The 900,497-nt window shown below is 67.5% G+C and carries 840 protein-coding genes, 15 tRNA genes, 12 pseudogenes and 5 riboswitches (2 of these 872 running past the window's edge); of the genes and pseudogenes, 431 read left to right on the forward strand and 436 right to left on the reverse strand.

The genetic code is table 11. From position 1 onward, the window contains the following. Both BLTE_RS03040 and BLTE_RS03045 read right to left on the reverse strand, forming a co-directional pair. Positions 1-47 carry the beginning of an alpha-E domain-containing protein gene (locus BLTE_RS03040; protein WP_126397509.1) on the reverse strand. 895 nt of this gene lie to the left of the window's left edge, so 47 of the gene's 942 nt are visible here — the first part of the coding sequence; it begins with the start codon at positions 45-47; its stop codon lies beyond the left edge, outside the window. Between the two features lie 33 nt (positions 48-80). Then, entirely contained in the window at positions 81-1,496 is a 1,416-nt protein-coding gene (locus tag BLTE_RS03045; RefSeq protein WP_126397511.1) for a circularly permuted type 2 ATP-grasp protein, read from the reverse strand. A 252-nt stretch (positions 1,497-1,748) separates the two neighbouring features. Here BLTE_RS03045 and BLTE_RS03050 point away from each other — a divergent pair, with 252 nt between their 5' ends. Then, a complete protein-coding gene (locus tag BLTE_RS03050) occupies positions 1,749-2,498 on the forward strand; it encodes a competence/damage-inducible protein A (RefSeq protein ID WP_126397513.1) in 750 nt (249 codons plus the stop codon). 79 nt (positions 2,499-2,577) lie between these two features. Here the strand turns inward: BLTE_RS03050 and BLTE_RS03055 are convergent, their stop codons facing one another. The 7 genes from BLTE_RS03055 to BLTE_RS03080 all read right to left on the reverse strand — a co-directional run bounded on the left by BLTE_RS03055 (position 2,578) and on the right by BLTE_RS03080 (position 11,138). Next, positions 2,578-2,895 (reverse strand): HigA family addiction module antitoxin, encoded by a 318-nt coding sequence (locus BLTE_RS03055; protein ID WP_126397515.1) that lies wholly within the window; start codon positions 2,893-2,895, stop codon positions 2,578-2,580. A 241-nt stretch (positions 2,896-3,136) separates the two neighbouring features. Continuing rightward, positions 3,137-3,301: a hypothetical protein gene (locus BLTE_RS17965; RefSeq protein ID WP_160140495.1), complete on the reverse strand. Its 165-nt coding sequence runs from the start codon at positions 3,299-3,301 to the stop codon at positions 3,137-3,139. Positions 3,302-3,601: 300 nt separating this feature from the next. Continuing rightward, a complete protein-coding gene (locus BLTE_RS03060) occupies positions 3,602-5,593 on the reverse strand; it encodes a MacB family efflux pump subunit (protein ID WP_126402017.1) in 1,992 nt (663 codons plus the stop codon). A gap of 52 nt (positions 5,594-5,645) precedes the next feature. Then, positions 5,646-6,857: an efflux RND transporter periplasmic adaptor subunit gene (locus BLTE_RS03065; protein WP_126397517.1), complete on the reverse strand. Its 1,212-nt coding sequence runs from the start codon at positions 6,855-6,857 to the stop codon at positions 5,646-5,648. After that, on the reverse strand, positions 6,854-8,479 hold the full coding sequence (locus tag BLTE_RS03070) for an efflux transporter outer membrane subunit (protein WP_126397519.1): 1,626 nt from the start codon (positions 8,477-8,479) through the stop codon (positions 6,854-6,856). Before BLTE_RS03070 ends, BLTE_RS03065 begins: the two co-directional genes overlap by 4 nt. Positions 8,480-8,869: 390 nt before the next feature. After that, positions 8,870-9,835, reverse strand: a complete 966-nt coding sequence (locus tag BLTE_RS03075) for a hypothetical protein (RefSeq protein ID WP_126397521.1) — start codon at positions 9,833-9,835, stop codon at positions 8,870-8,872. A gap of 13 nt (positions 9,836-9,848) precedes the next feature. Next, complete coding sequence (locus tag BLTE_RS03080) at positions 9,849-11,138, reverse strand: MBOAT family O-acyltransferase (protein ID WP_160140496.1); 1,290 nt, start codon at positions 11,136-11,138, stop codon at positions 9,849-9,851. Between the two features lie 35 nt (positions 11,139-11,173). Here BLTE_RS03080 and BLTE_RS17970 point away from each other — a divergent pair, with 35 nt between their 5' ends. Further along, a complete protein-coding gene (locus BLTE_RS17970) occupies positions 11,174-11,449 on the forward strand; it encodes a hypothetical protein (RefSeq protein ID WP_160140497.1) in 276 nt (91 codons plus the stop codon). Positions 11,450-11,926: 477 nt separating this feature from the next. Continuing rightward, positions 11,927-12,628, forward strand: a complete 702-nt coding sequence (locus BLTE_RS03085; protein WP_160140498.1) for a transglutaminase-like cysteine peptidase — start codon at positions 11,927-11,929, stop codon at positions 12,626-12,628. Positions 12,629-12,672: 44 nt separating this feature from the next. Here the strand turns inward: BLTE_RS03085 and BLTE_RS03090 are convergent, their stop codons facing one another. From BLTE_RS03090 to nifH (BLTE_RS03115), 6 genes are all read right to left on the reverse strand, one after another. After that, positions 12,673-13,215 (reverse strand): gamma-glutamylcyclotransferase family protein, encoded by a 543-nt coding sequence (locus tag BLTE_RS03090; protein ID WP_244600089.1) that lies wholly within the window; start codon positions 13,213-13,215, stop codon positions 12,673-12,675. Positions 13,216-13,250: 35 nt separating this feature from the next. Continuing rightward, entirely contained in the window at positions 13,251-13,892 is a 642-nt protein-coding gene (anfO, locus tag BLTE_RS03095) for a Fe-only nitrogenase accessory protein AnfO (RefSeq protein ID WP_126397527.1), read from the reverse strand. A 36-nt stretch (positions 13,893-13,928) separates the two neighbouring features. Then, complete coding sequence (gene anfK, locus BLTE_RS03100; protein WP_126397529.1) at positions 13,929-15,356, reverse strand: Fe-only nitrogenase subunit beta; 1,428 nt, start codon at positions 15,354-15,356, stop codon at positions 13,929-13,931. 11 nt (positions 15,357-15,367) lie between these two features. Then, positions 15,368-15,784, reverse strand: coding sequence for a Fe-only nitrogenase subunit delta (gene anfG / locus BLTE_RS03105; RefSeq protein WP_244600090.1), 417 nt, complete (start codon positions 15,782-15,784; stop codon positions 15,368-15,370). An 11-nt stretch (positions 15,785-15,795) separates the two neighbouring features. After that, positions 15,796-17,376 (reverse strand): nitrogenase iron-iron protein, alpha chain, encoded by a 1,581-nt coding sequence (gene anfD / locus BLTE_RS03110; RefSeq protein ID WP_126397531.1) that lies wholly within the window; start codon positions 17,374-17,376, stop codon positions 15,796-15,798. A gap of 66 nt (positions 17,377-17,442) precedes the next feature. Then, positions 17,443-18,270, reverse strand: coding sequence for a nitrogenase iron protein (nifH, locus tag BLTE_RS03115; RefSeq protein ID WP_126397533.1), 828 nt, complete (start codon positions 18,268-18,270; stop codon positions 17,443-17,445). Positions 18,271-18,616: 346 nt separating this feature from the next. On the opposite strand from nifH (BLTE_RS03115), the gene BLTE_RS17975 reads away from it, so the two are divergent. After that, positions 18,617-18,754, forward strand: a complete 138-nt coding sequence (locus BLTE_RS17975; RefSeq protein ID WP_160140499.1) for a hypothetical protein — start codon at positions 18,617-18,619, stop codon at positions 18,752-18,754. 32 nt (positions 18,755-18,786) lie between these two features. Here BLTE_RS17975 and BLTE_RS03120 read toward each other — a convergent pair whose 3' ends face one another. Beyond that, positions 18,787-20,412 (reverse strand): sigma-54 interaction domain-containing protein, encoded by a 1,626-nt coding sequence (locus BLTE_RS03120; protein WP_126397535.1) that lies wholly within the window; start codon positions 20,410-20,412, stop codon positions 18,787-18,789. A gap of 228 nt (positions 20,413-20,640) precedes the next feature. Between BLTE_RS03120 and BLTE_RS03125 the strand changes: the two genes are divergently transcribed. Beyond that, positions 20,641-21,288 (forward strand): pyridoxamine 5'-phosphate oxidase family protein, encoded by a 648-nt coding sequence (locus tag BLTE_RS03125; RefSeq protein WP_126397537.1) that lies wholly within the window; start codon positions 20,641-20,643, stop codon positions 21,286-21,288. A gap of 208 nt (positions 21,289-21,496) precedes the next feature. Here the strand turns inward: BLTE_RS03125 and BLTE_RS03130 are convergent, their stop codons facing one another. The 9 genes from BLTE_RS03130 to BLTE_RS03170 form a co-directional block, all read right to left on the reverse strand. Next, positions 21,497-21,847, reverse strand: a complete 351-nt coding sequence (locus BLTE_RS03130) for a hypothetical protein (RefSeq protein ID WP_126397539.1) — start codon at positions 21,845-21,847, stop codon at positions 21,497-21,499. A gap of 346 nt (positions 21,848-22,193) precedes the next feature. Next, complete coding sequence (locus tag BLTE_RS03135; protein ID WP_126397540.1) at positions 22,194-22,514, reverse strand: DMT family transporter; 321 nt, start codon at positions 22,512-22,514, stop codon at positions 22,194-22,196. 43 nt (positions 22,515-22,557) lie between these two features. Continuing rightward, positions 22,558-24,336, reverse strand: coding sequence for an allophanate hydrolase (gene atzF / locus BLTE_RS03140; protein ID WP_126397542.1), 1,779 nt, complete (start codon positions 24,334-24,336; stop codon positions 22,558-22,560). After that, complete coding sequence (gene uca / locus BLTE_RS03145; RefSeq protein WP_126397544.1) at positions 24,336-27,944, reverse strand: urea carboxylase; 3,609 nt, start codon at positions 27,942-27,944, stop codon at positions 24,336-24,338. Before uca ends, atzF begins: the two co-directional genes overlap by 1 nt. Positions 27,945-27,947: 3 nt before the next feature. Next, entirely contained in the window at positions 27,948-28,595 is a 648-nt protein-coding gene (locus BLTE_RS03150) for an urea amidolyase associated protein UAAP2 (protein WP_126397546.1), read from the reverse strand. A gap of 14 nt (positions 28,596-28,609) precedes the next feature. Beyond that, on the reverse strand, positions 28,610-29,326 hold the full coding sequence (locus BLTE_RS03155; RefSeq protein WP_126397548.1) for an urea amidolyase associated protein UAAP1: 717 nt from the start codon (positions 29,324-29,326) through the stop codon (positions 28,610-28,612). After that, complete coding sequence (locus BLTE_RS03160) at positions 29,307-30,182, reverse strand: ABC transporter ATP-binding protein (RefSeq protein WP_126397550.1); 876 nt, start codon at positions 30,180-30,182, stop codon at positions 29,307-29,309. The genes BLTE_RS03155 and BLTE_RS03160 overlap by 20 nt, the downstream gene beginning before the upstream one ends. Next, positions 30,179-31,000 carry an ABC transporter permease gene (locus tag BLTE_RS03165; protein ID WP_126397552.1) on the reverse strand — a complete coding sequence of 274 codons (822 nt, stop codon included), beginning with the start codon at positions 30,998-31,000 and terminating at the stop codon, positions 30,179-30,181. The genes BLTE_RS03160 and BLTE_RS03165 overlap by 4 nt, the downstream gene beginning before the upstream one ends. Before the next feature lie 82 nt (positions 31,001-31,082). Beyond that, the gene (locus BLTE_RS03170; RefSeq protein WP_126397554.1) at positions 31,083-32,153 is read right to left on the reverse strand and encodes a putative urea ABC transporter substrate-binding protein; all 1,071 of its coding nucleotides are present in this window, start codon (positions 32,151-32,153) and stop codon (positions 31,083-31,085) included. Between the two features lie 118 nt (positions 32,154-32,271). Further along, positions 32,272-32,375: riboswitch (guanidine-I (ykkC/yxkD leader) on the reverse strand. Between the two features lie 219 nt (positions 32,376-32,594). On the opposite strand from BLTE_RS03170, the gene pgeF reads away from it, so the two are divergent. From pgeF to BLTE_RS03185, 3 genes are all read left to right on the forward strand, one after another. Further along, positions 32,595-33,389, forward strand: a complete 795-nt coding sequence (gene pgeF, locus BLTE_RS03175; protein ID WP_244600091.1) for a peptidoglycan editing factor PgeF — start codon at positions 32,595-32,597, stop codon at positions 33,387-33,389. A 237-nt stretch (positions 33,390-33,626) separates the two neighbouring features. Next, positions 33,627-34,214 carry a hypothetical protein gene (locus BLTE_RS03180; RefSeq protein ID WP_126397558.1) on the forward strand — a complete coding sequence of 196 codons (588 nt, stop codon included), beginning with the start codon at positions 33,627-33,629 and terminating at the stop codon, positions 34,212-34,214. 357 nt (positions 34,215-34,571) lie between these two features. Next, positions 34,572-35,525, forward strand: coding sequence for a ribose-phosphate pyrophosphokinase (locus BLTE_RS03185; RefSeq protein ID WP_126397560.1), 954 nt, complete (start codon positions 34,572-34,574; stop codon positions 35,523-35,525). A gap of 70 nt (positions 35,526-35,595) precedes the next feature. On the opposite strand, the gene BLTE_RS03190 is transcribed toward BLTE_RS03185, so the two are convergent. Then, positions 35,596-39,372: a chemotaxis protein CheB gene (locus BLTE_RS03190; protein WP_126397562.1), complete on the reverse strand. Its 3,777-nt coding sequence runs from the start codon at positions 39,370-39,372 to the stop codon at positions 35,596-35,598. 736 nt (positions 39,373-40,108) lie between these two features. On the opposite strand from BLTE_RS03190, the gene BLTE_RS03195 reads away from it, so the two are divergent. The 11 genes from BLTE_RS03195 to BLTE_RS03240 all read left to right on the forward strand — a co-directional run bounded on the left by BLTE_RS03195 (position 40,109) and on the right by BLTE_RS03240 (position 52,198). After that, positions 40,109-42,046 carry a methyl-accepting chemotaxis protein gene (locus tag BLTE_RS03195; protein WP_126397564.1) on the forward strand — a complete coding sequence of 646 codons (1,938 nt, stop codon included), beginning with the start codon at positions 40,109-40,111 and terminating at the stop codon, positions 42,044-42,046. A gap of 34 nt (positions 42,047-42,080) precedes the next feature. Beyond that, complete coding sequence (locus BLTE_RS03200) at positions 42,081-43,631, forward strand: chemotaxis protein CheW (protein ID WP_126397567.1); 1,551 nt, start codon at positions 42,081-42,083, stop codon at positions 43,629-43,631. A gap of 118 nt (positions 43,632-43,749) precedes the next feature. Beyond that, complete coding sequence (gene cheB / locus BLTE_RS03205; RefSeq protein ID WP_126397569.1) at positions 43,750-44,805, forward strand: chemotaxis-specific protein-glutamate methyltransferase CheB; 1,056 nt, start codon at positions 43,750-43,752, stop codon at positions 44,803-44,805. A gap of 7 nt (positions 44,806-44,812) precedes the next feature. After that, positions 44,813-45,418: a HEAT repeat domain-containing protein gene (locus BLTE_RS03210; RefSeq protein ID WP_126397571.1), complete on the forward strand. Its 606-nt coding sequence runs from the start codon at positions 44,813-44,815 to the stop codon at positions 45,416-45,418. Between the two features lie 9 nt (positions 45,419-45,427). After that, positions 45,428-46,285: a CheR family methyltransferase gene (locus BLTE_RS03215; protein ID WP_197723259.1), complete on the forward strand. Its 858-nt coding sequence runs from the start codon at positions 45,428-45,430 to the stop codon at positions 46,283-46,285. A gap of 7 nt (positions 46,286-46,292) precedes the next feature. Next, complete coding sequence (locus BLTE_RS03220; protein WP_126397573.1) at positions 46,293-46,694, forward strand: response regulator; 402 nt, start codon at positions 46,293-46,295, stop codon at positions 46,692-46,694. Next, positions 46,691-49,303, forward strand: coding sequence for a chemotaxis protein CheA (locus BLTE_RS03225; protein WP_126397575.1), 2,613 nt, complete (start codon positions 46,691-46,693; stop codon positions 49,301-49,303). Before BLTE_RS03220 ends, BLTE_RS03225 begins: the two co-directional genes overlap by 4 nt. Beyond that, on the forward strand, positions 49,303-49,545 hold the full coding sequence (locus BLTE_RS17980; protein WP_160140500.1) for a hypothetical protein: 243 nt from the start codon (positions 49,303-49,305) through the stop codon (positions 49,543-49,545). Before BLTE_RS03225 ends, BLTE_RS17980 begins: the two co-directional genes overlap by 1 nt. Positions 49,546-49,589: 44 nt before the next feature. Beyond that, complete coding sequence (locus tag BLTE_RS03230; protein ID WP_160140501.1) at positions 49,590-50,351, forward strand: ParA family protein; 762 nt, start codon at positions 49,590-49,592, stop codon at positions 50,349-50,351. A 37-nt stretch (positions 50,352-50,388) separates the two neighbouring features. Further along, on the forward strand, positions 50,389-50,757 hold the full coding sequence (locus tag BLTE_RS03235; protein ID WP_126397579.1) for a response regulator: 369 nt from the start codon (positions 50,389-50,391) through the stop codon (positions 50,755-50,757). A gap of 178 nt (positions 50,758-50,935) precedes the next feature. Further along, the gene (locus tag BLTE_RS03240) at positions 50,936-52,198 is read left to right on the forward strand and encodes a methyl-accepting chemotaxis protein (RefSeq protein ID WP_126397581.1); all 1,263 of its coding nucleotides are present in this window, start codon (positions 50,936-50,938) and stop codon (positions 52,196-52,198) included. Positions 52,199-52,400: 202 nt separating this feature from the next. On the opposite strand, the gene BLTE_RS03245 is transcribed toward BLTE_RS03240, so the two are convergent. Beyond that, complete coding sequence (locus tag BLTE_RS03245; RefSeq protein WP_126397583.1) at positions 52,401-53,480, reverse strand: GGDEF domain-containing protein; 1,080 nt, start codon at positions 53,478-53,480, stop codon at positions 52,401-52,403. A 323-nt stretch (positions 53,481-53,803) separates the two neighbouring features. Here BLTE_RS03245 and BLTE_RS03250 point away from each other — a divergent pair, with 323 nt between their 5' ends. Continuing rightward, positions 53,804-54,904: a helix-turn-helix domain-containing protein gene (locus tag BLTE_RS03250; protein WP_126397585.1), complete on the forward strand. Its 1,101-nt coding sequence runs from the start codon at positions 53,804-53,806 to the stop codon at positions 54,902-54,904. A 318-nt stretch (positions 54,905-55,222) separates the two neighbouring features. Then, on the forward strand, positions 55,223-56,200 hold the full coding sequence (locus tag BLTE_RS03255) for a ribose-phosphate diphosphokinase (protein ID WP_197723260.1): 978 nt from the start codon (positions 55,223-55,225) through the stop codon (positions 56,198-56,200). A 60-nt stretch (positions 56,201-56,260) separates the two neighbouring features. Here the strand turns inward: BLTE_RS03255 and BLTE_RS03260 are convergent, their stop codons facing one another. Then, on the reverse strand, positions 56,261-57,334 hold the full coding sequence (locus BLTE_RS03260; protein WP_174769510.1) for a hypothetical protein: 1,074 nt from the start codon (positions 57,332-57,334) through the stop codon (positions 56,261-56,263). Positions 57,335-57,438: 104 nt separating this feature from the next. On the opposite strand from BLTE_RS03260, the gene BLTE_RS03265 reads away from it, so the two are divergent. The 3 genes from BLTE_RS03265 to BLTE_RS03275 are packed head-to-tail and all read left to right on the forward strand — an operon-like array spanning position 57,439 to position 59,149. Further along, positions 57,439-58,200 carry a dienelactone hydrolase family protein gene (locus tag BLTE_RS03265; RefSeq protein ID WP_244600092.1) on the forward strand — a complete coding sequence of 254 codons (762 nt, stop codon included), beginning with the start codon at positions 57,439-57,441 and terminating at the stop codon, positions 58,198-58,200. Positions 58,201-58,228: 28 nt separating this feature from the next. Continuing rightward, complete coding sequence (locus BLTE_RS03270; protein ID WP_126397589.1) at positions 58,229-58,888, forward strand: phosphoribosyltransferase; 660 nt, start codon at positions 58,229-58,231, stop codon at positions 58,886-58,888. A gap of 51 nt (positions 58,889-58,939) precedes the next feature. Further along, on the forward strand, positions 58,940-59,149 hold the full coding sequence (locus BLTE_RS03275; RefSeq protein ID WP_126397591.1) for a ChaB family protein: 210 nt from the start codon (positions 58,940-58,942) through the stop codon (positions 59,147-59,149). Positions 59,150-59,218: 69 nt separating this feature from the next. On the opposite strand, the gene BLTE_RS03280 is transcribed toward BLTE_RS03275, so the two are convergent. The 3 genes from BLTE_RS03280 to BLTE_RS03290 all read right to left on the reverse strand — a co-directional run bounded on the left by BLTE_RS03280 (position 59,219) and on the right by BLTE_RS03290 (position 62,546). Continuing rightward, positions 59,219-60,790 (reverse strand): oleate hydratase, encoded by a 1,572-nt coding sequence (locus BLTE_RS03280; RefSeq protein WP_197723261.1) that lies wholly within the window; start codon positions 60,788-60,790, stop codon positions 59,219-59,221. A 133-nt stretch (positions 60,791-60,923) separates the two neighbouring features. After that, positions 60,924-61,397 (reverse strand): PaaI family thioesterase, encoded by a 474-nt coding sequence (locus tag BLTE_RS03285; RefSeq protein WP_126397595.1) that lies wholly within the window; start codon positions 61,395-61,397, stop codon positions 60,924-60,926. Positions 61,398-61,622: 225 nt separating this feature from the next. After that, positions 61,623-62,546: a hydrogen peroxide-inducible genes activator gene (locus BLTE_RS03290; protein ID WP_126397597.1), complete on the reverse strand. Its 924-nt coding sequence runs from the start codon at positions 62,544-62,546 to the stop codon at positions 61,623-61,625. 171 nt (positions 62,547-62,717) lie between these two features. On the opposite strand from BLTE_RS03290, the gene katG reads away from it, so the two are divergent. From katG to BLTE_RS03335, 9 genes are all read left to right on the forward strand, one after another. Then, positions 62,718-64,889, forward strand: coding sequence for a catalase/peroxidase HPI (katG, locus tag BLTE_RS03295; RefSeq protein WP_126397599.1), 2,172 nt, complete (start codon positions 62,718-62,720; stop codon positions 64,887-64,889). Positions 64,890-65,104: 215 nt separating this feature from the next. Further along, the gene (locus tag BLTE_RS03300) at positions 65,105-66,175 is read left to right on the forward strand and encodes an alkene reductase (RefSeq protein WP_126397601.1); all 1,071 of its coding nucleotides are present in this window, start codon (positions 65,105-65,107) and stop codon (positions 66,173-66,175) included. Positions 66,176-66,194: 19 nt separating this feature from the next. Then, positions 66,195-66,797, forward strand: a complete 603-nt coding sequence (locus BLTE_RS03305; RefSeq protein ID WP_126397603.1) for a TetR/AcrR family transcriptional regulator — start codon at positions 66,195-66,197, stop codon at positions 66,795-66,797. A 150-nt stretch (positions 66,798-66,947) separates the two neighbouring features. Then, the gene (locus BLTE_RS03310; protein WP_126397605.1) at positions 66,948-68,120 is read left to right on the forward strand and encodes a cell surface protein; all 1,173 of its coding nucleotides are present in this window, start codon (positions 66,948-66,950) and stop codon (positions 68,118-68,120) included. After that, a complete protein-coding gene (locus tag BLTE_RS03315) occupies positions 68,120-69,085 on the forward strand; it encodes a DUF6384 family protein (protein WP_126397607.1) in 966 nt (321 codons plus the stop codon). Before BLTE_RS03310 ends, BLTE_RS03315 begins: the two co-directional genes overlap by 1 nt. 8 nt (positions 69,086-69,093) lie before the next feature. Next, positions 69,094-70,521 carry a coiled-coil domain-containing protein gene (locus BLTE_RS03320; protein ID WP_126397609.1) on the forward strand — a complete coding sequence of 476 codons (1,428 nt, stop codon included), beginning with the start codon at positions 69,094-69,096 and terminating at the stop codon, positions 70,519-70,521. 207 nt (positions 70,522-70,728) lie between these two features. Beyond that, a complete protein-coding gene (locus BLTE_RS03325; protein WP_126397611.1) occupies positions 70,729-71,649 on the forward strand; it encodes a tellurite resistance TerB family protein in 921 nt (306 codons plus the stop codon). A 143-nt stretch (positions 71,650-71,792) separates the two neighbouring features. After that, on the forward strand, positions 71,793-72,227 hold the full coding sequence (locus BLTE_RS03330) for a hypothetical protein (protein ID WP_126397613.1): 435 nt from the start codon (positions 71,793-71,795) through the stop codon (positions 72,225-72,227). Between the two features lie 683 nt (positions 72,228-72,910). Then, a complete protein-coding gene (locus tag BLTE_RS03335) occupies positions 72,911-76,603 on the forward strand; it encodes a cadherin domain-containing protein (protein ID WP_126397615.1) in 3,693 nt (1,230 codons plus the stop codon). Positions 76,604-76,791: 188 nt separating this feature from the next. On the opposite strand, the gene BLTE_RS03340 is transcribed toward BLTE_RS03335, so the two are convergent. The 7 genes from BLTE_RS03340 to BLTE_RS03370 form a co-directional block, all read right to left on the reverse strand. Further along, positions 76,792-77,079, reverse strand: a complete 288-nt coding sequence (locus BLTE_RS03340) for a hypothetical protein (protein ID WP_126397617.1) — start codon at positions 77,077-77,079, stop codon at positions 76,792-76,794. Further along, positions 77,076-79,619 carry a ferrous iron transport protein B gene (gene feoB, locus BLTE_RS03345; protein ID WP_126397619.1) on the reverse strand — a complete coding sequence of 848 codons (2,544 nt, stop codon included), beginning with the start codon at positions 79,617-79,619 and terminating at the stop codon, positions 77,076-77,078. Before feoB (BLTE_RS03345) ends, BLTE_RS03340 begins: the two co-directional genes overlap by 4 nt. Positions 79,620-79,664: 45 nt before the next feature. Then, on the reverse strand, positions 79,665-80,003 hold the full coding sequence (locus BLTE_RS03350) for a FeoA family protein (RefSeq protein ID WP_197723262.1): 339 nt from the start codon (positions 80,001-80,003) through the stop codon (positions 79,665-79,667). A gap of 123 nt (positions 80,004-80,126) precedes the next feature. Then, positions 80,127-80,915 carry a DUF4198 domain-containing protein gene (locus BLTE_RS03355; protein ID WP_197723263.1) on the reverse strand — a complete coding sequence of 263 codons (789 nt, stop codon included), beginning with the start codon at positions 80,913-80,915 and terminating at the stop codon, positions 80,127-80,129. A gap of 155 nt (positions 80,916-81,070) precedes the next feature. Next, positions 81,071-81,397, reverse strand: a complete 327-nt coding sequence (locus tag BLTE_RS03360; RefSeq protein WP_197723264.1) for a hypothetical protein — start codon at positions 81,395-81,397, stop codon at positions 81,071-81,073. 876 nt (positions 81,398-82,273) lie between these two features. Further along, on the reverse strand, positions 82,274-82,900 hold the full coding sequence (locus BLTE_RS03365) for a class I SAM-dependent methyltransferase (RefSeq protein ID WP_126397621.1): 627 nt from the start codon (positions 82,898-82,900) through the stop codon (positions 82,274-82,276). Between the two features lie 54 nt (positions 82,901-82,954). Further along, positions 82,955-84,277: an ABC1 kinase family protein gene (locus BLTE_RS03370; RefSeq protein ID WP_126397623.1), complete on the reverse strand. Its 1,323-nt coding sequence runs from the start codon at positions 84,275-84,277 to the stop codon at positions 82,955-82,957. An 821-nt stretch (positions 84,278-85,098) separates the two neighbouring features. Here BLTE_RS03370 and BLTE_RS03375 point away from each other — a divergent pair. Further along, positions 85,099-86,181: a YeeE/YedE family protein gene (locus tag BLTE_RS03375; protein ID WP_126397625.1), complete on the forward strand. Its 1,083-nt coding sequence runs from the start codon at positions 85,099-85,101 to the stop codon at positions 86,179-86,181. 67 nt (positions 86,182-86,248) lie between these two features. Here the strand turns inward: BLTE_RS03375 and BLTE_RS03380 are convergent, their stop codons facing one another. Next, the gene (locus BLTE_RS03380) at positions 86,249-86,638 is read right to left on the reverse strand and encodes an ArsR/SmtB family transcription factor (protein ID WP_126397627.1); all 390 of its coding nucleotides are present in this window, start codon (positions 86,636-86,638) and stop codon (positions 86,249-86,251) included. Further along, a complete protein-coding gene (locus BLTE_RS03385; RefSeq protein WP_244600093.1) occupies positions 86,638-86,970 on the reverse strand; it encodes a thioredoxin family protein in 333 nt (110 codons plus the stop codon). The genes BLTE_RS03380 and BLTE_RS03385 overlap by 1 nt, the downstream gene beginning before the upstream one ends. Before the next feature lie 131 nt (positions 86,971-87,101). Here BLTE_RS03385 and BLTE_RS03390 point away from each other — a divergent pair, with 131 nt between their 5' ends. After that, positions 87,102-87,839, forward strand: coding sequence for a cytochrome c biogenesis CcdA family protein (locus tag BLTE_RS03390; RefSeq protein ID WP_126397629.1), 738 nt, complete (start codon positions 87,102-87,104; stop codon positions 87,837-87,839). A gap of 3 nt (positions 87,840-87,842) precedes the next feature. Here BLTE_RS03390 and BLTE_RS03395 read toward each other — a convergent pair whose 3' ends face one another. Beyond that, positions 87,843-88,526, reverse strand: a complete 684-nt coding sequence (locus tag BLTE_RS03395; protein ID WP_126397631.1) for a hypothetical protein — start codon at positions 88,524-88,526, stop codon at positions 87,843-87,845. A 15-nt stretch (positions 88,527-88,541) separates the two neighbouring features. On the opposite strand from BLTE_RS03395, the gene BLTE_RS03400 reads away from it, so the two are divergent. Continuing rightward, positions 88,542-89,102, forward strand: coding sequence for a thioredoxin family protein (locus BLTE_RS03400; RefSeq protein WP_126397633.1), 561 nt, complete (start codon positions 88,542-88,544; stop codon positions 89,100-89,102). A 110-nt stretch (positions 89,103-89,212) separates the two neighbouring features. Here the strand turns inward: BLTE_RS03400 and soxX are convergent, their stop codons facing one another. Further along, positions 89,213-89,827: a sulfur oxidation c-type cytochrome SoxX gene (gene soxX, locus BLTE_RS03405; protein ID WP_126397635.1), complete on the reverse strand. Its 615-nt coding sequence runs from the start codon at positions 89,825-89,827 to the stop codon at positions 89,213-89,215. A gap of 10 nt (positions 89,828-89,837) precedes the next feature. Further along, positions 89,838-90,683, reverse strand: coding sequence for a sulfur oxidation c-type cytochrome SoxA (gene soxA, locus BLTE_RS03410; protein ID WP_126397637.1), 846 nt, complete (start codon positions 90,681-90,683; stop codon positions 89,838-89,840). Positions 90,684-91,066: 383 nt separating this feature from the next. Here soxA and soxY point away from each other — a divergent pair, with 383 nt between their 5' ends. The 19 genes from soxY to BLTE_RS03505 all read left to right on the forward strand — a co-directional run bounded on the left by soxY (position 91,067) and on the right by BLTE_RS03505 (position 111,909). Beyond that, positions 91,067-91,516 carry a thiosulfate oxidation carrier protein SoxY gene (soxY, locus tag BLTE_RS03415; RefSeq protein WP_126402026.1) on the forward strand — a complete coding sequence of 150 codons (450 nt, stop codon included), beginning with the start codon at positions 91,067-91,069 and terminating at the stop codon, positions 91,514-91,516. 25 nt (positions 91,517-91,541) lie between these two features. Then, positions 91,542-91,877, forward strand: coding sequence for a thiosulfate oxidation carrier complex protein SoxZ (soxZ, locus tag BLTE_RS03420; RefSeq protein ID WP_126397639.1), 336 nt, complete (start codon positions 91,542-91,544; stop codon positions 91,875-91,877). A 137-nt stretch (positions 91,878-92,014) separates the two neighbouring features. Further along, on the forward strand, positions 92,015-93,706 hold the full coding sequence (soxB, locus tag BLTE_RS03425) for a thiosulfohydrolase SoxB (protein ID WP_126397641.1): 1,692 nt from the start codon (positions 92,015-92,017) through the stop codon (positions 93,704-93,706). Positions 93,707-93,738: 32 nt separating this feature from the next. Continuing rightward, on the forward strand, positions 93,739-95,019 hold the full coding sequence (gene soxC / locus BLTE_RS03430) for a sulfite dehydrogenase (RefSeq protein WP_126397643.1): 1,281 nt from the start codon (positions 93,739-93,741) through the stop codon (positions 95,017-95,019). Continuing rightward, the gene (locus BLTE_RS03435) at positions 95,003-95,737 is read left to right on the forward strand and encodes a c-type cytochrome (protein ID WP_126397645.1); all 735 of its coding nucleotides are present in this window, start codon (positions 95,003-95,005) and stop codon (positions 95,735-95,737) included. The genes soxC and BLTE_RS03435 overlap by 17 nt, the downstream gene beginning before the upstream one ends. Further along, positions 95,734-96,054 (forward strand): c-type cytochrome, encoded by a 321-nt coding sequence (locus BLTE_RS03440; RefSeq protein WP_244600094.1) that lies wholly within the window; start codon positions 95,734-95,736, stop codon positions 96,052-96,054. The genes BLTE_RS03435 and BLTE_RS03440 overlap by 4 nt, the downstream gene beginning before the upstream one ends. An 81-nt stretch (positions 96,055-96,135) precedes the next feature. Beyond that, positions 96,136-97,404, forward strand: a complete 1,269-nt coding sequence (locus tag BLTE_RS03445) for an NAD(P)/FAD-dependent oxidoreductase (RefSeq protein ID WP_126397648.1) — start codon at positions 96,136-96,138, stop codon at positions 97,402-97,404. A 16-nt stretch (positions 97,405-97,420) separates the two neighbouring features. Beyond that, positions 97,421-98,680, forward strand: coding sequence for an NAD(P)/FAD-dependent oxidoreductase (locus BLTE_RS03450; RefSeq protein ID WP_126397650.1), 1,260 nt, complete (start codon positions 97,421-97,423; stop codon positions 98,678-98,680). 143 nt (positions 98,681-98,823) lie between these two features. Beyond that, positions 98,824-99,050: riboswitch (cobalamin riboswitch) on the forward strand. Positions 99,051-99,321: 271 nt separating this feature from the next. Continuing rightward, a riboswitch (cobalamin riboswitch) is annotated at positions 99,322-99,535 on the forward strand. 136 nt (positions 99,536-99,671) lie between these two features. Further along, positions 99,672-100,478 carry a DUF4198 domain-containing protein gene (locus BLTE_RS03455; protein ID WP_126397657.1) on the forward strand — a complete coding sequence of 269 codons (807 nt, stop codon included), beginning with the start codon at positions 99,672-99,674 and terminating at the stop codon, positions 100,476-100,478. Between the two features lie 19 nt (positions 100,479-100,497). Further along, positions 100,498-101,112, forward strand: a complete 615-nt coding sequence (gene cbiM / locus BLTE_RS03460; RefSeq protein WP_126397659.1) for a cobalt transporter CbiM — start codon at positions 100,498-100,500, stop codon at positions 101,110-101,112. Positions 101,113-101,123: 11 nt separating this feature from the next. Then, complete coding sequence (locus BLTE_RS03465; RefSeq protein WP_126397661.1) at positions 101,124-101,711, forward strand: transthyretin-like family protein; 588 nt, start codon at positions 101,124-101,126, stop codon at positions 101,709-101,711. Further along, positions 101,711-102,505: a cobalt ECF transporter T component CbiQ gene (gene cbiQ, locus BLTE_RS03470; protein WP_126397663.1), complete on the forward strand. Its 795-nt coding sequence runs from the start codon at positions 101,711-101,713 to the stop codon at positions 102,503-102,505. Before BLTE_RS03465 ends, cbiQ begins: the two co-directional genes overlap by 1 nt. After that, a complete protein-coding gene (locus BLTE_RS03475) occupies positions 102,489-103,193 on the forward strand; it encodes an energy-coupling factor ABC transporter ATP-binding protein (RefSeq protein WP_126397665.1) in 705 nt (234 codons plus the stop codon). The genes cbiQ and BLTE_RS03475 overlap by 17 nt, the downstream gene beginning before the upstream one ends. Positions 103,194-103,201: 8 nt before the next feature. Then, positions 103,202-104,236, forward strand: a complete 1,035-nt coding sequence (gene cobW / locus BLTE_RS03480) for a cobalamin biosynthesis protein CobW (RefSeq protein WP_126397667.1) — start codon at positions 103,202-103,204, stop codon at positions 104,234-104,236. Then, positions 104,236-107,676 carry a cobaltochelatase subunit CobN gene (gene cobN, locus BLTE_RS03485; RefSeq protein WP_126397669.1) on the forward strand — a complete coding sequence of 1,147 codons (3,441 nt, stop codon included), beginning with the start codon at positions 104,236-104,238 and terminating at the stop codon, positions 107,674-107,676. Before cobW ends, cobN begins: the two co-directional genes overlap by 1 nt. Before the next feature lie 128 nt (positions 107,677-107,804). Beyond that, complete coding sequence (locus BLTE_RS03490) at positions 107,805-108,608, forward strand: acyl-CoA thioesterase (RefSeq protein ID WP_126397671.1); 804 nt, start codon at positions 107,805-107,807, stop codon at positions 108,606-108,608. A 50-nt stretch (positions 108,609-108,658) separates the two neighbouring features. Continuing rightward, positions 108,659-108,855, forward strand: a riboswitch (cobalamin riboswitch). A 154-nt stretch (positions 108,856-109,009) separates the two neighbouring features. After that, the gene (locus tag BLTE_RS03495; RefSeq protein ID WP_126397673.1) at positions 109,010-111,028 is read left to right on the forward strand and encodes a ribonucleoside triphosphate reductase; all 2,019 of its coding nucleotides are present in this window, start codon (positions 109,010-109,012) and stop codon (positions 111,026-111,028) included. Positions 111,029-111,044: 16 nt separating this feature from the next. Continuing rightward, positions 111,045-111,242: an anaerobic ribonucleoside-triphosphate reductase gene (gene nrdD, locus BLTE_RS18630; RefSeq protein WP_126397675.1), complete on the forward strand. Its 198-nt coding sequence runs from the start codon at positions 111,045-111,047 to the stop codon at positions 111,240-111,242. After that, positions 111,235-111,909 (forward strand): anaerobic ribonucleoside-triphosphate reductase activating protein, encoded by a 675-nt coding sequence (locus BLTE_RS03505; protein ID WP_126397678.1) that lies wholly within the window; start codon positions 111,235-111,237, stop codon positions 111,907-111,909. The genes nrdD and BLTE_RS03505 overlap by 8 nt, the downstream gene beginning before the upstream one ends. Here the strand turns inward: BLTE_RS03505 and BLTE_RS18275 are convergent. Then, positions 111,846-112,406: pseudogene (locus BLTE_RS18275) on the reverse strand (isocitrate lyase/phosphoenolpyruvate mutase family protein); the annotation flags it as partial. The gene BLTE_RS03505 and the pseudogene BLTE_RS18275 sit on opposite strands and share 64 nt — an antisense overlap. A 24-nt stretch (positions 112,407-112,430) precedes the next feature. Continuing rightward, positions 112,431-113,204, reverse strand: a pseudogene (locus BLTE_RS18280) (MmgE/PrpD family protein); the annotation flags it as partial. Between the two features lie 141 nt (positions 113,205-113,345). Here BLTE_RS18280 and BLTE_RS03515 point away from each other — a divergent pair. From BLTE_RS03515 to BLTE_RS03525, 3 genes are all read left to right on the forward strand, one after another. Beyond that, the gene (locus tag BLTE_RS03515) at positions 113,346-113,618 is read left to right on the forward strand and encodes a hypothetical protein (RefSeq protein WP_126397680.1); all 273 of its coding nucleotides are present in this window, start codon (positions 113,346-113,348) and stop codon (positions 113,616-113,618) included. 364 nt (positions 113,619-113,982) lie between these two features. Then, positions 113,983-115,395, forward strand: coding sequence for an MATE family efflux transporter (locus BLTE_RS03520; protein ID WP_126397682.1), 1,413 nt, complete (start codon positions 113,983-113,985; stop codon positions 115,393-115,395). Next, positions 115,379-115,624 (forward strand): hypothetical protein, encoded by a 246-nt coding sequence (locus BLTE_RS03525; RefSeq protein ID WP_126397684.1) that lies wholly within the window; start codon positions 115,379-115,381, stop codon positions 115,622-115,624. Before BLTE_RS03520 ends, BLTE_RS03525 begins: the two co-directional genes overlap by 17 nt. Before the next feature lie 87 nt (positions 115,625-115,711). Here BLTE_RS03525 and BLTE_RS03530 read toward each other — a convergent pair whose 3' ends face one another. The 8 genes from BLTE_RS03530 to BLTE_RS03565 all read right to left on the reverse strand — a co-directional run bounded on the left by BLTE_RS03530 (position 115,712) and on the right by BLTE_RS03565 (position 125,381). Next, entirely contained in the window at positions 115,712-116,371 is a 660-nt protein-coding gene (locus BLTE_RS03530; RefSeq protein ID WP_126397686.1) for a protein-S-isoprenylcysteine O-methyltransferase, read from the reverse strand. A 9-nt stretch (positions 116,372-116,380) separates the two neighbouring features. Further along, positions 116,381-117,043, reverse strand: a complete 663-nt coding sequence (locus tag BLTE_RS03535; RefSeq protein ID WP_126397688.1) for a TonB family protein — start codon at positions 117,041-117,043, stop codon at positions 116,381-116,383. Between the two features lie 86 nt (positions 117,044-117,129). Further along, entirely contained in the window at positions 117,130-117,666 is a 537-nt protein-coding gene (locus BLTE_RS03540; protein WP_197723265.1) for an ExbD/TolR family protein, read from the reverse strand. Further along, complete coding sequence (locus BLTE_RS03545) at positions 117,666-118,301, reverse strand: MotA/TolQ/ExbB proton channel family protein (RefSeq protein WP_126397692.1); 636 nt, start codon at positions 118,299-118,301, stop codon at positions 117,666-117,668. Before BLTE_RS03545 ends, BLTE_RS03540 begins: the two co-directional genes overlap by 1 nt. Before the next feature lie 27 nt (positions 118,302-118,328). Next, positions 118,329-120,527 carry a TonB-dependent receptor gene (locus BLTE_RS03550; protein WP_160140502.1) on the reverse strand — a complete coding sequence of 733 codons (2,199 nt, stop codon included), beginning with the start codon at positions 120,525-120,527 and terminating at the stop codon, positions 118,329-118,331. A 115-nt stretch (positions 120,528-120,642) separates the two neighbouring features. Beyond that, positions 120,643-122,376, reverse strand: coding sequence for an ABC transporter ATP-binding protein (locus tag BLTE_RS03555; protein ID WP_126397696.1), 1,734 nt, complete (start codon positions 122,374-122,376; stop codon positions 120,643-120,645). Positions 122,377-122,378: 2 nt separating this feature from the next. Further along, positions 122,379-124,091 carry an ABC transporter ATP-binding protein gene (locus BLTE_RS03560; protein WP_160140503.1) on the reverse strand — a complete coding sequence of 571 codons (1,713 nt, stop codon included), beginning with the start codon at positions 124,089-124,091 and terminating at the stop codon, positions 122,379-122,381. Between the two features lie 288 nt (positions 124,092-124,379). Beyond that, complete coding sequence (locus BLTE_RS03565) at positions 124,380-125,381, reverse strand: helix-turn-helix transcriptional regulator (protein ID WP_160140504.1); 1,002 nt, start codon at positions 125,379-125,381, stop codon at positions 124,380-124,382. Between the two features lie 91 nt (positions 125,382-125,472). Between BLTE_RS03565 and BLTE_RS17985 the strand changes: the two genes are divergently transcribed. Then, positions 125,473-125,712 (forward strand): hypothetical protein, encoded by a 240-nt coding sequence (locus tag BLTE_RS17985; RefSeq protein WP_160140505.1) that lies wholly within the window; start codon positions 125,473-125,475, stop codon positions 125,710-125,712. Between the two features lie 891 nt (positions 125,713-126,603). Here the strand turns inward: BLTE_RS17985 and BLTE_RS03575 are convergent. Beyond that, entirely contained in the window at positions 126,604-127,560 is a 957-nt protein-coding gene (locus BLTE_RS03575; RefSeq protein WP_126396489.1) for an IS481 family transposase, read from the reverse strand. Between the two features lie 141 nt (positions 127,561-127,701). Between BLTE_RS03575 and BLTE_RS03580 the strand changes: the two are divergent. After that, a pseudogene (locus BLTE_RS03580) lies at positions 127,702-128,454 on the forward strand (IS5 family transposase). Between the two features lie 116 nt (positions 128,455-128,570). On the opposite strand, the gene BLTE_RS03585 reads toward BLTE_RS03580, so the two are convergent. Beyond that, on the reverse strand, positions 128,571-129,329 hold the full coding sequence (locus BLTE_RS03585; protein WP_126397703.1) for an oxygen-binding di-iron domain-containing protein: 759 nt from the start codon (positions 129,327-129,329) through the stop codon (positions 128,571-128,573). A gap of 694 nt (positions 129,330-130,023) precedes the next feature. Next, complete coding sequence (locus BLTE_RS03590; protein WP_126397705.1) at positions 130,024-130,974, reverse strand: AraC family transcriptional regulator; 951 nt, start codon at positions 130,972-130,974, stop codon at positions 130,024-130,026. Between the two features lie 164 nt (positions 130,975-131,138). Between BLTE_RS03590 and BLTE_RS03595 the strand changes: the two genes are divergently transcribed. Next, on the forward strand, positions 131,139-131,954 hold the full coding sequence (locus BLTE_RS03595; RefSeq protein WP_126402027.1) for a class I SAM-dependent methyltransferase: 816 nt from the start codon (positions 131,139-131,141) through the stop codon (positions 131,952-131,954). 161 nt (positions 131,955-132,115) lie between these two features. Further along, entirely contained in the window at positions 132,116-132,700 is a 585-nt protein-coding gene (locus BLTE_RS03600) for a GNAT family N-acetyltransferase (RefSeq protein WP_126397707.1), read from the forward strand. Positions 132,701-133,555: 855 nt separating this feature from the next. On the opposite strand, the gene BLTE_RS03605 is transcribed toward BLTE_RS03600, so the two are convergent. Beyond that, entirely contained in the window at positions 133,556-134,701 is a 1,146-nt protein-coding gene (locus BLTE_RS03605) for an acyl-CoA desaturase (RefSeq protein WP_126397709.1), read from the reverse strand. A gap of 1,067 nt (positions 134,702-135,768) precedes the next feature. Here BLTE_RS03605 and BLTE_RS03610 point away from each other — a divergent pair. Together BLTE_RS03610 and BLTE_RS03615 are read left to right on the forward strand one after the other, a co-directional pair. Then, positions 135,769-136,887: a glycosyltransferase family 4 protein gene (locus tag BLTE_RS03610; RefSeq protein ID WP_126402028.1), complete on the forward strand. Its 1,119-nt coding sequence runs from the start codon at positions 135,769-135,771 to the stop codon at positions 136,885-136,887. Continuing rightward, complete coding sequence (locus tag BLTE_RS03615; protein ID WP_126397711.1) at positions 136,877-139,069, forward strand: amylo-alpha-1,6-glucosidase; 2,193 nt, start codon at positions 136,877-136,879, stop codon at positions 139,067-139,069. Before BLTE_RS03610 ends, BLTE_RS03615 begins: the two co-directional genes overlap by 11 nt. A gap of 44 nt (positions 139,070-139,113) precedes the next feature. Here BLTE_RS03615 and trhA read toward each other — a convergent pair whose 3' ends face one another. The 4 genes from trhA to BLTE_RS03635 form a co-directional block, all read right to left on the reverse strand. Continuing rightward, positions 139,114-139,761: a PAQR family membrane homeostasis protein TrhA gene (gene trhA / locus BLTE_RS03620; protein ID WP_160140506.1), complete on the reverse strand. Its 648-nt coding sequence runs from the start codon at positions 139,759-139,761 to the stop codon at positions 139,114-139,116. A gap of 196 nt (positions 139,762-139,957) precedes the next feature. Further along, positions 139,958-140,122, reverse strand: coding sequence for a DUF3309 family protein (locus tag BLTE_RS03625; protein WP_126397716.1), 165 nt, complete (start codon positions 140,120-140,122; stop codon positions 139,958-139,960). Between the two features lie 872 nt (positions 140,123-140,994). Beyond that, a complete protein-coding gene (locus tag BLTE_RS03630; protein ID WP_126397718.1) occupies positions 140,995-141,417 on the reverse strand; it encodes a response regulator in 423 nt (140 codons plus the stop codon). Further along, positions 141,410-144,592, reverse strand: a complete 3,183-nt coding sequence (locus BLTE_RS03635) for a CheR family methyltransferase (RefSeq protein WP_126397720.1) — start codon at positions 144,590-144,592, stop codon at positions 141,410-141,412. The genes BLTE_RS03630 and BLTE_RS03635 overlap by 8 nt, the downstream gene beginning before the upstream one ends. A 414-nt stretch (positions 144,593-145,006) precedes the next feature. On the opposite strand from BLTE_RS03635, the gene BLTE_RS03640 reads away from it, so the two are divergent. Then, positions 145,007-145,198, forward strand: a complete 192-nt coding sequence (locus BLTE_RS03640; protein ID WP_126397722.1) for a CsbD family protein — start codon at positions 145,007-145,009, stop codon at positions 145,196-145,198. 162 nt (positions 145,199-145,360) lie between these two features. After that, the gene (locus BLTE_RS03645) at positions 145,361-146,317 is read left to right on the forward strand and encodes an IS481 family transposase (protein WP_126396489.1); all 957 of its coding nucleotides are present in this window, start codon (positions 145,361-145,363) and stop codon (positions 146,315-146,317) included. Between the two features lie 137 nt (positions 146,318-146,454). Here the strand turns inward: BLTE_RS03645 and BLTE_RS03650 are convergent, their stop codons facing one another. After that, a complete protein-coding gene (locus tag BLTE_RS03650) occupies positions 146,455-146,697 on the reverse strand; it encodes a hypothetical protein (protein ID WP_126397724.1) in 243 nt (80 codons plus the stop codon). On the opposite strand from BLTE_RS03650, the gene BLTE_RS03655 reads away from it, so the two are divergent. From BLTE_RS03655 to BLTE_RS17990, 6 genes are all read left to right on the forward strand, one after another. Then, positions 146,696-146,881 carry a DUF1328 domain-containing protein gene (locus tag BLTE_RS03655; protein WP_342211504.1) on the forward strand — a complete coding sequence of 62 codons (186 nt, stop codon included), beginning with the start codon at positions 146,696-146,698 and terminating at the stop codon, positions 146,879-146,881. The two genes, BLTE_RS03650 and BLTE_RS03655, sit on opposite strands and share 2 nt — an antisense overlap. A gap of 178 nt (positions 146,882-147,059) precedes the next feature. Beyond that, positions 147,060-147,410: an IS66-like element accessory protein TnpA gene (gene tnpA / locus BLTE_RS03660; RefSeq protein WP_126397727.1), complete on the forward strand. Its 351-nt coding sequence runs from the start codon at positions 147,060-147,062 to the stop codon at positions 147,408-147,410. Further along, positions 147,407-147,754: an IS66 family insertion sequence element accessory protein TnpB gene (gene tnpB, locus BLTE_RS03665; protein ID WP_126397729.1), complete on the forward strand. Its 348-nt coding sequence runs from the start codon at positions 147,407-147,409 to the stop codon at positions 147,752-147,754. Before tnpA (BLTE_RS03660) ends, tnpB (BLTE_RS03665) begins: the two co-directional genes overlap by 4 nt. Before the next feature lie 68 nt (positions 147,755-147,822). Continuing rightward, entirely contained in the window at positions 147,823-149,472 is a 1,650-nt protein-coding gene (tnpC, locus tag BLTE_RS03670) for an IS66 family transposase (protein ID WP_126397731.1), read from the forward strand. A 2-nt stretch (positions 149,473-149,474) separates the two neighbouring features. Then, a complete protein-coding gene (locus tag BLTE_RS03675) occupies positions 149,475-149,717 on the forward strand; it encodes a hypothetical protein (RefSeq protein WP_126397733.1) in 243 nt (80 codons plus the stop codon). A gap of 33 nt (positions 149,718-149,750) precedes the next feature. Beyond that, on the forward strand, positions 149,751-149,906 hold the full coding sequence (locus BLTE_RS17990; RefSeq protein ID WP_160140507.1) for a hypothetical protein: 156 nt from the start codon (positions 149,751-149,753) through the stop codon (positions 149,904-149,906). Positions 149,907-150,724: 818 nt separating this feature from the next. On the opposite strand, the gene BLTE_RS03680 is transcribed toward BLTE_RS17990, so the two are convergent. From BLTE_RS03680 to BLTE_RS03690, 3 genes are all read right to left on the reverse strand, one after another. Then, positions 150,725-150,934, reverse strand: coding sequence for a cold-shock protein (locus tag BLTE_RS03680; protein WP_126397735.1), 210 nt, complete (start codon positions 150,932-150,934; stop codon positions 150,725-150,727). A gap of 836 nt (positions 150,935-151,770) precedes the next feature. After that, positions 151,771-151,980, reverse strand: coding sequence for a cold-shock protein (locus tag BLTE_RS03685; RefSeq protein ID WP_126402030.1), 210 nt, complete (start codon positions 151,978-151,980; stop codon positions 151,771-151,773). Positions 151,981-152,229: 249 nt separating this feature from the next. Then, positions 152,230-152,457, reverse strand: a complete 228-nt coding sequence (locus tag BLTE_RS03690) for a hypothetical protein (protein WP_126397737.1) — start codon at positions 152,455-152,457, stop codon at positions 152,230-152,232. A gap of 248 nt (positions 152,458-152,705) precedes the next feature. Here BLTE_RS03690 and BLTE_RS03695 point away from each other — a divergent pair. Further along, a pseudogene (locus BLTE_RS03695) lies at positions 152,706-153,085 on the forward strand (IS5 family transposase); the annotation flags it as partial. A 9-nt stretch (positions 153,086-153,094) separates the two neighbouring features. Here BLTE_RS03695 and BLTE_RS03700 read toward each other — a convergent pair. The 8 genes and pseudogenes from BLTE_RS03700 to BLTE_RS03735 form a co-directional block, all read right to left on the reverse strand. Continuing rightward, positions 153,095-153,460, reverse strand: a complete 366-nt coding sequence (locus BLTE_RS03700) for a Na+/H+ antiporter NhaA (protein WP_126397741.1) — start codon at positions 153,458-153,460, stop codon at positions 153,095-153,097. Between the two features lie 51 nt (positions 153,461-153,511). Continuing rightward, positions 153,512-153,754: a hypothetical protein gene (locus BLTE_RS03705; RefSeq protein ID WP_126397733.1), complete on the reverse strand. Its 243-nt coding sequence runs from the start codon at positions 153,752-153,754 to the stop codon at positions 153,512-153,514. 2 nt (positions 153,755-153,756) lie between these two features. Further along, the gene (gene tnpC, locus BLTE_RS03710) at positions 153,757-155,406 is read right to left on the reverse strand and encodes an IS66 family transposase (protein ID WP_126397743.1); all 1,650 of its coding nucleotides are present in this window, start codon (positions 155,404-155,406) and stop codon (positions 153,757-153,759) included. 68 nt (positions 155,407-155,474) lie between these two features. Continuing rightward, on the reverse strand, positions 155,475-155,822 hold the full coding sequence (gene tnpB / locus BLTE_RS03715) for an IS66 family insertion sequence element accessory protein TnpB (protein ID WP_126397729.1): 348 nt from the start codon (positions 155,820-155,822) through the stop codon (positions 155,475-155,477). Next, positions 155,819-156,169 (reverse strand): IS66-like element accessory protein TnpA, encoded by a 351-nt coding sequence (tnpA, locus tag BLTE_RS03720; protein WP_126397727.1) that lies wholly within the window; start codon positions 156,167-156,169, stop codon positions 155,819-155,821. Before tnpA (BLTE_RS03720) ends, tnpB (BLTE_RS03715) begins: the two co-directional genes overlap by 4 nt. Before the next feature lie 92 nt (positions 156,170-156,261). Further along, a pseudogene (locus tag BLTE_RS03725) lies at positions 156,262-157,209 on the reverse strand (Na+/H+ antiporter NhaA); the annotation flags it as partial. Between the two features lie 193 nt (positions 157,210-157,402). Continuing rightward, the gene (locus tag BLTE_RS03730) at positions 157,403-158,269 is read right to left on the reverse strand and encodes a transglutaminase family protein (RefSeq protein WP_126397747.1); all 867 of its coding nucleotides are present in this window, start codon (positions 158,267-158,269) and stop codon (positions 157,403-157,405) included. A 273-nt stretch (positions 158,270-158,542) separates the two neighbouring features. Then, complete coding sequence (locus BLTE_RS03735; protein WP_126397749.1) at positions 158,543-158,833, reverse strand: hypothetical protein; 291 nt, start codon at positions 158,831-158,833, stop codon at positions 158,543-158,545. Between the two features lie 396 nt (positions 158,834-159,229). On the opposite strand from BLTE_RS03735, the gene BLTE_RS03740 reads away from it, so the two are divergent. Both BLTE_RS03740 and BLTE_RS03745 read left to right on the forward strand, forming a co-directional pair. After that, positions 159,230-159,985 carry a hypothetical protein gene (locus BLTE_RS03740; RefSeq protein WP_244600258.1) on the forward strand — a complete coding sequence of 252 codons (756 nt, stop codon included), beginning with the start codon at positions 159,230-159,232 and terminating at the stop codon, positions 159,983-159,985. Positions 159,986-160,077: 92 nt separating this feature from the next. After that, the gene (locus BLTE_RS03745; RefSeq protein ID WP_126397751.1) at positions 160,078-160,401 is read left to right on the forward strand and encodes a hypothetical protein; all 324 of its coding nucleotides are present in this window, start codon (positions 160,078-160,080) and stop codon (positions 160,399-160,401) included. Positions 160,402-160,589: 188 nt separating this feature from the next. Here the strand turns inward: BLTE_RS03745 and BLTE_RS18385 are convergent, their stop codons facing one another. The 4 genes from BLTE_RS18385 to BLTE_RS03765 all read right to left on the reverse strand — a co-directional run bounded on the left by BLTE_RS18385 (position 160,590) and on the right by BLTE_RS03765 (position 162,518). Next, a complete protein-coding gene (locus BLTE_RS18385) occupies positions 160,590-160,832 on the reverse strand; it encodes a hypothetical protein (protein ID WP_244600095.1) in 243 nt (80 codons plus the stop codon). Positions 160,833-161,099: 267 nt separating this feature from the next. Beyond that, a complete protein-coding gene (locus BLTE_RS03755) occupies positions 161,100-161,522 on the reverse strand; it encodes a type II toxin-antitoxin system VapC family toxin (RefSeq protein ID WP_126397753.1) in 423 nt (140 codons plus the stop codon). Next, a complete protein-coding gene (locus BLTE_RS03760; protein WP_126397755.1) occupies positions 161,519-161,773 on the reverse strand; it encodes a FitA-like ribbon-helix-helix domain-containing protein in 255 nt (84 codons plus the stop codon). Before BLTE_RS03760 ends, BLTE_RS03755 begins: the two co-directional genes overlap by 4 nt. A gap of 79 nt (positions 161,774-161,852) precedes the next feature. Beyond that, entirely contained in the window at positions 161,853-162,518 is a 666-nt protein-coding gene (locus BLTE_RS03765) for a DUF2493 domain-containing protein (RefSeq protein WP_126402031.1), read from the reverse strand. Between BLTE_RS03765 and BLTE_RS03770 the strand changes: the two genes are divergently transcribed. Beyond that, positions 162,465-162,842 carry a DNA methyltransferase gene (locus tag BLTE_RS03770; RefSeq protein ID WP_126397756.1) on the forward strand — a complete coding sequence of 126 codons (378 nt, stop codon included), beginning with the start codon at positions 162,465-162,467 and terminating at the stop codon, positions 162,840-162,842. The genes BLTE_RS03765 and BLTE_RS03770 overlap by 54 nt on opposite strands. Positions 162,843-163,210: 368 nt before the next feature. On the opposite strand, the gene BLTE_RS03775 is transcribed toward BLTE_RS03770, so the two are convergent. Continuing rightward, positions 163,211-163,768 carry a recombinase family protein gene (locus BLTE_RS03775; RefSeq protein ID WP_126397758.1) on the reverse strand — a complete coding sequence of 186 codons (558 nt, stop codon included), beginning with the start codon at positions 163,766-163,768 and terminating at the stop codon, positions 163,211-163,213. 710 nt (positions 163,769-164,478) lie between these two features. Between BLTE_RS03775 and BLTE_RS03780 the strand changes: the two genes are divergently transcribed. The 4 genes from BLTE_RS03780 to BLTE_RS03795 all read left to right on the forward strand — a co-directional run bounded on the left by BLTE_RS03780 (position 164,479) and on the right by BLTE_RS03795 (position 167,659). After that, positions 164,479-164,712 carry a hypothetical protein gene (locus tag BLTE_RS03780; protein ID WP_126397760.1) on the forward strand — a complete coding sequence of 78 codons (234 nt, stop codon included), beginning with the start codon at positions 164,479-164,481 and terminating at the stop codon, positions 164,710-164,712. A gap of 165 nt (positions 164,713-164,877) precedes the next feature. Then, positions 164,878-165,939 (forward strand): AAA family ATPase, encoded by a 1,062-nt coding sequence (locus tag BLTE_RS03785; protein WP_160140509.1) that lies wholly within the window; start codon positions 164,878-164,880, stop codon positions 165,937-165,939. A 302-nt stretch (positions 165,940-166,241) separates the two neighbouring features. Further along, on the forward strand, positions 166,242-167,114 hold the full coding sequence (locus BLTE_RS03790) for a hypothetical protein (protein ID WP_126397764.1): 873 nt from the start codon (positions 166,242-166,244) through the stop codon (positions 167,112-167,114). Further along, the gene (locus BLTE_RS03795) at positions 167,111-167,659 is read left to right on the forward strand and encodes a hypothetical protein (RefSeq protein ID WP_126397766.1); all 549 of its coding nucleotides are present in this window, start codon (positions 167,111-167,113) and stop codon (positions 167,657-167,659) included. Before BLTE_RS03790 ends, BLTE_RS03795 begins: the two co-directional genes overlap by 4 nt. Before the next feature lie 657 nt (positions 167,660-168,316). Here the strand turns inward: BLTE_RS03795 and BLTE_RS03800 are convergent. From BLTE_RS03800 to BLTE_RS03815, 4 genes are all read right to left on the reverse strand, one after another. Further along, complete coding sequence (locus BLTE_RS03800) at positions 168,317-170,140, reverse strand: site-specific integrase (protein ID WP_126397768.1); 1,824 nt, start codon at positions 170,138-170,140, stop codon at positions 168,317-168,319. A 95-nt stretch (positions 170,141-170,235) separates the two neighbouring features. Beyond that, positions 170,236-170,312, reverse strand: a tRNA-Arg gene (locus BLTE_RS03805). 515 nt (positions 170,313-170,827) lie between these two features. Further along, positions 170,828-171,346, reverse strand: coding sequence for a phasin (locus BLTE_RS03810; RefSeq protein ID WP_126397770.1), 519 nt, complete (start codon positions 171,344-171,346; stop codon positions 170,828-170,830). A 552-nt stretch (positions 171,347-171,898) separates the two neighbouring features. After that, a complete protein-coding gene (locus BLTE_RS03815) occupies positions 171,899-172,276 on the reverse strand; it encodes a phasin (protein ID WP_126397772.1) in 378 nt (125 codons plus the stop codon). Positions 172,277-172,608: 332 nt separating this feature from the next. Here BLTE_RS03815 and BLTE_RS18390 point away from each other — a divergent pair, with 332 nt between their 5' ends. From BLTE_RS18390 to BLTE_RS03835, 4 genes are all read left to right on the forward strand, one after another. Continuing rightward, on the forward strand, positions 172,609-176,175 hold the full coding sequence (locus BLTE_RS18390) for a histidine kinase dimerization/phospho-acceptor domain-containing protein (RefSeq protein WP_244600097.1): 3,567 nt from the start codon (positions 172,609-172,611) through the stop codon (positions 176,173-176,175). A gap of 179 nt (positions 176,176-176,354) precedes the next feature. Continuing rightward, positions 176,355-176,678 carry a (2Fe-2S)-binding protein gene (locus tag BLTE_RS03825; RefSeq protein WP_126397774.1) on the forward strand — a complete coding sequence of 108 codons (324 nt, stop codon included), beginning with the start codon at positions 176,355-176,357 and terminating at the stop codon, positions 176,676-176,678. 311 nt (positions 176,679-176,989) lie between these two features. After that, positions 176,990-177,469: a bacterioferritin gene (bfr, locus tag BLTE_RS03830; RefSeq protein WP_126397776.1), complete on the forward strand. Its 480-nt coding sequence runs from the start codon at positions 176,990-176,992 to the stop codon at positions 177,467-177,469. Between the two features lie 318 nt (positions 177,470-177,787). Then, positions 177,788-178,762 (forward strand): threonine dehydratase, encoded by a 975-nt coding sequence (locus BLTE_RS03835; RefSeq protein ID WP_174769512.1) that lies wholly within the window; start codon positions 177,788-177,790, stop codon positions 178,760-178,762. Between the two features lie 513 nt (positions 178,763-179,275). On the opposite strand, the gene BLTE_RS03845 is transcribed toward BLTE_RS03835, so the two are convergent. From BLTE_RS03845 to BLTE_RS03860, 4 genes are all read right to left on the reverse strand, one after another. Beyond that, a complete protein-coding gene (locus BLTE_RS03845) occupies positions 179,276-179,992 on the reverse strand; it encodes a helix-turn-helix domain-containing protein (RefSeq protein ID WP_126397778.1) in 717 nt (238 codons plus the stop codon). Between the two features lie 380 nt (positions 179,993-180,372). Then, a complete protein-coding gene (locus tag BLTE_RS03850) occupies positions 180,373-180,714 on the reverse strand; it encodes a response regulator (RefSeq protein ID WP_244600098.1) in 342 nt (113 codons plus the stop codon). Positions 180,715-181,490: 776 nt separating this feature from the next. Next, positions 181,491-182,126 carry a response regulator transcription factor gene (locus BLTE_RS03855; RefSeq protein ID WP_126397780.1) on the reverse strand — a complete coding sequence of 212 codons (636 nt, stop codon included), beginning with the start codon at positions 182,124-182,126 and terminating at the stop codon, positions 181,491-181,493. 250 nt (positions 182,127-182,376) lie between these two features. Next, the gene (locus BLTE_RS03860) at positions 182,377-183,465 is read right to left on the reverse strand and encodes a two-component system sensor histidine kinase NtrB (RefSeq protein ID WP_244600099.1); all 1,089 of its coding nucleotides are present in this window, start codon (positions 183,463-183,465) and stop codon (positions 182,377-182,379) included. A 269-nt stretch (positions 183,466-183,734) separates the two neighbouring features. Here BLTE_RS03860 and BLTE_RS03865 point away from each other — a divergent pair, with 269 nt between their 5' ends. The 3 genes from BLTE_RS03865 to BLTE_RS03875 all read left to right on the forward strand — a co-directional run bounded on the left by BLTE_RS03865 (position 183,735) and on the right by BLTE_RS03875 (position 185,822). Continuing rightward, positions 183,735-184,412 carry an energy-coupling factor ABC transporter ATP-binding protein gene (locus tag BLTE_RS03865; protein ID WP_244600100.1) on the forward strand — a complete coding sequence of 226 codons (678 nt, stop codon included), beginning with the start codon at positions 183,735-183,737 and terminating at the stop codon, positions 184,410-184,412. Continuing rightward, the gene (locus BLTE_RS03870; protein WP_126397786.1) at positions 184,409-185,026 is read left to right on the forward strand and encodes an energy-coupling factor transporter transmembrane component T family protein; all 618 of its coding nucleotides are present in this window, start codon (positions 184,409-184,411) and stop codon (positions 185,024-185,026) included. Before BLTE_RS03865 ends, BLTE_RS03870 begins: the two co-directional genes overlap by 4 nt. A 229-nt stretch (positions 185,027-185,255) precedes the next feature. Then, entirely contained in the window at positions 185,256-185,822 is a 567-nt protein-coding gene (locus tag BLTE_RS03875) for a biotin transporter BioY (RefSeq protein ID WP_126397788.1), read from the forward strand. A gap of 8 nt (positions 185,823-185,830) precedes the next feature. On the opposite strand, the gene purD is transcribed toward BLTE_RS03875, so the two are convergent. Next, positions 185,831-187,105 carry a phosphoribosylamine--glycine ligase gene (gene purD / locus BLTE_RS03880; protein WP_126397790.1) on the reverse strand — a complete coding sequence of 425 codons (1,275 nt, stop codon included), beginning with the start codon at positions 187,103-187,105 and terminating at the stop codon, positions 185,831-185,833. 322 nt (positions 187,106-187,427) lie between these two features. Between purD and BLTE_RS03885 the strand changes: the two genes are divergently transcribed. After that, the gene (locus BLTE_RS03885; protein ID WP_126397792.1) at positions 187,428-188,381 is read left to right on the forward strand and encodes a complex I NDUFA9 subunit family protein; all 954 of its coding nucleotides are present in this window, start codon (positions 187,428-187,430) and stop codon (positions 188,379-188,381) included. A gap of 105 nt (positions 188,382-188,486) precedes the next feature. On the opposite strand, the gene BLTE_RS03890 is transcribed toward BLTE_RS03885, so the two are convergent. After that, positions 188,487-189,290 carry a class I SAM-dependent methyltransferase gene (locus tag BLTE_RS03890; protein WP_126397793.1) on the reverse strand — a complete coding sequence of 268 codons (804 nt, stop codon included), beginning with the start codon at positions 189,288-189,290 and terminating at the stop codon, positions 188,487-188,489. Beyond that, on the reverse strand, positions 189,287-190,093 hold the full coding sequence (locus tag BLTE_RS03895; RefSeq protein ID WP_126402035.1) for an undecaprenyl-diphosphate phosphatase: 807 nt from the start codon (positions 190,091-190,093) through the stop codon (positions 189,287-189,289). The genes BLTE_RS03890 and BLTE_RS03895 overlap by 4 nt, the downstream gene beginning before the upstream one ends. Before the next feature lie 274 nt (positions 190,094-190,367). On the opposite strand from BLTE_RS03895, the gene rpsT reads away from it, so the two are divergent. The 4 genes from rpsT (at position 190,368) to BLTE_RS03915 (ending at position 196,052) form a co-directional block, all read left to right on the forward strand. Then, positions 190,368-190,634, forward strand: a complete 267-nt coding sequence (gene rpsT / locus BLTE_RS03900; protein WP_126397795.1) for a 30S ribosomal protein S20 — start codon at positions 190,368-190,370, stop codon at positions 190,632-190,634. Positions 190,635-191,887: 1,253 nt separating this feature from the next. Next, a complete protein-coding gene (gene dnaA / locus BLTE_RS03905) occupies positions 191,888-193,300 on the forward strand; it encodes a chromosomal replication initiator protein DnaA (protein WP_244600101.1) in 1,413 nt (470 codons plus the stop codon). Between the two features lie 192 nt (positions 193,301-193,492). Beyond that, positions 193,493-194,611, forward strand: a complete 1,119-nt coding sequence (gene dnaN / locus BLTE_RS03910) for a DNA polymerase III subunit beta (RefSeq protein ID WP_126397799.1) — start codon at positions 193,493-193,495, stop codon at positions 194,609-194,611. A gap of 190 nt (positions 194,612-194,801) precedes the next feature. Further along, a complete protein-coding gene (locus tag BLTE_RS03915; RefSeq protein ID WP_244600102.1) occupies positions 194,802-196,052 on the forward strand; it encodes a DNA replication/repair protein RecF in 1,251 nt (416 codons plus the stop codon). 267 nt (positions 196,053-196,319) lie between these two features. Here BLTE_RS03915 and BLTE_RS03920 read toward each other — a convergent pair whose 3' ends face one another. The 5 genes and pseudogenes from BLTE_RS03920 to BLTE_RS03940 form a co-directional block, all read right to left on the reverse strand. Continuing rightward, a complete protein-coding gene (locus tag BLTE_RS03920; RefSeq protein ID WP_244600103.1) occupies positions 196,320-196,649 on the reverse strand; it encodes a hypothetical protein in 330 nt (109 codons plus the stop codon). A gap of 163 nt (positions 196,650-196,812) precedes the next feature. Then, positions 196,813-198,011: pseudogene (locus BLTE_RS03925) on the reverse strand (IS256 family transposase). A 52-nt stretch (positions 198,012-198,063) separates the two neighbouring features. Next, complete coding sequence (locus tag BLTE_RS03930; RefSeq protein ID WP_244600104.1) at positions 198,064-198,978, reverse strand: DDE-type integrase/transposase/recombinase; 915 nt, start codon at positions 198,976-198,978, stop codon at positions 198,064-198,066. A 266-nt stretch (positions 198,979-199,244) separates the two neighbouring features. After that, on the reverse strand, positions 199,245-200,141 hold the full coding sequence (gene rpoH, locus BLTE_RS03935) for an RNA polymerase sigma factor RpoH (protein ID WP_126397801.1): 897 nt from the start codon (positions 200,139-200,141) through the stop codon (positions 199,245-199,247). 111 nt (positions 200,142-200,252) lie between these two features. Beyond that, positions 200,253-201,293 carry an RluA family pseudouridine synthase gene (locus BLTE_RS03940; RefSeq protein WP_126397803.1) on the reverse strand — a complete coding sequence of 347 codons (1,041 nt, stop codon included), beginning with the start codon at positions 201,291-201,293 and terminating at the stop codon, positions 200,253-200,255. A 127-nt stretch (positions 201,294-201,420) separates the two neighbouring features. Here BLTE_RS03940 and BLTE_RS03945 point away from each other — a divergent pair, with 127 nt between their 5' ends. Together BLTE_RS03945 and BLTE_RS03950 are read left to right on the forward strand one after the other, a co-directional pair. Beyond that, on the forward strand, positions 201,421-201,762 hold the full coding sequence (locus tag BLTE_RS03945) for a hypothetical protein (protein WP_126397805.1): 342 nt from the start codon (positions 201,421-201,423) through the stop codon (positions 201,760-201,762). A 167-nt stretch (positions 201,763-201,929) separates the two neighbouring features. Continuing rightward, positions 201,930-202,005: transfer RNA gene (locus BLTE_RS03950), tRNA-Glu, on the forward strand. A gap of 12 nt (positions 202,006-202,017) precedes the next feature. Here the strand turns inward: BLTE_RS03950 and BLTE_RS03955 are convergent. The 7 genes from BLTE_RS03955 to BLTE_RS03985 form a co-directional block, all read right to left on the reverse strand. After that, positions 202,018-203,127: a tyrosine-type recombinase/integrase gene (locus BLTE_RS03955; RefSeq protein WP_126397807.1), complete on the reverse strand. Its 1,110-nt coding sequence runs from the start codon at positions 203,125-203,127 to the stop codon at positions 202,018-202,020. Beyond that, positions 203,099-203,296: a helix-turn-helix transcriptional regulator gene (locus BLTE_RS03960; RefSeq protein WP_244600105.1), complete on the reverse strand. Its 198-nt coding sequence runs from the start codon at positions 203,294-203,296 to the stop codon at positions 203,099-203,101. Before BLTE_RS03960 ends, BLTE_RS03955 begins: the two co-directional genes overlap by 29 nt. Before the next feature lie 122 nt (positions 203,297-203,418). Beyond that, on the reverse strand, positions 203,419-203,661 hold the full coding sequence (locus BLTE_RS03965) for a transcriptional coactivator p15/PC4 family protein (RefSeq protein WP_126397811.1): 243 nt from the start codon (positions 203,659-203,661) through the stop codon (positions 203,419-203,421). Further along, positions 203,658-203,882, reverse strand: a complete 225-nt coding sequence (locus tag BLTE_RS03970; protein WP_126397813.1) for a hypothetical protein — start codon at positions 203,880-203,882, stop codon at positions 203,658-203,660. The genes BLTE_RS03965 and BLTE_RS03970 overlap by 4 nt, the downstream gene beginning before the upstream one ends. Next, positions 203,879-204,493 carry a hypothetical protein gene (locus tag BLTE_RS03975; protein WP_126397815.1) on the reverse strand — a complete coding sequence of 205 codons (615 nt, stop codon included), beginning with the start codon at positions 204,491-204,493 and terminating at the stop codon, positions 203,879-203,881. The genes BLTE_RS03970 and BLTE_RS03975 overlap by 4 nt, the downstream gene beginning before the upstream one ends. A 179-nt stretch (positions 204,494-204,672) precedes the next feature. Continuing rightward, positions 204,673-205,068 carry a hypothetical protein gene (locus BLTE_RS03980; protein WP_126397817.1) on the reverse strand — a complete coding sequence of 132 codons (396 nt, stop codon included), beginning with the start codon at positions 205,066-205,068 and terminating at the stop codon, positions 204,673-204,675. Continuing rightward, entirely contained in the window at positions 205,065-205,727 is a 663-nt protein-coding gene (locus tag BLTE_RS03985; RefSeq protein ID WP_126397819.1) for a hypothetical protein, read from the reverse strand. Before BLTE_RS03985 ends, BLTE_RS03980 begins: the two co-directional genes overlap by 4 nt. A 71-nt stretch (positions 205,728-205,798) precedes the next feature. Here BLTE_RS03985 and BLTE_RS03990 point away from each other — a divergent pair, with 71 nt between their 5' ends. Both BLTE_RS03990 and BLTE_RS03995 read left to right on the forward strand, forming a co-directional pair. Continuing rightward, positions 205,799-206,038 (forward strand): helix-turn-helix domain-containing protein, encoded by a 240-nt coding sequence (locus tag BLTE_RS03990; RefSeq protein WP_342211505.1) that lies wholly within the window; start codon positions 205,799-205,801, stop codon positions 206,036-206,038. 71 nt (positions 206,039-206,109) lie between these two features. Then, positions 206,110-207,648 (forward strand): P-loop ATPase, Sll1717 family, encoded by a 1,539-nt coding sequence (locus tag BLTE_RS03995; protein ID WP_126397821.1) that lies wholly within the window; start codon positions 206,110-206,112, stop codon positions 207,646-207,648. A 67-nt stretch (positions 207,649-207,715) separates the two neighbouring features. On the opposite strand, the gene BLTE_RS04000 is transcribed toward BLTE_RS03995, so the two are convergent. From BLTE_RS04000 to BLTE_RS04055, 12 genes are all read right to left on the reverse strand, one after another. Next, on the reverse strand, positions 207,716-208,033 hold the full coding sequence (locus BLTE_RS04000) for a terminase gpA endonuclease subunit (RefSeq protein ID WP_126397824.1): 318 nt from the start codon (positions 208,031-208,033) through the stop codon (positions 207,716-207,718). A 14-nt stretch (positions 208,034-208,047) separates the two neighbouring features. After that, entirely contained in the window at positions 208,048-208,821 is a 774-nt protein-coding gene (locus BLTE_RS04005; RefSeq protein WP_126397825.1) for a hypothetical protein, read from the reverse strand. Further along, positions 208,818-209,564, reverse strand: coding sequence for a hypothetical protein (locus BLTE_RS04010; RefSeq protein ID WP_126397826.1), 747 nt, complete (start codon positions 209,562-209,564; stop codon positions 208,818-208,820). The genes BLTE_RS04005 and BLTE_RS04010 overlap by 4 nt, the downstream gene beginning before the upstream one ends. A gap of 379 nt (positions 209,565-209,943) precedes the next feature. Continuing rightward, the gene (locus tag BLTE_RS04015; protein ID WP_160140510.1) at positions 209,944-211,473 is read right to left on the reverse strand and encodes a terminase large subunit; all 1,530 of its coding nucleotides are present in this window, start codon (positions 211,471-211,473) and stop codon (positions 209,944-209,946) included. Then, entirely contained in the window at positions 211,470-211,925 is a 456-nt protein-coding gene (locus BLTE_RS04020) for a phage terminase small subunit P27 family (RefSeq protein ID WP_126397829.1), read from the reverse strand. The genes BLTE_RS04015 and BLTE_RS04020 overlap by 4 nt, the downstream gene beginning before the upstream one ends. A gap of 2 nt (positions 211,926-211,927) precedes the next feature. Next, positions 211,928-212,260 (reverse strand): HNH endonuclease signature motif containing protein, encoded by a 333-nt coding sequence (locus tag BLTE_RS18725; RefSeq protein ID WP_126397831.1) that lies wholly within the window; start codon positions 212,258-212,260, stop codon positions 211,928-211,930. 1 nt (position 212,261) lies between these two features. Next, the gene (locus BLTE_RS04030) at positions 212,262-212,846 is read right to left on the reverse strand and encodes a head-tail connector protein (protein WP_126397833.1); all 585 of its coding nucleotides are present in this window, start codon (positions 212,844-212,846) and stop codon (positions 212,262-212,264) included. Between the two features lie 107 nt (positions 212,847-212,953). Next, on the reverse strand, positions 212,954-213,388 hold the full coding sequence (locus BLTE_RS04035; RefSeq protein ID WP_126397835.1) for a hypothetical protein: 435 nt from the start codon (positions 213,386-213,388) through the stop codon (positions 212,954-212,956). A gap of 24 nt (positions 213,389-213,412) precedes the next feature. Beyond that, entirely contained in the window at positions 213,413-214,594 is a 1,182-nt protein-coding gene (locus BLTE_RS04040) for a phage major capsid protein (protein WP_126397837.1), read from the reverse strand. 5 nt (positions 214,595-214,599) lie between these two features. Continuing rightward, positions 214,600-215,103, reverse strand: coding sequence for an HK97 family phage prohead protease (locus BLTE_RS04045; protein WP_126397839.1), 504 nt, complete (start codon positions 215,101-215,103; stop codon positions 214,600-214,602). Next, positions 215,100-216,320 carry a phage portal protein gene (locus BLTE_RS04050; RefSeq protein WP_126397841.1) on the reverse strand — a complete coding sequence of 407 codons (1,221 nt, stop codon included), beginning with the start codon at positions 216,318-216,320 and terminating at the stop codon, positions 215,100-215,102. Before BLTE_RS04050 ends, BLTE_RS04045 begins: the two co-directional genes overlap by 4 nt. Positions 216,321-216,760: 440 nt before the next feature. Next, positions 216,761-217,426: a helix-turn-helix domain-containing protein gene (locus tag BLTE_RS04055; protein WP_126397844.1), complete on the reverse strand. Its 666-nt coding sequence runs from the start codon at positions 217,424-217,426 to the stop codon at positions 216,761-216,763. An 807-nt stretch (positions 217,427-218,233) separates the two neighbouring features. Between BLTE_RS04055 and BLTE_RS04060 the strand changes: the two genes are divergently transcribed. Genes BLTE_RS04060 through BLTE_RS04090 form a run of 7 tightly spaced genes read left to right on the forward strand, consistent with a single transcriptional unit; the run spans position 218,234 to position 223,834 of the window. Next, positions 218,234-218,554, forward strand: a complete 321-nt coding sequence (locus tag BLTE_RS04060) for a helix-turn-helix domain-containing protein (protein ID WP_197723266.1) — start codon at positions 218,234-218,236, stop codon at positions 218,552-218,554. 10 nt (positions 218,555-218,564) lie between these two features. Beyond that, positions 218,565-219,464 carry a hypothetical protein gene (locus BLTE_RS04065; RefSeq protein ID WP_126397846.1) on the forward strand — a complete coding sequence of 300 codons (900 nt, stop codon included), beginning with the start codon at positions 218,565-218,567 and terminating at the stop codon, positions 219,462-219,464. A gap of 42 nt (positions 219,465-219,506) precedes the next feature. Beyond that, the gene (locus tag BLTE_RS04070) at positions 219,507-219,806 is read left to right on the forward strand and encodes a hypothetical protein (protein ID WP_126397848.1); all 300 of its coding nucleotides are present in this window, start codon (positions 219,507-219,509) and stop codon (positions 219,804-219,806) included. 54 nt (positions 219,807-219,860) lie between these two features. Then, positions 219,861-222,476 (forward strand): AAA family ATPase, encoded by a 2,616-nt coding sequence (locus BLTE_RS04075; protein ID WP_126397850.1) that lies wholly within the window; start codon positions 219,861-219,863, stop codon positions 222,474-222,476. Further along, positions 222,473-222,907 (forward strand): hypothetical protein, encoded by a 435-nt coding sequence (locus BLTE_RS04080; protein WP_126397852.1) that lies wholly within the window; start codon positions 222,473-222,475, stop codon positions 222,905-222,907. Before BLTE_RS04075 ends, BLTE_RS04080 begins: the two co-directional genes overlap by 4 nt. Beyond that, complete coding sequence (locus BLTE_RS04085) at positions 222,897-223,451, forward strand: HGGxSTG domain-containing protein (RefSeq protein WP_126397854.1); 555 nt, start codon at positions 222,897-222,899, stop codon at positions 223,449-223,451. Before BLTE_RS04080 ends, BLTE_RS04085 begins: the two co-directional genes overlap by 11 nt. Next, positions 223,448-223,834, forward strand: a complete 387-nt coding sequence (locus BLTE_RS04090) for a hypothetical protein (protein ID WP_126397856.1) — start codon at positions 223,448-223,450, stop codon at positions 223,832-223,834. The genes BLTE_RS04085 and BLTE_RS04090 overlap by 4 nt, the downstream gene beginning before the upstream one ends. A gap of 68 nt (positions 223,835-223,902) precedes the next feature. Here the strand turns inward: BLTE_RS04090 and BLTE_RS04095 are convergent, their stop codons facing one another. Next, positions 223,903-224,925: a hypothetical protein gene (locus BLTE_RS04095; protein ID WP_126397858.1), complete on the reverse strand. Its 1,023-nt coding sequence runs from the start codon at positions 224,923-224,925 to the stop codon at positions 223,903-223,905. A gap of 78 nt (positions 224,926-225,003) precedes the next feature. Beyond that, a complete protein-coding gene (locus BLTE_RS04100; RefSeq protein ID WP_244600106.1) occupies positions 225,004-225,678 on the reverse strand; it encodes a recombinase family protein in 675 nt (224 codons plus the stop codon). Positions 225,679-225,701: 23 nt separating this feature from the next. On the opposite strand from BLTE_RS04100, the gene BLTE_RS04105 reads away from it, so the two are divergent. After that, positions 225,702-226,352 (forward strand): hypothetical protein, encoded by a 651-nt coding sequence (locus BLTE_RS04105; RefSeq protein ID WP_126397862.1) that lies wholly within the window; start codon positions 225,702-225,704, stop codon positions 226,350-226,352. A gap of 250 nt (positions 226,353-226,602) precedes the next feature. On the opposite strand, the gene BLTE_RS04110 is transcribed toward BLTE_RS04105, so the two are convergent. Further along, a complete protein-coding gene (locus BLTE_RS04110; protein WP_126397864.1) occupies positions 226,603-226,881 on the reverse strand; it encodes a hypothetical protein in 279 nt (92 codons plus the stop codon). Between BLTE_RS04110 and BLTE_RS04115 the strand changes: the two genes are divergently transcribed. Together BLTE_RS04115 and BLTE_RS04120 are read left to right on the forward strand one after the other, a co-directional pair. Beyond that, entirely contained in the window at positions 226,867-227,553 is a 687-nt protein-coding gene (locus BLTE_RS04115) for a hypothetical protein (RefSeq protein WP_126397866.1), read from the forward strand. The two genes, BLTE_RS04110 and BLTE_RS04115, sit on opposite strands and share 15 nt — an antisense overlap. A gap of 248 nt (positions 227,554-227,801) precedes the next feature. Then, a complete protein-coding gene (locus tag BLTE_RS04120) occupies positions 227,802-230,594 on the forward strand; it encodes a hypothetical protein (RefSeq protein WP_126397868.1) in 2,793 nt (930 codons plus the stop codon). 15 nt (positions 230,595-230,609) lie between these two features. Here BLTE_RS04120 and BLTE_RS04125 read toward each other — a convergent pair whose 3' ends face one another. Next, positions 230,610-231,086 carry a hypothetical protein gene (locus tag BLTE_RS04125; protein WP_126397870.1) on the reverse strand — a complete coding sequence of 159 codons (477 nt, stop codon included), beginning with the start codon at positions 231,084-231,086 and terminating at the stop codon, positions 230,610-230,612. A 127-nt stretch (positions 231,087-231,213) separates the two neighbouring features. Here BLTE_RS04125 and recD2 point away from each other — a divergent pair, with 127 nt between their 5' ends. Continuing rightward, on the forward strand, positions 231,214-233,403 hold the full coding sequence (recD2, locus tag BLTE_RS04130) for an SF1B family DNA helicase RecD2 (protein WP_126397872.1): 2,190 nt from the start codon (positions 231,214-231,216) through the stop codon (positions 233,401-233,403). Positions 233,404-233,732: 329 nt separating this feature from the next. On the opposite strand, the gene BLTE_RS04135 is transcribed toward recD2, so the two are convergent. Continuing rightward, complete coding sequence (locus BLTE_RS04135; RefSeq protein ID WP_126397874.1) at positions 233,733-234,464, reverse strand: hypothetical protein; 732 nt, start codon at positions 234,462-234,464, stop codon at positions 233,733-233,735. A 222-nt stretch (positions 234,465-234,686) separates the two neighbouring features. Between BLTE_RS04135 and BLTE_RS04140 the strand changes: the two genes are divergently transcribed. Beyond that, positions 234,687-234,923: a hypothetical protein gene (locus BLTE_RS04140; RefSeq protein ID WP_126397876.1), complete on the forward strand. Its 237-nt coding sequence runs from the start codon at positions 234,687-234,689 to the stop codon at positions 234,921-234,923. On the opposite strand, the gene BLTE_RS04145 is transcribed toward BLTE_RS04140, so the two are convergent. After that, the gene (locus BLTE_RS04145; protein ID WP_126397878.1) at positions 234,908-235,381 is read right to left on the reverse strand and encodes a thermonuclease family protein; all 474 of its coding nucleotides are present in this window, start codon (positions 235,379-235,381) and stop codon (positions 234,908-234,910) included. The two genes, BLTE_RS04140 and BLTE_RS04145, sit on opposite strands and share 16 nt — an antisense overlap. 285 nt (positions 235,382-235,666) lie before the next feature. On the opposite strand from BLTE_RS04145, the gene BLTE_RS04150 reads away from it, so the two are divergent. Both BLTE_RS04150 and BLTE_RS04155 read left to right on the forward strand, forming a co-directional pair. Then, positions 235,667-237,130, forward strand: a complete 1,464-nt coding sequence (locus tag BLTE_RS04150; RefSeq protein WP_160140511.1) for an HD domain-containing protein — start codon at positions 235,667-235,669, stop codon at positions 237,128-237,130. Continuing rightward, complete coding sequence (locus tag BLTE_RS04155) at positions 237,117-237,656, forward strand: hypothetical protein (protein ID WP_126397883.1); 540 nt, start codon at positions 237,117-237,119, stop codon at positions 237,654-237,656. Before BLTE_RS04150 ends, BLTE_RS04155 begins: the two co-directional genes overlap by 14 nt. Positions 237,657-237,771: 115 nt before the next feature. Here the strand turns inward: BLTE_RS04155 and BLTE_RS04160 are convergent, their stop codons facing one another. Beyond that, on the reverse strand, positions 237,772-238,014 hold the full coding sequence (locus tag BLTE_RS04160) for a hypothetical protein (protein WP_126397885.1): 243 nt from the start codon (positions 238,012-238,014) through the stop codon (positions 237,772-237,774). Positions 238,015-238,145: 131 nt separating this feature from the next. Beyond that, entirely contained in the window at positions 238,146-239,411 is a 1,266-nt protein-coding gene (locus BLTE_RS04165; protein WP_126397887.1) for a tyrosine-type recombinase/integrase, read from the reverse strand. Positions 239,412-239,488: 77 nt separating this feature from the next. Here BLTE_RS04165 and BLTE_RS17995 point away from each other — a divergent pair. Both BLTE_RS17995 and BLTE_RS04170 read left to right on the forward strand, forming a co-directional pair. Beyond that, a tRNA-Glu gene (locus BLTE_RS17995) sits at positions 239,489-239,600 on the forward strand. A gap of 167 nt (positions 239,601-239,767) precedes the next feature. Further along, positions 239,768-241,519, forward strand: a complete 1,752-nt coding sequence (locus BLTE_RS04170; protein WP_160140512.1) for a site-specific integrase — start codon at positions 239,768-239,770, stop codon at positions 241,517-241,519. Here the strand turns inward: BLTE_RS04170 and BLTE_RS04175 are convergent. Beyond that, a complete protein-coding gene (locus tag BLTE_RS04175; RefSeq protein WP_126397891.1) occupies positions 241,501-242,082 on the reverse strand; it encodes a hypothetical protein in 582 nt (193 codons plus the stop codon). The two genes, BLTE_RS04170 and BLTE_RS04175, sit on opposite strands and share 19 nt — an antisense overlap. Positions 242,083-242,827: 745 nt before the next feature. On the opposite strand from BLTE_RS04175, the gene BLTE_RS04180 reads away from it, so the two are divergent. The 3 genes from BLTE_RS04180 to BLTE_RS04190 all read left to right on the forward strand — a co-directional run bounded on the left by BLTE_RS04180 (position 242,828) and on the right by BLTE_RS04190 (position 246,209). Next, positions 242,828-243,460, forward strand: a complete 633-nt coding sequence (locus tag BLTE_RS04180) for a recombinase family protein (protein ID WP_126397893.1) — start codon at positions 242,828-242,830, stop codon at positions 243,458-243,460. 352 nt (positions 243,461-243,812) lie between these two features. Beyond that, on the forward strand, positions 243,813-244,076 hold the full coding sequence (locus tag BLTE_RS04185) for a hypothetical protein (protein WP_126397895.1): 264 nt from the start codon (positions 243,813-243,815) through the stop codon (positions 244,074-244,076). A gap of 180 nt (positions 244,077-244,256) precedes the next feature. Continuing rightward, the gene (locus tag BLTE_RS04190) at positions 244,257-246,209 is read left to right on the forward strand and encodes a hypothetical protein (RefSeq protein ID WP_126397897.1); all 1,953 of its coding nucleotides are present in this window, start codon (positions 244,257-244,259) and stop codon (positions 246,207-246,209) included. 582 nt (positions 246,210-246,791) lie between these two features. Here the strand turns inward: BLTE_RS04190 and BLTE_RS04195 are convergent. After that, positions 246,792-247,280, reverse strand: coding sequence for a thermonuclease family protein (locus BLTE_RS04195; RefSeq protein WP_244600107.1), 489 nt, complete (start codon positions 247,278-247,280; stop codon positions 246,792-246,794). A gap of 647 nt (positions 247,281-247,927) precedes the next feature. On the opposite strand from BLTE_RS04195, the gene BLTE_RS04200 reads away from it, so the two are divergent. Both BLTE_RS04200 and BLTE_RS04205 read left to right on the forward strand, forming a co-directional pair. Beyond that, positions 247,928-248,809 (forward strand): hypothetical protein, encoded by an 882-nt coding sequence (locus BLTE_RS04200; RefSeq protein WP_126397901.1) that lies wholly within the window; start codon positions 247,928-247,930, stop codon positions 248,807-248,809. 394 nt (positions 248,810-249,203) lie between these two features. Further along, complete coding sequence (locus BLTE_RS04205) at positions 249,204-249,575, forward strand: hypothetical protein (RefSeq protein ID WP_126397903.1); 372 nt, start codon at positions 249,204-249,206, stop codon at positions 249,573-249,575. A gap of 349 nt (positions 249,576-249,924) precedes the next feature. Here BLTE_RS04205 and BLTE_RS04210 read toward each other — a convergent pair whose 3' ends face one another. Beyond that, complete coding sequence (locus tag BLTE_RS04210; protein ID WP_126397905.1) at positions 249,925-250,179, reverse strand: hypothetical protein; 255 nt, start codon at positions 250,177-250,179, stop codon at positions 249,925-249,927. A gap of 427 nt (positions 250,180-250,606) precedes the next feature. Here BLTE_RS04210 and BLTE_RS04215 point away from each other — a divergent pair, with 427 nt between their 5' ends. Next, the gene (locus tag BLTE_RS04215) at positions 250,607-256,597 is read left to right on the forward strand and encodes a DUF3320 domain-containing protein (protein WP_244600108.1); all 5,991 of its coding nucleotides are present in this window, start codon (positions 250,607-250,609) and stop codon (positions 256,595-256,597) included. Positions 256,598-256,842: 245 nt separating this feature from the next. On the opposite strand, the gene BLTE_RS04220 is transcribed toward BLTE_RS04215, so the two are convergent. The 5 genes and pseudogenes from BLTE_RS04220 to BLTE_RS04235 all read right to left on the reverse strand — a co-directional run bounded on the left by BLTE_RS04220 (position 256,843) and on the right by BLTE_RS04235 (position 265,041). After that, positions 256,843-258,117: a TIGR02679 family protein gene (locus BLTE_RS04220; protein ID WP_126397907.1), complete on the reverse strand. Its 1,275-nt coding sequence runs from the start codon at positions 258,115-258,117 to the stop codon at positions 256,843-256,845. Next, a pseudogene (locus BLTE_RS04225) lies at positions 258,114-261,326 on the reverse strand (TIGR02680 family protein); the annotation flags it as partial. The pseudogene BLTE_RS04225 and the gene BLTE_RS04220, both read right to left, overlap by 4 nt. Before the next feature lie 60 nt (positions 261,327-261,386). After that, positions 261,387-262,271: a hypothetical protein gene (locus BLTE_RS18400; RefSeq protein WP_244600109.1), complete on the reverse strand. Its 885-nt coding sequence runs from the start codon at positions 262,269-262,271 to the stop codon at positions 261,387-261,389. Next, entirely contained in the window at positions 262,271-263,446 is a 1,176-nt protein-coding gene (locus BLTE_RS04230; RefSeq protein WP_244600110.1) for a TIGR02678 family protein, read from the reverse strand. The genes BLTE_RS18400 and BLTE_RS04230 overlap by 1 nt, the downstream gene beginning before the upstream one ends. Positions 263,447-263,544: 98 nt before the next feature. Beyond that, positions 263,545-265,041, reverse strand: a complete 1,497-nt coding sequence (locus tag BLTE_RS04235) for a TIGR02677 family protein (protein WP_244600111.1) — start codon at positions 265,039-265,041, stop codon at positions 263,545-263,547. A gap of 194 nt (positions 265,042-265,235) precedes the next feature. Here BLTE_RS04235 and BLTE_RS04240 point away from each other — a divergent pair. From BLTE_RS04240 to BLTE_RS04260, 5 genes and pseudogenes are all read left to right on the forward strand, one after another. Beyond that, positions 265,236-265,433: pseudogene (locus BLTE_RS04240) on the forward strand (transposase family protein); the annotation flags it as partial. Between the two features lie 131 nt (positions 265,434-265,564). Further along, on the forward strand, positions 265,565-265,906 hold the full coding sequence (locus BLTE_RS04245) for a hypothetical protein (protein ID WP_126397913.1): 342 nt from the start codon (positions 265,565-265,567) through the stop codon (positions 265,904-265,906). A gap of 532 nt (positions 265,907-266,438) precedes the next feature. Further along, complete coding sequence (locus BLTE_RS04250) at positions 266,439-267,482, forward strand: AI-2E family transporter (protein WP_160140513.1); 1,044 nt, start codon at positions 266,439-266,441, stop codon at positions 267,480-267,482. 79 nt (positions 267,483-267,561) lie between these two features. Beyond that, the gene (locus tag BLTE_RS04255; protein ID WP_244600112.1) at positions 267,562-268,122 is read left to right on the forward strand and encodes a hypothetical protein; all 561 of its coding nucleotides are present in this window, start codon (positions 267,562-267,564) and stop codon (positions 268,120-268,122) included. A gap of 419 nt (positions 268,123-268,541) precedes the next feature. Next, entirely contained in the window at positions 268,542-269,087 is a 546-nt protein-coding gene (locus tag BLTE_RS04260) for a hypothetical protein (RefSeq protein WP_126397917.1), read from the forward strand. Here BLTE_RS04260 and soxZ (BLTE_RS04265) read toward each other — a convergent pair. Genes soxZ (BLTE_RS04265) through BLTE_RS04285 form a run of 5 tightly spaced genes read right to left on the reverse strand, consistent with a single transcriptional unit; the run spans position 269,026 to position 272,696 of the window. Continuing rightward, on the reverse strand, positions 269,026-269,355 hold the full coding sequence (soxZ, locus tag BLTE_RS04265; RefSeq protein ID WP_126397919.1) for a thiosulfate oxidation carrier complex protein SoxZ: 330 nt from the start codon (positions 269,353-269,355) through the stop codon (positions 269,026-269,028). The genes BLTE_RS04260 and soxZ (BLTE_RS04265) overlap by 62 nt on opposite strands. Then, entirely contained in the window at positions 269,352-269,819 is a 468-nt protein-coding gene (locus tag BLTE_RS04270) for a thiosulfate oxidation carrier protein SoxY (RefSeq protein WP_244600113.1), read from the reverse strand. The genes soxZ (BLTE_RS04265) and BLTE_RS04270 overlap by 4 nt, the downstream gene beginning before the upstream one ends. Next, positions 269,819-271,111, reverse strand: a complete 1,293-nt coding sequence (locus BLTE_RS04275) for an NAD(P)/FAD-dependent oxidoreductase (protein WP_126397921.1) — start codon at positions 271,109-271,111, stop codon at positions 269,819-269,821. Before BLTE_RS04275 ends, BLTE_RS04270 begins: the two co-directional genes overlap by 1 nt. Before the next feature lie 11 nt (positions 271,112-271,122). Continuing rightward, a complete protein-coding gene (locus BLTE_RS04280) occupies positions 271,123-271,455 on the reverse strand; it encodes a c-type cytochrome (RefSeq protein ID WP_126397923.1) in 333 nt (110 codons plus the stop codon). A gap of 17 nt (positions 271,456-271,472) precedes the next feature. Continuing rightward, on the reverse strand, positions 271,473-272,696 hold the full coding sequence (locus BLTE_RS04285) for a YeeE/YedE thiosulfate transporter family protein (RefSeq protein ID WP_244600114.1): 1,224 nt from the start codon (positions 272,694-272,696) through the stop codon (positions 271,473-271,475). Positions 272,697-273,144: 448 nt separating this feature from the next. Here BLTE_RS04285 and BLTE_RS04290 point away from each other — a divergent pair, with 448 nt between their 5' ends. The 7 genes from BLTE_RS04290 to BLTE_RS04320 all read left to right on the forward strand — a co-directional run bounded on the left by BLTE_RS04290 (position 273,145) and on the right by BLTE_RS04320 (position 278,835). Continuing rightward, positions 273,145-273,339 carry a hypothetical protein gene (locus BLTE_RS04290; RefSeq protein WP_126397925.1) on the forward strand — a complete coding sequence of 65 codons (195 nt, stop codon included), beginning with the start codon at positions 273,145-273,147 and terminating at the stop codon, positions 273,337-273,339. Beyond that, positions 273,329-274,009, forward strand: coding sequence for a helix-turn-helix domain-containing protein (locus BLTE_RS04295; RefSeq protein ID WP_126397927.1), 681 nt, complete (start codon positions 273,329-273,331; stop codon positions 274,007-274,009). Before BLTE_RS04290 ends, BLTE_RS04295 begins: the two co-directional genes overlap by 11 nt. 58 nt (positions 274,010-274,067) lie before the next feature. Next, entirely contained in the window at positions 274,068-274,394 is a 327-nt protein-coding gene (locus BLTE_RS18000; protein ID WP_160140514.1) for a hypothetical protein, read from the forward strand. A 435-nt stretch (positions 274,395-274,829) separates the two neighbouring features. Next, positions 274,830-275,318 carry an Lrp/AsnC family transcriptional regulator gene (locus BLTE_RS04305; RefSeq protein WP_126397930.1) on the forward strand — a complete coding sequence of 163 codons (489 nt, stop codon included), beginning with the start codon at positions 274,830-274,832 and terminating at the stop codon, positions 275,316-275,318. Beyond that, positions 275,315-276,346, forward strand: coding sequence for a cysteine synthase A (locus tag BLTE_RS04310; protein ID WP_126397932.1), 1,032 nt, complete (start codon positions 275,315-275,317; stop codon positions 276,344-276,346). Before BLTE_RS04305 ends, BLTE_RS04310 begins: the two co-directional genes overlap by 4 nt. 343 nt (positions 276,347-276,689) lie before the next feature. Next, the gene (cysE, locus tag BLTE_RS04315; RefSeq protein ID WP_126397934.1) at positions 276,690-277,541 is read left to right on the forward strand and encodes a serine O-acetyltransferase; all 852 of its coding nucleotides are present in this window, start codon (positions 276,690-276,692) and stop codon (positions 277,539-277,541) included. Positions 277,542-277,899: 358 nt separating this feature from the next. Further along, complete coding sequence (locus tag BLTE_RS04320) at positions 277,900-278,835, forward strand: pirin family protein (protein WP_126397936.1); 936 nt, start codon at positions 277,900-277,902, stop codon at positions 278,833-278,835. A gap of 83 nt (positions 278,836-278,918) precedes the next feature. Here BLTE_RS04320 and BLTE_RS04325 read toward each other — a convergent pair whose 3' ends face one another. The 3 genes from BLTE_RS04325 to BLTE_RS04335 all read right to left on the reverse strand — a co-directional run bounded on the left by BLTE_RS04325 (position 278,919) and on the right by BLTE_RS04335 (position 281,132). Continuing rightward, positions 278,919-279,677: a tellurite resistance TerB family protein gene (locus BLTE_RS04325; RefSeq protein ID WP_160140515.1), complete on the reverse strand. Its 759-nt coding sequence runs from the start codon at positions 279,675-279,677 to the stop codon at positions 278,919-278,921. An 85-nt stretch (positions 279,678-279,762) separates the two neighbouring features. Then, the gene (locus BLTE_RS04330; protein WP_126397940.1) at positions 279,763-280,092 is read right to left on the reverse strand and encodes an ATPase inhibitor subunit zeta; all 330 of its coding nucleotides are present in this window, start codon (positions 280,090-280,092) and stop codon (positions 279,763-279,765) included. Further along, positions 280,089-281,132, reverse strand: coding sequence for a TerC family protein (locus tag BLTE_RS04335; protein WP_126397942.1), 1,044 nt, complete (start codon positions 281,130-281,132; stop codon positions 280,089-280,091). Before BLTE_RS04335 ends, BLTE_RS04330 begins: the two co-directional genes overlap by 4 nt. A gap of 642 nt (positions 281,133-281,774) precedes the next feature. Between BLTE_RS04335 and dmeF the strand changes: the two genes are divergently transcribed. Then, complete coding sequence (gene dmeF, locus BLTE_RS04340) at positions 281,775-282,725, forward strand: CDF family Co(II)/Ni(II) efflux transporter DmeF (RefSeq protein WP_126397944.1); 951 nt, start codon at positions 281,775-281,777, stop codon at positions 282,723-282,725. 88 nt (positions 282,726-282,813) lie between these two features. Next, complete coding sequence (locus BLTE_RS18765; protein WP_160140516.1) at positions 282,814-283,083, forward strand: DUF3551 domain-containing protein; 270 nt, start codon at positions 282,814-282,816, stop codon at positions 283,081-283,083. Positions 283,084-283,166: 83 nt separating this feature from the next. Here the strand turns inward: BLTE_RS18765 and BLTE_RS04350 are convergent, their stop codons facing one another. From BLTE_RS04350 to ptsP, 4 genes are all read right to left on the reverse strand, one after another. After that, positions 283,167-285,872 (reverse strand): DUF2339 domain-containing protein, encoded by a 2,706-nt coding sequence (locus BLTE_RS04350; protein WP_160140517.1) that lies wholly within the window; start codon positions 285,870-285,872, stop codon positions 283,167-283,169. A gap of 238 nt (positions 285,873-286,110) precedes the next feature. After that, positions 286,111-287,886 (reverse strand): fructose-specific PTS transporter subunit EIIC, encoded by a 1,776-nt coding sequence (locus BLTE_RS18635; RefSeq protein WP_126397950.1) that lies wholly within the window; start codon positions 287,884-287,886, stop codon positions 286,111-286,113. 83 nt (positions 287,887-287,969) lie between these two features. Next, entirely contained in the window at positions 287,970-288,995 is a 1,026-nt protein-coding gene (gene pfkB / locus BLTE_RS04360) for a 1-phosphofructokinase (RefSeq protein WP_126397952.1), read from the reverse strand. Further along, on the reverse strand, positions 288,992-291,550 hold the full coding sequence (gene ptsP / locus BLTE_RS04365; RefSeq protein WP_126397954.1) for a phosphoenolpyruvate--protein phosphotransferase: 2,559 nt from the start codon (positions 291,548-291,550) through the stop codon (positions 288,992-288,994). The genes pfkB and ptsP overlap by 4 nt, the downstream gene beginning before the upstream one ends. Positions 291,551-291,717: 167 nt before the next feature. Between ptsP and BLTE_RS04370 the strand changes: the two genes are divergently transcribed. Together BLTE_RS04370 and BLTE_RS04375 are read left to right on the forward strand one after the other, a co-directional pair. After that, positions 291,718-292,716, forward strand: coding sequence for a LacI family DNA-binding transcriptional regulator (locus BLTE_RS04370; protein ID WP_126397956.1), 999 nt, complete (start codon positions 291,718-291,720; stop codon positions 292,714-292,716). A gap of 106 nt (positions 292,717-292,822) precedes the next feature. Then, the gene (locus BLTE_RS04375) at positions 292,823-293,428 is read left to right on the forward strand and encodes a DUF2585 domain-containing protein (protein ID WP_126397958.1); all 606 of its coding nucleotides are present in this window, start codon (positions 292,823-292,825) and stop codon (positions 293,426-293,428) included. 46 nt (positions 293,429-293,474) lie between these two features. Here BLTE_RS04375 and BLTE_RS04380 read toward each other — a convergent pair whose 3' ends face one another. Further along, positions 293,475-296,219, reverse strand: a complete 2,745-nt coding sequence (locus BLTE_RS04380; protein WP_126397960.1) for a phosphoenolpyruvate carboxylase — start codon at positions 296,217-296,219, stop codon at positions 293,475-293,477. Between the two features lie 306 nt (positions 296,220-296,525). After that, the gene (purT, locus tag BLTE_RS04385) at positions 296,526-297,716 is read right to left on the reverse strand and encodes a formate-dependent phosphoribosylglycinamide formyltransferase (protein ID WP_126397962.1); all 1,191 of its coding nucleotides are present in this window, start codon (positions 297,714-297,716) and stop codon (positions 296,526-296,528) included. 387 nt (positions 297,717-298,103) lie between these two features. On the opposite strand from purT, the gene BLTE_RS04390 reads away from it, so the two are divergent. From BLTE_RS04390 to csgH, 7 genes are all read left to right on the forward strand, one after another. Next, entirely contained in the window at positions 298,104-299,606 is a 1,503-nt protein-coding gene (locus BLTE_RS04390; RefSeq protein ID WP_126397964.1) for a helicase HerA domain-containing protein, read from the forward strand. Positions 299,607-300,137: 531 nt separating this feature from the next. Continuing rightward, complete coding sequence (locus tag BLTE_RS04395) at positions 300,138-300,593, forward strand: curli assembly protein CsgF (protein WP_160140518.1); 456 nt, start codon at positions 300,138-300,140, stop codon at positions 300,591-300,593. A gap of 200 nt (positions 300,594-300,793) precedes the next feature. Further along, positions 300,794-302,095 carry a CsgG/HfaB family protein gene (locus tag BLTE_RS04400; protein WP_197723267.1) on the forward strand — a complete coding sequence of 434 codons (1,302 nt, stop codon included), beginning with the start codon at positions 300,794-300,796 and terminating at the stop codon, positions 302,093-302,095. A 396-nt stretch (positions 302,096-302,491) separates the two neighbouring features. Then, a complete protein-coding gene (locus BLTE_RS04405) occupies positions 302,492-302,848 on the forward strand; it encodes a hypothetical protein (protein ID WP_160140519.1) in 357 nt (118 codons plus the stop codon). A gap of 252 nt (positions 302,849-303,100) precedes the next feature. Then, on the forward strand, positions 303,101-303,517 hold the full coding sequence (locus BLTE_RS04410; protein ID WP_160140520.1) for a hypothetical protein: 417 nt from the start codon (positions 303,101-303,103) through the stop codon (positions 303,515-303,517). A gap of 118 nt (positions 303,518-303,635) precedes the next feature. After that, positions 303,636-304,199 carry a hypothetical protein gene (locus BLTE_RS04415; protein WP_126397971.1) on the forward strand — a complete coding sequence of 188 codons (564 nt, stop codon included), beginning with the start codon at positions 303,636-303,638 and terminating at the stop codon, positions 304,197-304,199. Positions 304,200-304,297: 98 nt separating this feature from the next. After that, positions 304,298-304,615 (forward strand): curli-like amyloid fiber formation chaperone CsgH, encoded by a 318-nt coding sequence (csgH, locus tag BLTE_RS04420; protein WP_126397973.1) that lies wholly within the window; start codon positions 304,298-304,300, stop codon positions 304,613-304,615. 43 nt (positions 304,616-304,658) lie between these two features. Here the strand turns inward: csgH and BLTE_RS04425 are convergent, their stop codons facing one another. The 4 genes from BLTE_RS04425 to BLTE_RS04440 all read right to left on the reverse strand — a co-directional run bounded on the left by BLTE_RS04425 (position 304,659) and on the right by BLTE_RS04440 (position 312,859). After that, positions 304,659-305,561, reverse strand: a complete 903-nt coding sequence (locus BLTE_RS04425; protein WP_126397975.1) for a transglutaminase family protein — start codon at positions 305,559-305,561, stop codon at positions 304,659-304,661. Further along, positions 305,558-308,059: a circularly permuted type 2 ATP-grasp protein gene (locus BLTE_RS04430; protein ID WP_244600115.1), complete on the reverse strand. Its 2,502-nt coding sequence runs from the start codon at positions 308,057-308,059 to the stop codon at positions 305,558-305,560. The genes BLTE_RS04425 and BLTE_RS04430 overlap by 4 nt, the downstream gene beginning before the upstream one ends. Further along, entirely contained in the window at positions 308,056-311,367 is a 3,312-nt protein-coding gene (locus BLTE_RS04435; RefSeq protein WP_126397977.1) for a transglutaminase family protein, read from the reverse strand. Before BLTE_RS04435 ends, BLTE_RS04430 begins: the two co-directional genes overlap by 4 nt. 172 nt (positions 311,368-311,539) lie before the next feature. Next, positions 311,540-312,859 carry an NCS2 family permease gene (locus tag BLTE_RS04440; RefSeq protein ID WP_126397979.1) on the reverse strand — a complete coding sequence of 440 codons (1,320 nt, stop codon included), beginning with the start codon at positions 312,857-312,859 and terminating at the stop codon, positions 311,540-311,542. Between the two features lie 680 nt (positions 312,860-313,539). Here BLTE_RS04440 and BLTE_RS04445 point away from each other — a divergent pair. The 5 genes from BLTE_RS04445 to BLTE_RS18010 all read left to right on the forward strand — a co-directional run bounded on the left by BLTE_RS04445 (position 313,540) and on the right by BLTE_RS18010 (position 320,582). Further along, entirely contained in the window at positions 313,540-315,510 is a 1,971-nt protein-coding gene (locus BLTE_RS04445; RefSeq protein WP_160140521.1) for an AAA family ATPase, read from the forward strand. Between the two features lie 547 nt (positions 315,511-316,057). Continuing rightward, the gene (locus BLTE_RS18005) at positions 316,058-316,612 is read left to right on the forward strand and encodes a hypothetical protein (RefSeq protein ID WP_160140522.1); all 555 of its coding nucleotides are present in this window, start codon (positions 316,058-316,060) and stop codon (positions 316,610-316,612) included. 16 nt (positions 316,613-316,628) lie between these two features. Then, positions 316,629-318,527: a phage tail tape measure protein gene (locus BLTE_RS04450; protein ID WP_160140523.1), complete on the forward strand. Its 1,899-nt coding sequence runs from the start codon at positions 316,629-316,631 to the stop codon at positions 318,525-318,527. Positions 318,528-318,531: 4 nt separating this feature from the next. Next, on the forward strand, positions 318,532-320,436 hold the full coding sequence (locus tag BLTE_RS04455) for a phage terminase large subunit family protein (RefSeq protein WP_126397985.1): 1,905 nt from the start codon (positions 318,532-318,534) through the stop codon (positions 320,434-320,436). Next, positions 320,433-320,582 (forward strand): hypothetical protein, encoded by a 150-nt coding sequence (locus tag BLTE_RS18010; RefSeq protein WP_160140524.1) that lies wholly within the window; start codon positions 320,433-320,435, stop codon positions 320,580-320,582. Before BLTE_RS04455 ends, BLTE_RS18010 begins: the two co-directional genes overlap by 4 nt. 408 nt (positions 320,583-320,990) lie before the next feature. On the opposite strand, the gene BLTE_RS18640 is transcribed toward BLTE_RS18010, so the two are convergent. The 3 genes from BLTE_RS18640 to BLTE_RS04470 are packed head-to-tail and all read right to left on the reverse strand — an operon-like array spanning position 320,991 to position 321,603. Next, complete coding sequence (locus BLTE_RS18640) at positions 320,991-321,125, reverse strand: hypothetical protein (RefSeq protein WP_280177362.1); 135 nt, start codon at positions 321,123-321,125, stop codon at positions 320,991-320,993. Positions 321,126-321,127: 2 nt separating this feature from the next. Continuing rightward, the gene (locus BLTE_RS04465; protein ID WP_126397989.1) at positions 321,128-321,364 is read right to left on the reverse strand and encodes a hypothetical protein; all 237 of its coding nucleotides are present in this window, start codon (positions 321,362-321,364) and stop codon (positions 321,128-321,130) included. After that, the gene (locus BLTE_RS04470) at positions 321,361-321,603 is read right to left on the reverse strand and encodes a helix-turn-helix domain-containing protein (protein ID WP_126397991.1); all 243 of its coding nucleotides are present in this window, start codon (positions 321,601-321,603) and stop codon (positions 321,361-321,363) included. Before BLTE_RS04470 ends, BLTE_RS04465 begins: the two co-directional genes overlap by 4 nt. 100 nt (positions 321,604-321,703) lie before the next feature. On the opposite strand from BLTE_RS04470, the gene BLTE_RS04475 reads away from it, so the two are divergent. The 11 genes from BLTE_RS04475 to BLTE_RS04525 all read left to right on the forward strand — a co-directional run bounded on the left by BLTE_RS04475 (position 321,704) and on the right by BLTE_RS04525 (position 329,490). Next, positions 321,704-321,946: a hypothetical protein gene (locus tag BLTE_RS04475; RefSeq protein WP_126397993.1), complete on the forward strand. Its 243-nt coding sequence runs from the start codon at positions 321,704-321,706 to the stop codon at positions 321,944-321,946. A 64-nt stretch (positions 321,947-322,010) separates the two neighbouring features. Then, complete coding sequence (locus tag BLTE_RS04480) at positions 322,011-322,316, forward strand: hypothetical protein (RefSeq protein ID WP_126397995.1); 306 nt, start codon at positions 322,011-322,013, stop codon at positions 322,314-322,316. Beyond that, positions 322,313-322,852, forward strand: a complete 540-nt coding sequence (locus BLTE_RS04485; RefSeq protein ID WP_126397997.1) for a hypothetical protein — start codon at positions 322,313-322,315, stop codon at positions 322,850-322,852. The genes BLTE_RS04480 and BLTE_RS04485 overlap by 4 nt, the downstream gene beginning before the upstream one ends. A gap of 225 nt (positions 322,853-323,077) precedes the next feature. Next, positions 323,078-323,698, forward strand: a complete 621-nt coding sequence (locus BLTE_RS04490; RefSeq protein ID WP_126397999.1) for a hypothetical protein — start codon at positions 323,078-323,080, stop codon at positions 323,696-323,698. An 11-nt stretch (positions 323,699-323,709) separates the two neighbouring features. Further along, a complete protein-coding gene (locus BLTE_RS04495) occupies positions 323,710-325,092 on the forward strand; it encodes a phage portal protein (protein WP_126398002.1) in 1,383 nt (460 codons plus the stop codon). Further along, positions 325,089-325,472, forward strand: a complete 384-nt coding sequence (locus tag BLTE_RS04500; RefSeq protein ID WP_126398004.1) for a hypothetical protein — start codon at positions 325,089-325,091, stop codon at positions 325,470-325,472. The genes BLTE_RS04495 and BLTE_RS04500 overlap by 4 nt, the downstream gene beginning before the upstream one ends. Then, positions 325,469-325,705 carry a hypothetical protein gene (locus BLTE_RS04505; protein ID WP_126398006.1) on the forward strand — a complete coding sequence of 79 codons (237 nt, stop codon included), beginning with the start codon at positions 325,469-325,471 and terminating at the stop codon, positions 325,703-325,705. The genes BLTE_RS04500 and BLTE_RS04505 overlap by 4 nt, the downstream gene beginning before the upstream one ends. After that, a complete protein-coding gene (locus BLTE_RS04510) occupies positions 325,705-327,573 on the forward strand; it encodes a prohead protease/major capsid protein fusion protein (RefSeq protein WP_126398008.1) in 1,869 nt (622 codons plus the stop codon). Before BLTE_RS04505 ends, BLTE_RS04510 begins: the two co-directional genes overlap by 1 nt. Before the next feature lie 3 nt (positions 327,574-327,576). After that, complete coding sequence (locus BLTE_RS04515) at positions 327,577-327,807, forward strand: phage head-tail joining protein (RefSeq protein WP_126398010.1); 231 nt, start codon at positions 327,577-327,579, stop codon at positions 327,805-327,807. 254 nt (positions 327,808-328,061) lie between these two features. Beyond that, positions 328,062-328,352, forward strand: coding sequence for a hypothetical protein (locus BLTE_RS04520; protein WP_126398012.1), 291 nt, complete (start codon positions 328,062-328,064; stop codon positions 328,350-328,352). Beyond that, positions 328,345-329,490, forward strand: a complete 1,146-nt coding sequence (locus tag BLTE_RS04525; protein ID WP_126398014.1) for a hypothetical protein — start codon at positions 328,345-328,347, stop codon at positions 329,488-329,490. Before BLTE_RS04520 ends, BLTE_RS04525 begins: the two co-directional genes overlap by 8 nt. Before the next feature lie 82 nt (positions 329,491-329,572). Here BLTE_RS04525 and BLTE_RS04530 read toward each other — a convergent pair. Then, positions 329,573-329,649: transfer RNA gene (locus BLTE_RS04530), tRNA-Asp, on the reverse strand. 670 nt (positions 329,650-330,319) lie between these two features. Here BLTE_RS04530 and BLTE_RS04535 point away from each other — a divergent pair. From BLTE_RS04535 to BLTE_RS04725, 39 genes and pseudogenes are all read left to right on the forward strand, one after another. After that, positions 330,320-330,685: an NADH-quinone oxidoreductase subunit A gene (locus BLTE_RS04535; protein WP_126398016.1), complete on the forward strand. Its 366-nt coding sequence runs from the start codon at positions 330,320-330,322 to the stop codon at positions 330,683-330,685. Then, entirely contained in the window at positions 330,676-331,278 is a 603-nt protein-coding gene (locus tag BLTE_RS04540; protein ID WP_126398018.1) for a NuoB/complex I 20 kDa subunit family protein, read from the forward strand. The genes BLTE_RS04535 and BLTE_RS04540 overlap by 10 nt, the downstream gene beginning before the upstream one ends. A gap of 83 nt (positions 331,279-331,361) precedes the next feature. Then, positions 331,362-331,913 carry an NADH-quinone oxidoreductase subunit C gene (locus BLTE_RS04545; protein WP_425290293.1) on the forward strand — a complete coding sequence of 184 codons (552 nt, stop codon included), beginning with the start codon at positions 331,362-331,364 and terminating at the stop codon, positions 331,911-331,913. Between the two features lie 12 nt (positions 331,914-331,925). After that, a complete protein-coding gene (locus BLTE_RS04550) occupies positions 331,926-333,119 on the forward strand; it encodes an NADH-quinone oxidoreductase subunit D (RefSeq protein ID WP_126398020.1) in 1,194 nt (397 codons plus the stop codon). Continuing rightward, positions 333,116-333,694 (forward strand): Uma2 family endonuclease, encoded by a 579-nt coding sequence (locus BLTE_RS04555; RefSeq protein WP_244600116.1) that lies wholly within the window; start codon positions 333,116-333,118, stop codon positions 333,692-333,694. Before BLTE_RS04550 ends, BLTE_RS04555 begins: the two co-directional genes overlap by 4 nt. A gap of 3 nt (positions 333,695-333,697) precedes the next feature. Next, positions 333,698-334,297 (forward strand): annotated as a pseudogene (gene nuoE / locus BLTE_RS04560) (NADH-quinone oxidoreductase subunit NuoE); the annotation flags it as partial. 46 nt (positions 334,298-334,343) lie between these two features. Continuing rightward, positions 334,344-335,666: an NADH-quinone oxidoreductase subunit NuoF gene (nuoF, locus tag BLTE_RS04565; RefSeq protein WP_126398024.1), complete on the forward strand. Its 1,323-nt coding sequence runs from the start codon at positions 334,344-334,346 to the stop codon at positions 335,664-335,666. A gap of 154 nt (positions 335,667-335,820) precedes the next feature. Further along, entirely contained in the window at positions 335,821-337,899 is a 2,079-nt protein-coding gene (gene nuoG / locus BLTE_RS04570) for an NADH-quinone oxidoreductase subunit NuoG (protein WP_126398026.1), read from the forward strand. A gap of 7 nt (positions 337,900-337,906) precedes the next feature. Next, positions 337,907-338,968, forward strand: a complete 1,062-nt coding sequence (gene nuoH, locus BLTE_RS04575; protein WP_126398028.1) for an NADH-quinone oxidoreductase subunit NuoH — start codon at positions 337,907-337,909, stop codon at positions 338,966-338,968. Further along, complete coding sequence (locus BLTE_RS04580) at positions 338,965-339,222, forward strand: hypothetical protein (RefSeq protein WP_126398030.1); 258 nt, start codon at positions 338,965-338,967, stop codon at positions 339,220-339,222. The genes nuoH and BLTE_RS04580 overlap by 4 nt, the downstream gene beginning before the upstream one ends. A 15-nt stretch (positions 339,223-339,237) precedes the next feature. After that, on the forward strand, positions 339,238-339,492 hold the full coding sequence (locus BLTE_RS04585; RefSeq protein WP_126398032.1) for a hypothetical protein: 255 nt from the start codon (positions 339,238-339,240) through the stop codon (positions 339,490-339,492). A 40-nt stretch (positions 339,493-339,532) separates the two neighbouring features. Beyond that, positions 339,533-340,024: an NADH-quinone oxidoreductase subunit NuoI gene (nuoI, locus tag BLTE_RS04590; protein ID WP_174769561.1), complete on the forward strand. Its 492-nt coding sequence runs from the start codon at positions 339,533-339,535 to the stop codon at positions 340,022-340,024. A gap of 60 nt (positions 340,025-340,084) precedes the next feature. Next, complete coding sequence (locus tag BLTE_RS04595; protein ID WP_126398036.1) at positions 340,085-340,696, forward strand: NADH-quinone oxidoreductase subunit J; 612 nt, start codon at positions 340,085-340,087, stop codon at positions 340,694-340,696. A 3-nt stretch (positions 340,697-340,699) separates the two neighbouring features. After that, the gene (gene nuoK, locus BLTE_RS04600; RefSeq protein WP_126398038.1) at positions 340,700-341,008 is read left to right on the forward strand and encodes an NADH-quinone oxidoreductase subunit NuoK; all 309 of its coding nucleotides are present in this window, start codon (positions 340,700-340,702) and stop codon (positions 341,006-341,008) included. A 4-nt stretch (positions 341,009-341,012) separates the two neighbouring features. Next, positions 341,013-343,022: an NADH-quinone oxidoreductase subunit L gene (nuoL, locus tag BLTE_RS04605; protein WP_126398040.1), complete on the forward strand. Its 2,010-nt coding sequence runs from the start codon at positions 341,013-341,015 to the stop codon at positions 343,020-343,022. After that, on the forward strand, positions 343,022-344,530 hold the full coding sequence (locus tag BLTE_RS04610) for an NADH-quinone oxidoreductase subunit M (protein ID WP_126398042.1): 1,509 nt from the start codon (positions 343,022-343,024) through the stop codon (positions 344,528-344,530). The genes nuoL and BLTE_RS04610 overlap by 1 nt, the downstream gene beginning before the upstream one ends. A 13-nt stretch (positions 344,531-344,543) precedes the next feature. Continuing rightward, on the forward strand, positions 344,544-346,004 hold the full coding sequence (gene nuoN / locus BLTE_RS04615) for an NADH-quinone oxidoreductase subunit NuoN (protein ID WP_126398044.1): 1,461 nt from the start codon (positions 344,544-344,546) through the stop codon (positions 346,002-346,004). A gap of 26 nt (positions 346,005-346,030) precedes the next feature. Continuing rightward, a complete protein-coding gene (locus BLTE_RS04620) occupies positions 346,031-346,813 on the forward strand; it encodes a biotin--[acetyl-CoA-carboxylase] ligase (RefSeq protein WP_126398046.1) in 783 nt (260 codons plus the stop codon). Next, entirely contained in the window at positions 346,810-348,480 is a 1,671-nt protein-coding gene (locus BLTE_RS04625) for a ribonuclease J (RefSeq protein ID WP_126398048.1), read from the forward strand. The genes BLTE_RS04620 and BLTE_RS04625 overlap by 4 nt, the downstream gene beginning before the upstream one ends. 98 nt (positions 348,481-348,578) lie before the next feature. Beyond that, positions 348,579-348,983 carry a methylmalonyl-CoA epimerase gene (mce, locus tag BLTE_RS04630; protein ID WP_126398050.1) on the forward strand — a complete coding sequence of 135 codons (405 nt, stop codon included), beginning with the start codon at positions 348,579-348,581 and terminating at the stop codon, positions 348,981-348,983. 553 nt (positions 348,984-349,536) lie between these two features. Then, positions 349,537-350,859: a proline--tRNA ligase gene (gene proS, locus BLTE_RS04635; protein WP_126398052.1), complete on the forward strand. Its 1,323-nt coding sequence runs from the start codon at positions 349,537-349,539 to the stop codon at positions 350,857-350,859. 131 nt (positions 350,860-350,990) lie between these two features. Then, positions 350,991-352,298, forward strand: a complete 1,308-nt coding sequence (locus BLTE_RS04640; RefSeq protein WP_126398054.1) for a lipoprotein-releasing ABC transporter permease subunit — start codon at positions 350,991-350,993, stop codon at positions 352,296-352,298. Positions 352,299-352,302: 4 nt separating this feature from the next. Then, positions 352,303-352,992, forward strand: a complete 690-nt coding sequence (locus BLTE_RS04645) for an ABC transporter ATP-binding protein (protein ID WP_197723268.1) — start codon at positions 352,303-352,305, stop codon at positions 352,990-352,992. 757 nt (positions 352,993-353,749) lie between these two features. Then, positions 353,750-357,259: a DNA polymerase III subunit alpha gene (gene dnaE / locus BLTE_RS04650; RefSeq protein WP_126398058.1), complete on the forward strand. Its 3,510-nt coding sequence runs from the start codon at positions 353,750-353,752 to the stop codon at positions 357,257-357,259. 219 nt (positions 357,260-357,478) lie between these two features. Then, positions 357,479-358,477 (forward strand): 30S ribosomal protein S2, encoded by a 999-nt coding sequence (locus BLTE_RS04655; protein WP_126398060.1) that lies wholly within the window; start codon positions 357,479-357,481, stop codon positions 358,475-358,477. A gap of 243 nt (positions 358,478-358,720) precedes the next feature. Next, a complete protein-coding gene (gene tsf / locus BLTE_RS04660; RefSeq protein WP_126398062.1) occupies positions 358,721-359,650 on the forward strand; it encodes a translation elongation factor Ts in 930 nt (309 codons plus the stop codon). Between the two features lie 302 nt (positions 359,651-359,952). Next, entirely contained in the window at positions 359,953-360,615 is a 663-nt protein-coding gene (pyrH, locus tag BLTE_RS04665) for a UMP kinase (RefSeq protein WP_244600182.1), read from the forward strand. Positions 360,616-360,789: 174 nt separating this feature from the next. Continuing rightward, complete coding sequence (gene frr, locus BLTE_RS04670; protein WP_126398063.1) at positions 360,790-361,353, forward strand: ribosome recycling factor; 564 nt, start codon at positions 360,790-360,792, stop codon at positions 361,351-361,353. A 55-nt stretch (positions 361,354-361,408) separates the two neighbouring features. After that, positions 361,409-362,167, forward strand: coding sequence for an isoprenyl transferase (locus BLTE_RS04675; RefSeq protein WP_126402048.1), 759 nt, complete (start codon positions 361,409-361,411; stop codon positions 362,165-362,167). A 41-nt stretch (positions 362,168-362,208) separates the two neighbouring features. Continuing rightward, complete coding sequence (locus BLTE_RS04680; RefSeq protein ID WP_126398065.1) at positions 362,209-363,030, forward strand: phosphatidate cytidylyltransferase; 822 nt, start codon at positions 362,209-362,211, stop codon at positions 363,028-363,030. A 4-nt stretch (positions 363,031-363,034) separates the two neighbouring features. Next, positions 363,035-364,252, forward strand: a complete 1,218-nt coding sequence (gene dxr / locus BLTE_RS04685) for a 1-deoxy-D-xylulose-5-phosphate reductoisomerase (protein WP_126398067.1) — start codon at positions 363,035-363,037, stop codon at positions 364,250-364,252. A 197-nt stretch (positions 364,253-364,449) separates the two neighbouring features. After that, the gene (gene rseP, locus BLTE_RS04690; protein WP_126398069.1) at positions 364,450-365,595 is read left to right on the forward strand and encodes an RIP metalloprotease RseP; all 1,146 of its coding nucleotides are present in this window, start codon (positions 364,450-364,452) and stop codon (positions 365,593-365,595) included. Between the two features lie 159 nt (positions 365,596-365,754). After that, positions 365,755-368,136: an outer membrane protein assembly factor BamA gene (bamA, locus tag BLTE_RS04695; RefSeq protein ID WP_126398071.1), complete on the forward strand. Its 2,382-nt coding sequence runs from the start codon at positions 365,755-365,757 to the stop codon at positions 368,134-368,136. A gap of 491 nt (positions 368,137-368,627) precedes the next feature. Continuing rightward, a complete protein-coding gene (gene lpxD, locus BLTE_RS04700; RefSeq protein WP_126398073.1) occupies positions 368,628-369,704 on the forward strand; it encodes a UDP-3-O-(3-hydroxymyristoyl)glucosamine N-acyltransferase in 1,077 nt (358 codons plus the stop codon). Next, on the forward strand, positions 369,701-370,159 hold the full coding sequence (fabZ, locus tag BLTE_RS04705; protein ID WP_126398075.1) for a 3-hydroxyacyl-ACP dehydratase FabZ: 459 nt from the start codon (positions 369,701-369,703) through the stop codon (positions 370,157-370,159). The genes lpxD and fabZ overlap by 4 nt, the downstream gene beginning before the upstream one ends. Positions 370,160-370,164: 5 nt before the next feature. Further along, positions 370,165-370,965 carry an acyl-ACP--UDP-N-acetylglucosamine O-acyltransferase gene (gene lpxA / locus BLTE_RS04710; protein ID WP_126398077.1) on the forward strand — a complete coding sequence of 267 codons (801 nt, stop codon included), beginning with the start codon at positions 370,165-370,167 and terminating at the stop codon, positions 370,963-370,965. A gap of 4 nt (positions 370,966-370,969) precedes the next feature. Beyond that, positions 370,970-371,842: an LpxI family protein gene (locus tag BLTE_RS04715; RefSeq protein WP_244600117.1), complete on the forward strand. Its 873-nt coding sequence runs from the start codon at positions 370,970-370,972 to the stop codon at positions 371,840-371,842. Beyond that, positions 371,839-373,026 (forward strand): lipid-A-disaccharide synthase, encoded by a 1,188-nt coding sequence (gene lpxB, locus BLTE_RS04720; protein WP_126398081.1) that lies wholly within the window; start codon positions 371,839-371,841, stop codon positions 373,024-373,026. The genes BLTE_RS04715 and lpxB overlap by 4 nt, the downstream gene beginning before the upstream one ends. Positions 373,027-373,504: 478 nt before the next feature. Further along, complete coding sequence (locus BLTE_RS04725) at positions 373,505-375,034, forward strand: calcium-binding protein (RefSeq protein ID WP_126398083.1); 1,530 nt, start codon at positions 373,505-373,507, stop codon at positions 375,032-375,034. 94 nt (positions 375,035-375,128) lie between these two features. Here the strand turns inward: BLTE_RS04725 and BLTE_RS04730 are convergent. From BLTE_RS04730 to BLTE_RS04735, 3 genes are all read right to left on the reverse strand, one after another. Further along, positions 375,129-375,214: transfer RNA gene (locus BLTE_RS04730), tRNA-Leu, on the reverse strand. Between the two features lie 380 nt (positions 375,215-375,594). Further along, entirely contained in the window at positions 375,595-375,717 is a 123-nt protein-coding gene (locus tag BLTE_RS18645) for a hypothetical protein (RefSeq protein WP_280177363.1), read from the reverse strand. Positions 375,718-375,981: 264 nt separating this feature from the next. Next, entirely contained in the window at positions 375,982-376,233 is a 252-nt protein-coding gene (locus tag BLTE_RS04735) for a zinc-finger domain-containing protein (RefSeq protein WP_126398085.1), read from the reverse strand. Between the two features lie 659 nt (positions 376,234-376,892). Between BLTE_RS04735 and BLTE_RS04740 the strand changes: the two genes are divergently transcribed. Together BLTE_RS04740 and BLTE_RS04745 are read left to right on the forward strand one after the other, a co-directional pair. After that, the gene (locus BLTE_RS04740) at positions 376,893-378,905 is read left to right on the forward strand and encodes a methyl-accepting chemotaxis protein (protein ID WP_160140525.1); all 2,013 of its coding nucleotides are present in this window, start codon (positions 376,893-376,895) and stop codon (positions 378,903-378,905) included. 147 nt (positions 378,906-379,052) lie between these two features. Beyond that, positions 379,053-379,805 (forward strand): alpha/beta fold hydrolase, encoded by a 753-nt coding sequence (locus BLTE_RS04745; protein WP_126398089.1) that lies wholly within the window; start codon positions 379,053-379,055, stop codon positions 379,803-379,805. Between the two features lie 274 nt (positions 379,806-380,079). On the opposite strand, the gene BLTE_RS04750 is transcribed toward BLTE_RS04745, so the two are convergent. Both BLTE_RS04750 and BLTE_RS04755 read right to left on the reverse strand, forming a co-directional pair. Next, positions 380,080-382,665 (reverse strand): glycosyltransferase, encoded by a 2,586-nt coding sequence (locus tag BLTE_RS04750; RefSeq protein ID WP_244600183.1) that lies wholly within the window; start codon positions 382,663-382,665, stop codon positions 380,080-380,082. 345 nt (positions 382,666-383,010) lie between these two features. Beyond that, positions 383,011-383,463, reverse strand: a complete 453-nt coding sequence (locus tag BLTE_RS04755) for a hypothetical protein (RefSeq protein ID WP_126398091.1) — start codon at positions 383,461-383,463, stop codon at positions 383,011-383,013. A gap of 178 nt (positions 383,464-383,641) precedes the next feature. On the opposite strand from BLTE_RS04755, the gene BLTE_RS04760 reads away from it, so the two are divergent. After that, positions 383,642-385,252: a glycoside hydrolase family 17 protein gene (locus tag BLTE_RS04760; RefSeq protein ID WP_126398093.1), complete on the forward strand. Its 1,611-nt coding sequence runs from the start codon at positions 383,642-383,644 to the stop codon at positions 385,250-385,252. Here BLTE_RS04760 and BLTE_RS04765 read toward each other — a convergent pair. Both BLTE_RS04765 and BLTE_RS04770 read right to left on the reverse strand, forming a co-directional pair. Beyond that, positions 385,218-385,595 carry a hypothetical protein gene (locus BLTE_RS04765; RefSeq protein WP_126398095.1) on the reverse strand — a complete coding sequence of 126 codons (378 nt, stop codon included), beginning with the start codon at positions 385,593-385,595 and terminating at the stop codon, positions 385,218-385,220. The genes BLTE_RS04760 and BLTE_RS04765 overlap by 35 nt on opposite strands. An 81-nt stretch (positions 385,596-385,676) precedes the next feature. After that, positions 385,677-386,549, reverse strand: a complete 873-nt coding sequence (locus BLTE_RS04770) for a hypothetical protein (protein ID WP_126398097.1) — start codon at positions 386,547-386,549, stop codon at positions 385,677-385,679. 330 nt (positions 386,550-386,879) lie between these two features. Between BLTE_RS04770 and glmU the strand changes: the two genes are divergently transcribed. Next, positions 386,880-388,241: a bifunctional UDP-N-acetylglucosamine diphosphorylase/glucosamine-1-phosphate N-acetyltransferase GlmU gene (gene glmU, locus BLTE_RS04775; protein ID WP_126398099.1), complete on the forward strand. Its 1,362-nt coding sequence runs from the start codon at positions 386,880-386,882 to the stop codon at positions 388,239-388,241. Between the two features lie 113 nt (positions 388,242-388,354). Further along, positions 388,355-390,178 carry a glutamine--fructose-6-phosphate transaminase (isomerizing) gene (gene glmS / locus BLTE_RS04780; RefSeq protein ID WP_126398101.1) on the forward strand — a complete coding sequence of 608 codons (1,824 nt, stop codon included), beginning with the start codon at positions 388,355-388,357 and terminating at the stop codon, positions 390,176-390,178. 3 nt (positions 390,179-390,181) lie between these two features. Here glmS and BLTE_RS04785 read toward each other — a convergent pair whose 3' ends face one another. The 4 genes from BLTE_RS04785 to BLTE_RS04800 form a co-directional block, all read right to left on the reverse strand. Further along, on the reverse strand, positions 390,182-390,607 hold the full coding sequence (locus BLTE_RS04785; RefSeq protein WP_126398103.1) for a YbaN family protein: 426 nt from the start codon (positions 390,605-390,607) through the stop codon (positions 390,182-390,184). A 283-nt stretch (positions 390,608-390,890) separates the two neighbouring features. Then, the gene (recG, locus tag BLTE_RS04790) at positions 390,891-392,993 is read right to left on the reverse strand and encodes an ATP-dependent DNA helicase RecG (protein ID WP_126398105.1); all 2,103 of its coding nucleotides are present in this window, start codon (positions 392,991-392,993) and stop codon (positions 390,891-390,893) included. 44 nt (positions 392,994-393,037) lie between these two features. After that, complete coding sequence (locus BLTE_RS04795; RefSeq protein WP_165439192.1) at positions 393,038-393,328, reverse strand: type II toxin-antitoxin system RelE/ParE family toxin; 291 nt, start codon at positions 393,326-393,328, stop codon at positions 393,038-393,040. Positions 393,329-393,338: 10 nt separating this feature from the next. Further along, a complete protein-coding gene (locus BLTE_RS04800; RefSeq protein ID WP_126402050.1) occupies positions 393,339-393,599 on the reverse strand; it encodes a type II toxin-antitoxin system ParD family antitoxin in 261 nt (86 codons plus the stop codon). Positions 393,600-393,775: 176 nt separating this feature from the next. On the opposite strand from BLTE_RS04800, the gene BLTE_RS04805 reads away from it, so the two are divergent. Then, positions 393,776-394,072: an FAD assembly factor SdhE gene (locus BLTE_RS04805; protein ID WP_126398109.1), complete on the forward strand. Its 297-nt coding sequence runs from the start codon at positions 393,776-393,778 to the stop codon at positions 394,070-394,072. A gap of 196 nt (positions 394,073-394,268) precedes the next feature. Beyond that, positions 394,269-397,784, forward strand: coding sequence for a transcription-repair coupling factor (gene mfd / locus BLTE_RS04810; protein WP_126398111.1), 3,516 nt, complete (start codon positions 394,269-394,271; stop codon positions 397,782-397,784). A 21-nt stretch (positions 397,785-397,805) separates the two neighbouring features. Here mfd and BLTE_RS04815 read toward each other — a convergent pair whose 3' ends face one another. The 3 genes from BLTE_RS04815 to BLTE_RS04825 form a co-directional block, all read right to left on the reverse strand. Then, positions 397,806-399,068, reverse strand: coding sequence for a hypothetical protein (locus tag BLTE_RS04815; protein WP_126398113.1), 1,263 nt, complete (start codon positions 399,066-399,068; stop codon positions 397,806-397,808). Positions 399,069-399,274: 206 nt separating this feature from the next. Next, complete coding sequence (locus tag BLTE_RS04820) at positions 399,275-400,801, reverse strand: class I adenylate-forming enzyme family protein (protein ID WP_126398115.1); 1,527 nt, start codon at positions 400,799-400,801, stop codon at positions 399,275-399,277. A gap of 15 nt (positions 400,802-400,816) precedes the next feature. Beyond that, positions 400,817-402,673: an extracellular solute-binding protein gene (locus BLTE_RS04825; RefSeq protein WP_425290285.1), complete on the reverse strand. Its 1,857-nt coding sequence runs from the start codon at positions 402,671-402,673 to the stop codon at positions 400,817-400,819. Positions 402,674-402,935: 262 nt separating this feature from the next. Here BLTE_RS04825 and BLTE_RS04830 point away from each other — a divergent pair, with 262 nt between their 5' ends. Beyond that, positions 402,936-403,676 carry an invasion associated locus B family protein gene (locus tag BLTE_RS04830; protein ID WP_160140526.1) on the forward strand — a complete coding sequence of 247 codons (741 nt, stop codon included), beginning with the start codon at positions 402,936-402,938 and terminating at the stop codon, positions 403,674-403,676. Between the two features lie 240 nt (positions 403,677-403,916). Here the strand turns inward: BLTE_RS04830 and hspQ are convergent, their stop codons facing one another. After that, positions 403,917-404,246, reverse strand: a complete 330-nt coding sequence (hspQ, locus tag BLTE_RS04835; RefSeq protein WP_126398121.1) for a heat shock protein HspQ — start codon at positions 404,244-404,246, stop codon at positions 403,917-403,919. Positions 404,247-404,435: 189 nt separating this feature from the next. Further along, entirely contained in the window at positions 404,436-405,479 is a 1,044-nt protein-coding gene (locus tag BLTE_RS04840; RefSeq protein ID WP_126398123.1) for an HpcH/HpaI aldolase/citrate lyase family protein, read from the reverse strand. 162 nt (positions 405,480-405,641) lie between these two features. Here BLTE_RS04840 and BLTE_RS04845 point away from each other — a divergent pair, with 162 nt between their 5' ends. Beyond that, the gene (locus tag BLTE_RS04845; RefSeq protein WP_126398125.1) at positions 405,642-406,736 is read left to right on the forward strand and encodes a CaiB/BaiF CoA transferase family protein; all 1,095 of its coding nucleotides are present in this window, start codon (positions 405,642-405,644) and stop codon (positions 406,734-406,736) included. 69 nt (positions 406,737-406,805) lie between these two features. Here the strand turns inward: BLTE_RS04845 and BLTE_RS04850 are convergent, their stop codons facing one another. After that, positions 406,806-408,023 (reverse strand): UbiH/UbiF family hydroxylase, encoded by a 1,218-nt coding sequence (locus tag BLTE_RS04850; RefSeq protein ID WP_126398127.1) that lies wholly within the window; start codon positions 408,021-408,023, stop codon positions 406,806-406,808. An 82-nt stretch (positions 408,024-408,105) separates the two neighbouring features. On the opposite strand from BLTE_RS04850, the gene BLTE_RS04855 reads away from it, so the two are divergent. The 4 genes from BLTE_RS04855 to BLTE_RS04870 all read left to right on the forward strand — a co-directional run bounded on the left by BLTE_RS04855 (position 408,106) and on the right by BLTE_RS04870 (position 411,663). Then, positions 408,106-409,056 (forward strand): DUF2182 domain-containing protein, encoded by a 951-nt coding sequence (locus tag BLTE_RS04855; RefSeq protein ID WP_126398129.1) that lies wholly within the window; start codon positions 408,106-408,108, stop codon positions 409,054-409,056. Between the two features lie 122 nt (positions 409,057-409,178). Beyond that, positions 409,179-409,907 carry a CDP-alcohol phosphatidyltransferase family protein gene (locus BLTE_RS04860; protein WP_126398132.1) on the forward strand — a complete coding sequence of 243 codons (729 nt, stop codon included), beginning with the start codon at positions 409,179-409,181 and terminating at the stop codon, positions 409,905-409,907. A 5-nt stretch (positions 409,908-409,912) separates the two neighbouring features. Beyond that, positions 409,913-410,689, forward strand: a complete 777-nt coding sequence (locus BLTE_RS04865) for a TerC family protein (protein ID WP_126398134.1) — start codon at positions 409,913-409,915, stop codon at positions 410,687-410,689. Continuing rightward, positions 410,686-411,663: a quinone oxidoreductase family protein gene (locus BLTE_RS04870; RefSeq protein WP_126398136.1), complete on the forward strand. Its 978-nt coding sequence runs from the start codon at positions 410,686-410,688 to the stop codon at positions 411,661-411,663. Before BLTE_RS04865 ends, BLTE_RS04870 begins: the two co-directional genes overlap by 4 nt. Before the next feature lie 267 nt (positions 411,664-411,930). On the opposite strand, the gene rimO is transcribed toward BLTE_RS04870, so the two are convergent. Then, the gene (gene rimO, locus BLTE_RS04875; RefSeq protein WP_126398138.1) at positions 411,931-413,268 is read right to left on the reverse strand and encodes a 30S ribosomal protein S12 methylthiotransferase RimO; all 1,338 of its coding nucleotides are present in this window, start codon (positions 413,266-413,268) and stop codon (positions 411,931-411,933) included. 251 nt (positions 413,269-413,519) lie between these two features. On the opposite strand from rimO, the gene BLTE_RS04880 reads away from it, so the two are divergent. Continuing rightward, positions 413,520-413,789 (forward strand): FeoA family protein, encoded by a 270-nt coding sequence (locus tag BLTE_RS04880; RefSeq protein ID WP_126398140.1) that lies wholly within the window; start codon positions 413,520-413,522, stop codon positions 413,787-413,789. 13 nt (positions 413,790-413,802) lie between these two features. Then, complete coding sequence (gene feoB, locus BLTE_RS04885; RefSeq protein WP_126398142.1) at positions 413,803-415,668, forward strand: ferrous iron transporter B; 1,866 nt, start codon at positions 413,803-413,805, stop codon at positions 415,666-415,668. 311 nt (positions 415,669-415,979) lie between these two features. Here feoB (BLTE_RS04885) and BLTE_RS04890 read toward each other — a convergent pair whose 3' ends face one another. From BLTE_RS04890 to moaA (BLTE_RS04905), 4 genes are all read right to left on the reverse strand, one after another. Beyond that, entirely contained in the window at positions 415,980-417,896 is a 1,917-nt protein-coding gene (locus BLTE_RS04890) for a TRAP transporter large permease (protein WP_126402051.1), read from the reverse strand. A gap of 120 nt (positions 417,897-418,016) precedes the next feature. Then, on the reverse strand, positions 418,017-418,658 hold the full coding sequence (locus BLTE_RS04895; RefSeq protein ID WP_126398144.1) for a TRAP transporter small permease subunit: 642 nt from the start codon (positions 418,656-418,658) through the stop codon (positions 418,017-418,019). A 218-nt stretch (positions 418,659-418,876) separates the two neighbouring features. Then, positions 418,877-419,383, reverse strand: coding sequence for a hypothetical protein (locus BLTE_RS04900; protein WP_126398146.1), 507 nt, complete (start codon positions 419,381-419,383; stop codon positions 418,877-418,879). Positions 419,384-419,401: 18 nt separating this feature from the next. Beyond that, entirely contained in the window at positions 419,402-420,421 is a 1,020-nt protein-coding gene (gene moaA / locus BLTE_RS04905) for a GTP 3',8-cyclase MoaA (protein ID WP_126402052.1), read from the reverse strand. Positions 420,422-420,628: 207 nt separating this feature from the next. Between moaA (BLTE_RS04905) and BLTE_RS04910 the strand changes: the two genes are divergently transcribed. From BLTE_RS04910 to BLTE_RS04935, 6 genes are all read left to right on the forward strand, one after another. Beyond that, on the forward strand, positions 420,629-421,018 hold the full coding sequence (locus BLTE_RS04910; protein ID WP_244600118.1) for a gamma-butyrobetaine hydroxylase family protein: 390 nt from the start codon (positions 420,629-420,631) through the stop codon (positions 421,016-421,018). Positions 421,019-421,203: 185 nt separating this feature from the next. Then, positions 421,204-421,821 (forward strand): TIGR02301 family protein, encoded by a 618-nt coding sequence (locus BLTE_RS04915; protein ID WP_244600119.1) that lies wholly within the window; start codon positions 421,204-421,206, stop codon positions 421,819-421,821. Positions 421,822-421,958: 137 nt separating this feature from the next. Further along, positions 421,959-422,228 (forward strand): hypothetical protein, encoded by a 270-nt coding sequence (locus BLTE_RS04920; RefSeq protein ID WP_126398148.1) that lies wholly within the window; start codon positions 421,959-421,961, stop codon positions 422,226-422,228. Between the two features lie 245 nt (positions 422,229-422,473). Continuing rightward, the gene (locus tag BLTE_RS04925) at positions 422,474-423,103 is read left to right on the forward strand and encodes a hypothetical protein (RefSeq protein ID WP_197723269.1); all 630 of its coding nucleotides are present in this window, start codon (positions 422,474-422,476) and stop codon (positions 423,101-423,103) included. A 97-nt stretch (positions 423,104-423,200) separates the two neighbouring features. Further along, positions 423,201-424,085, forward strand: coding sequence for a CAF17-like 4Fe-4S cluster assembly/insertion protein YgfZ (ygfZ, locus tag BLTE_RS04930; protein WP_126398150.1), 885 nt, complete (start codon positions 423,201-423,203; stop codon positions 424,083-424,085). A gap of 22 nt (positions 424,086-424,107) precedes the next feature. Beyond that, positions 424,108-424,392 carry a GIY-YIG nuclease family protein gene (locus tag BLTE_RS04935; protein ID WP_126398152.1) on the forward strand — a complete coding sequence of 95 codons (285 nt, stop codon included), beginning with the start codon at positions 424,108-424,110 and terminating at the stop codon, positions 424,390-424,392. A 203-nt stretch (positions 424,393-424,595) separates the two neighbouring features. On the opposite strand, the gene BLTE_RS04940 is transcribed toward BLTE_RS04935, so the two are convergent. Both BLTE_RS04940 and pdxH read right to left on the reverse strand, forming a co-directional pair. Next, positions 424,596-425,351: an SDR family NAD(P)-dependent oxidoreductase gene (locus BLTE_RS04940; protein WP_126398154.1), complete on the reverse strand. Its 756-nt coding sequence runs from the start codon at positions 425,349-425,351 to the stop codon at positions 424,596-424,598. A gap of 56 nt (positions 425,352-425,407) precedes the next feature. Continuing rightward, positions 425,408-426,028 (reverse strand): pyridoxamine 5'-phosphate oxidase, encoded by a 621-nt coding sequence (gene pdxH / locus BLTE_RS04945; protein ID WP_126398156.1) that lies wholly within the window; start codon positions 426,026-426,028, stop codon positions 425,408-425,410. A 135-nt stretch (positions 426,029-426,163) separates the two neighbouring features. Between pdxH and BLTE_RS04950 the strand changes: the two genes are divergently transcribed. The 6 genes from BLTE_RS04950 (at position 426,164) to BLTE_RS04975 (ending at position 430,211) form a co-directional block, all read left to right on the forward strand. After that, on the forward strand, positions 426,164-426,580 hold the full coding sequence (locus BLTE_RS04950) for an RT0821/Lpp0805 family surface protein (protein WP_126398158.1): 417 nt from the start codon (positions 426,164-426,166) through the stop codon (positions 426,578-426,580). A 152-nt stretch (positions 426,581-426,732) separates the two neighbouring features. Next, a complete protein-coding gene (locus tag BLTE_RS04955) occupies positions 426,733-427,731 on the forward strand; it encodes a DnaJ C-terminal domain-containing protein (RefSeq protein ID WP_126398160.1) in 999 nt (332 codons plus the stop codon). A gap of 246 nt (positions 427,732-427,977) precedes the next feature. After that, entirely contained in the window at positions 427,978-428,796 is an 819-nt protein-coding gene (gene fabI, locus BLTE_RS04960; protein ID WP_174769514.1) for an enoyl-ACP reductase FabI, read from the forward strand. A gap of 49 nt (positions 428,797-428,845) precedes the next feature. Continuing rightward, positions 428,846-429,445, forward strand: coding sequence for a histidine phosphatase family protein (locus BLTE_RS04965; protein WP_244600185.1), 600 nt, complete (start codon positions 428,846-428,848; stop codon positions 429,443-429,445). A gap of 179 nt (positions 429,446-429,624) precedes the next feature. Further along, positions 429,625-429,903 (forward strand): type II toxin-antitoxin system RelE/ParE family toxin, encoded by a 279-nt coding sequence (locus tag BLTE_RS04970; protein ID WP_126398162.1) that lies wholly within the window; start codon positions 429,625-429,627, stop codon positions 429,901-429,903. Beyond that, on the forward strand, positions 429,903-430,211 hold the full coding sequence (locus BLTE_RS04975) for a HigA family addiction module antitoxin (RefSeq protein ID WP_126398164.1): 309 nt from the start codon (positions 429,903-429,905) through the stop codon (positions 430,209-430,211). Before BLTE_RS04970 ends, BLTE_RS04975 begins: the two co-directional genes overlap by 1 nt. Positions 430,212-430,253: 42 nt before the next feature. Here the strand turns inward: BLTE_RS04975 and BLTE_RS04980 are convergent, their stop codons facing one another. The 3 genes from BLTE_RS04980 to BLTE_RS04990 all read right to left on the reverse strand — a co-directional run bounded on the left by BLTE_RS04980 (position 430,254) and on the right by BLTE_RS04990 (position 431,813). Continuing rightward, entirely contained in the window at positions 430,254-430,844 is a 591-nt protein-coding gene (locus BLTE_RS04980; protein ID WP_126398165.1) for a L,D-transpeptidase, read from the reverse strand. 387 nt (positions 430,845-431,231) lie between these two features. Beyond that, entirely contained in the window at positions 431,232-431,531 is a 300-nt protein-coding gene (locus BLTE_RS04985; protein WP_126398167.1) for a hypothetical protein, read from the reverse strand. A gap of 33 nt (positions 431,532-431,564) precedes the next feature. Next, complete coding sequence (locus BLTE_RS04990) at positions 431,565-431,813, reverse strand: BrnA antitoxin family protein (RefSeq protein WP_126398169.1); 249 nt, start codon at positions 431,811-431,813, stop codon at positions 431,565-431,567. Positions 431,814-432,455: 642 nt separating this feature from the next. On the opposite strand from BLTE_RS04990, the gene BLTE_RS04995 reads away from it, so the two are divergent. The 5 genes from BLTE_RS04995 (at position 432,456) to BLTE_RS05015 (ending at position 436,385) form a co-directional block, all read left to right on the forward strand. After that, complete coding sequence (locus BLTE_RS04995) at positions 432,456-432,872, forward strand: DUF2177 family protein (protein WP_126398171.1); 417 nt, start codon at positions 432,456-432,458, stop codon at positions 432,870-432,872. A gap of 404 nt (positions 432,873-433,276) precedes the next feature. Beyond that, positions 433,277-434,014 (forward strand): LuxR family transcriptional regulator, encoded by a 738-nt coding sequence (locus BLTE_RS05000; protein WP_126398174.1) that lies wholly within the window; start codon positions 433,277-433,279, stop codon positions 434,012-434,014. A 110-nt stretch (positions 434,015-434,124) separates the two neighbouring features. Next, complete coding sequence (locus BLTE_RS05005; protein ID WP_126398176.1) at positions 434,125-434,781, forward strand: acyl-homoserine-lactone synthase; 657 nt, start codon at positions 434,125-434,127, stop codon at positions 434,779-434,781. Positions 434,782-434,918: 137 nt separating this feature from the next. Continuing rightward, the gene (locus BLTE_RS05010; RefSeq protein WP_126398178.1) at positions 434,919-435,119 is read left to right on the forward strand and encodes a hypothetical protein; all 201 of its coding nucleotides are present in this window, start codon (positions 434,919-434,921) and stop codon (positions 435,117-435,119) included. 849 nt (positions 435,120-435,968) lie between these two features. Next, complete coding sequence (locus tag BLTE_RS05015) at positions 435,969-436,385, forward strand: HU family DNA-binding protein (RefSeq protein WP_126398180.1); 417 nt, start codon at positions 435,969-435,971, stop codon at positions 436,383-436,385. A 325-nt stretch (positions 436,386-436,710) separates the two neighbouring features. On the opposite strand, the pseudogene BLTE_RS05020 reads toward BLTE_RS05015, so the two are convergent. Then, positions 436,711-436,893: pseudogene (locus tag BLTE_RS05020) on the reverse strand (transposase); the annotation flags it as partial. A gap of 252 nt (positions 436,894-437,145) precedes the next feature. On the opposite strand from BLTE_RS05020, the gene moaA (BLTE_RS05025) reads away from it, so the two are divergent. Both moaA (BLTE_RS05025) and mobA read left to right on the forward strand, forming a co-directional pair. Then, positions 437,146-438,195, forward strand: a complete 1,050-nt coding sequence (gene moaA, locus BLTE_RS05025; RefSeq protein WP_126398182.1) for a GTP 3',8-cyclase MoaA — start codon at positions 437,146-437,148, stop codon at positions 438,193-438,195. Positions 438,196-438,278: 83 nt separating this feature from the next. Further along, positions 438,279-438,905 (forward strand): annotated as a pseudogene (mobA, locus tag BLTE_RS05030) (molybdenum cofactor guanylyltransferase MobA); the annotation flags it as partial. Here the strand turns inward: mobA and arsB are convergent. The 4 genes and pseudogenes from arsB to BLTE_RS18730 all read right to left on the reverse strand — a co-directional run. Then, on the reverse strand, positions 438,806-439,933 hold the full coding sequence (arsB, locus tag BLTE_RS05035; RefSeq protein WP_244600120.1) for an ACR3 family arsenite efflux transporter: 1,128 nt from the start codon (positions 439,931-439,933) through the stop codon (positions 438,806-438,808). The pseudogene mobA and the gene arsB overlap by 100 nt on opposite strands. An 11-nt stretch (positions 439,934-439,944) precedes the next feature. Beyond that, positions 439,945-440,370, reverse strand: a complete 426-nt coding sequence (gene arsC / locus BLTE_RS05040; protein WP_126398184.1) for an arsenate reductase (glutaredoxin) — start codon at positions 440,368-440,370, stop codon at positions 439,945-439,947. After that, on the reverse strand, positions 440,370-440,897 hold the full coding sequence (locus tag BLTE_RS18415; protein ID WP_244600187.1) for an arsenate reductase ArsC: 528 nt from the start codon (positions 440,895-440,897) through the stop codon (positions 440,370-440,372). Before BLTE_RS18415 ends, arsC begins: the two co-directional genes overlap by 1 nt. 237 nt (positions 440,898-441,134) lie before the next feature. Further along, positions 441,135-441,260, reverse strand: a pseudogene (locus BLTE_RS18730) (transcriptional regulator); the annotation flags it as partial. Between the two features lie 217 nt (positions 441,261-441,477). On the opposite strand from BLTE_RS18730, the gene BLTE_RS05050 reads away from it, so the two are divergent. The 7 genes from BLTE_RS05050 (at position 441,478) to BLTE_RS05080 (ending at position 445,371) form a co-directional block, all read left to right on the forward strand. Then, entirely contained in the window at positions 441,478-441,774 is a 297-nt protein-coding gene (locus BLTE_RS05050; RefSeq protein WP_126398188.1) for an ArsR/SmtB family transcription factor, read from the forward strand. Next, positions 441,771-442,856 (forward strand): permease, encoded by a 1,086-nt coding sequence (locus BLTE_RS05055; RefSeq protein WP_126398190.1) that lies wholly within the window; start codon positions 441,771-441,773, stop codon positions 442,854-442,856. Before BLTE_RS05050 ends, BLTE_RS05055 begins: the two co-directional genes overlap by 4 nt. Positions 442,857-442,871: 15 nt before the next feature. Next, complete coding sequence (locus tag BLTE_RS05060; protein ID WP_126398192.1) at positions 442,872-443,105, forward strand: thioredoxin family protein; 234 nt, start codon at positions 442,872-442,874, stop codon at positions 443,103-443,105. A 44-nt stretch (positions 443,106-443,149) separates the two neighbouring features. Beyond that, positions 443,150-443,692, forward strand: a complete 543-nt coding sequence (locus BLTE_RS05065) for a disulfide bond formation protein B (protein ID WP_160140527.1) — start codon at positions 443,150-443,152, stop codon at positions 443,690-443,692. After that, complete coding sequence (locus tag BLTE_RS05070) at positions 443,689-444,147, forward strand: TlpA family protein disulfide reductase (protein ID WP_160140528.1); 459 nt, start codon at positions 443,689-443,691, stop codon at positions 444,145-444,147. The genes BLTE_RS05065 and BLTE_RS05070 overlap by 4 nt, the downstream gene beginning before the upstream one ends. Next, complete coding sequence (locus tag BLTE_RS05075; protein ID WP_126398198.1) at positions 444,144-444,833, forward strand: cytochrome c biogenesis CcdA family protein; 690 nt, start codon at positions 444,144-444,146, stop codon at positions 444,831-444,833. Before BLTE_RS05070 ends, BLTE_RS05075 begins: the two co-directional genes overlap by 4 nt. Before the next feature lie 100 nt (positions 444,834-444,933). Then, positions 444,934-445,371: a DUF4405 domain-containing protein gene (locus tag BLTE_RS05080; protein ID WP_126398200.1), complete on the forward strand. Its 438-nt coding sequence runs from the start codon at positions 444,934-444,936 to the stop codon at positions 445,369-445,371. Between the two features lie 330 nt (positions 445,372-445,701). On the opposite strand, the gene BLTE_RS05085 is transcribed toward BLTE_RS05080, so the two are convergent. The 45 genes from BLTE_RS05085 to BLTE_RS05305 all read right to left on the reverse strand — a co-directional run bounded on the left by BLTE_RS05085 (position 445,702) and on the right by BLTE_RS05305 (position 481,608). After that, positions 445,702-446,253 (reverse strand): DUF2478 domain-containing protein, encoded by a 552-nt coding sequence (locus BLTE_RS05085; protein WP_160140529.1) that lies wholly within the window; start codon positions 446,251-446,253, stop codon positions 445,702-445,704. 140 nt (positions 446,254-446,393) lie between these two features. Further along, a complete protein-coding gene (locus BLTE_RS05090; protein WP_126398204.1) occupies positions 446,394-448,928 on the reverse strand; it encodes an arsenate reductase (azurin) large subunit in 2,535 nt (844 codons plus the stop codon). 11 nt (positions 448,929-448,939) lie between these two features. Continuing rightward, positions 448,940-449,467 carry an arsenate reductase (azurin) small subunit gene (locus BLTE_RS05095; protein WP_126398206.1) on the reverse strand — a complete coding sequence of 176 codons (528 nt, stop codon included), beginning with the start codon at positions 449,465-449,467 and terminating at the stop codon, positions 448,940-448,942. Positions 449,468-449,699: 232 nt separating this feature from the next. Further along, the gene (locus BLTE_RS05100; protein WP_126398208.1) at positions 449,700-451,016 is read right to left on the reverse strand and encodes a sigma-54-dependent transcriptional regulator; all 1,317 of its coding nucleotides are present in this window, start codon (positions 451,014-451,016) and stop codon (positions 449,700-449,702) included. Further along, positions 451,006-452,457, reverse strand: coding sequence for a sensor histidine kinase (locus tag BLTE_RS05105; RefSeq protein ID WP_126398210.1), 1,452 nt, complete (start codon positions 452,455-452,457; stop codon positions 451,006-451,008). The genes BLTE_RS05100 and BLTE_RS05105 overlap by 11 nt, the downstream gene beginning before the upstream one ends. Beyond that, positions 452,454-453,365 (reverse strand): substrate-binding domain-containing protein, encoded by a 912-nt coding sequence (locus tag BLTE_RS05110; protein ID WP_244600121.1) that lies wholly within the window; start codon positions 453,363-453,365, stop codon positions 452,454-452,456. The genes BLTE_RS05105 and BLTE_RS05110 overlap by 4 nt, the downstream gene beginning before the upstream one ends. A 427-nt stretch (positions 453,366-453,792) precedes the next feature. Beyond that, positions 453,793-454,533, reverse strand: coding sequence for a DNA-methyltransferase (locus BLTE_RS05115; protein ID WP_174769516.1), 741 nt, complete (start codon positions 454,531-454,533; stop codon positions 453,793-453,795). Then, a complete protein-coding gene (locus BLTE_RS18770) occupies positions 454,467-454,769 on the reverse strand; it encodes a Com family DNA-binding transcriptional regulator (protein WP_126398212.1) in 303 nt (100 codons plus the stop codon). The genes BLTE_RS05115 and BLTE_RS18770 overlap by 67 nt, the downstream gene beginning before the upstream one ends. Before the next feature lie 86 nt (positions 454,770-454,855). Further along, positions 454,856-455,941, reverse strand: coding sequence for a phage late control D family protein (locus BLTE_RS05125; RefSeq protein ID WP_126398213.1), 1,086 nt, complete (start codon positions 455,939-455,941; stop codon positions 454,856-454,858). Between the two features lie 4 nt (positions 455,942-455,945). Further along, positions 455,946-456,155, reverse strand: coding sequence for a tail protein X (locus BLTE_RS05130; protein WP_244600122.1), 210 nt, complete (start codon positions 456,153-456,155; stop codon positions 455,946-455,948). After that, positions 456,152-456,568, reverse strand: coding sequence for a phage tail protein (locus tag BLTE_RS05135; protein ID WP_126398214.1), 417 nt, complete (start codon positions 456,566-456,568; stop codon positions 456,152-456,154). Before BLTE_RS05135 ends, BLTE_RS05130 begins: the two co-directional genes overlap by 4 nt. Continuing rightward, positions 456,565-458,601, reverse strand: coding sequence for a phage tail tape measure protein (locus BLTE_RS05140; protein ID WP_126398215.1), 2,037 nt, complete (start codon positions 458,599-458,601; stop codon positions 456,565-456,567). The genes BLTE_RS05135 and BLTE_RS05140 overlap by 4 nt, the downstream gene beginning before the upstream one ends. After that, positions 458,598-458,723 carry a GpE family phage tail protein gene (locus BLTE_RS05145; RefSeq protein ID WP_126402062.1) on the reverse strand — a complete coding sequence of 42 codons (126 nt, stop codon included), beginning with the start codon at positions 458,721-458,723 and terminating at the stop codon, positions 458,598-458,600. Before BLTE_RS05145 ends, BLTE_RS05140 begins: the two co-directional genes overlap by 4 nt. Continuing rightward, entirely contained in the window at positions 458,723-458,995 is a 273-nt protein-coding gene (locus BLTE_RS05150) for a phage tail assembly protein (protein WP_126398216.1), read from the reverse strand. The genes BLTE_RS05145 and BLTE_RS05150 overlap by 1 nt, the downstream gene beginning before the upstream one ends. 11 nt (positions 458,996-459,006) lie before the next feature. Then, complete coding sequence (locus BLTE_RS05155; RefSeq protein WP_126398217.1) at positions 459,007-459,516, reverse strand: phage major tail tube protein; 510 nt, start codon at positions 459,514-459,516, stop codon at positions 459,007-459,009. A 23-nt stretch (positions 459,517-459,539) separates the two neighbouring features. Then, a complete protein-coding gene (locus tag BLTE_RS05160; protein ID WP_126398218.1) occupies positions 459,540-460,976 on the reverse strand; it encodes a phage tail sheath subtilisin-like domain-containing protein in 1,437 nt (478 codons plus the stop codon). A 100-nt stretch (positions 460,977-461,076) separates the two neighbouring features. Then, complete coding sequence (locus BLTE_RS05165; RefSeq protein ID WP_126398219.1) at positions 461,077-461,577, reverse strand: DUF4376 domain-containing protein; 501 nt, start codon at positions 461,575-461,577, stop codon at positions 461,077-461,079. Continuing rightward, entirely contained in the window at positions 461,577-462,956 is a 1,380-nt protein-coding gene (locus BLTE_RS05170) for a hypothetical protein (RefSeq protein ID WP_126398220.1), read from the reverse strand. The genes BLTE_RS05165 and BLTE_RS05170 overlap by 1 nt, the downstream gene beginning before the upstream one ends. Beyond that, the gene (locus BLTE_RS05175; protein ID WP_126398221.1) at positions 462,956-463,186 is read right to left on the reverse strand and encodes a hypothetical protein; all 231 of its coding nucleotides are present in this window, start codon (positions 463,184-463,186) and stop codon (positions 462,956-462,958) included. Before BLTE_RS05175 ends, BLTE_RS05170 begins: the two co-directional genes overlap by 1 nt. A 13-nt stretch (positions 463,187-463,199) precedes the next feature. Continuing rightward, positions 463,200-465,449, reverse strand: coding sequence for a hypothetical protein (locus BLTE_RS05180; protein ID WP_126398222.1), 2,250 nt, complete (start codon positions 465,447-465,449; stop codon positions 463,200-463,202). 11 nt (positions 465,450-465,460) lie between these two features. Beyond that, positions 465,461-466,669 (reverse strand): phage tail protein I, encoded by a 1,209-nt coding sequence (locus tag BLTE_RS05185; protein ID WP_126398223.1) that lies wholly within the window; start codon positions 466,667-466,669, stop codon positions 465,461-465,463. Then, positions 466,669-467,544, reverse strand: coding sequence for a baseplate assembly protein (locus BLTE_RS05190; protein WP_126398224.1), 876 nt, complete (start codon positions 467,542-467,544; stop codon positions 466,669-466,671). Before BLTE_RS05190 ends, BLTE_RS05185 begins: the two co-directional genes overlap by 1 nt. Continuing rightward, complete coding sequence (locus BLTE_RS05195) at positions 467,541-467,870, reverse strand: GPW/gp25 family protein (protein ID WP_126398225.1); 330 nt, start codon at positions 467,868-467,870, stop codon at positions 467,541-467,543. The genes BLTE_RS05190 and BLTE_RS05195 overlap by 4 nt, the downstream gene beginning before the upstream one ends. Further along, positions 467,867-468,091, reverse strand: coding sequence for a hypothetical protein (locus BLTE_RS05200; protein ID WP_126398226.1), 225 nt, complete (start codon positions 468,089-468,091; stop codon positions 467,867-467,869). The genes BLTE_RS05195 and BLTE_RS05200 overlap by 4 nt, the downstream gene beginning before the upstream one ends. An 8-nt stretch (positions 468,092-468,099) precedes the next feature. Next, positions 468,100-468,642: a phage baseplate assembly protein V gene (locus BLTE_RS05205; protein ID WP_160140530.1), complete on the reverse strand. Its 543-nt coding sequence runs from the start codon at positions 468,640-468,642 to the stop codon at positions 468,100-468,102. Further along, positions 468,639-469,175: a phage protein Gp37 gene (locus tag BLTE_RS05210; RefSeq protein WP_126398228.1), complete on the reverse strand. Its 537-nt coding sequence runs from the start codon at positions 469,173-469,175 to the stop codon at positions 468,639-468,641. The genes BLTE_RS05205 and BLTE_RS05210 overlap by 4 nt, the downstream gene beginning before the upstream one ends. Beyond that, entirely contained in the window at positions 469,172-469,654 is a 483-nt protein-coding gene (locus BLTE_RS05215) for a phage virion morphogenesis family protein (RefSeq protein ID WP_126398229.1), read from the reverse strand. Before BLTE_RS05215 ends, BLTE_RS05210 begins: the two co-directional genes overlap by 4 nt. Before the next feature lie 5 nt (positions 469,655-469,659). Beyond that, positions 469,660-470,076: a DUF1320 domain-containing protein gene (locus tag BLTE_RS05220; protein ID WP_126398230.1), complete on the reverse strand. Its 417-nt coding sequence runs from the start codon at positions 470,074-470,076 to the stop codon at positions 469,660-469,662. Positions 470,077-470,344: 268 nt separating this feature from the next. Beyond that, on the reverse strand, positions 470,345-470,635 hold the full coding sequence (locus BLTE_RS05225) for a hypothetical protein (protein WP_126398231.1): 291 nt from the start codon (positions 470,633-470,635) through the stop codon (positions 470,345-470,347). Between the two features lie 22 nt (positions 470,636-470,657). Then, complete coding sequence (locus BLTE_RS05230; protein WP_126398232.1) at positions 470,658-471,554, reverse strand: Mu-like prophage major head subunit gpT family protein; 897 nt, start codon at positions 471,552-471,554, stop codon at positions 470,658-470,660. Positions 471,555-471,563: 9 nt separating this feature from the next. Continuing rightward, complete coding sequence (locus BLTE_RS05235; RefSeq protein ID WP_126398233.1) at positions 471,564-471,962, reverse strand: hypothetical protein; 399 nt, start codon at positions 471,960-471,962, stop codon at positions 471,564-471,566. Positions 471,963-471,969: 7 nt separating this feature from the next. Further along, positions 471,970-472,944, reverse strand: a complete 975-nt coding sequence (locus BLTE_RS05240; protein ID WP_160140531.1) for a phage protease — start codon at positions 472,942-472,944, stop codon at positions 471,970-471,972. Between the two features lie 355 nt (positions 472,945-473,299). Next, positions 473,300-474,589 carry a phage head morphogenesis protein gene (locus BLTE_RS05245; protein ID WP_126398235.1) on the reverse strand — a complete coding sequence of 430 codons (1,290 nt, stop codon included), beginning with the start codon at positions 474,587-474,589 and terminating at the stop codon, positions 473,300-473,302. Next, positions 474,589-476,196 (reverse strand): DUF935 domain-containing protein, encoded by a 1,608-nt coding sequence (locus BLTE_RS05250; RefSeq protein WP_126398236.1) that lies wholly within the window; start codon positions 476,194-476,196, stop codon positions 474,589-474,591. Before BLTE_RS05250 ends, BLTE_RS05245 begins: the two co-directional genes overlap by 1 nt. A gap of 24 nt (positions 476,197-476,220) precedes the next feature. Further along, positions 476,221-477,888 carry a hypothetical protein gene (locus tag BLTE_RS05255; RefSeq protein WP_197723270.1) on the reverse strand — a complete coding sequence of 556 codons (1,668 nt, stop codon included), beginning with the start codon at positions 477,886-477,888 and terminating at the stop codon, positions 476,221-476,223. Then, positions 477,866-478,477, reverse strand: coding sequence for a phage protein Gp27 family protein (locus tag BLTE_RS05260; RefSeq protein ID WP_126398237.1), 612 nt, complete (start codon positions 478,475-478,477; stop codon positions 477,866-477,868). The genes BLTE_RS05255 and BLTE_RS05260 overlap by 23 nt, the downstream gene beginning before the upstream one ends. 9 nt (positions 478,478-478,486) lie before the next feature. Further along, positions 478,487-478,798, reverse strand: coding sequence for a VpaChn25_0724 family phage protein (locus BLTE_RS05265; RefSeq protein ID WP_244600123.1), 312 nt, complete (start codon positions 478,796-478,798; stop codon positions 478,487-478,489). Then, positions 478,795-479,094: a DUF2730 family protein gene (locus tag BLTE_RS05270; RefSeq protein WP_126398238.1), complete on the reverse strand. Its 300-nt coding sequence runs from the start codon at positions 479,092-479,094 to the stop codon at positions 478,795-478,797. Before BLTE_RS05270 ends, BLTE_RS05265 begins: the two co-directional genes overlap by 4 nt. After that, positions 479,094-479,258: a hypothetical protein gene (locus tag BLTE_RS05275; protein WP_244600124.1), complete on the reverse strand. Its 165-nt coding sequence runs from the start codon at positions 479,256-479,258 to the stop codon at positions 479,094-479,096. Before BLTE_RS05275 ends, BLTE_RS05270 begins: the two co-directional genes overlap by 1 nt. A gap of 34 nt (positions 479,259-479,292) precedes the next feature. Continuing rightward, positions 479,293-479,646 (reverse strand): hypothetical protein, encoded by a 354-nt coding sequence (locus tag BLTE_RS05280; protein ID WP_244600125.1) that lies wholly within the window; start codon positions 479,644-479,646, stop codon positions 479,293-479,295. Further along, a complete protein-coding gene (locus tag BLTE_RS18220) occupies positions 479,646-480,407 on the reverse strand; it encodes a M15 family metallopeptidase (protein ID WP_162499891.1) in 762 nt (253 codons plus the stop codon). The genes BLTE_RS05280 and BLTE_RS18220 overlap by 1 nt, the downstream gene beginning before the upstream one ends. Positions 480,408-480,483: 76 nt before the next feature. Further along, positions 480,484-480,891 (reverse strand): helix-turn-helix domain-containing protein, encoded by a 408-nt coding sequence (locus tag BLTE_RS05290; protein ID WP_126398239.1) that lies wholly within the window; start codon positions 480,889-480,891, stop codon positions 480,484-480,486. Further along, positions 480,888-481,127, reverse strand: coding sequence for a hypothetical protein (locus BLTE_RS05295; RefSeq protein WP_126398240.1), 240 nt, complete (start codon positions 481,125-481,127; stop codon positions 480,888-480,890). The genes BLTE_RS05290 and BLTE_RS05295 overlap by 4 nt, the downstream gene beginning before the upstream one ends. After that, entirely contained in the window at positions 481,124-481,363 is a 240-nt protein-coding gene (locus BLTE_RS05300) for a hypothetical protein (RefSeq protein WP_126398241.1), read from the reverse strand. Before BLTE_RS05300 ends, BLTE_RS05295 begins: the two co-directional genes overlap by 4 nt. Continuing rightward, the gene (locus tag BLTE_RS05305) at positions 481,360-481,608 is read right to left on the reverse strand and encodes a hypothetical protein (RefSeq protein WP_126398243.1); all 249 of its coding nucleotides are present in this window, start codon (positions 481,606-481,608) and stop codon (positions 481,360-481,362) included. Before BLTE_RS05305 ends, BLTE_RS05300 begins: the two co-directional genes overlap by 4 nt. 20 nt (positions 481,609-481,628) lie before the next feature. Between BLTE_RS05305 and BLTE_RS05310 the strand changes: the two genes are divergently transcribed. Beyond that, positions 481,629-482,192 (forward strand): hypothetical protein, encoded by a 564-nt coding sequence (locus BLTE_RS05310; RefSeq protein ID WP_126398245.1) that lies wholly within the window; start codon positions 481,629-481,631, stop codon positions 482,190-482,192. Between the two features lie 23 nt (positions 482,193-482,215). Here the strand turns inward: BLTE_RS05310 and BLTE_RS05315 are convergent, their stop codons facing one another. The 18 genes from BLTE_RS05315 to BLTE_RS05400 form a co-directional block, all read right to left on the reverse strand. Further along, a complete protein-coding gene (locus BLTE_RS05315; protein WP_126398247.1) occupies positions 482,216-483,031 on the reverse strand; it encodes a regulatory protein GemA in 816 nt (271 codons plus the stop codon). Continuing rightward, positions 483,028-483,234, reverse strand: a complete 207-nt coding sequence (locus tag BLTE_RS05320; RefSeq protein ID WP_126398249.1) for a hypothetical protein — start codon at positions 483,232-483,234, stop codon at positions 483,028-483,030. The genes BLTE_RS05315 and BLTE_RS05320 overlap by 4 nt, the downstream gene beginning before the upstream one ends. Further along, the gene (locus BLTE_RS05325; RefSeq protein WP_126398252.1) at positions 483,231-483,437 is read right to left on the reverse strand and encodes a hypothetical protein; all 207 of its coding nucleotides are present in this window, start codon (positions 483,435-483,437) and stop codon (positions 483,231-483,233) included. Before BLTE_RS05325 ends, BLTE_RS05320 begins: the two co-directional genes overlap by 4 nt. Before the next feature lies 1 nt (position 483,438). Further along, complete coding sequence (locus BLTE_RS05330) at positions 483,439-483,684, reverse strand: hypothetical protein (RefSeq protein ID WP_126398254.1); 246 nt, start codon at positions 483,682-483,684, stop codon at positions 483,439-483,441. Beyond that, positions 483,681-484,262, reverse strand: a complete 582-nt coding sequence (locus BLTE_RS18425) for an MT-A70 family methyltransferase (protein ID WP_244600126.1) — start codon at positions 484,260-484,262, stop codon at positions 483,681-483,683. Before BLTE_RS18425 ends, BLTE_RS05330 begins: the two co-directional genes overlap by 4 nt. Next, positions 484,259-484,603 (reverse strand): hypothetical protein, encoded by a 345-nt coding sequence (locus BLTE_RS18430; protein WP_126398256.1) that lies wholly within the window; start codon positions 484,601-484,603, stop codon positions 484,259-484,261. Before BLTE_RS18430 ends, BLTE_RS18425 begins: the two co-directional genes overlap by 4 nt. Next, the gene (locus tag BLTE_RS05345; protein ID WP_197723272.1) at positions 484,600-485,127 is read right to left on the reverse strand and encodes a host-nuclease inhibitor Gam family protein; all 528 of its coding nucleotides are present in this window, start codon (positions 485,125-485,127) and stop codon (positions 484,600-484,602) included. Before BLTE_RS05345 ends, BLTE_RS18430 begins: the two co-directional genes overlap by 4 nt. Next, positions 485,124-485,396: a hypothetical protein gene (locus BLTE_RS05350; RefSeq protein WP_126398257.1), complete on the reverse strand. Its 273-nt coding sequence runs from the start codon at positions 485,394-485,396 to the stop codon at positions 485,124-485,126. The genes BLTE_RS05345 and BLTE_RS05350 overlap by 4 nt, the downstream gene beginning before the upstream one ends. Beyond that, on the reverse strand, positions 485,350-485,970 hold the full coding sequence (locus BLTE_RS05355) for a helix-turn-helix domain-containing protein (protein WP_126398259.1): 621 nt from the start codon (positions 485,968-485,970) through the stop codon (positions 485,350-485,352). The genes BLTE_RS05350 and BLTE_RS05355 overlap by 47 nt, the downstream gene beginning before the upstream one ends. Then, on the reverse strand, positions 485,967-486,182 hold the full coding sequence (locus BLTE_RS05360; protein ID WP_126398261.1) for a hypothetical protein: 216 nt from the start codon (positions 486,180-486,182) through the stop codon (positions 485,967-485,969). Before BLTE_RS05360 ends, BLTE_RS05355 begins: the two co-directional genes overlap by 4 nt. After that, complete coding sequence (locus tag BLTE_RS05365; protein ID WP_126398263.1) at positions 486,179-486,628, reverse strand: hypothetical protein; 450 nt, start codon at positions 486,626-486,628, stop codon at positions 486,179-486,181. Before BLTE_RS05365 ends, BLTE_RS05360 begins: the two co-directional genes overlap by 4 nt. Positions 486,629-486,742: 114 nt before the next feature. Continuing rightward, positions 486,743-487,123 carry a transcriptional regulator gene (locus BLTE_RS05370; protein ID WP_126398265.1) on the reverse strand — a complete coding sequence of 127 codons (381 nt, stop codon included), beginning with the start codon at positions 487,121-487,123 and terminating at the stop codon, positions 486,743-486,745. Then, positions 487,120-487,737: a hypothetical protein gene (locus tag BLTE_RS05375; RefSeq protein WP_126398267.1), complete on the reverse strand. Its 618-nt coding sequence runs from the start codon at positions 487,735-487,737 to the stop codon at positions 487,120-487,122. The genes BLTE_RS05370 and BLTE_RS05375 overlap by 4 nt, the downstream gene beginning before the upstream one ends. Then, positions 487,737-488,399, reverse strand: coding sequence for an AAA family ATPase (locus BLTE_RS05380; protein ID WP_197723273.1), 663 nt, complete (start codon positions 488,397-488,399; stop codon positions 487,737-487,739). The genes BLTE_RS05375 and BLTE_RS05380 overlap by 1 nt, the downstream gene beginning before the upstream one ends. Positions 488,400-488,524: 125 nt before the next feature. Then, on the reverse strand, positions 488,525-490,699 hold the full coding sequence (locus tag BLTE_RS05385; protein ID WP_126398271.1) for a Mu transposase C-terminal domain-containing protein: 2,175 nt from the start codon (positions 490,697-490,699) through the stop codon (positions 488,525-488,527). Next, positions 490,696-491,151: a hypothetical protein gene (locus BLTE_RS05390; protein WP_126398272.1), complete on the reverse strand. Its 456-nt coding sequence runs from the start codon at positions 491,149-491,151 to the stop codon at positions 490,696-490,698. The genes BLTE_RS05385 and BLTE_RS05390 overlap by 4 nt, the downstream gene beginning before the upstream one ends. A gap of 4 nt (positions 491,152-491,155) precedes the next feature. Continuing rightward, a complete protein-coding gene (locus tag BLTE_RS05395; RefSeq protein WP_126398274.1) occupies positions 491,156-492,154 on the reverse strand; it encodes a ParB N-terminal domain-containing protein in 999 nt (332 codons plus the stop codon). 97 nt (positions 492,155-492,251) lie between these two features. Beyond that, a complete protein-coding gene (locus BLTE_RS05400) occupies positions 492,252-492,539 on the reverse strand; it encodes a helix-turn-helix domain-containing protein (protein ID WP_126398276.1) in 288 nt (95 codons plus the stop codon). Positions 492,540-492,671: 132 nt separating this feature from the next. Here BLTE_RS05400 and BLTE_RS05405 point away from each other — a divergent pair, with 132 nt between their 5' ends. The 3 genes from BLTE_RS05405 (at position 492,672) to BLTE_RS05415 (ending at position 494,444) form a co-directional block, all read left to right on the forward strand. Next, a complete protein-coding gene (locus BLTE_RS05405) occupies positions 492,672-493,301 on the forward strand; it encodes an XRE family transcriptional regulator (protein ID WP_126398278.1) in 630 nt (209 codons plus the stop codon). A 133-nt stretch (positions 493,302-493,434) separates the two neighbouring features. Beyond that, positions 493,435-493,986, forward strand: a complete 552-nt coding sequence (locus BLTE_RS05410; RefSeq protein WP_126398280.1) for a hypothetical protein — start codon at positions 493,435-493,437, stop codon at positions 493,984-493,986. Next, positions 493,983-494,444, forward strand: coding sequence for a thermonuclease family protein (locus tag BLTE_RS05415; protein WP_197723274.1), 462 nt, complete (start codon positions 493,983-493,985; stop codon positions 494,442-494,444). Before BLTE_RS05410 ends, BLTE_RS05415 begins: the two co-directional genes overlap by 4 nt. 989 nt (positions 494,445-495,433) lie before the next feature. Here BLTE_RS05415 and BLTE_RS05420 read toward each other — a convergent pair. Both BLTE_RS05420 and BLTE_RS05425 read right to left on the reverse strand, forming a co-directional pair. After that, a tRNA-Val gene (locus BLTE_RS05420) sits at positions 495,434-495,508 on the reverse strand. 739 nt (positions 495,509-496,247) lie between these two features. Next, the gene (locus BLTE_RS05425) at positions 496,248-496,517 is read right to left on the reverse strand and encodes a hypothetical protein (RefSeq protein WP_126398282.1); all 270 of its coding nucleotides are present in this window, start codon (positions 496,515-496,517) and stop codon (positions 496,248-496,250) included. 252 nt (positions 496,518-496,769) lie between these two features. On the opposite strand from BLTE_RS05425, the gene BLTE_RS05430 reads away from it, so the two are divergent. From BLTE_RS05430 to BLTE_RS05440, 3 genes are all read left to right on the forward strand, one after another. Then, positions 496,770-498,074, forward strand: a complete 1,305-nt coding sequence (locus BLTE_RS05430; RefSeq protein WP_244600127.1) for a DmsE family decaheme c-type cytochrome — start codon at positions 496,770-496,772, stop codon at positions 498,072-498,074. Between the two features lie 301 nt (positions 498,075-498,375). After that, positions 498,376-500,958 carry an MtrB/PioB family decaheme-associated outer membrane protein gene (locus BLTE_RS05435; RefSeq protein WP_160140532.1) on the forward strand — a complete coding sequence of 861 codons (2,583 nt, stop codon included), beginning with the start codon at positions 498,376-498,378 and terminating at the stop codon, positions 500,956-500,958. Between the two features lie 64 nt (positions 500,959-501,022). Beyond that, positions 501,023-501,319 (forward strand): high-potential iron-sulfur protein, encoded by a 297-nt coding sequence (locus tag BLTE_RS05440; protein ID WP_174769518.1) that lies wholly within the window; start codon positions 501,023-501,025, stop codon positions 501,317-501,319. A gap of 254 nt (positions 501,320-501,573) precedes the next feature. On the opposite strand, the gene BLTE_RS05445 is transcribed toward BLTE_RS05440, so the two are convergent. Continuing rightward, on the reverse strand, positions 501,574-503,373 hold the full coding sequence (locus tag BLTE_RS05445; protein ID WP_126398289.1) for a methyl-accepting chemotaxis protein: 1,800 nt from the start codon (positions 503,371-503,373) through the stop codon (positions 501,574-501,576). Between the two features lie 236 nt (positions 503,374-503,609). Then, positions 503,610-504,287, reverse strand: a complete 678-nt coding sequence (locus BLTE_RS05450) for an HAD family hydrolase (protein WP_174769520.1) — start codon at positions 504,285-504,287, stop codon at positions 503,610-503,612. A 135-nt stretch (positions 504,288-504,422) separates the two neighbouring features. Between BLTE_RS05450 and rpiA the strand changes: the two genes are divergently transcribed. The 4 genes from rpiA to gor are packed head-to-tail and all read left to right on the forward strand — an operon-like array spanning position 504,423 to position 507,711. After that, the gene (gene rpiA / locus BLTE_RS05455; protein ID WP_126398290.1) at positions 504,423-505,139 is read left to right on the forward strand and encodes a ribose-5-phosphate isomerase RpiA; all 717 of its coding nucleotides are present in this window, start codon (positions 504,423-504,425) and stop codon (positions 505,137-505,139) included. An 8-nt stretch (positions 505,140-505,147) separates the two neighbouring features. Beyond that, positions 505,148-505,678 (forward strand): DUF2059 domain-containing protein, encoded by a 531-nt coding sequence (locus BLTE_RS05460; RefSeq protein ID WP_126398292.1) that lies wholly within the window; start codon positions 505,148-505,150, stop codon positions 505,676-505,678. 32 nt (positions 505,679-505,710) lie between these two features. Next, the gene (locus BLTE_RS05465; protein WP_126398294.1) at positions 505,711-506,286 is read left to right on the forward strand and encodes a DUF2059 domain-containing protein; all 576 of its coding nucleotides are present in this window, start codon (positions 505,711-505,713) and stop codon (positions 506,284-506,286) included. A gap of 60 nt (positions 506,287-506,346) precedes the next feature. Then, positions 506,347-507,711, forward strand: coding sequence for a glutathione-disulfide reductase (gor, locus tag BLTE_RS05470; RefSeq protein ID WP_126398296.1), 1,365 nt, complete (start codon positions 506,347-506,349; stop codon positions 507,709-507,711). Positions 507,712-507,740: 29 nt separating this feature from the next. Here the strand turns inward: gor and BLTE_RS05475 are convergent, their stop codons facing one another. The 3 genes from BLTE_RS05475 to BLTE_RS05485 form a co-directional block, all read right to left on the reverse strand. Then, positions 507,741-508,268, reverse strand: coding sequence for a hypothetical protein (locus BLTE_RS05475; protein ID WP_126398298.1), 528 nt, complete (start codon positions 508,266-508,268; stop codon positions 507,741-507,743). Beyond that, complete coding sequence (locus BLTE_RS05480) at positions 508,265-509,119, reverse strand: archaeosortase/exosortase family protein (RefSeq protein ID WP_126398300.1); 855 nt, start codon at positions 509,117-509,119, stop codon at positions 508,265-508,267. The genes BLTE_RS05475 and BLTE_RS05480 overlap by 4 nt, the downstream gene beginning before the upstream one ends. A gap of 366 nt (positions 509,120-509,485) precedes the next feature. After that, positions 509,486-509,719, reverse strand: coding sequence for a hypothetical protein (locus tag BLTE_RS05485; protein WP_126398302.1), 234 nt, complete (start codon positions 509,717-509,719; stop codon positions 509,486-509,488). A gap of 754 nt (positions 509,720-510,473) precedes the next feature. On the opposite strand from BLTE_RS05485, the gene BLTE_RS05490 reads away from it, so the two are divergent. The 3 genes from BLTE_RS05490 (at position 510,474) to BLTE_RS05500 (ending at position 514,280) form a co-directional block, all read left to right on the forward strand. Continuing rightward, on the forward strand, positions 510,474-511,859 hold the full coding sequence (locus BLTE_RS05490; RefSeq protein WP_126398304.1) for a class II 3-deoxy-7-phosphoheptulonate synthase: 1,386 nt from the start codon (positions 510,474-510,476) through the stop codon (positions 511,857-511,859). A gap of 353 nt (positions 511,860-512,212) precedes the next feature. Further along, on the forward strand, positions 512,213-512,572 hold the full coding sequence (locus BLTE_RS05495; protein ID WP_244600128.1) for a diacylglycerol kinase: 360 nt from the start codon (positions 512,213-512,215) through the stop codon (positions 512,570-512,572). Between the two features lie 31 nt (positions 512,573-512,603). Next, positions 512,604-514,280, forward strand: coding sequence for an NAD+ synthase (locus BLTE_RS05500; RefSeq protein WP_126398306.1), 1,677 nt, complete (start codon positions 512,604-512,606; stop codon positions 514,278-514,280). A gap of 4 nt (positions 514,281-514,284) precedes the next feature. Here BLTE_RS05500 and BLTE_RS18650 read toward each other — a convergent pair whose 3' ends face one another. The 3 genes from BLTE_RS18650 to BLTE_RS05515 all read right to left on the reverse strand — a co-directional run bounded on the left by BLTE_RS18650 (position 514,285) and on the right by BLTE_RS05515 (position 517,581). Further along, complete coding sequence (locus BLTE_RS18650; protein ID WP_126398308.1) at positions 514,285-515,475, reverse strand: DUF2865 domain-containing protein; 1,191 nt, start codon at positions 515,473-515,475, stop codon at positions 514,285-514,287. 201 nt (positions 515,476-515,676) lie between these two features. Beyond that, positions 515,677-516,228 carry a MarR family winged helix-turn-helix transcriptional regulator gene (locus BLTE_RS05510; RefSeq protein WP_244600129.1) on the reverse strand — a complete coding sequence of 184 codons (552 nt, stop codon included), beginning with the start codon at positions 516,226-516,228 and terminating at the stop codon, positions 515,677-515,679. A gap of 264 nt (positions 516,229-516,492) precedes the next feature. Beyond that, positions 516,493-517,581 (reverse strand): TRAP transporter substrate-binding protein, encoded by a 1,089-nt coding sequence (locus BLTE_RS05515; protein WP_126398310.1) that lies wholly within the window; start codon positions 517,579-517,581, stop codon positions 516,493-516,495. 185 nt (positions 517,582-517,766) lie between these two features. Here BLTE_RS05515 and BLTE_RS05520 point away from each other — a divergent pair, with 185 nt between their 5' ends. Then, positions 517,767-518,279 carry a CreA family protein gene (locus tag BLTE_RS05520; protein ID WP_425290294.1) on the forward strand — a complete coding sequence of 171 codons (513 nt, stop codon included), beginning with the start codon at positions 517,767-517,769 and terminating at the stop codon, positions 518,277-518,279. 98 nt (positions 518,280-518,377) lie between these two features. Here BLTE_RS05520 and BLTE_RS05525 read toward each other — a convergent pair whose 3' ends face one another. The 3 genes from BLTE_RS05525 to BLTE_RS05535 form a co-directional block, all read right to left on the reverse strand. Continuing rightward, positions 518,378-519,346, reverse strand: coding sequence for an IS110 family RNA-guided transposase (locus tag BLTE_RS05525; protein WP_126396710.1), 969 nt, complete (start codon positions 519,344-519,346; stop codon positions 518,378-518,380). Between the two features lie 270 nt (positions 519,347-519,616). Then, positions 519,617-519,943: a hypothetical protein gene (locus BLTE_RS05530; protein WP_126398314.1), complete on the reverse strand. Its 327-nt coding sequence runs from the start codon at positions 519,941-519,943 to the stop codon at positions 519,617-519,619. Positions 519,944-520,306: 363 nt separating this feature from the next. Beyond that, on the reverse strand, positions 520,307-520,552 hold the full coding sequence (locus tag BLTE_RS05535; RefSeq protein ID WP_126398316.1) for a hypothetical protein: 246 nt from the start codon (positions 520,550-520,552) through the stop codon (positions 520,307-520,309). A gap of 365 nt (positions 520,553-520,917) precedes the next feature. Here BLTE_RS05535 and cysS point away from each other — a divergent pair, with 365 nt between their 5' ends. The 3 genes from cysS to cimA all read left to right on the forward strand — a co-directional run bounded on the left by cysS (position 520,918) and on the right by cimA (position 524,753). Then, on the forward strand, positions 520,918-522,381 hold the full coding sequence (cysS, locus tag BLTE_RS05540; protein ID WP_126398318.1) for a cysteine--tRNA ligase: 1,464 nt from the start codon (positions 520,918-520,920) through the stop codon (positions 522,379-522,381). Between the two features lie 270 nt (positions 522,382-522,651). Next, positions 522,652-523,131, forward strand: coding sequence for a GNAT family N-acetyltransferase (locus tag BLTE_RS05545; RefSeq protein WP_126398320.1), 480 nt, complete (start codon positions 522,652-522,654; stop codon positions 523,129-523,131). Positions 523,132-523,157: 26 nt separating this feature from the next. Beyond that, on the forward strand, positions 523,158-524,753 hold the full coding sequence (gene cimA, locus BLTE_RS05550; protein WP_126398322.1) for a citramalate synthase: 1,596 nt from the start codon (positions 523,158-523,160) through the stop codon (positions 524,751-524,753). Positions 524,754-524,915: 162 nt separating this feature from the next. Here cimA and BLTE_RS05555 read toward each other — a convergent pair whose 3' ends face one another. From BLTE_RS05555 to BLTE_RS05575, 5 genes are all read right to left on the reverse strand, one after another. Further along, positions 524,916-525,590: an LOG family protein gene (locus BLTE_RS05555; RefSeq protein WP_126398324.1), complete on the reverse strand. Its 675-nt coding sequence runs from the start codon at positions 525,588-525,590 to the stop codon at positions 524,916-524,918. Positions 525,591-525,665: 75 nt separating this feature from the next. Then, a complete protein-coding gene (locus BLTE_RS05560; protein ID WP_244600130.1) occupies positions 525,666-526,397 on the reverse strand; it encodes a superoxide dismutase in 732 nt (243 codons plus the stop codon). 149 nt (positions 526,398-526,546) lie between these two features. Beyond that, positions 526,547-527,773, reverse strand: a complete 1,227-nt coding sequence (locus BLTE_RS05565; RefSeq protein ID WP_244600131.1) for an integrase core domain-containing protein — start codon at positions 527,771-527,773, stop codon at positions 526,547-526,549. A 380-nt stretch (positions 527,774-528,153) separates the two neighbouring features. Further along, on the reverse strand, positions 528,154-528,810 hold the full coding sequence (locus BLTE_RS05570) for a uracil-DNA glycosylase (protein WP_126398326.1): 657 nt from the start codon (positions 528,808-528,810) through the stop codon (positions 528,154-528,156). 2 nt (positions 528,811-528,812) lie between these two features. After that, entirely contained in the window at positions 528,813-529,424 is a 612-nt protein-coding gene (locus tag BLTE_RS05575) for a LabA-like NYN domain-containing protein (protein WP_126398328.1), read from the reverse strand. Positions 529,425-529,750: 326 nt separating this feature from the next. Here BLTE_RS05575 and rpoZ point away from each other — a divergent pair, with 326 nt between their 5' ends. The 7 genes from rpoZ to era all read left to right on the forward strand — a co-directional run bounded on the left by rpoZ (position 529,751) and on the right by era (position 536,317). Then, complete coding sequence (gene rpoZ / locus BLTE_RS05580) at positions 529,751-530,143, forward strand: DNA-directed RNA polymerase subunit omega (RefSeq protein ID WP_126398330.1); 393 nt, start codon at positions 529,751-529,753, stop codon at positions 530,141-530,143. 153 nt (positions 530,144-530,296) lie between these two features. Next, complete coding sequence (locus BLTE_RS05585; protein ID WP_126398332.1) at positions 530,297-532,519, forward strand: RelA/SpoT family protein; 2,223 nt, start codon at positions 530,297-530,299, stop codon at positions 532,517-532,519. Positions 532,520-532,676: 157 nt separating this feature from the next. After that, positions 532,677-533,438: a pyridoxine 5'-phosphate synthase gene (locus BLTE_RS05590; RefSeq protein WP_126398334.1), complete on the forward strand. Its 762-nt coding sequence runs from the start codon at positions 532,677-532,679 to the stop codon at positions 533,436-533,438. 8 nt (positions 533,439-533,446) lie between these two features. Further along, a complete protein-coding gene (acpS, locus tag BLTE_RS05595) occupies positions 533,447-533,860 on the forward strand; it encodes a holo-ACP synthase (RefSeq protein WP_126398335.1) in 414 nt (137 codons plus the stop codon). Positions 533,861-533,926: 66 nt separating this feature from the next. After that, on the forward strand, positions 533,927-534,679 hold the full coding sequence (lepB, locus tag BLTE_RS05600) for a signal peptidase I (protein ID WP_126402074.1): 753 nt from the start codon (positions 533,927-533,929) through the stop codon (positions 534,677-534,679). Then, a complete protein-coding gene (gene rnc, locus BLTE_RS05605) occupies positions 534,676-535,392 on the forward strand; it encodes a ribonuclease III (protein WP_126398336.1) in 717 nt (238 codons plus the stop codon). The genes lepB and rnc overlap by 4 nt, the downstream gene beginning before the upstream one ends. Continuing rightward, the gene (gene era / locus BLTE_RS05610; RefSeq protein ID WP_244600132.1) at positions 535,385-536,317 is read left to right on the forward strand and encodes a GTPase Era; all 933 of its coding nucleotides are present in this window, start codon (positions 535,385-535,387) and stop codon (positions 536,315-536,317) included. The genes rnc and era overlap by 8 nt, the downstream gene beginning before the upstream one ends. A gap of 264 nt (positions 536,318-536,581) precedes the next feature. On the opposite strand, the gene BLTE_RS05615 is transcribed toward era, so the two are convergent. Beyond that, positions 536,582-537,589 carry a cytochrome-c peroxidase gene (locus BLTE_RS05615; RefSeq protein ID WP_211199040.1) on the reverse strand — a complete coding sequence of 336 codons (1,008 nt, stop codon included), beginning with the start codon at positions 537,587-537,589 and terminating at the stop codon, positions 536,582-536,584. A 527-nt stretch (positions 537,590-538,116) separates the two neighbouring features. On the opposite strand from BLTE_RS05615, the gene recO reads away from it, so the two are divergent. The 9 genes from recO to BLTE_RS05660 all read left to right on the forward strand — a co-directional run bounded on the left by recO (position 538,117) and on the right by BLTE_RS05660 (position 545,772). Next, positions 538,117-538,836 carry a DNA repair protein RecO gene (gene recO, locus BLTE_RS05620; protein WP_126398337.1) on the forward strand — a complete coding sequence of 240 codons (720 nt, stop codon included), beginning with the start codon at positions 538,117-538,119 and terminating at the stop codon, positions 538,834-538,836. Positions 538,837-539,261: 425 nt separating this feature from the next. Beyond that, positions 539,262-539,729: a DUF2269 family protein gene (locus BLTE_RS05625; RefSeq protein WP_174769522.1), complete on the forward strand. Its 468-nt coding sequence runs from the start codon at positions 539,262-539,264 to the stop codon at positions 539,727-539,729. 410 nt (positions 539,730-540,139) lie between these two features. Next, entirely contained in the window at positions 540,140-540,517 is a 378-nt protein-coding gene (locus tag BLTE_RS05630; RefSeq protein WP_126398338.1) for a hypothetical protein, read from the forward strand. Positions 540,518-540,557: 40 nt separating this feature from the next. After that, positions 540,558-542,987 carry an AAA family ATPase gene (locus BLTE_RS05635; protein ID WP_126398339.1) on the forward strand — a complete coding sequence of 810 codons (2,430 nt, stop codon included), beginning with the start codon at positions 540,558-540,560 and terminating at the stop codon, positions 542,985-542,987. A 527-nt stretch (positions 542,988-543,514) separates the two neighbouring features. Further along, entirely contained in the window at positions 543,515-544,093 is a 579-nt protein-coding gene (locus tag BLTE_RS05640) for a cold-shock protein (RefSeq protein WP_126398340.1), read from the forward strand. Positions 544,094-544,125: 32 nt separating this feature from the next. Continuing rightward, positions 544,126-544,683: a DUF192 domain-containing protein gene (locus tag BLTE_RS05645; protein ID WP_244600133.1), complete on the forward strand. Its 558-nt coding sequence runs from the start codon at positions 544,126-544,128 to the stop codon at positions 544,681-544,683. Positions 544,684-544,796: 113 nt separating this feature from the next. After that, positions 544,797-544,872 (forward strand) — tRNA-Pro (locus BLTE_RS05650). Positions 544,873-545,174: 302 nt separating this feature from the next. Continuing rightward, positions 545,175-545,477, forward strand: a complete 303-nt coding sequence (locus BLTE_RS05655; protein ID WP_126398341.1) for an ETC complex I subunit — start codon at positions 545,175-545,177, stop codon at positions 545,475-545,477. A gap of 218 nt (positions 545,478-545,695) precedes the next feature. Further along, a tRNA-Arg gene (locus BLTE_RS05660) sits at positions 545,696-545,772 on the forward strand. A 66-nt stretch (positions 545,773-545,838) separates the two neighbouring features. Here BLTE_RS05660 and BLTE_RS05665 read toward each other — a convergent pair. From BLTE_RS05665 to BLTE_RS05710, 9 genes are all read right to left on the reverse strand, one after another. Beyond that, positions 545,839-547,059 carry a site-specific integrase gene (locus BLTE_RS05665; RefSeq protein ID WP_160140533.1) on the reverse strand — a complete coding sequence of 407 codons (1,221 nt, stop codon included), beginning with the start codon at positions 547,057-547,059 and terminating at the stop codon, positions 545,839-545,841. A gap of 252 nt (positions 547,060-547,311) precedes the next feature. Next, positions 547,312-547,551 carry a hypothetical protein gene (locus BLTE_RS05675; RefSeq protein WP_126398347.1) on the reverse strand — a complete coding sequence of 80 codons (240 nt, stop codon included), beginning with the start codon at positions 547,549-547,551 and terminating at the stop codon, positions 547,312-547,314. Positions 547,552-547,580: 29 nt separating this feature from the next. Next, positions 547,581-548,060: a hypothetical protein gene (locus BLTE_RS05680; RefSeq protein ID WP_126398349.1), complete on the reverse strand. Its 480-nt coding sequence runs from the start codon at positions 548,058-548,060 to the stop codon at positions 547,581-547,583. Positions 548,061-548,069: 9 nt separating this feature from the next. Further along, positions 548,070-549,014 carry a hypothetical protein gene (locus BLTE_RS05685; RefSeq protein ID WP_126398351.1) on the reverse strand — a complete coding sequence of 315 codons (945 nt, stop codon included), beginning with the start codon at positions 549,012-549,014 and terminating at the stop codon, positions 548,070-548,072. Between the two features lie 3 nt (positions 549,015-549,017). After that, entirely contained in the window at positions 549,018-549,404 is a 387-nt protein-coding gene (locus BLTE_RS05690) for a hypothetical protein (RefSeq protein ID WP_126398353.1), read from the reverse strand. A gap of 1 nt (position 549,405) precedes the next feature. Further along, the gene (locus tag BLTE_RS05695) at positions 549,406-549,864 is read right to left on the reverse strand and encodes a hypothetical protein (RefSeq protein ID WP_126398355.1); all 459 of its coding nucleotides are present in this window, start codon (positions 549,862-549,864) and stop codon (positions 549,406-549,408) included. A gap of 399 nt (positions 549,865-550,263) precedes the next feature. Continuing rightward, positions 550,264-551,757 carry a hypothetical protein gene (locus tag BLTE_RS05700; RefSeq protein WP_126398357.1) on the reverse strand — a complete coding sequence of 498 codons (1,494 nt, stop codon included), beginning with the start codon at positions 551,755-551,757 and terminating at the stop codon, positions 550,264-550,266. A 348-nt stretch (positions 551,758-552,105) separates the two neighbouring features. Then, positions 552,106-552,315, reverse strand: a complete 210-nt coding sequence (locus BLTE_RS05705; protein WP_126398359.1) for a hypothetical protein — start codon at positions 552,313-552,315, stop codon at positions 552,106-552,108. A gap of 106 nt (positions 552,316-552,421) precedes the next feature. Beyond that, the gene (locus BLTE_RS05710) at positions 552,422-553,378 is read right to left on the reverse strand and encodes an IS481 family transposase (protein WP_126396489.1); all 957 of its coding nucleotides are present in this window, start codon (positions 553,376-553,378) and stop codon (positions 552,422-552,424) included. A 235-nt stretch (positions 553,379-553,613) separates the two neighbouring features. On the opposite strand from BLTE_RS05710, the gene BLTE_RS05715 reads away from it, so the two are divergent. After that, positions 553,614-553,982 (forward strand): type II toxin-antitoxin system PemK/MazF family toxin, encoded by a 369-nt coding sequence (locus BLTE_RS05715; protein WP_244600192.1) that lies wholly within the window; start codon positions 553,614-553,616, stop codon positions 553,980-553,982. Positions 553,983-554,171: 189 nt separating this feature from the next. Here BLTE_RS05715 and BLTE_RS05720 read toward each other — a convergent pair whose 3' ends face one another. The 7 genes from BLTE_RS05720 to BLTE_RS05750 form a co-directional block, all read right to left on the reverse strand. After that, on the reverse strand, positions 554,172-554,567 hold the full coding sequence (locus BLTE_RS05720) for a gene transfer agent family protein (RefSeq protein ID WP_126398363.1): 396 nt from the start codon (positions 554,565-554,567) through the stop codon (positions 554,172-554,174). Then, a complete protein-coding gene (locus BLTE_RS05725; RefSeq protein ID WP_126398365.1) occupies positions 554,548-554,763 on the reverse strand; it encodes a hypothetical protein in 216 nt (71 codons plus the stop codon). The genes BLTE_RS05720 and BLTE_RS05725 overlap by 20 nt, the downstream gene beginning before the upstream one ends. A 48-nt stretch (positions 554,764-554,811) precedes the next feature. Beyond that, positions 554,812-555,096, reverse strand: a complete 285-nt coding sequence (locus BLTE_RS05730; RefSeq protein WP_126398367.1) for a hypothetical protein — start codon at positions 555,094-555,096, stop codon at positions 554,812-554,814. Then, positions 555,087-555,506, reverse strand: a complete 420-nt coding sequence (locus BLTE_RS05735; protein ID WP_126398369.1) for a hypothetical protein — start codon at positions 555,504-555,506, stop codon at positions 555,087-555,089. The genes BLTE_RS05730 and BLTE_RS05735 overlap by 10 nt, the downstream gene beginning before the upstream one ends. Next, positions 555,503-556,120: a hypothetical protein gene (locus tag BLTE_RS05740; RefSeq protein WP_126398371.1), complete on the reverse strand. Its 618-nt coding sequence runs from the start codon at positions 556,118-556,120 to the stop codon at positions 555,503-555,505. Before BLTE_RS05740 ends, BLTE_RS05735 begins: the two co-directional genes overlap by 4 nt. A gap of 381 nt (positions 556,121-556,501) precedes the next feature. After that, complete coding sequence (locus BLTE_RS05745) at positions 556,502-557,107, reverse strand: recombinase family protein (protein WP_126398373.1); 606 nt, start codon at positions 557,105-557,107, stop codon at positions 556,502-556,504. Positions 557,108-557,870: 763 nt separating this feature from the next. Next, positions 557,871-559,586: a hypothetical protein gene (locus BLTE_RS05750; protein ID WP_126398375.1), complete on the reverse strand. Its 1,716-nt coding sequence runs from the start codon at positions 559,584-559,586 to the stop codon at positions 557,871-557,873. Between the two features lie 1,061 nt (positions 559,587-560,647). On the opposite strand from BLTE_RS05750, the gene BLTE_RS05755 reads away from it, so the two are divergent. The 3 genes from BLTE_RS05755 to BLTE_RS05765 all read left to right on the forward strand — a co-directional run bounded on the left by BLTE_RS05755 (position 560,648) and on the right by BLTE_RS05765 (position 562,314). Continuing rightward, positions 560,648-560,896 carry a DUF4258 domain-containing protein gene (locus BLTE_RS05755; protein WP_244600134.1) on the forward strand — a complete coding sequence of 83 codons (249 nt, stop codon included), beginning with the start codon at positions 560,648-560,650 and terminating at the stop codon, positions 560,894-560,896. Then, positions 560,893-561,084: a DUF2283 domain-containing protein gene (locus tag BLTE_RS05760; RefSeq protein WP_126398377.1), complete on the forward strand. Its 192-nt coding sequence runs from the start codon at positions 560,893-560,895 to the stop codon at positions 561,082-561,084. Before BLTE_RS05755 ends, BLTE_RS05760 begins: the two co-directional genes overlap by 4 nt. 459 nt (positions 561,085-561,543) lie before the next feature. Beyond that, a complete protein-coding gene (locus BLTE_RS05765) occupies positions 561,544-562,314 on the forward strand; it encodes an arginyltransferase (protein ID WP_126398379.1) in 771 nt (256 codons plus the stop codon). A 132-nt stretch (positions 562,315-562,446) separates the two neighbouring features. Here BLTE_RS05765 and BLTE_RS05770 read toward each other — a convergent pair whose 3' ends face one another. Further along, positions 562,447-563,118, reverse strand: a complete 672-nt coding sequence (locus BLTE_RS05770; protein ID WP_483189277.1) for a DMT family transporter — start codon at positions 563,116-563,118, stop codon at positions 562,447-562,449. Further along, on the reverse strand, positions 563,103-563,267 hold the full coding sequence (locus BLTE_RS18810; protein ID WP_244600259.1) for a hypothetical protein: 165 nt from the start codon (positions 563,265-563,267) through the stop codon (positions 563,103-563,105). Before BLTE_RS18810 ends, BLTE_RS05770 begins: the two co-directional genes overlap by 16 nt. A gap of 189 nt (positions 563,268-563,456) precedes the next feature. Here BLTE_RS18810 and BLTE_RS05775 point away from each other — a divergent pair, with 189 nt between their 5' ends. Beyond that, positions 563,457-564,443 (forward strand): LysR family transcriptional regulator, encoded by a 987-nt coding sequence (locus tag BLTE_RS05775; protein ID WP_126398381.1) that lies wholly within the window; start codon positions 563,457-563,459, stop codon positions 564,441-564,443. Here BLTE_RS05775 and BLTE_RS05780 read toward each other — a convergent pair. The 3 genes from BLTE_RS05780 to BLTE_RS18015 all read right to left on the reverse strand — a co-directional run bounded on the left by BLTE_RS05780 (position 564,415) and on the right by BLTE_RS18015 (position 569,156). Next, entirely contained in the window at positions 564,415-567,531 is a 3,117-nt protein-coding gene (locus BLTE_RS05780; RefSeq protein ID WP_126398383.1) for an efflux RND transporter permease subunit, read from the reverse strand. The two genes, BLTE_RS05775 and BLTE_RS05780, sit on opposite strands and share 29 nt — an antisense overlap. A 3-nt stretch (positions 567,532-567,534) precedes the next feature. Further along, a complete protein-coding gene (locus BLTE_RS05785; RefSeq protein ID WP_126398385.1) occupies positions 567,535-568,725 on the reverse strand; it encodes an efflux RND transporter periplasmic adaptor subunit in 1,191 nt (396 codons plus the stop codon). Between the two features lie 281 nt (positions 568,726-569,006). Beyond that, entirely contained in the window at positions 569,007-569,156 is a 150-nt protein-coding gene (locus BLTE_RS18015; protein WP_160140534.1) for a hypothetical protein, read from the reverse strand. On the opposite strand from BLTE_RS18015, the gene BLTE_RS18225 reads away from it, so the two are divergent. Beyond that, complete coding sequence (locus BLTE_RS18225; protein ID WP_162499887.1) at positions 569,155-569,403, forward strand: hypothetical protein; 249 nt, start codon at positions 569,155-569,157, stop codon at positions 569,401-569,403. The two genes, BLTE_RS18015 and BLTE_RS18225, sit on opposite strands and share 2 nt — an antisense overlap. Positions 569,404-569,523: 120 nt before the next feature. Here BLTE_RS18225 and parC read toward each other — a convergent pair whose 3' ends face one another. Continuing rightward, a complete protein-coding gene (gene parC / locus BLTE_RS05790; protein ID WP_126398387.1) occupies positions 569,524-571,785 on the reverse strand; it encodes a DNA topoisomerase IV subunit A in 2,262 nt (753 codons plus the stop codon). 195 nt (positions 571,786-571,980) lie between these two features. On the opposite strand from parC, the gene BLTE_RS05795 reads away from it, so the two are divergent. Further along, on the forward strand, positions 571,981-573,321 hold the full coding sequence (locus BLTE_RS05795; RefSeq protein ID WP_126398390.1) for an anti-phage deoxyguanosine triphosphatase: 1,341 nt from the start codon (positions 571,981-571,983) through the stop codon (positions 573,319-573,321). A gap of 294 nt (positions 573,322-573,615) precedes the next feature. Here BLTE_RS05795 and BLTE_RS05800 read toward each other — a convergent pair whose 3' ends face one another. From BLTE_RS05800 to uvrA, 6 genes are all read right to left on the reverse strand, one after another. Then, positions 573,616-574,107, reverse strand: coding sequence for a YpsA SLOG family protein (locus BLTE_RS05800; protein ID WP_126398392.1), 492 nt, complete (start codon positions 574,105-574,107; stop codon positions 573,616-573,618). A 129-nt stretch (positions 574,108-574,236) separates the two neighbouring features. Beyond that, complete coding sequence (locus BLTE_RS05805; protein ID WP_126398394.1) at positions 574,237-574,494, reverse strand: hypothetical protein; 258 nt, start codon at positions 574,492-574,494, stop codon at positions 574,237-574,239. Positions 574,495-574,718: 224 nt separating this feature from the next. Beyond that, the gene (locus tag BLTE_RS18250) at positions 574,719-574,895 is read right to left on the reverse strand and encodes a hypothetical protein (protein WP_165439193.1); all 177 of its coding nucleotides are present in this window, start codon (positions 574,893-574,895) and stop codon (positions 574,719-574,721) included. A gap of 32 nt (positions 574,896-574,927) precedes the next feature. Further along, positions 574,928-575,140 (reverse strand): hypothetical protein, encoded by a 213-nt coding sequence (locus BLTE_RS05810; RefSeq protein WP_126402080.1) that lies wholly within the window; start codon positions 575,138-575,140, stop codon positions 574,928-574,930. Next, entirely contained in the window at positions 575,137-575,460 is a 324-nt protein-coding gene (locus BLTE_RS05815; RefSeq protein WP_126398396.1) for a DUF4258 domain-containing protein, read from the reverse strand. Before BLTE_RS05815 ends, BLTE_RS05810 begins: the two co-directional genes overlap by 4 nt. A gap of 9 nt (positions 575,461-575,469) precedes the next feature. Next, positions 575,470-578,520, reverse strand: coding sequence for an excinuclease ABC subunit UvrA (gene uvrA / locus BLTE_RS05820; protein WP_126398398.1), 3,051 nt, complete (start codon positions 578,518-578,520; stop codon positions 575,470-575,472). A gap of 298 nt (positions 578,521-578,818) precedes the next feature. Here uvrA and ssb (BLTE_RS05825) point away from each other — a divergent pair, with 298 nt between their 5' ends. Next, positions 578,819-579,310, forward strand: coding sequence for a single-stranded DNA-binding protein (gene ssb, locus BLTE_RS05825; protein WP_126398400.1), 492 nt, complete (start codon positions 578,819-578,821; stop codon positions 579,308-579,310). 782 nt (positions 579,311-580,092) lie between these two features. Beyond that, complete coding sequence (locus BLTE_RS05830) at positions 580,093-581,856, forward strand: sensor histidine kinase (protein ID WP_126398402.1); 1,764 nt, start codon at positions 580,093-580,095, stop codon at positions 581,854-581,856. A 198-nt stretch (positions 581,857-582,054) separates the two neighbouring features. Here the strand turns inward: BLTE_RS05830 and BLTE_RS05835 are convergent, their stop codons facing one another. Beyond that, entirely contained in the window at positions 582,055-583,230 is a 1,176-nt protein-coding gene (locus tag BLTE_RS05835) for a M20 aminoacylase family protein (protein ID WP_126398404.1), read from the reverse strand. A gap of 254 nt (positions 583,231-583,484) precedes the next feature. On the opposite strand from BLTE_RS05835, the gene BLTE_RS05840 reads away from it, so the two are divergent. Continuing rightward, on the forward strand, positions 583,485-583,973 hold the full coding sequence (locus tag BLTE_RS05840; protein ID WP_126398406.1) for a response regulator: 489 nt from the start codon (positions 583,485-583,487) through the stop codon (positions 583,971-583,973). 300 nt (positions 583,974-584,273) lie between these two features. On the opposite strand, the gene BLTE_RS05845 is transcribed toward BLTE_RS05840, so the two are convergent. Next, positions 584,274-587,114 carry a sulfide/dihydroorotate dehydrogenase-like FAD/NAD-binding protein gene (locus BLTE_RS05845; protein WP_126398408.1) on the reverse strand — a complete coding sequence of 947 codons (2,841 nt, stop codon included), beginning with the start codon at positions 587,112-587,114 and terminating at the stop codon, positions 584,274-584,276. Further along, complete coding sequence (locus BLTE_RS05850) at positions 587,111-592,093, reverse strand: 2-oxoacid:acceptor oxidoreductase family protein (protein ID WP_126398410.1); 4,983 nt, start codon at positions 592,091-592,093, stop codon at positions 587,111-587,113. The genes BLTE_RS05845 and BLTE_RS05850 overlap by 4 nt, the downstream gene beginning before the upstream one ends. A gap of 953 nt (positions 592,094-593,046) precedes the next feature. Here BLTE_RS05850 and BLTE_RS05855 point away from each other — a divergent pair. The 8 genes from BLTE_RS05855 (at position 593,047) to BLTE_RS05890 (ending at position 600,563) form a co-directional block, all read left to right on the forward strand. Then, positions 593,047-593,835 (forward strand): SDR family NAD(P)-dependent oxidoreductase, encoded by a 789-nt coding sequence (locus BLTE_RS05855; protein ID WP_244600135.1) that lies wholly within the window; start codon positions 593,047-593,049, stop codon positions 593,833-593,835. A 316-nt stretch (positions 593,836-594,151) separates the two neighbouring features. Then, positions 594,152-595,903 carry a nif-specific transcriptional activator NifA gene (nifA, locus tag BLTE_RS05860; protein ID WP_126398412.1) on the forward strand — a complete coding sequence of 584 codons (1,752 nt, stop codon included), beginning with the start codon at positions 594,152-594,154 and terminating at the stop codon, positions 595,901-595,903. A 462-nt stretch (positions 595,904-596,365) separates the two neighbouring features. Beyond that, a complete protein-coding gene (nifB, locus tag BLTE_RS05865; RefSeq protein WP_126398414.1) occupies positions 596,366-597,844 on the forward strand; it encodes a nitrogenase cofactor biosynthesis protein NifB in 1,479 nt (492 codons plus the stop codon). A 27-nt stretch (positions 597,845-597,871) separates the two neighbouring features. Then, positions 597,872-598,063, forward strand: coding sequence for a 4Fe-4S dicluster domain-containing protein (locus BLTE_RS05870; protein ID WP_126398416.1), 192 nt, complete (start codon positions 597,872-597,874; stop codon positions 598,061-598,063). Then, complete coding sequence (locus BLTE_RS05875; RefSeq protein WP_126398418.1) at positions 598,060-598,836, forward strand: 4Fe4S-binding leucine-rich repeat protein; 777 nt, start codon at positions 598,060-598,062, stop codon at positions 598,834-598,836. Before BLTE_RS05870 ends, BLTE_RS05875 begins: the two co-directional genes overlap by 4 nt. After that, positions 598,833-599,132 carry a nitrogen fixation protein NifZ gene (locus BLTE_RS05880; RefSeq protein ID WP_126398420.1) on the forward strand — a complete coding sequence of 100 codons (300 nt, stop codon included), beginning with the start codon at positions 598,833-598,835 and terminating at the stop codon, positions 599,130-599,132. The genes BLTE_RS05875 and BLTE_RS05880 overlap by 4 nt, the downstream gene beginning before the upstream one ends. Next, positions 599,129-599,335: a putative nitrogen fixation protein NifT gene (gene nifT / locus BLTE_RS05885; RefSeq protein ID WP_126398422.1), complete on the forward strand. Its 207-nt coding sequence runs from the start codon at positions 599,129-599,131 to the stop codon at positions 599,333-599,335. The genes BLTE_RS05880 and nifT overlap by 4 nt, the downstream gene beginning before the upstream one ends. 391 nt (positions 599,336-599,726) lie before the next feature. Then, a complete protein-coding gene (locus tag BLTE_RS05890; protein WP_126398424.1) occupies positions 599,727-600,563 on the forward strand; it encodes an SIR2 family NAD-dependent protein deacylase in 837 nt (278 codons plus the stop codon). A gap of 93 nt (positions 600,564-600,656) precedes the next feature. Here BLTE_RS05890 and BLTE_RS18655 read toward each other — a convergent pair whose 3' ends face one another. Next, on the reverse strand, positions 600,657-601,451 hold the full coding sequence (locus BLTE_RS18655) for a 2Fe-2S iron-sulfur cluster-binding protein (RefSeq protein WP_280177364.1): 795 nt from the start codon (positions 601,449-601,451) through the stop codon (positions 600,657-600,659). A 46-nt stretch (positions 601,452-601,497) separates the two neighbouring features. Here BLTE_RS18655 and nifH (BLTE_RS05900) point away from each other — a divergent pair, with 46 nt between their 5' ends. From nifH (BLTE_RS05900) to BLTE_RS05940, 9 genes are all read left to right on the forward strand, one after another. After that, the gene (gene nifH / locus BLTE_RS05900) at positions 601,498-602,388 is read left to right on the forward strand and encodes a nitrogenase iron protein (RefSeq protein ID WP_126398426.1); all 891 of its coding nucleotides are present in this window, start codon (positions 601,498-601,500) and stop codon (positions 602,386-602,388) included. Positions 602,389-602,455: 67 nt separating this feature from the next. After that, the gene (gene nifD / locus BLTE_RS05905) at positions 602,456-603,958 is read left to right on the forward strand and encodes a nitrogenase molybdenum-iron protein alpha chain (RefSeq protein ID WP_126398428.1); all 1,503 of its coding nucleotides are present in this window, start codon (positions 602,456-602,458) and stop codon (positions 603,956-603,958) included. A 193-nt stretch (positions 603,959-604,151) separates the two neighbouring features. Then, positions 604,152-605,687, forward strand: coding sequence for a nitrogenase molybdenum-iron protein subunit beta (gene nifK, locus BLTE_RS05910; protein ID WP_126398430.1), 1,536 nt, complete (start codon positions 604,152-604,154; stop codon positions 605,685-605,687). A 263-nt stretch (positions 605,688-605,950) separates the two neighbouring features. Beyond that, positions 605,951-607,522, forward strand: a complete 1,572-nt coding sequence (gene nifE / locus BLTE_RS05915) for a nitrogenase iron-molybdenum cofactor biosynthesis protein NifE (protein WP_126398432.1) — start codon at positions 605,951-605,953, stop codon at positions 607,520-607,522. A 3-nt stretch (positions 607,523-607,525) separates the two neighbouring features. Further along, complete coding sequence (gene nifN / locus BLTE_RS05920) at positions 607,526-608,920, forward strand: nitrogenase iron-molybdenum cofactor biosynthesis protein NifN (RefSeq protein ID WP_126398434.1); 1,395 nt, start codon at positions 607,526-607,528, stop codon at positions 608,918-608,920. Continuing rightward, entirely contained in the window at positions 608,889-609,386 is a 498-nt protein-coding gene (gene nifX / locus BLTE_RS05925) for a nitrogen fixation protein NifX (RefSeq protein WP_126398436.1), read from the forward strand. The genes nifN and nifX overlap by 32 nt, the downstream gene beginning before the upstream one ends. A 133-nt stretch (positions 609,387-609,519) precedes the next feature. After that, positions 609,520-609,999 (forward strand): NifX-associated nitrogen fixation protein, encoded by a 480-nt coding sequence (locus BLTE_RS05930; RefSeq protein WP_126398438.1) that lies wholly within the window; start codon positions 609,520-609,522, stop codon positions 609,997-609,999. 27 nt (positions 610,000-610,026) lie between these two features. Continuing rightward, complete coding sequence (gene fdxB / locus BLTE_RS05935; RefSeq protein WP_126398440.1) at positions 610,027-610,338, forward strand: ferredoxin III, nif-specific; 312 nt, start codon at positions 610,027-610,029, stop codon at positions 610,336-610,338. Positions 610,339-610,343: 5 nt separating this feature from the next. Continuing rightward, positions 610,344-611,048: a nitrogen fixation protein NifQ gene (locus BLTE_RS05940; RefSeq protein ID WP_126398442.1), complete on the forward strand. Its 705-nt coding sequence runs from the start codon at positions 610,344-610,346 to the stop codon at positions 611,046-611,048. A 191-nt stretch (positions 611,049-611,239) separates the two neighbouring features. Here BLTE_RS05940 and BLTE_RS05945 read toward each other — a convergent pair whose 3' ends face one another. After that, complete coding sequence (locus BLTE_RS05945; RefSeq protein ID WP_126398445.1) at positions 611,240-612,208, reverse strand: IS110 family RNA-guided transposase; 969 nt, start codon at positions 612,206-612,208, stop codon at positions 611,240-611,242. 430 nt (positions 612,209-612,638) lie between these two features. Between BLTE_RS05945 and BLTE_RS05950 the strand changes: the two genes are divergently transcribed. The 10 genes from BLTE_RS05950 (at position 612,639) to BLTE_RS05995 (ending at position 621,608) form a co-directional block, all read left to right on the forward strand. Next, the gene (locus BLTE_RS05950) at positions 612,639-612,959 is read left to right on the forward strand and encodes a HesB/IscA family protein (protein ID WP_126398447.1); all 321 of its coding nucleotides are present in this window, start codon (positions 612,639-612,641) and stop codon (positions 612,957-612,959) included. Positions 612,960-612,970: 11 nt separating this feature from the next. Continuing rightward, positions 612,971-613,309, forward strand: coding sequence for a NifU family protein (locus BLTE_RS05955; RefSeq protein WP_126398449.1), 339 nt, complete (start codon positions 612,971-612,973; stop codon positions 613,307-613,309). A gap of 17 nt (positions 613,310-613,326) precedes the next feature. Beyond that, entirely contained in the window at positions 613,327-614,529 is a 1,203-nt protein-coding gene (locus BLTE_RS05960) for an aminotransferase class V-fold PLP-dependent enzyme (protein WP_126398451.1), read from the forward strand. Then, entirely contained in the window at positions 614,522-615,679 is a 1,158-nt protein-coding gene (gene nifV, locus BLTE_RS05965) for a homocitrate synthase (RefSeq protein WP_126398453.1), read from the forward strand. The genes BLTE_RS05960 and nifV overlap by 8 nt, the downstream gene beginning before the upstream one ends. 14 nt (positions 615,680-615,693) lie before the next feature. Then, positions 615,694-616,044: a nitrogenase stabilizing/protective protein NifW gene (nifW, locus tag BLTE_RS05970; RefSeq protein WP_126398455.1), complete on the forward strand. Its 351-nt coding sequence runs from the start codon at positions 615,694-615,696 to the stop codon at positions 616,042-616,044. 450 nt (positions 616,045-616,494) lie between these two features. Beyond that, positions 616,495-617,340 carry an electron transfer flavoprotein subunit beta/FixA family protein gene (locus BLTE_RS05975; protein ID WP_126398457.1) on the forward strand — a complete coding sequence of 282 codons (846 nt, stop codon included), beginning with the start codon at positions 616,495-616,497 and terminating at the stop codon, positions 617,338-617,340. 22 nt (positions 617,341-617,362) lie between these two features. Next, positions 617,363-618,466 carry an electron transfer flavoprotein subunit alpha/FixB family protein gene (locus BLTE_RS05980; protein WP_126398459.1) on the forward strand — a complete coding sequence of 368 codons (1,104 nt, stop codon included), beginning with the start codon at positions 617,363-617,365 and terminating at the stop codon, positions 618,464-618,466. An 11-nt stretch (positions 618,467-618,477) separates the two neighbouring features. Beyond that, positions 618,478-619,785, forward strand: coding sequence for an FAD-dependent oxidoreductase (locus tag BLTE_RS05985; RefSeq protein WP_126398461.1), 1,308 nt, complete (start codon positions 618,478-618,480; stop codon positions 619,783-619,785). A 205-nt stretch (positions 619,786-619,990) separates the two neighbouring features. After that, positions 619,991-620,296, forward strand: a complete 306-nt coding sequence (locus BLTE_RS05990; RefSeq protein WP_126398463.1) for a ferredoxin family protein — start codon at positions 619,991-619,993, stop codon at positions 620,294-620,296. 127 nt (positions 620,297-620,423) lie between these two features. Continuing rightward, the gene (locus tag BLTE_RS05995) at positions 620,424-621,608 is read left to right on the forward strand and encodes a 4-hydroxybenzoate 3-monooxygenase (RefSeq protein WP_126398465.1); all 1,185 of its coding nucleotides are present in this window, start codon (positions 620,424-620,426) and stop codon (positions 621,606-621,608) included. A 77-nt stretch (positions 621,609-621,685) separates the two neighbouring features. Here BLTE_RS05995 and BLTE_RS06000 read toward each other — a convergent pair whose 3' ends face one another. Both BLTE_RS06000 and BLTE_RS06005 read right to left on the reverse strand, forming a co-directional pair. Next, entirely contained in the window at positions 621,686-622,447 is a 762-nt protein-coding gene (locus BLTE_RS06000) for a L,D-transpeptidase (RefSeq protein ID WP_126398467.1), read from the reverse strand. 643 nt (positions 622,448-623,090) lie between these two features. Continuing rightward, positions 623,091-623,165, reverse strand: a tRNA-Asn gene (locus BLTE_RS06005). Positions 623,166-623,595: 430 nt separating this feature from the next. Between BLTE_RS06005 and BLTE_RS06010 the strand changes: the two genes are divergently transcribed. The 4 genes from BLTE_RS06010 (at position 623,596) to BLTE_RS06025 (ending at position 629,794) form a co-directional block, all read left to right on the forward strand. After that, complete coding sequence (locus BLTE_RS06010) at positions 623,596-624,195, forward strand: protein-L-isoaspartate O-methyltransferase family protein (protein WP_244600136.1); 600 nt, start codon at positions 623,596-623,598, stop codon at positions 624,193-624,195. Positions 624,196-624,359: 164 nt separating this feature from the next. Beyond that, positions 624,360-625,757: a TolC family outer membrane protein gene (locus BLTE_RS06015; RefSeq protein WP_126398471.1), complete on the forward strand. Its 1,398-nt coding sequence runs from the start codon at positions 624,360-624,362 to the stop codon at positions 625,755-625,757. Positions 625,758-626,292: 535 nt separating this feature from the next. Further along, entirely contained in the window at positions 626,293-626,901 is a 609-nt protein-coding gene (locus BLTE_RS06020; RefSeq protein WP_483189278.1) for a PopZ family protein, read from the forward strand. 121 nt (positions 626,902-627,022) lie between these two features. Then, positions 627,023-629,794 carry a valine--tRNA ligase gene (locus tag BLTE_RS06025; protein WP_126398475.1) on the forward strand — a complete coding sequence of 924 codons (2,772 nt, stop codon included), beginning with the start codon at positions 627,023-627,025 and terminating at the stop codon, positions 629,792-629,794. 62 nt (positions 629,795-629,856) lie between these two features. Here BLTE_RS06025 and BLTE_RS06030 read toward each other — a convergent pair whose 3' ends face one another. Further along, positions 629,857-630,465, reverse strand: coding sequence for a DNA-3-methyladenine glycosylase (locus BLTE_RS06030; protein ID WP_126398477.1), 609 nt, complete (start codon positions 630,463-630,465; stop codon positions 629,857-629,859). A 287-nt stretch (positions 630,466-630,752) separates the two neighbouring features. Between BLTE_RS06030 and BLTE_RS06035 the strand changes: the two genes are divergently transcribed. Both BLTE_RS06035 and BLTE_RS06040 read left to right on the forward strand, forming a co-directional pair. Then, complete coding sequence (locus tag BLTE_RS06035) at positions 630,753-631,139, forward strand: hypothetical protein (protein WP_126398479.1); 387 nt, start codon at positions 630,753-630,755, stop codon at positions 631,137-631,139. Then, positions 631,126-631,974 (forward strand): tetratricopeptide repeat protein, encoded by an 849-nt coding sequence (locus tag BLTE_RS06040; RefSeq protein WP_126398481.1) that lies wholly within the window; start codon positions 631,126-631,128, stop codon positions 631,972-631,974. Before BLTE_RS06035 ends, BLTE_RS06040 begins: the two co-directional genes overlap by 14 nt. Before the next feature lie 88 nt (positions 631,975-632,062). Here BLTE_RS06040 and BLTE_RS06045 read toward each other — a convergent pair whose 3' ends face one another. After that, positions 632,063-632,887 carry an exodeoxyribonuclease III gene (locus BLTE_RS06045; protein WP_126398483.1) on the reverse strand — a complete coding sequence of 275 codons (825 nt, stop codon included), beginning with the start codon at positions 632,885-632,887 and terminating at the stop codon, positions 632,063-632,065. Positions 632,888-632,913: 26 nt separating this feature from the next. Further along, positions 632,914-633,243, reverse strand: a complete 330-nt coding sequence (gene erpA / locus BLTE_RS06050) for an iron-sulfur cluster insertion protein ErpA (protein WP_126398485.1) — start codon at positions 633,241-633,243, stop codon at positions 632,914-632,916. Positions 633,244-633,342: 99 nt separating this feature from the next. Between erpA and BLTE_RS06055 the strand changes: the two genes are divergently transcribed. From BLTE_RS06055 to scpB, 6 genes are all read left to right on the forward strand, one after another. Then, positions 633,343-634,521 (forward strand): deoxyguanosinetriphosphate triphosphohydrolase, encoded by a 1,179-nt coding sequence (locus tag BLTE_RS06055; RefSeq protein ID WP_126398487.1) that lies wholly within the window; start codon positions 633,343-633,345, stop codon positions 634,519-634,521. A gap of 136 nt (positions 634,522-634,657) precedes the next feature. Beyond that, positions 634,658-636,418: an arginine--tRNA ligase gene (argS, locus tag BLTE_RS06060; protein WP_126398489.1), complete on the forward strand. Its 1,761-nt coding sequence runs from the start codon at positions 634,658-634,660 to the stop codon at positions 636,416-636,418. Positions 636,419-636,500: 82 nt separating this feature from the next. Continuing rightward, a complete protein-coding gene (locus BLTE_RS06065; protein ID WP_126398491.1) occupies positions 636,501-638,012 on the forward strand; it encodes an SPOR domain-containing protein in 1,512 nt (503 codons plus the stop codon). A gap of 94 nt (positions 638,013-638,106) precedes the next feature. After that, a complete protein-coding gene (gene nagZ, locus BLTE_RS06070) occupies positions 638,107-639,138 on the forward strand; it encodes a beta-N-acetylhexosaminidase (protein ID WP_126398493.1) in 1,032 nt (343 codons plus the stop codon). Further along, a complete protein-coding gene (locus BLTE_RS06075) occupies positions 639,119-639,928 on the forward strand; it encodes a segregation and condensation protein A (RefSeq protein ID WP_126398495.1) in 810 nt (269 codons plus the stop codon). Before nagZ ends, BLTE_RS06075 begins: the two co-directional genes overlap by 20 nt. After that, entirely contained in the window at positions 639,925-640,731 is an 807-nt protein-coding gene (gene scpB / locus BLTE_RS06080) for an SMC-Scp complex subunit ScpB (RefSeq protein WP_244600137.1), read from the forward strand. The genes BLTE_RS06075 and scpB overlap by 4 nt, the downstream gene beginning before the upstream one ends. A gap of 238 nt (positions 640,732-640,969) precedes the next feature. Here scpB and BLTE_RS06085 read toward each other — a convergent pair whose 3' ends face one another. The 4 genes from BLTE_RS06085 to tnpA (BLTE_RS06100) form a co-directional block, all read right to left on the reverse strand. Continuing rightward, positions 640,970-641,212, reverse strand: a complete 243-nt coding sequence (locus tag BLTE_RS06085) for a hypothetical protein (protein WP_126397733.1) — start codon at positions 641,210-641,212, stop codon at positions 640,970-640,972. A gap of 2 nt (positions 641,213-641,214) precedes the next feature. Next, positions 641,215-642,864 carry an IS66 family transposase gene (gene tnpC, locus BLTE_RS06090; protein ID WP_126398497.1) on the reverse strand — a complete coding sequence of 550 codons (1,650 nt, stop codon included), beginning with the start codon at positions 642,862-642,864 and terminating at the stop codon, positions 641,215-641,217. Between the two features lie 68 nt (positions 642,865-642,932). Further along, on the reverse strand, positions 642,933-643,280 hold the full coding sequence (gene tnpB, locus BLTE_RS06095; RefSeq protein WP_126397729.1) for an IS66 family insertion sequence element accessory protein TnpB: 348 nt from the start codon (positions 643,278-643,280) through the stop codon (positions 642,933-642,935). Next, positions 643,277-643,627 carry an IS66-like element accessory protein TnpA gene (gene tnpA, locus BLTE_RS06100; RefSeq protein WP_126397727.1) on the reverse strand — a complete coding sequence of 117 codons (351 nt, stop codon included), beginning with the start codon at positions 643,625-643,627 and terminating at the stop codon, positions 643,277-643,279. The genes tnpB (BLTE_RS06095) and tnpA (BLTE_RS06100) overlap by 4 nt, the downstream gene beginning before the upstream one ends. A gap of 446 nt (positions 643,628-644,073) precedes the next feature. Between tnpA (BLTE_RS06100) and BLTE_RS06105 the strand changes: the two genes are divergently transcribed. Both BLTE_RS06105 and BLTE_RS06110 read left to right on the forward strand, forming a co-directional pair. After that, the gene (locus tag BLTE_RS06105; protein ID WP_160140535.1) at positions 644,074-645,933 is read left to right on the forward strand and encodes a GH39 family glycosyl hydrolase; all 1,860 of its coding nucleotides are present in this window, start codon (positions 644,074-644,076) and stop codon (positions 645,931-645,933) included. Continuing rightward, positions 645,930-647,858, forward strand: coding sequence for a GH39 family glycosyl hydrolase (locus tag BLTE_RS06110; protein WP_126398501.1), 1,929 nt, complete (start codon positions 645,930-645,932; stop codon positions 647,856-647,858). Before BLTE_RS06105 ends, BLTE_RS06110 begins: the two co-directional genes overlap by 4 nt. 37 nt (positions 647,859-647,895) lie before the next feature. Here BLTE_RS06110 and BLTE_RS06115 read toward each other — a convergent pair whose 3' ends face one another. From BLTE_RS06115 to BLTE_RS06140, 6 genes are all read right to left on the reverse strand, one after another. Further along, positions 647,896-649,803, reverse strand: coding sequence for a GNAT family N-acetyltransferase (locus BLTE_RS06115; RefSeq protein ID WP_126398503.1), 1,908 nt, complete (start codon positions 649,801-649,803; stop codon positions 647,896-647,898). A 4-nt stretch (positions 649,804-649,807) separates the two neighbouring features. Next, positions 649,808-651,082 (reverse strand): HlyD family type I secretion periplasmic adaptor subunit, encoded by a 1,275-nt coding sequence (locus BLTE_RS06120; RefSeq protein WP_244600138.1) that lies wholly within the window; start codon positions 651,080-651,082, stop codon positions 649,808-649,810. A gap of 88 nt (positions 651,083-651,170) precedes the next feature. Continuing rightward, entirely contained in the window at positions 651,171-653,162 is a 1,992-nt protein-coding gene (locus BLTE_RS06125) for a type I secretion system permease/ATPase (protein ID WP_126398507.1), read from the reverse strand. Between the two features lie 86 nt (positions 653,163-653,248). After that, on the reverse strand, positions 653,249-655,171 hold the full coding sequence (locus BLTE_RS06130) for a hypothetical protein (RefSeq protein WP_126398509.1): 1,923 nt from the start codon (positions 655,169-655,171) through the stop codon (positions 653,249-653,251). A 127-nt stretch (positions 655,172-655,298) separates the two neighbouring features. Further along, positions 655,299-656,162, reverse strand: a complete 864-nt coding sequence (locus BLTE_RS06135; protein ID WP_244600139.1) for a hypothetical protein — start codon at positions 656,160-656,162, stop codon at positions 655,299-655,301. A gap of 834 nt (positions 656,163-656,996) precedes the next feature. After that, entirely contained in the window at positions 656,997-657,584 is a 588-nt protein-coding gene (locus BLTE_RS06140; protein ID WP_126398511.1) for a hypothetical protein, read from the reverse strand. Between the two features lie 185 nt (positions 657,585-657,769). Here BLTE_RS06140 and BLTE_RS06145 point away from each other — a divergent pair, with 185 nt between their 5' ends. Continuing rightward, positions 657,770-658,237, forward strand: coding sequence for a hypothetical protein (locus BLTE_RS06145; protein ID WP_126398513.1), 468 nt, complete (start codon positions 657,770-657,772; stop codon positions 658,235-658,237). A 647-nt stretch (positions 658,238-658,884) separates the two neighbouring features. Then, positions 658,885-659,556 carry a Crp/Fnr family transcriptional regulator gene (locus BLTE_RS06150; protein WP_160140536.1) on the forward strand — a complete coding sequence of 224 codons (672 nt, stop codon included), beginning with the start codon at positions 658,885-658,887 and terminating at the stop codon, positions 659,554-659,556. A 388-nt stretch (positions 659,557-659,944) separates the two neighbouring features. On the opposite strand, the gene BLTE_RS06155 is transcribed toward BLTE_RS06150, so the two are convergent. Further along, the gene (locus BLTE_RS06155) at positions 659,945-660,949 is read right to left on the reverse strand and encodes a TIM44-like domain-containing protein (protein ID WP_126398517.1); all 1,005 of its coding nucleotides are present in this window, start codon (positions 660,947-660,949) and stop codon (positions 659,945-659,947) included. Between the two features lie 392 nt (positions 660,950-661,341). Between BLTE_RS06155 and BLTE_RS06160 the strand changes: the two genes are divergently transcribed. The 3 genes from BLTE_RS06160 to BLTE_RS06170 all read left to right on the forward strand — a co-directional run bounded on the left by BLTE_RS06160 (position 661,342) and on the right by BLTE_RS06170 (position 665,113). Beyond that, positions 661,342-662,475: a hypothetical protein gene (locus BLTE_RS06160; protein WP_126398519.1), complete on the forward strand. Its 1,134-nt coding sequence runs from the start codon at positions 661,342-661,344 to the stop codon at positions 662,473-662,475. Between the two features lie 56 nt (positions 662,476-662,531). Continuing rightward, positions 662,532-664,487, forward strand: coding sequence for an acetyl-CoA carboxylase biotin carboxylase subunit (locus BLTE_RS06165; RefSeq protein WP_126398521.1), 1,956 nt, complete (start codon positions 662,532-662,534; stop codon positions 664,485-664,487). Positions 664,488-664,657: 170 nt separating this feature from the next. Beyond that, positions 664,658-665,113, forward strand: coding sequence for a DUF1489 family protein (locus BLTE_RS06170; protein ID WP_126398528.1), 456 nt, complete (start codon positions 664,658-664,660; stop codon positions 665,111-665,113). A gap of 5 nt (positions 665,114-665,118) precedes the next feature. On the opposite strand, the gene panC is transcribed toward BLTE_RS06170, so the two are convergent. Further along, positions 665,119-665,979, reverse strand: a complete 861-nt coding sequence (gene panC / locus BLTE_RS06175; RefSeq protein WP_126398530.1) for a pantoate--beta-alanine ligase — start codon at positions 665,977-665,979, stop codon at positions 665,119-665,121. 311 nt (positions 665,980-666,290) lie between these two features. Here panC and BLTE_RS06180 point away from each other — a divergent pair, with 311 nt between their 5' ends. The 3 genes from BLTE_RS06180 to BLTE_RS06190 all read left to right on the forward strand — a co-directional run bounded on the left by BLTE_RS06180 (position 666,291) and on the right by BLTE_RS06190 (position 668,709). Beyond that, a complete protein-coding gene (locus BLTE_RS06180) occupies positions 666,291-667,199 on the forward strand; it encodes a division plane positioning ATPase MipZ (RefSeq protein ID WP_244600140.1) in 909 nt (302 codons plus the stop codon). A gap of 74 nt (positions 667,200-667,273) precedes the next feature. Further along, on the forward strand, positions 667,274-668,008 hold the full coding sequence (locus BLTE_RS06185; RefSeq protein WP_126398534.1) for a vWA domain-containing protein: 735 nt from the start codon (positions 667,274-667,276) through the stop codon (positions 668,006-668,008). Next, positions 668,005-668,709 (forward strand): DnaJ domain-containing protein, encoded by a 705-nt coding sequence (locus BLTE_RS06190; RefSeq protein ID WP_126398536.1) that lies wholly within the window; start codon positions 668,005-668,007, stop codon positions 668,707-668,709. The genes BLTE_RS06185 and BLTE_RS06190 overlap by 4 nt, the downstream gene beginning before the upstream one ends. Positions 668,710-668,966: 257 nt before the next feature. Here BLTE_RS06190 and BLTE_RS06195 read toward each other — a convergent pair whose 3' ends face one another. Beyond that, a complete protein-coding gene (locus tag BLTE_RS06195) occupies positions 668,967-670,604 on the reverse strand; it encodes a serine hydrolase (RefSeq protein ID WP_280177365.1) in 1,638 nt (545 codons plus the stop codon). A gap of 390 nt (positions 670,605-670,994) precedes the next feature. Between BLTE_RS06195 and BLTE_RS06200 the strand changes: the two genes are divergently transcribed. After that, positions 670,995-671,333 (forward strand): phasin family protein, encoded by a 339-nt coding sequence (locus tag BLTE_RS06200; protein WP_126398539.1) that lies wholly within the window; start codon positions 670,995-670,997, stop codon positions 671,331-671,333. 157 nt (positions 671,334-671,490) lie between these two features. Here BLTE_RS06200 and BLTE_RS06205 read toward each other — a convergent pair whose 3' ends face one another. Next, the gene (locus tag BLTE_RS06205; protein WP_126398541.1) at positions 671,491-672,846 is read right to left on the reverse strand and encodes a TadE/TadG family type IV pilus assembly protein; all 1,356 of its coding nucleotides are present in this window, start codon (positions 672,844-672,846) and stop codon (positions 671,491-671,493) included. 821 nt (positions 672,847-673,667) lie between these two features. Here BLTE_RS06205 and clpS point away from each other — a divergent pair. From clpS to BLTE_RS06235, 6 genes are all read left to right on the forward strand, one after another. Beyond that, positions 673,668-673,997 carry an ATP-dependent Clp protease adapter ClpS gene (gene clpS / locus BLTE_RS06210; RefSeq protein WP_244600195.1) on the forward strand — a complete coding sequence of 110 codons (330 nt, stop codon included), beginning with the start codon at positions 673,668-673,670 and terminating at the stop codon, positions 673,995-673,997. 9 nt (positions 673,998-674,006) lie between these two features. Next, on the forward strand, positions 674,007-676,439 hold the full coding sequence (gene clpA / locus BLTE_RS06215; protein WP_126398545.1) for an ATP-dependent Clp protease ATP-binding subunit ClpA: 2,433 nt from the start codon (positions 674,007-674,009) through the stop codon (positions 676,437-676,439). A gap of 188 nt (positions 676,440-676,627) precedes the next feature. Further along, positions 676,628-677,362: an AzlC family ABC transporter permease gene (locus BLTE_RS06220; RefSeq protein ID WP_126398547.1), complete on the forward strand. Its 735-nt coding sequence runs from the start codon at positions 676,628-676,630 to the stop codon at positions 677,360-677,362. Continuing rightward, positions 677,359-677,730 carry an AzlD domain-containing protein gene (locus BLTE_RS06225; protein WP_244600141.1) on the forward strand — a complete coding sequence of 124 codons (372 nt, stop codon included), beginning with the start codon at positions 677,359-677,361 and terminating at the stop codon, positions 677,728-677,730. Before BLTE_RS06220 ends, BLTE_RS06225 begins: the two co-directional genes overlap by 4 nt. A 61-nt stretch (positions 677,731-677,791) precedes the next feature. Beyond that, entirely contained in the window at positions 677,792-678,196 is a 405-nt protein-coding gene (locus tag BLTE_RS06230) for a hypothetical protein (protein ID WP_126398549.1), read from the forward strand. Further along, on the forward strand, positions 678,180-679,445 hold the full coding sequence (locus BLTE_RS06235; RefSeq protein WP_126398551.1) for an ImmA/IrrE family metallo-endopeptidase: 1,266 nt from the start codon (positions 678,180-678,182) through the stop codon (positions 679,443-679,445). Before BLTE_RS06230 ends, BLTE_RS06235 begins: the two co-directional genes overlap by 17 nt. Before the next feature lie 50 nt (positions 679,446-679,495). On the opposite strand, the gene BLTE_RS06240 is transcribed toward BLTE_RS06235, so the two are convergent. The 5 genes from BLTE_RS06240 to BLTE_RS06260 all read right to left on the reverse strand — a co-directional run bounded on the left by BLTE_RS06240 (position 679,496) and on the right by BLTE_RS06260 (position 683,148). Further along, positions 679,496-679,918 (reverse strand): HIT family protein, encoded by a 423-nt coding sequence (locus BLTE_RS06240; RefSeq protein ID WP_126398553.1) that lies wholly within the window; start codon positions 679,916-679,918, stop codon positions 679,496-679,498. A 236-nt stretch (positions 679,919-680,154) separates the two neighbouring features. Next, the gene (locus BLTE_RS06245; RefSeq protein ID WP_126398555.1) at positions 680,155-680,457 is read right to left on the reverse strand and encodes a hypothetical protein; all 303 of its coding nucleotides are present in this window, start codon (positions 680,455-680,457) and stop codon (positions 680,155-680,157) included. Between the two features lie 84 nt (positions 680,458-680,541). After that, positions 680,542-681,879, reverse strand: a complete 1,338-nt coding sequence (locus BLTE_RS06250; protein WP_126398556.1) for a GNAT family N-acetyltransferase — start codon at positions 681,877-681,879, stop codon at positions 680,542-680,544. 49 nt (positions 681,880-681,928) lie between these two features. Beyond that, positions 681,929-682,684: a glycerophosphodiester phosphodiesterase family protein gene (locus BLTE_RS06255; RefSeq protein ID WP_165439205.1), complete on the reverse strand. Its 756-nt coding sequence runs from the start codon at positions 682,682-682,684 to the stop codon at positions 681,929-681,931. Next, the gene (locus BLTE_RS06260; RefSeq protein WP_126398560.1) at positions 682,681-683,148 is read right to left on the reverse strand and encodes a RidA family protein; all 468 of its coding nucleotides are present in this window, start codon (positions 683,146-683,148) and stop codon (positions 682,681-682,683) included. Before BLTE_RS06260 ends, BLTE_RS06255 begins: the two co-directional genes overlap by 4 nt. Before the next feature lie 315 nt (positions 683,149-683,463). On the opposite strand from BLTE_RS06260, the gene BLTE_RS06265 reads away from it, so the two are divergent. Further along, the gene (locus tag BLTE_RS06265; protein WP_160140537.1) at positions 683,464-684,303 is read left to right on the forward strand and encodes a cell envelope integrity EipB family protein; all 840 of its coding nucleotides are present in this window, start codon (positions 683,464-683,466) and stop codon (positions 684,301-684,303) included. A gap of 68 nt (positions 684,304-684,371) precedes the next feature. On the opposite strand, the gene BLTE_RS06270 is transcribed toward BLTE_RS06265, so the two are convergent. The 3 genes from BLTE_RS06270 to BLTE_RS06280 form a co-directional block, all read right to left on the reverse strand. Then, positions 684,372-685,730 (reverse strand): HlyD family type I secretion periplasmic adaptor subunit, encoded by a 1,359-nt coding sequence (locus BLTE_RS06270; protein ID WP_126398564.1) that lies wholly within the window; start codon positions 685,728-685,730, stop codon positions 684,372-684,374. A 107-nt stretch (positions 685,731-685,837) separates the two neighbouring features. Continuing rightward, a complete protein-coding gene (locus BLTE_RS06275; RefSeq protein WP_126398566.1) occupies positions 685,838-688,123 on the reverse strand; it encodes a peptidase domain-containing ABC transporter in 2,286 nt (761 codons plus the stop codon). Further along, complete coding sequence (locus BLTE_RS06280; protein WP_126398569.1) at positions 688,120-689,883, reverse strand: ABC transporter transmembrane domain-containing protein; 1,764 nt, start codon at positions 689,881-689,883, stop codon at positions 688,120-688,122. The genes BLTE_RS06275 and BLTE_RS06280 overlap by 4 nt, the downstream gene beginning before the upstream one ends. 291 nt (positions 689,884-690,174) lie before the next feature. Between BLTE_RS06280 and BLTE_RS06285 the strand changes: the two genes are divergently transcribed. After that, positions 690,175-693,342, forward strand: a complete 3,168-nt coding sequence (locus BLTE_RS06285; RefSeq protein WP_126398571.1) for a cadherin domain-containing protein — start codon at positions 690,175-690,177, stop codon at positions 693,340-693,342. 280 nt (positions 693,343-693,622) lie between these two features. Here the strand turns inward: BLTE_RS06285 and BLTE_RS06290 are convergent, their stop codons facing one another. Further along, on the reverse strand, positions 693,623-694,270 hold the full coding sequence (locus BLTE_RS06290; protein ID WP_126398573.1) for a hypothetical protein: 648 nt from the start codon (positions 694,268-694,270) through the stop codon (positions 693,623-693,625). A 273-nt stretch (positions 694,271-694,543) separates the two neighbouring features. On the opposite strand from BLTE_RS06290, the gene BLTE_RS06295 reads away from it, so the two are divergent. Continuing rightward, on the forward strand, positions 694,544-696,145 hold the full coding sequence (locus BLTE_RS06295; protein ID WP_126398575.1) for an MBL fold metallo-hydrolase RNA specificity domain-containing protein: 1,602 nt from the start codon (positions 694,544-694,546) through the stop codon (positions 696,143-696,145). Between the two features lie 88 nt (positions 696,146-696,233). On the opposite strand, the gene BLTE_RS06300 is transcribed toward BLTE_RS06295, so the two are convergent. From BLTE_RS06300 to BLTE_RS18660, 9 genes are all read right to left on the reverse strand, one after another. Further along, a complete protein-coding gene (locus tag BLTE_RS06300) occupies positions 696,234-697,664 on the reverse strand; it encodes a basic amino acid/polyamine antiporter (protein ID WP_126398577.1) in 1,431 nt (476 codons plus the stop codon). A gap of 97 nt (positions 697,665-697,761) precedes the next feature. Further along, positions 697,762-698,997: an arginine deiminase gene (locus BLTE_RS06305; protein ID WP_126398579.1), complete on the reverse strand. Its 1,236-nt coding sequence runs from the start codon at positions 698,995-698,997 to the stop codon at positions 697,762-697,764. Positions 698,998-699,166: 169 nt separating this feature from the next. After that, the gene (locus tag BLTE_RS06310; RefSeq protein ID WP_126398581.1) at positions 699,167-700,600 is read right to left on the reverse strand and encodes a basic amino acid/polyamine antiporter; all 1,434 of its coding nucleotides are present in this window, start codon (positions 700,598-700,600) and stop codon (positions 699,167-699,169) included. 302 nt (positions 700,601-700,902) lie between these two features. Then, positions 700,903-701,145, reverse strand: a complete 243-nt coding sequence (locus BLTE_RS06315) for a hypothetical protein (RefSeq protein ID WP_126397733.1) — start codon at positions 701,143-701,145, stop codon at positions 700,903-700,905. Between the two features lie 2 nt (positions 701,146-701,147). Further along, positions 701,148-702,797, reverse strand: coding sequence for an IS66 family transposase (gene tnpC / locus BLTE_RS06320; protein ID WP_126398497.1), 1,650 nt, complete (start codon positions 702,795-702,797; stop codon positions 701,148-701,150). A gap of 68 nt (positions 702,798-702,865) precedes the next feature. Beyond that, a complete protein-coding gene (gene tnpB, locus BLTE_RS06325) occupies positions 702,866-703,213 on the reverse strand; it encodes an IS66 family insertion sequence element accessory protein TnpB (protein ID WP_126397729.1) in 348 nt (115 codons plus the stop codon). Then, a complete protein-coding gene (gene tnpA / locus BLTE_RS06330; protein ID WP_126397727.1) occupies positions 703,210-703,560 on the reverse strand; it encodes an IS66-like element accessory protein TnpA in 351 nt (116 codons plus the stop codon). Before tnpA (BLTE_RS06330) ends, tnpB (BLTE_RS06325) begins: the two co-directional genes overlap by 4 nt. A 260-nt stretch (positions 703,561-703,820) precedes the next feature. Next, positions 703,821-703,897: transfer RNA gene (locus tag BLTE_RS06335), tRNA-Met, on the reverse strand. Beyond that, positions 703,888-704,022, reverse strand: a complete 135-nt coding sequence (locus tag BLTE_RS18660) for a hypothetical protein (protein ID WP_280177366.1) — start codon at positions 704,020-704,022, stop codon at positions 703,888-703,890. Before BLTE_RS18660 ends, BLTE_RS06335 begins: the two co-directional genes overlap by 10 nt. 70 nt (positions 704,023-704,092) lie before the next feature. Here BLTE_RS18660 and BLTE_RS06340 point away from each other — a divergent pair, with 70 nt between their 5' ends. The 3 genes from BLTE_RS06340 to BLTE_RS06350 all read left to right on the forward strand — a co-directional run bounded on the left by BLTE_RS06340 (position 704,093) and on the right by BLTE_RS06350 (position 706,955). Further along, positions 704,093-705,076, forward strand: a complete 984-nt coding sequence (locus BLTE_RS06340) for a FecCD family ABC transporter permease (RefSeq protein WP_126402086.1) — start codon at positions 704,093-704,095, stop codon at positions 705,074-705,076. Next, positions 705,076-705,867, forward strand: coding sequence for an ABC transporter ATP-binding protein (locus BLTE_RS06345; protein ID WP_126398583.1), 792 nt, complete (start codon positions 705,076-705,078; stop codon positions 705,865-705,867). The genes BLTE_RS06340 and BLTE_RS06345 overlap by 1 nt, the downstream gene beginning before the upstream one ends. A gap of 302 nt (positions 705,868-706,169) precedes the next feature. Next, positions 706,170-706,955, forward strand: coding sequence for a helical backbone metal receptor (locus tag BLTE_RS06350; RefSeq protein WP_126398585.1), 786 nt, complete (start codon positions 706,170-706,172; stop codon positions 706,953-706,955). Positions 706,956-706,958: 3 nt separating this feature from the next. Here the strand turns inward: BLTE_RS06350 and BLTE_RS06355 are convergent, their stop codons facing one another. Together BLTE_RS06355 and cobD are read right to left on the reverse strand one after the other, a co-directional pair. Continuing rightward, positions 706,959-708,338: a lipopolysaccharide biosynthesis protein gene (locus BLTE_RS06355; protein WP_126398587.1), complete on the reverse strand. Its 1,380-nt coding sequence runs from the start codon at positions 708,336-708,338 to the stop codon at positions 706,959-706,961. Between the two features lie 67 nt (positions 708,339-708,405). Then, positions 708,406-709,446 (reverse strand): threonine-phosphate decarboxylase CobD, encoded by a 1,041-nt coding sequence (cobD, locus tag BLTE_RS06360; protein WP_126398589.1) that lies wholly within the window; start codon positions 709,444-709,446, stop codon positions 708,406-708,408. Between the two features lie 17 nt (positions 709,447-709,463). Between cobD and cbiB the strand changes: the two genes are divergently transcribed. Both cbiB and BLTE_RS06370 read left to right on the forward strand, forming a co-directional pair. Then, positions 709,464-710,474, forward strand: a complete 1,011-nt coding sequence (gene cbiB, locus BLTE_RS06365; RefSeq protein WP_126398591.1) for an adenosylcobinamide-phosphate synthase CbiB — start codon at positions 709,464-709,466, stop codon at positions 710,472-710,474. Further along, positions 710,474-711,031, forward strand: a complete 558-nt coding sequence (locus tag BLTE_RS06370; RefSeq protein WP_126398593.1) for a flavodoxin domain-containing protein — start codon at positions 710,474-710,476, stop codon at positions 711,029-711,031. Before cbiB ends, BLTE_RS06370 begins: the two co-directional genes overlap by 1 nt. Here the strand turns inward: BLTE_RS06370 and BLTE_RS06375 are convergent. Next, positions 711,015-712,544, reverse strand: coding sequence for a cobyric acid synthase (locus tag BLTE_RS06375; protein ID WP_126398595.1), 1,530 nt, complete (start codon positions 712,542-712,544; stop codon positions 711,015-711,017). The two genes, BLTE_RS06370 and BLTE_RS06375, sit on opposite strands and share 17 nt — an antisense overlap. Before the next feature lie 196 nt (positions 712,545-712,740). On the opposite strand from BLTE_RS06375, the gene BLTE_RS06380 reads away from it, so the two are divergent. Genes BLTE_RS06380 through cobJ form a run of 3 tightly spaced genes read left to right on the forward strand, consistent with a single transcriptional unit; the run spans position 712,741 to position 714,890 of the window. Then, complete coding sequence (locus BLTE_RS06380; protein WP_126398597.1) at positions 712,741-713,370, forward strand: precorrin-8X methylmutase; 630 nt, start codon at positions 712,741-712,743, stop codon at positions 713,368-713,370. Positions 713,371-713,415: 45 nt separating this feature from the next. Further along, positions 713,416-714,141 (forward strand): precorrin-2 C(20)-methyltransferase, encoded by a 726-nt coding sequence (locus tag BLTE_RS06385; protein ID WP_126398599.1) that lies wholly within the window; start codon positions 713,416-713,418, stop codon positions 714,139-714,141. Beyond that, the gene (gene cobJ / locus BLTE_RS06390) at positions 714,138-714,890 is read left to right on the forward strand and encodes a precorrin-3B C(17)-methyltransferase (protein WP_126398601.1); all 753 of its coding nucleotides are present in this window, start codon (positions 714,138-714,140) and stop codon (positions 714,888-714,890) included. The genes BLTE_RS06385 and cobJ overlap by 4 nt, the downstream gene beginning before the upstream one ends. A 48-nt stretch (positions 714,891-714,938) precedes the next feature. Here cobJ and BLTE_RS06395 read toward each other — a convergent pair whose 3' ends face one another. Together BLTE_RS06395 and BLTE_RS06400 are read right to left on the reverse strand one after the other, a co-directional pair. Continuing rightward, positions 714,939-716,210 (reverse strand): DNA polymerase IV, encoded by a 1,272-nt coding sequence (locus BLTE_RS06395; protein WP_126398602.1) that lies wholly within the window; start codon positions 716,208-716,210, stop codon positions 714,939-714,941. 19 nt (positions 716,211-716,229) lie between these two features. Further along, the gene (locus tag BLTE_RS06400) at positions 716,230-716,517 is read right to left on the reverse strand and encodes a DUF3572 domain-containing protein (protein WP_126398604.1); all 288 of its coding nucleotides are present in this window, start codon (positions 716,515-716,517) and stop codon (positions 716,230-716,232) included. A 184-nt stretch (positions 716,518-716,701) separates the two neighbouring features. Here BLTE_RS06400 and BLTE_RS06405 point away from each other — a divergent pair, with 184 nt between their 5' ends. From BLTE_RS06405 to BLTE_RS06415, 3 genes are all read left to right on the forward strand, one after another. Beyond that, positions 716,702-717,073 carry a response regulator gene (locus BLTE_RS06405; protein ID WP_126398606.1) on the forward strand — a complete coding sequence of 124 codons (372 nt, stop codon included), beginning with the start codon at positions 716,702-716,704 and terminating at the stop codon, positions 717,071-717,073. Between the two features lie 8 nt (positions 717,074-717,081). Beyond that, positions 717,082-718,503: a PleD family two-component system response regulator gene (locus tag BLTE_RS06410; protein ID WP_126398608.1), complete on the forward strand. Its 1,422-nt coding sequence runs from the start codon at positions 717,082-717,084 to the stop codon at positions 718,501-718,503. Positions 718,504-719,465: 962 nt separating this feature from the next. Further along, positions 719,466-720,572, forward strand: coding sequence for a helix-turn-helix transcriptional regulator (locus BLTE_RS06415; protein ID WP_126398610.1), 1,107 nt, complete (start codon positions 719,466-719,468; stop codon positions 720,570-720,572). 29 nt (positions 720,573-720,601) lie between these two features. On the opposite strand, the gene BLTE_RS06420 is transcribed toward BLTE_RS06415, so the two are convergent. Together BLTE_RS06420 and BLTE_RS06425 are read right to left on the reverse strand one after the other, a co-directional pair. After that, complete coding sequence (locus BLTE_RS06420) at positions 720,602-720,802, reverse strand: hypothetical protein (protein WP_126398612.1); 201 nt, start codon at positions 720,800-720,802, stop codon at positions 720,602-720,604. 274 nt (positions 720,803-721,076) lie between these two features. Further along, entirely contained in the window at positions 721,077-722,003 is a 927-nt protein-coding gene (locus tag BLTE_RS06425; protein WP_197723292.1) for a cation diffusion facilitator family transporter, read from the reverse strand. A 555-nt stretch (positions 722,004-722,558) separates the two neighbouring features. On the opposite strand from BLTE_RS06425, the gene BLTE_RS06430 reads away from it, so the two are divergent. Next, positions 722,559-722,840, forward strand: coding sequence for a hypothetical protein (locus BLTE_RS06430; RefSeq protein ID WP_244600143.1), 282 nt, complete (start codon positions 722,559-722,561; stop codon positions 722,838-722,840). A gap of 123 nt (positions 722,841-722,963) precedes the next feature. Further along, positions 722,964-724,274 (forward strand): O-acetylhomoserine aminocarboxypropyltransferase/cysteine synthase family protein, encoded by a 1,311-nt coding sequence (locus BLTE_RS06435; protein WP_126398616.1) that lies wholly within the window; start codon positions 722,964-722,966, stop codon positions 724,272-724,274. A 196-nt stretch (positions 724,275-724,470) separates the two neighbouring features. Here BLTE_RS06435 and BLTE_RS06440 read toward each other — a convergent pair whose 3' ends face one another. Next, on the reverse strand, positions 724,471-725,328 hold the full coding sequence (locus BLTE_RS06440; protein WP_126398618.1) for a NapC/NirT family cytochrome c: 858 nt from the start codon (positions 725,326-725,328) through the stop codon (positions 724,471-724,473). 305 nt (positions 725,329-725,633) lie between these two features. Here BLTE_RS06440 and BLTE_RS06445 point away from each other — a divergent pair, with 305 nt between their 5' ends. Genes BLTE_RS06445 through BLTE_RS06455 form a run of 3 tightly spaced genes read left to right on the forward strand, consistent with a single transcriptional unit; the run spans position 725,634 to position 727,791 of the window. Continuing rightward, entirely contained in the window at positions 725,634-726,779 is a 1,146-nt protein-coding gene (locus tag BLTE_RS06445; protein WP_174769524.1) for a Ppx/GppA phosphatase family protein, read from the forward strand. Further along, the gene (locus tag BLTE_RS06450; RefSeq protein ID WP_126398622.1) at positions 726,776-727,471 is read left to right on the forward strand and encodes an RlmE family RNA methyltransferase; all 696 of its coding nucleotides are present in this window, start codon (positions 726,776-726,778) and stop codon (positions 727,469-727,471) included. The genes BLTE_RS06445 and BLTE_RS06450 overlap by 4 nt, the downstream gene beginning before the upstream one ends. Positions 727,472-727,515: 44 nt before the next feature. Then, a complete protein-coding gene (locus tag BLTE_RS06455; RefSeq protein ID WP_126398623.1) occupies positions 727,516-727,791 on the forward strand; it encodes a hypothetical protein in 276 nt (91 codons plus the stop codon). Between the two features lie 40 nt (positions 727,792-727,831). On the opposite strand, the gene BLTE_RS06460 is transcribed toward BLTE_RS06455, so the two are convergent. Together BLTE_RS06460 and BLTE_RS06465 are read right to left on the reverse strand one after the other, a co-directional pair. After that, a complete protein-coding gene (locus tag BLTE_RS06460) occupies positions 727,832-728,182 on the reverse strand; it encodes a helix-turn-helix domain-containing protein (protein ID WP_126398625.1) in 351 nt (116 codons plus the stop codon). 117 nt (positions 728,183-728,299) lie between these two features. Continuing rightward, positions 728,300-728,962, reverse strand: a complete 663-nt coding sequence (locus BLTE_RS06465) for an MT-A70 family methyltransferase (protein WP_126398627.1) — start codon at positions 728,960-728,962, stop codon at positions 728,300-728,302. A 282-nt stretch (positions 728,963-729,244) separates the two neighbouring features. Here BLTE_RS06465 and BLTE_RS06470 point away from each other — a divergent pair, with 282 nt between their 5' ends. Together BLTE_RS06470 and BLTE_RS06475 are read left to right on the forward strand one after the other, a co-directional pair. Continuing rightward, the gene (locus tag BLTE_RS06470; RefSeq protein ID WP_126398629.1) at positions 729,245-731,095 is read left to right on the forward strand and encodes an HAD-IIIC family phosphatase; all 1,851 of its coding nucleotides are present in this window, start codon (positions 729,245-729,247) and stop codon (positions 731,093-731,095) included. Continuing rightward, on the forward strand, positions 731,083-731,853 hold the full coding sequence (locus BLTE_RS06475; protein ID WP_126398631.1) for a ChbG/HpnK family deacetylase: 771 nt from the start codon (positions 731,083-731,085) through the stop codon (positions 731,851-731,853). Before BLTE_RS06470 ends, BLTE_RS06475 begins: the two co-directional genes overlap by 13 nt. On the opposite strand, the gene BLTE_RS06480 is transcribed toward BLTE_RS06475, so the two are convergent. The 14 genes from BLTE_RS06480 to BLTE_RS06545 form a co-directional block, all read right to left on the reverse strand. Then, complete coding sequence (locus BLTE_RS06480; RefSeq protein ID WP_126398633.1) at positions 731,841-733,196, reverse strand: lipopolysaccharide biosynthesis protein; 1,356 nt, start codon at positions 733,194-733,196, stop codon at positions 731,841-731,843. The two genes, BLTE_RS06475 and BLTE_RS06480, sit on opposite strands and share 13 nt — an antisense overlap. Then, positions 733,193-734,125 (reverse strand): glycosyltransferase family 2 protein, encoded by a 933-nt coding sequence (locus tag BLTE_RS06485; protein ID WP_126398635.1) that lies wholly within the window; start codon positions 734,123-734,125, stop codon positions 733,193-733,195. The genes BLTE_RS06480 and BLTE_RS06485 overlap by 4 nt, the downstream gene beginning before the upstream one ends. Beyond that, complete coding sequence (locus BLTE_RS06490; RefSeq protein WP_126398637.1) at positions 734,126-735,505, reverse strand: O-antigen ligase family protein; 1,380 nt, start codon at positions 735,503-735,505, stop codon at positions 734,126-734,128. 249 nt (positions 735,506-735,754) lie between these two features. Further along, the gene (locus BLTE_RS06495) at positions 735,755-736,930 is read right to left on the reverse strand and encodes a glycosyltransferase family 4 protein (protein WP_126398639.1); all 1,176 of its coding nucleotides are present in this window, start codon (positions 736,928-736,930) and stop codon (positions 735,755-735,757) included. A gap of 583 nt (positions 736,931-737,513) precedes the next feature. Continuing rightward, positions 737,514-737,813, reverse strand: a complete 300-nt coding sequence (locus BLTE_RS06500; protein ID WP_126398641.1) for a hypothetical protein — start codon at positions 737,811-737,813, stop codon at positions 737,514-737,516. A 7-nt stretch (positions 737,814-737,820) separates the two neighbouring features. Beyond that, on the reverse strand, positions 737,821-738,318 hold the full coding sequence (locus tag BLTE_RS18285; RefSeq protein WP_174769526.1) for a hypothetical protein: 498 nt from the start codon (positions 738,316-738,318) through the stop codon (positions 737,821-737,823). 11 nt (positions 738,319-738,329) lie between these two features. Then, positions 738,330-739,274: a hypothetical protein gene (locus BLTE_RS06510; protein WP_145988183.1), complete on the reverse strand. Its 945-nt coding sequence runs from the start codon at positions 739,272-739,274 to the stop codon at positions 738,330-738,332. A 77-nt stretch (positions 739,275-739,351) separates the two neighbouring features. Then, complete coding sequence (locus BLTE_RS06515; RefSeq protein ID WP_126398645.1) at positions 739,352-740,059, reverse strand: DUF4376 domain-containing protein; 708 nt, start codon at positions 740,057-740,059, stop codon at positions 739,352-739,354. A 10-nt stretch (positions 740,060-740,069) separates the two neighbouring features. Beyond that, a complete protein-coding gene (locus BLTE_RS18450; protein ID WP_126398647.1) occupies positions 740,070-741,206 on the reverse strand; it encodes a phage tail protein in 1,137 nt (378 codons plus the stop codon). A gap of 42 nt (positions 741,207-741,248) precedes the next feature. Next, positions 741,249-741,653 carry a hypothetical protein gene (locus BLTE_RS06525; protein WP_126398649.1) on the reverse strand — a complete coding sequence of 135 codons (405 nt, stop codon included), beginning with the start codon at positions 741,651-741,653 and terminating at the stop codon, positions 741,249-741,251. Next, positions 741,650-743,017, reverse strand: a complete 1,368-nt coding sequence (locus tag BLTE_RS06530) for a phage head spike fiber domain-containing protein (RefSeq protein WP_126398651.1) — start codon at positions 743,015-743,017, stop codon at positions 741,650-741,652. The genes BLTE_RS06525 and BLTE_RS06530 overlap by 4 nt, the downstream gene beginning before the upstream one ends. Next, positions 743,017-743,412 (reverse strand): hypothetical protein, encoded by a 396-nt coding sequence (locus tag BLTE_RS06535; RefSeq protein WP_126398653.1) that lies wholly within the window; start codon positions 743,410-743,412, stop codon positions 743,017-743,019. Before BLTE_RS06535 ends, BLTE_RS06530 begins: the two co-directional genes overlap by 1 nt. Positions 743,413-743,478: 66 nt before the next feature. Beyond that, entirely contained in the window at positions 743,479-748,020 is a 4,542-nt protein-coding gene (locus BLTE_RS06540; protein ID WP_126398655.1) for a coiled-coil domain-containing protein, read from the reverse strand. Next, positions 748,020-751,667 carry a hypothetical protein gene (locus BLTE_RS06545; RefSeq protein ID WP_126398657.1) on the reverse strand — a complete coding sequence of 1,216 codons (3,648 nt, stop codon included), beginning with the start codon at positions 751,665-751,667 and terminating at the stop codon, positions 748,020-748,022. The genes BLTE_RS06540 and BLTE_RS06545 overlap by 1 nt, the downstream gene beginning before the upstream one ends. Before the next feature lie 94 nt (positions 751,668-751,761). Here BLTE_RS06545 and BLTE_RS06550 point away from each other — a divergent pair, with 94 nt between their 5' ends. Continuing rightward, on the forward strand, positions 751,762-751,968 hold the full coding sequence (locus BLTE_RS06550; protein ID WP_126398659.1) for a hypothetical protein: 207 nt from the start codon (positions 751,762-751,764) through the stop codon (positions 751,966-751,968). Here the strand turns inward: BLTE_RS06550 and BLTE_RS06555 are convergent. The 21 genes from BLTE_RS06555 to BLTE_RS06655 form a co-directional block, all read right to left on the reverse strand. Further along, on the reverse strand, positions 751,960-752,520 hold the full coding sequence (locus tag BLTE_RS06555) for a hypothetical protein (RefSeq protein ID WP_126398661.1): 561 nt from the start codon (positions 752,518-752,520) through the stop codon (positions 751,960-751,962). The two genes, BLTE_RS06550 and BLTE_RS06555, sit on opposite strands and share 9 nt — an antisense overlap. A gap of 7 nt (positions 752,521-752,527) precedes the next feature. Beyond that, positions 752,528-754,693 carry a phage tail protein gene (locus BLTE_RS06560; protein WP_126398663.1) on the reverse strand — a complete coding sequence of 722 codons (2,166 nt, stop codon included), beginning with the start codon at positions 754,691-754,693 and terminating at the stop codon, positions 752,528-752,530. Positions 754,694-754,696: 3 nt separating this feature from the next. Further along, positions 754,697-755,287 carry a phage connector family protein gene (locus BLTE_RS06565; protein ID WP_126398665.1) on the reverse strand — a complete coding sequence of 197 codons (591 nt, stop codon included), beginning with the start codon at positions 755,285-755,287 and terminating at the stop codon, positions 754,697-754,699. A 163-nt stretch (positions 755,288-755,450) separates the two neighbouring features. Beyond that, the gene (locus BLTE_RS06570; RefSeq protein ID WP_126398667.1) at positions 755,451-755,708 is read right to left on the reverse strand and encodes a hypothetical protein; all 258 of its coding nucleotides are present in this window, start codon (positions 755,706-755,708) and stop codon (positions 755,451-755,453) included. A 2-nt stretch (positions 755,709-755,710) separates the two neighbouring features. Further along, the gene (locus BLTE_RS06575) at positions 755,711-756,148 is read right to left on the reverse strand and encodes a hypothetical protein (protein ID WP_126398669.1); all 438 of its coding nucleotides are present in this window, start codon (positions 756,146-756,148) and stop codon (positions 755,711-755,713) included. Positions 756,149-756,166: 18 nt separating this feature from the next. After that, the gene (locus BLTE_RS06580) at positions 756,167-757,108 is read right to left on the reverse strand and encodes a major capsid protein (protein WP_126398671.1); all 942 of its coding nucleotides are present in this window, start codon (positions 757,106-757,108) and stop codon (positions 756,167-756,169) included. 23 nt (positions 757,109-757,131) lie between these two features. Beyond that, on the reverse strand, positions 757,132-757,923 hold the full coding sequence (locus tag BLTE_RS06585; RefSeq protein ID WP_126398673.1) for a hypothetical protein: 792 nt from the start codon (positions 757,921-757,923) through the stop codon (positions 757,132-757,134). A 220-nt stretch (positions 757,924-758,143) separates the two neighbouring features. Further along, positions 758,144-759,733, reverse strand: coding sequence for a portal protein (locus BLTE_RS06590; protein ID WP_126398675.1), 1,590 nt, complete (start codon positions 759,731-759,733; stop codon positions 758,144-758,146). A gap of 9 nt (positions 759,734-759,742) precedes the next feature. Next, positions 759,743-759,937 carry a hypothetical protein gene (locus tag BLTE_RS06595; RefSeq protein WP_126398677.1) on the reverse strand — a complete coding sequence of 65 codons (195 nt, stop codon included), beginning with the start codon at positions 759,935-759,937 and terminating at the stop codon, positions 759,743-759,745. Continuing rightward, on the reverse strand, positions 759,897-760,430 hold the full coding sequence (locus BLTE_RS06600; RefSeq protein WP_126398679.1) for a hypothetical protein: 534 nt from the start codon (positions 760,428-760,430) through the stop codon (positions 759,897-759,899). The genes BLTE_RS06595 and BLTE_RS06600 overlap by 41 nt, the downstream gene beginning before the upstream one ends. Continuing rightward, positions 760,418-761,983 carry a hypothetical protein gene (locus BLTE_RS06605; protein ID WP_126398681.1) on the reverse strand — a complete coding sequence of 522 codons (1,566 nt, stop codon included), beginning with the start codon at positions 761,981-761,983 and terminating at the stop codon, positions 760,418-760,420. The genes BLTE_RS06600 and BLTE_RS06605 overlap by 13 nt, the downstream gene beginning before the upstream one ends. Then, on the reverse strand, positions 761,961-762,257 hold the full coding sequence (locus tag BLTE_RS06610) for a hypothetical protein (protein ID WP_126398683.1): 297 nt from the start codon (positions 762,255-762,257) through the stop codon (positions 761,961-761,963). The genes BLTE_RS06605 and BLTE_RS06610 overlap by 23 nt, the downstream gene beginning before the upstream one ends. After that, positions 762,254-762,751 (reverse strand): dCTP deaminase, encoded by a 498-nt coding sequence (locus BLTE_RS06615; protein ID WP_126398685.1) that lies wholly within the window; start codon positions 762,749-762,751, stop codon positions 762,254-762,256. The genes BLTE_RS06610 and BLTE_RS06615 overlap by 4 nt, the downstream gene beginning before the upstream one ends. A 4-nt stretch (positions 762,752-762,755) precedes the next feature. Further along, positions 762,756-763,232 carry a hypothetical protein gene (locus BLTE_RS06620; protein WP_126398687.1) on the reverse strand — a complete coding sequence of 159 codons (477 nt, stop codon included), beginning with the start codon at positions 763,230-763,232 and terminating at the stop codon, positions 762,756-762,758. Continuing rightward, positions 763,232-763,531 (reverse strand): DUF2312 domain-containing protein, encoded by a 300-nt coding sequence (locus BLTE_RS06625; protein WP_126398689.1) that lies wholly within the window; start codon positions 763,529-763,531, stop codon positions 763,232-763,234. Before BLTE_RS06625 ends, BLTE_RS06620 begins: the two co-directional genes overlap by 1 nt. 9 nt (positions 763,532-763,540) lie before the next feature. Further along, entirely contained in the window at positions 763,541-763,972 is a 432-nt protein-coding gene (gene ssb, locus BLTE_RS06630; protein ID WP_126398691.1) for a single-stranded DNA-binding protein, read from the reverse strand. Between the two features lie 15 nt (positions 763,973-763,987). After that, positions 763,988-764,656, reverse strand: a complete 669-nt coding sequence (locus tag BLTE_RS18455; RefSeq protein ID WP_244600196.1) for a dATP/dGTP pyrophosphohydrolase domain-containing protein — start codon at positions 764,654-764,656, stop codon at positions 763,988-763,990. Positions 764,657-764,658: 2 nt separating this feature from the next. Next, entirely contained in the window at positions 764,659-765,114 is a 456-nt protein-coding gene (locus BLTE_RS06640) for a hypothetical protein (protein ID WP_126398693.1), read from the reverse strand. Then, the gene (locus BLTE_RS06645; RefSeq protein WP_126398695.1) at positions 765,111-765,317 is read right to left on the reverse strand and encodes a hypothetical protein; all 207 of its coding nucleotides are present in this window, start codon (positions 765,315-765,317) and stop codon (positions 765,111-765,113) included. The genes BLTE_RS06640 and BLTE_RS06645 overlap by 4 nt, the downstream gene beginning before the upstream one ends. Next, positions 765,317-765,541, reverse strand: a complete 225-nt coding sequence (locus tag BLTE_RS06650) for a hypothetical protein (protein ID WP_126398698.1) — start codon at positions 765,539-765,541, stop codon at positions 765,317-765,319. Before BLTE_RS06650 ends, BLTE_RS06645 begins: the two co-directional genes overlap by 1 nt. 313 nt (positions 765,542-765,854) lie before the next feature. Then, positions 765,855-766,418, reverse strand: coding sequence for a hypothetical protein (locus tag BLTE_RS06655; protein ID WP_126398700.1), 564 nt, complete (start codon positions 766,416-766,418; stop codon positions 765,855-765,857). A gap of 581 nt (positions 766,419-766,999) precedes the next feature. On the opposite strand from BLTE_RS06655, the gene BLTE_RS06660 reads away from it, so the two are divergent. The 7 genes from BLTE_RS06660 (at position 767,000) to BLTE_RS18020 (ending at position 771,283) form a co-directional block, all read left to right on the forward strand. Continuing rightward, positions 767,000-767,218 (forward strand): hypothetical protein, encoded by a 219-nt coding sequence (locus tag BLTE_RS06660; protein WP_126398702.1) that lies wholly within the window; start codon positions 767,000-767,002, stop codon positions 767,216-767,218. 51 nt (positions 767,219-767,269) lie between these two features. Continuing rightward, positions 767,270-768,604: an AAA family ATPase gene (locus BLTE_RS06665; protein ID WP_126398704.1), complete on the forward strand. Its 1,335-nt coding sequence runs from the start codon at positions 767,270-767,272 to the stop codon at positions 768,602-768,604. 12 nt (positions 768,605-768,616) lie between these two features. Next, the gene (locus BLTE_RS06670) at positions 768,617-769,573 is read left to right on the forward strand and encodes a DUF7192 family protein (protein ID WP_126398706.1); all 957 of its coding nucleotides are present in this window, start codon (positions 768,617-768,619) and stop codon (positions 769,571-769,573) included. Positions 769,574-769,738: 165 nt separating this feature from the next. Next, complete coding sequence (locus tag BLTE_RS06675) at positions 769,739-770,113, forward strand: DUF3846 domain-containing protein (protein ID WP_126398708.1); 375 nt, start codon at positions 769,739-769,741, stop codon at positions 770,111-770,113. A 106-nt stretch (positions 770,114-770,219) separates the two neighbouring features. Continuing rightward, the gene (locus BLTE_RS06680; protein WP_126398710.1) at positions 770,220-770,885 is read left to right on the forward strand and encodes a hypothetical protein; all 666 of its coding nucleotides are present in this window, start codon (positions 770,220-770,222) and stop codon (positions 770,883-770,885) included. Between the two features lie 2 nt (positions 770,886-770,887). Next, positions 770,888-771,112, forward strand: a complete 225-nt coding sequence (locus tag BLTE_RS06685; RefSeq protein WP_126398712.1) for a hypothetical protein — start codon at positions 770,888-770,890, stop codon at positions 771,110-771,112. A gap of 3 nt (positions 771,113-771,115) precedes the next feature. After that, complete coding sequence (locus BLTE_RS18020) at positions 771,116-771,283, forward strand: hypothetical protein (protein WP_160140538.1); 168 nt, start codon at positions 771,116-771,118, stop codon at positions 771,281-771,283. Between the two features lie 54 nt (positions 771,284-771,337). On the opposite strand, the gene BLTE_RS06690 is transcribed toward BLTE_RS18020, so the two are convergent. The 6 genes from BLTE_RS06690 to BLTE_RS06715 all read right to left on the reverse strand — a co-directional run bounded on the left by BLTE_RS06690 (position 771,338) and on the right by BLTE_RS06715 (position 774,337). Then, positions 771,338-771,757, reverse strand: coding sequence for a helix-turn-helix domain-containing protein (locus tag BLTE_RS06690; RefSeq protein WP_126398713.1), 420 nt, complete (start codon positions 771,755-771,757; stop codon positions 771,338-771,340). A 538-nt stretch (positions 771,758-772,295) separates the two neighbouring features. Further along, the gene (locus BLTE_RS06695) at positions 772,296-773,078 is read right to left on the reverse strand and encodes a hypothetical protein (RefSeq protein WP_126398715.1); all 783 of its coding nucleotides are present in this window, start codon (positions 773,076-773,078) and stop codon (positions 772,296-772,298) included. Beyond that, the gene (locus BLTE_RS06700; protein WP_126398717.1) at positions 773,075-773,338 is read right to left on the reverse strand and encodes a hypothetical protein; all 264 of its coding nucleotides are present in this window, start codon (positions 773,336-773,338) and stop codon (positions 773,075-773,077) included. The genes BLTE_RS06695 and BLTE_RS06700 overlap by 4 nt, the downstream gene beginning before the upstream one ends. Continuing rightward, complete coding sequence (locus BLTE_RS06705; RefSeq protein ID WP_126398719.1) at positions 773,335-773,553, reverse strand: hypothetical protein; 219 nt, start codon at positions 773,551-773,553, stop codon at positions 773,335-773,337. The genes BLTE_RS06700 and BLTE_RS06705 overlap by 4 nt, the downstream gene beginning before the upstream one ends. A 53-nt stretch (positions 773,554-773,606) precedes the next feature. Beyond that, on the reverse strand, positions 773,607-774,035 hold the full coding sequence (locus tag BLTE_RS06710; protein WP_126398721.1) for a RusA family crossover junction endodeoxyribonuclease: 429 nt from the start codon (positions 774,033-774,035) through the stop codon (positions 773,607-773,609). Then, on the reverse strand, positions 774,017-774,337 hold the full coding sequence (locus BLTE_RS06715; RefSeq protein WP_160140539.1) for a transcriptional regulator: 321 nt from the start codon (positions 774,335-774,337) through the stop codon (positions 774,017-774,019). The genes BLTE_RS06710 and BLTE_RS06715 overlap by 19 nt, the downstream gene beginning before the upstream one ends. A gap of 177 nt (positions 774,338-774,514) precedes the next feature. Between BLTE_RS06715 and BLTE_RS06720 the strand changes: the two genes are divergently transcribed. From BLTE_RS06720 to BLTE_RS18030, 7 genes are all read left to right on the forward strand, one after another. Then, a complete protein-coding gene (locus BLTE_RS06720) occupies positions 774,515-775,150 on the forward strand; it encodes a helix-turn-helix domain-containing protein (protein WP_126398725.1) in 636 nt (211 codons plus the stop codon). A gap of 113 nt (positions 775,151-775,263) precedes the next feature. Further along, complete coding sequence (locus BLTE_RS06725; protein WP_126398727.1) at positions 775,264-776,247, forward strand: PD-(D/E)XK nuclease-like domain-containing protein; 984 nt, start codon at positions 775,264-775,266, stop codon at positions 776,245-776,247. Between the two features lie 4 nt (positions 776,248-776,251). Next, positions 776,252-777,310, forward strand: coding sequence for a DEAD/DEAH box helicase family protein (locus tag BLTE_RS06730; RefSeq protein ID WP_126398729.1), 1,059 nt, complete (start codon positions 776,252-776,254; stop codon positions 777,308-777,310). Positions 777,311-777,598: 288 nt separating this feature from the next. Further along, positions 777,599-777,760, forward strand: coding sequence for a hypothetical protein (locus BLTE_RS18025; RefSeq protein WP_160140540.1), 162 nt, complete (start codon positions 777,599-777,601; stop codon positions 777,758-777,760). Further along, positions 777,750-778,091: a hypothetical protein gene (locus BLTE_RS06735; RefSeq protein WP_126398731.1), complete on the forward strand. Its 342-nt coding sequence runs from the start codon at positions 777,750-777,752 to the stop codon at positions 778,089-778,091. The genes BLTE_RS18025 and BLTE_RS06735 overlap by 11 nt, the downstream gene beginning before the upstream one ends. 269 nt (positions 778,092-778,360) lie before the next feature. After that, positions 778,361-778,774, forward strand: coding sequence for a hypothetical protein (locus BLTE_RS06740; protein ID WP_126398732.1), 414 nt, complete (start codon positions 778,361-778,363; stop codon positions 778,772-778,774). Between the two features lie 701 nt (positions 778,775-779,475). After that, positions 779,476-780,240: a tyrosine-type recombinase/integrase gene (locus tag BLTE_RS18030; RefSeq protein WP_160140541.1), complete on the forward strand. Its 765-nt coding sequence runs from the start codon at positions 779,476-779,478 to the stop codon at positions 780,238-780,240. A 72-nt stretch (positions 780,241-780,312) separates the two neighbouring features. On the opposite strand, the gene BLTE_RS06755 is transcribed toward BLTE_RS18030, so the two are convergent. Next, a tRNA-Lys gene (locus BLTE_RS06755) sits at positions 780,313-780,388 on the reverse strand. Positions 780,389-780,744: 356 nt separating this feature from the next. After that, entirely contained in the window at positions 780,745-781,548 is an 804-nt protein-coding gene (locus BLTE_RS06760) for an enoyl-CoA hydratase (RefSeq protein ID WP_126398738.1), read from the reverse strand. 80 nt (positions 781,549-781,628) lie between these two features. On the opposite strand from BLTE_RS06760, the gene cysE (BLTE_RS06765) reads away from it, so the two are divergent. Beyond that, positions 781,629-782,480: a serine O-acetyltransferase gene (gene cysE / locus BLTE_RS06765; protein ID WP_126398740.1), complete on the forward strand. Its 852-nt coding sequence runs from the start codon at positions 781,629-781,631 to the stop codon at positions 782,478-782,480. A 37-nt stretch (positions 782,481-782,517) separates the two neighbouring features. Then, positions 782,518-782,730 carry a DUF3126 family protein gene (locus tag BLTE_RS06770; RefSeq protein WP_126398742.1) on the forward strand — a complete coding sequence of 71 codons (213 nt, stop codon included), beginning with the start codon at positions 782,518-782,520 and terminating at the stop codon, positions 782,728-782,730. Between the two features lie 275 nt (positions 782,731-783,005). Here BLTE_RS06770 and BLTE_RS06775 read toward each other — a convergent pair whose 3' ends face one another. Continuing rightward, positions 783,006-783,302: a HigA family addiction module antitoxin gene (locus BLTE_RS06775; RefSeq protein ID WP_126398744.1), complete on the reverse strand. Its 297-nt coding sequence runs from the start codon at positions 783,300-783,302 to the stop codon at positions 783,006-783,008. A 10-nt stretch (positions 783,303-783,312) separates the two neighbouring features. Then, positions 783,313-783,594 carry a type II toxin-antitoxin system RelE/ParE family toxin gene (locus BLTE_RS06780; protein WP_126398746.1) on the reverse strand — a complete coding sequence of 94 codons (282 nt, stop codon included), beginning with the start codon at positions 783,592-783,594 and terminating at the stop codon, positions 783,313-783,315. A gap of 156 nt (positions 783,595-783,750) precedes the next feature. On the opposite strand from BLTE_RS06780, the gene BLTE_RS06785 reads away from it, so the two are divergent. Next, a complete protein-coding gene (locus tag BLTE_RS06785) occupies positions 783,751-784,260 on the forward strand; it encodes a lipocalin family protein (RefSeq protein WP_160140542.1) in 510 nt (169 codons plus the stop codon). A 66-nt stretch (positions 784,261-784,326) separates the two neighbouring features. Here the strand turns inward: BLTE_RS06785 and BLTE_RS06790 are convergent. After that, positions 784,327-784,401 (reverse strand) — tRNA-Thr (locus BLTE_RS06790). A gap of 296 nt (positions 784,402-784,697) precedes the next feature. Between BLTE_RS06790 and BLTE_RS06795 the strand changes: the two genes are divergently transcribed. Further along, a complete protein-coding gene (locus tag BLTE_RS06795) occupies positions 784,698-785,303 on the forward strand; it encodes a hypothetical protein (protein WP_126398750.1) in 606 nt (201 codons plus the stop codon). Between the two features lie 312 nt (positions 785,304-785,615). On the opposite strand, the gene BLTE_RS06800 is transcribed toward BLTE_RS06795, so the two are convergent. After that, the gene (locus BLTE_RS06800; protein WP_126398752.1) at positions 785,616-786,602 is read right to left on the reverse strand and encodes a TrmH family RNA methyltransferase; all 987 of its coding nucleotides are present in this window, start codon (positions 786,600-786,602) and stop codon (positions 785,616-785,618) included. Positions 786,603-786,838: 236 nt separating this feature from the next. Between BLTE_RS06800 and BLTE_RS06805 the strand changes: the two genes are divergently transcribed. After that, positions 786,839-786,923 (forward strand) — tRNA-Tyr (locus BLTE_RS06805). Positions 786,924-787,185: 262 nt separating this feature from the next. Next, positions 787,186-787,259: transfer RNA gene (locus tag BLTE_RS06810), tRNA-Gly, on the forward strand. Between the two features lie 484 nt (positions 787,260-787,743). Here BLTE_RS06810 and BLTE_RS06815 read toward each other — a convergent pair. Further along, positions 787,744-788,151, reverse strand: a complete 408-nt coding sequence (locus tag BLTE_RS06815) for a helix-turn-helix domain-containing protein (RefSeq protein WP_126398754.1) — start codon at positions 788,149-788,151, stop codon at positions 787,744-787,746. Between the two features lie 637 nt (positions 788,152-788,788). On the opposite strand from BLTE_RS06815, the gene BLTE_RS06820 reads away from it, so the two are divergent. Continuing rightward, positions 788,789-789,562: a GntR family transcriptional regulator gene (locus tag BLTE_RS06820; protein ID WP_126398756.1), complete on the forward strand. Its 774-nt coding sequence runs from the start codon at positions 788,789-788,791 to the stop codon at positions 789,560-789,562. Positions 789,563-790,202: 640 nt separating this feature from the next. Here BLTE_RS06820 and BLTE_RS06825 read toward each other — a convergent pair. Beyond that, on the reverse strand, positions 790,203-792,191 hold the full coding sequence (locus tag BLTE_RS06825) for a TonB-dependent receptor plug domain-containing protein (RefSeq protein WP_126398758.1): 1,989 nt from the start codon (positions 792,189-792,191) through the stop codon (positions 790,203-790,205). 164 nt (positions 792,192-792,355) lie between these two features. Next, positions 792,356-792,566: riboswitch (cobalamin riboswitch) on the reverse strand. A 378-nt stretch (positions 792,567-792,944) separates the two neighbouring features. On the opposite strand from BLTE_RS06825, the gene rfbC reads away from it, so the two are divergent. Both rfbC and rfbD read left to right on the forward strand, forming a co-directional pair. After that, a complete protein-coding gene (rfbC, locus tag BLTE_RS06830; protein WP_126398760.1) occupies positions 792,945-793,502 on the forward strand; it encodes a dTDP-4-dehydrorhamnose 3,5-epimerase in 558 nt (185 codons plus the stop codon). Beyond that, a complete protein-coding gene (rfbD, locus tag BLTE_RS06835) occupies positions 793,502-794,404 on the forward strand; it encodes a dTDP-4-dehydrorhamnose reductase (RefSeq protein WP_126398762.1) in 903 nt (300 codons plus the stop codon). Before rfbC ends, rfbD begins: the two co-directional genes overlap by 1 nt. Before the next feature lie 6 nt (positions 794,405-794,410). Here rfbD and BLTE_RS18665 read toward each other — a convergent pair whose 3' ends face one another. The 3 genes from BLTE_RS18665 to BLTE_RS06850 all read right to left on the reverse strand — a co-directional run bounded on the left by BLTE_RS18665 (position 794,411) and on the right by BLTE_RS06850 (position 800,402). Beyond that, positions 794,411-796,777 (reverse strand): glycosyltransferase, encoded by a 2,367-nt coding sequence (locus BLTE_RS18665; RefSeq protein WP_126398764.1) that lies wholly within the window; start codon positions 796,775-796,777, stop codon positions 794,411-794,413. Next, the gene (locus BLTE_RS06845; protein WP_126398766.1) at positions 796,774-799,293 is read right to left on the reverse strand and encodes a glycosyltransferase; all 2,520 of its coding nucleotides are present in this window, start codon (positions 799,291-799,293) and stop codon (positions 796,774-796,776) included. The genes BLTE_RS18665 and BLTE_RS06845 overlap by 4 nt, the downstream gene beginning before the upstream one ends. 92 nt (positions 799,294-799,385) lie before the next feature. Continuing rightward, positions 799,386-800,402, reverse strand: coding sequence for a hypothetical protein (locus BLTE_RS06850; RefSeq protein WP_126398768.1), 1,017 nt, complete (start codon positions 800,400-800,402; stop codon positions 799,386-799,388). Positions 800,403-800,728: 326 nt separating this feature from the next. Between BLTE_RS06850 and BLTE_RS06855 the strand changes: the two genes are divergently transcribed. From BLTE_RS06855 to BLTE_RS06895, 9 genes are all read left to right on the forward strand, one after another. Further along, entirely contained in the window at positions 800,729-802,045 is a 1,317-nt protein-coding gene (locus BLTE_RS06855; protein ID WP_126398770.1) for a glycosyltransferase, read from the forward strand. A 126-nt stretch (positions 802,046-802,171) separates the two neighbouring features. Then, positions 802,172-802,843 (forward strand): ParA family protein, encoded by a 672-nt coding sequence (locus BLTE_RS06860; RefSeq protein WP_126398772.1) that lies wholly within the window; start codon positions 802,172-802,174, stop codon positions 802,841-802,843. A gap of 319 nt (positions 802,844-803,162) precedes the next feature. Beyond that, positions 803,163-803,441 (forward strand): twin-arginine translocase TatA/TatE family subunit, encoded by a 279-nt coding sequence (locus BLTE_RS06865; RefSeq protein ID WP_126398774.1) that lies wholly within the window; start codon positions 803,163-803,165, stop codon positions 803,439-803,441. Between the two features lie 122 nt (positions 803,442-803,563). Further along, complete coding sequence (gene tatB / locus BLTE_RS06870; protein ID WP_126398776.1) at positions 803,564-804,124, forward strand: Sec-independent protein translocase protein TatB; 561 nt, start codon at positions 803,564-803,566, stop codon at positions 804,122-804,124. Continuing rightward, complete coding sequence (gene tatC, locus BLTE_RS06875; protein WP_126398778.1) at positions 804,121-804,903, forward strand: twin-arginine translocase subunit TatC; 783 nt, start codon at positions 804,121-804,123, stop codon at positions 804,901-804,903. Before tatB ends, tatC begins: the two co-directional genes overlap by 4 nt. Positions 804,904-805,066: 163 nt before the next feature. Next, positions 805,067-806,458, forward strand: a complete 1,392-nt coding sequence (gene serS, locus BLTE_RS06880) for a serine--tRNA ligase (RefSeq protein WP_126398780.1) — start codon at positions 805,067-805,069, stop codon at positions 806,456-806,458. Next, positions 806,458-807,219 carry a 5'/3'-nucleotidase SurE gene (gene surE, locus BLTE_RS06885; RefSeq protein ID WP_126402089.1) on the forward strand — a complete coding sequence of 254 codons (762 nt, stop codon included), beginning with the start codon at positions 806,458-806,460 and terminating at the stop codon, positions 807,217-807,219. Before serS ends, surE begins: the two co-directional genes overlap by 1 nt. A gap of 140 nt (positions 807,220-807,359) precedes the next feature. Further along, the gene (locus BLTE_RS06890; RefSeq protein WP_244600198.1) at positions 807,360-808,022 is read left to right on the forward strand and encodes a protein-L-isoaspartate(D-aspartate) O-methyltransferase; all 663 of its coding nucleotides are present in this window, start codon (positions 807,360-807,362) and stop codon (positions 808,020-808,022) included. A 424-nt stretch (positions 808,023-808,446) separates the two neighbouring features. After that, positions 808,447-809,835, forward strand: a complete 1,389-nt coding sequence (locus BLTE_RS06895; protein ID WP_160140543.1) for a LysM peptidoglycan-binding domain-containing M23 family metallopeptidase — start codon at positions 808,447-808,449, stop codon at positions 809,833-809,835. 36 nt (positions 809,836-809,871) lie between these two features. Here BLTE_RS06895 and BLTE_RS06900 read toward each other — a convergent pair whose 3' ends face one another. From BLTE_RS06900 to BLTE_RS06910, 3 genes are all read right to left on the reverse strand, one after another. Next, on the reverse strand, positions 809,872-810,822 hold the full coding sequence (locus BLTE_RS06900) for a hypothetical protein (protein WP_126398784.1): 951 nt from the start codon (positions 810,820-810,822) through the stop codon (positions 809,872-809,874). A 116-nt stretch (positions 810,823-810,938) separates the two neighbouring features. Continuing rightward, complete coding sequence (locus tag BLTE_RS06905) at positions 810,939-811,364, reverse strand: hypothetical protein (RefSeq protein ID WP_126398786.1); 426 nt, start codon at positions 811,362-811,364, stop codon at positions 810,939-810,941. A 79-nt stretch (positions 811,365-811,443) separates the two neighbouring features. Next, positions 811,444-812,334 carry an ATP-binding protein gene (locus tag BLTE_RS06910; RefSeq protein WP_126398788.1) on the reverse strand — a complete coding sequence of 297 codons (891 nt, stop codon included), beginning with the start codon at positions 812,332-812,334 and terminating at the stop codon, positions 811,444-811,446. Between the two features lie 258 nt (positions 812,335-812,592). Here BLTE_RS06910 and yajC point away from each other — a divergent pair, with 258 nt between their 5' ends. The 5 genes from yajC to BLTE_RS06935 all read left to right on the forward strand — a co-directional run bounded on the left by yajC (position 812,593) and on the right by BLTE_RS06935 (position 816,942). After that, entirely contained in the window at positions 812,593-812,940 is a 348-nt protein-coding gene (yajC, locus tag BLTE_RS06915; protein ID WP_126398790.1) for a preprotein translocase subunit YajC, read from the forward strand. 144 nt (positions 812,941-813,084) lie between these two features. Next, positions 813,085-814,686, forward strand: a complete 1,602-nt coding sequence (gene secD / locus BLTE_RS06920) for a protein translocase subunit SecD (RefSeq protein ID WP_126398792.1) — start codon at positions 813,085-813,087, stop codon at positions 814,684-814,686. 16 nt (positions 814,687-814,702) lie between these two features. Beyond that, the gene (secF, locus tag BLTE_RS06925) at positions 814,703-815,650 is read left to right on the forward strand and encodes a protein translocase subunit SecF (RefSeq protein WP_126398794.1); all 948 of its coding nucleotides are present in this window, start codon (positions 814,703-814,705) and stop codon (positions 815,648-815,650) included. Next, complete coding sequence (locus BLTE_RS06930; RefSeq protein WP_126398796.1) at positions 815,650-816,033, forward strand: Mth938-like domain-containing protein; 384 nt, start codon at positions 815,650-815,652, stop codon at positions 816,031-816,033. Before secF ends, BLTE_RS06930 begins: the two co-directional genes overlap by 1 nt. Positions 816,034-816,060: 27 nt before the next feature. Then, positions 816,061-816,942, forward strand: coding sequence for a phytoene/squalene synthase family protein (locus BLTE_RS06935; RefSeq protein ID WP_126398798.1), 882 nt, complete (start codon positions 816,061-816,063; stop codon positions 816,940-816,942). A gap of 14 nt (positions 816,943-816,956) precedes the next feature. Here BLTE_RS06935 and ruvX read toward each other — a convergent pair whose 3' ends face one another. Continuing rightward, complete coding sequence (ruvX, locus tag BLTE_RS06940; RefSeq protein ID WP_126398800.1) at positions 816,957-817,424, reverse strand: Holliday junction resolvase RuvX; 468 nt, start codon at positions 817,422-817,424, stop codon at positions 816,957-816,959. A gap of 111 nt (positions 817,425-817,535) precedes the next feature. Between ruvX and BLTE_RS06945 the strand changes: the two genes are divergently transcribed. Then, positions 817,536-818,234 (forward strand): metal-dependent hydrolase, encoded by a 699-nt coding sequence (locus BLTE_RS06945; protein ID WP_126398802.1) that lies wholly within the window; start codon positions 817,536-817,538, stop codon positions 818,232-818,234. Positions 818,235-818,611: 377 nt separating this feature from the next. Here the strand turns inward: BLTE_RS06945 and BLTE_RS06950 are convergent, their stop codons facing one another. Further along, a complete protein-coding gene (locus BLTE_RS06950) occupies positions 818,612-821,509 on the reverse strand; it encodes an Rne/Rng family ribonuclease (protein ID WP_126398804.1) in 2,898 nt (965 codons plus the stop codon). A 516-nt stretch (positions 821,510-822,025) separates the two neighbouring features. Between BLTE_RS06950 and BLTE_RS06955 the strand changes: the two genes are divergently transcribed. The 3 genes from BLTE_RS06955 to BLTE_RS06965 all read left to right on the forward strand — a co-directional run bounded on the left by BLTE_RS06955 (position 822,026) and on the right by BLTE_RS06965 (position 826,513). Then, the gene (locus BLTE_RS06955; RefSeq protein ID WP_126402091.1) at positions 822,026-823,339 is read left to right on the forward strand and encodes an N-acetylmuramoyl-L-alanine amidase; all 1,314 of its coding nucleotides are present in this window, start codon (positions 822,026-822,028) and stop codon (positions 823,337-823,339) included. 211 nt (positions 823,340-823,550) lie between these two features. Beyond that, a complete protein-coding gene (locus BLTE_RS06960) occupies positions 823,551-826,034 on the forward strand; it encodes a penicillin-binding protein 1A (protein ID WP_126398806.1) in 2,484 nt (827 codons plus the stop codon). Then, positions 826,031-826,513: a MaoC family dehydratase gene (locus tag BLTE_RS06965; RefSeq protein ID WP_126398808.1), complete on the forward strand. Its 483-nt coding sequence runs from the start codon at positions 826,031-826,033 to the stop codon at positions 826,511-826,513. The genes BLTE_RS06960 and BLTE_RS06965 overlap by 4 nt, the downstream gene beginning before the upstream one ends. A gap of 165 nt (positions 826,514-826,678) precedes the next feature. On the opposite strand, the gene BLTE_RS06970 is transcribed toward BLTE_RS06965, so the two are convergent. Beyond that, positions 826,679-827,647, reverse strand: a complete 969-nt coding sequence (locus tag BLTE_RS06970; RefSeq protein WP_126396710.1) for an IS110 family RNA-guided transposase — start codon at positions 827,645-827,647, stop codon at positions 826,679-826,681. A gap of 360 nt (positions 827,648-828,007) precedes the next feature. On the opposite strand from BLTE_RS06970, the gene BLTE_RS06975 reads away from it, so the two are divergent. From BLTE_RS06975 to BLTE_RS06985, 3 genes are read left to right on the forward strand one after another with little or no spacing between them, the layout of a single operon-like run. Then, positions 828,008-828,991, forward strand: coding sequence for an HlyD family secretion protein (locus tag BLTE_RS06975; RefSeq protein ID WP_244600145.1), 984 nt, complete (start codon positions 828,008-828,010; stop codon positions 828,989-828,991). After that, complete coding sequence (gene rbbA, locus BLTE_RS06980; protein ID WP_126398813.1) at positions 828,981-831,737, forward strand: ribosome-associated ATPase/putative transporter RbbA; 2,757 nt, start codon at positions 828,981-828,983, stop codon at positions 831,735-831,737. Before BLTE_RS06975 ends, rbbA begins: the two co-directional genes overlap by 11 nt. Next, on the forward strand, positions 831,737-832,864 hold the full coding sequence (locus tag BLTE_RS06985) for an ABC transporter permease (protein WP_126398815.1): 1,128 nt from the start codon (positions 831,737-831,739) through the stop codon (positions 832,862-832,864). Before rbbA ends, BLTE_RS06985 begins: the two co-directional genes overlap by 1 nt. Before the next feature lie 76 nt (positions 832,865-832,940). Here BLTE_RS06985 and BLTE_RS06990 read toward each other — a convergent pair whose 3' ends face one another. The 4 genes from BLTE_RS06990 to BLTE_RS07005 all read right to left on the reverse strand — a co-directional run bounded on the left by BLTE_RS06990 (position 832,941) and on the right by BLTE_RS07005 (position 836,975). Continuing rightward, on the reverse strand, positions 832,941-833,552 hold the full coding sequence (locus BLTE_RS06990; protein ID WP_126398817.1) for a cytochrome b: 612 nt from the start codon (positions 833,550-833,552) through the stop codon (positions 832,941-832,943). Positions 833,553-833,931: 379 nt separating this feature from the next. After that, complete coding sequence (locus tag BLTE_RS06995; protein ID WP_126398819.1) at positions 833,932-835,335, reverse strand: NAD(P)(+) transhydrogenase (Re/Si-specific) subunit beta; 1,404 nt, start codon at positions 835,333-835,335, stop codon at positions 833,932-833,934. A 10-nt stretch (positions 835,336-835,345) separates the two neighbouring features. After that, the gene (locus BLTE_RS07000) at positions 835,346-835,780 is read right to left on the reverse strand and encodes a proton-translocating transhydrogenase family protein (protein ID WP_126398821.1); all 435 of its coding nucleotides are present in this window, start codon (positions 835,778-835,780) and stop codon (positions 835,346-835,348) included. A gap of 49 nt (positions 835,781-835,829) precedes the next feature. Beyond that, positions 835,830-836,975, reverse strand: coding sequence for a Re/Si-specific NAD(P)(+) transhydrogenase subunit alpha (locus BLTE_RS07005; protein WP_126398822.1), 1,146 nt, complete (start codon positions 836,973-836,975; stop codon positions 835,830-835,832). Positions 836,976-837,345: 370 nt separating this feature from the next. Here BLTE_RS07005 and BLTE_RS07010 point away from each other — a divergent pair, with 370 nt between their 5' ends. The 7 genes from BLTE_RS07010 to BLTE_RS07040 all read left to right on the forward strand — a co-directional run bounded on the left by BLTE_RS07010 (position 837,346) and on the right by BLTE_RS07040 (position 844,887). Beyond that, positions 837,346-839,067 (forward strand): ArnT family glycosyltransferase, encoded by a 1,722-nt coding sequence (locus tag BLTE_RS07010; RefSeq protein WP_126398824.1) that lies wholly within the window; start codon positions 837,346-837,348, stop codon positions 839,065-839,067. A gap of 583 nt (positions 839,068-839,650) precedes the next feature. Next, a complete protein-coding gene (locus tag BLTE_RS07015; protein WP_126402092.1) occupies positions 839,651-840,535 on the forward strand; it encodes a metal ABC transporter substrate-binding protein in 885 nt (294 codons plus the stop codon). A gap of 11 nt (positions 840,536-840,546) precedes the next feature. After that, positions 840,547-841,554, forward strand: a complete 1,008-nt coding sequence (locus BLTE_RS07020; protein ID WP_126402093.1) for a manganese/iron ABC transporter ATP-binding protein — start codon at positions 840,547-840,549, stop codon at positions 841,552-841,554. After that, positions 841,551-842,411 carry a metal ABC transporter permease gene (locus BLTE_RS07025; RefSeq protein ID WP_126398826.1) on the forward strand — a complete coding sequence of 287 codons (861 nt, stop codon included), beginning with the start codon at positions 841,551-841,553 and terminating at the stop codon, positions 842,409-842,411. The genes BLTE_RS07020 and BLTE_RS07025 overlap by 4 nt, the downstream gene beginning before the upstream one ends. After that, the gene (locus tag BLTE_RS07030) at positions 842,408-843,256 is read left to right on the forward strand and encodes a metal ABC transporter permease (RefSeq protein WP_425290286.1); all 849 of its coding nucleotides are present in this window, start codon (positions 842,408-842,410) and stop codon (positions 843,254-843,256) included. Before BLTE_RS07025 ends, BLTE_RS07030 begins: the two co-directional genes overlap by 4 nt. A gap of 197 nt (positions 843,257-843,453) precedes the next feature. After that, positions 843,454-844,185 (forward strand): glycosyltransferase family 2 protein, encoded by a 732-nt coding sequence (locus tag BLTE_RS07035; protein ID WP_126398828.1) that lies wholly within the window; start codon positions 843,454-843,456, stop codon positions 844,183-844,185. A 3-nt stretch (positions 844,186-844,188) separates the two neighbouring features. Continuing rightward, entirely contained in the window at positions 844,189-844,887 is a 699-nt protein-coding gene (locus BLTE_RS07040; RefSeq protein ID WP_197723276.1) for a TVP38/TMEM64 family protein, read from the forward strand. Positions 844,888-844,897: 10 nt separating this feature from the next. On the opposite strand, the gene BLTE_RS07045 is transcribed toward BLTE_RS07040, so the two are convergent. Together BLTE_RS07045 and metC are read right to left on the reverse strand one after the other, a co-directional pair. Then, a complete protein-coding gene (locus BLTE_RS07045; protein WP_126398830.1) occupies positions 844,898-845,893 on the reverse strand; it encodes a DUF4424 domain-containing protein in 996 nt (331 codons plus the stop codon). 16 nt (positions 845,894-845,909) lie between these two features. Further along, the gene (metC, locus tag BLTE_RS07050; RefSeq protein WP_126398832.1) at positions 845,910-847,085 is read right to left on the reverse strand and encodes a cystathionine beta-lyase; all 1,176 of its coding nucleotides are present in this window, start codon (positions 847,083-847,085) and stop codon (positions 845,910-845,912) included. Positions 847,086-847,519: 434 nt separating this feature from the next. Here metC and BLTE_RS07055 point away from each other — a divergent pair, with 434 nt between their 5' ends. The 4 genes from BLTE_RS07055 to BLTE_RS07070 are packed head-to-tail and all read left to right on the forward strand — an operon-like array spanning position 847,520 to position 851,674. Continuing rightward, entirely contained in the window at positions 847,520-848,548 is a 1,029-nt protein-coding gene (locus tag BLTE_RS07055; protein WP_126398834.1) for an amino acid ABC transporter substrate-binding protein, read from the forward strand. Positions 848,549-848,585: 37 nt separating this feature from the next. Continuing rightward, positions 848,586-849,770 carry an amino acid ABC transporter permease gene (locus BLTE_RS07060; protein WP_126398836.1) on the forward strand — a complete coding sequence of 395 codons (1,185 nt, stop codon included), beginning with the start codon at positions 848,586-848,588 and terminating at the stop codon, positions 849,768-849,770. 3 nt (positions 849,771-849,773) lie between these two features. Further along, positions 849,774-850,904, forward strand: coding sequence for an amino acid ABC transporter permease (locus BLTE_RS07065; protein ID WP_126398838.1), 1,131 nt, complete (start codon positions 849,774-849,776; stop codon positions 850,902-850,904). A gap of 2 nt (positions 850,905-850,906) precedes the next feature. Beyond that, positions 850,907-851,674, forward strand: a complete 768-nt coding sequence (locus BLTE_RS07070) for an amino acid ABC transporter ATP-binding protein (protein WP_126398840.1) — start codon at positions 850,907-850,909, stop codon at positions 851,672-851,674. 157 nt (positions 851,675-851,831) lie between these two features. On the opposite strand, the gene pyc is transcribed toward BLTE_RS07070, so the two are convergent. Next, positions 851,832-855,317, reverse strand: coding sequence for a pyruvate carboxylase (gene pyc, locus BLTE_RS07075; protein WP_126398842.1), 3,486 nt, complete (start codon positions 855,315-855,317; stop codon positions 851,832-851,834). 159 nt (positions 855,318-855,476) lie between these two features. Further along, complete coding sequence (gene sseA / locus BLTE_RS07080; RefSeq protein WP_126398844.1) at positions 855,477-856,322, reverse strand: 3-mercaptopyruvate sulfurtransferase; 846 nt, start codon at positions 856,320-856,322, stop codon at positions 855,477-855,479. Positions 856,323-856,565: 243 nt separating this feature from the next. On the opposite strand from sseA, the gene BLTE_RS07085 reads away from it, so the two are divergent. After that, a complete protein-coding gene (locus tag BLTE_RS07085) occupies positions 856,566-857,150 on the forward strand; it encodes a ChrR family anti-sigma-E factor (protein ID WP_244600200.1) in 585 nt (194 codons plus the stop codon). A 10-nt stretch (positions 857,151-857,160) separates the two neighbouring features. Further along, positions 857,161-857,934: an SDR family NAD(P)-dependent oxidoreductase gene (locus tag BLTE_RS07090; protein ID WP_126398848.1), complete on the forward strand. Its 774-nt coding sequence runs from the start codon at positions 857,161-857,163 to the stop codon at positions 857,932-857,934. 5 nt (positions 857,935-857,939) lie between these two features. Here the strand turns inward: BLTE_RS07090 and BLTE_RS07095 are convergent, their stop codons facing one another. From BLTE_RS07095 to BLTE_RS07115, 5 genes are all read right to left on the reverse strand, one after another. Continuing rightward, the gene (locus tag BLTE_RS07095) at positions 857,940-859,304 is read right to left on the reverse strand and encodes an MFS transporter (protein ID WP_126398850.1); all 1,365 of its coding nucleotides are present in this window, start codon (positions 859,302-859,304) and stop codon (positions 857,940-857,942) included. After that, positions 859,301-860,533, reverse strand: a complete 1,233-nt coding sequence (locus BLTE_RS07100) for an SAM-dependent methyltransferase (RefSeq protein ID WP_126398852.1) — start codon at positions 860,531-860,533, stop codon at positions 859,301-859,303. The genes BLTE_RS07095 and BLTE_RS07100 overlap by 4 nt, the downstream gene beginning before the upstream one ends. Before the next feature lie 24 nt (positions 860,534-860,557). Then, positions 860,558-861,415 carry a DUF1365 domain-containing protein gene (locus tag BLTE_RS07105; protein WP_126398854.1) on the reverse strand — a complete coding sequence of 286 codons (858 nt, stop codon included), beginning with the start codon at positions 861,413-861,415 and terminating at the stop codon, positions 860,558-860,560. Next, positions 861,412-862,710, reverse strand: coding sequence for an NAD(P)/FAD-dependent oxidoreductase (locus tag BLTE_RS07110; RefSeq protein ID WP_126398856.1), 1,299 nt, complete (start codon positions 862,708-862,710; stop codon positions 861,412-861,414). The genes BLTE_RS07105 and BLTE_RS07110 overlap by 4 nt, the downstream gene beginning before the upstream one ends. A gap of 65 nt (positions 862,711-862,775) precedes the next feature. After that, positions 862,776-864,239, reverse strand: coding sequence for a cryptochrome/photolyase family protein (locus BLTE_RS07115; RefSeq protein WP_126398858.1), 1,464 nt, complete (start codon positions 864,237-864,239; stop codon positions 862,776-862,778). A gap of 314 nt (positions 864,240-864,553) precedes the next feature. Between BLTE_RS07115 and BLTE_RS07120 the strand changes: the two genes are divergently transcribed. Beyond that, positions 864,554-865,921: a TrpB-like pyridoxal phosphate-dependent enzyme gene (locus BLTE_RS07120; RefSeq protein ID WP_126398860.1), complete on the forward strand. Its 1,368-nt coding sequence runs from the start codon at positions 864,554-864,556 to the stop codon at positions 865,919-865,921. Between the two features lie 142 nt (positions 865,922-866,063). Here the strand turns inward: BLTE_RS07120 and BLTE_RS07125 are convergent, their stop codons facing one another. Continuing rightward, positions 866,064-867,440, reverse strand: a complete 1,377-nt coding sequence (locus BLTE_RS07125) for a methyl-accepting chemotaxis protein (protein WP_126398861.1) — start codon at positions 867,438-867,440, stop codon at positions 866,064-866,066. Further along, positions 867,418-867,939 carry a PAS domain-containing protein gene (locus tag BLTE_RS07130; RefSeq protein WP_126398863.1) on the reverse strand — a complete coding sequence of 174 codons (522 nt, stop codon included), beginning with the start codon at positions 867,937-867,939 and terminating at the stop codon, positions 867,418-867,420. The genes BLTE_RS07125 and BLTE_RS07130 overlap by 23 nt, the downstream gene beginning before the upstream one ends. 242 nt (positions 867,940-868,181) lie before the next feature. On the opposite strand from BLTE_RS07130, the gene prfB reads away from it, so the two are divergent. Beyond that, a protein-coding gene (prfB, locus tag BLTE_RS07135; RefSeq protein WP_126398865.1) for a peptide chain release factor 2 occupies positions 868,182-869,313 on the forward strand; the annotation gives its coding sequence in 2 pieces (ribosomal slippage) (positions 868,182-868,250 and positions 868,252-869,313; 1,131 coding nt in all). Between the two features lie 240 nt (positions 869,314-869,553). On the opposite strand, the gene BLTE_RS07140 is transcribed toward prfB, so the two are convergent. Then, positions 869,554-869,874: a hypothetical protein gene (locus tag BLTE_RS07140; protein ID WP_126398867.1), complete on the reverse strand. Its 321-nt coding sequence runs from the start codon at positions 869,872-869,874 to the stop codon at positions 869,554-869,556. A 295-nt stretch (positions 869,875-870,169) separates the two neighbouring features. Between BLTE_RS07140 and BLTE_RS07145 the strand changes: the two genes are divergently transcribed. Further along, positions 870,170-871,057: a polyphosphate kinase 2 family protein gene (locus tag BLTE_RS07145; protein ID WP_126398869.1), complete on the forward strand. Its 888-nt coding sequence runs from the start codon at positions 870,170-870,172 to the stop codon at positions 871,055-871,057. A 44-nt stretch (positions 871,058-871,101) separates the two neighbouring features. Here BLTE_RS07145 and BLTE_RS18775 read toward each other — a convergent pair whose 3' ends face one another. Continuing rightward, complete coding sequence (locus tag BLTE_RS18775; protein WP_425290295.1) at positions 871,102-871,635, reverse strand: M23 family metallopeptidase; 534 nt, start codon at positions 871,633-871,635, stop codon at positions 871,102-871,104. Positions 871,636-872,143: 508 nt separating this feature from the next. On the opposite strand from BLTE_RS18775, the gene BLTE_RS18780 reads away from it, so the two are divergent. Further along, positions 872,144-872,269 (forward strand): hypothetical protein, encoded by a 126-nt coding sequence (locus tag BLTE_RS18780; protein ID WP_425290287.1) that lies wholly within the window; start codon positions 872,144-872,146, stop codon positions 872,267-872,269. Positions 872,270-872,459: 190 nt separating this feature from the next. On the opposite strand, the gene BLTE_RS07155 is transcribed toward BLTE_RS18780, so the two are convergent. Beyond that, positions 872,460-872,987, reverse strand: coding sequence for a peroxiredoxin (locus tag BLTE_RS07155; protein ID WP_126398873.1), 528 nt, complete (start codon positions 872,985-872,987; stop codon positions 872,460-872,462). A gap of 211 nt (positions 872,988-873,198) precedes the next feature. On the opposite strand from BLTE_RS07155, the gene BLTE_RS07160 reads away from it, so the two are divergent. From BLTE_RS07160 to gatA, 3 genes are all read left to right on the forward strand, one after another. Continuing rightward, positions 873,199-876,672: a YhdP family protein gene (locus BLTE_RS07160; RefSeq protein WP_126398875.1), complete on the forward strand. Its 3,474-nt coding sequence runs from the start codon at positions 873,199-873,201 to the stop codon at positions 876,670-876,672. A gap of 109 nt (positions 876,673-876,781) precedes the next feature. Next, complete coding sequence (gene gatC, locus BLTE_RS07165) at positions 876,782-877,069, forward strand: Asp-tRNA(Asn)/Glu-tRNA(Gln) amidotransferase subunit GatC (RefSeq protein WP_126398877.1); 288 nt, start codon at positions 876,782-876,784, stop codon at positions 877,067-877,069. Positions 877,070-877,071: 2 nt separating this feature from the next. Next, positions 877,072-878,553 carry an Asp-tRNA(Asn)/Glu-tRNA(Gln) amidotransferase subunit GatA gene (gene gatA, locus BLTE_RS07170; protein WP_126398879.1) on the forward strand — a complete coding sequence of 494 codons (1,482 nt, stop codon included), beginning with the start codon at positions 877,072-877,074 and terminating at the stop codon, positions 878,551-878,553. Between the two features lie 117 nt (positions 878,554-878,670). Here gatA and BLTE_RS07175 read toward each other — a convergent pair whose 3' ends face one another. Then, positions 878,671-879,237, reverse strand: coding sequence for a Uma2 family endonuclease (locus tag BLTE_RS07175; RefSeq protein ID WP_126398881.1), 567 nt, complete (start codon positions 879,235-879,237; stop codon positions 878,671-878,673). A 161-nt stretch (positions 879,238-879,398) separates the two neighbouring features. Continuing rightward, positions 879,399-880,259 carry a PepSY-associated TM helix domain-containing protein gene (locus tag BLTE_RS07180; RefSeq protein WP_126398883.1) on the reverse strand — a complete coding sequence of 287 codons (861 nt, stop codon included), beginning with the start codon at positions 880,257-880,259 and terminating at the stop codon, positions 879,399-879,401. A 261-nt stretch (positions 880,260-880,520) separates the two neighbouring features. Here BLTE_RS07180 and fliK point away from each other — a divergent pair, with 261 nt between their 5' ends. Both fliK and BLTE_RS07190 read left to right on the forward strand, forming a co-directional pair. Then, positions 880,521-881,879, forward strand: a complete 1,359-nt coding sequence (gene fliK, locus BLTE_RS07185; protein ID WP_126398885.1) for a flagellar hook-length control protein FliK — start codon at positions 880,521-880,523, stop codon at positions 881,877-881,879. Further along, complete coding sequence (locus BLTE_RS07190) at positions 881,876-882,148, forward strand: EscU/YscU/HrcU family type III secretion system export apparatus switch protein (protein ID WP_126398888.1); 273 nt, start codon at positions 881,876-881,878, stop codon at positions 882,146-882,148. The genes fliK and BLTE_RS07190 overlap by 4 nt, the downstream gene beginning before the upstream one ends. Before the next feature lie 61 nt (positions 882,149-882,209). Here BLTE_RS07190 and htpG read toward each other — a convergent pair whose 3' ends face one another. Further along, the gene (htpG, locus tag BLTE_RS07195; RefSeq protein ID WP_126398890.1) at positions 882,210-884,144 is read right to left on the reverse strand and encodes a molecular chaperone HtpG; all 1,935 of its coding nucleotides are present in this window, start codon (positions 884,142-884,144) and stop codon (positions 882,210-882,212) included. Positions 884,145-884,382: 238 nt separating this feature from the next. Between htpG and BLTE_RS07200 the strand changes: the two genes are divergently transcribed. After that, positions 884,383-885,414 carry an aldo/keto reductase gene (locus tag BLTE_RS07200; protein WP_197723277.1) on the forward strand — a complete coding sequence of 344 codons (1,032 nt, stop codon included), beginning with the start codon at positions 884,383-884,385 and terminating at the stop codon, positions 885,412-885,414. Positions 885,415-885,433: 19 nt separating this feature from the next. On the opposite strand, the gene BLTE_RS07205 is transcribed toward BLTE_RS07200, so the two are convergent. The 11 genes from BLTE_RS07205 to BLTE_RS07255 form a co-directional block, all read right to left on the reverse strand. Beyond that, positions 885,434-886,120 carry a hypothetical protein gene (locus tag BLTE_RS07205; RefSeq protein WP_126398892.1) on the reverse strand — a complete coding sequence of 229 codons (687 nt, stop codon included), beginning with the start codon at positions 886,118-886,120 and terminating at the stop codon, positions 885,434-885,436. A 242-nt stretch (positions 886,121-886,362) separates the two neighbouring features. Then, on the reverse strand, positions 886,363-887,205 hold the full coding sequence (gene mazG, locus BLTE_RS07210) for a nucleoside triphosphate pyrophosphohydrolase (RefSeq protein ID WP_126398894.1): 843 nt from the start codon (positions 887,203-887,205) through the stop codon (positions 886,363-886,365). A 329-nt stretch (positions 887,206-887,534) separates the two neighbouring features. Beyond that, entirely contained in the window at positions 887,535-888,335 is an 801-nt protein-coding gene (locus tag BLTE_RS07215) for an MBL fold metallo-hydrolase (RefSeq protein WP_126398896.1), read from the reverse strand. After that, complete coding sequence (locus BLTE_RS07220) at positions 888,332-889,141, reverse strand: TatD family hydrolase (RefSeq protein ID WP_126398898.1); 810 nt, start codon at positions 889,139-889,141, stop codon at positions 888,332-888,334. The genes BLTE_RS07215 and BLTE_RS07220 overlap by 4 nt, the downstream gene beginning before the upstream one ends. 138 nt (positions 889,142-889,279) lie before the next feature. Further along, positions 889,280-890,836, reverse strand: a complete 1,557-nt coding sequence (gene metG, locus BLTE_RS07225; protein ID WP_126398900.1) for a methionine--tRNA ligase — start codon at positions 890,834-890,836, stop codon at positions 889,280-889,282. 12 nt (positions 890,837-890,848) lie between these two features. Further along, positions 890,849-891,880, reverse strand: a complete 1,032-nt coding sequence (locus BLTE_RS07230; RefSeq protein ID WP_126398902.1) for a DNA polymerase III subunit delta' — start codon at positions 891,878-891,880, stop codon at positions 890,849-890,851. Continuing rightward, complete coding sequence (gene tmk / locus BLTE_RS07235) at positions 891,877-892,578, reverse strand: dTMP kinase (protein WP_126398904.1); 702 nt, start codon at positions 892,576-892,578, stop codon at positions 891,877-891,879. The genes BLTE_RS07230 and tmk overlap by 4 nt, the downstream gene beginning before the upstream one ends. After that, the gene (locus tag BLTE_RS07240; protein WP_244600146.1) at positions 892,575-893,822 is read right to left on the reverse strand and encodes a D-alanyl-D-alanine carboxypeptidase family protein; all 1,248 of its coding nucleotides are present in this window, start codon (positions 893,820-893,822) and stop codon (positions 892,575-892,577) included. The genes tmk and BLTE_RS07240 overlap by 4 nt, the downstream gene beginning before the upstream one ends. Before the next feature lie 84 nt (positions 893,823-893,906). Then, a complete protein-coding gene (locus BLTE_RS07245) occupies positions 893,907-894,779 on the reverse strand; it encodes a septal ring lytic transglycosylase RlpA family protein (RefSeq protein WP_126398906.1) in 873 nt (290 codons plus the stop codon). A 169-nt stretch (positions 894,780-894,948) separates the two neighbouring features. Beyond that, positions 894,949-895,431 (reverse strand): threonine/serine exporter family protein, encoded by a 483-nt coding sequence (locus BLTE_RS07250; RefSeq protein WP_126398908.1) that lies wholly within the window; start codon positions 895,429-895,431, stop codon positions 894,949-894,951. Continuing rightward, positions 895,428-896,237 (reverse strand): threonine/serine exporter family protein, encoded by an 810-nt coding sequence (locus tag BLTE_RS07255; RefSeq protein ID WP_126398910.1) that lies wholly within the window; start codon positions 896,235-896,237, stop codon positions 895,428-895,430. Before BLTE_RS07255 ends, BLTE_RS07250 begins: the two co-directional genes overlap by 4 nt. Positions 896,238-896,449: 212 nt before the next feature. Here BLTE_RS07255 and BLTE_RS07260 point away from each other — a divergent pair. The 5 genes from BLTE_RS07260 to BLTE_RS07280 all read left to right on the forward strand — a co-directional run bounded on the left by BLTE_RS07260 (position 896,450) and on the right by BLTE_RS07280 (position 900,031). Continuing rightward, positions 896,450-896,539, forward strand: a tRNA-Ser gene (locus tag BLTE_RS07260). Positions 896,540-896,748: 209 nt separating this feature from the next. Further along, on the forward strand, positions 896,749-897,027 hold the full coding sequence (locus BLTE_RS07265) for a hypothetical protein (RefSeq protein WP_126398912.1): 279 nt from the start codon (positions 896,749-896,751) through the stop codon (positions 897,025-897,027). Positions 897,028-897,713: 686 nt separating this feature from the next. Next, on the forward strand, positions 897,714-898,160 hold the full coding sequence (locus BLTE_RS07270; RefSeq protein WP_126398914.1) for an NUDIX hydrolase: 447 nt from the start codon (positions 897,714-897,716) through the stop codon (positions 898,158-898,160). A gap of 92 nt (positions 898,161-898,252) precedes the next feature. Beyond that, positions 898,253-898,897 carry a DUF47 domain-containing protein gene (locus BLTE_RS07275; protein WP_126398916.1) on the forward strand — a complete coding sequence of 215 codons (645 nt, stop codon included), beginning with the start codon at positions 898,253-898,255 and terminating at the stop codon, positions 898,895-898,897. Between the two features lie 138 nt (positions 898,898-899,035). Continuing rightward, the gene (locus BLTE_RS07280) at positions 899,036-900,031 is read left to right on the forward strand and encodes an inorganic phosphate transporter (RefSeq protein ID WP_126402098.1); all 996 of its coding nucleotides are present in this window, start codon (positions 899,036-899,038) and stop codon (positions 900,029-900,031) included. Between the two features lie 39 nt (positions 900,032-900,070). Here the strand turns inward: BLTE_RS07280 and BLTE_RS07285 are convergent, their stop codons facing one another. Next, on the reverse strand, positions 900,071-900,497 hold the 3' portion of the coding sequence (locus BLTE_RS07285) for a 3'-5' exonuclease (protein WP_244600147.1). The gene runs 230 nt beyond the window's last position; only the last 427 of its 657 coding nucleotides appear in the window; its start codon lies beyond the right edge, outside the window — the gene reads right to left on this strand; the stop codon is at positions 900,071-900,073.

A 900,497-nucleotide genomic window follows, 5' to 3' on the forward strand; every position in this document is an offset into this window, starting at 1 on the left:
ACGTAGCGGGCCAGCCAGTAAAGATTGTCAGCGGTGCGCGACAGCATGAGCGTGGCCAGAGGACAGACGGTGGAACGAAATCATGCGCTGAGCACCCAGGTGTCCTTGGTGCCGCCGCCCTGCGAGGAATTGACCACCAGCGAGCCGGCCTGCAGCGCCACGCGGGTGAGCCCGCCCGGCACGATGCGCACGCCATTGCGTCCCTGCAGGACGTAGGGCCGCAGATCGACATGGCGCGGCGCGATGCCGTCCTCGACCATGCACGGCGTGGTGGACAGCGCCAGGGTCGGCTGGGCGATGAAGCTGGTGGGATCGTGCTTCAGCTTGGCGCGGAAGGTCTCGATCTCCTCCTTGCAGGCCTTCGGGCCGATCAGCATGCCGTAGCCGCCCGAGCCGTGCGTCTCCTTGACCACCAGATCGTCGAGATGGTCGAGCACATAGGCGAGCGCGTCGGGCTCGCGGCAGCGCCAGGTCGGCACGTTCTTCAGGATCGGTTCTTCGCCAAGGAAGAAGCGGATGATGTCCGGCATGTAGGAATAGACCGCCTTGTCGTCGGCAACCCCGGTGCCGACGGCATTGGCGAGCGTGACGTTGCCGGCCCGGTAGGCGCCGAGCAGGCCCGGCACGCCGAGCACCGAATCCGGACGGAAGGCGAGGGGATCGAGGAAGTCGTCGTCGACGCGGCGGTAGATCACATCGACGCGCTGCGGCCCCTCGGTGGTGCGCATGTAGACGATGTTGTTCTCGATGAACAGGTCGCGCCCCTCGACCAGCTCGATGCCGAGCTTGTCGGCCAGGAACGAGTGCTCGTAATAGGCCGAGTTGAAGAGGCCCGGCGTCAGCAGCACGCAGGTCGGGTCGGCGGCCGCGGTTGACGGCGCGACCGATTTCAGCGTCGCCAAGAGTTCGTCCGGATAGTTCTCGACCGGCGCCACCCGGTGGGTGGCGAACAGTTCGGGGAACAGCCGGATCATGATCTCGCGGTTCTCCAGCATGTAGGATACGCCGGAGGGAGTGCGGGCATTGTCTTCCAGCACGTAGAAGGTCTCGGGGTCGATCCGCACCACGTCGATGCCGGCGATGTGGACCCAGATGTCGTGCGGCACGCGCTGGCCGTTCATCTCCGGCCGGAACACCGGGTTCTGGAAGATCAGCTCCTCCGGCACGATGCCGGCGCGCATCACCTCGCGCCGGGAATAGATGTCCTGGATGTAGAGGTTGAGCGCGCGCACGCGCTGCTCCAGCCCTTTCGAAAGCTGGGCCCACTCCTCGTTGGCGATGATGCGCGGCACAATATCGAACGGGATCAGCCGCTCGGTCGATTCCGCATCGCCATAGACCGCGAAGGTGATGCCGATGCGGCGGAACAGGAATTCCGCCTCGCGCCGCCGCTCCTCCAGGAGGGCGCGCGGCACCGCGGCAAGCCATTCGGCCAACTGCCTGTAGCCGGGGCGGACCTGGCCGTTCATGCCCCGCATTTCATCGAAGGCCGTCATCGGTCGCCTTTCCGCTGGCGCATTCGCGCCTGACACAACCTTAGACGCAAATTCCGGGCCGATGGAAGAGGTAATGCTGCATTGTGCGGCAATTCCAGAACGCCGATCATCTCTGCCTAAATTTTACGCAATCAACCGCGCGACCGCCTGCCGGACGGGCGTTGCCCGGCCGGCGACTGATTCCGGCGACGATCGTATGGGATCCCGCCGGAAATCGGTCTACAGGCTTTTCGTCCGCTGGGGGAGCGCGCCATGGCCGAACCGAAATCCGTCACCGCCGCCGTGCTGGTCATCGGCGACGAGATCCTGTCCGGCCGCACCAAGGACCGCAATATCGGCCACCTCGCCGAGCGCCTGACCGGCATCGGCATCGACCTCAAGGAGGTGCGCGTCGTCAGCGACGACGAGGCGGCGATCGTCGAGGCGGTGAACGCGCTGCGCGCCCGCTACACCTATGTGTTCACCACCGGCGGCATCGGCCCCACCCACGACGACATCACCGCCGATTCGATCGCCAAGGCGTTCGGCGTGGCGATCGGCATCGACCCGCGCGCCAAGGCGCTGATGATGGAGCGCTTCGCCGAGGCCGACCTCAACGAGGCGCGCCTGCGCATGGCGCGCATTCCGGCCGGGGCGAACCTGATCACCAACCGCATCTCCAAGGCGCCCGGCTTCTGGATCGGCAATGTCATCGTCATGGCCGGCGTGCCGTCGATCATGCAGGCGATGCTGGAGGAGGTGATCCCCAAGCTCGAGACCGGCCTGCCGATGCTGTCGGAGACGGTGCGCGCCGATCTGCGCGAGGGCGATATCGGCACCGAGCTGGCGGCGGTGGCCAAGGCACACCCCGAGGTGACGATCGGCAGCTATCCGTTCCTCGACGAACTGGGCCTGCCGAACACCAATCTGGTGGTGCGGGCGCGCGACGCGGAAAAGCTCACCGCGGCCCGCGCCGCGGTGGAGACGATGCTGGCCGCGGTGCGGGCAAGACTTGGTCGCTGAAGACTCGGTCGGTGAGCTTTGGCCGGTGAGCTTTGGCCGGTGAGGGCTCGGCCGGTGGAGGAGCGGGCGGCGAGGCGGATCACGCCGCCCGGGACGTGACCTTGGCCGCGATCTTGGCAGCGGCGTCCGCAGCCGCCTTGGGGGCGTCGGCAGTGCGGGCCTGCTGCTGGTCGAAGCTCGCCTGCATGCCGATCCAGAATTCGGTGGACGTGCCGAAATAGCGGGCCAGACGCAGCGCCGTATTGGGCGACACCGCACGCCGGCCGCTGACGATCTCGCTCAGGCGCACGCGGGGAATGCCCAGAACCTTGGCGAGCGCATGCTCGCTCATGTTCAGCGGCTTGAGGAAATCCTTGCGCAGGACCTCGCCGGGGTGGGGCGATGCGAAATCGGCCATTTCTTCATCCTTGGCGCATTCCTCGCAGGACCGGGGACCAGTTCTGCGAATGAGATGCAACAAAACCGGAATCAGGCGTGTCAGGTCTCATACAGGTCCAGGGTGATCATATTGTGTTCCCCGGATCACAGGCGCCAAAAATCGGCAGTTTCGAGTGAGAGTTTCAGCTATCAAGGTACCGCGCGCCAGTCTGATCAAGGCCGAGCCCGACCAAGCGCGATGCGGCCGGTTGTCCCAGCCCTTACCGCACGCTGGCGGTTGCGACCTCTGTCAGGTGGGCGGTCCGGTGCAGCGTGGCCGACACCACGCGGGCCTGGTCGTGCACGGCCAGGGCGACAACGGCGGACAGCACGGCGAGCTGCAGGGCGAGGGCAAGGGTGAGCGTGGTCCAGAATGCGCGAGCCATGACGCCGTCCTGTGCCGATTGTCCGGGTCCGCCCCTGGCGGTGCCCGACGTTCTACAGCCGATGGAACCTGAATGGACGGAACCCGCGGGTCTGGTCCACGGTATCTTCCTAGCGCAATCCGATTTCGGTCCGGTTGGCGTTTGATCGTCAAATCGCGTGACGCGATTGGCGCCCCGTTAACCCTGTTGCGGGGCGCGGGTTCCGGGCAAGCCGACCGGTTTTCGGCCGTTCCCTTGGGGATGCCGGAACTGGACTCGCCGATAAGGCATTGAATTGAAAATGACTTCTCGGAAACCGTCTCAATCGCGCGCCAGGGCCACCACCGGGTCGAGCAGCGAGGCGTTGTGCGCCGGCAGATAGCCGAAGATGACGCCGATCAGGGTCGAGCACACCACGGCGGCGATGATCGAGGCGGTCGAGTAGATCAAGGTGAACGGCGTCTCGATCATCGTGAACAGCACGCCGAAGCCGAGCGCCAGCGCGATGCCGAGCACGCCGCCGATCAGGCACACCAGCACCGCCTCGATCAGGAACTGCTGCAGGATGTCGCCGCGCCGCGCCCCCACCGCCATGCGCACGCCGATCTCGTTGACGCGTTCGGACACCGACACCAGCATGATGTTCATCACGCCGATGCCGCCCACCACCAGCGAGATCACCGCGATCGAGGCGATCAGCATCGCCAGGATTTCCGTGGTCTGGGTGATGGTCTGGCGGATGTCGTCGGTGTTGAGGATGAAGAAGTCCTTGGTGCCGTGCCGCTGGGTGAGAAGCTGCGTCACCGCGGCGAGCGCGAGGTCGGTCGGCGTCTCGTCGTCGACCCGCACGGTGATCGAACGCAGCGACGTGGTGCCTAGGAAGCGGGCCTGCACGGTGGTGTAGGGCAGATAGACGGAGGGGTTGGCGGATGAGCCGAAACCGCCTTGCTGCTTCTGCACCAGACCGATGATGCGGCTCGGCACGTTGCCGACCAGGATGACCTCGCCGATCGGACTCTTGCCGGGATCGTTGGCGAACAGCGCGTCGCGGGCGGTCTCGTCGATCACCACGTCCTGGGCGAAGCGCTTGACGCTGTCGGCATCGAACAGCCGGCCGTCGAGGAGCTTGGTGCCCTTCACGTCGAAATAGCGGTCGCCGACGCCATTGACCATGCCGGTGGCCTCGGTCGAGCGGTAGCGCAGCGAGCGGGAGGTGGAAACCGTGGGGGTGACCGCCGCGACATAGGGCTGCTCGGCCAGCGCGTCGGCATCGGCCACCACCAGCGTGCGGATGCGGCCCGAGCGCGTGTCGCCGAAATTGAGGCCGGGGAACACTTCCAGCGTGTTGGTGCCGAGGCTGGAAATATTGGCCAGCACCTTCTGGCGCGAGCCTTCGCCGAGCGCCACCATGCACACCACCGCGGCGATGCCGATGACGATGCCGAGCATGGTGAGGAAGGTGCGCAGACCGTGGGCGCGCATGGCGAACAGCGCCATGCGGAACGCCTCGCGGAACCGGCCGACCGCCGCGCGCCAGGGCGCGGCCGGCGTGCCGGCGCCGCCGAGCCGCGGGGCCGCCGCCGGGCGTGCCGGCACCGTGTTTCGCCGGTCGGAGATGATCTCGCCGTCGCGCAGCTCGATGATGCGCTGGGCGCGGGCGGCGACCGAGGGATCGTGGGTGACGATGATCACCGTGGTACCCTCGGCGTTGAGCTCGTCGAGGATGCGCAGCATCTCCTCGCCGCTGCGGCTGTCGAGCGCGCCGGTGGGCTCGTCGGCGAGGACGATCTCGCCGCCATTCATCAAGGCGCGGGCGATCGACACGCGCTGCTGCTGGCCGCCGGACAGCTGGCCGGGACGGTGATTGATGCGGTCGGCCATGCCGAGCCGGCCGAGCAGGCTCGCCGCCCGCGTCTGGCGCTCGGCGCGCGGCAGGCCGGCATAGACCGCCGGGATCTCGACATTGCCGAGCGCGGTCAGCTCCGACATCAGGTGATAGCGCTGGAAGATGAAGCCGAAATGCTCGCGCCGCAGCTCGGCGAGCTCGTCCGGGCCGAGCTGCGCGGTCTCGCGGCCGGCGATGCGGTAGCTGCCCGAGGTCGGCCGGTCGAGGCAGCCGAGGATGTTCATCAGCGTCGACTTGCCGGACCCCGAGGCGCCGACGATCGCCACCATCTCGCCGGCGGCGATGGTGAGGTCGACATCCTTCAGCGCGGCGATGGTGTCGTCGCCGGACTGGTATTCCCGCCGCAGTCCGCGGATCTCGATCAGCGGCGCATCCGGCGCGGGGCGCGGCGCGCCGGCCGGGGGCATATCGATGGCTGTCAGGGCGTCAACCAAGGCAAATCCACCCGCTGTGATCAGATCAGAACGGCCGCGGCGGGCCGCGGAAGCTCGGCGCGCCGGCATCCGACTTGCGGCTGGTGACAACGCGCTCGCCCGCCTTGAGCCCGGCGCGGATCTCGGCGACCGACTTGTTGTCGAGCCCGACCTCGACCTCGCGCGTCGAGACGTTGCCGGCGTCGTCGACCACATCCACCGTGTAGCCGCGGCCGCTGCGGCGCAGCGCCGCCGAGGGAATGGTCAGCACGCCCTTGGCGTCGCCCAGCACGATGCGCACCTGCGCCGTCATATAGGTGCGAAGCCGCCCCTCCGGGTTCGGCACGTTGAACACGCCATAATAATAGATCGCCGAGGACGAGGTCGATGACGAGGATGAGGACGACGAGGCCGCCGATGTCGAGGTCGTGAAGCTCGAATCCGACTTGATCGATTCCGGCGCCGGATCGATCGATTCCAGCGTGGCGTGGTAGCGCCGGTCCGGGTCGCCCAGGATGGTGAAATAGACCGGCTGGCCGGGCTTCACCCGCACAACGTCGGCCTCGGAGATCTCCACCTTGACCGTCATGGTGTCGATCTGGCCCAGCACCACCATGGTCGGCGCGGTCTGGGTGGCATTCACGGTCTGGCCTTCCTGCGTCACGATCGACAGGACCGTGCCGTCGATCGGCGCGGTGACGCGGGTGTAGCCGAGATTGGCTCTCGCATCCTCCACCGCCACCTCGCCCGACAGGATCTGTGCCTCGAGCGCGGCGATCTGCGCCTCGGTCTGCTTGACCGTGGCCTGGGCGGTGTCGAAATCGGCGCGCGAGGTGGCGCGCTGGGCGAGCGTCTGCGTCTGGCGCTCCAGGGTGGCGCGGGCCAGCGCCAGGGTGGCGATCTTCTCCAGCCGCTGGGCGCGCAGATTCTGCAGCGACGCCTCGGCCTTGCGCAAAGCGTTCTGCTGGTTGACGGGGTCGATCTCGGCAATCAGGTCGCCCGCGGCGACCTTCTGGCCGAGCTTGACCTTCATCGACACCACCCGGCCCGACGCTTGGGCGCCGACCGCGACCAGCTTGACCGGTTTCAGCGTGCCGCTGGCCAGCACAGTCTGCTCGATGTCGCCGATGGCCGCCCGCGCGGTCATCATCGCTTCGGTTGCCGTGGGCGTGCGGTAGGCGCGAAGCCCCCACACGGCGACACCGGCGATGACGAGCGCCGCGACCACGAGGCCGGCGCGTTTCCTGGCTTTTGTCATTGGCTTACGCGATAGAAATGCGGCCCGGTGCCGGTGTCGACGACCTCGGGGGTCGAGACGTCGACCGCGTCGGTCCAGCCGCCGCCCAGCGCCTTGGCGAGGGCGATATAGTTGGTGGAAATGGCAACCCTGCTCTGCAGCAGCGAATCCTCGGCCGAGTAGAGCGAACGCTCGGCATCGAGCACGTCGAAAAAGCTGCTTGAGCCGATCTGGAACAGTTGCAGCGACAGCCGCGCCGCCTCGCGATAGCCGCGCGCGGATTCGCCGAGCCGGGCGGCCCGGGTCCGCTCCTTGGCGAGCGACACCAGCGCGTTCTCGACATCCTCCAGCGCGGTCAGCACGGCGGCGCGGAAGGCGATGTGGGACTGGTCGCGCTGGGCCTCTGCGACGCCGACTGCCGCCAAGAGGCGGCCGGCATTGAAGATCGGCACGCTGAGCTGCGGCCCCCACGACCAGCCGATGGTCGAGCTTTTGCCGAGGTCGCCGAACTTCTGGGCGCTGGTAGAGATGTTGCCGGTGAGCGTGATGGACGGATAGAGCGCGGCCTCGGCCTCGCCGATATTGGCGGTGGCCGCGGCCAGCCGGCGTTCGGCGGCGCGCACGTCCGGCCGGCTCAGCAGCACATCGGCGGGCACGCCGGGCTTCAGCGGCAGGCGCGGCGCCGGGATGCCCCGCGGCTGGGCGAGCCGGGCGGACAACGCCGACGGCTCGCGCCCGAGAAGCACGCCGAGGCGATGGACGGTCTCGGCATAGGCGATCTCCAGCGCCGGAATGTTGGCCTCGGTCGAGGCGGCCTGGGCGCTGGCCTTGGCGACATCGACCGCCGAGGCCGAGCCGGCCTCGAACTTGGCTTTGGTGATGTCGGCGGTCTGGCGCTGCGAGGCGGCGCTGCGGCGGGCCAGCGTGATGCGCGCCTGGTAGCCGCGGGCCTCGACATAGGTGGCGGCGACGTCACCGATCAGCGTCAGCAGCGTCGCGTCGAGATCGTCCCAGGCGGCGTCCAGCGCATCGTTGGCGGCCTCGACATTGCGGCGGTTGGCGCCGAACAGGTCGAGCTCCCAGGAGGCATCGAAGCCGGCCTGATAGAGCGTGTAGGGCGGGGAAGCGATGGAGCCGGCGGTGTCGGTGCTCGACGAACCGCGGCTGGTCGCCGTCTTGTTGCGGGTGACCGAGGCGAAACCATCGACATTGGGATAGAGCACACCGATGGCCTGACGGCGCAGCGCCCGCGCCTCGCGCACCTTGGCCTTGGCGGTGGCGACATCGAGATTGCCGGCCACCGCCTCGTCGATCAAGGCGGTGAGCATGGGATCGCGCAGGCCGACCCACCAGCGGTTGAGGTCGCTCTTCGGCGCCGGCTGCGCCGCCGGCCGGTCCGCTTGCCGATCCTTGGCGGTTCCGTATTGCTTGGGCAGATCGAGCAGCGGGGTGCGGTAGTCCGGTCCGACCGCACAGCCGGCGAGGCCGAGCGCAAGCACCAAGCCGCCGGCTGCGGCGCCGTAGCGTCGCCTCCAGTGCGGTACCGCGGCCGCCAGCGCGTCACGCAGCTTCTTGTTGCCGCGCTGCCGGTTCTTCGGCCCCTGGTCGCCTCGCCTCTGGTTCCTTGGCCTCTGGTCTTCCATTCGCACGATCCGCGGGGGGCTGGGGCGCCCGCCGGCCCTGAAGGGAGGGACGGGCGCTCCGGATGGCATCGGGCCTGTCACCCGCGCGACCGTTCGGCCGGCGGGACGCAGTAACAGCATGCCCGCCCTGGCGATGGACCGCGATGGCGGGCGGTGCGGGACGGCGTGGCCCGCCGCTTCGCTGTTCTGCTTAGCCTCGGCTTGCCCGGTTTGAAACTTAACGATTTCTAATATCGCCCGCGGCTGTTTGGCATTGCGTGTGGTGTTGCCGCAAGCCTCGCCGCCTGCCGGGTGCGTGCCGGCTGCGCGGTGTGCCGACCCGCCGCGGCGGGCGCCGCAAAGCCCGTTCCCGCTTTTTGCGAAGAATGCGCTTCGAAGGTCTTCAGGCGTTCATCTTGCGCGCATGATGTCGCTGATGAGGCCGTTGGTGCGGATCAGCCTGCCCCTTGCATTGGGGTGGATCTCGGAGTCGCAGAAATACGTTCGGTCCAGCGCCGGCGTTACCGATACCAGCATGTTCTCCGGCAGCAGGGCCGACAGCTCGGCCACGAACTGCTCGGTGATCCCGCCAAGATCGGCCGCCACCGGCGGGATGGACACGATGATGGTGGCGTGGGGAAAGAGCGCACCGATCCCCTGCAGGCGCGGCAGAATGACTTCGAAGACGTCGCTCGCGCGGTTCAGGAGATGCCGCTCGCTGGTGTAGCGGCAGGCGATCAACTCGAAGTTCAGGTCGCCGTAGGAGTCGTTGATCGTGAGCTTCTCCTGCGCGCCCGAAGTCCTGCTCGGGGGGCTGAGGAGTTGCGGGACAAGAACGGCGAGCGCATACAGCAAGGGTTCGTTCGGCGTCAGCGAGATGTGGCGTTGCCGCCCGACCAGATCATGAGTCAGGTTCTCGTCCTGGCGCCGGCGTTCGACGGCAAGATCGCCGAAGGGAGCAATCGTCGACAGGACGACGAACTTGACGCCGGCACGGACAGCACGCGGAATGCTCTCCTCGATGAATTCGAAATAGCTCTTGTCATTATGACCTTCGTGCATCAGCGAAATATTGTAGGCGCGCAAGCCGGTCTGGCCGGAGATCTGCTCAGCGCTGATGCCGAACAGGGAATTCGAGCCGCCGATGATCGCGACGTCCAGTTTTTCTGTCGCGCGTAAATACGCGGCGCGGCGATCGACGATTTCCTGCAGATGGTCTATGTAATCGTTTTCCGAATGGCGAATATTCGAAAATATTATGTACCAGATATAGGCGATGACCATCGTGGCCATGATCGCGCGGACCAGCGACGCCTTGCGGGTGGCTGTGGTTCTGCGCGCAGTCCCCGAAGCGCTGCCGGCGACGCCGGAGGTCAATGCGCTGCTATCCCTAACGCTGGCCGTAGACGGCATAGCTTGCGCCCCCATCCGACTGAATGAGCAGTATGGTCGCCGCGAGGATGAGGATCTGGCTGACGTTGGTTCTCAGGTATTTGTAGGTCCGCTGCCGGAACAGGCGCTGCCGCGCGAGCGCGAATTCCATGAAAACCAGCGTCGAGGCAAGCAGCAGGCTGATATAGGCGATAACCGGTATCTTCGCCTCGGCAATATGTGCGGGAAACGTGCTGTCGAACGTCATCTTGGCCAGGAGGCGTTCGGTGTCGCTGTCGACGAACAGCATCCGGCCATAGACGATTGCAAACACCATCAGAATTGTCGTCATCAACCGCCGGTCCGCCTTCAGGAGCCGGATCGTCAGCCAGAAGCACACGGCGTGGAACAGGCCCCAGATCAGGAAGTTCAGGGCCACGCCATGCCAGAGGGCCGAGCTGAGATAGACCAGAAACAGGGCGGCCGTGCCGCCGAACGCCTGTCGCGCTGGGGTATAGAACAAGGCCTTGAGAACGGTGGACAGGCTGATGTGCCAGCCACGCCAGAATTCGATGATGTTGCGCGCGGAAAACGGCTGCTGGAAGTTGAGCGGCACCTTCAGGCCTATCAGTCCGCAGGCGGCGTAGACCATCAGCGACAGGCCGGCGAAATTGAAATAGACGAACATCTCGAAGATCGCGGCAAACTGCAGGGATTTCCAGATGTTCGTGTCGTCGATCATCCAGAAGAAATTGCCGAGCGGCGCGCCGACAATCTTGAAGAAGAAGAAGCCGATGAGTGCGTAGGGAAAATAGTGCAGGAAGCGCCGCTGCAGCGTCGCATATCTGAAACGGCCGGCGGTTGTGGCGATCGGGCCGGTAAACAGCAGCAGCGGATTGACGGACGTGACTGCGGTCGAGACCGTCAGCGACCGCAGATGGACGTGATAGGCGAGGCTGGCACCGTAGAACGACAGTCCGTAGACTGCGGGATTGGAGGAGATGACGTGGAATCCCGTCATCGTCTCGGTGACACCCAGGAACGACGTGGCGGAGATTGCAAAGAACAGCAGGTATGGCGCCACCGCCAGATTGCCGAAGCGCATCAGCACCAGCAGGAGCGGGTGCAGAACGCCGAGAACGATCAATGTCGAATAGAGCGTCTTGATGATGAAGGGTGAGATGTCGTTCGACAGAAACGCCACCGCTGCAAGTGCCGAAAATCCGATCAGCCAGAATATGACATATTGATATACGGTCTGATCGAGCCCTGTCGCCGGCAGGCGCCATGTGGCAAGGCCACCCCACATGATAGGGGGTCGTGCCCAAACGCGCGCAATGTTGATTGCAGGCGAACGCTGGATGGCCGGCGCATCTGCGGCGTCAGGTCTGCTCGCGTATTGACGAATGCGTTGCGGAGGCTGGCGATGACTGGCAGACGATCCTGCGTCAGATGCAGAAATATTGCCTGACAGGAAATGATATTCTGTCGCCATGTATGGATAATGAAGGACGAATGTTACGGCTGTTTGTCAGCCCCCGCGTCATCGCGCCGGAGAGGGAATATCGCGTGATGAGGCGGTTTCCGGTTGATCCCCAAGGGCTGATCTCCAAGCGCTGATCCTCGATGGATGGCGGAAACGGTCCAGCCAAAAACACAAGGTCTGCAAGAGCCTCCCCTCCGAGAACGGGATTGTTCGGCGTCCGGACGTCGGCTCGAAGGCTTGATCGGCCAGAAACGGTCCTGCCCTGACGGCGCGCTGCGGCAGGGGGGGCTCATGCCCGCCATTTGTGCAGGCCGCGCGTTTGGCGCCGGCGGCGGCAACCGCGGCAGGCCGAAGCGTCGCCGCAGGCTGACCGTCTCAGCATTTTGGCGAGTGCAGTGCAACATTGGTTGCGCCGGGTCTCGTCCGGGGCCGTTCGGGGGCCATTTCCGGACGCTGGAGCTGATCCAGGGTGCAGTGCACCTCGTAGGACCGCGCCGTAAACGCAATCACGAAACAACAAGAACACAGGCAACGAGAATATGAACACGACTGGCGTGTGTGAAACGGCGAGTAGGCATCGCGCTGTTCCTCGCTTCCGCGTGGGGAACAACTTGATCTTGGCCGCGCGAGGTGTTGTTGGCGCGCTGATCTTCAGCGTGACCGTGGGCTTTGGCGGTGGCGCCGTCGCGTCTCCGCTTGGGGTGACGCGGCTCGCCAATCCGATTCCCAAGAGCACGGCGATGACGCCGGGCGGCGCGGTGTTGGCACCGGTGGCGGCGGTTCGCTTCTGCATGGACAATGTCGGTGACTGCGAGGCGGGTGCCGCGAGCGCGGTCGCGATGACCCCGACGCGTTGGGCGGAACTCGACTCGGTCAACCGGTCGGTCAATGGGCGGATCCGGCCGCGATCGGACGCCGCGCTGGACACCTGGTCGCTCGGGGTCGTTGCGGGGGACTGCGACGACTATGCCGTGCAGAAGCGCCACGACCTCATCGCCCATGGCTGGCCGGGCAGCGCGCTGCCGCTGGCGGTGGCGCGGTTGCGCACCGGTGAGTTCCATCTGGTGGTCGTCGCTCGCACCGACCGGGGCGACTATGTGCTCGACAATCTGTTCGACCGCGTGATGCCCTGGCAGCGCACCGGCCATGACTGGATCATGCGCTCGGCCCCGGAAGATCTGCGGCTGTGGCAGTCGATCGGCAAGTCGCGGCAGCTGCGGTCGCTGCTGGAAGGCGTGGAGCCGCGTGAACGGAAGCTGCACGCCGACAAGCGCTACGCGGAAATCAGCCTCCTGCATTCTCTGGCTTCCTGAGCAATTCCTGCAATCTTCAGCCGGCGGCACCCGCCGTGTTCCGTTCAGCAGGCGCAGGAGGCTGCCAAGACGGGGGCGGCGCTGCGCAGCGGCACTTGATAGCTCGCCGGCCGCGTGCCGATGCGTCTGAGCCGTTCGAGATAGCCGGCGGACAGGCCATGCGCCGTGGCGCCGGCGATGATCTGTCCGACATATTCGCTGCTCGGCAGCCGCGGCTCGCCCTCCACCGCCCGCTTGTAGAACAGCACGTCATAGAGCGTGCCGTCGCGGCCGATCACTTCGATGGGATAGTGGAAATAGGGGCCGCTGCCGTCGAGCTTGACGCCCTGGCTGGCATCGAGCCGGTCGAGATCGGAGACCGAGAGCTGATAGACGACGCCATGGACCGACGCATCGGCGCGGCGCACCAGCGTCTTCTCGGCGCCGTCCCAGGTGTCGCAGTGGCCGAAGAAGCCGAGATCGTGGTGGGGCAGCACGGCGGGCGCCACCGGCTTCGCCGCACGGCAGATGGAGGCCATGATGCCGGGGTTCATGGTCGGGCCATAGGCGAAGTAGAGGATCTGTGGCGGCTTCAGCCGGGTCATCATGCGCGCATCCTTTCGATCGGTCGGTGTCATCGGCGCTACTCGGCGCAAATGGTGATGGTGGACATGATGCCGTCACGCACCACGATCTCGCGCTTGAATTTGAGCCCGAGATCGCGCGTGGTGCGCCACAGCCATTTCGGGTCGTGGTCGAACACCAGCTCCAGCCGCTTGAAGGCGCGCTGCTCCAGCACCGGCAGCAGCACCGTCATCGACTCGTGGGTGCCGTCGGCGATCTGGTAGCGCGTGAGATCGGCGCGGTAGTGCGACTCCCCAACGCGCTCCAGCACAAGGACAGGCAGCGGCGGCGGATCGTCCTCCGGCGCTGCTGCCGCCATCTCGGCCTGCCGCTCGGCCTCCTTCAGCGCCACGGTGTCGAGCAGGTCGAGCACGCGGCCCTGGCTGTGCCATGTCTGGAACCCCAGCTCCTCCTGCAGCACCGCATTGAGCGCGCCCTTGGAGTTCGCCGATACGAAGACAGTGCAGTCCTCGAACTGCCCCATCACCTCGGCGAGCCGCGCCTTGAGGCCGGCGATGGTGATGGGGGCTCCGGCGCCCGGAAACGGGATGTCCCGTTCGATGATCCAGGCGCCGGAGGCGTCATCATAGAGCACGATGCGGCCGTGCTGGTGGAGGCCGGCGAGGTTGTCGTTCCCGTCGATGAAGGCTGCGATCCGCATCGCTCTCGTCCGCTCAAATGAGGTGGATTGGTCAGGTCACCACACGTTGAGCACCCACTCCTTGTTCTTCTTGTATTCCATGTCGGTGAACAGCGCGTTGGCCATCTGCTCGGCGAGCCAGGTGGCGCCGCCATAACCAACCACCGGATGGCGGAACATGCCGGCGCGGTCGTAGGTGGGGAAGCCGACGCGCACCATCGGGATATTGTAGTCGATCGACACGAACCGGCCCTTGGAATGGCCGAGGATCAGGTCGAGCTCGATGTCGCCTTCCTTGATGCGCCGCTCCAGCTCCCAGAAGTCGGCGTTGGTGATGATCTCCATCGGAAAATCGACGCCGTCCTGCAGCGCCTTGATGCGCGGGTCGTCGCCATAGGTGGAGTTGTCGTCGCCGAGCAGCAGCAGAACCGGCTTCATCTCAAGGTCGAGGCAGAATTCGGCGAGCCCGATGACGAGATCGGGATTGCCGTAGATCGCCACCTTTTTGTCGGCGAGGAACATGTGGGTGAGGTCGGCCAGCGCATCGATGGCGATGCCGCGCTCCTTGACCAGCGAGGGCGGGATCGGCTTGCCGGTCATCTCCTTCAGGTTCTTCAGGAAGGTGTCGGTGTTGCGGATGCCGATCGGGGTCGGGCCGATCACCGTCGGCATCTTGAACTTCTTCTGCAGGAACTGCGCGGCCTTGCCCCCCTCGTAGCGATTGAGGGCGATGGTGCCGAGCGCGTTGGCGGTGTCCTGCAGATCCTCGATGGTGGTGCCGCCGTGCGACACCGCGCTGCCGTCGGGCATGACGGGCGAGTCGAAATCCTCGATCTCGAACAGCACGGTGGCGTCGACGCCCATTTCGGCGAGAAGGTGCTTCAGCTCCTTGACGTCGCCGGGATTGACCCACCCCGTGATGAGGTTGATCTTGCCGTTGGGCTCCGACTTGGTGGCGAACTTCTTGACGAAGTCGCGCACCGCGATGTCATAACCCGAAACCATCGAGCCGACGAAGCTCGGCGTCTTGATGACGAGGAGATGGACGTCGCGACCGGCGTACTTCACCGGGAGGAGTTCCTCCTCCAGCTTGTTGACCACGCCGTCGCAGTCGTCGCCGATGATCTCGGTCGAGCAGGTGGTGATGATCGGCACCACCCGGACGTGGGGATAGCGCTCAAGCAGCACGTCGATGCCTTCCTCGACGCGGCCGGTGGCGCCGAACACCGCGCCGTCCTCATGCACCGAGGAGGAGGCGAGCTCGAAGCTCTCCTTCAGATGCTGCGAGATCAGGAGGCGCACGAACATCACGCAGCCCTGGCCGCCATGCACGATGCCGATGCAGTCCTTGATGCCGATGGAGGCGAACTGCGCACCCGCCGGCTGGCAGGTGAAGATGGGGTTGATGGTGCCGACGCGCTCCTTGGCCTTGAGCTGACAGAACTTGGATTCGCAGGCTTCGACTTCACAGGTTTCGCTGGACATGATGGTTCCGATCAATAGTGCGGCACGGTGAGTTCTTCGTTCAGCGAGCCATCGACAACGAGATAGTCGATGCGCTCGTGCAGCCGTTGCAGCAGTGTCTTGATCTCCTCCGGGGTCATATCGGCGAGCCAGGGCATGCGTTCGCGGAAGGCTTCGGCGAGGCTCACCGCCTCGGTCCAGTAGTAGCGGTCGAGCGGCGCGGTGCGCTCCACCTCCTCACCGGTGAGAAGCTGCGCGGTCCTCGGAATGATGCCGGCGTTCTGCTTCTTGCGGTCCCAGCCGCGCGAATTGAACTGCCACAGGCAGTATTTCATGATGTAGTCGACGAGCTTCTCCAGGCGCTCGTGCGTCACGGCGTCGATCGGCACGGTGAGCCCGCCAACGACGATGCCGTCAGTGGGGGGTGCGGTCTTGGTGATGTCGTCCATAGCGGTCTCCTTCACTCGGCCGCGGTCGCAACGGCGCCGGTCCGCGCCAGACGCTCGAAGTCCGGATAGGTCTTCCTGCGCAGGTCGGCGATGATGTCGTACTTGCCGTCGTACTGCTTCAGCAGCGGCGATCTGGTGATCTCCTCGCTGAGGTTCGCGTCCGACAGCATGCGCTGCGTCATGAAGCCCCGGCCGGTCGGGATCTCGTCCTTGCTGATTTCGAGCGCGGAGAGCTGGTGGATCGGCGAATAGATGCCGTTGTAGATGTCGCGCGCGAAGCGCACCCAGCCTTCCCAGCCTTTCCACGGGCCGTTGTGATAGGCATGGGCGTTGAGGTAGGGCACGCGGATTTTCTTGGCGACCTCGCCCGGCCGCTTGCCGGTGAAGATGATGTCCGGCTTCAGCTTCATCATCGCCTCAAGGCCCTCAAGCTCGTTTGGATCGTCGATCGCCAATGCGCCCTCGCCGCAGCGCGACACGCCCTTCTCCATGTCGCCCTGGTGGCCGAACTTGGTGTAGACCGACACCACCTCGAGGCCCATCTCCTCCTGGATGGCGTGGGCCCAGTGCCAGAGCTTCGAGCCGCCCGGCCACAGGCACACCTTCTTGCCGCGCAGCCGCTCCTTGTACCAATCGAGCGCCGGCTTCCACTTCGCGGTTTCTTCCTCGATGATCTTGATGGCGCGGTCCTCGATGCCGAAGAAGCGGCCGACCTTGCGCAGCGAGATCGACAGGGGCTCGAAGCCGAAGCCGTCGATGTCCATGCGCGGGATGCCGTAGCGCACGCGCAGTTCGTCGCAGATGTATTCGGCCGAACGCGCGCATTCGAGCACGTTGAGGTGGGCGCGGTGCATGGCGCGCAGGCCGTCATAGGTGCCGTTGCCGGTGAAGGTCGACAGCACCTGGATGCCCATGCGCTTGAAGAAATCGAGCATCACCTCCTGGTCGCCCTGGATGTTGTACTCGCCGACGTAATTGATGACGTAGTCTGAGGTGATCTCCGGCTCGACCGTGCCGACCTTGTTGTTGACCCAGGCGATGTTGATCTTGTGGTGACCGCCGGACTGCGAGGGGCCGGCAAAGCCCGGCGAGTTGCACACGAAGATGTCGACGTCGGGCAATTCCTCCTTCACCTCGGCGGCGATGGCGTCGATATCGTCGCCGATCAGCGCGGTGGCGCAGGTCTGGTAGATCGTCATGCGCTTGATGTCGGGGAACGCCTTGAAGGCCTCAAGCATGTTCTGCTTCAGTAGGCCCTCGGCGCCGAACACCACGTGCTTTTCCTTCACGTCGGTGGCGAAGGTGTATTTGAGCTGGAAGCTGTTGTTGTCGGAGATGTAGCGCTTGGTCTGCCAGGTGTCGTAGGTGCACCCGACCGGGCCGTGGCTGATGTGGATGACGTCCTTCATCGGCGTGCCGATCACGTGCTTGGCGCCGCAATAGGCGCAGCCACGCTCCGAGATCGAGCCGGGGATGGTGTTGAGATAGCCGAGCGGCAGGCAGGAGGTGAGGTCCTCTCCCGGACCTTTCACCACGGCGTGTTTCTTGCGCTCGGGAATGCAGGTGCTGCAGTCGAATTCATGATACGGCACGTCCAGCTCTCCTTATGCGGGGACGATTGCGCGGGCTCAGGATCGAGTCGGGAGAGGAGGCCTGCCTCAGTCGCAAAGGCCGTATTTGACGACCATCTTCTCGAGATCGTCCATGGTCATCGGCTTCGGAATCACGAACATCTGGTTGTCGAGGATGTTCTGGGCGAGCTTCTTGTACTCGTTGGCCTGATTGACCGAAGGATCGAACTCGGTGACCGTCTTCTTGTTGAATTCGGCCTTCTGGACGATATTGTCGCGCGGCACGAAGTGGATCATCTGGGTGCCGATCGCGGCGGTGAACTCCTCCAGGAATTCGCGCTCGCCGTCGACGTTGCGGCTGTTGCAGATGATGCCGCCGAGGCGCACGCCGCTCTGCTTGGCGTATTTGACGAGGCCCTTGCAGATGTTGTTGGCGGCGTAGATCGCCATCATCTCGCCGGAGGCGACGACATAAACCTCCTGCGCCTTGCCGTCGCGGATCGGCATGGCGAAGCCGCCGCACACCACGTCGCCCAGCACGTCGAAGAAGATGAAGTCGAGGTCGTCGGTATAGGCGTCGTTCTCCTCCATCAGGTCGATGGCGGTGATGACGCCGCGGCCGGCGCAGCCGACGCCCGGCTCCGGGCCGCCGGACTCGACGCAGCGGATGCCCTTGAAGCCGGTCTTGACCACATTGTCGGTGGTAACCTTCTCGGCGCTGTGGATGCGCAAAGCATCCATCACGGTTTCCTGCGGCTTTCCACCGAGAATGAGGCGCGTCGAGTCCGCCTTCGGGTCACATCCATGGATGAAGACCTTCTTGTCGTGGAAGTGCGCCAGTGCGGCAGCGGTGTTCTGCGTGGTGGTCGACTTGCCGATGCCGCCCTTGCCGTAGATCGCGACCTTACGAGTCATAATTAAAATTCCTTTGATCTGGGGAGGCGAGTGAATTCGCCTTGCGCGATGCGGGTATCGCAACCCGCGTGCCAGATCGTCGGGCCTGCGGCGGGAAACCGGCGCTTGGCGCCGAAAATGTCGCAGCAGCGGCCGACTGGCCGCCAATTTATTGAGAAAACAAATGAAAACGTCGCCGCCATGAGCCGGAGACAGCGTGGCGATGCACCCCGGGGGTGAATTCGGAAGCGAATCTACATTCCGGTAAATTCCGTCTCGGAGGCCGGTCATGGATGGCGTCCGCAGGAATTTTCCGTTCCGGTAAATTTGCCCGGCATTGTGCAGGCGCGGTAGATTTCGTCGGGGCATGAGCCGCGATGTCCGCGCCGCCATCGCCGGGTTTGCTGCGGCGATCTCGACCGGCGTGGCTCAAGCGCATGCGACCACGCGGTCGATCGAGCCGGGACAGGCCGGCCATGACCACAGCGAGTGGGTTCGACGGTGAAGTTGGAATCGAGGCGGCGCGATCTATCCGGCTCAGGCGTCCTCGCCCGTGCCCCACTTGCGCGGGTCGGCGCCGCGGAAGCTCTTGTAGCTGATGCCGTAGCGCTCCATGCGCACGCCCAGCATGCGCCGGGTAAGGCCGAGCTCCTGTGCCGCTGCGCCGATGTGGCCGTTCGAGGTCTTCAGCGCCTCGACGATCATCTCGTATTCCACCGCGCGCAGCTTGGATTCCAGGCTGACACCGAAGGCGGTGCCGCTTTCGTTGGGCATCTGCAGCGAGGGCGGTAGGTCGTAGGCGTGGATGACGTCGTCCTCCGACAGGATCACCGAGCGTTCGATCACGTTCTCCAGCTCGCGCACATTGCCCGGCCAGTGGTAGCTCATCAGCATGTTGAGCGCGGGCGTGGAGATGCGCTTGATCGACTTGCCGCCGGCCTTGGAAAAACGCGTCACGAAATGGTCGGCCAGCGTGATGACGTCGGAGCCGCGCTCGCGCAGCGGCGGCACAGTGATGGGGAACACGTTGAGCCGGTAATAGAGATCCTCGCGGAAGGTGCCGCGCTCGACCATGTCCGCAAGATTGCGGTTGGTGGCTGCGATGATGCGCACGTCGACCTTTACCGGCTTGGAGCCGCCGACTCGTTCGAACTTTCTCTGCTGCAGCACGCGCAGCAGCTTGGCCTGGATGGAGAGGCTGAGCTCCCCGACCTCGTCGAGGAAGATGGTGCCGCCGTTGGCCTGCTCGAAGCAGCCCTTGTGCTGGGAGAACGCGCCGGTGAACGAGCCCTTCTCGTGGCCGAACAGCTCGCTCTCGGCGAGGTTCTCCGGCAGCGCGGCGCAGTTGGAGGTGACGAACGGCCCTTCGGCGGTGGGGCCGTTGTAGTGGATGGCGTTGGCCACCAGCTCCTTGCCGACGCCGCTCTCGCCGAGGATCAGCACAGTGGCCTTGGTGGCGGCGACCTTCTCGATGAGATTATAGACCGCCTGCATCGGCTTCGAGGCGCCGATGATGTTGTCGGGGCGGAACCGCTCCTTGAGCGAGGCCCGGATGCGCCGCGCCTCGTGCTCCTGGCGCACCTTGTCGACGTTCTCCATGAGGTACAGTTCGGCGGCCGGCGCGATCATCGAGGCCACCATCGCCATCAGCTCGACGTCCTGGCGCAGCAGCCGGGGGTTCATGTAGACCCGCTCGGCGCCGATGGTGCCGAGCACGCGCTTGGCGTGGACGATCGGCACGCAGAAGAACGCCGATTTCGCGCGACTGCTCTTTCGGGACCCGCCCTCGGTCTCCGTGTCGGAGGCCTGATGCTGAACCACCACCGCCTTGCCGGTCTCCACCACCCTGGCGGTGATGGTGCTGTCCGGCGCGTAGGTGCCGGCGGTCTTCTGCGCCTCGTCGAGGCCGAACGAGTCGTGGATGAAGATCGAGCCGGAGTGACGGTCGTAGAGCGTCACCATGCCCCGCTGCATCTTCAGGTGCTGGCGCATGACGCCGAGAATGATCGGCAGCGAGCGGGCGAGATCCGCGGAATTCGTGTTGATCTGGCTGATCCGATAAAGGATCGGCAGCACGCTCACCCGGCATTCGCCGGTGAAGCAGTGGCTGAATTCCTCGACAAAGTCATCGACGTCGAACGTCAGGACGGTGGTGTCGTCCATGGAGATCCTTCGTGCTGGAACGGGGGTGCCAAGCGCGTTATCCAAAGGCAAGTTCGATGCCATCCGGGCGGACATCGCGCCGGAGACGACGGAACGACTTCCGCTATATACAGCGACTATAAAACGAAAGAGTGCGGACGGCACGCTATGTGCAAGACCGGGCGGGCTGGCCCGGTCGGGATTTGTCCGAGGCGACAGCAAGGCGCGTCAGGATTGGAGGCTTTCAGGATGACAACCACCCCGCCCAGCGAGCGCACTCGGGTCAGGCGCTACAATTGGCTCGCGCGCTACGACCGCGACACCATCATCGCCATCCTCGACGCCATGCCCCACTGCCACATCGGCTACATTGCCGATGGCCAGCCCTTCGCGACGCCGACGCTGCATTGGCGGGAGGGCGACCGGCTCTATTGGCACGGCTCGACGGCGAGCCGGATGATCCGGGCGATCGAAGGGGCGGAGATCTGCCTGACGGTCAGCGCCATCGACGGGCTGGTGATGGCCCGCTCGGCCTTCAATTTCAACGTCAACCACCGCTCGGTGATGGTGTTCGGCAGGCCCGAGAAGATCACCGACCCGGCGGCCAAGGAGGCGCATCTGCGCACCATGGTCAACCGGCTGGTCCCCGGCCAGTGGGAGCGCCTGCGGCCGATGAAGCCGAACGAGCTGGAGGCGACGGCGGTGATGTCGATGCCGTTCGACGAGGCCTCGGCCAAGGTGCGCGTCGGCCCGCCGGAGGATGACGAGGCCGATTACGCTCTGCCGGTGTGGGCCGGCGTGATCCCCGTCCGCACCGAGGTGCTGCCGCCCGAGCCCGATCCGCGCAACCTGCCCGGCGTCGAGATGCCGGCCGAGGTGCTGACGTTCCGGCTGTGATGCCAACGGCCGCGAAGGCGGGTCGTTGGTGCCGGTCGTGGACTTTCGCTAAGTCGCTGATTTTTTGAAAGAAAATCTGTGAGAGTTAACGGCCCCACGAGTCAGTGTCGGGGGCCGTTCGTATGACATCTTCGTGTGAACGAAGGGGAGTGGCCCTGAGCCGCCGTTCCGGCTTTCGTTCTGCCGCCGCTTGCAGCGGCGCGCCCCGTCAGGGTTCCAGCCGATCGATCGCCCGCCGCAGCTTCTTCGCGGCAGAGCGCGCGTGCTGATGCGCGGACTCGATGTCGTCCGGCTGGCCGGCGTCGAGCTTCGACTTCAACTCGCGGAGGGTGCCGTCAAACTCCGCGGTTGCCCTGTTGAGGCCGTAGCCGCGCTTGCTTTTTACAAGATGTCTAATTTGTCTTGTCGCAGCAATATGTCGTTTCATCTCTTCCGGCCTCGGCGGTTCATCCGAGGTGACGGCATCCTCTATGGGAATGAACAGGTCGTTGACCTGATCCTGCAGCCAGGACTTGCTTCGAAACCAGGCGAGTGCGCCCGTCAGGTTGACGATATCCATGATAGCCCCGCACCGAATGCCGAGAGCCTGAAGCTCGATGTCCTACATATATCGCGCTTGGGTTGCAATTATTTATAACACGCGCTTTGGGTGCGCCCGTGGCCGGTTCCTGCTGACCGCACGTGACACCCGCATTCGCAGATGCCAGGGAGCGTCGATCGTCAGTTTTGACTCCGTCGATGAAGTTCCGGTGACATGCGCATGCAATGGCGGCGTTTGGACGCCGGATATTGCAAGTCGCTGGATTTCGGCCGGCCGGCGCCTGTCGCCTGCGAATGCAATCCGCGTCAGCCGGAATGTCTTTGGCGCGTCGGCGAATTGCAATGCGCCGCCCATCCGACGCCGGTCATTCGCTGGAGGCGAGCTTCATCAGCGCGATGCCGGAGACGATGAGCGCGGCGGCCGCGAGCCGCAGCGCGCTCAGCGGCTCGCCCAGCAGGACGATGCCGACGACGAAGGCGCCGACCGCGCCGATGCCCGTCCACACCGCATAGGCGGTGCCGAGCGGCAGCACCTTGGTCGCCAGGGACAGCAGCACGAGGCTGGCGATCAGTGCGGCGATGGTGATGGCGGTCGGCAGCGGGCGGGTGAAGCCCTCCGACAGCTTCATCGTGTACGCCCACACGATCTCCAGCAGCCCGGCGAGAAGCAGAGTGAGCCAAGCCAAGGACACCTCCCTTGCTTCGCGCTTCAACGAATGACGCAAGCCGTCATTGCGATGCCGCGCAGGATACGAGCCAGCCCCGCCAGCCGCCGAAGGCGGTGATGTCGAGCGCATCGGCCACCGCCCGGCCTTCGCACAGGAAGCCCTTGACCTCGCTGCCATCGGCGAGCGCCACCGTGCCGATGCAGAGCGGCGGCGGCACCAGCGCCACGAAGCTGCCGAACCCGGCATGGTCGAGCTCATAGACCTCGACCTCGATGCCGCCGACGCCGGTCTCGTCGCGCACCAGGCCGGGCTTGGCGGGCGTGGTGCCGTTGAGAGCATAGAGGCTGTAGCCGGGCGCGGTGCGCGTGGTGGCGATGCGGCGGGCGTTGCGCTCGACAAGCTGGCCGTGCAGCGGCTGGCCTTCGAGATGCGCGCCGACCACGGCGAGCCGGACACGACCCGTCGATGTCTCGATGCGGGCGGGCGGCGTCGTGGCGAGGGCCACGTCGGTTGCGCCGATGCGGGCGCCGGGCAAAGCGCGATGCAGCGCGTCGGCGAGCAGCGCCAGGGGCTCGTCCTGGAACGCCCGGCCGACCAGCGTGACGCCGAACGGCAGACCGTCCGGCCGGAAGCCGGCCGGGACGGCGATGGCGGACAGATCCATCAGATTGACGAAGTTGGTGTAGGTGCCGAGATTGCTGTTGAGCCGCACCGGGTCGGCCAGCACCTCGTCGATGCGATAGATCGTCGGTGCGGTGGGCAGCAGCAGGACGTCCATCTTCGCCCATTCCGCCTCGGCGGCGCGGACAAGCGCGGCGAGTTGGTACTGCGCCTTGAAGGCGTCGACGGCCGACCAGCTTTCGCCGCCGAGCACGATCGCGCGCACCACCTCGTGCACCGCGTCGGGCTGCTTGGCTGCGAAATCGCCGATCGCGGCACGGCGCTCGGCCACCCACGGCCCGGCATAGAGCAGCGAGGCCGCATCGCGGAACGGCGCGAAGTCGATCGTCGCCGCTTCGCCGCCCAGGGCTTCGAGCTGTGCGACGCTCTCGCGGAACAGCGCTTCAGCCGCCCCATCGCCGAAGAAGGCGAGGTCCGCCGGCACGCCGAAGCGCACGCGCGCGGGCAGGGCCGGCGTCGGCTGCGGTTGGCGCGAGAAGGCGTCCCCGGCATCGAAGCCCTGGGCGATGCCCAACACCTTGAGCGAATCCGCCACCGTGCCGGCGAACACCGAGACGCAATCGAGGCTGCGGCAGGCGGGCACAACCCCGCGTGTGCTGACGAGGCCGCGCGTCGGCTTCAGCCCCACCACATTGTTGAACGCCGCCGGCACGCGGCCGGAGCCGGCGGTATCGGTGCCGAGCGCGAACGACACCAGTCCGACGCCGACCGCGACGCCCGAGCCGGACGACGAGCCGCCGGAGACATGGTCGGCGCTGAACACCGAACTGCAGATGCCATAGGGGCTGCGGGTGCCGACCAGCCCGGTGGCGAACTGGTCCATATTGGTCTTGCCGATCAGGATCGCGCCGGCAGCCATAAGACGTTCGACCACGGTGGCGGAGCGCTCGGGCGTATAGGCGAAGGCGGGGCAGGCGGCCGTCGTCGGCAGGCCGGCGACGTCGATATTGTCCTTCACCGCGAACGGAATGCCCCACAGCGGGCCGCGCGGGGCCGCGGCAAGCTGCGCCAGCGCTGCGTCCCTTGAAACCAGCGTGATCCAAACCGGGCGGTCGCCCCGTGCGGCGATGCGGTCATAGACGGCGTCGAGCACGGCTTCGGGTTTCAGCGTGCCGGTGGCGTAGCCCTGCTGGAGCGAGGCGATATCGAGCGACAGCATCAGCGCGCCTCCGCCGGCACCACCACGGCCAGCGTCTGGCCGAGCGCCACCGCGCGCGCCTCGGCGCAGCGCAGCTCCGCGACCACGCCGGAGATCGGCGCGGCGACCGTGATTTCCATCTTCATGCTTTCCACCACCACCAGGATGTCGCCGGCCTCGACGCTCTGGCCGGGCTCGACGGCGATCTTCCACACGCTGCCGGGCACCGGCGATTCAGCCGCCACGCCGCCGGGCGGCAGCGGGTTGTCGTCATCGCTGTCGAGGATCTCGGGCAGCTCGGCGCCGTAGCCGATCTGGCCCGAGGCCTCCCAGCGGGCGCGCTCCTCGTCGAAGGCCTGCTGCTGACGCCGCTTGAAGGCGTCGATGTCGTCGCGGTTCGCAGCGAGGAAGCGGCGATAGTCGGCGAGGCGGAAGGTGCCGTGCTCGATCCTGAGCTTCGCCTTGCCGCGCGGAAAATCCTCGCGGAAGGCCAGGAGTTCCTCGGCGCTGACCTCGACGAAGCGGATCTGATCGAAGAAGCGCAACAGCCACGGCTTGCCGGGCTCGAAGGCGTCGGTCGCCTTGAAGCTGTTCCACATCTGGCAGGTGCGGCCGACGAACTGATAGCCGCCCGGACCTTCCATGCCATAGACGCAGAGATAGGCACCGCCGATGCCCACCGCGTTTTCCGGCGTCCAGGTGCGCGCCGGATTGTACTTGGTGGTGACGAGGCGATGGCGCGGATCGACCGGGGTCGCCACCGGTGCGCCGAGATAGACGTCGCCGAGGCCGAGCACGAGATAGCTCGCCTCGAACACGATGCGCTTGACCTCGTCGATACTGTCGAGGCCGTTGATGCGGCGGATGAACTCGATATTGCTCGGGCACCAGGGCGCGTCCGCCCGCACCGACTGCATGTATTTGCGGATGGCGAGCTGCGTCGCCTCGTCGTCCCAGGACAACGGCAGATGGACGATGCGGGTGGGCACCTCCATGTCGCCGGTGTCGGGCAGCGACAGCTCGGCACGGCGCAGGATGTCGAGCAGCGCCGGCAGCTTCAGCGTGCGGCTGTCGTAATGGATCTGCAGCGAGCGGATGCCGGGCGTCATCTCGATGATGCCGGCGCGCGCCAGCGCCTTTAAAGCCGTCATCAGCGCATGCACGCGGAAGCGCAGTTCGAGATCGAGCACCGGCGGGCCGTATTCGACCAGCAGGTACTTGTCGCCGGCTCGGCGATAGACGACATGCGGGCGCTCGCCGGCCGGCGGCATCTCGCCGACGATGGCCGAGTCCGGCCCGCAATCGGCCGCGAGCCAGAGCGGATCGAACGGCACCGGCGCGAAGCCGGCAATCTCGGCCTCCTGCTGCGCCTCCATCGCCGCGGCCTCGGCCGGCCGAAGGCGGCGGAAACGCACGCGGTCGCCGGGGCGAAGCTGGCCGATCTTCCACAGTTCGGCCTGGACGATGGTGGCCGGGCAGACGAAGCCGCCGAGGCTCGGCCCGTCGGGGCCGAGGATCACCGGCATGTCGCCGGTGAAGTCGATGGTGCCGATGGCATAGGCGTTGTCGTGGATGTTGCTGGGGTGCAGGCCGGCTTCGCCGCCATCGGTGCGCGCCCAGGCCGGACGCGGGCCGATGAGCCGCACGCCGGTGCGGTTGGAATTGTAGTGCACCTCCCACGATGCGGCGAAGAAGGCCTCGATGTCGTCCTCGGTGAAGAAGTCGGGCGCGCCGTGCGGCCCGTAGAGCACGCCGATCTCCCAGTCGCGGGTGAGCGGCGGCACGAGCGGCCCCGGCACGGGGCGCGGCTCGGTCTCGGCCGCGTCGTCGAGATGCAGCACGTCGCCGGCCTTCAGCGCGCGGCCGGCCGGGCCGCCGAATTTTCCGAGCGTGAAGGTCGATCTGGCGCCGAGATAGGCGGGCACATCGAGCCCGCCGCGCACCGCGAGATAGGCGCGGCAGCCGGCGCCGGTGACGGCGCCCAGCCGCAGCACCTGACCGGCTCGGACCTCAACCGGCTGGAAGAAGGGCAGGGGAGCATCGTCGAGTTGCGCCTCCATCGCCGCGCCGGCAAGGCAGATCACGGCGGCCGCGTTGAACTTCAGCGTCGGGCCGGACATGGTGATTTCGAGCGCGGCGGCGCCGGCGGCATTGCCCACCGCGCGGTTGGCGAGGCGGAAGGACAGATTGTCCATCGGCCCGGAGGGCGGCACGCCGACATCCCAATAGCCGACGCGGCCGGGATAGTCCTGCACCGTGGTCTGGGTGCCGGCGGTGATCACCTCGATGGTGCGCGGGTGATAGGCGAAGGTCGCGAGCGTGCGCGTGGTCATGCGGCCGCTTGCGAAGTCCTCACCCGCGACGACGGCGCGCAGATAATCGAGATTGGTCTCGATACCGCTCACCTCGGTGGCGGCGAGCGCGGTGCCGAGCTTCGCCAGCGCATCGGCGCGGTCGGCTCCGGTGACGATGATCTTGGCGATCATCGGGTCGTAATAGGGCGACACCTCGACGCCGGCCTCGACCCAGGTCTCGATGCGCGCGCCTTCCGGCCAACGCACATGCGTGAGCAGGCCGGAGGAGGGCCGGAAGTCGCGCGCCGGATCCTCTGCATAAAGCCGCACCTGGATCGAGGCGCCGCGCGGCGCTGGCAGGTCGTGCAATGGCAGCGGCTCGCCTGCGGCCTGGCGGATCATCCATTCGACAAGATCGATGCCGGTCACCTGTTCGGTGACGCCGTGCTCGACCTGCAGGCGGGTGTTGACCTCAAGAAAGTGGAAGGCACCGCTGTCGGTGTCGTAGAGAAACTCCACCGTCCCGGCATTGGCATAATTGACCGTGCGGCCGAGCCGCGTTGCGGTGTCGAACAGCGCGTGGCGCAGCGTGTCCGACAGGCCGGGTGCCGGCGTCTCCTCGATCACCTTCTGGTTTCGCCGCTGCGCCGAGCAGTCGCGCTCGCCGAGCGCCACCACCTCGCCCCGGCCGTCGCCGAAGATCTGCACCTCGATGTGGCGGCCGCGCTCGACGTACTTTTCGAGAAACAGCCCGGCGTTCTTGAAGTTGTTGCGGGCCAGCCGCTGGACGCGCTCGAACAGCGGCGCAAGTTCGTCCGCGCCGCGGCAGAGCGTGAGGCCGATGCCGCCGCCGCCGGCCGTGCTCTTCAGCATCACCGGATAGCCGATGCGCGCGGCCTCGGCCCGGGCATGGTCGAGATCGGCGAGCAGGTCCGAGCCCGGCGCCAGCGGAACGCCGGCCGCGCGCGCCAACTCGCGCGCGGTGTGCTTGAGGCCGAAGGCGCGCATGTGCTCGGGCCTCGGGCCGATGAATACGAGGCCGTGCGCGGCGCAGGCGTCGGCGAAGTCCGGGTTCTCCGACAGGAAGCCATAGCCGGGATGGATCGCCTCCGCCCCGGTCTTGAGGGCCGCGTCGAGAATAGCCTCGGTGCGCAGATAGCTCTGCGCGGCCGGGGCGGGGCCGATGAGGATCGCCTCGTCGGCCTCGGCGACATGCAGCGCGTGGCGGTCGGCCTCCGAATAGACGGCGACCGAGGCGATGCCCATGCGGCGCAGCGTGCGGATGACGCGGCAGGCGATGGCGCCGCGATTGGCAATCAGAACCTTGGCAAACATGCGTCAGGCTCCCTCGCCCCAGATCAGCAGTTCGATCGGCGTCGGATTGTAGGCGTTGCAGGGATTGTTGAGCTGCGGGCAGTTGGAGATCAGCACCAGCAGGTCCATCGCCGCCACCATCTCGACGTACTTGCCCGGCCCCGACACGCCGTCGGCGAAGGTGAGGCCGCCATCTTCGGTGATCGGCACATTCATGAAGAAGTTGATGTTGTGGCCGATGTCGCGCTTGGTCAGGCCGAAGCGGTCGTGCTCGGCCAGCGCCAGCAGGTAGGAATCGCGGCAGGCGTGCATGGTCTTCTTTTCGAGCGCGTAGCGCACGGTGTTGGATTCCGTGGCGCAGGCCCCGCCCAGCGTGTCGTGGCGGCCGACGGTATCGGCGGTGATGGTCGCCATCACGTTGCCGTCGGTCGACAGCAGCTTGGAGCCGACGCCGAGATAGACATTGGCCTGGGCGCGGATGGTGTCGCTCGCCGAATAGCGCTCGAACGGATCTGCGGCGTTGTAGAACAGCGTGTCGGCGGCCTGGTTGCCGTCGACGTCGACGATGCGGAACGTCTGGCCGGCCTTGACCTCGTGCAGCCAGTAGTCGCCGGCGGGAACGACGGCGCGATAGATCGCGGCCGCGGCGGCCAGCGTGCTTTCCTTCAGCATGGTGCGGGCCCTCGTCAGCCGATCAGGTGATAGAGACGGTTGTTCTCAAGGCCGCGCCGGTTCTCCGGGCAGGCATTGAGGCAGGCGTCGTCTTCGGTCATCGGCGGGGCGCTGCGGAACTGATAGCGCACGGCGGCGCGCGGATAGTCGGCTGCGGGGTTCAGCGGGTGCGGGCAGGTGTGAAGCAGCACCAGCGTGTCCATCTCGAAGCGGAGATCGACATGATCGCCGGCCTTCGAATTTCCAACGTCGAACGTCATGGCGCCGTCGTCGGCCACCACCACCTTCGAGAACCAGTTGACGTTGGCGGCGAGGTCGCGGCGGCCGAGGCCGTACTTGCCGCCCTCGACCAGGAAGCTGTCATGGCCGTTGAGCTGCCAGTCATTGCGGCAGGCCTGATAGGTCCTGGTGCCCCAGCGCTCGGCCACCACGGCGCGGGTGGTGTTGCCGCACACCGTGTCGTGCCAGCCGACGCTGTCGTCGACGATCGAGCAGAACACCCGCCCCATGTCGGAATAGAGGCAGTTGCCGCGGGTGAGCTTGAAGGTGTGCTGGCACTTCAGCGTATCGGGCGCGTTGTAGCGTTCCAACAGGTTGGCGGGATTGTAGAACAGCATCCCGACATTGGCGCCGCCATCGACATCGACGAGACGCAGCAACAGTCCGCGCCGGACGACGAAGGACCAGTGCGTGCCGCCCGGCAGCACGTCCTCATATAGAAGTTCGCTCATGCGAATCTCTCCGCTTGCGCCGGGTCGTCCCGGCAAAATCGAAGAGCCTGGCCCAGGGTCGTCCCCGGGTGGCGCCCTCTTCATTCTCCGACGCTGCGAGGGCGGGCAGTTTCGAGACGATTTCGGCGCGTTCGGCCTTGTCGTCGAGCGGAATGTTGAACTTCACCGTGGCGCCGTAGGCCTCGGGTGCCTGCGGGTCGTGACGCACCTTGTCGAAGGCGAGCACGCGCGTCGCCAGCGAGAAGCCTTCCTTCAGGTCGTGAGTGACCATGAACACGGTCATGCGCTCGGCGCGCCACAGCTCGCGCACCAGCACGTACATCTGCGCCTTGGTGCCGGGATCGAGCGCGCCGAACGGCTCGTCCATCAGCAGGATGCGCGGCTTGCGCACCAGCGCCTGGGCGATGGAGAGCCGCTGCTGCATGCCGCCGGACAGCTCGCCGGGATATTTTGTGCGCGACGGGCCGAGGCCGACGCGCTCAATGGTCTCGGCGACCTCCTCCAGCGCGCGGCGCCGTTTTGCGCCGTAGAGGCGGCCGGTCAGCGGCGCGCGGGCGAATTCGAGGCCGAGGACGACGTTCTCCTCGACGGTGAGATGCGGGAACACCGAATAGCGCTGGAAGACGACACCGCGATCGGGTCGCGGCTCACGCGGCAGCGGCCTGCCATCGACGGTGATGGTGCCGCGCGTCGGCTGCTCCATCGCCAGCAGCAGGCGCAGGAACGTGGTCTTGCCGCAGCCCGAGGGGCCGACCAGCGCGCAGAACTCGCCCGACGGAATGTCGAGATTGATGCGCTCCAGCACCATCTGCGCGCCATACTGCTTCCAGAGATCGCGGACGCGGACCGTGCTCATGCCATCCCCCGTGTCAGCCAGGGCGAGGTGCGGCGGTTGATGGCGCGCAGGCCCCAATCCATCAGGAAGGCGAGCAGCGTGATCCAGGCGACGTAGGGCAGGATCACGTCCATGGCGAGATAGCGCCGCACCAGGAAGATGCGATAGCCGAGCCCGTCCTGCGCGGCGATGGCCTCGGCCGATATCAGGAACAGCCAGGCCGGGCCGAGCGACAGCCGCAGCGCGTCGATGAGTTTGGGCAGCATGGTCGGCAGCACGAGGCGGGTGATGATCTGCCACGTCGAGGCGCCGAGCGTCTGCGCCTTGATGACGAGCTCGGGCGGGATCGCCTCGACACGCATCGCGAGGTCGCGGATCAGGAAGGGCGCGATGCCGATGACGATCAGCACCACCTTCGACAGCTCGTCGAGGCCGAAGGAAATGAACAGGATCGGCAGCAGCGCCATCGGCGGGATCAGCGACACGACGGCGACGAAGGGCGACAGGCCGGCGCGGAGATAGGGCACGAGGCCGCTGGCGATGCCGATGACGAGACCGAGCGCGGCCGAGACCGCGAGCCCCCAGGCGAGGCGAGCGAGGCTCGCGGCGGTGTCGACCCACAGCAGCACCTGACCGGTGCGCTGGTCGGGGGTGAAGGCGAGGCGGACAACGGTTTCGGCGATGGTGGAGAGCGCCGGCAGCAGCTTGTCGTTGGGGTTGTCGGCCAGACGCATGGCCGAGAAGGTGAGGTAGAGCGCCAGCACCGCGAGGAAGGGAAGCGCGCCCCAGAACAGCGCGCCGCCCCGGCCCGGCCGTCGATTGATGATGCGAAGGCCCATGCCTCAGTTTCTCCCGGTACCTGTCGTTGGAGCGTCCGGCCAGCTCATCGAACCAGCCGGAAGCTTCGCATTTGACGAACGTTCAGAGCTTGCCCTCGGCGGCGAGCTTCATCGCCTCGGCGTCGAAGCGCAGCTTCACGTTCTTCGCGTCGCCCAGGATCTCGCCGCTCGGGAAGGCGATGCCGACCGCGTCCTTGGTCTTGGCGCCTTCGCCGAGCAGGCCGTGCTCGAACGAGAAGGTGCGCACCAGATCCATGGTCTTCGGAAGCTGCGGCGAGGTGGCGAACTCCACCGCCTCGGCGGGCTTGTAGAACATGCGGGTGGTGACGAGCTGCGCCTTGTAGCCGGCGAGGTCGGTGCCCGAGGCTTTCGCCATATGGGTCAGCATCGCCTCGTCGCCTGCCGCCATCTTCTCCATCATCTCGTACCAGACGCCGGTCAGCGCCTTGGCGAGCGCCGGATTGTCCTTCAGCGTGCCGGTGTTGACGACCAGGAGATCGATGATCTCGCCGGGGACCTTGGAGGAATCGAATACCTTGGTGGCGCCCTTGACGGCGGCGACCTCGGCGAGCTGCGGGTTCCAGGTCACCACCGCCTTCGAGTCGGACGAGGAGGTGAACACCGAGACGATGTCGGCATCCGAGGTGTTGACGATCGAGACGTCCTTCTCGGTCAGGCCGACGCTGTCGAGCGCGCGCGCCAACAGATAGTGCGACACCGAGAGCTGGACGAGATTGATCTTCTCGCCCTTGATGTCGGCGACGGTCTTTCCGGTCTTCAGCACGACGCCGTCATTGCCGTTGGAGAAGTCGCCGACGATGAGGGCGGTGGAGTCGACGCCGCCGGCCGCGGGGATGGTCAGCGCGTCCATGTTGGTCATGACGCAGCCGTCGAAGCCGCCGGCGGTGTACTGGTTGATGGATTCGACATAGTCGTTGATCTGCACGATCTCGACATTGATGCCGTATTTGTCGGCCCACTTCTTCATCAGGCCGGAGTCGGCGGCGTAGCCCCAGGGCATCCAGCCGGCATAGATCGACCAGGCGATCTTGAAGTCCTTCTTCTCCTCGGCGCCGGCCGGCGAGCAGGCGATGGCGGCCGCGGTGGCAAGCCCGAGGCAGACGGCGGAAATTCGCTTGAGTGAGATGGTCATGGAACCTCTCGCGATTGGATCACACGCGGTGGCCGCGAGGAGATCCGAATCGGGAGGCCCATCGAGCGGGTGCACGGGTCGAGACCTCGCCTTGAGAATCCGAAGCTTCTCGCGGTGGATCTCCCGGGCTTTTATCCCGCCGTGGCTCCACCCCAACGGGATGGGAGCGCATCTCTCGGACCAGACGCCGCAGGCGCGGCCGGAACCCTAGATGCATTATGGCCAGTACCTCAGCACGTTTCATGCCAGAAGAACAGCCCGATAATTCGGGGCTCCGGATGAAACTGTGCCCGCGCGTTCGGCAATCCCGGGGAATGTTGGTCAGCCTTTGTGCAAGCGGGCGCACGCGCTTGCTGACGAGCGGGTTTCCGGTCTATCGCAACAGTGTCCGCAACGCCGATGCCCGCGCCTGCGAAATCCCCCCGCAACAGGACATCCCCCGTGCCGAACTCCCGCCCCAAAAACCCGTTTCCGGTCGTCACCTCGCCGCGACTTGCCGCCTTGGGTCACGTCCGTCATGCCTTCTTCACCCGCCAGGGCGGCGTGTCGGGAGGGCTGTACGCCAGCCTGAACGGCGGGCAGGGCTCGAATGACGAGCCCGCTCATGTGCGCGAGAACCGCGCCCGCATGGTGGCGGCGCTCGGCGTGCCGGGGCCGCTGGTCAGCGTCTATCAGGTGCATTCGCCCGACGTCGCGGTGGTGGACGAGCCGTGGGAGCGCGAGGCGGCGCCCAGGGCCGACGCCATGGTGACCGACCGGCCGGGGATCGTGCTCGGCATCACCACTGCCGATTGCGGGCCGGTGCTGTTCGCCGATCCCGACGTGCAGGTGATCGGCGCCGCCCATGCCGGTTGGCGCGGTGCGGTCGACGGGGTGATCGCGGCGACCGTGGGGGCGATGGAGCGGCTCGGCGCCCGGCGCGGCCGCATCGTCGCCGCCATCGGCCCGCTGATCCGCCAGCCCTCCTACGAGGTGGGGCCGGACTTCATCGCCCGGGTGCGCGAGGCCCACCCGGCGAGCGAACGCTATTTCGCCGCCGGCACCGGCGATCGCGCTTTCTTCGATCTGCCGGGCTTCATCCGCGACCGGCTGGCGGAGGCGGGGGTGGGGGAGATCGAGGATCTCGGCCTTGATACCTATGCGGACGAGGCGCGCTTCTTCAGCTATCGCCGCACCACCCACCGCGGCGAGCCGGATTACGGCCGGCTGATCAGCGCCATCGCTCTCAGTTCCTGAGTGCCGGTGTGGTGTCTCCTTTGCGACCCGCCGGGATGATGCCCGGCAGGCCGGGGGCTTTCCGGATGACGGTCCCGGGCCTCGCTGACGCTCGCCCGGGACGACGCGCAGGGAAAGGATGTCGTCCCGGCCAAGCGGCGAAGCTGACGGCCCGCGCCTACGGGTCCGCCCTCTCGACTCGGACTTAACCTTTCATTAAACATCGCCCCTCGGTGCGACGGCAGCATGAGGGTGGGCATGCGCGAGAGCAGAGGCCGCTTTGCGTTTTTGCGGGTCTGGAAGGGCCGGCTGGCCGTCCTGACACTGGCGCTCAGCGCCGCGGGCTGCGTCTCCAATGCCGATCAGGCCGCTTCGCCGGCCGCGCAGTCGGGTCTGGTGCCGGTCGCCTTCGAGTCGATCAGCGGCGCGCCGCAACCTGTGTTCGATCGTCTGGTCGCCGATATCGCCCGAGAATCCGAGGCGCGGCGGGTTCTGATCGTCTCCCGAAACGACAATGCCGACTATCGCGTGCGCGCCTATCTGGCGGCGCACAATGAAGGCGCCGAAAGCAAGGTGGCGTGGGTGCTCGATGTGTTCGACGCCAACCGGCGCCGCACGGTGCGGTTGTCCGGCGAGGAGGTTGCCGCCGGCAGCGACGCATGGTCGAGCTCCAGCGATGCCGTGGCCAAGATCGCCGCCCAGAGCGTCGCCGAGCTGTCGCAATGGCTGCGCACCGCGCCGCCGGCCGGCGCGGCCCCGCGCGCGGCCGAGGGGGCGGACGTTGCAGCCGCCCCACCGGCGAGCGAGCCGGCCGTCTCGGCGGTGGCTGGCTACACAGCGGATTGACCACGTCTTTGCCGATCAGCGTTCCTGCTATTTACGCCTTGTCATCGCGTTGTTATCAGGACGCCGGCCGAAGAGCGCCCGCTCGGCGTGCTGCGAACGGCAGCGCGCAAGGCCGAGTTTTTCGCAATGGGTTCGCCGCATATCCCGTCGCGGGTCAGGCGGTCGGCGAGAAGGGAGTAGCCGGGATCACGGCGTGATCTTCCGGAGAACCGGTGTGATACGAAATCCGGCCGCAAGGCCGGAGCTTCGCACCCCGGTCGCCGCAAATCCTGCTCTCCAGCCGGGGTTTGCGGCGGGATCGTCTCCCGGGATCGTCAAGAGATCGTCCGGCAACCGTGTGATGGGGACTTCGACGTCATGTCTACGCGCAACGGCGTAATCAAACTCGTTGCCGGGAATTCGAACCGGGCGCTGGCCGAGGCGATCGGCGCCTATCTCGAAACGCCCTTGGCGAAGGCGGTGGTGCGGCGCTTCGCCGATATGGAGGTGTTCGTCGAGATCCAGGAGAACGTGCGCGGGCAGGACGTGTTCGTCGTGCAGTCGACTTCGTTCCCGGCCAACGACCACCTGATGGAGCTGCTGATCATCATCGATGCGCTGCGCCGTGCCTCGGCGCGCCGCATCACCGCGGTGCTTCCCTATTTCGGGTACGCCCGGCAGGACCGCAAGCCGGGGCCGCGCACGCCGATCTCGGCCAAGCTGGTGGCCAACCTCATCACCCGCGCCGGTGCCGACCGCGTGCTGACGCTCGATCTCCACGCCGGCCAGATCCAGGGCTTCTTCGACATCCCCACCGACAATCTCTACGCCTCGCCGGTGATGGTGCGCGACATCAAGGAGCGCTACCAGCTCGACAAGGTGACGGTGGTGTCGCCCGACGTCGGCGGCGTGGTGCGCGCCCGCGGCATCGCCAAGCGCATCGATGCGCCGCTGGCCATCGTCGACAAGCGCCGCGAGCGCCCCGGCGAGAGCGAGGTGATGAACATCATCGGCGACGTCGAGGGCCGCATCTGCGTGCTGGTCGACGACATCGTCGATTCCGGCGGCACCTTGGTGAATGCCGCCGAGGCGCTGCTGCAGCAGGGCGCGACCGAGGTCTACGCCTACATCACGCACGGCGTGCTGTCGGGCGGGGCGGTGTCGCGCATCACCGCCTCCAAGATCAAGGAGCTGGTGATCACCGACTCCATCCAGCCGACCGAGGCTGTGCGGGTCTCCCGCAACATCCGGGTGATCTCGATCGCCACGCTGCTCGGCGAAGCCATCTGCCGTACGGCATCGGAAGAGAGCGTGTCGAGCCTGTTCGATTGAGGCGGCGCCATCGCGGGCGAGGGGCACGTTGCCCCACCGCCCCAAGGCGCCCCACCGCCCCAAGGCCCGGTCACGATGCGCCGAACGGGCCCGGTGACTCGTGGCCCTGTCCAAACCGGGCGATGGCGGACTCGTCGTGCGCATGGTGGCGTGGGTCATTGCCGCCATTTGGCGCCGGGCGCAGCAGTACGCGGTCAGGCCCAAAGATCAGCGTTACGGCGGTGCCCCGGCCCGGCGTGCTGTCGATCGACAGCGTGCCGCCGTGCGCCTGCATCAGCGCGATGCTCACCGGCAGGCCGAGCCCGGTTCCTTCCTCGCCGCCGGGCGACATCAGGCCGGAGGTGATCGGGCCGGAGCCGATCCGCGCCACCGTCTCCTGCGTCATGCCGATGCCCGAATCCTGCACCTCGATCGCCGCGCCACCGCCCTCTGGCACCAGCACCTTCACCCGAACCGTGCTGCCGCGCGGCGAGAACTTGATGGCGTTCGACAGCACGTTCAGCAGAACCTGGCGGATGCGGCGCTCGTCGATGGTCATGAACAGCTGCGCGGCGCGGATGTCGGGCACCACCATGACGCCGGCCTTGGCGGCCACCGGCGAGACCACATTGACGGTGTTCGACACCAGCTCGACGAGATCCACCGTCGCCTCGCGAAGCTGAAGCATGCCGGCCTCGATCTTGGCGATATCGAAGATGTCGTTGATGAGATTGGCGAGATGGATGCCGGAGGTGTGGATGTCGGTGATGTAGGACAGGTAGCGCTCGTGCTGCAGATGGCCGAACACTTCGCTCAGGATGGCGTCGGAGAAGCCGACGATGGCGTTCAGCGGCGTGCGCAGCTCGTGGCTCATCTTGGCGAGGAAGTCGGTCTTCGCCCGGCTCGCCTCCTCGGCCAGCTTCTTGGCGGCTTCGAGGGTGACGCTCATCTCGCGGATGCGGGTGTTGTCGCGCAGCGTGATGGCGCGGTAGCAGCCGCTCTCGATCGCGAACTCGCTGAGCAGCACGTCGAAATGGCGGAACTGGTCGTTGCGTGGGATCGAGATCTCCAGCCTGCGCTCGGCGTTGGGGCCTGAGGTCGACAGCAGGTGTTCGAGCAATGCTTCCGCCCGGTCGCTGTCGAAGAACAGGCGGTCGGCCGGGAAGCCGATGACGTTGTCGGCCGCGACATCGAGAAAGGCGCAGGCGGCGGGATTGCACACCACCACGCGGCCAGTGCGGTCGGTGATGATGATGCCCTCGCTCGAGGTCTTGATCAGGTGCTCGGCGCGCCGGCCGTGCTCGGCGGCAGCCTGCTGGGCGCGCCGCAGCTCGGTCATGTCCGACACGGTGATGATCGCGCCGCGCAGGCGCTTGCGCACCTTGTTGGCGGAGATCTGCATCAGGAACGTGCCCTGGTCGATCTGGATCTCGCCGACATGGTTGCGCCCGGTGGTCAGCACCGCGTCGATCCAGGTCAGGATCTGCGGCATGTCGGCGATGATTCCGCTCTTCAGCAGGTTCTGCTTGTCGGGCATCGGCGACAGGCGCAGGATCCGCGCCGCCTTGCTGTTGTAGCGCAGCACCTGCAGCTTGGGATCGATCAGAACGATCGCCTCGACCGAGTTGGCGAGAATGCCCTCGAGCTCGCCATTGATCTCCGCCAGCGCGTTGGTCTTGGCCGACAGCTCGTCATTGACGGTCGACAGCTCCTCATTGGTCGCCTGCAGTTCCTCGTTGGTGGTCTCCAGCTCCTCATTGGAAGCCTGCAGCTCCTCATTGGAGGCGTGCAGCTCCTCATTGGCCGCCTGCAGCTCCTCGTTCGAGGTTTCGAGCTCCTCGACGACCGACTGCAGGTTCTCCTTGGTCGCCTTGAGCTCCTGCTCCAGGGTGGCGACCTGCTGAATGTCGACCTCGTTCACCAGCCCAGCGGCCTTCTTGCCGCGCGGCCGCGCCTGCTCGGCTTCCTCGAAGCTCAGCATGAACAGCGGGTCGTCGGCCTCGCTGTTGTCGACCGGGTGCATGGCGAGCCGGACCAGCCGGCCGGCCGGATGGCTCTCGCGATACTGGCCGCGGATGGGCAGGCGGTCGCGCGTGCAGCGGTGCAGCAGGACGCGCAGATCCGACCGGAAGGCCGGATCGACCAGCGTCATCAGGTTGAAGTCGACCGGGCCGGTTCCGGCGCCGACGCGGATGAAGCGGCTGACATTGCCGTAGAAGTGCAGCGGGTCGCCATCGCGCGACAGCAGGATGCTGGGCGGGCCGTAGGAGTCCGCCAGCAGGTTGATGCCGGCCTGAACCAGGGTCTGGCTGGAGAGGCCGGGGGCCTTGCCGGGCTTCTTCGCGCCCTGGTCGGGCGGCGTGTACGGCTCCTTCAGCCGCGCGATGTGGTGGGGCCGGTTGGAGACGTCGCGACGGTGGTAGATCTTGTGGCGGAGGTCGACGGCGCTGAACAGCGAGCGGCTCGAGCCGAGCGATTCCGAGCGACCGAGGAACAGATAGCCGCCCGGCGCCATCGCGTAATGGAACAGCTTGAGAATGCGCTCCTGCAGCGCCGGCTTGAAATAGATCAGCAGGTTGCGGCAACTGATCAGGTCGATGTTCTTGAACGGCGGGTCGTTCACCACGTCGTGGCGTGAGAACACCACCATGTCGCGCACGAACTTGCTGATGCGGTGGACGTTGCCGGCCTTGACGAAATGATTGCGCAGCAGCGCGCGGTCGAGATGGGCGACGCTGGCGCTGGTAAATTCGCCGCGCCGCGCCTGCATGGTGGCGAGCGTGTCGATGTCGGTGCCGAAGATCTGGACGCGCGGCGCGTCGTGGCGGACGAGCGTCTTCTTGGCCAGCAGCAGCGCGATCGAATAGGCCTCCTCGCCGGTGGCGCAGGCCGGCACCCAGATGCGCAGCGTCTCGCCGGTCTGCTTCTTGGCGGCGAGCTTTTCGAGCACCGGCTCAAGGGCTGCGAACGCCTCGGTGTCGCGCATGAACGACGTGACCGAAATCATGAAGGATTTCGCCAGGACGTCGATTTCCTCGCGGTGGGTGTCGATGTGGCTGACGTAGTCCTTGAGGTTCTTGATCTTGAGCGTCGCCATGCGCCGGCCGATCCGCCGGCGCAGTGTCGTCTCCTTGTAGTTGCTGAAGTCCATGCCGGTGTGGCGGCGCACGACCTGGATGAGGGCGTGGAACGGGCTGACGCCGCTGGCCCTTTCCGTCATCTCCAGATGGAGATCCTGACCCTTGGCGGTGAGGCCGAGCTTGGCGGCGATCTCCTTGGGCGGCAGGACGATGTCGGCGCCGCCGGTCATGATGGCGGCGCGCGGCATGCTCTCGTATTTCGCGGTGACCGGATCCTGGGCAAACGTGATGCCGCCGTGCGCCTTGATGGCGCGAATGCCGTTGGCGCCGTCGGAGCCGGTGCCCGACAGCACCACGCCGATGGCGCGGCCGGCGAGCTCGGCCGCAAGGCTGGCGAAGAACTGGTCGATCGAGGGCTTCGGCCCCTTCTCATCGAGCGGCGCGCGCAGGATCAGCTTGCCGGAGCGGTAGAGCACGTCGCAATTGGGCGGCGTCACATAGATGACGTTGGGCTTCAGCGCGGTGCGGTTGGTGATGCTGCGCACCGGAATCCGGGTCTCGCGCGCCAGCAGGTCGACCATCATGCTGCGGTGCTGCGGCGACAGGTGCTGGATGATCACGAAGCACAGGTTCGAGGATTCCGGCAAAGCCGCGATCAGTGGCCGGAGCGCTTCAAGCCCGCCGGCCGAGGCGCCGATGCCGACGACCCGCAGATCGTCCTGCTCGGGCGGGACGACCTTCGGCGGGGCATCGTCGGTGGAGACCTCCTGGCCCGGCTGATCTGTCAAGGCTCTCCCCAGAAACCCTAAGATGCCTGATGCAACTTATATGCGGCGCAATACCGTTGCACGAAGGATAGATCATCGGCGACCGAAACTCTGGGGCGATTCGCAAATTGCGACACGAAAAATGGCTCCATACGTAACCTGCCGCATTCCGCTTCGGGATGTTTGGCAGCGTCCGATGAGCGGCAGAGAGTGACCGCCTTTGCGCGTGAACGCTTCCCGTTGAGCAGCGACATTCGGCGTGCGGCAGTCGGCGTGCGGGCGTTGTGCTGGCGGGCGGCGCGGTGGGATCGCGTCCCGACGGCGATGACCGTTGCCGGCGACTCGCCTCGCGTCTCCGCAAGGGCGCGCATGGGCCGTGACGCGGCGCATGCCGCAGCCGGCGACGCGCGTTTTGGTTTCGTTTATTTGAAACTATCATCCCTTGCTTGCATCGCGGTGGTTGTGACGCATGCACGCCATGAACAAGAGCGTGCGCGCCGCCGCGCCCTGCAAGTAATCGAGCGCTCCGGGTCGGTTTTTCGTCCCGGCTTAGTGGAGCGTTAACTACGGCGGCGTGACAGTCCGGCCGTTATTTTATTACCCCCGCCCACCTTCGCGACCCGTCGCCGCAATGACGCAGGGTCGCGCTGGCCGGCGTACCCCCACGCCTTCAACAGGCGCGTGATCGGACGTGCCCGGGTCCTCGTGGCCCGGCTCTCCGGCCGTGCGCTCACGCACTCCAGCTTGGAGCTTGGACATGGCTCTCGTGAAGAAGAACGCGCTCGCGGCGTCGGGTGCTCCCAAGGGGCTTGCGCGCGGCAGCGAAGAGGTCGCGCTGAGCAAGCTCGGCCGCCTGGCCGATGAAAACCGCCAGAAGGCGCGCACTCACGCCAAGCAGCAGAAGGCGGCCGAGCGCGTCGCCACCGCCACCGCCCAGCTTGCCAGCGGCATCACGGAGGCGTCCTCCGCAGCCGAGGAGCTGCGCAAGGCGATGGAGCAGATCGCGACCGGGGCCGAACAGGCGGCCAGCGCCTCGGAGCAGTCGCAGCGCGCGGTGACTGCGATCGCCGGCAAGAACCGCGATGCCCTGGCGGCGGCAGAGACCTCGCGTAACAAGGTTGCCGGTTTGCAGACGCTGGTCGGCAACGTTTCCAACCAGATCGTCACCTCGGTGGCCTCGATCAACACCGCGGCCGAACGGCAGGCCAGTTCCGTCAAGTTCATCGTCGAGCTGGAGCGGCAGGCGGCGTCGATCGGCGACATCGTCCGCGCCGTCGCCCGCATCGCCGACCAGACCAACCTGTTGGCGCTCAATGCCGCCATCGAGGCGGCGCGCGCCGGTCAGCACGGCAAGGGCTTCGCGGTGGTGGCCGACGAGGTGCGCACGCTGGCCGAGACGAGCGAGAAGAGCGCGCGCGAGATCCAGGAACTCATCGGCAAGATCCAGGGCGACGTGAAGGTGATCGCCGAAGGCATCAACCGCTCGGCCGAGGCGGCGCGCGCCGAGGTCGAAAAGGGCAATCTGGTCACCGAGCAGCTCAAGACGGTTGCCGCCGACATGGGCGAGGTGCTGGCCGGCGCCGACATCATCGCCCGCGCCGCGGTCGAATCCGAGCAGGCGTCGATCGAGGCGCAGAAGGGCTCCGAGGCCATCGCATCCGCTGCCGAGGAGCAGTCGGCGGCGTGCGAGGAAGCGCTGAAGACGCTGGAGCAGCAGACCACGGCGCTGACCCAGAGCGAGCAGGCGGCGAACGAACTCAGCGCGCTCGCCGACGAACTGAAGAACTCCACCGACATCGGCCGTTCCGCCGAGGATGTCGCCGCCGCGGCCGAGGAGCTGTCGTCGGCGGTCGAGGAGATCAACCGCGCCGCGGCCCAGATCATGACCGCGCTGGAGCAGATCAACCGCGGCTCGCAGCAGCAGTCGTCGGCCGCCCAGCAGTCGGCCGCCGCGGTGACCCAGATCGAGAAGGGCGCGCAGGCGTCGATGGAGCGCGCCAAGATCGGATTGGAAAAGGGCGAGGCGATCAGCTCTCTGCTGCGGGAGAACCGCCGCAGCGTCGATGAGCTGATCGAGGGCGTCAGCGCGTCTCTTGAGCAGACCAACAAGAACCGCGAGCAGATGAATGGGCTCGAGCAGGTGAGCCGCAAGATCGACAAGATCGTCGATGCCATCACCACCGTCGCCATCCAGACCAACATGCTCGCGGTCAACGGCTCGATCGAAGCGGCGCGTGCCGGCGAATTCGGCAAGGGCTTCATGGTGGTGTCCACCGACATCCGGAATCTCGCTCGCGATTCGTCGGAGAATGCCGAGCGCATCAAGGATCTGGTCAAGGCGATCCAGGACCAGATCGTGGTGGTGCGCCGCGACCTCGACGAGATCTCGGCGGCGGCGATGTCCGAGGTGGAGAAGAACAAGGCGATCTCCGCCAACATGGCGACGGTGGCCGCCGACATGGTGGTGGTGCTCACCGGAAGCCGCGACGTCATGGTCAGCTCCGAGGAGATCCTGAAGAACCTCACCGAGGCGAAGGCGGGCGTCGATATGATTGCCGCTGCCGCCCAGCAGGCGGCCACCGCGTCCGGCGAGGCCCAGCAGGCCGCCAAGGAGCAGGCCAAGGGTGCGGAGGAACTCGCCGCCGCGATCGAGGAGATCGCCTCGCTCGCCGACGAGCTGCAGAACCGCGACTGAGCGCATGCCTCGCAACCCTTGAAGGAGTGCGGTCATGTCCGCCGTATCGAATGTCGTCGAACCGGACGTGGAGGACGAATCCTCCGGGACCGTCCGCCAGTTCGTGACCTTCCACGTCGACCGCGAGACCTATGCGGTGCCGCTGGCCGAGGTGCAGGAGATCATCAGGCTTCCCGAGATGGTGGAGGTGCCGCTGGCGCCGCGCAGCCTCGCGGGGCTTGCAAATCTGCGCGGCAACGTGCTGCCGGTCTCAAGCCTGCGGCGGGTGTTCAACCTGCCCGACGCCGAGCACGATGACGCCACCCGCGTCGTGGTGATCAATCAGGGCACGCCGGTCGGCTTCGTCGTCGACCGGATGGCGAGCGTGGTCACCAGCGAGCTGCAGGAGATCGAGAGCACCGACACCATGCATGGCACGGTCGCGACCGATCTCGTCTCCGGCATGATCAAGCGCGAGAACGCCATGATCATGATCCTGGAGCCGGGCCGGCTGATGCGCCAGGGCAGCGCACGCGCGGCACGCAAGGACGCCGCGGCCGATCTCCATGGCGAGCGGCTGACGGCGGAACGCAACCGCGCGGGCGACGCGAGCACGGATGAAATCCAGCTCGTCTCGTTCGGACTCGCCGGGCAGGAATATGCTTTGCCCATCGAGCACGTGCAGGAGATCGTCCAGGTTCCGGACGTGATCAGCGCGGTGCCCAATTGCGACGAGAGCGTGCTCGGGGTGATGACCCTGAGAAACCGCCTGCTGCCGCTGGTGAGCCTGCGACGGCTGTTCGGCCTGCCGATGAGCGAGCTCTCCGAGCAGTGTCGCATCGTCGTCGTGTCGTTGTCCAAGCACGACGACGCGCTGGCGGTCGGCATCGTCACCGACACGGTGAAGGAGGTGCTGCGGGTCCAGCGCAGCATCGTCGATCCGCTGCCCGAGCTCCTGGCAAGTGGCGGCTCGCTGCGCGAGGTGGAGATGGTCTGCCGGATCGACGACGGCCGGCGGCTGGTGGCCATCCTGTCGGCGGAGCGGCTGTTCACCAATGCCACCATCCAGGATGCGTTCAGAAGTACCGAAGTCCGCGACCAGGGGGAGGCGATGGCCAGGACGGGTGACGATCTCCAGACGACCGCCGAGGAGGAAGACCAGTTCGTGGTGTTCCGCCTTGCCGATGAGGAGTACGGCGTGCCGATCGATGCCGTGCAGGAGATCGTGCGCGTGCCCGATCAGCTCACCCACGTGCCGAAGTCGGCGGCCTTCATCGAGGGCATGGTGAACCTGCGCGGCACGGTGCTGCCGGTGATCGACCAGCGCAAACGCTTCGGCCTGCCGGCGATCGAGCGCAGCGACCGCCAGCGCATCATGGTGTTCACCATCGGCGGCGTTCGCACCGGCTTCATCGTCGATCAGGTGTCCGAGGTGCTGCGCATTCCGCGCTCGGCGATCGCGCCGGCGCCGGACATCGCCAGCGACGACTCCGGCGCCATCACCCATGTCGCCAACCTGCCGGCAGCCAAGCGCATGATCCTTATGCTCGATGTCGCCAGGCTCCTGGCGACCGACGAGATGGACGCCGTGCAGGACGCCGCCTGATCCGGCGGCCGGCGGATGCGTCATTCCCGGCGCCGGTCTGGCGGCGGGCGTGGGGCATCGGCCGGCACCGGCGCGCGGCGCAGGGCACGGCATTGCAGCAGACCCATCGGAGGCAATCTTGGTCAAGCTTCTGATCGTCGACGACTCGGCCCTGATGCGAAAATTCGTCAGGGCCGTGTTCGAGGAACGCGGTGGATTCGAGGTGCGCACCGCCCGCAACGGCAAGGATGCGCTGGAGCAGATCCCGGCGTTCGACCCCGACGTGATCACGCTCGATGTCAACATGCCGGAAATGGACGGGCTGACCTGCCTGTCCGAAATCATGGCCACCAACCCGAAGCCGGTGGTGATGCTGTCGTCGATCACCACCGAAGGGGCCGTGGCGACGCTTGAGGCGCTTCAGCTCGGCGCGGTCGACTGGATCGCCAAGCCCGGTGGAACGGTGTCGCTCAATATCGACGAGATTGCCGACGAGATCCGCGCCAAGGTGCGGGCGGCGGCACGGGCGCGCCCGCGCCGCGCAGTGGGGCTGGCGAGCCGGGTGCGGCGGGCCGCTGCCGAAACCCGCCGGCGGCCGGTGCTGCGCACCAAGCTTGGCGCGGTCGGCGGCGTGGTGGTCGTCGGGGTCTCCACCGGCGGTCCGCGCACGCTGGAGGACATTCTGCCGGCGCTGCCGGCCGATCTGCCGTGGCCGGTGGTGATCGCGCAGCATATGCCGATGGCCTTCACCGGCCCGTTCGCGGCCCGCCTCAACCGGCTGTGCCAGCTTGAGGTGGTCGAGGTCTCCGAGCCGACGCCGCTGACGAGCGGGCGAATCTATATCGGCCGCGGCGACATGGATGTGGTGGTCGAGAGCCGCCTGGGGCGCAAACTCGTCAATGCGGTCGCGAGCGATCCGAATTGGCTGTGGCATCCCAGTGTCGATCGCCTCGTGCGCTCGGCGATGAAGGCGTTCGAGGCCCCGAGCGTCATTGGCGTCGAGCTGACGGGCATGGGCAATGATGGGGCGGAGGCGATGCGCGATCTCAAGGCGCATGGCGGCCGCACCATCGCCGAGTCGGAAACCTCGGCGATCGTGTTCGGCATGCCGGGCGAGCTGGTGCGGCTTGGTGGGGCAACCACCGTGCTGCCGGCGGGTCGCATTCCGGCGCAGATCGTTTCCTGGCTGGCGTGAGGGTCGGATGGCACTGATCAGGCAAACTCTGGCAGACACTGAGGCAGCCGCAGCGGAGCCCGATCTGCTGATGGGCGACCTCGACGCCGCCGATCCGGCGGTACGACGCAAGGCTGTGCGCCTGCTCGGCGGGCGGCGCGAGTCGGGTGGCGCGCTTGCGGCGCGGCTTCGGAAGGAGCGGGAGCCGAGCGTCGTCGAGGCGCTGCTCACCGCGCTCGGCCGCACCGGCGGACGCGAGGCGGTGGCGGCGCTGCTCGATCTCCTGCGCGACGAGGATGCCTCGCGCCGCAACGGTGCCGTCGAGACGCTGCAGGAAATGAACCCGGACGACGTGTTGGATGCGGTCGCCGGGCTTCTCGACGATGCCGACAGCGATGTGCGCATCTTCGCGCTCGGCGTGCTGCACCGGCTGCGCCACGCCGCGACGGCGGAACTGGCGCGGCAGGTCATCGCCGGCGATCCGCACGTCAATGTCTGTGCGGCTGCCGTCGAGGTGCTGGCCGAGATCGGCACGCCGGACATGGTGGCGGATCTCGCGGCACTTGCCGCTCGTTTCAAATCGGAGCCGTTCATGGCCTTCGCCGTGACCGCAGCGATCCGGCGGATCGCATAGGGACAGCGGATGATTCAGCCGGCAATGCGCAGGGCGGAGCCCGTCATTTCGGAGGAGGATTTCGCGCGGTTCCGCGAGTTCTTCTACCGCAAGACGGGGATCATGTTTGCCGACAACAAGCGCTACTTCGTGGACAAGCGGCTGCGTGAGCGCATGGCGGCGTGCAATCTGCCGGCCTTCCGGGACTATTTCAATCTCGCACGCTTCCAGGCCAATGGCGCCGAGCTGCAGCACCTCGTCAATGCGATGACGGTCAACGAGACCTATTTCTATCGCGAGGAGTACCAGTTCCGCTGCCTGGTCGAGTCGATCCTGCCGGAGGTGACGCGAGGGCGCCGGCACGGCGAGACGGTGCGGATCTGGACGATTCCGTGCTCGACCGGGGAGGAGGCCTATTCGATCGCCTTCTATCTGCTCGACCATTGGCCGCGGGTCGATGATTTCTCGATCGAGATCATCGCCTCCGACATCGACACGCAGGTGCTCGAACAGGCCAAGCGCGGGGTCTATGGCGAGCGGGCGCTGCAGTATCTGCCGAAGGCGACCATCGCGCGCTACATGAATCGGGTGGGCGAGGGCGTATTTCAGGTCGTTCCGGAAATCCGCAACTCGATCATGTTCGTCCAGGCCAACCTTTCGGATGCGCTGTCGACATCGCGCTTTCGCGGCTTCGACGTCGTGTTCTGCCGCAACCTCCTGATCTATTTCGACGACATCTCGCGGCGCGAGGCTGCCGAGACGATCTTCGAGGCGCTGGACCCCGGCGGGTTCGTCTGCCTCGGCCATTCGGAATCGATGAGCCGGGTATCGTCGCTGTTCAGCGTGCGGAAGTTTCCCGCCGCCATCGTCTACCAGAAGCCGGAATGAGTCTGCCATGCCGCATGATCCGAAGCCGCATGTTCTCATCATCGACGACGCGATCACGGTGCGAATGTTCTATCGCGACGTGCTGGAGGCGTCGGGATTTGCCGTCGACGAAGCGTTCAACGGCTTCGAGGCGCTGGAGAGGATGGCGGAGGCCAGCTACGACCTGGTGGTCGTCGACGTCAACATGCCGCGGATGGACGGCTATACGTTCCTCGGGCGGCTGCGCAGCCAGGCCGAGGGCGCCGGCATTCCGGCGATCATGATCTCGACCGAGGCCGAGGACATCGACCGGCAGCGCGCCTTTGCCGCCGGCGCCAATCTCTATCTTGTGAAACCGGTGACGCCCGATTGCCTCGCCCACCACGCGCGGCTGATGGCGGGCCAGCCAATGGTCGGGGGCCGCGCATGAACGCACTGCTTGCCCAATTCATTCCTGAGGCGCGCGAGCTGATCGAGACGGCGGGCGCGGGGCTGCTCGAGCTGGAGCGGCATCCGGACCAGACGAGCCTGATCAATGACGTGTTCCGGGCGGTGCACACGCTCAAGGGCTCGTCGGGTCTGTTCGACGTCAGGCCGCTGACCAGCCTCGTCCACGCCGCCGAGGATCTGCTGGGCGACGTGCGCGCCGACAAGCTGGCGCTCAGCGCCGACATTGTCGACGAGTTGCTGGAAAGCCTCGACGTGCTCGGCGGGTTGATCGATACGCTGGAGGCCAACGAGGCGCTGGCGCCGGATGCCGATGGGCTGACCTCGGGGCGTATCGCGGCGCTGCGGGCGATGCGCGAGGCGCAGGCCGGGGCGCGGCCGGCAACCGCTGCCGGGGGACCCGCCGCCGCGCCGGTGGCTCAGAGTCGCGAGCCGGCGCCGGCCTGGCTTGCGGCGCTGCCGGAAGCCATGCGCGCGCGCGTCTATGCCGATACGGCAGCGTCGGGCGCGCCGCTGACGGCGTGGCGGTTCGAGCCGGAGGAGGACTGCTTCTTCCGCGGTGACGATCCGCTGGCGCTGGCCGCTTCCGCGCCGGGGCTGGTTGCGCTTGAGGCCGAGGACTGCGCGCCGGTGCCGGCGCTCGACGATCTCGATCCGTTCTCGTGCTGGCTGCGCTTCCACGTTCTCTGTCGTGCCGGGCTCGACGAGATCCATGAGCACACCCGCTACGTCTATGACCGCGTGCAGGTTTGCTCTATCCACCCCGATGATCTGGTGGTGCCGGTCGGGCAGGCCGCGGGTGGCGAGGTGTGCGCCGATTTCGTCGAGGCGGCGGAGGCGGCGCTCGCCATCGGCAATGCGTCGGGCCTCGTTGCGGCGGTCGCGGCGCTCGAGAACATCCTGGCGCCGGCAAGCTTCGAAGCCTCGGCGCTGCGCTGGCTGCGGCGCGTGCTCGACGTGCGAGGGATGGCGGCGCAGCCGCTGCTCGCCCGGCTGGCGCGCGCGGTGGGCGAGGGGCGCATGCCGGAGGCCGAGGATGACGCCAGGACGGACAACGCCGCGCCGGACAGTGCCCGCAGCCTTGCCGTCGATCTGCTGGCGGTCCAGGTCGCCATTCTCGCCACCGCGACCAGCGGCGATATCGCGGCCGGCCGGCTCGAAGCGGTGGCCACCACCGTACGCAACGCGCTTTCCGCCATCGGTGCGGCGGACCGCATTCCCGGTCTCGATGCCGCGCTGGGGACGGCGCGGACGCAGCAGCATCACCAGCCGCTGGCGGCGTTCATCGGTGTGCTGCTGAGCGATCTCGCACCGGCGGCCGGCGCGCAGAAGGCGGCGGCGCCGCCGGCGGGCGAGGCAGGCGCGGCACCTGCCGAGGCGCGCCGCGCCGAAGAGCATCGTGACGACGGCAAGTCGGGCGCGACGCGCGTGCTGCGCGTCGACCAGGGCAAGATCGACACGCTGATGAATCTGGTGGCGGAACTGGTGGTGGCCAAGAACGGCCTGCCGTATCTCGCCAAGCGTGCCGAGGATGTGTTCGGATCGCGCCAGATGTCGCGCGAGATCAAGGATCAGTTCGCCATCATCGACCGCATCGCCCAGGGGTTGCAGGTCGGCGTCATGTCGGTGCGCATGATGCCTGTGAGCCAGCTCTTCCAGCGCTTTCCGCGGCTGGTGCGCGACACGGCGCGCAAGCTCGACAAGGCGATCGAACTCGAGATCGAGGGCGAGTCGACCGAGGCCGACAAGAATGTGCTGGAAAGCCTCGCCGACCCGCTGATCCACATCGTCCGCAACAGCGTCGATCACGGCATCGAGATGCCCGAGGCGCGCCGCGCCGCCGGCAAGGCCGAGCACGGCACCATTCGCCTGGCGGCGCGCCAGGAGAACGACAATGTGGTGATCGAGGTCGTCGACGACGGCAAGGGCATCGATCCCGAGGCGGTCAAGGCGAAGGCGCTCAGGACCGGCCTGATCGATTCCGAGCAGGCCGCGCAGATGTCGGATACCGAGGCGGTCAATCTGGTGTTCGCAGCCGGCTTCTCCACCCGCGATCAGGTGTCGGACCTGTCGGGCCGCAGTGTCGGCATGGACGTGGTGCGGACGGCCGTGCAGCGGGCGGGCGGCGAGGTGTGGCTGTCGAGCCGCGTCGGCATCGGCACCACCATCACCCTGCGCCTGCCGCTGACCATGGCGGTGACGCGGGTCGTCACCGTGCTGTGCGGCGACCATGTGTTCGGCATTCCGATGGATGCGGTCGCGGAAACCGTGAAGGTGGCGCGCCGGCACATCCACACCATCAAGGATCGCGAAGCCTTCGTGCTGCGCAACGCCGTGGTGCCGCTGGTGCGGCTCGCGGGCGTGCTGGACCTGCCGTCCGCCGAGGCCGATGCCGATGGCGAGGAGGCGGTGATGGTGGTGCAGGCCGGCCGGCGGCGGGTTGGCGTCATCGTCGACGGCTTTCGCGAACGGCTGGAGGTGATCGTTCGGCCGCTCGACGCCGTGCTGGCCGCGACGCGCGTGTTCTCCGGCACCGCGCTGCTCGGCGACGGACGTGTGCTGCTGGTGCTCGATCCTGCGGAGATCATGTGATGCCGATTGCATATGAAGGCGATGTCGCCGCCATTGTCGGGGCCGCCACCATCGAAGAGGCCGAGGGGCTGCTGGCATTCCTGCGATCGGCGCAGGATCCGGTGGTGGATGTGACGAATGCGCTTCGCGTCCACACCGCGATCGCGCAGATTCTGCGGGCGTCGCACGCGACGTTTCGCGGCGCGGCGCAGGACGTGGGCTTGGCGGCCTGCCTCGACCGCGATCCGAAGCACGCAGCCTGAGGACGCATCGAGGACGCAACGTGCCCGGTTCCACCGAACATTCCGTGATCCTGATTGCGAACCGCAAGGGCGGCACCGGCAAGACCACGGTGGCCGTCAATCTGGCGGCGGAACTGGTTCGCACGCGCGGGCCGACGCTCGTCGTCGATCTCGACCCGCAGGGCCATGCTGGGCTCGGCCTCGGCGTGATCGCCAAGGCGGGAGAGCCGACGGTGCATGACCTGTTCACCGGCCAGTCGGCGCGCCTGGACGGCGCGATCCGCCGGACTTCGGTGGACGGGCTCGATGTCATCCCGGCAAGCCGCGGCTTCTCGGGGGAATTTACGGTGCGTGAGCCTCGCACGCTGGCGGCGGCGCTGGCGCCGCTGCGCGCCCGCTACGCCGCGATTGTGCTCGACACGCCGCCGACGGTGGATGCGATCCTGGTCAACGCGCTGGTTGCGGCCGACCGCTGTCTGGTGCCGACCCTGCTGCATTGGCTGGCGCTCGATGGCCTGTCGCAGTTCGCGCGGCTGTTCTTCCGGGTGGCGGCGCATGTCAACCCGGCGCTGGGGGCGCTCGCCATCGTGCCGGTGCTGGTCGATACCCGCTCGACCATGCAGCGCGCCGTGCTGGCCGAACTCATCCGCCGCTACGGGCCGGAACACATCTTCAGGGCCATCCGGGTCGACGTGTCGCTGGCCGAAGCGTTCGGGCTGGGCATTCCGGTGCGCGCCTATCGTCCGGCAAGCCGCGGCGCCGCCGACTTCGAGCGCCTGTGCGGGGAAGTTTCTTCGTTCGCAAAAACCTATTCTCCACCTCTTTGAGCGACAAGAGAGCCATGTGCAACACAGGACGTGGTTTATGAAACCGGTTCTCCTCGTGGATGACTCGCCGACGATCCTCATGAGCATGTCGGTGCTGTTGTCGAAAGCTGGATATCCCAACGAACAGGCGCCAAACGCCGAGGCGGCGCTGGAGAAGGTGCGCGGCGGGTTCGCACCGGGCCTCGTGATCACCGATTATCACATGCCTGGCATGCATGGAGTGGAGCTGATCCAGGAGCTGCGCAAGCTGCCCTCGACGCGCTTCACGCCGATGCTGGTGCTGACCACGGAATCCCAGCAGGACAAGCGCGACGCTGCCCGCAAGGCGGGCGCCACCGGCTGGCTGGTCAAGCCGGTCGAGGCCGACAAGCTTCTGCAGGTTCTCAAGCAGGTGCTGCCCAACTGACGGATGTTTCAAGACCGCTGCTCGCTCGGCTGCCGGCCCCGATTGCAGACTGACGGGTGGTCCTCGCTCCAAGTCCTTCATCAGGTCGTTCATCGTTTGCAGCTCTCCGGTCGGCTTTCGGCGCGGCGGCATCGCCGGTGCGCGGAAGGGGATTCGGGCGGCTGGAGTGGAGTTTCGGATGAGTACGGGTGCGGCGCTTTCAGGATCGGACGCTTCAGAGCGCATGCCGGTGCGCGCAGCCCTGCCGGCGGCGGCCGGTCTGCTTGCAGCGGGCGTCGCGTCGTTGGCGGTGTGGGCGATCGACGCGGGCACGGCGGTGGTGGCGCTGGCTTCGGTTGCTGGCGTGTTGACGGCGCAGGCGGCGCTGGTCCGCCGCGCCGGCGCTCGCGCGCGTGAGGTCGAGACCATGCCGGCCCTGCCGGTGCTGGTCGCCGAGGTCGACACCACAACCGAGCCGGTGCCGGCTGCTTCGACCGCTCCGCTGGTTGCCGCGCGTATCGACGAGCTCGGGCCGTTCTTTACTCTGACCGATGCGCAGTTGAAGAGCATCGCCGACCAGACCAGCGAGGCTGCGCTCGGCATCCTGGCGCAGTTGAGGGATCTCGACGGCCAGCTTTCGGTGATGAAGAGCAGGGCGGACGCCAGCCACGAGCGCGCCAACCGCATCTCGGCCGAGGGACAGGAGACCGACCGAAAGGTGATCGAGACGATCCGCGCCTACATGAAGGCGCGGGCGGACGAGATCGCCGCCGAACGTGGTCATCTGAGCCAAGTCATGGAGCAGATGCACAGCCTGAAGACGCTGACGCGCTCGCTCGACCAGATCGGGTCGGCGACCAACATCCTGTCGCTCAACGCCACCATCGAGGCGGAGCGGGCGGGTGCGCTCGGCGCGGGCTTCAAGGTGGTGGCCAGCGAAATTCGAGCGCTGTCGCAGCAGTCGCGCGCCGCAGTGCAGGAGGCCAACGCCGCCATCGCCGCCACCCAGTCGGTCATCGAGACCACGTTGCTTGGCACCTCCACCGACGAGCGGCGCTCCGCCGAAGCGAAGCAGATCGAGCACGTTCTCAATCAGCTTGACGCCGTGTCGAACTCCTATACCGCGATCGTCTCCGAGCACGCCGCGCTGATGGCGGACATGGATGCCGAGCATGTCGCGATTGCGCACAGCGTGATGGACACCTTCGGGCGCATCCAGTTCCAGGACGTGGTGCGCCAGCAGGTCGAAGCGCTGGTCGAGGCGTTGGCGTCGTTGCAGGTGGTGCTGGGCAATTTTTCGCAGTGTCTGGCCGGCGAGACGCAGGGCGAACTGACGTGCGGCCAGGAGCTGATCGCGCGGCTGCAGTCCCGCTATGTGTCGGCGGTTCAGCACACCACCCATGCCGTGGCGCTGGGCGAGACGGCGCGAACCGAAGAGACGCGGGCGATCGAGCTGTTCTGAGGAGATTCGGGGCGGCGGATGAATTTCGCCGGACGGGAATTGCGCCGGCGGTGGCGGTTCAAGTCGCTTCAGTCGGTGCGTCATGGAGAGTCCGGCCCGCTGGGCCGTTTTCGCGGTCCGGTCGCCGACAGATCCGTTCCCGGTCAGGAGCTTCTCGGCGAGACCGTTTCCGGTGTCCGCAAGGGATCAACCGCAAGCCGTCTCAGCCGGGGTCATTGCGGGCGGGGTCGTGCCGGGAGCCGGCGGTGTCGTCTGGATCGTGCTTGATGACGCGATTGCGGCCCAGGCGCTTGGCGGCGTAGAGGCAGGCGTCAGCGCGCTCGATCAGTTCGCGCGCCGTGTCGCCCGCGCGCAGTTCCGCGAGGCCGACGGAAACCGTCACCTTGCCCAGCACAATGCCGGTCGAGCGCTGGACGATGTCGCGCCGGAACACCGACGCGCGAAGACGCTCGGCAACCGTCGCGCCTTCGGCGAGGGCCGTGTCGGTGCAGATGATCGCGAACTCTTCGCCGCCATAGCGGGCGGCGACATCGCTCGCGCGGGTGATGTGGCGGATTTCCCTGGCGATGAGGCGCAGGACATCGTCGCCGACGGCATGTCCCCATGTGTCGTTGAACGACTTGAAATGGTCGACGTCGCACATCAGCAGCGACAGCGGCTGGCGTGCCGTGGCCGCCCGCGCGATCGCTGCGTCCAACGCCCAGTCGAAGTGCTTGCGGTTGGCGAGCGACGTCAGGGGATCGGTGCGGCTTTCGATCTGCATGGCCGCGAGATCGTCGTGCATCTGCGCGATCGAGCCGCGCGCCGCCTCCAGGGCCGTCCGGTGCGCGCGGTTCTCCTCGATCACCGCACGGGTGGTCGTCGAGAGCCTGTCGATGACCGCCTTCAAGGACGTTCGGTCGTCCGCCCGGCTGATCCAAGCGTCGAGATCGATCAGCGTGTGGTCGCAGCGTTGGGCGGCGACCACGGCGCCGTCGAGGATTGCGGCGATGCGGCTCATCTCGCCATTGACGTTCTCGCCGATCACGCCGACCCGGTCGCGGTCGGGCGACGACACCAAGTGCTGGGCGTAGAGCGCGTCGGAGTCGGCGGCCGTGATGGTGCCATTGCGCGCCAGGATGTCATCGACATCGCGGTTGAGTTGCGGCACCAGCCGGGTGAAATAGACATACCAGAGCTCGAAGCTCGGCGGATCGGCCGGCAGGCCGTTTTCGCGAATCCATTGGATCGCGGCTTGCGCCAGCGATAACGTATAATTGTGGTCGCGGCTCGCCGGGGCCATGGGGCTCAGGTCGAAACCTTGGTGGGGAAAAGACAAACGTCGCGCATAGCCTCTCGGCCCGAATACAGCTCATGAATGATGATGATGTTGCCTGATACCAGGAATCGCTTTGCTTTGGTGTCCCAAGAATTGCTGTTCCGTCCCGCTCGGCGTGTCTGGCGGTACCATGCTGAGGCGCGACAACCGGAAGGTGCGGGAGGTGGTTTGCCGGAGCGAACGCTGCGCGGCCCGACGAGCGGAGTGCGCAGGTCTTGGCCGGCCGCAACGTCCGTCCGAGCCGCCGCCATTGCCGGCAACCAGCCGGTTGCAGGGGGATCGCGTTCGTGACGTCGCATGAGGAAGGCCGCGCCGGGAGCGATGCCCCGGCGCATCAGAGCGGGCCGCGCCTGCTGCGGCCGTACCGGTTCTCGACGGCGGATTTGCCGCCGGCCGAGCGCTTCGACGCCTGGCGGGAGCATCTTCGCCCGGTCGCCGATCTTTCGCCGTTCGACGACGCGCGGCGTCTCGGGGCGGTCGATCTGGCAATGTGGGATCTCGGCACTTTCGCGCTTTGCCAGGAGCGCAACCCGGGCGCCGTGTTCGAGAGATCGGCCAAGCGCGTTCGCGCCGCCCAGGCCGATCACTGGTACCTGTTCCTGCTCAAGTCGGGCCGGAACTGGACGGTCAGCCAGGGCGGCGCCGGCGAGCGGGTGTCGCGCGGGGCGGCGTCGCAGCTCGGTCTCTATTCGCTCGGCGAGGCGTGCCGCGGCGAGATGCACGACATCGAGACGCTGATGCTGTTCATCCCGCGGGACTCATTCGCTGCCGAGGCGGGGCATCTGGACCGCGCCAGCAACACGATGCTCGCTTCGCCGTTGGGCGGGCTCCTGGCCGATTATCTGATGGCGCTGGAACGCCGCCTGCCGTCGCTGCGCGAGGAGGACCTGCCGGCCATCGCCGCGGCCACGCGGGCGATGATCACGGCGTGCCTCTCGCCGTCGCGCGACGGCCTGCGCGAGGCGGAGAGCGGCATGGTCATCGGGCTGCGGGAGCGGGCGCGCCGCATCGTCCGGGCGCGGCTGGGCGATCGAACCCTGACGCCGGCCGCGCTGGCCCAGGCGATGGGCGTGTCGCGCAGCGTGCTCTACCGGCTGTTCGAGCCGCAGGGCGGCGTCGCGCGATATATCCAACACTGCCGCCTCGCTGCGGCGAGCCAGGCGTTGAGCGACCCGAACGACACGCGGCGGATTCACGTGATCGCGGAGGCGTTCGGCTTCCCGAATGTCCAGGAGTTCAGCCGCGCGTTCCGCAGCCAGTTCGGGTTCAGCCCCTCCGAGGTGCGCCGGGAGATGATGGAGCCGGGCGTGCTCGACCTGCGGCGGACGCGACCGCATGCGGACGCGTTCGGACGGTCCTTGCGGGATTTCCTGTCGACGACAACATGAGGGCGAGCTGCCAAAGCGATGGCGGCATGCGTCGTGATTGCCGGGAATCTTGATTGGAGATTCCGGCGATGCGGCTTCCGTCGGCCGGATCATGGATCTTCAACGCCTTCGCGCGGAATCCGGATATCGTTTACGGCATCCGGTGCGGGATGCCGGCGAGCGGGGAATGCTGGCCCTTGAGACGTCGTAGCCGCGTTCGCAAGACCGTTTCCACCTTTGCGAGGAATGCGCTAGGCTTGCTAATCGTCGCATTCTATTTCGCAGAACCGGTTCCCACTTTTGCGGAGAATGCTCCAGCGAGGCGCTGCCATGTCAGGCATGCCGTTGAAGCTTTTCGCGCTTGCGGCCAGCGCCGATCTGGGCACGGCGGTCGCGGCTGCGCTGAAGGTCGAGCTTGCGGCGCACGAGGAGCGCGATTTCGAGGATGGCGAGCACAAGGCGCGCCCGCTCGCCGATGTCGCCGAGGCCGATGTCTATGTGCTGCACAGCCTGCATGGCGGCCCGCGCGACAGCGCCAATGACAAGCTCTGCCGCCTGCTGTTCTTTATCGGCGCGGTCAAGGATGCCGGTGCCGCGCGGGTGACGGCGGTCGCGCCCTATCTCGCCTATGCCCGCAAGGACCGTCGCACCAAGCCCAACGATCCGCTGACCACGCGCTATGTCGCCGGCATGTTCGAGAGCGTCGGCACGGACTGTGTCGTCACGCTCGACGTGCACAATCCGGCGGCGTTCGAGAATGCCTTCCGCTGCCGCACGGTCGCGCTCACCGCCACGCCGCTGTTCGTCGATCACCTCAAGTCGGTGATGGCGGGCGAGAGGCTGTCGGTGATCTCGCCCGATGCCGGCGGCATGAAGCGGGCGGAGGCGCTGCGCGAGGCGCTGGAGGCGGCGACCGGCCGCCCGGTCGGCAAGGGGCTTGCCGAGAAGCACCGCAGTGCCGGGGTGGTGTCGGGCGATCTGTTCGTCGGCGACGTTGCCGGCACCACGGCACTGATCATCGACGATCTGATCAGCACCGGCGGCACGCTGCTGCGCGCGGCCCGCGCCGCGCGTGCGGCCGGGGCAGGGCGTGTGATGGCGCTGGTCACGCACGGCCTGTTCATGCCGGGCTCGGCCGCGGTTCTCACCGATCCGGCGCTCGATGGTCTTGTCGTCACCGATGCGGTGCCGCCATTCCGCCTTGGCGATCTCGCCGCGAGCGCGAAGCTCGTCGTGCTGCCGGCCGCCCCGCTGCTCGCCGAGGCCATCCGGCGGCTGCACGCGCACGAGAGCCTCACCGGCTTGATGGTGGCGTAAATACACCCTCCAGAGCGTCCGCTGATCCGATCGGACAAGCGGACACTCTGAATTTTTCGATTATCGCATTCTCTTCCGCAAAACCGGTTCCCACGTTTGCGGAGAATGCTCCAGCCGGCGGGCGTCGGCGGCGGCGAGCCGAAGATAGGCCTGGGCCTGCGCCGGCCATTTCTCCGGCGTGCGCGGGTGGTCCTCCAACAGGTGGGCGATGGCGAGCCGCGCGCGGAGCGTGGCGCGGTGGCAGCGATAGAAGGCGATCAGGCTCTCCGGCACCGCCTCGTGCAGCAGGCGCTGCATCCGCCGCTCCAGATACGCGCCCGCCCACGGCGCGCCGAGCCGCGCGCATTCCAGGCTGAGGAACGCCATCTCGTCGAGCGGATCGCCGGCGCGCAGGCGGGCGTTGAATTCCAGACAGTCGATGATACGGACACGGTCGTCGAGCCAGATGTGCTCCGGGCGCAGGTCGCCGTGGCCGTCGACGATGCGGCGCCGGCGCAGGCGGGTGGCGATGGTCTGGCCGTGTGTGTCGAGGAACTGGCGCTGTGCCCGGTCGATCCGGCGCACCAGCCCGGCCGGCAGGCGGAAGCGGGCATCGAGCAGGATGCGCCGGTTGTCGGCGAGGCTGCGCCGCCAATCGGCCATATGCACGGCGAAGGGCAGGGCGACGGGTGCCGCCCGGCGATAGAAGCGGGCGAGCGTTGCGCACAGCCGGTCGAGCATGCCGGAGGTGAGGCGGTTTTCCGCGATCATCCGGTCGAGCATGAAGCGCTCGTCGAGGCGCGTCATCACCACCAGCCAATCGGTGGGCTGTCCCGCACCGCTGATCGCGAAACCGTCGTCGTGCGCCACCAGCGGCTCGACGCCGAGATAGATGTCGGGCGCGAGGCGGCGATTGAGCCGCAGTTCGGCGCGGCAGGCGGCCTCGCGCTTCGCAAAGGTGGAGAAATCGAGATAGGGAAACCGCACCGGCTTCTTGAGCTTGTAGACGCGCGCGCCAGCCAGGAACACGAAGGACATATGCGTCTCGCGGCACGACACCATGCCCGCCGGCAGGCCATAGGTCTCCGGCCGGCTGAGAAACGCCACCTTGGCCTTGAGCGCTGTCTCGGTTCCTTGCTGGATGCGCGCGTGCATGGGTGCCCTTCCGACCGCCGAATTATGGCATCGGTGCAGCCTGCGCACAGCCCGCCAGACGGCCGCCATGTTTCGTGCGATACTTCTTTCGCAATTGGAGGAGCATGGGGACGGTGTCCGCGTCAGCAATGTCGGGCAGGCACCCGCGTGCGGCCATTGCCGGCGAGGTGCGGGTCGGTGCCCTTGGGTTGCCCGGGGATCTCACGGTGCCCGCGGCGGCGGGCGCGCTGGTGGTGTTCGCGCATGGGTCGGGATCGAGCCGTTTGAGCCCGCGCAACCGTACCGTCGCCGAGGCGCTGAACCGCGCCGGCATCGGTACGCTGCTGTTCGATCTGCTGACGGTGGCGGAGGAGCAGGACCGGGCCAATGTGTTCGACATCCCGCTGCTGGCGGAACGGCTGGTGGATGCCGTCCGCTGGCTCGACCTTCAGCCTGAGCTGAACCAAATGCAGCCTGAGCTGAACCAAATGCAGCCTGAGCTGAACCAAATGCAGCCTGAGCTGAACCAAATGCCGCTCGGCCTGTTCGGCGCCAGTACCGGGGCCGCCGCGGCACTGGTCGCCGCCGCCGCGCTGGGCACGCGGGTGGGCGCCGTGGTCTCGCGCGGCGGCCGTCCCGATCTGGCGGGCGCGGCCTTGCCCAAGGTGAGGGCGCCAACGCTGCTGATCGTCGGCGGTGACGATTTCGGCGTCATCGAGCTCAACCAGGATGCCTTCGACCGGCTGACGGCGCCGAAGGATCTGGCCATCATTCCCGGCGCGACCCATCTCTTTCCCGAGTCCGGCGCGATGGAGGCGGTGATCGAGCTTGCGCTCGGCTGGTTCGAGCGGTTCCTCGTGGCGCCGGCGCGCGGCGGCGCCGGATAATCCTGCCGGAAGGTTCCTGGAGGCCCCCATGCCGTTCATCGATCGCGTCGACGCCGGCCGCCAACTCGCACGGGCTCTCGCGCCGCTCAAGAATGAACACCCGGTGGTGCTGGCCTTGCCGCGCGGCGGCGTGCCGGTCGCGGCCGAAATCGCGGCAGCGTTGGCGGCGCCGCTCGATCTCGTGCTGGTGCGCAAGATCGGCGTGCCGTTCGAGCCGGAACTGGCGATGGCGGCCGTGGTCGATGGGCCGGAGCCGATCGTCGTGCGCAATGACGATGTGATCGCCATGCTGGCCATCAGCGAGGAGGAGTTCGCCAGGGCCCGCGACAGCGAATTGGCCGAGATCGAACGGCGGCGCAAGCGCTACCTTGGCGATCGTCCCCATCCGGACCTCGTGGGCCGCACCGTCATCATCGTCGATGACGGCATCGCCACCGGCGCCACCGTGCGCGCCGCGCTGCAGGCGACCCGCCAGCGCAACCCGGCCAGACTGGTGCTGGCGGTGCCGGTGGCGCCGCCGCAGGTGCTGGAGGCGCTGCGCGGCGAGGTGGACGAGATCGTGTGCCTGGAGGCGCCAGAGCCGTTCGGCGCTATCGGCTTTTTCTATGGCGATTTCCGCCAGGTGTCGGACGACGAAGTCATCGAGCTTCTGGCGCGCCATCCGGCGGTGTCGCCGGCCGGCGGCTGAGGCGCGGTTTTCGTTGGATCATGTCAACGATCCCTGCAGGAGGGTCGGCCGATTCCCTATCGCAGCAATGACGATCTGCCGCCGTCCGTGGCCCGGCATCTGCCGCCGCACGCGCAGGACATCTATCGCGCGGCGTTCAACAACGCGTTTGCCGCGCATGCCGACGATCCGCGCCAGGAAGAGGCCGCCCATCGCATCGCCTGGGCGGCGGTGAAGCGCTCCTACGTCAAGGTGGGAGACGACTGGGTCGAGCGCCGCTGACCCATGGTTCCCACGGCAGAATGCGCACGCGTCGCGCAGCATACGCCACGTTTGGCGCCGGCCCCAATGCTATCCGGCGAGCAGCACGCGGGCGGCATTCCACAGCACGTCCGGGCGCGCATCGGTGCGGACCACGGCGGGCGGCGCCGGCACGCGCCCGGTCATCGCGTGAACGGCCGCCCAGGCGGAGCGCACCGAATATTCGACGGTGAACACGCAGTCGCGCTCCATCTCGCAGAACTGGCCGATGATGGCGAAGTTCTCGGCGCCGGCGGGCCGGACCGGCGGGCGATCCCCGGCCCGGCGCGGCATGAACTGGCTGGTGATGAACGGCATGCGGCAGGGGACGATGCGAGCGCCGGAGAACCACGCGGCCTGGGCTTCGGTGAGACGCAACTGGCCGGCCAGCTCCTGAAGGATCTCGGCGCCGGTGGCATGCCACATCGGCTTTCGGACGAAATCGCCGTTGCGCTCGCCGCGCAGCCCGTAACCCCAGAACACATAGGTGTCTTGCGCCTGGGTGCGGAAATGCGGCTGGTGGAACATGACGACCGACAGCGTCCAGCCCGAGCCGGCGAAGGTCACGAGGCCGCCGGTGCCGGTGCGGTTGCCGCTGAAGCGCTCCATGAAGTCGAAGAATTCGGGACCGTCGAGCGTGACGGTGAAGGAGTTCCAGGCGGTCTTCGCCGTATCGGCGCAGAACACCTCCGGCCGGCCGAGGCCGTCGTGGCGGGCGGCGAGCCTGCGCCACAGGCGCCATGCGGCGCCTTCGCGGTCGTCAAGCGCGGGCACGGCCGTGGCCGAGCCGGTGCAGGAGGCGTCGGTCATCGAGCCCAGCGTGATGTAGACGCGGTCCGCCGGTGCGACGGCGATGGTCTCGCCGGAGTCGAGCACGAGGCGGGTGACGCGGCGGGCGCGGCTGTCGCCGTCGATCTCGACATCGCTGACGACGGCACCGGTGCGGAAGCGCACGCCCCTTGAGCTCAGCCATGCGCGGATCGGCTCGATCAGCGAGTCGTACTGGTTGTAGCGGGTGCGCAGCACCCCGGCGATGCGGGCGAGGCCGGGAAACATATGGATGAACCGGCGCATGTAGCGGCGCATCTCGGCCAGCGAATGCCAGGGCTGGAACGAGAACATCGTCGACCACATGAGCCAGAAATTGGTGTCGAAGAAGCCGGGGCGGAACCAGGATTCGATGGTGCGCCCGTCAAGCCGCGCCTCCGGCGTCAAGGTCAGGCGAACCAGGTCGAAGATGTCGCCGGCACCGAGCCGCAGCCGCAGCCGGTCCTCGGCCTTCCGGCCATCGCGGACCAGACGGCATTCCGAGAAGCCGGGAACCTCGGCGTTGAAGGCCAGCATGTCGGCCTTGACGCTGATCGATGGATCATCGAGGGCGGGGATGGAGTCGAGCAGGTCGAACGTGCAGACATAGTTGGGCTCGAACATGCGCCCGCCGCGCGTGAGATAGCCGTCGGCGGCGTCTCCCGAGCCATCGAGGCTGCCGCCGAGAACCGGGCGCTGTTCGAGGATGCAGATGTGTTCGCCGGGCACGCCGGCATCGCGCACGAGGAACACCGCGGCGGCAAGCGAGGCGATGCCGCCGCCGACCATGAAATGCTCGGCCGCTGTCTGTGACATGTCCATTCCCCCGTCTCGACGCGTCAGGCCGCGTCCGGCGTGGGCGTGGCCTTGGCCGATGGAACCGAACAGAGGATGGGATTATCGCCGCGCGCGCCGGTTCTGTCGCGGCCTTGAATCGGCGCCGTTGCCGTCAGCCGGGCTTGGCCGTGCCGAAATCCTCCGGCATCTGGATTGCCACCACATTGCCGCGGGCGGTGAGCACGCCGGCCGCCAGCACCGCGGTCTCCACCACCACCTTGCGGCCCTTGACCTCGGTGATGCGGCCGCGCAGCTCGATCGGGCCGTCGATCGGCGTCGGCTTGAGGAAATCGACGTGCAGCGATCCGGTGACGAACCGGAATGGCGGGAGGGAATCGAGGTCGCGGCCCTCGGCGCGGTACATGGCGGCGGCGGCGCTGCCGGTGCTGTGGCAGTCGATCAGCGAGGCGATCAGCCCGCCATAGACGAAGCCGGGTACGGAGGTGTGGTAGGGCTCCGGCGTGAAGCGGGTGACGGTCTCATCGCCCTCCCACACCGTCTTGATCTGGTGGCCATGGTCGTTCAGGCGGCCGCAGCCATAGCAGTGGGCGACGTTTTCCGGATAGTGGTCCTGGAAGGCATCCATGTGGGGTTCCCGCTCCGATGATTGTCAGACGCGCCGGACGTCGAGGTCCGGCGGCCGTGGCGAAGGACGGCCGGCGCGATCGTGCCGCGCGATCAATGGCCGAGCCTGGGCTTGAGGGTGCCCTTGGGGCGTGGCTCCGGTCAAGCGATGGGATCGTCGCGACGGACGAACCCGCAGTCTGTGACACGGTTTCCGGACGATCCTTTCGGGATCCCGGAAACCGCATCATTCGGCCGGGGGCACTAAGTGAGGAAGGGCGCATTGACGCGCGGTCTCGCGCACGGCCTCGGCGAAGTGCGCAAGCTGGTCGGCGAGGGGCGTCGTCCGGCGCCAGACCATGCCGAGCGTGCGGGTGGGGCGCGGGTCTCTGAGCCGCGCCACCGCGACCGCCGCCGAGCGGGTTTCGATGGCGACGGCCATTTCCGGAATCAAGGTGACGCCGATGCCGGCGCCCACCATCTGCACCAGGGTCGACAGCGAGCTGCCTTCCATCAGGTTGCGCGTCGCCGAGGACGGCATCTTGCAGAAGGACAGCGCCTGATCGCGGAAGCAATGCCCTTCCTCCAGCAGCAGAAGGCGCATCTCGCGCAGCGTCTCCGCGCAGGGCACCGGCTTCGACGCATCCGCCTTCGGCCGGACCAGCACGAACTCCTCCTCGAACAGCGGGTGCTCGTGCAACGCCGGCTCCGACAGCGGCAGCGCGACAACGGCGGCATCCAGGCGCCCGTCGAGCAGGCCTTCGACCAGCTTGTGCGTCACCGCCTCGCGCGGCCGGAGGTCGAGCCCGGGGAACCGCTCGGTCATGGCATGGATGATGGCGGGCAGCAGATAGGGGGCGACGGTCGGGATGACGCCGATGCGCAGCGGTCCGCTCAGCGGGCGCAGCGAGGCGCGGGCGAGGTCGCCCAGCTCATCCACCGAGCGCAGGATGGCGCGTGCGCGCTCGGCGAAGGCTTCCCCCAGGCTGGTCAGCCGAATCTGCCGCGCGCCCCGCTCGATCAGCGGCGTGCCGAGCAGGTCCTCCAGCTCCTTCATCTGCAGCGACAGGGCGGGCTGCGAGATGGCGCAGGCCTCGGCCGCGCGCCCGAAATGGCCGTGGCGGGCGAGCGCCTCGAAGTAGCGCAGGTGCCTTAGGGAAAGTCCGTTCATAAGAAATTCCTATCATGACAATTAGAAAATGCAAATTCGCTTTATGGAACTGTCCTGCTATCGATCGTTGAAGTGGTGGAGGGCCGGGGGGCGACGAGTCGCCCCATCCGCGATGGAGGAAGAAGCGGTGGTCCTTCGCGCTCACGCAATCGGAACATGAGGGAGACGGATATGGACGCGAAGACGAAGGGGTCGGCCGGGAAATGCCCGGTGATGCATGGCGCGAACACATCGACCGGCACCAACGTGATGGAGTGGTGGCCGAACGCGCTGAACCTCGACATCCTGCATCAGCACGACACCAAGACCAACCCGCTCAAGGGCTTCAACTACCGCGAGGAGGTCAAGAAGCTCGATTTCGCCGCGCTGAAGCGGGACCTCACCGCGCTGATGACCGACAGCCAGGACTGGTGGCCGGCGGACTGGGGCCATTACGGCGGCCTGATGATCCGCATGGCGTGGCACGCGGCGGGCTCCTACCGCACGGCGGACGGCCGTGGCGGCGGCGGCACCGGCAACCAACGCTTCGCGCCGCTCAATTCCTGGCCGGACAACGCCAATCTCGACAAGGCCCGGCGCCTGCTGTGGCCGATCAAGAAGAAGTACGGCAACCGCATCAGCTGGGCCGACCTCATCATCTATGCCGGCACCATCGCCTATGAGTCGATGGGGCTGAAGACATTCGGTTTCGGCTTCGGCCGCGAGGACATCTGGCACCCCGAGAAGGATGTCTATTGGGGCTCGGAGAAGGAATGGCTGGCCAAGAGCACCAACCGTTATGAAAGCGACGACCGCACGTCGCTGGAGAATCCGCTGGCGGCGGTGCAGATGGGCCTCATCTACGTCAATCCCGAAGGCGTGGACGGCAATCCCGATCCGCTGCGCACCGCCAAGGACGTGCGCGTGACCTTCGCCCGCATGGCGATGAACGACGAGGAGACCGTGGCGCTGACGGCGGGCGGCCACACCGTCGGCAAGTGTCACGGCAATGGCAATGCCGCCAATCTCGGCCCCAGCCCGGAAGGCGCGGATGTGGCCGAGCAGGGCCTCGGCTGGATCAACCACACCAGCCGCGGCGTTGGCCGCGACGCCGTGACCAGCGGCCTCGAAGGCGCCTGGACCACCCATCCGACCAAGTGGGACAACGGCTATTTCTATCTGCTGCTGAACTATGATTGGGAGCTGAAGAAATCGCCGGCCGGCGCGTGGCAGTGGGAGCCGATCAACATCAAGGAGGAGGACAAGCCGGTCGACGTGGAGGATCCGTCGATCCGCCACAACCCGATCATGACCGACGCCGACATGGCCATGAAGATGGACCCGGTGTATCGCGAGATCGCGGAGCGCTTCTACAAGGATCCCGACCTCCTCGCGAAAACCTTCGCCCGCGCCTGGTTCAAGCTGACCCATCGCGACATGGGGCCGAAGGCGCGCTACATCGGCCCGGAGGTGCCGGCCGAGGATCTGATCTGGCAGGATCCGGTGCCGGCGGGCCGCAAGGGCTATGACGTGGCGGCGGTGAAGGCGAAGATTGCCGCGAGCGGCCTCACGGTTTCCGAGATGGTGACGACGGCGTGGGACAGCGCCCGCACCTTCCGCGGCTCGGACATGCGCGGCGGCGCCAATGGCGCGCGCATCCGCCTCGCGCCGCAGAAGGATTGGGAAGGCAACGAGCCCGCCCGTCTCGCCAAGGTCTTGGGCGTGCTGGAGCCGATCGCCAAGGCGGCCGGGGCGAGCCTCGCCGACGTGATTGTGCTCGCCGGCAATGTCGGCGTCGAGACCGCGGCGAAGGCGGCAGGCTTCGACGTCACCGTGCCGTTCGCGCCGGGCCGCGGCGACGCCTCGCAGGAGGAGACCGATGCGGAGTCCTTCGAGGTGCTGGAGCCGCTGGCCGATGGCTACCGGAACTGGCTGAAGAAGGACTACGTCGTCAGCGCCGAGGAGCTGATGCTCGATCGCACCCAGCTCATGGGTCTGACCGCGCCCGAGATGACGGTGCTTGTCGGCGGCATGCGGGTGATCGGCACCAATCACGGCGGCACCAAGCATGGAGTGTTCACCGACCGCGAAGGGGCGCTGACCACCGACTTCTTCGTCAACCTCACCGATATGGCCAACGCCTGGGTGCCCACGGGTCCGAAACTCTATGAGATCCGGGACCGCAAGACCGGCGCCGTGAAGTGGACGGCGACGCGCATCGATCTGGTATTCGGCTCGAACTCGGTCCTGCGCGCCTATGCGGAGGTCTACGCCCAGGACGACAACAAGGCGAAGTTCGTGGGTGACTTCGTTACCGCCTGGGTCAAGGTGATGAACGCCGACCGGTTCGATCTGGCGGCCTGACCCGAACAAACGCCCCCGCGCAGCCGGCTGGTTGCGCGGGGGCTTCGTTTGCGAGGACGTGCGTCCCGCTCGGGCGGCAGGCACCTCCGGTCACTCTTGAAGATCGAGCCTCAGATACCCCACCCGTATTTGCCGGTCTCGCGCTTCGCCTTGACCGTACAGGTCGGCTCGACTAGGTTATGGACCGATCAGTCCATTACATTGAAGGTTCCAGCATGCCTGCGCTCGACCGCCTTCTGTCGCCCGTCAAATTGGGGGCGCTCAGCCTGCCGAACCGCGTGGTGATGGCGCCGCTCACCCGCAGCCGCGCCATCGAGGGCGACGTGCCGTCGCCGCTGGCGGTCGAGTATTATTGCCAGCGCGCGGAGGCCGGCCTGATCATCAGCGAGGCGTCGCAGGTCTCGGCCCAGGCCAAGGGCTATCCGCGCACGCCGGGCATCTTCACCGAGGCGCAGATCGCCGGCTGGCGCGCCATCACCGACGCGGTCCATGCCCGCGGAGGCCGCATCTTTCTGCAGCTCTGGCACACCGGGCGGCTGTCGCACCCGTCAACCCAGCCCGATGGCGGCCAGCCGGTGGCGCCCTCCGCCATCCGGGCCGAGGGCCAGACCTTCACCGCCACCGGGCTTCAGCCGTTCGTGACGCCGCGTGCCCTTGCGACCGCGGAGATCCCCGGCGTCGTCGCCGATTTCGCGGCGGGGGCCGCCAACGCCAAGCGGGCCGGCTTCGACGGCGTCGAGATCCACGCCGCCAACGGCTATCTGATCGACCAATTCCTGCGCGACGGCACCAACCAGCGCGACGACCAGTATGGCGGCTCCGTTGAGAACCGCGCCCGCTTCCTCAAGGAGGTGGTGGAGGCGGTGATCGGCGTGTGGGGCGCGGACCGGGTGGGCGTGCGGCTGTCGCCGATGTTCGACAATTACGGCATGCGCGACTCCGACCCGGCGGCGACGTTCGGTCATGCCGCCGAGATGCTCGGCCGCTTTGGGCTCGCCTATCTGCACGGCATGCAGGGCGGGCCGGCGGGGTTCGATTTCGGCGCGTTCCGGCGCCGGTTCGCCGGCAGCTACATCGCCAATAGCGGCTACGACGCCGCCAAGGCCGAAGCGGCGATCGCGGCGGGCGATGCCGACCTCGTGGCGTTCGGCGTGCTGTTCATCGCCAACCCCGACCTTGTCGAGCGCTTCCGGCGCGGCGCATCGCTGAACGCGCCCGATCCGTCGACGTTCTTCCAGGGCGAGGCGCGCGGCTACACCGACTATCCGACGCTCGCCGCAGGGTAGGTGGTGGAACGCGCACGCCATGGTCAGGCCGCAGGAATTCAACACCGCCGAGGTGCTCGACAAGGCGCTGGGCCTGTTCCTGCGCAAGGGGTTCGAGGCAACCTCGATGTCCGACCTCCTGGCCGCGACCGGGCTGAGCCGGAGCAGCCTCTACGCCGCCTTCGGCGGCAAGCGCGACCTGTTCCTCGCGGCGTTCGACGCCTACCGCGCCGAGCGCACCGCGGCGCTCAACCGCAGCCTTGACAGCAGGCCGGCGCGCGCGGCGATCGAGGCGTTCTTCCGCTCGATCATCGACACGGCCCACGGGCGGGAGCCGTCCTGCGGCTGCATGAGCACCAACCAAGCGGTCGAACTCGCGCCGCACGACGCGGGGATTCGCGAGCGCATCGCCGCCGATTTTCAGGCGATCGAGGACGCCTTCTGCCGCACCATCGCGCGGGGGCAGGCGGAAGGGTCGATCGCGCCGGCGAGGGATGCCCGCGCCATCGCCCGGCTGCTGGTCGTGGCGTTCCCCGGCTTCCAGGTGATGGTGCGGGCCGGCGCCGACCCGGTCCGCCTCGACGCCGCGCTGAAGGAACTGCTTACGCTGCTGGGCGAGGTTCCGTTCCGTCCGGCGGTCTAGACCCTTCTCTTTCGCGAGACCGAGTCCCACTTCTACGGAGAATGCACTAGAATCACGCTATTGGTGCGCCGGCTTCGCGGCGTGCCGGGGGCTGTCCGTCGTCACCACGCGGCGGAAACGGTTACGCTGGCGAGCGATGGAGACGATGCAATGGCGGACGCGATCTCGCACACTCCGATGCAGTATCTCGACCGAGCGGTCGGCGCGTTGCGCGATGTCGGGCTGGCGCCCGACAAGACCGAGCCGGCGCCGATCAATGCGCTGCTGGAGAAGATCTCCGACCTCGACCCCGACAGGATCCAGGTGATCGCCCGCACGCTCGGTCAGGCCTCGCTGTTCAACGAGGTCGTCCGCGAGCAGATCGCCGGCATGGAGATCGGCCAGCGCTATGAGCAGATCACCGCCGGCTTCAATTCGATCCGTGATGACGCCAAGCGCATGGTCGATCAGATCGCCGACAGCAAGCTCGACATTCTGGAGCGGGCCACCAATGTGTGGATGAAGATCGCCCGCGGCGACATCGCCGACCGCTTCGACCAGATCAAGGCGATCTATCTCGACGTCACCAAGGCCACCAAGGGCCAGATCGATCGCGAGCACGTCATTCTCGAAGCGTATCGCGACTTCCGCGGCGCGCTGAAGCAGTCCGAGGTGCTGGCCTTCGAGGTGCTGGCGACGGCGACCAAGGCACTGGAGCGCGAGCGCAGCCTGCTCGCCGAGGCATCGGCCAAGGTGGCGGAATTCGCCGGCACCGAACCGGCCGAGCGGGCCAAGCTCGAGCTTGCGCGCGACGAGCAGATCCGCCGCGTGCAGGACGAGGAGAAGCGCTACCAGATCGCCAAGGATCTGTCCGACAATCTGACCATCTCCTACAACACCTCCGAAGTGGTGATGGCGCGGCTGCAGCAGACCACCAACGCCAAGGAGCGGATCTATGCGCAGTCGATCTCCTTCTTCTCGACCAACGACACGGTGCTGACCGCGCTCAAGGCGTCGTTCACCGGCATGTTCGGCCTGCACGAATCGACCGCGACGCTCGATGCCATGAAGGAAGGCATTTCGAAATCGCTGGAGACGCTGTCGGAGGTCGGCTCCAAGGTGCAGGAGGCGGCGATCCGCTCCGGCTACGGGCCGACCGTGCGGGCCGATGCGGTGAAGAAGCTGGTCGACTCGGTGGTCTCCTACCAGGAACACGCGCAGACCATCATCGACGAGATGCGGCAGATGGCGACGAAGAATTCCGCCGAGATCCGCGATGCGGTGGAGGACGGCAAGCGCCGCGTGGCGAAGCTGGTCGCTGACGGAAAGGCGTTGGCGCTCTGATGTCGACGGCGCCAGATACTCCGGCGCCGCCGGCGGAGGCGGTGCGCAGGCCGGCCGGCTCGCTCGACGAGCTGATGCTGGCGATGGATGTCGTCGACACGCTTCGCCATCGCACGGTGATGGTGGAGCGCGAGCTTGCCGAGGACACGCGCGAGGAGGAGCTGATCGCGCGGCTGCGCGCGCTCTACAAGGGGCAGGGGATCGACGTTCCGGACAGCATCCTCGCCCAGGGCGTCAAGGCGCTGAAGGAGAGCCGCTTCGTCTACACGCCGTCGCCGCCGGGCCTGCAGCGGCTGCTGGCGCTGGCCTGGGTCCGCCGCGACCACTACGGCAAGCGGCTTGGCGTGGTCGCCGCCGCCGGCCTGATCGCGTGGCTGGCCTATGATGTCGGCGTGGTGCGGCCGCAGCGGCAGGCGGCCGAGGCGCTTCGCGTCGAGCTTGCCGAGACGCTGCCGCGTCGGCTCGCCGCGACGCGCGACGCCGTCTATGCCGAGGCGATCGATGCGGCCGCCCGCCAGCGGGCCGATGCGCTGTTCACCCGCGGCCGCGCCGCCCTCGACCGGGGCGATGCCGCCGAGGCGCGCACGGCTGCCGCCGATCTCGACAGGCTGGTGGTGCAGCTGCGCCAGGAATATGAGCTGCGCATCGCCGGCCGGCCGGAAGACCGGACGGGGATCTATCGCGAGCATCCGAGCTACAAGGGGCACGCCTTCTATCTCGTCGTCGATGCGGTCGATCCCCAGGGGAATCCTGTGAAGCTGCCGATCCGCAACGACGAGACCAACAAGGTCGAGACGGTCAGCCGCTTCGCCGTGCGCGTCTCGCAGGCAACTTATGAGGCGGTGCGCGACGACAAGGTGCGCAACGGCATCGTGCAGAATGTGCGGCTTGGCGAGAAGCGGCGCGGCACCCTCGAGACCGTGTACAGGGTGCCGGTGCTCGAAGGCCGCATCACGAGCTGGTGAGGACGTCGATGATCTCGGGCCGCGACACGATGATGACGGTCGAGCAGGCGATCAGCCGGGCGCGCACCGACGAGGGGCAGTACGATCTGGCGCTGCGCTCGGCGATGGAGCAGGCGGCGATCCTGCGGCGGACCGAGGCCGAGGGGTTCCGCGCGCTCGCCCGCATCCGGCTCGATGCCGCGGTCCGCGAGACCGTGATCGGCTCGCTCGATGCCAGCGAGCGGGCGGCGCTCGCCATGATCGACGAGTACCGGCAGCGTCTTGCGGCGCTGGCCGGGCAGCGCGACGAGGCGCAGCGCGCACTGGAGCAGGCCGAGACCGAGAAGCACCGCGTCGATCAGGTGCTGGCGGAAGCGCTCGATCGGCTGGAGGATCTGCAGCACGCGACGGCCGAGCGCATGCGATCCGATCCGGTGTGGCAGCGGGCAAACGCCCGGCTCGATGCGGCGCGCGAGATCGCCGGCAAGGCCGAGGAGAAGGCCGCGCAGGCGGAGGCCGATCTCTCCGCCAAGCGCAAGCCCTACGAGGACGATCCGCTGTTCATGTATCTGTGGCAGCGGCGGCACGGCCAGTCCGAGGACGCGAGCGGATCGCTGGTGCGGACGATCGACCGCTGGGTGGCCGATCTGGTCGGCTATCGCGATGCGCGGGCGAATTTCGCGATGCTGCAGGAGATTCCGCTGCGCCTGCGCGAGCACGCCGATGGCAAGCGGCAGGAGTTCGAGGCGGCCGAGCAGGAGGTCGGGAAGATCGAGCGCGCCGCGCTGGTGGCCGCGGGTGTCGAGCCGCTGGAAGCTGCCGTGGCGGCGGCGCAGGCGGACGTGGACCAGGCCGAAGTCGAGGTGACGGCGGTGACGGAGCGTCTCGCCGCGCTTGACGCCGAACGGCAGGCCGAAGGCGGGGGTGGGGATGCCGCCGTGTTCGACAAGGCCACCGACATGCTGGCGCGCGCGCTGGCGACCCAGGATCTGCAGGACCTTCTCGCCACCGCCAAACGAACGCCGCAGCCGGCCGACGATCAGGCCGTGGGCATGATCGTCGAGACGCGCCGCCGGCTGGAGGCGGTGGAGACCGACATCGGCCGCCTGCGCGACACGATCCGCGACATGGCGGAGCGCCGTGCCGAGTTGGAGAGCGCCCGCGACCGGGCCCGCCGGTCCGGCTATGGCGATCCGCGCGGCACCTTCGACGGCGGGGCCGATCTGCTGGGCGAGGTCATCGGCGGCATTCTCACCGGTGCCATTCGCGGCGCCGAGCTCGACCGCGTGCTGCGCGGCGGGTTCCGGTTCCCGCGGCCGCAGTCCGATCCGGACTTCGGCCGGCGCGGCCGCTCGCCCTGGCCGGGTCCGCGCGGCGGGTCGGGCCGCCGCGCGGATGCGGGCTTTCCGCCGTCCGGCGGCGGCGGCGGGGGCTGGCGCACCGGCGGCGGCTTCTGATCGCGCGGACGAGTCCCGGCACGCCCACCGCCGGTGGATCGGCGCAGATTGACGGCATCGATGGTTCTGCGGTGCGCGAGGCCGGAAACCGGATCGCGTCTGTGGTGTTGTCCCACGCGCGGCGAAGCGGCATTCCGTGCGCAGCAGGTGCGCTGAGGGCACGTTCGCGGCGGGGCCGTATCAGCTTTCCCAAGGGAGATTGCGATCATGGACTCGAAAAAGGTGCTCGATGCGATCCTGGGCGGCGGCGCGCCGCGGGGGGCAGGCGGCGGGCTCGGCGAGATGCTCGGGCAGGCGGCGAGCGAGGTCCAGGCGGGCATGCGCGAAGGTGCGGCCGGCAAGCCGATCGGCTCGGGCAGCTTTGCCGCGATCATCGGGCAGGTGCTCGGCACGGCGGCCTCCGGCCTGCAGAAGGCCGCCCAGGACGTCGATGCCCGCACCGGGATCGGCGACAAGGCCAGCCAGACGCTCAAGGAGGCGACGGGCTCGAATGCCGGCGATCTCTGGGCCAAGGCGCGCGATCTGGTCGGACAGAATCAGACGGCGGCCGGCGCGACGCTCGGCGGGCTCGCCGCGCTCCTGCTCGGCACCCGGGCCGGGCGCGACATCGCCGCCGGCACCGCGAAGCTCGGCGGCCTCGCGATGATCGGCGGCCTTGCCTACAAGGCGTGGCAGAATTATCAGGCCGGCAAGCCGATCATCGATATGGGTGCGGGCGTCGAGCCGCCGCCCGAAAGGAGCGCCTTCGGCGAGACCGCCGATGCAGCCGCCGACCAGCAGACCGCGCTCTTGATCGTGCGCGCGATGATCGCCGCGGCCGCAGCGGACGGCGTGGTCGATCAGGCCGAGCGTCAATCCATTGTCGGCGGGCTTTCCCGGGCGGGACTTGGGGCGGCCGAGACCAGCTTCCTGGAGGGCGAGTTCGCCAAGCCGCTGACGGCCGATGCGCTGGTCGTGCAGGTTCCGTCGCCGGAGGTTGCGGCGCAGGTCTATACGGCCGCCCGCCTCGCCATCAATCCCGACAACGCGGCCGAGACGGGCTTTCTCGCCCGTCTCGCCACCGGCCTGAAGCTCGATCCGAGGCTGGTCTCCCAGCTCGACGCCGCGGCGGCCGGGGTGCAATCCTAACAGACGCGGCCTTGCATCCCGCGCGGGGACCCGCCCGTTCATGATGCCACCTGGAGCATGCGATCGAGGAGCATGCGATCGGGCGCATCGGCGTGCTACGCTCCAGGTCGCGAATATGGGGGGCAGTCTTGCAGCGCGCGGCCTTGTTGCTTCTTGCCGCGATGGCGTGCGGTTTCGGCCGGGCCGAAGCCGCATCCGTCGGGGCGTGCGAACATCTCGACCGGATCAGCTTTCTTGCCGAGGGGCCGCGCGCCTTCTCCAACGGCAAGATTCGGGTGGCACTGGTCGATACCGATGGCGAGCCGGTCTCCGGCAGCGTCCATGTGCTGGTGTTCATCCCGGAGGAATCCATCGGCACCCGGTGCTTCGCGATCAGCCGGACCTCGGCAAGCGACGGGGGCAGCGCGCTGGGATTCTACGAGGTCGCCTGGGCGCGGCTGAAGGCCTCCTACGATGCCGAGCGGGGCCTGCTGATCGTGCTGCCCTACAGCCTCTATGACGGCAGCGGCGGACGACCCGCCGGAGACCTGCGGATTCGAATCGATCTGCGCGGCGAGGGATCGGTGCGGCTGGAGTGATACGGTTTCCGGGCTTGATCACCCGGACCGGCCAGCGGCCCAGGAAACGGCATCGACGGCAGGCGAGGGGGCTCCCTGGTGGATGAAGTCCGACGCTTGGTAACCCACGCGTCGGATTTCATCCACAGAATCAATAGTTTGTGGTCCGACCCTGACATTTGCGGATGCAAATGTCAGGGTCGGACCACTGGTCCCTATTCACAACCGCATTCACAGCCGAGTGCCGGCCCGCCGCGACAGTTTCTGCGGCTGCAAGCCGATGAACCGCCAGTGTCCTGGCTGCGCTCCGTTTCTGCGCCACGCATCCCTGTTTCTCAAAAGAATTCAAGAGTCGGACGGCTGTGCAGCAAATTCGTGCGCGGGCGAAAGCTTTGCCTTGAGCGCGGCGTGGTCAGCAAAGGTCGATGGCTGTTGATATAGGTTAATAGTTTCCTGACGCGGGTCAGGGAAACGGATTGGACAAGGCCGAAGGGCGATGCCTGAATAATAATAGATGTCAGGCGCTGGCTGCGCATCTTCTTGCGTGTGTCAAATTCAGCGTGTCAGGCATCTTCGGCGTTCCGGGCGCCATGCTCAACTTCCCGAAGGTGAGTACCGGTCGACCGACATCTCAATAGTCAAGACAAAGTTTCAGAAGCACCATCGCATCGCGCGGCCGCGCAAGGATTTCGAGGAGAACGGTTATGGCAGTCGTGGTCGGCAACATCACGCTCGATGGACTCCTGGGCGAGTGGACGGCGACCGATCGGATCGACGGCACCGCACCGGTGGACGGCTACGAGACCTATGGCAGGACGAGCGGCGACAGCTATGTGTTCGCGATCAAGGCGCCAGCCGGCACCACGATCGGCGCCAACACCACGATGTGGCTCAACACCGACCAGAACAGCAGCACCGGCTACAAGATCTGGGGCTGGGCCAATGGCGTCGAATACAAGGTGGAATTTGAGACGAGTGGGCTGAAGCTCTATGCGGTCGCCCCCACCGCCGACGCTAACGGCAACCCCGTTGTCACCCTCGTCCGGAGCCTGGACTACGCGCTGAGCGCGGACGGCACCACCATCGAATTCGCAGTTCCCAAGACGGCGATCGGCAGCCCCGCCGGTCTCAGTGCGCTGATCGACATCAACAACGACGCCTTCTTGCCGGGTGTCTACAACACGGCCTACACCGTCACCGACACCAGCGGTCTGCCGGCGCGTACCGATTTCACCAAGAAGGTGGCCATCGTCTATTCCGACACGACCGCCGCTCATTATTTTGGGCTGACCGACGTCAACCTCGCCGAGACCGCCTACACCCAGCTCTTCATGGCGGCGCAGAACCAGGCGGCGATGGCCGGCGTGCCGTTCGACGTGCTCACCGAGGCCGACCTCAAGGATCTCTCGAAGCTGGTCAATTACGACGCGATCGTGTTTCCGTCGTTCGAGTTCGTCAAGGCGGCCGACGTCGCGGCGATCGAGAGCAACCTGACCCTGCTGGCGAAGAACTACAATACGAGCTTCATCACCGCCGGCAACTTCATGACCAACAGCGAGACCGGTGCGGCGCTGGCGGACTCCTATGCGCGGATGAAGGCGCTGTTCGATGTCCAGCTCAAGGCGTCCGGCTGGAGCGGCTCGAGCGGCGTCACCGTCAATTCGGTGGGCAGCGGATTTGACGGCGTCGGCGGCTACACCGCCGGCGAGACGATCAACGCCTATTCGAACAGTGCCGGCGTCGGCTGGCTTGCCTTCGATGACTTCACCGCCGGCACCACGCCGCTCACGGTGATCGCCACCCAGACGGTGAGCGGTACGGGCGGCGGCACCTACAATGCCGTTGTCGCCAGCAGCATCAATGGCGACCGCAACGTCCTGTTCTCGACGACCTCGGTGATGGGCGACAACAATCAACTGTCGCAGGCCATCTCGTACGCCGTCAACGGCGCGACCGGACCGACGGTCGGCCTGCAGATGAGCCGACAGAGCTCGATCGTGGCCTCGCGCACCGACATGGACCAGTCGCAATACATCGACGAGGTTCATCCCGATGACGGCAGCGCCGGCATCTATGACAAGATGCTGCCGATCCTCCAGTCGTGGAAGACGGCGTACAATTTCGTCGGCTCCTATTACATCAATATCGGCGACAATCAGTCGGCGGGCGAGTGGACCAACCCCGCCTACTCGCTGCCCTACTACCAGCAGCTTCTCGCGCTCGGCAACGAGATCGGCAGCCACTCCTACACCCATCTCGTCAACCTGAACCCGGCCGAGAACACCAACATCCTGACGACGGGCACCGGCCCCGGGACGTTCGACTACGAGTTCCGCGCCTCGCGCGACTACATCGCGAACCTGTTGGGGCTGGACAAGTTCAGCATTGGCGCGGCGGTTCCCGGCGCGGGCGAAACGCGGGCGACGGCCGAGCAGATCATCCAGTACTACGATTACCTCACGGGCGGCTATTCGAGCTACGGCGCGGGCTATCCCGGCGCGTTCGGCTATCTCTCCGCCCAGGACGCCAGTGCCGGCAAGGTCTATCTCGCGCCCAACATGAAGTTCGACTTCACGCTGATCGGGTGGGAGAAGATCGGCGCGGCGGCAGCGCTGGCCGAGTGGAAGAAGGAGTTCGACGCGCTGTCGAAGCACGCCGAACTGCCGGTCATTCTCTGGCCCTGGCACGATTATGGAGTGACGGCGACGGAGTCGGGCGGCTACACGACGCAGATGTTCACGGACTTCATTGCCTATGCCTACGGCAACGGGGCAGAGTTCGTGACGCTCGCCGACCTCGCCGACCGCATCAAGAATTTCGAGCAGTCGTCCATCAATTATTCGGTCTCGGGCAGCACCGTCACCGCGACGGTGACGTCGGCGGATGCCGGCAAGTTTGCGCTCGATCTCGACAATCTCGGCACGCAGGTGATCAAGAGCGTCACCGGCTGGTACGCGTACGACAGCGACAGCGTGTTCACGCCGAAGCTGAACGGTGCTGCGGCAACCTACACCATCACCTTGGGCGCTGCGGCCGATGACGTCACCCACATCACGGCGTTGCCGATGCGCGCCGAACTGCTCTCGGTGTCGGGCGACGGCACCAACCTGTCATTTTCGCTGATCGGCGAAGGCCAGATGGTCATCGATCTCGGCAATTCGGCCGGCCGGACGGTCTCGGTGTCGGGGGCCAGGATCGTCAGCCAGGTCGGCGACATCCTGACGCTGGATGTTGGCGCCAACGGGCAGCACGACGTCACGGTCACCCAATCGGCGCCGGGGGTCAATGTCGCTCCGGTCATCACATCTGCTGCCGCCGTCTCGTTTGCCGAGAACGGAACGGGCGCCGTGCTCGCCGTCACCGCCACCGATGCCGTCACCCAGACGTTGACCTATGCGATCTCGGGCGACGACGCCGCGCTGTTCACCATCGATGCAGCGACCGGCATTCTCCGGTTCAACGCGGCGCCCGACTTCGAGACCCCGCAGGACGCGGACCACAACAACGTCTATGGCGTCACGGTCTCGGTCTCGGACAACGCCACGCCGGCGCTGAGCGCCACGCAGGCGCTGTCGATCTCCGTCACCGATGTCGCGGGCACCACCTACACCGGGACGTCCAGCGCCAACACCTTCAACGGTACGCCGGAAAGCGACACCATCAGCGGCAATGGTGGCAACGATACGCTCTATGGCAACGCCGGTGACGATACGATCAATGGTGGGGCCGGCAGCGACAAGATGTATGGCGGCCTTGGCAATGACACCTACACCGTCGACAGCACCGGCGATCTGGTGAGCGAGGTCGGCGGCGGCGGAACCGACACCGTGAAATCGTCGGTGACGCTCAGCCTGTCGGACGCCACCCGCGTCCAGGGTGACGTCGAGAACCTGACGCTCACCGGTTCGAACACCATCAACGGCACGGGCAATGCGCTGGCCAATGTGATCACCGGCAACAGTGCCGCCAATGTGCTGACCGGTCTCGATGGTGCGGACACGCTGAATGGCGGCGGCGGCCGCGACAGGCTGATCGGCGGCGCCGGAAACGACACTCTCACCGGTGGCGGGGGCGTCGACGCCTTCGTGTTCCAGGTGCCAGCCGAGGGTGTCGATACGATCACCGACTTCGTGTCGCGGACCGACTATTTCGAGATTTCGGCCTCGGGTTTCGGTGGCGGGCTGGCGGCCGGGACATCGGTGACCCTGAAGACGGTGGCCGACGTGGCCGCAGCCTCCAACACCGGCACCAAGGGTTACTTCATCTACGACAATTCCGGTGCGAATGCCGGAACGGTCTATTGGGATCCGACCGGCGGCTCGGGCAGCGATGCCATCGCCTTCGCCAAGATCGCCGCCGGCAGCGCCCTGGTTCCCGCGGACTTCCACGTCGTGTGATCGGGAAAGGCGGGCGGTCCTGCACACGAGGCCTGGGCCATCGGACCGGAGCCTCGTGGAAAGTCATACCGGCGGCCGCGAAGGTGGTCCGGTGGTTCCGGTCGCGGATTTTCGCGAAATCTTTGAGTTCCGAAAAGAAAACCCGCGAGGGTCAACGGCCCCCGCGTCAGCGTCTGGGGCCGTTCGTATCAGGCGTCGCGACGCTCGGTGTTGTCCGGCGCGGTGACGAAAATTGGTGCGGTGCAGGCTTTCGCATCGGGGGCCGTACTCTGTGAGCCGCAGCCGCAGCCCGAGGCGCACTCGGCGCAGCCGGGCTTCTTCCGCTTTCCGAGGAACCCGTAGGAGCGCGCCAGGTAGAGCAGGGCGGCCGCGGCGATCGCCACCGCGATGACGGCTTCCCAGGGACCGGCGGCGGCCTCGCCGCTCAGATTGACCGCGGGCACGGGCGGCGTTGCGAGAGTGGTCGCTGTCGTCATGACGGGATCTCCCTGGTCGTGGCCGGTGACGGAGCGGAACGCGCGGCGCGCCATGCCTCGCGCGGCGAACGATAGAGCCCGACGATCACGAACAGCGCAAGCGCGCTGCCATAGACCACCGAGATCGTCGTCAGCCCGTCGAGCGCAAAGGCCGTACCGATCAGCTGCACGGTGCCCGCCACCATCAGCCCGAGCACGGTGGGGAAGGCGATGGCGAACAGCATCCAGCGGGTCGAGGCGGTCTGCAGGCGCACCATGATCATGGTGGCGAGGCATGGCGGGTAGAGCGCGAAGAACAGCATCAGCGAGACGGCGGTGAGCGCGGTGTAGTTCGTCTGTCCCTGCGCCTCCATCCGGTCTTCGAGGCGCCTGGCCTCGCCGTCATCGGAGCCGAACAGCACGCCGAGGGTCGCCACGCTGCTTTCGCGCGCGGCGAACGAGCTGAGCAGCGCGACATTGATGCGCCAGTCGAAACCGGCGAACCGCGTCACCGGCTCCAGCGCCTGACCGATGCGGCCGAGGATGCTGACGGTGAGGCGCTCCTCCTTCATCTCGCGGCGCAGGGTCTTGCGCTCGTCGGCGAGCGTCTTGAGTGCGGACGCCGCCTTGCGCGCGTTGGGGTCTGCGCTGCGCAGCAGGAAGGGCACGAACTCCGGGTGGCGGCTGGAATAGGCGGCGTCGAGCGCATCGCTGGCGCTCTTGCCGCCGGCATTGAGCTTCTCGGCGCGATAGGCCGTGAAGACATTGATGAGGTCGATCAGCCGCTCCTGGCTTGCCACCGCGGCGGCGTGGGGATTGCCGGCCATCCTGTCGTGGAACTCGGCGATCGCCGCCTCGGCGCGTCCCTGGAAATAGGCGATGCGGTCGGCCGAAAGATCGGGATACTGCAGCAGCACGTAGATGACGGCGGCGACCGCCACGACGATGGTGCCGACCTTCTTGACATAGAGCCACGTGCGGTCGATGGCGCGGCGCAGCACGCCGGTCAGCGTCGGCAGGTGGTAGTGCGGCAGCTCCATTACGAACGGCGCGGTTTCCATCTTGCGCAGCACGGTGACGGTGAGCAGCTTCGCCACCAGCAGCGCCACCACCACGGTGATGGTGGAGAGGTAGAACAGCACGAGTCCCTTGTGATCGGGGAAAAACATGGAGATCAACAGGGTGTAGAGTGGCACCTTGGCCAGGCAGTTCATGAACGGCACGGTGAGGATGGTGGCAAGGCGCGCCCGCAGATCGGGAATCGCCTTGGTCGCCATCACCCCCGGCACGGCGCAGCCGCCGGCGAACACGCCGGCCAGCACCATCGGCAGCGTCGACTGGCCGTGCAGGCCGAAGCGCTTGAGGATACGGTCGAGGATGAAGGCGATGCGCGCCATGTAGCCGCTGTCTTCCAGGATCGCGATCAGCGAGAACAGGATGAGGAAGATCGGCACGTAATTGAGCAGGGTGTTGACGGAATCGACCATCCACAGCCCGAACGCGCGCACGAACGGGTCGTTGAGAAAGCCCGCGGCCGGCAGCACGCTCGAGGCCCAGTTGCGGAAGCTGGCCAGCAGCGGCCAGGTGACCTTGGTCAGCTCGTAGCCCTGCACGATGGAGAGCTGGTAGACGAGCCAGATGGTCGCCAGCAGGAACAGCGGCGCCAGCCAGCGATTCAGCAGCACGCGGTCGATTCGCTCGGAGATCGGCAGGCCCTGCCGCCGGTCCTGCACGGAGGCCTGTATGGTGTCCAGCGCATGGCGCAGGCGGCAGGCGATGATGTGGTCGGAGGCGCTGGTGCCGGCGCTGGCCTCGAATGTCTCGCGCGCCTGCCGTGCGGCCGCGGCGACCGCCTCGCGCTCCCCGGCGGGCCCAACCAGCAGCGTTTCCGCCTCGCTGCCGCCGTCGAGCAAAGCGAGCGCCAGCCAGCGCGGCGAGATGGCGGCGGGCCGTACCGACGTTCCGGCAAGGCGGTGCTCGATGTCGGCGACGGCGTCCTCAAGCGCGCCGTAATCGACGATGTTCGGCGAACGGACGTGGGCGCAGTCCGCCGTCTGGCGGATGGCCGCGCGCAGCTCGGGAATGCCGACGCCGCGCCGGCCGACGGAGGCGATGACCGGAACGCCGAGCCGCGCACCAAGCGCGTCGGGGTCGACATTGAGACCCAGCCGCCCGGCGACGTCGATCATGTTGACGACTGCGACGACCGGCACGCCCATCTCGATGAGCTGGAACGTCAGCGGCAGGCTGCGCTCGAGCGTCGAAGCATCGATGACGTTGACGATGACGTCCGGCTTGTCGCGCAGCAGAAAATCCCGCGCCACCCGCTCCTCAAGCGAGAACGAGGTGAGGCTGTAGGTGCCGGGCAGGTCGACCACCTCGACCTTGAGGTCGCCGTCGACATAGACGCCACTCTTCTTCTCCACCGTCACGCCGGGATAGTTGGCGATGTGCTGGCGCGCGCCGGTGAGCGCGTTGAACAGCGTCGATTTTCCGGCGTTCTGCTGGCCGGCCAGAGCGACCTTGAGCCGCGACCGCGGAGAGGAAGTCAGATTCGGCATGACACGTCCGGAAACGGGGGAGATGGTGATCTGAGGCGGTGCGTCTCACGAGTCCGAGCCGACCAGCACCTCGATGCGGTTGGCCTCGACCCGGCGCAGCGTCATGAATGTGTTGTGGACGCGGATCTCGATGGGATCGCGCAGCGGCGCGTTGCGGATCACCTCGACATGGACGCTGGGGACGATCCCCATGTCGAGCAGGCGCCGCCGCACCGCGCCGCCGCCGTGCAGGGCCACCACGCGGCAGGTTGCGCCGGGATGAAGATGGTCGAGGCGCGGCGCCGGCACGTCATCGCCCGGCCACGCGCCGGACGAGGCAGCGACGGGCACGGTCCCCAACGCGGTCTCGGTTATGGGGATGTCGGTCATGGGGATGTCGGTCATTGGCAGCCGTCCTTTGTCCGGGGAATGATCAGCCCCGGCGGCGCGGCCGGGTGCCGGGCTGCCGGGGACGGGGCTGCTGTGCCGCTGGCGAGCGTTCGCCAGCAGCACGATGCGCAAGGCTCGTCACTTGAAGTCGAAGGCGCGGACCCAGATCACCGCATCCTGGCTCAGTTCCTTGCCCTCGAATTCCTTGGCCGGGCCGGTGCCGAGCGCGGCGAAGCCCCAGAAGCCGGCGCGCGGCACGCCGAAGGAGAACACGCCATTGGCGTCGGTCTTCACCACGATGGCGCCGCCTTCCGGCGCCTTGGCGGTCACCTTGCCCGGCTTGTTGGTCTTCATGTCCGGCGGCGCGGCCATGTACTCGACCTCGATCTCGGCGTCGGCCACCGGCTTGCCTTCCGACAGCACGACACCGGAGAAGGTCGAACCGGCCAGCACATTGGTGGGCTTCACCAGCGGCACGATCTCGGTCGGCAGGCCGACCGGCTTGTCCCAGCCGTCGGGAATGCCGCCCTTGTTGATGAACGACTTGGTGATCTGCTGGATGTAGGAGCCTTCGCTCTTCTCGAAGTAGGGCTTGGGCGTCAGCGCGACGATGTAGTCGCCGTTGCGCTTGATATCGAGGACGGTCTCGAACGCCTTGGCCTCGTTGTCGGCGCCGCGGAAGGTGATCGGCTTCAGCTTCGGCTTCAGGTCGGTCTTCTCACCCTTGAACACCAGCACCAGCGCCTCGGGATCGCCCATGTCCATGACGTGGCCGTTCTCCAAGGGATGCCAGAAGATGAACTTCATCGGCACGGCGGCCGGCTTCTCCAGGTTCACTTCCGGCGTGTAGGCGAGCTGGAAATGAGCCTGGGCGGCCGAAGCGGCCGCGAACAGCATGCCGGCTGCGAGAACGGTGGACTTCATCATGGTGGATTCCCTCGGTAACAGGCGCAGACCTTGAGCCGACATGCGGCCCAGGGCTGCTCGTCAGGTGATCCGCCGAAACGCGTGTGGCAGATCGTGCAGATGTTCGGCCTTCCGGCGCAGGACCGGCTCCCGCCTTAGCGGGAATGCCGGCAGCGTCAGTGGATGTCGGAGCCTTTGATGTTGATCTGGTGGCCCTCGCCGGCATCGAAGCGAACGGAAAAGTCCTCGCCGGGCTTGTTGAAGGTGAACTCGCTGTTCTTGTTCATCGCACCTTCGACCAGCACATTGCCCTGCTTGCCGGTAACCACGACCTTGACACCGGATGCCGAGGCGCCGTCGGAGAACCCGCCCTCGCACAGGATGGTGCCGTCCTTGTTGTCGTAGCAGGAGCACAGCGCGGTGTGCGCCGCCGCCGGTGTGACTGCCAGGGTGGCGCCAGCAATGAAGCCGATCGCCAAAGTCGTCATCATGTGGTTCTTCATCTCAGCCCCCGTTGAATTGCGTAAGTAACTGCGTCGCTGCGAGCTATTTCTCAGTGCAGCGCCAAGAAGCCGTCACGACAGATGTCGGAAATGGAGTGCTTCTCGATGAGATCTGCTTCGGTTCCCTAAACAGGAATGATATGCAGAAGCAGTAGCGATGCGGGGAGGGGGAGTCAAGGTATTGACAGAAAATGGAAATATTCTAATTCCAGTCTTGCCATGGAGCGGATGCCGGCAGGTTTGGCGCCGCCAAGTGCCGCAAAGTCTGGCGAAGTAACGATGGCCTGTGGGCGAATACCTCCGCCGGCCGGGTTGCCTTGACGCGAAATCCGGCCGCGCCGGCCGGACTCTCATGGTCCGGCCGCGGACATATCCATTGCGGGTCAGGGCTGTTCGGCGATCGGAAGGCGATCTTCGGCTTGATCAGCCGGAGTTCGTCTCAGTTTGCTACCGAAGGATCCAACCCGCCGGCGATGAAAGCGCCTTGCCGCCGTGCGCCGGTGAGCTCTGCGTACCCCCCACCGCCGACCCCTTCCCACCATTCACTGCGTTCATGGGGGGAGGGGAGAAATAGGGGGAGGGGAGAAGAGGCGCTCCTTTTCTCCCCTCCCCCCGCGAGCTTCGCGAGCGGTGGGGAGGGGGCGGGGGTGGGGGGCTCTTCGGTACGGACCGGGTAGAGTCCTGACAGTTCAGACCGGGCAGATGGTCGACAGGTCACGGTGCATTGGAGGGAGGACCTTCGATGCCATTTTTGGAGACCTGTCGGATGGAGCAGCGGATCCGGTGGGGCGGGGTCGGCCCGGGCACGTTCTGTTCAGCACTCGTCCGGCGCGGCCTCCTGCGCAAGGTCGACTAGCGCGTCTTGCCGAGTCTGCGTCAGGCCCGCGCGGGCCTGCGGGCGACGATGTAGGGGCCGTTGGGGTTTGTGCCGAAGACGCGCTCGTCGACGATCTCGAAGCCGGCGTCGCGGATAGCCTGGCGCAGCGCGATTTTGGTCAGCGCCCTGGCGGCGGGAAACAGGCCGATCAGGCGCAGGGCCAGGAACAGGCTGCGCAGCTTGAGTCCCATGTCGGCGAAGCACCAGGTCTTGCTGATCAGCAGGCCGCCGGGCTTCAGATTGGCGTGGATGCGCGCGAGCGTGCCGGGCAGGTCGCCCACCAGATGCAGCACCTGGAAGGCGCAGATCGCGTCGAAGGGCCCGCCGTCGAAGGCGCTCCCGGCATCGGCGAGGACGAAGCGCAGGTTTGCCGGCGCGGGCTTGGCGCGGGCGATGCGCAGCATCTCCGGCGAGAAGTCGGTCGCGGTCCACTCCGCCGCGTGCGGCGCAAGGCGGATCGCGGTCGAGCCGGTGCCGCAGCCGATCTCCAGCACCCGGTCGGTGGGGCTGAGGCGGCCGGCGGCGTCGGCCAGCATCGCCTCATAGGCCGTGGGGTCCTTGATCGGCCGCGCCGCGTAGCGGTCGGCGATCCTGTCCCAGAACCTGACGTGTCTCGTCGTGGCCATCACCGGTCGCTCCCGCTTCCGGCACCCTGGAGGGATCGACCGGAAGCCGCATGATCACAGATGCTTCTCGATCTGGGCGCGCAGATTGACCTGCGCCCGCATCCGCGTGGCAAGCAGGTAGATTCCGCCGAACTTGCGCTGCAGGAAGAACGTGTCCATCGGCGGGATGCGCACGTGCCTGTGATCCTCGGCCATGGCGATGCCCGCCTCGCGCATCCGCATCGCCAGATCCGTGGCGCCAAAGTCGAAGGGGCCGTCGTAGCGCAGCGGTTCGAGCGACATCTCGAACGTCTCGAGCATGGCCTGCTCCAGGCGCGCGGGCGTGTCCTCGCACAGGAAGCCGATCTCGGTGGCGGCGGCGCGGATGCCGTCGCGGTCGCCCGCGAGCCCTGCGCGCACGAGGCGGCGGAACTGGTCGGCGAAATCGTCGGGGAAGGCGCGGGTGGCGCCGAAGTCGAGCAGGATCACCTGCCCGGTGCCGGGCACGAAGCGGTAGTTGGCGAAGTTCGGATCCGTCTGCATCAGGCGGAACTCGAAAAGCTCGCGGAACAGCAGCTCGATCAGCAGCGTCATCACCCGGTTGCGCTCGGCCTGCGACTCGGCGGCGAGGTCGTCGATCGGCCGGCCCTCGACATAGCTCATCGCCAGCACGGTCTGCGTCGTCAGGTCGGGGTGCAGCTCGGGCACACGGAATTCCGGCCGGTCGGCGAGCAGCGCGCCGAATTGCGACAGGCAGCGGCCCTCGCGCTCGTAATCCGCTTCCTCGTGCAACTGCCGCTTGGCTTCGGCCAGCATCGGCGTGATGTCCACGTGCCGCGGCAGCATCCCGGCGACGCGGATCAGCGAGGCGACGTTGTCGACGTCGGAATCGATGCTGCGGCGGACGCCGGGGTATTGCACCTTGATCGCCAGATCGCGGCCGTCCTTGCTCTGCGCCCGGTGAACCTGACCGATCGAGGCCGCGGCGATGGGGCGGATGTCGAACTTCTCGAACCGGCCCCGCCAGTCGGGGCCCCAGGCCTGGGCCAGCACCCGCTTCAATTGCGGCCACGGCATGTGGTGCGCGTCGGCGCGCAGGCGGGCGAAGATCTGCGCCAATTCCGGCGGCAGCACATCGCCCGCATCCATCGACATCAACTGGCCGACCTTCATTGCCGCGCCGCGCATTTGCGCCAGCTTGTCGGCCACCTTCATCGCATTGGCGGGGGTGAGCAGCAGGTCGCCCATCCGCGGTCGCTCGCCGCGCGCCAGCTGCCGCGCCGCCTCGGTGGCGACGTTGCCGGCGATGGAGGAGGCGAGCCCGCCCAGCTTGGCCATCCGCGACAGGCGCGACGTGGGGACGGGCAGAGCCTTGGTAACGATCTTGCTGTGGGGCATCGGGGGTCCTTCGAGGCGGGCAGACTGGAGATATGGGGGCGAGGCAAGGCCGGCAACAGTCCCTGGCGCCCGCAGATGTCGCTGCCGTCGCCGCGGAGGGGGGGCCGCGGGCTGGCCGGGGCTGCGTGTCCTATGCGCGCAGAATGGTTGCCGGATCTACGGCCGATTGAAGACGATCGATCCGAAGATCAGGGATGAGGGTGTGAAGGCCGATCGACTCGTAATCCCGATCACGATACCGGCGGGTTCCGTTCGGAAGACCGCCCGAGCGTCAGACGGCTGTCACGGCGGCGAAAGGTCAGCCCGTCGCTTGGAGCAATATCCGATCTGATTGGATCAAGCGGACTCTCCAAGTTCTTAAGTTGTCGCATTTTCTTTCGCGCAACCGGTATCCACTTGGCCGGGAAATGCTCCAATCCTTGTTGGCCGGCGCCTGGTACCAGCTCTCCATCTCCTCTGTCGTGTTTTCAGCCGGGGGCTGCAGGAATTGGTGAAGACCGGGGATGTTTTCATCGCAGCGCCTTCTTCACCGGCGGCCTTCGCTCGATGGGTCTGAAAATGTGCTGGAAAGGGTCGTAGTCGATCGATCGGCGATGTGCGGTGACTTTGTCACAGTGGCGGCCTGTCATCCGGTTTCCGGTTGATCCCGCAACCCGCGTCAAGGCCCGCTTTCGACCCGCACCCGTGTTTCAGGCCGCGCCGAGGCTCAACGAAACGCCCCGGCTCGTGGCGCCAAGCGCTTCAGCCGGCGCGCATGACGTGGGATCACGAGCTTGCCCGTTGTGCCGGTGTGGTATGATCATCCCCGAACAGGGGGATGCATGGATCTGACCGCTGCGATCGATCGGTTGGGAGAGGGCGGGCTGCTCGCACTCGGTGGGCTCGTCATCGGCGCCATGTTCGGCTTTGTGGCGCAACGCAGCCGGTTCTGCCTGCGCGCGGCGGCGATCGAGTTCTGGCACGGCCACGTCGACCGCAAGGTCGCGGTCTGGCTGATGGCGTTTGCAACCGCGGTGGTATGGACGCAGGCGCTGATCCTGTCCGGCGCGCTGGATGTGTCGGAGGCGCGCCAGCTTGCCCAGCGCGGCAGCCTGTCGGGCGCGGCCATCGGCGGGTTGTGCTTCGGCGCCGGCATGATCATGACGCGCGGGTGCGCCAGCCGGCTGCTGGTGCTGTCGGCCACCGGCAATCTGCGCGCGCTGCTGTCCGGTCTGGTGATGGCGGTCGCCGCGCAGTCGGCGATGCGCGGCGCACTGGCGCCGCTGCGCGAGGCGATCACCGGCTGGTGGACCATCGACGGCGCGGGCGCGCGCGATCTGCTGGTCGTGCTCGGGCTCGACCACCGCCATGCGCTGGCCTTCGGGCTCGTCTGGTGCGGCGCAGCCTACGCCTACGCCCTGCGCAGCCGGCTGCCGTGGGGCATGTGGTTCACGGCCTCGGGCGTGGGCGGCGCGGTCGCGCTCGGCTGGCTGTTCACCTATCTGGTGTCGCAGGCCAGCTTCGCGCCGGTGCGCCTGACCAGCATCACCTTCACCGGCCCGTCCGCCGACACGCTGATGTTCGTGCTCGACCAGACACGCATGATGTGGAACTTCGACATCGGGCTGGTGCCGGGGGTGTTCCTCGGCTCGCTCGCCGCAGCCCTGCTGTTCCGCGAATTCGAGCTGGTCGGCTTCCGCGACGGCCAGAGCATGCGCCGCTACATCGCAGGCGCGGTGCTGATGGGCTTCGGCGGCATGCTGGCCGGCGGTTGTGCGGTCGGCGCCGGCGTCTCGGGCGGCGCCATCTTCGCGGTGACCGCCTGGGTGACGCTGATCGCGATCTGGGCTGCGGCCGGCATCACCGACCGGCTGCTCGACGCCGACGAGGCCCCGGTGGTGGCGAGCCCGCGCCCGGCCGAGTAGCCGGTCGAGGTTGCGAGCTTTCGCATTCTCTTTCGCAAGACTGGCTCCCGTATTTGCGGAGAATGCCTTAGATCCCCGGATCGTCGATCTGCGGCGCGGGCGCCGGGCGGCAGAACGCTCCGTGCAGAGCGAGGATGATGTCGCGCACCTCCTCGCGGGCCAGCGAATAATGGATGTGGGTCCCCATCCGTCGCGCCTGGACGAGGTGATCGGCCTTGAGACGGGCGAGCTGCTGCGACACTGCCGGCTGACGCTGATCCAGAATCTCGGCAAGCTCGCTCACCGATTTGTCGCCCTCGGCCAGCAGGCACAGGATGACGAGGCGGGATTCGTGCGACAGCGCTTTCAGAAGCTCGCTGGCATCGCGCGCGTGCGACAGCAGTTCGGCGATGTCGACGTTCCGCCGGGCGACGAGGAGGCGGCTCACGCGTGAGGGCGCAGCGAGGGGGCCGGACATCACGGCACCGATTCGAGCAGTTGGCCGAGGCGGCTCCAGAAGAACTCGTCGCCGGGAAAGCCCTCGATGCGGCCGATCTCGGTGCCGCCCTCGACCAGTATGAAGGTCGGCGTGTAGCGCACCGGCCGCTTCAGCGCGAAGGCCGCGAGATCGGTGCTGCGGAACTCCACCTGGCGCAGCGGCGCGCGGCGGCCTTCCGGTGTCTTGCCATAGGCCGGGCGCACCTGCTCGTCGAACGCGCGGCAATAGGGGCAGCCGGTGTCGTGGACATAGAGCAGCTCGGCCGCCCGCGCCGAACCGATCGCGCCCGCGAGCAGAAGCGCGGCGCACACAAGCAGAGCACGCCGCGTGTGCGGCGCAGCGAAGAGTGGGGATCGACGGATGGGCCAAGTCATCGCAATATCTGAATTCATGCAAGATTAGCCGATGTGACGCGCGGGCGCTACGGCGGGGGAGGGCTTCAATGTCGCTGGACGTGAACCTGGCGGCGGCGTTCGCCGCGGGCCTGCTGTCCTTTCTGTCGCCCTGCATCCTGCCGCTCGTACCACCCTATCTCACATGGCTTGCCGGGGCCTCGCTCGCCGAGATGACGGCGGAGGCGCCGCCGGCCGGCACGGCGCGGCGCGCTGTGATCCGTGCGCTTGCCTTCGTGCTCGGATTCTCGGCGGTGTTCGTGGCGCTGGGGGCGAGCGCATCGGTCATTGGCCAGGTCCTGCTCGATCATGTGGCGATCCTGTCCCGGGTCGCGGGTGTGGTGATCGTGGTGTTCGGACTTCATTTCGTCGGCGTGTTTCGCATTCCGCTGCTCTATCGCGAGGCGCGGTTCGCCACCAACGCCAAGCCGGTGGGGCTGTTCGGCGCCTTCGTGCTCGGCCTCGCCTTCGCGTTCGGCTGGACGCCCTGCGTCGGGCCGGTGCTGGCCTCGATCCTGATGATCGCCGGCGCCGAGGATACGGCGGCGCGCGGCGCGCTGCTGCTTGGCGGCTATGCGCTCGGCATCGGCGTGCTGTTCCTTGCCGCCGCCGCGTTCGTGCGGCCGTTCCTGGGCTTCCTCGCGCGCTTCCGCCGGCACCTCGGCGCGATCGAGAAGGTGGTCGGCGTGCTGCTGATCGTCACCGGCGTTCTGATCTTCACGCGCACCATGGCCGATGTCGGCGGCTGGCTGCTCGACCTCGTGCCGGCGCTCGGGCGGATCGGCTGAACCCTATCCGAAGCGCAGCATCAGCAGCCGGTCATACGCCTTCAGCTCGATCAGCAGACGATACAGCAGCTCGCCGTCGCCGGCCTCGACCGCACCCGGAATCCGCGCCAGCGAGGCGAGGGCGCTGTCGACCGAGCGGCGGAAGTCGGGGTCGGTCGAGACGGCCGGGGCCGCCTCGGCGTTGCAGCGTTTCAGTGCTGCCGCGGTGGCCGCGGCGGCGTCGCGCGTGGCGGGGCCGGGCGGCGCATTGCGATATGAATCGAGCGCGGTGAAGGCGCGGCTCGCGGCGCGGATACAGTCGGCGAACAGCGGCTGGCCGGCGTCCTGCCGCCGCTTCGCCAGCTCGTCGGCGATGCCGGCAATGAGCGCGCTTGCACGGGCGAGGTCGCCGGCATCGAGGGCGCGCAGCGCCTCACGCGCTTCGCCGGCCACTGGATCCGTCCCGGCCGCTGCCTCGAGGCGCTCGAGCGCCAGCGCCGCGAGATCGACATTCTCGGTGCGGATATGGTCGGCCGCCGTTCGCAGCGCGGCGAGCACCGGCGGAGCAGTGGCGATTCCGATGCCAGCGGTCTCGGCGATCGCCGCGCGCTGCGGTGAGAACGCGAGCAGCGCACACAGCGCGAAGGCCGCGGCAATCCGATGGTTGCGGGGCCGGCGCGTGCACTCTACCTTCCATGCCATCGTCACGAGGAGCCCCCACCCATGCTCTCGCGCCGCGCCGTTCTCGCCGCCTCGCTGCTGCCGTTCGCCGGCACGCTCCGTGCCGAACCGCTCGTCACCGAGGACGGTCTGCTCACGCAGGACTGGTTCCTGCACAGCCTGCTGGAACTGAGCGACGACCTCGCCGCCGCGACGGCAGCCGGCAAGCGCTTCGCCATCATGTGGGAGCTGCGCGGCTGTCCCTATTGCCGCGAGACCCACGTCAAGAACTTCGGCGATCCGGCGATCGCCGAGTTCGTGCGAACGCGCTTCGATGTGCTGCAGCTCAACGTCACCGGCCAGCGCGAGGTGGTCGATTTCGACGGCGCCAAGCTGACCGAGAAAGCGCTGGCCGAGAAGTACGGCGTGCGCTACACGCCGACCTTCCAGTTCTTTCCGCAAAGCGCCGAGGGCCTCGCCGGCAAGAAGCCGCGCGAGCGCGAGGTGGCGCGCGCCCAGGGCTATCTCGAGCCGCCGCAGTTCCTCGCGCTGTTCCGGTTCGTCGCCGACAAGGCCTACGAGACCGGCCCCCTGCGCGAGTATCTGCGCACGCAGGGGCTCTAGAGCATCCGCCGATCTGGCTGGATCGAGCGAATGCTCTGCGTTTCTGTCTTGTCGCATTTTCTGTCGCAAAGCCGGGTCCCACTTTTGCGGAAAATGCTCCAGACCGCGCTTCACTTGTTCACCGGCGAATCCGGGTCGAGCAGGAACGCCACGGCGTCGGTGATCTGCTGGACGGTGAGGAAGCCGTTGTGGCCGAACCGCGGCATGGTCGAGCAGGCGAGCGCGCTCTGGGCGTTGTAGATGCGCTCAAAGACCTCCTTCTGTGCCGCCTCGCTCGTGCCCTTCAGCTTGCCGTAGCCGAGGAGACTCGGGCCGAGCGTGCCGTAGCTGATCTCGGTCGGCGCGAGCTGATGGCAGGCGTAGCAATTGCCGCCATTGGCGCGCTTGGGATCGTCGCCCATGCGGCCGCCGAAGCCGGACAGCGCCGAGGCCTCGCCCTTCTTCCAATCGCCGAGGAATTTGCCATCGGCCGGGTAGGCGATGTTCTTCTTCTCGCGCGCCAGGATCGCCGCAGCGACCTCGGGCGGTGGGGCGTTATGGTACTGCGAGCACAGGCGCATCGTCTCGTCCTGCTCGACACGGGCCTGAAGGTCGGGCGGCAGGTTGCGCCAAGCCTCGGCGACCGCGCGCTCGACACGGGCGGGGTCGATGGCGTCGGCGGCGTGGGCGGTGACGACAGGGGCGAAGGCTGCGGCACAGAGCGCCGCGAGAATGGTCCGGATCATCGCAGGCTCCTCAACGCTTGATCGACGGCACTTCGATCTTGCCGCCCTCGGCCTTCTTGGTCAGGTACGCGGTGAGCGCGATCGTCACGTCGGAGGTGTAGCCGACGTCCGGCATGCGCATCTGCCAGTAGCAGTCCCAAAGCCGGTGCTGCATGGTGCGCAGCGAGGCCTGCGACACGCGATAGGTCGGCCACGAGCCCATCGTGGCCTGGGCGTCCCTGGGCGTGTCGAAATGCGGCAGCTTCTGCAGGCGAATGCGCTGGCCCTCCTGGCCGTGGCAGGTCTGGCAGGAGAAGTCGTTGACGCTGGCGCGGCGGAAGAACAGCGCCTCGCCGAGCGCCACCATCTCGCGCTCCTTGGGGTGCTCCATCTTGGCGGCATAGACGTGCCCGTTGGAGCGGTTGGCGACGAAGGCGACGAGGGCTTCGATCTCGGTGGCCGGGTTGCCGCCGGAGCTGGCGAACGGCTTCTTGCGGATCGCCGTGGTATCGAAGCCCTGGATCGTCTCCATGCACCACAGGATGCGCGACTCGGCGTCCATCACCCTGTCGGTGTCGGCGAAGTAGCGCGGCATCTTGGCATAGGCGCCGTCGAGCTTGCCTGGCCCCTCGCCGAGATCGCAGGTCTCGAGCGAGGCGTTCTTCGTGCCGCGTGGCATCGACCACAACGCCTCGCCGGCATCGACCGCGAGATAGCCCGGGTTCGACATCGGGTCGGAGATCATCGCCCGGTATTTTTCGAGCGTCTTGTCGGCGTCGTCGCCGGGCGAACCCTGTGCCCGTGCGCTGCCGCAGTCCAGGAAGCCGCCCCCGATCGACAGGGCGACGGCGAGGGCCATCGTTGCCGTAGTCCGCATGCATCCTCCCGAGCGTGGCCGCGCCGGTTCGTGCCGGTTCGTGGTGCCGCAGCCATAACCGGGAGCATATATCCCAATATGCGAATGGAAAGATGGCGCGACTATTTGAAGCAGTTCAAGGAGAATATTCGTTCCCAATTTTGCGCTGCGAAAGAAATGTCCCGTCGAATTTCGGCGCTGCAGCATAAGGAAGTTCCAAATTCGTCTTTCGGCGCTATTGCCTAACCGCGACGGACCGGCTACGAAAATGCAAAAATACGAATGTTTCGGGGAAGACACGGTGTGACGACGGTGCGCTCGCGCCGCGCGTCCCTGGCGGGTGCCTGCGCCCGCCGCCAGAAGGGCCCGTGCCTCCGGCGAGACGGGAGGAGAACGCGATGACGATGTCGACGACCCGGCGCGGCGCGCTCGTGCTCGGTGGTGCGGTGATCGGCGGAGCCCTGCTGGGCATGCCGCGGCCGGCCGCCGCCAAGAATGATGCCGAGGATTTGATCAAGGCATTCACCGGTGGCGCATCGGTCGCCACGGGCAAGGTGAAGCTCGATCTGCCGGACATCGCCGAGAACGGCAACACCGTGCCGCTGGCATTCACGGTCGACAGCCCGATGACCGCCGACGCCCATGTGGTCGCGGTGCTGGTGGTTGCCGAAGGCAATCCGCGCGGCGGCGTGGCGACATTCCACTTCACGCCGGACTCGGGCGTCGCGGAAGCCTCGACCCGCATCCGCCTCGCCCAGACCCAGAACGTGGTCGCGATCGCCAAGATGAACGACGGCTCGTTCTTCTCGGACACGCGGCAGGTCAAGGTGACCATCGGCGGCTGCGGCGGCTGACCGGAACAGGACAGGGAGCGAACCAATGTCGACACCCGCACCGCGCCCGCGCATCCGCCTCGACAAGAAGGAAGCCAAGGCCGGCGACCTGATCGAGGTCAAGGCGCTCGTCGCCCACATCATGGAGTCCGGCCAGCGCCGCGACAAGGACGGCAACGTCATCCCGCGCAAGATCATCAACCGCTTCACCTGCGAGGTGAACGGCAAGCTGGTCTTCGCCTGCGACCTGGAGCCGGCAATCTCCGCCAATCCCTACATGCAGTTCAAGTTCAAGGCGAAGGAGTCGGGCAAGGTCGTGCTGACCTGGATCGACGACGACGGCTCGAAGATCGTCGGCGAGGAAACGCTGACCGTGAGCTGATGCGAGCCGCGGCCCAAGGGATTGCCCGAGGGATGATCCAAAGGGTTGATCCAAGCCGCGGCGACGCTCCACCGAACGACGAATTTGCGAACAAGGGTTCGCCACCCGTTGACGCGGGTGGACGGGAGGATGCGTGCATGGCGACACGACGGGAGTTCCTGCAGCTTGCGGCGGCGACCGCGGCCGTCAGCGGCGGCCTCGCAGCGCCCGGCGAGTGGTCGCGCGCCTTCGCGCAGCAGCGCCTGACGCAGAACGAACTCCTGGCCTTCGAGCCGCTCGGCAACGTCACGCTGGTCCATGTCACCGACATTCATGCGCAGCTGAAGCCGATCTTCTTTCGCGAGCCGACCGTCAATCTCGGCGTCGGCGCCGCGGCGGGCATTCCGCCGCACGTCACCGGTGCGGCGCTGCTTGAGGCGTTCGGGGTGCCGAAGGGCAGTGCGCTGGCGCACGCGCTCACCGACCAGGACTTCGAGGCGCTGGCCAAGGCCTATGGCCGGGTCGGCGGTCTCGACCGCATCGCCACCGTGGTTGCGGCGATCCGCGCCGAGCGGGGCAGCAACATGCTGCTGCTCGACGGCGGCGACACCTGGACGAACTCCTACACCTCGATGGCCACCAAGGGCCAGGACATGGTGGACTGCATGGCGCTGCTGAAGCCGGACGCCATGACCGCGCATTGGGAGTTCACGCTGGGCGAAGCGCGGGTGAAGGAGATCGTCGATCAGCTCGGCTATCCGTTCCTGTGCCAGAACGTGCGCGAGAGCGAGTTCCAGGACGAGGTATTCAAGGCGTCCGCCACCTTCGAGCGCGGCGGCGTCAAGGTCGCGGTGATCGGGCAGGCGCTTCCCTACACGCCGATCGCCAATCCGCGCTGGATGATCCCGAACTGGACGTTCGGCATCCGCGAGAAGGAGCTGCAGGCCGAGGTCGACAAGGTGCGCGCCGAGGGGGCGCAGCTCGTGGTGCTGCTGTCCCACAACGGCTTCGACGTCGACCGCAAGCTGGCAAGCCGCGTCACCGGCCTCGACGTCATCCTCACCGGGCACACCCACGATGCGCTGCCGGCGCCGATCAAGGTCGGCGAGACCCTGCTGATCGCCTCGGGCAGCCACGGCAAGTTCGTCTCGCGGCTCGACCTCGACGTGAAGGGCGGCAAGGTCGCAGGCTATCGCTACCGGCTGATCCCGGTGTTTGCCGATGCCATCTCACCCGACCCGACGATGGCGGCGGCGATCGCGCGCCTGCGCGCGCCGCACGAGGCGATGCTGGCGGAGGTGGTGGGGCGGACCGAGACGACGCTCTATCGCCGCGGCAATTTCAACGGCACGCTCGACGATGTGATCTGCGACGCGCTGCTTGCCGAGCGCGATGCCGAAATCGCGCTGTCGCCCGGCTTCCGCTGGGGAGCGAGCCTGCTGCCGGGGCAGGCGATCACCCGCGAGGATGTCTACAACGCCACCGCCATGTCGTATCCGGCCGCGTACCGCATGACGATGAGCGGCGCCCGGCTGAAGGAGGTGCTGGAGGATGTCGCCGACAACATCTTCAATCCCGACCCCTACCTTCAGCAGGGCGGCGACATGGTGCGCGTCGGCGGGCTCACCTATGCGATCGACGTGGCGAAGCCGATCGGCGCGCGCATCAACGATCTCCGTCTCACCCGCACCGGCGCCCCGCTCGATCCGAACAGGGATTATGTCGTCGCCGGCTGGGCGAGCGTGAACGAGGGAACCGAGGGCCCGCCGATCTGGGACGTGGTGTTCGCCCATCTCGCCCGCAACAAGACCGTCGCGCCGAATGGCGCCGGCAATGTCAGGGTTCTGTGAGGCTGGTTTCGAATCCCCGATCGGAGCGGCGCATGTCGAGTGAGAAGAACAAGAGCAACCAGGTTTCGCGACGCGGACTGCTCGGGACCGCGCTCGCCGCTGGCGGCGCGATCACGCTGCCGCGCGCTGCGGCCGCCGGGCCGGGAAACCCCGCGAACCAGCCGCCCAACGTGCCCGAGTGGAGCCGCATGCTCGGCGATGGCGTGGCGGTGCGCGCCTATGGCAAGCCCTCCAGGTACGAGGCCGGCGTCATCCGCCGCGATGTCGAGTGGCTCACCGCCTCGCGCGAGAGTTCGGTGTCGTTCACGCCGCTGCACGAGCTCGACGGCATCATCACGCCGAACGGCCTGTGCTTCGAGCGCCATCATGGCGGCATCGCCGAGGTCGACCCGGACGACTGGCGGTTGATCCTGCACGGCCTCGTCGACAAGCCGCTGGTGTTCACGCTCGACGACATCAAGCGCCTGCCGCGGACCAACCGGGTCTATTTCGCCGAATGCGCGGCGAATTCGGGCATGGAATGGCGCGGCGCGCAGCTCAATGGCTGCCAGTTCACGCACGGCATGATCCACAATGTGATGTACACCGGCGTGCCGCTGAAGATCCTGCTGGAGGAGGCCGGCCTCAAGCCGAATGCCAAGTGGCTTCTGATCGAGGGCGGCGACGCGGCGGTGATGACGCGTTCGCTGCCGCTCGCCAAGGCGCTCGACGACTGCCTGATCGCCTATCGCATGAATGGCGAGATGCTGCGCCCGGAGAACGGGTATCCCGTGCGCATCGTGGTGCCGGGCTGGGAAGCCAACATGTGGGTGAAGTGGCTCCGGCGCATCGAGGTCGGCGACCAGCCCTGGCACCACCGCGAGGAAACCTCGAAATACACCGACCTTTTGGAGAACGGCCGGGCGCGCCGCTTCACCTATGTGATGGATGCGAAGTCGGTGATCACCAGTCCGAGCCCGCAGGCGCCGCTCAAGCAGGGCAAGGGCTTCACGGTGCTGTCGGGCATCGCGTGGTCGGGGCGTGGCAAGATCGCGCGTGTCGACGTCTCGCTCGACGGCGGCCGCAACTGGCGCACAGCGCGGCTCGACGGGCCGGTGTTCGACAAGTCGATGGCCCGCTTCTATGCCGAGTTCGACTGGGACGGCCGCGAGATGTTCGTGCAGTCGCGGGCCATGGACGAGACCGGCTACGTCCAGCCGACCAAGGACGAGTTGCGGAAGGTGCGCGGCCTCAACTCGATCTACCACAACAACGGCATCCAGACGTGGCGGGTGCTGCCGAGCGGCGAGGTGGAAAATGTCGAGGTCGCGTGAGTTCGCCGCTGCGCTCGCGCTGCTCGCGCTCGCCGGGATCGGCGTCGCCAACGCGGAAAGCGCGCCGAAGCCGGGCGCCAAGCCGGCCGCCGTTGCGGCAGCCGCGGCGCCGGCCAAGGCGGCGCCGGTCCACTACGGCGTCGGGCGCGAAGCAAGACCGGAGGAGATCGCCGGCTGGGACATCGACATCCGCCCCGACGGGCAGGGCCTGCCGAAGGGCCGCGGCACGGCGCGCGCCGGCGAGGAGATCTTCGTCGCGAAATGTGCTGCGTGCCACGGCGAGTTCGGCGAGAGCACGGGCCGTTGGCCGGTCCTGGCCGGCGGCGCCGGCTCGCTGGCGGGCCACGATCCGGTCAAGACCATCGGCTCCTACTGGCCGTATGCTTCCACCGTGATCGACTACATTCGCCGTGCGATGCCGTTCGGTGATGCCCAATCGCTCACCAATGACGAGCTCTACGCCGTCACCGCCTATCTGCTGCTCCTCAACGACGTGATCACCGACCAGGACTTCGTGCTGTCGGAGGAGACGTTTCCGAAGGTCAGGCTGCCGAACGAGGCGAACTTCTTCGACGACGACCGCGAGGTGTCGGAGAAGGCGTTCTGGAAGAGGCAGCCGTGCATGAGCGCGTGCGCGCCGGGCGAGCCGAAGATCATCGGCCGCGCGCGGGCGATCGATGTCACGCCGGAAGAAGGCAAGGGGCCGCGGGTCGAATGAGGCTGGTCGGAGGCATCGGTGTTCTGGCGGTGCTCGCGACCCAGGTGGCCGCGGGGGAGGCCCTGCGCACCGGTGATCGCGAGCTCGGCGAATATCTGTCCTCGGAGTGCGTCACCTGCCATCAGCTCAGCGGCAGGTTCGACGGCATCCCTTCGATCGTCGGCTGGGAGCCGGAGACCTTCATCGCCATCCTCACCGAATATCGCGAGAAGCGGCGCGAGAATCCGGTGATGCGCTCGATCGCGGTCAAGTTCACGGATGAGGAGATCGCGGCGCTGGCCACCTATTTCGGCAGCCTCGTGCCGAAGACGGACTGACGGAACGACTGGCGACCGGCCGCAGAGCCGGCGCCCGGGAGCGGAAACCACTGGGACGCGGGAACCAACGGAGGGTCGACCATGACGCAGATCACGAGACGTCGCTTCACCGCAGGCGCGCTCGCCGCCACAGGCCTTCTCGCCGCGCCGGCGGTGGCGCGCGGCGCGGGCAAGCCGCGCCTCGTCGTCATCGGCGGCGGCCCGGCGGGTGCGACGGTGGCGAAGTACGTCGCCAAGGATTCGCAGGGCGCGATCGACGTCACGCTGGTCGAGCCGCTCGCGGCCTTCGTCACCTGCTTCCATTCCAACCTCTATCTCGGCGGCTTCAAGGACTGGAAGCAGATCACCCACCCCTACAAGCTGGCGAGCTACGGCGTGAAGCACGTCCGCCAGAAGGCGGTCGGGATCGATCGCGACAAGCGCGTGGTGAAGCTCGCCGACGGCAAGTCGCTTCCCTATGACCGGCTGGTGGTGGCGCCGGGCATCGACCTCAAGTTCGACTCCGTTCCGGGCTGGTCGGAGGCCGCGGCCGAGATCATGCCGCACGCCTGGAAGCCGGGGAAACAGACGCAACTGCTCAAGAAGCAGCTCGATGCGCTGGAGGATGGCGCCACCATCGTCATGATTGCGCCGCCCAACCCCTATCGCTGCCCGCCGGGGCCGTACGAGCGCGCCTCGTGCATGGCGCACGTGCTGAAGGCGAAGGGCCACACCAAGTCGCGCATCGTGATCATCGATCCCAAGGACCGCTTCTCCAAGATGGCGGCGTTCCAGGATGGATGGCAGAAGCACTACCCCGGCATGATCGAGTGGATGGACCCCAACATGCACGGCGGTATCAAGGCCGTCGATCCCAATACGATGACGGTGACCACGGATCTCGAGTCGATCAAGGCCAATCTCGTCAATGTCATCCCGGCGCAGATGGCCGGCGGCATCGCGCGCGACGCCGGCCTCGCCAACGAGACCGGCTACTGCCCGATCGACGCGACCAACATGAAATCGATGGTCGACCCCAACATCTATGTGCTCGGCGATGCCTCGATCGCCGGGGCCATGCCGAAATCGGCGTTTGCCGCGAACAGCCAGGCCAAGGTGGTGGCGATGATGGTGCGCGGCGAACTGGCCGGCGCACGCACCTTCCCGGCGCGCTACGCCAACACCTGCTGGTCGGTGATCGAGACCGACGACACCATCAAGGTCGGCGGCCGCTACGAAGCGAAGGACGGCAAGATCACCGAGATCGAGGGCTTCGTCTCCAAGCCCGGCGAGGACGCCGCGACCCGCCGCCAGACCAGCGAGGAGAACATCGGCTGGTATTCCGGCATCACCGCCGACATCTTCAGCTGAGCGGGGGAGGGCGGTCGTGCTCGATCGGCGGACGTTCGTCGGCGGCGCGGTGGGGGCGGCTGCGGCCGCGCTTGCCGCGCCGGCCATCGCGCAGGGCCGCTTCAAGGTGGTGGTGGTTGGCGGCGGGGCGGGCGGTGCCACCGCCGCAAAGTATCTGGTGCGCGACGAGGCCAAGGCCGATGTGACGCTGGTCGAGGCCAACCGCACCTATGTCACGCCGTTCACATCCAATCTGTTCCTCGGCGGCCTGAAGCCCTATTCCGGCCTCGAATTCGGCTATGACCGGCTGGCCGGCCACGGCGTCAGGCTGGTGTTCGACCGGGTGGTCGGGATCGAGCGCGAGCGCCGGCGTGTGCGGACCGCGGGCGGCGACGCGCTGGCCTATGACCGGCTGGTGATCGCGCCCGGCATCGACTTCCGGTGGGATGCGGTGCCCGGCTATTCCGAGGCGGCGTCGGCACGCATGCCGCATGCGTGGCGCGGCGGCGACCAGATCCGCCTGCTGAAGGCGCAGCTCGACGCGGTGGGAGACGGCGGCGTGATCGTGATCGTCGCGCCGCCGACGCCCTATCGCTGTCCGCCGGCACCCTACGAGCGCGCGGCGATGATGGCGCACGCGCTGGCCACGCGCGGCGTGCGCGGCGCCCGCATCGTGATCCTCGATGTGAAGGACCACTTCGTGCTGCAGCCGCTGTTCGAGGACGGCTGGGTGCGCCACTATCCCGGGGTGATCGAGTGGCAGGATCCGAAGATGCACGGCGGGCTCAAGCGCGTCGACCCGGCCGAGATGACGGTGACCACCGACCTTGAGACGATCAAGGCCGACGTCGTCAATGTGGTCCCGCCCCAGATGGCCGGCCGGCTCGGCCGCGATGCCGGGCTTGCCGATGAGAGCGGGTTCTGCCCGGTCGATGCCGCCACCATGCTTTCGCTGCGCGATCCGCACATCCACATCGTCGGCGACGCCGCGACCGGCGGCGAGTTCCCGAAGTCGGGCTTCGCCGCCAACAACGAGGCGAAGCAGGTGGCGATGCTGATCCGCGCCGAGTTTCTCGGCGGGCGGCGGCTGCCGGTGCGCTTCACCAATCATTGCTGGAGCACGATCGCGCCCGGCGATGCGATCAAGAATGGCGGCCGCTACGAGCCGCGCGACGGCCGCATCGTCCTGTTCGACCCCTACACCTCGCAGCGCGACGAGAGCGAGGAACTGCGTGCGAAGCAGGCGCGCGAGGCGGTCGGCTGGTATGCCGGCATGACCACCGACATCTTCGGGTGACGGAGTCAGGCGGTTTGGCGCTGGTGCGGGGGCGGTGGCGACGCGCGAACTCGCGCCGCCATCGGCGCCCGCTCAAGCGCCGCCTCAGAAACTCTCGAGACGATGTCGGAATTTGAGGTGTTGACTTGACCTGCCGGCAGGCGTCACACTTGCGCTGTCGTGGTTCTGCGGGCCCGTTGGGTCCGCGGCCAAGAGGGAATCCGGTGCGCCGAAACGCCCGCGTGGCGTTGGCAAGTCCGGGGCTGCCCCCGCAACTGTGAGCGGCGAGTCTGCGTCCACTTCGTGTCACTGGAGCCTCATCGGCTCCGGGAAGGCCGGACAAAGACGATGACCCGCGAGCCAGGAGACCTGCCGCGACGATGACGACCCTGGGCGGGGTGTCCCGGTGGTGCGCTTGCGAGTCCCGCAACTCTCCGGCGGTGGACTCTCCTGCACACGACCGCTCGGCTTCCGCCCTGATGTGAGGGGGGGACGCCGTTTGGTCTGAGTGACGCATCGGAGGGGTCCGAATAGAGCCGGTCGTTGATTTCAGATGGCGTGCATTCCGCTGGCCCGTGCTTGCGGCATGCCAGATAACGATTTGAAATCGCTAATCTATTTCAATTTTTTGCGAGAGATTTCCGTCGACGCGCTGGCGGAATGTTGTTAAGGTGAGACGTGGTTCCCGCTTCGGTGAGTCCGAACGGGATGAAAAGGGAACACGGTGCGTCGCGTTCGCGCGGCAATGCCGAGGCTGCCCCCGCAACTGTGAGCGGTGAAGATCGCCGAGAAACACCACTGGCCCGGAGGGGCTGGGAAGGTTCGGCGAGATGATGATCCGCAAGCCAGGAGACCTGCCACACCCGCTCGCTTGCGAGCGGTCTGTCGTCAGACGCCGGGGTGAGCGTCGTGCAGCATCGCGGGCACGTCGCCCGCGGGCGCCGTTGATCTCCCAAGCGTCTCCTTTCGGAGCAAGGGCCGCGCCGCGTGCCCTCGTTGGGAGACTGTTGTCGTGAAGGTGTTGAAATCCGCGCTTGCCGCAGCCGCAGCCGCAGCCGCTGTTGCGGTGTGCGCCGCGCTGCCCGCCAGGGCCCATTTCCAGCTCGTCTATACGCCTGAGGTCAATCTGGAGAAGGCCGGCGAAATCCCGCTGCTCCTGGCGTTCTGGCATCCGTTCGCCAACGGCCACGCCATGGACATGGGCAAGCCCGAGGCGTTCTTCGTGGTCCACAAGGGCGAGAAGACCGACCTGCTGGCGAAGCTCTCCCCGGTCAGTTTCCGCGGCGCGGAGAATGCGGCGGCGGCCTTCGAGACCAAGGTGCCGGTGCGCCGGATGGGCGACTACGTCTTCGTGGTGGTGCCCGCGCCCTACCTGGAAAAGAGCGAAGACAAGTTCATCCAGCAGATCACCAAATCCTTCGTCAACCAGGGCGGCGTGCCGACCGGTTGGAATGAGCCGGTCGGGCTTCCGACCGAGATCGTGCCGCTCAACAAGCCGACCAATGTGCTGGCGGGCTCGACCTTCTCAGGGGTGGTGCTGTCCGAGGGCAAGCCGGTCTCAGGCGCCGAGATCGAGATCGAATACATGGCGGCCGAGCCCGACATCGCCGCCCGCAAGGCCGGCAAGCCCAAGGCCTCGCCGCCGCCCGGCGGCGCCGTCGTCGCCATCACCGACGCCAACGGCGTCTTCACCTTCGGCATTCCCAAGGCCGGCTTCTGGGGCTTCGCCGCGCTCGGCAGCGGCCCGGTGAAGCAGCACGACGGCAAGGATCTATCGCAGGACGCGGTGCTGTGGATCCGCGCGCTTGACTTGAAATAGCACCACCGGAGGCGGGGACATGCATATTGTCGATGGCGCGCTGTCGATGCCGGTGGTGGCGGCCGGCACCGCGCTCGCGGTGGTGGGACTCGGCATCGGCCTCAAGCGCATGCCGACCGACAGGATCCCCGCCGCCGGAGTGCTGAGCGCGACGTTCTTCGTCGCCTCGCTCGTTCATGTGCCGATCGGGCCGTCGAGCGTGCACCTCATCCTCAATGGCCTGGCCGGGCTGGTGCTCGGCTGGGCGGCGTTTCCGGCGCTGTTCGTCGGGCTCTTGCTGCAGGCGGTGTTCTTCGGCTTCGGCGGCATCACCGTGCTCGGCGTCAACACCCTCAACATCGCGCTGCCGGCGGTGATCGTCGGCTATCTGTGCCGGCCCGGCATCCAGGCCGGCTCTCCGGCGGTGGCGGCGATCTGGGGCGCGGCCGGCGGCGCGCTGGCGATTGCGCTGACCACGCTCATGGTCGGCATTGCGCTCGCCGCCTCGGGCGAGGAGTTCATCCCGGCCGCCAAGCTGGTGTTCTTCGCCCACATTCCGGTGATGGCGATCGAGGCGGCGTTGACGGGCGCGGCGGTGCTGCTGGCGCGCCGGGTCAAGCCGGAGCTGTTCGCGTCACCGGCGACCGCTGGATAGGATTCAAGATCATGCAAAAGATTGCTGCAATCCTTGTTCTGGCGCTGTCGCTGGGCTGGTCCGCGCCAGCGCTGGCGCACAAGGTGGTGGCCGGCGCCTATGCCAGCGGCGATGCGATCGAGGGCGAGATCGGCTTCTCGGACGGCGAGCCGGCGAAGAATGTCCTGGTCGAGGTGTTCGGGGAGGACGGCACGAGGCTCGGCGAGGTGCGCACGAAGGAGGACGGCACCTTCGTGTTCGAACCCAAGGCGGCGGTCACCCACATCTTCCGCGCCGATCTCGGTGCCGGTCACGTCGCCGAGATCCGTGTTGAGGCGAGCGAGTTGCCGGCATCGCTGGCGAAGGGGACGCCGCCGGATAGCGCGCCACCGGCCGCCGCCGAGCCTGCGCCACCGGCTGATTCCGTTGCCATGACCGCGGCGCAGCGCGCCGTCGTCGCCGAGCTGATCCGCAACGAGATCCGGCCGCTGCGCCGCGAGGTCATCGCCTACAGGGAGAAGAACGACCTGCAGAGCATCCTCGGCGGCATCGGCTATATCGTCGGGCTGTTCGGGCTGTGGTTCTTCCTGGCAGCACGCCGCCGGACGCGGGCCGGCTGATGGGCCACGTCATCAAAGCCGACGCCGCCGCGGGGCTGCTCGATCCGGCCGCCGGGCACGGGCCGATCGCGCGGCGGGACGCGCGGCTGCGCGTCGTGGCGGCGGCGGCATATGCGGTCACGGTGGTGACGCTGACGCGACTCGACGTGCTGGCGCTGGCGCTCGCGTGTTCCCTCGCCGCGCTGCTGCTGGCCCGGCTGCCGGTAGCGCGAACCGTTCGTCAAGTGGCGGCGATGGACACCTTCATCATCGTGATGATCGCGATGCTGCCGTTCACGGTGCCCGGCGAAGCGGCGTTCGAGCTGTTCGGCCTTGTCGCGTCCTGGGACGGGTTGGCGAAGGCTGCCGCCATCGCGCTCAAGGCCAACGCGGTGGTGCTGATGGCGATGGCGCTGCTGTCGACGCTGGAGCCGGTCACGCTCGCCCGCGCCTTGCACGGCCTCGGCGTGCCGGAGCGGCTGGTGCATCTCGTGCTGTTCACCGTGCGCTATGTCGATGTGCTCGACCAGGAATATCAGAGGCTGCGGACCGCCATGCGGGCGCGCGGTTTTCGCCCCGCCAATTCGCGCCACACCTATGTCAGCTTCGGCTATCTCATCGGCATGATGCTGGTGCGGGCGCTGGAGCGCTCCGAGCGCATCCTGCAGGCAATGAAGTGCCGTGGCTTCTCCGGCCGGCTGCCGCTCGATGCGCACTGGGCGCCGGGGCGGGGAGATGTCGCGTTCGGCGTCATGTTTGCCGCGCTGATCCTGGGCCTCATGGTGCTGGAGGCGCAGGGTGGCATTGCTGCTTGAGGCACAAGGCGTGGTGTTCGGCTATCCCGGCCAGCCGGCGGTGCTGGACGGCGCGGACCTTGCGCTCTGGCCCGGCGAGCGCGTGTGCCTTGAAGGTGCCAATGGCGCCGGCAAGAGCACGCTGCTGCAGATCCTGGTCGGCCTCCTGATGCCGCGGGCCGGCACTGTGATGGCGTTCGGCCGCGAGCGCCGCGTCGAGCGCGATTTCCACGAGGTGCGCCGCAGGGCCGGGCTGGTGTTCCAGGATCCCGACGACCAGTTGTTCTGTCCCACCGTCGCCGAGGACATCGCGTTCGGCCCGCTCAACATGGGCAGGAGCCGCGCCGAGGTCGTGGACATCGTGAAGCGCACGCTCGACGAGCTGCGCCTCACCGATCTGTCCGACCGCGTCACCCACAAGCTGTCGGGCGGTGAGAAGCGGCTGGTCACGCTCGCCGCGGTGCTGGCGATGGCGCCCGACGTGCTGCTGCTCGACGAGCCCACCAACGCGCTCGACGAGCCGACGCGCGAGCGGCTGACTGCCATCCTCACCGATCTGCCGCAGGCGATGATCATCGTCTCGCACGATCCGCTGTTCCGCCGCGCGGTGGCCACCCGCAGCGTCCGGCTGGAGCGCGGGCGCATTCAACCAATTGGCGATGGCCACCGCATCACTCCGCACGACGCGCGTATCGCCCGGCAAGGCTAGGAGCTCTCATGTCGATCGAGAAGATCCCCGTCACCATCATCACCGGCTTTCTCGGCGCCGGAAAGACCAGCCTGATCCGCCATCTCATCGAGGCGCCGCACGGGCGCAGGCTGGCGATCCTGGTCAACGAGTTCGGCGACGTCGGTGTCGACGGCGACATCCTCAAGGGTTGCTCGGACGAAAATTGCCCCGAGGACGCCATCGTCGAGCTGACGAACGGGTGCCTGTGCTGTACCGTGGCCGACGAGTTCGTGCCGACCATCTCGGCGCTGTTGGCGCGGCCCGAGCCGCCGCAGCACATTTTGATCGAGACCTCCGGCCTCGCACTGCCGAAGCCGCTGCTGAAGGCGTTCGACTGGCCGGATTTGCGCACCCGCATCACCGTCGATGGGGTGATCGCGATCGCCGATGCCGAGGCGGTGGCCCATGGCCGCTTCGCGCCGGACCTTGAAGCGGTGGCGGCGCAGCGCGGCGCGGATTCGAGCGTCAGCCATGATACGCCGCTCGGCGAGGTGTTCGAGGATCAGGTGGCGTGCGCCGACCTCGTCATTCTCAACAAGGTCGATCTCGTTAATGCCGAGGCGCTGGCCAAGGCGCGCGACGTGATCCAGGCCGAGAGCCCGCGGCGCATCCCGGTGGTCGAGGCAACCGAAGGCCGGGTCGATCCGCGCATCGTGCTCGGCATAAATGCGGCGGCAGAAACGGACCTCGACGCGCGCCCGAGCCACCACGAGCACCACGACGCGCACGACCACGACGATTTCGAGACTATCGACGTTACGCTGTCGGCGCTGACCGATGTCGATGCGCTCATCGCCAAGGTCGAGGCCGCGGCCCGCGACCACGGCGTGCTGCGCGCCAAGGGCTATGTCGCTGTGGCCGAAAAGCCGATGCGGCTTCTGGTGCAGGGGGTCGGCTCGCGGGTGCGGGCGCAGTTCGACCGCGCCTGGATGCCGGACGAAGAGCGCATTTCGCGCCTCGTGGTGATCGGCGAGAAGGGCTTCGACCGCGCCGCGGTGGCGAGGGTTCTGCAGGGGGCCTGATGCACATCCTGCTGCGCGAGACGCACGGGCTGGAGGAGGCGGCGGTCGCCCAGGATCTCGGGCAGGCGCCGGCCGACCTCGTGGTGCTGTCGTTCGCCGACAGTGACCTCGGGGCGTTCGCCGCCGGCTGGCAGGCCGGGCGTGCAAGAGCATTTTCCGCAAAAGCGGATACCGGTTTTGCGACAGAAAATGCGAAAGAACAAAAACAAGGAGCATCCGCCCGGTTCGATCAGGCCGGCGGATGCTCCGCGCTGCCGTCGCTGCGGCTCGCCAATCTCGCGCGGCTTACGCACCCGCTTTCGGTCGATCTCTATGTCGAGAACACGCTTCGTCACGCCCGCGCCATCCTGATCCGCCTGCTCGGCGGGCTCGATTATTGGCGCTATGGCATCGAGGAGGTGCGGGCGGTGGCGAACGCCCGCAACATCAAGTTGGCGATCGTGCCGGGTGACGGCTGTTTCGATCCGCGCCTGGACGAGGCCTCGACCGTGCCGGTGGCGGTGCTGCGCCGCCTCAAGGCGCTGTGCGACATCGGCGGGGCAAAGGCAGCCGAGGCTGCGCTGGCCGAGTTGGCGCGCGCCGCGGGGCTCGACGTCGCGCCGCCGCAAGGCGTCTCCGCGCTGCCGCGCCATGGCTATTTTCCGGGCGATCCCGAGACGTGCCCGGTCGAGCCGCCGCAGGCCGGCGAGGCGCCGCGCGCGCTGATCGTGTTCTATCGCGCGTTTCTGGTGGTTGCCGACCTTGAGCCGATCGAGCTGCTGATGGCCGAGTTCGTCGCGCGCGGAGTCGTGCCGGTTGGCGTGTTCGTCGACAGCCTGAAGGCTCCGGAGACCGACCGCTGGCTGCGCGGCGAGCTTGCCCGCATCCGGCCCGACATCATCGTCAACGCCACCGCGTTCTCGGCGCGCGACGCCGATGGCTCGCCGTTCGAGGCGGCAGATGCCGTGGTGCTGCAGGTGGCGTTGGCGGGATCCGTGCGCGCCGCCTGGGCGGAGTCGGATCGCGGTCTGTCGCCAGCGGATCTCGCCATTCATGTCGTGCTGCCGGAGATCGACGGCCGGGTGTTCGCGGGCGTCGTCTCGTTCAAGGAGCCGCAGCCGGTCGATCTCGATCTCGGCTTCGCGCGCGTTCTGCACGCCGCCGAGCGCGAGCGCATCAAGGCGGTGGTGGGGCGGGCAGAGAGCGTCATCCGCCTGCGGCGCACGCAACCCGCAGACCGCAGGCTGGCGCTGGTGCTGTCGGCCTATCCGGGCCGCGACGATCAGATCGCCCATGCGGTGGGGCTCGACGCGCCGGAAAGCGCCATCGAGATCCTTCGGCTGTTGGCGGATGCGGGCTATCGTGTCGAGGAGATGCCGCCCGACCATGGTGCGCTGATCGACCGGCTGCTTGCTGCCGAGATGCGCTGGCCGCTCGCCGACTATCGCACCGCGCTGGACGTCATCGATCCGGCATTGACCGCCGAACTTTTTGCGCAATGGGGCCCGCCTGAAGACGACCCCACCGTCGAGGACGGCGCCTTTCGCTTCCGTGCCGCGCGCTGCGGCAACCTCATCGTCGCCGCGCAGCCCGACCGCGGCGCGCGCACTGAGCGCGCCGCCGAGTATCATGACCCGCACCGGCCGCCGCGGCATTCATTTGTCGCGTTCTATCTGTGGCTTCGAGAGATCACCGGCATCGACGCGCTGGTCCATATCGGCGCCCACGGCACGCTGGAATGGCTGCCGGGCAAGTCGGTGGCGCTGTCGGCGCGCTGCTGGCCCGACGTGCTGGTCGGCGCAACGCCGGTGATCTATCCCTTCATCGTCAACGATCCCGGCGAAGCCGCCACCGCCAAGCGGCGGCTCGGCGCGGTGACCATCGGCCACATGACGCCACCGCAGCGGCGCGGGCCGTTGCCGCCGGGTCTGCGCACCATCGAGCGGCTGCTCGACGAATATTCCAACGCCGATGGGCTGGACCCGCGCCGGCGCGAGCGGCTGGCGGGCGACATTCTCGCGGCGGCGCAGGAGAGCGGGCTCGACCGCGACAGCGGCCTGAAACCCGATATGGCGCCGCGCGAGGCGGTGGTGAAGCTCGACGCCTTCGTGTGCGACGTCAAGAATTCGCTGTTTCCCGATGGCCTCCACGTGTTCGGCCGCGAGCCGGCGCTACCGGAGGACGACGACAGCTTCAGCGGCTTGCCGCTTGCAGCCTGCGCCGAAGGCGAACGCGTCGGGCTGCTCACGGCGCTGGACGGCAGGGCGGTAGCGCCGGGCCCGGCGGGCTCGCCCTGGCGCGGCCGCCGCGACGTGCTGCCGACCGGCCGCAACGTCTTCACCATCGATCCGCGCGCGGTGCCGAGCCGGGCTGCCGCGCTGCAGGGCGAGCGCCTCGCCAATGCGCTGCTGACGCGGCATCTGCAGGACCATGGCGACTATCCGCGCAGCATTGTGGTCGATCTGTGGGGCTCGGCCACCATGCGCACCGCCGGGGAGGAGTTCGCCATGGCGCTCCGGCTGATCGGCGTGGTGCCGGTGTGGGACACCACCTCCGACCGGGTGTCGGGTTTCGACGTGCTGACGCTGGCCGAGCTCGGCCGGCCGCGCATCGATGTCACGCTGCGCATCTCCGGCCTGTTCCGCGACGTGTTCGCCAATCTGCCGGTGATGTTCGAGCAGGCGGTGGCGGCGCTGGCGCGGCGCGACGAGCCGATTGGCGACAATCCGTTCCGTGGACGCCATGGCCCGCGGGTGTTCGGCCCGGCGCCGGGCGGCTATGGCGTGGGCGTGGCGGAGACGGTGGATGCGCTGACGCCGGACACGGTGGCCGCGGCGGCGGAAGCATGGCTCGCCGCCAGCGCCTTCGCCTATGGCGGCCGCGACGATGGCGCGCCGGCCCGCGCCGCGCTGGAGGCCCGCACGGCGGATGCCGACGCCTTCGTGCATACGCAGGATCTGCCGGAAACCGATCTCCTGATGGCGCCGGACTACGCCGCGCACGAGGCCGGTTTTGCCGCCGCAGCACGCGCCCTCGGCGGGGCGCCCGCGCTCTACCACGCCGATTCCGGCCGTGCCGAGACGCCGCGCATGCGCACCCTGCCGGAGGAGATTGCGCGGGTGGTACGCGCGCGTGCCGCCAATCCGCAATGGATCGAAGGCCAGATGCGCCACGGCTTCCGCGGCGCCGCCGAGATCGCCTGGACGCTCGACCAGATGGCGCTGTTCGCCCATCTCGCTGGCGTGGTCGAGAGCCACCACTTCGATCTCTATTTCGACGCGACGCTCGGCAATGAGGCGGTGCGGGGCTTTCTCGAAACCGCCAATCCCGATGCCGCTTCCGCCATGCGAAGCCGCTTCCGCCAACTCATCGACGCGGGCTATTGGGACATGCGCAGGAACAGCGTCATTGATGCCCTGATGCCGACAGATGGGGCGGGACTGTCGCCGAACGAGCAATGATACGGCTTCCGGCTGATCAAGCGGGAGATCCGCATTCCGATCGAACCGCTGCATCGAAGCGGCGGGGCGCGGCGCGAGGCCCGCGCAGGCTTGGCGCATGAATGGTTCTCGATGATGAAGGAGCGCATATGAACGGGCAGGGGACTGGCGTGCGGGCGACACGGCTCATCGACATCGTGTTTCCCGGCGACACCAACCATCACGGCACGCTGTTCGGCGGCATCGGGCTTGCGCACATGGACAAGGTGGCGTTCATCACCGCCACCCGCCACGCCCCGGTCGATTTCGTCACGGCGTCGTGCGACGGCATCGACTTTCAGGCTCCCGGCCGGCTCGGCGACATCGTCGAGCTGACCGGGCGGGTGGTGAAAGTCGGCCGCCGTTCGCTCGCCGCCGAAGTCGAGATGGTGGCGGAGGCGCCGCTCACCGGCGAGCGCCGGCGCTGCGGCGGCGGCGTGTTCAACATGGTCGCGGTCGGCGACGGCCTCGCCGCGCTGGGTGGCCAGTTGCCGCCGCTTGCCGCGGGTTCGGCACCGGGGCCGGAAGGTGAGCTGCGCTCGGTGGAACTGGTGTTCCCCGAGCACACCAGCCATTACGGCAGCCTCTATGGCGGCAACGCGCTGGCCGCCATGGGCAAGGCGGCGTTCGTGGTGGCGACGCGCCATTGCCGGCGCGCCGTGGTGCTGGCGGCGGCCAAGCGCGTCGACTTCACCCAGCATGTCCACAAGGGCGAAATCGTCGAGCTGGTGTCGCGGGTCGTCGGCGTCGGTCGCACCTCGATGACCGTCACGGTGGAGATGTGGGCGGAGACGCTGGGCTTGGGCGCGCGGCGGCGATGCGGCCACGGCGAGTTCGTGATGGTGGCGGTGGACGACGATCACCGCCCGGTTCCGGTGGAGCGGGCAGGGGCTGCGCTGGCTCCCGCCGGCTGACAGTGTGCATGGCCTGAGCCGGGCGCTTGACTCGACTCAGGCCTCTCGCCTACAGCATATAGCGCTACGGTTCCTCAGATGCGCAACATCTGGGGCTAAGAGGGAAGCCGGTGCGAGACCGGCGCTGCCCCCGCAACTGTGAGCGGCGAGCGTTCGGCCATTTTCGTCACTGACGCGATGCGTTGGGAAGACCGGCCGACCGCGGCGACCCGCGAGCCAGGAGACCTGCCGCAGCACGATGCGAAACCGACCCCCAGGAGCCGGAGGTTCGCATCCGCTTCAATCTCCTCGGGCGGGGTGTCCCGGAGGGGCGCGTCGGCGTCGCGGCCCAGCCCGCGCGTCCGCCACGGCCTTCCGTGTCCTCGTCAGAGACATCGCGCAATGCTGCTGCCGAGGAAGCCATGGCCCCCGCTGTGCCCGTCGTTTCGCCGTCCGCCGTCGTCAAGCGCTCGGGCCAGATCGTCGTCTTCGATGGCGAGAAGATCCGCATCGCCATCGAGCGCGCCGGCAAGGCCACCGGCGAGTTCGACCGGCCGGAGAGCACGCACCTCGCCACGCAGGCGATCAAGGTGCTGGCGCATCGCTTCAAGGATCAGGCGCCGCACATCGAGCAGATCCAGGACGTGGTCGAGCAGGTGCTGATCTCGGCCGACCATTTCGCGACTGCGCGTGCCTACATCGTCTATCGCGAGCAGCGTGCGCGGCTGCGGCGCGACGCCAGGACCGCGGTCGATGTCGAGACCTCGATCAACGAATATCTCGACCGCGCCGATTGGCGGGTCAGCGCCAATGCCAACCAGGGTTATTCGCTGGGCGGGCTGATCCTCAACGTCTCCGGCAAGGTGGTGGCGAATTATTGGCTGTCGCACGTCTATCCGCCCGAGGTCGGCCGCGCCCACCGCGAGGGTGACATCCACATCCACGACCTCGACATGCTGGCCGGCTACTGCGCCGGCTGGTCGCTGCGCACGCTGCTCACCGAAGGCCTCAACGGCGTGCCGGGCAAGGTGGAGGCGGCGCCGCCGAAGCACCTCTCCAGCGCGGTCGGCCAGATCGTCAATTTCCTCGGCACGCTGCAGAACGAATGGGCTGGGGCGCAGGCGTTCTCCTCGTTCGACACCTATCTCGCGCCGTTCGTGCGCAAGGACCAATTGCCCTACGCCGAGGTGCGCCAGTGCATTCAGGAGCTGGTCTATAACCTCAACGTGCCCTCGCGCTGGGGCACCCAGACGCCCTTCACCAACCTCACCTTCGACTGGACCTGTCCGGCCGATCTGCGCGACCAGGTGCCGGTGATCGCGGGCGAGGAGATGCCATTCACCTATGGCGACCTTCAGCCCGAGATGGACGCCATCAACCAGGCCTATATCGAGGTGATGACGGCGGGCGACGCCAAGGGCCGCGTCTTCACCTTCCCGATTCCGACCTACAACATCACGCCGGACTTTCCGTGGGACAGCGAGAACACCGACCGCCTGTTCGAGATGACGGCGAAGTACGGGCTGCCGTACTTCCAGAACTTCGTCAATTCCGAGCTGAAGCCGCACATGGTGCGCTCGATGTGCTGCCGCCTGCAGCTCGATCTCCGCGAACTGCTGAAACGCGGCAACGGCCTGTTCGGCTCGGCCGAGCAGACCGGCTCGGTCGGCGTCGTCACGCTCAACTGCGCGCGGCTCGGCCATCTCTGCCGCGGCGACGACGTGGCGCTGTTCGCGCGGCTCGACGCGTTGGCGGAGATTGCCCGCACCAGCCTGGAGATCAAGCGCAAGGTGATCCAGCGCCACATCGACGCCGGGCTGTTTCCCTACACAAGGCGCTATCTCGGCACGCTGCGCAACCACTTCGCCACCATCGGCGTCAACGGCATCAACGAGATGATCCGCAACTTCACCGCGAACGCCGAGGACATCACCACGGACTGGGGCCACGCGTTTGCGGTGCGGGTGCTCGATCATCTGCGCGCGCGCATCACCGCGTTCCAGGAGGAGACCGGCCACCTCTATAATCTGGAGGCGACGCCGGCCGAGGGCACCACCTACCGCTTCGCGCGCGAGGACAGAAAGCGGTTCCCCGGCATCCTGCAGGCCGGCACGCCCGAACAGCCCTATTACACCAATTCCAGCCAGCTTCCGGTCGGCTTCACCGACGATCCGTTCGAGGCGATGGCGCGGCAGGACGAGCTGCAGCGCAAATACACCGGCGGCACCGTGCTCCACCTCTATATGGGCGAGCGCATCTCGTCGGCGGCGGCGTGCAAGACGCTGGTGCGGCGAGCGCTGGAGAATTTCCGGCTGCCCTATCTCACCGTCACGCCGACCTTCTCGATCTGTCCAAAGCACGGCTACCTCGAAGGCGAGCACGCCTTCTGCCCGAAATGCGACGCCGAACTTATCGCGCGCAAGCGCGCCGCTGCGCATTGATCAAACCGGAGGCCCCATGACCCACATGCCATCCCCCGCCACCATGACTGCCATCGTGCTCGACGACGCCGAGCGCCAGCCCTGCGAGATCTGGACGCGGGTGATGGGCTATCACCGCCCGGTGGCCTCGTTCAATCGCGGCAAGCAGGGCGAGTTCGCCGAGCGGCGCTGCTTCAGCGAGCGGCAGGCGAAGCTCGAGTCGAAACGTGGCTGAGCTGCGCGTCGGCGGGCTGTCGCGGTTGTCGAGCTGCGATTGGCCGGGTCAGCTCGTCGCCACGGTGTTCCTGCAAGGGTGTCCGTGGCGCTGCCGCTACTGCCACAATCCGCACCTGTTGCCGGCGCGCGGCGATGGCGAGATCGCGTGGCGCGAGGTGCTGGCGTTCCTTGAGGCGCGGCGCGGCCTGCTCGATGGCGTGGTGTTCTCCGGCGGCGAGCCGACCGTGCAGGCGGCGTTGCCGGCGGCGATGCGCGCGGTGCGGGCGCTGGGGTTCCGCATTGGTCTTCACACCTCGGGCGCGGCGCCGGAGCGGCTCAAGGCGCTGTTGCCGCTGGTCGATTGGGTGGGGTTCGATGTCAAGGCGCCGTTCGCGGACTACGCCCGCATCACCGGCGTTGCCGGCAGCGGCGAGACGGCGCGCCTGAGCCTCACCCATCTCATCGCCAGCGGCGTTGCTTGCGATGTGCGGACCACCGTGCATCCGGCGCTGCTCGATGACGCAGCGCTGGCGCGCCTTGCGGACGATCTCGCCGCGTTTGGCTTGACCGCCCGCCTGCAGCCGTTCCGCGTTCACGGCTGCATCGATGCGGACCTGATCGGTCAGTCCTCGTTGGTTTCGGTCGGCAGCACGGTCGCGACGATCGAGGCGTCGAGCGCCTCATAGGCGGCAAGGCCGATCAGGTCGTAGAGCTCGGCGCGGGTCTGCATCTCGCCTTGCATCGCCATTGTGCTGCCGTCGCGGGCGAGCGCCGCATAGAGCTTCTCCTGCGCCTTGGCGGCGACCCGGAGCGAGGACACCGGCCAGATCACCATGCGATATCCCATCGCCTCGAACTCGGCGGCGGTGAAGGTCGGCGTGCGGCCGAACTCGGTCATGTTGGCGAGCAGCGGCACGCCGGGCAGGCGCTCGGCGAAGGCGCGGAACATCTCCGCATCGGTGAGCGCCTCCGGAAAGATGGCGTCGGCGCCGGCCTCGACATAAAGCTTCGCGCGCGCCACCGCGCCGTCGAGCCCTTCGGTTGCTGCGGCGTCGGTGCGGGCGATGAGATAGAGATGGCGGCGCGCGGTTGCGGCAGCGGCGACCTTGGAGGCCATGTCGCAGGCACTGGCCAGCTTCTTGCCGTTGAGATGGCCGCACTTCTTGGGCAGGATCTGGTCCTCGGGCTCGGGCAGCACGCAGCCGAGCGCCATGATGCCGTCGGCGAGGGCGCGAAACTTGGCAATATAGTGCGAGCGCTCGAACGGCCGTGCGCCGAGCGGGTGGGCGTCGGCAACGGCGATGGAGTCCTCGATCACCCGGCCGTCATTGAGCGTCACCACCACGCGGCCGCCGAACGCCTTCTCTTTGGGGTCGTGGCTGTGGTAGCGCCGCGTCCACTCGGAGTCCTCGACGGTCGAGATCCTGTGCCACAGCGCAACCGTCGAGGGGCGCGCCGCGCGCTCGGGCGTGTAGGATTTGACGTGGTGCCAGCCGCCATCCTCCAGCGCCAACGCGAAGATGTACATGATCGAGTGGTCGAGCGTTTCGCGGCTCGCCGTGGGGTCCATCTTCTGCGGATCGCCGGCGCCGGTGCCGATCACGTAATGGGTATGGTGGCTGGTGTGGATGACGATGCTCTTGACGCGGGCGAGATCGCCGATCCGCGGCCTCATGCGGCGGGCGAGATCGATCAGCGCCTGGCTCTGGTACTCGGCCGAGTGCTCCTTGGTGTAGGTCTCCAGGATCGCGCGCTTGGGTTCGCCCTTCTCGGGCAGGCGGACGAGATAGGACACCTGCGGCCCGCCCAGCATCCAGGCGATGAAGCCGTCCTCGCCTTCCCAGGCCGGCGAGGGCGCGCCTTCGCCGCGCATCACCCGGTCGACCGCCTCCACCGCCATCTTGCCGGCGAAGGCGGGGGCGTAGGCCTTCCAGCTTGAAATCTCGCCCTTGCGCGACTGGCGGGTGGTGGTAGTCACATACGGCCGCCGAGATCATAGGCCAGCACCCGCTTGCCCTGCTGCTGGCCGGCCTCATAGACCAGCGCTGCTGCGGAAGGCCGAGCGCGTCTACGGTGGGCACGGCAGGGGCGATCGCGCCGCGATGTATCTTGGCCGCGAGCCTTGACCGCGAGTCTTGGCCGCGAGGGCAAGGTGCAGTCGGTGTATTTCCGGTTGCCGGAGCCTGGCAAGAACAAGAAAGGCGCGAACGTGGCGGACGAAGCGAGTACCGCCGCGACGCCGCGCCCCGAGGTGTCCCGGAACGGCGTCGAGATGATCGGCGACCTTCGCACCGACGCGCAGCACGAGGTGCTCGCGCAGGCGGGGATCTTCTTCTTTTCGCTTATGGGAATATTTAATTTTTATAATTGCAATCTGTCGAGTGCGGCAATTTAATGTTTCGGCGTTCTATTTTATTGTTATACTGAACTGGTTTGAAATCTCTGCTCACATTCCCCGTTCTCGAAAGGCCACCCGGCGGAAGATCGAGAGCATTCTCCGCAAGAATGGATGCCGACCTCGCGTCAAAGAATTCGGCAACTCAACAAGTTGGAGCAGTTGCTCGGCTCGGCTCGGTGAACGCTTGATCGGCGCATGGTGTCGCGGCCGGGACGAAGGATCCCTCCGCAGGACCTGCACCGGATGTGAACTCCGCTGCGTTCGGGGGGGCGGAAAGTCGAGCCGGTACCCTGCGAAGTTCCGGCCGATTCCGCAACAGGACTCGGCCAGAGGACCGACAGGCCCCGCAGAAGGACTCATCATGACCGAAGGTTCCGTATCCCGCGCCGGGCCGGCATCGCGTTCGCGGCTGCTGCCGACACTGCTTGTGTTGTCCGGTCCAATCATTGTCTCCCAGTTCGCGCAAATGGCGAACGGCGTTGTGGACGTCGTGATGGCAGGCAACCTCGGCGTTCTGACCCTGGGAGCCATCGCAGTCGGGGCCGCCGTTTGGACGCCGATGATGATCTTTCTGCTCGGCCTGCTGTACGGCATGACGCCGGCCATCGGCGCCCGTCTGGGAGAGGGGGATCCAGCGGGTGTCGCGGGCATCGTCCTGCGAGGCGTTGTGGTGGGCGTTCTGGGAGGCGCCTTGCTGGGGCTGGCGCTCTCTGCCGGCTGCGGTCCGTTGTTCCGCGCCGTCGGGGTGGCGCCCGAACTGATCCCGGAGGCGATAGCCTATCTGCAGTGGGTGGCGCTGGCCTTGCCGGGAATGGGCCTGTTCCTGGCGGTTCGGTTCACCCTGGAGGCCCATCGGGCGCCGGCCATGGTCACCGTGGTTATCGTCGTGGGCGTCCTCGCCAAGATCTGGCTCAACGACGCTTTCGTCCACGGGCATGCCGGCCTGCCGGCCCTGGGAAGCGCCGGCTTCGGTGCTGCAACTGCGGCGGTGTCGTGGGGAATGGCGCTGGCGTTGATGGGCGTCACCCGCACGCATGGTGCCGTCCGGTATCTTTGGCAGCGCCCTCCGCGCATCGCCGAGTTCTCCTTGGCGCGGATCGTCCGCTTCTGCCTGTTCGGGCTGCCGATCGCGCTGAATTTCCTGTCGGATTATCTGGTGATGGGGGTGGTGAGCGTGTTCATTGCCACCATTGGGGCCGTGGCCATCGGTGCCCACCAGATCGCCTTCAACATCCTCATGGTGATGCTGATGATCCCGACCGGCCTCAGCATGGCGGCGACGATTCTGATCTCCCGATCCGCGGGCGGCACCGACCGGGCGAGCCTGCGCCCGCTCATGGCCTGGACGATGGGCCTTGCGGTGGTGTCGTCGCTGGCCATGGCGGCTGGCTTGGCGGCCTTCGACGCGGAGGTGGCGGGGCTCTATACCCAGGATCCTGCGGTCACCGCCCTGGCGCTCGATCTGCTCTGGGTGGTGGCCCTGATCCTGACCGTGGACGTGGCGGCCATCGCCTTGGGGTTCTTCCTGCGCGGCCTTGGAGATCCGGGCAGCCCGTTCTTGATCCAGCTTGGCGTGCACTGGCTCTTCAGCCTGCCTCTGGGCTACGCCCTGTGCTTCACGGACTGGATCGTCGCGCCATTGGGGCCGATCGGCTGGTGGTACGGATTGTCGGCCGGGCTGATCCTCACCTGCCTGTTGATGGCGTTGCGGTTGCGGCTGCGAATGGCCGGGAGCCCCGTGCTGGCCGGAGCGGCGCATGGCGCAGCGGAGTGATGCGGCGTGCGGTCGATCCCTTCGGGATAACGAAAACCGTACATCCTTCCTCCACTGGCAACACGCGCCGTCGGGGCGCGCCGAACGGCTTCACGTATGTCGGCGGCATCGGCCGCATGTCGTGGCCCATCAGGAGTATCAGGCGACCGTGCGCGTCGTGAGCGGCAACGTCCTGGCTGCGGCGGGCACGGTCATCGCGGCGTCCGGGGCGGTGACGTTCTCGTTCTGAAACAGAGACGGACGCCGGAATCCTATGTGGCGAGGGCGGCGATCTACGGTGACATGCGAAAACGGCCGATCGGGCCGGAGTTCCGTATCACGCCGAACCGCGCCAACGCGGCATGAGCCGGCCGGTTCGACGGACGTACTCGTCCCAGGCCCGCCCGAACAGGTCGCGCATCATCGCCTCCTCGCGGTTGATGCGCGTGACATAGACCGCCCCGAAGCCGATGAGGCCGGACAGCGCGCCGGCCCAGTGCGGCAGCAGCAGCGCCTGGGCGATCGCCATCAGCCACATCGCGGCATACATCGGGTGGCGGACCCAGCGATAGACGCCGCGGGTGATCAGCGCGTGATCCTGCTTGATCTCCAGCGTCGGCGACCATTGCCGGCCAAGATCGGCGTGCGAGCGCCAGAACAGCAGATCGGCGATCAGGAAGATGATGGCGCCGGCAATGGCTGTGGCGGGGCTGGCGGGCGCAACCCATTGCGGCGGCCAGGGCCAGAAGATGGTCACCCAGGGCAGCACCATGACACCCATGGCGGCGGCGAGCAGCACGAGCTTTTCGGTGATGTCGATGCGGGTCTCGGCAAGCGGGCCGTTGCGGGTGTGGTCGTAGCGATTGCGCAAGACCCACATCGTCAGGCTGCCGGTGACGAACACCCGCGTGCCCCAGTCGCCGGTGTCGGCGAACAGGACATAGGCGACGAGCAGGATGGCAGGGACGAGGGTGCTGACAAGGGCGCGCGGCTGCATGAGGGGTTCCTAACGGACGCGGATGGAGACGTTGCCGGCGAAGCTGCCGCCGGGCGGTGGGGGAAACGAGATGCTGGCGAGCACCGCGCGAATGGCGCGGTCGATGGTGAAATTGCCTGACGCGCGCACCAGCCGGGGGGAGACCAGCTTGCCGCTCGGGCCGACCGAGAAGGCCACCACAACGACGCCGGCCACTTCTTCCAGGCCAAGGCCATCGACCCGGGCCTGGAGAATGGCCCGCACCCGCGCGGTATAGCCGGGATCGCGGCCGGACCGCGTTGCGGCGGCGGGCGCAGCCGTCTTCGCTTGCGAGGGCGCGCTAGGGCTGGCCGGCTCTTTGCGGCGAGGTGGAGGCTCGGCCTTCGGTTTCGGCCGCGGGGGTGCGGGGCTTGGTTTGGGGGGCTCGGCAACGATCGGCTCCGGCTCCGGCTCAGGCGTGACGATCGGCTCCGGCGGCGGCTCGATGTTAGGTTCCGGCTCGGGCACAGGGTCAGGCTCCGGTTCCGCAACGGGTTCGGGACGCGGTGGCGGTGGCTCTGGCGCGGCGTCCACCGGCTCCGGCGTGGGCAGCTCGCTGACAACGGTGATCTCGACCTCCGTGGGCGGTGCTTGCGCCGGATCGGGACTGGGCAGCACGATCAGCGCCGAGGCATGCACCGCCGTGACCAGCACGATGAGGCCGGTCCGCCGTCCGCGACCCGATGGGCGCTCCGCCGGCGGTGGCGCCAAGGCGGTGCGCCGGGAGATTGCCGCAAGGGTCATTGCGAGGCGGTGCCCGCTGGGGGAACCGTCGCGGTGGCCAGATTGCCGCTCTCGCCTTTGCCGGCCTCCGGCGTGGCACTGGCGCGGTCGTCAGGCCCCCCGGTAGCCTCGCGCGCCGTCTTCGGCTCGGTGACCAGCGCGAGGCGGCGAACACCGGCGCCAGCGAGCAGATCGACGATGCCGACCATCTCGCCATAGGCGAGGTCGCGGTCGCCGCGCACCCGTACCGCGTGGTCATTGTCCGCGATCCTTGCCAGCACCGTCGCCGCCAGTTCCTCGCGGACGACCGGGGTCTGATCGACGGCGATGCGGCCGTCGCGATCGACCGAGACGACGATCGGATCCTTGGGATCGAGCGGCTTGGCCGTCGAGGCGCGCGGCAGATCGAGCTTCAGGCCGGCGGCCAGCAGCGGCGCGGTGATCATGAACACCACCAGCAGCACCAGCATGACGTCGACCAGCGGCGTGACGTTGATCTCTGCCGACGGGCGGTAGCTGCCGGGACGCGAGGATCCCAATCCGCCAGTGCTCATCATCCATCTCCATGCGTGGGGGAAGCAGGGCCGATGCCGAGCGCAACCGCGCGGCTCTCGACGTGATGGCGCAGCCGCTGCCCGGCGTGGCCGAGCGCAGCGGCAAGGCGGTTGTAGCCGAGCGAGGCGGGAATGGCGGCGACGAGGCCGATGGCGGTCGCCGCCAGCGCCTCGGCGATGCCGGGCGCCACTACCGCGAGGGAGGTGTCCTGCGACGCGGCGATGCCCATGAAGCTCGACATGATGCCCCACACCGTGCCGAACAGGCCGATGAACGGCGCAGCGGTGGCGATCATCGCCAGAGCGGGCAGACCGCGTTCGAGCCGCATCATCACGACTTCCGCCTCCCGCCCCATCGCCTCGGCGATGCGGGCGCGCCGCTCGGCGACGCTCTCGGCGGCGATGTGAAGGCGGGCGGCCTCGGCGCCGGCCCGCTCGACGCCGGCGAGGAGCGCGGGCGCCTCGCCGTTCGAGGCCGCCTTGAGCGCGCGGTTGAGGCCGCGATGGCCGAGCCACACCTCGATCATCGCCACCCAGCACCAGATCGAGGCCAAGGTCAGCGCCAGGATCACGCTGCGGCCGACCCAGCCGGCCGACAGGAACAGCCCCAGCGGCGTCATGTCCACCGTGTGCATGTCACGCCCCCGCAATCACGGTGGCGGTCACAGCCGCACCTTGGCGCCAAGGCCGAAGTTGCGGCCGCGGGCGTAGCTCACGCCGGAGAGCATTTCGCCCGTCTTGGCGGAAGGAGCATAAACATTCCCGTATGAAATGGTTTCCTCGTTCAGCAGATTGCTGCCGAAGAGATAGAACTCCCGCTTCTCCCACTCCAGGCCGGCCCGCGCTCCCAGATAGTGCGAGGACTCGAGCAGGAACATGTTGCCGGCGTCGGCGAAACGCGCATCGACGAAGCTGTAATCGAGCCGCCAGTAGGCCTGTGCATCGCCAAGCTCGCTGCCGAGACCGAGCTTCTCGACATGGGTACGGTGGGCGAGCGAGGCCTTGAGGGTCCACTCCGGGACGTTGGGGATCCTGTTGCCGTCCACAAGTCCGTTCACCAGGGTGGCAAGAACCGGCAACACATTGAGCAACTCGCCCTGGGTGTAGGCCGCGCCGAAGCCGACGTCCCACCCCTCGGCGATGCGATAGCTGCCCTCAAGCTCGCCGCCCCAGCTCTGGACATCGACATTGAGTGCCAGCACCTCAAGCGTCGTGGTGTTGAAGGCAGTGATCTGCTCCTGCGAGACATCGTTGTAGAACAGGGCACCGGACAGGTTCAGCCGGTTGTCGAGGAACGAGCCACGGCTGCCGATCTCATAGGCGATCATCGACGTCGGATCGTACGGATCGCGGGGGATGCCGAAGGCCGCAAAGTGGTTGGACATGCCGTAGCCGCCACCCTTGTAGCCGCGCGCCACGCTGACCCAGCTCGACAGGTTCGGCGACCACTCATAGGCAAGCGAGGTGCGGCCGGTCCAGAAGCCGTAGGACATGGTGCCTTGCTCGGCGAATGAGGGGACTGTCCCCGGGGTACCGTCGGACGTGTAGAGGTTGTCGAAGTCCTTGCTTTCGTGGGTCAGCCGTCCGCCGACGGTCCATTTCAGCTTGTCCCACACCGGAAGCGTGATCTCGCCGAACACCGCGGCACCAGTGGTGGTCTGGTTGTAGTCCTGGGTGCCGGCCATGAGCGGGGCGTAAAGCCACAGCTTGTTGTCCTGAACGAGATTCGCAGTGTCCTGATAGCCGACCACGCCGGCGATCCAGGAGATGGCGTAGCCGGGATTGGAGGTGAGGCGGAATTCCTGGGTGGCGCGCGACTCGTCGCGGGTCCAGTAGATGTGGTTGGTCGCCGGATCGGCGAACATCGAGGTTGGCAGGCCCGACATCGCGCTGGCGAGATGCACGTCGAGCGCGTTGTAGCGGGAGTTGACGTCGGCCTTGTGGTAGGAGGTCTGGGCGGTGAAGGTGAAGGCGTCGAAGGCGTATTCGAACTTCGAGCTCAGATTGACGAACTCCATGTTCTCATCGGCGACCGAATAGCCGGCGATCTTTTCCATGCCGTCGCCCTCCAGCATGTAATAGATCGGCGACAGCTTGGTCTTCTCGCCGCTGGCGCTGACCAGCCAGCGGGTACGCTCGTTGGGGGTGAACAGCAGCGAGCCGCGGCCGACATAGGAGGTCTCATCCCCGAGGTCCGAGCCTTCGGTGTTGGGGATGAAGCCGTCGATGCCGCGGAGGCGGAAGGCGACGCGGCCCGCGACCTTCTCCGGCACGATGGCGCCGGCCAATGCGCCTTCGAGTTGGCGTTGATTGTCGCTGCCATACTCGAACCCGATATAGCCCTCGGGCGTCTGGCTCGGCAGGATCGGAATGAGGTTGATGGCACCGCCCGAGGTGTTGCGGCCGAACAGCGTCGACTGCGGGCCCTTCAGCACCTCGACCCGCTGCAGGTCGAAATAGGCCGAGTTGGAGGCGGCGATCGAGGTCGGCGCGCCGTCGATGAAGGTCAGCACCGAACTGTCGTCGGGGCTCAAGGGAAAGGTCACGGCGCCGACGCCGCGCATGATGATGAAGTCGTTGGAGCGGTCGCCGAAGGTGGGCTTCACTGCGCCCGCGATGTCGCGCAGCGCCGTGGTGCCGTCGATGATGCGCTTCTGTTCGAGCTCAGTGCGGCTGATGGTTTCGACCGAGAACGGAATGTCGCGCAGCTTCTCGGTCCGCTTGCGGGCGGTGACGGTGATCTCCTCGATCGTCTCGGTCTCGGTGTTGTTCTCGCTCTGGGTCTCCGGCTCGGCATGAGCCGGCGTCAGCGCGGTGGAGCAGAGCAGAGACGAAGCCAGCAGTATCGCGGATCGGCGCAAGGGGGTCCCCATTATTGCGGTTGTTCCAAAGAAGGGTTGAGGAGGTCGCGGATCTCGGGTCCGACCGAAGTGATCACGGCGAGGATTGTTCCGATCGCGACAAGGCCGGCCTCGCTCATCTGAGCCTCCAGCCGCTGGCGCGCTGCTGCGCCGTCCACAGGCCTGCATAGGTGCCGCCAAGCGCCAGAAGCTGGTCGTGGCGGCCGCGCTCGATGATGCGGCCGCGGTCCATCGCCAGGATCTGGTCGGCGCCGGCGATGGTGTGGAGGCGGTGCGCCACCACGATCACCGTGCGGCCGCTTTCGAGCGCGGCGACGGCGTCCTGGATCGCCTTTTCGGACAAGGGGTCCATCGCCGAGGTGGCCTCGTCGAGCACGACGATCGGCGCGTTCTTGAGCAGAGCGCGGGCGACGGCGACGCGCTGGCGCTCGCCGCCCGAGAGCGTGCGGCCGCCATCGCCGAGGCGGGTGTCGAGGCCGTTCGGCAGCGCCGCCACCAGTTCGTCGAGGCGGGCGGCCGTCACCACCGCGTTGAGGCGGGCGTCATCGGCGCCGGGATCGCCGAGCAGGATGTTGGCGCGCAGGGTGTCGCGGAACAGGTGGACGTTCTGGTCGACCACGGAGATCAGCGCCTGCAGCCGGGCCGGGTCGGCCTCGGCAATGTCGAGGCCGCCGATCCGGATCGCGCCGCTGGCCGGGTCATAGAAGCGCGCCAGCAGCGCAAGCACGGTTGATTTTCCGGCGCCGCTCGGCCCGACGATCGCGGTGACGGTGCCGCGCTCGGCGGTGAAGCTGACCTCTTCGACTGCGGTCCGCCCGTCCTTGCCGTAGGCGAACGAGACACGGTCGGCGATCACGTCGAGAGACGGCGCGAAGTCGCGCCGGCTGCCGGTCAGCACCGGCTCGGCGAAGAACGCCTCCATGCCGCAGCGGGCCTGTTCGCCGAGGCGGAAGATCAAGGCCTGCTTGATCACCGCGCTGGTCCAGGCGGTCTGGGCGGCGATGGCGAAGAACAGCGCCACCATGGTTTCGGCCGGCGCGGCGGTGGCGGCGCCGCTCACCGCGACCGCGACCAAGGCGAGCGGCACGCCGACCGACAACAGGAAGCTGTTGGTCTCCTGCATGGCGATGAGGCGCGGCGTGTTGCGCCGCATCAGCTGATAGGCGCCCTCGACGACCTCCTGGAACTGCGCCAGCGCCTCGCCCTTGCGCAGGAACATGCGGAACACCGCGATGCCCTCGCCATACTCGCCGATGCGGTGGTTGAGGTCGACGATGAAGCGCGAGCGGGTCGCCAGAACGCGCGCGACGACGCGGACGATCGGCTGGTGCACCACGAGCGCGACGAGGAGGGCGACGATCATCACCGCGACCACCAGCGGTGAGAACAGCGCTGCCAGGGCGAACAATACAAGGCCGGTCACCGAGCCGGCGATGATGCGGTGCAGGGTGAAGGTCGAGCACTCGTTGATCCAGCGGCTGTCCTCGCCGACCAGGGTGGCAAGGCGCGCCGGCGTCCAGCGCACCAGGGCGCCGAGCGGAACGACGCGCATGTGCTGGACCAGCCGGCGGCGCACGGTCTCGGTCGCCTCGTTGCCGGCCCGAAAGCCGGCGCTCCAGGCCACCCGCAGCGCCAACGTGCGCACCACGAAGGCAGCGACGATCGCGCCGGCATAGGGCATGAGGTCGGACGGGGTGGCGCCGCCTTCGGCGAGGCGGACGAGCCCGAGCCCGACCGCCGCCGCCGGCACCGCCGCGGCCAGTCCTTCCACCAATGTTGCGATCAGGCCGAGGACGAACTTGCCGCGCGCCGCGCCAAGGTGCGCCCAGATGAACGATAACAGCTTCATGGTCAGTTCCCCCGGCTGGCGTGGCGATAGCTGCGCACCGCCTGATGGGCCGCCCACATGCGCGCATAGAGCCCGCCGTCCGCGACGAGATCGTCGTGCCGGCCGCGCTCGGCGATCCGCCCCTGGTCGAGCACCAGGATCTCGTCGACGTGGGTGATGGTATGCAGGCGGTGGGCGATGACGATCATGGTTCGCCCGCGCGCCAGCTCGGCGATCGCGGTCTGGATCTCCGCCTCGTTCTCGGGATCGGCGAAGGCGGTGGCCTCGTCGAGGATCAGGATCGGCGCGTCCTTCAGGATGGCGCGGGCGATCGAGATGCGCTGGCGCTCGCCGCCGGACAGGCCGTGGCCGCGCTCGCCGACCAGCGTGTCGTAGCCGTTCGGAAGGGCAGCGATGAAGTCGTGGGCGCGGGCGGCCTTGGCGGCGGCAACGATGTCGGCGTCGCTGGCGCCGGCACGGCCGAGGCGGATGTTGTCGGCGATGGTGCCGGCGAACAGGAACACGTCCTGGAACACCACGGCGAGGCGGGCGTGGAGATCCTCCGCGCTCATGTCGCGGACATCGACGCCGCCGATGCGCACCGCGCCGCTCTGCGCATCGAGGAAGCGGGCGATAAGGCGCACCAGCGTCGACTTGCCCGATCCGCTCGGTCCGACCAGCGCGAGGCTGCGGCCGGGCTCGACGCGGACCGAGATGCAGTCGAGCACCGCGCGCGCGCCATAGGCGAAGCCGACAGTGTCGAGCTCGACTGCCGCCGGGCCGATGGCGCCCTTGCTCGCGCTCTCCGGCATCTCGGGCAGGCAGAGGATGGAGTCGATGTTGTCGAGATGCTGCACCTGCCGCATCACGCGGTGGCTGATGCCCTGGATGGCGCCGAAGATGTCGCCAAGGCCGAGCGCCAGCGCGAGAAACACCGCCAGTGTCGCGGTGCTGACATCGCCGGCCGCCGCCATCAGCAGCCCCACCGACGCCACCACCAGCAGGTGGCTCGACAGCAGAATCTGCGCGAGCCCGCCGGGCACGACGGCGCCGCGCATCCAGTCGTTGGAGAAGCGTGTCATCAGCGCGAACATGTCGAAGGCGCGCCGGCTCGCCTGCTCGGCCTGATCGAACAGCCGCACCGTGGCGAGCCCGTCGGCGATCTCGGCGGTGGTCTCGGCGAGCCTGGCCTGGATCTCGATATAGTCGCGGGTCGGCCCTTCGCCCGTCTTCAACAGGCGGCCGAGCAGCCACATGCCGACAACCATCGGCACCAGCGTCAAGACGGTCAGTCGCCAATCGACCACCACGAGGGCGACCAGCACCAGCAGCGGCGCCAGCAACGCGGCGCTGGTCTCGGGGATCAGATGGGCGATGCCGTCCTCGGTGGCCTCGACATCGTCGAGCAGGATGGAGCGCACGCGGCCCTTGGCGGTGTCGTCGAACCAGCCGAGCGGCACCCGCGCCAGCTTGGCGGCGAGGCGGAGCCGCAGATCGCGCTGGACGCGGAAGGCGATCAGATGGGATAGCGCCGTCGACAGCCCGAAGAACGCATGGCAGCCGATGAGGCCGGCGACGCCGGCAAGCCCGATGAGGAGCAGTCGGTCCCTGTCCGGGCTCGACGAGGTCAGCTCGACGAAGGCCAGCGCCGCGGCGAGATAGGGCGCCAGCGCCAGCAGCGCCGCCAGGGTGCCGGCGGCGGCGGACCCGGCAAGCAACAACTGCCCGCCAGTCATCAGCGCCAGAATCCTGCGGGCAACCGCCGGAACGGAAAGGGGAGTCCCGTTCCGCTCAATTTTGTCGAAGCTGCTGCCGGCCTCAGTATTGTTTGAACCGGTCGGCGTATTGCCTTCGATGGCGGAGGGGTCTTTACTTATTCCAATGTAGCTCGACACAGCCTGCACTCTCTTAATGAGTGAGGCCGACATCTAAGGCCAGTGCTGTTGCGAGCAAATCGCAGTGAGTTCTGCGCGCCGGAATAACATCTTTGCGCAAACGACATCGCTGACGCCGCAGGGGCTGCCTCAGGGCGCCCTGAGTTCCGCGCGCGGCGGATGTCCGAACCGGCGGCGGTAGGCGGTGGCGAAGTTGGCCGGGCTGGCGAAGCCGACGCGGTAGGCGATCTGCGCCACGGTCAGGCGATTCTCGCGCAGGAGGGTGCGCGCGACGTCGAGGCGGCGGTCGCGCAGATAGTCGATGATGGTGACGCCGAACACCTGCTTGAAGCTGCGGCGCAGCGTCGTCTCGTTGACGCCGATGTCACGGGCGATCTGGCCGATGGTCGGTGGATCGGCGAGCGCGCTCTCCAGCATCGCCTGGGCGCGCTCGGCCTGCTCGCGGCGAAGCCGCGAGAGCGTCGGGCAGGCCGATTGCGCGCTATCGAGACCAGTGGCGATCTCGAAGACGGCGGCCAGGATGCGCGCTTCCGCGTAGAGGCGCCCGAGCGCGCCGGTGTAGGGATTGACGGCGAGATCGAGCAGGGCGGTGCGCAGGCGTTCGGCGCGCTCGAACTGCCGGAACTGGAGGCCGCAGCGGCAGCAGGGCAGGGGCGCCAACTGCAGGTCGTCGAGCAGGGGCGCAAGGCCTTCAGCCTCTATGAAGAACCCGCTCATGTCGCAGGTCTGGCCCGCGCGGAAATGCGTGGTGAAGCGCATCGGCTCGCCGAGTGCGATCAGGGTCGGCACGCCGATGCGATCGGTGGCGATCGAGCGGCCCTCGACATTGGCGGCATGGCGGCCTGCGGTCAGCATGCCCACGAAAATGCTGGCTTGGTAGATGCCGGAAACCGGAATGTCGTGGAGGTAACGAAAGCGGCAGCCGCTGGTGAAAACGGACGGGCGGACGGCATCGAACCAGAATTGGCCATAGGCGAAGGAGGCGTGTTCGTCGATGCCGATCTCATCCACGCCGGCCCACATCTTCTCGATGTTGGGGCAGGAGCCGATCATCTCCGCCACCGACAGCGTTCGGTCGGCGTCGGCCGGCGGCACCGCCCGCCCCCACGCTCCGTTGTTCCGGCTACTCATCGGCTGCCACCCTGCACGCGGACGATGGAGGTGAAATGTATGCGAATGGCTCGCATTCGCATACCATGCGCGCCGCTGTCCAGCCATGTGCATGGCGGACAACGATGCCCCCATCCCGAACATGTCAGAGGTCGGGCACCCGCCAGCGGGTTACGGCCACCGTCGGCTGGCCGAATTCCACGCCTCCGCCGGCCGCCGCCAGCGCCATCGGTGCCACCCGCCAAGCCGTCGATCACCGAACGGAATCAGCCAGATCGACTTCGTCAACGGGCTGCCAACATCGGGCGGCGAAAACCGTGCGGCCACCGAATTGGAGCGTGATCCGATCTGACTGCATCAGATCGGACGCTCTAAGTTTCTGGTTTGTCGCTTTTTCTTTCGCAGAGCCGGTCCCCGCTTCTGCGGAGAATGCTCTGGCGACAGCCGGCCTCACCGTGCGCTGCAAGATCGATCTCAACCGCTATCCCGCGGGAATCAAAGTCTCCGACACCGATCCTGTTCGCCGTGGCCAGCTTCGGCAACAAGATGCGCGAGTGATGCGATGAGCCGGGGCTGCCCGAGTGCTCGCTTCACGACCTGCGAACGGCCATCGCCGTCCGACTTGCCGAGGCGAGCTGCTCAAATCAGCAGATCAAGGCCATCACCGGCCACACTGCGGAAGGGGAGGTCGCGCGCTACACCAAGGGCGGCACAAAAGAAGCGCGCAGGGCAGGCGATGAAGGCCCTTCAAGGGGGCGAAGCCGGAACAAACGTTGCTGCCCCGATTAAGGGGGCAGCAAAAACAGGGGGCTAAGCCTCTGAACTTCTTGGTGCTGTTGGGAGAGATGGCGCGCCACTAAGAATAAAACTGCGAACACTTATGTTATTGAAATTTCGATATAACTCTTTGGGCGGCCACCGATGGCCGAACCGACGGCGCCAGTTGGCCAGCTTCCGCAGGCGCATCCGGACAGCCGCATCACCGCCCGTCTTGCGCCAATACTGAGCTGACCGATTCATCCCGATCAGCCCGCAGGCCCGGCACGCCGAGCAGCGGGGAGCACTGGGAACGGGCCGGGTCACCCGCTCCGCGGGCTGCGCTTTCTTGCTCCGCGGGCCGAAGGTCGGCCGAGGTACAGCCTAGAGCGTGATCCGATCTGACTGCATCAGATCGGACGCTCTAAGTTTCTGGTTTGTCGCATTTTCTTTCGCACAACCGGTATCCACTTGTGCGGAAAATGCTCTAGCTGTGGAGCCTCAACAGGTTGTCCTCGGTCAGACCGAGGCGGCTGATGGGTGTCTTGGCTTGCAAGCTACCATGGGGCCTGTGCCAATTGTAGCGATGCAGCCAGATCGGCAGCTCTGCGGCGCGCTGATCGGAGTGCAGATAAGCTTTGGCGTAGGCCCATTCGCGCAAGCTCGTTTGGACGAAGCGCTCGGCCTTGCCGTTGGTCTTGGGCGTATACGGCTTGGTGCGCAGGTGCTTGATCTCGAGTAGGCGCAGCGCCCTGGCATAGCGGAAGGAGCGGAAGCTGGCGCCGTTGTCGGTCATCACGCGCTGAACCTTGACGCCATGGGCCCTGAAGAAGCGCAGTGCATTGAACAGAAAGCGCAGACAGGACGGGCGCTTTTCGTCGGGCAGGATTTCCGAGTAGGCGACCCGCGAATGATCGTCGATGGCGAGATGCAGGCACTCCCAGCCGACCCCGCGGCTGTTGCTTTGCCCGCTGCGATCGCCGGTGATGCGGTGGCCCACCGTGTTGAACCGGCCGAGCTTTTTGATGTCGATGTGAATGATCTCGCCGGGATGCTGGCGTTCGTAGCGCCGGACCGGTTCGGCCGGCTCCAGGGCGCTGAGCTTGTTCAAGCCGCGCCGCCGCAGGATACGGCTGACGGTGGCCGGCGAGAGGCCGAGCTCGGCCGCGATCTGCTTGCCGGTGCAGCGCTGGCGGCGCAACGCCTCGACCGCAGCGCACGTGGCGGGCGCTGTTTGGCCTGGCGATGAAAGCGGCCTGGAGGAGCGGTCGCGCAAACCATCGACACCCTCGGCGCGGAAGCGCCCGACCCATTTGGCGACCGTCTTCGGCGTGGTGTTGTAGCGACGCGCGGCCTCGGCATTGGTCAGTCCGCCATCCACCACGGCGCCCACCATCACCTCTCGACCTTTCGGGGTCAGGCGAGCATTCTTGTGAGTGTCCATTCGGTCCTCCGCGAATCACTGACGTCTGGCGACATCAGCGTTCCCGGCCAGGGCCGAATGGACAACCTCCTGAAAGCCCACATCTAGGGCCTGTTGAGATTCGGGATTCCACCTGTGGCTTGAATATGATTCAAGCTTTGGATGGAGCGATTTGTGCTGACGGACGCCCAGTGGGCGAAGATGGAACCGCATTGCCTGGGCAAGCCGACCGACCCCGGGCGCAGCGGCAAGGACAACCGCCTGTTCGTCGAGGCGGTGTTGTGGATCGTGCGCACCGGCAGTCCATGGCGCGACTTGCCTGCCTCGTTCGGCAACTGGAATACCGTGTTCAAGCGATACCGTGACTGGGTCAAAGCCGATGTTTTTGTTCGGCTTTTCGAGGCCTGTTCGGAGGAGCCGGACATGGAATACGCCATGGTCGATGCCACCATCGTCAAGGTCCACCGCCACGGACAGGGCGCAAAAGGGGGACTCAAAGCCAGGCCATCGGGCGTTCGAAGGGCGGCCTGACCACCAAAATCCTGGCGTTGACCGATGCCCTGGGCAACCTCGTGCGCTTTGCGTTGCTGCCGGGGGCATCGCTTCGACACCGTCGGCGTCGAGCCGCTGATCGATGGGGTCTCCTTCGGCGGCTTGATCGCCGACAAGGCCTTTGACAGCAATGCCATCATTGCTGATCTCGATGCACGTGGTGCCAAGATCGTCATCTCGCAGCATCCGCGTCGAGCCAAGCCGATCTCTATCGACGACGAGGTGTATAAATGGCGTCATCTCATCGAGAACTTCTTTTGCAAGCTCAAAGAATTTAAACGCATCGCCATGCGTGCCGACAAAACCGACACCAGCTTCACCGCCATTATCTATCTCGCCGCAGCCGTCATCCATTCCCGATGAATCTCAACAGGCCCTAGAGCGTGATCCGATCTGACTGCATCAGATCGGACGCTCTAAGTTTCTGCTTTGTCGCATTTTCTTTCGCGCAACCGGTATCCACTTGTGCGGAAATTGCTCTAAGCTGCGACCCTGTCGCTCATGACCTCCTTGAGCGCACTGGTCACACGGCCATCGTAATTGTCGGCAAGAGCGCGCAGGGCGGCGGCGCCGTCTCCGGCGAATGACGGGCCGTGCATAAGGGCAAGCGTCCGCGGTGAGAGTTCGGCGAGGCTGCGAAGCGTCGCGCCCATGTCGGGGTTCAGACTCGAATAGTGGAAGACATCCTCGCCCGCGATCGCCGGTCCGACGATGTCCCCGGTCGTCAGCGCTGGGCCTTTGCCGAGTTGGGTGAAAAGATCGCCGCAGAGCAGCGTCCCGGTGGATTCTTCATAAAGCACGCCGGCGTCCCACCCGTGCGGCGTGTGCGGCGTGTCGATGAAGCGGACACGCTTGCCGCCTCCGAGGTCGAGGACCTCGCCGTTCGCCAGCGGCCGCGGCGGCCTGTCGGCGAAGTCGTTGAGCGAGACCATGACGCCAGTTGCGCCTTGGGCGGCGGTGGCCTGCGGCGCCGCCGCCAGCCAGTCGTTCAGTGCACCGCACTCGTCGGCCTCGAAGTGTCCATACGCGATCCAGCGCAGTTGTTCGGGGGCGATGATTCGGGCGAGAGCATCGCGATTAAGCCCAAACATCTTGCGCAGTCCCGTGTGGAACATGAGTGGCGCGTCCCCGACGACGAGGAACTGGTTGAAGGTGAAGCCGGCAGGCGGGGCGATGTCGGGAACGAACGTGGAAAGACGGTAGATGCCATCTGCGATCTCGTCGATCCTGGTTTCCATGCGAAATCTCCTTCGGTCAGCGGCAGGGAAGCGAGAGCGCCATGGCTGGCGAAGCTCCGGGTCAGTGATGGTCGTGTGAGACCGCTCATGCGATCGAGAGCGATCTTGAATCCCTCCCACGCGCGTAGCGTAAGATCCGGCGGCGCCATGGTGCTCGCAGGCAGTTCACGATCCTCGCCCTTGGGAGCGGGCAACTCGACCTGCAGCTTGTCGACGCGCAGACACATTTTCAGAACCCTCACGCGTTGGATGACCAATGACGAACGGGCTGGCCCCACGCCGGTTCCCGCGCGAGGAACGCGCAGTGTTGGTGCGCGGCCCCTTGCCGGCGCGCAGAAGCAAGATGCCAGCAGGCGGCGCAACGGTTGGGATCGATCTCATTGGCGACTGCCTTGAAGCGGTCGTACATCCGCGGCTCGGTGCGATTAGAGATCCAGGTGGCATGTCGTCGAGCGCGACCTCAATCTTGCCGATGAGGGGTTCTCCGTTGCGCTAAAGGAGCATCCGTTCCGTTGAGCGTCCGCCTTCACCGGCAAGACCGTCGCGTCCGACCCGATCTTCTTCAAAGGCGCTCGCACGTTTCCGGGAACGGTCTCGGAGACGAGCCAGCTCGATTGGCTGCCAGTGACGCAGATTCCCGGCCGCATCAAACCGATGACGGAATTTTGCCTTGCCCGCGGTAAGGGCTGACGGATCACCCGCGATCCCGCCACTGCACGGGCGACAGGCCGAACTCCCGCTTGAAGGCCCGGCTGAACGCCTCCTCCGACTCGTAGCCGACCGCGTGCGCGAGCTGGCACACCGTCTTGGCCGAGTCACGAAGGTGCTGCTTGGCGGCCTGCAAGCGGCATACCGTCAGATAGCGGATCGGCGGGACACCGACCAAAGCCGTGAAGCGCTCGACAAAGGCGCTCCGCGACAAAGCGACGGCCTTCGCCAACGCCTCGACCGACCAGGGCGCGCGGATGTCGCGGTGGATGATGGCCAAGGCCCGGCCGACATAGGGGTCTCTCAACCCTCGCAGCCAGCCGAGGTCATGATCGGTGTGCGTCGACGAATAATGGCGGACGGCCTCGACGAACAGCAGCTCCGACAAGCGCGACAGCACGCTGGAGGTCGGCAATTTGCCGGCGGCGAGCTCACCGGCGGCGAACCGGACCGACGCCTCGATCCAGTCCCACGATGACACTTGGTGAAGATCCAGCTTCAGCACCCTCGGCAAGGTCGCGATCAGGGGATTTGACGTCTCCTCGCTGCCGAGGAAGCCGCAAACGAGACGCGTCGCATCGCCGCCTCCGCCGTGGAAAATGCGGGCGAGCCCGCCATCCGGGGACACTTGGATCAAATCCCGCGCGCTCACCGGTTCGAGGCCGGCCGCGCTGGCCAGCGTGTGCAAATCGTTGCGCGGCAGCAGCACAACCTCGCCGGCGTTGACCACGAGCGGCGGCTCGCACTCGACGGAGAGCAACAGTCGGCCTTCGAAGACGACGTGATAGGCGATCACTTGGCTGGCTGACGAAAGGAACGACAGATAGTCCTCAGCCGTGATCTTCGCCGTGACGCACCACGGCGCGGTGAACCGCGAGTCGAGAAAGATGCCGCCGGTCAGGCGAACCGAGCGAAGCACGTCCGAAAGCGGGTCCATCGCTGCTGTCACCCCTCAAATTGGACGATTGATCAGGTGATCCGGCCGCGCGGTCATTCGTTCGCGGCGTGGCGGCTGCTATCCATGTCTCCGAGACCCGCGCATGGGCCGGGATCCTCCAACAAGGCCGCGTGCGTCGGCCGCGACACCACAGGGAAGAGACCATGACCACAACACTTGTCAGACCGGATTTTGCCGCCATCAAGCAACGCCAGCAAGCGACTTGGGCCGCCGGTGACTACGCCGTGATCGGCACGACGCTGCAGATCGTCGGCGAACGCCTGTGCGAGGCCGTCGACGTAATGGCCGGCGAGCGCGTTCTCGACGTCGCTGCTGGCAATGGAAACGCCACGCTTGCGGCAGCGCGCCGCTTCGGCCGCGTCACATCGACGGACTATGTCGCGGCGCTGCTGAAGCGTGGCGAGGAGCGGGCCGTGGCCGATCGGCTCGACGTCGCATTCCAGCAGGCCGATGCCGAAGCACTGCCGTTCGAGAACGGCAGCTTCGACGTCGCGCTGTCGACCTTCGGCGTCATGTTCGCACCGGATCAGGACAGGGCGGCGGCCGAGCTCTCGCGCGTCGTTCGGCGGGGCGGGCGCATCGGCCTGGCGAACTGGACGCCCGAGAGCTTCATCGGCCAGCTCTTCAAGACCCTCGGCCGGCACGTTCCGCCACCGCAAGGGCTCAAATCGCCCGCACTTTGGGGAACCGAGTCCCGGCTTGCCGAGCTGTTCCCGGGCCATCGAATCGAGGCATCCCGCCAAGTCTTCAATTTCCGCTACAGGTCCGCGCACCATTGGCTCGACGTCTTCAGGACCTATTACGGCCCGACCAACCGCGCGTTTGCGGCGCTCGACAGCGACAAGCAGGTGGCCCTCGAAATGGACATCATCGAACTGCTCGATCAGGCAAACCGCGGCAGCGAGGATACGCTGATCGTGCCGAGCGAGTATCTGGAGGCGGTGATCACCAAGGCATGATCGAGGCCGGTGTCGCGGGATGGGTGACCAGGATGTGATCTCCGGCGTGCCCACCAGATGCGCCAACGAGGCCGGCGCCGACCGGCGCCGCAGCCGCCCGCTCTCGCAGCGCTTGCAGCGACGCGCAGACCAGTTCACGGCAGCCTCAGAAAGGAGACATCATGTTGATCGAACCGCTCGCGCTGCACGTCGTTACGGCGGATTTGACCGGGCGGGCTGACGCGCTCGCGACCATCGTCGAAGCCTTCGAGGGCGATCCGGCGTGCCGGACCCTCTGGCCGGAACGCGCTGCGTTCCGGCGGCACTTCCCGCGCTTTGTCGAGCTCTTCGGCGGGCCGGCGCAGGTCGACCGGACCACGGACGGTGCCGGAGCGGCACTCTGGCTCGCGCCCGGTGTCGAGGTCGACCCCGAACCCCTGATGGCGTATCTGGAGGCCAAGTTGCCCGAGGACCGCAAGGATGCGCTATTCGCCGGGCTCGAGGTCCAGGCGGCGCTGCACCCGCACGAGGCCCATTGGTACCTGCCCTTCATCGGCGTCCGCGCCGCGGCGCAGGGCCGAGGCATCGGGGCGGCGCTTCTCGCCCATGGGCTGACGCGCGCCGACCGCGACGGCCTGCCGGCCTATCTCGAGGCGACGAGCCGGCGGAGCGTTCCGCTCTATCGGCGCTTCGGCTTCGAGACGATCGGCATCGTCGAGAGCCCCGGCTACCCGGAGATCTTCGCAATGTGGCGTCCCGCCCGCTGACCCGCTGACGCCGGGGCGCGGAGTCATGCGCCACCTTTCGTCCAGCGGTCCAGGCAGCCGTGCGGCCTCGTCCGTCCAAGCTGCCGAATTGAAAGGAGCATGAACGTGAATTGCGGTCCGGCACGCTCAGGCTTAGAGTAATCTCCGATCTGACTGCATCAGATCGGGCGCTCTGACTTTCGAAATTATCGCGTCGCATTCTCTTTCGCAAAAATCGGCGCCCACATTCGCGGAGAATGCTCTGGCGGCGTGCTTCCAGCCCCATGTTGAACGGCGTTGCGATCGTTCGGCGGACGCAAGAGAAACCGCCAGCCTGCAGTACCGTGCGGAGCCGCGCCTCGCCGGCCTGGGCGCCGAGCGCCACGCCGCCCTCGTGGCCGGCCGAGCGAGGCCGCCACGCACAGGCTTGTGTAGAAGGTGCGGCCGGCCGGGTCGCCATGTCGTGCAGCGCGTCGAAGATCGTCCCGAGGTCGAAGCTGGCACCTGCGAAATCCTGCGCCCGCACCACATCGAATCGAACATTGCCGCGGCCGTTCGGATGGGTGCGGGCACGTTCGATCGACGACGCGTGGAAGTCGATGCCGACGAACTCGGAGCCAGGAACGCCACCGCCATGATCAGGGTCGAGGCGCCGTGGCCGCAGCCGACGTCGACCACCCGGGCGCCGGCCTCAGGCTTGGCGACAACGCCGTCGAGCGCGGGCAGCCACTCGTCGACGAGATACGCCCCCAGGTACTCAGGGCAAAGGGGGCAGTTGGCTGCTCCCGGCGGACCGGCCCGATCTCTTCAGCCCATCCGAGCGGCGCTCGGATGCCATGACAGGTACAGGGGCGCAACCGGCCGCGCGTTGCCGCCTCAAGACGGTGCGAGTTGTCGGCCGATGGACGCAAGCAGGAGATCGTAGGCGCGATCAACGATGTCATCCAATGACCTCGTCTTCACGAACATCGCCCTCGCTGTCGCGGCCAGCTGCTCGCGGTTCGGCAGTTGCGGTAGATGCATGGTCGCCAGCACCTCCGCGGCACGGTCTCGAGTACAGGACAGTGTCTCCTGCAGCGCCGACAATTCGGCACCGCGCAGCGCGGTGGAAATGGCAAGCGCGATCTGCTCGGCATTGAAACGCGCCGCGAGGTCTTCCGCGGCGCGACCGTTCGTCCGCGAGCCGAGCCGCTGCTCGTTGCGTAGAACCTGCTCCGGAGGCGCCTTCAGATCCCGGACGATGCCGAGCCAGGAGAGCATCCACAAAACGTAATAGGCGGGATCGATCTCCCACCATTTGAACCCCTGGCGGGCGCTGCTCTGGAAGGCGTGATGGTTGTTGTGCCAGCCCTCGCCCATCGTGGCCAACGCCAGCAGCCAGTTGTTGCGGGAATCGTCACCCGTCACGTAGCGCTTCTTGCCGTGGGTGTGCGCCAGGGAATTTATGCAGAAGGTCGCGTGATAGAGCAGCACTGTGCTCAAGAAGAACCCGACCACCAGGCCTGACCATCCGGCGAGGAGGAAGCACAGCCCGGCCACGGTGATCGCCGGAAGCAACTCGAGCCGGTGCAGCCACATCAATTCAGGATAGCGCGCAAAATCGGCGATCTTCGTGAAATTGGTTGCCTTGTGCTGACGATCGAAGATCCACCCGACATGGCTGTAGAGAAAGCCCTTCTGCCGGGGCGAATGCACATCGTGCACCGTGTCGGAATGGAGATGGTGATGGCGGTGCTTGGCCGCCCACCACAATACGCTCTTCTGGGCGCTGCTCTGGGCCAGGAACGCCAGCACGAACTGGAACACCCGGCTGGTCGAATAGGCCCGATGGGAAAAATAGCGATGATAGCCCGCGCAGATTGCGAACATTCGTAGCCAGTAGAGGCTCACGCAAAGGATGACCGCTTCGAGGGTGATGCCGGTCCAGATCGCCGCGATGCAGCTCAGATGGACAAGCACGAAAGGAATGGCTGCCGGATAGACGATATCTTCGTGCGATTCGTCGAGGCTCTCGTGGTTCATGCTGGCGATTTTTCCATTTGATATAACCTATGACCAGATTACGTCCAATCGACGGCTCCTGAGTGATATCTATAATTATTTGATTGAATCACTTTGTTTCGTTGGCCAGCGTCAAATTTTGCGGATGTCGCACCATTTAGCGCAACATCAGAGCGCTGTTGGAAAATGATCTAGCGCCCGCTAAAATTCGCGGCTCTTCACACAAGCACCCAATTATCGCTGCATGAACCAATGTTCGTAAATATAACGCGGCGATGTCACTGTTTGTTCGGAACAGAAACACGAAAATTTCGCGACGACTGCGCTACACTATGGGTCGTCCGCGACAATCGTTGGCTGGGTGATTTGGCGCGCGACGATGTGGAACGGATCGGGATTTGATGGCGATGACCGACTGTCACCCTCCGCCACGTGCCCCAGTGCGGAACATGGTCCGGTTCCATCGGTTGAAGGGGGGCCCCGACCCGATTGGCGGGTGGAACTCCCATAGCCCACACCGAATTGCTTTTGAGCGAGGCCATCGTGATGCCGATCGTCCGTATCCGGTCTGAATTTGCCGCCAGAGCCGAAGCCGCAACCCTTGTCACCGAGCACGGACGCAATGCGTTCTACGAAGCGCTGCGGGCATGGCGCCGCGGATGCGCCGACGGTGGACGTTTTTGGGCCGCCGTGACTCGTCACATCTGCTCCCCCGGCGAAGCGCTGTCCGGGCGCTGCCATCACGGGACAGGCAAGGATGACAGCCCTCGCCGCTGCCTCTGTTGCCCGTGGCGTCCTTGAAGCCTCCCGGAGCATTCCCCGCAACAGGGGGACTTGGCCTCTGCTGAAGATCGAGGGGCCGCTGCAGTGAGCATTCGACAACTCAAGAACTGATTGCAACGGTCAGCTTTCGCTGCCGTCGGCCCAGTTGTCGCCAAATTGCCGCGCGGCCAATTCTCGCTCGCAGGCGATCCACCCGAAATGGCGCGGATGGAACAGGTCGAGGGCGAGACCGTTTCATGACCAAGACCGCTATCCGTATTTTCCTCAGGCGCCTCAGGCTGCGCCTGAATGCCCCCGAGGATGACATGAGGATTGCCCAGGTCGCGCCTTTGATGGAGAGCGTGCCGCCGAAATATTATGGCGGGACCGAGCGTGTGGTACACTTTCTTACTGAAGCGCTCGTCGACCTTGGCCATGACGTGACGCTGTTTGCCAGCGGCGATTCCGTCACCCGCGCCGATCTTGTTCCGGTGGTACGCAAGGCGCTGCGGCTCGATCCGGCCGTGGCCGATCCGGTGCCGTATTACTTGCTGATGCTCGACTGGCTGAACAGCCGCGCCGACGAGTTCGACGTCCTGCATTTCCACATCGATGCCTTCCACTTTCCGCTGTTCAACGGCCGCCGCCACCGTACGGTGACGACGCTGCACGGACGGCAGGATCTGCCCGATATCGGCGCGCTTTATCGCGGCTTTCCCGGCATGCCGCTGGTCTCGATCTCGAACCACCAGCGCACCCCCGTGCCGGATGCGAGTTTCGCTGCCACCATCCCGCATGGTCTGCCAAAGGATCTGCTGGCGCCGACCTTCGATCCGCGCGGCGGCTATCTCGCCTTTCTCGGGCGGATGTCGCCGGAGAAGGGCCCGCTCATCGCAATCAGGCTGGCACGCGCGCTCGGCCTGCAGCTGCGCATGGCGGCCAAGGTCGACAAGGTCGATGAGCAATATTTCCGGGAGGTGGTGCATCCCGAGATCGCCTGTGGCGACGATGTCGAGTTCATCGGCGAGATCAACGACCGCGACAAGGCGAGGCTGCTCGGCGAAGCGCAGGCGCTGCTGTTCCCGATCGCCTGGCCCGAGCCGTTCGGCTTGGTGATGATCGAGGCCATGGCGTGTGCGACACCGGTGCTCGCCTTCCGTGCCGGTTCGGTGCCGGAGGTGATCAAGGATCACGTCACCGGGCGCATCGTCGACGATTTCGACGGAGCACTGCGCGCGATCCCCGAGTTGCTGGCGCTCGACCGCCGGCGTATCCGCGCCGAGTTCGAGGCGCGCTTCACCGCCGAGCGGATGGCGCGCGATTATGTCGATGTCTATCGCGGTCTGGCGCGGACCATTGGCAGGCCGGCGCTGCGGCCTCGCCTGATCGTACAACGCCCGACAGCCGCAGCTCACGTTCTGCAGAGTGAGGTTCATGCCGGCTAAGACAACGGCCGTCACCGAACTGCTGATCGACACCGTCGGCGAGTCCCCGTTCTACATTCCCGCCACCGGCCCCTCGGCCCGCCCGCGGCGAACCTTGAAGCATGGCGACTGCTTCGCCGTGCTGGATTCCTACGGCGATATCGGGGCATCCCAGGGCGGCCCCGATGGCTTGTTCTTCCGCGACACCCGCTATTTGTCGCGGCTTGAGCTGATGATCAACGGCACCCTGCCGCTGCTGCTCGACTCCACCGTGCGCGACGACAATCTGGCGCTGGCGGCCGATCTGACCAATCCGGATGTCTATTTCGACGGTCATGTGGTGCTGCCCAAGGACACCATCCACATGGTGCGCTCGGTGGTGCTGTGGAAGGGCGTCGCCCATGTGCGGCTGGGCTTGCGCAATCACGGCGAACGGCCGGTGCGGCTTGGTCTCGCCTTCATCTTCGCAGCCGATTTCGCCGATCTGTTCGAGGTCCGCGGGGCGCGCCGCGAGCGGCATGGCCTCATCCAGACGAACGTCACCTCGCCGTATGATGTCAGCATGTCCTGCGCCGGACTGGACGGGCGCACGCGCACGACCACCATCTGCTTCAACCCGGCGCCGGAAACGCTCGGCGCCACCGCTGCCTCCTGGCGCGTGACCCTGGCGCCAAACCAGAGCCGGTCGTTGTTCCTGCAGGTCGCCTGCGATCCGCAGGCGGGCAAGCCCATCGCCTTCGGCGCGGCGATGCTGGCGGCGCATCGCTCGCGGCGCGCGCTGACGCGGGACATGGCCAGCGTTGAGACCAGCCATCAGGTGTTGAACGAGGTGCTGCGCCGTTCGATGGCCGATCTTGCCATGCTGACCACCGAGACATCGGAGGGACCCTATCCCTATGCCGGCATCCCCTGGTACTCGACGACGTTCGGCCGCGACGGCATCATCACCGCCATCGAAATGCTCTGGGCCGCGCCCAGCATTGCGCGAGGCGTGCTGGCGCGTCTCGCTGCGCTGCAGGCCACCGAAACCGACCCGGTGTGCGACGCCGAACCCGGCAAGATCCTGCATGAAATGCGCGGCGGCGAAATGGCCGCGCTCGGCGAGGTTCCGTTCTCGCGCTACTACGGCAGCAATGATTCCACCCCGCTGTTCCTCGTCCTGTTCGGCCTCTATGTCGAGCGAACCGACGATCTCGCGACGCTGCGGGCGTTGTGGCCGGCGGCGCTCGCCGCGCTGCACTGGATCGACAATTACGGCGATCGCGACGGCGACGGCTTCGTCGAATATGCCCGGGCGACCGAGAACGGTCTGACCAATCAGGGCTGGAAGGACAGCCATGACGCCGTGTTTCACGCCGACGGGCGGCTGGCCGAGGGGCCGATCGCGCTGGTCGAGGTTCAGGCCTACGTCTATTTTGCCAAAACCCTGATGGCGCGGCTCGCCCGCCGCCTCGGCCTCGCTGACGCCGGCAGCCAGCTCGACGACGAGGCAACGCGCCTCGCGACCAAGTTCGACGAGGCCTTCTGGTGCGAGGGCATCGGCACCTACGCCTTGGCGCTCGACGGCTCGAAACGCCGCTGCGAGGTGCGCACCTCCAATGCCGGCCATGTGCTGTGGGCCAGGCTGGCGCCGCCGGACCGTGCCGCGCGCGTCGCACATGACCTGATGAAGCCGGATTTCTTCTCTGGCTGGGGCATCCGCACCGTCGCCAGGGAAGAGAGGCGCTACAATCCGATGTCCTACCACAATGGTTCGGTCTGGCCGCACGACAACGCCATGATCGCGGGGGGCATGGCGCATTATGGCGCCTGCGAGGCGGTGCAGCGGGTGTTCGCCGGCATCCTCGACGCCGCCGCCTATATGGAGCTGCGCCGTCTGCCAGAGCTCTATTGCGGCTTTCGCCGCCGCGCCGGGCGCGGCCCCACGCTTTACCCGGTGGCCTGCTCGCCGCAGGCCTGGGCGTCCGCCACGCCGTTCTCGCTGGTCCAGTCCTGCCTCGGCCTGGAGCTGAATCCGGGAACCAGCGAGATCCGCTTTGTCAATCCGGTGCTGCCGCCGCAGCTCGATTGGGTGCGGCTGCGCAATCTCCATGTCGGCACTGCTACCGCCGACGTGCTGGTGCGTCAGCTCGGCAGCGGCGTCTCGGTGGATTTTGAGCGAGCCCTCGGCGATGCGCAGATCACCGTGAAGATGACTCGATAACATCAGCGGGCTTTGTGGATCTGAACAGAGGTCGCCGGAGAGAATTACTTCGCGCGGACCGTATCGATCACCGCGACGTAATGGACCAGCGCGGCACTCAGCACGAACGCATGCCAGATCGCATTGCTGAACGGGATCTTCTCCAGGACATGAAAAACGACGCCGACGGAATACATGACGCCGCCGATGGCAAGCAGCATCAATGTCGTAGGCTCGAGGGTCTCGGCGAGAGGCCAAAAGGCTATCGTGCCGATCCATCCCAAGGCCAGATAGAGCGCGACCGAGACAGCTTCGATCAGGTTTGGCCGCAGCAGCTTCAGGAAGATCCCGGTGACAGCAAGCCCCCACATGGTGCTGGTCAGTGCGACCGCCCACATCCCCTTCAATTGGGTCAGGAACGGCGTGTAGGTGCCCGCGATCATCACGTAGATCGCAATATGGTCGAGCTCGCGCAGAACGCCCCGGTGGGGATTGCCGCGCAGCACGTTGTACGCGGCCGAGCACGACAGCATCGTGAGCAGCCCGAACGCATAGACCCCCGCAACCACGACCTGCCGGGTTCCGCCGTCCCGCGCCGCGACGCTCAACAGAATGGACGTGCCAACGAGACCCGCGGCTACGCCGACCCCATGCACGATGCCGTCGGCGATAAGCTCCGCTTGGCTTTGCGAGTGCCGGTTCGGAACCCTCACATGGTCCTCCTGACCGTCATTCCGCGCTGCTGACGCGGATCGGATCATGCGGACTCTGCCGTCGCATATGAGCCTGAGCCTTGCGCGTCAGTCTTGCGCATCCAGTCTTACGCTGGCCTTCCCGCGCGGCGTGCCACGGTGACGCCGCCGCGCGAGGGCGTGCGCGCTTGAGCGCTCGACAAGTCCGGCTGCGTGGTCAGAGTTTGCCAAGCAGCAACAGGACGACGAGGAGGATCAGGATGACGCCTGGAATTCCGACGCCGGCATGGCCGAACCCGTAGCCATAGCCGCCCAGGCGGCCGCTGAAGCCTCCCAACAGGAAGATGACGAGAACGACGATGAGGATGGTTCCAAGCGACATGACGGATCTCCCCTTTCAGAGGCGCGCCGGCCAGCTCAATCTTCATTGCACACGCGACGAGACGCTGGTCGGCTGTTAACGGGATGGCGCGATCGTCGCGCCATCCGAAAAGCCGTGGGGCTATTTCCGATCGATGGAAATGCCTCTCTCACCGACATTGAGCTCGATGGTGGTCGTATGCCGATCTCGGTAGTATTGATAACCCAGGACTGCGATGACGACGGCGAGGACCGCGACGATCGTGTAGAGGACGTTTCGGCTCATGGTCTGGTGTCCCTTGCTGGCTGTCGGTCCGTCTTTCGATACGCACGTGACTGTCGCATCCCGGCTTCCGCGCCGGCGTCACTGCCATGGACAATAGGCGACGCACTGGTACTCCGCCGGGCCTTCGATCGTCGGCACCTCCTGCCAGCGCAGCCGGCAGCCGTCTTCGGTCAGCCCCTCGCAGAGCCGCGCCGGGGCATGGCGTCGGACTTGACGCCACTGCGTGGCGCGACGACTGCCCTCGACTTTTGCTGCGATGGCGCCGATGCGCCCGCCCCATGTCCCGAAGATCTCTGCGAATCTTGGGCGACGCTTCCAGATGCCGCGGCGAACAGGCCGGCAACCGCGATCACCAGCGCCGTCACCAATGGTGCACGAAGCACGCGTGTCATTTGAGGCTTCTCCTATCTTCACTGCGAAGCCTGCTCTTGACAACGCCTACCGCGGCAATTTGATCCATGTCGGAGCCCATTGAACGAATCAATGCGCTCTCCTTTTCGCGAGGTAGATTGCTTGGCCGGTTCGGCGCGCGCCCGCCGGTCATGCTGACGGCAGCGAAGACAAAGCTCCGGCTCGATCAGCCGATGTCCTGTCAGGCGACCTTCCCGTCAGGCGATTTGTGCGTCCGGTCCGGCAAGGTCCTGCGGTGGGTCGGCTGTCGGGCTGAGAAACCCGCGCAGCACGGCGAGCAGGTCCGATCGATTGGTCGGCTTCAGCAGGCAAGGGTAGGCGCGAAAGGCTGGCTCGATCGCCTCAAGACCGTAGCCCGAGGTGAAGGCGAACGGAATATTCCGTCGCATGAGGGCGGCGGCGACCGGATAGGACCGTTGGCCGCGCAGATCGAGATCGAGCAGCGCGCCGTCGATCGCATTGGCCGTATCGTCGGCGTGCTCGAGCGCCGCCTTGACGGTGGCGACCGGGCCTGCCGCCACGCAGCCGAATGTTTCGAGCGCATCGACAAGATCGAGTGCGATCAGGGCGTCATCCTCTGCCACGAGGATACGAAGCGGGCGGCCAAGAAGGTTAGTCATCCAGCCTCACATTGTCGGAGAACGGAACCGTGATGTGGCACTCGACGCCCGCCGGCTCGAATCGCAGATCGATGCGGGCGTCGAGGTCGTGCGACAAGGCCTTTTCGAGGAGATCTGAGCCGAAGCCGCGCTGGTCCGGGCGCGCAACCGGCGGACCGTTGCGTTCCACCCAGTGGATCGTCAGGTGGTCCTTGGTATCAGGCGGGGTTGCCTCCCAGCGGATCGAGACCGTGCCGTTCTCGTCGGAGAACGCACCGTACTTGGCCGCGTTGGTGGCGAGTTCGTGCAACGCCATGCCGAGGGTGAGGGCAGCGCGCGGACTGACGCGAACCGGCCAGCCTTCGATCTTCACGCGTCCGACCTGCCCCAGCATGTGCGCGCCGAGCGACTCCTCGATGAGATCCTGCAACGCGACGAAGCCCCAGTTCTGTCGCGCGACCAGCGTGTAGGAGCGCGCCAAGGCCCGATAGCGGGCCAGCAATGCCGCCTTGGCATCCGCCAGCGTCTTGCCGCCGGTTAGCGTCTGCTGGGCGATCGAGATGACGACCGCCAGCATGTTGCGGACGCGATGGTTCAATTCGCTGATGAGGACCCGCGTGCGCTCCTCGTCCCGTTCGGCGCGGGTGAGCTGGGAGACGTCGATAAAGGTGATGACGACGCCGTCCCTGGCCTTGCCGGCCGTCATGTAGGGCAGGACGCGCGCGATATAGTGCGCCGAGCCGTCCCGCCGCGACACCCGCCGCTCGTGCAACGCGCCGGTGGCGACGGTTTGGGCGACATCCTGGCCGAGCTCGGGATAGTCGATCTCGCTGACGATATCGGTCAGTGAGCGGTTCTTGTCGGTCGGGATCAGCTTGAAGATGCTGCAGGCCGCTGGCGTGAAGCTGCGGATGACGAGGCTGTGGTCGAGAAACACCGTCGCCATCTGAGTGCTCTCGAACAAATTGGCGAGATCGCTGTTCGCGGTGTCGAGCTCGTCGATCTTGGCCTGCAGCTCGGTGTTGACGGTCTGCAGCTCCTCATTGAGCGACTGCAGCTCCTCCTTCGAGGTGTCGAGCTCCTCATTGGTGGACTGGAGCTCCTCATTCATCGAGTTCAGCTCCTCGTTTCCCGATTTGAGCTCCTCGATTGCGCCTTCGTATTCGGCGATCGTCGCCAGCCATCGCTCGTGCGTATCGGCCAGTTCCAGTTCGAGCTGGGCGATGGTTTCGTCCCGGTCGGCTCCCTCGTCCTGCGGCGAGCGCACCGGCGACTGCTCCGCGGCGCTCACAGGGTTCTGCCTCGAACCACGAGCGCTCGTCTCCGCAAACACCACCAGGAACAGCGGCTCGTCGGCGCTGTGGCCGAACGGCTCGACGGTCAGCCGGACCTGCTCCCTGACCTCGCCGGTCGATACGTTCACCCCGTCTCGGACCACCGGCTTGCGGCTCTGAATCGCCTGCTGGAGCGTCGTGCGCAATTCGGCGCGCAGACCTTGGCGCGCCAGGGTCAAGAGGTGCCGGCTCGGCACGCCGGCAGTCGCTTCGAGATAGCGGCCGGTGTTGGCCGACTGGTAGACAATGTCGCCGTCCCGGTTGACGACGACGTGCGGCGGGGAGAACCGGTCGAGCACCCGCGCCTGCACGGCATTCTGGAGCTGAGTCGTCGTCATTCGCTGGCGCGTGTCATCGAGAAACTGTGTAGGGTAGTTGGCGTTTGAGGCGATCGCCGGGCGCAGGCGCACGCCGGGCCGATCGCGGCGGCGGAAGATGCGCTGCTTCTTGTCGACATAGACGAATGACTCGCCGAGTTGCGAGATGCTCTCGGACGGGCCCAGGAAGAGATAGCCGCCGGGCCGCAGCGCATAATCGAACACCGCGATGATCCGCCGCTGCGCCTCCGCATCGAGATAGATCAGCAGGTTGCGACACGAGATCAGGTCGATGCGAGAGAAGGGCGGGTCGCGCAGCAGGCTGTGGTCGGAAAAGACGCACATCTCCCGCAACGTCTTCGACACGGTGAAGGTCTCGCCGGCGTGGAGGAAGAAGCGGTCGAGGCGCTCCTGGCTGACCCGGCCCACGAGTTGCGACGCCGGATAGCGGCCGGCGCGCGCCACGCTCAGCGCGGGCCGGGCGATGTCGGTCGCGAAGATCTGGACGCGCGGCGAATAGGGCAGCTTCTCGATATGCTCGCTGAGCAGAATGGCGATCGAATAGGCCTCCTCGCCGGTGGCACAGCCCGGCACCCACACCCGCACGATGCTGGTTGCATCGCATCCAGCAAAGAGCTCGGGCACCACGGCGCGCTGGAGTGCGGCAAACGCCTCGGCATCGCGGAAGAAATCCGTGACGCCGATCAACAGATCACGCAGCAGCTTGGCGGGCTCCTCGGGATCCTGTTTCAGGAGATCGGCGTAGGCCTGCAGATCCGCAACATGCAGCAGCCGCATGCGCCGCACCACGCGTCGCATGAACGGCTTGTCCTTGTGGCCGGAGAAATCGTGGCCGAAACGCTGGCGCAGGGTCGACAGGATGTCCGAGCGCGCATGTCGAAGGTCGTCCGGCTCGGGGCCGGCTTCGTCGGCGGGAACGGGAGCCGGAACAGTTGCCAGCGACCCGGCGTACCGCGCCAGTTCGTCCGGCATCTCCTCGACGGCCAGGATCTTGTCGACCAGCCCGGTCGCGGCGGCGCTTTCCGGCATTCCGCTCTGGCCCGGGTGGGTCTGCCCGCTGGCGCCCTGCGCCAGCGTCAGCCCGCCGCACTCCTTGATCGCCTTGATGCCGAGCGTGCCGTCGCTGCCGGAGCCGGACAGCACGATGGCCACCGCGCGCTCGCCGCAGTCATCGGCGAGAGCGGTGAAGAACACGTCGATGGGGTTATGCTCGCTCGATGCGGTGCGGGGCAGGACCCTCAGGCGGCCGTCCTTGATCGAAATCGCGGCATTGGTCGACAGCACATAGATGTGGTTGGCTTCGACGCGGTCACCGTGCTTTACCTTCGACACCGGCAGGCGGGCGCTCCGGGCGATGATCTGATCGAGCATGCTCTCGCGGCCCGGCCCGATGTGCGAGATCACGACAAAGGCCGCGCCCGGCTCGGCGGGCACGGCGCCGAACAGCCCGGTCAGCGCCTCCACGCCGCCCGCCGAGGCGCCGACGCCCACGACAAGACATGATCTCGATAGGTCGTCGCGCATCAAACGTGTCTCATCGGTTCGTGATGTCCGAAGCGACCTGCAAACAGGCCGGGTCCTCGTGTAGTCGGATCTGCCAACGAGCCGGAGCTTCGGAACCGACACAGTGTTGCCCACGGCCGCCCGCGTCCAACCCGCCTCGCGCACGGCCGCCGCTGCAAGATAGCAGCCGCCGCCCTGCCAGAATCGATACCCGCAATAAGCTCAGGTTCATTCTAGGCTCGATCGTTGTGTTTCACGCTAGCCTAAATGCATGCAAGATAAAAGGAACGCATTGTCCGAAATTGGAAAATTGTTTTGTGGCCAATCCCGGAGCGATTTCAGTCCACGGACAGTCGTCGGCGAGGAACTTTCTAGGGCCCGTCGGGATTGTTAATGACGGAACCGATCACGGTTCCCATGAAAGAGGAGCTTCCCATGGGCAGCACCACAGACAAGATCAAGGGAATGGCCAACGAGGCAGCCGGCAACGTCAAGCAGGCGGTCGGAAAGGTCATCGGCAATGAGAACCTGGAAGCCGAAGGCGTTCTGCAAGAGCGCAAGGGCGAGGCGCAGCAGGCGATCGGAAAAGCCAAGGACGCTATCAAGAAGGGGGTCGACAGCGTCTGACCTGACCGGACGGAATCCACTGCGGACGCGCCGTCGAGACCGCAGCGAAATCGGCAAAGCAGGGCAGATAGGCGGCTAGATGTGGGCTTTCAGGAGGTTGTCCATTCGGCCCTGGCCGGGAACGCTGATGTCGCCAGACGTCAGTGATTCGCGGAGGACCGAATGGACACTCACAAGAATGCTCGCCTGACCCCGAAAGGTCGAGAGGTGATGGTGGGCGCCGTGGTGGATGGCGGACTGACCAATGCCGAGGCCGCGCGTCGCTACAACACCACGCCGAAGACGGTCGCCAAATGGGTCGGGCGCTTCCGCGCCGAGGGTGTCGATGGTTTGCGCGACCGCTCCTCCAGGCCGCTTTCATCGCCAGGCCAAACAGCGCCCGCCACGTGCGCTGCGGTCGAGGCGTTGCGCCGCCAGCGCTGCACCGGCAAGCAGATCGCGGCCGAGCTCGGCCTCTCGCCGGCCACCGTCAGCCGTATCCTGCGGCGGCGCGGCTTGAACAAGCTCAGCGCCCTGGAGCCGGCCGAACCGGTCCGGCGCTACGAACGCCAGCATCCCGGCGAGATCATTCACATCGACATCAAAAAGCTCGGCCGGTTCAACACGGTGGGCCACCGCATCACCGGCGATCGCAGCGGGCAAAGCAACAGCCGCGGGGTCGGCTGGGAGTGCCTGCATCTCGCCATCGACGATCATTCGCGGGTCGCCTACTCGGAAATCCTGCCCGACGAAAAGCGCCCGTCCTGTCTGCGCTTTCTGTTCAATGCACTGCGCTTCTTCAGGGCCCATGGCGTCAAGGTTCAGCGCGTGATGACCGACAACGGCGCCAGCTTCCGCTCCTTCCGCTATGCCAGGGCGCTGCGCCTACTCGAGATCAAGCACCTGCGCACCAAGCCGTATACGCCCAAGACCAACGGCAAGGCCGAGCGCTTCGTCCAAACGAGCTTGCGCGAATGGGCCTACGCCAAAGCTTATCTGCACTCCGATCAGCGCGCCGCAGAGCTGCCGATCTGGCTGCATCGCTACAATTGGCACAGGCCCCATGGTAGCTTGCAAGCCAAGACACCCATCAGCCGCCTCGGTCTGACCGAGGACAACCTGTTGAGGCTCCACAGCTAGTGTCGCCTCAAGCGTCGCCTATCGTTAGGGCATGTGTTTGGTGCCGACCAACACAGTGTCTCGCCTGTCGCCGCGCTGCCCTCCTCGGCTGCGCCGGGTCTCGAAGCCGGCGACCTTCTGGTCAGGCATATCCTTGGTCAGGGCAATATCTGGCTGGGGAGGGTCGCCAATATGATGTTCGGCGCGATGGTGCCGAACATCTCGGCGCGTGAGGCGGACAAGAGCCACGCAATAGGCAGGATACCGGCAATAGGCCTGCAATAGAGCGGTGTGAATGTGGCGTCCGCCGGAATTCGCGAAAACAGATGATCGAGCATGGAACGCACTAAAATACCGCGCGTTGTGCAGGATCGATCATCAAACAAATGGAGGAATTCCATGATTGGCAATCTGATCAACTGGGCAATCGTCTTGTTGCTGATTGCGCTGGTGGCGGCCGTGTTTGGATTCGGCGGCCTCGCTGGAACCGCGACGAGCTTCGCCACGACTCTGTTCTGGGTCGCGCTGATGCTCGCTGTGGTGCTGTTCGTCACCAACATGCTGCGTGGACGCAGCGCCATGTGACGTACGGCCGGGACAGCGGATTGGCCGTTGTCCCGGTCGCCCTGAAAAGCTTCGTATCAGCTGGTTCGGCGCCAATGAAGCGGTATCCCTCCGGCGTGGGCCGCCTTGTGTGGGACCTCGCGCTTCGCGGATGCTGCGCGCATAGGAGCGCTCTTACGAGCGCGCGTAAGAGCGCAGCATGAGCCAGATGACGGTGCTGACGGGGCCGGAGCGGCGCCGGCGGTGGAGCGGCGAGGAACGGCGGGAGATCGTGGCGGCGGCGTTTGCGCCGGAGGCGATCGTGGCGGACGTAGCACGGCGCTACGGGGTATCGACCAGCCTGATCTACAAATGGCGGCACGAGGTTGGCGACGGGACGAGCGGGGTTGGGTTCGCCCGCGCGATCGTCGTGGAGGCCGGTGGGACGGCCGCGGCCACGAGGGAAGACGGCGCCGCGATCGTCGTGGAATTGGCCGGCGGCGTGCGGGTTGAGATCGGCGCGTCTGCGCCGGCGGCGTTGGTGACGGCAACCCTCAAGGCGCTGCGATGATCCCGGTTCCGGCGGGCGTGCGGATCTGGATCGCGACCGGACATACGGACATGCGCAAGGGCATGCAGGGCCTGGCGCTGCTGGTGCAGGAAGGGCTCGGCCGCGACCCGTTCGGCGGCGACGTCTTCGTGTTCCGGGGCCGCGCCGGGACCTTGATCAAGGCGTTGTGGCACGACGGCATCGGCTTGTCGCTCTACGCCAAGCGGCTCGACCGCGGGCGCTTCGTGTGGCCGGCCACGGTCGACGGCGCGGTGGCGCTGACGGCGGCGCAAATGAGTTATCTGCTCGAGGCGATCGACTGGCGCAATCCCCAGCACACATGGCGGCCGCAGAGCGCGGGCTGATCAAATAATTGCGGCGACGCTCCACTTTGCACGTCACACCGCGGCGAAGATGTGATTCCATAGGATGCATGGACGCCGATGGTGATGCTGCCGCCGAACTCGCCGCGCCGAAGGAGGCGTTGGCGGCTGAGCGCGCAAAGACGCTGGAGGTCGCCGCAGACCTTGCGGTGGCGCGCGCCAAGGCCTCGGAAGATCAGGCGCTGATCGCCTATCAGAAGCTGCGGATCGCCAAGCTCGAGCGGCAGATTTACGGCCAGCGGTCGGAACGTGCGGCACGGCTGATCGAGCAGCTGGCGCTGGCGTTCGAGGAGCTCGAAGCGGGCGCGACCGAGGACGAACGCGCGGCCGAACAGGCCGCCGCCCAGACGACGACCGTGCGGGGCTTTACCCGCAAGCGCGCCGAGCGCCAGACCTTCCCCGAGCATCTGCCGCGGGAGCGCGTGGTGATCGATCCCCCGGCGGCCTGCGCGTGCTGTGGCGGCACGCGGCTGCGCAAGATCGGCGAGGACGTGACGCGGACGCTGGAGGTGATCCCGCGCCAGTGGAAGGTGATCGAGACGGTGCGGGAGAGGTTCAGCTGCCGCGACTGCGAGACGGTCTCCCAGGCGCCGGCGCCGTTCCATAGCATCCCGCGGGGCTGGGCCGGTCCCAGCCTGCTGGCCATGATCATGGTCGACAAGTTCGGCCAGCATCAGCCGCTGAACCGGCAGGCCGAGCGTTACGCGCTGGAGGGCGTGCCGATCGCGCTGTCGACGATGGCGGACGCCGTGGGGGCGGTCTGCAGCGAGCTCGCTCCGCTGCTCCGCCGCCTGGAGGCTCATGTGATGGCGGCAGAGCGGCTGCACGCGGATGACACGACCGTGCCGGTGCTGGCCAAGGGCAAGACCGACACCGGGCGCTGCTGGGTCTATGTCCGCGACGACCGGCCCTTCGGCGGCGCCGGCCCTCCGGCGGCGATGTTCTACTATTCGCGCGACCGCCGGGGCGAGCACCCCCAGGGGCATCTCGCCGGCTACGCGGGCATCCTGCAGGCCGACGCCTATGACGGCTACGCCCCGCTCTACCTGGTCGGACGCGCCCCTGGGCCGATCCGGGAGGCGGCCTGTTGGGCCCACGCGCGGCGGCCGTTCTTCGCCATGGCCGACATCGAGGGGACGGCGCGGCGCCGGGCCGCCGGCAGGACGGACGCCGTGCTCTCGCCGATCGCCATCGAGATGGTGCGCCGGATCGACGAGCTGTTCGAGATCGAGCGGTCGATCACCGGCACCAGCGCGCAGCAGCGCCTCGCCGTTCGCCAGGAGCGAAGCCGCCCCCTGGTCGAGGATCTTCATCGCCACATGCGCGAGGAGCTTGCCAAGCTCGCGCGCGGGCACGACCTCGCCAAGGCGTTCAATTACATCCTGAAGCGCTGGGCGAGCTTCACGCTGTTCCTCGAGGATGGGCGGGTTTGCCTGTCGAACAACGCCGCCGAACGCGGGCTTCGCGGCATCGCTCTTGGTCGCAAGTCGTGGCTGTTCTGCGGGTCCGATCGGGGCGGGCACCGCGCCGCCGCCATGTACAGCCTGATTGTCACGGCCAAGATGAACGGCATCGATCCGCAGGCCTGGCTGGCCGACGTCCTGGCGCGCCTGCCAAGCCACCCGGCGCATAGGCTCGATGACCTCCTGCCCTGGAATTGGGCGCCACGGCCCTCGGCACTCTCCGCTCGGGCGGCGTGAGCATGCACGTCAACAAGGTCTCCCGCGTCACCACGATCGCTCGCGTCGCCGAGGACCTCGGCGAAGACGAAGATTGGCTGCACCAGGTCGCCAACGAAATGGACGTCGAGGACGGCATCATCTGGGTCTACGGCGTCGGCGACGCCGCCGTCAGGGCGTTCACCGACTTCGGAATCGAGACCCTGGTCGAACTCATCAAAATCCACAAAGCAAACCCGGCGCTCCTCGGACCTTCAGAGCCGTAAGCGCCCCACCTGCGGCCCACGCCGGAGGGATACATGAAGCGCTGCGTTGCGCAAAAGCACATGGTCGAAGCGACGGTGCTGATGTGCGGACGTCGAGACGAAAGAGTGCGCAGGTTCTTTCTCTTCCGCCCTGCTCGCCAGCCTTCATTCAATCGAATTGCTTTTCTCGAAGATCAAGTCGATTCTTGAGGGTGCCGCGGGCGGCCGAGTCTCTGGAGATGGCAGGCAGCGCGGCATTACGGGCGCGACGCCGCGCGTGGCTGTGCGGATTTGTTGGATTTACTGTTGGCGCAAATTGACGATCTGCACGAGCGCAATCAAATTGATCGAACGTTCGATCATGGTCTGTTATTGGGCCTGAATAGCCCCGCGATGCGACGTCCCCGGAAGCGAATTCTTGGAAGGTGATGGTCTGGACGAGGGCGGTTGGTCGGCGCATTTGTGCCATGGCAATCGCCCACGCGGCCGCCAGGATCGTCAGGGTTCGTTTCAGATTGTCGGTGATGACGGTCGAGCGAGCGCGAGAGCAAGCGCGTCACCGTCGATGGAACCGTGGCGATCAAAGGCCATAGCCCATCCCAATGACAGCCACCTTCTGATGCGGGCCATCGAATGGCTGAACCGTGCCGTCGCCAAGCTCCGGGTACGGCTACGCCGATCCTATCTGTGGCTGCGCACTCTGCCCGGCGCGAGGTGGCCCGTCTGCTTCACACTGGCGGCCTGCCCCGGGCATGCGCATGCTGCGCACCTATTGCGGCCGGCCGATGCGCGACATCGCCCGCAAGACCGCGAGCGCCCCGACCGCGGCCCCGCTCCTGTCGCTGGCTATGGAGCAGGTCGGATGGCCTTCTCAACCGCCGTGCTTTGCGGAGGTTTGTCGCTCATCGGGCTTCCGTAAGGCTCTCGCACAAGAGAAAGCCCCGCTGCCCGGAAGGCCGGGCGCGAGGCTTGGTTCAGAGCTTTGCCAGTACATCCGTGGTCAAAGTTCGTCGAATCCGACGCTGCCGTCAGGCGGCTTGCAGATTGTCGGCGGAGAATTTCCCTGTCCGCCGGTCGGCCAGCAGGTCGAAGGCCACACGCTGCCCTTCGTTCAGGCTGTACATTCCGGCGCGTTCCACGGCGCTGATGTGCACGAACACATCCTTGCTGCCGTCATCCGGCTGGATGAACCCGAAACCCTTTTGGCCGTTGAACCACTTCACGGTGCCTTGTGTCATGTTGTCGATTCCCAAAGAAAAAGGTGTTCGGCGGCGCGGTCGCGCTACCGTTCAGAGGTCGAGATTTTGGGGAGAAACCGTTAGTCAGGCACGCTGTGCGCGGCAAGGCCAAGTCGTTCGGCCGAAACTCGATGTTCCTCATTAGACAGTATGGCGGAAAATAGCAAGGGAAAACGATCGGACCACGTCATGTTCATGATGTCCGTTTTTGGCCGGGGACAGAACAATTTTGGCTTTGTCGTTTCGATCCGTCAGGGAGTGGCTGTCGGCTGGCACTGCGGATCCCCGCTCCCCAGAATTTTTGGTTCTCCGCTGCCGCTCCAGCGCCGCGCAGGCCTCGGTCTCGGAGGGGTGGACTGGGACGGTACATGCATATTGCGCCGTCTCAGCGCTCCCGATGGCACCGGGTTGTTCAGGAGACGACACGGGCGGCTACGCGCGGGCCTGAGGGGAGAGGAGAGGCCGCGCTATCTCGATGATGGCCGGGACGCCGATTTCCGTGTCGCCCTGGCAGCTTTCGGTGAGACCTTCGGCACGGCCGCATCTCGCGCCAGCCGCAACGCCTTCAATCTAACGGTCTTTGCGAGGGTCGCAGCTTGGCTGGCACGATACTCGGTCCAGGCCACCACTTTCTCGGTCTCTTCCTGTTCCTTGCGAAAATGTCGATCGGCCCTTTTGGCGGCTGCGCTCTGCTGATGGCTGTCACTCATGTTGGAGTTCCCTTGACGTTGGCGTATGCAGGAAAGAGCCCCGCGATCCCGGATCGTGAACGCGAGGCTCAAGCCGGAGCTTTGCCAGTACATCCGTGGTCAAAACTCCACATTCGGGGCCGTCTTTTAAACGGCCTTCAAATTTTCTGCTGCATTTTTTCCGGTCCGCTGATCGGCGACAACGTCGAAGGTCACGCGCTGTCCTTCATCAAGGCCGTACATCCCTGCACGTTCAACCGCCTTCATGTGAACGAACACATCTCTTCGACCGTCATCCGGCTGGATGAACCAGAAGCCCTTTTGGCCGTCGAACCACTTCACGGTTCCTTGCGTCATGTCTCGTATCCCAAAGTTGATGCCTTCGGTGCTGCGACTGCGCCACCGTTCAGAGGTCGATATTTTTGATAAAGCTGTTCGCCAAACACGCGTTGCGTAACAGCTGAAAGCCGCAACACCGAAGTCTGACGCTCTCTTATAAGCTTGAAAACGCAACCGACCAAGTAAAATTAACAATATTACGTTGCGTTCACGATGATAAATTGCGACCTTGGCACGGAACAATTTCGCTTCGGCTTTCTCGATCGGTTATGCTCTGGGTGGCTGCTGTCCGATGGGTTCTTGACGCTTGCGCCTTGCGCCGCTTTCCAACTTGCGCACGACGGCTGACCAGAACCGGTGCTCGCGAGCATCAGCGACGCTACGGCGCCGGATCTCAAGCGCAACAGCGCGGGCCTGCACGCCATGCTGCCCGATCAATTGCGCCACCCGTTCCCTGACGGCGTGCATGAATTCTTGAAGTGAGACATTGTTCATCGGAGTTATCCTCGCGCGCCAATGAGGACAGGAGGGGCGGGGCCCTGCTTGGGCCACACCGATCCCGCGCCTCAACCAGGAGGCGGTTCATGCTTCTCTGCTGCATTGGACTGTATCCAAGTATGAACGGGACGCCGGAATACAATGACCCGTTGTCCGAACGCCGGCGTGAGCCCTATTGTGAGTGATATTCCCGCCGTTTTCCGGCCCGCCGCCTGCACGCCGGCGCCGCGCGGGCCTTGTCTACGGTCCACGCGCTGACGGACCGGGATTGCCGGCCCATCGCCTTCCTGCTCACCGGCGGCAACGTCGCCGATTGCACGGCCGGGCACGACCTTCTGAAGCAGTTGCCGGACGCTCGCATCCTGCATGCTGACAAGGGTTACGACTCCAACGCCATTCGCCAGCAGGTCGAGGCCAACGGCACCATGCCGAACATCCCGCCCAAGCTGAACCGGCGCTGGAAGGGCACGTTCTCGCGGGTTGTCTACCGCGCCCGAAACGCCATCGAGCGCATGTTCTGCCGGCTGAAGGACTTTCTCGGCGCGTCGCCACCCGATACGACCGCCTCGCCGTCAATTTCCTCGCCGCGGTCCACATCGCCGCGATCGCCTGCTTCTGGTTATGAGTCCGGACCCTAGATGCGGCGATTTTTCAACGTCAGCCACGCCAACGTCGATACACCGAGGCTCGCGGATAACAGCGATCCCGCCAGAATGGCGACCTTGGAGGCATTGAGCATGTCTGGCGGAAATGCCAAGCCCGCGATGAACAAGGACATGGTAAATCCAATTCCTGTCAGGAGAGCGCCGGCCGCCAAGAGCGGCCAGCCAAGTTCGGCTGGGCGCATCGCGAAGCCGAACCGCACGGCAAGCCAACTGAACGTCAGAACCCCGATCGGCTTTCCGATGACCAAGCCGATGAGGATCGCCAATGAATTCAGCTGTCCCATGTCGCTGGTGGAAATGACAACGCCCGCATTGGCCAGCGCGAAGAGCGGCATGATTGCGAAGCCGACCCAGTATCCCTCCGGCGTGGGCCGCAGGTGGGGCGCTTACGGCTCTGAAGGTCCGAGGAGCGCCGGGTTTGCTTTGTGGATTTTGATGAGTTCGACCAGGGTCTCGATTCCGAAGTCGGTGAACGCCCTGACGGCGGCGTCGCCGACGCCGTAGACCCAGATGATGCCGTCCTCGACGTCCATTTCGTTGGCGACCTGGTGCAGCCAATCTTCGTCTTCGCCGAGGTCCTCGGCGACGCGAGCGATCGTGGTGACGCGGGAGACCTTGTTGACGTGCATGCTCACGCCGCCCGAGCGGAGAGTGCCGAGGGCCGTGGCGCCCAATTCCAGGGCAGGAGGTCATCGAGCCTATGCGCCGGGTGGCTTGGCAGGCGCGCCAGGACGTCGGCCAGCCAGGCCTGCGGATCGATGCCGTTCATCTTGGCCGTGACAATCAGGCTGTACATGGCGGCGGCGCGGTGCCCGCCCCGATCGGACCCGCAGAACAGCCACGACTTGCGACCAAGAGCGATGCCGCGAAGCCCGCGTTCGGCGGCGTTGTTCGACAGGCAAACCCGCCCATCCTCGAGGAACAGCGTGAAGCTCGCCCAGCGCTTCAGGATGTAATTGAACGCCTTGGCGAGGTCGTGCCCGCGCGCGAGCTTGGCAAGCTCCTCGCGCATGTGGCGATGAAGATCCTCGACCAGGGGGCGGCTTCGCTCCTGGCGAACGGCGAGGCGCTGCTGCGCGCTGGTGCCGGTGATCGACCGCTCGATCTCGAACAGCTCGTCGATCCGGCGCACCATCTCGATGGCGATCGGCGAGAGCACGGCGTCCGTCCTGCCGGCGGCCCGGCGCCGCGCCGTCCCCTCGATGTCGGCCATGGCGAAGAACGGCCGCCGCGCGTGGGCCCAACAGGCCGCCTCCCGGATCGGCCCAGGGGCGCGTCCGACCAGGTAGAGCGGGGCGTAGCCGTCATAGGCGTCGGCCTGCAGGATGCCCGCGTAGCCGGCGAGATGCCCCTGGGGGTGCTCGCCCCGGCGGTCGCGCGAATAGTAGAACATCGCCGCCGGAGGGCCGGCGCCGCCGAAGGGCCGGTCGTCGCGGACATAGACCCAGCAGCGCCCGGTGTCGGTCTTGCCCTTGGCCAGCACCGGCACGGTCGTGTCATCCGCGTGCAGCCGCTCTGCCGCCATCACATGAGCCTCCAGGCGGCGGAGCAGCGGAGCGAGCTCGCTGCAGACCGCCCCCACGGCGTCCGCCATCGTCGACAGCGCGATCGGCACGCCCTCCAGCGCGTAACGCTCGGCCTGCCGGTTCAGCGGCTGATGCTGGCCGAACTTGTCGACCATGATCATGGCCAGCAGGCTGGGACCGGCCCAGCCCCGCGGGATGCTATGGAACGGCGCCGGCGCCTGGGAGACCGTCTCGCAGTCGCGGCAGCTGAACCTCTCCCGCACCGTCTCGATCACCTTCCACTGGCGCGGGATCACCTCCAGCGTCCGCGTCACGTCCTCGCCGATCTTGCGCAGCCGCGTGCCGCCACAGCACGCGCAGGCCGCCGGGGGATCGATCACCACGCGCTCCCGCGGCAGATGCTCGGGGAAGGTCTGGCGCTCGGCGCGCTTGCGGGTAAAGCCCCGCACGGTCGTCGTCTGGGCGGCGGCCTGTTCGGCCGCGCGTTCGTCCTCGGTCGCGCCCGCTTCGAGCTCCTCGAACGCCAGCGCCAGCTGCTCGATCAGCCGTGCCGCACGTTCCGACCGCTGGCCGTAAATCTGCCGCTCGAGCTTGGCGATCTGCAGCTTCTGATAGGCGATCAGCGCCTGATCTTCCGAGGCCTTGGCGCGCGCCACCGCAAGGTCTGCGGCGACCTCCAGCGTCTTTGCGCGCTCAGCCGCCAACGCCTCCTTCAGCGCGGCGAGTTCGGCGGCAGCATCACCATCGGCGTCCATGCATCCTATGGAATCACATCTTCGCCGCGGTGTGACGTGCAAAGTGGAGCGTCGCCGCAATTATTTGATCAGCCCGCGCTCTGCGGCCGCCATGTGTGCTGGGGATTGCGCCAGTCGATCGCCTCGAGCAGATAACTCATTTGCGCCGCCGTCAGCGCCACCGCGCCGTCGACCGTGGCCGGCCACACGAAGCGCCCGCGGTCGAGCCGCTTGGCGTAGAGCGACAAGCCGATGCCGTCGTGCCACAACGCCTTGATCAAGGTCCCGGCGCGGCCCCGGAACACGAAGACGTCGCCGCCGAACGGGTCGCGGCCGAGCCCTTCCTGCACCAGCAGCGCCAGGCCCTGCATGCCCTTGCGCATGTCCGTATGTCCGGTCGCGATCCAGATCCGCACGCCCGCCGGAACCGGGATCATCGCAGCGCCTTGAGGGTTGCCGTCACCAACGCCGCCGGCGCAGACGCGCCGATCTCAACCCGCACGCCGCCGGCCAATTCCACGACGATCGCGGCGCCGTCTTCCCTCGTGGCCGCGGCCGTCCCACCGGCCTCCACGACGATCGCGCGGGCGAACCCAACCCCGCTCGTCCCGTCGCCAACCTCGTGCCGCCATTTGTAGATCAGGCTGGTCGATACCCCGTAGCGCCGTGCTACGTCCGCCACGATCGCCTCCGGCGCAAACGCCGCCGCCACGATCTCCCGCCGTTCCTCGCCGCTCCACCGCCGGCGCCGCTCCGGCCCCGTCAGCACCGTCATCTGGCTCATGCTGCGCTCTTACGCGCGCTCGTAAGAGCGCTCCTATGCGCGCAGCATCCGCGAAGCGCGAGGTCCCACACAAGGCGGCCCACGCCGGAGGGATACCCGACCCATGGGTGGAGCATCATTTCAATTCGCTCAACAGGGGAAAGCGCTTCCTTGATTGCCACGCCAGCACTGCGAAGGTCGCGGCGTTCGATGGTGTCTCCGCTCCAATGCTCCCCTCCGGGATAGGAAAGCACGCGTTCGAGAAAACCGCGAAGCAGGGCATCGTTCACCCAGACCCGTGTCGGCGTCATGAACCCGAGGACAACACCGGTGGCCGTTGCATGGATACCTGAGTGGTCGAAGCACAGCCAAATGATGCTCCCCGCCAAGAAATAAAGGGCGCCACTGCGAATTCCCAGACGGGCTGATCCGGCGATCATAGCCAAGCCAACCAATGCGAAAACGAGCGCACTCCAATTCAGGGGCTCGTGGCCATAACCGACAGCGACAATGAGAATGGCCCCCACGTCGTCGAAAATTGCAAGCGACAGGAGGAACATGCGCAGGCTCGCCGGGATGCGGGGGCCAAACAGACCAAGACATCCGATAACGAACGCCGTGTCGGTGGCCATCACGGTCCCCCAACCGTGCGCGCCGGGTTGGCCACCCATGACAGCAAGATAGAGAGATGCCGGAACGATCATTCCGCCGAGGGCCCCGGCAAATGGCAGCGCTGCCCTGCGCAGATTCCGCAACTCCCCAAGGGCAAGCTCGCGCTTGAGCTCCAACGCAACAACAAAGAAAAAGAGCGTCATCAGTCCATCGTTGATCCAATGGCGCAGCGAGCGACTGAAGTCCTGCGATCCGACGTGCAGGCCAATCGGGGTCTCCCAAAACCCGAGAAAGACAGCGGATAAAGGCGAATTCGCCAACCCCACCGCGGAGATTGTCGCCAACAACAACAGGAGACCGGATGCGGCCTCGATCTTCAGAAACCGGGCAATCGGCTGCGTGAATCGGTCGGCTGGTTCTTGAGGGAGGTGAGGTCGATCATGGGCCATCGTGCCGGCGAATTCCGATTCTGTTTCTGAGGTTTCGCTGCTTATGAGCGTTCAGTTGGGCGCATAGAACCAACTGGTGCGCTTGATCAGGACGCCAAGAACCGAACGAGAGGGGCTCTACGCACCAATCCTGAAGCTTCAATCTCTGCACGATCGTCGCGGCGAATCTGGCGACAGATTTGCGGAACCCGGATTACGCCGTGACGGACACCTCAACCCACAGGCCCAGAAACGCGTCACTCATCCCGACGAAGCTGCCGACCACCGGCATGACCTGCCGGATGTCTCGGCCGACGGCGACGGGAATCAGGTTGGTGCCACCGACGCTGCGATTTGTCGGATCGAAGGTGATCCAGCCTGCCCCAGGAAGGTAGACTTCCGCCCACGCATGTGTTGACCGCCCGGCACCCCACGGCCAGGCGGCCTGCTGATCCGGATTGAACAGATAGCCCGAGACGATTCTGGCGCCGAAGCCAAGACTGCGCACCGCCTCGACGAAAAGCACCGCCAGATCTCGGCATGAGCCCGATCTGCGCTCAAGCGTCTCGATGGGCGTCTGCGTACCCTCCTCCTCCCGCACCACATAGGAGATGCCGGCACCGGTACCGGCATTGATATCCTTCAGAAGCGACAGGGTGTCGGTCGGGGTGCTGTAGATGAAGGCCCGGGCCCAATCATGGACGCGCCTGAAGGGATCGGGACTTTGCGGCGTCGCCAAGGCGCCGAGATCCGTCCATTCGTCGTCACTGTAGCGAAAAGGATAGGAGATCGCAGAGGCGGCGATATCGAAAACCGGCCATGGCGCCGCATTGAGCTCGATCTCGACGTCACTGTCGATCGTCAACGTGTCGACCATCGTCTGAAAAGTCGCGGTCGCCAACGTGTTGCCGGCGACGTCCGAAGCCCACGTCACCAGTGCGGGCGGGGTCACCGTCAGGGACATGGTCAGCAGCCGCAACTCGTGGCTCTCCCGCGGTCGAAGCATGAGGCAATGCGGAAGCAGACGGACCGGTTCGCGGTAGCGATAGGTTGTTCTGTGGCGGATTCTGAGTCTGATCACCGTGAACTCCGACGCCGCGCCGCATCAAACCGGCATGCCGTGGCGCGGCGCCATCGGCGATGTTGTGTTACGCCCATGCGAGTTGAGGCTTTTCGACGCGAGCCGTTGATTGCAGGCGCGGCCAACGATGCCATCCAATGACTTCGTTCTCACGGACATCCGCTCGCCCTTCGCCGGTCGCGTGGAGTGCGGCATTTGCGGCAGATGCATCGCCACCAGAACCGCGGGGGCACGTTGACGCCTCCAGCAAAACGCCTCCTGCAACACCCGCAGTCAGGCGCCGTGCGACGCCGTGGTGGTGAGCGCAATCCGCTCGGCATTGAAAATCAACTGCCCGAGCCCCCAGACATTGACTGACCATCCGCTCGCCTTCGCCTCGCTGCGGCATGTCGAATGACGATGCCCCAGGTCAAAAAACACGCGGCTTGAATTATACCTTACAATATCAGCGACTTGCGGCCGGGTCTCCACTTGTTCATCTGTCCATGCCGCTTTGATGTCCATAAGCGGCGCCGGGATTTTTTCCGCTTCCCGATAAGGAGCGCTGACCACCCCGAAATACATAATATTTTCGCGACGATCTTGCGTTCATTTTACGAACTCTATATATTATAATAATATTTGTCTACAAATTTCGCGATGTTGCGCTCTTGCATGGTCATAATTGAATTCTTGGCTTCCGAAAAATTGGCGCGCAGGTCCGAGCAGCAATGCTTCGCTCCGAATTGACCGAATATGTGCTGCGCATGTTCTAAATTGGAGGTTGCCCATGCCCGCCGGAACGGTGAAGTTGTACAACTGCCAACGCGGCTTCGGTTTCATCCAACCGGACGACGGGGGCGGGATGTCTGCGGCTACGCCACGGCGCTGGAGCGGCCCGATGTGCACCACACAGTCCCCCGAAAATCGAGCTTGGGCACCAAGCTTCGGCGTTCAGGCGATCCAGGTGGAGAAAGATCAATGATGATCCTGCGGTTGAAGCTCTCGGCAATGGTCGCTTTCCTCATCGTCGCAGACGTCCTGTGGCTGTGCCCGGCTTCGCGCGCCGACGTTTCATCGATCCCCGAACATGCCTATGCGAGTTCCTTTGCACCAGGCTGGACGTGCGAATGGGGCTACAAGGCGGTCGCTGCCACCTGTATCGAGGTTCACGTACCGATGAACGGCTCGCTGAACGGCAACGGTGATGGTTGGGTATGCCGCCGCGGATTCCGCCAAAAGGGCGAGGCATGCGTCGCCGTCGACATTCCCGAGCACGCATTCGCCACCACGGGGCTGGCCGGTTGGGACTGCGATCGGGGTTTCCGGCAAGTCCTCAATGCATGTGAAGCCGTTATCGTGCCGGCCAATGGCTATTTGAGTGCCCGTGGCGACGGTTGGGACTGCGAACGCGGCTCCTTGCGCACGGCGACCTCCTGCGAGGTGGTCAAGGTTCCCGAGAATGGGTTCCTATCGCCTCTTGCGATGAATGGGTGGGAGTGCCGGCGGGGCTTTGCCAAGGACGCCAACACGTGCACGGAAATCATTGTTCCCGAAAATGCACGTCTTAGCCGGAATGGCAGTCGCTGGGACTGCGATTCAGGTTTCCGGAAACAAGAGGGGGGCTGCGTTCCGATCACTGTCCCGGTGAATGCCCACCTCAATTTTGCTGGCGACGGATGGGAATGTAATCGTCCTTACACCCGCCGTGAGGGGGAATGCCTCCGGCAGCCTTGATGCCTTCAAGCGCCGGCAACCTCCCGATTTTCGGATCAGTCCGGCGCAGAGTAGCTGAGACAGTCGAGACTTCGCGAGGAGCGGCAAGTGACATGACAGACAAAGCAATCAACCTAGATCAGCATCGAGGAATGGCCGCGCAAAAGGCCACAGAAATCAGGCGAGCGCTGGCTGACGTTAAGGAGAATGAAAGAGTTTTGCGTCGCCAGCGTGAGGATCTGGAGTTGCATCTTTTCGCTGCCTCGGCCGAGAGCTGGCCGGAAGCAGCCGAAAAGGCAGTTTATCTGCTGCATCTTTTCGCCGCTTCGTTCGCGGCTGAAGACCCGCGGCTAAGAAAAATGATATCTGCAGTTGTTGAGGACTTCGAGCGGCTCAGTACAGAAAACAAAGGTTATACCAACGGCAGCGAAAGCTGACCGTTGGAACCGGTCGCGGATTTTCGGAGATCTCTGATTTCCGGAAAGAAAATCCGTGAGTGTCGACGGCTCCACGCGTCAGCGTTTGGGGCCGTTGGTATACCGCGACTCCGAAGGATTTGGATTTTTCGGTTTTCACAGGCGGCGTTTGGTGATTCCCTGTGTAACTGGGGCAGATTGCCGGGCGGTCAGGCGGCGGCGCTGACGAGGTCTGCGAGCGGGGGCACGGGCTTGGCGCGGTCGCCGCCGAGGCGGCAGCCAAGATAGGCGAAGAACGACACGCCGAGTTTTCGGCAGGTCTTCATCAGGCCGAACAGGACGTCGCGGGCTTTGCGGCCGGCCTCGCTGATGGTGCCGCCGGAGATATTGCGCTTGGTCCAGCAGCCGGTCGAGCATGACGAAGCCGGTCGAGCGGGTGAAGATGCGCTCAAACCTTGCCCGCATCGCCGCCGCCCGCCTTGGGCATGGTGCCCGCTGGTAGGCCTTGAGGTCGGCATAGAACCACCAGATCAACTGCCGCGTGACCTCGACCGCCCGCCGCTGCGCCGCTGTGACCGGCAGCAGCTTGTGGACCAGTCGTTCGGCATGGACCCAGCAGGAGGCGTGATCGCCGATGCGGAACTGGCCGGCGCCGTGGGGGCGGACCGGAACAGCCAGCCGGATCGCCGCGCGATGGTCGGGCCTTCGCGAACCGCGGCTCAGACGGCAACGGTCCAGGGGTCGATCACGGTGAGGCCTGCGGCCATAAATGCGCTGGTATCGCGCGATGCCACCGCGAAATCATGCGCGGCGGCGATCGCGGCGATATAGCCATCGGGCGTTGGGCCCCCCTTTCCGGCGGCGTGCGCCCGGACGGCGAGTTCGGCATAGCGTCGCGCCGCGCGGATATCGAACGGCAGGATTCGATCCGCGAACAACTCCAGCACGCCGTCGAGCGCGGCGGTCAGCTTGTCCTTGCGCCGGCCCTTGGGCAGCGCGCCGATGCCGAACATCAGTTCCGCGAGGGTGACGCTGGACAGATAGAGCGTCTCCGCCGTCTGGGCGTCGAGCCAGGCGCGGACAGCAGGCGCCGCCTCGGGCTTCATCGCCTCGGAGACGACGTTGGTGTCGAGCAGGATCATTCGAACCGCAGCGGCTCGGCGGGCTTGGTGTCGCGCCTCTGTTCCAGGACTTCGACATCGGCATTGGTGAGCCCGATCCTCCGGCTCATCTCCGCCAGCGCGGTGCCGAGACGCAGCCGGCCCTGCGGTCGCACGGCGGCGTCCAGGATGGCGCGCATTTCCGCTTCCGTGCTGCGATTGTTCTGTGCGGCGCGGACCTTCAAGGCGCGATGCGTCTCATCGGCGAGGTTGCGAATGGTGACGGCGGGCATGACAGCACACGTTCCAAGATGATCGCAGTGATATCAATATAAGAAAACGCTATCACAGGTCAAGAAAGGCGTGCGGTGCTCAGACGCCACTGCCGAACCGCCACACTGGAATGCTGAGCATCTTGGCCTTGTCGGCGAGATTGTGCTGGATGCCGCTGCCGGGGAACACCAGGATGCCGATCGGCAGAACGCTGAGCATCTGGTCGTTGCGCTTGAAGGGTGCGGCCTTGCCGTGCCGCGTCCAGTCCGGCTTGAAGGCGATCTGCGGTACCTTGCGGGTGTCGGCCCAGCGGGCGGCGATGCGCTCGGCGCCCTTGGGCGATCCGCCATCCAGCAGCACCATGTCGGGGTGCTTGGCGTGAACCTTGTCGAGCCGGTCCCAGATCAGATGATGGTCGTTGGAGTCGACCCCGCCGGTGAAGGCGACCTTTGGCCCGGTCGGCATCAGCAGCTCGGCCTCCGCGCGGCGCCTGGCGGCCAGGAAGTCGCGGGAGTCGATCATCGCCGCGGTCAGGGTGCGGTGGCTGGCCAACGATCCGGCGCGCGGGCGCCAGGCGGAATAAGTGTGGCGCTCGATGCGCTGGACGGCGCAGTGGAACAGATTGACGGTCGACCACAGAAGGTCGTCGAGGTCGGGTTCGAGGCGAGTAGCCGCGACCAGCGCTCGTATCTCGCCTGGTCGACGCTGTGGATGGGGCGGGCGCGGACGTTGTGCCGACCGCAACTCGGCCGCTACCGGAACCAGGCCGAGTTCGCGGTGTGGGGGACCAACGGCGCCCGGCCGCTCGCCGGCAAGGTGGCCCCCGGCGTGATCCGCGAGCCGGTGCCCAAGATCAAGCACCACATCGCCGGCAAGCCGGTGGAGCTGATGGCCCAGTTGATGGCGGTCATGGAGGGGCCGATCCTGGACCCGTTCATGGGGTCGGGGACGGTGGGCGTCGCCTGCCTCCAGCGGGGGCTGCCCTACATCGGCATCGAGGTCGAGCCGGCCTATTTGGAGGTGGCCTGCAGGCGGCTGGAAGGGGCCTTAAACGGGGCTTCAGGGGAGGCGCAAACTGCTGCCATTTGATCTTGCGCGCCCTGCCATCCGATCTTGCGCGCTACATGTGGCGCAAATCGCAGCAAAAACCGGTTCAAGAACCGCTTCAATCCCGGAATCTGAAACGGTTAGATTTGGCTAAGTGTTTGATTTGAGTGGCGCGCCCGAAAGGATGGCATCAAGCTATTGAATCAAAATTGGAAACAGCCTTCAGGTGGACAGAATGTGTAGCATTTCGATGGCGGAGTGCAAGTCAACTCGCAGGGGTCTGAGCCGGGGAAATTTGTGAGCGCACCTTGTTGGGGCCCCCGCGCCGAAGCTCTCCCCCCGTCCCCGGGGTCGGCCTGAGTTTGACGCGCCTTCATTGTTGATGAGGCGTCGCCACCTGTGGGGCGAGGTCAGCCGCCCTCCAGTGCTCGGTACACACTCGCTCGACCGATGCCGAGCGCCTTGGCGATCTCGGTAACCGTCTTCCCCTCGGCATGGAGGCGCCGAGCATCATCGGCTTTTGCTCGTGCTGTCGGCTTCCGGCCCTTGTACCGGCCTTCCACCTTCGCCTTGGCGATGCCCTCGCGCTGCCGTTCCAACATCATCTCCCGCTCGAACTGGGCGAAGCCGGCGAAGATGGTGAGGATGAGCTTCCCGGTGGCGCTGCGCGTGTCCACCGTGTCGCCGCCGAGGCTGAGGATACGGAGGCCCGTTCCCTTGTCCTCCAGATGCTCGACGATCTCCCATGCCTTGGCGACTGTCCGGGCGAGGCGGTCAAGCTTCGTTACCACCAGGGTGTCTCCCTCGCGAACGAACGCGAGGGCGGCATCCAGCTCCGTTCGCGGTGCCACCGAAGAGACCCTCTCGGCAAACACGCGCTCGCACCCCGCAGCGGTGAGGTCACGAATTTGAGCCTCCAGGCCGGCTTCTTGTTCGGTGGTCGATGTGCGGGCGTAACCGATGAGCATGGCGATCCTCCGTCCAATAGACTCTAAGGATAAGAGTCGTCAGCGTCCAGAATGTCAAGGCCAAGCCTAATGGGCGCGATTCGCGGTTCGACCGGACGTCTCATTGGGGCAAGCCTTTTGGACATGGCGGGAGGAAGAGGCGCGGAGGGGAGGGGCGTATTTGGGAGCCGTCACAGCGTGGTCTGGACGACGCTCTCCTTTCGTGGAGATGGTGCCGGCTCGTGAGAAAACATTCAATAATAGGAATATTTGTCCGCTCTATTGAACCGGAGACACGAGGGTGCCCGTGGCGGACCAGGAGGCGGCCGGCTTGGTCGGCACCTTGGCGCCCGGTTCAGGGGCTGGCGGAAGCACGCGTGGGGATCCAGCGCGTACACCTCTGCCCCCCTGCTTTTTTTGAGTTCCGAGGCCTTGGTCGTGGTCTCTCCCTCACCATCGCCCTTCCATGACAGTCGTCGCGTAACATGTTCGCGGTCCCGGCATTAGACCTTCGTCTAATTCGAGGCGCGAGGTCGGCGCCATGGTGTATTTCAACGTCACAGCAAAATGCGCAAATATCTTTGAGGTCTTCAAAGCTTATACCTGGTGCAAGTTTGTTCCAGTCCGCAGTATGGGGTCCAAAAGTATAGACCGGCCTCCGATGCCGGCCATTGAAAGAGGCGATCTAACGCGTGATATTTGTCGAGTTGCTTCGAACGAGAGGAGGTCAGATGGCCCAAACGCCGCAGGAGATTTTGTTCGCCTTCAACGACAGGCTCGTCAGTGACAGGTTTCTGGACTGGCTCAGGCAGAATGCAGGCGAGCTGAATACGCATGACGACGACGTGGACGACGCCGAGGCCGAGGGTCAATTCGAAGCCTTTGCGGTCGACTTCCTCCGCGGGGCGCAAGCCGAAATCACGGCAGCACTGCAGGCGGTCGAGGCAGCCGGCAGCACGCGGTGAGCTGACGATGTCACCGGGGTGAGGCGTACGTCGAACGACCTCACCACACCACGATCAATCAAGAAACCAACACGCCGACGCATGGCTCTGCTCGGTGCGGGCGAAGCTGTGCGCGGTCGGCAACAGAAAGGAGAACGACATCACGTGATTAGTCTCGAAACCGACATGGCCCGCACGACCGACGGCCGACCCTTGGTTCTCACCGGTCCGGACATCCTCGCTGGCCACTTCGAGCCGCCTGAACTCATCATCGATCCGTGGTTCGCTGCGGGGCACATCGCGATGATTTACGGCAAGACCGGCATCGGGAAGACGATGCTGAGCTACGCCCTTGCGTCGACCATCGCGAAGGGTGGTGAGCTTCTCGGGTGGACCGTGCCGGAGCCGAAGCGCGTGCTGTATTTTGACGCGGAGATGGATCCGGCGGAGATCGAGGGACGGCTCAGGGGCCTGTCCGGCGGAACGTTGCCGGCAGAGTTTCAACTCGTGTCGGGCATTCGGCTCAAGGATGGACTACCAGACCTCGCCGACCCCGATGGGCAGGCTTGGTACGAACTGCTCATCGAGGACGAGGCGGCCGACGTCGTCGTGTTCGACAACCTCTGCTCGCTCGTCAACGGTGGCTCGATCTCGGAGGACGAGGTGTGGCTCCCGGTGCAGCCGCTGCTCAACCGGCTTCGGTCCAAGCACGTCGCCTGCATTCTCGTCCACCATGCCGGCAAGCGCGGCGACTATCTCGGCTCCAGCCGCATGACGCAGAACATGAACAGCGTCATCAAGCTCCAGCGCCCTGGTGACATCGATGCCGGAACGGAGCTGATCCTGGAGTTCGAGAAGGCGCGGTCCATGAAGGGCGGCGAGAGCCGCACGATGCACATCAAGCTGGTCGCCGAGGATGATGCATTGCATTGGGAGATGGCGGAGGACGCAGGTCCACCGAAGCGCGTTGCCGAGGTCGTCGAGGCGATCCGCAGCCGCAAGTACGCCTCGCAAAGCGAGGTCGCGGAGGCTTTGGGGACGGCGCAGTCCGTAATCTCCGGCGACATCAAGCGTGCTGTCCGTCTCGGCCTCTTCGATAAGGACGAGGCAAAGACGATCTTCCGCGAGGTCCGCAAGGCGAACACCGCGGTGACCGCGGAGGACGCCGCGGCCACGCCTGTCCAACCCGAGTTGGACGGCGAAACCGAAGGGACAGGAATCGAGGTCGAGGACGAACTCGACTGCTGACCCGGAGCAGCGCATGTCATCACGAGATCATCCCCGGGGGAGTTACTCCCGGGGACACTCTCCAGGTGTCACGTCCGTAGGAAGCCGGCCATCATCATCTCATCTTCCCCGTAGGGGATAATCGCCGCTCACCGCGCCTGGGGGCGCTTTGCCGAGATCGCTATTCTCGCCGCGACGCGGCGCTCGCTTTGCGCTATCCGTATGGAAGGCGCACGACGGGCGTATCGGGATCGCGCGGTCGCGACAAACGTTGGTTAAGCCATGATATGCAATTCTGAGTGGGCACCCAGGTGGATATGGCTATGAGCTGGCAACTTGCTCATCAGGACCACGCAATTGAGCGGGTCAGCATCGGCTTCCAGTTCACAGAACCGCTACCCTCGAAACTGTGGCAGTCCATGTTGTCGGCTGCCGAGACTGGTTTTCAGGACCTGGGGTTCGCTGGCATGCCGGGCGAGCCCGGTTTCGTGTTGCCCCCCCCCGGCATTCAGGGGCAGCCTGGCTTTGAGATCGTCATCCAAGGCGGCAATGCGGTCTTTGGATTACCTCTCGGGGGGCAGGGTGGGCGCACCTTTCGCGTGATCGCTGGTAACGAGGTCACAGAAGAGGTGTCTTTGACTCGGGCGAGGTTTGCATACACCGCCACCGTCTATGACGGGTGGACTAGGTTTCGAAATCGTAGTCAGAGCCTCCTGGGTCGATACCTCGACGAAGCCTTGTCTATGGTGGGCATAAATCTAATCAAGATGGAGTACTGGGATCGGTTTGTCTTCGATGGTCCTCCGGAAAGGGCGGACTATGAGGCCATTCTTAGATCGGATTCGAGGCACGTGCCGCACTTCTACTCTTCTACAAACGAGTTGTGGCACTCTCATGTAGGGTACTTCGCGGATCCGGGAAGCTCTCAAAGACGATTGGTCAACGTCAACGTGGACGTCCTCGATCTCTTGCAGCGGGTTGAGGCGGACACGCAGGCGCCGAACGCCCCTAGGCGGTCGGTGGGAATCTACTCGATGGTGCAGGACACGCTTGGTGCTGAGTCAACCACCGTCGGGTGGCACGCTTGTGTCTCGACACTGGAGGACATGCACACCATCTTGAAGGGAGTGCTCTTGGACGTTATCAACGATGAAGTTGCACAGCGTATTTCGCTCAACGCAGGCGTACGGCCGTGACCGTTTCTTCTGAAGCTGCAGCAGCCTACCTTTGGGGGCATCTGGCATCAGCAGAACTCGTTGGCTCATCCAGTGCCAATGGTCGACTGCCTGTCGTCTGTGAACTGGTTACGCGATCTTACTCTGCGGCAATTCCCTGGCGCCAAATCCTGCCGGTCCAGCAAGAGATCCGAGACCAGACATCCGTCTCGGCCGAGCAGGCACCACTTTGGGCGCTTGAGAGAATCGAGGATCCCCTTCTGGCGCAACTTCACGAGTTGCGTGACCTCGATGAGGGATGGGACGGCGAGGAGGCGGCGAAGCCAACGGATGATGCTATCCGTGAGGCTTCATACTTTGCCCGATTGCTCGGTGGGGCCGCGAGCGATGCCGAAGTGACGTTGCATGTTGACGGGTCTGTGATTCTGGACTTTGGAGACGCGGGCTCAGTACGGTTTAAAGGCGATGGGCAAGCCATTTATGCTTTTGAAGGCTTTGGTCATGGCATTGTTCCCTTTGATGGTTTTATAGTCCCGCGTGAGATTCGGGTCGCCTTAGAAAGCTAATGGTTGCCATGAACGAGTGTGCCGATTGTCGGACAACGTTCGAGTATCTTGACAATTACAGGCCGAACACAGAGAGAGCGCTCAGGCTTGATGAGGCTCAACCGAATTGTCGGTGTCAGGAGAGGTCCGTAAGTCCTTTCTCGTGCGGACCCGTCGAGGATGAGGAAGTTCTCATTCGTGTTCTCGTCGCTCCGCAGCACATGCATCGAAAGAAAAAGACACCAACAGCGGCCGCCCTTGCGGACGCAGAGCGCAGAGGACTATCCGTCTTCCGCGAGCGTGACGTGACAGATCATCAAATCCGAACTGTTGCAGAGGGTTTAGTCAATCGGGCACGAGAGAGACAGGGCAACAATAAGCCGGGCGTCTTCGGGGTCCTGCGGATGGTATGCCGAGAGGTTCGTGTGTGCCGATCCACTGGTGATGTGGCGCCCGCCTACTGTGTTTATGACACTGCTGAACGGAACAATCCCTCTCATGCCGAGGTATTCCAACGGGTGCATCAGGCAGATGAGGCCCTCCGAGATGCCCGGCGTCAGGCACTTTTTAGCGTTGTGAAGACGGCTTTTGTATCTGTCGGAGACTTTCGTCAGGGTCTCTTGAAAGACTTGGCTCCCGCGGAGTAGTTGCACTCTCATCTAAGGGCATGGTGGGTGATCAGGCTTGGTTCCATCTGAACGGAGACAAGTCTAATCCTGGGAAGCCGATCTTGTCCATCTCGCGAGAGAGCCGCTCGATTGAGAAACCTCGCCCGTACCTGTCGCCCACGACTTGCCCTGCGACGTGGCCGGTGAACGCGAAGGCGATCTCGCGCGGCACATCGCAGTCGCGGCACCGATCAAGGAAGAGGTGTCGGAACGAGTGGAACACGAGCCGGGGATCGTTGAGACCGAGAGCGTCCAGCTTGCGGCCGAACCATTTGCCCCACTTGTCGCCTCGGAGGCCGGCGCTGTTGGGGGTGAGGAGCGGGAACAGCCACCCGCGTGGGTCTTTGCGCTGTCTCTCGTTCGCGTAGTCGAGGAAGCCACAGGCGATCAGCTCGGGATGGATCGGCACCACGCGGACGCTTCCGTCGGTCTTGAGGCTTTGCTCGTCGTCGAGGTTGGTGATGTTGAGGAACCACCGCCCGGACACATCATCCAGCTTGACGTCGTGGGTCTTCAATTGCGCGAGTTCCTCACGACGCGCTCCGGTGAAGAGGGCGAGAAGCGGGAGCCAACGTGCCGAGTTACCTCGCCCTCCGCTATCGGGCCTGGCTCCGCCGATGATCTCGGGGTCTGCAAAGATCGTCTTCAACTCATCCGTCGTGAATGGCCGGCGCCCATTCGCGGCCTTTCGGGACAGCGGCAATCGCAAGCCCTCGAACGGATTCGACCACCCTGCGGGATCTGATCGGAAATCATGATCGCGGGCTGCATCGTTCAGGACCGCGGCAAGCAACCCCATCGCCTTGTTGATGGTGGCGACGTTCGGCTTTGAGAGTTTCTCCACGGCCGGCTGGGCGAGCAATTCGGGCAGAGGAAGCTGCTTCAGATAGCCGGGCAGGCGTGTCGGCAGTTTCATCATCGTATCGCGGAACTCTCGGGCGTGTTTTCGAGTGATCTCGCGAACGCGAAGGTCGCCGTGCAGTTCGACGAAGCGCCGGACGGCATGGTCCGCTTCCTGGACCGTGCGCGGTGCTGGCGTTTCCTCTCCGGGGTTGGCGTTCTCCCCCGACCACGCTTTGAATGCAGCCGTTAGCCGCGGGTCGCTGCTCAGGCCAGCGCGGTTGGCGGGCTTGGCCGACGGCGTGGCAGGCGTCCGCACGACCTCGCCGTCATGGCGACGGGCGGCGTCTTGGAATGCCAAAACCTCGGCCTCCAAAACGCGCAATGCGGCGTCGCGGAGTTCGTCGCTGCCTTCCTGAAGATCGACGCCGAGAAGCTCGGCCGCAGTCTTCTTGGCCCGTGCGACGATCTGGGGCGGTGGCCGACGCGTCGCCAGCTCGCGCTTCATCGCGGCGAATCTCTCGGCCTGGGCGCCGCCGAGGAATTCGTAGTCCGCAAGGGTGAGGCCCGGCTCCCTCTGAGGGCTCCCGATTTGAATACCTGCCCCCTCATCCCCCATGAGCCCGAATCCTTCCCGGCGGAGCTGTTCGTCAGCAGCGAGGACTTCGGCATGCCGGTGATCGGCGAGGAATTGGAGATCGTCGTTGGTGATCTGGCGCCGCGGTCCGCTGGAGAGGGTCTGCTTCGCTTCCTCGAACAGTGCCTCCGTGTCGGCAATCAGCTTGGCGACTCGCGCCTTACGCTTGGGCTCCGGCACGCGGGCGAGGCCCCGCACAAGTTCACGTTTGAAGCGGCCGGTCTTAGCGGAGACGAGGTCACGGAGGTGTGCCGGCCACCAGGAGGGGACAGGCTTGCCGGCCAGCTCTTCAGGAAGCCTGCGCCGGAACTCAGGTGCTCCACGACGTTTTTGAATGTGGGTCATCTGGCGGGACAAAGACGGGCCTCGTGTAGCAGATGCGTGTAGCACCTGGAGGCTCCAACTCTTTGATATGACAGCTTCTTCCGACTAATCAAGAGGTTGGTCGGAAATGGCGCGCCCGAAAGGATTCGAACCTCTGACCCCCAGATTCGTAGTCTGGTGCTCTATCCAGCTGAGCTACGGGCGCGCGAACCGGTCGTTGCCGGGAGGAGGGCTGAATACCGACTCGAACCGGCTATTTCAAGACCCTCGATCTCTCTTCCTGCGGATTCTCTCGGCTGCGGGGCGGAAGCAGGGGAAAAGTCCCGCCCGGGCCGCAGAACGCGAGCGGGCCCTCTCGATCGGTCACCCTCGATCGGTCATCCGATGTCCGGTTGATTCCTTTCGGGGTGCCGGAAACGGTCGCGCCGAAAAGACTGCCGAAAATCCGTGTGCGGAGACCGGATTTTCGGCGACCGCACGTGGTTTTCGGCCTGGGGGCCGGACGCAGGTACTAATATACCGCGACGCCGATGAAATCCTGCGTGCCAACTGTCTGGTCGGCGCAGGCGCACAAGCGGGGTTTTCGGAGACGCGGCAGACCAACGGCCCCAGACGCTGACGCGTGGGGCCGTTGACACTTGCTGATTTTCTTTTCGGAAATCAGAGGTTTCGCGAAAATCCGCGACCGGAGCCAACGGTCAGCTTTCGCTGCCGTCGGCATCAGGCGGCCGGCTTGACCACCTTCTCGACGCCGGCCTTGACCGGCTCGGCGGTGTCGGCGGCGATCTTCTGGGCCAGTTCCGTCAGTTCGCGGGTCTGGTCGATCAGCGCCTCGAACTGCTTGCGGATGTGGCTGGAGGTCAGCTCCACCGCCTGCGACAGCGTCTTCACCTGCATCACTGCGCGGGTGAAGTCGAACGAGGCGTTGATGTTCGCCCGCATCGCCTCCAGCGCCTTGACGTTGAAGTCGGAAATGCCCTTGCTGGCGGTGACGTAGGTGTCCTCGATCATGTCGGTGGTCTCTTCCGCCGCCGACTTGATCTTCTCATAGGCTTCCTTGGCCTGGGCGACGCTCTTCTCGGCGATGTCGCGCATCGCCACCGGCAGGTCCAGCTCGGCCGCCGGGGCTGCCGGCGCCTTGGGCTTCGCCGCCTTGATGTCGGCGGGTTTGGCTTCGGCGGATTTGGCTTCGGCCACGCTCTTGGGCTCCATCTTGGGCTCGATCTTGGTCTCGGCCATGGTGGTTGTCCTCAAATCGGTTGCGGCGGTGCATACCCTCCCGGTCCGACCGCCGCGGGCAGTCCGGGAACATCGGGATCACCCGGCCCCGGAAGATCGCCACAGGATCGAAGATCACCGCAGGCTCCCGGAGGCGGCTCGCTGAAATCCCCCGCGCGAGGGCGGAGGTCCGGCGACCGGTCCACGGATTTCCGGCCGATCTGGCCGAATGCCGTGGCCTCTGTTCTTGCCGTTGTCTTGCCGTTTGACGTTTCGTCAGACTTGTCGTCTGACCTTTCGTCTGTCTTGACGTTCTGGAGCGTCCGCCGGTCCGATCGAACCGCGCGAACGCTCCCAGTCGTTGCCTTGTCGCATTCCCGTTCGCAAAACCGGTTTCCGCTCCTGCGGAGAATGCTCCAGCCAGCGGCCGGTGCGCCGAGGAGGCGCCTCGCGGCCATCCGGTCAGCTTGGCCCGATCCGATCAGCCTTACGCGATCAGGTCGGATCGCCGCTTATTGGTCCGGCTGCGCGCCCTAATGGGCGCGATCCCGGCGACGTCCCGGGTCGATGCGCTCAGGACGGGGTGTTCACCTTCAGCGCCTTCTGGGCGATGGTGCCGAGCTCCTTGGCCTGCTCGGAGAGCACCTTCATCTGCTCCTGCACGAACTCGGCCTGGATGCGCATCACGTCCTGCACGTCCTTGGCGCGGACCAGCTTCTGGGCCAGGTCGAAGCTCGACGCGACATTGACCTCGGCGAAGGTCATGGCCTTCTTGCCCAGATCCTTGATGCCGCTCTGCATCGCCTCGGCGGAGCCTTCGAGCGTGCCGACGGCCTTCTGGGCGGCGCTCAGATAGCTGTCGACCGCCTTCTTGGTCTGCTCGACGCTCTTCTCGGCGAAGTCACGCAGTTCCGGCGGGACGTCGAGTTGCGGGTTCTTCGTCGTAACCATTGCAAGCCTCCTTGGGTGGGCTGCTCGGACCCTCGGGCTCCCACGCCCCGTGGGTAGCAGCGTTGACAAAAACAACCTTAGCATCGCTTATTGTGCACTGCAACATAAATTTCGCATCGCGGTATTCGGCGCGCCGGCGTGGGTCCGCAGGGTTAAGGTTAAAGAAGCGTATTTTGTTCACGCCGGCCGTTCGCGTGGACGGGGCGCCGCCACGTTTCTATTAATATTTCAGTTAGAAATGGCCGGGCTGCTGCCGCCTGCCCAACGTTCAAGGCTCAAGGCGGCGAGACGAGACGCGGAAAGACGAGACGCGGCAAGGCGAGACGCAAGCGATGATCGACATCGAGCGGCTGATGGCCGCGCTCAGCGATGGCAGGCTCGCCGGGCTGGTGGCCCGGCGCGGGCCCGCCTGGGCCTGTGGCGCGGACGGCACGCTGGCGCTGGCCAATGGCGCAGGCTTGGCCGCGCTCAGTGCCGCGGCCCGGCTCGGCGCGCGGCTGCCGGAAACCTCGCCGCTCGGCCGGGAGCTCGACCGGCTGCGGCGCGTGCTGCCGCAGAGCGGCGCGGTGCGGCTGGAGCGGCTGCGCCTGCCCGGCATGCGCTTCGCGCCGGTCACCGCCGCCTGCCGCCGCCTGCCGGAGACGCCGCTCGGCGACGTCATCGTCATCGCCTCGCTGGAGGAGGGGGGCGACCGCGCCGCCCCGGCGGCCGACATCGCCCGGCTGATCGCGTCCATGGTGGCGACGCCGGTGATCGTCGCCGATGGCGAGGGCCGCATCCTGGCGGCGAGCGCCGCGGCCGAGCAATCTACTGCTGCGGCCCCCGCACTGTCGGCCCTGGCCGCCGATGCGCCGGCCTGGATCGCCGAGGCCGCGCGGCAGCCGGCCTCCCGGCCGCTGGCCGGCGGCCAGCTTGTGCTGCAGGCCCTCGCGCTCGGCGGTGTGCCGATGCTGCTCGGCCGGCTGGTGGCGGCGCCCGAAACCGTGGCGCCGGCAGCGGAACCCGAGCCCGAGGCGCCGGCTGCGCCGGTGGAGCAGGCCGACCTGTTCGCCGAACCGGCGGCCGAGAGCCCGATCGAGCCTGCGCCGGCCATCGAAGGCCCGGCCGCGCCCGACACCGCCGTGTTCGAGACCGCCGTGGCCGAGACCGTCGTGGCGGTGCCGGAGCCGGCTGCGCCGGAAGACGTGCCGGGCGAAACGGCGGCGGACCAGGGCGTGCCGGACGAGGACAGCCCGCCGGAGGCGGTGCCGGATCAGGGCGCGCCGGTGGACGTGGCGGCGAACGAGACGGCCGAGACGTCCGAGCCCGTGGCCGAGTCCGTCACCGCGCCGCTTGCCGCCACACCGCCTGCCGCCACACCGCCGGCCGGGACGTTGCCGGGCGAGGCGGGGGAGGGCGCGGCCAACGGCGGCGGGCGCCGCCTGCCGCTGCGTTTCGTCTGGCAGACCGATGCCGGGGGGTGTCTGGTCCAGGTGTCGGGGGAGCTTGCCGAGGCGGTCGGCCGGACGGCCGGCGACATCGTCGGCGAGAATCTGGTCGATCTGGCCGAGCGGCTGGGGTTCGACCCCGACGGGCGCATCGCCCGCGCGCTGGCCAAGCGCGACACCTGGTCGGGCGTCAATGTGGCGTGGCCGACCGATTTCGACGATGTGGCGATGGTCGATCTCGCCGGCCTGCCGGTGTTCGACCGTTCGCGGGTGTTCCAGGGCTATCGCGGCTTCGGCGTGTGCCGGGCGCTGCGGCCGGCACAGGCCGCGCCGCGGTCGGCGGAAAGCGAGCCGGCGCAGGCCGCGCCGTCCGAGAACGGCAAGGCTGAAGCTGCGCCGCCGGCTGCGCTCGAACGGCCCGCCGGGCCTGCGGCCAAGCCGTCCGCCGGTCCCAAGGTGGTGCCGCTCAGGGCCGAGCCGCCCGCGGCGCGCCGGCCGGCGCTGTCGCCGGGCGAGCGCTCGGCGTTCAACGAGATCGGCCGCATGCTCGGCGCGGTGCCGCGGGCTGTGACGGCGGGCACCGGCCGCACCGGCGCGTCGCTGCCGGAGACGGCGCGGCCTGTGCCGGAGGCACCCAAGTCCGACGCTGCAAAGGCTGAGGTGGAGCAGCCCGAGGAACCTCACGCCGAGGAACTCCACGCCGAGGCGCCGCAAATCGAGGCGCCGCAGATCCAGGAGCCCGAGGTTCAGGAGCCCGAAGCCCGGGAGTCTGAGGCCCAAGAGTCTTCTGAGGCCCAAGAGTCTGAGGCCCAAGAGTCCGAGGCCCGAGAGTCTTCTGAGGCCCTGGAGGCCCAAGAGGTCGAAGAGGCCGAAGCCCACGAGGCCGAGACTTCGGAGACCGGCACGCACGAGGCCGCCGAGCCTGCGCCCCTGGCCGAACCGGTGCCCGCGCTTCAGCCCGAGGTCCGTCCCGAGCTGGTGGCCCGCATGGTGGCCAGCGGCGAGCGCGCGGTGCTGGAGCGCATTCCGCTCGGCGTCCTGGTCTATCGCGGCGAGCGCATCCTGTTCGCCAATGCGGCGCTGTGCGACTGGACCGGGCGCCGGACCGCCGAGGAGATCGAGTGGGCCGGCGGCATCGCCGCGCTGTTCGGCGGCGAGGATCTGGCCGGCGCCGACAGTGGCGGCAAGGCGCTGATGATCCGCGGCGGATCGGACGCCTTGGTGCCGGTGGAGGCGCGGCTGTTCAGCGCGCCCTGGCACGGCGACAGCGCCATGGTGCTGGTGCTGCGCCGGATCGACAACCAGGCCGACGAGCGCATCCGCATGCTGGAGGGGGCGCTGCGCACCGCCGAGGCCTCGGCGCGCGAGCTGCACGCCATTCTCAACACCGCGACCGATGGCGTGGTGCTGACCGACCGCGACGGGCGCATCCTCGGCACCAATGGCGCGGCCGAGGCGCTGTTCGGCTATGACGGGCACGAGCTTGCCGGCCGCTCGTTCGGCCTGCTGTTCGCACCCGAAAGCCAGCGCGCGGCGTTCGACTACATCGACGGGCTGCTGCGCGGCGGCGTCGCCAGCGTGCTGAACGACGGGCGCGAGGTGATGGGCCGGGTGCGCGAAGGCGGGCTGATCCCGCTGTTCATGACTATGGGCCGCATCAATGAGGACGGCACCAAGTTCTGCGCGGTGTTCCGCGACATCACGCAGTGGAAGCGGGCCGAGGACGAGCTGGTGGCGGCGCGCCGGGCGGCCGAGCGGGCCAGCTCCCACAAGTCGGACTTCCTGGCCAAGATCAGCCACGAGATCCGCACGCCGCTCAACGCCATCATCGGCTTCTCCGAGGTGATGATGGAGGAGCGGTTCGGGCCGATCGGCAATCCGCGCTACAAGGAATATCTCAAGGACATCCACACCTCCGGCGAGCACGTGGTGTCGCTGGTCAACGACCTGCTCGACCTGTCGAAGATCGAGGCCGGCAAGCTTGATCTCGAATTCGTCAGCGTCGACCTCAACGACGTGCTGGCCCAGTGCATGGCGCTGATGCAGCCGCAGGCCAATCGCGAGCGCATCATCATCCGCACCTCGCTGGCGCCGCATCTGCCGCCGGTGGTGGCCGACGCGCGCGCCATGCGGCAGATCGTGCTCAATCTGTTGTCCAACTCGATCCGCTTCACCCAGCCGGGCGGGCAGGTGATCCTGTCGACCGCGCTGTCGGAGAGCGGCGAGGTGGTGGTGCGGGTGCGCGACACCGGCGTCGGCATGAGCGAGGCCGACATCGCCGCGGCGCTGGAGCCGTTCCGCCAGATCACCACCTCCAGCCGCGGCACCCGCGGCGACGGCACCGGGCTCGGCCTGCCGCTGACCAAGGCGCTGGTGGAGGCCAACCGCGCCACCTTCGGCATCCGCAGCGGCGTCAATGCCGGCACCATGGTCGAGATCACCTTTCCGCCCACCCGCGTGCTGGCGGAGTGATGGCGTTCGGGGCTCCCTGAGGGGGCTTGCGGAAGACCGGCGACGCGGCCGGGTGACCGGCGGGCAGTTCAGACGAGTTCCAATATGCAACGTTGGGACTTGCCCGCGATGGACAGCGGCGGCATTTCGTGGGACATGGAATGCCACTCGGTCGCATCAGCAGATTGGGGCAAAGCTGGATGATCGTCTGCTCCTGCAACGTCATCTCGGACCACGACATCCGAACGGCTGCCGGCAACAGCGCGACGGTGCGCACCGTCGGCGACGTCTACCGCACGCTCGGCGGTTGTGACGGGCAGTGCCGCCGCTGCGCGCGCTCGATCAAGGCGGTCCTCGACGAGGTGAGGGGAAGCGGGTGCGATGCCTGCGACACCGTCTGCGCGGTGCGCGTAACCGATACCGGCCATCCGCAGCACCTGCCGCTGCCCCTGCATGGGGCGAATGACGACGCCATCGCCGCCCGCCGGATCGGCCCCGCGCCGCTGCTGGAAGCGGCGGAATAGGGTTCTTCCTCTTCGTAAGTTCCACAGTAGAGACGATACGGCGCGCCGGGTCTGCCGAGAGTTTCGGCATTCTTTTCGCTCGCATTCGCGTATAACGAGACGGAGCTCGGCGGCTTGAACAAGCCCGCCGGGCCTCGTGCGGTTTGCTATGGTTGCCGGGTGATCGTGTGGTGATCCGGCGACCATGTGCGCCGAAAATCCTTGTTCGGCAACGCGATTTTCGGCGACCGGAATGCGGAATGCCGGCTTGATCGGCCGGATTTCGCATTACATATTAGATTTATTCCAGTTCGCGTGTATCGGAGGCACGAATGAAGGGCGACCAGAAAGTCATCGAGTATCTCAACCGCGGCTTGCGCAGCGAGCTGACGGCGGTAAGCCAGTATTGGCTCCATTACCGCATGCTCGACGACTGGGGATACAAGGATCTCGCCAAGAAGTGGCGTGAGGAGGCCATCGAGGAGATGGAGCACGCCGACAAGTTCGTCGAGCGCATCCTGTTCCTGGAGGGCTTCCCGAACCTGCAGACGCTCGATCCGCTGCGGATCGGCCAGAACGTCAAGGAAATCCTCGACGCCGATCTGGCGGCCGAGAAGGAGGCGCGGGCGCTCTACCAGGAAGGCGCGAAGTATGCGGCCTCGGTCGGCGACTTCCCGTCCAAGAACCTGTTCGAGGAGCTGATGACCGACGAGGAAGGCCATATCGACTTCCTCGAGACCCAGCTCGATCTGGTCGAGAAGCTCGGCCTGCAGCTCTACGCCCAGCACCACATCGGCAAGCTGGAAGGCTGAGCGGCCCGGCCGTCCGGTCGCCGGCATCCGGCGACCGGGGGCAGTTTTCGACCGGGCCGTTTCCGGGGCGTGGCCCGTTCTTCCGCCGCGCGCCATGAGACCTGCTTATCACAAGGGGCGATCGGACCGATCGCCCCTTTCCATTTGACGTTGGGGAATTCGCCGTCACGCTTGCGGTTGCCCGGCCGTGTGCGGCCCGAGGTCTCGGCGCATCCGCCGATCCGGTTGAAGCGGGCGGGCGCTCTAAGTTCTTGGTTTATCGCATTCTCCTTCGCAAAACCGGTTCCCGCTCTTGCGGAGAATGCTCTAGGAGCAAGCATGCTGCCGAACCGTGACGATATCGAGCGCGCCGCGGCGCTGGTCCACGCCACGCTGGGGCCGACGCCGCACTATGCGTGGCCGCTGCTGGCGAAGCGCCTGGGCACCGAGATCTGGGTCAAGCACGAGAACCATACGCCGACCGGGGCCTTCAAGGTGCGCGGCGGCCTGGTCTATTTCGATCGCCTGCGGCGCGAGCGGACCGGGGCGCTCGGCGTCATTTCCGCCACGCGCGGCAATCACGGCCAGTCGCTGGCCTTTGCCGGCGCGCGGGCCGGGGCGGCGGTGACCATCGTGGTGCCGCATGGCAATTCGCCGGAGAAGAACGCCGCGATGCGGGCGTTCGGCGCCCGTCTGGTCGAGTTCGGACGCGATTTCGATGCCGCGAAGGCGCATGCATCCGACCTCGCCGAGCGCGACGGGCTGGTGTTCGCGCCCGCTATTTCGCGCGAACTGATCTCGGGCGTGGCCACCTATGCGCTGGAGCTGATGAGCGCGGTGGCCGGTCTCGACGTGCTCTATGTGCCGATCGGCCTCGGCTCGGGCATCTGCGGCTGCATCGCGGTGCGCGAGGCGCTGGGGCTGAAGACCGAGATCGTCGGCGTGGTGTCCGCCCGCGCGCCGGGTTACGCGCTGTCGTTTGCGGTGGGCCGTCCGGTCGCCACCGACAGCGCCGACACTTTCGCCGACGGCATGGCGGTGCGCACGCCCGACCCGGCGGCGCTGGAGATCATCCGCCGCGGCGCCGCCCGGATCGTCGAGGTCGATGACGACGCGGTTGCCGCCGCGATCCGCGCGCTGTTCGAAGACACCCACAACATGGCCGAGGGGGCAGGGGCGGCACCGCTCGCCGCGGCGCTGGCCGAGCGCGAGCGGCTGCGCGGAAAGCGCGTCGGCGTCGTGCTCACCGGCGGCAATATCGATCGGGCGGTCGCGGCCCAGGTGCTGGCCGGCGAGACGCCGCGGACGGCCTAAACAGGACGTGTCCGGGTCAACGCCACCCCAACGGCTCCTGGCGGCGAGGCGTTTTCGTCGTCGGCGTGCCGGGTTTTCGGTGGCAAACCGAGACGGCTTCCGGCCAATTTCCGGTTTCGGGTTTCGCCCCTGCGCACCCCCCACCCCCGACCCCTCCCCACCGCTCGCGAAGCTCGCGGGGGGAGGGGAGAAAAGGGTGCGCCTCTTCTCCCCTCCCCCCATGAACGCAGTGAATGGTGGGGAGGGGTTGGGGGTGGGGGTGGGGGTGGGGGTGGGGGGCGCGGAGGTACGCCCCGGCGCGCGTCGTGTGCGTTCCGCCTCGCCGTGTGCCTCGCCACTGTTCCGGCCGGTCGGTTCAGGTTCCCCAGCCTTTAGGGCAGTCTCCGCAGAAGCGGATGCCGGCTCTACGAAAGAGACCGGCTCTGCGAGGAGACTGCGAAGCCTCAAAAACTCAGAGCGCCCGGTCTGATGCCGTCAGACCGGGCGCTCTGAAACCGCTGCTGCGGACTGTTCTCAGTGCGTGCCGGTCAGCCGGCAGATGCCGCACACGTGGTTGATCTTCACCTCGTCCTGCTTCTCGATCGAGACGACGCCGCGGCGGCGCAATTCGGAGAAGGCGCGCGAGACGGTCTCGATGGTGAGGCCGAGATAGTCGGCGATCTCCTGGCGCGTCATGGTCAGGCGCACGGTGGCGAGCATCTGCTCGCGCTCCTGATGGGTGGGGCAGGTGTGCAGCGGCACGAAGCGCATGAGGAAGCTCGCCACCCGCTCCAGCGCCGACTTGCGGCCGAGCAGCACGGCGTGCTCGTGCAGGGCGCAGATCTGCGACTGCACGCAGCGGTTCAGGCGGGCGAGGAAGTGGGGCGAGCGCTCGACGGCCGAGCGCTCGTAGGAGGTGACCAGCGCCGGCGACAGCGTCTCGGCGGAGGAATCATAGACCGGCTTGAACGACAGGCCGAAAATGTCGCCCGGCCCGAGCAGCTCGACCACCTGACGGCGACCGTCGGGCAGGAGCTTGTAGAGCATCACCGCGCCATCGACGACCTGGAAGATGCGGTCGGCCGGGTCGCCTTCGAGGAAGATCAGGGAGTGCTGGGCGAAGCGGACGCGCTGGCCCTCGATCTCGCCATCGACGTCCTGGACCGGAAGCGCCGGGGGCGCGTGCAGAACCGGGGTGTGACCGCAGCGGGAGGCAGTCTCACCCTGCCGCTCCTCGACGAGTTGCTTCATGGTTTCCCCTGATCTGGCCGGGCCGGCGACGTATCCGGCTCGCCTTGTTGCGGAAAGCCTAGTCGTGCGTTCTCAGGACGTTAACCGGTGACGTACTTAGGGAGAACGCCTAACCGAGGCACATGATCCGGACGATGGCATCTGTTGGCGCAACGGCCGGAGGCCGTCAATGACGGCGCTCAAAGTTCCAAACATTATGATCTGCGTCAAATGAATATCGGCCAAGCGCACGCTGCCGGCCAAGCCGCCGCCGGCCCTGCGAACGCATGCCGTGCAATCTGCAATCGGGAGGCTGTCCGCCGGTTTCTCGGTCAGGGTCTCGCGCGAGACGCACTCGCCGGAAACCGTCACCCGAGCGCTACCTGAGCCTCACCTGAGCCTCACCTGAGCTCTTGGGTGATGACGTCCTCGGTCAGCGGCTTGCGCAGCAGGCGGGGCATCGCCATGCCGCGGAACTGGGCTTCGATCGCCGATTGCGGCTGGCCGGAAATGGCAATGATGGCCGGGGGATTGGCGAGGCGCTGCAGCCAGCGAATCACCTTGGCCCCGCTGATGCCGGGCAGCAGAAGATCAATGATGATCGTGTCGCCGGCACAGGGCGGCTCCTGACGGAAGAAGGTTTCCGCGTCCGGATAGGCAATGGCATGATGACCGAGACTCCGCAGCAGCAGAACCAGCGAGTCGCTGACGCCCGGATCATCTTCGACAATATGAATCGTCACCTTATATTCTTTCTACATATGCTTTGTACGGTTTCCGGGTGACCACACGGTGATCAAGGGAAACAGCTTCGCCAAAAATCCTTGTCCGATAAAGGGATTTCCGGCGAGCGGACTGCGGGTCGCCGGCCTGGTCGGCCGGAAACCGCGTATTACGGTTTCCGGTCGGTCCCTTCGGGAGACCGGAAACGGTCTCGCCGAAAACCCTTCGTGCGGTGACGGGATTTTCGGCGATCGGACGGCGGTTCTCCGGCCTTGCAGGCCGGAAACCGCACGCATGGTTTCCGGTCGGTCCGTTCTGGGGACCGGAAACGATTTGGTCGGAAATCCCTGCGCGATGGCGGGATTTTCGGCGATCGGAACACGAAGCTCCGGCCCTGCCGGCCAGATTTCGTATAACTTGCTGAATGGCCGCATTCTCTATTGCAGGATCGGTTCCTGCTCCTGCGGCGAACGCTCTAGAAAAATACACCGGGCATTCCGCCAACAATGCGGGGAAATGCGACAGGAGCAGAATCCCCGCAATGTCTTTCGTCTAGGCCCTGGCAACCGTGGCGTGCAATAGTCAACACTACGGTTTCCGGTCGATCGAATCCTGATCGCCGGGCAGGCGCGTCAAGACCCCAACGCGAGGCCGCAAAGCCAAAGCGGGAGACAGGTGTCGCCGCGGACCGGGCGAGCCCGGTCCGGCCCCTCGCGGGGGAGCCGGATGTGCGCCGGGTGAGGGGTGTCCGGCGGCGTATCCGCCGCCGGTCCGCCGGTTGGTCGCGTCCTTCGGTCTATTGACCGCGTCCTTCCGTGAGCACGATCCGCACCAGATCGGCGGCGTTCTTGGCGCCGAGCTTTTCCATGATGCGGGCGCGGTGGACCTCGATGGTGCGCGGGCTGATGCCGAGGTGGCGGCCGGCCTCCTTGTTGGAGGCGCCGGAGGCGATCTGCGCCAGCACCTCGCGCTCGCGCGGCGTCAGCAGGTCGTGGCCGGGGAAGGCCATGTGCAGGAAGTCGGCGCGGCCGTTCTGGTTGCGGCGGGCGCTGGCGTCGATCGCGTCGCGCACCCGCGACACCACCGTGTCGGCGTCGAACGGCTTCTCGATGAAGTCGAGCGCGCCGTTCTTGATGGCCTCGACAGCCATCGGAATGTCGCCCTGGCCGGAAATGATGAAGATCGGCGAGGCGTAGTTCTGGGCGTTCAGCTCCTTGAGGATGTCGAGCCCCGAGCGCCCGGGCATGTGCACGTCGAGCAGGATGCAGGCCGGCGTGCGGGAGCGGGCGGCGGCGATGAAGGCGCCGCCATCGGCGAAGCCGGTGACGTGGAAGCCCTCGATCGTCAGCACGGTGGCGAGCGCGTCGCGCACGGCCGGGTCGTCGTCGACCACGAAAACCTCAAGAGCCCCATTCGATGCAGTCGTCGGCATGGACTTCCTTTCGCTCGCCGCCTCGGGCCATTTCCATTGTCGTTGTTGCTAGCACAGGTGTTCGTTGCTGGTTCTGGTGTTCGTTGCTGGTGGTGTTGCCGGCTCGGGCGCCAGCCGCGCCGCCGTGCGCGGGGAGGGGCCGGACGGCGGCCTCACGATGCCGTTCCTGTCGCGTTCCGTTTGCGCCCGGCTGCCTGCTGCGCTTTGCACTCCGCGTTCTCGGGACTCCGGCCTCAAAGCATGTCCGGCTTCATGGCGTTTCGGGCTTGGTTGCCGGAAGCTGCAGAATGAAACACGCGCCGCGGCCCGATCCGCCAGGATCGACGACCAGATCGCCGCTGTGATTCTGTGCAATCGTCCGCGAAATGGCCAATCCCAGGCCCAGCCCGGTGCGCTTGGAGGTGGAGAACGCCCGGAACAGATTCTCCATCGCCTCGGGCGAGATGCCCGGACCATTGTCCTGCACGGCCATCTCGACCATGTCGCCGACGGCGCGGGTGATCACCCGCACCTCCGGCGCTTCCACGCCCTTGACCACCTCCAGCGCGTTGCGCACCAGATTGACGACGATCTGCTGCACCTGCACCGGGTCGACCCGCACCTGCGGCAGATCGTCGGCGAACTGGCGCAGGATGCGCGTGCCGCGGCGATGGCCGAGCATGGTCAGCTCCACCGCGTCGTCGACCAGCGGGTTGAGCTCAAGCAGGCGGCGCTCGGGTTCGCGCTTCTCGACGAACTGGCGCATGCGCTGGATGATGTTGCCGGCGCGTTCGGCCTCCCGCACCGCCTTGTCGAGGATGAGCTTGGTGGTCTCGGAGAAGCCGCCGCCCTGGCGCGCCTCGCGGGCATTGGCGCGGGCGATGGCCTGAAGATAGAGCATCACCGCGGTCAGCGGCTGGTTGAGCTCGTGCGCCAGCGCCGCGCCCATCTCGTCCATGGCCGAGACGCGCGCCATGTGAAGCAGGTCCGTCTGCAACTGGTTCAGGCGCTGCTCGGCCTCCTTGCGCGGGCGCAGGTCGCGCAGGATGCCGATGAACTGCCGGCCGTCCGGCGTGTTGGCCTCGCCGACCGACAGCTCGATCGGGAACACCGCGCCCTCGCGGTGCTGGCCCATCACCTCGCGGCCGATGCCGATGATCTTGCGAACCCCGGTGGCCATGTAGGTGGAGATGTAGCCGTCATGGCCGGTGGCGCAGTCGGGCGGCATCAGCAGGGTGATGTTGCGGCCGATTATCTCGTCCTCGCTCCAGCCGAACAGCCGCTCGCACGCCTGGTTGAACATGAGCACGCGACCGCGCTCGTCGGTGACGATGATGCCATCGACGGCGGTATCGAGCACGCTATCCAGACGCGCGTCAGACACGGTTCTCGGGGTGTGGAAGTCGTGGATGAGACTTACTCCCAAAGTCAAAATTACGCCAACTTTGGCCTGTCCCGGCGCGGTCCGCAAGTCCTTGGCATGGTGCCGCGCCCGGTTGCGCCGCCAGGGTGCGCTTCTCCTGTGCCGCAGCCGGTGGCGCCACGCCCGCTTGCCCGCTATGAGCGGCGTTCGCTCTGCCACATCGGACCGCCATGCGCCACCCCGATCCACCCGCATCCGCCGCTGCCGTGACGGTCGAACTCGACCGCGCCAGCGTCGAAATCGACGGCCGCACGATCATCGCGCCGACGACGCTGACGCTGACCGAGCGGCGAATCGGCATCATCGGCGCCAATGGCTCGGGCAAGAGCACCTTCGCCCGCCTGCTGAACGGCCTGATCGTGCCGAGCAGCGGCACGGTGCGGGTCGGCGGGCTCGACACCGCCAAGGAGGCCGCGCGGGTGCGCCGCATGGTCGGCTTCGTGTTCCAGAATCCCGACAACCAGATCGTCTTTCCGATCGTGGCCGAGGACATGGCGTTCGGGCTCAAGAATTCGGGCCTGCCGAAGGCCGAGATTCCGGCGCGGGTGGCGGCCGAGCTGTCGCGGCTCGGCATCGGCCATCTCGCCGAGCGCGCGAGTCATTCGCTCTCGGGTGGCGAAAAGCAGCTCGCCGCGCTCGCCGCCGTGCTGGTGATGCGCCCCAGGCTCGTGGTGTTCGACGAGCCGACCACGCTGCTCGACCTCAGGAACCGCAATCGCATCCGCGCCGTCATCGATGCGCTGGCCGAATCGGCGCTGGTCGTCACCCACGATCTCGATCTCGTGCAGAGCTTCGAACGGGTGCTGGTGATCGAGGACGGCCGCATCGCCGCCGATGACGCGCCCGCCGCCGCCATCGCCTGGTATCGGGAGCGCGCCGCGTGACCGCACCCCTTTATGTTGCCGGCGACAGCCTGCTGCACCGCGCGCCGGCGTCTGCCAAGCTCGCGTGTCTTGTGGTGCTCGGCACGGCCGTGTTCCTCACCGCCGATCTTGCGCTGCTTCTGCCCGCCACGCTCGCCGCGGCGCTGCTGCTTGCGCTCGTCCGCCCGCCGCGGGCGCGGCTGGTGCGCCAGCTTGCCGGCAGCGCGATCCTGATCGGCGTGGTGGCGCTCATCGCCGGCCTGTCGCAGGACTGGCACCATGCGGCGGTGGTGGCGCTGCGCTTTTCGGCCATTGTGCTGGCGGCGCTGGCGGTGACGCTGTCCACGCGCGCCGCCGACATGCTGGAGGCGATCGAGGCGGCCCTGGCGCCGCTCGACCGGCGCGGCCTCGTCGATTCCGCCCGCATCGCGCTCGCCGTGTCGCTGGTGCTGCGCTTCGTGCCCGAAATCCTCGGCCACTACCGCGAGATCCGCGAGGCACAGGCGGCGCGCGGGCTCGACGCCAATCCGGTGGCGCTGATCGTGCCGCTGGTGGTGCGCACGCTCAAGGACGCCGACGACATCGCCGCCGCCATCGAGGCGCGCGGCTTTCCGCCCGAGCGGGCCGGGCGGTGAGGGGCGGGCGCGTCTGATACGGTTTCCGGTTGATCCCTTCGGGATACCGGAAACGGTCTCACCGAAAACCCCTTGTTCGATAATGGGGTTTTCGGCGATCGGAATACGGTTCTCCGGCTGATCAGCCGGAAACCGTATGAAAAGACGGCCGGCGCGAAGCCGCTTGTCGGCGGCGGCCAAGCCATGGTCTGGTGCGACGCTCCCTTAAACTTGGCCGAAGCCTCTCGACATGACCATCCGCGACGTCGTCCTGATTGCCCTGTTCGCCGCGATCATCGTTGCCCTCGGGCTGGTGCCGGCCATTCCGGTCGCCGGCATTCCGGTGCCGATCACCCTGCAGACGCTGGGCGTGATGCTGGCCGGCGCTGTTCTCGGCCCCAAGCGGGGTGCTGCCGCCTGCCTGCTCGTCCTCCTGCTGGTGGTCATCGGCCTGCCGGTGCTGGCCGGCGGCCGCGGCGGGCTCGGCCTGATCCTCAGCCCCACCGGCGGCTTCCTTCTGGGGTTCGTGGCCTCGGCCTATGTCATCGGCTGGCTGGTCGCCCGGTTCGACCGTCTGCCGCTGGCGCGCGAGAAGCCGGCGGCGCGCGCCGCGCTCACCGTGCTCGCCTGCATCATCGGCGGCATTGTGGTCGAATACGCCATCGGCATTCCGTGGCTGGCGGTGGCCGCCGGCCTGCCGCTGTCGAAGGCGGCGCTCGGCGCGCTGGCCTTCGTGCCGGGCGACCTCGTCAAGGCGATCATCGCCGGCCTCGTCGCCAGCGGCGTCAAGCGGGTCTATCCGATCGCGCCGAAATAGACCGGCGGTCAGCCGGCGCGCCCGATCGCCCGCCAGCCGATGTCGCGCCGGCAGAAGCCGCCCGGCCAGTCGATGCGGTCGACCGCGCGGTAGGCCTTGGCCTGCGCCTCGGCGATGGTCGGCGCCATGGCGGTGACCCCCAGCACCCGCCCGCCGGCGGCGACGATGTCGTCGCCGCGCTGCGCGGTGCCGGCGTGGAACACCACCACGTCGGGATCGCCCTGGGCGGCGCTGTCGAGGCCTCCGATCACCGTGCCGGTCTCGGGCTTGCCGGGATAGCCCTTGGCGGCCAGCACCACGGTCAGCGCCGCGTCGTCGTACCAGCGCAGCTCGACATCGCTCAGCGTGCCGTCGCGCGCCGCCATCAGCGCCGGCAGCAGGTCGGACACCAGGCGCATCATCAGCACCTGGCACTCGGGGTCGCCGAAGCGGACATTGTATTCGATGAGCTTGGGGCCGGTGCTGCCGACCATCAGCCCGGCATAGAGGATGCCCTTGAACGGGCATCCCTTTTCGGCCATCGCCCGCAGCGTCGGGCGGATGATCTCGGCCATGGTCCGCTCGACCACCTCCGGCGTCATCACCGGTGCCGGCGAATAGGCGCCCATGCCGCCGGTATTGGGGCCCTGGTCGTTGTCGAAGACGCGCTTGTGGTCCTGGGCGGTGGCGAGCGGCAGAGCGGTGGTGCCGTCGCTGAGCACGAAGAACGAGGCCTCCTCGCCGTCGAGGAACTCCTCCACCACCACGGCCGCCGTGCCGGGCGCGGCCGATTCGAACAGCTGGTCGAGCGCCGCCTCGGCCTCGGCCACGGTGGCGGCGACCACCACGCCCTTGCCGGCGGCGAGGCCATCGGCCTTGACCACGATCGGCGCGCCCTGCTGCCGCACATAGGCCTTGGCCGGCGCCAGCTCGGTGAAGGTGGCATAGGCGGCGGTGGGAATGCCGGCATCGCGGCACAGATCCTTGGTGAAGCCCTTGGAGCCCTCGAGCCGCGCCGCCGCCTTGGTGGGGCCGAACGCCTTGATGCCGGCGGCCTCCAGGTCGTCGACCAGCCCCGCAACCAGCGGCGCCTCCGGCCCGACCACCACGAGGTCGATCTTCTTGACCCGGCAGAAGGCGATCACCGAGGCATGGTCGGCCGGGTCGAGCGAGACGCAGGCGGCCTCGGTGGCGATGCCGGGGTTGCCCGGCGCGCAATAGAGCTGCGTCATCAGCGGGCTCGCCGCGAGCTTCCAGGCCAAGGCATGTTCCCGGCCGCCCGAGCCGATCAAGAGCACGTTCATGTTTCAATTCTCCGCTCGCGGCGAGGGGTAGCGAGGCGGCCGGCCGACCGCAAGCCTGCCGCGGCGCGCCGCGGCCTCGCGGGGTGGGCGAGGGGGCTTGAGCGCCCGCCATTCGGGCCGGGCCGGCCGGGCACTTCGCCGGACACTCTAAAGTGTTGAATTATCGCACTCTCTTTCGCGAAACCGGTTCCCACTGCCGGCCGGAATGCTCTAGATGATACGGTTTCCGGTTGATCCCCTCGGGATACCGGAAACCATATGGTTGCCTCGGGGCCAGGAGCTGGAGCACGATCCCGCGGGCTGCGGAAGAGGACTGAGGAAAATGGATCGTCTGGTCACGGTGTTCGGAGGGTCGGGCTTCGTCGGGCGCCATATCGTGCGCGCGCTGGCGAAGGCCGGCTGGCGGGTGCGGGCGGCGGTGCGCCGGCCCGATCTCGCCGGTCATCTGCAGCCGCTCGGCACGGTCGGCCAGATTTCCGCCGTCCAGGCCAATCTGCGCTATCCCGATTCGGTCCGTCAGGCGGTGGCGGGGGCGCACGCGGTGGTCAATGCCGTGGGCATCCTGTTCGAGACCGGCCGCCAGCGTTTCGATTCCCTGCATGCCGAGGGCGCCGGCACCGTCGCCGAGGCGGCGGCCGCGGCCGGTGCGCGTCTGGTGCACGTCTCGGCGATCGGCGCCGATCCCAAGTCGGCCTCGATCTATGCCCGCACCAAGGCGGCGGGCGAGGAGAAGGTGCGCGCCGCCGTGCCGGGGGCGGTGATCCTGCGGCCGTCCATCGTGTTCGGGCCGGAGGACGGCTTCTTCAATCTGTTCGCCTCGATCGCCCGCATCTCGCCGGTGCTGCCGCTGGTCGGCGGCGGCAAGACCTGCTTCCAGCCGGTCTATGTCGGCGACGTCGCCAAGGCGGCGCTCAAGGGCGTCGAGGGCACGGCGGCGCCCGGAATCTACGAGCTCGGCGGCCCGGAGGTGAAGACGTTCGAGGAGCTGCTGCGGATGGTGCTCGACATCACCGGCCGCAAGCGGCTGCTGGTGCCGCTGCCCTTCCCGGTGGCCTATCTGCAGGCGCTGGTGATGCAGTATCTGCCGAGCCCGCTGCTCACCCCCGATCAGGTGACGCTGCTGAAGAGCCACAACATCGTCTCGCACGCGGCGATCCAGAGCGGCCACACGCTGGAAGGGCTCGGGATCACCCCCACCGCGCTGATGAGCGTGCTGCCCAACTATCTCAGCCGCTTCCGCCGCGAGGGCCAATTCTCGGAACCGCCGCCGGTGTGAGGGACAAAGCATCTCCCGCAAACGTGGCTACCGGCTTTGCGGAAGAAAATGTGACACACGAGAAACTTGGAGCGCCGATCTGATGCGGTCGGATCGTATGACGCCCTAGCCGGCGCGCGGGCGGGAGACCACCAGCCGCAGCGAGCCGTCGAAGCGGGGCTGCGTGCGCAGGTGACCGTGGCGGCGGTCCCAGGTGCCCTCGGCGAGGGCGCGCCGCAGCCGCTCGATGCTGCGGGCGGTCTCGTCCTCGTCGATGAAGCTCCAGGCCGAGCAGGCTTGGCGCGCTGCAGCCTCCAGGAACCGTTCCGGCCGGCCGTAATAGGCCTCGTTGAAGCCGTCATGGCAGAGGAGGGGGATCGGCACCGGCCGCACCTCGGTGATGCCGCCGAGCGCGGCGGCGATGCGGCGCAGCGACGGGTAGCGCCGCGCCTCGGTCTCGAGCACCGCCGGCGCATAGTCGGCGAGCCAGAAGCGCGTCACGAGATCGGGGTCGCAGGTGAGCACCACCGCCGGGCCGCGGGTCACCCGCCGCATCTCGGACAGGCCCGCCTCCAGATCATGCCATTGATGGACGGTGAAGGTGGCCATCGCGGCGGCGAAGCTGCGGTCGGCGAAGGGCAGGCGCTCGGCACAGGCGGCGATCGCCGCCGGCAACGCGGCCGGGCGCTGCGTCCGCATCGCCGCCGACGGCTCGACCGCGACCACCGCGCGGTCGTGCGGCTCGTAGGATCCGGCACCGGCCCCGACATTGAGCACGCTCTCCGCCGGACCGAGCGCCGCGGCGATGAGGGCGGCGATCTGCGGCTCCGGCTGGCGGAAGGCGGCGTAGCCTGAGCCGATCGCCCCATAATCGGTGTCGCCGGCACTGCCGTCGCGGCGGCCGGCGACTGTCGCCTCCGCCGCGCTCATCCGATCAGCCACAAACCGAGCAGGCCCAGCGTGCCGGCGGCGATGCGGTAATAGGCGAAGGGCGCGAAGCCGTGCCGGGCGACGAAGTCGAGCAGCGTCTTGACCACCAGCACCGCCGCGCAGAACGCCGCGACGAAGCCGACCAGGATCAAGAGGCCGTCGTCGGCGCTGAGCACCGACCAGTTCTTATAGAGGTCGTAGGTGAAGGCGCCGGCCATGGTCGGCAGCGCCAGGAAGAAGGAGAATTCGGCGGCTGCGCGCTTGTCCACCCCCATCAGCATGGCGCCGACGATGGTGGCGCCCGAGCGCGACACGCCGGGGATCATCGCCACGGTCTGACAGCAGCCGATGCCGAAACACATCAGCGGCGTCAGCCGCATGGCGTCAAAGTGGCGCTGGGGCAGCCGCAGCCGGTCGACGATCAGAAGCACCACGCCGCCGAGGATCAAGGTGATGCAGACCAAAGCCGGTGTTTCGAACAGCACACGCTTGATGAAACCGTGGGCAAGTACGCCGATGACTGCGGCCGGCAGGAAACCGACAACAATTCCGATGACGAACCGTCGTGCTTGAGGATCTGTCGGCAGGCGGATGGCGACATCGACAAAGCGGGTGGAGTAGACAACCAGGATTGCCAGGATGGCGCCAAGTTGGATCAAGACTTCGAACGTCTTTCCCGATGACTCGAAGCCGAGAAAGTGGCCGACCAGCAGGAGGTGACCGGTCGACGATACGGGAATGAATTCGGTTAAACCTTCGATGAGTCCAAGGAAGGTGGCCTCGATCAAATCGCCGAGTGTCATATTATCCCCCGATGCCGAAGGAATCAGCGTGCGCCGCACGGCACTTCGGCAAGGCTTCTTTCCACGAGAGCAGGCTTTACTGCAAGCGCTTGGCCGAAAGCTCCATACTGAAACGGCTATGGCGCCGTTGACGCTACCGGGGACGGCGGTTATAGAGCCGCGACGCGAGTTGCGGCCCGGTGAGCCGGCGAACCGAAAACGTCGCTCAAGCCCTCCGCAGAAGCTGACAGCAGGCGCGGCGTCGGACCGCACCCAGACTTACAGGATTCAGGCCATGGCCAACACCAGTTCCGCCAAGAAAGCGGCCCGCAAGATCGCCCGCCGGACCGCCATCAACAAGATGCGCCGCACCCGGGTGCGCACCGCGGTGCGCAAGGTCGAAGACGCCCTCGCCAAGGGCGATGCGACGGCCGCCGCCGCCGCGCTCAAGCTCGCCGAGCCGGAGATCATGCGTTCGGTCGGCAAGGGCATCCTCCACCGCAACACCGCGTCGCGCAAAGTCTCGCGCCTGACCAAGCGGGTGAAGAAGATCGCCGACTGAGGCGGGGCGCCGGGGCGCCAGCTGCGCCGCCTCTGCCCGCCCGCGGCGGGCGATGGCAGGCGGACCGGCCCCGCGACACAAATGGTTCAAGGATGGAATCCGGCACTTGTCACCAAGTGCCGGATTTCTGCTATTCTGGCTTGAAATTTCTATGACGCCGCACGCAGGGGGATGAAATTCATCCGGCGACCCCACTTTTCACGATGGCGGATCCGATTCGGTCATCCGGAACCATACGTAAATTTCCCATTGACTCAATTTTCCGGTTTGGGGGGCGCAGGGGCCGCTTGGCAGGCTTTGGCCGTCGGTCTCGCCGCTCAGATTTTCTCCTGAATAATCAATTGTTTGGACCCTAAGCGGCGGCGGGGCCGGGATTCTCGATCGGTTCCAAACGGGCCGAACGGGCCGATTTCGGGATTGTGGGCGAGTGTTGCAACGGCGACGCCCAGCCAAGATTCCGGCAGAATCCTCAGAGATTTGCCGGCTGACCTTTGCCCCCCGCGCCGTGCTTTTGTTTCGGCACCGATCCGGCCGCGCGCCGCAGCCGGGTTGGACGCGAGTTGCGAAGGCCGGGATGCGTGTTAAGACTCCGTTCACCTGCGGGGGTCATCCCCAGGTAAGTCTGTTCGTTCAGAGTTATTTTTAGTTGGAGCTGCGGAGAGCATGACCATGCAAGGGTTTCCCAAACGGACCCCGATCTTGGTCTAGTTATCCAGCAGTCGATATACTTGCGAACTTGTTTTGGGGGCCAGCCGGCGTCCTGTCGGCGGGTGGCGTAACAAGTATCGACATTCCAAGTAAGAAGAGCTGCGCGTTGTTGCAGCCGAGGGACAGCTATGTCTGGAATTGCACCGAACGGAGAGTGCCGGGGTCACACTGGCCCGCGATCTCCGATTGACCGCGCGCCTCGGCCCTGTGGGTCGGGGATCAAGCCCGATGCCGTCTCTGCCGCTGATGTCCGGGGACCGAACGGCCCTCGGGTCGGGGCGGTGCCGGCAGCGGCACGCGCGGTCCCATTCCCGGGCGCACCCAGCGTGCGCTGAACGCGACTTCCGGCAACGAAACCGACGTGTCTCCTGCCTGGCGGGGCAGAGGGGCATGACGATTGCGACCATCGACGAAAAGCGGAGCGGCGGATGTTGAAGAGCGAAGGTCTGGAGACCGGTTTTTTCCCGGGCCACAAATCGGTACGGAGCGCCCAGCCTGCGTTTGCGCGGACGTCGACGCGGTTTGACACCCAGTTCGACTCGCAAATGGCGGCGGCCTCGTGGGATCGCGTGCGCTCCCGGCTGAAGTCGACGCTGGGCGAGGAGGTCTATGCGAGCTGGTTCGCCTGCATGCAGCTCGATGCGGTGGCCGGCGAGGGCGTGCGCCTGTCGGTGCCCACGCGCTTCCTGAAGAGCTGGATCCAGACCCATTATGCCGAGCCGCTCGACGCCTTCTGGCGCGAGGAGATGCCGAGCCTGAAGCAGGTGGATCTGGTGGTCCGCTCGGCGGTGGCGCGGCTGCCGGCCCGCCCGGCGGCGGTCGAGCCGGCGCCTGCGGCGGCGCCCGCGCTGCCGGCCGGCACGCGGCCGCGGCCGATGCCGATCGTCGACACCCCGTTCGCCAATGTCGAGGGGCTGCCGGCCTCGCCGCTCGATCCGCGCCTGACCTTCGAGACCTTCATGGTCGGGCGCTCGAACACGCTGGCCCACGCCGCGGCGCAGGAGATCGCCGAGTCGCGTGCCGGCGAGAGCATCCGCTTCAATCCGCTCTATGTTCATGCCGCGGTCGGGCTCGGCAAGACCCACCTGCTGCAGGCGATCGCGTGGCGGGCGAGCCGGCTCGGTCGGCGCGTGCTGTATCTTACGGCAGAGAAGTTCATGTTCGGCTTCGTGGCGGCGCTGAAGAACCAGACGGCGCTGGCCTTCAAGGAGGCGCTGCGCGGCATCGATCTTCTGATCATCGACGACCTGCAGTTCCTGCAGGGCAAGTCGGTGCAGCAGGAATTCTGCCACACGCTCAATGCCTTGATCGATTCCGGCCGGCCCGTGGTGATCGCTGCCGACCGGCCGCCGGGCGAGCTTGAGAGCCTGGACGAGCGGGTGCGCTCGCGCCTTGCCGGCGGCCTGTCGGTCGAGATCGGCCCGCTGGAGGAGGAGCTGCGCCGCGCCATCCTGGCGGCGCGCATCGGCCAGATCCGCACCAAGCATCCCGGCTTCGAGGTGCCCGCCGAGGTGGTCGACTATGTCGCCGCCCAGGTGACCGCCAATGGCCGCGACCTCGACGGCGCCCTCAACCGGCTGCTCGCCCACAACACGCTGACGAGCTGCCCGGTGACGCTGGAGATGGCCGAGCACGCCATCCGCGACCTCGTGCGGCATACCGATACCAAGCGGGTGCGGATCGAGGACATCATCCGCCTCGTCGCCGAGCACTCCGGCATTTCCAAGCAGGACATCCTGTCCTCGCGCCGCACCGCCAATGTCGTGCTGCCGCGGCAGGTGGCCATGTATCTGGCGAAGACGCTGACCCTGCGTTCGCTGCCGGAGATCGGCCGCAGGTTCGGCGGGCGCGACCACACCACGGTGCTGCACGCGGTCCGCAAGATCGAGGAGAAGGTCAAGACCGACCGGGCGTTCGCCGACGAGGTCGAGCTTCTCAAGCGGCGCATCCTCGACTAGAGGGATCGCTCCGGCGCATCCTGGCCGGGTGCCGATTGGCGGAAGGGCCTTCGCATTGCTGCGAATCCTGCGCTAAAGTCCCTGTTCCCGGCCCGGGTGGCCGGGGGGAGGGCCGCTCGGCCTCAGCCCGTCTGCGTCTTCCGGAGCTTTCCGCCGCGCGGCCTCGCGCCGCCGGCAGTCGAGGTGTCGTCAATGCGTACCATCGTCGAGCGGGCCGACCTCGCCAAATCGCTTGGCCACGTCCACCGCGTGGTGGAGAAGCGCAACACCATTCCCATTCTCGCCAACGTGCTGCTGCGCGCCGACGGCACGCGGCTGGAGCTGAAGGCGACCGACCTCGACCTGGAGGTGGTGGAGTCGATCGCCGCCGACGTGAAGCTCGCGGGCGCCACCACCGTGCCGGCGCACATGTTCCATGACATCGTGCGCAAGCTGCCGGAGGGGGCCGAGATCTCGCTGGAGGCCGACACGGCCAAGGGCACGCTGGTGATCCGCGCCGGCCGCGCCCGCTTCCAGCTCCAGACCCTGCCGGAATCCGACTTTCCCGACCTCACGGCCGGCGAGTTCGGCCACCGCTTCACGCTGAGCGCGGCCGACCTCAAGCGGCTGCTCGACAAGACCCAGTTCGCGATCTCGACCGAGGAGACGCGCTACTATCTGAACGGCATCTATCTGCACACCATCTCCGGCCCCGAGGGCGAGATGCTGCGGGCGGTCGCCACCGACGGCCACCGTCTGGCCCAGGTCGAGTTCGCCGCCCCCGCCGGCGCCACCGGCATGCCGGGGGTGATCGTGCCGCGCAAGACCGTGGCCGAGGTGCAGCGCCTGCTGGAGGACGGCTCGACCGAGGTGCAGATCGAGCTCTCGACCGCCAAGATCCGCTTCGCCTTCGGCGACACCGTGCTGACCTCGAAGCTGATCGACGGCACCTTCCCCGATTACGCGCGGGTCATCCCGGTCGCCAACGACAAGACGCTGCTGGTCGACAAGGCGGATTTCGCCGCCGCCGTCGATCGCGTCTCGACCGTGTCGAGCGAGCGCGGCCGCGCGGTCAAGCTCGCGCTGTCGGAAGGCAAGCTGGTGCTGACCGTCACCAATCCGGACTCCGGGTCGGCCACCGAGGAGATCGAGGCCGACTATGCCGCCGATCCGCTCGAGATCGGCTTCAACTCGCGCTATCTCCTGGAGATCACCGGCCAGCTCGAAGGCGACGATGCCGAGCTCAAGCTGGCCGATCCCGGCTCGCCGACGCTGCTGCGCGACAAGGACAGCCGCGGCGCGCTCTATGTGCTGATGCCGATGCGGGTGTGAGACGAACTCCGGCCGATCAGGCCGGAGTTTCGTATCCCGGTCGCCGAAAAATCCCTTCCAGATCAAGTGTTTTTCGGCGAGACCGTTTCCGGTATCCCGAAGGGATCAACCGGAAACCGTATGAGACGGCGCCGGGCGATCAGGCTCGGACTGGCCACGGGCCGGGACCGGCGCGCGGCCGTGACCACGCATGATGACGTTACCCGAATCTCCCTGGCCTTCGCGCCGCGCCGCGCGGGTGCGGCGGCTGTCGCTGGTCAATTTCCGCTCCTGGCGGCGCGCGGTGCTCGATCCCGGCGACGCGCCGGTGGTGCTGGTCGGCCCCAATGGTGCGGGCAAGACCAACCTGATCGAGGCGATCTCGTTTCTCGCGCCCGGCCGCGGCCTGCGCCGCGCTACGCTGGAGGAGGTGGCCCGCGACGACGATGCCGCCGGTAGCGGTTACGATCATGACGGCAGCGGCGGTAACGGCGGCGTCTCGGGCGAGGGCGGCGACCCCGGCAACGGATCTTGGGCCGTGTCGGCCGAGATCGAGGGTCATGTCGGGCCGGTGGTGCTCGGCACCGGCATCAACCCGTCTGATCCGACCGCCCCGGTGCGCAGCCGCGATTGCCGGATCGACCGCGTGCCGGTCGGCTCCGCCGCGGCCTTCGCCGAGCATCTCGCCATCGCCTGGCTGATTCCGCAGATGGACGGGCTGTTCCTCGGCCCGGCCGCCGAGCGGCGCCGGTTTCTCGACCGGCTGGTGCTGGCGGTCGATCCCGCCCACGGCGCGCGCGTCAATGCGCTGGAGCGGGCGCTGCGCTCGCGCAACCGCCTGCTGGAGCAGGGGGGAGGGGACGCGCGCTGGCTCGATGCCGTCGAGCACGAGGTGGCCGAGGTGGCGGTGGCGGTGGCGGCGGCACGCGCCGAGACGGTGCGGCGGCTTGCCGCCGAGATCCTCGCCGGCCGCGACGATGCCGGGCCGTTTCCGTGGGCGGGCCTGCGCATCGAAGGCTGGCTGGAGCGGGCGGTGGGCGACACGCCGGCGCTGGCGCTGGAGGATCTCTACCGCGCCCGCCTCGCCGAGGGCCGCGCCCGCGACCGCGCCGCCGGCCGCACGCTGGACGGGCCGCACCGCTCCGACCTCGTGGTGATCTTCGGCCCCAAGGGGGTGCCGGCCGACCGCGCCTCGACCGGCGAGCAGAAGGCGCTGCTGGTCGGCCTCGTGCTGGCGCATGTGCGGCTGGTGGGGGCGATGACCGGCATGCTGCCGGTGCTGCTGCTCGACGAGATCGCCGCCCATTTCGACCCCGATCGCCGGGCCGCGCTCTATGACACGCTGATGCGGCTCGGCGTGCAGAGCTGGATGACCGGCACCGACCTTGCGGCCTTCGCGGCGCTGGGCACCCGCGCGGTGCGCTTCGCGGTCGAGCCCGGCCGGCTGACGCGGCTGGATTGAACAGACGTATCCGGACCAACCTCACCCCAGCGGTTTCCGGCGGCGAGGCGGTTTCATCGCCGGCGGGTCGGCTCTTCCGGTGGCAGACTGAGACCAACGGCCCCAGACGCTGACGCGTGGGGCCGTTGACTCTTGCGGATTTTCTTTCGGGAAACCAAAGATTTCTCGAAAATCCGCGACCGGAACCAACGGCCCGCGTTCGCGGCCGTTGGCATGAGACGGCCCCCCCGCGAGCTTCTGGTTTCCAGCCTCGCTACGCACCCCTGTTCAACCGGGAAGATGGTCGACAGTTTGGACCGGGAGGATGGTCGACAGGTCTGGGTTGGGGTTTGCGGTTTGTTCCGCCGGCTCGCGGAGCCCCGGACGGGGCGGAGCGAAGCGGCGGAACAAACCGCGGCGATCGATCAGGCCGATGTCGTGCGCGCAGAAGCGCACCACATGGTCGCCCGTCTCGAGCTCCTCGAGGCCGAGCAGCTCGCCCGCGAAGGCTTCGCCGATGAAGACGTGCTCGCCCTTCCACTTGATGTCGCCGGCCGGCCGCACCCGGCGCACCTGATGATCGGCGTCGTACCAGGGGTCCTCGACGGTCTCCGGCATCGCCCGCGGGGATGCGACGTAGAGATCGGCCGGGGGATGCTGCGCGATTGCCTCGTGCGGCCGCTCCTCGTTGTAGTGCCGGCGGAACGCATCGAGATCGTGTCCCGTGGCGTGGTGTAGCTGGCGTCTTGGCCACCGTCGTCCCCCGGTTGGACCGGGCTGGTCAGCTTGCCAGTGATGGCAGTCCGACGATGGGATCATCGCCGAGCGGGGCGATCGTTTCCAGCGTCATGTAGCGCGCCCGCTGGACGGCCCATTCGTCGTTTTGCTCCAAGAGGATAGCGCCGACCAAGCGGGTGATGGCATCCTCGTTGGGGAAGATGCCGACGACGTCGGTGCGTCGGTTGATCTCGCCATTGAGTCGCTCAAGTGGGTTTGTGCTGTGCAGCTTAACGCGGTGCTGGGCGGGAAACGTCATGTAGGCCAGGACGTCGGTCTCGGCTTCGTCCATCAGGGCGGCGAGTTTGTGCACCTTGGGCGCAGCTGATCGGCAACGCGCCGCCACTGGGCCCGGGCGGCCTCGGCGTCCTCCTGGGCGAAAGCGGTGGCGACGAAGGCCGACACCGCCCGCCGGCCCTGGCGTTCGGCGTGGGCCAGAAGCGTGCGCATGAAGTGCACCCGGCAGCGCTGCCAGGTGGTGGCCAGCACCCGCGTCACCGCCGCCTTGATGCCTTCATGAGCGTCCGAGATGACCAGCTTGACGCCGCGCAGGCCGCGCCGCGTCAGCTTGCGCAGGAAGCTGGTCCAGAACGGCTCGGCCTCCGAGCAGCCGATGTCCATGCCCAGCACCTCGCGCCGGCCTTCGGCGTTGACGCCCACGGCGATGATCACCGCCACCGAGACGATCCGCCCGCTTTGGCGCACCTTCACATAGGTCGCGTCGATCCACAGATAGGGCCACTCGCCCTCGATCGGCCGCTCCAGGAAGGCCTTGACCTTGCCGTCGATCTCCTCGACCAGCCGGGAAACTTGGCTCTTCGAGATGCCGCTCATGCCGAGCGCCTTGACCAGGTCGTCGACCGAGCGGGTCGAGATGCCCTGGACGTAGGCTTCCTGGATGACGGCGGTCAGCGCCTTCTCGGCCAGCCGGCGCGGCTCCAGGAAGCTCGGAAAGTAGGAGCCCTTGCGTAGCTTGGGGATGCGCAGCTCGACCTCGCCGGCTCGGGTCTGCCACACCCGGTCGCGATAGCCGTTACGCTGGGCCAGCCGCTCGGCGCTCTTCTCGCCATAGCCGGCGCCGGTCAGGGAGCCGACCTCCAGCTCCATCAGCCGCTCGGCGGCAAAGCCGATCATCTCGCGCAGCACATCGGCGTCGGGGGTCTTCTCCACGAGCGCGCGAAGGTTCACCATCTCGTCGGTCATCGGTGGTTCCTCAGGTCCAGGTTGGTGTGCAACCCGATCCTACCGGAGGACGTCACCGGTGACCGCCGCGCCGCCCGCTCGCTTCGGCGCCATGAAGGGCGCGCTCGCGGGCGGCTCCGCACCACCGCCGAGCTACACCATCAACGGGGACACGACCCGCATCGAAGCGCGCCTGCTGCTCGGCCGCCGTCGCCGCCGCGGGATCCGTCGTCTGCTCCTTCAGCGTCCGGTGCATGCGCTCGTGCCGGCCGTTCTCCTGCGGCGAAGCCGGCCGAATGAAATGCGGCTCGATGCCGAGCTTGAGCCACCACACCGACAGCCGCGTCAGTCCGCCCGCACCGGTCGAGCCGAACGGCGGCCCGTTGTCGCAGCGGATCGCCTTCGGCAGGCCGTGCTCGCGGAACGCCTGCGCGAACACCGGCCGAACCCCCGCCGCGGTCGGCGGCGCCACCCGCACCTCGATCAGGAACCGCGTGACCCCGTCGGTCAGCGTCAAAGGATCGATCCGGTGCCCGTCCCGCGTGCGGAACCAGCCCTTGAAATCCGCGCTCCACTCGTCGTTCGGCGCCACCGCCGCGACGAACGAGCGAGCCTGGTCGATCGGACGCCGCCGCCGCTTCACCGGCGCGACCAGCCCGGCCGCCTTCACGATGTCGCCGATCGTCGAGGCCGCCGGCCACGTCACCTCGGGAACGTCCCGCTGCAACCGGGCCAGAAGCTTGCGCGGCCCGAAATACGGAAACCGCCGCCGAAGCCGCACGATCTCCGCCGCCAGCGCCGCCGGGGTGCGGTGCGGACACCGCAGCGGCGCGTGCGACCGCTCCACGAACCAGTCCGCAGCCCCGCTCGCCCGCCGCGCCCGCCACGCGTAGAACGTATCCCGGCTCACCTCGTAGCGCCGGCAGAGCTCCGAAACGCTCCATGCCCCTGTGTCGTAATCCGACAGCATCCGGATCCGCTGCTCCATCCGACAGGTCTCCAAAAATGGCATCGAAGGTCCTCCCTCCAATGCAACGTGACCTGTCGACCATCTGCCCGGTCTGAACTGTCAGGACTCTACCCGGTCCGTACCGGTCGGGTGGGGGCCTCCGGCGCGTGCAAGACCCCACCGCGTGTAATACGGTTTCCGGTATTCCGAACCAATCAACCGGCAACCACATGACGAAAACGCCGGCCCAGGGCCGGCGTTTCGTGTTCATCGGGTCCGGGTTCGGCGGATCGGCCGGGCTTGCGTCAGGGCGACATCGCCAAGGCGGGCGCCTGCTCCAGGGCGCGCATCCGCGCCAGCACCGCCTCCTGCACCTTCTCGAAGGCGCGCACCTCGATCTGGCGGACGCGCTCGCGGGAAACGCCGAACTCCTCGGCCAGCTCCTCGAGCGTGATCGGATCGTCCGACAGCCGGCGCGCCTCGAAGATGCGGCGCTCGCGCGGGTTCAGCACGTCCATGGCGCCCTTCAGCGCGGCGCGGCGGGTGTCCATCTCCTCGCTCTCGACCAGCAGCGCTTCCTGGTTGGCGCTCTCGTCGACCAGCCAGTCCTGCCACTCGGAGCCGCCCTCGCCATCGTCGCGCAGCGGCGCGTTCAGCGAGGCGTCGCCGACGAGGCGGCGGTTCATCTCCACCACCTCGCGCTCCTCGACGCCGAGCCGCTTGGCGATCTGCTTGACCTGATCGGGCTTGAGGTCGCCGTCGTCGAGCGCGGAGATGCGGCTCTTGGCCTTGCGCAGGTTGAAGAACAGCTTCTTCTGCGCCGCCGTGGTGCCCATCTTCACCAGCGACCAGGAGCGCAGGATGTACTCTTGAATCGCGGCCTTGATCCACCACATGGCGTAGGTGGCCAGCCGAAAGCCCTTCTCCGGCTCGAAGCGCTTCACCGCCTGCATCAGGCCGACATTGCCCTCGGAGACGACCTCCGAGATCGGCAGGCCATAGCCGCGATAGCCCATCGCGATCTTGGCGACGAGGCGAAGGTGGCTGGTGACGAGCTTGTGAGCCGCGTCCGAATCGCCATGCTCGCGCCAGCGCTTGGCGAGCATGTATTCCTCCTGCGGCTCCAGCATGGGGAAGCGCCGGATCTCGTCGAGATAGCGCGCAAGACCATTTTCGGCAGTGATCAGAGGCAACTGGGCCATGATGATGCGCCCTCCAATAGCTCGTGGGCTCCCCGAGCGGGCGAGCCCTCGGGTGATCGCGTAATGCCGACCACGTTCCAGACCATATCGGTGCCAATAGCTGGGATCAAATTACGCTTTCGTCAGTTTCCGCGCCGGAGTTTGCGCGAGAGACCTACGCAAAGCGGCAAGGTCTTCGGGCAGTTCCGATGCGAACTCCATGAATTCTTGGCTCGAAGGATGAACAAAGCCTAAGCTTGCGGCGTGAAGCGCTTGGCGGCCCAGCCGGTCGAGCGCGCTGCGCGCCGCCTCCGGCAGCTGCGCGGCCTTGGTGCGGAAGCCCGCGCCATAGACCGCATCGCCCAGCAGCGGGTGGCCGATATGGGCCATGTGCACCCGGATCTGATGGGTGCGGCCGGTCTCCAGCCGGCATTCGACGAGGCTCGCCACCGGCCGGCCGTCGCTGCCGGCATAGCTCTCGATCCGCCGCCAATGGGTCACCGCCCAGCGCCCGTTGGCGCGCACGGCGATCTTCTCGCGGTTCCTGGGGTCGCGATCGAGCGGCGCATCCACCGAGCCGGAGGGCAGGGCCGGCACGCCCCAGACGAAGGCGAGATAGCTGCGGGTGAGATCGCCGGTGCGGCCATGATCGGCGAACTGGGCGGCGAGCCGGCGGTGGGCGCGGTCGGTCTTGGCCACCACCATCACCCCGGAGGTGTCTTTGTCCAGGCGATGGACGATGCCCGGCCGCGCCACCCCGCCAATGCCCGACAGGCTCGCGCCGCAATGGGCGATCAGCGCATTGACCAGCGTGCCGGCGGGGCTGCCCGGCGCCGGGTGGACCACGAGGCCGGCCGGCTTGTCGATGACGATGAGGTCGGCGTCCTCATGGACGATGGCGAGCGGAATCCGCTCGGGCGCCGGCGTCGGATCCTCCGGCGGCGGCACGTCGAGAACGATGGCGGCGCCAGAATTGACCCTGGCGCCGGGGTCCACTACCAATCGGCCGTCGATGGTCACCGCCTCGGCCAGGATCAGCGCCTTCAGGCGCGAACGGCTGAAGGCGGGAAGCCGGTCGGCGAGCAGGCGGTCGAGCCGGGTGCCGGCCTCGGCCTCGGTCACGGTCAGTTCGCTGCGCGCGGCCTCGTCCGGCCGGGTCGTCGTGTCGTTCATCGGTTCATCCGGCCCCGGTTCATCGGGTCTTCGCTCGTCACGTCTTGCGCTTGGCGCATCGTGCCCACATCTGCCTGTCTCCACCCCATCGCGTTTCCGCACATCCTCCGTCAACATATTGCGTGCCATGACATCCACCCAGGACAACGAACCGCCGCTGACCCCGGAACAGGAGCGGCTGGTGTCGCGGATGCGCCGCCTGTCGCAGGTTTCCGCACTGGTGATGGTGCTCGGCGCGGCATCGGTGTTCGGCGTCATCGGCTATCGCCTTTTCACCGGCCCGAAAAGCACGGGCGGCCTCGCCGACGTGACGGCGACGCTGCCGCGCGGCGCCAAGATCGTCTCGACCGCGGTGGCCGGCGAGCGCCTGGTGGTCACGGTCGAGCAGAACGGGTCGATCGAGGTGCACACCTTCGCCCTCGATACGCTGAAGCCGGCCGGCCGGCTGCGCTTCGCCAGCGAGCCCTGACGGGACCTCGCAGGAGGTGCGCCGCGGGGGCGGTGCAGCCAAGACGTGCGCGGGCGCCCGATCGACGCAGGTTATGCACCGCAACGCGCCCCTGCACCGCCGCAGCGTCGCTCGACACTGTTGCAGGCGCCCCGCAAGACGGCTATATCGCAACTCCGCGCCGCGCTGCTCCCTTCGTCTAGCGGTCTAGGACGTCGCCCTCTCACGGCGAAAACAGGGGTTCGAGTCCCCTAGGGAGCGCCATCCGCGCACTTCTCACGTTGATTTCCCTTCATTTTTCGCCGTTTTCCCCAAACCGCTCGGTGTGGTTTGGGTAATCTTGTTCGCCTTGTGTGCTTCCAGCTTCAGCACGGCCTCGCGTCCGCCCCGCCGCCGATCGGCCTCGCGGGTGTAGCGCTCGGCCTCGGCCAAGGTGGTGTGGCCGAGCGCGGCCATGATCTCGTGAGCGGAGCACCCGGCGTCCGCCATCCGGCGGCCGAGGGTCTTGCGGAGGCCGTGCGGCTTGCAGTCATCCGGCAGGCCCGCCGCCCTGATCGCGTCGCGCATGAAGCGGGAGAAGCCGTCGACCGTGAATGGCTTGGCGAACTCGGTATTGATGATGGTGACGTGATCGCGCGGCCACTCGGCAAGAGCGGCCTGCAGATCGCTGTGCAGACCGACGTCGACACCGACGCCGGTCTTGTGGCGGGTATAGCCAACACCACCTTCCTCGACCTGGCGCCACGTCATCCGATGCACGTCGACGCGCGCAACGCCGACATAGAGCATGAGGGCGTAGGCGGTGCGCTGCTTGGTCCCGATCGGCCACCGCCGCTCAAAAGCGGCAAGCTCCGAATCGGTCCAGGCGCGGATTTCTTTGGTCTTGGGCCGCTTGATGCCGGCCGAAGGATCGAACCGCAGCTTGCAGGGGTTCTTGTCGTCCAGCGTCATCGCGTGCTGGATCAGGATGCGCAGCATCTTGAGGAGCGACAGCGCAGCGCCGGGCCGATCGGCGTAAGGGCCGAGGATGCCGTTGTTGATGCGCTCTTGCGTCAAGCCGGTCACGGTGCGGTGGCCGTGGTCGGTGCGCAGCGTCTCGATGCGGCTGGCATAGCCGGCCTTCGTCGTCGGCCGCAGGCCGGTGTAGGCGCGGCTTTTCATGTAGGAGACGATCAGCGCGGCAATGGTGCCGGGGGTAATTCCCGTGTTGGCCGTCGTCTTGGGCGCGGTCTCGCCTGCGAGGGCCGCCTGATAGGCGACGCGGAACTCTTCTGAGGTCGGGTCGGCCGGCAACCGGATGCGCGGCCCCTTGCCTCGCCTGAAGGACAAATAGGTGCGGCCCTTGACGTGGTTCCGCTCAACGTGCGGCGGCAGCTTGCGCGGCATCGATGTCATTCCACGTGTCGTCGATGGTGGGCGCCTCGCCATCGACCGGGAGGGCGTCAATCGCGGCGTCCAGGGAGCGAACGTCCCAGGCCTTGCGCCGGTCGCTGAGACGCCGCGGGCGCGGCATGCGCCCATCCTGCACCATCTCGTCAAAGGTGTTGGGGGACACGCAAACGTAAGCCGCCGCCGCCTCCCGGCTGATCAGCCGGGGCGGGAGAGTGGGGGGAAGGGCGGCTTGGCGCGGCATATGGATGGCGAGCCTCGGTGGAATCCCGACAGAGAGACGAACGGCTACTCGGCGGCCTCGAGCTGATAGGCGCAGGGCGGCGCGTTGATCGCGGCGTTGATCGCCTGCTGCAGCTCGGGGAGCAGCTCGCGGCGGAGCGAGATGCCCTGCTTGGTCGGCCGCGTGACGCCGCCGTAGCCATCGACCCAGACGCGGACGTCGACCAAGTCGAAGCCCTTGAAATTCGAGGTCGTCACGCGGACGACCTCGGTCTGGTTCTTGCGGAACTCGCCGATCACGAACGTCATTCAATCTCTCCCTGAGTGGAGCGGGCCTCCTGCGCTGCAATCCATCCGGTCAGGACACTCCGGCGGGCGCAGAGAAGAGAGCCGAGGCGGAATACGGGAAGATTTGACTTCTCGGCCAGGTAGTAGACCTTGCGGCGATCCTTGGCCGAACCGAAAATGAACTCGGCGATCTGGTCGGCGCCGCGGAGGATGTCTTCAGAAATTCGGTGATCCGCGCTCATTTCGGATCTCCGAAGGTGATCTGGACGAACGGCTCGCCTGCTGCGTCGACGATCCAGCGGGCAGCCAGTTCAAGAGGCAGCACGATCATGGCCCCGCGCTTCGACTGAAAGGAGCCAGCCAAGTTGAAATCCAATATCGTGTCGCCGGGACCTGCTTCGCCGTCCGGCCAGATGATGAAAAACTTGCTTGCCTCTTCCGGATCATCCTTACCGAACAAAATGTGGTCCGCGAGCCACCGCGAGCGCCGTCCCCAAGACGGGGTCGGCTGACTCTGCCCCCCCAAATCGAAGGTCTTCTCATGCTTCGAGAACGGCGCCTTCTCATGATCGCCCTCATAGGCGGCGATCAGACGCAGGCAATGCCACGCCAAATGCAGCCCTGCCCCGCGCGAAAATGCCTTCGCCCGCTTGGGGCCAAGACCCACGTCGGCGCAGGTCTTGAGCACCCACAGCTCGCACAGGTCGAACAGGTCATACCGGGCCATGCCCTCCGACGACGGCAGATGGCCTTCACGCCGCCAGTCGCGCTGAGTGACACGGGCGACGCCCGAGATTTCCTCCGCACGGGTGGGGCCGAACTTCTTCAGGGTATAGGCAAATTGCGCGCGCATGGTGTGACGTGTCCCACATGCCCGCCGCAACGTCAATGATTGTCGTGGGCGATCCCACACATTCCCAACCATTCCGCACCATATCCATCCGTTCCGCGCCGCGCGCCTCCTGCCGATCTGCCAACTCGATCCGATCGGGCACCGTCGCCACCAGGGCGCATCACGGCCCCTTTCGCCTCCTATGGCTTGGCGGCACGAGCGGCGCGGGCGCTGTGGGCCTGCAGGCGATCGGCGGCAGCGGAGCAGATCAGCGAGAGCTTGGCGAAGTGGTCGGCAGACGAGGTCATGCTGTCCACCAAGTCCGCCATGTCGGCCTGCGCGGTGATGCGCGCGACGCTGTCGTGCATGTCGGGCTGCGATTGGCGGATCAGGAAGTAGGCGAGCTGCACACACGGGATGGACGGGTTGGCGTTGAAGTCCATCCACTCGTGGTGCGCCGGCGGCTTCCAGCCTTTCAGCTCGGCCCGCAGGGTGGCGATTCGTTGCTCGACATCAGCGCCCGGGAATTGGACGACGTTCGACGGGGCCGGGCTCGCCTTGGCGGGGCGTCTGCGCTTGGGCGGCGGTGTGGTCACAGCGCGCCTCCCATCGGCAGATGACGGCTGGCGAGCACCCGGCGGCGCGGGGCGCGACGGCGACGCGCCTTCAGCGCCATGGCTTGGCGCAGCAGGCGGCGCTGTTCGGCGTGGGTGTCGCAGCGGGGGCGATCGGGCGGATCGTGCGGGAAGGTGACGAACTGGCGCACGTGGATGCCGCTCGGGCGCCCTGACGGCCGGCGGTCGAGGCGTGGATCGAACAGCGCCGCCTGCCGCGCCCGCCATTCGGTGTCGAAGGTCGGATTGTTGAGCGGCACATTCGGGAAACCGGCGGAGGTCTCGGGATCGGTGAAATCCTCTTCGACGCAGCCCCAAGCGTTGTCGCCGGTCTGCCCGTCCTCGGTCCAACCGAGGAACGGTTCGTCGTCCACGTCGGGTTCGAGGTCGCCACCGTCCTCGGGGGCGTCGTCCTCTTCGGGCGCGTCGTCTTCCTCGGCATCGGCGTCCGGTTCGGCTTCGTCGAGGACGCCCGGCGGCAGATAGCCGAACGACGGCTCGAGGTCGGGGTCGCCGTCGATCTGGTCGAGAACATCGATGGCGGCCTCGGCGACCTCGGCGAGCACCCGGCGCAGCGCGGGCGTCACCTCAATGAACAGCCGCCGGGCATGGCTCTCCCGTTCGCGGACATGAGTGTTCATGCGCGTGGTCCTGTGGTAAATGGTCAACAGAATCTGTTGATAGATGCGCTCGTACCGAGCGTCAACATAAAATGTTGATCATGACGCCTGCGCAATGTCGGGCCGCAAGAGCCCTGATCGAATGGACGCAGCCCCGCTTGGCGGAGGCTGCAAAACTTGGTTTATCTACGGTGGTGGATTTCGAGAAATCTCGCCGATCAGTTTCGGAGGATGCGATCGCGGCCATCCGTCTTGCTCTTGAAGGGGCCGGTATCGAATTCATCCCAGAAAACGGCGGGGGTCCAGGAGTGCGCCTACAAAAACCGCAGTGAGATCAATGTGCCGCACATCTTGCGCTTGAAGCGAGAAATAATAGAGTTTTACGCATAGATTCGAGGATAGCATGAGGTTAGTCGAAGTAGAAACGTTTGGCACGGTGGAAGCCGACAATGATGACCTCCTTCTTGAATGCTTTGAGGATCATGAGGCATATATCGCAGCGAAAAAACACGACAAATTCTTGATTGTTGGCCGAAAGGGCTCAGGAAAGACGGCAATTTTCCGAAAACTTGTTTCAGATAAGGCCTACGATTATTTTTGTCATGGCCATTCTTTTTCTGACTATCCATGGTTTCATCACGATGCCCAAAAGAAGGCTGGCGTGCCCGATGCGGAATGCTTCCGGTATAGCTGGGAATACGTTATGTTAATTTCCCTTGCTCGGATGATTCTTAAAGATGCGAACGACCCATGGTCGGAAGAATCTCTTGAGGCGATGGTCAGACTGCAAGATTTTGTAAAAGATAGCTATGGAACTACAGAGCCTGAGCTAAATAGAATATTTTCACCTAATACAAAGCTAAAGCTAAAGCCATCCCTGACTGCGGGGTTGGGGCCTGTAAGCGCAAGCATTGTTGCGGAACAAGTTGAGATCCCAAAGCTTCCGTTGATAGTATATGAAGTTAATCAAGCATTGCTTGAGACTATAATAAGATGTCTAAATCCTAACTTTAACTATCACATTTGCTTCGACGAGCTTGACAGGAATTTTTCATTAACTGAAGAGATTTACCGGCATCGCTTGTCGGGGCTTTTGATTGCTGCGCGAGATTTCAATAGAAATCTCCGGAGATCTGGCAAAAATGCGTCCGTCATTATCTTTTTAAGAGATGATATTTTGAGATATTTAAAATTTGAGGACAAAAATAAAATTGTTGAGGATTCGGCTATGATGATTGAGTGGGATAAGCGTTCCACAAGTAGGACGCTTAAGGGATTAATGGAAAAAAGGTTTTCCAAGGTGCTGGGTATCCCGGATAGTCTTGCATGGGAGGAAGTTTTCGCCGAAGATCAGCAAATGCCAGGACGACAAACGAAATATCAGTACATACTAGACAGAACATTTAAGCGTCCTCGCGATATCATAAAGTTTACAAATGAAATACTTAGGCACTACAAGCAGGACGGCGATCAGGTGGGAAAATTTGTTAACAAAAATATCATTTCTGCAAGAGAGGAGTATTCAAAATATATGAAGAAAGAATTGGTTGATGAGGTGCATAAGCACTTTCCGGACGAGGATTTTGCATTTGATGTGATTAGGACGATCGGGAATCTTTCATTTACGTTTAACAAATTCAAGGAATCCTATGACGAGTTGAAAAATTTGCGGGAAGTAAAGACCGGACATTCAATTATGCTGCGTGAGTTATATAATTTTTCTGCCATCGGGTTTCTGAAAGTTGGCGGTTCGGGCGGTGGCTCAGAATGGGTATGGCGTTACGAAGACACTGAAGCTGAATATGACGAGAGAGCTACCATCTTCCGTGTTCATAGCGGTCTAAAAGAAGTACTCGGCCTCAAGCAAGGGCGAGCAATTGGAGCTAATGACGCTCCTGTAACGGCAGGCGATGTAGACATTGAAACAGTAGAAGAAGCTTGAAAAGGCGAGGCTAAATCTTTCCAGTCAGCGCCAAGCTAAGCAATTGCTGATGTTCAAAATGTCGATATTAAGATAAAAACTTCGACCGGATCACCGCCGGCGCCGGTTGCGGCGCCGCCTCCGCCGTCGAGGCGCTAAGCATCGGCGCCTCTTTGAGGCGGGCGGCAAGGTCGGTGAGGCGCCAGCCGGCAGCAAAGAGCCCGTGCAGCGCGGCGGTGGCATAGACGCGGGTGTCGAGCCCTTCGTTGCGCACGCCGGCATCCTTCACCCACTCCAGCCGCGCCACGCCGCGGGTGTATTTGCGCACGGCGCGCTCGGCCACCAGCTCGCCGAACCAGGCGTAATCGCGATCGGCCGGGAAATGGCAGGCGCCGGCGCATTCCATGCCGCCGACATCGTTCAACGGTCGGCAGGCGGTTTCTTCTCGGTCGCCGTTGGCTCGGCGCCTTTATCAGGGAGCTGGCTTCCGTCAGGTTCCCGCGCGCAGTTCGGCGTTGGGGTCGGCTCGCCCGTCATGTCGTTCTCTGAGGGTTCCAGTCCCCGCCGGTGATCGGCCTTCGAATCGGGCACAGGGGCTTCAGGTGGCGTGCCATCCGCATCGGCAGCCGCTTTGCCCTGGGGTGTCGCTTCTGGCTCAGGGGTCGGCTCGGCCGGGTCAGGTCCCTCAAACGGGAGCTGGCCTTGTTGCGTCTCCGGTGGCAGCTGCAATTCCGCGATGCCGACGACCTTTATCCCCTTCGGAGCCCGCTTCTGAATGTGCGGATCGTCCGAGTAGATGACGCTGGCGCGCTCGGTCACCGCGATGGCAATGATCTGGTCATCGAACTTCGCCTTGGCCCGCGGCATTCCGGCGGCACGTGCCGCTTTTCTGTCGGCCTCGCGAAGCGCGTGCTCGATCGCAGCGCGTTCGTCGAAGGGAACGATTTTGACGTGCTTGGTGCGGCGGAGCGTCGAAAGCCACTCTGCCATTGCCGGCCCCGCCCCGACAAGAATTTCAGCCAGCGTCGGCGTGGGGATGATGATGGTGGCCCGCTCACGTTGCAGCGTCGCGATCAGGTGGTTGACCCGCGCTTGGCAGTCCGTCACGGGCTTCTTGGTCGCAGGATCAAGAGGCGCCTTCGCGTGTTCGTCGACCACGAACACCAGGACCGCGGTATCGAACACGACGATCACGGGGCATCCTCATCGTGGCGGTCCGCCAGGATTTCGGCGACTGGGTCGGCGCGTTCTCGCCACTGGCTTCCCTTGGCGCTTCGCAGCCGAGCGACCACGTCAGTCAGCGGGGCATCATCCAGCTTCTCAAAGTTGACGATCTTGAACTCGTCGAGCTGCCAAACTCCCTCTGCCAAACGCCGCCACTTTCCCGTGCCGTAAACCCGAATGGTGGGGCCGAAGAGGAGGTGCCCGAGTTCGCGGGCGATTTCCCTTGTCGTGTAGAGGCCGGTCAGTACACAGCCGCTCGGATCACGGAGGTTCACCGGAACGGTGACATCCTTGCCGCCGACCCGGATCACCTCGCCGTCGAGCGTTCCTTCCTGGGTGAACGGCCCGAATGTGATCGGCATCGGACGATTTTTGCCGGGGAAAGGTATGACATTACACGGGGTGTCGGTGGCTAGACTTCCCGTTGCGTTGTCTGCTCGAAGCAGGTCATCCAACTCCGCGAACGCCTTCGCTGCTTCCCTTGGGCCTGTTCCGGTTCGGACACTGTCGAAACGGTCGCGCACCTTCGGGCGAGCCGGTTCGTCAACGTCGGCGACCAACACTGCCGACCCTTCCGCAACTCCGCGAAAATGAACCTGGGCACCCTCGCCGAGAAGGCGCGCAAGCGCACTGATGTACTCGGCAAGGCGCTCCATCGGGAGCGTCGCCGGCGTGTAGGCGCCATCAATTTTGAACCGGTACTCGGCGCTCATCCATCTACCCTCATAGGCATTCTATCTCACCACACCGTTCTTCACGAGGGGGTGCCGCGAGCTTGAGTGCAGCCCAGCGGGCCGGCTTGTTGACGCACGCGGGGCGGATCACCCGGCTATCCACATGGAATAGCGCCAATTTTGCCGAGTTTCGCAACATTTCATGGAGGGTGGAGGGGGCGCCCGTCGCCCCCTCCGGTCTTCCACGACCAAAGCCCCAGAATCGCGGGAGACAGCCGTCAGGCCGCGTCCTTGAGAGCCTGGGCGGCATTGGCGTTTGCTGTCTCGCCGCGCTGCCCTGGCCCTTGAGAATTGTTCCCCCTCGGCACAATTCTCGGCCGGCCCGCCTGGGAAACCCGTTCCCCCTTGGCCCCGGTTTTCACAGGACCAGGAACCCGCCTTCGCGGTCCTCGTAGGGGCTGCGCACCGGGCCGGAGGTGCGCTCTGCGAGGCCGATGGCCATGGCGAGGGCGACCAGGCCGTCGATGCGGCCGGTGCTGCGGGCCTTGTCGATCTTGCGTGAGCCGGCCGGATCCTGGGTGATGCAGGCGTTGGCGGCGTTCCAGCGCAGCACCGGGTGGCCGCCATGGCGCAGCCGGCCGGTCAACACGGCGGTCTCGAGCGCGTCGACTGCCGGCGCCATGTCCCTGAAGCCCTGGCCCCAATCGATCAGCGGCACCTCGAGGCCGTCGTCGGCCAGCGCCTTCTTGAGGTCGGCGATGCGCCAGCGGTCGAAGGCGATGCCCCGCACGTCGAAGTGCGAGGTCACCTCGGCGAGGCGGCGCACCACGGCGCCCTTGTCGATCGCCCGGCCGGGCGGCGCCTCGAGGTAGCCCTGATCGCGCCACAGCGCGTAGGGCACGCGGTCGCGCTCGCCGCGCTCGCGCAGCGTGTCGCCGGCGGACCAGAACCAGGCGAGCACGTCATAGGACGGCGGAGTGTCGTCGTCAGGGAACACCAGCACCAGGGCGGTGAGGTCTTGCGTGGAGGACAGGTCGAGCCCGCCGAAGCACGGGCGGCCCTCAAGCTGCTCGAGGTCGACCGGGACGGCGCCGGCGTCCCAATCGGCGGACGACAGGAAGCGCTGATCGGCGTCGACCGGCTGGTTGAGATAGAGATTGCGGAACACCGACTCGAGCGAGGGCACGCGCTTGGCGCGGGCGGCAAAGGTGCGCATCTCGTCGATCGAGCGGAAGTCGCCGAGGGCGGGATTGCAGGCGTGCCACACCGCCTCGTCCCACGGGTCGGCCTCGGGCGGCGCCTGATAGATCACGGGGGCGAATGTGGGGTCGGCGATCACGCCGTCGCGCACCTTCTTGCCGTACTCGACCAGCTCGCTCATCACGTGGGTGGGGTCGCTCGAGGTCGTCGAGATGACGATGGTCAGCGGCTGGGCGCGGGCGGCGGTCGAGGTGGTCAGCACGTCGAACAGCTGGCGGTTCGGCGCCTGGGCGAGCTCGTCATAGATGATCGCCGAGGCGTTGAAGCCGTGCTTGGTGCGGGCGTCGGCGCTGAGCGCCTGATAGACGCTGCCTGAGGCGTAATGGACGATGCGCTTGGTGGAATCGATGATGTTGACCATCGATTCCAGCTCGGGATCGGCGCGCACCATGGAGGCGGCGGCGTTGAACACGATGGCGGCCTGGGCGCGGTCGGCGGCGGCCGAATAGACTTGGCCGTTCCGCTCGCCATCGGCGAGCAGGTGATAGAGCACGAGGCCGGCCGCCAGCTCGGTCTTGCCGTTCTTGCGCGGCATGGTGATGAGCACCTGGCGCACCGCGCGGTGGCCGTCGTCGCGCACGGGATCGTAGATCTGGCGAATGATCGCCTTCTGCCAGTCGCGCAGCAGGAACGGCTTGCCGGCGGCCGGCCCCATGGTGTTGGTCAGGTTCTCGAGGAACCGGATCACGCGATCAGATCGGACCATTTGCCCTTCGCCTTCGGCGTGCCGAGCTTGAGCCCGCTGCGGTCGGCCGGCGACAGGCCGAGGCGGGTGGCGAGCGTCGCCATGGTCTTGGCGGCCTCGGTCCGGATCTTGAGCAGCGGCGAGGGCTTGCCGTTGCGCAGCAGCGTCTTGCCGAACAGGTCGCGGCTGGCGGCGATCTCCTCGGAGGCGGCCTTGTGGGTGGCCCAGGCCTCGCAATAGGCCTCGAGCAGGCCGGCGTCGGCGACGGTGATCATGCCCGGCGGCACGCTCTCCATGATCTCGCGCCACTTCGTCTTGGCGTCGTCGGAGAGGTGGTCGGGGCAGCTCGCCTCGCCGGTCGGCTGCGGCTCGGCGTGGTTGATCGGCAGGCGGCCGGGATTGCCCTCCAGCACGCGGAGCGTGGTCGGCTTGGGCTTCGGCCCGCGCGCGCCCATGGTCAGCGTCCCCCGTTCCACCAGTGGCCGCGGTCGAGCGGCCGGCCGGTGTCGTCGCAGGCGCCGCGCGGCGCCCACGCCTCGCAGCGCGCGTTGCCGAAGCCGCCATCCTGGCGCACGGTCTTGCGGCCGTGGCAGGGCACGCACATCGGCTGCCAGTTGGAGCGCGACCAGAACAGCTTGAGGTCGCCGCGATGCGGCGTCTTGTGGTCGACGATGGTGGCCGGCGCGCCGCAGGCGCAGGTCGGGTGCGCGGCCAGGAACGCCTTGCGCGCCTGTTCCCATTTGCGGGTGTAGCCGCGCGCGCGGGCGGAGGGGCGGGCGTCCTTGGCCATCTCAGAACGCCCACACACGGTGCTCGGCGAGCGTCGCGAGCGCGCCATCGGGCAGCTCGTCCACGGCGCCGGCGGTGATCGTCTCGCGGTTGGCGTAGAGCGTGGCGGCGAGCTGCAGGATGGCGGTGCGGAGCGGCGCCGGGACGTCGGCGGCGCTGTCGCCGTAGCCGGCGCGGAAGGTGACGGCCACCGCCTCGCGCATGGGGCGCGTTGCCGGCCAGGCCTTGCCATAGGCCGGCACGATGCCGGCCGGCGCGGCATCGGCGAGGCCGAACACCTGATAGGCGTCGGCCGCCAGCGTCTGCACGGTGCCGGCGGCGTCGACATAGGCGATCTCGGCCACCGCCTGGCAGGGCGGCAGCGGAACCGTGATGGCGTCGGGAAAGCCGTCGAGCAGCAGCTTCCAGGTCTGGGTGATGAGCGCCCGGCCGAGGAAGCCGTCGCGGCCGTCGAGCCGCTGCACCGCGGCCTGCAGATAGTGGTCGATCAGGGCATCGTCATCCGAATGCTCGAGGCGCAGGTGCGCCTTGGCTTCCTGCAGGCTGACCGGTGACGTCCCCGGTGGCGTGATGCGGATCAGGCGCATGGTCTCTCTCGTGTTCGGGGGCCGGGGGCACGACTTGGGTCGCCTGCAAGCCGTGCCCCCGTTCGGGAGGCGCCGGCCCCGCACGGCGCCTCACGATGCGATGTCCGCTACGCCACCGGCGCGTTGGCGGGATGGCCCTTGACCACCGCCACACAGATCGGCGTGCCAGTGCCATGGGTGCCGGAGAAGTCGGCGAGCACGCTGATGAAGCGCTTGCCGCCGACATAGGAGAGCTTGGTCACGTCGGCCGCCGGATGCGCCGCGGTCAGCGCCTTGACGATGCCGCCGGCTGCGACGGTGGCGTCGACGACGTCGGCCGGCGCGACCGCGGTGTGCTCGGCGAGGGTGGCGGTGTCGCCGTGCTTGAGCACGAACTCGATCTTGTTGGTCGCGTCGAAGGCGATGCCGCTGGCGCCGACAGCAATCAGGATCGCCGCGGCATTGAAGCCGGCGAGGTCGATCGCCACCGGGGCGTTGTCGACCGAGAGCGTGGCGGGGCCGATCGCCAGGACCGGCCCGAGATTGGGCGAGAGGCTGCGCATGGTGATGTCTCCTGCGGCTGCTGGTCAGGCGGTGGCGATCTTGAGCTTCCGGATCGCCTCGGCCCGGCGGACGCCGCCGGCGACGCGACGGCGGCCGTGGAAGCGGACGCGGCCCTTGGTGCGCTGGGTGTAGTCGTCGCGGACGATCGACAGCGCGATGCGGTCGAAGATACGGTAGCCGACGCTGAAGTCGCCGAACGCGATCGGGAAGGCATTGGCGACCACATCCGGCATGTCCGGCGCCTCGACCACCGGGCGGCCGAGAATGGTGGTGGCCGGCGCACCGGCGAGGCCCGCGGCGGTCTGGACGAGGTACTGACCCTGGCCGTCCTTCAGCTTGCGGATGGCGCCGAGCGTCGCCGAGTTCATCATCCACACGCCGTTGAGGCGGTAGGCCGGCTTGACGGCATGGTAGAGGTCGATCAGGCCGTCCGGCTTGATCACGCTGGCATCGCCGCCGGGGGTGTAGGAGACGCCGGTGTCGGCCATGAAGCCCATCGGACGCTTCACGCCGGAGCCGGTGACGAACGCCGTGCCCTCGGCGAGGCCGAACGCCTCGGCGAACTCGAGCGCGAGTTCGGAGGCCACGTCGATCGCGGCGTCCTCGAGCATCTGCAGCGAGACGTCGACATAGGTCGCCAGCTCGTGCACGGGATAGCTCTGCGCGCCGTACTGGACCGTGGTCTCGGGCCGGTCTTCGTCCTCGGCCACCCAGGTCGCCGAGGCGGCGCTGGCGCGGCGGAGCATGGTGACGCTGGGCGCCGAGGTGCTGCGCACGGTGGCGACCTGGCGCACCGGCGAGAACAGCACGAGGTTCTTGTCGATCTCGGCGACGAACTCGGGCGGCGCCAGATAGCCGGCCTGGGAATCGTCGGCGAGCCGCAGCGCCTTGCGCTCGACATCGCCCATCGCCTCGCGGCCGGTGCGCAGGAACGCCTCGAACGCCTTGGTCTCGAGCGCCGGCGTCTTGTCCGGCTCCGGATCGCCCGAACCGGGGCGATTGAGCTTGAGTTCGATCTTGTCGAGCCGCTCGGCCAGCTTGTCGGCGGTCGCCGTCTTCGCCTCGAGGCCCTTCAGGCGGTCGTCGACGGTCTTGGTGAGGTCGGCGAGCGCCTTGGTGACGAGGTCGCCCGCGTCGTCGGCCGGCGGGGCGCCTTCGCCCTTCAACTCGATGCCGCCGGGCAGCGGCCGGATATGCGTCGTCATGGTCTTCACCTCTTCAGCGCCGCGGCGGCGCGGTTGATCGCGTCGGCGAGCGCGAGGGCTGCCGCCGCGGACTTGGCGCCGGTCACCCGCGCGCCGGGATGGCAGGGAATGGAAACGAGGCTGATCTCGGCGAGGTCGACGGCGGCGATGGTGCGGCCACCGCCGCGGCGCGGCGCCGCCTTCCGGGCGATGAAGCCGATCGACAGGCCGGTGACGGCGCCGGCCTGCACCATGGCGCGGACCTCGCGGGCACGGGCGATGTCGTCGACCAGCAGCCGGCCCGTCACGTGCAGGCCGACCGCGTCCTCGGTGACGTCGGTCCACGCCCCGACCACGTCGTTCGGGTCATGCCCGAACAGCATCGGCAGCGGCGCCTTGGCGGTGGCGAAGGCGCCGGGCTGCATCACGTCGCCGGCCCGGTCGGGCGAGCCGAACGGCCAAGCGAGGCCGGTGATCAGCCCGGCCTCGTCAACGGCGAGCGTTGCCTTGATCTCGACGCGCACCGTCATGACGTCGCCCCCGGAGTGGCGGCGGCGCCGGGGGTGATCGCCGGGTTCGCGTAGACCTCGCCGCCGGGATAGGGCGCCAGCCGCTCCCACGTCCGGGCGGTGTTGGGGTTGATGACGCGCGCGGCGATGAGCTGCGAATAGGCGGTGGCGCGATCGGCGATGTTGGCCTGGGTGAGGTCGTCCTCGTCGAACTCGATCACCAGCCCGGACTTGCGCTCGTCCGGCGTCAAGAGCGCCCGGCGCAGCGCCGACTCCCAGGCCCGCAACATCGGCTGCAGGCAGAACACCAGGAACTCGCGGCCGAGGCTCTCGACATTGCCCCAGGTCGCCCGCTCGAGTTCGAACAGCATGTGCGGCGGCACGCGGAACGCCCGCGCGATCTCCAGCACCTGATAGCGCCGCAGCTCGAGGAACTGCAGGTCGACCGAGCTGAAGGTCAGCGGCATGAACTCCATGCCGTCTTCCAGGATGAGGGTGTTGCCGCTCTTGTCGGTGCCGCTGTAGACCGCCTGGAAGCTGTCCTTGAGCCGCTTCAGCGCCGCCTCGCCGAGCGTCTTGCCGTACTTCAGCACGCCGCCGGGACGGGCGCCGGCGGCGAACAGCTTGCCGGCGTGGCGCTCCATCACCAGCGCGAGGCCGATCGCCTCGCGGGCGAGCGTCAGCGGCGCACGGCCGACCGCGCCGAACGCGGTCACGGCGATGCAGTCGCCGGCCGCCAGCTCGCGCGGGCCGTCGGCGGTGTTGAGCTTGAACGCCGGCTCGCCGGTCGCGGCGTCGCGGGTGACGCTGAACGTGCCCGGCCGGTAGCGGATCAGCTCGCGCGGCGCGCCATTGACGCGGTTGACCCACACCAGGGCGCCGGCGTCGTTGGTGAGCGCGTCGATGGTGGCGCCGAGGAAGCCGTCATAGGCGCCGGTCCAGTCGTTCCACTCGCCCGACAGCAGCGCCTGGGCGGGATGATCGGGCACCGGCACCCGCGAGCCATCGGCCGCCACCCGGTAGACGGAGCGCGGCAGGCAGGCGACCGCCTCGCCGATCGCGCGGGTGGCGCAGGCCACCGCCGGCACCCGCAGCGCGGTCTCGGGCGTCACGACGGCGCCGGCGGCGGTCGGCGCGGCGCCGAACAGGGCAAGCAGCTCGGGCGAGGACGCGGTGAGCGAGACCGGCCCCGCGGCCTTGGTCTCGAGCCCCAGCAACTTGCGAATGTCGTCGAACATGCATCCACCGAAGCAAGAAGTTTACGTGCTGCAATAGATTAGACGAGGATTGCAGAGTGCATCAATAACTTGCAGGGTGGACTGACGAACGTTCCAATCTATTACAATGCATTCCGCGCTTCTGTGATCTATGGTGCCGCACCTCTGGCCTTGAGGCGGGATGTATGCTCGCTGGCCTCGCCAGATCGGGCGGAAAATCTGAAAACCCTCGAAACTTTACGCGGAGATGCGCATGCCGGTCCCGGCGGCTCTCCTGGAAGTTCTGACCCACCCCCCGGGGGCGGCGCCGTCGCCCCGACGCGCCTCGCCTCGCGGCCGGCACACCCTGCGGGCCACGCTGCTGCAGCGCGTCGAATGCCGCCTCGAACGGCGCCTCTGAGTGCGTCGTGTCGGATGCCGTGGTGATGGCTGCTGCGGACTGAAGTCCCATGATGGCAGCCCTACCGACGCAGGTGCGGGCTCGACCTCGCCCCGGGCTCCCATCGCCAAGCCTCTTGCGTGGTCTTCGCTGCGGCGACGCTGCAGGAAGAAACATCTGTGCTCTTCGTGGGGCTCACCGTTTTGGCCGTTTTGAACCCTATCGGGCGGTGTGCGGTCGGGCCGCACTTGATCCACGCCCGCCACTCGGGCGAGACGATCTCGATGAGGTTCGGCAGGTTCTTCTGACCGGGGCGCGGACGCGCGGTCACCTTGATCAGGCCGAGGCGGCCGGCCGCGCGCAGCGCGTTCTGCACGGTGGAGCGGCAGACGCCGGCGAGCGCGGCAATCTGATCGTTGGGCCGGTCGCTGATGCCGCGGTGCTTCACGTCGCCCGCGATGATGGCGAGCACGGCGCGCTCGCCCTCGGTGAACAGGGCGCGCAAGTCGGACGGCATGGGCGACGAGCTGCCGAGCATGCGGCGACGCCTGCGAGATGCCTCGTGGTCAGGCGAGCGCGGGTGCCGGCGCGGCGGGAAGCGACGCACAATCGGTCTGTCGGGAGACTGGGCGCGTCCGCCCGGCGCATCGGGGATGCTGTCGGGATCGACGCCAGCGGCCTGACACATCGCGAGGAAGCCGGCCTTCGATGACGTCGGGCTGGCGAAGTTGCGGAAGGCGTCAGCCATGACGCACCCCCACCGCCGGCACAGCCGCAACCGCGGCCTTGAACGTCGCGAAGACGCCGAGGGGGGCGTCGTCGGCATCGAAGGCCGCAAAGCCGGCGCCAGCGGGCTCCACCCGGCCGGCCCGGCGGGTGCCGTCATAGACGCTGACGGGCCGGCGAGCTTCTTGCCGGCGCCCGCTGCCCCGGCTACCGTTGTCGGTGTTCTGCTGCCGAGCAGGAGCGTCACGACTGACCCCGCGCGCCGAGCCACCGGCCGCGGGGTTCTCGTTCTTGGGGGTGTTCGGGCCGCTCTGGAGTTTGGGGGAGAGTTCAGAATTGCATTGAGAATCAATGCCTCGCTCTGACCCCAAATTGTGACCTAAACCATTGCCATTGCCTGAAATAGGCGCTTCCCTAGGGAGCGCCAAAATTTCATAGCAAAATCCGCGACTTGCGCCCTGGCTCGATTGGCCGGGGTCGTTGTCGTTGCCGAATTCGTTGATTTCAAATCCCAGCGCCGCACCCGCATCGGACGCGGAAAATTCGAGTTTGGGCGTGGCCGCGTCGGACAGATCGCACGCCGACTTGGGTTTTCGTGCTGGTGTAACCTTTTGTTTTTTAATCAGAAAGCTGCCTTCCCGCCTATCTCGCGAATTATCGCTAAGTACGTGTCATACACGCTGCGGAGAAATGTAAGACACGGGATCACTTAAACAGCGGGCGGCAAATTGTATGACACGGCGTTGCTGAGAAGAGCGCCGTCCTCAACTGTTTACTTGTTTCCAAACGCCAGCTATATTGCCAATCCATCATTTTACGGAGGCCCAAAGTGGGAACGGTGAAATCGCGAAGCAGGAAAGGTGTTCCGGCGCCGCCGTGTGGATTCGGCGCGCTGACGGTCCCCGAAGCTGCGGCCTATCTCAGGGTGTCGCGTTCATCAGTTTACAATCTCTTCGAGCGTGGCGACCTGCGGCCGATCAAAGTCGGCGGCCGGACGCTTATCCGGAAGGCGGATGTCGACGCGCTGCTTGACCGTGAGGCCAGGACTTCGGGGCCGTGGGCACGGTCGAATCGCGGCGAGGCGGCGCGAGCGGCCCGCACGGCGTCGGCGTCGGCGTCGGCGTCGGCCGCGGTCGACGTGTTTGCCTGAGGCGCCGGCCATGGGCATGCCCCGGTCCGACGGCCCCCGCAGCGTAGACCACCCGAACCCGCGATCAGCGTTTGCGTTCCTTGCGGCCGGGTTTGCGCGGCTGAACCGCGAAGAGACACCGGCGCACTGGTTCCCGCCGGTCGAACCGACGGCCGGCATGTCGGCCTATGAGCGCGGCTACTGGCAGCGATACCGATCGGTGCTGGAGCAAATGACCGACGTGTTTCACCGAGAGGCGATCCGCGAGCTTCTGGCGGCCGGGGTTCCTCCGGGCTGTTTCGAGGAGCCGATGTCGCCCGGGACCGCGGCAGCGGTCGAGCGGCGCGTGATAGAAATCCGCGCCGCGTGGTTGAACAGCGAGGCAACGGTTCCCCAACCACCGCAGGACTCGCAGAATTCCCTTCGATGGCTGCACCAGCGCGTGATCGGTGCCACCTGCCTATTCTCAAGAGGGGAAACCGAGAATGCGCAATGCGTAGCTGCCCAAGCGCTTCTCAACGCCGGCGTGCGGCAACCCACCGAATCCAATCTTCAGCGGAAGGGGCCGTCGGATGGCCTTTCACGCGACGCGGTGCGGCGTGCTTTGCGCGCATATAGAATTCACCTCTTCGCGTTAGGAAACCCTGACCTCGTCGGAGCGACCCTGATCGCCGACGTGTATCGGGTTCGGGCGCTTCACCAGCTTTATCGGATCACACGGCGCGAGCGCCGCGACCTCGACCGGGTCACGGGGTGCGACCTCGTGGACGTGCTCGATGCAGAGCGCGACCTTCCGGCACGCGTGGCGGAAATCCTCGGGCCGTGTGCCTCCGAGAAAGTGTCGGCCTCGCTGGTCCAGCTCGGTTTGCTGCAAACGTGGCGGAGGTGTGCGGAAGACGCCCGAAAATCGGCCATCGCAGCGCACACCTGAACCGCCGATGATGGCGCCTTCACACGCTTCAGAGGGCGGCCGATGTTGAGCACCAACGAAACCCGAATTGAGAATTCATCGGATTGGCGCACGCGCCTCGCGGTGTCGGTGCGAGAGGCGGCAGACTTGCTCGGGTGGTCGACATCCCGCGTGCGAAACAACGTTGGCGCATGCCGTCTCGACGGCATCAGGGCGGCCGCAGGCGGACAGCTTTACGTCACCACCGCGAGCATTGCCGCGATGTTGGCCGAGCAAGAGGCCGCGAAACGCGAAGCCGCCGTTCAGGAACGACGCCGCTCGCAGCCGACACTACGGCTCGTCGTCGACAATTCCAGGTCTTGAAGCAAGAAGGCCGGCGCTCGCGGGAACGAGCGACCGGCCGGAAAGGGAATTATCGTGAGCGTCAATCCTTTAGCACGGCCGGGCGCCGCGGGCAATTCGGCGGCCGACTTCAGCGAATTGCTTGCGCGGGCGCCGAAGCTGCCGCCGGCTGGCGGAAATACGTCGCGGCTGTCACCAGCTGTATTCGAGAAGTCGCAGCCGGCAGGTCCCGTGCCGGCGCCGGCACCCGTCGTGCCGCCCGGGAGGTTCGCCGAGTTCTGGCGGCTTGGATATCGCCGGCTGGTGCCGATCGTCCCGGTTGATGCTGAATTGTCGGAGCACTCGACGCTCCACCAGCGCATCAAGAAAGACCCTCGCAACGATGGCCGCGGCAAGACGCCGGGCGTCAAGGGCCGAGACGGCAAGTGGTGCTCGTTCGATTGGGCGTCTTGGGAATCCACTGAGGCCGATCTGCAGCGTTGGGCGGGCATGGGCGCCGGTGTCGGCATCAAGTGCGGTGGCGCTGACGGATTGGTGGCGATCGACGCCGACACTCTCGACCTCGACCAAGCCCGCACCATTCGGAGCGTTATCGAGGAGAAGCTCGGCCTGTTGCCGGTGCGCATTGGGCAGGACCCCAAGGCGCTCTATTTGTGTCGATCGTTGGAACCGATGCGCTACGCCCGCGTGGAATTCGGCGAGCGCGATGACAGGGGCCGGTCGCGCTTCCGCGTCGAGCTTCTGACCGACGGCAGACAGTTCGTTGCCGCCGGGACGCATCCGAAAACCCGCAAGCCCTACCACTGGCCGCGCCCGCCGGTGCGGCTCGACGATCTGCCGGTGTTCGAGCCTCAAGCCATCCTGGCCGTCTTGGAGGCGATCCGAGCGGCCATGCCGGCCAGCAAACCTTTGGTGCTGGAGGGCGGCAAGGGCGACGTCGACCAGTCCTCGCTGCAGGGGCGGCTGGAGGACGTTCGCCGCGCCGTCGAGGCTACGCCGAACCGAACCGAGCTGTTCCCGACGCGCGAGGCTTGGCTAGGGTTCGGCTACGCCATCAAGGCCGCGTTGCCGGACCACCCCGACGACGCGCTGGAGCTGTTCCACGAGTGGTCGGCCCGCTGGGAGGACCCGGACGGCGAAGCCAACGATCCGGATTACGTGACCGCGGAATGGGCGCGGTGCAAGCCGCCGTTCCGGCGCGGTGCCTCGTGGCTGTATGAGTTGGCCGAGCAGCACAGCGGCGGCAAGTTCAGCCGGGCGGAGCTGTGGTTCGACGTCATCGAGGACACCGAGGACCCGTTCGAGATCGCAGCGCGCCGGGCTCGCGAGCAGGCCGAGGGCTCGGCACCGATGCTCGCGAGCCCGGCGTTAACGGTCGTTCGCGGGGTGGTGGACACGTCCGCGGTGTCGGTGCGCGAATGGCTGGTGTGCCCCCGCTTGCCGATCGGCGATGTTGCCCAGTGCGTCGGCGAGCCCGGAATCTCAAAATCCACCTTCGCGCTTCGCGATGCTCTTGCCGTCGCGACGGGCAACGAACAGCTTCTCCGCGGCGCTGACGCATCGGGAAACCCGATCAGCCCGGAGCGCTTGCATCGCTCTGGTGCGGTCATCGTCTACAACGCCGAGGATCGGGAAGCGGAAATGCGCCGCCGGTTGGCTGCTGCCCAGCGGCATTACGGCATCACCGCAGCCGACATGAAACACCCGATCGTGCTGTGGTCGGGGATTGACCACCAAACCCTGACGATCGTCCGCCGCGACGGCGAGCGTGGTGCGATGAAGCGAGCACCGGGCGCCGACGCGCTCGAGAGCGTGATTGCGGAACACGGGGCCGTGCTGGTCGTCCTCGATCCGCAGATCAGCCTCAGTGCGGGCGGCAACGAGAACAGCAACGACGATCAGGACGCCTTGCTGCAGGAGCTGGCGCGGATCGCGACACGTCGGCAGACGAGCATCCTTGTCGTTCACCACACCTCGAAAGCCTCGCGGGACAACAAGGGCGACATGGCGGCCGGACGTGGCGGCTTCGCCGCTGTCGGCAAGGTGCGCAGCGCCTTCACACTCTGCAACGTGACCGGCGATGGCGACGAAAAGGCTTGGGGCGTCACGCCGGCCGAGCGCCTGATCCGGCTCGACTACGCGAAAGTCAGCCACGACAAGGTGCCGACGGGGCCTCTCGTGTTCCGGCGTGTCAGCGCTCCGGTTGGAAACGGCCTCGGAACTCGGCCAGCGACGGCCGAGGTGTTGTTCGAGGGCAACCCGCGCGAGGCGCTCAAGATGGCCGGCGACTTCGCCCCGGTGCTGGAGCTGGTGGACGTCAAAGCCCTGGCCGCGGCCGCCGGCGAAAAGCCGGTTGACCAAGCCAAAGCACAGCAAGTCGCCCGCATCGCCAATGAGCTGATGGGCGACGACGACGAAATCGGGCTCGGCGGGAATTGGGAGGTCATCGGCGCTCGGATGCGCGACGCCGGCCTGATCAAGGCCGCAGGTCGGCCGACGATTACCGGAGAGGTTCGGTCGGCGCTCGTGGGTCAAGGAATTTGCGTCGACCACCGCGGCCGAAAAGTCCTGATCCGAATTTCAAAGCGGGGCTCCGGCGACAAGGCGCCGCTATGGATCGAACGAATTCCGGCCGAGGACACGTATGACATGTCACACACGAGCCGCGTCACACAGGAAGGCGGAAAATGACTTTCACCGGCCTTGTCGCCCTTTTCGGCCTTGTCGATCGCATGTCGGTGCTTGTCGGCGACAAGCCGATCGCAGGTCTTGTCGGTGCTTGTCGGTCGCTTGTCGGCGACAAGCAAAATATCCATCAAAACAATGAGTTAGTTCATTCCGGTTTGCTTGTCGGTGCTTGTCGGCAGAAAACAAGCGACAAGGGCGGAAAAAACTCAATGAAATCAATGCTTGTCGCTTGTCGGTGCTTGTCGCCCTACGGGGGGCTGTCGGCACCGACAAGCCGCCGCCCCCACGGGCGGAAGGCGGCCGTTTCAGAAAAACGGCACGGTGGTTTTCGACAACAAACAAGGCCGACAATTCGGCGGATAAAATATCCGGTCGCCGCGTCATACGGGATAATTTATGCGGGCGTTTGGGCGGAGCGCATCGGTGAAGCTTAACAGTCGCCAATTGTGGGCGCGCTCGCGCGAATTCCGAGAGGTGGCCGACGCCGCGCTCGCGAAATTCAACGCGACCCGCCATCTCCGGCCAAAATGCGGCGCCAAGCGGCGGACGGATGGCCAGCCGTGCCAGAACTTGCCGTTGGCCAATGGGCGTTGCCGGCTTCACGGTGGCCGTGTGCCGGGCGGTGACGGGTGGCATAAGCCCCGGTGGCCGGAGAACGGCCCCGGCGCCGACGCGGCGCTGGCGCGCAAGCTGGAGCATCTGGAGTGGCGTCGGGCGAAGCGTGCTGCTCGCCTTGCCGCGATGACGCCGGAGGAGAGGGCGCGTCACGAGGCTTGGCACCGCGCACGCAAGCCCGGCTCGGCCGCCGAACGTGCCGCCGAACGTGAGCGGCGGCGCCAGGACAAGGCTGCGGCGAATCTGCTGGGCGGTGATCGGCCGCGTGAGCGCCGCAGTCCGGAGCTGCTGGCGCTCGACGCCGAGATCGTCGAATTGCGATTGGCGCTCGCGATCGAAACAGGAGAAGGGATTTTCCGATGACAAAGGCCAACGACGAAGGCGAAGCCGACGACGGCCTCGACGCTGAGCTCGAAGAGCTCGCCGCGATCGACGATGAGGTCGAGTTCCGAGAGGCGCTCGGGCGGAGCCTGCGCACGCGCGGGGCGTTTGAAGGCTATCGGGCAGCGTTGAGCGTGGCCCGCGACAAGCGGGCGCCAGCACCGGCCCGCGCAACGGCGTCCGTGGCGCTGTTGCGTGCTGCGAACTTGTTCGCGAAGAGCGACGATGGCGGGGCGCCTAAGCAGCCGTACGAAATGAGCCTCGACGAACTCGACCGTGAGATCGAACGCTTGCGGCGGGCGCGCACCGGCGAAGCCGCGCCGGCGAAGCCGCGATCGAAGCGGGATCGGGGCGTGTTCGGCTGACCGGAGCCTGTGTGAAGCAAAGCCGAAGAAATCGGCAGCCGAGCGCAATTGGCTGCCAAAAATCCCAATTAGCGGGAACTGACGGTTTGCACCGCGGCTCTTTGGATCGCCGCTCCGGAAGAATTCACCTGATCAGCCGTTTTCCCTACGGTCGACAAGACGTAGTGTCCCCCAGCCGGTCGCTTGAGCACGACATAGTTTGTCGCGTAACCTTCGTCCGTCTCGCAGACGGTGAACAGGTTGAACGCCGAAGCATTCGACTCCGCTGGAGCGATTCCGGAAGCGAACCTTCCTTTGCAGCGTGAACTGTCGGCAGCGAACAAGCCCGCCTTTATCGCCTCAGGTGTCGTCTCACGGTCCGCGGCCATCACTCTAACCGAACCTATGCCCTCGCCCTTTATCGCCCAAACGGCATCGTGCGCCTTTAGCTCAGGTGGAATCGCATCGGGCTGTAGGAAGACGAATCCCGTAATGCCGGCGAGACTGAGGACGTTTGTCGCGAAGGTCACGGCTTCAAGACGCGTTTCGGCCGAAGGGCCGACAGGTGCGCGTGAAGCTGTTGGGGGGTGTGGGGTCGGGCGCGCCGCTGTTGGTGCGCCGAGAGGGTTCTTTGCGCAATTAAGCAACTCTGCGAGCATCGAAGACGTATTTGTCAAATTAAACTTCATAAATTCATCAGAATCTAACGACTTAATGTATAATACGTATCCGCGACGGATTTCGTTAAACAGACCAACATCATCTGGCAATTCTGCTAAAACAAGTTTATCTGAAATGGCTTCTCCGATTCCAAATCGGACTGGTCCATCATCAATTTTGTAAGCAAATCTATGATTCGACATCAACGGTAAATGCCAATTATTGCGCGATAGGCCAAGAGACCATCGAAAATCATTGCTTATTGAAAATAGAACATTGTAGCCGGACCTGTACGGAGCGAGAGAAACGCACGATTGAAACTTGCCGGTTTTATCGTTGCTGTACGCTGTTACAGACCAATTTCCTACATTGAACTCTCGGATTCGTGCTGCGTTGGCGCAAGAAGTCAGCGCCGTCAGAAGCGCGAGGGAAGAAACAACAAGCCGAACCATGGCGCGCCCTCCGGAAAAGTCAGATGCAGTGTCCCCTTGTGCAGCCCGAGATTGCAAGGGTCTCGGCTAAGGAAGCGCTCAATTCGAGGTGGACAGCATCCGCTTGACGCTTTCGGCCCCGTAGGGCGCACCAGACGGCCCGGTGAAGCCGGCTTCGGCCAACTTGGCGGCGACAGTGCGGAGCGACGGCCGCTCGCCCGTCCGAGGGTTCTTCCGGTTCAGGCGGCGGGCGAGCGCGATGGCTTCGGCCGGCACCGGCTTGCGACCTTCGACGCGACGGCCGATTTCCCGGCTCTTGCGGTCCCGCGCGCCGCGAAGCTTGGCGACCACCATCGCCTTTTCGAACTGAGAGACGGCGCCGAGGATTTGCCGGATCAGCGTCGCGGTCGGTGTCTCGTCAACGAAGCTATCAGGGCTGTCGGCGGCAATAAGTTCGATCCCGAGGCGCTGTAGCATGCTGTGGCCGGTTTCCTGCACGATCAGATCGCGGGCGAACCTGCTGGCCGTCTCGACGATGATCTTGCGAACCCCGTTGCCGGCGATCCGCTCCAGCATGTCGGCGAAACCCGGACGGGTGTCGACAGGGTCGGCGCCGCTGACGGCCGCGTCGTAGAACTCGGCAACGATCGTCAGCCCGGCCCGCTTCGCATACGCCTCAACGGCCGCCTTTTGACGCGCCAGGCTGTCCTTGTCGGCGCCGACGTTCGAGGCGGAGCTTGTGCGGTAGTAGGCGAGCGCTTCGTGCTTGGCCATCTGCTTTCCCTTCATTCAAGGCTATGCAGAGTCTCGCGCTTTCGGCTGAAACTGTCAACAATCTTGAGAAAGTTGACAATCGCCACGGCCGCGCCACGGCGGAGGGGGCGCCGAACCCGATGCTGTACGTATTCGCGCGTATGCTGGCGAAGGCATCGGCGCGGCGGTGGCCGAGTATGAAAATGTCAGACAATCCCGATGCGACTAGAGCGTTCAGTCTCAACAAAATTCGCTTTTCTGAAATGTCGTTCGTCAGAAAATGTCTGATGACAAATCAGACAAATCATACGAAACCGCTGGAAGCGGCCGCTATTTACAGAAAAGCAAACCCCATACATGCTCATTTCATCGGTAAACCGTCGGAGGGACGCATGTCTAGGCTTGAAAACGAAATCCGTGCGTTTTGGTGCACGATGTCCGAGGTTGCCGCCTCGGAACGCGGTAACGATCCCAACGAGGCTCGCGCGGGCGTCGAGTGCCTGACGGCCTGCGGCTCCTACGGCGCGAGCCCAGCGATGCGGCGCCGGGTCATCGGCGAGCTGCGGCGGCTCACCGCCGCGTCGCGGCATGCGTCCGCGCGAGCCGCCGCATCGGCGTGCATCGTTGAGCTGGAGAGCATCGACGAAGTCGCCGACGCGGTCGCGATGGCGCGGATAGAGGCCGAGATCGGTTGATCGTCGCTGGCCCCGTGGCCGGCGGCGCGCGGCGCGCCAGCGGCTGATCCCCGCCTCGGGCCGGTGGCGCGGGCGACATGCGGGCATGCGATGCGCGCACGTCGAGCGACGCGGCGGGGCTGGCCGGCGAGCCCCGCCAGCACCCCGGCCCGGCCCCCGGTCACCCTCCGGGGGTAGTCCGAACGCGATGACAGAAGCGGCGCCGGGCGCTCATAGAAATTCGCGCCGAGCCCGAACTTTTCCCGCGCGATCATCCGCGGCGACGTCCCGGAAACGCCACCACGTTGCCGCCGACAGCCGGCGTGACCGGGCGCCCGGCGACGCTGGCCGACGCACAGCTCGACCCGGCGCCGACCGCCGCGCGCACCGGCCGCGGCGACAGTTCGTCAGCCAACGCGGCAGCGTCCTCTCGCATCAGTTCAACCAACCGCGTGATGCGGGGCCGACGATCGGCCGGCACCGCATCGAGCACTTCGTCGGCAAGAACGGTCAACGCCGCGACAACGCGGCGAGCATGAATGTCGAGCACAGCGGCCCCCGTGGTTGTGGCGGTTTCGGCAGCATAGTCGCGTTGCCCGAAGTGTGCGCTTCCGGCGTTTTTGGGAGGCATTTTAGCGCACACCTGAAACGCCTACTTTGGGCAAACGACAGCGATCTTTTGAGGACCAACGCGATGTCTCGACGTCCTTTCGACATGTGGCCTTACATCGATCGCATCTGTACGGGCCTAAAGGACGCGACGGGCTACGCGGAACGAGGCGCAACCGCCGCATTTGCGTACAAGGCTGCGCACGGTCTGCGGTGGGCGTTCGAATATGCGGGAGTCCTCTGGATAGAACAGGTATCCCTCCCGGCTGAGCAACGCGATCGCATCCTCGGATTGCTTGTTTGTGCTGAAGCCGCCATGCGAGCACCGCTTGAGCAAGTTGGGTGTTCGGCCGCGACGACCAAGGCCGCCATGGCGGCTTTCGCGACGCTGATTGTGATGCTGGCGGAGACACCGGAACAGCGCCTGTCGCGTTTCGACGGACAGGGGGCCGACGCCATGGACACCGTGGTCATATTCCGGAACGCGATGCACAGCGTTGAATTGACGTGCCGAATTCTTGACCGCGCCCGCGAACGGCGGCGAGCGACCGTCGACGCGCTTCAGCCGCTGGTGAGCGTTGGAACCGAGGGAGCTCTCGCATGCCGTCGTTGAACGAATCCGAAGGCCGGCGCTCGCAGGGTGGCGCAATGACCGCCTCGCCGCAGAACGTCATTGAAGTTGAGCTGCCGGACGGAACCGTGATCGAGGTGGCCGGCGTCACGACGCCCGAGGCCGCCGCCAGGGCCGCGCATGCCTACATGAAAAGGCGTCCGGCCGGTCCCACCGCTGGTGCGCCTGTCGCAGCCACACCGTCCCCGGCCGCAACCACGGCCCCCGCGGACCCGGCGGCGGCCGCCGCCATGAGGCCGGCCCCGGAGCCGCACCAGAGCCTCGCGCGACAGATCGGTGGCGCGATCGGCCGCGCCGCGGCGGGCGTTCCGCAACTCGCTGTCGAGCGTGTGTTGTCGCCATTGTCACAGGCTGCGCGCGGCGTTCGCGAGGGTGTCGCGGCTGTCGCCGGCCTGCCGGTCGATCTGGTCAATGCGGGGCTGAGCCTCGCCGGCCTCGGCAGCGAAAAGCCGGTCGCCGGATCGAAGCAGATCGACGAGCTGCTGAACGGCTACGGCGCCTTTGAGCCGCCGCCGGCGCAGAACTTCGGCGAGCGCATGTTGCGCCGCGTCGGGATTGAGGTCGGCGCGGCGACTGTGCCTGTCGCTGGAGCGCTTCGCGCTGGCGAGATGGGCGTCGAGGCCGCCCGCAAGCTGCCGCCGCTGGTCCGCGAGTTCGTCGAGTCTGCGGCCACCGCGCCCGGCCAGTTCGTTGCGCGCGAGGGCACGACGGCGGCCGCTGCCGGCGCTGGTGCTGGACTAGTCGGCGAGCTGACCGGCCGCAATCGCGCGATTGGGGAAGGACGCGAGCCGACGACCGGCCAGCAGATCGGCGATTTGGCCGGGGCACTCGGCGGCGCCGGCGCCGTCGGTGTGGTCCGGTCGGTCGGCCCAGCGGTGGCCGACGTGGCGCGCGCCGTCACCGGCTCGCCGAGCTACACGTCGAAGGTCGTCCGAGAAGCGGCGGCCGAGCAGCTCGCGCAGAACTACGTCGGCCCGGCGTCGCAGGACGGCGATACGCGGCAGATCATCGAGGCCATCGAGCGCGGCCGGCGGGTCGGCGACGCGGTTCCCGGTTTCCGCGATACGTTGGCCGCCAGGACCGGGAACGCCGGCTTTGCCGCGCTGGAGCAAAGCCGCAGCAGCACCGGTCCGAATTCCGGCCTGTTCGCCCAGCGTCGCGCCGAGAACACGGCCGCGGTTGACAGCGCCCTGGCCGGCGTGGCGCCGCAAGGATCGCCGTCCGATCTGCGCAACGCCTTGGCCGTCGAGCGAGACCGCCGGCTTGCCGAAGCCGCCGACCGGACGCGGGCGGCACAAGCCACGTTCAACCAAGCGGCCGACCGGCTGCAGGCCGTGCGCGCCACCGCGGACGCGCGTGGCGCCGATATCCGGAGCGCATTGGAGGATGCGAAGGCGGCGGCTCGCGACGTCGAGCGGGAAGCGTGGCGCGGCGTCTCCGATGCCGGCGAGGTCGACATTCGGCCGCTGGCCGCCTCCTTCCAGCGTGTCACCGGCGGCTTGTCCGAGGCCGAGCGCCGCTCGTTCGTGCCGCGGGATATCGTCTCGATTCCCGACGCGATCATTGAACGGGTGCAGCCGCGCAATCCGGCGTTGGCGCAGACACGCGCCGATCTGCCGGCCGAGGATCGCGCCATTTTCGACGCCATCCTCGGCGGCGGAGCCGCGCCGGACGCGACCGTGAATGTGCGCCTCGGCGAGGTGACGGGCCTGCGGTCGGCGCTCTCCAGCGCCTTGATCGAAGCCGGCATCGCGCGCGACCCGGCCCGGGCTCGCGTGCTCAACCAGTACATTTCGGCCGTCGACGACTATCTCGGCGCGGCGCTGCCGGCCGAGTTGCGCGGCCAGTATGACGCCGCTCGCGCCGTCAGCCGCGACTTGAACGACCGCTTCACCCGGCCACAGTCGGCCATCGCGCAGACGCTCGACCGGCAACAAGGCCTCTACCGGCAGCCGGACTCGGCGGTGCCGGACAAGTTCGTGCAGTCGGACGAAGGTCGCATCGCCGACTTCGAGGCGCTCATTCGCGAGGCCGGGAACGATCCGCGCACCCGCGGCGCCATCCGAGATCAAGTCCTGTCCGACGTCCGGCAGCGCGGCTTGCTCGACGATCCGGAGCGGCTCGACGCCTATCTCGGCCGCTACAACACGGTGTTCAGCCGGTTCCCCGAGCTTCGGGCCGAGCTCGGCAACGCCGCGGCCTTGCGCCGGACGCTCGGCGAGGCGACCACCGCCGAGGCCGGCTTGGCGCGCGATCTGGGCACGCCGGAGCGGCCGGGCCGCGGCACGGTCGGCCAGTATCTGCGCAGTGCTGACGAGACGACCGAAGCGGCGTTCGAGCGCGTGCTGCGCTCGCACGAGCCGGGCAAGGCCGCTGACGAACTCTTGCGGTTCACCGGCGACAGCCCGGCCGCGGTGGACGGTGCTCGGGCCGCGTTCTGGAGAAGCCTGGAGAAGCACGCCCGCGCCACCGATCCGGCGACGCCCGGCGTGCGGCCGTGGGTGCCGGCAGCAATGAAAAGCTTCCTCGACGAGCCGCGGTCGGTGGCGGTGGCCGAGCGGCTTTACCGCGACAACCCGGAGCACCTCGCCAATATCCGCCAGATCGCCGAGGCCATTCAGGGCGTCGACCTTCGCCCCCGGCCGCCCGCGGCGGTGGGCGGCAATCCGGCCGCAGCCGGCGGCCCCGGCAACATCCTGACGCCCGAGACGGTCATGAGCCGCACCCTGGCGTGGCACCGTGGCCAGATCGGCGGCCCGTTCTTGGTGTCGTCGCTCGCGGCGGTGGCCGCGCGCCGGGCCGTCCGTCGAGCGCATGCCGACGCCATCAGCCGGCTGTTGGACGAGGCGTTGCTCGACCCGGACCTCGCCAAGCTCCTACTGGAGCAAAACAATCCGGCGACGCGGGCGGCGCTGACGCGACGCACCAAGGGGTGGATGGGCAATGAGGCTTCCACACTGGCCGATCTGATCGCCGGCGACGATCAGGAGGTCGACCCGGTGAAGGCGGCCGTCATGCGGTGAGGGGTGACCGTATCGTCACCGACAATGGGAAACGAAAACGGTGGACCGTGTCGCACGATATTTTTCGCCAACAACGGGCATGGCCATATTGTTAATGTGTGAGTTCATATGCACTATCATTCGTGATTTAACGTGAAAATTGAATACATTTATTGCATTTCTTTTTATCACAACTGCGATTATGTGGTCATCATCTGCGCTGGTCACCGTTGCCTCTTCGATGGGATTTCGGCCGTCAATTACTGAAGACATGCCTGGAGGCACGTAACTGTCAACGGAAACGTAGAAGCGGCCGTTGTCGAGAATTATCCGGACGGGCCCCAAGCTATCCTCGAACCAACGGGGTGCGTCCGAGGCAATGCTCACGCCTTTTCCTTCCAACGGCGCACACTCAAAGACCTGAAGCGCCGACGCATCGCGTGTCGACAAATTCAGCGAAGAACCGACACAGGCGGCGATCGCGAAGAGATGACAGGCTGAACGGCTGGGCATGTGGTGGCACCCGCAGCGGGCCGAGGCGATCCACTTCTAGTATGTTGAATGTCGCTTGTGCAATTAGGAACTGTGGCGAGTCGATGCGCAGCTTCCGATTTCCCCGCTGCTCGGGATAATGGCCGCCATGAAGGCGCTGCCGGATTCTCCTCCCCGAGAAGCCCTTGCCGGGCTCGTCGAGCGCGTCACCTTCCACAATGCCGAGAGTGGGTTCTGCGTCCTGCGGATCAAGGCGCGCGGCCATCGGGACGTCATCACCGTCATCGGCCACGCCGCGGCAATTTCGGCCGGTGAGTGGATCACCGCCGCCGGCGAATGGGTCAACGATCGCACCCACGGCCAGCAGTTCAGGGCGCGGTTTCTCAAGACCTCACCACCGGCCTCAGCGGATGGCATCGAGAAATACCTCGCCTCCGGCATGATCAAGGGCATCGGCCCGGTCTACGCCAAGAAGCTGGTGCGTGCGTTCGGCGACAAGGTGTTCGACGTCATCGAGGAGACGCCTGACCGCTTGCGCGAGGTCGACGGAATCGGCCCCGTCCGCGCCGACCGCATCGTCGCGGCCTGGGCCGAGCAGAAGGCGGTGCGCGAGATCATGGTGTTCCTGCACAGCCACGGCGTCGGAACGGCGCGGGCGGTGCGCATCTTCAAGACCTACGGCACCGATGCCATCCAGGTCATGACCGAGAACCCGTACCGCCTGGCGCGGGATATTCGCGGCATCGGCTTCAAGACTGCCGACACCATCGCGATGAAGCTCGGCATCGACAAAACCGCCATGGTCCGCGTCCGCGCCGGCATCTCCTATGCCTTGAGCGAGGCGATGGACGAAGGCCATTGTGGCCTGCCGGTGGCCGACCTCACGCCGCTGGCAGAGAAGCTGCTGGAAGTGCCGGCCGAGTTGATCGCCACCGCGCTCGACCTCGAACTGGCCGACAGCGTGGTGGTGCCCGACCGGGTCGGCGACGTCGACTGCATCTTCCTCGCCGGCCTCCATGGTGCCGAGCGGGCGGTGGCCGACAAGCTGCTTGCCCTTGCCACCGGCGCGCCACCCTGGCCAGCGATCGACGCGGACAAGGCATTGCCCTGGATCGAAAGGCGGACCGGGCTCACCCTTGCGGACAGCCAGAAGGCCGCGGTGCGGCTGGCGCTGGCCTCCAAGGTGCTGGTGATCACCGGCGGCCCCGGCGTCGGCAAGACCACCATCGTCAATTCGATCCTGCGTATCCTTGCCGCCAAGGGTGTGGCGCTGCTCCTGTGTGCGCCGACCGGCCGCGCTGCCAAGCGGATGAGCGAGGCCACCGGCCTGGAGGCCCGCACCATCCACCGCCTGCTGGAGGTCGACCCCAAGACCGGCGGCTTCAAGCGCGGCCCCGACCACCCGCTCGACTGCGACCTCCTGGTGGTCGACGAAACCTCGATGGTCGACATCCTGCTGATGAATGCCCTGCTCAAGGCGGTGCCGACCCGGGCCGCCCTCCTGATCGTCGGCGACGTCGATCAGCTCCCCTCGGTCGGGCCCGGACAGGTGCTGGCTGATATCATCACCTCCGACGCGATCCCGGTGGTGCGCCTGACCGAGGTGTTCCGGCAGGCGGCGCAAAGCCGGATCGTTGTGAATGCCCACCGCATCAACCAGGGCCAGATGCCGGAGCTCGACCGCCCCGCCGAGGACAGCGATTTCTATTATGTTCACGCCGAGGAGCCGGAGGTTGCCGTCAGCCGCATCATCGAGCTGGTCAAGGCGCGTATCCCGCGCCGCTTCGGCCTCGACCCGATCCGCGACGTCCAGGTGCTGTGCCCGATGAACCGCGGCGGCATCGGCGCCCGCTCGCTCAACATCGAGCTGCAGGCTGCCCTCAACCCGGCCGGCGAGAACAAGGTCGAGCGGTTCGGCTGGACCTTCGCGCCCGGCGACAAGGTGATGCAGGTCGAGAACGACTACGACAAGGAGGTCTACAACGGCGATATCGGCTACATCGGTACCGTCGATTCCGGCACCGGCGAGCTGACCGCGACCTTCGATGGCCGCGCCGTCACCTACGAATTCGGCGAGTTGGACACGCTGGTGCCTGCCTACGCCACCACCATCCACAAGAGCCAGGGGTCCGAATACCCGGCGGTGATCATCCCGGTGATGACCCAGCACTACACCATGCTGCAGCGGAATCTGATCTACACCGGCGTCACCCGCGGCAAGCGGCTCGTGGTGCTGGTCGGACAGAAGAAGGCCGTCACCATCGCCGTTTGCAACGTGTCGGGCCGGCGGCGGTGGTCGAAGCTCTCCGAGTGGCTGCGGTCACCGGTTCGGGGATAAGGGTGACAGCATCAGGAAAATCCCGCATCCGCCGACGGCAAACCCTGATCACTGCTTTCCCTGCTGCCGCAAGAGAGTGCGTGCTACGCCCCGTTCGGCTTCTTCGTCAGCCCCGACGCTCAATTTCTCCGGTGTGCATCGGCTCGTAGGCGGGCTCCCGCATACACGGGCGATTTCGGCCCAGCCGACACACTTCCCGTCCGGTCCTCGGTATCCAGGCCCTCCGCGGCTCCCGCAGCCGCGTGACGCTGCCACGGCCGAGGACACCAGGATAAGGACACCGGCAACGACGATGAGCGGCGATCGCAGCGCAGACATTGAAGAACCCGCTATCTCGTCGGCTGCTGAGCAATGCTGATCTCATGCCGGTCAGAGCCTACGACAACGACAAGCCGATAGCTCTTCTGGTCAGAGCCTTCGGGTGGTTGAATATGGACTTGGCCACCGTACCACTCGCCCGGCAGGAGCGTGTTGTCCTTGATGACCCCTCGTTCGAGGGCCACCATGTTGGCTTGGCCACGCTCAATGGTGGCTGAGATCATGGCCTCGTTCTGCATGTTGGCGTTCGCCTGGGCGACCGCTGCGGCAGCTGGGCTGTAACCGACGGTGTGGGCCTGATAGACGCCGCGAGGCGTATAGACGGTCGTGTTGGCGTTATAATAGCCGGCGTTTGCAGCGGCGGCCGCGTTTGCCCCAGCGGCCAGCCCGGTCAGGATAGCAGCTGCGACCTGCCGGTTGCGCTCCTCAGTTCGGAGGTCTTCGAACGTGAACACCTTCAGAGCAGCCTCAGACGACTCGGCGCGCTGGTAGGCCTCGATGTCCGCGACGCGGAATTCCAGCGGCTGTTTCGTCAGGTTGTTGATGCCGACCACGAACACAGGCCGGGCGCCGGCAGCAAATTCGCGAGCTGCCGCGCGGACGAGCACGATCGAGGACTTTCTTCGCGACACTATCGCCGGCTGGCCGTCTCGTGTGATCGATTGCTGATCTGGCCCTGCTTGGAAGGCTACCCGTTCGTGGACACACGCTCCAAGAACGCTCGCGACCGCCAGCACCAGCACCCAACCTCCACGCATCGACAACCTCCCCCGCGCTGCGCCGATGCTCTCGTTTCGGTTGCCTTCTCGCAACCCCAATAAATGCTTACGTTAGGTCGATCGGGACCGGATTTTGCGGCAAACTGACGTCTGTTCGCCGAATGGTTCCGCTCGGAATAACCTCGGCGCCCGAGCGAAGGGGCCGCGTGTCCCGCCGAGGGTCGACCGCGCTGAAGGATGTGGAAAATGGTTCTTGGCTGGTGGCGCCGACGGCAGGCCTACGCCGCTGCGGTGGAGGATCAGGCCGCGGAGTTGATCGCCCAACACGGCGATCACGCCTATCGGCTCGCCCGGGATGCTGGCCGTCTGACCAGCGCGGATGACCTCCAGGTGCATTTCTGGGCGAAGGTGGCGCAGGAAATCGCTCGGCGGCAGGGCCACGAAATCGGAGCCGACACGGCGACGCGCTATCTGGAGCGCTGAGCCCGCCGCCATTCCCAAGGCTCGACGAACTCGGTTCCCCACAGGCCGCGCTTGGCGGCCCGCGCCTCGGCCTCCGCGCTGTCGTATTCGTGGCTGTAGCGGATGAACGAGAGCGCCCAACCGCTGCGCACCATGGCGTCGCCAAGATCGATGCCACGGGCGGAACAGTGGGCAAGCGTCCTGCCATACCGATCGGTGCCGTCCGGTGTGCAGGCGACGACGCTCGGGCCGATCAGGTCGGCCAACTTCATGGCGGACTGCCCGCCGCACAGGATGGGGGCGCCGGTCGATCGGTTGCGGCAATGCTGCGAACTCTCGGGCGCGTCGATCCCCGACAGGCGAATGCGCCCGCCGTGGATTTCGATCGTGTCGCCGTCGATCACAGACGCCCGGCCCAAGATCGGCTCAGCTGCCGCAGGGGATACGAGAACGAGAAGGACCAGGAGGATGCGGATCATGCCTGCTTCCGAAGGTACGCTGCGGCGGTGCGGATCGCCTCTTCGGCCGAGTGGCTGACCGAATGGACCGCGCACGCAAGCATCAGGTTCTGGCCGAGACCGATCTCATCGAGTCGGCGGCTGGCGTTTGGAGTTAGCGAGGGACAACTGAGTTGGCGTTGGTCGGCTGGTACGGCACCTTATCGTTCGTCGTTCTTGATTCGAAAGGGTCTGAACAGAGTGACATGTTCCGGCCGTAATCGTTTATCGTCACATTGCCGATTTGCCGTCGGGGCGGTTAGTCAAATGCCGAAGCCAAAGCCACAAAGAATTCGTGATCCAATACATAATCTTATCGAGTTTGGGTCCGGTCATTTTGAAAACACTATATGGCAAGTCATTCAGACGCCGCCATTCCAGCGGTTAAGAAGAATTAAGCAACTCGGATTTTCAGAATTTGTATTTCCAGGAGCGACGCATACGCGTTTTGCCCACAGTATTGGTGTGTTCCATGCAGCGCGACAGCTTGTTGAGGTGATTGAGAGATATGCTGGATCTCACCAACAACAGTTTAAAGAGCTTCGAGTCCCTCATGTTCTCGCTGCCGCACTTCTCCACGACGTTGGACATGGAATGTTCAGCCACGCCTTCGAGGCGCTCGGGAAGGAATTTAAATGGCCTATGGCTCGGCATGAGGAAGTAAGCCAGAAGATCATTCGTGACAGCGAAATATCTCGTGTGCTTGATCGTGAGTTGAGTAAGGGATTTTCCGAGAACGTTGCCGATTTAATTGCCCAGGATACGCCAAGCGATTTGTATGGCTCCATCGTGTCGAGTCAATTTGACGCCGACCGATTGGATTATATGCAGCGTGATAGGCTGATGACAGGCGTTCAAAGCAGCGGTGTTGACCCAACTTGGCTTCTTGCAAATCTTGAGGTGGCCGAGGTTCCGACTGGTGTTGATGAGGCCAGCGCTGGGGTTGTGGAAACGCTGGTTTTAGGGCCGAAAGCTATTCAAACTGCCGAAAGCTATGTCCTTGCATTGTTCCATCTCTACCCAAATGTTTACCTCCACAAGGCTACTCGCGGTGCGGAAATGCTTTTCCAGGCGCTCATGCGGCGTCTTGTACGCCTGCACGCTGCAAATGGCATTTCCCGAAGCGGTTTGCCGGACCGGCATCCGATTTTTCGCTTTTTCGAGGAGCCGACGAATCTGAGCAGGGCGGTCGCGCTCGACGACACCGTTTTCTGGGGCGCTATGCCGATGTTGTCCGAGGCCGACGACGATGAGGTTCGCCGGTTGGTGTCCGCATTGCGCGAACGTCGCCTCGCAAGGTGCGTTGATCTGAGAGTGCGCGTCGAAGCGTCGCTACCGCAAGCGAACGGTGAGAAGCGTGAACAATGGAGAGCTCGTGTAAAACTTGTCTGCGATGAAACCGCCAAGGAATTGAAGAATATTGATGCTGCTAGGCTTAGAGATAAAAAAGAAGAAGCCTGTGACGACAAGCCGGCTCGGTTTCTTGTTGATCAATATGCTCGAAACCCGTACAAGCGGTTTCAAGATTCTAAGACGCCCCTTAATCAGATCTTAATTCGTGTTGGAGATTCTCCACCTAGAGACATGGGGGAGTTTTCCCCAATTATCGCGCACGCGGAACCCTTTGACCTCTGCCGGGCATATGTGTTTCGAGACGACACGGATGCCGAATCTGTGATAGAGAACGTAATGAGAACAAAAATCCAGGAGACCGGCCATGGCCACGCGTGAACAGCATTTGGCCGCGGTTCGCATCGTCCAGGATGCAGATGGCGAGCTCGTTGGGCGTACGCGCCTCCAGAAGATTGCCTTCCTTTTGAAGCTTGCCGGGTTCGAAAGCCAGTTCTCTTTCGAATATCGGCATTATGGGCCGTATAGTGAGGATCTTGCACAAGCAATGGAGATTGCTGCAGCGCTCGGTACGGTTCTGGAGGATGAGCGCATAGCTGACTGGGGCGGTCGTTACTCGATCTATACTTTAGGGAAAAATGTTGCTCCACGAGACCCTGTGAGATCTGCATTTGTACAGAAAGCAAAGCGGGTTAATGCTGTTGAGTTGGAGCTTGCTGCTACAGCAGCATATCTCTTTGTTGGAGAGGGCATCGGCGGAACTGCCGGCGGTAACCCGTGGCACGAAACACGTCGGCGCAAACCGAGCAAAGCTGCCGGGGGGCGGCTTGAGCGCGCGGCTAGGGTCTACGAGGAACTTCGCCAGTCTGAGACCGTCTATCCTCTTCCTGAGTTGCCGCCTCCGTAATTTCCGCTGCGATCACGAAACCAACGTCGACCGGCGGCACGCCGTCTGAACTGGTGCGCTTCCCCGGCTCCGTGGCCGACGAACCTTGCGGATCAGTTCCGGGGGGGGCTGGCGCCTACTGCCCCACCGCATCCCTCACGCATTTGGTGGTGAAGCTGGTTTGCGCCGCGCCGTGCAGCTTCTTGTCGGCCGCCTGGGCATCGCAGGCCGTCTTGGCGTCGGTCTCGCACTTCTTCATGAAGCTTGTCAGGGCGGCACCGTGGAGCTTCTTGGCGTCGGCGGTGGCCTTGCAGCTGTCGGCGAGCGCCGGGCCAGCGAGCAGGGTGGCCGTCAGGACGGCAATTCCGAAGCGGAGCATTGATTCCTCCCTGGCGTCCTTTGCGACGCCTCAGCCGAGGCGAAACCATCTCGCGAGAGCCGTCAAGACGGCGCGAGAACCCTTCTGGACGGAACCTGCAGGACGTGGCGCCCCGCGGCGGCTGTTGCCGTCTAGGCCGCGGGGCCGAGGGCCACATCCGGCGCAAACCGCCGGATCGTCTCGGCCACATAGGACGGTGCGAGGTGGGCGTAATGCTTCTCCACCATCCGGGTGTCGGCATGGCCGAGGGCGTGCGCGACCACCATCAGCGGCGCGCCACCGCGCACCATCGTGCTGGCGTAGGTGTGCCGGAGCTCGTGCAGGGTGATGCTGTCGAGCCCCGCCTTCTCCAGCGCGTCCCTGAACCCCCGCTGATAGCTGGCCGGCTTCCACGGCTCGCCGGTGGCCTGCGTCAGCAGGAAGGCATCCGGGCTCTTGTCCTTGGTGAGGTCGGCGAACAGCCGGGCGCCGCCGGCCGGCAACGGGATGTGCCGCGGCTTGCCGCTCTTGCTCTCCGCGACGAACACCGAGCCGTTGGCCGCGTCGAAATCGCGGACCTTCAGCCGAGCCAATTCGCCGAACCGGGCGCCGGTCACCAGCGCCGCCGCGATCAAGTCGCGCAACCGGCCCTCGGCGGCCGCCAGCAAGCGGCCTTGCTCGGCCGTGTCCAGGAACCGCACCCTGGCCGCGGTGGTGCCGCGGAACGGCTTCACGAGGCGCCACGCTGAATCATCATGCACGAGCTGGCCGGTGCGCGCCCAATTGAGCGCGGCCTTCAGCACCGTCAGCGTCCGGTTGGCCGTGTCGCGCCGTTGGCGCAGCACCTCGGGGTCTTTGAGGTCGACCGCCCGCGTGGCCTGCTTCGTGGCGAAGCGCCGCGTCCGCACCCGCTTCGGCGCCTTCACGAGGCCATCGCGCCACTGCCGCAGCCCCTCGGCTGTCAGATCGGCGGCGAGGATCGAGCCCAACGCCGGCCGGATGTGCGCGCCGGCTCGCGCCCGTGCGTCGGCCACCGACTTCATGCCCTCGGCCTCGCGGGCGGCGAAGTAGCGATCGAGGATGGCGTCGACGGTCAGGCCGGCGCCCGGGTCGGTCTTTGGCCCGGCAATGACTGCCTTGGCCCAAACCCTGGCCTTCTCCTTCGCCTGTTCGTGGTCGAGTACCGCCTCGCCATCGGCCGTGGTGACGTCGTCGGCGAGCCCGAGCCGCGTCTGCACCCGCGTCCCGCTCGGCCGGCGCGTGGCCGCGAGCCACGATCCGCCATGGCCGCGGGTGCCGCGCCCCCTGCGGTAGCCAAGCCGGATGCCCGGCCCGATGACCTCCCATTCCGGGGCGTCGGAGCGGGGGAGGGCGAGGCGGGCGGTGCGGCTGGAAAGAGCGCTGCGACGGCGCGGCATAGCGGCCTCAGTTTTCGTTGTCGATTTCGTTGCTATCTATCCCACGAAACGAGGCCAGACACCAGTGGACAAACAAAGAAATAATCGTTGTTTTTCAATCGTCTAATGTTGTATCTGTATGTCTAGGAACGTCCAATTTGTCGCCCTCTCACGGCGAAAACAGGGGTTCGAGTCCCCTAGGGAGCGCCATTTCCGACTAACCCCTTGACCTGTCGGAAGAAGCCGGATTATCAAAGGGTTGAAGCCTCCAGGTGCTACACGCATCTGCTACACGAGGCTCGCCTTTGTCCCGTCAGATGACCCACATTCAGCGGCGTCGTGGCACACCTGAGTTTCGTCGGAGGCTTCCGGTCGAGATGGCCGGCAAGCCGGTTCCGTCATGGTGGCCGGCGAACCTCCGCGACCTCGTCTCCGCCAAGACCGGCTGCTTCAAGCGTGAACTGGTGCGCGGCATTGCCCGAGTGCCGGAGCCCAGGCGCAAGGCCCAAGTCGCCAAGCTGATCGCCGAGACGGAGGCGCTGTTCGCGGAGGCGAAGCGGACCCTGGCCACCGGGCCGAGGCGTGAGCTTTCGGAAGGTGACCTCCAATTCCTCGCCGATCACCGCCGGGCTGAAATCCTCTCCGTCGATGAACACCTCCGGCGGGAGGGGTTCGGGCTGATGGGAGAGGAAGGGGCAGGTGTTCAGATCGGCAGCGCTCTTGAGGAACCGGGCCTCACCACCGCGGACTACGACTTCCTCGGCGCCGTCCAGGCCGAACGATTCGCCGACATGAAGCGGGAACTGGCGACACGCCGGCCACCGGCTCAGATCATCGAGCGGGCCAAGCGGGCGGCGGCCGAACTGTTGAGCGTCGAGCTTCAGGACGGCAGCGAAGACCTTCGCGACGCCGCATTGCGTCTCCTGGAGGCCGAGGTGCTGGCATTCCAGGACGCCACCCGGCGCCACAACGGCGAGGTCGTGCGGACGCCGGCCACGCCCTCCACAAAGCCCGCCAATCGTGCCGACGCCAGCGACGGCCCCAGGCTGACGGAGGCCTTCAAGGCGTGGTCTGGCGAGAACGCCAATCCTGGCAAGGAGAAGCCCGCATCCAACACGATCCGGGAAGCCGATCATGCTGTCCGCAGGTTCATCGAGCTGCATGGTGACCTCTTCGTTCGTCAGATCACCCGCAAGCACGCGCGTGAATTCCGCGATGCGCTTCTGAAGCTGCCGACGCGGCTTCCCGGCTATCTGCGGCAGCTTCCTCTTCCGAAGCTGCTTGCTGAGCCGGCGATTGAGAAGATGCCGAAGCCGAATGTTGCGACTGTCAACAAGGCTATGGCGCTCTTGTCCGCGATCTTGAGTGAAGCCGCTGACGATCATGACCTTGAAGCCGATGCAGCGGGTTGGTCGAATCCGTTCAAAGGCTTGCGGATCAAGGGGGCCAGTAAGGCGGAGGGCAAGCGACGCCCATTCGAGATGGCGGAATTGCGGAAGGTGTTTTCTGACCCCGAGATCATCGGTGGCGACAAGCCCAAGGGCGGAGGACGCGGCATCACGGCGCGGTGGCTTCCGCTCCTGGCGTTGTTCAACGGAGCGCGGCGCGAAGAACTCGCGCAATTGAAGGTGCGCGACGTCATGCTTGATGACGTCTCCGGTCGCTGGTTTCTGAACCTCACCAACCTTGAGGACGATCAAAGCCTGAAGACGGACGGCAGCGTGCGCAAAGTCCCGGTTCACCGCGAACTGATCGCCTGCGGCTTCCTCGAATATGTGGCTGCGAGACGAAGGAAGGAGCTGGACGGTTGGCTGTTCCCGTTGTTGACGCCGAACAGCGAAGGCATCCGCGGCGACAGTTGGGGCAGGTGGTTCGGGCGAAAGCTCGATGAACTCGGCCTCAGCGATCCGCGCCTTGTGTTCCACTCGTTCCGTCACACCTTCCTCGACCGCTGCCGGGACTGCGACGTGCCGCGGGAAATCGCCTACGCCTTCACCGGCCACGCCACCGGGAAAACGGTCGGCGACGATTATGGGCGCGGCTTCTCCATCACGCGGCTTGCACGGGAGATGGACAAGGTGCGCTATCCGGGGCTGGACCTGTCCGCCTACTACGTCCAGGCCGCTTGATCCTCGCAGGTCATCCCGTGGTCTTCCCCCAGCTTCTCCAGCTTGGCACGGGCGACGCCGCTCTCGTTCGCGTTGCACTTGTCCTCGGCCAGCCGGTGTAGCTTCATCGCGTAGTCGGCGTCCTCCTTGGTGAAGGGAACCGGCTTTGCCTCACCTTCGGCGGCAACCTTGGTGGCCTCGCGGTAGGCTTGGCGAACGTGGGTGGGGTGCGCCACGGCGTTGTAATCGGCGGTTACAACGGCCCATACGGCGTCCCAGTTCTCGGCCAGCCACATGGCATCAGCCCTATGGGAGCGAGCCATGTCCCCGAAGCTATTCTCCCGGCACCACTGGCCGAAGCCCTGGTTGCTCGGATGCAGCCGCCGGCCGATCAGCAGCGCCCGCCCCACCATTCCCGCGGGACTGATTGTCTGCCCGCTATCGCGGTAGCGAGAAGCGTCGTCGACGACGGATTTGGCGAGGTCGGCGTACTGGCAACCATGGTTGTGGGTAGACCACCGGAGGTGCTCAATAGCGCAACGCGCTGCGGATTTGGCGAGGTCTGATGTTTGCAGCGGCTGCAAGCATCCTCGTCTTCGCGACTCTCGAAATCGCTCGCATGCGAGCGATTTGGAGCGGCTCCAAGACGCCAGCCTGTCCGGAGTCTAGCGTGCTAGACGCCAAAGTTCTGGAGGACCGGAAATTTAGGCACGCCCGACATTTCCCGCCCTGGTGTCCACGGCGTGGACACCTCGTGTGCCACGCGTGACACACCTCCTGCTTTCCACGGCGTGCAAACCTCGCGGTACCTCAGTGCGCAAAGGAAATTCTCCGGAGAAATTCGAAGGTACCCCCTCGTAGTTCCGCGGCCGGCGGCTTCCCCCCGTGCCCCCGGCTGGCGGCCGGCTGGTGGGCTGACGTGTTTGTGGCGAGGTCGAGGGCGGGGCCTCGGGTGGCCGCGCTATACGCGTCCTCCTCGGACCAGACGGACACCTTGAACCTCAATCGGATTGAGGTTTGCCAACAGCACGCCGCTGACCCCGCGAACCCCACTGTCAGGGAGTGGGTCAATCAGATCCGCGGGGCTGGTAACCTTGGTCAGGGAGGTCGAGGGCTGGGCCACCAGAAGGTGCCACCTGTCCGTAAAGAGAGGGCCTCTTATGGGACGGTGGCACGTTCGAGGTGGGCGCTGAGGAGGAGGCTGTGTCCGTTGGGGTATACCCTCGCGGACGGTCGCTCATACTGGCGTTTCCGCGTCCGTAAGGGTTGACTTTGGCCTACGGACAGTCGACCCTGCGGACGTTGCCTCAACGGACGCCCAAACCGACCATGGCCACCATCCTCTATGCCCGCGTCTCCACCGCCGATCAGACCCTCGACCACCAGCGCACCCAGGCCGAGGCCGCCGGCTTCCACCTCGACCACGTCGTCGCCGATCACGCCACCTCGGGCATCTCGACCCGGCTGGTGGAGCGGCCGGAAGGGCGGCGGCTGTTCGACCTCCTGCGAGCCGGCGACACGTTGGTGGTCCGCTGGGTCGACCGCCTGGGGCGCAACTACGCCGACGTCTGCGACACCATCCGCGAGTTCATGCGTCGGGGTGTCGTGGTGCGCACCGTCATCAACGGCCTGATCTTCGACGGCGCCACCAAGGACCCGATGCAGCAGGCCGTCAGGGACGCGTTGATCGCCTTCATGGCGGCGACTGCCCAGGCTCAGGCCGAGGCCACCAGGGAAGCGCAGCGGGCCGGCATCGAGCACGCCAAGGCCAAGGGCGAAGGCTATCGCGGCCGAAAGCCCAGCTACAACCGCGTCCAGATGGCGGCGGTGCAGGACATGCTCGGCCAGTCGGTCGGCATCGCTGCCATCGCCCAGGCCACCGGCCTCAGCCGGCAGGCGATCTACCGCATCAAGGACGACCCGGCCGCAGCCGAGGCGGCGCTGGCGACCTGGGGGCTGTGAGGAAGAGGTCGAACCTCTCAGTATTCGGCCCAGGCCTGTCGCTCTGGCCTCGTTTTCCGGCAAACCCGCTGCGTTCGTTAGCTGGTCGAGTGTGTCGAACTGTCCTGTTCTTCGGCTGACAATTCATACGCTCTATTGAACGAAGACGGAACGCGGGTGCCCAGGCATCCCCGCTCGGCTTTTCCTGAAGCCGCGCACACCTGCCACCCCCTGTTCTGCTTTGTTCGGCTGACGTGACGCTTCGGGTCCACCGCGACCACCACCGCCACGCCGGCCCTCACCACCACCATTCCCGAACCCTTCGCGCAGCGGCGGCGCCACGGCCGCCTGCGCTCAGACCACGGAGATTCCCATGGACACCACCGGACTGCCCTTTCGGGCACATGCCCAGCCCGCCCGCTCGACGGCGACGATGACGAGGTCGGCCCCTCGGCGCCGGCCTCCGCACGAGGGCGACCGCCTGACGCTGCGGGCCAACGAAACCGACATGGCCAACCTGATGACGCTCTACGAGCACCTGCGGGTGACGAAGCCGTTCATCGACCGCTCGGGCTGCCTGCGGCACGCGCTGCAGGTCGCCGCCGATGAAGCCCGCAAGGCGAGCGGCACCCGATGATCCCGGCATTCGCGCTGCACCCGGCGCTGGCCGAGCTGCTCATCCTCGGCGCTGCCGTCACCTTGGCGCGGTGCTTGGGCTGAGCCCGGTGCCTTCCACCTCGACCACCATCATCATGGCCTCGTTCGGCATGTCGCCGGGTGGGGCCTTTTCGTTCCCAAGGACAAGGAGACCTCACCCGTGCTCGTCACAGCACGCCCGTCCGATCTGTCGCAGATCAAATCCAACCTGCTCGGCACCACCTTCACCGTGCCGGAGTTCGAGCCCACGTCAGCGCCAGCCGTCACCTCGCGCGGCATCTTCGTCGACCTCGATACCCTCACCACGCCGGCCATCACGCTGACCAAGCAGCGGCTCACGGCCTTCGGGTCGAAGCTCTCAGCGGAGCACGAGGAAGCCGTCGCCCGGCTCATCAGCCGCTTCACGCTCCAGGCCAATGGCGAGCAGCGTGGGCGATACGCGGTCGCCATGCCGTGCGGCACCGGCAAGACTTTGGCGCTGGTGTGCTGGTGCGCCACGCTGGTCCGCTCCGGGTTGCCGTACTCGGTGCTGATCTGCGCCAGCAAGGTCGATGAACTCGTCGCTATTCGCCGCCAGCTCCAGGAGATCGGCGTCCCCGACGACGAGGTCGGCCTCGTCCACTCGCTGGGCTATGACAGGACCGACCCTGCGGACCTCCGCTGGCCGACCGAGGACAACGACCAGCGCCGCATCCTCCTCGTCACCCACGCCCGCGTGAAGGGCGGCGGGTTTGACGCCAGCGTCACCCGGTTCCGCGGCAAGCGGCGCTCGGTGGTGGTGTGGGACGAGTCGCTGATCGTGTCGGCGGCGCAGAGCGTCGAGCTTGCCAGCCTGCTGCCGGCGGTCGACTGGCTGCTCAAGCGGGACGCGCTCATGGGCACCGAGAACGAGGACCGCGCCCGGCTCCGCGCCTATCTGGAGCGGGCTGTCGCGATCATCGAGGCCGAGCAACACCGGCTGGCCAAGTCGGCGAAGCCGAAGCCGCGGACCATCCACATGCCGCCGATGCACGAGGACGACCGGACGGCGTTCAAGGCCGCGCTGCCGAACGTCGTGACCGTCGAGCCGATCCGCGCCTTTCTCGACATGGCGAGCGAACCGCTGCGCCTGCTTGGTGTTCGCCAGGGCCACGGTGGCGTCATCCGCTACGACCTCGCGGTGCCGACCGACCTCGACAACGTCGTGATCCTCGACGCCTCCACGCCAATCCGGGCGCTGGTGGATGCCGACAGGACCATCAAGGCGGACGACTGGTTCCCCGGCCGCACCATCAAGACCTACGCCGACGTCACAATCCGCTGGTGGAAGCGGGCTGGTGGCCGTGACGCGATGGAGAGGGAGTTCGCCAAGCCGCGGGACCAGCGCACGGTCTCGCGGGAGATCGTCAAGGCCGTGAAGTCCATCCCCGCGGACGAGGCGGTGCTCGTCTTCACCCACAAGCCGCACAAGCGACAGCCGGACATCGGCGCCACGCTGAAGGCCGACCTCAAGGCGGCGGGCATCGACGTGGACGCCGTGCTGCCGGACGGCTTGCCGCGGTTCTCGTGGGCCACCTTCGGCCGCGAGACCGCCACCAGCGAGTGGGTCCGGTGCCGACACGTCTTCCTCGTCGGCGCCCTGTACCGCAGCGACCTCGACCTCGGGGCCGCTCTCGTCGGCCAGCGGGACGACCTGACGGCGGCGGTGACGGGAACGGAGATCAGGGAGGCGCAGCACTCCGAGATCGCCCACTCGGTGCTGCAGGCGGTCAACCGCGCGGCATGCCGGACCACGCTCAATGGCAAGGCCGCGCCCACCACCGCCCACGTCATCCTCTACGACCGCGAGCCCCTCGACCTCGTGGCTTCCGTGATGCCGGGCCTCCGCATCGAGGACTGGGAGACGGAGACCGGACAGGAAGGGATGAAGACGGAGGCGGTGAAGCGGGCCATCGTCGCCTACCTGTCGGCCCTGCCCGAGGGCACCGACAGCGTGACCCTCGTGGCGCTGAAGAAGGTCATCACGGCCGAGTTGCAGGTCGACCTCAGCAACAAGTGCTGGCAGGAGGCGCGGGATCGGGCATGCGTCGAGGCCGGATGGCAAGTCGAGGGACGACGACTGGTCCGCAATTAATGCCCCTCCTTTACTAGAGACATTTGGGGAGGAGCATTAGTTGGCCGAAGTGCGTCATCTAGGCGCGTCCTCCTCTTCATGATCCCTTCCACCTTGGGGGCGCATTCTCTGGCGATCCGCCGGTTCTGGCCTAGTCCTGATGTCGGAGCCGGCGGTGCTGCCCAGAAGGGCGCCGACCATGAGGATGATGTCGGGGAGGAGGATGACGACCCCGGCACCGCCTTCGGGGCCACCGTCCGCGTCAACGCCGGAACCGGCAGGTTGCCCGGATGGCGCACCGAAGCTCGCCTTCTTCCTTGTCCGCCCCGCCAACACCACGCTCGCGGTGGCTTCTCTGGCACGGCCGCCGACTCAGCTCTGGTTGGTGGAGTTGGACCGGCGGAGCGGCCAGAGGGCGCCGCCGTTTGGGGGTGGCGATCATGGTCGAGGATGATCACCCCACCCTCGGCCTCCGCCTCGCGGCCACCGTCTGCACCACCCGGTGCGCTGCGGGCTGAACGGACGGCATCGCCGATGGCCGCCTCCTTCGTCTCCCTGTCCGGATCACGGGATGGCGTGAGGACAAGGTGGCAGCCGCGATTATCAGCACCAGCTCCGCCGCGATCCGGTCCACGGCCGGGCAAGCCCCTCGCTGACCAGGACATCGCCAAGCGACTTTCCATTGCGGTAGATCGTCCGCAGCTTGCGGCCGTACTGGTCCTCATCGCGGAAGCCGACGGTCAGCGAAAAGGGGCCGTCGTTCAACAGCCGCAGCAGGCGGTGTTTGGCGGCTTCGCCGAGCTGAGCTTCGTGGGGGCAACGCGGTGGGCTGAGTTCTGGCGCGTCGATGTCGGCGACCCTGATTTTTTCGCCCCGGAACCAGAAAGTATCGCCATCCACCACGCAATTGCGCCGAGCGCCTCCCGCGCAATACGAGAACGAGGCGGCGAGCGTGTCCGGCCCTGGTGGCAAGATCAGTGCCCAAACCCTCGACACGCTGATGAAGCCATTGAACTCGTACAGCACCATCAGAGCGGCGGCGATCAGCGCCCAGATGGCGGCGTCTCGCACTGATCGCAGGCTGAGCCACACGCGCGGGCGTGTTCCTCGCTGCCATCTGCGACGCGGTGTCCAAGCATGCCCGAAGTCCGCCATCACCGTCGCCATGGTTGTTGCAGCCAGGACTGAAGGTTGCATGCCCTCGCTTAGCGCTCGGTTTGAAAAATCGATCGAATTGTCGGGAATCCCAGGTTCTCGGCCTGATCCCGAAAGCCGCCAACCGCGCGGCATGCCGGACGATCATCAATGGCAGTGCCGTAGCGATGATGTTTACGTCTTCCGCGACGATCCCGATCTCCTCGACTTAGTTGCCTCCATGATGCTGGGAGCCGCATTGATGACGAGGGACGGTGCCAGACAACCGGATGAAGGCTCGGGCCGTCAATTGGCCTATCGAGGCGCTCAAGGCGGCGCTGAAAAGTACGAAACTGCAACAAGAGCGTGGGCCTCGCTCGCGAACGTGTGTGTGAGGAAGCTGGGTGTCGGATCCGAGGCCGCCCCCGCTCCCTTGTTAGGACTTAACCGCAGTCACTTGCCAAATTTGAGCTTGCGACGGATAACGTAACGAAACGCTACCGCTGGCTGCGAACGCTTGGCGGGGCGGGGCGGGCAAACGAGCGGGTGCTAAAATAATTATTTCGCATTTGGTCGAGCTTCGCAGTGGTAACAGGCGTCACTGCATGGAGGGCGGTGTGTTTTCTAAAATCAAAGCGGCCTGGGCAGAGGCAAGGGGAGAAGTTGCGCTTCGCGAAGCCTTTGACATCTTATACCGCTACAACAATTGGCCGGATGAGAATAAGCTTAGATTTTCATTCGCATTTGCAATTTTGTTTGATAGATACGTCGCTGATGCCGGTCCAATTGGTGGCTGGGCGAAGGAAAAAATCAAATATACACACGAGAGTTTAATGACGGAGGCTAAAAGAGCTTACGAGTCGGAGCCGATCTCCGCAAGCGCAGCTGCGTTGTTGAGTCTCTATGTTGAAGCGCATAAACTACCCGGAGATGCTGCAATTAAACTAAAAATAAATGTTCTCAGTTTTTACACTGATGTTTTGAAAGCGTTCAGGAGTGAGCTGTATCCGCACAGCGAGAAGGAGAGATGTCAGAAATACATTTCTGATGTGGCCTATTACATGCAAAGAATGGGACTCAAGCTTACGCCTTCTGGCTCTAAGCTCGTGTCCATGGCGGCTGAAGAAAGCAAAGCCACGCCAGATGTGAAAGATCCTCTCCATTTCGCTTTGAGTGCCGCCCTGCTAACATTGGCTCGTTTTGCTCGTCAAGGCATCGAGCAAGGTAATCAAGAAGCGTTGAGGGCGGCCTTCGAGGTTGCTGGGGCGATTTCCTGTAAAATCCGTGAATTGCGAGCGGAAAACTGCGTTGACGTCGAAGTCGTGAATGAATTGGAGGGCGCGCTTGACAGAATGATGGGCTTCAGACTAGCTCAGGTTGATGCGATCAAATGCATCGCAACCGACGAAATCATGGCATCTGATCCAATTGCAGAAATAGAAAACGCTTATATTATGTGTAAATGCAGGAATAATGTGCAAAGATAACGCAATACGTAAGGCGCGGCATCGATAAGCTGCGTCTTGTTAGTGCAAGAGCTTACTTTAGGTCCTGTTCTCCAAAGATTGATTTGATGGCAGGTCTTCCTCTGTGTTGTCGCCCGAAAGTTGTGTGCGCTGGCGCCGGAGGACTGCGCTCAAATCGGTTTCTTGACCTCTGAAAGTGCGCAGGAGTTCTTGGGCTAAACTTCCAGCCTTCCGAGCTACTGGGATAATGAAGGAATGATCAGGTATATTTTTCGTAATCTAAAAGCGTTCGTCCTGCGGCTCTCGCCGCTACCTCTTCAACGCTTGTTGTGAGTCTAATAAGAATAAATCCGGCGAAACACTGCGTTCAAGATCTTCGCTAAATTATGAGCCTGCGGGCGAGAGGGGGGGTGACATGGGCTTCTTTCAGAACATCGGGACGGAAAATGAGGTCCGAAAATTAATCTCACGAGTTTCACCCAATGGCTTCGGGGCAGGCTGGCGGATGCCTTCGCTCTCCGAGATGGGGCAGACCTACCCTTCCGCACAGCGATTTCGTCAGCAAGGTCAGGAGGCCGGATGGCGATCGCGCGACATAGCGGTTGGCATAGTCGTTGGGATATATTTTGACATAAGAGCGCGCGCTGAGGCGAGCGGCGACCAAGCAGCCCTGGCTGCATCGATAGACTTATTCAAGGGCATCATGGATGCTGTTCATAGGAATAGCGAATGGTATAGTCAGGAAAACTTCAGGACTGTGTTGCACTGGACCCAAAAATTAAAATAGCGAAATATAACAGATCTAATTGCTTGGTGTGACGAATTTGGTCTGCAGGCAGCTTGAGCTTGGGTGAGGTCGGCGTCTATCAATACATCCCTGCGTATTGGCCGAGGGCAACCACTCGCACGGTCAGTAGGCGAGGGCTTGCCCAATAGGCAGAGGTCGACCGGCGGTTTGCTTTTACGTCCGGCTTCGCGTCGGCCAACTGCCCTCAATGTCGACCCGCTGTCCGCCAAACTCCGCTGCAAACGCCTCTGCTGCTTCTCGATTGTCGGCCTTCCTTGTCGAGATGTCGGGTGACTTCTTCCTGGCTCCCGGCATCACCGTGTTGGGTCGAGCATAGGTGAAACTCGCGTCAGCCGCCAGTGAACTCGGCGAGGTCCGCCGGCACGTCTCCGACCTTCGCGAGGATTTCAGCGTCGTCGAACTCGCCGATGGCCGGGTCGCCTGTCCGGCTGAACGCGACGGCGCCGCCGTGGGTCCGGGCGATCCACGAGGCCCGCGCTCGTGCGGCGGTGGCGCTCGGAGCCTCGGCGCCGTCCAGGGCAATCAGATTGCCGTCATCGTTCCGGGTGAAGGGCAGGACGGCGAAGTATGTGATCCGGGACATGGGCTCTCTCCCGCTCAAGCCAAACCATTCTGCCACGGTTCAGTGAGAAGGAACGGAATGCGAACATCCCGAGGGTGGGTGAGCAGCGAGCTGAGGCGGGTTGCTTGAACCCACACCGCTTAAGTGCTACACAACCGGCCCACCTGAGGCTGATTTTTCTTTGATTATCAATGGTATAACTCCCTCCCCTAGGGAGCGCCAGCAAAATCAAGCGCTTAGCGAAGTTTCACCGTTTCAAATTCGACGATTGAAACGGTTTTCGCTTCCACTTACTTCGCCGCCGCCGAGCGCCGAGAGGCCCCGTCTCCGCCACTACGAGCCGGACACGCTGGCGTGCTCCGGACGCACTTGATCTCGCCGCCGCACGTCCCGCGACAATCCGACAGGCCCCTGCTATCTATCCGCGAGGAAGAGGGAGTCCTGCCGGATGAGCGAAGCGAGCGTCACGATCCGCAGCGCAGTTGCCGGTCAAATCGGCGTCGCGTTCCACCAGAATGCCGTTCCGATCGTCCGGGAGCTGGTCATCGCCAATGCGGGCGAAGCGGACCTCATCGATGTGCGCGTGACCCTCACCGGCGAGCCCGGCTTCCTCGCACCTCTCACTCTCCGAATCGACCGGATTGCCGCCGGCGCCACCCATCACCTGCCGACGCCCGACCTTGTTCTTGATGCCGGCTTCCTGCGCAGCATCGCCGAGGGGCTGCGCGGCAGCCTCGCCATCACGGTGCTGGCCGGCGAGACGGTGGTCGCCCAGGACACGGTGGCGGTCGACCTCCTGCCGCCCTCGCACTGGGGCGGCAGCGGCGCGGCGCCCGAGCTGCTGGCGGCCTTCGTGCAGCCGAACGACCCCGCCATCGACGCGCTGCTGCGCGACGCCGCCGCCAAGCTCGCCGCCGCCGGCAAGCCTGCGGCGATCGACGGCTATGCCGGGGGAACCCGCCAGCGCGTCTGGGAGCTGGCGAGCGCGATCTGGGTGGCGGTCGCGGCGCGCGGCCTCGCCTATGTGATGCCGCCGGCGAGCTTCGAACGGACCGGGCAAAAGGTGCGCAGCCCGAGCGATATTCTCGAGCGAAAGGTCGCGACCTGCCTCGACAGCACCCTGCTGCTCGCAGCCTGCCTGGAGCAGGCGAGCCTCAATCCGCTTGTCGTGCTGACCAGGGACCACGCCTTCGTCGGCGTATGGCTCAAGGATGACGGCTTCAGCTCGGGTGTGGTCGACGATGCGCAAGTCCTGCGCAAGCGCCGCGACCTGGAGGACGTCATCTTCATCGAGACGACGTTCCTGACCCACCAGCCGCCGGCGCGGTTTCAGCAGGCAGTGGAGCACGCGGCGAAACTGCTCGATGAGGGAGCGATCGCGCCGCTCGAACTTGCCCTCGACGTCCGGCGCGCCCGCGCCCGCAACATCCGGCCGCTGGAGCTGGCCGACCGCCGGGCAACCGTGACGCCGGTGGATGACGGTCCCCCGGCCGAGATCGGCCTCGACGAGGCCCCGGCGTTCGCCGAGGAGGTGGTGGTCCGCGACGATGACAGCGGGCCGGTCGACCGGCTGGAGCGCTGGAAGCGCAAGCTGCTCGACCTGTCGCTGCGCAACAAGATGCTGAACTACAAGGACGGCAAGACCAGCGTCGTCATCGAATGCCCCGAGCCCGCCCGTCTCGAAGATCTCCTCTCCTCCGGCAAGCGCTTCCGGCTGCGGCCGCGCTCGGACGTGCTCGGCGCCGACGATCCGCGCGATGCCACGCTGCTGCTTGCCCGCCAGCACGAAGACGTGCGCAAGCGCGCGATCCTGGACGCGCTGGAGCGCGAGGAACTCCACACCACGCTGGCCGACGACGAGCTCGACAGCCGCCTGACCGAGCTGTTCCGCATGTCACGCACGGCGTTCGAGGAGGGCGGCGCCAACGTGCTGTTTCTTGCCCTCGGCTTCCTCTCCTGGACCCCGGCCGAGCGGGCGCGGCCGTGCCGGGCGCCGCTCATCCTGCTGCCGGTCTCGCTGCAGCGGTCGAGCGTGCGCAGCGGTTTCCGTCTCGGCCTCCACGAGGATGAGCCGCGCTTCAACCCGACGCTCATCGAGATGTTGCGGCAGGACTTCCGGCTCGCCATGCCGGAACTGGAGCGCGAGCTGCCGAGCGACGACGCCGGGCTCGACGTCGCCCGCATCTGGCAGATCGTGCGGGCGCAGATCAGGGACATGAAGGGCTGGGAGGTCACGCCCGACGTCGTTCTCTCCACCTTTTCCTTCAGCAAATTCCTGATGTGGAAGGATCTGGTGGACCGCATGGACCTGCTCAAGCGGAACCCGGTGGTCGCCCATCTGATCGACACGCCCAAGCACAGCTACGGCGCGGGCGCCACCTTCCCCGAGCCCGCGAGCATCGACCGCGACCATCACCCGGCCGATCTGTTCGCGCCGCTGTCGGCTGATTCCTCCCAGCTTTCGGCCGTGCTCGCGGCTGCCGCGGGCCGGGACTTCGTGCTGTTCGGTCCGCCCGGCACCGGCAAGAGCCAGACCATCGCCAACATGATCTCCCAATGCCTGGCGCACGGGAAGACGGTGCTGTTCGTGTCGCAGAAGACGGCGGCGCTGGAGGTGGTGCAGCGCCGGCTGCGCGACATCGGGCTCGGCGAATATTGCCTTGAGGTCCACTCGACCAAGGCCCAGAAGTCGGCCGTGCTGGGCCAGCTCAGGACAGCCTGGCACGAGCGCGCGGCGCCCACGGCCGAGGACTGGCACGCGGCCGCGGGGCGGCTCGCGCAATTGCGCGACGAGCTCAATGCCTTGGTCGCCGCGCTGCATCGGCGCCGCGCCAATGGCACGACGGCGCACGAGATGTTCGGACGCGTCGTCGCGGCCCGTGGCGCCTACGGCTCGGTGGTGTTCGACTGGCCGGCGGAGCACACGCCCGCGTATCTCGAAGAGTTGCGCACGCTCGTCCACGAGATCCGGACCGATCTCGTCGTGATCGGTTCACCGACCGAGCATCCCCTGGTCGGGATCACGACGGCGGAGTGGTCGCCGGCGTGGCGGGCGGCCGTGCAGCAGGCCGCGGACGCCTACCTGTCAATGGCGCGCGCCCTCGACGGCCGGGCGGCTGCGTTCGCGGCTTCGATCGGCGTTCCTTCGGTCGAGACGCCGGCGGCGATCGCGCTCCTGTGCGCACTGGGCCGGCTGCTGAGCGATCCGCAGGCGCAGGTCGGTGCAGGCTTCCTGTCGCCCCAGGCCGACGCGTTGCGGGACGCCATCGACGCGCTCGGTGCGCTTCGGAAGCGGGCGCGGCCGCTGCGCGAGGGGCTGAGTGCGCCGTTCCGGGCGAGCGTCTTCCGGGAGGATCTGCGTGCCCTCCTCGGCGAATGGATCGAGGCCACCAACGCGAACTTCCTGGTGCGCAGCGGCCGCCAGAAGCAGGTTCGCCAGAAGCTGCAGCCGTTCGCGACCGGGCCGCTCGGCGCGAACCTCGGGAGCGATCTCGCGATCCTGCTGGACCTGCGCGATCTCGCCGCCGAGGCGGAGTCGACGTGCGGGACGCTCGCCGCGCTCGACATCGCGACCAACGGGCTGGACACCGAGGTCGATGCGCTGGCGCCGGCGATCGCCTGGGCCGACGAGGCGCGCCGGCTCTCGGCTGCGCTCGCTCCCGTGCTCGGCATCGAGGCCGAACGGATCGAGGGGCATCTCCTTTCGCTGGTGACCGAATACGCGGCCCTGCTTGCGCCGGGGAGCGGCGCCTGCGTCGCCCACGCGGCGCTGGAGGCTGCGTGGAACGCGTTCCGTCCGGCCCACGAGCGGCTGATCGCGTTGGCCGATGGAAGCTCGCCGGCCGGGTTCGTCGTCGACGAGCCGTCGTGGCTGGCACGCAGCGTCGCCATCGTCGAGCGCTGGCTGGCGAACATCAACCGCGCGCCGGACTGGTGCCGCTGGAATGCGACGGCAGCGCGCGCGCGGGCCATCGGCCTCGGCCCATTGGTGGACGCGATCGGCAGCAGCAAGATAGAGCCCGACGAAGCGGGCGCGGCCTTCGAGGTCGCCTATGCCCGCTGGGGAGCTGAGCGCATCATCGGCGAGGATCCGGTGCTGCGGACGTTTTCCGCGGTGCGCCACGAGGACGCCATCGCGCGCTTCCGCGCGGCCGACGAACGGGTCGCCGAGCTCGCCAAGCGCGTGGTGCGGGCGCGCCTCAGCGGCAACATTCCGACGCCGACGGCGTTCGGCGCGGATCCGGAATGGGGCACGCTGGCGCGCGAGCTGGCCAAAAAGGCGCGGCACCAGCCGCTCCGCCAGCTGTTCGCCCGGATCCCGACCGTGCTCACCAAGCTCACGCCGTGCGTGATGATGAGCCCGCTGTCGATCGCCCAGTACCTGCCGCCGGACAGCGTGCCGTTCGACGTGGTGATCTTCGACGAGGCCTCGCAGATCCCGGTGTGGGACGCCATCGGCGCCATCGCTCGCGGCCGCCAAGTGGTTATCGTCGGCGATCCCGAGCAGCTGCCGCCGACCAGCGTCGGCGAGCGTGGCGTCGACGAGATCGACGATGCCGCCGACATCGACGACCAGGAGAGCATCCTCGACGAGTGCCTGGCGTCGAACATCCCGCAGCGTCGGCTCGACTGGCACTATCGCAGCCGCCACGAGAGCCTGATCGCGTTCTCGAACCACCACTATTACACGGGCCGGCTCGTCACCTTCCCCTCGCCGGTCACCGAGGACCGGGCGGTGCGCTACGTCCATGTGCCCGGCGGCGTCTACGAGCGTGGCGCCGGCCGGGTGAACCGGACCGAGGCGCGCGCCGTCGTCGCCGACATCGTGCGGCGTCTGTCCGAGCCCGAGTTCGCGTCGCTGCGCTCCTCGCTCGGCGTCGTCACCTTCAACGCCGAGCAGCAGCGGCTGATCGAGAACCTGCTCGACCAGGAACGCCGCGCCCGCCCCGACCTTGAGGTGTTCTTCGATCCGGCGCGCTGGCACGAGCCGGTGTTCGTGAAGAACCTCGAAAACGTGCAGGGCGACGAGCGCGACGTCGTGCTGTTCTCGGTGGCCGTGGCGCCGAGCGAGAGCGGGCGCGGGGTCGCCACCATCTCCTCGCTGAACAAGTCGGGCGGTCATCGCCGCCTCAACGTCGCCATCACCCGCGCCCGCAAAGAGATGGCGGTGTTCGCCACGCTGCGGCCCGAGGACATCGACCTGTCGCGCACCAACGCGCGCGGCGTGGCCGAATTCAAGCATTTCCTGGAGTTTGCCGAGCGCGGCTCGCGCGCGCTCGCCGAAGCCTTCTCGGTCGCCGGGCATGCGCCCGATTCCCCCTTCGAGGAGGCGGTGAAGGCCGCGCTGGAGGCGCGGGGCTGGACGGTCCATGCCCAGATCGGCGTCTCCGGCTTCCGCGTCGATCTCGGCGTGGTCGATCCGGACGCGCCGGGCCGCTATCTCGCCGGTGTCGAATGCGACGGCGCGACCTATCACCGCTCGGCAACGGCGCGCGACCGCGACCGGCTGCGCGAGCACGTGCTCACCGGCCTCGGCTGGCGCATCCGCAGGGTCTGGAGCACGGACTGGTGGTTCGATCCTGAGTGGGCGGCGGACAGGCTGCACGACATGCTGCTCGCCGATCTGGACGCTGCGCGGGCCGCACGCGCAGCGCCGCCCGAGCCTGCAAATGTTGCCGAGTCCGAGCCGGGCGAACGGACCGACACCGACCTCCTTTCAGAGGACTTGGTTGCAGAGAACGGAGGCCCGCTGCCTGGTCGGTTTGCCGAAGAACCGGCCTATGATGACGACGTCACGGGCACTCCTGCGCCGACGTCTGCTGCAGACCAGCCGGACCCATGGCCTTTGTCGCAAGACGTGGAGCCGCGGCGCATGTATGCCGAGGCTGCGCAGATGCCTGCAGCATCGTCCGCGCCGCCGATCGAGGCGACCGAAGCCGTCTACAGGATCACCGATTTGCAGGCGGCCGGCTTCACGCCGGATGGTGGGCGCTTCTACGAGCCCCAATACCGCGCCGAGCTTCGGCGCATGGTTGCCCACATCATCGCGACCGAGGGACCGATCTTCGAGGACGTTCTGGTGCAGCGCATCGCGTCCCATCACGGCTTCGCGCGGGCCGCAAGCCGGATCCGCGAGGTTGTGATCGGTGCGGTTCCGGCAGACGTTCGGCGAACTGCCGAGGGCGAGCGCATCGTCTGTTGGCAGCCCGGTGCCGACCCATCGCAGCCGGTGCCGTTCCGCGCCTCGCCCTCGGGCCAGCGCGACCACTCCGACGTACCGCTCGTCGAGCTGGCGTCGCTCGCGAAACGGTTCGCGGATGAAGGCCACGACGACGAAGCCGTCGTGCTGATGATGGCGCGGCACCTCGGGCTCGGCAGGTTGAGGAGTTCGACGCGCCTGCGCCTGGAGGAGGCTGTGCGGCTCATATCGTTGGACTGATCGGGTCGTGTCCCACCAGGTGGTGTAGCTGGACGGTAGCAAAGCCGCTCGCGAGCGCGCTCCACATGCTCGACGCCATCGAAGCGGGGGCGAAGCGCTGACGGCAGACATCCGGTTTTCGGTTGATCCCTTCCGGACACCGGAAACGATCTCGCCGGAAGATCCTCGATCAGAATGGGATTATTCGGCGATCGGAATTCGGCTCGAAGGCCGGATCGGCCGGAAACCGCATAACGGAAGCCGCATTACTTCGACCGGTGAGTGTCGAGGTCCCGCAACAGCGAATCTGTGAGGGCCTCTTCGGCGATGGCTAGGCGATGTTGCCGCATGGCCGCTGCCAACGCCATATCCCACGACGCCTCGACCGGCTCACCTCGGAGAGGGTGTCCCATGCCGGTGGCGGTGTGGGCGGCGGTCAGGTAATCGCTCACGCCAAGACGCCACGGCCGCGCGCCGAACGCGCGCATCACATGATTGGCGATGCGCAGGCCCGGCCAGTCGAAATCACCGTGATAGAGCAGGCGTGCGCCGGCCTGTGCGAGCTGAGCGAGGAGCGTCCGCTGGGCCGCTGCAGGCATGCCATCGGTACACACCAGCGGTGTGCAACGCGCGCCCAGGCGATCGGCGGCGATCGCCAGCAAATTGGGATTCTCGCAGACATGGACCTCAAGGCCAGCGACGTCCCACCGCGGCGGCGCGCGCAGCAGCGCGCGCAGCGATGCGTAGCGCGGCTCGCCGTCGCCGCCGTCGCATAGGCCCGTCGCCGGCAGATTCAGGAACAGCGCAGGGCGCGCCAGTTCGTTGACGAGCACGCCGGCCATGGCCCAGAGATCCCGCGCCCGCTCGGCGGCCGGCTGTGGATCGGCACCGTCCTCCTGCCGCGTTGCATCGTCCGTCTCCCTGCGCGCGGACAAAGCGAGCCGGCGCTGCGTCGCAAGCACGAGGGTCGCGACGGGTTGGCCCGCATCCAGCGCATGGGCATCGCCCAGAACCTCGGCGGCGAGTTGCGAATGCGTGACGCCATGCGCCGGCAACCGCCGCAGCACGGCCTCGGCGCGGCGGCACAGTTCCGTCGCCCTCGCTGCATCCTGCCGGGCCAGGCGTCTGAGGAGACCCAACCCCGAGGACTCGCGCAGCAGATCCGACAAAAGGGGATCGCGACAATTTTCAACGACCTGGGCCCACTGATCGCGCGCCCGCAGGCGCGTCGCCGCCACGTCGGGAATGGGGCCGTCGAGGCGTTCCAACGCGTCGCGCAGCGAGGCTGCGACCCCGGCGTTGCGAAATGACGTGTCGACGCGATCGAGGTCGATACGCATGGAGGCGGAAAATCGCTGCGGCCGGCCGGTGAGGGACGCCAGCGCCGCGTGTTCGTCGGCGGTCAGGCCATTGATGCGAATATGCTCCAGCGGCCGGTCCGGATGCGCATGCGCGAAACGCCGCCGCAACCGCTGGCGCAACCCGGCAAGACTTTCGCCGCCGAGCAGACGTAGCAGACGGGCGTCGGCCGGATCGCTCATGCGGGCGCGAACCTGCGGTCCGGATCGGCCTCGCGACTGCGCGCCCGGCCGTCCCACGTCCAGCGCGAGACGAAGACGGCGTCGATACCTTCGCGCCGCTGCAACTGGCAGATGGCGACGCCGGGCAACTCGGCATAGCAGGCCCACTCGCGTTCGCTGGTGAGGACGAAGTCGAGGTCGAACTCGTGGATGAGGCCCATGCAGTGGGCCCGTGCGGCGTCGTCGATGCCGGCGAAGGCCTCGTCGAGCAATATCAGCCGCGGCGCCTGCGCCGAGGCGCCCTGGCCGTAGAAGCTCGAGACCGCCGCGAACAGCGGAACGGTCAAGCCGAGCGCGCGTTCGCCGCTGGACGCCGGTCCGGACAATTTGCGCCACTGGCCATCCTGCCAGCGCTCGATCCGGAAGCGGTGCCAGCGGCGATAGTCGAGCGCGGCGGAAAGCTGGTCGAGCAGGCTGCCGCCACCGACGGAATCGGCGCGCTCGCGTTCGGCAACGATGCAGCGCTGCAGCATGGCGCCGACCACGGCACGATCCTCCGCGGACCACAGATCGGCGCTGGTGTTGAGCAGACGCTTGCGTGCCGCATCGAGGCCGATGGGTGCGCCGTCCTCCTCGTCCAGCGTCTGCCAGATGAGTCGGAAGCGAACGCCGGTGGAGGTCGGGCGCTTGTACAATTCCCCGTTGATGGCGTCGCGCTGCGCCTCCGCGCTCTGCATCAGGCGCTGGATTCCCGTCGCGATCTCCGCCTGCAGGTGGTTTTCGAGCACTTCGCGCTCCTTGGCCGTGAGCAGTTCGCCGCGCTGGGCGATCTCGTCGGCGAGGCGGGCAGACAGGCGATCGGGACGCTCGGGACGGTTCTGATAGACGATGTGGACGACGAGGCCCCAATCGCCGACATCCGCGACGGCCTGATGGCCCAGCGCGCCGAGCGCACGCTGCAGGTCGGCGAACTCCTCGTTCAGCTGTTTCTGGACGCGCGACCAGGCATCGTCGTCGTCCTTGAGGTCGGACAGAGCCTGCTTGGCCCGCCGCGACAGCGTGAGCGCCGGATCGATCGTCCACGGCACGCCGATGTCCGGCAGATCGAGGTCGGGAATGGCGGCGGCGAGCAGGCCGGTGCCGGCGAACTGCTGCCACCGGACGACCGCCAGCCCGCGCGCCTCGCTCTTCTGCTGCAGCGCCTCGGTCGCGGACCTCGCCTGTTCGCCAGCAACTGCGCGTGCTTCGCGCGCGGTGTTCTGGGCGGTTCTCGCATCGTCCAATGCGCTCTCGCTGGTCTTTGCAGCCTCCGTGGCCTTCGCCATCTGCCGCATCAGGTCATCGACCTTGGCGCCGATGGCATTGCGCAGGGTTTCGAACCGTGCGGAGGCCTCTTCGGATTCGGTGCGGGCGATGCCGAGCCGCTCCTCGTTCATCTCCAGATCGGCCCTCGCTTCGTCCTCGCGAAGGCGGGATCGTTGCAGTTCGGGCGCGGCGAGACGCACCTCGTGGCCGGCCTGCGCCAGCTGACCGAGCGTATCGCGGTAGCGGTCCAGCGCCGCTTCCACGTCCATCAAGGCCTCGGCGGAGTCGGGCAGGCGCATGTCGGCGGCGTCGGTCGCGAGGCGTTCGCGGGCAGCCTTCAAGGCCTGCTCGGCGGCGCCGCGCCGGTCCTCGGATTCGGCGAGCCGCACGCGGGCCAAATGGACTTCGCGCGCGGCGGCGGCGGCGGCCAGATGAGCGGTGCGGAGCGCGTCCTCGGTGGGCGAGCGCCGCCACTCGTCGTCGGCGCGCGCCCGGTCGGCAGCGAGTTCGGCGGCCAGCGCCTGAAGCGCCGCGTGCTCGCCCGCGATCTCCGTCAGGCGTGCGGCGATGCCGGCCAATCGCCGCGCGCGCGCCGCGGCACGGGCCATGTGCCCGACATGGATGGCGGCCGGCTTCGTCCAGGCGCCGGCGAGCGTGCCGAGGCGGAAGCGGCCGTCGGGCGCGACCCACGCTTCGGCCTCGATCACATCATCGTCCGTACAGGCAATGCCGGAGAGGATTCCCGCAACGATATCGGCAGGCACGCCGCTTTCGGGCGGCCCTGCCGGGACCAGCCAGTCCGCCAGGGAGGACGGATGTCTCGGTCGCGTCACAAGCTGCGTATCGTGCAGCAGCCTGCCGCCGTCGCCGGTCTCAACGCGGCCCTCGGGCGAGACCCACGCATCGAGCAGCCCGGAGGCCTCCAGCGCGGCTTCGAGCCCGGCGCGCTGCGCCTCGGTCGCCCGTTCGCGGAAGTCGACGAGTTGCCATAGAGGAGCGCCGGCACGCACACTTCGCGCGTCCGGATCGCGCGTGTAGGGCGGCGGCGGCGGATCGGTGCCGGCTTTGAGGCGGCGGCGCTCGTCTTCGAGCGCGTCGGCCTCAACCTCCAGGGTCCTTCGACGGACGTCGAGCGCGGCGGCGCGCTCCGCAAAACGGTCCGCGGCCCGCTGCTGCGCCGCCTGCAGAAGGCGTCGCGCCGGATTGTCGCGATCCATCACCGTGACCCAGGCGGCCAAGGCGTCGAGCGCCTGAAGGCCATCGTCCGGTTCGATGGCCAGATGTACGAGATCGGCGCAGTGGCGTTCCCACGCGCCCACTAGGTTTGCGCCCTGCGCCTCCACGTCGGCATCGGCCTGGGCGCGACGTTCCTCAGCGGCATCCGCGTCGGACTGGCGCTCATCCCGAATGCGGCGATACTCCGCGTGCTCCCGTTCGGCCCTTTCCATCTCGACCCGGCGCCGGCGCAGCAGCGCGATGTCCTCGCGCCGAGCCCTGGCCGCAGTCGCCAGGGCCGCGCCGGCCTCATCGAACTCGCCCTGCGCGAGGGCAACCAACGCGATGATATCGAACGCCGCAACGGCATTTCCGTCATGCACCGCGGCGAGGCCGGCCGCCGCCGCGTCGGCCGCGGCCTCCCGGCGCCTGTCCTCCAATCGGCGTTGCCCGTGCTCGGCCCGCTGCTCGGCGCGCACCACATCCTCTCGGGCGCGTGCCAGCCGACGGACGACTTCGCCGGTGGCAGCGGAGGCGCTCTGGAAGGCTTCGCGACGGCGCGCAGCCTCGCTTGCGGCGCGATCGAGGGATGCGGCGTCCTTCATCGTCGGATCCTGGCGCAACTCGTCGAGCCGCGCACGAGCGCGCCTGAATGCCGCGTCCGCCTCGTCGTGCCGCTCGCCGGCATGTGTCTCGTCGGCCAGCGCCTGTTCGAGCCGCGCCTGCGCCTCGTTGCGCGCGCGGCTGGCATTGTCGAATTCGCTCTGCGCCTAGCGCAGCACGCGCGCCTGCCGGCGGCTCTGCGTGCCCGCATAGATCCGATAGCGCCGCTCGAACTGTTCGACGGCTTTCGCCAGAGCCTGGAATTCCTCAAGCTGGCGTCGATCTTCCTCCAACTGGCCGAGCGCCTCGGCGACATCACCGAGCAATTCGGGGGCGAGCGGCGGCAAGGCCTCGGAGAGCGCGTTCGAGAGCGCGGTTTCGTCGGGCCGTTTCGAAAGCTGCGGCTGTCGCAGCTGAATGAGCGTATCCATCAGCGCATCGTAGCGCCTGCCCCCGAGCCGGAAGAGGCGTTCGTCCACGACGCGGCGATAGTCGCGCGCGGCCTCGAACACCTGACCTCGTCCGTGCAGTTGCTCGCGCAGGCGGTCCTTGGTCAGCACGACGCGCTGGGGGTTCACGAGCCACAGGTCGCGATTGAGGCGCGCGCCGTCGGCGTCCTCCAGGATGAAGAACCAGGCTTCCACCTGCGGACGCGCCGCCGCTGCCGAGAGGCCGGCGCCCAGCGTGATGAAGCGCGGCGTTCCGTCCTCAGCGCGGCGACCGAACTCGATCCAGGCATAGCCGATGCGCCTGTCATAGCTGCCCATCAGCAGATTCCAGGCCATCTTCTTGCCGCTGTCACCGTCCGGCTCGATGCGCGCCGGCTTGAGCTGCGCGTCGAGCAGGAACGGCAGGGTCAGCGACAGCACCTTCGACTTGCCGGTTCCGTTGTTCCCGCGCAGCAGCAGGTGACCGTCGCGAAACCAGAACTCTTCGCTGTCATAGTGGAACAGCTCCACTAGGCCGATCCGGAGCGGCTGCCAGCGCTCCCGCGCCGGCATCGGCAAGGTCGGCCTCTCGGTGGGCGCCGCGGACAGGGTCATGCCGTCCATCATGGCGTCGTCAGCCCGAGAGCGTCGCGAGAGCGGCGGGCTTCCCCGAACAGCTGAATGTCGGCTTCGCCGATGGCGAAGCGCGCCAGCGCCGGCCGCGCCTGCACGCCGTTGGCGTCGCGGGCGACGAGGCGCAACTTTTCCAAACGCTCGATCGCGATCGCGGCAAGCTCCCGCTCGCTCCCCGGCTCGCGCGCCGAGCGGCGCCAATAGCGGCCGAAACGCTCCCTGGCCTCGCCCAGAAAGTGGGCGATGTCCTGTTCGGGCAAGGTGTCGAACGCCGGATGGCCGTCCTTGGCGCGCCGCGCGAGATATTCCGCGACAAGCAGCGTCACATGCGCGTCGGTGCCTTCGGCGGGCATCGCGACGTCCGTCAGCGATCCCGTTTCGTCCGTGAGCGCAAGGCCTTCCGCCCGCTGCTCGGGCATGAGGCCGGTGGCCTCGCACAAGCGTGCCGCCATGGCGCCGCGCTGGTTGACGAAGTAGGCGCGGGTCTGAGGGTCGAGACACTCGACATAGATCACCGGATCGTCCAGCAATTGCCGCGCAATGCGATGGCGGAGCGCCGTACGCCGGGCTTCCTCGCTGTCCGCCACATGCTTGTCGGCGAGCGCATGCAGCCGCTCGTCGAGGGTCGCGGGCGCGTCCCCGGCGGCCCAGGTCGACGGGCCGCGCACCGCCGCCAGCATTCCGGCCAACGCGCGCCGATGCACGTCGTACAGCGCATCGCCATGGTCGCGGCCGGCCTGGACGAACGACTCCTCGTCGCCCGCGACCCGCTGCAGCACGCCGAGGTCGAGCAATACGCGGCACACCGCCACCAGATCGCGCCGTTCGTTCTGGGTGCCGAGCGTGAAGGAATACCCACACGCGGCGAGTGTCGGGTCTACGGCGAGATCGAGCACCCGTTCGCCGAGCATGTGCAGCGTGATCTGCGGGTCGGCGCGTTCGAGCACGGCACAGGCGAGGCACAGCAACACGTATCGGCCGCGACCGTATCCCGGCAGGCCGCGGGTCGCGTCGGTCAGGTCGGCCGGCCGCTTGTACAGGCGGGCGCCTTCCCGTTCGACGTGGAGGACCCACCCCGTCTCGCGCGCGAACCAGTCCTGCAGCGGCCCCGCATGGCGGCGCACCACGGCGAAGTCCTGGTGTGTCGGACTCATCAGCGGCGTCATGAGCAAGCTTCGCACGGCAGCGCGGAATTCGTCCCGCTCGGCCTGCTGCTGCCGCTCGCGTATGTCGTGGCTCGTCCGGTACACGCTGCGATCTGAACTCATCCGTCAGCCTGGGTGGGGGTGATCGTGACGAGATGATCGCGGCCTGCGAAGACTCCGTTTGGCGTCGTGATCCGCGCGCGGCTGCCCGGGGCCAGCGGCTCAAGCCTGATCTTCAACAGGCCATCGCCCGTGCGCCGTTCCACGGTGCTGTCCGGTCCGGCCTGACCGCTCAAGGCCTCGCCCAGGAGGCCGAGGAACAGCCCGAATGCGTGCTGATCGAGTTCGCCGAGTTCCGAAAGCCGCGCCGGCCGACCGGTGGCGAGTCGCTGGCGCGCCGCCTCCACCTGCGTCGATTCCTGCGCGAGTTGAAGCGCGAAAAAGGCACGGCCTTCGCCGCGGTCCTTCACGCGCGGCAAGGGTCCGCGCGGAGCGGCTTCGCCATATTCGCGCAGACGAGGATGGATCTGCAAAGATGGCGCCTCGGCCCACGGCGTGTGCGCCGGCAGATCGGCTTCAGCATCGGCATTGAGCAGGAAATGCCGCGCCGGATTGATCGCGAAGGCGGCCCGCGCCAGCCGGTGCGCCGCAGTGTCGTCGTCGCAGGCTGCGAACCAGCCGGCGAGCACCCGGAAATCCGCCGAGCGGTCGCTGCGGCCGCTACGTCGTTCGTTGAGTGCCGCGATCGCGCCCAGAAGCTGCGGGATGGCGGAGCGCGCCCGCGCCCGCAGCAGTTCGGCTTGCGGCGGCTCGTTGCCGCTCGAGAGAAACCAGCCGCGCAAACCTCGCCAGCGCTCCTGCCAGACGGCGTGGTATCGATCTCTTGCGTCGGTCCAGTCCTGCGCATCGCCAGGAGCAGCGTCGCGCGCCTCGCGGGCGGCGACGTGCCACAGCATGGCGTCGATGTGCGGCTCCAGCGCGTTTATGAGGCGGGCGATGGAATCCGAGCGCCGCACGAGGTCGCCCATGAACCGTTCGAGATAGTCGATCAGCCGGTGCTTGTAGCTCGCCACGGCGCTCGCCTCGGCCTGCTGCAACTCGATGCTGCGGGCCACGCCGGCCATGAAGGCCTGCGCATTCTCAGCCAGCCCCTCGAACACCCGCACGAGGTCGCGCATCGTCTGGTGGATCTTGGCGACGTCAATCTCGGCGACATCGGTGTCGGAGGGGCCGGCCAGCGCCCGGAGCGCCTCGAGCCGGCTGGCGATGTCCTCGAGCGCGACGGTCTGCAGCTCGGCCCGGCGTTGCAGCGTCTGCACGAAGGCCGCCAGCGCCGCTTCGACGGCTTCGCCGCCCTGCGACAGCCGGTAGAGGAAGCGTGCCCGATAGAAATCGCTCAAGGTCGACACCCGGGCCATATCCGGGTGCGATTCCAGGTTGCCCCAGGCCGTGAGCTGGGCCAGAGCGGCACCGACCTCTTCGATGCGGGGCGCGGGTCCCGGCCACGCCGCCTCGGCCAGGACCTCATCGGGTCTCAACTGCAGGCGATATTGACGCTTCGCGGCTGCGAAGACATCCATGATGCAGCGATAGAATGCCGCCTTTTCGGCACTCACATGCCGGAATAGATCGGCAGCACTGTCTGCAACTGGCACGGGCCGGCTCCTGATCGACGGCAACGTTTGTGCTTTGTTCTCGATTCGTCAAGTCCGCTTAGGCATTGACCCAGGGCAATCGCTTGAAGGCTGTTGGGATTCCGGCGTGGCGCTTGCCGTGATTCATGAGGGACCTCGAATCGGCGAGGTTTCGGATGCCCGGCAGGTCGCTCTTGGATCACTTTTCCGCCCTTGAAGATCCCCGCCAGTCCTGGAAGGTGATCTGCCCGCTTCCGGAGATCATGTTGCTCGTGCTGCCGGCGACGATGAGCGGAATGGAGGACTTCGTCGAGATCCGGGTCTGGGGCGAGGAATGGATGGACTTCCTGCGCCGCTTCCTGCCCTTTGAACGCCGGCTGACTATCGCGCGTTGCACCGACGACTTCGTGATGGGCTTCGAGAAGGTGGCGAACAACGACCGGAAACCCTCGCTTTCCTCGGGTTCATCCATTGCTGCGGGTGGACACGAGACGGCCGCTTCATTGTGAAGCACAAGACGCAGAGCACCCGCCTGACGCGCAAGCTGGCGGCGATCCGCCAGGAAAATGCGGCATCGCATGCATCCCCGCCCTTGGCCCTTCAGCACCGCTGGCTCGCCAGCGTGCTGCGCGGCCACTACGGCTACTTCGGCGTGCCGCACAACTGGCGGGCGCTCAACGCGTTCCGGCGAGACATCCGACGGATCTGGTTCAAGAGCCTGCGACGGCGCAGCAAAAAGAACCGCCGCATGGGCTGGGACTGGTTTGAGGCGGTGACCGCGCGTCTGCCCTTGCCGCCCGCGCGCATCACTCACCCCTGGACGCAACGGAGGGCCTCACGTGGGTGACTTACGGGAAGAGCCGGGTGTGGGAAAGCCGCATGCCCGGATCTATGAGGGCGAAGCCGAATGGCCGAGGTACTCGACCACGATCCCTTTGGCCTGCTGAATCCGACGCGGATGGCTGTCCGCGATCCCTCGATTGCCTTGCCGCAGTCTTGCAGTGATCGTGGCGCGTCCAATATGTGCCTATGGGGCGGAAGGAGCCTCCTCTCTCCGGTAGCGCGGGACTGGCTCCGCGGTGTCGGATCGCGTCACGCATCCTCGGCTGGGAGGGCCGGGAATGCTCCATCCGTCGAGGTGATGCAATGCTGACTTTCGGCTTCTTTCGCAGGGGATATCGGCCGCACGACACCGAGCGGGTGAGTTGGATTATTAGGTGGAAGGAGGTCGACGCTTCTTAGACTGGAGCGTCCGCCGATCTGATGGGATCAAGCGGACCATCCAAGGTCTTGAGTTGTCGCATTCTCTTTCGCAAATACGGTTTCCGCTTTTGCGGAGAATATTCCAGCCTTTGGCATTCACTTATCCGGAGCGAAGGGTGAACTTGATCAAATTGCCAGAGGATCGGTCGGCGAAAAGCGGTGACGTTTCACGCGGCTTCGCTCAAATCTTGTTCACCGCATTTCTCGTGTGCGCGGCCCTTTACTTTGCTCGCGCGGTGATTGAGCCTATAGCCTTCGCGCTTGTTGGAATCGCGCTTGTTTGGCCCATCCAAAAAGCGCTTGAGCGCAGGACATCAAAGAATATCGCTCTTTTTGTCACGATAACTATAAACCTAATTGTAATTATCGCGCTAGCCTCAGCAATAGTGTGGAGCGTTGGAGATGTTGTTCATTGGATCATAGCAAACATTTCACGCTTTCAGTCTGCCTACATGCAAGCGTCTCAGTGGCTTGAAGGGCAAGGTATATTTGTTACGGATGGGATGCAAAAATACGACGCGGGATATTTCGTAGAATTTCTTCAGGGCGTCGCTCTCCAGCTAAACTACCTTGTAGGATTTTCTATAGTTGTATTTGTGCTGCTTACGTTCGGGCTCGCGGAGTTGGTTCATTCCGGGGCCAGATTTAATGATCTTGCACAAAGAACGGGATGGGATATCCCTGCCATATCCGAGGATATAGCGACAAAAATTCGAAAGTACATGCTAATAAGATCGGCCGCCAGCTTGATTACGGGGCTCGCAGCTTTCTTATATACGATGTACCTTGGAATAGATTTGGCAATTGCATGGGGCGTGATATCATTTATACTTAACTTTATTCCATATTTCGGATCCGTCATAGCGGTTGCTTTTCCGGTTCTTTTCTCGGCCGTGCAGTTTGAGTCTTGGCAGGTGCCGGTAGCTCTTTTTGGCGGTCTATACATGATTAAGTTCCTGATCGGAAATTACTTTGAGCCGATCGTTGCGAGTAAGGCCTTTTCGGTGTCCCCATTCGTTATGCTGGTTGCGTTTTTTTTCTGGAGTTTTCTGTGGGGCATTCCGGGTGCCTTTATAGGCCTACCCATCACGATTGCCATGATCACGATCTGCGATCATCACGCCTCAACCCGCTGGATCGTAAAGCTGCTATCGACGTAGATCTCAAGCCGCTGCTTTCTTGGTTTGCTTCTGTTTACTCGATGAGCCAATGGTGACTAAAGACCGTAGGAGACCTGCTATGGAAGAATCTCAGTTCGACAAGAGAGATGACGTCATACCGCGTCCGTCCGGCCGGCCTTTCCTTACCCAGCGCCTTCCCTTTATCGCCGTCCTCGCGCTGGCCGTAGTGGGGGTGGCGTACATGAACGTTTCAAATCAAGCCCTCATTGGCTATTGGGAGTTCTTGGCTTTGGCGACCGGCTTTCTTTGCGTCGCAACAGAATGGGACAAAGCCGAGGACAAGGCAGCCCGCTATCGACTCATCTGGACCCAGGCACTTCATTGGGTGGCTATTCTCGTTACGATGAACATGGTGCTGTACTCAAATATTCAACAAATGATGCCGGCTGCCGCAACCAGCCTCATCCTTTTGGCCCTGCTTGCTCTTGGTACTTTCCTTGCCGGAGTGAGCCTCATCTCATTGGAGATCTGCTTCTTGGGGCTGTCGATGGCAGCCGCGGTTCCGGCGATCGCGTGGTTGAAGCAATCTGCACTGTTTCTGGTTTTGGGTGCGGTGTTCTTGGTTGGAGTTGTCTTGGCTCTGCGGCCGCGAGGTGCAGCCCGACAGAATGGACGCTAAGAGACGCAATAGTAATGCTAGAGCGTCCGATCTGAATGCATCAGATTGGACGCTCTAAGTTTCTAGTTTTTCGCATTTTCTTTCGCGCAACCGGTATCCACTTGTGCGGAAAATGCTCCAGTGGATGAAATCCAGGCCTTTGTGCCCGTTTGGTGCCAAGGGTTGGATTTCATCCACGGGTTGTCCATCAGATTCCCGGCCACCGAGCGAGGCCGGATTCCTCTCCGGGTCCGAGATCTCGGCCCTCCCAGAGGCTCCTGCCGCACCACTGATTTTCGGCCACGGGGAGCGTCCAGGGATAGCGCCGCCGCTTTATCCGGGTTGTGGTGGGGCTGGCGGCAAAGAATGGGGCATCGGGCTCATCTTCGGGGCGGGATTGATGCGTTGACCCGCTGTTTGATCTTGTTGGCGTCGATCCCATGGCAAAGGAATTGCGCACGAAAACCAACGGCAGGACGCGGCCAGGCAAAGCGGCGATGCGGACCGTGGCCAAGAAGGGCGGACGCGCCCGCGCGGTGCTCGATCGGCCCGCTCTGCAGGGGTGGAACACCACCGACGACGAGGAGATCGCGCTGCGCCGCTGGCGCGGCACCACCGAGATCGTTGCCATCGAGGCGATTGAGGTGGACCATCCGGTTTTCGGAACCTTCAAGACCCGCTCGGAAACCGGTGGGGCCTACGAGGTGGAGATCCGCGACCTCAAGGGTTTTTCCAATTCGTGCGGCTGTATCGATCACCGGGTGAATGGGCTCGGCACCTGCAAGCACGTCGAGGGCGGGCTGGCGGCCTTGCACAGGCGGGGCGCCGAGGCGTTCCGCGTGGCGGCCACAGCCGGCCCGATGCGGGTGGAGATCAGAGGCGGGACCGCTTCCGGTGCCCGGACGGGGTCAATCGGAAGCCACATCAATTCACCGCGACGGTGGCGGTCGCCTGCTCGGTGCGGCCGTCTTCGTGGGTCCAGATGAATGTGAACGCGGTCGGCCCATCGATACGGGCGTGGAACACGAGGTACGGGTTCGCCGAGGTGGCATTGCGGAACACCGCCGAGAACACCTCGGCACCATTGGCCAACGCCGTGAAGCTGGCCAACATGTCGCGCGGGATTGGGTTCCCGTCCGCGTTCTTGCGCAATCCCGTCTCCATCGGGTGGTCGATCAGCGTGCGGATCTCGATCACCTCGCCGGGTGTCGCCCTCGCCGGAACGCGCACGCGGGGCCGGCCCGGCGCGGTCATGTCAGGCACCCGCCGACGCTGACGGCGATCTCGGCCTGGGCGCGCGTAACGCGGCCGTCGCTGTGCTCGGCCAGGACGAGGATCGTCTGCTTTTCGGCCAGACGGATGCGGACGGAGACCACGGCTTTGCCGCTGGCCGGGGTGAGGTGGTAGCTGGCAACGCCGGGCGTCGGATTTCTGGTGGCAAGGACATGGATGGCGCGTACGAAATCGGCGTCCGTCATCGGGCTGTCGACGGCGATGGTGAGCGGCACCACCGCGCCGTTCTCGGCGGTGGCCGGCGTCTGCAGCGCGATGCCGCCGTCCTGCGGCGAGGCATCGCCGATCAGCGCGCGGATCGCCGACTCGATCTCGGCCGGTGGGCCGGCCTCGGCTGGCGTGAGCAGCGACACCATGACGAGCCCGCCGCCGGCACGCAGCAGCGCGCGGCGGCCGAGCATCGTCGTGGTGCGACCTTGCCGCATCAGCTGAAGGCGTCCCTGGTGATGCTGGCATACCAGGAGTCGGCATAGCGGGCTTCGAGCTTGCGCTGCTCGCGCTTCTCGGCCAGCGGCCCGCGCGGCGACACGCCGCCCGAGTTGGGCGTCTCGACGAAGCCCTTTTCGCTCGGCCGGAACACGCCGACCACCGAGATGCCGTAGTCGTCGCCGACATGGCTGTAGCAGGTGTTGAAGTAGACCGGATCCTTCGGCAGCTCGCGCCCCTCCAGAAGTGCGATCGCTGCTGCCACCGCCTGCTTGGACGTCGAATTGGCGATGAAGCCGGACTTCGGCAGCGGCCCGCCGATATTGGCGTCACCGATGACGTGGATGTCCTTCGTCGCCACGGCCTCGAAGGTGTAGGGGTTGACCGGCACCCAGCCGGTCTCGTTGACGAGGCCGGAGTCGACGGCGATCCTGGCGGCCGACTGGGGCGGGATGACGTTGCCGACGTCGATCCTGTGGCGGGTGCCGAACTCGGTCTCGAAGATCTTCTCCTTCACGTCGACGCGCACCACCTTGCCATCCTTGGAGCCGGGCACCCACTCGATCAGTCCGGGATAGAGCTCGCTCCAGGCGTCCTGGAACAGGCCCTGCTTGGAGAAGGCGTCCTTGGAATCGAGCGCCAGAATCTTGGCGCGCGGCTTGTGCTTCTTGAGGTAGTTGGCGATCAGGCTGATGCGTTCATAGGGGCCGGGCGGGCAGCGGAACGGGTTGGCAGGAATGGCGAAGCCGACTACGCCGCCGTCCGGCAGCGCTGCGAGCTGCCTGCGGAGCAGCTTCACCTGTTCGCCCTTCTCCGGCACCCAGGCGTGCGGGAAGATCTCCTCGGCACCTCGGTCGTAGCCGCTGAGCGCGCCCCATCTGATGGCGATTCCGGGCGAGACGATCAGCTTGTCGTAGGCGATGGTGGCGCCGCCACGCAGCTTCACCTTTTTGCCGGCGGGGTCGATCGAATCGGCCCAGTCATGGATTACCTTCACGCCGCGCCGTTTCAGTCCGTCATAGGAGTGGGTGATGTCGGTCAGCGTCCTGCGGCCTTCGAGCAACAGATTGCCATAAGGGCAGGTGACGAAGCTGGTTTGTGGCTCGATCAGCGTCACGGCGATGTGTGGATAGGCGCTGCGGGCAAAGCGGGCGGCGGAGGCGCCACCGAAGCCGCCACCGATGATCACCAGCCGGCCCCTGGCCTTGGCGTTGACGATGGCAGGCGCGGCGAGCGTGGCAGCACCGGCGAGTGCGATCCGGCCGAAGTCGCGACGTGAGATGTGAATCATGCACGCTCTCCTCAGCGCGGGATCGACGCGAAATAGTCGGCCAGCACGGTCACCTCCTCGTCGGAATAGCCACGGGCGATGCGGGGCATGATGGTGGCGGCGGGCCGCTGGCCATTGCGGAATTCGCCCCACACCCGGATGAAGTTGTCCTTGTTGTAGGCCGCCAGCACGGGGGTGCCGTTCTGGCCTTGGCCTTTCTGGCCGTGGCATCCGGCGCAGGCCTGGGCGATCAGCGGCGGCGCAGCCTGCGTCCTTTTCGCGGGCTTGGTGTCGGCGAAGGCTGCTCCCGCCGTCAGCGCCAGCGCGCCGGCTGTGAGAAGGGCGAGGAGAGGGCGATGGAACATGAAGGCTCCCCCGGATTTCAGGACATGGCGGGTGACGGGATGGCGGAGGCGGGTTCGTCCGGCGCGTCGAGCTTCAGCAGCGGGCGCAGGTGCACGCCGACCCAGGTTCCGAGCAGGGCGGAGGCGAACCACAGCCAGCCGTGAAGGCTGCCCGACGCGATGCCGGAGAAGAAGGCGCTGATGTTGCAGCCGGTGGTGATGATGGCGCCGGCCCCGAGCAGCAGGCCACCCAGCGCCGAGGCCAGGAGATGCCGCAGCGGTATGCGCAGCGACGGCTTGAAGCTGTTGGCAAGCCCTGCCGCGAGCAGCGCGCCGGCGATGACGCCGACATTCATCACCGTGGTGGTGTCGCGCCAAAGCGGCCGGTGCAGCGCCTCGGCGCGCGTCGGGTGATCCCAGAAGGTCCAGAACACCGGATCGGCCAGACCAGCCGCATCGAGCGCCTGCGATCCCCACAATGCGAACGCCTGGGTGATGCCCCATGGCCGGCCGGCAATGAGCAGCGTGGCGAAATTGAGCAGCGCCAGCGCCAACGCTGCCCAGGCGTAGGGCCAGACGCCAGCCGGCGAAAGCCCATCCGCCGGTTGCCAGACCGGCGCGACCGTGCCGTGGCGGCGCCGCTCGATCAGGACCAGCCCGCCCCACGCCAGCGCGAAGACCGCGAGCTGCAGCGTCAGCGCCGGCAGGAGCCCGAGCGATGTCAACAGCGACATCGGCGGCAATGCCGGGAGGCCACTCCACAGATCGGCGGTGAACGCCGCCAGCGTCGCCCCGGCCACCGCGAAGGCCAGCGTCACAAGCATGCGGATGGACCCGCCGCCCACCGTATACAGCGTGCCCGACATGCACGCGCCGCCGATCTGCATGCCGATACCGAACAGGAAGGCGCCGAGCGCGACCTCCGCACCGAGCGGAAAGACGAAACCGCGCACCGGCTGGCCGAGCACGGAGCCCGCAACGAGCGCAGGAAAGAACAGCACGACGGCTGCCGCCAGCATCAGAATCTGCGCACGCACATGCGCGGTCCGCTGGTCGCGCAACAGAGCGCGAAAGCCGGCGCTGAAGCCGTAGGCGGCGCGATGCAGCGCAAATCCGAGCGCAACGCCGACCAGCCATAGCGCAGCCATCCGCCAGCCGGTTGCCGCGCCAACGACGACGCCGCCCACAATCAGTGCCGCGGCGCCACTGATCGTGGCGGGCTGCATGGGCTCGGTGCGCGAAACGATGAGATCGAGGGTCATTGTGGCTCGCCCAGGGTCGCAGGACATGGGAATTTCGGACCCCAACGAACCATATGCGAATGCGAGTTCAAAGCGCGGTTCCCGCAGCTCGTGAAAATAGCAAGGCTGATCTCATTTGGAGGCGCGGCGGAGATGAAGTCGATTGCGCGCGCTGTTCCGCGTGGAATCTAATTTTGGACTCCGCGGGTGCTGCAACGACAGGCAGGATGCCATCGTCCATCGATCGTGACTGGAAGGACGTGCGCGAAGGCGAAGGCCTCATCCGTGGAGGCGTCGGCCATGATGGCGCGAAGGCTCGTCGGATGGCGGCGCCATTGGCCAAGCTTTCGGCGGCGAGATGTTGCGGGTGCCGGCAACCACAGTCTGCGGCACGCTGTTCTCAACCCGACGGCGAAATTGGAATTTGCTTCCCTTGCGGGCGCCTCCAATTTCCCGGAAAATTTCCGCCATGTTGATTGAAGCAGACACCACGGGCCGGAGCGCCATCGTCATTGATCTGGCCGCATACCGCTCCAGGCGGGCGCGGCGCGCGGGCGCGTCGTCAGCCATGCCCGCGACGCGGAACGTGATGTGGGTGCCGATGATGATGATGGTTCTGGTGCCGGTGCCAATCGCTGGAGCCGAGCGAACCGATGCGCGATGAGAGCTTGGTGCCAGACGATGGCCGGGGGGACCAGGTTCCTTCTCTGATCGGAGAGAGAACGAACGGAAAGAGTTCCTCGAGCCACCGGGCCGACGACGAATTTGACAGCGTCGCCCTTGTGGTCGGTGCCAATGTTCGCCGCATTCGTACCCGTCGCGGCCTGTCGCTGGAGCGCCTTGCGCACCTGTCCGGCGTCAGCCGCGCGATGCTCGGCCAGATCGAGACCGGCAAGAGCGTTCCGACGATCAAGATACTTTGGAAGGTGGCGAGCGCGCTCGCCATGCCGTTCGCCGCGCTGACGGCGGCGCAGGGGCCGGCACCGGTCGTGGTGATGCGACGCGACGATTCGAAGGTCCTGTCGTCGAGCGAAGGCCGCTTCACGTCGCGGGCGCTGTTTCCGTTCGATGCCGAACGGCGGGTCGAGTTCTACGAGCTTCGCCTTGCGCCGCGGCATGTCGAGCATGCCGAGCCACACGTCGCCGGCACGCGGGAGAATATGGTGGTGGTGCAGGGAACGGTCGAGGTCGTCTCGGGCCGCGAGCCGCCGGTCGTCTTGACGGAGGGCGACGCGGTGCTGTTCGAGGCGGATGTGCCGCACCGCTACAGGAATCTCGGGTCGACGGACGCGGTGATCTACCTTGTCATGACCTATGTCGAGGAGTTCCGCTGACCCACGCCGGGCCAAGACACGGGCCCGGCGCGAGGCTGATGGTCAGGCGGCGACGGGCATGCAGCACATGGTCATCATGCCGCAGGAGCACATCATCGGCATGCCGGCGGCCATCATGTTCATCATGCTCTTGCAGCATTCCATGAACATATCCTTCGACATGCCGGCCATCGGCGTCATTTCGCACATCATGCCGGTTTCGGTCATCTTGCAGGTCATGGTGCACATCATCATGGGCATCATCGGCATGCCGTTCATCATCGGCGTCATGCCGGTCATCATCGGCATCGGCATCATGTTGCCCATCATCGGCATCATCGTTGCGGTGGTGGTCATGGTTCTCTCCATTCAGTCTGTGAAGTCGTCTCGCCTCGGCTGGTGGTGACCGTACGCCGAACGCCGCGGCCTGCAATCGCGCCGGATGGACGTCGCGCCGCTTCGTCTGATGTCGGTGTCGCGGCGCTGTCGGGAACGGACCGTTTGACCAGGATCGCGGAGAGGATTCCGCACCAGCGGAGGGAGCCCGACAATAATTGCGGTGCGCTCGCGGATCGCTCCGTCGGGACGTCGCGCGATCGAGCGTCCCGACATGCTGCATCTGGGCGAGCGGCAGGAATGCCGCTCAACCTCGGCTGCGCTCGCCGGCGGGCCCGACTCACGTGGGGTGCACGCCGGCCGGCCGGCGAAGAGACCTGTGGCCGCCTCGCCGATTGGGAGAATATTGTTCTCCAGATCGCGCAATCTTTAGCATCCAGGAGAACGCGCTTGCGCTATAGTGCGGCAAAGCGACGCAAACATTCTCCTTCTGGAATTCCTTGCCATGGACGCCACCGACAGAAAGATCCTCACTCTGCTGCAGGCCGACGCCAGCCTGTCGATCGCCGAGATCGCCGACAAGGTTCACCTGTCGCAGACGCCGTGCTGGAAGCGCATCCAGAAGCTGGAGGCCCAGGGCATCATCACCGGGCGCGTCGCGCTGGTGGCGCCGGAGAAGATCGGGCTCGGCCTCACCGTGTTCGTGTCGATCGAGAGCGGTGATCACTCTGCGGCGTGGCTTGAGCGGTTCGCGTCCGCGATCGTCACGATGCCGGAGGTGATGGATGTCTACCGCATGGCCGGCGACGTCGACTACATGCTGCGCGTGGTGGTCGCCGACATGGCCGCCTATGACGAGTTCTACAAGCGCCTGATCGGCATCGTGTCACTTAAGAATGTCACCTCGCGCTTTGCCATGGAACGCATCAAGGCCACCACCGCGCTGCCGGTGCCGCCGGCTGCGAAGTCTCCGCGCGACAGGAGCGTGGCATGAGCATCCGTGCCGGCCTTGTCGAGGCGATCGGCGCGACGCCGCTGATCGAACTCAAGTCGCTGTCCGCCGCCACCGGCTGCCGCATTCTCGGCAAGGCGGAGTTTCTCAACCCCGGCGGCTCGGTGAAGGACCGCGCGGCGCTGTTCATCATCCGCGATGCGATCGCGCGCGGCGCGATCAAGCCGGGCGGCGTGATCGTCGAGGGCACCGCCGGCAACACCGGCATCGGCTTGGCCCTGGTCGGCAATGCGCTGGGATTTCGCACGGTGATCGTGATTCCGGAGACGCAGAGCCGGGAAAAGAAGGATATGCTGCGGCTGGTCGGGGCCGAGCTGGTCGAGGTGCCGGCGGTGCCCTACGCCAACCCCAACAATTACGTGAAGGTGTCCGGGCGCATCGCCGCGAAACTGGCTTTGAGTGAACCGAACGGCGCGATCTGGGCCAACCAGTTCGACAACGTCGCGAACAGGCAGGCGCATGTCGAGACCACCGGTCCGGAAATCTGGGACGACACCGGCGGCGCGGTCGATGGGCTCGTGTCGGCGGTCGGCACCGGCGGCACGCTGGCCGGTGTGGCCGAGGCGCTGCGTTGCCGCAAGCCCGGCGTCGTGATTGCGCTGGCGGATCCGCTGGGCGCGGCGCTGCACAGCTACTACACCACCGGCGAGCTCAAGGCGCACGGCTCCTCCATCACCGAGGGCATCGGCCAGGGCCGCATCACCGCCAATCTGGAGGGCTTCAAGCCGGACGTGTCGTTCCAGATCCCCGATGAGGAGGCGATCCCGCTGGTGTTCGACGTGCTGGCGAAAGAGGGGCTGTGCCTTGGCGGCTCGTCCGCCATCAATCTTGCCGGCGCGGTGCGGCTGGCGAAGCAGCTTGGATCCGGCCACACCATCGTCACGGTGCTCGCCGACTCCGGAACGCGCTATCAGTCGAAGCTGTTCAATGCCGGCTTCCTGCGATCCAAGGGATTGCCGGTGCCGGCGTGGCTGGAGCGGCATACCGCTGTCGAGGCATGCCTCGAATGAGCGGCTAGTGGTCCGACCCTGACATTTGCATCCGCAAATGTCAGGACAAGTCGGCCCACAAACTATTGATTCTGTGGATGAAATTTTTCCGACGCATGGGTACCAAGCGTCGGATTTCATCCACTAGACGCTTTCAAAGGGCTGAAGACGCCGGAGAGGTGCGCGGCGCGGTGCAGGGATGATGGCGGATTTGTGCCGCTGAAGGTGTTTCTGCTGCGTTTGCGACCGGCCGTGAAAGGAATCTCTCGATCCGGCCGAAATAAGGGCGTTTAGTTCGCTTGACGAAAGCCTTCCGCTACGGCTCGATGAATCCGTCCATCATCGTGAGTGCAATTCGATGCAGATGACCTCGAGGCCGGCCAACGCGATCGTGCAGCCGCTGCCCGGCAGTGCCGAGGTGCTGTGGCGTGCGGTGCGCGATGAGGCGGAATCCTTGCTGCGCGTGTCGCCCGAATTGGGCGGGCTGGTGGTACCAACGATCTTTCACGCATCGTCGATTGCGGATGCGACGGCGCGGCGCATCTCGGTGCGGCTCGCCGGCGCGGCGCTGCCCGACCGGCTGCTGCATGATTGCTTCAACGAAGCCTTCGCCGATGATCCGGCGATTGCGGGTGCGGTGAGCGCGGATCTGAAGGCGGTGCTCGACCGCGACCCGGCAACGACGCGTGCGATCGAGCCGCTGCTCTATTTCAAGGGCTTCCACGCCATCCAGACCCATCGTCTGGCGCACTGGCTGTGGCGGAGCGGCCGGCGCGACTTTGCGCTCTATCTGCAGAGCCGGTCGTCGGAAGTGTTCCAGACCGACATCCACCCGGCGGTGCCCATGGGCGAGGGCGTGTTTCTCGATCATGCCACCGGCCTCGTGGTCGGCGCGACGGCGGTGATCGAGGATCACGTGTCGATCCTGCAGGGCGTCACGCTGGGTGGAACCGGCAAGCAGACCGGCGACCGGCATCCCAAGATTCGCCGCGGCGTGCTGATCGGGGCGGGGGCCAAGATCCTCGGCAATATCGAGATCGGCCGCTGCGCGCGCATCGCGGCGGGCTCGGTGGTGCTGCGGCCGGTGCCGGCCAACACCACGGTCGCTGGCGTCCCGGCGCGCACGGTGGGGCCGGCCGGCTGCCCCGATCCGGCATCGGCGATGGACCAGACGCTCGATCGCGACGCCTATGATGCGTTCGATTACGTGATCTGACGCGGCCTCTCGCCCGACCCAATCCTGCTCAGTAGACGGTCCAGCCGCGGGCTGAAACGTGCAGGCGCGCACGTAGCATGTCCACGGCCCCGGCAGCGCGACATTGGACAAGGCGATTTGGGGCAAGGCGATTTTGGACATGACGACTTGGGACATGACGATTTGGGACATGGCCGCATGGTGATGCGGCTCCGAGCCGTATTCCAATCGGGGTGGCGGCAAGTTGATCCGGCCGAATGAACCGATCGACGCGCAGATCGTTAGCTGAGGCACGACTACTGCCGTCCGTTCGCGACATCGACTCCCGACGGGAGCGGGAGAGCGACGCGCGTTCCGACCCGGCGACAAGGAGCCTGACATGAGCTGGAATCCCGCGCTTGAGCCTGGCTGCCCCGACGCCGTCGGCGCCGACGCGATCGAAACCCTGATCATCCCGCGCGCCCGCGATCTCGGCGGCTTCGAGGTGCGCCGTGCGCTGCCTGCGCCGAAGCGGCAGATGGTCGGGCCGTTCATCTTCTTCGACCAGATGGGGCCGGCGGACTTTCTCACCGGGCACGGCGTCGATGTGCGCCCGCATCCCCACATCGGCCTCGGCACGGTGACCTATCTCTATCGCGGGGAGTTCCAGCACCGCGACAGCCTCGGCTCGAAGCAGATGATCTATCCGGGCGAACTCAACTGGATGGTCGCCGGACGCGGCGTCACCCATTCCGAGCGCACCAGCGAAGAGACGCGGCGCGCCCCGCACCGCCTCTTCGGCATTCAGACCTGGATGGCGCTGCCGGAGGCGCAGGAGGAGGTCGCGCCGAGTTTCGAGCATCATGGCAAGCAGGCGCTGCCGTTCATCGAGGGGGAGGGGGTGGCGCTGCGCCTCATCCTCGGGCGGGCCTATGGCAAGAGCGCGCCGGCGCGGCTGTTCAGCGAGACCTTCTACGCCGATGCGGCGCTGCGGGCCGGCGCGCGCCTGCCACTGCCGCAGGACCATGAGGATCGCGGCCTCTATGTCGTCGAAGGCACGATCGGTGTTGCCGGGCAGACCTTCGAAGCGGGCCGCATGATGGTGTTCCGCCCTGGTGACGCGATCTCGGTCGTTGCCGGAGACCAGGGCGCGCGGCTGATCCTGCTCGGCGGCGCGACATTGGCCGGTCCGCGTTACGTGTGGTGGAACTTCGTCTCCTCCAGCCGCGACAGGATCGAACACGCCAAGGAGCAATGGCGCCGCGGCGCCTGGGGCGAAGGCCAGTTCGACCTGCCGCCCGACGACAGAAGCGAGTTCATCCCGCTGCCGGAGTGAGGCATGGGACGGCATGAGTGCAGGACCTCCGCGCGCTGGTCCGGATGTCCGGGGGCGCGCGCGGTGTCCGGCGGCGGGCGTAGCTACGCCGCCTGACCGAGCGCGCCAACACCAGCGGCTTCCAGATTGGCCTTGAGGGCGGGATCGAGCCCCAGCCGCGAGGCCAGTTCGTCCAACCAGGCGCGCTCAGTGGCGGTGTCGGCATCGATGGCGATGAAGGCGGCAAGATAGACTTCCGCCGCCTCCTCGGGGGTGCGGACCGCGGCGGCCAGCGCCGCCGGTTGGTCGGGTCGCGCGATCAGCCCTTCGAGATACTGCCGTTCCTCGTGGGACAGGGCGCTCGCCTCCACCCGCGCGACGAGACGCTGGCGCTCGACGTCATCGAGGCGGCCGTCGGCCATTGCCGAGGCGATCATCGCGCGCAGCAGCAGCGTCGCGGTGTGATCGGGGATGCGCGCACCGGAGGTGAACACCGGCTGGCCGGTGGGCGCAGGTGCCGTGCCGCCCTGCGGCAGCATGCCCTTGACGGCATCCTGCACGCCCTGCGGCACGATCGGCCGGCCGGCACGGTAGTCCTGATAGGCCTTGTAGGCGAGCCCGCCCAGCACCGCCGCGGCGCCGACCTGCAGCGCGGTGCCGGCGTGCTTGCGGACGTGCTTCGAATTGAGCAGCAGACCGGCGAGGCCGCCGGCGAGCGCGCCGCTGCCGAGCATGCCGGCATTGCGCAACAGAAAGCCCTCGGCGCCGCCGGCGGAGGCGGCCGGACCTTGCCCGGTTCCACCCCGGGCATCGGGAGCGGTGCCGGTCAGCACCGCGTTGAGAAGCCTGTTCACGTCGATCATGGAGTCCTCATCGGTGTCGGGTCGTCTTTGGTGCGTTGGGTGATCTTGGGTGTTGGATGATTGCGGCCGGCGCGCGCCGGCCGGTTCAGTGGTGCGCCAGATCAAGGCTGGCGCGCAGGCGCATCTCGTGCAGATGCCGGCGCAGCCGGGCTTCGCTGATGTCGATGCCGTGTGCCGCGAAGTCGGCGGACACCTTGGCGATGACGTCATCCTGTCCGGGCACCTCGCGGTCGGCGAGATGCACCGACCATGCGTAGGCTTCGAGATCGGCCTCGGCCAAGCCGAGGCGGCGGCCGGCCCACAGCCCGAACAGCACATTGCGCCGGGCGATCTCGCCCTCGCGGGTCTCGTAATCGGCGATCCCGAAGCCATCGTTGCGTTCAGTGCGCGGCAGTCCGTGAAGCGGCGTGGTCATGACGGTTCTCCTCTGGTGAGACGGATCGGGCAGGGGCCGGCGCGCAGCGCCTCGTCGGCAGGTTCCGGCTGCTCGCGGCTGGTCTTCCACATCGAGAGCACGATGCCGCCGGCCAGCAGGGTCAGGGTCACGCCGAGCGAGATCAGCGGGTCGACCTTGCCGAACGCCTGGCTCCAGAAGATCTTGGCGCCGATGAAGATCAGCACGAGCGACAGCGCATATTTGAGATAGCGGAAGCGGTGCACGCTGGCCGCGAGTGCGAAATAGAGCGCGCGCAGGCCGAGGATGGCGAAGATGTTCGAGGTGTAGACGATGTAGGGATCGGTGGTGATGGCAAAGATCGCCGGCACGCTATCGACGGCGAAGACGAGATCGGCGAACTCGATCAGGATCAGCGCAAGCAGCAGCGGCGTGGCGTAGAGCACCGTCCGCCCGCTCCTCGAAACCGGTCTGCGCACGAAGAATGCGCTGCCGCGCAGAACCTTCGTCACGCGCATATGGCGCCGAACGAAGCGCATCAGAGGGTTGTCGACAACGGCGGACGGGTTCTCGGCGACCAGCAGCATCTTGATGCCGGTCACGATCAGGAAGGCGCCGAAGATATACAGCACCCAGGCGAACTGCGACACCAGCGCGGTGCCGAGCCCGATCATGATCGCGCGCAGCACGATGACGCCGAGGATGCCATAGAACAGCACGCGGTGCTGAAGATGCCGCGGGATCGCCAGCGTGGCGAAGATCAGCGAAATGACGAAGATGTTGTCGAGCGCCAGCGTCTTCTCGATGAAGAAGCCGGTGACATAGGCGACGCCGGCCTCCTGGCCCATCTGGGACCACACCCAAGCGCCAAAGATCAGCGCGACGCTGATATAGGCCGCCGACAGCAGCAGGCTCTCGCCGGCCGGAATCTCACGCGCCTTGCGGTGAAGAATGCCGAGGTCGAAGGCCAGAAGCGCGGCGATGATGCCGACGAACAGCAGCCACGTCCAAGCGGGCTTGCCGAAGAAATCCGCGAACAACAGTTCGGGACCGAGCGCCATCGCATCCTCCAAATGCCAGTGCGCTTCGCAACGCGGCGGCAGGTGAAAGATCCGACATCGCAGCGATGGCTCGCTGCCAGAGGGGCCCGGATCGACGTTTCATGTGGGGTGCCTCCGGCGCTTCGTCGAGGGTCAAAATGTCGCATCCTTCGCGTCTCCGCGGTGGCAGTCCGGGTCTGGTGTACGAGCACCGCCCGCAGGCCCTGGCGGCAGGTCTCGCGCAGGAGCGTCGCCGTGCATCCGGCTCGGCGGCCACGATCTCGATGCGACTGGATTGGGGCGGCGTCTTCGCGGCGCGACGGGACACGCGTTGTTTGCCGACGCAAAATATATAATCTTGCAAGCTACAAACAATTGTAGATCTGCGGAGCGGTAGTGCTAAAATGCGGATAGAAAGAGCGGCGAAAGATAAATCAGATTAATCAATTTCAACAATGTCAGTCATTATGTCGATCGCGCGGATACTTTAGAACGCTCCAAATGTGATGCCGCGATTTGACGGTGCCTGCTGTGCGGGATAATGCTCCTGCCACGCATTCCGATCTGACGACCGGCGTCCGCTGCCATGTCTCGAATTCGAATCCGATTACGACCGTGCCGCGGGCGAGGCGGGGTCGGTCGAGGTTGTGAGAGGCCACCCGAATGAGCACCAGTCCGGAACACGCCCCGGCCATGGGCGGGCATGACCACGTCTTTCTCGGCGAGAGTCACGCCCGCAACGAGCGCCGCACCTGGTTCGTCATCGCATTGACCGCCACCATGATGGTGGTGGAGATCGCCGCCGGGCACGTGTTCGGCTCCATGGCGCTGATCGCCGACGGCTGGCACATGTCCACCCACGCCGCTGCCATGCTGATCGCCGCGCTCGCCTATCTGTATGCGCGCAAGAACGCCCGCAATCCCCGCTTCAGCTTCGGCACCGGCAAGCTCGGCGATCTCGCCGGCTTCGCCAGTGCCATCGTGCTGGCGCTGATCGCCCTGATGATCGGTTGGGAGAGCCTGCAGCGGCTCTATGCGCCGATTGCCATCGATTTTCCGCAGGCCATCACCGTTGCGGTGATCGGGCTTGCGGTGAACGTCGTCAGCGCGTGGCTGCTGCGCGGCGAGCATTCGCACGACCATGGCCACGAGCATGGACACGCGCACCACCATCATGACCATCATGGTGGCGACAACAATCTGCGTGCCGCCTACATGCACGTATTGGCGGACGCGCTGACCTCGGTGCTGGCGATCGTCGCGCTGATCGCGGGCAGCCTCTATGGTTGGCTGTGGCTGGACCCGGTGATGGGCATCGTCGGCGCGCTGGTCATCGCCCGCTGGTCGTGGGGCCTGATCCGCGACGCCGGCGGCGTGCTATTGGATTATGTGCCGCCGAGCGAGGACCTGCCGGACGAGATCCGCGCCGCACTTCATCGCGACGGCGATACGATCACCGATCTGCACGTCTGGCAGCTCGGCCCCGGCCACCATGGCGCGATCGTCGCCATATCCTCGGCGGCGCCGCTGCCGCCCTCGCACTATCGGCACAAGCTCAGGCACATCCACGACCTGTCGCACGTGACGATCGAGGTCGAGCCGGTGGTGCGTTGAGAATCCTCAAGCGTTCCCGGCTGGTGTTGACGGACCGCCTTTGAACGGAACCAATAGGCGATCGCTGTCCCGCCAACGGGAGGCCCGTGTGCAGCCGTCGACCATTGCCGCATTGGGACTGGCGGCCGGGATTGCCCTGTGGGGGACGTCGCCTGCCGAGGCGCGAGAGTACCCCTGGTGCCTTGAGGACCGCATGTTCGATGGCGGTTCCATCCGGACCTGCGGGTTCATGACGCTGGATCAATGCGTCGCTATGCGGCCGTCCCCGGCAAGCGGCAACTGCTACCCCAATCCGGCGTTTCGCGGGTCCGCCGGCCACCAGCGGGCACGTCCTCGCAAGCACCGCGGCAAGCGCTGAGATCGGGCGAGCCGAACCTGCTGCTGCTGCGTCTTGCGGCGTGGCTGCTTCCGGTATCCCGAGTCGAGCGACCGGAAGCGTCATCAGGGCTCTGCCGGCCGATCCGGTGCCCGGCGGGGGATCAGAAGCCGCTGGTACAGCCAGCCGATCCCGACCAGCACCACGCCGAGGCCGATGAACGACACCGCGCGCAGCACGCCTTCGAGGTCCGCCATGTCGGACAGGAACACCTTCAGCACAGTCAGCGTGATGAGCCCGGCCGAGGCGATACGGGCGGGCCGCGAGCCGCGCAGCAGCCCGATCAGCAGCAGCAGCAGGCCCGACACCAGCCACACCGCCGAGTAGGCGTACCATTCGCCATCTGAGATCGGTGCCGACTGCAAAAGGCCGATGAACGGACCGCGGAAGGCGAGCGCCACCTGCAGATTGACGTAGGCGAAACCGCAGGCGAAGGCGGTCGCTGCCAGCATCGCCCGCCACGACGCGGGCTGCCGGGCGCGGGTGGCAACATGAAGCAGGAGGAAGGCCACCGCCGGCGCGGCATAGCCGGGCAGCAAGCTGTTGAGCAGGAACCGCGGCTCGATCATCTTTCCGCTGAAAAGCGGATTCTCGGTGATGCCGAGCATCACCCACGCGCCGATCAACGCGACCAGGGTGATCGCCACCGCCGCTGCTGCGCGCAGCCTGCTCCCCGTGGCCGCCGCCATGCGTTCGAGCGTCGCCGCTATCACCGCCCAGGCGCTGACCTGCAGGCCTGCTTCGACCAGTCCGATCCGCGCCGCGTAGATGTTGCCCGCGTGGAGCGCGTGGCGGATCTCGAACGTCACCAGCAGGCAGACGAACAGGATGGCTGCGCTCTCGAAAAGCCGCGCGGGGATGTCGTCGCGCTGGCGGCGCAACTGGCGGGCTCCGAGCGCCATCGCCAGCGCCGGCACGCCGTAGCCCCACAGCAGCCAATTGAAGACGGGTGTGGCGCCGACATCGCTGCCCATGATGGCCGGATCCCAGGCGATGCGTCCCAGCAGCAGCGCGCCGAACGCACCGGCCACCCAACGCAGGAACGGATAGGGCCGCGATGCCGCGACGTGGGCCGCGGCCAGCGCCACCAATGCCAGCGCGACGGTGAGCCAGCCGCGCTCCAGGATCATGGTGGCGCCGAGCGCCAAAGTGGCGAGGCAGGCGGTGGCGAACACCGACGCGCAGGCGCGCGAGCCCGGCGTGCGCCGGCCGCGCAGCAGCCTCTCGGCGAGGCTGCCATAGAGCGCGGCCAAAGCCAGCGCTAGCGCCGTGAACGGTACACTCGCCAGGAATTCGGCGATGCGCCAATAGCAGGCGGCCAGCATGACCACCGGTGTTGCGGCCGCCGCCCCCGCCCACACGAGGGCGAACACGCCGCGCCGCCGGCGCGGGATGGCGGCGACGCCGGTGGCGAGCATCAACAGCGAGATGGCCGCGGCGAACGCCACGATCGGCTCGATCAGCACCGGCAGCGGCTCCGGCCCTCCCGCGGCGCCGGCCGGTGCCACCGTGGTGGCAAGATTGGGCTCGATCGCCCAGGCGAGCGTGACCGCCACCGCTAAAGCGGCGGCCAGCGGCACAATCAGCGTCGTGGCCTCGGCGCGCCAGGCGATCGCGAGACTGACGGCGATGGCGATTGCGAGCAGGACCAGCGGCCCGGTGTCCATCGACGCGGTGACCGCATGGAGCGCCAATATCGCCACCAGCGCGGCCAGGGCGGCGGTGGAGAGGCCATCGGCGCGGTTTCCAGCCGCCGGTGGCCCGAACCAGAGACCCGGCACGATCAGCGCCGCGACCAGCGCGCCCTGCAGGATTGCGTGCAGCGCCAGCGTCCCGGTTGCCGGTCCGAATGGATCGGCGGCATAGCTGAGCCCCCATAGTGTCACCAGCACGGTAGCGCTGGTCGCCAGCCAGCGCCACAGCCGGACGCGGGCGACGGCATAGGCCGCCGCGGTGATGCCGCCGAGGAAGGCGAACAGGCCGTAGGCATCGGGATCGGGCGTGGCGGTGAGGATCGGCGTGGCGTAGGCGGCGAGCGTGCCGATCGCGGCCAGGGCCGGGCCGTGCAGCAGGGCGGCGGCGATGGCCGCCACCGCCACGATGCCGAGCAGCAGGAAGGCCGTGGCCGGCGGCAGGAAACCGTAGAGCTCATAGGCGGCCCACACCGTGGCGTAGGCGCTGGCGGTGCCGGCGGCGGTGAGCATCGCCGGGACATAGGCCGCCGGCACTCCGGCAAAGCCGCTGGTGCGGTCCTGCCGGCGCAGCCGTTCGCCGACCGCGACCAGGAGGACCGAGAACAGCCCGCCCAGGGCGACGCGCGCGGCCGGACCGAGCAGGCCGGCTTCGATCGTGTACCGTACCAGGAATACGCCGCCGAGCGCCAGCGCCAGCCCGCCGGTCCACACCACCCAGCGCGTCCCGAACGCCTGCTCGATGTCGCCGACCTCGCCGGACGTTGCCGACTGCCCTGGAGGCTGCGTCGGCTGTACAGGCGGGGAGGGCGGCGGCGCAACGGCCTCGGCTTCGGGGATCGCTTCGGACGCGGCGGCCTCAACGGCAGCGATCTGCGGTACCTCCGCCGGCATCGGCTCCCGGGCCGCTTCTGGCGCCTCCAGCACCGGAGCGGCGGTTGCGCCGGCCGCAAGCCGCTGTTCCAGCTCCAGCACCCTTTGGGAGAGGCGGTTCACGCGCGCCAGAGCGATGATGGCGATCGCCGGAGTGACCAGGTAGAGGGCGCCGACCAGGAGCGCCAGGAGCCACAAGCCGTCCACGACACCTCTCCCTTTTCGCCGTTGCCGCCACCTCGGGCGTCCTCCGATGAAGGACGGGAATGTCAACGGCACCATCGGAGCCATGACAATAGATGGCTCTGTGGCGGAGGGTTTCGAGAGGAGGAGGCGGGATCGCCTTGCCCCGCGGATCGCGCTTCGGAGACCGTCAGCAGATCCCGAGGTGCCGTCGCTTCATGACCGCACCGGCAAGACCGGCCGGTTATCTCCCGCCGCGCTCTCACGCCTCCACCCTGGGCTTCAGCACACGCAGCAGCACGGCCGAGATCACGGTGCCCGCGACCAGGGCAATGATGTAGCCGCCGACATGTGTCACGGCGTTGGGGATCGGCAGCACGAAGATGCCGCCGTGCGGCACCTTCAACTCGGCGCCGACATACATCGAGATCATGCCGGCCGTCGCGGAGCCCGCGATCAAGGCTGGGATGACGCGGACCGGATCCTTGGCGGCGAAGGGGATGGCACCTTCGGTGATGAAGGAGATGCCGAGGAAGAAGGCGGCGTTGCCGGCCTCGCGTTCGTCCGGCGAGAAGCGGTCGGGGAACACCTTGGTGGCGAGCGCCAGCGCCAGCGGCGGGGTCATGCCGGCGGCCATGGCGGCGGCCATCGGGCCGTACACCGCGTTGTCGGCCGAGGCGATCAGGCCGGTCGCGAAGGTGTAGGCCGCCTTGTTGACCGGGCCGCCCATGTCGAACGCCATCATCGCGCCGATGATCCCGCCCAGCAGCACGGCGTTGGCGGTCTGCATGGTCTTGAGCCAGGCGGTCATCGCCGCCAGCGCCGTGGCGACCGGCTGGCCGATGACGTAGATCATCAGCAGGCCGACAATGGCCGAGCCGAGCAGCGGCAGGACCAGGACCGGCTTCAGGCCGTCGAGATTGCGGCCGAGGTGGATGTTGTCGTTGAGCAGCTTGACGACATAGCCGGCGAGGAAGCCGGCGACGATGCCGCCGAGAAAGCCCGCGCCGATCATGCCGGCGAGCATGCCGCCGATGGCACCCGGCGCGATGCCCGGCCGGTCGGCGATCGAATAGGCGATGAAGCCGGCGAGCATCGGCACCATCAGCGCGAAACCGGCCTTGGCGCCGATGACGAACAGCGCATGGCCGAGCGTGTCCTTGTGGGCGTCGTCATAGACGTAGATGCCGCCCAGCGCGAAGGCGATGGCGATGAGCAGGCCACCGGCGATGACGAAGGGCAGCATGTAGCTGACGCCGGTCATCAGGTGCTTGTAGACGCCGCTGCGCTCGGTGGCGCGGGCGGACTTCTCGGCGGCCACCTGACCGGCGAGATCGGCGGAGACGGCAGCAGATCCCCCTTGGATCCGAGCCGCTTCGAAGGCGTGGGCGACCAGGGCCCTGCCGTCGCCGATCGCGGCCTTGGTGTTGGTCGAATAGACCGGCTTGCCGGCGAAGCGGGCGAGATCGACATTGGTGTCGGCGGCGATGATGACGACATCGGCCGCCGCGATCTCATCGGCCGTCAGCGCGTTCTGGGCGCCGACCGAGCCCTGGGTCTCGACACGGACGGCGTGGCCCAGCGCCTTGGCGCCCTGCTCGATGCCCTCGGCCGCCATGAAAGTGTGGGCGATGCCGGTCGGGCAGGAGGTGATGGCGACGATCTTTCTGGTGCCGGTCTTCGCGCTGCCGCGCGCGGTGCCGGCCGCCGGGGAAGATGTCGCGGACGCGGTGACATCGGACAGCACGGCGCCGGGATCGGTGAGCACGGCGTCCAAGGTGACGTGCGCGGTCTTCTTGCCGGCGAAGCGTTCGTCGCCGGTGACATCGCCGATCAGGAGAACGGTGCCGGCGGCGGCGATCATCGCGGGCTCAAGGGTGCCGGTCACGGTGCTGCCGGCGTGCAGTTCGACGGCGAGTGGGCGGCCGAGCTTGGCGGCGGCCTTCTTCAGCGCCTCGGCGGCGAGCATTGCGAGGGTGGGGCGGTCGGTCGCGCCGACAACCGCGATCAAAGGCGACGTCAACGGCAACGGCGACATGGAGTCCTCCGGTTCGTTCGGTCCCGCGTTTGCTGCGGGTTGGGCGGTTCATGTGGTTTCCGGCTGATCGAACGGAAGCCGTATCAGATCAACGTCACGCTCACGGCGGCGGCGAGGCGTTCGATGTCTTCGGCCGGTCCGAGATAGGGGCCGATGCGATCGAGCTTCGAGGCCGCGAACGCGGTCGAGAGCCGGGCGATGCGCTCGATCGGCGCGTCTTCGATGAGCGCCGCGACGATGCCGGCCACCATGGCATCGCCGGCTCCGACCGTGGACAGCGCGGCCTTGGCCGGCAGGCGTGCTGCGAGCGCCGTCTCGCTGTCGACGAATAGCGCGCCCTCGGCGCCGCGCGAGACCACCACCAAAGCGAGGCCGCGGGCGAGCAGGGTGCGTGCCGCTTCGACGAGTTCGCCGGTGCCGGTGAGCGGGCGGCCGATCACCGCCTCCAGTTCGACATGGTTGGGCTTCACCGCATGGATCGGCACGTTGGCCTTGAGGGCCGCGGCGAGCGGCCCGCCGGAGGTGTCGAGCACGATGCGCGCCTCCCGACCGCGCAGGTCGGCAGCGAGCCGCGCCCAGGCCGTTTCGGGCAGCGTCTCGGGCAGCGAGCCGGCGAGCACCACTGGGCGGCCCGGCGCGACGGAGTCCATCAGCATCTTGCGCACGGCGTCGAAGGCGACGGCGGGAACCCGGAGGCCGGGCAGGTTGACGTCGGTGGTCTCGCCGCTGGTGCGGTCGGCGATCTTGATGTTGGTGCGGGTCTCGCCCGGGGTGCGCACGAAGCGGTCGGCAATGCCCTTGGCGGCGAAGAACTCGGCGAAGGTGCCGTCATTGGCGCGGCCGAGCACGCCGGTCGCAACGACGCGGATACCCCAATCGGCGAGGCAGCCGGCGACATTGATGCCCTTGCCGCCGCAGGTCGAGACGGCGGCGGTGGCGCGCTGCACGGTGCCGATGACGAAATGGTCGAGCGTGATGGTGAGATCGATCGCCGGATTGAGCGTCACCGTGACGACCTGGGGCGGCTGGACCTTGGGAGCCTCGGCCTTTGAGGCTTCGACCTTGGAGGTCTCGACGTCGGAATTTTCGACTTGGGGATCTTCGCTCATGGCCGCGCTCCGTCGAGGGCGCGGACGCGATCGGCGGTGTCCGCCGCCAAAGCCTCCGCCGCGAGGCGCTGCAGGTCGGAAAAGGTCGCGGAGCGCAGCCGCGCCTTGACGGCGGGCACGTCGCGCGGGGTCATCGACAGCTCGGTGACGCCGAGGCCGGCGAGCAGGCAGGCGCCGAACGGATCGCCGGCAATGCCGCCGCACACGCCGACCCAGCGGCCGTGGGCGGCCGCGCCCTTCACGGTGGCGGCAATCAGGCGCAGCACCGCCGGGTGGAGGCTGTCGGCCTCGGCGGCCAGATCCGGATGCTGGCGGTCGATGGCCAGCGCGTATTGGGTGAGGTCGTTGGTGCCGATCGAGAAGAAATCGACGTGCGCGGCGAAGACATCGGCGAGCACGGCTGCCGAAGGCACCTCGACCATGATGCCGAGCGGGACCTGCGGCGCATCAAGCTCGGCGCGGATGCGCTCGCAGATGGCGCGCAGCGCGACGATCTCCTGCAGCGAGGTGATCATCGGGAACATGATCGAGAGCTTCCGCCCCCCCTTCGCGGCGCGATAGAGCGCGCGCAGTTGCGGCTCGATCAGCTCGGGGCGGCGCAGCAAGAGACGCGCGCCGCGCACGCCGAGGAACGGGTTCGTCTCGTGCGGCAGATCGAGATGGGCGACCTGCTTGTCGCCGCCGATATCGAGGGCGCGTACGATCAGCGGCCGGTCGCCGAGCGCATCGAGCATGGCGGTGTAGATCGCGGCCTGCTCGTCCTCGGGCGGCGTTGCGTCGCGCTCCAGGAACAGGAACTCGGTGCGCATCAGGCCGACGCCCTCGGCACCGAGATCGAGGGCGAGGGCGACCTGATCGGGCGTGTTGGCGTTGGCGGCGATCTCGATGCGCTGGCCGTCGGTGGTGACGGCGGGTGCGGCGCGGTCCGCCGCCTCGCGTTGGCGGCGCTCGGCATCGGCTTTGATGCGGGCGCGGGCCGCCGCGATCGCCTCGTCATCGGGGTCGAGCCAGAGGCGGGCGCCGCCACCGTCGAGAATGGCGGTGGTGCCCTCGGCGACATCGAGCGCCGCGTCGCCGGCCGCGACCAGAGCCGGCAGGCCCAGCGTGCGGGCGAGGATGGCGGTGTGCGAGGTCGGGCCGCCGCGCGCGGTGACGAGGCCGACGATGCGGCTGGTGTCGAGGCCGACGGTGTCGGACGGCGTGAGGTCGTCGGCGATCAGGATCACCTCGCCGTCGGGAAGGGGCGCGTCGGTGGCGGCAAGATCCGGCACGAGATGGGCGAGCACCCGGTTGCCGACGTCGCGCAGATCGGCGGCGCGGGCGGCGAGCAGCGGATTGCCCATGGCGGCGAGGCTGCTCGCGGTGCGGCTCACCGCCTCCTGCCACGCCCAGGCCGGGCCGTGGCCGTCGACCATGAGCTGGCAGGCGAGGGTGATGAGGTCGGTGTCGGCCAGGAACTCGGCCTGAGCCTTGAAGATGGTGGCCTCCGAGGCGCCGAGGCGGCGGGCGGTGTCGTCGGCCAGGACTGTGAGCTTCTGGCGGGTGGCGACGATCGCCTCGTCGAGCAGCCGGCCGGATTCGATGAGCGGCAGCGGCAGATCGGGCACCGCCACCTCGGCCGGCCGCAGCACGTGGACGCAGCCGATGGCGAGGCCGGGGGCGGCCGACATGCCGGGGATCGACGGCATGGGGGCGGGCGGCACCCAGCCCGCGGCGGCGGCGCCCGCGGCAGCCTTGGCCGCGGCCTTGGCGGCGTCGGTCTTCTCCTGGAGGGTGAGGCCGGTGATCGCGACCTTCATCGCGTCGAGCGCCTCGGCCGCGCCGTCGCCGTCCGCCGAGACGACGATGCGGTCGCCGTTGCGGATGCCAAGCCGGAGCAGTGAGACGAGATTGCGAGGGTCGGCGACCTCGTCGCCGGCGCGGATCTGGATGCGGGCGCGGCTGCGGCGGGCGGTGTCGACCCAATGGGCGGCCGGGCGGGCGTGGAGGCCGCTCGGATAGTCGCAGATCCAGTCGAACCGGTTGGCGAGATCGATGGCCGGCGCGGACGGCGCGGACGTCTCCGCGGGGGCGCTGGTGAGCGCGGCAACGATCTCGCGGGCGTCGGTGGTGCGCGTCAGCGCGTCGAGCGCCGCCTCGTCCTGCAGCAGATTGGTGAGACGGCGCAGGACGGTGATGTGGGCGTCGGAGCGGGCCGCGATGGCGACGACGAGGTGGGCGGTCTGGCCCTCGTTCCAGGCGACGCCGTCCGGAACCTGGAGGATGGCGAGGCCGTTCTCCCGGACAAGGTCGCGGTCCTCGACCATGCCATGGGGGATGACCACGCCGTGACCGAGGAAGGTGTTGGCCACTGCCTCGCGGCGCATCATCGAGTCGACATAGGCGGGGTCGATGCGGCCGCTGGCGACCAGCATCTGGGCGGCCTCGCGGATCGCCGCCTCCTTGGTGGCGGGGCGGGCAGCGAGGCGGACCAGTTCGGCCGACAGGATCGGGGCCGAGGCGGCTGCTGTCGCGCCGGGTGCGCTCGTGACGGTGGCGCTGGTGGCGTTGGCCATGGACGACCCCTCCCGTGGGCTCATTGTTGAAACGGATTTGAAAACGTTTTCACTCACCTGTCAACGGCCATCGCATTGCCAAGATGGAAATTTATTGTCAGTATTGATGTTGTGACGCGCTGCCCCCTGACGTTTCAGGGCCTATTGATTGGGAACGTTTTCAGAATATGACGGTAGGTATCAAGGACGTGGCCCGCGTGGCGGGGGTCTCGCCGGCGACCGTGTCGCGGGTGCTCGGCAACGGGCCGGTGAGCGACGACCTGCGGCAGAAGGTCGAGGCGGCGATCAAGGCCACGCAGTATCGCCCCAACCTCGCGGCGCGGCGGCTCAGGTCGCAGCATTCGCGCACCATCGGGCTGATCGTCTCCGACATCCGCAACCCATTCTTCACCACGCTCAGCCGGGCGGTGGAGGACGCGGCCTATGGCGCCGACATGCGGGTGGTGCTGTGCAACACCGACGAGAACCCGGCCCGCGAGGCGATGTATCTGCGCATGATGCAGGAGGAGCGGATCACCGGCCTCATCTATGCGCCGACGCGCACGACGGCGGAACGTCTCGGCCGCATGGAGTTCGGCTTTCCCGTCGTGCTGGTCGATCGCGCGGGGCCGCTCGGCATGCACGACGCGGTGACGATCGACAATCCGCTGGCCGCCGGCCTTCTCGTCGATCATCTCGTTTCCCAGGGGCATCGGCGGATCGCCGGGCTGTTCGGCAACACCTCGTCGACGGCGGTGCTGCGCCACGACGGCTATGCGGCGGCGATGGCGCGGCACGGGCTCGAAGCCGACGCATGTTTCCTGCCCCCCACGGCGGAGGCGGCGGAGTCCGAGTTGACGCGGCGGCTCGAGGCCGGCGAGCGGCCCGATGCGGTGATGGTTTCGAACAGCCTGCTGCTGCTCGGGCTCTATCGCGCGGCGCGGCGGGCCGGGCTCGAGACGCCGCGCGACATCGCCATTGCCGGCTTCGACAACGAGACCTGGACGGAGCTGGTCGGCCCGGGCCTGACGGTGATCGAGCAGCCGGTGGCCGAGATCGGCCGGGCGGCGATGGACCTGGTCTTCGAGCGGCTCCGGACGCCGGAGATGGCGCGGCGGCAGGTGGTGCTGGCCGCGCGGCTGGTGGTGCGGGGCTCGTCCGCCGCGCGTGATACGGTTTGCGGATAATTCGTTGGAAACCGTCTCAGGCGACAGTGCGCTGGACCGGGATTTCGAATCCCTCTCTCATCCCAGAAGCGATGTTATTGCCGGTCAGAGGAGGACAGGCGTGCAGATGACGGGCGCATCCTCGCTGAAACCGGCTCGGCCGCTGCGTGCAGCCTGGCCGGCGATGGCGATCGTCGCCGTGCTGATGGCGACGGCGGGGATCCTGTTTGCCATGGGCCGGGTGCCGATCTGCACCTGCGGCACGGTCCGGCTGTGGCACGGCGTCGTCGCCAGCGCGGAGGATTCGCAGCACCTGACGGACTGGTACACGCCCTCCCACATCGTGCATGGCTTCCTGTTCTATGCCGCGATCTGGGGGCTGGCCCGCGTCCTCCGCCGTGATCTGCGGTTCTCGGTCCGCCTGCTGATTGCGACGGTGATCGAGGCGGCCTGGGAGATCGTCGAGAACACGCCGATGATCATCGATCGCTATCGGTCCGTCACCATCGCGCTCGGCTACAATGGCGACAGCGTCATCAACTCGATCGCCGACATCCTGGCGATGATGGCCGGTTTCTGGCTCGCCAGCCGGCTTCCGGTGTGGCTCACCGTGATGGTCGCCCTCGCCCTTGAGGTCGTTGTCGCGCTGGTGATCCGCGACAATCTTACCCTCAACGTGCTGATGCTGCTCTGGCCCATCGACTGGGTGAAGACGTGGCAGATGGGTGGGTGAGACGGTTTCCAGTCGATCGGCGGGAAAACGCTATGCCGCGCCGGGCTCACCCGGTCGTCTTCTGGCCCATGGCGATGGCATTGACGGTGAGCAGCAGCGCCTGCAGCGTGTCTTCGTCCCGAGTCCGGCGCCACGCCCGAAGGAGCCGCACCTGCTCGCCCGACAGCCATGCGAGCCCGCTCGTTCGGGTCTGGCGCGTGCGCACGAGGCGGGGGCGGCCTTCGCCGATCGGCTGGCCGAGCAGCGCGCCAACCTGGACGCGCGCCCGCTCGAACTCGGCGAAGATGTGCGCCAGCGTGTCCGCCCGCAGCCGCTCGTCCTCGACGAGGCCGGCATAGAGCGTCATGATCTCGCGGTCGGCCATCAGGAGGCTGGCCTCAACGTTGCGCAGCACGTAGCACAAAAACGGCCAGTCGGCCGCCGCCGCCTTGAGCGCCGCCCATTCCTCCGGCCGTTCCGCCTCGAGCCCCGCCAGCGCGCTGCCGACGCCGAACCAGCCGGGCAGATGGAAGCGCGCCTGACTCCAGCTGAACACCCAGGGAATGGCCCGAAGATCGGCAAGTCCTGCCGAGCCGGTGCGGCGCGGCGGGCGCGAGCCGATGCGGCTCTCCTCGATGGCGTCGATCGGCGTCGCCTGCCGGAAGAAGGTGATGAAGCCCGGCGCCTCGACGAGGCTGCGATAGGCTGCAAGGCTGCGCGTCACCACGTCGTCCCACACGCCGTGGAGCGGGTGCGGCGGCGCCTCGCCCGCCTGATGCAGCAGCGAGGTGCGCACGAGGCCGGCGATCATGCGCTCGAGGTGGAAGGTGGCGGTGACGCGGTTGGCGTAGCGCTGGGCGATCACCTCGCCCTGCTCGGTGATGCCCATGCGCCCGCTGAGCGAGCCCGCCGGCAACGCCCTGAGGAAGGCGTGGCTCGGCCCGGCGCCGCGGCCGATGGTGCCGCCGCGGCCGTGGAAGAATTCGAGCCGCACGCCATGGCGGCGGGCGACGCGCATCAGCCGGCTCTCGGCCTGATGCAGGTGCCATTGGCTGGCGAGAATGCCGCCATCCTTGTTGCTGTCGCTGTAGCCCAGCATCACCAGACATTCCGGCGTCGTCCGTCCGTCGCGGATGCGGAGGTGGTCGAGCGTGCGCCGCGTCATCGGGTGGGCCAGGAACGCATCGAGGATGACGTCGCTGCGGTCGAGGTCGTCGATGGTCTCGAACAGCGGCGCCACTCTCAGCTCGCAGGCGGCACCGGCCGGCGTGTCGACCATCAGCCCCGCCTCGCGCGCCAGGAGATAGACCGCGAGCAGGTCGGACGCGCCGCGCGTCATGCTGACGATCACCGGGCCGATGCCGGCGAAGCCGAACGCGGACGCGTGGGTCTTCAGCGCCCGGAACAGCCGCACCGTGAGTTCCGCCTCGGCGTCGAGCCGGCGGTGCAGGCCGGCGAACGGCCGCGGGCTCGAGAGTTCGCGCGCCAGGAACGCCAGCTTCTCCGCCTCGCTCCAGTCGGGATAATCGGTGCGCTCGAAGCCGGCGGCACCGAGCAGCCCCGCGATGGCGCGGTCGTGATAGGCGCTGTTCTGGCGGATATCGAGCCGCGCCAGATGGAAGCCGAAGGCGCGCGCCAGAGCGGCGAGCGGGCGCACGTCGGTCTCGGCGACGTGCGGGGCGCCGGCCTGCCGCACCGCCTCCTCGAAGATGCCGAGATCGGCAACCAGCGCCGCGGCCGCGGCATAGGCCGCCGGATCGTTGGGCGCCGCCCGTGTGCGATCGAGCCGCGCCACCATAAGATTGATCAGTTGGCGCCAGGGCTCGTCGGGATTGCGCGCCAGAGCGGGTGCGGCGTCATCGCCCAGCATGGCGGCAAGCTCGTCGATACGGGCACGGAGCATGGGCGGCAGGGCCTGCCCATCATCCACGGCGAACGACAGCTTCACCGCGAGCTGAACCAGCCGGGCCTGCAGCACGTCGAGCGCGCCGCGGCGCAGCCGCCCGAGCATGGATTGGGTGACCTCGGGCGTCACCAGCGGGTGGCCGTCGCGGTCGCCGCCGACCCAGGTGCCGAATTCGATCTGCGGCATCGGCGGCGCGTCGCTGCCGAAGGTGGCGCGCCACGCCTGCTGGAAGCGCTGGTCGAGCAGCTCGACGACGTCTGGGAACACGTGCTCGAAATAATGCAGCACGTTGCGGATCTCGCTCTCCAGCTTGGTGCGGTCGAGCGAGATTTCGCCGGTGCGCCACAGCCGCTCCAGCGCCGCCTTGACGCGGTGCTGGAACATCGCGAACTCGATGTCGGTGAAGGCGCGGTTCTCGCGCTCCAGCAGCAAGAGATAGAGCGCGCGGTGATGCTCCAGCACGGTGGTGCGCTTGGCCTCGGTGGGGTGGGCGGTGAGCACCGGCTCCAGCGCGGCATCGGCGATGGCGCCGCGCACCGCGTCCTCCGAATAGCCGCGGTCGAGAAGATCGCGCAGGTCGCTCAGCCACAGCCCCGGCTCGCTCTCGCGCTGGCGGCCGTCGCGGCGGCGGCGGATCTGGTTGGCGGTGTTCTCCTCGACGATGTTGAGAAGCTGGAACGCGATCGACAGCGCCTGACAGCGCCGCTCGGCATTGCCGTCGGGCGCGGCCGGCGGCGCCGGCTGGTCCGGCGCGAAGCATTGACGGATGAAGGGGGAAACGCCGGCAGCCGTGCTGGATTCGTCGACGACTTGGCAGAACAGTTCGAGCAGATAGGCGAAGTCGGTGCCGACCTTGACGAAGCCGCCGGATATCGAGCCGTCGTTGGCGCTGGCGTCGCAAGTCATGGCAGGCTCCGATTCAGGCTTCGACCCTAGAGCATTTTCGGCAGGCGTGGGAGCCGTGTTCGCAGGAAAATGCGAGAACTCAAAAGCTTAGAGCATCCGACCGGATTTGGCCGGACCGGATGGTGCCCCACCGGCAGCGTCGTCGTTCGGCGGACGGACTGTCGTTTCCGGGCCGGATCGGCCGGGAGAGGATCAGTCGTGATACGGTTTCCGGCCGATCAGGCCGGAAACCGTATTCCGATCGCCGAAAATCCCGTTACTGGACAGGGGATTTTCGGCGAGACCGTTTCCGGTATCCCGAAGGGATCAACCGGAAACCGTATGATAGGTCAGCGCCACCCTCTTCGCCGCCTCGCGGGCGGCGGCTCGGGCGATCTCGACATCACCCGACCGCGCCAAGGCCAGCGCCACGCCCATGCGGCGATAGGGACGGGTGGTCGGCTTGTTGAAGATGCGCACGTCGACATCCACCCCCGGTGTGATGGGGCGCAGCGCCGCCTCCAGCCCCGAGATCGAGAAGTCGGCGGCGTCGCGGTCGGCGAGGATCACCGCCGAGGCGCTGGGTCCGTGCTGGGTGATCGACGGAATCGGCAGGCCGAGAATGGCGCGGGCGTGCAGGTCGAACTCGGTGAGGTTCTGCGAGATCAGCGTCACCATGCCGGTGTCGTGCGGGCGCGGCGACAGCTCGGAGAAGATCACGTCCTCGCCCTTGACGAAGAATTCGACCCCGAACAGCCCATAGCCGCCGAGATTGTCCACCACCGCCTTGGCCATGGCCTCGGCCGAGGCGATGGCCGCGGCCGACATCGCCGCCGGTTGCCAGCTCTCCTGATAGTCGCCGCGCTCCTGGCGGTGGCCGATCGGCGGGCAGAACAGCACGCCGTCGCGGGTGCGGATGGTGAGCAGCGTGATTTCATAGTCGAACGGGATGAACGATTCGACGATCACCCGCTGGCGGTCGCCGCGCATGCCGGCGACGGCGTAGGTCCAGGCGGCGTCCACGGCATCGGCGCTGCGCACCGTGCTCTGGCCCTTGCCCGAGGACGACATCACCGGCTTGACGACGCACGGGATGCCGATCTCCTCGACGGCGGCACGCATCTCGGAGAGCGTCTCGGCGTAGCGGTATCGGGAGGTCGGCAGCTTGAGCTCGGTCGCGGCCACCTCGCGGATGCGGTCGCGGTTCATCGTCATGATGGTGGCCCGCGCCGACGGCACCACGGTGAAGCCCTTTTCCTCGAACTCCTTCAGCACCTCGGTGCGGATGGCCTCGACCTCCGGCACGATCAGATCGGGCCGGTGCTTGTCGATCGCCGCGGTCAGCGCCGCGCCGTCCAGCATCGAGAACACCTCGGCCTCGTCGGCGACCTGCATGGCAGGCGCGCCGGCGTACGCATCGCAGGCGACGACATGAGCGCCCAGGCGTTTGATGGAAATCACGAATTCCCGACCGAGCTCGCCCGAGCCCAGCAGAAGAACCTTCGCAACCGAAGCCATGGCCGGCCCACCCCCGATCAACACGCGGCCGGACCATAGCCGAGGCGCATGCGGCACGGAACACGCTTTGGCTGCCTGACCACAGGCGCGGGTTTCATAAGGTTTCCGGTTGATCCCTTCGGGATACCGGAAACGATCTCGCCGAAAACCCTTGTTCGATAACGGGTTTTCGGCGATCGGGATACGGTTCTCCGGCCTGATCGGCCGGAAACCGTATCACCAGCGGCAAGCCGATATTTCGGAAGCGGCATGCGGTGTCCGATGAAGCCGGCCAGCAGGTCGCAGCGGCGCACAGATGGGGATGAGGCCGCCTGACGCCTTGCCGATGGCGCCCCGCCGGGGGCAAAGTCCCGCCCTCCGCGGGCAGGGGCCCGCGGTGCTGGGAGAGTGTCGTTGGAAATTGTGCTTGGGACGTCGGCCGGCGGCGCGGCGGCAACGATCGACCTGGAAGAGTTGCTGGCCACCCGCCTGCTCGTGCAAGGAAATTCCGGATCCGGAAAATCCCACCTCCTGCGCCGAATTCTTGAGCAGAGCGCGCCGCACGTCCAGCAGATCGTGATCGACCCGGAAGGCGACTTCGTTTCTCTGGCGGACAAGTTCCAGCACATCGTGGTCGACGCCAATCGAAGCGAGGCGGACCTCGACTGCATCGCCGCGCGCGTGCGCGAGCGCCGGGTGTCGGTCGTGCTCAACCTCGAATATCTGGAGCAGAGCCTGCAATTGCGGGCGGCGGCGATCTTTCTCGACGGGCTGTTCGAGGCGCCGCGCGCCAACTGGTATCCGGCTCTGGTCATCGTCGACGAGGCCCAGCTGTTCGCGCCGATGGCCTCGGGCGACGTGCCCGACGAGGCGCGGCGCATGTCGTTGAATGCAATGGTCAATCTGATGTGCCGGGGGCGCAAGCGCGGCCTCGCCGGCATCATCGCCACCCAGCGTCTCGCCAAGCTGGCGAAGAACGTGGCCGCCGAAGCCTCGAACTTCCTGATGGGGCGCACCATGCTCGACATCGACATGGCGCGGGCCGCCGACCTGCTCGGCATGGAGCGGCGGCAGGCCGAGATGTTCCGCGATCTGCCGCGCGGCAGCTTCGTCGGGCTCGGCCCGGCGATCGCCCGGCGCGCAGTGCAGATCAAGGTCGGCAGCGTTGAGACGGCCTCGCGCGGCGTGACGCCACGGCTGTTGCCGCCGCCCGACATGTCCGATGCCGACAGCGAGGAGATCCTTGCCCCCGCGCCGGTGTCGGCGCCGAGGATCGTCGAGCGCCGTCCGCCGCCGGCGCCGTCCACCTCGGACATCTTCGACGAGATCGCCGAGGCCGAAAATGCCGCCGCGTCCGCGGAGGAGCCGCTGGTGCCGGCGATGCCGGCCGAGGAGCGCGACCTGCGCTGCCGGCAGATCGTGCACGACATGGTGTCGGACGAGACCGGATCGCGGCCCGAGGGCGCGCTGTTCCAGGATTTCCAGATCCGCTGGCGCATCCAGCGCCTGCCCGGCGCGCTGCCGGGGCTGAACGAGTTCCGCAGCTGGCTGGAGGACGCCAGGGCCGGCGTGACGCCGGAGGAGGCCGCGACCGAGGCGTGGCAGCGCGTCACCGATGTCGCGCGCGCGGTGCCTTCGGATCTGCGCGGCGTGTTCGTGCTGTTCGCGCAGGCGGCGATGCGGGGCGAGCCCTGTCCGTCCGACCTCGATGTAGCGCGCATGTGCGGCACTAGGTCGGTCGGCCGCGCCCGCAACCGCCTCCAGCAGCTCGACCGGCACGGCGCGATCGTGCTGCGCAACACCATGAAGGGCGAGCGCATCGCCGTTCTTCCCGATCTCGGCTGGGAGACGCTGGCCGGCGATCCCGCCGCGCCCGCCCGCAGCGGAACGCTGGAGCGGCTCGCGGGGTGAATTCACGATTTGATGGGCGGCGCGCGCCCGTCAGACTCTCGATATGGCCGGTGGTCCGTGCCGGCGACAGGCGTCGATCATGGGCGGGGCTCCACGCGGATTGGCGCCGGAGCACGGTTGGTTGCGGTGGTGTGCATCCGGACCATCTCCTCCGCGAACCGCCTCTCGGACCCGTCATGCTGCACGGCACACCTTCGCGCGCCACCTGACCTTCCGTTTGGTCTCCTGGTTGAGTCAGTCCCAGCTACAATCATAGGGTGATACAAGCAACTTAAATTAGTTAAATTTCCATGCTTTAAATATTCTGAATTTAGATTTCGTGCGTTCGACTGTCTAGGCGCAGTGCAGTTGCGAACATCCGCGTGGCGGATTTGCTACACTTGGACTTTTTAATGCCGGCGCAACATTAATTGGCTAACGAAACACTAACGCGTTGATCGACTCCGCACGCGATGGTTACGTGTAATCAAGATTCGCGCAATTGATCGCTGTAGCCGAGCGGGGGGAAGCATGTCCTTACGGAGGTTTTCGTTGCGGGGCTACTCGTTGCGGCATCTTGTTGCCGGCGTTGCGGTCGCAGGTGGAGTTGTCCTCTCGATCAGCGCTTCGAGCGCTCTCGCCTCGGAGCTTGTCTACACGCCCACCAGCCCGTCATTCGGCGGCAGTCCGCTCAATTCGTCTCATCTCTTCGGTCTCGCGAACGCGCAGAACGAGTATAAGGCCAAGGCTGATGCGGCGGCCGCTCGGCAAACCGCGACTTCGATGTCGGATCGTTTCATCCAGATGCTGCAGACTCGGCTCTATTCGAGCCTGGCGTCGCAGGTCTCGGAGGCGATTTTCGGCGAGAATGCCCAGGACCAGGGGCGCATCAAGTTCGACGACCAGGAAGTGAGCTGGGTCAATACCGGGACGGAGGTTCGGTTGCTGGTCACCGACCAGAAGACCGGCCAGATCAGCGAAATCATCATCCCGACGATCACGCAGTAGCCTGCGGCAGAGGCGCGCCCCGGCCAAGCACGGGTGCGCGCGCCTTTGATACGGTTTCCGGTTGATCCCTTCGGGATACCGGAAACGATCTCGCCGAAAACCCTTTGTTCAGAAACGGGATTTTCGGCGATCGGAATGCGGTTCTCCGGCCTAATCGGCCGGAAACCGTATGAGGCCGAACGAACGTGTGAACCGAACTCTTGTCAGTCGTTGCAGGTGTAGGGATGGGGCGTCTAATGGCGGCTTTGCTGTGTCTTCTGGTGGCTGGCGGCTGCGCTGGGCCGGTCGCCGAGACCCTTGCCAAGCCGAATGAGGGCATCCTGCCGCCCGTCCTCAATCCGGTCACGCGGATCAACGCCAAGCTGCGCGAGTTGCCGCCGCCGGCGCAGAAGGTCGCCGTCGCCGTCTATTCCTATACGGATCAGACCGGCCAGTTCAAACCGGCCGAGGTGGTCCAGCAGTTGTCCCGCGCCGTCACGCAGGGCGCGACATCGGTCATCATCAAGTCCCTGCAGGATGCCGGCAATGGCAACTGGTTCATGGTGGTGGAGCGCGAGAAGCTCGACAACCTGCTGAAGGAACGCCGCATCATCGCCGACATGCGCAACCTCTATCTCGGCGAGCGCTCCGTCAATCCGAAGGCGCTGCCGCCGCTGCTGTTCGCGGGCGTGCTGCTCGAAGGCGGCATCATCGGATTCGACAGCAATGTGCGCACCGGCGGCATCGGGGCGAAATACCTGGGCGTGGGCGGCGACGTCCAGTACCGCGAGGACACGGTCACGGTCTATCTGCGGGTCGTCAGCACCAAGACCGGCGAGGTCCTGCTGTCGGTGGTGTCGCACAAGACGATCGTGTCGATTGCGGTGCGCGGCGGCGCCTTCAAGTACGTGGCGATCGACAAGATCCTGGACGCGGAAGCCGGCTTCTCGACCAATGAGCCGAAGCAGATCGCCGTGCAGCAGGCGATCGAAAAGGCCGTCTACGCCATGATCGTCGAAGGGGCGGCGCGGAACGTGTGGTCCTTCCGCGACAAGGCGTTCCAGTCGCAGGCGATCCGGGATCTCGATACCGAGCAGTGGCTGGTCTCCAGCACGGTGCACCCGCAGGCGAACCAGAGCGAGGGCGAACAGCCGGCCGAAGCGGCCGATGCCGGTGGGGAGAAAGCGGCGTCCGACGTCGCCGGCACGACGGCGCCTGCGCCGGCCGCCACCACGGCCGCGGCGCCGGCAAGCCCGACCCCACCCGCGCCGCAGCCGGCCGCCGGCAATGGTGCGCGCCCCGCGCTGGCACCAACCGCGGGTGCGCCCGGCGGGGCGGCAAAGCAGGCGAGCCCGAAACGGCCGGCAACACCCGCCAAGGCGGCGAAGGACGGCAAGAGCCGGGCGCCGGCCAGCGCATCCCAGAGTCAGTGGGAGACGCCTTTCACAGCGTCCGAGCTGCGCGCGGAGGCCGCGACGGAGACGAGCGAGGACGCGCCGCGTGTCGCGGAGACCATCCAATGACGCGCGCGATCCGACAGTCCACCGTGCACGCCGCCGGTCTCCGCAAGCACCGGGACCAGGGACGGAGTGTGCTGGTCCGCTATGTCACGAGCACCGAGCGCGAACGCCCCGCAGCGGGGCCGGGCGCCGGAGTCGTGGCCGTGTTCGCCTGGGGGCGCGTTGGCCGCGCCGCGGGCGGATCGCCGATATCGCAGTTTCGGCCCGGGAGGGCCACACGGGCTCCGTCTGACGACGGGGGCGGACCTGCCGGCCGACTGGCATTGGCGACAGGTCCGTTTCGCAAAGGGCGTGGCGGGGATGCAACTCCGGTCCGCAACGCTCTCCTTGGCAACACGCTGACCACCCCCGAAGGGGCCTGGACAGCGGACCACTCCAAAATACATGGGAGACTCAACAATGACCAGGATGACCGCGACGGCCGTCGCCCTCGTTCTTGCTTTGTCCGCGCCTGCGTTCGCCGCAGATAATAACGCGTCGGATATCGACCAGATCGGCTTCCGCAACACGGCCACCATCGACCAGACTGGTAGCGCTGGCGCAACAAACTATTCCAAGGTCCTTCAGTACTGGAGCGATAACTCCGCAGAGGTTACGCAAACTTCTGGTGGCGCGGCTAACACCTCCTATGTCACTCAGGACAATGGTGATTGGAATAAAGCTGAGGTTACTCAGACTTCTGGAGAAGCTGTTAGCAATTATTCCTGGGTTAACCAGCAGGGCACCGATAACCATGCCGTTGTCACTCAGAAGTGATGTGACCTAACTAAAACGGAGGCGGGCGTGACTTCCGCCCGCCTCCGGACTGCTTATACCAGGGTCCGTAAGACGTCACTCGTCATGCCCGCGCTTGTCGCGGGCATCCACGACTTAAAATGTATTTCAAAACAAAGACGTGGATGGCTGGGACAAGCCCGGTCATGACGACGACGGGTCAAAGCCGAGGGTCCTAGTATTAGGCAATCGTGCGGAATGCTTGTTCGGGACAACGATCGGCAGGAGAGTGTGATGACACGGCAGTTGGCGATCGTGGGAGCCCTGCTCCTGGGCGTGTCGGCGTCGGCCCTCGCCCAGAGCGGCGTTTCGTCCGTCGAGCAGATCACCGGCAATTTGCAGACGACCTATCAGGCCGGCAGCGGCAACAGCACCACTGTCGAACAGTCGGCGATCGCCGCTGGGGCGCTGGCGGGCGGCAATGCGGCGCTGGTCGGCCAGTTCGGTAGCCAGAACCAGGCCACGGTGCGCCAGGAAGGCGCTGACCTGGGCGCGGTCGTCGGGCAGGCCGGGGCCGGCAATTCGGCCGTGGTCGACCAGAGCGGGGCAAACCTGAAGGCCGCCGTCGGCCAGTTCGGCTCGGGTCACGCCGTCGAGATCCACCAGATGGGCGTCGGCAACGGCATGCCGCTCATCGTCAATCAGTACTGAGACAGTGCCGGAACTCGGGCTGCGCGCGGCGGGTTGGCGATTTGGCGTTCGGCATGGCGCGGCAAGGATGACCGCCCTGCGGTGATCCTTCGCCCACGGAAGGCGGGAACTCGTGAACTTGACCGGCAAGCCAGTTTCGAGGCGCAGGCGGCCGCTCCTGGTCGTGCGTCTTGTCGCGCTGGCGTGGGTCGCCGTCTTCAGCCTGTCTCTCACCGATCCGGCGGCGTCCGAGACGCGCACGCGCCGCGCCGCCGCGTCCGCCCAGTCGAAGCCCACCGCAGTCCAGCAGATCGCGCGATCGTCCAGTTCGGCGCCTCGCCGCCACGCGCACGCGAAGCACCGTCCGCCACCGCGGATGTCGTCCGACATCCGCCAAATTCCGCAGCGGGGAAGCGCGCGAAACGGCACGACCTACGCTCGGCTTGCCGCCTCCAGCAGGCGCCTCTCCGCGTCGTGTCCTTCCGCGCGCCCGACCGGGCGCTGCATGCCGGCCTCGCAGGCGGAGCCCCTGCCGGGCGTGCTTCTGCAGGAGCCGAACCCGGACACGCTGCCGGCACTCGACCGGCTCGGGATCCCGGCCGTCGATGGCGTCCCGCCGATCGTCATCGTCAATCAGAAGCGCCGCCCCGCGCCTGGCTTTTTCGGTCCGACGCTGCCGTTCCATCCGGGGAGAGTGCGATGACTTCGACAGCACCCACGCGCAGGTCCGTCCTGCAAGCGGCCGCAGGCGGCGTCACGGGCCTCGTGATCCAAGCAACCAGTCCACAGGGAGGGCTTGCCATGGCTGCCGGCGCAGCGTCCGTGATCGGTTGGGTGGAGGTGCAGCCGTCGGGCAAGGGCAGCGATCTCATCACCCTGCGCGGCCACGTCCTTGCTCTCACCGATGCGGCCGGCCGGTTCACGCTGGCGTTGACGCGGAGCAGCAAGGGCGGCAAGTCGGAAACCAAACAGGGCGGGGCGTTCAAGCTGCAGGCCGGCGAGAGCCAGCCCCTGTCCACGACCACGGTCAATCTCGACGAGAATGATCAGTTGACGGTCGTGCTGACCATCAGTGTCGACGGGACCGAGGTGTTCTCCACGACGCTGCGCACTTTTTAGGACGCGGCACTCGCCGAAATCTGCGGGCAGGGTCCGCCGCGTCTCACACAGGCCCCGAGGCCGCGGGTTGGTCCACCGGCACCACGTCGACGGCGACGTCGAGCGCGTGGTCGCCCGTGGCGATGATCACGCCGTCGACCGGGGCGGCGTCGGCATAGTCGCGGCCCACCGCCAGCACGATGTGGTCGAGCCCGGCGCGCATGGCGTTGGTGGGGTCGAGGCCGATCCAGCCGGCGCGCGGGCCGCACCACAGCGACACCCAGGCGTGGGTGGCGTCCGCCCCTTCCAGGCGCGGCTGGCCGGGCGGCGGCTCAGTGCGCAGGAAGCCCGAGACATAGCCGGCGGCGAGGCCCAGCCCGCGCAGGCCGGCGATCATGATCTCGCTGAAATCCTGGCAGACGCCGTGCCTCTGCGCGAAGGCCTGGGCGACCGGCGTGGTGACGTCGGTGGCGCCCGGCGCATAGGCGAAGTCGGCCTTGATCCGGCAGGCCAGCTCCAGGCCGGATTCCAGGATCGGCCGGCCGCGGGCGAAGCTTTCGGCGGCGTAGGCGGTGATGTCCGCCACCACCGGCACCCGCCGGCTGGGAAAGAGATGGTGGACGGGCGCAGTGGGCGTGAGGTCGGCCGAGGCCCAGGCCAGCTCGCGCACCGTCTCCCAGGGCGGCGTCACCTCGGGCTCGGGAACTGGCAGCGGCGATACGTCGATGCGCGCGGTGGTGCGCAGCACCAGCGCCTCGTGGCGGGTGTGCAAAGCGATGCGGGTGAGGCCGTTGCCGAAGAAGTCGCGTGTCTCCGTGCGTTCGGCCGGGGCCGGCTCGACGTCGAGCGCCATCGACAGCACGCGCTGGCCGGGCCGGTCGACCGGCGACAGTCGGAGCACGTGGCTCGCCGTGGCCACCGGCGCCGCATAGCGATAGGTCGTCACCTGCCGCACGTCGTAGATCATGGCGTGTCGTCGGCCTCGCCGCGGTGGGTGAACCAGCGGTCGGAGATGGCGTCCGACAGGTCCATCAGCGTCTGCTCGGCGCGCACCATGTCGAGCACGTCGATGTCGGTGGCATCGAGCGTGGCGATGCCGGCATTGAGCCGCAGCAGCAGGCGCTCGGGCGGCGAGGTCGGCTCGCGCACCAGACGCGCGGTGAGCACCGCCATGTGGTCGCGCATGCGCTCGATCTGGAACATCACCGAGCGCGGGTTGGAGGGGTCGAGCACCACGGTGTCGAGCACCGGCGCGCGCGCCGCCACCATCACATATCGCATGCGGTAGGTGATCTGGCTGTCGGCAAGCTCCAGCAGCACGTCGAGCGCCTCGTCCGGCGCGCCGGCGATGCCGAACTGGCGCACGAAGCGGCAGGTGTTGATCGCCCGCTCGATGCGCCGGCCGATCTCCAGGAAGCGCCAGCCGGCAAGCTGGTTCATGTTCTCCTGGACGAGGCCGGCGAAGGAGGCGGTGGTGCGCAGCGCCTGATTGATGCGCGTCAGGACGGTGGCGCCGGTGACGTCGGCCGGCACGGTGCGCGACAGCAGCATCTCGAGATCGGTCAGCGCCTGCCACGCTTCGGGCGAGAAGCGGTCGCGGATGACCGAGGCCGCCCGCCGCGCCGCCAATGCCAGTGCCAGGATCGAGCCCTGCGTGTCGTGGCGGTTGAGCGCGCGCACCGCGAGGCGGATGAGGTCCACCGTGCCGGGCGGGGTGTCGACCACTTCCCACGCCAACATCAGCTCCTCGATCAGGCGGGTGGTGACGGTGCCGCGACGCTCGCGCTCGGCGGCGCGGGCGGCGAGCAGGCGGGCGAGGCGCAGCGCTGCCTCGGCACGTTCGACATAGCGGCCGAGCCAGAACAGATTGTCGGCGACGCGGCTGGTGAGCGGCCCGACATTGCGGCGGATCGGGACGTGGCCGGGCGCCGGCAGCAGCGTGACCGGTGCCACCGGCGCCTCGGAGGGCACCCACACGTCGGTGGCGCGGCCGCCGCGCTGCATCGACACGGCGCGGGCGTCGATATGGTCGGCGACGCGGCAGAGCCCGCCCGGCATCACCGCCCAGCCGTCGCGGGTGCGGGCGAGAAAGACCCGGAGCACGAAGGGCCGCGGCTCCAGCCTGCCGTCGTGCCACACCGGCGTGGTGGAGAGCTTTACCGCCTCGTGGGCGACGAGATCGACGCCGCGCCGGCGCACCAGCTCGATCAGCGCCGCGCGCTCGGGCGCGTCGAGCTCGGCGGCCACCACCGGCCCGTTGCGCAGCAGCGGCGGCAGCGTCGGCTCGAATGCCGGGGCGATCACGAAGGCGTCGAGGTCGGCGATCACCGCCTCGCGCTCCAGCGGCTGGCCGCACCACCAGGTCGCGACGTTGGGAATCTCCAGCTCGCGGCCGACGAGGTGGCGGGCCAGCGCCGGCACGAAGCCGAGCAGCGCCCGCGATTCCAGCACGCCCGAGCCCAGCGCGTTGACCACCGTGACGTTGCCGGCGCGCACCGCCTGCACCAGCCCCGGCACGCCGATGCGCGAGGCGGGATTGAGCTCCAGCGGGTCGGCCCAATCGGAATCGAGGCGGCGAAGCAGCACGTCGGTGCGCTCCAGCCCCTCGATGGTGCGGATGTGGGCGGTGTCGCCGCGCACCGTGAGGTCGGCGCCCTCGACCAGCACGAAGCCGAGATAGCGGGCGAGATAGGCGTGCTCGAAATAGGTCTCGTTGAGCGGGCCGGGGGTGAGCAGGCACACGCGCGAATCGGCGTTGCGGCAGAGCGCGGTCATCTCGGCGCGCAGCGTCTGGAAGAAGCCGGCGAGGCGCACGACGTGAAGCTGCTCGAACAGCTCGGGCAGCGCGCGGCCCATGGTGATGCGGTTCTCCAGCGCGTAGCCGGCTCCCGAGGGCGCCTGGGTGCGGTCGGCGAGCACCCACCAGCGGCCGTCGGGCCCGCGGCCGAGGTCGGCGGCGTAGAGGGAAAGGCCCGCGCCGTTGTCCGGCAAGGCGCCGACCAGCGGGCGCAGGAACTCGCGGCTGCCCGCCACCGCAGCGGCGGGCAGGCGGCCTTCGGCGACCAGTCGGCCGCGGCCGTAGATGTCGGCGAACAGGCGCTCCAGCAGGGTGGCGCGTTGGGCGAGGCCCGAGGCCAGCGCCTGCCACTCCTGCGGATCGATCACCAGCGGCAGGTGCGACAGCGGCCAGGGCCGTTCGACGCCGGCGGCATCGTCATAGAGCCGGTAGAACACGCCGGAGTCGCGCAGATAGCGATCGGCATTCTGGAAGCGCCGGCCGACCTCGGCCGGTCCCAGCGCGGCGAGCCCGTCGAGCACCGGCTGCCAGTGCGGACGCACCGCGCCGGTTTCGTCCATCATCTCGTCGCGCACGCCGGGCAGCGGCCGGTAGCCGTCGATCAGCGCCCCGCGGCTGGCGGCGAGATCGTGCTCGTGGGGCGCGCGGCCGGTCACGGCGGTGCTCACGGCGGCGGTCGCCGCAGATCGAGGGTGGAGGGGAATTCGCCGGTCGCCTCGTCGGGCGGCACGGCGACATGGCCCGGCGAATGGCCGTGGTCCTGGAAGCGGGCGAGGCGGCGCGCCTCGGCCTCGTACGAATTGACCGGGAACGTCTCGTAGTTGCGGCCGCCGGGATGGGCGACATGGTAGACGCAGCCGCCGAACGAGCGGCGGTTCCAGGAATCCAGGATGTCGAAGGTCAGCGGCGCGTGCACCGGAATGGTCGGATGCAGGCCGGAGGCCGGCTGCCACGCCTTGAAGCGCACGCCGCCGACATATTCGCCGTTCCGGCCGGTCGAGACCAGCGGCACGCGGCGGCCGTTGCAGGCGACGACGTGGCGCTCGGGCTGGACGCCCTCGACCCGCACCTCCAGCCGCTCGACCGCGGAATCGACGAAGCGCACGGTGCCGCCGACGGTGCCTTCCTCGCCCATCACATGCCAGGGTTCGAGCGCCTGCCGCAGCTCCAGCCGCACCCCGCCATGCTCGACCCGGCCGTAGAACGGGAAACGGAACTCGCGCTGGGCGGCGAACCAAGTGGGGTCGAACGGGTAGCCGGCGCGGGCGAGGTCGTCGAGCACGCCGAGGAAATCCTCCCACACGAAATGGGGCAGCATGAAGCGGTCGTGCAGCACGGTGCCCCAGCGCACCAGCGCGCCGTCCTGCGGCTCGCGCCAGAACCACGCGATCAGCGCCCGCAGGAGGAGCTGCTGCGCGAGGCTCATGCGCCAGTCCGGCGGCATCTCGAACGAGCGGAATTCGACGAGGCCGAGCCGGCCGGTCGGCCCGTCCGGTGAGAACAGCTTGTCGATGCAGATCTCGGTGCGGTGGGTGTTGCCGGACGAATCGACCAGCAGGTTGCGCAGCAGCCGGTCGATCAGCCACAGCGGGATGGAGCCGCCGCCCGGGGCGGGAATGGCGGCCAGCGCGATCTCCAGCTCGTAGAGCGCATCGTGGCGCGCCTCGTCGATGCGCGGCGCCTGGCTGGTCGGACCGATGAAGAGCCCGGAGAACAGGTAGGACAGCGAGGGGTGGCGCTGCCAATAGATGACCAGGCTCTTCAGGAGATCGGGCCGGCGCAGGAACGGGCTGTCGGCCGGCGTCGCGCCGCCGATCACCACATGGTTGCCGCCGCCGGTGCCGGTGTGGCGGCCGTCGATCATGAACTTGTCGGTGCCGAGCCGGGCCTGCCGGGCGTCGGCATAGAGCTCGCGGGTGATCTCGACGCACTCGCGCCAGCTTGCGGCCGGCTGGACGTTGACCTCGATCACGCCAGGGTCGGGCGTCACCTTCAGCACCGCGAGGCGCGGATCGACCGGGGGCGGATAGCCCTCGACATGCACCGGCAGGCCGAGATCCTCGGCGGTGCGCTCGACGCAGGCGATCAGCTCCAGCCAGTCCTCCAGCGTCTCGGTTGGCGGCAGGAACACGGTGATGCGGCCGTCGCGCGGCTCGACCGCGAGCGCGGCGCGCACCGCGTCGGTCTCGCCGCCGGGCGAGGCGATCTGGTTGACCTGCTCGGCCCTGTCGGCCGGGCGGGTGCCGCCGCCGGCCCGCACGATGCGCTGGTGCAGCGCCTCGGGGTCGGGCAGCTCGCCCTTCGGCTCGACCGGGTCGGCCGGCACGACGTAGGGGTAGGAGGCGGGGGCGACCCAGGGCAAGGCGGCGAGCGGCAGGCGGAAGCCGACGGGGCTGTCGCCCGGCACCAGAAACAGCTTCTCGCGCCGCAGTTTCCATTGCTCGCTGCGCCAACGCCGGCCGTTGGCGTTCCAGCGCTGCACCGGCAGCACGTAGCCGACCGGGGTGGTGAGCCCGCGGTCGAATACCCTGGCGATGCGGGCGCGCGCCTCGGGATCCTCCAACCTCGAATCCTGCGCGTCCACATTCGGCGGCAGCTTCGCCTCCTGTGTCAGCCAATGCGCCGGATCCTCGAACGCCGGGACGACGTAATCGGCCTCCAGCCCCAGCCGCTCGGCGATGCCGCAGGCGATGTTCTTGGCGTCCTCGGGCGAGCAGGGGACGGGGGCGTTCTCGCGGGCGATCAGGTCCGGATTGCGCCAGATCGGCTTGCCGTCCTTGCGCCAGTAGAGCGCGAACGACCAGCGCGGCAGGCTCTCGCCCGGGTACCACTTGCCCTGGCCGTAATGCAGCAGGCCATTGGGCGCGAAGCGGGCGCGCAGGCGGCGGATCAGATCGTCGGCGCGGCTGCGCTTGGTGGGGCCGACGGCGGCGGTGTTCCACTCGGCCGACTGGTAGTCGTCGATCGAGACGAAGGTCGGCTCGCCGCCCAGCGTGAGGCGCACGTCGTTGGCGACGAGGTCGGCATCGACCGCCTCGCCCAGCCGGTCGAGCGCCGCCCACGCCTCGTCGGAGAACGGCAAGGTGACGCGCGGCTTCTCGTCGACGCGGGTGACCTTCATCTCGAAGGCGAACGACACCTCGGCGGGATCGACGGTGCCGGAGATCGGCGCGGCCGAGCGATAGTGCGGCGCTGCGCACAGCGGGAAATGGCCCTCGCCGCAGAACAGGCCGGAGGTGGGGTCGAGGCCGATCCAGCCGGCGCCGGGGATGAAGACCTCGGCCCAGGCGTGGAGATCGGTGAAGTCGTGGTCGGTGCCCGAGGGGCCGTCGAGCGACTTCAGGTCGGGCTTGAGCTGTACCAGATAGCCGGACACGAACCGGGCGGCGAGGCCGAGCCGGCGCAGGATCTGCACCAGCAGCCAGCCGGTGTCACGGCACGAGCCGGAGCGGAGCTCCAGCGTCTCGTCGGGGGTCTGGACGCCCGGCTCCATGCGGATGACGTAGCGGATATCGTTCTGCAGGCGGGCGTTGAGGTCGACCAGGAAATCGACCGTGTTGACCGGCCCCTTCGGCAGCGCCGCGAGATAGGCGTCGAAGGCCGGGCCGGTCGGCTCGCATTCGAGACAGGGCGCAAGCTCCAGCGCCATCTCGGGCGTATAGGCGAAGGGGAAGGACTCGGCCCACGGCTCGACGAAGAAGTCGAACGGATTGAACACCGTCAGCTCGGCCAGGAGGTCGACGGTGATCGAGAATTCGGTGGTCTTCTCGGGAAAGACGAACCGCGCCACCCAGTTGCCGAACGGATCCTGCTGCCAGTTCACGAAGTGGGTCTCGGGGACCACCTTCAGCGAATAGGAGGGGATGCGCGTCCGACAGTGCGGCGCCGGCCTGAGCCGGATCAGCTGCGGCCCGAGATTGACGGGACGGTCGTAAACGTAACGGGTGACGTGATGAAGAGCCGCTAATATCGCCATGCGCGGAAGGTAAAGGCCAAGTCCCTCCGCGGTCAAAGCTTCGTTGGGCGTGCCGCGTCATCCCTCATGGGGACTGTCCTTCCGGAGGTATCCGGCGCCGCTGACGTCGCCGGCCGGCGCGCTTGGCGCCGTTCCGGCCCTGATTCTGCCGGTCTGGCGCGGCCGGAGCCGGTCACGGCACCGCGAACTTCACCACGAACACCAGCGCGAGCAGGATGGCAGCGATGTTGACCTCGCGGAACCGGCCGGCGGCGAGCTTGCAGGCGACGAAGGTGATGAAGCCCAGGCCGATGCCGGTGGCGATGGAATAGGTGAGCGGCATGGTGATGGCCGCCACCACCGCCGGGGCATATTCGGTGGCGTCGTCCCAGGCGATCTCGGCGAGGCCGCGGGTCATCAGGCAGGCGACATAGAGCAGCGCCGCCGCCGAGGCATAGGCGGGAATCATGCCGGCGAGCGGGGCGAAGAACAGCGCCAGCAGGAACAGCACCGCCACCACCGCCGCGGTCAGCCCGGTGCGGCCGCCCGCCGCCACGCCGGCCGTGCTCTCGATGTAGCTGGTGGTGGTCGAGGTGCCGATCAGCGAGCCGAACATGGCGGCGAAGCTGTCGGCGACCAGCGCCTGCTTCATGCGCGGCAGGCGCCCGTCCTTGTCCAGCAGGCCGGCCTGATGGGCGACGCCGATCAGGGTGCCGGCATTGTCGAACACGTCGATGAACAGGAAGCTGATCACCACCGCCAGGAACGCGGTCTCGTAGATGCGCGAGAAATCGAGCTGCAGGAAGGTCGGCGCCAGCGAGGGCGGCATGGCCACCACGCCGCCATAGGTCGTGAGCCCGAGCGGCAGGCCGATCAATGTCACGGCGAGGATGCCGACCAGCGTGCCGCCGAGGACGCGGCGGGAATTGAGCGCGGCGATCAGCACGAAGCCGACCAGGCAGAGAATCGCCGCCGGCTCGCGCAGGCTGCCCAGCGTCACCAGCGTCACCGGGTGGGCGACCACGATCTTGGCCTGCTCCAGCGCGATGATGCCGAGAAACAGGCCGACGCCGGCCGAGATGGCGAGCTTGAGGTTCCGCGGAATGGCGTTGATGACGTATTCGCGCAGGCGGAACACCGAGATCAAAAAGAACAGCACGCCCGAGCAGAACACGGCCGCCAGCGCCTGCTGCCAGGAATAGTGGTATGAAAGCACCACGGTGAAGGCGAAGAAGGCGTTGAGCCCCATGCCCGGCGCCAGCGCGATGGGGTATTTGGCGTAGAGCGCCATCACCAGCGTGCTGACCGCGGCGGCGATGCAGGTGGCGGCGAACACCGCGCCCTTGTCCATGCCGGCGCTGGCGAGAATCGTCGGGTTGACGAACACGATGTAGACCATCGTGAGGAAGGTGGTGAGGCCGGCGATCGCCTCCGTGCGCACCGTGGAGCCGCTGGCCGTCACCCCGAACCAGCGGTCGAGGAAAGACAGGCGCCCCGGGCTGGCCGTGTCCATCGGACCCTCCGCTCTCGTCCCGCCGCGGCGCCAAAGCCAGCAGCGGCCGTGTCATTTGTCTGCCGCGCCCAGGGGTGGGGCGGCCTGCTCGCACAGCCCAGGTTTAGAGCATTCCCGGCCAGAACGGAAACCGGTTCTGCGCAAGAGCCGCGTCAGGACAACAAGTTAGGGCAGGGGCGGTGGGGTGGGGCCGCCGCGGCGTTCGCGCGCCGCAGCCCGGAAAGCCGGATAGAGAGCCGCGCGCCTCTTCGTCCGCGGCAGATCTCAATCTGCAGCAGAGCGCGGAGCAGCCGATCAAAATGGAGATTCAAGGGTTATTGCTGCGGTCTTCACCGCCCGCGTCCGAACCTTATACGGTTCGAAAGTGGCGGGAGTGACGGGGCTCGAACCCGCGACCTCCGGCGTGACAGGCCCGCTGATTGGAAGGTTAGTTCAAGCTGTGTTCCAAGCGGCTGGTCGCGGCAAAACGTTGAGTTGCTGTCGGGAGTTGGAACGCTATTTCCCAAGCCGCCGGACCGCAAAAACGAGAACCCCGCGTGCTGCGCCAACAGCCGCGGGGCAAAGCTCGATAGAGATGCAGAAAGCAACGCGAACACTACAGAACCGGCCGATCAGGCACAAGAAGAAACCTTCCTCGACGCCCTGATTCGCGAGACCGGCCCGCGCCTGGCGCGGCCGGCTTGGCCGAGGGAGTTCGTCAGGGGGCGGCGATGAGCGCGCTCCCTCCATTCGTCGCCGATGCGCCGCCGATCGGCGGGCCGAAGGCTTCCGTACCGCACTGCGACTTCGCAGACCGCATCGATCAGGTCGCCCGGCGGCTGCTGGGCGATCCGAACCCGCGCCACTCGTCGCGGGATGAGTGGCGCTACGGCACCAACGGCAGCCTGTCGGTGAAGGTCGGGGGCGAGCATAGGGGGACATGGCGCGATCACGAGACCGGCACCGGCGGCGGCGTGCTCGACCTGATCGTGCGCGAGCGCGGCGGCGACCGGAAGGACGCGGTCGAATGGCTCAAGGCCGAATTCAGCGACATTGCCGGCCGCTCCGAGCCGGCCGGCGAACGGCGCATCGCCGCCGTCTACGGCTACACCGACGAAGCCGGCGAACTGCTGTTCGAGGTGGTGCGCTATGCGCCGCAGAAGGACTTCCGGCAGCGGCGGCCCGATGGCCGCGGCGGGCACGTCTGGAATCTCAAGGACACCCGCATTGTCCCGTACCGCCTGCCGGAAACCCTGGAGGCGCTGGCACTGGGCAAGACGGTGGCCATCGTCGAGGGCGAGAAGGACGCCGACCGCCTCGCGAAGCTCGGCATCCCCGCGACGTGCAATCCGGGCGGCGCCGGCAAGTGGCGTGACGAGTTCGGGGCGCTCTTCGACGGCGCCGACGTTATCATTCTGCCGGACAACGACGATGCCGGCCGGGACCATGCCGAGCGCGTCGCCAAGTCCCTTGCATCGCACGCGGCCCGCATCCGCGTCGTCGAGCTGCCGGACCTGCCGCGCAAGGGCGACGTGTCCGACTTTCTGAACCGCGGCGGGACCGTCGAGGCCTTGCTCGACATCGTCGAGCACGCGCCCCCGTGGCGGCCCAAGGCCGTCACCCGGTTTCCGTCGATCCGCTACGGCGATGAGGACAGCGCACCGCCTCTGCGGTGGCTGGTCAAGGGCCTGCTGCCCGAAGCCGGCCTGTCGACGGTCTACGGCCCGCCGGGCACCTCGAAGACGTTCGTCGCCCTCGACTTGGCCCTGCATGTGGCGCACGGCCGCGACTGGTTCGAGCGGCGCACCGAGCCGGGCGGCGTGCTCTATGTGAGCGGCGAGGGCGCCAGCGGCATGCTGCTGCGCATGAAGGCTTGGCGGCAGGAGAAGGGCGACGGCACGCGTGCGCCGTTCGTCCCGGTCCCGTCGTCGGTGAACCTCTACGACGAAGAGGGCGATGTCGATGTTCTGATCGACGACGTGAAGGCACACGGCGCCGCGCTCGGCGTCCCGGTCCGCCTGATCGTGCTCGACACGCTGTCGCGGATGATCGGATCGGGCGACGAAGACAAGGCGCGCGACATCAACATGGTGGTGCAGCGCGCGGAGCACGTGCAGCGCGAGACCGGTGCCCATGTGCTGATCGTCCATCATTCCGGCAAGGATCGAGACCGCGGCATGCGCGGCTCGAATGCTCTCCTTGGCGCTGTCGATGCGTCGATCGAGGTGTCCCGGCACGAAGAGTCCGGGATCTGTGAAGGCAAGATCGCCAAGGTGAAGGACGGGACCGCCGTCGCTCCCTTTCGGTACACGCTGCGGCAATCGGTTCTCGGGACTGACGAGGACGGCGAGGACATCACCTCGTGCGTCGTCGAGCCCACGGATGCGAGCCCCGGCGAATCCAAGGGAAAACGGCCCCTCTCCGCCACCGAAAAAATCGCCCTGGACGCGCTCGACGAAGCCCTGCTGGCCGATGGCGTCGCCTCGCCGACCGCCCTCGTGCCGCAAGGCTACAGGGCCGTCCACATCGAAACGTGGCGGTCCCACGCCTACCGGCGCGGGATCGCCGAAGGGACAGAGGAGGCGAAGAAGAAGGCATTCCAGCGGGTTCGGCAGAGCCTGCAGGCCAAGCGCATCGTCGGCATCGATGGAGACTGGGCATGGCGCGCGTAGCGGGACATCAGCGGGACATTTGCGGGACATTCCACCTGTCCCGGCGCGAAGGCGGTAGGTGGATGCCGAGACGGCGGCGGCCGGGACATCCGCTCCCGATCAGCCACGGGCGGCGGATTGTGGCGGAAATGTCCATCCATTCAATGGGGTGGGCAGGCGATCTCAACCAACACTTCGCGAGCGGGACAGCGGGACATCAGCGGGACATGTCCCGGGTGTCCCGGTGCGGGGGGGCGGGACATAGGCCCCCCCCCAAGGGGGGCCGTATGTCCCGTCCCCCCTCCCAAAGCCGGCGCGCAGTGTATCCCGCCGACCTGTCCCGGTATCCGGCCCGGCTGACGGGACGGAGCCCCCTGCCGGTGCTGGTGATCCGGCACCCGGCCCGACCGGCTGGGCCGACCCTGACCCGGTTGACGAATGGGCACCCCATCCGGGTACCTCGGCGGGTCCTTCCGCGGAGGTGGCGTGCGCAGCCGCGGCGGCCCGGGATTTCGCTAGGCGGGGTCGGTTTAGCTCATAAACTCAGAGGCTTGAGGTTGGCTTAGCTATGCAATCAGCGCAGGGCCTGCCCTTCGATTTCCCCCCGGGACCGTTGCCGACGACGGTGTCGAAGGGCGAGTTCGCGCGGCTGATCGGCGTCACCGCCGGCCGGGTGTCGCAGCTCATCACCCGCGGCCTGCCGGTGGAGCCAAACGGCCGCATCCACATCGAGCGTGGCCGGGCATGGCTGCGCGAGAACGTCGATCCGAACCGCCGCCGGGCGATGATCGAGGACGCGGCGCCGGTCCTCGCGCCGACGTCGAACCCGCGGGCCGCCCGTGCCGTTGCCGAAGCCAAGCTGATCAGCTTGAAGGCGGACCGGCTGGAGGGTTCGCTGATCAGCCGTGCTGCCGTGCTGCGCGCCATCGAGGCCCGCGCCCGGCAGGAGCGCGATGCCTGGATCGGCTGGACGAACCGCGTCGCTGCAGAGATCGCCCGCATCACCGGCGCCGACACCGCCGCCGTCTACGCGCTGCTGGACCGCATGGTGCGCGAGCAACTGCAGGCGCTGGCCGACATGCCGGCGCCCGACATCATCACCGATCACAAACCGTCGCCCTGACCCCCGGAGAAGCACCATGGGCAATATCGAGAGTTCCCTTACTCTGCGGCTGATCGACCGCGTCACCGACCCGGCCAAGCGCATGTCGCCCGCATTCCAGAAGCTGGAGCGCCAGGTCCGGCACCTTGAACGCACCGCGCCGAAGATCACCACGGCGACGGCGATGCTGACGCGGGCCGGCGGCTTCATCGGCGCCGCGGTCGGCGGCCATGCCGCCGCCAGCCTCGCCAGCAGCGCCTTCACGCGCTTCGCCGAGATCGAACGCCGCCTCAATCGGATCGGCATCACCGCCAATGCCTCGTCGGCCGAGATCGCCGCCTCGTTCGAGAACGTCAAAAGAGTGGCCAACACGCTCGGCATGCCGATGGAACAGGTGTTCGGCAGCTTCGAAGACCTGATCGTGCAGGGCAAGACGCTGAAGGAGGCGAACGACCTGCTGGAGACCGTTGCCAAGACCGCCCACGCCTCGGGCGCGGCGGCCGACGACACCAGCAAGACCGTCGGCGCCATCGCTGAGAACATGAAGGTCGGCGCCGGCGATATGAAAGAAGCGATGGACTACCTCTTTCAAGCCGGCAACCTCGGCCGGTTCGAGTTCAAGGACATGGCACAGTACCTGCCGGCCATCACCGCCGCCTGGAGCAATGTCGGCTATACCGGTGCCAAGGGCCTGATCGCGCTCGGCGCGGCACTGCAGGTGGTGCGCGCAAAGGTCGGCACCGCCGAGCAGGCGGCGACCGGCGTGCGCGACCTGCTGGCCAAGGCGTTCTCGAACAACGTCCAGAAGAACTTTCGGAAGTTCGGCATCGACCTGGAGAAGGTGCTGAAACAAGGCAAGAAGGAAGGAAAGGACTTCCTCGAAATACTTGCCGAGGTGACCAACAAGGCGCTCAAGGGCGACCTGTCGAAGATCGGGCAACTCTGGCCCGAGCAGGACAGCGCCAACGCCGTGCGCGCGCTGATCATGGCGATGGACGACTACGTGCGCCTGCGCCAGCAGATCGCCGACGGCAAGGGGGCGATCGACGCCGCCGCGCCGCGCGTGTCCGGCGACGCCAAGGCCTCGCTCGACCGGCTGTCGAACGCCTCCGACGCGGTGCTGGCGGCGTTCGGCCGGCTGCTCGATGCCGGCGGCAACACGAGCGAGAACCTCACCGCGCTCGCCGGCCACATCACCGCGGCGGCCGAGGCGGTCGAGCGCTTCATCGCTGCGCTGCGCAAGAGCGAAACAGACCAGGAGCGCCGGGCGCGTGGCGAGCTGACGCCGGAAGAGGCGGCAGTGCCCCTCTACGGCGAAGCGACGCCGGCAGACATCGAGCGTCGCAAGACGTGGGTGCATCTCAACGCGCGTATCAGGGCACTCCAGGAACGCCTGCGCACCTCGGAAGGCCGCCTGCCGGAGGAGGCGCGCGTGCGCATCCGCGACGAAATCGAGAAGCTGCAGAGCGAGATCGCCAAACTGTCGAACGCGGTCGATCACGCCGCCACCGCGGCCGATCGCGGCCGTACCACCGCCGGGGTCCCGGCTCCCGGGGTGCCGGTGCCGCACCCGCGGCCAGTGCCGGTGCATATCGACTGGTCGCAGGTTCGCAATGCTATCCCTTCCGACTTTGCGACGCCCGGCGGGGCGCCAACCGCGTTTGGCAACATCGCGGACGAACTCGCCGCGGCGATCAGCGGCCTCGATGTCACCGCGCATGTCGAGGGTTCGATCACGTACAACGGCACCAACGTGGTGAAGATCGAACCCTCACCGCTGTTCGATGCGCGGGTGCGGTCGATCATCGACGAGCAGCTGCGCGGCATCGTACAGCGCGGCGGCGCCGCCGCGAATCCACGGACCGGCACTACCGGCTCGACCGGCGTGTCGCGGCCGGAGACCGCGCCCGGCGCCGGCCGCGACGGCACGTGGTGATGCCATGACCGACGACGCGGCCCAGCTCGCCGATGTTTTTGCGGAGGTCGTGGCGGCCCGCCGCCGCGGCCTGATGCTCGATGCCCAACTGACCGCCTCGGAATGGGCTGACCGGCACCGCATCTTGCCGGCCGGCTCCTCCGAGCCCGGGCCGTGGCGCACGGCGCGGGTGCCATACCTGAAGGACATCATGGACGCCCTGTCGGTGTCGTCGCCGATCGAGCGCGTGGTGTTCATGAAGGCGGCGCAGACCGGCGGCACCGAGGCGGCGCTGAACGCCATCGGCTATTGGATCGACCACGCTCCGGGCGTGATCCTCGCGGTGTGGCCGAGCATCGACATGGTGCGCAAGAACTCGCGCATCCGCATCGATCCGCTGATCGAAGACACCCCGGCGCTGCGCCGCAAGGTGGCCTCGCCGAAGGCCAAGGACTCCGGCAACACTGTGGTACAGAAGGAGTTCGCCGGCGGCTCGCTCAACATGACCGGCGCCAACTCCGCCACCGGCCTGCGCTCGACCCCGGCGCGCTATCTGGTGCTGGACGAGGTGGACGCCTATCCGGTCGATGTCGGCGAGGAGGGCGACCCGGTCGCGCTGGCGATCAAGCGCACCGCCACCTTCCGTGGCCGGCGCAAGATCCTGCTGGTGTCGACGCCGACGCTGGCCGGCGTCTCGCGCATCGAGAAGGAATATTCACGCTCCGATCAGCGGCGGTTCTTCGTGCCGTGCCCGCACTGCGGCAGTTTTCAGCCGCTGGTGTGGGCCGGCGTGACGTGGCCGGAGGGCGAGCCGGGCAGGGCGTTCTATGTCTGCCAGGCGCCGGGCTGCGGCGGCATCATCGAGGAGCACGACAAGCCGGCGCTGCTGACGGCCGGCGAGTGGCGCGCCACCGCCGAGGGCGACGGCCGCACCGCCGGCTTCCACATTTCCGCGCTCTACAGCCCGTTCGAGACCTGGGGCGAGGTGGCGACCGATTACCTCGTCATGCGCCGCGATCCGGTCGAGCTGAAATCCTGGACCAACACCAGCCTGGGCGAGGCGTTCGAGGATCGCGACACCGCGCCGCTGTCGCCGGATTCTTTGATCGCCCGGGCCGAGGACGGCGGCGAGCTGCTGCCCGAACGCGCTTTGGTGCTGACCTGCGGCGTCGACACGCAGGATGACCGCCTCGAACTGGAGGTGGTGGCCTGGGGGCTTGGCGAGGAATGCTGGTCCGTGGCCTATGAGGTGATCCACGGCAACACCGCCGGCACCGAACCGTGGGCCGCGCTCGACCGCATCATCGCCAAGCGATTCCGCCATCCGCGGGCCGGCGAACTGGCGATCTCGGCGGTGGCGATCGACTCCGGCGGTCACCGCACCGACCAGGTGATGCGGTTCTCGGCCGAGCGGCTGCAACGCCGGATATGGGCCATCAAGGGCCGCGGTGGGCCGGGCGTGCCGCCCTGGCCGAAACGCCCGCCGAAGCCGCGTCGCGCGTCGCTGGCGCCGGTTCACATCGTCGGCGTCGACACCATCAAGGCGACGCTGTTCGCCCGCCTGCGGGCCGGCGGCGAGGATGGCGCGGCCCGGGAAGGCCCGGGCGTCATCCACCTGCCGGCCGAGCGCGATGACGACTGGTTTCACGGGCTCGTTTCGGAGCGCGCCGTCCGCAAGTACCGCGCCAACGTCGCTCGCATCGAATGGGTGAAGGATCCCGGCGTGCGCAACGAGCCGCTGGACTGCCGGGTCTATTCGATTGCCGCGCTGCACGGGCTGCTGGCGGCCGGGCTCGACCTCGCCGTCGCGTCCGCCCAGCTTGCCGCCCTCGCGCCGCAGCCGGAGGCGCCGCCGGTGCTGGCGGAACCGGCCCCGCCGCTGGCGCCCGGGCTGAAGGTGGTCGGCCGGTCGAAGTGGATGGCGCGGTGAAGAATGCGCTGCGCGCCGAGCGGATGCCCGGCCCGCCGCCGTTCTCCGGAAGGGCTCAGAGTGAGCCTCGTTATTTTGCCGAGGCGGAACAGCTCTGCTTGGATGCGCTGATGGAGCCGTCCCTGCAAACGAACTTCTCCCCCTGACAGCGGGCAATGCCACCCTTCTTGCCGGAGCACGGGGTGTTCTTCGCAATTGCCGGCACGGCCGAAATGCCAACCGCGGCGAGGACTGCAACCGCCACCAAGCCAAGTTTCATGTCGCACCTCCAAATTCAGAGGCGCGATCATCCGCTCTGTGGTTGAGCATGGCAACTTTCGATTGTTACAAATGATCGTTGTTGTGCGGATTCGCTCCGGCCACCGCCGTCCGTCTCGGACAGCGGCGCGACCACCACCGGATTTCAACTGGCGTCTCGCGCTCACTCGGCCGGGTGGCGCTGGCCGTCCTGGCGCTCGGCAAGCCGCATGGCGGCGTAGCCCATGGCCACGACGACCAAGGGCAGCACGACATAGGCGTAAATCCAGAGCCCGGTCATGCCCCGGCAGCGTCGCCTATTCCCCGGCCGGGAGATGACGGTTGAAGCGCCGGTCGAACTCGGCCGCGCTGTGGCGGGCATAGAGATAGCCCGCGACGGCCAGGAGGCCGGCGACGATCGGCAAGCCGTAGATCACCAGGGTGCTGGTCATGCTCAATCCTCGCTGCGCAGGAACCGGTAAACGGCCTGCGCCCCAAAATGTAGGGCGACTGCGAACGGAATCCAAATCACAGGCAACGGACCGGTCGCCCCATTGACCAGGGGAAGGATGAAGGCGGCGCCGAAGGTGGTCAGCGCCACCGTGTTCATGGTCGACGCCACCAGCTTCACCCGCTCGTTGTTGCGCTTGGCGGCAAGCCGGCGTGCGCGATCCTCTTCGGTCAAGCTCATGCCGGCCGATCCCTCCGCAGCCGCACGCCCGGCCCGCCGCCGTTCTCGGGAATGAACTCGACGCCGGCCTCTTCGAGGGCGCGGCGGATGGCGGCGAGGTTGTTCGCCGTTGGCACCCGGCGGCCCTTCTCGAAATCCCGAATCGTGCTCTCGCCGAGGTTGGACCTGCTGGCGAGCTGTGTCTGCGACCAATCGAGTAAGCCTCGCGCCGCACGCGACTGTTCCGGCTTCAGTTCCATTTCAACGAAATCCATTGTCTATAAACGAAAACCGTTGACATAGCGGGTCGCCAACGCTATTCGTTATCTGTCAACGCTTTTCTACCACAGGACAACGCGCATGAACACTCATGTTCGCGACCGGGACACCCATGCCCAGCGACTTTTCGTCGAGGTGACCCCCGAGCTGCGCCGGGCGCTCGAACTCGTGGCCGAGTTCGCCGTCGACGCGCTCGACCGGATCGACGGCGACCCGGACCTCGAACCGGAGCCCGCCGAAGCCGAGGATGACGATCCGGCCGAAGACGACGATCCGGCCGAGGATGACGATTTCGCAGCGGAGGTGGCGTGCCATGCCTGTTGAGCCGCTTGCTCCGCTCGCCGCGGCGTCCGCGGCGCCCTCGACCTCTGAACCAGGGAGCTACCCGATGAACGCGACCACGAATTCCGCCGACCTGCGCCAAGACGAGAGACCGATTTCCGTCCTCTTGGACATGGAGCCTGATTTGCGCCGCCTGCGCGCCCTCGGCGAACTGCTGGAGCTTGCCGGTGAGGGCCTGGAGGCCGACCACCAGACCGATACGGCGCTGGCCGTGCGCCACGCCGGCGAGCTGGTGGCGGAAACCGCCGGACGGTTGCGGGAGACGTTCGACCGCGCGGCCGACGCGCTGCGGCGCGAGGCCGACGCGCGCGCCTTCGCCGCGATGCGCGCCCCTGGGGAGGCGTCGTCATGACGGCAATCCCCAACGAGATCACCTCGGCCGCCGACACCGCCGTCAGCCTCCCCGACCTCGCCGCTCGCTTTGCGGAGTTGTACCCCCGCTGGCGCGACTACAAGAACCGCCGCCACGCGGAGCATGAAGAATTCGAAGCGAGGGTGCTGGCCGCCACTGGAATGACATTCGATGAGGCCGAAGCCCGCGGCGGAATACTCTTCGAAAATTATAGGGCGGTGCGCAAACAGGTAATCAACGACGATGCGCAAAGAGGTCTCTTGGATGATGATGATCCGGAAGATGTCATCTGGGATGAAATCAACGGCCTTGCTTCGTCGATCCTGAAGCATCCGGCTCTTTCGATGGATGATGTCCGTCTGCAGGCGCGGGCTGTGGCTGTTTTCTGTCTATCTTATTGGACGGACGTGAAATCTATTGACGGCCTGACGTGGCACATGCGGCGGGTCATCGAGAATTTCGCGGCGGTCGCCGGCGTCGAGTTGCTGCCTGGGCTCGATGGAGTCGAGTCGCTCGACGCCGTGCCTATGGCGTGAAGGGGACGCCCCTCGACAGGCCCCGCCGGCACGCCGGCAAGGCGCTCCCGGCGGGGCTGAGGGCCGCAGGCTGGCGGAGGCCATGGTGCGGGTGGGCGCCAGCGGCGGGGCGTGAATGGTCGCGCCAGACATCAGCCGAAATGGATAAGTCGACGATATTTTTTCGTTGATCGCCTCGGCGCTCTATGGGATAAGCGAACGATCACTTTATCAGCGGAGGCGCTTATGCGCAGGAAGACATTCTCGGCCCTGACGGGGTGGGACGATGCGAAGCTCAAGTGGCTGCGCCGCGAGGATTTGCTGTTCTTCATCGATGAGGTCGAGCCCGGCAAGTGGCTCGACATCCCGCCCTTCTGGGCCTTTCTCGCCTGTGTCCAGAAGGAACTGGCGAAGTACGTCGAGATGCGCGACGCCAGGGCTCGCGTCGTGGACTTCGACACTGGCGCTCTCGGCAAGATTGCGCCCCTGTTGCGCCCCCTGCCGGGCACCGTCGACGACGTTTGGCTGCTGAGCGGCGAGGTGCATATCGGCGGCGAGCTCACCGGCACTATCAACGGACAAAGCCGGGCGTTTGCTGTTGATCTGACGCTTCCGGTGTCGGCGTTCGGCTTCTTGTCGAACTTCGCGGACTGGACTGTGCACCACCGCGATATGAAGGGCTGGAAGGCCGGCAAGGTCCACGACATCAACAATGCAATGGCCGGCGCCGTCCTGATCAACCTCTCCGCTGTTTGGCGAGACATGGATGCTCGCGCCCGTGATGCCGGCATCGCCGATGAGCATGTGTGGGGTCGGCCCATCAATGCCGAGGGCGTCGATTCTGGCCCCCCCTCGGAGGCCGAGTGAGGCCGGCCAGCATGCTCCCCGCCGCGCTCCGTTCCCCGATCACCCGCCTCGGCCGCGCACTGACCGCTGCCGCCCGTGAGTTGTCGACCCGCTCCGGCACCATCGAGGCCGGCGCCGGCGGCCCGCGGTGGCATCGCAACGCGATCCTGCGGACCCCGGCGCGCGAGATCGCAGCGCGGTCGGAGACGGCCGGGGCGAGGGCGGCGGCAGCCTTTCTGAACAGCACCTACGGCGCGGCGATCGTCAGCGCATGGGTGACCAACATCACCATGGACGGCCCGACCTGCCGGCCGAAGGTGAAGCGCAAAGCCCTGCGCAAGAAGCTGGTCGAGGACTTCGGTCGGTGGTGGGCGACCTGCGACGCCGAGGGGCGTTCGGACCTCGGCGGCTTTCTTGCCCGCACTGTCCGCTCGCTCGTGGTGAACGGCGAAGCGTTCGTTCACCTCGAAGTCGACCCCGACACAGCCGCGCTGCGGCTACGCCTCTGGAACGTCAGCCAGGTCGACCGGTCGCTGACCCGCGATCTCGGCGGTGGGCGCAAGATCGTCGCCGGGATCGAATCCGACGCCCGCGGCCGGCGGACGGCCTACCATACGCGCGAGAATCCAGACGCGCCGTTCGCGACCAATTACGGCACCATCCGGGTGCCGGCCGAGGATGTGCTGCACGTTTTCGAGCCGCTTTTCCCCGGACAGACGAGGGGCTTGTCCTGGATGGCGCCGTCGCTGACCCGGATTGCCGAGATCGACAAAGCCGAAGACTCCAACATCGCGCGGCTCAACGCCGCAAGTTTGTTTGCTGGATTTTTGATAAAGCCCAGCGAGGGGGCGCCGGACGTGCTGCCGATTGCACCCAACGCGCCGTCGATCGACCTGGAGCCGGGAGCGTTCATTCAGGTGCCGCCGGGCTACGGCGTCGAGTTTTCGCAGCCGCCCAGCAGCGACGGCGCGGTCGACTTCATCCGCGCGATGGTCCGCTCGGCGGCGGCCGGCGCCGGCGTGCCCTACGAGCTGGTGAGCGGCGACCTTTCACAGGTGAACTACAGCTCGGCCCGCCTCGGCCTTTCGGAATTCCGACAGCGCGTCACGGCGATCCGCCGCACGCTGATCGTGCCGCAGCTCCTCGACCCGATCTGGAAGCGGTGGCTGGCGCTGGAGGTGCTGGCCGGGCGGCTCAAGCTCGACATGGCCGCGCTGCCCGAGGCCGAATGGGTGTGGCCCGGCTGGCCCGCGGTCGATCCGCTGAAAGAAGTGAACGCGGATGTGCAGGCGATCAACGCCCGCATCCGCAGCCGCTTCGAGACGATCGCCGCCCGCGGTCGCGATCCGGAAGAGGTCGACGCCGAGATCGTGCTCGACACGGCCCCGGCCGCTGCAAGGGAGTCTTCAAAATGACCGTTGTCCGTTTTCCCGGTGCTCCCGGCACCAATGGCTTTGATCCGTTCGCCTTGGTTGCCGCCCTGGCCGAAGGCCTGCCCGGATGGCTGGCGACGGCCAGCGCCGAGGAGCGCGAACAGCTTGGTCTCGACCTCGCCGCGATGATCGAGACCTCGGCCGAGGCGGTGGCCGAGCTGGATCCGACGATGGTGATTGCGACGCTGCAGGAGGTGCTGCCGGTCTGGTTCCGGTCGGTGCCGATCGATGAGATCGAGCGGTTCACGCGGGCCGGTGAGGGATTCAGCTACGCGATCGCCGCGCTCTGTGCCGACCGCGCGGCATCGATGCGCGCGGATTTTCTCGCCGGCACGCATAATGAACATGGGAGACCGATTTGACCGCGCGTTTCCCGTTTATCGACCCGGCCGCCGGCTTCGACCCGGCGCCTGTGCTCGATCTGCTCGACGATGAAATCGTGATGTGGGCGCCCGGCGCGACAGCCTCCGAGCTTGAAGATGCGCTGCAGCGCCTCGACGACCTGATCGAGATAATTCGCGGCGAGGTCTCCAGCCGGTCCGGCGATCTCGCCGCACTTGAAGAACTTCAATTCGCAGAGCTTGAGGCCGCCTGATGCCGCCCGCTGAAACCGAAACGCTGATCACCCGCCGCGCGCCGGCTCCGGTGGCGCCGAGCACCTTCAGCTGGGAGCGCCGCACCGTCGAGGTGGTGGTCGCGACCGGTGCGCCCATCGCCAGTTGGGATTGGGAGGGGCCGTGCGATGAGGTGCTGTCGCTGGCCCAGACCTGGCCGGAGCGCGTCCACGTCATCGACAATCACCGCCGGGACAGCGTCGCCGACGTCCTCGGCCACGCCTCGAATTTTCACGTCGTCGGCAATGAGCTGCGCGCGACGGTGAAGCTGTCCGCCCACAATCCCAAGGCCGAACAGCTGGCGCGTGAGCTCAACGACGGCAACCCTTTCGGAATCTCAGTCGGCGCACGGGTGCGGGCCGCCGATTGGAAAACAACGGCCGACCCGAAGACGGGCCGCCGTACCCGCACTGCCGTGAAGTGGGAGCTGGTTGAGGTCTCCTTCGCGCCGTTCCCCGCCGACCCGAATGCCATGACCAGGAGCAATTCAATGCCTGAGACCGAAGTCCAGACCCAACCCACTGAAACCCCCGTCGTGACCTCGCCGCCGACGGCACCGGAGACCCAGCGTGCCGCCGACCCGGCCCCGGTCAACCGCGCGCAGGCGAATGCCGAGATCCGCACGCTCGGCCGCACCCTGGGCCTGGGCCAGCCGTGGGTCGACGCCCAGATCGACCGCAGTGCCACCGCCGAACAGGCCCGCGCTGCGGCGCTGGACGAGCTGCAGCGCCGCAGCGCCGCCGGCACCGTGCCGACCTCGCCGGTGGTGACCTTTGGCGTCGACTACACCGACCCGGCGATTCGCGTGCGCGCCGCCGGCGAGGCGCTGTATTCGCGGATCAACCGGTCGCACAACCTCTCGGAGCCTGCCCGGCGTTACGCCGAGATGAGCATGCCGGACCTTGCGCGCGAGTGCTGCCGGGCGGCCGGCGTGCCGCTCGCCGGGCTGTCGACCGCCAGCATCGTCACGCGCGCGTTGCATACCACGAGCGATTTCGCGCTCATCCTCGGCGACACGGTCGGCCGCACGCTGCGCGATTCCTATCAGGCGGTGCCGTCGGCGTTGAAGCGGCTCGGCCGGCAGCAGAATGCGACGGACTTCCGCGCCCGCCACCGCATCCAATTCGGCGGCAACCTGCTGCTGGAGCGGGTGAACGAGTCCGGCGAGGTGAAGTCCGGCACGCTGGCCGAGGCGAAGGAATCGTACCGGCTCGAAACCTTCGCCAAGATGTTCGGCATCTCGCGCCAGGCGCTGGCGAATGACAATCTCGGCGCCTTCGCCGATATGCCGCGCCGGCTCGGCCAGCTCACCGCGGCGACCGAGGCGAAGCTCTTGGCCGACCTGCTGACCGAGGGCAGCGGCCTCGGCCCGGTGATGGCCGATGGCAAGCGGCTGTTCCACACCGACCATGGCAACCTCGCGAGCGCCGGCACGGTGATCGACGTCGGCACGCTCGGCGCGGCCCGGCTGGCGATGCGGGCGCAGGTCGGCCTCGCTGGCGAGCTGGTCAGCGTCACCCCGAAGTATCTGGTGGTGTCGCCGGCCAAGGAAACCGAGGGCGAGAAAGTGCTCGCCGCCATCAGCCCGGCCGCGGTTGACGACGTAAATCCCTTCAGCGGCAAGCTGGAGCTGATCGTCGAGCCGCGGCTCACCGGCAATCGTTGGTACCTCGCGGCATCGCCGGCCGAGATCGACGGGCTCGAATGGGCGTATCTCTCCGGCGAAGAAGGGCCGCAGGTCGAGACCCGGGCCGGCTTCGAGGTCGAGGGCGTTCAGATGAAGGTCAGACTCGATTTCGGCGCCGGCTTTGTCGACCACCGCTCCTGGTATTCGAACCCCGGAGCGTGATCCATGGCGGACCTGGAGGCGCTTCGCCAGCGGCTTGCCGACCTGAGGGAGGCGCATGCCTCCGGCGCCAAGCGGGTCAAGACCGCGACGAACGGTGTGGTCGAGGAGGTCGAGTTCCAGACGACCTCAGACCTCGAACGCGCCATTGCCAACGTCGAGGCCCAGATCGCCGCCGCCGAGGGTCGCCCAGCCGGCAAAATTGTTCACCTGCGCAATACACGCGGGTGGTCCTGACCGATCGTCGCGGGGGAGCTTCCTGCGGGTCGCGAGGCCGATCCTACAACGACAAGCGCACCTCCCGTCCCCCGCACACGGCACAACGGGACAAGGTGGGCAAGGCCTCGAACGGCGCCTTCGGCGGGGACCGAGGGCGCACCCCGGCCCGGTGGTGATCGCGGACGAACCGACACCGCCGGGCCGGATGCCGTGATCGTTTTGGAATTGCTGTTTCTCGGACGAAACTGATCCTGGTTTCGAGAATGAGGTCGATGATGCGGTTCCGCGTCGAGCCCCGCGACATTCCGCCGGAGATGGCCGCGCGCCGCCTCGGGAAGAGCGTTGCCGAGTTCACGGCGGTGCTCCCGAACCTGATTGCCCGCGGGTTCCCGCGGCCGGACCCGGACACCGGGAATTTCGACCCCCACGCGATCGACCGCTGGTGCGACACCCGCCACGCCCATCTGTTCGGTGGCAGTCCAGCGACCCTTGGGGCTCGCGACGCCTCGACGGTCGCCAGCGAGCGAATCGCGGCGATGAGGGCAGGGGGGCGCAATGGCTAAGGGGGACCCGTTCTATTACCGCGTGAAGCGAAACGGCCGGGCTTTCTGGGAGCCGACGCCCAAGATGAAGGCGGCAGGCTTTCACAGTGTGCCGCTTGGCCCAGATGGTCCAGAGGCCTTCCGGATCGCCGAGGAGTGGAACCGCCGGTGGGACGCCGCTCGCCGCGGCGAGACGCCGTCTCCCGCCATGGTGGCGGCCGACAACCTGTCGCCGGAGACGTCCGAAGAGCTGACGGTTTATCCGCCGCATTCCCTTGGCGAGGCGTTCCGCAAGTACCGCCGTACCGAGGAATGGTCGCGCAAGGCGCCGCGGACCCGTGAGGACTGGTGGCGCGGATGGCGGCGAATCAAGCCGGTGTTCGGCGACTGCGACCCGCGGACCGTCGACCTGTCGGCGTGGCGGAAGGCCGTCGAGGACACGGTGTCACTGCGGGAGGCGCACCGCGCTATGAAAATCTGGCGGGCCTTGTGGAAGGTCGCCGCGGCGCTCGGCTATTGCGTCCGCGACGCCGATCCGTCCCTCGGCATCCGCAACACGGCCGCGGCCGGCCGGGATGCGACCTGGATCGAAGGCGAAGCGGTCCGCCTGTTCAAGCAGGCGTGGCGCGACGGCTACTTCGGCCTCGCCGCCATCATCGCCGTTGCGTGGTCCACACAGCTCAGCCCCGGCGATGTCCGCGCGCTCCGCGCGTCGCAGCTCGCGACCGCGGCCGATGGCACCGCATTCTTCGCCGAGAGAGCCAAGACCGGGAAGCCGGTCGGAGGAGTACTGACGAATCGCGCCCTGGCTGCTTTGGCCGCATACCTCGCCAAGATCGGGGTGGAGATGACCGGCGAGGCTTTCATCTTCCGGAATCGCTCCGGCGCCCCCTACAGCAAGGACACGCTGGGAGACGATTTCCGCGACGTCCGGGCCGTCCTGTTCGGGGATGGCGAGCGGAGAACCCTCGCCGATTTCCGCCGTTCCGGTGCGGTCGAGGCGATCGTCGGGGAGGCCGCGCCTGCCGCTCTTGCCCACGCCATGGGCAACACCCTCAGCGCCTCGAACGCCCTGTTTGCCACCTACGTGCCGGTCAACCTCGCCACGGTGCGCAGCGTCATGGAGGCCCGGAAGCGGGGCCGGGCGAAGCTCAGATAGAACGGACCGCGGCCAAAAGTTGGAACGCGCCGGTCTGAAAAGTTGGAATGTGACGGATGCGAAACGCTAAGTGCTTGAGAAGTGGCGGGAGTGACGGGGCTCGAACCCGCGACCTCCGGCGTGACAGGCCGGCGCTCTAACCAACTGAGCTACACCCCCGCGAACTCGTCGCAAGCGAGAGCGCGGACATAAGGCCCCAGCCGCTCGCCGTCAAGCCCGTCTGTGGCCAAGATTGCGATTGGTGCCGCAGACGGGCTTCGGCCCTCCGGTCGGGCGGCTGCGCCGGGCGGGTGGCCGCCCGCGGCCGCATTCTCCTGTGGATGGCTGCGACCGAGTGGGCGTCCGCCGTGTGTGGGCGATTTCCTGGGCTGAGCCGGCGGATTGCCGTCCGCGGGGCCGGGGATTGCCGCCGGCGGGGCGTGCTCCATAACGGCTTCTGTGGATGACGGCGCAGTGGTGGCCGCGGCTGCGGCAAGAACTTCCGCACTTGCGCAATGGTGGATTGGTGCAAACCGGCGGGAGACCTTGTCCATTCCGGCGGTGATGGCAATGGAGTGTCGACGTAACGGTTGAAGTGGCGGGTTCTCGCAGCAGCGAAGTCAAAAATGCTGCAACTGCGTGCCCAGGGATTTGGCGGCGCTGCCTGAATTGTAGGCCAAGTCTGCAAATCTGTCGGTCATTACGCCTCCGGCATCCGAATAACGCGCGCAGGCGAGCTTGCGGGGGGTGAGGCCGTGCGCTAACCATTCGACTATCGGATGGGTCCGGGTGCCGGGCCGCCGACGTGCCGGACTGATCCGCGCGAACGCCCCAAGAGGTGAACTGGACGATGACCGAGCTGCTTGTCGCCTATCTCCCGCTCGTCATCTTCATCGGCCTGTCGCTGGTGATCGGGTTGGTGCTGCTGATCGCGCCGTTCGTCGTGGCCTATCAGCAGCCGGACCCGGAGAAGCTGTCGGCCTATGAATGCGGCTTCAACGCCTTCAGCGACGCCCGCATGAAATTCGACATCCGCTTCTATCTGGTGTCGATCCTGTTCATTATCTTCGATCTCGAAGTGGCATTCCTGTTTCCGTGGGCGGTGGCGTTCGGCGATGTCGGCGTGTTCGGGTTCTGGTCGATGATGGTGTTTCTGGGCGTGCTGACGGTGGGCTTCGTCTATGAGTGGAAGAAGGGAGCCCTGGAATGGGACTGATCGGCAAGTCTCCAGCCATGTCTCCTGCCAACTCTCCGGCCATCGCTCCGGCGCCCAGGGGCATTCTCGACCCGCGTACCGGCAAGCCGATCGGCTCGGACGATCCCTTCTTTACCGGCATCAATGACGAGCTGGCCGACAAGGGCTTCCTCGTCACCGCCACCGACGAGATCATCAACTGGGCGCGCACCGGCTCGCTGATGTGGATGACCTTCGGGCTGGCCTGCTGCGCGGTCGAGATGATCCACGGCGCCATGCCGCGCTACGACTTCGAGCGATTCGGCTTCGCGCCGCGCGCCTCGCCGCGCCAGTCGGACTGCATGATCGTCGCCGGCACCCTGACCAACAAGATGGCGCCCGCGCTGCGCAAGGTCTACGACCAGATGCCGGAGCCGCGATACGTCATCTCGATGGGCTCCTGCGCCAATGGTGGCGGCTACTACCACTACTCGTATTCGGTTGTGCGCGGCTGCGATCGCATCGTGCCGGTCGACATCTACGTTCCGGGCTGCCCGCCGACGGCGGAGGCGCTGCTCTACGGCGTGATGCTGCTGCAAAAGAAGATTCGTCGGACGGGGACCATCGAGCGGTGACCAGATATTATGGGGATGGCGGTCTCCTCGACACGGCGTTGCGGGAGATCGGCGAGGCGGCGGCAGCCGCGCTGCCCGGGGCGGTGACGGGCTTCGACATTGCTTTGGGCGAACTGACCATCCGGGCCGAGGCGGCGCTGATCGTCGAGGTGCTGCGCTTCCTGCACGACGATCCGGCCTGCCGGTTCATCGCCTTCGTCGATCTGTGCGGGGTCGACTGGCCGGCGCGCGAGAAGCGATTCGACGTGGTCTATCACCTGCTGTCGCCGCAGCAGAATTTGCGCGTGCGGGTGAAGGTGGAGACCGACGAGGCCACGCCGGTGCCGTCGATCGTCGGGCTCTATCCGGGCGCCGGCTGGTTCGAGCGCGAGGCCTACGACCTCTATGGCGTGCTGTTCGACGGCAATCCCGACCTGCGCCGCATCCTCACCGACTACGGTTTTGACGGCCACCCGCTGCGCAAGGACTTTCCGCTCACCGGTTATGTCGAGCTGCGCTGGGACGATGAGCAGAAGCGCGTGGTCTACGAGCCGGTGCGGCTGATGCAGGAGTTCCGCAACTTCGACTTTCTCTCGCCCTGGGAAGGCACCGACTATGTGCTGCCCGGCGACGAGAAGGCCAATCGGGCGGGCTGAGGGGGGCAGGACATGGGCGCCGACGCCACGGCTCGCGACTTCACCATCAATCTCGGCCCGCAGCACCCGTCCGCGCACGGCGTGCTGCGGCTGATCCTCGACCTCGACGGCGAGGTGATCACGCGCGCCGATCCGCATATCGGCCTGCTGCACCGCGGCACCGAGAAGCTGATCGAGTACAAGACCTACGCCCAGGCGGTGCCGTATTTCGACCGGCTCGACTATGTGTCGCCGATGAACTGCGAGCACGCCTTCGTGCTGGCGGTGGAGCGCCTGCTCGGCCTTGCCGTGCCCTACCGCGCCCAGCTCATCCGCGTGCTCTATTCGGAGCTGACGCGGATCGCCAACCACCTGATCAATATCGGCTCGCACGCGCTCGACGTCGGCGCGCTGACCCCGCCGCTGTGGGTCTATGAGGAGCGCGAGAAGATCTTCTGCTTCTACGAGCGCGCCTGCGGCGCGCGCATGCACGCCAATTATTTCCGGGTCGGCGGCGTGCACCAGGACCTGCCGCCGGCGCTGATCGAGGACATCCGGGCGTGGTGCGATCCGTTCCTCGGCGTGGTCGACGACATCGACCGGCTGCTCACCGGCAACCGCATCTTCAAGCAGCGCAACGTCGACATCTGCGTGGTCCGGCCGGAGGACGTCTGGGCGCGCGGCTTCTCGGGCATCATGGTGCGCGGCTCGGGCATCGCCTGGGATCTGCGCAAGGCGCAACCCTACGAGTGCTACGAGGATCTCGAGTTCGACATCCCGGTCGGCAAGAACGGCGACTGCTACGACCGCTATCTCTGCCGCATGCTGGAGATGCGGGAATCGGTGCGCATCATCCGGCAGTGCTGCGACAAGCTCAGCAGCGTTGCCGGCGCAGGGCCAGTGCTGGCGCCCGACCACAAGGTGGTGCCGCCGCGCCGCAGCGAGATGAAGCGTTCGATGGAGGCGCTGATCCACCATTTCAAGCTCTACACCGAGGGCTTCCACGTGCCGGCCGGCGAGGTCTATGCGGCGATCGAGGCGCCCAAGGGCGAGTTCGGCGTCTATCTGGTGGCTGACGGCACCAACAAACCCTATCGCTGCAAGATTCGCTCGCCCGGCTTCGTCCACCTGCAGGCCACCGAGTTCCTGTCCAAGGGCCACATGCTGGCGGACATCACCGCCATCATCGCCACCATCGACGTGGTGTTCGGCGAGGTCGACCGATGACCGCGGCGCCCTGTCCGGACCGGCGGATGACCGTCACCGACTACCTCGCCTGGAGCGAAGCCCGGCCGCCGGGCCGCTTCGAGTTGGTCGAGGGCCGGGTGGTGGCGATGTCGCCGGAGCGGGTGCGGCACAATCTGGTGAAGCTCGCTGTCGCGGTTGCTCTGCAGAATGCGGTCCGCGCGGCGGGGCTGCCCTGCACGGTGTTCACCGATGGGGTGGGGATCGCCGTCAATGGGGATACGGTGCGCGAGCCGGATGCCTCGGTGCAGTGCGGGGTGCCGGCCGACCTCGACGCCAAGCTGATCGATGCGCCGGTGATCGTGGTCGAGGTCACCTCGCCGTCGAGCGAGCGCGACGATCAGCAGGTGCTGCTGGTCGAGTATTTCTCGGTTCCCAGCATCCGCCACTATCTCATCGTGCTGCCGGAGAAGCGCGCGGTGGTGCATCACCACAAGACCGGCGAGGCGATCGCGACCCGCATTGTGCATGAGGGGGAGATCGTGCTCGATCCGCCCGGCATGAAGGTTGCCTGCGAGGCGCTGCTGGGTCCGTCCGCCGAGCGGGGAGAGAGTTGAGTCATGAGTGTCCGTCGTCTCGCGCCTGCCGAGCAGCAGCCCGACGCCTTCGCCTTCACGGCGGAGAATGCGGCCTGGGCCAAGACCCAGATCGCCAAGTATCCGGAAGGGCGGCAAGCGTCCGCGGTGATCGCGCTCTTGTGGCGCGCGCAGGAGCAGGCCGGCGGCTGGCTGCCGCAGAAGGCGATCGAGCACGTCGCCGAGCTGCTCGCCATGCCCAATATCCGGGTGCTGGAGGTCGCGACCTTTTACACGATGTTCAATCTGGAGCCGGTCGGCCAGCATTTCGTGCAGGTGTGCGGCACCACGCCGTGCATGCTGCGCGGCGCCGAGGCGCTGAAGAAGGTCTGCCACGACAAGATCGGCCATGAGCGCCACGTCACCGCCGACGGCAAGTTCTCCTGGGCCGAGGTCGAGTGCCTGGGCGCCTGCGTGAACGCGCCGATGGTGCAGATCGGCGCCGACTATTACGAGGATCTGACGCCGGAAACCCTGGCGAAGCTCTTGGACAACCTCGCCGCCGGCCGGCCGGTGAAGCCGGGGCCGCAGATCGAGCGCCAGTTCTCGGCGCCGGCCGGTGGCCTCACCACGCTGACCGGCGAACCGGCGACCGGTGCCGACGACAAGACCCCGGCGGAGTGACAGAGCCATGCTCGCCGACAAGGACCGCATCTTCACCAATCTCTACGGCCTCCACGACTGGGGGCTGAAGGGCGCCCGCGCGCGCGGCGGCTGGGACGGCACGCGCGAGCTGCTGGCGAAGGGCCGCGACTGGATCATCAACGAGGTCAAGGCCTCGGGCCTGCGCGGGCGCGGCGGCGCCGGCTTCCCGACCGGGCTCAAATGGTCGTTCATGCCCAAGGGGTCGGACGGCCGTCCGTCCTATCTCGTGGTGAACGCCGACGAATCCGAGCCCGGCACCTGCAAGGACCGCGAAATCCTGCGCCACGACCCGCATCTCCTGGTCGAGGGGTCGCTGATCGCCGGCTTCGCCATGGGCGCGCACACCGGCTACATCTATGTGCGCGGCGAGTTCATCCGCGAGCGCGAGCGGCTTCAGGCGGCGGTCGACCAAGCCTATGAAGCGCGGCTGCTCGGCAAGAACAACATCCACGGCTGGGACTTCGACCTCTACGTCGTCCACGGCGCCGGCGCCTATATCTGCGGCGAAGAGACCGCGATGCTGGAAAGCATCGAGGGCAAGAAGGGCATGCCGCGGATGAAGCCGCCGTTCCCGGCCAATGTCGGGCTCTATGGCTGCCCCACCACGGTCAACAATGTCGAATCCATCGCGGTGGTGCCGGAGATCCTGCGCCGCGGCGGCGCGTGGTTCGCCGGTATCGGCCGGCCCAACAATACCGGCACCAAGCTGTTCTGCATCTCCGGCCACGTGAATACGCCCTGCAATGTCGAGGAGGCGATGGGCGTGCCGTTCCGCGAGCTGATCGAGAAGCACGCCGGCGGCGTGCGCGGCGGCTGGGACAATCTGCTCGCCGTCATTCCCGGCGGCTCGTCGGTGCCGTGCGTGCCGGCGAACGAGATCATCGACGCGCCGATGGACTTCGATTCGCTGAAGGCGCTGCGCTCGGGCCTCGGCACCGCGGCGGTGATCGTGATGGACAAGTCCACCGACATCATCCGCGCCATTGCCCGCCTCAGCTATTTCTACAAGCACGAGAGCTGCGGCCAGTGCACGCCGTGCCGCGAGGGCACCGGCTGGATGTGGCGGGTGGTGAGTCGCATGGCCGAGGGCCGCGCCACCAAGCGCGAGATCGACCTCTTGCTCGACGTGTCGAACCAAGTCGAAGGCCACACCATCTGCGCGCTGGGCGATGCCGCGGCGTGGCCGATCCAGGGCCTGATCCGCCATTTCCGCCACGAGATCGAGGCGCGCATCGATGCCTATGCCGCGCGGCCGGACGTGGCGGCGGCGGTGCGCGAGCCGTCCGGCATCGCGGTGGCGGCGGAGTGAGCGCGATGGCGGTCGAGGCGAGGTTGGCAGGGGTGAGCCGCCGGAAGGCCGGTTGGAGAACCGGGTCGGGCGCCTCGGGCGCCGCCTCGAACGCGCGGACGGACAGGCTGCAAGAGTTCCGAGCTGGAAGATTATCTGGCTGAAAGACAATCGAATGTCCAAACTGATCATTGATGGCATCGAGGTCGACGTGTCGCCCGACGACACGCTGCTGCAGGCGTGCGAGGAGGCCGGGGCCGAGATCCCGCGTTTCTGCTATCACGAACGGCTGTCGGTGGCCGGCAATTGCCGCATGTGTCTGGTCGAGGTGAAGGGCCTGCCGAAGCCGCAGGCCTCGTGCTCGGTCAACGTGAAGGATCTGCGCCCCGGCCCGAACGGCGAGCCGCCGGTGATCAGCACCAAGTCGCCGATGGTGAAGAAGGCGCGCGAAGGGGTGATGGAGTTTTTGCTCATCAATCACCCGCTCGACTGCCCGATCTGCGACCAGGGCGGGGAGTGCGACCTGCAGGACCAGGCGATGGCCTATGGGGTCGACACCTCGCGCTTCGCCGAGAACAAGCGGGCGGTCGAGGACAAGTCCATCGGCCCGCTGGTCAAGACGGCGATGAACCGCTGCATCCATTGCACGCGCTGCGTCCGCTTCATCACCGAGGTGGCGGGCGTGCCCGATCTCGGCGCCATCGGCCGCGGCGAGGACATGGAGATCACCACCTATCTGGAGCGCGCCATGCGCTCGGAGCTGCAGGGCAACGTCATCGACCTGTGCCCGGTCGGCGCGCTGACCTCGAAGCCCTACGCCTTCCACGCCCGGCCGTGGGAGCTGACCAAGACCGAATCGGTCGACGTGATGGACGCGGTGGGTGCGGCGATCCGCATCGACACCCGCGGCCGCGAGGTGATGCGCATCCTGCCGCGGGTCAATGAGGCGGTGAACGAGGAGTGGATCTCCGACAAGAGCCGCTTCATCTGGGACGGCCTCAAGACCCAGCGGCTCGACCGCCCCTATGTGCGCCGCAACGGCAAGCTGGCGCCTGCGACCTGGGGCGAGGCGTTCGCGGCGATCAAGGCCAAGATGGACGCGACCCCGCCCGGGCGCGTCGGTGCGCTGGTCGGCGACCTCGCCTCGGTGGAGGAGGCGTTCGCGCTGAAGGGCCTGATGGACCGTCTCGGCGTCGTCAATCTCGACTGCCGGCAGGACAGCGCGGCGCTCGATCCGGCGCTCGGGCGCGCAACCTATCTGTTCAATGCCGGCATCGCCGGACTCGAGCAGGCCGACGCGCTGTTGATCGTCGGCTCCAATCCGCGCGCGGAGGCGGCGGTGCTGAACGCCCGCATCCGCAAGCGCTGGCGCATGGGTGGCTTCCCGATCGGCCTGATCGGCGAGGCGGCGGACCTCACCTATGACGCCCAGCATCTCGGCGCCGGGCCGGACACGCTGGCGGAGATCGCCGGTGGCCGCCATCCCTTCGCCAGCGTTCTCAAGGCCGCGGCGCGGCCGATGGTGCTGGTGGGGCAGGGCGCGCTGGCCCGGCCGGACGGCGCGGCGGTGGCCGCAGCGGCGGCCAAGGCGGCGCTGGCCGTCGGCGCGGTCAAGGATGGCTGGAACGGGTTTTCGGTGCTGCACACCGCCGCCGGCCGGGTGGGCGCGCTCGATGTCGGCTGCGTGCCGGGGGGCGGGGGCCTTGCCACCGGCGACATGCTCAAGCCCGGCGCGCTCGACGTGCTGTTCCTGCTCGGGGCGGACGAGGTGACGGTGCCGGCCGGCGCCTTCGTGGTCTATATCGGCACGCATGGCGACCGTGGCGCCCACCGCGCCGACGTCATCCTGCCGGGCGCCGCCTATACCGAGAAGTCCGGCATCTGGGTCAATACCGAGGGACGGGTGCAGCTCGGCCAGCGCGGCGGCTTTCCGCCCGGCGAGGCGCGCGAGGACTGGGCGATCCTGCGGGCGCTGTCGGAGCGGCTCGGCGAGACGCTGCCCTACGACTCGCTGGCGGCGCTGCGCTCGGCGCTGGTGGCGGCCCATCCGCACATGGCGCGCGTCGGCGCCGCCGAGCCGGCCGATGCCGCGGCCATCACAGCGCTTGCCGCCCAGAGCGGGGTGCCGGACAAGGCGCCGTTCGTTGGCGCGGTCGGCGATTTCTATCTGACCAACCCGATCGCCCGGGCCTCCGCCGTCATGGCAGAGTGCTCAAGCCTGGCGGCCGGGCGCGTCCGGGCGGCGGCGGAGTGAGGGCGACATGAGCTGGCTTGATAGTGCGTGGCTGGACACCGCCCTCCATCTCCTCATCATCGCCCTGCACAGTCTGGCGGTGCTGGTGGCGCTGCTGGTCTTCATCGCCTTCATCCTGCTCGCCGACCGCAAGATCTGGGCGGCGGTGCAGCTGCGCAAGGGGCCGAACGTGGTCGGCCCGGTCGGGCTGTGGCAGTCGTTCGCCGACTTCATCAAGTTCATGACCAAGGAGCCGGTGATCCCCTCCGGCGCCAACAAGGGCGTGTTCCTGATCGCGCCGCTGATCTCGTGCGTGCTGGCGCTGGCCGCCTGGGCGGTGATCCCGGCCGATGCTGGCTGGGCGGTGGCCGACATCAATGTCGGCATTCTTTACATCTTCGCAATCTCGTCGCTCGGCGTCTACGGCATCATCATGGGCGGCTGGGCGTCGAACTCGAAGTATCCGTTCCTGGGCAGCCTGCGTTCGGCGGCGCAGATGGTGAGCTACGAAGTTTCGATCGGCTTCGTCATCATCACCGTGCTCTTGTGCGTGGGGTCGCTGAACCTGCAGGACATCGTGTTCGCCCAGCGCGAGCGCGGCCTTGCCACGATGCTCGGCATCCCCTGGGCGACGATGCTGAACTGGTTCTGGCTGCCGCTGTTTCCGATGTTCGTGGTGTTCTTCATCTCGGCGCTGGCGGAGACCAACCGGCCGCCTTTCGACCTGCCGGAGGCGGAATCCGAGCTCGTCGCCGGCTTCATGGTCGAATACTCGTCCACGCCCTATCTGCTGTTCATGCTGGCCGAGTATGTGGCGATCATGACCATGTGCGCGCTGACCACCATCCTGTTCCTGGGTGGGTGGCTGCCGCCGTTCGACGTGGCGCCCTTCACCTGGGTGCCGGGGGTGGTGTGGTTCATCCTCAAGCTGTCGCTGGTGTTCTTCATGTTCGCGATGGTCAAGGCGTTCGTGCCGCGCTACCGCTACGACCAGTTGATGCGGCTGGGCTGGAAGGTGTTCCTGCCGCTGTCGCTGGTCATGGTGGTGGCGGTGGCCGGCGTGTTGCAGATAATGGGGTGGGCACCATGACGGAGCTTGTTGCCGGGCTGATCGGCATTGGGGTGGGGCTCGCGTTCGCGCTGTTCGCCAATCTGAAGGTGCTGCCTCGGGTGATCGAGGCGCAGCGCCAGACGCATGCGCGCCGCGCGAGCGCGGGCGGCGCCGTCGGCGACATCGACCGTCTGACAAGGATCACGACCCTGGCCTACCGGCTGGCGTTCCCGGTGGTCACCGGCGTGGTGGGGTACGACCTCGGCACCCGCCTCTGGGGACTGCTGCAATGACGGCGGAGTCGGACCATGTTCTCACTCTCCCTGCCGGGACTGATCGGCGCCGCGGTGGGCCTCGGGCTGGGGCTCCTGAACTTCGGCGTCGTGGTCACCTTCGTGGAGAAGCGGCTGCGGGCGCTCGACCGCTCGGCAAACGCTGCGGAACGGGCCGCGTTCGAGCAGCGCATCACCCTGATGCGCCGCACCATGCTCGTTCTGGACGTCGTGGCGTTCTCGGGGGTCGGCTATCTGTTCGGGCACACCATTGCCGGTGGCCTGATGTGAGCGCGGACTGGGTGCGTGCGGGCTGGCGGGGAGGGAGCGGATCATGAGACTCGACCAGACGGCCCGTGCGCTGTTCCTCAGCGAGTTCGTCTCGGCGTTCTTCCTGTCGATGCGCTATCTGTTCCGGCCGAAGGCGACCATCAACTACCCGTTCGAGAAGGGCGCGCTGAGCCCGCGCTTCCGCGGCGAGCACGCGCTGCGCCGCTACCCGAACGGCGAGGAACGCTGCATCGCCTGCAAGCTGTGCGAGGCAATTTGCCCGGCCCAGGCCATCACCATCGAGGCCGGGCCGCGCCGCAACGACGGTACGCGCCGCACCACGCGTTACGACATCGACATGGTGAAATGCATCTATTGCGGCTTCTGCCAGGAGGCGTGCCCGGTGGATGCCATCGTCGAGGGGCCGAACTTCGAGTACGCCACCGAGACGCGCGAAGAGCTTTATTTCGACAAGGAACGGCTGCTCGCCAATGGCGAGCGCTGGGAGCGGGAAATCGCCCGCAATATCGGCCTCGACGCGCCTTACCGGTAAGGTCGCAGGTCACACGGGAAGAGTGGGCCCGGCGCCGGGCGCCGGACACGGGGGACTGGGATGGGGGTTGCCGCAGCGTTCTTCTATCTATTTGCGGGCGTTGCCGTCGCTTCCGCCTTCATGGTGGTGGCGGCGCGCAACCCCGTGCACTCGGTGCTGTGGCTGATCCTGACCTTCGTCAACGGGGCCGGGCTGTTCCTGCTGCTCGGCGCCGAGTTCCTGGCGATGATCCTGGTGGTGGTCTATGTCGGCGCCGTCGCCGTGCTGTTCCTGTTCGTGGTGATGATGCTCGACGTCGATTTCGCCGAGCTGAAACAGGGGGCGCTGCAATACCTGCCGATCGGTGGCATCGTCGGGCTGGTGTTCCTGGTCGAGCTGGTGCTGGTGCTCGGCACCTGGGCGGTGGGGCCGGGGGTGTCCGGCGCCGTGAAGATGCCGCTGCAGTCGGCCGAGGTGTCCAACACCGTGGCGCTGGGACAGGTGCTCTACACCCAGTATGTCTATTTCTTCCAGGCGGCCGGCCTCGTGCTGCTGGTGGCGATGATCGGCGCCATCGTGCTGACGCTGCGCCACAAGGAAGGCGTCAAGCGCCAGAACATCGCCGAGCAGGTGGCGCGCGGGCCGGCAACGTCGGTCGAGCTTCGCAAAGTCAAGTCGCGGCGGGGGATCTGAGCCATGACCGTCGGTCTGTCGCACTTCCTCATCCTGGCCGCCATCCTGTTCACCATCGGCACGGTGGGGATCTTCCTCAACCGCAAGAACGTCATCGTCATCCTGATGTCGATCGAGCTGATCCTCTTGTCGGTGAACATCAATTTCGTGGCGTTCTCGGCCTTTCTCGGCGACCTCGTCGGCCAGGTGTTCGCGCTGTTCGTGCTGACGGTGGCGGCCGCCGAGGCGGCCATCGGTCTGGCGATTCTCGTGGTGTTCTTCCGCAACCGCGGCTCGATCGCGGTCGAAGACGTCAACATGATGAAGGGCTGAGGGGATGTATCACGCAATCGTCTTCCTCCCGCTCCTCGGCTGCCTGATCGCCGGCCTGTTCGGCCGCTTCATCGGCGCGCGCAATTCGGAGGTGATCACCACCGCCCTGGTCTTCGTATCGGCGGCGCTGTCGTGGGTTGCCTTCTTCAATGTCGGCTATGGCGGCGAGACCACGCGGGTGATGCTGTTCACCTGGGTCGAGGTCGGTTCCTTCAAGGTCGACTGGGCGCTGCGCATCGACACGCTGACCGCCGTCATGCTGGTGGTGGTCAACACAGTCTCGGCGCTGGTGCACCTCTATTCGATCGGCTACATGGCCGACGATCCGCACCGCCAGCGCTTCTTCTCGTATCTGTCGCTGTTCACCTTCGCCATGCTGTCGCTGGTGACCGCCGACAATCTGGTGCAGATGTTCTTCGGCTGGGAGGGCGTGGGCCTCGCCAGCTACCTGCTCATCGGCTTCTGGTATCTCAAGCCCTCGGCCAACGCCGCCGCCATCAAGGCCTTCGTGGTCAACCGCATCGGCGATTTCGGCTTCGCGCTCGGCATCTGCGCGACCTACTGGATGGTCGGGTCGATCGATTTCGACACCATCTTCGCCCAGGCGCCGTCGCTGCAGGGCAAGGTCATCCCGCTGGGCAGCATGTGGCCCGACGCGCTGACCCTGATCTGCCTGCTCCTGTTCATGGGGGCGATGGGCAAGTCGGCGCAGTTCCTGCTCCACACCTGGCTGCCGGATGCGATGGAAGGCCCGACCCCGGTCTCCGCCCTCATCCACGCCGCCACCATGGTCACCGCCGGCGTGTTCATGGTGGCGCGGCTGTCGCCGCTGTTCGAACTGTCGCCCACCGCCCAGGAGGTGGTGATCCTGGTCGGCGCCACCACCGCCTTGTTCGCGGCGACGGTGGGCCTCGTCCAGAACGACATCAAGCGGGTCATCGCCTATTCGACCTGCTCGCAGCTCGGCTACATGTTCGTGGCCATGGGGGTCGGGGCCTATTCGGTGGGCATGTTCCACCTGTTCACCCACGCCTTCTTCAAGGCGCTGCTGTTCCTCGGCTCGGGCGCGGTGATCATCGCCATGCACCACGAGCAGGACATCCGGAAGATGGGTGGCCTGAGGAAGGCGCTGCCCTTCACCTACGCCATGATGGTGATCGGCACGCTGGCGCTCACCGGCTTCCCCTTCACCGCCGGCTTCTATTCCAAAGACGCGATCGTCGAATCCGCCTTCGCCTCGCACGCGGCGATGTCGGGCTACGGCTTCTGGCTCTTGGTGATCGCGGCGGCACTGACGTCGTTCTATTCCTGGCGGCTGATCCTGCTCACCTTCCACGGCACGCCGCGCTTCGTCGCCGAGGGCCACGGGCACGGCCACGAGACCCATGGCCACGCTGGTCACGCGCACGGCGACCACGGCCACCACGCCATCACCCGCCTCGAGGACGTGCACGAGGCGCCCAAGACCATGCTGCTGCCGCTGCTGGTGCTGGCGGTGGGCGCGCTCGGCGCCGGCTTCGCCTTCAAGGCGGCGTTCGTCGATGCGCACGGGGTGGCCGAGTTCTTCCGCCAGTCGATCTCGCTGGCCAAGGAGGGCCTGCTGGAGGAGATGCACCATCTGCCGCCGCTGGTGGTGTTCGCGCCGACCATCGCCATGGTCGCCGGCTTCGCGGTGGCAGTGCTGTTCTATGTGGTGTCGCCGCAGCTTCCGGTGCTGTTCGCCCAGCGCCTGCGGCCGCTCTACCTGTTCCTGCTCAACAAGTGGTACTTCGACGAGCTCTATGACGCGGTGTTCGTCAATCCGGCCAAGCGGCTCGGCCGCTTCCTGTGGAAGCAGGGCGACGGCGCGGTGATCGACGGGCTGGGGCCGGACGGCGTGGCCGCGCGGGTGCTGGACACCAGCGACCGGGTGGTGCGGCTGCAGACCGGCTATCTCTACCACTATGCCTTCGCCATGCTGATCGGCGTCGCGGCGCTGGTGACGTGGTTCATGTTCGCCGCGGGGGTGCGCTGATGTCGGGCTGGCCGATTCTTTCCGTCATCACGTTCCTGCCGCTGGTCGGTGCGCTGTTCATCCTGCTGCTGCAGGGCGACGACGAGCGGACCTTCAACAACGTCCGCTGGGTGGCGCTGTGGACGACCGTCGTCACCTTCGCGGTCTCGCTGGTGCTGCTCGTCCAGTTCGATCCGAGCTCGCCCGAATTCCAGTTCGTCGAGACGCGGGCGTGGCTCGGCCCCAACATCCAGTACCAGATGGGCATTGACGGCATCGCGCTGCCGTTCGTGATCCTCACCACCTTCCTGATGCCGATCTGCATCCTCGCCAGCTGGACCTCGATCAGCCAGCGGGTGAAGGAGTACATGGCCGCCTTCCTGGTGCTCGAAACGCTGATGATCGGCACCTTCTGCGCGCTCGACCTCGTGCTGTTCTACGTCTTCTTCGAGGGTGGCCTGATCCCGATGTTCCTGATCATCGGCGTGTGGGGCGGCAAGCGGCGCATCTACGCCACCTTCAAGTTCTTCCTCTACACGTTCCTCGGCGCGGTGCTGATGCTGCTCGCCATCATGGCGATGTACTGGCAGGCAGGCACCACCGACATCCGTGCGCTGCAGGCCTACGGCTTCCCGCCGGGGATGCAGACGTGGCTGTGGCTCGCCTTCTTCGCCTCGTTCGCGGTCAAGCTGCCGATGTGGCCGGTGCACACTTGGCTGCCGGACGCCCATGTAGAGGCGCCGACCGCCGGCTCGGTGGTGCTGGCGGCGATTCTCCTGAAGATGGGCGGCTACGGCTTCATCCGCTTCTCGATCCCGATGTTCCCCGATGCCAGCGCATACTTCACGCCGCTGGTATTCACCCTGTCGGTGATCGCCATCGTCTACACCTCGCTGGTCGCGCTGATGCAGGAGGACATGAAGAAGCTCATCGCCTATTCGTCGGTGGCGCACATGGGCTTCGTCACGCTCGGCATCTTCTCGGCGACCGAGCAGGGGATGCAGGGCGCGGTGTTCCAGATGGTGTCGCACGGGCTGGTGTCCGGCGCGCTGTTCCTGTGCGTCGGCGTCATCTACGACCGCATGCACACCCGCGAGATCGCCGCCTATGGCGGGCTGGTCAACCGCATGCCGCTCTATGCCGCGGCGTTCATGGTGTTCACGCTGGCGAATGTCGGCCTGCCCGGCACGTCGGGCTTCGTCGGCGAGTTCCTGACGCTGGTCGGCGCTTTCCGCGCCAATACGGTGGTGGCGTTTGCCGCCGCCCTCGGCCTCATCCTGTCGGCGTGCTACGCGCTGTGGCTCTACCGCCGGGTGATCTTCGGGGTGCTCGACAAGCCGTCATTGGCAACGATTTCCGATCTGAACGGGCGCGAGGTGGCAAGCCTCGCTCCGCTGATCGTGCTCACCATCCTGTTCGGGTTCTGGCCGATGCCGGTGCTGGACACCTCGGCCGCCGCGGTCAAGGGCGTCGTCGAGGGCTATCTGCAGGCGCTCGGCACCGCCGCGACGCTGATCGCCGGCTTCTGAGGGAGTTTCGTCCATGGTTGCCGCGATCCCCTCCCTGCTGCCGGCGGTGCCGGAGATCACGCTGGCGCTCGGCGCGCTCGGCCTGCTGATGGTCGGCGCCTTCGGCGGCGCGCGGAAGGCCACGTTCATCAATGGCGCGGCGATGGCGCTGCTGGCGATGGCCGCCATCCTGGTGGTGACCGGCGAGCCGGGCCGCATCGAGACGTTCGGCGGCGCCTTCGTGCTCGACGATTACGCGCGCTTCCTCAAGGTGCTGACGTTCGCCGCCTCGGCGGTGGCGCTGGCCATGGCCGGCGAATATTTCAACACCGGGCCCAACCCGCGCTTCGAATATCCGGTGCTGGTGCTGTTGGCCGCCTGCGGCATGGGCATGGTCATCTCGGCCAACGACCTGATCGCGCTCTATCTCGGCATGGAGCTGATGAGCCTCGCGCTCTATGTGGTGGCGGCGATCGACCGCGACTCGCTGCGCTCCACCGAGGCCGGCCTGAAGTATTTCGTGCTGGGCGCGCTGTCCTCGGGCATGCTGCTCTACGGTGCCTCGCTGGTCTATGGCTTCGCCGGCACGGTGAGCTTCGCCGGCATCGCCCAGGTGACAGGGGCCGCAGCCGGGCCGGGCGCCGGGCTGTCGGCGTCGAACATCGGCGTCATCGTCGGCCTCGTGTTCGTGTTCGCCGGCCTGTGCTTCAAGGTGTCGGCGGTGCCGTTCCACATGTGGACGCCCGACGTCTATGAGGGCGCGCCGACGCCGGTGACCGCCTTCTTCGCCGCCGCACCCAAGGCGGCCGGCATGGCGATCTTCGTGCGGGTGGCGCTCGATGCCTTCCCCGACATCGCGCCCGCTTGGCAGCAGATCGTGGTGTTCGTCGCCATCGCCTCGATGACGCTGGGTGCGTTCGCCGCCATCGGCCAGAGCAACATCAAGCGGCTGATGGCCTATTCGTCGATCAGCCACATGGGCTTTGCCCTCACCGGGCTCGCCGCCGGTACGGCAGACGGGGTCAGCGGCGTGCTGATCTACATGGTGATCTATGTGGTGATGACGCTGGGCTCGTTCGCCTGCATCCTGGCGATGCGCCGCCCGGAGGGGCCGGTGGAGCAGATTTCCGATCTCGCCGGCCTCGCCCGCACCAAGCCGCTGATGGCGCTGCTGTTCGGCACGCTGCTGTTCTCGCTGGCCGGGGTGCCGTGGTTCGCCGGCTTCTTCGCCAAGTTCTACGTGTTCCTGGCGGCGATCGAGGCCAAGCTCTACCTGCTGGCGGTGATCGGCGTGCTGGCCAGCGTGGTCGGCGCCTACTACTACCTGCGCATCGTCAAGATCATGTGTTTCGACGAGCCGAAGGGCGCGTTCGTGCCGATGAGCGGTGAGCTCAAGGCGGTGCTGGGCGCGGCGGGGCTGTTTGTCTCGTTCTATATCGTGTATCCCTCGGGGCTGAACAACGCCGCAGCGGCGGCGGCGAAATCGCTGTTCTGAACTGCGCCGAGGGATGAGTCGCGTCGATGGGTGTTGGTGAGTTCGCGGGCGGGAGCACGCCCGTCATCGCCCTCGACGACGTGGGCTCGACCAATGCCGAGGCGCTGGCGCGGGCCCGGCAGGGCGGGTTCGGGCCGGTGTGGATCACCGCCGCGCGGCAGACCGCCGGGCGCGGGCGGCGCGGGCGGGCCTGGGCGTCCGAGCCCGGCAATCTCTACGCCAGCATCCTGCTCACCGATCCGGCGCCCTCGGAAGCCTGCCCGCAACTGTGCTTCGTCGCCGGGCTGGCGCTGTTCGATGCGGTCGGCGCGGTGTGCCGGCTCGACATGCCGCGCCTGTCGCTGAAATGGCCCAACGACCTGATGCTCGACGGCGCCAAGTGCGCCGGCATCCTGGTGGAAGGCGAGGTGGCGCCGGCCGGCCATCCGCTGGCGGTGGTGATCGGCTTCGGCGTCAATTGCGCCCACCATCCGCAGGGTACGTCCTATCCGGCGACCCACCTTTCGGCGGCCGGCTGCAAGGTGACGCCGGCGCTGCTGCTGTCGGCGCTGGATGCGGCGCTGGCGGTGCGCCTTGCCGAGTGGCGGGGCGGCGACGGCTTCTCGGCGATCCGCGCCAACTGGCTGGCGCGGGCCGGCACGCTCGGCCAGCCGATCACGGTGCGCACCGGCGCCGAGGTGGTCGACGGCCGCTTCGAGACGCTGGACGGCGACGGCGCGCTGGTGCTGCTACGCGGCGACGGCACGCGGACGCGAATCGGCACCGGCGAGATTCTGCCGATCGCCGGGATTGAGGAGGCCCGGGCATGATCAAGGCCGAAGCCGAACTGGTGTTCGTGCCGCTCGGCGGCGTCGGCGAGATCGGCATGAATTTCGGGCTCTATGGCGTCGGCCAGGGGCGCAAGCGCCAGTGGCTGGCGGTGGACTGCGGCGTCGGCTTCGCCAACGAGCAGTTGCCCGGCATCGATCTCATGCTGCCCGACATCCGCTTCATCGAGGAAGAGCGCAAGAACCTCCTCGGCATCGTCATCAGCCACGGCCACGAGGACCATATCGGCGCGCTGGCCGATCTGTGGCCGCGCCTCAGGGCGCCAGTCTACACCACGCCGTTCACGGCGCAGCTCATCACCGTGCGCCGCCTGCAGGAGGCGGGGGCGCCGGACATTCCGATCGAGGTCGTGCCGGTCGGCGGCCGCGTCTCGCTCGGGCCGTTCGAGGTGGATTTCGTGCCCGTGGCGCACTCGATCCCCGAAAGTCACGCGCTGGCGATCAAGACGCCGCTCGGCACTGTGCTGCACACCGGCGACTGGAAGATCGATCCCACGCCGGTGGTCGGCTCCATCACCGACGAGGCGCGTTTCCGGGCGCTGGGCGATGCCGGCGTGCTGGCGATGGTGGCCGATTCGACCAATTCGGTGCGGGAAGGGCGCTCGGCCTCCGAGGCCGATGCCGGCGCCAACCTCGCCAAGGTGATCGCCGCGGCGCGGGGGCGGGTGGCGGTCACCACCTTCGCCTCCAACGTGGCGCGCATGGTGTCGGTGGCGAAGGCCGCCGAGGCGGCGGGACGCGAGGTGGTGCTGGTCGGCCGCGCCATGGAGCGCGTCTCCATGGTGGCGCGCGAACTGGGCTATCTCGACGGGGTGCGCCCGTTCCGCTCGGTCGATACCTACGGCTACCTGCCGCGCGACAAGGTGGTGGCGCTGATCACCGGAAGCCAGGGCGAGCCGCGCGCGGCGCTGGCCCGCATCGCGCTCGACGAGCATCCGGACATCGCGCTGTCGCCCGGTGACACGGTGGTGTTCTCGGCCCGGGCCATCCCCGGCAACGAGATCGGCATCGGCCGCATCATCAATGCGCTGATCCGCCAGGGCGTCGAGGTCATCACCGACCGCACCCACATGATCCATGTCTCCGGCCATCCGCGCCGCGGCGAGATGGCCGATCTGCTGCGCTGGGTGCGCCCGCAAATCCTGCTGCCGGTGCATGGCGAGGCGCTGCACATGCACGAGCATGCGCTGCTGGCCGAGGAGGTCGGCGTGCCCGAGGTGGTGCGGTGCGGCAATGGCGACGTGGTGCGGCTGGCGCCGGGGCCGGCCGAGGTGGTCGACGAGGTGCCGGCAGCGCGCCTCTACAAGGACGGCAAGGTGCTGATCGAGGATGCCTCGCGCACCGTCGCCGACCGCCGCAAGCTGTCCTTCGTCGGCATCGTCGCGGTGGCGCTGGCGCTGACCGACAAGGGCGAACTCGCCGGCGACGTGCGCATCGAGTCGCTCGGCCTGCCCGAGCGTGCCGCCGATGGCCGCACCTTCGATTCGATCGTCGACGACGCTGTGCTCGAAACCCTCGAAACCTTGCCGCGCCCGCGCCGGCGCGACCCGCGCGCCGTCGAGGAATCGATCACCCGCGGCGTGCGCGGTACGGTCGCAGAGGCCTGGGGCAAGAAGCCGATTGTCCGGGTGATGGTCGTCCAGGTATGAAGGCGTTGATGTGAAAATCTTCGGTCGAAGGTCTTCGTTGACGCATTTTCGCAGACTATTCTTCGTATGACGGTCCTTGACCATCGCGGGAGGAATGCATGATCGGCCGGTTGAATCACGTCGCCATCGCGGTCAAGGACATCAAGACCGCGTCCGCCGTCTATCGCAATACGCTGGGCGCCGAAGTCTCCGACGTGCTGCCGCAGCCCGAGCACGGGGTGAACGTGGTGTTCATCACGCTGCCCAACACCAAGGTGGAGCTGCTGGAGCCGCTGGGCGAGAACTCGCCGATCGCCAAGTTCCTGGAGAAGAGCCCGGACGGCGGCATCCACCACATCTGCTACGAGGTCGACGACATCCTCGCCGCCCGCGACCAGCTGAAGGCGCAAGGCGCCCGCGTGCTGGGCAATGGCGATCCCAAGATCGGCGCCCACGGCAAGCCGGTGCTGTTCCTGCACCCCAAGGATTTCCTCGGCACGCTGGTCGAGCTGGAGCAGGCGTGACCTTCAGGATGCACGCGGACGGAGAGGGAAGGCGGGAGCTGACCTGATCTGCGGACCGTGTCGATCCAGGCCGCGCGGGAGCGGGCGCCGGCGGCGGGAAGGAACTGTCGTGGAAAAGACAACGGGCGGGATCTGGTCCCGCCCGCGACACCGTCCTGAGGTGGCCGCCTATCCTGACGGCTTTGCGCCGTGACGACGGAACCTCTTGATGGCGTTCAGGCTTCCTTTCGAAAGCCCGTGCACGTCCGCCGGCACCGCCGTGCCCTCGAATTTCCCCCCGAGACCTGGACCCGAACACCACTCCGGTTTCAACCGGAGTGCGGTCCCTCTCGCAAGGCTACCGTACAGACCGCGAAATTGGGTGTCACCTGCGAATTGCGCGGATCAGGTCCTCCAGCGGAAGGCGGCCGCCTGCCCTGGGCGGATGCGACGCGGCGCGCCGCCGGCATGGAATGGCGGCAGGGAATGGCGGGCAGGGGCTTGTCTTTTCCCGGTGTTCCGGGTTCTGTCGCGCCTTCCGACCGCGCCGCCGACCGACTCGCGAGTTCCTCCCATGCGTCTATCCCGCTATTTCCTGCCGATTCTTCGCGAAACCCCGAAGGAAGCGGAGATCGTTTCGCACCGGCTGATGCTGCGCGCCGGCCTGGTGCAGCAGCAGTCGGCCGGCATCTATGCCTGGCTGCCGCTCGGCCACCGGGTGCTGGAGAAGGTCTGCCGCATCGTGCGCGAGGAGCAGGACCGCGCCGGCGCCATCGAGCTCAAGATGCCCACCATCCAGTCGGCGGATCTGTGGCGCGAGAGCGGCCGCTACGACGACTACGGCAAGGAGATGCTCCGCATCAAGGACCGGCACGAGCGCGATATGCTGTTCGGGCCGACCAATGAGGAGATGATCACTGCGATCTTCCGCAGTTATGTGAAGTCGTACAAGTCGCTGCCGCTCAATCTCTACCACATCCAGTGGAAGTTCCGCGACGAGATCCGGCCGCGCTTCGGCACAATGCGCTCGCGCGAATTCCTGATGAAGGACGCCTATTCCTTCGATCTCGATCAGGCCGGCGCCCGCCATTCCTACAACCGGATGTTCGCGGCCTACCTGCGCACCTTTGCGCGGATGGGGCTGAAGGCGATCCCGATGGTCGCCGACACCGGGCCGATCGGCGGCAACCTCTCCCACGAATTCATCATCCTCGCCTCGACCGGCGAGAGCGAGGTCTATTGCCATAAGGACTTCCTCGACTTCGAGGTGCCGGGCGCCGACACCGATTTCGAGGACGTCGCGGCGCTGCAGGGGGTGTTCGACCGTTGGACCTCGCTCTATGCCGCAACCAGCGAGAAGCACGACGAGGCGGCGTTCGCCGCCGTGCCGGAGGATCGGCGGGTTTCGGCGCGCGGCATCGAGGTCGGCCATATTTTCTACTTCGGAACCAAATATTCGACGCCGATGAACGCGACCGTGGCGGGACCGGACGGCGTCGAGCGCCCTGTGCACATGGGCTCCTACGGCATCGGCCCGTCGCGCCTCGTCGCCGCGCTGATCGAGGCCGGTCATGACGAGGCCGGCATCATCTGGCCGGAGGCGGTGGCGCCGTTCACGGTGGCGGTGCTCAACCTCAAGGCCGGCGATGCCGCCACCGACGCCGCCTGCGGCCAGCTCTATGCGGCGCTGAAGGCCAAGGGGGTGGACGTGCTCTATGACGACACCGACGAGCGGCCGGGCGCCAAGTTCGCCAAGGCCGACCTCATCGGCATCCCCCACCAGATCCTGGTGGGGCCGAAGGGACTGGCCGAGGGCAAGGTGGAGCTGAAGCGCCGCGCCGATGGCGCGCGCGAGCTGGTGAGCCCGTCCGATGCGCTGGCGCGCTTCGCCGGCTGAACGCGGGCTGGAGCATTTTCCGCAAAAGTGGGAACCGGTTTTGCGTCAGAAAATGCGAGATCTCGATAACCTGGAGCACCCGATCTGAAGCGGTCAGATCAGGTGCTCTAGAGGAAGCAGGCAAGAGGGGAATGGAACAGGCCGTGGCCGCGAAGAAGAAGGCGTCGTCCGGCAAGGTTTCGAACGGAACCCGGCCGTTCGCAGCGTTCGAATGGATGATGGCGGGCCGCTATCTGCGGGCGCGCCGCAAGGAAGGCTTCATCTCGGTCATCGCCGGCTTCTCCTTCACCGGCATCATGCTCGGCGTCGCCACGCTGATCATCGTGATGGCGGTGATGAACGGCTTCCGCAAGGAGCTGCTCGGCAAGATTCTCGGCATCAACGGCCACGTGCTGGTGCAGGCGGTCGACAAGCCGATGACCGACTTTGCCGAGCTGGCCCAGAAGCTGTCGAAGGTGCCGGGCGTCAAGATGGCCGTTCCTCTGGTCGAGGGGCAGGCGTTGGCCTCCAGCCCCTATGCCGCGGCCGGCGCGCTGGTGCGCGGCATCCGCGAGAGCGACCTCGTGCGCCTGCCCTCGGTCGGCGGCAACGTCAGGGCCGGCAGCCTCGCCGGCTTCGACAAGGGCGAGGGCATCGCCATCGGCAAGCGGCTGGCCGATCAGCTCGCGGTCGGGCCGGGCGATCTCGTCACCCTGGTGTCGCCGCGCGGCGCGGTGACGCCGATGGGCACCATGCCCCGGCTGAAATCCTACAAGGTGGCGGCGATCTTCGAAGTCGGCATGTCGGAGTACGACCAGATCTTCATCTTCATGCCGCTGCCCGAGGCGCAGGCCTATTTCAACCGCAAGGGCGATGTGAACTTCATCGAGGTCTACACCGACAACCCCGATGCCATGCCGCAATTCCGCCGGGCGCTGGATGCGGCGGCCGAGCGGCCGATCTTCATGGTCGACTGGCGCCAGCGCAACGCCACCTTCTTCGGGGCGCTGCAGGTCGAGCGCAACGTGATGTTCCTGATCCTCACCCTCATCGTGCTGGTGGCGGCGCTCAACATCATCTCCGGCCTCATCATGCTGGTGAAGGACAAGAGCCACGACATCGCCATTCTGCGCACCATGGGGGCGTCGCAGGGCTCGGTGATGCGCATCTTCCTCATCACCGGCTCGACCATCGGCATCATCGGCACGCTCACCGGGCTGTTGGTGGGGCTGGCGGTGAGTCTCAATGTCGAGGAGATCCGGCGCTTCGTCTCCTGGCTCACCAACACCCAGCTGTTCGCGCCGGAGCTCTATTTCCTGTCCAAGCTGCCGGCCGAGCTCGACGTGCGCGAGACCACGGCGGTGGTGGTGATGTCGCTGACGCTGTCGGTGCTGGCGACGCTCTATCCGTCCTGGCGGGCCGCCCGGCTCGATCCGGTCGAAGCCCTGCGCTACGAGTGAGATGATGCGCGAGACCGCTCCCGTTCTTCTCCTCTCCGGCGTCGAGCGCCGCTACACGCAGGGCGAGGCGACGCTGACCATCCTGGCCGGCGTCGATCTCGAGCTCGCGCCCGGCGAGACGGTGGCGCTGGTCGCTCCCTCCGGCGCCGGCAAGTCGACGCTGCTGCACATCGCCGGCCTGCTCGAACATCCGGACGGCGGCGAGATCGACATCTGCGGCCGGCCGACCTCGCGCCTGTCGGACGGCGACCGCACCATGCTGCGCCGCACCCAGATCGGCTTCGTCTACCAGTTCCACCATCTGCTGCCGGAGTTCTCGGCGGTCGAGAACGTCATGCTGCCGCAGATGATCCGCGGCCTACCGAAGACCGAGGCGCGCCGCCGCTCGGCCGAGCTCCTGTCCTATCTCGGACTGGAGAAGCGGCTCATCCACCGGCCGGCGGAACTGTCGGGCGGCGAGCAGCAGCGCGTCGCCATCGCCCGCGCCGTGGCCAACGCGCCGCGCCTGCTGCTCGCCGACGAGCCGACCGGCAATCTCGACCCCAAGACCTCCGACCACGTGTTCAACGCGCTGGTGCAGCTTGTGCATGCCTCGGGGCTGGCGGCGCTGGTCGCCACCCACAATCTCGACCTCGCCGCCCGCATGGACCGGCAGGTGACGCTGCGCGACGGCCGCATCGAGCCGCTGGGGTGAGAGCGTTCTTGGGGTGAGAGCGCGCACCTTCTTCCCTCTCCCACCCGGGCCGCGCTTGCGCGCGCCTGGGCGCAGGCTTTTGCGGGAGAGGGTGCCCGAGCGAAGCGAGGGCGGGTGAGGGGCGCCGCGTCCTTGGACCACCGCAGCATTCAGCAGCCACCCGTCGTCCCCGGCGAGCGCACCTTTGGTGCGCGAGGGAAGGGGACCCATAAGCTGCGGCCGGCGTGGACATACATAACATTGCGGGCGTTTTTGGCGCCGAGCAGGTCGGGCTCGGCCGTGGTTTCGTTGCGCGCAATTCAAACTGGGGCGCGACTTGCGCGCATCGCGTGTTGACGCGAGAACAAAAATCGAACATGGTTGAGTTCCGGGTTTGTTCCGGTTGCCACGGAGGTCGCCATGATCCGCGCGTTCGTCAACGAAGCCGCTGCCCTTGCCTCGCTCGGCCTGTTCGCCGCCACCGTGGTGGTGTGGGCGCAACTGCTTGGCGCTGGCGGTTTCTGAGAAAGGCCGGCCCGGGTGCCGGCGGTCTGCCGCCCGGCCGCTGAGGGCAGCGCGAGATCCGGCGCGGCAGCGCCTCTCCCGGCGGGGGCTCCCATCGAGGCGGGGGGCATGGCATCGCGGGGCGGCGATCGGGCGGCGGTCCGTCATCTCTGCTGGCTGCGGCCGGCAGGCTGTGGACGGGCGGCCGGGCCGGGCTCGACAGCGGGGGGCGGGAGTGCGCACTGTGGACCCATCGGCCGCAGGGAGGGACGGGATGGCGAACGTCGGGTTCGTTCACCTGCACGTGCATTCGTCGTATTCGTTGCTGGAGGGCGCGCTGTCGATCGGCAAGCTCGCCGAGCTGGCGAAGGCCGACAAGCAGCCGGCGCTGGCGCTGACCGACACCGGCAATCTGTTCGGCGCGCTTGAGTTTTCCGAGAAGATGGCCGGCAGCGGCATCCAGCCGCTCATCGGCCTGTCGCTCGCCGTCGATTTCGGCGACGGCGCCCAGCGCGGCCGGCCGCAGGCCGGGGCACCGCAGCGGCGACCGCGCATCGTCTGCCTTGCCGCCCGCGAATCCGGCTACCGCAACCTGATGGCGCTGACCTCGCGCGCCTATCTGGAGAGCCCGTCGGGCGAGGAGCCGCACGTGCCGGCGGCGCGGCTCGCCGAGCACGCCGAGGGGCTGATCGTGCTCACCGGCGGGCCCGACGGCCCGCTCGACCGGGCGGCCGCCGACGGCCAGCCCGATCTCGCCGCGGCCCGGCTCGACGCGCTGGCCGGTGCGTTCGGCGACCGGCTCTATGTCGAGCTGCAGCGCCACGGAACCGAGACCGAGCGGCAGGTCGAGCCGGTGCTGCTCGATCTCGCCTACGGTCGCGGCCTGCCGCTGGTCGCCGCCAACGAGCCGTTCTTCGCCGCGGCCGACGACTACGAGGCGCACGATGCGCTGATCTGCATTGCCGAGGGGCGGATCATCGCCGATTCCGAGCGCCGGCAGCTCACGCCCGAGCACCGCTTCAAGACCCGCGCCGAGATGGCGGCGCTGTTTGCCGATCTGCCCGAGGCGGTGGCGGCAACGGTCGAGATCGCACGCCGCTGCGCCATGCGGCCGCGCACCCGCAAACCGATCCTGCCGCACTTCGTCACGGCGGCCGAGACCGAGAGCGTCGAGTCGCATGCCGACAAGCACGGCCACGGACACGGCGGGCACGGGCATCACGGCCATGGCGCCTCGGCGGCGGAGGAGGCGGAGCTGCGCCGGCAGGCCGAGGCGGGGCTCGAGCGCCGCCTCGCCGCGCAGGGGCTCGCGCCCGGCACCAGCGAGGACGACTATCGCCAGCGCCTCGCCTTCGAACTCGATGTCATCGCCCGCATGAAGTTTCCGGGCTACTTCCTCATCGTCTCGGACTTCATCAAATGGGCGAAGAGCCAGGGCATTCCGGTCGGGCCGGGGCGCGGCTCGGGTGCCGGCTCGCTGGTCGCCTATTCGCTCACCATCACCGATCTCGACCCGATCCGCTTCGGCCTGCTGTTCGAGCGCTTCCTCAATCCCGAGCGCGTGTCGATGCCGGACTTCGACATCGACTTCTGCCAGGACCGGCGCGACGAGGTGATCCGCTACGTCCAGGACCGCTACGGCCGCGATCAGGTGGCGCAGATCATCACCTTCGGCACGCTGCTGGCGCGCGGCGTGCTGCGCGACGTCGGCCGCGTGCTGCAGATGCCCTACGGCCAGGTCGACAAGCTCACCAAGCTGGTGCCGCAGAACCCGGCCAAGCCGGTGACGCTGGCCCAGGCGATCGCCGAGGAGCCCAAGCTGCAGGCGGCGCGCGACGTCGACCCGATCGTCAAGCGCCTGCTCGACATCGCGCTGAAGCTGGAGGGGCTCTACCGCCACGCCTCCACCCACGCCGCCGGCATCGTCATCGGCGACCGGCCGCTGGTCGAACTGGTGCCGCTCTATCGCGACCCCAAGTCCGACATGCCGGTCACCCAGTTCAACATGAAGTGGGTGGAGCCGGCGGGGCTGGTGAAGTTCGACTTCCTCGGCCTCAAGACGCTGACCACGCTGCAGACGGCGGTGCGGCTGATCGGCCGCCGCGGCATCGAGATCGACCTGTCGCACCTGCCGCTCGACGATCCGAAGACCTACGAGATGCTGGCGCGCGGCGAGACCGCCGGCGTGTTCCAGCTTGAAAGCGCCGGCATGCGCAAGGCGCTGATCGACATGGAGCCGGACCGCTTCGAGGACATCATCGCGCTGGTTGCGCTCTATCGGCCGGGGCCGATGGCCAACATCCCCACCTATTGCGCCCGCAAGCACGGTCGCGAGGAGCCCGAATACCCGCACCCCACGATCGAGCCGGTGCTGAAGGAGACCTTCGGCGTCATCATCTACCAGGAGCAGGTGATGCAGATCGCCCAGATCCTGGCCGGCTATTCGCTCGGCGAAGCCGATCTCTTGCGCCGCGCCATGGGCAAGAAGATCCGCGCCGAGATGGACAAGCAGCGCGCCCGATTCGTCGATGGCGCAACCGAGCGCGGGGTGGAGAAGGCGCAGGCCGAGGCGATCTTCGACCTGCTCGCCAAGTTCGCCGACTACGGCTTCAACAAGAGCCACGCCGCCGCCTACGCCCTGGTCGCCTACCAGACGGCATATCTGAAGGCCAATTTTCCGGTCGAGTTCCTGGCGGCGACGATGACGCTCGACATGTCGAACACCGACAAGCTGGCCGAATTCCGGGCCGAGGCCGAGCGGCTCGGCATCCGCATCGTGCCGCCCTGCGTCAACCGCTCGGGCGCCGAGTTCGAGCCGGACGGCAAGGCGATCGTCTATGCGCTCGCCGCCATCAAGGGCGTCGGCACGCAGGCGGTGGGCTCGCTGGTGGCGGCGCGCGGGCCGACGCCGTTTCGCGACCTGCACGATCTGGCCGAGCGCATCGACCCCAAGGCGGTCAACAAGCGCACCTATGAAAGCCTCGCCGCGGCCGGCGCGTTCGATGCGCTTGAGCGCAGCCGGGCGCGCGCGCTCGCCGCCGCCGACATTGTGCTGGGCCACGCGGCGCGCCGGCTCGACGACCGGGCGGCCGGCCAGTCGGAGCTATTCGGCGGCGCGGCGGCGGCGCCGCTGGCGCTGCCGCACGTCGCGGAGTGGCTGCCGTCCGACCGGCTGAAGCGCGAGTTCGACGCCATCGGCTTCTTCCTCTCCGGCCATCCGCTCGACGACTATGCCGCGACGCTGAAGCGGCAGAGGGTGCAGCCGTGGACCGCGTTCTGCGAGGCGGTGAAGGAGGAGGGCGCCACCGCCGGCCGGCTCGCCGCCATCGTCGTCGGCCGCACCGAGAAGCGCACCAAGACCGGCAACAAGATGGGCATCCTGGCGCTGTCCGATCCGTCGGCGCCGTTCGAGGTGGTGGTGTTCTCCGAGGTGCTGCAGCAGTACGGCCCGCTGCTGGAGGAGGGGGCGCGGGTGGTGCTGCAGGTCTCGGCCGAGATCCAGGGCGAGGACGTGCGCGCCCGCATCCAGTCGGTCGAGCCGCTCGACGAGGTGGCGGCGCGCCACCAGAAGGGCCTCAACGTGTTCGTACGCGGCGCGTCGCCGCTCGACAGCCTGGCGCGGCGGCTTGAGCCGGGCGGCGACGGCGAGGTCGGCCTCGTCGTCATGCTGGAGGAGAGCCGCACCGAGATCGAGATGCGGCTGCCCGGCCGCTACAAGGTGACGCCGCAGATCGCCGGCGCCATCAAGGCGATCCCCGGCGTGGTCATGGTGCAGGAGATGTAAGGCCGTGGCGAGGCCCGGCCGTGGCGAGGCCGACCCTGCCGCAGGTGCGGCTGGAGCAGGCACCCGCCGGATGTTGGGCCGGCAAGGGTTGCGCCCCGTTCTGTCCGCCACTATAAGCGCGACCATTCCACACGCGGACTCATGGTCTTTCGAGGCCGTCCGGTGCCTCGATACCTCGGGGCAACCGTCCGCGGAGGCTCAACCGGAAAAGGAACTGCCATGGCGCTGCCCGACGTCTCGATGCGCACGCTTCTCGAAGCTGGAGCGCACTTCGGCCATCAGGCCCACCGCTGGAACCCGAAGATGGCGCCCTACATCTTCGGCACCCGCAACAACATCCACATCATCGACCTCGCCCAGACCGTGCCGCTGGCGCATCGTGCGCTGCAGGCGATCTCGGACTGCGTGGCCCGCGGCGGGCGCGTGCTGCTCGTCGGCACCAAGCGTCAGGCGGCGGATGCGGTGGCCGAGGCGGCCAAGCGGTCGGCCCAGTATTATGTCAATTCGCGCTGGCTCGGCGGCACGCTGACCAACTGGAAGACCATCTCCCAGTCCATCCAGCGGCTGAAGAAGCTGGAGGAGATGCTGTCCGGCGAGACCGGCGGCTTCTACACCAAGAAGGAGCGGCTCACCCTGTCGCGCGAGAAGGAGAAGCTTGAGCGTGCGCTCGGCGGCATCCGCGACATGGGCGGCACGCCCGACATGCTGTTCGTGATCGACACCAACAAGGAAAACATCGCGATCAAGGAGGCGACCCGCCTCGGCATCCCGGTGGTGGCGGTGGTCGATACCAATTGCGATCCGGACGGCATCGCCTTCCCGATTCCCGGCAATGACGACGCCGGCCGCGCCATCGCGCTCTATTGCGACCTGATCGTGCGCGCCGCCATCGACGGCATCTCGCGCGCCCAGGGCGACCTCGGCATCGACATCGGCGAGGCGGAAGCCCCGATCCTCGAAGAGCTGCCGGCGGAAGAGCCGGCGTCGGGCTTCGAGGCGCTGTCGGGCCCGCGCGGCACCCCGGACGATCTCACGCAGCTTCCCGGCGTGTCCAAGACCATCGAGAAGAAGCTGAACGAACTCGGCATCTTCCATCACTGGCAGGTTGCGGCGTTCAATGCGGCCGATGCGGCCCGCGTTGGGGATGCGGTCGGCCTGCCGGGCCGGATCGAGGGCTGGATCAACAAGGCCAGGGAACTGTCGGCCGAAGGCGAATGAGCCGGTCTTTCCGGCTCGGCGTCCAATGATGCGAGCGGGTAGCCCCGTGGTCCGATCCTGACATCCGCATCGCGGGTGTCGGGGCGCGTCGGACCACGACGCGTTGCACGGCTTCCGGCCGATCCCCGTTCGGGAGGCTGGAGGCCGTAATGGATCTGTGGCTGAAATCAGGTACTTGGTTCCGAGTGCCTGGTTTTTGCCATTGGGGCCGCCCGGTTCACCTTTTTCAGGGAGCGAAGGATCATGGCCAACATCACGGCCCAGATGGTGAAGGACCTGCGCGAGAAGACCGGCGCGGGCATGATGGACTGCAAGACCGCGCTGAACGAGACCGGCGGCGATATCGAGGCCGCGGTCGACTGGCTGCGCAAGAAGGGCCTCGCCAAGGCCGCCAAGAAGGCCGGGCGCGTCGCCGCCGACGGCCTGATCGGCGTGGTGGTCGAGGGCAACAAGGGCGTGGTGGTCGAGGTCAATTCCGAGACCGATTTCGTCGCCCGCAACGATCATTTCCAGGGCCTGGTCAAGCTGATCGCCCAGGTGGCGCTCAAGACCGGCAGCGACGTCGAGGCGATCCTCGCCGCCAAGGTCGGCGAGCACACGGTGCAGGAATCGATCGCCAGCGCCATCGCCACCATCGGCGAGAACATGACGCTGCGTCGCGCCGGGGTGGTCGAGGTCGGCTCGGGCGTGGTGGGCGCCTATGTCCACAGCGAGATCGCCCGCGATTCCGGCCTCGGCAAGATCGGCGTCGTGGTGGCGCTGGAGTCGACCGGCGCCGCCGACGTGCTCGCGCCGTTCGGCCGCATGCTGGCGATGCACATCGCCGCCGCCAATCCGCTGGCGGTCGATCCGTCGGGCATCGACCCGGCGGTGGTCGAGCGCGAGCGCGCGGTGCTGACCGAGAAGGCCGCGGCCACCGGCAAGCCGGCGGCGGTGATCGAGAAGATCGCCGAAAGCGGGCTCAAGACCTTCTTCAAGGAGGTCTGCCTGCTCGATCAGCCCTATGTGCACGATCCCGCCAAGACGGTGGCCCAGGCGATCAAGGAACTCGAGGGCAAGGCCGGCGGCGCGGTGGCGGTGAAGGGCTTCGTGCGCTTCGCGCTTGGCGAAGGCGTCGAGAAGAAGGAAGAAGACTTCGCGGCCGAGGTGGCGGCTGCGGGCGGCGTTGGCTGATCCGAGCGCCGGCCCTTGTGGATGAAATCCGACGCTTGGCACCCACGCGTCGGACAAATTTCATCCACAGAATCAATGGTTTGTGGGCCGACTTGTCCTGACATTTGTGGATGCAATTGTCAGGGTCGGACCACGAGGGCCGGCGTTCATGTTCCGGTCGCCGAAAATCCCGGTCTCGACTGAGGATTTTCGGCGGGTCCGTTTCCGGGTTCGACGGGATCTCCCGGAAACCCTATGCGAGGTTTGCCGTGGGCGCGCTCCCCTACAAGCGGGTTCTGGTCAAGGTCTCGGGCGAAGCCCTGATGGGGCCCGAGGCCTTCGGCCTGCATCCGCCGACGGTGGCGCGCATCGCCGCCGATCTCGCCGCGGCACGGGCGCTCGGCTTCGAACTGGCGGTGGTGGTCGGCGGCGGCAACATCTTCCGCGGCGTGCAGGGCGCGGCCAAGGGGTTTGACCGCGCCACCGCCGACCAGATGGGCATGCTGGCGACCGTGATGAACGCTCTGGCGCTCGAACAGGCGGTGGAGGCGGCCGGCGCGCCGGCACGCACCCTGTCGGCGGTCGCCATGCCGACGGTGTGCGAGCCCTATGCCCGGCAGACGGCGCTGGCCCACCTCGCCAAGGGCCGGGTGGCGCTGCTGGCGGGGGGCACCGGCAACCCGTTCTTCACTACCGACACCGGGGCGGCGCTGCGGGCGGCCGAACTCGGCTGCGGCGCCCTGCTCAAGGCGACCAATGTCGACGGGGTCTATTCGGCCGATCCGAAGAAGGACCCCGTGGCCGTGCGCTACGAGCGGCTCACGCACTCGGACGCCATCGACCGTCAGCTCGGGGTGATGGATGCTGCCGCGTTCGCGCTTGCCCGCGACAGCCGCATGCCTATCATCGTTTTTTCGATTCAGGAGCCTGGTGCGATCACCGCCGTGCTACGGGGGGAGGGGAGAGCAACCCTCGTCACGGCCTAGTGGATGGACTCCGGCAGCCGGCACAAGCGGTGCCCGGTTGCGGTGTGGTTTCGTCCGCGGACTCAACAAGCTGTGGGCCGATTTGGCCTGACATCGGCGTCGGCGGATGTCAGGATCGGGCCATGAAAGCAGCCGCGCCGGGACGCGCAGAAGACGCTCCAGCGGAGGAATGACATGTCGTCGGGTGAACACGACCTGCCCGAACTGAAGCGGCGCATGCAGGGCGCCATCAGCGTGCTGCGCCACGAGCTGAACGGGTTGCGCACCGGCCGGGCGTCGGCCAGCCTTGTCGAGCCGATCGAGGTGGAGGCCTATGGCGCCCGCATGCCGCTCAACCAGGTGGCCTCGATCAGCGTGCCCGAACCGCGCCTGCTGTCGATCCAGGTCTGGGACAAGGGCATGATGCATGCCGTCGAGAAGGCCATCCGCGACAGCGACCTGGGGTTGAACCCGGCGACCGAGGGGCAGGTGATCCGCCTGCGCATCCCCGAGCTGACGCAGCAGCGCCGTCAAGAGCTTGTCAAGGTCGCTCACAAATATGCCGAGGCGGCGCGGGTCGCGGTGCGGCATGTGCGGCGCGACGGGCTCGACCATCTGAAGAAGCAGGAAAAGGACGGGCACGTCAGCCAGGATGATCTCGACCGGCTGAGCACCGAAGTCCAGAAGGCCACCGACGCCGCCATCGCCGAGGTCGATCAGGTCTTGGCGCAGAAAGAGAAAGAGATCATGACCGTCTAGGCCCGCGACGGTCATGGCCGCCCCAGGCCGGCAACAACAGGTTCTTCGGATGCCGATGCCAGAACACAAGCTGTCCGAGACGAAGGCGCCGGCCGCAGGCAAATGCCCGCGGCACGTGGCGATCATCATGGACGGCAATGGCCGCTGGGCGGCGTCCCGCATGCTGCCGCGCGTCGAGGGGCACCGGCGCGGCGTCGAGGCGGTGCGCCGCACCGTGCGCGCCAGCCGCGAACTCGGCATCGACTATCTCACCCTCTACAGCTTCTCCTCGGAGAACTGGTCGCGCCCGCCCGAAGAGGTCGGCGACCTGATGGGGCTGATCCGCCGCTTCATCCGCAACGATCTGGCCGACCTGCACGCCAACAACACCCGGGTGCGGGTGATCGGGGTGCGCGAGGGGCTCGAGCCGGACATCCGGGGCATGTTGCACGAGGCCGAGACCCTCACCGCCAACAATACCGGGCTGGTCCTGGTGTTCGCGTTCAATTACGGCTCGCGCCAGGAGATCCTCAACGCCGTGCGGCAGGTCGCCGGTGCCATCGCCTCCGGCACTCTCGACCCGAAGACACTGACGACCGAGACCTTCGCCCGCTGCCTCGACACCGTCGGCATTCCCGATCCGGACCTGATCATCCGCACGTCCGGCGAGCAGCGGCTGTCGAACTTCCTGCTGTGGCAGGCGGCTTATTCGGAGTTCGTGTTCACGCCGGTGCTGTGGCCGGATTTCGACCGCGCGGCGCTGGAGGCGGCGATCGCCGAGTTCAACGCCAGGGAACGTCGATTCGGTGGCCGGTTGGCCGCCGGATCGTCGTGAAGGGCACGTTCGTGACGCCGGTGGCAGGTCGCGTTCGGCCCATGTCCGACTTGCGGATGCGGGTGCTGTCCGCCGTGGTGCTGGCGCCGGCGGCGCTGGGGCTCACCATTCTGGGCGGTCCGGCCTTCTCGGGCCTCGTTCTCGTCGCATCGCTGATCGTGCTGGAGGAATGGCTGCGGCTGATCGCCGGCTGCGCGCTCCGCAAGGTGGCGATTGCCGGCGGGCTGGGGCTGGCGCTGGCGACCCTGGCCTGGGAGCTCGGTTCGGGCACCGGCGCGCTGGCGGCGGTGTTGGCCGGTGCCGTGGCGGCCACGGTCATCGCCGAGCCGGCGCATCGCAAATGGGTGCTGGGGGGCGTCGGCTATGCCGCGGCGCTGCTGCTGCCAGCCCTGGCGCTGCGCTGGGATGCGGCCTACGGCCTCGCCGGCATCCTGTTCGTGTTCGCGACGGTGTGGGCGACCGATGTTGCGGCCTATTTCGTCGGCCGGGCGGTCGGCGGGCCGAAGCTCGCGCCGCGCATCAGCCCCAAGAAGACGTGGTCGGGCAGCATCGGCGGCGCCGTGGCGGGCACGGCCGCGGGCTGCGCGGTGGTCGCGTTCCTCGGAATTCCGGTGCCTTGGCACCTGCCCTGGCAGGTGGTGGCGGTGGCGTTCGCCACCTCCGTCGTCTCCCAGGGCGGCGACCTGTTCGAATCCTGGTTCAAGCGCCGGTTCGGCGCCAAGGACAGCGGCAGCCTCATCCCCGGGCATGGCGGTCTGATGGACCGTCTCGACGGGGTGATCGCGGCGGTGCTGTTCCTGGTGCTGCTCGGCCTCATCCGCGGCGGAGCCGGCACGCCGGCGGCCAGCATCCTGATATGGTGACGTCATGACCGTTCCGCTCCAGGCGCCGCAGCAGGCGATCCCCTCCAGCGAGCCGCTGCGGATCAGCGTGCTCGGCGCGACCGGCTCGATCGGCACCAGCACGCTCGATCTGGTGTCGCGGGCGCCGGAGCGCTACCGCGTCGAGGCGCTGGTGGCGCAGCGCGATGCGACGAAGCTGGCGGCGGCGGCGCGGGCCAATGGCGCGCGGCTGGCGGTGGTGGCCGATCCGGCCGCCTATCGCGACCTTACGGCCGCGCTCTCAGGCTCGGGCATCGAGGCCGCGGCCGGCCCTGAGGCAGTGGTGGAGGCGGCGCAGCGCCCGGCCGACTGGGTGATGGCGGCGATCGTCGGCACCGCCGGCCTTGCCCCGAGCCTTGCCGCGCTTTCGGCCGGCCGGCGGCTCGCGCTGGCCAACAAGGAATGTCTGGTGACGGCGGGCGAGCTGTTCATGCGCCGTGCTGCCGAGGTCGGCGCCACCGTGCTGCCGGTCGATTCCGAGCACAATGCGGTCTTCCAGGGGATGCTGTCGGGGCCGCGGGCGGCGGTGGAGCGCGTCACGCTGACCGCGTCGGGCGGGCCGTTTCGCACCTGGACGCGGGCGGCGATCGCGGCGGCGACGCCCGAGCAGGCGCTGAAGCACCCCAATTGGAGCATGGGCGCCAAGGTCACCATCGATTCGGCGTCGCTGATGAACAAGGGCCTGGAGCTGATCGAGGCCATGCACCTGTTCCAGCTCGACGCCGCCCAGCTCGACGTGCTGGTGCATCCGCAGTCGATCGTACACGCCCTGGTGCAGTACAGCGACGGCGCGGTGCTGGCGCAGATGTCGGTGCCCGACATGCGGGTGCCGATCGCCCATTGTCTCGGCTGGCCGGTGCGGCTGAACGGGCCGGTGACCCGGCTCGATCTGGCGACGATTGCGAGCCTCACCTTCGAGCGGCCCGACCTCGACCGATTCCCGGCGCTGCGAATCGCCATGGAGGCGCTGGCCGCCGGCGGGGCCGCGCCGACCGTGCTGAACGCCGCCAACGAGATCGCGGTCGCGGCCTTTCTGCAAAGACGGTTAACGTTTCCTGGCATCGCCGGTCTGGTGGCGGCGACGCTGGAGTCCGTCTCTCCGGGCGCCGCGCCGCAAACCCTTGCCGAGGCCCTGGCGCTGGACGCCGAGTCCCGCGTGGTGGCCGAGGGGCTCCTGCCCGAAATCGCCGCAAAGGCATCCTAGAGCCCGGTTCCCTCCTTGATCCCGTTTCAAGGTGGCTCGTGGTTACCAAGTCCTAAGGGATCTGGCGGATCACTTTAGGGATGCCGGTCCAAACTTGGCCGGAATCCCCTGGTCGAAGAGGGATTCCCGGCAGCCGGAAGCGCTCGGCGCCTGCCTAATCGGCCGGGCGCCGTCTCAATGGGAGCAGGACGCACAAGATGGATTTGTTCAGCGCGCTCGGCGCCTTCGGCGGTGGGGTTCTCGGCTACGCTCTGCCGTTCCTGTTCGTCCTCACCATCGTGGTGTTCTTCCACGAGTTCGGGCACTTCTGGGTCGCCCGCCGCTGCGGGGTGAAGGTCGAGGCGTTCTCGATCGGGTTCGGGCCGGAGCTGTTCGGCTTCAATGACCGCCACGGCACGCGCTGGCGGGTGGCGCTGGTTCCTCTCGGCGGCTATGTGCGCTTCTTAGGCGACGAGAACGCCGCCAGCGTGCCCGATGGCGAGGCCGTCCGCTCCATGACCGAGGCCGAGCGGCGGGTGAGCTTCTTCCACAAGACGGTGGGGCAGCGGGCGGCCGTGGTGGCGGCCGGGCCGTTTGCGAATTTCCTGCTGGCCATCGTCATCTTCGCCGGCATCTTCACGCTCTACGGCAAGCAGATCACTGCCGCCCGGGTCGACCGGGTGGAACCGGGCAGCGCCGCCGAAGCGGCCGGGTTCCAGCCCGGCGACGTGGTGATGTCGATCGACGGGCGGCCGATCCACAGCTTCTCCGACATGCAGCGCATCGTCGGCGCCAATGCCGGCGTCCCGCTCACCGTCGAGGTCGAGCGCGGCGGCACCCGCGAGACGCTGGTGGCGACGCCCGAGCTGCGCGAGAAGAAGGACAGTTTCGGCAACGTTCTGCGCACCGGCATTCTCGGCCTGACGCGCTCGACGACGCCCGAAGACGTGACCTACGAGCGCTATGACCCCTTCACCGCGCTGTGGATGGGGGTGCAGGAATCCTGGTTCGTGATCGACCGCACGGTGGCCTATATCGGCGGCCTGATCAGCGGGCGCGAATCCGCCGATCAGCTCGGCGGACCGATTCGCATCGCCCAGCTGTCCGGGCAGGTCGCCGGGGTCGGTCTGGTGGCGCTGCTCAACCTCGCGGCGGTGCTGTCGGTGTCGATCGGCCTTCTGAACCTGTTTCCGGTGCCGATGCTCGATGGCGGCCATCTCCTCTTCTACGCCATCGAGGCGGTGCGGGGCCGTCCGATCAGCGAGCGTGCCCAGGAGATGTCCTTCCGGATCGGGCTGGCGCTGGTCGTCATGCTGATGGTGTTTGCAACATGGAACGACATCGTCCATCTGGCGACGTCGTGACCGTGACAGAGTGGCGGAAGAGCAACGGTGTCCAGAAATTCACTGCGCCAGCCAGGGCCTTGGTTTCCAGGGGGTGGAAATGACTGTACAAGCGGTTTGTCCCCGTGGGATTCCCTTCTCGCGGAACGGCGTCAGAACAAACATAACGGTTGCTTACCAATGACTTATTGTGTTCGGGTTATTGGTCGACTGGTCACGGTGGTTGCGCTTGCCGCTGGCAGCATGACCATGGCCGGGGCGGGGTCTGTCATGCTTGCCACGCAAGCGTCGGCCCAGTCCGCGTCGTCCATCATCGTCCAGGGCAACCGCCGCGTCGACGCCGACACCATCCGCGGCTATTTCCGGGGTGACCGGCTCGATGCCGTCACCATCGACGAGGGCGTGAAGGGGCTGTTCGCCACCGGCCTGTTCGAGGATGTGCGGGTCAGCCAGCAGGGTGGGCGTCTGGTGGTCACGGTGGTCGAGAACCTCGTGATCAATCGCGTCGCCTTCGAGGGCAACAAGAAGATCAAGGACGACGTGCTGGCCGGCGAGGTCCAGTCCAAGTCGCGCGGGCCGCTGTCGCGCGCCGTCGTCCAGTCCGACGTCCAGCGCATTTTGGAAGTCTACCGCCGGTCGGGCCGCTACGACGTGCGGGTCGAGCCGAAGACGATCGACCTGCCGAACGGCCGCGTCGATCTCGTGTTCGAGGTCACCGAGGGCACCAAGACCGCCGTCCGCCGCATCGAGTTCGTGGGCAACAAGGCGTTCGGCTCCTGGAAGCTCAAGGACGTGATGAACACGACCGAGTCCAACTGGCTGAGCTGGATCAAGAACAGCGACGTCTATGACCCGGACCGGCTCAATGCCGACCAGGAGCTGCTGCGGCGCTTCTACCTCCAGCACGGCTATGCGGATTTCCGCATCATCTCGGCGGTGGCCGATCTGGACCGGCAGAAGAACGAGTTCAACATCACCATCACGCTCGATGAAGGGTCGCAGTACAAGTTCGGCACCATCGACGTGCAGTCGAACATCCGCGACGTCGATTCGGAGTCGCTGCGCAAGGTGCTGCGCACCCGCCAGGGCGACACCTACAATGCCGATCTGGTCGAGAAGACGATCGAAGACCTGACGATCGAGGTGTCGAAGAAGGGCTACGCCTTCGCGCAGGTGCGCCCGCGCGGCGACCGCGACGCCGCCACCCAGCAGATCTCGGTCGCCTATGTGATCGAGGAAGGACCGCGGGTCTATATCGAGCGCATCAATGTGCGCGGCAACACCCGCACCCGCGACTATGTCGTGCGGCGCGAGTTCGACATCTTCGAGGGCGACGCCTACAACCGCGTGATGGTCGACCGGGCCGAGCGCCGGCTGAAGAACCTCGGCTACTTCAAGACGGTGAAGATCACCAACGAGCCGGGCTCGGCGCCCGACCGCGTGATCCTGAACGTCGACGTGGAGGACCAGCCGACCGGTGAATTCTCGGTGGCCGGCGGCTATTCGACGGCCGAAGGCTTCATCGGCGAGGTCTCGGTGGCGGAGCGCAACTTCCTCGGCCGCGGCTACTATGTCCGTCTGGCCGGCTCCTATGGCGAGTACTCGAAGAGCGCCGAGTTCAACTTCACCGATCCCTTCTTCATGGGATACCGCGTCGCGGCCGGCTTCGACCTGTTCTACAAGCAGACCGAGCCGTCCTCGTCGACGTCGGCCTCCTACAGCAACAACATGGTGGGCGGCACCATCCGCTTCGGCCTGCCGCTGCAGGACAATCTCTCGCTTCTGCTGCGCTACTCGCTCTATCAGCAGGAAATCGAGATCGGGAACGAGGCGTACAGGGACTGTAAGGCCGACGGATCGAATTTTCCGGAGTGTCAGGATAACGGTGAGGCGTCGCAGGCCTTCAAGCAGATCGCCGGCGATCCGCAGATCGTGTCGCTCGTCGGCTACACGCTGGCCTACAACACGCTGGACAGCAACAAGCAGCCGACCAAGGGTCTCTATGCCGAGCTGAAGCAGGACTTCGCGGGTGTCGGCGGCGACGTCAACTTCATCCGTACCACCGGCGACGTGCGCTGGTACCACGATCTCGGCAGCGACATTGTCGGCCTGCTGCGCGCCCAGGGCGGCTACGTCACCGGCTGGGGCGACCAGGAATTCCGCATCATGGATGGCTTCTTCATGGGGCCGAATCTGGTGCGCGGCTTCAAGTCGGCCGGCATCGGCCCGCGCGACATGGGCTCCAACAATCAGGACGCGCTCGGCGGCAGCATGTACTGGGGCACCACGGCGGAAGTGCAGTTCCCGGTGCCGTGGATGCCGAAGGACTTCGGCCTCAAGGGCGCGCTGTTCGCCGACGCCGGCTCGCTGTGGGACTACCAGGGCGAAATCTACAGCGGCATGGAGGTCTACGACACCAACGTCATCCGCTCGTCGGTCGGTGCCGGCGTGATCTGGTCGTCGCCCTTCGGCCCGATCCGCATCGACTACGCCGTGGCGCTGTCGAAGGCGGACTACGACAAAACCCAGGCCTTCCGCTTCAGCGGCGGCACGCGGTTCTGAGGCTGGCGGAACAGAATTGGGAAATCGGCTGCGCCTGCCGCCGGACCCGCCGCCACGAGCACTCTGCGAAATCCGGCCCCTGCGGGCCGGATTTTCGTTTGATGCGGCCTCCAATTGGTCCTTTCTGGAGGCTGGAAACCGCTTGAGCCGGGCCACGCCTGCCCGGCCTTCGCCAGCCGGCTGGGGATGGCGATGCCGCAGGCGGCGCCAAAGCGCGTTTTCCGCAACCGCGACAGCCGGTTTTGCGATAGAAGACGCGACGACTCATATGGTTCGCCGGACGGTCCCTTCGGGATCCCGGACCCGGTCTCGCCGAGACTCCCCGTTCGGCAACGGGATTTTCGGCGACCGGAACAGGAAGCTCCGGCTCGATCGGCCGGGCTTCGTCGTAAACGCGAACGTCCGATCTGCGCCTGCCGTATCGGACGTTCTGGTCCCGCCTTCGCAAGAGACGCCGGTCGGCTGTGGCCTGCCGGCGACAGCCAGCCATCATGCCCGAGCCCCGCTTCTTTCCCAGCCCCCAGCCTGTGACGCTCGGCGAGGTGGCGGAACTGGTCGGGGCCGAGCTGCCGCGGCCGGTCGATCTCTATCGCCAGATTTCGGGCGTGGCGCCGCTCGACCGGGCGGGGCCGGGCGATGCCACCTTCTTCGACAACACCAAGTACCTGCCGGCGCTTGCCGGCTCCCATGCTGCCGCCTGCTTCACCCGGTCGCGCCACGCGGCGCAGGTGCCGGCCCACATCGCGGTGCTGGTGGTGGCCGACCCGCACCGCGCGCTGGCGCTGCTGTCGCGCAAGCTGCATCCGGAGGCGGTGAAGCCGGCCTCGGTGTTCGGCGCGGCCGGCGTGGCGCCGGGCGCCATCATTCATCCGACGGCGCGGCTCGAGCCCGGGGTCACCGTCGATCCCGGCGCGGTGGTGGGCGCCGATGTCGAGATCGGCAGCGGCACCTGCGTCGCCGCCAATGCGGTGATCGGCCAGAACGTGCGTGTCGGGCGCGACTGCTGGATCGGCCCCGGCGCCAGCGTCACCCACGCCATGCTCGGCAACCGGGTGATCGTCCATGGCGGGGTGCGCATCGGCCAGGACGGGTTCGGCTATGTGATGGGGCCGCGCGGTCACCTCAAGGTGCCGCAGCTCGGCCGGGTGATCATCCAGGACGATGTCGAGATCGGCGCGAATTCGACCATCGATCGCGGCGCCGGCGGCGACACGGTGATCGGCGAGGGCACCAAGATCGACAATCTGGTGCAGATCGCCCACAACGTCACCATTGGGCGCAACTGCGTGATCGTGGCCCAGGTCGGCATTTCCGGCAGCGCCACGCTGGGCGATTTCGTGGTGATCGGCGGCCAGGCCGGCGTCATCGGCCACGTCAATGTGGGCGACGGCGCGCAGATCGCGGCGACCTCCTCGGTGAAGGACGACGTGCCGCCCGGCGCGCGCTGGGGCGGGGCGCCGGCCAAGCCGGTGCGCGCGTGGTTCCGCGAGGTAACGTTGTTGGCCAAGCTGGCGGCCCAGGGCGAGGGCGAGCGGCCGGCGGGCAAGGACGAAGGGGGGGAGACATGACCGCAGAACCGGGCAAGGTGCTCGAGGCGCTCGACATCCAGCGCGTGCTGGCGCTGCTGCCGCACCGCTATCCGTTCCTGATGGTGGACCGGGTCGAGAAGATCGACAGCGACAATTCGGCCGTCGGCATCAAGGCGGTCACCATCAACGAGCCGCACTTCCAGGGCCATTTCCCCGGCCGGCCGGTGATGCCGGGCGTGCTGCTGATCGAGGGTATGGCCCAGACCGCGGGCGCCATCTGCATCCTGTCGCGCGGCACCAACAGCCCGAGCGTGGTCTATTTCCTCACCATCGACAACTGCAAGTTCCGCCGGCCGGTGGTGCCGGGCGACGTCGTCGAGTTCCACATGACCAAGACCGCCAAGCGGCGGAACATGTGGTGGTACCACGGCGAAGCCAAGGTCAATGGCGAGATCGTCGCCGAGGCCGACCTCGGCGCCATGCTGGGCGAGTGACGACGATGGCGAGGATCGATCCGACCGCGCGCGTCGAGGCCGGCGCAAAGCTCGGCGCCGATGTGGTGATCGGTCCGTTCTGCACCGTCGGCCCCGAGGTGGAGCTCGGCGACGGCGTCGAGCTGATTTCGCATGCCGTGGTCACCGGCGCGACGCGTATCGGCGCCCGCACCAGGATCCACCCGTTCGCGGTGATCGGCGGCCCGCCGCAGGCGCTGCGCCATGCCGGTGGCGAAAGCCGGGTTGAGGTCGGCGCCGACTGCACCCTGCGCGAGGGCGTCACCATCAATGGCGGGTCCGATTTCGGTGGCGGGGTGACGCACGTCGGCGAGCGATGCTTCCTGATGGCCGGCTCGCACGTGGCGCACGACTGCCACGTCGGCGATGAGGTCATCTTCGCCAACAATGCCACCCTCGGCGGACATTGCGAGGTTGGCGACAAGGTATTCCTCGGCGGCCAGTGCGGGGTGCATCAGTTCGTGCGCATCGGCGAGCAGTCGATCGTCGGCGGTATGACCGGCATCGAGCACGACGTTATTCCGTTCGGCTCGGCGCTGGGCGCGCGCGCCCAGCTCGGCGGGCTCAATCTCGTCGGGCTCAAGCGCCGCGGGTTTTCGCGCGACGCCATCCATGCGCTCAGGCGCGCCTACCGGCAGCTCTTCTTCGGCCCGGGCACGCTGGCCGAGCGGGTGGAGCAGGTGGCGGCCGCCTTCCCGGACGATGCCAATGTCGGCAAGATCGTCGCCTTCCTGCGCGCCGGCACCAAGCGGCGGATCACCGTGCCGCGTGGGCTCGACGAGGTCTGAGGCCGTGGCGGTGGCCGATGCCGGGCCGGAGGCCGGGGCCCTGGGCATTCTGGCGGCCGGCGGCCGGGTGCCGATCATGGTGGCGGAGGCGGCGGCGCGCGCCGGCCGTCCGGTGTTCATCGTGGCGCTGCGCGGCCTCGCCGTGCCTGAGGTTGCGCGCTTTTCCCACATCGTGGTGCCGATCGGCACGCCGGGGCGGGTGTTCGGCGCCTTTCGCGGCGCCGGCTGTCGCGAGATCGTCATCGTCGGCTCGGCGACGCGCCCGCGCCTGCGCGACGTGCGGTTCGACTTCAAGGCGCTGCTGCTGGTCACCCGCTATGCCCGGGCGGTGCTGGGGGGCGACGACAAGCTGCTCACTTGGTTGGTGCGGCTGTTCGAGGCCGAAGGCTTCACGGTGCGCGGCGCCCACGAGATCGCGCCGGAGCTGCTGGCCGGGGAGGGGCCGCTCGGCCGCTGCGCGCCGAGCCCGGCGGATGCCGCCGACATCGCCATCGGCATCGATTATCTCGCCACCGCCGGCCGGTTCGACATCGGCCAGGCGGTGGTGGTGGTCAATCACCGGATCGTCGCGATCGAGGCGGCGGAGGGCACCGACCTGATGCTGGCGCGGGTGGCCGAGCTGCGGGCGTCGGGCCGGCTCAGGCTCTCCGGCCGCGCCGGCGTGCTGGTCAAGACGCCGAAGCCCGACCAGGACCGCCGCGTCGATCTGCCGGCGATCGGCGCCTCCACTGTCGCCGGGGCGCTGCGGGCCGAGCTGCGCGGCATCGCGGTGGCTGCCGGCGAGACGCTGGTCGCCGACGCCGCCGAGACAGTGGCGGCGGCCGACCGCGCCGGCCTGTTCGTCGCCGGCATTCCGCTGGGCGGGGTGTCGTCATGACCGCGCCGGCGCCGTTCGACGTGTTCATCGTCGCGGGCGAGGCGTCCGGCGACCAGCTCGGCTACAAGCTGATGGCGGCGCTGCGGGCGAAGACCGGCGGCCGGATCGCCTTTCGCGGCGTCGGCGGGGCGGCGATGACCGGGCAGGGGCTGGCGAGCCTGTTCCCGATGTCCGACATCGCGCTGGTCGGCTTCGTCGCGGTGGCCCACCAGCTTCGCCGGGCGCTGCGCCGGATCGAGGAGACGGCGCAGGCGATCATCGACAATCCGCCCGACGTGCTGGTGCTGATCGACAGCCCGGACTTCTGCCACCGGGTGGCGCGGCGGGTGCGCCGCCGCCTGCCGAAGCTGCCGATCGTGGTCTATGTGTCGCCGACGGTGTGGGCGTGGCGGCCGGGGCGGGCGCGGGCCATGGCCAAATGGTGCGACCACATTCTGGCGCTGCTGCCGTTCGAGCCCGCCGCGCACCGCGAGCTGCATGGCCCGCCTTGCACCTATGTCGGCCACCCGCTGATCGAGCGGCTGGACGAGCTGCGTCCCGGCCCGGCCGAGGTGGCCCGGCGCGCCGCCGATCCGCCGCTGATCGTGGTGCTGCCCGGCAGCCGGCGGGCCGAACTGCACCATCTGCTGCCAGTGTTCGGCAGGACGCTCGACCTCCTGCAAAGGCGGATCGGCACGTTCGAGCCGGTGCTGCCGACGCTGCCGCACCTCGAAGCCCAGGTCGAGGCCGGGGTGCGCGACTGGCCGGTGAAGCCGCGCCTCGTCACCGGCGAGGCCGGCAAGCTGGAGGCGTTCCGCAATGCCCGCGCGGCGCTCGCGGCCTCCGGCACGGTGACGCTGGAACTGGCGCTGGCGGGGGTGCCGATGATCGCGGCCTATCGCGGCTCGTCGATCGAAGCATTCGCGGCGCGCCGGCTGATTCGTCTGCACATGTTCATCCTCGCCAATCTCGTGCTCGGCGAGATGATCGTGCCCGAATATCTGCAGGCCGACTGCACGGCCGAGAAGCTGGCCGGGGCCATCGCCGGCATCGTACGCGAGGGGCCCGAACGGGTCCGCCAGACAGCGGCGTTCGCTCGACTTGATCAGATGATGAAGGTCGATGGCGGGTCGCCCTCTAGTCACGCGGCAGAACTGGTGGTTGCAGCCTTCGAGACCCGGACGGGGCGGCGCGCCCCCTGCTGACAAGGCCAAGCCGGGGTTTGACAGGCCGGCCGGTCCCCCGCGCGAGTCCGGTTGCACCCCCCTCAGGTTGTCCCGCCGCCTTGCCGGCCCTTTGCGGGGCAAATCGGTTTATAGTTAATAGGACGTTTTTTCTTTGATTGTTTTTCATCTCCTCGAAAACGTTAGATCGATCAATGGTCGCCGGCTAATGTCTTCGTTTGGGAATGCGCAGGATAGCCAGGATTCCATGTGCTATCTTATCTTCAAATATGACCAATTCCACTCAAGTCGATTGTCCTCCTCCGGCCAAGTCGAGTATAGAAATTTCGGGGACGCCTCCCGGCCCGCGAATTGACAGCCCTTGTGCAATCGCGTAATCACGGTCTCATAAGGCAAAGGTTTGGTTTCCCCGTTGCCTCGTTGGGCGAATCCGTCGCGGTGTGCCGGGGCGGGAGCAAGAGTTTTTGACCATTGGCTATGCCTCGCAGGGAGCGGTGCAATGACGTATCCCCTTACCAGACCTGAAGTGCACGATGTCATTTCGCCAAGTTTTGGTCCGGCTACCGAAGACGTTCTGAAATATCTGGACGAGCAGGGTGTGTTCAGCCCCGACGGCTTGGCCGATACCCAGCAGTCGGCGGATGGTTCGGAGCCGATCGATCCGGCGGCCGAGCTTTATGTCCTCAATCCCGGGCCTGACGGCATTCAGGGCGCTTTCACAACGTCGGGGAGCAACGAGGCCATCATCGTCAACAGCGACGGTGACAACATCATCCTTCTCAATTCCTCGACCGACGGCACGATCGGCGTCTTCACCGCCGACGGCAACGACATCGTCGCTCTGACCGGCGATGATGCCGGCTATATCGAGACGAATGGTGGCGACGACATCGTTCTGGGCGGCGCGCACAACGACACCATCCTCGGCGGCGGCGGTGATGACCTTCTCGTCGGCGGCGGCGGCGACGACCTGATCTATGGCGGCGACGGCAGCGATTACCTGCAGGGCGACGACGGCAATGACTCGCTCTATGGCGGCGCGGGTGCCGACACGATCATGGCCGGCAGCGGCAACAACTACGTCGAGGGCGGCGACGGCGCCGATTCCATCTTCGCCGGCTCCGGCAATGACACGATCTATGGCGGCGGCGGCGTCGACATGATCAATGCCGGCGATGGCAACAATTTCGTCGATGGCGGCGACAGCGGCGATGGCATCGTCACCGGCTCGGGCGCCGACACCATCTATGGCGGCGACGGTGCCGACACGATCTTTTCCAATGGCGGCAATGACACGGTCTATGGCGGCGCTGGCGCCGACCAGATCAATGCCGGCGAAGGCGACAATTATGTCGACGGCGGCGACGGCGCCGATGCCATTGCCGGCGGCTCCGGTGCCGACACCATCTATGGCGGTGGCGGCAGCGACACGATCTTCTCGTTCGGCGGCAACGACACGATCTATGGCGGCTCGGGCGCCGACGTGATCAATGCCGGCGAGGGCAGCAACATGGTCGATGGCGGCGCGGGCAATGACGGCATCGCCGCCGGTGCCGATGCCGACACCATCTATGGCGGCGGCGGCAACGACACCATCGATGCCGGCAATGGCAACAATCTGATCTATGGCGACTACGCCACGGGCAGCGACTCAGGCGACGATCTGATCTCGGCCGGGTCCGGCAACGACACCATCTTCGGTGGCGCCGGCAACGACACCATCTATGGCGGCGCCGGCCTGAACCAGATCACGGGCGGCGACGGCAATGACGTGATCTACACCGGCGCCGACGCCGATACCGTCTATGGCGGCGCCGGCAACGACACGATCGTCGGCAGCGCCGGCAACGACAGCATCTTCGGCGGCGCCGGGACGGATACCTACTATACGAACCGCTTGTTCAGCGACGTCGATTTGGCGGGTTCGAGCTACAATGCCCTCACCGGGACCGGGACCATCAAGTTCACGGACGGTCAGACGATCCAGCTGTTCCAGGTCGAGGACATTCAGTTCAAGTCGGAGCCCTGATCCGGGCTTCCCTCGCCTCTGTCATCCTGAAGCGCCCCGGGAATTCCCCGGGGCGTTTTCGTTTGCATTGGCGATGGCGGGGGTGGTCCGGGGATGGTGGCCGCTGTGGGACTCGAACCCACACGGGCATGGCCCGAGGCATTTTAAGTGCCTTCCGTCTACCGGTTCCGGCAAGCGGCCTCCGGTCCGCCGACGCTTGCGATGTCGGCGCAGCCGGTCGTCGGTCTCGCGGATCCGGCCTCGGGGATGCCCTCAAGGATCGAAGCTCGCGCGAAACGCGTGCGCGAAGCCAGCAGCCGGCTGCCGCCGCCGGTGGCGTCGCATGCCGCTTCGTAGCGCGGGTGGGGTGGCGGGCTCAAGAGCCGGGTGCCGCGCATCTTCGTGGAGCGCAGGTCCGGCGGCCGGAACGCGGCGCGACAGCCCTCGGGGCAGGCAACGGCATGATACGAAATCCGGCCCTGCGGGTGCGGGCCGGACTGTGCATCAGCAGAAGCCGCGGAATCGGGAGAGGGTGCTGGGCCGTCTGTCGCCAGGCCGTGTCCTGCCCTGCGGGCGTGAGGTCACGCCGCCGCCAGGAAGGCACCAATCAAGGCGAGCGCCTCGAACGCAAGACCGGTGCCGATCACCAGACGAAACAGGGCGGGCATGACGAAACCTCTCGCGGCAGTACGCGCGCGGCGCACGGAAGGGGCATTTGCTCGTTTTGTCGAAAGACGAGGCCTGCAGGTTCAATGGGAAACGTTTCTGAAGAGTTAAGGTCCCAATTAAGGCGCGGATATCGCAAATAAGAGATAACTGCTGCGCAATTGGCCGATACCTCCACCGTCGGCGGCCCTGAATGGGGTCAGGTCATGCCGCCCGCGCGGGCCGCGGAACCGGTGGCCAAAACGGCGTGGACGCGTGCCGGTGCAACGGGTGCGGCACGCCTTTCAATCCGCTCGCCGCGATCAGGCGGCTTCCACCGCATTCTCCCAGCGGCATTCGGCGGGGCGTGCGTCTGCGGGTTTGAGCGTCGGGTCGAACCGGTAAAGGGTCGAGCAATAGGGGCAGATGATCTCGCGGTCGCTGCCCATGTCCAGGAACACGTGCGGGTGGTCGTAGGGCGGCGGCGCGCCGATGCACATGAACTCGCGGGCGCCCACCTCGATGACCGGAACGCCCGGGCCGTTGTGGAAATGGGGGACGAGGTGTTCCGCCATGCTCGATCCTCTTGGTCCGACAGGCGGGAACCATAGCGGGCGAATCAGGCGGGCGCCAGTTTCGCAGCAGCCGCGTGCCGGTGCGGGTGGCGGTGCACGCAGGCCTTGGATTCCACGGTGCCGGGGCACCGCCCGCGATGCACGCAATGTGCGGCAAGCACTCGCCGACCGTTACGCAAGTTGTAGAGGCGTCCGGTCGCGTTCCGCCGGCGTTGCCATCTGATTTCGCGTGTTGGCGAGGAATAGCGGCATCGCGAGGTTTTCCGCGCAATAAATCCCGTCTGCCAAGCAATCCGAGGCGACATCATAATGCAACTGCGCGCTCGGGAGAGTTATCCACCGCCGGTTGGTGCGATTTCAGTCATGCAAGTATTGATATTGTAATACGCGCAACCAATTCAAGATAATATTGTTTCGCGTGTCGAATGATGCCTCCATTCGCAGGTACGAAATAGATATGGAGTCGAGTCCAAAGTCGAAAGCGGTCGTGGATTCTCAGTTGAGAAGAAATTTACGATTCTGGATTAAGGTGCTTGCCGTATCGGAATGGGAATATCACTCCAGACGATAGAAACGGCGCGTTCGTCTTGAAGGTATCGGAAGCCGCACACGCGGTTCTTCCAATGGCGGCGCGCGCCTTCGGGAGAGGCCGAACGGTCATGCGACTGAATCTCAAGATCGGACAGAAACTCGGCATCAGCGCCGCCATCGGCGTGGCGTTGGTGCTCACCCTCGTCGTCGTCTCCCGCATGGCGCTGGAGCGGATCGAGACGGCCACCAATTCGCTGGAGCAGGCGGCAACGCTGGTCGGCAAGCTGACCGACAGCAAGCTCGATCTGCGCGACATGCGCTCGCTGTTCTATCAGGCGAACGTCGCCACCAGTGTCGAGAGCATCGACAAGGTGGTCGCGGAGTTCGACCGCATCGCGCCGGCTCTGTCGCAGCGGATCGGTGACATTGCGGCCACTGCATCGGTTGCCGCCAATCGCGAGCGCATGGCGCGCGCCAAGACCGAGGCGGACGGCTACATCACGATGTGGCGCGAGGCAGCCGCCCGGCAGCGCGACCTGCTGCAGGTCCAGAAGAGACTGATGGGCGTCGTCGATGCCTGGGGCGCGGAGCTTGCCAAGGTGCATGCGGCCTCGAACCGGCTCGGCCCGGAGGTCGCCGGTCTGGTTGAGCGCATCGACGGCCGGGTTGCCGAGGCCCGCTCGGCCATCTGGCGGTTCTACGCCACCGAGGATGAGCGGCTGAAGGATCAGGTGCGCGACGGCGTCGAGACGGCGCTGGGCGAGCTGCGCGACCTGCAGGCCAAGGAGCCGTCCCCGCAGCTCGCCGCCACCCTGCCGGCGCTCGCCCGGCTGGCCGAGCAGCACCGCGAGGTGTTCGAGGCGGCGAGCGCCGCCGCCGCCCAGCGTGCCGCGGCCGTCAAGTCGGCGGCTGCGCTGCGCGTCGAGGTCACCCGGCTGGTCGATGACTCGCTCGACGCGGCGAGCGCATTCGCCGCCTCGCTCAACCGCGACGTCCATTCGGCCGTCTCCAGCGCCAGCACCAACGGACTGATCCTGGGGGCGCTGACCGTGCTGGTGCTGATCGGCTCGACGGTGTTCGGCTTCCTGGCCGTCGGCCGGCCGATCAGCCGCATCGCCGGGGTGCTGGAGCAGCTCGCCGGCGGCGACAAGAGCGTCGAAATCCCGTTCACCCGCCGCGGCGACGAGGTCGGCGACACCGCCCGCGCCGCCAATGTGTTCAAGGACAATCTGATACGGATGGACCAGATGACGGCCGAGCAGAAGGCTGCCGAGGCGCGCGCCGAAGCCGAGAAGAAGCAGGCGATGCACCAGCTGGCCGAGAGCTTCGAGCGGGCGGTCGGCGGCATCATCGGCGCGGTGTCGAGTGCCTCCTCCCAGCTCCAGGGCGCGGCGCAGACCATGTCGGCGGCGGCCGAGCAGACCAACCGCCAGTCGATGGCAGTGGCGAGCGCCTCCGAGCAGGCGTCCTCCAACGTCCAGACCGTGGCCTCGGCGGCCGAGGAACTGGCGGCCTCGGTCAGCGAGATCGGCCGGCGGGTCAATGAGTCCGCCTCGATCGCCGCGGAGGCGGCGCGCGATGCCGATGCCACCGCCCAGAAGGTCAGCCGGCTGTCGCAGGCGGCGCAGAAGATCGGCGACATCGTCGGGCTGATCTCGACCATCGCCGGCCAGACCAACCTGCTCGCGCTCAACGCCACCATCGAGGCGGCACGGGCGGGCGATGCCGGCCGCGGCTTCGCGGTGGTGGCGAGCGAGGTGAAGAGCCTCGCCGACCAGACGGCGAAGGCCACCGCCGAGATCTCGGCGCAGATCGAGGAGATCCAGGCCTCGACCGCCGACTCGGCGCACGCCATCGGCCAGATCACCGAGATCATTCGGCGGATGAACGAGATCGCCACCACCATCGCCTCGGCGGTGGAGGAGCAGGGGGCGGCGACCACCGAGATCGCCCGCAACGTGCAGCAGGCCTCGGCCGGCACGGCGGAGGTGTCGAGCAACATCACCGGGGTGACGCGGGCGGCGTCCGATTCGTCGGCGGCATCGTCGCAGGTGCTGGCCTCGGCCGGCGACCTCGCCACCCAGTCGGGGGTGCTGCAGCAGGAGGTGGCCAAGTTCCTCGCCACGGTGCGGGCCGCCTGAGCGCGGCACTGGCGGATATTCCAGACGGCCGCGGGCGCTCCCCGCGGCCGTTTCCGTTTGGCGGCTGTGCGCCGCGAAGTCGGCCGCAAAACCGGTTCCCACTCTTACGGAAAATGCTCTAACACCCGCGAGACCCGGAGACGCGCAGTGCCCCAGTTCCGCCATGGCGACCTGACCCTTGCCTATCTCGATCAGGGGGAGGGCGAGCCGATCGTCCTCATCCACGGCTTCGCCTCCACCAAGGAGGTCAACTGGGTCTATCCCGGCTGGGTCTCGACGCTGACGCAGGCCGGCCGCCGGGTGATCGCTCTCGACAATCGCGGCCACGGCCAGTCCGGCAAGCTCTATCTGCCCGATCTCTACGCCACCGAGCGGATGGCGGAGGACGTCGTGGCGCTGCTCGACCATCTCGGCCTGCCGCGCGCCGACGTGATGGGCTATTCGATGGGCGCCCGCATCACCGCCTTCCTGGCGGTGCGGCGGCCGGAACGCGTGCGCTCGGCCATCCTCGGCGGGCTCGGCATCCATCTGGTCGAGGGGGCGGGCCTGCCGGCCTCGATCGCCGAGGCGCTGGAGGCGCCGAGCCTCGCCGACGTGACCGACCGCCAGGGCCGCACCTTCCGCGCCTTCGCCGAGCAGACCCGGAGCGACCTGCGCGCGCTCGCCGCCTGCATCCGCGGCTCGCGCCAGACCCTGAGCGAGGACGAGGTCCGCGCCATCCGCGTGCCGGTGCTGGTGGCGGTGGGGACGGCCGACGAGGTCGCCGGCTCCGGCGCGGCGCTGGCCACCCGGATCCCAGGCGCCGAGCACCTCGCCATTCCCGGCCGCGACCACATGCTGGCGGTGGGCGACAAGGCGTTCAAGGCCGGCGTGCTCGACTTCCTGTCGCGGCGGCCGTGAGCGCGCGGCGATCCACGCCGGCTTCGCGCGGCGTGTGAACGGGCGCCGAAAGCCGAGTCGTTCGAATCGGTTGCGGAACGATCTTCGCGTTGCGGTTCCAGTAGAGATTCAAGCCGGCGGCGCACTCGCTCTGGCGACTCGGCCATGAAAAATCCCGGCCGGAGGCTCCGGCCGGGATCTTTCGAACACGGGGGACGGCATCGTCCCGATGGTCTCGTTTCGGCGCCGGGGCGGTGGCGGACCGCCGCCCCAGGCCTTGGTCCGAACCGTCCGGTCAGTCGGCCGCCACCTTGGGCGGGACGACGTCGGCGGCGCGGCGGGCGAGCACGAGCTGGATGCGGCGGCCGAGGCTGCGCCACAGGGCCAGATCGTTGAGCTGGCTGCGCTCCAGCGCCGCCATGCCGGCGGCCGACAGGAAGGGCAGGCTCTGCACCATCAGCACCACGATGAAGATGTTGATCTCGCGCACCTGATGGAAGTTGCGCATGTAGAGCACGAACGCGCCCAGCAGCAGCAGGCCGGCCAGCACCGCCTCCCAGAAGGCGGGGAAGTCGCTGCCCTTCTTGGCGGCCTTGCCGCCGCCCTTGGCGGTGACGGTGAAGGGCAGATTGTCCTTCACCACGCCGTCGGCGACCGCCTTGGCCACGGTGAACTGCATGCCCATCGCCGCGATGGCCGCGCCGATCGAGCGCAGGACGCCGATGCCCACCCGCTGCCGGTAGAGCCAGGCGAAGTGCACGAGGTAGACGACGAAGGTGGCGATGATCGGCAGCGTCAGGATGCGCTCGGGCACCGCGATGCCGGCGAATGCCACCACCGGCACCCACAGGATGTTGAAGATCGCCATCAGCACGCCGATGCTCTCGGCGCCGAGCCAGTTGAACCAGCCGACGGCGAATTCGCGCCGCTGATCGCCGGTCAGGCGGGTGGACTCCGGCTGCCACATCTTCCGCCAGTGCTTCTTGACGATCTGCACGCCGCCATAGGCCCAGCGGTGGCGCTGCTTGCGGAACGCCTCGTAGGTGTCCGGCAGCATGCCCCAGCCGTAGCGGCGCGAGGTGTAGTGGGTCGACCAGCCCTGTTCGAGCAGGCTCAGGCCGAGGTCGGTGTCCTCGCAGATGGTGTCGCTCGACCAGTCGCCGCCGGCGGCCAGCGCGGTGCGGCGGATCAGCACCATGGTGCCGTGGACGACGATGGCGTCGTGCTCGTTGCGCTGCACCATGCCGATGTCGAAGAAGCCGGCATATTCGGCGTTCATCATCTCGTGCAGGACGCTGCGGGAGCCGTCGCGGTGATCCTGCGGCGCCTGGACGATGCCGACGCGCGGGTCCTCGAAGGCCGGGACGAGGTCCTTCAGCCAGTCGGGGTGCACCACATAGTCGGCGTCGATGACGCCGATGATCTCGGCCTCGGGGTCGGTGTGGGTCAGCGCGATGCGCAGCGCGCCGGCCTTGAAGCCCTGGACCTTCGGCTCGTTGAGGAACTTGAAGCGCTCGCCAAGCAGCCGGCAGTGCTCCTCGATCGGCTGCCAGTAGGCCGGATCAGGGGTGTTGTTGATGATGACGATGCATTCGAAGTTCGGGTACTCGAGGCGGGAGACCGCATCGAGCGTCGCCTTCAGCATCTCCGGCTGCTCGCGATAGGCCGGGATGTGGATCGACACCTTGGGGGCGCGGGCCGGCTCGCGGGTCGGTTCCTGGGCCGGCTTGGCCAGCAGGCGGCGCGGCGCCCGTCCGAACACGATGGCGCCAAGCTCGTCGATGCGGGCGATGGCGACGATGATCAGCGGGATCATCAGCACGAAGCCGACCGTCATTGAGACCAGGGCGCCCGACACGAAATAGTGGGTGACCCAATGGTCGAACACCACGGCGAACCAGGCGCCGGCGCCATTGGCGGCGGCGATGCGCACCGCGACGTGCCCCACGGTCGGCCGCGCCATGCGCAGCACCGGCAGCGAGAACAGGGCGCCGAGGATGAGGGCGATCGCCAGATTGATGCCGAAGCGCGCATCCGTGATCTCGCCCGACAGCGGGAACTTGAGGTGGCGGTTGCCGTCGAACAGGCCCCAATAGGCACCGACCGAGCCTTCGTTCGTCTTCCAGGGCTGATCGAACGCTTCGACGATATTGTAGTCGATGCCGTAGGCGTCGGCGCGGGCGACGAAGTCGCGGATCACCTGGGCCTGGATCAGCGGGCCGGGGTTGGCGCCGTGCAGATTGTAGCCGCCCGACGGCCAGCCGAACTCGGCGATGACGATCCGCTTGCCGGGGTAGGCGGCGCGCAGCTTGCTGTAGATCTGGATGGTGCGGTCGACGACGCTGGTCTCGGGCTGGCCTTCCCAGTAGGGCAGGATGTGGACAGCGATGAAGTCGACCGCCGAGACCAGCTCGGGGTGCTCCAGCCAGACGTTCCAGATTTCACCGGTGGTGACCGGCAGGTTGGTCTCGCGCTTGACCCGCTGGATTTTCTTGATCAGCTCGTCGACCGTCTGGTCGGCGCGGAAGATCGTTTCGTTGCCGACCACCACCGCATTGATGTTGCGGTGCTTGCGGGCGAGTTCGACGACCTCGCGCAGCTCGCGCTCGTTGCGTTCGTCGCGCTTGTCCACCCAGGCGCCGACCGAGACCTTGATGTCGTATTCGGCGGCGATGGCGGGCACCAGCTCCAGGCCGCCGGTCGACGAATAGGTGCGGATCGCCTTGGTGTAGGGCGCCACCACCTTCATGTCGGAGCGGATCTGGGCCTCGTCGGTGACGCCGCCGTCCTCCGGGTTCGACTTCTTGCCATAGGGGGCGAAAGACAGGCTGGAGAACTTGTTGATCGCCGCGGGCGCGGTCATCGTCTCGCGCGCCGCCATCCACAGGCCGGCATGGACCATCGCCACCAGCGCCATGACGGCCATGACGAGCGCCCATGCCGATCCGGAAAACCGGCGGCGGTTCTCGTTGTCCGCGACGCCCTTGTACTGCGCCTTCACGCTGCTCGGCAGCATCGAACTCCCCGACTTCCTCTACCCGGCGGACGGTCACCCGCTCCGGTGTTGAAATGATGACGAAGTAAGTCCTGCGCCGCTGGGCGCAAGGTCAGCCACTCCCGGCCTGGAGCGTTCCGCCGGCCCGACGATTTCGGGCCGCGCGCTCCAAGACCGAGGTCTTTGCATTCTCTTACGCGGGAGCCGCTCTGCGGCCCTGCGGAGACTGCTCTATTGGGCCGCCGTCGCGGCCGGCGCTTCGGGCTGCATCCAGCAGGCATGCACCCGCTGGGACAGGCTCTCCGGAGCCTTCTGGTCGATATTGCCCTGGCGGACCACGCACCGGAACGTCAGGCGAAGGTGATCCGACGGGCAGGAGAATCGGTCGTAGACTTCCATGTGCCGGCGGGCAGTATCGACGTCGTCGCGGAACAGCAGGCTGGCGATCCGCCGGCCCAGCCACACGCACTCCGCCTTGCCGGCGCCACCGGAAAGCTTCCCAGCCTCGGTGATTTCTTCCAGCACCCTCTTGTTCGCCTCGGCGACGGGGTCATCCGTCTGCGGCGGTGGCGGGGTGGTGTTCCCCTGCTGTGGCGCGGACTGCGCGAAGACGGACGGTGACGCACATGAAAACAGTACGCCGGCCACAAGGACGGCGCCGATAACGCGTGATGCGGTGCACATGGCAGGAAGATCTACAGAAGGAGGACCGGCGGTCCCCGCAAGCTTCTCTCTAACACCATTCGATTATGACGGGATGACGGCGATGTGAACCACCCGAAGCGGGTTTGCGCGAAATTTTCGTCAGCTTGGCAGTCGCGGCGGGAGCGGCTATGTCGGCCCGTTCTCGGATTGGATCGCCATGTTCCGCGCCATCTCCACACTCGGCCTTGCCGTCATCGTCGTCGTGTCCGCCTGGGCGTGGCTCGGCGCCCCGGTCGCCATGCCGCCTTCGCCCCTGGCCGCGGGCGAGAAGCTCCACTGCGTGTCCTATGCGCCGTTCCGCAACGGCCAGAGCCCGCTCGACGGCGGTACGGTGATTCCCCGCGCCCAGATCGAGGAGGATCTGGCGCGGCTGGCCAAGGTCACCGGCTGCGTGCGCACCTATGCCACCGAGCTCGGCCTGTCGATGGTGCCCGAGATCGCGGCGCAACACGGCCTGAAGGTGCTGCAGGGGCTGTGGCTGGGCAGCGAGCCGGCCAAGAACGCCGTCGAGATCGAGACGGTGGTGCGGCTGGCCAACGAGCACCGCGACACCATCCGCGGCGTCGTGGTCGGCAATGAGGTGCTGCTGCGCGGCGAGATGTCGGACATCGACCTCGCCGACACCATCCGCAAGGTCAAGGCGCAGGTGCCGGTTCCGGTCACCTATGCCGACGTGTGGGAATACTGGCTGCGCCACCGCAGCCTCGCGGCGGCGGTCGATTTCGTCACCATCCACATCCTGCCCTATTGGGAGGACTTCCCGGTCGCCGCCCACGACGCCGGCCGCCACATCGACGAGATCGAGCGCAAGGTGGCCGCCGTGTTCCCCGGCAAGGAGATCCTGATCGGCGAGGCCGGCTGGCCGAGCGCCGGGCGGATGCGCGAGGGCGCGCTGCCGTCGCCCGCCAATCAGGCGCGGGTGATCCACGATCTGCTCGAACTGGCCAAGCGCGACGGCTACCGCGTCAATGTCATCGAGGCGTTCGACCAGCCCTGGAAGCGGCGGCTGGAGGGCACGGTCGGCGGCCATTGGGGGCTGCTCGACGCGTCGAGCCGCGAGCCGAAATTCGTCCTCGGCGAGGCGGTCTCCAACCGGCCGCTGTGGATCTGGCAGGCGATCGGCGGGGTGCTGATGGTGCTCGCGGTCGGCGCCAGCGCCCATCTCGCCGCCCACCGCCGGGGGGCGGTGATCCAGGTCGGCTGGGGCGGCTGGGCGGGCCTGTGGGTGCTCGCGGTCAGTGCCGGCGTGTTCGTGCCGATGGCGGCGGAAGCGGCGATGCTGGAAAGCCTCGGCCCCGGCGGCTGGGTGCGCAACGGCGCGCTGCTGGCTGCCGCCGCCGCGGCGGCGCCGCTGATTGCCGCGGCGCTGGTGTTCGGCCGGCCGCTGGAAGGATTCGGCGTCGTGCTCGATTCGCAGCAGCGTCTCCTGACCGACTTCTGGATCAAGGCGCCGGCCCTGCTGCTGGCCATCGTGACCGTGCTGGCGATCCAGAGCGCGCTCGGGCTGGTGTTCGACGCCCGCTACAAGGACTTTCCGTTCGCGGCGCTGAGCGCGGCGGTTCTGCCGCTGGCGGTGCTCGCCGTGTCGGGGTCGCGCGGGCCGCGGCTCGACGGCATCGCCGAGATCGCCGCCGCCGCGGTGCTGGTCGGCTCGGCGATCTTCGTGTCGCTCAACGAGACGTTCGCCAACTGGCAGGCGCAGTGGACCTGCGTGCTGTGGCTGGTGCTGGCGGCTACGCTGCTGCGGGCGCGGGGCGCGCGAAGCTGATGACCAGGAGGCCGAGCGCCAAGGCGGCGAGCTCCTTGTTGTAGAGCACGACGCCGATGCCGCCGGCCACCAGCGCCAGCGCGAACAGCGCCACGTGCGGCCGCGTCAGATGGGCGAGGGCGGCGGCCAGCGCGATCCAGCCGAAGACGCTGTAGTTGAACAGCAGCGTGACGATGCGGCGCATGCCGCACATCGTGGTCGCAAGCCCCGCCTCGCAGGCGAGGCCCACGGTGGAATTCTCGATCACCAGATAGCGGACATACATCGCCCAGCCGACGGCGAGGAACCCGGCGGCGATCAGCACGGATGTCGCGCGCGGCGACGGCAGAAACGGCGGGCGCATCACAATTACCCTCCCTGGCAGGACGAGGCGGGAGGGGTGAACCGAAGGCGCGCCGCCGTCAAGCGCCCTGACGCCGCCTTATCAATACAGCGCCAGCTTCTGGCCGTTGAACTGGGTCGGCTGGCAGGCGACGCCGGTGGTGGCGAGGGCGGCGCACAGCCGCGCCGCCGCCGCGGCATTGGCGACCGGCCCGACGATCAGGCGCAGCTCGACCGTGCCGTTGCGCGGCCCGTCCCGGACGGACACCAGCGGCCGCAGCCCATCGAGTAACCGACTGTTGCCGGAGCGGATGGTCGACCACATGGTCCGCAGCCCCTCGATGGAGGCGTTGCCGCCGATATCGATGCCGAACTCGGTGCGGGTGCCGACCGAGTCGGCCGGCGAGGAATCGGCCTTGGTGCGCGGCTGCGGCACGGCGGGGTTGGGCGCGGACCAGGCCGGCTTGGAGATCTCACCGAGCGGCAGCGGCTGACCGATGTCTGTGCGCTGATCGCTGCTTTCGGCGCTGCTGGGCTCGGCCGACGGCGGCTCCGGGCTGGCCGCCGGCGCCGCGCGGACCGATTCGACCGGGGCGGGCGCGGCGGGGCGTGCCGGCGCGGGGCCTGCGCCCGCGTCGCGGCCGCGTGGGATCGAGGCGGTGACGTCGCCGAGCGTGCGCTCCATCTGGTCGAGGCGGGCGACCAGCCGCTCGCGCTCGGCGGTGAGGGTGCGGATGGCGTCGGCGAGGCGCTCGGTCTCGGCGACCAGGGTCGGGTCGGTGCGCACGATCACCTGCGGCGCGCCGGGCGCGGCCGCGGCGTCAGCCGTCTCGACCGCCGGATCGCCCGACAGCGAGGCCGCGAACACGGTGGCCAGCGCGCCGGCCAGCGCGATGCCGCCCCACGCAGCGTAGGTCGTCAGCGATGAGGGCTCGTCATCGTCCCGGTGCGGACGGTGCCGCAATGAAGATGTCATAGCAAGCTCAAGCCAAAACCAGAATCATCATTAATTCAATTTACCAGATTCGCATAAATTCGCCGCTTTCCTGTCTTCCCACGCCTCGCTATTACAGGTTGGCCGCTGCAGGATTGCGTGAACCGGACCCATGGCCGCAGCCGCGCCGCACGGGCGGCGGCGGCCGTCGGGTCTCCAAGCGCGCCGTCCCATAGCGGCGTCCGCCGATCCGCTCCAACGGGTGGACGCCTTAAGTGATTGAATTGTCGCATTCTCTTTCGCGGGACCGGTTCCGGCACTTGCGGAGAATGCTCCAGCCCCGACCGGCCGATGCCACGCCCGGAGATCCAGATGCCGCGCCCGACCACCCTCGCGATCGTTCTCGCCGCCGGCGAGGGAACCCGCATGAAGTCCGCCGTGCCCAAGGTGCTGCACCGCGTCGGCGGGCGCACGCTGATCGGCCATGTGATGAGCACGTTGGCTGCGGCGGGGGCGGATGCCGTGGCGGTGGTGGTCGGTCCCGACCGGGCGGACGTGGCGGCCGAGGTGCGCCGGTTCGCGCCCGCGGCGGAGGTGTTCGAGCAGCGCGAGCGGCTCGGCACGGCGCACGCGGTGCTGGCGGCGCGCTCGGCCATCGCCCGCGGCTATGACCGCATCCTGGTTGTGTTCGGCGACACGCCGCTGGTGCGGCGCGAGACGATGACCGGGCTCGCCGAGGCCGCCGGGGACGCCGCCGTTGCGGTGCTCGGCTTCCGGCCGCGTGATCCTGCGGGCTATGGCCGGCTGGTGATGCGCGGGGGCGCGCTGGTCGCGATCCGCGAGGAGAAGGACGCCAGCGCCGACGAAAAGGCGATCGGGCTCTGCAATGCCGGCCTGATGGCGCTCGGCGGCGCCACGGCGCTGTCGCTGCTGGAGCGCATCGGCAACGACAACGCCAAGCGCGAATTCTACCTCACCGATGTCGTCTCGCTCGCGGTCTCCTCGGGGCTCAAGACGGCGACGCTGGAGGCGGATGAAGAGGATGTGCTGGGCGTCAATGACCGCGCCCAACTCGCCGCCGCCGAGGCGGTGTTTCAGGACCGGGCGCGGGCGGCGGCCCTGGCCGGCGGCGTCACGCTGGTGGCGCCGGAGACGGTGTTCTTCGCTGCCGACACCGTGCTCGGGCGCGACGTGGTGGTCGAGCCGTTCGTGGTGTTCGGCCCCGGCGTCACGGTCGGCGACGGCACCGTCATCAAGGCGTTCGCCCACCTCAACGGTTTCGAGAAGGGCAAGGTCGGCACGGTGGCAGTGGGCGAGGAGGTGGAGCTTGGCCCGTTCGCCCGGCTGCGCGCCGGTGCCGCCATCGGCAACGCCGCGCACATCGGCAATTTCGTCGAGGTCAAGGCCAGCGACGTCGGCGAGGGCGCCAAGGTCAATCACCTCACCTATATCGGCGACGCCAGCGTCGGCGCGGGCAGCAATGTCGGGGCCGGCACCATCACCTGCAATTACGACGGCTACGGCAAGTACCGCACCGAGATCGGCCCCGGCGCCTTCATCGGCTCGAACTCCTCGCTGGTGGCGCCTGTGCGGATCGGTGCGGGCGCCTATGTCGGCTCGGGCTCGGTGGTCACCGCCGACGTGCCGGACGGCGCTCTGGCGGTCGGCCGCGGCCGGCAAGTCAACAAGGACGGCTGGGCGGATGAATTCCGGCGCACCAAGGGCAAGGGCTAGACCTGTCCGGCGACGCGGTCCGTGCGCCTGTCACGAACCGTGACGTTTTGTGATTTGCCCGCGCTGTTTGCGGGTTTTACCTCGAGCTGGACTTTGGCAGGGAGCCTCTAGTCATGTGCGGAATCGTCGGAATTCTGGGACGGGAGCCGGTGGCCGAGCGGCTGGTCGAGGCGCTGAAGCGGCTCGAATACCGCGGCTATGATTCGGCCGGCGTCGCCACGCTGGAGGGCGGGCACATCGCCCGCCGGCGCGCCGAGGGCAAGCTCAGAAACCTCGATCTCAAGCTGCACGCCGAGCCGCTCAACGGCACCGTCGGCATCGGCCACACCCGCTGGGCCACCCATGGCGCGCCGACCGAGCGCAACGCCCACCCGCACGCCACCGAGAAGGTGGCGGTGGTCCACAACGGCATCATCGAGAATTTCCGCGAGCTGCGGCATTCGCTGGAGGCGGCCGGGCACGTCTTCCGCACCGAGACCGACACCGAGGTGGTCGCCCACCTCGTCACCGACGAGATGAACAGCGGCAAGGCGCCGATCGAGGCGGTGGCCGCCGCGCTGCCCAAGCTGAAGGGGGCGTTTGCGCTGGGCTTCGTGTTCGACGGCGCGCCCGACCTGCTGATCGGCGCCCGCCGCGGCTCGCCGCTGGCGATCGGCTATGGCGACGGCGAGATGTACATCGGCTCCGACGCGCTGGCGCTGGCGCCGTTCACCGACCGCATCGCCTATCTCGACGACGGCGACTGGGCGGTGCTCAGCCGCAACGGCGCCGAGATTCACGACGCCGCCGGCCACAAGGTGGAGCGGCCGCAGATCCGCTCCCAGGCGTCCTCCTTCCTGGTCGACAAGGGCAATCACCGCCACTTCATGGCCAAGGAAATCCACGAGCAGCCCGAGGTGGTGGGCCACACGCTCGCCTATTATCTCGACATGGCGAACGACCGCGTGCGGCTGCCCAAGCTGCCGTTCGACATCGCGAGCCTCAAGCACGTGGCGATCTCGGCCTGCGGCACCGCCTTTTATGCCGGGCTGATCGGCAAATACTGGTTCGAGCGCTTCGCGCGGCTGCCGGTGGAGATCGATATCGCCTCGGAGTTCCGCTACCGCGAGGCGCCGCTCGAACCCGGCGGGCTTGCGGTGTTCGTCTCGCAGTCGGGCGAGACCGCCGACACGCTGGCCTCGCTGCGCTATGCGGCGCAGCACGGCCAGAACATCCTCAGCGTCGTCAATGTGCCGACCTCGACCATCGCCCGCGAAAGCCACGCGGTGATGCCGACGCTGGCCGGGCCGGAGATCGGCGTCGCCTCGACCAAGGCGTTCACCTGCCAGCTCGCGGTGCTGGCCAGCCTCGCGGTTGCGGCGGGCCGCGCCCGCGGCACGCTGTCGGAGGTCGACGAGCAGCGGCTGGTCGCAGCCCTCGTCGCGGCGCCGGGCCTGATGGCCGAAGCGCTGAAGCTGGAGCCGCAGATCGAGGCCTTGGCGCGCAACCTCTCCAAGGCGAAGGACGTGCTCTATCTCGGCCGTGGCACCAGCTATCCGCTGGCGCTGGAAGGCGCGCTGAAGCTGAAGGAGATCAGCTACATCCACGCCGAAGGCTATGCGGCGGGCGAGCTCAAGCACGGGCCGATCGCGCTGATCGACGAGACCATGCCGGTCATCGTCATCGCCCCCTATGACCGCATCTTCGAGAAGACCGCCTCGAACATGCAGGAGGTGGCGGCGCGCGGCGGGCGCATCATCCTGTTCACCGATGCCAAGGGCGCGGAAGAGGCGGGCGTCGAGACCGAGGCGACCTTCGTGCTGCCGGACATGCCGGCGACCATCACGCCGTTCGCCTATGCCGTGCTGATCCAGCTTCTCGCCTACCACACGGCGGTGGTGATGGGCACCGACGTCGACCAGCCGCGCAATCTGGCGAAGTCGGTGACGGTGGAGTGAGCCTCAACCGGCCGGCGTCTCCGGCTGCAGCGCCATCCAGATGCCGACCGCGAGCACCGACACGGTGGTGGCGGCGATGGCGATCGGCGGGGCGCCGACCGCCCACACCACTGTCACGCTGAGCACGAAGCTGGCATAGGCAATAAACTTGGCGCGACGCGGAATGACGCCGTGGGCGCGCCAGTTGCGCACGAACGAGCCGTAGCGCGGGTGTTCGAGAATCCAGCGCTCGAAGCGCGGCGAGGAGCGCGCGAACAGCCACGCCGCCAGGATCAGGAACACCACGCCGGGCATCACCGGCGTCACCATGCCGATGAGGCCGAGGCCCAGCGCCACGAAGCCGAGCGGGCGGTAGACGAAGCGGCGCAGGCCGCGCGAAATCCGCCGCGCGCGGCGCAGGCGGAGCAGTGCGGGGTCGGGCGGACTCATGGCGGAAATCTACACCGCGGCTGGGCGGACGGCGACGTGTGTCTTGCCGGGAGAACGGACGAAACCGTGGGTTCCTGCACGACCGGTCGTCCCCGGCGAGCGCGGCGAACGCCGCGCGAGGGAAGGGGACCCATGGTCCGAGACAGTGGGATATGCCAAACCGTCCTGCATCTTGCGTCGAGAATCTTCGCGCGGTGCGGTTCTTGGGTCCCCTTCCCGACCGCCTGCGGCGGTCGCCGGGGACGACTGGCGAGGTTCGGGGCCAACGTGCCAAACGGCAAAATCACCCCGCCTGCAGCAGCCGCACCGCCTCGGTGCGCTCGAAGAGATGCAGCAGCACCCGCAGCGCCTTGCCCTGCTCGCTTTCCAGCGCGGGATCGCGGCTGAGCGCCAGCGCCGCCTCGTCGCGCGCGGTCTGAAGCAGCGCGCCGTGGGTCTCCAGCCGCGCCAGCCGGAAGCCGGGAAAGCCGGACTGGCGGGTGCCGAGCACGTCGCCTTCGCCGCGCAGCCTTAAGTCCTCCTCGGCGATGCGGAAGCCGTCCTCGCTGTCGCGCAATATCGCGAGGCGGGCCTTGGCGGTCTCGCCGAGCGGGCCCTTGTAGAGCAGGAGGCAGGTGGACGGCTTGTCGCCGCGGCCGATGCGCCCGCGCAACTGGTGAAGCTGGGCGAGGCCGAAGCGCTCGGCGTGCTCGATCACCATCACGGTCGCTTCCGGCACGTCGACGCCGACCTCGATCACCGTGGTGGCGACGAGGATGGAGGTCTCGCCGGCGGCGAAGCGGGCCATCGCGGCGTCCTTGTCCGCCCCCTTGAGCCGGCCGTGGATCAGCCCGACGCGGTCGCCAAACCTGCCCTTGAGCGCAACCGCGCGGTCCTCGGCGGCGGCGAGATCGACCTCGCTCGATTCCTCGACCAGCGGGCACACCCAATAGACCCGCGCGCCCGACGCCACGGCGCGGCCGACGGCGTCGGCCACCTCCGGCAGGCGCTCCAAGGGAACGGTGCGGGTGTCGATGGGCAGGCGCCCGGCCGGCTTCTCGGTCAGCGCCGAGACGTCCATGTCGCCGAAATAGGTCAGCACCAGCGTGCGCGGGATCGGGGTCGCGGTCATCACCAGCAGATCCACCGCCTCGCCCTTGCTGGCGAGCGCGAGCCGCTGGTGGACGCCGAAACGGTGCTGCTCGTCGACCACCGCAAACGCCAGATCCTTGAACGCGACGTCCTCTTGGAACAGCGCGTGGGTGCCGACCACGATGTCGAGCGTGCCCGCCGCCAGCGCCAACACGATGGCCTCGCGGGCGCGGCCCTTCTCGCGGCCGGTGAGCAGCGCCACCCTGAGCCCCGCGGCCTCGGCGAAGCGGGCGATGGTGGCGAAGTGCTGGCGGGCGAGGATCTCGGTTGGCGCCATCAGCGCCGCCTGCCGGCCGGATTCCACCACCTGGGCCATCGCGATCAGCGCCACCACCGTCTTGCCGGCGCCGACATCGCCCTGCAACAGCCGGATCATGCGGGTGTCGCCGGCCAGATCGGCCGAGATGTCCGCCACCGCCTGCTGCTGGGAGGCGGTGAGGGTGAAGGGGAGGGCGGCAAGCAGCCGGGCGCGGACGGTGCCGTCGCCGGGGCTCGGCCGGCCCGGCTCGCGCTTCATGTGACCGCGCAGAAGCTGCAACGCGAGCTGGCCGGCCAGGAGCTCGTCATAGGCGAGGCGGCGCCACGCCGGGCTCTCGGGGTCGAGATCCTCGGGCGCGGCCGGGGCGTGCAGCGTGCGCAGCGCCTCGGCGAAGCCCGGCCAGCGGTTGCGGGCGAGGTGGGCGGCATCCTGCCATTCGGGCAGCGCCGGCAGGCGGGCCAGCGCCGCCGCGGCGGTGCGCCGCAGGTTCCCGAGCGCCAGCCCCTCGGTGAGTGGATAGACCGCCTCCAGCGCCGGCAGGCTGGCGGCGTCCTCCACCGACACCACCCGGTCGGGGTGGGCCATCTGCAGCATGCCGTCATACATCTCGACGGTGCCGGAGACGATGCGCCGCTCGCCGACCGGGAACAGCTTCTCCAGCCGGGCCTTGTCGCCCTTGAAATAGACCAACACCAGATCGCCGGTATCGTCATGGGTGTAGATGCGCCACGGCGCCTTGGCCCGGCCTTGCGGCGGCGGGCGGTGCTGGTCGACCGCAACCTCGACGGTCGCCAGCATGCCCGGCCGCACTTCGGCGAGAACGGGCCGCCAGCGCCGGTCGATCACGGTATGGGGCAGGTGGAAGACGAGGTCGACCACGCGGGCCGGGGCGCCGTCGCGGCCAAGCAGCCGGTCATAGAGCGGCTTCAGGCGTGGCCCGACGCCGGGCAGCGCGGTGATCGGGGCGAACAGCGGATCGAGCACGAAGGGGCGCATGGCGTTGTGATCGCTGTCCGGTTCAGGCGAGCGGCAGGCTGCGGTCAGGACAGCCAGTTTTCGACATCGCGCATGCCGTGCACAATGGCCACCACCAGCACGCCGTCAGGCTGCGGTTCGTAGATCACGATGTAGCGGCCTTCCACCAGGATTCGCGCGGTCGGGCTCAATTCGGGGCGGGCGGCGCCGAGGCCGGGATGGGCGGCGGCAAGCTCGACCTTGTGCAGGATGCGGCGGTAGAGGCCATCGGCGGCCGCGACATTGTCCGCGGCGATGGAGGACCATATCCCGTAGAGATCGGCCTCGGCCTGCGGCGTGAAGGAGACCCGAGCCACGAATGGGATCCTAGCCGCGCTTGGGTGTTCTGGCCTTGAACTCGGCGAGAAGCGCCTCGGGCTCGATGGGGCGGGGCGGGCCGCTGGCCATTCCCTGGTCATAGGCCTGCTTCAGCTTCGCCAACTCCAGCGCCCGGATCTCCTCGCGCTGTGCCCACAGGCGCAGCGCCTCGCGCACCACCTCGCTGTTGGAGGCATAGGCGCCCGACTCGACCGCCTGTTGCACCCGTTCCGCCTGCTGGTGGGAGAGGGAAATGGTCATCGTACGCATCATGAAACCGTCCCGGTCCTGATAAGCAATCATAACAGGAATTCACAAGAACCAACATGAGCGCGGATCGGGTTTGATGCGCCGACGGTCTCGCCCGCGGGCGCGATAGGCTATATGGACGTGTGGACCCGGGGGCCGAACGGCTCCGCGGGCCGTTGTCTATTTTGGAGTGAGCCATGTCAGGCACCACGCGGTCGAGCGCCGGGCTCGACGAGCGCCGCCGCCGCATCCTGTTCCGCGCCTGGCACCGTGGCACCCGTGAACTCGACCTGCTGATCGGCCGCTTCGCCGATGCCCGCCTGGAGGATTTGAGCGAGGCCGAGGTCGATGCGCTGGAGACCTTGATGGAGGCGCAGGACGTGGACATCTACGGCTGGATCACCGGCAGCCGGCCCGTGCCCTCGGCCTATGACACGGCGTTGCTGCAAAGCCTGCGTGACTTCCATCGCGACCATCCGGGATCGGAGGCGTGATGAAGGCCGCTCTTTCTCTTCCCTCTCCCCTTGCGGGAGAGGGTGCCGAGCGATCTTGAGATCGCGAGGCGGGTGAGGGGTGAAAGCGATGTCGACCCGACATGCCGCTCACCCGGCTCGACCTCGCTTCGCTCGGTCTCGCCACCCTCTCCCGCAAGCGGAGAGGGAAGAGCTGCGCCGACCATCTGGATTCTGAATGACCAAGCCGCTTCGAGCCCCCCAGACCCTCCTTCCCGGCAAGCCGGTGACATTTGCCGGCGTCGCCGACGGCATCGAGCCGCTGGTCGCCGCCGACCTCGCCCGTGCCACTGCCGCGCGTCCCGACGCACCGGCGGTGAGCCTGCTGATGGTGTGCCGCGACGGGCCGCGCATGCAGGCGGTGGAAAGCGCGCTTGGCTTCTTCGCGCCCGACATCGAGGTGCTGACGCTGCCGGCCTGGGACTGCCAGCCCTATGATCGCGCCTCGCCCAACGCTGCCATCGTCGCGCGGCGCATGTCGGTGCTGGCGCGGCTCGCCCGCGTCACCGGGCGCGAGCGGCCGGCGATCCTGCTCACCACCGTCAATGCGGCGCTGCAGCGCGTGCCTGCGAAGGAGGTGGTGGCGGCGCAGTCGCTGTCGGTGGCGCCGGGCAACATGGTGTCGATGGACGGCATCATCCAGTGGCTGGAGATCAACGGCTTCCTGCGCAGCGCCACCGTGCGCGATACCGGCGAATATGCGGTGCGCGGCGGCATCGTCGACATGTTCCCGCCCGGCATGGAGCTGCCGGTGCGGCTCGATTTCTTCGGCGACACGCTGGAGTCGATCCGCACCTTCGATCCCGAGACCCAGCGCTCGGTGTCGCAGATGCGCCAGCTCGAATTCGTCCCCGTGAGCGAGCTTCAGCTCACCACCGAGTCGATCCGCCGTTTCCGACTCGGCTATGTCGCGGCGTTCGGCGCCGCGACCAAGGGCGATGCGCTCTATGAGGCGATTTCGGAAGGGCGCCGCTCGCCGGGCCACGAGCACTGGCTGCCGCTGTTCCACGATCGCCTCGACACGGTGTTCGACTATCTCGACAGCACGCCGGTGGTGCTGGAGCCGTTGGCCGAGGAGGCGGTGAAGGAGCGCTTCGCCCAGATCGCCGATTACTATCAGGCGCGGCGCGAGGCGCTCGACATGCCGGCCGGCGCCATGCAGGCGGTCTACAAGCCCTTGCCGCCGGAGAAGCTCTACCTCACCTCAAACGAATGGCAGGGCCGGCTGAACGAACGCGGCCTCGCCCGCGTCTCGCCGTTCGCGGCGCCCGAGGCGAAGGACGCGATCGACATCGGCGCCAAGCGCGGCCACAATTTCGCGGCCGAGCGCGCGGGCGACGCCAATGTGTTCGACGCGGTGGTCGCCCACATTCGCAGCCTGCAGGAAAGCGGCAAGACGGTGGTGGTGGCGGCGTGGACCGAGGGCTCGCGCGAGCGTCTCGGCCATGTGCTGCGCGACCATGGCCTTGAGCGCGTCGAGACGGTGGGAAGCTGGGCCAAGGCGCTGGCGCTCGATGCCCGCACCACCGGCCTTGCCATTCTCGGCCTTGAGGCCGGGTTCGAGACCGAGAGCGTCGCGGTTCTCGCGGAGCAGGACATTCTCGGCGAGCGGCTGGTGCGCACGCGCCGCGCCGCCAAGCGAGCGCACAACTTCATCGCCGAGGTGACGAGCCTCAGTGCCGGCGATCTCGTCGTGCATGTCGATCACGGCATCGGCCGCTTCGTGGGGCTCAAGACGGTGGAGGCCGCCGGCGCGCCGCACGACTGCCTGGAGCTGCATTATGCCGGCGGCGACCGGCTGTTTCTGCCGGTCGAGAACATCGAGCTTCTGACCCGCTACGGGTCGGAAGAGGCCGGCGTGGTGCTCGACAAGCTCGGCGGCCACGGCTGGCAGACGCGCAAGGCGCGGATGAAGAACCGCATCCGCGAGATGGCCTCGGTGCTGATCAAGGTCGCAGCCGAGCGCACGCTGAAGGAGGCGCCGCGCCTGTCGATCGCGCCGGGCCTCGCCGACGAGTTCGCCGCGCGCTTCCCCTATGAAGAGACCGAGGACCAGCTTGCCGCCATTGAAGCTGTCACCGACGATCTCGCCGCCGGCCATCCGATGGACCGGCTGGTGTGCGGCGACGTCGGCTTCGGCAAGACCGAGGTGGCGCTGCGCGCGGCGTTCGCGGCGGTGATGAACGGCAAGCAGGTGGCGGTGGTGGTGCCGACCACGCTGCTGGCGCGCCAGCACGCCCGCACCTTCACCGAGCGCTTCAAGGGCCTGCCGGTCAATGTCGCGGAGGCCTCGCGCATGGTCGGCTCGGCAGAGCTTGCGAAGGTCAAGGCCGGCATCGCCTCGGGCGGCATCGACATCGTGGTCGGCACGCACGCGCTGCTCGGCAAGGGCATCAGCTTCAAGGATCTCGGCCTGCTCATCGTCGACGAGGAGCAGCATTTCGGCGTCGGCCACAAGGAACGGCTCAAGCAGCTCCGCGCCGAGGTGCATGTGCTGACGCTGACGGCGACGCCGATCCCGCGCACGCTGCAGCTTGCGATGTCGGGCGTGCGCGAGATGTCGATCATCGCCACGCCGCCGGTGGACCGTCTGGCGGTACGCACCTTCATTGCGCCGTTCGATCCGCTGATGGTGCGCGAAGCCCTGCTGCGCGAGCGCTATCGCGGCGGACAGGCGTTCTATGTCTGCCCGCGCATCGAGGATCTCGCCGAAGCCAAGGATTTCCTCGACAAGACGGTGCCGGAGGTGAAGGTGGTGGTCGGCCACGGCCAGATGTCGGCGAAGGAGCTCGAGGAGGTGATGACCACCTTCTATGAGGGCCGCGCCGACGTACTGCTGTCGACGACCATCGTCGAATCCGGCCTCGACATTCCGACCGCCAACACGCTGATCATCCACCGCGCCGACATGTTCGGGCTGGCCCAGCTCTATCAGCTTCGCGGCCGCGTCGGGCGCTCGAAGACGCGCGCGTACGCGCTCTTCACCGTGCCGGCCGACAAGCCGCTGACGCCGCAGGCCGAACGGCGGCTCAAGGTGTTGCAGTCGCTCGATACGCTCGGCGCCGGCTTCCAGCTCGCCTCGCACGATCTCGACATCCGCGGCGCCGGCAACCTGCTCGGCGACGAGCAGTCCGGCCACATCAAGGAGGTCGGCTTCGAGCTCTACCAGCAGATGCTGGAAGAGGCGGTGGAGATGATGAAGGCCGGCATCACTGAGCCGGTGTCCGACCAGTGGTCGCCGCAGATCACGCTCGGCGTGCCGGTGACGATTCCGGAGGAGTATGTCGCGGACCTCAATGTACGGCTCGCGCTCTATCGCCGGCTCGCCGATCTCGACGACGACACCCAGATCGAGGCGGTGGCGGCCGAGATGGTCGACCGCTTCGGGCCGCTGCCGCCGGAGGTCGATCAGCTTCTCAAGATCGTCGCCATCAAGGCGCTGTGCCGGCGCGCCAATGTCGAGAAGGTCGATGCCGGACCGAAGGGCGTGGTCGTCGCCTTCCGTGACAACACCTTCAAGAACACGCGCGGCCTGATGAGCTATCTGGTCGAGCAGGGGCCGACGGTGAAGGTGCGGCCCGACCAGCGCATCCTGTTCCTGCGCAATTTCGAGAAGCTGTCGGAACGCCTCAAGGGCACCACGGCGATCCTGCGCAGCCTCGCCAAGATCGCCGCGCGCGCCGAAGCGGCGTGAGGCGATCCCGCCGCCACATCGTCACCCGGCGGCGGCCAGGGATTCGCCCTCGTCCGGACTGGTCAGGCGGGCGAGGAAGGCCTGCGGCGCCTCGTTGGGCTCTGCCGTCAGGCAGGCGACCTCAATGCGCGGCGCGATCTGGCCGGTTTCCGCCAGCACGGTGTGCGACAGCACCCGCGAGATGCGGGTGGCGACGCGCTGGGCGGCGTCGGGCTCGGTGCCGACCAGCACCGCCAGCATCAATCCGTCATCGATGCGGGTGACGAGATCGGAGCGCCGCAACAGGCAGGCCACCATGCGCGGCACGCCGTGCGGCAGCGGCCGGCCATCGTCGGTAGCGATGCGCAGGGCGGTGAAGTCGCGGCCATTGGCGTCCGACCACGCCATGGCCTGGATCAGGCCGGCGCGGAACGCCTCGGGCCACAACAGGCCGCTGTCCGGATCGGCGAGCCCCGCGCCGTGCATGTCCTGGATCACCGACGGCAACAGGGCTGCGAACGCATTGAGGCAGGCCGCGGCATGGAAGGCGGCCGCGAAGCGCGGATCGTGCAGGCCCAGCACCTCGGTGGGCGCGGCGAAGGCCGGCTCGCTCAGGGGATCCTCGACCAGCCGGAACGCCGGCAGGTCGGCCCAGCGTGGATCGTCGCGCAGCCAGGCGAGGAAACTGTCGGCGGACAGCGTGTCGATCGATGGGCCGATCACCAGCGCGTCGAAATGGCGGAGCTCGAGATAGGTGCCGGCGAGCGTGGTGGTCGGCGCGCCGACCATCGACAGGCCGCGCGCGGCGCAGATCGGCGCGACCAGCGGCAGAATCGTGCCATTGTCGATCACCAGCACGGCGATGTCGCGCACCGCGCTCCAGGGGTCGGGCAGGGCCGGCGTCTTCAGCGCCGCGGCACGGGCGATGCGCCGGCGCCGCTGCGTCTCCAAGAGCAGCGTGCGCACGCGGTTGGCGCGCGCGAGCGCGGCGAGGATCGGCTGCACGCCGGCATCGGCGGCGAGCCACAGCGTGGCGATGCGCTCGGCATCGTCCACCGACCAGCGGCGGATCAGCGGCACGAAATGCTCGGCCGTCAGCACCGCTGCGGTCAGCTCGTCGGCGGCCTCGTCGCAGCCGGCGGTGTCGAGAACCACCACCGCAGCCGGGGCGGTGCTGCGCAGCACCGCGGGCGCCTCGAGCGGCACCGCCGGCACCGCGCCGCTGTCGATCGCCGCACAGAGTTCATCGACGATCGGCGCGGCGACGTCCCGCGTCACGATCAGAACCGGACCGTCGAGCCGCATCTCTCAGGCTTCCAAACCTCGAACATCCGCCAAAAGGAGCACGTGCCCGTAAAGAACACGTCAATATTGCGGAATCTTCAGCAGCATTGAGTGATTCCACCTTCCGGTCTCGCCGAAATCTCCTGTCCGGGGCCGGAGTTTTCGGCGACCGCCATGCGAGACTCCGAGCCAATGGAGCAGATTTCGCAGGCAAGCAAGGTTGCAAGTCAAGCGTTTCTGCGCGTTCGGGTTGTTGACGCGGTTCCCGCCGATGGCGCTTTGGCGGGAGACACCCCGACCAGCGGCAGCGCGGCAGCGGCGGCGGCCGGATCGACCTCGCCCTCGGTGGTGGCGACCACCCGCTGGCCGAGCACCCGGTGCGGCAGCGCCGCCACCTCGACCGGCGCGTCGGCCAGCTTCGTCAGCTTGGCCTCGGCGTCGCGCAGCGACACTCGGTAGCCGCCGACGCGGGCCACGCCGCGGGGCGGGGCATCCGAGATCAGCCCGGCGCCGCCGGGGTCGGCGTGGCAGGTCCAGCCGGTGTCGTAGGCACTGTCGGCGACCAAAGGCAGGCCGGTGCCGGCGGGCACCGGATAGGCGACGCTCGGCACCATCGCGCCGGAGACGGCGAGCGTGCCCTGCAGCGTCCGGTGGCCGGCGACGCTTGCCGCCACCGGGTCGATGCCGGCCGCGGCATGGGCGCGGCTGGGAATGGCGGCGCGACTCTCCGGTCCCTCGCGGCGGCGCGCCAGCAGCGCCGCCTCGCCCCAGGCGGTGAGATCGATGGCGCAGATGCCCTCGGCGTGCCAGGGCGGCGGCGCCTGCTCGGGGGCGCGGTTCAACAGCAGCACGCCGCGCAGGTCCGCGCAGCGCGCCAGCAGGCCCTCGGCCGCCAGCGAGCCGCCGACGGCGGCCGGCACCAGCAGATGGGTTGCGTTTGCCAGGGCGGCGGTCTCCGCCACAGTCGCGGTGTCGGCGGGCTCTGCCAGCATCAGCGAGCCGCCGGTGAGCAGCCACACCACCACGCTCGCGGCCAAGCCGGCGAAGCTGGACGGCGCGATCGTCGAGACCAGCGCCGTTGCGGCATCGAGCCGGCCGGCGAGCAGGACCGGCACCGCGCCGGCGATCAGCGCCTGATGCGAGCGGGCCACGACATAGGGGCCGTCCGGCCCGACGTCCCAGGTCAGCACGGCGACGTGCTCGGCCGGGTTGCCGGCGCGGTAGCCCGGCAGGCGGCCGATCTCGCCATCGACCAGAGATTCCAGGCTGCCGAGGGGCACGACGCCGTCCGGCGCCTCATCCTCCAGAACGCACACGAAGCGGACGGAGAACACCTCGGCGGCGACCCGGCAGTGGGTCAGCGCGAGGTCGTCGGACGGCCCGAGCGAGATCAGCGCCCGCGCGCCGCAGCCCTCGATGGCCGGCGTCAGGTCGGCCTCGCGCCACAACTCGGGCACCATCATCGCGATCAGGCCGGCGCGCAGCGCGGCGAGGACGGCCACCACCTGCGCCATCGAGGCCGCCCCCTGCAGCGCGACGATCGAATCCTGCGGCAGGCCGAGCGCCACCAGCCGCGAGGCAAGCACGGAGACCGCGTGCTCGACGCTGGCATAGCTCAGGTGCCGCAGCTCGCCGCCGGCCCGATCGGCCAAAGCGATGGCCTCGGGGCGCTCGGCGGCGGCACGCCGGAAGATCTGATCGAGCGTCACCTTGCCGGTGAGACCGCTCCCGCTGCCGTCCCGTTCGAGAATCACTTTGCACCTCTTGGTCTAGGGTGCCACACGCCACCATGTTTCGGGGAGGGGACCGTAGAGCGAGACCGTCTCCGGCCGGCCGATGGTCTGCCAGCGGGCGAGCCAGATGTCCGGCAGGTGGAACAGCGGGATGATGTAGAGGCCGGAGATCAGCGCCCGGTCGAGCGCACGCGCCGCCACCACCAGCGCCTCGCGGTCGCGCGCCGCCAGCACCGCCTCGATCATGGCGTCGACCGCCGGGTTGCGGGCGCCCATATAGTTGCGCGTTCCCGGTACGTCGGCCGCCTTGGAGCCGAAATAGAACGCCTGCTCGTTGCCCGGCGACAGCGACGGCGTCCAGGTGTTGAGGATCATGTCGAAATCGTAGGTCTGCAGGCGGCGCTCGTACTGCACGCTGTCGACGAGGCGCACGGATGCCAGGACGCCGGCCCGCTTCGCCATGCGCGCATAGGCCAGCGCGAGCCGCTCCTGATCCTTGGTGGCGACCAGGATCTCGAAGGCGAGGGGGGCGCCGCGCTTGGTGCGGAGCGCGCCCCGGTCGAGCCGGTAGCCGGCCGCGGCCAGCCGGTCGAGGGCGCGCTTCAGGGTGTCGCGGTCGCGCCCCGAGCCGTCGGAGACCGGCGGGGCATAGGTGCCGTCCATCACCTCCGGGCGGATGGCATCGGCGAAGGGGGCGAGCAGGCGGCGTTCGGCCTCGCTCGCCGGCCGACCGAGGGCGGACAGGTCCGAGCCCTGGAAGAAGCTGCCGGTGCGGCGATAGGCGCCGAAATAGTAGCTGGCGTTTAGCCACTCGAAATCGAACAGCTCGATCAGCGCCTGACGCACCCGCACGTCGGCGAACAACGGCCGGCGCAGATTGAACACGAAGCCGGTGACCGGCTCGGGCAGGCCGTCGGAGACGGCCTCGCGCACGATCCGCCCGTCGCGGGCGGCGGGGAAGTCGTAGCCGGTCTGCCAGCGGCCGGGATCGGTCTCGAAGCGCACGTCGTAGAGACCGCGCTTGAAGGCCTCGAAATGGGTGTTGGCGTCGCGGTAATAATCGAAGCGGATCTCGTCGAAATTGTAGAGGCCGCGATTGATCGGCAGGTCGCGGCCCCAATAATCGGGGTTGCGGCGAAGGGTGAGGGAATCGCCCGGGCGCACGTCGGCGACGACATAGGGGCCGCTGCCGAGCGGCGGGGCGAGGCCGGTCTGGTCGAAGGTCTCGGGATCGATGGCGTGGCGCGGCAGCACCGGCATAAGGCCGAGGATCAGCGGCAGCTCGCGGTCGTCCGAGCCGGTGAGGTCGAAGCGCACCGTGCGCGGGCCGGTGATGTCGGCCGATTTCACCTTGGCGTAATAGGTGCGGTGGTTGGGCCGGCCCTTGTCGCGCAGCAAACGATGCGAGAACACCACGTCCTCGGGCGTCACCGGCCGGCCGTCGGAAAAGCGGGCGCGGGGGTCGAGCGTGAAGGCGACGAAGGTGCGCTCGGCGTCGGTCTCCACCGATTGGGCGAGCAGGCCATAAAGGGTGAAGGGCTCGTCGAGATTGCGGGCGAGCAGGCTTTCGACCACGTAGGAGCGGATGCCGGCGGCCGGCGTGCCGCGGACGATCAGCGGGTTGAGGCTGTCGAACGTGCCCACCACGCCCTGCACCAGCCGCCCGCCCTTCGGCGCATCCGGGTTCACATAGGGCAGGGCCTGGAAGTCGGCCGGCAGCGCCGGCTCGCCGTGCATCGCCAGTGCGTGGTTGGCGATGGCGGGGTTGACGATGGCGGGTGCCGGCTCGGCCGCGGCCGGGCCGGGGTGGCCGCCGAGGATCGCCGCCATCAGCGCGAGCGCTGAGGCGATCAGGCGAGGCATGTTCGGGCGCGGCGGTTTCGGTCGCAGCATGGCGGACTCGGTGCTGGCGGATTCTCGGCGCTGGCGGATTCACGGTCGGCAGGTGGGCGGCGCACCGCGACATTTCACGTCGCACGGCCGTTGCGTGCGGACCCTACCCATTCGCTTGGACGGCAGCATGGCGGGATTCGGGGCCTTCGGCAGCCCGGCCGTGCCGCTGCGCCACGCTGCTGCCTCAATTCGCCGTGAAGCACCGCCCAAAGCGTCGGAATCGCGGTTCGAGGAGCCGCGCAGGCGCACGAGGGAGTTCCGCATGATGTTCCCGATCCGGTCCGCGTTGCAGCCGACGGCGCGCCGCCTCGCTCTATCGGTTGCCACGGCGCTGCTGGCCATCGGTTTCGTTGCCGAAGCCTCGGCGCAGACCAGCCCGGCGCAGCCCGTGGCACCCAAGCCCGTGGCGCCCAAGCCGGGCGCCCCGGCCGCTCCGAACCCGGGCGAGCAGGCCCAGGCGCCGCAGCTCATCTCCTCGCCGTGGACCAAGCTGTGCAGCACCGATCCCGAGGCCAAGAAGGAAATCTGCCTCGTCACCATGGAGCTGCGGGCCGAGACCGGGCAGTTCCTGGCCTCGGTGCTGGTGCGCGAGACCAAGGGCGAGCCGAAGAAGACCTTCGCCGTGGTGACGCCGCTGACCGTGCAGCTCCAGCCGGGCTTCCGCGTGGTTGTCGAGAAGCAGCAGCCGGTCAATGGCAAGTACACCATCTGCTTCCCGAACGGCTGCTTCGGCGAGTTGGAGATCGACGCCGAGTTCGTGAAGAAGCTGAAGGGGGCGCAGGGCCTGGCGATCCAGGTGGTCAACCAGACCGGCCGGCCGGTGAGCTTCCCGATTTCGCTCGCGGGCTTCGGCAAGGCCTATGACGGCGCGCCGCTCGACCCCAAGGCGGTCGAGGAGCAGCAGAAGAAGCTGCAGGACGAGATGCAGAAGCGCGCCGAGGAACTGCGCAAGAAGCTGCTCGAACAGGGCGGCGGAGCGCCGAGCGCTGCTGCGCCGAAATGATTTGAACGGATCTGGAGCATTCTCCGCAAAAGTGGGAACCGGTTTTGCGGAAGAGAATGCGATAAACGAGAAACTTAGAGCGTCCGCTTGATCCGATCGGATCGGCGGACGCTCAGTCAGCTCTGCGAAGGGCGCGCCAACGGCGCGCCCTTTTCGTTTGGTCGGTGTCGTCTGGTGGGTAGCGGCTCAGCGGCCGGGGCTCACATCAACGGCGGCAGGAGCGGGCCGTCGGGTCCGGCGTCAGTGCATCACCGTGGCGCGGGTGCGGTAGCCGCCCGTGCCGTCGGCCTCGAACACCTCGGCGACCTGCGGATGGCGCATCGGCTCGCCGGAGTCGTCGGGCAGCAGGTTCTGCTCCGACACGTAGGCCACGTACTCCTTGTCCGCGCTCTCGGCGAACAAATGGTAGAAGGGCTGGTTCTTGTCGGGCCGGTTCTCTTCGGGGATGGCGAGCCACCATTCCTCGGTGTTGTTGAACACGGGATCGACGTCGAACACCACGCCGCGAAACGGGTGGTAGCGGTGACGAACCACTGCGCCGATACGGAACTTGGCAACCCTTGCTTTCATCGCGACCCGAACCCCGGACGGCAGGTCACCTATGGGACCACCGAAAGGGTGTCAAGGTACTGCGCCGGCTGCGGGAACCGGGTTTGGCGCCACATCAGCAGGTTGTGATCGGCCCTAGCCGGATCTCCGGTGTTCGCGCTCGGCTCCCGGTATGTGGCGCACCGGAAGCCGGATTTCCGGCAACCGAGATCACAGCCCGTATTCGGCGGCGAGCGCGGGATCCTTGGCGGCGACGATGCGGGCGAGGTCGACGATCACCTTGGCCTGCTTCCAGGTGGCGTCGTCCTGCATCTTGCCGTCGATCATCACCGCGCCCGAGCCGTCCGGCATGGCGTCGAGGATCTTCTTGGCGAACCGTACCTCGGCGGGATCGGGCGAGAACACCTTCTTGGCGATGTCGATCTGGGTCGGGTGCAGCGACCACGCCCCGGCGCAGCCCATGAGAAACGCGTTGCGGAACTGCGCCTCGCAGGCGGCCTCGTCGGAGAAGTCGCCGAACGGGCCGTAGAACGGCTTGATGCCGGCCGATGCGCAGGCGTCGACCATCTTGGCCACCGTGTAATGCCACAGATCCTGCTGGGCGCTGGCGCGCGGCGCGCCGGCCTCGGCGGCGTCCGCCAGCACGCGATAGTCGGGGTGGCCACCGCCGACCCGCGTGGTCTTCATCGCCCGCGAGGCGGCGAGATCCGCCGGGCCGAGGCTCATGCCGTGCATGCGCGGGGAAGCGGCGGCGATGGCCTCGACATTCTTGACGCCCTCGGCGGTCTCCAGGATCGCGTGGATCAGGATCGGCTTTCTCACCTGATGGCGGGCTTCGAGCTGGGCCAGGAGTTGGTCGAGATAGTGGATGTCCCACGGGCCCTCGACCTTGGGCAGCATCACCACGTCGAGCTTGTCACCGACCTCGCGGACGATCTCGAACAGGTCGTCGAGCACCCAGGGCGAGTTGAGCGCGTTGATGCGGGTCCACAGGCCGGTGGAGCCGAAATCGCTGGCCTTGGCCATCTCGATGAAGCCGCGCCGCGCCGCCTCCTTGGCCTCGATCGGGATGGCGTCCTCGAGATTGCCCAGCACCACGTCGACCTTGGCGATGAGGTCGGGCACCTTGGCGCGCACCTTCTCCATGTGCGGCGGCACGAAATGGATCATGCGCTCCAGCCGCACCGGCAGCTCGCGCAGGGGGGCGGGGGCGCCGATGGTGAGGGGCTTGAAGAAGTCGCGCGGCAGTTTCATTGGCGTGGTCCTCCCGAAATGACCGCCTATCCCATGCCGAAATCGCGCGAAAGTCCTGCTTTGGTCGTGGATTGACCGCGCCGGAGGCGACGGTTACGGCAACAGGTTGCCATCGTAACCATCGTTCCCGCCTCTTGTGTCCCCTGTGTCATAGGCTCCCCCATGTCCTCCACGCTGCCGCTTTCGGGCCTCGTCGTGCTCGATTTCTCCACGCTGCTGCCCGGGCCGCTCGCCGCCCTGATGCTGGCCGAGGCCGGTGCCGAGGTGATCAAGATCGAGCGGCCGGACGGCGAGTCGATGCGCGGCTTCTCGCCGCAGATCGGCGGCACGGCGATGCCGTTCGCCATGCTCAACCGCGGCAAGCAGGTCCACACGGTGGATTTCAAGGACAAGACGCAGGTCGAGGCCTTGCGGCCGCTGATCGCGCGCGCCGACATCCTGATCGAGCAGTTCCGGCCCGGGGTGATGGCCCGCCACGGCCTGGGCTATGAGGACGTGAAGGCGATCAACCCGCGCCTGATCTATTGCTCGATCTCCGGCTATGGCGAGGAGGGGCCGCGTGCCCAGGAAGCGGGCCACGACCTCAATTTCGTGGCGACGGCGGGCCTGCTCGCCGACACCCCGGCGTCCAACCCCGCTCTGCCGCCGGTGCACGCGGCCGACATCGGCGGCGGCACCATGCCGGCGGTGATCAACATCCTGCTGGCGCTGCTGCAGCGCGACAAGACGGGGCAGGGCTGCCGGATCGACATCGGCATGACCGACGCGATGTTCACCTTCGGCTGGCTCAATCTGGCCTTCCACTGGGGCAGGGCGGCTGGCGCCACCATCACCCACCCCGGCCCGACCGCCGAGTCGCCGCGCTACCGGCTCTATCCCACCGCCGACGACCGTCTCGTCGCCTGCGGGTCGCTGGAGGACAAGTTCTGGGAGACGTTCTGCGCGGCGATCGGCCTGCCGGAACACCTGCGGGACGACACGAGGGACCCGGCGGCGACCGGCGCGGCCATCGCCGCGCTGGTGTGCAGCCAGCCGGCGGCGCACTGGGCGCCGATCCTCAAGGCCGCCAATTGCTGCGCCACGGTGGTGGCGACGCTGGAGGAGGCGCTGGCCGATCCGCACTTCGTCAATCGCGGCCTGTTCCGGCGGCGGGTGGCGCTGGCCGAGGACGTCGAGATCCCGGCGCTGCCGCTGCCGCTCGCCGAGGGCTTCCGCCGGCCCGAGACCGTTCTGCCGGCGCCGAAGCTGCCGGGGTGAGCCGCGCCTGCGGGCCTCGTCATCCCGGGCGAGCGTCAGCGAGACCCAGGATGACAGGAGGTCTCACGCTCAAAGCGGTTCGCCGCGCATCAGCCTGGGTTCGCCGAGCCGGGGCCCCATCCCCTCGCGCATCACCAGCCGGCGCAGGCCGGGCAGGCGGTCGATCAGCCACAGGCCGGTGCTGCGGGCGAACTGGGCGGGCAGGAACGCCGACAGCAGCGTGCGGTTGAGCATGTCGATGGCAAACGCGCGGCTCGAAATATCGAGCTGGCGAGCGCGGTGGTAGCGGCCGAGCAGCTTGTCGTCGCCGACGTCGGTTCCCTCGCGGCGGGCCTCGGCCACTAGCTCGGCCAGCATGGCGCCGTCGCGCAGGCCGAGATTGAGCCCCTGGGCGCCGATCGGCGGCACCACGTGCGCCGCGTCGCCGATCAGCGCCACGCGGCGGGCGGCGAGCCGGCTCGGGGTCTCCACCGCCAGCGGCCATGCCGCCCGGCCGCCATCGATGCGGAACTGGCCGAGCAGCGACCGGGCGCGCCGCTCCAGCGTGCGGGCGAGGGCCGGGTTCGCCATCGCCATGAGCGCCTCGGCATCCTCGGGCGTGGTGACGCAGACGAGGCTCGACCGCTCGCCCTTCAGCGGCACCAGCGTGAACGGGCCGCGGCTTGTGTGGAACTCGGTCGAGGTGTCGTCGTGCGGCAGGGTGTGGGCGAGATTGAGGGTGACCGCGGTCTGCGGGTAGCGGCGGCGCGAAACGGAAATGCCGGCGGCGGCGCGGGCGAGCGAGTTCTTGCCATCGGCCGCCACCACCAGCCGGGCGCGGACGGTGTCGCCCTCGACCGGGCGGACGAAGGCGTGGGCGCCGGTCAGCTCGATCGCCGCGACCTGGACCTCGCGCCGCCGCAGCCGCGGATAGGCGCCGAGCCGAGCGCGCTGGGCCGCCACCAAGTCGCGGTTGATGACGTTCCAGCCGAAGGCGTCGAGCCCCAGCTCCGAGGCGAAGAAGGTGATCTCGGGCGCGCGGAACAGGCCGCCGGTGTCGTCGACCAGCCGCAGCGCCCGCAGCGGCGCCGCGCGCTCGTCGAGGCCCGCCCATACGCCGAGCGTCTCCAGCGCGGTCACCGAGCCGCCGAGCAGGGCGGTGGTGCGGTTGTCCTCGGGCGGCGGCGGCAGGCCGATCAGCGCCACCTCGGCGCCGGTCGAGGCGAGCGCAAGCGCGCAGGCGAGCCCGGCCGGGCCGGCGCCGACGACGGCGATTTCGACATCCTCGACGGCTTCGGCGTCTGTCATGTCCACTCCCGGAGACCACATATTGCCGTGCGAGATACCATGGTCCGGCAAGATGCCGTAAGACCGATGGGGAGGGAACGCCGTGACCGATGGCCTCCGCCATGATCCGTTCGAGGCGCTGCCGCCGGCCGAGGCACGACTTGGGCGCCTGTTCGCCCGGCCGCGCCCGCTGGCCATCGGCGCCATCGCCGTGCTGGCCGCGCTGGGGTGGGCCTATCTGGCGATCATGGTGGCCGAGATGGCCGAGACCGGCGAGGCGGGTACGCTCGGGCCGGGCATGGTGCTGTTCGACCGGCTGCTCAATCCGGAGACGCGCACCGAGCTCGGCCGGGCGCTCCTGGCCTCGCTGTGCCAACCGGGCATGGCGCATTTCGGCATGCCGGGTTCTGGCCCCTGGGGGCTCGGCGATGTGGCGCTGGTGGTGGCGATGTGGGGCGCCATGGTGTTCGCGATGATGCTGCCGACCGCGGCGCCGATGATCCTCACTTATGCCGGAATGGCCGATGCCGCCGCCGCCCGCGGCGAGAGGGCGGCTTCGCCGGCGGTCATCGCCGGCGGCTATGTGGCGGTGTGGCTGGTCGCCGGGCTGGCGCTGGGGCTTGGGCAGTGGGGACTCACCGCGGCGACGCTACTCGATCCTGCCATGACATCGGTATCCGGCCTGTTCTCCGGCGCGGTGTTCCTGCTGGCCGGCGCCTACCAGTTCTCCGATCTGAAATACCGCTGCGTCACCGCCTGCCAGCGGCCGTTCCCGTTCTTCCTCGCCCATTGGGCGGCCTCGGCCGGCGGCGGCTTCCGCCTCGGCGTGCGCCAGGGCCTGCTCTGCCTCGGCTGCTGCTGGGCGCTGATGGCGGTGATGTTTGCGGTGGGGGTGATGAATCTGGTTTGGATGGCGGCGCTCGGCGTCATCATGCTGATCGAGAAGGTCGCCGAGACCACCCGGTTCAGCCGGGCCATTGGGGTGGTGCTGCTGGCCATCGGTGCCGCGATCGTCGGCAGCGAGGTGTGGAGCCATTGGCCGCGGGCGGCGTGATACGGTTTCCGGCCTGCAGGCCGGAAAACCGCGTGAGCAGGAGAAGAATGCGTGTCGAGGAAACCAACGCCGGCCCTTCGAGCGTCCGCACCGTGCCGGTGCGCCGGTGATCGGGGCCGGCGATGACGGCGCCCGATCTCTCCACCCCCTCGTCACGGCTGCGCGGTCGCCGGGCGACGGCCTTCCTGGTCCATGTGTTCACCGCCTCGGGCGCCGTGCTCGGGCTCCTGGCGCTCGACGCCGCGGTGCGGGGCAGCTTCGCCGCCATGTTCGGCTGGCTCGCGGCGGCGCTGGTGGTCGATGGCGTCGACGGCACGCTGGCACGCCGGTTGCGGGTGGCCGAGCTTCTGCCGCGCTGGTCGGGCGACGCGCTCGATCTCGTGGTCGACTATCTCACCTATGTGGTGGTGCCGGCCTACGCCCTGCTGGCGGCCGGCCTGCTGCCGCCGGTGGCGGAAATCGCCTGCCTCGCCGCCATCCTGGTGTCGTCGGCGCTCTATTTCGCCGACCGGCAGATGAAGACCGGCGACAATTATTTCCGCGGCTTTCCAGCCGTGTGGAACGTGGTGGTGTTCTACCTATTGCTGCTGCGGCCGGAGCCCTGGCTCGCGGCGGCAGGGGTGGCGGCGTTCACCGTGCTCACCTTTTTGCCGGTGGTGTTCGTCCATCCGTTGCGAGTGAAGCGGTTCCGCGGGCTCAATATTGCCATGCTCACGGCATGGGCGGTGCTTGCGCTCTGGGCCGTCGCCACCGATATGCGGCCAGATCCGGCGGTGACAGCGGCCCTCTGCGCCATCGCCCTCTATTTCATCCTCGCGGGCCTGTTTCGCTCGCGTGCTGCCGAACGGTAATTTTCATGCTCGAATGGATCGCCGACCCCGGCGCCTGGGCCGCCCTCGTCACCCTGACGGTGATGGAGGTGGTGCTCGGCATCGACAATATCGTGTTCATCTCGGTGCTGGTGTCGCGGTTGCCGGCCGAGCAGGCCAAGCGCGCCCGCCAGATCGGCCTGTCGCTGGCGCTGATCTTTCGCATCGTGCTGCTGATGTTCCTGACCTGGCTGATCGGCCTCACCGATCCGCTGTTCACGGTGTTCGGCAAGGCGGTGTCCTGGCGCGACGTCATCCTGGCGGCCGGCGGCCTGTTCCTGCTCTACAAGGCGGTGCATGAGATCCACGCCGAAATCGAGCACGATCCGGAGGCGGTGACCAAGGCATCGGCCGGCACCGCCTTCGCCTTCGTCATCTTCCAGGTCATCATCATCGACATCGTGTTCTCGGTCGATTCCATCATCACCGCCATCGGCATGGCCGAGAACATCGAGATCATGGTGCTGGCGGTGATCATCGCCGTTGCGGTGATGTATGTTGCCTCGGGGCCGGTGTCGCACTTCATCACCGAGCACCCGACCACCAAGATGTTGGCGCTGGCCTTCCTTCTGCTGATCGGCGTGGCGCTGGTGGCGGACGGCATGGGTTTCCACATTCCGCGCGGCTACATCTACTTCGCCATGGCGTTCGCGGCCGGCGTCGAGGTGGTCAATGTGCTGGCGAGCAAGAAGCGCAAGCGCCGGCAGGTCGGTCTGGTGACCGCCGAGGGGTCCGACCGGCCGATGCAGGAGACGGGACAATGACCCAGGCCGTGCGGGTGCACCGCTTCGGCGGACCGGAGGTGCTGACGTTCGAGGAGGTCGAGGTCGGCGATCCGGGCCCCGGCGAGGCGCGCGTGCGCCACACCGCCATCGGCCTGAACTATGTCGACACCTATTTCCGCACCGGCCTCTACCAGCCGGCCGGCGGGCTGCCCTTCGTGCCGGGCGGCGAGGCGGCCGGCGTGGTCGAGGCGGTGGGGCCGGGGGTGGAGACGGTCAGGCCCGGCGACCGGGTCGGCTATGTCGTGCTCGGTGGCGCGTACGCGCAGGCGCGGCTGGTCCCGGCCGAGCGGCTGATCCGGCTGCCCGACGACATCGACGACCGGACGGCGGCGGCGGCCCTGCTCAAGGGGATGACGGCGGCGTTCCTGCTGCGGCGGACGTTCAAGGTCGGGCCCGGCCACACTATCCTGTTTCATGCCGCGGCCGGCGGCGTCGGGCTCATCGCCTGCCAGTGGGCGGCGCATCTCGGCGCCACCGTCATCGGCACGGTAGGCTCGCAAGCCAAGGCGGAGCTGGCCCGCGCCCATGGCTGCGACCACGTCATCCTCTATTCGCAGGAGGATTTCGTCGCCCGGGTGGCCGAGATCACCAAGGGCGAGAAGTGCGACGTGGTCTATGACAGCGTCGGCAAGGCGACGTTTCCCGGCTCGCTCGATTGCCTCAAGCCGTTCGGCCTGTTCGTGTCGTTCGGCAATGCCTCGGGGCCGATCGAGGCGTTCAGCCTGATGATGCTGTCCCAGCGCGGCTCGCTCTTCGCCACGCGGCCAACCCTCTTCACCCACATCGCCAAGCGCGCCGATCTTGAGGCGATCTCATCGGAACTGTTCGAGGCGATCCGCCGCGGCGTGGTGAAGATCGAGGTCCACCAGACCTTCCCGCTGGCCGAGGCGCAGCGCGCGCATGCGGCGCTGGAGGGACGGGCGACCACCGGCGCGACGCTGCTGATCCCGTAGGCCGACGTCGTGTCATCCCGGGCGCGGCGGGATGCGGGGCATCCGGCCGAGAGCCGGGATCGTTCCCCGGAAGAGACCCTTTCCGGCCAACGGTCCCGGATCGCGGGCCTTCGGCCCTTGTCCGGGACGACGACCTCTCCCTATCGTCATCCCGGCCGAGCGTCAGCGAGAGCCGGGATCGTCATCCGCAATGCACACCCCATCCTGCGAACGGCCCCGGGTCGTGGGCCTGCGGCCTTGCCCGGGGCGACAGGGCGTCGATGATCTTCAATACCCGACGACGCTGCCGTGCAGGTCGTAGGCGTCGGCGCGCTCGATCTTCACCGTCACGATCTCCCCGACCTTGAGCGGCCGGCGCGCGGCGACATGCACGGTGCCGTCGATCTCCGGCGCGTCGGCGGCCGAGCGGCCGGTGGCGCCGGTCGCGGTGACGGCATCGATGATCACCTTCTGCCGGCTGCCGACCTTGCGTTTGAGCAGCTTCGCCGAGATCGCCTGCTGGGTTTCCATCAGCCGCCGGTGGCGCTGCGCCTTGACCTCGTCCGGCACCTGATCGGGCAAAGCGTTGGCGGCCGCCCCCGCCACCGGCTCGAACTTGAAGCAGCCGACCCGATCAAGCTCGGCGGCCTTCAGCCAGTCGAGCAGGAACGCGAAATCGTCCTCGCTCTCGCCGGGGAAGCCGACGATGAAGCTCGACCGGATGGCGAGGTTTGGGCAGATCTCGCGCCAGCGTTTGATGCGCTCCAGCGTCTTCTCCTGCGCCGCCGGGCGCTTCATCGCCTTCAGCACATTGGGCGCCGCGTGCTGGAACGGGATGTCGAGATAGGGCAGCACCTTGCCCTCCGCCATCAGCGCGATCACCTCGTCGACGTGCGGGTAGGGATAGACATAGTGCAGCCGCACCCACGCGCCGAGCGAACCCAGCTCGCGGGCGAGGTCGAGGAACTTCGCCCGCACCTCGCGGTCGTGGAACGGGGAGGGGGCGTATTTCAGGTCGAGCCCATAGGCCGAGGTGTCCTGGCTGATGACCAGCAGTTCCTTGACGCCGGCCTTCACCAGCTGCTCGGCCTCGCGCAGCACCTCGGCAGCCGGACGTGACACGAGGTCGCCGCGCAGATGCGGGATGATGCAGAAGCTGCAGCGGTTGCTGCAGCCCTCGGAAATCTTCAGGTAGGCATAATGGCGGGGCGTGAGGCGGATGCCCTGCGGCGGCACGAGATCGAGGAAGGGATCGTGCGCAGGCGCCGCCGCCTGATGCACGGCTGCCACCACCTGCTCGTACTGCTGCGGCCCGGTGACCGCCAGCACGTTGGGGAACCGCGCGAGGATCGCGTCGGGCTCGGCGCCCATGCAGCCGGTGACGATCACCCGGCCATTCTCGGCCATCGCCTCGCCGATGGCGGCAAGCGACTCCGCCTTGGCGGAATCGAGGAAGCCGCAGGTGTTGACGATGACGACGTCGGCGCCCTGGTACTTGCGCGAGAATTCGTACCCTTCGGCGCGCAGCCGCGACAGGATGCGCTCGGAATCCACCAGCGCCTTGGGGCAGCCGAGAGAGACGAGCCCCACGCGCGGTGCAGGGCGGGCAGGCGTTTCATCAGACATCAGCGGGGCTCCTGGCGCTTGCTAGCCGAGATCGGTTGGGCCGCCAAGACTGGGTGCCAAGACTGGGTGCCGAGCCTTGGTACCGAGCCTGGGCGCCGCGCTTGGGTCTCGATCGGGGAGGCCGCGAAGCCCGATCGCCATGCCGCGCAGTCTATAATCGATCTAAACAGACCAAATTTAGAATGATGATGAGGTGCGTTTGATTGCTTGACACCGCTCCCGTAAAGGCGCGAAAGAATTGCAGTCCGCTGATGACCGAGGATGTCATGTCGGAGCCAGCCCTCACGCTAGCCGATCTTCCGAAGGGCCGAAGCGCCCTGATCAACCGCATCTCGCCCTGCCACGACGACCATGAGTCCGAGCGGCGGCTGTTGGAGATCGGTTTCGAGGAAGGCAAGACTGTGGTGGTGATGCATCGCGGCCTGCTCGGCGATCCGCTGGGCGTGCGCGTGGATCGGCAGATGATCGCGATCCGTCGCCGCGAGGCCGGGCTGATCGTCGTCACCCCGCTCGAAGCCTGACCTCACCCAACTCATGCCCCACCTACCGCGTATCGCGCTCGCCGGCGTTCCCAATTGCGGCAAGAGCGCGCTGTTCAATGGCCTCACCGGCAGCCGGCAGAAGGTCGCCAACTATGCCGGCGCCACCGTCGAGCGGCGCTGGGGCAGCGTGACGCTGGACGACGGCACCCGCTTCCACATCGTCGATCTGCCCGGCACCTACAGCCTGGATGCGGCAAGCCGCGACCAGGAGATCACCCGCGACGTGCTGCTCGGCCGGCGCGCCGACGAGGCGCCGCCCAACGCGCTGATCTGCGTCATTGATGCCACCAATCTGCGGCTGCATCTGCGGCTGGTGCTGGACGTGCAGCGCCTCGGCATTCCGTTCGTGGTGGCGCTCAACATGGTCGATCTCGCCGAGCGCAACGGCACCCGCATCGACATCGAACGCCTGTCGCAGGAGCTTGGCGTGCCGGTGATCCCGACCGTCGCGGTGCGCCGCGGCGGGCTGGAGGAACTGCGCCGCCGCCTGCCCGGCGTGCTGGACAAGATGGCGCGCCGCGCGGCCTCGTCCGAGGACTACAAGCCGCTCGATGCCGCCGGGCTGCGCGCGCTGCAGCGCCGGGCGCGTGAGATCGCCGGCAAGGTGGTGATCGCCGAAGGCGCGGCGAGCCGCATCACCCGCCATCTCGATGCGGTGCTGCTCAATCCGGTGTTCGGGCCGCTGTTTCTCATGGCGCTGGTGTTCGTGGTGTTCCAGGCGGTGTTCGCCTGGGCCGAGGCACCGATGGGCTGGATCGACGACGGCGTCTCGTGGCTCGCCGAGACGGTACGCACGCATCTGCCCGAGGGCCGGCTGAGCAGCCTGCTTGCCGACGGCGCCATCGCCGGGGTGGGCAGCGTCATCGTCTTCCTGCCGCAGATCCTGATCCTGTTCTTCTTCATCCTGGTGCTGGAACAGACCGGCTACATGGCGCGCGCCGCCTTCATCATGGACCGGCTGATGGGATCGGTCGGCCTCAATGGCCGCGCCTTCCTGCCGCTGCTGTCCAGCTTCGCCTGCGCCATCCCCGGCATCATGGCGACACGGGTGATCGACAATCCGCGCGACCGGCTGACCACCATCCTGATCGCGCCGCTGATGACCTGCTCGGCGCGGCTGCCGATCTACACGCTGATCATCGCCGCGGTGATCCCCAACGATCCGATCGGCTGGGGCATCGGCCTGCAGGGAATTGTTCTGTTCGGGCTTTATCTCGCCGGCGTCGTCAATGCGCTGGTGATGGCCGCGGTGCTGCGGCTGACGGTGACGCGCGGGCGGGCGCAGCCGTTCCTGATGGAGCTGCCGAAATACCAGCTTCCGGCGGTGCGCGACCTCGTGCTCGGCCTGCTGTCGCGGGCCAAGGCGTTCCTGGTGCGCGCCGGCACCACCATCCTTGCCGCTTCGGTGGTGCTGTGGGCGCTGGCGAGCTTCCCCGCGCCGCCGGAGGGCGCCACCCAGCCGGCGATCTATTACAGCTTCGCCGCCTCGATCGGCCACGCGCTGTCCTATGTGTTCGCGCCGATCGGCTTCAACTGGGAGATCTGCATCGCGCTGGTGCCGGGCATGGCGGCGCGCGAGGTGGCGGTGGGTGCGCTCGGCACCGTCTATGCGCTGTCCGGCTCCGACACCACGGTGGCCGAAGGGCTGGTGGATACGCTGCGCAATGCGTGGTCGATGCCGACCTCGCTGGCCTTCCTCGCCTGGTACATCTATGCGCCGATGTGCTTCTCGACGCTGGCGGTGTCGCGGCGCGAGACCAATTCGCGCGGCTGGACGGCGTTCCAGTTCGGCTATCTGATGGTGTTGGCCTATGTGGCGGCCGGCGCCACCTACTGGATCGCCCGCGCTTTGACCTGATCGCGCCGGCTCATATGGTTTCCGGTGTCCCGAAGGGATCGACCGGAAACCGTCTCGGTTTTCCACCGGAAGAACCGACCCGCCGGGGATGAAAACGCCTCGACGCCGGGGCCGTTGGGGTGGGGTGGCCCGTTCACTTTCTGTTTAGGTCCCACGGCGCCGCCATCCGTCACCGCGTGCGGTCACAACGGTTTTCGATCCGCTCGATGCAAGGCCTGCTGACCACACGATGCGCGCGGACGGGCCGCAATGCCCGGCCGTGATGGCGCGAGGCCGTGGCGCAGAGACTGTGGTGCCTATTGCTGCGGTGCCTACTGCTGCCGCGCCGGCTCGCCGCCGACCGGAGCCGATGGCGCCGTCTCTTCCGAGGCAGGCGCCTGTCCGTCCGGGGCCCGCCCCTCCGGTGCCGGCGGGACCTGATCCAGCGGCGGTACAGAATCCGGAGGCGGGGCGAGGTCGGCGGGCGGCGCGGGATTCGAGGGCGGCGCAAGATCGGATGGCGGCGCGAGATCCTGCGGTGGCGCGAGATCCTGCGGCGGCATGAGGTTCGCGGGCGGCATCAGGTCCGGCGGCAGATCCTGGAAGTGCAGGCTTGGCGGCGGCAGGTCGCCGCCGGGCGGCATCGGGATGTCGATCTGGATGGTCGAGGGGTCGACCTTCGGCACCGCCGACTTGTAGTGCATCACCATGCCGGGGAACAGGATCACCATCGCCACCATGATGAGCTGGATGACGACGAACGGCACCGCGCCCCAATAGATCTGGGCGGTGGTGATGCCGGCCATGCGCTTGCCGGTGATGCGGTCGAGGTAGCTGTCCTTCGGCGCCACCGATCTGAGGAAGAACAGCGCGAAGCCGAAGGGCGGGTGCATGAAGCTGGTCTGCATGTTGATTGCCAGCATCACGCCGAGCCACACGAGGTCGATTCCGAGCTTGTCGGCCGCCGGCCCGATCAGCGGGATGATGATGAAGGCCAGCTCGAAATAGTCGAGGAAGAAGGCGAGGACGAAGATCAGGATGTTGATGAACACCAGGAAGCCGGTCTCGCCGCCCGGCAGCGAGGTTAGGAGCTCCTCGACCCAGCGGTGGCCGTCGACGCCGTAGAAGGTGAGCGAGAACACCCGCGCGCCGAGCAGGATGAACATGGCGAAGGCGGACAGCTTGGCCGTGGACTCGGTCGCCTGCCGTATCAGCCTCAAATTGAGCCGGCCCTTGATGGCGGCGAGCAGCAGCGCGCCGGTGGCGCCCATCGCGCCGCCCTCGGTCGGCGTGGCGACGCCGATGAAGATGGTGCCGAGCACCAGGAAGATCAGCGCCAGCGGCGGCACCATCACGAACACCACCTCCTCGGCGAGCCGCGACAGCAGGTTCAGCCGCAGCAGGCGGTTGGCGAGCGCGATGACGAAGCCGATGATCATGGTGACCGACAGGGTGAGCACCACATAGTCGGCGCCCGCTTTGACGTTGCTGAACGTGCGCATCAGCACGATGGCGCCGACGGTGGAGATCACCGTTACCACCAGCAGCGACAGCCGGCGGGTCTTGCCGTCGGCATCGCGCAGCGTCTGGGCTTCGGGCGGCAGGCCGGGCGCCGCCTCCGGCTTGACCATCGAGACGATGAACACCCACGATGCGTAGAGGCCCGCCAGCACCAGGCCGGGGATGAACGCGCCCTCGTACATGTCGCCGACCGGGCGCTGGAGCTGGTCGGCCATCACGATCAGCACCAGCGAGGGCGGGATGATCTGGGCCAGCGTGCCCGAGGCGGCGATGACGCCCGAGGCCAGCCGCCGGTCATAGCCGTAGCGCAGCATGATCGGCAGCGAGATCAGCCCCATCGAGATGACCGACGCCGCGACCACGCCGGTGGTGGCGGCGAGCAGGGCGCCGACGAAGATCACCGCATAGGCGAGGCCGCCGCGCACCGGCCCGAACAGCTGGCCGATGGTGTCGAGCAGATCCTCGGCCATGCCCGAGCGTTCCAGCACCAGCCCCATGAAGGTGAAGAACGGGATCGCCAGCAGCACGTCGTTGTTCATCGTGCCGAAGACGCGCTCGGGCAGCGCCTGCAGGAAGTCGGGCCGGAACAGGCCGAGATCGATGCCCACAAGGCCGAACAGCAGGCCGTTGGCGGCGAGCGCGAACGCGACCGGGTAGCCGAGCAGCAGGAACACCACCAGCGCCGCGAACATGATCGGCGCCATGTTGTGCGACAGGAAACCGGCCATGTCGGTTGGAATGGCCGCCTTCGCGGGCATGACGAAATAGAGCGCCACCATGGCGAACATCGCCAGTAGAAGCGTCACCCGGATCGTGCGCAGCAGAGCCATGGGGCACCGGAACGAGGCTTAGAGCGAGGACGGGTTGTTGGAGGCCGGCCGATCCCGCCGGGCGGGATCCTCAGGCGACGGATCCGGCGGCCCGAGGGCGGAACGGTCGAGCGCCGCGATGGCGGCCGGCGCCTCGCCGCCGAGGAGCGGATCGGGAATGGTGCCGGCCATGATGGCGATGCGCTTGACCAGTTCGGACAGCGCCTGCAGGAACAGCAGCACGAACCCCGCCACCACCAGGAATTTCGCCGGCCACACCGGAAGGCCGCCGGCATTCATCGATTGCTCGTCCACCCGGAAGGAGGCGAGGAAGAACGGCACCGAGGTGACAATCATCACCAGCGTGAACGGCAACAGGAACACCACGTGCCCGAACACGTCGATGCCGTCGCGCACCCGCTTGGGCAGCGCGTTGCTGACGATGTCGATGCGGATGTGCTCGTTGGTGAGCAGCGCCCAGGCGGCGCACAGCAGGAACACCGCGCCGAACAACTGCCATTGCAGCTCAAGCCAGGCGTTCGAGGACATGTCGAACAGCTTGCGCATGATGGCGTTGCCGGCCGAAATCAGGATGGCCGCCAGGATCAGCCAAGCTGCCGCACGGCCGATCGTGCGGTTCATGGCGTCGACCGCGCGGCTGAATCCGAGCAGCAGCTTCATGAGCTTCGTCCTCTGCCGGCCGCATGTGGCCGGAACCTCGGCCGGCCGCGGACCACACGAGCGCCCACCAATGCCGAGAATGCAGGCAGACGCTCGAATTTCCTGAGTTATCGCATTCGCTTACGCAGAACCGGTTGCCGCTTCCGCATTGCATGCTCTAAGCGCCATGCCGGCCAGCGTCAAATCGTTTTGGCCGGCGGCGGTGGGGCAGGGGGCGGTCAGCCGTCGAGTCCGCGGCCGATGCGCAGTGATTTGCTGATGCGGGCCACCGCCGCATCCCAGAGCGGGGCTTCGCTTTCGGGATAGCTCAGCGCGATGCAATGCTGCACGCGCAGATCGCGGGTGAAGTTGCAGCGGTCATAGAAGACGACGCCGTCCTGCGTGCCGGAGATGACGAACCACGTATCGGTGATGCGCTTGTAGCTGGCGTGGGCAAGGCGCTCGGCGTGGATGTCCTCGACATAGCGCGCGGGCGTCAGTTCGAGCGCGTTGAAGCCGCCGAACACCGACATCGTGGCGTGTCCGTCCGCGCTGGTCCAGGTGCGGCCGTCGCCGTTCGCCGGGTCGGGCATCTGCTTCGGCACGAGATGGCGCGGCACCTCGGCGGTCGTGCCGAAGCGCGGGTTGCGGTAGGTGATCCACTGCTCGGCCGGCGGCTGCGCCGCCACGGGGCTGGCGAACAGAACGGCAAGCGCTCCGCACAGGGCGGCGATCTCGGCTCTCATCGGGTTTCCCTCGTTTCCTCAGCCGCCGGTGACGCTCATGTGGCGGCCGAGCGCAGGCTCGGACCGCTGGCGGTCGATGACGAAGTCGTGGCCCTTGGGCTTTTTTGCGATCGCCGCGTCGATCGCCGCGTGGAGCAGGTCGTCGCCGGCCGAGGCGCGCAGCGGTGCCCTGAGGTCGGCGGCGTCCTCCTGGCCCAGGCACAGGAACAGCGTTCCGGTGCAGGTGACGCGCACGCGGTTGCAGCTTTCGCAGAAATTGTGGCTCAGCGGCGTGATGAAGCCGAGCCGGCCGCCGGTCTCGGCCACCTGCACGTAGCGGGCGGGGCCGCCGGTGCGGTGGGCGATGTCGGTGAGGGTGAAGCGCTGGGCGAGCCGGGCGCGCACCAGCGAGAGCGGGAGATACTGGTCGAGACGGTCGCCGGCCACTTCGCCGAGCGGCATCACCTCGATCAGCGTGAGGTCCATGCCCTCGCCGTGCGCCCAGCGGATCAGCTCTTCGATCTCGCCGTCATTGATACCCTTGAGGGCGACGGTGTTGATCTTGACCTTGAGGCCGGCGGCGCGGGCCGCTTTGATGCCGGCCTGCACGGTCTCGAGGCCGCCCCCGCGGGTGATGGCGCGGAAGGTGTCGGGGTTGCGGGTGTCGAGCGAGACATTGACCCGCCGGACGCCGCTGCCGGCGAGGGCGGCCGCGAATGTGGCGAGCCGCGAGCCGTTGGTGGTGAGCGTCAGCTCCTCCAGCGCGCCGGTGACGAGATGGCGCGACAGCGACGCGATCAGCGTCATCACGTCGCGCCGCACCAGCGGCTCGCCGCCGGTCAGGCGCAGCCGCCGCACGCCCTTGACGACGAAGGCGCTGCACAGCCGGTCGAGCTCCTCCAGCGAGAGCAGATCCTGCCGGGGCAGGAACGACATGGTCTCGCTCATGCAGTAGATGCAGCGGAAGTCGCAGCGGTCGGTCACCGACACGCGCAGGTAATGGATATGGCGGCCGAATGAATCGACCATCGGCACCGTGGCCGGCCGCGCCGCACCCATCTCCGCCCCGGGCGGGACGTCGAGCCGCATCCCTTGTCCTCCCCCGCCGGTCTTGGTCCGCACCTGTCGTGCGCGCCGGCCGCTTGAGATCATCCTCATCCGGGGCGATACAGACAAGTGAAAGACAAGTGAAATTGTCCGCGGCACTTGCCCGCGGCGAAAATGCACGGCCGCCGGGCCGGACCCGGCGGCGGGAGGGAAAGCCCGATGTCTGACGAGCCCCGTATGCCACATGAAGCGCAGGTCTGGCCGGTCGAGCTGCGCCTGAGCCGGGACCGCCGCAACCTGACGGTCAGCTTCGACGACGGCCGGACCTTCGTCCTCGGCGCCGAATATCTGCGCGTCGAGAGTCCCTCGGCCGAGGTGCAGGGCCACGCGCCGAGCGAGCGCAGGACCGTTGCCGGCAAGATCGACGTGGCGATCGCCGAAGTTCAGCCGATCGGCAATTATGCGGTGCGGCTGGTGTTCGACGACGGGCATGCCACCGGGATCTATGCCTGGGGCTTCCTGGCCGAGCTCGGCGAGCAGCATGGCGAGCGCTGGCAGCGCTATCTGGCCGAGCTTGCCGCCAAGGGCCTGTCGCGCGAGCGCAAGTGAGGGCGGGTCCGCGATGGTTTCCGGCCGGCAGGGGCAATCTGCCGCCGCCGGGTTGCCGCAAATCCGGCCTTTGCTGACGGACCCGCGGCAATTGCGCGCCGCCGGTCATGGCACGATCATCGCGGAACCGGTCCCGCATCGCGGGATCCCTTGTCGCGGGGCGCGGTGCGAGGCATAGGTGAGCGATGCGGCGCTTCCTGATCCTTCTTCTCTCCCTCGTCGCGGTTTCGGCCGCCGAGGCGCAGCCGCGCCCGCCCGGCGGCATGGCCAACCGGTACGGGCCGCCGCCGCCGCAGCGCGGCTGGTTCTTCTTCGATCTGTTTGCGCCGCGGCGCCCGCCACCGCCCCCGATGGATCTTCAGGAGCGTCCGCCGTCGTCGCGCAAATCCTCGTCGGCCCCATCGACCGGCCGCAGTGGCACCGGCGGCGCGGCCGGGGCTGCGGCGGCGCGGCCGCCCGGCAGCGGCGAGGAAGCCAAGCCGGCCATGCCGGCCTCGGTGCCGCCGCCCTATGAGGGCGACCTGATGCGCATCGCCGAGATCATGGGCGCGCTGCATTATCTGCGGCCGCTGTGCGGGGCGCCGGAGGGGCAGCGCTGGCGCAACGAGATGCAGGCGCTGATCGAGGCGGAAGCCCCGGCCGAGGACCGCAAGGAGAAGCTGACGCGCGGCTTCAACAACGGCTATGTCGCGTTCGAGCGCTCCTACCGCACCTGCACCCCGGCCGCCAATCTCGCCGTCCAGCGCTATCTGGCCGAGGGCTCCAAGCTCGCCCACGAGATCGTCGCCCGCTACGGCAACTGAGCGGTAGAATACGGCGGTTAGCGTTAACCTTCCCGATTAGATTTATTAATAATTTCTTCAGGATCGGCGCGACGGACGCGCGGGACGTGCTAGCGTGTGCACCGTCCTGCCCGAGGGGGCTGCGGAGAAGTTCTGTCGTGTCCGAACGTCCTGAAAGCGTATCCCATGCGGCTGAGGCCGTCGCCGATGCCGAGCAACGCCGGGCGGCACTTAACTATCTTGGCGAGGCATGGGACGAGGCGACGCTGGACGGGCTCGATCCCGATTGCCTCGCCCAGGCCGCGATCTTCCTGGCGTTCCAGGAACTTGTCGCGGTCTATGGCGAGCAGCCCGCCGCCAGTTTCGCCGAAGGCCTCGCGGCGCGGGTGCGCGCGGGCGAATACACGGTGTATCGCGTCCAGCAGTGATCGGGCCGGCCGCTCAGGCCGGCGCGTCAGTGTCCGCCCGTTTGCCTTGTTGTCCGGTCGGGTATGGCGTTGGGGCGTGAGGATTCGCGCACGAATGCCTCGCTGGCGCCACGCCGGTGCGCTAACCAGCGCGCATGATCCGAGTCTGCACCGCCTCCCTGATTCGCCGGTTCCGTGTGCTGTCCGTGCTGCTTGCCGCGGGCGCGGCGCTGGCGGCCGGGAGTGTTTTGCCGCAGAGTTTGGCCTTGGCCCAGAACAAGGTGCGCACCGAGACCATCCAGGTTACGCCTCAGGTTACGGCGCCCGGTAACGCTGCGGCGCCCTCCGGCGGCAGCGGGGCGCGGTCGCAGGCGCCGGCCGGCGGCGCTCACGCAGTACGGCCGGGCGATGCCAAGGGCGGCGAGTCCGCCCCGCCGGAAGTGATCACCGATCTGTCCCGCCTGCCCGAGCCGGTGGCGCGCATGCGGGCGCGCATCCTGGAGGCGGCGAGGAGCGGCAGCCTGGAGAAGCTGGCCACGGTGATGCAGTCGAACGAGCTGATGCCGATCTTCACCTTCGGCAACGACCGCGATCCCATCGCCCTGTGGCAGGCGTCCTTTCCCGATTCGAAGGGGGTGGAGGTGCTCGGCATCCTGCTCGACGTGATGGAGGCGCCCTTCGTCCATGTCGACCAGGGCACGCCGCAGGAAATGTTCATCTGGCCGTATTTCGCGCGCTATCCGATCCGCAATCTCGACCCCGAGCAGCTGGTCGAGCTGTTCCGCATTGTCACCGGCTCGGACTATCGCGACATGGTGGAGTTCGGCGCCTACGCCTTCTATCGCGTCGGCATCGCGCCGGACGGGGTGTGGCACTTCTTCGTTGCCGGCGAGTAGGGGTTGCCGGCGAGTAGCGCGCGGCCCGCGGGACGGCATTGCGGTCCTGCGAAAAAATGCAATAAAACAACAGCTTGAAGCCCGATGGGAGGAGCCGATGTTCGCCACCATCCTCACCAACCGTGCCGTGGTCGCCGTCGGCGGCGACGAGGCGCGCAGCTTTCTCGACCGGCTCCTGACCAACAGCCTTGCGGGGGTGTCGCCGCAGCGGGCCTGCCACGCGGCGCTGCTGACGCCGCAGGGCAAGATGGTGGCCGAGGCGTTCATCACCGAGATTGCGGCCGAGGAGGGCGGCGGCTTCCTGCTCGATGTCGCGCGCTCGCAGGTCGACGAACTCGTCGCCAAGCTCGGCTTCTACCGGCTGCGGGCCAAGGTGACGATCGCCGAGGTCGGCGGCGAGGCGGTGGTGGCGGCGCTGTGGGGCGAGGGGGCGCCGGGCACGCTGGCGCATGCGGTTGCCGACCCGCGCCTGCCGGCGCTCGGCTTCCGGGCGGTGATCGACCGCGAGGGCGCCGAGGATGCGCTTATCGCGGCCGGCGCCACGCTGGCGGACGAGCGCGCCTATCACCTCCACCGCATCGCGCTCGGGGTTCCCGAGCCGGGCCTCGATTACGTGCTGAGCGAGACCTTTCCGCACGAGGCGGACATGGACCAGCTCGCCGGCATCGACTTCAGGAAGGGCTGCTTCATCGGCCAGGAGGTGGTGTCGCGCATGCAGCACCGCGGCACGGCGCGCACCCGGGTTGTGCCGGTGGTGGCGACCGATGGCGGCTTTCTCCCCGAGGCCGGCCTGCCGGTGCTGGCGGGCGACAAGACGGTCGGCACCATGGGCTCGGCGGTGGAGGGGCGGGGACTGGCGCTGCTGCGGCTCGACCGTGTTACCGACGCGCTCACCGCCAACCTGCCGCTGGTCTGCGGCGGCGTGCACCTGAAGCCGGTCAAGCCGGACTGGGCGACCTTCGCATTTCCCGGGGAGGGGTGAGCACAGGACGAGGTGCGTTCGGATGGCGGGCTGGGTCTATATCCTCTCCAACCGTCCGAACGGCACGCTCTATGTCGGCGTGACCGGCGACCTGATCCGTCGGGTCTGGCAGCACAAGACGCATGTCGTTGCGAGCTTCACAGCTCGTTATGACCTGCACCGGCTGGTCTATTTCGAGGAGTTCGCCACGCTGCCGGACGCGATCCAGCGCGAGAAGAACATCAAGCATTGGCCCAGGGCCTGGAAGGTTCGCCTGATCCACGCCGTGAACCCGGACTGGGACGATTTGTACGAATCTCTGATCTGATTGAATTCAGAAAATGGAAGTCGTGGATGGCCGGGACAAGCCCGGCCATGACGAGGCCAGATGTTGGCGATTGGGTATTTCAGACGTTCGAGTATTTCAGGAAAAGGAACGCTGTTGCAATATCGTCATGGCCGGGCTTGTCCCGGCCATCCACGACTTAAACGCAGGCCAACGAGAGGGCAGTCTGGCTTGCCGAATCCAAACTATACGTGCTGGCCGCCATTGATCATGATCTCGGCGCCGTTCACGTAGGACGACCATTCGGTGCACAGCACATAGATGATCTTGGCCACTTCGTCGGGCGTGCCGAGCCGCTGCATCGGGATCTGCTCCTCGACGATCTTCTCGGTGCCGGGCGACAGGATCGAGGTGTCGATCTCGCCCGGCGCGATGGCGTTGACGCGCACGCCGAGCGGGCCGAAATCGGCGGCCATCTCGCGGGTCAGTGCCGCGAGCGCGGCCTTGGAGGTGGCGTAGGCCGCGCCGGCAAAGGGGTGGACGCGCGAGCCGGCGATCGAGGTGACGTTGACCACCGCGCCCTGGCCGGCCTTCAGCTCCTCGACGAGGCCGCGCGCCAGCATGATCGGCGCGAAGAAGTTCACCTGGAACACGCCCCGCCACATGTCGAGCGCCGAGTCCATGGTGCCGAGCCGCGCGCCGCCCGCGCCCTTGGGCGAGATCGCGGCATTGTTGACCAGCGCGTGCAGCTCGCCGGCCGGCAGGCGGGCGCGGATCTCGTCGATCGCCCGCTGGGTGTCGTCGGGATCGCCGAGATCGACCTGGATGTGGTCCTCCGGCCCCATCGCCCACGGGCACTCCTCCGGGAAGGGGTGGCGCGAGCAGGTGATGACGCGCCAGCCGGCGGCGCCGAAGCGCTTCACCGTGGCGTGGCCGATACCCCGCGAGGCGCCGGTGAGCAGGAGCGTGCGGCCCGGCTGGTTGGACTGGGAGAAACTCATCGGACGCTCCGGCAGGCTGGCGATCGGGCAGGATCACGCAGCGGCAATATCAAATACTAGGGATAGAGACGGCTCTTCTGCCAGCTTCCATCGGCCAGCCGGCGGAACTGGAGGCGATCGTGAAGGCGGAAGGGCCGATCATGCCAGAATTCTATCGACACCGGCAGGATTCGATAGCCGGTCCAGTGCGGCGGACGCGGCACCTCGCCGATGGCGTAGCGGGCGGTGTAGGCGGCCACCGACTTCTCCAGCGCCAGCCGGCTCTCCAGCGGCCGCGACTGCGCCGACGCCCAGGCGCCGATGCGCGAGCCGCGCGGGCGCGAGGCGAAATAGGCGTCGGCCTCGGCGTCGCTCACCCGCTCCACCGGCCCGCGCACGCGCACCTGCCGGTGCAGGCTCTTCCAGTGGAACACCACGGCGGCCTTGGGCTGGCCTTCCAGCTCGCGGCCCTTCTGGCTCTCGGTGTTGGTGTAGAATACGAAGCCGCGGTCATCGACGCCCTTCAGCAGCACCATGCGCACATTGGGCAGACCGTCGGCATCGACGGTGGCCAGCGCCATGGCGGTGGGGTCGTTCGGCTCGCTCGCTTCCGCATCGGTAAGCCACGCCTGGAACAGGCGAAACGGCTCTTCGGCCCCGGTGAAATCACCAGTCGTTAACCAGGATGGCGTTTCCATTTGCACCGGTCTCGCGTGTGCGGAGTGAAGCGATTCGTGGTTGCCAGCGGTGCGTACGAGCCGGCGCGGCTTTATAGTCGAGCGCGGCGGGATGAGAAAACCGCGCGTTCATGCCGGCGCCTCGGCGCCGCCGCGATGGCTGTGGGACTCGGGCTGCTGCTGTCCGGCTGCGCGGCCATTTCCATTCCGATGGGCGGGCTGTTCGGCGACGACAAGGACGAGGCGACCGTCACCGGCTCGGTGAAGGCGCCGCCGGCGGTGACGCCGGTGCCCGACATGGACTGGCGGGCCGCTCGCGGCGCGCTGAGCCAGGCGATGAGCCGCACCGACGCCGGCGCGTCCGTGATGTGGGACAACCCGGTCACCGGCGCGCGCGGCAGCATCACGCCGTTGTCGGCCGCGGTGGCCTCGGCGACGGGAAAGACCTGCCGGACCTTCCTGCTGTCGCGTGTGTTCGGCGACAATGAGACATGGCACCAGGGCGAGGCCTGCCTAAACGGCAAGCATGGCTGGAAGGTGCAGGCGGTGCGACCGCTGGCCGTCAAGACCTGAACGACGCACGTCGCAGCGGGATGCCGCAGCCGGGCGCAAACCGTTGTATCCTGGCGCATCAGTCCCCACCTTCAGGGTGAGCGAGGCGGAGCCTCGGCGGGCCTGAACGGACGCCGGGAGCTTCGGCAATTGATCGCGGGAGAAGACAAAGGATGCGCGACCCTTACGACGTGCTCGGCGTCGGCCGCAAGGCGACGCACGACGAGCTGAAGAAAGCGTATCGCAAGCTCGCCAAGAAGCTGCACCCGGACGCCAACAAGAGCGACCCCAACGCGTCGACCAAGTTCGCCGAACTCAACAGCGCCTACGAGATCCTCGGCGACGAGACCAAGCGCAAGCAGTTCGACCGCGGCGAGATCGACGCCGAAGGCAAGCCGCGGTTCCACGGCTTCGAGGGCGCTTATCCCGGTGCCGGCGGACGCGGCCAGGGCGGGTTCAACGCCGGGTTCGGCGGCGGGCCGGGCGCCGGCTTCGAGTCGTTCACCTTCGGCCCCGACGGATTCCGCCGCGCCGGCCGCGGCGCCGGGCCGGGTGGGATGGAAGACATACTGGGCGATATCTTCGGCGCCTTCGGCGGACGCGGCGGGCCGCAGGGTGGCCCCCAGGGCGGCTTCCAGGGCGGCTTCGGACAGGCCACCGGCCGCGGCGACGACGTCACCGCCTCGGTGACGGTGACCATGGCGGAGGCGGCCAAGGGCGCCAAGACGCGCGTCTCGCTGCCGACCGGCAAGGAGGTCGAGGTGACGATCCCGGCCGGCATCACCTCCGGCCAGACGGTGCGGCTGCGCGGCCTCGGCCACCCCAGCCCGGTGCGCCAGGGCCAGCCCGGCGACGCGCTGGTGACGGTCGAGGTGGCGCCTCACCCGACGCTGAAGCCCGACGGCGCCGATCTGCGCGCCGAGGCGGCGGTGCCGCTCGCCGATGCGGTGCTGGGCGGCAAGGTGCGGGTCGACACGCTGGACGGCGCGGTGGAGCTGACCGTGCCGCCGATGAGTTCGAGCGGCCGGACGCTGCGGCTGCGCGGCCGCGGCCTGCCCAAGCCCGCGGGCGGCGCCGGCGACCTGTTGGTGACGCTCAAGATCACGCTGCCCGATGCCGCCGATCCGGAGCTCGACGCCCTGATGCGCAAGTGGCGCGCGCAGGCGCAGTGATTGCGGTTTCCGGGGGGGATCACGTCGTGATACCCGGAAACACACTCGCCAAAAATCCTTGTTCGACAATGGGATCTTTGGCGACCGGAATACGGATCTCCGGCCCACAGGGCCGGAATCCGTATCGGCGATCGAAGGCGCCTGCGGACGAAAGTCTATCCACTGCCGGTGAGCTGCCTGCTCGATCGCGGCTTGCTGCCGCCCGAGCGGCCGTGCCATAGGGAGGCGGTTACGGCGGAGGCTGACATGAGTGGTGGTTCGGGCGTGATGAAGGGCCGGCGCGGCCTCGTGATGGGGGTCGCCAACAACCGGTCGATCGCCTGGGGCATTGCCAAATCCTGCCACGAGCAGGGGGCGGAACTCGCGTTCACTTATCAGGGCGAGGCGCTGGAGAAGCGGGTGCGGCCGCTGGCGGCCGAACTCGGCGCGGCCGTGGTCGGCCATTGCGACGTCACCGATCCGGCGACCATCGATCAGGTGTTCGAGGAGGTGAAGCGGGTGTGGGGCGGGCTCGATTTCCTGGTCCACTGCATCGCGTTCTCGGACAAGGACGAGCTGACGGGCCGCTACATCGAGACCTCGGCCGACAATTTCTCCAAGTCGTTGTTCATCAGCTGCTATTCCTTCACCGCCATCGCCCAGCGGGCGGAGAAGCTGATGCAGCCCGGCGGCGCCATGCTGACGCTGACCTATTACGGCGCCGAGAAGTGGATGCCGCATTACAACGTGATGGGCGTGGCCAAGGCGGCGCTGGAGGCCTCGGTGCGCTACCTCGCCGCCGATCTCGGCCCCAACGGCATCCGCGTCAACGCGGTTTCGGCCGGGCCGATCAAGACGCTCGCTGCCTCCGGCATCGGCGACTTCCGCTATATCCTGAAGTGGAACGAGCTGAACTCGCCGCTGCGCCGCACCGTCACCATCGAGGAGGTCGGCGACGTTGGGATGTATCTGGTGTCGGACTTGTCGCGCGGCGTCACCGGCGAAATCCATCATGTCGATGCCGGCTACCATGTCGTCGGCATGAAGAACCCCGACGCGCCGGACCTGACCCTGGCCAAGGACTGATCTGGCCAAGGATTGATCTGGACAAGGGCTGGCGCGGCCCTTGGCCTGCGTGACCAGCCCCTCGCGGACGATGCTCTATTTGATCCGCCACGGCGAAACCGACTGGAACCGCGAAGGCCGGCTGCAGGGGCGGCGCGACATTCCGCTCAATCCCACCGGACGCCGGCAGGCCGCCGAATCGGCGCGCCGGCTTGCGGATGTGGTGCCGCCGGCCACGCTCGCGTCCGTCGCGTTCGTCGCCAGCCCGCTGGTGCGGGCGCGCGAGACCATGGAGCTTCTGCGCGCAACGCTCGGCCTGACGCCGGAAGGCTATGCGGTGGATGCGCGACTCGCCGAGCTGTCGTTCGGGCGCTGGGAGGGGCTGACTTGGCCCGAGATCCGCGCCGCCGATCCCGCCCGCGCCGCCGCCCGCGACCGCAGCACCTGGACCCACACGCCGCCCGGCGGCGAGAGCTATGTCGACCTCGCCGAGCGTCTGGAGCGCTGGTGCGAGACGCTCAGCGGCGACGCCGTGGTGGTGAGCCATGGCGGGGTGACGCGGGCGCTGCTGGTGCTGTTCGGCAGCATGAGCGCGAGCGAGGCGTGCCGGTTCAACGTGCCGCAGAATCGGGTCTGCGTGGTCGGCGAGGGCTGGGCCGAGTGGCGGTGAGGGGAGTGTAAGCTCTCATACGGTTTCCGGTTGATCCCTTCAGGATACCGGAAACGATCTCGCCGAAAAATCCTTGATCCGGAGGGGATTTTTCGGCGATCGGAATACGGTTCTCCGGCCTGATCGGCCGGAAACCGTATCACTTGACGCATGTAAGGCATCGCCTTACGCTGCCGAACATGATCCGCTCATTCCGGAGCAAGGGGCTGGAGCGGTTTGCCGCGACCGGCGACGTCTCCAAGTTGAGCGTGCAGAATCCGGCACGGCTTCGGCGCATTCTCCTGGCGCTGGATGCGGCGAACCGGCCGGAGCAACTGAATATCCCCGGTCTGCGCTTTCATGCCCTCAAGGGCGGGGAGAAGGGCCGCTACGCGCTCGATGCCAGCGGCAACTGGCGCATCACATTCGGCTGGGACGGCGAGGACGCGATCGACGTCGATCTGGAGGACTACCACTGATGACAGCGAAGCTGACGGCTGGTCTGCCGCCCATGCATCCCGGCGAGCTGCTGCGGGAGGATGTCATTCCGGCGCTGGCGATCCCGAAGGCGGAGATCGCCCGTCTGCTCGGCATTTCGCGCCAGAGCCTCTACGACATTCTCGCCGAGAGGCAGCCGGTGACGCCGGGCATGGCGCTGCGGCTGGGCAAGCTGTGCGGCAACGGCCCCGAATTGTGGCTGTCGCTGCAGCGGACCTACGACCTCGACGTCGCCCGCAGGGAGCTTGGCGCCGAGATCGAGAAGATCCCGACGCTGCCGGCGGCGTAAGGACGGCAATGGCGCTGCCTCCCCCCTCGGCAATCCGGCGCCTCAGCGCCGGACGACCACGGTGGTGCCGACGCGCACGCGATTGTAGAGGTCGATCACGTCGTCATTGGTCATGCGGATGCAGCCCGAGGACACCGCCTGGCCGATCGTCTCCGGCTCGTTGGAGCCATGGATGCGGTAGAGCGAGGAGCCGAGATACATCGCCCGCGCGCCCAGCGGATTGTCGGGGCCGCCCGGCATGTAGCGCGGCAGGTCGGGCCGGCGCTTCAGCATCTGCGACGGCGGGCGCCAGTCCGGCCATTCCGCCTTGCGCGAGATCGTCTTGACGCCCGACCACTGGAAGCCTTCGCGCCCGACGCCGATGCCGTACCTCAGCGCGGTGCCGCCGTCCTGCACCAGATAGAGGCGGCGCTCGGAGGTGTCGATGATCACCGTGCCCGGCTTGTAGGGACCGTCATAGCGCACCGTCTGGCGCGGAATCGGCGAGGCGTTGAACGACTCGTAGCCGATGCCGCCGCCCCGCCGCTCATAGGAGTAGGTGTGCGGATAACGTTCGTCATAGGTGGCGCTGGCCGTCGTCGGCCCGGCGACGGCCACGACGGCGGCGACAAACGCAAGCAGCTTCGAGCGCATGGCGATCCTTTTCGGTCTTGCCGGTTCGGTTATGCCGGTCGGTCTTGCCGGTTCGGCTCTGCAACCAAATATTGCATCAGGACAAGCTGAGATTTGCAGCGTCGCGGACGACGGTCCGCGACGAACAACTCTGCAGCCTTAAGGTATACAAATGATGTGCGGGCCTGGACGGCAATGCCGCGCGCCCGTCTGCGGGATGAACGCCACAAATCGCTGCGTTCTTCAACCCCCGGAGCCCTGCACGGGGGCATTCCTGCCCCGGCGTGCGATGGCGGTCTGGCGTGGCTCCGTTCGGATCGCCGCCGCCGAGATGCTGCCTGCGCCTGAAACACCCTGAGAGATCAGGGCTCGAAGCGGTCAGGGCCTTATGCGGTCAGGGCCTTGTGGTCAGGGCTTGCGGCCCAGCGCCTCCTGGTCCTTCAGCCAGTCCGACAGGCTCGAGGACGACTTCGACGCCTTGCCGGACTTGGCGGTCGTGCGCTTGGCGCCCTTGGTGGCGGCGGCGGTGGTGCCGGCTGTGCGGACCCGGACGGGCTTCGAATCGGCGGCCGGCTCGGCCGCGGCGCGCGCCAGCCGCAGCGCCTTCAGCCGCTCGGTCTTCTCGCGCAGGGTGCGGGCGTCGAGTTCGTACTGCATGAGTCCGGGTTTGCCCGCTCCGTCGCGATTGCTCTTGTTGTCATCGGCCATGTTTGGTCTCCGGTGTGGGCACGTTCGTGAAGGCTATTTGCCCGCGGCTTTTCGCAGGGCGGCGTTGATACGGTCCTGCCAGCCGGGGCCGCCGGCGCGGAAATGGTCGAGCACCGCCTGATCGAGGCGGAGCGACACCTGCTCCTTGGCCTCCGGCAGCGGCGCGGTGCGGACGATCGCGCGCGGCTCGGCGGCTGCAGGCGACTTGTTGGTGATGGCCTTGAAGGCCGCCTCGGCCGCGCTGCGGGCGTCGAGGGGGCGTCGTGTTCTGCTGCCGTTCATCGGGCCTCCGGGATTGTGCGCTTTCGAGCCTTCAGCGGCCCGCAATCCGGGCCGGAAGCTCCAAACTCCTGATTTGTCACGTTTTCTATCGCAAAACCGGTTTCCACTTTTGCGGAAAACGCGCCAAGGGGGCAACGTGCAAAGGGCTGCCCGGGCGGCACGGCCGGATGTCCGTCGCGGACATCTTCGCCGGGTGCCTCCGAGCGTGGAACAGATCCGTTGTCGCGGCCCGTGCAGCCGGCTGCGCGGGCCTGCAGGCACACGCACCGGGCCGTTCCGCACGGTGCCCCACCCACAACGGCTGAGAACGTCGCGCTGCGGCAGGCCACCAAACGAATCCGCTGCGGACAACAGCCCGATCCGCCGCTCAGCGCAAGGCCACATTACGCCGCGATTCCGCGCCGGTCGAGCCTTGCCGCGCGGCCATCCGGCGATGCGGTAAAGATGGGTGGCGCTGTCCCAGCCACGTCCGTGCCCGCACCGGTGACGAGGCCGAGACCGCCACGGCTCAAGGCCGATACAGTGTCGATGCCGTCGCCGGCCATCGCCACCATCCGGCCGCCGGCAATCCGTGCGGGTGGCGCGGGAACGGCCGGCGGCTTCCGCCGTTACGGTTCTGCCGGTCGGGCAGGGGAGGGTGGCATGACCATCAAGCAGGCGGTGGTTCTCTATGGCTGCACGTTCGCGGTGATGCTGTCGCTCGATCTTCTGTGGCTCGGGCTGGTGGCGCGCGGCTTCTACCAGTCGCAGCTCGGGCCGCTGCTGCTCGACCGGCCGGCTTTGCTGCCGGCCGCGGCCTTCTACCTGCTCTATGCCGCCGGCATCGTCATCTTCGCGCTGGCGCCGGCCGTCGCCGACGGCCGGGCTTCCACCGCCTTGGTCTATGGCGCGCTGCTCGGTCTCATCGCCTACGCCACCTACGACCTCACCAATCTGGCGACGCTGCGCGGCTTTCCGCCGGCGGTTGCGGTGGTGGATATCGCCTGGGGCACGGCGGTGAGCGCGGCGAGCGCCTGGGCGGGCTTCAACCTCGCCCGCCAGTTCGGTGCGGTCGATTGAGACGGTGGCGGGGACGCCGGGTTGGGACCACCGCGCTTCGCACCAGAAGATTGCAGCGTCAGCGTAGACGAATAACCAAGGGTTGCGGTATCTTCTGCCAGGAGATTCGCTTGGCAGTGGCTATGACGAGTCGTCTTGGGAAAGACTTTCATATGTGCCGGGCAAGCCATATCCTCATTCCTCAAGGTCAATTCGCGATGATCAATGTCAAGCTCGCGCTGTGATCAGTCCGTGATCTTGATGATTGACTTTGAATGTTCCGGCGCTGACGCTGCATCCATGTCCATTGAAGCTTGGCGTCCCAAACCCGTTGGTCAGCGTCCCAAATGCTATGCGAGGGCGATGCCCGAATGGCGCGCAGCCGGTGGCCCGCTTAATAATCCCGTCACAATTGGGGGAGCTCGATGACGTCCGTCGTTGATCATGCCCGGCTGGCGTTTACTGCGGTCGAGCGCCTGGAACAGGTGTCCGGGCCGCGCGATCTGATCGAGACCTTCCGGTCGTGCCTGGATCCGTTCGGCTTCAGCGTGGTGCTGATCACCGGGCTGCCCGATCCGCCCGCCGACCCGACGCCGTTCTTCCTCATCAACAGCTGGCCGTCCGGCTGGCACGAACGCTACATCGACAAGGACTTCTACCGCGACGATCCGGTGGCCGAGGCCGGCCGCACGCACATCGATCCGTTCGCCTGGAGCGAGGCGCCGGTTGATCTGGAGCGTCAGCCGCGAGCGCGGCAAGTGATGTCGGAGGCCGCAAGCGTCGGCATGCGGGATGGCTTCGTCGTGCCGATCGTTACCAGCCGAAGCGTGCAGGCCTGTGTCTCGGTGGCCGGCGACATACCGGAATTGAGCCCGGACGTGCGGCGGATGATCCATCTTGTCGGCATGTACGCGCATGCCCGCGCGATGCGTCTGCACGCCAGCCAGAAGTCGTTGGCGAGGCGGCTTCTCAGTGATCGTGAGCGTGAGGTTCTGCGCTGGACCGCCGCCGGCAAGACGGCTTGGGAAACCTCCTGCATCCTCGGCATTTCCGAACGGACCGTAACCTATCATGTTACGACAACCGCGCGGCGGCTGGAGGCGGTTTCGCGCACTCATGCTGTGGCACGGGCTATTGCGCTGGGCGAAATTTCGATCGGCTGACAATTCAAGCGACCAATAGCTGAAGCATTTTCGAGAGTCGCCTGTAATTTCTTACAGGCGACAAAGTACGTGCACGGCGCTACGCTAATCGAAATTGGTGGAGTGCTGTGATGATCCATGTCATTACTAGCCGAAATAGGCATCTTTACGAAAAGGAACTGACGGAACATTTTCGTGTCCGCTACGATATTTATGTACGTGACCGGCGGTGGCTGGCTTTGGACCGACCTGTGCCGTTGGAGATCGATCAATTCGACACGCTTGACGCGATCTATCTTCTTTCGATCGACAAGGGAAAACTGCTTGGCGGATCGCGCCTCATTCCATCGACACGGCCGCACCTGCTGAGCGAGGTGTTCCCCTATCTGGCGCCGCGTGGCGTTCCGCGACGCCCCGACGTGTTCGAATGGACGCGCATTTTTGTCGCCAAGGACTGTCGCGGCCGCGAAACCGGGAGCGACAGTGCGGCCGGCGGCCGGGCGCTGGGCGAGGTGCTGTGCGGAATATTCGAGTTCGCGCTTGAGGAGGGAATTTCGGCGATCAGCGCGGTGGGCGAGATGTGGTGGACCCCACGCTTTCTCGAAATGGGGTGGAAAGTCCAGCCGTTGGGACTGCCGACGCGCATCGAAGGCGAATGGTGCAACGCCTTCCTGTTCACGGTCGATGACGAGGTGCTGGCCAATACGCGGCAGTGTTTCGGGATCGAAGGGTCGGTGCTGACGCGGCGTGGTCCGCAACCGCCAGCAGTTCAACATCTCGATACGTAGAAGCATCTGTCGATCCTGATGGGATGGTCGAACGCTTTTCAAGCCGCGTTTTCTATGGTTTTGCCGACGCTACGCTTTGGCGCTTTCACAGTACCGGCGTCCGCTATTGCGGAAAATGCACGGGGAGGAGATTGGACATGGCGGAAGATGGGGGCGAGAGTCGCCCGCCGTTCGAGCATCTGAGCGCGATGTCGCTCGTGCAGATCCTCGAATATCTGGAGGAGGAGGCGCGCCGCGTGAGCAGCGTCGCCGGCTATTGCCTCTCCATGGCCCGGCTCGAGCTCGAACAGAGCCACGCGCACCGGCCGAACGGCGAGGCACGGAAGAGTCTCAACTGACGCCGGCAATGCCGCCTCGACGTGCCGAGGATGAGGAGACCTCGGCCTTTGGGATGCCGGGGGGCGAGGCCGGGCATTCACCCTCCGACTGACCGTCCCCGTTGCGGCACGGGCCGGTCAGCGACCTTCAGATCGGCGGCCGCGCCTGCCGGCCGGAGCGAGCGCATCCGTGCCGCTAGTGGTCCGACCCTGACATTTGCATCCGCAAATGTCAGGGCAGGTCGGTCCACAAACTATTGATTCTGTAGATGAAATTTTTCCGACGCGTGGGTGCCAAGCGTCGGATTTCATTCGCTGGAAGAGCGTCCGCGCTGCCGGCCTGCGCGATGCCATCGATCCCGATGACGCCCTGGCGATGCGCGCAGGCGATGGGCGGGTCCAAGGATGCGCCGGAGCGGAAACGGCGCCGGGTCCGCGAGCGGGCGAACATCCTCCACCGGCACGCGCCAGGGGGCTCCGACTCGGCGAACGGCCCATGAAACCGGCCCAGGAATCCGGTCCATGAATCCGGCCCATGAATCCTTGGCCGCAAATCCTCGCCCATGAATCCTTGCCCATGAATCCTTGCCCATGAGCTGTGGTGCAAGCGTTCTTGCGCATGAATCGTTGGGTTTTTCGCGACGATGCAGGGCTCATGTGTTGCGCTTTTGTCAAAGCGCCGATAGCACCGACGCGCGTTCGATTCGATATTCGGGCGCTTGTTGCGGTTTTCGGCTGATCAAGCTGGGAACCGTAGTCCGAACGCCGAAGATCCCGCTACTGAACAAGGGGGGCTCGGCGAGATCGTTTCCGGTGTTCCGCAGGGATCATTCGGAAACCGTTTGATGCCTCGGTCAAGGGAGAGCTTCGGTGGCAAAGGCGAAGACGACGAAGCCGGCGGCGGCGCGCAAGACCAGCAAGCCGGCGGCGAAGAGCACGCGGGCCAAGCCGGAGGCCGCGTCCATTCGTCCGGTCAAGGAGGCCATGACGAAGGCGGCGCTGATCAATTTCCTCGCGGAACAGAACGAACTGCCGCGCAAGACCGCCGCAGCCGTCTACGCCACGTTGGAGAGCGTTATGCTCGGCTCGCTTCACCCCAAGGGCGTGGGCGAGTTCACCTTGCCGGGCCTCTTCAAGGTGACCCTCCGCAAGGTGCCGGCCCGCCGGGCGGGAACGCTGGTCCGCAACCCGGCCACCGGCGAAATGATCAAGGGCGCGGCGAAGCCGGCGAGCGTGCGCGTGAAGATCCGGGCGCTGTCCAAGCTCAAGTCCGCCGCCACGCCTTGAGGCGTGCGGCGACGGTCCGCGCCGGGACGTGCCTGGGTCCGTCGGATGTGAAGATGGCCGGGGGCCGCAGGCCCCGGCCGGTCCGGGGTCGTGTCCCCGTTGATGGTGTAGGTCGGCGGTGGTGCGGAGCCGCCCGCGAGCGCGCCCTTCATGGCGCCGAAGCGGGCGGGCGGCGTGGCGGTCACCGGTGACGTCCTCCGGTAGGATCGGGTTGCAACACCAACCTGGACCTGAGGACCCACCGATGACCGACGAGATGGCGAACCTTCGCGCGCTCGTGGAGAAGACCCCCGACGCCGATGTGCTGCGCGAGATGATCGGCTTTGCCGTCAGGACCGAACACCCCGGCAGCCCCTTGAAGAAGGTGAGCCTTCCAGGCCGTGATCTGGTTGGGGGGGACGTCGAACGCTTGAGCCAACTCGGCGAGCGTCTTCTCGCCCTTGATGGCGGCCAGCGCCACTTTCGCCTTGAAAGCCGGGGTGTGGTTCCGGCGCGGTCGTCTCGGCATCGTCTCTCCTGTTCGCCAAGCCAGCTTGGCTGTTCACAGGCGAAAATGCCACCTATCGGACCTGTTCAGATTGTCTGGACCACCTCTCTTGCTCGTCTGATCTTGTTGGCGAAGCGTTTGGTGCGGCGACAGTCGGGCTCATTTTCCTCAGTTGACCCGACGCCGGCTCACCGCAGGTTTCGCTTGTTTCTATCCTCCGAGATGAAGATGATCCCCAGCAGCCGGCGTTAGATCGGTACGGGAGGAACACGCATGCGGCTCGACCACCCCCCTGAGGTGGGGAGCGGTTCCATACGATCGGCATCGCCACAGATGGTCGATCCGTTCGGACGACATATCCAGTATTTGCGCGTCTCGGTGACCGACCGCTGCGACGTCCGCTGCGTCTACTGCATGAGCGAGACCATGAGTTTCCTGCCCAAGCGAGACCTGCTCTCGCTGGAGGAACTCGACCGGCTATGCAGCGCGTTCGTCGGCCGGGGGGGGCGGCGGCTGCGGCTGACCGGCGGTGAGCCCTTGGTGCGGCGCGGTATCATGACTCTGGTGCGCGCACTGTCGCGCCATCTTGAAAGCGGCGCGCTTGGTGAGTTGACGCTCACCACCAACGGCTCGCTGTTGACCAAATTCGCCGCCGACCTCGCGGACTGCGGCGTCCGGCGCATCAACGTCTCGCTCGACTCCCGCAATCCCGACACGTTCAAGGCGATCACCCGCTGGGGCGACGTCGACGCGGTGCTGGGCGGCATCAAGGCTGCAAGGGCCGCCGGGCTGGCGGTGAAGGTCAATACGGTGGCGCTGAAGGGGGTCAACGAGGACGAGATCCCCGAATTGCTCCGCTGGGCACACGGCGAGGGCATGGACCTCTCTTTGATCGAGGTGATGCCGCTCGGCGAAGTGGGAGATCTCAGGCTCGACCAATTCTTGCCGCTGTCAGTCGTTCGCGACCGGCTCGCTGAGCATTTCACCCTCACGGACATCGACTACAAGACCGCTGGCCCGGCGCGCTATGTGCGGGTTGCCGAGACCGGCGGGCGGCTCGGCTTCATCACGCCGATGACCCATAATTTCTGCGAAAGCTGCAATCGCATGCGGCTCACCTGCACCGGCACGCTGTACATGTGCCTCGGCCGCGAGGACGCAGCGGACCTGCGCACGCCGCTGCGCGCCTCGGGCAACGACGAGGCTCTTCACCGCGCCATTGACGCGGCAATCGCAGGAAAGCCGAGGGGCCATGATTTTGTCATCGACCGGCGGCACGTCCGGCCGGCGGTGGAGCGACACATGAGCATAACCGGCGGCTGAACAAGGGGGCCGCCGAAGGACGGGTTGCGCATGGTTCGAAACGCTCGCCGCAGCGCACACATCGATGTCGCGGATTGTCATTGATGATGTCCGCGCGGAACCGCGTCGATCATCCCGCGACTCTTGGCCTTGTGCTCGCGGGCGGCCTCGCGCGCCGCATGGGGGGCGGCGACAAGGCGTTGATCCGGGTCGGCGGGGTGCCGCTGCTGGACCGCGTGGTCGCGGTGTTGCGGCCGGCCTGCACAGCGCTCGTGATCAATGCCAATGGCGATCCGGTACGTTTTGGTGCCGCGCTGCCGGTCGTCCCTGACAGCGTGCCGGGCTTTGCGGGCCCGCTCGCCGGTGTGCTCGCCGGCCTCGATTGGGCCGCGGCCAATACACCCGACATCGATTGGGTGGCGAGCGTGCCGGCCGACTGCCCGTTCCTGCCGGCCGATCTTGTCGTCCGCCTGCACGCCGCCCGCGCCGCGGCCGACGCCGACCTCGCCGTTGCCGCCTCAGGCGGGCGAAGCCATCCGGTGATCGGGCTGTGGCCGGTGCGGCTGCGTGACGGACTGCGCCAGGCCTTGACGAGCGAAGGCGAGCGCAAGGTCGGGCGCTTCGTGGCACGTTATCGCACGGTGTCGGTCGAATGGTCGGCCGAGCCGGTCGACCCCTTCTTCAACGTCAACGCGCCGGACGATGTCGCCGAGGCCGCGCGCGTTCTTGCCTGCGCGCCGCCCGCCTCGTACCAGCCCTGAGAGCGGTTGACGATCCACACCACCGACAGCATCACCGGCACCTCGATCAGCACGCCGACGACGGTGGCAAGCGCCGCGCCCGACTGGAACCCGAACAGCGAGATCGCCGCCGCCACCGCCAGCTCGAAGAAGTTGGAGGCGCCGATCAGCGCCGAGGGGCCGGCGACGCAATGCGCCTCGCCAAGGGCGCGGTTGAGCAGATAGGCAAGGCCCGAATTGAAATAGACCTGGATCAGGATCGGCACCGCGAGCAGCGCGATGATGAGCGGCTGCGCCAGAATCTGCTCGCCCTGGAAGCCGAACAGCAGCACCAGCGTGGCCAGCAGCGCGACCAGCGAGAGCGGCTGCAGGCGGGCGAGCATGCGCTGCAGCGCCGCCTCGCCGCCTTGCGCCAGCAGCCGTCGGCGCAGCAGCTGCGCGGCGATCACCGGCACCACGATGTAGAGCACCACCGACAGCACCAGCGTGTCCCACGGCACGGTGATGGCGGAGAGCCCGAGCAAAAGCCCGACGATCGGCGCAAACGCGAACACCATGATGGTGTCGTTGAGCGCGACCTGGCTCAGCGTGAAGTGCGGCTCGCCACGGGTGAGGTTCGACCACACGAACACCATGGCGGTGCAGGGCGCCGCCGCGAGGATGATCAGGCCGGCGATGTAGCTGTCGATCTGCTCGGCCGGCAGATAGGGCCGGAACAGATAGCCGATGAACAGCCAGCCGAGCGCGGCCATCGAGAACGGCTTGACCGCCCAGTTGATGAACAGGGTGACGCCGATGCCGCGCCAGTGCTCCTTCACCTGGCCGAGCGCGGCGAAGTCGATCTTGACCAGCATCGGGATGATCATCAGCCAGATCAGCGCTGCCACCGGCAGATTGACCTTGGCGATCTCGGCCGCGCCGATGACCTGGAACACGCCCGGCATCACATGCCCGAGGGCGATGCCCACCACGATGCAAAGGGCGACCCAGACGGAGAGATAGCGTTCGAACGTGGACATCGCCAAATCCTTCAAGCTGTCGCGACGCGGCGCCCGGCGGCGTCGACAACCAGTTCGCCGTCTTCCTTGCGGAACGCGCCGCGCTGCGGCGGCAGGAGGTCGAGCACCGCTTCCGACGGGCGGCACAGGCGCACCCCTTTCGGGGTCACCACCAGCGGCCGGTTGATCAGGATCGGATGCGCCATCATGGCGTCGAGAAGCTGGTCGTCCGTCAAAGCAGGGTCGCCGAGGCCGAGGTCGCGATACGGCGTGCCCTTCTCGCGCAGCAGGTCACGCACCGAGAGCCCCGCTTGGGCGATCATCTGCACCAGCAGCGCGCGGGTCGGCGGGCACTTCAGGTATTCGATCACGTGCGGCTCGACGCCGGCGTTGCGGATCAGTCCGAGCGTGTTGCGCGAGGTGCCGCAGTCCGGGTTGTGGTAGATGATCACGTCCATCAGGTGAGCTCCGCCTTGCGGCCCGTCGCGCCCTCCATGCGCCCGATGTCGCGCAGGCGATTGCCGAGCGCCAGCCGGTCGAGGCTGTCGAACGGCAGGGCGGTGAACACCGAGATGCGGTTCTTGAGGTAGCGCAGCGCAGTGACGAACGCGCGCTCGACCATCACATCATTGCCGGTGGCCGCCGCCGGATCCTCGATGCCCCAATGCGCGGTCATCGGCTGGCCGGGCCACACCGGGCAGGTCTCGCCGGCGGCGTTGTCGCAGACGGTGAACACGAAATCCATCACCGGCGCGTCGGGGGCGGCGAACTCGCTCCAGCTTTTCGAGCGCAGATCGTCGGTCGGATAGCCGTCCGCCGCCAGCACCTTGAGCGCGAACGGATTGACCGTGCCCTTGGGCTGGCTGCCGGCGGAAAAGGCGCGGAACCGCCCGGCGCCGTCCTTCCTCAGGATGCTCTCGGCCATGATCGAGCGGGCGGTGTTGCCGGTGCACAGGAACAGCACGTTGAAGACGCGGTCGGGCATGGGGCTTTCCTTGCGAAGCGGATGGGTGGCCGGGAAACGGCGTGGCAGCGCGGCGGATGGCGGTGAGCAGAGGTCGGCGTGGCCGCCGCAGCAATCCTCGACCAGGAAGCCGACAAGCGCGTGAAGGCGTTCGGGCCGGGCGCGGTAGACGATCGAGCGGCTGTGGCGCGCGGCGACGATGAGCTTGGCGCGGACGAGAATGGCGAGGTGGGCCGACAACGTGTTGGCCGGCACTGCCAGCCGCCGCGCCACCTCGCCGGCCGCCAGCCCGTCCGGCTCGTGCGTCATCAGCAGGCGGAACACGTCGAGCCGCGTGGTCTGGGCCAGCGCCGACAGAGCGAGCAGGGCGTCTTCGGATTCCATATTTCCACGATATACGAAATAAGGAAGTATCGTCAACTGGGAAGGGCCTGCCCTCCGAGGCCGCACGCATCTCGATGCCTGTGCTCATGTCGACTGCCGTAGCTCTGGCGTTCAAATCACTTGTCCGAGCCTCATGGTCGCGGCTCTCCTATTGCCGCTTGACCGGGCTGCGGGCCGGGTCCAGTCTATGCGCGCTGCCGCATAAACGGAATACCACATGAGTTCGCCGGTCGACCTGATGTCCGCCCTTGCCGACGCCACCCGGCTCGGCGCCCTGCGCCTGCTGTGGGACGGGCAGGAGCATTGCGTCTGCGAGCTGATGAAGGCGCTCGGCGCCACCCAGTCGCGGATGTCACGGCACATGGGCGTGCTGAAGGTCGCCGGTCTCGTGGTGGACCGCCGCGACGCGCAATGGGTGCGCTATCGCCGCAATCCGCGCCTCGACCCCCGCGTCGTTGCGGTGATCGAGGCCGTGCTGGCGCTTCCGGCCGACCAGAGGAGAGATGCGGCATGACCGAGTGCTGCTCGAAGACCGCCGCCGAATCCAACCCGGCCGAATCCAACCCCACCGCATCGCCGCGCACCGCGGCATGGCTGGCCGCAACGCTGGCCGCGCTCGTCGCCTGGGGCCTCGCCTACGCGTTTCTTCAGCCGGCGGCGGACTGGGCCACCGGCCTGCTGCCGCTGGAGCCGGGCAGCCACCTCGCCGAGGCGGTGGCCTTCTTTCTCTACGACACGCCCAAGGTGCTGATGCTGCTGGTGCTGGTGGTGTTCGCCATGGGCGTGGTGCGCAGCTTCTTCTCGGCCGAGCGCACGCGCGCTTTGCTCGCCGGCCGGCACGAGGGACTCGGCAATGTCGCGGCGGCCTGTCTCGGCATCGTCACGCCGTTCTGCTCGTGCTCGGCGGTGCCGTTGTTCATCGGCTTCGTCTCGGCCGGGGTGCCGCTCAGCGTCACCTTCTCATTCCTGATCGCGGCGCCGATGGTCAATGAGATCGCGCTCGGCCTGCTGTGGGCGCTGCTCGGCTGGCAGGTGGCGCTGGCCTATCTCGGCTTCGGCCTCCTCATCGCCATCGTCGCCGGCTGGGTGATCGGCCGGCTGCATCTGGAAGGCTGGCTGCAGGACTGGGTGCGCAATGTGCGGGCCGGCGCGGTCGAGCTCCCCGACCAGCGCCTCACCATCGTCGACCGCCTCAAGGCCGGGCTCGACGCGGTGGCCGACATTGTCGGCAAGGTGTGGAAGTGGGTGATCGCCGGCATCGCCGCCGGCGCGCTGATCCATGGCTATGTGCCCGCCGAGCTGCTCGCCTCGATCATGGGACGCGAGGCGTGGTGGTCGGTGCCGGCCGCGGTGGTGGTGGGCATCCCGATGTATTCCAACGCCGCCGGCATCATCCCGGTGGTCGAGGCGCTGCTCGGCAAGGGCGCGGCACTCGGCACCGTGCTGGCCTTCATGATGAGCGTGATCGCGCTCTCCGCGCCCGAGCTGATCATCCTGCACAAGGTGCTCACCGGCCGCCTCATCGCGGTGTTCGTCGGCGTGGTCGGGCTCGGCATCCTGGCGGTCGGCTTCCTGTTCAACGCGCTGTTCGCCTGACGAAGGAGAAGACCCATGAAGGACATCAAGGTGCTCGGCCCCGGCTGCAAGCGCTGCCAGACCACCGCCGAGATGGTGCAGGCCGAGGCCGACCGGCTCGGCGTAGCGGTTGAGATCGAGAAGGTCACCGACTATGCCGCCATCGCCGGCTATGGCATCGCCGCGACGCCCGGCATCGTCATCGACGGCAAGGTGGTGCATGCCGGCGGCCTGCCCAAGGCCGAGGACATCGCCAAGTGGCTGGCCTGACGACTGCACGCCTCTTGCGGGACAGGGCGCCGTGGGCCTGCCGCTTGTATGCCCTGTTCCGCAGGGAGCCTGCTGTTGCAGCAGCCGTCGTTATCGGGGTCGTGGCGGTGGCCGCGATCTCGGCAGCCTTTGTGTTCCAGTATGTCGTGGGGCTGGCGCCCTGCTCGCTGTGCTACACGCAGCGGATTCCACACTATCTGGCGATGCCGATCGCCCTTGCCGCCGTCGTCGCCGGCCGGCGCGGCGCCGAGCGATGGGCGCGGGGCGGCGCGTTGCTGCTGTCCCTCGTGATGGCGGGCGGAGCGGTTATCGCCAGCTACCATGCCGGGGTCGAATGGCATTGGTGGTCCGGCCCGGCCAGCTGCACCGGCGATCTCGCATCGCCGTGGTCGTCGACCGCGGATCTGATCGCTCAGCTCAATGCCGCGCCGATCGTGCCCTGCGACGAGCCGGCATGGGTCTTTCTCGGCCTGTCGATGGCCGGATGGAACGCCCTGCTGTCGGCTGGCCTGGCCATCATCGGACTGGTCGGCACCTTTCTGCAGCCGCGCGGTCGCGAACACTCTGTTGCGGAGCGTGCATCATGACGGTGAAGCAGTCATCCAAGCCAAGACTTCTGGCTGCTGCCGCCGGGGTCATCGTCCTGACCATCGCAGGCGTTGTTGCCGTCGGCATGCTGTCTGGTCGCGAGGAACCCCAGATCGCGACCGATAATGATCCTGTCGCCAGCGCGCGCCAGAACGGCAAGCCGACGGTTGTCGAGTTCGGTTCGAACGGCTGCGTGAGTTGCCGGGAGATGAAGCCGATTCTGCAGGCTCTCGCTCGCGACTACGGTGACCGACTGAACGTCGTCGATGTCGACCTGTTTTCGATCTCCGGACGGCGCTTCATCTCGAAATATCGCATTCAGATGATGCCGACGCAGGTCTTCTACGACGCGGGCGGCGTCGAGCGCAGCCGCAATCTCGGGCCGATTTCGGCCGAGCAGATTCTCCAGCGGCTTGGCGTGGCATCATCCGGCACAGGATCCGACCGGCAATGAATGAAGCGCTGACCCTTCTGACGGCCTTTGTCGCCGGGGTGCTGTCGTCTGCGACGCCCTGCGTCATCGCTGCCGTGCCCGTGACGGTCGGCTTCGTCGGCAGCCAGGCATCCTCGCAGCGCGAAGCGGTCTGGCTGTCGGCGGCCTTCGTCGGCGGCATGACGTTGAGTTTCGTTCTCCTGGGGCTGGCAGCCGCGCGTTTGGGGGTGTTCTTCGGTGCGGCGGGCGGAGTCTGGCCGGTTGTGGTCGGCGTCGCGCTGGCCGGGGCCGGGGTGTGGTTCTGGCGATCGGGCGACCGTTGCGGCGTCTCGCTTCATCCGACGCTTCAGCGGCATCTGCGGGGCTCGGGTTGGGGCGGGGCCGCGGCCCTCGGGGCGCTGACGGGAACGGTGATGACACCTTGCGCGACGCCGGCGCTGGCCGCGGCGCTCAGCCTGGCGGGGACGGGCGCGCTGCTCAGCAAGACGAGCTGGATCGGCGCCGGCATGCTGTTCGCCTACGGGATCGGGCACAGCATTCTGCTGTTTGCCGCAGGCATCGCGCCGGCTCAAATCCAAGCGGCGCTCTCCAGGCTCAACCGCGCCGAACGATGGTTGCCGGGACACCGGACGTTTGCCGGGCTCCTGATTCTTGCCGGCCTCTGGATGGCGGCGAGCGCTATTCCCGGGCTGTGGGGCGCCGAATGATGAATGATGCACGCATTCACGATCGCAGGCGATCTCGCGTCATCCGGGGCCCCGACAGAGGTCGTGACTGCGAGCAACCAGCGAACCGGAGACCGATGACATGACGTCGGAAGAAACCAGTGGCCGAACACGCGTCGTCCGGTCGTTTCACACACGGGGTTGGGTCGTTTTCGTGCTCGCGATCGGCATCGCCACCTTGCTCGTGAGCGGTATCGTCCTTTTCGTGGCGCCGAGCAGCAGCATTGCGAAAACGATCAAGTGGACCGCGTTTGGTCTGGACCGCCACGCCTGGATCAATCTTCACAACGTCGTCGCCATCCTGTTCAGCGCCGTGGCAGTCTGGCATCTCGTCTATAATTGGAGGTATTTTTCCGGCTACCTGTGGGGTACGGGTCAGCTCCGCGGGGGCTTGAAGCGAGAATTGGTGATGGCTCTGGGTGTCCTGCTGGTGATCGTCGGGCTCGTCGCATGGGCGGTGCCGCCGGTCTCCACGCTCGGGGAGCTCTCGGATTACTTCCGGCACACGTATTGGAAATGATGGCCGCCCTTTGGCTGCGGATCTCCGGAGCTTCGAGCATTTTCCGCAAAAGTGGGAACCGGTTTTGCGGAAGAAAATGCGACAAACCAAAATCTTAGAGCATCTGCCCGATCCAACCGGGTCGGCGGATGCTCTAGCAAGACGAACTGGATCGGCGCCGGCATGTTGTTCGCCTACGGGATCGGGCACGGCATTCTGCTGTTTGCCGCAGGGATCTCACCGGCCTAAAATATTGCACCAGCTCAAATCCAAGCGGCGCTCTCCAGGCTCAGCCGCGCCGAACGACGGTTGCCGGGACACCGGACGTTTGCCGCTTCATGCGGTCTCCCGTCAAACAGCCATCAGCGATAAGCCCGTCGCCGGATGACGACGTGCTGAACACCTGAGCATTCGCCGACACCATGCGAGGACACTGTCGCCATCCGGCGGCAGCGACAGGGCAAGGCTGCCGGTGAAGGCGTCCCAACTGTCCTCATTCGTGCGATTGAGCCCGACAAGAACCGGAATGTCGCGATCGATCGCAAGTGCCAGCGCGCCGCTGAGGCCGCGTCCTTCCGCTTCGCGCTTGCCGAACCGGTTGAGGACCAGCATATCCGCGCCCGCCCTAACGGCCGTCTCGACCAGCCCGGCTGCGTCTTCGAGAGCGGCGGTATCGAGCCGGCATCCTTGGGAGTCCCGGCCCAGGTTCTGCGTGATGCGGATCAGCCGTCCGCTCGACAGGTCGCAAAGCGTCATGTCGCAGCGGTGGCGTTCCGGGTGGAGCTCATTGTGCTGGACCACGCCGGCAAGACGTGCGCCCTCGCGCCGCAGCCTTGAGGCGATGTCGGCGAGCAGGCGGTCGGCGTGGTCGCCCTGATACTTTTCGTAGACGACAGCCGCCACGGCAGCCTCGTGCTGAACGGATAGGGGCATGGGCAATCCTGCGCGATGCTTGAGGAGATCTTCATTTAGCCCGGACCATGGCCGCGAGGTGGCCGCGGTCCGGGCGAACGATGTCCTTTCAAACGGGTCTTCCGTTGGCGTCAGACCTTGTATTCCGGTGACTTGAACGTCAGCCGTCTGGTCGTTTCCGATGCCGAGGCGATCTTGCGGATGTCGGCCCAGGTCTGCTTGTAGTTGGGGATGACCAATTCGTTGACGCCGGCATTGATGACGTTGCCCTGCACGCCGGTGGGGAACGCGAACAGCATGAACGTCTGCTTGCGCCGCGCCGAGGGTGTGGGCTGCACCATCGCCTGGGTGGAGCCGACGTCGTTGTAGACCTCTACGAGGTCGCCGGCGGCGAGGCCGAGTTCCTTCATGTCGTCCGGGTTCATCTCGATGAACGGATAGGGCATCCGGTCCATCACGAAGTCGTTGTGCTGGTCCATGAAGGCGTTCTGCCATACCATGTTGGTGCGGCCGTTGTTGATGAGGAAGGCGTACTTCGCCTTCTGCTCGGCCTTGCCAGCGGCCTGCAGGCCGCGCCAGGGCGTCGTCATGAAGCGGGCCTTGCCGTCCTTTGACGAGAATTTGCCGTCGGTATAGAGGCGCTTGGTGCCGTTGATGCGCTCGCCGTCGACGCCCGTCGCCGGCTCCTGAAAGCCGTTGGTTCCCATCGCGCGCAGCCGGGCATAGGTGACGTGCTCGCCGCCCTTCTCGTGCTTCTGGTAGCCGTCGATGAAGGCGTCCTCTTCGGTCTTCCAGTCGAAGCCCTTGAACTGGTCGGCATAGGCCGCCTTGCCCTGCTCGCGCAGCACGCGCTCCATCGCATTGGCAATGCGCGCCGCGATCAGGCAGTCGGGCAGCGCATTGCCGGGCGGGTCCATGTAGCGTTCGGTGAGGCGCATGCGCCGCTCGGCGTTCATCGAGGTGAGGTTCATCTCGCCCGAGATCGCCGCCGGCAGCCAGACATGGCAGGCCTGCCCGATCTTGCTTGGCACGATGTCGACATCGACCGCGAACAGGCCGCCCTGGCGGATCGCCACCATGATGGCGTCGACCATCGCCTTGCGGTCGCCCCATGGCACGGTGTTCATGGCGTCCTTCACCAGGTCGGTGCGCCGCTTGTAGACCTGCTTGAACTTCATGGCGTTCAGCGTGGTCTTGTAGTGGTCGCACGCCCAGATGTGGTGGACGCCGCCGCGGCCCTCGATCAGGAGCTTGTCGACATAGGCGGCCGGCCGGCCGACATGTGCATCGGAGGGCCGCGAATAGCCCTCCTGATGGCCGCCCAGCCGCACCACGCCGCCGCCCGGCCGGCCCACATTGCCGGTGGCGAGGGCGAGGTTCACGATCGCGCCGTTGGTGCGGTAGTTGTCATTGCCCCAAATGATGCCCTTCTCATAGCCGAGCATGGTGCGGCGACGCTTGCCGTCGGCCTTGGGCTCGGCGATCCACTGGGCGGCCTTGATGATGTCGGCGGCTTTGAGGCCGGTGATGCGCGCAGCATCCTCGATCGATGTCCGGTTCGCTGCGAGAGCGGCGGCGAAATCGGTGAGCGGATCGGAGGTCTCCAGGCCGCCGCCGCCCGGGCGCGAGATGAGCGGCGGAACCTGGGCCGGCGACAGCGTGCTCGCGGCGATGAATTCCTTGTCGATCCACCCCTTGTCGGCGATGTAGGTGAGCAGCGCATTGAACAGCACGAGGTCGGTGCCGGGCTCGAGCGCAAGATGCAGCGCGCGATCCTTGCCTGCCTCGGCCTCGCAGGCCGCAACCGTCACCGTGCGGCGGGGATCGATGATGATGATGCGGCCCGATTCGACGGCCTCGTTCGGGAATTCCCGCCGCTTCTTGTCGAGCGACGTGCCACGCAGGTTCGGCAGCCAGTGGTTCAGGAAATAATTGGTCTGGGTTTCGAGCGGGTTGGTGCCGATGGCGACGATGGTGTCGGCGAGCTCGGCATCCTCATAGCAGTTGTTCAGTTCGCTGACGCCCATGTCGCGGGTGCCGTGAACCTCGGAATTGTAGGCCGGGCGATTGTGAATGCGGACGTTCTTGACCTTCATCGCCCCGAAATAGAGCTTGCCAGTGCCCCAGGTGTTCTCATAGCCGCCGGCCGAGCCGCCATGGTCGAACATCGAGACGAACAGCCCGTCCTCACCCTGCTCGTTGATGACGGCAGTGGTGACGCGGGCGACGAGATCGAGCGCATCCTCCCAATTGGTCGGCTGCATCGTGCCATAGCGCCACACCATGGGGTCGGTCAGGCGCGCAAGCTGCGTGCCGCGCTGTTGCGAGGTGTGGTTCTCGGCCATCCGCGCGCCGCGGATCGAGCCCAGCCCGGAATTCACCACGCAATTGACGTCCGGCTTGATGACGAGATGAACGTCCGCGCCATTCTGCTTGACGATGTTGTACATCGACGGGGCATACCAGGCGACGGTCTCGGCGGGCTGCTGCTTGCCGAGGTCGACGCCGAACTTGTTCGACTTGGCATCGAAGCCGCCCTGCTTGTTGATCGGCCACGTGTAAGCCTTGTAGCCGCAGCCGACGATGCAGTAGTGGCAGGTGACGTTGTGCTCCTTCGCGTCCGCGGGAATGATCGGCAGGCGGTCGACTTGACGCTTGTAGGTCATCGCGTCCTCCCTCACAGCACGTTGGACAGCCGGCCGTAGAGCAGCTCATCGACGCCTTCGGCGTAGATGTCGCCCTTGGCGTCGACGCGGAGCGCGTATTGCGCGAGGTTCTGGGTGGCGTTGCCCCAGATCTGCTGGCCGGCCTTCTCGCAGTCGAAACGGCTGTAGTGGCCCGAGCAGTTCAGCGTCTTGTCGGTTTTCGAATAGCCGAGCGGAAAGCCCTTGTGCGGGCACATCGCAGAGAAGCCGACGATGTCGCCGTCGGGTCCGACTCCACCGGGAACGCGGGTGCCGAGCTTGATGAGGACGCCGGGCGCATCCTTGTCCGGATAGGCGACGGTGAGAGGTTCGTCGACCTTGAGCTGGGAGACGTTGGCGAGCCGGTTCGACGGGTAGGCGACCCGCGCCGGCGCCGGCGCCGGCGCGGCTTCGGCGGTGGCGGGCAGCATGGTTGCCGCAGCCCCGGCTGCCGCAACGAGACCGGCGCCGCCAAGGAAATGGCGGCGGCCGGCATCGACCATTCGGTCGCATCTTTTCATGGTGGTCCTCCCATCTGAACGCGACGCGGAGCGTCGGCGCTGACGGTCCTGTTACAAGGACCGGGCCAAGGACCGGGGGCAGGCAAGCCTTTGAATTGCTGGGATCCGGAACAGCGGCATGTTCGGATTTCCGAACATCGCCGTGGGCTCCCGTCAAAAATCCGAACGGGCCAGCTCTTTGGATTCGCGCATTTCCGATCGCAAAACCGGGTCCGCTATTGCGGAAAATGCCCTAGCGGGAGCGGATCGACAGGCGGCGCATGCGCTCCCACAGCGTGGTGCGGGCGATGCCGAGGCGCTTGGCGGCCTCGCCGACGTGGCCGCCACTGTCGCGCAACGCGCGCTCGATCTCGCGGCGCTCCGCCGCATCCCGCGCCGCGGCAAGGCCGCGCGGCGCCTCGTCGTCCGAGGCGCGCGCCGCTTCCGGGAACAGGTCCGAGGGCATCAGCCACTCGCCCAGCGCCAGCGTGGCGGCACGCTCGACGCGATTGCGCAGTTCGCGAACGTTGCCCGGCCAGGGATAGGCGAGCGCGGCCTCCTCGGTCAGGCTGCTGAAGCCATGCAGTGCCGTATTCGAATGCGGCGCGATCTCAGCGAAGAATTGATTGAGCAGCAACACGATGTCGGCCGGCCGGTCGCGAAGCGGCGGCACCTCGATGGCGACGACATTGATCCGGTAATAGAGGTCCTGGCGGAAGCGACCGGCGGCCACCTCCTCGGACAGGTCGCGGTGGGTGGCGCAGACGATGCGGGCCTCGAACGGCACGGCGGTCTCGCCGCCCACCCGCGCGAACCGCCGCTCGTCAAGCAGCCGCAGCAGTTTCGCCTGAAGCGCCAGCGGCAGCTCGGCCACCTCGTCGAGAAACAGCGTGCCGCGGCGGGCACGCTCGGCGTAACCGGCATGACGCGCCAGCGCGCCGGTGAAGGCACCCTTCTCATGGCCGAACATCTCGCTTTCGAGCAGGGCATGCGGGATCGCCGCACAATTGACGGCGATGAATGGCTGGGTCGCGTCGCTGCCCAACCCATGGAGAAGGCGGGCGCAAACTTCCTTTCCGGCGCCAGTCTCGCCGGTCAGCAGCACCGGCGAGCTGCGGGCCGCCACCCGCGCAATCATCGCCTCGACGCGCCGCATGGCGGGCGACACACCCAGAATGCCGCCGTTCGCCGGCGGACGGCGCCCGGCCAAGGCCCTGGCGCGCGCCAGGAGGTCGTTGAACACGAAGGGCTTCGTCACATAGTCGCCGCCGCCGGCGCGGATCAGCGCCACTGCCTGATCGATCTCGCCATACGCCGTCATGAACAGGAATGGCGGCGATGCGGCGTCGGCCGCGAGCCGCCGGAACACATCCTCGCCCGACATGTCGGGCAGCCGGATGTCGCAGATCACGACATCGGGCGCTGCGGCGGCCCGCAGCCCCGCCAGTGCCTCGGCGCCCGTGCGCCACCACGACACCCTGCAGCCTTCCAGTTCGAGGCCCTGATTGAGCGACTCGCCCATCACCGGATCATCTTCCACGATCGCAATCGACAGCGAGTCAGGCAGCATGGGACAGTGCCTCCGGTGTCAGGGTCGGAACGGTGATGCGGATGAGGGTGCCGCCGCTCGCAGGCCGCTCGACTGAAAGTTTGCCGCCCGCAGCCAGCACCAGACGCCGAACGATCCACAGGCCAAGGCCGCGCTCGCCCGGCCGCGGCGCAGCGGCGAGCGTGGGCTCCTGCAGATAGCGCGCCCGCGCCGGGTCGAGGCCCGGCCCGTCGTCGGCCACCGCGATGACGAGGCCCGTGCCGGTATGCGTCGCCTCTAGGCCGATGCGGCCTTTCTCCGGGCTGGCATGGCAGGCATTGAGCAGGAGGTTGAGCACGGCCTGGCGGATGGCGCCGGCTGGGACCGGCACGTCTTCGACGAGTTCGTTGCGCCAGTCGAGGTCGAGGTCGCGGCGCACCAGTTCCGGCTCGATCAACAGCCGCAGGTCGTCGATATCGGCCGGCTTGAGCGGCCGGTTCGCCGCGTCGGCGCGGTAGTCCGCCAACATCGCGCGCACGACGTCGCGGATGCCCGACAGGCCGCGCTCGACGAGGGAGACGGTGCGCTGGCGGACCTCGGCATCGTGCCCGTGGCGCTTCAGCGTGTCGATGGCATTGAACAGGCCGCCGAGCGGATTGTTGATCTCGTGCGCCATGCCCGAGGCAAGCCGGCCGAGGCTCGCCAGCCGCTCCTCCTCGGCGATCCGCGCGGCGAGGGCTTCGCGCTCGTTCCAGGCCCGGACCATGTCGTTGTACTGGCGGAACAACTGGCCGAACTCGGATCGCGGGCGCGGCAGCTCGGCCCCCGGCACCGGGCCGGTAGCGCCTGCGCGCAAATGGCGGGTCAGAATGCGGACGGGGCGCAACAGGCCGCGGATCAGCGCAAACCCGGCGATCGCCAGAAACAGAGTGATCGCAGCGTTGGTGCCGACCAGCGTCCACAGCACGTGGCGGCGTTCGGCGAATTGCCGCGCCATGTCGAACTCGGCATAGATCGCCCCGATGGTGCGCGACTGATAGACGAGAAGCCGGCGCGCGCCCGCCCGCTCGCTAAGGGGATCGAGCCACGCATCTTCCGTGGCGAAGCGATCGATCATGCTGAGCGGAGCGGGCTTGAAGGCCGGCACCGCCTTCGGATTCGAGGCGGCGAGAACCATGCCGTCGGCGGTGACCACGACGGTTTCAACCACGTTGAGGCTCTGATAGAGCGCACGCCCCCTGTCGAGCGTATCGAAAACCTCCCAGGCATCCTCCCGCAGAACCGCGGGCATGATCGAGGACGACAGGCCATCGAGATGGGCGGCCGCGAGCTCGTCGAGGTGGTGACGCTGCGTCTCGGCGAGGCGCTGGAGCACCTGATTGGTCAGTACCGTGCTGATGGCCACCATCAGCGCGGCCACCAGCAGCGGCACCTTGAGCGCGACAGGCCAGGCTGCCGGCGAGGCGCGCTGCCACCCGGTCATCCGGCGCTCCGGACATGGTCCAGCTTGGCCGCGATGGAGTCGAACAGCGCCACGTCTCCGGGGATGAAGCCGTCGAGCTTCAACAAATCGAGCACCCGTCTGCCATCCTGCTCCGCTCCCATGCGGAGAAACGCCGACGCGAGCGCGTCCGATGGCAGATCGCTTGGCCGGTGGCGCGACGCGGCGATCGGGGGAAAGCCCAGCCATTCCGACCGGCGCAGCACCCGTGTCCCCGCAACAAGATCGGGCTCGACGTTGGCCAGGACATCGTACACGTAGCCGTCGACCGAGCCGCTGCCGGCAAGGCCGGACGCTACCGCGCGCACCACGTTGCGATGGCCGTAAGTGAAAACGGTTCGTCGAAAGAAGGTTTCGGGCCGCATCCTGTCGTCTGCGAGCAGCGCCCGGGTGACGAGGAAGCCGGAATTGCTGTCGGGGTCGGAGAAGGCGTGGACGTCACCTTCCAGGTCCGTAAAGGTGCTTGCCCTCCGGTCGGCGCCGACGATGACGTAGGACTGGTACAGCGGCTGTCCGCGCCACATTGGCACGGACACGAGGTCGAGGCTTTCGCGGTGCCGCACAAACGGATAGCCGCAGATCCAGGCCGCGTCGATCTGGCCGGACACCAGGAGCAGCATGATCTCCTGATAGGTGCGGCGGGTGACGAGTTGCACCTCCCGGTCCCAGGCACGCTCCAGATAGGCGCGCAGGGCAACAAGCAGATCAAGGTCGGATGTCAGGAACACCGGCGTCAGCCCGAACCGGACGAGCCGTTGTTGGGCCGCCAAAGGCTGCGGCATCAGTGCAGCCGCGGCGCAGGCCGCGACGCCGCGGACGATCACACGTCGGCAGAAGCCCGCCCCGGATGACGGCGCACGACCAACTCCCGGCCTTGAGGCCGAGTCCATGAGCGTCCTCCCGGAGATTTATCGTTCTTGCTTTTGAGGCTAGCGCATCGTTGCGCTTGCGACAATTGCGGCGGAATGGACGTTCGAAACAGCTTGATGAGGACCTTTTCGACCACCCTGCTTTTGGGGCAAACCATGAACATGGGATCGGAAGGATTTGGCCGATGGCACGAAATCGGGTGCAGTTTCAGTAGGGTCCCAGTGAGGCGGCCTTCGATGGCCTCTATGGGACGGAAGAGCTCTGCCGGGTCACGATCTCTTCAAGTGATGGCGGCCCAAAGGGTTCATCTGCCCTGTTCGTGGCGGAGGAGATCACTGTGAGCAGAAGGGCCGAGGGCTGTTCCAATGCACCGCCAAGCGATGGCAACCTCGCTCGTGTAGCGCGCAAAATCGGATGGCACGGCGCGCAAGATCAGATGGCAGCAGTTTAAGCCTCTGCTGAAGCCCCGTTTAAGGCCCCTTCCAGCCGCCTGCAGGCCACCTCGAAATAGGCCGGCTCGACCTCGATGCCGATGTAGGGCAGCCCCCGCTGAAGGCAGGCGACCCCCACCGTCCCCGATCCCATGAACGGGTCCAGGATCGGCCCCTCCATGACCGCCATCAGCTGGGCCATCAGCTCCACCGGCTTGCCGGCGATGTGGTGCTTGATCTTGGGCACCGGCTCGCGGATCACGCCGGGGGCCACCTTGCCGGCGAGCGGCCGGGCGCCGTTGGTCCCCCACACCGCGAACTCGGCCTGCACCCGGTAGCGGCCGAGCTGCGGCCGGCTCGCCTCTGTCTTGTCCCACGGCACGATGCCCCGCCACACCCACCCGGCACACTGGAGGGCGTCTGTCGTCACCGGCAGCTGCCGCCAGTCGGAGAACGTGACCAGCAGCGCGCCGGGCCGGCACAGCGTCCGCGCCCGCCCCATCCACAGCGTCGACCAGGCGAGATACGAGCGCTGGTCGCGGGTGTCGCCCTGGAACTCCGGATAGAGCCCGCGGTGCTCGCTCGACTGGTACTTGGCCGAGGTGGCCATCGCCTTATCCCGCACGTTGCCGCCGCTGGAATACGGCGGGTCGGTCAGCACCGCCCCGATTGAGCCGGGCTCCAGCCTGGTCAGGATTTCGAGGGCGTCGCCGAGATAGAGGGTGGCCGGTCCGATCTGCCGGCGCTGGACGTGCATGGGGCCTCTCCCGAGGTCGGACGCTCGCGGCGCTCGGATACGGGCTCGATCGGCCTCAAGGTGTTGAATGTGCCGCACCGGCGGCACTTGATCTGGACGGCGCCGGCGATCGCGCCGGTTGCCGCCCGGAGCAGCAGCGCGCGGCAGCTGCCGCAGCGGATGTCCTCCACGTGCTGGTAACCCGAATCGTGCCACCGCACCCCGGCTCGCCAGAGCTGGGGCGGGGTGGCGGCCATGTGAGTGCGTCGCTCCGCGGGCCTCTCCGCCAAGACAGTCCCGCGGCCGGGGAAACCCGGACCCCGTCACCCTGCCGCACCGGCGCTCAGGCGACATTGCCGCCTCCCGACACGTCGCCGGCCGAGTTGTTCGGCGCGGTCAGCCGCGAGCCCGACGATCCGGATGTCCCCGACCGTCCTCCCGCGTCGCCGGCGCCCCCGGTGCCGGTCTCCTGCACCTCGGCCTCGATCCTGGTGGTGTAGCCGCCTTCCACCATCTCGTGCTCGACCCGTTTCAGGGTCCAGCCGTGATCGTCGTCGTCGCCGAAGCCGCGCGTCGTCATCGGCTGGCCGGCCGCCACCGTGGGCCGCCCCAGCAGGGTGCCGGTGAAGCCCTTGCCGGCGCGGGCGAAGTCCCGCTGGCGGGCGTCGACCGCCCGCTGGGCGTCCTCCTTCGACCGGAACAGGTGCGGGAACTCGTAGCGGGGCTCGCCCTCGCCGGCGACCACCGATTCCCGGCTCGCCTTGCCGCGGTCGTACCACTTGGCCTCGGTCTTCTTGCGGGTGGGCTCGTCCTGGTCGGTGATCTCGAACTCGGAGAGGTCGTTCGGCGTGACCGACAGGCCGGCCGCGGCCTGACCCGACGCCGTGGTGCCGCTGCCGCGCCGGACGAACAGCAGCTTGCCGGCGGCAGGCTTGAAGATCGCTCCATACTGGCGCGCCAGGCGCGTCAGCAGATGCATGTCGCTTTCCTCGGTCTGCGGCAGCGTCTTGATCCGCACGGCCGCCAGCGCCGGGTCCACGGCCGCCGACAGGCCGTGCTCGCCGGCGATCCTCGCCACCACGGCGCCGAGGGTGCCCTCGTGCGTCCGGGTCTTCTGGCTCTTCAGGCTGCCGCGATAGTCGGCGGCGTGGGCGGTGATCTCGAACGCGGCCTTCGGCCCCATCTTCTTGGTGGTCTGGACCTTGTAGAGGCCCATGAACACCAGGCCTGTTTCCAGGTAGCCGATCTCGACCGACAGCAGCGCGCCCTTCCTGGGCTTGGCGATCGCGCCGTCCCAGTTGGAGATCAGCAGCGTCAGCTCGTCGGAGGTCTCGCCGTCGACGTCGACCAGGCGCAGCTCGACCATGCGGCCGGTCAGCCGCCCGGAAATGTCGACGCCGTCCGCCAGGATGCGGTAGGCCGGGGTCATCGCGTCAGTCCCACAGCTTCAGGGCCGTCCGGCCCACCGGCGGCGCTGCGCCGTCGGGGATGGTCAGCACCAGGCCGGCCGGCAGCACGGGACCCCGCGCCTCCAGGCCGGGATTGGCCTCCAGCAGCGCTTCGGTGGTGGTCTCGCTGGTGCCGAGCTGCTGCCAGGCGATGCGGTCGACCATGTCGCCGTCGACGGTGATGTAGGTCTTCACGGCCACAGGCTCCGCAGGATGGCGCCGGTGCCGAGCCGCACCAGCTCCAGCGCGAACTCCGCCTTCATGGCATCGCCGCGCGGGCCGATATAGGTGTCGGTCCGGCCGACCTTCTTGAGGCCGAACGCGCCGAACACCCGGCCGGTGCCGGCCACCAGGAACAGCGGCCGGCCGGCGCCGACCTCGGCCTGCATCGCCCGCAGCTGCGCCGCGCTGGCCTCGCCGGTGTAGCGCGGAATGACGGCGCCCTTGATGGTCAGCGTCTCCTCGCCGGGGCCGAGCCACTGGTATTGCGGCGCGCGGCCGAACAGCTCGTGCTTCTCCCAACGGCCCTCGGCCGCGTGCTCCAGCTCCTCATAGGCGTGGCGCGTCACCTCGAACCGGTAGGGACCGAGCCCCATCAGGATGCTCATGCGAGCGCCCACCCGTCGTGCAGCGCTGCGGCGCCGGCCTTGGCGCCACCGGCGACGCCGGCCCGCGCCGCACCCGACACCTCGGCCGGCGTTCCGGCGGCGGTGATCGAGATCGGCGCGTGGATGGTCTGGTGGATGGTCTGGACCCGGCTGCCCGCGGGCTGCACGGCGCCGGGGCCGGCGGGCACGGACGGCCCGGGATCGAACTTCGAGGGCGAGGCCGGCGCGCCGCTGCCGCCTGGCACCAGGTTCTGCAGCCAGCCGGGCAGCGACGGCCAGCTGAAGGTGAAGGCGTTGCGGATGGCCTGGCCGATCGCCGCCATCTTGGCGAGGATCGCGGCGACGATGCCCTCCAGCCACGCGACGAAGGATGTCCAGGCACTCTTGACGCCCTCCAGCGCCGCCGTCACGGCCCCTTCGATCCCCTGCCAGGCGCTGGTGAGCGCGCCTTTGACCATGCCCCAATTCTCGTAGACCCACAGCGCCGCCGCGCCGATCGCCAACAGCGTCGCGGTCACGGGATTGCTCAGCACCATGACGGCCAGGACGCGGCCGATGGCCGCGATGCTGCGCACCAGCATGCCGACGACGAAGGGAGCGGCGGTCGCGCCAACCCACCAAAGTGCGCGGCCGACCCCGAGGACCGCGCCCTTGAGCGGCGAGAACACCCAGGCCGCCATCGACAGCGCCCCGAGCCCCGCCAGAACACCAACCGCAGCGGTGCCGATTTCGGCGATCCTGACGGCAAGCCCCTCATTGGCGCCGAGCCAGGCGTTGATGCGTGTCAGAAAGGCGTTGATCGACGGCAGATACTTGTCGCCGAGCCGGGTGAAGATGACGTCCGTCGCGTTCTTGAGGCGCTCCCACAGGCCGATCGTGGTCCGCAGCTTCTTCTGGTACTCCTCTTCCATCGAGCCGGTGCGGGCCGGGTCGCGGGCGTACTGGCGGGCCTGCTCGATCAGTTCGCGGGCCGCCGCCAGGCCGCCGATCTCGTCCATCCACTCCTTGCCCATGATGGCGACCAGTTCGCGCAGCGGATCCTTGGCCTCGTTGACCTTGGCCAGGAAGGCGCTGATCGCCGCGATCGGGTCCTTTTTCAGGCTGTCGGCAAGCTGCTTGGGGTCGACGCCGAGGCGCTCGAACGCCTCCAGTCGCGGGTTCGGCTTCTTGCCGTGCTGGAGGTACTGCGCCGTCTGCAACTGGGCCAGCAGCGCCGAGATCGAGCGTGCCACCTTGCCGGGATCGCTCTGCAGGGACAGCGCCGCGGCACCGATCGCCGCCTGATCGGCGTAGCCGATGCCCGACTGCCGCATGATGCCGGCGCTGTCGCGCATGAATTTCAGCAGATCCTTCGCCGAGGCGTTGGTCTTGTTTTCGAGGAAGTTCAGGGTGTCGAGCAGGTCCCGGAACTCCTCCTTCGTCATCTTCAGGTTGGTGCGCAGGAAGCCGATGTCGCGGCCGGCATCCTTGCCCGACAGGCCGAAGGCCACCGACGCCTTGTCGAGCATGTCGAGATAGTCGAGCAGCTCGTCGTCGGGCACGCCGCTCGACGCCAGTCCGCTCAACAGCTCGGTCAGTGCCGCCGCGTTGGTGCGCGAGCTGGCGGCGCGCTTCAGCACCGCCTCGCGCAGCGCGTTGTCCTTGTCGGCCGACAGGTTGGCGATCTTCGAAAAATCCGCCCACGCCTCCTCGAACTTGGCGGCGCTGACGATGGGCTTGCCGATCAGGCCGGCGCCGCCGATGGTGGCGATGGCGTTGCCGATGCGGCTGCCGAGCTGCTCGTAGCTCTTCGCGGCCTTGGCCGCCTCCCGTTCGGCGTCGCGGGTCGCCTTCGCCGCCGCCTTGGCCGCCTTCTCGGCGGCCTGGGCGCCGCGGGTGTGGGCGGTCCACGCCGTGGTGTTGGTCTTGCCGCCCGCCCGGTTGACGCCCTCGATCGCCTGTTCGATGCCCTTGCCGGCGCGCTCGACCGCCTTCGCCGGCCCGGTCAGCCGGTCGACCAGCTCGACGATCATCGAGACCTTGAAGCCGCTCACGCACCGCCTCCCCAGGCTTCAAGGCGCGCCCGCGCCCGGGCGTGCCAGGCCAGCAGCTCGTCGATGCTCAGGCCGTCCAGCTCGCCGAGCCCCCAATGGAAGGCGAAGGCGAGATCGGCCATCACGTCTTCGACGTTGCCGGGGACGAGCCGAAAAAACCGCTGATGGTTTCCATCAGGCGGGTGAAGTCCTCGCCGTCGATCTCATCGATCACCTCGGCCGGCAGTTGGGAGAGGTCGGAGAGCATCTCGAAGCCCTTCTCGACGTCGGAGCCCGACCGGGCGGCCATGCGGCGCACGTCGCGCGCCGTCGCCCGGCGCAGCGTGATCTCGCGATAGGTGACCCCCTTGAACTCGAAGGGGTGGACCAGCGCGATTTGGACCGGTTCGGACATCGTGCCCCTCCTCACAGGCCGAGCGCGCGGCGGACCGGCGCCCACTCGTCGACGCCGTTGACCACATAGACGTCGTTGTCGAGGTCGATGTCGTAGATCACCGCGTCGTCGACGATGAACTTGAGGGCGGCGACATCGACGGTGAACTTGGTCATCGACTTCTTGCCCGGCTCGAAGTCCGGCGGATCGATCTCGCCGATCTCGCCGCGCATCTGGATGATGGCGGTGTGCTCCTGGTTGCGGATGCCGTCGAGATAGCCGCGCACGGTGAACGGCACGTCCTGGCCGGTGCGGACGCCGAACTGGCCCAGCACGTGCGGATCGAGCGCCGACAGTTCGAACGGGAACTCGATCGCCTCCAGGCCGTAGGACACCTTGCGGGTGCCGAGCATGCCGCCGCCGCGATGGTCCTCGCGCTTCTTCTTGAGCGCCGGCACCTTGATCTTCTCGGCGGTGCCGAGCTTGCCGCGGCCGTCGACGAACACCGTCGCCGCCTTGATGATGTAGTCCATCTCGGCCATGTGAAGCCTCCTTCAACGGCCCTTCAGGCCACGATCTGGCTGGCGACGGTTTCGATCACCTCGTCGTAATAGTCGCCGTTGCGGTGGGCGTAGATCTTGATGTGCTCCATCGGCGCCGGCGGCTCCAGGTCGACGTCGAAGGCGACGATGCCCTGCTGCAGCTGGGCGGAGGTGTTGCGCTCGGGATCGATCCAGCACGAGCCGCCGACCAGCGCGCCTTCGCGCACGAGGTACTTGAAGAACCGGTTCACCCGTTCCGCGCCGTCGAGCAGCAGCTGCGGCGAGAACGGCTTGTCGGTCATCCAGATGAACGCCTCCTCCAGCGCCTCGTAGACCATGTCGGCGGTCCGGCGAACCGACAGGAACACCCACAGCGGATCGTCGGCGCAGGTGCGGTTGCCCCACAGCCGCCAGCCGCCATAGTCGCCGCCGATCTGGATGATGGTGTTGACCGCGTGCTCGTTGAGGTAGTTCGCCTCGGACTCGGTGTCGCCCAGCGCCCAGTCGACCGGGATCGACGGTCCGCCGATGCCCAGCAGCTCGTTGTTGGACGGCGAGTGCCAGAAGCCGCGCTCGGTATCGATGCGGGCGATCAGCCCGGCGATGCTCGCCGCCGCCGGGCGGTCGACATAGGCGTTCAACGTGGTGTCCCACACCTTGACGCCGCCATAGAGCGAGAACAGCCGGTCGGAGGCCCAGTCCTCGCGGGCATCGACCGCCGCTTCGATCGTGCCGAGCCCCACGTCGAACGGGGTGACGGCGCGCAGCCGCTTCGACACGGCCGCCATGGCCGACAGCACCGGATTGCGCACCGTGCCAAGCACCGCAGTGGCGGTCGCGCCGGCGCCGCCGCCGCCGCTGAACGTCACGGTCGGCGCCGCCGTGTAGCCCGACCCGTGCTCGACGACGGTGACCGCCACCACCTTGCCGCCATTGACCGTGGCGACCGCGGTGGCGCCGGAGCCGCCGCCGCCGGCGATGGCGACGGCCGGCGCCGAGGTGTAATCGTCGCCGTCGTCGGTGAGGGTGATCGAGGCCACGCCATCGGTGGGGCGCTGGCTGGTGAAGCCGGGCGCGATCAGGATCCGCGGCGTCACCTTCACGGTGGGCCGCGCCTTCAGCGCCGCCCAAACTCCGGTGCGCAGCGTCGGATCGCCGACCAGATTGGACATGGTCTCGGCGGTGGTGGCGCCCTCGGCGACGCGGATGACGACGATGGTCGCGCCCTTCTCCGCATGGATCTGCCTGATGGCGTCGTAGAGGGTGCCGGCGGCGCCGAGCGTGGCGGCCTTGCGCGGCTGCGACAGCAGCAGCACCGGCTCGTTGAGCGGCCAGAGCGCGGGGTCGGCATCGGGCGCGGTGCCGAACACGCAGATGATCGACGACTTCGGCACCTTGATCGGCCGAATGCCGTCCGAAACTTCGATGACCTCGGGTCCGTGAAAGAAGTATTCGGCCATTCTCTGCGTCCGATCTCAGCTTGTGCGGCGCTGCGAATTGGCGGACGGTATCGTCCGCGCCTGCGTCGGCCGACCCTGACGGGCGTCAGGGCTGCAACCCTCATCCGGACAATCCGAAGGCGCTGTCGATCTCGGCTGTGGTGGTGACGGTGCCGGCCGCGATCGCCGCGACCACACTGCCGAAGATCGCGAAACACTTATCCACATGGGCCAGCACGGCGTCGCTGATGGCGATCACCTCGGGCGCCGTCAGCGGCACCAGCACGCCGCCGCCGATATGCCATTGCGTCGTCCAGGCGGGATCGGCCGCGGCCTTGATCCGCGCGCCGGCGATCATCAGCTTGGAGCGGTCGTCGGTGGCGACTTGGATGCCGGCGACGGCGATGCCGCCCGTCTCCTTGCGCCACTTGGCGTCCTCGGCATAGGCGACGAGATCGACCGAGGCCGGCGGCAGGCTGAGCGCGGTGCCGTCCCACAGCATGCCGCAGACGGCCTGTCCTGCCGCGAATTCGACGAGGGTGCCGGCGACGTCGAGGCTGGCCCGCGGCGTGTCGCGCCACACCTGCACCACCACGCCATCGGCGACGAGGGCCGTGTCCATCAGAGCCTCCAGATCTTGAGCGTGGCGTAGAGTTCGGTACCGAGGCTGGCCGCCAGCCCCATGCCGTAGCTTGTTCCCGCGGCTCCCGAGACCTGCTGCTGGACACCGATTGTCTTGGTGGCGGCGAGCTCAAACACCGCCGTACCCTGGCTGACCTCGGGACAGTCCGTCGTGGAATATCCGTTGATCGACTGCCCCAGATCGACACCATCCGTCGTATTGACCAGCCACGACCGGCAGGCGTTGACGCGGTAGATCTGCACGGCCCACTCGGCGAAGTACGACCCTGCCGGCAGCGACAGGAGGTTGCTGGCGAGGGTGGCTCCAATGGCATTCCGGACCACCGTATTGAGCGGTCGCAATTGGCGCGCCCCGGTGGTGGCCGTGCCGCCGTGGGTGCCGCTCGCCGCCTGGTGCTGGACGATGATGTCGGGTTGCCTGATCGCGTTGAGGCTCGACACGCTGCTGGCGCTGAGGTTCGTCAGGTTGCGGCCGTCGAGGGCTGGCAACCGTCCCGCGGCGTCGAGTTGCACCAGATTGCCGGCCGCTGTCCCGGCCGCCAGCAGTGCCGCGCCTCCGAGGCCGAGCGCCGATCGCTGGCCGGTCTGGTCCGTCGCCGCCAGCAGCGTCCGCGCCGCGGCCGACAACGTCGCCAGGGCCAGGGCTCCGGCACCGGTGAAGTACGGCAGGCCGTTCTCCGCGCCACTGAGCCCGGCGAACGCCGCTAGGTTGGCGGATGCCGCCTGCTTACCGGCCAGCGCCGTCGCGACGCTGGCCGACAGCGCGCCGATCGCCGATGCAATCGCCGCGTCGGCTTCGCTCGTGGTGTAGGCGCCGACCTGATCGGCGGTTGTCTGATGCGGATTGTCCGTCCGGCCGGCATGTTCGATGTCCGGGGGCGCGGACAGCCGGATCGTCCAATCGGCATGGGTGCCGGCGCCGACCGCCGACAGCACGTCGACGGTGAGCAGGCCCGAGGGCCGTTCGTAGGCGAGCACCTCGGCGACCATCGCCGCGCCCGATCCGCGCGAGCGGAGCACCACGTGCGAGGTGACCACCCATGCCGCCCGCTGCGCATCCAGCAGTTGGACCGTGCGCGCCCCGGTCCCGACCGGGACCGGCGAGACGCTGTCCGCCTCGAACAGCGCCCCCACCGAGGACAGCCGGGTGAGCGCGTCCTGCAGGATCGGCGTCAGCGTATCGTTGACGCGCGCCAGCGCCAGCGACTGGAAGGTTTCGACCGCCGCTTGCAGCGTCGCCGCATCCAGCTCCCGCGCATGCAGGCGCAGATCGATGTCCTCGAACCGCCTGTTCCAATACTCAGGATCGGCGAGGTTGGCGCCCCGCTCGACCGCGTAGGCCTCGCTCCGCCGCGCCATCAGACTTTCTCGTAGCTCGCCACCGCGTCGCCGAGTTCGGCGACGATCCGGCCCTTGAGCCGCACCGGGTCGCGCGGGCGCAGCACCAGTGCGCCGAACGGCACGGCGCGGGCGAGCTTCACGCGGTACTCGGCCTCGGGATCGAGGTCTGCGGCAGCCGTTGCGGTCTCCGCCGGTGCGGCGGTTGTCGGCTGCGCTGCTGTCGGCTGCGCTGCTGTTTTCTTGGCCATTTTGCTCTCCTTGTCACAGCGCCCAGTGGACGCGTTCGGCGATGTGGAACACGCTGGCCGGCGAGTTGGTGACGCCGGTCAGCTCGATCGAGAAGGTCGGGGTCGGTGCGGCCAGCTGGAAGCGGTAGGTGCGTTCGATCCCGGTCGGCACCGCCTTGTCGACCGTGACGTCCGGCGTCTCCCACCCCGCGCCGACACGCAGGCGGCACCCGGCGTCGTGCGGGGTCTCGTCGAACCCCTCAAGCAGCGTCTTGACGTAGATATCGGACGACGGGGCCGCGAGGGTCTGCGGCTCGGAAATGTGCCGGAAGGTGGTTTTCGGGCGTGACAGGCGCACCCGTGATCCGCCGACCTTGAGGCCGGCATGCATGTCGCGGGTGCCGACGAAGCGGGCGCGGAAGCGTGCCAGCGGTGGCGCAGCAGAGAAGGCGGTGAGATCGTCCGCCGTCAGCGGCACCCACGCGCCCGATCCGCCCGGCTGCACCTCGTAGATCAGCTCGGTCGACTCCGGCTCGATCGTGCCGGCGAGGATATCGATGGCGCGGATGCCGCCGTCCAGATTGAGCGCGCCCAGCTCGATCGTCACCTGCGAGGCGCCGAACTGCGCGCCGTAGAGCCGCAGCATCATGTCCTTGGTGAGGTCGCCGAGGTAGTACTGGCCATCGGTCGAGAAGAAGAAGGTGCCGGCGGTGTAGCCGTTGCCCTCGGCCATGCCGATCTTGTGGTTGGCGGCGCTCGTGACGACGAGCGCGTAGCGCTTGCCCTTGGTGAGGAAGGTCGGCTGCACCGCCACCTCGGTCCAGTCGCCGACAACGATGGCGGTGTGAGGGACGGTCTGATGCAGGATCGCCCGCGACAGGTCCGGCACGCCGGCGACGATCTCGGCGAGCGTCAGGAACACCGCCTCATTGGCGGCCTTGGACGTGAAAAAGAGGCCGACCTTGGTCAGCCACATGTCGTTCGAGATCAGGAAAGATTGGGCGACCTGGGCGCCGGTGATGGCGTGCTCGACCGTCACATAGTCCCAATAGGTGTCGTCGTACTCGTCGACCCAGTACTGCTGCAGGCGGTAGAAGACGTGCCCGTCCGAGGCCCGGGTCGAGACCGACAGCACCGCCCAGGTCTCGTCGCCGCGCCGGAAGGTCTGGGTGGCGGAGTCGTAGGTGCCGGACCGCCACCAGTTGGCATTGGTGCAGGCGGTGCGGGTCACCCCGTAGCGGATGCGCTTGCGGGCGATCGTCCGCTGCACGATGTCGTGGCTCTGGAAGCCGTATTGGGCGATGCCGAGATCCGAATGCAGCGGGCCGATCTCCAGCTTCAGCGCGTCGGCGTATCGCGGCAGCAGCAGCCCATCGGACAGCGAGGCGTTCGGATCGTTGCCGGCGAAGATGGTGATCTCGGCCTCGGACGCGTTCGCGTCCGCGAACCGCGCGCCTTCCTCGACCAGGCAGTCGTAGCCGAGGTTCTGGGTGTTGAGGGCGTCGCTCTCGTCGCTATCGAGAAAGCGGTCGGCGCCGTAGTCGGACGCCGTGTCCGGGATCTCGACGCGCTCCTTCACCCGCGCCATGTCCTCGTAGAGCCGGGAGAGATCCTGCCGGCCGCCCTTGGCGCGGACCTCGTTGGCGAGCGCCGCGAGGTCGGAGGCGAGCGACGAGATGCGCGGATCGACCTGGCCCCGCCACGTCTCGATCGCGTCGGTGCGCAGGTCGAGGTCCTCGGTCGAGGCCACCTCGTTGTCGCCGAGCATCGTGATCGACACCACCTGGGTCGGGTCGAGGAGGATATCGGCCACCGCGACATAGCCCACCGGGATTACCGGCCGCTGCGGATCGGCGCTCTCGGTGCCGGCAACGAAGCTCAGCACGACATCGCGCGACCGGGTGATGGCGACCGAGCGCGGCTCGGTCTGGCCGGTCTCGACGTTCACCAGGAAGTCGCGCTCGGTGATGTCGCTGTCGGTCTCCTGGCCGGTCGCGGCGAGCGTGACGATGCGCTTCGCCACCGCCGGCAGATGGGGCAGCATCGACTGGATCGTGGTGGCCGAGCGCGCATAGACCCCGCCGCCGACATCGTAGAAGCGGCCGGCGTCGACGCGCACCTCGGCCTGTGCCGTCTTGACGACGGTGAGGCCGGCATAGCGGCGGGTGGCCGTGACGGCATCGCTCACCAGATGGTCGAGCGACTGGCGGGCATAGGCCTGGATGGCGGCGTGATCGGCCGCCTGCTGCTCCTGGTAGTCGCGGAAGTAGACCTGCTTTTCCATGCTGAACCTCGTTAGGGGCGCCCGACGACGAGCGCGTCGACGCCGGCAATGAGCGGGCGGCCACCCGCGACGAAGCGCGGCTTGGGGCCGATATCGAGCAGCACGCGGTCCGACAGCCGCTTGGCGGCGCTGGCGGCGCGGCAGACGTCCTGCAGGCGCGTGCCGTCGTGCGGCATCCAGTAGCGCCGCAGCGCCGCGATGCCGGCGCCGGCCGCCCGCTTATGCCGCTTGCCCGGCACCGACGTCCTCACCACCGCCGTGCTGCGCGGCCATCCGTAGTGGCCGGTGCCCATGATCTGCACCGCCGGCCCGCGCCGCGGCGCCGTGCCGTCGACCACCGGGAAGCGCTCATAGATGCGCAGCGGCGCCGTCGACGGCACGAAATACGTCCTGCCAATCGGCATCATCGAGTACACCGATCGTCCGCGCGTGCCGGCCACGACGACACGCTCGGGCTCCGCCGCGATTGCCTGGAGAGTCGGCCCGATCGGCGAGCGCCACGGCATGCGCGGCTGCGGCGCGATCGTCACCAGCCGCCGCCACGCCTCCGAGGGCACGAAATGCCGGCGGCCGATCGGACGGCCGGCAAACACGCGGCGGCCCTCCGAGCCGAGCAGGTGAAGCTGAAACGCTGTGCCGAAATCCTCGACGCGGATCGTGGTCTCGACGCCCTGGACGACCCAGCGCGCCCGGCGGCGTAGTCGGCCAACCGCCGTCGACGGCACCGCGAACGACCGCGTGACAAACATCGCGTGCAGCGGTCCGCCTAAAAACGCCTTGGCCGGGCCGAAGGCTGCCGTCTCCTGGACGCGCCAGGTGCGCACCTGCGGCAGCGCCGCAAGCCACGCCTCGCGATCGGCGCGGCTCGCAGACGGTCCCGAGAACACCCGCTGCGGCGGCGCGGTGATGTCGATCACCTCGCCGCCGGCATAGCGGACGTATTCGCGCAGGCAGTAGGCCGTACCTTTCCGCCGGTGCAGCTCGATCGAGCGCGCGGTGATCGCCCGCTTGGTCGCCTCCGGCCACGCGCGAAACCACACGTCGACCGACAGCTCCCAGGCCAAAAACGGCAGGAAGGCGGCGGGTGTCTCGAATGGCCGCTTCACGGCGCGGATCGGTGTCGGGATCGCCGAGATGCGCTCCATCACCGTGGCGCCCGCGCGCAGCGGCTCGCCGGCGGTGGGCGGCAGCAGATGCGAGGCGTAGGGGATCGCAGCCATCACACCACCGTCACGGCCAGCGAGACGGTGCCCAGCACCGGGATCTGGTGGTCGGCGCAGACGATGTCGGCGGCCGGCGCCGAGAGAACCACATTGTCGACGCCGCCGACCTTGGCCGCCGCCGCCGCGCCCAGCGCGTAGAAAATCTGGCCGATGCGGCAGCGCTCGGCCCCATAGGCGCGCACGGCCGCCTCGGCCGCGGTCCTGATCAGCGTCGGATCCGGCCCGCGCGGCACGATGAGCGTTCCGGCGACATCGACGGTCACCGGCTCGGCGCGGCGCACCGTCACCACATCGGTCAGGGGACGAACGTCGTCGCGATCGAACAGCGCGATGAGGTCGGCGATCACCGCATCCGCCACCGGCGTCCCGGCGGCACCGGCCACCGCCACATGCACATGGCCGTCGCGCGGCGACCAGGCCCAGGCGTCGGCGACGTCGGGCGATCGCGTCAGCGCGTGGTAGATGTAGGCGCCGCGGGCGCCGGCGGTCGAATAGGCGTCGGGGGCGAGCTGGATGCGGCGGCGGAAGCGCTCGTCGCTCTCCATCGCCGCCGGTTCGATTGCGGTGGCCGGCGTCAGCACCATCCGGCCGACGCCGAAGATCGCCGCGAGGTGGTCGAGATCGGACCCCGCGGCGAAGGCCAGCATCACCGAGCGGGCGGCGGCGTTGACGCGGTTGCGCAGCAGCACCTCGCGATAGGCCAGCACCCGGATGAACTTCTGGAACGGGTCGGACAGCAGCAGCGCGTCGTAGGCCGGCCACGCCGCCCGGAAGTCGGCAATCGCCGCCGCGACATAGCTCTCGGCGTCGAGCGCCTCGATCAGCTGCGGCGCCGGCAGCTGCGACAGGTCGATGGTGGTGGGCTGGATCACAGCGCGACCTCCAGCCCGCTGCCGTCGTCCAGCACGGTCAGCCCGAACGCCACGCCGAAGGTGCCGTCCTGCCCGCCGGCCGACATCCGCACGCTGTCCAGCGTCACCCGCGGTTCCCACCTGGCCAGGGCTTCGGCCGCCGCGACGCCGATATCGACGACGGTGGGCGGCACGCCGGGCCGGTCGATCATGTCCGGCACCAGCGAGCCATAGTCGCGGGCGAGCACGACCGTGCCGACCCGCGTCGTCAGAATGTCGAGGATCGACTGGACGAGGTGCGCGGCGCCGTCGAGCGGCTCCAGGCTGGTGGCGGAGACGCCCATCATGTGGCGGCTTCCTTGCGCCTGCGGCCGGCGGTGGTGGCTTGCGCCGCCTCGTCCGGCGCGGCGCTGGCCGGGGCGTCGGCGGCAGGGGCAATGAGGCCGGACAGCAGCGCATAGCGGGCCGCCGGCTCGGCCAAGGCGATGCGCTGGCCGGCCGCCAGGTCGCGGTTCTGCAGGCGGGTGGGCACGAGGACGACATAGTCGCGGGTCGGTTGGCTGGTCATGGGGCACCTCAGTGGGGATCGGGGTCGGGGCCGACGATGGGCGGGTGCGAGACGATGACGGCGGCGCCGTCGACCACCACCCACGAGTCGCCCTTGCGGATCTTGGCGACGGTGGGGGTGACGACGACGCGGGCGTCGCCGATCAGGCCGCGGATCAGGCCGGCCTCGATCCGCCACTTGGCGTCCTTGACCTCGACGTCGACGCCGTCCGCCTTGATGCGGATCGTCACGTCGCCCCAGGCGTGGACGATCTCGTCGTCCGTCTCGGAGGGCGACTTGGCGTCGTCGCGCTGGCAGTACGGGAACACGATGCCCTGCGCCGGATCGCCGGAGGGCGAGATCAGCAGGATCTGCTGGCCCGGGGTGTAGGGCACCGCGGTCTTCGGCGCGCCGATCGCCTCGATCGTCGGCCGCGCATCGGTCTCGAAGCCGATGTCGACGATCGCCGTGCGGCTCTTGCCGTCGAACGACTTGACGACGCCGGGCCGCACCAGATTGGCGATGCGCCGGTGCAGCTCGGCGAGCTGGAAGTGGATGGCGGAGAGGCTCACGCGGGGCCTCCCTCGGTGGGGGCGACCAGCTCGTCGCCGGCAAGGAGCTGCTGCAGGACGACCGGCGCCGCGGCGAACACGTCCTCTCCGGCGTAGAGGTCTTGGGTCCAGGCGATCTGCCACAGCCCCAGGCCGGTCTTGTCGATCGCGCCGGAATACAGCGACTCCGCCTCGATCGCGTCGGGCCGGCCGACCTGGTCGAGGCCCCAGCGATTGCCGTCCAGCGCGGCGGCGATCGCCATCACCAGGGCGAGCGCCCGCCGGTCGCGCTTGGCATCGGCGCCGTCCCTGGTGGCGACGACCACGACGAGGCGCACCGGAATGACGAACCGGCCCGAATGGTCGCGCTGCCAGCGGCCGGTGCCGAGGATCGCCACCTTCGCCGCCGGCGCCGCCGCGGAGAACCGCCGGATTTCGGCCTCGTCGAACGTGCCGCCATGGGCTTCGACGGATTTGAGCTGCGGCACCTTGGCCGCGAGCCCGTCGACGACGGCATCGAGAAGGTCGAGCAGCGAGGGGGCCTCCAAGCTCATTTCAAGGCCCCTTCAAGAAAGCGGACGGTGGTGTGCTCGATCTCCTGCTCGTTGTCGGACGACAGGCCGAGCCAGGTCCGGGCCGGGATCATCACGCGCCGCGCGAACACCTGCCTGCCGCCGGCCGTGAAGGCCAGCGCCTTTGCCCGGCGCGGCACGATGAACGCGCCGAACTGGTGGACGGCGGCGCCGATCCAGCCCGAGCCGACGACGATCTGCTGCGGATCGGCCCGGTAGTCGACCGAACTGTGCAGATGGTGGCCGGTCTGAAACAGCGCCGGGCGGTCGTCGCGCGTGCGCAGCCACGCCCGGCCGGCCGGCGTGCGCTTCTCGTCCTTGATGCGCCGGCGCGTCTGGCCCTGCACCAGGCGGCCGAGTCCCTCCATCAGCACATTGAAGCGGATGGCGCCGATGCGGGCGAGCATGGCCGCCGCCTCGTCGGCCCCGTGCGCCCTGACGATGATGATCGCGTCGGCCATTTCGATCACCACGCCCGGCGCGGACGCGACACGAAGGCCGCGCCATCCGGCGACGTCGCGCCGCCCACGCTCTCGCCACCGGGCGACGGATCGATGATGCCGGCCGATGCCTTGCCGTCGGCGATGCGGGCGAGCAGCTTGACGCGGTCGTCGTAGCGGCGGCGGATTTCGTCGGTCAGCCGGTCCCAGGTGTTGGCGAGCCGGTAGACCGCGATGTCGATGGCGCACGCCTTGAGGATCGGCGGCACGGCGGCCAGCGGCAGCGTGTGGCGCTGGCCGACATAGGCGTCGATCTCGGCGTCGGCATCGGCCGCGGCCCGCGCCACGGCGGCGTCGAGATCGGCGCCCTCGGGCTGGAGCCCCGCCAGGAAGTCGGGGCCATAGAGGCTCTCGATGTCGGCGCGGGAAGCGTAGGTGGTCATGGCGTCAGGCTCCGGGTGCTGCGGGCGACCGCCTGCGTGCTGCCGTCTCGTGCCGGTCCGCCGCCGCCCGCAGTGCCCGGGCGCTGATCGGCCCCGGCGCGCGCTCCGCCCGCCGGCGCAGCTCCGCCGCGATCGCGAAATGCTCTGCGCGTGTCCGGGGCACCAGCATCAGTCGATCCTCTGGAATTCCAAAGCGAGGGCGGCGAACCGCCCTCGCCGGGACGAGCCTCGCGGCCCGCGGCGCGCACCTCCCCCGAAGCGCGCGAACTCAGTCCTCGGCGAGCGTCACGATCAGTTCGGGGTCGGCCTCGATCGCCGCGCGATCGGCTTCCGACAGCTCGGCGACGGCGATCCGGACCGGCTCGCGCGAGAAGGCGCGGCCGGCGCGCCGCCGCTGCGGCGGGCGCGACCGAACGACCAGCGCGGCCGGCGCGGGCGGCGTCTCCACCACCGGCGGGAGCGGCCGCGCGGCCGCGTCCACCGCAGCGGTGCCGGCATCCGTGGCCGCAGCGACAGGACCGGAAACGGGGTCATCGGGCTTGCGGGGAGTTTTGGCCATGATGTGCCTCCAGCGACCCGCCTCAGTCGAGCCACGGCACGATGAGCACCTCGACGATGCCCTGGTTCGGGTTGTCGGCGCCGTTGGCCTTGCGCGACACCACCACGATCTCCTGCGCCTTCTTGCGATTGCTCGGACCGACCACCAGCAACGTCGGCTTGATGCCGAGCGGCTGACCCTCGTCGCTCTTGAAGGCGGACATCGCGTCGTAGGCGGCGTCGAAATTGGTCTCGTCGAGTGCGGCCTTCGAGCCGAACGCCATCTGCCAGAAGCCGAAGCCGACCGCGTGGCGGGCATAGACGCCATAGACGAACTCGTTCCGCTTGAAGACGTTCTCGTCCTGAGGGCTGTCCTTGGTCACGAACTCGGGCTTCTTGCGCTCCTGGAAGATGAGCGGCTTCAGCGCCCGAGAGGTGTCGAGCAGGAACCAGGGGTTCCCCGAACCGGACTGGACGTTGGACACCGAGGTGTCGGCGCCGGTGTCCGGATTGCGGACCGGGTGGTCGCTGTCGAAGAAATACTGGCCATCGTAGCAGGGCGTCGTGAAGCCGGCCTTGAGCAGCGCGAACACCAGCTCGTCGGGATGGGCGGCAGCGGCACGGCCCATCTCCTCCATCATCGGCGAATAGACGCCGTACTGGTCGTCCTCGACGGCCGGCCGCGGCACGACGACGGTCGTCTCGAACTCCTTGTTCGGGATGGCATAGCCGTGCTGCGAGAGGTTGCGGTAGACGCGCTCGCCGACCCACTCGCGCATCTTCGGCCAGGCGCCGAGCCAGGCGTATTTCTCGGCGGCGGTGGCGGACGGCACGGTGGTGGCGATCCGGCCGGACATCGGCTGCACGCCGGCGAAGCCGCGCTGGAAGCTCGCCTTGAAGCCGGTGGTGAGGTCCCCGAGGGACTGGCGGGTGATGATCATGGCGGATCCTCAGATCTCGACCCACACGCCGCCGGCCTCGACGGCGCGCACGGTGCCGGCCTTGGAGCGGGTGTTGGCGGCGGTGGTCTTGGCGACGGTGGCGTCGTCGACGACGTAGCAGTCCTTGCCGACATCGGCCTGGGTGACGGCATCGTCCGCCTTGTTGGCGAAGCGGAAGACGCCGCGGCGAACGGTGATCCAGACGTCGCCGGCGGAGCCCGACGAATTGTCGACCGTCTCCTCGGCGCGGCCGGCGGCGATCAGGCCGGTGGCGGTGGCGCCGGGCTTGGCATTGCCGGCGTCGAGCACGACCAGCGCGCCCTTGAGGATCTTCGTGCTCGCGGCGACGGGGTGGCGATAGATCGCGCCGTCGCGCATCGGCGTGTCGCGTTCCTGAGTCAGGGCCATGGCGTCCTCAATTGTTCAGCGCAGCGTCGGTCAGCGCGGCCTGGAAGGATTTTTCGTCTAGGCCGAGCTGGCGGCAGACCGCCTTCTGCGCGTCGGTCAGCGCGCCGCCCGGGTTCGGGGGCGGGTCGCCGCCGAGCCTGCTCGGGTCGGTGATCTTGGGGAGCGTGGCGAGGAGCTGCTCGACGCGCTCCTGGCCGCCGGCATCGCGGCACAGCGCGAGGTAGTGCTCGCGGCTCGCCGGCGCGATCTTGCCGTCCTTCACCGCCTGATCGACCAGCCCCACGCTCTTGGCCTCGCGGTCGGCGGCCTCGCGCTGATTGAGCGCGGTCTCGGCGGCGGTCGCGCGGTTGAGCGCCGCCTGGAGGTCGGCGGTCGGCGCGAACCGCGTCGGATCGGGCGGCGCATCCGCCTTGGCCTTCAGGGCGGCGATCGCCGCGACGACGTCGGCGTCGGCCGTCGTCGCCGGCACGCCGAGCGCGGCGCACAGCGCGGTCTTTTCCATCGTGGCTTCATCCTGGGAGTTGAGCGCCGGCAGGCGCAGATTGGGCCGGTTGGTGAGGCCGACCGAGCTGAGCACCATGACCCGGCGGGTGGCGGCATCGAACCGGAACGCCGGCGAGACGTACCGGTACGCCTTCGAGGCCACGAGCTGCCGCCCGTGCTCGGTCCATTCGACCGCGGCGACGATGCCGCCGTCGCGGGCGGCGAGGCCCTTGATCCAGCCGACCGCCGGGGCCGGTTCGCCCTTGGGCGCGCGCAGCTCGGTGGCGTGCTCGATGTCGACCGGCAGATCGGCCGCGCCGGCGCCGAAGGCGGCGACGACGGCGGCGGGATCGTCCACCAGCCACTCCCGGCCATCGCGGCCGCGGATGCGCGGTCCCGGCGGCAGGATGGCGATCTCCGCCGGTGCATCGCCCTCGGCATTGAGGGCGACGGCGAAGATCGCGCGATCGGCAAGAGAGGTTGCGTCGGCAGCTGGCATGGGGCCACAATGGCGACGCGGGAGGATCGCCATAACCCTGACGGGCGTCAGGGCGGCCCGGCGGGTCGAGATCGGGCGATCAACCGACCTGCGGCGATGCGCTCCGCACCCCGTCCCGCAAAATCGACGTTAAAGCCGGATTGAAAGTGATGGAGGCCGATCGCGCCGGTCGGACCTCGGTGGTGCGCTCGCCGCGAAACGGCCGCCAGCGGCGATCCTGAGGGCTTCGGCTCGGCGGCTCGGTTCGACGCTCACGGGCCGTTGCCGGCAGTGCCGGAGCGGCCTATATTCAGAGCGGCGCCGAGCCATGGATGACCGGGCTTGCCCGTGGAGGGGGATCCGACCTCCCGGCGCCTCATTCCCCACCATCCCCGTCCGTCCCATTTTCGCGAGCCTGAGCGGTGCGCCGCGCCGCATCGACCTGCTCGGGGCGGGCGCGCCGCCAGCTCTTCAGGTACACCTCGCGGCCGTCGCCGGTGCGGTGGAGCACGGCGACCCACGGCTTGCCGCCGCGCTCGACATGGACTTCCAGTTCGACGCCGTCGCGCACGATGAGGTCGGTGCCCTCCAGCGCGGCCTGCACCGCCTCGTAATCGGCCTGCGTGAGTGCCTGCCCGCCAAGCCGCGTCAGGCGCCGGCGCGCCTGCTTGTCGGCGTCGGCGACCGAGAACAGCACCGTGCGCGTCTGCACGCCCAATTGCTGCGCCAGGCGCTCCGGCAGCACCGCGACCGGCGTTGCGACCGAGCCCAATTGGCGCATGGCCGCTTCGGTCTGGCGCCGGTAGTCGTAGCCGAGCAGGGCCTCCCGGATCCAGCGGAACAGCGGCGAGCCGATGAGATCGGCGACCGCATTGCGACGTCGCTCTTCGGGCATCGCGTCGAGCGCGCCGGACAGCAGCCGGCCGGCCTCCTTGCCGCGCTCCAGGCCCGGATTGCCGTCCCATCCCGGATCGATGCCGCGCGGCACCGCGCGCGCCTCGCCGGTGCGCCGGTTGGTCCAGACCTTGGTCTCGCCCTCGTGCGGCGGACGCCGCGTCGGATCGTAGCCCTTCTGCTCGGCCTCCCACGCCGAGATCTGGCGCGTGCCGCACTGGCAGCCCCAGCCGTTCGGCGGATAGTGGGTCTGCCACCACGGATCCTCGACCGGCAGGATGGTGCCGACCCAGCTCAGATGTTCCGGCCGCTTGTCGCGCGCCGTCGACATCTCGTAGAGCAGATACGGCAGCACCTCGCGGGTGCGCCACGTGCGCTCCCATTCGCCCGCCGCGCGGGCGGCGCGGATGTTGGCCCAGTAGATCAGCCTGAGGCGGCGCGGCGAGCCGAGCTGCACCAGCGAGGGCCGCCCGGTCAGCGGGTCGAGGACGGTCTTCTGCCCCCACCAGCCCTTGCGGACCAGGATCGGCTCCAGCTCGCGGCGGAACTGGTCGAAATCCTGCCGCTCGTCGATCGCCTTCCGGACGGCCTTGAAGATGTCTTCAAGCACGTCGAAGCCGGCGGTCTTGGCCACCGACCAGGCGTGCGCGTACTCCGGCGGCGTGATCTCGGCCCAGTGATAGGTCGGCCGGATCCGGCGGCGCTCGAAGAACCGCCGCACCTCCTCGGGCGGCCTCCGGAATGGATTGTCGCCATCACTCTCCTGGGCCATCAGCCGGCCTCGCCGAGCCCGCGCGCCTTGAGGATCTGCACCAGCAGGGCCGCCGCCAACGGCCGGGCATCCTGCTGCGCCGCCAGGCCGGCGAGCCCGGCGAGGAATTCATCATAGCTCGTGGCCCGTTCAGCGAGGTCGAGCACCGGACGCACCAGCGGCCCGAGCTGCCGTTCCCAGTCGGCGATGCCGTCCGCGATCAGTGCGTCGGTCTCGTCACCGCTCGCCTGGAACGCGTTCAGCGCCGGGGCGCCGCAGCACGGGCAGCCCCGCAGATGATTGAGCCCGTGATCGGATCCCTGGCGCGCCGCCGGCGCCGGCGGCGTCTCCGCCACCGACAGCGCGCCGGCCTCGCCGGCGATGCGCCGGCCGAGCAGCACCGCGCCGGGGTCGGGATCGGCAAAGCCGAGGCGATCGCGCACCTCGCTCATCTCGACGTCGAGCCCGACCGGCACCAGCGCCGACAGCACGCTCGACAGCGCGGCGATGTCCTCGGGCTCCACCACCGGGAACCGCACCGAAGGATAGGCGGCCTGCGGCCCATGATTGAGATCGATGTACGGCCGGATCAGGCAGGCATTGACGGTCGCCGCCATCTGCCGGGCGTCGGCGCCGAGGATGTCGAGGCGGACCTCGTTGTGCTCCTTCGAGACGGCATGGCCGCCGGCGATCGCGTCGGTGGTGGTGGTCTGGCCGAGCACGCCCTTGGACACCTGCTCATCCAGGAAGCGCGCCATCTTCTCGAACACGGCGTCGCCGGTCGCCTCGGCCGCGACGAACTCGACCGCCATCGACTCCGGGATGATCGCCGCCGCGTCGCTGCCGATGTCGCGGACGGCGCGCAGCAGCACCGCCTTGTCGGCCTCGCTCGCGCCCGGGCCGTACTTTCCGACCCGGAACGGCATGCCGTAAATTTCCAGGAACGTCGCCCAGTCGCGCAAGCTGAACGCCTTGAGCGTGAACGCCCACAGCGCCAGCCGCGCCAGGCCGCCGCGGATCGGCAGGCCGCTCTTGAGCCGCGGCACATGGGTGATGAACTTGAAGGCCGGCAGCGGCTCGCCCTCGGTCGGCGCGGCCTCGGTACGCAGCAGCACCCGGCGCCGGGTCTCGCGATCGAACACGAAGTGCCGCTGGTCGCGCCAGACGTACGACGCCGGCCGCCACTGCCGTTCGCTGGTGTCCCACAGGATCTCGACGACGGCGAAGCCCTTGCCGAGCGCATCGAGACAGTCCTCGACCATGTCGACGAAGGCGGGGGCCTCGACCAGGGCGCGCACCTCGTCGGCGATCGCCTGGTCGGCCGCCGCGTCGCTCGCGGCGATCACCTTCGGCGTGATGCCGGAGAGCGCGCGCTTGCGGGTGCCGAGCACCGCCGCATAGTGCAGATCGCGCTCCTCCATCTCCTCGGCGAGCGTGAGGAAGTCGGTGGTGTCGTTCTCGTTGGCGGCCCGCAGCACCCGCGCGATGCGGGCCGGCGTGAGACCGGACGCCAGACTGTCCTCGAAGATCCGGCGCACGCCGGTGACGGTCGGCGCCGCCTCCTCGCGGCCGAGCGTCCGGCGGCGCAGCGGCTGGCCGAACTGGTCGTACAGGGTGGTCTCGGCCATTCTCGCCTCCTGAAGATCGGCCGCCTACCAGAGCGCGCCGCCGCGGCGCCGAAAGATGTCCCGGTCCTCGGCCTCGCGCGCCTGCCAGGGCGGCGCCACGCCGGCCGGCCGGTCGAGATCGGATGCCGGCGTGTAGGCGTACATCGGAAGGTTTGCCCGCGACGCCGCATAGCCGAGCGCCCCGGCGATCGCCGTGTCGCCATGCCGGTTGAAGCCGTCGGCGCCCTTGGTGGAATGGTCGTCCGGAACCTTGATGATGCCGCCGACATACTGGAGGCCCTGGTGGTCGCGCAGGATGTCCTCGTCGGCCGGGAGCACGACGGTCCGATCGCTGAACGCCTCGATATAGGCCGGCATGTTGGCCCGGTACCACTCGAGCGAGAGCTTCACTTCCACAATGCTGGCGCCGAACTTCTGCGCCGCGGCCTCGGCGAGGTATGCGCCGTTCCCGGTCGCGTCGAGCATGCCGCCGGACATCCTCGGCAGCCGCTCGACGAGATAGAACAGCACCATCCGCTGCACATCGAACGGTGCATTCCGAAGCTCCAGGACGAGCTTGGCCCGGCGCACCAGGTCGCGACCGATCTCGAAGGGCACCACGGCGGTCAGGTCGCCAGACCGGGCGAAGTCCTCTCCGAACACGTGCGCGCGGTCCCGGTCCAGCGTGGCGAGGATCGGCTTCAGCCGGTCCTCGCAGAAGTCCTGCGCGGTGCGCTTGCGGGTCTCCTCGGGGGCGTTCTTCAGGTCGTCGGAGCACGTCCACCTGACGACCGGAATGCCCTGCTGCTGGCATGCCTCGATCTGCACCCGGGTGAGCGCGGCTCCCTCGGCTTCGGCGGGGATCGCGTCCAGCTCCTGCCGCATCGCCGCGGTGCGCGGGCCGTAGGCGCCACGGATCTTCGCTTCCCAGGCGACCTCGGCCTCCCGCGTCCACCGCTTGCCGCGGATCAGGCACACGCGCCTGTACAGGCCGTTCTCGACCGCCTTCGAGAACGGGATATCGTGGACCGAGAACGGCGTCTTCTTGGCCCGTGCCTCGCGCACCAGGTCATTGAAGGGATTGAGGACGCCGTTGTGGGTGCTGATGACGCGAATCTTGCCGCCCCAGATCAGCAGCGCGTTGACGCTGTCGAGCACGGCGCGAACGTCCTTGTGGAAGGCCGCCTCGTCGATGCACACGGTGCCCTGCAGGCCGCGGATGTTCTCGGGGCGCGAAGAGAGCGCTTCGACACGGCATCCGGACGCGAAGCGCACGCGGAACGCCGAGATCAGGCTGGTGGTGCCATCCTCGCGCTGGTCCTCGAACAGGAACTCCTCGACCGCGCCCAGCTCCTTGGCGACAACCTTCGCGAAGTGAGCCACATAGCCGACGAACTCGCGCCCCTTGTCCTTGGTGTCGCCGATGTAGAAGCAGTTCTGGCCGCCTGCTGACTTCTTGGCGGCGGCGATGAGCGTATGGTCCAGCGCCTCTGCGAAGGTGATCCCTGTGCGGCGTCCCTTCACGCCGAGCTTGAGGTCCGACGCGTCGGCAATCCACTCGGCCTGGTGCGCCATGAGCACACCGTCCGCCAACGGGTCGAGAGTCTCGGGCACGTCGCCGCCGCGCGGCAGGTCGCCCGGCAGAACGGCGGCCGGGCTCCGCTCCAGCACCGGGGCGCCGGCGATGCGGTCAGGATCCGGCAGCATCGGCATCGCCCGTCTCCTTCGGCCGGATGCCCAGGAACTCGCGGCGGAGCTGGGCGATGGCGTCGGCCGACAGGCCTCCCTCCCGCGCGACCTCCAGGACCCGCTCCGTCTTCTGCTCGAAAGCCTCGTCGAGCTTGCGGCGGCGCTCGGTCGATGCCTTCTGCGAGGTGACCGCAGCGCGAAGGGCCTCTGCCGCAGCTTTCAGCTCCTTCGCCGTGACGTCATCCTGGTCAAGGCGCCGCAGGTGCCGAAACACGGCCGCCTTGATGCTCTCGGCGACGGCGATCGTCAGCTCGTCCGTCTCGGCCGCTCCCATCCGATCGGCGATTGCCGCCGCATAGCGGGTGGTCTCGTCGAGATCACGAAGCAGCTGGGCCTGGGCGATGGAGTACCGATTGAAGGTGCTCGCCGCGATCGGCTGCACCGGCACGCCGATCTCCCGCGAGCGTGCCTGGAGACGCTCGTTGAACTCTGCGCAGATGTCCTTCGCCGCCCGTTTGCGCGCCTGCAGCTCGGCGTTGGCCCACACGACGATGTCGGTGAACTCGTCCGGAAGCATCTCGATCGACGACAGCCGCCCGCGCCCCTCCACCATCTCGGCCTCTCAAACACTCGGTGGGGACGGACGCTTGACCGCGTCGAGCACGGCGCGCTGTGCGACGTGATCCTCGCCACGGCTCGTCAGGGCAGCCACGAGCACCGACCCGGCCTCGGTCACGGTGACCGCACCGATCTGCTCCAGGTACCGAATCTCCGCGTGAACCCACTCGCGCGTACGACGGATGCCGAAACCTTCGAGCGACAGCCGAAGCAAATCGGAATGCAGCCGAAAATCCGGCTGGCCGGCAAGCGTCCGGAGGATGATCAGCCGCGCTTCCTCGCGGATGAGCCGTTCCATGCTGTTGCCAATGTTCATCGGCGCGCCTGTTCGAGCAGGAATTCCTGGAGCCTGTCGGAGATCGCCGCCACCGGCTTGAGCTGCTCGGCGAGCACCCGAATTTCGCCGCGCATGTCGGTGATCGAGATCTCCATCCGGTGACTGGTGTCCTTATCGGGCAGATGGGCGATCTCGCCCTCGACCGCGGCGAGCCGGCGATCGATCCCCTCCACCTTGTCCGTCGTCGCCTTGTTTCTGGCAGAGACCCAGGAATAGATCGCCGACCCGACCGCGAACAGGAGCGTCGCAACCTTCAGCGTCGTGTCGAGGTCCATCACTCCGCCCCCCCGATCGCCCGCACCGCCGCGGCGCGCCTAGTCTCGCACGTCCGCAACGCCGTCCGATCGCGGTTCCACGCGCTGGTGGTCTCGGCCTCGGTGAGGTCGCGATCGGGCAGCGTCACCGGATCGGCGCATTTCTGCTTCGCCTCCGCCGGCACGCTTGGCTGCGCGAGCTCGGTCCTGATCGTCGGCCTATCGGGCGCCGTTGAGCAACCTGACACGGTCGCGGCCGATGCCGCAGCGATCACCCCCAGCCAGCGCGGCATTTCGCGTCTCCAAATCCTTCAATTCACTTTCAAGGCGGTCCTGCGCCGCCTTGATTTCGGCGTCCGCGGCCATCGCCGCCTGGGCCTGTGCCGCCTGGGCGCGGGCGACGGCGGCGTTGGACCGCTCGATCTCGCTGCGCCAATGAGCATCGCGTTCGGCGCGCGCGGCCTCGATCCAGCCGTCGATCACCGCCGCCGTGCGCCAAGCGCCGAGGCCACCGAGCGCGATCAGGGCGGAGATCACGAGTGCTGCCATCGCGACGCGATCGAGCGCGATCATCACGCGGTTCCCTTGCCAGGGTCGCCGCCGGCGCTGCCCTCGGCGGGCCAGTCGTCGACTTCGTCGACTTCGTCGATCTCGTCGATTTCGGGGGGCTCGGCGGGCGCGGCGGCGCGACGGCGCGGCCACCAGTCCGGCAGCGGCCGGCCGGCGTCGTCCCACCGCGCGTACAGCGCATAGAGCGCGCCGGCCAGGATCGCGGCGCCGATGATCGCGCCGAGCACCGTGCCGCTGCTGATGTGGCCGTCCGCCTGCTGCATCTGGCTGGCCAGCTCGCTGCCCTGATCGGCCAGGAGGCCGAGGCCGCCGCCGGCCGACACCACCGAGCCCTGCACCGTGCGCGAGCGCTTGAGTTCGACGGCGGCGCGCGCCGGATACTGGCGCCAGGGCAACTGCCAATGCGGCGAATCCCAGCTGCCCTTCCAGTCGCCGCCCCATTCGATCGGCACGCCCAGTTCGCGAGCGGCGCGTTTCATGGCGTTCTCGATGGCGGCGTGCTGATCCCACAGCGTCCGCTTGCCCTCGACCACCACCAGGTCGACCGCATGGCCGAAGCCGTTCTTGGCGGCGAGATGCCGCGAGTTCATGGTCTTGGACTTGCCGGCATCCTTCAGCTCGCGCTGCCGCGTCGTCGAGCGCACGCCCTCCACGACCATGAAGCGGCGGGAGCACAGTTCGGCCGCGCGCTCGACGACGCGGACGAGATCGGGATGGACGCCGGCCAGACGCTGGCGGTCGCGCTCGGTGAGCTGAAAGGACATGATGGCGCCCTGCGGTTTGATGTGCGGGCACCCTACGCGGGCTGCAGCTTCGCCATCACCCTGACGGGCGTCAGGGTCAGAACAGTTCGCCTTGCTTCTTGTCGCGATGGCCGCGGTGTGCCGCGCGGTGGGCATGCACGCGGCGCTGGCTGAGGCCGACCTGTCGCGCGATCTCGCGCGAGGAGGCGCCGGCCTGGTCCAGCTCGTGGACCCGGCGGGCGATCGTTCGGCGCATCTGTTGGTACGTACCGCCGCCCGCCAGCGGAATATCGAGCCTCTGGCCGCGGCCGTCCACCGCGAAATGCGCGCAGATCGCCTCGGCTGCCTGCCGGCCGACCAGGCCGATCAGCCAATGGTCGTCACCCACCTGGGCTGGAAAATACACCTTCTGCAGCCCGCCGACGTGCATGGCGATCCGCAACGCCGTGGCCTCGTCGGTCACCGCCGCGATCTCCGCCAGCACGCCGGGGAGCGGGAGGCTCATCTGTAGCCCCGGTCCCGCCGGAGCGGGTAGCAGGTGACGACGACGCCGTCCTCGATCACGTAGATCAGCCCATCGGCCAGGATGGTGTAGCGGCGCGCGCCGACCTGATCGGCTGCGGCCTGGGCACGGGCGAACGAGGCCGCGAGATGCCCCCGCACGCCCTCGACATCGAGCCCGCCGGCGCGCTGGAGGAATCGCAGCAGAGCGTGATCGGAGACGCGGGGGGCGGCGGTCATGACAGGCTGAGCCCCTGCATCGTGTAAGAGACCGAGGTCTTGACGTTGCCGACTGTACGGCGCCAGACCAGCCTGAGCGTGCAAGTGCCGTCCCGCCGCCCGAACAGTTTTCCGCCGGCGCGCCGGTAACCGAGGCGAGTCCACAGCGCATCATGCTTGGCGAGGTCGGCGTCTTCGGCGATCAGCTTGTCGAAGTTGACCGTCAGGCGGCGCGGCGAGCGCTTGCGGCGGGTCATGGCGCGTCCCCTTGCGTTTCCGGGGTTGCGGACTGGGCGGCGGCGATCGCGGCGCGGACGGTCGCCTCATTGGCCTTGAGCCAAAGAAGCGTCGCCAGAACAGCTTCGAGCCTCGCGATTTGAAACTCGGCCACTGACTGGCGTACCTTCCCGGAGGCCACCATGCGGGGGTAGACATCCGCCCTCTGGGCAAGCTCCCGGCGGATTTCGTCGATCTGCTGGTCAAGAGAAAAACGCTGAGCCATCGCTACCTCGGAGAGGACGGATGCGGGTTATCGAGCGCGGAGGCGAGCAAGTTGATCTGCTTCCGTTTGTCCGGGAAGCGATCGAGGCCCTGGGGCTTGTTCGACCGGACGCGCTGGACTGGCTGGCCGCGGAGATCGCCGCGGCCGTCAACCGGAATGGCGGGCGCTCCATCCGCGAGGGCGGAACCAGACTGCTCCCCGATGAACGACTGGCGCTGGGCCTGCCGGCATGGGGCGACGGCCATCTCAGCCGTGAAGTGTGGGAGGCGCTGACGGATGAAGGTCGACGCGACCCCGTCGTCGCCTTCGACGACACCTGCGCCCGCGCGATTCGCGCAGCTCAATGCCATCTTCAGGCACGTCGGGATCTGAGGTTGCTTCGGCTCGGAGGCCTCATGGTCGCCGTGAAGATGTCTCCTCCGCCGGCAATCGGCCTGTGTGCGGCTGGCATGGCGATGGCTGGCAGGCTCCTCCCGGAGCCACCGGCCTTGCCGTTCTCCGGCTGCGACCGGCGTGTCTGCGGATGCAGCTGGCGGCTGGTCGACCGGGAGGAAGCCGAGAAGCTGGGCCGCGCCGAGGGTTGAATTCACAGGGGAGAGCGAGATCTTCATGCGGCCCGCTCGCTCAGCGCCTTGCGGAGCTTGCGCCCCAGGGCGACGATGACTTGGTCGAGCTGCTCGGCGGTCAGGGACGGATCGTCGAGCCCGGTGCCGAGCCGCGAAGACCCGCGCGCGACGGTGCCGATGTAGCAGGTCAGCGCGTGATCGGCGCCGAAGCCGTGATGGTCGATCGCGCCGAGCTTGCCGAGCCGGCGCCACTGCGCGGCGATCACCGCCCGGCGCACCGAGAGCGGATCGTCCGACGCCGGCCAGCCGACGCCGCCCTCGCGCGAGACCCACGCCTTCAGCCCCTCGACCGCCTTGCGCGCGTCGGCGGCGGCGCGGAGCCATCGGGTGTGGCTTATCTTGGTCTGGCGCTCGACGAACGAGATCATCGCCGCGTCGGTGCGGTCGCGCACCACGCCGAGGTTCCAGGCCGAGATCCACAGCGCGCGGAGCTTCGGGCCGTAGGGGCCGTCGATCTCGACGGCGCCGCGCGCGGCCGGAGTTTCGCTGGCCGGAGCTTCACCCGCCTTTGAAGGCGCCTTTGAAGGCGCCTTGAAGATGGCCTTCGGCGCCGACATCTCCTTCAGCCTGTCGATCACCACCATCGCCTCGCGCGTGGTGAGGTCCTTGGCGCTGCGCTTGCCGGTGGCGGCCTGCATCAGGTCGCGGCGAGAGTCCTCATCCAGCCCGGCCTGCTTGGCGAGGCTGTGGATCTGGCCGATCTGGCGCGACGACGCCTTGGCCGGCGCGAGGCGCGCGGCGATGCCGCCGGCGATCGCGCCGAGGCCCATGGCGGGCTTGGGGCCGGGGATGGTCATGCGAGGGCCTCGTCGATCTCGGCCAGGACGGCGTCCAGTTCCGCGACCACCTCTGCGGTCATATCGTCCGCCGTCCCGGGGATCGGGTCGCCCTCGGTATCCAGATCGCTGCCGCACTCCAGAACCGTGTCGCGCTCTGCCTGGATGATCGTGCGTGCCCGGCACAGGGCGGTGGCCATCCTCCTGATCCTGTCGATCGTCATCCCTCGTCTCCCATCTCCAGAATCGCCCGCGTCAGCACGGCGATCCGCTTGAGGAGCCGCATCTGGCGCTCGGAGCGCACGCCGCGGCGGATCATTGCAGTGAGCGCAGCGCGTTCGGCCTCCAGGGTCTCGGCCGGGGTCGGCGGCGCTGCCGCCGGCTCGTCGTCGCGCTCAGGGGGCTGGGAGCGGACGACGAAGGACATCTCAGCCCCCAGAACTTTCGAGGGCGGCGCGACCTGCTTTGGTGATGCAGTAGTATTGCCGGTCGCCAGGCCCCCTGAACGGCGCGGCGAGCCATTCCGCCTCGGGTCCTCGCGTCAGGCGATTGCGGACGCCGGGATTGATCTGGTAGGCCTCGACGGGGCCGCGGTCGCGGAGGCGCCGGAGAACGCCGAGCGCGTGCTCCGACAGCGGGTGCGTCTTCTCGCCGTTCAGCGGGAGCCCATTCATAAGGTTTCTCCTCCGAACTTGGCCGTCTCGCGACCCCACACGTCGTGGCCGGGCCACGGCTCGCGCGCGAACAGCTCGGCGCAGAAGGCGTGCGGGCACAGCCGCTCGACGTATTCGCGCATCTCCGGCGGCTTGCGGGAGTGCTCGCGGCGCGGCGATTCGATCAGATTGCGGATGGAGCGGTCACCGATCATCAGTTCGCCGATGGTGCCGACCAGAAACGGCTCGGTCGTCGAGCGCAGGATGTAGCCGGTGCCGAAGGCACGCTTTCCCGTCACCGTGGTCTTGGTCCAGGAGCCGCCGGTCTTGTAGGCGAAGCCCCAGGCCCGCATCACCGTCAGCGCCGTCTGCAGCTTCGGCCAGGTCGCCCACATCACCAGCAGGCAATCGCGCGAGGCCAGCCGGTCGACCGGCAGCGCCGCGATGTCGTCATCGGACATGGTGGCGTAGTGCGCCTCCGGCGACTTGCCGTAGCCGCCCGCGCCGTACATGGCGATCGACCATGGCGGATCGGCGATGATCGCGCCGTACTTCAGCGGCGTCAGCGATCCGAAGGGCCAATCGGTGGCGGAGGTCACTTCGCGATCTCCGCGCGGGCTTCGGCCTCGCGGGCAGCGTCGATGATCTGATCTGCCTCTTCGAGGTTGAGAACGAGGTTTTCCGGCACGGCACCAATGAACACACCGCCCTTGTCGATGGTCTCCAGGTCGCGCTCGCGCAGCCAGCGATAGCGGGCGGCATCGCGAGCATCCGCCGCGATCTCCGGGAGCAATACCGACAACGTGAAGGCGATGGCATAGAGCCGGTAGAGCGCATCGCCGGCGGGCGTATCGTAGCCATGGTCTCCAGGAGCGCCGTAGACGGTTCTCAGCTCGGCGATCCTGTCCAGCTGATCCTTGATGGTTTGTTCGGCGCTCATTTTGCGATCTCCGCCTCGAACGGCTCGACCACAAAGTCCTCGCCGGCCGAGCAGATGCGCACGCCCGGCAGGACGCGCGCGACATCCGGCTCGGCCAGCATCGCCTCCTTCGACGGTTCCTCGGTCACCCGCAGGAAGCGCACGAAACCCATCGACTTGATGTGCTCGATCAGCCCCGCCACGTCGCGCGGCAGCGACACCCGCGGCGGCCGCATCCGCCAGCGGATGATGCCGGTGCCGAGGTCGGCGTGCTTGACTGCGCCATTGCCGGTGAGCACGGCGCGATTGGCCTCGCACCAGGTCTTCAGACCCTCGGTCAGCGCCTTCGCCCGCTCGCGCAGCGGCTCCGCCCGGGACTCGGCGTCCTCCTTGATGCGGGCGATCTCGTCGTTCATGTCGGCCTGGGCGCGGGCGATCTCGCGCTGCAGCGCGCCGATCTCGGCGACGTAGCCGGCGGCCTGCTCGCGGGTCTGCGGCACCGCCAGATTGGCGCCGCGGGTCTTGGCCTTGGTCCTGGTGCTCACAGCCCGTTCTCCTCTCCGGCGGCCACGCGCTCGCCAACGGCCTCGTTGATGTCGCGATGCAGTTCCTCCATCTCGCTCATCAGGGTGTCGATGGTGTCGCCGCACGACGGCGCGACCTCGGCCCACATTGCGGCGATCTCGACGAGCGCCGCCTTGGCGACCTCGATCTGCTGGCGCGTCCGGCGCAGCGCCGACATCACCATCCACAGCTGCAGCGGCGCATCACAGGGCAGCCGCGGCGGCGGGGGCTTGTGTTGCAGTGGCATCATCGGGGGAGTCCTCCTTGAGATATCCATGCTGAATGAGGGCGCTCTGCAGATCCTCGATCAGGTCCGTGGTGGCGGGGTTGGCGTCGAGAGGGGTGCGCGCGAGCAGCGCGGCGGCGCGGTGGGCGATCTCGTGGAGATCGAGCAGGCAGAGCGCCATGGCGATGACGTCGCGCGTCGGCGTCTGGATCGCCGCGCGCGCCGGGTTGCCGGGCAGCGACGGGTCGGCGATCCGCGCGGCCGCCTGGATCGGATCGGTCTCCGGCATCGCGCGGCCGTAGACGGTGCCGCACACCTCCAGGAGGCGATCGAGCCGCACCGCGAACAGCGGGTCGGCCGACCGCCGCTCCTCGACCGACTGCTGGCCGGTGATGATGGTCGAGTGGTCGCGCCGGCCAAGCGCCCGGCCGATCTGCACGAACGACAGCGGCGTGATCTGCTTGGCGATCCAGTAGACGACGAGGCGCGCCTCGCTCACGTTCGCTTGGCGCCGTGCCGACTTGATATCCTGCGGTGACACGCCGAACTCGGTGGCCACCAGCGACACGATGTCGGCGACGGTGATCGTGTAGGTCATCGCGCTGCCCCCGCGGTCTCGATCGCCGGGCGCGGCGGCGCGTCGAGCCGCACCGCCAGCACACCCATGGCGACGGCGTAGACGGCGAGCGCCGCGCACACCGCCACCTTGAGCCGCCGCCGCTCAATCGGCGCCTCCGAGCGGGCGATGGCGGCAGCCGCCATCGCGGCGCCGGCGGCGATCGCGGCGATGCCGGCAAGCGCGAGCGTCATGACCGGCCCCCCGGCTGGCCGGCGGCGTCGCGCGCGGCGAGATAGGTGGCGGCGTGCCGGCGCATCCAGCCGTCGAGGGTGGATGCGATGCCGGCCACCGCCGCGGCGACCCACGCCAGACCGAGGGGTTCGGCCATCTTGGCGATGTCGAGCAGGCGGCACCGCAGCTCCGGCACGTGCAGCTCGCGCAGCGCCGCGTGCGCGGCGTCGAGCTTCGCCTGCAGGTCGGCGACCTCGGCGCGGTGCGCGGCGAAGAATTCCTCGCGCGCCTTGGGCGGCAGCACCAGGTCGGCGGAGGCGAGCCACTCCTCGGTGCTGCGGATCGGCGCGGCATCGGGGTCGGCCGCCACCGCCGCCTCGATCTCCGCGTCGGTCGGGCGATCGATCTGGCTCCAATCGATCGCCGCGATTTCCGCCTCGATCTGCTCGCGCGTGAAGCGTGCCATCTCAGATCCTCCCCAGCAGCGCGGCGGCCACGACGGCGCTCCACGACAAGAGTGCGATGAGGCCGACCGCGCAGGCGGCCTCGGCGATGATGCGTGCCCAGAGGCGTGCAGTGGTCACTCGGAGCCTCCCTTGATGCGGGCGTGCGGGCAGCCGCGGCAGGCCCGCCGCAAGGCGGCGCGGCTCGAATTCGTCGGCACGAATGGGGTCGACTGTTCGCGGCGGCATTGGTCGCGGCCGATTTCGTCGCCCAGGCCGCGGCAGAACACGGTGGCGCCCATCAGGGCGCCCCTCACGCGTGCTTCAATGTCGCTCAAATTGCCTGCGTACGACCGGGAGATCACCGTCGACACCAGGGAGCCCGACCGGCCGATGCGCTTGGCGGTCGCCGCCTGGGTGGACATGTCGGCATCCTCGGCGAGCGCGAGCACCCAATCGGGGAGATCGTCGCCCCAGGCGGCGCGGGCCTTGTCGGCGAAGGTGGTGGCGGGTTTCACGGCGCCACCTCCTCGGCCTCGGCGGCACCGACGACTGCATGGGTGTTCGGGTCGTAGACCAGCTTGGTCCGCAGGATCATCGGCGCCGCCGGCCCTGTATTCATGGCGCGCTTGAGCCGATAGACGGCATGCTGGCCCGGCGTGCCGGCGCGCTGGACCTTGAGATAGCCGGCGTGATGCAGCCGCTGGATATAGGCCAGCGCCGTCGCCAGCGAGACCGGCCGCTCTTCGGTCGTCGCCGAGTGGGCAATGTCGCGGGCGTCGAACTCCGCATGGTTGCGGATCGCCGTCCACATCGCGTCCTGGCCCGATGGCACGACACGGCCGTCGCGCGACAGGCGCGGCAGATGGGTCGGCCGGCGCACCACGCGCCAGCGCGCGGCCTGTCCACGAGCGGTCGGCAACTCCTCCAGGATGCCGGCGCGCGCCAATGTCTGCAGGAAGGACCGGATGGTCGCGGGATCGGCGCCGGCGGTCTGCCGGTGGATGTCCGGGACGGTGATCGCGGCATCGCGATCGGTCTCGGTGAGGTCGCGGATGACGCGCCAGAAGTACGCCGAGCCGCGCCGGATCGGCACGCCAGGATCGACTTTGAGGGCCAGGACGATCGACATCACCGTCCCCGCGGCTTGGGCTCGTCGCCCGTGTAGAACGGGCCGGCATAGTCGGCCGCGCCCAGCGCCTTCAGCCCGGCGTTGCGGGCGAAGTCGGCCACGAGATCGAGATTGACGACGATGCGGCGGGCGCGGCCGCCGGACTTGGTGCGGATCATCTCGATCAGGTCGTCAGCGACCTCGATCGGGCAGTAGACCTTGGCGAGGGTTCTCGCGTCGGCGAGGTCGCACGGCTGTGCCGGCTCCCAAACCAGCACGCGGTTGTGGACCCGCTCCTCCCGCGCGATCTTCGAGGGCAGCTTCTCTTCGCCGAGCAGGAGGATCGGCGCGCCGCTCTCCTCGTGAATCTGGCGCACCAGCTCGATCATGCCCTTGTCACAGAGCTTGTCGGCCTCGTCGATGATCAGCGGGCGATCGTCGTCGACAAGCGTCTCGACGACGCGGTCGGCGAGCTGCGCCAGCGTGCCCTTGGTCTCGACCCGCAGCTCGACGCAGAGCCGCTGCAACAGGGTCTTGGCGCTCCAGGTGAAGCCTACTTCGACCAGCGCGGCGTTGGTCTTGTTCTTGACGTAGATCGCCGATTTCGTCTTGCCGAACCCGGAGTGCCCGTAGAACACGCCGATGCCCGGCCGGCCGCCGCCGCGATCACGCAGTCGTTCCATCGTCGCCATGCACGCCGCGACGTTCTTCAGAAGCGCAATCGGATGATCATTGACGGGAGAAGCTGTCGTGGTCATCATCGCCTATCCAATGTCCTTGGCGCCCCGGCTTGCCGGGGCTCTTTTTTTCAGGCGAGGACGGCTTCGCCGCCGTCCTCGTAGAGCGTGCGCATCGCGCGGTATTCCGACCCGGCGGCGTAGCCGCCGAGCCAGAAGGCTTCCTCTTCCGACAACGGAATGCCGTCGGCCCGCTTGGCTTCGAGATCGAGCGCGCGCCGGAAGCGCTGCTGGCGATTTTCCTGGACGCGCAGCGGCGTGACGTTCTGACGGGCAGCGGCTGTGATCGGTGGCGCCTGCAGCATCTCGGCGTGCAGCTCGGCCGCGCGGCCGGACAGCGTGGCGACAGTCGACGCCGGCTTCGGCGCCATGGCGTCGAGCGCAGCGGCAATGGCTGGCGTCTCGTGCGCCTCGGTGGGCCGCGGGAAGGCGATGATGTTCTGCGGCATGTCGCGCTCGGCGACGGCAAGCGCGCGCTCCAGCAGCGACGGGCCGGAGGTGATCTCCTTGATGGCCTTGCGCGCCTCGCGCGTCGCCTCGGACAGGATCTCGGCCTGGGCAGACTTCCGGGCGGCCAGCAGCGCCGCCGGCTCGATGCCGGCGAGTTCCGGGCACACGCCCTCGCCGACGAAACGACCGTCCGCGACATTGAAGGCGTAGATGCGGCCGGCGTCGGCCGGGTCCATGCGCACCAGCACCTGGTCGCCGGGCAGCGCGTCCATGACCACGTAGTGGAAGCCGTCGACCCGCACGCCGAACTTGGTGACGGTGCGCGTGCCGTCGCCGCCGGCCACCGGCATCAGCAGCAGGTCGAGCGCCCGGGGATCGACGGTGCGGACCGGCCGCTTCGAGCGGGTCGCCGCCAGCGCCGGCGACAGGCCGAGCGCGCTGTGGGTGCGCTGCGCATAGATGCTCTCGACCCAGCGGTCGACCTGCGCCTGCAGCTCGGCGCCGGTGAGCGCCACGCCGAAGGTCTCGGCGGTGTCCTCGCCCTGGCGCTCGGCAAAGCTCTTGCGGTCCTCGATCCGCTTGCGGTCGGCGACCGAGTGGCCGACGAAGCCCGGCAGCAGCGTGGCGCAGTCGTGCTGGAAGGTCTTGATGACGCTCTCGACGAACGCCTTTTGCTGCGGCTGGTAGGGATCGGAGAGCTGCATCTCGATCCCGAGCGCCGCGAACAGCCGCTGGGTGTCGCGGGCGACAAAATCCGAGCCGTTGTCGGTCTTGACTGCGTCGGGCACGCCCCAGGCGAGGATGGATTTGCGCAGCAGCAGCGCCACCGCGCTCGCCCGCGGCGTGCGCGAGACGTAGAGCACCAGGCGTCGCGTCGCGATGTCGATGCAGGCGTAGATGGTGTGGCGGCCGTCGACACAGAGCGCATCGATCGGGCTCGCGTCGATCATCCACAACGTGTTGGGCTCGGTCACCCAGCGATAGCTGCCGACGCCGGAGGGCGCCATCGAGCCGCGATAGCGGTCGGGATCCGACAGTTTGGTCAGGGCGACCTTTTCCGTCTCCTTGAGGCGCGCAACATAGTGCTGGAGGGTCCGCACCGGCGGCACGTCGACCGCCTTGCCGTCGCCGAGGTCGAGACGATCGCCGAACTCGTAGCGGATCTGCGCCCGCAGATGCTCGGCCGAGAGGTGCGGATTGTGCGCGAGCAGCGCCAGCAGGAAGGTGCGCACCGCGCCGCCATGGGCAAGGTCGAGCACGCCCTTGCCCCGGCGGGCGGCGCCGGGGTCGTGGGCCAGCCTGTCGGCGCGACCCTCGGCGCGGGCGGCGCGCCAGCGCGCCAGCGTGCGCACAGAGATCTGCGGGATGATCTCGCGGACCCAGGCGTCGATCTGCAGGGCACCGGCGTTGTAGCCGTCGACGAAGAGCGCGGTTTGTGCCGTCGCGCTCAGGCGCTGGCCGCGGCCGAACGCCTCGAATGCACGGACGATGGCAAGGCGGGCATCGCGCTCGCGCGCCGCGCGGTCGGTGAGGTCGGTGCCGAGCATCGGCACGGCCAGCGCCGGCGCCGGGGACTCGATCGCCCGGTGGCGCCGCTCGTATTCGATGCGCGCCAGCGGCGGCAGCAGCTCGATGGCGAATTCCAGCCCGCCGCCGCGGCCGGCGCGCTTGCGCACATGGGCGAGGCTCGACGTCCAGCCGGCGCGCTCGGCATAGATCTGCACGCCGCGCTCGGTGTCCGGCAGATCTGGCAGCGCCAGGGCGGCGAGTTCGCGCGCGGTGAGCCAGGCCTTCATCGCCGCGCCCTCCATTCGGCGTCGGCGGCCTTCTCCTCCTGCTCGGCGCGCTCCTTCAGCTCACGCGCCTTCTCGCGCTTCAGCAGCGCCTCGTAGCGCGCCTCGATCACGATCAGCCCGGCCTCGGCCAGCAGCGTGTTGAGGGCGCGGACATCACCGGTCACCGCCACCAAGCCGGCCAGCCGCAGCGCCGAGATGGCGTGCGGCTTCTCCGGCGAGGCGTAGGCGTCGAGCATCGCCTTCGAGACCTTCTCGCCGATCTGCGCCGACAGCGCCGCCGCGATCTCCTCGCGGCTCTTGCCGCTGTCATCCATCGTCTTGGCGATCGCCCGCGACAGCCGCCGCGCCGGCGTCCACGCCCGCACATCCTCATCCGCGAAGCGCGGCACCACCGGTGTCGGCTCCAGGTCGCGGAAGAGGTCGAGCGTGGAGGTGTCCGGGCGGCGGGCCATGGTCTCAGGCCTTCACCTGCGGGGTGGCGCCGCGCTTGGCGATCCACAATGCGATGGCATCCTGGTGAGCGTCGAAGAACCGATGCTGCTCCCTCGGCGGCAGCCGCGAGAATGTGGATGAGACCTTCTCCCACGGGGCCGGTTTTCCCGGCGCAGTGGCTCGGCCATCGAGCACCGCGATCGCCTCGGCGACCGAGCCCGCCTGCGGCGGATCGGCCTTCAGGATGTCGAGGATCTTCCACTGCCGCTCCGGCACCTCGCGGGCGAGCGCGATGAGTTCCGACTGCCGGTCGGCGATCGGATCGGCGGCGATCATCTCGCGGATGTCGGCGGTGAGACCGGTGGCGATGGCCACGGCGACTTTGACGGACCGCTCCGAGATATCGAGCGCTTTGGCGGCGGCCGTTGAAAAGCTTGAGGAAAAAATTAGTGCAGATTCTGCACTATTTTCCTCGGCGCGAGGACGGCCGCGCGGTCGCACGTTTTCTGTGCTCTCGTAAATCGTCTTCCAGGTCGCGATCGCCACCGCACGGTCGAGCTCGGTCAGCCCGGCCCGGCACATGTTCTCCTTGATCTCGCGCAGCTGCTGCGCCGACGCGTCCGCATAGGCCGCGGCGTCCACCACGTCGGCCAGCACCATGGTCAGCCCGGCCTGGGCGTGGGCCGCCAACCGGTGCGCGCCGGTGATCAGGCGGAAAGTGCGATCGCCGCGCTCGACCACCTCGATCGGCGGCAGCGGCTCGCCGCTCCGGATCGTCTCGGCGAATGTATCGACCCAGTCCTGGCGCAGCGGGCGCAGGCGGTTCGAGGCGTCGATCTTGGCGATGTCGATCGAGCGCCGAACGGCGTCTTTAATGGGCATTGAGACCTCCTTCAAAGTGCGAAACGGGTTGCCTTCGGGCCTGCCAAAGGCCCGGCAGGCGCGCGGGGAGGGAGACGCGCGCCTGCCGGAAGGTGGGCACTGCTCGTCTGTTGGAGGTCGCGGGTAGCCCCGCCGCCCCACCACTTCCGCAGGTGGCGCGTCTCGCGCCGTCGAGGGGCGGCGGCGCGGGGATCGGAAGGCGTGTCCACGCTGGCGCGGACGGTGGACACCGGGCGGGTCATCTGACCCTCCGGCATGTCAAACGGCTGTCACGCTTTGGACTCGCGATCCGTCGCCCGAGTCGGCTACGCTGCCTGGGAGAGACGGGCTGCGCGCTGTAGCGTTCAGGCCACAGGACGGAGGGCTCGACCCCGAGGGCCGCCGCAATCGCCGCCTCGCCGCGCCAATGACGGCGCAGCAGGGCGACGTTGCAGGCACTCGGCTCAAGTCCGGCCGCGCGGGCGATGCCCCGGAGGGTCATGCCCCGCCGGTACACCTCCGCCTTGATGGCGTGGCGATCCCACATCGTTCAGTCCGCATCTCTCCCCGAAAGCCGGCCGTGCAGGGCCGGCTTTTTCGGGCGCCGCAAATCATGTTCGTGACGATAATCGGAGAACTCTTCGATGCAGTCAAAGAGTTTTTCGGATAGGGGGTTGCTTTGCTGTTCCGGCAACGCCTCGATGCGCTGATTGCCCAGCTTGACGGAGGAAATATCTCCGCATTCGCAAGGAGATGCGAGCTTGAGGACAGCTCAATCCGTCAGTGGAAAAAAGGGCCGTCGTTGCCATCGATCGAGAAGGCCCTTCAGCTCGCAAGGGCTTGCGGTGTTTCGGTCGAGTGGCTTTTTGGGGGTGATTCGGAGAACTCTTCTGACGGAAAGCTCGTCAACATTCCCAAAGCTGACTTTCGTGCGTCAGCTGGGCCTGGATCGTTGGTCCTGTCCCAGGACCACGGCTCGCTCGCCATGCCACGGCACATTCTGGAGCGGCTGATACTGAGGCCCGAGCACGCGCTCGCGCTGATCGCCGAGGGCAACTCGATGGCGCAGACGATCGGCGACGGCGATCTGCTGCTGATCGACCGGTCCGACGACGGTCGCCGGCGCCCGCTGGCCAGCGGGTCGGTCTATGCCCTGACAGTCGACGACGAGGCGTTCGTCAAGCGCATCTATCGCGAGCCCGGCCGCCTGGTGCTGCACTCCGACAGCGGCGCACCGGACATCCCGGTCGACGACTCCCGGACCGTGCGCATCATCGGCCGGGTGGTCTGGGTCGGCCACGCGTTATGATGAGGTCGCCGGCCGTGTCATCTTGATGTCGGACAACCAGCGGTACGAGACTGAGACGGACCCTGCACCCGACGTGCAGGGTCTCAAGATCGAAGGCGCGTGCGCTGGTTCGGCCGGACAATATGAGGGAGCCATGTCGATCGCGCGTAAAGGAGCAGCAATTACCGTGACCGCGGCTCTTTGGGCCGGTCTCGCATTGTTTGTTTATTGGGTTGTGGCCGACTACATCCCCTCATCCCTCAGTTCGTCTGGGTCGGAGCCGGTCAAAAACGTGCGGGCGGATGCCCTTGCGCGCCGCGATGTCGAAGTCTTCGTCAGAACATTTCTGGACGACGCCAAGAGCACGCCTACCATTGCACGCAGGGGGGCAAAGATGGACCACCTGGAGGTGGTCTACGAGATGCCCGAGGCGTGGTCGGTGACCTCGGCCAAGCGTCGCTTTCTTAGGGAGGCGTCAGAGATTATTCCCCAGGTCTTCGCCGGTTTTCCGGACGTCTCGGAGGTCGAAATCACTGGGGTCGCCACGTTGACAGACATCCGCGGTCAGGAGAACAAGAAGCGGGTGATCCGCATCGCCTTCGACCGCACCGCCAATGCCGAGATTCGGTGGGAAGGTGTCTTGACCGAGAACGTGCCCCAGATCGCCACGCGGTACTGGCACCATCCCGCCCTGGATGAACAGTGAAACTCGCAGACGCCGCGCGGGTGCAAATCGGGCTTGGGGCCGCGGCGGTGGCGGCGCTGCTTTGTACCGGCACAGTTATGGCTTCAGAGGTGCGGGTCGTCGACGGCGACACAATCGTCGTCGATGGCGAGCGCATCCGCATCCTGGGACTCGATGCGCCCGAGATCGGCCACGCTCAATGCGCCGACGAACGGCAGCGCGGTCTCGCCGCGAAGGCCGCGCTCGCCGAGCTGTTGGCCGCCCGCGAGCCCGAGATCGAGCGCCACGGCCGGGACCGCTATCGCCGCACGCTCGCGGTGGTCCGGGTCGCCGGCCGCAACGTCGCAGCCATCATGATCCGCGCCGGCCACGCCCGCCTTTACTGGGGTGGCAAACGCCGCGGATGGTGCCGCCCGCCGGCCCAAAAATCCGCATCTCGGATTTCGGAGTTCCCGAGCCCCGCCTTTTCTGGCATCTAAGGCTAAGCTATTGGTTTTATGGTCGAGTTTGCGTTTTTCGCCGGTCGACCCAAACTCCGAACTGATTTCGGAGTTCCGCCGGGTACGCCGGCGGCAGATCAATGGCTTAGCGCCCGCCCCGGGAGGTATCGTCTCTTCGGTTTTGCCATTTGATCTTGCGCGCCTGGCTGAGCGGAGGTGAGGCGTTATCACCGGCTAAGCCGTTGGCGTCTCACACAATCCAGGCTAATCCCGGCCAATCCCGGACATCCCCCAGATTTGCCATCCGATCTTGCGGGTTACATGTGGCGCAAAGCGCAGCGAAAACCGCTTCAAGAACCGTTTCAATCCCGGAATCTGAAACGGTTAGATTTGGCTAAGTTATTGATTTTGATGGCGCGTCAGAAAGGATTCGAACCTCTGACCCGCAGATTCGTAGTTAGTTAGCCTGCTGGAGCTGTGCTATTTCGGCTCGTAGCCGCGGTGACTCACTTGACGGCCAGCTTATAACCAACCGTGTCCCTGGTTTCTATGCGGCGCCGGTGCGCTTAGACACCGCTCGCCAGAATTCGCCATCGCATCCGGTGACTTCCGTCCGGATGCTTAGAGCGTGATCCGATCTGACTGCATCAGATCGGACGCTCCAAGTTTCTGGTTTGTCGCTTTTTCTTTCGCGCAACCGGTATCCACTTGTGCGGAAAATGCTCTAGATTTTGCTCGGAATGGTCCGGGTTGGGCCAATTCTAAGCGAAAATGGCCCCGAATGGCCATCTGCAACCGTTTGAATTTCTTGAGAGATTTTGGAGCGGGCGAAGGGATTCGAACCCTCGACCCCAACCTTGGCAAGGTTGGGCGGCGCTGAGCGAAATTGCATGGCGGGGACCGGTGGCGCTCTCGCGGGGGAGCAGATGCAGGACGGCGACTATGCTCGAACGAATGGGCCGAGCCCGGTTTCTGGGGTGTTTTCTGGGGAGCATTCCCCAGCTTTGCCGCTAAGTCCTTGAAAGGAATGGTGGGCGCGACAGGGATTGAACCTGTGACCCCTCCCGTGTGAAGGGAGTGCTCTCCCGCTGAGCTACGCGCCCGCCGAAGCGGAAGTGCTTTCTAGGGGGGGCGGGCGAGTGGTGTCAAGGACGATGCTGGCGTCGACGCACAGCGATCTGCGCGGGCGGTACGGCAGGGGCGGATGCAAGGCCGGAAAGGGGCGCGCAGCGCGCCCGAGGCCGGCCCGGATCCGTTACCGTAACGTGTCACGCGCGTGCGTGACGGTTGCTAGTGGTCCGGCCCTGACATTTGCATCCGCAAATGTCAGGGCAAGTCTGCCCACAAGTCATTGATTATGTGGATGAAATTTTTTCGACGCGTGGGTGCCAAGCGTCGGATTTCATCCACTGGAGCATTTTCCGCACAAGTGGATACCGGTTGTGCGAAAGACCCGAAGGGCCGCGTCAGCGAAAATGCGACAAACCAGAAACTTAGAGCGTCCGATCTGATGCAGTCAGATCGGATCACGCTCTAGCGTCGGGTTGCGCCGCCAAAACGGACGCCGGTTCGGAACCGTTGTCCTGAAATCGTTTGCGGTCGATCCCTGCAGTCTGGCGGAAGGGGATAAGCCGAAACCCAGTTCGGCAAGAGCCGCTCGACAGCCGGATCTCCGGCGGCCGTGAAGCGATTCTCCGGTCCGATCGGCCGGGCGGCGCATCACAACCGGGGTCTTGTCACAACCGGGGTCTTGGCGATCCCCTGCGATCCGCCTGCGGGCTTTCGGATTCGCCCGGTCTCAATCCGCAACGCCGGGACCCTGGGGGCGGGCTTCACCGACCTTCAATCGGTCTTGTCGCGGTGCAGCGTCGATTGCGCGGCGCCGACCCTTTGGCGGGCGGCGGCCGCCCGCGCCGGGCATTGCAGGCAGGCACATTTTGCGGTGGCCGCCGACGCCGACGCGACATGTTGCGGCGCAGTAACGCTCTCGCGCCTGCCGCAGTTTTCCATCCGGAAGAATACGCATAACAATAGATACAGCAAGTTTTCGGTTGCCGTCGCAACCGCTCGGCTGATACCGATTTCAATATAAGAAAAATAGCCGTTTCTCAAATGGCAATCCGCGGGGGCGGATGGCGTCGCGCTTGCTGGCGTTCCGAGGGGTTGGGGGGAACTAGAAGGATGGCTTTTTCAGGTTGTTGGGGCCGGTGGCGACGCCTGGCTTTCGGTAATTCGCATTCGATATTTCGCATATCAAAAAAACCGGCATTGGCGCTGGCGGTGCTGGGCAGTGCGGCTTGGCTCGGCGCGGTTGCCGTGGAGGCGGACACGCCGCATGGCTCCGGGGCCATCCGCAGCGATTTCATGGACGAGTATCGGGCCCTGGCGGCCTATGCGCGCGACGTCGGGCTGAGCGTGCCGGAGGTTGGCGCAGGCCACGCGACGTCCGGCCACGCGGCGGGCGTGTCGCCCCATGGTGCGCTGATCGAAGGCGCGGGGACCGGCTCCCCGCATGCCGGCATCGCGCCGGCCGGGCACGGGTTCGCGGGCGATGATCTGGAGGGGCATGATCTGGAGGGGCATGCTCAGGAGGCGGGCGGCGCCGAGTCGGCAGGCCTCACAGCCGATGCGGCGGCTGCGGACGACGTTTCGAATCCTGCGGCGGCGGATCGCGCGCCGGGTGAGGGCGGGGGCGCGGCCGGCCAGCTGATCGTCGTTGCCCAGGCGGACATCCCGCAGCCGGCGCCGAAGCCGAAGAAGCGGGCGAAGGCGGAGGCGGCGGCCGAAGGGCATGCCCCGATGGTCAAGCCGGCGCCGGATGATCCGGAGGGCCGCTACTATGTCGGCTCCAAGCCCTGCGAAACCTGCCATGCCCGGCTGTTCGACGAGTTCGAAGAGACCGTGATGGGCCGGAACATCAAGTCCGGCAAGGTGACGCCGCAAGGCAAGATGGAGTGCGAGAGCTGCCACGGGCCGGGCTCGGGGCACGTCAATGGCGGCGGCGGTCGCGAGACTGGCCACATCCGCTCCTTCCGCAAGACGGACCCGCGCTTCTCGGTGGCCGACGCCAATGCCGCGTGCCTGACCTGCCACCAGAAGGGCGAGCAGACCTACTGGAGCGGCTCGACGCACGAGAACCGCGATGTTGCCTGTGTCGATTGCCACACGGTGATGCGCAAGACCTCGCCGCGCTTCCAACTCGCCAAGGCGACGGTGATGGACACCTGCTTCCAGTGCCACAAGGACCGGCGCGCGCAGTCTCTGCGCACCGCCCACATGCCGGTGCGCGAGGGCAAGATCACCTGCGCCGACTGCCACAATCCGCACGGCTCGGCCACCGAGGCGATGCTGAAGGGCGATACGGTCAACGACACCTGCTACACCTGCCACGCCGAGAAGCGCGGGCCCTTCCTGTTCGAGCATCCGCCGGTTCGCGAAAACTGCCTGAACTGCCACGAACCGCACGGCTCGATGCACGACAAGCTGCTGGTGGTGGCGCGCGAGCGGCTGTGCCAGCGCTGCCATACCAACCCGCACAATCAGGCCGGTCTCGGCGTGCTGGGGGCGACGGTGGGCGGCATGCGCTACGCGGTCGGCAGCTCCTGCCAGAACTGCCACACCAACATTCACGGCTCGAACAGCCCGTCCGGCTCGCGCTGGCACCGCTGACGCGGCGCCGGCCGGCAACTTCGAGGCCCGGCACGGCCGGGCTTCGACCTCCACGACACAGAGAGAAGCGGCCACCCATCGGCAGGCCGCCGGGCGAGTGCGGGTGCGTGCGGCATGCCGCCGGGACGAGCACCATCGCGGCCAAAGGAGGCGGGCCGCCAAAGACCAACAAGAGCGGCCGCCGAAGGCAGGCCGCCAGAAGCAAACAGAACAAGAGCGGCCGTCGAAGACGAGCCGCCGGGGCATGGGGACGAACGCGGCATGCGTGCGCGAGTGCGGCGCTGGCGGGAAGGAGGGGGTGATGAAGGTCAACGGGAGAACGGCGCTGACCGGCGTGCTGCTGATGGCGGCCGGATCAGCCCTATCGTCGGGCGCAGCGGCGCAGCAGCCCGCCACACAACAGCCGAAGGTGGCGACGCCCGAGGATTTCTGGAACCAGACCTGGGCGGAGCACGGGGGCGTGCGCACCTGGGGCAATGTGGAGGCGGGCTTCCGCGCCTTCATCGAGCGGCCGCCGAGCTACGCGCTGCCGGGCATCCTGCCGGCCGGCCGGCCCACCGCGGCCGGCACCAACACCAACCCGCTGCAGGGCGGCCAACCGGCGCCGATCTTCAACACCGACCGTGACAACCGCGCCAAGTTCGAAGAGTACGGCAACATCAGTCCGGGGTTCTTCTTCGAAACCCTCATTCTCGGCGCCCAGACCAAGGACGGCATGTATGCCGGCGAGCTGCGCGCCGACAATGTCGGCAACAACAACCAGCGCTTCATCTTCGACTGGTCGAAGGCCGGCGAGATCTACGGCACGTATTCGTGGGACCAGATTCCCCATCTCTACAGCGCGTCGGCGCAGAGCATCTGGAACGGCGTCGGCACGGACTATCTGACCACGCCGGTGTATATTGGAAACATCGCCAATAGCGGCCTTGCGTCCAACACCGCCGTCTACAACGCGCTGCAGGGCAATCTCAATACCATCGACATCGGCATCCAGCGCGACAAGTTCGCGGCGATGCAGCGCTGGACGCCGACCGAGAACTGGGATTTCCGCGCCGACTACTCGCACGAGCACCGCGAGGGCACGCAGATCGCCGGTGCGGTGATCGGCGGCATGGCCAACCAGCAGATGGTGCAGTTGCCGGCGCCGGTGTCCGACACCACCCAGAACGCCAAGCTGGCGGGCCAATATGCCGGCGACACCCCCTGGGGCGGCAAGTTCAACGTCCGGACGTCGGCCAGCGTGTCCGCCTATCAGAACGACTTCGATTCCTACGTCTTCCAGAACCCGTTCTATGCGGGCGACGGCGCTACCCTGGCGGCCCGGGCGAACTACTCGCCGTTCGGACGGGTGAGCTTGGCGCCGGACAATCAGGCCTACAATTTCGGCGCCACCGCTGGCATCGATCTGCCGAACAAGAGCCGCTACATGGGCACGGTGTCCTACACCATGATGCGGCAGGACGACCCGTTCATCCCCTATACGATCAACCCCAATGTCGAGACCTATGCGCTGCCGGCTTCCAGCGCCGACGCCAAGGTCGATACGCTGCTGATCAACAACGTCCTCAATACGCCGCTCAGCCGGGACGTGAAGTCGACGCTGCGCTACCGGTATTACGACAACAACAACACGACTCCGGAGCTGCTGTTCCCCAACTTCGTGGTCGAGGACTCGTCCAACACGGCGTGTCCGGCGCCGAACGCGGCGCTGCGCTGCGCGGCCGGCTCCGCCCGGCGCAACCTCGCCTATTCCTACACCAAGCAGAATGCCTCCGAGGAACTGACTTGGCGCGCCGACAAGAACCTCACGCTCGGCGGTTCGATCGGCTGGGAGCAGTATGACCGGGATCGCCGCGCCGTCGATGTCACCAATGAGTTCATCGGCAGGGTGTACATGAATGCGACGATTGCCGAGGAAACCCGGCTGAGGGCCAGCTACCAATATTCGCAGAGAAACTACGACAACTACGACTTCATGGGTGTTGCCAGTTATATCTATTGGGCCAATCAGACGACGGGCGTCAATGTCACCAACATGATGGTGCGGCAGCTCGATCTGGCCGATCGCGAACGCCAGAAGGCGAACGTCTCGCTGGAGTATACCGGCGTCGAGAACCTGACGGTTACGCCGACCTTCGGTCTGCGGTTCGATGCCTACGAGACCAACCCCTACGAGACCGACCCGAACTATATCGCGACGGCGACCGGTGGCGGCAACCCGAACAACGGCACGGCGCTGGCCATTCCGGGCCAGCTCGGGATAACCAAGGACAACACCTGGAACGCCGGCATCGAGGTCGCCTATCAGATCTCGCCCGCCGCCACGATCATGTTCGCCTATGTGTACGAGAATTTCGACCGTGATCTGTATGGCGGCCAGGGCACGACCAACTTCGTGACGCTGACGACCAATAACGGGCGTTTCTTCTTCAGCAACATGGAAGAAAACGTCAATACCTACATCGCGACGGCGAACCTGGACATTATTCCGGACACGCTGGAACTGAAGCTCTCTTACGCCTATGCCCAGGGCGAAGAGAACTGGACCGCGCAGCCCTACACCAACAGCAGCGACTGCCTTGCGCTGATCAACAGCGCCTGCCAGCCCTTCCCGACGGTGAAGACCGACTATCAGCGCTTCGACGCCATCATGAAATACCACGTCGATCCCGATCTCGTCACCAAGGTCGGGCTGATCGGCGACGTCATCTTGAAGCTGCGCTACAGTTTCGAGCAGACGCAGGTCAAGAATTGGCAGAACGACTGGACGACACCGTACATGTATCTTGTCGATGGCAGCATGGTCCGCAACATCTCCATGGCTGCTGTCGATCCGAACTATACGTCACATTTGATCGCCGCATCGCTGGCGGTGAAATGGTGAAAATGTCTGACGTATTCGACCAATAACCAGGCCAAAACGGCCATCAAACGGAGGAGGAAGATCCATGGATGCCAAGATCACGGACGTCACCACCAAGTCCCGCCGGCTGTCGCGCCGCGACATGCTCGTCTGCGGCGCCTATGTGCTGGGGGCCGGTGCCGCGATCGGCCTTGCCGCCACCGGTGCCGAGGCCCAGGTCGCCAAGAAGGCCAGCCACAAGGCCTCGGGCTATCAGGAATCGCCCAAGGGCGCGCAGCGCTGCGACAACTGCCGGATGTTCGTCGCCCCGGCCTCATGCCAGGTGGTGGAGGGCACGATCTCCGGCAGCGGCTGGTGCCGCCTCTACGCCAAGAAGGCGTGATCCGGTCTCCGGAGCCCGGGGCCACCCCCGGGCTCTCGGGTTGACGATGCGCGGGCTGTGGTCCCGGGCGGGCAGCGAAGCTGCGCGACCCGGGACGTTTTTCAGGAAGGGGTCGGCTTCTCCGGAGGACGATCCCGGATGCTCGCTTCGCTCGCTCCGGGATGACGGCACACGCGAAGCGATCCCCGCCGCGGCGCCATGCGCGGGCCGGGACGAACGGGACGATCGCCCGTCGCCCCATCCGGTAGCCTCCGTCACCCCATCCGGTAGCCGTGGCGCACCGAGCCCCAGTGCCGGCCCTGGATGCGGATCGGCACGTCGATCTCCTTGATCATCACCGTCTTGCCGCCGCCCATGTCGCGGGCATAGACCTGCAGCAGATAGGGCCGGGTGTTGCGCGCCGCGGCGAGGCCGGTGCGGTCGTCGAAATAGCGCCGGTTGCGGCAATTGGCGATGTTCCAGTCGCGCTCGCCTGGCCGCTGCGGCTGCGAATAGACCTTGTTGTGCACGGCCACGAAGGCGTTGCGGTCGCAGGTGATCGCGAAGGCGAGCGCGGGGTGCGAGGTCAGATACCGCTCCTGGATCGGCGGCAGGATCGCTTCGAGCACGCTTTGCGCCCGCGCGGTGAATTGCGGCGGGTCGGCCCCCGGCACCGGCGACACCGCATTGTCGAGCAGCGCCTCGATGGTGGTTTGGCCCCGCGCAATGGTGCTCTCGAACGCGGCCTGAATTTCCTCCGCCATGGCGCGGGCCTGGGTGATCTCGGCCTCGTTCTCGGTGCGGATGATTGCGAGCTTGGCGTCGATGGCGCGCCGCACCTCGGCCGGTGTCCGGACGAACTGAAGGTGGAGGCCGAGGCCGGAGATGGCGACGACGCGGGCCGGCAGCCGGCCGATGCCGGCGAGGTCGAGCTCGCCCGCCGCGCCCTGGCGGAGGGCTGTCGCCGCGTCCGGCGCATTGGGCCGCAGCAGCACCCCGTCCTCGGAGAGATCGAGCGTGCGGCCGTCGATGGCGCGGCCGCCGGCGTCGAGCCGGGCGCTGAGGTCGCAGGGCAGGCGGTCGAAGCGGCGGCGGTCGCCGATCTCGTTGGTGCGCAGCACCACCACGAGGCGGGCGCGCAGCTTGTCGGCCAGCCCGGCGACACGGGCGCTGGCATCGTCGATATGGCGGGCGCGCTCGAAGATGCGGTTGGCGGCACCCTCGGACTCGGCGGCGCCGTCCGAGACGCGGGTGACGAAGGACGAGGTTTCGGCGGCGGTGCGCGACAGCTCGCCGGCCGTGGCGATCTGCTCCTCCACCGCGGCGGCAATGGCGGAAAACACCGGGCGGATGGCGCCGATGGCGCCGGTGATGCGGTTCACCGCATCGATCGAGTTCGCCGCATCGGACTGCAGCCCGTCGATCTTGCGGGCGATCTCCTCGGTCGCCTTCTGGGTCTCGACCGACAGCGCCTTGACCTCCTGCGCCACCACAGCGAAGCCGCGGCCGGCGTCACCGGCACGGGCCGCCTCGATGGTGGCGTTGAGCGCCAGCAGGTTGGTCTGCTTGGCGATCGCGGCGATCAGCCCGACCACCTGGCCGATCTCGTTGGACGAGGTCTTCAGCCCGTCGACCGAGCGGCCGGCTTCGGCGGCGGCTTCGGTGGCCTGGGCGGTGAGCCGTCCGGCCTCGTCGACCTGCCGGCCGATCTCGCCGGAGGAGGCGGCCAGCTCCTCGGTGGCGGCGGCAAGCTGGCAGGCGTCGGCATTGGCCTTGCGGGCGAGGTCGGCGATGCGGCTGGAATGGTCGCGGATCTCGCCCAGCGCGTCGGTGGTGGCGCGCAGGCCGGCGCGCACCGTATCGGTGCCGGCGGTGACGTCGCCGATCAGCGCGGCAAGGTCCGCCTCCACCAGATCGAGCGCCTCGCGCATGCGGGCGAGGCGCGCCTCCATGCCGGCCGGCTCGGGCCCGGTTCCGCCGTCGGCTGCGGCGGGGTGGGCGACCGCGAGTTCAGGGGCTGCGACCTCGGGGAGAGCCGCGGCGGCGGACCGCCGTCGGAATGCGAGTTTCAGCATGGCTTGGCTCAATGCTTGGCTTGCGCGCGCGAAGCCCGGGCATGCGCCCGGTGGCCCGGCGAACAAGGTGGCGAACCAAGGTTAAAGCCGTCTTAGCGGTAGCCGTGTACGAGATGCTGCAGTGCGTGCCCGCCGGTCCGGCGGACACGCGACCGCTCCGACTCTTTGAGCCGTCGCATTCTCCTTCGCAAAATCGGTTTCCGCTTTTGCGGAGAATGCTCCTTGCGGAGAATGTTTTAAGCCTTCGACAGCAGCTCGGCGATCGCCTGCGGCAGGGCGTCGTAATGGTCGATCAGCCGGTCGGCGCCGAGCGCCTGGGGCGGCACGTCGGTATAGCCGAAGCTCACCGCCACCACCGGCAGCGCGGCGTTGCGGGCGGTGGCGACGTCGGTCTTCGAATCGCCGACCATCACCGCCCGGCGCGGATCGCCGCCGGCCCCGGCGATGGCGCCGAGCAGGTGGCCGGGATCGGGCTTGCGCACCGGGAACGTGTCGTAGCCGGCCACCATGGCGAAGCGGTCGATCAGCTCAAGCTCGGTTAGGAGCTTGACCGACAGCGCGGTGACCTTGTTGGTGCAGACGGCAAAGCGGAACCCCTCGGCCTCCAGCCGGTCGAGGGCTGCGATCACGCCGGGGAAGGGGCGCGACAGGCGCGAGATGCGCGCGGCGTAGGCCTCCACATAGTCGTCATAGATGCGTTCGAGCTCGGCGGGGTCGGTGTCGCGGCCAAGCTCGGCCAGGGCGCGGGCGATCAGCGGCTTGATGCCGGCGCCGACCAGCCGGCGGCCCTCGGCGACCGTCAGCGGCGGCAGGCCGAGGCCGGCCAGGGTGTCGGCCAGCACGTCGATCAGGTCGGGCAGCGTGTCGACAAGGGTTCCGTCAAGGTCGAAAACGGCGATCGGGGGCGCGGACATCGGTTCATCCAGTTGGGGAGCGTTCCGTATCGCGGCTTGGCGGCGGCCTGTCCAGCCCGGCGTGGCCGTCACCGGCCGCGCGTGCTAAAGCCCGGCGCGCGCAAGGCGGGAACAACAAACGGGGAGGGGGAATTCATGGCTGCCAACAGCGAGGCCCTTAAGCGCGCCGCGGCGGCGCGCGCGCTGGAGGAGGTCGAATCCGGCATGCGGCTCGGCCTCGGCACCGGCTCGACCGCCAACGCCTTCATCGAGCTGCTCGGCGAGCGGGTGCGCGGCGGGCTCGACGTGCGCTGCGTGCCGACCTCCGAGGCGACGGCGACGCTGGCCGGCCAGGTGGGAATCACGCTCGCCACGCTCGACGACCTGCCTGAGCTTGACCTTACGGTCGACGGCGCCGACGAGATCGGCCCCGATCTGGCGCTGATCAAGGGCGGCGGCGGCGCGCTGCTGCGAGAGAAGATCGTGGCGGCCGCCTCCGGCGCCATGGTGGTGATCGCCGACAACGCCAAGCTGGTCGGCACGCTCGGCCGTTTCCCGCTGCCGATCGAGATCGTGCCGTTCGGCGCGGAGGCGACGCGGCGCGCGGTTCTTCGCCTCGCCGAGGCGCAGGGTCTCGCCGGGGAAGTCCGGCTGCGGGCCAGGGATGGCCACGTTTTCGTCACGGATGGGGGCCACTTCATCCTCGATGCAGGGTTCGGCGCCATTCCCGATCCGGCGGCGCTGGCTTGCGGGCTGGCCGGGATTCCCGGGGTGGCGGAGCACGGATTGTTCATAGGGCTGGCGACCAAGGCCATCGTTGCCGGAGACGGCGGCGTGCAGGTGCTGACGCGATCGGCCAACACGGAGTCTTGAAGATGCACATGCCCTCTCTGTCTGCGCACACCCTGCGAGGTGGGCTCGTCGCCCTCGGTCTGGCGATGGCCGCGCTGGCGCCGGTGACGCCGGCTGCCGCGCAGCAGGCGGCGGCCAAGCCGTCGGCGGCCCAGGTCCAGCTTGCGCGCGAGCTGATCGAGCTGAACGGCTCGCTGCGCGCCATCGACGACATGGTGCCGGCCTATCTCGATCAGGCCCGCAACATGTTCGTCGTCACCAATCCCGACCTCGCGGCGCCGCTGGCCGAGGTGGCGGCCAGCCTGCGGCCGGAATTCCTGGCCCAGCGCACCGAGGTGGTGGACGGCATCGCCAAGGCCTACGCCTCGCGCTTCACCGAGGCCGAGCTGCGCGAGCTGGTGACGTTCTACCAGTCGCCGACCGGCAAGAAGTTCATCTCTGTGCTGCCGGCGGTGCTGCAGGACAGCTTCCAGCGCATGCAGGCCTGGAGCGCCAAGCTCTCCGAACAGATGGTGGCGCGGATGCGCGCCGAAATGCGCAAGAAGGGGCACGAGCTCTGAGTGGTCCGCAGCGCAGCGAAGTCGAGGGAAAGATGATGACTGTTCGCACACGCGTGTTCGCGGCGGCCGTGGCGTGCCTTGCCGTTGGGTGTCTTGCCGCGGGGTGTCTCGTCCCGGCGCCGGCTCTGGCCCAGCAGCCGGCGCAGCCCGCCAAGCCGGTGCAGCCGGCGCCGCCGCGCGATCCGCAGACGGTGGCGATCGCCCGCGACTATGCCCGCGTCGCCGAGTTGGCGGCCAGCCTGTCGCGTGCGCTGCCGGCGATCTCCGAGCAGATCGTGCGCAATGTGCGCCAGCGGAACCCCGGCGCCAGCCAGGAGACGATGAACGCGTTCTCCGACGCGCTGTTCGAGGAGTTCCTGCTCAAGCGCGCGGCCGAGATCGAGGCGGCGGTGGTCGATGTGCTGCTCGACATCTACACCAAGGACGAGCTGATCGCGCTGAAGACCTTCTATTCGACGCCGACCGGCCAATCGATCATCAAGAAGCAGCCGCAGCTCGGCACAAGGATGCCGGAGGCGCTGCAGGAATGGACGCGCCGCACCGCGCCGGAGGCGGTGAAGGCCGCGGCCGCGCGGCTCAAGGCCTCGGGCAAGGATCTCAAGCTCTAAGGCGCGCTGCGGCGTGATCGGCGCGGCGCCCTTTTGGGCGCCGTGCCCGTTGAGGTGAGCATGTCCGAATTCGACGCCGATCTCTTCGTCATCGGGGCGGGCTCCGGTGGGGTCCGGGCGGCGCGCATTGCCGCCGGCTACGGCGCCAAGGTGATGGTGGCCGAGGAGTTCCGGGTCGGCGGCACCTGCGTCATCCGCGGCTGCGTGCCGAAGAAGCTGCTGGTCTATGCCGCGCGCTTCGCCCACGAGTTCGAGGACGCCGCCGCCTTCGGCTGGAGCCTCGGCGAGCCGGCGCACGACTGGGCGGCGCTGATCGCCGCCAAGGACCGCGAGATCGCCCGGCTGGAGAAGATCTACCGCGCCAATCTGGAGCGGGCCGGCGTCACGGTGATTGCCGAGCGCGCGGTGTTCGCGGACGACCACACCGTCCTGCTCAAGGGCTCGGGCCGGCGCATCCGCGCCCGCCACATCCTGATCGCCACCGGCGCGCATCCGATCCGGCCGGTGTTTCCCGGCTGCGCGCTGGCCGCCACCTCCAACGAGGCGTTCGATCTCGACCGCCTGCCGCGGCGGGTGGTGGTGCAGGGCGGCGGCTATATCGCGCTGGAATTCGCCGGCATCTTCAAGGGGCTCGGCGCCGAGGTGACCGTGGTCCACCGCGGCGAGCGGGTGCTGCGCGGCTTCGACGAGGATGTCCGGCTGGCGATCCAAAAGGAGATGAAGACGCGCGGCATTCGCTTCCGCCTCGGCGAGACCATCCGGGCGGCGGCGCGCGCGGATGCCGGCGTGCGGGTCGAGCTCGCCAGCGGCGACGACATCGAGGCCGACCTGCTGATGGCGGCGACCGGGCGCATGCCCAACACCAGCGGGCTCGGCCTGGAGAACACCGGCGTGGCGCTCGACCCGCGCGGCGCGGTGGCGGTGGATGCGTTCTCGCGCACCAGCGTGCCGCACATCTTCGCGGTCGGCGACGTCACCGGGCGCGTCGCGCTCACCCCCGTCGCCATCCGCGAGGGCCACGCGGTGGCCGACGCGCTGTTCGGCGGCCGGCGGGAGGCGGTCGACTACGGCGCCATCCCGACGGCGGTGTTCACCGAGCCGGAGATCGGCACCGTCGGCGCCACCGAGGCCGAGGCGCGGGCGGGCGGCGCGCCGATCGACATCTACAAGACCAGCTTCCGGCCGATGAAGGCGACGCTCTCCGGCCGCGAAAGCAAGGTGTTCATGAAGCTGGTGGTGGATGGCGCCACCGACCGGGTGCTCGGCATCCACATCATCGGCGAGGCGGCGGCCGAAATGGTGCAGTGCCTCGCCATCGCGGTGAAGATGGGGGCGAAGAAGACCGACTTCGACGCCACCATGGCGCTGCACCCCTCCGCCGCCGAGGAACTGGTGACGCTGCGCAGCAAGTGGCAGCCGGGATGAGGCTATTTCCTGCGCACCTGGAATGCGCGTCAGTCTCGCTCGCGGAGAATTGCATCCACCAGCTCGCGCGAGGCGGTCTCCAGCGTGGATGAACTGAGCCTGCACGATTGGGGCACGGCAAACCGGATGAAGAACGGCATCATCCTGCGCGTGGCGGAAAGGTATATCCTCTCCGCAGCCGTTCTCGCATAGTAGACAAGCCGGGAATGGTATGAATTGTCCGGAATGATCTCGCCATAGAGCGCGTCGACGATGGCGTATCCCTGGTTCCGGTATTGAGCCTCGATGATGCCCGGACCGGTGACGACAAGCAGCGAGAACGGAAAGCCGAAAATCGACTTGCCGCAGCCGGGAGCCTGCATCTCGACACCGGCCGCGGGCGACGCGACGATCGACGTCACGATGAGTGCTGCCGGCTCCGGGCCGAGCCTCGTCCCCGGCGGCAGGTCGAGCGCGGCCGTCAATTTGGGGCGGCGGAGGTCGTCGGCGAGCTTGCTCGACAGTCCGGCGATGGCGGCAAGCGCAATGGCAGCGGCGGCAAATATCCGCGCAGTCATGTCCCGGGGACCGGAGACGGGCGGACCAGCAGATATGTTGCGACGAGCGCGCCCATCAGCCCGATCGAATAGAGTTTGACGCCGAGCCCGTCGTGCCAGAACTCGTAATACGCCCCGGATTGGGCCATCAGGCCGATCCGGGTCAGGTTGAAGACAATGGTGATGCCTGCCATGGCCAGGAACAACGGAACATCCGAACGGGAAATGGTCAGCTTCTCGATCGTCAGCAGCGACAGGCACAGCAGCATCGAGAAGGTGAGGTTGTGGAACGAGGAGCATGGCACCTCGATGAAGATGGCGTGACCGTTCGATGCGACGATCATGTCGCCATCGCGGGCGAAGTCGCCGAACAGCGACAGCAGGTGGCCGACGAGGCTGGCTTCGAAGGCCAGCGCGAGCGGCAGGATGAGGCGGAACAGGAGTGGGCCGAACGTCTCGTAGGACGCCAGGGCCAGGAGGAGCTGGCCTGCCGCCGCCAGCCGCGCATCCTTGCGGAACGAGAAAGACAGCCCGACCGCCGCCATCGCGAGACTGGCGACGTGAAGCGAGGCGAGCGCGATCGGAAAGCTCGCGGCGGCCAGCAGCCAGTCGTCGCGAGCCGTCAGCAGGACGTCGTCGCGAAACCGCTGGATCACGACAAACAGGGCGGTGAGGGCGACCAGTTCACCGGCGCCGACTGCCGCCGCATCGACCAGGAAATTGGCGACCTCGATCGAGTCGGCGACCTTCTGACCGCGCGGCCAGGCCACCGCGACAGCAACGCAGCACAGGAAAAGCAACAGAAGATGCCTGTCGCGACACAAGCTGCCGCGCAGGGTGCTGTTGCTGGGACGTCCGCTCCACTCGATCACGGCAAGACTGGGTCATTTCGGCCGCGGTGGCGGCGGCCGCTGAAATTGAACTGCCACTGTATTGATTTGAGCCGCGGCTGTATTGATTTGAACCGCGGCTGTCTTGGTTTGAATCGCGGCTGTATTTTTTTGATCGCGACTGTATTGACCGGGTCTTGTCCCGGTCATCCACGTCTTTGTTTTCAAAGGTGTTGCAGGCCATGGAGGTCCGCGAGAGGCGGAGTCATGCCGTCTGCTCAGGCTCGTGGTCTGCTCAGGCTCGGTTGCAGGCGCAGGCGAAATCACGCGGCCTGCGCAAGCTCGGTTGCAGCTTCGGGCAAGACGGTTCCCGGGGGCACGGACGTTCACGGTCAGCGACGTTCGCGATCAGTTCTTGCCCTTGCGGCGAAGCGCGACGACCGTCGCAACCCCAGCCATGGCCAGACCGATGAGGCCGATGTCGATGTCGGGACCGGGCGCGCCGCGAGGATGACCGTGAGAACGGTCATGCGAGCGATCATGATGACGGTCCGGATTGCCCGGATGAAAGCCCCACGCGCCCGCTGGCGAAACCAGCGCCAAGTTGAGGAGCAAGCAGAGTACCAAGGAACTTCTAGCCATGATTGACGGCTCCCAGCTAATGACGGTTGAATTTCTAGCCAGCTCAATTTCTGGTGTCAATCGGTTGCAACTCTTAGGTAATACAATCGATCGCAACCTAGCGAGGGTGACACGCGCGCAAAAAGGAGTCCTTTGGTGTCGCAGCGGAAGGTAAGCCGGCAATGCTTCGCGCCGCCGGCACCAGCGTCGATAGGCGTCCCTGCCAAAGCCGAGTCCTGTCAAAGGGATCGGCGCACCTCTTCAGGATTTGAGTCATCGGCGACTGCTGTCGTTCCTGCAGATCCCGTGGAACTGCATGAACGCGTCGCAAGACATTGACGTGACACCAACGGCCCCAAACGCTGACGCGTGGGGCCGTTGACTCTCGCGGATCTTCGTTCGGGAAAGCAGAGATTTCGCGAAAATCCGCGACCGGAACCAACGTGCCGCGTTCGCGGCTGTTGGTATGACGCCTTCCGGTGGGCCGGGCCGGACACCACATCTGCGGAAAAGGCGCCAAGTTCCTTGCCGGCCACACTTAATGTGTTCTGCCTGGACGGCGCCGCGGCGGAGACCGCTCCAGGGCATCCGATCCGACTGCATCGGATCGGATGCCCTAAGCTCTTGAGTTGTCGCATTCTCTTTCGCAAAACCGGCATCCACTTTTGCGGAGAATGCTCTAAGCATCCCGTATGATTTTGCAGGGCACACCCCTGGTGTATAAGCACGCAGGCCGCCGGGGCGCTCCCGCCGCGGCGGCGTCAGGATTGGACACATGGCTGAGCGTTGGACCCCGTCGAGCTGGCGGACGAAGCCGATCGTACAGGTGCCGGACTATCCGGATCAGGCGGCCCTGGCCGCGACCGAGAAGCAGCTTTCCTCCTTTCCGCCTCTGGTTTTTGCCGGCGAGGCCCGCAAGCTGAAGAAGTCGCTGGCGAAGGTCGCGGCGGGCGAGGCGTTTTTGCTGCAGGGCGGCGATTGCGCCGAGAGCTTCGCCGAGCACACGGCCGACAACATCCGCGACTTCTTCCGGGTTTTCCTGCAGATGGCGGTCGTGATGACCTTCGCCGGCGCCGTGCCGGTGGTGAAGGTCGGCCGCATCGCCGGCCAGTTCGCCAAGCCGCGCTCGGCGCCGACCGAGACGCTGAACGGCGTTGAGCTGCCGTCCTATCGCGGCGACATCGTCAACGACATCGCCTTCACGCCCGAGGCGCGGGTGCCCGATCCGCGCCGCCAGATCTCGGCCTACCGCCAGTCGGCGGCGACGCTGAACCTGCTGCGCGCCTTCGCCACCGGCGGTTACGCCAATCTGGAGAACGCGCACCGCTGGATGCTGGGCTTCGTCAAGGACAGTCCGCAGTCCGCCCGCTACCAGCAACTCGCCGACCGCATCACCGAGGCGCTCGATTTCATGCGCGCCTGCGGCATCGACCCCGAGACGCATCCGGAGATGCGCACCACCGACGTCTACACCAGCCACGAGGCGCTGCTGCTCGGCTATGAGGAGGCGCTGACCCGGGTCGATTCCACCACCGGCGACTGGTACGCCACCTCCGGCCACATGCTGTGGATCGGCGACCGCACCCGCCAGCCGGAGGGCGCGCACGTCGAATACTGCCGCGGCATCAAGAACCCGATCGGCCTCAAATGCGGCCCGACGCTCTCCGCCGACGGGCTGATGACGCTGCTCGACATCCTGAACCCGGCCAACGAGCCCGGCCGCATCCAGCTCATCGCCCGCTACGGCACCGACAAGATCGCCGAGCAGTACCCGGCGCTGGTGCGGCGGGTGAAGCAGGAGGGCCGCAGCGTCATCTGGACGTGCGACCCCATGCACGGCAACACGGTGAAGGCGGCGACCGGCTTCAAGACGCGGCCGTTCGACCTGATCCTGCAGGAGGTGCGGGGCTTCTTCGCGGTGCACGAGGCCGAGGGCACGCACCCCGGCGGCGTGCACCTGGAGATGACCGGGCGCAACGTCACCGAATGCACAGGCGGCGCGCGCGCCATCAGCGAGAACGATCTGTCGGACCGCTACCACACCTATTGCGACCCGCGCCTCAATGCCGAGCAGGCGATCGAGCTGGCGTTCCTGATCGCCGACCTGCTCAAGAAGGCCCGCGCCGGCAAGACCCGGCCGCAGGTCGAGGCGGCGGAGTGACCCTCACGCGTCGTCCCGGGCAAGCGGCTTTAGCCGCGCGACCCGGGACCGTTCTCCGGAAGGGGTGCCTTTTCTGAGCACGATCCCGGCTCGGCGCTTCGCGCCGTCCGGGATGACGAAGCCCAGACGGTCGTCCCGGGCAAGGGCCGCAGGCCCGCGACCCGGGACCGTTCGGGGAAATTGGCGCAACCCCGCCGCGATGCTATGGCATAGGGGTCCGGCCTGCAGGCCGGACCCCTATGCCGTTCGCCGAAAAATCCTCATCGGTTCAAGGATTTTTCGGCGAGATCGTTTCCGGTATCCTGAAAGGATCAACCGGAAACCGTATCAAGGCATCGACGGACATTTCGGGGATGGCCGTGCACCGCCTCTACCGCGCGACGCTGAATTCCATCCGCGGGCTTTCCGCGGCGCTCGGCACCGAATCGGCGGTGCGCGAGGAGATGGTGCTGCTCGCCCTCGCCCTGCCGGTGGGCTGGCTGCTGTCGCCGTCGATCGGCTGGTTCGTGGCGATGATCGCGGCGCTGCTGCTGGTGCTGGCGGTCGAGATGCTGAACACCGCGATCGAGAAGCTCGCCGACCACGTCACGCCCGAGCGCCATCCGCACATCGGCATGATCAAGGATATGGGCTCGACCGCGGTGTCGTTCGCGCTGACGGTGGCGCTGCTGGTGTGGGTTGCCGCCATCGCCGTGCATGTCGGGATCTATTGAGGCGAGCGGGCGCGCGGCGTACACGAAAGCCATGCTCCAGAGCCTCACCATCGCCCTTGCCCAGCTCAATCCCACGGTCGGCGACATCGCCGGCAATGCCGAGAAGGTGCGGCGCGCCCGCGCCGAGGCGGCGGCCGGTGGCGCCGACCTCGTGCTGTTTCCCGAACTGTTCCTGGCCGGCTATCCGCCCGAGGATCTGGTGCTCAAGCCAGCTTTCCTCGCCGCATGCCGCGCCGCCATCGAGGCGCTGGCCAAGGAAACGGCGGATGGCGGGCCGGCGCTGATCGTCGGCACCCCCTGGGTGGAGGCGGGCGAGCTCCACAATGCGGTGGCTGTGCTCGATGGCGGCGCCATCGTCGCGCTGCGGTTCAAGGTCGATCTGCCGAACTATGGCGTGTTCGACGAGAAGCGAGTGTTCATGCCGGGGCCGTTGCCGGCGCCGGTCGCGCTGCGTGGCGTGCGCCTCGGCCTGCCGATCTGCGAGGACATCTGGGGGCCCGCGCCGGTGGCGCACCTCGCCGCGGCCGGCGCCGAGATCCTGCTGGTGCCGAACGGCTCGCCCTATCGCCGCACCATCGGCGAGCAGCGCCGGGCGGTGGCGGCGGCGCGCGTCTCCGAGACCGGCCTGCCGCTCGCCTATCTCAACCAGATCGGCGGCCAGGACGAGCTGGTGTTCGACGGCGCGTCCTTCCTGCTCAATGGCGACCGCGCCCCGGCCGCGCAGCTTGCGGCGTTTGCCGAGACCATCGCGCTCACCCGCTGGACCAGGACCGCCGCCGGCTGGCGCTGCTGGCAGGGGCCCGATGCCGGTGTGCCGGCCGAGGACGAGGCCAACTACGCCGCCTGCGTGCTGGGGCTGAAGGATTATGTCGACAAGAACCGGTTTCCCGGCGTGGTGCTGGGGCTCTCGGGCGGCATCGACTCGGCGCTGTGCGCGGCGATGGCGGTGGATGCGCTGGGGCCTGCGCGCGTCCATTGCGTGATGCTGCCCTATCGCTACACGTCCAACCAGTCGCTGTCGGACGCCGCCGACATCGCCACCCGGCTGGGCGTGCGCTACGACATCGTGCCGATCGCCCCGGCGGTCGAGGGGCTGGAGGCGGCGCTGGCACCGCTGTTCGCCGGCAGGCCGCGCGACGTGACGGAGGAGAACCTCCAGTCGCGCGCCCGCGGCACCATCCTGATGTCGGTCTCCAACAAGTTCGGATCGATGGTGGTGACCACCGGCAACAAGAGCGAGATGTCGACCGGCTACGCCACGCTCTATGGCGACATGAACGGCGGCTACAACCCGATCAAGGACCTCTACAAGACCGAGGTGTGGCGGCTGTCGCGCCTGCGCAACCGCTGGAAGCCGGCGGGCGCGCTCGGCCCGGACGGCGAGGTGATCCCCGAGGCGATCATCGACCGGCCGCCGACCGCCGAACTGAAGGACAACCAGACCGACCAGGACACCCTGCCGCCCTACGAGGTGCTGGACGACATTCTGGAACGGCTGGTCGAGAAGGAGATGCCGATCGCCGACATCGCCGCTGTCGGCCACGATGTCGAGACGGTGCGCCGGGTCGAGCGCATGCTGACGCTGGCCGAATACAAGCGCCGGCAGGCGGCGCCGGGCGTCAAGGTGACCGAGAAGAATTTCGGCCGCGACCGGCGCTATCCCATCACCAACCGCTTCCGCGATCCGGGGCCGGACGCGGCGCGGTGACCGCTCACCGGCCCGGCAGGAACGTCGGGCCGACCGCGCGCACCCGGCGTCCGTCGGGGCTGGTCTCGGCTGGCCGCAGCTCGGGAGCGGGCGGCGCCGGCTCGGGCGGCGGCGGCAGGGCGACCACGGGCTCGGGCTGTGACCGCTCGTCCTTGCGGCCCGCCTTCTTGCTCTTGCGGTCGGTGCGGGGCTGGGCCGGCTGCGCAGCCGCCTTGTCCTTGGCCGCCGCCAGCGCCTCCTGCTGCATGGCGCGCGAGCGCTCCTCGGTCACCACGATGTCGCCGCGCTGCACCGTGTCGTCGAGATGGCCGATGGCCTCGGCCCAGCTTTGCCCGGCCGGCTTGCAGGCGCAGCTCGGGTCGAAGGTCTGGCGGTATCTGAAGGCGTTGGGCAGCCGGGTATAGGCCTGCCCGGAGGTGGTGACGGCGTGCGAGACGTCCTCGCCGGGGTTGCGGTGGACGTAGAGCGCCACCTCGGCGGCGGGGCACTGGGCGCGGCAGATCTGCTCGTCCTCGCCGAACTTGGCGGGCGTGGCCGAGAAGCTGATCGGGAAATAGAAGCCGTCGCAGGCGCGCACGCACAGCGTGCGGTAAGTGCCGACCGAGGGCACCTCGGTATAGCCGTCATCCTCGCCCGGCGGAGCGTAGGGGTTGTCGTCCTGCATGACGTCGGGGCGGCCGAACAGCTGTTCGAGGAAGTTGCCCGGCCGCGCCACGCGCGCGGGCGGCAGCGCCGCACGGTATTGCGGGCCGCAATTGTTCTGGCTGAGGGCCGCCAGCACCTGCCGGCGCCGGAACTCGCGGTCGGGCCCCTGCGCCCCCTGCACGCGGGAGAGCTCGGCCATCATGCGCTCGAGGCTCTGCTGCAGGCGGTCGATCTGGCGCTCCAGCCGCTCGCACTGGGGCGGGCGCTCGGGGGCGCCGAACAGGAAGAAGTTGGGCGCCCGCGCGCAGCCGATGCGCTGGGCCTGGGCGATGGTGCGGTCGAGCTCGTTCTGCTGCTTGCCGATCGCGTCCTCGTAGCGGCGCTGCTCGGCGGCGTCGGCCGCCGACGGCCGGTCGATCCGCGCCAGCTCGGCCTCCAGCCGGATGCACGCCTGCACCCGCGGCTGCGGATACACGGTCTGGGCTTGGACGACGGCCGAACCGCCGAGAAGGGCCGCAAGCGCGGCGAGGGGAATGACGACGGCGAGCATCGTGCTCTCGGAATTGGGGCGGGCCTGCCGGCGAATCTATACGATTTCCAGCATTCATCGTCCGGTCCCGCGGTCGAATCGGCCGCGGATCCGGAGTCAGGCTGGAACTGTCGAAGAGTCACTCAAGCGGGGCTTGGTGTCCGATTTATGGACAGGGGACCATGCCGCCGGTTTTCCGGTTCCTTGGGCTCGAGAACCGTCTCAGTCCAGCTCGTCGTCGGCGCCCGCCGGGCCTTCGGCAGCCCACACCGAGGCGCGGGCGGTCAACTTCTCGAATATGCTCTCCAGCGCCGCGCGCTCGGCCGGGTCGAGGTCGGCCAGCATGCGGTCGGCGAACTCGACCGCCGAGGGCACAATGGCTTGGTAGATCGCCTGGCCGTCCTCGGTCAGCGACAGGAAGGCCTCGCGCAGGTCCGCCTTGTTGGACCGGCGCACCAGCAGCCCGCGCCGTTCCAGGGTGGCGACGGCGCGCGACACCTTGGTCTTGTGCATGTGGCTGTGGGTGCCGACCTGCTTGGCGGTGAGCGTGCCGAACTGGCCGATGGTGGCGATGACGCGCCATTCGGGAATGGCGATGCCGAACCGCTCGTCGAAGATCCGCCCGAGCGCCCGCAGCACCAGCGCCGACAGGACGTTGAGGCGGTAGGGCAGGAAGGTCTCCAGCCGCAGCAGCGGGTCGCTTGGCGGGGTTGGCAGCGTATCGGCCGGCGCCCCGTCGTCTCGGGCGCCCGGCATCAGGGAGCGAGGTTGCATGCGCAACTATCTTCCGATGAAAAAAGACTCTCTCGGACGAACCGGTCGCAACGGGATAGCTCACCGCGCCGGCAATGGAAAGAACCTTGGTGTCCGTGCGTTTCCGCAAGGGGAGGGGCGCGGCGGTCTGGGCCGAGAGCCGCGCGGCGAGCCGCCGTCCGTCCGGCGTGGCGGTAATCTGCGGCCGAAACATCCGCCGGACCGGTTCCGGGCCCGGCCGGGGCCGCTCGTGAGCGGTCCCGGCCGTGTTCTGTTCGCGGCCGCTTACGACCGCCCGCGCGTGCGCGCCATGAAGGAGTCGAACGACAGTTCGCCGACCTGCCACCACGCCAGCTGGTCGGCGCGATAGGCGTTGACCGAGTCGAGGCACTTCTTGAAGTCGGGGTTCTTGGCGGCCATCTCGGCCAGCAGCTCGTTGGAGGCCTTCAGCGCTGCCTCCATGATCGCCTGCGGGAAGGGCCGCAGCTCGGTGCCGGCGGCGAGCAGCTTGCGCAGCGCCGGGGCGTTCACCGTGTCGTACTTGGCGAGCATCCAGACATTGGCGGCGTCGCACGCCTGCTTCAGGATCGCCTGATAGGCCGGCGGCAGCTCGTTGTACTTTTCCAGATTGGCGATGAAGTGGATCATCGCCCCGCCTTCCCACCAGCCCGGATAGTAGTAGTACTTCGCGACGCGGTAGAGGCCGGTCTTCTCGTCGTCATAGGGGCCGACGAACTCGGCGGCGTCGATGGTGCCGCGCTCCAGCGCCGAATAGACGTCGCCCGGCGCGATCACCTGCGGCACCACGCCGAGCCGCGCCAGCACCTGGCCGCCCATGCCGGCGATGCGGAATTTGAGGCCCTGGAGGTCGGCGACGTCCTTAAGCTCCTTGCGGAAGAAGCCGCCCATCTGGCAGCCCGAATTGCCGGCCAGGAAGCCGATGGCGTTGAACTTGGCGAGCGAGGCGTTGATGAGCTCGGCGCCATCGGCAAAATGCCACCACGCATTGGCCATGCGGGCATTGAGGCCGAACGGCGAGCCGGTGCCGAACACCAGGACCGGATCCTTGCCGGTGTAGAAATAGGTCGGCGTGTGGGCGCACTCGACCGCGCCGGTGGTGACCGCGTCCAGCGCCTGCAGCGCCGGCACCAGCTCGCCGGCCGCGAAGCACTGGATCTGGAACCGGCCGTCGGTGGCATCGGACACGTATTTGGCGAGCGTCTGGGCGGTGCCGAAGATGGTGTCGAGGGTCTTGGGGAAGCTCGACGTCAGACGCCATTTCACTTCGGGCATGCTCTGGGCCACCGCGGGGCTGGCCACGGCGCCTGCGGCAGCGGCAACAGCCGCACCTCTGAGAAATGTCCGTCTTTCCATCGTCGAGTCCTCCTGCGGGCGTGCGAAACGCGGCGCCGATTGCACTACGCTCTCTCCGCGCGGCCGGCAACCGAGCGAAGATGAAACCGCGGCCGATGCGGTCCGCCGCGGCCGGAACGTCTCGAACTTGTGACGTCTCGAACTGGCGGCGGACGGCCCCTATATGGAGGGCGGAGGGCAGGATGATGATCAACAGGATTTCGTGTGCGGCGATGGCGGCGGTGGCCGCCCTGGTGCTGGCGGGCCCGGCGGCGGCGGCCGAGCCCGATCTGATCTTCCGCAAATCGACCGTGTGGAAGATGCTGACGCCGGACGACAAGCTCGCCACCTATGCGATCGACGATCCCGACGTGGAGGGCGTGGCGTGCCACTTCACCGTGCCGGAGCGCGGCGGGGTGTCGGGCATGTTCGGCCTCGCCGAGGAGGTGTCGGACGTGTCGCTGGCCTGCCGGCAGGTTGCGCCGATCCGCTTCACGTCCAAGTTTTCGCAGGGCGACGTGGTGTTCCGCCAGTCGCGCTCGCTGTTCTTCAAGAGGATGCAGATCGTGCGCGGCTGCGACACCAAGCGCAACGTGCTGGTCTACCTCGTCTATTCGGACAAGCTGATCGAGGGCTCACCGAAGAACTCGACCTCGACGGTGCCGATCATGCCCTGGGGCGGCGACACGCCGGAGCGCTGCGAGAATTTTCTGAAGTGAGAGCGGCTTGCCCGCGCGGTCTCTGCCGAGCGTGAGCGAGCCGGGATCGGCATGTTCGGGCCTTGTCATCCCGGGCGAGGCGAAGCCGAGAGCAACTGTCATGCGGTTTTGGGGTCTCGCCAGGGTTTGTTGTCTCGAATCATGGCGTTGAGGATGGTCAGGAGCTTTCTGGCGATGGCGATGAGGGCGACCTTAGCGGGTTTTCCGCGGGCTTTGAGGTCGGCGTAGAGCTGTTTGGCCCACGGGTTCCAGTGGATGGCGGCGAAGGCGGCGAGATAGCAGGCGCGCTTGAGCGCGCGGCGTCCGGCCTCGATATGGGCCGGCCGCCGCGCTTTGCCGCTGTCGTTGCGATAGGGTGCGCAGCCGCCGATGGCACCGGCTTGGCGGGGGGTGAACCGGCCGAGTTCGGGAGCTTCTGCGAGCAGGACGCGGGCCGTCTTGTTGGCGATCCCCGGCACCGAGGTGATGATCTTGGCCTTGGCGTCCATCGCCGGATCGGCGGCGATCAACGCCTCGATGGCCTGTTCGGCCGCGGCGACGGTCTCGCGCAGGGCGGCGATTTCGGCATCGAGCCGGGCGGTGATGGCCGCCAGGGTGGGGTGGGCCTTGCGGTTCTCGAGGCGGCGGATGTCGGCCTCGGCGCGGGTGATTTCGCGCACCCAGGCGGTCAGGTCGCTCTGCGCTTGCGAGGGCTCCGGGAACGGCCGGCAGGGGTGATGCAGCATGAAGGCGCGGATGATGCGGGCGTCGAGCGGATCGCTCTTGGCGCGCTGGCCGCAGGCCTTGGCGAACTGGCGGCAGCGCCAGCTGTCGACCTGCAGCACGGTGAGGCCGGCCTCGCGCAGCACCGCGACCGCCAGGCGTTCATAGCCGCCGGTCGGCTCCAGGCCGGCGGTGGTGAGCCCGGCCTTCACCAGGCGCCTGGCCAAGCGCTGGAGAGCCGCGGGGGTGTTATCGACGCGCTCGACCTTGGTGTCGTCGAAGGCGATGTCGAGCCAGTCCTTGGAGACATCGATGCCCACAAGGTGGGTGGCAAGCGGCGTCGGGTGTGGCAGCATGGCAAGCATCCCAGGCTTGGAAGCGGGGTCAAAAGCCCCGTGCAACTGTTCGGGTTGGCTTGGGACGGACGGCCGCTTCTGCTCGCGACGGCCTCGAAGGCTCACCCGGGATACGGCGTGCCGCCCGCACCGGCTCGGGGTGGCCACCCCGAGCCGGTGCACCCATCAAAGCACAGTTCGCCGTTCCAACCCGGGATCGTCTTCCGGAAAGACCTCTATCCGGCACACGGTCCCGGGTCGCGCGGCTGGCGCCGCTTGCCCGGGACGACAGGCGGGGCGTCAGCGCGAGCAGATGATGGCGATCAGCTCGCCGCAGGCGCGGCCGCTGCAGTTGGCGGCGAGCTGGGCCCCTTGCGAGGCCTGCCGCGTGCCGGCGGAATTGGTGCGGTCGAGACGGCCGAAATCGACCACGGTCTGGTAGTCGCGGCTGTGGCACCAGGCGGCGGCGGCCGCCTGTCCGCACGGGCGGCCTTCGGCCAGGCACTGGTCGACGCCGTAGCCATCGAAATTGGAGATCACGAACGTCTCGGTCTCGACGGCGGCGGCGGTGGTGGCCGACAGGCCGAGGGCGACGACGGCGGACAACAGGGGGCGGGGGAAACGCATCGCAAAACCTCGCGCGGGCCGGCGCAAACCGACCCGACGGAACACGGCACGAAAGGAGGATGGAGGGCGCGAAAACCTCGCGGCGCCAGAATCAGGATGTCTTGGATAGAGCGGCAGCGCGCCGCGCCCGTCAATGAAGCGGGTTTCGCCGGGGCCACTTTGCGCCAAGGTGTTGCGCGCCTGCCGCAGCCCACGCGCCGCCGGCACGGGGAGGGGGCAGCGTCATCCGGTGTCCGCGAGCCCTTTGCCCGGCGATGGGATTTTCAGCGAGCGGACAACAAAAATCCGGCACACTCGGCCGGATTTCGCATTCGTCATCTTCAGGCGGTCGCGTCTATCTTCAGGCGGTCGCGTCGCGCCGGATCAGTGCAGCCCGAAGGGCAGGCGCATCAGCCGGCCGAGCCGGCGGCGGCCGAACAGCGCCCAGCCATCGACCGGGGCAGCCTCGCCCGGCAGCATGATGGCGTCCGAGCGCGAGAAGCCGGGCGCGCCGAGCAAAGTATCGAGGCTCGGCAGAATCACCACCACGCGCGTCCCGTCGCTCTCGACGTATTCGCTGACGATCGTTTCACTGGGACCGGGGAATTGCGGACGGGGTGATCTTGTCATGGTGCCTTCCTGACGCAACGGATGTGGCCTCCGCTGTCGCTTGCTGTTCTTGCGTCGTCTGTAAGGCGTACGAGGTTCATGACTCGCCAAGATGTTTGCCTAACAGAATTCTTGGTGAAAGGTTCCAAAACAAGTCGGAGTTTTTCGCCTGCCGCGGCAAAGCCGGGGCATCTTTGTGGCCGGCCGCCATTCTGGCGCTTGACAAGCCCTGCCGGGGTGATCACGGTGCCGGCCATGACGGGAAATCGCGTCACATCGCGCTGTGCCATCGTCGCACAGATTATCGGCGGCTGAGGAATATCCGGCCGCGGACGCCCCGCTTTACCCATCGCGAGCGCCTCCGCCGGTCCGGCAGGGGGATACTCGTGGCTGAACTCAAGCTCTATGACACGCTGACGCGCGAGAAACGGCCGTTCGCTCCGCTCGATCCGGCGCGCGGCGTGCGCATGTATGTCTGCGGGCCGACCGTCTATGACTTCGCCCACATCGGCAACGCCCGGCCGGTGATCGTGTTCGACGTGCTGTTCCGGCTGCTGCGCCACCTCTATGGCGCCGACCACGTCACTTATGTGCGCAACATCACCGACGTCGACGACAAGATCAACAAGCGCGCCTTCGAGCGCTGGACGCACGAACGCCCGCTCACCGCCGAGATCCGGGCGCTGACCGACCAGACGCTCGCCCAGTTCCACGCCGATGTCGACGCGCTGGGCTGCCTGCGCCCGAGCCATGAGCCGCGCGCCACCGACTTCGTGTGCCGGCCCGAGCCCTCCGCGCTCGACATGATCAAGATCATCGAGAGGCTGATCGCGCGCGGCCACGCCTATGTCGAGCAGGGGCACGTGCTGTTCGACGTGCCGTCGATGCCGGCCTATGGGAAGCTCGCCCGCCGCTCGCTCGACGAGATGGTGGCCGGTGCCCGCGTCGATGTCGCGCCCTACAAGCGCGATCCCATGGATTTCGTGCTGTGGAAGCCCTCCGACCCCGAGAAGGAGCCGGGCTGGGAGAGCCCCTGGGGCTTCGGCCGGCCGGGTTGGCACATCGAGTGCTCGGCGATGTCCGGCGCGCTGCTGGGCGAGGTGTTCGACATCCATGGCGGCGGCATCGACCTCGTGTTTCCGCACCACGAGAACGAGATCGCGCAAACCTGCTGCGCCTTCGGCACCGAGCGGATGGCGAACTTCTGGATGCACAACGGCTTCCTGATGGTGGAAGGCGAGAAGATGTCGAAGTCGCTCGGCAACTTCATCACCATCCGGGAATTGCTGGCGAGCGACAGGTTCGGCGGGCAGAATTGGGTGGGCGACGTGCTGCGCCTCGCCATGCTCAAGACGCACTACCGCCAGCCGATCGATTGGACCGCCGAGGGCCTGAACGAAAGCACGAATACGCTCGACGACTGGTTCCGCCTCGCCGCGCCGGACCAGCCGGCCGAGCCTTCGCCGGCCGTCATCGGCGCGCTCGCCGACGATCTCAACACGCCGAAGATGATCGCCGAGCTGCACGCGCTGCGGAACCGCATCCGCGTGCCGCAGCAGGGCGCGGAGGCGGAGGAGCTGGGGCGCAACCTCGCCTTCCTCGGCTTCGACCGCGCCCGGTTCGCCGCGTGGCAGAAGAGCCGCGAGCACGCGGTGCTGCAGGCGCTGGGCGGCATCGACGAGACGGAGATCGAACGCCTGATCGCCGCGCGCCTCGCCGCGCGCAAGGCCAGGAACTTCGCCGAGTCCGACCGCATCCGCGACGAGTTGGTCGCGAAAGGCATCGCGCTGATGGACGCCAAGGATCCGGCCACCGGCGAGCTCACCACGACTTGGAAGGTGGCGCGATGAACCGCCAGCCGGCACCTCTTCTTTCGCTTGTCGTGCCGCCCGCGCGTCCTGCCCGCGCGCGTCGCGGGCATGCACGTCTTCATGCCAAATCAGAGACGTGGATGGCCGGGACAAGCCCGGCCATGACGACGGCAAATGTCGTCGCAGTCTGTCGCCGTTTCCGGTCTCGAATGGGCCATCGGCCCGAGGCGGGTGAGGGGGCCTCTGGTGCCAGCGTGCCGAAGTTCCTCTCATTCGGTGCCGTTTGCGCAAACGGCGTGAGGTGACCTCATGGGCCAATCCAAGCCAACCATCGCGCTCCGGCCCTATCTGCCGGCGGATGCGCCGGCGCTGACGGCGCTGTTCGAGGCGTCGGTCGCCGAGCTTGCGGCCGAGGATTATTCCGACGCGCAGCTTGCCGCCTGGATCGCCGCGCTCGACGAGGCCGATCTCGCCGCGCGGCTTGCCGATCAGCTTGCGCTGGTCGCCACCGTCGGCGGCGAGATCGCCGGCTTCGCCGCGCTCGAAGGCAACCGGGCGATCGACATGCTCTACGTCCATCCCGAGATGGCGCGGCAGGGCGTGGCGACGGCGCTGATCGATGCGCTGGAGAAGCTTGCCGCCGCGCGCGGCGCCAAGGCGCTGGAGGTCGAGGCGAGCGACACCGCCGAGCCGTTCTTCCGCTATCGCGGCTATTCGCCGGAGCGACGCAACACCAAGGTGCTGGGCGACGAATGGCTCGGCAACACCACCATGAAGAAGACCCTGTGAGCACGGGAACCCAAGGACCGAACCCCATGAGCCGCGAGCGCGTCTATCTGTTCGACACCACTCTGCGCGACGGCGCGCAGACCAACGGCGTCGATTTCTCCCTTGAGGACAAGGCCGCGGTGGCGGCGATGCTGGATGGGCTCGGCATCGATTACATCGAGGGCGGCTATCCCGGCGCCAATCCGCAGGACACTAGGTTCTTTTCCGAGAAGAAGACCCTCAACGCCACCTTCACCGCCTTCGGCATGACCAAGCGCGGCGGGCGCTCGGCCTCCAACGATCCCGGCCTCAATGCGCTGCTCGATGCCGAGGCCGACGCCATCTGCTTCGTCGCGAAAAGCTGGGACTATCACGTCGATGTCGCGCTCGGCATCTCGCGCGAGGAGAACCTCGACTGCATCCGCGAGTCCGTTGCGGCGGCGCGGGCGCGCGGCCGCGAGGCGCTGGTCGATTGCGAGCATTTCTTCGACGGCTACAAGGCCAATCCGGACTATGCGCTCGCCTGTGCCAGGACGGCGTATGAGGCCGGCGCGCGCTGGGTGGTGCTGTGCGACACCAATGGCGGCACGCTGCCGGAAGAGGTCAGCCGCATCGTGTCGGAAGTGGTGCGCGTCGTGCCGGGCGATCATCTCGGCATCCACACTCATGACGATTGCGGCTGCGCGGTCGCCAATGCGCTGGCGGCGGTGGCGGCCGGCGTGCGGCAGGTGCAGGGCACGCTGAACGGGCTCGGCGAGCGCTGCGGCAACGCCAACCTCACCACCATCATCCCGGCGCTGAAGCTGAAGCCTGAGTTCGCCAACCGCTTCGATACCGGCGTGAGCGACGAGGCGCTGTCCAGCCTCACCCATGTCAGCCGCGTGTTCGACGAGATGATCAACCGCGCGCCGAACCGCTACGCGCCGTTCGTCGGCGAGAGTGCGTTCGCCACCAAGACCGGCATCCACGCCTCGGCCATCGCCAAGAACCCGGCGACCTACGAGCATGTTGCGCCCGAGCGCGTCGGCAACCGCCGCAAGGTGCTGGTGTCGGATCAGGCCGGCAAGTCGAACGTGCTGGCGGAGCTTGAGCGGCTCGGCATCGCCGTCAATCGCGACGATCCGCGCATCTCGCGCATGCTCGACGAGATCAAGGAGCGCGAGGCGGAAGGGTATGCATACGAGGGCGCCGATGCGTCGTTCTTCCTGCTCGCCAAGCGCGTGCTCGGCGAGGTGCCGGAGTTCTTCAAGGTCGAGCGCTTCTCGGTGAATGTCGAGCGGCGCTGGAACGCGGTCGGCAAGCTGGTCACGGTGGCCGAAGCGATCGTGAAGGTGAGGATCGGCGACGAGGAACTGATCTCGGCAGCCGAGGGCAACGGCCCGGTCAATGCGCTCGACGTGGCGCTGCGCAAGGATCTCGGCAAGTATCAGAGCCTGATCCGCGATCTCGAGCTGGTCGATTATCGCGTGCGCATCTTCCGCGGCGGGTCGGACGCGGTGACGCGCGTGCTGATCACCTCGCGCGCCGCCGACGGCGAGACCTGGAGCACGGTCGGCGTATCGCCCAACATCATCGACGCGTCGTTCCAGGCGCTGATGGATTCCGTCGTCTATCAGTTGGTGCGGGTGGGCGCTGCGGCGTGAGGTGTTGTTGTCATCCCGGCCAAGCGGCGAAGCCGCGCGAGCCGGGATCGTTTTCAGGAAGGCGACATTTCCTGCGGACGGTCCCGGGTCTCGGCTCACGCCTCGCCCGGGACGACGCGCATTCGTGGGGCGCAATAGCGGCAGCGTATTGCGCCGGTCGCCTCACATCTGCCGGGCGATCTCGCGCTCCTCGGCGACGAGCGGCGGGCGGGCGGCGGCGCGCAGCATCGGGATGATGTCGTGGACGTGCGCGGCCACCAGCGGCCGCACCTCCCATTGCGGGCGGATGAAGCCGTTTGCGCGCATGTGGTCGAGCAGCGCCAGCAGCGGGTCCCAGAAGCCCTCGACATTGGCCATCAGGATCGGCTTGCGATGGCGGCCGAGCTGGGCCCACGTCAACTGCTCGACCAGTTCCTCCAGCGTGCCGATGCCGCCGGGCAGCGCGACGAAGGCGTCGGCGCGCTCGAACATCAGCCGCTTGCGCTCGTGCATGTCGTCGGTGACGATCATTTCCTCGGCGCCCTCGAAGGCGAATTCGCGCTCGACCAGGAAGCGGGGAATGATGCCGGTCACCCGGCCGTCGGCATCGGCGACCGCGCGCGCCACCGTGCCCATCAGCCCCATGCTGCCGCCGCCATAGATCAGGCGGATGCCGTGCTCGGCGAGCAGCCGGCCGAAGGTGCGCGCGGTCTCGACGAACACCGGCGCGCTACCGTCCGAGGAGCCGCAATAGACGCACACGGCATCGATGCCGGGCTTGAAGGCCTCTTCGGTCTTGCCGGCGTCTTCAGTGTTGCTGGAGTCGGCGGGTTTCGGAGCGCGGGAGGTGTCGTGCATGTCGTCCTTCTTCGGTTCGGGACCGGGGTGTCCCGTGGAACGTCCGGTCCGGCTTTGCCGGGCCGGACGCTCGGATCATGCCGCCGCCCGGCGGTAGTTCGCTTCGGCGGTGTCCCAGTTCACGGTGTTCCACCAGGCGACGAGGTAGTCCTTTCGGCGATTCTGATACTTCAGATAGTAGGCATGTTCCCACACATCGACGCCGAGCACGATGCCGGACTGACCGTCCATCAGCGGGCTGTCCTGGTTGGGGGTGGAGAGGATCCGCAGCTTCTTGTCCTTGTCGACGATCAGCCACGCCCAGCCCGAACCGAAGCGGCCCAGGCCGGCCTCGTTGATCTGGTCGCGCATCTGCGGCAGGCCGCCGAGGTCGCTCGCGATCGCCGCCTTGAGCGATCCGGTCGGTTCCTTTGCGCCGCCGGGACGCATCAATTCCCAGAAGAAGCTGTGGTTCCAATGGCCGCCGAGATTGTTGCGCACGCCGGTGCGGATCGAGTCCGGCAGCGCGGCGAGATTGGCCAGCGTCTGCTCGATCGGCCGGGCGCCGAGATCGGGATATTTGGCGGCGAGCGCGTTGGCGTTGGCGACATAGGCGCCGTGGTGGCGCTGGTGGTGGATCATCATGGTCTGCGCGTCGATATGGGGTTCGAGCGCAGCGTAGTCATAGCCCAGCGGCGGCAGGACGAACGGCCCGCCCGACGCCGCGGGCTGGGCGAAGGCAGGGCCGCCGTGGCCGGCAAGGCCGGCCGCCGTCATCGCCGCCAGGGCCTTCAGGGCGTCGCGTCTGTCGATCTCGCGTCTGATCATGGCAGTCTCCGGGGGAGGGTGCCGCGACATGCAGCGCGTTATCAACGTGGATGACGACGGAAAGATCACGCTCACGCTTGCGTGTGCGCCGCGGCGGGCGGCGGCATGCAGACGACGGGCGCCGGGACGTTCTGTGCACCTCCTCTTGTTCAACCGGGAAGATGGTCGACAGTTTGGACCGGGAGGATGGTCGACAGGTCTGGGTTGGGGTTTGCGGTTTGTTCCGCCGGTTCGCGGAGCCCCGGACGGGGCGGAGCGAAGCGGCGGAACAAACCGCGGCGATCGATCAGGCCGATGTCGTGCGCGCGGAAGCGCACGACATGGTCGCCCGTCTCGAGCTCCTCGAGGCCGAGCAGCTCGCCCGCGAAGGCTTCGCCGATGAAGACGTGCTCGCCCTTCCATTTGATGTCGCCGGCCGGCCGCACCCGGCGCACCTGATGATCGGCGTCGTACCAGGGGTCCTCGACGGTCTCCGGCATCGCCCGCGGGGATGCGACGTAGAGATTGGCCGGGGGATGCTGCGCGATTGCCTCGTGCGGCCGCTCCTCGTTGTAGTGCCGGCGGAACGCATCGAAGCGCGCCTGCTGCTCGGCCGCCGTCGCCGCCGCGGGATCCGTCGTCTGCTCCTTCAGCGTCCGGTGCATGCGCTCGTGCCGGCCGTTCTCCTGCGGCGAAGCCGGCCGAATGAAATGCGGCTCGATGCCGAGCTTGAGCCACCACACCGACAGCCGCGTCAGTCCGCCCGCACCGGTCGAGCCGAACGGCGGCCCGTTGTCGCAGCGGATCGCCTTCGGCAGGCCGTGCTCGCGGAACGCCTGCGCGAACACCGGCCGAACCCCCGCCGCGGTCGGTGGCGCCACCCGCACCTCGATCAGGAACCGCGTGACCCCGTCGGTCAGCGTCAAAGGATCGATCCGGTGCCCGTCCCGCGTGCGGAACCAGCCCTTGAAATCCGCGCTCCACTCGTCGTTCGGCGCCACCGCCGCGACGAACGAGCGAGCCTGGTCGATCGGACGCCGCCGCCGCTTCACCGGCGCGACCAGCCCGGCCGCCTTCACGATGTCGCCGATCGTCGAGGCCGCCGGCCACGTCACCTCGGGAACGTCCCGCTGCAACCGCGCCAGAAGCTTGCGCGGCCCGAAATACGGAAACCGCCGCCGAAGCCGCACGATCTCCGCCGCCAGCGCCGCCGGGGTGCGGTGCGGACACCGCAGCGGCGCGTGCGACCGCTCCACGAACCAGTCCGCAGCCCCGCTCGCCCGCCGCGCCCGCCACGCATAGAACGTATCCCGGCTCACCTCGTAGCGCCGGCAGAGCTCCGATACGCTCCATGCCCCTGTGTCGTAATCCGACAGCATCCGGATCCGCTGCTCCATCCGACAGGTCTCCAAGAATGGCATCGAAGGTCCTCCCTCCAATGCAACGTGACCTGTCGACCATCTGCCCGGTCTGAACTGTCAGGACTCTACCCGGTCCGTACCCTCGAAGCCCCCCACCCCCGACCCCTCCCCACCGCTCGCGAAGCTCGCGGGGGGAGGGGAGAAAAGGGGCGCCTCTTCTCCCCTCCCCCCATGAACGCAGTGAATGGTGGGGAGGGGTCGGGGGTGGGGGGCTTCGCGGGGCGCGCGGCGAAGCCGGAAAACCGGAAACTGGCCGGAAACCGTCTCGGTGTGCCAGCGGAAGCCCGACGCGCCGACGATGAAAGCACCTCGCCGCCGGGAGCCGTTGGGGTGGCGTTGTCCCGGACACGTTCTGCTCAGGCCACCGCGGCGTCGGCGCGGTCGAGATGGGCGCGCACCGCGGCGAACACCGCTCGGAACATCTGCGGCGTCAGCCGGCCGGTGTTCGTGTTGTAGCGGGAGCAGTGATAGCTGTCGAACACCGTCACCCGTCCCACCGCGTGGGCTGAGCCGTGGGCGAACGGATGCCAGGCCGGGCGGGCGCCGAGCGCAGCAATCGTGGTGTCGTGGGCGATGCGCCCCAGCGCGATGATCGCCTGAAGCCGCGGCATATCGTCCAATAGCGCGGCCAGGAAGGGACGGCAGGCGGCGATCTCGCCGCCGGTCGGCTTGTTCTCCGGCGGCACGCAGCGCACGGCGTTGGTGATTCGCGCGTCCTTCAGCGCCAGCCCGTCATCGGCGCGCGCCGCATAGCTGCCCTCGGCCAGCCCGAAGTCGAGCAGGGTCTGATAGAGCAGGTCGCCGGCATAGTCGCCGGTGAACGGGCGGCCGGTACGGTTGGCGCCCTTCAGGCCCGGCGCGAGGCCGACGATCAGCAGGCGCGCATCGGCGCGCCCGAAGGACGGCACCGGCGCGTTGTGCCAGTCCGGCCAGGCGGCGCGGTTGTCGGCGCGAAAGCTGGCCAGCCGGGGGCACAAGGCGCATGCCCGGTCCGGCTCCGGCGTCGCGCGCATCGTCAGATGTCGTCGTCGGCGGTCGCCGGCGTCGCCGGGCGGCGCAGGAAGTTCGGCGTGTGGTCGCTCTGGCGGGCGGCGCGCTCGGCCGGGTCGCGGCCGATCTTGTTGGCGAGCGTGGCGAGGTCGACGAACTCGTCGGCCTGACGGCGCAGCTCGTCGGCCACCATCGGCGGCTGGGTGGAGACGGTCGATACAACCGACACACGCACGCCCCGCCGCTGCACGGCCTCCACCAGCGACCGGAAGTCGCCGTCGCCGGAGAACAAAACCATGTGATCGATGTGCTCGGCGAGCTCCATGGCATCGACCGCGAGCTCGATATCCATGTTGCCCTTGACCTTGCGGCGGCCGGACTGGTCGACGAACTCCTTGGTGGGCTTGGTGACCACCGTGTAGCCGTTATAGTCCAGCCAATCGAGCAGAGGGCGGATGGAAGAATACTCTTGGTCTTCGATCAGAGCGGTATAATAAAACGCTCGAAGGACATAGCCGCGACCCTGAAATTCTTTCAGCAACCGCTTATAATCGATATCGAAGCCGAGCGACTTGGCCGTGGCGTACAGATTGGCGCCATCGATGAACAAAGCAATTTTTTCGGTTGAAGCGGTCATACTCTTACGTCCTTTCGGGCAAACTGCGGGCCTAGCCCAGATTTGTGCCCTGCAACATCATATTCGCTGGCGCAGCCAGCGTCGGCGGACGGTTAGGCGGACATTTGCAGAGCCGGCTTCACATCGTGTGAATGAAATGGATGTCCGAATAACCTCATGATTGCGATACTATTGTTCGCGCATGAAACCGGAATTTATGCGTAGCAGGAGTTCCGCCCTCTGCAAAGCGGTTTGCCGCAGGGTTGGATGCGCTTCTTGCATGCCGCGATTGTTTCGTGTACCCGACACGCATCATCCAAACGCCGAAGAATGTGGAGTGACGACCGATGGCTCGCGTCACCGTCGAGGACTGCATCGACAAGGTCGAGAACCGTTTCGAGCTGGTCCTGCTCGCCAGCCACCGCGCCCGCATGGTCTCGGCCGGCGCACCGATCCTGGTCAGCCGCGATAACGACAAGAACCCGGTGGTGGCGCTGCGCGAGATCGCCGATCAGCAGATCATGCCGGGCGACCTCAAGGAAGAGCTGATCCACTCGCTGCAGAAGTTCACCGAGGTCGACGAGCCCGAGGCCGAGGCCGTGCCGCTGATCGCCGGCTCCGCCGGCATGGAGTCCGACGACTCCGACGTGGCGATGGACCGCATGACCGAAGAGGACCTGCTGCGCGGGCTGGAAGGGCTGGTGCCGCCGCAGAACAATGACGACGACGAGCGCGAGTGAGGCCGCCCGTCCGGCCATCCTTCGCAAGCCTGTCTGGCGGCCCCGAGCGGGGCCGCTTTGCGTTTGGAGCGGCATCCGCCCGTCTTGTGCCTTGCGCTGCGGCCGGGCTACGGCGATAAGTCCGGCAACCGTACCGCGTTGGGGTCTGCGTCCATGATGCGGCAATACGAGCTCGTCGAGCGCGTTCGCCGATACAATCCCGATACTGACGAGGCCCTGCTCAACCGCGCCTATGTCTATGCGATGCGCGCGCACGGCTCGCAGAAGCGCGCCTCGGGCGATCCCTATTTCTCGCATCCGCTGGAAGTTGCCGCGATTCTCACCGACCTGCGGCTCGACGACGCCACCATCGTCGCGGCGCTGCTGCACGACACGATCGAGGACACCGCCACCACCCGCGGCGAGATCGACGAGCTGTTCGGCAAGGAGATCGGCGCCCTGGTCGAGGGCCTGACCAAGATCAAGAAGCTCGATCTGGTCTCCAGGCAGGCGGCGCAGGCGGAGAATCTGCGCAAGCTCCTGCTGGCCATCGCCGAGGACGTGCGGGTGCTGCTGGTCAAGCTCGCCGACCGGCTGCACAACATGCGCACGCTGCACTACGTGCCCGAGGCCAAGCGCAACCGCATCTCCGAGGAGACCCTCGAGATCTATGCGCCGCTGGCCGGACGCATGGGCATGCAGGCGATCCGCGAGGAGCTGGAGGAGCTGTCGTTCCGCCAGCTTTCGCCCGAGGCCTACCGCACCATCGTCGGCCGCCTCGAATCCTCGCGCGAGCGCCATATCAAGGCGATCGCCGAGATCGAGGCGCAGCTCACCACCAAGCTCGCCGACAACGGCATCACCGCCGAGGTCACCGGGCGCGAGAAGCGGCCCTATTCGATCTGGCGCAAGATGGAGCGCAAGACGGTCGGCTTCGAGCAGCTTTCCGACCTCATCGGCTTCCGCGTCATCGTCGGCGAGCTGGCCGAGTGCTACCGCACGCTCGGCATCGTCCACACCACGTGGCCGATGGTGCCCGGCCGGTTCAAGGACTACATCTCGACGCCCAAGCAGAATGGCTACCGCTCGCTGCACACCACGGTGGTCGGGCCCGGCCGCCAGCGCGTCGAGCTGCAGATCCGCACCCGCGGCATGCAGGACGTCGCCGAATACGGCATCGCCGCCCACGCCCTCTACAAGGACGGCGCCAACGCCTACGAGCTTCTCACCAGCGATTCGCAGGCCTATGGCTGGCTGCGCCGCACCATCGAGCTCCTGGCCGAGGGCGATTCACCGGAAGAGTTCCTGGAGCACACCAAGCTCGAACTGTTCCACGATCAGGTGTTCTGCTTCACCCCCAAGGGCCGGCTGATCGCGCTGCCCAGGCGGGCGACGCCGATCGACTTCGCCTATGCCGTGCACACCGACATCGGCGACACCGCGGTGGGCTGTAAGATCGACGGCAAGATCTCGCCGCTCGTCTCGGAGCTGCAGAACGGCTCGGAGGTTGAGATCATCACCTCGGAGGGGGCGACGCCGCCCGCCGCCTGGGAATCGGTGGTGATCACCGGCAAGGCGCGCGCCGCCATCCGCCGCGCCACCCGCGCCGCCATCCGCGCGCAATATGCCGGGCTCGGGCGCAAGCTGGTGGAGCGGGCGTTCGAGCGCGCGGGCAAGCCGTACGAGGAGCCGCGCGTGGTCGCCTCGCTGCACCGCCTCGCCCGCACCTCGCTGGAGGATGCGCTGGCGGCGGTCGGCCGCGGCGAGCTGCGCGCCAACGACGTCATCAAGGCGGTGTTTCCAGAGTGGACCGAGGACGTCAGCGTGCCGCAGCAGCAGCGGCGCCAGCCCGAGCCGATCACCGAGGCCGGCTGGTTTGCGCTGGCGCGCGCCCGCAGCGTCAAGTTCAAGGTGCCGGGCCATGGCGCGGTGTCGCCGGCCGGCCCGGCCATCCCCATCCGCGGCATCAATGGCGACCTGCCGGTGCGGTTCGCGCCCGATGGCGGGGCGGTGCCGGGCGACCGCATCGTCGGCATCCTGACGCCGGGGGAGGGGATCACCATCTATCCGATCCAGTCGCCGGCGCTGAAGGCGTTCGACGACGAGCCCGAGCGCTGGCTCGACGTGCGCTGGGATGTCGACGGCCAGGAGCGCCACCGCTTCCCGGCGCGGCTGCGGCTGACCTCGCTCAACGAGCCGGGCTCGCTCGCCCAGATCGCCCAGGTGATCGGCGAGCGCGACGGCAATATCGACAATGTCCGCATGTCGCGCCGCTCGCCCGATTTCACCGAGGTGACCATCGATATCGAGGTGTTCGACCTCAAGCACCTCAACGCCATCATCGCCGATCTGCGGGCCAAGTCGGTGGTCTCGTCGGTCGAACGCTATAATGGTTGAAGTGATCCACGTGGCGTCGTCCCGGGCGAGCGTCAGCGATCCGGGACCGTTTGCAGGAGGGGTGACCTCTTCCTGATCACGATCCCGGGCCTGCGGCCCTTGCCCGGGATGACAGGAAGGGTCAGGCAATCCCCCGCCATCATCATTGGAGGCTTTCGTGTCCGTTCCGCCGCTTCGCCTCGGCGTCAATATCGACCACGTCGCCACGCTGCGGAATGCGCGCGGCGGTGCCCATCCCGATCCGGTGCGGGCGGCCCACGCGGTGCTGGCGGCCGGCGCCGACGGCATCACCTTTCATCTGCGCGAGGACCGCCGCCACATCCGCGACGACGACGTGCGCCGCCTTAAGGCCGAGATCGCCGCGCCGCTCAATTTCGAGATGGCGGCGACCGGCGAGATGATGGAGATCGCGCTCGCCACCCGGCCGCACGCCTGCTGCCTGGTGCCGGAGCGGCGCGAGGAGCGCACGACCGAGGGCGGGCTCGACGCCGCGGCCGGGCAGGCGGCGCTGACGCCCTATGTCGGCCGGCTGGTCGCCGCCGGCATCCGGGTGTCGCTGTTCATCGCCCCCGATCCGGCGCAGATCGCGGCGGCGGCGGCGATCGGCGCGCCGGCCATCGAGTTCCACACCGGGCATTGGGCCGACTGGGTGGCCGAAGGGCGCACAGAGGCGGCCGAGGCCGAGTTCGCCCGCCTGAAGGCCGGCGCCCGGCAGGCGCACGCGCTCGGCATCGAGGTCCATGCCGGCCACGGCCTCGACTACGCCACATCGGAGACCATCGCCGCCATCCCCGAGATCGTCGAGCTCAACACCGGCCATTTCATTATCGGCGAGGCGGTGTTTGAGGGGCTTCCCGCAGTGATCCGCGCCCTGCGGGCGGCGATGGACCGCGGCCGGGCGGCGGCGCGGGCGGCGTGAGCAGCGGCATGATCATCGGCCTCGGCTCCGACCTCATCGACATCCGCCGCATCGAGAAGACCCTGGAGCGCCATGGCGAGCGCTTCATCGAGCGCGTGTTCACGCCGGTCGAGCGCGCCGCGGCCGAGCGGCGGGTGACCAAGGCCGCCACCTACGCCAAGCGCTTCGCCGCCAAGGAGGCCTGCGCCAAGGCGCTCGGCACCGGGTTCCGGGCCGGCGTGTTCTGGCGCGATTTGGGGGTGGTCAATCTGCCGGGCGGCCGGCCGACGATCGAACTCACCGGCGGGGCGGCGGCGCGGCTTCTTGCCATCACCCCGGCCGGCTTCGCCGCCCGCATCGATCTGACCCTGACCGACGACTATCCGCTGGCCAGCGCCGTTGTGATCATCTCAGCTATTCCGCGTCCGGACACCGTGGCTTGATTGCGCCGCAGCCTCTCCTGCGGCTATAGGAGCGCCGGGACGCGGCCTGCGTCGAGATCCAGGATCATCAACGTGTCGACCGAAGCCAAGAAGAACGGCGGAAAGAACGAAACCGTACGCGTCCTGTTTCAGGCGCTGCTGATCGCGCTCTTCATCCGAACAATCCTGTTTCAGCCCTTCAACATTCCTTCAGGATCAATGAAGGAAACTCTGCTGATCGGCGACTATCTGTTCGTGTCGAAATACTCCTACGGCTACAGCCGCTTCTCGTTGCCGCTGTCGCCCAACCTGTTCTCCGGCCGCATCTTGGCCAGCGATCCCGTGCGCGGCGATGTCGTGGTGTTCCGCAACCCGCGCCAGGAAGACACCGATTTCATCAAGCGCATCATCGGTCTGCCGGGCGACCGCATCCAGATGATCGACGGCGTGCTGCAGATCAATGGCGAGGCGGTGCCGCGCGAGCGCATCGAGGATTTCGTCTCCGAGGAGCCGGACGGCCGCAAGGTGGCCATTCCGCGCTATCGCGAGACCCTGCCGAACGGCGTCTCCTACACCACGCTCGACATGGTCGAGAACGGCTTCTACGACAACACCAAAGTCTATGTGGTGCCGGCCGGCCACTATTTCATGATGGGCGACAATCGCGACAACTCCACCGATTCACGGGTGGAAAGCGCGGTGGGGCCGGTGCCCTTCGACAACCTGATCGGCCGGGCCGAGATCATCTTCTTCTCGCTGGAGGAAGGCAAATCGGCGTGGCAAATCTGGCAGTGGCCCTGGACGGTGCGCTGGGAACGAATATTCAAGCTGGTGCGATGAGCCGGAAGCGCGATCCCCTCGAACAGTTCGAAGCCTCCATCGGATATGCGTTTGCCGACCGGTCGCTGCTGGAGCTGGCGCTGACCCATGTCAGCGCCGCCAGCGGCGCCAGGGCCCGGCTCGAGAGCTACCAGCGCCTGGAGTTTCTCGGCGACCATGTGCTGGGACTCGCCGTCTCGGCCATGCTCTACCGCGCCTTCCCCGATGCCGACGAGGGCGAGCTGTCGCAGCGGCTGGCCGACCTCGTGCGCAAGGAGTCCTGCGCCGAGGTGGCGCAGGAATGGCAGGTCGGCCCGCACATGCGGCTCGGCCCCGGCGAGGTGCAGACCGGCGGCCGGCGCAAGGCGGCGATCCTGGCCAATATCTGCGAGTCGGTGATCGGCGCGGTGTTCCTCGACGGCGGCTATGCCGCGGCTGAGACGTTCATCGAGCGGCACTGGTCGAAGCGGATGCTGTCGCCGGTGGTGCCGGTGCGCGATCCCAAGTCGGCGCTGCAGGAATGGGCGCAGGCCCGCGGCCTGCCGCCGCCGGCCTATCGCGTGGTCGAGCGGGTGGGGCCGGACCATTCGCCGCGCTTCACCATCGCCGTCGAGCTGCCGGGCCTGCCGGCGGTCGAGGGCGGCGGCAGCTCCAAGCGGCTGGCCGAGCAGTCGGCGGCCGAGGAATTCCTGGTCCGGCAGGGCGTCATCTCCCGGATGCCGACCGATGCCTGAGGAAATGATGCCCGAAACAGCCTCCACCGCGCCGCGCTGCGGCTTCGTCGCCCTGATCGGCGCGCCGAACGCCGGCAAGTCGACCCTGGTCAATGCGCTGGTCGGCGCCAAGGTGGCGATCGTCACCCACAAGGTGCAGACCACCCGCGCTTTGGTGCGCGGCATCGCCATGGAGGGCGCGGCGCAGATCGTGCTGATCGATACGCCGGGCATCTTTGCGCCGCGGCGGCGGCTCGACCGCGCCATGGTCACCACCGCCTGGAGCGGGGCGGCGGACGCCGACCTCGTCTGCCTGCTCGTCGATGCCCGGCGCGGCCTCGACCCGGAGATCGAGGCGATCCTGGAGAAGCTCGCCGCCGTGTCGCAGCCGCGTGTGCTGGTGCTGACCAAGGTGGACGCGGTCACCGAGAAGCCGAAGCTTCTGGAGCTTGCGGCCGAGCTCAACCGGCGGATGACGTTCGAGGCCACCTTCATGGTGTCCGCCGCCACCGGCAGCGGCATCGACGAGATGCGAAGCTGGCTGGCCCAGCGCGTGCCGGAAGGGCCGTGGCATTACCCTGAGGACCAGGTGTCGGACGCGCCGCTGCGCAGCCTCGCCGCCGAGATCACCCGCGAGAAGCTGACGCTGCGTCTGCACGAGGAGCTGCCCTACCAGTCGACGGTGGAGACCACCTCCTGGCAGACCCGGCCGGACGGCTCGGCGCGCATCGAGCAGACCATCTTCGTCGAGCGCGAGAGCCAGCGGAAGATCGTGCTCGGCAAGGGCGGGGAGACCATCAAGGCGATCTCGATGGCCGCCCGCAAGGAGATCGAGGAGGCGGTCGAGGCCAAGGTGCACCTGTTCCTGTTCGTCAAGGTGCGCGAGAACTGGAGCGACGACCCCGAGCGCTACCGCGAGATGGGGCTGGAGTTCCCACGCGAGTGAGCGGGCGTCGTCCCGGGCAAGCGCGCAAAGCCGGACCGTGGTCGTCCCCGGCGAGCATCGCGACAGCGATGCTCGGGAAGGGGACCCACCTTGCGCCGCGGGGTGCCGTCCCGCCTGGGGTCAGATGGGTTCCCTTCCCTCGCGCACCTATGGTGCGCTCGCCGGGAACGACGGCGGGGTGGCGCCTCGCCCGGGATGACAATGCCCGGGCCGACGATCCCGGGATGACGCAACGGAAAAATCCGCCCGGGATGACGTGACCCCTCACTTCGGCAGTGGCGTCCTGTCGGTGCTCACCGGCAGGATGGGCAGCTCGACGCGTGGCTGCTCGCCGGTCAGCGTGCCGAGGAAGGCGGTGATCGCCTCGATCTCCTTGTCGCTGAGCTTGGCGCCGAGCTGGCTGGTGGCCATGATCGCCACCGCCTGCTTGAGGTCCCACACCTTGCCGGAGTGGAAATAGGGGGCGGAGAGGGCGATGTTGCGCAAGGGGCCGGCGCGGAACACGTAGTCGGCATCGGCGGTCTTGGTCACCTCGAAGCGGCCGCGGTCATTGGCCGGCAGGATGTCGGCGCCCGGCTTCTCGACCACGCCGAACGGATAATAGGCCTCGCCGCCGACATTGACGCCGCTGTGGCAGGCGACGCACCCCTTGTCCATGAACAGCTTGAGGCCGGTCTTCTCGGTGGCGTCGAGGGCGTCGAGCTTGCCCTCCAGGAACTGGTCGAAGCGCGAGCCGGGGGTGATGAGGGTCGCCTCGAACGCCTCGATGGCCCGGGCGAGATTGTCGAAGGTCACCGGCTCGGCCTCGTTGGGGAAGGCGGCCTTGAACCGCGCGACATAGTCGGGAATGCTCTTCAGCGTCTCCTCGACCACCTTGGGCGTGTTGTTCATCTCGACGCCGGCCTGGATCGGCCCCTTGGCCTGGGTCTTCAGGTCGCCGGCGCGGCCGTCCCAGAACTGGGCGATGTTGAACACCGCGTTGAGCACGGTTGGCGCATTGCGCGGGCCCTTGGCCCAGCCATGGCCGATCGAGGTCTCCAGATTGTCGTCGCCGCCCATCGACAGATTGTGGCAGGTGTTGCAGCTGATGAGCTGCGAGGCCGACAGGCGCGGATCGAAGAACAGCATCTTGCCGAGCTCGACCTTGTCGCGGGTCACCGCATTATCCTTGACGGCGGGAACCATCGACGGGATCGGCTTGAAATGGCCCGCCGCCTCCTTCTGCAGCGCCGCATCGTCGGCGAGGGCGGGAAGGCCGGCGAAGGCCAGCATGGTGGTGGCCAGCAAGGGGTGGGTCATCGCCCGGGTCGCGCCGCGCGGCGCGCTGCGCTGCGGTCTGCTCTGCGATTTGCTCTGCGGATTGCTCTTCATGGCATCTCTCCGTTGCGGGAGCCGGCATCTTGGGAGCTGGCATCGCGGGGGCGGTGCGAGCGATAATTAGAATGATTAAAAGGTAGCTATGCTGCCTTGCGGCAAGTCAATTTCGCCGCACGTAGAAACCCCGGGGCGGTCGAGGCGGCCGGCCAAAGGCATGGACCCGCCGTCCGGACGACCGGCAGCCTTGGAGGACCGGCGGGCTTGGAGGACCGGCGGGCTTGGACGACTGGCGTGCTTGGGCCATTGGCGTTGTTGGTCCATTGGCAGGTTTGGCCGATTGCGCGAACGCCGCCTCGGCGCGGGACGACCCGGCGCGACCGGCGTTGGAGAATCGCGCAGACTCCCCGGCGGCGGAAGGGTTTTGCGGCAACCTCAGCGAGACATTGCCGCGTTCGGCGCGTTTGGGGCGAATTGGGGCAGTGATGGATTGGAGCGACGAGGGACTGGTCATCGGCACCCGCCGGCACGGCGAGGCCGCGATCATCCTCGAACTGATGACCGCGGCGCATGGCCGCCATCTCGGGCTGGTGCGGGGCGGGCGCTCGCGCAGCCTCGCCGGCGTGCTGCAGCCCGGCAACACGGTTCTGGCCACCTGGCGGGCACGGCTCGACGAGCATCTCGGCACCTACGCGGTCGAGGGGCAGGTGCTGCGGGCGGCGGCGCTGATCGCCACGCCGGCCGCGACCTTCGGCCTGCAGCATCTCGCCTCGCTGCTGCGGCTGCTGCCCGAGCGCGATCCGCACCCCGGCCTGCATGCGGCGGCCGAGCGGGTGGCGGGGCGGCTGACCGAGCCGCTGCTGGCGGCAGCGCTGCTGGTGCGCTTCGAGCTTGGGGTGCTGGCCGACCTCGGCTTCGGCCTCGACCTCAACGCCTGCGCGCTGACCGGCGCGCGCGCCGACCTCGCCTTCGTGTCGCCGAAGACCGGCCGCGCCGCCTCACGTTCAGCCGGCGCGCCGTGGGCCGACCGGCTGCTGGTGCTGCCGGCGTTCCTGGTCGGCGGCGAGGTGGCGCCGACGCCGGCCGACATCGCCGCCGGCTTCGCGCTCACCGGCCATTTCCTCAGCCATCGCGTCTATGAGCCGCGCGGCCTGCCGCCGCCGCGCGAGCGCGAGGCGTTCCTGCGCGCGCTCGAACTTGCGTGAAGTGTCAACGTGAAGAGCTTGCGTGAAGCAGCCGGAAATCCGGCTCGCCGTCGCGTCAGCCTGCGCGCAGAATACGTTGATTTGGAACGTTTTTCCGCCGATTGTGGGGCAAGGTCCGGGCGCGCTTGGCGCGGTTTGCTGACAGGGAGAATCACCGGCGGGCTTGTTGACAGATCGAGTCCGGAAAATGCCGGAAGCCCTTGTCCAGGAATCCCATTCGCCGCGTGCGGCCATGCAGCGGCCGGCCGGCGGGTGCGCGGGCCGGCAAACTGCCCTATACCCCTGGCACGGACGAATTTGCGCGGAGCGGGATTGCGGTGAGGCAGGGCATCGGGTCGTTCGTTTCAAGGCGGGCAGGGCGCCGGCATTGCGGCGGGCGCGCGTGCCGCAGTGCGGACCTCGGCTGACGGGTGGTGCTGCCGCACATGCTGTTCGAAGCCCTGAAGACCATGCATCTGTTCGGCGTGGTGCTGCTGGTCGGCAACGTCACCATCACCGCCTTCTGGAAGGTGTTCGCCGACCGCACCGGCCATCCGGCGGTCATCGCCTTCGGCCAGCGCCTCGTCACCATCACCGATTTCGTGTTCACGGCCGGCGGCATCGTGCTGGTCTATATCGGCGGCGTCGGGGCGGCGCTGGTGCAGGGCCTCCACCCGTTCGCGCCCGGTTGGCTGCTGTGGGGGCAAATCCTGTTCCTGTCGTCGGGCGCGATCTGGGCGGCGATCCTGGTGCCGGCGCAGATCCGCATGGCACGCGCCGCCCGCGCCTTCGCCGACGGCGGGCCGATCCCGGACTCCTATTGGCGCGACAACCGGCGCTGGCTGTTCTGGGGCGTCGTCGCCTGCGTGCCGCTGTTCGTCGCGATCGCGGTGATGGTGTTCAAGCCGCAGTGAGCGCTTCGGGCGCGAATTGATACCAACGGCCGCGAACGCGGACCGTTGGTTCCGGTCGCGGATTTTCGCGAAATCTTTGATTTCCCAAAAGAAAAACCGCGAGAGTCAACGGCCCCGCGCGTCAGCGTCTGGGGCCGTTGGTATGACGAGTCCGCCGAGCGGATTGCCGGGCGTTCCGGCTGCGGCGTGTGAAGGCCGGTGGAACGGGCGCGGTCGCCCGACATCCTGATCCGATGCGCAAATACTTCCAAAAGAAGAATAATACAATCTTAGGCGGTGGTTACAGGAGCTCTCATATTTCCTTCACATAGAATGGTGTATGTTGTGCAAACCTGATAGATCAAAGCAATTATATCGAATGGTCACGCCACATTCTGTCAAATGAATTGTGGGACGGACTCGTGTTGGTCATGCGTATCATGCAACGTTCAGGCCTAAATTCGTGGCATATTGATATCGTTGCGTTCGCCGCGATGATCGTATCATGTATTATTTTGTTGGATATGTCATCGTATACGCTGGAAATCGCGTCTGTCAGTACAAAGTTTGTCACATATCTGCAATTCCAGTCTGAAATTCAATCGATCCTGACGATGGCTGTGCCGACGGTGTGCGGTGTGCTTCCTGTCGATGCTGCGACGACACGCTGCCCGGCCGCGAGGTTCGAGCGTTGTTGTCCGGTGCCGGCCGTCCTCGGCCGGGTGTCGGATGTGGCGCCGAAGCCGGCGGCGACCGCGCGCCAGCCGCGCCGGGACCGGCGGCAGGGGCGCGCCGCCCTTGCGGCTTGATTGACACCGCAGCGGTGCGGCAACGGGGCTGAGAGCGACGATGAACATCAATTCGCGCATCACCGGCGACGAGCGGTTCGACCGGACGGCGGCCGACGACGCCTTCAGCCCGCTCTCGGTCGCCGACGTGATCGAATGGGTGAAGGGTTTCCTCGGCCGGCAATACTGGATTTTCGCGATCGGTCTGTCCTGCGCGCTGGCCGCCGGCCTCGCCTATCTGAGCGTCGCGCCGCCGCAATACACCGCCTCGGCGCTGCTGATGATCGACCGGGGCAAGCTTCGCGACCTCCAGCTTCCGGGCTCGCCGCTGGGCGACGGGCCGCTCGATACGGTGCAGGTCGACACCCAGGTCGAGGTTCTCCGCTCGGACACCATCGCGCTTGCGGTCATCAAGGCCCGGAACCTGATGGCGGACCCCGAGCTGAGCGGCGAGGGGAAGGTCGTCATCAATCCGCTGGCAATGTTGTTTTCGCTGTTCGGATCGAATGCGCGGCCGGAGCCGCCGAGCACGAAGGCCGTGCTCGGCAGTTTCCTGTCCCGCCGCAAGATCGTCCGTGTCGGAAAGACGTATATCCTCGAAATATCCTATCAGTCGTCCGACCCGGCTCGCGCCGCCGACATCGCCAATGCCATTGCCGAGGCCTATATCGACAATGAGCTTGAGGCGAAATACCAGGTGACGCGGCGCGCAAGCACGTGGCTGCAGGGGCGCATCCAGGAGCTTCGCTCGCAGGCCGCGGACGCCGACCTCGCGGTGTTCGAATACAAGGAAAAGAACCGGATCATCGATTACGGCAACTTCTCGGTCAGCGGCCCGGGGGCGGCCTCCGGCCGGCTGATCGGCGACCAGCAGCTGTCCGAGCTCAACTCCCAGCTCATGGCGGCGCGCGTCGCCACCGCCGAGGCCAAGGCGCGGCTCGACCGCATCGAGGACGTGCTCAAGCAGGACGTGCGCGACGCCACCGTGGCGGACACGCTGAAGAGCGAGATCATCAACCGCCTGCGCGCCCGCTATCTCGACATGGCGGCGCGGGAGGGCAACTGGTCCGCCCAGTACGGCCCCAACCATCTCGCGGCCGTCAATCTGCGCACCCAGATGGAGGAACTCCTGCGCTCGATGAGCGACGAGCTCGGCCGCATCGCCGCAAGCTACCGCAGCGAGTACGAGATCGCCAAGGCGCGGGAGGTGGCGCTCGAACGCCGGCTCGCCGAGCTGGTCAGCGAAAGCCAGAGCACCTATCGCGACCGCATCGGGCTGGGCGACCTGGAGAGCGGCGCCAAGGTGTCGCGCGCGATCTATGACAGCTTCCTGCAGCGCTATCTGGAGGCGATGCAGCAGCAGTCCTTCCCGATCACCGAGGCGCGGGTGATCACGCCCGCTGCCCCGCCCTCCGGCAAGAGCTCGCCGATCGCCGGGCAGGTGCTGGGCCTCGGCGGGGCGATCGGCTTCATCCTCGCGCTCGGGGTGGCGCTGCTGCGCGAGACCACCGACCGCACGTTCCGCACTGCGCGTCAGGTCGAGGAGACGCTGCAGGCGCCGTGCCTGTCGGTGCTGCCGCTGATGGGGGCGGCCGAGGCCGCCCCCACCGCGCTGTCAGGCCTGCCGGCGCGATGGACGTCGAAATGGACTTCCAGATGGACGTCGAAAGGGACGTCGAGATGGACGTCGAAAGAGGCTTGGCGGCCGCCGCATTGGGAGGCGCCGGAGCCGGCGGAGGAGGTGCCGCCGGAGGGAACGATGCTCAACGAGGCGGTGCTGCGCCACGTGGTCGAGCAGCCGCTGTCGGCGGCGGCCGAGGGCTTCCGCGCCATCAAGATCGTCGCCGACATCCGCAAGGCGAGCACCGGCGACAGGATCATCGGCGTCACCTCGACGCTGCCGGGCGAGGGCAAGTCCACCGTCGCCTGCAATCTGGCCGGGCTGATGGCGCACGCCGGCAAGCACGCCATCCTGATCGACGCCGATCTGCGCCGGCCGTCGCTCGGCCGCAGCCTCACCGTCGCGCCGGCCATCGGCCTGCTGGAGGTTCTGGCCGATCCGGAACTGCTCGATCGCGCCGTCAGCGTCGATGCCGCAACCGGGCTCACCCTCCTGCCGGCGGTGGTCGATCGCGGCCTCGTGCACAGCGACGAGATCGTGGCGTCGGAGGCGTTCCGCCGGCTGCTGGACCATCTGCGCCAGCGCTACGACTACATCATCGTCGACCTGCCGCCGCTGGCGCCGGTGGTCGATGTGCGGGCGATCGCCGGGGTGATCGAGTCGTTCGTGTTCGTGGTCGAGTGGGGGCGCACCAAGGTGGATCTCGTCGAGCGCCACCTGCAGGCCAAGCCGGAGGTCTACGAGCGCCTGCTCGGCGTCGTGCTGAACAAGGCCGATGCCAGATTGTTCAAGCGCTACGAGCAGGGCAGCCAGCTGAACCACCTGTACTATGTCCACCACGGCGACGACCGGCTGCCCGGCAGGGCCTGATGCGGCTTCCGGCCGGGCGGCCTTGGTGTCCGAGTTCGGGTTTCGAGGCCCCCCACTCCCGACCCCTCCCCACCATTCACTGCGTTCATGGGGGGAGGGGAGAAGAGGCATCCCTTTTCTCCCCTCCCCCCGCGAGCTTCGCGAGCGGTGGGGAGGGGTCGGGGGTGGGGGGCACCGAACGCGTCGAGCCGCATTCCGAGCAAAGCCCTGCCCGAAATTGCAGCCGATCGAACATATTTCGCATCTGCGAGGTTGCTGTCGCGAGAGCTTGTGATTTTGTGGCAGCTTCTCGGACGGCCGGGCAATTCTTGCAGGCAGAGAGGCTTTCGCGCCTTGGCCGTTCGGAAAATCCCTGTAGTTTCAAACCGTGGATGTTGAGCAACACTGCCCAGGAAAGCGCGGAGTGCTCATACTTTGTTGTTTTCGCGGCGGATGGCGATGCTATCCTCCCGAACAAGTTGAGAATCGTGTGCCGTGGGGGCTTCTGCGGCGAGAACGGCGATAGCGGCGGCGTCAAGAGGTCGGTGATGGATCCCAAGTTCGGGGTCGGACCAGAAACGGGCGAGGAGCGCGATGAGCGGCTCGAAAGCCTCGTCGAGGTGTCCGGTTACATTAAGTGGTTCGATGTAGCCAAGGGCTACGGCTTCATCGTGCCGGATGACGGATCTCCGGACGTTCTTCTCCATGTCACCTGCCTGCGGCGCGACGGCTACCAGACCGCGCACGAGGGGGCGCGGGTGGTGGTGGAGGCGGTGCCGCGCGCCAAGGGCTTCCAGGCGCTGCGAATCCTCTCGATGGACCGGTCGACCGCCGTCCATCCGGCGCAGCTGCCGGTGGCGCGCACCCACGTCTCGGTGGCGCCCACCTCGGGGTTCGAGCGCGCCTATGTGAAATGGTTCAACCGGCTGCGCGGCTTCGGCTTCCTCAGCCGCGGCGAGGGCACGCCCGACATCTTCATCCACATGGAGACGCTGCGCCGCTACGGCATGGCCGAGCTCAGGCCGGGCCAGGCGGTGATGGTGCGGTTCGGGCCCGGCCCCAAGGGCCTGATGGCCGCCGAGATCCGGCCCGAGGGCCCGGTCAGCGGCGGGGTGGCGTCGCACTGACGGCGCGAGCCATGGCGAGCCTGATCCGGCGAATGCTTGACGAGATGACAGCGGCCCGGCGCGCGGGCGCGGTTCTGCCGGCCCTGCTGCTGGCGGCGCTGGCTGTCGTCTTCGTGCTGGCGCCGGCGGGGCAGGGGCTCGCCGACTCGGCGAAAGGGATCGGATCGCCGGCGATCGAGCTGCCGGCCGGCGTGCCGCCGGTGCGGTTCGGCGGGCCGGAGCCGCTGGAGATCGCCACGCGCAGCGGCGTGCGCAGCTTCGATGTCGAACTGGCGATCGACGAGGCCCAGCGGGCGCGCGGGCTGATGTACCGGCGTTCGCTGCCGGCCGGGCGCGGCATGCTGTTCGACTTCGGGACCGAGCGCGACGTGGCGATGTGGATGCAGAACACCTATGTGTCGCTCGACATGGTGTTCATCCGCGACGACGGGCGAATCGTGCGCGTGGCCGAGCGCACCACGCCGCTGTCGACGGCGACGGTCGAGTCCGGTGCGCCGGTGCGCTTCGTGCTGGAGCTGCCGGCGGGCAGCGCTAAGGCGCTCGGCATCGCGGCGGGGGATCGGGTGGCCCATCGGCTGATCGGGCGGTGATGGCGCCGGCCAACGTTGGCGGGCACTGGCCGGGCAGGGGGCGTTTCGGTTCTTGCCGTGGGCCGGCCGCGCGTGTATCCGGAAGGGGCCGCGGTGGCGGCGCCCGGGGTGCTCGGGGCGTGGCTCAAGTGGTAGAGCGGGAGCTTTGGGTGCTCCAGGTTGTCGGTTCGAGTCCGGCCGCCCCGACCAAACGGCCGAATGTGCGATGTGATACGGTTTCCGGCTGATCAAGCCGGATAACCGTATTCTGGTCGCCGAAAATCCCATTATCGAGACACTCTCGAAGACCGGGGATTTTCGGCGAGACTGTTTCCGGTATCCCGAAGGGATCAACCGGAAACCGTATGAAATCATGCGATGTGAAATCCGGCTCCGCGGGGCTGGCGTTTCGCTGCTCGGTCGGTGAAACTCCGGTCATCCGGTTCGGGTTTCGGCGCCCCGCTCCTCGGGACGGGGCGTTGCGGACCGGGCATCGTTGGCGAGGATGGAGCATGGTTGCACGCATCTACAGGCCGGCCCGCACGGCCATGCAGTCGGGGCGGGCCAAGAGCCGCGAGTGGCTGGTCGAGTTCATGCCCGAGACGCGGGCGATCGAGCCGCTGATGGGCTGGACGGCGAGCAACGACACGCGGCCGCAGGTGAAGCTGCGCTTTCCCACGCGCGAGGAGGCGGTCTCCTACTGCCAGCGCAACGGCATCCCGTTCCAGGTGTCCGAGCCGAACGAGCCCGCGCGCCGCAAGGTGTCCTATTCCGACAATTTCGCCTTCCAGCGCGTCGGGGCGTGGACCCACTGAGCGCGCGGCGCGATGACGCCCGACCGCCGGCCGGTGTGGTCTGACCTTAAGCGGTCTGACCTGCGAAGATCCGGCGTCCGGGCCGGGATTTCCGGGGACAATCGGCCCCGGGGTGGCGATTTGATCTATCGCGGCGTGTCTTGTCGCGATGTGATCCTGAAATGACTGCATCATACGGACTGCGAAATCCGGCCCTTGCGGGCTTGGTTTCGTATCATGGCCCCGTAGCTCAGCTGGATAGAGCAACAGCCTTCTAAGCTGTGGGTCGCAGGTTCGAGCCCTGCCGGGGTCGCCAGTTTTTCCAACGGCTTAGAGGGATTTTGCTCATCCCCGTTTCACTTCCCGTTTCACCGCCTGTTTCTCACTTCGTTTCACTCTCTCGCCGGTGCCGGTTCCGGAGAGCCGCCACCGTCGAAGTCTGTTTCACCGAACCCCGGTTGTATCGACCGGTCACCTTGGGATCAGTGTGGGTCGCGAGCTGCCGGACGTGCTCCAGCTCTGCGCCTGCGTCGAATGCTTCGGTGATCGCACCGGCCCGCGTATCGCGTGACCACACATCGTCCGGGATGCCGGCCTTGCGAGCCGCCCGACGCCAGATCGCGGCAAACCACCGATGTCGGTAGGGTCGGCCGGTCTGCTCGTCGACCACCATCGGGCCGATGCGTCGGCCCTCCGGAACCTTGGCAATCTCAGCAAGGAGAAGCGGGAAATCCGCCACGCGAACCTGAAACAAGGCGCCGGTCTTGGTTGTTCGCTTGGTCAGTTCACCGTTCTTGATGTCTTGCCAGACCAAGCCGCCACCCCAGCGCCGGCCACGATGGACACACCCGCCAGCTTCGATGCCCGGGCGTGACGTCGGCTCCCACTTGCCGATCACGTCTGTCTGCCGAAGCGATGTGTCGAACATTAGCGCCGCGGCCATGGCAATCGACGGTCGCCCTATCTCATGGGCCGCGGCGATCAGCGCCACGACTTGGTCATAGGTCGGCGCTCTTTCTCGAGCTGGGGGCACGGCGAACCGGCTTTCCCTGAGGATCAGTCGGAGGTCAGCACAGCCGGGCAGGCGGAGCTGGACACCCCAGGATGTGATCCGGCGCAGCGCCTTCATGCAGCCCTGCGCTCGCCGAAGACGCTCCGGTCCACCCGCCTTCTTTGGCTTGGCGAAACTGGCGTGCCAGCGCCGCAGGTCCGCTCCGGTGATGCGGTCGATGCGGCGATCGCCGACAGCCTTCACCAAGAGGGCATGCTCGCCCGAGTACGTCATCTGCGTCGCGTGGCAGACGGCCCTGAATGGCGAGTTGGGGTGCGTCTCATAGATGCGGGCCAGCGAGGCGATCGTGCCGTCGAACGCACGATGCGGAGCAGGGGCCTTGTTCTCCAGGGCCAGCCACTCGAGCAGTTCGGCCGTGAGCGCATGACAGCGCGCCTCCCGCTCTTCCGGTGTTGCCTGCGTGAGCCGGGCCGTGCGCGGCCGATAGGCCTTCGCCGCGGGTTGCTTGCATGCGCGTATTGCAGACCAGTATTCGACGCCGCGGACGGACATCCACCCCGGCGGCCTCCTACGTTGCTTCATCGTCGTCACTCCAGTTTTCCGCCCCATCAGGTACGAGGGGCGACGACGATTTCGCGCCGAGGCCGTAGCGGCGGTCAAGGAACTCGCGCACCGCGGGCCAATAACGCCGGTTGCCGAACACTGGATCTGGCCTTGGGAAACCCTCACGCTCGAGGGTCCGAATTGCGGCGCGCCCTTTGTCCCGGGTGCAGCCGAGCATTTCGACGAGTTCAGAGTCCGAAACGAACAAACGGGGGGAGCTTTCGGGCATTGCCGACCACCTCAGTCGTCGGCCCGGACCGCGCCAGGCGAATACCTGTCGGCCAAAACGGGCGGCACCAGTGGCCCGAACTCGGGTTCGAACTTGGCGCGCCACGCGGCCTCGGACATCACGCCGGCGGTATATGCGACGTCGGCGGCATCGACCTGGACCCAAGGTCCACGCGGCTCCAGCATCGCAAATGCCGACGAGGCCTTATCCGACAGCACGGCCGGGCGCCAATCCCAATCGACAAATTTCATGAAGAGGTCCTCGCGTTGCCCATCTCGGTTTACCGCGCCGGTCGTTTTTCCATCTGCGCTGCTACGCCTTCGGCGGCGATCCGCTCCTTGAGGGACGGCGCTTTCTTCGCCGGTTCTGGAGGCAAGGCCGAAGCGACGCTGGTGGCAAGGTGCTGGGCAAACGACACATGGGAATGCGTCTTGCCGTCCGCGGGCCCCGCGTTGCCATCGGCCGGTATCAAGCGCGACGGCGGGCCAAGCCGCGCCGGCTCAAGCATGTGGCCGTCACGATTGATGAACCGCGGAACCAGCCCTGGCGCCGCACTCGGCGCCCGAGAAGGGCTGCGCGCCGGCACATTTCCCTCGGCGCCTTCGAGCCTGATCCGCTCAGCCAAAGTCACCGTCCGACCTGCAGGGATGGGCAGGCCGGGCGTGAGCGCCTTGGTAGTTTTGAGATCGAGCAGATGCTCGCCGCCAGCCACGTGTTCAACTGCCAACATTTCACCCACCCTTATCTGCAGCTCAGGCATTGCTTGAGGTCACCAGCCGTACTGGCGCTGATAGAGCCGATCGGTTTCGGCGGCGAACCCGCGATCGAATTTCGGCGAGCGCGGATCATTGCGGGGATCGCTGAGACGCGCAGCGAGGGGGGCGCTGCCCCCACCGTTTCCGGTGCCCGGTCGGGGCGACGGTGGCGCCTGGTTGGCCTGCGGTCGCTCCGGGAATTGTGCCCGGGAGAGCCGATCAGTCTCGGCCGCGAAAGCCGGATCGAACCGCTTGTTCCGCGGATCGTTGCGCGGATCGATGATGCGATCTGTGAGGCTCATGCTGCCCCCCTGTCCGCCGGTGGACGGCCCAAGGGCACGCATCCATTCCAGCGCGCGGATCCCGCGTGCATCGTCGCCCAGTTGCTGGACCAGGAACTCCGCCACCTCGGCGTCGAGACCTTGCCCCTTGGCGCCTTCGACGAAGTCAAGCGCGCTTCCGACGCGGCGTGCGACGGCCGCGCGGCGGCCCGCATCGTCGAGGTCGACCGCCTCCGGCGGGATCAAACGCTCAATCTCGGCGGTGAAATCCTGGGGACCGCCGCCTCCGTCGGCCGCCACTTGGCGCGCCAGGAATTCCATCGTGGGGCGGACAAAGGCATCAAACTGCTGGTCCGTCAGGTTCGCCCGCTGAGCGAACGCGCGAGCGGCGTTGTATGCCTCGTCCGCGTCCAAGCCTGCCAAGTAGGGGGTGAGTGCTTCAGAGGCGCTGAGCCGATAGCCGGTGATGTCGGTCGGCACCTGGCCGGTGAACTCGAACGACGGCGGCGCATCGCTCGAAGGTCGGCGCTCGCCGGCACCGGGAGCCAACGATGCCGGCGAGCGATCCTCCCCACCGTCACGTATGGAAGGCGCGCCGTTGGGAGCGGATGGCGTGGGAGAAGTCGGTTCAAGGCCGGACGGCCAAGCCGCGCCGGAGGCAGCGAGAATGTCGGGCATTGGTCATTCCCCGCTGGCGCGCGCGGTCGCGGGCTTCGGCATGAAGCCCGCGAACAGCACGGGTTCCTGGGATGGCTTGCCGAGCCGCGGTTCGATTTGCTCGCGCAGCAGCGCGAGAACGGCGCCGAGCGCCTCGGCTTGGCTTTCCGGCTCGATACAGTATCGCATGGTGCCGGCGAGAATGTTGGCCACGGCCGCCAACACCGCGTGCAGGAAATGGGCGCCTTGCGTGTTGCGGTCACGCTCGGCCCCCATGAGCTGGGAGAAGGTCCGCAACAGCGTGAAGTTGGTCCGTGCCATCGTGCCACCGAGACCGTGATGATGCACCTGCGCGTTCAGCTCGCCCGAGATGGCCTCGAAGTTGTTCTGGATGGGGTGGCGAAAGGCCATGTCATGCTCCGATCTGCGCGCGTGCTGCGCTGAAAAGGATGTCGCGGGAAGGAGCAACGGTTCGGCATAGGGTGCCGAGAACTTCCTCGGCGACCAAGTCCATCAGGTTCTCGATGGCGCGGTCGTCGCGCATGTCCTCAACGCGCTTCAAGCCGAGGCACACAGCGACCTCGGTGACGCCGCACGCGGCGGCGACAACGGCTTGCTTGAACCGACCTTCAACCACCGTCAGGTAACGGGCCTGCAACCTGATCTGACCGAGCGGATATGCGCTTCGTCCGCGATCATAAGAGCGCGGGTCCGACGCCAGGACGGCATCCGAGGAAACGCCATTTGCCTTGCAGAGCGCGAAAACGAACGCGCGGTATAGCTGCTCGGCGCGCCTGATTTCGGGCTCCGCCCGATCATGGGAGGGGTGTCTTCTTCCAGATTTTAGTGGTGTTGCGTCGCTGGGCGGCATCGACGATCTCGCTCGGGAATGTCGAAGAGTGCCGCGTTTCGGTGCTACAAGTAAAGCGCTTCGCTGCCGCCCACAAAATCCGAAACGGATAACGCGTCGCAATGAATGGGTGTTTTAAGATTTCCACGCTTAATTATGCCCGGACATTTATTGGCATCTAAATACCAAGTTTGCGACCAGAAAATCAGCGGCGCATTGAATCTAATCAGTGCTTTGCATGTCTCCAGATCACACAAAAAGGGTATCATAAAACCATGAGCGCGGATTAAGCGTAGAACCCCCTAATACCGTGCGATTTGAGGAGCTTGCCTTAACCGCGACATATTGTCACAAGCGCGATTGCAAAAGAAAACCCCGGCCGAAGCCGGGGCTCGCCAGTCTCGGGCGGGTTCGGTCACCTCACGCCATCGAGCGCATCAGTTCGAGCCATTGTTCCTGTTGAGGTCGGAACGTTTCCTCCAGCCCAGCGAGATACGCCGACCTGGCTCGGACCTCGTCTATGGAGGCCGGTCGAGCCCGCACCAGGGTCCAGAGCGCTGCCTCGTTCTCGGCATCGACCGCCTCGAAGATCTTCACGTTGTTCTCGCGGGTGTCGGACGCATAGCGTGGGTTATGCACGTCAGAACGCCAAATGTTCTCAAGGTAGGCTTGGCAGGTCCGCCGGTGATGTTCGATCGCCGCAACGATGCAAGGGGCCGACACCACAGACGGCTTACCGATGGCTTCCTGTGTGCCCACAGAAAGCCCGCGGCGGCCGCCAGCGTTGTCCGCGCCCTGACCCTCGCCGGACAGCGAGGCCCCAGCGGGGCGCATATCCAACTCCATGAAGGCCAGCGCTTGCGGGAACCGGTAGGGCGCGAAAAACTCGCCGGCGATGGTCGCCCGATCAATCCCGTGGGCAACCTCGAAATGGTCGATCGCCGAGGCGAGCGCGCGGATTGTGCGGTTGCACACCGCCCGGCGGTCGGCTTCTTCCAGGAACACGATGTCACGAAGCTCGGACACATCGCTGATCGCCAGCATCAGCTGGAACAGCGCGCCGCGCGGCGAGCGCGCCGCCATGGACGTCGCCTCGTCCCAGATCGGCTCAAGGCGTCTGTACATTTTGACGTCCCAAGATTCGCCGTCGTTGGATTGGCCGCGGGCCGCGCCGCTCTCGAATTCGCGAACGATGGCGCCGGCCTGCAGCGCCAAGTCCTCGACACGGTCGCGCAGCCCCGGCCCGTCAGTGCTGGAACTGGCGAGGTCGCCCACGGTCGGCGCCGGCGCCGTTCCGCCGCTCTGAGGCAATGGCAGCAGCCGCTGGAGGTCGGCGACCAGCGCCTTAACCTCCTCATGCTCGAGTTCGGATCCTTCAACCCAATCCGCCACCACGGCGACCTTCAGCGCCAGGTCGGAAAGATCGGTGGCCGGCGTCGCCAGCAGCCGCCGCTCGAGGTCGGTGTTGGCGACGCCGGCTTGCGTTATGGCCGTGTCGATCGCCTGCTGATCCGCCGCTTCGGTCGCTGCCTTGAATTTCTTTTCGAGGCCGGCGATCTCCCCCTTCCTGCAGCACCATTCGTTCCACAGCGCAGCCAGGTCGGCGCGGCGAGCCGGCGGTTGCGTGCCGGCGCCCGGTGCCCCCCGCCCGCGGGTGGGCGGCAACGACGCGCGGTCTACCCCAGCCCTCGGCCGGGAGGCGTCGGCGGGAGGCCGGGTGATGCGGGCATGGCGCGCCTTGCGGCCCGTCCGGGCTTCGGTGGTGAAGGTGTTGGTGGCGTTGTGTTTCATCGGAAAATCTCCTCGCCTGAGGTTCAGGAGCGGGCAGATCTTCGGGCACAACGCAGCAGCGTCGAAGCGCAATGCGGCGACGCAAGCCTTGCAGGCCGCGCGGGTCTTGGGATGTCCCGTCATGGTGGGTCTTCGCGGTGAACCGGCTTTCCAGGGCCGGGCGCCAGTGGACGGCACTGGCACCGGGAGTCTGGAAACACGGCCGCGAAACCGTGCGCCACGGCCTTCACCCGAAGGCTCTTGTATAGCCGTGGCACTCCCGGCATAGTGGTGCCGGTCACGCCCACGGCAATGGGCGCGTTGGGATTCGGCGCTGAACGGCCGGCAAGCCGAAGGCGCCTATCGCGGATGCGGTGCCAGCCCCGGCAAGGGCCCACCGCGGGAGTTTCCAGGCTCCGCGATTACAGTCGCTGATTTGTCCCGAAACGGTCAAGAACGGGCGCCCCCTCCAAGGGGGGCTCTCCCGTTGCGTCATTTTGCGTCCAGCACTGGTGGCACCAGGGAGCCGAACTCGGGCTCGAACTTGGCGCGCCACGCGGCCTCGGACATCACGCCGGCGGTATATGCGACGTCGGCGGCGTCGACCTCGACCCAGGGGCCGCCCGGTTCCAGCATGGCGAACGCGAGCTCCCAATCTTCGGCCAGCACCGCCGGCCGCCAATCCCAGTTTACGAATGTCATGGGGGAGTCCTCCGCTCGAAATATAGCCTATGGCGCAGGAGAAAGCTTCACCCGCGTCGTCGAGCAGGCACACGCCAGCCGGCCTGAAGGCGCCGAGAACGCCCATCTAGCTGTGGAGCCTCAACAGGTTGTCCTCGGTCAGACCGAGGCGGCTGATGGGTGTCTTGGCTTGCAAGCTACCATGGGGCCTGTGCCAATTGTAGCGATGCAGCCAGATCGGCAGCTCTGCGGCGCGCTGATCGGAGTGCAGATAAGCTTTGGCGTAGGCCCATTCGCGCAAGCTCGTTTGGACGAAGCGCTCGGCCTTGCCGTTGGTCTTGGGCGTATACGGCTTGGTGCGCAGGTGCTTGATCTCGAGTAGGCGCAGCGCCCTGGCATAGCGGAAGGAGCGGAAGCTGGCGCCGTTGTCGGTCATCACGCGCTGAACCTTGACGCCATGGGCCCTGAAGAAGCGCAGTGCATTGAACAGAAAGCGCAGACAGGACGGGCGCTTTTCGTCGGGCAGGATTTCCGAGTAGGCGACCCGCGAATGATCGTCGATGGCGAGATGCAGGCACTCCCAGCCGACCCCGCGGCTGTTGCTTTGCCCGCTGCGATCGCCGGTGATGCGGTGGCCCACCGTGTTGAACCGGCCGAGCTTTTTGATGTCGATGTGAATGATCTCGCCGGGATGCTGGCGTTCGTAGCGCCGGACCGGTTCGGCCGGCTCCAGGGCGCTGAGCTTGTTCAAGCCGCGCCGCCGCAGGATACGGCTGACGGTGGCCGGCGAGAGGCCGAGCTCGGCCGCGATCTGCTTGCCGGTGCAGCGCTGGCGGCGCAACGCCTCGACCGCAGCGCACGTGGCGGGCGCTGTTTGGCCTGGCGATGAAAGCGGCCTGGAGGAGCGGTCGCGCAAACCATCGACACCCTCGGCGCGGAAGCGCCCGACCCATTTGGCGACCGTCTTCGGCGTGGTGTTGTAGCGACGCGCGGCCTCGGCATTGGTCAGTCCGCCATCCACCACGGCGCCCACCATCACCTCTCGACCTTTCGGGGTCAGGCGAGCATTCTTGTGAGTGTCCATTCGGTCCTCCGCGAATCACTGACGTCTGGCGACATCAGCGTTCCCGGCCAGGGCCGAATGGACAACCTCCTGAAAGCCCACACCTAGCAAACCGGTTTTCCGGCAATAACGCCAAGCTCGCGGGCCTCGCCGCTGCACATGCCGATATGATCGGCACGTGCCTATTCGATTCGCTCCGTCTCCCGGAACCATGCTGCTGTGCGACTACGCCATCGGCGGGTTTCGGCCGCCCGAGATGGTGAAGCGCCGGCCGGCCGTGGTGATCTCCCCGAGGCTTCGGCATCGGGACGGCCTTTGCACTGTGGTCCCGCTCTCAACGACACCGCCGGCCCAGGACGTGCCCTATGTCGTTCACGTTCGCTTGGCCGCGCCGCTGCCGGCGCCGTTCGACGCGCTGGAGATGTGGGCCAAGTGCGACATGGTGGCCACGGTCGGGTTCTGCCGCCTCGACCTGTTTCGGACAGGGAGGGATGCCGCCGGCCGCCGCAAGTACCTCCAGCCCAAGCTTGGGAGGGCCGATTTCGAGCGCATCCAGCGCGGCGTTCTCACCGGGCTCGGGCTTCTTCACTTGACATTCAACCAAACGGCATCACATTCCGGTTGATCGCTCGCGGCGAAAGCCGTTGAGCCTCAAGACCCCGTAAGGGGCCGCCCCCGCCATGGCCATTCCAAGCCCGGCGGGGGCGTTTGTTTTTCGGGGCATATCCCGCGCGGGTGGCCGGGCATCTCAGCGACCGGGCAATCGGAGCAAAGCGACCGAAGCATCCGTGCGCGGCGACGCCGGCATGACGGGTCAGTCCTGGTCGGATGGAGCCGGCGCGTTCTGAACAGCGCTGGCGTCCTCTTTCAGAGTCGGGAAGGCCGTGAGGAGAAGCGCGGTGGCGAGAGCGGCCATGCCTCGTGCACCATCACGATGTGTGAGCTGAAGAACCTCGGCGTCGGCGATCGTCTCGCCGGCACCACGCAGGCCTGCGCCGAGAATCGAGGCGATTTCACGCGCAGTGAATTGGCCACGTTTGAAGTGCACCTCGAGCGCATCAAGACCGTGAGCGCCGAAAGCGGCCTCGAGTTCGGCGATCGCCCCCAATGTAAGCGTCAGACGGCGGTCATGCCCTGAAAGGGTCGCCTCGATGGCTTGCACGCGGAGGCGGGTGATGGCGGGGCAACCATCAAGTTTCGTCGCAACCATTGGCGTCCAATGTGTCCGGCTCGCTCGCCAGCGTGGCCGCCGTAAAAGGGGCTGTTGGCTCTTTCGGCTCAGCCTGCTTTGCGTCAGCCTGGTTCGTCTCCCGCAGGTATTGCTCCGCGGCTTCTGCGAGAGCACCCGGTCGTGGGCTGATCAGTCCGGGGAGATGCCCGGGCAGTCCATAGGCAATATTGGTCATAGAATTCTCCTCTTGGCGGAGTTGTCACCTACAACTCACGCACAGTCTTCAGCCGAGCGTCGTCTGGACGCCCCGTTCGCCGGTTGCCGCCATCAGCAAGCGTCGGCCGCGCGACCGCAAGGAGCGCGCCATGGTCCTATCGGCCTCGGCGTCGGCCAACTGCTCCTCCTGCCTCTGCCGCTCAGTGGCGATCAACTGCTGCTCACGCTGTTTGCGCTGATCGGCAAGTTGGGTGGCTTGACCTGCGGCTGCCTTCTTGGCCGCAGATGCGCTGGCGCTGGCGGAATAGGCCATGCCGCCGGCGGTGATCAGCGCCGGAATAGCTACTTCCATGATCGCTCCCAAATTTCGAAGTTGCCGGAAATGCCGGTCGGGCGGAGACCAGCCAGTGATGCGAGACGCGATCCAGGACAATGGCCGAGCCGAACTCGTGCGACGACGCGAAAACTTCCAACGGCCGACAATTGGCGGACACTCAAGCGAGCAGCGCGCAGGACAGCACGCACCAGCAACACGGCCGCTTGTGGCTCCAAGGGCCGACAGGCAAATACCAATTCGGCCGATCCGGCGTCGACCGGATAAAGCAGTGCTGCCGCCACCAGTTTTCCATCCTTGGTCCAGCCGATACTGTCCGATCGGGCGACCTGCAGGATCACCGCGTCAACCCACGGAGCTTTCCTTGGCGTGACTACGGACCACAGATCAATGAGATCTGGAACTGGAACTGGCGAAAGCGCGATCACGACAAGCCGCCATACCGCTTCGCGCCGCCGGCCACTGACGCCAACACAGCTGCTGCACTTTGCGCAAGGGCGCCCTGGCGGGTGGAGCCGGCCATCATCCGGTAGTTTGCTGCCCGCTCGGCGAGGCGGGACTTGCGCAGATCCTCGGTGTACTGGTCGGCGCTCAGGGCCCGCTCGGCGTCGCGCTGCGCCTCCTTCTGGGCAATACGCGGCGTGCCGAACGACAGGTCGACGCCGCTCGCCGCCGCTGCCACGTCGCGGGCGCCGATCGCTTCCGCCAGCGCCTGCTTGATCGAGGTTCGGCGCTCCAACCCCTTCACCTCCTCAATCCGGGCGTCGAGCTCGGCGTCGCCGGCCATCGCTTCATAGGAGGTCGCTTTCACGTCGGCCGCCTGGTTGTTGGCGAGGATCGACAGCGCGGTGGCGCCGCCGGACAGTACCGATCCCCACATCGACGCCGAGCCGAACGCCGATAGCAGCGATCCGCCGGTGGTCGCGCCGGCGGCCGCCACGCCGGTTACCGCTGCTTGTGCTGGAGGAAGGATGGCCATCGGTGCCGTGGCGGCTCCGGCGGTGGTGGCGAGCGACGACAGGGCAGCAGCGGCGAATTCCATAGGTTTCCTCACCTGGAACAAGGCGGCTCGTCTCGATCGCAGATCATCAATGCCGCCGCAGAGATTTCTGCCTTGCAGGCATTGTACCGGCTACCGGGCGCGCTTAAGCGCAAGCCGTGTTGGAAAGTGCACAGCCCTGCCTTTTGGCGACGTTCGATGGATGTAAGCCCGAACCCCGAACCCCGGGCCGACCGCGAGATATTTTTGGAGCGAGGCAGTCAAGCAAGCACCGGAAGGCCGGTGTGTGTGCGAACCGGGTTCCCTGGGGGGGAGGTGGCAGGCGATTTTTCGGGGGTCGCTCGCGCGCCTGGTCGTGCGCGAAGGCCGGGGGGTGGGTCAGCCGCTGATCGCCGCCGCAGCGGCCGAGGCTCGATACCCGCTTCACCCGGCGGCGCCTGCACTGGTCATGGCGTCCCTCACTCGCTGCACCGTGCCGACCCCAACACCCAGGTCAGCCGCCACCTTGCGGATGCCGCGTCCACCTTTCCGCAGCGCCGCCGCGATCTGCCGCTCGACCTCGGGATCGATGCGCGGCCGCCCGAGCGCCTTGCCCTCGGCGCGTGCGCGGGCGAGGCCGGTATTGACGCGCTCGCGGATCATCGCGCGTTCGAACTCGGCGAAGACGCCCATCATCTGGAACATCGCCCGGCCCGTCGGTGTGGTGGTGTCGAGCCCCTGCTGATGCAGGTAGAGCCCGACGCCCTTGGCGTGCAGCTCGCCGAGGAAGCCGAGGAGGTCGGCCAGAGACCGGCCAAGCCGTGAGACGTCCCAGGCGGCGATCATGTCGACCTCGCGCCGGCCAACTGCCCGCATCAGCTCCCGCATAGCGGGCCGTTCGTCGCGGCCCCTGGCGCCGCTCACGCCCTCGTCCACGAACTCGGCGGCGATCTGCCACCCATGTCGGTCGCCAGCGGCAACCAGGTCGAGCCGCTGGTTCTCGACCGTCTGCCCATTGGTGCTGACGCGAAGATAGACCGCGACCCGCATCCACCCCTCCGTTGCTGCCGAGATGGTTGTGCAGCCGTGTACAAAAAACAAGTGGTTTCTGTACACGATGAAGCGCCGCAGAAACCCATGCGCTATCAATGGCCCAACGTGCACTGAACGATGGGGGATTTCTGTACAGCCAACGCCACCCCCGAACCCCGGTCGGACGGCAATGGTCCGCGCGGGACCGAGAGGCAGGAAGGGGCGGGCGGTGATCTGGCGAGGTCGCGGTTGCGCTGCCAGGCGCCGCTGATCTGGCCGCCGCTGGCACCCAACGGCCGCGGCGAGGCACGCTCCGGCGGAGAACCGCATGTGTGTGGCTCTCAACGGGGCCAGAAGGCCATATTTAATTGCCGATCCGGATATTTGCCCGGCGAAATTGCGGCGCCAGGTAAAGCGGCAACGGTATATTTTACCGCGTCTTTACCGGGTTTTCTCTATAATTATCAATCTCTTAGATAGATCGGTAAACGAGTAAACGGGTAAAGCACCATCTCCACACACGCGTGCGCGCACATATGTGTGAAGCCGCTTTCGGCTTTACCGACTTTACCAAGCTCTAAGTTATTGAAATCTCTAGATACAGCGGTAAAATTTGGCTTTACCGGCCCTTACCGAGGTTTACCGCGCGGGCTGCCTTCTTCTTTGCTTGATGATACTTCGTCGAGCCGCGCGGTCAATCCAGTTCATCATGGGTCGGGGCCGGGGGGGTGGCCTCCCCGGCGCTGAAGCGCCACTATGCGGCCGCAACGAGCGGCCGTGTTCACCCTTCTGCGGTGGCGTCGTAGGCGGCGAGGTCGACGAGGACGCACTGCGTCGCCACCCGATTGATCTTCACCAGACGCTTCACGCCTGCGTCGCGGCGGATGATGTGCTTGGGCCCTTGCTGGAGCGCGGCGACCCATCCGCCATGCGACCACTTCGTTCCGGCGAACAGCGGAGCCAAGGCCGCGCTCTTTTGGACTGGCACCGCGAGCAGGTACCAAGGCGCCGGGTGGGATCGCGCCGGTCGCTCGGGGCGCGGCTCCGGCAGCAGCTGCCAGATCGCCTCGTAGTCGACACCTGACAGGTCGCGAATGCCCAGCCCCGCCGCAGCAAGCCGCTCGCGGGCATATTTAAGCTCAAGATCGCCCCGCTCGAGATCTTCGATCACCCGTCCGACGCTCGGCTTCTCGCCGCTGCGCCAGCTATCGATCGGCACCTGCAGCAGGTGCTCCAAGCACGCTCGCCAGTTCTCGACCTGCGCAGCACGCTCGGTAATCGTTATGGAAGCGATTGTCTCGCCGAGGCGCTGCAGATCGGTGACCGGCAATCCGGCCTCCTCGATGAGTTCGGGGCCCAGCAGCAGTTGCGCCACTGCGAACAGGGTGCCGTAGGTGTTCTGGACACGGCCCGACAGTCCGGCGCACTTGATCGCGTTTTCCCAGTCGGCGAGCACGCCCGGAAACTGCGGCCAGGCGTCCATCAGTTGTCGCAACAGCATACGGCCGTCGCCTTCCTGAACGATCGGCCGCTTGCCGGTCTTGGAAGCGTCCAAGGCACCGAGGTTCAGGATGGAGAACCTGGAGCGGTCGGCCGGCGTCATCGGCGGCAGGTTGATCCCCGAGGCGAAGAATGCGGAGCGTGCTTGGAACTCGACGCCTTGGTGATCAGCGCCGCCGCGCAGTACCCGGCCACCGGAATAGGAGGCACGCATCAGGTCGATGATGGCGCCGACCCGGCGGTTATCGCCGTGTTCGCTGGCCTCGAACTCGTCGATCGCCACCGGCAGCGTGTCGAAGTCCATCCGCTGCCGGATGCCGGCCTCGGTTGCGTTCGCGCAGTCAAGGAGAGCATCACCGACGACGGCCTTGATGAAGGCATTCAGCTCGGTCTTACCAACGCCAAAGTCACCCATCGCGGCGATGTGCGGACGCTGGCGTAGCGCGCCCCCGATCAGCATTGTGCCGATCCCGCCTATGGCGATCACGGCATCCACCGGGCCACGCTCGAACGACCAGGTGTTCAGCATGTGGAACATGTCTCGGGCTGGGCTGTCCTCGATCGACACCGGCTCTTGCCAGGGTGCCATCACGGTCGGCCGCCGCGGATAGAACCAGCGGCCTTGTTCCCCCGGAGGGGCATGTTCCAGTTTGCCGCGCTTGACACGCCAAATCGCGTCTCCGGAGTGCCACAGGAGATGGCCCGCGTCGTCGTTCCACGCCCCGCGGCCCCGGACCTTATCGGCCGGGTCAAACGGACCCTTCTGCCCAGCCGCCTTCTCGAGGCACTGGATCGCCTTAACCGCGTCGAAGCCTTTGATACGGGGCGGTCGTGGTGTGCCATCCTTGCCAACACGCGGCTCGCCCCACCTCGGCCACGCCCACTCAAGATAGTTCGGTGTCAGGCGGAAAAGACGGATTAATCCCTTCTGCTCCAGTGCGTTGAAGCCAAGAACTTGACCCAGCGTGTCCACAAAGAACGAGGTTTGGCCGTTCACCCCGAGTGGCGCCACCAGACATCCCGGCGGGAGTTGATCCACCGGCGCACCAGCCCACTGTCCTGGAAGGACACCTTCGCGGGCTTCAGTCGGAGAAGGATCGGGAAGGCGTGCGTCGCGGACAGTGTCGGCAACCGCGTCTTTGAATCGCGCGCGAATACCTTTCGGGCCTCTCCTGCTTCGCTCGCCTATCATTGCGGACCCCCGTCGCGACGCGGCCGCATGACGCAGCGACCCTTGCACGGAGGAATTCGTCGGCATTTTTTCCGGATGTTACATTTTTGGAATTTTTCCGCTGTATTGCCAATTTTATTATGAGCTTTTGCTGAATTTCTCTTTCTATTCGTTTTTGTATTACGTTTATTTATATAATCTGGCCTATATTCGGTAGGCTGAGATGTATAATCTGTTTCAGATTTTATTCGTGCGATATGTCCAGCAAATTCTTTTAGAGCGGCCTGCCGCATCAGTGGCGAAGGCCTACTCCGTCTCTCGTCGAGCGTGACGACGTTGCTTCCGTCGCTCTGTTCGGCCTGGGAGCTTTGTTTTGAGGATTGGACGCGCGAGCGTCCGCCGGCCGCGGGCGGCCGCCGATGATCGTCTGCCATTGCTCGCTCCGATCAGTTGGCCGGGCGAGCGCCGGGGATCTGCGAGCGCGCCATCCCTTGCGAGCAGCGGGAAGTTGGAATATAAATGCTGCTTGACCCAAGCCTTGTGGTCAGCTTCGAATTTGCCCCGCGCGCCGTGCCACCGGCCGCGGGGTTTTCGTTTTTCGGCGAGATCATCACCGCGAAACCCCCTTCAGAGTTTGGCGGTGAAACGAAGTAGTGAACGGAGCTGCTTCAGAAATCTATACCAACAAGATCAATAGCTTGTTGGTGCCTTCTAAGCTGTGGGTCGCAGGTTCGAGCCCTGCCGGGGTCGCCAATTCTTCCAGGATGATGACCTTTCCCGCATAAGTGGATTCTACTGCTGCGAAGGAGAAAATGGCTCACTTGGAGCCGTGAGAATAGTCCAGTGATCTCGGTGGGATCGGCGGCGGCACTGAGAAAAGGTCTGGCGTGATCCATATTGTCTACACCCGCCACGCCGAAGACGTGATGCGCGAACGTGGACTTAAATTCGAGTGGGTCAAGCGCACCCTGGCCTCTCCGGATCAGGACGAACCCGATCCCGACGAACCGACACTGCGCCGCGCCTTCAAGGCCATTCCGGAGCGCGACGGGCGGGTGCTGCGGGTGGTATACGGGCGGACCGACGACACGCTGAGGGTGGTGACCGCTTTTTTCGACCGGGACCGACGCCGATGAAGACGCTCTACGACAAGGACACCGATGCGCTCTATGTGCGCTTCGCCGAGGCGAAGGTGGTGGAGTCGGAGGAAGTCGCGCCGGGTGTGGTGCTGGATTTCGACGAGAACGGCCGCATCGTCGCCCTGGAGGTGCTTTCCGCTTCCCGGCATCTCGCCGCGGGTGCCCTGCCGCTTGCGGCGGAGTAGGGGTGCCGCGACGCTGACGACCCCGCGCCGCCGACCATCCGCGACGTTTGGGCGGACGCGCTGTCCCGGCGAGACCACGCGCCTTGTCCCCCCACGAACCGTTTGACCTTGCCGGGCGCCTGTTGACCTGGCCGGGCGCTCGGGCATGCTATCGGGCTACGCTGGGCAGCGGCATCCTGCGGCGTTGCCGCAGACGGCGGCCGGGTGCACGGTTGGGCGTTTCAGGTTCCTGATTCCAAGTTCCTGGTTCTTGTTCCAAGTTCCTGGTTTTGGCGATTTCTCTCTTGATACCGACGGCCCCAGACGCTGACGCGTGGGGCCGTCGCCTCTCGCGGATTTTCTTTCGGGAAATCAGAGATTTCGCGAAAATCCGCGATCGGAACCAACGGTCCGCTTTCGCGGCCGTTGGTATAAGATCGGTGATCATTTCTGCGGAAGACGCTCCAAATCGGTAACGCCGTGACTCAGCAGCCCCGCGACACCCCGCAGTTCTATCTCACGGCGCCCACCGCCTGCCCGTATCTGCCCGGCAAGGAGGAGCGCAAGGTCTTCACCCACCTCGTCGGCGAGCGCGCGGCCGCGCTCAACGACATGCTGACGCATGGCGGGTTCCGCCGCTCGCAATCCATCGCCTACCGGCCGGCCTGCGAGCATTGCCGGGCCTGCGTGTCGGTGCGGGTGGTGGTGGAGGGGTTCGTGCCCTCGGCGAGCCAGCGGCGCATCAGCCGGCGCAACGAGGACGTGATCGGCGACGTGCGGGCGTCGGTGCCGACGGCCGAGCAGTATTCGCTGTTCCGCACCTATCTCGACGCCCGCCACGCCAATGGCGGCATGGCCGACATGAGCGTGCTCGACTACGCCATGATGATCGAGGACAGCCACGTTCGCACGCGGCTGATCGAATATCGCCGACGCGGCCCGGACACCGCCATCCACGGCCGCGGCACCGGCCGCCTGCTCGGCGTGTGCCTCACTGACGTGCTCTCGGACGGCCTGTCGATGGTCTATTCCTTCTACGACCCGACCGAGACCAGCCGTTCGCTCGGCAGCTTCATCATCCTCGACCACATCGCCAAGGCGCGCGCGCTGGGTCTGCCCTACGTCTATCTCGGCTATTGGGTCGAGGGCTCGCGCAAGATGGACTACAAGCGCCGCTTCCTGCCGCAGCAGCGGCTCGGCCCCGAGGGCTGGGAGCCGGCGGAAGGGGCGGTGAAGGACGCCGAGGTATGACACCAACGGTGGCGGCAGCCGACCGTTGATTCCGATTGCAGATTTTCGCGAAATCTCTGGTTTCCCAAAGAAAATCCGCGAGAGTCGACGGCCCCACGCGTCAGCGTCTGGGGCCGTTGGCATGACAAGATCTCATTTCGCCGGTGCCCCGGCCGGGCGGACCGAAGGGGTCCGGCTCGGCCTGAGAGTCAGGGCGAGGCCGAGTGCAATGATCGCCGCTCCGGCGAAATCGGTCGGCCGCAACGCCGTGCCCAGCACCAAGTGTGACAGCACCACGCCGGAGACCGGGTTGAGCAGATGGCAGGCCGAGGCCTTGGCGGCGCCGCGGCTCCGGATCAGCAGCAGCCACAGCGCCATGCCGCCGATCGTTGCCACCGCCGCCAGATAAAGCAGGGCCAGCACGGTTGGCATCGCCGGGACCGGCCATGGGCCGCCCCACGCCAGCGCCACCGGCGCCAGCACCACGGCGCCGGTGACCGACTGCCAGAAGTTGACCGGCAGGATGGCCAGCCCGTGAGCCCGCCCGCGAAACAGCACCGTGCCGGCGGCGAAGGCTAGGGTTCCGCAGGCGGCCAGCGCCAAGCCAAGCGGATCGGGCGGCGCGCTGCCCGGCGAGGCCACGCCGCACATCACCACCACGCCGGTGAAGCCGAGCATAATCCCCGCCAGCCTGGCGATCTCGATCCGCTCCAGCCCGGCGAGGGCGGCGAACAGCGTGGTCAGGAACGGCGTGCAACTCACTATCACCACAACAATTTCCGGTCGCAGGGTCCGCAGCGCCGAGAAGGTCAGCCCGAGATACACCGCGTTGTTGAGAAGGCCGAGCAGGACGCCCCAGCGGACCGTTTGACGGTCAAGCAGCGCGGCGCCCTGCCACCGAACAGCGGCAGCATCAACGCGGCGCTGAGGCAGAACCGGCCGGCCAGCACCGTGAAGGGATCGAGTTCGACCATCGCCACCTTTCCGGCGACGAAGGCGGAACTCCAGATCAGGCTGAACAGGACGGCGACGGCGTAGAACTGCGGCTAGGTCATGCGATGCACCTTTGCGGCATCGTCCCAAGGCGCCGGCTGTCTGGAAAATGAATTATTGCTGCTTCATAATAAGGTAGATTGATAATGCAATGACAAGGGGAGCCCGGCATGGCCCTGCGCACTGTGGCCTCACGCAACACCGGCAAGCTGGACGCCCCTCTGGCGGCGCAGCGGGACGTCCGGCCGGTGACGCTGGAACAGCTTCGCGCCTTCGTCGGGGTCGCCGAGGACGGCGGGTTCCAGCGCGCCAGCTTGACCCTGCACCGCAGCCAGTCCGCCATCACCCAGAGCATCCGCAAGCTGGAGGACATCCTCGATTGCCGGCTGCTGGAGCGGCGTCAGGGCCATGTCGGCGGCCTCACCGCCGCGGGGGAGCGTTTCCTGCCGGCGGCGCAAGACGTCCTGGCGCGGCTGTCGGAGGCGGTGGCGGCTGTGCAGCGGCCGGAATTGGCCGGCCGCATCGCGCTCGGAGTGCCGGATGATTTCCGCGTCGCCGATATCCACGGCGCGATCTCGCGCTGCCTCAGCGTCAATCGCGGCCTGAGGGTTGAGATCACCTCGACATTGTCGTCGAAGATCGCCCGGCTGCTCGACAGCGGCCGGCTCGACCTAGGCATCCTGAGGACCACGGCGCCGCAAGCCGCCGCCGCCCGCCTTCCGGGCGAGCGGGTTCTGCGGATCGAGACACTGCACTGGGTGAGCCGGTCGCAGATTGCCGCGGACGCCCTGGCCGAGGTGCCGCTGGTGGTGTTTCCGGAGGGCTGCGCCTATCGTACCGCGGCGCTCGATGCATTGGGCCGCGCTGGGCGCACGGCCTATTTCGCCTATGTCAGCGCCTGTGACGAGAATGTTCTGGGCGCGATTTCGGCCGGTCTCGGCGTCGGCATTCTGCCGCGCAGCGCCATTGCCCCGGACCATGTGGTGCTCGGTGCCGCCGACGGCTTTCCCGATTTGCCGCCGGTCCGGCTCAGCCTGATCGTGCGGTCGAAGGGCGCGCTGTTCGAGCACTTCGCCGACGTGCTTGAGGCCGCCGCCGACGTGTTCGACCCGGCGGACGGCACCGCTCTCACTCCGCGGCAATACGGCGCGGAGTAGCCTCGGCCGGGTGCAGCGGCTCGCGCTTGCGGCGCTGGAACAGCCGGTCGAACGCCAGGAACACCACCGGCGTGATGTAGAGCGTGAGAAGCTGCGACAGGCACAGGCCGCCGACCACGGCGATGCCGAGCGGCTGGCGCAGCTCGGCGCCGGCGCCGACGCCGAGCGCGATCGGCAGCGTGCCGAACACGGCGGCGAACGTCGTCATCATGATCGGCCGGAAGCGCAGCGCCGCCGCCTCGACGATCGCGGCCTCGGCCGTGGCGCCGGCCTGCTGGCGGGCATTGGCGAAGTCCACCATCATGATGGCGTTCTTCTTGACGATGCCGATCAGCATCACGAGGCCGATCATCGCGATGACGGAAAGATCCATGCCGGCGAACGAGAGCGCGATCAGCGCGCCGATGCCGGCGGTCGGCAGGCCCGACAGGATGGTCAGCGGGTGGATGAAGCTCTCGTAGAGGATGCCGAGCACGATGTAGATGACGATGACCGCGGCGAACAGCAGCAGGCCCTGATTGGCCAGCGCGTCCTGGAACAGCTGCGCCGTGCCCTGGAAGCTGGTCGAGATCGTCGCCGGCATGCCGATCTCGCGCGTCGCCTGCTCGATGCGCGACACCGCCTCGCCGAGCGAGACGCCGGGTGCGAGGTTGAACGAGATGGTCACCGCCGGCAGCTGCGCCAGATGCTGCACGGTGAGCGTGGTCGGCTGCTGCTCCAGCCGCGCCACCGTGTCGAGCGGGATCACCGCGCCGGTGGCGGTGCGCACGGTGAGGCGGCGCAGCAGCTCGGCCGGGTCGGTGGTGAATTTGGGATCGGCCTCCAGGATCACCTGATAGGTGTCGTCGGGGGCGTAGATGGTCGACACCTGCCGCGAGCCGTAGGCCGAATAGAACAGGCTGCGGATCTGTTCGACATTGAGGCCGAGGCGGGCGGCGAGGTCGCGATCGATGTCGATATAGCCGGCGCGCGCGGTGATCTGCAGGTCGGAATTGATGTCGAGCAGGCCGGGGATCCGCCGCATGCGGCTTTCGATCTGCGGCGCGTAGGTGCGCAGCGCGGCGAGGTCGGTCGATTGCAGCGTGTACTGGTACTGGCTGCGCGAGGACACCGCGCCGACCGAGATCGACTGCACCGGCTGGAAGAAGGCATTGATGCCCGGCACCTCGGCCGCCGCGCGCCGCAGGCGGCTGATCACCTGCTGCATGTCGGCGGTGCGTTCGGGCCGGTCGCGCAGGCCGATGAACAGGCGCCCCGCATTCTGGGTGTTGGCGCCGGGGCCGGAGCCGACGGTGGACATCACCGAGACAACGTCGGGATCCTTGGCGATGATCTCGGCCACCACCTTCTGGCGCGCCACCATGGCCTCGAACGAGGCATCGTCCGGCCCCACCGTCGAGCCGAAGATCAGGCCGTTGTCCTCGCTGGGGAAGAAGCCCTTGGGGATGTCGCGGTAGAGCTGGAAGGTGAGCGCGAAGGTGGCGAGCGTGATCGCCAGCATCACCCGCTGATGGGCGAGCACCTTCTGCAGCGACCACGCATAGGCGGCGGCCATGGCATCGAAGCCGCGCTCGAAGCCCCGCAGCAGGACATTGGGCTTGGGCTCCTCGATCTGCGGCCTGAGCAGGCGCGAGCACAGCATCGGCGTCAGCGTCAGCGACACGATGCCGGAGATGATGATCGACATCGAGATGACGAGGCCGAACTCGTTGAACATGCGCCCGACCACCCCGCCCATGAACAGCACGGGGATGAACACCGCCACCAGCGACACCGTCATCGAGATGATGGTGAAGCCGACCTCGCGCGAGCCCTTCAGCGCCGCCTCGTAGGGCTTCTCGCCCTTCTCGACGTGGCGCATGATGTTTTCGAGCATGACGATGGCGTCGTCGACCACGAAGCCCACCGACAATGTCAGCGCCAGCAGCGAGATGTTGTTGATCGAATGGCCGAGCAGGTACATGCCGGCGAAGGTGCCGATCAGCGAGATCGGCAGCGCGATGGCCGGGATCAGCGTCGCCCGGGCGCTGCGCAGGAAGAAGTAGATGACGATGATCACCAGCACGATGGCGATGCCGAGGGTGATCTCGACATCCTCGATGGCATGGCGGATCGGCTTGGAGCGATCCATCATCACGTCGATATTGACGCCGGCCGGCAGCCCGGCGCGGATGCTCGGCAGCAGGGCCTGGATGCGGTCCACCACCTCGACGGTGTTGGCGTCGGGCTGGCGCTGCACGGCCAGCACGATGCCGCGCTGGCCGTTGAACCAGCTCGCGATCTTGTCGTTCTCGATCGAGTCGACGGCGACCCCGATGTCCTCCACCCGCACCGGCGCGCCGTTCTGCCAGGCCACCACCACCGGCATGTAGTCGGCAGCGCGCATCAGCGGTCCGGTGGCGTCCAGGATGATGTTGCGGCTGCCCTGATTGACCGAGCCGACCGGCGTCGAGGAATTGGCGTTGGCCAGCGCCGTCTGGATCTCGGCGAGGCTCAGGCCGCGGGCGGCAAGCTGGTCGAGATCGGCGCGCACCCGGACGGCATATTTCTGGCTGCCGAAGATCATCACCTGGGCGACGCCGGGGAGGGTGGAGAGCCTGGGGACGATGGCCGACTGGGCGAAGGCGTCGATGTCCGACAGCCGCGCCTGATCGGACGACAGCGCCAGGAACAGAACCGGCTGATCGGCCGGGTTCACTTTTCGGAAGCTCGGCGGCGTCGTCATGTCGGCGGGCAGCCGCCGCTGGGCGGTCGAGATCGCCGACTGCACGTCGAGCGCCGCGCCGTCGATGTTCCGGGAGAGATCGAACTGCAGGACGATCGAGGTCTGGCCCAGCGTCGAGGTCGAGGCCATCGAGGTGACGCCGGCGATCGTCGAGAACTGGCGCTCCAGGATCGAGGCGACCGAGGCCGCCATGGTCTCGGGGCTGGCGCCCGGAAGCTGCGCCGACACCTGGATGGTGGGGAAGTCGACGCGCGGCACCGCCGCCACCGGAAGCTGACGGTAGGCGAACAGGCCGGCCACCACGAAGGAGACCATCAGCAGGATAGTCATCACCGGGCGGCGGATGCAGAGCGCGGACAGCATCGGTCAGCTTCCGTTGGCCAGCGCCGGGGCAGGGCGGCGGGCGCGGGCGGGATCGCGCGACACGGCAGCGCCGTTCACCAGCCGAAGCTGGCCGTCGGTCACCACGTCCTCGCCGATTTCGAGGCCGGAGGCGACCACGGTGAAATTGCTCTGCGTGCGTGTCACTGCGATGCGGCGCAGCTGCGCGGTGTCGTCCTTGATCACGAACACGAACGGCCCGTTCTGGCCGATCTGCACCGCGGCCGAGGGCACCACGGTGGCACCGGGCTCCTCGCCCAGGATGACCGTCACCGTGACGAAGGCGCCCGGCCACAGCCGCTCCTCGGCATTGGGCATCGACGCCTTCACCCCCACCGTGCCGGTGGCGAGATCGACGGCGTTCTCGACGAAGGCGACGGTGCCGCGCACCGGCCCCGCGGGCGTCTTGGCCTCCACCGCCACCGGACCTTCGGCCATCGCCCGGCGCAGCGGCGCCAGCGCCGACTGCGGAATCGAGAAGGCGACATAGATCGGGTCGAACTGGTTGATGGTGGCGATGACGCCGGAATCGGCGGCACGAATCACGGTGCCGGCCTTGGCGGTGATCGACCCGATGCGGCCGGCCAGGGGGGCGCGGATGCGGGTGAAGCTGAGCGAGGTGACGAGGCTGTCGCGCTGGGCGCGGCCGGCGGCGAGCTGGGCCTCGTTGACGCGGACCAGGGTGGCGGCGACATCGCGCTGCACCTGGGTGGCGATCTTGCGGCGCAGCAGATCCTCGGCACGGTCGAGGTCGCGCTTGGCCTGCTCAAGCTGGGCCGTGTCCTTTTCGATCTGGGCCTCGACCTGGGAAAGCTGGGCCTGCAGCGCGCGGTCGTCGAGCGTGAACAGCAGGTCGCCGGCCTTCACCACCGCGCCCTCGGCGACATGAACCTCGGTGATCTCGCTGTCGATGCGCGGGCGGATGGCGATGGAGGCGACCGGCTGCACGGTGCCGACGGCGTCCAGCGTCACCGGCATGGTGCGCCGCTCCACCTTCTCGGTGACCACCGGCACGGCGGCGCGGGCGGGGGCGCGCGGGGCGGCACTCTGGCTGGGGATGAGGGCGGACAGGCCCGGCACCTGCGCCGCGATCGGCCTGAGAGTGGGCCAGAACCACCAGCCGAGCCCGGCGAGCACAATGAGGGTGGCGATCGAGAAGGAGCGCGTGCGCGGCATGTCCGTTCCGGTTCCGTTGGGGCGCCGACGCCGTGCCGACCGGCGACAAATAAAATTGGCGGGTGCCCGGCATGTTGTGTCCCGACATGGCACGTGGGGACACAACAGGCCGTGTGCAACAACCGCCGGCACAATGTGTAACCCGGTTGTTCGGCCCAGCCACGTTAATTATCGGCAAAGGTGGCGAGGGTGCGGACTGTCCGCGCCGCCGCCTGTTCAAACAATTGCGAGCGGCCGGCAGTCGAAACCGGGTGCAGGTGCGAAGAGAGGCGGGGAACCGGTCAGCGGAACCGGGACGCGCCCGGATCGCGGCCGCGGAACAGCACGCGCAGGATCAGCACGCGCCCCGGCTCGACCAGGAACGCGATGGTGGCGGCATCGAGCCGAGGCAGTTGTCGTGATGCCGAAGGCCGCAAGACGTGACTCGTCATGCCCGCGCTTGTCGCGGGCATCCACGTCTTGAAAACCTATTTGAAAACAAAGACGTGGATGGCCGGGACAAGCCCGGCCATGACGGCGGCGGGCTTGTGCCAGACGCCGCAGGCGCAAGTCACGCCGAAAGAGATCGCGTTTCGGCTCGATCTCTCTCGGCCCAGGCGATTCAAATCCGTGAACGCCGTAGCTCTTGCGGGAGAGGGTGGCGAGCGATCGTCAGATCGCGAGGCGGGTGAGGGGTGATATCGAGCCAGCTTGTGAAGATACCCCTCACCCGGCTCAACCTCGTCATACTCGGTCTCGCCACCCTCTCCCGCAAGGGGAGAGGGAAGAGGAAGGCCGGCCTGTGGGCCGGAAACCGCATCACTCGAACTTGTTCGACTTCGGGAAGCCCTTCGGGGGCAGGCGGCCGGAATCGGAGCGGGTGCCGATCCATTCGCGCAGGTCGCGCTTGTCGACCGTGAAATTGCGCTCGGCCGAATCGGTCCAGGACAGGCCGTCCTCGAGCGCGAAGCATTTGGCATCGGCGAGGCCACCATCGCGGAAACGCTGCAGCCGCACGCCCTTGCCGCGCGGCATCTCCGGTACCTGGTTGAGCGGGAATACCAGGAGGCGCCGGTTGTCGCCGATGGTGGCGACGTGGTCGCCCTCGACCGGCTTCACCAGCCGCGCCTCGTCCGGCGCATCGACGACCAGCACCTGCTTGCCCTTGCGGGTGGTGGCGAGGCAGTCGTCCTCGGCCACCACGAAGCCCTTGGCCTCGCGGCTCGCCACCAAGAGCTTGCGCCCGCCCTCATGGATGAAGGCATCGACCACGTCGTCGGCCTGCTCCATGTCGAGGAACAGGCGGATCGGCTCGCCATGGCCGCGCCCGCCGGGCAGCTTGGCGGCATCCAGCGTGTAGAACCGGCCATTGGTGGCGAACACCATGATCTTCGACGTGGTCTCGGCGTAGAAGGCGAGCTTCAGCCGGTCGTCGGTCTTGAAGGTGAGGCCCGAGACGTCCTCCTGGTGACCTTTCAGCGCGCGGATCCAGCCCTTCTCCGACAGGATGACGGTGATCGGCTCGCGCTCGACCAGCGCCTCCTGCACCGCCTCCTCGTCATGCTCGGGCGCGGTGCCGAACACGGTGCGGCGCCGGCCGAGCTTCGATTTGGGATCGTAGCTCTCGCGCACCTTGGCGATCTCGCCCGAGATCGCGCGCCACTGCAGCGTCTCGGAGTTCAAGAGGCGCTCGAGGCTCGCCTTCTCCTGGGTCAGCGCGTCGTGCTCGCGCTTGATCTCGATCTCCTCCAGCTTGCGCAGACTGCGCAGCCGCATGTCGAGAATGGCGGTGGCCTGCACGTCGGTGAGCTTGAAGACTCTGATCAGCTCGGCCTTGGGATCATCGTGATTGCGGATGATCCGGATCACCTTGTCGATGTTGAGATAGGCGACAAGATAGCCGCCCAGCACTTCCAGCCGGTGCGCGATCTCAGCAAGGCGGTGCTGCGAGCGGCGGGTGAGCACGACGCGGCGATGGTCGAGCCATTCGCGCAGCAGGTCGGCGAGGCCCACCACCTTCGGCACCTGGCCGCCGACCAGCACGTTCATGTTGAGCGGGAAGCGGCTTTCAAGCTCGGTGAGCTTGAACAGGCTTTCCATCAGCAGCGACGGCTCGACATTGCGGCTCTTGGGCTCGAGAACGATGCGGATGTCCTCGGTCGACTCGTCGCGCACGTCGGCCAGCAGCGGCAGCTTCTTGGCTTCCAGCAGCTCGGCGATCTTCTCGATCAGGCGCGATTTGGCCACCTGATAGGGAATCTCGGTGACGATGACGGTCCAGGCGCCGCGCGCGCCCTCCTCGGTTTCCCATCTGGCGCGGACGCGGAAGCCGCCACGGCCGGTCTCATAGGCCTCGCGGATCGCGGCCTTGTCATAGACGATGATGCCGCCGGTGGGGAAATCCGGACCCTTGACGATCTTGAGCAGGTCGAGCGTCGTCGCCTGCGGGTTGTCGATCAGATGCGCCGCGGCATCGAGCAGCTCGGCCATGTTGTGCGGTGGGATCGAGGTCGCCATGCCGACTGCGATGCCGGCCGAGCCGTTGGCGAGGAGATGCGGCACAGCGGCCGGCAGCACCACCGGCTCGGATTCCGAGCCGTCATAGGTGGGGCGGAAATCGACGGTGTCGTCGTCGAGCCCGTCGAGCAAGAGGCGCGCGGTCTCGGTTAGGCGCGCCTCGGTGTAACGCATGGCGGCGGCGCTATCGCCGTCGACATTGCCGAAATTGCCTTGTCCGTCGACCAGCGGGTAGCGCTGGGCGAAATCCTGGGCGAGGCGCACCAGCGCGTCATAGACCGACTGGTCGCCGTGCGGGTGGAACTTGCCGATGACGTCGCCGACCACGCGGGCGCTCTTCTTGAACGCCGCGCCCGGGTCGAGCCGCAGCGCCCGCATGGCATAGAGCACGCGGCGGTGGACCGGCTTCAGGCCGTCGCGCGCGTCGGGCAGCGCGCGGTGCATGATGGTGGAGAGCGCATAGGCGAGGTAGCGCTCCTCGAGCGCGCTCTTGAGGTCGATCGGCTCGATATTGCCGCCCGCCCCCTCGCCATCCCCCGACGGCGGCAGAATCCGTTTTCCCATGGCTCAACGGGTACAGGAGGGGAACGGAGGCGGCAAGGGCGGGGGGGGGGGAAGTGTGAGGACAACTATCAACTTAAGATTTTTTACTACTTGTGGAAACCCCTTTTTATTGCGCCAAATTCGGGCAACTCCTTCGGAGTCGGATATCGAGACCAAAAATTTTGCACCATGAAACACGCAAGTCCCGACCAATCAATGTCCTGGTTCGCTAGAAAAGAGAATTGGACGCCTCAGAGTGATGATGCGCGCACTGCTGGGGATGTAGATTACGCAAGGGTGATACACTCAGCATCATTTCGTCGCCTTCAAGGAAAGACACAGATTCTGAACCTTGGAGATAGTGATTTCTACAGGACTCGCCTTACACATTCCTTAGAAGTGGCGCAAATATCTGGTGGAATCGCTGCTCATTTCAAAAAAAATTTCGCGGAACATCCGGCATCAAAATTCTTTCCCGACCGCAGTATGATTCACGCAATTGGATGCATTCATGATCTCGGTCACCCACCGTTCGGTCATGGTGGAGAAGTCGCGTTAAATTACTGCATGCGGGAGAACGGCGGCTTTGAAGGGAATGGCCAAACTTTGCGAATTTTAACACGGTTTGAGAATTTTTCAGCTAGTTCTGGTGCTAATTTAACAAGGAGGGCGCTCCTTGGGGTATTAAAATACCCCGCACCTTATTCTATAGTTTATAATAATACTATAAATCCATGCCTGAAATCAGGAACAACTGCTATCAAAATTATCGATAGAAATAAATCAAAGCCACCAAAATGCTATCTAGATTGTGAAGAAGATGTCGTAGATTGGTTACTTGAGCCTCTAAAAAATGAGGATCGCTACCGGTTTAAGGCAGTAAAAAATATTCCCGATAAACACCACAAAACAATACACAAATCATTTGATTGCAGCATAATGGATATTGCAGACGATATAGCATATGGAGTGCATGATCTAGAAGACGCAATAGCGCTCTGTCTTATAAGCGAGAAAAGATTTCGTGAGCTTGTGCCAGAAGAGGCGTGTGAGTCTTTCTTAACATCTCTAAAGGCGCGATATCAATCGGAAACCAAGAACAATGTATATGACATCTTTGTCTCAAAATTGTTCGGTGACAGCAAGGAACGGAAGCACTATATAAACAGGCTGGTACACCATTTCATTAACGCAGTCACCATTGAAGAAAAAACCGAATTTGAAGAGTCCCTGCTGCGCTTCCATGCGTCAATGCAACCTGGGCCGCGTAAGTTTCTAGAGCATCTGAAACAACTCGTTATTGAAGATGTTATTACGAGCGCAAGCGTTCAGCATCTTGAGTTAAAAGGCCAGATGATGGTTGTATCGGTCTTTGAAGCCATCCAATCAGATCCCGAGCGCCTATTGCCCCGAGATACATTGAAATCTTTTCATTTATCGAGCGACGGCCTAAGGGTTATCTGCGATTATGTTGCGGGAATGACAGATGGTTATTTACTAAAAACATATGATCGACTGTTTAGTCCCCGAATGGGGTCGGTGTTTGATAAACTATAAAATGTAGCAAGCGTAGGGCGGAATAGCGAAGCGTATCCCGCCGCCCCGAAGTCAGCCTCCGCCGCCCCTGCGCAATACGCTGACGCTCTTGCGCCCTACGAAGACGGCCATATCGGCGCGCAGGAACAACCGTCCCGCCGTCGTTCCCGGCGAGCGTGGCGAAGCCACGCGAGGGAAGGGAACCTATTCTGACCACAGGCGGGACGGCACCACGCAGGGCAAAATGGGTCCCCTTCCCGAGCATCGCTTCGCGATGCTCGCCGGGGACGACCGCGGCGGCGCACACCGTCCCCCTCACGCCAGGATGAGGAACAGCCGGGCGAGCAGGTCGCGGGTGGTGCGGTAGATGCCCGGGTGCTCGCTCTCGCGCGGGCCGGCGATGTTCAGGCGGACGTGGCCGCGCATGGTCTTGCACACCGCCGCCATGGCCTTGACCGAGGTGTCGCTGTCCACCGCGAAGCCGAACAGCGGCTTCTTGAGGGCGCGCGCGAAGCTCGCCGTCAGCTCGGTGCCCGGCGAGGCGCACGCTGCCCCCGGCACCAGCAGGAAGGTGAGGTCGCTGTCGCGCACGTTCCACTCGGTGCGCTGGTCGGGGTCGTCGCCCGGCGTCTCCTTGAGGCGCGGGTAGAGCGCGAGCAGGCCCGGCGGCGCCGGCAGATCCTCGGCCCAGCCGCCGCGCGGGCACCAGCCCTCATAGGTGAGGCCGCATGCCAGCGCGGCATCGAGCGCGGCGCGGTCGACCCCGGTCTGGCCACCGGAGCGGACGATCGGACGAAGATGGGACATCGAACCACTGCAAAAGATCCGGTCGATCACCGCGTGACCGTGGCCGGGCCTTGGCGAAAATCTTCGGCCGAAACCGCGATCCTCGGCAAGCGGAATGCGATATTCCGGCCCGCCCGGCCGCAATTCACCTTACCGCCCGCGGCGGCCATAGAGCGTGTAATGCCACCACGAGGCGCCGACGAGCGCCAGCCCGGTCGCCACATGGGTCGACTTGACCGCCGACTTGTTCCAGCCGTGGTGGCGCATCAGCATGAGGCCGGTGAGGGTGGCCACCCCCAGGGTGGCGATCATCGCCACCTTGGCCGCCTCGCGCTCGCGCTTGCGCGACTTCGCCGCCACCGCGGCGGCGGACGGCTTGACGGAAACAGGCGCAGGCGCTTGCGGCATCGCTCGATCCCTGTTCGCAGGTCCGCACGCCATGCCGGCCAACGGCCGGACACCGATGTCGATGCACCGGGGTTGACGTCGCGATATCGAAGTTCTGACGGATGCTGGCGGGCGCGCCGCAGGGCGGCTGGCTGGCTTGCGCGGACTCGCGGAAGGGCTTCAGCGAGGCCGCAAGTATTCACCCGCCTGCCGCAAAGTCAATGAAGCGGGCGCGGCGGCTGCGCTCAGAACTCGGGGAGCGCTTTGTCGGCGAGGGCATCGAGCCTGCCGGTCGCAGCGTCCTGGGCAGTCCGGGCTTCGAAGCGCGCGGCCTCGAACGCCTCGAACCAAGCGCGCAGCCGCGTCGGTTGCTCGGGCCGCAGCCTCTCGATGGCGCGCTCAATGTCTTCGAGAGTCGTCATGGGACCAACCCATCACGGCTGCCGGGTCGCAATCACCCCGCCACGCGCTTGAGCTCGAACACCCGGCCATACGAAGCGGCGGCGGCGATGTCGCCACGCTTGAGGGCAAGGCGGACGGTATCGAGCTTGCGCGCGTCCTCAACCGAGAGATAAGGCGCCCAGCCACCCTCGTCCTCGATCAATTCAACCGGAACCTCGGCGCCGAAGCCGCCCTCATGGATGATCTTGACGCTATGTCGGCTCATCGTCTGCGCCATGTGAAATCGTCCAGCCACTTGGCTGGGGCCGGTCGATACGCGGTTGCCAGCACCGCCGGCCGCAAGGTCGGTTGCGGGAGACCCCAAACCACGTGCACGGGCAGGTGGTTCGAATCCATCTGCCGAACGAGAACCGTGGGGCCTCGCGCTGCCTCAGGATAGTCCTCGACAACCACCGCGGTCTCAAGCCCAGCCAGGACGTCGGCAACCAGAATGTCATCGGCTGCGAGTTCGTCATAGCCATGGGCTGATATGAGCACGTCGCCGGCGGCGGCAAGTTGGCGGATGCGGGTAAGTGTATTGGTCATCGCCCGCCCTCACTCCGCCGCCTGCTTGCCCTTCGCCTTGCCGCGCGCCAGCACCGGCTTGAGGAACTTGCCCGTATAGCTGCGCGGCTCCTTGGCGATCAGCTCGGGCGGGCCAGCGGCGACGATCTCGCCGCCGCCGTCGCCGCCCTCGGGGCCGAGATCGATCAGCCAGTCGGCGGTCTTGATCACTTCGAGATTGTGCTCGATCACCACCACGGTGTTGCCCTGGGCCACCAGCTCGTGCAGCACTTCGAGCAGCTTCGCCACGTCGTGGAAGTGCAGGCCGGTGGTCGGCTCGTCGAGAATATAGAGCGTGCGGCCGGTCGAGCGCTTCGCCAGCTCCTTCGACAGCTTCACGCGCTGCGCCTCGCCGCCCGAGAGCGTCGTCGCCTGCTGGCCGATGTGGATGTAGCCGAGGCCGACGCGCGACAGCGTTTCGAGGATGCGGCGGATGGTCGGCACCGCCTGGAAGAACTGCACGCCCTCGTCGACCGTCATGTCGAGCACGTCGGCGATCGACTTGCCCTTGAAGATCACCTCCAGCGTCTCGCGATTGTAGCGCTTGCCCTTGCAGACGTCGCAGGTGACGTAGACGTCCGGCAGGAAGTGCATCTCGATCTTGATGACGCCGTCGCCCTGGCAGGCCTCGCAGCGCCCGCCCTTGACGTTGAACGAGAAGCGGCCCGGATCGTAGCCGCGCGCCTTCGATTCCGGCAGGCCGGCGAACCAGTCGCGGATCGGCGTGAATGCGCCGGTATAGGTGGCGGGGTTGGAGCGCGGGGTGCGGCCGATCGGCGACTGGTCGATGTCGATCACCTTGTCGAGGTGTTCGAGGCCGATGAGCGCGTCATGCACGCCGGGCACGTCGGAGGCGTTGTTGAGCCGCCGCGCCACCGCCTTGTAGAGCGTGTCGATGAGCAGCGTCGACTTGCCGCCGCCCGAGACGCCGGTGATGCAGGTGAACAGGCCCAGCGGGATCTCGGCGGTGACGTTCTTGAGATTGTTGGAGCGCGCGCCGACCAGCTTCAGCGTGCGGGCGGGGTCGGGCTTGCGGCGCGCCGGCACGGCGATCGATTTGGCGCCGGTCAGGTATTGCCCGGTCAGCGATTTGGGGTCGGCCATGATCTCGGCCGGCGTGCCCTGCGCGACGATCCGCCCGCCATGGATGCCGGCGCCGGGGCCGACATCGACCACGTAATCGGCCTCGCGGATGGCGTCCTCGTCGTGCTCGACGACGATGACGGTGTTGCCAAGGTCGCGCAGACGTTCCAGCGTCTTCAGCAGCCGTTCGTTGTCGCGCTGGTGCAGGCCGATCGACGGCTCGTCCAGCACATAGAGCACGCCGGTGAGGCCGGAGCCGATCTGCGAGGCGAGGCGGATGCGCTGGCTCTCGCCGCCCGACAGCGTGCCGGAATTGCGCGAGAGCGTGAGATAATCGAGCCCGACATCCATCAGGAAGCGCAGGCGCTCGCGGATCTCCTTGAGGATGCGCACCGCGATGTCGTTCTGCTTTTTGGTGAGCGTGGCGGGCAGCGCCTCGAACCACGCGCCGGCGCGGCGCACGCTCATCTCCGCCACCTCGCCGATGTGAAGGCCGGCGATCTTCACCGCCAGCGCCTCGGGCTTGAGGCGATGGCCGGCGCAGGCCTCGCACGGGGTGGCGGAGAAGTACTTGCCGATCTCCTCGCGCGCCCACTCGCTCTCGGTCTCGCGCCAGCGGCGCTGGAGATTGGTGACCACGCCTTCGAACGGCTTCTTGGTTTCGTAGGCGCGCAGGCCGTCATCATAGACGATGGTCACCGGCTCCTCGCCCGAGCCGTAGAGGATGACGTCGCGCGCCGTCTTCGGCAGTTCCTTCCACGGCACCGTGACCTTGAACTTGTAGTGGCGGGCCAGCGCATCCAGCGTCTGGGCGTAATAGGGGCTGGAGGAGCGCGACCATGGCGCGATGGCGCCTTGGCGCAGGCTCTTCGCGGTGTCCGGCACCACCAGATTGGGGTCGATGGTCTGCTCGGTGCCGATGCCGCCGCAGGTCGGGCAGGCGCCGAACGGATTGTTGAACGAGAACAGCCGCGGCTCGACCTCGGGAATGGTGAAGCCGGAGACCGGGCAGGCGAATTTTTCGGAGAACAGGATGCGGGCGGGCTCTTCTCCCTCCCCTGCAAGGGGAGGGTCGGATCGCCGCAGGCGATCCGGGGTGGGGTCGACCCCCTCCCGCCGCGCGTCGCGCGTCGACCTCCCCCTGTCCGGGGGGGGTGAAGAGGCCGGCGCATCGGCGAACTCGATAATCGCCAGCCCGTCGGCGAGCTTGAGCGCGGTCTCCAGCGAGTCGGCGAGCCGCGTCGCAATGTCGGGGCGCACCACCAGCCGGTCCACCACCACCTCGATGGTGTGCTTCAGCTTCTTGTCGAGCGCCGGGGCCTCGGAGATCTCGTAGAACGCGCCGTCGATCTTGACGCGCTGGAAGCCCTTCTTCTGGAACTCGGCGAGCTCCTTGCGGTACTCGCCCTTGCGGCCGCGCACCACGGGCGCCAGCAGATAGAGCCTTGTGCCGGGGGTGAGCTCCAGCACGCGGTCGACCATCTGCGACACGGTCTGGCTCTCGATCGGAAGACCCGTCGCGGGCGAGTAGGGGGTGCCGACCCGCGCCCACAGCAGGCGCATGTAGTCGTAGATCTCGGTGACGGTGCCCACCGTCGAGCGCGGGTTCTTCGACGTCGTCTTCTGCTCGATGGAGATGGCCGGCGACAGGCCGTCGATCTGGTCGACGTCCGGCTTCTGCATCATGTCGAGGAACTGGCGGGCATAGGCCGACAGGCTCTCGACATAGCGGCGCTGGCCCTCGGCATAGATGGTGTCGAAGGCGAGCGACGACTTGCCCGAGCCGGACAGGCCGGTGAACACCACCAGCCGGTCGCGCGGGATGTCGAGATCGACGCCCTTCAGATTGTGCTCGCGCGCGCCGCGGATCGAGATGGTGCGGGCGGGGTCGATGGTGGCGCGATCATTTCTGGAGCGTTCATTCTCGGAGCGGTCGCGTCTGGAGCGGGGCGAGGTCATGCGGGGGTCTCGGCACGCGGCCGAGGGGGCCCGGCGGCGGTTCGACAAGAACAAAACGAGGCCATAACCTAGGGCGCCGCGCTCGAAAACGCCAGTGCCGCGATGCACGGCCGCCCGGCGCAATCGCGGTGACCGGACGAGCGGGAGCGCAAGGCGATTGTGAGGGGAGCCGGTTTGCGCTAAGAACGTAACCGGAACATTGTCGCTTGTGGACATGGCCCGGGCAGGGGGCGCGCCAGCGCGCCGGCTGGGCTAGGGTGGCGGCGACAACCATGACAAGACGGAAAGGCGGGCAGCCATGGCGGGCAGCGTCAACAAGGTGATCCTGGTCGGCAATCTCGGGCGCGATCCGGAAGTGCAGCGCTTCTCGAACGGCGGGCAGGCGGTGAAATTCAGCGTCGCCACCTCCGAGCGCTGGCCGGACAAGGCCACCGGCGAGAAGAAGGAAAAGACCGAGTGGCACAACATCGTCATCTATAACGAGAATCTCGGTCGGGTCGCCGAGCAGTATCTGCGCAAGGGATCGAAGGTCTATATCGAGGGGCAGCTCCAGACCCGCGAATACACCGACAAGGACGGCCAGCAGCGGCGGATCACCGAGGTGGTGCTGCAGCGCTTCCGCGGCGAACTGACGCTGCTCGACGGGCGGAGCGGCGGCGGCGCCGAGATCGACGATGCCGGCGGCGATTTCGGCCAGCGCAGCCCGCTGCCGGCGCGCGGCGGCGCCCGTCCGCCGGCCTCCGGCGGCGGCAAGTATTCCAGCGACCTCGACGACGAGATCCCGTTCTGAGGCCGGCCGGCGTGTGGGGATGATACGGTTTCCGGCTGATCAGGCCTTCGAGCCGTGTTTCGATCGCCGAAAATCCCGTTGTCGGGAGTTTCTTGCGGAATTTTCTTGCGGAACGGGGTTTTCGGCGAGACCGTTTCCGGTATCCCGAAGGGATCAGCCGGAAACTGTATCAGGCATCCCGGAGGGATCGGCCGGAAACCGTATGACCCCGTCCGGAGGCGGCCGCAGCCCGCGGATCTGCCCCGCGCGGCGCGGGCGGCGGTGCCTTGGTGCGGCCATATGCTTGCGAGAATGTGAAGCCTGTCGACCCCGTCGGGGCACACCGACGTCTTGGAGAGCGACCGGTTTCGAGCTACGAAATGGTGCGGTGCGGAATCTGGTGTCCGGGCCGGGGCGTTCTGGGGACGTCGTTCTCCGGGGCCGTCGTTTCGCAGGCCGGGTGTCGAAGGTTCCAGTTTCGGACCGGAATGTTCGGCGCCGGCGTTTTTCCGGGGTCACGCAGGGTTTTCCCCGGAAGCCGCGTGGGTTCACCGGCCTGGGAGCGTGATGCGCCGGGGCGTTGCAGATCTGGAACTCTGGCAAGTCTGGAACTCTGGCAAGTCTGGAACTCTGGCAAGTCCGGAGTTCTGGCGTATCGGGAATTCCGAGCGAGTCGGGAATTCTGGTTCGCAAGGCCATCGATTTCGTGAAAATTCGCGATCCAGGCGAACGGTTGGCCTTCGCCGCCGTTGGTTAGAGGGATCGCTTTCGGAGGGGCTGGCCGTTTGACGGCACAATCGGATGTGACAATCGGCGCCGCCGGCCGGATCGGCACGCATGGTGCCGCGGTCGATGGCGGCCGAACCCGCGCCAGGCGCGACGTGCCGCTGGCATGGCTGCTGGCGTTCCTGATCCTGGCCTCGGTGGCGCCGCTGGTGCTGATCGGCGCCTACACCATCATGCGCTGGGCGGATGTCGAGCACACGGCCGAGATCGGCCGCGTGTCCGAGGTTGCACACACGCTGGCGCAGGCGGTGGACCGCGATCTGCGCAGCCACAGCGAGACCGCCGAGGTGCTGGCCGCCTCGCGGGCGCTGGTGAAGGCGAATTTCCAGGCATTCGACGAGCAGGCCCGCGCCGTGTCGGCGCGCGGCGGCCATGTGGTGCTGGTCGACCGCTCGCTGCGGCCGCTGGTCGATACCCGCGACGAGCCCGCCCGGCCGGCGGAGATTCGCGCCAGACCGGTCGAGCAGGTGTTCGCCTCCGGGCGGATGAAGGTGGGCAATGCCGGGCCGATGGCCGGCGAGCCCGACCGTTTCGCGATCTATGTGCCGGTCAGCGTCGAGCGCGAGGTGCGCAGCGTGCTGATGCTGATGCCGCCGCCGGCCGCCATCCAGGCCGTTCTGCAGCAGACCTACCGGCCGGAGGGCTGGTTCGCCGCCATCCTCGACGGCGAGGGCCGCGTCGTCGCCCGCTCGGCGCCCGAGCGCGGCGAGGACGGCGCGCTGATCGCCCAGGCCGCCCCGCCCGAGCTTCTGGCGCAGCTTGCCGCACCCGAAGGCGTGTTCAATGTCACCGCTCTCGACGGCCAGCCGGCCGTCGCCGCCTATCGCCGCTCCAGCCTGAACGACTGGCGCGCCGTGGTGTGGGTGCCGAAGGCGGTGCTGGAGGCGCCGAGCAACCAGCGCCGCGACGCCGTGCTGGCGCTGCTCGGCCTCACCACGCTGGTGTCGATCGGCGCCGCCCTGTTCGGCGCGCACCTGATCAACCGCTCGACGCGGCGCACGGTGAACGCGGCGCGGGCGCTGGGCGAGGGGGCGCCGATCTCGCTCAAGCCGACGCTCATCCGCGAGGACAATCTGGTCTGCCGGGCGCTGGCCGATGCGGCCGAGACCATCGCGGCGCGCGAGGATGCGCTGCACGACAGCGCCCGCCACATGGGCCTCGTGATGCGCGAGCTGTCGCACCGCTCGAAGAATCTGCTCACCGTGGTGCAGTCGATGGCGCGCCAGACCGGCCGCCACACCAGCGACGCCGCTGAGTTCCAGGCGCGGTTCGAGGACCGGATTTCCAGCCTCGCCCGCTCGCACGACCTGCTGGTCGCCCGCAACTGGACTGGCGCCACCGTCGCCGAGCTGGTCGAGCGGCAATTGCTGCCGTTCCTGGACGCCGCCAACGACCGCATCTCGCTCGATGGGCCGGCGCTGCTGATGAAGCCGGATGCGGCGCAGAACATCGGCATGGCGCTGCACGAACTGGCCACCAATGCCTCCAAGCATGGGGCGCTGTCGGTGCCGTCGGGGCGCATCCGCATCGTCTGGCGGGTCGAGGACGCGGAGCCCGAGCCGCGGCTGCACATGAGCTGGGAGGAGACCGGCGGCCCGCCGGTGGAGCCGCCGGCGCGGCGCGGCTTCGGCCATGTGGTGATCGAGCGGATGGTGTCGATGGCGCTGCGCGGCCAGGCCCGGCTCGACTGGAAGTCGGACGGCGTGGCCTGGACGCTCGACGTGCCGCTGGCGGCGGTGTGCGAGCACATGGGCCGGCCGATCGCCGCCGCGGCGGAGTGAGCGGCGGCCGGCGTCGTCCGGGGCAGGGGCTGTCGTCCCGGGAAAGGGCCGCAGGCCCACGACCCGGGGAAGGGCTGTCGTCCCGGGCAAGCAGCTTTAGCTGCGCGACCCGGGACCGTGTGCCGGATAGAGGTCTTTCCGGAAGACGATCCCGGGTCTCGCTCACGCTCGCCCGGGATGACGCCGCATGATGCCGCGCTATCCCACCGCCGGCATGCGGGCTTCCACCAGCCGTACCCAGAACGACACGCCGGCCGGAATCAGCTGGTCGTTGAAGTCGTAGGCCGGGTGGTGGAGGCTCGCCGAGTGCTCGCCATTGCCGGCGAAGATCAGCGCGCCCGGCCGCTTCTCCAGCATGAAGGCGAAGTCCTCGCCGCCCATCACCGGCGCGGCGTTGGCCTGCACGCGCTCCTCGCCCGAGATCTCGCGGGCCACCGCCGCGGCGAACTCGGTCTCGCGGGGGTGGTTGCGCAGCACCGGATAGTCGCGCCGGTAGTCGGCGCGGGCGGTGGCGCCGTAGATGCGGGCGGTGGCCTCGACGATATGGGCGATGCGGGCCTCCAGCAGGTCGCGCACCTCGGCGGTGAGCGCGCGGGCGGTGCCGCGCAGGTGGGCGGTCTGGGGGATGACGTTGTCGGTATGGCCGGCCTGGAACATGGTGATCGACACCACGCCCGAATCCAGCGGATCGAGATTGCGCGACACCACCGACTGCAGCATCTGCACGATGGCGGCGCCGACCAGCACGGTATCGACCGTCGCGTGCGGCCGGGCGGCGTGGCCGCCCTTGCCCTCGATGTCGATGAACACCCGGTCGGCGGAGGCCATCAGCGGCCCCGGCCGGGTGGCGAAGGCGCCCACCGGCAGGCCCGGCATGTTGTGCATGCCATAGACCTCCTGGATGCCGAAGCGCTCCATCAGCCCGTCATCGATCATCGCCTTGGCGCCGGCGCCGCCTTCCTCGGCCGGCTGGAAGATCACGACCGCCGTGCCGTCGAAATTGCGGGTCTCGGCGAGGTATTTGGCCGCGCCCAGCAGCATGGCGGTGTGGCCGTCATGGCCGCAGGCGTGCATCTTGCCGGGCGTGGCCGAGGCGTAGGGCAGGCCGGTCGCCTCCTCGATGGGCAGCGCGTCCATGTCGGCGCGCATCGCCACCACCCGGCCGGCGCCCGGCCGGCGGCCGTGAATGACGCCGACCACGCCGGTGCGGCCGATGCCGGGCACCACCTGATCGACCCCGAAGCTCTCGAGCCGCTCGGCGACCCGCCCGGCCGTGCGGTGCACCTCGTACTGCAGCTCGGGGTGCTGGTGGAAATCGCGGCGCCAAGCGGAAATCTCTTCCGTCAGGGCCGCGACGCGATTGACGACCGGCATGTCATCCTCGTCGGCTGGGGGAAAACACCTAGCGAACACCGCCGCGGCGGCGCGGTCAACAGGGCGGTGAGTCGGGAGGGTGGGTTCCCTGGGGGAATTTTGGTGCAGGCCGGGGCGCAGGGAGTTTGCGGCCGGCAGCCGCCGACTCGGCAAGCTTGCGGATGAATACGTAAAGCTGAGTACGGAACGACGTTACTCCGGTCCGGTTGTCTTCGAATTGCCGAAGCCGGCAATGTGTCTAATTGTGCTGCGTGATGATTGGAAACAGGTCTCTCCGCATCCTTGTGGTCGAAGACGACATCATGGTGGCGCTCGACGCCGCCGAGATTCTGCAGGGCGCTGGCTACAACGTCATCGGCGTCGCCGACGATTTCGAGGAGGCGATGCGAGTCGACGCGGTGCGCCCGCCGGATCTGGCGCTGGTCGATCTCCATTTGATGAGCGGCTATTCCGGCGTGGCGGTGGCTGCCGCGCTCGGCAAGCGCGGCATCGCCTGCCTGTTCGTCACCGGCAGCGCGCCCGACCGCGCGGCGGAAGCCTATGCGCTGGGCTGCCTGCTCAAGCCGTTCGACGACCGCTCGCTGGTGCAGGCGGTGGGGGCGGCCGAGGACGTGCTGGACGGCCGGCCGGTGCGGGCGCTGCCGCGCAACATGCGGCTCTACCGGCGGTTCGCGGTGCCGCGCACCGAAAGCGCCTCCATCCAGGCGGCATCGCACGAGATCCTGCCGGTCCCGGGCGGGTGAGGGGGCCAGCCCGCCGTCCCGGACGGCGCGCAGCGCCGAGCCGGGACCGTTTTCAGGAGGGGGCGTCTTGTTCGGAGGACGATCCCGGCTCCTCGCTTCGCTCGGTCCGGGACGACGCGGTGTGACCGCTGTGTAGGGCGGGATAGCGCAGCGTATCCCGCCGGTTTCGACGCCCACTTCCGACGCAATACTTCGGCGCAATACGCTTCGCTATTGCGCCCTACGGTGTCCGCTGGGATGACGCGGGGGAGAGATCGTCGTCCCGGACGGCGCTTTGCGCCGTCCGGGACGCATCAAACCTCACGCCAGACCGCGTGCCTCCTTGGAACGCTGCTCCTGGGTCTTGAACGCGCCGAAGCGCGGCAGGAACTTGTCCCAGTCGATGATGTGGGCGTCGATCTCCGGCCCGTCGATGCAGGCGTGCTTGCGCACCAGCTTGCCGTCGATCATCACCGGCACCATGCAGGCGCCGCACATGCCGGTGGCGTCGACCATGATCGAGTTGAGGCTCGCCACCGTCTTCACGCCGTACGGCTTGGTGAGGTCGGAGACCACGCGCATCATGATCGGCGGGCCGATGGTGACCACCTCGGCGATCTTGCGCCCCTTCGACGTCTTGTCGTTCTTCAGCATCTCTTCGAGCGGCGTGGTGACGAAGCCCTTGAGACCGAACGTGCCGTCATTGGTGGCGTAGATCACGTCGAGCTGATCGCCCCACTTGGCCTTCAGCCTGCCCATGCGCTCGTCCTCGCCCGTCCAGAACAGGAAGTCCTTGGAGCGGAAGCCGGCGATCAGCGTGACGTGGTTGCCGAGTTCGAGGTGCGCCCGGGCGATCGGGTACACCGGCGGCAGGCCGACACCGCCGGCGGTGAACACCACCGTCTGGTCGGGCCCGTAGTGGTGCAGCTCGCTGGCCTGACCCAGCGGGCCGGCGATGCCGGCGAACGCGTCGCCGATCGCCATCTTGTTCATGAGCAGCGTCGAGGTGCCCATACCCTGGATAACGAGGTCGATGGTGCCTTCCTCGGCGTCCCAGTCGGCCAGCGTCAGCGGGATCAGCTCGCCGTCGTCCCAGGCCAGCACGCGGACGAACTGGCCGGCCTTGGCCGAGCGCGCCACCATCGGCGCGCGGACCTTGAACTCGACGATGCCGCCGGCGAGCGGGATCTTGTCGACGATGGTCTGCGCGACCTGACCCAGCTCGGTGTAGCGGGCGGCCTTCTCGACCCGGCTCTTGATCTCGGCCGCGTCGAACGGGATCTCGCCGACGATCTGACGCGCCGCCGCCTGTCCGTCGCCCGCCGCCATGATGGCGGTGGAGCCGCCGCGCGCGGCGTCGCCGCCCGAATAGACGTCGGGGATCGAGGTCGCCTTGGTCTTCGGCTCGACCTCGATGGTGCCCCACTTCGACACCTTCAGGGTGGGCTCGGCGTCCTTCATGATCGGGTTCGCCGTGTTGCCCAGCGCCATGATCACGAGGTCGACCGGCACGCGCTCGGTCTGGCCGGTCTTCACCGGCGCCCGGCGGCCCGACTTGTCGGGCGGGCCGAGTTCATTCACGTCGAGCACGGCGTGGGTGACGAAGTGGGTCTTGTCGTCGCCCAGGAACTCGCTCGGCGCGCGCAGCACCTTGAGATTGATGCCTTCTTCGAGCGCGTGGTGCAGCTCTTCCACGCGGGCCGGCATCTCGCTCTTGGTGCGGCGATAGACGATGGTAACGTTGGCGCCGAGACGCCGGGCGGTGCGCGCCGCGTCCATCGCGGTGTTGCCGCCGCCGATCACGAACACTTCCTTGCCCTTGGTGTCGGGCAGGGGGGTCTCGTACTTGTCGTCGATCGCCCGCATCAGGTTGACGCGGGTGAGGAACTCGTTGGCCGACATCACGCCGAGCAGGTGCTCGCCCGGCACGTTCATGAAGGTCGGAAGGCCCGCGCCGGTGCCGACGAAGATCTTCCAGAAGCCGTTTTCCTTGAGGTCGTCGAGCGTCGCGGTCTTGCCGACCACGAAGTTCTTGACGAACCGGCCGCCGAGCAGGTTGATCTTCTTCACCACGTCGTCGATCAGCGTGTTCGGCAGGCGGAATTCCGGAATGCCGTAGCGCAGCACGCCGCCCAGCTCGTGGAACGCCTCGAACACGGTGACCGGGTAGCCCTCCACCGCGAGCAGATAGGCGTTGATGAGGCCGGAGGGACCCGAGCCCACCACCGCGATCGGCGGCTTCTCGGCCTTGGCCCACGGCGACACCACGCCGCCGAAGCGCTCCTCGGGGGACAGGCCGACCAGCTTCTCGTGCTCGGGCAGGAACCATTCAAGCTGGCCGATCTCGATCGGCCGCTTGGTGTGGGTGCACACGCCCTGGCACTGCAGCTCCTGCGGACAGACGCGGCCGGTGACGTTCGGCAGCGGGTTGCAGCTCTCGATCAGCTCCAGCGCCTGACGGAACTTGCCCTGGCCGAGCAGGTCCAGCATCTCGGGGATGTGGATCTTGACCGGGCAGCCGCCCTTGGGGTCGGTCTTGCCGTGGACCAGCACGCCCAATTCGCACGGCTTGTCGGCGCACTGCTTGTCGCGCAGCACCTCCAGCCACACGAACAGCTCGACCTCGCGGGTCGAATAGCCGAGCGCGCGGTAGCCGAGATAGCCGGTGTTCACCAGCTCGAAGTCGGTCGAGCGCTCCTCCGGCGGGCGGATGTAGGGCGGGATGAAGGTCTCGCCCGGCCAGCCCTCGGACAGGCCCTTGAACATCGGGTAGCGGTCGGACAGGTGGTCGTCGATCGCCTTGATGAACTTGCGCTTGAACTTGAGCGGCATCCCCCAGATGAACCGGGTGAGCACCGTGCTCATCTCGTCGTTGCGCAGCAGAAGCTCCCACAGCGTCCTGGTGAACGCTGCGCCAAGCTCCTCCTGCTGGAACTCCCAGGCGATGGCCTGGACGCCGTCGGCGACGAACATCGAGCGCAGCGACTTGGGATCGCCGAGCAGGCGCTTCTTGAGCAGGTCGAGCTGCTTGTTGAACAGCTCGACCGCCGCAGTCTGCTCAAGCTGGGCGAGCTCGCTCTTGCTCGCCTCCAGCGTGCTGGCCGTCCGGGCGTAGCGGACGAGATCCTCGTTGGGGGTCCCTTGGGGGGAGGTGGTGCTCATCGAATGATCTCCGCATCACAATTGGCGGCGACGCGGGCCACGCGGCTCTTGAGGTCCGCGGTGATGGTCACCTTCTCAAGCGCACCCGGAATGGTGTGAGCCACTTCCTTGGTGCCGCCGTCAGCCACGATCACGGTCTTCTCGAACAACTCCGAGACCTGCTGGTAGCAGGTCTTGCAGTTGGTGCACTTCTCGACATCCTCGTCATGGATGAAGGCGATGCCGGCAGCCGAGCCATTGGCGCCGGCCGATGCGGCCGCAGCCGGGGCCGGAGCCGCCGCGGCGCCGCCGAAGGGCGACAGCGCGGTGGCGAGAGCGCCGTTGGCCGGCGCGCTCGAGGAGGCGGCCAGCTCGCTCATCGCGCGGGCGATGGTGTCGAGCGAGGACTCCTTCTCGGTCATCGCCTGCTCGTAGCGGGCCTGCAGCGCCGCCAGCTCGGTGCGGTGATCGGCGTCGAGCTGCTCGATCTCGCGGCCGGCGAGATAGCGCAGCGTCCGCCAGTACTTCCGGCGCTCCTCGACGAGGTGGACGATGGCGCTCGACACCTCCAGCTTGATGAGCTGCTGCTTGTCGTCGGTCGACCACACGAACGCGGTCTTGCCGGCGCGCGCGGCCTGCGGCAGTTCGACATACTCGTGGATCGCCACCGCATTGGTGTCGTCCTTGAGCTTGCGGAACTGCTTCAAGAAGCGCGTCTCGTCGCGGGCGAAGTCGGCCGGGGTCAGCGGCACCTGCATCAGCTTGGTCTGGCCATCCTCGACATAGGTGAGGGTGGTGGTGGTCCAGTCCTTGTCGACGTCCGGGTTGCCGTCGAGCGAGAAGCGGCTCTTCAGGCCGGTCTGGCGCGGGTCGTGGACGAACACCGGGCTCATGCGGCTCTCGACGGCGAGGCGGGCGCGGCGCGCCGCCGCGGCGTCGGCAATGCCGTGCTCGGCCTGGCAGGGGGTGTAGACGTCGAGCACCGCCGGCGAGGAGGAGTGGTTGAGATACTCCATCACGCTCTTCAGGAAGTGGCCCTGGATCGCGGTCGAGGTCTGCACCACGAACACGTTCGGGTGGAACGCGGCGATCAGGCCGAGCTCCTTGCGGTCTTCCTGCTTGCCGGGGTGGGCGGCGCCGAACCGCGACAGATCCGAATCCTGGCCGGTGAGGCTTGCCGTCGAGGTCTGGCCGCCGGTGTTGGAATAGACGCCGGTGTTCAGCACCACCACCTTGACCGGGGTCGAGGTGGCGAGGAGACGCGACAGCGCGCCGAAGCCGATGTCGTAGGTGGCACCGTCGCCGCCCATCGACACGACGGTCGGCAGCAGCGCCATCTCGTCCGGCGTGAAGTCCTTCCAGCTCAGGGTGCGGAACGCCTTGTCGTAGAGGCCGGCATCATAGGCGTCGGCCAGCTCCAGCTTGGCGATGCGCAGCGCCTTCACATCGTCCACCGCCGAGGCGGTGAGACCCTCGAACAGGCCCTTGGCGACCGCCGGGGTGTCCTGGAACAGGCTGTTCACCCACGGGTCGTTGTAGGGGTTGAAGGGGAAGGTCGAGGCATAGACCGACGAGCAGCCGGTGGCGTTGGCGATCACCGCCGAGGCCGGGCCGTTGCCGGTCGGGCCGCTCTCCAGCAGGAACTGGCGCTTCTCCAGCGTCGCGATGACGGTCGAGATGCGTTCGCGGCGGGCGGCGTCGTCCTGCACGGCGGCGAGCTTGGCCTTGAGCTGGTCGATCAGCGCCTCGAGCTCGCGCAGGTGCTCCTTGCGGCGCCGGGTCTGGATGGCGTGGTTGGAGGCCAGCACCAGACGGATGGCGGTGACCTCGCCGCAGCCGCGGCAGGCGCCGTGGCCGCCGGTGGTCGAGTAGTAGTTGGCGCGGTCGAGCATCAGCCGCTTGGTGTCGCCGCCGTCCTTCAGCGCGCCGTCGGTGAAGCGCGACGGGGTGTTGGCGGTGTGGCTGAGGAACTCGAAGCGCGCCTGCAGCGTGTCGAGCAGGGCGGCGTCCTGCTGGCGCTCCTTCAGCGCGCCGGGGCCGCACACGTCGATGCACTCGAGACAGCCCGAGCACTTCCAGGGGTCGACCGCGACGGAGTAGAGGCCGCCGGTGCCGGGCTTGTCCTTCTCCATGGCGTCGAAGAACGGCCGGGTGCGGGCCACCGGGAACAGCGCCAGCGTCTCGGCGAGACGGCCGAGATTGCGCTTCAGCGTGGCGTTGTCGGTGTCGATCGAGGCAGCCGCCTGGGCCACCGCCGCGTCGAACGCGACGGCATCCTTGGTGGCGCGGTAGACCTCGCGCACCGCCTCGGCCAGCGGATAGACCTGGGCGCGCAGCGCGTCGAGCTGGGCCTCGGGCAGATCGAGGTGCTTGATGCCGGTCGCCAGCAGGTCCTGGATGTCGTGGACGGTGTTGGGGATGGCGGCATCCGGGCACACCAGCGTGCATTCCATGCAGCCGGTGCAGAGATCCGGGTTGAACTCCGGCACGTCGCGGCGGAACAGGCCCTTGTCCTTCCACGCCGCAGAGCCGGCGGGAATGAACATGCCCGAGCCGGGCAGCACCGGCGCCTCGGCGATGGTGCCGTCGCGGAACGGCGCGGCGATCATCTCGTCATAATATTCGCGGTCGAAGAAGCCCTCGCTCGGGGCGACGCCACCCGTGCGGCACATCGCGGCCGAGATGGCGACGGTGCGGGCGGCCTTGGCCGAGGCCTCGGCCTCGACGGCGGCGAATTCCGGCTGGGTGTAGTCGAGCGCCTGGGTGGCTTCCAGGCCCTCCTTGATCACCGCCATGTTGCCTTCGACGACGGCGCCGCCCTTGGAGCCGAACTTCTTGGCGATCTGCTGGCGCACCTTGGTGAGGATGGTGTCCATCGAGGCGCCGGCGGTGATGCGGTCGACCTTGCCGCACACCGCGCCGATGAAGGCGATGCCCATCATGCGGGTCTCGAGCTCCGGCGTCGGCGCGTGGCGCTTGGCCACCGCGAAGCCGTCGACGATGAACATCTTGATCTTCTTGTCGCGGATGGTCTTGCGGGCGCGCTCCGGCAGCTCCTTCCACACGTCGAGCGGGGAGAGGTTGGACTGCAGGACGAAGGTGCCGCCCTCGACCAGACCGCGCAGCGGGTTGGCGTGCGCGAACACCTTGTGGTCGGGCGAGACCACGATCTCGACGTCCTCGAGATCGGCGTTGGTGAGCTTCACCGTCTCGGGGCTCAGCGTGATGTAGTAGTTGGTCGGCGCGCCGCTCTTCTCGGAGCCGTATTTCGGCGCGGCCTTGGAGTGGAGATCCAGCACGCCGGCCAGAATGTCGGTGAGCAGCTTGCCGGTGGCCACCGTGCCGTAGCCGCCGACCGAGTGGAAGCGGATGCGGAAGGCCTCGGGCGGCAGCAGGTTCGGGTTGGGCTCGGTTTCGAGCGCCATCAGCTCGGTGTCGGGATAGGCGGCCTTGAGCCGCTCCTGCAGCGCGGCGAGCTTGGGCGAGGGGTTCTTGGCGAAGAACTGCGAGCCGAGATAGACGAACGGCGCGTTCTTCGTCTCCATGTTCTTGAAGGCGGCGACGAGGTGGCGCGGCTGCAGGTCATGGGCGCCGAGGCCGAAGATCGCGGTGGTGATCTTGGGCAGGGTCTTGATGGCCGGGATGCCGGGGTGACGCTCGCCATTGGCAGCGTTCTCGACGCCCTTGAACAGCGCCTGGGTCACGAAGCTGGTCAGCGCGGTGACGTCGGAGCGCTCCAGCACGGTGACGGCGGTCTTGCCGGCCAGCGCGGCGACGAGCTCGGCCTCCGGGAACGGCTGCAGCAGCTTCACCGACACCACGCCGACCTTCTTGCCCTGGCTGCGCAGGTAGGTGGCGACGGCCTCGGCGTCGTCGGTGACCGAGCCCAGGCCCACCACCACGTGCTCGGCGTCCTCGCACATGAAGGTGTGGACCGGCTTGTACTCGCGGCCGGTGAGGGCGGAGTATTCGGCCATGGCCTCGCGCACGAAGCGCGGCACCTCGGCGACGAAGTGGGTGCGGTGGTCGACCGAGCCGGCCTGGAAGTCGGGCTGGTTCTGCACGCCGCCGGTGAGGCCGGGATTGTTGATGTCGACCAGCGCCGGCACGCGCTGGCGGGTGCCCTTCTCGAAGGCGTTCAGCCACTGGCGGCGCCACTGGCCCTGCAGCTCCTCGGGGATCCAGCGCAGGGTGGCCTCGATCAGGCCGCCCTCATTGTCGGTCTCGATCACCGAGGCGTAGGTGTCGAGGTATTCCTTGATCTTGATGAAGGCGTCGCCGGCGAAGTCGCCCTGGTGCTTGGCGAGATACTGCTTGAGCTGGAACACGCGGCCCTTGGCGCCGAACAGGATCTCCTGGGCGACGGTGGGGCACTTCATGCGGCCGGCCGGGTCGCCGAGGAACTCGTGCAGAAGCTCCGGCTCCGGCATCAGGGCTTCGCTCATCATGTGGCTGGTGGCGAAGCCGTCCATCGCGTTGGCGACCGGGATCAGCGAGTTGGCGCTCACTTTATAGGCAATGGCGGCGAGGTCGGCCGCCTCCTGCGGGTTGGAGCCGAACAGGATTGTGTAGCCCGACTGCAGCAGCGCATAGACGTCGTCGTGGCCGGCCATCACGTTGAGCGAGTGCTTGGTGACGACGCGGGCGGCCACCTGCAGCACGAAGCCGCCGACGCGCTTGCCCACCGTGACGTAGTGGGATTCAAGCCCGTACAGGATGCCCTGCGAGGACGAGGCGTTGGAGACGTACTTGCCGCCGGTCAGCGCCGCGCCGAGCGCGCCCGACTGGGCCGAGTGCTCGCCCTCCGGCTCGAAGAAGAAGGGGTGCTTGCCCCAGACATTGCAGCCGCCCGAGGCACGGAACGCTTCATAGATCTCGGAGATCTCGGTGGAGGGCGTGATCGGGTAGCCGATGACGCCGCCGCAGACGTGGCCCATGACCTGGGCAACCGCGCCGTTGCCGTGAATTACGCTGGGAATGCCGGGATACTTTGCGTTCATGTGCCAAGTCCGTATGAGCCAAGTCCGAATGGGTAAAGCGCATCGCGCGACCTGCTCAGAACGAGCATCGCGTCCACTCGCGGGGGTCGCCTGCCCACCGCATCGCCACGGCGCGCTTATAGTGCCTGTGACGTTGGCATGTCCATGTCCACTTTTTGGCTAGACCGTTGCCGGAGGCCGCCGATCGGGGAAAGAACCGGACGCCGGCAGACTAGCTCGCCGGTCTCGCAAGTCATTCGCAAACCAAACTCAGGGGAATCCCTGGAAGTTCGCTCGAAAACATCTCGCCACTTCTGTGTGCAGCGCTCATCCGTAAGATGTCGCATGACACTATGACGCGATCCTTCCCTAGGTGCTTGGGCAGCACAGAACGAGAACCGCCCAGCCGCTTGCTGCGGCGCACACAATCCTGTCTGGAACCCGCCCAAATCGGGTTCGCTGCCCGGTTTGGAACCCGATCAGGTCGGGTTCGCTGCCTGTCTGGAACCCGACCAAGTCGGGTTCTCCGCCGCGGCCCAAACTTCGCCCATCTGGTGTGGAAATTGCTTCGGGTGATACTCGCTTGTCGTGAAAACCCGTCATGATCCCTTCATGCGGTTGCCGGCCTCCGGGGCCGGGGAGCCGCATTCCGGTCGCCGAAAATCCCGTCATCGAGACTTTCGTGCAGACTTGGTTCGTGCAGACTTGGTTTGCAAACCAGGGATTTTCGGCGAGACCGTTTCCGGTTTCCCGAAGGGATCGACCGGAAACCGTATCATGGGCCGCCTGCAAACGGCGGTCCGCAGCGCAGGACCGAGGCCGTGACCGACGACCCCCACGCTCCGCCGTCCGCCCCGGCGCCCGCATCGGCCGAGCCGCCGCGTGGCTGCCCATCATCTGCGCACGCAGCCGCGGCCGCTCCGGCGCCGGCCGCTGGCGGCGGCTGCCCGGCCCATGCGGCGGACCCGGCGGCGATGCACCCGCATGCGCAGGTCTATGCGCACGCCCACCCGCACGCGCTGCCCGATCTGGGCCGGACCATGGTGCTCACCGGCGCCTCGCGCGGCATCGGCCATGCCACGGTGCGCCGCTTCTCGGAGACCGGCTGGCGGATCATCACCTGCTCGCGCCAGCCCTTCAACCGCCAGCGCTGCCCGTGGGAGGAGGGGCCGGACGACCATGTGCAGGTCGATCTCTCTGACCGCCGGGAGTTGCAGCTCGCCATCCACGACATCAAGGCCAAGCTCAACGGCAAGCCGCTGCATGCGCTGGTCAACAATGCCGGCATCTCGCCCAAGACGTCGGCCGGAAGCCGGATGAGTTCGCTGGTGACGCCGGTGGAGACCTGGCTGCAGGTGATCCAGGTGAATTTCCTGGCGCCGATGCTGCTGGCGCGCGGCCTGTTCGAGGAGCTGGCGGCGGCGCACGGCAGCGTGGTCAACGTCACCTCGATCGTCGGCTCGCGCGTCCACCCCTTCGCCGGGACGGCCTATGCCACCTCCAAGGCGGCGCTGGCCTGCCTGACTCGCGAGATGGCCCACGATTTCGCCCCGCACGGCATCCGGGTCAACGCGATTGCACCGGGCGAGATCAAGACCGAAATTCTATCGCCGGAGACGGCCGAGCGGCTGGCGCCCACCATCCCGATGCGCCGGATCGGCACGCCCGAAGAGGTGGCGGAAGTCATCTATTTCCTCTGCTCCGATGCGTCGAGCTACGTCACCGGCACGGAGATCGAGATCAATGGCGGACAGCATCTGTAGACAGAGCGCGCCCGTCCGGGCCTGCCGGTCGGGAACCTTCTCGGTGCGAGTGCGTCGAAGGAGCGGATGGCATACGTATGATGCCGGAAGCGTGATGGCGGCGGCCATCGCCAAACCGGTGGGACGGTCGATATGATTCCGGCAAAGCCATAGTATCGCGCGAAACAATGCGTGACCTTCCGCACCGCGGTGTGACGGTCTGCGCACCCAATGGACAAGACAAAACGTCAATTTGAATGTATTTTAAAATTCAGAATGAACCGAACCAACGCAACAACGGGGGAACGAAGCGCCCACGAGCGACGGGAATGAAACGATGAACCATGGACCGCTTGATGTTCTCGTCCCGACGTCGCACGCAACTGCAGGTGCTTCCGTGCCGTTCAGCGAGATCGCCCTTACCGGCGTCTACGAAATCTCGAAGATCCTGGCTTCGCCGAACCGGCTGGAGACCACGCTGTCCAACGTGATGGGCCTCCTGTGGTCCTTCATGCAGATGCGTCACGGCATCATCTCGCTGCTGGCCGATGACGGCGTGCCGGACATCGTGGTCGGCGCCGGCTGGAGCGAGGGCTCGGACGCGCGCTACCGCGCCCGCCTGCCGGAACTGGCGGTCGGACAGATCATCGCCACCGGCGTGCCGCTGGTGGCCCAGAACATCGCCGGCCATCCGCTGTTCAGCGAGGCGGACGTGGCCGCCATGCAGGGCGGCGACGACACCTCCACCGTCTCCTTCATCGGCGTGCCGATCCGCATCGGCGCCAAGGTGGTCGGTACGCTGACCATCGACCGCATCTGGGACGGCAAGGCGGTGTTCCGCTTCGATGTCGACGTGCGCTTCCTCACCATGGTGGCGAACCTGATCGGCCAGACCGTGCAGCTTCACCGCGTGGTGGCGCGCGACCGCGACCGGCTGATCGCCGAGACCCACCGGCTGCAGAAGCAGCTCTCCGAGTTCAAGGTGCCGGCCGACAGCGACAAGCGGGTCAAGGTGCGCGGCATCGTCGGCGACAGCCCGGCCATCCGCTCGGTGCTGCGCAAGATCGAGATCGTCGCCAAGTCGCATTCGCCGGTGCTGCTGCGCGGCGAATCCGGCACCGGCAAGGAGCTGTTCGCCCGCGCCATCCACGAGATGTCGCCGCGCGCGGACGGGCCGTTCGTCAAGGTCAACTGCGCCGCACTGCCCGAGTCGGTGCTGGAATCGGAGCTGTTCGGCCACGAGAAGGGGGCGTTCACCGGCGCGCTGAACGCGCGCAAGGGCCGCTTCGAGCTGGCCGACAAGGGCACGTTTTTCCTCGACGAGATCGGCGAGATCTCGCCGGCCTTCCAGGCCAAGCTGCTGCGCGTGCTGCAGGAGAGCGAGTTCGAGCGGGTCGGCGGCACCAAGACCATCAAGGTCGACGTGCGCATCGTCACCGCCACCAACCGCAATCTGGAAGAGGCGGTGGCGCGCAACGACTTCCGCGCCGACCTCTACTACCGCATCAGCGTCGTGCCGCTGCTGCTGCCGCCGCTGCGCGAGCGCAAGAGCGACATCCCGCTGCTGGCCCAGGCGTTCCTGGAGCGCTTCAACGCCGACAATGGCCGCGAGCTGACCTTCGCCTCAGGCGCGCTCGAGGTGATGGCCAACTGCTACTTCCCCGGCAATGTGCGCGAGCTGGAGAATTGCGTGCACCGTACGGCGACGCTCGCCCACGGGCCGGTGATCACCCGCGACGACTTCGCCTGCCGGCTCGACCAGTGCCTGTCGTCGGTGCTGTGGAAGGGGCAGGTGGCGGCCTCGGGCAACCGGCCGCTGCCGGAACTGCCGCTGCCGGTGGCACCGCAGACCCACGCGCGGGCGCCGGTCCCCGACGTGCCGCCGCCATCTCCGCCGCCGCGCGAGGAGCCGCCGCTCGACGCTTACCCGCTCGACGGCCACCGCAGCGCGGCCGAGCGCGAGCGGCTGCTCGACGCCATGGAGCGCTCGGGCTGGGTGCAGGCCAAGGCGGCGCGCATTCTCGGCCTCACGCCGCGCCAGATCGGCTACGCCCTGAAGAAGCACGGCATCCCGATCAAGCGGTTCTGAGGAAGCGGGTCCGATCCCGTCCGCGCGGTTTTGCACGCAAGGGTCAATTCCGCGCGGCGAATGTACCGGCGGCGTCGTTTCCGGCGCGGGCGGTGTCATCCCGGACGGCGCGAAGCGCCGAGCCGGGATCGTCATCCGGAAAAGAGCCCCCTTCCTGAAAACGGTCCCGGCTCGCGCGCCTTCGGCCCTTGGCCGGGACGACGACCTCTCCCCCGCGTCATCCCGGACGGCGCGAAGCGCCGAGCCGGGATCGTTCTCCGGAAAGGCGGTCTCTTCCCGCGCCGGACTGACAACCACTCGCAGAATGTCGGGCGGTTCGGACCGCTTTGTCGGAGTTCCGACATCGTGTCGCGCCCATGACAGCGCGGAATTTCGCTGAAAGTCCTGAGCGAATGTCGGTTCGGCGCGTGTGGCACAGGGTTTGAATGGCAGGTGGGCACCCGTCCCTGGAGATCCCCCGCCATGGCCTTCGTCCCGCTCGATGCCCTCACCACGACGACCTCGGCCAAGGCCATGCGCGAGACGCTCTCGAAATCCGGCTGCACCTCCACCTCCTGCGGCTCGGACGCCGGCGCCTCCGACCTGCCGCCGGATGTCTGGGCGCGCATCAAGGACCATCCGTGCTATTCGGAGGAGGCGCACCACTTCTTCGCCCGCATGCACGTGGCCGTGGCGCCAGCCTGCAATATCCAGTGCCACTACTGCAACCGCAAGTTCGACTGCGCCAATGAGAGCCGCCCCGGCGTGGTCTCCGAGCGGCTGTCGCCCGAGGAGGCGCTGCGCAAGGTGGTCACGGTGGCCAATGAGGTGCCGCAGCTGTCGGTGCTCGGCATCGCCGGGCCGGGCGATGCGCTGTTCGACTGGAAGCGCACCAAGCGCACCTTCGAGCTGGTGTCCGAGGTCATCCCCGACATCAAGCTCTGCGTCTCGACCAACGGCCTCGCGCTGCCCGACCATGTCGAGGAGCTGGCGGCGATGAAGGTCGATCACGTCACCATCACCATCAACATGGTCGATCCCGCGATCGGCGAGAAGATCCATCCGTGGATCTATTTCCAGGGCCGGCGCTACACCGGCATCGAGGCGTCGCGGATTCTGCACGAGCGGCAGATGCTGGGCCTGGAGATGCTGACCAAGCGCGGCATCCTGGTGAAGGTCAATTCGGTGCTGATCCCCGGCATCAATGACCAACATCTGCCGGCGGTGAATGCCGCCGTGACCAAGCGCGGCGCCTTCCTGCACAACATCATGCCGCTGATCTCGGACGCCGCGCACGGCACGCATTTCGGCCTCACCGGCCAGCGCGGGCCGACGCATGCCGAGCTTGAGGCGGTGCAGGCGAAATGCGGCGGCGGCGCCAAGCTGATGCGCCATTGCCGGCAGTGCCGCGCCGACGCAGTGGGGCTGCTCGGCGAGGACCGCGGCCAGCAGTTCACGCTCGACCGGATTGCCGACACCGTGACCTACGACGCCTCAAAGCGCGAGGCCTATCGCGACGTGGTGGCGCGCGAGCGCGAGGACCGCGAGAAGGCGAAGGAGGCGGCGATGCAGAACCTCGGCAATGCGGCGGCCGCGGCCGAGCTGCTGGTGGCGGTGGCGACGCGCGGCGGCGGCCGCGTCAACCAGCATTTCGGCCACGCCCGCGAGTTCCAGCTCTACCGCGCGACGCCGGAAGGGATCGCCTTCATGGGCCTGCGCCGTCTGGAAGACGCCTACTGCAAAGACGGCGAAGGCGAGGCTAATATTCTCGAGTCGATCATCGCTGCGCTTCAGGGCGTCGATCTCGTGCTGGTCGGCAAGATCGGCGATGCCCCGAAGGGCAAACTCGAAGGCGCCGGCTTGAACGTCAGCGACGAGTATGCCCACGACTACATCGAGACCGCGATTTCCGATTACTACGCCCGGAAGTTCGGTGCCGCACCGCGTGCGTTGTCGGCTTGATCCCAATCGTTGAGACAGGAGTGAACCATGGCCTACAAGATCGTTGCTTCCCAGTGCACCGTGTGCGGTGCGTGCGAGTTCGAGTGCCCGAACGCCGCCATCAAGATGAAGGGCGACATCTACGTCATCGACGCCGCCAAGTGCACCGAGTGCGATGGCGATGCGCCGAAGTGCGCGGCGGTGTGCCCGGTGCCGAACACCTGCGTTCCGGCCAAATGAGTGCCGGGGCGGCACCGGAGCAGGACACCGTCGACTGGCTCGGCCGGCCGGTGTCCTGCGTCGACTGCCCCCATGACGAGATGCGGCAGGAAGGCCGCTGCGACCTCGGCCGGGTCTGCGTTCGCGACCGGCGCTCGAAGCGCATCGACAACTTCTTTGCCGCCAATCCGGATCTGGCGGCGCGCTACCTCGGCCATCCCTATTTCGAGGTGCGCGTGCTGGCGGCCAAGCATGCCAGCGTGTTCACGCTGACACCGCTGCTCGCCGATCCGGAGCCGGACGTGCGGGCGATGGCGGCCTATCGGCTGCCGGTCGCCCGCATCCTGCCGCTTCAGCACGATCCGGACCGCAAGGTGCGCGCCGTCGTCGCCCAGCGCGTCGAGGGCGCGGCCCTGGTCGCCATGTTCGGCGACGAGGACTATCTCGTGCGCATCCTGGCGGTGCGCCGCGCGCCGCCGGATGCGCTGCCGATCGCCATGAGCGATCCCGATCCGCAGGTGCGCTGCGAGGTCGTCCAGCGCATCGGCGAGGAATTCCTGCCGGCGATGGCGGTGGACGACAATCCGCTGGTGCGGCTCGCCGTCGCCGAGCGGCTGCCGCCGTCGCAGCTTCCGGCGCTGGCCGCCGATCCCGATCTGCGGGTGCGCTACGTGGTCGCCGAGCGCGGCGAGGCGGCGGCGCTGATGAAGCTGATCGACGATCCAGACCCCGAGGTGCAGGCCAAGGCCCGCGCCCGTTGGACAGACCTTTCAATTGGGAAGACACCGGCATGATCACCGACGAAGCGATCGAGGTCTACGACCCGCCGGCGTTCCAGCCCGGCGAGAAGGTGCGTGCCACCAAATACGTCAAGAACGACGGCACCTATCCGCTCAAGGATATCGGCGAGGTTCTGGTGAAGAAGGGCGATGTCGGCTATGTGCGCGACATCGGCACCTACCTGCAGCGCTTCTACGTCTATGCGGTCGAGTTCGTCGACCGCGGCACCATCGTCGGCATGCGGGGCAGGGAACTGGTCAGCCTCGACAAAGCCACCACCGAGACCGCGACCGAGGAATCCAATCCATGAAGCTGATGATCCGCAAGACCGACAAGGGCCTGTCCGCCTACGCCCCCAAGAAGGATCTCGAAGAACCGATCGTCGAGACCGAAAAGGAGGATCTGTGGGGCGGTTGGGTGAAGCTGAAGAACGGCTGGGTGCTGCTGCTGCCGGAAATGCCGGCCGACACCCGCCTGCCGGTGACGGTCGAAGCCAAGAAGATGGGCGATTGAGCGAGGTCGGGTGAGGGGGAATGGCGCAGGGCGTCGGGCGGAATGGCGCAGCGTAGTCCGCCATTTCGTTGTTTGGCGTCACGTCGGCGCAATACGCTGTCGCTATTGCGCCCTACGAGACTGCGGGCCTTGTCATCCCGGCAAGCGGGTAGGGCGGAATAGCGCAGCGTATTCCGCCGGGACTGCCGCCAGTCGTGCGCTGTGGCGCAATACGCTTCGCTATTGCGCCCTACGACACGACGGGCCTCGTCATTCCGGGCGAGGCGCAAGGCAAGCCGGGATCGTGCGCAGGAAAGGCTCTGTTCCGGGAAACGCCCCCGGCTCGCGCTTCGCTTGGCCCGGGGCGACGGGTTGGCTTCATGATCGGTGACGACCTTCGGAGACTGACGACATGACCGGCGTTCCGGCCCCGCTGACATTCGCCGATATTCGGGACGGCTTTGCCGCCGGCCGGCTGGTGCCCTATCTCGGCGCCGGCGTGTTCGGGACGGACTGCGCGGTGCCGACCACGCCGATCGCGCTGTCGCATGCGCTGAACGCCCGGGTGGCGGTGTCGGGGCGGATTCGCGACAATCTGTGGCAGACCGCACAATTCATCGAGAGCCGGCGCCATCGCAAGACGCTGAATGCGCTGATGGCCGAGATCTTCCGGCCGGAGGTCGCGCCCACGGCGCTGCATCGCCATCTTGCGACGCTGAAGCTGCCGCTGATCGTCGACACCTGGTACGACGGCGCGATGCGGGCGGCGCTGCTGGAGACCGGCCGCACCGATTGGTGCGAGGTCCAGGGCGTCACGCGCTCGGGCGAGGATGAGGACATCTGGACCCGGACGTTCGATGCGGCGGGCGAGGAGATCGACCCCGGCACGGCCGACCGCTTCACCACCGTGCTCTACAAGCCGCATGGCGCGGTGGGCACGCGCGGTACCGTGCTGGTGTCGGATTCCGACTATGTCGAGGTTCTGACGGAAATCGACATCCAGACGCCGATCCCCGAGGTGGTGAAGGCGCGGCGCTCGGCGCTGGGCTTCGTGTTCCTCGGCTGCCGGTTCGACGACCAGATGCTGCGCACCTTCGCGCGCCAGATCGCAAAGCGCTCGGCCGGCCCCAATATCTGGGTGGCCGAGGACGCCTCGCTCACCCGCAATGAGCGGGCCTTTCTCGCCGAGCAGTCGATCGCGCTGATCGACGCGCCGCTTGGCGATGCGCTGGCGGCGTTGGCGGGGTAGGGCGTCGTCGCGACGCATCTTGCGCCGAGATTGTCATCCCGGGTCTCGGCTTACGCCTCGCCCGGGACGACAGTGTGGAGCGACAGGCCTGCGTTACGCGCCGCCGGGCTCGCCGCTGAAACGCACCAGAATGTCCTGATCGCGGACGATCATCTGGCAGGCCAGGCGGAAGCGGGGCGGGATGTCGTCGTTCTCGGCGCGCGCGATCTCCTCGGGCGTGATCTTGCCGAGCGACTTCAGCACGGTCTTTTCCTTCTCGGTGAGGTCCATGCCCATGGTCTTGTCGGACAGCGGGACGACCTCGATCAGGCAGGACGCGCATTCGCCGTTCTGGCAATCGAACGGAATCGGGATGCTGTTCTTCTGGGCGAGCGCCAGCACGGTGCCGCGGTCGCCGGCCACGGCGTAGACGGTGACGTCCTTGTGCAGGCGAGGCGAAGAGAATGTGACGTTGGGCATCGGGAAGTCCCCCCTGTTGATGTCCGTGCCGCGTGATGACGACCACGCGCGCCGCGAAGCAAGCAAGGCGCAGGCCAGCAAGGCAAAAAAGTGCACGAATCCGTTCTTTTCCGTCCGGCCCGGTCCGCATGGCTGGAACTTGCGGCCGATCGGTCGCGCCGCGGGGGCAGACAGGCCCAGCCGTTCGCGGATGTACGAAGCCGATCGCCGGCCGTGTCCGCAGTCGTGTCGGCGGCCGGCCGCGGCGCGACAGGCGTGTCGCGTTTTGTCGGAGATCTGACAGCCCTCCGGCGCCCGAATGTATCGATGGCGCGTTTCAACAAGCCGTTGATTTGGAACGATTAAATTCGAACGTTTGCGGCCCCGGCGCGAGTTGGCACGCGACTTGAAGTGAAGGCTGGCGAGGCGGCATTGAGCCGTCGGGTTCAACGGCGTCGCATCGGGCGCGCCACAAGGAAGGACACAGGGGTCTCATATGCCTCGTCAGATCGCATTCTACGGCAAGGGTGGCATTGGCAAGTCGACCACCTCGCAGAACACGCTCGCGGCGCTGGTCGAGATGGGTCAGAAGATCCTGATCGTCGGCTGCGATCCCAAGGCCGACTCCACCCGCCTGATCCTCAACACCAAGCTCCAGGACACCGTGCTCAGCCTCGCCGCCGAGGCCGGCTCGGTCGAGGACCTCGAGCTCGAAGACGTGATGAAGATCGGCTACAAGGGCATCAAGTGCACCGAGGCCGGCGGTCCGGAGCCGGGCGTCGGCTGCGCCGGCCGCGGCGTCATCACCGCCATCAACTTCCTCGAGGAGAACGGCGCCTATGACGACGTCGACTACGTCTCCTACGACGTGCTCGGCGACGTGGTGTGCGGCGGCTTCGCCATGCCGATCCGCGAGAACAAGGCCCAGGAAATCTACATCGTCATGTCCGGCGAGATGATGGCGCTCTATGCCGCCAACAACATCTCCAAGGGCATTCTGAAGTACGCCCATTCGGGCGGCGTGCGCCTGGGCGGGCTGATCTGCAACGAGCGCCAGACCGACCGCGAGCTCGACCTCGCCGAGGCTCTCGCCAAGCGCCTCAACACCCAGATGATCCACTTCGTGCCGCGCGACAACATCGTGCAGCACGCCGAGCTGCGCCGCCAGACGGTGATCCAGTACGCGCCGGACTCCAAGCAGGCGCAGGAGTACCGCACGCTGGCGCAGAAGATCCACGACAATTGCGGCAAGGGCACCATCCCGACCCCGGTGTCGATGGACGAGCTGGAGCAGATGCTGCTCGACTTCGGCATCATGAAGACCGAGGAGCAGCAGCTCGCCGAACTCGCCGCCAAGGAAGCTGCCAAGGCCGCCGCGGCCCGTTGAGCCATCACCTCCGGGCCGGTCGAGCGGCCGGCCCGGAACCTGCCGAGATCCCGATAGGGGAAATAGTATGAGCCGCGACACCGAGAACGACGCCGCCTTCCGCGAGAAGCTGATCGAGGAGGTGCTGTCCGCCTATCCCGACAAGTTCGCCAAGCGCCGCCGCAAGCACCTCGCGGTCTCCAAGGCGCCGGCCGAGTCCGCCGACGAGCCTGAGCGCGTGCTCTCCGAGTGCGACGTGAAGTCCAACATCAAGTCGATCCCGGGCGTGATGACCATCCGCGGCTGCGCCTACGCCGGCTCGAAGGGCGTGGTGTGGGGCCCGGTGAAGGATCTGCTCCACATCAGCCACGGCCCGGTCGGCTGCGGCCACTATTCCGGCTCGCAGCGCCGCAACTACTACAACGGCACGACGGGCGTCGACGCCTTCGTCACCCTGCATGTCACCTCCGACTTCCAGGAGCGCGACATCGTGTTCGGCGGCGACAAGAAGCTCGAGAAGATCGTCGACGAGCTGGAGGTGATGTTCCCGCTGTCGAAGGGCATCACCGTGCAGTCGGAATGCCCGGTCGGCCTGATCGGCGACGACATCGAGGCGGTGGCCAAGAAGAAGGCCAAGGAGATCAACAAGACGATCATCCCGGTGCGCTGCGAGGGTTTCCGCGGCGTGTCGCAGTCGCTCGGCCACCACATCGCCAACGACACCATCCGCGACTGGGTGCTCGACAAGAAGACGGTCGAGTTCGAGTCGACGCCCTACGACGTCAACATCATCGGCGACTACAATATCGGCGGCGACGCCTGGGCCTCGCGCCGTCTCCTTGAGGAGATCGGGCTGCGCGTCATCGGCATGTGGTCGGGCGACGCGACGCTGGCCGAGATGGAACGCGCGCCGAAGGCCAAGCTCAACCTCATCCACTGCTACCGGTCGATGAACTACATCTGCCGGCACATGGAGGAGAAGCACGGCGTCCATTGGCTGGAATACAACTTCTTCGGCCCGAGCCAGATCGCGGCGAGCTTGCGCAAGATCGCCAAGCAATTCGGCCCCGAGATCGAGGCGAACGCGGAGAAGGTGATCGCCAAGTACCAGCCGATGGTCGACGCCATCCTGGCCAAGTACAAGCCGCGGCTCGAAGGCAAGTCGGTGATGCTGTATGTCGGCGGCCTGCGCCCGCGTCACGTCGTCGATGCCTACACCGACCTCGGCATGGAGATCGTCGGCACCGGCTACGAGTTCGCCCACAACGACGATTACCAGCGCACCGGGCATTATGTGAACGCCGGCACGCTGATCTATGACGACGTCACCGGCTACGAGCTGGAGAAGTTCGTCGAGAAGATCCGTCCCGACCTCGTCGGCTCCGGCATCAAGGAGAAGTACCCGGTCCAGAAGATGGGCATTCCGTTCCGCCAGATGCACTCGTGGGACTATTCCGGTCCCTACCATGGCTATGACGGCTTCGCGATCTTCGCCCGCGACATGGATCTGGCGATCAACAACCCGGTGTGGGGCCTGTTCGATCCGCCGTGGAAGAAGGCGGACCAGAAGTTCCTCGAAGCCGCCGAATAATCGGCGCCCCTTCGACCGGCATCACGCGGCCGACGCGGCGCGCTCATCGCGCCGGCCGCCCTGACAGTCGAGTTGTCGCATTCTCGTTCGCAAGACCGGTCCCCGCGTTTGCGGAGAATGCTCCAGTACCGAACCACTGCATCCGCTGCGGGCCGCCGTATGGCGCGGCCGCCGCGACAGAAGGATCACGTCCATGCCGCAGTCCGCCGAAAAGGTGCTCGACCACGCAAAGCTGTTCCACGAGCCCGAATATCAGGAGATGTTCGCTCGCAAGCGCGAGCAGTTCGAGTGCCCGTCTTCCGCCGAGGCCGTCGCCGCGCAGACCGAATATCTGAAGAGCTGGGACTACCGCGAGAAGAACCTCGCCCGCGAGGCGGTGGTGATCAACCCGGCGAAGGCCTGCCAGCCGCTCGGCGCGGTGTTCGCCGCCGCCGGCTTCGAGGGCACGCTCTCCGTGGTGCACGGCTCGCAGGGCTGCGTCTCCTACTATCGCTCGCATCTGTCGCGTCACTTCAAGGAGCCGTGCTCGGCGGTCTCCACGTCGATGACCGAGGACGCGGCGGTGTTCGGCGGCCTCAACAACATGATCGACGGCCTCGCGAACGCCTACAAGCTCTATCAGCCGAAGATGCTGGCGGTCTCGACCACCTGCATGGCGGAAGTCATCGGCGACGACCTGCACGCCTTCATCGAGACCGCGCGCCAGAAGGGCTCGGTGCCGGAAGACTTCAGCGTGCCGTTCGCCCACACCCCGGCGTTCGTCGGCAGCCATGTCGACGGCTACGACGTGGCGATCAAGGGCATTCTTGAGCACTTCTGGAAGGGCAAGACCCGCGTCGCCAACGGCAAGATCAACATCATTCCGGGCTTCGACGGCTACTGCGTCGGCAACAATCGCGAGCTGAAGCGCATCCTCGACGAGATGGGCGTGGAATACACGCTGATCCAGGACGCGTCCGACCAGTTCGACACGCCCTCCGACGGCGAGTTCCGCATGTATGACGGCGGCACCAAGCTGGCCGATGTCGCGGACGCGCTCAACGCCAAGGCGACGATCTCGCTGCAGCACTGGTGCTCGCGCAAGACGCTCGACTACGTCGCCGAGGCCGGCCAGGAGACCGCGAGCTTCAACTATCCGCTCGGCGTCGGCGCCACCGACGACCTGCTGATGAAGATCTCCGAGCTCTCCGGCAAGGCGATCCCGGCCTCGATCACCAAGGAGCGCGGCCGCCTCGTCGATGCCATCGCCGACAGCCAGTCCTATCTGCACGGCAAGAAGTACGCGATCTTCGGCGATCCGGACTTCGTGTACTCGATGGCCCGCTTCGTGATGGAGACGGGCGGCGAGCCGACGCACTGCCTCGCCACCAACGGCACCACCGCCTGGGCCGAGGACATGCAGAAGCTGCTCGCTTCCTCGCCGTTCGGCAAGGGCTGCCAGGTGTGGGCCGGCAAGGACCTGTGGCACCTGCGCTCGATCCTGTTCACCGAGCCGGTGGACATGCTGATCGGCAGCTCCTACGGCAAGTTCCTGCAGAAGGACACCGGCATCCCGCTGGTGCGCCTCACCTTCCCGATCTTCGACCGTCACCACCACCACCGCTTCCCGGTGATCGGCTATCAGGGCGGCCTGCGTGTCCTGACGTCGATCCTCGACAAGGTGTTCGACAAGCTCGACGCCGATGCGTCGACGCCGGGCAAGGACGTGTCGTTCGACCTGACGCGGTGATCGGGGCTCCAGGCGGTAGGGCGGAATAGCGACAGCGTATTCCGCCACACCTGCCGCCCGGAACCTGCGACGGCGCAATACGCTTCGCTATTGCGCCCGACGAGACTGAAAACGGTCCCGGGTCGCGCGCCTTCGGCGCTTGCCCGGGACGACAGGCTCTCCCCGGTCGCTCCCGGCACGGCTCTTGCTAGGCTTTGAGCGACCGAACACAACGCCGGCCTGGGGCCTTCCGCCCCCGGCCGCCCCACCCAACGGGGACTGGCATGCTGAAGGACAAGATCAAGGCCGCGTTCAACGAGCCGGCGTGCCCGACCAACCGGGCCAAGGCGGCCAAGGAGCGCGCCAAGGGCTGCGCCAAGCCGCTGACCCCGGGTGCCGCCGCCGGCGGCTGTGCCTTCGATGGCGCCAAGATCTCGCTGCAGCCGATCACCGATGCGGCACACCTCGTCCACGGCCCGCTGGCCTGCGAGGGCAATTCCTGGGACAATCGCGGCTCGGGCTCGTCGGGTCCGGACATCTGGCGGCGCTCCTTCACCACCGATCTCACCGAGCTCGACATCGTCACCGGCCAGGGCGAAAAGAAACTCTACAAGGCGATCCGCGAGATCTCGCAGCGCTTCAAGCCCGCCGCGGTGTTCGTCTATTCCACCTGCGTCACGGCGCTGATCGGCGACGACATCGACGCGGTGTGCAAGCACGCCTCAAGCAAGTACGGCCTGCCGGTGATTCCGGTGCATTCGCCGGGCTTCGCCGGCTCGAAGAACCTCGGCAACAAGCTCGCCGGCAATGCGCTGCTCGACCACGTCATCGGCACGCACGAGCCGGACGATGTCGGCCCGACCGACGTCGTCATCCTCGGCGAGTTCAACCTGTCCGGCGAGTTCTGGATGGTGAAGCCGCTGCTGGACAGGCTCGGCATCCGGGTTCGCACCTGCGTGCCGGGCGATGCGCGCTATCTCGACGTCGCGGCCGCCCACACCGCCAATGTCACCATGGTGGTGTGCTCCACCGCGCTGATCGGCCTGGCGCGCCGCATGGAGGAGCGCTGGGGCATCCCGTATTTCGAGGGCTCGTTCTACGGCATCACCGACACGTCGGAATCGTTGCGGCGGCTGGCCGCCATGCTGGTCGAGCGCGGCGCGCCGGCCGACCTTATCGAGCGCACCGAAGCGCTGATCGCGGCCGAGGAGGCGCGCGCCTGGGCGCGGCTCGAGCCGTTCCGCGACCGGCTCGCCGGCAAGCGCGTGCTGCTGAACACCGGCGGCGTCAAGTCGTGGTCGATCGTCGCGGCGCTGATGGAGCTCGGCATGGAGTTCGTCGGCACCTCGGTCAAGAAATCGACCGTCGAAGACAAGATGCGGGTGCAGATCCTGATGCGCGAGGAGGCCCACGCCTTCGAGGGCATGGCGCCGCGCGACCTCTACGCCCAGCTCAAGAGCGGCGGCGCCGACATCATGCTGTCGGGCGGGCGCACCCAGTTCATCGCGCTCAAGGCGCGCGTGCCCTGGCTCGACATCAATCAGGAGCGCATCCACCCCTATGCCGGCTATGACGGCACGGTGGAGCTGGTGCGCCAGATCGCCATCTCGCTCGGCAATCCGGTGTGGGACGAGGTGCGCACGCCCGCGCCGTGGGACAATGAAGGGCGGCTCACCGATCGCCACGTCAGCCATTTCACCATGGATGACGACAGCGACGCTGCCGACCCCACCTTCGCCGCGCGTCACCGCCGCAAGTTCGCCAATTCCCGCGTCGACAACACCGACCCCGAATATCTCGCCCATCACCGCAAGAAGTTCGCCGGACGCGACGCCGACGACATCGGGGACGATTGAGCCATGACCGACGCGCCCTCCAAGCTCACCACCGTCGCCAAGGCCGCTGCGGTCAATCCGCTGAAGTCGTCGCAGCCGCTCGGCGCGGCGCTGGCCTTTCTCGGCGTCGACAACGCCATGCCGCTGTTCCACGGCACCCAGGGCTGCACCTCCTTCGCGCTGGTGCTGATCGGCCGGCACTACAAGGAAGTGATCCCGATCCAGACCACGGCGATGGACGAGGTTTCGACCATCCTCGGCGGCGCCGACCATCTCGAGGAGGCGCTGCTCAATCTCAAGAAGCGCACCAATCCGTCGCTGATCGGCGTCTGCACCACGGCGCTGGTCGAAACCCGCGGCGAGGATTTCGCGGGCGACCTCAAGCTGATCGCCGAGCGCCGCGGCGACGTGCTGGCCGGCACCGAGATCGTGCTGGCGCACACGCCGGATTTCGCCGGCTCGATCGAGGAGGGGTGGGCGAAGGCCGTCACCGCCATCATCGAGGGCGTGGTGCCGCAGGGCGCGCCGGCGCGGGTGGCGCCCGAGCGCATCAACATCCTGCCCGGCAGCCACCTGACGGTGGCCGACCTCGAGGCGATCCGCGACACGGTGGAGGCGTTCGGCCTGGAACCGACCATCCTGCCCGACATTTCCGGCTCGCTCGACGGCAAGGTGGCCGAGCGCTGGGTGCCGACGGCCAATGGCGGCACGGCGGTGGAGGACATCCGCACCATGGGCGGCGCCGTGCACACCATCGCCATCGGCGAGCACATGCGCGGCCCGGCCGAGGTGCTGAAGGCGCGCACCGGCGTGCCCTACACGCTGTTCGACACGCTGACCGGGCTGGTCGCCACCGACCGTTTCGTGGCGCTGCTGGCCGAGATTTCCGGCCGGCCGGTGCCGGCGCGGGTGCGCCGTGCCCGCGCCCAGCTCGAGGACGCGCTGCTCGACGGCCACTTCCATTTCGGCGGCAAGCGCGTCGCCATCGCCGCCGAGCCGGACCTGCTCTACGCCATGGCGCGGTTCTTCGCCGGCCTCGGCGCCGAGGTGGCGTGCGCGGTGTCCTCCACCGGCTCGTCGCCGATCCTGGAGGCGGTGCCGGCGGCCGAGGTGGTGGTGGGCGACCTCGACGATTTCGAGACGCGCGCCGAGGGTTGCGATCTCCTCGTCACCCACAGCCACGGCCGCCAGGCCTCCGAGCGGCTCAACATTCCGCTGATGCGCGTCGGCTTCCCGATCTTCGACCGGCTCGGCGCCCAGCACCGCCACACCGCGCTCTATGAAGGCACCCGCGACCTGGTGTTCGAGGTCGCCAACATCGTCCAGGCTCACCACGTTCCCCCGACGCCGGCAGAGCTCGATCCCTTCCGTGACCACGGAGATACCCATGTCGGCCGTCCGCAGACTGCGGCTCATTGATTCTTCCGACAATGCGCCCACCGAGGGCGGCGCCATCCGCGTCGCCATCGCCACGCAGGATCTGAAGACGCTGGATGCCCATTTCGGCTCGGCGCGCCACTTCGCCATCTACGAGGTGCGCACCTCCGGCTGGACGCTGATCGAGACCATCAGTTTCGACGACGTGTCCGACCAGCAGGGCGTGCACAACAAGGAGGGCAAGGAAGGCGACGACCGCATCGCCTCCAAGGTGGAGGCGCTGGAGGGCGTGCACCTCATGTTCTGCCTCGCCATCGGCGGCCCCTCGGCGGCGCGGGTGGTGCGGGCCAAGATCCACCCGATCAAGGTGCCGGCGGCGCAGCCGATCGAGGCGGTGCTGGAGCGCACCCGCGCCATGCTGGACGGCACCCCGCCGCCCTGGCTGCGCAAGGTGCTGGCGGAGGCCGGCGCCGGCCCGGCCAAGCCGTCCTTCGTGGATGATGAGTGAACGATGCGGAAGCCGGCTCCTTCAGCCGGAGTTACGCAGTCCAGTCGCCGGAAGTTCCGCCCGTGGCGGAATTCTCGGGGATGATCGGATCCGGAATCGCGACGCGATCTTCCGGATCCTGCGCGAGGTCACGATGACGAAGCCCGACCCGGTGGCTGCCCTGATGTCCGACGCCGAAGCGCTGGCGACGCCGTTCCTGCAGGTGCTGGTGCGGCTGCTGCGTGCGCAGGATTCCTACGGCGCCTGGGAGCGCAAGTCGGACGGCGAGCTGCTGGCCGACTATGTGGTCACCAAGGAGCAGCGCCGCGCCATCCCGATCATCGGCGATCCCGACCCCGACATCCTGTGGCGGATCGAGCAGTACTACGCCGCCATCGGGCTCGCCATCGAGCAGGTGACCGGCCACGTCGCCAGCCCGATGATGAAGATGCACCACGAGGGCTTCGGTCGCGTCATCCTCACCGCCGGCCGGCTGGTGGTGATCTCCAAGCATTTGCGCGACGTCCACCGCTTCGGCTTCGACAGCCTCGCCGCGCTGGCGGCCGCCGGCAGCGAGCAGGTCGAGGCCGGCGTCGCATTGATCCGCCGTTTCCCCGAGGTCGTCGAGGCCTGACTTCACCCACCACACTGGAAAACGCCGATGTTCACCACCCGCGACGGCACCCCCTGGGAGCCCGAATACATCACCGCCATCGACGGCAAGACCTGCATCGGCTGCGGCCGCTGCTTCAAGGTCTGCTCGCGCGACGTCATGCGCCTGATGGGCGTCAATGAGGAGGGCGAGCTGGTCGCCTGCGCCGAGGACGAGGATGACGACGACGAGGAATTCCTGCGCAAGGTGATGGTGCTGCACGCCGAGGGCAACTGCATCGGCTGCGGCGCCTGCTACCGGGTCTGCCCCAAGGGCTGCCAGACCCACGCCAAGGCCAGCGCGCTGGCGGCGGCGGCGTAACCGCCATGTTCACGCCGGTCGAGGACAGGTTCGCAACGGGGGCGGCATCGCCGGCCGCCCTCTACCGCCGCCTGACCGGCGTCGACCCGGCCGCGGCCGACATCGCCGACGATGCCGCCTTCGACCGCCACGTCCTCGCCTGCGCCATCGTCGCCGCGGCCACCGGGCCAAGCGGGGTGGCGGCCGGGCTCGGCCTGCCGCCGGCTGCGCTCGATGCGCTGCTCGCGGCCCGCTTCCCCCACGCGCGCGGCATCACAAATAGCGTGAACGCCGCCGCAGCGCGGTCCGGCGACGATGCAACGCGCGCGAACGGCGCGGCAACGGCGTCCGACGACGAGTTCGAGATGGTGCGCGACCTGCTGCTCGCGCACCGCTCGCGCGCCGGGGCTGAGACCGACTGGCTGGCGGCGATCGTCGCCCGCCGGGCGCTGGAGCCCAACCATCTGTGGGAGGATCTGGGCCTCAGGTCACGGGTCGAGCTGACGCGGCTGCTGGAGCGGCATTTCGCGCCGCTTTCGGCAAAGAATACGCGAAACATGCGCTGGAAACGGTTCTTTTACCGCACGCTGTGCGAAGACGATGGCTTCGTGCTGTGCGCCACGCCGACCTGCGCCGGCTGCGGCGATTTCGAAACCTGCTTCGGCGAGGAGACCGGCGAAAGCCGGCTGGCCCGCATCCGGCGCACGGTCGAGACGGCTATTTCATTGTAGCGTAACGATATTTTGTGGCTTTTCCTGTTGTCCCGGGCCGTGCGCGCGGCGCGGCCCGGGACCGTTCGGCAAGCGTTCGCCTCCCTTGCCAAACGGCCCCGGGTGGCGGCGGGCTCCCGCTCCCGCCCACCCGGGGCGACGTATCGGTTCCGCGTCATCCCGGCCAAAGGCCGAAGGCCCGCGAGCAACTGTCAGGCTGCTTTGGGGGCTTGCCAGGGTTTGTTGTCTCGAATCATGGCGTTGAGGATGGTCAGGAGCCTTCGAGCGATGGCGATGAGGGCGACCTTGGCGGGTTTTCCGCGGGCTTTGAGGTCGGCGTAGAGCTGTTTGGCCCACGGGTTCCAGTGGATGGCGGCGAAGGCGGCGAGATAGCAGGCGCGCTTGAGCGCGCGGCGTCCGGCCTCGATATGGGCCGGCCGCCGCGCTTTGCCGCTGTCGTTTCGGTAGGGTGCGCAGCCGCCGATGGCGCCGGCTTGGCGAGGGGTGAACTGGCCGAGTTCGGGAGCTTCTGCGAGCAGGACGCGGGCCGTCTTGTTGGCGATCCCCGGCACCGAGGTGATGATCTTGGCCTTGGCGTCCATCGCCGGATCGGCGGCGATCAACGCCTCGATGGTCTGTTCGGCCGCGGCGACGGTCTCGCGCAGGGCGGCGATTTCGGCATCGAGCCGGGCGGTGATGGCCGCCAGGGTGGGGTGGGCCTTGCGGTTCTCCAGGCGGCGGATGTCGGCCTCGGCGCGGGTGATTTCGCGCACCCAGGCGGTCAGGTCGCTCTGCGCTTGCGAGGGCTCTGGGAACGGCCGGCAGGGGTGATGCAGCATGAAGGCGCGGATGATGCGGGCGTCGAGCGGATCGCTCTTGGCGCGCTGGCCGCAGGCCTTGGCGAACTGGCGGCAGCGCCAGCTGTCGACCTGCAGCACGGTGAGGCCGGCCTCGCGCAGCACCGCGACCGCCAGGCGTTCATAGCCGCCGGTCGGCTCCAGGCCGGCGGTGGTGAGCCCGGCCTTCACCAGGCGCCTGGCCAAGCGCTGGAGAGCCGCGGGGGTGTTATCGACGCGCTCGACCTTGGTGTCGTCGAAGGCGATGTCGAGCCAGTCCTTGGAGACATCGATGCCCACAAGGTGGGTGGCAAACGGCGTCGGGTGTGGCAGCATGACAAGCATCCCAGGCTTGGAAGCGGGGTCAAAAGCCCCGTGCAACTGTTCGGGTTGGCTTGGGACGGACGGCCGCTTCTGCTCGCGACGGCCTCGAAGGCTCACCCGGGATACGGCGTGCCGCCCGCACCGGCTCGGGGTGGCCACCCCGAGCCGGCGCACCCATCAAAGCACAGTTCGCCGTTCCAACCCGGGATCGTTTTCCGAAATGGCCTTGTTTCGCAGACGGTTCCGGGTCCCGGCTTCGCCTCGCCCGGAACGACGCGGCAGCTGCCGGACAAACCCGACAATCCGGCCGCGTCGCGTTTGCGACGCGAGGACCCGTGTCGGGTTTCGCCCGATCGATTAAGCCCAACGAAATCAGCCTGTTGTCGTTCTCGCCAGCGCCGGCATGGAGTTTGCTTTGCTGTTTGCGAAGCAATTGGTCGAGGAGCCAGCGATGATCGTGCTCACCCCGGAAGCGGCGGACGCTGTGAAGGCGGCGATGGTCAAGACCGGCAAGGAAGGCGCCGGGCTGCGCATCATGGTCGAGGCGGGCGGGTGCGCCGGCTACAAATACCTGATCGGTCTCGACCATGAGCCGCGCGAAGACGATGCGGTGATCGAGAGCGGCGGCGTCAAGGTGTTCATCGATCCGGAATCTCAGCCGCTGATCAGCGGTCTCAAGGTCGGCTTCGTCGAAAGCTTCGAGGGCTCCGGTTTCACCTTCGAAAATCCAAATGCCGGCGCGAAATGCTCGTGCGGCAAGTCGTTCGGCTGAGGGAGGATTTCATGCTCGCCACTGCCGAAGCCCGCCGCACCACGCTCGACATCGGCCACCGCCCGGCGGCGCCGTCCGCGCCGCGTCCGGCCCTGCCGCGCTTCACCCTCAGCGAGGCGCAGATCGCGCTTGTCGCCGAGGCGATCGAGGCGATGCGCCCGCGATTCCAGTGCGATGGCGGCGACATCGAGCTCGACCGCGTCGAGGAGAACACCGTGTTCGTGCGCATGACCGGCACCTGCGTCGCCTGCCAGCTGGCGGCGGTGTCGGTGAGCGGCGTGCAGATGAAGCTGATCGAGGCGATCGGCGTGCCGGTGCGCGTCATTCCGGTCGGGATGGGCCGCAGCTGACGGGAAGGGCAGGGGCCATGAGCGAGGCAGCGCTGGGCACGGTCGCCGACCGGCCGCCGGTCTATCTCGACGCCAACGCCACGACACCGGTCGATCCCGCGGTGCTGGAGGCGATGCTGCCCTATTTCTCGGCAATCTTCGGCAATCCGTCGTCGCAGCATGCGGCGGGTCGCCAGGCCAAGGCGGCGCTCGCCGAGGCGCGTGCCCGGGTCGCCGCGCTGATCGGCGCGACCGAAGGCGAGATCGTGTTCACCTCGGGCGGCACCGAGAGCGTGAATGCCGCCATTCGCACCGCGCTCGAGGCCGACCCGAAGCGCAAGGTGCTGGTGACCACCGCCGTGGAACACGCCGCCGTGCGCGCGCTCGCCGACCGGCTGGAGGCGCAAGGGATTGTCGTGCGCCGCGTGCCGGTGGAGGGCACCGGCGCGCTCGACCTCGACGCCTTCGAGGCGGCGCTGGACGAGGACGTCGCCGTGGTCTCGGCGATGTGGGCCAACAACGAGACCGGTACGATCTTCCCGGTCGCCGAGCTGGCCGAGAAGGCCAAGGCGGTCGGCGCGCTGTTCCACACCGATGCGGTGCAGGCGGCGGGCAAGCTGCGCATCGACGTGGCGGCGACCGCCATCGACCTCTTGTCGTTTTCCGGACACAAGCTGCACGGTCCCAAAGGCAGCGGCGTGCTCTATGTCCGCCGCGGCTTGAAGGTTCATCCGCTGATCGCCGGTGGCCGGCAGGAGCGGGGACGGCGGGCCGGCACCGAGAACGTGCCGGCGATCGTCGGGCTCGGTGTTGCCGCCGAGATCGCCGCGCAGTGCGATCTGTCGCGGGTTCAGGGCCTGCGCGACCGGCTGGAGGCCGAGCTGATGGCCCGCATTCCCGCCGCCATGGTGCTCGGCGACCGCGCGGCGCGCCTGCCCAACACCTCCTGCATCGCCTTCGCCGGCGCCGATGCCGAGGCGGTGCTGCACCGGCTCGACCGCGCCGGCATCGCTGCCGCCTCGGGCGCGGCCTGCTCGGCGGGCTCGGTGGAGCCGTCGCATGTGCTGCGCGCCATGGCGGTGCCCGATACCTTCGCGCGCGGCGCCATCCGCCTGTCGCTGCTGCGCAATGCCGCCGATGCCGACATCAGCCGGGTCGTCGCGGTGCTGCCCGAGATCGTCGCCGGCTTGCGGCCGCCGTGCCGCCGGTCACAGTCTGCCCCGGAGAGACTCCATGCCTGACGCGCTGACCCATCGCCGAGTGGTTCTGGCCGATACCACGCTGCGCGACGGCGAGCAGGCGCCGGGCGTGGCCTTCACCGCGGCCGAAAAGCTGGCCATCGCCCGCGCCCTGGCCCGCGCCGGGGTGCGCGAGATCGAGGTCGGCGCCCCGGTGATGGGGCCGGACGAGATTGCCGCCATCCGCGCGGTGGTGGCCGAGAACCTGCCGCTGATGCCGATCGCCTGGTGCCGGATGACCGAGGGCGACGTGGACACCGCGCTCGCCACCGGCGTGCCGATGGTCAACGTGTCCATTCCGGCCTCCGACATCCAGCTTGCTGCCAAGCTGAAGGCGGGCCGCGCCCATGCGCTCGCCACCATTGCCCGCGTTGTGCCCTATGCCCGCCGGCGCGGCCTCGAGGTCGCGGTCGGCTGCGAGGATGCCTCGCGCGCCGATCCGGCCTTCCTGGTCGAACTCGCGGCCGCGGCCAAGGCGGCCGGCGCGCGGCGCCTGCGCATTGCCGACACGCTGGGCGTGCTGGAGCCGTTCGCGACCTTCGAGCTGTTCTCGCGGCTTTCTGCTGCGACCGATCTCGAACTCGAGATCCACGCCCATGACGATCTCGGCCTTGCCACCGCCAATTCGCTCGCGGCGGTGCGCGGCGGCGCCACCCATGCCTCGGTCACCGTGCTCGGGCTCGGCGAACGTGCCGGCAATGCGGCGCTGGAAGAGGTGGCGATGGGCCTGTCGCAGCACTATGCCTGCGAAACCGGCATCGCCTTCGACAAGCTCGGCACGCTGGCGATGGTGGTCGCCAAGGCCGCCGGCCGCATCATACCGAAGGGCAAGGCGATCGTCGGCGAGCACATCTTCACCCATGAATCCGGCATCCATGTCGATGGGCTGATGAAGGACCGCCGGACCTATCAGGCGCTCGATCCGGCGCTGCTCGGCCGCGACCATGTCATCGTCGTCGGCAAGCACTCCGGCACCGCCGGCATCAGCGCCGCGCTGGGCGAACTCGGGCTCGATGCCAGCCCGAGCCAGACCCGCGCCATTCTGGCGCAGGTGCGCCGCCGCGCTGCCGCCACGAAGCACACCGTCAATGCCGACGAACTGTCGGGCATCTGGCGCGAGATCTGCGGCAGCGATGTCGCGGCCTGCGCGTAGAATTGGAGACCATGATGAGCTGCACCCACACGCCCGATTTTCCGCCCGACGTGATGACGAAGCTCAGGACGGCGGCGTCGGCCGAGGAGTTCTTCACCCTGCTCGGCGTCGAGTACGACCCCAAGGTGCTCAATGTCGCCCGCCTGCACATCCTGAAGCGCATGGGCGAATACCTCTCGGGCGAGGATGTCGAAGGCCTGCCCGATCGCGTTGCCGCCGCGCGGTGCCGTTCGATGCTGCAGCGTGCCTATGAGGAGTTCGTTACCTCCTCGCCGCTCGAGGCGCGGGTGTTCAAGGTGCTCAAGACGGCGGTGGAGCCGCCGAAGCCGCCGGCCTTCGTGCCGTTCGATTCGCTGCTGAAATAATCGCCGGCGAAATTCCTCATCAATCGCTGTCGTGTCGCCGCAACCGGAAAACGCCGGCTGCGGCGACAACGCGTTTGATACGGTTTCCGGCTGATCAAGCCGGAGAACCGTATTCCGATCGCCGGAAACCCCGCTATCGAACAAGGGGTTTTCGGCGAGAACGTTTCCGGTATCCCGAAGGGATCAACCGGAAACCGTATGACGCCCCGACAGAGCGAAATCCGGCATGCACGCAATCCGTTCGTTTGCTTCATTCTCCTTCATTTCCGCGCTCTGTCGCGTTGTGTCGGCTTCCCGACAAGGTGTCGCGCTCGGCGTGTCGGGCGCGGCGCGCTCAAGCTGCGACAGGCCCTCTAGATGCTTCCCAGCACGGGCGAATCCGATAGACACGGCCCGGTTGGTACGCGAATTGCTAGTTTGAAACCGAGCACTCATGAGGAGAGCGACACGATGCACATCGTTGTCTGCATCAAGCAGGTTCCGGATTCGGCGCAGATCCGCGTCCACCCGGTCACCAACACCATCATGCGGCAGGGCGTGCCGACCATCATCAATCCCTACGATCTGTTTGCGATCGAGGAGGCCCTGCGGCTGCGCGACAAGTTCGGCGGCGAAGTCACGGTGCTGACGATGGGCCCGCCGATGGCCTCGGACTCGCTGCGCAAGGCGCTGACCTTCGGTGCCGACCGCGCGGTGCTGCTGACCGATCGATTCTTTGCCGGCTCGGATACGCTCGCCACGTCGTTCGCGCTGTCGTCGGCGATCACCCGGATCGGCGAGGTGTTCGGCCCGGCCGACATCGTGTTCACCGGCAAGCAGACCATCGACGGCGACACGGCCCAGGTCGGCCCCGGCATCGCCAAGCGGCTCGGCCTGACCCAGCTCACCTATGTTGCCAAGATCGCCGATCTCGATCTCACCGGCCGCTCGATCGAGGTGCACCGCCGCGCCGAAGGCGGCGTGCAGGTGCTGAAGTCGCCGCTGCCGTGCCTGATCACCATGCTGGAAGGCACCAACGAGATCCGCCGCGGCTCGATGATGGACGCGCTGCGCGCGGCCCGCGCCGAGATCGTCACCTGGAGCGCCAAGGACGCCGGCATTCCCGACGTCACCAAGTGCGGCCTGCGCGGCTCGCCGACCGTGGTCAAGCGCGTGTTCGCGCCGACCCCGCGTGCCGAAAAGGCCCAGTTCGTCGACCCGGCCGGCGAGCCGCCGGCCGATGCCCTGATCAACGCCATCTTCAAGCGCGCGCCCAAGCTCGAAGCCGAACTGGCCGAGCTGTCGCGCGGCTACTGAACGCCGAACGGGAGCACGTCACATGGCTGAAAACCCCGCCACCCCGGCCGCCGGCAGCCGCGCCGCCGCCAAGAAGGATCTGCCCGAGCACTTCAAGGCGTATAAGCACGTCTGGGTGTTCATCGAGCAGGAACGCGGACACGTTCATCCGGTGTCCTTCGAGCTGATGGGCGCCGGCCGGCGCCTTGCCGACAAGCTCGGCGTCGAGCTTGCCGGCGTCGTGCTCGGCGCGCCGGGCGAGGCGCTCGATCACGCGGTGGCCGAGACGTTCTGCTACGGCGCCGACCTCGTCTATGTGGTCTCCGACCCGGTGCTGGAGAACTACCGCAACGAGCCCTACTCAAAAGCGCTGACCGACGTCGTCAACACCTACAAGCCCGAGATCCTGCTGCTCGGCGCCACCACGCTTGGCCGCGACCTGGCCGGTTCGGTGGCGACGACGCTGCTCACCGGTCTCACCGCCGACTGCACCGAGCTTGAGGTCGACGCCGACGGCTCGCTCGCCGCTACGCGTCCGACCTTCGGCGGCTCGCTTCTGTGCACCATCTACACGCTGAACTTCCGGCCGCAGATGGCGACGGTGCGCCCGCGCGTGATGCCGATGCCCGAGCGCGTGCAGAAGCCGATCGGCAAGATCGTCACGCATCCGCTCGGCATGGTCGAGGACGACATCGTCACCAAGGTGCTGTCCTACATCCCCGACCGCGACTCGGCGAAGTCGAACCTCGCCTTCGCCGACGTGGTGGTGGCCGGCGGCCTCGGCCTCGGCTCGCCTGAGAACTATCAACTCATCAAGCAGCTCGCCGGCGTGCTCGGCGCCGAATATGGCTGCTCGCGACCGCTGGTGCAGAAGGGCTGGGTTGCCGCCGACCGTCAGATCGGCCAGACCGGCAAGACCATCCGGCCCAAGCTCTACATCGCCGCCGGCATCTCGGGTGCGATCCAGCATCGCGTCGGCGTCGAAGGCGCCGACCTGATCGTCGCGATCAACACCGACAAGAACGCGCCGATCTTCGATTTCGCCCATGTCGGCATCGTCACCGACGCCATCCGCCTGTTGCCCCTGCTCACCGAGGCGTTCCGCAAGCGCCTGTCGCCGCACATCAGCGACAAGCTGGCGAGCTGAAGGAGAGAGCCATGATCGAAGAAAAATTCGACGCGATCGTCATCGGCGCCGGCATGGCCGGCAATGCCGCCGCTCTCACCATGGCCAAGCGCGGCATGAAGGTGCTGCAACTGGAGCGCGGGGAATATCCCGGCTCCAAGAACGTGCAGGGCGCCATTCTCTACGCCGACATGCTGGAGAAGATCGTTCCCGACTTCCGCGAGGAGGCCCCGCTCGAACGCCACATCGTCGAGCAGCGCTTCTGGATGATGAACGACACCTCGCACGTCGGCCTGCAGTACCGCTCCGACGACTTCAACGAGGAGAGGCCGAACCGCTACACCATCGTGCGGGCGCAGTTCGACAAGTGGTTCTCGAAGGAGGTGCAGAAGGCCGGCGCCCTGGTGCTGTGCGAGACCACCGCCATCGAGCTGGTGCAGAACCCGCAGGGCAAGGTGATGGGCGTGCGCACCGACCGCAAGGGCGGGGAGGTGCACGCCGACGTGGTGGTGCTGGCCGAGGGCGTCAACGGCCTGCTCGGCACGCGCGCCGGCCTGCGCGAACGGCCGGCACCCGAGAACGTGGCGCTGGCGGTGAAGGAGATGCACTTCCTGCCGCGCGAGACCATCGAGGCCCGCTTCAACCTCAATGGCGACGAGGGCGTGGTGATCGAGGCGGCTGGCACCATCTCGAAGGGGATGACCGGCGTCGGCTTCATCTACACCAACAAGGAGAGCATCTCGATCGGCCTCGGCTGCCTCGTGTCCGATCTCAAGGCCACCGGGCAGACCCCCTACGGCCTGCTCGAAGCCTTCAAGCGCCACCCCTCGGTCGCGCGGCTGATCGAGGGCTCCGAGGTCAAGGAATATGCCGCGCACCTGATCCCGGAAGGCGGCTACAACGCCATTCCGCAACTCTATGGCGACGGCTGGGTGGTGGTGGGCGATGCCGCCCAGCTCAACAATGCCGTCCATCGCGAGGGCTCCAACCTCGCCATGACGTCGGGCCGCATCGCCGGCGAGGCGATCTTCCAGATCAAGTCGCGCAAGGAGCCGATGACGGCCGATAACCTGAAACTCTACAGGAAGATGCTCGACGACTCCTTCGTGATGAAGGACCTGAAGAAGTACAAGGACATGCCGGCATTGCTGCATACCTCGTCCAAGAACTTCTTCCTCACCTATCCGGAGCTGATCGCCAAGGCGATGCAAACCTATGTGCGGGTGGATGGCGTGCCGAAGCTCGACAAGGAGAAGGCGACGGTCAAGTCGTTCAAGTCCGCCCGTTCGCTCACCGGGCTGGTCGGCGACGCTTTCCGCTTCGCCCGCGCTTGGCGTTGAGGCAAGAACTGGCGTTGAGGCAAGAACTGGCGCTGAGGAAAAACTGGCGCTGACGGAAACACCGGGGTCCGGTCTTGCGTCCGGCAGGATGACAAGACCGGCGCCGCCGGAAGGTCCTTGAGAGGCCGCGTGTCCGGCAAGGACAGGCGGTTCCGCAGAGACGGAAAGTCGTCTCGTACAGACGGGAAGTTTTGGAGAACCGACGATGGTTGAACCCCCGAAAGTCGATGAACCGCGCGTCGAGGACAAGCTGTTCCAGAACCGCTATCTGGTCGATGCCGGCCGGCCGCACGTGAAGATTCGTGCCCATATCGAGCCGTCGCCGGAACTTCTTGCGCTGATCAAGATCTGTCCGGCGCGGTGCTATGAGCTCAATGCCAAGGGCCAGGTCGAGGTGGCGCCGGACGGCTGCATGGAATGCGGCACCTGCCGGGTGATCGCCGAGCCGACCGGCGACATCGAGTGGGGTTACCCACGCGGCGGTTACGGTGTCCTGTTCAAGTTCGGCTGAGGTAACCTCCCGATACGCCGTCTTTGCGGTGTGACATTTTGCGCTTGGCCGGTGTTTGGCCATTGCGCTGCGGCTCAGTCTGCTAAGCTCCACGCCCAGTTCGACTTGTTGGAACTGGGGTGGTACCATGCGGACGCAAGTCGGGATCGTCGGGGCGGGGCCGGGCGGCCTGCTGCTGGCCCATCTGCTGCAGCGGGAAGGTATCGAGTCGATCGTGCTCGAGACCGCATCCCGGGCAGCCGTCGAAGGCCGGGTGCGGGCCAGCGTCCTGGAATACGGGACCGCCCGGCTGCTGGTGCAGGCCGGCGTCGGAGCCCGCATGGAGCGGGAGGCGCTGGTGCAGCACGGCATCGTGCTGCGTTTCGGCGGGGTGCCCCACCGCATCAATTTCGCCGAGCTGGTGGACGGCCGCGGCGTGGTGGTGTGGGGCCAGCACGAGGTGGTCAAGGACCTGATCGCCGCCCGGCTCGATGCGGGCGGCGACATCCGCTTCGACGTCTCCGACGTGGCGCTCGCCGACATCGAGAGCAAACGACCCAGCATCCGGTTCCGGCACGGCGGCGAGAACCACGTCGTAGAATGCGATGTGATCGCCGGCTGCGATGGCTTCCACGGCATTTCGCGGGGGGCGATTCCGGGCGGGGCGCTGCAGGTGTTCGAACGCCTCTATCCGTTCGCCTGGCTCGGCATCATGGCGGACGCGCCGCCGCCCGCCGACGAGCTGGTCTATGCCCATCATCCGAGCGGCTTTGCGCTCGCCAGCATGCGCTCCCAGCGCATTTCCCGGCTCTATATCCAGGTCAGCCCGGGCGAGGATCTCGCCTACTGGTCGGACGCCCGCATCTGGGACGAACTTGACCAGCGGCTGGTCGGCCCGGACGGCGGGTTCACGCTGGCCGAGGGGCCAGTGCTGCAGCGGGGCATCACGCTTCTGCGCTCCTTCGTCGTCGAGCCGATGCGATACGGCCGGCTGTTTCTGGTCGGCGATTCCGCCCATGTGGTGCCGCCGACCGGCGCCAAGGGCATGAATCTGGCGATCGCCGACGCCGCGGTGCTGGCACGCGGGCTCGTCGCCCTGTTCAAGACCGGCGACACCGCCCTGGTCGACCACTATTCGGAGGTCTGCCTGCGCCGGGTATGGGCGGCGGAGCACTTTTCCTGGTGGATGACCCGGCTTCTGCACCGCGGGCCGTTCGACACGCCGTTCGACCAGCGCCGCCAGCTCGCTGAGCTCGATCGCCTCGTCAGCTCGCCGGCCGCCGCCGCCGCCCTGGCCGAGGCCTATGTCGGCCGGCCGCTGGAGCATGCGTGAGGGACCTCGCCGAATGCGAAAATCCGGCCCAGTGGGCCGGATTTCCGGTCTTGCGGCGTGTGGCCTGATCAGCCGGCCTACATCACCACCACCTTGGTGCCGACCTTCACCCGCTCATAGAGGTCGATGACATCCTCGTTGCGCATGCGGATGCAGCCCGAGGAGACGGCCTGACCGATGGTCTCGGGCTCGTTGGAGCCGTGGATGCGGTACATCGACGAGCCGAGATACATGGCGCGGGCGCCGAGCGGATTGGCCGGTCCGCCCGCCATGTATTCCGGCAGGTCGGGGCGGCGCTTGAGCATCTCCGCCGGCGGCCGCCAATCGGGCCATTCGCGCTTGGCGGTGATCTCCTTCACGCCGCGCCACTCGAACCCGGGCCGCCCGACGCCGACGCCATAACGAATCGCCTTGCCGCCCGACTGCACCAGGAACAGGAAGCGGTTCTGGCTGTCGACCACCACCGTGCCGGGGCCGTGGGGGCCTGAATAGTCGACGAACTGGCGCTCATAGCGCGGATCCAGACCGGAGGACGCGCGGCTGTCGTAGCCGCCCGAGCGATTCCAGCGCGGATCGTTGGCCGTGCTGCGCGAGGACTGTGCGCCCCAGGTGCTGCCGGCGGGGCGCTGCACCATATTGGGATCGCCGCGCCCGGTGAACAGGAACTCGATGAAGCCGCCGCCATAACCGGGCGCGGAGTCCTGCTGGCGCGCCGCCACCTCGATCACCTCCGCCTCGAACTCCGGCTGGTAGACCGGGGCCGTGGCCTGGACCGGGCGCGTATCGCGCGCGACGGCGGGCTGCGCCCGCTGGGCACGCAGTTCGGGAGCATAGATCATGAGGGGGCCGGCCCATCCGGGCTGGGCGGAACCGAATGTGCTGCCGACTGCGGCCAGCACGCAACAAATCCAAGCTGCTTTTTTCATCGACGTACTCGATACGCTCTCGCCGAACCCAAAGCATTCACCGCAAAATTGGAGCCGGTCTTGCGGAAATGAATGCGATAACTCAGGAATCTGGAACGCCGTCTGATCCCGTTAAGATCGGCGGACGCGCCACGCCGGTTGTTCTCCAACCGCACGAGCAGGTTAGCGTCGAAGCGCAACTGCGTGGTTAATTGGATTGTTCAAGTGTTTTAGGAAAGTCTGTTCCAAGATCGCACGTGATCTGATGGTTTCTGCTTCGTCAACGCTGGCGGATCTTGGTTAATGCAATGTGATGCGGCTTCCGGTCGACCGCCCGAGCATGCCGGAAACGGTCCCGCCGAAAAATCCTCGATCGAGGAGTGGGTTGTCAGTGAACGGCGTAGGGTTCGAACGCCTGATCGGTCGCAAACCGGCTGAGGACGCCCGGCGTCGCGCGTCGGGGGCGTGGATGCCGTTCCGGTGGATTGCGCCGAATCCCTGCGGCCGGCGTGGCGGACGCGCTGCTCGCGAAGGGACGGGTCTTTGAGAGGGCGCGTGGCCCATTTTGGGTGGAAAATGGCTCCCCGGGCCGGATTCGAACCAGCGACCAACCGGTTAACAGCCGGTTGCTCTACCGCTGAGCTACCGGGGAACGGCACCCATGGTGTGGGGCGCATATAGCAAGCACTTCGGCCGTTGCCAAGAACCTGTCAGATTCCGGCGAGGCAGATTCCTGCCTGTGGAGGTCCGGCCTGTTGAAATCCGGCCGTCGGATTCCGGCCTGCTGGAGTTGTTCACGCCGGCTTTCCGCCCGCCAGGGCCCGCCTTTGGCGCCATCTCCACCTGTGGAAACCGGGCGCGGCGTCGCCCTTTCACGACAGGCCTGAGCGAGGGCGGGCGGGGGCAGCCGGCCGAATCGGGTGCCGATTCGTCATGGCCAAGCCCACGCGCTGTTGCACCCGTGGCACGATCCGGCCAAATTCCGGAAAACCGTTTCCGGGAAGCAGCGGGGCAGGGCTCTCATGATCGATTTCGTCACCCTCAGGCGGAACATGGTGAACGGGCAGGTGCGGACGAACGGGGTGACCGACCCCGCTCTGATCGCGGCGCTGATGGAGATTCCGCGCGAGGCGTTCGTGCCCGAATCGCAGCGGGCGCTCGCCTATCGCGACGACGACCTGCCGATCGGCGGCGAGGGGCCGCGCTATCTGCTCGAGCCGCTGACGCTCGCCCGCATGATCCAGGCGCTGAACCTGCAACCGGGCGAGCGCGTGCTCGATGTCGGGTGCGGCAGCGGCTATGCGGCGGCGCTGCTGGCGCGACTCGCCCAGTCGGTGGTGGCGCTCGAGGCCGATCCCGTGCTCTCCGGTGAGGCTGCCCGCCTGCTCGACCGGCTGGCGGCCGGCAACGCCACGGTGGCGGCCGGCCCGCTCGCGGCCGGCTGGCCGAAGGCCGGGCCGTTCGATGCGATTCTCGTCGAGGGAGCCGTCGAGGACGTGCCGCAGGCATTGTTCGGCCAGTTGAAGGACAATGGTCGGCTGATCGCAGTGGTGGGGTGCGGCGGCTCGGGACGGGCGGTGTTGTATCGTGCGCTCGGCCGGACGATCTCCTCCCAGGCCTTGTTCAATGCTGCGATCCCGGCTCTGCCCGGCTTTGAAAAGCCGAAAGGCTTTGTGTTTTAGAGCCCTGCGCCTGTGTGTCATTTTTGCTTCACTGGCGCGGGAAACAGCGCGAGAGGGCATCTGCCGGTTTATTTTTCGCCCACGCTGCGGCTATTTTTGCCCCGGTCGTGAGGAACATGTTTCCAATACAGATTCGTTTCGGGCGAACGGAGAAGGGGTCTCACATGCCGACGGCGACAGGAATCAGGGTTGCCGTGCTGGGAGTATTGGCGCTCGCGTTCGCGGGCGAGGCTCAGGCGCAGACGCTTGATAGCGCCCTGGCACAGGCCTATCGGAGCAATCCGGAGCTCAATTCGCAGCGCGCCGCCCTGCGCGCGGTCGATGAGAACGTGCCGCAGGCGCTGTCGGGCTATCGTCCGCGCATCAACGCCACCGCCGATGTCGGCAATCAGTCGCTGACCACCAAGACCTGGACCAGCACCACGCCGCCGCGGACGCTTCAGACCAATCGCGACGCCCTGAATCCGACCGGCTACGGGGTGAGCCTGTCGCAGACGGTCTACAATGGCGGTCAGACGACCAACCGGGTGCGTCAGGCCGAGGCGCAGGTGATTCAGGCGCGCGAGACGCTGCGAAATACCGAGCAGAACATCCTGCTCGATGGCGTCACCGCCTTCATGAACGTGCTGCGGGATACCGCGATCGTGAAACTGCGGCAGCAGTCCCTCGCGGCCTTCGAGGAGCAGTTGCGGGCCACCCGCGACCGCTTTCAGGTCGGCGAGGTGACGCGCACCGACGTGGCGCAGGCCGAGGCCCGACTGGCCGGGGCCCAGTCGCTGCTGCTGGCTGCCAATGCCCGGCTGCAGACCTCGCGCGCCCAGTATCGGCAGGTGATCGGCAGCGAGCCCGGCAAGCTGGTACCCGGCCGCCCGGTCGACAAGCTGCTGCCCGCCAGCCTGGACGCGGCGGTAGCCACCGGCCTGTCCCGCCATCCGGCGATCGAGGCGGCCAAGAACGGTGCCGATGCGGCGCTGCTGCAGGTGAAGGTCGCCGAGGGCAGCCTGCTGCCGGTGGTGACCCTCGAGGCGAATTATCTGCGCCGGTTCGAAGGGTCGTCGCAGCTCGAGGATTCGATGACGGCGCAGGTGGTCGGACGACTGACCGTGCCGATCTATCAGGGTGGCTCCGAGTATTCGACCATCCGCCAAGCCAAGGAAACGCTCGGCCAGAAGCGGCTCGACGTAGACGTGTCGCGCGAGCAGGTGCGGGCGGCGGTCGTGCAGTCCTGGGGCGATCTTCAGGCCGCCAAGGCGCAGATCGAGGCCGAGCAGGCGCAGGTTCGTGCCAACGAGATCGCCCTGGAAGGCGTGAAGGAAGAGGCCCGAGTCGGCCAGCGGACCACGCTCGACGTGCTGAACGCCCAGACCGATCTGGTCAACTCGCAGGTCGCCCTGGTGACGGCGCAGCGCGACCGCGTGGTAGCGTCCTATTCGGTGCTCAGCGGCATTGGCGGGCTGTCGGCCAAGCAGCTCGGCCTCAATGTCCAGGAGTATGACGACACGGTGCATTACCGTCAGGTCCGCGATGCCTGGATCGGCGTGCGTACCCCGGACGGCAAGTGAGGGCGCGCTCCAGGCGCCCACCCGAGACCGTTGCGAGCGTTCGGCTTCGGACCTTGCCTGATGCGAACCCGGCCCATCGGCCGGGTTCTCGCATTCCGGGCGGCGGTACGTCCGGGCAGCCCGGTGCCGGCAACCGCGAAACGCTTGCCGGTCGATCCCTTCGGAATACCGGAAACCGCGTGATCGGCCGGAGACCGTATGGACGGGGCGCGTCCCATTGTGTCGCCGGTGTCGGGCTGGCCGAGGGTTTCGAGCCGGGATGGTCAGCCGGTCATCGACGGCCGGTTGATGCGGGGTTGGGCAGATGGACCAAATCCCGGGTAAATTTCGGTCGCAGCCGCTCAAGGTCCCGGTTCGTCCCGTCCCATCCACAGGCTGTTGCTTGCCTTCGGGCCTTCCGATGACATACTTCGATGCGTAAGAGCCCGGGATTGCAGCGATTCTCTCCAGGCCGCGCCAAGAGCAACCCTGTCGGGTCGATGGCGGGAAGAAGGCAGAGGCCATGACTCAAAGTGCGCGTGCACAGGAACCGTCGATGGAAGAGATTCTTGCTTCCATCCGGCGGATTATCGCCGACGATGAGCCCCCCAAGACGGCGCCCGCTCCGGCAAAGCCGGAGAGCGCGGCCCCGCCGTCTCAGCCACCGTCTGCACAGGCTGCGGAGGACAATGTGGCGATGGGGCAGGACGACATTGACGCGCTGCTGTCGGGGTTCGACGAGAAGGTGGCAGAGCCGGCGCCGGCATTGTCCCAGGTGCTGGAACTGACCGACGCGGTGCCGCTGCCGGTGCAGCCCAAGGCGAATGGCGTCAGCCGCGTCGAGCCGCGCGAGGACGTGATGTTCCGCGAGGTCGATGAGCCGCCGCCCGCGCCGATGCCGCGCGCGGCGTCGCCGTCCTTCCCGGTCGCCGAGGCGGCATCGGCCGGATCGCCGATCCTGTCGCAGGCGGCGAGCGCCGCGGTCTCCGCCGCCTTCGGCTCGCTCACCCACACCATCCTGTCCAACAATGCCAGGACGCTCGAGGATCTGGTCCAGGACATGCTGCGGCCGATGCTGAAGCAGTGGCTGGACGAGAACCTGCCGACGGTGGTCGAGCGGCTGGTACGGGCGGAAATCGAGCGGGTTTCGCGCGGGCGGGGCTGATGGCCGCCTGACGCCGGCCCCACCGGCACGGCGAGGTGCCTGAAGGCCGCGCTTAATGATTGACGCCGGAGCGGCGGTCGGCTTCTGTCGCGCCCGTTCCAGCGCGTACGGGTTCACGATCATGATGGAAAAGACGTTCACGCCGGCCGAAGTCGAGGCCCGGATCAACGATGCCTGGACGGCGGCCGAGGCGTTCAAGGCCGGCCGGCCGGACCGGGCCGAGGCCGCTCCCTATACCATCGTGATTCCGCCGCCGAACGTCACCGGCTCGCTGCACATGGGTCACGCCCTCAACAACACGTTGCAGGACGTGCTGTGCCGGTTCGAGCGCATGCGCGGCCGCGACGTGCTGTGGCAGCCCGGCACCGACCATGCCGGCATCGCCACTCAGATGGTGGTCGAGCGCCAGCTGATGGAACGCCAGGAGCCGGGCCGGCGCGACATGGGGCGCGAGGCGTTCCTCAAGCGCGTCTGGGCGTGGAAGGAGCAGTCGGGCGGCACGATCGTCGGCCAGCTCAAGCGGCTGGGCGCCTCCTGCGACTGGTCGCGCGAGCGCTTCACCATGGATGAGGGCCTGTCGCGGGCCGTGCTCAAGGTGTTCGTCACGCTCTATCGCGACGGGCTGATCTACAAGGACAAGCGGCTGGTCAACTGGGACCCCAAGCTTGGCACCGCCATCTCCGATCTCGAGGTCCAGCAGGTCGAGGTCAAGAGCAGCCTCTGGTATTTCGACTATCCGCTGGCCGACGACCCCTCGATCAAGATCACCGTCGCCACCACCCGGCCGGAGACCATGCTGGGCGACACGGCGGTTGCCGTGCATCCGGACGATGAGCGCTACAAGGATCTGGTCGGCCGCGAGGTGCTGCTGCCGCTGGCCGGCCGGCGCATTCCCATCGTCGCCGACAGCTATTCCGATCCCGAGAAGGGCACGGGCGCGGTCAAGATCACGCCGGCGCACGACTTCAACGACTTCGAGGTCGGCAAGCGCCATGGCTTGCGCATGATCAACATCCTCGATGCCGAAGCGAAGATGCTGCTGGCCGGCAATGAGGAGTTCCTGGCCCACCTCGAAGGCGGCGCCGACCTCGACGAGGTGCTGGGGCTGCACGGCATCGACCGGTTCGAGGCGCGAAAGCGCATCGTGGCGATGATGGAGGCGCGCGGCCTCGTCCACAAGATCGAGCCGCACACCCACATGGTGCCGCACGGCGACCGCTCGGGCGTGGTGATCGAGCCGTGGCTGACCGACCAGTGGTATGTCGACGTCAAGCCGCTGGCCGAGCGGGCGCTGAAGGCGGTGCGTGACGAGCGCACGGTGTTCGTGCCGAAGAACTGGGAGAAGGTCTATTTCGACTGGCTGGAGAACATCCAGCCCTGGTGCATCTCGCGCCAATTGTGGTGGGGCCATCAGATCCCGGCGTGGTACGGGCCGGACGGCAAGGTGTTCGTCGCCGAGACCGAGGACGAGGCGCTGGCCGACGCGCTGGCCTGGTACACCGAGCAGGAGGTGATCGAGCCCAGCGAGGGCATCGCGATCGCCGAGGATCCGGATCGTCGCGCCACCTTTCTCACCCGCGACGAGGACGTGCTCGACACCTGGTTCTCGTCGGCGCTGTGGCCGTTCTCGACGCTCGGCTGGCCGGACGAGACGGCGATCCTCAAGCGCCACTATCCGACCAACGTGCTGGTCACCGGCTTCGACATCATCTTCTTCTGGGTCGCCCGGATGATGATGATGGGCCTCTACTTCAGGGATGAGGTGCCGTTCTCGACCGTCTACATCCACGCCCTCGTCCGCGACGAGAAGGGCGCCAAGATGTCGAAGTCGAAAGGCAACGTCATCGATCCTCTGGAACTGATCGACCAGTACGGCGCCGACGCGCTGCGCTTCACCCTGGCCGCCATGGCCGCCCAGGGCCGCGACATCAAGCTCGCCACCAGCCGCGTCGAGGGCTACCGCAATTTCGCGACCAAGCTGTGGAACGCCGCCCGCTTCTGCGAGGTGAACGGCTGCGCCCGGGTGGCCGGGTTCGATCCGGCCGCGAGCCGCGAGATGCTGTCGCGCTGGATCGTCGGCGAGGCGTCGCGCGCGGTCACCGAGACCACGGCGGCGATCGAGGCCTACCGCTTCAACGAGGCGGCCGGCGCGGTCTATCGCTTCGTGTGGAACGTGTTCTGCGACTGGCACCTGGAGCTGGCCAAGCCCGTGCTGACCGGCCCGGACGGCCCGGCCAAGGACGAGATCCGGGCGGTGACCGCCTGGACGCTCGACGTCATCCTCAAGCTGCTGCACCCGTTCATGCCGTTCGTCACCGAGGAGCTGTGGCGGCTCACCGGCGAGACCGGTCCGGCGCGCGAGGGTCTGCTGGCGCTGGCGCCGTGGCCGCAGCTTGAGGGCCTCGGCGATGTCGAGGCGGAGCTGGAGATCGGCTGGCTGGTCGATCTCGTCACCGAGATCCGCTCGGTGCGGGCGGAGATGAACGTGCCGCCCGGCGCCCAGATGCCGCTGGTGCTGGTGGCGCCGTCCGCCGATACCCGCGAGCGCGCCGTCCGCCACATGGACACGCTGAAGCGGCTGGCCCGCCTGTCGGAGGTCGGCTTCGCCGACGCTGCGCCCAAGGGCTCGGTGCAGATCATGGTGCGCGGCGAGGCCGCGGCGCTGCCGCTCGCCGGCGTCATCGATATCGAGGCGGAGTCCGCCCGTCTCGCCAAGGAGGAGAGCCGGGTGGCCGGCGAGATCTCCCGGCTCGACGCCAAGCTCAACAACCCCTCCTTTGTTGAGCGGGCGCCGGAAGAGGTGGTCGAGGAGCAGCGCGAGAAGCGCGAGGAGTATGTCGCGCTCTTGGCAAAGGTGCGCGAGGCCTTGGCGCGGGTGAAGAGCGCGGCCTGACCGCCGGGCTGCCAATCGGGTGGGGATATCGAAAGGCCGGTGCCGCGTGCGCCGGCCTTTTTTCATGTCCGGCTTTTCGGAAACGGCTTCGACAGGAAGCGCGAGCCGGCGAGGCCGTAGCGCCAGGGCTGCTCGGCGGCCCTGCTGATGCCGATGCGCGGGCCGGTCGCGATCGGCACCCCGGCCGGGGCCGACAGCAGCCGGAAGGGCGGGGCGTCGAGCGGCGCGTGGTCGTGGGCGCGGGTCAGGCCCAGCGCCTGGCACAGCCGCCCCGGCCCGGCGCACAGCAGGCGCGGATCGTCGAGGCCGCGCCGCGCCCGCATCGCGTCCAGGCCCAGCGTCGGTTCGATCGCCCGGATCAGCACGGCGCTGGCGACGCCCTCCGGCTCGCAGACGAAGTTCAGGCACCAGTGGATACCATAGGAGCGGTAGACATAGGCGCGGCCGGGAGGGCCGAACATCGCCGCATTGCGCTCGGTCCGCCCGCCATAGCCGTGGCTCGCCGGGTCGTCGGGGTCGTAGGCCTCGACCTCGACGATCAGTCCGCCCGCGCCTTCGACGATGAGCGTGGCGCCGATCAGGGCCGGCGCCACCTCATGGACGCTGCGGGCGAAGAAGGCCGCGTCCAGCGTCTGCGGAGCCGGTCTGTTGCTGGGTTTCGGTGTGCTCACGGAGGGCGGCTCGCCTGTGGCCGGGCGGGGTGATGCGCACTGCGCCGGATGGAACGAAAACTCGGCGGTTGAATTGTTTTCCGAGTGGGGAGGGAGGGAACATAGTTGTTGCTGTTTGGCAACATCTTCACCATTTCAAAAGAGTCCAAGATTAGCCCGTTTTCCGGGCCGCGATCCCGCCACAAAATGAGGGCACGGCTGATCGCGCTGCAGGACGATGGCGTTTTCTCTCTTCCGGGCGGGTGACGTGGCCGCGGGAGACGCCGGGACAGGGCAGGGAAGACGACATGGGCGGCAGGACCGACATTCGGACGAGTGGGAAAGGCATGGCCGTGTGGCCGGCGCCCGCGCGCTGTCGCGAAGCTGTCCCGGGTCTCGATCCTCTCGTCGAGCCGCCGTTGGGCCGTCATCCGCTGCAGGCGGCCACCGCCCACGGCGACGTGCGCAAAGCGGCGTCGCAGTCTGCGATTTTCGCAGATCCGATGCACACGAATTTGAACGGCTGCGCCCCCATTCGGGCCGGCGCGTGCCGCAGAAAAAACGGGAACCGGCGCCAGTCTGAAACTGGTTCGGGGGCCCATGTGATGTTCGCGCGAATGCTCGGCTCCGGACGCCAATGTGCGGCCGGCCATGTTCGCGGACAGGGCGAAAAGAACTGCCATGCGGATATCTGACGGCGTGATCTCGGCCTTGTTCGCCGTCGCTCTGACGGCACCGGTGGCGTTCGCCCTCGATCCCAGCGCCGGACTGGGCGAGCGGTCGGCGTCGGTTGCGCCCGTGCTCGCGCTCGATCCGGGACGGACCGGGGAGCGCTCGACGATCGAGGCGTTCCGCGCCGGCACCAAGTCCTACATGGCCGGCGACAAAGGCGAGGCGCTGAAGTCGCTGCAGTACGCCGCCAATCAGGGCCACACCGGGGCGACCTGGAAGCTCGGGCGGATGTATGCCGACGGCGACGGCGTGCGCCGCGACGAGCTCAAGGCGTATGAGTACTTCCGCCGCATCGCCAACCTGCACGCCGACGACGCGCCCGGCAGCCCGCAGGCGCCGTTCGTCGCCAATGCGTTCGTCGAACTCGGCGGCTTCTTCCTGCGCGGCATCCCCAATACCGCGGTGGTGCGCGATCCGGTGCGTGCCCGCGAGATGTTCCACTATGCGGCGTCGTGGTTTGGCGACGCCGATGCGCAGTACCATCTCGCTCGCCTCTATCTGGAGGGCGTGGGCACCGAGCGCGAGCCGCTGACGGCGGCCCGCTGGCTCGGCCTCGCGGCGCAGAAGGGCCAGTATCAGGCACAAGCGCTGCTGGGCGCTCTGCTGTTCAAGGGCGAGGGCGTGCCGCGTCAGGCGGCGCGCGGGCTGATGTGGCTCACCTTGGCGCGCGAGGCGGCGGCGACCGCGGATGATGGCTGGATCGTCGATACCTACGACAATGCCTTCAAGGTCGCCACCGAGGACGAGCGGGCGGTTGCGCTCACCTATCTCCAGCAGTGGTTGAAGATCTATCGCTGAGTCTCTGTCGATTCGCTGCTTCGCGGGATTTGGCCCGGCGTGATCGCAGCCGGCGTCACCTCGCTGTGGTGATCACCCGGCTTCCCGTTCAGCTTTCCAGACGCAGGTCCGCCCACACCGGCACGTGGTCCGAGGGCTTGTCGAGCGCGCGGACGTGTTTGTCGATGCCGCAGGCGGTGAGGCGGTCGGCGGCCTCCGGCGACAGCATCAGATGGTCGATGCGGATGCCGTTGTTCTTCTGCCACGCGCCGGCCTGATAGTCCCAAAAGGTGTAGAGCCCCGGATCGTCGGACGCGGCGCGGATGGCGTCGGTCAAGCCGAGCCCAGCCAGTTCCTGGAAGCGGGCGTGCGTCTGCGGCAGATAGAGCGCATCGCCGACCCACTGGGCCGGATCGCGGGCGTCCGCCGCAGTCGGAATCACGTTGTAGTCGCCGGCCAGTATGAACGGCTCTTCAAGGTCCAGACGCGCGCGGGCGTGGGCGATCAGCCGGTCGAACCAGCTCAGCTTGTAGCGGTACTTCTCGGTGTCGGGCGGGTTGCCGTTGGGCAAATAGAGCGAGGCGAAGCGCACTGCGCCGCCGCCGGCCGACACCAACACCTCCAAGAAGCGGGCCTGCTCGTCGGCGTCGTCGCCGGGCAGGCGGACAATGGTCTCGTCGAACGGCAGCTTCGAGAGAATCGCCACGCCGTTGAACGTCTTCTGACCGTGGACGGCAACATTGTAGCCGGCATCCTCGAAGGCTGCGCGTGGGAAGGCGTCGTCGACGCACTTGATCTCCTGCAGCGCCACGAGGTCCGGCCGGCAGTCGGCGAGCCAGCCCAGAACGATGTCGACCCGCTGCTTGATGGAGTTGACGTTCCAGGTCGCGACGCGCACCGGCAGGGCCTTTCCGTTGTTGGGCGTTTCGGTCATCCCGGCCACGATGAGCCGGCTGCTCGTCAGATCGAGAAGCTGGTGCCGCAGCCGCACTTTGCGGTGGCGTTGGGATTGTCGACCCGGAAGGCCGAGCCGATCAGGTCCTCGACGAAGTCGAGCTTCGAGCCGTCGATGTATTGCAGCGAGATCGGGTCGATCACCACCACCGCGCCATCCTGCTCGATGACGATATCGTCGGCGGTCTTCTGCTGATCGCAAACGAACTTGTACTGGAACCCGGTGCAGCCGCCACCCTCGACGCTGACGCGCAGCACTGAGCCGGCAGGCTCACTGGCCAGAACCTTGAGGATGCGCTTGGCGGCGCGGGGGGTGACGGTGATGCCTGTCGCCATGATGAAGCGGTTCCTGTCGCGAGGCCGTTGCAACCTCTTGAAGCCTGAAGGTAAGTGCGGCGGCGACGCTGTCAAACCCTCTTCCTCCGCAAGGCTGCCATGGCCGTCGATACCCCCGTTCCGCGCGCCCGCTATGCGAGCGACCCCGCCCGCAGCCGGGGACGGCTGCATGCCGAGCCGGAAAGCCCGCCGCGCTCGCCGTTCCGGCGCGATGCCGACCGGATCATTCATTCCACCGCGTTCCGCCGGCTGAAGCACAAGACGCAGGTGTTCGTGTTCGACGAGGGCGACCATTTCCGCACCCGGCTGACCCACACCATCGAGGTGGTGCAGATCGCCCGTTCGCTCGCCCGCGCGCTCGGCCTCGATGAGGATCTGGCCGAGGCGCTGGCGCTCGCCCACGACCTCGGTCACACGCCGTTCGGCCATGCCGGCGAGCGCGAGCTCGACGCGCTGATGGCGCCCTGGGGCGGGTTTGACCACAATGCCCAGTCGCTGCGCGTCGTCACCCGGCTGGAGCGGCGCTACCCCACCTTCGACGGGCTGAACCTGACCTGGGAGACCCTGGAAGGGGTGGTGAAGCACAATGGCCCGCTGGCGCCGGACCATGCGATTCCGCTGGCGATCGCCGAATACCAGACGCTGCAGGACCTGGAGCTGGCGAGCTTCGCATCGGCCGAGGCCCAGGCGGTCGCGGTCGCCGACGACATCGCCTACGACACCCACGATATCGACGACGGCCTGCGCGCCAGGCTGTTCGACGCCGACGATCTGTTGGAAGTGCCGGTGCTGGCGCGGATCTTCGCCGATATCGACCGCGACTATCCCGGCCTGGAATGCAGCCGCCGCGTCCACGAACTGGAGCGGCGGCTGATCACCGAGCTGGTCGGCGATGTCGTGGCCGAGACCGGCCGCCGGATCGCCAAAATCGCGCCCGATTCGGCCGCGGCGGTGCGGGCGGCGGGCCGGCCGGTGGTCGGCTTCTCCGCGGCGATGGCGGTGGAAGAGCGGGCGATCAAGGCGTTCCTGTTTCCGCGCATGTACCGCCACCATCGGGTGGAGCAGGCGATGGCGGCAGCGCGCGCCGCGGTGCGCGAGCTGTTCGGCCATCTCGCCGCCAATCCGCAGGACATGCCGGAGGAGTGGCGGCGCGGGCTGGAGGGGGCGGAGGAGGGCCGGCTCAAGCGGCGCGTCGCCGACTACATCGCCGGCATGACCGACCGGTTCCTGCTGGTCGAGCATGCCCGCTTCTTTGACTCGACCCCCGACTTGCGTTAGAGCGCAACGTGATCCGACTGCGTCAGATCGGGCGCTCTAAGCTTTTGAGATCTCGCGTTTTCTTATGCAAATCCGGTTCCCGCTTTTGCGGAAAACGCTCTAGGCGCCACCCTCGTTTTCCGATACCGAAGCTCCCATGAACATCTTCGCGTCCTATGCCGATCATGTGCGGGCTGCCGTCCGCGCGCTCGCCGAGCAGGGCTTCCTTCCGGCCGGGCTCGACCTCGACCGCGTGGTGGTGGAGCCGCCGCGCGACCCCAGCCATGGCGATCTCGCCACCAATGCCGCCATGGTGCTGGCGAAGGAGGCCAAGGCCAAGCCGCGCGACCTCGCCGAGAGGTTGGCGGAGGAGCTGCGCAAGGCGCCGCACGTCGCCAAGGTCGACGTTGCCGGACCCGGCTTCATCAATCTGACGCTGGCACCGGCGATCTGGCCGGAGGTGCTGGCGGCGGCGGTGGCGGCGGACACGCGGTTCGGCGCCGCCGATCTTGGGCGCAGCCACAAGGTCAATGTCGAGTACGTCTCGGCCAATCCGACCGGGCCGATGCATGTCGGCCATTGCCGCGGGGCGGTGTTCGGGGACGCGCTGGCAAACCTCATGGCGTTCGTGGGTTATGACGTGACCCGCGAGTATTACATCAACGATGCCGGCGCCCAGGTGGACGTGCTGGCGCGCTCGGCCTATCTGCGCTACCGCGAGGCGCTGGGCGAGGATATCGGCGCCATCCCCGAAGGGCTCTATCCCGGCGACTATCTGGTGCCGGTCGGCCAGGCGCTGGCGGCGCACCACGGCGCTGCGCTGCGCGACCTGCCGGAGGCTCAGTGGCTGCCGGTGGTGCGCGCCGAGACCATCGACGCCATGATGGCGGCGATCCGCGAGGATCTGGCTGCCCTCAATATCCGCCACGAAGTGTTCTTCTCGGAGCGGACGCTGACCAGCGGCGCCACCGACAGGGTGGCCGAGGCCATCGCCGCGCTGGAGACGGCCGGGCACATTTACGAGGGCCGGCTGCCGCCGCCCAAGGGCGCGCCGCCCGAGGACTGGGAGGATCGCGAGCAGACGCTGTTCCGCTCCACCGCGTTCGGCGATGATGTCGATCGCCCCTTGAAGAAGTCGGATGGCAGCTACACTTATTTCGCATCCGACATCGCCTACCACTTTGACAAGTTCACACGCGGCTTCACCGATCTGGTGGATGTGTGGGGAGCCGACCATGGCGGCTACGTCAAGCGCATGCAGGCGGCGGTGGCGGCGATCACCGGCGGCAAGGCTGCGCTCGACGTCAAGCTGTGTCAGCTCGTCCGGTTGTTCCGTGGTGGTGAGCCGGTACGGATGTCGAAACGCTCCGGTGATTTCGTCACCCTGCGCGATGTGGTCGATGAAGTCGGGCGCGATGCCGTCCGGTTCATGATGCTATACCGCAAGAATGATGCGGTGCTGGATTTCGATCTGGCCAAGGTGATCGAGCAGTCGCGCGACAACCCTGTCTTCTATGTCCAGTATGCCAATGCGCGCTGCCACTCGGTTTTCCGTAATGTTCAGGCGGCAATGCCGTCGCTGGATGTTTCGGAGCAAGGTTTGAGTGGAGTCGATTTGAGCAAGCTCACCGATTCCGGTGAGATCGACATCATCAAGCAGATCGCGATCTGGCCGCGCATTGTCGAGCAGGCGGCCGTGCATCACGAACCGCATCGCATTGCGTTCTATCTTTACGATCTGGCCAGCGCCTTGCATGCCCAATGGAACAAAGGCAAGGATGCGCCACATTTACGCTTTATTATTGAAAATGATACCTTAATAACAGGGGCGCGCTTGGCGCTCGTCCGAGGTGTGGTCGCGGTTCTCGGTGCCGGCCTGCAAATCCTCGGTGTCGAGCCTGTCGAGGAGATGCGCTGATCGTCCGTCCGGCCTTCGTCGTTGTTCCCGCGCCTGCGCGAGACCGAGGGTGCGGATGCCGGGAGAGAAGGGTCGCGTGCATATGGCCGAATCTCGCTATCGCTATCCGGCCGAAGGCCATGACGAAGCGCAACGCGCCGGCTCGGGAACGGGCCGGCCGGATCGCATCGAGGATCCGTTGGCCGAGCTCGCCCGGCTGATCGGGCAGGAAGATCCGTTCAAGGATTTCGACAAGGCGGAACCCGCGCCGCCGCCGGTGGCGGAGGAATCGCCGCGCGCGTCTGCCGCGGCCGCCCAGGCGTTCGAGCGGCTGTCGCGCCCGTCCCAGGCTGTCGGTAAGGCCGAGGCTGCCAAACCGGATTATTCCAAGACGGACTATTCCAAGACGGACTACGCCAAGTCGGACTACTCGAAACCCGAGTACGGCCGGAGCGAATCCGAGCGCTACGATTACGGCGCAGGCAGCCAGGCCTATGGCGCGGGCGGGCGGGCCGCCAGCCAGGGCGCCGGTGCCTACGCCGCCCAGCCCAGGAGTGCGCCGGCCGCCGCCGACCCGGGTGCTGCGCCGGCCTACACGCCGTCCACTCCGGCCTATACTGCGCCTGCAGCCGCTGCGCCGCGTCAGACCGCGGCCGACCAGACCTACTACCGGAACGATCCGTACCGCCGGCACGAGGATGTCGCCGAGTACGACCGCGACTATGGGGCCGAGGAGCCGGCCTATGATCCCTACTATTCCGAGGACGGCGACATGCCGCCGCACGGGGAGGGGCTCGGCGGACTGCCCGAGCGCAACCGGTCGCGGCTGATCATCATGCTGGTCGGCGGCGTCATCGGCCTCGCAGCGGTGGGAACCGGCGCGGTGTTCGGCTATCGCGCGCTGGTCGGCGGCGGCGAGCCGCCGACGATCAAGGCCGACGCGGGCCCCAACAAGGTGGCGCCGTCCGGACCGCAGGATACGAGCAATCAGAAGCTGATCTATGACCGGGTCGGTGGTGCGGCCAGCTCCGGCAACGAGAACGTGGTGTCGCGCGAGGAACAGCCGGTCGAGCTGGGACGTCCCGGCCAGCCGCGTGTGGTGCTGCCGGGCGGCGTCGACCCCGGCGGCAACGAGCCGCGCAAGGTCCGCACGATGACCGTCCGTTCGGACGGAACCGTGGTGCCGAGCGCGCCGGGCCCCGTCGCCACCACCACCACGCCGGCCCGGCCAGTCACCACGCCGGCGGCGCCGGTCCAGACCGCGCCCGTCCAGCCGCTGGCGGTGCAGCCGCAGCCGGCGACCCCGCGCCCGGTGACACCTGCGCCGGTGCAGCCGCAGCGAACGGCCGCGATTCCGGCCAATGGCGGGTTCGTGGTGCAGGTGTCGGCCGCCCGCTCGGAGGCCGAAGCTCAGGCGGCGCTGCGTTCGGTGCAGAGCAAGTATGGCGACGTCCTGGCAGGGCAGCCGACCAGCGTGCGCAAGGTCAATCTGGGTGATCGCGGTACGTTCTACCGCGCCCATATCGGGCCGTTCGCCACGCGTGAGCAGGCCAACGACCTGTGCAGCAACCTGCGCTCGGCCGGCGGCGACTGTATTGTGCAGCAGCGCAACTGACGAATTCGCTTCGGCATGTCGCTTATATCATGCAGCCGGGACCGCCAGCGGGGTGGTCCCGGCGTTTTCCTGTTGTTCCATCCGGATCTGATCGATGCCTGTGCGCGCCTTCATCGCCGGTCTCGCCGGCTGCCGCCTTACGGCGCCGGAGCGGGAGTTCTTCCGCAGCACAAAGCCGTGGGGATTCATCCTGTTCGCCCGGAATATTGAGACGCCGAATCAGGTTCGCGAACTGGTCGACGAGCTGCGCGAGGCGGTCGGCCGCGCCGATGCGCCGGTGCTGATCGACCAGGAAGGCGGGCGCGTGGCACGTCTGAAGCCGCCGCATTGGCCGGTCTATCCGCCCGCTGCGGCGTTCGGACGGCGCTTTGCATCGGCGCCGGAGGACGCTGCAGCGGCGGCGCGGCTCGGCGCGCGGCTGATCGCCGCCGATCTCGCCGACCTCGGCATCAGCGTCGACTGCGTGCCGTGCGCCGATCTCTCGCTGCCCGAGACCCACGCGGTGATCGGCGACCGCGCGTACGCGTCCGATCCCGAAACGGTGGCGACGCTGGCCCGGGCCGCGGCCGATGGCCTGTTGGAAGGCGGGGTGCTGCCGATCGTCAAGCACATTCCCGGCCACGGCCGGGCCACGGCCGACAGCCATCTCGAACTGCCGGTGGTGACGGCGGCGCGCGCCACGCTGGAGGCGACCGATTTCGCGGCCTTCCGCCGGCTCGCCGACCTGCCGATGGCGATGACCGCCCATGTCGTCTATGCCGACATCGACCCGGACGCACCGGCGACGACCTCGCCCAGGGTGATCGGCGAGGTGGTGCGCGGCACGATCGGCTTCGACGGCCTGCTGGTCACCGACGACCTGTCGATGAAGGCGCTCGGCGGCAGCTTCGGCGAGCGGGTGCGGGCGTCGCTCGCCGCCGGCTGCGACATCGTTTTGCACTGCAATGGCGAGATGGCGGAGATGGCCGAGGTGGCCGCCGCCGCGCCGCCGCTTGCCGGGCGGGCGGCCGAGCGGGCGGCGCGCGCTCTGGCCTGTGCAAGACCGCCTGCGCCGTTCGACGCGGGCGGCGCACGCGCGGCATTCTCGGCTATGATGGCCGGGGGAGATGCCGGCGCGGAGACCTGATTTGACGACGCTCGATGCCGAGTTCGAGAGCCCGCCGGCCGTGGACGCGGACGGCGAGGCGGCGCTCGTCGTCGAAGTCGACGGCTTCGAGGGCCCGCTCGACCTGCTGCTCAATCTCGCCCGCAGCCAGAAGGTGGATCTGGCCAAGATCTCCATCCTGGCGCTGGCCGATCAGTATCTCGGCTTCGTCGAGCGGGCGCGCCAGCTCCGCATCGAGCTGGCCGCCGACTATCTGGTGATGGCGGCGTGGCTGGCCTATCTCAAGTCGCGCCTGCTGCTGCCCGAGCCGCCCAAGGGCGAGGAGCCGAGCGCCGAGGACATGGCGGCGGGCCTGGCGCTGCGGCTGAAGCGGCTGGAGGCGATCCGCGCCGCGGCGGCGAACCTCGCCACCCGCGACCGGCTGGGCCACGAGGTGTTCGCGCGCGGCAAGCCCGAGCCGACGGTGACGCCCAAGCCCGGCTTCACCGCCACGCTCTACGACCTGCTCGCGGCCTATGCCGCCGAGCGGCAGAAGCGGGTGCAGGTGCGCGTCACCGTGGCCAAGCGGCAGGTGTGGTCGCTGGCCGAGGCGCGCGGGCTGCTGCAGCGCCTCGCCGGGGCGGCCGAGGACTGGACCTGCCTCGACGAATACCTGATCCAGTGGACCGTGGCGCCCGAGGCGCGGGCGACGGTACGGGCCTCGAGCCTTGCCGCCAGCCTGGAGCTGGTGCGCGAGGGCGCCATCGACATCGCGCAGGAGCGCCCGTTCGCCCCGGTTTGGGTGCGGCGGCGCCCGGCGGATACGCCATGACGGGGCCGGCCGTGCAGCGAATGGTATCGACAGCCTTGACGACCGACGACGAGACCGCCGGGGCATCCGGGACGCTTGGGGCAACCGGGCCGGCGCCGCGCGAGCAATCGCTGCGCATTCTGGAGGCGCTGCTGTTCGCCGCGTCCGAGCCGGTGGCCGAGGCGGCGCTGGCCGAGCGCCTGCCGGCGGGCGCCGACGTGCCGGGGCTGCTGGCGCGACTGGCCGAGGACTACGCGGCGCGCGGCGTCCATCTGGTGCGGGTGGCCGGCAAATGGATGTTTCGCACTGCGCCGGACCTCGGCTACCTGCTGTCGCGCGGCGCGCCGGAGCCCCGGAAGCTGTCGCGGGCGGCTCTGGAGACGCTGGCCATCATCGCCTATCACCAGCCGGTCACCCGCGCCGAGATCGAGGAGGTCCGCGGCGTCTCGACCAGCAAGGGCACGCTCGACGTGCTGATGGAGACCGGCTGGGTGCGGCTGCGCGGCCGGCGGCGCACCCCCGGCCGGCCGGTGACCTATGGCACGACGGAAACCTTCCTGATCCATTTCGGCCTGGAGTCGATCGGCGACCTGCCGGGCCTGGAGGAGCTGAAGGGCGCGGGCTTTCTCGATGCCCGCCTGCCGGCGAGCTTCACCGTGCCGGTGCCCTCGGACGATCCGGCGCTGCGGCCGGACGAGGATCCGCTGGACGGCAGCGAGGCCGCCGAGCTCGACCTCGGCATGCTGCCGCGCGAACCCGAGGCCGAGGCCGGAGACGACGGCGAGAGCGACGACGGCGAGGCCGGGACACCGCCGGCGCCCTGAGGACCGCGGCTGTATCGCCGCGCCATGACGCGGCTGCCTTTGCACGAGGGCGAACTGGTGACGGTGTGCTTGTCATGGCATGCCTGCGCGCTCTCGCCGTGGTCATCGCCGGGCTTGGCTCGGCGAGCTCGATCGGACCGCGGCGGTATCAGGCGCCCTGACGGCAGCGGCTCGGGGAAAGTGTGTCTCCGGATGCAGGTGTTCTGTATCCCTCCGGCGTGGGCCGCAGGTGGGGCGCTTACGGCTCTGAAGGTCCGAGGAGCGCCGGGTTTGCTTTGTGGATTTTGATGAGTTCGACCAGGGTCTCGATTCCGAAGTCGGTGAACGCCCTGACGGCGGCGTCGCCGACGCCGTAGACCCAGATGATGCCGTCCTCGACGTCCATTTCGTTGGCGACCTGGTGCAGCCAATCTTCGTCTTCGCCGAGGTCCTCGGCGACGCGAGCGATCGTGGTGACGCGGGAGACCTTGTTGACGTGCATGCTCACGCCGCCCGAGCGGAGAGTGCCGAGGGCCGTGGCGCCCAATTCCAGGGCAGGAGGTCATCGAGCCTATGCGCCGGGTGGCTTGGCAGGCGCGCCAGGACGTCGGCCAGCCAGGCCTGCGGATCGATGCCGTTCATCTTGGCCGTGACAATCAGGCTGTACATGGCGGCGGCGCGGTGCCCGCCCCGATCGGACCCGCAGAACAGCCACGACTTGCGACCAAGAGCGATGCCGCGAAGCCCGCGTTCGGCGGCGTTGTTCGACAGGCAAACCCGCCCATCCTCGAGGAACAGCGTGAAGCTCGCCCAGCGCTTCAGGATGTAATTGAACGCCTTGGCGAGGTCGTGCCCGCGCGCGAGCTTGGCAAGCTCCTCGCGCATGTGGCGATGAAGATCCTCGACCAGGGGGCGGCTTCGCTCCTGGCGAACGGCGAGGCGCTGCTGCGCGCTGGTGCCGGTGATCGACCGCTCGATCTCGAACAGCTCGTCGATCCGGCGCACCATCTCGATGGCGATCGGCGAGAGCACGGCGTCCGTCCTGCCGGCGGCCCGGCGCCGCGCCGTCCCCTCGATGTCGGCCATGGCGAAGAACGGCCGCCGCGCGTGGGCCCAACAGGCCGCCTCCCGGATCGGCCCAGGGGCGCGTCCGACCAGGTAGAGCGGGGCGTAGCCGTCATAGGCGTCGGCCTGCAGGATGCCCGCGTAGCCGGCGAGATGCCCCTGGGGGTGCTCGCCCCGGCGGTCGCGCGAATAGTAGAACATCGCCGCCGGAGGATCGGTGCCGCCGAAGGGCCGGTCGTCGCGGACATAGACCCAGCAGCGCCCGGTGTCGGTCTTGCCCTTGGCCAGCACCGGCACGGTCGTGTCATCCGCGTGCAGCCGCTCTGCCGCCATCACATGAGCCTCCAGGCGGCGGAGCAGCGGAGCGAGCTCGCTGCAGACCGCCCCCACGGCGTCCGCCATCGTCGACAGCGCGATCGGCACGCCCTCCAGCGCGTAACGCTCGGCCTGCCGGTTCAGCGGCTGATGCTGGCCGAACTTGTCGACCATGATCATGGCCAGCAGGCTGGGACCGGCCCAGCCCCGCGGGATGCTATGGAACGGCGCCGGCGCCTGGGAGACCGTCTCGCAGTCGCGGCAGCTGAACCTCTCCCGCACCGTCTCGATCACCTTCCACTGGCGCGGGATCACCTCCAGCGTCCGCGTCACGTCCTCGCCGATCTTGCGCAGCCGCGTGCCGCCACAGCACGCGCAGGCCGCCGGGGGATCGATCACCACGCGCTCCCGCGGCAGATGCTCGGGGAAGGTCTGGCGCTCGGCGCGCTTGCGGGTAAAGCCCCGCACGGTCGTCGTCTGGGCGGCGGCCTGTTCGGCCGCGCGTTCGTCCTCGGTCGCGCCCGCTTCGAGCTCCTCGAACGCCAGCGCCAGCTGCTCGATCAGCCGTGCCGCACGTTCCGACCGCTGGCCGTAAATCTGCCGCTCGAGCTTGGCGATCTGCAGCTTCTGATAGGCGATCAGCGCCTGATCTTCCGAGGCCTTGGCGCGCGCCACCGCAAGGTCTGCGGCGACCTCCAGCGTCTTTGCGCGCTCAGCCGCCAACGCCTCCTTCAGCGCGGCGAGTTCGGCGGCAGCATCACCATCGGCGTCCATGCATCCTATGGAATCACATCTTCGCCGCGGTGTGACGTGCAAAGTGGAGCGTCGCCGCAATTATTTGATCAGCCCGCGCTCTGCGGCCGCCATGTGTGCTGGGGATTGCGCCAGTCGATCGCCTCGAGCAGATAACTCATTTGCGCCGCCGTCAGCGCCACCGCGCCGTCGACCGTGGCCGGCCACACGAAGCGCCCGCGGTCGAGCCGCTTGGCGTAGAGCGACAAGCCGATGCCGTCGTGCCACAACGCCTTGATCAAGGTCCCGGCGCGGCCCCGGAACACGAAGACGTCGCCGCCGAACGGGTCGCGGCCGAGCCCTTCCTGCACCAGCAGCGCCAGGCCCTGCATGCCCTTGCGCATGTCCGTATGTCCGGTCGCGATCCAGATCCGCACGCCCGCCGGAACCGGGATCATCGCAGCGCCTTGAGGGTTGCCGTCACCAACGCCGCCGGCGCAGACGCGCCGATCTCAACCCGCACGCCGCCGGCCAATTCCACGACGATCGCGGCGCCGTCTTCCCTCGTGGCCGCGGCCGTCCCACCGGCCTCCACGACGATCGCGCGGGCGAACCCAACCCCGCTCGTCCCGTCGCCAACCTCGTGCCGCCATTTGTAGATCAGGCTGGTCGATACCCCGTAGCGCCGTGCCACGTCCGCCACGATCGCCTCCGGCGCAAACGCCGCCGCCACGATCTCCCGCCGTTCCTCGCCGCTCCACCGCCGGCGCCGCTCCGGCCCCGTCAGCACCGTCATCTGGCTCATGCTGCGCTCTTACGCGCGCTCGTAAGAGCGCTCCTATGCGCGCAGCATCCGCGAAGCGCGAGGTCCCACACAAGGCGGCCCACGCCGGAGGGATACGGTGTTCTTCGCCTTTTCACGTCAGGAACAGACGTGACGCTGCGTGTCATCTTGCGGACATGCACCATAAGATAGAATTCCCGCAACGGCAGCAATGCGGTCTTGGTGTCAATCACCTTGCCGCCGAAGAATGGCTTGACGAGAAGCTGCAGATCTATTCTGCAGTACGGATTTTATTGTCGAAATTAATGCATCAAGACAATTATTATAGCATGTTATTTGAGAAATTTCATCTGTATGTTCAATGTATGTCACATGCGCCATTTATTTTGTAAATATATATTCCGCATGTCCAAATGCTGTTGACTGAATGAAATGTACGTAACGCAATGTTCGATCGGAGGCCTGCGATGAATACGCGTGCATCGATTGTGTTCTGTCTATCTCTCTTGCCTGTTCCGGCGGTGGCCCAATCGCCGATTCCTTCCCACTATTTTGGTATGCATCACAACTATGCCCTGGAGTGGCCGACTTTCCATGTCGGTTCGCGGCGTAGTGTCGTTGGCCCAAATTGGGGAGGTATCAATCCGGCGGAGGGCACGTACAATTGGCAGAAGCTCGACAACTTGTTGTCCGCTCTTGAAACCCGCAATGCCGATCTATTGTTCAATCTCGGCATCTATATGCCGAATTGGGCGTCGAGCCAGCCGGGATTGTATTGTCCGGACGGGAATTATGGAACCTGTTACCCGCCGAAGGACATGCAGACCTGGGAGACTTGGGTCAGCGCGATTGTTGCACACGTCCGTGAGGGGCTCGCGCCGGGAGCGCCGGGGCGGATCAAATATTGGGAGCTTTGGAACGAGCCCAATGACCTGGGTTGGTGGAAGGGCGACATGGCGACCATGGTCGATCTCGCCCGCCGCGCCTACCGCATCATCAAGGCGGCGGACCCCAGCGCCAAGATCGTCACGCCCGGGGTCTATTCGGCGCCTTGGGGAGGCTCCTATGACGGTGCCAAGTGGACGATCGACTTTCTGTCTGCTTGCAGCACTGGCGATCCCTGCGCCGATATTGTCGCCTTTCATGCCTATCCAAGCTATGATTTTTCATTTGGCGATGCTGGGGCACTGATTGCGCAGGGTGTGATCGACCCGCAGGCTTTTCCGCTAATGGCGGAGCAGAGCATAATCGATCCCCAGAAGTACAAGAATATTGCCGCCACTTTCGGGCTCGAAGCGGTGTGGAACACCGAAGGCGGACTCGGTGTTTGGACCAACATACCAAACGCGACAATTTACGATGTGGCTAATCCCCAGACCGTCAAGAACTGGGATCTCATGGCCCAGTACGCGGTCAAAGCGACGATGCTGATGCAGGCTGGGGGAGTCGGGCGGTCCTATTGGTACGCCTATGACAATCGGCTCACCGGTTTGTTGTGGCAGTGGTCGGACGATCTGCAAGGAACCGCCCTCAACCCGGCTGGTGTCGCTTATGGTCTGATGGCCGCACATTTCAATGGTGCCACGCCGGTTTCGCCGGTGGCGCGGCAGGAAACGGCCAATGCCATCCGCAATCCCACGGCTTCGGGCGCCGTCGTCGGGCAGCCCGGCACGATGCCCACGCACTGGTCCGTCTACAAGACCGATCCCGGTGTCAACACGGCCGTGGTCGAGGTCGGGACGGGATACGTCGATATCCGGGTGTGGGGGACGCCCAGCTACAATGGCCTGACCTATGTTCTGTTCGAGGAAGCGGGCGTCATTGCCTCCAGCCTCGGCAAGCAGTGGTTCGGCAGCTTCAACCAGCGTCTGGTCGGCGGGTCGCTCGACAATGTCCAGGTCCATGTCGGCGTCTATGAGTTTTCTCCCGGCGGACCGCTGACCTATTCCGGTGCCCAGACCGTTCCGCCGACGACGCTCGACCACACTCTGCAGCGCAACCTCTTCATGACGCCCACGCGATACCCGGCGACGGCCTCTCTCGTGCCGGTCGTGGCGTTTCAGCAGGTCGCGGGTCAGGCCTTCGACATCACGTTGCGGCTGAGTTCGCCGCATTTCGACGATGGCACCCGGTGGATCGGCACCTACAGCAAGCCGGACAACTCGTCGCTCATCCTGGCCTGGGACAGCAGCGGTGCAACCTCGACGCTGACGGTCGATCCTGCCTACACCCAGTATCAGGATCTGGCCGGAGCGTTCCATCCGGTGTCCGGCAACAGCGTTCCGCTCACCCTGTCGCCGGTATTCATCATTGCGGGGGCGCCATGACGTTGCGCTGGATGACGCTTCGCTGGACGACGCTTCGCTGGACCGTTCCGCTTCTCTTCGCCTGGGCGTGCGTGCCGGCGGCGGCGCAAGCGCCGACCCCGCCTGCGCCGACCCCACCTGCGCCGAGCCCGCAGTCGTCGATCTCCCTGGCGCCGATCCCGCGTGCGTTCTTCGGCATGCACAACCAGGGCCATTCGAAGGAGTGGCCGGACCTGCCGGTCGGCTCCCATCGCGGCAATCCGGGGCCGAACTGGATCGCGCTCAATCCAAGCAAGGGGGTGTTCGACTGGCGGGGGCTGGAGGAGCGGCTGGCCCGCCTCCAGGCGCATGACGCCGATCTGCTGCTCAATCTCGGCCTCTATATGCCGCGCTGGGCCTCCAGCCGGCCGGACGTGTTCTGCCCGGACGGGAATTACGGCACCTGCTACCCGCCGCGCGACATGGCCGACTGGGAGGCCTGGGTCTCCGCCGTCGTGCGGCAGGCGGCCGGCCGGGTGAAATACTGGGAGATCTGGAACGAGCCGAACGATAACGGCTTCTGGCGCGGCGACATGGCGACCATGGTCGATCTCGCCCGCCGCGCCTACCGCATCATCAAGGCGGCGGACCCCAGCGCCAAGATTCTCACCCCCGGCGTCTATTCCGGGCCGTGGGGCAACGAGAACGATGGCGTGGAGTGGACGATCGACTTCCTCTCCCGCTGCAGCACCGGCGATCCCTGCGCCGACATCGTCGCCTACCACGCCTATCCGTTCCATTGGTTCTCGCTCGGCGACTACAAGACCCTGATGGCGGGCGGGGTGGTCGATCCGCAGCGCTACGAGCTGCTCGGCGAGCAGACGATCATCGACATCCAGAAATACTGGAACATCGCCGCCACCTTCGGCCTCGAAGGGGTGTGGAACACCGAGGGCGGGCTTGCGGTGTGGTCGGTGAAGGGCACCTCCCGCGAGGATGTTCTGGACCAGTCCACGCCCAAGAACTGGGAGCTGACGGGGCAGTTTGCGGTGAAGGCCACCATGCTGATGCAGGCCGGCGGGGTCGGGCGGTCCTACTGGTACTCCTACGACAACCGGGGGCACGGCATGCTGTGGCAATGGTCGGATGACGGGCAGGGAACCGGCCTCAATCCGGCCGGCCTCACCTACAGGCTGATGGCGACGCAGTTCATCGGCGCGACGCCGGTCTCACCGGTGGCGCGGCAGGAGACCGCCAACCGCATCCGCAATCCCGAAGCCCTGGGCGCCGTCTCCGGCACGCCGGGCGTGCCGCCCGACGGCTGGTCGCTGATCGCGCCCGATGCCGGCAGGGGCGTCAACACCAGCATCGCCGCTGGGCCGGGCTATATCGACATAAGGGTGTGGGGCACGCCGGCCGCCGGCGCCAACGGCATGACGCGGCTGGAGTTCGAAGCGGCCGGCGCCATCCGCTCCGGCCTGGACAGGCAGTGGTTCGGCAGCTTCCACCAGAGCCTGATCGCCGGCTCCTACCAACACGTGACGGTGCATGCCGGCGTGGTCGAATATGCCGAGGACGGCCGCACGCTCGGCCATGGCGGCGCGCAGACCGTGCCGGCCACGGCGCTGGATCATCGCCGGCAGCGCAACCTGCTGATGACGCGGACGCGGTTCGCCGGCTGCGCCTCGGTGACGCCGGGCCTCGCCTTCCTCTACGAGCCGGGAAAGCCGTTCGACATCACGCTGCGCCTTAGCGCGCCGCGCCTCGACGACGGCACGCAGTGGACGGGCACCTACACCAAGGCGGACGGCACCGCGCTGATGCTGGCCTGGGATTCGAGCTCCGCCGGCTCGACGCTCGCGGTCGATCCCCGGTTCACCCGCTACCAGGATCTCGCCGGCACGTTCCACCCGATCGCCGGCAACCGCGTGGCCCTGACGGTGGCGCCGGTCCTGATCGTCGAGTGAAACGCGCGCCGGTCGTTCGGTCAGTTCAGTTGCCCGGTCAGTTCAGCCGTGGTGCGCCGGTCTCGGACGGCGGCACGGCCCAGGGCGGGGAGGGCTCCCGCACCGCGCCGACCTGCGGCCGCGGCTTGAAGCGCTTGCCGCGGCCGGGATCGACGATCGCCAGCAGCGTGCGCGCCTCGGCATGGGTGGGGTCGAGCTCGAGCACCCGCCGGTAGCACTGCCCGGCCTGCCGCGTCTCGCCCAGCGTCTGCAGCGCGAGGCCGAGACCGTGATGGGCCGCGGCCGATGCTGGATCGAAGGCGATGGCCCGGCGATAGAGCGCGGCGGCGGGCCCGGTGGCGCCGGCCAGACGCCGGCGCTCGGCGAGGGCGAGATTGGCGCGCGCGAACTGGGCCCGGCTGATCGGCGTCAGGCGCTCCAGCGACTCCAGGATGTTGCCGAGGCTGACCTCGGCTTCCAGGAAATCCGGCTTCAGGCGCAGCGCGGTCTCGAACGCGACGATGGCGTCCTCGCGCTGGCCGAGGCGCACCAGCACATTTCCCAGGCCGTTGTGGGCCTCGACCAGATCGGGCCGGTGCTGGATCGCCTCGCGATAGGCGTCGGCCGCCGCCTGGAACTTCTCGCGCGCCTGCAGGGCCGCGGCCAGACGAAGCCAGCCCTTGGCCGAGCTCTTGTCGACCGACACCAGGACGCTGAACAGCTGCTCGGCGGTGCCATGGTCGCCGCGCGCGGCCAGCATCTGCCCCAGCCCATAGAGCGCGCCGACATGGCGCGGATTGGCATCGAGGATGGCGCGGTATCCGCTCTCGGCCTCGACCAGACGGCCCTGCTGATGATGGCCGGTTGCCGTCTTGAACATCGCGGAGAACTCGGCGGCGCGGGTCCGCTCGTCCAGGCTCTGCCGGCTCAGCGCGATGTGGACGACGTGGTGGTCCACGGCGCCGAACGAATATTTGTAGGGCTCGTTGCCGCGCAGGAAATCATAGATCCGGAAGCCTTCGGCGATGAGGCGGCGGATGCTGAAGGCGTGCAGCATCAGGCCGGGCGGCGGATTGTCGAACGACTCGTCGCGCGCGGCCATGTAGAACAGCACCGCGCGCTTGACCGGATCGAGGAAGCTCGCCAGCCCGCCGAGCGGCCGCTCGCCCTGCCACAGCATGGGCAGGAACAGCGTCCCCTCATTGAAGCAGCGCCTCAGCATGTTGCGGTTCATGGCGACGATGTCGTCGGTCTTGGCGCCCTTGCGGGGGCGCCAGCGCGTGTCCCAGAATTTCAGGAACACGTCGAGGTCGCGGTCGATGGTCGCTTCGTCCGGCAAGGTGAAGCGGAAGCCCGAGTCGGGACTCTCGACGACGCGCAGGAAGCGCCGCAGCTTCTGGCGCGTGTTGGCGCTGAGCCTGGTGGCGAGGAACGCGTCCCAGGTGTCGGGAAGTTCGGTCAGCGGGCAGAGATTGTGGTTGGTGCCGTCGACGCGGTCGATATGCTCTATGTGCTTGGAGGCGTAGACGTCGCTCTCGAAGCACGCGGTGAACAGCTCCAGCCGGCGCGGCGCGTTGCGGATGTTCTCCAATTGGAATGTGGCCCAGTCGAGCGCCTTCAGGTGATGGGCGAACGCCGGGATGGCAAGCTCCTCATATTCGGGCCGGCACAGGAAGCCGGTGTAGTCCGACAGCCGGCTGCCGGCCATGGTGAACTGGCGCCGCACCGTGCCGTCCTTGTCCTTCTTGTTGGTGAAGCGCAGCGGCAGATAGGCGACGTGGCGCGGATGATCCGCGCTCGGCCGGGCGGCGAGGACGAACCACGGGCTGCGGGCGGCATCGAGCCAGTTGATCAGCCAGCCGTGGGAGAGGAAGAAATGCGCCTCCGGATCGGCCGCATAGACCTCGTTCCACGATTCCCGCAGCTCCACCAGGGCCGATCCGCTGTCGATGACGTCGATATGCATGGCGTCAGGACTCCCGGAACGCACGCTGCAGGCTGTCGTGGATCGGCCGCATCAGATATTCGAAGAACGTCCGCTCGGCCGTCTTGATGAACACTTCCGCCGGCATGCCGGGCGTCGGGCTGAACCCCTCGATCGCCGCCGCCTCGACGGCGTCGAGCCGGACGCGCACGACATAGACGTCGGCGGTCGAAAGCGGCGTGTGGCCGCGCGTCTCGTCCTGGACCGCGTCGGCGGAGACGTAGACCACCTCGCCGGCCACCATCGGCGTGGTGCGCCGGTTGAGCGAGGTCAGGCGCACCGAGGCCGGCTGGCCGAGCTTGACGTGGTCGATGTCCTGCGGCCGCACCCGCACCTCGATGACCAGCTCTTCGTCGAGCGGCACGATCTCCAGGATGTTCTTGCCGGGCTCGATGACGCCGCCGACGGTGTGGTAGCGCTTCTTCACCACGACGCCGCGCACCGGCGCGGTGACGGCGATGCGCTCCAGCACGCGGTGGGCGGCGCGCAGGCGCTCGCGCACGTCATAGAGCTCGGCATTCGACTGGTGCATCTGGTCGACGGCCGTCTTGATGAAGTTGCTGCGGATGCCCTGGATCTGCTCCTGCGAGCGCGAGATGCGCTCGCGGGCGTCGCCGATCTCGCCGGTCAGCCGCCCGATCTCGCCTTCGAGATTGGCCTTGGCGCGGGCGATGGCCAGATATTCCGGCTTGCGGATGAACCCCGATTCCAGCAGCTTCTGCTTGCCGGCGAGTTCCTCCTCGATGAGCAGGAGCTGCGCCTTCACATATTTGCGCTGCGTGTTGGTGCCGTCGATGCGCTCCTGCAGCGCATTGATGCCGTCCTTGAGCGCGGCGATCTCGCTGTCCATGCTCTTGCGGTGCGCCTCGAACAGCAGCCGCTGCGTTCCGCGGATCTTCAGGATGTCGGGGTCGTCGGTGACCCGGGTCAGCTCCTCGGGCTCGACATAGGTCTCGCGCTCCTCGCTCGCGGCCTGCAGGCGGGCGATCGTCGCGACCAGATGCGCCTGCCGCAATTCGAGGCGGCGCAGCTCCGCCTTCGGCGTGGTGTCGTCGAGCAGGACGAGAGTCTGGCCCGGTTTGACCATATCGCCTTCATTGACATAGATCTTGCTGATCACGCCGCCTTCGAGGTGCTGCACGATCCGGTTCTGTCCGGTGGCGACGAAGGCGCCGTTCGACACCACGGCGCCGGCGATCGGCGCGGTTCCGCCCCACAGGCCGAAACCGAGAACGCCGAGAAGTAATCCGCTGAAACCCAATATTGTGTGGGTCCGGGTGTGTCGGGGGATTTCAGAGTACCATTCGCGCGCCTGATGCGCGGACTCAACGACTGACACATCCCCCTCCTCAGGTTTCCGCCATTGCGAAGGAATCGATCGCAGGCCTCGCCGCAGCGGCGGTGTTCGACTTGTTGCTGCCCGCCAGCAGAGCGAGCATCTCGTCGCGCTTGCCCGTCGCCTGCACGGCGCCGTCCTTCAGGATGAGGATCCGGTCGACGCTGCGCAGCAGCGCCGGGCGTTGGGTGATGGCGACGACGGTGATCTGGAAGTCCTTGGCGCGCGTGAGGGCGTTGGCCAGCGCGCGTTCGCCCGCGACGTCGAGGTTGGAGTTCGGCTCGTCGAGCACGACGAGGCGCGGACGGCCATAGAAGGCGCGGGCAAGGCCGATGCGCTGCTTCTGGCCCCCGGACAGCGGGCTGCCGTCGACGCCGATCATCGTCTCGTAGCCGTGGGCGAAGTGCGAGATCATCTCGTGGACGTCGGCAAGCTCGGCCGCCTCGAAGATCGCCTCGTCGGTCGCGTCGGTGCGCATGCGGGCGATGTTGGCCTTGATCGTCGCCGGGAACAGCTCGACGTCCTGCGGCAGATAGCCGACGCTCTCGCCGAACTGCCGCGGATCCCAGTTGCGCAGATCCATCGAGTCGAGGCGCACGCTGCCCGCGGTCGGGATGACCGAGCCGACCAGCATCTTGGCGAGGGTCGACTTGCCGGCGCCGGAATTGCCGACGATGGCCAGCGACTCGCCCGGTTCGAGACGGAACGACACGCCGTTGAGGATCACCCGCTTGTTCGGCGGCGGCACGTAGAGAATGCGCTCGACGGTGAGGCGGCCGGCCGGATGGGGCAGGCGGAGGCGTTCGAAATTCAGCGGCGAGTTCTGCAGCAGCGAGCGGATGCGGCCATAGGCGGAGCGCGCCTGCACGAAACCGCGCCAGCCCTCGATGGTGCCCTCGATCGGCGCCAGCGCGCGGCTCGCGACGATGGAGGCCGCGATCATCATGCCGCCGGTGAGCTCGGCATTCAGGCACAGCCAGGCGCCCCAGCCGAGAATGGCGATCTGCGTGCACAGGCGGATGAACTTCGACAGGCCGGCCATGTAGATGTTGTAGTCCTGCGCCGTCACCTGCGACTTGAGGGACTCCGCCGTCTCCCGGCCCCAGATCGCCACGCCCTCGGGGATCATGCCCATGGCGTTGATGACCTGGGAGTTGCGGGCCATCGCCTCGGCCTGGAGATTGGCGCGGGTCGAGAAGGCATTGGCGCGCGAGAACGGCACGGCGGTGAGCCGCTGGTTGATGACCGCGATCGTCAGCAGCGCGGCGCCGGTGAGCGTGACGATGAAGCCGAGATCGGGGTGCACCAGGAACACCGCGACGAGATAGATCGGCGCGATCGGCGCATCGAGCATCGAGATCAGCACCGGTCCGGTGATGAAGTGGCGCAGTTGCTGCATGTCCGCGAGCGTCTGGTACTCGCGGTTCGAGCCGCTCTGCGAGGCCTTGGCGGCGGCGCTGAGGACCGGCGCGCCGAGCTTGCTTTCCGCCTCGACGGCGATGCGCATCAGAATGAAGCGCCGCATCATGTCGAGAAAGACGTGGAGGAGCAGGGCAGCCACCACCACCACCGTCAGCATCACCAGGGTGTCTGTGCTGCGGCTCGACAGAACGCGATCCGAGATCTGGAACAGATAGATCGGCACCGCCAGCACGATCAGATTGGTGAAGAAGGAGAACACCGCCACCGTGATGAGGTTGCGACGGCAGGTGGCGAGGCCGGAGGTCAGGACGGTGCGGAAATCCTGGTCGCGCCAGCGCGACTGGAGGACAGGCGATTTCGGCTGCTGCGCGCCGGCGGCCTCGGTGCCTTCCACCTCGCCACGCTGCTCGGCGTCGGCGGTCAGGGCACCGGGTGCGCTTCCGGAGAGGCCGGGGCGTTCGGCTTCTGCTGTCGCCTGCAAGGTGAGGGCGCCGGCCGGGGTGTCTGCGCTTTCCGCTGCGGCCGATCCGGAATTTGGCAGGCCGGAATTTGGCAGGCCTTGGGCGTCGGGGCGGTCTTTCATCGGTCAGCCTCTGCTGCGGATTTCGGCTTTTTGTGCCGGCCGGGGATGTCCGCCGGCCGTGGCGAGGCGTCTCGGCGCCCGCACCGTCAGGTCATGACGGTGCCAAGAATGTGGTCGGTCATGGTGACCGGCGGACCGACATAGGTGGGGTCAGTGTGTCCGCAGTCGTCGCTGCCGCCGGTGAAGGCGATGACTTCCGGCACCAGAGTCTCGGTGTCATGGTGAACCACCGAGTCTTCGTCGCTTTCGACGAGGTTCGCCTGGATCAGGATCGAGCCCTCATACACGTCGCCGCCGATATACTCGCTGGTCAGCGCATCGACATCGACGATGATCGCCTGGTTCTGCAGCTCGTTGGCGCCGGTCGAGACCACCTGGGTCGCCGAGCCGTCGGTGCCGGCCTGCAGCGCGGCGGCGTCGACGTCGGTCACCGTGTTGATCTGCCAGAGCAGATTGATGTCGAAAAAATTGCCGGTGACATAGAGTACGTCGATGTAGCCGTCGCCGCCGTCCGAGAACCCCCAGCTCGATGCCCCATCGGGCGCATCGCCATCGGCGAGGGAGGCGGAAAACTTCGCCATGTCGTCGTCGAGCGGCTGGACGTTGGTGGTGCCGTAATTCTCGATCCGGGCGTCGTTCAGTAGGCTGTTGCCGCCGGTGCTGATGCCGGCACCCGCACCGCTCCCGGCGCCGCAGCCGCCGGCCGAGACCGCGTCATTGTCGTTCAGCAGGTTGAGCTGAATGATCGCGTTGATGTCGTAATACTGACCGCCGATGACGATCACGTCGTAGTAGCTGAAGAGATCGAAATCGCTCAGATCGGCGAGATTGACGAGCTCGTTCTGGCCGGTCCGCACCAGGGAGAAGTGGCCTTCGGTCGTCAGGCTCGCCCCGTCGCTGTCCAAGAGGGTGTTGCTCTGGTACAGCGTGCGGATGTCGAAGAAGTCGCCCTCGACGACGTCGATCCGGTAGGGCGTGCCGGACTTGGCCGACGGCATCGCTTCAAGCTCGGTGAACCCGACCTGGGCGAGGTTGTCGGCCTGATTGCCGCCGCCGGCGATGGTTCCAGCGGTGCCGTAGCCGGCGCCGCCATAGGCGTTGATGACGTCGCTGTCGGAATAGGCGTTGATCTGGATGATGGCGTTGAGGCTGAACTTGTCGCCCAGCACCACCAGCGTGCCGCAGGCGCCGTTGGCGTCGGCGATGAGCGCGGAATTGTAGGCGCCGTTGGCCCCGAGCTCGGCGGCCTGGGTGGTGATGCCGAGATCGCCGGTCGGGCCGTTGGTCGGCTGCGGCATTTCGGGGACGGTCGCGCCGATATCGGTCGGCAGGGTCTGGTCCTCGGCGAGGCGCTCGCCATTGTGGTAGCTGCCGGGCTCGACCTGGGAGGAAGGAAATGCGTAGGCGCCGCTGCCAAGGCTGGTGGCATAGGCGATCGCCTCCTGCGAACCGCCGCCGGCCACCGTCTCGAGGTGTGCCGGGATCGCGTCCTGGGCCGTGGCGTAGAGCTCATCGACCGACCATGTCGTCTTGGCGACCGGCAATGCGACGGCCCACAACGGATCGTCGGAGAAGATGTCGCTGTCGTTGAGCTGATTGATCTGCCGCGCCTCGAACAGCGTCTGGTGGTATTCGGGGCCGATGCTCTGCGGGTACCAGCCTGCGAGCGATCCGGGCGCCGGTGCGGCCAGGACGCGCGGCGGAACCTTGAAATGGATGTCGTCCAGCGGCTCGACCGGCACCGACGCGAGGCCCGGTTGCATGAAATGCGGGACGAACGGCGTCAGGGCCGGCGCGGCGGCGAACGTCGCGTAGCTCACCGGGGTGGGCGCGCTCTCGCCCGGATCCTCGACGCGAACCGGAGCGTCCTTCACGCGGCCGAAGACATCCTCCCGAACACGCCCGGCTTCGGCGTCCTCATACTGGATGCGGCTTCGCGACAGATCCTCGTCCAGGCGCAATTGCCCGACGAAGTGCCAGATCAATTCGGTCACATCGTGGATGTTCATGGACGGTCCCTCTCGAACGGATCGCTCCCCGAGCCCGGCACACACGCGGTCGGTTGGAAGTCGGAAATTGTCGAGCGAGATGAATCGGGGGCCGTGCGTGCACGGCCCCCGACCGGACGTCTATGCGTCAGAGGGAATCATCCATGTTCAGGTCATGGCCAGCGACCGTGAGGTCGATCTGGTTGAACTGGATGTTGGAGCCCAGCACGATGTTCTGGGTGAAGGCTTCCTGGTTCACGATGGCATCGGCGGTGGTGGTGCCCACGCTCTCGATGCTGCCGTCGTCGCCGACCTTGGCCTCGATGTCATTGGCCTTGGCTTCGCCGCCTTCGGCCTTGGCCCACATCGAGAAGGACGAGCCGTCATTGTCGTCAGCGCCCAGGGCGCCGAGGCCGCCGAGCTCGGAGCTCTTGCTGCCATAGCTCAGCGCCGCGAAGCTCACATCCTGATCGGCCAAGTTGTTGACCTGGTCGATATTGAACATGTTGCCATTGTCGAGGTGCTGGGTGACGACATCCGGCATCACGATGCTGTCGTTGATGCAGGCGATCTCCTCGATGTCGATCACGTCGTCGTCATCCGGCGTGGTCAGCTTGCCGTCGAGCTCGAGGTCGACCTTGACGTCAACGTTCACGTCGACATTGTTCTCGACGTTGTTCTCGACCTTGTTCTCGACGTCGTTGTCGACGCTGCTCTCGACCTTGTTCTCGACCTTGTTGTCGACCGTGTTCTCGTTCTTGTTCTCGTTTTCGTTCTCGTTTTCGTTCTTGTTGTCATTCAGGGCGAACGCGGCCTGACCGACGCCCTGGAAGGCGCTCTGGTAGGTGTTCTGGCCCTGAGACTGGGACTGGTCCTGACTCTGGCCCTGACCCTGGCCCTGCGCCTGCAGTTCAAGCTGGCCCTGCGCCTGCGCTTCGAGCTGACCTTGAGCCTGACCTTCGAGCTGGCCCTGAGCCTGCGCCTGATCGTCCCGACCACGATTGCGTGACATAGTACGTCTCCTGCTTCAAGAAAGCTTGGAAGGACGCACCGCCTGTGTCTCCACAACGCCAATCATCTACGTCAGCGTTCCAGGTTACACGCAGCAGTGCAATTGACAGATTTTGAGCTTGATCCGGCGTCGCGACCTGAACTCCCGCCATGCGCTGGGAGCCATGCGGTCGTTGTCCGGAAAAATTGTGATGAAAGCTGGTACTGGTGCGGCGCCTCCTCGTCTTTCAGGCGAAAACCTTCGTTTTCGCGTCAGTTGCGATTATTGCAACTTAGCGAACAACTCGGTAATGCTTGTTTTGACTAAAGGTTCCACACTGCATTCTGCGGTGCAGAGATTTTTTGCTAACCGAATATTTTCCTCATGGCGATTTCGTCTCCGCCACATTGGTTAATATGCGGTTAACTGCGTAATGATGTCTGCTGATCTGACGCGGGTCAAACTTCGCGATGCCGTCAGACCACATTTGTTGCGGCTGAGTACATCTGTGGGCCGGCCAGTTGGAAAAAAGTCAATCAAAACAAAGGTGGCCCCGCCGGCGAATTTCGGCAGGCTTTATTGCCATGCTGAAGATTAACCATCTTTCCGGGGTGCGACTCGGCGAAAATCCGGCCGGCGGCGGAGGGCGGTTCAAAGTCCTCTCGACGCGAATGCCGTTCCCGAACGTGAATTTCCGGCGGGGATGCTGGTGGAATCGCTTTGGGAACTTCGCGCGCGGGCTTGCGCAATCCCGGCCGGACGTGGAAACGCCGCGCGGCTACAGAAGGTAAACAAGTGAGAACGCGCTTCTTCCGGGATTGTTCCCGGAATTGTCTCTGCCACGTGTGTGTTTTTTCAGGGGCGCGCCGCCGCCGGGGCGGACGGGCGGCTGGAGAGTGTCCGCACACCGGTCTGCAGGCGGGGGAGGAACTCCCACAGGTCGCGATTGAGGGCGCGCAGCTCGCGCAGCAGCGTGGTCATCTCCTGCAGGCGCGTCTCGTCCATCGGCCGCTCGGTGCCCCACTGCAGGCGGGTGCGGGTCAATTCCAGGCGCAGCGAGCGGGTGTGGGTGATCAGGCCCTGCTCGTCGAGCCCGTACATGCAATGATTGAACTCGTTGCGGGCGCGGGTGCAGGCGTTGAAGCGCTCCATCAGCCGCGCCAGTTCCTTGGCGAGGGCGCGGTCGGTGACGTTGGCGCGCGACAGGCGCTCGATGAGATCGAGCCGGGCGCGCGTGGTGTTCAGGGTCGAGAACACGATCGCGGCGGTGGTCTCGTCGCTGTCGAGCAGGAGCATCATCACATAGATCAGCAGGCTCTCATTGTTCGACCAGCTGAACACGATGTTGCCGATCAGCGCGAGCACGGCGGTGCGCTGATCGGCCGATGCGGGAGCGGCGGCCTCAATCTTTTCGAAATCGGGCCGGGGCGGCAGCCGGTTCATGGTGCGACCTCGCAGGGGAGCCCTGTATATTGGAGCGCAATTGATACTAAAACAGATCGACGTGCCGGGTGAGCCGGTTTGCGGCCGATCACGCCTTCGAGGGGGCGCCCGGTCGCCGGCACGCCGCTCTCGCACGCGGAGGCGGCGAGACCGTTTCCGGTAGCCGGCGGGAAGGGGAGGGCGTGATGCTGTCGCTGTGGCGGGCGCAACGCACCCGAAGGCGGGTGGCGGCCCTAGTCGCCCCGCTGGTCGAGGGCAGCCGGTTCCGGTTCGGCGCCATCGCGGAACAGGCTTGGTCCGATCCCTATGTCATCGGGTTCCTGGCGATGCTGATCACCCGGCTCGCCGAGCTGCAGGCCGGCAAGCTGGACAATGACACGCTCGCGCTGGTGCAGGCCGGCGCGTGGGCCGACGTCACCGGCCAGGACGAGGATACGATCGGCGAAAACCTGGTGCTGCTGAGCTCGGCCAACGACTCGATGTTCGAGCTGGGCTGCCGCAACGGCGCGCTGGTCGCCGATGCCCTGAGCGGCTGCCTGTCGCAGGCGGAGAGCGCCGGCGCGGACGAGGGGCCTTGGGACGCTTCGCCCGGCCGGACCGATGTCGAGGTGCTTTGGGCCGATTGTTTCGAGGCGCGCCTGCCGGCGGGCTGAGCGCGCTCGGTCTGCCGGGTGCCGGGACGAGGCGCGCGCTGCACCGCATGGCGGCGCGGCCGGCACCGCTCGTCAGAGGGTTGCCGGTCCCGCATGGCTGGGCCGACAGGGTCGCGATCTTTCCGCCTACCGCCAGGGGAGGCGGCTGGCGTAAGGTGATGTCGTCAATCTCCGCGTGTTGCCGATGAGGTTGGGTGCCGGGGGAAAAGGCGCACGGGCGAAGCGGGCGAGGGCGATCACGGTAGATTTTATGCCCTGATGCAACAAATGTTGTGAGATGGCTCTTTGGAATTTTTGTTGATGTTTTTGATTTGTTCCAGCGTAATTCAATTTTTATGACCGTTTTCTGACAATATGCGGCCTCCCCTCCGAGTCTGGGCGATTTGCGGCCTGGGGCGAGGCCGTCTCTTGCGCTCGCATGGGCGCTATGCAGGCCGAGGCTCCAGCGTATAATTTTGATGGGGGATTTAGCGGACTCCTGGCGGTCGATACACGCCAGAGAGGTAAGACATTTCAAGGTACCGGCGATGGCGATGGTGAGCTCCCCCCGCACCGCGACTCCGTTACGGCCGGCGATTTCGTCGGTGACAACGGCAATGCCTCGGTGTCGCGAGTGCCGGCTACGACAATTCGGCTTCTTCGACAGCATGACCGATGCAGAACTCGAGTTCATGCAGCGGTTCAAGACGGCGCACGGCCGAAGCTGGTCGGGCGAATACCTGCTTGAGCAGGGCAGCCAGAAGCCCCGCCTGCTGACGCTCTATTCCGGATGGGCGATCAAGACCATCACGCTGCCGTCGGGCGAGAGCCACCTGATCAAGGTGCTGCTGCCGGGCGACATGATCGGCCTGGAGAGCGTGCTGCGCGGGGCGGCGCGCCATGCCGTGCAGGCGGTGACCGACGTCACCTATTGCGCGCTCGACTGCCGGCAGATCGATGACATGCTGAATGTGCCGTCGCTGGCCCGCCGCCTCACGGTGATGCTGCTGGCCGAACAGCAGCGCATCTCCGAGCGTCTGGCGGTTGTGGGGGCGTGCAACGCCCGGCGCAATTTCGCGCACTTCACGCTCGATCTGTACCAGCGGCTGCGCGAGCGGCAGATGGCCCGTGACGAGGGGTTCCGCGTGCCGCTGACTTCGCTGCAGCTGGCCGATGCGCTCGGCCTGACCACGGTCCACCTCAACCGCGTGCTGCGCAGCTTCCGTCAGGACGGCATCCTGACGCTGGAGAACCACGTGCTGACGATCCACGACATCGCCGCGCTCCGCGAAGTGGCGGCGCTGTCGGGGCCGCCCGCCGAGAGCTACCCGCTGCTGTGATCACCCGCTGATGTGATAAGGTTTCCGGCTGACCTTGCCGGCCGTTCCGGTGCGCTCGCTTCGACCGCGCATCCTCTGCAACACCCCGTCATGCAAACGGCCCCGGACGCTGACGCCCGGGGCCGTCGATGCTGTTCAACCCGCTTTCCGGCCCTTTGGGCTGGAAACCGTCTCGGTTTGCCACCGGAGATCCGACCTGCCGGGGACGAAAGCGCCTCGCTGGCGGGAGCCGTTGGAGTGGGGGGTGGCCCGCACACTTTCGGTTTGGACGACGCGCGCCGAGGTGTTCCGCGCCCCCCACCCCCGACCCCTCCCCACCGCTCGCGAAGCTCGCGGGGGGAGGGGAGAAGAGGCGTCCTCTGTCTATGCGGGCTGGATCGCCGACAGCTTATGCCGGCTGGATCGCCGACAGCTTCCAGGCGCCGCCCGCATCGCGGCGGAAGGTCCACACCTCGGTGGTCTCGCTCGGCTCCTCGGAGCCTTCCAGCAGGCGGCCGGTGGCCTTGTCGAGCGTGCGGTCGATCATCGAGAAGCGCATGGCGACGGTGGCGTAGTCGGTCGTGCCCTCGCGCCACGCTTCGGCGAGATCGCCCTGCAGCAGCTTCACGTCGTCGATGCGGTTCACCCGGCCGGCCTCGGCATCCGCCGCGAGATCCTCGGCGAAGTAGCCGGCCATCTCCGCCGTCGCCGCCTGCCGCAGGGTGGCGAGGTCGCCGCGGCCATAGGCAATCTCGATGTCGCCGAGCAGCTTCTCGAACATGTTGAAGTCGGCGCCCGTCAGCCCGACGCCGTCGAACCCGGCCTTGCGCGGCGACGGCGCGGCAGCGCCACCGCCGAACAGCGGCGCGCGACCGGCATTGAGGCCGGACCCGCTGTTGGCGCCGGAGTCGAGCCCCGCCCGGTTGAGCGGCGAGGGGCCGCCCTGGCCCGGCATGCCGGCATAGGCCGGCTGCTGGCGGCGGCGGAACAGGCGCAGCGCCAGCCACACCAGACCGCCGATCAGGGCAATCTGAACGAGGAAACCGAGCACGCCGGCCATGCCGCCGAAGCCGCTGCCCATCAACAGGCCGAACAGGCCGGCGCCGAGCAGGCCGCCGGCGATGCCGCCGAGCAGGCCGCGGCCGAACGAGCCGCCGGGCTGGGCCGCCTGCTGGCCGGGACGGGCCTGATTGACCCCGGGATTGGTCTGGCCCGGCTGGGTCATCGACCGCTCGACCGGCGCAGCCGGGCGCGGCGCGGTGTTGGTGGCCGGCGGCGCGCTGAAGGTCTGCGAGCCGCGGCTGCCCATTCCGAAGCCTTTGCCCGGTTTGGCGGCAGCCTCGCCGATCGGCCACGCCAGCACCAGGGCTGTCGCCGCAAGAGCAAGGGAGCGTCGGAACGCGGGTCGGGCCATGGTCGAATCCTCCTTTGGGGCATTTCTCCGGCGGCATATGGGGGGCCGGACAGCGTTTCGCCAGTCGTCGGGCGTCCGCAAAGTCACGTGGTGTGCGGTTGGACCTTCGCCGGCAGCCCTCCTGTCCGGAATGGGACTTCCGGCAGCCGGCGCGCCGCTCGCCGGTTCCGCGGCTCGATGCCGCGCGGCGGGGGCGGCCGGTGCGCCGCCGTCCGCCGCTTCGGTCGCAGCCGAAACATCGGCGGGTGATTGTGTCCGTACGGCCACACTCCCGCCGCGATCCTTCATGGTAGTAAGTTCTTATGGATCAGGCAGCGGCGACCCTCGACTCCGCCCGGACGTGGTTCGCGTCCCTGGCGGACATTCTTGCAAGCGGTGCGTGGACACAGCCGGTGGGTGTGCCCGCCTGGGTGATCGTGGCGGTGGCCGCGCTCCTTGTCGTGCTGCTGGCCGGCCGGCTGTTTCGGCCCTACGGCTATGATGGCGGGGGCGGCGGGCTGTGGCGTCTCGCGCTCATCGTGCTCATCGGCTTCGTCGCCTGGCGCGGCTTCCAGTATCTGGAGGATCAGCAGGTCCAGTCGGCGCGCATCGCGCTCGGCGAGCGGCTGTCGCGGGCGATCATCTCGCCGATCGAGAACAATCCGCTATTGGCCTGCGTGAACGGCGTGACCAATCCCGATCTGCGGGCCGCCTGCGAGCGCACGGTGTTCGCCAAGCCCGAGAATGCCGCGGCGGCGGTGTCGCTGACCCGCGACCGGCTGGAGCTTCTGGCGCTTGCCTCGCTGCCGGCCAGCGGGCTGGGGCCGGATGATTCGCGCACGACGCGGCTGCGCCGGGCCCTGGAGAACGACGATTTCGGGCTCGTCGCCTATGTGCTGACCGAGTCGGAGCAGTGCCGGCCGGATGCCTGCGCCCAGTTCGAGCTGTTCAAGGACGCCGAGAAGATCAAGGCCAACATGGCGGCGCGCACCTTCGAGACGCTGGTCGAGAAGCAGTCGGCGATCTGGACGCCCGGCCGCCCCGGCCCGTTCGGGTTCCGCCAGCATCCTTCGCGTCTCGATCCGGCGCTGGCCGGCCCGTCCGGTCCGGTGACCTCCGGCACGATGGAGATGCCGCCGGGCACGCCGACGCTCGGGCCGGGGCCGTCTCCCAGCGACAGCCTGGGTCCGCCGACCGACCTGTCGCCGTCCGCCGTGCCGCGGTCTGCGCCTCCGGCAGAGCGTGCCCCGCCGCCCCCCGCCGCTGCGCCGAAGCCCGCGGCACCTTCTGCTCCTGCGCCATCGACCCTTGCGCCATCGCCCAAGCCTTCGACCGCAGCGCCCGCGACGGCACCCACGGCAGCGCCAGCCACAGCCCCGAAGCCGCCGCCGCAGCCGGTGGCGCGGCCGGCCACCGTGCCGCGTCCGCAGCCGGCCGCACCCGTGACCGCGCCGGTGCAGCCCGCCGTGCCGCGGCTGCCGCCGCCGACATCGCTGACCCCGCCGCCGGAGCCGGACGAGGCGCCCGAGGTCCCCAGCGAGGATTGACGGGCGGGGAACCGGTTGCGCATAGTCCTATTCCCTGTGCGCAACCGTCGGTTCCAATGTTCCGCTCCGTCCTGATTGCCAATCGCGGCGAGATCGCCGTCCGCATCATCCGAACCGCGCGTCGCCTCGGGCTTCGCACCATCGCCGTCCATTCCGACGCCGACGCGGCGGCGCCGCACGTCAGGCTCGCCGATGCCGCCTGCCGCATCGGCCCGGCGCCGGCTCGCGACTCCTATCTGGCCGCCGAGCGGCTGATCGCGGCGGCGCGCGAGACCGGCGCCGAGGCGATCCATCCCGGCTATGGCTTTCTGTCCGAGCGTGCCGATTTCGCCGATGCCTGCGCCGCGGCGGGGCTGGTGTTCATCGGCCCGCCGGCTTCGGCGATCCGGGCGATGGGCGCCAAGGACGGCGCCAAGGCGCTGATGTCGAAAGCCGGCGTGCCGGTGGTGCCGGGCTATCACGGCGCCGACCAGGACCCCGCGCGGCTTGCCGACGCCGCGGTCGAGATCGGCTTTCCGGTGCTGATCAAGGCCACCGCGGGCGGCGGCGGCAAGGGCATGAAGAAGGTGGCCGACCCGGCCGGCTTCGCCGAGGCGCTGGCCTCCGCCCGGCGCGAGGCGGAGGCGGCGTTCGGCGATCCGCGGGTGCTGATCGAGCGCTACGTGACCGACCCGCGCCATGTCGAGATCCAGGTGTTCGCCGACGCCCACGGCAACGCCGTGCATCTGTTCGAGCGCGACTGCTCGCTGCAGCGCCGCCACCAGAAGGTGATCGAGGAGGCGCCGGCGCCGGGGCTTTCGCCCGAGATGCGGGCGCTGATGGGCGAGACCGCGGTGAAGGCGGCGCAGGCGGTGGGTTATGTCGGCGCCGGCACGGTCGAGTTCATCGCCGACGGCTCGAAGGGTCTGAGGCCCGACGCCTTCTGGTTCATGGAGATGAACACGCGCTTGCAGGTCGAGCACCCGGTAACCGAATCGATCACCGGGCTCGATCTGGTCGAGCTGCAGTTCCGCGTCGCGGCGGGCGAACGCCTGCCGTTTGCGCAAGGCGACCTCGCCATCGACGGCCACGCGGTCGAGGCCCGCCTCTATGCCGAGGATCCCGAGCGCAGCTTCCTGCCCTCGACCGGGCGGCTGTGGGCCTTGAAGCTGCCTGTGGGCGAGGGCATCCGCGTCGATTCCGGGGTGGAGGAGGGCGGCGAGGTCTCGCCGCACTACGATCCGATGATCGCCAAGATCATCGCCCACGCGGCCACCCGCGACGAGGCGCTCGACCGCTTGGCGGCGGCCCTCGATGAGACGCTGGTGGCGGGGCCGCGCACCAATGCGCCGTTCCTGGCGGCGCTCGCCCGGCATCCGGCTTTCCGCGCCGGCAGGTTCGACACCGGCTTCATCGACCGCCATCTCGACGAGCTGTTGCCGCAGCGCGGCGCCGATCCCGGCGCGGTGGCGGCGGCCACGGCGCGGCTGGTGCGGCGGGAACAGGCGCGGCTCTCAGCGCTGGCGCGCGCGCGGACCGACGAGGCGGCCTCGCCGTGGGACGTGCTCGATGCCTTCGACCTCGCCGGCCCCCGCGAGGTCGGGCTGCAGGTCACGGCTGATGGCGAGACGGTGACGGCGCGGGTGCGCTATTCGGGGCCGGATCTGGCGGTCAGCGTCGATGGTTGCGGCGCGGCGGATGCGGCGGTGATCGAGGCCGGCGACGCGGTGATCGCGGTCCGCCACGGACGGCAGGCCACGGTCAAGGCCAAGGACATCGAGGCCATCGACATCGAGCACCTCGACGAGGGCGGCATCGTCACCGCGCCGATGCACGGCAAGGTTCTGGCGCTCGCCGCCGGTCCGGGCGATCCGGTCCGCAAGGGCCAGACGATCGCGGTGATCGAGGCGATGAAGATGGAGCACGCGCTCACCGCGCCGATCGACGGCACGGTGGCGGAAGTGGCGGTCAGCGTCGGCGCCCAGGTGGCGGATGGCGCGAAGATCATGCTGATCGCGCCGCTGGAGGGGTGAGACGCGTCAGCCTGTCATCCCGGCCGAGCGTCAGCGAGAGCCGGGATCGTTTTCCGAAGGAGCCCCTTCCTGCGCACGATCCCGGGCAGCTTCGCTGCTTGCCCGGGACGACGGTGCGGCAACGCGGCGCTTGGATGACGGCCGTCGTCTGCGCATGGTAGGACGCGGCGATGCCGGACTCCGCGACCACTCCGCTCCATCTCGTCAAGCTGTGCGTCGGCTGCGATGCCGTCGCCGACCTCGAAGATTGGATCGCGGCGCGGATGCGCGAGTGCACCCGCCAGGGCCGGCCGCTGGAGCAGGTCCACACCACCCGCATGACGCCGAAGCGGCGGGCCGAGCTTCTGGCCGGCGGCTCGCTCTATTGGGTGATCAAGGGCCTGATCCAGTGCCGGCAGCGGCTGATCGATCTGCGCCCGGTGGTCGATGCCGAGGGCATCGGCCGCTGCGAGCTGGTGCTGGAGCCGCAGGTGGTGCGCACGGTGCCGCGGCCGATGCGGGCGTTCCAGGGCTGGCGTTACCTGCCGCCGGCCGACGCGCCGCCCGATCTCGATCAGGCCGGCGCGGGCGTCGCCGACATGCCCGAGGCGCTGCGCCAGGAACTGGCCGACCTCGGGTTGCTGTAACTCCGTCAAGCTTCCGGCACCGCCAGATTGTCGATGAGCCGCGTGGCGCCGATGCGGGCGGCGGCGAGCAGGCGGATGCCGCGGCGCTGGCCGCGCTTCAGCGGCGCCAGGGTCTCGGCGTCGCGCGCCTCGAAATAGTCGATCTCGAAGCCGGCGCGCGACAGCATGGCGCGGCCCTGGGCCAGCGCCCGGCTGGCCGGCTGGCCGGCGGCGATCGACTCGGCCGCCTTGACCAGCGCGTGCGGCAGCGCCACCGCGCGGGCGCGCTCGTCCGCCGAGAGGTAGACATTGCGCGACGACAGGGCGAGCCCGTCCGCCTCGCGCGTGGTCGGCGCGCCGATGATCCGGGTCGGCAGGTCGAGGTCGCGGGCGAGGCGGGTGACCACCTTGAGTTGCTGATAGTCCTTCTCGCCGAACACCGCGATGTCCGGCCGCACCTGCAGGAACAGCTTGCCGACGACGGTGGCGACGCCGCCGAAGAAGTGCGGGCGGAAGGTGTCCTCAAGCCCGGCCAGCGCCGCGCCCTCCGGCACGATGCGGGTGGCGAAGCCGTCCGGATACATCTCCTCGGCCGTCGGCGCATAGACGAGATCGACGCCGGCCGCCGCGACCTTGCGGAAATCCTGCCGGAAGGTGCGGGGATATTTGGAGAAATCCTCGGTGGGGGCGAACTGGGTGGGGTTGACGAAGATCGACACCACGACGCGCTCGGCCTTGCGCTTGGCCAGCTTCACCAGCGCCAGATGGCCGGCGTGCAGCGCACCCATGGTCGGCACCAGCGCGATGCGCTCGCCGGCCGCCGCCCACGGCTCGATGGCGCGGCGCAGGCTGCGGACCGAGCGGACGACCCGCGTTTCCTTGGCCATTCTCGTCTCCCCCCATGAACTCGCCCGGAACTCGCCGGGAACTCGCCGGCCCGATCACCGCGACCGGATGGCGAGCGCGTGATTGCCGCTCATCCTTGGCCGTTTGTCCTTGGCCGTTTATCCCAGGGCCGTTCAGTCCTGGTCGTTCAGTCCTGGCCGTTTGATCTTCACTGTTTAATCTTGGCCGTTTGTCCTTGGCAAACCTATTGCCCGGTGAAAATGATGCCAAGCGCTTGACCGGAGAGGTACATAGCACCGACAATTCGGCGCATTGCGTCGGATTCGGGTAGTGCTCGATGCGTCGAGAATCGGTGCCGGTCACGAACGAGCCCGCGCGTCGGCGCGGGGCGCACGTGGTCGTGCTCGGCAACGAGAAGGGCGGCTCCGGCAAGTCGACCATCGCCATGCATCTGGCCGTGGCGCTGATGAAGGCCGGCTACCTCGTCGCCACCATCGATCTCGACTGCCGGCAGAAATCCTTCACCCGCTATGTCGAGAACCGCCGGGCGCTGGCCGTCCGGATGGGGATCGAGCTCGAACTGTCGCATCATTTCACGGTCGACCGCGCGACCCATAACGAGATCGACCGCAACGAGACCGACGAGTTCGCGTCGTTCGCCGCGGCCATCACCACGCTGGAGCATACCCACGATATCGTGGTGATCGATACGCCCGGGTCGGACAGCTATCTCATGCGCCTGGCGCATGCCATGGCCGATACGCTGATCACCCCGCTCAATGACAGCTTCATCGATTTCGACGTGCTGGCGCGGGTCGATTCCGAGACCGGGGAGCTGCTGGCGGTGAGCCAGTATGCCGAGCTGGTGTGCGAGGCGCGCCGGCAGCGGCGGCTGGCCGATGGCGGCACAACCGACTGGATCGTGGTGCGCAACCGCGTCGGCCAGTTCGAAACCCGCAACGGCCGCAATCTGGAGCGCTGCCTGTCGCTCTTGGCCTCCACGCTCGACTTCCGCCCGTCCAACGGCCTGTCCGACCGGGTGATCTACCGCGAACTGTTCGCGCGCGGCCTGACCGTGCTCGACACGCTCGACCGCTCGCTGTTCGGCATCGAGCCCAATCTGTCGCACTTCACCGCGCGCAACGAGGTGCGCTCGCTGCTCGACTTCCTCAACCTGCCGCTCGACGTGCGTGGCCGTGGCCGCGCCGATCCGCGCGAGAGCTGGTCGGGCGCCGATCCCGGCCTGATGGCCGGCGAATAGGGCCGGCCCGCGCGGTTGCCTGCCGGGGCATTCGGCCCCACCTAAAGGGCAGGCCGTTGTGTTCGAGTCCATTGATGGCAAGCCGAGAGACCAAAGCGCCAGCCGTTGCCGGGGAAGGCAAAGCCTTGGACCGCAGCAGCGATGTCGCGGCGTTTCTCGACGAGGTGAAGCGCCGCGCGCCGGCGGTGGGGGCCGGCGAGCGCGGGCGTCTGGTGTTCGCGCTCGATGCCACGATGAGCCGGCAGCCGACCTGGGACATGGCGATGCGGCTGCAGGCCGACATGTTCCGCGAGGCGGGGACGCTGGCCGGCCTCGAAGTGCAGCTCGTCTATTACCGCGGTCTCGGCGAGTGCCGGGCCTCGCGCTGGGTGTCGGAGGCGGCCAGCCTGGAGCGGCTGATGACGTCGATCGACTGCCGCGGCGGCCACACCCAGATCGCCCGCGTGCTGCGCCATGCCGGCCAGGAGTCCGAGCGCGGCCGGGTTCATGCCCTTGCGTTCGTCGGCGATGCCATGGAGGAGTCGCTCGACGACCTCTGCGCCGCCGCCGGCCCGCTGGCGCTGCGCGGGGTGCCGGCCTTCCTGTTCCAGGAGGGTTCGGATCCGGTCGCCGAGCAGGCGTTCCGCGAGGTGGCGCGGCTGACGCGCGGCGCCTATTGCCGGTTCGGGCCCGGCGCCGCGGCGGAATTGCGGGCGCTGCTGCAGGCGGTGGCGGCCTTCGCCTCGGGCGGGCGCCGGGCGCTCACCGCGCTGGCCGACCGCGAAGGGCGGGGGGCGCGCCTGCTGCTCGAGCAGATGCGCGCGCCATGATGATGCTGGCCATTGGCTTGGTTGCGCTGCTGCTGGCGCTGTGGGGGCTCGACCGGCTGGCGAAGCTCGACCCCAAGACGCTGGTCACCCGGCTGTCGCAGATCGGCGGCGGGCTGGCGCTGGCCGCCGGGCTGCTGCTGGCGGTAACCGGACGTTTCCTGGTGGCGGCGCCGCTGCTGTTCGCCGGCCTGTCGCTGCTCGGCTGGCTGCCGAACCGGCCGGCGGGGTGGAGCCAGCGGACCCAGCGCTCGACCGGGCAGGTCTCGCGCGCCCGCACCGCGCTGCTCGACATGGAGCTCGACCATGACAGCGGCGAGATGCGCGGAACCGTGACCGCCGGCACGCATCAGGGCCGCGCCTTGGCCGACCTGACCCTGGCGGAGCTTGGCGACCTCTACGCCGCCGCCGACGGCGACAGCCGCGCGCTACTGGAAGCGTATCTTGACCGCCGCGCGCCCGGCTGGCGTGAAGACGGCGAGGCGGATGCGGCAGCGGGGCGCGGTGAGGGACGGCGCGACGGTGCGATGTCCGAGCAGGAGGCCTATGAGATCCTTGGCCTTGAGCCAGGAGCCGCCGCCGAGGACATTCGACGGGCGCACCGGACGCTCATGAAACGGCTGCACCCCGACCAGGGCGGAACCGATTGGCTGGCGGCCCGCGTCAATGAAGCCAAAGACGTACTTCTGCGGCACCATCGCTGATACTCCACGCGCGAAGGAACCCTAACCGAGGCATGTCTGCGCCTCGTTTAGCTAATATTGTCGGTAATCCTTTATCTTTGGTTTAACATCACGCGGCATCGGCGCGATTGAATTGCTGCTCGCGTCCGGCGCATTCGCGCCGTGGTCATGCCCGCGCTTGTCGCGGGCATCCACGACTTGAAACGACTTTCGAACAGACGTGTATGGCCGGGACAAGCCCGGCCATGGCGGCGGGTCGTTGGCAAACGCCTGCGGCCTCAGTTCCGCAGCGGCATGCAGGCGAAGTCGGACTTCTTGAGAACCCGGCAGGCCTCGTGGGCGCGCTCCTCGTCGAAGCCGGCGAAGCGGGCACGATAGAGCGCGGTCGAGCCCTTCACCACCTTCTCGGTGAACGGATCGGCGTTGCCGAGCAGGCCCTTGTTGCGGTTCTGGGCTTCGCGCAGCTTGTCGCGCGCCTGCGATTCCGCCGGGAAGGCGCCGATCTGGATCATCCATTCGCTGCGGCCGGCATGCCGGACGGGCGGCACGGCGGGCGCGGCCATCTGCGCCGAGGCGACCTGAATGGACGCGGGGCGGGTCGGCTGCGCGGAGGCCGCGTAGGCGCGCACCTGCGCGTCCAGGGTGTGCGGCGCCGGCTCGGGGGCAATGGTGATCACCGCCGGGGCGATCTGGCCGGGCGCCGCCGAGGCCGAGGCGGTGGTGTAGGTGGACGCCGAGCTGGCGGAAGCCCGCGTGACCACGGCGCCGAGCGGCGCGGTGTTGGTGACCGGGCCGACCGGGACCGAGCGCACGGCGGTCGGGCGCAGCGGCTCGGTGGAGCCGGGAGCCGGCTGCGGGATCGCGGCGGTCGGCGCCTGATCGGCGACGGCAATGGCGGCGAGGGCGAGCGGCTCGCGGCTCATCGGCCGTGGCGCCGGCTGCGGAACGGCCTCGGCCGGTTCGACCTGGGCCGGCTCGACCTGGGCCGGCTCGACCTCGGCAATGCGCGCCACCGTCTGGCCGCCGGCATAGGCCTTCGGCAGGCTGGCCTCGATCAGGCTGGCCATCTGGGCATCGCGGGAGGCGCCGGAGCGGCCGCCGAGAACCACGCCGACGATGTGGCGGCCGTTGCGCTTGGCGGAGGTGACGAGGTTGAAGCCGGAGGCGCGGGTGTAGCCGGTCTTGATGCCGTCGACGCCTTCCACCCGGCCGAGCAGCTTGTTGTGGTTGGCGATGGCGCCGCCGCGCCAGACGAACTGGCGGGTGAAGAAGTAGCGGTAATAGCGCGGGAACCGCTCCTGGATGGCGCGGCCGAGCACCGAGAGATCGCGGGCGGTGGTCACCTGCTCGGGATTGGGCAGGCCCGACGCATTCTTGAAGGTGGTGCGCGACATGCCGAGCGCGCGCGCCTTGCGGGTCATCTGCGCGGCGAAGGAGGCCTCGTCGCCGCCGACGGCCTCGGCGATCACCACCGCGGCGTCATTGGCCGACTTGGTGACGAGCGCCTTGATGGCGTCCTCGACCTCGATGGTCGAGCCGGGCTTGAGGCCGAGCTTGGTCGGCTCCTGCGCCGAGGCGCGGGCCGACACCGGCAGCTGGCTGTCGAGCCGGAGGCGGCCGGCCTCAAGCTGCTCGAACAGCATATAGAGGGTCATGATCTTGGTGACGGAGGCCGGGTGGCGGAGCGCATCGGGCTCGCTCTCGTGCAGCACCTTGCCGGTATTGGCATCGACGACGATGGCGGCGTAGCCGCTGCGCCACTGTCCGGACGACGTTGCCGCCGCCGCCCGCGCGCGCTGCTCGGAGGCGGCTGATGAGGACTTGCTGCGGCTGTTCTTGGCCCGGGCATCCGCCGGGTCGGGAAGCGCGATGGCGAAGGCTGCGGCGATGGCGATGACGCGGATGGCGAAAGGCAACAAACTCTGTCCAGGGGCGAGCACATTCATTGGCGCGGTCCGTTGCTGTTGTTGGCAGCCGCGATCCTTGCGGCCGTTGTCACCATGTGCGGCAAATGCGGGGCGGCGGGATCACGCGGTGATCCGACGACCGTCTCTGTCGGCCGGGTCCGTAGGCTGGGTGCTGCGGGCGTCCGGGCCGGCCCGGACGCATCCGCGACGCGGGAAATACCCCTAGTGTGGGGTGGGGCGGTTAACGAGGTGTTAAGAGACTTCAACAAAGGCAGCGATATATTGCAGTGCGGTACAAAATCTTGACCAAAATGCTGCATTGCGGTATCAACCATCCGGGCAGGGCAATTGCGGAAACGCCGTTTCTGCGGCGGGACAGCGGAAAGAGAGGAAGCCCAGATGTTCCAGAATTTTGACGAAATTCAGAAGCTCGGAAAAGAAAACGTCGATCTTGCGGTAAAGTCCGTAAGTGCAGTCACGAAGGGCGTCCAGGCGATCGCCGTCGAGATGGTCGATTTCTCGAAGAAGTCCTTCGAGCAGGGGTCGGCCGCGGCCGAGAAAATGCTGGGCGCCCGTTCGCTCGATAAGGCGATCGAGATCCAGACCGACTTTGTGAAGTCGGCTTATGAAGGATGGATTTCGCAGGCGACGAAGCTCGGAACGCTCTACACCGATCTCGCCAAGGAAGCCTACAAGCCTTACGAGAACGTGCTCGGCAAGCTCACGCCGAAGGCCTGAGACGGTTTCCGGTTGATCCCCCTTCGGGATCCCCGAAACGGACGACGCCGCAAGAGCGTCCGCCGCTGACATCGACATCCTGAACGACGGAAAAGCCCGGCTGATCAGCCGGGCTTTTGGTTCTTGAAACGGTTTCCCGTTGGTCCTTTAGGGCCGTTCACTTCGCGATGTACAGGCTTGCGAGGTCAGAGGCGATCTCGTCGAACACCGTCACCATCTGCGAAGCCGAGGTCAGATAAAAGAACTTGTCGGCATCGGAAGCGCAGTTCCGAAGCAGGGTCGATACGGCATCGTTTCCGGTGTTGACCTGAATGGTGTAGATCGTGATGTCCTGGGCCTTGATGTTGGCGCAGGTTCCCTTGCCGCCGTTCGAACTGTCGAACATCCGCTTGTCGACTGCGGTCGAGGTGTTCGAACCGTCGCCTTCCCACCGGTTCCGGGTGTTGAGGCCGTCGCTCAGCAGCACGATGGCTTGATTGTACTTGTACTGGGGATCCTTGTCCGGCGCGGTCAGCGGGCCGCCGCCCACCAGCGCCTGCCACGCCCACACCAGCCCGAGCGGCTGATTGGTGGCGCCGCCGGCAACGAGGCTGTTCACGGTCGACTTCAGCGACGACCAATTGTGGTTGAGGCCGATCATCTGCGCCGGGCAGTAGCTGTCGAGCGACGGGGAGGCCGCGGGGAACAGCGACGCGGGCACCGAGGTGCTGGGCGCGGTGACGAGCTGATCATAGCCGGTGCCGGCGGTGGTCGGGCTCGGATTGTTGAAGAGGCCGCGATCGGTCACGCAGCCTTTCCAGTTGGACTTGTTGCTCGACACATTCCAAGTGCCGCCTGCGGCCACGCACCGCTTCCGGCTGACGTTGGTCGAGGAATTCTTGCTGCAGGTGCCGAATTCGGCGTTCACCGAGTTCCAGTCGAGCCAGGTCGCATTCCTGTTGGTCGTGCCGACATTGACCAGCTCGCTGAACGGGATGATCGCGACCTCGACGTCGCCGTCATTCACGGCGAGCGCCTCGAGCTGCTCGAGGAGACCTTTCGTCGCAGTCTTGAGCGCGCTGAGCTTGTTGGCGCTGTTCATCGAGCCGGTGGTGTCCAGCGCCAGGGCGACGCGCAGCTTGCCGTTGCCCCACTTCACGGTGGAATTGGCGGCGAGCGGCATGGAGGTCACGGTCGACAGGATGGTCACGCTCGGCGACATGGTCGTGGCGGCCGACACCGCCAGCTGACCCTTGCTGGGCGTCACGGTGAGCGTCACGTCGCCGACATCGCTCTGGTGGAAGTTGGCGTTGAAATACTGCCTGGCCTTTTCCTCCAGGGCGGTCTGCGCCGTGTTCAGCGGCATCTTGCTGAGCGCCAGCGCGGCGGCGTCCACCGCGATCTGCATCTCCGACAGAGCATGTGACTTGCGGCTGAAGTCGACGCTGGCGCCGATCAGTCCGAGGACTGGGATCACCGCCAAGGTGAAGATGACGACGACGTTGCCGGACTCATTTCGCCAAAAGCGGACCATCGTGTGCCTCCGATGCGTGCTGTTGTTTAAACTTACAACTAAGACGTATCGGATCGGTTAGGTCGGCCGCACAAAATGCGGATGGCGAAGAAATGATTGATTAACCTTTATGTATCGAATTCTATCTTGTCCGCCGGTGTGGTTCAGCCTGCCTCTGTTCCAGCATGGCGCGTGAATCTTGCCATTTTCATCAAGGCTGCAGCCTCATTTGCATAAAATGCCTTGGGTTGGGCGCCTGCGCGCCAGATCGGCGTGCCGCCACACCGGCGTGGCGCCCGGCGGGCCATCGGCCATTGCCCGTGACCGTCCGCCGCGAGCGTTCACCGGCATGTGATGCGCCTTCCGGCCTGCGGGGCCGTCGAGCCGCACTCAGAACGCCGATAAAGCCCTGTTCGATAATGGGAATTTCGGCGAGACCGTTTCCGGTCTCCCGAAGGGATGAACCGGAGACCGCATGACTGGCGGACGGCCGTCCGCGGTCCGGCGCGGCGTGTTCCCCGTCCGGCGCCAGACCGGCCGCACTGGCGGCGCATGGGGGCAGCAACTATTATGAGTGTGCAGTGTGGCGATCGGCGGCGCCGGCCACGCGATCTTCGTCCGCACGGGCGACGATCCGGAGCAGGCGCCGCGCGAAAGCCGCGATGTCACGCTACCCGGGTGTTACGCTGCCCGGGCGGAGACCCGTCGCCAGATCGTTTTCACCCGTCCGCGTCCACCCGTCCGTATCCACCAGCCTGCGTCAACTTGCCCCCGGCTCGCCCATGATTCAGCAGTCTTCTTCGATCGATCGGTTCGGCACTGCGGATGGCCGTCCGCGGGCGATGGCCGACAAGGGAAAGCCCACGCCGCCGCAGGGGCCGGGCACGGCGGTCATCACCCGCACCAAGGCGCAGACCCGGCGTCCGAACATGTACCGGGTGCTGATTCTGAACGACGACTACACGCCGATGGAATTCGTCGTGCTGATCCTCGAACGCTTCTTCGGCAAGAGCCGCGACGAGGCGACGCGCATCATGCTGCACGTCCACCACCATGGCGTCGGCGAATGCGGGATCTATACCTATGAGGTGGCGGAGACGAAGGTCACGCAGGTGATGGACTTTGCCCGCAAACACCAGCACCCTCTCCAGTGTGTCATGGAGAAAAAATAGGAGCCCCCATTGCCCAGTTTCTCCCGCAGCCTCGAACAGTCCCTGCACCGCGCCCTGGCCTTGGCCAACGAACGCCATCACGAGTACGCGACGCTGGAACACCTGCTGCTCGCCCTCGTCGATGACCAGGACGCGGCGGCGGTGATGCGGGCCTGCAATGTCGACCTGGACAAGCTCAAGCGCGCTCTGGTCGACTATATCGACGGCGAACTGGACAATCTCACCACCGACGGCAGCGACGAATCCAAGCCGACCGCCGGCTTCCAGCGCGTCATCCAGCGCGCGGTGATCCACGTGCAGTCCTCCGGCCGCGAGGAGGTGACCGGCGCCAACGTGCTGGTGGCGATCTTCGCCGAGCGCGAGAGCCACGCCGCGTATTTCCTGCAGGAGCAGGACATGACGCGCTACGACGCGGTCAACTACATCAGCCACGGCATCGCCAAGCGGCCCGGCCTGTCGGAGAGCCGCCCGGCGCGCGGCGTCGAGGACGAGGCCGACACCAAGCCGGGCGACGAGCCCAAGAAGAAGGGCGACGCGCTCGAAGCCTATTGCATCAACCTCAACAAGAAGGCGCGCGACGGCAAGATCGATCCGCTGATCGGCCGCGATTCCGAGATCCAGCGCACCATCCAGGTGCTGTGCCGGCGCCAGAAGAACAACCCGCTGTTCGTCGGCGACCCCGGCGTCGGCAAGACCGCCATCGCCGAAGGGCTGGCGCGGCGCATCGTCAATGGCGAGGTGCCCGAGGTGCTGGCGAACGCCACGGTGTTTGCGCTCGACATGGGCGCGCTGCTCGCCGGCACGCGCTACCGCGGCGACTTCGAGGAGCGGCTGAAGCAGGTCATCAAGGAGATCGAGAACTATCCCGGCGCCATCATGTTCATCGACGAGATCCACACGGTGATCGGCGCCGGTGCGACCTCGGGCGGGGCGATGGACGCCTCCAACCTGCTGAAGCCCGCTTTGTCCTCGGGCAGCGTGCGCTGCATCGGCTCGACCACCTACAAGGAGTACCGCCAGTACTTCGAGAAGGACCGGGCGCTGGTGCGCCGGTTCCAGAAGATCGACGTCAACGAGCCGACGCCGGAGGACGCCTTCGAGATCCTCAAGGGGCTGAAGCCGTATTTCGAGGACTTCCACAAGCTCCGCTACACCAATGAGGCGATCAAGGCGGCCGTCGATCTGGCGGTGCGCTACATCCACGACCGCAAGCTGCCGGACAAGGCGATCGACGTGATCGACGAGTCGGGTGCGGCGCAGATGCTGCAGCCGGAGAGCCGGCGCAAGAAGACCATCGGCGTCAAGGAGATCGAGGCGGTGGTTGCCACCATGGCGCGCATTCCGCCCAAGACCGTCTCCAAGGACGACGCCGAGGTGCTGGCCAATCTGGAGCAGACGCTCAAGCGCGTGGTGTTCGGCCAGGACAAGGCGATCGAGGCCCTGGCCTCGGCCATCAAGCTCGCCCGCGCCGGCCTGCGCGAGCCGGAGAAGCCGATCGGCTCCTACCTGTTCTCGGGCCCGACCGGCGTCGGCAAGACCGAGGTGGCCAAGCAGCTCGCCTCCGTGCTCGGCGTGCCGCTCACCCGCTTCGACATGAGCGAGTACATGGAGCGGCACACGGTGTCGCGCCTCATCGGTGCGCCTCCGGGCTACGTCGGCTTCGACCAGGGCGGCCTGCTGACCGACGCGGTCGACCAGAACCCGCATTCGGTGCTGCTGCTGGACGAGATCGAGAAGGCCCATCCGGACCTCTTCAACATCCTGCTGCAGGTGATGGACCACGGAAAGCTGACCGACCACAACGGCAAGCAGGTCGATTTCCGCAACACCATCATCATCATGACCACCAATGCCGGCGCGGCCGACCTCGCCAAGGCGGCTTATGGCTTCACCCGCACCAAGCGGGAAGGGGACGACACCGAGGCGATCAACCGCATGTTCGCCCCCGAATTCCGCAACCGTCTCGATGCGGTGATCCCGTTCGCGCACCTGTCGCCCGAGATCATCGCCCTGGTGGTCGAGAAGTTCGTGCTGCAGCTCGAAGCCCAGCTCGCCGACCGCAACGTCACGATCGCGCTCACGCCCCAGGCCACCGAGTGGCTGGTCGAGCGCGGCTATGACGAGCAGATGGGGGCGCGGCCGATGGGTCGCGTCATCCAGGAGAACATCAAGAAGCCGCTGGCCGACGAGGTGCTGTTCGGCAAGCTCAAGAGCGGCGGCCACGTCAAGGTGGTGGTCGAGGAGGCGGATGGCGGCCGCAAGCTCGGCTTCGAGTTTCTCGAAGGGCCGGTGACGCCGAAGCCCGATCCGGTGGCGCCGGTCAAGAAGCCGCGCAAGCGCAAGGCCTCGTTCCGCGCCAAGGCCAAGCCGAAGGCCGCCAAGGGCGGCGGCCCGGGCCCCGCCCGCAGCTCGGTGCCCAAGGTGCCGCTGATCAAGGCGTGAGCGCCAAGACGATCGAAAGGCCAAGACGAACGAAGGGCCGAGACGAACGAAAGGCCGGGCAGTTGCCCGGCCTTTCCGTTTTTGCGGGCCTGTCCGGCATGACGGCTTGAGCATGACGGCTTGGGCATGACAGCTTGGACGTAAGGACAGCTTCCGCCGGCAGGGCGGATCGGCCACAAAGGGTGCGCATGGCCGAGCCGTCCTCCGATCCCTCCGACCGCCCGCGCAATACGGCGCTCGCCGCCGGCATCCGCGTCGCCTTCGGCCCGCCGATGCTGGTGCTGATGGCCTCCTTCGTCGGCTTCGGCGGTCTGGCGCACGATGCCGGCTGGCCGCTGCCGGCCGCGGTGCTGGCGACGCTTCTGGTGTGGGCGATGCCGGGGCAGGTGGTGCTGCTCGGGGCCGTCGCCGCCGGTTCGTCGCCGCTCGCCGCGCTGCTGGCGGTGTCGCTGTCGGCGGTGCGGCTGATGCCGATGGTGGTGTCGCTGATGCCGGTGCTGCGGGCGCCGCGCATGAATGTCGGCGCGCAGTTCTGGTGCGCCCATTTTGTGGCGCAGACGGTTTGGGTGGAGTCCTTCCGCCATCTGCCCGACATTCCGCGCGCCGAGCGGCCGGGCTTCTATCTCGGCATGTCCTATGCGCTGATCGTCGCCTCGGCGGCGGCGACGGCGCTCGGCCATGTGGTCGCCGGCCGGCTGGCCGAGCCGCTGGTGATCGGGCTGGTGTTCCTGCCGCCGGTGTTCTTTCTCCTGTCGCTGGAGCGAACGGCGCGAAGTGTCGTCGAGAAGCTGGCGTTCGCCTCCGGCCTCGTGCTCGGGCCGGTGATGGCGGTCATGGCGCCCGATTTCGACCTGATGCTCACCGGCGCGATCGGCGGCGCGGTGGCGTTCGCCGTGGGCCTCGCCTGGGAGCGCCGGGCATGAGCGATCCTGGCATGAGCGATCCTGGCATGAGCGACCTTGCCATCTATGCGATGGTGCTGGCGGCGGCCGCGGTCACCTATGTCTGGCGGTTTCTCGGCATCGCCGTGGCGAACCGCATCGACGACCGCAGCCTCGGCTTCCGCTTCGTGCGGGCGGTGGCCACCGCGATGGTGGCCGGGCTGGCGGCGCGGATGGTGCTGTTCCCGACCGGCGGGCTCGCCGCCATTCCGCTGGCGCTGCGGCTCGTCGCGGTGGGGGTGGGGGCCGGCGCCTACGCCGCCACCGGCCGCTCGGTGACCGCCGGTCTGATCGCCGCGGATGCGGTGATCATCGCCGGAGCATGGTGGCTTGGTCTGGGGTCCGGCTGAGAGCAGCCTGATTTCTTGCTGCCATGTGGGCTGCTATATTGAACATGCTTGAGAGGCGGCCATGGCGCGACCGCAACAGATCCCGAAGCGCCCGCCGCTGAAGGACGAAGAAATCGAATCGGCGAGTTATGTTGGAAGCGGCGAGCACAAGGTTGAGCGCTGGTGGGACGGTCTGCCGATGGCGAGGGTCGGTCCTGACGGTCATGCAACAAGGCCCAAGAAACAAAATACCACGATCTGTCCGAAGGTTTTGGAAGCCGAACGCGCAATCGCAACCACGTGGGTGCGAGAGGCGCTGAGACGCGGCCGATACCGGTATTTTGAGGGAGACAAGACGTACCCGAAGCATATCTGGCACATGGATGCGGACGGCCAGTTCTGGTTCGGGTTTGCGGTCAACCAGGAGCAGGGTACCTACAAAGGTTGGCCGATCAGCGAGGCGGAAAAGCGTGAAGCATTCGATTGAATGGCATGACGATGCGCTGAATGCCGCCCCTGAAGAGCGGGCGACGGTCGGCGATCTGCGTCTGGTCCTCAACGGCTTGAACGTGACCCAGCATCTTCTGGATGGTCAGGTCGGCGATCACGTTACTGTCGCGCTCTATGGGCTCGCGCACGGTCTCGTTCATGATTGGTGGACGGTTTTTGGTGCGCGCGACCGTTCCATTTCGTTTCTGCGCTACCGAACCGGTTATCTGCTGCCGGATATCCGGCTGCAATTCGATGGAGCGGTCTTCGAGGTCTCCGCACATCAATATGTATACAAGGAACCAGATCTCCGTTTTTGGGGCGGTTCGACGGAGGTCATGTCTCGCCAGGAGGGTGAAACTTGGCTGTCCTGCTTGATCCAGGAAATTCTTGAACGTCTTGCGGAAAAGGACACCAAGAATACCAGCGCTGCGCTGCGGTGGCAGCGTATTCAAGCCTCGATCCAGTCAGGAGAGACGGTTTTTTGCGAGGCAGCAGGCGGATTGGGGCTTGATCCTTATCAGATTGCTGATGACGAGGCAGAGTTTATCGAGAAATCGGAAGAGTTGTTTTCGAATGATGCGCTGGTGGAGTTCGTGTCGGGCGCAGATAATGTCGATAGGTCAAGCCTGCTCAACTGGGTTGAGCGGATGGCCTCCGAGAGGAGCATGAGCTACCGGTTGGCCAATTTGCGGCCTGCGGTCGACGAGGTGGCCAAAATTGCCTTGCCAAAGGCAGGCGAACGCGCCTGGGCGCTTGGATACCGCCGGGCGCGCGCGATGCGGAGGCACTTGGATCTGCAGCAGCATCATCGTTTCTCATCTTTCAAAGATTTGGCGCAGTATCTCGGTGCCGGGCGCAGTTTTAATCTTGCTCCCAAGGTCGATGGGATCCATGCGCTACGGCGCGAGCGCCCTGACGGAATTCATATTCACCTTCGCAATCACGGAGATTCTTCCGAAGCGAAAGCGACACATCTGTTCTCGATGGCAAGGGCAGTCGGAGATGCGGCGTGTTTCCCGGAGCAAGCTCTGTCGTCGGTCAATCGCCTGCAGAATGCTTACCGGCAGGCGGCAGGTCGGGCATTTGCCGCGGAATTCCTTGCGCCGATCGACGAGATTCGGTCGATGCAAAAGGATAAGCGTGACATTTTTTCGATCGCGGACGAATTCTCCGTCTCTCCGGCTGTAATTGAACGGCAAATCGAGAATCAGGACCGAATTGCCCAAGCTTGTGGCGCGTTCTGATTCCGAGTTGATGACTTTTGGTCATTTGCTTTGGGCGAACGCGCCCGTCTTCATCCGATCGCCGCGATCAGCTTGTCGGCGTGCTGCTTCAGCACCGCCATGTCCTCCTTGTAGGAGGTGGGCGGCTTCAGCGCCACGCCGGCATGGCGCGGGATGACGTGGACGTGGAGGTGGAACACCTCCTGGCCGCCGGCCGCCTCGCTGAACTGCATCAGGGTGATGCCGTCGGCCGCGAAAGCCGCCTTGCCGGCGTGCGCGATCTTCTGCGCGGTGCGCATCACTGCGGCCAAATCGTCCGGATCGATGTCGAGAATGTTGCGGGCCGCGGCCTTGGGAATCACCAGCGTATGGCCGGGCGCGCGCGGCATGATGTCGAGGAAGGCGAACGTCCTGTCGTCCTCGAACACCTTGAAGCAGGGAATCTCGCCGCGCAGGATCTTGGCGAAGATGTTGTTCGGGTCGTAGGCGGTCATGTCGCGGCCCCAGCTTGCTTGCCGTAATACGGTTTCCGGTTGACCCCTTCGGGGTACCGGAAACGGTCTCGCCGAAAAACCCTTGATTCGGATAGGATTTTTCGGCGATCGGAGCACGGTTCTCCGGCTTGGTCAGCCGGAAACCGCATAAACGCAAATCGCGGCGGCGCCTGTGTGACGCCGCCGCGGGTTCGGGTCAAGAGAGCCGGGCGCGCCGCGACCCTCCAGGAATGAACTCAGCGCCAGCCGCAGACGCGCCGGCCGCGATGCCACCAGCACACCCAGCGCTGCCGCACGCACACGCGCCGGCCCCAGCGGTCCCAGTAGCACCGCGTGCGCCACTGCACGGTCTCGGCCTTGACGGTGTCCCGCTCCGGGCGGAACAGCGCGTCGAAGGCGGTGGCGTCCTCGGGGGTGCCGGGCGGAATGGGCGAGGCGGGTGCGGCCTCGGCGCTGCCGGACCCGATCGTGAGGGCAGCGGCGCCGAGGGCCACGGCGCCGAATACGAAGGCGCGGCGATGAAGCTGGGTGTCGGTCATGGCGTGCTCCTGCTTTCTCCTGCTGCGGGGATGTTGTCCTTACTTTCCGCAACGCCCTGCGATCCGAATGGTTCGACGAATAGTTCACACCTCGAATTCCCCTTCGGCAAGACCTTTATCCCCCTCGGCAAGACCTTTTTCCGCTCCGGCAGCGTCCTTGCGGAAGGGGGTCTCGGCCAGCAGCGTCCGGCCCAGATCGGCGACATAGGCGCGCTCGCGGGCCAGATAGCTGGCGATTCCCCGGCGCAAGGCGGGATCGGCGATGTAGTGGGCCGAATAGGTGGGGACCGGCAGATAGCCGCGCGCCAGCTTGTGCTCGCCCTGGGCGCCGGCCTCCACCCGCGCCAGGCCGAGTTCGATCGCCGCCTCGATGGCTTGGTAGTAGCAGAGCTCGAAGTGCAGGAACGGGTGGTGCTCGATCGCGCCCCAGTGGCGGCCATAGAGCGTGTCGGAGCCGCGGAAATTGAGGGCGCCGGCGATCCAGCGGCCGCCCCGCCGCGCCATCGCCAGCACGATGGTGTCGGCCATGCGCGCCGACACCAGCGAGAAGAAATCGCGGGTCAGATAGGGCCGGCCCCATTTGCGCGAGCCGGTATCCATGTAGCAGGCGAAGAAGGCGTCCCACACCTCCTCGGTGAGGTCGGCGCCGGTGAGGCGGCGGATCTCGATGCCGGGGGCCAGCGCTTCGCGCCGCTCGCGGCGGATGGCCTTGCGCCTGCGGGCGTTGAGGTCTTCGAGGAACGCCTCGAACGACGCATAGGCGCGGTTGGTCCACTGGAACTGCCGGTCGGTGCGCAGCAGCCAGCCGGCCGCGCCGAGTTCCAGCCATTCGCGCCCGGTCGGGAAGGTGACGTGCACCGAGGAGGCGCCGGTCTGGCGGGCGAGCGCGGTGAGGGCGCCGGCGAGGCGGCGGCGGACCGCGACGGCGTCGTGGCCCGGCCGCACCATCAGGCGGGGACCGGTGCACGGCGTGAACGGTACCGAGACCTGGAGCTTGGGGTAGTAGCGGCCGCCGGCCGCCTCGTAGGCCTCGGCCCATCCCTGGTCGAACACATACTCGCCGCGCGAATGGGTCTTCAGATAGGCCGGAACGGCACCGACCAGGGTGCCGGCCGCGTCGCGCGCGATCAGGTGGACGCCGGCCCAGCCGGTGCGGGGGACGGCCGAGCCGGACTCTTCGAGCGCCGACAGAAATTCGTGCGACACGAAGGGGTTGTCCGCCGTCTCCTGATAGGCGGGATAAAATTCGTCGCCGGCCGGTTGGGCGTCGGCCGCCGGCAATACCGGCGCGCGGGCGCAGGCGTTCCACGCGGCGGGGTCGAGGCCGCGCAGGCTCGGCACCGCCTCGATGGTCAGGTCCGGCAGGGCGGCGGCGGTCGAGGGATCGTTCGTCGTGGTTTTGTTCGTTGTGGGTGCTTTCATGGACGGTTCCGGGGGTCACCGCCACTTTACGGCAAAGGCCGCAGCAGGATCATGCCGGTTTCGGCCGGAAGCCTTCGAAGATCATCTGGTCGGCCCAGCGCTTTGCCCGCGCGCGGTCTTCGGGCGTGCGCACCGTCCAGGTCAGCACCGGCACGCCGAGCGCGCGCCGGGCGACTTCGGTCGCCACGGTCGGCAGGTCACTCAAGCAGAAGGCGACGAACTGCGGGCGCGACGCCGGCCAGTGCAGCAGATTGCCCAGCACCTGCTTGCGGATGGCGGAGAGGCCGTTCCATTCGGGATCGGCATAATGGCGCTCGGCGGTGATGCCGCGGACGATACCGGGCGCCAGCGTGCGCAGGTCGGCGATGGGGGCGGGGTCGAACGACATCAGCGCCAGCGGGCCGCCATAGGCGGCAGCGACCTCGGCGGCGCGCCGCACCAGCGTTGGGTCGCCGTCGAACCGGCTCTTCAGCTCGACGATCAGCGGCACGTGCCCCGACACCAGCGTCAGCAGTTCGGAGAACCGCATCATCACGTCGTCGGTGTCACGGAAGCGCACGGCCTTGAGCTCGGCGGCGGTGCGCGCGGCGACCGGCCCGGTGGCCTCGGTCAGGCGGTCGAGGGTGTCGTCGTGGAACACCATCGCCTCGCCATCGGCGGAAAGCTGCAGGTCGACCTCGATGGCGTAGCCGGCGGCCGCGGCAGCGGCGCAGGCCGAGAGGGTGTTCTCGATGACGCCGTCGGCGGCGTCGTGCAGCCCGCGATGGGCGATCGGGCGCGCTGTCAGCCACTCGGGTGTCATCAGGCGACCTCGAACAGGCCTTCGATCTCGACCAGGGCGCCGAGCGGCAGTTCGGCGACGCCGACGGTGGAGCGGGCATGCCGGCCCGCCTCGCCGAACGCCGCGACCATCAGGTCGGAGGCGCCGTTCATCACCTTGGGCAGGTCGGTGAAGCCGGGGCCGGCATTGATGAAGCCCCCGAGCCGCACAACCCGCGTCACCCGGTCGAGATCGCCGATCGCCGCCTTGACCTGCGCCAGCACGTTGAGCGCGGCGTAGCGCGCCGCCTCCTGCCCGGCGGCGAGGTCGAAATCGCTGCCCATCCGCCCGGTGTGGCGCAGCGCGCCGTCGGGCGCGAAGCAGAGCTGGCCGGACACCGTGACCAGATTGCCGGTGCGGACGAACGGCACATAGGTGGCGACCGGTGCCGCCGGAGCGGGCAGGGCGAAGCCCGCCGCGATGATCCTGCCCTCGACCGTCCCAGCCATCACGTGTCCTCCTCAATGATACGGTTTCCGGTCGATCCCTACGGGATACCGGAAACGGTCTCGCCGAAAACCCCTCGCTTGGGAGCGGGGTTTTCGGCGATCGGCATACGGTTCTCCAGCCTGATCGGCTGGAAACCGCATGAACCGCCAACCCGTCATGCCGCAAAGTCATCGCGCAGGCGCAGGCGGCAGGCAAGCCGATTGGCCAATCCGCTTGACGTTGTAGCCGCAGCGGGCCGCAATTATGGTACCGCCACGCTTGTGGTCGGATTCTGGCTCATGAATGCAATTTGTCGTGTGGCGGCGCGTGGTGCCGTGGCCCTTGGCCTTGGCCTCGCTGCCGGGATCGCGACCGTGGCGGTGGCGGCCGGGGGAGTGGCGGGCGAGGCGGTGGCCGACGAGGCGCCGGCCTTCATCGCCCATCGCGCCGTCTACGACCTCACGCTGGACCGTCTGGCGGCCAAATCCTCGGTGCAGGGGGCGCGCGGCCGCATCGTCTACGAGTTCTCGGGCAATGCCTGCGACGGCTGGGCCATGTCGCTGCGTCAGGTGGTGCAGATCGACAGCGAGGACGGCCAGACGGTGTCCGACACGCTGGCGACAAGCTGGGAGGATGTGGCCGGCCGCACCTTCCGGTTCGCCAACCAGAATCTGGTCGACCGAAATGTGCGGGAGATGAGCGAGGGCCGCGCCGAGCGCGCGGCGGACGGCTCGGTGGTGGTGCAGATCGCCAAGCCGGCCGAGGGCCGGGTCGAGCTCGGCAGCGGCGTGGTGTTCCCGACCCAGCACATGCGCCGCCTGATCGAGACCGCGCGCAAGGGCGAGACCATCCTGTCGGTCAAGGTGTTCGACGGCACCGAGGCCGGCCGCAAGGTCTACGACACCATGGGCGTGGTGGGGCGGGCGATCGCCCCCGGCGCCGAGGGTTCGCTGGAGCCGGTGCTGCGGGTGCCGGAGCTGAAGGACACACGGCGCTGGCCGGTCACGGTCAGCTATTTCGAGGCGGGGTCGGACCAGCAGACGCCGATCTACACGCTCGGCTTCGAGCTGTTCGAGAACGGCATCAGCCGCGACCTCACGCTCGACTATGGCGATTTCCGGCTCAAGGGCGCGATGACGACGCTCGACATCCTGCCGCCGACGCCGTGCCGGTGAGGCGTTGCCGGTGAGGCGGACCCGCTCGCCCGGCGGAGGGTTTGCCACCGTCCAAGTCTGCGGCCTCGTCAGCGCTCGGTGAAGATGACGTCGAGCGAGTTGAACACCGGCTTCAGCATGTAGCGCACGATCGACTTCGAGCCGGTCACGATCTGGGCCTGGACCACCATGCCGGGGGTGATCGGCCGGGTCAGCGCGCCGCTGCCGACGCTGTCGCGGGCGAGGCGGATGAAGGCGCGGTAATAGGGCTCGCTCGGCGCCTGTCCCGGCAGCGGGATCTGGCCCGCCTGCGGCATGAAGGCCGAGGCTGAGATGTATTCGACGCTGCCCTGGACCGTGCCGTAGAGTGCGCTGTCGAAGGTGGTGAACTTGATGATGGCCGGCGAGCCGACATTGATGTGGCCGCTGTCGCGCGCCTCGATGCGCACGTCGGCGATCAGCTCCTGCGGGGCCGGCACGATGCGGGCGACGGTGTCGCCGGCCTTGATGACCTCGCCGGCCGATTTCGGCCCGAGTTCCAGCACGTAGCCGTCGGACGGCGCGCGCACCAGCAGCCGCTCGACGCGATCGGACAGCTTGGCAAGCTGCTGCTGCGTCTCGGCGAGATCGGAGGCGGCCTTCGCCCGTTCCTCGGCGATCTTGCGCTCGGCGTTGGCCCGTGCCTCGGTGCGCGCCTTCTCGGCCTCGGTGGCGGCGTCCTCGGCGGATTTGAGCTTGGCTTCCAGATTGGCGATCTCGCCCTCGGCCTTCTGCGCCGCGAGCTTCCATTCCAGATAGGTCTTCTTCGAGGTGTGGCCGTTGACGATCAGCTTGCTCTGGATGGCAAGCTGCTCGCGCTGGGTCTCGGCCTGCAGCCTTGCGTTCGCCAGATCGCTGCGGACGCCGGCAAGCTCGCTCTGGCGCTGCGCGATGCGGGCCGCGAGCGTGGCGTCCTCGCTCTGGCGCTGCTGGACGGCGCTGGAATAGAGCTGCACCTGTTCCGACACCAGCGCGGCGTGCTCTGGCGCGACGTTGCTGAAGTTCGGCACCTCGCCGCGGCTCAGCGCATTGAGCCGGATCAGTTGCAGCGTGAGGGCGACCTTGCGGCTTTCGAGCTGGTTGCGGTCGCTTTCGCTGCCGACCGGATCGAGGCGGATGACCGGGTCGCCGGCCTTGACGGTCTCGCCTTCGCGCACCAGCACCGCATCGACGATGCCGCCCTCGAAATGCTGCACGTTGAGGATCTGGCCGCGCGGCACGATCTGGCCGGTGACGGTGGTCGTCTCGCGCACGCTGGTCAGCGTGCCCCAGGCGATGGCCAGAACGACGAAGCCGGACAGCACATAGAGCGTCCACGACAGCACCTTGGGCGGACGCCCGTCTTCGAGGACCAGCGGCTGGGTCAGCCGGTGCGTGAAGTCATTGTGGGTTCGCCGTCGACGCAACATGGGGCTCAACCGACTGTATGCGCGGAAGTTTCACTCAAATTACGCTGGAAACGTTAACGGGGCGCAACCGATCCGCGATGGTGACTTCTTTCCCGCGGCCCTGCGCATCAGGCCGCGAGCTTGTCGATGATCTTGTCGGGCGGACCATCGGCGATGATCAGTCCCTCGTTCAGCACGACGACGCGGTTCGCCAGCCGCATGAAGGCCGGGCGGAAGGTGACCATGATGACGGTCGCCGTGCCCTTCAGCGCCGTGATCCTGTCCATGAAGGCGGCGGCGGCGGTCGCGTCCATGCTGGCGGCCGGATTGTCGAGCAGATAGACGGGCGCCTTCTTGACGAAGCAGCGGGCGAGCCCGATGCCCTGCTTCATCGGCTCGGACAAGTGGTCGAGCCGGTTGGAGGTGAGGCGGGTCTCGATGCCCTCCGGCAGCAGCGGATGGTTCACGTCGACGCCGGCGGCAGCCAGCGCCGCGACGATCTCGGCATCGGTGGCGTCGGGCTGGGCGAGACGCAGATTCTGGGCGATGGTGCCGTAGAAGAAGTGCGGCTTCGGCGGCAAATAGGCCACGGCCGAGCGCCAGTCTGCCGCCGGGATCTGGCGCAGGTCGAGCCCATCCACCAGCACCGCGCCGCCGAGCGGCGGATAGAGCCCGAGAATGAGCTTGAGCAGGGTCGATTTGCCGGCGCCGCTCGGGCCGGTGATCGCGATCACCTCGCCGGGCTTCACCTGAAGCTGGACGCCGCGCAAGGCCGGCTCGGTGCGCCGCGGATAGCGGAAGACGAGGCGGTTGAGGGTCAGCTGGCCGCCGAACTCGCGCCGGAACGAGCGCGTGCCGAGCGGCGCGTGCTCGCCCTTGATGGTCATCAGCCGGTTGAGCTGCTGATAGGTCTGCAGCGCCTGCTCCAGCCGGCTGGAGAACAGGAACGTGGTCTGCAGCGGCGACATCACCCGCCACACCAGCGCCATGGCGCCGACCAGCGCGCCGGGCGACATCGTGCCGTTCATCACCGACAGCGTGCCGAACAGCAGCGTCGCCACGCCCGCGAGGCTGCCCAGCGTCTGGGCGAGGTTCTGCAGCACGCTGTTGAGGAACTGCAGCCGCCGGTTCTTCTTCGCCCATTCGGTGAGAAGGTCGCGGTGGCGGGCGATCCAGATGCTCTCGGCGTTGAGGTCGCGGATGGCCTGACGCTTGCCGAGGATCTCGCGCAACAGGAGTTGGAGCCGCTGGCGGACGTCGCCGGCCGCGTTGGTGCGGTGCTTGAGCAGCGGCAGCGTGACTGCCGACATCAGCGCGAACACCACCAGCAGCGACGCCGGAACCCAGACGAGATGGCCGCCCCAGATGGCGATGGCGATGAGGAACACCACCACGAACGGGATGTCGATGATCGCGGTGACCAGGGCGCCGGTGAAGGTGTCGCGCAGCGTCTCGAACTGGCGCAGGCGCGCAACCTGCGTGCCGATCGGCGCGGTCTCGACCATCGCGATCGGCATCTGCAGCAATTGGCTGAACGCCGACATGGCCGAGAGCGCATCGATGCGCGCGCCGAAATAGGCGATCATTCGCGCCCGCACGTAGCGCAGCGCCAGATCGGTCGCCAGCACGATGGCGGTGCCGATCGCGAGCAGCATGACGATGCCGGGCGAGCGCGTGCCGATGCCGAAATCGTAGATCTGGATCACGAAGAACGGCACCGCCAGCGCGGCCAGATTGATCAGCAGGCTCAGCATGATCGCCCCGGCGATCGCCGGCTTGAAATGGCTGATGACACTGCCGAACCAGTTCTTCTGGGCCTGCGCCGCGTCCGACTCGTCCACCGACAGCCGGCGGACGGGATAGAGCGTGCCCTTGAGCGCGGACGCCTCGAAATTGCGGCTCTTGCGGCTGTCGCCGTCGAAGACCGCGAACGTTCCATCGGCATTGCGGTCGACGATCACCGACAGGGCGCCGGTGCCGGTCTCCAGCAGCGCGGGCAGCATGTCGTCGTGAAGGCGGCCCGCCTTGAGGCGGCGGGCATCGCTGGCGAATCCCAGGCGGGCGAGGACGCCGCGCAGATCCGCGATATCCGCCACGCGGTCGAAATAGGGCAGGGCCTCGCGCACGGTGCGGGCATCGCCGGCCCAGCCCAGGGCAGCGAGCAGCGGCGCGAGGCAGGCCTCGGCCGCGGTGGCCGGGGCAACGACCGCATCGATCTCGTCAAGCGGATCGCCGCCGGTGCCGCCGTCCGCTGTCGGCGTCCCGGGCGCGGCCGGTGCGGTGTCCGGCTGGGCGAAGGCGCGCTCGAGGCGGGCCATGCTGGCGTGGACCGCATGGTCGCCCGTGGCCGCAGGGCGCGGCCGCAGCGCCTGCAGCGCCGCCTCGTCGAGCGGCTGGCGGGGCTCGTCGATCATGCGGCGCCTCGTTGAGGTTCGGGCAGGGGGGCGCTGCGCTCGCAGGCGACCGTGCCGTCGCCGACGCGGATGATCAGGTCGGCAGTGGCCAGCAGCGAGGGCCGGTGGGTTGCGACGAGCACGGTCATGTCGTCGCGCAGCGCGTGCAGGGCCTTGATCAGGCCGGCCTCGGCGGTGCGGTCGAGCGCGGAATTGGCGTCGTCGAGTATGAGGATCGACGGCTCGCAGGCGAGCGCGCGCACGATCGCCACCTGCTGGGCGACCGAGACCGGAATGTCATCGACGATGCCCTCGCCGAGCTGGGTCTCGAAGCCGTCCGGCAATAGATTGATGGTGCGGTCGACGCCGACGAGGCGGCAGGCGCTGCGGGCGGCGGCGGCGCGCTCGGGCTGGAACAGCGTCAGGTTTTCCAGAAGCGTGCCGCGGAAGATGACCGGGACGGGACCGACATAGGCGATCTGGGCGCGCACGCGGGCGAATTCGGGGTCGGTGGTCGCAATGCCCGAGATCCGCACGCTGCCGGCGCTCGGGGTAATCTCGCCGCGCAGCAGATTGAGCAGCGTCGAACGGCCCGAGCCGTCCTCACCCTTGACGCCGACAATGGCGCCGGACGGGATCTCCAGCGTGATGCCGCTGAACAGCGGCGGGCTATCGGCGGAATAGGCGTAGGCGGCATCCGCGCAGACAATGGGGCCTTCGGGCGCCTCGCGCCGGGCGCCGCTCAGCGTGCCGACCGGACCGGACAGCAGCGTGCGGACCTCGCTGCGGCGGTGGCCCACCGTCTGGTTGTCCATCCACAGCGAGATGGTGCGCAGCAGCGGCTGCAGGATCTGGCCCGACAGCATGGTGCAGCAGGCGAGCGCGCCGATCGACATCTGGTCGTTGATGACGTGGACGGCGCCGATCATCACCACGATGACCTGCGACAGATTGCCGAACAGCACCGCCGACGATTGCGCGGCCTGCCCGGCCAACATGGATTTGGCGGTGATCTCGGCGACGGCCTGCTGCAGCCGCTCGAAGCGGCGCTGCATCTGCGGCTCGATCGCCATCGCCTTCACCGACAGGATGCCGCTCAGCACCTCGGTGACGAAGTCGTACTTCTTGTTGTCCTGGACGCTGCGCCGTTCGATCACGTCGCGAAACGCGCGGCTGCGGTAGATCGACAGCGCGGCGAACAGCAGGAACAGCGAGACCGGCACCAGCACCATGGTGCCGCCGACCAGCGCCATGACGCCGAGCCCGAGCGCGACGAACGGCAGCTCGAGGGCGACGGTGCGCGACGGTCCGGCGTGATAGTCGCCGAGCGCGCCGATGGCGCCGTAGCGGTTGAGGTGGGTGGCCACGGGGTCGCGCTCGACCGTGCCGGCGGGGGCGGCGAGCAGGCGGGCCACCGCCTCGTCCGACACCTGCAGCACGAACTGCGTCGACAGCCAGGACAGCAGCGCCGAGCGCGCGCACTTGAGGATGAAATCGAGCGCCAGCGCCACGCACAGGCCGATGAACAGGGCCAGCAGCGTTTCCTTGGCGTGGTTCGGGATGATCCGGTCATAGACCTGCAGGATCGTCAGCGGCAGCACGAGCGCCAGCAGGCTGGTGACCAGCGTCGCCAAATAGATGGCCGGCGGCAGGCGCGGCTCGGCGATCGGCTTGCCGGCGAAGATCGACCGGAAGCGAACGGCGCCCGCGCCCGCCACGGGCGCGCTGGCGGATGTTTCTGCCGACTGGGCATCTGCCGACTGGGCAACTCGACGCATCATCACAGGCCGCTGCAGCCTTTTCCCTCAATGCCCGGACATTATTCGGAAAAGTCTTATCGTCTGCTTAATAGTCCAATAACCCTGTGAGATCGGCCATAGGTTTGGCGTTAGAGCGTACAATAATAAAATACAATATAATAACCATACCATCTCATAAACACATAAAAACTCCAACTACATGGTCGCATCGAGATGGGATTAAGAAATGCACGTTATATTTGCGCCGACAGGGTAGCAAAACCGCCCGTGATCCTGGCGATCCGGCGGGTCTGACAGACGGAGAGCATGTCGATGGCCGGCCCCACCACCTCCGGTGCTCCGCTCAACGATGCGGATTTGCAGCTTCTGGCCACGCGTCAGGCGGCGGGGCAGGCCGCCGATGGCGGGCCGTTCGGCGCCGACAAGCGGATCGCCGTGGCCGATCACGGCCCGGGGGCACAGCCGGGGGCGACCGGCGGCGACCAGCTCACCAACCCCAATCTCCATTACGGCACGCAGTGGGACGACGGCCGCGGCGGCGGGCAGGCCGATGCGCACGCGGTGCCGCACCCGGCGGCGGCGCCCGAGGCGACGCCGATGGTCGAGAGCCCGTCCATCCAGCCGCTGGCCACCCCGGCCGCCGCCGACACGGCGGGCGAGGGCGTGCGCGGGTGGGACGGGGATGCCGGCGGCCTGCCGGCGGCGCGCGGCGCGGGCGATCCAGCGATATCGGGTGGCCCTCTCGGCTCCTCCGGCCTGCAGCCGGGCGCCGATCCGGGCTTAGGCTCTCCGGGGAACATCACCGCCACCGGCCCGGCGGCGCAGGGTGCTGCGGCTGGGGCGGAGCTGCCGGCCGGCCCGGTTCTGCCGCAGGAGACCGGCGAGGGGGCGGGATCGAATGCGCTGGCGCCGGTCATCACCTCCGGCGAGGGCGGGCAGGCGTCGATCAGCCTCGCCGAGAACACCGCCGACGTGGCGACCATCACCGCCAGCGATGGCGATGCAGGCGCGCGACTGACCTACACGATTGCCGGGGGCACTGACGCGGCGCTGTTCACGATCGATCCGGAAACCGGACACCTCGTCTTCAAGAGCGCGCCGGACTTCGAGCGCCCCGCCGATGCCGATGGCGACAATATCTATCATGTGACGGTGCAGGTCTCCGACGGCATCCACACCGACACCCAGGCGCTCGCCATCTCCGTCACCAATCTGCAGGACGAGGCGCCGACCGGGGCGGTGATGACGGGCGGCGTGATCGCCGAGAATTCGGCGGCCGGGACGGTGGTCGGTACGGTGACCGGCACTGACCCCGACGCGGGCGCGGTGCTGAGCTATCAGATCGTCGGCGGCGATGCCGACAAGTACCAGATCGATGCCGCGACCGGCGTGGTATCGCTGAAGGACGGCGCGAAGCTGGATTTCGAAGCCGATGCGGCCGACAGCATCACCGTGCGCGTGACCGACCAGACGGGCCTTTCGGTCGAGCAGACCTTCGACATCAAGGTCGCCGACGTCAACGAGGCGCCGACCGGGGCGGTGATGAAGGGCGATGTGATCGCTGAGAATTCGGCGGCCGGCACGGTCGTCGGTACGGTGAGCGGCGCCGATGCCGACGCGGGCGCGGTGCTGAGCTATCAGATCGTCGGCGGCGATAGCGACAAATACCAGATCGATGCCGCAACCGGCGTGGTGTCGCTGAAGGATGGCGCGAAGCTGGATTTCGAGGCCGATGCGGCGGACAGCATCACCGTGCGCGTCACCGACCAGACGGGCCTCTCGGTCGACCAGACCTTCGACATCAAGGTCGCCGACGTCAACGAGGCGCCGACCGGGGCGGTGATGAAGGGCGGCGTGATCGCCGAGAATGCGGCGGCCGGCACGGTGGTGGGCACGGTGAGCGGCGCCGATGCCGACGCGGGCGACAGACTGAGCTATTCGATCGTCGGCGGCGATGGCGACAAGTACCAGATCGATGCCGCGACCGGTGTCGTCTCCCTGAAGGCCGCGACCAAGCTCGACCTCGTGGCCGACACGAGCGCGACGACGGTTTCTGCCGCCAGAAGCGACGCCGTTTTGACCAGGACGGGCGTGAAGCTCGACTATGAGACGGACGCGGCCGACAGCATCACCGTGCGCGTGACTGATCGGAACGGGCTCTCGATCGACCAGACCTTCGACATCAAGATCACCGACGTGAACGATGCGCCGAGCGGCCTCACGGTTGTCGGCGGAACCGTCCAGGAGGACGTTGCTTCCGGCGGCACCATCGGCAAAGCGTCTGCGGCGGCGGGCAGCCTGGCGGCGACGCTCGCCGGCATCGATCAGGATGCGGGTGACAAGCTCAGCTATTCGATCGTCGGCGGCGACAGCGCGAAATACGAGATCCTCAACGGCAACGAGATCCATGTCCGGGCCGGCGTGAAGCTGGACTACGAGACCGACCCGAGCGACTCGATCATCGTGCGCGTCACCGACAGTCACGGCGCCATCTATGACCGCAACGTGGTGATCCAGGTCGGCGATTATGTGGGGAGCTTCACCGGCACCAGCGCGGCCGACAAGGTCACCGGCACGTCCGAACAGGATGTCATCAGCACCGGCGGCGGCAATGATGTCATCACCGGCGCCGCCGGCAACGACCGGATCGACGGCGGTGCCGGAACCGACACCGTGGTCTATTCGGGCGCCAGCACCAACTATGGGTTCACGCTGAATGCCGACGGCTCGGTGACGATCGGCGACGGCCGGAGCGGCTCGCCCGAGGGCGCGGACACGGTGGTGAATGTCGAGACGTGGCAGTTCTCCGACAAGACCGAGACGCTGATGACCGGGACCACCGGCGACGACATGCTGAAGAGCACCGCAGGAAACGATCTGGTTCTCGCCGGCGACGGAAACGATCTGGTCTACGGCTCCGGCGGGCTCGACATCCATGATGGCGGCGCCGGCAATGATACGATCGATTATTCCGCGCTGTCCTACAAGATGACGATCGATCTCGATCAGGGGCTCGGCTACGTCACCGGATATGTCGAGGGCGGCGATCGTGTCCTCAATTTCGAGAATGCGGTGGGCGGCAATCTGGCCGACACGCTGATCGGCAACGCCGGCGACAACCGGCTCGACGGCGGCGCCGGCAATGACACGCTGACCGGTGGTCAGGGCAACGACACGCTGATCGGCGGCCAGGGCAGCGATCTGTTCGTCTATTGCGTGGGCGACGGCAACGACAGCATCAATGGCGGCGCCAACAGCGGCGGCGCGAGCTGGATCGACCAGATCGACCTCAGGGGCGGCACCGAGGCGCTCGGCACCTATGGCGTCGACTGGACGGTCTCCGTCACCAGCGGCGCCATCGCTTCGGTGGATGCGGCGAAGCACGAGATCAAGCTGTCGGCGGATGCGGACGGGGCGATCCACATGCAGGACGGCTCGACGGTCAGCTTCTCCGACATCGAGAAGATCACGTGGGCGTGAGAGAATTTGGGCGTGAGAGAATTTGGGCGCAAGAGAGTTTTGGCGTGAGTGAATTTGGACGTGAGTGAATTTGGGCCGGCGTGAATTCGCACGTCAACGAATGCGGATGTGATGCCTGCCTGCATGGATCAGGATCTGTGGCGCCAGGAGCCATGGTCGGAACAGTCCCGGCCATCGCCGGGCTTGGCCCGGCGATGGCCGCGGCGAGAGCGGGCAAGCATCTCATGTCAGCCTGGGTGGGTCAGAGGCTGCCGCACCGCTCGCGCCGTGGCACGCGTGCTCAGGGCGGAGCCGGGCTGTTCTGCGAAAACAGCGCGCGGCGGACCTTGTCGCGGCCGAAGACCTGGCTGATCTCCGCGAACGCGAAGAACGGCACCAGCATGACGAACAGGATCACGCCGACGATGATGCTGGCGGTCACGCCGCCCGCCTCGTGCGGGATGCTTTCGAGAATTGTCCTGCCGTCGATCACGCCGCGCAGCGTCTTCTCGGCCACGTCGAAGAGGATGAAGAGAACCGTGTAGATCGCGGAGCGGCCGAGGATGGGGTAGATCCGCGGCCAGTGGGGCGACCACTGACCAAGCTTGAACTCCTCGCCGAGCAGCATCACCTTGGCGAGGAGGAACGCATTGATGGTGGCGAAGCCGAAGCGCGTGAAGGGCAGGCCGTGCTCTTCCAGAATCAAATATTCGTGCATCTGGAACAGCGTGAGCACCACGAGCAGGTAGGCGAACATGATGAGGAAGCGGATGAGGCCGGCCTTCACGCGCGCCCACCGCGTGGACTTCCCGGATGACGCCTCGTCCGTGGCCGGTGCGATCATGTCCGCGACGGCGATGTCTCTTCCGCCCATGTCTCTTCCGCCCATGTCAACCTGGCCCATGTCAACCTCGCCCATGCCGACCCGGCCCGTATCTGCTTGGCTCATGTCTGCGTCTCCCTGCGGGCGCCGCTCGATGCGGCCTGTTCGACGAACCGGCGAAACATTATCGCTATTTCGCGCCGTCGGTTGCAACGGCAAGGTCTGCAACGCGCCTGCGTCGTTCACAATGCTGGGGCTGGGCAATGGGCACGGGTGCCGATTGCAGGCGGGCGGGGTAGCATTGCTCATGTGTCGGCCGGGTCCGCCGGCCGGGCCGGATGACGCGGCGCCGGCCGAACGTGCCGGCGGATCGGGTGTTGCGTTGAGGAGGCGCTGCCGATGTCGATCGAACTCAGCTTCTTCGGTGCCGCGGGCACGGTGACCGGCTCGTGCTTCCTGCTCCAGGGCGCAGGCGCCCGCGTGCTGGTCGATTGCGGCATGTTCCAGGGCTCCAAGACGCTGAAGGAGCTGAATTACGGGCCGTTTCCGTTCAGCCCGGGGGCGCTCGACGCCGTGCTGGTCACTCATGCGCATATCGACCATTCCGGCCTGCTGCCGAAGCTGAGGCGCGACGGCTATCGCGGCCCGGTGCTGGCGACCGAGGCCACCGCGGGGCTGCTCGGCTGCATGCTGCCGGACTCCGGCCACATCCAGGAGACCGAGGTCGAGATCCTCAACCGCCGCAACCGCCACCGCGGGCGGGCCAGGGTGACGCCGATCTACACCAAGGCGGACGCGCAGGCGTTTCTCGATCAGCTCGTGCCGGTGGACTACGGCACGTGGCGCGAGGTGGCGCCGGGGTTTCGGGCGCGCTGGTGGAATGCCGGGCATCTGCTCGGCTCATCGTCGATCGAGATCGAGGTGGCGGACGGCGATGAACAGCTTCGGCTGCTGTTCTCCGGCGACATCGGCCCCGACCACAAGCTGCTGCAGGAGCCGGCCGACGGGCCGCGCGATCTCGACGTCATCGTCATGGAGGCGACCTATGGCGATCGCGACCGCCAGGATCTCACCGCCGCGCGGCGGCGGGCGCTGCTCGCCGACGAGGTGGCGGCGGCGCAGGCGCGGGGCGGCCCGCTGCTGATCCCGTCCTTCGCGGTGGAGCGGACGCAGGAGGTGGTGACCGATCTGGTCGGGCTGATGGATGCGGGTCGCGTCAGGCCGGCGCCGATCTATGTCGACTCGCCGCTGGCGGGACAGGCGACGCGGGTGTTCCTGCGCTTCGCCGACGAGCTTGCCGACCCGGCCGCGCTGCGCCGCGCCTTCGCATCGCGCCACCTCATCGTCACAGAGAGCGTCGAGCAGTCGAAGGCGCTGCGCCAGATCGAGGGCTTCCACGTCATCATCGCGGCGAGCGGCATGTGCGAGGCGGGGCGCATCCGGCACCATCTGCGCAATTGGCTGGCCAATGAGCGCGCGACGGTGCTGCTGGTCGGCTTCCAGGCGATGGGCACGCTCGGCCGGGTGCTGCAGGATGGCGCAAGCACCGTGCGCATCCAGGGCGACGATGTCGAGGTGCGGGCGGCGATCCGTACGCTCGATGCCTATTCCGGCCACGCCGATGCGCCCGAACTGGTGGCGTGGCTCGGCCAGCGCGGCAGGCCGTCGACGGCGCTGTTCCTGGTGCATGGCGAGGACGCGGCGCTTGCGGCGCTGAAGGCGCGGGTGACCGAGGCCGGGCTGGTCGCGGCGCAGCAGGTGATGGTGCCGGGCATCGACGAGGTGTTCCACCTCGCGCGCGGCGAGGCACAGCTTGCCGGCCGGGCGGCGGAGCGCATCGCGCGGCAGGATGTGGCGCGGCTCGACTGGCACAATGATTTGTCGCGCCTGCTGCTCGATATCGACGCCGCCGTGCGCAAATCCGCCGATGAGAAGGGGCGGCAGGTGGTGCTGCGGCGGCTTCGCCGCGCGCTGGACGAGCAGGCGGCGGCGGGGGGATAGGTCCACGCCCGGCGGTTCAGACCGGGGTTTCGGTCTGCTGCGCCTTCAGGCGCGCGATGGGGGTCCGGCCAATCGGCCGGAAACCACATCAGACATAGATGTATCCGGCCGCGAGACCATAGATGGCGACCACCGCGCCGGCCATGGCGGCGGCGAACAGGAACGCCTCGGCCGGCGTGAAGACCGGGTGGCCGCGCTCCTTCTGGGCGATGACGAACAGCGCCGTGCCGGGGGCGTAGATCACCAGCGACAGCAGCAGGAACTTCAGCCCGCCGGCAAAGATCAGCCACGCGGCATAGACCGTCGCCAGCAGCGCGCGGACGAGATCGCCGCGGCGGCCGCGCGGGGTCTCGTCATAGGTCTCGCCGCTCCAGGCGAGCTTCAGCGCATAGGCGGCAACCAGGAGATAGGGCAGCAGGATCATCGAGGAGGTGAGCTTGACCGCCGCCAGGAACGCCTGCTCGGCGAACAGCGTGAGGATGAGGAAGGTCTGCACCAGCGAATTGGTGAGCCACAGCGCGGCCGAAGGCACCTTGGCGCGGTTCTCGGCCGCCAGGAACGCCGGCATGCTCTCCATCCGCGCCGCCGAGAACAGCACCTCGGCTGCCAGCAGCGACCAGGAGAGATAGGCGCCGAGCACCGAGATGATGAGCCCGACGCTGACGAACACCGCGCCCCACGGGCCGACCACCGCCTGCAGCACGCCGGCCATCGATGGATTGCGCAGCGCCGCGAGATCGGGGCGCAGCAGCACGCCGTAGGACAGCATGGTCACCAGCACCAGGAGGCACAGCACGCCGAGGAAGCCGAGCAGCGTCGCGACGCCGACATCCGAGCGCTTGCGGGCATAGCGCGAATAGACGCTCGCGCCCTCGATGCCGACGAACACGAACACGGTGACCAGCATGGTGCCGCGCACCTGTGCGAACAGGCCCTCGGTCTCCAGCCCCGGCCCGCCCTGGAAATTGGCGGCGAAGATGTCGGCCTGGAAGCCGAAGCCGACGAAAACCAGGAAGATCAGGATCGGGATGATCTTGGCGACGGTGACGATGGTGTTGAGGGCGGCAGCCTGCCGTACCCCGCGCAGGATCATGAAATGCACCGCCCACACGCCGAGCGAGGACACCGCGACGGCCGCCACCGTGTTGCCGTCGCCGAACACCGGGAACAGCGCCCCGAGCGTCGATTTGATCAGCACCCAATAGGAGACGTTGCCGAGGCAGCAGACGGTCCAGTAGCCCAGCGCGGACAGGAAGCCGGGATAGTTGCCGAAGCCGGCCTTGGCATAGGCGTAGACGCCGGCATCAAGCTCGGGCTTGCGGCGCGACAGCGTCTGGAACACGAAGGCCAGCATCAGCATGCCGCCGCCGGCGATCGTCCAGGCGATGAGCGCGCCGAGCCCGCCGGTGACGCGGCCGAAGGTCTGCGGCAGCGAGAAGATTCCCGCCCCGACCATGGAGCCGACCACCATGGCGGTGAGCGTCGGCAGCGCGAATTTCTGGTCGGTCGGCGACGCCATCGTAAATCCTGGAGGCGGGACGGAAAGCGGGACGGCGCGGCCGCAGCCGCGGCGTCCCCGGGTTTGGTGGGTCCAAGGTTCGGCCGGTGCGGGGTCGTCAGAATTCCACGGCGTCGCGGATGATCGGGCAGGTCATGCAGTGACCGCCACCGCGGCCGCGGCCGAGCTCGGAGCCGTCGATGGTGATGACCTCGATGCCGGCCTTGCGCAGCAGGGAATTGGTGTAGGTGTTGCGGTCATAGGCGAACACCACGCCGGGCGAGGCGCACACGAGGTTGGCGCCGCTGTCCCACTGCGTGCGCTCGCGCATGTAGTCGTTGCCGCCGGTCTCGACGACGCGAATGGCCTTGAGCCCCAGCGCCTCGCGCACCGTCTCGACGAGGTCCTTGTCCTTGCGCAGCTCGATGCCGCCCTTGCCGTTCGGCCGGTAGGAGAAGCACTCGATGCTGTTGACGATGTCCGGATAGAGCAGCACGCAGTCGCGGTCGGCGAAGGTGAACACGGTGTCGAGGTGCATCGCCGCGCGCAGCTTCGGCATGGCGGCGATGATGACGCGCTCGGCCGCGCCGCGCTCGAACAGCGCCGCGGCAAGCTGGCTGATGGCTTGGCGCGAGGTGCGCTCGCTCATGCCGATCAGCACATTGCCCTTGCCGATCGGCATCACGTCGCCGCCTTCCAGCGTGGCGAGGCCCCAATCCTGGGTCGGGTCGCCCCACCACACATTCACCTTGCCGGCGAAGTCGGGGTGGAACTTGTAGATCGAGGTGGTGAGGATGGTCTCCTCGTGGCGCGCCGGCCAGTAGAGCGGGTTCAGCGTCACGCCGCCATAGATCCAGCAGGTGGTGTCGCGGGTGTAGAGGGTGTTGGGCAGCGGCGGCAGCAGATATTCGTTGACGCCGGCGGCGTCGCGGATCAGCGCCAGCGTCTCGCCGCCGATGGTCTCGGGGAATTCATAGGTCGACAGGCCGCCGATCAGCGTCTCGGCGAGCTGGCGGGCGGGCAGGCCGTCGAGATAGGCGCGCACCTCCTCGACGAAGCCGAGGCCGATCTGGTTCGGTACCACCTGATTGTCGAGGATCCACTTCCTGGCCTCGGGGATGGCGACGGTCTCGGTCAGCAGATTGTGCATCTCGACCACCTCGATGCCGCGGTCGCGCATCTTGCTGATGAAGTCGAAATGGTCGCGCTTGGCGATGTCGACCCAGAGCACGTCGTCGAACAGCAGGGCGTCGCAATTGCTGGGCGTCAGGCGCTGGTGGGCGCGGCCGGGCGCGCACACCATGACCTTGCGCAACTGGCCGACCTCGGAATGCACGCCGAACTTGGTTTCCATGGTGGGACTCCTGGACGTTTCCGCTTTGAACTGGCTTTTCTAGAGCGTGATCCGATCTGACTGCATCAGATCGGACGCTCTAAGTTTCTGGTTTGTCGCATTTTCGCTGACGCGGCCCTTCGGGTCTTTCGCGCAACCGGTATCCACTTGTGCGGAAAATGCTCTAGTGTCAGGGCATGATGGTGCCGGTGGCGAGGCCAACGAGGCCGATGCCGCCGGCAAGCGCGGTGACGGCGAAGACGATCAGCTCGACCGGCGTGAAGAGGCGTGCGTTCTGCTCACGCCGCGCCCAGATGTAGAGGACGGTGCTCGGTACGTAGAGCACGGCCACCAGCAGCACGTATTTCAGGCCGGCGGCGAGGAACATGAAGATGGTGTAGACCACCGCGATCCAGGCGAAGATCTGGTCGCGGCCGCGCTCGTTCGGCGTCGTCTCATAGCCCCGGCCGCTGCGCGCCAGCAGCACGCCATAGCCCGCGACCAGCAGATAGGGCAGCAGCGAGGTCACGCTGGTCATGTTCAGCATGAAGTTGAAGGCGTCGCGCGACCAGTAGGTCGAGACGATGAACAGCGAGACGACGATGTTGGTCAGCCACAGCGCATTGGCCGGCACGCGGTTGCCGTTCTGGGCGGCGAACAGCTTCGGCATGTCCTGCGACTTGGCGGCGGCGAACAGCACTTCGGCGCAGATCAGCGACCATGCGAGATAGGCGCCGAGCACCGAGATGAGAACGCCGATCGAGATGAACACCGCGCCCCAATGGCCGACGACGAGCTCCAGCGCGCCGGCCAGCGAGGGGTTCGGCACCCCGGCGATGTAGGCGCGCGGCGCGGTGGCGTAGGGCAGGAGGGTGACGGCCACCATCAGGCCGGTGACGGCGACGAAGCCGAGAATGGTCGCGGCGCCGACGTCGGACCGCTTCTTGGCGAAGCGCGAATAGACGCTCGCGCCCTCGATGCCGAGGAACACGAAGACGGTGATGAGCATGGTGTCGCGCACCTGCGCCAGCAGCGTCTTCTCGGGCATGCCGACGCCGCCGAAGAAATTCTCGGCGAACTGGTCGTAATTGAAGAAGATGATGAAGGCGATGATCGCCACGATCAGCGGCACGATCTTGGCGATGGTGACGACGGTGTTGACGAAGGTCGCCTGCTCGACGCCGCGCAGGATCATGAAGTGGAACGACCAGACGCCGGCCAGCGACACGATGATGGCGAGGGCGCTGGAGCCGTCGCCGAAAATCTCCGGAAAGAAGCGGCCGAGCGTCGAGCCGATCAACACCCAGTAGAACACGTTGCCGAGGCAGCTGCCGAGCCAGTAGCCGAACGCCGACAGGAAGCCCATGTAGTCGCCGAAGCCGGCCTTGGCGTAGGCGAACACGCCCGAGTCGATGTCCGGCCGCCTTTCGGCCAGCGCCTGGAAGACCCGCGCCAGCATGTACATGCCGGTGCCGGCGATGGTCCAGGCGATGATGGCGCCGAACGGGCCGGTGGCAGTTGCGAAACGGCCGGGCAGGTTGAAGATGCCGGCGCCGACCATGGAACCGACGACCATCGCCGTCAGGATGGGAAGTGACAGTTTGCCGGCGGTCGTATCGGCCATGTTGCGCCCTTCTGAAAAGACAGGAAAGCTCTCGGCCGAATGCTAACGACGGAATGTTCCGGACGATAGGCGCGCAGGATGTCAATTGTGGGCTTTGAATCCCGGCGGACATCAAATGATCAGGCGCGACAACATTCCGTTAGGTTCAGTTTTATTGTGCGGTGCAGCGTTCTTCTTTGCGGATGAAGGTAATGGCTGGCGCTGCCGCCAAACCGGCGGATCCGCCGGCTGTCCCCGGCCGCCGATTCGATGGACGGAGCGGAGGATGAGTATCCCTCCGGCGTGGGCCGCAGGTGGGGCGCTTACGGCTCTGAAGGTCCGAGGAGCGCCGGGTTTGCTTTGTGGATTTTGATGAGTTCGACCAGGGTCTCGATTCCGAAGTCGGTGAACGCCCTGACGGCGGCGTCGCCGACACCGTAGACCCAGATGATGCCGTCCTCGACGTCCATTTCGTTGGCGACCTGGTGCAGCCAATCTTCGTCTTCGCCGAGGTCCTCGGCGACGCGAGCGATCGTGGTGACGCGGGAGACCTTGTTGACGTGCATGCTCACGCCGCCCGAGCGGAGAGTGCCGAGGGCCGTGGCGCCCAATTCCAGGGCAGGAGGTCATCGAGCCTATGCGCCGGGTGGCTTGGCAGGCGCGCCAGGACGTCGGCCAGCCAGGCCTGCGGATCGATGCCGTTCATCTTGGCCGTGACAATCAGGCTGTACATGGCGGCGGCGCGGTGCCCGCCCCGATCGGACCCGCAGAACAGCCACGACTTGCGACCAAGAGCGATGCCGCGAAGCCCGCGTTCGGCGGCGTTGTTCGACAGGCAAACCCGCCCATCCTCGAGGAACAGCGTGAAGCTCGCCCAGCGCTTCAGGATGTAATTGAACGCCTTGGCGAGGTCGTGCCCGCGCGCGAGCTTGGCAAGCTCCTCGCGCATGTGGCGATGAAGATCCTCGACCAGGGGGCGGCTTCGCTCCTGGCGAACGGCGAGGCGCTGCTGCGCGCTGGTGCCGGTGATCGACCGCTCGATCTCGAACAGCTCGTCGATCCGGCGCACCATCTCGATGGCGATCGGCGAGAGCACGGCGTCCGTCCTGCCGGCGGCCCGGCGCCGCGCCGTCCCCTCGATGTCGGCCATGGCGAAGAACGGCCGCCGCGCGTGGGCCCAACAGGCCGCCTCCCGGATCGGCCCAGGGGCGCGTCCGACCAGGTAGAGCGGGGCGTAGCCGTCATAGGCGTCGGCCTGCAGGATGCCCGCGTAGCCGGCGAGATGCCCCTGGGGGTGCTCGCCCCGGCGGTCGCGCGAATAGTAGAACATCGCCGCCGGAGGATCGGTGCCGCCGAAGGGCCGGTCGTCGCGGACATAGACCCAGCAGCGCCCGGTGTCGGTCTTGCCCTTGGCCAGCACCGGCACGGTCGTGTCATCCGCGTGCAGCCGCTCTGCCGCCATCACATGAGCCTCCAGGCGGCGGAGCAGCGGAGCGAGCTCGCTGCAGACCGCCCCCACGGCGTCCGCCATCGTCGACAGCGCGATCGGCACGCCCTCCAGCGCGTAACGCTCGGCCTGCCGGTTCAGCGGCTGATGCTGGCCGAACTTGTCGACCATGATCATGGCCAGCAGGCTGGGACCGGCCCAGCCCCGCGGGATGCTATGGAACGGCGCCGGCGCCTGGGAGACCGTCTCGCAGTCGCGGCAGCTGAACCTCTCCCGCACCGTCTCGATCACCTTCCACTGGCGCGGGATCACCTCCAGCGTCCGCGTCACGTCCTCGCCGATCTTGCGCAGCCGCGTGCCGCCACAGCACGCGCAGGCCGCCGGGGGATCGATCACCACGCGCTCCCGCGGCAGATGCTCGGGGAAGGTCTGGCGCTCGGCGCGCTTGCGGGTAAAGCCCCGCACGGTCGTCGTCTGGGCGGCGGCCTGTTCGGCCGCGCGTTCGTCCTCGGTCGCGCCCGCTTCGAGCTCCTCGAACGCCAGCGCCAGCTGCTCGATCAGCCGTGCCGCACGTTCCGACCGCTGGCCGTAAATCTGCCGCTCGAGCTTGGCGATCTGCAGCTTCTGATAGGCGATCAGCGCCTGATCTTCCGAGGCCTTGGCGCGCGCCACCGCAAGGTCTGCGGCGACCTCCAGCGTCTTTGCGCGCTCAGCCGCCAACGCCTCCTTCAGCGCGGCGAGTTCGGCGGCAGCATCACCATCGGCGTCCATGCATCCTATGGAATCACATCTTCGCCGCGGTGTGACGTGCAAAGTGGAGCGTCGCCGCAATTATTTGATCAGCCCGCGCTCTGCGGCCGCCATGTGTGCTGGGGATTGCGCCAGTCGATCGCCTCGAGCAGATAACTCATTTGCGCCGCCGTCAGCGCCACCGCGCCGTCGACCGTGGCCGGCCACACGAAGCGCCCGCGGTCGAGCCGCTTGGCGTAGAGCGACAAGCCGATGCCGTCGTGCCACAACGCCTTGATCAAGGTCCCGGCGCGGCCCCGGAACACGAAGACGTCGCCGCCGAACGGGTCGCGGCCGAGCCCTTCCTGCACCAGCAGCGCCAGGCCCTGCATGCCCTTGCGCATGTCCGTATGTCCGGTCGCGATCCAGATCCGCACGCCCGCCGGAACCGGGATCATCGCAGCGCCTTGAGGGTTGCCGTCACCAACGCCGCCGGCGCAGACGCGCCGATCTCAACCCGCACGCCGCCGGCCAATTCCACGACGATCGCGGCGCCGTCTTCCCTCGTGGCCGCGGCCGTCCCACCGGCCTCCACGACGATCGCGCGGGCGAACCCAACCCCGCTCGTCCCGTCGCCAACCTCGTGCCGCCATTTGTAGATCAGGCTGGTCGATACCCCGTAGCGCCGTGCCACGTCCGCCACGATCGCCTCCGGCGCAAACGCCGCCGCCACGATCTCCCGCCGTTCCTCGCCGCTCCACCGCCGGCGCCGCTCCGGCCCCGTCAGCACCGTCATCTGGCTCATGCTGCGCTCTTACGCGCGCTCGTAAGAGCGCTCCTATGCGCGCAGCATCCGCGAAGCGCGAGGTCCCACACAAGGCGGCCCACGCCGGAGGGATACGAGGATGACGGGAAAGAGGGGGAAGGCCGCTGCGATGCGGGCCCGGTCCACCCTGCCGCGTGACGACCTCGTTCGAACTGCCCATGCCGGGCCGCCCGTGAACCCGCCCAGGCGCCAATCGGGGCGGAACGTCAGAAACAGGTGCTATTCTGGGGTGAAATTGATGGTAGCGGAGGAGGGACTCGAACCCCCGACACGCGGATTATGATTCCGCTGCTCTAACCAGCTGAGCTACTCCGCCACGACAAGGCCGGCCGGATCCGCCAGCGCCGTGCGTTTGGCGATATAGGGAAGCGGCCGAACCGGTGTCAAGGACGGAAAGGCAGCCTTGGCCAGATCGGCCATCCGGTCTAAGAGCGCCGCCATGCTTCAAGCCCGATCCCGCTCCGAGACGGCGCCGCCGGCTCCTGCCACCCTCTGGCGCGCCCGCGCGGCGATGCCGGTGCTGGCGGCGCTGGTGCTGATCCTGTTCGTGGTCTCGCTCGGCACCGGGCCGGTGGCGATCGCGCCCGGCGATGTTCTGGCGACGCTGACCGGCGCCGGAAGCGAGGCCGAGCGCATCATCGTGCTGGAATTGCGGCTGCCGCGCGCCATCCTGGCGCTCGCCATCGGCGCCATTCTCGGGCTTTCGGGCGCGGCGCTGCAGGGGCTGTTGCGCAATCCGCTGGCCGCGCCCTCGCTGTTCGGCGCGCCACAGTCGGCGGCGTTCGCGGCGGTCGCCACCATCGCGCTCGGTCTCGCCGGCACGCTGTCCTACGCGCTGCCGGTGGCGGCGATTCTCGGCGCCTTCCTGTCGGTGTTCCTGCTGGTGGCGGTGGCCGGGCGCAACGCCGGGCTGCTGCTGCTGATTCTCGCCGGCCTCGCGATATCGAGCCTCGCCGGCGCCGCCACCTCGCTGGCGCTGAACCTTGCGCCGAACCCGTTCGCGGCGCTGGAGATCGCGTTCTGGCTGCTCGGCTCGCTGGAGGACCGCAGCCTGCAGCACGTGGCGATGGCACTGCCGTTCATCGTCGCGGGCGGGGCGATCCTCATCGCCGCCGGCCCGGCGTTCCGGACGCTGACGCTCGGCGAGGAGGCGGCGCAGAGCCTCGGCGTCAATGTGGCGCGGCTGCGGCTGGTGGTGATTCTCGGCGTGGCGCTCGGCGTCGGCGCCTCGGTGGCGGTGGCCGGCACCATCGGCTTCATCGGGCTCATCGCGCCGCATCTGGTGCGGGGGATCATTGGCTACGACCCGGCGCGGGTGCTGGTGCCGAGCGCGCTGGCCGGCGCGGCGCTGCTGCTGGCGGCCGATATCGCGGTGCGGCTGATTCCGGCCACCACCGACATCAAGGTGGGGGTGCTGACGGCGCTGATCGGCGTACCGTTCTTCCTCTATCTCATCGTGCGCGAGCGCGGCCGCCTGAGTGGAGGAATGGCCTGATGGCGCCGCAGATGATCCCGCCGTTTCTGGAGATTGCCGGCGTGTCGGTGGCGCTCGGCGGCCGCACGGTGGTCGATGCGGTGAGGCTCGCCTTGCCGCGGCAGGCGCTGGTCGGCATCGTCGGGCCGAACGGCGCCGGCAAGACCTCGCTGCTGCGCGCCATCGCCGGCCTCGTGCCGCACGGCGGGCGCATCGCGCTGGAGGGCGCCGAGCTTGCGACGCTGGCGCCGGGCGTGCGCGCCCGGCGCGTCGCCTATCTGCCGCAGGGCCACCTGATGCACTGGCCGCTTCCGGTGCGCGAGGTGGCGGCGCTCGGCCGCTATCCGCACGGGGTGCGCGATCCCGCCCGGCTCGATGCCGCAAGCGAGGCCGCCGTGCTGAAGGCGATGCGGCTCACCGACACGCTCGATCTGGCCGACCGGCCGGTGACGGAGCTCTCCGGCGGCGAGCGGGCGCGGGTGGCGCTGGCGCGGGTGTTCGCGGTCGAGGCGCCGCTGGTGCTGGCCGACGAGCCGACCGCGGCGCTCGATCCCCGCCACCAGATCGAGCTGATGGCGGCGCTGCGGCGGACGGCGGAGGAGGGCGCCTTGGTGCTCGCCGTCACCCACGATCTCGCGCTGGCCGCGCGGTTCTGCCACCACATCGTGGTGCTCGACCAAGGGCGGCTCGCCGCCAGCGGCCCGGCGTCGGAGGCGCTGTCGGGCGAGGTGCTGGCGGCGGTGTTCGGGGTGCGGGCGTTCGAGGGCCGGCAGGACGGTCTGCCGGTGGTGGTGCCATGGTCGGTGCTGTGAGCGGCACGGCCATGAATGCAGCCGCGACCGGTCGTCCCTGGCGCGGCGCTGCTCAGAATCGCACGACGGTCGTCCCCGGCGAGCATCGCGAAGCGATGCGAGGGAAGGGGACCCATGGACCCCGACCTTCGCGGCCGAGAGCCGGAGGGCAGTGGCTGGCGGTGGTGCGTGCTGTTTTCGTCGGCGTGTTCCCTGGGTCCCCTTCCCGAGCCCCGCTAAAGCGGGGCTCGCCGGGGACGACCACTTGCGGATCACGCAGCTTCTGGATTTTCGCGTTGGCAGCTCTTCTTTCGAGCGTCTGGATGTGCGCACCCGCCGTCGCCGGGCCGCATCCGCGCGTCGTCTCCATCAATATGTGCACCGACCAACTGGTGCTGGCGCTGGCCGATCCCGACCAGATCCTCGGCCTCAGCGCCTATGCGCGCGATCCCCTGCTGTCGTTTGCCGCCGCCGAGGCGGCGAACTATCCGTCGCTGTCGGGCGGGGCGGAGGAGGTGCTGGTGCTGCAGCCCGACCTCGTGCTCGCCGGCCGCTATACCCGGACGGTGACGCGCGGCTTCCTCAAGGCCAAGGGCATTCCGCTCGCCGAGTTCGACGTCGCCCGGTCGATCGCTGATGCGAGAATGCAGATCCGCCGGGCCGGCGAGCTGCTCGGCCAGCAGGCGCGGGCCGAGGCGGCGATCGCCGCCATCGACGCGGCGGTGGCGCGGGCCGAGGCAGCGGCACATCGCCGGCTGAGCGTGCTGCCGCTGCAGCGGCGCGGCTGGGTGGCGGGCGGGCGCACGCTGACCACCGACCTGCTGGAGACGCTGGGGCTGGCCAATGCCGGCGCGGCGTTCGCCGCCACCGGCGGCTTCGTGCCGCTGGAGCGGATCGTTGTCCAGCGGCCGGATGCCCTGCTGCTGACCCGCGAGGCGGTCGAGGCCGAGGACCAGGGCTCGGCGCTGCTCGCCCACCCGGCGCTGGCGGCTCTCTATCCGCCGGAGCGTCGGATCTATCTGCCCGAGCGGCTGACGGTGTGCGGCGGGCCGATGCTGGCCGAGGCGATCGACCGGCTTGCGGCGGAAGCCGAGCGGTTGGGGCGGTGAGATTCACGCCGCCTTGGGCGTGAAGAACACGAAGGCATGCAGGCCGAGCCTTCGGCGGACGGTGCGGTAGAGCAGGGCTGCCTCGACCGTCATGCCGAAGCACACCGCCATGGCCGCGCCGTACATGTGCCAAGTGGGGATCAGCACGAGGCAGGCGGTGAGATTGGCGGCGAAGGCCGCGGCATAGATCAGCGTGCAGCGCTGCTGCTCGCCGGCCATGTTGAGCAGGCGCTCGGCCGGCCCCACCGAGGCGCGGATGATCAGTCCCGCCGCCAGGATGAACAGCAGCGGATAGCCTTCCTCGAAGCCGGGGCCGAACAGCCGCAGCATCGGCCAGCCGAGCGGCAGCAGCACGGCGATGGCGCCGACCGACAGCCAGAACGTGCCGCGCACCGACTGGGCGAGGAGCCGCCGCTGCTCGTCGATGGCGCCGGAGACGTGGTGCTCGGCGAAGCGGTGGGCGACCGCCGCCAGCACCGCGAAGCTGACGAAGGCCACCGGCGCCAGCGTCTTCACCGCCGCGAAATAGGTCGCGACCTCGGCCGAGGGCCGCAGCAGCTGCAGCACGATGACGTCGGTGTAGATGAACAGCGAATAGAAGCCGAACACCAGCAGGATCGGCGCCGACACCTTCGCCCAGTGGCGCGGGTCGTAGGCGCGCGGGCCCGGCGCGACCACCCGCGCCAGCCGGTGGCGCAGCACGACAAGCTGCACGGTGGTGGTAAGCCAGGTGGCGATGAGCGCGGCGCCCATGCCTGAGGCGGCATCGGGCGCGAAGCCGGCGAGCGGCGCCGCCAGCGCCACCAGCACGATCAGCAGCGGCCGCAGTATGTAGGGCGGTACCAGCGCCAGATTGACCCAGTTGTAGGTGCGGGCGATGCCGTCGACCAGATTGTTCAGCGCGTAGAACGGCAGGGTGGCGAAGGCGAGGTAGAACGGGATGATCTCGGCGCGGTCGATCCACGGCGCGAACGCCTGCACGCCCGCCACCCCGAGCGCGGCCACCGCGGTCGAGGCCAGGAACACGAACCACGGCGCGGCGCGCAGCAGGCCGCGCAGCCGGTCGTGGGCCTGGGCCTGGGTGTATTCGGGAATGAAGCGCTGCACCGAGTAGGCGAGGCCGAAATGGGCGAGGTCGCCGATCACCAGCGTCCAGGTCCAGACATAGACATAGATGCCGAACTCGGAGCGGCCCATCCAGCGCGCCAGCACGATCTGCATGGCGTAGGCCAAGACCGCCGAGGCGACGCGGATCAGGAAGGCGGTCGCGGCCGCCCGGCCGGCGCCGGCCGTCGTCACCCGCTCGAGCAGGCCGGTGGCCCGTGCCCGCCAGCCGCCGCCCGCGTCGCGTGGCCGGCTCCCGTCCTCGTCAACCGCCGCCATGGATGGTCCTTAAGTCGAGGATCCTTGGATCCCGTTCGCCTAGCTTCATACGCATGCAAGGTTAGCGTCAGGTGCCGCCCGGCGACGAATCGAGCGCGGCGCAGGCGTCCGCGAGCCGCTGCCAGGCCGCCTCATTGCCCGGCAGGCCAAAGCGGATGCGGTGGGGTGCGCCCTCGAAGCCGCGCACCAGCAGGCCGCGGCGGGCGAAATGACCGGCGAGGTCGGCCGCGCCCGCGGCGGGCCGCTCGGCCAGCCGGAACAGATCGGTGCCGCCGATCACGGTGAAGCCGACGCCGGCGAGCAGGGCGTCGAGCCGCGCGCGCTCCGCCGCCAGCCGCTGGCGGGTGGCGGCGATCCAGGCGGTGTCGTCGAGTGCTGCGGCGCCGACCGCGCAGGCCGGCCCGGACACCGGCCAGTCGCCGAGCGTTTCGGCAAATCCTTCGGTCAGCGCGTCGCCGGCCGCGACGAAGCCAAGGCGCAGCCCGGCGAGGCCGAAGAACTTGCCGAGCGAGCGCAGCACCACAACGCGCGGCGGCAGCGCCGGCAGGGTGAGCAGCGACACGGCGGGATCGGTGTCGGCGAACGCCTCATCGACGATCAGCCAGCGGCCGGCCGCGCTCCAGGCGGCGGCCCTGTCGAGCAGGTCGGCGGCCGTCCGCCGGCTTCCGTCCGGATTGTTGGGGTTGACCACGACGAGCGCGTCGAGATCGGTAGCCGGAGGCGGAAGCTCGGCGAGCGGCGCGACCGTGCAGCCCGCGGCCTGCCACGCCGCCGCGTGCGAGCCATAGGTGGGGCCGACGATGCCGACGCGCTGAGCGCCAAGAAAGCGCGGCAGCAGGCGGATGGCGACCTCGCTGCCCGGCACCGGCAGGAGGCGCGCCCCGGCCGGCCGGCCGTAGCGGGCGGCGGCGGATTCGATCAGCCGGTCGAGGTCGCGCGCCAGCGGCAGGCGGTGCCACAGGACGGGATCGACCGGTGGCACCGGATAGGGGTGCGGATTGATGCCGGTGGAGAGATCCACCCAGGGCTGCGGCGCAGCCGGATACAGCTTAGCAGCGGCATCGATCCGGCCGCCATGAGCGCGTAGGCTCGCCGTCGACTCGTTCAACCAACTCTCCCAAACCGATGCCCGATCCGACCGACCGATTGCTGATCCTGACGCTGGCGCTGGCGATCGAGGCGGCCATCGCCTATCCCGGCGCCCTGTTCCGCGCAATCGGCCATCCGGTTTCCTGGATCGGCGCGCTGATCGCCATCTTCGACCGGAGTCTGAACTGGAGCGATTTCTCGTTTCCGGTCCGGCGGTTGGCCGGGATTGTCACGATTTTGAGTCTGGTTGCGGTTTCGCTCGCAGCCGGTATGGCGATCGAGGGTCTGGCAGCATGGGGCGGGCCCGCCGGCTTCGCCGTGATGCTGATCGCGGTCGCGACCCTCATCGCCACCGGCAGTCTCGACCGGCACGTCGCCGCGGTGCCCCGCGCGCTCGCAGCCGAGGGGCTGGCGGGCGGCCGGCGGGCGGTGTCGATGATCGTCGGGCGCGATCCCGAGACGCTGGACGAGCCGGCGGTGTGCCGGGCCGCCATCGAGAGCCTGGCCGAGAACGCCTCCGATGGCGTCACCGCCCCGGCGGTGTGGTTCCTCGTCGCCGGCCTGCCGGGGATGATCGCCTACAAGGCGATCAACACCGCCGACTCGATGATCGGCCACCGGACCGAGCGCCATCGTGCCTTCGGCTGGGCGGCGGCGCGGCTCGACGATCTGGTCAATCTGCCGGCCTCGCGGCTGACCGCGCTGCTGTTCATCGCCGCCGCCGCCGTGGTGCCGGGGGCGTCGGCGGCGGGGGCGCTCGCGGCGGTGCGGCGCGATTCCGGCCGGCACCGCTCGCCCAATGCCGGCTGGCCGGAGGCGGCGATGGCCGGCGCGCTGGGGCTGCGGCTCGCCGGGCCGCGCTCCTATGGCGGCGTGGTGGTCGAGGACGCCTGGATGGGCGACGGCCGCGCCGCGGCGAGCGCCGACGACGTGCGGCGGGCGCTGCGCCTCTACCGGGTGGCCTATGCCGGCGCCGGGGTGCTGGTGGCGGCGCTGGCGCTCGGGCTCGGCATTCTGGGCGGAGGGGTGTTGGGGGGAAGGATGTGATGACGGACGCGACCGAACCGCCGATCCGGGTGTTCGCGGCGAGCCGCGACGGGCAGGCCGTGCGCATCGCGATGCACGTCGCCCAGCGCTTGCGCGCGGACGGGCGCGCCGTCGAATGCCGGCGCCTCGCCCCGCCGATGCCGACGCCCGGCGAGGTCGCGCCGGCGGCTCTGGTGGTGCTGGTCGCCGCGGTTCGCTACGGCCGCCACCTGGAGGAGGCCTCGACCTTCCTCGACACCTACCGCGCCCTGCCGTCGCCGCCGCCGCTGGCGCTGGCCAGCGTCTGCCTCACCGCGCGCAAGCCCAACCGCCGCACGGCGCAGGACAATCCCTACCTGCGCAAGCTGATCGCCCGCCACCGGCTGGCCCCCGCCGTGGCGCGGGCCTTTCCGGGCGTGCTCGACTATCCGCGCTACGGCTGGCTCGACCGCCACTTGATCCGATTCATCATGTGGATGACCGACGGCCCGACCGACGGCACCAGCCGGATCGAATACACCGATTGGGACGAGATCGAGGCCTTCGCCGGCGAGCTCGGCCTCATCGCGCGAGGCTGAACAGGGCGTCGACGTCGAGGTGGGCGGCGAGATGGTCGGCCAAAGCGTCGAGCGTCTCATCGATGCACGCCTCATAGTCGAGCGGGCTTGATCCGGCGCCGAGGCGGGCGAGCCACGCCGCGCGCTGGCGGTCGTCGGTGAACAGGCCATGGACATAGCAGCCGGCGATGCGGCCGTCCTGCGACACCGCGCCGTCGAGGCGGCCATCGGCGAGGCGCACCAGCGGCCGTTCGGTCGCCGGGCCGCCGGTGCGGCCGACATGCATCTCATAGCCGTGGAACGGCACGCCGTCCGCGACCGTCTCGCCCTGCACCGCCTCCAGCGCCTTGTCGGGATGCAGCACGGTCTCGACGTCGAGCAGGCCGAGGCCGGGGGCGGTGCCGGGCGTGCCCTCCAGCCCGTCCGGGTCGGCGACCGTGCGGCCCAGCATCTGGTAGCCGCCGCACACCCCCAGGATGCGCCCGCCGCGGCGGGCATGGGCGATCAGGTCGGCGTCCCAGCCCGAGGCGCGCAGCACCGCGAGGTCGGCGATCACCGCCTTGGAGCCGGGCAGAATCACCAGATCGGCGTCGGCCGGCAGCGGCGCGCCGTCGCGCAGCAGCACCAGCTCGACCGCCGGCTCGAGCTTGAGCGGGTCGAGGTCGTCGAAATTGGAGATGTGCGGCAGGAGCGGCACCGCCACCTTGATGCGGTTGGACGACGTGACCTCGGCCGGCGGCTCGATGGAGGCGAGGGGGCCGGCGGTGATCCAGGCGGCGCGGGTGCGGCCCGGCTCGGCCGAACCCAAAAGCGCCAGCGCATCCTCGGCCGGCAGCCGGTAGGCCTGCTCGAAGAACGGCACCAGCCCGAGCGACGACCAGCCGGTGCGGGCGGCGATGAACGCCATGCCGTCGGCGAACAGCAGCGGGTCGCCGCGCATCTTGTTGACGATGAAGCCCTTGATGCAGCGGCCGTCCTCCGGCCCCAGCACGGTGCGGGTGCCGACGAGGCTGGCGATGACGCCGCCGCGGTCGATGTCGCCGACCAGCACCACCGGCACGCCGACGGCGCGGGCGAAGCCCATATTGGCGATGTCGTCGGCGCGCAGATTGACCTCGGCGGCCGCACCCGCGCCCTCGACCAGCACGAGGTCGCTGTCCTCCCGCAGCTTGGCGAAGCTGTCGAGCACATAGGGCAGCAGCGTCTTCTTGGCGGCCTGATAGTCGCGGGCCTTGGTCTCGCCCCACACCTTGCCCTGGACGACGATCTGGGCGCCGGTCTCGCCCTGCGGCTTGAGCAGGACCGGGTTCATATGCACCGAGGAGGCGGCGCGGGCGGCGCGGGCCTGCAGCGCCTGGGAGCGGCCGATCTCGCCGCCGTCCTCGGTCACCGCGGCATTGTTGGACATGTTCTGCGGCTTGAACGGCCGCACCCGGAGGCCGCGGCGCGAGAACAGGCGGGCAAGTCCGGCGACCAGCAGGGACTTGCCGACATCGGAGCCGGTTCCCTGCAGCATGAGCACACGGGCGGACATGAAACCTCGATCCTTTCGCAACCAGCCGGCGCGGGGCGCGGCGTCATCGCACCACAACGTCACGGCAGATTGACAGAGTCAGCGTTCCAGTTACCAGATTTGCCGGCCGATGGGGCATGTTCCGTTGCGATTGCTGCACGCGGCCCGGGGCAGAACCCGGTTGACGCGGGCGCCGCCGTCCTGTCGAAAGGCTCCGATGACATACGACTATGAGAAGGACGGAGCGGCGATCTACGTCCGCTCGTTTTCCATCATCCGCGCCGAGGCGCGGCTCGGCCGCTTCGATGCCGACGAGGAACGGGTGGCGGTGCGCGTCATCCATGCCTGCGGCATGGTGGAGGTCGCCGACGACATCGTGTTCGCGCGCGGCTTCGCCGCCAGCGCCAGGGCGGCGCTGCAGGCTGGGGCGCCGATTCTGTGCGACGCGCGCATGGTGGCCGAAGGCATCACCCGCTCGCGGCTGCCGGCCCGCAACCCGGTGATCTGCACGCTCGGCGATCCGCGGGTGCCGGGGCTCGCCGAGGAGCTCGGCACCACCCGCAGCGCCGCGGCGCTGGAGCTGTGGCGGCCGAATCTCGGCGGTGCGGTGGTGGCGATCGGCAATGCGCCGACCGCGCTGTTCCGCTTGCTGGAGATGCTGGACGAGCCCGGAATCGACCCGCCGGCGGCGGTGATCGGCATGCCGGTGGGCTTCGTCGGCGCCGCCGAATCGAAGGAGGCGCTGCTGGACCAGGGCCGGGTGCCGGCGGTGGTGGTGCGCGGCCGGCGCGGCGGCAGCGCGATGACGGCCGCCGCCGTCAACGCCGTGGCCTGCGACAGGGAATAGGCGCGCCGGCGCGGTCGATATCGCGCGGCGAGGAAAGGCAAGACAATGACCGGAACCATCCATGGCGTCGGGCTCGGCCCGGGCGATCCCGAGCTGATGAGCGTCAAGGCGGCGCGGCTGGTGCGCGAGGCGAAGGTGATCGCCTATTTCCGCAAGCCCGGCCGCCCCGGCGTCGCCCGCACCATCGTCGAGGGCCTGCTGGCGCCGGGCTGCACCGAGATCGCCCTGGAATACCCGGTCACCACCGAGATCCCGGCCGACGATCCGGCCTACAATGACGCACTGCGGCCGTTCTACGAGAAGGCGGCCGACGACCTCCTGGCGCAGGCCAAGTCGGGGCACGACGTGGTGGTGCTGTGCGAGGGCGATCCGTTCCTCTACGGCTCCTTCATGCACCTCTACAGCCGCCTGCGCGAGCGCGTGAGGGTCGAGGTGGTGCCCGGCATTCCCGGCATGTCCGGCTGCTGGACCGCGGCCGGCGAGCCGATGACCTATGGCGACGACGTGCTGGTCGTCCTGCCGGCGACGCTGGAGGAGGGCACGCTGATCTCCCAGATCGAGATCGCCGATGCGCTGGTGGTGATGAAGCTCGGCCGCAACCTCGGCAAGGTGCGCCGGGCGCTGGAGATTGCCGGCTTCCTGGAGCGCGCGCTCTATGTCGAATACGGCACCATGGCCGCGCAGACGGTGATGCCGCTTTCGGACAAGGATGACGACGAGGCGCCCTATTTCTCGATGGTGCTGGTGCCGGGGCAGGGGCGCCGGCCGTGAGCGGACGTCTGGTCATCGCCGGGCTCGGGCCGGGCGCGGCGCGGCTGGTGACGCCGGAGGTGACGGCGGCGCTGGAGCAGGCCACCGACCTCGTCGGCTATGGCCCCTATCTCGCGCGGGTGCCGGAGCGGCCGGGCCAGACGCGCCACGCCTCCGACAATCGCGAGGAGATCGACCGCGCCCGCCATGCGCTGCGGCTCGCCGAGGCCGGCCGCAGCGTGGTCATCGTGTCGTCGGGCGATCCCGGCGTGTTCGCGATGGCGGCGGCGGTGTTCGAGGCGATCGAGACCGGGGAGGCGGCGTGGCGGGCCGTCGAGGTCGAGGTGCTGCCCGGCATCACCGCCATGCTGGCGGCGGCGGCGCGGGTGGGCGCGCCGCTCGGCCATGATTTCTGCGCCATCAATCTGTCCGACAATCTCAAGCCATGGGATCTGATCCAGCGGCGGCTGGTGCTGGCGGCGGAGGCCGATTTCGCCATCGCGCTCTACAATCCGCTGTCGCGGGCCCGGCCCTGGCAGCTCGAGCGGGCGTTCGGCCTGCTGCTCGGGGTGCGACACCCGGCGACGCCGGTGGTGTTCGCCCGCGCGGTCAGCGAGCCGGGGGAGCAGATCGAGATCGTGCCGCTCGGCGGCGCCTCGGCCGAGCGCGCCGATATGCGCACCGTGGTGCTGATCGGCTCGTCGCAGACGCGGGTGGTGACCCGCCGCCGCGGCCCGTCCTACGTCTATACGCCGCGCCGGGCGGGGTAAGGCGGTTTCCGGGGGCCGGCTCGGGCATTCCCCATCGTGGATTGCCCTTCACCGCCGCGGCCGGCCGGTGCCGAACACGATGCCGCGCTCCACCGCCCCGGCGCCGAATTTCGCCCGCAGGGCGTCCACCGCCGTCTCCATGGCGGCGGTGCGCGGCCCCGACGCATCGACGAGGTCGGCCGGATCGGCCTCGGCGATGTCGCAGAGGTCGGAGACGCCGATGCCGATCAGGCGGAAGCGGGTGCCGTCCGCCTCGCGCGCCAGGAGGTCGCGGCCGGCATCGAAGATGCGGTGGGCGAGGCGGGTCGGGTGCGGCAAGGTGCGGGCGCGGGTCCGCAGGCGGAAATCGGCGCTTTTCAGCTTGAGCGTCACAGTATGGCCGCCGAAGCCGGCGGCCTTCATCCGCGCCGCCACCTTCTCCGACAGGCGCCACAGCACCGGTTCCAGTTCGTCGCGGTCGGCGATGTCGGCCTCGAACGTGGTCTCGGCCGAGATGCTCTTGGTCTCGTGCTCGGCCACCACCGGCCGGTCGTCGCGGCCGCGGGCGAGCCGGGCGAGGCGCAACCCCTCCGCGCCATAGCGGTGGGCCAGCAGCGTCTCGTCGGCGGCGGCGAGATCGCCGACCGTTCGGAAGCCGTCGGCGGCGAGGCGCTCGGCCGCCACCTTGCCGACGCCCCAGATGATCGACACCGGCTTGCCGTAAAGGAAGCGCTCGGCCTCGGCTGCGCCGATCACCGAGAAGCCGCGCGGCTTGTCGAGGTCGGAGGCGATCTTGGCCAGGAACTTGTTGGGCGCGAGGCCCACCGACACGGTGATGCCGACCTCGCGCTCGACCGCGGCGGCGAAGCCGGCGAGCACACGCGCCGGGCTCATGCCGTGCAGCGTCTCGGTGCCGTGCAGGTCGAGGAAGGCCTCGTCGATCGACAGCGGCTCGACCAGCGGCGTCAGCGCCAGCATGCGGGCGCGCACCTCGCGGCCGACCCGGGCATACTTGGCCATGTCGGGCCTGAGCACGACCGCCTCGGGGCACAGCTTCAGCGCCTGGAACATCGGCATGGCCGACTTCACGCCATAGGTGCGGGCGATGTAGCAGGCGGTGGCCACCACGCCGCGCCGGCCGCCGCCGATGATCACCGGCCGGTCGGCGAGGGCGGGATTGTCGCGCTTCTCGACAGACGCATAGAAGGCGTCGCAATCGACATGGGCGATGGCCAGGGCATCGAGCTCGGGGTGGCGCGCAAGGCGCGGCGAGCCGCAGTGCGGGCAGCGGTTCGCCGTCTCGGGCGCCGAGGCGAGGCAGTCGCGGCAGAAGGCGGACATCGCGCGGCCAAGCGCCGGCTCAGCCCGGTGTCGGGCCGGCGAGGATGTCGCGGGCGGCGACCACGCGTTCCGGGGCGATCTCGGCGGCGCGGGCGACCGCCATCACCAGGTCATCATCGCCGATCACGAAGTCCAGCACGGCGAGCAGGAAGGCGGGCTCGGCCGCGGCGGCGCGCAGCGTCTCCGGCCCGAGGCCGCTCAGCGCCATGAACAGGCCGAGCCGCTGCGGATCGCCGGCGACGACGCCGAGCGCGGTCGCCGCAATTCCTTCGGCTGCCGCGCGATCCATCGACCTGGTGCGATCCATCGACCTTGTTCGATCCATCGACCTGGTGCGATCGATCGACTTGGCACGAGAACGGAAGGGATCCATTTGCCTTTCCGTAACAGTTCGACCTTTAGACTGCAGGGGTAGGCTCTCCCCGTGCCGCTGCCCCGCGACACGGCGAACCCGGGGCTCAAGGTCTACAGGGCGACCCGGAGTAGTGATCATGCCGAAAACCGTGCTCATCGTCGAGGACAACGAGCTCAATATGAAGCTCTTCCACGACCTGCTGGAAGCGCACGGCTATGCCACCCTGATGACGCGCAAGGGGATCGACGCGGTCGATCTCGCCCGTCAGCACATGCCCGACCTGATCCTGATGGACATCCAACTGCCCGAGGTCTCCGGGCTCGATGTCACAAAATGGATCAAGGACGACCCCAAGCTCAAGTCGATCCCGGTGGTCGCGGTCACCGCCTTCGCCATGAAGGGCGACGAGGAGCGCATCCGCAACGGCGGCTGCGAGGCCTATCTGTCCAAGCCGATCTCGATCGCCAAGTTCATCGAGACGGTCCGCCATTTCGTCGGGGAGGCCTGAGGCTTTCCATGACGGCGCGGGTTCTGGTCGTCGACGATGTTGCGACGAACGTGAAGCTGCTGGAAGCGCGGCTCAACGCCGACTATTTCGACGTGCTGACCGCCGAAAGCGGACCCGAGGCGCTGGAAATCTGCGCCCGCGCCCAGTGCGACATCGTGCTGCTCGACGTGATGATGCCCGGCATGGACGGGTTCGAAGTCTGCCGCCGCCTCAAGTCGAACCCGCTCACCCATCATATTCCGGTGATCATGATCACCGCGCTCAGCGGCGCCGCCGACCGGGTGCGGGGGCTCGAAGCCGGGGCCGACGACTTCCTCACCAAGCCGGTCGAGGACATCGCGCTCTTGACGCGGGTGCGCTCGCTGGTGCGGCTGAAGATGGCGCTGGACGAATTGCGGATTCGCGCGGTCTCGACCCGCGACATCGGTCTTGCGGGGTCCTTGGCCGGCTCCCTCTCCGATCCTTTTGCCGCGTCTTTTGCCGATCCGCTGGCCGAGGCGGTGATCGAGAGCGGCGTCGGCGGGCGGGTGCTGGTGGTGGAGGATCGCCCCGACGCGGCCCGGCGCATCGCCGCCGCGTTGGGCCATGAGCAGTCGGTCGAGATCGAATCCGACGCCCAGCGGGCGCTGTTCCGCGCCGCCGAGGGCGGTTTCGATCTGGTGATGGTGAGCCTGGGACTCGACGGCGTGGACGGGCTCAGGCTGTGCAGCCAGCTCAGGTCGCTCGACCGCACCCGCCACGTGCCGTTGCTGCTGCTGGTCGAGGCCGAGGACAATGAGCGGCTGCTGCGCGGGCTCGACCTTGGGGTGAACGACTATCTGGTGCGGCCGATCGATCGCCAGGAGCTGCTGGCGCGGGTGCGCACCCAGGTGCGAAAGCGCCGCTATGCCAGTCGCTTGCGGGACAATGTCCAGCATTCGCTGGAGCTTGCCATCAGCGATGCGCTGACCGGCCTGCACAATCGCCACTATCTCGGCAGCCACCTCGGGGCGGTGATCGAGCAGGCCACCGCCCGCGGCAAGCCGGTGTCGCTGCTGCTGATCGATATCGACCACTTCAAGAGCGTCAACGACACCTGGGGCCACGACGCCGGCGACGACGTGCTGCGCGAGTTCGCGCTCAGGCTCAAGCGCTGCATCCGCGGCATCGATCTGGCCTGCCGCTATGGCGGCGAGGAATTCGTGGTGGTGATGCCGGAAACCGACCTCGCCGCCGCCGAGGCGGTGGCCGAGCGCATCCGCCGCCAGATCGCCGCCGAGCCCTTTGCCATCCACAAGGGCACCCGCCATCTCGACGTGACGATCTCGATCGGAATCGCGGCCCGGCAGGGGTCGTCGGACGGGGCCGACGCCATCCTGAAACGGGCGGACGAGGCGCTCTACCGGGCCAAGCGCGGCGGGCGGAACCGCGTCGAGGCGGATGCAGCCTGAGGGCGCAGGCGTAACCTTAAACTTTTACGTAGTTTCCGACGCGCTGCGCCAGCGCGGCGTATTGCCATTGATTCCCGCACGCGTTGGGGTAGTTTCCCCAACGACGAGAGTCTTCGCAGGCCACCCGGACGTGGCGAATGCCTGCAGCTCTCCAGCGATAACCCTACGGAATGCTCAGGTCCGCCGCATCTCCTGGGTCCGTGGGGTCTGGCCGGCCGGGCCGTGCGCGAGAGGCCTCCTTGCGTGCGACACCCGGCCGGCCTCCTTTGATTCCAGCCGCCGGTTTCTCCCGCTTCAGACCAGCCGCCCCAGACGCTGACGCGTCGGGCCGCGGTCTCTCGCTGATTTTCTCATCCGAAATCAAATATTTGCCACCGGCAACCCGACCCGCCTGGGATGAAGGCGCCTCGCCGCCGGGAGCGTTCGGGTGGGGTCTGCCCGGGCACTTTCTGTTTGGAGCGTCCGATCTGACTGCATCAGATCGGACGCTCTAAGTCTTTGGTTTGTCGAATTCTCTTTCGCAAAACCGGTGCCCGGTTTTGCGGAGAATGCTCTGGACGACGGGCGTCGGGGTATTCTGCGCACCCCCCACCCCCGACCCCTCCCCACCATTCACTGCGTTCATGGGGGGAGGGGAGAAGACGCGCCTTTTTCTCCCCTCCCCCCGCGAGCTTCGCGAGCGGTGGGGAGGGGTCGGGGGTGGGGGGCTTCTTCGAGGGGCGCGCGGCGAAGCCCGAAACCAGAAATTGGCCGGAAGCCCTCTCGGCTTGCCACCGGCAACCCGACCCGCCGGCGATGAAAGCGCCTCGCTGCCGGGAGCCGTTGGGTGGCGTCTGCCCGGGCACTTTCTGTTGAGACGGTTCCCGCGTCGGCGGAGACGGCCGCTGCTCGCTTGAGTTGTCGCGCTCTCTGTCGCAAAACCGGTTTTCGGTTTTGCCGAGGGTGCTCCGGGGGAAGAGGCCGTGTTCGAAGCGGATGTTCTTGTCGAGACGATCTACGAAGCGAGCGTCGTCCCCGAGCATTGGCCGGACGTGCTGAGGCGGATTGCCGAATACTCCGGCTGCAAGGGCGGCATGCTGGTCGCCAACCCGCACCGGCCGGACTTCCGGTGGGTGGCCTCCGAGAACCTCGTGGCGCCGATGACGGCCTATGCCCGCGACGGCTGGGCCACTCGCAACCCCAAGCCGGGGCGGCTCGCCGGCCTGCGCCATCCCGGCTTCGTGTGCGACAGCGACCTGTTCAACCTGCAGGAACTGGAGAACGAGCCGATCTATGTCGAACTCTCGCGGCCGCACGGCTTCTGGTTCTCGGTCGGCACCATGATCACCGTTCCGACCGGCGACCTGCTGGTGTTCGACATCCAGCGCGCCGATGGCCGGCCGCCGATCGAACGCGAGGCGGTGGCGCGGCTCGATGACGTGCGCCCGCACCTCGCCCGTGCCGCACTGATCGCGGCACGCCTCGGCCTCGAGCGCGCCCGCGCCATGACCGCCACGCTGAACGGCCTCGGCCTGCCCGGCGCGGCGTTCGGACATGACGGGCGGGTGCTTGCCAGCAATCCGCTGCTCGACCAGTTGCCGGCCCAGTTCGTGCCGCGCGCCTTCGGCCATCTGGCGCTCGCCGATCCGGCGGCGAACGCCCTGCTGCAGGAGGCGCTGCAGCGCGTCGCGGTCCGCGGACCGGTGGAGGGCGTGATGTCGTTTCCGGTGCCGGCCGTGGACGACCACCCCGCCTTGATCGCCCATGTGCTGCCGGTTCGCCGCACCGCCCATGATCTCTTCACCGGCGCCGTCGCCTTGCTGGCGGCAACGCCGCTGTCGGCGCCGCAGGCCCTGTCCGAGGGTCTGCTGAGCGGGCTGTTCGACCTCACGCCGGCCGAGGCGCGCGTGGCGCGGGCGGTGATCGAGGGCCAGTCGGTGACCGACTATGCCCGGACGGTCGGCCTGTCGCCGGAAACCACGCGCACCCAGCTGAAATCCGTGTTCGCCAAGACCGGCACCCGGCGCCAGGGCGAGCTCGTGGCCCTGCTCGCGGGCAAGGCCCTTCCGCCCGACGCGCAGGGCGTTTGATCGCGGCGCCGACGTCTTCGGGAAACGCCTCAATTCACGTTCGTCCGTGTCTCGATGACCTGAATGCGCGCGTGATGCTGCTCAAGCTCGAGGCGGGCCATGGCGAGGCAGAATCCGGCGATGCCGCTGATGCGGCGCGCTTCCTCCTCCACATACGCGATGATCTGCACAATCGACATCGCGCTCAGGGGATCGGCCGACGGGTGGCTGTCCTGTTCCTCTTCCGACACTTTCGAACTCCCTCCCTGGATTGTGTACGTCAGCCGATCGCGAACACGAGCGGAGCGTGCTGACGGTTTTCGGCGGTCGGAATTCGGTTGTCCGGCCCGATCAGGCGGAAACCGTTTGGCCGGCCGAATTCATCCTTGGGGGGAGGCGCGCACCCCGCGATGGCGCCTCAGGCTCTCATTCGACCATTCCTCAAGGTAGGCTGGCGGCCGCTCTTCCCGCATCACCCAATTGGGGTATCCGACGGTTCTGCGGCTCTCTCGGCCGGTAACTGTCTCACTCCGCCCATTCCCGGTCGCCGGTGAAGACGATGGTCAGCCAGCGATCCGGCCCCTCGCCGCCGATCGCCGTGCCGATCTCGTCGCGCAGGCCGTCCCATGCGGCGATGGTGCGGGCCGGCATGTCCGGCGGCACGATGAAATAGAGCTCGATCACCCGCGAGCGGCCGACCTTGGCGACATAGGCGTAATAGGCGGAAAAACCGTGCTGGCGGACGGCCGCCTGCGCCACCTCGTCGACGTGCTGCTTGAGGTCGGCCGGCGTGACCAGGAACATGTCGGAGAGCGCCTGCCGCACGGTGGAGATCGGCAAGGGCGCGATGACCAGCGAGATCACCGCCAGCACCGCCGGGTCGATATAGGGCGAGATGCCCTGCCACGGCGTGCCCTCGACGGCGTAGCCCAGGCAGAAGGCGACGAGCAGCGCGGCGGTGATGCCCGCCGACATGACCCAGCCCTTGATGTCGAGCGTCACGAAATCGGAGCGGATGCGGCGGTTGGCGCGCACCTGGATGGCGGCCATCGCCGCGCAGGCGACGACGGTGACGGCGGCATAGACGATCGCCAGATCGAATTCGAGCGCGCGCCCGCCCTCCAGCAGGCTGCCGATCGCGTTGATGAAGGCGTAGATGGCGATGCCGCTGAGCAGCATGCCGTCGAACGCCAGCACCATCGGCTCCAGATGCCAGAAGCCCATGGTGAAGCGGTCGCGCAGGATGGCGGGCAGGCGGTTCGAGGTGGCGTGGCGGGTGATGAGGCTCGCGACGATGAGCGACAGACCGCTCATCGACGCATCGAACAGCGAATAGACGCCGTCGAAGACGATGGAGAACGAGCCCGAGGCGAGGCCGAAGACGATGCCGAGCAGCGAGATGACCAGCGTCGCGGCGATCGAGGTTCGCAGCACGCCGCGCTCGTCCGTCATGCCGAAGAATGCACCGCGCTCAGCCATCGTCCTCATCCTTTCGCGCCCGGCGGCAGCCTGCGTCCGGGTGTACGCCCTTGCCGTCCTGCGCGCACCGCTTCGCAAGGCCGGAGAAAATTCATCTCCGCCGGCAGCGGCAAAGACGACGCCTTTCCCTTAGCCGCGACAAAATGACAAAGGCAATCGCCTTGCTTTTGCACGGCCGAGGCCGCACTTTTTCCACGCAGCCTGATGATGATTTGTCAGTCTGCCGCGGGATTTGATGGAGCAGCTTGCGCCGCGTCAAAAAGAGCTAAAGCGCCACGAAGCGGTTCGTGGGCTCCTTCGACACATGGAAACGGCCACAATGCGCTTCCTTCCTTCAGAGTTTTCGAAATCCAAGTTCTTCCAGTCCTCCTCGTCTTCGGCGCCGCAACATCGCGTCGCCCGCCTTGCCGGCTGTTGCGTACCGGCCATGGCGGCGTGTCGCGCCATCGCGCTCTAGACGCCCCGACGCTCGATCCCCTCAGTTTCGACCGGACACGGGCCGCCCTTCGAGGCGGCAGGAGACGACTGATGACCGTTCATACGACCCCGACTGTTCACACGACCCCCGACCGCGCCGACGCTCGCGAGGCCGCCCATCACGCTGCGCTGCCGCATGCGTTCGTCGTCGAGGTCGACGGCGCGACCGTCGGCATCGTCGTCCGCGACGGCGAGGACGACAATGATTTCCGCTTCTATGCCTCGACCCACGCCGTGAACGCACTCGAGCAGCAGCGCTTCCGCACGCCGCGCGCCGCCCAGCGCGCCGCCCAGGCGCTGCTGCGCAATCGCCGCCTGCCGCGCGCGGCGTGAGACGAACGGCCCCCGAGCAACGGCCCCACATCGCCGACGCGTGAGAGCGTCGGCACGGTGGGGCCGTTCGCACGGCGCCAATCTCAACGACCGACCCAACAGACCGTTATCTGCGAGACCGTCATGACCCAGAGCACGCATCCCGAAACGCTGTCGCTGCACGCCGGCTGGCGTGCCGATCCCGCCACCGGCTCGGTGGCGGTGCCGATCTATCAGACCACCTCCTACCAGTTCCGCGACACCGAGCACGCCGCCAACCTGTTCGCGCTGGCCGAGCTCGGCAACATCTATACGCGCATCATGAACCCCACCAACGATGTGCTGGAGAAGCGCGTCGCGGCGCTGGAGGGCGGGGTGGCGGCGCTGGCCGTCGCCTCGGGTCAGGCAGCCTCGGCCTTCGCGCTGCAAAATCTGGCGAAGGCCGGCGACAATGTCGTCTCCTCCACCGATCTCTATGGCGGCACCTGGAACCTGTTCGCCAACACGCTGAAGGACCAGGGCATCGAGGTGCGTTTCGTCGATCCCTCCGATCCCGAGAACTTCCGCCGCGCCACCGACGCCAGAACCCGCGCCTATTATGCCGAGACGCTGCCGAACCCGAAGCTGCGCGTGTTCCCGATCGCCGAGGTGGCCGACATCGGCCGCGAATACGGCATCCCGCTGATCGTCGACAACACCGCGGCACCCATCCTGGCGCGGCCGCTCGATCACGGCGCGGCGGTGGTGGTCTATTCCTCGACCAAATATCTCGGCGGCCACGGCACCTCGATCGGCGGGCTGATCGTCGACGGCGGCAATTTCGACTGGGCGAAGTTCCCGGAGCGCCAGCCGGCGCTGAACACCCCGGACCCGAGCTATCATGGCGCGATCTGGACGGAGGCGGTGAAGCCGCTCGGGCCGATCGCCTACATCATCAAGGCCCGCACCACGCTGTTGCGTGACCTCGGCGCGGCGCTGTCGCCGTTCAACGCCTTCCTGACGCTGCAGGGCATCGAGACGCTGACGCTGCGGGTCGAGCGCCATTCGCAGAACGCGCTCGCCGTGGCCAACTGGCTCGCCAAGCGGCCGGAAGTGGTGAAGGTGATCCACCCCAGCCAGCAGTCCGGCATTGAGCGCCAGCGCGCCGACAAGTATCTCAAGGGCGGCTATGGCGGCCTCGTCGGCTTCGAGCTGGCGGGCGGGCGCGAGGCCGGGCGGCGCTTCATCGATGCGCTGCAGCTGTTCTACCACGTCGCCAATATCGGCGATGCGCGCAGCCTCGCCATCCATCCGGCGACTACCACGCACTCGCAGCTGTCGCCCGAGGACCAGGCGGCCACCGGCGTGTCGGACGGCTATGTGCGGCTGTCGATCGGCCTCGAGCACATCGACGACATCCTCGCCGATATCGAGCGCGGCCTTTCCGCCGCCGGCACGGTGGCCAGGGCGGCGTGAACGGGGGCCTGTCGTCGTCCCCGGCGAACGAAGTGAGACCCGGGACCGTTTTCCGGAAGGGGCCTTCTTCCGGATGACGATCCCGGCTCGCGCAGCTTCGCTGCTTGGCCGGGATGACAAGGCCCAGCCGTCGTCCCGGGCGAGGCAAAGCCGAGACCCGGGACCGTGTTCAAGATGAGGTGGCCCTTCCGACGCCTCACTGCCCGGGCATCTTGCCGGGCGCGGTGTGGCACAGCATGCAGTTCACGCCCTCGCGGATGGCGATGGGGTGCTTCTTGGTCGGGTCCGGCGACTGGCCGGGCCGCACCGGCTGGTCGGTGACGCCCTTGTGGCAGGCGATGCACGAGGCCGGATCGGTCACCGGCGGGTGGGTGGCCTTCATCGGCGCCTGGGTGGTCCCGGGCGTCGGCGCCGGCAACTGGGCCTGAGCCTGCATCTGGGCGGGTGCCGCCGTACCCGGCGCGGTCGCCACCGGCGCCGTGCTCACCGCTAAGGGCTTGGGCGCCTCGGGCAGCTTGTGGGCGATACCCTTGTGGCAGTCGATGCAGGTCATGCCTGCCGCCAGCGCCGCCGGGTGGACGTCGCGCGCCGCGGTGTGCTGGCGCGCGCGGTCCATCGCCGCCACATTGTGGCAGTGCCGGCACTCGGCGGAATCATTGGCCTTCATCTCCGCCCACACCTTGGCGGCCAGCGCCGCGCGGTGAGTCTCGAACTTCTCCGGCGTGTCGATGGTGCCGAGCGCCCAGTGATAGATCTCGTTGATCGAGCCGATCTTGTGCACGAACTTGGCCGGCCAGGCGCGCGGCACGTGGCAGTCGGCGCAGGTTGCCTGCACGCCGGAGGCGTTGGCGAAGTGCACGGTGGTCTGATACTCGGGCCAGACCGCCTGCTTCATCTCGTGACAGGAGACGCAGAATTCCTGCCGGTTCGAGGCCTCCACCACCGCGTCGAAGCCGATCAGCAGCGTCGCGCCCAGCACCGCGCCGCCGACCACCAGCCCGGCACCGCCGAGAAAGCGCGGGTCGCGAAGTTTCGTCCGAATACCATCCAACATCGCTTGCCTCCGTTGAAGGCTGGCAGTTTTCGACTGCGGGCAGATTTCCGGTGGGGGAGCCACTGCCACCCCTGAGATGGGCCTGCCGGCCCTGTGGGGAAATCCGTAAAGCTGCGCTTGACGCTCCCGTGCCGCAGCCGCCCCGCGCCTTGATGCTTCTGCAACATTTGGCGCATTCGCCGGCCCATGCCGGGAGACATCCGTTGCGGGGGGCGGCGTGCCGTTGCTACAGTACCCGCGAAATGGATGGATCGGCCGTCCCGTCGAGCGCCCCCGTGGCGATCCGGGCACCGGAAAGGGTCGGCATGTCGGAGGAGATGGCCCCGGCGATACACGCGCCAGGGGGACGCGGTGGCGAGTGTCCCGAGGGGCGGCCGGAGGGACGACACTGGTTCCGCCGGCCGGGCGGCATCGCCCAGGTGCGGCCGGCCTATGCCGCGCTCGATCTCGGCACCAACAACTGCCGGCTGCTGATCGCCCGGCCGACCCATGACGGATTCCGCGTGGTCGGCGCGTTCTCGCGCATCGTCCGGCTCGGCGAGGGGCTGTCGGCCTCGGGCCGGCTCAGCGAGGCGGCGATGGTGCGGGCCATCGACGCGCTGGCGGTGTGCCGCGACCGGCTGAAGGCCTATGGCGTCCACCGCATGCGGCTGATCGCCACCGAGGCCTGCCGCGCCGCCGGCAATGCCGGCGACTTCATCGACCGCGTTCGCGACAAGACCGGCCTGGCGCTGGAGATCATCAACCGCGAGACCGAGGCGCGGCTCGCCGCCGGCGGCTGTACCACGCTGGTCGACACGCGGGTGGACGGGGCGCTGCTGTTCGACATCGGCGGCGGCTCGTCGGAGATCGTCTGGCTCGGGCCGCCGACCAGCGCCGAGGCCGGGCCGCCGCGCGCCGACATCCGCGCCTGGGCGTCGCTGCCGGTGGGGGTGGTGACGCTGGCCGAGCGCCATGGCGGCCATCAGGTCGACCGCGCGGTGTTCGAGGCGATGGTGGCCGAGGTCGCCGACCTGCTGCGCACCTTCCCCGGCGCCGAGGAGGTGCGGCGCACCCCGGCCCGCCATCTGCTCGGCACCTCCGGCACGGTGACCACCATTGCCGGCGTGCATCTCGGCCTGCCGCGCTACGACCGCCGCATGGTCGATGGCGTGTGGCTCGCCGAATCCGACATCGCCCGCGTCACCGAGATGCTGCTGACGATGAGCTGGTCCGAGCGCGCCGCCAATGCCTGCATCGGCACCGACCGCGCCGATCTGGTGCTGGCCGGCTGCGCCATTCTCGAAGCCATCCGCCGCGCCTTCCCGGCCGAGCGGCTGCGGGTGGCCGATCGCGGCTTGCGCGAGGGCATTCTGGTGGAATTGATGCGCGCCGATGCGGTGTGGCGCCGACGCCGGCCGCACGAGCGGCAAGGACACGAGGGCGGCATGAGCGGGACGGGCGCGGCATGAGCGGCAAACGCAGCGATGGCGACCGCCCGCTCGCGGTGCGGCTGAAGACGGCGCGCGGCCGCACCACCTCGCAGCAGCAGTGGCTGAACCGCCAGCTCAACGACCCCTATGTCGCCCGCGCCAAGCGCGAGGGCTACCGCTCGCGCGCCGCCTTCAAGCTGGTCGAGATCGACGACAAGTACCGGTTTCTCAAGCGCGGCCAGCGGGTGGTCGATCTCGGCGCCGCACCCGGCGGCTGGAGCCAGGTGGCGGCGCAGCGCGTCGGGGCGGCCTCCGGGCAGGGCCGGGTGGTGGCGATCGACCTGCTGGACATGGCGCCGGTGGCCGGCGTCGATTTCGAGATGATGGACTTTCTCGATCCCACCGCGCCCGAGCGGCTGAAGGCCACGCTCGGCGGGCCGGCCGACATCGTGCTGTCGGACATGGCGGCCAACGCCACCGGCCACAAGGCCACCGACCATCTGCGCATCGTCGCGCTGGTGGAACTGGCCGCCGAGTTCGCCCGCGAGGTGCTGGCGCCGGGCGGGGCGTTCCTCGCCAAGGTGCTGCAGGGCGGCACCGAGAAGACGCTGCTGGCCAACCTCAAGCGCGACTTCGCCAAGGTGGTCCACGTCAAGCCGCCGGCAAGCCGCGCCGATTCGGCCGAACTCTACGTGCTGGCCACCGGTTTCCGCCGGCCGGCCGAGGGGTGAGGCGGTTTCCGGTTGAGACGGGCTCCATGCGGAGGGAAACGGCAATGAGCGGGAAGGTGCGAACCGGCAGGGCGGCTTCGGTGCTGCTCCTGTCGTTGGTTCTGACGCTGCCGGCGTCGGCGCAGGTCACGCAGCGGACCAATAATGGCGGGGTGCCGCAGCGGCCGTCCGACTCGCAGCTCTACGGCAATCAATGGTCCAAGCCGCAGTCGTGGCAGCAGGCGCCGACGCACAATCGCGACCCGTTGGACCGGCGGCCGGACCGGCCGTGCCGGTTCGGCGAAAAGCCCGACGCGATCAGCCTGTCGAACTGCCGCTGAGGACGAGTTCCTGCGGTTTCCGGATCGGCCGGAAACCGGATCACGCGCCGCCGCGGGCGGGGCCGTCCGGGTGCAGGCGCTCGACCTCCGCCAGCACGTCGGCGATCCGGCCTGAACGCATCAGGTCGATGGCGGTGGCGCCGGTGAGGCCGGACAGGGCGGCGTGAAGCCACGCGGAAACCTCATCGGCCGAGCGGGTGGTGGCCAGCCGCTCGACGATGTAATGCAATTGGCCGATCGAGGTACGGGTGCCGAGATCGGGGGCGGCCTCGCCGCGCATCCAGCGGGCGACCGTCGCCGGGGCGACCGACAGGATTTCGGCGATGTCGTCGCTGTGCAGCCCGCCGCGGTCGCGCAGATCGGCAAGGGTCTTCTGAACCACCGGCGACATCGGCGCCTCCTGCCATCCTGGCTTGTGCGAATGGCTTGCACACTTGTGTGTCGCTACGGCGACACTTGCGTGTCGGCCGGCACAATTGGCGTTGCGGAAGGTCGCCTGGCGATGCCCTTAGCGGAGGGCGGTATCCCGGTCGGTTGCCGAGTTGTGGCGGTAGGTCGTCCAGCTCGGCGCGTAGGAGGCGTCGGCCTCGTTGCCCCAGGTCGCCCAGGCCGCCCGCGTGCCGCGGCCGAACAGTTCGAGATGCGGCCCCGGCGAGCAGGATTCGATCAGCTCGTACTGCTCGTCGGGCTTGCGGGAATGCTCGCGCTTGCGGGTGCCGATATAGTTGACCTGGGTGCGGCCGGGGTCGAGCGTGCGGGCATGGCGGCCGCGGACGCCGAACAGCAGCAACTCGGTGACGTTTCGGAAATAGAAGCCGACGCCGCGGCCGTCGCTGCCGCCGTCCCGGCGCAGCTTGTGCCAGACGATGTTGGACTTGTAGGCGAAGCCCCAGGCGGACATCACCGCCAGCCCCTCCGGCAAGAGCGCGTTGGGCACCCACAGATAGAGGTGGGCGGTGGGCCGGACGATCGGCGCCACCGGCAGCGCCATGATCTCGGCCAGCGACAGCGTGCCGTAGCGCGACAGCCGGCGGTGCTCGGGCGCGACCTTGCCGGTGCGGTTGACGAACTGCCAGGGCGGATCGGCCAGCACGGTGGCGAAGGTCCTGCCCGCTGCGAAGCGCAGCAGGTCCGCCGCAGGCGAGGGCAGGGTGTCGCTGGATTCCGGCATTCGCTGGACTCCGCCGCCGTGGTTCGGGCCGGACCATCGCGAATGGTGGCCCGCGCACCTATTTCATGAGCGCACGGGCGGTTGTGCAAGTCCAGTCGCGCAAATGCGTCCGCCGCCGCGGTTTCCGGGTCACCGGAATGATACAGGTGTTCACTAAGACCGGATTGCGGATGATCCCTGCGGGATTTTCGGCGATCGGAACACGGCTCGAAGGCCTGACCGGCCGGAAGCCGCATCGGATGCCGCCGCACGCCAGGATGCGACTGCGCCCCGGGACGAAGCATGTATCAGGTCGATTGGTCCCAGCACGCGCGCTGGCGGCATGATGAGGCGCCGGCAACCCTGCCGGCGACGCGGCTCGACCCCGCCGATGTGGCGGGCGTGATGCTGCTCCATTGGCAGGAGCACTGCGTCGAATGCGCGGTGCCGCTGTGCTATTCGAGTTGCCGGCTCTATGTCGCGCGGGCCGACAACCGGTGTGCGCGCTTCGCCCATGGCATCGTCCGCGTTCCGGCGGCGGGCGGCCCGCTCGGGTTCGGCGCTGATATCCGCTTCCGCCGCTGGGGCAAGCTGGAGGCCGAGATCACCGGCCGCCGCGTTTCGCTGCCCGCCCAGGCCGGTCTCGACCGCATCGATGGCGCGGCGGCGCGGCTCGCCGCGGCCGCGCGTCCGCTCGGCCGGCTGGTCGATCCCTCGCGCAGCATCGCCAACGACGTTCTCGACAGGCTGCGGGCACAGGCGTTCCGCCGGTTGGGCCAGCCGTGCCGCGACTACGATGCCTTCGTGATCGAGTGCTTCAATCCCGGCGAGACGGTGGTGCGGCTCAGCGTGACGATGTTCGCGGGCGCCGCCGCGGTGATGCGCCACGGCATCGATCTTTCTCCCGGCGCCAACTTCGCCGCCATACCGATCACGCTGCCGGCCGATCCCGGCGGCGACGGGCCCTATCGGCTGACGGTTCATCCGGATGGCGACGCCGAGGCCCGGCTGATCTTCACCTGGCTCGATTTCGTCGCGCTGCGCGCGGGCGCACGCCTGCCCGAGGCCGCGCCCTCGAAGAGCGTTCCCGCCGCCAAGGTGAAATGCGTCGCCTGGGATCTCGACAACACAGTGTGGCGCGGCGTGCTGGTCGAGGACGGCGCGGCGGGCCTGACCATCCGGCCCGAGGCGGTGGCGCTGGTGCACCGGCTCGATGAGCGCGGCATCATCCAGACCATCGTCAGCAAGAACAATCACGACGAGGCGATGGCGGTTCTGCGCGATGCCGGGCTCGCGGACCACTTCCTCCATCCCGCCATCAATTGGGGACAGAAGAGCGCCAATCTCCGCCAGATCGCGACGCGCCTCAATATCGGCCTCGACACCTTCGCGCTGATCGACGACCAGCCGTTCGAGCGCCAGGAGGTGGCCAGCGCCCTGCCGATGGTGCGCACCTATCCGGAAGTGCCGCTCGACGCCCTGCTGGAGCGGCCGGAATTCGACGTGCCGGTGACGTCGGCCAGCCGGCAGCGGCGGCTGTCCTATCTCACCGAGGTCGAGCGCGAGCGCGCGCTCGAAGTGTTCTCCGGCGATTATGCCGGGTTCCTGCGCTCGTGCGGGATCACGGTGCGCATCTTCACGCCATCCACCCCGCAGGAGATCGCCCGTTGCCTGGAGCTGATCGACCGCACCAACCAGCTCAATCTCTCCGGCCGGCGCTATGAGCCGCAGGCCTTCGCCGAGCTGTTGGCCGATCCGGCCGTGCTGTGCTTCGCCATCGACTGTGCGGACCGCTTCGGCAGCTACGGCCTCGTCGGCTTCGCCAGCATCGCCGGCTGGGACGGCACGCCGACGCTGCGCGATTTTGTGATGTCCTGCCGGGTCGCTCAGAAGCGGGTGGAGCACTGCGTGCTCGGCTGGGCCGCCCGCCGCGCCAGGGCGCGCGGCCATGCGAAGCTGAATGCCGACCTGCGCGTCACCGCCCGCAACACGCCGCTGACCAAGGTGTTCGAGGACATGCGGTTCGCCACCGAAACAGCGGAGGCCGACCGGCGCCTGCTGTCGCTCGATCTCGCCCAGGCCGACCTCGACGATGACGGCATCATCGGGCTGGACAGCCGCGCGCTGGACGAGGTCGCAGCATGCGGCGCCTGATCGTCAATGCCGATGATCTCGGCCATTCGGATGCGGTCAATGCCGCCATCTTCGCGCTGATGGCGAGCGGCCACGTCACCTCGGCCAGCCTGATGATGAACGCGCCGGCGGTGGAGGCGGCGGTCCGCGAGATCGCGCGCTTCCCCGGCCGGTCGTTCGGCGTCCATCTCAACGCCACCGACTTTCCGCCGCTCTGCCGCGACGCCGGCCTCGCCGTGCTGTGCGACGGCACCGGCAGCCTGCATACGGAATGGGCGCGGGGCCGGCGGCATCTTCCCCGCCGCGCCCGGCAGGCGGTGTTCGCGGAATGGTGCGCGCAGGTCGAGCGCGCGCTCGCGCTCGGCGTGCCGGTGTCGCACCTCGACTCGCACCATCATCTGCACACCCATCCCAGCCTGTTCCTGGTGCTCAAGCGGGTGCAGCGGCGCTTCGGCATCCGCAGGGTGCGGCTGGCGCGAAACCTGTTCGCGGCGGGCGAGCATGTCCGGCCGGGGTTCGCCGCCGGCACCGCCGCCTGGAACCTGGCGCTGCGGACGATCTACCGCACCCGCACCGCCGATGCCTTCACCGCCTTCCGGACGTTTCACGAGCGCGCGCAGAATGAACGGACCCGGGCCGGCCTGTCCTGGCAGGGCACGCTCGAACTGATGTGCCATCCCGGCGGCGAGATGTTCGCGGCGGAGACGCGCCTTCTCGCCTCCGACTGGCGCGAAACGCTGGCCGGCGGCGCCGAGCTCATCAGCTATCACGAGGTGTGAGACAGCCTCTCGGCCACCGCGCCGGCCGCCGGCTGCGTCGCCCGCAGCAGGGCGACGCTCGACAGCGCCGCCACCGTGGCGATGGAGGCGACGATCGCCCACAGCACGCCGGCGGTGCCGAACAGCGGCGCCAGGACGAGGCCGGACGCCACGAAGACGGCGAGGCTCACCAGCCGGATGGTGAAGATCGTCCGCGTCCGCCCCAGCGCGAGCAGGCCGACGCCGGTTCCCTGGCTCGCCGCATCGATCAGCACGCCGATGGCCAGCGGCCAGACCAGCGGCGCGGCCGCGACGATCTCCGGCTTGCCGTAGATCAGGCCGAGCACCTCGGCCGGCCACGTGAGCAGGACGGCGCAGTAGCCGGCCGCCAAGATGACGAGGGGAGTGACGCTGAGGAATCCGAGACGGCGCAACTGGGCGAGGTCGGACCGGGCGACCGCCTGCAGGAACTTGTGCGAGAACGCCACGATGATGGCGCCGTTGGCCTGATAGACCGGCGAATAGATGTTGATGAGGGCGCGAACCACGCCGCCGGCCGCCGGCCCGGCAACGGCCGCCACCATCGGGATGACGCCCTGGCCGGAAAACCAGTGCACGATGTTGGCGGGCAGCATCCAGCGGCCGCTGCGCAGCATGGCCTGCGCATCGGCGATGAGATCGGCGCGCGAGACCCGGCGTGCGGGAATGATCCCGTGGGCGATGCCGATGCCCACCACCACCATGCTGGCCGCGGCCAGCGCCAGCAGGGCGGTGAGCGATGTGAGCAGGTGCGTCAGGGCGAGCACCGCCGAAAGCACGAACAGCGTGGCGGCGAAAGAGCCGCCCGCGAGGGCGGCAACCGCCTGCCGGTCCGCCAGGTAGCAGAGCCGGCGGATCAGCGCGTGCACCCGCTGGATCGGCGAGACGATGGCCAGACACAGAAGCAGGCTGCCGAATTCCGCCGACCAGGTGAGCGCCACCAGACCGAAGGCGGCGATCGCCACGCTGACGGCGCCGGCAAGCGCCAGATAGACCCAGAGCGCCGAGGCCCGCAGCGATTCGGTGGCCGCGGCCGCCGCCTGCGGCGAGGCTCCCTGCCGCCGGCCCAGAAGCTCGACCAGCGGATCGGCGACCAGCGAGGTGGTGACGACCTCGGCCAGAAGCGAGATCGTCCACACCACGCTGAAGAAGCCGAAGCTCTCGATGGGCAGGATGTTGGCGAGCAGGACCACGAACAGGAAGTTCGCCGTGCTCGAAAATCCCTGGTCCAGGATGGCGAAGCTGATCCGCCCGCGCCAATGGGCGACGAAGTCGCGGATGGCGGCGAGCCGGCTCGACGGGTGCAGCGGGGCCTCTTGCGTCACAGTTCGGCGGCCCGCTCCGGCCGGCCGCGGCCGAGCACGACGTCCTTGACGGCGAGGAGATTGCCGGCGAGCAGGCCGCGCCGGTCGCGCCAGGGGTCGCCGCCGCGCAGATGGCCCACCGCATTGCCGATGCAGCAGCGCAGGATGTTGCGCGCGGCGTAGTAGGGCGGCAGCACGCCCTTGCGCATCAGGTACCAGGAGTTCGCCACCTGCGAATAGCCGAACCGCACGCCCGGCACGCGCCCCGTCCGGGTGCCGAGGTGGACGCCCCAGAGATAGTCGGTCCAGATCATGCTGTGCCATCTGACCCGGCTGTTCCACCCGGCGCCGGCGGTGCGGAAGGAGAAGTCGAGGTCCTCCAGCCAGCCATAGAGCACGAGGCGCTCGTCGAACAGCATGTTCCGGATCGCCGCGGCGCGGAACACCATGTTGCAGCCATAGGGGCCGATGCCTGAGCGCACCGTGCTGCCGGCCAAGCTTGAGGGCAGCGCCGCGCGGTCGCGGGCCTCGACCAGCGCCAGACCCTCCGCCCAGTCGATGCCGCCGAAGCCGGCGCCGTCCGCCAGCACGAGGCCGCTGGCGCTGACGATGTCGGGGCGGGCGGCCATCACCTGCTGCAGGCGCTCGATCCAGAAGCGCGAGGGGATGAAGTCGTCGTCGAGGAAGGTGACGATGTCGACATCGTCGCGGATCGCCACCAGCGCCCGGTTGCGCTGGGCGGTGAGGCCGGCGCTGCCGAACATGATGTCCACCGGCGCACCGGCGATGGAGCGGGTGGCGGCGTCGGCCGCAGCGATGTCCTCGGGGCCGGTGGCGGAGACGACGATGCGCGCCGGGGGCACCGACTGGGCGCCGAGATGAGCCAACAGCCGGCCCAGGACCTCCGGCCGGCCCTTGGTGGCGATGATGAGACCGGTGCGCAGGGCCATCTAGCTCACCACCGGCAGGTTGGCGGGCTTGTCCTGGCCCCGGTCCTCGCCGCCGGGAAAAGCGGGCCTTACCGCCAGCGGCTTGACCAGCGGCGGGCCGGCCTTCAGCCGGAATCGGCCGGGCCTGCGCTCCAGGCTGCGGTAGAGCGCCGAGATCTTGAAGAACAACGTGAAGAAGATCACGGTCGAGAACCCGTTGTGCAACGGAATGTCGCTTTCGCCGAACGCATGCACGCAAAGGCCGACCAGGACGGCGACCGGGAAGGTGGTCAGCGCGTGGTGCGACCGGATGGCGACGATGGTGCCCCGCCACAGTCCCTGCGCCGTAATCAAGCAAAACAGCGACAGGCCGATGACCCCGGTCTGGATGCCGATGTCGAGCAGGGAATTGTGGAAATTGGCGATGCCGCCTTCGAGCGACAGCCGGGCGGCGAGAATCTTCACCGCACCGCCGGGGACGAAGAAGCCCGTGTAGCCGTAGCCGATCCAGGGCTTCTCCAGGAAGGACTCCGACCACCAGCTCCACAGCACCGTCCGCCCGGTGAGGTCGGACGACCGGCCGAGCAGGCCGAGCGCCCAATCCGGATCGTAGGCGACGACAAGGGCGCCGCAGAGCGCCACCAGGGCGGCGGCGTTGACCCAGAAGGCTCGGCGCGTGTTCAGCGACGACACCCAGATCATGACGCTGAAAATGACCATCACCACGATGATGGCCAGGGCCGCACCGGTCATCAGCAGGCAGAGCCCACTCGAGACGAGGCCGGCAAACAGGAGCTTGCGGCTGTAGCGCTGGCTGCGGTCGAGCAGCAGCGTGAGAAACAGCGCGACACCGACAGCAAAGGCGAGGCCGGCCAGATTCTTGTGGCCGAACAGCCCGGACAGGGAGTCGAAGCCGAGCAGCGTCTGTCGCTGGATGACGTCGTCGGATCCGTATTTCGTCCCGAACAGGATCAGATTGACGACATGAACCGGGATGACGGCAAACATGACGTAGACGAGCAGCCGGACGATCTTTTCGAGCGAAAATACCACCGACAGCCAGGCGCAGAATGCAAACGTGAAGTACAGCGACAACAGGCGCACGAGGTCGCCGTGGTCATCTCCATTGACGATCTCGGACAGCAGGTAGGCCAGCGCGAACAGCGTCACCGGAAAATTGAAGGCGAATACCGGCAGAACCAGCCGGAAACGCAGCGCGATCATCCACCCCACCAGGAAATAGAGGGTCGCCCACACCATCTTGTAGGAGGATGACTGGCCGATGCTGGCGCTCGATTCCGTGCTCAGGCCGAATGCGCCGTATAGGACGCCGGACATCATGAACAGCGTGATAAAGGCAAAGACATATTCGAGGGGACGCGCGTAGTTCCGGTCGTTCATCTCCGCGTCCTTTCGAGCATCCCATGCGCGATCCGGCCCTTGGGCCGGAGTCTTGTCGCTCAGTCGCTGAAAATCCCGTTATCGAACAAGGATTTTCGGCGAACGTGTTTCCGGTGTCCCGAGGGGATCAGCCGGCAGCGGCATCAAACGTTTCGCGCCAGCGGCAAAGCCGCATCGTCGAGAGCTGTCGTCCGGTGTCCGTTGGTTGCGTGCCGATCGGCGCTGCCGATCCAGCGTCGAGCAGGATGGTCAATTCCGTGCCGTATTGCCCTTGCCATTGCAGGATGCATCCGCAGAACCTTCGGTAGCGATCGAACGTCTTGCAGCGGGAAGTAACGACATCGGGAACGACAGTCCTTTGATATACGCGCTGGCCGACTCTTCCAAGCTGTAGCGGCCGGCGGCGGCGATTGCGGCGCGCGACAGCGCTTCCCACCGCGGCCGGTCGATGACGGTGGCGGCGATGGTGGCGGCCCACGCCTCGACATCGAAGCCGCGAACGAAGCCCGAGGCGCCATCGACCACCAGATCGCCGGCCGCCCCGGTGAAGGGCGACACGATGCAGGGCGTGCCGCACTGCATCGCCTCGTTGCAGACGAGGCCCCAGGCCTCGCTCGACGAGGGCAGGGCCAGCATGCGCGCGGACAGGAAGGCGGTGGCGATCCGCTCCGGCGGGATGAAGGGGGTGTAGTCGAATTGCAGCCCGGCATTCGACAGCGCCTGCAGCGCCGCGTGCGGCGGGGTGTTGCTGTCGGCGACGATGTGCAGCCGCAGATCGGGGATGCGGCGCTTCAGGGCGAGCGCGACATCGAAGAAGAACGGCGCATTCTTGCGCGGGTCGTCGATACGGGCGCACCACAACAGATGATGGGGCCGTTCGTCGAACCCCGGCACCTCGGCCGGGGCGGGCCAGGACGGGATGATGTGGGCGACGAAGATGCGCGGCGGCGCGATGCCCTCTTCCAGGAAATACTGCCGGCCCTTCTCGCTCGAACAGATGAAGGCCGCCGACCTGCCGAACACCAGCGGGCGGACGGCGCGATGAAACGGGCTCATGGGCATGATGTGGCGCCAGCCATCGGTCATGAACACCAGCGGCCTGCGGTGGACGACGCTCCACAGCGCGGCGATCAGCATGGTGGGGTAGAGGCCGTTGATGGCGACGACATCGGGCGACAGGCGGGAGAGCGCGCGCCAGATGCCGGGATTGAGGTGGGCGATCCGCCGGTCCTTCAGCGCGTGCGAAAAGCCGCGCAGCACGATGTGCTGGTAGTCCGAGGCATAGGTGCCCGTCCAGTTCCTGTCCTGTTCGCGCTCGGTGCAGGACAGGACGGAGATGCGCAGGTCCGAGGTCCGAACAACGCAATTGAACAGCCTGTTCGTGTAGGGCGTCACCATGTTATTGCAGATTGCAACGTGCATCATGAGACCGCCTTGCGTCCAAATCTTCTTCTCGAGGCGCGGCGACGATGAAGTCCGCGCGCGGGGCCGGCCGCCTCACCATCGGGCGCCGGGCGTTCGTCCCGGGCGGCCGCGTGCCGCCCGCACGGTCTTCTTCCGGTCGACCTTCGTCATCCGGTTTCCGGTTGATCCCGTCGGGATGCCGGAAACGGTCTCGTCGAAAATCCCAGGTCCTCAAGAGAGACTCGATAACGGGATTTCCGGCGATCGGAATACGGTGTTCCGGCTGGATCAGCCGGAAGCCGTATCACGGACCGGCGTGTTTGAGCGCCCGAACATAACGGGCGGATGATGGCCGAAAGACATCTCGGTGACGTTGCGGCCCGGCGTCGATGGAAGCAGCGGCGGGGGCTATCCGCGCTACGCGCCGCCACCGGCGCGGCGCCTCGCTCGGGAGCCTCGCTGTGGCGGCCGTGAAATGGTGAGCCCGCTGGGACTCGAACCCAGGACCCCAAGATTAAAAGTCTAGGGTAAGCCATTGAAATAACTAAGCGACATTCCTCCCGCGAGATTTCTCTCGCGGGAGGTTAATGTATTCTGGGCGCGATCACGAGATGGCGTGAGCCAGCTTCGGGAGCATCCAGGCAATGCAGCCGCCAATCGCCATGGCGGCCGTCGTGATCTGGACGAGCACCCACCAGCCGCCATGGATTTTCGAGAGGGCGGCATCAAACTTCCCAACCATCTTATCGAGATCGACCCTCATCGCCCTCGTGTCGGCCGCCATCTGCGTCATGGCCGCGCGAGAGTGCTTCGCCTCTACCTCCAAAATGGTGATGCGGTCGCGGGCCTCGCCGTCGAATGGGCACGCGCGGTGGGGCGTCGGGCAGGGCTCAGGGTCCATCATGGTGGCCTCACTTTCCGAGGATAGACTTCAGGGTGTGGCCGCCCATCAGGAAGGTGGTCACGATGCCGGCATAGGCCACGAAGGCCGAGAAGTCGGTCGTCACCGTCTCGCCCGTCACGGCGTTGATGATCGGTCCGATCAGGAGCTGCCAGATGCCGAGCACGGGCACGGACCAGCCGGCGAGCCGGCGCCAGCCGTAGCCGGTCCAGCCCTCGGTCTTCTCGTCGCGCGCGAGCTGCGTCGCGAACGCGATCTGGGCATGGGCGTAGGCGATCAGCTCAGGCCCATACTGCTGTTCGATGTGCTGGACGGCCTGGGCCGCAGCGTTCGGGTTCTCGTCGATGGCGGCGCCGATAGCCTCAGGCGTGGCCGGCACGCCGAGGGCGCCACCGAGGGCGCCACCGATTCGCTCGCCGATGGCGGCGCCGGCAGGCCCGCCGACGAGCCCGCCGAGCAGCGAGCCGCCGACTTTGGCGAGGGGTCCAGCGAGGTCCGTCCAATCCACTTCCGCCTCCCTTATTGGGCCGTTTGCGTCCAGTCGTGGCCGTGAGCCGGGCCGGGGAGCGCGGCCCGCTTGTCCGCCCAGGCGTCAAGCTCCGCGGCGGCCCGGCGGAGCGTCACCTCCGCCTTGACGAGCACCCCGACGCGCCACAGGAGCCACACGGCGAGGCAAAGCAGGCCGATGGCGCCGAACCACAGGGCGACGGACGTCCAATCGACGGCCGCCACGGCGTCGCTCGGCGCGGCCGGCCGGATGGCCTCCGCGCTGCCAGCGCCACCGCCGCCAGCACTGAGAACGACGGCGCCGCCAGCGGCCGCCTCGGCGCGCTCCTTCTGGTGGTCCGCCTCGACCTCAAGGTCGGCCTTGGACGGGATGGCCGGGGAGGGGAGCTGGCTCCCCGAATCAAGCTCGAGCACCCGCGCGATGATCGGCATGACGCCGGGTTGCCGGTCGGTCACGCCAGGGTCGAACTTGCCATCGGCGACATACTTGCCGATCTGCTGGTGGCTGGTGCCGGCCCACAGATAGGGCGAGCGGCGCCCCATGCGCCGATAGCCGAAGCCGTTGTAGCGCTCGGCCTCATAGGCCATGCGGGCGTGCGTCCAATCGCCGACCTTGTGCAGCCCCTTCAGCACGCACAGCGCATCGAACGCGCTGTCCGAGAACTTGAACGGCGGCTTGGCCGGCGCCGGCAGGCGGCCCGCCGGCACATTGACGGTCCGGTTGGACAGGGGATCGCCGTTGTGGACGTGGCGCTTCGTGTTGCAGGCGGACTCGCGCTCCAGGATGGCGCCGATCCAATACCAGGGGATGCCGGTCTTGGCCGAGGTCTCAAGGAGGAGCGGCTTGATCTTGAGGATGCGCTTGGCCGCGCGGTCAATTCGCGCGGCATCGGTAATCAGCATCGAGGCGAGAAGCCCTTCGGCTTCCGCTCGGTAGGCGTCAGTAAATGCGGCCATATCAAAGCCCCGCGCGGTTGGTCTCACATTCCTCAGCGGGACCGTAGGCGAAGGGACTGGCGCCGGCAGCGCACTGGTCAGGGTGTGGCCTGCTCGGCGGGCCACCCCTCATCAATATCGATTTCAGACAGGGCGACCTCATCCGGCGCCGCAGCGAGCTCGTCCTTCAAGCTCCTCCGGCGCTGGACGATCCGCGCGTACCAGTCTCCGGCCGAGGCCGCGAGCGCGAGCCCATCGGTCAAGGTCGGCATCGGCACCCGGACGTTTTCGATGGTGATCCAGCCAAGCGCGTAGCTCTCAGGCCAAGAGGCCACTCCAGCCGCAACAGCGATTGCGGTTGCCCCCATGGCCGATAGATCGGAGCGCGATCCATCATCCAGCCTGACGTGAAGCGTCCTGTCGCCAAACGCGACCGGAGCGCCGAGCGCGAGCAAGCTGTCGGCCTTGGCGTTGACGGCAGCAATGAGCGCCGACCGGCGATCTTCGAGCGTCGGCGGCGGGGCAGGCGGCTCGTTCGGCGTCAGGCCAGCCTCCGCCGGGTCGCCGAGGTGCCCGATGACAACGGGCTCGCCGCGTGACCGCCACCACGTCTCGCCACGATGATCGGGCACATGAACCCAGGAGCCGAGAGCCCAACGGCGGGCGTGGCCGGGCTCGGGCGGCGGCGGCTCGCTCGCAACGGCGAATGCCGGGATCAGGTACTGGCCCGGGCATTCGGGGTCGGGATCGGCCACGCCGGTGCCGAGCAGCTCCAGCGTGTTGGGATCGATGTGCCAGATACGCATCGGCGTGGCCTCAATATTTGATGCAGCGCAGGAGGGCGACGTTCTTCGGCCGCGTTTCCGAGCCGCCGGTGGCGCTGGTGGTGATGTCCGCGGTCCGGCGCACGTTGTAGCCGTTGCCGTCCACGTTCACGCCCAAGGAGGTCTGGTTGGGGACGCCGCCGTGCGTGTGAGATTTGAAATCATCTTCCTGATAGCTCAGGAGCGCCCGGCCTGCGTCGATGCCACGGCCGTCATCCCAGCCGCGGCCGAACAGGCCTCGATCGTCCGGAAGGCGGAACGTGGTGGCGCCGTCGCCGGACGAGAACGCTCCGTAATCGCCGGCCAGCCAGGCCGCATCGCTGACCACCCGGCTCGACGCCTGCGCGAAGGTCCACAGCGCGGCATAGGTGACGCGGCTGACGAGGGCGCCGTTCTTCTTGAGAAAGCCGGAGGGCGCCGCCGAGCCGACCGTCTCGATCGTCGTGCCGATCGGCACGCCGTAGGCGCGCGCCGCCGTGGCGAAATCGGTGATGTCGGCGGCAGTGTGGATGTGGCCGTTATTGGACTTCAGAGCCAGGGCATCGGCGATTTCTGTGGACGAGAGCGCGTCGATAACAGACCGAAAATCTGGAGCGTTGAGCGATACGACCAGCGCTTCGCAGAACGGCGAGATGGCGAGCGCTCCCCGGCCCGCGACATTCAGGTTGACGAGCTTCCCAGAGTGCCAACCAAGAAGCAGCCCTTCCTCTGCCGCCGGGAGCACCTGCCCCTCGACGCCGGGGGCCGCGCGCACAAAGCGGCCCAGGAGGTCGTAGAACTCACGCAGAGTTGCCTCGTGAAGGGCGTAGGCGAACTGCCGCGCACGGGCTGTCGATGTGCCCTCCGAGAAAGCGACCTGACCGCGCGGCCGGCGCGCGCCGACGACAGACACGGTGCCGGTCACAGGGTCATCGAAGAACACTCTTCCGGCCTCGGTCGGGAACGTGATGTCGGCGCCGGTCGTGGTCCCGAGCGTCCAACCGCTCGGCACAATGGCGCCGTTAACCCAGACCTCGATGTCATCGGCGCCAAAGAGCGCGAACCCGACATCGACATAATTCGCCGCTGCAACGTTGTAATTCGACTCGCGCGGGGCGTCGGGGATAGTCGGGATCGGCGGTGCTGTCATGATCGCAGGGTGCCCTCAGGGCGGCGTCCCGCAACGCACCGCTCAAGGTGCCGCCGGCAGCACGAACTCGGCCGGCATACCGGCCCACACCGGGCTGATGCACATCGGCAGATCGACGGCGTTGGTGGTGCGCTGGCGGATCACCGCGCCGGTGTCGCGATCGCGCATGGCGATGGCGGCGGGGCTCTCCCACAGCTCCTCGTCGATGCCGGTGGTGGTGGCCACGGCGTAGACGCCGGGGAGGATCGCCTCGGCGGCGTCATAGGCGTAGGTCGGCGCCCCGGTCTCCTCGTCCACGGCGACCACCGGCGGGGTGATCGAGACCGGCGCCAGCACTGTGCGGCCCCCGACGCGCCAAGCCGGCGGTCGCGGCTCATCTTGGCATGGATGTTCCAGCAGCAGAGCATCCATGCTGTCGAACCGTAGCAGGGTGTCGAACTCGCTCATGCTGCATACCTCGCGCTCTCCGTGGTCCCGTCTGCGCTCGTGAGCACGGCGGACCGAATGCCCCACTCGCGCACGACCCCCGTCATCACAAAGCCGCCATCCTCCCGCTGCCCCAGCCCGATCACCGCCTGGAGGTCAGGGGTGGCTGTCCTGTTATGGACCAGAGCAGCGGCGCCGTTGACGTGTAGCCGGTTGTCGCTTGTGTTGCTGCGGTGGTAGGTGGCCACAACGCGGCATGCGACACCCGCGTCCACTCCGGTAGCCGGGCTGAGGACCGAGTAATTACCGTCGCCGTTGGCTGCGACAGCTCGCGGCCCTTTAGCTGTAGTGGCCCGCTGGCGTAGCTCCAGCCGGGTAGTGCCTAGAGAGTCGATACCGAAAAGATAGGCGTCCGAAGGGTAGGTGGTGTCGAGCGACAAGCCGGGCACATGCTCGACTACCAGGGTCCCATTCTCGGGGAAAAGAAGCCACGAGGTCGGACACCGGAAGTCATCAGCGGCGCGGGCGGCGGCGCTTCCGGCAGTCATGATTGGCGAAGAAGCGACAAGACCTGCTTCAACCTGCGGGCAGCCGACACGGATCGTGAGGTCGATGGTGGCGCCAGGGGCGTTGTTGAAGACGAGGATGAGCTGGCCCGTACCGGTGAGAGTGCCCGCGGTCACCGCGACACCAGACTGGCGGTTGTCCACCAGCCGCCCAGGTGCGAAGGTGAGGTTCTGGTTTATGTCCGTCGAGCCGGATGAGAGGTTGTATCGCGTCTTCAGCGTCCGGCTCGTGAGGGACGACGTGGAGCCCCCCACCAAGGTGACGAAGATCGAGGACGCATAGGACGTCCCGGTGACCATACCCGACAGGTTCGACGGCACGACGGTGGCGTAATTGTCGGCATTGGTGCCCCAGAAGCGGACGTCGATATAGGGGATGCCGTCCTCGACACCGATCCCGACCACCTCCTTGGTGAGGCCGGTGCCACCGGAGGTGAACCATCCCGTTGGCAGGGCGCCGCCGGCTCCCAGGACGCCAAGAACGGCCCCTTGAGCCGAGCTGTTGGTTACGAGGTTCGTCGCCGCCGGCTCGATCGTCATGCCGGCATCGGTGATGCGCGGTGCGTTGCTGGTGAACTCGCGCCACACGCCAGCCTTGTCGATGGCCCACCCCGAGCCGGTGCGGGCATAGGTGAGATACCCGAGCGCGATCAGCGTCTCGATCGTGCCTTCGACGACGGCACCGGAGGCGAGCCGCACCATGGCGCGGTTGGTGCCGGGCAGGATGCGCAACACATCGTCGGGGCGATACCAGCGCGCCCGTCCGCTTTGGACGGACAGGCGCGACAGGCAATTGAGCTTGGACAGCGCGTTGAGCATCAGGCGTCGCTCGACGGGGCGTCCACGACGTTGATCCACCACCCAGGCGGAACGGCAATCGGCCAGAACTCGCCGGCCGAAAGGTGCTTCGTGTTCGTGGGGTCAGAGCGCGCCTTGTCCTGGTCGGTGGCTCCGGCCCCAGCGAACGCGGCGTCGGCGGCGGAGGGCGCCCATTTCACATAGAGCGGCCCGCCGAGCGCCTTGAGGGCGCCGATGGTGTCATCGGAGCCGCCATCGGTCGGGACCGGAACCTGGATTCGCGAGCCCTCGGCGAGTTGGCTCGCCGAGGTCGGAACCGTCCCGGCTCCAAAGACGCCGGCCGTCAGCGCCGTGTCGCCACCAAAGCGCATCTTGGCGCCGCCCGACTTCATGAACTCATAGCGCAGAACGGCCATCGCAGCCCCCGTGGTGTCGAGGGTATTGGTCCCCTCGACAAGGTCGCGCCGCAACGCACCGGGCGATCATTGCAGCCCGAGCGCGCCGCTGACGCCTTCCTCCACAGCGTTGAACCCGCGCCGGGCGAACCAGAGGTTTTGCAGCGGGACGAGCTTGCGGCCCCGGGCGAGGTCGCCGGCCGTCATGCCCTCGCCATCGGACAGGCCGAGCTTGCGGCCCATCTCGCTGGTGAGGCCGCCACCCAGGGCGACGGCATGGCCGGCGGCGGTGTAGGACGGCCCCATGAGCTGTTCCATGGCGCTCAGAGACGCGAGGCGCGAGGTTGGACGGTCGGCGCCGATCAGCCGATAGACGTCCATGCTGCCGCGCGACATCTTCGACGCGAAGGTGTTCGCCTCATCGAGCCACCCGAGGAGGCCGCCGCGCTGGATGCCCTCCTTGATCCAGTCCTGCGGGCGCTCCGGCAGCGGTCTTCCCGACGTGCCGGCATAGAGCGCGGCCGACAGCATGCCGAGCGTCACCGACGCGACGAGTCCGGACAGTGTGGCGGCGTCCGCGCGCTGGAGGTTTGCGACCAGGATGCGCTCGGTTGCCGCCGCGGTGAACGCCTTGAACTGCCCGAACACGCCGAGGACGGGGTCGGTCATCCAGAGCGGCTTTTCCATGCCCGGCGTGACGACGGCGATGTCCACCTCCCGCTTGACGGCCGCCTCGAAGTGCAGCCGCGCGGCGGGGTCGGCCCACTTCTCGGTGTTGGGTAGGATGACGCCGTCCTCGATGGTTCCGCCGCCCGGGCCGGACCACTGGTCCCAGATGCGCTTCGCCATGAACTGCGTGTCGATGTTGGACGCATTGAGGTCGGCGATCTGGCGGGCGGTCGCCTTGCCCTCCGCCACGGCCCGGCAGGCCCGCAGGATTTCCGAGCTGGAGACGCTGGCGGCCATCTGCTTTGCGAAGTCGGTCCAATAGGCTTGCAGGTTCGCGAGCTGCATCTTCTCGGCGCCGGCCTGAAGCGCCCGCTCGACGCGGCTCTGCGGCCGGTAGACCGCCGATACCTCGTCCAAGGCGCCGGACCTGGACGCGAGCATGGACTCGACGCAGATGCCCATGGCCCGGAACTGCCGGCGCTGCTCCTTGATCGCCGCCGACCGGCCGACAGAACCCAGCCACGGCCAAAGGGCGTCGCCGAGAACCTTGCCGACGCCCCAGCGGAAGACCGGGCCGGCCATGTCCGCGACGGACGACAGGCCGGCGCCGCCGAGGCTGGTCAGGACGTTGTAATTCTTCACCGCGGCGACCACGCGCGCCGCGCTGCGGACCCACCCCTTGTCGGTCCAGCCGGCCGTGTTGCGGATGCGGTCGCGGAGCGCGACGATGTCGCCCTCGTCCGCCTGGGCTCGCTTGGCGATGGCCTTGCGTCCGGCCTCATCCTTCGCGTTGCGTTGGGCCGCGTTGGCCTCGTCCCTGAGCGACTTGATCCGGTCGGTCAGCATCATGTCGCCGAAGCGCTCGGTCAGCACGACGTCGGGGACGACACCAGCCAGGAAGTTCTTGACGATCAGCTCGGCGTCATTCTCCAGGAAGTCCTTCACCAGCTCGTCAGGGATGGCGAAGGCGCGCCGCGCGAGGCCGATGCGCGGCTCAGCGGCGACCATGCCGGCCCGGCTCTTGACCTGTTCGGCGAACGTCGAGGCGTGGTCGTAGGACAGGCGCCCCTCCGGCCCGCCGACGATGTGGTCCTTGATCTCCTCGGCGAGCGAGCGCAGCTCCTCGCGCGACATGTCCTTCTCGGCGCCCATGATGCGCTTGACGGCCGTCATGATGGTGCTGTCCGCGCTGCGAAGGCGAGGGGCGTCTGGCGCTCGGCCACGGGCGGCCGCAGCCTTGTCGCGGGCCTTGATGGCGGAGATTGCCTCCGCCGCCGAGGTGCCGCGCCATTCCGTCAGGTGCTTCTCAATCTCCTTCCAGACGCGCTCCTCCTGCTGCTGATTGAGCCGCACGGCGTCTTCGAGCAGTTCGCGCATCTGCGTCATGCTCTCGTGCCGATCTTGCAGCGCCTTCCAGCGGCCGGCGGTCGCGCGCTCAGAGACGGCAAGCTCCCGGCGTTGGACCGCCGTCAGCTTCGCCCGGCCGGCGGCGCGCTCGCGCTCCTTGCGGGCGTGGCGGATCAGCTCTCGGGTCCGGGCGATCTGTTCCCGCGTGAAGACGAGGTCGTCGCCGAGGAAGTCCAAGCGGGCCGCGGCCGAGGTCGCCGCGCCGGCCTCCTCCATCCGCGCCAGCTCGCGGTCCAGGTCGTCCAGAGTGGACGCCAGTTCGGGTCTGGACGTGTCGCCGCGGAGGAACAGGGCGACGTCCTTCACGCTCTCCGGCTGGAAACCCTCATGCGACATGGCCTCGCCGATGATGTCTGCGGCGTCCTGCGCCTCGGCGGCCACCCGGTTGCGGCCCGAGCGCTGGAGCGCCACCCACTCCTCCGGGTCCTGTCCGCGGGCGGCGGCGTCGATCAGGTCCAAGACCTCGTTCGGCTCCAGCGGCCGGCCGACCTGCAAGACTTCGAGCCCGAGCTTTTCGCCCCATTCGTCGAGGCCGCGCCCCTTCGAGTTGATGAGGCCCGGCGCCTTGTTGCGCCCGCCGAGGATGCTCAGGACGTCCTCGCCGGGGTCGTAGACGCCGCCCTCGCGGGCGATGTAGGCGAGGAACTTCTTCTCGCGGAACGGCCGGCGCTTCCCGGCCAGGATTTCCGCGGCCATCTTCATCGAGGCGCCGGAAACGAAGGCGTCAAGCTCCGCCTTCTCCGCCTTCTCCAGCTTGGATTCCGTGACCTGTTCGGCCTTGGCCTCCTTGGAGAGCGCCTTGTAGTCGGCCTCAAGCTGATCGAGCAATTCCCGCTGCGGCGATCCGGGAGCCACCTCCGCCTTCATGGCGGTGATGAACTCCGAAAGCTCGCTATCCATCTCGGCGAGCGAGGCCGCGCGCTCGTCAAGGAGGTTGCTCCGGCGCCCCTCCTGCCGCTCGCGCACAAGCATCTCTTGGACGCGGCCGAACATCTCCTGTTCGCGCTTTTCCAGCGTGGCGAGCCGGCCGCGCAGCTTCTTGGTCGCCGCCTCGGTCTGCTGGCGCTGCCCGTCCAGGCCGATGATTCGGCCCTGAATGTCCCGCTGGCGCGCGTGCTCGCCACCAAGCCAATCGGTGATGATCTCCACCAGACGCGGCCCGTTGGCCTCGATGGCCTCCCTGTTCCACACGCGCGGCCAATAGGAGAGCGCGGTCTCGACGTTGATGTCCTCGTCCTTGAAGATGCCGGCCGCCGCCGCGCGCTTCTTCCAGGGCTCAAAGACGAGGCGCCGCACGTCGACCGCGGCCTTGGCGACCTGGGGGATTTCGTGCTGGTCGCCGTTGCGGCCGGCGTCAGAGACGGCCTCCGCGAACTCGCGGAAGGTCATCCGCTCATCGCCGGAGCCCATCATACGGCCGAGAGCCGCGCGCTCGCGCGCCAGGATGCCCACATCGCCGCCGCGGTACTCCTTCCACGCTGCATCGAGCGCGTCCATGGCAGCGACCGTGATCTGCTTGCGGGCCAGATCGACCTCGGCCGACACCGGCACGCCGTTCGACGTCGGGCGCCCCTCCCAATTCTGGGTGAACTCGTAGGGGACCTCGGCGAGGTCGGCCAGCAGGCGGCGCGACTCGGCCAGATCGGATGTCACCAGCCTTTGGACGGGGCCGAGCTTCCCGCCGACCGCGCGCGCGGTGTCTTCGACCGCCGATCCGGCGCCGGGGATTTTGCTCAGGACGGTCGGCGTCGTGACGAGGTCGCGGGCTTCCGTCGCCGCCGCGCCGGCAGGCTGCGCGAGCCCGGTGGCGGCCGAGGCTCCAGGCTCCACCATTTTGTTGACGCCACCAAAATGGTCGCCAGCCGCCTCGCCGCGCATCGGGGCGAGGTCAGCCTCCAGCTTGGACGCGATGGCGTCCCGCTCCACGCGCGACAGCAGTGCGGACGCCCCGGCCCCGAGGACGCCGCCGAGGATCGTGCCGGCAGAGACGTTCAGCAGCGCGTCCTCCGGCGTCCGCGTCACCTGAAACGCCTGCATCAGCGCCTCGTTGGCGACACTTTGGACGGCCCCGGCCGCAGCGCCGCTGGCCGCCGAGCGCATCAGCGCCTCGCGCATCTTCACCGAGCGGTAGATAGCGCCTCCGGGCAGGATGAGCGTCGGATCGACAAGGCCCATGCCAAGGCCCGCGATGACGCCCGGAATGCCGGCGGCGGCGAGCGTCCGCTTGTCGCGCTCCTCCGCCTCGATCCGCGACTTGATCTGCTGCGTCTCGGTGCGGGAGCGCGAGCCGGCGAACTCATCGGTGTGGCCCAGCAGAATTCGCGTTCCGGAGACGCTGGGGTCATCCTCCACACGATAGTCAGGCTCCGCCGCCGGCCGCTGGATGCTCGCTAGCCACGCGAGGCCGGCTCCAACCGGGGATGCCTCACGGAACGCGGCGCCAAGCACCTCCCCGGCCGAAGGGCTGGCCGGCTCCTGGGGGCGCTCGCCCATCGGATAGGACATGAGGGTCCGGGTGTATGCAGCATCCTCGCTGTCGGGTGTGAACGGCATCACGGCCTCAAGATTGGAAGCGGCCTCCCGGCCGCATCGAGACTGGTGGTCGTCGCATCGAAGCGACGCTTGAAGTCGCGCTCCTTGGCGATGCTGGCGTCGGCCATATCGAGCGCGGCGGAGATGTCCGGCGACCAGCGCATCGGCGCGCCGTTGGCGTCGGTGACAAGCTCTGGTCGGCCGGAGGCGTCCTTCCTGACGACCAAGTAGGACGGCGGCCGGGCGAGCTTCAGCGCCTCCCGGTAGTTGTTGCCGGTGGCGGCAAGGGCGCGCTGCCACTCTCCGACACGCGCGTCCATACCGGGGGCGGGGATGAGCGACGCGACGCTGACATTCGGCTCGTCGCGAGGAACAACGCGCTCCTGCGCGGGGTCAAGGGTGAGGCGGTTCTTGGCGCGGATGTGGTCTGCCACCTCTCGACGCTTGGCGCGGGCCTTCTCCTCCTCGGCCAGCCACGCCTCATGCTCGGGCGTGCCGGCGGGCGGCTCCGGCACGCCGCGCTCGCCGAGGTCGCGGCGGAGCTGTTCTGCGATCCAATCCGTCTTTCCATCCACCGCCGGGAAGTATTTCTCAGGCGGGAACTTCATGATGACGCGCCCGCCGGTCGCGGACGAAACGCCCCAGGCCCGGCCGATGAGCTGGTCCGCCGCCTTCTTGGCGGCCGATGCGTCACCGAGGACGCCGAACTGCTCCTTGAACAGGTCGCGGTATTCGGCCTCAAGCTGGAAATTCTGGCCGCCGTAGGTGGTCGGAGCATCAGGGGCGCTCCGAAGCGCCGGGAGGAGGAACGACCCGCCCGTCAGAATGCCGCGGTCGTCCACCGCGCGAAGGGCTTGGTCGGCGATCTGCTGCGTCAGGTTGGATTTTCCGAACGTCGCCTTGATGGCCGCCTCAGCCGCCTCGTCCCGGTCTTTCATCGCGGCTTGGCTGAGGATCGGCTGCTCTTGGACCCGCTTCTGAAGGTTCTCCGGCGTCTCATAGACCAGCCCGGAGCGCCACGACGCCAGCTTCTTCTCGACATCCTCGGCGAACACCTGCCGGAAGGTGTCAGGGTTGCGCTGAAACATCTGGTCGAGCGCCGACATGCCGGCGAGGAACAGAGGACCGCTGCGTTGATTGACGAAGCTGGCCGCGGCTTCCTTGAACTCCTTGGACCCGACCGTCGCCCAGAACGACTGATCGTCCAAACCCGCCAGCGCCGACATGGTGGCGGTGACGGCGCCGGGGTTGCCCGAGCGCATCGCCGACAGCAGCATATCGCCCTCGCCGGGCCGAAATAGGGGCGAGCGAACCGGGACGCCCTGGCTCTGCGCAACCTTCGCGGCGAACGCCGCCCGGTCGGCGAGCTGGCCCCGCAGGGTGCTCACGCTCGAAAAGTCGAGAGGCCGCGTGGCGCGCTCCGCCAGCGCCCGGTCATCGCCCAACCAGAACATCGACTGGCCGAAGCCGATGATGTCGGTCTTGAGCTGTTCATTCATCTGGCGAGCGTGCGTCTGGGCGTGCTCGACCATTGTCGCCAGCAGCTCGCCGCCGCCGTTCTTGAATTGCTCCTTCAGCGCGTCGATGTAGCGCTGCCGGCCGGCCTCTCCCGAAAAGACCTGGCCCTGACCATCCGGGCCGGGCGCCGCCGGACTCATATCGATCTCGACCTGATACTTGGACGCAGCGTCCAGGAACCGTCGCTTCTCGTCCTCAGTGCCGACCGCGCCGAGCACGTTGGCATAGGTCGCGACGTCGGACTGCGTCATGCCGCCGCCGCCCTTCGTCATGGTGGCGATGATGTCCGGCAGGCTGGCCTTGATGGCGCCCTTGAGGTTGGCGCGTTGCGCCTCCAGGAGGAGCTTGGACGCCATATCGCCGCCGGCAATCGCCGGCGCAGCGTCGCCGGTCGGAGCCGGGCCGGACAGGCCGCCGGCCGGGTCGCCGCCGAATTTGGCGATGCGCCGCTCCATATCGGCCTTCACCGACTGGACGAGGTTGCCGACCGTGCCGGCGTTGCGGACGTGCGGGTTGCCGGAGAGCACCTTGTCGGCGAGGTTGCCGAACGTCGCGCGCACCCACGCCTCGACCGGCGTTCCGCCCTGGCCGGCGGCGTCCAGGCCGATCATGCTCGCGGCGCCGGCCGGACCGAAGTGGTGGGCCAGATAGACCTCGGGGAGCGACGGCTGGCGGCCGATGCGGCCGGCGAGGTCTTGGCCGATGTCTGCGGCGTAGCGGTTCCAGGCTCGCGTCTGATCGTCCAGGCTGGACGCCTCGGTGATGCCGTACTTGGTCCGCAGCTCCCTGGTGAACTGAAAGGCCCCGCGAATCGTGCCGGTGCCGCCTTCGTTCGGCTTGAAGCCGCTCTCCCGCTCGGCCACAGCGAGCGCGAAGGGTGCGTTCCCGCCGCCGGCCGCCGTGACCGCGGCGATGCGCGCGGCGGCGCCGCCGGCCGGGATGTCGCCCGACGTGCCGGTGAGGGTGCCGATCAGGCGACGCGTCATCTCGGCGCGCTCGGCGAGCGGCAGGTTGCGGTAATCGCGCATCGACTGGACGACGGGCGCCAGCGCAATCAGGGCGGTGTGCGTCCTGGCGTCGCCGTTCTTCATCGCCCGGGTGGTGAGGTCTCGCAGCCGATCATCCGAGATGTCCTCGCCGTCCTTGAGGAACAGACCCTTCACGGCATCGAACTCGTCGCGGATGCCCTGGCGCTCGACCAAGGCTTCCGCCTTGTGCTCATTCAGTACGCCGCGGGCCAGCGTGTAGAAGCGATGGCGCTCCTTCGCATCCAAGCCGAGCGACTGGTCCGTCAGAAGCTGCTCGGGGATTTTCTCGGCCTCGGCCCAGCCCTTCTCTTTGAGGACGCTCCGCGTCTGCGCAACGACCGTCGCGCCGCCGAGCCGGCCGGAGAGCTGGGCATTGCGGGCCGCGACAGCCTCGTCCGTTTCGCCGAACAACGGGTTGGCGACCAAGTCCCTGTTGACCTGTTCGAGGTCGGCGAGCGTCTTCTGGTATTCCGGGGAGCCGGCGCCGCCGGTCGCCGCCAGACTCTCCGCCTGATCCTCCAGGAGGGCGCGCTGCGCGTCCAGGCGCTGCTTGCTGAGGTGGGTGTCCCGCGTGAACTTCTCGTTCATCAGGCCGGTGAAGTGCCCGGTCACGAGCCCGCCGAGGATCTGCTGCGCGGGCGCCCTGAAGACGGGGTCCTGGCTCTCAAGGAGCTTGTCGCTGTAGGCCTTCGCCGCCGCCTGAAAGCCGGCCGGGTCGTCTATGTGTTCCTGCCGCATCTGGGCCAGATCGGCCCGCGCCTTGCCGTCCAGGGCGGCAAGGAGGCCCATCTTGGCCGCCCGGTTGTAGGCGACGCCGGCCGGGCCGGTGAAGGGCGGGGCGCCATCGGCGCGCGGCGTGCCGTCCTCGCCGATCTGGACCGCCCTTGCGCCGGCCGTCTCGGCATAGCCAACGGCCGCGTCCATCAGGCCCTCGCCGAGCTGGTCGAGGTTGAGGGACAGCATCTTGAATGGGGCGACGACGTCCGGCACGCCCCGCATGGGGGCTTGTGTGGAGAGGACGTCGCGCTGCGGGATTTCGGGAAGCTTGACCATGCAGCCGACGATGTGAGCAGATGCCGCGGGCGGCAACGCACCACCGAAAGGGGCCGGGATGCCTTTCATCTCTGAGGCTGACGATCTGGCATACACCAGAACGCTTGTGACCGAACCTATGGGTCGCCCATTGGAGCCGGCCGGGTTCGACTGGGAGCCGGTCGTGGCCGCCGCTGTCGACCTTGCTATCGTCGCCGGGGCCATTGCCCTGATGTGGCGATACCGGGCCCGGATCGGAGCCGCCGCGGTCTACACCGCCGCGCTGGCGCTCAACGCTGTGCGGGACTGGCGGAGCGCGGCTGACCGAGCCGCCGAGATCATCCGGCAGCGCGCCGATGCGCTGCGGGAAAAAGGCGGTGGGTCAATATAGCGTCCCAAGCTTTGTCGCGTCTCCAAGGCCGCTCCCGCCGCCTCCATACCCTGAGCTGCCAAGGCTCAGGAAGTTGCCGACAGAGCCGAGTGTCGCTCCGAGCATGGCGAGCCTGGATGTTGAGCGCGCAGTCTGGTAGCCGAGCTGGCCGTAATACCGTCTGAGCTTCGCGTCAGCCCGATCCTCCGCCGCCTCGCGCCGAAAGTTCTGCTCGGCAATCATGCGCTGGCGGGTCGAGTCCTCCGTCGCCTTGTCGAGAAGCGCGATGCCGGTCGGGCTATCCGGGTCGGCCCCGGCCGTGGCCCGAACGAGACGAATCCCGGCCAGCGTCTTGTTCAACTCCTCGCGGAACTGGACCGAAGTCTGGGAGCCCTTCAGCTCCGCGACCTTGGCTGCGCGCTCCAGCTTTCCCGCCTCGATCTGGGAGACCATGTCCTGGTTGATGGCATTCAGCTTCGCTGCCTGACTGGTGCCGGCGGCATTGATGAACGAATTGGCCGATTTCGCAGCGGTGGCGCCGATCGTCATCATGGCTGCGGTTTCGATGCCCATATCGGCCTCACACAGTAATTTCGGCGGTGAACTCAAGGATGGCGACGCGGCCGGCCAGCGGCTGGCGCAGTGATGTCCTGGGGTCGAAGTCTCGCCCGATCATCCGGCGCCGCAGCGACCGAATGGACGTCGGGGCCTCCACGGTATGGTCATCGCTGTCACGATGGGCCGGGAAAATCTGCCCATCAAGCTCGACGTTCTGGTTGCCGCGGATGGTCCATTGGACGCGCGCGAGCTTGTGGCGTCGCATCCGCTGCTTCACGCTCTGCCCCTCGCCGGAACGGTGAATGAAGGGCTCGACATCCATCGTGAAGCGCCGGCCGGCAACCTCATCGCCGCTGAACTCGTCCTGGGGAAGGACGACGAGGTTCCCGGTCGCATCAACATCGCGCTCCCCGAGGTCGAGCGCTCCTCGCCTGACGACGACCGCTGCTCCGGCGTAAAACCACAGCGGACCAAATCCAACCGGCCGCTGCGCGTCCAATGCGGGGGCAGCCTCAAACGCCGGCATTTCGCCGTCCAAGTAGGAGTCGCTGCTGACGGTCTCGCAGGCGTACCTTGTCGCGCCGGCAATGTCGTAGCTGGCGACGACCGTCGCGCCCGCCACGCGCGCGGATACCCACACCGCCCGGCCGGAGCCGGACCACGGAAACCACCCGACGAAATCCTCGCCGCGGATGTACCTGCCGACAGCCATCGTGCCATCGGCGTTGACGACGTAGATGTAGCGCTCAGGATGCTGGTCACGACCGGACGTGACCGATAGCGCGACGGGCGTCTTGATGATGAGGGTGTGGTGCTCGCTCAGGTCGGCGAGCATGTACGGGCGCGCCGTGACGCCGGTCGCGATCAGACCGTAGACGCGCGTCGAATTGGCGTCCACGAAGACGACGCCCTCCGCAGTCGATTGCGGCTGGACCAGGGACGATCCAATGACGTCGATCAGCCGAAACTCAATGGACCCTGGGCGGATCGGGTTGTCCGCGCTCACGGGGATGTAATAGCAGGACGTGTCGGTGAGCACGAACTGGTCCATACCGCCAAGGACGTGGATGACGCGCGCCTCGCCGGGCATCGTCTCCAGGATCGCGTCCGTGCTTTCGGCGCCGACATAGAAATCCTTCGGCTGCTGAAGCGCGCTCCAGGCAATGGCGTTCGGGACATCCCGAAAGCGGCAAAAGATCAGGCGACCTCCGTCCACAGATACGCTGGCCGGCCAGCCGTGGACGGCCCCCATCATTTCCTCGTCCCACTCGGTCGTAGCTGCCGGCGACGCCGCGGTCGCGACCGCTGAAATCGCCGAGCTGGCATTCGGCCCGGCGAGCTTTTCGCCGACCGTGAACCCGGTCCAATCCTCAGCGACGACCGTCACGACATTGCCAGAAACCGCCGCAACCTGCCCCCTCACGCTTGACGTGAGCCCTTCGACGGTATCGCCAATCGCGTAGCCGGCGCCGCTGGCCACCGTCACGTTGTACGTCCTGGCCAGCAACTCAGTGATGTTCGCGGTGGCCGAGCCGCCGCCGGGAGCAACAGCCGTGACCACCAACTCACTATCCAGGTAGCGCAGACGCGCGCCGACGTGCGCCGCTGTGAGGACGCCAGAGGACGAGAACGTTACCGTGATTCCAGCCCCGGAATAGGCGCTCGGGGTCATCGTGACGCCGCGGGCAGCGTGCCGGTAATACGGTTGCTGAAGGGCGCCGTTACGCCTCGTGTCGAAGGCGAAATCCTCACAGCTCCACGAGCTTCCGTCGTTGTTGAAGGTCACCAGCTTCGGGCGGTTCCCCCTGTAGACGATCACGATCTGGTAGCCGATGCGCGCCCACTCGATCTCTCGCACATCGGAGGCCGTCGCGCCGGCCCACGGCATCGAGGAAAACGTCTGGACGAGGAGACCGTCAGCATTCCTGATCGTGAGCTTTCCGTCCGAGAACGCGAGCCGGAAAACCGCGCCGGACGGAACGCGGATGTCATCGACTCGCAACTCGCCGGCGAACAGCATCTCGCGTCCAGGGCGCGTTTCAATGGCACCCGCTGCTGTAGATCGAGCGTTCAGGGCTGAGCGCAGGCCGGACGCCCTGATTTTGAGCGCGTCGTTCCTCAACGCCCAGATGTCGATCTGCCCGGCCGCGAAATTCGTTTGGACGGTGACTTCCTTCTGGATGGTCATGGATCACGCTCGCCGGCCGTGCCCGCGCCGATGACGCAGAAGGTTCGAGACGAACATGGCGCGGCGCGGCTCCTCCTGGTCTGAGCGCGTTCTGACCGCAGCCAGAATTTCCTCCGCGTCCCGCGCGCGGCGCCGAGCCTCGTCCGGGTCTTCGTTCAGCGCCCGGTACAGCCTCGATTCGATGGAGACGCTGAGGGCTTCAACGAAGCCCGCCGGCCACTTATCGTCGCCGGGGTTGCGGATGTAGACCGCCGTCAGCGGTTCGGCGAAGTTGGCGCAAATCGCGTCACCGAAGATGGCGTAGTCCGTGACAAGCGCGGTGCCGCTCAGGATCGCCTCGATATGCAGGCAGTCGGCCGGCCGCGCGTGAGCGTAATCCCAGCGCGGGTCCGGAGATGAGGGGAGGCGCGCCATGACAGACGTGGCCTTGGCGAATTTCCAGGGGTGACGCTCAAGCGTCCAAGCGAGCGCCCCCTCGAACGCGACGTCGGCCGCCACCCATTCGTCCGACCCGTCATATTCGACCTGGACACCGTTGTTGCCGGTCGAGATGAGCGCGTCGTTGATGATCTTGAGCTTGTTGAGCGTGAGCATGGTCGGACCATCACGCTTGCCGTCATGCGCGGCAACGCACCGCCCAAAAGGAGAGGGCCGCCAGTTTCCCGGCGGCCCTGGTGTTTGGTAGCGGGTGTCGGACTTGCACCGACCTTGCTCCCGGGTATGAGCCGGGCGAGACGACTATCGCCTCCCACCCGCGTCAGCTTGCGCCGGGGTCCTCGCCAGCGGCATCGCCGGCAGCGTCTCCGGCGGGCGGTTCAGGCTCCGGCACCGGCTTGAATTTGAGGGTGGGGCGGGAGGGCTTCGCAGCAGGCGCTTCCGCTGCCTCAGGCTTCGGCTGGCGGTAGCCCCACTCCAGCGGCGAGGTCCGGACGATCTCGGCGGCGTCGATCGAGAACACCTCAATCGGCGCTGCGCTGGGGTCCTTCTGGTGGTAGAGCGTGGTTTTGATCGGCATGGTCAGATGCTCGCATCCGGCGCACCAAACGCCGTGTAGGTGATGGACGGCGTTGTGCCAGCGCAGACGGTGTAGACGCGCAGGTAGGGGTAGGTGACGTCCGCCTGCTGATTCGTGAAGAACAGCTCGTAGCGGCCGGCCACGCTGTCCTTGGCGCCGGCAAGGCGGGCGGCGGACTTGCCGAGATCGAGGACCGCGAGGTTCTCGATGTTGGACGCGAACGTCGGACTGGTCGAGCCCTGGACGACGATCTTGTACGCCTCGTCCGAGGACGAAATGTCGATGGCCGAGACGTCAACGACCATCGTCGCGTCCACGCGCGCGGCGCCTACGTCGATGATCTTGGCCGCGCTCGCCACCTGCGCCGCCGCCGAAGCGGTGACGGCGTAGGAGTCCTTGAACAGGAACTCGGCGTCGAAGTTGTAGAACTTGGAGCCCACGGAAACCTCCCTTCGACGTTACGCGACGATGGCGGCGTCTTTCACGCCCCACAGCCGGCACACGCCGTAATCGTGCTCGTCAACGATGCCCACATCCCAACTGACGTGGGTGCGGTAGACCGGCTTCGTACCGGTGAGGACGCGGCCAACATCCTCGGCGCCCATCTCCTTGAGCTGGATGCCGCGCACGCGGTCGCCGCCAAGGGCGACAACGTAGATGGACGCGCCGGTCGCGCCGCCGCCGGGGCACGCCTCGGTGAACGGCATGAACGTCGCGTGCTTGTCCGGCTCGTAGCCGAACAGGATGGGGATGCCGGCGTAGGAGGTCTTCGGCCGGCCGATGTCGTCCCAGGTCTGGGTGACGAAGCCGGTCAGGTTGGTGTTGCGCGCGGCGGCGATGAAGCGCGGGCGCATGGCCAGCGGGGCGATGATGTATTTGCGCCCGGTGCCGGCGTTCACGCGGTTGATGGCCTCATCGAGCTTCGAGAGCGACAGCGCGTCGCCGCCGGAGGTGGAGCCAGCAGCCAGCTTGCGGTTGGAATACTGATCGCACCGCTTCTGGAGGCCGGAGAACTCGCGCGGGTTCGTGGTGTTGTCGCCCTTGATGAAGGTGTCCAGGAACAGGCGGCCGAGCGCCGTCATGGCCAGAGCTTCCTCGCGAGTGCGGCGCTCCATGCCATTGCGGCGAATGATGGCGTCGTCCACGTCAATGTCGTGGTCAACGACATAGGTCGCTTCCTGGTAGGTCTCGACGCGGCCAAGGCCGGAGGTCGAGTTTTCATTGATGCCGCGGAAGGCAACGGACGGCAGAGCGGCCGACTTGGTGCCCTCGTAGACGGGGCCGGTCAGGCCTTCGAACGGAAGCGCTTCGAGGACGTCCGAGGAGCGGGCGAACATCTCGATATAGGGGACGTTGGCCTGCCCGGCCGGCGCGCCCTTGGCGTATTCAACAAGCGTCATAGTCGGCATTGGTCAGGCCCTCGTCACTTCGCGCCGGCCGCGCGGCGATTGAAATCGATCTTCTGTTCGGGCGTCATGGCCGCCCACTGCTCGGCAGAGACGCCGCCGCCGGAGCCTCCGCCGTTGGCGGATGTCGGAGAGCCGGAGCTTTTCAGCCGACCCTCAAGCAAGGCCTCGAAGACCTCGACGAGAGCGCCCGCGCCAGCGGTATCGAAGACAGGCGTCAGTCGCTTCAGGGTTTCGGCGCCGAACTGCGCTCCAATGGCGTTGGTCACCGCGCCGACGCGCTCAGCAGCGCGGTCGCCAAGGCTCTTGAACTCGGCGGCAAGCACAGCATCCTGCGCAGCGATCTGACTGGACAGAGCCTTGGCGTAGGTACCGCTGAGGCGCTGGAAGTCGGCGTTGGTCATCCCGGCTTCGTGGGCGATCTTCTGGAACTCCTGAAGGACCGGGTCGTCCTTGTTGACTTTCCAGGCGTATCCCTCGGGAAGCTTGAGATCAGCAGGAAGGTCGAGGGTGTATTCGCCCGGCGCCTTCGGAATCTGCGCCTTGCGCTCTCCGTCCAAGCGGGCGACCTCCTCAAGCTCGGCGAGGCGCCCAGCGAGGTCATCGAGCTTGATGGTGCCGGCGTCGGCGTCCCAAAACTGCTCGGGCAGCTTCTCGGGGCGCGCGGGCTTGTCGCTGCCCGCGGCGCCGGCAGGCGGGTCACCCTGCCCGGAGGCGGGCAGACCGGCCGCCGCGCGCGGCGGGTCGGATGCCTGAGACGTCGGGGTGGGCTCCGGGGTCGGTTCGGTTGCCGGGGACGGGACGAGCACGCGAAATATCCTCTGCGAGGCGAATTAGACGCGTCGCCAACCTCCGCTCGCCGGTCATGTCGTGCAACGCACTGCTGGGGACGTCGGCGGACGGGACGCTCTGGATGACGCTCATCAGCAACTCACGCGCTGCCGGCCACGCCGGGGACGATCCGATCACGCCCCACGCCGCTTCGATGTCTTCTCGCGAATAGTCTGCCACGAGCGTCCCCTTGAGAGATCAGGATTGGAGAAGGGCGCCCTGGTCCTGTTGGACGCCGGGCGCGGCGCCGCCCGTGAGCTGGCTCATCTGGGCGACGGCGGTCTCGATGTCCTCCTTGGAGCGGAATTCGACGATGGTGTCGCCGATCTTCTCCTTGAGGTTCTTCAGCGTCTTCGCGCCGTCCACCGTGACCTTCCACTCCTCGGGGAACAGGCCGCCGCCGATCTCGCCGAGGCGTGCGGCGTTGGACACGTCCTGCATGTCCTGCGCGCGCTGCGCCGGATTGTCGGGGATGGTGCGGACGGTGCCGACGCCGGCATCGACGGGCTGGATGCGGCCGGCCTTGGTCGCGAGAAACGCGAAGCGGTCCCAGACGCCAGCGGCGAACTCGGACCAAAACACGCGGCCGGGCGTGCCGATGCGGCGCTGCGTCAGCGCAATCTCATCCGTCCACTGCGTCGCGGTCGGCGGCGTGTCGCCGCGCTGCTCCGGCTTATCAACGAAGTGCAGGCGCTTCACGCGGCGCTCGCGCTCCTGGACGTCGAAGTAGCCGGCGTCCAATCCGGTCGGCTCGTAGATTTTCTTGATGGCCTTCTCGTCCCCCGGCCGTACCGGATAGGCCATGCCGCTCTCGATGCCACCCTCGACGTTGACGAAGGCGTCGTCGGGGTAGGTGGTGGGCGGGGCAATCGAGAAGTCCACCGCGCGGATCAGCTCGGTCGCGAGCTTGTCAACGTGGCGCAGATCGGGCAGGGCCTTCATGGTCGGACCCCAGCCGAAGGCGAACTCGGGCAGCGGGGAGAAGCGCCCGACAATCAGTGGGCAGGAGCCAACGCCCTCGATCTGCCTGTGATCGGCCAGCTCTCCGTCCAGAAGCAGAACATGCGTCCAGACGACGGTATCGCGGCGCGACCAGTCGCGCCACCAGCCCCACACGCACTCGACGGTGGCCTGCGACCGGCTGGACCGCCCGAACGCGCTCTCGACCTTCGCGGCGACTTTCGCTGGCCAGAGCTTCCGCGGCACGACGCCTTCGAGCTTGCCGGCCGAGACAACGTCCACCAGGAAGCGGTCATCGACCTTGCCGTCCGGCCCAAGATTGATTTCGAGCTTGCGGAGCGGGATTCCGCGTACGGTCGGCGGGTCGTAGAGGCGATCCATCTCGATCAGCACGGCGACCGTGCCGATACCGATGTCTGGCGGGAAGCTCTTGGAGATTTCCTCGTAGAAAGTCGACTGGAGGATCAGCGCGCGGATGGTCTTGTCGCCATCATCAAGCGTGGCTTGGGCCTCGTTCGCAACGCTCCGGTCCACTCCGGGCGCAGGGACGATGGACCGGCTGGCCCACTGCTGCGTCTCCGGCAGGAACGTCGAAATGACCATGGTCGCGAAGTCATCGCAGACCTCGGGTCCAAGGCTCGTGTTCAGGTCGCTGTCCGCGGTGGAGGCGTCGCCCGGCGCTGCGCTCTGAAGCGACGAAGCCCGGGGCGGAACCGTGAAGCGGTAGCACTCCTCGATGTCCGGCAGGAACTTCGCCTTCATCTGCTTGGCGTCGGCGAGGCGCGCCTTCGCGTCATTCGTCCGCTGCTTCTCAGCTTCCATAGCCATTTGCCCGCCTCACTGCGCCGATGGCGCCGGCAAGCTGACACCAAAGCGGCGCAGTCTCGAATTCGTGCTGGCGATCAGAAACTGCCGCGTCTGGGCGAGCTTTTCGGCGTCCGTGAGTTCCTGCTGACGCTTCGTCTCGGCCTCGATGGCGTCCGTCTGCTCCTCAACGGCCTTCCGCTGCTCCTCGGCGTAGGCCCTCTGCATCCTCTTGCTCGGGGCGCCCGTAATCGAGCTGACAACGCTTCCCATGGACGACGATCTCCGCACCTTCGGAGATCAGATCGCGCCATAGAGCGTCTGGCCGCAACGCACCAGAGCTGGAGCCGACGAGCTGGGCAATGGTCGGGACGCACCACCGTCCGGTGAACCACCTCGACGGCTTGAGGTCGCCGCGCCGGTTGCGGACCTTGAGGATGGCGACGTCGCCGGACAGCCGGTGCATCGCGGCGCCCATGGCGGCGTCGTCCATCACGTAGACTGCGAGCTTGGACCACGCGGGCTCGACATAGACCCACGTCTCGGCGCCGACATAGCCGAGCGCCGAGACGTGCCGGAACTCGCCGGCAGCGAGGGTGCCGACGAGCTTGAACGACAGTGAGCGGGGGTCGCCGCGCCCGGTCCGATGAAACAGGACGAGCCAGTTGGCGGGCTCATAGTCCGCGGGGTTGAACGCCGCCCAACCAACTATCTCGCCCATGGCTGGACCTTTCTCAGGCTGCGGGGCTTGGCGAGCCGGGCTGGCGCGCGAGCCCGACCAGAGGACCGCCCAACCATGCGCGCGCCTTCGCCGGCTCCGAGTAGGCCGTAGCCGAGCGCATCGGGCAGGTGCGAGTAGTCGTCCTTGCAGGGGAGGCGCTTGGACGCATCGTTGGATTTTTCGAGGAAGTATTTGCCGGCCATGGCCGCCTTGAGGCGCCGGCAGGCCGGGGAGAGCATGAAGCACGGGATGCCGTCCCGCATGTCCAACAGCAGGTTCTCGACAACCTCGATGCGGGTCTCGATGTTGTTGCCCTTGACCGGGGCCGGGCGGACGCGGAAGCCCTTGGCCTCAAACATATCGAAGGCCGTCACGTCATCGGCCTGCGTCCGGTCGCGGCCCTTCGGGTCGCCCCACAGCTCAAGCTCAAACCGATCTCCGAACCGGCGCTCGACCTCCGGCGCGAAATGGTCGGCGATGAACCGCCGGGCGCCGCAGTCGAACGCCTGGAGTTCGTACAGCACGACGACGCGGTGGTTGATCTTCTGGAAGAACACCGCCGCGGGCGACCTCCCGAAATCCAGGCCCACGAAAACGGGGCTGCCCTCGACGGGCTCCGGCATCTCGCGCATGACGTGGGTTTCGAGTCGGAACTGCGGCCACACCGGATCGCCGTCCGCGTAGATGGTCACGCGGTTCATGATGCGGCTGTCGATCCACGCCTTCGACTTGCCGCTGATCTTCGACATGTAGAAGGGCTTGCCGCCGACCTTCGCCAGCCAGCGCGTGTTCTCAGCCTTCGGGTTCGGCTTGTAGCCGCGCACGAGCCCGTCCGGCCCGATGTCCTCAAGCAGCCCGGGCGGCTGCATGAAGAACTTCCACTCGGCCGGCCATTTGGCCAGGGCGCGCTCCTGCTGCGTCCAATGCTCGGGGAACGGCACCTGCCCGGTCATGATGGCGACCCAATTCGCCTCGTCCTCCGGCGCGTTCATGTCCATGATGACGCCGCACCATTCCGTGCCGCCGTCCTTCACCGCAGGAAAGCGGCCGGCGCGGGAGTGCATTTCGTCAAATAGAACCTTGGGGATATACTGGCCTTCGTTGATGTAGAAGCCTGTATACTCTGCCGAGCGTAGCTTTCTGACGTCCTCCTCCTTGTCGAGCGCAAGGAAGTCGGCCTCCAAGATGACGTCGTCAATCTCAATCCGGTGGTAGAACGGCTTGGACCACTTCATTTTCCCGTAGACGTGCTCGGGAAACGTGTCCAACCACGTCCGAATGGTCGTGCCTTCGAGGTCGGGGTAGGTGTTGCGGACCACGGCCCAGCGCGAGTGCCGCCGGCCGGAGAGCCTGGAGAGGCGCTGTTCGCGCGCGTGCCGATAGATGCGGATATTGGCGGCCTTGGACTTCCCGGAGCCCATTGGACCCTGGATGATGGCCACCTCGGAATTGTCGAGCACGAAGTCGGCGAGGACCGCGCCGTCCGGCTCGTAGATGAGCCGGCCGTGCTGGTCCCGCTTCATGCCGACATCACTTGACGGGTCGCGGGCCATTTTGCGTATCGTCCTCCGCACACTCTGCGCACATATCGTGCATCAGCTTGGCGACGCTCCCAACGCACGCGGCCATCGCGTCTCTGTAGCCGGCCCACCGGATCATGTAGCGGTCGTCGGCCATGTAGCCGGCGATGGCGACCGAGAGTAAGCGCCCCTCAAGGACGCGCTGCCGGGTCTGGTCCAGCGCGTTCAGCATGCGGGTCTGCTCCGGCGTCAGATCGTAGCCATTCTTGGCGCCTGGGGCGATGCTGACGATCTTCTTGTCGGTCAAGGGTTGGGGCCTCCAGGCGCGTGCTCGATCTTGACCCCGTCGTCGGTCTCAAGGATCGCCGGCTGCGGGCCGGGCTTCTGGTCCTGGTACTTGCCGGAGTAGGGGCTGTCGGTCGGGCGCGTCAGCAGGTGAAAGATGATCTGCGCAATCGGCGTGCCGGCGGGGACGTGCAGCATGTCGCGCCCGTGGTAGGTCAGCTCCAGCGTCAGGAATCCGCGCCATCCGGGCTCGATCACGGTGTTCTGGACGAACAGGCCGCGCCGCGCCCAGGTGCTCTTGTCCTTCACGTAGGCCAGCACGTCGGCCGGCATCTTGAAATACTCGAAGGTGGCGCCGAGAACGACGGGCGAATCGTGGGCGAGCGTCACGCCGTTGCAGAGGCGGACGTCGTAGCCGGCCGGGCCGAGGCCGAAGGTCATGCCGTCGCAGCGCGTGCGCTCGTGAAACGGCGTGATGATGCCGCGCTCTCGGATGTCTTGGGCAGCGAGGATCATGCGCTCACTCCAGATCGGGGTCTTCGCGCCGAAGACGGCGCCGTTCGAGTTCGTTTTCGAGGAGGTAGTCGGGGTCGGGTGACGGCTTCTCGCCGGCATCCTCTGTCGGCTCGGCGAGGGCATCACGCAGCCGGCGGCCGGCGCCCATCATCATGCGGGATATGCCCATGTTGCTGTTGCAGTAGCAGCCGGCACCGGGTCGAGGCGCGCTCGACTTGCCGGTGACGAGGCAGTAGGCGCTACCGCAGCCGCCGATTTCGGTGGCCATTTCGTCGAACGCGGCGACAGCCGCGGAGACGCGCGCCTTGAGCGCTTCGAGTTCGCGCTCGCTACGCTCCAGTTGGACGATGCGCCGGGCGGCGTTCAGGACGTCTTGCTGGGCGAGGCGCATCCGGCGCTCGGCAAGATCGACGCGGGCATTGGTTGCGTCGGCCATGCCGCCGCCAAGCGGCCCGGCAATGACCGTGGTGTATTCCTGCATCACAGTCTCTCCAGGGCGGCGCGTCCAAGCGGCGTGTCGGCCAGCATGCCGAGTGCGGCCATGTAGGTCTCGACGATGGCCTCGTGCTCCTGGCGCTTGTCGCGGTCCTGCTTGCGCAGCCGGATGATTTCGCGAAGCGCCTTGACGTCGAAGCCGTTGCCCTTGGCCTCCGCGTAGATGTCCTTGATGTCGTCGGAGAGGGCCTTCTTCTCCTCCTCCAGCCGCTCGATGCGCTCGACCACAGCCTTGAGCTGGTCACGGGCGAAGGCGCCGGAGTTGTCGCCGAGTTCAGCGGGCATGGTGCGTCCTCAGAAGGGGATTTCGTCGTCGAGGTCGGCGCTCGCCGGCCTCCTGGATGAGCGTGACGCCGGGCGGCTGTCCTCATGGGCATCGCCCTTCGGGTCGCCCAGCAACTCGATGTTGCCGCGGAAGCCGTCCAACACGATTTCGGTGGTCCAGCGGTCGCTGCCGGACTGGTCCTGCCATTTGCGGGTCTGGACCTCGCCAACCACAGCGAGCTTCGAGCCCTTGGTGACGTATCGCTCGATGAGCGTGACGAGGTGTTCGTTGAACACCACGACGTTGTGCCAGTGGACGACCTTCTTGCGCTCCCCGGTGGCTGGGTCTTTTGGGCCGGGGCGCGAGGTCGCCAGCGAGAAGCTGGCGATCTTGCTGCCACCGCGGGTCGCCCGGATTTCGGGGTCTTTCCCGACGTTGCCGATGAGGATGACGAGGTTCACGGGTCCGCCCTCTGCTCAGCGGATATGCTCGATGGCGCCATCCATCGGCTGAGTACGCCAGTCAGGCCACCTCCGCGTTTCGTTGCGCCTCTGCTTGCCAGCGAGCGCCATCGCAATCGCCTCGGGAGAATGGCCAGCTCGCCAAGCTCCATCGAATGCCAGCAGCGCGACGTCGATCCATTCCGTGACGTTGGATGGCTCGCTCTCGATCTCCGCCAGCTCCTTGCGGATGTGCTGAAGCACTCCTTTCGTGCGCGCGCCCGGACCGAACGTGCGTTCACTAAATTCGCGCTGCCGGCGGAGGTGCTCGACGAGATCGAACTGCGGCGGCGAGACATACACTCGCTCGCCCGCGTTCTGGATGACCTGCACTGCGCGGTCGTCCCACAACTCGATCATCGCGAAGTCTTTGGTGCAGGTGATCGGCAGGGGGCGGCCGAGGTGCTGCACCAACCAATTGGTGATGTGGATGAGGGCGCGCTGGGCGTCCATCATCCGGGCGGCAGTGCCGTCGTGCGAGACGCGCGCGGTGAAGATGCGCACGTCCTTGCCTTCGGAGAGCCATGCCTTCACGCGGTCGAGCATCGCCGGCACCGGCTCGCCGATATGGTCGATGCCCTTCCAGCCGTGGTATTCGGCAAGCGTGCCGTCGAGGTCCACACCAATCCAACCTGACGCCGCCACGATCAACCCCCAACCGAAGCGCAGGGGAGGCCCAACGCGGCCAGCGCGGCCGGCGGGATTTCGGCGGGCTCCTCCATGAAGACCACCGTCAGCGTCTGGCCCGACGCGCGGGGCTCGGCGCCCATCGGAAGATCGAGGGGCGGGGTCCGGCTGTCGGAGCGCTCAATCGCCTCGGGCGTCAGCGCGAGCTTCAGCTCGTGGCCGAGCTTGTCGCGCTGGGCGATGGCATTCTCGGCGCGCTTCACCGCGATGCTGTGATCGACGATCAGCTTGTCGAGGCGCTGCTTCTTCGCGGTCTTGGCCGCCTTCACCAACTCGCCGCCGATCTTCTCGGCCTCGTTCGGGAACAGCTCGGCGAGCCGCAGGCGATTGTGCTTGCCGGAGTCGTCGCCGCTCGGCGTGACCTCGTCCAAGTATACAAAACCGGCGCGGACGGAAACCTCATGCTTGGACGTCAATTCCAATCTCCAATCTTCGTGAGCTTGCCAGCATCAAAGCTGAGCTTGCCGAAATGAACCGAACCCTCCTCGACCGCCTTTGTGGCCAGATCGAAGAACGTGTTCGCGTCGTCCAGCTCGTCGAAGGTGAAGCGCACGCACACCTCCGTCGCGCTGTCGAACTGCTCGACCGCGATGTTCGTGGAGCCCTTGAGCGCCGGCATCACGCGAGCCCCAGGCGCTTGTTGGACACGGAGCGCCACCCCTTCGTCGGGTGCAGATAGCGCGTGTGGCCCGGCCGCTTGGGATCGGGGCCGACGTTCTTCGCGCACTTCGGGATGATGCTGTTCCACAGCCGCAGGCCGTGCGCGATTTCGAGCTGAAGGCGCGTGAGCGCCAGCGACGGGATTGCGTGCATCAGCGTCGGCGCCTCTTTGATGTAGGCCAATCGAACCTCCTCAACCAGAAACCACCATTATGGCTACCATGACGATGGTGGAAGGCGCAATCCAGGAGCTACCAGAGGCGACCAAAAAATAATCCAGCCCCTCACCCAGAAAGATGGTCGGGCTGGTGGTGAGCGACCCCGGATGTTTTGGACGGGAAAATTGCGTGGGGGAGGGAGGAGGTCGATGATGGCGACCCGGTTTTTGCCCCCACCCCCTCGACCCGGCCGCCGCGGTGGGCGAGCCCGCCCCGGGACGTCGCGCTGTGCGGCCGGCGGGCGGGGCAGGGCGCCGCCGCCCCATGCCGATTGCCGCTCAGTCGTCGCCCTCATCCGATTGGACGTCGGCGCTAGACGGTGTTCGCCCGTCGTCAGGGTGAACGGCAGGCAGTTGGATCAAGGGCTTAGCCTCGGTTGCCCGGAGATGCGGTGTCTCTGGTCCGCGCTCTCGAACAACGATCACATAGCCGGCCGAAGGTGTTCCGGGCGCCTGCGCAGCCTGCCCCTCAGACTCCAGACGCTCCGCGTCATGTAGAAGCGTCTTTGCGGCAGTAACTGCGGCGAGCGGGTGCTTCCCGTCTCTGATCTCAGCGAGACGATGGACAGTCCGCGCGACCTCAGACCTGCGACGAACCTTCACAGCCTCCCGATAGGCCGCCAGGAAGTCAGCATCTGCGAGCAGCCGGAAGGACTGACGGTCGGACAGTTCGGCTAATACGGCCGCATCACGCCGCGTCAGGCCGTCCCACACCAGATGGATCAAGAACCGCTCCGCCTTGCGTCCAAGCTTGCGCCCGGAAGGCCCTCGCGTCGTCGGCAGCAGGCCTTCACCGTCACCGTCCTGCGTCGCTCTCGCGATCACCTGCACCCCGCCGCCCATCGCCTCGCCCTCCTGTCGCGCATCGCCCGCAGCCGCTTGCGCGCTGGCGCGCTGCGCTGGTCCTCGCTCGCTTCGCTCACTGTGGAATGCGTGCAGCGTCCTGCCGGGAGCGGAGGGAGGCAACGCACTCCGAGCCGGAGGCTTCATGCGCCGTCCGAGCGTCTGGCGTTAGTCCATTGGACCCGGCCGCGTTTCCGACTTGCTCACAGCCGGCCCGAGGCCCTTGACAGAATCCGGCACGGTTCTTGCGCAAGCGATCTTGAGCCGACGCGCCCCAGCGCCACCCCGAGGAGGCGCGGGGCTTGGTCATCGTTGCGCCCGACACCATCGCAACCAGGCGCAGCCCGCGGCCCTGTCCAACGCCCGCCGGCCACCAACCAGCACCACCGCAAACCCCTTGCGGCCGCTCGCTTTTGAACCCGGCCGGACGGCGGTTCGACACCACCCCGGCAACCAGCTCAGGCCGCCCCGTCCAACTATTTTTGACAGAGCGTCCAACTATCGCTTTACAAGCATGCTTGTTGATTGGTAGTGAGAAGGCATGCCGTTGGCAGACGGCCCCACCACCTGGAGACACCACCATGCTTAACCTCTTCGTCGGCTCCACCTTCCTCCGCCTCGACACCCCCGCCTACGTGTTCGTTGTGGGCCTCAACCGCTACGGCCGCCTTTCCGTCCGCGTTGGCGCCAAGGACGCCGGCCGCATCCGCGACGTTGGCGACTTCTGGTTCAGCACCCCTGCCGGCGCGCGCGGCTTCATTGAAGCGGCTTGCCGCGGCGCCGCCCTCCGCAACCGCTGACGAGAGAAGGGCGCCGCTGGCAGGCGGCGCCCACTACCTGGAGCCGCCATAATGACCAACACCCCGAGCGAAGCCGACCGCGTCGTGATGCAGGCAGCCGAGCGCCTTCTAGGACCGCGCGGAGGCGTCACCATCACCACCGATAACCGGCACGCGGCCCGCAAGTATGCCCGCGCCGCCTACGGCATCCCGAGCGCCTACCTCGCGACGCTCCCCACCGCGACGCTTGCCGCGATCTACAACGACGCATCCGGGCAGACCGGCCGCAAGCAGGCCGAGGCCGGCGAGGCGTGGTTGATCGCGCAGCGCGGAGGCGAGTGGACCCCCGAGCAAATCATCAAGGCCCTTGAAGACATCACGCCGCCGGCCCCGCAGCCCGAGCCGATGCGCGCCCCGCGCTTCGAGGAGCAATCCCGCTTGCGCTTCACGAAGGCCCCCACCACCGAGCCCGCCGAGCCCGCCACCATGACCCCCGCACCGACCACCCAGGCCGAGACGCAGCGCATTGTTGCGGCCCTCACCGCAGCGCTCCCCGCCGTTCTGGCAGCCCTTCCGTCCGGCATGGATGAGGACCGCGTGCGCGCGATCATGCGCGACGAGCTCCCGCAGCTTGTGCCCGTGACCCGTATCGTCATCAGCGCGCCGGACGGCGACCGCGATCTAGGCGAGAAGCACGCACACAAGAAGCTCCCGACCCTCGTCAAGAGCCTCGCCGCCGGCTTGCATGTGATGCTTGTCGGTCCCGCCGGATCGGGCAAGACCACCGGAGCCGAGCAGGCCGCCGAAGCCCTTGGACGTGAAATCCGCATCCAGGGCGCGGCCACTGGCGCCCATGAATTCCTCGGCTTCCTCGACGCCCACGGCCGCTATCAGAGCACGCCGTTTCGCGACGCCTTCGAGCATGGTCACGTCTTTGTTGCCGACGAGTTGGACGCATCCGACCCGTCCGCGCTGCTGGTCATCAACGCGGCCCTTGCCAATGGCGTCATGGCATTCCCCGACCAGCGCGAGCCGATCAAGCGGCATCCTGACTTCCGTTTCGTTGGCACCGCCAACACGTTCGGCAGCGGCGCGAACCGCGTCTACGTCGGCCGCTCCCAGCTCGACGCCGCGACCCTCGACCGCTTCGCCTTCATCGAGTGGAACTATGACGAGAAGCTGGAGCGCGCCTTGGCGGGCGACGACGCATGGACGGACCGCGTCCAAGCCCTCCGCAAGGCCGCCGACGCCGAGAAGGTGCGCGCCGTCATCAGCCCGCGCGCTTCCATCATGGGCGCGAAGCTCATCGCCGCCGGCCTGAACCGTGCCGAGGTTGAGGAGATGACGATTTGGCGCGGCATGGACGGCGAGCAGCGTTCGCGCGTCGAGCGCGCGGCCCGGAACTGAGGAGCGCGAACCATGGCCCGGATTGCTCAGATCATCGCCGGAAACGCCCCCAGCATCGCCGACATGCTGGACGTCCACCCCAACACCACCGCAAGCCTTTGGGCGTCCCCGCTGGCCTTGTTCGACGAAATGGCCAGCCGGAAGGCCAGGAAGGCCCCCGGGCAATGGGAGACGACAACGTGCTTCGGCGCGAGCGTGAAATTCACCGGCACCGAGTCTTTTGAGCAGGCGCACGCGCTTTGCCGTGATGGCTGGAAAGACGGAGTGGACCGCGTCGCCAGCATCCGCGACCGCATCAACGCCACCCGCGCCCACGCCCAGCGCCTCGCCCGCTGGGACGTGGCCGGCGCAGCCCCGAGCGTCCCGCGCGCTGTCGCTGGCAACCCGCTCAGCATGCGCCGCATGGACGACGCCCAGGCCCGCCGCCGCCCCGTACTCACGCTGATCTGCAATTGCGCAACGCCGGCATTCGTGAACCAGAGCTACCTAATCCGATACGCCGCGACCGTGGCCGCTATCGTGGACGCGATCGAGGAGGCCGGTTTCTCCCTGACGGTGCTTGCCGGCGGCGCTGGCGTCACTGACGCCCGCCGCGTGCTCACCGTCACCACCGCCAAGGAGGCCGGCCAGCCCGTGGACGTCGCTCGCCTCGCCTTCGCCCTCGGGCATCCGAGCATGTACCGCCGCGGCGTCTTTGCGTCATGGGGAACGGAGCCCGGCTTTCGCTTTGTCGGAGTTGGTTTCGGCATACCGGAGGCCATGCCGACCCAGACGGCGCAGCCCGGCACGTTCATCCTCAACGGCATCCACAACCACCGCACCGAAAACGGCTTCACCGTGGACGAACTCGAGACGGACGACGCGGCCGCAACGCTGGCCCTGCCGCGCGCAATCTCCCACCTCGCGCGCCAGGGGTGCCCCGCCTTCGCCGACCACGAGGACCACCCGAACAACCGCGCCGCGGCTTGAGGCAACCCGCCGGGGTGCTGGCGACGCGCTGGCACCCCTCGACGTCGCGGCCGTCCAAACCGTCACCCCCAACCCATGGGGCGATTTGGACGCCCTCGACGCCGGCCGGCAGAGCCGACGCCGATCCGCCCGCGATGCCGCGGGCCGAAACCTGGAGAGCGCACCATGCGCGCATATCTGATTGACCCGAAGACCTTCACGATTTCGGAAGTCGAGCACGACGGCAGCGTCGAGGACATTTACCGCCTCATCAAGGCCGATCGCTTCGACGCCGCCCGCTTCAATGACACCGGCGACGCGGTGTTCATCGACGATGACGGCCTGGGCAAAGGCCCGCGATGGGACTTCTTCCAAATCTCCGGCTTCCCGCATCCGCTTGCAGGCCGCGGCCTCGTGCTCGGATGCGACGAGAACGGCGACAGCACCACACCGACCGTGACGCGCGAATGGCTGCTGGAGCACGTCGCCTTCCTGGTTTGCGTCGAGCCCGGCGTGTTCGCCGTCATCCGTCCCATGCCCTGCTGCGAGGTTCGGCTGTGACCGCCCGCGCCTTCATCAATGATGCGTGCGCGCTTGTCGCGCTCGCCCTGTTCGCCACCTGCGTCCTGACGTGGGCAGACATCATCGGCCACCTGCGAGCAACGCTATGAGTTACCGCATTCACAAGGCCCAAGGCTGGGGCATGCCGGCGGCGCAGTTCGAGGAACTGTGCCTTCTTGCCCCGGTGGACGGCTGCAAGTACGAAGCGCTCGACACCCTCCTGCGCCGCACCACGACGCTGGCGATGCCGAAGAAGCTGCGCGACGCCATCTTCTATCGCAGGGGAGAGGCGGCCCGGCGGTGGACCTCCACGGTGTTCGAGCCAAACCTCCTGACGCTCTGTGGCCACGGCACCAACAAGACCGTGGCGCCGAACGCGGCCGACCTCGTCGTCAATGTGCACACGCCGGACGAGACGCTGGCCGTCGTGTTCCTGCCCTCAGCGTCCTACGCCAAGCGCTGGTACCGCTTCGACGACGACCTCGACTTTCAGGAAGAGCGCTGGGCCAACGGCACCGCCAAGGGCGCCGAGGGGAGGGTGGAAGACCGCGTGCTGTGGCTTCCCTTCAACCCGTATCCATTCACCAACGACCTGATGCACCCGGAGACGGGTGCGCCCATGAAGTGGGAGCACTTCCTGGAGCTGCGCGAGCGCAAGGATTGGGTGCCGGCGGTCCCCTCGGAGATCATCTGGTGGACAACGCGCCTCGGGGTGTTCTCGCGCGAAAACGCGCTCAAGCTGCGGCCGGTCCTGGCCACATGGTGGAGCTAACCATGCCGAAATCCGCTCCCGACTATTTCGAGCTTCAGCCCGTCAACTTCCCGCCGGTACCGCCGCGGGGACAGGTGCTCATCATGACGGCGGCGGTCCTGTCCTGCAGCCTGTGCGGCCACCAGATCGCCGGCATGGGTGGGCCTGGAGACGGTGCGATCTGTCCGCGGTGCGCCGACCTCCTGCGCCGCGGCGAACTCCGCGGCTGCGTGAAGTGGGAGGGCTGACCGATGCGCGCTGAAACCTACGCGGCGCTCACCGCGCTTGTCAGCATCCTTCGGTCAGCGGCTGGCGACCCTCATGACGACGTTGCGATGCTGGCCGATGCCGCGTTTGCTCTCGCGATCGCCTACAGCGTGGTCATCCCAGCGCTACGCTATATCGGATTTGTGAAGTGATCCGCGTCGCCGCGGAATAGAAATCAGGAGGGGGGGCCACCACTGGTGGCCCCTTTATTTTGTGTCCTTGCGCCAATGGCGCCCGCCCCTCAACCATAGCTGGACCGTGGACCGGTTCACGCGCAGCGCCTTCGAGATGGCCCGCGCCGACAACCCTTCCCGGTGCAGCGCCAACGCCCGGTCGCGCGCCGGATTGACCACCGCCGAGCCCCGCTCGACCACCATCAGTTCGAGCCCGAGCGCCCCGAGCATCAACCCCATGCTCAGCGGCCCCAACGTCCGCACCATGCCGGCCCCGAGCAGTTTTCCAGAGTAACCGACCTGCAAGCCGGACCGCTCGTCCAATTCCAGGAGCGAGATTCCGAGATCATCCTTCCTGTCCCGCAGGCATTGGACGAGCGCGCGGTAGTCACTCACGATGCGCGGCGTCCAATCCGTCTTTGGACGGCTGGGGTTCATCTTGCCAGCAAGCATGGGGTAGCCGTTATTTCATGAGAACATGGGGCGTTTTCGATTTGCTCACGCCGGCCGCTTCGATTGCGGAGATTTGGGCCGGCGGGTCGTCAACCCATCGTCATCTGCCGGAGAGGCGATGCCGCGGGACAGCTCCGAAAGGCGCATGGCAACGCGCTCCCGGTCGGCCTTTGGCACGTCCCGAACGACCTCCGCCGACAGGATGCGGCGGATGGTGATCTGCTCAGCCCGCACAGGGATGACCTGCTGCCGCGCCAGATGCGCCAGTTCGGCGCTGGACGGGCGGAACGCCTTGTTGTGGCCGGGCGCCTCGCCGCGGATGAACCGCCGACAGGCGGCCTCCACGGCCCACGCCGGCAGATCCTCGACGGCGGAGACGTAGCCCGCGACCAGCTCCTTCACATCGACGTCGGCGCCAACCGCGGCGCCCGCGGGGAACAAGCCGAGCATCGCGAGGACGGCGCGCGCCGCTGCCCGCCGGTCGCCCGGCTTAAGCGCTTCGGCAAGCTCCCAGTCCCGCGCCGTGAGCACGGCGCGCTCAGCGTCGCTCAATGCGTGGCGGGATGAGATCGAAAGCCTCGTCGGGTCGCCCGTCCACGACACCAGATGAGCGGACGCCTTCGAGATCAGCCCCGCGACGTGATCCGGCCGGCTCGGGGAAAAGGTCGTCAGCGTCAGGGAATTGCTGGTCATCCAAAAGCTCCTCGGCGAGGGCAAAGAACGGGTTGCGGCGCTGCGCCGGAGGCCCCGGCGGCGGGCGGCTTGGTCCGCGCTGGACGGCGTTGCGGCACCAGTTGCGCCACGTCGCCGACCAATCGAGCTTCACGGCGTCCTTGCCGGCCTTCGCGGACCAGTAGTCGCGGAACCTCGCGGCCTCGCTGGCGACGTCCGCCGGCCGCAGGCCGATGCTGACGGCTGCGTTCCGATCCTCGGGTGTCGGCGTCCAGTCTGCCGGCAGGCGAGAGCCGCGCTTCGGCGCCTTCTCGCGGGCGCCCCCCAACGAAGGGGCGACAGCCCCTGAGTTGGGGGGGGTGGTGGGGGTAGTTGTTAGAGGGGGTGTGGGGGAGGAAGAAGAAGGGGGCGGCGGGTCTTGTGACTGTCCTGTGACCGTCACAGCATTGTCCTGTGACCGTCCCGCGACTGCCCCGTGACCGTCACAGGACAGACGCTCACGAGAGCGCCGCTTGCGCGCTGCGGCCTGCGACCGGCGGTCGGCGTCACGCTGCTCGGCGACCTCGATGGCCTCGACGGCGATGGCGATGGCTTCCGGCGTCGCGCCGGCCGCGGCCATGCGGCGGATCAGATCGGCGAGGTTGCTCACGCGCGACCCCCGCGGTGCGACAGCTTCTGCCGCAGCGCGCGGCCGATCTGCTGGCGGAAGAAGTCGATCTGATCGCCTTCGGACCGCGGCGTGCAGGGCATCCGAATTTGGACCTTCTCCGGCCCGGCCATGAACTCAAAGAGGATGTGCTTGGTCCGATAGACCTGGATGTCCTCGGCCCCGATTTCGCGGAGGAGCTTCATGGCCTCGACGACGTGAGGCCCGAGGCGGAAATAGTCGCGGATCGGCTCGCCCTTCATCGCTCGCCCCCGATCTTGAGGCGGTATGAAGGACGGCGGTTCGGTCCAAAGCACTCGACGGTCGCCACGCCGGCCAGCCGGCGGCGAACCTGACGAATGAGGTCCTTGACGTGCGGCCGAGAGACGATGGCCTTGCGCGCGATCTGGCTTCCGTCGATGCCATCACAGCCGGCCAACGCAAGCGCCTGAATGGCGCGAGCCTGCTCGGCCGACACCCGGATCAGCGGGCCGCCGCGGCCGATCTGGACCGTCCATTCGAGCGAGACGTTCAGATGAACCCGGGGACGTCGAGAGGGACGGTCTCGACCAGGATCAGCGAGCGCGGCGTCAGGCTGTAGCGCTTCTCCGCCATGACCTGCGCGGCAATCGCGTCGTCCTTGTAGGCGACCTCCTGCAGGGCGTCCTTGATGAGCTTGATGTAGTTGTCCGTGTCCGGCCGCGTGATCTTGAGAAGCCCCTCGGACGCGACGCGTTTCTTGTTGGACCAGCTCGTCGGCGGCTCGCACATGAACGACGCTGTGATCCGAAGCGGACCGGCCAACAGAGCCCCCCCAGAGGCGCGCATCGCGCTCAGGGCAGACAGCTTGACGACTTCCATGTAGGAGGCTTGCGGTTCCGGCGTCCAACGCCGCTTTCCGCACGACCGGGCGCGCGCCCATGGCACAGGCTCTCCGTCGATCAGGATTTCGAGGCGCATGCGGGCTTCGAGCGGGATTCGTCGCGCTGCCGGCGCCGCTCAATGAGGTGCGGGGGCAGCTCGTTGGGGACGGCCCGGGCGTCGTGCCAGATGTGCGGCGCAACCTCGTGCGCGCCGACCTCGCCGCCGGTCGCGAAGTGGATCGCCAGAGCCAGGTCTGGAGACGGCCTCGTCAGGCCTGTTGCGGCGCTCGAAATAGCCTGCTGGGAATACCCGCAGAGCGCAGCGAGCGCAGATTGAGTGCCGACAATATCGACGGCGCGCACCACGGCCGCGTTGGGCTCGCGCTCGGTGAATGACACCTTGACCTCCGTAACAACCGCCAACCATTTTGGTGGTTGGTATTGGTTGCCACGGTGGCGGACTGGTGTCAACCACGGCCTTGCATTCGCTGGTTGCGCATTTACAAATTCAATGGTAAACGTTACTCAGGATGCGGTAAGAGCAAGACAGAGTCCGCATTCACAAGGGGTGGCGTCATGATTGATCGTTCCGCGTTTATCTCAGCGAGAGTTGCAATCGGCATGTCTCAGTCGGAATTGGCTGAGGCTGTCGGTTGTGCTCAGCAGACAATCGGAGCGATTGAGGCTGGCCATACGAAATCATCAAAATTGCTTCCGAGGATTGCGGACATTCTTGGTGTGAGCGTTCTTGATCTAGACAAAGATTTCCTGGTGCCAACCAAGACGCCGGCCGCGAAGAATTATGCCGTTGAGACGAGCTGCACTGTCCTTGAGCTTCGCTCGCTCGCGATAAAGCGCGCATCGGACGGCACCGTCACCACGCAGTTTCAACCCGGGTCGGTCGGGTCGATTTCTATCGGCAACGGCCTGGGGGGCGGCTCATATGCGGTTGTCGTCGCGCTCGACGACATGGCTCCGGAGCTTCGGCCCGGCGAGACAGCGGTTGTTGATGGGGCGGCGACGCCGCTGGCCGGAGAGTTGCACATCTTCCAGTCCGCCGATGGGGGCGTGATGTTCCGCAACCTCGTGTCGGCTGACCATGCGGAAGGCGTCTATGTCGTCGAGAGCTGGAAGTCGAAAAGCCGCGAAACCATAAATGCTTGCGATTGGCCCCTTATTCAGCGCGTTATCGGGAAGTTTGCGCGCAAGTGACCCAAGGGCACACAAGCGGCAACCATTTTTACAATTTGAATGGTTGACGCCGCCCACAACTGGGCTGTAGATCGGTTGTCGCCGCGGTGGTGCGGCAGAGGCAACAACCGATCATGCTACCAACCATTGAGTTTCTGGAGCGCGGCCATGTCGGCGCTCCCGGCCTCTACCAGATGCCGGCAGAGGCGTATTATGAGGACCCGTGCCCGGAACCGTCGCTGACGCAGTCCATCGTCAAGACGCTTCTTTCCCGCTCTCCGGCTCACGCCTGGATCGAGCATCCGCGGCTCAACCCCAAATTCGAGCGGCCCGACCCGACGCAGTATGACGTCGGCATCGTTGCCCACCGTCTCATGATCGGGCTCGGGCGCGACATCATCATCCTCCGCGAATACGAGAACTGGATGAAGTCCGCCGCCAAGGAGGCGCGGGCGCAGGCCGCCAAGGAGGGGATTCTCGCCGTCCTCGGCAAGGACTTCGACCGTGCCGAGCGCATGGTCAACGCGGCCAAGGAGACGATTGCGCGCGCCGCGGTCCACGATCCGGCTCTCGATGGCCTGTTCGACCCCGAGCGCGGCAACGGCGAGGTGGTCGCGGTCACGAACAGCGGCGGCGTCTGGCGGCGCGGCTCCTTGGACTGGCTGTCCAACGACCTCCTCACCATCGCCGACTACAAGACGACCGGCATGTCGGCGGCGCCGCACGTCATGTCGAAGCGCATCATCGACGCCGGCTACGACATCCAGTCCCCCTACTACATCAGCCTGTTGGACGAGCTGCACCGCGAGGGCGTCGGCCGGCGCCGGTTCATCTTCGTTGTGCAGGAGGACGAACCGCCGTTCGCGCTGACGTTCATCGAGCTGTGCGAGACCGCGCAGACGGTTGGGCGCGAGAAGATCGAGACGGCAAAGGCGATCTGGTGCGGATGCCTGAAGGCCGGAGATTGGCCGGCATATCCGCTCCACGTCCAGCGGCCCGACTATCCCGCCTGGGCCGCGGCGCAGTGGATGCTTCGCGCCGCCACCGACAACACCCTCGTCGTCCCGTCCCCGGACAGGCAGGCGGCCATCGACATCCGCACCTTGAGCGCAGGTTGACGCCATGACGCGACAGTTCGTTGCATCTCCAGCAAAGCGGGATGCGGTCCCGCTCCTGTTTGGCATTACGGGGCCGTCAGGCGGCGGCAAGACGTTCTCCGCCCTGCGGCTTGCCACCGGCATCAGCGAGGTCGTCGGCGGCGATGTCTTCTACATCGACACCGAGGCCAAGCGAGCACTTCACTATGCGGACATGTTCCGCTTCCGGCACGTCCCGTTTGAGCCGCCGTTCGGCGCGCTGGACTATCTGGAGGCTCTGCGCTTCTGCAAAGCGCAAGGCGCCGGCGTTGTTGTCGTGGACAGCATGAGCCACGAGCACGAGGGGCCGGGCGGGCTTCTCGACTCGCACGAGCGCGAGCTTGATCGCATGGCCGGCGACGATTGGAAGAAGCGCGAGGCCATGAACATGCTCGCGTGGCAGAAGCCGAAGTCGGCCCGCCGCGCGCTCATCAACGGCATCCTCCAGATGGGGGTCAACGCCGTGTTCTGCTTCCGAGCGAAGGAGACGGCAAAGCCGATGCGCGGCGACGACGGCAAGACGCGCGTCGTGCAGCTTGGCTTTATGCCGATTGCCGGCGACGAGTTCGTCTACGAGATGACCGTCAACTGCCTCCTGCTGCCGGGCGCGAAGGGCGTCCCGACGTGGTCGAGCGACAACGTCGGCGAGCGGCAGATGATGAAGCTGCCCGAGCAGTTCCGCGGCCTGTTTGCCAAATCGCGCCCGTTGGATGAAAACATCGGGCGAGAGCTTGCGATGTGGGCGCGCGGGGGCGCCCAGGGGCCGGCCGCTCCAGGTGCCGAGCCCTCAAAGCCGTCCGAGCCTGCCAGCGAGGATGGCGCCCCCGCAGCCGGAGAGCCCGAGATGACGGCCTCCGAATACATGCACCTCGTCGCCACAACATGCGAGGCCGCCAAGGGCGGAACGATGCTGCGCGAGTGGTGGGGGAGCCCCGCACAGAAGGCCCTCCGCCGCTCCATCGGGCTCACCAAGGAGCAGGTCGATCAGGCGCTCGACATCGTGAAGCGCCGGCTCGGCGAACTGGAGGGCGGCGGCAATGCGTAGCAGCCACCTGACCAGGGTCGGCGTGGGCGCCAACGGCACGCGGTCCGGCATGTTCCATTTCGCTGGCGGTGGGCCGGCCTGGGCGACGTGCGGGAAGTGCGCCGCATTTTGCCGTGCCGGCGGGATCGGAGGAGCTGCTGGCCGGCCGTTTGAGGGTGAGCCCAGCATCACCGTCCACGGTGTGTGCAATAAGGTTAAAGAATACACAAATCGTTGGGGGAAGCCATTCCCGTCAAACTCGCTGGCATGCAAGTATTTCATCAAGCGTGAAAATTAGAGGGCCATAACGTGGAGATGGTCATTAAATTCCTTCTTTCGACTATGGTTGTTGTCCTGCTTCTGTCGCTGTTCACTTGGCTCGGGTATTTGTGCGGCTACCAGAACGGCGTCCATGATGCCTCCGTGGACTTTGCCGAGGCGGCCAAGGGGAGCGGTGGCGATGCGCGCTGACTTTCGGAAGCCGTGGAGCACAGAGGCCGCAGCGCACCGCGTCCTGAGCGGGCGCTTCACGCAGGGGAACACGAACTGGAAGCGGCTATGGCCTCACCTCATTCGCGAGCTGAAAGAGGGCGAGTGGCACGGCTACGCGAGGGCGCTCGACGACATCCTCGGCATCTTGGACGACCGCTTCGTCCATCCGTTCGGCGCGCTCCGCGAGGGGCAGGCCGACATGCAAAGCCGGATCAGGGACGCCATCGAGGCGATGCGCCCGCCGCGCCCGCCGCCGGCAGCGCTCGGCGGCATCTTCATGCCGAAGAATGACATGGAGGATGGCGCGTGATGCGGGCGACGAGGAAAGCGCGCTTCGAAGCGCGCTTCGACGCGCAGGCCCGGAGGGTTGTGTCTGTTTGGGTCGTCCGGTGCCGCAAGTGCGGAGAAGTTGGGGAGTGGGAGGCGCGCGCGATGCGCGTCCCGACAGCCGACAGCGACATGAAGGTCCTCTCCTCGTCCATGCGTCGGGACGGGTGGGACGTCGATAGCAAGATCACAAAGCCGGTCTGCCCGACGTGCTTGGCGGCCCGGTCCTCAACGAACAAGGAGAAGCCGACCATGGCGTGCGTTCCCGTCACGGCCGAGGCCAAGACCGTCCAGCAGCCCGCCAAGCCCGCCGTCGCCGTGGAGCCCCCGCGCTCGGCAACGCCGCGTGATCGACGCCGCATCCAGGACACGCTCGACGACGTCTATGACCTGGACGCGGGCGGCTACAAGCCCGGCGCCTCAGACGAGGAGGTCGCCCGCCGTCTGGACGTGCCGCGCGCCTGGGTGTCCGAGGTCCGCGACATGCTCTACGGCCCGGCCATTCCGGCCATCATCGCCGCGCTGCGGCCCGACATCCGGCGCGTCGAGGATTTGCTGGTGAGCCTGCGCCGCGATGCCCAATCCGTCGCCTCCCGCATCGCGGCGGCGGAGCAGGAGTTGGGCTCGCTCAAGCACAAGGTTGCGACCGCCACAGCGGGCCGCTGACGGGCGGGGACGTGCAATGCCTCCTGATCTGACTCCTCTCTACATTTCCGACAAGGAGGCCGGGCTGCTGCTGCTGGGGCGCAAGCGGGCCAGCGAGTGGCCCGCTATCGCCACCGTTCTCGAGCGGTCCGGCCTACCGAAGGTCGATCCTCTGATGGGCGGGCGATACTGGCCTGCGGTTAAGGCATGGTTGGACCGGCGACATGGTGTAGGATCAACCGGCGGTGGTTACGCCGCAGATGGACAGGAGAATTGGAGCTATGGAAGGAAAGCAAAGTCCGTGTGAGCCAAACGTCAGACCGCGTCCAAGGGGAGACGGAAGCGTGGCGTGGTATTGGACTTGTCCAAAACCCGCAAAGACTGCCGGATACACGCCAACCGTCGTGCGGCTCCAAGGGGATTGGACGGAGATCAACGCCAAAGCTGCGATCCTCAATGCTGAGTGCTTGGAGTGGTTGGGCGGCAGTAGGCGCGACCGCCTCGCATATGACGGGACGCTTCGGTCCCTCATCTCAATCTACGAGCGGCACCCGGCCTCTCCGTTCCACGCCGTTGCGCACGAGACCAGGAAGACCTACAGCCGCGACCTCGCGCAACTGGACGGTACGGTCGGCGCCCGCAGGGTTGGGTCAATCACCGGAGCCGACATCCGGCGGTGGCATCTTGAGTGGTCCACCCCGAGCGAGGAGGGTCAGCCACCGATGACCCGCAAGGCCCATGGCCTTGTGACCATGCTGCGCATCGTCACCTCGTTCGGCGTCGAGCTGGATAACGAGGACGCCATCCGGCTCTCGGTCATCCTGTCAAAGATGCGGTTCAAGCAGCCGCAACCGCGCGAGGCTTGCATCACGCGCGAGCAGGTGGACGCCGTCCGGGCAGAGTTCCGGCGCCGCGGGTTCGCATCCGCCGCCCTTGCGACCGCCATTCAATATGAATGCGTGCTGCGTCAAAAGGATGTGATCGGCGAGTGGATCGAGCTGGATGGCGAGGTCCGCGACGGCGCCATCATCGACCACGGCCGCTATTGGACGACCGGCTTGGTTTGGGGGAAGCACATCAACCCCAAGACCCTCCTGATGGACAAACCAACATCCAAGAGCCGGGGCAGGATGAAGGCCCGGCACGATCTCTCGCTCTGCCCCATGGTGGTCGAGGAGCTGACCCTGACCCCGCGGGACCGGATCGGACCCGTCGTCGTCAACGAGACGACCGGCAAGCCGTGGAAGCGGGACAATTTCCGCCGCATGTGGCGGAGCGTCGCCAAGGCCGCGGGCCTGCCGAAGGGGATTTGGAATATGGACCTCCGGGCCGGAGGAATCACCGAGGGCCTGGAGGCCGGCGCCGACATCACCATGCTCGGCAAGGCCGCAACTCACACCCAAATCCAGACGACTCAGCGCTACGTCCGCGACACCCTGTCGAAAAGCCGGGCCGTCGCGCAGCTTCGGGCGAAGAACGCTCGGTGAACCCCTCAGGCGAACGCCGGGCGAACGCCGAACGTCTGAGGGGTTCGAGCAAGGACTAAGTCCTTGATTTTATGGTGAGCCCGCTGGGACTCGAACCCAGGACCCCAAGATTAAAAGTCTCGTGCTCTACCATCTGAGCTACGGGCTCGGCCGGGGTGGGCAGGACATACGGACGCCAGCGCTCCGGGTCAATAGAAGGCGTCGACGTAAGGGCCGCTCAAGGCCGGTGCCGGGGCTGCGCCGGTGTGGCGCGCGGGCCTGCCGCCACCGCTGCGGCATCCTGATGTGACGCGCGAACCGGGCCGGAAAGGCGAATCAACCGAATCGGTTGCGAAACATTCCTGCAGTTCCGATTCCGGTTGAGGTTGGGCCGGCACGCGCCATGCGCGCCGGCCATTGGGCACTCGGAAACGGCGATATGGTTTCCGAATGATTATACGATTTCCGGCGGATCAAGCCGGAAACCGTCTCTTTCCGGGGGCTCCGGCCGCCGCCTCGGGCGCCTCAGGCGCCGCGGAACTGCGGTGCCCGCTTCTCCAGGAAGGCGGTCCGCCCCTCGGCATAATCGGCGCTGTCGAAGCAGGCGTCGGCCAGCGTGCGCAGCGCCGCCGGGCCGCGGTCGTCGAGCCCGGCGGAGGCGTTGATGGCGGCCTTGGCGGCCTGCAGCGTCAGCGGCGCGTTGGCGGCGATGCTCTCGGCGAGCTGGCGCACCTCGGCCTCCAGCGTGTCGTCGGCCACCACGCGGGTCAGCAGGCCGGCCTGCAGCGCCTCGGGCGCCTTGATGCGGCGGGCGGTGAAGAACAGCTCCTTGGCGCGCATCGGCCCCAGCGCTGCCACCACCTGGGCCATGGCGTCGGGCGGATAGCCGACGCCGAGCCGGCCGGCGGGGATGCCGAACTCGGCGCTGTCGCCGGCAATGCGCAGGTCGGCGGCGATCGCCAGGCCCAGCCCGCCGCCGAGGCAGAAGCTGCGGATCATCGCCACCGTCGGCTTGGCGGCCCGGCTGAGGCCGGCGAACGCCTCGGCATTGGCCGCTTCGTAGGCGCGCGCGCCCGCGGCGGTGGCGCGGACGGTCTCGAACTCGGAGATGTCGGCGCCGGAGGCGAACGGCCCGTCGCCCGCGCCGCGCACCACGATCACCCGCACGTCGGGGTGGGCATCGAACGCGGCGACAAGCTGCGGCACCGCCTGCCACATGGCCAGCGTGAGCGCGTTGCGGCGGGCGGGATTGTCGATCACCAGCCAGCCGATATGGCCTTCGATGCGGGCGGTGAGCTTGTCGGTCGGGGAGGGCAGGGTGTTGGCCATCAGGTGTCCTTGATGTCACCAAGTGTTTCGGGAGGTGTGGTAGGTTATGCTGAATTGAGTTGCCTTATGAGGAGGTTTTCATGCCCCACGGGCTGAGGCGCCGCCCGGCGGCGCTGCGCAAGGCCGATCCGGTGTGGGAGCGGCTGCGCAGCGAGGCGGAGGCGGTGATCGCCGCTGATCCGGTGCTGGCGGCGTTCGTGATGGCGACCATCCTCAATCACGACACGCTGGAGGAGGCGGTGGCGCACCGCCTCGCGGCGCGGCTCGACCACCCGGACGTCTCGGACGAGCTGATCCGCCACGCCTATGCCGAGGCGCTCGACGCCGACCCGTTGATCGGCGCGGCGTTCCGCTCGGACATCGTGGCGGTGGCCGACCGCGACCCGGCAACGACCCGCTTCATCGAGCCGGTGCTGTACTACAAGGGCTTCCACGCCATCCAGACCCACCGGCTGGCGCACTGGCTGTGGGGCGCCGGCCGGCGCGATTTCGCGCTCTATCTGCAGAGCCGGTCCTCGGTGATCTTCCAGTGCGACATCCACCCTGCGGCGCGAGTCGGCCGCGGCATCTTCCTCGACCATGCCACGGGCCTCGTGGTCGGCGCCACCGCCGTCATCGAGGACGACGTGTCGATGCTGCACTCGGTGACGCTGGGCGGCACCGGCAAGGAGCGCGGCGACCGCCACCCCAAGGTGCGCCACGGGGTGTTGATCGGTGCCGGCGCCAAGATCCTCGGCAATATCGAGATCGGCCACTGCGCCCGCATCGCCGCCGGCTCGGTGGTGCTGCGCGACGTGCCGCACAACACCACGGTGGCCGGCGTGCCGGCGAAGGTGATCGGCGATGCCGGCTGTCTCGAACCGGCACGGCGGATGGACCAGATGCTGGACGAGGCGTCCACGGCGCTTGCCCCGCCGGCCACGGGGGCCTAGGGTCCGCGCGAACCACTCACGGGTAGGAGCGCACGGCGTGGACGCAAAGGAAATCTCCAAGCTTGACCGCTATCTGAAGCGGCTGTTCAACAATGCGAGCGTCAAGGTGCGCGCGCGGCCGCAAAAGAAGGACTCGGCCGAGCTTTATATCGGCGACGAATTCGTCGGCGTGCTGTTCCGCGACGATGAGGACGGCGATCTGTCCTACAATCTGCAGATCGCGATTCTCGACACCGACCTCGACGACTGACCTTCTCTTCTGACGGCGTGGGTTATACGGTTTCCGGCCCCTGCGGCGGGAAACCGTATCCCGGTCGCCGATAATCCTGACGCCGGTCAGGACGTTGCGGCGGATTTGTCGCCAGAATCCCGAGGGATGATCGGGGCGCTGCCCCAGAGAGTGCGGCGCCGGCTGACCCCGCCGGCGGGACAGGCCACGCGGCGGCGAGACGAGGTCGCGCCGGTTTCTCGCACTCCTTTCGGTTCGCCCGTATGCCGTCATGCCGGTGAACCCGGATGCACCGCTCATGCAGCGGCGTGGTGAGGGTGGATTTCCGAGAGGTCCGGGAGATTCGACGCGGTGGTCGCAATGTCATAGGCGGTCTGGAGGTTCATCCAGAACTCCGGGCCGGTGCCGAAATAGCGGCCAAGGCGCAACGCGGTGTCGGCCGTAACGGGCACCTCCTCACGCGCCAGGCGCTCGATACGCGTCCGCGGCACCCGCAGCGACTTGGCGAGGCCGTAGGGCTTCAGGCCCAGGGGGAGAAGGAATTCTTCCCGCAGGATTTCCCCCGGATGGACGGCAGGGGTCGGGCCGATCATGGCTCCCTCCTCAATGGTAGTCCGTGATTTCGACGTCGGCGGCATTGCCGTCGCGCCAGACGAAGCACACGCGGAATTGGTCGTTCACGCGAATGGCGTACTGGCCGGCGCGATCCCCTTTCAGGGCTTCCAGCCGGTTGGCGGGCGGAACGCGGAGAGCATCGATCGTGACGGCGGCGTTCAGCATGGCGAGCTTGCGTTGCGCCACCCGCGCGAGGTCCGCCGGGAAGCCCTTGCCGACGGCGCCATTCCACACCGCTTCCGTCAGCTTGTCCTTGAAATTCAGGATCATCCCGCATCCCGTCTCGGCGAGATAACGTATCGTGCCGCGATACGTTCGGCAAGGCGGCGTATCTTGCGGAGATACGTTTCTGGTGTGCTGGTTTCAGCAAAAGTTGCTATGGTTGCAAGTGTCGCTGTCGGGTCACCATCGAATCCGGGGGCAGGGATGTCTGCGAGCATTGCGCGGTTTGTGCGCCGGATCGGCGCGCTTGTGGTGATGGCGCTCGGGCTGATGCCGGCCGAAGCCGGCGCCATCTCGCCGGAGCGCTTCCTCGGCACTTGGCATGAGGTCGCCCGCATCGAGCCGCTGTTCGAGCGCGGGCTGGTGCGGGTCAGCGCCACCTATGGCCGGCTGCCGGACGGGCGGGTCTCGGTGTACAACCGCGGCTTCGACCCCGTGAGCCGCCAGTGGCGCAGCATCCAGGGCACGGCGCGCTTCATCGGCGATCCGCGCGAGGGTCGGCTGGCGGTGACGTTCTTCCCGCCCTTTTCCGCCGGGCTGAACATCGTGGCGGTGGCGCCGGATTATTCCTGGGCGGTGCTGACCGGCGACGGGCGGCTGTTCGCGTGGCTCTTGGCGCGCTCGGCCAATCCGTCGCGGGCGGTGCGCCAGCGGCTGCTGGCGGCGGCGGCCAAGGCCGGCGTCGCGGTCGACCGGCTCACCTTTCCGCAGTGATTTCTGCCGCGATGCGGGGGTGACCGGGCCGGCCACCGCCGGAGGATCGGGCGCGCGGGCTGGAAATGGTGCCGGCTGAGGGGATCGAACCCCCGACCTTCGGTTTACAAAACCGCTGCACTACCGCTGTGCTAAGCCGGCCCACGGACACGAACGCCACGCTGCGCGAAAACGGCTAGCAGCCCTCCTGGTTTGGCGCAAGCGGCAGCGCGGCAATGGGCGCCGCGTCAACCGACTGTTCACCATCCTGACGGAAATATGGTGCCTCGAATCCGGCCCCGGACGCGGGCGGTCCGAACCCGGCGCCGGTCGATGCGGATGCCGGGACAATTCGGCCCGCGGCGTTCCAGGTTTGGAGACGACATTCCACGACACTCGCAACCTGGGTGTCGAACGGGCATCCGCAGAGGGTCGGGGCTCCCCGACCAGGAGGCATCATGCGCGTCTCGCTCGCCGCCCTCGTGGCGCTGCCGTGGGCCGTTCTGGCCGGGGGGCCGGCCTTGGCCGACTGGACGCCGGTCCAGCTCGGGCCGGGCGGGCCGATCATCGAGCAGGATTGGGGCCTCTACCGCCCCGGCCACGGCAGCCCGCGCATCCTCGACGGGCCGATCCTGATGCCGGTCCCGCGGCCGATCGGCATGCCCGAGCCGCTGCGCGTCCATTATGAAATGTTCTACGCCCGGCGCGGGTTCGTGCAGGGCATGCCGCCGAACGACGGGATCGTGCGCAAGGACACGCCGCCCTCGACGCGGTCCGGCGCGGTCCAGCAGGGCTGGGTCGGGCAGGTGTGGTCGGAGCCGACGTGGCAGCATTACTTCCCCGGCGGCGTCGAGCCCGGCGATCAGCCGGCGCCCAAGCCGGCCTCGGCGCCCAGGCCGGCGGAGCCGTTCTTCCGCATGTGGACGACGCCGACCATGCCGGACGTGCAGCCGACGCCGCCCTATAGCGGGCCGGATGCCGTCTACGCCCCGCAGATGGGGCCGCCCGGCCCTCCGGGGCCGCCAGGCCCGCGCCCGCCCGGACCGTGGCCACGGCCGCGCTGAGACGATTAAACCGAACGGGTCCGGGGCAACCCGACCCCAACGACCGCCGTCGGCGAAGTGCTTCCATCGCCGGCGGATCGGGTTTCCGGTGGCAAGCCGAGACGGCTTCCGGCCAGTTTCGGGTTTCGTCCCTCGAAGTCCCCCCACCCCCGACCCCTCCCCACCGCTCGCGAAGCTCGCGGGGGGAGGGGAGAAGCAAGATGCCTCTTCTCCCCTCCCCCCATGAACGCAGTGAATGGCGGGGAGGGGTCGGGGGTGGGGGGCAGAACGCCCCGGCGGCCTGGAGTGGGTCCCTGCGGGCCGGAAACCGCATCAGCGCTTGATGGCGCGGCTGGCGACATAGAGCGCCAGCGCCGCGGCGTTGGAGACGTTGAGGCTGTCGATGCGGCCCGGCAGGTCGATGCGGCCCAGCCGGTCGCAGGTCTCGCGGGTCTTCTGGCGCAGGCCCTTGCCCTCGGCGCCCAGCACCAGCGCCACCGGCGCGCTCAGTTCGAGGTCGCCCAGTTCGACGTCGCCGTTGGAATCGAGCCCGACCAGCGTGAAGCCGCGGTCGCGCAGGCCCTCCAGCGCGCGGGCGAGGTTCTGCACGGTGACCAGCGGCGTGTGCTCCAGCCCGCCCGAGGCGGCCTTGGCCAGCACGCCGGTGGCCTCGGGCGAATGGCGGTTGGTGGTGACGATGGCGCGCACCGCGAACGCCGCCGCCGAGCGCACGATGGCCCCGACATTGTGCGGATCGGTGACCTGATCGAGCACCAGCACGATGCCGTCGGTGGGCACGGCGTCGAGCTCGGGCGACTCCAGCGGATCGCACTCGGCATAGAGCCCCTGATGGACGGCATCGGCGCTGACCAGCCGGTCGATCTCGGCCGGCCGCACGATCTCCGGCGACGGATCGAGCAGGCCCGCCTCGGCGAGGCGCTTGGCGGCGTTCTCGGTGGCGAGCAGCCGGCGGATGCGGCGCGCCGGGTTGCGCAGCGCCTCGGACACCGGGTGCCAGCCATAGAGGATGATGAGGCTGTCGTCGCGGCGCGCCCGCTCGCGGCCGCCGCGCGGCCCGCCCTTGGCCGGGAAGGGCCGGCCGCCCGAGCGGCCCTTGCCGCCGAATGGCCGGCCCGCGCCGGACCATGGTCCGGATTTCGAGCGGGATTTCGCCCCGGATTTGGCGGCGGTGGCCGGGCGGCGCGAGTCGGCCCAGCCGCCGACGGACGAGTCGTCGGGGAGGTCGTCCGGCAGATCGTGATCGCCGGGGGCGGTGTCGGAATTGTCGGAAGGTGCTTGGGGCGAAGGTGCTTGGGGCATGGCGCCGTCTTCTCACGCCGCCCGCCCGCCGGCAAGACACGCAGGCCCGGCGCAGGGGAGGGACGCCCGCCGCGCACGGCCCAGGGCAGGTCCTTGACCCGATATTCCGCGCCGAAGCGGTGTCCACGCTTGTGGAGAATGCTCTGGCGTGTTGACAGGGGCGGATCCGACCACCATAAGACCGCCCACCGAGCCGGTTCCGCAGCCGAATGGCGACTGCGCGGAACGAGCGGTGCGGGGGAGTGTCCCGAGCGGCAAAGGGGGCGGACTGTAAATCCGCTGGCTATGCCTTCGTAGGTTCGAGTCCTACCTCCCCCACCATTCTTTTGATTTTCAGCAAAATCAATGGCTTGCGGCAGGGCGAACGGTCGGCCGACGCCACGGCTTGGCCATCTGCGGCCGCACCACGCGGCCAGGATCGCCGGCCTGTCCGCCGACAGGCGGCCGCCGCGCTGCCGCTGGCCTCGCGCCAATCCCCTGCGGATGGCGCCGACGAGACCCGCCGCGTGCCGCGCGCCTTGACGCCTCCGGGGAAATTTGAAATCTACATCCGACCGGCCGCGCCTGCGGCCGGTGTGGCGGCGCGGGTGTAGCTCAATGGTAGAGCAACAGCCTTCCAAGCTGATGACGAGGGTTCGATTCCCTTCACCCGCTCCAGACCTTCCAGGCGCCTGAGACCGGCGAGACGTTATATCAACGGCCGCGAGCGCGGGCCGTTGGGTCCGGTCGCGGATTTTCACGAAATCTCTGATTTCCCAAAAGAAAATCCGCGAGAGTCAACGGCACCACGCGTCAGCGTTTGGGCCGTTGGCATTAGAGCGTGATCCGATCCGACTGCATCAGATCGGACGCTCTAAGTTTCTGGTTTGTCGCATTTTCGCTGACGCGGCCCTTCGGGTCTTTCGCGCAACCGGTATCCACTTGCGCGGAAAATGCTCCAGGCGCCGGACGATCTCCAGCCGATTCGACCGCGATCCCGGGCACGATCCAGCCGTCCGCGCGCCGGCAACCTCTCTTCGGGATAACGGGCTGTGAAGGCCTGGAGCGTCCGCCGATCGGACCGGATCAGGCGGACGGTCTGGGTTCTGCGCCTACCGCATTCTCTTCCGCAAGACCGGTTCCCACGTTTGCGGAGAAGGGTTCAGTTCGGCGGCGGCGGGTCGGCCAGTTCCTCGATCAGATCGACGACGCGGCGGCGGACGTTGGGGCTCTTGATCCGGGTGAAGGCGCGGGTGAGCGCGAGGCCCTCGGACGAGGCCAGGAATTCGGCGACGTAGGCGGGGGAGGGGCCGTCGGCAAAGCCGCCGGCGTCGCCGATGTCGGGTGCACCCTCGAAGAAGAACGACACAGACACGCCAAGCGTCTTGGCGATCTGCTGCAGCCGGCTGGCGCCGATGCGGTTGGTGCCCTTCTCGTACTTCTGGACCTGCTGGAAGGTGATGCCGAGCGCGTCCCCAAGCTTCTCCTGGCTCATGCCGATCATCATCCGCCGCATGCGAACGCGCGCGCCCACATGCTTGTCGGTCGGGTTCGGGGATTTCGCGGACATCAGAGGCACTCCGAGAACACGGCCAGATTCGCTAATTCATTAAACGGACATGTATTTTTATTCGAGACAATCCATATATCAATTGATGGGTTATCCGCTAGGCGGCAGGCGAGTCAACTCGTGTGGAAAACTGCGGACGCTTACGCCCCGTCAGCATTAATGGTTTATATTTTGCTCGTGTCTACCTGTAATTGAAAATCAATTCTCCAGATGATTCGCAATACCTGAGCAGAGCAACTGTTCGTGAGCGAAATGCTTCTCTAAATTGTAGAGAAATACATTTACAACCTAAGGGACGCCGGCAGCCTGCCCGCCTTTCGCCGCGGCGTTTGCTTTCGCCCGGAGGCCAATCGGCCCGCGACCCGCGGCCGGCTTGGCGGCGGCGAGTTCGCTTGCACCAAGTTAGTTGTAGCATCTCCGTTGCCGTATCTTGGACCTCATATTCTTGACTTTGGATAGGTTGCGTCTCTTGCCAGTCTCGCGTCGCCCGGGCTGCGCCGGACGGTTGAAGTGCGGATATTGCCGAGCATCATTGTCGCGAAATATTTGAGCGGCCCCTTCAATCGTCCGTTGATTTGCCGCGCCGGTTGCATACATCCCTCAAGCGACCCCCGAAGTTCATTGTGCGAATTGATTGATGACTGCACCTAATTACCGGCGCAGCTTCTTCCCGCGCTATGCCCAGGTGGCTGCCGACCTTCGCCGGCGCATCGAGGCCGGCGAGTGGAGGTATGGCGACCGGCTGCCGCCGCTGGAGGTGTTCGAAGCGCAGTTCGACGTCGCCCGTGTGACCATCCGCCAGGCCATGGAAATCCTCGAGAAGGAGGGGCTGGTGCGGCGGGTGCAGGGCAAGGGGACGTTCGTCCTCCACAAGGCCAACGACAAGCGTTGGCTGGTGATGGACCTGCACCTCGACGGGCTGATGCGCTTCGCCTTTACGGTTACATCGCGGCTGACCGCCGAGCCGGCGGAGGCGGAGCTGCCGCCGCTGCGGCCGGACGAGGGCAGGCCGGCGCCGGCCTATGTGAAGCTGGAGAACATCCAGTTCCGCGACGTGCTGCCGTTCGCCGTGTCGCGCCTGTGGGTGGCGAGCGAGCTTTACGCCGCGGCGCCCGAGCGCTTCCGTACCGAGACGGTGATCGTCGTGGTCTATTCGCTGCTCGGCGAGCGCATCACCCAGGCGCGCCAGACCTTCTCCATCGATTCCGCGTCCAACCACATCGCCAAGCTGCTGAAGGTCGGCATCGGCTTTCCCACCGCCGAGTCGCGCATCACCATCGTCGATGACGCCGGTCGGCTCGCCTATCTCGGCCTGAGCTCGATCCGCGGCGACTGCGTGCAGTTCGAGGCCGACCTCACCCGCGGCCGGCAGGTCCGGCAACAGCAGCCGGCCGCGGACCGGAACGGCTGACGGCGGGGCCGCGCCGGCAACCGGCAGCAGGCGCGGCCTCGCTGGCCGAACCTGCTCCGTGGCCGAGCCTGTTCATACGGTTTCCGTTTGATCCCTTCAGAACAACCGCAGGCCGGGAGCCGCGCTCTTTCCCTCTCCCCTTGCGGGCTACGGTATTCATGGATCTGAATCGCCTAGGCCAAGAGAGATCGAGCCGAAACGCGATCTCTTTCGGCGTGACTTACGCCTGCGGCGTCTGGCACAAGCCCGCCGTCGTCATGGCCGGGCTTGTCCCGGCCATCCACGTCTTTGTTTTCAAATAGGTTTTCAAGACGTGGATGCCCGCGACAAGCGCGGGCATGACGAGTTCAATCCTGCGGCCCCCGGTAACTGCCGATCCACCGCGTTCTCGATGAGACATCCGCAGCCTGTCCATTAAGCCATTGATAGCTCAACACAGAATCAGATCCGTGAATGCCGTAGCCTTGCGGGAGAGGGTGCCGAGCGATCGTGAGATCGCGCGGCGGGTGAGGGGTGAATCTTCAAGCCCGCGTCCGCATTCACCCCTCACCCGGCTCGACCTCGCTTCGCTCGGTCTCGCCACCCTCTCCCGCAAGGGGAGAGGGAAGAAAAGGCCGCGCCAATCATTCGGAGAACCGTATCAATGGCCGAATTTGGCCTTCAGGCCGGCATAGATCACCCGGCCCGGCGCGACATAGGAGAACACTTCCTCATAGGTCTCGTCGAACAGGTTGTCGCCGCGCAGGTAGATCGTGGTGTTGGGTGTCAGGTCGTAGGAGATCAGCCCGTTGACGACCGTGTAGGCGTCGAGCGCCACGCGATTGTAGACGGTGTTGTAGGTCGGCGCCGGCCAGTAGGTGTAGTTGTCGGTCATGCCGCTGTTCTGGACGACGGCGAGCGTGGCGCGGCCGCGGCCCTCGGCGAACTTGACGATCGCGCGCAGCGAGGCCGCGTTCTGCGGAACCCGGATCGCGCCGAGCGTGGTCAGCAGCGTGGTGTCGTAGGCTTCGGCGTCGGTATAGGTGTAGCTGCCCTCGATGCTGAGCCAGGAGAGCGGGTCGGCGCGCAGCGTCACCTCGACGCCCTGACGGCTGGTCGAGATCGGCGAGTTGACCACCGTGCGGGCGGTGCCGACCGTGGCGAGGGTGATCTCGTCCTCGAGGTTCATCGAGAAATAGGTGACGTCGGCCGCCAGCCTGCCGTCGAACAGGGTCTGTTCGATGCCGAAATCCCAGCCGGTCGAGCTTTCGGGGTTCAGGCTCGGATTGGGCACGAAGTTGGAATAGTAGTAGCCGAACTGCTGCACGAAGGTCGGCTGGGTGACGCCGGTGCCGACGCTGGCGTGCAGGCGCGTGCCGTGCGCCAGCTTCTGCGAGGCGGTGAAGCGCCAAGTGGTGGCGTCCTGGAAGGCGTCAAAATCATCGTAGCGCACGGCGCCGGTCAGCGACAGGCCGGCCGGCAGGTCGATCATGTGCTCGGCGAACACGCCGGTGCGGGCGCGGGCATAGAGGTCGCCGACCGCCGGCGCCGACTGGCGGAATTCCTCGTGCTGATAGTCGGCGCCGAACGACAATGTGTTGCTGGCGCCGCCGAGCCAGGGCGTGTCGAACTTCAGCACGCTCTTGGTGTCGAAGGTGTTGCGCTGGCCGTAATAGGCCGAGTTTCCCCAGGCCGGGGAATTGTAATAGAGGTTGTTCTCGAAGGTGTTGAAGCCGACCGTCTGGATGAAGCGGCCGTCCCACAGCTTCATCGTCGCAACGGCATTGCCGATGAAGCTGTCATAGGACTGCGTGTCGGCGGTGTCCATCAGCAGGCCGTTGGTGTAGAAGTCCACATCGTCGGCCTTGGTGCCGCGGTCGGTCCAGCGGATGCCGCCCTCGACATTGAAATACTCGTTGAAATCGATGCCGGCCTTGCCGTTGACCACTGTCGAGCGGCTGCCGTCGGTTTCCGAGCCGAAGCGCGAGAAGTTGAAGCCGCGCGTGGATTCGCTCGAAACCGAGAATGCGCCATAGACCGGGCCGGTGGCGCCGCGGACCGACAGCGTGCCGCCGCCGGAATTGCGGGTGCCACCCTCGATGCGGCCGTCGAGCTGCGGCTTGGCGAGGCCGCGGCCGCTCTTGGTGATGACCGAGATCACGCCGGCCTGGGCGTTGGAGCCGTAGAGGCCGGACTGCGGGCCGCGCAGAACCTCGATGCGCTCGATGTCGTCGACCAGGAAGCCGGCGAAATCGAAGCCGCCATTCTCGACCTCGTTCACCTGGACGCCGTCGATCTGGACCAGCAGCTGATTGGGCTTCAAGCCGCGCATGCGCACCTGGGTCAGGGCGCCGGCGCCGCCGGAGGTGTTGACGGCGAGGCCCGCCGCCTCGCGCAGCGCGTCCGGCACGGTGTTGACGCCGTTGGCGCGCAGCTCGTCGCCGGTGATCACGGTGACCGCCGAGCCGACCTTGGACTCCTCGACCGGCACCTGGTTGGCGGTGATGACGACCTCGGGCAGCGACTGGTCGGATTGCGCGGCGGGCGCCGGATCGGCTGCCGACTGGGCAAGTGCAGGCAGTGCCGAAAGCGGGATCAGTGAGGTCGAGAAAAGAAGGCTCTTGAGGGCCGAGCGGACAAGGGCCGCCATGACGCGTCTCCGGGTGTCAAAGAAACGACAGGAGTCGCGGCGGCCCGGGCTCGCACCCGGCGCTGGCGTTCAGCAAGGCTTGACGAGTGGCGCATGGCCGGCCTCCGCGACAGTTCCACTGTCACCGTGCGGAGAGACCGCTCCGGTCGCGCGCCCCGCACGCCGGAAGGTGACTTGCACAGGTCGGTCTCCTGGCTCGCGGGTCTTCGCCCGTCGCCGCCTTCCCAGGGTTGTCTCCCCAGTGGCGTTCGGCGATGGGCTCTCCGCTCACAGTTGCGGGGGCAGCCTCGGATTCGGACGAGACGCGCACGCCTCCTCCTCACCGTGTTCCCTGGACCGGACGTCGTCCGGCCCACCTGCACGCCGGCAATTCACAGGTTGGTTATCGAAAAGTCAAGCACCGCCCGGCGGCGCGCGGCTGGCCGGCCGAATGCCGTGGCATTGATGCAAATGGCACCGACGGCCTTCAATCTTATGCCAACGGTCGCAGACTATAACTCGTCATGCCCGCACTTGTTGCGGGCATCCACGACTCCAAAATGTCTTTGGAAACAAAGACGTGGATGGCCGGGACAAGCCCGGCCATGACGGAGACCGACATATGTCGGTCTCCGTCGAAACCTGCCCGGCCATGACGACGGCGGGGTCATACTCGACGACAGTCGGTATTATGCCACCATGACGGGCCATGCTGCTTGCAGGGCGCGGGTGGCCTGGGTAGGCGGGGCAGGGGTAAGGCGAGGGTCTTGAGAGATGCAGGTCGTCGAGACGTCCATTCCGGGCGTATTGATCATCGAGCCGAAGGTGTTCGGCGATGCGCGCGGCTTCTTCATGGAGACGTATCAGGCGGTGCGCTACGCCGAGGCCGGCATCCTGCGGCCGTTCGTGCAGGACAATCTGTCCCGCTCGGCGTACGGCGTGCTGCGCGGCCTGCACATCCAGAACCCGAATTCGCAGGGCAAGCTGGTGACGGTGCTGCGGGGGCGGGTGCTCGACGTGGCGCTCGATGTCCGCCGCGGCAGCCCCACCTTCGGCCGGCATGTGGCGGTGGAGCTGAGCGAGGACAATCGCCGGCAGTTCTGGGTGCCGCGCGGCTTCGCCCACGGCTTCGCCGTGCTGTCGGAGAGCGCCGACTTCTTCTACAAATGCGACGATTTCTACAGCCCCACCGACGAGTTCGTGGTGCGCTGGAACGATCCGGCGCTCGGCATCGACTGGGGGATCGAGGCGCCGAAGCTGTCGGCGCGCGATGCCGACGCCGCGCCGCTGGCCGAGCTTCATGACCGCCTGCCGGTCTATGGCGAGGTGTGATGCGCATCCTGCTCACCGGCATTTCCGGACAGGTCGGCGCGGCGCTGATGCCGGTGCTCGGCCGCCTTGGCACCGTGGTGGCGGCGGATCGCGCCCGGCTCGATCTCGCCCGGCCGCAGGCGATCGCGGCCGCGCTCGATGCGCTGGCGCCCGATCTCATCGTCAATCCGGCGGCCTATACGGCGGTGGACCGTGCCGAGGACGAGCGCGATCTTGCCTTCCGCGTCAATGCCGAGGCGCCGTACGCGATGGCGCGCTGGGCGGCCGCGCGCGGCGTGCCGCTCGTCCATTTTTCCACCGACTACGTCTATGACGGGCGCGGCACGCAGCCTTGGCGCGAGGGCGACGCCACCGGGCCGCTCTGCGTCTATGGCGCCAGCAAGCTTGCCGGCGAGGAGGCGGTGCGGGCGGCCGGCGGGCCGCATCTGGTGGTGCGGACCTCGTGGGTCTATGCGGCGAGCGGCGCCAACTTCCTGCGCACCATGGAGCGGCTGGCGCGCGAGCGCAGCGAGCTGCGCGTCGTCGCCGACCAGATCGGCGCGCCGACCTCGGCCGCATTGATCGCCGATGCGCTGGCAGCGGTGCTGGCATCGGGGCAAGACGACATTGCCGGGCGCTTCGCCGCCGCTTCGGGCCTCGTTCACCTCGCCGCCAGCGGCGAGACGAGCTGGCACGGCTTTGCCGCGGCCATCGTCGCCGGCCTGCGGGCGCGCGGCGTGCCGCTCAAGGTCGAGACCGTGACGGCGATCACCACCGCCGACTATCCGACCAAGGCGCACCGCCCGGCCAATTCGCGGCTCGATCTCGGCCGGCTGCGCACCATGTTCGGCGTCGCCACGCCCGATTGGCAGGCGGCGCTGCAGCCGGAGCTCGATCGTCTCGCCGCCGAGCTGAAGGGATAGAGGACATCACCATCCCGGCGGGACGGCGACCGGTGGCGGCGAAAAATTGAGGCGGGGGGCGAAGCTGCGCGGCGGCCACGCCAGCGCCGAGAACGGCGTTCCGTCGAGCCCGAGCAGCGGGCTGTAGCAGGGATCGGCCATCAGCGCCTCGCCCCAGCGCGCCCGCAACGCCCGCAGTTCGCGCGCGTGCTGCGCCGCGAGCAGCGGCGCCGTCGCGCTGTCGCGATGATCGATCAGCCGCGCCCGCGGCGTCAGCACGATGCGGCCGCCGATCGGGCCACCTTGGGCGCGCAGCTTCAGGCAGTAATCGATCGCGGGGTAGAAGCGGGGAAAGCGGCTTTCATCCAGGCCGCCCACGGCCTCGAACGCGGCGCGCCGGGTGAGCAGGCAGGACGCGGAGAGGGCGCTCACCTCGTGCGCCACCTTCAGCAGATCGCCATAGCCGGCATCGGTGCCGAGCTGGCCGCCGAAGGCATCGGCGACATCGAAGCCGGGGCCGAGCACGCAGCCGGCGTGCCGCACGAGGCCGCTCGGGGTGAGCAGCAGCGGCCCCACCGCCGCGATGCCGGGATCGGTCATGCGGCGCAGCATCTCGTCGAGCCAGCGGTCGTCGGCGGCCTCGATCGCGTCATCGACGACGCACAGGAATTCGTTGGTGGCTGTTGCGGCGGCGCGGTTGACGAGGTGCGCCCAACCGAACGGGCCCGGAACGCGCAGCACGTGCGCGCCTTCGCCCTCAAGCTCCGCCAGCAGCGACAGGGTTTCGGCATCGGTCGAGTCGCTGTCGGCGATGATGAGTTCGCCGCCCACCGCATCGAGCCCGGCGCGCAGGCTCAAGGCCGCGCGGCGCAGCACGCGGCCGCGGTTGCGGGTCGGCATCACCAGCGTCACACGGCCTTCGGGGCGGGCGCGGCGCACCGCCACCGCCGGCAGCAGAATCCCATGGGCGCGCTGCACCTGGGCATCGACGCCCTGCGCCTCCAGGTGCGCCCGCGTTGCTGCCGCCAGCAGCGGCTCGGCGGTGTGCCGCGCGATCTGCGGTACTTCGCCGAGGCTGCCGGGGAGGTGGACGATCTTGGCGCTGTCGCCGTTCTGACCGGCGGCGAACAGCGCCAGCGCGTAGAGGTTCGATGCGCCGGCCTCCAGCGCATCGAGCGCGACATCGCGGTGCAACGCGAAGAGATGCGCGGCATAGCCTTGTTCGAGCAGGCGCTCGTTGTCGAACGCCGGCAGCGCGACCGGCCACACGACCGGGAGAGCCTGGCCGTCGTCATCGGCGAGGTCGAAATCGCCATAGGCGGCGTCGGCATCGGGAAAGGCGGCGAAGGCGTCGGCGATGCGGGCAAGCGCGAGGTCGTCGAGCCGGGTGCCGGCGAGGCAGAACAGCACCAGTTCGCTGTCGGCGGCATCCTCGGCCAGCAGGTCCCGCACCAGCGCCGGGTCGAACTGCGCCTGCGCCGCGGCCGCCGGCAGGGCGGCGGCGACCCAGGCGGCATGGCGCTGGCGCTCCAGGCTCGCGTGCGTTCGCTCCGCGTCGCCGGGGCCGACCATCACCACCGCGATCTCGACATCGATGGCGTCGGGCTCGGGCGGCGGAAAGCGCGTGCGCCAGTCGGCAGAACCGGCCATCGGCCAGGAGGCGGGCAGCAGCCGGTCGAACATCTCGCCGCGCAGACGTTCGGAGTCGAGATCGCCGAGCGCTTCAAGCGTGCGCGCCAGACCGTCGGCGAAGGCGACGAAGGCGGCCGGGCTGCCGTCCAGCGTCGTGCCGTTCTCGTGGACGGCCGTGACACGGCGAACCCGGCCATCGGCGAAGCGCGCCGGCAGGTGAACGTCGAAGGTGCGGGTGAGGCGGGCCTCGTCCGGATCGGACCCCGCCTCGCCCCAACCGGTGGCGGTCACGCGGTCGATGCGCTCGCCATTGACGAAGATATCGACGCACACGCCATCGGCCTTGCCGGCCACCCAGCCCTGGACGCGCAGGCCGCCGGCCCAGCGGATTTGGCCGGCGCCGCGCGGGGCGGCGTCGGTGGCGGCGGGCGCGTCGAGCGCGATCGGTGCGCCGACCGGCACGCCGGTATTGGCGATGCGCGCCTCGACCATTCCGGCGGTGGCCAGCACCTCGCGGTCGATTGAAAGGGCGAAGCCGCAGCAGCCGTCGCCGAAGCCGCGCGCCGCGAGGTGCGGCACGAACCGGTCGGCGCGCAGCGTCGCGAAGCCCACCCCGTCGATGAGGATGTCGAGCACCAGCCGGCGCGCCGGTTCGGCGGGATCGAAGGCGTGGCCGGCGAAGGTCGTCGCGCCGTCGCGGACGAAGGCGGTGTCGAAGCCGGTGGGTGTTTCGGTCGAGGGGCGCCGTCGCCGCGCGGTCATGACAGCCACCAGTGCTTCAGGCGGGTTGCGGTTGCTGCGAGGTCGGCGTCCGGATCGAGGGCGAGGTGGTTCCGCGCCTTGCGGTTCTTCGCGGCCGCGCCCGACCAGTCGAAGGCGGCATGGCGGCAACCGGCAGCGAGCGCTGCGGCTTCCAGCGGATGGCCGAACACCGGCGCCGCCGACACCGCGGCCACGGCGCCGATATCGTAGCGCTCGATCAGGGTGGGCACCTGGGCTGGCGAAATCCGTCCGGTCATCGCGAGGTCCGGCGGCCATGCGGCGCTCTCCGCCTTCGGTACGTCGCCGACCACGACGACGCCGGGCGTGCCGGCGGCAAGATGGGCCGCGAGGCCGCGCAGCCGCCCCCGGTCGGCGAGCGTGGCGCCGAGCGCCAATAGGCCGAGCCGCGCACCATGATTGCGGTTCGGCGCGGGCGGCGGTTCTGTGGTCGCATCGAGGCGCACGCGCTTCGTCTGGATGCTCTTCGGCAGGGCGCGGGCGGCGAATGCCTCGGCCGCCGCCGAGGGCAGCAGGATCGCCTCGGCACCGGCGGCGATGCGCTGCCACCGCGCGCGATGGGCGGCGGCATCCGAAGGTTGGCGCGCAGCGTCCTTGGCCAGCATGGCCGGCGAATAGCGCATGCCGCGCGGCAGGACGAGGCCGGCATCGGCGATCAGGATGTCGTACGGGCGGCCATCGGCGATAAGCAGATCGACCAAGGCCGGGCTCGCCGAAGCCGGCGCCGCCCATTCGATCCGTGCCGGCGCCGCCAGTTCGAGCCAGGATTTGAGCGCCCGGCGCTCGGACGCTTCGTCCAGCGCGAAGCGCAGCGACTGGGGCATGTCCTCGCCGGTGCCAAAAATGGCGAGGTCGCAGCCCACGGTGCCGCGCTCGATGCGGGCGATCAGCACGGCTTCGCCCGCAGCGGCGAGCGTGGACGCGCGCTCGCGCGCCACCGCCTCGCCGGGGCCGGCATCGGTGACGATCAGGCGGGCTTGGCGGGCGGCGGGCGGCACGATCCGCTCGATCGCCGCGCGCGCCCGCCGCAGTGGGTCGGCGGCCTGGAAGGCGGTCACCTCGCGCTCGTGCTCCGGAAAGCGCTGGTCGAGAACCTTGCGGTTGCGCAACACCAGCGCCCGCTTGTCGGGGCCGAACGAGCGCGAGCCGGCATGGCCGACGAACACCGAGGCCGCGCAGACATTGCGGTAGCCGCGTTCGCGCGCGAGCAGGCAGATGTCGACATCCTCGAAATAGCCGCGGTGATAGATCTCGGCGAGCGACCCCACGGCATCGAGGCAGTCGCGCCGGATGTAGAGGCAGAAGCCGATGCCGTTGGGCATGTCGATGACGAGGCCGCGATTGGCGGTGGCGGCGGCTTCATCGAGGCGCTGCAGCAGGCCTGCGTCCGGCAGCGGCGCCGAGCGGTAGAAGACCGGGAAGCTGGTATATTCGCCATTGTTCGACAGCGGCGTCACCGTGCCGATGTCGGGCGCGCTGTGGGCGGCGGCGGCGAGGCGCTGGGCGAAGCCCGGCGGCACAACGGTGTCGGCATTGAGCAGGATGACGTCTGTCGTCGTGGTCAGCGCCAGGGCGCGGTTGACCGAGCCGACGAAGCCGAGATTTTTCGCATTCTCGATCACCAGCACCGAGGGGTGGCGGGCGGCCTCCGCCAGCAGCGCCTTGATGCGCGGGTCGGGGGCTGCGTCATCGACCAGGATCACGCGGTCGATGGCGGCTGACGGCAGTTGCGAATAAAGGCTGTCGAGGCAGGCGCCGGTCGCCTCGGGGTCGGCATAGACCGGCACGATGACGGTGGCGGCGCGGGCTGGCGCATCCTCGGGCGATGCATCTTCGGGCGATGCGGTGGCGCGGCGGGCCGGGGGGCGGGCGGCGTTGGGCGCGGCGGTCTCGGCGCGCAGCAGCCTGCCGGCCAACCGGATCTCGATGCGCTGGGGCGAGGGCGAGCGCGGCCGCGCGATCTCGAAGCTCGCCGCCGCCATGCCGGGGCCGGCCAGCGGATGGAACGGATCGGCGGCAACGCGGGTGCGCTGTTCCGCGCCATCGGACTCGATCGCCACCTCGATCGGCGCATCGCCCGCCCAGGCCGCCCAGCCGACAACGCGACGATCGAGCACGGTGATGGACGCGACATCGGCGCGGCCGGCCTCGCGCAGCACGTCGAGGCAGCGGCGCAGGGTGTCGAGGTCGCGGTCATGGGCGACCAGCGCCGCGGCGGCCTCAATCCGCGCCGGCCCGCTGCCCCAGCTCAGGCGGCGGCGGTTGGCGGCAAGATCGGTGGGATCGACATCCAGCGCCCGGGCGAGGTCGGCCAGCGCCTCGGCGTGATGGCCCAGGCCCTTCAGCGCCTCGGCGCGCAGCACGAAGCACTGCGCCGAGGCGGCAGGCTGGGTGCGGCAGCGGCGATCGGCAAGCTGGAACGCCCGCCGATGGTCGCCCGCCGACAGGGCCGCGACCGCCCCCCGTTCGAGCTCGACATGGATGGGCGCGCGGGACATCGGTGGCGACGATTCGGGCGGGCAGAATTCGGGCAGGCACGATATTAGGGCAGGCACGACCTGGAGTGACGGCGCCCGAAGTGGGCGCGCAATCAGGGTGCCGTCTCGGGCTTGGGGCGGCTGCGGAACACGCGGACGCGGCCGGACGGGCGGGCCGCCGCCGCAGCGGGGGCCTCTTCGACTGGCGCAGGCGCGGGTGCAGGCTTGGCGGGCGCCACCGGCCGCGGGGCCTCCGGAGCGGCGGCCTTGGCCGGCTGGATGGCGAGGCGCAGGCCGACCAGCGGCTCGCCGCCGGTCGGGCCGCCCAGCACCACCCGCTGGCCGGACGCCTTCATCACCGGCGAGCCGAGAAACAGCGCCTCGGTCTGGAATTTGTAGCGGGCGGCACCGGGGCCGGACAGTTCCAGCACCACGCCGACCAGCGCCAGCGCCCGCTTGCGGCTGCCGGCATATTCGCCGGCATCGGTCATGGCGCTGGTGGCGCCGCGCGGCTTGGCGAACTTGACGGCGTAGCGGCAGACGACATCGGCCGGCCGGTCGGGCCAGTCGATGCTGATGCCCTCGATGCGCGAGGGTGACGCCGGACCGGCGATCCAGCGGTCGGCATCGACCACGACGTCGCCGATGCCGGCGACATGGCCGAGAATCTTCAGCCCGCCGGTGCCGGATTGCGCGGCGACGGGCTTGGCGGTGACAGGCTTGGCGGCGACGGGGGGCTGCGCCACCGGCTCGGCCGCGACCGGTGCCGGAGAACCGCGACGCGCGGTTTTGGCGGGGGCGCGGGGCGCGGGCTGCGCGGGCGCCTCCCGGCCGATGGAGAGCGGGTCGAGCTTCAGCGACGCCGCCTCCGAGCCGTTCTCGACCGCCGGCACCACCTCGATGATCAGCGTGGTCGGCGCGCTGGCATGGATCACCGCCGCCGCGCCCGGGGCGTGCAGCGTGGCGTCGGTCACGTCCGGGTGGAAGATGATCTCGGTCGTCGCGTCCTTGGAGGAGACGCGCACGGTGGGCTGGAGGCGCTCGACGTCGGCCTGCTCGTAGCGGAGAACGAACAGGCCGCGCGGGACGTCGACAGTCTTCTGCGGTCCGGAAATTCTCGGTCGGCTCATGTCAACCCCCAGATGAGACCACCGTAGCGATCGGCGCGTTCGGGGGTCAAGAGAGCCGGTCGCAATGGTCGTTCAGTCCGGATTCATATAGTTATCGGATACTCGATTCGACGTTAAGACCTTGTCGCAACGGCAGGTCCGGTTCGTCTGCGATCCGATCGGGCTGCGCGGCAAATTGCCTTGGACGAGCAAATTGCCTTGGACGACATGCGTCCGGGCGCGAAATTGATCTGCGCCGAGATGAACTTGCGCGGGGACGAACCGCGCCAAGGCAGCACGAACATTGCGCCCGGCCGTGCGGGGTGCCGGCAGCGACATCGCACGCCATGAAGATTCTGTTTGTCCACACGAACTTTCCCGCGCAGTACCGCCACCTCGCCAACCGGCTGGCGCGGCAGCCGGGCATCCAGATGGCGGCCATCGGCTCGGTGACGGCGCGGCCGGTCGAGGGGGTGAAGCTCGTCCGCTATCCCGGCTTCGACGGCGACGTGTCGCTGACGCATCCGTTCGCGCGGCGGTTCGATCTCGAATGCCGGCGGGCCGAGCAGGTGCTCTATGCGCTGTCCTCGCTCAATGCCGGCGGCTTCGTGCCCGACATGATCATGGGCCATCCCGGCTGGGGCGAATGCCTGCCGGTGCGCACGATCTTCCCCAAGGCGAAGCTGTTCGTCTATTGCGAGTTCTATTACGGCGTCGAGGGCCGAGACGTCGGCTTCGATGCGGAGTTTCCGTCGACCGGCGTCGACGGCCATGTCGGCCTGCACCTCAAGAACGCCACCACGCTCCTGGCGCTCGCCGATTGCGATCGCGGCATCTCGCCGACGCAGTGGCAGAAATCGACCTATCCCGAGGCGTTCCGCGAGCGGATCGACGTGGTCCATGAGGGCGTGGACGTCGACGTCGTGAAGCCCAGGCCGGATGCCGTCTTTCCGCTGCGCAATGGCCGGCGCCTCACCCGCGCCGACGAGGTGGTGACGTTCGTGGCGCGGAACCTGGAGCCGCTGCGCGGCTACCACGTGTTCATGCGCGCGCTGCCGCGCATCCTGGCGGCGCGGCCCAATGCGCAGGTGCTGATCATCGGCGGCGACGGCACCTCGTACGGCGCATCCCCGCCGGCCGGCACGACGTGGCGCGAGCGGTTCCTGGCCGAGGTGGCCGGCCGGCTCGACATGCGCCGGGTGCACTTCACCGGGCCGTTGCCCTACGAGCAGTATCTGGCGGCACTGCGGGTCTCCACGGCGCACGTCTATCTCACCTATCCGTTCGTGCTCTCCTGGTCGCTGATCGAGGCGATGAGCGCCGGCTGCCTGATCGTCGGCTCCGACACCGCGCCGGTGCGCGAGGTGATCGACGGCAGCAACGGCATGCTCGTGCCGTTCTTCGACACGGCGCAGCTTGCCGAGCGGGTGATCGACGCGCTGGCGAACCGCGCCCACCATGAGGGCCTGCGCCGGCGGGCGCGCGAGACGGCGGTCGAGCGGTTCGACCTCGAACGCCGCTGCCTGCCCGAGATGCTGCGCCTGCTCGAAATCCCCGCGGGCGGGGCTTCCGTCGCCGGGCCGCGCGTCTTCCTGCCGCGCGGCGAACGCGGGGGCGGGGAGGGGCGCCTGCCCGCCGCGGCCTCGACGCTGCAGCGGCCCTAGGGTTGCAGCCGCCCGCTTGAAGCCTCGGCGCAACCGGCGTACCGGTCTGGTTGCCGGACAGCGAGGATGTCGCGGGCGCCGCCCGGACGATTCGATGCCGCAATGAGCCGATGACTCAATGAGCCGATGACGCAGGTGATCGCATTCGCGCAGTGCAAGGGCGGCGTCGGCAAGACCACGCTTGCGGTCTCGGTCGCGGCCGAACTGCGCGAGCGCGGCGCCGATGTCAGCCTGATCGATGCCGATCCGCAGCGCTCGGCCTGCCAGTGGGCGGAACTGGGGAACCTGCAGTTTCCGGTGTGGGAGATCGGGCTCGGCGACGTGTCGGTGCTGCAATGGGCCGAGTGGGTGCGGCGGGTGACGGCGGAGATCGTGGTGATCGACACCGCGCCCAACGACCGGGCGCTGGGGGCGGCGATCGCGCTGGCCGATCTGGTGGTGCTGCCGTGCACGCCCTCCGGGCTCGACATCGAGGCCACGCGCCGCACCCTCGATCTCATCGACGAGGTGCGCCGCCGGCGGGAGGCGGCGCTCGGGGTCATCGTCGTGCCGAACCGGGTCGATCCGCGCACCCTCGAAGGCCGGCAGGTGGCCGAGGAGCTGGCGACGCTCGGCGAGTGCGTCGGCCCGGCCATCGGCAGCCGCTCGTCGTTCGTGCGCTCGTTCTCCACCGGCCACGCCGTCAATGAGAGTGCGGCCGGCACCAATGCGGACCTGGAAATCCAGGCGCTGTGCGACACGGTGCAGGCGGAGCTGACGCGGCTCGCCGGCCTCGCCGGCCGGCGCCGCTCCGACTGAGGCCGGCGGCCGCTCCCACTATTTGCGCAAAGGCTCCGGTGGGCGGCGGGCGCCGAGGTGCTTGTGTTCGCAGGCCCGGCGACCTAGGTTTCGCACGGATAGGGTTTCGCGAAGGGCTGGGTTTCGCAAGAGGCCGAAGGCCTCGCAGTCCGCCGTTCAGGGCGGTTTCCGGTCGATCCCTTCGGGATGCCGGAAACGGTCTCGCCGAAAACCCCTTGTTCGATAACGGGGGTTCGGCGATCGGAATACGGTTCCCCGGCTCTCAGGGCCGGAAACCGTATCGGGCGGATGCACGCAGCCCCCGCGGGGAGGATGTTTGATGGGTTCGATGAGCCTGTGGCACTGGATCGTCGTTGTTCTGGTCATCTTGCTGCTGTTCGGCCGGGGAAAGCTCTCCGAGCTGATGGGCGACGTTGCCAAGGGCATCAAATCGTTCAAGAAAGGCATGGCGGAGGATGACGACGCCAAACCGGCGGCGCCGGCCGAAGCGGCGAAGCCGGTCGAGCCGAAGCCCGTTGATGCCAAGATCATCGACCATGAGCCGGCGAAGCCCGCGGGCTCCGCGTCGCAGCCGGTCGAGCCCGGCAAGGTCGGCTGACCCGAGCGCGGCGGACTGGTGCGCAAGAACGGGGGCCGGTCGGCCGGCTCCCAATTGCGGCCTGTCCGGCCAATGATGTGCGGCTAGTGATGCCCGGCAAGTGATGTTCGGCAAGTGACAGCATGTTCGATATCGGCTGGAGCGAGCTTCTGGTGATCGCGGTGGTGGCCCTCGTGGTCATCGGCCCGAAGGAGCTGCCGGACGTGATCCGCGGCGTCGGCCGCACGGTGGCCAAGCTGCGCAGCATGGCGGCCGAGTTCCAGGGCCAGTTCAACGAGGCGCTGCGCGAGGCCGAGCTGACCGACCTGAAGAAGAGCGTCGACGACATCCGCTCGATCGCCAATCCGCTGCAGACCCTGAAGGACGAGGTGCGGCAGACGATCGAGAACGCCGTAACGGCGCCGCAGAGGTCCGCCGCGACGCCGCAACAGGCCGAAACGACGCCGCAACAGGCCGAAACGGCGCCGCAAGCGCCCGATACGGCGCTGCAGCCGGCGCCTGCGGCGCCGCTCGATCTGGCCGACGTGGCGGCCCAGCCCGCGCCCGTCGCGGCGGTGGCAGGCCCGCCGACCGCGGGAACCGCCGAGGCGGAGACGGCCCAACCCAAATCCGACGCCGCACCGAAGTCCGAAAGCGCGCCTGTGCCTGAGAAACTGCCTGGGGCCGAGAGTAAATCGGCATGACGCAGGAAGACATCGACGCGACGAAGGCGCCGCTGCTCGACCATCTGGTCGAGCTGCGCGCCCGGCTGATCAAGTCGCTGATCGCCTTCTTCGTGCTGTTCATCGTATGCTTCTTCTTTGCGAAGGAGATCTACAATATACTGGTGCTGCCGTTCACCTGGGTGGCTGGGGCGGGGAACGCGAAGTTCATCTATACGGCGCTGCTGGAATATTTCTTCACTCAGTTGAAGATCGCCGCGTTCGGCGCGCTGTTCCTGTCGTTCCCGGTCATCGCCATCCAGATCTACGCGTTCGTCGCGCCCGGCCTCTATGCGCACGAGCGAAATGCGTTCCGGCCCTATCTCGTTGCCACGCCGGTGTTCTTTGTGCTCGGTGCGCTGCTGGTCTATTTCATCGTCATCCCGATGCTGACGATGTTCTCGCTCGGCATGCAGCAGGCGGGCGGCGACGGGCAGGCGGAAATCGCGCTGCTGCCCAAGGTCGGCGAGTATCTGTCGCTGATCACCACGCTGATCCTGGCATTCGGCGTGGCGTTTCAGCTTCCGGTCATCCTGACGCTGCTGGGACAGATCGGTATTGTCGATTCGGTGATGCTGAAGGCGAAGCGGCGTTACTTCATCGTCGGCGCCTTCGTCATCGCCGCGGTGCTGACGCCGCCGGACGTGATCAGCCAGTTGTCGCTGGCCCTGCCGCTGCTGCTGCTCTACGAGGGGGCGATCTGGTCGGTGCGGATGATCGAGATCCGCCGGGCGCGGGAGATGCGCAACACGCCAACCTGATGGCGGCTCGGTACCAGGGCTGGCGACGGACGCCAGCCGGCGCTATGACGCTGCGGACTCGTCTCGCTCCCCGTGTGGGCGAGGGACGGGGCGGCTCCATCGTCAGGACCAATCGTCGGCACCCCGTCGCGTAAATATATCAAGTTCTTCCAGGCTCAGTTTCATGCACGACATCAAATGGATTCGCGACAATCCCGACGCCTTCGACGCCGGCCTGAAGCGCCGCGGCCTCGATTCCGAGACGTCTCCGCAGCTCTTCTCGGCCCATTTGATCGCGCTGGATGAGGTGCGGCGCACCGCCATCGTCGCGGTGGAGGCGGCGCAGGCGCGCCGCAACGCCGCCTCCAAGGAGATCGGTCAGGCCAAGGCCAAGAAGGACGAGGAGAAGGCCGCCGAGCTGATGGCCGAGGTGGCCAAGCTCAAGGACGATCTGCCCAAGCTGGTCGAGGCCGAGAAGGCGGCCTCCGAGACGCTGGACGCCGCGCTCGCCGCGATTCCGAATCTTCCGGCAGATGATGTGCCCAACGGCCCGGACGAGACCACCAATGTCGAGCGCCACCGTTTCGGTGCGCCGCCGGTGCTGGCGTTCCGGCCGCGGCAGCATTTCGACCTGGGCGAAGGGCTGAAGCTGATGGACTTCGACGCCGCGGCCAAGCTGTCCGGCGCGCGGTTCGTGGTGCTGAAGGGACACTTGGCGCGGCTGGAGCGCGCCATCGCCCAGTTCTTCCTCGACGTCCACACCACCGAGCACGGCTATACCGAAGTCGCGCCGCCGCTCTTGGTGCGCGACCATGCGATGTTCGGCACGGCGCAGTTGCCAAAGTTTGCAGAAGATCAGTTTCTTGCCACTCGACAGATTTCTCAAGACGAAATTCAGGAGCGCATGGCGAATTTTGGTGAAAGTGAACGTACGGCGCTATTAAGGCTCTATGTCGGGGACAAAGACTATCATTGGCTCATCCCCACCGCCGAGGTTCCACTGACCAATATAGTCCGCGAATCCATCCTGGAGGAAGCCGAGCTGCCGAAGCGCTTCACCGCCGGCACCTATTGCTTCCGGGCCGAGGCCGGCGCCGCCGGGCGCGACACCCGCGGCATGATCCGCCAGCACCAGTTCTACAAGGTCGAGCTGGTCTCGATCACCACGCCCGAGGAAAGCCAGAACGAGCACGAGCGCATGCTCGCTTGCGCCGAGGAAGTGCTGCGCCGGCTCGGTCTGCATTATCGAGTCGTGACGCTGTGCACCGGCGACATGGGCTTCGCCTCGCAGAAGACCTACGACATCGAGGTTTGGCTGCCGGGGCAGGGGATGTTCCGCGAGATCTCGTCCTGCTCCAATTGCGGCGAGTTCCAGGCCCGGCGCATGCAGGCGCGCGTCCGCTCCAAGGAGGGCAGGATCCGCCCGGTCCACACGCTGAACGGCTCGGGCGTCGCGGTCGGCCGCGCGCTGGTGGCGGTACTTGAGAACTACCAGAACGAGGACGGCTCGATCACCATTCCCGAGGTGCTGAAACCCTATATGGGCGGGCTCGCCAGGATCGAGCGGGCGGCGTGATGCGCATCCTGGTCACCAATGACGACGGCATCTACGCCCCCGGCCTGGAGGTGTGCGAGCGCATCGCCCGCACGCTCTCCGACGATGTGTGGGTGATCGCGCCCGAGACCGACCAGTCGGGCGTGGCGCATTCGCTGTCGCTCAACGATCCGCTGCGGCTGCGCGAGGTCGGCCCGCGCCATTACGCGGTCAAGGGCACGCCCACCGACTGCGTGATCATGGGCCTGCGCCATCTGATGAACGGCACGCCGCCCGATCTGGTGCTGTCGGGGGTCAATCGCGGCGGCAATATCGCCGAGGACGTCACCTATTCCGGCACGGTGGCCGGGGCCATCGAGGGCACGATTCTCGGCGTGCCGTCGTTTGCGCTGTCCCAGCTCTATGGCTACGAGACCCGCCAGAACCCGCATTGGGCTACCGCCGAGCGGTTCGCGCCGCAGGTGATCCGCCAGGTGCTGGCGCAGGGCCTGCCCAAAGGTGTGCTGGTCAATGTCAATTTCCCGGACTGCCTGCCCGACGAGGTGACCGGCGTCACGGTGGCGACCCAGGGCTTCCGTGCCCAGGAGCTGTTGCGAATCGACGCCCGCCACGACGGGCGGGGGCTTCCCTATTACTGGATCGCCTTCAACCGGCAGGAGCCCACCCGCGCCGACGGAACCGATCTGTGGGCGGTACACGCCCGCAAGGTGGCGGTGACGCCGCTGCGGCTCGACATGACCGACGAGCCGTTCATGACCCGTTTGGCGCAAGTCTTTGGCTGATTTGGAATTTTCGTCTCATTCCGGCGCGGAGGGCTGCGCTTTCGCTGCGTCTGTCGTAGATTTCCCGCACGTTCCTGCGGACGGCCTGCCTGCGGGCGGCCTGCGCCATCCGCGGGGAGACTGTCTTGGGCGGAGTTGAGATGGGCGCCTTCAATCCCACGCCCGAGGATGGCGTCGGCCGCATGCAGTTCCTGCTCGGCCTGCGCCAGCGCGGCATCCGCGACACCAACGTGCTGCGGGCGATGGAGACGGTGCCGCGCGAGCTGTTCGTCGATCCGGCCGACCGCGACGTCGCCTGGGAGGACCGGGCGCTGCCGATCGCCTGCGGCCAGACCATCAGCCAGCCCAGCCTCGTCGCGGCGATGACCGAGGCGCTCGAGGTCCGGCCCGGCCATACCGTGCTCGAGATCGGCACCGGCTCCGGTTATCAGGCGGCGATTCTCGGCAAGCTCGCCAAGCGGGTGGTGACGCTGGAGCGCTACCGCACGCTGGCCGACCTCGCCGAGGCGCGGCTGGGCCGGCTCGGCCTCGACAATGTCGAGGTGCGCGTCGCCGACGGCACGCTGGGCTGGCCGGAGGCCGCGCCCTACGACCGGATCATGATGACGGCGGCGGCGGCCGAAATTCCGCCGGCGGTGTTCGACCAGCTCGCGGTCGGCGGGGTGCTGGTCGGGCCGATCGGGCCGGAGGGCGGCATCCAGGATCTGCTGCAGATCCGGCGCACCGAATCGGGTTGCGAAAAGAAGCTGCTGCTACCGGTGCGTTTCGTGCCGATGCTCGGCGGCGTCGCCAAATCGCTGTGATCCGGCTTGCGGCGGACTGCTCCGGCAACGTGGCAATAATCCCGCAGAATATATTGTTTTAAAACGTTATTTTTAGTTTCAAGATTGCGGCTCTCCGGGTCCCGTCCGAGGGGCGGCCGACCGCGTCCCCAGAAATCGGCGCCGGACCGTTCATCTTCCGGCAAGCTTAAGCGACCGTTTACCCCAGATAGTCTCTACTCGCGCCGTTGTGGTCGCGTGCGAGTGAGTTGCTGGAATGCGTAGCCCTGCCGATGTCGTTCGGTCGCGAATTGTCGCGCGGTTTGCCGTGGCCGGGTTGGTGGCTGCGGCCGTTGGCGGCTGCGCCGATACTCGCCTTGGGTCCGATCCTCTGTATTCGCCGTTCGGCCCCAGGCCCGGCGAATCCGCGGCGCCGCCGGCTTCCAACGCCCCGCCGGCAGCGGTGATGGCGGCGCCGACCACCCAGGTTTCCAACCAGCCGCTGCCGCCGCCCTCCTATCCGGCGTCGTCGTATCCCGCGGCGTCGTATCCGCCCGCCTCGATGCCGCCGCAGCAGGCGCCGGGTCCCTATTACGGCCAGCAGGGCGCGCTGCCGCCGCCGCCGGCCAATCGCTGGGGGCAGGCGAATGCCGCGCCGCCGCCGGCCACCTATTCCAATGGGCCGGTGATGGCGTCGGCCCAGCCCGGGCCGGCCTACCGGCCGATGTCCAGCGTCGCGCCGCCGCGTGCCGACGTCACCGGATCGCTGCCGCCGGCCGGCGCGCCCGCCGCTGGGGGCGCCACGGTGGTGGTGAAGCCGGGCGAGACGATCACGTCGCTGGCCCGCCGCTACAATGTGCCGGCCAAGGCGATCATGAGCGCCAACAACATCGCCGATGCCCGGCTGGTGCGCGCCGGCCAGCGGCTGGTGATCCCGGGCGCCGGCTACCAGCCCGCCGCGTCGGCGCCGCCGCCGGCCGAGCGGTTCGCCACCGCCAGCGTGCCGCCGGCCGCTGCGGCGCCGGTCCGCACGCCGGCGCCTGCGGCCGCCGCCGGCACCCACATCGTCAATTCGGGAGATACGCTGAACGCCATCGCCCGCCGCTACAAGGTCAGCCGCACGGCGCTGGCCTCTGCGAACGGCCTGACGGCGGATTCGCACCTCAGCATCGGCCAGCGGCTCACCATTCCGGGGCAGGGCGCCCCGGCCGCGCCGGCCCAGCAGTTCGCCGCCCAGACTCCGCCCGCCGCCGCGGCCCCGGTGCGTCAGGCGGCGGTGCAGGCTCCGGCGGCGGCTTCGCCGTTGCGGGCCGAGGCGATGGCCCCGGCGCCGAGCCGGTTCGAACGCACGGCGAGCGTTGCGCCCACGCAGAAGCTTGAGCCGTCCCGCAAGCCGGAGCCGGCGGTCGAGACGGCGGCGATGGTTCAGCCGACCGAGACGCCCGAGGAGACTAAGGCGGAGCCGGCGCGCAAGGGCGTGGCCTTCCGCTGGCCGGTGCGCGGCCGGGTGATCGCCAATTTCGGCGCCAAGCCGGGCGGCGAGAAGAATGACGGCATCAATATCGCCGTGCCCGAGGGCGCGACGATCAAGGCCGCCGAGGACGGCGTGGTCGCCTATGCCGGCTCCGAGCTCAAGGGCTACGGCAACCTCGTGCTGATCCGCCACGCCGACGGCTGGGTGACCGCCTACGCCCACAACAGCGAGCTGATGGTGAAGCGCGGCGACAGCGTGAAGCGCGGCCAGTCGATCGCCCGCGCCGGCCAGAGCGGCTCGGTGACCTCGCCGCAGCTCCACTTCGAGGTGCGCCGCGGCTCCAATCCGGTCGATCCGGTGCCGCTGCTCACCGGCGGCTGAGCGGGAGGCCTCCGCGCTCCCCGGGCGCGCCGCGTATCACCGCCGCGAGGCGCTCCAGCTGCCGCTCTGGCTGCCGTGCTTGTTGGCGCCGGCCCAGTTGCCGGAGGCGACGGCGCTGTTGATCCGCCCGGTCAGCTTGCCGCTGAACGTGAAGGTGCCGAGATTGTACTGGCTGGAATCGCGCAGCGTGCCCGACAGGCTGGTGGAGATCGTGCCGTCCTCGGACACCGAGCCGGAGAACTTGCCCTGCACGGGGTCGCTGCCCGAGCGGCCCTGAACCGTGCCGCTGATGCGGCCGTTCGAGACGGTGAAGGTGAGCGAGCCGGACGCCGTGCCCTGGAAGCTGCCGGAATAGGTGCCGTCGAACGAAACCGGCGTCAGGGCCGCCCAGGCTTGGACCAGCGGTTCGAGGCCGTGATAGCGGTCGCGGGTGTCGCGGATCGCCGGCAGCATGTATTTCTTGTACTCGCGGACCTTGGCCAGCCCCTCGTCGAAGGTCTTCAGACGGGCGAAGTCCTGGCGGATGATCTCGGCATTCTTGGTCTTGGCCTGCGCCAGCGGCGTCAGAACACCGGGCCTGGGGACGATGCGGGAGATCATCTCGCCGCCGATGTCGTTGATTGTGCCCTGCGCCTCCTTCTTGCGCAGCGCTTCGAGCTTCTGTTCGGCGTTGGTGTAGGCCTCCCACTCGTCGCGCAGTTCCTTCAGCCGCGCGCCGAGATCGGCGCGCAGCGGCGCCACCGGATTGGAGGAGATGCGGCCGCCATACTGCAGCGTCTTCTTCAGATCCTCGATGTTGCGCAGGGCGAGGTCGTACTTCTTGCGCCAGTCGGGATTGTCGCGGGAGGCGGCGAGGGTGCCGGCGATGCGGCTTATGAGCGAATCGACGAAATCCTGCTGCGCGGCGCGGCTATCGGACGGCAGGGCGACGAAGGCGGCGGCAAGAAGCAGCGCCTGCCGGCGCGACAGACATGACGGTTTCGGCATCGGTCCTCCTCAAGACGGAGGGACGCTAGGGTTTGCCTGAATCTCTGCCTTGACCTGACGCAACGCGCCGGCCTGCGTCGGCGGGGCCGGCGTCTTTGCGCCTCTTCGTTTCGCGCCTATTTCCGCGTGGCTCTCCAGGTGCCTTCATGGCGGGCGAACTGGTTGGCGCCGGTCCAGCCGCCGGAGCCGGTCTCGCCGCCGATGCGCCCATTGACGGTGCCGCTGAACGGGAAGGTGCCGAGATTGAACCGGCTGGTGTCGCGCACCGTTCCGGTCAGCGGCAGGGCGACGGCGCCGTCCTCGCCGACTGCTCCGGCGAACGTGGCTTCGATCGGGTCGCTCTTCACGACGCCCTTGAGGGAACCGCTGAGCTGGCGGTTCTCCACCGTGAAGGTCAGCGTGCCCGTCGCCTCGCCCGCGAAGCTGCCGACATAGACGCCGTCGAGAGGCACCGGCGCCGCCGGATCGGCTTGGCCGGCGGATGGCGCAAGAACGGCGGCAGCGAGCAGCAGCGCCTGCCGGCGCGAAAGAAGCGAGAGCATCGTCCGTCCTCCCCTGAGCAAAGGAACGGTACGGTTTGCCGGACGCCCCGCCTTGACTTGACGCAACGCGGCTGGTGCGTCAGCCGCGGGGGAGGGGCACCCCGGCCCGGCCGGCGGCGTCCTGGATGAACTGCCAGGCGACGCGGCCGGAGCGCGAGCCGCGGGTCACCGACCATTCCAGCGCCTCGCGCGTCAGCACCTCGGGCGGAACCGGCAGGCCGATATAAGCGGCGTAGGCTGCGACCATTCCGAGGTATTCGTCCTGGCTGCAATTGTGGAAGCCGAGCCACAGGCCGAAGCGGTCGGACAGCGATACCTTTTCCTCCACTGCCTCGCCGGGATTGATGGCGGTCGCGCGTTCATTGTCGACCATGTCGCGCGGGATGAGGTGGCGGCGGTTGGAGGTGGCATAGAACAGCACATTGTCGGGCCGGCCTTCGAGGCCGCCCTCCAGCGCCGCCTTCAGCGACTTGTAGGAGGTGTCGCCGCCATCGAACGACAGGTCGTCGCAGAACACGATGAAGCGGCAGGGCGCAGGCCGCAGCCGCGCCATCAGATCGGGCAGCGACTCGATGTCCTCGCGGTGGATCTCGATCAGCTTCAGCGGCTGGCCGCCGGTGCGCGCGGCCGCCACCTCGGCATGGGCCGCCTTGACGAGGGAGGACTTGCCCATACCGCGCGCGCCCCACAGCAGCGCGTTGTTGGCCGGCAGGCCGGCGGCGAAGCGGGCGGTGTTGTCGAGCAGGATGTCGCGGACGCGGTCGATGCCCTTGAGCAGCGAGATCGCCACGCGATTGACCTTGGCCACCGGCTGCAGGCGCTGGCCGGCCGCCTGCCAGACGAAGGCATCGGCGGCGGCGAAATCGGGCGCGGGCGGGGGTGGCGGGCTGAGACGCTCAAGCGCCGCGGCGATGCGCTCCAGGAGGGGGGCGAGAGACGGTGAGGCCGGGGATGAAGCGTCGTCGGTCATGTCGGTTCCGGAATTCCGGGCGTGCTTAACGGGCCGCCTGACGCGCCGCAAGGCGCACCATTGCATTCGAGGGGGGGCTGGCTATAGTCCGCGCCGCTTCGTTCGGTAAGGTTCGGGCGGGCCGGATCGCTGATCCGGCTGGTCCAGACCGGTCGAAACGAGCCGATTTGCAGGCCCTCCCGGGCTGTCGCTGGTGGCGGCGCGGGGATCGCCTGAACAGCCGCCGCAGGTCCGACCAGCGTTTCACGAGGTTCATCGATGTTCATCTCGCCCGCGTTCGCGCAAAGCGCACCTCTCGGCGCCGGTGGCGGCACAGACATGCTGCTGTCCTTGATGCCGTTCGTGCTGATCTTCATCATCATGTACTTCCTCATCCTGCGGCCGCAGCAGAAGCGCGCGAAGGCCCACCAGGAGATGGTGCGCAACCTGCGCCGGGGCGACATGGTGGTGACCGCCGGCGGCATGGTGGCTAAGATCTCCAAGGTGATCGACGACAACGAGGTCGAGCTGCAGCTCGGCGAGGGGCTCAAGGTCCGCCAGATCCGCGGAATGATCACCGAGGTCCGCTCCAAGAGCGAGCCGGTGAAGGACGACGCCGCCGGCTGAGAAGCCGGCCGTGGTTCCGCCGCGCGGTTGAGGGACGTCCAGGGCGTCCGCCGATCTCACTGGACTAAGCGACCGCTCGAAGTTGTTGAGTTGTCGCATTCTCTTTCGCAAAGCCGGTTCCTACTTTTGCGGAGAATGCTCTAGATGCTGGTGTTCACACGCCTGAAGGCGCTTGCGATCCTGGCGGTCGCCCTGGTCGGCTGCCTGCTCGCATTGCCGAATGCGCTGCCGGCGTCGGTGCTGCACGCGCTGCCGAGTTGGGCCCAACGCACCATGGTGCTGGGCCTCGATCTGCAGGGCGGCTCCTACATCCTGCTGGAGGTCGACGTTCCGGCGGTGCGCAAGGAACGGCTGGAGGCGTTGCGCGACGATGTCCGCCGCGTCCTGCGCGAGGCGCGGGTCGGCTACACCGGGCTCGGCATCCAGGGCGACAGCGTCCAGGTGCGCATCCGCGAGGGTGAGAACTATGCCGAGGCGGTCCGCAAGCTCGGCGAGCTGTCGGAGCCGATCGGCGGAATGTTCGGCGGCAGCTCGCAGCGCACCATCGATCTGCGCGAAGGCGCGGACGGGCTGATCCAGCTGGTGATGACGCAGGCCGGGCTGAACGAGCGCGTCAAGCACGCGGTCGATCAGTCGATCGAGATCGTCCGGCGCCGCATCGACCAGCTCGGCACCACCGAACCGGCGATCCAGCGCCAGGGCGCAAGCCGCATCCTGGTGCAGGTGCCCGGCCTTCAGGATCCGACCCGCCTCAAGCAGCTCATCGGCACCACCGCCAAGCTGAGCTTCCGGCTGGTCGACATGTCGATGAGCCCGGAGATTGCCGAATCCGGCCGCGCGCCGCCCGATTCGGAGGTGCTGCAGAGCGCCGAGCGCGGCGCGGGGCCGGTTCTGGTCGAGCGCCGGGTGATGGTGGCCGGCGAGGATCTGGTCGACGCCCAGCCCGGCTTCGATTCGCGCACCCGCGAGCCGGTGGTGAATTTCCGCTTCAACACCAATGGCGCCCGGCGGTTCGCCGCCGTCACCCAGGAGAATGTCGGCCGGCCGTTCGCCATCGTGCTCGACAATCAGGTGATCTCGGCGCCGGTGATCCGCGAGCCGATTCTCGGCGGCTCCGGCCAGATTTCCGGCCGTTTCACGGTGCAGCAGGCCAACGACCTCGCCATTCTGCTGCGGGCCGGCGCGCTGCCGGCGCCGCTGACCGTGGTGGAGGAGCGCACGATCGGGCCGAGCCTCGGCCAGGATTCGGTGCGCGCCGGCACCTATGCCTCGATCATCGGCTCGATCTTCGTCATCGTCTTCATGCTGGTGATCTACGGCCTGTTCGGCCTGTTCGCGAACCTCGCCATGATCGTCAACATCCTGATGCTGCTCGGGATTCTTTCGGCGCTCGAGGCGACGCTGACGCTGCCCGGCATCGCCGGCATCCTGCTCACCGTCGGCATGGCGGTGGACTCCAACGTGCTCATCTACGAGCGCGTCCGCGACGAGGTTCGCAACGGCCGGTCCGCCATCACCGCACTTGACCACGGCTTCCGCGAGGCGCTCGCCACCATCATCGACGCCAATATGACCACGCTGATCGCCGGTTTCGTGCTGTTCCTCGTCGGCACGGGCGCGGTGCGCGGCTTCGCGGTGACGCTGTCGCTCGGCATTGTCACCACCGTGTTCACCGCCTTCGTCTTCACGCGGCTGATCATCGCAAGCTGGGTGCGCTGGGCGCGCCCGGCGCGTCTGCCGATCTGATCCGGAACCGATCCCGATGCGCCTCCTGAGACTCGTCCCGGCCAACACCAAGCTGCCCTTCATGGCGTGGCGGCGGCTCAGCTTTCCGCTGTCGGCCGTGCTGTCGATCGCGTCGCTGCTGCTGTTCCTCACGGTGGGGATGAATTTCGGCATCGACTTCGTGGGCGGCACCATGATCGAGGTGCAGTCGAAGAGCGGGCCGGCCAATGTCGGCGAGATGCGCAGCAAACTGGGGTCGCTCGATCTCGGCGACGTGCAGATTCAACAGTTCGGCCCGCCGACCGACGTGCTGATCCGCGTCCAGACCCAGCCGGGAGGCGACGCCGCCCAGCAGGCGGTGGTCGACAAGGTGAAGGCGGCGCTGGGCGATTCGGTGGAGTACCGGCGCGTCGAGGTGGTCGGTCCGCAGGTGTCGAAGGAGTTGGTGCAGGGCGGTACCATCGGCGTTGTGTTCGCCATCTTCGGCATCATTCTCTATCTGTGGTTCCGGTTCGAATGGCAGTTCGCCATCGGGGCGATGGTCTCGACGATGCACGATATCGTGCTGACCATCGGCTTCTTCGCCGTGACGCAGATCGAGTTCAACTCGACATCGATCGCGGCGATCCTCACCATCCTGGGCTATTCGGTCAACGATACGGTGGTCATCTATGACCGTATTCGCGAAATGCTGCGCAAATACAAACGTATCTCGACCGAGGAATTGCTCGACATCGCGATGAACTCGACGCTGTCGCGCACCATCTATACCGGCTCGACCACGCTGCTGGCGATGATTGCGCTCTATGCCTTCGGCGGCGAGGTGATCCGCTCCTTCACCGCAGCGATCATCTTCGGCGTGGTGATCGGCACCTATTCCTCGGCCTTCATTGCTGCGCCCTTCCTCATCTATCTCGGGGTCAGGACTCAGGGCCAAGGGAAGGACGCCGACACGGCCGAGACGGCGGCGCCCGCCAAGGCCTGATGGCAGCGCTTGACGGCACACCACATCTGCCGGGCCGCTACGCGATCGAGTCGTTCGGTGCCGGCGGCTTCCGGTTCGGCGACATGTCGCACCGCGGCTCGCTGCTGATCCTGCCGAGCGGCATGTGGGCGTGGCCGGTTCGCGCGCCGGCCGACGTCAATGAGGCGGCGCTGGAGAGACTGTTCGCCGAGAGCGGCGAGGTCGACCTGTTCATCTTCGGCAGCGGCGCCGGCCTGAGGCCGCTGCCGGCCGCCCTGCAGGCGCGGCTGCGCGGACTGGGCATGGCGGTCGAGGCCATGGCGACCGCGCACGCCGCCCACACCTACAACATCCTGCTGGCGGAATCGCGACGCATTGCCGCCGGCCTGATCGCCGTGGACTGACGCGGCCTGCGCACTATCTCTCCCCTCATGCTCAGCGAAGCCTTCGCCTATTGCGAAAGCCTTGTGCGCGAGGCCGACAAGGACCGCTATCTCGCGACCCTGTTCGCCCCCGCGGATGCGCGCCCGCATCTGTTCGCGCTCTATGCCTTCAACGCCGAGGTGGCGCGCGTGCGCGAGATCGTCTCCGATCCGCTGCCCGGCGAGATGCGGCTGCAGTGGTGGCGCGATGCGCTGTCGGGCAATGGGCCGGGCGATGTCGCCGCGCATCCGGTGGCGGCGGCGCTGATGGCGACGATCCGCCAGTGCCGGCTGCCGGTGGAGCCGTTTCTCGATCTGATCGAGGCGCGGGTGTTCGATCTCTACGACGACCCGATGCCGACCCTGGCCGACCTCGAGGGCTATACCGGCGAGACCTCGTCGGCGCTGATGCAGCTCGCGGCGCTGACGCTCGCAGGCGGGCGGGAGCAGGACACCGCCGAGATCGCCGGGCATGGCGGGGTGGCCTATGCGTTGACCGGCCTGTTGCGGTCGTTTCCGCTGCACGCTTCGCGCGGCCAGATGTTCCTACCGGCGGAACTGCTCGACCGCCACCGAGTGAACCGCGCCGACGTGTTCGCTGGCCGCTACACGCCGGCCCTCAAGGTCGCGCTGGCCGAGATGCGCGGCCACGCCCACCGCCATCTGGCGGCGGTGAGCCGGGCGGTGGGGTCAATTCCCGGCGAGGTGATGGCGGCGTTCCTGCCGGTGGCGCTGGTGCGCAGCTATCTGGCCAGGATGGAATGTGCCGGCTACGACCCGTTCACCACTCCGGTGCAGGTGCCGCAATGGCGGCGGCAATGGACGCTGTGGCGGGCGGCCCGGCAGGCGCGCTGCCTCGCCCGGCCGGTTGCGGAACGCCGCGGCGGGTAGGGGGGGAGGCAGCCTCACATCGACCGCAGACGGTCGAGCGCGCCCTGCAGCAGATAGGCGGCGGCCATCTTGTCGACCACCTCGGCGCGGCGCGCCCGCGAGGCATCGGCGTCGAGCAGGGTGCGGGTGACGGCGGCGGTCGACAGCCGTTCGTCCCACAGCGCGATCGGCGTCTCGGTGAGGGCCGAGAGGTTGCGGGCGAAGGCCCGGGTGGCTTGGCTGCGCGGGCCTTCCGACCCATCCATGTTCAGTGGCAGTCCGAGCACCAGGGCGGCGGCCTTCTCGGCTGCAGCGAAGGCCAGGAGCTCGGCTGCATCGGCCTTGAACTTGGTACGGATGATGGTCCTCACCGCGCTGGCGATGGTGCGGGTGCGATCGGAGAGGGCGAGGCCGATGGTCTTGGTGCCGAGGTCGAGCCCGATCAGCGGGCCGTCGGCGAGATCGGGCGCGAGATCGACGAGAGGCGCGATGCGGGCGGCCATGGCTCACTCCCTGCGGGCGGTTGCTGCGGCGTCCGGCCCCGCCGTCATCTGGTTGAATGGGGTACCGCGTTCTATAACCGGCGGGCAGACTGCGCGGGGAGGATAGAACGCATGAAAATCACCTGGTTCGGCCATGCCACGTTCCGGCTCGATTTCGGCCGGTCGGTCGTCCTGATCGATCCGTTCTTCACCGGAAATCCGGCGTTCGAGGGCGATATGGCCGAAGCGACGGCCGGCGCAACCCATATCCTGATCACCCACGGCCATTCCGATCACGTCGGCGACACGGTGGCGCTGGCCAAGACGACCGGCGCCAAGGTGGTGACGAATTTCGATCTCTGCATGTGGCTGGCCAAGCAGGGGGTGAAGCACTTCGACCCGATGAACACCGGCGGCGCCACCGATCAGGGCGATTTCAGCGTCACGCTGGTGCGGGCCGATCACTCGGCCGGCATGGTCGAGAGCGGCGTCGGCTTCCCGCTCGGCTCGGCCAACGGCGTCATCGTCAAGGCGCGGGGCGAGCCGGTGCTGTGGCACATGGGGGATACCGACATCTTCTCCGACATGGGGCTGCTGGCCGAGATCCACGACGTCAAGATCTGCCTCTGTCCGATCGGCGACCGCTTCACCATGGGGCCGCACACTGCCGCGCTGGCGATGAGGAAGTTCGTGACGCCGAAGATGGCGATTCCCTGCCACTACGGCTCGTTCCCGATCATCGAGCCGACCGCCGACCGCTTCTGCCAGGAAATGATCGGCTCGGGGATCGAGGTCACCGTGCCGGAAAAGGGCCAGCCCTTCACGGTGTGACGCGACACGCGCCTTCATTGTCCAGGCGCTCGTCGTTCCGAGCGGGCGTCATCCGTGGCGCGTCGTCATCCCGGCCGAGCGACGCGAGAGCCGGGATCGTTCGCAGGAAGCGCACCCCTTCCGGAAGACGGTCCCGGGTCCCGGGCCTTTGGCCCTTGCCCGGGACGACGTGTTTTCGCCTGAGCGCGGTCCCGGCTCGGCGCTGCGCGCCGTCCAGGACGACGGGATCAAGAAGCGTATCCCTGCAAGCAACGGCCCCTGCCAAGCAACGGCCCCTGCCGAACGACGACGCTCCAAATGGAAAACCCCTGCCAAGCGGCTTGTGCCGCTTGGCAGGGGTGATGTGCATTCGGCATTTCGCCTCAGCCGACGTCGCCTCAGCCGACTCGGCGCGACCACCAGCCCGAGCGCTTGGGCCGGGTCGGGTTCTCGTCGGCCGGCGTCAGCACCATGTGAACCGGCTCGCCGCGCGGCCGGGCCGCCGACTCGGGCTCCGCCTCGGGTTCGGCCGGGGTCGCAGGCTCGGCCGTCGCCGGCTCGCTGGCGGCGGCAGCGGGCTCGCCGGCCGCCTCGGCGATCGGCTCGGCCGCGGGCAGCGCAGGCGGCTCGACCGCCGCGGGCTCCACCGCCACCTCGTCGTGCGGCGTTGCCGGCTGCAGCGTCGCCGCCTCGCCGTCCTGACCTTCCAGCCCTTCGTCGGCGTCCTCGGAGATTTCGCCCTCGGCGCCCTGATCGCGGTCGCGCCGGCCGCGCCGACCGCCACGGCGTCCGCGCCGCCGCCGACGACGGCGTTCCTCGGCGCTGGCATCGCCGGCCTCGGCGCCCTCGCGGGCCTCGTCATCCGCCTCGTCCTCGTCGGAGGTCTCGTCCTCGTCGCCAGCCATGGGCGCCGAACCGGCCTCAAAACCAGCGTCCTCGCCGTTGCGCGGGCGCCGACGCCGGCGCCGGCGCCGACGTCCGCCACCATTGTCGTCGCGGGCGGCTTCGGACCTGCGCTCGCCGGCCGTCTCCTCGTCGGCCTCGATCTCGACCTCGGTCTCGAGCTCCTCGACCTCGATCTCGTCCTCCGGCTCGATCGCATCGGGCTGGATCGGCGCCGGCGCGGTGCGGATCACCGGGCCCTTGGCCGGCGATCCCTTCTCGATCGTGTACGGGGTCTGGCCGTTGAGCGTGTCGTCGGCCTCGAATTCGATCAGCGCGCCGAACCGGCGTTCGAGATCGACGAGGTGGGAGCGCTTCTGGTTGAGGCAGTAGAGCGCCACCGCGGTGCGGGTGCGGACGATCAGATCATGGCTCGCCGACTTGATCAGCGTGTCCTCGATCGCCCGCAGCACATGCAGCGACACCGAGGCGGAGGCGCGCACATGGCCGGTGCCGCCGCAGTGCGGGCACACCTCCGAGGAGCTTTCCAGCACGCCGGTGCGGATACGCTGGCGGCTCATCTCCAGCAGGCCGAAATGCGAGATGCGGCCGACCTGGATGCGGGCGCGGTCGTTCTTCAGCGCCTCCTTCAGCCGGCGCTCGACCGAGCGGTTGTTGCGCTTCTCGTCCATGTCGATGAAATCGACGACGATCAATCCGGCGAGATCGCGCAGGCGAAGCTGGCGCGCCACCTCGTCCGACGCCTCCAGATTGGTCTTGAGCGCGGTCTCCTCGATCGAGTGCTCGCGCGTCGAGCGCCCGGAATTGACGTCGATCGCCACCAGCGCCTCGGTCTGGTTGATGACGATGTAGCCGCCCGACTTGAGCTGCACGGTCGGCGAGAACATCGCGTCGAGCTGCGGCTCGACGCCGCTGCGGGCGAAGATCGGCGTCGCCTCGCGATAGGGCTGGACGCTCTTGGCATGGCTCGGCATGAGCATGCGCATGAATTCCTTGGCCTCGCGATAACCGTCCTCGCCGGCCACCAGGACTTCGTCGATGTCCTTGTTGTAGAGGTCGCGGATGGCGCGCTTGATCAGCGAGCCCTCCTCATAGACCAGGGCCGGGGCGGACGAACGCAGCGTCAGCTCGCGCACCGTCTCCCACAGCCGCAGCAGATATTCGAAGTCGCGCTTGATCTCGGTCTTGGTGCGGTTGGCGCCGGCGGTGCGCAGGATCACGCCCATCCCTTCGGGCACCTCCAGCTCGCCGGCAATCGCCTTCAGGCGCTTGCGGTCGACGGCGTTGGTGATCTTGCGCGAGATGCCGCCGCCGCGGGCGGTGTTGGGCATCAGCACCGAATAGCGGCCGGCGAGCGAGAGGTAGGTGGTCAGCGCCGCGCCCTTGGTGCCGCGCTCCTCCTTGACGACCTGGACCAGCAGGATCTGGCGACGCTTGATGACTTCCTGGATGCGGTACTGACGGCGCAGCGGACGGGCGACCCGTTCGGGCATCTCCTCCAGCGCCTCGCCGGAGCCGACGATCTCGACGACGCTTTCGGTGTCGGCCTTCTTGCCGCCCTCGGCGTCTTCTTCCTCGTCCTCGTCCTCGTCCTCGTCTTCCTCGTCGTCTTCTTCGTCCTCGTCCTCGTCTTCCTCGTCGTCGTCGTCCTCTTCCTCGTCGTCTTCGTCTTCCTCGTCGTCCTCTTCGTCTTCGTCCTCGTCGCCTTCTTCTTCGTCCTCGTCCTCGTCTTCGTCTTCCTGACCGCTGTCCGGAAGCTGGGGCGGCGTCGACTCGGACGAGACATCGGCCGCAGCCGACACCTCGACGGTCATGGTCTCGGCGGCCTCGGTCGCGGCGCCGGTGTCGGCCGCCTCGGACTCCGTCGTCCCGGCCTCGGCGCTCTCGATTCGGGCGGCTTCGGCCTGATCCGTGCCGGCCTCGACGAGTCCGGCCGGCTCGGCGGACTCGGCAGCCGGCGCCGGCTCGGCCGGGAGCGCTTCGGAGACCACGGCGTCGCCGGTCGCGGCGCGCGCGGTGAGCACGTCGGACTCCGGCTTGCGGCGACGGCGGCGCTTGCGGTCACGCTTCAGCTTGGCGTCTTCGGCTTCGCGCTCGGCGCGCGCGGCGCGCTTTTCCTCTTCCAGCAGCGCCAGCCGGTCGGCGACCGGGATCTGATAGTAGTCGGGATGGATTTCGTTGAAGGCGAGGAACCCGTGACGGTTGCCGCCATATTCGACGAAACAGGCCTGCAGCGAGGGTTCGACCCGGGTTACCTTGGCGAGATAGATGTTCCCGCGCAGTTGCTTGCGGGCTGCGGACTCGAAGTCGAACTCCTCGACCCGGTTGCCGCGGACCACCACCACCCGCGTCTCTTCCGGGTGGGTGGCATCGATAAGCATTTTATTGGCCATTGAACTCTCTCTGCGCAGCGTCGCGCCATCGCATCGCGAACGCGACGGCGGAACGCCGTCGTCAGTGCAGGCGATGCGGAACGCCGCGCGGTATCTGAAGCCGTGTCTGAATAGGTGGGGGGCGACCCGTGATGCCGAAACGCGACGCTGCCGGCCGCCGGAGCGGCATCTGTTGGCAGGCGGGCTATCGTGGGTGCATCCATCGAGGTCTAGGGTCTCTTGGTACGGCAAGACGATTGCCGCCGTAACACTCTGGCTGTCCGGCCGAGCCGGCGCTGAAACAGCGCGGCAGGCGAGCCGACAGGGCATCACAATCCGCCGCTGGCGGCTTGTCGGCTGTCGGCGCGGTCGGGACCGTTGGCGGCCTGCCGGAACCACGAACCATGAGCCGTCTTTTAAATAGCGGCAGCCACGGCCCATTGGCAAGGTTCGCCGCGAATTCTTCGTCCGGCAAGACTGGGTTAACCGTGCGGCGCTATTGGGCTACAGGAGGCTGGGATCTTGCGTCGGGTCGTCATGCTTCCGCTTCGCCACTTCGCCGCGCGTGTTCTGCTCGCCTGTGCCGTGCTGTCGGCAGGGGCGGCTTCGGCCGTGGCGCAGCACGCGGCGGTTGCGGCCACCGCGCCCGCCGGCTCAGCGAAGGACAGGGGCGTCGCCGCCGTCGATGTCCGCCTCGCGGGGGATCTCGTCCGCACGCGGCTGGTGCTCGATCTGACCGCTTCGGTGGAGATGCGGGTGTTCACGCTCGCCGATCCCTACCGCGTGGTGGTGGATGTCGCCGGCCTCGACTTCAAGCTCCCCGCAGACGCCGGCCAGCATGGACGCGGCCTGATCACCGCCTTCCGCTACGGCCAGGTCGGCCCCGGCAAGGCCCGACTGGTGCTGGAAGTGCGCGAGCCGGTGAGCATCGACAAGTCGTTCGTGCTCGAAGCGATCGACGACCAGCCGGCGCGGCTGGTGATCGATCTGGTGCCGACCGACCGTGCGAGCTTCCTGCGCTCGGCCGAGGCGCCGTCGCCGCAGGTCGATCCGGCGCCCGCGATTCGCGGCGCCATGGCCGAGCCCGGAACGGCGGCCGAGGCCAAGCCTTCGGACGCCGGATCCGCGGCGCGTTCGCGTCTTCCGGTTGTGGTGATCGACCCCGGCCATGGCGGTATCGACACGGGGGCCAACGCCCCGGGCGGGGGTGTCTCCGAGAAGACCGTGGTGCTCGAGGTCGCCCTGATGCTGCGGGAGAGGCTGGAGAAGGGCGGCCGGGTGAAGGTGGTGATGACACGCACCGAGGACACGTTCGTGCCGCTCGGCGAGCGGGTGCGAATCGCTCGGCGCAACGAGGCCGCGCTGTTCCTGTCGATCCATGCCGACTCGATCCGCGCCCGCGACGGCATCGCCTCGGGCGCGTCGGTCTACACCCTCTCCGAGAAGGCTTCCGACGCCGAGGCCGAGCGGCTGGCCGAGTCGGAGAACAAGGCGGACCTGATCGCCGGGGTGAATCTGCAGGAGGAGCCGAACGACGTCGCCGACATCCTGATCGATCTCGTCCAGCGCGAGACCAAGTCGTTTTCGGCCCATTTCGCCCACACGCTGGTGGGGGAGATAAGCCCGGCCGCCCGCATGCACCGCACGCCGCTGAAATCGGCCGGTTTCAAGGTGCTCAAGGCGCCCGACGTGCCCTCTGTGCTGCTTGAGCTCGGCTTCATGTCCAACCGGCAGGAGCTGCGGCAGATCACCTCGCCGGTCTGGCGCAAGAAGGTCACCGAGGCGATCGCCGACGCCATCGAGCGCTTCGTGGCGATGCGCACGGCCGGCGGCGGCCGGATTCCGAACTGACGCCGATCGCTTGTTCGAAGATCGCGAGCAGGATCGCGAGATTGTGAGCCGGTTTGGCGGGGCCTCTGTTTTGCCATGAAGGCGGGCGAGGCATGCTCAACGCACGCGAAGCGCGGGGGCGGCATCTGCCGTGAGCGTTGGCCGTCTGCCACGGCGCCATCCCGGCACGAACCGCAAGGGCTTTGGCCCGCCACGAACCGCAAGGTACGAAATGCGATTTCTGATCAGGTTCTTCGGCTTTCTGTTCGCGATCGGAACCGTGATCTTCCTCGGCGGGGTGGGGGCGGTTTCCTATTTCGCGTGGAAGTATTCGCAGGATCTGCCGGACTATTCCACGCTCCAGGACTATGAACCTCCGGTCATGACGCGCGTCCATGCCACGGACGGCTCGCTGGTGGCGGAATATGCCCGCGAGCGGCGGCTCTATCTGCCGATCCAGGCGGTGCCGAAGCTGGTGATCGGCGCGTTCCTGGCGGCCGAGGACAAGAACTTCTACCAGCACGGCGGTCTCGACTTCGCCGGCATCACCCGTGCCGCGGTGGTCTATTTCCAGAACATCGGCACCAACCGCCGGCCGCAGGGCGCCTCCACCATCACCCAGCAGGTGGCGAAGAACTTCCTGCTCACCAACGAGGTGTCGATCGACCGCAAGATCAAGGAAGCGCTGCTGGCGCTGCGGATCGAGCGGACCTATTCGAAGGACAAGATTCTCGAACTCTATCTCAACGAAATCTTCCTCGGCATGGGCGCCTACGGGGTCGCCGCCGCCTCGCTGATCTATTTCGACAAGTCGGTGCACGAGCTCACCGTTGCGGAGGCCGCCTATCTTGCGGCGCTGCCCAAGGGGCCGAACCTGTTCCACCCGTTCCGCCAGCGCGAGCGCGCCATCGAGCGCCGCAACTGGGTGATCGACCGCATGGTCGAGGAGAAGTTCATCACCGCCGAGGATGGCGAGGCCGCCAAGAAGCAGCCGCTGACGGTGACCACCCGGCCGACCGGCGCCCACATCTTCGCCGCCGAATATTTCGCCGAGGAGGTGCGGCGCGAGCTGATCGACCGCTATGGCGAGAAGAAGCTCTATGAGGGCGGCCTGTCGGTGCGCACCACGCTCGACCCCAAGCTGCAGCAGATGGCCAAGAAGACGCTGATGGACCATCTGGTGCGCTTCGACGAGCAGCGCGGCTGGCGGGGGCCGGTCAACCGCATCGACCTCTCGTCCGGCGACTGGGGCGTCAAGCTCGGCGAGATGCGCGCCTATGGCGACATCCCCTGGCGGCTCGCCGTGGTGCTGGAGGCGGGGGATCAGACCGCGCGCATCGGCCTGCAGCCGCCGCGCGAGCGCTCCGGCCAGCTCGCCACCACCCGCGACATCGGCCTGTTGCCGCTCGACGGCGTCAAATGGGCGCGCTGGGCCCAGGGGCCGGACAAGGGCAAGCCGGTCACCAAGGTGTCGCAGGTGGTGCGCCCCGGCGACGTGATCTATGTCGAGGAGGCCTCGGCCGCCGATGCGCCGGGCCGGGGCTCGCAAAGCTACAAGCTGCACCAGTTGCCGGAAGTGGAGGGCGGCCTCGTCGCGCTCGATCCGTGGACCGGGCGCGTGCTGGCGCTGGTCGGCGGCTTCTCGTTCGACGAGAGCCAGTTCAACCGCGCCACCCAGGCGCAGCGCCAGCCGGGCTCGTCGTTCAAGCCGTTCGTCTATGCCGCGGCGCTCGACAATGGCTACACGCCGTCCACCGTGGTGATGGACGCGCCGATCGAGGTCGATCAGGGCCCGGGCCAGGACAAGTGGCGGCCGGAGAACTATTCCGGCAAGTTCTACGGGCCGCAGACGCTGCGGTTCGGCATCGAGCAGTCGCGCAACGTCATGACGGTGCGGCTGGCGCAGGATGTCGGCATGCCGCTGATCGCCGAATACGCCAAGCGGTTCGGCGTCTATGACGACATGCTGCCGGTGCTGTCGATGGCGCTCGGCGCCGGCGAGACCACGCTGCTGCGCATGGCCGGCGCCTACGGCATGTTCGCCAATGGCGGCAAGCGCATCAAGCCGACGCTGATCGACCGCGTGCAGGACCGCTACGGCCACACCGTCTACCGCCATGACGAGCGGAGCTGCCAGGGCTGCGACGCCGACAAATGGGCGGCGCAGCCCGAGCCGACGCTGATCGACAAGCGCGAGCAGGTGCTCGACCCGATGACCGCCTACCAGATCACCTCGATGCTGGAGGGCGTGGTGCAGCGCGGCACCGGCACGGCGCTGAAGGAGGTCGGCAAGCCGATCGCCGGCAAGACCGGCACCACCAACGACGCCAAGGACGTGTGGTTCGTCGGCTTCTCGCCCGACCTGGTGGTGGCGACCTATTTCGGGTTCGACCGGCCGCGCTCGCTCGGTCACAAGGCGACCGGCGGCGGCATCGCCGCGCCGGTGGTGCGCGACTTCATGAAGCTCGCGCTCGCCGACAAGCCGGCGGTGCCGTTCCGCGTGCCGCCCGGCATCAAGCTGATCCGCATCAATGCCAAGACCGGCCTTCGCGCCCAGCCGGGCGAGGGCGGCACCATCCTCGAGGCGTTCAAGCCGGGCACCGCGCCGCCCGATTCCTATTCGATCATCGGCGTGGTCGATGCCCAGGGCCGGCCGCTCACCGTCTCGCCGGAGGCGGACCGCGCCGTGGGCTCAGGAACCGGTGGGCTCTATTGACCTCGACCGCCGACAGTCTGCAGCCCTCCTGGCCCGAAGCGGCGTCACCGAAGCCGCTTTGGCCGCATCCGGGCGACCGATTCGAGAAGACCTTCACGTTCTCGGCCGCCGAGATTTCCGACTTCGCCACCCGCTGCGGCGACACCAACCCGCTGCACCACGATGCCGACTACGCTGCCAATTCGCGCTTCCGCGGGCTGATCGCCTGCGGCCCGCACACCTCGGCGGTGTTCATCGCGCTGATCGCCAACTGGTTCGCCCGGGACTGGGAGATCATCGGCCAGGAATTCCAGGTGCGGTTCGATCAGGCGGTGCGGGTGGACACCCCGGTGCGGATGGCCTGGACAGTCGCCGAGATCGACACCAACAGCGCCGGCACCCGCGCCAAGCTCGTCGTCACCGGCGCGGCGGTCGATCCGGCCGGGCGGCCGGTGCTCACCGGGCGCGCGTCCGTGGTGCTGTGGGCGAAGGCGGGGTGAGGCGCCGCACCGTCTCCCGGCCAAGCGGCGAAGCCGCGCGCGCCGGGATCGTGCGCCGATAGGAGTCTCTTCTGCTGACGGCCCCGGCTCGGCGCTGCGCGCCGTCCGGGGCGACGACATCTTGGGTGTCATCCCGGGCAAGGGCCGAAGGCCCGCGAGCAACTGTCATGCGGTTTTGGGGTCTCGCCAGGGTTTGTTGTCTCGAATCATGGCGTTGAGGATGGTCAGGAGCTTTCTGGCGATGGCGATGAGGGCGACCTTAGCGGGTTTTCCGCGGGCTTTGAGGTCGGCGTAGAGCTGTTTGGCCCACGGGTTCCAGTGGATGGCGGCGAAGGCGGCGAGATAGCAGGCGCGCTTGAGCGCGCGGCGTCCGGCCTCGATATGGGCCGGCCGCCGCGCTTTGCCGCTGTCGTTGCGATAGGGTGCGCAGCCGCCGATGGCACCGGCTTGGCGGGGGGTGAACCGGCCGAGTTCGGGAGCTTCTGCGAGCAGGACGCGGGCCGTCTTGTTGGCGATCCCCGGCACCGAGGTGATGATCTTGGCCTTGGCGTCCATCGCCGGATCGGCGGCGATCAACGCCTCGATGGCCTGTTCGGCCGCGGCGACGGTCTCGCGCAGGGCGGCGATTTCGGCATCGAGCCGGGCGGTGATGGCCGCCAGGGTGGGGTGGGCCTTGCGGTTCTCGAGGCGGCGGATGTCGGCCTCGGCGCGGGTGATTTCGCGCACCCAGGCGGTCAGGTCGCTCTGCGCTTGCGAGGGCTCCGGGAACGGCCGGCAGGGGTGATGCAGCATGAAGGCGCGGATGATGCGGGCGTCGAGCGGATCGCTCTTGGCGCGCTGGCCGCAGGCCTTGGCGAACTGGCGGCAGCGCCAGCTGTCGACCTGCAGCACGGTGAGGCCGGCCTCGCGCAGCACCGCGACCGCCAGGCGTTCATAGCCGCCGGTCGGCTCCAGGCCGGCGGTGGTGAGCCCGGCCTTCACCAGGCGCCTGGCCAAGCGCTGGAGAGCCGCGGGGGTGTTATCGACGCGCTCGACCTTGGTGTCGTCGAAGGCGATGTCGAGCCAGTCCTTGGAGACATCGATGCCCACAAGGTGGGTGGCAAGCGGCGTCGGGTGTGGCAGCATGGCAAGCATCCCAGGCTTGGAAGCGGGGTCAAAAGCCCCGTGCAACTGTTCGGGTTGGCTTGGGACGGACGGCCGCTTCTGCTCGCGACGGCCTCGAAGGCTCACCCGGGATACGGCGTGCCGCCCGCACCGGCTCGGGGTGGCCACCCCGAGCCGGTGCACCCATCAAAGCACAGTTCGCCGTTCCAACCCGGGATCGTTGCGGGAGTCTGCGCCTTTCCTGCTGACGGTCCCGGGTCTCGCCCTCGCTCGCCCGGGACGACACCGGATGGATTCCGCCGTTGCAGAGCAGCCCCGCATTGCCCGCCTTGCCGGATCCGGAGTGCCGGCACTACCGTTCGGTGGATTGGATCGGAGGTGTCGATGCGCATGACCACCGTTGTCGCCGCGCTGGCGATCGTCGTGGCCGGGGCGGCGGGCGGCTATGTGCTGTGGTCGCGCGATGCGGCGAGCCGCGTGCCGCCGGGCTTCGCCCGGGCCAATGGCCGCATCGAGGTCGAGCGGGTCGATGTCGCCACCAAGATCGCCGGCCGCATCGCCGAAATCCGGGTGCGCGAGGGCGATGACGTCGCCAAGGGCGAACTGGTGGCGCGCCTCGATTCGACCGAGCTGCGTGCCCAGCTTGCCGCCGCCAAGGCGGCGGTGCTGCGGGCCGAGCAGGCGATCATCAAGGCCGAGGCCGAGGTCGACAGCCAGGAGGCCAATCTGGAACTGGCCGAGGTCGAGCTGAAGCGCGGCACCGAGCTGGTGCAGCGCTCGGTGACCTCGGTGTCGGACGTCGACAAGCGCCGCGCCCAGCGCGACGTCGCCAAGGCGACGGTGGCCGCCGCCAGGGCCGCGGTGGGCGACGCCAAGGCGGCGCGCGAGGTGGCGATTGCCCAGGTCGACCAGATCCAGGCGACGCTGGACGAGACCGATCTCACGGCGCCGGTCGCCGGCCGCGTCGAATACAAGCTCACCCAGCCGGGCGCGGTGCTGGCGGCGGGCGGCCGCGTGGTGACGCTGCTCGACCTCACCGACGTCTACATGACGGTATTTTTGCCCACCGCCCAGGTGGGCAAGGTGGCGCTGGGCTCGGAGGCGCGCATCATCCTCGACGCCGCCCCGCAATATGTGGTGCCGGCGACGGTGTCGTTCATCGCCTCCGAGGCGCAGTTCACGCCGAAGGCGGTGGAGACGGTCACCGAGCGCGAGAAGCTGATGTACCGCATCAAGGTGTCGATCGAGCCCAAGCTGCTCACCACCTACCGCAACTATGTGAAGGTGGGGCTGACCGGCAACGCCTATCTTCGGATCGATCCCGCCGCCGCCTGGCCCGCCGACCTCCAGCCGAAGCTGCCGGATGTCCCGTGATCCGATCGTCCGCATCGAAGCCTTGAGCCACCGCTTCGGCGGCAAGGCGGCGTTGATCGATGTGACGCTGGACTTGCCGGCGGGCTCGACCACCGCGGTGGTGGGGCCGGACGGCGTCGGCAAGTCGACGCTGCTGTCGCTGATCTCCGGCACCCGCAAGATCCAGGCCGGCACGGTCACCGTGCTCGGCGGCGACATGCGCGAGGCCCGCCATCGCGACGCCGTGGCTCCGCGCATCGCCTACATGCTGCAGGGGCTGGGCAAGAACCTCTATCCGACGCTGTCGGTGGTCGAGAACATAGATTTCTTCGGCCGGCTGCACGGCCAGGGCGCGGCCGAGCGCGAGGTGCGCATCGCGCGCCTGCTGGAGGCCACCGGCCTCGCGTCGTTCCCCGACCGGGCGGCGGGCAAGCTCTCTGGCGGCATGAAGCAGAAGCTGTCGCTGTGCTGCGCGCTGGTGCACGACCCCGATCTGCTCATCCTCGACGAGCCGACCACCGGCGTCGATCCGCTGTCGCGCCGCCAGTTCTGGGCGCTGATCGACCAGTTGCGCAGTGAGCGGCCGTCGATGACGGTGGTGGTCGCCACCGCCTATATGGAGGAGGCGGCGCGGTTCGAGCGGCTGATCGCCATCGACGAGGGGCGCCTCCTCGCCTCCGAGCCGACGGCCGACGTGCTGGCGCGCACCGGCGCCTCAAGCCTGGAGGCGGCGTACGTGTCGCTGCAGCGGCCGGAACGGCGCGGGCAAAGCGGCGGGCTGGTGATTCCGCCGCGCACGCGCCACGACGGCGCGCCGGCCATTCTCGCCGAGCACCTGACCCGCCGCTTCGGCGATTTTGTCGCGGTCGACGACGTGTCGTTCCGCATCGAGCGCGGCGAGATCTTCGGCTTTCTCGGCTCCAACGGCTGCGGCAAGACCACCACCATGAAGATGCTGACCGGCCTGCTCGCGGTCAGTGAGGGCAGGGCGGAGCTGCTCGGCAAGCCGGTCGATGCCGGCGACATCGCTACCCGCATGCGGGTCGGCTACATGTCGCAGTCGTTCTCGCTCTATGAGGAACTGTCGGTCCGGGCGAACCTCGATCTGCACGCCAAGCTCTACCGGGTGCCGAAAGCGGAGGCCGCGGCGCGGGTGGACGATGCGCTCACCCGCTTCGACCTCGCCGGTTTTGCCAACGACCTGCCGGCCAGCCTGCCGCTCGGCATCCGCCAGCGCCTGCAGCTTGCGGCGGCCTGCCTGCACCGGCCCGAGGTGCTCATTCTCGACGAGCCGACCTCGGGCGTCGATCCGGCGGCGCGCGACCTGTTCTGGCGGCTGATGATCGAACTGGCGCGCCGCGACGGCGTGACCATCTTCGTCTCGACCCACTTCATGAACGAGGCCGAGCGCTGCGACCGCATCTCGCTGATGCACGCAGGCCACGTGCTGGCGGTCGGCCCGCCGGCCGAGCTTGCCGCGGCCAAGGGTGCGCCGACATTGGAGGAGGCGTTCATCGCCTATCTCACCGAGGCCACCGGCGAAGGCATCGAGCACGTCCAGGGGAGCGGAGATGCACCGGCCGACTCGCCCCCGGCCGATCCACTCGCCGACCCGCCGCCGCGCGCTAGCGACTCGCTCGCCGTCTCAATGGGGCGCATCTGGGCGTTCGCGCGGCGCGAGGCGGTCGAGCTGCTGCGCGACCGGGTGCGGCTGGCGTTCGGCCTGATCGGGCCGCTGATCCTGATGCTGACCTTCGGCTACGGCATCTCGTTCGACGTGGAGAAGCTGCCGTTCGCGGTGCTCGACCGCGACCAGAGCCTGGAGAGCCGCACCTTCCTCGAAGCCTTTTCCGGCTCGCGCTATTTCCGCGAAAAGCCGCCGCTGCAGGTGCAGGAGGAGATCGACCAGCGCATGCGCGCGGGCGAGCTCAGACTCGCCATCACCATTCCGCCGGGCTTCGGCCGCGACCTGCTCAACAACCGCCGGCCGGAGGTGGGGTTCTGGCTCGACGGCGCCAATGCGTTTCGCGCCGAGACCACCCGCGGCTACATCAATGGCGTGGTGCTGGCCTATGCCGAGGATCTGGCGCGGCGCACCGCAGGCGCGGTGCCGGACCTCACCCCGATCGAGCTTCGCCCGCGCTTCCGCTACAATCAGGACTTCCGCAGCGTGTTCGCCATCGCGCCCGGCATCATCATGATGCTGATGGCGATGATCCCGGCGATGATGACCGCGCTCGGCGTGGTGCGCGAGCGCGAGATCGGCTCGATCGCCAATCTCTATGCCTCGCCGGCCACGGTCGGCGAATTCCTCATCGGCAAGCAGCTTCCCTACCTCGCGCTCGGCTTCGTCAGCTTCCTGCTGCTGATCGTTCTCGTCGTGGTGCATTTCGGCGTGCCGGTGAAGGGCTCGCTCGTGGCGCTGCTCGGCGGCGGGCTGCTCTACATCGCCGCGACCACCGCCTTCGGCCTGTTCGTGTCGAGCTTCGTGAAGAGCCAGATCGCGGCGATGCTGGTGACGGCGGTGATGTGCAACACCATCGCCATCAATTTCTCGGGCCTGCTCTACCCGACCTCGACGCTGACCGGCTCGGCCAGGTTGTTCAGCATCGGTTTCCCGGCCGCCTGGTTCCAGCAGATCAGCCTGGGCACCTTCACCAAGGGCCTGCCGGCCTCGGCCTTCGTGCCCGACCTCGTGGTGCTCGGCCTGTTCGCCATCGGCTTCCTGATGGCGGCACGGCTGTTCCTGAAGAAGCAGGAGACCTGATGCGCGCGCTCGCCAATGTTTGGACGCTGGGCCTGAAGGAGCTTGCCAGCCTGCGCCACGACCGCGTGATGCTGGTGCTGCTGTTCTACATGTTCACAGGCGCGATCTACTCCATCGCCCACGGCGTCTCGACCGAGGTGGTCAACGCCTCGATCGGAATCGTCGATTCCGACCATTCGCAGCTCTCCGGCCGCATCGCCAGCGCGCTGCAGGCGCCGCTGTTCCAGTCGCCGGTGATGCTCGACCGCGATCAGGTCGATGCGGCCATGGAGGCGGGGCGCATCACCTTCGTCATCGATATTCCGCCGTCGTTCGAGGCCGACGTGCTGCGCGGCCTGAAGCCGGCGGTGCAGATCCTGATCGACGCCACCGCCATGACCCAGGCCGGGGTCGGCTCGCTCGACATCCAGCAGATCGTGCTGAACGAGGTCACCACGTGGCTGCAGAGCCGCGGCATCGAGGCGTTGCTGCCGATCGAGGTGACGACGCGCGCCTTCTTCAACCCCAATCTCGATTCGATCCGCTTCACCTCGGTGATGGCGATCATCAACTTCATCACCATCCTGTCGATCGTGCTGGTGGCGGCGGCGGTGATCCGCGAGCGCGAGCACGGCACCATCGAGCATCTGCTGGTGATGCCGGTGACGCCGGCCGAGATCGTCGCCGCGAAGATCTGGGCCAATGGCGCGGTGATCCTGGCCGGCGCCTTCCTGTCGCTGATCGTCATGATCGAGGGGGTGCTGGGCGTGCCGATCCACGGCTCGATCCCGCTGTTCCTTGCGGGCAGCGCGATCTATCTCTTCGCCACCACCTCGCTCGGCGGGCTGCTCGCCACCGTGGCGCCGACCATGCCGCAGTTCGGCCTGCTGGCGATCCCGGTGTTCATCGTCATGAACCTGCTGTCGGGCGCCAACACGCCGCTGGAGAGCATGCCCGAGACGCTGCAGACCGCGGTGCAGGTGTCGCCGACCACCCATTACGTCGCCTTCGCCCAGGCGATCCTCTATCGCGGCGCCGGGCTCGACGTGGTGTGGCCGCAGATCGTGGTGATGGCGGTGCTCGGCGTCATCGCGCTTGCGGCGGCGCTCGCCCGCTTCCGCAACATGCTGGCGACCCAGGCGGGGTGACGAAAGCCGGAAACGAAAAGGGACGGTGGCGAGGTCGCCACCGTCCCGGATCGTCAAGCCGTCGTGAGACGAGATATCACGCCTGCCCGCGCAGCCACGGCACCATGCGGCCGAGCGTGGCGTCGCGGCGCACATAGTGGTGCCACAGCGCGGCGGCAGCGTGCAGCAGCACGACCAGCAGGATCAGGTTCATGGTGAAGCCGTGCACCGCGCTGAACTGCTTGGCCAGTTCGGGAACCGGCGTCAGCAGCGGCGGAATGCCGAGCAGGTCGACGCCGCGGCCGGCATACATCGACATCAGGAAGCCGCTCACCGGCATCACGATCAGCAGCGCGTAGAGCGCGACGTGCGCCGCCTTGGCGGCGAGGTCGATCATCGGCGAGGTCTCGACCGGCGCGGGCGCGCCGCGGGTGGCCCGCCAGAACAGGCGCGCAACGACCAGCGCAAACACGATCACGCCGCCGGCCTTGTGCATGCCCATGAGCTGGATCCGCTGGGCGATCAGCGCCTTCACGCCTTCCGGGTCGTTGCCAAGACTCTGAAGCTGCTTGACCTGCTCGCCCATGCCCTCGGCAATCTGGCCGGACGCGAACAGGCCGACGATCATCAAGAAGATCAGCCAGTGCAGCATGACGGCGACGCCGTCATAGCCGGAGGCGCTGGTTCCTGCTGAGGTGGTGTTGGTCATGGGTTCCCTCGGAAATGCCTATCTCCACGGCGATCTATGCCACGATTGCCGGGCGATGTCATGGTTTGGAAAATGAACAAATAGAAAGGTTTGAATATGTGGCGTGCCGCCGCACTCGGAAAAATACATAGGGCGTGAAACCAGGGCAGCGCCGCTGCGGATGTCCGGCTGATCTCGTGATGATCCCCGGAAGCAGACGCGCCGAACAATCCTTGTCCGCTGGCGGGATGTTCTGCGGAGGGACCGCGAAATCTCCGGATTCGTCATCCGGTTTCCGACCGGTCCGTTCGGGATCAACGGTCAGCTTTCGCTGCCGTTGGTCCTAAACAAAAACGGCCGGGCGCGAGGCCCGGCCGTTCCCGTCCGAATGTGGCTGGCGTCAGTGGCCGAGGCCCTTGACGATCGACTCGGTGACCTTCTTGGCGTCGCCGAACAGCATCATCGTATTGTCGCGGAAGAACAGCTCGTTCTCGACGCCGGCATAGCCGGACGCCATCGAGCGCTTCACGAACAGCACGGTCTGGGCCTTCTCGACGTCGAGGATCGGCATGCCATAGATCGGCGAGGTCTTGTCGGTCTTGGCCGCCGGGTTGGTGACGTCGTTGGCGCCGATGACGTAGGCGACGTCGGCGGTGGCGAAGTCGTTGTTGATGTCCTCGAGCTCGAACACCTCGTCATAGGGCACGTTGGCTTCGGCCAGCAGCACGTTCATGTGGCCGGGCATGCGGCCCGCCACCGGGTGGATGGCGTACTTCACCTCGACGCCCTCCTTCTTGAGGAGGTCGGCCATCTCGCGCACCGCGTGCTGGGCCTGGGCAACCGCCATGCCGTAGCCCGGCACGATGATGACCTTGGACGCGTTCTTCATGATGAAGGCCGCGTCGTCGGCCGAGCCCTGCTTCACCGGGCGCTGCTCCTTGGCACCACCGGCGGGGCCGGCGGTCTCGCCGCCGAAGCCGCCGAGGATGACCGAGATGAACGAGCGGTTCATGCCCTTGCACATGATGTAGGACAGGATCGCGCCCGAGGAGCCGACCAGCGCGCCGGTGATGATCAGCGCGGTGTTGCCCAGCGTGAAGCCGATGCCGGCCGCCGCCCACCCCGAATAGGAGTTGAGCATCGACACCACCACCGGCATGTCGGCGCCGCCGATCGGGATGATGATGGTGACGCCGAGCACGAACGACACCAGCACGATCAGCCAGAACACCGTGGTGCTCTCGCTGGCCATGAAGATCAGCATCAGCAGCAGCAGCGCGACGCCGAGGCCGATATTGATCGCATGCCGGTTCGGCAGCAGGATCGGCGCGCCGCTCATGCGGCCGTCTAGCTTCAGGAACGCGATCACCGAGCCGGTGAACGTGACGGCGCCGATGGCGACACCGAGCGCCATCTCGACGAGGCTCGCCCCGTGGATGTGCCCGGGGGCACCGATGCCGAAGGCGGTCGGCGAGTAGAGCGCGCCGGCAGCCACCAGCACGGCGGCGAGACCGACGAGCGAGTGGAAGGCCGCGACGAGCTGCGGCATCGCGGTCATCGCCACGCGCTTGGCGATCATCGCACCGATGGTGCCGCCGATGGCGATGCCGACGACGGTGAGGAGGAAGCCCGAGAAGCCGGACGGCGGGCTCATGATCAGCGTGGTCAGCACGGCGATGGCCATGCCGATCATGCCGTAGAGATTGCCCTGCCGCGAGGTGGCGGGGCTGGACAGCCCGCGCAGCGACAGGATGAACAGAACGGCCGCAACCAGATAGAGCAGGGCGGCGAAACTGGCGCTCATATCCGTCCCCTCACTTCTGCTTCTTCTGGTACATGGCCAGCATGCGCTGGGTGACCAGGAAGCCGCCGAAAATGTTGATCGAGGCGAAGACCAGCGCCACGAAGCCGAACGTGCGCGACCAGCCCGAAACCTGATCGCTGGTGAGGTCGACGCCGACGGCGAGCAGGGCGCCGACCACGATCACCGACGAGATGGCGTTGGTGACCGACATCAGCGGGGTGTGGAGCGCCGGGGTCACCGACCACACCACGTAATAGCCGACGAAGATCGCCAGGACGAAGATCGAGAGGCGGAACACGAACGGGTCGATGAAGCCGCCGGAGGCGACGCCGATGGCAGCGCCGGCCGCGTCGGCATAGGCCTGCGCGGTCTCGGCGGCCTGACGGGCCGCTTCGGCCGCCTGGCGCAACTGCTCAGCGGCCTGGTCTGCATTCACTGTGGCCATGAGATGATTTTCCGCTTGCAAAACTGAAGGGGGTTACCCGGCCGTGCGTTCACTCGGCCGCATGCTTGGGCGAAAACGAGGGGTGGATGACGGCGCCATCCTTGGTCAGGCAGGTCGCCTTCACCAGCTCGTCATCCCAGTTGACGGCGAGCGACTTGGTGTTCTTGTCGACCAGCGTCTCGACGAAGGCGAAGAGGTTCTTCGCATAAAGGCTGGACGCTGTGGCGGCGAGACGGCCGGGCACGTTGAGGTAGCCGACGATCTTCACGCCCTCATGGACCACGACCGCGCCGGGCTCCGCCAGCGCGCAATTGCCGCCGCGCTCGACCGCGAGGTCGACCACCACCGAGCCCTGCTTCATGCTCTCGACCATCTCCTTCGACACCAGCTTGGGCGCCGGGCGGCCGGGGATGAGGGCGGTGGTGATGACGATGTCCTGCTTGGCGATGTGCGAGGCCACCAGCTCGGCCTGCTTGGCCTGGTACTCCTTCGACATCTCCTTGGCGTAGCCGCCGGCGGTCTCGGCCTGCTTGAACTCATCGTCCTCGACGGCGATGAACTTGGCGCCGAGGCTTTCCACCTGCTCCTTGGCGGCCGGGCGGACGTCGGTGGCGGTGACCACGGCGCCCAGGCGCCGGGCGGTGGCGATGGCCTGCAGGCCGGCGACGCCGGCGCCCATCACGAACACCTTGGCGGCGGGCACGGTGCCGGCGGCGGTCATCATCATCGGCAGCGCGCGGCCGTATTCGGCGGCGCCGTCGATCACCGCGCGGTAGCCGGCGAGGTTCGCCTGGCTGGAGAGCACGTCCATCACCTGTGCGCGGGTGATGCGCGGCATCAGCTCCATCGCGAAGGAGACGAGACGGGCCTCGGCCATCGCCTTCAGCGCCGCCTCGTTGCCGTAGGGGTCCATGATGGCGATGACGAGCGCGCCGGACTTGTAGTCGGCGAATTCGTCGGGGGTCGGCCGCCGCACCTTCAGAACGATGTCGGCATTGGCGACGGCGTCCTTCGCGGTGAGGGCCAGCTTGGCGCCGGCCGCCTCATATTCGTTGTCGCGGATGCCGGAGGCGAGACCGGCCCCCGCTTGAACCACGATGTCGGCCCCGAGGCCGACCAGCCGCTTGACCGTTTCGGGCGTCGCCGCGACCCGCGGCTCGGCCTCATCGGTCTCGACGGGAATGGCAATCTTCATCGTTTCGCCTCTCCAGAGAAACTGCCTTCGACCGCGGCGGGTCTGTCCGCCAGCGCTCCTTATAGGAACGGATGGGTGGTTTTCGCTAGCTCCCGGCCCGGTTCTTTCGGCCTACGGGATTTCCCGAGGGGCGATGCGGAACGGGCTGTGATGGCTTGCGAACGGCCGGTAGGTGCCGGCGCCAAGGTCGGCTATATAGGCCCCGTCCCTGGCGGTATAGACCCTTTGTGCATCTCGCGCGGACGCATCAACCGCCAATGCCGGAGGGGGCTCCTTGTCGTCGTGACGGGGCGGTTGGGACGGCACATTCGGGACGAGACATTCGGCAGGCCGGCGAGCGGGCCGGCATGAGGGCAGGAGAGTTGGCGCCGTGACGATCGAGACCGCCGAGGACGATCTTCCGCCGCAGCCGAGCCTCGGCGCGCGGCTGTCGCGGCTGCTGGATGCGGCGAGCGCATCGCACCGGCGCGCCTGCGCGCTGCTGGCGGCGCTGGCGGTGCTGTGCTTCCTGCCCGGCTTCTTCACCATCCCGCCGGTCGACCGCGACGAGGCCCGCTTTGCCCAGGCCACCAAGCAGATGCTGGAGAGCGGCGACTATGTCGATATCCGCTTCCAGGGCGAGGCGCGCCACAAGAAGCCGGTGGGCATCTATTGGCTGCAGGCCGGCGTGGTGAGTGCCGCCGAGGCGCTGGGCGTGCCGGAGGCGCGAACCCGCATCTGGCTCTATCGCATCCCTTCGCTGCTCGGGGCGATCGGCGGGGTGCTGCTGACCTATTGGGCGGCGCTCGCCTTCGTCTCCCGCCGGGGCGCGGTGCTGGCGGCGGCGATGATGGCGAGCTCGATCCTGCTCGGGGTCGAGGCGCGGCTCGCCAAGACCGACGCCATGCTGTTCCTCACCATCATCGCCGCGCAGGGCGCGCTCGCGCACGCCTATTTCCGGCATGCCAGATGGAGCGAGCGCGAGGAGTGGCTGATCCCGGCGGTGTTCTGGACCGGCATCGGTCTCGGCGTGCTGCTGAAAGGGCCGATCATCCTGATGATCGCCGCCTTCACCATTCTCGGCACCGGCTTCGCCACCCGCTCGTGGCGCTGGCTCTGGGCGCTGAAGCCGGGGTGGGGCGTGCCGTGGGCGCTGGTGCTGATCCTGCCCTGGTTCATCGCCATCACGCTGAAGACCGGCGGCACCTTCTTCGACGAGGCGGTCGGGCGCGACATGCTGGGCAAGGTGGCCGCCGCCCAGGAGAAGCACTGGGGGCCGCCGGGCTATTACCTCATCGCCTTCTGGGTGACGTTCTGGCCGGCGGCGCCAATGGTGCTGTTCGCCGCCCCGGCAACTTGGCGCGACCGGCTCGATCCAAAGGTGCTGTTCCTCGCCGCCTGGGTGATACCGGCCTGGCTGGTGTTCGAGCTGGTGCCGACCAAGTTGCCGCACTATGTGCTGCCGCTCTATCCGGCGCTGGCCATCCTGGCGGCGCGGGCGCTGGAAAAGGGCGAGGTGGAGCCCGCCGCGCGCTGGTGGACGCGCGGGGCGGAATGGTGGTGGGCGGCGATCGCCGTGCTGGTGCCGGCGCTGGCGCTGATCGGCCTCTTGATGTTCCACAGGGGCGCCGGCTTCCTGGCGTGGCCGTTCATGCTGGCGGCCGGCTTCCTCGGCTTCAAGGCGGTGGAGGCGCTGCGGGTGGAGGGGCCGGAACGCGGCTTCCTGGTGGCGACGCTGGCCGCCTTCACCGTCTATGTGGCGGTGCTGCAGGTGCTGATACCGGCGACGCGCACCTATTTCCCGGCCGGCACGCTGGCGGGGCTGAAGGTTCCCGGCTGTACCGACGTCCAGATCGCGTCGGTGAGCTACCGCGAGCCCAGCCTCGTGTTTCTCGGCGGCACCGACGTGCTCTTGACCGACGCGCGGGGCGCGGCCGACTTCCTGCGGGAGGGCGACTGCCGGGTGGCAATCGTCGATCGCCGCCACGAGCACGCCTTCGCCGTCGGCGCCGAGCAGGCCGGCCTGCGCTATCAGCTTCTCACCGTCATCAAGGCCGCCAACTATAATGGCGGCCGGTGGCTCAATCTGTCGGTGTTCGCCAGCAGCCGCTGAACAGAAGCGGACCCTCGAAGGGCCGTCTGCCGCGTACGCGCATGCGGCGAGAGGGCGCGTGGGCCGGATTTCATCGTCCGGCCACCGAACTTCCCTATACGGCTTCCGGTCGATCCCGTCGGGAGGCCGGGACCGGTCTCGCCAAACTCCTCTGTTCGGAAGCGGGATTTTCGGCGAAGGGACCTTTGATACGGTTTCCGATCGGTCCCTTCGGGACACCGGAAGCGGTCTCGCCGGAAATCCCAGGTCCTCAAGAGAGTCTCGACAACGGGATTTCGGCGATCGGAATACGCCTCGAAGGCTTGATCGGCTGGAAAACGTATGAGTCTTCCAGGAAGGCGCAGACCGCTGCACGACCGGCCGTACGTCGTATCATCGCGGCAAGGGGAGGGCGAGGCGCATGCGGCTGCCATTGCAATGGGGTTGCGCAGCGGGGCGGCCGGATGCCGCAGCAAACGCAGGAATTGTAATTGCAAATGACTTGCAATAGCGGTCAATCCTCGTTATTATGCACATTAGAGGCATTAAAGTTTATCAGGGTGCTGTGATGGTCGGCTTTCTTCGCGGCGGCGCTGCCATTGCCATGCTGGTGGTTGGCATGGCGCTCCCGCTTGCTGCACCCGCCGCCGCGCAGGACGGGACGGCGGGCGGCAAGTTCAAGGCGGTGACCACCTTCACGGTGATCGCCGACATGGCGCGCAATGTTGCGGGGGAGGCGGCGACCGTCGAATCGATCACCAAGCCGGGGTCGGAGATCCACAATTACCAGCCGACGCCGGGCGACATCCTGAAGGCGCAGGATGCGCGGCTCATTTTGTGGAACGGGCTCAATCTCGAACGCTGGTTCGAGAAGTTCTTTCGCAATCTGAAGGGCGTTCCGAGTTCCGTGGTGTCGGAGGGCGTCGCGCCGGTGGGCATTGCCGAGGGCGCCTATCGCGGCAAGCCCAATCCCCACGCCTGGATGTCTCCCGCGGCCGCCCAGATCTATGTCGACAATATCCGCGATGCGTTCATTGCCCATGATCCGGCCAATGCCGAGGTCTACCGGCGCAATGCGGAAGCCTACAAGCAGAAGATCGAGGCGACCGTGGCGCCGATCCGCGCCCGGCTGGAGTCGATCCCGCCCGAAAAGCGCTGGCTGGTGACCAGCGAGGGCGCATTCTCCTATCTGGCGCGTGATTTCGGACTCAAGGAACTCTATCTGTGGCCGATCAATGCCGACCAGCAGGGCACGCCGCAGCAGGTGAAGAAGGTCATCAATGCGGTTCGTGACAACAGCATTCCGGTTATATTCAGCGAAAGCACGGTTTCGCCCGATCCGGCCCGGCAGGTGGCGCGCGAGACCGGCGCGCGATACGGCGGCGTGCTCTATGTCGACTCGCTGAGCGAGGCGGATGGGCCGGTGCCAACCTATCTCGATCTGTTGCGGGTCACCACCGAGACCATCGCCAACGGCCTGAGCGAGTGACTGCGATGCTGATGAAGTCGGACGCCATGACATCGGACAAGCGCCGCGACACCGCGCCGGAGGCGGGCATCGCGGTGGTGGGGGTAACGGTTACATACCGTAACGGCCATACCGCGCTGCGCGATGCCTCCTTCGAGATTCCGACCGGAACCATCGCCGCGCTGGTCGGCGTCAATGGCTCGGGCAAATCGACTTTGTTCAAGGCGATCATGGGCTTCGTGTCGCTGGCCAAGGGATCGATCTCGATCCTCGGCCGGCCGGTCCGCGAGGCGCTGAAATCCAACCTCGTGGCCTATGTGCCGCAGAGCGAGGAGGTCGACTGGAGCTTCCCGGTCCTGGTCGAGGACGTGGTGATGATGGGGCGCTACGGCCATATGGGCCTGCTGCGCATCCCCAAGGCGCAGGACCGCGCGGCGGTGGACGCGGCGCTGGCGCGGGTCGGCATGGCGGCGTTCCGCAAGCGCCAGATCGGCGAGCTTTCCGGCGGCCAGCGCAAGCGCGTCTTCCTCGCCCGGGCGCTGGCGCAGGACAGCCGGGTAATCCTGCTGGACGAGCCGTTCACCGGCGTCGACCTCACCACCGAGGAGACCATCATCCAACTGCTGCGCGGCCTGCGCGACGAGGGCCGGGTGATGCTGGTCTCCACCCACGACCTTGGCAGCATTCCCGAATTCTGCGACCGCACCGTGCTGATCCGCAACACCGTGCTGGCCTATGGCCCGACGCCCGAGGTGTTCACCGAGGCCAATCTGGAGCGGACGTTCGGTGGCGCGCTGCGCCATCTCGTCTTCGATCGCGCGGAGGGGGCCGCCAGCCGGCCGACCGGCATCATCACCGACGACGAGAAGCCGTTCGTGCTTTATGGCGACGGCTGTCCCGAGACGGGCACGCCGAAGGCCGGCGCACCAGAGGCAGCCGAAATCGGGGCAGGGGACGCCAAGGGCGCGCCCGCCCGATCCCCGGCGGACGAGACGACGCCCGTGCGCGAGACACCGGTGCGGGAACGGAGCGGCGCATGATGGCCGCGCTGCTCGAGCCCTTCGGTTACGGTTACATGGTCAATGCCATGTGGGTGAGCGCAATGGTCGGCGCGGTCTGCGCCTTCCTGTCGGCCTATCTGATGCTCAAGGGCTGGTCACTGATCGGCGACGCGCTGTCCCACTCCATCGTTCCGGGCGTTGCCGGCGCCTACATGCTCGGTCTGCCGTTCTCGCTCGGGGCGTTCCTGTCGGGCGCGCTCGCCGCCGCTGCCATGCTGTTTCTGAGCCAGCGTACCAAGCTGAAGGAAGACACCGTCATCGGCCTGATCTTCACCTCCTTCTTCGGGCTCGGCCTGTTCATGGTGTCGTTGGCGCCGACATCGGTGAACATCCAGACGATCATCCTTGGCAATATTCTCGCCATCACGCCCGAGGACACGCTGCAGCTGGCGATCATCGGTGCGGTGTCGCTCATTGTGCTGCTGGTGAAGTGGAAGGATCTGATGGTGGTGTTCTTCGACGAGAACCACGCCCGCACCATCGGCCTCAATCCACCCCTGCTCAAGGGCCTGTTCTTCACGCTGCTCAGCGCCTGCACGGTGGCGGCGCTGATGACGGTCGGCGCTTTCCTGGTCATCGCCATGGTGGTGACGCCGGGCGCCACCGCCTATCTGCTCACCGACCGGTTTCCGCGCCTCATCGCCATCAGCGTCGCGGTCGGGGCAACCACCAGCTTCGTCGGCGCCTATCTCAGCTTCTTCCTCGACGGCGCCACCGGCGGGGTCATCGTCGTGCTGCAGACCCTGGTGTTCCTGGCGGCCTTCGTGTTCGCGCCCAAGCACGGCCTGATCGCCAGCCGGCGGCGGGTGGCGCGGAGCCTGGAGGGCGCCGCATGATGGAGCTTGCCGCAAGCCTCGCCTCGCCGTTCCAGTTCGAGTTCATGCGCAGCGCGCTGCTGATTTCGGTGCTGGTGGCGGTTCCGGCGGCGCTGCTGTCGTCGTTCCTGGTGCTCAAGGGCTGGTCGCTGATGGGGGATGCGATCTCCCACGCCGTTTTGCCGGGCGTGGTGCTGTCCTATATCGCCGGCCTGCCGCTGGCGCTGGGCGCGTTCGCCGCGGGCATGACCTGCGCGGTCGCCACCGGATTCCTCAAGGAAAACAGCCGCATCAAGCAGGATACGGTGATGGGCGTGGTGTTCTCGGGCATGTTCGGCCTGGGCCTCGTGCTCTACACCTGGATCGAGACCGACGTGCATCTCGACCACATCCTGTTCGGCGACATGCTGGGCGTCGGGTGGGCGGATATCGTCGAGAGTGGCGTCATCGCCGCCGTGGTCACCGGCCTCGTGATGCTGAAATGGCGGGATCTGCTGCTGCACGCGTTCGATCCGGTCCAGGCCAAGGCTGTGGGCCTGCCGGTGCGGCTGCTGCACTATGGCTTCCTGGCGATCCTGTCGCTCGCCATCGTCGGCGCGCTGAAGGCGGTCGGCATCATCCTGGCGATCGCCATGCTGATCGCGCCGGGCGCCATCGCCTTCCTGCTGACTGCCCGGTTCGGGCTGCTGCTGGTGCTGGCGGTTGCGGTCGCCGTGTCGTGCGCGTTCCTCGGGGTCTATCTCAGCTTCTTCATCGACAGCGCGCCGGCGCCGACCATCGTGCTGCTGATGACCGTGGTCTTCATCGCCGCATTCCTGGGCTCGGCGCGCATCGCCCGGCGGCGGTCCGAGGCAAGCGTCGCGTGAGCGGCCCCGGGCCGGGCAGGGCGACCTGACGCTGGGGGGCTTGACGCTGGGGGGACTTGCCGGCCGGGCGCGGCCCTGCCACAAGGGCGCGAAATCGCCGGTGCCGTTAGGCGCCCCCGGCGCGCGTGCGCCGGCCCGTCCTCCGCGCAGGGGTCCGCCGTCCGCGCCGGATCCGCGCCAGCCGAAGTGATGCGCCCGTGGCCGAACAAGCTCCGCTGGTGTCCGTGGTGGTGCCGGCGCGCAATGAGGCGGGCAATCTTGCCCCGCTGATCGATGAGATCGCCGCCGCCATGGCCGGCCGCGGCCCGTTCGAGGCCATCGTGATCGACGACGGCTCTTCGGACGCCACACCGCTTGTGCTGGCCGATCTGAAGCGCACCTATCCCTGGCTGCGGCCGCTGCGCCACGCCGTCTCCTGCGGCCAGTCGGCGGCGATCCGCACCGGCGTGCGGGCGGCGGCAGCCCCGGTGGTGGCGACGCTCGACGGCGACGGCCAGAACGACCCGGCCTTCCTGCCCGGGCTGGTCGATGCCCTGGCGGCCGCCGGGCCGAATGTCGGCCTGGTCGCCGGCCAGCGGCTGGGGCGCAAGGATACCGGCTTCAAGAAGCTGCAGTCGCGAATCGCCAACGCCGTGCGCGGCCGGGTGCTGCGGGACGGCACGCGCGACACCGGCTGCGGGCTCAAGGCGTTCCGGCGCGAGGTGTTTCTGGCCCTGCCGTATTTCGATGCGCTGCACCGCTTCATGCCGGCCTTGGTGCGGCGCGAGGGGTTCGAGGTGGCGCTGCTCGACGTGGTCGACCGGCCGCGGCGGGCCGGCACCTCGAATTACGGCCTGTGGGACCGGCTGTGGGTCGGCATCCTCGATCTCTATGGCGTGTGGTGGCTGATCCGCCGCCGCCGCCGGGTGCCCGAGGTCGCGGAGCTCTAGGCCGTGACCGCGCCCGTCGACATCCGCGCCCGCACCGACCTCAAGCTGATGACGCGCGGGCTGGTGCTGATCGTCTCCCTCGTCGTGCTCGGCTATGCGATGAAGGAGACCGGCCTGTCGGATGCCGTCAGCACCAGCTGGATCGACGCCCAGGTGAAGGGCCAGGGCATTTCGGGCGAGGCGATCTTCGTCGCGGTCGGCGCGCTGTTCACCGCCGTCGGGCTGCCGCGCCAGCTCATCTGCTTTTTAGCCGGCTACGCATTCGACGTCACGCTCGGCACGGCGCTGGCGCTGCTCGCCTCGGTGGGCGGCTGCGTGCTGGCCTTCGGCTATGCCCGGCTGCTCGGCCGGGCGATCGTCCAGCACCGGTTTCCCCGCCGCATCGCCGCCATCGACCGCGTGCTGCACGGCAACACGTTTTCGATGACGCTGCTGCTGCGGCTGCTGCCGGTCGGCAGCAACCTCGTCACCAATCTCGCCGCCGGGGTGTCGAGCGTGCGGATGACGCCGTTCGTCGCCGGCTCGGCGCTGGGCTATGTGCCGCAGACGGTGGTGTTCGCGCTCGCCGGCTCCGGCGTGCAGCTCGATGCGGAGCTGCGCATCGCCGTCTCGGCCGGGCTGTTCATCGTCTCAGGCGCGATCGGCGTGATTCTCTATCGCCGCTACCGCCGCGCGAAGCGGCTGGACGAGGTCGCGGGGTAGGGACCGTTTCTCACTCGCCGGTCTTCACCAGCAGGATTTCGAGATCGTTCTCGGGGACGAAGTCGGTCTTCTTCATCTCGAACTGGGTGGGCGAGATCTTCTTCACCCCGTCGCCGCAGAAGCTGACCAGCGCGTCCGGCCGGCCCTTGTCGACCACCAGCCGGAACGAGCCGATATTGCCGGCCCAGTGGCCGCCGGTGGTCAGCACATAGGCAAGGCGGTGTTCGCTGGCGAGGCTGTCGCGCTTTTTGGCGGCGGCGTCCATCTTCTGCACCGCGTCGAGGAACGCCTTGTCCATGCAGTATTTTTTGACATACTCGGCGTATTCTGCAGGCGAGTTCTTGGGGTCGAAGCGCAAACCGACGCTGCCGCCGACCACCGGCCTATAGGTGTGCGACACCGTCACCTCGCGCCCGGCCGGGAAGGTCTGCTCCCACCAGAAGGTGGTGCGCAGGGTCCAGGCCGGCACCAGCCTGGTGGTCTTGGTCTCGTAATCCTCTTCCGGATAAGCGAGGCCGAGCTTCTCGAACTCGCGCTTCCTGTCGTCGGGCAGCCGGTCGAGCGCGTCCTTGGCCTTGGTCGGGAAGATCGGGATACCCAGCGAGGCGAGAAGCTCGGTGCGGTCGAGAGTGTTGGCGGTGGCGCGCTGTTCCACCTTCGGGGTCACCGGCTTGCCGTCCACCGTGACGGTGAATCCGATGAAGTTATCCGCATCCTCGACCGGCAGCGGATAGTAATAGAACTCCTCGCCGCCCGGAATTTCGGGAATGGGGAAGGCGACGATGGTGTCGATGTCCTTGTCGGTCCGGTTCTTGAAGCGGTAGGCGACGCGCACCTCGTCCGGCGAGATGTAGAGATCTTCCGACAGCATCTCGATATTGGCGGTGATCGTCAGCGTCAGCCCGCCAATGCCGAGTTCGGCTGTCGAATCATTGGCGCCGGCCGCGCCCGGCAGGGCGGCGAGGCTCGTGGCCAGGAGCAGGGCTGTGGCGAGGCGCGGCATCATCGAAAGCCCTCCGGATTCAGGTGGCGGCCATCTTGGCGAATCCCTGCGCCAGATCGTCGATCAGGTCCGCCGGATCGTCCAGGCCGATATGGAAGCGCAGCGTTGGCCCCTCGGGCTGCCAGCGCGTGGCGGTGCGGTAGGGCGCGGCATCGAACGGGATGACCAGGCTCTCATAGCCGCCCCACGAATAGCCCATGCCGAACAGTTCGAGCGCATCGAGGAAGGCCGCCACCGCCGCCTTCGGCGCCGGCTTCAGCACCACGGTGAACAGGCCGCAGCCGCCCGTGTAGTCGCGCTTGAACAGCGCGTGGCCGGGGTCGGTGGGCCGCATCGGATTGAGGATGCGCGACACCTCCGGCCGGCCGGCCAGCCAGTCGCAGACCGTGAGCGCCGAGGCCTGATGGCGCTCAAGCCGCAGCGCCAGCGTCCGCAGGCCGCGCAGCGACAGGAAGATGTCCTCGGCCGCCGCGCACAGGCCGAGCGCGCCGTGGGTGTCCTTGAGCGCCTTCCAGGCCGGGGGGGCGGCCGACACGACACCGAGATTCACGTCGGCATGGCCGCCGAGATACTTGGTGCCGGCCTCGACCACGAGGTCGACGCCGCAGCCGTGGCCGTCGAAGCCGAGCGCGGTGGCCCAGGTGTTGTCGATCCCCACCAGCGCGCCGCCTTCGTGCGCCGCCGCCACGAAGGCGGGGATGTCGCACATCTCGAAGGTCTGCGAGCCCGGCGCCTCGGCATAGATCAGGCGGGTGTTCGGCCGCATCAGCCCGGCGATGCCGGCGCCGACAAGCGGATCGAAATACGTGACCGCGACGCCCAGCCGCGTCAGCACGCTGTCGCAGACATGGCGGGTGGGCTCATAGACATTGTCGGCCACCAGGATGTGATCGCCGGCGCGGGCCACCGACAGCAGGGCGACGGACACCGCCGACAGGCCCGACGGGGTGAGCACCACGCCGGCGCCGCCGGTGATCTCGGCCAGCGCGCTCTCCAGCGCCTCCGAGGTGGGGGTGCCGCGCCGGCCGTAGGAGTAGCGGCTGCGGCGGTTCAAGAGGTCGTCGGCGGTCGGATAGAGCACCGTCGAGCCGCGATAGATCGGCGTGTTGACGAAGCCGAACTGCTCGGCCGGCTCACGGCCGGCATGGACGAGGGCGGTGGCGAGGCGGCGGCGGGGAGAGGAGGGAAGCGACATATGGTCCGGCGTCCTTGGCAGAGATCGGGGACGAGTGGCCGCGAGCGACCCTCAGAAGCCTCTGGAACCTTGACCCCGGCCCCGCCGCAGTTTGAGATGCCACCGGCACGCGGCGCATGCGCCAAGCGGAGGTGAAGGGTCGAGCGAGAGATCTAGAGCATTTTCCGCAAAAGTGGATACCGGTTTTGCGGAAGAAAATGCGACAAACCAAAAACTTAGAGCGTCCGATCTGATGCAGTCAGATCGGATAACGCTCTAGACCACGGCGAGGGCCATCGCAAAGGGCTGGCACTTGGCGATCCGCCTGCGGCAATGTCAGAAGGGCGGGCGTGTGCAGGCTGATTTGACGGAGAAGAGCACGCTATTCTCCATGCCGGTGATCCAGCTTCGGGGCGCCTGCTCCGGAAATCGACATTTTGGGAAGGCTTTCCACCATGCATAGACTTGCCCTTGTTCTTGCGCTCGGGATCGCCTGCTGCGGCGCGGCGTCTTCGGCCTCCGCCCAGGCGACGCTGAAGACGGTGCAGGCCCGCGGCCATGTCCTGTGTGGTGTCAGCCAGGGCCTGCCCGGCTTCTCCGCGCCCAACGACAAGGGCCAATGGAGCGGGCTCGATGTCGATTTCTGCCGGGCGCTGGCGGCGGCGATCTTCAACGACCCCGCCAAGGTGACCTTCGTGCCGCTGTCGGCCAAGGACCGTTTCACCGCGCTGCAATCGGGCGACATCGAAGTGCTGGCGCGCAACTCGACCTGGACGCTGTCGCGCGACACCGCGCTGGGGCTCGATTTCCCGGCCATCACCTTCTACGACGGCCAGGGCTTCATGGTGCGCAAGTCGCTGAAGGTCTCATCGGCGCTGGAATTGACCGGCGCCTCGATCTGCACCCAGACCGGCACCACCACCGAGCTCAACGCCGCCGACTACTTCCACGCCCACAACATGACCTACGAAATGGTGGCCTTCGCCACCAATGACGAGGCGATCAAGACCTACGACACCGGCGAGAACGGCCGCTGCGACGCCTTCACCACCGACATTGCCGGACTCTCCGCCGAGCGGCTGAAGCTCGCCAATCCGGACGACCATGTCGTGCTGCCCGAGGTCATCTCCAAGGAACCGCTGGGTCCGGCGGTGCGCCATGGCGACGCCCAGTGGGCCGACATCGTGCGCTGGACGCATTTCGCCATGATCACCGCCGAGGAGCTCGGCGTGTCCGCGGCGACGGTCGACACCATGCTGAAATCGCCCAATCCCGAGGTGCGGCGCCTGCTCGGCACCGAGGGCAATGCCGGCGAGCAGCTTGGCCTGACCAAGGACTGGGTGGTGCGCATCGTCAAGCGGGTCGGCAATTATGGCGAGGTGTTCGAGCGCAATGTCGGCAAGGACTCGCCGCTCGGCATCGCCCGCGGCCAGAACGCGCTGTGGACCAAGGGCGGCCTGCAGTATGCGCCGCCGATAAGGTAGAGGACGCGTCGTCGTTCCGGCTACCACGAAAGGCGACATGACCAACGAATCGGACTCCGCCCCCGGTCGCCGGTTTCGCCTGACCCCGGCGGCGGTCCGCGCCGCGGCGCTGCAGGCGGCACTCGTCGGCGCGGTGGTCCTCCTCGCCTGGAGCCTGATCGCCACCGCCCGCCAGAACCTCGCCGACCAGCACATCGCCTCCGGCTTCGGCTTCCTGCAGCAGACCGCCGGCTTCGACGTGTCGCAGAGCCTCATCGCCTACAATCGCTCCGACACCTATGGCCGCGTGTTCCTGGTCGGGCTCGCCAACACGCTGCTGGTCTCGGTACTCGGCGTCCTGTTCGCCACCGTCATCGGCTTTGCCGTCGGCATCGCCCGGCTGTCGCCATCCTGGGTGCTGGCACGGTTGGCCGGCGCCTATGTCGAGATCACCCGCAATCTGCCGCTGCTGTTCCAGATCCTGTTCTGGTACCTGCTGATGATCGGCGTGCTGCCGGGGCCGCGCCAGAGCCTGGAGGGGCCGTTCGGCCTCGTCCTCAATAATCGCGGCCTGATCCTGCCGCAGCCGGTGGCGGGCGTCGGGCTCGAATGGGTGGCCGTGGCGGCCGGCGCGGCCGTTGTTGCCGCGGCCGTCGTCTCAAGATGGGCGCGGGCGCGCCAGGCCCGCACCGGCCGCGGCTTTCCCGCCGGCAGGGTGTCGGCGCTGCTGATCGTGGGCGTGCCGCTGGCGGTGTTCCTCCTGCTCGGCCAGCCGCTGACGCTGGCGCCGGCCGAATTGCGCGGCTTCAATTTCATCGGCGGCATCCGGCTGGTGCCGGAATTCGTGGCGCTGGTGGCGGGGCTCGCGCTCTACACCGCCGGCTTCATCGCCGAGATCGTGCGCGCCGGCATCCAGGCCGTCGATCGCGGACAGAGCGAGGCTGCCGCCTCGCTCGGCCTGCGGCCGGGGCGAACGCTGCAGCTTGTGGTGATCCCGCAGGCGATGCGGGTGATCGTGCCGCCGCTGACCAGCCAGTATCTCAACGTCGTCAAGAACTCCTCGCTGGCGATGGCGGTGGGCTTTCCCGATCTGGTCGCGGTGTTCGCCGGCACCACGCTGAACCAGACGGGACAGGCGATCGAGATCATCGCCATGACCATGGCGGTCTATCTCGCCATCAGCCTTCTCACCGCGCTGGCGATGAACCTCTACAATCGGCGCCTTGCGCCGGTCGGGCGATAGATCATGAGCCGCGACGTCTTCGTCCGCAGGGAGCTTCAGCCGGCACTGCCGCCGCCGGTGTCGGTGTCGGGTCCGTTCGGATGGCTGCGCACGCGGCTGTTCGCCGGCCCGCTCAGCACGGTGCTGACGCTTGCGAGCCTCGCGGCGCTGTGGCTGATCGTGCCGCCCTTGGTGCGCTTTCTTCTCATCGACGCGGTATGGAGCGGCGAGGGGCGCGAGGCCTGCCTTGGAGAGACCGTCGGGCGGCCGGTCGGCGCCTGCTGGCCGTTCATAACCGCTAAGCTCGGCCAACTGATCTACGGCTTCTATCCGGCCGGCGAGCGCTGGCGCGTCGATCTGGTGTTCGCCACGGCCCTGGCGCTGCTGGTGCCGCTGCTCATTCCGCCTGCGCCGTTCAAGCGCCTCAATGCCGCGCTGTTCTTCGTGGTGTTTCCGGTCGCCGCCTATGTGCTGCTGGTCGGCGGCTGGTTCGGCCTTGCCGTTGTCGAAACCCGCGCCTGGGGCGGCCTGCTGGTGACGCTGGTGGTGGCGGTCACCGGCATTGTGGCGTCGCTGCCGCTCGGCATCCTGCTGGCGCTGGGGCGCCGCTCCGACCTGCCGGCGGTGCGCTGGCTTTCGGTCGCCTTCATCGAGTTCTGGCGCGGCGTGCCGCTGATCACCGTGCTGTTCTTCGCCACCTATATGCTGCCGCTGTTCCTGCCGGGCTCGTGGAGCATCGACAATCTGCTGCGGGCGCTGATCGGCGTGGCGGTGTTCGCCGCCGCCTACATGGCGGAAGTTGTGCGCGGCGGGCTGCAGGGCGTGCCGCGCGCGCAATATGAGGGCGCCACCGCGCTCGGGCTCAGGCCCTGGCAGACGATGGCGCTGGTGGTGCTGCCGCAGGCGCTGCGCCTCGTCATTCCCGGCATCGTCAACACCTTCATCGGCCTGTTCAAGGACACCACGCTGGTGATGATCGTCGCGATCTTCGATCTCCTGGGCCAGCTTCGTGCGGCGTTCGCCGATCCGTCGTGGGCGTCGCCCTCGACGCTCTATACCGGCTTCGCCTTCGCCGGCCTAATCTATTTCGCCTTCTGCTTCGGCATGAGCCGCTACGCGCAATTCATCGAGCGCCGGCTGAAGGCTGGACGTTGAGGATGCAAATGGCGCCGAAGATCGAGACCACCAGGCACCCGATTGCCATCGAGATCGAAGGGCTCGACAAATGGTTCGGCGGCTTTCACGTGCTGCGCGGCATCGATTTCACCGTGAAGCGCGGCGAGCGGATCGTGATCTGCGGACCGTCCGGCTCCGGCAAGTCGACGCTGATCCGCTGCATCAATCGCCTTGAGACGTTCGAGCGTGGCCGCATCGTCGTCGATGGCATCGAACTCACCGACGACATGCGGTGCGTCGACGAGATCCGGCGCGAGGTCGGCATGGTGTTCCAGCAGTTCAATCTGTTTCCGCACCTCACGGTGCTGGAGAACTGCACGCTGGCGCCGGTCTGGGTGCGCAAGCTGCCCAGGCGCGAGGCCGAGGCAGTCGCCATGCATTACCTGGAGCGCGTGCGCATCCCCGAGCAGGCGGGGAAATATCCCGGCCAATTGTCCGGCGGCCAGCAGCAGCGCGTCGCCATCGCCCGCGCGCTGTGCATGAACCCGCGCATCATGCTGTTCGACGAGCCGACCTCGGCGCTCGACCCCGAGATGGTGAAGGAGGTGCTCGACACCATGGTGCAGCTCGCGCGCGACGGCATGACCATGCTGGTGGTCAGCCACGAGATGGGCTTCGCGCGCGAGGTCGCCGACCGCGTGGTGTTCATGGATTCGGGCCAGATCCTCGAGGCGGCGCCGCCCGACGCGTTCTTCGGCACGCCGCAGCACGCGCGCACACGGGCGTTCCTGGCGCAGGTGCTGCGGTGAATGGAACGGCTTGCGATACTCGCGTAGGGCGCAATAGCGAAGCGTATTGCGCCGCGGCCGGCAACGGGAATGGCGGAATACGCTGACGCTATTCCACCCTACAAGTTCGCCTCATCGCGGCTACGCGAAGCGAGAGCCGCGATGAGGCATCCGGTCTCTACCCCTCGAACACCACCAGCAGATCCTTGGCGTCCACCGGGCTGCCGGGATGCACCAGCACCTCCTTGATGGTGCCGGCGCGCGGCGAGTGCAGCGCGGTTTCCATCTTCATCGCCTCGATGGTCATCAGCACGTCGCCGGCCTTCACCGTCATGCCGGGCTTCACCGCCAGCGCCGCCACCGAGCCGGGCAGGGGGGCGGCGACGTGGGCGTCGTTGCCGTCCTCGGCCTTGCGGCGGGCGGGGAGCTGCGCGGCGACGACGCGGTTCGGGACCTTGACGAAGCGCGGCTGGCCGTTGAGCTCGAAGAACACCTCGACCTGGCCGTCCTCGTCCGTTTCACCAATGGCCTGCAGCGAGATCACCAGCGCCTTGCCGCGCTCGATCTCCACCGTGATCTCGTCGCCGAGCGTCATGCCGTAGAAATAGACCGGGGTCGGCAGCGTCGAGACCGGCCCGTATTTCCGCACCGCGCGCACGAAGTCGCCATAGACCTTGGGGTACATCAGGAAGGAGGCGAGGTCGAAGTCGTTCGCCGCCTCCTCGGTCAGCTTGGCGACCTCGGCGCGCTGGGCCTCCAAATCCGTGTCGGCGAGCAGCGATCCCGGCCGCGCGGTCGAGGCTTCCTTGCCCTTGAGCGCCTTTTTCACCAGCGCTTCGGGCCAGCCGCCGGGGGGCTGGCCGAGATCACCGTGCAGCATCTCGACCACCGAGGCGGGGAACGCGATGTCCTTCGCCGGATCGAGCACGTCGGCCGGGGTGATGCCCTGCGACACCATGATCAGCGCCATGTCGCCGACCACCTTCGACGACGGCGTCACCTTGACGATGTCGCCAAACAAATCGTTGGCGTCGCGATAGGCCCTCGCCACGTCGTGCCAGCGGGTGTCGAGGCCGAGCGCGCGCGCCTGCTCCTTGAGATTGGTGAACTGGCCGCCCGGCATCTCGTGCAGGTACACTTCCGAGGCGCCGGCCTTGAGGTCGCTCTCGAACGCGGCGTACTGGTCGCGCACCGCCTCCCAATAGAAGCTGAGATGGCGGATGACGTCGTGATCGAGCCCGGTGTCGCGCTCGGTGTGCTCCAAGGCCTGGACGATCGAGCCGAGGCAGGGCTGCGAGGTGAGGCCGCTCATGGCGTCCATCGCGGCATCCACCGCATCGGCGCCGGCGTCGATCGCCGCCAGCACCGAGGCGCCCGAAATTCCCGAGGTATCATGGGTGTGGAGGTGGATCGGCAGGCCGACCTCCTCCTTCAGCGCCTTCACCAGCACGCGGGCGGCGGCGGGCTTGAGCAGCCCCGCCATGTCCTTGATGCCGAGGATGTGGCAGCCGGCCTTCTCCAGCTGCTTGGCGAGATCGACATAGTAGTTGAGCGAGAACTTGGCGCGGTCGGGATCGAGAATGTCGCCGGTGTAGCAGATGGCGCCTTCCGCCAGCCGTCCGGTCTCGCCCACCGCGTCGATGGCGACGCGCATGTTCTCGACCCAGTTCAGGCAGTCGAACACGCGGAAGACGTCGATGCCGCCGGCCGCCGCCTGCCGGACGAAGAACTTCACCACATTGTCCGGATAGTTGGTGTAGCCGACGCCGTTGGCGCCGCGCAGCAGCATCTGCAGCAGCAGGTTCGGCACCCGCTCGCGCAGGGTGGCGAGGCGCTCCCACGGGTCCTCGTTGAGGAAGCGCATGGCGACGTCGAACGTCGCGCCGCCCCAGCACTCCAGCGAGAACAGCTGCGGCAGCGCGGTCGAATAGGCCTCGGCGGCGGCGATGATGTCGAACGAGCGCATGCGCGTCGCGATCAGCGACTGGTGGGCGTCGCGCATGGTGGTGTCGGTGACCAGCACCCGCTTCTCGGCCTTCATCCATTGGGCGAAGCGCTTGGGGCCGAGCTGGTCGAGCAGCTGCTTGGTGCCGTCGGGGGCCTCGCGCGCGGGGCCGAACACCGGCACCACCGGCTCGCGGGCGGTGGCCGGCGGCTTGGCGCGGCCCTTGACCTCGGGGTGGCCGTTGATGGTGACGTCGGCGATGTAGCCGAGCAGCTTGGTGGCGCGGTCGCGCGGCTTGGCGACCTGGAACAGTTCCGGCGTCTCGTCGATGAAGCGGGTGGTGTAGCTGCCATTGCGGAAGCGCGGGTGGTTCAGCAGCGATTCCAGGAAGGCCAGATTGGTGGCGACGCCGCGGATGCGGTATTCGCGCAGCGCCCGCTCCATGCGAAAGATGGTCTCGTCCGGCGACGGCGCCCAGGCGGTGACCTTTTCCAGCATCGGGTCGTAGAACGGCGTCACCACCGCGCCGGAATACGCGGTGCCGCCATCGACGCGGATGCCGAAGCCGAAGGCGCCGCGATAGGCGGTGATGCGCCCGTAGTCCGGAATGAAGTTATTCTCCGGATTCTCGGTGGTGATGCGGCACTGCATGGCGTGGCCATCGAGCCGGATATCGTGTTGCGCCGGAATCCCGGTCTCGGCAATTTCGCCGAGCCGGCCGCCCTGGGCGATGCGGATCTGCGCCTTCACGATGTCGAGCCCGGTGACCACCTCGGTCACGGTGTGCTCGACCTGGACGCGCGGATTGACTTCGATGAAGTAGAAGGCGCCGGTGTCGGCATCCATCAGGAACTCGACCGTTCCGGCGCCGACATAATCGGTGGCGCGGCCGATCTTCAGCGCCGCTGCAGCGAACGCTTCGCGCGCCGCAGCGTCGAGATACGGCGCCGGAGCGCGCTCCACGACCTTCTGATGGCGGCGCTGGATGGTGCAGTCGCGCTCGAACAGATGGACGAGGTTGCCGTGGCGGTCGCCCAGGAGCTGCACCTCGACGTGGCGGGCGCGGCGTACCAGCTTCTCCAGATAGACCTCGTCCTTGCCGAACGCCGCCTTGGCCTCGCGCCGGGCGGTGGTGACGGTGTCGATCAGGCCCTGCGGACCTTCGATCGGCCGCATGCCGCGGCCGCCGCCGCCCCAGGAGGCCTTTAGCATCACCGGGTAACCGATTGCGGCGGCAAGCCTTTCGATCTCGGCCGGGTCGTCCGGCAGCGGGTCGGTGGCCGGCATCACCGGCACGCCGACGGAAATCGCGAGGTTGCGCGCCGCCACCTTGTTGCCGAGCGTGCGCATGGTGTCGGGGGAAGGCCCGATGAAGATGATGCCGGCCTCGGCACAAGCCTCGGCAAAGTCGGGGTTTTCCGACAGGAACCCGTAGCCGGGGTGGATGGCGTCGACCTGCGCGTCCTTGGCGACCCGGATCACCTCGTCGATCGAGAGATAGGCTGCGATCGGGCCGAGCTTCTCACGGCCCGGCCGCGCCTTGCCGACCTCGTAGGCCTCGTCGGCCTTGAAGCGGTGGAGCGAGAGCTTGTCCTCCTCCGCATAGATCGCCACCGTGCGGATGCCGAGCTCGGTCGCGGCGCGGAACACGCGGATGGCGATCTCGGAGCGGTTGGCGACGAGGAGGCGGCGGATCGGACGCGGCGGAACGTTGGGCATCTGGCTCGGCTCACGCAGGAACGACGGGAGGGCGATGACGGGAACGGAGCCTTCTTACACGAAACTCCGGCCCACGGGGGCCGGAGTTCAGAGTCGTCGGATCTAAATTTACCTTTGGGAACAACGACTTTCGACGAAGGTCTAGCTCAAGGTCGACACTCACGCCGCCGTGGTCACCGGCAGCTCGGGCCTCAAGCCCCACTCAGCCCAAGAGCCGTCATAGAGGCGTGCGCTCTTGCCGATCGAGTCGAGCGCCAGAGTCAGCACCGCCGCCGTCACGCCCGAGCCGCAGGAGGTGATGATCGGGCGGTCGAGATCGACGCCAGCGGCAGTGAAGGCCGCGCGGATGGCCTCCTCGTCGACCAGCCGGCCTTCGGAGACCAGCGTGTCGAACGGAAGGTTCCGGGCGCCCGGCATGTGGCCGGCCCGCATGCCGGGGCGCGGCTCCGGCATCTCGCCGAAGAAGCGGGCGGGTCCGCGCGCATCGACCACCTGGGCGGAGCCCGTCGTGAGCGCCGACAGCACGTCCTCGGCCGACGCCACCGCGCTGTGATCGAGGCGGGCATGGAAGGTGTGGGGCGAGCGGGTCACCGGACCGCTCTCGAGCGGGCGGCCCTCGGCCGTCCATTTCGGCAGTCCGCCGTCGAGGATGAACACGTCGCGGGCGCCCATGATGCGGAAGGTCCACCACACGCGCGGCGCCGAGAACATCCCGAAGGCGTCGTAGACCACGATGGTCTGGCCGCTGCCGATGCCGAGCTTGCCGACCTCGGTGCCGAACAGGTCCGGCGACGGGATCATGTGCGGGTAGGGCGAGGCCGGATCCTTGATCTTGTCGATGTCGAAGCGCACCGCATGCGGGATATGGCCGGCGAGATATTCCGCCTCCGCATTGCGGCCGGTCGTCGGAAGCTGATAGGTGCCCTCGACCACCACCACGTCGGGGGCGCCGAGATGGGCGGCGAGCCATTCGGTCGAGACAAGCCAGCGGCTGCGGGACGGCATGGGTGTTCTCCGGGAGGGATCATGACCGGGGGGTGATCCGGGGTAGCGAAGCATCCGGGCGCTGGCAAGACAGGCCGCCGCAGATAGGGTGTCGGCCGATGTGATCCGGACAGGCACCTCGACCGTAACATTGTCGTCAACGCAGCCGAGGTGACGTCGAACATGACCTATGCGAGCCACGCCGGGGCGGCCGCAGTCGATGCCTTGTTGGCCGATTACGCAGCCGGGGCGCTGCGGAGCCCAATGTCCGTATTGATCGAAGCGCATCTGGAACTGTCTCCGGACAACCGTCGCTTCGTGCATGATCTGGAGGCGGTAGGTGGGATGCTTCTCGACGAGGCGCCGCCGGTGGCCATTGCCGACCGCGATGCCCGTCTTGCCGCCATCTTTGCCGACGAGGCGCCCGCCGAGCCCATCCGGGCCCGGCCGCGTCCGCCGGCCGATCCGGTGCTGCCGGTGGCGCTGCGGCGCTTCATCGGCCGTCCATTCAACGAGATCGCCTGGAAGTCCAGGCTGCCGGGCCTGAAGGAGTGCCATCTCGACAGCAAGGAGGGCGAGGCCAGCCTGCTGTGGATCCGGGCGGGTCAGGCGATGCCCTCGCACACCCACACCGGGCTTGAGGCGGTACTGGTGCTGAAGGGCGGCTTCGTCGACATCAACGGCCACTATGAGCGGGGCGATGTCGCGGTCGCCGACGAGTCGACCGACCACAAGCCGGTGGCCGACGACCATGGCGAGGACTGCATCTGCTTCGTCGTCGAGGAAGGCCATGTCAGGCTGACCGGCTTGCTCGGCCGCATCTTCCAGCGCCTCGCCGGCCAGGGCTGAGCGTCTCGACATGAGCGCCCAGCGCGTTTGGATCACCGGTGCCAGCTCGGGAATCGGGCGGGCGCTGGCGCTGGAGATGGCCCGCCGCGGGGCCGCCGTGGTGGCGACCGCCCGCCGGGCCGAAGCTTTGGCCGAGCTTTCGGGCGCAGCATCGGGCCTCAAGGGCTCTATCCGCGCCGAGCCGGCCGACGTCACAGACGCCGATGCGCTGGAATTGCTAGTGGCGCGCGTCGAGGCCGAGGACGGTCCGATCGACACCGCCATTCTCAATGCAGGGCTCTATCTGCCGGTGCGGGCGGAGGAGTTCGACCTTGCCAAATTCGAGACCTCCTTTGCGGTGAATCTCGGCGGCACGGTGAAGGCGCTGGCGCCAATCCTGCCGCGAATGATGGCGCGGAAGCGTGGGCGCATCGCGTTTGTGGCGTCAGTGGCCGGCTATGGCGGCCTGCCGACGTCGTCGGCTTACGGCGCCACCAAGGCGGCGCTGATCAACATGGCCGAAAGCCTGAAGTTCGATTGCGACCGCCATGGCGTGACGGTGCAGGTCATCTGCCCCGGTTTCGTCGAAACCCCGGCGACCGAGGTCAATCCGTTCCCGATGCCGTTCATCATCCCGGCCGAGGAGGCTGCCCGCCGCATCGCCGATGGGCTGGAGACGAACCGCTTCGAGATCGCCTTTCCCCGCCGCTTCGCCTTCATCCTGAAAGCCATCAATCTCTTGCCGTACCGGCTCTATTTCCCGCTGGTGGCGCGCGCCACCGGCTGGAACAAGCCTGTCATGTAGGTCGGTCAGCCTGCCTGCCGCCGCTCGATCGCGGCGCGCAGCCGGGCCTGTTCGGCGGCGTCGAGCGGAAAGCGCCACATCAGCGCGATAGCGGCAAGCTTGAGCGCCACCGGCACCGCCGCATAGAGCATCGCCAGGGCGATCAGGCCCCGCTCGCTTGCAGCACCTTGCGCCGGATCGAAGCCTGCCCACGACAGGACCGGAAAGGCGATGCCGACGGCGGCAGCCAGCGCCGCCTTGGTGGCGAGGCTCCAGACCGCGAGATAGAGGCCCGAGCGCTGCTCGCCGGTCGCTGCGGTGTCGACATCGATCACGTCGGCCTGGATGGCGCCCGGCAGTATCAGGTCGGCCCCGAGCGTCAGGCCGGTGATCACGCACACTACGAGAAAGAGTCCGGCGTCGCCGGGGCCGAGGAACGCCGCCGTCACGAACGCCGCGCAGGCGATCAGCATGGCCAGCGACCACGCGCGGTGCTTCGACGTGCGCTGCGCCAGAGCGAGCCACGCCGGCACCCCGGCCACCCCGCACAGGAAATAGACCAGCAGCAGCGGGCCGGCATAGGCGGAGGCGCCGAGCCGGTCGCCGACATAGAACAGGAACAGCGTCGCCGGAAAACCATTGGCGAGGCCGTTGAGGAAGAACGCCGCCAGGAGCCGCCGGAACGGCCGGTTGGCGAGCATCTGCGCTGAGCCCTCGCGCAAATCGAGCCGGCTCACCGAGCGGTCGGCGGGCTCAGGTGCGGCACCCACCGCCAATGCCGCCGCGGCCGGAAGCATCAGCCCGACCAGCAGCGCGAGCCCCGCCAACGCGCTCGCCTGTCCGCCGCCCCACAGAGCGGGGATTGCCGCCTGGGCAAGCAGCGCCACGACGGTGCCGAGGACGGTCAGCGTCTCGCGAGCGGCGACCACCCGGCTGCGACCGGCATAGGAGGTGGAGAGTTCGGCGCCCCAGGCGAAATAGGGCACGGCCAGCGCCGTCCAGGCCACCGACATCAGCCCAGCCCACAGGAGAAGATGGAGAGCGCCGGCACCGTCCGGCGGCAGGAACACCATGGCGGCCGCGCCGGCGGTGACCGGTGCCGCGACCGCCACCCAGATGCGCCGCCGGCCGAAACGTACGCGGGTACGGTCGGCAAGGAGCCCGATCAGCGGGTCGGTGACGGCATCGAAGACGCGCACCGCCAGCAGCACCGCGCCGACGGTGGCGATCGGCAGGCCGACGCTGCGGGCATAGAATTCCGGCACCAACACGTAGAAGGGCAGCGCCAGCGCCGCCAGCGGCAGGGCCGGCGCGGCGTAGGCGAGGATCTGGCCAAAGGTCGGCTCGATCGTTTGTTTGATTTTGGCCGCGACCGGCTCGCCACCGTTCATCCCGCCCGCGCGAAGATCATCTGGCGCACATCGATGTTGCGCGAGCGGAAGCCGGCCTCGCAATAAGCGAGGTAGTACTCCCACAGGCGGCGGAAGCGTTCGTCGAAGCCCATCGGCGCCAGATGCGGCCAAGCGGCGCGGAAGCGGTCGCGCCAGTGGACGAGGGTGGTGGCGTAGTCGAGGCCGAACTCGCGCTCCTTCACCAAAGGCAGGCCCATGCCGGCACCGAGCTCCCGCAGGATCGAGGGCGGCGGCAGCATGCCGCCGGGGAAGATATAGCGGCGGATGAAATCGAGCTCGCGGCGGTAGGCGTCGAACACCCGGTCCTGGATGGTGATGCTCTGGATGCCGGCAAGCCCGCCGGGCAGCAGGCGCTCGCGCAGCTTGCGGAAATAGGTCGGCCAGAAGCTCTCGCCCACCGCCTCGATCATCTCAATGGAGACGACACGGTCGTAAAGGCCGTGCTCGTCGCGATAGTCGCGGTAGCGGATCTCGACACGGTCGGACAGGCCAGCTTTGGCGATGCGGGCGGTGGCATAGTCGAACTGCTCGCGCGAGATGGTGAGGCCCACCACCTTGCAGCCGCGCTCGGCCGCGGCGTATTCGGCGAAACCGCCCCAGCCGCAGCCGATCTCCAGCACGGTGTGGCCGGGGGCCAGCGCCAGCTCGTCGGCGAGCTGGCGGTACTTGGCGCGCTGGGCGCTCTCTAGGTCGTTGATGCCACCCTCGAACAGCGCCGCCGAATAGGTCATCGAGGGGTCGAGCCACGCCGCATAGAAGGCGTTGCCGAGGTCGTAATGGGCCTCGATGTTCCTCCTGGCCTGCCGGCGGGTGTTTCGGTTCAGCCAGTGGCGGAAATTCTGCCACAGCCGCACCAGCGGCTGGGTAGCGAGCATGGCCTGGGTCAGATCCTGGTTGCTGCAGAACAGGTGCAGGAACTGCGTCAGGTCCGGGCTCTCCCACTCGCCGCGCAGATAGGCCTCGGCGATGCCGAGATCGCCGGAGACGATCAGCCGCCGGGCGAAGGCGAAATCCTTGACGATCATCACCGCATTCGGCCCGGGTTCGGCGCCGCCGAGCATCAGGCTGCGGCCATCCGGAAGCTGGACGGTGAGCGTGCCGTGCCGGAGCCGGGCGGCGAGCGACAGCGCCAAGCGCGCCGCGCGTGGCAGGCCGGGCGCTGCCAGATGAAGCGTTTCGGGCGAAACCGGGATCGGCTGCTGTGTCATCCTCGTCCTCGGGTCTCCGTATCGTCAGCCGGATTTCGCATCACGGGTGGTGGGCAGGAACTCTCCGTCCCGGCTGGCCGGCGGGGGTGCTGTTGCCGGCCGGGCCGACAGTCGGACGGGAACGCCCTTCAGCCACAGCCGCAGGGCTTCCCAGTGGATGGCGCCGAGCACTTTGGCGGTCATCATCGGATGTACGAAAAACGCGCGCAACAGATTGGCGGTATTCAGCGCACGACGGTGGCCGGAGAAGGTCGCGGCGAGCAGCGGCCCCTCGGCGTCGGTCTGCAGGATGCGCACCGCGACATCCTCGCCGGGCGGGCGCATGCGGAAAAGATAGCGCTGATCGAGCGCGTTGAACGGCGACACGAAGAACCGCTTCTCCGCCTGCTGGCGGATCTCGGCCACCGACGCCTCGCCGGGCATGAGCGGGCAGACATAGGCGTGGCGCTCGCCGAAGGTGTTGCGCACCGAATAGATGATGGCGGCAAGCTCGCCGGAGGCCGCGTAGCACCAATAGACCGACAGCGGATCGAAGGCGGCGCCGAACACGCGCGGATAGCACAGCAGCAGCACCCGCGTCGGATGCGGCGCGCCGGCCGCAGCCAGCAGGTCATCGACCCAGGGCCGCAGTGGCGAACCGTCGCCCGCGCCGTGGTCCGCTTCCGAAAAGCCCCACAGATTGAACCGCCCGACCGAGAACAGCGGCGACAGGCGATCGGCCTCGGCGAGGCGGTCGATGTCGATCAGGAGGCTCGTCACGCGGTAGCGGAAGCGGTGGCCGACCGGGCGCAGGCGCGCGTGCATCACTACGCCTTCGAACAGCGATGCGGCTGCCTCGGGCGGCGGGCGCTGGCTGGCGAGCGGGCGGCTTTCTGCGCTCATGCCGCTGCCGGGAAGACGTTGCGTGGCACGGTGCGCCACGGGATGACGCCGCCCAGCGCCTCGGCGACAGTGAGGCCGGACACCAGCCCATCCTCGTGGAAGCCGTAGCCAGTCCAGGCGCCGGCAAACCATGCGCGGTTCTTCCCCTGAATGGTGGAAAGCCGGGCCTGGGCATCGATCGCCCGCGCGTCATATTGCGGGTGGTCGTATTCGAAGGTGCGGAACACGAGGTTGGGGTCCGGGTCGCGCACCGGATTGAGGCTGACGAACAGCGGCCGGTTCGGATCGATGCCCTGGAGCCGGTTCATCCAGTAGGTGACGGCGACCTCGCGGGCGCCGTCGTCCGGGGAGGGGATGGCGCCGGTGACGTTCCAGGCCGACCATACCTTGCGGCGCCTGGGCATCAGGTTGGCATCGCGATGCAGGAACACGCGGTTCGGCCGGTAGGGTAGCGCCGACAGGATGGCACGCTCGGCCTCGGAGGCATCCGCCAACAGCGCCAGCGTGTCGGGCGCGTGGGTGGCGAAAACCACCTGATCGAAGGCTTCGGCCGCGCCCCCGCGATCGATCACCTCGACGCCGTCGCTGGTGCGGCGCACGGCGGCGACCGGCGCGGCGAGACGCAGCGTGCCGCGGAAGGCGGCGAGCAGCGCATCGACATAGGACCTGCTGCCGCCGGTGACCGTGCGCCAGACGATCTGGCGCAGGTTCACCAGCCGGTGGTTCTCGAAGAACGATACGAAGCTCGCCGCCGGGAAATCCAGCAGGCGGTCGAACGGCGTCGACCAGATCGCCGCGCCCATCGGTACGATGTAGTGGTCGACGAAGCGGCGCGAGAAGCGCCGCCGGTCGAGCCACGCGCCGAGCGTCAGCCCGTCGAGATCGCCGGACTGGCGCGCCGCCGGGGCCTCGGTGTTGAAGCGCCAGACCTCCTTCAGCATCCACAAGAAGCCGGGCGAGACAAGATTGCTGCGCTGCGCGAATACGGTGTCGAGCGACTGGCCGGACCACTCGAATGCGCCGTCGCCCAGCGACAGCGCGAAGCTCATGTCGCTGACATGGCTCGCCACCCCGAGATGGGCGAGCAGCGCGGTGAAGTTCGGGTAGTTCCGCTCGTTGTAGACGATGAAGCCGGTATCGACCGAAACCGGCGTGCCGTCATAATCGACATCGACGGTGTGGCTGTGGCCGCCGGGGCGCGGCTCGCGCTCAAACAGCACCACGTCATGGTTCGCGCCCAGCGCCCAGGCGGCGGCGTTGCCGGCGATGCCGGAACCGATCACGGCGATGCGCATCAATGTCTCCCGAAGCGGCAGAAGGAGGGCAGGCGGCTTGGTGCAGATCCGGTCAGCATGTGCTGTCAGGCCGCATTTGACTTGATTTCGGCGAACGCGGCCAGAGCGCGGTTGCGTGCCCACGCATGGTCGACGATGGGGGCGGGGTAGGTGTCGCCGAGCCGGACGCCGGCCGCGGCACGTTCAAGCGGCGAAGCCCTCCAGGGCTGGTGGATGATGGCGGACGGAAGCCCGGCAAGCTCGGGGATGAAGCGGCGGACATAGGCGCCATCGGGATCGAATTTCTCGCCCTGAAGGATGGGGTTGAAGATACGGAAATAGGGCGCGGCATCGGCGCCGCAACCGGCCACCCACTGCCAGCTTGCGGGATTCGAGGCCGGGTCGGCATCGACCAGCGTGTCCCAGAACCAGGCTTCGCCGGCCCGCCAATCCTGCAGCAGGTGCTTGACCAGGAACGAGGCGGTGATCATCCGCACGCGATTGTGCATCCAGCCGGTGCGCCAGAGCTGGCGCATGCCGGCATCGACGATCGGATAGCCGGTGGCGCCGCGCTGCCAGGCACGCAGCAGCCTGTCGTCCGGCCGCCACGGAAAGGCGTCGAAGCGCGGCTGGAGATTGGCCGCCGCCAGATTGGGGTGGTGGTGCAGGAGATTTTGGGAGAACTCGCGCCAGCCGAGCTCGGACAGGAACTTGTCGGCATCGGGCGCCGCCGCCCGCCCGCTCGCCAGCGCCGTCTGCACTGTGTGCCAGACCTGCCCGGGCGTGATCTCGCCGAAGCGCAGATGCGGCGACAGCATCGAGACGTGGGCGAGGTCCGGCCGGTCGCGCAGCGTCGCATAGCCGGCGATGCCTTGGTCGAGGAAATCGGCGAGGCGGGCGGCCGCGCCGGCCTCGCCGGGGGTCCAGGTCTCGCGCAGGCCGCCGGCCCAGTCGGGCGCGGTCGGCTCCAGCCCCCAGTCGGCGAGGCGGTCGGACGCGATGCTCAGGCCGGCGCGGAGCGGCGGCACCGGCAGCGGTGCGGGCGGCGCGAGCTTGGCCGTGACCGTCTTCCAGAACGGGGTGAACACCCGCCCGCGCAGTGCGGCCGGGTCGTGCAGCAGCGCGGTGCGGCGCAGGCCATCGGCGATGGCGACGTGCGGCAGAGTCTCCGCGACGATCCTGCGAACCGCATCGTCGGCCGCCTGTTCGGCCGACATGGGGCGGGGGTTCCAGGCGATCATGCCGGCACCGGCCTCGCGCAGCACGTCTGGGATGACAACGGCCGCCGGGCCGCGCCGCAGGATCAACGGCACGCCGACGCGTGCGAGGGCGGCTTGGAGCGCTCGCAGCGAGCCGGCGAGCCACCAGCGTGCCGCCGCCCCGAGCGGGCGCGAACCATGCCCCGCTTCGTCCTGTACAAAGAGGCCGAGGACCGGCCGGCCGGAGTCGGTAGCCGCCGTCAGGGCCGGATTGTCGGACAGGCGGAGGTCGAACCGAAACCACACGACGGCCGGCCCGTCGGGGTTGGTCGCGTGGTTGTCACGGGGCATCGCGCGCGTCATTTCCGTCGTGGCACATCATACCGTTTGCGGATGGTCCCTCGGGCTCCCCGAAACAGTCTCGCCGAAAATCCGTGGGCGAAAGGGGGGATTTTCGGAGACCGGACAATTGTGTTCCTGCCTCCGGGCCGGAAACTGCCTCCTGCATTCTACGGGTGGGCGTTGATGTTGGATCAGCCGAGCCTCAGCTCTGACCCAGACTGCGCATGGGCCAAAGGAGGTACGGGCCGGCCACTATTGGCGTCGCCGGCAAATCCCGTCTAGACCTACCGCCGCAGTTCCATCGCTCGCACGGGGGGAGTTCCATGAGCGACAGCGTCAAGTATCTGCTGCCGGAAGATCGCATTCCGCGCGCCTGGTACAATCTTGCGGCCGACCTGCCGGCGCCGCTGCCGCCGGGCCTGCATCCGGGTACCGGCAAGCCCCTCGGTCCGGACGACCTCGCCCCCATCTTTCCGATGGCGCTGATCGCCCAGGAAGTCTCCACCGAGCGCGAGATCGAGATCCCCGAGCCGGTGCGCGAGATCTACCGGCTGTGGCGCCCCTCGCCGCTGGTGCGCGCCCGCCGGCTGGAGAAGGCGCTCGACACCCCGGCGCGCATCTTCTTCAAGTATGAAGGCGTGAGCCCGGCCGGCTCGCACAAGCCCAACACCGCGGTGGCCCAGGCCTTCTACAACCGCGAGGCCGGCATCAAGAAGCTGTCGACCGAGACCGGGGCAGGGCAGTGGGGCTCCTCGCTGGCCTTCGCCGGGTCCCTGTTCGGGATCGAGGTCAAGGTCTACATGGTCAAGGTCTCCTACAATCAGAAGCCCTATCGCCGGGCGCTGATGGAGACCTACGGCGCCACCTGCATTGCCAGCCCGTCGAACGAAACCGCGTCGGGCCGCGCCATTCTGGCCGCCAATCCGGATTCGCCCGGCAGCCTCGGCATCGCGATCTCGGAAGCGGTGGAGGTCGCGGCCCAGAATCCCGACACCAACTACGCCCTGGGCAGCGTGCTCAACCATGTCGGCCTGCACCAGAGCGTGATCGGGCTTGAGGCCATCGAACAGATGGAGATGGCCGGCTTCTGGCCGGACGTGGTGATCGCCTGCGCCGGCGGCGGCTCCAATTTCGCCGGTCTGGCCTTCCCCTTCCTCGGCAAGAAGCTGCGCGAGGGCAAGGACGTGCGGGTGGTGGCGGTGGAGCCGGCGGCCTGCCCGACGCTGACCCGCGGCACCTACGCCTACGACTTCGGCGACACGGCGCACCTCACCCCGCTGATGAAGATGCACACGCTGGGCTCGTCCTTCGTGCCGCCCGGCTTCCATGCCGGCGGCCTGCGCTATCACGGCATGGCGCCGATGGTCAGCCACGCGCGCGAACTCGGCCTGATCGAGGCCCGCGCGGTGCACCAGAACCCGTGCTTCGAGGCCGGCCTGCTGTTCGCCCGCCAGGAAGGCATCGTACCGGCGCCGGAATCGACCCATGCGGTGCGCGCCGCCATCGACGAGGCGCTCGCCGCCAAGGTCGAAGGCAAGCCGCGCACCATCCTGTTCAACCTGTCCGGCCACGGCCATTTCGACATGCAGGCCTACATGGACTACCTGTCGGGCAAGCTCGAAGACCGCGACTACGACGAGACGGCGCTCAACGCCTCGCTCGATCAGCTGCCGAAGATCGCGGCGGAGTAATCCGCTCGGTACGGCTGGATGCACCGTATCCCGGGCGCGGCGAGAGCCGAGCCCGGGACCGTTGTCCGGACAGGACACCATCCTGCGAGCGATCCCGGCTCGCGCGCCCAGAAGCGCTCGGCCGGGATGATCCAACTGAAAATCAAGCTGCGGCCTTTCCGCGGTCCTGCCGCCGCTCGGGTCCGCGATAGGTCGGATCGTCGCGCTTGCGGCGGTTCAGCGGGCCGTTGTGCAGCGCGGCGAGGAAGCTGCGCACTTCCTCGGTCAATTGCTGGGCCTTGGCCGACAGCTCGCCGGAGGCGGCCTTGGTGCCGTCCGCCAGCGTCTCGGTGCGGCCGGCGATCTCGGTGGCGCCGTGGATGTTGGTGGTGATGTCGCGGATGCCGTCGAACGCCTGCTCGACGTTGCGGGCAATCTCGGCGGTTGCGGCCATCTGCGTCTCGACCGCCCTGGCGACATGGCTGGTGATCTGGTCGACCTCGCCGATGGTGCGGGCGATCTCGGCGATGGCCTCGACCGCGCTGCGGGTCGAGGCCTGGACCTCGGCGATCTGGGCTGCGATCTGGCTGGTCGCCTGCGCGGTCTGGCCGGCCAGCGACTTCACCTCCTGCGCCACCACCGCGAAGCCGCGCCCGGCCTCGCCGGCGCGGGCGGCCTCGATGGTGGCGTTGAGCGCAAGCAGGTTGGTCTGGGCGGCGATGGCGCGGATCAGCTCGGCGACCTGACCGATGCTCTCGCTGGCGGTCTCCAGCACCTGGATGGTCTGGTGCGCCTCGCGGGTGCGGCTCACCGCCTGCTGGGCGATGGTGGCCGACATCCCCACCTGCTCGCCGACCTCGCGGGCCGAGGTGGAAAGCTGGGTGGCCGCCGCCGCGACTGTCTGCATGTTCACCGTCGCCTCTTCCGAGGCTGCCGCCACCGTGGTGGCGCGGCTCAGCGTGGCGCTGGCGTTCTCGGTCATTGCATTGGCGGTATCGCCCATGCTGGCCGACGCCGATGCGACATTCTCGACGATGCCCTGGATCGACGTTTCGAACTTGGCTGTCTCGTTGGCGAAGGCGCCGAGGCGGGCCTGGATCGCCGCCATCGTGGCGTTGATGCTGTTGGCCGCAGCGAGCATGGCGCCCTTCAGCCCCTCGGGGCGGATGGTGCGATAATAAGTATTTGAGCGCACCGCCTGCATTGCCGCCGCCGACTCGCGCACATAGGCGTCGCAGCGGTCGATCATGTCGTTCAGCATCCACTGCATGGCGCCGAGATCGCCGCGCTCGGTGATGCCGGTCAGCCGCGCCTCGAAGTCGCCTTCGGCGATCGCGCGGCAGACGGTGGCGATGCGGCCGAACTCGCGCCGCACCCTGAGGGCGAAATGGAGAGCCAGCGCCATGGCGGCGAGGCCCACCGCCAGCACGACCGGCACGGCGCCGTGCCAACCGAGAAGCGTGCACGCCAAGCCCAGGGCGACAGCCGCCGCGGCCACGCCGCCGGCGGCCAGGGCCTTAGAGAGAGAGGACGAGTTCATCGTAGGGCTTCTTGGTGGATTCGACGAAGGCGGTGAGGTGGCGGTAACCGGCCTCGAGCTGCTCCTTGCCGTTCTTGTGGCGCGCCTCGACGGCGGCGACCTCGGCATAGATCGGCTCGATTGCCGCAATGGCGCCGCGGCTGGGAACCCGGCGGTTGGAGTGGAAGCCGACGAGCTGGCCCGCGGCATCGTAGGAGGGGGTGACGTGGGCGAACACCCAGTAGAAATCGCCGTTCTTCGCCATGTTCTTGACGTAGGCGAAGATCTCGTGCCCGGCGATGATGGTGTCCCAGAGCAGCTTGAACACCGCCCGCGGCATGTCCGGATGGCGAATGATGCTGTGGGGCTGGCCGAGCAGCTCAGCCTCGCTGAACCCTGCCAGGCGGCAGAAGACGCTGTTGGCGTAGGTGATCCGCCCCTTGAGATCGGTCTTCGAGACGATCAGTTCGCTCGAGTCGAAAAATCGCTCGACCTGGGTCGGCGCGACCGGTGTCCGCATGGCAGTGGCCCAAACAGGGTGACGGTGGGAGTCGTGCCACTGCAGCAGATGCCGGTTCAATAAGAGTAAATTTGACCGCATGAACCGGCGGAAATGCCGGGATTTTCGGGAGCGGCGGGATTTGGAATGGCTCGGTTGCGGCAGACGGGCAGGCCATTTGTTGCGGTATCAGGGTAGCCGCCCGGGTTGCGCTTCGGTCACGGGACCGCTACATGCGTCGTTCCCGAACCGGATACGTAACCATGCGAGCCGAACTTCAGAATCTCGTCGATGACATCAAGCAGTCCGCGGGACTGCTGAGGAGGTCTCTTTGACTGGGATAATGCCCAGCGCCGACTGGCGGAACTGAACGCCGCCTCGGAAGACCCCAATCTGTGGAACGACGCCGAAGCCGCCCAGAAGCTGATGCAGGAACGCAACGCCCTCGCCGACTCGATCGAGGGCGTGCTGAAGCTTGAGCGTGAGTTGGACGACGCCATCACCCTGGTCGAACTCGGCGAGGCCGAGGAGGACGAGGCGACCATCGCCGAGGCCAAGGGCCTGCTCGAAGCCTTGAAGGTCGAGGCGGCGCGCCGGCAGATCGAGGCGCTGCTTTCGGGCGAGGCCGACGCCAACAATGCCTTCCTCGAAGTCCATCCCGGAGCCGGCGGCACCGAGAGCCAGGACTGGGCCGAGATGCTGCTGCGCATGTATACGCGCTGGGCGGAGCGGCGGAAGTTCAAGGTCGAGTTGGCCGACTATCAGGAAGGCGAGGGTGCCGGCATCAAGTCGGCCACCATTCACGTCAAGGGCCACAATGCCTATGGCTGGCTGAAGACAGAGGCCGGGGTGCACCGGCTCGTCCGCATCTCGCCGTTCGACGCCAACGCCCGGCGCCAGACCTCGTTTGCCTCGATCGACGTCTACCCCGAGGTCGACGACCGCATCGTCATCGACATCAACGAGGCGGACGTGCGGGTCGACACCATGCGCTCGGGCGGCGCTGGCGGCCAGCACGTGAACAAGACCGAGTCGGCGGTGCGGCTGACCCACATCCCCACTGGCATCGCGGTGGTGAGCCAGGGCGACCGCTCCCAGCACAAGAACCGTGCCGAGGCGTGGCGCATGCTGCGTGCCAAGCTCTACGAGCAGGAACTGAAGCGGCGCGAGGCCGAGGCGATGGCCGAGCAGGCGGCCAAGACCGACATCGGCTGGGGCCACCAGATCCGCTCCTACGTGCTGCAGCCCTATCAGCTGGTGAAGGATCTGCGCACCGGCCACACGTCGGGTACGCCGCAGGATGTGCTCGACGGCGGGCTCGACGACTTCATGGAGGCGACGCTCGCACAGAAGGCCTATGGCGGCGGACCGGGTGCGGTCGAGGACGTCGACTAGGCGGAATTGCTAAACCGGAACATGGTGTTGCGGGCAGGACCTGAAGCGCCATGCGAGCGAGTTTTTGTGCCTGGGGGTGAGCGGTCCGGCCGGCCGCATGGTCGGCGGGGCGTCGCTACGGAAAGCCCGGATGCAGGCAAGTCCTGACGCAGGCAAGTCCCGATGCAAAACGGCCGGCTGTTCAGCCGGCCGTTTCCTTTTCGGGTGGAAGGTCTTGTGGGCGTTCCCTAGCCTGATTTCTCAGCTCTTCGGCATGTCCGAAGGCGTGATCTCCGGTTGCGCCAGCATCGACGGATCCGGCTCGACGGTCAGGCCGAACCCGGCATTGCCCGGCATCGGAAGGGTGGTGATCGGCATCCGCGAAAGATCGTCAAAGGCGGTTCGAAGCGTTTCCTGCCACTGCACGTGAGCGACGGGCCCGGTATCGATGGCCGCGACCGGCGACGGGACCCTGGGTGCGTCAAGGTGCAACATCACCAGCGTCCCCGCTGCCAGCGCCAATGAGAGGCAGGAGAGGGCGATCGCAAGATGGGCTTCGACAGGACGGGAGCCCGCGGTCATGGAGTCCTCCGGAAGTGTCCTCTGACGTGTCTTCGTGCTCGCTTTGCGCGGACGAGCCGCTACCCTTCCGCGAAGAGGCAACAGGCGGCACGTGTGTTCGGTTCCACCTCCGGCAGAGAAAATTGCTTAATTCGCCGTAAACCGAGACTGCGCAGGCGGCCGACACTCAGCGTGCGGACCGAACGTGGGCGATTGCACGGTCCCGCTCGGGCCCTATCATGCCGGCCCAAGAAGGACTTGCGTCCCCCGTGAGGCGGCCAACGCGGCAGTCACGCCGTTCGTTCCGAGAGCACCGATGAGCATCAGCGCCGACGATTTCGTGAAGCCGTACCGGATCGCGGACGGCAAGGGTTTCAGGCTGTCCGACATCGATCCCGCAGATACCGGCGGGCTGAAGCTCGACAAGGACAGTGCGCGGGAGGCGCTGCAGAGCGGCGTCGAGCGGCTGTCCGATCTCCAGGAAAAGCTTTATGCGCAGGACCGTTGGTCGGTTCTGCTGATCTTTCAGGCGATGGACGCGGCCGGCAAGGACGGCGCCATCAAACACGTGATGAGCGGCATCAATCCGCAAGGGTGCCATGTCACCCCGTTTAAGGCGCCCTCGGCGACCGAGCTCGACCACGATTTCCTCTGGCGCTGCCAACTCGCTCTGCCCGAGCGCGGACGGATCGGCATCTTCAACCGCTCCTATTACGAGGAGGTGCTGGTGGCGCGCGTCCACGAGGAGGTGCTGGCGCGCCAGAAGCTGCCGCCGGAGCTGGTCACCGACCGCATCTGGGAGCAGCGGTTCGAGGACATCCGCAATTTTGAGCGCTATCTCGCCCGCAACGGCACGGTCATCCTCAAGTTCTTCCTCCACGTCTCCAAGGCCGAGCAGAAGAAGCGCTTCCTGGAGCGCATCGACGATCCGGCCAAGAACTGGAAGTTCTCGGCCGGCGACGTCGCCGAGCGGGCGCACTGGCAGCGCTACATGACGGCCTATGAGGACATGATCCAGCACACTGCGGCCGAGGCGGCGCCGTGGTTCGTGGTGCCGGCCGACAACAAATGGTTCACCCGCCTCGTGGTGGCGTCCGCCGTCATCAAGCGCCTGGAGGGGTTGAAGTTGGCCTTCCCTAAGGTCGATGACGCCACCAAGGCGGCGCTGCGCGAGGCGCGCAAGACGCTGATGGCGGAGGATTAGAACGGGGCAGGAACGGGCACCGAAACGGCGGCCCAGTCTTTGGCTCAGTCGATCTCGCTCAGGCCTAGCCGGACGCCGGCCCTGAGGAAGCGCTGGGGGTCCACCGCCTCGCCGGCGATGCGGGTCTCATAGTGCAGATGCGGTCCGGTCGAGCGGCCGGTCGAGCCCACCCGGCCGACGATCTGTCCGCTGCGCACGGTCTGTCCCTCGACGACCTCGATCGCGGACAGGTGGCCGAACACGGTCGACAGTCCGTTGCCATGGTCGATCTCGACCATGTTGCCGTAGCCGCCCTGCCAGCCGGCCTCCTTGACCTGGCCGGCGGCGGTGGCGCGAACCGGGGTGCCGGTATCGGCCCGGAAATCGATGCCGCCGTGCTGGGCCGGCCGCCGCAGGAAGGGGTCGAGCCGGATGCCGAATCCGGAGGTCACCTCGGCCTCCGGGCCGATCGGCCGCCCGAGCGGCATGGTGGCGATGGCCTTCTCCAGCCGCCGCATGTCGTCGACCGCGGCGGCGACGCGGGCGGCTCGCGCCTCGAAATTGGTCTCGGGCGCAGCCGGAACGAACGGGCCGCCCATCGGCGCGGCCGAAGGCACGCGCGTGGTACCGAGCCCCAGATCATCCAGGGCCGCCCGCAGGCGGCGCGAGCGGGCCTCGGTCTGGGCCTCGATGCGGTCGAGTATGGCCGTCTGGGACAGTTCGGCGCGGTCGAGCAACTGGTGGAGCGCAACGAGCTCGCGGCCGGACCTGGGTGCGGCAAGCCCGGCTTCCGGCTTCGGCCGGGCGGTCTCCGCCCGGGTCTGGGCCTTTGCCGGCCGGTCGGTGAGGGTGGACAGGGTCTGCTGGCGGGTCTCGATGGCGGCCTGCCGCTTCAGCAGGCCCTCGATCTTGCGTTCGAGCTGTTCGTATTCGACCAGCCGGCGCGTGCGGGTCCTCTCGATCTCGGCCTTGAGTTCGCTGATCCGGTCCTCATAGGCCGCCGCCACGTCGCGATGGCGGTGGGCGAGGCCGGCGAGCGCCTCGTCGCGGAACATCACATAGCTGGTCAGCCCCACCGCCCAGGACAGAACCCCGGCGAAGACCGCGATGGAAACGCCGAATGCCCGGCGGCTGATCACCACGCCGCCGGACGATGTCGTCGAAAAGGCCGGGGAGGCAGATCGGATTGAAGACATCGGCAGCCAACGCAGACAGGTTGAATGCGGCGATTAGAATTGGTTAGGGTTAACAAAGAGCAAAGCAGTCGGCTTGCCGCGACCGGGCCGAGGCGAGGGCGCATTTCGACTTCGAGCGACCTTTCGCTTCAATCAGAGGTATAAGATTTGATCTGCTGCAATCCATGATTTGTATTGCTGCGCCAGCGTCTGCATCAATGCGCCTTGAAGGAGAATTATTCCCGCCGTCAGAGCGCCCGTGCCGCGGCGAGCACCTCCTCGGCATGGCCGTCGATTTTCACCTTGTGCCAGATGCGGGCGATGCGGCCGTCGGGGCCGATCAGCACGGTGGTGCGCTCGATGCCCATGTATTTCTTGCCGTACATGGATTTCTCGACCCACACGCCATAAGCTTCGAGCATCGAGCGCGCCTCGTCGGAGGCGAGGGCGACGGTGAGGTTGTGCTTCGCCTTGAACCTGTCCTGCGTCTTGACCGGGTCGGCCGAAACGCCAATCACCGCGACACCGGCCTTGTCGAAGTCCGGCTTCAGGGCGCTGAACGCGACCGATTCCCGGGTGCAGCCGGAGGTGTCGGCCTTCGGAAAGAAGTAGATGACCGCGGGCTTTCCCCGCAGGTCCGCGAGCGACACGCGTCCGCCGCCGTCGCCCGGTAGATCGAAATCCGGCGCGGGGTCGCCAACGGTCAGAGCCGCGTGTTCTTTTCCGTCGGCCGGGGAGGCTTTTTCATGAGACGGACGTCCTTTTTCGAGAGCCATGTGCCTTCCTTTCGGCGTGTTCTTGCGATTTTTCGAACTTCATCTGCGCAGCCGGCGGGGGGACCGAATCGCGATGGTGGAATTGCGGTGAGGCTCAGGGTCAGCGCGATGGTCCAGAAAGGGGATTCCAGGTGGAGAACGGCCGCCGATGGCTGACAGCTTAAACGGGCAGCGACCGGGTGCCCAGCCGTCGACTCGGCGGTGGCAGAACATGCGTGCGCGGTTTGCCGGACTCCGGGGCTGGGGACGGCGCGCTCTGTCCTGGCTGCCCGATATCCGGCGGCGGCCGCGCCTCGTCGCGGCCTGCCTGTCGGTCATCCTGGTGGTGGTCGCGGCGAGCTACACCCTGCCATGGCTGTTGCGCGGGCCGCTGCTCGGTCAGGCGCTGCCTTGGATCGAGAGCTCGCTCGCCAAGCGGCTCGGCGAGGGCTACGCGGTCTCGATCGGCGCCGCCGAGGGTGGCGAGGATGCCGATGGGCTGACGCTGCTCAAGCTGCACGATCTGACCGTGCATGGCCCCGATGGCCGCACTGTCGCCACCGTGCCGCTGACCGAGATCGCGCTGGAGTTCAGCGGGCTTCTGGGGCAGCCCAATCCCCGCCGCATCGAGATGTCGGGAGCCGAGATGCTGATCGCCATCGAGGGCGGCTCGGCAACACTGTCGGCGCGTCCGGCCGGCCAGCCGCCGCAGGAGACGGCGCCGCGCCAGCCGCCGGCCCGGCCGGCGCTGGCAGTCCCCACCACGGCCGACGACATCGCCAAGCCGGCGCTGCTGGCGCCGCTGGTCGGCATCCTGGAAGGGATCGAGCGCGACGGCTTCGGCGGGCTCGGCCTGTCGTCGATCGGCCTGAAGAACGGCACGCTGGTGGTGGATGACGCCGGCAAGGGCCGGCAGTGGCGGTTCGACAACATCGCCCTGTCGCTCAGCCGGCCGAGCGAGGGCGGGGTTGCGGTTACCCTCGCCTCGGGCGGCGCGGACGGGCCGTGGTCGGTCACCGCCACCATCAGCCATGAGGCCGCGGAGGTGAGGGCGCTCGATCTCGTCGGGCGCGACCTGTCGCCCAAGGACCTGCTGCTGGCGTTCGGCCTCGCCGATGCCGACCTGCATGCCGATTCCGCGCTCGATGTCATGATGCGGGCGCGGGTTGCGCGCGACGGTACCCTGCTTGCCGGCGACGCCAAGTTCCGGGCCGGCGCCGGTCAGATCGGGCCGCGCGACGAGCCCGAAAGCCGGCTGGTGATCGACGAGGCGAGCGCCGATTTCCATTGGGACGCCCAGCGCCGCACCATCGCCATCGAGCCGGTGGTGGTCCAGACCAGCCAGAACCGCACCATGCTGTCGGCGGCGGTGGTGCCGCCGGAGACCGCCGAGGGGGCGTGGACGTGGCGGGTGGTGCGCGGCCGGATGGAACTGGCGACCGAGCGCCCGCGCGATCCGCCGCTGATCCTGGACCGCATCAGCGCCTACGGCCGGATCGAACCGGCGGCCGGCATTGTCGCCATCGACAAGGTCGAGATCGGCGGCTCGACGGTGGCGGCGGCGGCCACCGCCACGCTGATCACCGCCGGTCCGAATCCCTCCCTCCAACTCGGCCTCACCGGCAGCCGGATGCCGGTGCATGTGGTCAAGCGGCTGTGGCCGCCGGTGGTGGCACCCGGCGCCCGCGCCTGGATCATGAAGAACGTGATCTCCGGCACGCTGGAGCGCGGTGACATCGCGGTCAATTCGCCGCTGGACGCGCTGATGAACAAGCAGCTTCCGCTGCCGGACGCCGGCCTTCGCGCCGAATTCGTGCTGTCGGACGGCGTGGTCAAGGCGGTGGAGGGGCTGCCGCCCCTGCGCGACTTCAGCGCCAATGCCGTCCTCACCGGCCGCACCGCCAATGTCACCATCCCGCGCGCCTCCATCGAATCGTCGGGCCGCCGCCTCGAACTCTCGGACGGCCTGTTCGAGGTTCCCGACACCTTCCCAAAGGGAGCGCCGACCAATATCCGCTTCCGCGCCGACGGGCAGGCGGACGCGCTGGCCGAACTGATGCAGTCCGACCTGATGCGGGCCCAGGGCGCACCGCAGCTCGACCCGCAGACCACCCGCGGCGCTGTCACGGTGCACACCCAGGTGTCGCTGCCGCTGATCCGCGACGTGCCGCGCAGCGCCGTGAGCTACAGCCTCGATGCCCAGCTCACCGGGTTCGGCGCCGACAAGCAGGTGCGTGGCCAGCGCGTGGAAGGCGCGACGATCAAGGTCACGGCCAGCTCCAAGGACGGCGTGATGTTCAAGGGCGACGGCAAGGTGGGCGGCGCGCCGATCAGCTTCGAGGTCCGCCAGCCCCGGCCGGACGCCGATACCGAGGTGCGCTTCCAGACCACCCTCGACGATTCGGCACGCACCAAGTTCGGCATCGACGGCCCGGCGGGCGTGCTCACCGGATCGCTGTCGCTCAAGGCGCAGGGCAGGATGGGCGAGCGCGAAAGCCGCCTTGCCGTCGAGACCGACCTCAAGGATGTCGCGATCACCGATCTGGTTCCGGGCTGGGTGAAGCCGAAGGGCAAGCCGGCCAAGGCGTCCTTCACCGTCACCGAGAAGTCCGGCACCTCGGTGCGGTTCGACGATCTGGTGCTGGAGGGCAGCGGCGCGCTGGTCAAGGGCACGATCGAGCTCGACGGGTCCGGCGATCCGGTGTCGGTGAACCTGCCGACCTTCCAGCTCTCGGACGGCGATCGGGCGGCACTCAAGCTCGACCGCAGCAGCGACGGCGTGCTGCGCATCGCGCTGCGCGGGGACGTGTTCGACGGGCGCGGGCTGCTCAAGTCGATGCTGGCCGGCCCGTCGGTGTCGGCTGCGGCTTCGCGCCAGCGCGCCCGCCCGCGCGACCTCGACGTCGAATCCAAGCTCGGCGTCATCGTCGGCCTGAACGGCGAGACCGCGCGCCAGCTCGATTTCCGCATGACGCGGCGCAATGGCGAGCTGCGCGCCTTCGCGCTCACCGCGCGCATCGGCGGCGAAGCCTCGGTCAAGGCCGACCTGCGGGCGCTGGAAGGGGCGCGCACCGCCATCGTCGCCCATTCCACCGATGCCGGGGCGCTGCTGCGTTTCGTCGATGTCTACACCAAGGTCTCCGGCGGCCAGTTCTGGATGGTCATCGATCCGCCATCCGCCGACGGGCTCGGCCCGCAGGAGGGCGTGCTCAACCTCGCCAATTTCGCGGTACGGGATGCCGGGGTCGACAAGCTCATCGCCTCCGCCCCGGCCGAGCCGCAGAGGCCGGAAGGACGCTCCGGCGGCCGCCAGGGGAGTTCGCCGGTCAATTTCACCAAGATGCGGGTGGAGTTCGTGCGTGCGCCCTCGCGCATCACCATCAGCGAGGGGGTGATCTGGGGGCCGCAGATCGGCGCCACCGTGGAGGGGCAGATCGATTACGGCCGCAACGAGATCGGCCTGCGGGGCACCTTCGTGCCGGCCTATGGGCTGAACAACCTGTTCGCCCGCATCCCGATCGTCGGCCTGTTCATGGGCGGTCCCAATGAGGGGCTGCTCGGCGTGACCTATGAGGTGGTGGGCTCGCCGTCGGCGCCGACGCTGCGCATCAATCCGATTTCCGCCGTCGCGCCGGGCTTCCTGCGCAAGCTGTTCGAGTTCCGCGGCGCGCCCGACAAGCCGCCGGCCGACCTCGTGACGCGGTAGGTGGGATTCAAGCTGATGGCCGGGCGCGGGTTGCGGCGCGAAACGCGGCTTTGTAGAAGCTGGACGAGCCGTTTTCGCGCCGGTCCGGCGCTCATTCCCGAGGGCTTCCATGTCCGTCGATCAGGCCACGGTGCGCCGGGTGGCGCATCTGGCGCGCATTGCCGTCACTGACGCCGAGGTGCCGCACCTCCAGGAGGAGCTCAACGCCATCCTGGCCTTTGTCGAGCAGCTCGCCGAGGTCGATGTCTCCGGTGTCGAGCCGATGACTTCGGTGACCCCGATGGCGATGAAGATGCGCGAGGACAGGGTGACCGACGGCTTCATCGCCGACAAGGTGCTGGCCAATGCGCCGTCCAGCGACGACGGCTATTACCTCGTCCCCAAGGTGGTGGAGTGACGATGTCCGATCTCACCCGCCTGACGCTTGCCGAGGCGCGCGACGCGCTGGCCCGCAAGGAACTCTCCGCCCGTGAACTGACGGACGCGCACCTCGACGCCATCGCCGGGGCCCGCGCGCTCAATGCCTATGTGCTGGAGACGCCGGAGAAGGCGCTGGCCATGGCCGAGGCGTCCGACGCCCGCCGCGCCCGCGGCGAGGCTGGGCCGCTCGAGGGCATCCCGCTCGGCGTTAAAGACCTGTTCTGCACCGAGGGCGTGCGCACCACGGCGTGCTCGAAGATCCTCGGCGCGTTCGTGCCGCCCTACGAATCGACCGTCACCAGCCAGCTCTGGCGCGACGGCGCGGTGATGCTCGGCAAGCTCAACAATGACGAGTTCGCCATGGGCTCGTCCAACGAGACCAGCGCCTTCGGCCCGGTGGTCTCGCCGTGGCGGCGGCAGGGATCGGATACCAGGCTGGTGCCGGGCGGTTCGTCGGGCGGCTCGGCCGCGGCGGTGGCAGCCAACCTGTGCCTGGGCGCCACCGGCACCGACACCGGCGGCTCGATCCGTCAGCCGGCGGCGTTCACCGGTACCGTCGGCATCAAGCCGACCTATGGCCGCTGCTCGCGCTGGGGCATCGTGGCATTCGCCTCGTCGCTCGATCAGGCCGGCCCGTTCGCCAAGACGGTGCGCGACGCGGCGATCCTGCTGCGCTCGATGGCCGGCCATGACCCGAAGGACACCACTTCCGTCGACCGGCCCGTGCCCGATTACGAGGCGGCGATCGGCCGGCCGGTGAAGGGGCTGACCATCGGCATCCCCAAGGAATACCGGGTCGACGGCATGGCGGCCGAGATCGACGCGCTGTGGCAGCAGGGCATCGCCTGGCTAAAGGAGGCCGGCGCCAGCATCGTCGAGATCTCGCTGCCGCACACCAAATACGCGCTGCCGGCCTATTACATCGTCGCGCCGGCCGAGGCGTCCTCCAACCTCGCCCGCTATGACGGGGTGCGCTACGGCTTGCGCGTGCCGGGCGAGAGCATCGGCGACATGTACGAGAAGACCCGTGCCGCCGGCTTCGGCCGCGAGGTGCGGCGCCGCATCATGATCGGCACCTATGTGCTGTCGGCAGGCTATTACGACGCCTATTACCTGCGCGCCCAGAAGGTGCGCACGCTGATCAAGCGCGACTTCGAGACCGCGTTCGACGCCGGGGTCGACGCGGTGCTGACGCCGGCCACGCCGTCCGCTGCGTTCGGCATCGGCGAGAAGGGCGCGGCCGATCCGGTCGAGATGTACCTCAACGACGTGTTCACGGTGACGGTGAACATGGCCGGGCTGCCGGGCATCGCGGTGCCGGCCGGCCTCGACGGCCAGGGCCTGCCGCTGGGCCTGCAGCTGATCGGCCGGCCGTTCGACGAGGAAACGCTGTTCGCGCTCGGCGAGGTGATCGAGCAGGCCGCGGGGCGGTTCGTGGCGCCGGAGGCGTGGTGGGCGTGAGAGTCCGGTGACGCAGACGCCTCCGGCGGCCTCGTCCGCCAGGGTGCAATAGCGAAGCGTATTGCACCGAAACCGCGCGAGCCGGTGGAAAACGGGCCGGCGCAATACTATTGCGCCCTACGAGCCATCGGCATCTGTCGAATAGATTTCGCCGAGCGGAACCGTCAGCCCCAGGCTGGGTAGGGGGATCACGGCGTCGCGGCCGACCAGCATCTCCGGCTCTTCGGGAAAACCACCCTCGGCCATGCGCGACCACAGCCACGCCCGCGGCTCGTCCTGCGACAGCACGACATAGGCGTGAAGGCTCGGCAGCGAGGTGTATTCGCGCACCTTGGCCCCGAAGTCGGTGGCAATCGTGGAGGGCGAGCCCACTTCGGCGATCAGCAGCGGCGATACGGCGGTGAGGCCCTTGGGATCCGAGCTTTGCACGTCGACCGCCACGTCGGGATAGCGCACCGACCGGCCGGCCCGGATCGCAAGCTCGGCCATCGCGACGTGATAGCGGCGCCTGTCGAGCGCGGCGTGCAGCAAGACAAACAGGTTGCCGGCGATCTCGCGGTGGGCCTTGGAGGCCCCGGTCATCATCACGATGCGGCCCTCGCTCAGCTCGCAGCGCTGGTTCTGCAAAGCCGGGTGGTGGAGGAACTCGTCCGGCGTCAGCGGGGGCAGGGTCCGGATGTTCATGACGGAAGGCTCCTAGCTGGGACCATCCTACCAGAAACGCCGGACCCCGCAGAATGCCGTTTCATGGGCAGCCAACGTATTGCTCAGGCCCTCGCCGTCGCTCCGTTCCGGACCCGCTGCGGCTTCCTCAGCTTGCGCTTCGCCCAGATCAGGAGACCGGTTCAGAGCAGGCCGATCAGGGCGAACGAGGTGATCACATTGATGATGCTGCCGATTGAGCCGCCGAACGTGCCCTCGTGGATCAGTCGCGGCCAGTTCGCGGGCAGGGGCGTCACGTTCTCCCGCGTCACGGTGTAGACCACCGGGCCGCCGCCCTCGATGATGCGGGCCATGAGCTGGCCGCCGCGCGTGCGGATCCAGGTGACGCCCGCGAGGTCGTGATCGTCCGCGATCATCCGCACCGCCTCGATCAGGCTCGGCGTGCCGGCGCCCTTTGCCGGCGGCGGGCCGGACAAGGTGATGCCGAACGCCATCAGCAGGCCGGTCAGCGGGCTCAGGATCACCAGCGGCAGCAGGAACCAGGCGATGCCCTTGTGCCAGCCGGACAGGCTGTTGCGCAGCCTGGGCAGGCCCATCAGGACGCCGATGGCGATCAGCACCAGCATGGCGATGGTCGAGGCCGTCACCACCCAGCCCAGGTCGAACACGAAATGCTCGTGCAGGCGCCGCGCCGTCATGAACAGGCTCGACCACCCTGGGGAAGCAGGGTCCAGCCGCTCGCTGGTCGCGAGGTCGATCACGGTCCCGGCGCCGGGCGCGCCATGGCCGCCAGGAGTGCCGGACATCAGCGTCAAGGTGCCGTCGAGCGGGCTGATCATCAGTCCGCGCGCCTGGCCCTGGGGGTCGTGCTTCGCGACGATCTGCTCGACATCGGCCAGGGCCAGCGACCCCGGTTGGATGGCCGAGCGGCTGGCGGCCGGCTCGAACGACAGGATCAGTCCGGTCACCAGGACGACAAACAGCGGCAGTGCGAAGACGAGCGTCGTCCAACGGTGGAGAAGATGCAGCAGGTTCTTGTTCACGGGATGCCTCAATGTCGAATGATTGAAAAGTCTTCGCGCCCTGACTTGCTGAACTCAAGTGAAAGCTTGGTAAGGAGCCGCATGCTCTTGATGCTGTGCGGCTTATTGTTGCAAGGTCAACCAGTTTTTGCGAGTGACTCGCGGAAAATGCTGCTCCGTCCGCGCTTCGTCGTGCTGCAGCCCGCGGATCCGCAACACGACGAATCGGTTCCCCGCTCGTGATAGAGTGCAGGTGCAGGCAATCGGGCGGGAGGCAGGGAAGTGGCGGAGCAGGTGACGCCGGTCGGCGCCATCACGGCGCTGCCCAATACCCGCGGGCAGATTCCGGCCCTGACCGCCGGGCTGGTGGCGGATGCACGTGTCCTGGCGCTCATGGACAGCGGCATGGTGCGTCTGGCCATTGCCGGCCGGGTGATCGAGGTCGCCACTTCCGCCCAGCTCACACCCGGCCAGACCGTTCGCATGCTGGTCGAGGAGGAGGGCGGCGCGCTCAAACTGTCGGTGGTCGAGCGCGCTGTCCCGCAGAGCCTGCCGCCGGGCGAGACCGCCCGTTCGGCGTGGCCAGCGACGGATACTGTTCCGGTTCCGGTGCTCAGCCGCGCGCTGTCCGGCCTGATGGCGCGGCAGGCCGGTCTGGCGCCGCTGTTTGCCGATCTGGCGCGGATCGTCGAGGAGCCCCCTTCGGGCGGACGGGCGCCCGCTTTGCCGGCGGGCGTGATCGCCGCCGCCGCCGCTGTGCTCGAATTCCGGGTTCAGGCCGCCGATGCCGGCGACCCGGCACAGATCCTGGCTTCGTTTCTCCGGTCCGGCGTGTTCCATGAGGCTGCCCAGCGGCCGGGGCCGGCGAACCAGCCGGAGACGACGTTGCGGTCGCTGATGGCGCTGCTGACTCAGGCGGCGGACGGGACGGCTCCAACGCCGCCGCCGGGCGAACCCGCGCCGCCGGCCGATCTCAAATCGGCGCTGATCAACCTTCGTTCGGCGCTGCTGGCGGCGCTCGGCGAGGACGCGCCGCGCCTGTCGGCCTCCGTGCCGGCGACCGGCGAGGCGGTGCGGCCGCCGCGCCAGGGCACCATCCCGCACGGCCAGCCGGCCGCGGCGCCGCTCATCGCCGCGGACGCGCCGCCGCGCGACGCGCTGCGGACACTGCTGGCCGAGACCGAAGGGGCGCTGGCCCGGCTGTCGCTCACGCAACTTGCTTCCACCGATGCAGAGCCGATCCTGCCCGGCCGCGGCGAGGCTCCCACCCAGCCCGGCTGGACGTTCGAGGTGCCGCTGGCGGCCGAGGGCCGCACCAGCATCGCCCAGATCGAGATCCGCCCGGATGACGGTCACACGCCCGCCGGAGCCGAACCGGGCCGGGGCTGGAGCATCCGCTTCTCGATCGACGTCGAGCCGGTCGGCCCGGTGCATGCGCTGCTGACGCTGAAGGGCGCGAACCTCGCCGTCTCGCTGTGGGCGGAGCGACCGGCGACGGCGGAACTTCTTCAGGCCGGGGAGGGCGGGTTCGCCGCCGCTCTGGCCGAGCAGGAGCTGACGCTCGATCGCCTGCTGGTCCGCAACGGCCGGCCGGATGCGCCGCCGCCCCCCACCCGCCATCTGGTCGACCGCGTGACATGAGCGACACCGAGAAGATCCCGGTTGCCGTGGCGCTGGAATACGAAACCGGCAGCATCCCGCGCGTCACCGCCAAGGGGCGCGGCGCGGTGGCCGAGGCGATCATCGCCAAGGCCGAAGAGAGCGGCGTGCACCTGGAGGAGAACGCGGCACTGGCGCAGGCGCTGTCGCGCGTCGAGCTCGATGCCGAAATCCCCGAGGAACTCTACCGCGCCGTCGCCACGGTGATCGCCTTCGTGCTGCGCGCCGGCAAGCTCACGCGGCGCGAATAGTGTTCGGCTATTGTGAACGGGTCTCCGGCCGACGGGCGGGAGACCCGTTCACGTCTCGCGTTCAGCCTGCGGCGGGAAGCCCGCGGCCGATGAGCCGTCCCAGCCGCTCGACATAGGTCCTGGGATCGCGCGGCCGGTCGCCGTCGAGAATGCGGGCCTCGTCCAGCAGCAGATGCGCGACATCCTCGCGCAGCGACTGCTCCTGTTCGCCGAGGCCGGCGAGGCGCACGATCCGCTCGTGGCGCGGATTGACCTCCAGGATCGGCTTGGCGGCGGTGCCGAGCCGGCCGGCGCTGGCCAGGATCTTCTCAAGCTGGCGGTCGGGCCCGGCCTCGGAGGCGACGATGCACACCGCCGAGTCGGTGAGGCGGTCGGAGGCGCGCACGTCCGCGACATCGTCGCCAAGCGAGGTCTTGATGAAGGCGAGGAAGTCGGCCACCGCGGGCGGAACCTCGGGCGCCGCCGGGGTTGAGGCATCGAGCAGCGGGATCGCCGCGAGGTCGGCCGCGCCCTGCGTCACCGACCGGAACGGCTTGCCCTCGAAATCCGGGCCGAGCGTCACCCAGAACGAGTCGACGGGATCGTCGAGCAGCAGCACCTCGATGCCGCGGGCGCGGAAGCCTTCGAGGTGCGGCGAGGCGGCGAGGCGCGCGGCGTCGTCACCGGCGATGTAATAGATCGCCGTCTGGTTCTCGCGCAGCGCGCCGGCATAGTCCTTGAGGCTGCGCCAGTCGTCGCCCGAGGCGGTGGTCTTGAAGCGGGCGAGGCCGAGCAGCGTTTCGCGGCGCTCGAAATCCTCGCACAGCCCTTCCTTCAGCACCGCGCCGAAATTGGCCCACACGTCCGCATAGGCCGTCCCGTCGCGGCCGGCGAGCTTCTCCAGCACGCTCAGCACCCGCCCGGTGACGCTCTTGCGGATCGCCGCGAGCACCGGGCTCTCCTGGATCATCTCGCGCGAGACGTTGAGCGGCAGGTCGGCGGAATCGACGAGGCCGCGGACGAAGCGCAGATAGCGCGGCAGGATCTCGGCATCGTCAGTGATGAAGACACGCTTCACATAGAGCTTGAGCCGGCCCTTGCGCTCGGGGTCGGAGAGGTCGAACGGCTTCACCGAGGGCACGAAGGCGAGCAGCGAATATTCCTGCCGGCCCTCGGCATGGACATGGATGGTGAGCGCGGGCGTATCGAACTGGCCGGCGGCGCTGCGGTAGAAGTCGGTGTATTCGTCGGCGGTGATCTCGGACTTCGGCTTGGTCCACAGCGCCGCGCCGTCAGTCACCTCAGACGCCTCGCCGCCGGGCTTGTCGATCAGCGTGATCGGCACCGGCACGTGGCCGGACTGGTCCTTGATGATGCGCTGGAGCCTGAAGCGCTCGGTGTAGGGCTTGGCGTCCTCCATCAGATGCAGCACCACGCGGGTGCCGCGGGCAGGGGCCTCCGCAAGCTCGACCGGAGTCACCGTGAAGGTGCCCTTGCCGTCGGAGGACCACTGCCACGCCTCGTCGCTGCCGGCGCGGCGCGAGATGACGTCCACCTTGTCCGCCACCATGAAGGCCGAATAGAAGCCGACGCCGAACTGGCCGATCAGATTGGTGGTATCGCCCTGGGCGGCGTCGAGCCGCTCCAGGAACGCCTTGGTGCCGGAATGGGCGATGGTGCCGAGCGCCTGGATCAGCTCGGCCCTGCTCATGCCGATGCCGTTGTCCTCGAGCGTGAGGCGGTGCGCATCGGCATCGATGGCGAGCGTGATGCGCGGCTTGGGATCGTCGCCGAGCAGGCCGGGATTGGCGATCGCCTCGTAGCGCAGCCGCTCGCAGGCGTCGGCTGCATTCGAGATCAGCTCGCGCAGAAACACGTCGCGGTCCGAATAGACCGAATGCACCATCATGTGCAGCAGGCGCGCGACGTTGGCGGCGAAGGCGCGGCTCTCGCCGGGAGCCGCTTCGGGCTTGGACGTTTCAGAGGGGGTCTCAGTGGTCGTGACAGGATCGGTCATGGCAGGTTCCGTCATCGCAGTTGCGTAATGGCAAGTTCCATAAGGGCAGGTCTGGTCCCGCTCGAATTGATCGGCCCCGAAATGGCAAGAGCATTGCAAAACTTCAAGAGGGCCCGAATGTTGCGCGCACCATTGACGGTATCATGGTCCGATTTCACGGGCGCTGAGCGGCTGCGCTCAAGATCGGAAATTTGAAATACCCGGGGCGTGGTCCATTTCAATTGGCAAGGAGAGGTTCATGACCCGATCAGACTTGCCGGCCATCACGCTGCCCACCCGTCGGCTGGGCCGCACCGACATGTACATCACCCGCGTCGGGTTCGGCGCCTGGGCGATCGGCGGCGGCGACTGGGCCGCGGGGTGGGGCGCCCAGGACGACCGCGCCTCGATCGCCGCCATTCGCCACGCCGTCGACCGCGGCCTCAACTGGATCGACACTGCCGCCGTCTACGGGCTCGGCCATTCCGAGGAGATCGTGCGGGCGGCGCTGGCCGAAATCCCGTTCGACGAGCGACCCTACGTCTTCACCAAATGCGGCCTGGTCTGGTCCGATGCCGACCGGACGAAAATGCCCTCGCGCGTCGGCGCACCGCAGAGCATCCGGCGGGAGGTCGAGGCCTCGCTGAGGCGGCTCGGCGTCGAGCGCATCGACCTTTACCAGATGCATTGGCCGGCCGGCGACGGCACGCCGCTGGAGGCCTATTGGCAGACGCTGCTCGACCTCAAGGCCGAGGGCAAGGTCCGCGCGGTGGGGCTGTCCAACCACACCACCGAGCAGCTTCGGGTGTGCGAACATCTCGGCCATGTCGACAGCCTGCAGCCGCCATTCTCCGCCATCCGCCGCGAGGTGGGGGCGACGGAACTTCCGTGGTGCGAGGCGCACGGCACCGGGGTGATCGTCTACAGCCCGATGCAGTCGGGCCTGCTCACCGGCCATTTCACCCACGAGCGCGCCAGGGATCTGCCGGCCAGCGACTGGCGTTCGCGCGCCTCGGACTTCTCGGGCGACAGGCTCGACCGCAATCTCAGGCTTGCTGCGGCCCTGGAGCCGATCGCGGCGCGGCGGGGCACCACGGTCGCCACCGTGGCGGTGGCCTGGACGCTGATCTGGCCGGGGGTCACCGGCGCCATCGTCGGCGCCCGCAGCCCGGAGCAGGTCGATGGCTGGTTCGATGCCGCAACGCTCGAACTCACCCGGGCTGACATTGAGGAGATCGCCCACGCCATCGCCACGACCGGCGCGGGAGCAGGCCCGGCGGTGCCGGGCTGAACCGGCTGAGGCGTCATCGTCAGCCGTAGTGGAACAGCAGCAGGTCCATATAGGCGCGCAGATCGGTCAGAAGACCGGGGAGCTGATCGGCGTCCTCGGCGTCGACGGCGGTGGCGACCTGCTCCAGCGCGCGCCGAGCACCGGCGACGATCCGCTTGAAATCCGGATTGTTGGCCACGGTCGGCCCGGCCTCGGCCTCGCAACGCTCCAGCGCGGCGCTGGCGCTGGCGGCGGCAGCTGAAATCGCCACGGCGGTGGTCGAGACCTTCAGGTCCGGCTTCTCGATGCGGTAGGCGTCGAGCGGATCGTAGACCTTCTTCGCCTCGCGAATGCAGTCGGCGAACACCCGCTGGTCGCCGGCATGGCGGTCCTCGGCCAGCGCCTCGGCGAGCTCTTCGAGACGCTCCGAGGCTGCGGTCGCATCGCCCCGCTCGGCGGCCTTCAGCGCGGCGGCCGCGAGGTCGGCGTGCGCGCTGCCGGCCAGCGTCTTCGACAGCCGCTGCAACGTCACCGCGGCGAGGCTGTTGTTGCCGGTGCGGACATATTCGGCGGCGATCCGGCGGTCGGCCAGCACCTGTTCGTTCATCGCCAGCGCGAGGTCGTCCGGCTCGCCGGCCACCGGAGCGAGACCGGCAACCAGCAGCAGAGCGATGAGACCCGCGGCGAGGCTGCGATTGCGGATGATCGACGGTCGCTTTAGGTTCACAGAGTCTGTCTCCGGAATACGTTCATGACCGCGTCTCCTCCCGATCCCCCCAAGCGCGCCCGGCCGGCCGTGATGGCCCGCGTCGCCCGCAACGAGGTTCGCCACTCGTGAAATCGTCGATTTCAGCGGCGAAGAGTGTCCGAGATGCTACTCGCCATAAAGTGCGACGTTCGCATGACATGGCGCCGTGCCGTTCGTTTCCGGCATGATGGGAGCCGAGCCCTGAAGGAGCCGAGCCTGGCTCATTCCCGCGATTCCGCCTGTTTGGCGGCGTTCCACAGGGCGTCCATCTCGGCCAGGTCGGATTGCTCGGGCGTGCGGCCCTCGCGCGCAAGCGCTGCCTCGATGGCGTGGAAGCGGCGGGTGAATTTGTGGTTGGTGCGGCGCAACGCATCCTCGGGATCGACGCCGAGATGGCGCGCCAGATTGACCATGGCGAACAGCACGTCGCCGATCTCGCCGGCAGCGGCGTCGCGGTCGCCCGCGACGATCTCCGCCTCCATCTCGGCGATCTCCTCCTTGATCTTGGCGAGGACCGGAGCGACCGCGCCCCAATCGAACCCCACCCGGCCGGCCTTCTCCTGCAGCTTGAGGGCGCGGGTGAGGGCGGGGAGGGCGAGGGGAACACCGTCGAGCGCGCTGGTTGGCGCCTCGGTCGTGCGGCCGGCGGCCGCGTGCGCGCGGGCCTTCTCCGCCTTCTCCCCGGCCTTGATCGTCGCCCACAGCGCCTTCACGGCCTCGGGATCGAGGTCGCCTGCATCGCCGAACACGTGCGGATGTCGGCGGATCAGCTTGGCGGTGATGGCCTGGACCACGTCGCCGAAATCGAACCGGCCGATCTCCTCGGCCATGCGGGCGTGAAACACCACCTGCAGCAGCAGGTCGCCCAGCTCGTCATTGAGGTCGACGAGGTCGCCGCGAGCGATGGCATCGGCCACCTCATAGGCTTCCTCGATCGTATAGGGCGCGATCGTCGCGAAGTCCTGGTCGAGATCCCAGGGACAACCAGTGCCCGGCGTGCGCAGCATCGCCATCAGGTCCAGTAGCCGGGCGATGTCGCGGGACGGCTCGGGACGCTGGCTCATGCGACGGCTCCGGCTGCGAGCGCGATCCGGCTGGAGGTCCGGCGGTCGCGGTGGAGGGCCTGATGGTCGCTGACAGATCGGTGTCCCGGTGACATGACGACCCGGATTGTCCGATTCGCATAAGGAATATTATGGAACATCATTGTGTGCCAGCGGTTTGGGGGGTCTGGATTGGGCTTGGTTTGGGGATTTGGCTTGTGAGTTCGGATCGGCTGTGGGCTCGCTCTGGCTGGGCTCCGGCAGCGCTAGGTTTCGGTGCCGCGCGGTCTCGGGTTTCGCGGCCATTCAATGTTCTGGCCCGGCGGCGGCGCGATCCTGCAGCGCCTGCGTCACGGGCGGATCTCGATGCGCAGGCCGTCGAAGGCCGGCTCGACGCCCTCCGGCAGCCGCCGCGCCAAGTCCTGGAAGTCCAGATCGGTGTGCAGATTGGTCAGGATGGCCCGGCGCGGCTGGATGCGCTCGATCCAGCCCAGCGCGTCGGTCAGCGAGAAATGGCTCGGGTGCGGCGCCTCGCGCAGCGAGTCGACGATCCAGGTGCCGAGGTCGTCGAGCGCGCCCATGCTTTCGGGCGGGATCTTGCTCACGTCGGCGCTGTAGGCCAGATCGCCGATGCGGAAGCCCAGCGCCTCGATGCCGCCATGCACCAGCCGGAACGGCAGCGCGGTGATCGGCCCGCCGGCGCCGGCGATGGTGACCGGCTCGTCGGCATGGATGCGGTGCTCGGTCAGGATCGGCGGGTATTCGCTGCCGGGCGGCGTGGCGAAGCAATAGCCGAAGCGCGCGCGCATCGCCGCCGAGGTCTCGGCGTCCAAATAGACGTCGATGCGGCGCCGCTGATGGATCACCAGCGGCCGCAGATCGTCGATGCCGTGGGTATGGTCGGCGTGCTCGTGGGTGATCAGCACGCCGTCGAGATGGGTCACGCCGGCATCGAGAAGCTGCTCGCGCAGATCGGGTCCGGCGTCGATCAGCACGGTGGTGGTGCCGTCCGGCCCGAGGCGCTGCAGCAGCATGGCGCAGCGGCGGCGGCGGTTCTTCGGCTCGGCGGGATCGCAACGACCCCAGCCGGACCCGACGCGCGGGACACCGCCCGAGGAGCCGCAGCCGAGGATCGTCGCCACCAGCGTCATGCGGGCACCCGAAGCTCCGGGACTTGAAGGTCTCTGGGCACCTTCTTGAAAAGCTGGAAGAAATTCTCCGTCGTCAGGTCGGCCACCGCGGCCGGCGACAGCCCCCGCACCTCCGCCAGCACGCGTGCCGTCTCGACGATATAGGCCGGTTCATTGCGTTTGCCGCGCCACCTGCCCGGCGCCAGATACGGCGCATCGGTCTCGATCAGGATGCGCTCGGCCGGCAGTTCGGCGGCTATCTTGCGCAATTCCTCGGTCTTCTTGAAGGTCAGCACGCCCGAGAACGAGACGTAGTGGCCGAGGGCCACCGTGCGGCGCGCCAGTTCGGCGCTGCCGGTGAAGCAGTGCAGCAGGGCCGGGAAGGGCCCCTGCCCCATCTCCTCCTCCAGGATGCGGGCCGTGTCCTCGTCCGCCTCGCGGGCATGGATCACCAGCGGCAGGCCGGTGATGCGGGCGGCGGCGATGTGGCGGCGGAAGCTCGCCTCCTGCACGTCGCGCGGCGAGAAGTCGTAGTGATAGTCGAGCCCGGCCTCGCCGATGGCGACCACCTTGGGGTGCCGGGCGAGCCGCACGAGGTCGTCGGTGGTGACGTCCTCCTCCTCGGCGGCGTGGTGGCAGTGGGTGCCGACCGAGCAGAACACGTCGGGGAATCGCTCGGCGATCGCCAGCACCTCGGCGAAACGGTGCACGCGGGTCGAGATCGTCACCATCCGCCCGACCCCGGCCGCCCGCGCCCGCGCTACCACGGCGTCGGCCTCGGCGGCGAGGTCGGGGAAGTCGAGATGGCAGTGGCTGTCGATCAGCATGCAGCGTTCATGCCTCATACGGTTTCCGGTTGATCCCTTCGGGATACCGGAAACGTCCTCGCCGAAAAATCCTTGAGTTGGAAGGGATTTTTCGGCGATCGGAATACGGTTCTCCGGCTTGATCAGCCGGAAACCGTATCAGGTGCCCTTTGCCGGTGCGTCCGGCTCGACATAACGCGGAAACACCGGCTCAGGCGCCGGCAGCGCGGCACCCGGCGTCAGCCGGCCGGCAGGGCCAAGCCGGTCGAAGCCTCTGGCGTCGGCCGCGACGCCGACGAGGTCGAGCAGCTTCGCCGCGCCGCGCGGCACGAACGGCTGGGCCATGATCGCCACCTGCCGGATCACCTCGGCGGTGACATAGAGCACCGTTCCCATGCGTTCGGGATCGGTCTTCTTCAGCGCCCACGGCGCCTCGCCGGCGAAATAGCGGTTGGCGTCGGCAACCACCGCCCACACCGTGGCGAGCACCGTGTGGATCTGCTGGGTCTTCATCGCCTCGCGCGCCGCCTCGATCATCGCATCGGCCGCGGCGAGCAGCGTTGCGTCGGCCTCCGAGAACGCACCCGGCGCCGGCACCCTGCCCTCGCAGTTCTTGGCGACGAACGACAGCGAGCGCTGCGCCAGATTGCCGAGGTCGTTGGCGAGGTCGGCATTGGTGCGGTTGACGATGGCTTCGGGCGTGTAGGAGCCGTCCTGGCCGAACGGCACCTCGCGCAGGAAGAAGTAGCGGACGGCATCGACGCCGTAGGCGTCGGCGAGCGCGAACGGGTCGACGACATTGCCGACCGACTTCGACATCTTCTCGCCCTTGTTGAACAGGAAGCCGTGGCCGAACACGCGCTTAGGGACCGGCAGCCCCGCCGACATCAGGAAGGCCGGCCAATAGACGGCGTGGAAGCGGGTGATGTCCTTGCCGATGACGTGGAGATCGGCCGGCCAATAGGCTTCGCGCGGGCCGCCGCCATTGAGCAGCCCGGTCGCCGTGACGTAGTTGTTCAGCGCGTCCACCCACACATACATGATGTGGTCGGGATCGCCCGGCACCGGAATGCCCCAGTCGAAGGTGGTGCGCGAGATCGAGAGGTCCTGCAGCCCACCCTTGACGAAGCTCACCACCTCGTTGCGGCGCGCCTCTGGCAGGATGAAGTCCGGGTGTTCGTTGTAATAGTTCAGCAGCGGCTCGGTGTACTTGGACAGGCGGAAGAAATAGCTTTCCTCCTCGGTCCATTCCACCGGCGTGCCCTGCGGGCCGATGCGCACGCCATCCTCGCGGACGGTGGTCTCCTCCTCCGCGTAGTAGGCTTCGTCGCGCACCGAGTACCAGCCGGAATATTTCGACAGATAGATGTCGCCAGCCGCCGCCATGCGCTGCCACAGCTCGGTGCAAGCCTGCTTGTGGCGCGCCTCGGTGGTGCGGATGAAATCGTCGTTGGAGATGTCGAACCGCTCGACCATCGCCTGGAACCGCGGCACGTTGCGCGCCACCAGCTCGGCCGGGGTCAGCCCCTCGCGCTGGGCGGTCTGCAGCATCTTGATGCCGTGCTCGTCGGTCCCGGTGAGGAACAGCACGTCGTAGCCGTCGAGCCGCTGGAAGCGGGCGATGGCGTCGGTGGCGATCGCCTCATAGGCGTGGCCGATGTGCGGCACGCCATTGGGATAGGCGATGGCGGTGGTGATATAGTAACGGCCCTTCATTCGGCCCTCGTGTCAGCGGCGCGCGGCCTCGGCCAGGGACGCAACGACCGAGAACACGAACGGCTTGCGGTCGAGGTTGAATGCGTCGGTTTCGGCTGCCGCGCGGGCGAGCTTGTCCCATACCTCGGCATGGGCCGCAAGGCGCGCGGCGCCGGCCTGCTGCGGCGCAGCGAGCGGCGCCGCCAGATAATCCTCCACCGTCTCGATGAAGGCGGTGAACGCCGCCTCCCCGCCGGCCGCCAGCCGGTCGGCCAGGGCGTGCAGCGCGGTGCCGTCGATCGCCGGCAGTCTCGCCAGCACGGCGCGGGTCGCGGCCTGCACCGCCGCCTGCTCGGGATCGAGCAGCGCCAGCGCCCGCCGCACCGAGCCGCCGGATGCGGCGATGGCTTCGGCAAGGTTCGGCGTCGTTGCATCGAGCCCGACCACCTCGGTGAGCACCTGCGCGAGCTCGGCCTCGCCGAGCGGGCGCAGCATCAGCTTGCGGCAGCGCGAACGGATGGTGGCGAGCACCCGTCCCGGCCGGTGGGCGATGAGCAGGAACAGCACCCGCGACGGCGGCTCCTCCAGGCTCTTCAGCAGCGCGTTGGCGCCGGCGGTGTTCAGCTCGTCGAGCGAGTCGACGATCACCACCCGCCAGCCGCCCGATGCCGCGGTGGAGCCGAGAAAGCCCACCGTCTTGCGCACCTCCTCGACAGGAATGACGCTCGGCAGCGTGATGCGCTCGGGCGTGATGGCGCGGCGCAGCACGAACAGGTCGGAATTCGACTGCGCCGCGATGCGCTTGACTGCGGGATGGTCGACCGGCACGTCGAGGGTTTCAGCGGCGGGATCGCCGCCCGCCAGCATGAAGCGCGCAACCCTGTAGGCGAACGTCGCCTTGCCGATGCCCTCCGGCCCGCCGATCAGCCAGGCGTGGTGCATCTGGCCGCCGCGCCATGCCTCCAGCATCGCCGCCTCGGCGGCGTCCTGGCCGATCAGCCGCCGGTTGGTGCGCGGGTGCGGCGCGCCGGCGACGCGGTCGCCCTCCTCGGGAGCGTCCTTCACCCCAGCACCTCGCGCGCCTGGGCGAGCATGTCGGGCACGATCAGGCGCGAGGTGACCGCCTGCCAGATCGCGGCTGCGACCTCGTCGGCCTTGCGGCTGGCGTCGATGAGGATGCAGCGGTTCGGCTCGCGCTCGGCAAGCTGGCGATAGGCCTCGCGCAGCGTGCGGTGGAACGTCATGTCCTCGCTCTCGAACCGGTCCGCCGCGCCCGAACGGCCTTGGGCGCCCGAGCGGTCTTGGGCGCGGGCAAGCCCAAGCTCGGCCGGCACGTCGAGCACCAGGGTCAGATCGGGCCGAATGGCGCCGACGCTCACCCGCTCCAGCGCCCGGATCAGCCTTGGATCGACCTCGCCGAGCGCGCCCTGATAGACGCGGGTGGAATCGATGAACCGGTCGCACAGCACCCATTTGCCGCTGGCGAGCGCCGGTTCGATCGCGCTGGCGACGTGATCCGCCCGCGCCGCGCCGAACAGGATGGCCTCGGCGGCCGTGCCCAGCGGCTTGGCCGCGCCCGACAGCAACACATGGCGGATGGCCTCGGCACCCGGCGAGCCGCCGGGCTCGCGCGTGGTCAGGATGCCGTAGCCTGACTCCATTAGCCGGTCGGCCAGCCGGGCGAGCTGGGTCGACTTTCCGGCCCCCTCGCCGCCCTCGAACGTGATGAAGCGACCGCGGCGAAACCCGGACGTATCGGTCACGGCTTGAGCGCTCCGGCCTTCAGCTTCGCCGCGCCGGCCTTGACGAGGTCGATCACCAGCTCCTGTGCGCCATCGAGCGCGCGCTGGGTGAGATCGCCCTGCCCCACGTCCTCGCCGGCGTGCAGCGGCACCTCGACCGCGAGGATTTCGCCGCGCATGACCCGCAACCGGCCGATCGGCGTTCCCGTGGCGACCGGCGCGCGCACCGGCCCCTGATAGACCACACGGGCGGTGATCTTCTCGGTGGAACCGCGTGGCACCAGGATCCGCACCGGCCCCTCGGCGGCGAGCTTGACGCGGCTCTGCGCGCCGCCGAACACGCGGGCCTCGGCGATCGCCGCGCCCGTATCGAACAGCAGGCGCGACTCGAAATTGCGGAAGCCCCAGTCGAGCAGCTTGCGGGCCTCGTCGCCGCGCTCCTTCTCGCTCTTGGCGCCCATCACCACCACGATCAGCCGCTGGCCGTTCTGCACGGCCGAGCCGGCCAGATTGTAGCCGCCCTCCTTGACGTAGCCGGTCTTCAGTCCGTCGGCGCCGATGCCCATCGCCAGCAGTGGGTTGCGGTTGCGTTGGTAGATATTATTCCACTTGAAATCCGGCTCGCCATAGATCGGGTAATATTCCGGGAAATTTTGGATGATGTAGGTTGCGAGCTTGGAGATATCCCGCGCCGAGATCTTCTGGTCGGGATCGTGATAGCCAGTCGGATTGCGGAAGTTGGCGCTGGTCAGCCCGATTTCCTTGGCGCGCTGCGTCATCAACTGGGCAAAGGACGGCTCGTTGCCCATCAGCCCTTCGGCAATGGCGATAGCCGCGTCATTGCCCGACTGCACGATGACGCCGCGCATGAGATCGGACAGTTTCACCCGGCTGTTGAGCTCGGCGAACATCGCGGACCCGCCCGAGGGGGCGCCGCCGTGGCGCCATGCGTGCTCGGAGATCATGAACTCGTCGTCGATGCCGATCTTGCCGTCCTTGAGGGCCTGGAACACCACGGCCATCGTCATCATCTTGGTGAGGCTGGCCGGCGGCGCCGGCACGTCGGCCGCCTTCTCGAACAGCACGCTGCCGGAGTCGTAATCGACAAGGATCGCGTGCGGCACGCTGGTCTGATAGGTGTCCGCGCTCGCCGCGCGCGCGCCCACCAGCACCGCTGCGATGAGAAGAAGCGTCCGGATCAAGCCGATACTGTATCTGATAAAGCCAGGGGTGATGTGCGCCGCCATCGCCACATATCCCTTCATGCTCCGGCGATCATTTACCAAGGCGGACGCCACCGGAGCAATGCGAATGTCGCCAGGATCAGCCGAACCGATGGGCCGTCGCGGTCAGTAGAGCCCGAAGCCGCTCGTCGCCGCGCCGCCGCCGGCGGCGGGTTCGGGACCGGTGTAGGCGGCGGCCGTCACCGGGGCCGCGGCCATCGGCCGGCCGGTGGCGCGCAGGCTCGCCGAGGCCAACGGATGCTCTCCCGAGCCGAAGTCGAACGGCCGGTCCGGCGGCACCGGCACCGGGCCGCGGATCACGCTGCCTGACGACGAGGACGAGGCGGAGGCCGAGAAGATCGGCTTGGCGGAGGCGACCATCACCGGGCTCGGCGCCGGGGCCGGCTGGCCATCGGTGCGCAGCGTCGCCAGCAGCACCTTGTCGTCGCTGCCGTCGAGCGAGGCCGGCCCGACATATTCGACACGCACCTTGGCCACGCCGTTGCGGTGGAAATCCAGCGCCTGGGCGGTCTTCACCGACAGATCGATGACGCGGTTGTCGTGGAAGGGGCCGCGGTCGTTGATGCGCACGACGATCGAGCGGCGGTTGGCGAGGTTGGTGACGCGGGCATAGCTCGGAATCGGCAGCGTCGGGTGCGCCGCGGAGACCGAGTGCATGTCGTAGACCTCGCCATTGGCGGTGAGGCGGCCGTGGAAGTCGTCGCCGTACCAGGAGGCGATGCCCTCCTGGCGGAAGCCCTCGGGCTTCTGCAGCGGCACATAGGTCTTGCCGGCGATCGTGTAGGCCTTGCCGGTGCGGTATGTGCCGCCGCCCTTGGGAATCGGCTGGCCGTCGGCAATGACTTTCGGGCTGGCCGAAACGCCGTATTTCGGATCGATCCGGCTCGCCAGCCGCTCCTGAAGCGAACACGCCGCCAGAAGCGTCGCGGCTGCGGCAATCGTCGCGATACGGCAGCCTGCCGCCAAAGGCTTTCCCATCAAACGCCCCTTGCCCGGCCGTGGCCGGAATCCCAGTCGATTAACGCTACCACGACCACATCGGTTGAATTCGACGAAAATGGGGCGTCGATCATTATGGTAAACGGAGCGTAGTCCGGCGCCTCTACGCAGGCGAGCATCTGCGTGCGCAATCTTCCATGGGTTGCGATCAGTAATCGGGATTGCGGATCAGATGCGTCGGGATCGCGAGACCGGCGCCGATCGCGCCCAATGTGAAGCCGACCCGCAGCATATACTGCAGGGCATCGATGACCGGGGCGACGGCTTCGCTGGGCTCGACGGTGGTGACGGCGTAGAAGCCGAGCAGCGCGTGGCCGAAGAACGCGCCCGGCACCATGGGGATGCAGCCGGCGAGCGCGACCGCGCCGGCGGCCGCGCCGAGCCAGCGTCGGACCAGGATGGCGCTGCAGCTGGTGGCCAGGGCCGCGGCGAACGAGGCCGCCTCCAGCGCCCAGCCGAGATCCTGACCGGCGGTCCGCACGGCCAGGGCGAAGGCGCCGGCAACCCCGCACCAGATCAGCATCGCCGGGCCGAAATTGAACAGCACGCCGAACCCGGCGGCGGCGACGGCGCCGAACAGCGCCTGATGGCCGAGGTGCGGCAGCGCCTGCAGGATGACGTCCGCACTCATCGCGTGATCCCCAGCAGCGATTGGCCGAGCAGCGTCTGGGCCAGGGCCATCCCGGTGGTGGCGAACACCATCACCATGACCACCCACACCACCCGCGCGCTGCCGACGGTGGGAAACCCGTCCATGATGTCGGCTTGGGCATTGGTGGCCGGCACGCCCGGCACCAGCAGCAGGATCGAGGCCATCATCGCCATGTCGATGGTGATGCTGCCGTTCAGGCGCGCGCCGATGCCGCCGAGGCTCGCCGCCAGAAAGGCGATGATGGCGGTGACCACGAAGAAGTTCATGTTGCGGGCCAGCAGCACGTGCCGCACCCCCTGCCCCACCGTGCCGGCGAACAGGATCGGCAGCACCGCCGGCCAGTCGACCCCCAGCAGGCGGCCGAAGGCGGCGCAGGCGATGCCGGTGGCCAGCGCCACGAACCAGGCGGGATGGCGCGGCGTCGTCGCCACGAGATGGGCCAGCTCGGCATTGATCTGATCGACCATCATGCCGCCGGCCGCGGCTTTCGCCGCCAGCCGCCGCACCGCGAGATCGAGCCGCTGGTTCACGCCATGGCGGCCGACCGGCATCATGCGGGTGATGGTGTTGGCGCCGTGGCCGACGGTGATCTCGAGCGAGGCATAGCCGGAGCGCAGGCCGACCGTCTCGACGCCGAGTCCGCGGGCCACCATCGCCGCCCCATCGTGCACCACCTTCACCCGTGTCCCGCACTCCATCAGGGTGCGGCCGATGCTCAGCGCGCAGTTGGCGTAGCGTTCAAGGTCGCGGTGGCGCACCCGAACCGGATCGATCGTCTCGGCCATGCAGCGTTCCGTCCTGCCTTCGTGTTGCGCCGCAACATAGCCGACCGCGCCTCGCCCGCACACATCCCCAGGCGTGTGGCGGGATCGCCGCAGGATTATTGGCGGCCGGATTGGCGGCCGGACGACAAGGCGCCGGTCATCGAGCCCGAATGTCGCACAAAGGTGCAGTCCGGACTTGCCTTGCGGGGCGGCCTGGACCAATTGTCGGCGCGGGACGGGTGGCCGAGCGGTTGAAGGCAGCGGTCTTGAAAACCGCCAGAGGTGCAAGCCTCTCGTGGGTTCGAATCCCACCCCGTCCGCCATAAATTATTGAAAACGATAGATATTTCAATTTTCGGCCGCCGGGGGCACGTTTTGGGCCACGTTTCCGAAAATGCTGTCCAGGGTCGTTCCGGGTTATTCAAAAGCTAAGGTCGAGCAGAAGCCCGGCCGATAGGCTTCCCGGCGACCGGAGGAGCTTGCTCGCAACCTCCTTTCGTGGGTAACATCCCTAGATTGTAGGAGGCTACCCATGAAATTGACTCCGGGTTTGGTGACCAAAGACATCAACGAATGCACCCTTGGAGAAGTGGTCTATTTGCAGAACAACGGTGAGATAATTTTATGTTTGATTGCGGGCGATCCTAGTTTTGCGTCTCAAAGTATTCCCATAATCGCGCTTAACGGAAATTATCCAACAATAAAAAATTTAGACAATTCAAACTCTAGAATTGTTACCTCATTTGGTTCCGGTATAATCATTCGCGTCAATCACCGAAGCATAGCAAGGCAGTGTGAACCTATTATTTGAGCTATATATATCTCCAAAAATGATATGTATTTGTGCTGTAAAACTGGATTTAATGAAAAATTTATTAGAATTCCGAGCTTTAGCCTAGAGTTTCCATCAGAGATTTGCTGGTGTTTTTCAGAGTGGGAACTGCTCGTTGATCAAGATGAAACAGAATCTCCCATCGAAATTTTCGCAATTAAAGCATCTTCCTCTTAAACAGGCGCCTCGCTTCCTCTCCTCATCCATCAGCGCAGCGAGATCGGTCGCATAGCCGCACGCGGGACGCTTGCCAGGGTTGACCGCGAGGTCCGCAATCTCGTCCGGTTCAAACCCAACTGCGACAGCGCCTCATAAAGCGCAGGTTCGCACCCGTCCTTTGCATAGGCGGCAATCGCCCGCTCAATTGCGACGAAGTGATGCCCGAACTCAGTCCCTGTGCCAGAAGCGTTGCCGCTGCGGCAGTTTTCAGAAGGTCGCGTTTCGAAAGCATGACATGTCTCTCCGGCCCCAAGTCTCTCCGGCCCACGCCGCATCCGCGCCTGGAGGCGGAACGCGACGATATTTCCTCCGCCGAAATCTACGCTGCAGGTGACGGCAGATAAGCTGTCCAACTACCTATACGTGCGGTGGGCTGCATGCGTTGCCGGATTTCAGGGGCCCTGCGCATTGAAACCGGCCGCCGTGTGACGCAGGGTGGCATCGACATGTCAAAGCGGAAGCGCCGGGCGCTCAGCACACAAGTCGCGGCGCTGCCGGTTCGCCGGGCCTCCGACGGCCGTCTGGAGGTTCTGCTCGTGACCTCGCGCGAGACGCGGCGCTGGATCATTCCGAAGGGCTGGCCGATCAAGGGCGTGCCGAACCATATCGCGGCAGCGCACGAGGCGCGCGAGGAAGCGGGCCTGCTCGGCTGTGTCCGCAAGGGGCGCATCGGCCGATATCAGGCGTGGAAGCGCCTCCACGACTCGTTCGAACTCGTGGAGGTCGATGTCTACCGGTTCGACGTCGACAGCCAGTTCGACACTTGGCCGGAGAAGGGCCAGCGCAGCTTCCGCTGGGTCGATTTGAAGGCTGCGGCCGATCTGGTCGACGAGCCGGGGCTGGCCAAGCTCCTCCACGAGCTGGCGGGGAACGAGGATGTCTTTGCCGATTGAGCCGACACAAGCCTTGGCATCAACGTATGGACCGCGGACCAAGGCAGTGCGTATAGAGCGACCCACCGGTGGCGAGCAGTTGGGATGAGGTGATGCTCAGCATTTTTCGGGCGCTGATGCCCAAGGAGGAGCGTTTCTTTCCCCTGTTCGAGGAGCAGTCGCGCGTGTTGATGGCCGGTGCGGAGGCCGTGCGCGCTCTGCTCGAAGGCGGAGAGGACGTCCCGCGCTACTGCCAGGAGATCGCCGTACACGAGGCGGCGGCGGACGAATTGACCAACCATGTCATGCTGGCGGTCCGGCGCAGCTTCATCACCCCGTTCGACCGCGGCGACATCAAGGATCTGATCCAGTCGATGGACGATGCGATCGATCAGATGCACCAGACCGGCCGGACGATCATGCTTTATGAGGTGCGCGAGTTCGATCCGCTGATGCGGGAGATGGGCGACATCATCATCAAGGCGGCCGCGATCACCGTCGACATGGTGCCCCTGCTGCGCGCCATCGGCCCGCAGGCCTCGCGCATGAGCATGATGACCGCGGAGATCAGGCGCCTCGAAGGCCGCTCCGACGAGCTGCACGAGGAGGGCCTGAAGCAGCTCTACCGCAAGTATGGCGCGTCCGACCCCATGGCCTACATCATCGGCAGCGAAGTCTATGGACGGCTGGAGAAGGTTGTCGACAGCTTCGAGGACGTCGCCGACGAGATCAGCGGCATCGTGATCGAGCACGTCTGATACGGAATCCGGCCCTTTGGGCCGGCGTTTCGTATTCCGGTCGCCGAAAAATCCTCTTCGAACCACGGATTTTTCGGCGAGAGCGTTTCCGGCATCCCGAAGGGATCAACCGGAAACCGTATGAGAGCCGAACCGGTCATGGATGCTGCCATTCCCTTTGCGGCGCTGATCGCCCTGGTCGCCGTCGCCCTGATCTTCGACTTCCTCAATGGTCTCCATGACGCGGCGAACTCGATCGCGACGATCGTCTCGACGCGGGTGCTGCGGCCGCAATACGCCGTGATGTGGGCCGCCTTCTTCAACTTCATCGCCTTCACCGTGTTCGGCCTGCACGTGGCGCAGACGCTCGGCACCGGGATCATCGATCCGGCCATCGTCGATCCGCGCGTGATTTTCGGCGCGCTGGCGGCGGCCATAGGCTGGAACCTGTTCACGTGGTGGCTCGGCATCCCGTCGTCGAGCTCGCATGCGCTGGTCGGCGGCCTGGTCGGGGCCGGCGTGGCCAAGGGGGGCTTCGGCGTCGCGGTGTGGAGCGGCCTCGGCAAGACGATCGCTGCCATCGTCCTGTCGCCGCTGGTCGGCTTCCTGCTCGCCATGTTGCTGGTGCTGCTGGTGTCGTGGCTTGCCGTCCGCGCCACGCCCTATGCCGTGGACAGCACCTTTCGCGTGCTGCAGTTCGTCTCGGCGTCGCTCTACTCGCTCGGCCATGGCGGCAACGACGCCCAGAAGACGATGGGCATCATCGCCGTGCTGCTCTACTCCCAGGGATATCTCGGCGGCACATTCCATGTGCCCCTGTGGGTGGTGCTGACCTGTCAGGCGGCGATGGCGCTCGGCACGCTGTTCGGCGGCTGGCGCATCGTCCACACGATGGGCTCGAAGATCACCCGCCTCACCCCGATGCAGGGATTCTGCGCCGAGACCGGCGGTGCCATGACGCTGTTCATGGCCACGTGGCTCGGCGTGCCGGTCTCGACGACTCACACCATCACCGGCGCCATCGTCGGGGTCGGCGCGGCGCGGCGGACCTCCGCCGTGCGCTGGGGCGTCGCCAGCAACATCGTCGTCGCCTGGGTGGTGACGCTACCCTCGACCGCGCTGCTCGGCGCGCTGGTCTGGTGGATCACGCCGTGACCGTTTCCGGTATCCCGAAGAGATCAACCGGAAACTGTCTCACTCCGCCTCGAAGTCGCGCATGCGGGAGATGCGGATGTTGCGGGCGCGGTAGTCGACGAGCTTCACGTACATCATCGCCGTCGCCAGCGCGTCGTTGAAGGCGTCGTGCGCCGGCAGGTCGGGGATGCCGAGATCCTTGGCGATGGTGGCGAAGCGCAGGTCGATCTCGGTGCCGGGCGGCGCATCGCCGAACTTGCGCTCGTAATAGAGGCGCGAGACCTCGATCTGCGGGTTCGGCACGTGGATATTGGCGAAGCTGAGCAGATAGCGGTTCAGCATCGCCACGTCGAATTCGAGATAGTAGCCCACCAATGGTCGCCGGCCGATGAAGGTCATCAGCTCCGGCAGCACCTCCTCGATCGGCCGGGCGGCGGCGAGGTCCATCTCGCGGAGCTGGTGGATCTTGATCGAGGTCGCCGCCACC

Origin of the sequence: Blastochloris tepida (genome assembly GCF_003966715.1) — a bacterium.
Lineage (GTDB): Bacteria > Pseudomonadota > Alphaproteobacteria > Rhizobiales > Xanthobacteraceae > Blastochloris > Blastochloris tepida.

Excerpts from the sequence above, each read along its gene's own strand:
- BLTE_RS03265 (WP_244600092.1), top strand. The coding sequence starts at position 57,439 with ATGGGGACGGTGTCCGCGTCAGCAATGTCGGGCAGGCACCCGCGTGCG.
- BLTE_RS05445 (WP_126398289.1), bottom strand. The coding sequence starts at position 503,373 with ATGCTGAAACTCGCATTCCGACGGCGGTCCGCCGCCGCGGCTCTCCCC.
- BLTE_RS03685 (WP_126402030.1), bottom strand. The coding sequence starts at position 151,980 with ATGACGCAAGGAACCGTGAAGTGGTTCGACGGCCAAAAGGGCTTCTGG.
- BLTE_RS06890 (WP_244600198.1), top strand. The coding sequence starts at position 807,360 with ATGGGCGCCTTCAATCCCACGCCCGAGGATGGCGTCGGCCGCATGCAG.
- moaA (WP_126402052.1), bottom strand. The coding sequence starts at position 420,421 with ATGGGTGCGGCGCGGCCGGCCACGGTGCCGATGGTCGATTCATTCGGC.
- BLTE_RS04100 (WP_244600106.1), bottom strand. The coding sequence starts at position 225,678 with ATGGCCAAGCACGAAGCGCTCGCCTACTACCGCACAAGCTCCGCCTCG.
- uvrA (WP_126398398.1), bottom strand. The coding sequence starts at position 578,520 with ATGACCTCGCCCCGCTCCAGACGCGACCGCTCCGAGAATGAACGCTCC.
- BLTE_RS03445 (WP_126397648.1), top strand. The coding sequence starts at position 96,136 with ATGACGCAGATCACGAGACGTCGCTTCACCGCAGGCGCGCTCGCCGCC.
- BLTE_RS06735 (WP_126398731.1), top strand. The coding sequence starts at position 777,750 with ATGCGCGCTGACTTTCGGAAGCCGTGGAGCACAGAGGCCGCAGCGCAC.
- BLTE_RS04275 (WP_126397921.1), bottom strand. The coding sequence starts at position 271,111 with ATGATTCACATCTCACGTCGCGACTTCGGCCGGATCGCACTCGCCGGT.
- BLTE_RS06490 (WP_126398637.1), bottom strand. The coding sequence starts at position 735,505 with ATGAACGACCGGAACTACGCGCGTCCCCTCGAATATGTCTTTGCCTTT.
- BLTE_RS04940 (WP_126398154.1), bottom strand. The coding sequence starts at position 425,351 with ATGAGTTTCTCCCAGTCCAACCAGCCGGGCCGCACGCTCCTGCTCACC.
- BLTE_RS06445 (WP_174769524.1), top strand. The coding sequence starts at position 725,634 with ATGTCGGAGGAGATGGCCCCGGCGATACACGCGCCAGGGGGACGCGGT.
- BLTE_RS06230 (WP_126398549.1), top strand. The coding sequence starts at position 677,792 with ATGGCGCGACCGCAACAGATCCCGAAGCGCCCGCCGCTGAAGGACGAA.
- BLTE_RS06370 (WP_126398593.1), top strand. The coding sequence starts at position 710,474 with ATGACGGACGCGACCGAACCGCCGATCCGGGTGTTCGCGGCGAGCCGC.
- BLTE_RS07200 (WP_197723277.1), top strand. The coding sequence starts at position 884,383 with ATGACCCGATCAGACTTGCCGGCCATCACGCTGCCCACCCGTCGGCTG.
- BLTE_RS18390 (WP_244600097.1), top strand. The coding sequence starts at position 172,609 with ATGATCGACATCGAGCGGCTGATGGCCGCGCTCAGCGATGGCAGGCTC.
- nifN (WP_126398434.1), top strand. The coding sequence starts at position 607,526 with ATGACCGACGCGCCCTCCAAGCTCACCACCGTCGCCAAGGCCGCTGCG.
- BLTE_RS05200 (WP_126398226.1), bottom strand. The coding sequence starts at position 468,091 with ATGACCAGCCAACCGACCCGCGACTATGTCGTCCTCGTGCCCACCCGC.
- BLTE_RS06690 (WP_126398713.1), bottom strand. The coding sequence starts at position 771,757 with ATGCTTGCTGGCAAGATGAACCCCAGCCGTCCAAAGACGGATTGGACG.
- BLTE_RS07120 (WP_126398860.1), top strand. The coding sequence starts at position 864,554 with ATGAGCGACAGCGTCAAGTATCTGCTGCCGGAAGATCGCATTCCGCGC.
- soxA (WP_126397637.1), bottom strand. The coding sequence starts at position 90,683 with ATGCGGACTACGGCAACGATGGCCCTCGCCGTCGCCCTGTCGATCGGG.
- BLTE_RS06570 (WP_126398667.1), bottom strand. The coding sequence starts at position 755,708 with ATGCCGATCAAAACCACGCTCTACCACCAGAAGGACCCCAGCGCAGCG.
- cobW (WP_126397667.1), top strand. The coding sequence starts at position 103,202 with ATGTCGATCGAGAAGATCCCCGTCACCATCATCACCGGCTTTCTCGGC.
- BLTE_RS03815 (WP_126397772.1), bottom strand. The coding sequence starts at position 172,276 with ATGGTTACGACGAAGAACCCGCAACTCGACGTCCCGCCGGAACTGCGT.
- BLTE_RS04210 (WP_126397905.1), bottom strand. The coding sequence starts at position 250,179 with ATGTCCCGGATCACATACTTCGCCGTCCTGCCCTTCACCCGGAACGAT.
- BLTE_RS18400 (WP_244600109.1), bottom strand. The coding sequence starts at position 262,271 with ATGGACGGCATGACCCTGTCCGCGGCGCCCACCGAGAGGCCGACCTTG.
- BLTE_RS06020 (WP_483189278.1), top strand. The coding sequence starts at position 626,293 with ATGGAAGAGATTCTTGCTTCCATCCGGCGGATTATCGCCGACGATGAG.
- BLTE_RS03740 (WP_244600258.1), top strand. The coding sequence starts at position 159,230 with ATGATGATCCTGCGGTTGAAGCTCTCGGCAATGGTCGCTTTCCTCATC.
- BLTE_RS06245 (WP_126398555.1), bottom strand. The coding sequence starts at position 680,457 with ATGACCGACACCCAGCTTCATCGCCGCGCCTTCGTATTCGGCGCCGTG.
- BLTE_RS04280 (WP_126397923.1), bottom strand. The coding sequence starts at position 271,455 with ATGTTCCATCGCCCTCTCCTCGCCCTTCTCACAGCCGGCGCGCTGGCG.
- nifT (WP_126398422.1), top strand. The coding sequence starts at position 599,129 with ATGAAGCTGATGATCCGCAAGACCGACAAGGGCCTGTCCGCCTACGCC.
- BLTE_RS04155 (WP_126397883.1), top strand. The coding sequence starts at position 237,117 with ATGGCCACGCGTGAACAGCATTTGGCCGCGGTTCGCATCGTCCAGGAT.
- BLTE_RS04525 (WP_126398014.1), top strand. The coding sequence starts at position 328,345 with ATGGCTAAGGGGGACCCGTTCTATTACCGCGTGAAGCGAAACGGCCGG.
- BLTE_RS06545 (WP_126398657.1), bottom strand. The coding sequence starts at position 751,667 with ATGAAAGGCATCCCGGCCCCTTTCGGTGGTGCGTTGCCGCCCGCGGCA.
- nifH (WP_126398426.1), top strand. The coding sequence starts at position 601,498 with ATGCCTCGTCAGATCGCATTCTACGGCAAGGGTGGCATTGGCAAGTCG.
- BLTE_RS04955 (WP_126398160.1), top strand. The coding sequence starts at position 426,733 with ATGCGCGACCCTTACGACGTGCTCGGCGTCGGCCGCAAGGCGACGCAC.
- BLTE_RS05780 (WP_126398383.1), bottom strand. The coding sequence starts at position 567,531 with ATGCTGTCCGCGCTCTGCATCCGCCGCCCGGTGATGACTATCCTGCTG.
- BLTE_RS05305 (WP_126398243.1), bottom strand. The coding sequence starts at position 481,608 with ATGGCTCAGCGTTTTTCTCTTGACCAGCAGATCGACGAAATCCGCCGG.
- BLTE_RS06800 (WP_126398752.1), bottom strand. The coding sequence starts at position 786,602 with ATGCCCCAAGCACCTTCGCCCCAAGCACCTTCCGACAATTCCGACACC.
- BLTE_RS06305 (WP_126398579.1), bottom strand. The coding sequence starts at position 698,997 with ATGGAAACCAAGTTCGGCGTGCATTCCGAGGTCGGCCAGTTGCGCAAG.
- BLTE_RS04055 (WP_126397844.1), bottom strand. The coding sequence starts at position 217,426 with ATGGCTGACGCCTTCCGCAACTTCGCCAGCCCGACGTCATCGAAGGCC.
- BLTE_RS06645 (WP_126398695.1), bottom strand. The coding sequence starts at position 765,317 with ATGCCGGCGCTCAAGGGCTCCACGAACATCGCGGTCGAGCAGTTCGAC.
- BLTE_RS05195 (WP_126398225.1), bottom strand. The coding sequence starts at position 467,870 with ATGATGGGCGTCTCCGCCACCAGCCTGGAGCCGCTCGACGGCGCCGCG.
- BLTE_RS03155 (WP_126397548.1), bottom strand. The coding sequence starts at position 29,326 with ATGAGCGAACTTCTATATGAGGACGTGCTGCCGGGCGGCACGCACTGG.
- BLTE_RS03520 (WP_126397682.1), top strand. The coding sequence starts at position 113,983 with ATGACCGAAGGTTCCGTATCCCGCGCCGGGCCGGCATCGCGTTCGCGG.
- BLTE_RS06125 (WP_126398507.1), bottom strand. The coding sequence starts at position 653,162 with ATGAAAGACCGCCCCGACGCCCAAGGCCTGCCAAATTCCGGCCTGCCA.
- BLTE_RS18220 (WP_162499891.1), bottom strand. The coding sequence starts at position 480,407 with ATGTCCTTTCAGCTCACCGAGCGCGACCGCCAGCGTCTGGCCGGCGTC.
- BLTE_RS05075 (WP_126398198.1), top strand. The coding sequence starts at position 444,144 with ATGAATGAAGCGCTGACCCTTCTGACGGCCTTTGTCGCCGGGGTGCTG.
- BLTE_RS06935 (WP_126398798.1), top strand. The coding sequence starts at position 816,061 with ATGCTCAGCGAAGCCTTCGCCTATTGCGAAAGCCTTGTGCGCGAGGCC.
- anfO (WP_126397527.1), bottom strand. The coding sequence starts at position 13,892 with ATGCGGATCGCAGCCTTCATCGACGGGAACGACAACCTCGCCGGCCTC.
- BLTE_RS07020 (WP_126402093.1), top strand. The coding sequence starts at position 840,547 with ATGAAGTCGGACGCCATGACATCGGACAAGCGCCGCGACACCGCGCCG.
- BLTE_RS03885 (WP_126397792.1), top strand. The coding sequence starts at position 187,428 with ATGGATCGTCTGGTCACGGTGTTCGGAGGGTCGGGCTTCGTCGGGCGC.
- rpiA (WP_126398290.1), top strand. The coding sequence starts at position 504,423 with ATGGCTGCCAACAGCGAGGCCCTTAAGCGCGCCGCGGCGGCGCGCGCG.
- BLTE_RS03370 (WP_126397623.1), bottom strand. The coding sequence starts at position 84,277 with ATGCCCCACAGCAAGATCGTTACCAAGGCTCTGCCCGTCCCCACGTCG.
- BLTE_RS03555 (WP_126397696.1), bottom strand. The coding sequence starts at position 122,376 with ATGAAGCTGTTATCGTTCATCTGGGCGCACCTTGGCGCGGCGCGCGGC.
- BLTE_RS04095 (WP_126397858.1), bottom strand. The coding sequence starts at position 224,925 with ATGGTTCGGCTTGTTGTTTCTTCCCTCGCGCTTCTGACGGCGCTGACT.
- BLTE_RS03280 (WP_197723261.1), bottom strand. The coding sequence starts at position 60,790 with ATGTCACAGACAGCGGCCGAGCATTTCATGGTCGGCGGCGGCATCGCC.
- BLTE_RS05555 (WP_126398324.1), bottom strand. The coding sequence starts at position 525,590 with ATGCACGACACCTCCCGCGCTCCGAAACCCGCCGACTCCAGCAACACT.
- fdxB (WP_126398440.1), top strand. The coding sequence starts at position 610,027 with ATGTTCACCACCCGCGACGGCACCCCCTGGGAGCCCGAATACATCACC.
- BLTE_RS05170 (WP_126398220.1), bottom strand. The coding sequence starts at position 462,956 with ATGGCGCGGCGGAGCGAGGCCTACGCGGTCGAGCGGGGCGCCAACCTC.
- BLTE_RS04865 (WP_126398134.1), top strand. The coding sequence starts at position 409,913 with ATGCTCGAATGGATCGCCGACCCCGGCGCCTGGGCCGCCCTCGTCACC.
- BLTE_RS06930 (WP_126398796.1), top strand. The coding sequence starts at position 815,650 with ATGGCAGCGCTTGACGGCACACCACATCTGCCGGGCCGCTACGCGATC.
- BLTE_RS06495 (WP_126398639.1), bottom strand. The coding sequence starts at position 736,930 with ATGATGCACGTTGCAATCTGCAATAACATGGTGACGCCCTACACGAAC.
- BLTE_RS03245 (WP_126397583.1), bottom strand. The coding sequence starts at position 53,480 with ATGGCCCCGGCGAGCCGCGACCACAATTATACGTTATCGCTGGCGCAA.
- BLTE_RS05110 (WP_244600121.1), bottom strand. The coding sequence starts at position 453,365 with ATGGACTCGGCCTCAAGGCCGGGAGTTGGTCGTGCGCCGTCATCCGGG.
- BLTE_RS06825 (WP_126398758.1), bottom strand. The coding sequence starts at position 792,191 with ATGGCGGCCCTTGTCCGCTCGGCCCTCAAGAGCCTTCTTTTCTCGACC.
- pdxH (WP_126398156.1), bottom strand. The coding sequence starts at position 426,028 with ATGGAAACGCCATCCTGGTTAACGACTGGTGATTTCACCGGGGCCGAA.
- BLTE_RS06525 (WP_126398649.1), bottom strand. The coding sequence starts at position 741,653 with ATGAGCGAGTTCGACACCCTGCTACGGTTCGACAGCATGGATGCTCTG.
- BLTE_RS03310 (WP_126397605.1), top strand. The coding sequence starts at position 66,948 with ATGGCGGACGCGATCTCGCACACTCCGATGCAGTATCTCGACCGAGCG.
- BLTE_RS04610 (WP_126398042.1), top strand. The coding sequence starts at position 343,022 with ATGTCGGGCTGGCCGATTCTTTCCGTCATCACGTTCCTGCCGCTGGTC.
- BLTE_RS04625 (WP_126398048.1), top strand. The coding sequence starts at position 346,810 with ATGATCAAGGCCGAAGCCGAACTGGTGTTCGTGCCGCTCGGCGGCGTC.
- BLTE_RS06130 (WP_126398509.1), bottom strand. The coding sequence starts at position 655,171 with ATGAACATCCACGATGTGACCGAATTGATCTGGCACTTCGTCGGGCAA.
- BLTE_RS05795 (WP_126398390.1), top strand. The coding sequence starts at position 571,981 with ATGTCCTGGTTCGCTAGAAAAGAGAATTGGACGCCTCAGAGTGATGAT.
- BLTE_RS06470 (WP_126398629.1), top strand. The coding sequence starts at position 729,245 with ATGTATCAGGTCGATTGGTCCCAGCACGCGCGCTGGCGGCATGATGAG.
- BLTE_RS05675 (WP_126398347.1), bottom strand. The coding sequence starts at position 547,551 with ATGAAATTTGTCGATTGGGATTGGCGCCCGGCCGTGCTGTCGGATAAG.
- BLTE_RS05945 (WP_126398445.1), bottom strand. The coding sequence starts at position 612,208 with ATGCTTGTCATGCTGCCACACCCGACGCCGTTTGCCACCCACCTTGTG.
- BLTE_RS05440 (WP_174769518.1), top strand. The coding sequence starts at position 501,023 with ATGGATGCCAAGATCACGGACGTCACCACCAAGTCCCGCCGGCTGTCG.
- cysE (WP_126398740.1), top strand. The coding sequence starts at position 781,629 with ATGCCCCACGGGCTGAGGCGCCGCCCGGCGGCGCTGCGCAAGGCCGAT.
- BLTE_RS05845 (WP_126398408.1), bottom strand. The coding sequence starts at position 587,114 with ATGAGCACCACCTCCCCCCAAGGGACCCCCAACGAGGATCTCGTCCGC.
- BLTE_RS04990 (WP_126398169.1), bottom strand. The coding sequence starts at position 431,813 with ATGAACGGCAGCAGAACACGACGCCCCCTCGACGCCCGCAGCGCGGCC.
- BLTE_RS05000 (WP_126398174.1), top strand. The coding sequence starts at position 433,277 with ATGACGTCCGTCGTTGATCATGCCCGGCTGGCGTTTACTGCGGTCGAG.
- BLTE_RS05210 (WP_126398228.1), bottom strand. The coding sequence starts at position 469,175 with ATGAGCTTGGAGGCCCCCTCGCTGCTCGACCTTCTCGATGCCGTCGTC.
- BLTE_RS04080 (WP_126397852.1), top strand. The coding sequence starts at position 222,473 with ATGACTTTCACCGGCCTTGTCGCCCTTTTCGGCCTTGTCGATCGCATG.
- BLTE_RS06850 (WP_126398768.1), bottom strand. The coding sequence starts at position 800,402 with ATGAGCCGACCGAGAATTTCCGGACCGCAGAAGACTGTCGACGTCCCG.
- BLTE_RS03050 (WP_126397513.1), top strand. The coding sequence starts at position 1,749 with ATGGCCGAACCGAAATCCGTCACCGCCGCCGTGCTGGTCATCGGCGAC.
- BLTE_RS05565 (WP_244600131.1), bottom strand. The coding sequence starts at position 527,773 with ATGGAGCAGCGGATCCGGATGCTGTCGGATTACGACACAGGGGCATGG.
- BLTE_RS06860 (WP_126398772.1), top strand. The coding sequence starts at position 802,172 with ATGACGCAGGTGATCGCATTCGCGCAGTGCAAGGGCGGCGTCGGCAAG.
- BLTE_RS07030 (WP_425290286.1), top strand. The coding sequence starts at position 842,408 with ATGATGGAGCTTGCCGCAAGCCTCGCCTCGCCGTTCCAGTTCGAGTTC.
- BLTE_RS03775 (WP_126397758.1), bottom strand. The coding sequence starts at position 163,768 with ATGCTCATCGGTTACGCCCGCACATCGACCACCGAACAAGAAGCCGGC.
- BLTE_RS05330 (WP_126398254.1), bottom strand. The coding sequence starts at position 483,684 with ATGAATGGGCTCCCGCTGAACGGCGAGAAGACGCACCCGCTGTCGGAG.
- sseA (WP_126398844.1), bottom strand. The coding sequence starts at position 856,322 with ATGCCGTCCCGCAGCCGCTGGCTTGTCTCGACCGAATGGCTCGCCGCC.
- BLTE_RS07110 (WP_126398856.1), bottom strand. The coding sequence starts at position 862,710 with ATGCGCATCGCCGTGATCGGTTCCGGCATCGCCGGCAACGCCGCCGCC.
- BLTE_RS03745 (WP_126397751.1), top strand. The coding sequence starts at position 160,078 with ATGACAGACAAAGCAATCAACCTAGATCAGCATCGAGGAATGGCCGCG.
- BLTE_RS04770 (WP_126398097.1), bottom strand. The coding sequence starts at position 386,549 with ATGACATCTTCATTGCGGCACCGTCCGCACCGGGACGATGACGAGCCC.
- feoB (WP_126397619.1), bottom strand. The coding sequence starts at position 79,619 with ATGCCGAATCTGACTTCCTCTCCGCGGTCGCGGCTCAAGGTCGCTCTG.
- BLTE_RS04145 (WP_126397878.1), bottom strand. The coding sequence starts at position 235,381 with ATGATCCGCATCCTCCTGGTCCTTCTCGTTCTCGTATCCCCTGCGGCA.
- BLTE_RS06675 (WP_126398708.1), top strand. The coding sequence starts at position 769,739 with ATGCGCGCATATCTGATTGACCCGAAGACCTTCACGATTTCGGAAGTC.
- BLTE_RS03210 (WP_126397571.1), top strand. The coding sequence starts at position 44,813 with ATGGCACTGATCAGGCAAACTCTGGCAGACACTGAGGCAGCCGCAGCG.
- BLTE_RS04160 (WP_126397885.1), bottom strand. The coding sequence starts at position 238,014 with ATGCTCCGCTTCGGAATTGCCGTCCTGACGGCCACCCTGCTCGCTGGC.
- BLTE_RS07095 (WP_126398850.1), bottom strand. The coding sequence starts at position 859,304 with ATGAACGGTGGCGAGCCGGTCGCGGCCAAAATCAAACAAACGATCGAG.
- BLTE_RS04425 (WP_126397975.1), bottom strand. The coding sequence starts at position 305,561 with ATGATCTACGACGTGCGGCAGGTGACGACCTATCGCTATGCGGCGCCG.
- BLTE_RS06340 (WP_126402086.1), top strand. The coding sequence starts at position 704,093 with ATGCCGGTGCTGGCGGCGCTGGTGCTGATCCTGTTCGTGGTCTCGCTC.
- BLTE_RS05115 (WP_174769516.1), bottom strand. The coding sequence starts at position 454,533 with ATGCACGTCCAGCGCCGGCAGATCGGACCGGCCACCCTCTATCTCGGC.
- panC (WP_126398530.1), bottom strand. The coding sequence starts at position 665,979 with ATGGCCAAGGAAACGCGGGTCGTCCGCTCGGTCCGCAGCCTGCGCCGC.
- BLTE_RS03835 (WP_174769512.1), top strand. The coding sequence starts at position 177,788 with ATGCTGCCGAACCGTGACGATATCGAGCGCGCCGCGGCGCTGGTCCAC.
- BLTE_RS05500 (WP_126398306.1), top strand. The coding sequence starts at position 512,604 with ATGCTCCAGAGCCTCACCATCGCCCTTGCCCAGCTCAATCCCACGGTC.
- BLTE_RS03325 (WP_126397611.1), top strand. The coding sequence starts at position 70,729 with ATGGACTCGAAAAAGGTGCTCGATGCGATCCTGGGCGGCGGCGCGCCG.
- BLTE_RS05230 (WP_126398232.1), bottom strand. The coding sequence starts at position 471,554 with ATGATCATCACCCGCCAGTCCCTCGGGGACCTCACCACCGGCTTCAAG.
- BLTE_RS05705 (WP_126398359.1), bottom strand. The coding sequence starts at position 552,315 with ATGACATTCGTAAACTGGGATTGGCGGCCGGCGGTGCTGGCCGAAGAT.
- BLTE_RS04030 (WP_126397833.1), bottom strand. The coding sequence starts at position 212,846 with ATGCGCCTGATCCGCATCACGCCACCGGGGACGTCACCGGTCAGCCTG.
- BLTE_RS04170 (WP_160140512.1), top strand. The coding sequence starts at position 239,768 with ATGGCCGGCAAGCCGGTTCCGTCATGGTGGCCGGCGAACCTCCGCGAC.
- BLTE_RS06580 (WP_126398671.1), bottom strand. The coding sequence starts at position 757,108 with ATGACGCTTGTTGAATACGCCAAGGGCGCGCCGGCCGGGCAGGCCAAC.
- dxr (WP_126398067.1), top strand. The coding sequence starts at position 363,035 with ATGACCGTTCCGCTCCAGGCGCCGCAGCAGGCGATCCCCTCCAGCGAG.
- nifW (WP_126398455.1), top strand. The coding sequence starts at position 615,694 with ATGAGCTGCACCCACACGCCCGATTTTCCGCCCGACGTGATGACGAAG.
- BLTE_RS05880 (WP_126398420.1), top strand. The coding sequence starts at position 598,833 with ATGATCACCGACGAAGCGATCGAGGTCTACGACCCGCCGGCGTTCCAG.
- BLTE_RS03090 (WP_244600089.1), bottom strand. The coding sequence starts at position 13,215 with ATGATGACCCGGCTGAAGCCGCCACAGATCCTCTACTTCGCCTATGGC.
- BLTE_RS03365 (WP_126397621.1), bottom strand. The coding sequence starts at position 82,900 with ATGGCCACGACGAGACACGTCAGGTTCTGGGACAGGATCGCCGACCGC.
- proS (WP_126398052.1), top strand. The coding sequence starts at position 349,537 with ATGCGTCTATCCCGCTATTTCCTGCCGATTCTTCGCGAAACCCCGAAG.
- BLTE_RS05740 (WP_126398371.1), bottom strand. The coding sequence starts at position 556,120 with ATGGAATTCGCCGCTGCTGCCCTGTCGTCGCTCGCCACCACCGCCGGA.
- BLTE_RS05270 (WP_126398238.1), bottom strand. The coding sequence starts at position 479,094 with ATGGACCTCGACACGACGCTGAAGGTTGCGACGCTCCTGTTCGCGGTC.
- rnc (WP_126398336.1), top strand. The coding sequence starts at position 534,676 with ATGAGCCGGAAGCGCGATCCCCTCGAACAGTTCGAAGCCTCCATCGGA.
- BLTE_RS03305 (WP_126397603.1), top strand. The coding sequence starts at position 66,195 with ATGGTCAGGCCGCAGGAATTCAACACCGCCGAGGTGCTCGACAAGGCG.
- BLTE_RS06795 (WP_126398750.1), top strand. The coding sequence starts at position 784,698 with ATGCGCGTCTCGCTCGCCGCCCTCGTGGCGCTGCCGTGGGCCGTTCTG.
- recG (WP_126398105.1), bottom strand. The coding sequence starts at position 392,993 with ATGCGCCCCTTCGTGCTCGATCCGCTGTTCGCCCCGATCACCGCGCTG.
- BLTE_RS03680 (WP_126397735.1), bottom strand. The coding sequence starts at position 150,934 with ATGACACAAGGCACCGTGAAGTGGTTCAACGGCCAAAAGGGTTTCGGG.
- BLTE_RS04840 (WP_126398123.1), bottom strand. The coding sequence starts at position 405,479 with ATGAAACTGCCGCGCGACTTCTTCAAGCCCCTCACCATCGGCGCCCCC.
- BLTE_RS18005 (WP_160140522.1), top strand. The coding sequence starts at position 316,058 with ATGCAATCAGCGCAGGGCCTGCCCTTCGATTTCCCCCCGGGACCGTTG.
- BLTE_RS17980 (WP_160140500.1), top strand. The coding sequence starts at position 49,303 with ATGCCGATTGCATATGAAGGCGATGTCGCCGCCATTGTCGGGGCCGCC.
- BLTE_RS03045 (WP_126397511.1), bottom strand. The coding sequence starts at position 1,496 with ATGACGGCCTTCGATGAAATGCGGGGCATGAACGGCCAGGTCCGCCCC.
- BLTE_RS05055 (WP_126398190.1), top strand. The coding sequence starts at position 441,771 with ATGACCGAGTGCTGCTCGAAGACCGCCGCCGAATCCAACCCGGCCGAA.
- nifX (WP_126398436.1), top strand. The coding sequence starts at position 608,889 with ATGTCGGCCGTCCGCAGACTGCGGCTCATTGATTCTTCCGACAATGCG.
- BLTE_RS04310 (WP_126397932.1), top strand. The coding sequence starts at position 275,315 with ATGAGCATCCGTGCCGGCCTTGTCGAGGCGATCGGCGCGACGCCGCTG.
- BLTE_RS05710 (WP_126396489.1), bottom strand. The coding sequence starts at position 553,378 with ATGGACACTCACAAGAATGCTCGCCTGACCCCGAAAGGTCGAGAGGTG.
- BLTE_RS05450 (WP_174769520.1), bottom strand. The coding sequence starts at position 504,287 with ATGTCCGCGCCCCCGATCGCCGTTTTCGACCTTGACGGAACCCTTGTC.
- BLTE_RS05890 (WP_126398424.1), top strand. The coding sequence starts at position 599,727 with ATGACCGGCGTTCCGGCCCCGCTGACATTCGCCGATATTCGGGACGGC.
- BLTE_RS05535 (WP_126398316.1), bottom strand. The coding sequence starts at position 520,552 with ATGACAAGATCACCCCGTCCGCAATTCCCCGGTCCCAGTGAAACGATC.
- BLTE_RS05215 (WP_126398229.1), bottom strand. The coding sequence starts at position 469,654 with ATGGCCGACGCGATCATCATCGTCAGGGCGCACGGGGCCGACGAGGCG.
- BLTE_RS06710 (WP_126398721.1), bottom strand. The coding sequence starts at position 774,035 with ATGCGCCTCGAAATCCTGATCGACGGAGAGCCTGTGCCATGGGCGCGC.
- BLTE_RS03760 (WP_126397755.1), bottom strand. The coding sequence starts at position 161,773 with ATGCCCGCCGTCACCATTCGCAACCTCGCCGATGAGACGCATCGCGCC.
- BLTE_RS04020 (WP_126397829.1), bottom strand. The coding sequence starts at position 211,925 with ATGGGCGCGCGCGGGCCGAAGCCCAAGCCGACCACGCTCCGCGTGCTG.
- BLTE_RS03640 (WP_126397722.1), top strand. The coding sequence starts at position 145,007 with ATGGGCAGCACCACAGACAAGATCAAGGGAATGGCCAACGAGGCAGCC.
- BLTE_RS04495 (WP_126398002.1), top strand. The coding sequence starts at position 323,710 with ATGCTCCCCGCCGCGCTCCGTTCCCCGATCACCCGCCTCGGCCGCGCA.
- BLTE_RS06045 (WP_126398483.1), bottom strand. The coding sequence starts at position 632,887 with ATGACCGAAACGCCCAACAACGGAAAGGCCCTGCCGGTGCGCGTCGCG.
- BLTE_RS03380 (WP_126397627.1), bottom strand. The coding sequence starts at position 86,638 with ATGTCCGGCCCCCTCGCTGCGCCCTCACGCGTGAGCCGCCTCCTCGTC.
- BLTE_RS05635 (WP_126398339.1), top strand. The coding sequence starts at position 540,558 with ATGAACATCAATTCGCGCATCACCGGCGACGAGCGGTTCGACCGGACG.
- BLTE_RS04935 (WP_126398152.1), top strand. The coding sequence starts at position 424,108 with ATGGCGGGCTGGGTCTATATCCTCTCCAACCGTCCGAACGGCACGCTC.
- nuoG (WP_126398026.1), top strand. The coding sequence starts at position 335,821 with ATGTCCAAACTGATCATTGATGGCATCGAGGTCGACGTGTCGCCCGAC.
- pyc (WP_126398842.1), bottom strand. The coding sequence starts at position 855,317 with ATGCCCAACGTTCCGCCGCGTCCGATCCGCCGCCTCCTCGTCGCCAAC.
- BLTE_RS03690 (WP_126397737.1), bottom strand. The coding sequence starts at position 152,457 with ATGAACAATGTCTCACTTCAAGAATTCATGCACGCCGTCAGGGAACGG.
- BLTE_RS07070 (WP_126398840.1), top strand. The coding sequence starts at position 850,907 with ATGCAAATGGCGCCGAAGATCGAGACCACCAGGCACCCGATTGCCATC.
- BLTE_RS07265 (WP_126398912.1), top strand. The coding sequence starts at position 896,749 with ATGAAATTGACTCCGGGTTTGGTGACCAAAGACATCAACGAATGCACC.
- BLTE_RS05815 (WP_126398396.1), bottom strand. The coding sequence starts at position 575,460 with ATGACCAATACACTTACCCGCATCCGCCAACTTGCCGCCGCCGGCGAC.
- BLTE_RS05775 (WP_126398381.1), top strand. The coding sequence starts at position 563,457 with ATGGCCCTGCGCACTGTGGCCTCACGCAACACCGGCAAGCTGGACGCC.
- BLTE_RS03560 (WP_160140503.1), bottom strand. The coding sequence starts at position 124,091 with ATGACTGGCGGGCAGTTGTTGCTTGCCGGGTCCGCCGCCGCCGGCACC.
- BLTE_RS05390 (WP_126398272.1), bottom strand. The coding sequence starts at position 491,151 with ATGGCCCGCCGCCCGGACACCTCCACGCTCGACCTCTTCCGCGACCTG.
- BLTE_RS03895 (WP_126402035.1), bottom strand. The coding sequence starts at position 190,093 with ATGACACTCGGCGATTTGATCGAGGCCACCTTCCTTGGACTCATCGAA.
- BLTE_RS04115 (WP_126397866.1), top strand. The coding sequence starts at position 226,867 with ATGAATGTCGAGCACAGCGGCCCCCGTGGTTGTGGCGGTTTCGGCAGC.
- BLTE_RS05255 (WP_197723270.1), bottom strand. The coding sequence starts at position 477,888 with ATGCCGATGCTGCCGGATCCTGACCGCATCGCCGGCGCCCCGGTGCTG.
- BLTE_RS05960 (WP_126398451.1), top strand. The coding sequence starts at position 613,327 with ATGAGCGAGGCAGCGCTGGGCACGGTCGCCGACCGGCCGCCGGTCTAT.
- BLTE_RS06040 (WP_126398481.1), top strand. The coding sequence starts at position 631,126 with ATGCGGATATCTGACGGCGTGATCTCGGCCTTGTTCGCCGTCGCTCTG.
- lpxB (WP_126398081.1), top strand. The coding sequence starts at position 371,839 with ATGACCGCGCCGGCGCCGTTCGACGTGTTCATCGTCGCGGGCGAGGCG.
- BLTE_RS05160 (WP_126398218.1), bottom strand. The coding sequence starts at position 460,976 with ATGGCCGAATACTTCTTTCACGGACCCGAGGTCATCGAAGTTTCGGAC.
- BLTE_RS07055 (WP_126398834.1), top strand. The coding sequence starts at position 847,520 with ATGCATAGACTTGCCCTTGTTCTTGCGCTCGGGATCGCCTGCTGCGGC.
- anfK (WP_126397529.1), bottom strand. The coding sequence starts at position 15,356 with ATGTCCAGCGAAACCTGTGAAGTCGAAGCCTGCGAATCCAAGTTCTGT.
- BLTE_RS04480 (WP_126397995.1), top strand. The coding sequence starts at position 322,011 with ATGAACGCGACCACGAATTCCGCCGACCTGCGCCAAGACGAGAGACCG.
- BLTE_RS06355 (WP_126398587.1), bottom strand. The coding sequence starts at position 708,338 with ATGGCGGCGGTTGACGAGGACGGGAGCCGGCCACGCGACGCGGGCGGC.
- BLTE_RS05375 (WP_126398267.1), bottom strand. The coding sequence starts at position 487,737 with ATGTCGATCGTCCTGGCCCTCAAAGTCGATCCTGGCGTGCCGATCCGG.
- BLTE_RS04405 (WP_160140519.1), top strand. The coding sequence starts at position 302,492 with ATGACCAGGATGACCGCGACGGCCGTCGCCCTCGTTCTTGCTTTGTCC.
- BLTE_RS06165 (WP_126398521.1), top strand. The coding sequence starts at position 662,532 with ATGTTCCGCTCCGTCCTGATTGCCAATCGCGGCGAGATCGCCGTCCGC.
- BLTE_RS05460 (WP_126398292.1), top strand. The coding sequence starts at position 505,148 with ATGCCCTCTCTGTCTGCGCACACCCTGCGAGGTGGGCTCGTCGCCCTC.
- BLTE_RS06475 (WP_126398631.1), top strand. The coding sequence starts at position 731,083 with ATGCGGCGCCTGATCGTCAATGCCGATGATCTCGGCCATTCGGATGCG.
- BLTE_RS04470 (WP_126397991.1), bottom strand. The coding sequence starts at position 321,603 with ATGGAACTGAAGCCGGAACAGTCGCGTGCGGCGCGAGGCTTACTCGAT.
- BLTE_RS03890 (WP_126397793.1), bottom strand. The coding sequence starts at position 189,290 with ATGAGCGCGGCGGAGGCGACAGTCGCCGGCCGCCGCGACGGCAGTGCC.
- BLTE_RS04295 (WP_126397927.1), top strand. The coding sequence starts at position 273,329 with ATGCGCGATGAGAGCTTGGTGCCAGACGATGGCCGGGGGGACCAGGTT.
- tnpA (WP_126397727.1), bottom strand. The coding sequence starts at position 156,169 with ATGAGCCAGATGACGGTGCTGACGGGGCCGGAGCGGCGCCGGCGGTGG.
- BLTE_RS05870 (WP_126398416.1), top strand. The coding sequence starts at position 597,872 with ATGGCCTACAAGATCGTTGCTTCCCAGTGCACCGTGTGCGGTGCGTGC.
- BLTE_RS04680 (WP_126398065.1), top strand. The coding sequence starts at position 362,209 with ATGTCCGACTTGCGGATGCGGGTGCTGTCCGCCGTGGTGCTGGCGCCG.
- BLTE_RS06155 (WP_126398517.1), bottom strand. The coding sequence starts at position 660,949 with ATGGCCCGACCCGCGTTCCGACGCTCCCTTGCTCTTGCGGCGACAGCC.
- BLTE_RS04205 (WP_126397903.1), top strand. The coding sequence starts at position 249,204 with ATGGGCTTCTTTCAGAACATCGGGACGGAAAATGAGGTCCGAAAATTA.
- BLTE_RS04010 (WP_126397826.1), bottom strand. The coding sequence starts at position 209,564 with ATGAGCGCCGAGTACCGGTTCAAAATTGATGGCGCCTACACGCCGGCG.
- hspQ (WP_126398121.1), bottom strand. The coding sequence starts at position 404,246 with ATGAAAGCAAGGGTTGCCAAGTTCCGTATCGGCGCAGTGGTTCGTCAC.
- BLTE_RS03995 (WP_126397821.1), top strand. The coding sequence starts at position 206,110 with ATGAGGTTAGTCGAAGTAGAAACGTTTGGCACGGTGGAAGCCGACAAT.
- BLTE_RS05155 (WP_126398217.1), bottom strand. The coding sequence starts at position 459,516 with ATGGCCGAGATGGACTACATCATCAAGGCGGCGACGGTGTTCGTCGAC.
- BLTE_RS06280 (WP_126398569.1), bottom strand. The coding sequence starts at position 689,883 with ATGATGCGTCGAGTTGCCCAGTCGGCAGATGCCCAGTCGGCAGAAACA.
- BLTE_RS05050 (WP_126398188.1), top strand. The coding sequence starts at position 441,478 with ATGAGTTCGCCGGTCGACCTGATGTCCGCCCTTGCCGACGCCACCCGG.
- BLTE_RS05760 (WP_126398377.1), top strand. The coding sequence starts at position 560,893 with ATGAAGACGCTCTACGACAAGGACACCGATGCGCTCTATGTGCGCTTC.
- BLTE_RS03160 (WP_126397550.1), bottom strand. The coding sequence starts at position 30,182 with ATGAGCACGGTCCGCGTCCGCGATCTCTGGAAGCAGTATGGCGCGCAG.
- serS (WP_126398780.1), top strand. The coding sequence starts at position 805,067 with ATGCACGACATCAAATGGATTCGCGACAATCCCGACGCCTTCGACGCC.
- BLTE_RS06720 (WP_126398725.1), top strand. The coding sequence starts at position 774,515 with ATGATTGATCGTTCCGCGTTTATCTCAGCGAGAGTTGCAATCGGCATG.
- BLTE_RS06150 (WP_160140536.1), top strand. The coding sequence starts at position 658,885 with ATGACCGATGCAGAACTCGAGTTCATGCAGCGGTTCAAGACGGCGCAC.
- tatC (WP_126398778.1), top strand. The coding sequence starts at position 804,121 with ATGACGCAGGAAGACATCGACGCGACGAAGGCGCCGCTGCTCGACCAT.
- BLTE_RS07025 (WP_126398826.1), top strand. The coding sequence starts at position 841,551 with ATGATGGCCGCGCTGCTCGAGCCCTTCGGTTACGGTTACATGGTCAAT.
- feoB (WP_126398142.1), top strand. The coding sequence starts at position 413,803 with ATGCCCCACCTACCGCGTATCGCGCTCGCCGGCGTTCCCAATTGCGGC.
- BLTE_RS04800 (WP_126402050.1), bottom strand. The coding sequence starts at position 393,599 with ATGCGTACGATGACCATTTCCCTCTCCCACCAGCAGGCGGAACGGGTG.
- BLTE_RS04825 (WP_425290285.1), bottom strand. The coding sequence starts at position 402,673 with ATGCTGCGACCGAAACCGCCGCGCCCGAACATGCCTCGCCTGATCGCC.
- BLTE_RS04890 (WP_126402051.1), bottom strand. The coding sequence starts at position 417,896 with ATGGCCGGTTTCCTGTCGCACAACATGGCGCCGATCATGTTCGCGGCG.
- BLTE_RS04475 (WP_126397993.1), top strand. The coding sequence starts at position 321,704 with ATGAACACTCATGTTCGCGACCGGGACACCCATGCCCAGCGACTTTTC.
- BLTE_RS05100 (WP_126398208.1), bottom strand. The coding sequence starts at position 451,016 with ATGCTGCCTGACTCGCTGTCGATTGCGATCGTGGAAGATGATCCGGTG.
- nifH (WP_126397533.1), bottom strand. The coding sequence starts at position 18,270 with ATGACTCGTAAGGTCGCGATCTACGGCAAGGGCGGCATCGGCAAGTCG.
- nifB (WP_126398414.1), top strand. The coding sequence starts at position 596,366 with ATGGCCTTCGTCCCGCTCGATGCCCTCACCACGACGACCTCGGCCAAG.
- BLTE_RS03180 (WP_126397558.1), top strand. The coding sequence starts at position 33,627 with ATGCGCGAGAGCAGAGGCCGCTTTGCGTTTTTGCGGGTCTGGAAGGGC.
- BLTE_RS06560 (WP_126398663.1), bottom strand. The coding sequence starts at position 754,693 with ATGACCATCCAGAAGGAAGTCACCGTCCAAACGAATTTCGCGGCCGGG.
- BLTE_RS05175 (WP_126398221.1), bottom strand. The coding sequence starts at position 463,186 with ATGGCCAAGAAAACAGCAGCGCAGCCGACAGCAGCGCAGCCGACAACC.
- BLTE_RS18635 (WP_126397950.1), bottom strand. The coding sequence starts at position 287,886 with ATGTCGCCGTTGCCGTTGACGTCGCCTTTGATCGCGGTTGTCGGCGCG.
- BLTE_RS06530 (WP_126398651.1), bottom strand. The coding sequence starts at position 743,017 with ATGCTCAACGCGCTGTCCAAGCTCAATTGCCTGTCGCGCCTGTCCGTC.
- BLTE_RS06055 (WP_126398487.1), top strand. The coding sequence starts at position 633,343 with ATGGCCGTCGATACCCCCGTTCCGCGCGCCCGCTATGCGAGCGACCCC.
- BLTE_RS06385 (WP_126398599.1), top strand. The coding sequence starts at position 713,416 with ATGACCGGAACCATCCATGGCGTCGGGCTCGGCCCGGGCGATCCCGAG.
- BLTE_RS04125 (WP_126397870.1), bottom strand. The coding sequence starts at position 231,086 with ATGCCCAGCCGTTCAGCCTGTCATCTCTTCGCGATCGCCGCCTGTGTC.
- BLTE_RS04585 (WP_126398032.1), top strand. The coding sequence starts at position 339,238 with ATGTTCTCACTCTCCCTGCCGGGACTGATCGGCGCCGCGGTGGGCCTC.
- BLTE_RS04440 (WP_126397979.1), bottom strand. The coding sequence starts at position 312,859 with ATGGACACGGCCAGCCCGGGGCGCCTGTCTTTCCTCGACCGCTGGTTC.
- BLTE_RS04270 (WP_244600113.1), bottom strand. The coding sequence starts at position 269,819 with ATGCGGCAAGGTCGCACCACGACGATGCTCGGCCGCCGCGCGCTGCTG.
- tatB (WP_126398776.1), top strand. The coding sequence starts at position 803,564 with ATGTTCGATATCGGCTGGAGCGAGCTTCTGGTGATCGCGGTGGTGGCC.
- BLTE_RS05295 (WP_126398240.1), bottom strand. The coding sequence starts at position 481,127 with ATGACCGCCGCCCCCCGCGTCTCCGATCACGCTCTGCTGCGATTCCTC.
- BLTE_RS03530 (WP_126397686.1), bottom strand. The coding sequence starts at position 116,371 with ATGCAGCCGCGCGCCCTTGTCAGCACCCTCGTCCCTGCCATCCTGCTC.
- BLTE_RS06460 (WP_126398625.1), bottom strand. The coding sequence starts at position 728,182 with ATGTCGCCGGTGGTTCAGAAGACCCTTGCCGATCTGCGCGACCGCGGC.
- BLTE_RS05490 (WP_126398304.1), top strand. The coding sequence starts at position 510,474 with ATGGCTGAGCGTTGGACCCCGTCGAGCTGGCGGACGAAGCCGATCGTA.
- BLTE_RS04490 (WP_126397999.1), top strand. The coding sequence starts at position 323,078 with ATGCGCAGGAAGACATTCTCGGCCCTGACGGGGTGGGACGATGCGAAG.
- pyrH (WP_244600182.1), top strand. The coding sequence starts at position 359,953 with ATGGGGCCCGAGGCCTTCGGCCTGCATCCGCCGACGGTGGCGCGCATC.
- BLTE_RS05235 (WP_126398233.1), bottom strand. The coding sequence starts at position 471,962 with ATGGCCCTGACTCAGGAACGCGACACGCCGATGCGCGACGGCGCGATC.
- BLTE_RS06605 (WP_126398681.1), bottom strand. The coding sequence starts at position 761,983 with ATGGCCCGCGACCCGTCAAGTGATGTCGGCATGAAGCGGGACCAGCAC.
- BLTE_RS03375 (WP_126397625.1), top strand. The coding sequence starts at position 85,099 with ATGGATCTGACCGCTGCGATCGATCGGTTGGGAGAGGGCGGGCTGCTC.
- BLTE_RS05560 (WP_244600130.1), bottom strand. The coding sequence starts at position 526,397 with ATGATCAGACGCGAGATCGACAGACGCGACGCCCTGAAGGCCCTGGCG.
- BLTE_RS06615 (WP_126398685.1), bottom strand. The coding sequence starts at position 762,751 with ATGATCCTCGCTGCCCAAGACATCCGAGAGCGCGGCATCATCACGCCG.
- rseP (WP_126398069.1), top strand. The coding sequence starts at position 364,450 with ATGGATTTGTTCAGCGCGCTCGGCGCCTTCGGCGGTGGGGTTCTCGGC.
- ygfZ (WP_126398150.1), top strand. The coding sequence starts at position 423,201 with ATGTTCGCCACCATCCTCACCAACCGTGCCGTGGTCGCCGTCGGCGGC.
- BLTE_RS03970 (WP_126397813.1), bottom strand. The coding sequence starts at position 203,882 with ATGAGCGCGGATCACCGAATTTCTGAAGACATCCTCCGCGGCGCCGAC.
- BLTE_RS03825 (WP_126397774.1), top strand. The coding sequence starts at position 176,355 with ATGATCGTCTGCTCCTGCAACGTCATCTCGGACCACGACATCCGAACG.
- BLTE_RS03965 (WP_126397811.1), bottom strand. The coding sequence starts at position 203,661 with ATGACGTTCGTGATCGGCGAGTTCCGCAAGAACCAGACCGAGGTCGTC.
- BLTE_RS05380 (WP_197723273.1), bottom strand. The coding sequence starts at position 488,399 with ATGGAACGACTGCGTGATCGCGGCGGCGGCCGGCCGGGCATCGGCGTG.
- BLTE_RS18810 (WP_244600259.1), bottom strand. The coding sequence starts at position 563,267 with ATGGTCGAACTCGATCCCTTCACGGTGCTGGCCGGCCGGTTCTGCCTC.
- BLTE_RS03565 (WP_160140504.1), bottom strand. The coding sequence starts at position 125,381 with ATGAGTAGCCGGAACAACGGAGCGTGGGGGCGGGCGGTGCCGCCGGCC.
- BLTE_RS06855 (WP_126398770.1), top strand. The coding sequence starts at position 800,729 with ATGAAGATTCTGTTTGTCCACACGAACTTTCCCGCGCAGTACCGCCAC.
- BLTE_RS07090 (WP_126398848.1), top strand. The coding sequence starts at position 857,161 with ATGAGCGCCCAGCGCGTTTGGATCACCGGTGCCAGCTCGGGAATCGGG.
- BLTE_RS06035 (WP_126398479.1), top strand. The coding sequence starts at position 630,753 with ATGGGCGGCAGGACCGACATTCGGACGAGTGGGAAAGGCATGGCCGTG.
- BLTE_RS03585 (WP_126397703.1), bottom strand. The coding sequence starts at position 129,329 with ATGGAAACCAGGATCGACGAGATCGCAGATGGCATCTACCGTCTTTCC.
- BLTE_RS05725 (WP_126398365.1), bottom strand. The coding sequence starts at position 554,763 with ATGACCAATATTGCCTATGGACTGCCCGGGCATCTCCCCGGACTGATC.
- BLTE_RS04465 (WP_126397989.1), bottom strand. The coding sequence starts at position 321,364 with ATGAGCTTGACCGAAGAGGATCGCGCACGCCGGCTTGCCGCCAAGCGC.
- BLTE_RS06775 (WP_126398744.1), bottom strand. The coding sequence starts at position 783,302 with ATGATCGGCCCGACCCCTGCCGTCCATCCGGGGGAAATCCTGCGGGAA.
- BLTE_RS03165 (WP_126397552.1), bottom strand. The coding sequence starts at position 31,000 with ATGGGCCTTCGCATCATCAATCGACGGCCGGGCCGGGGCGGCGCGCTG.
- BLTE_RS04105 (WP_126397862.1), top strand. The coding sequence starts at position 225,702 with ATGCAGAGTCTCGCGCTTTCGGCTGAAACTGTCAACAATCTTGAGAAA.
- BLTE_RS07060 (WP_126398836.1), top strand. The coding sequence starts at position 848,586 with ATGACCAACGAATCGGACTCCGCCCCCGGTCGCCGGTTTCGCCTGACC.
- BLTE_RS03255 (WP_197723260.1), top strand. The coding sequence starts at position 55,223 with ATGCCGTTGAAGCTTTTCGCGCTTGCGGCCAGCGCCGATCTGGGCACG.
- BLTE_RS04215 (WP_244600108.1), top strand. The coding sequence starts at position 250,607 with ATGAGCGAAGCGAGCGTCACGATCCGCAGCGCAGTTGCCGGTCAAATC.
- BLTE_RS05310 (WP_126398245.1), top strand. The coding sequence starts at position 481,629 with ATGCGGGTTATCGAGCGCGGAGGCGAGCAAGTTGATCTGCTTCCGTTT.
- BLTE_RS03495 (WP_126397673.1), top strand. The coding sequence starts at position 109,010 with ATGGCCCCCGCTGTGCCCGTCGTTTCGCCGTCCGCCGTCGTCAAGCGC.
- BLTE_RS18650 (WP_126398308.1), bottom strand. The coding sequence starts at position 515,475 with ATGCTCGCCGTCGTCATTCCCCTCGCCGCGCTTGCGGCCCTTCTCGGC.
- BLTE_RS04785 (WP_126398103.1), bottom strand. The coding sequence starts at position 390,607 with ATGAGTCCGCCCGACCCCGCACTGCTCCGCCTGCGCCGCGCGCGGCGG.
- BLTE_RS05365 (WP_126398263.1), bottom strand. The coding sequence starts at position 486,628 with ATGGCACGCTTCACGCGCGAGCAGATCGAGGCGGAAATCGCGGCGATC.
- dnaA (WP_244600101.1), top strand. The coding sequence starts at position 191,888 with ATGGCGGCGGCCTCGTGGGATCGCGTGCGCTCCCGGCTGAAGTCGACG.
- BLTE_RS05520 (WP_425290294.1), top strand. The coding sequence starts at position 517,767 with ATGATCAACAGGATTTCGTGTGCGGCGATGGCGGCGGTGGCCGCCCTG.
- BLTE_RS04380 (WP_126397960.1), bottom strand. The coding sequence starts at position 296,219 with ATGACTTGCGACGCCAGCGCCAACGACGGCTCGATATCCGGCGGCTTC.
- BLTE_RS04980 (WP_126398165.1), bottom strand. The coding sequence starts at position 430,844 with ATGCGCTCGAAGCTGCTTGCGTTTGTCGCCGCCGTCGTGGCCGTCGCC.
- parC (WP_126398387.1), bottom strand. The coding sequence starts at position 571,785 with ATGGGAAAACGGATTCTGCCGCCGTCGGGGGATGGCGAGGGGGCGGGC.
- BLTE_RS04970 (WP_126398162.1), top strand. The coding sequence starts at position 429,625 with ATGATCCGCTCATTCCGGAGCAAGGGGCTGGAGCGGTTTGCCGCGACC.
- pfkB (WP_126397952.1), bottom strand. The coding sequence starts at position 288,995 with ATGAGCGAAGATCCCCAAGTCGAAAATTCCGACGTCGAGACCTCCAAG.
- BLTE_RS03465 (WP_126397661.1), top strand. The coding sequence starts at position 101,124 with ATGCAAAAGATTGCTGCAATCCTTGTTCTGGCGCTGTCGCTGGGCTGG.
- arsC (WP_126398184.1), bottom strand. The coding sequence starts at position 440,370 with ATGGACGTGATCATCTACCACAACCCGGACTGCGGCACCTCGCGCAAC.
- BLTE_RS06270 (WP_126398564.1), bottom strand. The coding sequence starts at position 685,730 with ATGTTGCGTCGACGGCGAACCCACAATGACTTCACGCACCGGCTGACC.
- BLTE_RS05320 (WP_126398249.1), bottom strand. The coding sequence starts at position 483,234 with ATGACGATCGACAGGATCAGGAGGATGGCCACCGCCCTGTGCCGGGCA.
- BLTE_RS04305 (WP_126397930.1), top strand. The coding sequence starts at position 274,830 with ATGGACGCCACCGACAGAAAGATCCTCACTCTGCTGCAGGCCGACGCC.
- BLTE_RS03940 (WP_126397803.1), bottom strand. The coding sequence starts at position 201,293 with ATGAACGACACGACGACCCGGCCGGACGAGGCCGCGCGCAGCGAACTG.
- BLTE_RS04260 (WP_126397917.1), top strand. The coding sequence starts at position 268,542 with ATGGCAAAGGAATTGCGCACGAAAACCAACGGCAGGACGCGGCCAGGC.
- BLTE_RS05165 (WP_126398219.1), bottom strand. The coding sequence starts at position 461,577 with ATGGACACGGCCCTCGTCGCCGATGGCGTGGTGGTGCAGGTGTGGCGC.
- BLTE_RS03320 (WP_126397609.1), top strand. The coding sequence starts at position 69,094 with ATGATCTCGGGCCGCGACACGATGATGACGGTCGAGCAGGCGATCAGC.
- BLTE_RS04200 (WP_126397901.1), top strand. The coding sequence starts at position 247,928 with ATGGAGGGCGGTGTGTTTTCTAAAATCAAAGCGGCCTGGGCAGAGGCA.
- BLTE_RS04455 (WP_126397985.1), top strand. The coding sequence starts at position 318,532 with ATGACCGACGACGCGGCCCAGCTCGCCGATGTTTTTGCGGAGGTCGTG.
- BLTE_RS17975 (WP_160140499.1), top strand. The coding sequence starts at position 18,617 with ATGAGCCGCGATGTCCGCGCCGCCATCGCCGGGTTTGCTGCGGCGATC.
- BLTE_RS07085 (WP_244600200.1), top strand. The coding sequence starts at position 856,566 with ATGTCCGTATTGATCGAAGCGCATCTGGAACTGTCTCCGGACAACCGT.
- BLTE_RS06600 (WP_126398679.1), bottom strand. The coding sequence starts at position 760,430 with ATGGGCGAGATAGTTGGTTGGGCGGCGTTCAACCCCGCGGACTATGAG.
- BLTE_RS06015 (WP_126398471.1), top strand. The coding sequence starts at position 624,360 with ATGCCGACGGCGACAGGAATCAGGGTTGCCGTGCTGGGAGTATTGGCG.
- BLTE_RS04915 (WP_244600119.1), top strand. The coding sequence starts at position 421,204 with ATGCGGCGCTTCCTGATCCTTCTTCTCTCCCTCGTCGCGGTTTCGGCC.
- BLTE_RS03200 (WP_126397567.1), top strand. The coding sequence starts at position 42,081 with ATGTCCGCCGTATCGAATGTCGTCGAACCGGACGTGGAGGACGAATCC.
- BLTE_RS06510 (WP_145988183.1), bottom strand. The coding sequence starts at position 739,274 with ATGGCCGCATTTACTGACGCCTACCGAGCGGAAGCCGAAGGGCTTCTC.
- moaA (WP_126398182.1), top strand. The coding sequence starts at position 437,146 with ATGCGGCTCGACCACCCCCCTGAGGTGGGGAGCGGTTCCATACGATCG.
- BLTE_RS05435 (WP_160140532.1), top strand. The coding sequence starts at position 498,376 with ATGAAGGTCAACGGGAGAACGGCGCTGACCGGCGTGCTGCTGATGGCG.
- BLTE_RS06075 (WP_126398495.1), top strand. The coding sequence starts at position 639,119 with ATGCCGGCGCGGAGACCTGATTTGACGACGCTCGATGCCGAGTTCGAG.
- ruvX (WP_126398800.1), bottom strand. The coding sequence starts at position 817,424 with ATGGCCGCCCGCATCGCGCCTCTCGTCGATCTCGCGCCCGATCTCGCC.
- BLTE_RS03065 (WP_126397517.1), bottom strand. The coding sequence starts at position 6,857 with ATGACAAAAGCCAGGAAACGCGCCGGCCTCGTGGTCGCGGCGCTCGTC.
- BLTE_RS04050 (WP_126397841.1), bottom strand. The coding sequence starts at position 216,320 with ATGTTCGACGACATTCGCAAGTTGCTGGGGCTCGAGACCAAGGCCGCG.
- BLTE_RS05260 (WP_126398237.1), bottom strand. The coding sequence starts at position 478,477 with ATGGTGGAGGGGCGCGGGCGGCTGTCGTCGATCGAGATGCTTCCGGAC.
- BLTE_RS04735 (WP_126398085.1), bottom strand. The coding sequence starts at position 376,233 with ATGGCGGAACACCTCGTCCCCCATTTCCACAACGGCCCGGGCGTTCCG.
- BLTE_RS18430 (WP_126398256.1), bottom strand. The coding sequence starts at position 484,603 with ATGAGCGCCGAACAAACCATCAAGGATCAGCTGGACAGGATCGCCGAG.
- BLTE_RS06380 (WP_126398597.1), top strand. The coding sequence starts at position 712,741 with ATGACATACGACTATGAGAAGGACGGAGCGGCGATCTACGTCCGCTCG.
- lpxD (WP_126398073.1), top strand. The coding sequence starts at position 368,628 with ATGCCCGAGCCCCGCTTCTTTCCCAGCCCCCAGCCTGTGACGCTCGGC.
- BLTE_RS18725 (WP_126397831.1), bottom strand. The coding sequence starts at position 212,260 with ATGGCCAAGGACGCCCGCCCCTCCGCCCGCGCGCGCGGCTACACCCGC.
- BLTE_RS05645 (WP_244600133.1), top strand. The coding sequence starts at position 544,126 with ATGCTTGACGAGATGACAGCGGCCCGGCGCGCGGGCGCGGTTCTGCCG.
- BLTE_RS05625 (WP_174769522.1), top strand. The coding sequence starts at position 539,262 with ATGCTGTTCGAAGCCCTGAAGACCATGCATCTGTTCGGCGTGGTGCTG.
- BLTE_RS05485 (WP_126398302.1), bottom strand. The coding sequence starts at position 509,719 with ATGGCTAGAAGTTCCTTGGTACTCTGCTTGCTCCTCAACTTGGCGCTG.
- BLTE_RS04335 (WP_126397942.1), bottom strand. The coding sequence starts at position 281,132 with ATGGCGCTCGGTCCCGAACTGTTGTTCGCGGATTTCTTCGGCAAGCCC.
- BLTE_RS05995 (WP_126398465.1), top strand. The coding sequence starts at position 620,424 with ATGCGGACGCAAGTCGGGATCGTCGGGGCGGGGCCGGGCGGCCTGCTG.
- BLTE_RS04985 (WP_126398167.1), bottom strand. The coding sequence starts at position 431,531 with ATGGCCGATGACAACAAGAGCAATCGCGACGGAGCGGGCAAACCCGGA.
- BLTE_RS03590 (WP_126397705.1), bottom strand. The coding sequence starts at position 130,974 with ATGGACCCGCTTTCGGACGTGCTTCGCTCGGTTCGCCTGACCGGCGGC.
- rfbD (WP_126398762.1), top strand. The coding sequence starts at position 793,502 with ATGCGCATCCTGCTCACCGGCATTTCCGGACAGGTCGGCGCGGCGCTG.
- BLTE_RS06910 (WP_126398788.1), bottom strand. The coding sequence starts at position 812,334 with ATGACCGACGACGCTTCATCCCCGGCCTCACCGTCTCTCGCCCCCCTC.
- dmeF (WP_126397944.1), top strand. The coding sequence starts at position 281,775 with ATGAGCACCAGTCCGGAACACGCCCCGGCCATGGGCGGGCATGACCAC.
- BLTE_RS05585 (WP_126398332.1), top strand. The coding sequence starts at position 530,297 with ATGATGCGGCAATACGAGCTCGTCGAGCGCGTTCGCCGATACAATCCC.
- BLTE_RS07125 (WP_126398861.1), bottom strand. The coding sequence starts at position 867,440 with ATGAACTCGTCCTCTCTCTCTAAGGCCCTGGCCGCCGGCGGCGTGGCC.
- nifA (WP_126398412.1), top strand. The coding sequence starts at position 594,152 with ATGAACCATGGACCGCTTGATGTTCTCGTCCCGACGTCGCACGCAACT.
- BLTE_RS05105 (WP_126398210.1), bottom strand. The coding sequence starts at position 452,457 with ATGACCGGGTGGCAGCGCGCCTCGCCGGCAGCCTGGCCTGTCGCGCTC.
- BLTE_RS06660 (WP_126398702.1), top strand. The coding sequence starts at position 767,000 with ATGCTTAACCTCTTCGTCGGCTCCACCTTCCTCCGCCTCGACACCCCC.
- gatA (WP_126398879.1), top strand. The coding sequence starts at position 877,072 with ATGTCCGATCTCACCCGCCTGACGCTTGCCGAGGCGCGCGACGCGCTG.
- BLTE_RS07015 (WP_126402092.1), top strand. The coding sequence starts at position 839,651 with ATGCTGGTGGTTGGCATGGCGCTCCCGCTTGCTGCACCCGCCGCCGCG.
- BLTE_RS04485 (WP_126397997.1), top strand. The coding sequence starts at position 322,313 with ATGACGGCAATCCCCAACGAGATCACCTCGGCCGCCGACACCGCCGTC.
- BLTE_RS06485 (WP_126398635.1), bottom strand. The coding sequence starts at position 734,125 with ATGGCCCTGCGCACCGGTCTCATCATCGCCACCAAGGGCCGGCCGGAG.
- BLTE_RS04550 (WP_126398020.1), top strand. The coding sequence starts at position 331,926 with ATGGGCGCCGACGCCACGGCTCGCGACTTCACCATCAATCTCGGCCCG.
- BLTE_RS05985 (WP_126398461.1), top strand. The coding sequence starts at position 618,478 with ATGATCGAAGAAAAATTCGACGCGATCGTCATCGGCGCCGGCATGGCC.
- BLTE_RS05220 (WP_126398230.1), bottom strand. The coding sequence starts at position 470,076 with ATGACCACCTACGCTTCCCGCGCCGACATCGAGAGCCTCTATGGCCCC.
- gatC (WP_126398877.1), top strand. The coding sequence starts at position 876,782 with ATGTCCGTCGATCAGGCCACGGTGCGCCGGGTGGCGCATCTGGCGCGC.
- BLTE_RS06135 (WP_244600139.1), bottom strand. The coding sequence starts at position 656,162 with ATGTCACGCAATCGTGGTCGGGACGATCAGGCGCAGGCTCAGGGCCAG.
- secD (WP_126398792.1), top strand. The coding sequence starts at position 813,085 with ATGCTGGTGTTCACACGCCTGAAGGCGCTTGCGATCCTGGCGGTCGCC.
- BLTE_RS03225 (WP_126397575.1), top strand. The coding sequence starts at position 46,691 with ATGAACGCACTGCTTGCCCAATTCATTCCTGAGGCGCGCGAGCTGATC.
- BLTE_RS04290 (WP_126397925.1), top strand. The coding sequence starts at position 273,145 with ATGTTGATTGAAGCAGACACCACGGGCCGGAGCGCCATCGTCATTGAT.
- BLTE_RS06950 (WP_126398804.1), bottom strand. The coding sequence starts at position 821,509 with ATGGCCAATAAAATGCTTATCGATGCCACCCACCCGGAAGAGACGCGG.
- BLTE_RS06740 (WP_126398732.1), top strand. The coding sequence starts at position 778,361 with ATGGCGTGCGTTCCCGTCACGGCCGAGGCCAAGACCGTCCAGCAGCCC.
- cbiQ (WP_126397663.1), top strand. The coding sequence starts at position 101,711 with ATGGGCCACGTCATCAAAGCCGACGCCGCCGCGGGGCTGCTCGATCCG.
- BLTE_RS04185 (WP_126397895.1), top strand. The coding sequence starts at position 243,813 with ATGGACACCACCGGACTGCCCTTTCGGGCACATGCCCAGCCCGCCCGC.
- BLTE_RS06895 (WP_160140543.1), top strand. The coding sequence starts at position 808,447 with ATGGCGGCGCCGACCACCCAGGTTTCCAACCAGCCGCTGCCGCCGCCC.
- BLTE_RS03655 (WP_342211504.1), top strand. The coding sequence starts at position 146,696 with ATGATTGGCAATCTGATCAACTGGGCAATCGTCTTGTTGCTGATTGCG.
- BLTE_RS06140 (WP_126398511.1), bottom strand. The coding sequence starts at position 657,584 with ATGAACCGGCTGCCGCCCCGGCCCGATTTCGAAAAGATTGAGGCCGCC.
- BLTE_RS07005 (WP_126398822.1), bottom strand. The coding sequence starts at position 836,975 with ATGAAGATTGCCATTCCCGTCGAGACCGATGAGGCCGAGCCGCGGGTC.
- BLTE_RS03235 (WP_126397579.1), top strand. The coding sequence starts at position 50,389 with ATGAAACCGGTTCTCCTCGTGGATGACTCGCCGACGATCCTCATGAGC.
- BLTE_RS06275 (WP_126398566.1), bottom strand. The coding sequence starts at position 688,123 with ATGATCGACGAGCCCCGCCAGCCGCTCGACGAGGCGGCGCTGCAGGCG.
- nifV (WP_126398453.1), top strand. The coding sequence starts at position 614,522 with ATGCCTGACGCGCTGACCCATCGCCGAGTGGTTCTGGCCGATACCACG.
- BLTE_RS06350 (WP_126398585.1), top strand. The coding sequence starts at position 706,170 with ATGTGCGCACCCGCCGTCGCCGGGCCGCATCCGCGCGTCGTCTCCATC.
- BLTE_RS06955 (WP_126402091.1), top strand. The coding sequence starts at position 822,026 with ATGCTTCCGCTTCGCCACTTCGCCGCGCGTGTTCTGCTCGCCTGTGCC.
- nifD (WP_126398428.1), top strand. The coding sequence starts at position 602,456 with ATGAGCCGCGACACCGAGAACGACGCCGCCTTCCGCGAGAAGCTGATC.
- BLTE_RS06300 (WP_126398577.1), bottom strand. The coding sequence starts at position 697,664 with ATGGCGTCGCCGACCGACCAGAAATTCGCGCTGCCGACGCTCACCGCC.
- BLTE_RS04450 (WP_160140523.1), top strand. The coding sequence starts at position 316,629 with ATGGGCAATATCGAGAGTTCCCTTACTCTGCGGCTGATCGACCGCGTC.
- tnpB (WP_126397729.1), bottom strand. The coding sequence starts at position 643,280 with ATGATCCCGGTTCCGGCGGGCGTGCGGATCTGGATCGCGACCGGACAT.
- BLTE_RS06655 (WP_126398700.1), bottom strand. The coding sequence starts at position 766,418 with ATGGGCGGCGGGGTGCAGGTGATCGCGAGAGCGACGCAGGACGGTGAC.
- BLTE_RS18660 (WP_280177366.1), bottom strand. The coding sequence starts at position 704,022 with ATGGCGGCGCTCTTAGACCGGATGGCCGATCTGGCCAAGGCTGCCTTT.
- BLTE_RS06205 (WP_126398541.1), bottom strand. The coding sequence starts at position 672,846 with ATGGTCCGCTTTTGGCGAAATGAGTCCGGCAACGTCGTCGTCATCTTC.
- BLTE_RS05145 (WP_126402062.1), bottom strand. The coding sequence starts at position 458,723 with ATGGCCGATCTCGCCTTCGCCTTCCATTGGGGGCTCGGCGAGCTGGAC.
- BLTE_RS07220 (WP_126398898.1), bottom strand. The coding sequence starts at position 889,141 with ATGCTGATCGACAGCCACTGCCATCTCGACTTCCCCGACCTCGCCGCC.
- BLTE_RS18015 (WP_160140534.1), bottom strand. The coding sequence starts at position 569,156 with ATGACGAGTCACGTCTTGCGGCCTTCGGCATCACGACAACTGCCTCGG.
- BLTE_RS04040 (WP_126397837.1), bottom strand. The coding sequence starts at position 214,594 with ATGACGACGCATATCCGGCCGCTGCCCGGCGGCATCGAGTTGAAGGGC.
- BLTE_RS04510 (WP_126398008.1), top strand. The coding sequence starts at position 325,705 with ATGCCGCCCGCTGAAACCGAAACGCTGATCACCCGCCGCGCGCCGGCT.
- BLTE_RS05060 (WP_126398192.1), top strand. The coding sequence starts at position 442,872 with ATGAAGGACATCAAGGTGCTCGGCCCCGGCTGCAAGCGCTGCCAGACC.
- BLTE_RS17990 (WP_160140507.1), top strand. The coding sequence starts at position 149,751 with ATGAAGCGCTGCGTTGCGCAAAAGCACATGGTCGAAGCGACGGTGCTG.
- BLTE_RS18030 (WP_160140541.1), top strand. The coding sequence starts at position 779,476 with ATGACCCGCAAGGCCCATGGCCTTGTGACCATGCTGCGCATCGTCACC.
- BLTE_RS04540 (WP_126398018.1), top strand. The coding sequence starts at position 330,676 with ATGGGACTGATCGGCAAGTCTCCAGCCATGTCTCCTGCCAACTCTCCG.
- BLTE_RS07255 (WP_126398910.1), bottom strand. The coding sequence starts at position 896,237 with ATGGCCGAGACGATCGATCCGGTTCGGGTGCGCCACCGCGACCTTGAA.
- BLTE_RS03360 (WP_197723264.1), bottom strand. The coding sequence starts at position 81,397 with ATGAAGAACCACATGATGACGACTTTGGCGATCGGCTTCATTGCTGGC.
- BLTE_RS03125 (WP_126397537.1), top strand. The coding sequence starts at position 20,641 with ATGACAACCACCCCGCCCAGCGAGCGCACTCGGGTCAGGCGCTACAAT.
- soxZ (WP_126397639.1), top strand. The coding sequence starts at position 91,542 with ATGTCGACACCCGCACCGCGCCCGCGCATCCGCCTCGACAAGAAGGAA.
- BLTE_RS07215 (WP_126398896.1), bottom strand. The coding sequence starts at position 888,335 with ATGACGCTGGTGGCGACGATCCTCGGCTGCGGCTCCTCGGGCGGTGTC.
- BLTE_RS04910 (WP_244600118.1), top strand. The coding sequence starts at position 420,629 with ATGTCTGACGAGCCCCGTATGCCACATGAAGCGCAGGTCTGGCCGGTC.
- BLTE_RS07065 (WP_126398838.1), top strand. The coding sequence starts at position 849,774 with ATGAGCCGCGACGTCTTCGTCCGCAGGGAGCTTCAGCCGGCACTGCCG.
- BLTE_RS05150 (WP_126398216.1), bottom strand. The coding sequence starts at position 458,995 with ATGTCCGAACCGGTCCAAATCGCGCTGGTCCACCCCTTCGAGTTCAAG.
- rfbC (WP_126398760.1), top strand. The coding sequence starts at position 792,945 with ATGCAGGTCGTCGAGACGTCCATTCCGGGCGTATTGATCATCGAGCCG.
- BLTE_RS07140 (WP_126398867.1), bottom strand. The coding sequence starts at position 869,874 with ATGACCGCGGGCTCCCGTCCTGTCGAAGCCCATCTTGCGATCGCCCTC.
- BLTE_RS03675 (WP_126397733.1), top strand. The coding sequence starts at position 149,475 with ATGCACGTCAACAAGGTCTCCCGCGTCACCACGATCGCTCGCGTCGCC.
- BLTE_RS04140 (WP_126397876.1), top strand. The coding sequence starts at position 234,687 with ATGGTTCTTGGCTGGTGGCGCCGACGGCAGGCCTACGCCGCTGCGGTG.
- cbiB (WP_126398591.1), top strand. The coding sequence starts at position 709,464 with ATGCCCGATCCGACCGACCGATTGCTGATCCTGACGCTGGCGCTGGCG.
- BLTE_RS05800 (WP_126398392.1), bottom strand. The coding sequence starts at position 574,107 with ATGTCCCATCTTCGTCCGATCGTCCGCTCCGGTGGCCAGACCGGGGTC.
- BLTE_RS03920 (WP_244600103.1), bottom strand. The coding sequence starts at position 196,649 with ATGCCGGAGACCGTCGAGGACCCCTGGTACGACGCCGATCATCAGGTG.
- BLTE_RS06315 (WP_126397733.1), bottom strand. The coding sequence starts at position 701,145 with ATGCACGTCAACAAGGTCTCCCGCGTCACCACGATCGCTCGCGTCGCC.
- nuoF (WP_126398024.1), top strand. The coding sequence starts at position 334,344 with ATGCTCGCCGACAAGGACCGCATCTTCACCAATCTCTACGGCCTCCAC.
- BLTE_RS04520 (WP_126398012.1), top strand. The coding sequence starts at position 328,062 with ATGATGCGGTTCCGCGTCGAGCCCCGCGACATTCCGCCGGAGATGGCC.
- BLTE_RS03060 (WP_126402017.1), bottom strand. The coding sequence starts at position 5,593 with ATGCCCCCGGCCGGCGCGCCGCGCCCCGCGCCGGATGCGCCGCTGATC.
- ssb (WP_126398400.1), top strand. The coding sequence starts at position 578,819 with ATGGCGGGCAGCGTCAACAAGGTGATCCTGGTCGGCAATCTCGGGCGC.
- BLTE_RS03645 (WP_126396489.1), top strand. The coding sequence starts at position 145,361 with ATGGACACTCACAAGAATGCTCGCCTGACCCCGAAAGGTCGAGAGGTG.
- BLTE_RS06815 (WP_126398754.1), bottom strand. The coding sequence starts at position 788,151 with ATGTCCGCGAAATCCCCGAACCCGACCGACAAGCATGTGGGCGCGCGC.
- acpS (WP_126398335.1), top strand. The coding sequence starts at position 533,447 with ATGATCATCGGCCTCGGCTCCGACCTCATCGACATCCGCCGCATCGAG.
- BLTE_RS04000 (WP_126397824.1), bottom strand. The coding sequence starts at position 208,033 with ATGGAATGCGCCGGCGCCTGCCATTTCCCGGCCGATCGCGATTACGCC.
- BLTE_RS04975 (WP_126398164.1), top strand. The coding sequence starts at position 429,903 with ATGACAGCGAAGCTGACGGCTGGTCTGCCGCCCATGCATCCCGGCGAG.
- BLTE_RS04725 (WP_126398083.1), top strand. The coding sequence starts at position 373,505 with ATGACGTATCCCCTTACCAGACCTGAAGTGCACGATGTCATTTCGCCA.
- BLTE_RS06345 (WP_126398583.1), top strand. The coding sequence starts at position 705,076 with ATGGCGCCGCAGATGATCCCGCCGTTTCTGGAGATTGCCGGCGTGTCG.
- BLTE_RS04595 (WP_126398036.1), top strand. The coding sequence starts at position 340,085 with ATGGGGGTTGCCGCAGCGTTCTTCTATCTATTTGCGGGCGTTGCCGTC.
- BLTE_RS05855 (WP_244600135.1), top strand. The coding sequence starts at position 593,047 with ATGCACCCGCATGCGCAGGTCTATGCGCACGCCCACCCGCACGCGCTG.
- BLTE_RS05515 (WP_126398310.1), bottom strand. The coding sequence starts at position 517,581 with ATGGAAAGACGGACATTTCTCAGAGGTGCGGCTGTTGCCGCTGCCGCA.
- BLTE_RS07045 (WP_126398830.1), bottom strand. The coding sequence starts at position 845,893 with ATGATGCCGCGCCTCGCCACAGCCCTGCTCCTGGCCACGAGCCTCGCC.
- BLTE_RS05805 (WP_126398394.1), bottom strand. The coding sequence starts at position 574,494 with ATGCCGCAAGCGCCTGCGCCTGTTTCCGTCAAGCCGTCCGCCGCCGCG.
- BLTE_RS03270 (WP_126397589.1), top strand. The coding sequence starts at position 58,229 with ATGCCGTTCATCGATCGCGTCGACGCCGGCCGCCAACTCGCACGGGCT.
- BLTE_RS05315 (WP_126398247.1), bottom strand. The coding sequence starts at position 483,031 with ATGACCATCCCCGGCCCCAAGCCCGCCATGGGCCTCGGCGCGATCGCC.
- BLTE_RS05300 (WP_126398241.1), bottom strand. The coding sequence starts at position 481,363 with ATGACCCGCCGCAAGCGCTCGCCGCGCCGCCTGACGGTCAACTTCGAC.
- BLTE_RS03790 (WP_126397764.1), top strand. The coding sequence starts at position 166,242 with ATGAGCTGGCAACTTGCTCATCAGGACCACGCAATTGAGCGGGTCAGC.
- BLTE_RS05715 (WP_244600192.1), top strand. The coding sequence starts at position 553,614 with ATGGTGAAGCGCCGGCCGGCCGTGGTGATCTCCCCGAGGCTTCGGCAT.
- ptsP (WP_126397954.1), bottom strand. The coding sequence starts at position 291,550 with ATGGCCAACGCCACCAGCGCCACCGTCACGAGCGCACCCGGCGCGACA.
- BLTE_RS06620 (WP_126398687.1), bottom strand. The coding sequence starts at position 763,232 with ATGCAGGAATACACCACGGTCATTGCCGGGCCGCTTGGCGGCGGCATG.
- fabZ (WP_126398075.1), top strand. The coding sequence starts at position 369,701 with ATGACCGCAGAACCGGGCAAGGTGCTCGAGGCGCTCGACATCCAGCGC.
- tnpC (WP_126398497.1), bottom strand. The coding sequence starts at position 642,864 with ATGGACGCCGATGGTGATGCTGCCGCCGAACTCGCCGCGCTGAAGGAG.
- metC (WP_126398832.1), bottom strand. The coding sequence starts at position 847,085 with ATGTCGCTTCCCTCCTCTCCCCGCCGCCGCCTCGCCACCGCCCTCGTC.
- BLTE_RS18225 (WP_162499887.1), top strand. The coding sequence starts at position 569,155 with ATGCCCGCGCTTGTCGCGGGCATCCACGTCTTGAAAACCTATTTGAAA.
- BLTE_RS03975 (WP_126397815.1), bottom strand. The coding sequence starts at position 204,493 with ATGCGCGCGCAATTTGCCTATACCCTGAAGAAGTTCGGCCCCACCCGT.
- BLTE_RS05475 (WP_126398298.1), bottom strand. The coding sequence starts at position 508,268 with ATGACTGCGCGGATATTTGCCGCCGCTGCCATTGCGCTTGCCGCCATC.
- BLTE_RS03220 (WP_126397573.1), top strand. The coding sequence starts at position 46,293 with ATGCCGCATGATCCGAAGCCGCATGTTCTCATCATCGACGACGCGATC.
- BLTE_RS03440 (WP_244600094.1), top strand. The coding sequence starts at position 95,734 with ATGAGGCTGGTCGGAGGCATCGGTGTTCTGGCGGTGCTCGCGACCCAG.
- BLTE_RS04070 (WP_126397848.1), top strand. The coding sequence starts at position 219,507 with ATGTTGAGCACCAACGAAACCCGAATTGAGAATTCATCGGATTGGCGC.
- BLTE_RS03490 (WP_126397671.1), top strand. The coding sequence starts at position 107,805 with ATGAACGGGCAGGGGACTGGCGTGCGGGCGACACGGCTCATCGACATC.
- BLTE_RS06115 (WP_126398503.1), bottom strand. The coding sequence starts at position 649,803 with ATGCATATCGACGTCATCGACAGCGGATCGGCCCTGGTGGAGCTGCGG.
- BLTE_RS06225 (WP_244600141.1), top strand. The coding sequence starts at position 677,359 with ATGAGCGATCCTGGCATGAGCGATCCTGGCATGAGCGACCTTGCCATC.
- tnpB (WP_126397729.1), bottom strand. The coding sequence starts at position 155,822 with ATGATCCCGGTTCCGGCGGGCGTGCGGATCTGGATCGCGACCGGACAT.
- BLTE_RS03930 (WP_244600104.1), bottom strand. The coding sequence starts at position 198,978 with ATGGAGCAGCGGATCCGGATGCTGTCGGATTACGACACAGGGGCATGG.
- BLTE_RS05835 (WP_126398404.1), bottom strand. The coding sequence starts at position 583,230 with ATGCCGGTCGTCAATCGCGTCGCGGCCCTGACGGAAGAGATTTCCGCT.
- BLTE_RS06425 (WP_197723292.1), bottom strand. The coding sequence starts at position 722,003 with ATGACGGACGAGCGCGGCGTGCTGCGAACCTCGATCGCCGCGACGCTG.
- glmS (WP_126398101.1), top strand. The coding sequence starts at position 388,355 with ATGTGCGGAATCGTCGGAATTCTGGGACGGGAGCCGGTGGCCGAGCGG.
- BLTE_RS04375 (WP_126397958.1), top strand. The coding sequence starts at position 292,823 with ATGACGGGCGCATCCTCGCTGAAACCGGCTCGGCCGCTGCGTGCAGCC.
- BLTE_RS05465 (WP_126398294.1), top strand. The coding sequence starts at position 505,711 with ATGATGACTGTTCGCACACGCGTGTTCGCGGCGGCCGTGGCGTGCCTT.
- BLTE_RS03390 (WP_126397629.1), top strand. The coding sequence starts at position 87,102 with ATGTCGCTGGACGTGAACCTGGCGGCGGCGTTCGCCGCGGGCCTGCTG.
- BLTE_RS03985 (WP_126397819.1), bottom strand. The coding sequence starts at position 205,727 with ATGAACACTCATGTCCGCGAACGGGAGAGCCATGCCCGGCGGCTGTTC.
- BLTE_RS03400 (WP_126397633.1), top strand. The coding sequence starts at position 88,542 with ATGCTCTCGCGCCGCGCCGTTCTCGCCGCCTCGCTGCTGCCGTTCGCC.
- BLTE_RS04090 (WP_126397856.1), top strand. The coding sequence starts at position 223,448 with ATGACAAAGGCCAACGACGAAGGCGAAGCCGACGACGGCCTCGACGCT.
- BLTE_RS06250 (WP_126398556.1), bottom strand. The coding sequence starts at position 681,879 with ATGAAAGCACCCACAACGAACAAAACCACGACGAACGATCCCTCGACC.
- BLTE_RS03600 (WP_126397707.1), top strand. The coding sequence starts at position 132,116 with ATGTTGATCGAACCGCTCGCGCTGCACGTCGTTACGGCGGATTTGACC.
- BLTE_RS03540 (WP_197723265.1), bottom strand. The coding sequence starts at position 117,666 with ATGAGCACTGGCGGATTGGGATCCTCGCGTCCCGGCAGCTACCGCCCG.
- BLTE_RS04255 (WP_244600112.1), top strand. The coding sequence starts at position 267,562 with ATGGAAGAATCTCAGTTCGACAAGAGAGATGACGTCATACCGCGTCCG.
- BLTE_RS06905 (WP_126398786.1), bottom strand. The coding sequence starts at position 811,364 with ATGCTCTCGCTTCTTTCGCGCCGGCAGGCGCTGCTGCTCGCTGCCGCC.
- BLTE_RS06170 (WP_126398528.1), top strand. The coding sequence starts at position 664,658 with ATGCCGGACTCCGCGACCACTCCGCTCCATCTCGTCAAGCTGTGCGTC.
- BLTE_RS06085 (WP_126397733.1), bottom strand. The coding sequence starts at position 641,212 with ATGCACGTCAACAAGGTCTCCCGCGTCACCACGATCGCTCGCGTCGCC.
- BLTE_RS03735 (WP_126397749.1), bottom strand. The coding sequence starts at position 158,833 with ATGTATTTCGGGGTGGTCAGCGCTCCTTATCGGGAAGCGGAAAAAATC.
- BLTE_RS06185 (WP_126398534.1), top strand. The coding sequence starts at position 667,274 with ATGGCAAGCCGAGAGACCAAAGCGCCAGCCGTTGCCGGGGAAGGCAAA.
- BLTE_RS06145 (WP_126398513.1), top strand. The coding sequence starts at position 657,770 with ATGCTGTCGCTGTGGCGGGCGCAACGCACCCGAAGGCGGGTGGCGGCC.
- BLTE_RS03080 (WP_160140496.1), bottom strand. The coding sequence starts at position 11,138 with ATGTGGGGTGGCCTTGCCACATGGCGCCTGCCGGCGACAGGGCTCGAT.
- BLTE_RS06405 (WP_126398606.1), top strand. The coding sequence starts at position 716,702 with ATGCCGAAAACCGTGCTCATCGTCGAGGACAACGAGCTCAATATGAAG.
- BLTE_RS03185 (WP_126397560.1), top strand. The coding sequence starts at position 34,572 with ATGTCTACGCGCAACGGCGTAATCAAACTCGTTGCCGGGAATTCGAAC.
- csgH (WP_126397973.1), top strand. The coding sequence starts at position 304,298 with ATGGCTGCCGGCGCAGCGTCCGTGATCGGTTGGGTGGAGGTGCAGCCG.
- BLTE_RS05010 (WP_126398178.1), top strand. The coding sequence starts at position 434,919 with ATGGCGGAAGATGGGGGCGAGAGTCGCCCGCCGTTCGAGCATCTGAGC.
- rpoZ (WP_126398330.1), top strand. The coding sequence starts at position 529,751 with ATGGCTCGCGTCACCGTCGAGGACTGCATCGACAAGGTCGAGAACCGT.
- BLTE_RS03700 (WP_126397741.1), bottom strand. The coding sequence starts at position 153,460 with ATGCCGCTCTTCGCGCTGGCCAATGCGGGCGTTGTCATTTCCACCAGC.
- BLTE_RS05125 (WP_126398213.1), bottom strand. The coding sequence starts at position 455,941 with ATGACCCCGGCCTACCGCATCCTGGCGGACGGCGTCGACATTTCCGGG.
- BLTE_RS03240 (WP_126397581.1), top strand. The coding sequence starts at position 50,936 with ATGAGTACGGGTGCGGCGCTTTCAGGATCGGACGCTTCAGAGCGCATG.
- BLTE_RS05355 (WP_126398259.1), bottom strand. The coding sequence starts at position 485,970 with ATGACCTACACGATCACCGTCGCCGACATCGTGTCGCTGGTGGCCACC.
- BLTE_RS04325 (WP_160140515.1), bottom strand. The coding sequence starts at position 279,677 with ATGATCGACGTGAACAGGCTTCTCAACGCGGTGCTGACCGGCACCGCT.
- yajC (WP_126398790.1), top strand. The coding sequence starts at position 812,593 with ATGTTCATCTCGCCCGCGTTCGCGCAAAGCGCACCTCTCGGCGCCGGT.
- nuoL (WP_126398040.1), top strand. The coding sequence starts at position 341,013 with ATGTATCACGCAATCGTCTTCCTCCCGCTCCTCGGCTGCCTGATCGCC.
- BLTE_RS05720 (WP_126398363.1), bottom strand. The coding sequence starts at position 554,567 with ATGGTTGCGACGAAACTTGATGGTTGCCCCGCCATCACCCGCCTCCGC.
- nifE (WP_126398432.1), top strand. The coding sequence starts at position 605,951 with ATGCTGAAGGACAAGATCAAGGCCGCGTTCAACGAGCCGGCGTGCCCG.
- BLTE_RS04760 (WP_126398093.1), top strand. The coding sequence starts at position 383,642 with ATGTTCCGCGCCATCTCCACACTCGGCCTTGCCGTCATCGTCGTCGTG.
- cimA (WP_126398322.1), top strand. The coding sequence starts at position 523,158 with ATGAGCCGCGAGCGCGTCTATCTGTTCGACACCACTCTGCGCGACGGC.
- BLTE_RS05495 (WP_244600128.1), top strand. The coding sequence starts at position 512,213 with ATGGCCGTGCACCGCCTCTACCGCGCGACGCTGAATTCCATCCGCGGG.
- BLTE_RS05745 (WP_126398373.1), bottom strand. The coding sequence starts at position 557,107 with ATGCGGGTCGCGGTCTATCTTCGCGTCAGCACCAATGGGCAGACGGTC.
- BLTE_RS03855 (WP_126397780.1), bottom strand. The coding sequence starts at position 182,126 with ATGCCGACGACTGCATCGAATGGGGCTCTTGAGGTTTTCGTGGTCGAC.
- BLTE_RS07280 (WP_126402098.1), top strand. The coding sequence starts at position 899,036 with ATGGATGCTGCCATTCCCTTTGCGGCGCTGATCGCCCTGGTCGCCGTC.
- BLTE_RS05185 (WP_126398223.1), bottom strand. The coding sequence starts at position 466,669 with ATGGCTGCGATCCCCTACGCCTCGCATCTGCTGCCGCCCACCGCCGGC.
- BLTE_RS06990 (WP_126398817.1), bottom strand. The coding sequence starts at position 833,552 with ATGACCAACACCACCTCAGCAGGAACCAGCGCCTCCGGCTATGACGGC.
- BLTE_RS03575 (WP_126396489.1), bottom strand. The coding sequence starts at position 127,560 with ATGGACACTCACAAGAATGCTCGCCTGACCCCGAAAGGTCGAGAGGTG.
- BLTE_RS05685 (WP_126398351.1), bottom strand. The coding sequence starts at position 549,014 with ATGCCCGACATTCTCGCTGCCTCCGGCGCGGCTTGGCCGTCCGGCCTT.
- BLTE_RS04675 (WP_126402048.1), top strand. The coding sequence starts at position 361,409 with ATGCCAGAACACAAGCTGTCCGAGACGAAGGCGCCGGCCGCAGGCAAA.
- BLTE_RS05980 (WP_126398459.1), top strand. The coding sequence starts at position 617,363 with ATGGCTGAAAACCCCGCCACCCCGGCCGCCGGCAGCCGCGCCGCCGCC.
- bfr (WP_126397776.1), top strand. The coding sequence starts at position 176,990 with ATGAAGGGCGACCAGAAAGTCATCGAGTATCTCAACCGCGGCTTGCGC.
- BLTE_RS05975 (WP_126398457.1), top strand. The coding sequence starts at position 616,495 with ATGCACATCGTTGTCTGCATCAAGCAGGTTCCGGATTCGGCGCAGATC.
- BLTE_RS05810 (WP_126402080.1), bottom strand. The coding sequence starts at position 575,140 with ATGAGCCGACATAGCGTCAAGATCATCCATGAGGGCGGCTTCGGCGCC.
- BLTE_RS04845 (WP_126398125.1), top strand. The coding sequence starts at position 405,642 with ATGTCCTCCACGCTGCCGCTTTCGGGCCTCGTCGTGCTCGATTTCTCC.
- BLTE_RS06685 (WP_126398712.1), top strand. The coding sequence starts at position 770,888 with ATGCCGAAATCCGCTCCCGACTATTTCGAGCTTCAGCCCGTCAACTTC.
- BLTE_RS06430 (WP_244600143.1), top strand. The coding sequence starts at position 722,559 with ATGACCGTTCATACGACCCCGACTGTTCACACGACCCCCGACCGCGCC.
- BLTE_RS05570 (WP_126398326.1), bottom strand. The coding sequence starts at position 528,810 with ATGCGCGCGACGCCGGAGCCGGACCGGGCATGCGCCTTGTGCCCCCGG.
- BLTE_RS05180 (WP_126398222.1), bottom strand. The coding sequence starts at position 465,449 with ATGGAAAAGCAGGTCTACTTCCGCGACTACCAGGAGCAGCAGGCGGCC.
- nuoK (WP_126398038.1), top strand. The coding sequence starts at position 340,700 with ATGACCGTCGGTCTGTCGCACTTCCTCATCCTGGCCGCCATCCTGTTC.
- BLTE_RS04645 (WP_197723268.1), top strand. The coding sequence starts at position 352,303 with ATGCGCGAGACCGCTCCCGTTCTTCTCCTCTCCGGCGTCGAGCGCCGC.
- BLTE_RS07240 (WP_244600146.1), bottom strand. The coding sequence starts at position 893,822 with ATGAAGGGATATGTGGCGATGGCGGCGCACATCACCCCTGGCTTTATC.
- BLTE_RS06435 (WP_126398616.1), top strand. The coding sequence starts at position 722,964 with ATGACCCAGAGCACGCATCCCGAAACGCTGTCGCTGCACGCCGGCTGG.
- tnpC (WP_126397743.1), bottom strand. The coding sequence starts at position 155,406 with ATGGACGCCGATGGTGATGCTGCCGCCGAACTCGCCGCGCTGAAGGAG.
- BLTE_RS03755 (WP_126397753.1), bottom strand. The coding sequence starts at position 161,522 with ATGATCCTGCTCGACACCAACGTCGTCTCCGAGGCGATGAAGCCCGAG.
- nagZ (WP_126398493.1), top strand. The coding sequence starts at position 638,107 with ATGCCTGTGCGCGCCTTCATCGCCGGTCTCGCCGGCTGCCGCCTTACG.
- BLTE_RS06565 (WP_126398665.1), bottom strand. The coding sequence starts at position 755,287 with ATGCTCACGCTCAACAAGCTCAAGATCATCAACGACGCGCTCATCTCG.
- BLTE_RS03340 (WP_126397617.1), bottom strand. The coding sequence starts at position 77,079 with ATGACGACAGCGACCACTCTCGCAACGCCGCCCGTGCCCGCGGTCAAT.
- rpsT (WP_126397795.1), top strand. The coding sequence starts at position 190,368 with ATGGCCAACACCAGTTCCGCCAAGAAAGCGGCCCGCAAGATCGCCCGC.
- BLTE_RS03545 (WP_126397692.1), bottom strand. The coding sequence starts at position 118,301 with ATGCACACGGTGGACATGACGCCGCTGGGGCTGTTCCTGTCGGCCGGC.
- tnpA (WP_126397727.1), bottom strand. The coding sequence starts at position 643,627 with ATGAGCCAGATGACGGTGCTGACGGGGCCGGAGCGGCGCCGGCGGTGG.
- BLTE_RS06200 (WP_126398539.1), top strand. The coding sequence starts at position 670,995 with ATGTTCCAGAATTTTGACGAAATTCAGAAGCTCGGAAAAGAAAACGTC.
- BLTE_RS05545 (WP_126398320.1), top strand. The coding sequence starts at position 522,652 with ATGGGCCAATCCAAGCCAACCATCGCGCTCCGGCCCTATCTGCCGGCG.
- BLTE_RS05695 (WP_126398355.1), bottom strand. The coding sequence starts at position 549,864 with ATGCCGCCCAGCGACGCAACACCACTAAAATCTGGAAGAAGACACCCC.
- BLTE_RS04580 (WP_126398030.1), top strand. The coding sequence starts at position 338,965 with ATGACGGAGCTTGTTGCCGGGCTGATCGGCATTGGGGTGGGGCTCGCG.
- BLTE_RS06760 (WP_126398738.1), bottom strand. The coding sequence starts at position 781,548 with ATGGCCAACACCCTGCCCTCCCCGACCGACAAGCTCACCGCCCGCATC.
- BLTE_RS03785 (WP_160140509.1), top strand. The coding sequence starts at position 164,878 with ATGGCCCGCACGACCGACGGCCGACCCTTGGTTCTCACCGGTCCGGAC.
- BLTE_RS06450 (WP_126398622.1), top strand. The coding sequence starts at position 726,776 with ATGAGCGGCAAACGCAGCGATGGCGACCGCCCGCTCGCGGTGCGGCTG.
- BLTE_RS05090 (WP_126398204.1), bottom strand. The coding sequence starts at position 448,928 with ATGACCTACAAGCGTCAAGTCGACCGCCTGCCGATCATTCCCGCGGAC.
- BLTE_RS06995 (WP_126398819.1), bottom strand. The coding sequence starts at position 835,335 with ATGAGCGCCAGTTTCGCCGCCCTGCTCTATCTGGTTGCGGCCGTTCTG.
- BLTE_RS06960 (WP_126398806.1), top strand. The coding sequence starts at position 823,551 with ATGCGATTTCTGATCAGGTTCTTCGGCTTTCTGTTCGCGATCGGAACC.
- BLTE_RS07105 (WP_126398854.1), bottom strand. The coding sequence starts at position 861,415 with ATGAGCGCAGAAAGCCGCCCGCTCGCCAGCCAGCGCCCGCCGCCCGAG.
- BLTE_RS05525 (WP_126396710.1), bottom strand. The coding sequence starts at position 519,346 with ATGCTTGCCATGCTGCCACACCCGACGCCGCTTGCCACCCACCTTGTG.
- BLTE_RS05850 (WP_126398410.1), bottom strand. The coding sequence starts at position 592,093 with ATGAACGCAAAGTATCCCGGCATTCCCAGCGTAATTCACGGCAACGGC.
- tsf (WP_126398062.1), top strand. The coding sequence starts at position 358,721 with ATGGCCAACATCACGGCCCAGATGGTGAAGGACCTGCGCGAGAAGACC.
- BLTE_RS06945 (WP_126398802.1), top strand. The coding sequence starts at position 817,536 with ATGAAAATCACCTGGTTCGGCCATGCCACGTTCCGGCTCGATTTCGGC.
- mce (WP_126398050.1), top strand. The coding sequence starts at position 348,579 with ATGATCGGCCGGTTGAATCACGTCGCCATCGCGGTCAAGGACATCAAG.
- BLTE_RS04815 (WP_126398113.1), bottom strand. The coding sequence starts at position 399,068 with ATGCGGCTCGACGGTCCGGTTCTGATCGTGACGCGGGACGTCGCCGCG.
- BLTE_RS18775 (WP_425290295.1), bottom strand. The coding sequence starts at position 871,635 with ATGGGCGGCCCGTTCGTTCCGGCTGCGCCCGAGACCAATTTCGAGGCG.
- BLTE_RS04150 (WP_160140511.1), top strand. The coding sequence starts at position 235,667 with ATGCCGAAGCCAAAGCCACAAAGAATTCGTGATCCAATACATAATCTT.
- BLTE_RS06400 (WP_126398604.1), bottom strand. The coding sequence starts at position 716,517 with ATGGATCGCACCAGGTCGATGGATCGCGCGGCAGCCGAAGGAATTGCG.
- BLTE_RS06500 (WP_126398641.1), bottom strand. The coding sequence starts at position 737,813 with ATGATGGACCCTGAGCCCTGCCCGACGCCCCACCGCGCGTGCCCATTC.
- BLTE_RS06975 (WP_244600145.1), top strand. The coding sequence starts at position 828,008 with ATGACCACCGTTGTCGCCGCGCTGGCGATCGTCGTGGCCGGGGCGGCG.
- BLTE_RS04330 (WP_126397940.1), bottom strand. The coding sequence starts at position 280,092 with ATGACCACGCCGCTTCACGGACTGCCGCGCACTGAACGCAACGATGGC.
- BLTE_RS07275 (WP_126398916.1), top strand. The coding sequence starts at position 898,253 with ATGCTCAGCATTTTTCGGGCGCTGATGCCCAAGGAGGAGCGTTTCTTT.
- BLTE_RS04765 (WP_126398095.1), bottom strand. The coding sequence starts at position 385,595 with ATGCGCCCGCCGTTTCTGCCGTCGCCGCGCGCGACATCCGTGCTGATC.
- BLTE_RS04230 (WP_244600110.1), bottom strand. The coding sequence starts at position 263,446 with ATGACGCCGCTGATGAGTCCGACACACCAGGACTTCGCCGTGGTGCGC.
- BLTE_RS03630 (WP_126397718.1), bottom strand. The coding sequence starts at position 141,417 with ATGACTAACCTTCTTGGCCGCCCGCTTCGTATCCTCGTGGCAGAGGAT.
- lpxA (WP_126398077.1), top strand. The coding sequence starts at position 370,165 with ATGGCGAGGATCGATCCGACCGCGCGCGTCGAGGCCGGCGCAAAGCTC.
- BLTE_RS05730 (WP_126398367.1), bottom strand. The coding sequence starts at position 555,096 with ATGGAAGTAGCTATTCCGGCGCTGATCACCGCCGGCGGCATGGCCTAT.
- tnpC (WP_126398497.1), bottom strand. The coding sequence starts at position 702,797 with ATGGACGCCGATGGTGATGCTGCCGCCGAACTCGCCGCGCTGAAGGAG.
- BLTE_RS05080 (WP_126398200.1), top strand. The coding sequence starts at position 444,934 with ATGACGTCGGAAGAAACCAGTGGCCGAACACGCGTCGTCCGGTCGTTT.
- soxB (WP_126397641.1), top strand. The coding sequence starts at position 92,015 with ATGGCGACACGACGGGAGTTCCTGCAGCTTGCGGCGGCGACCGCGGCC.
- BLTE_RS03625 (WP_126397716.1), bottom strand. The coding sequence starts at position 140,122 with ATGTCGCTTGGAACCATCCTCATCGTCGTTCTCGTCATCTTCCTGTTG.
- BLTE_RS06595 (WP_126398677.1), bottom strand. The coding sequence starts at position 759,937 with ATGCAGAGGGCCTACGCCGAGGAGCAGCGGAAGGCCGTTGAGGAGCAG.
- BLTE_RS03285 (WP_126397595.1), bottom strand. The coding sequence starts at position 61,397 with ATGGATGCCTTCCAGGACCACTATCCGGAAAACGTCGCCCACTGCTAT.
- BLTE_RS04860 (WP_126398132.1), top strand. The coding sequence starts at position 409,179 with ATGACGGCGCCCGATCTCTCCACCCCCTCGTCACGGCTGCGCGGTCGC.
- BLTE_RS18640 (WP_280177362.1), bottom strand. The coding sequence starts at position 321,125 with ATGACCAGCACCCTGGTGATCTACGGCTTGCCGATCGTCGCCGGCCTC.
- BLTE_RS07130 (WP_126398863.1), bottom strand. The coding sequence starts at position 867,939 with ATGCGGACACCGGTCGCGCCGACCCAGGTCGAGCGATTTTTCGACTCG.
- BLTE_RS04830 (WP_160140526.1), top strand. The coding sequence starts at position 402,936 with ATGATGTTCCCGATCCGGTCCGCGTTGCAGCCGACGGCGCGCCGCCTC.
- cysE (WP_126397934.1), top strand. The coding sequence starts at position 276,690 with ATGACCTCGAGGCCGGCCAACGCGATCGTGCAGCCGCTGCCCGGCAGT.
- BLTE_RS03780 (WP_126397760.1), top strand. The coding sequence starts at position 164,479 with ATGGCCCAAACGCCGCAGGAGATTTTGTTCGCCTTCAACGACAGGCTC.
- BLTE_RS03300 (WP_126397601.1), top strand. The coding sequence starts at position 65,105 with ATGCCTGCGCTCGACCGCCTTCTGTCGCCCGTCAAATTGGGGGCGCTC.
- BLTE_RS18450 (WP_126398647.1), bottom strand. The coding sequence starts at position 741,206 with ATGACAGCACCGCCGATCCCGACTATCCCCGACGCCCCGCGCGAGTCG.
- BLTE_RS18250 (WP_165439193.1), bottom strand. The coding sequence starts at position 574,895 with ATGACGACTCTCGAAGACATTGAGCGCGCCATCGAGAGGCTGCGGCCC.
- BLTE_RS05385 (WP_126398271.1), bottom strand. The coding sequence starts at position 490,699 with ATGAAGGCCTGGCTCACCGCGCGCGAACTCGCCGCCCTGGCGCTGCCA.
- BLTE_RS05615 (WP_211199040.1), bottom strand. The coding sequence starts at position 537,589 with ATGCTGGCCTTCGCCGGCCTTCCCGCCCTCGCCGACGATGCGGCGCTG.
- BLTE_RS03435 (WP_126397645.1), top strand. The coding sequence starts at position 95,003 with ATGTCGAGGTCGCGTGAGTTCGCCGCTGCGCTCGCGCTGCTCGCGCTC.
- anfG (WP_244600090.1), bottom strand. The coding sequence starts at position 15,784 with ATGGACGACATCACCAAGACCGCACCCCCCACTGACGGCATCGTCGTT.
- BLTE_RS06865 (WP_126398774.1), top strand. The coding sequence starts at position 803,163 with ATGGGTTCGATGAGCCTGTGGCACTGGATCGTCGTTGTTCTGGTCATC.
- fabI (WP_174769514.1), top strand. The coding sequence starts at position 427,978 with ATGAGTGGTGGTTCGGGCGTGATGAAGGGCCGGCGCGGCCTCGTGATG.
- BLTE_RS04555 (WP_244600116.1), top strand. The coding sequence starts at position 333,116 with ATGACCGCGGCGCCCTGTCCGGACCGGCGGATGACCGTCACCGACTAC.
- BLTE_RS05940 (WP_126398442.1), top strand. The coding sequence starts at position 610,344 with ATGTTCACGCCGGTCGAGGACAGGTTCGCAACGGGGGCGGCATCGCCG.
- BLTE_RS18415 (WP_244600187.1), bottom strand. The coding sequence starts at position 440,897 with ATGCCCGACCGCGTCTTCAACGTGCTGTTCCTGTGCACCGGCAACACC.
- BLTE_RS05840 (WP_126398406.1), top strand. The coding sequence starts at position 583,485 with ATGATTGGAAACAGGTCTCTCCGCATCCTTGTGGTCGAAGACGACATC.
- BLTE_RS18000 (WP_160140514.1), top strand. The coding sequence starts at position 274,068 with ATGCAGCACATGGTCATCATGCCGCAGGAGCACATCATCGGCATGCCG.
- recD2 (WP_126397872.1), top strand. The coding sequence starts at position 231,214 with ATGAAGGCGCTGCCGGATTCTCCTCCCCGAGAAGCCCTTGCCGGGCTC.
- BLTE_RS04535 (WP_126398016.1), top strand. The coding sequence starts at position 330,320 with ATGACCGAGCTGCTTGTCGCCTATCTCCCGCTCGTCATCTTCATCGGC.
- BLTE_RS03605 (WP_126397709.1), bottom strand. The coding sequence starts at position 134,701 with ATGAACCACGAGAGCCTCGACGAATCGCACGAAGATATCGTCTATCCG.
- BLTE_RS03770 (WP_126397756.1), top strand. The coding sequence starts at position 162,465 with ATGGGGCGGGCGCGGACGTTGTGCCGACCGCAACTCGGCCGCTACCGG.
- BLTE_RS04880 (WP_126398140.1), top strand. The coding sequence starts at position 413,520 with ATGACCGAGGATGTCATGTCGGAGCCAGCCCTCACGCTAGCCGATCTT.
- cobN (WP_126397669.1), top strand. The coding sequence starts at position 104,236 with ATGCACATCCTGCTGCGCGAGACGCACGGGCTGGAGGAGGCGGCGGTC.
- BLTE_RS06680 (WP_126398710.1), top strand. The coding sequence starts at position 770,220 with ATGAGTTACCGCATTCACAAGGCCCAAGGCTGGGGCATGCCGGCGGCG.
- BLTE_RS03915 (WP_244600102.1), top strand. The coding sequence starts at position 194,802 with ATGATGACGTTACCCGAATCTCCCTGGCCTTCGCGCCGCGCCGCGCGG.
- BLTE_RS03150 (WP_126397546.1), bottom strand. The coding sequence starts at position 28,595 with ATGCTGAAGGAAAGCACGCTGGCCGCCGCGGCCGCGATCTATCGCGCC.
- BLTE_RS06375 (WP_126398595.1), bottom strand. The coding sequence starts at position 712,544 with ATGTCCGCCCGTGTGCTCATGCTGCAGGGAACCGGCTCCGATGTCGGC.
- BLTE_RS06985 (WP_126398815.1), top strand. The coding sequence starts at position 831,737 with ATGCGCGCGCTCGCCAATGTTTGGACGCTGGGCCTGAAGGAGCTTGCC.
- mfd (WP_126398111.1), top strand. The coding sequence starts at position 394,269 with ATGACCAAGCCGCTTCGAGCCCCCCAGACCCTCCTTCCCGGCAAGCCG.
- BLTE_RS04435 (WP_126397977.1), bottom strand. The coding sequence starts at position 311,367 with ATGGCGATATTAGCGGCTCTTCATCACGTCACCCGTTACGTTTACGAC.
- BLTE_RS05410 (WP_126398280.1), top strand. The coding sequence starts at position 493,435 with ATGTCGATCGCGCGTAAAGGAGCAGCAATTACCGTGACCGCGGCTCTT.
- BLTE_RS05250 (WP_126398236.1), bottom strand. The coding sequence starts at position 476,196 with ATGGCCGAGACCACCCTGTACGACCAGTTCGGCCAGCCGCTGCGCCGC.
- argS (WP_126398489.1), top strand. The coding sequence starts at position 634,658 with ATGAACATCTTCGCGTCCTATGCCGATCATGTGCGGGCTGCCGTCCGC.
- BLTE_RS04180 (WP_126397893.1), top strand. The coding sequence starts at position 242,828 with ATGGCCACCATCCTCTATGCCCGCGTCTCCACCGCCGATCAGACCCTC.
- BLTE_RS05875 (WP_126398418.1), top strand. The coding sequence starts at position 598,060 with ATGAGTGCCGGGGCGGCACCGGAGCAGGACACCGTCGACTGGCTCGGC.
- BLTE_RS03525 (WP_126397684.1), top strand. The coding sequence starts at position 115,379 with ATGGCGCAGCGGAGTGATGCGGCGTGCGGTCGATCCCTTCGGGATAAC.
- BLTE_RS04165 (WP_126397887.1), bottom strand. The coding sequence starts at position 239,411 with ATGCCGCGCCGTCGCAGCGCTCTTTCCAGCCGCACCGCCCGCCTCGCC.
- tnpB (WP_126397729.1), bottom strand. The coding sequence starts at position 703,213 with ATGATCCCGGTTCCGGCGGGCGTGCGGATCTGGATCGCGACCGGACAT.
- BLTE_RS05640 (WP_126398340.1), top strand. The coding sequence starts at position 543,515 with ATGGATCCCAAGTTCGGGGTCGGACCAGAAACGGGCGAGGAGCGCGAT.
- BLTE_RS03610 (WP_126402028.1), top strand. The coding sequence starts at position 135,769 with ATGAGGATTGCCCAGGTCGCGCCTTTGATGGAGAGCGTGCCGCCGAAA.
- BLTE_RS03290 (WP_126397597.1), bottom strand. The coding sequence starts at position 62,546 with ATGAACGGACTTTCCCTAAGGCACCTGCGCTACTTCGAGGCGCTCGCC.
- BLTE_RS03355 (WP_197723263.1), bottom strand. The coding sequence starts at position 80,915 with ATGATGAAGTCCACCGTTCTCGCAGCCGGCATGCTGTTCGCGGCCGCT.
- BLTE_RS06440 (WP_126398618.1), bottom strand. The coding sequence starts at position 725,328 with ATGTTGGATGGTATTCGGACGAAACTTCGCGACCCGCGCTTTCTCGGC.
- arsB (WP_244600120.1), bottom strand. The coding sequence starts at position 439,933 with ATGTCCACGTTCGAACGCTATCTCTCCGTCTGGGTCGCCCTTTGCATC.
- BLTE_RS05325 (WP_126398252.1), bottom strand. The coding sequence starts at position 483,437 with ATGTCCTTCGTCGTCCGCTCCCAGCCCCCTGAGCGCGACGACGAGCCG.
- BLTE_RS03955 (WP_126397807.1), bottom strand. The coding sequence starts at position 203,127 with ATGCCGCGCAAGCTGCCGCCGCACGTTGAGCGGAACCACGTCAAGGGC.
- BLTE_RS03650 (WP_126397724.1), bottom strand. The coding sequence starts at position 146,697 with ATGGAATTCCTCCATTTGTTTGATGATCGATCCTGCACAACGCGCGGT.
- BLTE_RS07155 (WP_126398873.1), bottom strand. The coding sequence starts at position 872,987 with ATGGCTCTCGAAAAAGGACGTCCGTCTCATGAAAAAGCCTCCCCGGCC.
- BLTE_RS07270 (WP_126398914.1), top strand. The coding sequence starts at position 897,714 with ATGTCAAAGCGGAAGCGCCGGGCGCTCAGCACACAAGTCGCGGCGCTG.
- BLTE_RS03810 (WP_126397770.1), bottom strand. The coding sequence starts at position 171,346 with ATGGCCGAGACCAAGATCGAGCCCAAGATGGAGCCCAAGAGCGTGGCC.
- BLTE_RS05690 (WP_126398353.1), bottom strand. The coding sequence starts at position 549,404 with ATGGCCTTTCGCCACCCCATCCAGAACAACTTCGAGGCCATCTCGGGC.
- BLTE_RS05095 (WP_126398206.1), bottom strand. The coding sequence starts at position 449,467 with ATGAAAAGATGCGACCGAATGGTCGATGCCGGCCGCCGCCATTTCCTT.
- recO (WP_126398337.1), top strand. The coding sequence starts at position 538,117 with ATGGATTGGAGCGACGAGGGACTGGTCATCGGCACCCGCCGGCACGGC.
- gor (WP_126398296.1), top strand. The coding sequence starts at position 506,347 with ATGTCCGAATTCGACGCCGATCTCTTCGTCATCGGGGCGGGCTCCGGT.
- BLTE_RS05240 (WP_160140531.1), bottom strand. The coding sequence starts at position 472,944 with ATGCCAGCTGCCGACGCAACCTCTCTTGCCGATCGCGCGATCTTCGCC.
- BLTE_RS06290 (WP_126398573.1), bottom strand. The coding sequence starts at position 694,270 with ATGAGCCAAGCAGATACGGGCCGGGTCGGCATGGGCGAGGTTGACATG.
- BLTE_RS06590 (WP_126398675.1), bottom strand. The coding sequence starts at position 759,733 with ATGGCTATGGAAGCTGAGAAGCAGCGGACGAATGACGCGAAGGCGCGC.
- BLTE_RS04035 (WP_126397835.1), bottom strand. The coding sequence starts at position 213,388 with ATGCGCAGCCTCTCGCCCAATCTCGGGCCGGTCCTGGCGATCGGCCCC.
- BLTE_RS06785 (WP_160140542.1), top strand. The coding sequence starts at position 783,751 with ATGTCTGCGAGCATTGCGCGGTTTGTGCGCCGGATCGGCGCGCTTGTG.
- BLTE_RS06465 (WP_126398627.1), bottom strand. The coding sequence starts at position 728,962 with ATGCCGGAATCCAGCGACACCCTGCCCTCGCCTGCGGCGGACCTGCTG.
- BLTE_RS05400 (WP_126398276.1), bottom strand. The coding sequence starts at position 492,539 with ATGTGGGATCGCCACGCCATCAAGGCGGAGGTGTACCGGCGGGGCATG.
- BLTE_RS05955 (WP_126398449.1), top strand. The coding sequence starts at position 612,971 with ATGCTCGCCACTGCCGAAGCCCGCCGCACCACGCTCGACATCGGCCAC.
- BLTE_RS07175 (WP_126398881.1), bottom strand. The coding sequence starts at position 879,237 with ATGAACATCCGGACCCTGCCCCCGCTGACGCCGGACGAGTTCCTCCAC.
- BLTE_RS05290 (WP_126398239.1), bottom strand. The coding sequence starts at position 480,891 with ATGAGCCTCCCGCTCCCCGGCGTGCTGGCGGAGATCGCGGCGGTGACC.
- BLTE_RS06025 (WP_126398475.1), top strand. The coding sequence starts at position 627,023 with ATGATGGAAAAGACGTTCACGCCGGCCGAAGTCGAGGCCCGGATCAAC.
- BLTE_RS05950 (WP_126398447.1), top strand. The coding sequence starts at position 612,639 with ATGATCGTGCTCACCCCGGAAGCGGCGGACGCTGTGAAGGCGGCGATG.
- erpA (WP_126398485.1), bottom strand. The coding sequence starts at position 633,243 with ATGGCGACAGGCATCACCGTCACCCCCCGCGCCGCCAAGCGCATCCTC.
- BLTE_RS06730 (WP_126398729.1), top strand. The coding sequence starts at position 776,252 with ATGACGCGACAGTTCGTTGCATCTCCAGCAAAGCGGGATGCGGTCCCG.
- BLTE_RS06240 (WP_126398553.1), bottom strand. The coding sequence starts at position 679,918 with ATGACCGCCTACGACCCGAACAACATCTTCGCCAAGATCCTGCGCGGC.
- BLTE_RS06535 (WP_126398653.1), bottom strand. The coding sequence starts at position 743,412 with ATGGCCGTTCTGCGCTATGAGTTCATGAAGTCGGGCGGCGCCAAGATG.
- BLTE_RS04740 (WP_160140525.1), top strand. The coding sequence starts at position 376,893 with ATGCGACTGAATCTCAAGATCGGACAGAAACTCGGCATCAGCGCCGCC.
- BLTE_RS05280 (WP_244600125.1), bottom strand. The coding sequence starts at position 479,646 with ATGATCGCGCTCGATCGCGTCGCGATGGCAGCACTCGTGATCTCCGCC.
- BLTE_RS06455 (WP_126398623.1), top strand. The coding sequence starts at position 727,516 with ATGAGCGGGAAGGTGCGAACCGGCAGGGCGGCTTCGGTGCTGCTCCTG.
- BLTE_RS04900 (WP_126398146.1), bottom strand. The coding sequence starts at position 419,383 with ATGAGAGCCGAGATCGCCGCCCTGTGCGGAGCGCTTGCCGTTCTGTTC.
- BLTE_RS04285 (WP_244600114.1), bottom strand. The coding sequence starts at position 272,696 with ATGACCCTCGATCTCATCGTTTCGCGCACCGAGCCCATGCAGCCCGCC.
- BLTE_RS06700 (WP_126398717.1), bottom strand. The coding sequence starts at position 773,338 with ATGAAGGGCGAGCCGATCCGCGACTATTTCCGCCTCGGGCCTCACGTC.
- BLTE_RS03845 (WP_126397778.1), bottom strand. The coding sequence starts at position 179,992 with ATGAAGCAACTCGTCGAGGAGCGGCAGGGTGAGACTGCCTCCCGCTGC.
- BLTE_RS03335 (WP_126397615.1), top strand. The coding sequence starts at position 72,911 with ATGGCAGTCGTGGTCGGCAACATCACGCTCGATGGACTCCTGGGCGAG.
- tnpA (WP_126397727.1), bottom strand. The coding sequence starts at position 703,560 with ATGAGCCAGATGACGGTGCTGACGGGGCCGGAGCGGCGCCGGCGGTGG.
- BLTE_RS04895 (WP_126398144.1), bottom strand. The coding sequence starts at position 418,658 with ATGAAGCTGCTGCTCGGATTCAGCCGCGCGGTCGACGCCATGAACCGC.
- BLTE_RS03120 (WP_126397535.1), bottom strand. The coding sequence starts at position 20,412 with ATGGACGACACCACCGTCCTGACGTTCGACGTCGATGACTTTGTCGAG.
- BLTE_RS03170 (WP_126397554.1), bottom strand. The coding sequence starts at position 32,153 with ATGACCATCTCACTCAAGCGAATTTCCGCCGTCTGCCTCGGGCTTGCC.
- tnpB (WP_126397729.1), top strand. The coding sequence starts at position 147,407 with ATGATCCCGGTTCCGGCGGGCGTGCGGATCTGGATCGCGACCGGACAT.
- BLTE_RS05680 (WP_126398349.1), bottom strand. The coding sequence starts at position 548,060 with ATGCCTGAGCTGCAGATAAGGGTGGGTGAAATGTTGGCAGTTGAACAC.
- BLTE_RS06820 (WP_126398756.1), top strand. The coding sequence starts at position 788,789 with ATGACTGCACCTAATTACCGGCGCAGCTTCTTCCCGCGCTATGCCCAG.
- BLTE_RS03990 (WP_342211505.1), top strand. The coding sequence starts at position 205,799 with ATGTTGATCATGACGCCTGCGCAATGTCGGGCCGCAAGAGCCCTGATC.
- BLTE_RS06410 (WP_126398608.1), top strand. The coding sequence starts at position 717,082 with ATGACGGCGCGGGTTCTGGTCGTCGACGATGTTGCGACGAACGTGAAG.
- atzF (WP_126397542.1), bottom strand. The coding sequence starts at position 24,336 with ATGCTGTCGCTCGATATCGCCTCGCTCCAGCAGGGCTACGCCACCGGC.
- uca (WP_126397544.1), bottom strand. The coding sequence starts at position 27,944 with ATGTTTGCCAAGGTTCTGATTGCCAATCGCGGCGCCATCGCCTGCCGC.
- BLTE_RS06105 (WP_160140535.1), top strand. The coding sequence starts at position 644,074 with ATGAATACGCGTGCATCGATTGTGTTCTGTCTATCTCTCTTGCCTGTT.
- BLTE_RS07245 (WP_126398906.1), bottom strand. The coding sequence starts at position 894,779 with ATGGGAAAGCCTTTGGCGGCAGGCTGCCGTATCGCGACGATTGCCGCA.
- frr (WP_126398063.1), top strand. The coding sequence starts at position 360,790 with ATGTCGTCGGGTGAACACGACCTGCCCGAACTGAAGCGGCGCATGCAG.
- BLTE_RS03215 (WP_197723259.1), top strand. The coding sequence starts at position 45,428 with ATGATTCAGCCGGCAATGCGCAGGGCGGAGCCCGTCATTTCGGAGGAG.
- BLTE_RS04995 (WP_126398171.1), top strand. The coding sequence starts at position 432,456 with ATGACCATCAAGCAGGCGGTGGTTCTCTATGGCTGCACGTTCGCGGTG.
- BLTE_RS04065 (WP_126397846.1), top strand. The coding sequence starts at position 218,565 with ATGGGCATGCCCCGGTCCGACGGCCCCCGCAGCGTAGACCACCCGAAC.
- BLTE_RS06780 (WP_126398746.1), bottom strand. The coding sequence starts at position 783,594 with ATGATCCTGAATTTCAAGGACAAGCTGACGGAAGCGGTGTGGAATGGC.
- BLTE_RS03055 (WP_126397515.1), bottom strand. The coding sequence starts at position 2,895 with ATGGCCGATTTCGCATCGCCCCACCCCGGCGAGGTCCTGCGCAAGGAT.
- nuoH (WP_126398028.1), top strand. The coding sequence starts at position 337,907 with ATGAGCTGGCTTGATAGTGCGTGGCTGGACACCGCCCTCCATCTCCTC.
- BLTE_RS04045 (WP_126397839.1), bottom strand. The coding sequence starts at position 215,103 with ATGACGGTGCGCGTCGAGATCAAGGCAACGCTCGCCGTTGACGAGGCC.
- dnaN (WP_126397799.1), top strand. The coding sequence starts at position 193,493 with ATGCGTACCATCGTCGAGCGGGCCGACCTCGCCAAATCGCTTGGCCAC.
- BLTE_RS05225 (WP_126398231.1), bottom strand. The coding sequence starts at position 470,635 with ATGGCCAAAACTCCCCGCAAGCCCGATGACCCCGTTTCCGGTCCTGTC.
- BLTE_RS05245 (WP_126398235.1), bottom strand. The coding sequence starts at position 474,589 with ATGGCCCAGGAGAGTGATGGCGACAATCCATTCCGGAGGCCGCCCGAG.
- BLTE_RS18770 (WP_126398212.1), bottom strand. The coding sequence starts at position 454,769 with ATGGCCGCCACCCCGCCCCAGCTCTGGCGAGCCGGGGTGCGGTGGCAC.
- BLTE_RS06970 (WP_126396710.1), bottom strand. The coding sequence starts at position 827,647 with ATGCTTGCCATGCTGCCACACCCGACGCCGCTTGCCACCCACCTTGTG.
- BLTE_RS03070 (WP_126397519.1), bottom strand. The coding sequence starts at position 8,479 with ATGGAAGACCAGAGGCCAAGGAACCAGAGGCGAGGCGACCAGGGGCCG.
- BLTE_RS07190 (WP_126398888.1), top strand. The coding sequence starts at position 881,876 with ATGAGCGACACCGAGAAGATCCCGGTTGCCGTGGCGCTGGAATACGAA.
- metG (WP_126398900.1), bottom strand. The coding sequence starts at position 890,836 with ATGAAGGGCCGTTACTATATCACCACCGCCATCGCCTATCCCAATGGC.
- BLTE_RS04370 (WP_126397956.1), top strand. The coding sequence starts at position 291,718 with ATGACGGTAGGTATCAAGGACGTGGCCCGCGTGGCGGGGGTCTCGCCG.
- purD (WP_126397790.1), bottom strand. The coding sequence starts at position 187,105 with ATGAACGTGCTCTTGATCGGCTCGGGCGGCCGGGAACATGCCTTGGCC.
- BLTE_RS05430 (WP_244600127.1), top strand. The coding sequence starts at position 496,770 with ATGGACGAGTATCGGGCCCTGGCGGCCTATGCGCGCGACGTCGGGCTG.
- nrdD (WP_126397675.1), top strand. The coding sequence starts at position 111,045 with ATGACCCACATGCCATCCCCCGCCACCATGACTGCCATCGTGCTCGAC.
- BLTE_RS06515 (WP_126398645.1), bottom strand. The coding sequence starts at position 740,059 with ATGCGTATCTGGCACATCGATCCCAACACGCTGGAGCTGCTCGGCACC.
- htpG (WP_126398890.1), bottom strand. The coding sequence starts at position 884,144 with ATGACCGATCCTGTCACGACCACTGAGACCCCCTCTGAAACGTCCAAG.
- BLTE_RS04805 (WP_126398109.1), top strand. The coding sequence starts at position 393,776 with ATGTCAGGCACCACGCGGTCGAGCGCCGGGCTCGACGAGCGCCGCCGC.
- BLTE_RS05135 (WP_126398214.1), bottom strand. The coding sequence starts at position 456,568 with ATGAGCATCCTGATGGGGCTCGGTCCCTACCGGTTCGAGGTGACGCGC.
- glmU (WP_126398099.1), top strand. The coding sequence starts at position 386,880 with ATGCCGCGCCCGACCACCCTCGCGATCGTTCTCGCCGCCGGCGAGGGA.
- BLTE_RS05785 (WP_126398385.1), bottom strand. The coding sequence starts at position 568,725 with ATGCCGCGCACGCGCTCCTTCTCGATCGCCACCCTCATTGTGCTCGCC.
- BLTE_RS07160 (WP_126398875.1), top strand. The coding sequence starts at position 873,199 with ATGCGTGCGCGGTTTGCCGGACTCCGGGGCTGGGGACGGCGCGCTCTG.
- soxZ (WP_126397919.1), bottom strand. The coding sequence starts at position 269,355 with ATGACCGCGCCGGGCCGGCCCCGCGTGCGCGTTCCGGCGAGGGCGACA.
- BLTE_RS03130 (WP_126397539.1), bottom strand. The coding sequence starts at position 21,847 with ATGGATATCGTCAACCTGACGGGCGCACTCGCCTGGTTTCGAAGCAAG.
- BLTE_RS06625 (WP_126398689.1), bottom strand. The coding sequence starts at position 763,531 with ATGCCCGCTGAACTCGGCGACAACTCCGGCGCCTTCGCCCGTGACCAG.
- BLTE_RS06110 (WP_126398501.1), top strand. The coding sequence starts at position 645,930 with ATGACGTTGCGCTGGATGACGCTTCGCTGGACGACGCTTCGCTGGACC.
- BLTE_RS06285 (WP_126398571.1), top strand. The coding sequence starts at position 690,175 with ATGGCCGGCCCCACCACCTCCGGTGCTCCGCTCAACGATGCGGATTTG.
- BLTE_RS05070 (WP_160140528.1), top strand. The coding sequence starts at position 443,689 with ATGACGGTGAAGCAGTCATCCAAGCCAAGACTTCTGGCTGCTGCCGCC.
- BLTE_RS05265 (WP_244600123.1), bottom strand. The coding sequence starts at position 478,798 with ATGAACATTGGCAACAGCATGGAACGGCTCATCCGCGAGGAAGCGCGG.
- clpS (WP_244600195.1), top strand. The coding sequence starts at position 673,668 with ATGGCCGACAAGGGAAAGCCCACGCCGCCGCAGGGGCCGGGCACGGCG.
- BLTE_RS18780 (WP_425290287.1), top strand. The coding sequence starts at position 872,144 with ATGGAAACGCCGAATGCCCGGCGGCTGATCACCACGCCGCCGGACGAT.
- soxY (WP_126402026.1), top strand. The coding sequence starts at position 91,067 with ATGTCGACGACCCGGCGCGGCGCGCTCGTGCTCGGTGGTGCGGTGATC.
- BLTE_RS03195 (WP_126397564.1), top strand. The coding sequence starts at position 40,109 with ATGGCTCTCGTGAAGAAGAACGCGCTCGCGGCGTCGGGTGCTCCCAAG.
- BLTE_RS06295 (WP_126398575.1), top strand. The coding sequence starts at position 694,544 with ATGTCGATCGAACTCAGCTTCTTCGGTGCCGCGGGCACGGTGACCGGC.
- BLTE_RS05360 (WP_126398261.1), bottom strand. The coding sequence starts at position 486,182 with ATGACGCTCGCGCTTGCCGGCATCGCCGCGATCGCCGCCGGCGCCGCG.
- BLTE_RS06220 (WP_126398547.1), top strand. The coding sequence starts at position 676,628 with ATGGCCGAGCCGTCCTCCGATCCCTCCGACCGCCCGCGCAATACGGCG.
- BLTE_RS06845 (WP_126398766.1), bottom strand. The coding sequence starts at position 799,293 with ATGTCCCGCGCGCCCATCCATGTCGAGCTCGAACGGGGGGCGGTCGCG.
- rimO (WP_126398138.1), bottom strand. The coding sequence starts at position 413,268 with ATGTCTGATGAAACGCCTGCCCGCCCTGCACCGCGCGTGGGGCTCGTC.
- BLTE_RS06395 (WP_126398602.1), bottom strand. The coding sequence starts at position 716,210 with ATGTCCGCCTTCTGCCGCGACTGCCTCGCCTCGGCGCCCGAGACGGCG.
- BLTE_RS03595 (WP_126402027.1), top strand. The coding sequence starts at position 131,139 with ATGACCACAACACTTGTCAGACCGGATTTTGCCGCCATCAAGCAACGC.
- BLTE_RS18665 (WP_126398764.1), bottom strand. The coding sequence starts at position 796,777 with ATGACCGCGCGGCGACGGCGCCCCTCGACCGAAACACCCACCGGCTTC.
- BLTE_RS04410 (WP_160140520.1), top strand. The coding sequence starts at position 303,101 with ATGACACGGCAGTTGGCGATCGTGGGAGCCCTGCTCCTGGGCGTGTCG.
- BLTE_RS04320 (WP_126397936.1), top strand. The coding sequence starts at position 277,900 with ATGAGCTGGAATCCCGCGCTTGAGCCTGGCTGCCCCGACGCCGTCGGC.
- BLTE_RS04950 (WP_126398158.1), top strand. The coding sequence starts at position 426,164 with ATGGCTGTGGGACTCGGGCTGCTGCTGTCCGGCTGCGCGGCCATTTCC.
- BLTE_RS06670 (WP_126398706.1), top strand. The coding sequence starts at position 768,617 with ATGGCCCGGATTGCTCAGATCATCGCCGGAAACGCCCCCAGCATCGCC.
- BLTE_RS04755 (WP_126398091.1), bottom strand. The coding sequence starts at position 383,463 with ATGTGCACCGCATCACGCGTTATCGGCGCCGTCCTTGTGGCCGGCGTA.
- BLTE_RS05575 (WP_126398328.1), bottom strand. The coding sequence starts at position 529,424 with ATGACCGCTTCAACCGAAAAAATTGCTTTGTTCATCGATGGCGCCAAT.
- BLTE_RS03350 (WP_197723262.1), bottom strand. The coding sequence starts at position 80,003 with ATGACCGACATCCCCATGACCGACATCCCCATAACCGAGACCGCGTTG.
- BLTE_RS06555 (WP_126398661.1), bottom strand. The coding sequence starts at position 752,520 with ATGGGCATCGAAACCGCAGCCATGATGACGATCGGCGCCACCGCTGCG.
- secF (WP_126398794.1), top strand. The coding sequence starts at position 814,703 with ATGCGCCTCCTGAGACTCGTCCCGGCCAACACCAAGCTGCCCTTCATG.
- rpoH (WP_126397801.1), bottom strand. The coding sequence starts at position 200,141 with ATGGCCCAGTTGCCTCTGATCACTGCCGAAAATGGTCTTGCGCGCTAT.
- BLTE_RS03705 (WP_126397733.1), bottom strand. The coding sequence starts at position 153,754 with ATGCACGTCAACAAGGTCTCCCGCGTCACCACGATCGCTCGCGTCGCC.
- BLTE_RS06190 (WP_126398536.1), top strand. The coding sequence starts at position 668,005 with ATGATGATGCTGGCCATTGGCTTGGTTGCGCTGCTGCTGGCGCTGTGG.
- soxC (WP_126397643.1), top strand. The coding sequence starts at position 93,739 with ATGTCGAGTGAGAAGAACAAGAGCAACCAGGTTTCGCGACGCGGACTG.
- dnaE (WP_126398058.1), top strand. The coding sequence starts at position 353,750 with ATGGCGAACGTCGGGTTCGTTCACCTGCACGTGCATTCGTCGTATTCG.
- BLTE_RS04655 (WP_126398060.1), top strand. The coding sequence starts at position 357,479 with ATGGCGCTGCCCGACGTCTCGATGCGCACGCTTCTCGAAGCTGGAGCG.
- BLTE_RS07100 (WP_126398852.1), bottom strand. The coding sequence starts at position 860,533 with ATGACACAGCAGCCGATCCCGGTTTCGCCCGAAACGCTTCATCTGGCA.
- BLTE_RS05700 (WP_126398357.1), bottom strand. The coding sequence starts at position 551,757 with ATGACGGGACATCCCAAGACCCGCGCGGCCTGCAAGGCTTGCGTCGCC.
- BLTE_RS18020 (WP_160140538.1), top strand. The coding sequence starts at position 771,116 with ATGCGCGCTGAAACCTACGCGGCGCTCACCGCGCTTGTCAGCATCCTT.
- scpB (WP_244600137.1), top strand. The coding sequence starts at position 639,925 with ATGACGGGGCCGGCCGTGCAGCGAATGGTATCGACAGCCTTGACGACC.
- BLTE_RS06900 (WP_126398784.1), bottom strand. The coding sequence starts at position 810,822 with ATGCCGAAACCGTCATGTCTGTCGCGCCGGCAGGCGCTGCTTCTTGCC.
- BLTE_RS04620 (WP_126398046.1), top strand. The coding sequence starts at position 346,031 with ATGGGTGTTGGTGAGTTCGCGGGCGGGAGCACGCCCGTCATCGCCCTC.
- nuoN (WP_126398044.1), top strand. The coding sequence starts at position 344,544 with ATGGTTGCCGCGATCCCCTCCCTGCTGCCGGCGGTGCCGGAGATCACG.
- BLTE_RS03315 (WP_126397607.1), top strand. The coding sequence starts at position 68,120 with ATGTCGACGGCGCCAGATACTCCGGCGCCGCCGGCGGAGGCGGTGCGC.
- BLTE_RS03260 (WP_174769510.1), bottom strand. The coding sequence starts at position 57,334 with ATGCACGCGCGCATCCAGCAAGGAACCGAGACAGCGCTCAAGGCCAAG.
- tnpC (WP_126397731.1), top strand. The coding sequence starts at position 147,823 with ATGGACGCCGATGGTGATGCTGCCGCCGAACTCGCCGCGCCGAAGGAG.
- BLTE_RS05990 (WP_126398463.1), top strand. The coding sequence starts at position 619,991 with ATGGTTGAACCCCCGAAAGTCGATGAACCGCGCGTCGAGGACAAGCTG.
- BLTE_RS04500 (WP_126398004.1), top strand. The coding sequence starts at position 325,089 with ATGACCGTTGTCCGTTTTCCCGGTGCTCCCGGCACCAATGGCTTTGAT.
- BLTE_RS04220 (WP_126397907.1), bottom strand. The coding sequence starts at position 258,117 with ATGAGCGATCCGGCCGACGCCCGTCTGCTACGTCTGCTCGGCGGCGAA.
- BLTE_RS07000 (WP_126398821.1), bottom strand. The coding sequence starts at position 835,780 with ATGGCCACAGTGAATGCAGACCAGGCCGCTGAGCAGTTGCGCCAGGCG.
- surE (WP_126402089.1), top strand. The coding sequence starts at position 806,458 with ATGCGCATCCTGGTCACCAATGACGACGGCATCTACGCCCCCGGCCTG.
- BLTE_RS05510 (WP_244600129.1), bottom strand. The coding sequence starts at position 516,228 with ATGCAACCTCGCTCCCTGATGCCGGGCGCCCGAGACGACGGGGCGCCG.
- purT (WP_126397962.1), bottom strand. The coding sequence starts at position 297,716 with ATGGCTTCGGTTGCGAAGGTTCTTCTGCTGGGCTCGGGCGAGCTCGGT.
- BLTE_RS05630 (WP_126398338.1), top strand. The coding sequence starts at position 540,140 with ATGCGTATCATGCAACGTTCAGGCCTAAATTCGTGGCATATTGATATC.
- BLTE_RS06665 (WP_126398704.1), top strand. The coding sequence starts at position 767,270 with ATGACCAACACCCCGAGCGAAGCCGACCGCGTCGTGATGCAGGCAGCC.
- BLTE_RS07145 (WP_126398869.1), top strand. The coding sequence starts at position 870,170 with ATGAGCATCAGCGCCGACGATTTCGTGAAGCCGTACCGGATCGCGGAC.
- BLTE_RS06065 (WP_126398491.1), top strand. The coding sequence starts at position 636,501 with ATGGCCGAATCTCGCTATCGCTATCCGGCCGAAGGCCATGACGAAGCG.
- BLTE_RS05005 (WP_126398176.1), top strand. The coding sequence starts at position 434,125 with ATGATCCATGTCATTACTAGCCGAAATAGGCATCTTTACGAAAAGGAA.
- BLTE_RS05655 (WP_126398341.1), top strand. The coding sequence starts at position 545,175 with ATGGTTGCACGCATCTACAGGCCGGCCCGCACGGCCATGCAGTCGGGG.
- BLTE_RS06540 (WP_126398655.1), bottom strand. The coding sequence starts at position 748,020 with ATGCCGTTCACACCCGACAGCGAGGATGCTGCATACACCCGGACCCTC.
- BLTE_RS07250 (WP_126398908.1), bottom strand. The coding sequence starts at position 895,431 with ATGAGTGCGGACGTCATCCTGCAGGCGCTGCCGCACCTCGGCCATCAG.
- soxX (WP_126397635.1), bottom strand. The coding sequence starts at position 89,827 with ATGATCCGGACCATTCTCGCGGCGCTCTGTGCCGCAGCCTTCGCCCCT.
- BLTE_RS07115 (WP_126398858.1), bottom strand. The coding sequence starts at position 864,239 with ATGCCCCGTGACAACCACGCGACCAACCCCGACGGGCCGGCCGTCGTG.
- BLTE_RS04640 (WP_126398054.1), top strand. The coding sequence starts at position 350,991 with ATGGAACAGGCCGTGGCCGCGAAGAAGAAGGCGTCGTCCGGCAAGGTT.
- BLTE_RS04870 (WP_126398136.1), top strand. The coding sequence starts at position 410,686 with ATGACCCAGGCCGTGCGGGTGCACCGCTTCGGCGGACCGGAGGTGCTG.
- BLTE_RS03635 (WP_126397720.1), bottom strand. The coding sequence starts at position 144,592 with ATGCGCGACGACCTATCGAGATCATGTCTTGTCGTGGGCGTCGGCGCC.
- rbbA (WP_126398813.1), top strand. The coding sequence starts at position 828,981 with ATGTCCCGTGATCCGATCGTCCGCATCGAAGCCTTGAGCCACCGCTTC.
- BLTE_RS06000 (WP_126398467.1), bottom strand. The coding sequence starts at position 622,447 with ATGATCTATGCTCCCGAACTGCGTGCCCAGCGGGCGCAGCCCGCCGTC.
- era (WP_244600132.1), top strand. The coding sequence starts at position 535,385 with ATGCCTGAGGAAATGATGCCCGAAACAGCCTCCACCGCGCCGCGCTGC.
- bamA (WP_126398071.1), top strand. The coding sequence starts at position 365,755 with ATGACTTATTGTGTTCGGGTTATTGGTCGACTGGTCACGGTGGTTGCG.
- mazG (WP_126398894.1), bottom strand. The coding sequence starts at position 887,205 with ATGAGCCAGCGTCCCGAGCCGTCCCGCGACATCGCCCGGCTACTGGAC.
- nifK (WP_126398430.1), top strand. The coding sequence starts at position 604,152 with ATGCCGCAGTCCGCCGAAAAGGTGCTCGACCACGCAAAGCTGTTCCAC.
- tnpA (WP_126397727.1), top strand. The coding sequence starts at position 147,060 with ATGAGCCAGATGACGGTGCTGACGGGGCCGGAGCGGCGCCGGCGGTGG.
- BLTE_RS04120 (WP_126397868.1), top strand. The coding sequence starts at position 227,802 with ATGAGGCCGGCCCCGGAGCCGCACCAGAGCCTCGCGCGACAGATCGGT.
- BLTE_RS06310 (WP_126398581.1), bottom strand. The coding sequence starts at position 700,600 with ATGGCCGATACGACCGCCGGCAAACTGTCACTTCCCATCCTGACGGCG.
- katG (WP_126397599.1), top strand. The coding sequence starts at position 62,718 with ATGGACGCGAAGACGAAGGGGTCGGCCGGGAAATGCCCGGTGATGCAT.
- BLTE_RS03615 (WP_126397711.1), top strand. The coding sequence starts at position 136,877 with ATGCCGGCTAAGACAACGGCCGTCACCGAACTGCTGATCGACACCGTC.
- BLTE_RS05350 (WP_126398257.1), bottom strand. The coding sequence starts at position 485,396 with ATGATGCCACTGCAACACAAGCCCCCGCCGCCGCGGCTGCCCTGTGAT.
- BLTE_RS04750 (WP_244600183.1), bottom strand. The coding sequence starts at position 382,665 with ATGGCGGCGCGCGAGACGATGACCGCGCCCGCGGCGATCAACAAGTTC.
- BLTE_RS03945 (WP_126397805.1), top strand. The coding sequence starts at position 201,421 with ATGACATCCACCCAGGACAACGAACCGCCGCTGACCCCGGAACAGGAG.
- BLTE_RS05930 (WP_126398438.1), top strand. The coding sequence starts at position 609,520 with ATGACGAAGCCCGACCCGGTGGCTGCCCTGATGTCCGACGCCGAAGCG.
- BLTE_RS06725 (WP_126398727.1), top strand. The coding sequence starts at position 775,264 with ATGCTACCAACCATTGAGTTTCTGGAGCGCGGCCATGTCGGCGCTCCC.
- BLTE_RS03875 (WP_126397788.1), top strand. The coding sequence starts at position 185,256 with ATGACCATCCGCGACGTCGTCCTGATTGCCCTGTTCGCCGCGATCATC.
- BLTE_RS17965 (WP_160140495.1), bottom strand. The coding sequence starts at position 3,301 with ATGGCTCGCGCATTCTGGACCACGCTCACCCTTGCCCTCGCCCTGCAG.
- BLTE_RS05530 (WP_126398314.1), bottom strand. The coding sequence starts at position 519,943 with ATGCGTTTCCCCCGCCCCCTGTTGTCCGCCGTCGTCGCCCTCGGCCTG.
- cbiM (WP_126397659.1), top strand. The coding sequence starts at position 100,498 with ATGCATATTGTCGATGGCGCGCTGTCGATGCCGGTGGTGGCGGCCGGC.
- BLTE_RS04850 (WP_126398127.1), bottom strand. The coding sequence starts at position 408,023 with ATGACAGACGCCGAAGCCGTCGAGGATGTCGAAATCGCCGTCGTCGGC.
- BLTE_RS17985 (WP_160140505.1), top strand. The coding sequence starts at position 125,473 with ATGGCGGACAACGATGCCCCCATCCCGAACATGTCAGAGGTCGGGCAC.
- BLTE_RS06260 (WP_126398560.1), bottom strand. The coding sequence starts at position 683,148 with ATGGCTGGGACGGTCGAGGGCAGGATCATCGCGGCGGGCTTCGCCCTG.
- BLTE_RS04515 (WP_126398010.1), top strand. The coding sequence starts at position 327,577 with ATGGCGGACCTGGAGGCGCTTCGCCAGCGGCTTGCCGACCTGAGGGAG.